The following is a 913,669-nucleotide window of genomic DNA, read 5'->3' as shown; positions in this document are numbered from 1 at the left end:
GTGGGGGTGGGGCGTCCGGGTCACAGCGGGGAGAACGGCGCGGCGCCGTCCTCCTCGCCGTGGCGGTGGACCGCGCCGGTGTGCACTTCGTAGTACCAGGCGTGCAGGGTGAGGGTGCCGTCCGCGACGCGGGCCCTGACCAGCGGGTAGTCGCGGAGCGTCGCCACCTGGTCGAGCACGTGCGCCTGGACGGCCCGCGCCGCGTCCGGGGTGCCGGCGGGCACGGAACGGACCGCGGCGTGCGGCGGCACGGCCGCCGCCAGCCAGTCCCTGACGGCGGGCACGGCTGCGAGGTCGTCGCCGTGGACCACAGCCCGCACCGCGCCGCAGTGCGAGTGACCGCAGACGACGATGTGCTGGACGCCGAGCACGCCGACGGCGTACTCGATGGTGGCGGCCTCGCCCGAGGGCGGGGCGCCGCCGCCCGGGTGGGGCGGCACGACGTTGCCCGCCGTCCGCAGCTCGAACAGCTCGCCGGGGCCGGCCCCGGTGAGCAGTGCCGGGACGACGCGGGAGTCGGAGCAGGTGATGAACAGCGCCTGCGGCGCCTGCCCGCCGGCGAGCCGCCCGAAGGCGTCGGCGTGGGCGGGGTCCTGGACGTGCGCCGCCGCGAAGGCGCGCGCGTGGTCGATGAGGTGCTTCATGCGTGCCTGCCTCCTGCGCGCCGGCGGCGGCCTGCCCCGTGGCGCGCGGTGTGGTCGGGTCGGATGGTGAACGCGGGAGAGCGGGGGGCTTTCCTGAGCGGTGGCCCTGACGCCTTTCCCGGCGCCCCGGCCCCACGGATTATGCGCCCCGACCGCGTCGATTACTTTACCGGCACATTACCGGGAACTGACGACCACTTGGGGCGTTGGTATTCCGTTTTGGCTACATCTCGGATGTTTCTTCGATACACGGGGCCGGAGTGGACCGCACCGTGCGCCGCGGTGAGAGATGTGGCGCCCACCAGGGGAAACGGTGAACGCCTTGCGCCCGTTGGCGCGCCGGGAGTCCCCCGGGGAAAACATGAGCAATTCTTCATCCCGGCGCCGCGGGACAGAATGCGACCGGGAACACAATGACCATAATCGAGCTGGCGTTCGCCGATTTCCGACCTCCGGGGGAAGAAGGGGGAACGGCGGGCGCCACCGCGCCGTTCCCGGCGTTCCCCGCGGACGGCACGCCGGGCACGCGCCGGGCGCGCGTTCCGGCGCGGCGGGGCACCGCGGCGGCCGGTGTCAGGGAGACGCGTCCGCGCCATGGTCATCCGGGCGCCCGTGGCCTAGATTCCGGCGAGTCATCAAGTGATCACCGGCGGGAGGACACCGTGCAATCCCCACCTCAGGCACGTCAGGCACGCCAGGTAAGACCACGATCCATCCTGATCTGGACGGCCGTCGCGGCCGTCGGGGCCATCGGCTGGGCCATGCTCGCCCTGTCCCGCGGTGAGGAGGTCTCCGCCGCCTGGATGGTGGCCGCGGCGCTCGGCTCGTACGCCATCGCGTACCGCTTCTACTCGCGTTACATCCTGACCCGGGTGCTGCGGGCCGACCGGACCAGGGCCACCCCGGCGGAACGGCTCGCCGACGGCCTCGACTACCACCCCACCGACCGGCGCGTGCTGCTCGGCCACCACTTCGCGGGCATCTCGGGAGCCGGGCCGCTCGTCGGCCCGGTGCTGGCCGCGCAGATGGGCTTCCTGCCCGGCACCATCTGGATCATCGTCGGCGTCATCTTCGCCGGCGCGGTGCAGGACATGGTGGTGCTGTTCTTCTCCACCCGCAGGGACGGCAAGAGCCTGGGCCAGATCGCGCGCGAGGAGATCGGCCCGGTCGGCGGCACCGCCGCGGTCGTGGCGATCTTCGTCATCATGATCATCCTGCTGGCCGTGCTCGCGCTCGTGGTGGTGAACGCGCTCGCGGAGTCGCCCTGGGGGGCGTTCTCGGTCGGGATGACCATCCCCATCGCCCTGTTCATGGGCTTCTACCTGCGCTTCCTGCGGCCGGGGCGCGTGGCCGAGGTCACGGCGATCGGCATCGCGCTGCTGCTGTTCGTGATCGCCGCCGGCCGCTGGGTCGCCAACTCCAGCTGGGCCGAGGCGTTCACGCTCGAACCGGGCACGCTGGTCATCTGGCTGGTGATCTACGGGTTCGCGGCCTCCGTCGTCCCGGTGTGGCTGCTGCTCGTGCCGCGCGACTACCTGTCGACGTTCATGAAGATCGGCACCATCGCGCTGCTCGCCGTGGCCATCGTCGTCACCCTGCCCGGCCTGAAGATGGACGCGATCACCGACTTCGCGACCAACGGCGAGGGCCCGGTGTTCGCCGGGTCGCTGTTCCCGTTCGTCTTCATCACCATCGCCTGCGGCGCCGTGTCCGGCTTCCACGCGCTGATCTCCTCGGGCACGACCCCGAAGATGATCCAGAAGGAGACGCAGGTCAGGACCATCGGCTACGGCGCGATGCTGATGGAGTCCGCCGTGGCCGTCATGGCGATCACCGCGGCCTGCGTCCTCGACCCGGGCGTCTACTTCGCGATGAACGCGCCGCCCGCCGTCATCGGGGACACGCTCCAGTCGGCGGCCGACACGATCAGCTCCTGGGGGTTCACGCTCACCCCCGACCAGCTCGCCGAGGCGGCCGAGGCCGTCGAGGAGGAGTCGCTGCTGTCGCGCACCGGCGGCGCCCCCACCCTCGCCCTCGGCCTCGCCGGCATCTTCGCCGACATCATCGGCGGGGACAGCATGATGAGCTTCTGGTATCACTTCGCGATCATGTTCGAGGCGCTGTTCATCCTCACCGCCATAGACGCCGGGACCCGCGTCGGCCGGTTCATCCTCCAGGACGCTCTCGCGAGCGTCCCCGGGCTCGGCCGCCTGCGGTCCAACACCTGGCTGCCCGGCGTGTGGATCACCAGCGCCATCGTCGTCGCGCTCTGGGGCGGGCTGCTGTGGGTCGGCGTCAACGACCCGCTCGGGGGCATCAACACGCTCTATCCCATCTTCGGCATCTCCAACCAGCTGCTCGCCGCCGTCGCCCTCGCGATCTGCACCCTGCTGCTGGTCAAGTCCGGCCGCCTCAAGTACGTCTGGGTGACCCTGGTGCCGTTCGCCTGGGTGTCCCTGGTGACCCTCACCGCGAGCTGGCAGAAGGTGTTCTCCGGCGATCCGGCCGTCGGCTTCCTCGCCCGGCGCGACCAGTACCAGGACGGCATCGACGCGGGTGAACTCCTGCCGGGCGCCGCCGACATGGACGACATGCGGACCATCGTCACCAACGCGACCATCGACGCGGCGCTCTCCGCCGTCCTCGCGGTGCTGGTGCTGATCGTGTTCGCCGACGCGCTGCGCGTGTGCGTCAAGGCCGTCCGCACCCCGGCCGCTGCCTCGCTGAAGGAGGCGCCGTACCAGGAGTCCCGGCTCATCGCGCCGGACGGACTCGTGGCCACCAAGGAGGAACGGGCCGAACTCGCCGCGGCCGGGCTCGGCGCCGGCGGCGGCATCCCCGGGCAGGACCCGTCGGGGCACGGCCGGGGAGCGCCCGAGTGAGCCGCCTGGTCGCGGCGCCGCGCCGCGCGCTTGGCTGGCTGCGCTGGTACATCGCCGAGTTCACCGGCGAGACCGCCTACGAGCGGCACGTCGCGTGGCTGCGGCGGCACGACCCGTCGGCCCCGGTGCCGACCCGCCGCGCGTTCGAGCGCCGCCGCACCGACGAGCGGTACGGCGACCCGCGCTCCGGCCACCACCGCGGCTGCTGCTGAGCGCCCCGGGCGGCGCCCGGCGCGCGCACGCCCCCGCACGGCCCGCCCCCGCACCCCGACTCCCACGACACCCCCTCGTTCTCGTACGGTCGTGCGATGAACTGACGGGCGTGGAGGTACGTGGTGGTCGAAGAGAGCCGGACCGGGGAACGCGCGGCCCCCTCCGCCGGGGCGGACGCGCCGGCGGCCGTTCCCGCCCGCGAGCCGGCGGATGAGCCGGAGCGCGGGGCGCCGACGGAGCCCGGGGCGCCGGACGGCCCCCGCGCACGCGCCGTGCGCGCCTGGCACGCCGGGCGCCTCGACCCGTGGCTGCTCGCCGCCGTGTTCTGCGCCGGCTACGCCGCCATCTCCGTCACCCGGTGGCGGCGCTGGGAGAACCGGTCCTGGGACCTGGGCATATTCGAGCAGGTCATCAGCTCCTACGCCCGCCTCGAAGCCCCCGTGTCCGACCTCAAGGGCCCCGGCTTCCCGATCCTCGGTGACCACTTCAGCCCGGTGACCGCGCTGATCGCCCCCTTCTACCGGCTCTTCCCCGGGCCTGTGACCCTCCTCGTCGCCCAGGCGGCCCTGTTCGCGCTGGCCGTCGTCCCCGTCACCCGGGCCGCGGCGCACTTCCTCGGACGCGCCCGCGGCGCGGCCGTCGGCGCCGCGTTCGGCCTGTCCTGGGGCATCCAGCGCGCCGTCGACTTCGACTTCCACGAGATCGCGTTCGCCGTCCCGCTCATCGCGTTCGCCCTCGAAGCCGTCCTGCGGGAGCGGTGGCGCGCCGCGCTGTGCTGGGCGCTGCCCCTGCTGCTGGTCAAGGAGGACCTGGGGCTGACCGCGGCGGCCATCGCGTGCGTCGTGGCCCTCAGGGCCGGGCCGAAGGACCCGCGCGCGGCCAAGCGGGCGCTCGCCGTCGCCGCGGTGTGCGTCGTCGGCTGCGCGCTCACCCTCACCGTGGTCATACCGTCGTTCAACGCGGGCGGCGAGTACGACTACTGGAGCAAGCTCGGCGAGAGCGGGGCCGAGGGCGGCGGCGGGGGCCCGCTCGGCGCGCTGTTCACCGGCGCCGAGGAGAAGCTGCGCACGCTGCTGTGGATCCTGGTGCCCACCACGGGCCTGCTCGCGCTGCGCTCCCCGCTGCTGCTGGTCGCGCTGCCCACGATGGGCTGGAGGTTCGTCTCGCAGGACCCGCACTACTGGTCGACCGACTGGCACTACAGCGCGGTCCTGATGCCGGTGCTGGCGCTCGCGCTGACCGACGCCGTGGCCCGCGGCCGTTCCTCGTCGAGGCCGTGGCTGCGCGGCTACGCCCACCACCTGCCGGCCGCCGTGCTGGCCGCCGCGCTCGCCCTGAGCACCGCCCTGCCCGCCGCCGACCTCACCCGCGCCGAGACCTACCGGGCGGGCCCCCTGGCCGCGGCGGGGGAACGCGTCATGGCCGCCGTCCCCGACGGCGCCGAGGTGGCGGCGAACGTCCGGCCGATCGCCCATCTCACGCAGCGCTGCCGGGTGTTCTGGATCGGCGGCAGCGGCGACCTCGTGCCGGACTGGATCGCCTACTACGACCCGGGCCACACCGCCGAGTCCCTGACCGCGTACGCCGCGCGCCTCTACCCGCAGGGGCCGCGCTGGACGGTCGCGGCCCAGGAGAGCGGCTTCTGGGTGCTGCGCGCCGAGGGGTCGTGACCCGGCCGGCCCCGGCTCCCCGCGCACGCGCCCGGCAGCGGCCCGGGGCCGGAAACCCGCTGGTGGACCGGCCCCGCGGCACGGAGACTGCCGCCATGGACACCACCGACATCACGGTCAGGGCCGCCGCGCCCGCCGAACTCGACGCGGCCGGCGAGCTGGTCGCGGACACCTACCTCGCCGACGGGCTGCTCGACCTCGGCCCCGCCGACCCCTACCTGCCGGACCTGCGGGACGCGCGCACGCGCGCCGCGCACGCCGAGGTGCTGGTCGCCACGGGACCCGCCGGCGAGGACGCGCCCCACGGGCCCCACGGGCTGCTCGGCTGCGTCACGTTCGTCGGCGCGGGCGGCCCGCTGGCGGAGGTCGCGGGGCCGGGTGAGGCGGAGTTCAGGATGCTCGCGGTGACCCGGGCGGCCCGCGGGCGCGGCGTGGGCGAAGCCCTCGTGCGCGCCTGCCTGCTCCGGGCGCGCCGGGCGGGAGCGCGGCGTGTCGTCATTTCCAGTCAGTCGCGAATGCACACGGCCCACCGGTTGTACGGGCGCCTCGGGTTCGTTCGGGCGCCTGAGCGCGACTGGGAGCCGCTTCCGGGCCTGCGGCTTCACGCGTTCGCACTGGAACTCGCCCACGAGGGAGGCGAACAGCACAACATATAGGGGCGCCCGGTCCACGCAGCACAAGATGTATGCTCGTGCTCGCTGTCGCCGCAGGGAATCCGGTGCGATTCCGGAACTGTCCCGCAATGGTGTGCGATGGGTGGTTTCGTGCTACCCATCGCGAGTCCGACCCCTGCCGACGGTGCCGAACCTGTCCGGGCCTCGTGGGCTGGGCCGACGGACGTATCGCGGTATGCCTTTGCCTTACCACACGCATGCCTCGACGCGCCCGCCTGCCCGCCCGGCCCCTTGGCCGCCGCGATTCGAGGGAGAGCATCGAGTGACCACCGCACCCGTCGCACCCGCGGAGCCGGTCACAGCCGCGCTGCCGCGCCTGCTGACCGACCTCACCGCCGACCTGCCCGCCGCCGACCCCGACCGGGTGGCGACCGCCGTTCTCCGCGGTCGCCACGCGGGCTCGGACGAGGCGGAGTTGCGTTCGCTCGCCATCGAGGCGGCGGCCGGGCTCATCGCCGAGGACCCCGCGTACTCGCGGCTCGCGGCCCGGCTGCTCAGCCTCGCCATCCGCGACGAGGCCGCCGGCCAGGGCGCCGTCTCGTTCTCCGCCTCCGTCGCCACCGGCCACCGCGAGGGCCTGATCGGGGACGGCACCGCCGCGTTCGTGCGGCGGCACGCCGACCGCCTCGACGCGCTGGCCGAGGCGGCCGTCGCGGAGGGCGCCGACGACCGCTTCGAGTACTTCGGGCTGCGCACGGTCGAGTCCCGCTACCTGCTGCGCCACCCCCTCACGCGCCGCGTCATCGAGACCCCGCAGCACTTCCTGCTCCGCGTCGCCTGCGGCCTGGCGGACGGCGACTCGGAGCAGGCCCTCGCCGAGGTGGCCGAGCTGTACCGGCTGACGAGCAGCCTCGCCTACCTGCCCTCGTCCCCCACCCTGTTCAACTCGGGCACGCGCCACCCGCAGATGTCGTCCTGCTACCTGCTCGACTCGCCCAAGGACGAACTGGACTCCATCTACGAGCGCTACCACCAGGTGGCCAGGCTGTCCAAGCACGCCGGCGGCATCGGCCTGTCCTACACCCGGGTCAGGGCCCGCGGCTCCCTCATCCGGGGCACCAACGGCAAGTCCAACGGCATCGTCCCGTTCCTGCGCACCCTGGACGCCTCCGTCGCCGCCGTCAACCAGGGCGGCCGGCGCAAGGGCGCGGCCTGCGTCTACCTGGAGACCTGGCACGCCGACATCGAGGAGTTCCTCGAACTGCGCGACAACACGGGCGAGGACGCCCGCCGCACCCACAACCTGAACCTCGCGCACTGGATCCCCGACGAGTTCATGCGCCGCGTCGAGGCCGACGCCGACTGGTCGCTGTTCTCGCCGTCCGACGTGCCGGAGCTGACGGATCTGTGGGGCGAGGAGTTCGACGCGGCCTACCGCCGCGCCGAGGCCGAGGGCCTGGCCGTGCGCGCCCTGCCCGCGCGGCAGCTGTACGCCCGCATGATGCGGACCCTCGCCCAGACCGGCAACGGGTGGATGACGTTCAAGGACGCCGCCAACCGCACCGCCAACCAGACCGCGGAGCCCGGCGCGGTCGTGCACTCGTCCAACCTGTGCACCGAGATCCTTGAGGTGACCGACGACGGCCAGACCGCCGTGTGCAACCTCGGCTCGGTCAACCTCGCCGCGCACCTGGGCCCCGACGGCACGCCGGACTGGGAACGGCTCGACGCGACCGTCCGCACCGCCGTCACGTTCCTCGACCGCGTCGTGGACATCAACTTCTACCCGACCTCCCAGGCCGGCTCGTCCAACACCCGCTGGCGCCCGGTGGGCCTGGGCGTCATGGGCCTCCAGGACGTGTTCTTCCGGCTGCGGCTGCCGTTCGACTCGCCCGAGGCCCGCGAGCTGTCCACCCGCATCGCCGAGCGCATCATGCTCACCGCCTACGAGACCTCGGCCGACCTCGCGGAGCGGCACGGCCCGCACCCCGCGTGGGACGCCACCCGCACCGCGCGCGGCGTGCTGCACCCCGACCACTACCCCGACGCCGAACCCGCCTGGCGCCTCCGCTGGGAGGCCCTGCGCGAGCGCATCGCCCGCACCGGCATGCGCAACTCGCTGCTGCTCGCCATCGCGCCGACCGCGACCATCGCGTCCATCGCCGGCGTCTACGAGTGCATCGAGCCGCAGGTGTCCAACCTGTTCAAGCGCGAGACGCTCAGCGGCGAGTTCCTCCAGGTCAACACCTACCTGGTGAACGACCTGAAGCGGCTCGGCCTGTGGAACGACGCCACCCGCGAGGCCCTGCGCGAGGCCAACGGCTCCATCGAGGGCGTGCCCGGGCTGCCCGAGGAGATCCGCGCCCTGTACCGGACCGCGTGGGAGCTGCCGCAGCGCGCCCTGATCGACATGGCCGCCGCCCGCACCCCCTACCTGGACCAGAGCCAGTCGCTGAACCTGTTCCTGGCGGCGCCGACCATCGGCAAGCTCAGCTCGATGTACGCCTACGCCTGGAAGCAGGGCCTGAAGACGACGTACTACCTGCGCTCGCGCCCGGCCACCCGCATCGCCCAGGCCGCCCGCGCCGGAACGGCCGCCGTTCCCGCGCCTGTCCCCGCGCCCGGACCCGCCGCCGCGGTGCCCGTCGTCCCCGAGCAGGCCGTCGCCTGCTCCCTGGAGAACCCCGAGTCCTGCGAGGCATGCCAGTGACCGCCCCCGCCCAGACCAAGAACCTGCTCGACCCCGGCTTCGAGCTGACGCTGCGCCCGATGCGCTACCCGGAGTTCTACGAGCGGTACCGGGACGCCATCAAGAACACCTGGACCGTGGAGGAGGTCGACCTCCACTCCGACGTCGCCGACCTGGCGAAACTCTCGCCCGGCGAACAGCACTTGATCGGGCGGCTCGTGGCGTTCTTCGCGACCGGCGACTCGATCGTGGCGAACAACCTCGTACTCACCCTCTACAAGCACATCAACTCCCCCGAGGCGCGCCTGTACCTGTCCAGGCAGCTGTTCGAGGAGGCCGTGCACGTCCAGTTCTACCTGACGCTGCTCGACACCTACCTGCCCGACCCGGACGAGCGGGTGGCGGCGTTCGCGGCCGTGGAGAACATCCCGTCGATCCGCGAGAAGGCGCAGTTCTGCTTCCGCTGGATGGACTCGGTCGAGGACATCCAGCGGCTGGAGAGCAAGGAGGACCGGCGGCGCTTCCTGCTGAACCTCATCTGCTTCGCCGCGTGCATCGAGGGCCTGTTCTTCTACGGCGCGTTCGCCTACGTGTACTGGTTCCGCTCCCGGGGGCTGCTGCACGGGCTCGCCACGGGCACCAACTGGGTGTTCAGGGACGAGAGCATGCACATGGAGTTCGCGTTCTCCGTCGTGGACACCGTCCGCCAGGAGGAGCCCGAGCTGTTCGACGAGGAGATGGAGCGCGAGGTCACCGCGATGCTGCGGGAGGCCGTCGACGCGGAGCTCCAGTTCGCGCGCGACCTGTGCGGTGACGGGCTGCCCGGCATGAACACCGAGTCGATGCGCCAGTACCTGGAGTGCGTGGCCGACCAGCGCCTGGTGCGCCTCGGCCTGAGCCCGGTGTTCGGCGCGCGGAACCCGTTCGCGTTCATGGAGTTGCAGAACGTCCAGGAGCTGACGAACTTCTTCGAGCGGCGGCCCTCCGCCTACCAGGTCGCCGTCGAGGGCAACGTCTCCTTCGACGACGACTTCTGACGGGCACTCAGGGAGACGGGGGCGGCCCGCGCCGTGGCGCGGGCCGCCTTCGCGTGTGTGCCGTTCCGCCCGGTCGGGCGGGCGTTCCGCCCGGTCGGGCGGGCGGTCACATGCCGCAACTGGGCGCGGACCAGAAGCGGTTGGACCGGTGGGCGAGGTGGGCGTGGTCGTCGTGGCCCTGGTAGCCGGGGCCGAGGATCTCGTTGAAGCCGTGGTAGCGCGCCTGGAGCACGATCTGGCACAGGGTCGGGTTGCCGACGAGGTCGATCCCGTCGCCGTACAGGTGCCGGCTGGTGGAGGAGCCGCCCGCCGCGCTGTTGCAGGCGTAGGACCTGAAGCCGCTGCTGACGACCAGAGGCCGGTCGTTCAGCGCGTGCCGCAGGGCCTCCAGCTTCCACATGCCCACCAGCGCGTTGGCGCGGGCCTGGGAGGCGCTGACGGCGCCGCCCGACCACGTGGAGTTGCAGCGGTTCAACTCGCCGTAGGTGAAGTGGATCGGCGTGCAGTCGTTGTCCTGGAGGGCGTAGATCCGGTTGAACGTCTGCGGGCCGGCGACGCCGTCGGCGCCGAGCCCGTACGCCTGCTGGAACCGGCGGACGGCGGCGGCCGTGGCCGGGCCGTACTGGCCGTCGATCGCCAGGACCGCGCCGTAGCCCGGGTAGCCGGAGACGCGGATCTGGAGCTGGCGGACGTCCTCGCCCGAAGCTCCCTGGCTGAGGGTGCGGTTCCAGGTGTAGCAGCCGTCCGCATGGGCCGTGCCGGCCGTGGCCACGGTTCCCACCAAAGCCGCTGACCCGATCATGACAAAAGCGAGCAGGATACGCACCGCGCGTCTGAACATGCTGCCTCCGTGGGGAGAGAGGTAGGTCGCCCATGAGCGTGGCGGAAGGGTCAACGCGCGTCAACCGGGGCAGTTGAACGCCACAGGACCAGCCCTGTGGCGCTCTCCCGTTCCGCCGGTGCCGCGTGGCGCGCCCGCGGCCCGCGCCTCACGCCTCGTTGGGCACCGTCTCGTACCTGGGCGTGCCCTCGGCCATCATCTTCAGCGCCCGCTTGCGCTCGCGCTTGGACAGCCGGTCGATGTAGAGCCGCCCGTAGAGGTGGTCCGTCTCGTGCTGGAGGCAGCGCGCGAAGTACCCGCGGCCGCGCACCGCGATGGGCGCGCCCGTCGCGTCCTGGCCGCGCACCACGGCGTAGTCGGGCCTGGCCAACTCCTCGTAGGCGGTGGGCACCGACAGGCAGCCCTCGTTGCTGTCGTCGAGCACCCGCTGCTCGGCGGGCAGTTCGTCCAGGACCGGATTGCAGACCACGCCGACGTGCCTGACCCCGTCGTCGTCGGGGCAGTCGTAGACGAAGACCTTCAGGTCCACACCGATCTGGTTCGCGGCCAGGCCGACCCCCTCGGCCGCGCGCTGGCTGGCGAACATGTCGTCGATCAACGCGGCCAGGGAGTCGTCGAACTCCGTCACATCGCGGCACTCGCGGTGCAGCATCGGGTGCCCCACGACCGTGATGGGGCGGGCCGTGCCCCGCTCCCGGTGGGCCCGCTCCCGCTCCGCACAGTTCTCGGTGTCGTCGATGAACTCCTCGTCGGCCCGTTCATCGGTCTCTTGCTGTGCCATGGTCGGCCATGTGCCTTTCGGTGATCCTGTGCTACGGAATGATCCGTACAGCTTACGGGCCCGGGCGGACAGGCGGGACGGGCCCGGGGTGCCGCCCGGGCAGGCCGGCGGGGCGGGCGCGGGCGCCCGCGCGCCGCTCGCGCGGCAGGGCCTCAGCAGACCTCTTCCAGGTCGCGCCACTCGCGGCTGTCCGGGCTGTCGGCGACCCAGCCGTCGAGGAGGCCCCGCACGAGGGCGCCGGGGGCCGCGAGACCGCACTCACGTTCTGGCGACCAGAGGCCGCCGGGTCCCGTGTGCCCCAGCGGTCCGGGACGGCCGGGCGCGCTGTGGTCGTGGGGGTCGTGCTGCGCCGTGCCGTCGCCCTCGTCGCTCGGCATGCGGCTCTCGGAGCAGGCCCGGCACAGCAGCCGCACCGAGGAGGACCAGTCCTCGGCGGCGTACCCGGCGTCGGCGGCGAGCCGTTCCAGCGCGTCGCGGTCGGCCTCGGTCGCCGCCTCGATCAGCACGACCCAGGTCGGCACGGCCGAGGGCGCCCACAGCTCGATCTCGTCGAAGACCGGGTACACGGAGGCCACGCCGCCCGCCATCGTGGTCCGCTCGCCGCGCGGCACGCCGTCGTGCAGGACCACCTCGCCCCAGCGGCGGCCGGACGAGGGCAGCGGGATGTTCTGGATCTCGATGCGCGCCGGGTCCATGCGCCGGCCCCAGACCACCTCGGCCTCGCCCTCGGGCGAGAGGCGCACGGCCGCGCCGCCCAGGTCCATGCCGAGCGGCTCGTCACCGATCGAGGCGGCCCCGGGCACCGGCAGCCCGTACGCCTGCCAGGCCCTGCGGGCCAGCGGCCAGTCCTGGAGCGCGGTCGCGGCGATGCCCACGTTCCACCAGTCCGGCGCCCCCGCGTCCTTCTCCAGCAGGGCCACGGCCCGCAGGCCGGCGGAGCGCGCCTGCTCCCAGTCGTGCCGGAACTTGTGCAGCAGCGCGAGGTTGAACCAGGACTCCGAGAGCCAGGGCTCCAGATCGGCGGCACGCGTGAGGAGGGCGTCGGCGTCGTCGTAGCGACCGTCGTCGATGAGAGTGAACGCCCGGTTGGTGGCCAGCCGCCAGTCCGTGGACGGGCGCTGGCGGACCCTGCCGAAGATCCTCACGTTGTCCTGCCTGATTCCCGCGTGGTTGCGTGCACTTCACAGTTCTCCTGTCCGTCCCGGGCCGCATCCAACCATGGACGGACGGGTGCCTGCTCACAGGATGGGACAGGCGGGCGCCGCGCGCGAGACGACGGACAACCAGCGGGGTGAAAACGGGGCGCCGAGGCGACGGGGCGGCCGGCCCCCCGCGGCCGGCCGACCACCGGAACCCGGAGGTCAGGCGGCTTCGCCGGGGTCGGGCCGCACCGGCCCCGCCTCGCCGGCGCGAATGGCGTCGATCCGGCCGAGCACCTTCGACCTGAGATCGGCCGGTACCTCGTCGTGGCCGCAGCAGCGCTTGACGAGCTTCTTCACGGACTGCTCCAGTCCGTACTTCTCCAGACACGGAGAGCACTCGTCGATGTGCTCCTGGAACTTCGCGCAGTCGCCGTCCGGCATCTCGCGGTCCAGGTACTCGTACAGGCGGCCAAGGACCTCGGAGCAGTCCGTGGGGTGCGGGCGGTCGCCACTCATGATCCTGAACCCTCCTGAGCCCCGGCGGGGACGAGCCCGCGCTCGCGCGCGTAGTCCGAGAGCATGTCGCGGAGCTGGCGCCGGCCGCGGTGCAGCCGGGACATCACGGTGCCGATGGGAGTACCCATGATGTCCGCGATCTCCTTGTACGCGAACCCTTCGACGTCCGCGAGGTAGACCGCGATGCGGAACTCCTCGGGAATGGCCTGAAGGGCCTCCTTGACGTCCGAGTCCGGCAGGTGGTCGAGCGCCTGCGACTCCGCCGACCGCAGCCCGGTGGACATGTGGGACTCGGCACGGGCGAGCTGCCAGTCCTCGATGTCCTCGGCGGCACTGCGCTGGGGCTCGCGCTGCTTCTTGCGGTAGGAGTTGATGAAGGTGTTGGTGAGGATGCGGTACATCCACGCCTTCAGGTTGGTGCCCTGGCGGAACTGGTGGAACGAGCCGTACGCCTTCGCGTACGTCTCCTGCACCAGGTCCTCGGCGTCCGCCGGGTTGCGCGTCATGCGCAGCGCGGCGGAGTACATCTGATCGAGGTAGCCCAGGGCGTCGCGCTCGAACCGGGCGTTGCGCTCCGCCTCGGTCTCCTCGCGGGTGTCCTCTTCCGTGCCGGCGACCGGACCCACCTCCTCCGAAAGCGTCAGCAGCCCGGTGGCGGGCTCGTTCGCTTCGGAGGATAGACGACGTCCCGCCGCCCCCGCCGGTCGGGAGGACCGCTCGGCGGCCGACCGGAGCACCGCCCAGTCCACCTCCGCGGTCGTGCGGGACGGGCTGTCGGCCGAACGCGGCGGGCAGGCGATCGAACCCATGGGGGCGGTCTCCCTCTCTGCGGATGCGTGTCGTACGGCACAACACGTCCGGGTCCCGGCGCATTCCCGGCCGGCCGCGCCGCCCCCGCGCGCCCGGGGCGCGAGGCGGGGACGCGCGCGGTCAGAACAGCGTCTCCTCCTCGGGGGCCGGCAGCTCGCGCAGCAGCTCGGGGCCGTTGTTGCGCACGTTGCTCACCGCGGTGGCCACCGGGTGCGCCCGCAGGCCGCCGGGCGGCGGCGGGGCGAGCAGCGCGCGCACCTCCCCGGGGTCCGTGCGGCGCGGGTCGAGCCAGGCGTCCCACCGGTCCCGCGGCAGCACCAGCGGCATCCTCGGGTGGATGTCGGCCAGCGACCTCGGGCCGCTCCCGTCCTCCGCCTCCGTGCCCGGCGCGACGGGCAGCGGCGCGGTCTCGGCCTCCGTGGTGACCACCGTGCACGTGGCCCACCAGGCCCGGGGGTGGTCGTCGGGCAGCGTGCGGTCGCGCCAGAACTCGTAGAGGCCGGCCATGGCCATCACCGAGCCGTCGACCGGGGTGACGAAGTACGGCTGCTTGCGGGGGCGCTTGCGCTTCCCCTTCTCCTCCTCGGCGCGCTCGGCGCCGCCGGTGACCCACTCGTAGTAGCCGTCGGCGGGGAGCAGGCAGCGCCGGGCGGCGAACGGCCGCCGGTAGGCCGGCTTCTCGTGCACGGTCTCGGCCCGCGCGTTGATCATCTTCACGGCCGTGTCGGGGGACTTCGCCCACGAGGGAACGAGTCCCCAGCGCAGCGCGCGCAACTGCCGCACCGGCTCGGGCCCCGCCTCCTTCACCGGGCGGTCGAGTACGGCGTACACCTCTTTGGTGGGCGCCACGTTCCAGTCGGCGGGCAGGGGCCGCTCCTCGTCCCACAGCCCGACGCCGAACAGGTCGACGAGGTCCTCGGGCCGCCGGCTGGCCGCGTACCGTCCGCACATGTCACTCCACCCCTCCGGCTCGCGAGGACACCCGCTCCCGCGGCCCGTTCGGCACCGTACCGGGTCGGCGCCCCGGCCGCCGACCCGGGTCCGCCGGGTCGGCGGGAGCCGCGGACGGGGCAACGGCGCGCGGTCGCGGCCTTGTTGACGATCTTGTGCCCCGGGGGTTCCCGACCATGTCCGACCCAGGCCCGACCCAGGCCCGACCCACGCACGACCCACGCACGACCCACGCACGACCCAGGCCCGACCGCCGCTGACCACGGCTGACCGCCCCTGGCCATGACCGGCCGCTCCTGGCCGTCCTGGTCACCGGGACACGGTCAAGACTGGCAGACCGCCGCCCGGCACCCGCGCCCGAGCGCGCGTGAGGCGCGCCACGGAACGGCCGCCCGGCACGCGGAGTGTCCTGGCGGTCACGCGGCGCGCCTGGCCTTCGGCGGCGGGGCCGAACGCGCGGCACCGGGGCCCCGGCGGTGTGCCGGGACCCCGGTGCGGGGGTGTGATTCACGGCGGCGGCAGGGCCGGCCCGGAGCGGATCACCGGGTCGGCCGCGGCGCCGGGTGGATCACAGGGGCGGGTAGGCGTTCGCCAGCAGCTCCTGGAACTGCGCGGAGAACCAGTGACCCGACAGGGGCGCGTCGTCCAGCGCACCCGACATGTTGTAGTTGTTGCGCGGGTTCCCCTCGTAGGTGGGGTCGCACATCCGGTCGAAGCCCTTGCCCTCGTCGTTCGGGATCTCGCGGCTGGAGCCGTCCGACTCCCCCGGGGGCTTGATCCACGCGTAGGCGTCGATGTTCGGCACCGGCGAGGCGGTGGGCCGCTCACCGAGGCCCGCGCCCTCCTGGTTGCACCAGTTGCCCGCCTGGTACCGGCCGTCGACCCTGCTGCCCTCGACATAGGCGTCGACGTTCGTCCTCGGACCGGGGCCCGTGGGACGGTCGGGGCCGCCCCAGCCGTTGCGCGAGGTGTCGATCAGCATGCCGATCTCGGGGTTGAAGCCCTGGCTGACCAGTTCCTCACGGAAGCCGAGCGCGAAGGACTGGTTGTCCACGTAGCGGTTCCAGTCCACCCATTCCGACTGCCGCACGGAGGTGCCGTTCACGGAGTCGTTGATGGTGTAGTGAGGCTCGACCGTCGGGCCGTAGTTGGCCGTGTTGACGATGAAGCCCGCCACGTCGTCCACGGAGGCGCCGTTCATCGTGGCGGTCTCGTAGAACAGCTCGGCCGACGCGCCGAAGTTGTCGTCCCAGCCGATCCAGCCGTAGTGGCCGGCGTCGACGTAGTTGTACACGTTCGGGATGTCGCCGAGCGTGTCGAGGGCGTAGGAGATGCCCTCCTGGTAGTGGCCGTTGGCCAGCATCTCATCGCAGTTCTCGGTCGCGGTCTCGCGCGGCGACACGTTGGTGATGAGGTTCGGCAGCGAGTCGATCTCGATGATCGTCACGATGCGCAGGTCGGAGTACGCCGGGTCGCCGAGGATGTCGGCGATCGGGTCGATGAACTCCTCCTTGTAGACGTCGATCTCGTCCGCGTCGAGCTCGCCGTTGGAGGCCAGCGCGGCGCAGTCGCGGCCGGGCAGGTTGTAGACGACCACCTGGAACACGAAGTTCTCGTGCTCCTCGGCCTGGACCAGCGCGTTGTCGAGGTGCTCGCGCAGGCCCGTGCTGTTGCCGGCGGAACCGCCGGTGATCGCGGCCCTGCGGTCCAGCCACACGGCCGTCGGCTCGTCGGCGATGGCGCTGCCGCCCGGCTCGCTCGCGGCGTTCGCGGACCAGTCGGGGTTGACGTAGACGCCCGCGTCCTCGTACGGGTTGTCCACGCGGTCACCCGGCGGGTCCGGGTCGGGGCCGGGGCCGGGGCCGGGGCCGCCGCCGCCGTCCTCGCCACAGGTCACACCGTTGACGGCGAAGCTCGTCGGGGCGGCGTTCGTCCCGGAGTAGGTGAAGTTCGCCCCGGTGGACACGGTGGCGTTCGGCGCGATGGCGCCGTTCCAGCCGGTGTCCCGGACCGAGACGGTCTGCCCGGACTGCGACCACTGGCCGTTCCAGCCCTGCGAGAGACGCTGGTTGCCGGTGTACGAGTAGGTGAGCGTCCAGCCGTTGGTCGCGGTGGAGCCCGTGTTGGTGATGCTCAGGTTGGCGGTGAAACCCGAGCCCCAGTCATTGGCGGAGTAGTCGACCTCGCACGCGAAGTCGGCCGCCGAGGCGGTGCCCTGCATCATGCCCCCGGTGCCCAGTGCCGTGGCGGCGAGCGCCCCGGCGGTGAGCAGCGCGCGGCGTCGGCGCCTGGGTGGGGGGTTGGTGCGGCTCATGCGATTCCTTTCGATGATTGCCGAGTCGGCGGCTTTGGCGACGGGTGCCGGTGCGACCGGGACGACGCCCGCCCTGACGTCTCGACTTTGGAAGCGCTCCCACTGGTTGAAGGGAAGGTAACCGCAACTGGCCCACTCCGCCAGAGTTCTGTTCAAGAAATGTGTTGGCGAAGCACCTGAATTCCGCAGCTAGACCAAGGAACTCACGGCCCGGTCATGACTTCGCGTCCAAGGTCTTGACGCGTACGCGTCTTGGTCACATCCTTGGGAGCGCTCCCACTGGCTGTTCACTTCGCGACCACCTGACAGGCGCAGTCCCCACCCCCCCTCATTTCTCAACGAGCCGCAAGGAGGGACCGCTCACATGCGTCTTCGCAGAGGATCACCGGGCGGTACGACGTCCCCGCCGGGACACGGACGCCGACGCATCGCACGCCGCGCCCGCATCGCCGCGGGCGTGGCTTTCGCGCTGCCGCTGGCCCTGACGGCCGGGGGCCTGGGCAGCCAGAGCGCCCAGGCCGCCGACCCGACGTGCAGCGTCGACTACAGCGCGAACGACTGGGGCTCCGGATTCACGGCCGCGGTCACGATCAACAACGAGGGCAGCGCCGCCATCAACGGCTGGACCCTCACCTACTCCTACTCCGGCAACCAGCGCCTCGCACAGGGCTGGAACGGCCGGTGGTCGCAGTCGGGGCAGACCGTCACGGTCACCAACGAGAGCTACAACGCGACCATCCCGGTGAACGGTTCGGTCACCTCGGGGGCCAACTTCACCTACTCGGGCAGCAACACCGCCCCGACCAGCTTCTCGGTCAACGGCACCGTGTGCGGCGAGGAGCCGGTCGCGGACCCGGCGGTCGTCGCCACCCCGACGTCGCTGGCGCTCCAGCCCGGCACCAGCGGGACGTTCGGCCTGCGCCTCAACGCGCAGCCCGAGTCCAACGTCACGGTGCGCGTCGCCCGCACCAGCGGCAACTCCGACCTCACGGTCACCGGGCCGACCAGCCGGACGTTCACACCGTCCAACTGGAACACGACCCAGTCGATCACCGTCGCGGCGGGCACCACGGGCAGCGGCTCCGCCACGTTCACGGCGAGCGCCGCCGGGCACGAGCCGGCCACGGTCACGGTCACGCAGCTCGCGTCCGGTGGGGACACCGAGTACGAGCAGCGCTTCCTCGACCTGTACGGGCAGATCAAGGACCCGGCCAACGGGTACTTCTCGGACGAGGGCATTCCCTACCACTCGGTCGAGACCCTGCTCGTCGAGGCGCCGGACTACGGCCACGAGACGACCTCCGAGGCGTACTCCTACCTGATCTGGCTCGAAGCGCAGTACGGGCGGATCACCGGGGACTGGGGTCCGTTCAACGACTCGTGGGAGCTGATGGAGGAGTGGATGATCCCCTCCGCCGACGCGCAGCCCACGAACAGCTTCTACGACCCGTCGTCCCCGGCCACGTACGCGCCCGAGTCGACGGACCCGGCGGACTACCCGGCCGAACTCGACGGCACCATCGACGTCGGCCAGGACCCGCTCGCCAATGAACTGTCCGCCACCTACGGCACGGACGAGATCTACGGCATGCACTGGCTCCAGGACGTCGACGACGTGTACGGCTACGGTGACGCCTGCGGCGGCACCGGCGGCGACCCGACGTTCATCAACACCTTCCAGCGCGGCCCGCAGGAGTCGGTGTGGGAGACGGTGCCGCAGCCGTCCTGCGACGACTTCACCTACGGCGGCGAGAACGGCTACCTGGACCTGTTCACCGGGGACGCCAACTACGCCGAGCAGTGGCGCTACACCAACGCCCCCGACGCCGACGCGCGCGCCGTGCAGGCCGCCTACTGGGCCAACCAGTGGGCCGCCGAGCAGGGCAACGCCTCGGCCGTGGCGAGCACCGTCGACAAGGCCGCGCGGATGGGCGACTACCTGCGCTACGCCATGTACGACAAGTACTTCAAGGAGATCGGCAACTGCGTCGGTGCCTCCTCCTGCCCGGCGGGCAGCGGCAAGGACAGCGCGCACTACCTGCTCTCCTGGTACTACGCCTGGGGCGGCGCGCTGGACACCTCGGCCGGCTGGGCCTGGCGGATCGGTTCGAGCCACGCGCACTTCGGCTACCAGAACCCGATGGCCGCGTGGGCGCTGAGCAGTGACGCGGACCTGGTTCCCGAGTCCCCGACGGCCGAGGACGACTGGGCGACGAGCCTGGACCGCCAGGTCGAGTTCTACCGGTGGCTCCAGTCGGACGAGGGCGGCATCGCGGGCGGCGCGACCAACAGCTGGGAGGGCCACTACGGCACCCCGCCGGCCGGCACCCCGACGTTCTACGGCATGTACTACGACGAGAAGCCCGTGTACCACGACCCGCCGTCCAACCAGTGGTTCGGCATGCAGGCGTGGTCCATGCAGCGGCTCGCGGAGTACTACTACGCCTCGGACGACGCCGCCGCGGGCGAGGTGCTGGACAAGTGGGTCGACTGGGTGCTGAGCGAGGTCACCATCGGGGAGGGCGGGGACTTCCAGATCCCGGCCACCCTGGCCTGGACGGGCGCGCCCGACACCTGGAACCCGAACAACCCGGGTGACAACTCCGACCTGCACGTCGAGGTCACGGCCCACTCGCAGGACGTCGGCGTGACCGGCTCGCTGGCCAACGCCCTGTCCTACTACGCCGCCGCCAGCGGCGACACCGCGGCGCGCGACGCCGCGGCCGGGCTGCTCGACGCGCTGTGGGAGCACCTCGACCCGATCGGCGTCGCGACGCCCGAGACGCGGAACGACTTCTCCCGGTTCGACCAGGAGATCTACATTCCGCCGGGCTGGAGCGGCACGATGCCCAACGGCGACGTGATCGAGCCGGGCTCCACGTTCGAGTCGATCCGCACCTTCTACCACGACGACCCGGCGTGGCCGCAGGTCGAGGAGTACCTCAACGGCGGCGAGGCGCCGACGTTCGAGTACCACCGGTTCTGGGCCCAGGCGGACATCGCCGTCGCCCTGGCCACCTACTCCAATCTCTTCGAGGAATAGGCGGCCCGGGGCAGCTCGGGAAAGCCAGGGAAAGCCCTGGAAATCCCGGGAGAGCGGACACGGCCGTCCGTGATTCGGGAGAGCCGTGACGTGGCGAGGATCAAGGAAAGGCGCGCGGAAAGAGTCACGAAAGAAATGACGTGGCAACGCGTTGCGGTTTCCCGGTGAGGGAATCGTGCGCGACTCGTGCCCCGGAGTGATCGCACTCCGGGGCACGGGCATGTCCATTCCCTGTGCGTCGCTAAGGTGTTCGGCACCCCAGTGGTTCATCGCCGACGAAACGGGGAGCCATGGACTATTGCGAGACCTGCCGACGGCATCTCAACGGCGCGCTCATATGCCCGGGCTGCGGCGAGCTGACCGGGTGGGCCGCCGAGGCGCCCGGCCGCCGGGCCGCCGCGCGGCGGCCCGTGCCGCCGGAGGAACCCGCGCCGGGAGGGGAACCCGCGCCGGGCGTGGAGTCGGCACCCGCCGGGGAGCGCGACGCGGCGCGCGCGCCGGGCGGCGATGAAGCGGAACCCGGGCCACCGCCGCCGGCCGGCGGCAAGCGGCACGCGGCTCGCCGCAGAACCGGCCGCCGGTACCTGGCCGCCGCCGCGCTCGGCATCGCGGTCCTCGGCATCGCGGTCGTCGAGGCCGGTGACGTGGTGGTGCCCGCGGGGGGATCAGCGGACGAGGACCGGCCGACGGAGGCCGCGGGACCGGCCGAGCCGGCCGCGACGGCCGAACCCCCGGAGTCGCCGTCCGGCGAGCCCGGCCCCACCGGCGCGGAGAGCGGCGACAGTTCGGGGGCCGACGCCGGGGAACCGGCGACGGCGCCCGAGCCGACCGCGCCCGAGGCCGGTCAGGACGCCGCGGACGAACGCCCTCCGCCCCCGCCCCCGGTGCGCGAGGAGGGCGCGATCGAGACGCGCTCCCCCACCCCTCCGTCCGGTACGCCCGAGGAGACCCCGCCGCCGGGCGGCACCTCGCCCGAGCCGACCGCGTCGGCGTCCGCGTCCCCGACCGGGGAGCAGGAGGAGCCGGGCCAGGGCGGCGGCGACGGCGGAGGGGACGGGGAGGGAGACGCGGACGAGGGCGGCCGGGACGAGGAGGACGACGGCTGCTTCCTGTGGTGGTGCTGAACGCGGCCCCACTGCTCCGCTGCTCCCCTCACCTCAGCCGGTCCGTGCCGGCACGGGCGCGTTCGTGTCACGTGCGCGCCGGGCGGGCGCATGCGGTGCGGGCCGGATGCGCGGCGACCGGATGCGCTGCGGCGGACGTCGCGGCCCGGCGGCGTGCGGTCCCGCGCCCGGTTCGCCGCCCGTCCTCGGTCACCCGCCGCCCGGGAGGCCACCGGCCCGCCGCTCGAACCAGCGGCGGGCGTGGTCGAGCCGTTCCTCGTTGCCGCCGGGGCCCTCGGGCCCTGTGGCACCGCGCGCGAAGCGGTCCGCGTAGTAAAGGGTGTTGACCGCGTACCGGAAGTCGAGCACGGGCAGCAGTCCGCGTTCGATCTCCTCGGAGGGCAGCCCACCGCCCTCGGTGTACGCGCGCAGCAACGGGCCCGCCCCGTCCGGGCCGCCCGCGTCGAGCACCGCGGTGGCCAGGTCGTAGAGCCGCGGCCGGTGCCCGGCGGCGCCCCAGTCGATGAGACCGCACCGGCCGGTGCGCGGGTCGAACCTGAAGTGCTCGGGCGCCGGGTCACCGTGCGACGGTCCCCACGTCAGCGTCTCGGGGCGCACGCGGCGCAGCCGCTCCGCCGCCCCGGCCAGCGCCGGGCGTATCCAGGGGCGGACCGCGTACGCGGCCTCCCGGCCACCGGCCGCCGGGTCGAAGGACGCGCGGGCCCGGTCCTGCGACACCGTGCCGGTGCCGAGCGCGAGGTGCGCGCGGGCCAGCGTCGCGCCGAGGCGGGCGAGGTCGCCCGGGTCGGCGCCGTTGAGTTCGCGGCCCGGGACCCAGCGCAGCAGCGCGAGCACATGGCCGCGGACGCGGGCGGTCAGCCGCCCGTCCGCCGCGCGTTCCGGCACGCCCGAGGGAACGCCCGCGGCCTCGGCCAGCGCGGCGAGGCGCAGCCCGTACCGGAGGGGCCGCTCAGGACCGCCCCGGGGAACGGCCTTGGCCACCCAGCGGGCACCGCGGTGACCGACGTGCCAGGTGAGGGAGTTCATGCCGCCCGGCAGTTCGGTGACGACCGCGCCTGGCAGGCGCCAGCGTTCCGCGAGTACCGCGGAGATCTCCCGGGTACCGGGCGCGGAGCCGGCCGGGGCGGCGGGGGCAGGGGAAGGAGGGGAGGAAGGGGAGGAAGGGGAGGAAGGGGGTGAGGGTGTCGCGGAAGGGCAAGGGCTGGGCGAGGCAGAGGTCATGGCGGTGGGTCACGGCTTCCGGATCGGCTGACGGCCGTCGCGGTCTGCCGCGACGGCGGGGGACCTCGTCGCGCGGCACGGGCACGTGCCGCCGGGCGCCTCACCTCACGCGCCCGACCCTACCGCCTGCCGCGGGCATGGCCGAGGGCCCCGGTCGGCGGTGTGGCCGGGGCCCTCGGGTGGGTGGCGGGCGGGGCGGACCTCAACGCCCCGCCGCCTCGGACCTACTCCTCAGCCCCGAAGAGCTGGGTGTAGGTGGCCAGGGCGATGGCGATGTCCGCCTGGGCCCAGAACCGGTGGTATTCGAAGGTCGGCGCCTCGCCGCCGTTGAGGTACTCCTCGACCTGCGGCCACGCCGGGTCGTCGTGGTAGAAGGTGCGGATCGACTCGAACGTGGAGCCCGGCTCGATCACGTCGCCGTTGGGCATCGTGCCGCTCCAGCCCTCCGGGATGTACACCTCGTCCCCGAACCGGCTGTAGTCGCCGCGGGTCTCCGGCACCGCGATCCCCTGCTCGTCCTGGTGGGCGAGCAGCGCGTCGAGCAGCCCCGCCGCGGTCTCCCGGGCCGCGGTGTCGCCGCTGGCGGCGGCGTAGTAGGACAGGGCGTTGGCCAGCGAGCCGGTCACGCCGACGTCCTGCGAGTACGCGGTGACCTCGACGTGCAGGTCGGAGTTGTCGCCGGGGTTGTCCGGGTCCCAGGTGTCGGGCGCGCCGCTCCAGGAGAGTTCGGCCGGAATCCGGAAGTCCCCGCCCTCCCCGACGGTGACCTCGCTGACGACCCAGTCGGCCCACTTGTCGAGGACGGGCGCGACGCGCTCGTCGCCACTGACGTGGTAGTACTCGGCGAGCCGCTGCATGGACCACGCCTGCATGCCGAACCAGCGGTTGGACGGCGGGTCGTGGTACACGGGCTTCTCGTCGTAGTACATGCCGTAGAACGTCGGCGTGCCCGCCGGCGCCTCGCCGTAGTGGCCCTCCCAGCTGTTGGTCGCACCTCCGGCGATGGCGCCCTCGGCCGACTGGAGCCACGTGTAGAACTCGATCATGCGGTCGAGGCTGTTGCCCCAGTCCTCACCCGCGGTGGGTGATTGCGGGATCAGCGCGTCGTCGGTGGAGAGCACGTACGCGGCCATCGGGTTCTGGTAGCCGAAGTGCGCGTAGCTCGAACCGATCCGCCACGCCCAGCCGGCCGAGCTGTCCAGCGCGCCGCCCCAGGCGTAGTACCAGGACATCAGCTGGTGGTTGCTGTTCTTGCCGGTGCCCGCCGGGCACGCGCTCGGGCCGACGCAGTCGCCGATCTCCTTGAAGTACTTGTCGTACATCGAGTAGCGCAGGTAGTCGCCCATCCGCGCGGCCTTCTCGACGGTACCGGCCACGGCCGCGGCGTTGCCCTGCTCCGCGGCCCACTGGTTGGCCCAGTAGGCGGCCTGCACGGCGCGCGCGTCGGCGTCGGGGGCGTTGGTGTAGCGCCACTGCTCGGCGTAGGCCGCGTCCTCGGTGAACAGGTCGAGGTAGCCGTTCTCGCCGCCGTGCGAGAAGTCCTCGCACGAGGGGTGCGTGACGGTCTCCCAGGTGGACTCCTGCGGGCCGCGCTGGAAGGTGTTGATGAACGTCGGGTCGCCCGCGGTGCCGCCGCAGGCCGCTCCGTACCCGTAGGTGTCGTCCACGTCCTGGAGCCAGTGCATGCCGTAGATCTCGTCCGAGCCGTAGGTGGCGGACAGTTCATCGGCGAGCGGGTCCTGGCCGACCGGGACCGCGGGGTCCATCGGGGCCGGATAGTCCGTCGGGTCGGTGGACTCGGGCGCGTAGGTCGCGGGCGAGCCCGGGTTGTAGAAGCTGTTGCTCGGCTGCTCGTCGGCGGAGGGGATCATCCACTCCTCCATGAGCGCCCAGGCGTCGTTGAACGGCTGCCAGTCGCCGGTGACCTGGCCGTACTGCGCTTCGAGCCAGATCAGGTAGGAGTACGCCTCCGATGTGGTCTGGTGACCGTGGTCGGGCGCCTCCACGATCAGCGTCTCGACCGAGTGGTAGGGGATGCCCTCGTCCGAGAAGTACCCGTTGGCCGGGTCCTTGATCGTTTCGTACAGCGACAGGAACTGCTCCTCGTACTGTCGCAGTTCGGGCTCGTCGCCGAACGGCGAGCCCGCGGTGCCCTGTGCGGCGGCCGTCAGGCCGAGCGGCATGGACAGGGCGACGGCGCCGGCGATCACCAGGCGCCTTGACCTCGTGCGTGTTCTCGATCCGGTTCTCGATCCGGCCGGACTGCCGATGGTCGATCCACGGCGGAATCGCATGGCATCCTCCTCGCGGCTCGTGGGGGGTGAGGAGCGGAGACCAGTGGGAGCGCTCCCAAGCTTTGAGGAATGGACTGCACACGTCAACCCCCGTGCAGAATCGCCTTCTTGCGTGGCAGGTCAGCGGTAATTTCTCGAACGACCCCTTGGCGGGAAGGGGACTTGTGGCCTACGGTCCCTTCAACCAGTGGGAGCGGTCCCAACTGCCGGGCACGGACGAGCGCCAGGGCAGGACAGCAGGACGATGAGCAAGCCGCTCCGAGCACGAACCCCCACAATCCCCCACATCACCCCCACAACCTCCCAGAGCGTTCCCTGACGGACGCAGCACGGTGAGTTCCCATGTGCCCCAAGGCCGGGGCCGGTTCGGCGCCCCGGCCGGCGAGCCCCTCTCGCCGCGTTCCCCGGTCCCTCCCATGAGCGGGGAACGGGCACGTGTGGGTGTGCGACGGGTCGGGAGATGCCTCGGCATCGGCCGTACGCAACCATCCGGAGGATCACAAGCAATGAGCCGCACCAACCCCCCACGCCGCCGGCTCGGCCGGCGACCGGTCGTCATCGCGGGAGCCTTCGCCGGGGCATGCGCCCTGACCATGGGCACCCTGAGCACCGCGGCAGCGGACGAGGACGTCGACACGCTGGCGCGGGTCGACAACCCTTACGCGGGCGCCCAGCTCTACGTCAACCCCGACTGGTCCGCCGCGGCCACCGCGGGCGGCGGAGAGGCCATCGCCGACCAGCCCACCGCGGTGTGGCTGGACAGCAGGGCCGCGATCACCGGCGGCTCGGCCGGCTCCAACACCATGGGGCTGCGCGAGCACCTGGACGAGGCACTGGCGCAGGGCGCCGACGCCATCCAGATCGTGACGTACAACCTGCCGGGCCGCGACTGCGCGGCGCTCGCCTCCAACGGCGAGCTGGGGCCCGAGGAGATCGACGTCTACAAGACGGAGTTCATCGACCCCATCAACGAGATCGTGTCCGACCCGGCCTACGCCGAACTCCGCATCATCAACATCGTGGAGATCGACTCGCTGCCGAACCTGATCACGAACGTCAGCGGGCGCGAGACGGCCACCCCCGAGTGCGACGAGATGCTGGCCAACGGCAACTACGTCAAGGGCGTCGGCTACAACATCGCGACACTCGGTGACAACGAGAACGTCTACAACTACATCGACATCGGCCACCACGGCTGGATCGGCTGGGAGGACAACTTCCAGGCGAGCGCGGACCTGCTGTTCGAGGCCGCCAACGCCGAGGGCGCCACCCCGGAGGACGTGGCCGGGTTCGCCGCCAACACGGCGAACTACAGCGCGCTCAAGGAGGACAACTTCGCCATCGACGACGTGATCGGCGGCCAGCCGATCCGCGGCGAGAGCTCCTGGATCGACTGGAACAACTACGTCGACGAGCTGTCCTTCGCCCAGGACTTCGCCTCGGTCGCCGCCCCCGCGGCCGGCTTCCCCGAGGGCCTCGGCGTCGTGATCGACACCTCGCGCAACGGCTGGGGCGGCCCCGACCGGCCCACCGGCCCCGGCCCGCAGACCAGCGCGGACGAGTACGTCGACGGCGGCCGTTACGACCGACGCATCCACCTCGGCAACTGGTGCAACCAGGAGGGCGCCGGTCTCGGCGAGCGCCCGACGGCCGCTCCTGAGCCGCACATCGACGCCTACTCGTGGATCAAGCCTCCGGGGGAGTCGGACGGCTCAAGCGAGGAGATCCCGAACGACGAGGGCAAGGGCTTCGACCGGATGTGCGACCCCACCTACGAGGGCAACCCGCGCAACCAGAACAACCCCTCGGGGGCCCTGGACGGCGCCCCGATCTCGGGCCACTGGTTCCAGGCCCAGTTCGAGCAGCTGATGGCGAACGCCCACCCGCCGCTGTGATCCGGGCGCGGCACTGACCCGATCGCACAGGAACTGAAGTCCCCCCACGCGCCCGCCCCCGGCACCCCCCAGGTGCCGGGGGCGCGGTGCGCGGGACGCGCGGTCAGCGCCGGGGGCGGGGCGCCGACCACCGGCCCCGGGCACGCTTCCGCGGAAGCAGTCGAACAAAGCGCGACACGCCTCGTTCACCGGCCGGGACAACACCATGCGGCCTTCGCCCACCGACACCCGAGCGCCCCAACGCCCCAACGCCCCAACGCCCGCCGCTCCCCGGCGCCCGTTCGCCCGCCGGCCCTGGGCACCCGGCACCCGGCACCCGCCGCTCCCCGCGCGGCCCGGGCCGCGCGCGTTCACCTTCCGAACGCGGGCGTGCCGATCGGGGCGCGCGCCGCCGCGCCACTCCGGCCCCGTTCCAGTGCTCGGCGCCCCCGCCGCGCCGGGCACGCGGCAGCGCGCCGTCACGCGGGAACGGCCGCGTCCGGGCGCAACGGCCAGCGGCGCGCCCCGAACTGGGTGACGGTGACGAGCGTCCCGCCGTCGTGCGACAGGGCGACACCGCCGTCCGCCCGCCCGAACGGGAGGTCGGCGAGCACCGTCCCGCTGTCCGCGTCCCACACGGCACCCCACCCCCGGCTGCCGGGGAAGTAGACGAGCGGCCCGCGGCCCGCCGGCCACACGAGGTCGCCGTCCGGCTGGTCGTGCATCGGCAGATCGGGCACGGCGGTGCGCGGCCGGGCGTCGGCGTCCGCCGCGTCCGGCGGCAGCAGCCACAGCGCTGCGTGCCCCTGCTCCGTGGCGCCCGACACCGCGAGGGCGGAGCCGTCGGGCGCGAAGGAGAGGCCCGTGATCTGCCGCAGCCCGTGCGGTTCCGTGTGGCCGAGCTCCGCGCCCGTCGCCACGTCGCACACCACCACGCGGCTGCGCGCGTCGCGGACGCCGAACGCGACCCGGGTGCCCGGCCCGTCGAGCGCCACGGCCTCCACGCGCAACCGCCGCCAGTGTTCGGCGTACTTGGGCCGCTCGGTCACGGTCAGAACGCTGTCGCCGGTCGCCGCGTCGAGGACCAGCACCCGGCCGAGCCCGCGCAGGGCGAGCGCGAGCCGTGAGCCGTCGGCGCAGAAGGCCAGGCGCAGCCGTTCCTCACCGTGCGGCGCGGCCGGCGGCAGTGGGTGGCGCCAGCGGGTCGCGCCGGTGGCGACGTCGTTCAGCACGACGCAGGACTCCTCCCCGAGCAGCGCGCGGACCAGCACGTCCCCGCCGGGGCCGAACGCGAGATCCGTCAGGTAGGCCGCGTCCGCGACCGGGGGCAGCAGCGAGACCTCGGGCGCGCCCTCGCGCCCCCCGGGCCAGCGGCACAGCACCTGCGGGCGGTCGGCCGAGTCGCGGTCGAGCTTGGCGCAGAACGCCAGCGCGCGGGCGTCCTCGGTGATCGCGGCGTGCGGCACGGACCAGTGGGACAGCGGGAGTTCGGCGCCGTCGCCGGCCCCCGCCCTGCCGGTGAGCGCGGCGGGCAGGCCGGTGAGCAGCACGTGTCCCGGGCGCGGCGCGGGCGGCGCGGGCTCCTCGCCGTCCGGCGGGGCGAGCCCGGCGAGGAACCACGCGTCGATCTCCTCCTGCACCACGACCAGCGCGCGGCCGTCCGGGGTGAACGCGGCGTTCGCGCCCGCGGGGTCGGCCCACAGCGTGCGGCCCCTGCCGTCGAACAGCAGCGAGCCGAAGTCGGCGCCCACGAACGCGAAGGGCCCGCTGCCCGTCCACACCGCCCGCGTGGTGAGGGCCGCCGCGGGCGAGTCGGCGTCGAGGTCCCGCGCGAAGCCGCGCGGGCGCAGCAGGGCGCCCGCCGCGAGTTCGGCGCCGCCGGGCGCCTCGCGCAGCGTCAGCAGCCGGGCGGCAGGGCGCGCCGAGGTGGCGAGGCCGGCCTGTTCCGGCGCGCCGCCGACGGCCCCGCCGACGGCGAACACCTCGCCGCCGTCGGGCGCCACGGCCAGCGCCCCCACCGACGTCAGGCCGGTCTCGGCGGTGGCGAGCACGAGCCCGGTGGCGACCTCGCGCGCCACCACGCGGCCCGCGGGACCCGCGTGGAACAGCAGCCGGCCGGTGGCGTCGAGCGCGACGGGCCCGAACGCGTCCTCGCCCTCGGGCACGTGCAGCAGGACCTTGCCGGTCGCGGTCTCGACGACGGCCACGACGTCGGTGCTCCCGGTGCCGACGGCCAGCCGCGAGCCGTCGGCGGAGAACGCGAACCGGACGAGGTCGTCACGGCTGAAGCACAGCGCCTCGTCGGCGCCCAGGTGAGGACGTACCTCCCACAGCGGTTCGCCGGTGCGCGCCGACCACGCGCGCCACACGCCCTCGACGGCCGTCACGACGGTCGCGCCGTCCGGGCTGACCGCCATGTCGTAGGCCTCGTCGTAATATTCGCCGCCGCTGAGGTACCACACCAGCGGGGCGTCCCGCGTGGTGTCCCAGCGCACGATGTCCCCGCCGTTGTGGTGCCACTCGGCCGCGGCGGCGAGCGCGAGCCAGCGCAGCCCGTTCGGTGCCGCGACGGCGCTCGCGCCGCCGTAGAAGTAGGCGCCCTCGCTGCTCTCCGCGTCGTCCCTGTCGTCCTCCGCCGGCACCGGCACCGTGCCGGTCTCGACGTTGTCGAGGCGGCCGAGCTTCCGGGTGCCGGCCAGCGCGTGGCAGGGGCGGATGTCGCCCGCGACCCACTGCGCCCACCAGTGGTCGGGCATCGGGCGCTGCCCGGCCGGCCAGCGCAGCACGCGCGGGGCGATCGCGGCCAGCTGCTGTTCGTCGAGCTGTTCGAGCAGGTGGCAGATCTGCTGCCAGCCCGCGCTGCTCGGCCGGTCGTCGAGCAGGACTTGCAACGTCGTCATCGCGTCGTTCCTTGCTTCCGCACGTCAGCCGAGGTCGTAGGCGCGCACCTCGACGGGGGTTGCGACGACCAGCGCGCGGCCGTCAGGGCTCAGCGCCCAGGCCGTCGAACGGCCCAGGTCCGGGACCGAGAGCAGGGATCTGCCCGCGGCCAGGTCCCACACCGTGACGGTGCGGCCGGCGCGGACCGCGGCCCGGGGCCCTGCCGGGCCCCACACCGGCCGGGTGATCTGCTGCCGTGCCTCGCCCGGCAGTTCGGCCAGGACCTGCCGCACCGGCTCCCCCGGGCCGAGCGGAACGCGCACCGCGAGCGCGGTGCCGTCCGCCGAGCCGACCACGGCCAGGTGCCGCCCGTCCGGCGAGAACGCCAGGCCCGAGCACCAGCCGACCCCGGTGTCGAACGTCGTGATCGCGCCGTCGCGCAGGCCGAACACCGCGATCCCGCCGCGCGGCGCCCGTTCGTAGGGACGGCACAGCCGGAACGCCACGCGTGAGCCGTCCGCGTCCACGGCGACGGCGTCGCTGCCGCCGACCCCGGCCGGCCCCGCGAGCTGCCGCCCGTCGGGCGCCGCCCAGGCCAGCACGCTGCGGCTGCCCTGATCGCAGCCCGCGACGGTCCGCCCGTCGGCGCTCACGGCCAGCCTCAGGCCCCCGACATCGCCGTAACCGGCGTACAGCGGACGGCAGACGGCGCGCCGCCAGCGCTCGGCCGTGCCGGGCAGCCGCCAGTGGGCGACCTGCCCGACGTGATGCTCCTCGGTCCCGCCGAGCGACGCGGTCAGCGTTCCCCCGCCGGGCCCGAACACCAGGTCGCGCACCACCGCGCCGGGCGCGCGTCTGGCCACGCCGAGCCGCCGCGGTTTCTCGCCCGAGCCCGGCCGCATCACCATCAGCTCGCCGAAGTCCGGGAACCAGGGCGCCGCCGTGGCGACCGCGACCTGCTCCACGCCCTCCGACACGGCGACGGCCGTCACGCGCTGCGCCACGGCCGGCCGGCCGGGCAACGGCCGGACGATGTCCAAGTCCCCCGGATCGCACAGGTGCCGAACAACCATGACACGGACCCTAGACCGCCTGACCGGCTCGGGGGGCCAGGTTGCGAAACCAGCTGAGCCACAATTCGACTACATCGGGCGTGACCAAACGGATACGGGCGCCATCTCGGCCGCCCGTGCGCCGTTCCCGGGCGCGCCGCGCGCCGTCACGACGCCTCCTCGACGGGGTCAACCATGCTCCGCCCTATCCCCCTCAGGGCGGAACCAACCGACTCCGCAGCGTCACTCGCGGGGGCGAAATCCGGTCGCCCCGGCGGTGGTTGGATCCCACCGGGCCGCACGCGCGCCCCGCGCCGGTCGCGCACGCCCGCACCGGTCCCGGCGCGGCGGGAACGACGGGCCGGGTCGAACGGCCGCCGCCTCAGCGCGGATGCCGGACCAGCGCCCCGAACTCGTCGAACGGCACGGCGTGGTGCCAGGCCGCGTCCCTCGCCTGGCACGCGCGCAGCACCACGCGCGGCTCGGTGACGATCTCCACCTCCGTGAGCCGGTCCGCCTCGTCGAAGCGCAGCACCGCGAGCACCCGGCTGTCGAACAGCCAGAAGTCCTCGCCGGGCAGCCGCAGCCACTCCGCGTCGGCGCGCCACAGGTTGCGCACGTCCTCCCCCGCCAGCGCATTCCTGTGGGCGGCGTCGAGCAGGTACAACTGCCCGAGCGTGGGCGGGTCGTCCACGACCCGCACCCGCTCGAACCGCTTGCCCAGGGCCGTTTGCTTGCGGCGGCCGGCGAACCACGGCTCCTCGGGACCGGGCCCGGCCCCCTGCCGCTGCCCGGTGAGGAACCGCTGGTAAGCGGTGCTCCGCTCGTCCGCCTGATACCGACCGCGCGTTTCCAGCCGCCACGCGGTGTGCTCGAATGTCTCGAACATGCCGGTGAACTGCTCAAGGCCCACCACGGTCGGCGCCCTGGCCGCACCCGCCGAGCGGCAGTTCTCGGGAAGCCACATCAGGACGCGTGCGGCGTCCAGGTCGTGAACGCCGTGCTCGGCGCCCGCGAAGCCCGGCTTCCTGGCCATGGGCGCACTCCTTTCCTCGCTACCGCGACCAGCATGACGATTCGGTGACGATCTGTCACCAGCGCGTTACCGGACAGCCGCGCGCCCCATCAGGTCACCGAGGGCGACGCGCCCCCGTCGCCCGCCCCGGGCGGCACGGGCGGGCGGCGGGGGCGCGGAGCCGCGGCCGAAGGGGCGGCGGGGCCCTCAGGACGAGGAGCGGCGCACCAGTTCTGTGGGCAGCACAAGACGCGGCCGGTCCGATCCCCCGTCGGAGATCTCGGCGAGCAGCGCCCGCGTCATCGCCCGCCCCATGCCCTCGATGGGCTGCCGCACGCTGGTCAGCGGCGGGTCGAGGTGCCGGGCGAGCGCCGAGTCGTCGAACCCGACGAGCGCGACGTCGTCCGGCACGCCGCGCCCCAGCTCGCGCAGCGCGCGGCGGGCTCCGATGGCCATCAGGTCGGACGCGCAGAACACCGCGTCGAGGTCGGGCCGGCGCGCGATCAGCTCCCGCATGCCCGCGTGCCCGCCCTCCTCCGTGAAGTCGCCGCGCGCCACGAGTTCGTCCGCGGGTTCACGCCCCGCCGCCCGCAGGGCCTCGCGGTAGCCGTCCAGCCTGCACCTGGCCACGTACATGTCGGACGGACCCGTGATGGTGGCCACCGTGCCGCGCCCCCGGCCCAGCAGGTGCTCGACGGCGAGCTGGGCGCCCCCCACGTTGTCGCAGTCCACGTGCGGCACCGGCTCGTCGGCCGACCGCCGCCCGGTCATCACCACCGGCAGGCCCATCTCCGCGAGCTGGTCGGGCAGCGGGTCGTCGCCGTGCACGGACACCAGCAGCACCCCGTCGACGCGGTGGCTCGCGGCGTACTGCGCGAACCTGGCGCGTTCCTTCGGTGTCCTTATCAAGGTCAGCAGCAACTGGATGTCCGTGTCGGCCAGCTCCGCCGAGACCCCCCGCAGGACGCCGGAGAAGAACGGCTCGGCGAACAGCCGGGTCTCCGCCTCGGGCACCACCAGGGCGATGGCGTCGGACCGGTTGGCCGCCAGCGCCCTGGCCGCGCGGTGCGGCACATAGCCCAGATCGGCGATGGCCTGCTGCACCGCCGCCCGGGTACGGTCACTGACCCTGGGCGATCCGTTGATGACGCGGGACACTGTGCCACGACCGACACCCGCCCGCGCCGCGACTTGTTCAAGTGTCGGTCTTCCGTCGCGGCCGGCGCCGCGCCTTGCCATTGCCATCGCTTCCTCCCGTTTCCGCCGCCGGACCCAACTACATCACGGAATCCGAGACGAGCCGCTCTATGCCTTGACACCTGACGAGCACTCCGGAACCCTTCAACCCATCACGGCTGGGAGCGCTCCCACGCTCCCTGAACCCTATAGAACCGCACGTTCCGAACCCACGCCCCATCCCCCACAGGTCGAAAACCACCCGGCTGGGAAGGCAACGTCAGTGCGCCAGGAGGACGACGACGTCATGCGCAACACCACCCGTACCACGAGCCGGTCACGGCGCCGAGCCACCAGAACGGTCGCTGTCGGCCTGACCGCCGTCCTCGCCACCGCGTTTCTCGGCGCGTGTTCGAGCGACGACGGCGACGACGGAAACGGCGACGAGGACGGCAACATCACCCTGCGGATCGGGTTGTTCGGCCAGTTCGGCTACGAGGAGGCCGGCCTGTACGACGAGTACATGGAGGCCAACCCGCACATCACCATCCAGCAGGACCTCACCTCCGAGAACGCGGACTACATCACGCAGCTGCGCACCCGTCTCGCGCAGAACAGCGGCCTGGCCGACATCCAGGCGGTCGAGGTCGGCAACATCGCCGAGATGACCGGGGAACTCAGCCCCCGCTGGGTCGACTTCAACGAGTACGACACCGACCTGAGCCACTTCGTGCCTTGGAAGGTCGACCAGGCGACGGACGCCGAAGGCCGCGTGATCGGCCTCGGCTCTGACATCGGCCCGACGGGCATCTGCTACCGCGTCGACCACTTCGAGGCGGCCGGGCTGCCCACCGACCGCGAAGAGGTCAGCGAGCTGTTCGCCGGCGGCTGGGAGGACTACCTCGCGGTCGGCGAGGACTTCATGGCGAACGCGCCCGACGACGTGGCGTTCCTCGACTCGGCCGGCGGCCTGTTCAACGCCGTCGTCTCGGCGTACGAGGAGCGTTACACGAACGAGGCCGGCGAGGTCGTCTACCAGGAGAGCGAGGGCGTGCAGACCGCCTGGGACCTCTCCATCCAGGCCGCCGAGGCCGGGATCACCGACCAGCAGCGCCAGTTCGCCGACGAGTGGGAGAGCGCCCTGGCCAACGGCGCGTTCGCGACGCTGCCCGCCTGCCCCGCATGGATGCTGACGACCATTCAGTCGCACGCGGGTGACGCGGGCGCCGGCCTGTGGGACGTCGCGCGCTCCCCCGCACCGTCCAACTGGGGCGGCTCGTTCATCGGCGTGACCGAGGCCTCCGAGCACAAGGAGGAGGCCGTCGCCCTCGCCGAGTGGCTGACCGCGCCCGAGCAGCAGGCCAAGGTCTTCTCGAACGCCGGCAACTTCCCCAGCTCCGCCACCGCGCAGCAGTCGGACGACGTGCAGAACGCCACCAACGAGTACTACCCCGGTGTCCCGACGGGTCAGATTTTCTCGGCCGCCGCCGCGGAGATCCCCTCCTCGCCGATCGGCCCCAACGACCAGATCATCCAGGAGAGCATCACCAACGGTCTGGTGACGGTCGAGCAGCAGGGCAACGACCCGGAGAGCGCGTGGGACGACGTCGTGAGCAATCTGGACAACGCACTAGCGGAATAAGGCCAGGACTCTCCGATGACCACTGAACACCGCCAGGCCGCGCCCCCCGCCAAGGGGGGCGCGGTCCCGCGCCCGACGACCGATCCGTCCGCGGCATCGCGGTCGGCCCTTCAGGACCCGAAGGAGAAGCGGCGTGCGGAACGCCGCTCACGGCGCTACCGCTGGGACATCAAGTACAGCCCCTACGCGTTCATCTCACCCTTCTTCCTCTTCTTCGCCGCGTTCGGGCTCTTCCCGCTGCTGTACACCGGCTGGGCCGCGCTGCACAGCTCGTCGATGCTCACTCCCAACGACATGGAGTGGGTGGGCTTCGACAACTTCACCCGATTGTGGGATGACGAGTTCTTCTGGACGGCCCTGCGGAACACCTTCACCATCGGCATCATCTCCACGGTGCCGCAGCTGCTGATGGCGCTCGGCCTGGCCCACCTGCTGAACTACAAGCTGCGCGGGAGCATGTTCTACCGCGTCGCGATCCTCACCCCGTACGCCACCTCGATCGCCGCCGCGACGCTCGTGTTCGCGATGCTCTACGGCCGCGACTACGGCGTGATCAACTGGGGCCTCGACCTGATCGGCATCGACCGGATCGACTGGCAGGCGGGCACCTGGTCCTCCCAGTTCGCCGTGGCGACCATCGTGATCTGGCGCTGGACCGGCTACAACACGCTGATCTACCTCGCCGCGATGCAGGCCGTGCCGAACGACCTGTACGAGTCGGCCGCGCTCGACGGTGCCTCGCGGTGGAAGCAGTTCATCCACATCACGCTGCCCGCGCTGCGGCCCACGATCCTCTTCACCGTCGTGGTGTCCACCATCGGCGCGACCCAGCTGTTCGGCGAGCCGCTGCTGTTCGCCGGGGACCCGTCCGGTGGCACGCAGCACCAGTACCAGACCCTCGGCCTCTACATGTACGAGATGGGCTGGATCAACCGACATCTCGGCCGCGCCGCGGCCATCGCCTGGTCGATGTTCCTGCTGCTGATCGTCATCGGGCTCATCTACTGGGTGATCACCCGGATCATCGGGCGCAGCACAGGCGAGGAGGACTGATGGCCACTGTCAACACCTACCCGGCGCCCGAACAGGCGACCACGGCGGGCGGCCCGGAACGGGGCCGCAAGGTCCGGCGCAACAAGGCCGGCGCGGCCGGGCGCCAGATGCACGGCGGCTGGCTGACGTACACGATCCTCGCGGTGTTCGCCGTCGGGTCCATCCTCCCGCTGCTCTTCTCGGTCATCGCGGCCTCGCACGACAACGCGCGGCTGGCCGAGCCGACGCCCCCGTTCTGGTTCGGCGACAGGCTCTTCGACAACCTGGAGCTCGCCTGGACCGACGCCAACCTCGGCACGGCGATGTTCAACACGCTGTTCGTCGCGGGAACGATCACGGTCTCGACCGTGCTGTTCGCCACGCTCGCCGGGTTCGCGTTCGCCAAACTGCGCTTCCGCGCGAAGAACCTCCTCATGCTCATGGTCATCGGCACGATGATGGTGCCGCCACAGCTCACCGTGGTGCCGATGTTCATGGCGATCGCCGAGCTGGAGTGGACCGACCAGCTCCAGGCGGTGATCCTGCCGATGATGGTCAGCGCCTTCGGCGTCTTCTTCATGCGGCAGTACCTGGTGCAGGCGCTGCCGACCGAGCTGATCGAGGCGGCCAGGGTGGACGGTTCCAACAGCCTGCGCGTCGTGTGGCACGTCGTCTTCCCCGCCGCCCGTCCGGCGATGGCGGTGCTCGGCATGCTCACGTTCGTGCTGGCCTGGAACGAGTTCTTCTGGCCCATGATCGCGCTCACCCAGCAGAACCCCACCGTGCAGGTCGCCCTCACGGGCCTGGGCCAGGGGTACGTCCCGGACCAAGGAGTGATCATGGCCGGCGCGCTGCTCGGTACGCTCCCGCTGCTCGTCGCGTTCGTGCTCTTCGGCAAGCAGATCGTGGGCGGCATCATGCACGGCGCGCTCAAGGGCTGAGCACTCCGTCGCGCGCGGTTCGATACCCTCTCTAGAAGCAAGAATGGGAGCGCTTCCATGACTGAAAAGCAACCACGCGTCTTTCCGCCCGATTTTCTGTGGGGCTCGGCCACCGCCAGCTACCAGATCGAGGGCGCGGCGCGTGAGGACGGCCGGACCCCCTCCATCTGGGACACCTTCAGCCGGACCCCTGGCAAGGTGCACGCCGGCCACACCGGGGACGTCGCCTGCGATCATTACCACCGCTGGCAGGAGGACATCGGCCTGATGGCCGAATTGGGCCTGGGCGCGTACCGGTTCTCCGTGTCGTGGTCGCGCGTCCAGCCCACCGGACGCGGGCCCGCCGTTCAGCGCGGGCTGGACTTCTACCGCGCCCTGGCCGACGGTCTCCTGGAGCGCGGGATCACGCCGGCGATCACCCTCTACCACTGGGACCTCCCGCAGGACCTGGAGGACTCGGGCGGCTGGCCCGAGCGGGAGACCGCCGAGCGGTTCGCCGAGTACGCGGGGATCGTCGGCGAGGCCCTGGGCGACCGCGTCGGCATGTGGACGACGCTCAACGAGCCGTTCTGCAGCGCGTTCCTCGGCTACGGCTCCGGCGTGCACGCCCCGGGGCGCACCGAGCCGGAGAGTGTGCTCAAGGCGGCGCACCACCTGAACCTCGCGCACGGCCTCGGGGTCCAGGCGCTGCGCTCCGTCCTGCCGCGCAGCGCCGAGATCGGCGTCACCCTCAACCCCGTCGTGGCCAGGCCGCGCACCGAAGAACCGGCCGACGTGGACGCGGCGCGCCGCATCGACGCGCTCCAGACCCGGATCTTCTCCGGGCCGCTGCTGCACGGCGCCTACCCGCAGGACCTGCTCGACGACACCGCGCGCGTCAGCGACTGGTCGTACCTGCGTGCCGGGGACGAGAGCACCATCCACCAGCCGCTGGACTTCGTCGGCCTCAACTACTACACGCCGTCGATCGTCTCGGCGCCCACCGACGGCGCGCAGGCGCCGCGCAACGACGGGCACGGCTCCTCCGACCACTCCCCGTGGGTGGGCTCGGAGCACGTCGAGTTCCACCTCGCGTCCACCGAGCGCACGGACATGGGCTGGGCCATCGACCCGACCGGGCTGACGGAGCTGCTGATGCGGTTCCACCGCGAGCTGCCGAACCTGCCGATCTACATCACGGAGAACGGCGCGGCGTTCGAGGACAAGGTGGACGCGGCCGGCCTGGTGCACGACCCCGACCGGATCGCCTACCTGCACGGCCACCTCGACGCCGTGCACCGCGCGATCGAGCAGGGCGCCGACGTCCGCGGCTACTTCCTGTGGTCGCTGCTCGACAACTTCGAGTGGGCGTACGGCTACAGCAAGCGCTTCGGCGTCGTGCACGTCGACTTCGACACGTTGCAGCGCACGCCGAAGGCCAGCGCCCGCTGGTACGCCGGCGTGGTCGGCTCGGGCCGGCTGCCCGCCGCCTGAGCAGCCGGCCGGGCCACCACCGCCCGGCCGCAGGACGCGGCGCGGCACGGCCCGCCGCGTCCCCACCGACTCCCCGCGTCCGCCCGGAAGCCTTTCCGGTTCCCTCCCGGAAAGGGGGACAAGAGGGAGGGGCCCCCGGACCCGCGCCGACCCGAACGGCGGCGGGCCGGGGGCCCGTTCACGTCCCGGCCGGTTCAGGTGAGGGGGCGGCGGGCGGGCCGTTCGATGGATACGAACCGTCGAACCGGTGACCTCCACCGCCATCTCGACCGTTCCGGCACGGTAGCTGCCCTTCGGCACAGGGCACATGGCTCATGGGCGTTGACGGCCCAGTGACCATCGGAGCGATCGATCATGGACGTCGGGAACGTACGTGCGGCACTCGCTCGCAAGGGCCTGAGCGCGGCAGAGGCAGCCCGCCGAATTCGCTACGACCCGGCTTGTCTTTCGCGTGTTCTCAACGGTCGGCAGGCGCCGTCAGCGGCACTTGAGCAATCCCTCGCGGCACTGCTCGATCTGGACGAGGGCGACGAGCGCGCCCAGTACGCGATGCGGCACCCGACGCGGCTCGACCGGGCGGCCGTGGCAGCTCTGGCGGACGCCCTGGCGGCTCAACGGCGCGCGGATGACGTGGTCGGCCCGGTGCCGCTCCTGCCCGCTGCCGAGACGCATCGGACGGTGCTCCTGCGGTTGCTGCGGGATGCGCGCGGCCCCGAGCGCGACGCGCTGGGCGAAGTGGCCGCCGAACACTGTGCGTTCCTCGGCTGGCTGCACGTCCAATTGCGGTCCGACCGTGCCGTGCCGGTGCTCCATGAGGGAGAGCGCATCGCCCGGGAGGTCGGGTCGGGCCCGTTGATCGCGCAGTCCCTGAACTTCCTCGCCTGCCACTGGCGGACGCGCGGCGACCACCGCCGAGCGGCCGAGCACTTCGACGCGGTGACGCGCACGGAAGGCGTGCACCTGACCCAGAAGGCCGCGAACACGGCCCGCGCGGCCGAGCAGACCGCGAAAGCCGGGGACAGGACGGCGGCAAGGACACTCCTGCGCGCTGCCGAACACCTCGGGGAGCGGGCCGCGAACCGGACTCCGCCCGAGGCCGCCTACTGGTTGCGGGGGCAGGCGTTCCAGCTGCTCAACCAGGGCATCGCGCACGACGCCATCGGGGACGGCAAGAGCGCCCGCGAACACATCGCCGCGGGTCTCGCCGGCATCCCCGCCCCCCACCTGTCGGCGCCCTGGATCAGCGACTACGTCAGCCCCGAGCGACTGCGTGAGTTGTCACCGCTGTGAGCTGAATTCTTCCGCTCGGTGGCCGGCCAACGGGACGGCGGGCGAGAGCGGCGGCATTGCGGATCGACGCCGAGACGACCACCCGCACCCTCATCGTTTGACTGCACCATGCCTGCTTTGACGCCAGAATGCAGTCGTGACTGCCTTCACCATCAGAGAAGTACCCGACGACATCGCCTCCCGCTTGAAGGTCCGCGCCGCCGAGGCCGGCCAGTGCCTCCAGACCCATCTCCTTGCCCTCGTCACCCGGGAAGCCACCCAGCCCACCCTTGCCGAGATCGCGCAGCGTGCCGAACAGCATGCGGCCGGTGAGATCGACAACGATGCTGTGTTCGCGCTCATCGACGAAGGACGAGCCGCACGTTGCCCGGGCGGCGTTCATCGACGTGGCGTACCTGCACGGCGAGCACGCCAACACGTTCCGTGGCCTCGGTGACGCGGGCGCGGCCGGGCTGCGCACGCCGGCCCTGGCCCGGCAGGTGAAGTCCTCGCGGTGCGTGGAGGCGGTGCAGGACCTCAGGCAGCGCATGCGCCCCTTCGGCCGGCACCGGCTGGTGGCCGACTTCGAGGAGCGGGCCGCCCGGTTCGCCACGGCGGCGTAGCCGCCCTCGCGCGTCCGGGGCGGCGGACACCGTGGCGGCCGTGCCGGTCTGGGTGGACGTGGCGAGCAGCGCGGTGCCGGTGGCCAGGGCCGCGCCCGCGGCGGCGAAGCGCTGACGGGGCCGCCGATGGCTGTGGTGCATGAAGACCTCCCCGTCCTCGTGGTGCGTGTGGGGGTGTGGTGCGTGTGGGGGTGGTGGGCGCCCGGCGCGCGCTGCCGCGCGCCGGGCGCCGGGTCGCGGCTCAGCGCGGCATGCGGTCGCCGATCAGGGCCAGGATCTGGATGGCGGCGAGCCCGTACTGGGCCGAGTTGTTGGTGGACACGTTGTCGCACCAGTCGGTGGGGTTGAGGGTGTGCTCGACGCGTTCCAGGCGCAGTTCGGTGTCGCGGTCGTACTCCCAGTCGGCGCGCGGGTCGAGGAAGCCGCTCCACGCGCGTTCCGCCTGGGTGTCGTCGTCGAGGCGGACGGCGGCGTAGGCGGCGAGCCGGGTGTGGGCCTGCCGCAGGTTGCGGTTGGGCGACAGCCGCCCGCCGAGTTCCTCCTCGGCCTCGGCGTCCGTCCCGTTCCACAGGCGGCAGTACTGGAGCCAGGCGGCCTCGAACTCCGGCATGTCGATCTGCTGGAGCAGTTCGGCGTTGATCTCCACCAGGCCGAACACCGCGGCCAGGTGGGATGTCGTGACGACCGGCTCCTCCTGCACCTCGAAGCGGCCGGTCTCCATGTCGTACCGGCCGCTGCCCTGGAAGAAGCCGTTGGGCTGGGCCGCGATGGTCTCCATGGTGCCGAGCAGCTTGTCGCGGCACTCCTCCCACAGCGGGCCGCGGCGCTCCCACTCCGTCAGCCACGCGGCGGCCAGGCCGCTCCAGTCCGTGCCGAAGCCGATGGCCAGTGCGCGCGGATCGGGTTCGTAGGGTTCCTCCCTGATCTTGCGGATCGGGTCGAGCACGAGGAACGTCTCCTCGCTGCGCGCGAGTTCGCGCATGAGGTCGCCGGTGCGCTCGTCCGTGGTCAGGTAGTGGTAGAAGCGGCGGTAGGTGGCGGTGCTGATGCGCTGCTGCTTCGCGCTGTCGGCCCAGTGCTGCACGCCGTGGCGGGTGCCGAGCCCGGCCCAGTCGCCCGCGTGGTAGACGTCGACCTCGCCGGTGTGCCGGGTCATGGCCTCGGCGAAGCGGAAGATGTCGGCGCGCCCGGTGCGCAGGAACGCGTACCACAGCCACAGGTCGGGCGACAGCTCGGAGTTGGCCCACGCGTAGCCGCCGATGTCGTAGCGCCAGACCTTCCGGTCGGCGTCCTGCGAGTGCATGACGTCGCCGTAGTCCCAGAACCCGTACCAGTGCCGCTGCGCCTGGGAGGTGACGTAGTAGTCGAAGAGGAAGTCGAGGTTGTCCTCGATCCTGGCGCGCTGCGGCGTGGAGCGGTCCACCGGTCCGAACAGGCCGCCGAACGCGCCGGTCTCGACGAGGTGGTCGACCGGGTTGACCAGCTGCGGGGCGGCGCGCACGGCGTCCGCGACGGCCCCGAGCCGTTCGGGTCCCGGGGTGCCGTCCAGCGCCCAGAACGTCAACTCGCTGGTGCGGGCGATGCCGTAGGGCGTGCCGAAGCCGGGTTCGTAGTCCTCGTAGGTGATCTCAAGCCCTTCGAGCTGCTCCTCGTAGGTGTCCTGGCCCATACCGTCGTGGTAGAAGCGGGTGTCCATCGCGGGCGCGTCGGGCGACCACAGCCACACGGTGACCTCGGCCTCGCGGGTGTGCGCGTTCCTGATGTCGAGCTGGGTCGGGTGCAGCTGCCAGAAGTCCTTGAGGCCGAACGCGAATCCGCCGGACGGGCCGCCGACGTAGCCGGTGCCCCCGGCGCGGCGGCCCTGGTCGACCGGTATCCAGCCGTGCCCTGGCCCTGTGCGCTTGTGCACGGTGAAGCCCTCGGAGCTGAGCTGGGACAGCTTGTAGTCGCCGAAGGCCGGAATGAGGTCGAGGCGGCTGGAGACCCGGGTGTCCCACGTGGAGACGTCGGGGGTCCTCTCCCCCGCGACCTGCGCCCGGCGCACCGCCGCGCCCGGGTCGCGCCGCAGTCCCGTGACCGGGCGCACGGCCTCGGCCATGGCGCCGTGGCCCTCCCCGACCAGCCGGACGTGCCGGTCGTGCGGTTCGTCGTCGAGCGGGACGGTGAACCGCACGCCGAGGCCGGCGACGGCGTCGCGCCGGCCGTCGGTGTCGAACACGAAGCTGTGCACCATCCGGAAGCTCTCGGCGCCGGCGAAGAAGTACAGGCGCACCGTGAACGGCAGCCAGGCGCGGCCCCGGCGGCGGTGCCGCCCGGTGATCCGCACGACGGCGCGCACGGGGCCCGACTGCTCGACGGCCACCTCCTCGATGTCGCTGAGCAGTTCCTCGCGGCGCACGGTGCCGAGGCCGTCGTCGGGGATGCCGTCCTGCCTGATGGTGACGAGCCGGCCGTTCTTCGCGACGACCCGGTCGCCGCGCATGACCCGGGTGACCAGGTCGGTGCCGCCGGTGGGGATGCGCGCGGTGATCACTCCGGTGCCCACGTCCACGTGGCCGCGCCGCTCCCTGACGGTGACCGGGGAGCGGGGGGCCGCCGGGCGGCCCGCGGTCAGGGTGTAGCCGTCCGACGGGCCCTGGGCCCCCGAGATGGTGTGGCCGCTCCACTTGAGCGAACCGTCGGGCCACAGCGCCAGCGGCCAGGACTGCACCGGCACGGGCGAGCCGTCGGCCGCCGCGAGGGCGAACGACTGGTCGCCCGGCACGGCGCCCATCGGCCAGGGGGTGCCCCAGCTGCTTCCGGCCAGTTCGGCCGGCCGGCCCTCCAGCCAGTGCAGGGGGACCTCCGAAGGCCCCGAGGGCTGGGCCGGCCGGCCGGCGGCGGACGCGGCCGAGGCGGCGGGGGCCGAGAGGAACGAGGCCAGGGGGGCGGCAGAGCCGACGGCCGCCGCGCCCCACAGGACGGAGCGTCTGCCGGGGCCGGTCGAGGCGGCGGCCGGGGAAGCCGAAGGGGCGGACGGGGACGGCCGGTTGGGGGGTGTCATGCGGGAACCTCACAGGGATGGGCGTGCGGGCCGGCGGGCGATTCGCGCGGGGTGGCGTCGGGACACGAGGACGTGAAACGATTCATTGAAACGCTGGGTGTTCCGGAGGGCGGGCGCCGACCGGGACCGGACGTCCGCAGGCCGTCCGCGCCACGAGCCGCGGGGGCCGCCGGGCCGGCGCGGGCCGGCGCGGGCCGGCGCGGGCCGGCGCGGGCCGGCGCGGGCCGGCAAGGGAGGAGCACGGACCGCACGCCGAACAGGCGTGCATACTGTGCAACTTGCTGCGGAATGCTGCGGATCGATCAGCTGCCGCTCATGATGACACCGGTCTGTGCGAACGGGCCACCCTCGTGCACGGAAATTCCCCGGCCCGTCCTCGCGCTCCCCGCCCGCTGCCCGCCCCTCGTCGCCCCTCCCCCGGCGCCGCGTCGCGCGCCCACGCGCGTCCGGCCGTTCCCGCGTCGCCCCGGCCGGGCGCGCACCGGGAACGCATCCGGCCGCACCGGTCCGGCGCGCCGTGCCGCTCCGTGGTCCGACCTGCTCGGTCCTGGCGCCTCACGCGGCGCGGGCGCCGCCGCAGGACTGCCTGACCACCAGCCGGGGCTGGATCGCCACACTGCGCACCGCGGCGCCGGCCGGGCAGGCGAGCCGTTCGAGGAGCAGGTGGGCGGCGTACTCGCCCAGTTCGCGCTTGGCCGGCGCCACCGCCGTGAGCGGCACCTCCGCGAGTTCGGCCAGTTCGTCGTCGTAGGCGATCAGGGCCAGGTCGTCGGGGGCGCGCAGCCCGCGCAGGCGCAGCCGCTGGAGCAGCAGGATCGCGTCCTGGTCGGAGTGGACGAGGGCCGCCCTCGTGCCGGTGGCCAGGCAGTCCTCGATGAAGTCGTCGTACCGGCGGCCCGCCGCGCCGGAGCCGGGCGGCAGCCGCCTGCCCTCCCGCACGGGGGCCGAGGGATCGAGCCCGAGCCCGCGGACGGCTGCCTCGTGCCCCGCGCGGATCAGCGGGGCGGTCGGGCTCGGGTGCGCGAACAGCCCCACGCGCCGGTGGCCGAGCAGGTGGAAGTGGCGCACGGCCGCGACGGCGCCCCCGCGGTGGTCGGAGACGACCGCGTCGCACGCCTCGTGGTGCTCACCCGGGCGGCGTTCCAGCAGCACGAACGGCACGGCCGCCGCGGTCAGGCGCTCGATGGTCGTGTCGGCCGCGCGGGCGCCGCCGGCCGACGCGACCAGCAGCCCCGAGGCGCCCGCCGCGCGCAGTTCGTCGATGCGCTCCAGGTCGCGGGGGCGCGCGTGCGGGGAGAGCGCGATGATGACCCGGGCGCCGCGGCGGGCCGCGACGGTGCGCACGCCGGTGATCACGGACGGGTAGTAGTAGGTGTCCGACGGCACCAGCAGCCCGAGGGCGCCCGCGTTCCCCGCCGCGGCCGTGCCCGGCGCGCCGGCGGCGCCCGCACGCGGTCCCGCGGGGCCGCGGTCCGGCAGCACCGCGCCGCCGCGCGACCTGACCACCTCGCCGGTCCTGGCGAGTTCGGCCAGGTCGCGCCTGATGGTTCCGGACGAGACGCCGAGCCTCGCGGCCAGGTCCGCGATGCGCACGACGCCGGTGGCCCGCAGCTCGCGGAGCAGCAGTTCGCGTCGTTGCGGCACGAGCAAGTCGGCCATCCACGTGTCCTCTCATGGCGATTGATGCATCATCGTAGGCCCGTATGCAGATCCATGAATCATCTCGTGCATTTGTATTGACTCATGTGCGGTGCTGGGCGAAGGTGCAGTAGCGCACGCCACCGAAGGAGCCGCCGTCGTGTCCCATCGAAGAAACCCGACCGTCCGAGGTCTCCTGGCAGCCGGGCTCGCGACCGCCGTGCTCACCTCGTGCGGCCTCTCCGACTCCGCGGACGGCGGGCCGACCACCATCACGTTCTGGTCGTGGATCTCGGGCTCGGAACAGCTCGCCGACGGGTTCAACGCGTCACAGGACGACATCCACGTCGTCTTCGAGCAGATACCGGCCGGAACGGGCGGCGGCTATTCGAAGATGTACAACGCGGTCAGGGCAGGCAAGAGCCCCGACGTGGTGAACGTGGAGTACCCGCAGGTGCCCGCCTTCGTGACGCACGAGGTCATCCAGCCGCTCGGCGGGTACGGCGTCGAGGACCTGCGCGGCCAGTACCCGGAATGGGCGTGGAACCAGGTGGCCCTCGGCGGCGACGTCTACGCCCTGCCGAAGGACATGGCCCCCCAGATCCTGCTCTACCGGGCCGACCTCTTCGAGGAGCACGGCTACGAACCTCCCGCCACCTGGCCGGAGTTCCGCGACCTGGCCGAGCGCGTGCGCGCGGATCACGAGGACACGGTGCTGGCGACGGTGAGCAACACCGACGCCTCGCTGTTCGCCGGCTTCGCCTGGCAGGCGGGGGCGACCTGGTTCGACACATCGAGCGGGGTCTGGCAGGTGGACAGCACGGACGAGGCCAGCCTGTCGATGGCCCGCTACTGGGACGAGATCGTCGCCGACGACCTGGTGAACATGGAGCCGGTGTTCGCGGAGAAGCACATCGCGGATCTCCAGCAGGGCCGTTCCCTCGCCATGATCGCCGCCCCCTGGATGGTGGGCAACCTCTCCCGCTTCGTGCCCGACCTCGCCGGCAGCTGGGGCGCCGCCCCCGTTCCCACGTGGGGCGACACGGCCGCGGGCAACTACGGGGGCTCCACGTTCGCGCTGCCCGTGGGCGCGGAACACCCCGACGAGGCCATGGAGTTCGCCCGCTGGGTGAGCACCTCGCCGGAGGCGGTGGCGGCGGCGGCCCCGGTGAGCGCGGCGATGCCCGCCAACAGCGGCCTCTTCGACGCCTGGCGGACCGAGCTCGAAGCGGCCAACCCCTACGTGCAGGGCATGGGCCTGCCCGAGGTGGCCTCCGCCGCCGCGGGAAGCGTTCCCGCGTCCTGGGAGTGGGGTCCCGACATGACCGACGGATTCGCCCGGCTCATGGACGAGATGTCCGCGTCCGTCGGGGACCCCGGCGGTATGGAGCGGGCCCTGCGCCGCTGGCAGGACGGCACCGTGGAGCAGTTGCGGCTGCGCGGCTTCGACGTGAACACCTGACCTCCCCGCTCGCCCCACGACCGCGCGGCACGACTTCCCAGGGAAAGCCATGGCATCATCCACCACGCCGTCCCGGAGCAGGAGCCGGATCCGCAGACAGCGCCGCAACGGCGTGCTGCTCCTGCTCGGCCCCTTCTTCCTGCTGTTCCTCCTCACCTACCTCGTCCCCCTCTGCTACGCCGTCGGCCTCAGCTTCTTCCGCGAGCAGTTCAGCGGCATCGGCTGGGACGGGCCCCGGCTCGTCTTCGCCTGGTTCGACAACTACACGCGGGCCCTGACGGACTCCGCCTTCCTGAGCGGCGTCGGGCGGGTGCTGCTCTACGGGCTCATCTACGTACCGCTGCTGATCGTCCTGGCCATCACCCTGGCCCTGCTGCTCGATTCTGCGCTCACCTACGGCCGCCGCTTCTTCCAGACGCTGCTGTTCCTGCCGCACATCGTGCCGGGCCTGATCGCCTCGCTGATCTGGCTGTACCTGTACACGCCGGGGCTCAGCCCCATCGTCGACTTCTTCTCCTGGTTCGGCTGGAACGTCGACTTCCTCGACGACGGCATCCTGCTCTCGATGGTGAACATCGCCGTCTGGGGTGCGCTCGGCTTCAACATCGTCCTGATCTTCGTCGGGCTCCAGGCCGTTCCGAAGAGCACCGTGGACGCGGCGCGGATCGACGGCGCCGGCGAACTGCGCATCGCCTTCCACGTCAAACTGCCGCAGGTGCTGCCGACCGTCTTCGTGGCGACGCTCTTCACCATCATCGGCTCGCTCCAGCTGTACACGGAACCGATGATCCTGCGCACCTCGGGCGAGAGCCCCATCGACAACGCGTGGACACCGAACATGCTCGCCTACACCTCGGCGTTCAACAGCAACGACTACCACTACGCGGCGACCGTCTCCGTGCTGATCGCCCTGCTGGCCGGCGTCCTCTCCTTCCTCGTCACCAGGTTCGCCAACAGAAGGGCCATGCGATGACCGACCTGCTTGACACCGAGCGGCCGCCCCGCCGCTCCGAGCGGCCGGGAGCGGCGGGGCCAGGCCCCGGGCGGCGCGCCGCGCGCGACTCCTCCCCCTGGTGGCTGCGGCGCTCCGCCGTCACGGCGCTGTGCGCGATCGCCGGCGTCTACACGCTGCTGCCGCTGGTCTGGCTCCTGTTCGCCGTGACCAAGACGCTGCCCGAGCTGTACAGCGGCAACGGGTTCTCGCCGTCCGCCGGCTTCCACGTCTTCGACAACGTCCGCGACCTCTTCACCGTGGACGGCGGCCGGTTCGGGCGCTGGATGCTCAACACGGCGGTGTACGCGGTCGGCGGCGCGCTCGCGGCCACGCTGCTGTCCGTGGCGGCGGGCTACGCGTTCGACAAGTTCCAGTTCCGCGGCAAGGAGAAGTGGTACGCGCTGGTCATCGCCGGCGTCCTGATCCCCAACACCGCCATCGTCATCCCGCTGTACCTGATGATGGCCAACGCCCAGCTCACGGACACGATGTGGTCGGTGTTCATCCCGCTCATCGTGAACCCCTTCGGCGTCTACCTGGCGCGCGCCTACTCCTCCGGGGCCATTCCCGACGAACTGCTGGAGGCGGCCCGGATCGACGGGGCGGGTGAGATACGGACGTTCTTCTCGGTCGGCCTGCGGATCATGGGCCCCGGCGCCCTGACGATCTTCCTGATCCAGTTCATCGGCATCTGGAACAACTTCTTCCTGCCCATGGTGATGCTCACCGACAACGACCTGTTCACCGTCGCGCAGGGCCTGTTCACGTGGAACTCCGCCGTCAGCCAGAACCCCGACTACACGCGCATGGTCGTCGTCGGCTCGGCCGTGACCACCATTCCGCTCCTGCTGCTGTTCATCCCGCTCCAGCGCCACTGGCGCGCGGGCCTCGCCGAGGGCGGCGTGAAGTGACGCGGCCTGGCGGCGGGGGACCGTTCGGCACGGCGGGCGCGGACCGGCAGGCGTGAACAGGTCTGACGTTTCTGCTCTAGGATGTGCAACATCTGCTCACTGGAGGGATCATGACCGACATGCTCGTCGCACAGCGGCGCGGGCTGCTGGTCAGGGAGCTGGAAGCCTCCGGTGTCCTGAAGATCACCGAGCTGGCCACGCGCCTGAAGGTCTCGCGCGCCACGATCCGGCGCGACCTGGTGGACCTGGAGGCCGAGGGGCGCGTGACCCGCGTCCGCGGCGGAGCGCTGGTGGCCACCGCGCACCGCGCCGAGCACCCGGCGGCGGTGCCCGCACCGCCGGCAGGTCCGGCCGCCGTCGCGTCCGCGGGCGCGCCCCCGGCCTCGGAGCAGACGCTCGGCCTGCTGGTCCCCTCGGCCACGTACTACTACCCGCGGGTGGTCGCCGGTGTCCAGGCGGTCGCGGCGGAACGCGGCGCGCGCGTGGTGATCGGGCTGACCGACTACGCGCGGCCCCGGGACCTGGAGCAGATCGAGGAGCTGAACGTCGCGGGGGTGACGGGTCTCCTGGTGGTCTCCACCGGTGGGCACCACCTGCCGGCCGTCACGCAGGAGCGGCTCGTGGCCACCGGCCTGCCGTTCGTCCTGCTGGAACGCCAGCCGCAGGACCCGTTCGACGCCTGCGAGTTCGTGGTCACCGACCACCGGCAGGGCGCGTTCGGCGCCGTGCGCCACCTCGCGGCCCTCGGCCACCGGCAGGTCGGCCTGTTCACCAACGGCAGCCCCACCGCGCCCCTGGTCGCCGACGGCCACGCGGCGGCGGTGCGCGCGCTCGGCCTCGACGGCGGGGCGCCTGTGGTCGACAGCGGCCGGCCCACGCTCGGCAGCGCCGAGGCGGCCGGGCACTACGAACGCTTCCTCGACCAGTGCAGGGACCGGGGCACGCGCGCGGCCCTGGTGCACTCCGACCACGACGCCATCGAACTCATGCGGCACATGCGCACCCAGGGCATGCGCGCCCCCGAGGACCTGGCCCTGATCGCGTACGACGACGAGATCGCCTCGCTCGCCGAGGTGCCCCTCACCGCCGTCGCGCCCCCCAAGCACGCGCTCGGCGTTCAGGCCGCGCGCCTGCTGCTCGACCGGCTCGACGCCGCGGAGCCCGAGGCCGTTCCCGTGCGCCAACTGACGCTCCAGCCGCGCCTGATCGTCCGCGCCTCGTGCGGCGCGCGCGGCGGTGCGTGAGCGGTCGCCCCGTTCCCGAACCACCGCCCCCGGGGCGCGCCGCGCCCTGTCGCACAGGTGTGTTCCGCGTGACATAACCTTGCCATTACTGATTCAACTGAAGCATTCTGTGCACGGGCTGACGTGCTTGTTCGGCGGCTGCGGCCGGGGGCCGACCGCTCCGGCCCGTGCCCGGGCGGCCCTCGCCGCGCGCCCCGCCGAGCGACCGCCGCCCCCAGCCCGTGGCCCCGCCGACCGAAGGTGCCCTCCGCGATGCGCAAGCGCCCCACCGCCCTGTTCGCCCTCGACGGGCGCCACCTGCCGCTGCTGTTCCCGCCGGACGTGGCCGCCGCGCTCGCGGACCTGGTCGACATCGACCCCGCGCTCGCGGTCACGGACTTCGCGGCCCCGGAGCTGGGGCCGCTGCTGCCCGGCGTCGAGGTCCTCGTCACCGGCTGGGGCTGCCCGCGGCTCACCCCGGCGGTGCTGGAGGCGCTGCCGCGCCTGCGCGCGGTGCTGCACACCGGCGGCACGGTCAAGAAACTGCTGCACCCCGAGGTCTGGGAGCGCGGGATCGCCGTCTCCTCGGCCGCCGCGGCCAACGCGCTGCCGGTCGCCGAGTACACGCTGGGCATGATCCTGCTCTCGGGCAAGGGAGTGTTCGCCGCGCGCGAGGCGTACCGGGCCGCCGAGGCGCTGCCGCCGCAGCGGGAGCTCGGGGACATCGGCAACGCGGGCCGCCGCGTCGGCATCGTCGGCGCCTCGCGCATCGGCCGCCGCGTCGTCGAGCTGCTGCGGCCGTTCGACTTCGAGGTGCTGCTGCACGACCCGTACGTCTCCGAGGACGAGGCCCGCGCCCTCGGCGTGCGCCCGGCCGCGCTGCCGGAACTGCTCGCCACCTGCTCGATCGTGTCCGTCCACGCGCCCGCGACTCCCGAGACCCGGCACATGATCGACGCCGCCGGCCTCGCGCTGCTCCCGGACGGCGCGGTACTGATCAACACCGCGCGCGGCAGCCTCGTGGACACCGAGGCGCTGGTGGCCGAGCTGCGCACCGGGCGCATCCGGGCCGTGCTCGACGTGACGGAACCCGAGCCGCTGCCGCCGGGCTCGCCCCTGTTCCGGCTGCCGAACGCCTTCCTCACACCGCACATCGCCGGTTCGCTCGGCAACGAGCTGCGCCGCCTCGGCCTGGCCGCCGTTCAGGAGGCGGACCGCCTGCTGGCCGGGCAGCCGCTCGCGCACCCCGTCGCGCGGGACGAACTCCCGCACAGCGCCTGACCGTCGCGCCGTCCGGGCGCGCGGTGCCGGTACCGCCCGGCCGGGCGCGCGGCAGGTGAACTGTATCGACGCAAATCATTGACCCCTGATCAATTATGCACCAAAGTGCAGAGAAACGAATCAGGCGAGGAGTAGCGTCGTGCGTCCTTCCCCAGCCCACCGAGCCACCGCCTCCGGGGTCTCCCCGGTCACCGGCCTCACCCGCACCGACTGGGAGCGCACGGCGGACAGGCTGCTCGACGCGGTCCGCCGGCACGCCGGGCCGGGTCACTCGCTGATCAACCTGCCGGGTCCCGACAGCGGTTCCGGCCGGCGCAGCGACGGGCTCGAAGGGTACGCCCGCACCTTCCTGCTCGCCGCCTACCGTTCGGCGCACGCGGGCAAGAAGCTCGCCGAGGACATCCTCGCCCCGTACGCCGAGGGCCTGGCGCACGGCACCGACCCGAGCGCCCCGGGACGCTGGCCACGGCCCGCCGACCTGCCCCAGGCCAGGGTCGAGGCCGCCGCCGTCGCCATCGGCCTGCACGAGTCGCGGCACTGGCTGTGGGACCGGCTGCCCGACCCGGTCAGGCAGCGCACCGTCGACTGGCTTGGCGGCATCTCCGGCACGGCCGTGCCGCCCAACAACTGGGTGTGGTTCAAGGCGGTGGTCGCCGCGTTCCTCCGCTCCGTCGGCGCGCCGTACGACGCCGGCGACATCGAGCGGGCCGTGGCGGGCACCGAGCGCTGGTACGCGGGCGAGGGCTGGTACACCGACGGCGCCAGGGGCGAGGGCCAGTACCGGAACTTCGACCACTACAACGGCTGGGCGATGCACCTGTTCCCGCTGTGGTACTGCCGCGTCTCCGGCGAACAGGCCGATCCCGCGCTGCTCCCGCGCTACCGGGAGCGCCTGCGCGCGTTCCTCGACGACGCGGTCCACCTGGTGGGCGGCGACGGCGCACCCCTGCACCAGGGGCGTTCGCTGATCTACCGGTTCGCGACCGCGGCCCCCTTCTTCGTCGGCGCGCTCTTCGACGCCACCCCGCTCGCCCCCGGGCTCACCCGCCGCGCGGGCAGCGGCATCCTGCGCCACTTCCTCGACCGCGGCGCCCTGTCGGCCGACGGCACGCTGTCCCTGGGCTGGCACGGCCGTTTCGAACTCCTCCGGCAGAACTACTCGGGCCCCGCCTCGCCCTACTGGGCCTCCCAGGCGTTCACCGGACTGCTGCTCCCGCCGCAGCACCCGGTGTGGACCTGCACCGAGGAGCGGCTGCCCGTCGAACGCGCCGACTTCGTCCGCGTCATCGGCCCGGCGGGGTGGGTCGTGTCCGGCACCGCGGCGGACGGCGTCGTCCGCGCCGTCAACCACGGCACCGACCACACCCCGCCCGACCGCCCCGCGCGCGACGACCCCCACTACGCCCGCCTGGCCTACTCCACGCACACGGCACCCGACCTCGGCCCGCCCCTCGACCTCCACGACGACCCCGAGGCCAAGCCGCGCGACGGCGACGCGCGCGCCGACCAGGGCCCGGACAACCGGGTCGCGCTCGTCGGCGGGGACGGCGCGCTCTCCCACCGCAGCCCGCTGCGGCGGCTGCGGGCCGCCGGCCGCGTCGGGCTGTCCGCGCAACGGCCGCACTGGCCGGTGGCCGGCGACACCGACAGGGAGCGCTGGCCGGCCGGGCCCGCCGTCCTGGTGGCCTCGGTGGTCAACGGCCCCTGGGAGGTGCGCCTGGTCAGGGTCGCGGGGGACGGCCGCACCGTGTGCGTCGGCGGCCACGCGCTGGCCGGCGACCGGCCGCTGTGGAGCCGGGCCGGGGACGGCCACCTCCTGGTGATCCGCCCGGACGGCCTGACCAGCGGGCTGTTCGTGCTCGGGCCACCGCGCCCGGCGCACGTGCTGCGGGTGCGGCGCGCGGTGGGGGTGAACGCGTTCGGCGCCTTCAGCGCGACCCCGGTGTACGAGGCGGCCGGCGACCTGCACGCGGTCGCCGTCTTCCTCGGCGCCACCGCGGGCACCGCCCTGCCACCGCGGCCCGAGGTCCTGCTGGCGCACGGCGACGCGACGGTCACATGGCCGGACGGCACGGCGGACACCCTCGGCCTGCCGGACGACGCGCACGCCGCCGCGCGGCCCTGAGCGCTGCCGCGTCCGCTGCCCCGCGGCAGGGAACGCCCGCCGCCCGGCCGCCGCAAGGTCAGCCCGCCCACCGGCCGGAGAGGAAGGTGACGGTGAACAGCACGCCCAGGGGCGCGGCGACGCAGAGGTAGACCGTCGTCACCCGCGGCCTGCGCAGGCTGAGGGCCGCGAGGCCGATCCACAGCGGCCACCACAGCAGCGTGGACCGCGGGATGGACATGTACCAGTAGGAGGTGCCGAGCGCCCAGAGCGTGAGGCCGATGTAGACCGCCTCGGGCCAGCGCCGGCGCCGCAGCAGCACGCAGAGCAGGGCGAGTCCGAGGAGCATCGCGACCAGTTCCGCCTGGAACATGATCGCGAACCCGGTCGACTGCACCCGGTCGAACGCCGCGTGCCACGTGTGCGCCCACGCATCCCAGGGGGCGTGGAACGCGCGGTTCCAGCCGCGTTCCTGCGCGTTGCGCCAGGCCATCCAGTCGCCGGTGTGCGCGTGCAGGTACCAGGTCTGTACGGCCACGGGCAGCGCGGGCAGCGCCAGCCAGGGCAGCGCCCGCCAGTGCCCGCGGGAGCGCGCGGTGAGCAGGAAGTGCAGCGCGATGGCCGCGGCGAGGAAGAGGCCGCTGACCCGCACGGCGGTGGCCGCCGCGGTCAGGACCGCGGCGAGCGGCCAGTGGTGCCGCTGGGCGGCCAGCCACGCGGGCAGGGCGAACGCGAGGAACAGCGCCTCCGTGTAGCCGGCGGCAAGGAAGACCGCGCACGGCGAGAGCAGCAGGAACAGGACGGCGCGCCGGTCGCCCTCCGTGCCCGGCAGGTACAGGCGGGCGATCCGCGCCAGCGCCAGGACGGCGACGGCCCCGGCGGCGAACGAGATGAGCAGGCCGGCCGCGGTCCAGTGCGGGACGACGGTGTGCACGGCGCGCAGCACCAGCGGGAAGCCGGGGAAGAACGCCTCCCTGTCGTCCCAGTCGCCGCGCCACGGGCCGTCCCCTCCGGGGAAGTAGCCATCGCGCGCGATGCTCAGGTAGTGCCCCCAGTCCCAGCGTTCGAAGGCGGGCACGGGGGGCGCGGCGCGCGTGCCGCGCTCGGGCGGGAACACCCACCCGACGCAGTAGGCGGTGACCCAGACGGATATTCGGGTCAGCAGGTACAGCCACAGGACATCACGGTCGGCGGGGTCGAGCCGGCCGACCAAGGGGCGCACGACAGCGTGGGGGAACCGGCGCGCGGGCCGTTCACGCGGGGCAGAACGGCGCGCGTGTGCGGGCGACTCGGGTGGCGCGACTGGCATACCAGGATCTTTCGAGTGGGGGTGTACGTACGGAATCGCCCGGTGGCCGCGTGCCGGACGCGCCGGGGTCACGGCGCGGAACTCCGTGGTGGGGGCGGGCCGCGGCGGGCGGGTGCCGGGTCCGGGTCAGGAGCCGGGTGGCCCGGTGTGGTCCCAGGTCGGTGACGTCCCGGTGCCCGGCTCCCGGGTCCCTGTGGCCGCCCCGCCGCCCACGCGGGTGGGGTCCGCGTCCGGCGGCGGGCTCTCGTGCGGCGGCGGGCCGCTTCGCGCGGGCGCCGAGGGGCCCGTCGAAGGGCTGACGGCGGGCGCGACGGCCGTCGGCCTGCCGGGCAGCAGCCCGGCGGCGAGCACGCCGCAGCCCGCGACGGCGAGGCAGGCGCCCGCCGCGAGGGCGGCGAGGCGGCGGCGGCGCGCGCGCCGGCCGCGTTCGGCGACGCGCGCGACGGGCGCCGCCCCGGCCCTGGCCTGCCCGAAGGCGCCGGCCTGCCGGAACAGGGTCCGCAGGGGGTCCTGGGGCTCAGACATCGCGGGCCTCCTCGAAGCGCAGATCGTGCAGGCGGTCGGCGAGCGCGGCCCGGCCGCGCGCCAGGTGGGTCTTCACGGTGCTCGGCGACTGGCCGGTCTCACCGACGATCTGCTCGACGGTGAGATCGCACAGGTAGTGCAGGGTGAGCGTGCGCCGCTGCTGGGCGGGCAGTTCCCGCAGCGCGTCGACGAGCACGACCTGGTCGGGCCCCGGCGCCTCGACGTGGGAGGGCGCGGCGCCGCGCCGCCAGGCGTCCGCCGTGCGCCGCCGGAAGCGCCACCGGCTCACCGCGAGCCGCCAGGCGACCGTGCGGATCCACGCCTCGGGACGGCCGTCGCGATCGAGCTGCCCGCGCCGGCTCCACCCCTTGACGAACGCCTCCTGCACGACGTCCTGCGCCTCGTGCAGGTCGCCGAGCATGACGTACAGCTGGCCCGTGAGCGGCGCGACCGTGCGCACGTAGAACTCTTCGAACTCCTCGACGGTCAACGGCCTCTCCCGGTTCTCACTCCTCCCCCTGCATACGCCCGGCGGGGGGCGCCCGGTCGACAACGTGTGCGAAAAAAGTCGTGACGGTCGTCACGTGAGCCGCGCGCACCGGCCCTTCGGGGCCGCGGGCGTCAGTCGAACGTGCCCGCGGGAGGCGGCGGTGAGGGGGTCGCGGTGGCGTCGGTGACCACGGGGGCGCCCGCGGTGAAATCGGTCAGCTCGCGTCCCGCGACGACCCGCGCGGGCGCGGGATCGCGCGTGCAGCGGCGGGACAGGTCCGCGACGGGCAGCGGGCCGTCGGCCGCGCACAGCACGCCGTTGCCGAAGCGCCGGCCGCGCAGCACGGGCGGCTCCGCGATCAGGCACACTTCAGCGAACCGGCTGGCGACGGTCGCCGTCTGGGTCCGCAGGTGGGCGAGCGGCGGCCCGTCGGCGACGTTCACGGCGTACCAGCCGCCGGGCCGCAGCACGCGCCGCGCCTCGTCGAGGAACTCGGCGCTCGTGCAGTGCGCGGGCGTGCGCGCGTCGGCGAACACGTCCGTGATGACCAGGTCGGCCCAGCCGTCGGGCAGCCGGCCGAGCAGCGCGCGGGCATCGGCCTCGCGCACGCGGACGCGGGCGCCGTCGGGCAGCGGGAGCGCGCGCCGGACGAACGCGGTGAGGCCGCTGTCCGGCTCGGCCACCTGCTGGACGGAACGGGGCCTGGTGACGGCGATGTAGCGGGCCATGGTCAGGGCGCCGCCCCCGAGGTGGAGCGCGGTGACCGGGGTGCCGGGCGGCGCGGCGAGGTCCGCGATGTGGCCGAGTCTGCGCTGGTACTCGAAGACGAGGCGGGTGGGGTCGGCGAGGTCGACGTGGGACTGCGGGGCACCGCCGACGAGGAGTTCCCAGCTGCCGGCCCGGTCCGGGTCCGGCAGGAGTTCGGCCGGCCCGCCGGCGACGGACTCGGTCACGGCCTTGTCGGCGCCCCTGCGCCGCAGTCTGTTTTTCGCCACGGCTCCAGTGTCGCCCCGGCGGCGGGGCTCAGGTGCAGCGGTCCACCACGCGGAGCATGGAGACGGCCTCGGCCAGCGCGGCCCGCAGGCGCTCCGGCTCCGTCGCCTCGATGACCGCGCCCTCCGGCGGGACGAGCCAGCCGGTGCCGGTCACCGGCGGCTGCGTTCCGAAGCGACCGCCGCCGAACGTCTGCGTGCAGGCGCTGCCCGGCAGGTCCCAGCGTTCCGCGGTGCCCGGCGGAACGATGAACCCGAGGGTGTCGCACTCCCTGTCGTGCAGAACGGGGCCCACTCCGTGCCGCAGCCGCAGGATGTCGACGGCTTCCAGTCCTTCCCGGGCCGGCACGGTGACCAGATCGGGCGCCGCTTCGCCGGTGTCCGCCATGGAGTCCTCCTCGACGCTGTCGGATACGTTGTTCAACGCGCGACCATCGTCAAGGGGTACGGCCCGGTTCCGCTGTAAAGGGTGGCAGTTCATGGCAGATGGGCGGCGAAATGCCCCCTTCGCCCGCAAACGCCCTGTAGTTGAGCGGGTACAGCCGGTACCGTCCGCCCATGGAGACGTCAGCTTCCGCCCCGCGGCCCGGCGGCCCCAACCTCATCTTCCGCTCGCTGCGCGGCGCCAGGTCGCAGGGGGAGTTCGCGGCGGCGGTACGGCGCGCGGCCCGGGAGATCGGGGAACGCGTCTGCTGCGACGCCCGGTACATCGGGCGCGTCGAGGCAGGCGAAATCCGCTGCCCCAACTACGCCTACGAACGGGTATTCCTTCATATGTTCCCGGGGCGCTCCCTCACCGAGCTGGGATTCCAGCCCCGGCAGCTCGTCCGCGGGCGCGTGCCGCGCGCGGACGCCGACCCGTCTCCGCCGCTCCCGCAGGACCCGCGCCCCCGCAGCTCCCCACACCCCCGGCAGCCCCCGTACCCCTCGGCTTCCTCGCGGCTCCCGCGCCCGCCCACCCCGCGGGCGCGGAGCGCATCCACCGACATCCCGGAGGAGGGCGACGTGTTGCGTCGCGCGTTCATGACCGGCGGCACGGCCGCCGTCGCATCCCTGACAGCCCTTGCCGCATCGACACCCGCCGCCGCGCGCGCCCAGGGCGCGGGCGCCCGCGCGCCGGGCGCGCGCCCAGGCGCCGCCGAGGCCGCCGCGCTCAGGCAGCAGATCCGCGACATCCGGCTGCTGGACGACCGGTACGGCGCGCGGCGGTTGTACCGGCCGGCCGGCGAAGCCCTGCGCGCCGCCCACGAGCTGCTCGACGTCGGCGCGCGCCGCCAGGCCGTCAACGACGAACTGCACGCCGGCGCGGGCGAGCTGGCGATCTCCGTCGGCTGGCTCGCGCACGACTCGGGGCGCCTGGCCGACGCGCGCTCCCACTACGCCGAGGCGCTGGCGACCGCGCGCGTGGCCGGTGACGGCGCGCTTGAGGCGCACGCCTTCTGCAACACGGCCTCCCTCGCCGCCGACGCGGACCGGCCGCGCGAGGCCGTGCGCGCCGCCGAGGCCGCGCAGCAGGCGGCCAGGCGGCAGGGCACCGACCACCTGCGCGCGCTGCTCTCGCTGCGCGAGGCGCGCGGGTGGGCGCGACTCGACGACCGGGGCGGCGCGGAGGCCGCGCTCGCGCGGGCGCGCGCGGCGCACGAACGCGGTCCCGCGCCCGAGGACCCGGAGTGGATGACGTTCTACGGCGACGCCGAGTTCGCCTGCCTTGAGGCGGAGTGCTGGGCGTCTCTCGGGGACCACGGGCGCGCGGTCGAGAGCGGCAGGCGCGCGGTCGAAGCGGCGCTCCTGGAGCCGCGGTTCACGCGGAACCTGGCGCTGTACTCGGCCCAGCTGGCGGGCCACCTCGCCCGCGACGGCGAGCCCGAGGAGGCCGCGGCGTTCGGCCACAGGTCGCTCGACCTGCTGGCGGACGTGCGGTCCAGCCGGATCACCGACACCCTCGCCTCGGTGGCCGGGCGGCTCACGCCGGCGCGCGGCGACGCGGGGGTCGCCACGTTCCTCGACCGCGTCGCCCGGGGCGGAGGCTAAGCGGCGGGGTCGAGGTGGGCGGTGTCGTTCCAGCGCTCGACGGCCGGGCCGCCGTAGGCGAGGGCGAGCACGCAGACCGCGGCGGGTTCGAGGCGCAGGCGGGCGGCGAAGGAGACGTCGAGGCCGAGCCAGCGGGCCGTCACCGCGCGCAGGATGTGCCCGTGCGCGAAGAGCACGAGGTCGCGTCCCGCGTCGAGCGCGACGCGCGCGGCGCCGGCCACCTCGTCGGCGCGGTCGCGGAGTTGCCCGAGCGTCTCGCCGCCGACCACCCCGTCGCGCCAGATGACCCAGTCGCCGCCGCGCCGCCGGGCGATCTCCTCGGTGGTCAGCCCCTCCGCGTCGCCGTAGTCCCACTCCTGGAGCGCGTCCCAGGCGGTGGCGCGGCCGCCGAACCCGGCCCGTTCGCAGGTCTCGCTCGCCCGCGAGAGCGGGCTGGTGCGGATCTCGGCGTCGGGGAGTCCGTGCCACGGCGCCTTCGCCAGCCGGTCACCGAGGGCATCGGCCTGCGCCCTGCCCTCGTCGGTGAGCGGTACGTCCGTCCGCCCGGTGTGCCGCCCGGTAACCGACCAGGCGGTCCGCCCGTGCCGGACCAGCAGGATGCGCGGCGCCATGAATGTCCTTTCTTCCGTCCCACCCGTCACTCATCATCCCGCACGCAACCCATTGGGGCTCCCCGGGCGTCTCTTTTCTGCGACTCCGCCGTACGGTGGAGTGACCACTTGCCGGCCCCCAGCCGATGACAACGTGAACCTGGAGTTACTTCCGATGTCCCGAGACCGGCCCCGATGGTGGACCGAGCTGCTGCTGATCGTGGTCGTCTACGGGGCCTACTCGGGCGCGAGACTCCTGGCGCGCGGCGACGTGGGCACCGCCGTGGACAACGGGCTGGCCATCCTGCGTTTCGAGAGCAACCTCTGGCTGCACGCCGAGGACCCGCTCAACGAACTCTTCACACAGGAGAAGTGGCTCGGGCTGCCCTCGTCCTTCGCCTACGCCTCGCTGCACTACGTCGTGACCCCGCTGGTGCTGATCTGGCTGTTCCGCAGACGCCCGCTGCACTACCGGCTGATGCGGACCTGGCTGCTGACCTCGACGCTGCTCGGGCTCGTCGGGTTCACGCTGATGCCCACGAGCCCGCCGCGGCTGCTGCCGGGCGACTACGGCTTCGTCGACAGCCTGGCGCAGTACGCGGACTACGGCTGGTGGGCGGACGACGCCTCCGCGCCGAGCGGCATGGGCGACCTCACCAACCAGTACGCGGCGATGCCGAGTCTGCACGTCGGCTGGTCGATCTGGTGCGGGGTCGCGCTGTGGCACTACGGGGTGCGCAGACCGTGGATGCGCGCCCTGGCCGTGGGCTATCCGCTGATGACGACGATCGTCGTGATGGGCACGGGCAACCACTACTTCCTCGACGCGGTCGCGGGCGCCGCCGTCATGGCCATGGGCCTCGGGCTGGCCAGGCCGCTGCTGCGCGCCAGCTCCCGGTTCAAGCGGCGCCTCGGCATCGAACGCCCCGAGCCGGGGACGGAGCACGACAGCATCGCTGCGCAGCCGGCCGGCGGCCGTGGCCTCCCGCCGCGGCAGCGGCGCGGCGAGGAGGACAGCCGCTCCGGGGCCGCGGCGCGGCACAATGGAGCGGCGGCCAAGCCGGAGGAACTGGCACCGCCGTCGTGACGTCACGCGCCGAGCAGGAAGGCTGACCCGACCCATGGCTGATCCCGGCCGGACGCCCGAGCCCCCCGGCGGCGGACCCCCGCGGTACCGCAGGCCCGCCGCGCTGTTCTTCGAGCCGCCCGCGGGGGAGCGGGAGGAGGAGCACTTCTTCGCGCTCGAATCGCTCACCGACCCGCGCGAACTGCTCGACCGCGCCACGGAGCTGGCCGTGGCCTTCCAGGCCGCCGCCGACCGCGCCGTGGAGTTCCAGGCGCTCGCCGCGGCGCAGCTGGCCGACCCCAGCCGTTTCGACGCCCTTCCCGCCGCCGCGGTGGCCGAGCGCGCGGGCTGGACGGAGGACTACGCGGTGAAGATGATCGATTACGGCCGTGAGCTGCTCAGGGGCCCTTCCTGACCGGCGAGCGGCCGATTTTTCTTCCGTCGCCCAAGGGTGCTAATGTCTACGACGTCAGCAGGCGCCGCTAGCTCAGTTGGTTAGAGCAGCTGACTCTTAATCAGCGGGTCCGGGGTTCGAGTCCCTGGCGGCGCACCTGATGGGGAAGCCCCCACCGGCCGGAAACGGCGGGTGGGGGCTTCGTCGTGCCCGGCCCGCCTCCCGGGACCGCCCCCGCCGCCGGGCCGGGCATCGGGTGATCGATCGGAACGGCGATCCGCCCGCTCCGCCGGCACCTGGGCGAGAACCCTGGCACGTGGTGAACTGCCCGCATGCCAAGCCGCGTTCTCTATCTGCTCGCGTGCGCCGCGCCGCCGGTGCGGTACGTCGACCGCGCTGTCCGCGACGCCCAGGCCCGGGGCTGGGAGGTCTGCCTGGGGATGACGCCCACGGCCGCCACGTGGTGTGAGGATCGCCTTCCGGCCCTCGCCGCCCTGACCGGGCGCCCGGTGCGCACGACGCACTCGGTGTCCGGGCGGCGTTCCGACTGGCCGCCGTCGGCCGTGACCGTGCTCGCCCCCGGGACGCTGAACACGATCGACGCCGTCGCGCTCGGCCTCACGCCCACCTGGGTCGCCGGTGTCGCGGTCGAGGCGGTCGGGAAGCGGTGGCCGCTGGTCGCCATGCCGTGCGTGAACACCGGGTACGGCGCGCACCCGCGGTTCGCCCGGTCGCTCGACGAGCTTCGCGCCGCCGGGGTGCGCGTTCTCTACGGGCCGGGCGGGTTCGTGCCGAACGAGTCCGGCCGGGGCCGCCCCGATGAGTTCCCCTGGCACCTGGCGCTGGACGCCGCCGACGCCGCCCTGCCCCGTTGACGCGCGCGGCGGGCGGGGGGCGGCGTCGTTCCGGCGGCGGACGACCGCCCCGGCGCGCGCGGGGCCTCAGTCGCGGCGGGCTGTGGCCCGGCAGGCTTCGGTGAACCGCTCCCCCGCCCGGGTCCAGTCCGCTCCCCCGGCCTCCGCCGTCTCCCGCAGAGCCGCGGCGGCCTCGCGGAACGGCGCGCTGGAGGAGCGGCTGGCCCACTCGGTGACCGCGCCCGCGAGGGCGGCGCGCTCCCCGGCGGTCGCGGGTCCCGCGGCGCCGCCCCCGTCGGCGAAGTCATGGCAGGCCCGGCCCTCGGGGTCCGCCTGCTCGTCACCGAGCAGGATCACGGCGATCACGGCCGCCGCGGTGACCAGAACCACGATCGACGCCAACACCCAGGGCGGTGGGCCGGGGCGCGGGCGTCGGCCGCCGCCTGAGGGCCGCTCGGTCGTCGTCATAGCGGCCATGGTCGCCGCACGGGCCGGACGCGGGCCAGTGGCTTGATCGTTCCGTAACGGGCGCCCAGGGTGCGAACGCGTGCGCGCCCCCGCGGCGGAGGCACCCGTTCCGCTCACTCCCTGATGATCTTCACGTCCCAGCCGCCGGTCACGGTGCGTTCACCCACCTCGACCCGCACCCCGGCCGCGGCGTCGTAGTAGCTCTCCCCGGTTTCCAGCGGCGCGTCCGCGAGCCGGGGGTGCACCGAGGTCCCGTGGCAGGCGCTGGTGTCCGGGTGGCCGTCGAGCACTTCGATCGGCCCCTCCGCCGAGGGAACGTCACTGCGCACCCGGTAGAGCAGCACACCCCGCGTGCAGGTGGTGGTGTCGTTGCCCAAGGGGGCGCGCGCTTCGACGACGAGCGCCTCCGCGGGTCCGGTGCGCACGACGGCGAGGCGCGTGTCCGACTCCGGGTCGCCCTTCTCCAGGGGCGCGCCCAGGGGCTGGAGCGTGTGCAGCGTCGTGCCGGGGCCGCGCACGCAGTCGACGTGCCCGGGGCCGAGCCATCCGAGCTTCCATTTGTGCCATCCGAACAGCTCGGGCGACAGGCCGAACTGGCTGCCCATGAGGTCCCAGTCCCCGACGTGCGTGTCCCAGTCCCCCCAGCCGTCCTCCGGCCGGTCGTAGAGATCGGGCAGGTCGAAGACGTGACCGGTCTCGTGGGCGAGCACGTTGCGATCGGGGCGGCGCTGCTCGAAGACCGTGACGAGGCGGCGGATCTCGGCGTCGCCGACGGTGACCGGCTTGTCGAAGTTCACCACCTTGGTCGCGTCCGGGTCCACGCCGGGCGCGTCCGGGTCGGCGACCAGGTAGACGATGTCGTAGGCGGCGAGGTCCACCCGTCCCGAGACGGTCTTCAAGGCGTCCTTGAGATAGGCGGAGCGCCGGTCCGGCTCCCAGTCGCGCCGTATCCCGTACTCCTGGGACGTGCCCGGCATGCGCAGCCACTCGGGCACCACCTCGGTCCGCAGGTCGAGCTTTCCGTAGGAGGCGGCGCGGAAGTAGTCGGTGGTGGCGGGGAAGTAGTCCTCCGCGATCCGCTCCGGACTCAGCCGCGGCGCGGCGTCGGTGAAGGAGAGGAACAGCATGACGCCGCGCACGGTGCCCACGGGGCGCGGGTAGGCGTCGTTCCAGCTGTCCACGCCCTCGGAGTGGTGGACGGCGGAACGCGGCAGGCTGCACGGCTCGTCGGCGAGGGCGGAGATGCCGGGCCCCTCGGTGAGGGTGGCGCCGAGCAGGGCGGCCAGTACGGCCAGCACGGCGGCGGGGCGGCGGCGGGCACGGCGCACGGCGACCTCCGATCGGGCCTCGGGCGGGACACGGGGAGCGGGAAACGGGCAGAACGTCAGGTGCGGGTGGGACGGGAGGGGCTGGAGGAGCGGGAGCGGACGGGTGGGGAGGGCGAGGCCGGCGGGCGGGAACCGGGGGAACGGAGGAGGGACGGGGCGGACGGCGGGAGCACGCTCACCACCCTGTTCCGGATTCCCCGTTTTTGCCCTGTTTCGATAGCCCGGCCGGGTCATGGCAATACGATTACCCTGCGTGCACTTCTGTCGGGAACGATCCCGAGAGCACACCCGACGAGCAGAAACGATCAGCTACTCGAAAGTCTGTCGGAAGCACAGGTTTCGGGTTACGAAACGGACGCGACGGGCACTGGCTCCACCCGCGCCGCAGCCTCTATGATCGCCACATTTCCAGCGCGGATACGCCAAGCGGGCAGCCGGGGAGCGCCCGACAGCACCATCGGGAGCGATCGGTGAACGGACCCCACGAAACACCGGGCCACGACCCCGGCAGCGCCCACCAGGCGAACCCACCGTCCCTTACGGAAAGTGACCTGCTCAGGGACTACCGGGCCGCGTTCCAGATCGCCCAGTTCCCCATGGCGCTCGTCGGCGCCGCGGGCCAGATCCTCGCCGCCAACGCCGCGTTCGGGCTCCTCCTCGGAGTCGAGCCGGAACGCCTCGCCGGTGTGCGCGCCGACGCCGTCGCCGGGCTCGGCCTCGACGGGCGCACCCGGGGCTCCTACCACGCGGTGCTGCGCGGCCACAGCGACCACATGCGCTGCACGCGGCGGCTCAAGCACGCCGACGGGCACAGCCTGTGGGCCGAGGTGACGGTCCTGCCCACCCCGACGGAGAGCTCCGCGGCCCTGCTGACCGTGCTCGACATCAGCGAGCGGCGCGCGCTCCAGGAGCGGCTGCGGCACATCCAGATGCACGACCCGGTCACCCGGCTGCCGAACCGGGCCCTGTTCTTCGAGCGGCTGACGGCCGCGCTCTCCGACTCCGCCACCGGGCGGATCGGGCTGTGCCAGGTGGGCATCGACGGCTTCAAGGCGGTCAACGACACCCTCGGCCACCGCGTGGGCGACGAGTTGCTCGGCGCCGCCGGCCAGCGTCTCGCCGAGTGTGCGACGGGCGCGGGCGGGCACCTCGTGGCACGGCTCGGGGGCGACGAGTTCGCCGTGCTCGTGGAGGGGTCGACCGGCACCGAGCAGCTGACCGAGCTGGCCGAGACCATGCTCGCCGCGCTGCAACGCCCGTTCGACCTGGCGGGGCAGCGGCTCGCCGTCTCGGCCAGCATCGGCGTGGTCGAGCGCGAGTCCGCCACGACCACGGCCACCGGGCTGATGCAGGCGGCCGACACGACGCTGTACTGGGCGAAGGCCGACGGCAAGGCCCGCTGGACGCTGTTCGACCCCGAGCGCAACGCGCACCGGATGACGCGGCAGTCGCTGTCCTCGACGCTGCGGCGCGGTGTGGACCGCGGCGAGTTCACGCTGGAGTACCAGCCGATCGTCGGACTGGCCGACGACATCGTGCGCGGCGCCGAGGCGCTGGTGCGCTGGCGGCACCCGCAGTTCGGAACGCTCGGCCCCGACCGGTTCATCGGCCTCGCCGAGGAGAACGGCGCGATCGTGCCGCTGGGCCGCTGGATCCTCGGCGAGGCGTGCCGGCAGGCCCGCCGCTGGCAGGTGGAGCACCCGGGACCGCCCCTGTTCGTCAGCGTCAACGTCGCCGTCCGGCAGGTGTGGGACTCCGACCTGGTCAGCGACGTGGCCAAGGCGCTCGACGACTCGGGCCTGCCCTCAGGGCTGCTCCAGCTCGAACTCACCGAGTCCGCCGTCATGGGCTCGGCCGGGCGCCCGTTGCAGGCCCTCCAGGCCCTGGCCGACATGGGCGTGCGGATCGCGATCGACGATTTCGGCACCGGGTACTCCAACCTGGCCTACCTCAGCCGGCTCCCGGTGCGCGCCCTGAAGCTGGACGGCATGTTCGTGCGGGGCTTCCGCACCGCGCGCCACCTCAACCCGGCCGACGAGACCATCGTCAGCTCGCTCGTCCAGCTCGCGCACAAGCTCGGCCTCACCGTGACCGCCGAGTGCGTGGAGGGCCCGGCCCAGGCGGAGCGGCTGCGCCGCATCGGCTGCGACACCGGGCAGGGCTGGCACTACGCCCGCCCCATGTCGCCCGACCACCTCGCCGACCTGCTCGCCGGCCGCGACTGAACGCCCGCGGCGACCGGCCGCGCGCCCGCCCGACGGCCGCCGGTGCGCGGGCCGTTCCGCCGTTCCCGGGGGAACCGGGCGGCTGCGGCCCTGTACGCGCGGCGGCGCTGACGGAATACTCCCGGACCATGACGATCATGGCTGAATCCATCCCCCTCGACCGCTTCCTGCGGCTGCTGGCCGACGAGTCGGTCCCGGTGGTGCACCGCGCCCTGTGGGCGCTTCTGTGGGAGAGCGACGTGCGCGTGCTCGACCTCCTCGCCCTTGAGGTGTCGGACGAGTCCCGGATAAGACCCCGGGCCGGCGGCGAACTCGGCGGGCAGGCGGAAGCGCTGCTGGCCCGGCTGGTCGCCGGCCGGGCGAGCGGCCCGCTGTTCGCGGTCGGGGGGCGGACCCTGTCCTGGGACGAGGCGGTGCGGACCGCCGGGGCCGCGGGCGTGCCCATCCACGCGTTCCGCACCAGCGGCCGGCAGCACCGCGGCGCGCTCTGAGGCGGCCGGCGGCCCGGTTCCGTGCCGCGTGCGCGGCGCACGCGGCGCGGGACCGGCGGGCCGGTCCCGCGCGGCGGGCGCGCCGGGGTGCGTTCGGGCGCGCCGGGGCGTGCGGTGGGCGCGGGGCCGTTCGGACGCGCCGGGCGCTGCCGGGCCGTCCCGGCCCGCCTGCGCCCGCCCCGGTTCTCCTCAGCTCCCCTCGGCCCCGACGGTCCCGACCGGCCGCGGCGCGGCGAAGAGGCCGCCCAGGGCCGGGCAGACGGGCGTGTGCCCCAGCAGCCGGAGCCCTTCCCACGCGGTCACCTGATTGGCCGTGAGGACCGGCTTGCCCGCCACGGCCTCAAGTTCCGGCAGCCAGGCGGCGGTGTGCAGCGCGGTGTCGGGCAGCAGCACCGCGTCCGCCGCCGGGTCGTCGCCCTCGCGCAGCAGCCGCAGCACCTCCTCGCGGCCCCACGTGCCCACCTCGGCGGCCGTGATGATGCCGCTGCCCCGCACCCCGGTGACCTCCACGCCCGCCGCCTTGAGGAAGTCGCCGAACAGGCCCGCGACGTCGTCGGGGTACGTCGCCGCGACGGCCACCCGGGTGACGCCCATGGCGCGCGCGGCACGGGCGAACGCGAACGACGTGCTCGACGCCGGCAGGCCCGCGTGCGCGGCGAGGCGCCGCACCTGGTCGGCCGCGCCGTCCCAGCCGAAGACGAAACTCGCGCTGGTGCACGCCCACACCACGGCCTGCGCGCCCCGCGCGGCCACCTCGTCGAGTCCCGCCGTGAGCCGGTCGACCGAGCCCATCTCAAGCAGCGCGTCCACCCGGTGGGCGTCCGTGCCGATGTCGGTGTGCACCAGGGGCAGCAGGACACCGGCGCCCGCGTCGTTCAGCAGGCGTTCCATGCGGGGGAAGTCGTCCTCCGCCGAGTGTCCCGGGTACAGGAATCCAACCGTCGCGGTCATACGGGTCTCACACTTCCTCGTCGGGGAATGCCGGCGGCGGTACCGCCGGTGCCACTTCCTGGCCGCCGGCCTCGGACGTCATCGACGCGGGGCCCCGCCGGGCCACCGGGTCGAGCAGCGCCTGGTAGGGGCCGACGGCCTCCTTGCCGATGGACCGCAGCGCGGACCACATCGTCACCTGGTTCGCCGAGATCACCGGCATCCGCAACTCGGCCTCCAGCTGCGGGATGACGTCGTAGGTGGGCAGGTTGGTGCAGCTGATGAACAGCGCCTCGGGCCCCTCGGCCACCGCCTCCCTGGCCATGGCGACCACGTCCCGGTACGCCACCCGCCAGATCTCCCTGGTCAGGCCCAGGTAACTGCGCCCGCAGACCTGGATGCCCGCCTCCTTGAGGTAGTCCTCAAGCGAGTCCGTCACCGACTTCGTGTACGGCGTGACCACGGCGACCCGGCGCGCGCCCAGCTCGTTCAGGGCGCCGAGCAGGGCGCCCGACGTGGTGAGCGCCGGCAGCTCGCCGGCCTGCCGCATGGCGGCGGACATGGCGCGTTCGCCGGCGACGCCGCCGACGAAACTGCCCGAGGTGCACGCGTAGGCCACCACCTCGGGACTGACCGCCGACAGCGCGCGGACCGCCTCGCGCAGCGTCTCGTGCTCGCTGACCAGCCGCGCCAGGTCGAGACTGACCTCGACCGGGACGAACGGCGTCCGCGTCAGGTGCAGCGAGACGTCATCGGGCACCCACCGCCACAGTTCGCGGTCGAGCGCGAAATCGAATGGTGCGACGACTCCGATGCCCCGCTGCGGGAGCGGGCCACCCAAAAAGGAGACATCCATGTCGAACCCCGCTTCAACGGGCCGGGAATACCGGGAGGGATGTAAGAGCAGAAAGAGCAGATGCCTTCATTGACGAAGGTAGATACGAGTTCCTACCGTGGTCAATCCATGACTTCCAGCCAAACAAAGCCTCGTTGCGGAACGGTTTCCCCCTCATGTCAGAAGCCCGTGTGCTCGTCCTCGACGCACAACCCCCGCCCCGACTCGACCGGCTTGCGGGCCGGGCGCACGTGCTGCACAGTGATGAGAGTTCGCTGCACGGCCTGTTGCCTGAGGCGGACGTCCTGCTCGTGTGGGACTTCACGTCCGACGCGGTGCGCGCGGCGTGGCCGGGTCCCGGGCCGCGACCGCGCTGGGTCCACACCGCGAGCGCCGGTGTGGACCGGCTGCTCTTTCCCGAACTGCTCGAATCCGAAGCGGTGGTGACGAACGCCCGCGGTGTGTTCGACCGGCCGATCGCCGAATACGTGGCCGGACTCGTCCTGGCCATGGCCAAGGATTTCCGGCGCAGCCTTGAGTTCCAGCGCGAACACCGCTGGCAGCACCGGGAAACGGACAAAGTGTTCGGCAGCCGGGCCGTTGTCGTCGGTTCAGGACCCATCGGCCGGCGCATCGGGACGACGCTGGGCGCGCTGGGGGTGACGGTGCGCCTGGTCGGCCGGACCGCGAGGCCGGCCGACCCCGACTTCGGCCGGGTGCACGCGGGCGAGGAGCTGCCCGCGCTGCTGCCGGACGCCGACTGGGTGGTCTGCGCCGCGCCCCTGACCCCGCGGACCACGGGCATGTTCGATGCGGCGGCCTTCGCGCTCATGAAGCCCACCGCGCGCTTCATCAACGTCGGTCGCGGCGCGCACGTCGTGCAGGACGACCTCGTGGCCGCGCTGCGCGCCGGCCGGATCGCGGGAGCCGCCCTGGACGTGTTCGCGACCGAGCCGCTGCCGGCCACGAGTCCGCTGTGGGACCTTCCGGATCTGATCATTTCGCCGCACATGTGCGGCGACACCCACGGCTGGCGCGACGACCTCGCGGATCAGTTCCTCGACAACTTCGATCGCTGGGTGGCGGGCGAACCGCTGGCCAACGTCGTCGACAAACATCTGGGCTACGTCCCCGCGGAGGGCTGATGACCGATCTGTGTTCCCTGACCGCGCTCGAACTGACCGCGCGCTACGCGGCCGGCGGCCTCTCCCCCGTCGAGGTGACCGAGGCGGCCCTCGCCCGGGCCGAGGCGGTCCAGCCGGTGGTGAACGCCTTTGTGTTCACCGACCCCGAGGGGGCGCTCGCGCAGGCGCGCGCCGCCGAGGAACGCTGGGCGCGCGGCGCGCCCGCCGGTCCCGTGGACGGCGTTCCCGTGACGGTGAAGGACATCCTGCTCCAGCGCGGCCATCCCACGCGCCGCGGCTCCGCGGCCCTGCCCGCCGGCTCAGGACCGTGGGAGGAGGACGCGCCCGCGGTCGCGCGGCTGCGGGAGTCGGGCGCCGTGTTCCTCGGCAAGACCACCACGCCCGAGTTCGGCTGGAAGGGCGTGACCGACGCGCCGCTGTCCGGCGCGACCGGCAACCCGTACGCGCCGGAGCGCACCTCCGGCGGGTCGAGCGGCGGAAGCGCCGCCGCGGTCGCGCTGGGCGCCGGCCCGTTGAGCCTGGGGACGGACGGCGGCGGGTCGGTGCGGATCCCGGCCGCGTTCTGCGGCGTCTTCGCGCTGAAGCCCACCTACGGCCGGGTGCCGCTGTACCCGGCGAGCGCCTTCGGCACCCTCGCGCACGTCGGACCGATGACGCGGGACGCGGCCGACGCGGCCCTGCTGCTCGACGTGATCGCCCACCCGGACGCGCGCGACTGGTCCCACCTCGCCCCCGGGGGCGTGCCGTTCACCGAGGCGCTGGTGCCGGGCGCCGAGGGTCTCGCGGGGCTGCGCGTCGCCTGGTCCCCCACCATGGGCGGGGTCGTCGTGGCACCCGACGTGGCCGCGGTGACGCGGGAGGCGGTGGAACGGCTGGCCGCGCTCGGTGCCGAGGTCACCGAGACCGATCCGCCGCTGCCGCCGCTGCCGGAGGTGCGCGCCGCGTTCCAGACGCTGTGGTTCTCCGGAGCGGCCCGCGTGACCCAGCACTTCGACGAGGCGCAGCGGGCCGCGATGGACCCGGGGCTGCGCGAGGTCGTGAGCGCCGGGGCGCGGTTCGGGGCGCTCGACTACCTGGAGGCGGTCGACCTGCGGATGGCCATGGGGCGGCGGATGGGCGCGTTCCACGAGGAGTTCGACCTGCTGGTGACGCCGACGCTGCCGATCACGGCGTTCGGGCGGGGCGTCGAGGTGCCGGACGGCTCGGGACTGACCCGGTGGACGGAATGGACGCCGTTCACCTATCCGTTCAACATGACGCAGCAGCCCGCGGCCTCGGTGCCGTGCGGCACCGGCGCGGACGGGCTGCCGGTCGGGCTGCATCTGATCGGCGCGCGGCACGCGGACGCGCTGGTCCTGCGCGCCGCGCACGCCCTGTACGAGACGGGCGTGGCAGGCGTTCCGGCGCCGGCGCTCGCGGCGAGCGCGCCGGGCGCCTGACCGCAGGTCCTTCCGCCCGGGCGCGCGGGGCGCGCCCGGGTGAAGGACTCACGCGCGGCGGAAGTTCAGGCTCTCGCCGAGGGCGCCGGCCCGCCACAGGTCCTGGCAGGCGTCCGCCATGCGGTCGAGGCCGTCCACCACGGTGCCCCAGACGATGCCGGGCACCCAGCCCGCGTCGCCGTTGATCAGCAGGTTGTTGCGCTCGTAGAACAGCGCCAGGTCCACCACCGTCGTGCGGCCCTGGTGCTTCGCGTCGTTCTCGTACCCGTAGGAGCTGGTGCCGAGCTGGGTGTCGGAGAACGTGAAGTAGCACAGGTCGCCGGGGATCGGCGTGACCGTCGGGTTCTCCAGCGGCGGTTCCTGCGGCGCGAACGGCGGCACCAGCGCGTAGATCTCGTTGCGCGCGTACTTCGCGTGGTAGACGTCGCCGCCCAGCGGCAGCGCGTTCCACACGGCGTCGCACGTGATCGGCGCGCGGTCGCTCAGCAGCCGGGCGGTGCAGCTGACCCCGCGCTTGTCGAGCGAGACGGTGATGAACCGGTCGTCGGCGTTCGTCATGGGTTCCCTCCTGGTGGTGGGGCGGGCCGAACCCACCATGCCACGCCGAAGGGCCGCGGCGCGGCGGCGCGTTCGTCACCCGCCGGCGGACAGGCGGGCGCAGCGCAGCGCGAGGCGGGCCTGGAACTCGGCCTGCACGGCGACGGGCACGGGGCGCGGCCCGAACTCGGCCGCCAGTTCCCCGCACCACTCCGCCACCAGCTCCCCGGGGCCCGCGGCACGCCCCGCGCGCGCCCGCCGTTCCGCCGGGGCGGCGTGCGGCGACCTGGCGAGCATCGCCGCCGCGCGCAGCGCGACGCGGCGGGCGGCGATCAGCAGGGCGGCGGCGCTGCCGCGCGTGGCCGCGGGCCGCGTTCCGTCGGCGTACCTGAAGTCGGGGCGCAGCCAGGTGTCGACGACGCCGGGCGCGACGGCGACCAGTTCGGCCACGGCCCGCAGGAACGGGTCGGGCTCCCCGCCGCGCAGCGTCCCCGGCTCCCCGACCAGGGCGGCAACGCGGCCGATGCGTTCGAGCAGGCTCTCCGCGGCCAGCGCGACGGCCTTCTCCGGGTCGGGGTGGGGCGCGGGGTCGGCGACGGCGGCGACGGCCCAGGCCGGGACCTCAAGGATCACGGTCGCCGTGCCGTGGCGCGCCGGGTACAGCCACGTGGTCCCGGTGGTCAGCCCCGAGGGGTCGCGTTCGCGGCCGTCCCCCGGCTCGGGCAGGACGAGGACGCCAGGGCCCGCCGCGTGCCAGTCGATTCCGTCGAACGGGCGGATGTCCACGGGAATGGACAGGGACCCGGACACATCGCGCAGCGCGCCGCTGAGCCCGGGAATACCGCGCGTACTCTGCACGAATGCGCCGCCCATTTCACTTCCGTGCAGGGAGAATTGGATCTCCGGGCGCAGCTCGTCGAGCAAAGCGAGCAGGGTTTCCGATTCGGGCAGCCGCGGGCGCCCGTCATCCGGCATGGGCAGGAATTCCGGCTGGCTCGCGAACAGCGGCCGGTAGAATCCACGGAAATATCGATGGAGGTCGGGCGGTCCGTGCAGCCAGCTCTCGTTCAGCCGGGCGCCGTCCGGGTCGAGACACAGCAGGAAATGCCAGGAGGCGCGCGACAGATCGAACAGCCCCCGCCCGTCGGCCACCCGCCCGCCCGTACCGGTCGTCCCTCCGGCACCGGTCGCACCGGTGGCCAACTTGTGCGCCAGTCGTAGTGAAGTCGCCCCGCCCACAGGCTCGTTGGCGTGTGCTCCGGCGACAAGGAGAACGTTGCGCGCGCCATGGCCGACCGTGAGGAGCAGCAACGGGTCGCCCCCGCGCGAGCGTCCCACCGTCCTCAGCCGCATGGCCCGCGGATGGCGCCGCACCATGCCGCGCGCGATCCGGCCCAGGGTGTCGACCGATGGGTAACCCGTGCTGCTCTTCAACGACACCTGGATTCCAAGTCTGTGGGCGGCGCGGCGCCGGACGCGATTACGTACCGATGGAGTTGCTCTCCCCCGTGGTCTCCTTCTTTTCCAGCGGTCGTATCTCGATACGGGTCATGCCGCCCCCTTCTATGGCCTGACGTCTGCTTGCAAGTGTTCGCCGGTCGGGGCAGAGTGTCAAGGGTCGGACCAGTCAATTGGGCAGGAACATATGGCCGTTGAACGGTTATGGAAGCCGCGGATCAAGCCCGAGCACACCGCTTATCGCACCATCGAGGGAGACATCCGTATCGGCAGCGTCGTCTTCGGAATCGGCGCCGAGATCAAGGACCCCGCGGGCTGGCTGTGGACCCTCACCTGCGGCGCGGACGGCAGCCGCACCGAGGAGGCGCTGATCGGCCACGTCCTGGCCGGCCACCCGGAGCTGACGGAGCTGACGGCGGACGACGTCGGCGACGCGCTGCGGCAGCTGAACGCCGCCGGCTTCGTCGAGGACGCCGCGGCGGCGCGCCCCGCCCTCTTCTCCGACCGCGAGGCGGAACGGTACAGCCGCGGCCTTCCGCTGCTGCGCTGGATGGACCTGTCGCCCCGTACGAACACCTGGGAGGCCCAGGCCCGGCTCAAAAAGGCCGCGGTGCTGCTGATCGGCCTCGGCGGGGTCGGCGGGGTGGCGGCCCAGGCGCTGGTCGCCTCCGGCGTCGGGCGCCTGCACTGCGTCGACTCCGACCGGGTCGAGCTGTCCAACCTCAACCGGCAGACGCTGTACCGCGAGGCGGACATCGGCGCCGGCAAGGTCGCGGCGGGCGTCGCGCGCCTGCGGGCGCTGAACTCCGACGTCACGGTGACCGGTGAGGAGGCCAGCGTGGGCACGCCGGGCGACCTGGCGGCGCTGCTGGCCCGGGCGCCCGGGGAAGCCGGGGCCTGGGACGCGCTCCTGCTGTGCGCCGACCGGCCGCAGGACATCAGGCGGTGGACGAACCGCACGTGCCTGGCCGCGCGCCTGCCCTGGGTCGACGGCGGCTACCGCGGCCCGCTGGTCAGCGTCGGCGTGTACCGGCCGGGCCGCGGCGGATGCTGGGAGTGCCTGCGGGCGGCCGAGTTCGAGCGGCGGGACCTGCGCCTCGCGCCGGGACAGGACGAGTCGCTGGCCTCCCCGCGCATGGCGTGGAACCCGGTGAACGCCGTCACCGCGGGCCTCGCCGGCAGTCTGATGGCGCACGCGGCGCTGACCCTGCTGACCGGGGTCCCGCCGACCGAGCCCGGGTTCCGCTTCGGCGTCAACCTGATGGCGCTGCACGACACGACGTACTCCCGGGCCCCGGCCCGGGAGGACTGCCCCGCCTGCGGGGCGCCCGGCGCCCCCGGGGCCCGGGGCGCCGCCGGGGCACCGGGCGCCCCGGCCTGACCCCCTCGGCCCGAACGCCTCCGCCGGGCCGAACCGCGTCCCGGCCCGGCCGCGGGCCGCTCCGTCGCGTCGACGACGCCCGGCGCGGCCACCGCGTGCCGCGTGCGGCATCCGGTGCCCGGTGTCCGAACGGGCCGCCGCCGCGGTGGTGCGGCGCGGCGGCGGGCCGTTCGTCAGGCGGCCGGGTCCAGCACGTGCTCCCGGTAGCGGTCCACGGTCTCGGCGAGCACCTGCTGCCCGTCCCGCGCCCACAGGCCGTCGTTGAAGATCTCCACCTCCACGGGACCGCGGTACCCCGCGGCGGCGACGGCGTCGCGGAACCAGCGCATGTCCACCGCGCCGTCCCCGAGCTGCCCGCGCCCGGTGAGGACCCCGGCGGGCAGGGGTGTGACCCAGTCGGCGAGCTGGAAGCAGTGGATGCGACCGCCCTGCCCGGCCCGTTCGATCTGCTCGGCGACCCGGTCGTCCCACCACAGGTGGTAGGTGTCCACGACGACGCCCACCTGCTCGGCGGGGAAGCGTTCCGCGAGGTCGAGCGCCTGTGCGAGCGTCGAGACGACGCACCGGTCCGCCGCGTACATCGGGTGCAGCGGCTCGATCGCCAGCCGCACGCCGCGCTCGGCCGCGTACGGCCCCAGCTCGGCCAGCGCGTCCGCGATCCGCTCGCGCGCGCCCGGCAGGTCACGGCTGCCGGGCGGCAGCCCGCCGGAGACCAGTACGAGGGTGTCCGTGCCGAGCGCGGCGGCCTCGTCCACGGCGGCCCGGTTGTCGGCCAGCGCCGCCGCCCGCTCCGCCGGCTCGACGGCCGTGAAGAATCCGCCGCGGCACAGCGAGGTGACGGTCAGCCCGGCGTCGGCGACCAGCGCGGCCGACTCCGCGAGCCCGTACTCTGCGACCGGCTCGCGCCACAGGCCGACGCCCGGCACGCCGAGGCCGACGAGGCCCTTGACCAGCTCGGGCAGCGGCAGCTGCTTGGCCGTCATCTGGTTGATGGAGAACCCGGTCAGATCGCTCACGGCGTCACCCCGTGCGTCGCCAGGAGCCCCGCCATGCGGTCCCTCGCCAGGGCGGGGTCGGGGAACAGGCCCAGTCCGTCGGCCAGTTCGTAGGCACGCGCGAGGTGCGGCAGCGACCGCGCGGACTGGAGCCCGCCGACCATCGTGAAGTGGTCCTGGTGCCCGGCCAGCCAGGCCAGGAGGACCACGCCCGTCTTGTAGTAGCGGGTCGGCGCCCGGAACAGGTGCCGCGACAGCTCCACCGTGGGGTCGAGCCGCTTGCGGAAGCCCGCGACATCGCCGGTGTCCAGCGTCCGCACCGCGTCGGCGGCCAGCGGGCCGAGCGGGTCGAAGATCCCGAGCAGCGCGTGGCTGAAGCCCTGCTCGTCGCCGGCGATCAGCTCCGGGTAGTTGAAGTCGTCACCGGTGTAGCAGCGCACGCCCGCCGGCAGCCGCCGCCGCAGCCGCACCTCGCGTTCCGCGTCGAGGAGCGACACCTTGACCCCGTCCACCTTGTCCTGGTGGGCCTCGATGATGCCGAGGAACGTGTCGGTGGCCGCGTCGAGGTCCTCGCTGCCCCAGTAGCCCGTGAGGGCCGGGTCGAACATGGGGCCGAGCCAGTGCAGCACCACCGGCTCCGCCGCCTGCCGCAGCAGGTGCCCGTAGACCTCCGCGTAGTCCTCGGGGCCGCGCGCCGACGCGGCCAGCGCCCGCGAGGCCATCAGGATCGCCTGGGCACCCGTCTCCTCGACGACCGCGAGCTGCTCCTCGTAGGCCGCCCGCACCGCCGCGGTGTCCGCCGGGCCGGTCAGCTGGTCGGTGCCGACGCCGCACGCGATGCGCCCGCCGGTCGCGCGCGCCTCGGCGCCCGCGCGGCGGATCAGCTCGGCCGCCCCCTGCCAGTCCAGACCCATGCCGCGCTGGGCGGTGTCCATGGCCTCGGCGACGCCGAGGCCGTGCGCCCACAGGTGGCGGCGGAAGGCCAGCGTGCTGTCCCAGTCCACCGCCGCCGGGCCGTCAGGCGTGGTGTCGGCGAACGGGTCGGCGACCACGTGCGCGGCCGAGAACACGATGCGCGAGGTGAGCGGGGCACCGTGCGGTGCGAGGTCGAGGGGTTCGGCGCGCGGCTGGTACGCGCGCAGTGTGCCGCCGGGCTCCGGAAGCCGGATGGCGTTCGTCACGGTCGGTCCTCCTTCACAGGCTCAGCTCGGGAACGGTCAGCCGCCGGCCGTCCGCCGAGGAGGCGAGCCCCAGCTCGGCCAGCTGCACGCCGCGCGCCCCGGCCAGCAGGTCCCAGGTGTACGGCTCGTCGAGCACCACGTGCCGCAGGAACAGCTCCCACTGCGCCTTGAACCCGTTGTCGAACTCGCCGTTGTCCGGCACCTCCTGCCACTGCTCGCGGAACACCTCGGTGGCGGGCAGGTCCGGGTTCCACACCGGCTTCGGCGTGGCGGAACGGTGCTGGACCCGGCAGTTGCGCAGGCCCGCGACCGCGGAGCCCTCGGTGCCGTCCACCTGGAACTCCACCAGCTCGTCGCGGTTGACGCGCACCGACCACGAGGAGTTGATCTGGGCGACGATGCCGCCTTCGAGCTGGAAGATGCCGTAGGCGGCGTCGTCCGCCGTCGCCTGGTAGGGCTTGCCCTGCTCGTCCCAGCGCTGGGGCACGTGCGTCGCGGTCAGCGCCTGCACGGTCTCCACCCGGCCGAACAGCTCGTGCAGCACGTACTCCCAGTGCGGGAACATGTCGACGACGATCCCGCCGCCGTCCTCGGAGCGGTAGTTCCAGGAGGGGCGCTGCGCGGGCTGCCAGTCGCCCTCGAACACCCAGTAGCCGAACTCGCCGCGCACCGACAGGATGCGCCCGAAGAAGCCGCCGTCGATGAGCCGCTTGAGCTTGCGCAGGCCCGGCAGGAACAGCTTGTCCTGCACCACGCCGTGCTTGACGCCCGCGTCCCTCGCCAGCCGCGCCAGCGCGAGCGCGCCGTCGAGCGAGGTGGCGGTCGGCTTCTCGGTGTAGATGTGCTTGCCCGCGGCGATGGCCCGCTTGATGGCGGCCTCACGGGTGAGCGTGATCTGCGAGTCGAAGTAAATGTCGATGCTGTCGTCGGCGAGCACCGCGTCGAGGTCGGTCGTCACGTCGGTGTCGGGGTCGAGGCCGTGCTGCCGCGCGATCTCCCGCAGCGCGTGCTCGCGGCGTCCGACCAGCACCGGCTCGGGCCAGATGACCGAGCCGTCGCCGAGGTCCACACCGCCCTGCTCACGGATCGCCAGGATCGAACGAACCAGGTGCTGCCGGTAGCCCATGCGCCCGGTGACGCCGTTCATCGCGATCCGGACAGTTTTCTTGGTGGTCATGCCTTCCCTCCCAGAGAGCGCAGTAAGCGCTTTCTACCCGGAGAGAAGCTAACCTCTCTCCACCGGCTAGGACAAGTGGGAGCAGAGCATGTCAGTCACGCTGGCGGACGTGGCCGCCCGCGCGGGGGTGTCCGCGGCAACGGTTTCCCGCGTTCTCAACGGCAACTACCCCGTGGCCGGCGCCACCAGGACCAGGGTGCTGCGGGCCGTCGAGGAGCTGGAGTACGTGGTGAACGGGCCGGCCAGCGCGCTGGCCGCCGCCACCTCCGATCTGATCGGCGTCCTGGTCAACGACATCGCCGACCCGTTCTTCGGGATCATGGCGGGGGCGGTGCAGTCGGAGATCGGGCAGGCGACGCGCAAGCTGGCCATCGTGTGCAACACCGGCGGCTCCCCCGAGCGCGAGCTGACCTATCTCACCCTCCTCCAGCGCCAGCGGGCCTCCGCCGTCGTGCTCACCGGCGGGGCGGTGGAGGACGCCGCGCACGGCGCGGCGCTCGCCACGCGCCTGCGCCGGCTGGACGCGGCCGGATCGCGGGTCGTGCTGTGCGGCCGGCCGCCGCTGGCCACCGCGGAGGACGGACCGCAGCCGCTGGCCCTGACGTTCGACAACCGCGGCGGCGCCCGGCGCCTGACCGAGCACCTGCTGTCCCTCGGCCACCGCCGCCTCGGCTACCTCGCCGGGCCGGCCGCCCGCACCACGACACGTCACCGGCTGGAGGGGCACCGGGCGGCCATGGCCGCGGCGGGCCTCGCCGCGGACGCCGAACGGCTCACCACGCACGGCGGGTACGACCGCGCCTCCGGCTACGACGGCACACTCGAACTCCTGCGGCGCGACCCGGATCTGACGGCGATCCTGGCCGCCAACGACACGGTGGCCCTCGGCGTGTGCGCGGCCCTGCGCGACCGCGGGCTGCGCATTCCGCAGGACGTGTCCGTGACCGGCTTCGACGACCTGCCGTTCGCGGTGGACGCCGTGCCGGCCCTGACCACGGTCCGCCTCCCGCTGCACGACGCGGGCGCCCGGGCCGGACGGCTCGCCCTCGGCCGCGAGGACGCGCCGCCCGGGGGCGTCGCCACCTTCCACGGCGACCTCATGGTGCGCGACTCCACGGCGCCGCCGCGCCCCTGAACCGCCTCAGGGGCCCCCCACGCCCGCCACCGCACACCGGCCACCGCGACCGCACCGGGCACACCGACCGCGCCCCACCACGACCCGCGACCGCACCCGGGCCACCGCACCCGGCACCCGGCACCCGGCACCCGGCACCCGGCACCTCCAACGGCTCCCCGCCACCGCACGGCACGGTCCGCCGCCGCGCCCCGGGACGCACACGCACCGTGCCCGCGTCACCCGCCCGCGCACCCCCGCGTCCTCTCATGCGCCCAGGGCCTCACCCCCGTCCCGCGGCCCGCCCGCTGTCCCCGGGACGGAACGTCCGGGACCGGCCCCGGACGGGAGCCGTTCTGCCCCGGGCGGGAGCGGCCCCGGCCCGGCGCCGCCCGCCGCGACCGAGGCGTCCCCGGGGCCGCCGGGGCGTGCGGCGCCCGCGCCCCGGCGGAGGCCGCCTGAGGGCGCGGCGGCCTCCGCGGACTTGTGGAAGAAGCTGCTCGCCCGCAGGGTGCCCGTCGCATCGGCCGCGTAGGCGGGGACCTCGCCGAACTTCGTCCAGCCCGCCGACCGGTACAGGCGCTCGGCGGCGCTGCCGGTCTCCGTGTCGAGCAGCAGCAGCTTCACCCCGGACTCCCATGCCGCCTGCTCGGCCGTGGCGAGGAGTGCCGCGGCGACGCCCCGACCGCGCGCCCCGGGGTGGACCATGAGCTTCACGACCTCGGCGCGGTGCCGTCCGTTCGCCTGAGGGGCCCGGACCAGCCCCGCGGTGCCGACCAGGAGGCGCCCCACCCGCGCCGTCCACACCGTCAGGCCGTCGCCGCAGGCGGGGGCGCGGGCCGCCCACCAGGCCGCCGCCTCCTCGGCGCCGAACGGCGCGACGAAACCGATGGAGGCGCCGTCGGCCACCACGTCGGCCAGCAGGGCGCCCAGCTCCCGGGCGTGCGCCAGCAGGTCCTCCGGGCTGTCGAGCCGGGTGATCTCGGTGCTCACGGCAGCACCGCCACCAGAACGTACCGGGCGTCCCCTGGCCCGGGGCAGCGGTACCCGGACGGCCCCCACAGCCGGAACCGCAGGCAGTCGCCCTCCCCCAGGGCGTGCGTCTCCTCCCCCACCGTGACCTCGACGGCGCCGTCGAGGACCCACACATGGTGTTCGAGGCCGGGGACGGGCGGCGCCTCATAGGTGATGACGGCTCCCTCCCGCAGCCGCCCCTCCATCACCTCGCCGCGCAGCCCCGCGTGCGGCGGCGACACCGAACGGCGCACGAAACCGGTGGCCGCGTCCGTCCACACCGCCTGGCTGCCGGCCGGCACCGGTCCCGGCGGCTCCCGCTCCACCTCGCTCAGCAGCCGCGACATCGTCCGCTCGTAGACCGTGCACAGCTTGCCGAGCATGGCGGCGGTCGGGCTCATCTCGGCCCGCTCCACGCGCGACAGCGTCGAACGGCTGACTCCGCTGCGATCGGCCAGCTCCTCCAGCGACCAGCCCCGCTCGCTCCGCAGCTCCGCGAGCCGGCCCGCGAGCCTGGCCTCCACCGAGCCCGCCGGCGGACCGGCCAGCCCCTCACTCACATCTCCCATATCCGGGATACTATCCCTGATCCGGGAGAACGGGCGGTTTTTCCGGCGGTCGCCCCCGGATATCCCCCGAACGAGTGCACGGGTCGGCGACAGCACCGGGCGAGACCGCGCGAGCCGAAGGAACCCGCCGCGAGCCCGTCGAGTCCGCCAGAGCCGGACGAGGACGAGAGGGCCGCGCGCGGCCCGCGCGGGCGCACCGGCGCAGAGCGCCGCCGCGCCCCCGCCCCGGCCGGTGGCATCCGGGCCGACAGCACTAGGGTCGCGCCATGGGCACCCAGAAGGAACGCATGCTCGCGGGCGAGCTGTACATCGCCGACGACCCCGAACTCGCCGCGGACGCCGCCCGGGCGATCCGCCTGACGGAGGAGTTCAACGCCACGGCCGCGGCTGACGCCGCCACCCGCAGGGCCGCCCTCGTCGCGCTGCTCGGCGAGGTCGGCGAGGGCACCGAGGTACGCCCCCCGCTGCGCGTCGACTACGGCACCTACATCAGCATCGGCCCCCGCACGTTCGTCAACACCGGTGCCGTCTTCCTCGATGTCGCCCGCATCACCATCGGCGCCGACGTGCAGATCGGCCCGAACGTCCAGCTGCTCACCCCCACCCATCCGGTCGAGCCAGGACCGCGCCGTGAGAAGTGGGAGGCCGCGGCGCCCATCACCATCGGCGACAACGTGTGGCTCGGCGGCGGCGTCATCGTCTGCCCCGGTGTGACCATCGGCGAGAACACCGTGGTGGGAGCGGGTGCCGTGGTCGTCAAGGACCTGCCCGCGAACGTCGTCGCCGTGGGCAATCCGGCCCGCGTCGTCCGGAGCGTGTAGGCGGCCGGGCACGGTACGGCCGCCGGTCGCGGGGGGCAACCCCCGCGGCTACGGTTGACCGAGAGGGCCACAGAAGGCGGGAGGTGCGCCACGTGACTTCCCTGCGCCGCGGGGGCAAAGGCGGCGTGTTCGCGCTGCTGCTCGTCTACCTGGCGCTGCTCACCGCCCTCCAGATCTGGTCGGGACACAACAACCTCACCGGATGGTCGGGGTTCTCGGTGCTGGCCCCGATGGCGGCGGGCGCGCTGCTGTCCCTGCGCGACACGTTCCTCGTCGGCCTGCTGACGGTGGCCTCCATCGTCATCGCGTACGGCGGCAGCATCCCCGGCCTCTCCCCCGGCACCCGCGTCGTCATCGTCTCGGCCGCGATCTGCGCGTCCGCCCTCGGCCTCGTGATCTGCCGCATCCGGCTGAACCGCGAGGCCCGCGTGAGCCGCCTGACCATCGCGAGGGAGCGGCTGACGCTGCTGCGCGTGGCGAGCCGGCACGTCGGCAGCACGCTCGACGTGCGACGCACGGCGCGCGAGGTCACCGAGGTCGCGGTACCGGGCTTCGCCGACCTGGTCACGGTCGACTTGTTCGACTCGGTCCTGCGCGGGGACGAGCCCGGCGGGCCCGACGGCGTCGCACGGCGCCTGCGGCGCGTGGCGCACCGCTCGGCCACCGGCACCGGCCCGCGCGAGGACGTGCGGGACCGGGGCGAGGGCGCGCGGCCCCAACGCCAGGACTGGCCCGCGCGCGGGGAGGCGACCGCCCTCGCCGACGCCGCGGACCCGGTCGAGGCGACCGCGCCCGACGCGCGCGCCCGCATCCTCGACGACGCCGAAGTGGCCGCGTGGCTGGAGGCGAACCCCGCGTGCGCGGCCCCGCACACGCGCGGCAACGGCCGTTCCGGCATCGCCGTTCCGCTGCGCGCCCGGGGCACCACGCTGGGGATCGCGATGTTCGTCCGGCACCTGCGCGCCGACCCCTTCGACGCCGACGACCTCCTGCTGGCCGAGGAGATCGGCGCGCAGGCGGCGGTGTGCGTCGACAACGCGCGCCGCTACACCCACGAGCACCGCGCCTCGCTCACCCTCCAGCAGAGCCTGCTGCCCCGGCGGCTGCCCGAGGTCGCGGCCGTCGAGGTGGCCACCCGCTACCTGCCGGCGGACTCGACCGCGGGCGTGGGCGGCGACTGGTTCGACGTCATCCAGCTCTCCGGCGCGCGGGTGGCCCTCGTCGTCGGCGACGTGGTCGGGCACGGCCTGTACGCCTCGGCGACCATGGGACGGCTGCGGTCCGCGGTGCGCACGCTCGCGGACATCGACCTGGCGCCCGACGAACTGCTCACCCACCTCGACGACGTCGTCATCCGGCTGCGTTCCGAGACCGAGGGGAACGACCCGGAGCAGACGGGCGAGGGCACCGCGGAGAGCCCGGCCGGCGCGGTCGGCGCCACCTGCCTGTACGCCGTCTACGACCCGGCGTCCCGCATTTGCAGCATGGCGCGCGCCGGGCACCCCGCGCCCGCGCTGGTGCGTCCTGACGGGCGGGCGGAGTTCGTGGACGCGCCCGCCGGGCAGCCGCTCGGCCTCGGCGGGCTGCCGTTCGAGGCGCACGAGGTCCTGCTTCCCGAAGGCAGCTACCTCGCGCTCTACACCAACGGGCTCATCGCCCGCGAGCACGACATGGAACGCGGCCAGGCGACGCTCAGACAGGCCCTGTCCCGGCCCGCCCCCTCCGCCGACGCGGTCTGCGAGACGGTGCTCGGGGCGATGCTGGACGACGGGCAGACGGACGACATCGCGCTCCTCGTGGCCCGTACCCGTGCCCTCGACGCGGCGCACGTCGCCACGTGGAACATCCCCGACGACCCCACCGCCGTCGCTCATGCGCGTGAACTCGCCGAACGGCAGTTGACCGTCTGGGGACTCCCGGACGCGGCCTTCACCACGGAGCTCGTCGTCAGCGAGCTGGTCACCAACGCCATCAGGCATGCCGACGGGCCGATCCAGCTGCGCCTCATCCGGGAGCCCTCCGCGCTGATCTGCGAGGTCTCGGACAACAGCAGCACCTCGCCCCACCTGCGCCGGGCCCGGGCCTTCGACGAGAGCGGGCGCGGGCTGTTCATCGTCGCGCACCTGACCGCACGGTGGGGCACCAGGCACGGGCGGGAGGGGAAGACCATCTGGGCCGAGCTGTCACCGACCCCCTCCCCCGAGGCGCTGCTCGCCGCCGGCTGAACGGCGCCCCGGCCCGGCGGAACGGCACGACGGCGCGACGGCACGCAGGAACGGACCGGACCGGCCGGGACGAACCCGGGCGGGGCGCGTTGTCGGAGGCGGCGCCTAGGCTGCCGCCATGACCGAATCCGCCCCACCGCTCGCCTCGGGACCGCTCGGCATGCGGCTGCTCGCGTTCGACCGCGTGCCCGAGGACACGCGCTTCGACGACGGCGTCCCCGTGGGCTACAGCCTGGTGGCCCTGTGGCGCGCCGGGCTGCTGCTCCTGGTGCACGTGCGCGGCCGGGACTGCTGGGAGCTGCCCGGCGGCGGGCTCGACCCGGACGAGACGCCGCGTCAGGCCGCGGCGCGCGAGCTGGCGGAGGAGTCGGGGCAGCACGTGGCGCCGCGGCTGCTGCGCTTCGCCGGGTTCGCGCTGACCTCGCTGCCCGGCCGCGACGTGCTGCGCGGCGCGGTCTACCGCGCGGAGACGGACGCGGCGGAGCCGTTCGCCCCGACGGCGGAGATATCGGGTATCCACTGGTGGGACGGGGCCGGCCCGTTGCCGCACGGCCGCCTCCAGACGGTCGACGCCCGCCTCGCGGAGCTGGTCGGCCGCTGACCGGTGGCACCGGCTCGCGTCCTGCCGTCGCCGCGTTCCCTCACAGGCGCCGGACGCGGTTGGCCACGGCGTGGCCGACGACGAGGTACACCACGGCCGCGAGCCCGTAACCGCAGACGACGCGCGCCCACTCCTCGTCGAACGTGAACAGGTCGTGCGACCAGGTGGCCAGCCAGCGGGACACGTCGTGGACGAACTCGACCAGTCCGTTCTGCTCGTTGGCGTCGAGGAGGTACATGACGATCCACAGACCGAGGATGAACGCGGCGACGTCCGCGATCACGGTGATCACGGCCGCCGCCGGTCCGAGATTCGCTTTTCTGGTGGACATGACATTCCGGGTACCCGGCCGGTACCGGTCAAACGCGGCTGCCGCCGGGCGGCGGCCACCGGCCGCCGCGCGCGCCGCCCGCCGCCGCCGTCAGCCCGGCGACGTGGCGGGCTCACCCGCGTAGGTGCGCCACAGCCGCGCGTACTGTCCGTCCGCGGCGAGGAGTTCGGCGTGGGAGCCGTCCTCGGCCACCCGCCCGCCGTCGAGGACCACGACCCGGTCGGCGCGCGCCGCCGTCGTCAGCCGGTGCGCGACCACCAGGGTCGTGCGGCTGCCCGCGAGGCGATCCGTCGCGCGGTTCACCGCGGCCTCGGTGGCCAGGTCGAGGGCGGCGGTGGCCTCGTCGAGGAGCAGGATGTCCGGCCGTACGAGCTCCGCCCTGGCCAGCGCGATCAACTGTCGCTGGCCCGCCGACAGATTCCGCCCGCGTTCGCCCACCTGGTAGTGGTAGCCGCCGGCGAGCGCCGCGATCATCCCGTGCGCGCCCACGGCGCGCGCCGCCGCCTCGACCTCGGCGTCGGTGGCCTCGGGACGGCCGTAGGCGATGGCCTCCCTGACCGTGCCCGCGAACAGGTAGGGCTCCTGCGGCACGACGCCGAGCCGGTGCCGGTACCCGGCGAGATCGAGGTCCCGCAGGTCGGTGCCGTCGACGAGGACCGCGCCCCGCGTCGGGTCGTAGAACCGGGCCACGAGCTTCACCAGCGTGGACTTGCCCGCGCCGGTCTCGCCGACGAACGCGACCGTCTGCCCCGCCGGTATCCGCAGCCGCACGCCCGCGAGCGCCTCCGTGCCGTCCGCGTAGGCGAACCCGACATCGTCGAAGGTGACCTCGCCGCGCAGCGAGGACACCGGCCGCGGGCTGGCCGCCTGCGGGGTGGTGGTCGGCTCGCGCAGCAGCTCCTGGATGCGGCGCAGCGAGACGAGCGCCTGCTGGTAGCCGTCGAAGACCTGCGAGAGCTGCTGCACCGGCGCGAAGAACAACTCGATGTACAGCAGGTACGCCACGAGCGCGCCCGCGGTCAGCGTGCCGTCGGCGACCCGGCCCGCGCCGACGATCAGCACCCCCGCCGTGGCGAGCGTCGCGAGCAGCTGGACGAACGGGAAGTAGACGGAGATCAGCCACTGCCCGTGCACGCGCGCCTGCCGGTAGCCGTCCGAGCGTGCCGTGAACCGCTCGTAGCCGTCGCGCTCGCGCCGGAACGCCTGCACCATCCGCAGCCCGGCCACCGACTCCTGGAGGTCGGCGTTGACGCCGCCGACCCGTTCCCTGGCCAGCTCGTACGCGCGGACGCTGTGCCGCCGGAAGAAGACCGTGCCGACGACGAGCGGCACCAGGGTGGCGAGCACCACGAGCGCGAGCTGGGAGTCGATGACGACGAGCACCACCAGGATGCCGAAGAACGTCAGCACCGCGACGAGCGCCTGTGTCAGCCCGGTCTGGAGGAACGTGGTCAGCGCGTCCACGTCCGTCGTCATCCGGGTCATCAGCCGGCCGGTCAGCTCGCGTTCGTAGTAGTCGAGGCCGAGCCGCTGGAGATGGGCGAAGATCTTGACGCGCAGCGAGTACAGGGCGCGCTCGCCGGTCCGGCCGACGGCCCGGATCGCCCCGTGCTGCGCGGCCCACTGGGCGAGGACGACGGCGAGCGCGAGGCCGGCCGCCGCCCACACCGCGCCGAGCGCCGCCTGCTGCACGCCCTCGTCGATGCCGTGCCTGATCAGCACGGGCAGCAGCAGCGAGGCCGCCGCGTCGGCGACCACGAGGAGCAGCGCCAGGAGGAGCGGGCGGCCGAGGCCGCCGAGCAGCCGCCGCAGGCCGTAGCTCTCCTCGGGGCGGGCGGCGCGTTCCTCGTCGATGTCCGGGGTTCCGGTGGCCGGCGGCAGGGCGGCGACCTGCGCGAGCAGTTCCGGCGTCGCGCCCGGCGCGTCGGACTCCCGCGCTCCGGCGGCGCCGGCGTCCGTTTCGAGGCCCGCGGGGTCGCGGTCGACGCCGCCGAGTTCGCCCGGGTCGGCCAGCAGCTGCCGGTACAGCTCGCAGCGCCCGACGAGTTCCTCGTGGGTGCCGGTGTCCACCAGCCGCCCGGCGTCGAGGACCGCGATCCGGTCGGCGAGTTGGAGTGTGGACTGCCGGTGGGCGATCAGCAGCGTGGTCCGCCCGGACATGACCGAGCGCAGCGCGTCGTGGATCTCGTGCTCGACCCGCGCGTCGACGGCGGACGTCGCGTCGTCGAGCACGAGGAGCCGCGGGTCGGTGAGGATCGCGCGGGCCAGCGCGACGCGCTGGCGCTGCCCGCCGGACAGGGTGAGGCCCTGCTCGCCCACGACCGTGTCGTAGCCGTCGGGCAGCGCGCTGATGAAGCCGTCCGCCTGGGCGGCGCGCGCGGCGGCCCGCACCTGCTCGTCGGTGGCCTCCGGGTGCCCGTAGGCGAGGTTGGCGCGGATGGTGTCGGAGAACAGGAAGCTGTTCTCGGGCACCAGGCCGATGGCGGAGCGCAGCGAGTCGTACGTCAGCCGCCGCACGTCCTCGCCGCCGACCAGGACCGACCCGCCGTCGGGGTCGTAGAACCTGGGCAGCAGCAGCGACACGGTCGACTTGCCGCTGCCCGAGGGCCCCACGACGGCGAGCGTCTCGCCCGGCTCGATCCGCAGCGACAGATCGTTCAGGACCGGGCGCCCGGCGCCGTACCCGAAGCTGACGCGATCGAACTCGACGGTCGCGGGCGCGTCCGCGGGCAGCTCGCGGGCGTCCGGCGCCTCGCGTATCTCCGGTTCCGTGTCGATCAGTTCGAGCACGCGCTCGACGCCGGCCCTGGCCTGCTGGCCCATGGTGAGGATGACGGTGAGCATCCGCACCGGCCCGACGAGCTGCGCCAGGTACGTCGAGAACGCGACGAACGTGCCCAGCGTGATCTGCCCCTCGGTCGCCATCCAGCCGCCGAGGGCGAGCATCCCGACCTGGCCGAGCGAGGGCACGGCCTGGAGCAGCGGCGTGTACCTCGCGGAGAGGCGGACGGTGCGCAGCCGGGCGGCGAACAGCTTGCGCCCGGCGGCACGCAGCTTCCCGGTCTCCTGCTCCTCCTGCCCGAAGCCCTTGACGACGCGCACGCCGGTGACCGCGCCGTCCACGACGCCCGCGACGGCGCTCGCCTCGTTCTGCGCGACCCAGGTGGCGGGGAAGAGGCGGGTGCGGCTGCGGCGCGCGACGAACCAGAGCGCCGGGGCGACGGCCAGCGCGATCAGCGTCAGGGGCGGGGAGAGCGTCAGCATCACGACCAGGGACACCGCGAACAGCATGAGGTTGCCGATGGTCACGGGCATCATGAACAGCAGGCCCTGTATCAGCTGGAGGTCGCTGGTGGCGCGCCCGATGACCTGGCCGGTGCTGAGTTCGTCCTGCCGCCGCCCGTCCAGTCGGGTGAGGCTGCGGAACATCTCGGTGCGCAGGTCGTGCTGGACGTCGATGCCGAGCCGGCCGCCGTAGTAGCGGCGCACGAACGTCAGCGCGTAGACGACGACGGCCGCGCCGACGAGCAGCCCGATCCACGGGCCGAGGCCGCCCTGCTCGCCGAGCACCACGTCGTCGATGACGACCTTGATGATCAACGGCATCAGCGCCATCACGCCCATGCCGACGAGCGAGGCGCCCAGTGAGATCAGCAGATTGCGGCGGTAGTGCCAGCAGTAGGCGGTCAGCCGCCGTATCCAGCCACCGTCCCGAGTCGTCACGACCGCGCCTCCCGTTCCATGGACACCGCAGTCCCCAACGCCCCGGGCCTGCCGTTTCATCCCCCCGCAACACTATGAAGCACGGTGCCGGGGATCACCGCCGTCCGCTAAATGGGTTGCCGCGCGCAGGCCGCCGTGCCTAGGGTCGGCCGCATGGCAGGAACGTTGTTCATCGACGGATCGCGCGCCGGCGCGTGGTCCGCCGTCCGGAGTCCCCTCCGCACGCGTCGCTTCCGCGTCCGGCGCCCGGCCCTGGTCCGTCAGGACTCGCCCGGCGTCTGATCCTCGCGTTCGGCGCCTTCGCGTCTCCTCGCCCCGCCAGGGCCGTCCGTGTCCCACCCGATCCGGACAGGCCGACGGCACAGCGTTTTCTGCCCGGGGATCTGCCTTGGGTTCCCCGGCACAGCCCGCTCTCGCGCGGGTGCGTGCGCGTTCCCGGGTCCCAGCGGGTCTCCCGCTCTCCGACCGCCGCCCGGCCTGTCCTCCCCTCCGAGGACGACGCCCGTGGCTTCCCGCCGCAAGACCCTTTCCCAGAACTTCCTGCACAGCACGGCCGTGCTGGGCCAGATCGTGCGCACCGCGGAACTTCGGCCCGCCGACCTGGTCGTCGAGCCCGGCGCGGGCGAGGGAACCCTCACCCGCCTGCTCGCGCGCACCGTACGGCAGGTCATCGCCTACGAACTCGACCCGGCGCTCGCGGCCCGGCTGCCCCAGCGGCTGCGCCCGGCGCGCAACGTCGAGGTCGTGGCCGGCGACTTCCTGCACGCCAAGCCGCCCGGCGCGCCGTTCGCCGTGGTCGGCAACATCCCCTTCGCGCGCACGACCGACATCGTGCGCTGGTGCCTTTCCGCACCCGGCCTGACCTCCGCGACGCTGGTGACCCAGCTGGAGTACGCCCGCAAGCGGACCGGTGACTTCGGCACCTGGCCCCTGCTGACGGTGCAGAGCTGGCCGGAGCACACGTGGCAGCTCGGCCCGCGCATCCGGCGGCAGCATTTCACCCCCGTGCCGCGCACGGACTCGGCCGTGCTCCGCATCGTGCGCCGACCCGCCCCTCTCGTGCCCCGGCGCGACCTCCCGGCCTACCGCGCGCTGGTCGCCCAGGGGTTCACCGGCACCGGCGGCTCGCTGCGCGCCAGTCTGGCCCGGCAGCACGGGAGCGCGCGGGTGCGCGAGGCCCTGCGGGCCGCCGGCGTCGCGGAGGACGCGCTGGTGGGCCGGGTGAGTCCGCGGCAGTGGCTGACGATCTTCCGGCGGCTGAACGGGCCCCACCGGAGCCGCGCGGGCCGCAAAGGCCAGTAGCCCCACCGCCCTGTGCCGCCGACGGCGCGGGCGGGCGGCCGGAGCCGCCCGCCCGGGTCAGTCCGCCAGCCGGTTCGCGATGTCCGCGAGGTGGCGGCCCTGGTAGGCGGCGGCGTCGAGGGCCGCCCGGTCGGGCCCCTCGCCGCCGCCGCTCGGCCAGCTGGTGCCGTACGGGTTGCCACCGGCCGCGTACAGCAGCGGATCGGAGTAGCCGGGCGGCACGATCACGCAGCCCCAGTGGTAGAAGACGTTGTTCAGCGACAGGATCGTCGACTCCTGGCCGCCGTGCCGGTTGATCGCGGAGGTGAAGCTGGTCACCGGCTTGCCGACGAACGCCCCGCTCTGCCAAAGACCGCCGGTCTGGTCGATGAACTGCTTCAGCTGCGCACTCACGTTGCCGAACCGGGTGGGGGTCCCGAAGGCGTAGGCGGTCGCCCACTCCAGGTCCGCGAGCTCGGCCTGCGGCACCTGGTCCTTGGTGGCGTCCACGTGGGCGCGCCACACGGGGTTCGCGTCGATCGCGGAGTCCGGGGCCAGCTCCTCGACGCGGCGGAGCCGCACCTCGGCACCCCGGCTCCCGGCGCCCTCCGCCAGGGCCTGCGCCAGCTCGTGGACGTTGCCTGTGGCGCTGTAGTAGATGACGGCGATACGCGCACTCATACGACTCCTTTCACGGCTTCGCTCACCGTAGTCAAACGAACGCGTACCGCCGCGTGACACTCCAGGCACACGGCGCGTGCCACCGCGAAGCCACGCCGGCGCGCGCCCCCGGCGGCCCACCGGCGCGCCCTCTCCAGCCGGTCTCAGCCGCTGTCGGGCACGCGCAGGGCGAGCAGCACGATGTCGTCCGACCCGCCGGGCGGCATCCGCGAGAGCAGTTGGGCGCAGAACTCGTCCGGCGGGCTGCCGGCCAGCGCGATGGCGTGGCGGCGCAGCCGGTTCAGGCCGGAGTCCAGGTCGCTGTCGGACAACTCGACCAGCCCGTCGGTGTACAGCAGCACGGTCGACCCGGGCGGCAGCGGCTCCACCCCGTCGCGGCGGGCGACGTGCGTCTCCTGGAGCACGCCGAGCAGCAGGTCCTGCCCCTGGTCCAGGTAGTGGGCGTGCCCGTCGTCCGTGACGAGCAGCGGCGGCGGGTGGCCGGCGCTGGTCCAGCACATCTGCCAGCACACGCCGGGCGCGGCGTCCTCCGCCGGCTCGATGCGGGCCAGCAGCAGCGTGGCCATCGGCACGTCCGTGGTGTCCGACATCGCGTCGTCGAGGCGGCCCATGATGGCGCTCGGCGGCTCGGGGCGGTCCCACGCCAGGACGCGCAGCATGTTGCGCAACTGGGCCATGCCCGCGGCGGCCGTGAGGTCGTGCCCCACGACGTCGCCGACGGCCAGCGCGGTCGCGCCGTCGGGCAGCACCAGCGCGTCGTACCAGTCGCCGCCGACCTGGGAACCGCGCGGCGCCGGCTGGTAGCGGGCGGCCAGCCGCAGCGGCTCGATGTCGGGCAGCGCGGGCAGCAGGTGCCGTTGCATCATCGCGGCGATGTCCCGCTGGCGCTCGAACAGCCGGGCGTTGTCGATGGCGAGCCCCGCGCGCCGGCCGATGTCGCGGATCAGGGGCAACTCGTCCTCGCGGAACGGCCGTTCGGGATCGGTGCGGGCCACCGTGAGGGCCCCGACCACCTGGCGCGGCGTGCTCAGCGGCACCACGGCCGCCGACACCGCCCCCAGGGTGTGCAGGAAGCCGTGCACGATCGCCCCCGGGCTCTCGGGCGGCGCGGCGATCTCGGCGCGCGACATCAGCAGCGCCTCGTTCCTGCGCAGCACGCGCACCAGCACGGTGCTCGCCGACTCCGGGATGCGCGTCGACTGGCCGTAGCCGCTGTCCTCGTCGCCCGCGCGCCCCTGCGGGCCCACGACGGCGACCCGCCGCACGTCCTCCTCGCCCTCGCGCAGGTCGACCGTCACCCACTCGCCGAGCCGCGGCACCAGGAGCCGCCCGAGGCGGTTCAGCGCCTCCTCGGCCTCCAGCGTCTGGGTCAGCACGTCCGTGATCTCCTGCACCAGGGCCAGTCGCTGGGCCAGGTCCTCCATCGCGGCCAGGTGGGCGGCCTGGTGGTTGCGCGCCTCGTCCTGCTCGTCGACCCCGCCGAACAGCGTCGCCACCCCGGTGGCCTCGCCGTCCGCCATCACCGGGGCACCCCACCAGCTGACCGGCAGCAGGCTGCCGTCGCCCCGCAGGAAGCTGTCGGTCTCCACCCGCGCGATCCGCTCCTCCTCGACCACGGCCCACAGCGGGCACTCCGCGCGCGGCCCGAGCGACCCGTCCGCCCTGCGGTGCAGGAGTTCGTGGAAGTCGCGGCCGACGACCGTGCGGCCCGGGCGGCCCAGGAGCAGCTCGGCGTGCGGGTTGACCGCCTCGATCATTCCGTCCCGGTCCGTGAGGATGAGCCCGGCGCCCATTCCCTCGAAGGCGGCGCGCAACGCCCCCGGGTCCACCGGCTGGGACTCTGCCATGCTCGTCGCCGCCTTCTCCTCGGACGCGGTTCCCGAAGGGCTCCCTCCTCCCATTCACCGGCAGGTGACCGGCATCCGCAACCGCCGGGCCCGTCCGTCTCCGGCGTACCTCCCGCGCGCCGGAGATCACAGCTCAGCGACTGGCCCCCCGGAATTGCCCCATCCGGGCGATACTGGCCGTATGCCGACGACCGCCGCCCCGTCCCGACCGGATCTGATCGCCCACCTCATCGCCACCCGGATCGCCGGCCAGGTCGCCACCCCCCGCGAGAACAACCTCGCGCACTACCGGGAGCTGGCGAACGGGAACCGGTACTTCTGGCTCGGCCTCGAACTCGGCGACCGGTGGAAGGACGAGCAGGACGTGCTCGCGGTCATGGCGGAGCGGTGCGGCGTCGACGGGGACCCGGAGCACCGGCAGGGGCAGGACACCATCGACCCGGAGCTGACCGTCGACGGCCTCGACCGCGCCGCGGCGCTGCTGCGCGGGGCCGCGGCCGGCGGCCTGCGCGTCCTGGTGGCGACGGGCCACCCCGGCGGCCTGCTCGACGTGCACGCCCGCACCGCGGCGGCGCTGGCCGCCGCCGGCTGCGACCTGGTCCGCGTGCCCATCGGCCTGGCGGCCGACCAGGGGGTCGTCACGCAGATGGCGGACGTCGCCGTGTGGGAGCGCGGCGCCTCGCTGTGGCACACGCACTCCCCGCAGCCGATGGCGGAGATACTCGACGCCCTCGTCAGGGACGGCGAGGCGCTGCCCGACCTGGTGGTCGCCGACCACGGCTGGGCCGGCTGCGCCGCCCAGCGGGGCATCGACACGATCGGCTACGCGGACTGCAACGACCCGGCCCTCTTCATCGGCGAGACCGAGGGCACGCTCTCGGTCTGCGTGCCGCTGGACGACCACGTCACCAACGCGCGCCACTACGAGCCCATGACCGCCTACCTGCTGCACGCCGCCGGGCTGGCCCGCGGATGAGGAACGGCCGGCGCCCGCGGGCGCTGGACCCGCTGCTCCCCCGCGCCCTGCCGCTGCCGCCGCCCGCGCCGGGCGACACGCCGCTCCACGTGCCGGGCGCCGAGGGCGTCCACCGGCGCACGCGCCCCGACCTCGACACGTTCGACGCCACGTGGTCCGCCGCGGAGCGGCACGAGCTGTACGCGCGGCCGACCGGCCCGGACCGCGCCGGCGCGCTGGACGCGCTGCTCACCGCCTGGCGCGAACGCCTGCCGGGCTGGCCGCCGCCGGGGGACGCGGAGGCCGTGTTCACCTGGCCGAGCCGCGACACCGAGCTGACCCCCGTGCTCCTGGCCCACGGCATGGGCCCGCGGCGCGTCGCCGCGGTCCGCCCGGCGGGCCGCCCCGTCCCCGGGCCGCGGCGCGGCCCGGGGACGAGCGTCCGGCCGCTCGGCCCCGGCGATGTCGACGCCGCCGCCGCGCTGTGGCTCGACGGTCTGCGCTGGGACGCCAGGTTCGGCGCGTGCGTGATCCGCCGCTCCTCGGCGCGCAACGTCCGCGCCCTGCTGGCCCGCGCGCTCGGCTGGGTCGCCGAGGACAGCGGAACGGTCGTCGGCGTCGTCGCGGTCGAGGACCCGGGCCGCACCGCGTGGGCGGCGCGGCTGGCGACCGCGCGGCACCCCGGCTACCTGACGGCGCTCGCGGTGGACCGGGCCAGACGCGGCGCCGGCATCGGGACCGCGCTGGTGCGCACCGCCCACGCGGCGCTCGAAGAGGCCGGCTGCACCCTGACGGTGCTGCACTACGCCGCGCTCAGCCCGCTGTCAGGACCGTTCTGGCACCGCTGCGGATACCGCCCGCTGTGGACGACGTGGGCGGCGACGGGCTCCCGCGTCCAGGTCAGCGCGGCACGCGCATCAGACCCTCCTGGATCACGGACACGGCCAGCCGGCCGTCCCGGGTGAACATCCGGCCGCGCGCCAGGCCCCGCGCCGACTGCGACGTCGGGGAGTCCGTGTCGTACAGCAGCCACTCGTCCACGCGGAACGGCCGGTGGAACCACATCGCGTGGTCCAGGCTCGCGCCCACGGTGTCGCCCGTCATCCAGCCGCCCCTGCCATGGGCGAGCAGCACCGAGTCGAGCAGCGTCATGTCCGAGACGTAGGTGCCGATGCACAGGTGGGCGACGGGGTTGTCCTGCTTGCCCGTCAGCTCGCCGTTCAGCTTGAACCACACCTGTGCGCGCGGCTCGCGCGGGCTGCCCGCCGTGCCGAACGGCGGCTCGTTGACGTACCGCAGGTCGATGGCCTGCCTGGCCTGGAGCAGCAGGTCCACCACTCCGGGGTCCACGAACAGGTCGGCGTACCTGGGCAGCAGCTCCTCGGCGGGCGGCAGGCTCTCGGGGTCGGGCGCGTCGGGCATCGGCTCCTGGTGTTCGAGCCCTTCCTCCGGCCTCGCGAACGACGCCGAGAGGGTGAAGATGGCCTGCCCGTGCTGAACGGCCACCACCCGGCGCGTGGCGAACGACCTGCCGTCCCTGATGCGGTCCACGGTGTAGACGATGCGCGCGCCCGGATCGCCGGGCCGCAGGAAGTAGGAGTGCAGTGAGTGCGGGAGCCGGTCGTCCGGCACGGTGCGGCAGGCCGCGACCAGCGCCTGCGCGGCGACCTGGCCGCCGAAGACCCGGGGGATGACGGACGCGTGGCTTTCACCGCGGAAGATGTCCTGTTCGATCGGCTCAAGGTCGAGCAGATCGAGCAGATACTGGAGAGTAGCGTGCATGGGCCGATTCTCCACCGGCCGGCGCCGCGCGCTCCGTCCGGGCGAACGCCGCGCCGGGCCGTACGCGTCCGCACACACCACGAGGGCCCGGTTCCTGGAAAGGAACCGGGCCCTCGTCACCAGTAGCGGGGACAGGATTTGAACCTGCGACCTCTGGGTTATGAGCCCAGCGAGCTACCGAGCTGCTCCACCCCGCGTCGTTGTGTGCCTTTACCTTAGCCCTTCGGCCCCCGGCCGTGCAAATCAGGCCCTGGCACCGCAGTCGGGGCAGCGCCCGTAGTAGGTGACGGTCACCTCGGAAACGGTGAACCCGAACCGCTCGTCCTCGGGCAGCGCCGCCATCGGGTCCCCGGCCAGCCGCACGTCGCGCATGGCGCCGCAGCCGGAGCAGATCAGGTGCTGGTGCGGGTGGTGCGCGTTCGGGTCGTAGCGCTTGGCGCGGCCGTCGGTGGTCACCTCGACGATCTCACCGAGGGCCACCAGCTCGCCCAGCGTGTTGTAGACGGAGGCCCTGGAGATCTCGGGCAGGCGTTCGGCGGCACGGGCGTGCACCTCGTCCGCCGTGTAGTGCACATGCTCGCCACCCAGCACCTCGGCGATGACTCGCCGCTGCGCGGTGAGCCGCCAGCCGCGGTCCCGGAGTCGCTGAAGCAGGTCACTCATGTCTGCCACCCTAGCGCGAGGCCCCCGGAATGAGCCGACCGTGTACGGATCGAGGGGCCGTCTTGACTTGGACATAGTCCAATATAGGATCGAGCCCAGGCAACGGCCAAGGGCCCGAGCAGCACCGAAGACCTGAAGACAGCTGAAGGGCGTGACAGGCAAATGACCGACCAGATCACCACGGGTCCGCTCACCACCGAGGCCGGTGCCCCGGTCGCGGACAACCAGAACAGCGAGTCCGCCGGCGCGGGCGGCCCGGTCCTGATCCAGGACCAGCACCTCATCGAGAAGCTGGCCCACTTCAACCGCGAGCGGATCCCCGAGCGCATCGTGCACGCGCGCGGCGCGGGCGCCTACGGCACGTTCACGGTCACCGCGGACGTGACGCAGTACACGCGGGCGAAGTTCCTCTCCGAGATCGGGAAGCAGACCGAGGTCTTCCTCCGCTTCTCGACCGTGGCCGGCAACCTCGGCTCGGCGGACGCGGTGCGGGACCCGCGCGGCTTCGCGGTCAAGTTCTACACCGAAGAAGGCAATTACGACCTGGTCGGCAATAACACCCCGGTCTTCTTCATCAAGGACGCGATCAAGTTCCCCGACTTCATCCACACCCAGAAGCGCGACCCGTACACCGGTTCGCAGGAGGCGGACAACGTCTGGGACTTCTGGGGCCTGTCCCCCGAGTCGACGCACCAGGTGACCTGGCTGTTCGGCGACCGCGGCATCCCCGCGTCCTACCGCCACATGGACGGCTTCGGCTCGCACACGTTCCAGTGGAACAACGAGGCCGGCGAGGCGTTCTGGGTCAAGTACCACTTCAAGACGGACCAGGGCATCAAGAACCTGACCGCCGAGGAGGCCGCGGTGCTGGCCGGCCAGGACCCGGACAGCCACCAGCGCGACCTGCGCACCTCGATCGAGAACGGTGACTTCCCGTCCTGGACCGTTCAGGTGCAGATCATGCCCGTGGCAGACGCGGCCACCTACCGCTTCAACCCGTTCGATCTGACCAAGGTCTGGCCGCACGCGGACTACCCGACGATCGAGATCGGCAAGCTGGAGCTGAACCGCAACCCCCAGAACATCTTTGCCGAGGTCGAGCAGTCGATCTTCTCCCCGCACCACTTCGTGCCGGGCATCGGCCCCTCGCCCGACAAGATGCTCCAGGGCCGGCTGTTCGCCTACGGCGACGCGCACCGCTACCGCGTCGGCATCAACGCCGACCACCTGCCGGTCAACCGGCCGCACGCCACCGAGGCGCGCTCGCACGGCCGTGACGGCTACGCGTACGACGGCCGCCACGGCGGCGCGAAGAACTACGAGCCCAACAGCTTCGGCGGCCCGGTGCAGACCGACCGCCCGCTGTGGACGGCGACCGCCGTCACCGGTACGACCGGCGACCACCAGGCGCCCTCGCACGCCGAGGACGACGACTTCGTGCAGGCCGGCAACCTGTACCGGCTGATGTCCGAGGACGAGAAGGACCGCCTCATCCAGAACCTGGCGGGCTTCATCGCCCAGGTCTCCCGCGACGACATCGCCGAGCGGGCGATCGAGAACTTCCGCAAGGCGGACGAGGACTACGGCAAGCGGCTCCAGTCCGCGGTCCAGGCCCTCCGCGGCTGATTCCCGCAACGCCGCTTGCCGTACCCCGGAGCGGCCGGTGCCCTCGCGGCCCGGCCGCTCCGGCTCTTCCGCCCGGTACGCGCGGTCGCGTCCGCACCCGGGGCGCGCCGCCGCGCGCGGCGAGCCGGCGGGAACGGGCGGGCGCCGACGGCGCGTCAGGGCCGGACGTTCCGCCGCGCCCCGGCCACCGTCACCCCGTCGCCGAAGCCGTCGCCGCGCGCCGCTCGACAGCGGCCCGGACGAGGCCGGCGAAGAGGGGGTGCGGGCGGGTGGGGCGGGAACGCAGCTCCGGATGCGCCTGGGTGGCGACGAGGTAGGGGTGCACCTCGCGCGGGTACTCCACGTACTCGACGAGCCTGTCGTCGGGCGAGGTCCCGGAGAAGACCAGGCCCGCCTTCTTCTCCAGCTCGGCGCGGTAGGCGTTGTTGACCTCGTAGCGGTGGCGGTGCCGCTCCTCCACGAGGGGCCGCCCGCCGTACAGCTCGCGGACGAGCGAGCCCTCGGCCAGCCGCGCCGGGTAGAGGCCAAGACGCATGGTGCCGCCCATGTCGCCCCTGCCGTCGACGATGCCCGACTGCTCCGCCATGGTGGAGACCACGGGGTGGACGGCGGACCGGTCGAACTCGGTGGAGTCCGCGCCCTCGATGCCCGCGAGGTTCCGCGCGGCCTCGATCACGACGCACTGGAGGCCGAGGCACAGGCCGAGCAGCGGGACCCGGTTCTCGCGGGCGTACCGGACGGCCGCGATCTTGCCGGCCACACCCCGGTCGCCGAAGCCGCCGGGCACGCACACCGCGTCCACGCCGCCGAGCCGTTCCGCCACGCCCGCCGGGGTCGCGCAGTCGTCGGACGCCACCCACTTGATGGTCACCCGCGCCCGGTTGGCGAACCCGCCCGCGCGCAGCGCCTCGGACACCGACAGGTAGGCGTCGGGCAGGTCGACGTACTTGCCGACCAGTGCGACGGCCACCTCGTGCTCCGGGTGGTGCACCCGGTGCAGCAGCTCCTTCCAGACGGTCCAGTCCACCGTGCCGAACGGCAGGTCGAGGCGGCGGACGACATAGGAGTCGAGGCCCTCGCCGTGCAGCACCTCGGGGATGTCGTAGATCGACTGGGCGTCGATCGCAGCCACCACCGCCTCGTCCTCCACGTCGCACATCAAGGAGACCTTCCGCTTGATCGCGGTCGGCACCTCGCGGTCGGCCCGCAGCACGATCACGTCCGGCTGGACGCCGATGGAGCGCAGCGCCGCCACGGAGTGCTGCGTCGGCTTCGTCTTCAGCTCACCCGAGGGACCGATGTACGGCAGCAGCGAGATGTGCACCACGAGCACGTTCTCGCGCCCGACCTCGTGCCGCACCTGGCGCACCGCTTCGAGGAACGGCAGCGACTCGATGTCGCCCACCGTGCCGCCCACCTCGGTGATCGCCACGTCCACGTCCTCGGCGGCCAGCCGCCGGACCCGGTGCTTGATCTCGTTCGTGATGTGCGGGATGACCTGCACCGTGTCGCCCAGGTACGCCCCGCGGCGCTCTTTGGCGATCACCGTCGAATAGACCTGTCCCGTCGTGACGTTGGCGCCGGCGTCGAGGTCCACGTCGAGGAAGCGTTCGTAGTGCCCGATGTCAAGGTCCGTCTCCGCCCCGTCGTTCGTCACGAAGACCTCGCCGTGCTGGAACGGGTTCATCGTGCCCGGGTCGACGTTCAGGTACGGGTCGAGCTTCTGCATCGTCACGCGCAGGCCCCGCGCCTTCAGCAGCACCCCCAGGCTCGACGCCGTCAATCCCTTTCCCAAGGAGGAGGCGACTCCCCCGGTGACGATGATGTGCTTGGTCGTCGAGGCGGTGCGCGGCATGCCGATGCTCCTGAAGGCTGAGAGGGCGGTCCGGGCTACGGGCGGGGGGCGGCGGTTGGCGCTGCTGCTGCGACGGCGGGGCCGCGCTTGTAGACGCGGGTGACGAACTGCGTTTCGACATCCCCGATCGCGGGGTGGGCACCCAGCACATCCGTGAGGAACCCGTACAGGTCGGCCTCCCGCTCCAGGCAGACGTCGACCAGCAGGTTGTACGAACCGGTGACGGCGGCACAGGACCGGACGTCGGAGCAGCCGGCCAGCGCCGCGCCCACCGGTTCGAGGGCCGAGGGCGGCACGCGCAGCCGCAGCCGCGCCTCCACCGGGCGCCCGAGCAGGGCGGGTTCGACCAGGACGCGCAGCCGCAGCGCCTGCCGTTCCAGCAGCGAGGTCACCCGCCGGCCGGCCGTCGCGACCGAGAAGCCGACCGTTCCCGCGAGATCGGTGAGGCTGACGCGGGCGTTCCTGATCAGTTCCTCGGCAATGCGCCGGTCCGTCGGCGAGAGGGGGCGGGCGGTGGGTGCGGGGCGGTCGGCGCGGCCCGGCAGGGGGCGGACGAGGCTGGACCGCAAGCGCTGCTCCTCCTCCTCGGTCAGCACGGGAGCGTGCCACTGCGCCTCGGACTTGAACGGGCGCAGCGTCACATGGGCGTCGAGCACTTCGGCTCCCGGCAGCGCGGGGAGCCCGTTCGCCGGCGAGAAGTGCGTCAGCCGCGGGGATTCCGCCAGGAGATCGCACCAGAGAGCGGCGTGTCCTCCGCTCACAGCCGCGACGGTATGCACTTCCCGGCACTTTGCCAATGAGCGGGCGATCTCTTCCGGACACCCCCGGGCCGTGCGCAACCGGAGCCGGACGGCCGCGCCGAGGCCGCAGCGCTGCGGATCGTACTCGGCCGTGGGCTGGATGACAGCCGTGGCGACCAGCCGCTGTATACGTCTGGCAACGGAACGCTCGTGCTCGCTCAGAACGCGCGCCACCTCGCTCACTCCAGCCCGAGGGTGGAGCTGGAGAGCTGCCACGATGCGCTGGTCAAGGGGGTCGAGACTGTCGGAATCGTTCACGGAGAAAGCATATTGGCAAAAACTTTTGCACCAGACGAAGCCATGTTGTCGAAACCGAACTCCGCCGATACAGTTACATGCCAGTCACCCCCGGTGACCGCCACGGAGTCTCGGCTCGCGCGCCCGAACCGGCGCGCGCAATCCCCCTCACCGGCGCCCGTCGCCGCGACGCGGCGCATTCCGTCACGCCGTCGTGGCGATCCGCGCGCCCCGACCGCCCAGCGCCGCAACGCATCCGCACCGCCCCCACTGCCGCGAAACGGAGCGACACCACGATGCATGAGAAGCCCACGACCACCGGACTGCTCGCGGGGCTCGACGTCTTCGTCGGAGGACCGATTCAGCACGCCATCCTCAAGGACGGCTTCGTCGGCCACCTCCAGGACGCCATCACCACCGCGATCGGCACGGTCAAGGACCACGGCGGCAATGTCTTCTCGGCCCACGTCGTCGAGAAGTTCGGCGCGGAGACCGCTTCGTTCACACCGGCCCAGGTCTCCGTGCGCGACTTCCGCTGGATGAAGAAGTGCGACGTGTTCGTGCCCGTCCTGCCCCTCCTCGATGACGGCACCCTGCGCCGCACCGACGGCACCCACGTCGAACTCGGCTGGGCCACCGCACTCGGCCGGCCCGTCGTGATCATCTCCCGGCAGCCCTTCGTCGACTCGGCGAGCCACCTGCTCAAGGGCCTGCACCGCGTCGGCTCCGTCCGCACCATCGACTTCGACGACTTCGTCGAGAAGCCGAGCCTCCTCATCGAAGCCGTGCTCGCCGCCACCGAGCGCCAGCGCGAGGCGATCGGCGCCGGCCTCGTCGCCTGACGGCCCCGGCAGCCCCCGCAGCCCCGCACCACCGCCGGACGGAGGGACCATGCCCGACGCCATGCCCGAGACATCGGTACTCGGCCTGACGCTGAAGAACCCCGTGATCGTGGGGTCAGGACTGCTCACGGACCAGGAACGCACGATCCGCAGGCTCCTCGAAGAGGGAGCGGGCGCCGTCGTCACCAAGACCATCCACCCCAGCCCGCCGCGCGACCTGGACGAACGGATCGTCCGGCTGCCGGTCGGCATGCTCAACAGCACCACGTACTCCAAACGCACGGTCGACCACTGGCTGGGCGTGCTGCGCTCGTTCGCCGCCGACCGGCTGCCCGTGATCGCCTCCCTGCACGCCGACTCGCCGGCCCAACTGGGCCGGCTCGCCCAGCAGGCCGAGGCCGCCGGCGCCCCCGCCCTCGAACTCGGCATCTCCTGCCTCAACGAGGGCGAGACGGCCGACGACGACAACCCCGACCGCGTGTACGCCTACACCTCGGAGACACGGGGCCGCACCTCCCTGCCCCTCTCCGTCAAGCTCGCCATCGGCGAGGGCCTCGGGGACCGGGTGCGGGCCGCCGTCGCGGGCGGCGCCGACGCCATCACGATCAGCGACACCATCGCGGGCGCCGCGGTGTCGCGCGAGACCGGGGGGCTCGAACTGAACGGCGTGTTCGGCTACTCGGGTCCCGGCATCAAGCCGCTGGTCGTCGCCGCCATCTGGCAGCTGCGCCAACGCGGCTTCGACCTGCCGATCCTGGGCGTCGGCGGCATCACCAGCGGTCGCGACGTGGCCGACTACCTCAGCGCGGGCGCGAACGTCGCGCAGGTCTACACGGCCCTGCACACCGACATGTACCCCACGCTGCGGCGCATCGTCGCCGAGACCGAGGAGCTGCTCGGCGGCCCGGCCGACGCACCGGTCGCCGCCCTCGGCCCGGCCGCGGGGGCGGGCACGTGAGCGGGCGGCGCCGAGCCGCGCGGCGGCTGACGGACCTGACCAGCACGGGAGTGCGCAACGCCGTCCGCGGACGCACCCTCGTGTGGCCCATCGGCGCGATCGAACAGCACGGCCCCCACCTGCCGCTCTCGGTCGACCTCGACCTCGCCGTCGCGTTCGCCGAGGAGATCGCGCGCGAACTCGACGCGTTCGTCCTGCCCGCGCAGACCATCGGGGCCCGCTCGCTCCCGCAGAGCGGCGGCGGGCTGTTCTTCCCCGGCACCGTGTACGTCGGCGGGGACACCCTGATCCGCTTCCTCCACGAGGCCCTGGCCTCCCTCGGCGAGCTTCCCGCGGCCCGCCTCGTGATCGTCAACGGCCACTACGAGAACGAGCCCTTCCTGTTCGAGGCGCTCGACCAGGTACGCCGCCGGGGCCTGCTCGACGGCAAGGAGGTCTTCGCGTTCAGCTGGTGGAGCCTGGTCCGTGAGACCTGGACCGACGCGGAGCTCCCCGCGTTCCCCGGCTGGCACGCGGAGCACGCCGGGGTCACCGAGACCAGCCTCATGCTCCACCTCCACCCCGACCTGGTCACCGAGGAGCGCCCCGAGCACGACGCCCCGCCGCGGGCCGGCGTCTACCTGCACCCGGTCGACGTCGAGCAGATCAGCGACCGCGGCATCCTCTCCTCCACCGCCGGGGCGAGCGCGGCGCTGGGCGAGAAGCTGCTGCGGCACGTCGTCGACGAGGCCGCGAACCTGGTGAACGACGGCAAGGGCCTGCTGCCCGCGCGGACCCGTCAGGACCGGCACCGCCCCGCCCCACAGCCAGGAGGTACCCAGCCGTGAGCCGCCCGTTCCACCTCGCCTTCATCTTCAACTTCACGCCCGACGACTGGCAGGGCCCGTTCGGCACCGGTGGCTCACCCTGGGACGGCGCGTTCCACACCGAGGTCGCCCGCGCGCTGGAACGCGCCTGTTTCGACTACGTGATCATCGAGGACAAGCTGATGGTCCCCGAGAGCTACGGCGGCTCCTCCGAGGCCGCGCTCCGGCAGGCCATGGTCGTGCCCAAGCACGACCCCGTTCCGCTCGCCGTCGCCATGGGCCTGGCCACCGAGCACCTGGGCATCGTCGCCACCCTCTCGACCATGGCGTACCCGCCGTTCATGACCGCGCGCCTGGCGTCCACGATGGACAGCATGCTCGGCGGACGCTTCGGCTGGAACATCGTCACCAGCGCGGAGGACCTCGCGGCGCAGAACTTCGGCATGACCGAGCTGCCGCCTCGGGACGTCCGCTACGCGATGGCCGACGAGTACGTCGACGTCGTCAAGCAGCTGTTCGCCTCCTGGGACGCGGACGCCGTCGTCCTCGACCGCGAGAAGGGCGTCTACGCGGACCACACCAAGGTGCGCCCCATCCACTTCGAGGGGGAGCACTTCCGGGTGCGCGGCCCGCTGAACACCGTTCCCTCGCCGCAGCACAGGCCCGCGTTCGTGCAGGCGGGCGCCTCGCCGCGGGGGCGGGCCTTCGCCGCGCGCAACGCCGACTCCATCATCGCCATCGCCAGCGGCGTCGAGAGCATGCGGGCGTTCCGCGAGGACGTCCGCCGCCACGCCGAGGAGTACGGGCGCGACCCGGACGAGATCAAGGTGCTGTTCTGCGTCACCCCGACCGTGGGCGAAACGGAGCAGGACGCGCGCGACAAGCAGGCCAGGATGGTCTCCTCGCCGCAGTTCATCCAGGACATCCTGGCGCAGGTGTCCGCGCTCACCGAGATCGACTTCGCCCAGTTCGACCTGGACAAGCCGCTGCCCCACCGGCTGACGACCAACGGCGAACAGGGCACCCTCGACAAGCTCCAGCAGTGGGGCAGCGGCAAGACGCTGCGGGAGCTGGTCATCGACGGCGCCGGCGGCCTGGTGTCCTCGATCGACCTGGTCGGCACGCCCGACCAGGTGGCCGAGCGCATGGGCGAGGTGATGGAGGAGGTAGGCGGGGACGGGTTCATGCTCACCACACCGCTGCTGCGGCTCAACCGCCGCTACATCGCGGAGATCACCGACGGCCTGGTGCCCGCGCTGCAACGCCGCGGCCTCACCCGCCGGGCGTACACACCGGGCAACACCCTCAGGCAGAACCTCGCCGAGTTCCCCGCGCGGCATGAGTGAGACGACCGCGGGCACGGACCTGCTCGCCCTGGCCCCCGAGGCCAGGGACCTGCTGTTCCGGCTGGCGCGTACCGAGGACAGGTTCGCGGACGACCCGGTGGGCGAGGACGAGATCCGGGCCGTCCACGACCTCGTCCGCGACGGCCCGACCGCCTTCAACCAGCAGCCGCTGAGAATTCACCTGATGCGTTCCCCGGGAAGCCGCCGACGCCTCGTCGGACACCTTTCCCGAGGAAACCGGGAGAAGACGCTCAAGGCACCGCTGACCGCTCTGCTCGCCGTGGACAACGAGTTCCACCTGCGCCTGCCGGAACTCTTTCCGCACTATCCGGGTGCCGCCGCCATCTACGCGCGCGACCCCGTTCTCCGGGAACGGTCCGCCCTCGTGAACGGCGCGCTCCAGGCCGCCTATTTCCTCATCGGAATACGCGCCGCGGGGCTCGCCGCCGGGCCGTTGAACGGCTACGACGAGGCCGGCCTGAACGGGGACTTCTTCCCCGACGGGCGGCAGTCCGTGCTCATGGTGGTGAACGTCGGCAGGCCCGCGGGGCCCCACCCGCGCCCCCGCGCACCGCGGCTGGGCTACGAGGAGGTGCACACGGTCCACTGACGCGCCGCCCGCCCCCGGCCGGGCCCCCTCACCCGGCCACCTCCTGACCTGCTGCTTCCGGCTCGGCGGCGGCGTCGCGACGCGGCCGGTTCTCCCGGTACCAGCGGCCCCACGCGTCGAGGTCGTCAACGATCGCCTCCAGGCTGCGGCCGACCTCCGTCAGGGCGTACTCCACCCGCGGCGGCACCTCGCGGTGCACCGTCCGGCTCACCAGTCCGTCGTCCTGCAACTCCCGCAGCTGACGGGCCAGCATCCGCTGGGTGATGCCCGGCAGCGCCCGCCGCAGGTCACCGAACCGGTGCGTGCCCGCCATCAGATTCTTGAGAATGGCCAGCTTCCACCTGCCACCGAGAACTTCCATCGCGAACTCGATCGCGCAGTAATCGGGTGCTTCTTCCACCTTGGACCGCACAACGACCTCCATTGGTATACCGAATGACACCGGGGGACACGAATGACCGTACTTGCGGCGCCAGTTGCCATGTCGAGAAACTGAGGCTATGTCAAACAGCGAGACCCCCGCACCGGTGCGCGGGAGCAAGGAGACGGGCGCGGAGCCCGCGGGCCCGGCCGATCCGTCCGCCCGGCGCTGGCTGGTCCTCGCCGTGGTGTCGGGAAGTCTGCTGCTGTGCGGCATCGACCTGACCGTGCTGCACGTCGCCGTGCCCAGCATGAGCCGGGACCTCCAGCCGAGCGCCGCGGAACTGCTGTGGATCGTCGACGTCTACTCCCTGACGCTCGCCGCCCTGCTGGTCACCTGCGGAACGCTCGGCGACCGCGTCGGCCGCCGCCGCATGGTGCTCACCGGCTTCGCCACGTTCGGCGCCGCCTCCGCCGCCGCGGCGTTCTCCGCCACCACCCTCCAGCTCATCGCCGCCCGCGCCGCCCTCGGGATCGGCGCGGCCATGATCATGGCCTCGACCGTGGCGATCATCCGCGTCGTCTTCACCGACGACCGCGAACGCGCCATCGCCATCGGCGTGTGGACCGCCGCGCACAGCGTCGGCGCCACCATCGGGCCGCTCGTCGGCGGCCTGGTCACCGAACGGTGGGGCTGGGGCGCGGTCTTCCTCATCAACGTGCCCGTCATCCTCGTCATCCTCGCCGTGGGCGCCCGCGTCATCCCCGAGTCGAAGAACCCGGAACCGCGCCGGTGGGACATCGGCAGCGTCGCCCTGTCCGTCGCCGGCCTGGCCGCGGTGGTCTACGCCCTGAAGCAGGCGGGCGAGCACGTCGGCGTCAACGGCCTCATCCTCGTCACCGCCCTGCTGGGCGCCGGGCTGCTCTGGTTCTTCGTCCGCCGCCAGTTCCGCATCCCCGAGCCGCTGCTCGACTTCACCCTCTTCCGCGAACGGCGCTTCACGACCGCCACCCTCTGCGTCATCGCGTGCTTCGGCAGCTACGTGGCCCTGCTGTTCTTCCTCACCCAATGGCTCCAGCAGGTGGGCGACTTCTCCCCCGTGCGGGCCGGGCTCGCGCTCATGCCGCTGGCGGCCGCCAACGCCCTGGGCGCCGTCACCGCGCCCTGGGTCGCCGCCCGCTGGAGCAACCGCTGGGCCCTCACGGGCGCCCTCGTGCTGTTCGCGGGCAGCCTCGCCCTCCTCGCCCTGACCGGCGACACCGGCGCGTACCCGTGGCTGCTGCCGTCGCTGCTGGGCGCGGGCTACGGCGCGGGCATCGTGATGACGCTCGGCGCCGACAGCATCATGAGCGCCGCGCAGCCGGAGCGTTCCGGCGAGGCCGCCGCCATCCAGGAGACCTCCTTCGAACTCGGCGCCGGTCTCGGCGTCGCCGTCCTCGGCAGCCTCCTGACCGCCGTCTACCGGATCGGGCTCGCGGACGTGCAGGGCCTCGACGAGTCGGGCCAGGCCCAGGCCGAGGAGTCCTTCGCCGCCGCGGAGGAGCTGCTCGGGCGGCTCCCCGCCGAGACCGCGACCGCGCTCCTGCACACCGCGCGGGACGCGTACGACCAGGGCTTCGCCACCGTCGCGGCCATCTCGGCCGCCGGCCTCGTGGCCACCGCGGCGCTGGCCGCCCTGCTGCTGCGGCCCCGCGAGCCCGCGGCGCGGACGGGCACGGAGTGACCGCGCCGCCGTGCGGCCCGCCGCCCCGGGCGGGCCGCACGGCGGGTGGGAGGGCTAACGCGCGCCCACGTACTCAAGCAGCTCCGCGTGCAGCAGCCCGTTGCTGGCCGCCGCGTCCGCGCCGTTCGGCCCGTCCACGCCGTCAAGACCGGTGAACCGGCCCCCCGCCTCCTGCACGACGATCGCCGGGGCCGCCATGTCCCACAACGACAGCTCCGGCTCCGCGCACGCGTCCACCGCGCCCTCGGCCACCATCATGTACGACCAGAAGTCGCCGTAGGCGCGCGTGCGCCAGCAGGCCCGCGACAGATCGAGCAGCCCGCCGAGCAGCCCGCGCTGCTCCCAGCCGCCGAGCGAGGAGTACGAGAACGACGCGTCCTCCATGCGCGCCACCCGCGACACCGAGAGGCGCGTGGCGGAGGTCAGGCTGCGCCCCGCGTACGCGCCGCCGCCGAGCGCCGCCCACCAGCGCCGGTTCAACGCGGGCGCCGACACGACCCCGACCACCGGGCGGTCCCCGTGCTCGCCCGGTTCCATGAGGGCGATCAGGGTCGCCCAGACCGGAACGCCCCGCACGTAGTTCTTCGTGCCGTCGATCGGGTCGACGATCCAGCGGCGCGCCGCCTGGCCGCCCCCGTCGCCGAACTCCTCGCCCAGCACCGCGTCCCGCGGCCTGGCCCGTTGCAGCACGGAACGGATCAGCTCCTCGGCCGCCCGGTCCGCCTCCGTCACCGGGGTCAGGTCCGGCTTGGTCTCCACTTTCAGGTCGAGCGCCCGGAAGCGCCCCATCGTCGCGGCGTCGGCGGAGTCGGCCAGCACGTGCGCCAGGCGCAGGTCGTCGTCGTAATCGGGCATGCCTCACAGTATCCGGACCACGGCCCGCACGGGCGCGGGACATCTTGACAGCCGCCGCGGGCGCGCCGATCCTGTGCCGCACCGGTGACTGTCCCGCACGGGCCGGGCCGGTCCTTGCCACGCCAGGATGCGAGGAGGCAGCGGTGCCGAGCGCGCGGGAAGCCCTCCTGGAAGCCGCGGGCGCGGCCGTGGCGGAGCGGCCCTGGGACAGGGTCAGGATGACCGGCGTGGCGGCGGCGGCCGGGGTGTCCCGGCAGTCCCTCTACAACGAGTTCGGCGACAAGGCGGGGCTCGGCGCCGCCCTGGCGGCCCACCGCACAGCCGTCTTCCTCGACCGCTTCCTGGTCTTCTGCCGCACCCGGCGCCACCAGCCGCGGCAGCGGGCGCTGGCCGCCGCGACCGACTGGATCGTGGCCGCCGCGCGCGAGGACCACGTCGTGCGCGCCGCGCTCACCGGCTGCGCCGGCACCGGGCCGCCGTCGCGGACCCGCGAACCGTGGCACCTGATACGCGACCTGCGCGACCGCGCCGCCGAGGCGTTCCGCGACCGCGGCGGGCCGCCGGACGCGCAGACGCGGGACGCCTGCGAGACGGCGGTCCGCCTCGCCGTCTCCCACCTGGTGGCGCCCGCCGTCCCCGGTCCCTGAGCGCCACCGCCGGGCCGGGCGGTCAGTCGCCCTCGCGCCGCTCCCGCGTGGCAAGCAGCCTGCGCAGCGAGTACAGCCGCGCCGGCTCCGCGTGCCCGGCCTCGACCCAGCCGTCCAGCGCGCAGTCCGGCTCGTCGTGGGAGCACGCGCGCGGGCAGCCGGCCGTGCCGGGCTCCAGGTCGGGGAACGCGTGGATGACGCGGGACGGGTCGATGTGGTGCAGGCCGAACGAACGGACGCCCGGGGTGTCGATGACCCAGCCGGCCCCGCCGGGCAGCGGCAGCGCCAGCGCGGAGACGGTCGTGTGCCGGCCGCGGCCCGTCACCGCGTTCACCGCGCCGGTGGCCCGCTGCCGCTCCGGCGGCACCAGCGCGTTCACCAGCGTCGTCTTGCCCACGCCGCTGTGCCCGACGAACGCGGTGGTCCGGCCCGCGAGCAGGTCGCGCACCCGGGCCACGGACTCCTCGTCGAACTCCTCGTGGCTGGTGACGACGTGCCGGATGCCGAGCGGCGCGTACGTCTCCAGCAGCGGCCCCGGCGGGGCGAGGTCGGACTTGGTGAGGATCAGCAGCGGGTCGAGTCCCGCGTCGAACGCCGCGACCAGGCAGCGGTCGATCAGCCGCGGCCTCGGTTCCGGGTCGGCCAGCGCGGTCACGATCGCGAGCTGGTCGGCGTTGGCCACCACCACGCGCTCGAACGGGTCGTCGTCGTCCGCGGTCCGCCGCAGCGCGGAGGTGCGCTCGGCCACCCGCACGACCCGGGCCAGCGTGTCCTTGAGCCCGGAGAGGTCGCCGACCACCGCGACCCGGTCGCCGACCACGACGCTCTTGCGGCCCAGTTCCCTGGCCTTCATCGCGGTGACCGTGCGCTCCCCGACCAGGCACGTGATGCGCCCCCGGTCGACGGTGAGCACGAAGCCCTCCTCCGCGTCCTCGTGCGCGGGGCGCCGGTGCGTGCGCGGCCGGCTGCCCCGCCGGCTCGGCCGGACCCGGACGTCGTCCTCGTCGGTGTGCTTGCCGTACCGGCGCATCGCGGGCCGGTCCTCAGTCCACGTCCCCGGCGAGCATGCGGTGCCACAGGTCGGGGAAGTCGGGCATGGTCTTGCCCGTGGTCGCGATGTCCTCGATCTCGATGTCCTTCACGACGAGGCCGAGCACGGCCGCCGCGGTCGCGAGCCTGTGGTCCTCGTAGGTGTGGAACACGCCGCCGTGCAGCGCGCGCGGCCGGATGCGCAGCCCGTCCTCGGTCTCCGTCACGTCGCCGCCGAGCGCGTTGATCTCCTTGGTGAGCGCCGCGAGCCGGTCGGTCTCGTGCAGTCGCAGGTGCCCCACGCCGCGCAGGACCGACTCGCCGTCGGCCAGGGCCGCGACGGCCGCGATGCCCGGCGTCAGCTCGCCCACCTCGCTCAGGTCCGCGTCGATGCCGCGCACCCGGCCGGTGCCGGTCAGCGTCAGGCCGCGGTCGTCGAGCACGCAGCGGCCGCCCATCTCCGTGAAGATCTCCCGCAGCGCGTCCCCGGGCTGCGTGGTGCGGGCCGGCCAGTCGGGGATGGTGACCGTGCCACCGGTGACCAGGGCGGCGGCCAGGAACGGCTGGGCGTTCGACAGGTCGGGCTCCACGACCAGGTCGCCGCCGAGCAGCGCGCCCGGCGCCACCCGCCACACGTTCGGCTCGCCACCGGAGTCGGGCGCGTCGACCTGGGCGCCGGCCCGCCTGAGCATGTCCACGGTCATCCGGATGTGCGGCAGGGAGGGCAGGGTGCGGCCCGTGTGCCGCACCTCGATGCCCTGGTTGAAGCGCGGCGCCGACAGCAGCAGCGCGCTGATGAACTGCGAGGACGACGAGGCGTCCACCTCGACGTAGCCGCCGTCGAGCGAACCGGTGCCGTGGATGGTGAGCGGCATGGCGCCGCGCCCGCCGTCCTCGATGCGGGCGCCGAGCGCGCGCAGCGCCTCGATGAGGCTGCGCAACGGGCGCTCGTGGGACCGGGGATCGCCGTCGAAGCCGACCGGCCCCTCGGCCAGCGCGGCCAGCGGCGGCAGGAACCTCATGACGGTCCCGGCGTTCCCGACGTCGACCGTGGCCGGGGCCTGCGGCGCCGCCGGGATGACGCGCCACGACTCGCCGCGGCCCTGCGGCAGCCCCGAGACGGCGCTGCTCGACGAGACGGTCTCCTCGATGCCGATGCCGAGCGACCGCAGCGCGTCGGCCATCAGCAGGGTGTCGCGCGACCTGAGGGGGCGGCGCAGCCAGCCCGGGTCGGCCGCGAGCGCCGCCAGGATCAGCGCGCGATTGGTGACCGACTTGGACCCGGGCACCGTGACGGTTGCGTCGACCGCGCCGGAAGCCGACGGCGCGGGCCAGAGAACGAGACTTTCGCTGTGGTCGGTCATGGCTCTCACTCTAGTGCGCGGCGCCCACCGCGCCGGGGCGGCTACAGGTCGAGCAGCCAGCTCCCGCCCCCGATGAGCGACGTGAGCGCGACGACGTGGAACAGCAGCAGCCACATCGGCGCGGGCACGTGCGTGAGGCGGGCGAGCTGGTCGGCGTCGGAGTCGCGCGCCTCGCCGCGCCGGCGCTTGGCCTGGAGCTCGAACACCGGGCGCACGCCCCCGAGAAGCAGGAACCACACCACCACGTAGGCGAACGCCGCCTGCACGTCGGGGCCGGTGAGCCAGGACACCAGGAGGAACGCGGCTCCGGTCAGCACGACGGTCAGCATCCCGTAGGCGTTGCGGACCATGACGAGCAGGGCGAGCAGCAGGGCCGTGGCCCCCCAGAGCAACGCCGTGATGCGCCCGTCGGACAGCAGCGCGGCGCCGCCGAGCCCGAGCAGGGAGGGCGCGGTGTAGCCGGCGGCGGCGGTCAGAATCATGCCGAAGCCGGTCGGTTTACCGCGCGAGACGGTCAGACCCGAGGTGTCGGAGTGCAGGCGTATGCCTTGGAGGCGGCGGCCGGTGAGCAGGGCCACCAGGCCGTGGCCGCCCTCGTGGGCGATGGTGATCGTGGTGCGGGACAGCCGCCACACCGGGAACGGGGCGACCGCCGCCAGGGCGACGAGGGCCGCCGCGACGATCAGCCACAGTTCCGGGTCGGGCTGGGTGCCGGTGACCCGGCCCCACAGTTCGTCGATGTCAGCGGTGTCCATAGCACGGCCGATCCTAACGGTGCCGTCTCGGCCGGGTCCCGCGCCGGCCGGAGCCTTCCTAGAAGGCCCCGGCGGGAGCCCCCGGCAGGGCCGGAAGGCCCGGCGGCACGGGCAGGTCGCGCGAGTCGAACGGGGCGGGCGGTGCCAGGGAGCCGGAACCCGAGGCGCAGGCGTCGGACGCCGGTTCCGGCAGCGCGGAGGCGAGTTCCGAGGCGCACAGGTCCGCTTCCGCTCCGGGAACGGCTTCGGCCGCCGGAGCGGACGCCGGAGCGGGGCGCGGTTCCGGCGCGGGGCGCGGAGCGCGGGCGCCGGGCGGCTCCGGCGCGGCGGCCGACGTCTCGGCCTCGGGTTCGCGCCGGTCCTGTGCTTCGGTCTCCGGGCGCTCGCGTTCCTGCCCGCGGTGGTGCGCGGCCGGGCGGTTCGCGCCGTCGTCCTCGCTCGGCGTGCGGCCCTCGCCGTGGCGCCCGGGCTCGTCGGCGAGCCGGTCGGCCACCAGGGGAGCCGAGGCCGTGGCGGTGACCGCCGCGAGCGCGACGGCGGCCGTGAGGGCCGCCCTGCCCGACCTCCTGCGCGGCACGGCGCCGCCCGGGGCGTCCGCCGCCCCCGCGGTCCGCGGCCCGGGAACGGCCCGCCGCGCGGCGGCCTCCCCGCCGGGCGGCGCGTCCGGCCCCGCGAACCAGCCCGCGAGCAGCACCGGCAGCACGCGGCGCAGCGTCCCGTCGAGATCCCGCAGGTCCCCGTGGGCCGTTCGGCAGCGGGCACAGCTGCCGAGGTGGCGGCGCAGCCCGGAGCGGCCGGGACGGGCCGGGACGCGGGTGCGGGCCCCGAGCCGGCCCGCGTGGCGCAGGCACTCCTCGTGGCCGTCCGACGCGTCGCCCGCGTGCGCCTGGCGGTAGGCCGCGCGCAGCCCCTCTCCTGCCCGGTGGGCGAGGAGCGCGGTCGCGACGGCCGTCAGGCCGAGCCGGCCGGCCACGCGCCGGACCGGCTCCCCGTCGACGGCGGTCCGCCACAGCACCTCCTGCCACCGTTCCGGCAGGCTCAGGAACGCCTGGACCACCACATCCCCGTCCGGGCGCCCGCTCGCGTCCGCCCCGCTCGGCTGCCCCTCCGCGCCCGCGACGGGCGGGGCACCCGGCCCGGCCTCCGGAGGTTCGAGCCGGCCGTCCGCGGCCCACTGCGCCGCCGTCCGCCTGACCATCGTCAGCAGGTAGGCGCGCACGGCGGTCCGCGGACCACCGCCGGCCCGCACCGCGCCGAGGGTGCGTGCGAAGACCTCGGCCGTCAGGTCGTCCGCCGGGCGCGGGTCCCGGCAGCACAGGCGCGCGTAACGCCGGACCGCCGCCTCGTGCCGCTGGTACAGCGCGGCGAAGCCCGCGTCGTCACCATCGCGCGCACGCAGCAGTAGAGCGCCGTCGGATTCATCCGGAACGACCTCATCCGTAGCCATGAACCCTCCTGTGGGTGATGTGCCTGGCGTCTCCAACGACGACCGGAAAGGGAGGAAACGGTGCGGTCAAGGCACCACGTCACCCACCACTCCAGAGGGAACCATTCACTCCAATGCCGCACATCCCCCCAAGAAACCTGTCGTTGGCGGAATGTGATGTCACTGAACCAGCAGATGATGTACGACCCCGCGGGGACCACGCACCTGTTCCTGCCGCCGGAGCTGCGCGTCGACCCTGCCGCCGACGCACGCGACGGATACGGCGGACGGGCCCCGAGGGAGCCCTCGGCCCGTCGCCACCGCAAGGAGCGCGCCCGGCTGAAGTGGCAGAGCGGCACGCTGCGTTCGTGGTGGCTCCGATGCGCGAGCCTGCTGCTGGCCGCGGCCGCGGCGGTGCTGGTGGCCATGCTCAGTGTGCTGGGCGGACTGGTCTCCTACGCGCCGCTGCGGGACGCCGCCTCTCCCGGCGTCCCGCAGCAACTCGCCGCCTGGTGGCCGTTGCTGATCTACGGCCCCTGGCTGGTCGCCTCGCTGTCGATCCTGCGCGCGGCACTGCACCAACGGCGCGTCCTGCACTCGTGGGCGGTCGTCCTCCTCTTCTCGGGGCTCGCCGTGTGCCTGTGCATGTCACAGGCGCCGAGGACCCCGACGAGCCTGGCCGTCGCGGGGCTGCCGCCGCTGTCGGCCCTGTTCGCGTTCCATCAGATCGTCCGCCAGATCACGTTGATCAACCCGCCCCGGCACGCGCTGCCGCGCCGGCGCCGCTGACCCGCGCCGGCGTCCGGGACCACAGGAAACGGCTCCGCCGCGGGTCGGCGTTCACTCCTCCCGCGTGCCCGCGACGGCCCGCTCGATCCTGGCGACCAGCTCGTCCGCGTCCACAGAGCCGTCTTGCGCCGCCAGGGCGCCGGCCAACTCGGCGACGGCCGCGCGCAGAGCCACGACCTCGGAGTGCGTCCTGCTCAGCAGCCCCCACGCGTCCGCGTCCGCGCCCGAGGGGCGGAACTGCCAGGTGTGGTGCGGACTCGCCGCGTCGTCCCACATCTGCCGCGCGTCGCGCACGTCGAGACGCTCGTCCCGGTAGAGCGCCACCTGACGCGCCGCGGCCTTGGCCACCTTCTCGATGTCGGCGTCGCTCAGCGGCATGTCGTCCTCCTCGGGGTCCCAGTCGGCGGGATGCCTCAGTCGTTCCGCGACGCGCTTGCGCAGGTCGCTCATGGATATGCCGGGACCACGCGGATCGATCTTGCCCGGCTGCCACTCCAGGTGGCCGATCACGGACGTCGTGCCCTGTTTGCCCCAGCCGTGCGCACGGCAGAGCGCCGCGGAGGCCCGCACGATGGCCTCGACCTGGGCGGGGGGCCAGGGGTCCTTGTTGTCCCCCAGGTTCACGCATTCGAAGCCGTAGAAGTGCCGGTTGCCGTCCGTGTCGGCCTGGTTGTCGGGAGGAAGGGTCCGCTCGGCGATGACGGCGTCCAGCACGTCCCCGTCGCCACTGCCCGCGTGGTTGGCCCGCCCGTGCCCGACGAGGTGCACCGTGCCGTCCTTGGCGATCACGCCGTGGCACAGCGGCCCCGGCAGGTCGGAACGCCCGTCGTAGCACAGGTCCACCGTGGCGTCGGTGCCGCTGGTCACGGTGTGATGGATCATCACACCGTGCACCGGGCCCCAGGCACCGACGTGGTTCCTGTTGTGCGTACGCCAGGACCTGTGCTCGACGATCCGGACGCCCTCCCCCTTGAGCGCGCTCACCAGCCTGGCGGCGGAAAGTGGAGAAGCCATGTCCCTCTCCTTCCCAGGTTCGGCCGCGCCATGGCTGCGCGGGCGCCAACTCCTCCCACTTTCCGCACTGATGGGTGTGCGGACCAGCCGGCGCACCCGGGGCGCACGCCGCGGGCGCACGCGTTCAGCAGGCGTCCCACTTCCAGGACCGGTTCTCGGACACCCACGACTCCGCCCGCCGCGGCTCGTCGAGCTCGGGCACCCCCACCGTGTAGGTGACCACGGCGGAGTCCGCCTCGATCAGGTTCGTCGTGTAGGTCTGGACCGTGAGCTCGCCGTGCTCGGCGGCGGCCCCGGCGACCTCATCGCCGTGCGCGGACGAGCCCACCAGGTCGCGGCACCGCTCGGACAGCATGGCGTAGGCCGTCACCGCCTCGCCCGCGAAGTACGCCCGCGTGTACGCGTGCACGGCGTTCTCCAACGCGGCCTCCTGCTCGGCGGCGGCGTCCCCGCCCGCCTGCGCCTCGCCGGACGAGCCGCCGGAGCCCGCCTCTTCCCCGCCACCGCCGCCGTCAACGTCAACATCAACGTCAACATCAACGTCGTCGTCATCGTCGTCGTCATCGTCGTCGTCATGATCGCTCTGCCGGTCGCCGTCCCTGGCGGACGGCTTGCTCCCGGACCCGTCCCCGCCACACGCGGCAACGGTCAGCCCCAGGCAGGCGGCGACCGTCACAGCGGTCAGAACTCGTCGTACACGAAAGCTCGTTGACATGCGCCGAGCCTCCCACGGCCCGCCGGCGCCCGAACGCGCGGCCACCCGGCCGTGACAGAAGCGGAACACGCGCGGGCGGCACGCGGAGTCGGCCGCGCACCGGTCCGGCGGTCGGGCGGGGACGGAGGAGCCGAGGCGCATGAGCAAGCCCGGCGGCGGTGGACCGGACGGACGCCCTGCTCACCCCCCGGCCCGGCGGGGCGCGCACCGGCCGACCGCGGGGACGCAGAAGGCCCGGCCGCGTTTTCCGCGAACCGGGCCTTGAGCCTCTGGGGTGAGTGACGGGACTTGAACCCGCGGCCACCTGGACCACAACCAGGTGCTCTACCAACTGAGCTACACCCACCATGACCGGAATCGTCCGGACGCCGCCTGGCGCCCGTCCTGTCCGGCCGGAATATGAGTGTACAGGGTCCCCGGCGGTGCCCGCGCCAGGGTTTCAGCGCACCACGTGCTGGGCCGCGATCCGCTTGGCCGCGTCGCTGTCCGGGCCCGGCTGCGGGACGAAGATGGCCTCCCGGTAGTAGCGCAGCTCGGCGATGGACTCCCTGATGTCCGCGAGCGCCCGGTGGTTGCCGCTCTTCTCCGGGCTGTTGAAGTAGGCCCGCGGGTACCAGCGGCGGGCCAGCTCCTTCACCGAGGAGACGTCGATCACGCGGTAGTGCAGGTGGGTCTCAAGGCGCGGCATGTCCCGGGCCAGGAAGCCGCGGTCGGTGCCGATCGAGTTGCCGCACAGGGGCGTCTTGCCGGCCTCGGGCGCGTGCCGCCTGATGTAGTCGAGGACGAGGTCCTCGGCCTCACGGAGCGTGGTGCCCGCGGCCAGCTCGTCCAGCAGGCCGGAGGCCGTGTGCATCGCCCGCACCACCTCGGGCATCGACTCCAGGGCCGCGGCCGGCGGCCGGATCACCACGTCGACCCCGTCTCCGAGCACGTTCAGCTCGGAGTCGGTCACCAACGCGGCCACCTCGATGAGCGCGTCGTCGGCCAGCGAAAGCCCGGTCATCTCGCAGTCGATCCACACCATGCGATCGTTCATGCGAACAACCTTACGTCGCTCAGCGCGACTGCCCCGCACCCGGCGCTCACGGTACGGGGCGGCTCCGCTGGCCGGGCAGGCGCGGCGAGAAGCCGTCGCCCGCCGGCTTGGCCCGGTCCACCGTGTCCTGCTGCCTGGCCCGGTACGCGGCCCGGTAGGCGGCGGGGGACGCCCCGAGCTGCCGCCTGAAGTGGCCGCGCAGCGCCACCGGGGAACGGAAGCCGCACCGGCCGGCCACCTCGTCCACCGAGTAGTCGGACACCTCAAGCAGCCGCTGCGCCTGGAGGACACGCTGCGTGATCAGCCATTGCAGCGGGGCACTGCCGGTGAGCGCGCGGAACCTGCGGTCGAACGTGCGCCGGCTCATGTAGGCGCGCGCGGCCAGCGTCTCCACGTCGAACTGCTCATGCAGATGTTCGAGGGCCCAGGCGACGACCTCGGCGAGCGGGTCGGCCCCGATGTCCTCGGGTAAAGAGCGGTCGAGGTGCCGGTGCGCCCCCGTCTCCGTTCCGCTGCCCCGGCGCGGCGGCAGCACCAGGCGGCGGGCGAGCGCCGCGGCCGCCTCGGGGCCGTGGTCCTGCCGGACGATGTGGAGGCACAGGTCGATGCCCGCAGCGGTGCCGGCCGAGGTGAGGATGTCGCCGTCGTCGACGAACAGCTCCCTCGGGTCCACGTGGACCGAGGGGTACCGCTTGGCGAGGGTCGGCGCGTACATCCAGTGGGTGGTCGCGGGCCGGCCGTCGAGCAGCCCGGCGGCGCCCAGCGCGAACGCGCCCGTGCACAGGCCCACGATCCTGGCGCCCTCGCTGTGCGCGCGGCGCAGCGCGGCGAGCGCGGCGGCCGGCGGCGGGCCGGTGATGGACCGCCACGCGGGCACGATCACGGTGCCCGCCCTGGCCACGGCCCCCAGGCCGTAGGGCGCTCTCAGTTCGAGACCCGCCGTGGTGCGCAGCGGCCCCTCCTCGCCCGCGCAGGCGAGCAGCCGGTAGCGCGGTACGCCCGCGTCCTGGCGGTCGACCCCGAAGACGGACAGCGGAATGGAACTCTCGAACATGGGACTGCCGCTGAACAGCAGCACCGCGACGACTTCGCGGCGGCGTCGGGCAGCCAGCTTGACGGCGGGCTCGGGGCCGTGCGTTGGGTCCTGGCTCATGCTCCTCAGTTCCCTCGGTCGTCGCGTCCTCGGTCCAGCACGTTTCCCCCGACGTGATTGCCAAGATCGAATCTACTGGGTCGGGTGAGGTCGGCGGGACAAGTTCATCACTCGGCGCTATATCGACATGACAACGTGGCGCGAAGCATTCGATCAGGAAGCGTTACACGTAGGAGCAGTTGGGGGAAGTGCGCCTCACCTCGCCACTCGGCACCGCGGGGCCGGAGCGCCCCGGGGCGCGCCTCCGTCCCGGTATACAGGAGATGTTGACGGGGCGTGTGGGCAACGTGGGTCTGGAGTGGCGAAGTTGGCCGAAAATGAGACCCGTGCCCACGACCGCCCCGGCGCGCGACCGGCGCACGCCGGGGGCGTTCACCGTTCACCCGTGCTGTAATTGACGGGCGACACTCAGCGAGCAGCCGCTGCTCCGAGCCACGCCCCGTGACGCCGGGAAGTGAACGCGGAACGGCGCCACGACCGGTCACGCAGCGGATGCGTCCGCGCCCCGCCGTGTCCGAAAGCATTGCGCCGCCGCGTGCCGGTAGGGCATGCTGCACGGTCACAGCGGCGGCGTCCGGTTTCAGGGGTTGCAGGCAGCGCCCCTGGGAACTACCTACCTGACGCCGTACCCTGGAGGTGGCACCAGTGGAAGCACAACGAATCTCCACCGCTCCCCCGCGTCCCACCCCCACAGCCCACACACTCACGAGGTTTCCTCACTGACCCACCGCTGAGGCTTCGATGGCTGGATACGAGTTCCCCGAACCAGCGGATCGCCGGCAGGTCGCCGATCCCTCCTCCCCTCCCGACCCGGTGGAGGAAGCGGGAGGGTCGCACGACCCGGCGTTCCAGCACGGCGTGGTGGTGGGCTTCGACGGCTCGATGTCGAGCGAGCGCGCCCTGGCGTACGCCGTGGGCATGGCCAGGCGGTCCGGCTCCGGACTGATCATCGTGCACGTGGCCAACCGGCTGCCCACCACCGTGTGGGCCGGCTGCGAGCCGCCGGCCCTCGTGGACGTGCCCGACCACAGGACCGAGGTGCTCGGTCTTGAGCTGGCCTGCGCCGACCACCTCTCCGACGTGCCCTGGGTCCTTCTCGAACGCGGCGGCGACATCTGCCACGAGCTGGAGGAGGTCGGCCAGGAGTACGAGGCCGACGCGATCGTCGTCGGGACCACGCACGGACTGCTCAGCCGGCTGTTCGGCTCGGTCTCGGGGCGGCTCGCCCGGCGCGCGCAGCGCCCGGTGGTCGTCATCCCCTGACCGCCCCGGCGCGCGGCGCACGGCGGCACCACCCCACGCCCGCCTGCGCGCCCCGCCGGGCGCGCGGGCGCCGCAGGGCTCCGCACGGCTTCGGAACGCTCCCTCCGGGCCGCCGGAACGGCTCACGGGCGCCCCACGCGGCCTCGGGGCCGCCGCTGCGCCGTGCGCGCACGAGGCATTCACCAAATTCGTCGCCCGGAAGTGGTGGATTGTGCGTTTGTGATGGGCATAACCGGGACACCGACCGAGGCTAGGGCCGCCGACGGGAGGTGACGGACCCGGAGGCGGCTTCTCCCCGCCGGCGTAATGGGCGACGCCGGCGCATGAAGCGGCCCCCGGGAGCGCGTTTGGTGGCACGCGCTTCCCGGGGGCCGCAGTGCGCCAGGACCTGCGGCAGAGCGCCGCCGCGGGAGGCCGCGGACCGCGAAGGCCGCGGGACCGCGCCGGCCGAGCGATTCGCGCCTATTCGACCGTCACGGACTTGGCCAGATTCCGGGGCTTGTCGATGTCCCTGCCCAGGGCGAGCGCTGTGTGGTAGGCGAGCAGCTGGAGCGGGATGCCCATGAGCACCGGGTCGAGCTCCGGCTCGTTGCGCGGCACCACGATCGTGCTGTCGGCCTTCGGCTGCTCCTCGTGCGCGACGGCCAGAATGCGCCCGCTGCGCGCCTTGATCTCCTCAAGGGTCGCCCGGTTCTTGTCCAGCAGCTCGTCCGTCGGAACGATCGCCACCGTCGGCACCGCGGGCTCGACCAGGGCCAGCGGACCGTGCTTCAGCTCGGACGCGGGGTACGCCTCGGCGTGGATGTAGGAGACCTCCTTCAGCTTCAGGGAGGCCTCCTTCGCCACCGGGAAGCCCCGGACCCGGCCCACGAACATCATGCTCCGCGCCTCGGCGAACTCGGCCGCGAGCTTGGCGATCCGGTCCTCCTCGCGCAGGATCTCGGCGATCTGCCCCGGCAGCCGGCGCAGGCCCTCGATGATGCGCTTGCCGTCCGCGACCGACAGGTCCCTGATCCGCCCGAGGTGCAGCGCGAGCAGCGCGAAGGCCACGGCCGTGTTGGTGAAGCACTTGGTGGACACGACGCACACCTCGGGCCCGGCGTGCACGTAGATCCCGCCGTCCGTCTCCCGCGCGATGGCGGAGCCGACCACGTTGACCACGCCGAGCACCATGGCGCCCTTGCGCTTGAGCTCCTGCACGGCCGCCAGCGTGTCGTAGGTCTCGCCGGACTGGCTCGTGGCGATGTAGAGGGTGTCGGGGTCGACCACCGCGTTGCGGTAGCGGAACTCGCTGGCCGGCTCGGCGTCCGCCGGGATGCGCGCCAGCTCCTCGATCATCTGGGCGCCGATCAGACCCGCGTGGTAGGCGGAACCGCAGCCCAGGATCTTCACCCGCCGCACGCCGCGCGCCGCCCTGGCGTCCAGGTTCAGGCCGCCGAGCCGCACCGTGGCGAACCGGTCGTCGATCCGGCCGCGCAGCACCCGGTCCACCGCCTCGGTCTGCTCGGCGATCTCCTTGTGCATGTAGGTGTCGTGGCCGCCCATGTCGTAGCTCTCGGCCTCCCACTCGACGGTGGTCGGCGCGGCCGAGGTGCGGCTGCCGTCGGTCGTGTAGGTGCGGTAGTCGTCGGCCTTGATGGTGGCCATCTCGCCGTCGTCCAGGGTGATCACCTGGCGGGTGTGGCTGATCAGGGCGGCGACGTCGGAGGCGACGAACATCTCCTTCTCGCCGATGCCGAGCACCACGGGCGAGCCGTTGCGCGCCACGACGATGCGGTCGGGGAAGTCGGCGTGCAGCACCGCGATGCCGTAGGTGCCCTCGATGTACCGCAGGGCCTCGCGGACCTTGTCCTCCAGCTTCTCGCCCCGCGCCCGGGCGATGAGGTGCGCCAGCACCTCGGTGTCGGTCTCGGAGGCCAGCTCGACGCCGTCGGCGGCCAGTTTGGCCCGCAGGTCGGCGGAGTTGTCGATGATGCCGTTGTGCACGACGGCGATGCGCCCCGCGGCGTCCAGGTGCGGGTGGGCGTTGGCGTCGTTGGGGGCGCCGTGCGTCGCCCACCGGGTGTGGGCGATGCCGCTGGTTCCGGAGAACCGGGCGGGGACCTTGCTCTCCAGGTCGCGGACCCGGCCGGCGTTCTTCACGGTCTTGAGGCCGCCGCCGCGCCCGCTGTTCTGGATCGCGATGCCCGCCGAGTCGTACCCCCGGTACTCCAGCCGCTGGAGACCCTCCAGCAGGAGGGGCGCGACATCCCTTGTGCCGATATATCCGACGATCCCACACATAGCCGTTCCTCCTGCTGGTCGTTCGCTCGCTGTCCGGGACCGCCGCCGCCCGGCGGCGGTCCGCCCGTGCCCCCGCTCAGCCGTAGACGATCCGCCGCAGCTGCCGCAGCGACAGCGCGGGAGGCGCCACGGCGCGGTGCGGCAGTTCCTCGGAGATCTGCCGGAAGATCGCGTCGTTGGTGAGCCCGCGGGAACGCAGCTCCCGGTGGCGGCGGCGGACGTACTCCTCGGCCGACTCGTCGAAGTACGCCAGCACATCGAGGACCACCCGGGCCGCCTCGCCCCGCGCGAGGGACGTGCTGCGCACCAGGTGGTCCACGAGGTCGTCATGGGGCGTACGGCGTTCGGGCACCCCTCGATACTGAGGAGCCGGAATGCTTTTCGCAACAATCCTGCCCGATATCGGGCACGGGCGTGTCGCGAACGCCGTTCCGGCGCCGCTCACAGCCGGTCGAGCATCGCCTTCTTGGCCGCCGAGAACTCCTCGTCCGTGAGCACGCCGCTCCGGTGCAGCTCCCCCAGCTCCCGCAGGCGCCGCAGCACGGTGTCCGGGTCGGTCTGCCCGGCCACCGGGCCCTTCGCCAGGGGGCCGTCGGCCGCCGCGCCGACACCCGACGGGTGCGGCAGGCGGGCCGTGACGGCGGCGGCCAGCAGGGCCGACTCGGCGACCTCGCGGCCCGGGCGCCAGCCCCACAGCACCACGCAGTTCGGGTCGTGCGCCGGCTTGCCCATGTGCGGGCCGTGCCGGGGCAGCAGCCGCAGGTAGCCGCTCTCAAGCCGCGGCGGCGACCACGAGACCCCGGCCAGGTCGGCGAGCCCGACCCGGTGGGTCCCCGTGCTCTTCTTGGCCTCCTCGGTCGCCCAGTTCCAGGACAGGCGGATCTCCTCGCCGTCGAAGAACATCTCGCCGTCGGAGCCGTGCAGGGTCAGCGGCACGGCCGGTCCCGGCAGCAGGAAGCGGTCGGTGGCCGTGTCCTCGACCTGCTCGATGGTGCGCGCGTCGCGCACCGCGTCCGCGAAGTACTCGGCGACACCGGCGCGATCGCGTTCGACCTCCAGGCGGTAGGGGTCGGCCGCGTCAGGCAGCGCGCCGCCGGTGGCCTGCGTCAGCGGATCGGCGCCGGGGCGCAGCCGCAGCCGCAGCCGGCCGGCCTTGCGGCCCGCCTCGTAGGACACGCCGGCCACCGCCGCCAGCGGCAGGGCGATCTCCCCGAGCATGGTGCGCAGGGCGTGCACCCCCCGGCCGTGCCCCGGGACGATGCGCACCGTGTCGCCGTCGAACGTCCACGTTCCTGTCGGCTGGTTGATCTCTGCCATCGACGCCATGACGCGATTGTCGCAAACGGCCCGCGCGCGGCCCCGCGTCCGTTCCACGGCACGGAACGGGGACACGGAGACACGGGGACACCGCCGGAACGCGGGCGGGCGGCCCTCAGGCGGACGCGGCGAGCTCGGCCAGGCCGAGTTCCCTGCTGATCAGCAGCCGCTGCACCTCGCTCGTGCCCTCGCCGATCTCCAGGATCTTCGCGTCCCGCCACATGCGCGCCACCGGGTACTCGTTCATGAAGCCGTAGCCGCCGTGGATCTGGGTGGCCTCGCGGGCGTTGGTCACGGCCACGTCCGAGGAGTGCAGCTTGGCGATCGCCGCCTCCCGCTTGAACGGCTCGCCCGCCAGCAGCCGCGACGCCGCGTCGCGCCAGGCGACGCGGGCGGTGTGGGCCCTGGCCGCCATGTCGGCCAGCTTGAACTGGATGGCCTGGTTCGCGCCGATCGGGCGGCCGAACGCGGAGCGGCTCTTCGCGTAGGCCACCGACTCGTCGAGGCAGCCCTGGGCCAGTCCCGTGGCGAGCGCGGAGATGGCGATGCGTCCCTCGTCGAGGATGCGCAGGAACTGCGCGTAGCCCCGGCCCTCCTCGCCCAGCAGGCTGTCGGCCGGCACCCGGACGTCGGCGAAGTGCAGTTCGCGGGTGTCCGACGCGTTCCAGCCGACCTTGGAGTACGGCCGGGCGACCGTGAGCCCCGGCGTGCCGGCGGGCACGATCAGCGTGGAGATCGCCGGGGCGCCGTCCGGCTTGCGGCCGGTGACGGCGGTCACCGTGATCAGGCCGGTGATGTCGGTGCCCGAGTTGGTGATGAAGCTCTTGGTGCCGTTGATCACCCACGTGTCCCCGTCCCGCACGGCCGTGGTGCGGGTGCCGCCCGCGTCCGAGCCGCAGTCGGGTTCCGTGAGGCCGAACGCGCCCAGCATGTCGCCGCTGCACAGGCGCGGCAGCCAGCGGCGCTTCTGCTCCTCCGTGCCGAAGCGGTGGATCGGCATCGCGCCGAGCGACACCCCGGCCTCCAGGGTGATGGCCACCGACGAGTCGACGCGCGCCAGCTCCTCAAGGGCGAGGCACAGCGCGAGGTAGTCGCCGCCCATGCCGCCGTACTCCTCGGGGAACGGCAGCCCGAACAGGCCCATGCGGCCCATCTCGCGGACGATCTCGTAGGGGAACTCGTGGCGCTCGTAGAACTCCCCGATCTTCGGCGCGACCACGTCGTGCGCGAACGCCTCGACGGTGCGGCGCAGTTCCTCGTGCTCCGGGCTCAGGCGGTGGTCCAGGGTCATGAACTCGGCCTCCTCGGCTGGCGTTGCTCGGCGTCCTCGCGGGACAGGGCGCGCACGGTGCGGGACGGGCTCGGCCGGCCGAGCCGGCCGGCCAGCCACCGGCTGGTCTCGGTGAGCCGGCCGAGGTCGACGCCGGTCTCGACGCCCAGGCCGTCCAGCATCCACAGCAGGTCCTCGGTGGCGAGGTTGCCGGTGGCGCTGCGCGCGAACGGGCAGCCGCCCAGCCCCCCGGCCGAGGCGTCGACGGTGGTGACGCCGTGCCGCAGGGCGGTCAGGGTGTTGGCGAGGGCCTGCCCGTAGGTGTCGTGGAAGTGGACGGCGACGCGTTCGACCGGCACGCCCGCCGCGCCCAGGGCGGTCAGCAGGTCGGTGACCTGGTTCGCCGTGGCGACCCCGATGGTGTCGCCGAGGCTCAGCTCGGCGCAGCCGAGGTCGAGCAGGCGGCGGGCCACCCGGACGGTGTCGGCCACCGGGACGTGCCCCTCCCAGGGGTCCCCGAAGCACATCGAGAGGTAGCCGCGCACCGGGACCCCGGCCTCGGTCGCCCGCGCCACGACGGGCGCGAACATGTCGAGGGACGCGTCGACCCCGCGGCCGAGATTCGCCTGTGCGAACGACTCGGTGACGCTGGCGAAGACGGCGATCTCGCGCACCCCGAGGGCCAGCGCGCGGTCGAGGCCGCGCGCGTTCGGCACGAGCACGGGCAGCCGCACGTCGAGGTCGGCGAGCAGCGGGTAGAGAGCTTCCGCGTCCGCGAGCTGGGGCACGAGGTCCGGGCGCACGAAGCTGGTGGCCTCGATGGTCCGCAGCCCGGCGGCGGCCAGGCGGTGGATGAACTCGGCCTTCACCTCGACCGGCACGGCCGTCGGCTCGTTCTGGAGCCCGTCGCGCGGGCCGACCTCGTGGATGCGCACGCGCGCGGGCAGGCCGTGCTCCGCGGGAACGCCCGCGGGAGCGCGGGCCGGGGCGGGCCGGCCGGTGACCTCGCTCATCGCTCCTCCTCCGCCGGGGCGACGCGGACGAGGACCTGGTCGATGGCGACGGCGGTGCCCGCGGTCACCCTCAGCTCGGTGACCGTGCCGTCGTGCGGGGCGGCGATGACGTGCTCCATCTTCATCGCCTCGACGACCAGCAGGCCCTGCCCCGCGCGCACCGCGTCGCCCACGGCCGCCTTCACGACCGTGACCGTGCCGGGCATGGGCGCGGAGAGCTCGTCCCGGCCCGTCGCCGCGCCCGCGCGGGCGGCGGCCACCGGGTCGTGGCCCCGCACGTGCCAGGCGTCGCCGTCCCGGCCCAGCCAGTGGCCGCCGGAGTCGGCGGCGTGCGCGAACGTGTGGACCGCGCCGGCGCACGCCACGCGCACCGTGGCCCGTTCACCGGCCGCCTCCGCCTCCCCGCCCCCGCCCGCGCCGAGCAGCCGGGCGGGGAGCGGCGGCCCGGTTCCGATCCTGACCTCGCCGGGCCGCACCGCGACCGCCACCGGCTCCTGCCCCGCGACCCGCAGCCTGTGCGTCGTCCAGGCGGGCGGCTCGCCCAGCCGCCAGCCGGAGGGCACAGAGAACGGGTCCACCCACCCCGTCGCGTCCGGCACCGGCCGCAGCGCCTCCTGCCGCAGCAGCGCCACCGCCGCGTACACCTCGTCGGGCACGGGGCCCGCGAGCAGCCCGGCCGCCGCCTCGGCCACGAGCCCGGTGTCGAAGTCCCCGGCGAGCACGGCCGGGTGGGCCAGCAGGCGGCGCAGGAACCCGGTGTTGGTGTCGACCCCGAGCACCGTCGTGCGGGCCAGCGCCGCCCTGAGCCGGCGCAGCGCCGTGGCGCGGTCGGGCCCGTGCGCGACGACCTTGGCGAGCATCGGGTCGTACGCGGTGCCGACCTCGGTGCCCTCGGCCAGCCCCGAGTCCACGCGCACGCCCTCGCCCGAGGGCTCGCGCAGCAGGCGGACGGTGCCGGCCGACGGCAGGAACGCCACCGCTCCCCCGCCGCCCGGCGCCACGGTCGCGGTCTCGGCGCAGACGCGGGCCTCGACGGCGTGGCCGCGCGCGGCCGGCACGCCGTCCTGCCCGAAGGGCAGCGGCTCGCCCGCGGCCACCCGCACCTGCCACTCGACGAGGTCGAGGCCGGTGATCAGCTCGGTCACGGGGTGCTCGACCTGGAGCCGGGTGTTCATCTCCATGAAGCAGTACGCCGCCCGGTCCCCCGCGGGCACGATGAACTCGACCGTGCCCGCGCCGACGTAGCCGCAGGCCCTGGCCGCGCGCACCGCCGCCTCGCCCATCGCGGCGCGGGTCGCCGGGTCGAGCAGCGGGCTCGGGGCCTCCTCGACGATCTTCTGGTGGCGGCGCTGGAGCGAGCACTCGCGCTCGCCGAGGTGCACGACCGTGCCGTGCCGGTCGGCGAGCACCTGGATCTCGATGTGCCGCGGCCGGTCGATCCAGCGTTCGGCGAGGAGGGTGTCGTCGCCGAACGCCGCCCTCGCCTCCCGGCGCGCGGCGTCGATCTCGTCGTCGAGTCGCGCCGGGTCGCGCACCAGGCGCATCCCCTTGCCGCCGCCTCCCGCCGAGGGCTTCAGGAGCACCGGCGGGCCCATGGCGCGCACCGCGTCGGCGAGCCCCGCGCCGTGCGCCCCCGGCACCACGGGCACGCCCGCGGCGCGCACCGTTTCCTTGGCCCTGATCTTGTCGCCCATGGTCTCGATCGCGTCGGCGGGCGGTCCGATGAACGCCAGGCCCGCCGCGGTGACGGCGCGCGCGAAGTCCGCGTTCTCGGCGAGGAACCCGTAGCCGGGGTGCACCGCGTCGGCGCCGGTCCGTTCGGCCGCGCGCAGCAGGGCGGACACCGACAGGTAGCTGTGCGCGGCCCGTTCCGGCCCGATGCGCACCGCCATGTCGGCCTCGGCCACGTGGCGGGCCCCGGCGTCGGCGTCGCTGTAGACCGCGGCCGAGGCGATGCCGAGGCGGCGCAGGGTGCGGATGACGCGGACGGCGATCTCGCCGCGGTTGGCGACGAGCACGGTGTCGAACATGCGCTCGCTCACGGGTGGCAGCCCCCTCACATACGGAAGACGCCGCGGGCCGGCTCGGCCAGCGGCGCGTTGGCGCAGGCGGTCAGGGCGAGACCGAGGACGGTGCGGGTCTGGAGCGGGTCGATCACGCCGTCGTCCCACAGCCGCGCGGTCGCGTAGTAGGCGTTGCCCTGCCGTTCGTAGCTCTCGCGGATGGGCGCCTTGAACGCCTCCTCGTCGGCAGCGCTCCACTCCTCGCCCTCGCCGAGCCGGTCGCGCTTGACGGTCGCGAGCACGGCGGCGGCCTGTTCGCCGCCCATGACGGAGATCTTGGCGTTCGGCCACATCCACAGGAAGCGCGGCGAGTAGGCCCGGCCGCACATCGAGTAGTTCCCCGCGCCGTAGGAGCCCCCGATGACGACGGTCAGCTTCGGCACCCGGGCGCAGGCCACGGCCGTCACCATCTTCGCGCCGTGCTTGGCGATGCCCCCGGCCTCGTAGGACCGGCCGACCATGAAGCCCGAGATGTTCTGGAGGAAGAGGAGCGGGATGCCGCGCTGGTCGCACAGCTCGATGAAGTGCGCCCCCTTCTGCGCGGACTCGGAGAAGAGGACGCCGTTGTTGGCGACGACGCCCACCGGGTGGCCGTGCACCCGCGCGAAGCCCGTCACCAGGGTGGTGCCGAACTCCGCCTTGAACTCGTGGAACCGCGAGCCGTCCACCAGGCGCGCGATCACCTCGCGCACGTCGTACGCGGTCCTGGGGTCGGCGGGCAGCACGCCGTACAGGCCCGCCGGGTCGACCGCGGGCTCCTCGGCGGGCTCGACCGGCCACGGCAGCGGGCCGCGCACGGGCAGGGTGGCCACGATGGAACGCACGATGCGCAGCGCGTGCGCGTCGTCCTCCGCGAGGTGGTCGGTGACCCCCGAGGTCCGCGCGTGGACCTCGCCGCCGCCCAGCTCCTCCGCCGTGACGACCTCACCCGTGGCCGCCTTCACCAGTGGCGGGCCGCCGAGGAAGATCGTGCCCTGGCCGCGCACGATGACCGCCTCGTCGCTCATCGCCGGCACGTAGGCGCCCCCGGCCGTGCAGGATCCGAGGACGGCGGCGATCTGCGGAATGCCGGCCGCCGACATGCGCGCCTGGTTGTAGAAGATGCGCCCGAAGTGCTCGCGGTCGGGGAACACCTCGTCCTGCATCGGCAGGAAGGCGCCGCCCGAGTCCACCAGGTAGAGGCAGGGCAGGCGGTTGTCCAGGGCGACTTCCTGGGCCCGCAGGTGCTTCTTGACCGTCATCGGGTAGTAGGTGCCGCCCTTGACGGTCGCGTCGTTCGCCACGACGACCGCCTCGCGCCCGCTCACCCGGCCGATGCCCGCGATCACGCCGGCGGCCGGGGCCTGCCCGTCGTACATGCCGTCGGCGGCGAGCGGGGCCAGTTCGAGGAACGGCGAGCCGGGGTCGAGGAGCGCGTCCACCCGGTCGCGCGGCAGCAGCTTGCCGCGCGCGGTGTGCCGCGCCCTGGCCCGCTCGCCGCCGCCGAGGCGGGCCGCCGCCAGCTTCTCGCGGAGCCGCGAGGCCAGCTCGCGGTGCGCCGCCTCGTTCGTCCGGAAGGTGTCGGATGCCGGATCGGCCGTGCTGCTCAGCGTCGTTGCCTGCCGCATGGAGGACAGGTTAACGCTCGCTAACAGCCCTGTCTACAATGGGATGCCATGACCACGCACGCCACGCCACGCCGGGAACAGATCCTCCGCGAAGCCTCCCGCCTGTTCGCGGAACGCGGCTTCCACGGGGTCGGCGTCGACGAGATAGGGGCCGCCGTCGGCATCAGCGGACCGGCCCTCTACCGCCACTTCGCCGGCAAGGACGCGATGCTCGCGGAACTCCTCGTCGGCATCAGCAGCCGCCTGCGGGACGGCGGGCACCGCCGGGTGGCGCAGGCCGAGGCGGCCGGGCCCGCGCCGGCCGCCGCGCTCGACTCGCTCATCGCCGGCCACATCGACTTCGCGCTCGACGACCGGGCGCTGATCACCCTCCACGACCGCGAGCTCGACCGGCTGCCCGACGCCGACCGCAAGCGCGTGCGCCGACTCCAGCGGCAGTACGTCGAGCTGTGGGTCGACGTCGTCCGCAGGGTGCACCCGGCGCTGCCCGAGCCCAGCGCGCGCGCCTGCGTCCACGCGGTCTTCGGACTGCTGAACTCCACGCCGCGCCTGTCCCGCCCCAGCGCGCTGCCCGACCGCGAGGAGACGGCGGCCCTGCTGCACCGCGCGGCGCTCGGCGCCTTCGGCGCCGCGGCCGGCGCCGCGGCGGGCTGAGACCCGCGACGCGCCGCCGCGCGCCCGCCGGGCGAACGCCCGCCCGCCCGGCGCGCGTTCAGGCCGTCAGCTCCTGACGCAGCGCGTCGCGCAGGCGCGCGGCGCGCTCCGACACCTCGGGCGGGCCCAGTTCCATCGCCCGCGTGCACCACGTGCCGCCGCCCGCCAGGTCACCGCGCCGCGACGCGAGCAGCGCGAGCCGCAGCGCCGCGCGGCCGTGCCCGGCCTCGGCCGCGCGCGTCCACCACAGCGCCGCCTCCGGCTCGCTGCCCTCCCTGGCCAGCAGCAGCCCGAGGTTGAACGCCCCGTTGGGGCTGCCGGCCTCCGCCGCCTCGCGGTACCAGCGCGCCGCCCCGACCACGTCGCCCGCCGCCGCCACCAGCATGCCGAGGCGCACCTGCGCGCGCCGGTGCCCCTGCTCCGCGGCCCGGGTCAGCCAGGTCTGGGCCTCCTCGGCCTCGCCGCCCCGCTCCAGGAGCAGCGCGAGGCGGAACGCCCCCTCGACGCTGCCGCCCTCGGCGGCCCGCCGCAGGTACTCCCCGGCCCGCTCCTCCTCGCCGGCCCGCAGCAGCTCCACGGCGATCTGGAGGGCCGCCTCCGCGTGCCCCGCCGCGGCGGCCTGCTCGTACCAGTGCCGCGCCCGGGTCGCGTCGTCGCGGCCGGCGTGCAGGATGCCCAGGTTGAACGCCGCGTCGACGCTCCCCGCCTCCGCCGCCTTGGAGAACCACGGCTCGGCGCCCGCCGCGTCACCGCGCTGGAGGAGCAGCACCGCGAGCGCGTTGCACGCCTCCCTGTGCCCCTCGTACGCCGCGCGCCGGTACCACTGCTCCGCCTGCGCGGTACGGCCCTGCGCGGCGCACAGCAGCCCCAGGTTGAACGCGCCGTTGACGTCGCCGGCCTCCAGTGCGGCGGCGTACCAGCGCTGCGCCTCCTGGCGCTCGCCGCGCTCCGCGTGCAGCGCGCCCAGCGCGTTGGCCGCCGGGCCGTCGCCGTCGAGCGCCGCGGCGCGCCACCAGCGTTCCGCTCCGGCCGCGTCGCCCGCGTCGCGGAGCAGGAAGCCGAGCGCGCTCGCGGCGCGCGCCTCGCCCGCCTCCGCGGCCTCCAGGTACCAGCGGCCCGCCTCCTCCGTCTCGCCGCGCGCCTCAAGGAGCGCGCCGAGCCGCAGGGACGCCCCGCGGTGCCCGCGGGCCGCCGCCTGCCGGAACCAGGGCTCGGCCGTGCCCGTCCCGCGCTCGGCGAGCAGGCAGGCGTAGCGGTACGCGCCCTCGCGGTGCCCGCGTTCGGCCGCGGCGCGGAACCACCGCTCCGCCTCCGGCGCTCCCCGGTGGTCGAGCAGGTCGGCCAGCGCGTAGGAACCCGACGCGTGGCCGCACTCCGCCGCCTGCCTCAGCCAGTACTCGGCCGCCGTCTCGTCCCCCAGCTCGCGCCGGTGGCGCCCCAGCGCGTGCGCGGCCGGAGCCGAGCCCGCGACGGCGGCGATCCGCCACCACTCGGCCGCCTCCTGGCAGCGTCCCGACTGGTGCAGCAGCACTCCGAGATTGTTGGCGGCGGAGCGCACGCCCGCCGTGGCGGCGGCGCGCAGCGGCGCCTCCGCGCGTTCCAGATCCCCCAGGCGCAACAGCTGTACGCCCTCGTGCGCAGCCGCACGGCTCCTCTCGAACCTCGCACTGTCCCCCATAAGGTCCATAGTCGCACCACCTGAAACCTGCGTACACCTGGTATACCGCAGCCAGTGAAGTCACTTCAGCGGTTTGTCGACTTCCCGATATGGATACACCCAAACACGTCGGGACGCAGAGAGTTGTGCAGGTTTCGACACGCAGTATGGCCCCGGAGCGGTTGCGGCAGGTCAGCGCGCGGTCGCCGCAAACTCCGAACGTGTGCCCAGGGTTGATGGCCTGATCGCCGCGGAGACGGTGGCGCGATACGCCGGGTGGCGGGCGGGAAGGGCACGGGTGGCGGGCGGGAGAGACACAGCCGGCGGGCGGGAGAGACACAGCCGGCGGGCGGGAGGAAGGCGCGGGCGGCGGGCGGGAAGGGGACAGCCGGCGGGCGGGGGGAGAGCGGACAACGGGGAAGGGCCCGCGGTCACCAGGACGCGCGGACCCTTCCTCGGGCTACCGGCCGGGGCGGCCGGGCGGGCCGTTCCGACTAGGCGTCGGCCGACCCCCCACCGCCTTCCTCGGCGGCATCGCCGCCTTCGCCACCGGCCCCGTTGTCACCCTCGGCGGGGTTGTCGTTGCCGCCCTCGGGGGCGTTCTCCTGGTCGGGCGGCGTCTCGTCCTGCTCGTTGCGCCCGGACTCAAGCTCCGACAGGCGCGCGAGCGCGTCCTCAAGCCGGCCCTGGGCCTCGCCGTAGGCCTGCCAGTCGCCCTCCGCGAGCGCGTCCTGGCTCTCCTGCCAGGCCGCCTCGGCCTCGTCGATGGTCTCCTGGAGGTTGCCATCCTCCGTCGGCGGGGCGTCGCCCTCGTCCGGTGGCGGCTGATCGCCCTCGCCCGGGTCCTCACCCTCCTCGGTGACGCCGAACACCACGTCCAGTGCCCTGTCGAGTGATCTCTCGAAGACGATCTCCTCGCCGTAGGCGACCAGCACCCGTTGCAGCAGCGGGTAGTTCTGCCCCGCGCCGCGCACGTACACCGGCTCGACGTACAGCAGGCCGCCCTCAAGTGGCACGGTCAGCAGGTTGCCGTACTCGACCTCGGAGTCCCCGCGTCTCAGCAGGTTGATGCTCTCCGCGATCTCGGGATCGGAGTTGAACCGGCTCTGCACCTGTTGCGGACCCCAGACCGTCGTCGTCGACGGCAGGGTCAGCACTCTCATCGTGCCGTAGTCCTCGCTCCTGGCGTCCGCCTCGACCGCCATGTAGGCGGCGAGCGTGTCCCTGTTGAGCGGCGTGAACGTCGTCGTCAGCGAGAAGACCTGCTCCTCCTGGTCCGGCATCTTCATGCTCAGGTAGTACGGCGGGACGGACTGGCCCTGGTGCGTCGGGTCGTCCGGCACCTCCCACCGCTCGGAACCGCTGTAGAACTGCGCCGGGTTGTCCACGTGGTACCGCTGGAGCAGATCGCGCTGGACGTTGAACAGGTCCTGCGGGTAGCGCAGGTGGTCGAGCAGCTCGTCGCTGATCTGGTCGCGGTCCTGCACCACGTCGGGGAACGCCTTGCGCCAGGTCTGGAGCACCGGGTCCTGCTCGTCCCACTCGTAGAGGACGACCTCGCCGCTGTAGGCGTCGACGGTGGCCTTCACGGAGTTGCGGATGTAGTTGACCCGGTTCTCCTGGGCGATGACCTCGCCCTGGTTCTCCGTGAGGGAGGTCTCCGTCGCGTCACCGAGCGTCGTCCGCGCCGAGTACGGATAGCCGCTCGTCGTGGTGTAGGCGTCGATGATCCACTGGATCCTGCCGTCGACGACCGCCGGGTAGGGGTCGCCGTCGATCGTCAGCCACGGGGCCACCGCCTCGACGCGCTCCTTGGGCGTCCTGTTGTAGAGGATCTGCGAGCCCTCGCCGATCGCCCCCGAGTACAGGATCTGCGGCTCGCCCATCGTCAGCGCGTAGGCGGCGCGGTTGAACCAGTTGCTCAGGGAGACGCCCGCGTCGCCCGAGTAGCTGTACTCGACCTCGCCGTCCTCGCCGGCGTAGTCGATCTCCCGCTGCGGACCGCCCACGATCGAGTACTGGGTGGTGTACTCGCCGAAGTAGATCCTCGGCTCGTAGTCCGGCAGTTCGCCGGACGGCGGCAGGTCCTGCTCGGTGAACGACGGCTGGCCGTTCTCCTGGACCTCGGTGCCGCTCGCGGCGACCATGCCGAAGCCGTGCGTGTAGCGGAAGTGCTCGTTGATCCAGTTCCGCTCGGGGAGCTGGTTCACGTTCATCTCGCGCAGACCGACCACGGTGTCCTGGTCGCCGTCCTCGGTCGGGTAGCGGTCGACGTCGAGGGTGGCGGGGAACTGGTAGTAGCCGCGGACCTGCTGGATCTGCTGGAACGCGGGCGAGACCACGCTCGGGTCGAGCAGCCGGATGCTGGCCGTGGTGTTCACGGCGTTGCGCAGGGTCTCCGGCTCCGCCTCGCTCGTCCCCGAATAGTCCTCGATCTGCGCGTCCGCGATGTCATAGGCGTCCTTCGTGGACTCCATGTGCTTGTTGATGTACTCGGTCTCCTTGGCCTGCTCGTTCGGCCGGACCTGGAACTGCTGGACGAGCGCCGGGTAGACGCCGCCGATCAGGACCGCGGAGAGCACCATGAGGCCGAGGCCGATGACCGGCAGCTGCCAGCCGCGCCGCCACAGCGTCAGGAAGAAGAGCACCGCGCAGATCGCCGCGATGATCGTCAGGATCGTCTTGGCCGGCAGGTACGCGTTCGCGTCGACGAAGCGCAGGCCCGTCCAGCCGTCGGCGTTCCTGAAGTCGCCGCTCTTGAGCGCGAGTCCGTACCGGTCCAGCCAGTACGCCACCGCCTTGAGCGCCACGAACAGGCCGAGCAGCACCGACAGGTGGCCGGTGGCCGCGGGCGTGATGCGGCTCCCCGGCGTCGTCAGCCGCACCCCGCCGTACAGGTAGTGCGTCAGCGCGGCGGCCAGCGTCGACAGGACGACCAGGGCGAACCCGAAGCCCAGCAGGAAGCGGTAGAACGGGTAGTCGAACGCATAGAACCCGACGTCCATGTTGAACTGCGGGTCCGTGACACCGAACGACGTGCCGTTGACCCACTGGAGCCAGGTGCGCCACTGGCTGGAGGCCGAACCGCCGGCGATGAGACCGATCACCAGGGCCGCCGCGAGCAGCACCCAGCGCTTGTACGGCGCGATGCTGGTGCGGTAGCGGTCCAGGTTCTGCTGCTCCATCGACATCGCGCTCAGCGGCGGGCGCAGCCGGTGCGCCAGCCAGATGTTGAACCCGACGGCGAGCGCCATCAGTACGCCGAACGCGGCGAACATGCTCACGCGGGTCAGCAGCTGGGTGCGGTAGACGCTCGTGTAGTCGACCGAGCGGAACCAGAGCCAGTCGGTCCAGAACCCGGCGAACATCGCGAACAGGATGGCGAGTCCGGCCAGGATCGCCGCCGTGATCAGCAGCGTCTTGGCGCCTCTCGACGGCCGGCCGACGTTGAACGGTCCGCCGGGACCTCTGGGACCTCTGGGGCCTCTCGGCCCGTTCGGACCATGGGGGCCACGTCCCGAGCCCCGGTCCGGCATCTGGAAAGCCAACGCGCGCACCTCAACGATTCGCAGGGTCTTCGGCCAGGCGGACCATGGGAACGGCCCACCCGACTAACTTACTCAAGCTTTACTCAGTTCCCGGTTCTGGGGTGCGGGACGGCACGATATGCCCATGGACACCACTCCTCCCGACGTACCGGGAACTCCGCCCGCCGCCACCGCGCTCACCCGGGCCGTGCTGGAAATCGACGAGTACGCCGCCGGTCTCGGCTGGGACCGGCCCGCCCAGCTGTTCGCCCTCGTGGACACCGACCGGCTGCGGGCCGAGGAGCCCGGGCTCGCGGAACAGCTCGACCTCGGCGGCTCCAGCGGCCTGACGCCGGTGGAGCAGGACGAGTTGCCCCAGGGCGCGCCCCTCGACGAGTTCCTCGCGACGATCGCGTGGCCGGGCGCCGTCGCCGGCTGTGCGATGACCCTCGAACGGCTGATGCTGCCGCCGGCCGCCGAGGCCACCATGCCGGACGGCCTCCCCGGCCCCGAGCTGACCCGGTGGGTCGCCGAGCACCCGGAACGGCAGGAGGTGCGGCTGACCGTGGCCGTGCTGCGGGACGGGCGCCGCGAGTCGGCCGTGCGGCTGCGCGAGAAGGACACGGCCACCGAAGTGCTCACCGGGCCCGACCTGGTGCCGGGCCTGGCCGACGCGCTGGCCGCGACGTTCGCGGAGTGAGCCCGCGCCGCCGCGCCGCCGCGTCCCGCCGCGCGCGGGGCCGGGGCGCGGCGCGGGCGGTCCCGCGGCGGGCCGCCGCCTAGCCGGCGGCGCACCGCGGCAGGCCGTCCGTGTCGCCCGCCCGGATGTCGGCCAGGGCGGCGAGCGCGTCGTCGAGCGTGCCGACCTCGATCAGGGTCAGCCCGTCGGGGGCGTCCTCGGCGGCTGCCGCGCAGTTCTCCTCGGGGGTCAGGAAGAACTCGGCGCCCGCCTCCCTCGCCGCGATCGTCTTCATGGACACCCCGCCGATCGGGCCGACCGTGCCCTCGTTGTCGATGGTCCCCGTGCCGGCCACGAACGCGCCGCCGGTCAGGTCGCCCTCCTCAAGCCGGTCGATCAGCGCGAGCGCGAACATCAGGCCCGCGCTCGGCCCGCCCACGTCCGCCAGCTGGATGTCGATCTCGAACGGGAAGGTGTGGGCGGTGCCGGCCTGGATGCCGACGATCGCGCGGCCGTCGTCCGGCGCCTCCTCGGTGGCGACCACGACCTCCCTGGTGTCCTCGGGCAGCTCGTCCCCCGCGTCCCTTGCGGCCTGCGCCGCGTCGGCGGGCACGACGGTGAAGACGACCTCATCGCCCGGGCTGTGCTCCGTCACCAGCTCCGCGACCTGCCCCGGCTCGGTGACCTCCGTGCCGTCCACGGCCACGATCGCGTCACCCGCGTGCAGTTCGCCCTCGGCGGGGCCGCCCTCGACGACCGCGCCCACGATGGTCTGCGTCCCGACCTCGAAGCCCAGCTCCGTCAGGGCGGCGACCTTCGCGGTCTCCTGCGAGGCGCTGAACTCCTCCGCGTTCTGCTCCTCGACCTGATCGGCCGACACGTCCTGCGGGTACAGCGTCTCGTGCGGCACGACCGCCGCGTCGTCCGCGAGCCAGCCGCCGATGGCCTCCAGCAGGTTCATCCGGTAGTCCACGCCCGTGACGCGGACCGTCGTCATGTTCAGGTGGCCCTCGGCGTCGAACGTCTCCTGGCCGTCGATGCTGAGCACCGGCTCGCCCTCGTACTCGCCCAGCGTGTTGACCGTGGGGCCCGGCGACATCTCCGCGTAGGGCACCCTGATGAGCACTCCGGCGCAGAGGAGCCCTATGAGCAGCAGGGTCGACGTCAGCAGCGTCGCGGTGCGGCGTGGCATGTCCTGACAGTACGTGACGGCACTGTCAGCCGTCTGCCGGGGCTCGCTCCATGGCGGCCCTGAACGCCTCGTAACCGCGCACCCCCGCGGCGTCGCACACCCCGCCGGCACCGGTGCTCCTGCGCGTGGCCCACGCGCTCCACAGCCCCGCCACCACGGCCCCGGCGACGGGAATCAGCAGCCATACGAGGACCGCCATGACCTACCTCCCACCTCGGCGACGTATCACCAACGCTCCGGTGCGGGAACGGGTTACGCAACCGGAGTAGTGCCCGTTCCCCGGTAACGAATCGGGATCGGTCGCGGGCCGTGCGCCGAGCGGGTTCCCGCGCCGCTCAGGCGCGGACCCCGACCCACTCCTGGGTGCCGTCGGCGAAGGTCTGGTGCTTCCAGATGGGGACCTGGCGCTTGAGGTCGTCGATCAGCCTGCGGACGGCGGCGAACGCCTCCCCGCGGTGGTCGCAGGCCACCGCGACGACGACCGCGGGCTCACCGACGGCCAGCTCGCCGATCCGGTGCACCGCGGCGAGCCCCCGCACGGGGAAGTCGGCGGCCACGCCCTCGGCGACCCGCCGCAGCTCGGCCGCGGCGGTCGGATGGGCCGCGTAGCCCAAAGAGGTGACGGCCACGCCCTCCGCGTGCCCGTCGTGGTCCCGCACGGTGCCCACGAACAGCGCGGTGCCGCCCGCGGAGGGGTCGCCCACCGCTCCGTACACCTCGTCCACGGAAAGCGGGGCCTCGCGGATGTCGAGCAGCCGGATCGGGTCGTGCTCCGTCGTCGCAGTCATGCCCACATCCTCACATCACCGCCGCCTGGCCCGGCGGGCGCGTCGGACCAGGGCCGCGGTGCCGACCAGGGCCACGGTCGCGCCGGCCGCGCCGAGCGTCGTCGCCGCGTCCTTGCGGCCCAGCCTGCGGCCCGCGACGGTGTGCCGCCCCGCGGCCTCGTGCACCAGCTCCGCGAGCACCTCCTCGTTGCTCCACGCGGGCCGCCAGCCCGCCTCGTAGAGCCTGCTGCCGCTGACGACCCACGGGTGCATCGTGTAGGCGAGGTCGCCCGCGGGGGACGGCGTCAGGCCGAGGCGGTGCAGCCGCGCCGCGGCGCCCAGGGCCACCGAGGGCGGCAGCTCCATGCGCCTGATGCCGGTCAGCTCCTCGACCTCCTCCTGCTCCAGCCAGCCGTCGCAGCCGACCGCCAGCTCCCCGTCGACCTGCTCGCGCGCGGCGAGTTCGAGCGCGCTCACCAGGTCCTCGACGTGGCAGAACTGCCAGCGCGGGCGCGAGCCCGCGACCACGAGCAGGCGCGGGGACTCGAAGTAGCGGGTCAGGGCGGTGTCCGTGCCGCCCACGAGGATCGCGGGGCGCAGCACGGTCACGTTCAGGCCCGGGTGGGCCCGCGGGGCGCGCTCGGCCAGGCGTTCGATCTCCAGGAGGTCACCGACGCAGGTGGCGTCGGCCGTGGCCCGCAGCTCGGCGTCCTCGGCCAGGGGCACGTCGTTGTCGGGCAGCGCGCCGTAGACCATGGCCGAGGTGCACAGGACCACGCGCCGCACCCCCGCCGCCGCGGCTGCCGTGAGGACGGTCTGGGCGCCGCGCACGTTGAACGCGGTCCTGGCCGCCGGGTCGGCCTCCAGGTCGAGGTCGAGCGCGAGGTGCACGACGACGTCGACGGGGTCGCTCGGCTCGGGGTCGCGGGCGTCCCTGGCCGCCGCGTCGCGGCAGGCGCCCGAGGTGCGCAGCAGGTCGGCGATGGCCGGGTCGCGGACGTCGAGCGTGTGCCACTCGGCGCCCTCGGCGTCGCCGACGCGCTCGTCGAGGGCGAGGACCCGCTTGACGTCGTCTGCGGCCAGCAGCCGCTCGGTGAGCAGTGCGCCGACCCCTGTGGCAGCGCCCGTGACCGCGACGGTCAGGGGGGCGGCGGGGCCGTTTCGCGCTGCGCGAACGGCTGGTTCCGGGGAACTCACAGGACCTCTCCAGCGGTTGATTCGGTACGACGTGCGCAGCCCCATCCTGCCCGAGAGGTGTCTAGGCTGGGGGCACAGACCAGCGAATCACCGGCACGTTGGTTCCGTTCCACGACACAGACCCGAGGATTCCCGTGAGTAACACTCCATTCGGATTCGGCCTCCCGGAGGAGCCGGAGGACGGCGAATCCGGTGACAACAGGCGCGGCGGCGGGCAGGGGCCGGCCGACAATCCGCTGGCGGCCATGTTCGGCTTCGGCCCCGGCGGCCCCGCGGGGATGAACCCGCAGGATCTGGGCGCCGCGTTCCAGCAGCTCGGGCAGATGCTGTCGTACGAGGGCGGCCCGGTGAACTGGGAGCTGGCCCGCAGCGTCGCCAGGCAGGCGGTGGCCCAGGGCGCGCCCGACGGCTCGCGGGACGCGAGCGTGGGGCAGCGCGAGCGGGAGCAGGTCGAGGAGGCCGTCCGGCTCGCCGACCTGTGGCTCGACGGCGTCACGTCGCTGCCGTCCGGGTCGGGTGCCGCCGTGGCGTGGAGCCGCGCGGAGTGGGTCGAGGCGACGCTGCCGGTGTGGCGGGAGCTGGTCGACCCCGTCGCGGAACGGGTCGGCGCGGCGATGGGCGACGTGCTGCCGCGGGAGATGCAGGCCATGGCGGGCCCGCTGCTCGGCATGATGCGCTCGATGGGCGGGGCGATGTTCGGCACCCAGATCGGCCAGGCCGTGGGGGTGCTCGCGGGCGAGGTCGTGGGGTCGACCGACGTGGGCCTGCCGCTCGGCCCCGCGGGCAAGGCGGCGCTGCTCCCGCAGAACGTGGCGTCGTTCGGCGAGGGGCTCGGCGTGCCGCAGGAGGAGGTCAGGCTGTACCTGGCCCTGCGGGAGGCGGCGCACCAGCGGCTGTTCTCGCACGTGCCGTGGCTGCGTTCGCACCTGTTCGGCGCGGTGGACGGCTACGCGCGGGGCATCCAGGTGGACACGGCCAAGCTGGAGGACATGGTCGGCGGGCTCGACCCCTCGCGGCCCGAGGAGTTGCAGGAGAAGCTCCAGCAGGGGCTGTTCCAGCCGGAGGACACCCCGCAGCAGAAGGCCGCGCTGGCCCGCCTGGAGACGGCGCTCGCGCTGGTCGAGGGCTGGGTCGACGCGGTGGTGCACGCCGCGGCGCAGCCGCACCTGCCGTCGGCCGGCGCGCTGCGGGAGACGCTGCGCCGCCGCCGGGCGTCCGGCGGGCCCGCGGAGCAGACGTTCGCCACCCTGATCGGCCTCGAACTGCGCCCGCGGCGGCTGCGGGACGCGGCGCGGCTGTGGGCCTCCCTGACGGACGCGCGCGGTTCCCAGGCCCGCGACGGGCTGTGGGCGCACCCGGACATGCTGCCCACCGCGGAGGACCTGGACGACCCGGACGGTTTCGTGCACCGCGACCAGGCGGACTTCTCCGAGCTCGACCGCATGCTGGGCGACGCCGCGGGCGGGCCGGGGGACGCGGGCCGGGGCGGCGCGCGGCTGGACAAGGACGGGGACGGCCCGCGGGAGGAGAACGGCGCCGGGGGCGCGGACGGCACGGGCGAGCAGGGCGAGGGCCCGGGCGAGAAGGGCGAAGGGGACCGTTGAGCCTGCACGCGGACGCCACGCGCGTGCTCGGTGCGTGGGAGGCGCCCGACGCGGACCAGGACGGGCTGCGCGCGGCGTACCTGGCGCACCTGGCCGCGCATCCGGACGGCATGTGGAAGGCGTGCCGCTCCGGGCATCTGACCGCGTCGGCGCTGGTCGTGGACCCCGCGGGGGAGCGGGCCCTGCTGACCCTGCACGGCAAGCTGGGCCTGTGGCTCCAGACCGGGGGCCACTGCGAGCCGGCGGACACGACGCTCGCGGGGGCCGCGCTGCGGGAGGCGACCGAGGAGTCGGGGATCGAGGGGCTGCGGCTGCTGCCGCGGCCCGCGCGCCTCGACCGGCACCGCACGCCCTGCGCGGTGCACCTGGACGTCCAGTACACGGCCGTCGCGCCCGCCGGGGCCCGTCCCGTGATCAGCGAGGAGTCGCGCGACCTGCGCTGGTTCGCGTTCGACGAGGTGGCCGGGGTGGCGGACGCCTCGGTGGTGCGCCTGCTCGAAGGCACGCGCGCCGTGCTGTGAGGAACGCGTGCGGCGGTGCGCCGCCCCGGGCCCACCCGGGGCGGCGGCCCTTCATCTGGGGCCCCAGGCGCCTCCCTGGTTGAGGCCGGGCCCCGCGCCCTGGCGGAAGTGCAGCTGCTCCCCGTGGGAGGTGTGCTGGGGCGGCAGCATCTCGCTCGGCTGCACGACGACATGGCCGTCGCCCATGAAGCTCAGCTCCCAGCCCTCGCCGGTGGCGCCGCGCCGCCGCCAGATCGGCTTGCTGCTGGTCTGCGCCTGCATCTGCACCCGCAACGAGGTGGACCAGGCGACCACGGCGTCCGCGTCGGCGCTGCAATAGCGCTCGGGCGTGACCCGGAGGGCCAGCGGCTGCCCCGATGTGGTGATGGCGACCTGGCCCTGGCCGCTGATGACCAGGTTGTGCGTGCCGACACCGGGGATGCCGTACTGGCTCTCGACCGAGACGACGTCCCAGCTCAGGTGGGCGTCCAGCGCGAGGACGTACGAGCTGTCGACGGTCAGCCCCTCGTGGTCGACGTCGAGGACGTGCACGTGCTGGGCGAGGTTGGCGAACCAGACGGAGCCCTGGCCGTAGCAGCGCATCAGCGGTAGGGCCTCGCCCGCCTGGTGCTGGCGCCGCTCGCGTCCCGGCGGCTGGTACTCGCCGTCGAACTCGACCATGCCCTCGAACGCGACCATGCTCCCGGCCCTGGCCAGCACGTCGTCGCCCTGGCCGAGGGCGACGCGCAGCATGTGGGACCCCTGGCGGGCGAACCGCTCCTGCGCGGGGGTCACGGTGTGGTGGAAGATCGGACTCTGCATGCGGTGTCCCCCGTCAGTTCTGCGGCTGCGCGGTGAGCCGGTCGGTGCTGTCCTCGCTCGGCTGCACGATGACGAAGCCCCGGCCGGAGAAGGCCAGCTGGAACGCCTCCCCGCTGCCGCGCCCGACGAGCGAGGAGGCCTTGAAGCTGCGCTTGGCCCTCATGTCCAGGCCGGTCGACCAGGCGACGAGGGCGTCGGGGTCGACGCACGTCTCGCCCGCCTGGGCGACGTCGACGACGACGGGGATGCCCCGGCTGGTGACCGCGACCCAGCCGGACCCCGATATGCCCAGGTTGAACAGGCCCTGGCCGGCGAACTTGGCGACGCCCTTGACCCGCTGCACCCCCCATTCGAGGTGCGCGTCGAAGGCCAGGACGTTGCTCGCGTTGATCGAGAGGCTCTCGTTCGCCAGGGGCAGGCAGACCACCTCGGCGCCGTAGTCGGCGAGGTAGAGCACGCCGTCGCCCTGGCACTTCATCAGCGGCACGCTCTCGCCGCTCAGCCGTCCCGCGACCGCCTGGCGCAGGGCCGTCGGGTTCGACTCGTACTGGATGAAGCCCTCGTAGGCGACCATCGAGCCGGTCCTGGCGAACAGGTCGCTGCCCGAGCGCATCGCGACGCGGGCCATGGTCGGGCCGTGGTTCTCCATGCGCACGGCGGGCGGTGCGGCGGGCGCGAAGCCCGCGGCCATCCGTTGGTCCATCACGGGCTCCCGTCAGATTTCGTAGGGCTGGATGATCGCGAAGTTCCCCGGGGCGCCGCGGAACTGGAGCTGCGTCGTCTCGCCGGAGTGGCCGGGGTACGCCTGGCGGCGCAGCCTGACCTGGTTGGCGACGAGCACCTGCGCGGCGGCCGACCAGGCGATCACGGCGTTGGCGTCGGCGAACGTCATCGGCGTGACGGGCAGGACCAGCGGCTCGCCGTGCGTGGTCAGCACCAGCGTGCCGTGACCCTGGAACTGGAGCGCGAACAGTGAACCACCGGGCAGCCCGTGGCCGTCGATGCGGCGGACCTCGTACTCAAGGGACTCGTCGAACGCGAGCACGTGCTGGGAGGCGACGCATATCGCGTCGCCCTGGAGCTCCACCGGGTGCAGCCGGGCCGACTCCTCGGCCAGGTAGACCTGGCCGCTGCCGGTGCAGCGCATCATCGAGGGGAAGCCCTGGCCGGTGGCCATCGCGGTCATGCGGCGCCTGATGCCACCGCCCTTGAACCCGAACTCCACGTCGCCCTGGTACAGGACCATGCTGCCCTGGCGCGCCATGACGGGCTGCCCGTCGATGCCGAGGTCGGCCCGCACGAGCTGCGGGTTCTGCTGGACCCAGCGGCGGCGCTCGGCCGTTCCCCTGTACTGCTCAAGGACGGCCAGCATGCCGCCGGCCGGCTGCGCGCCGGGAGGCATGGGGGTGCCCTGCGCCCCCGGGACGGGTTGCGGCCCGCCGGGCGCGAAGGGAGCTCCCGGCGCCCCGGGGACGGGTTGCGGCCCGCCGGGCGCGAAAGGGGACCCCGGCGCGCCGGGAACGGGTTGCGGCCCGCCGGGCGCGAAGGCGGCCCCCGGCGCCCCGGGGACCTGCTGCGGCGGCGGGAAGGCGCCGCCCGGTGGCACGCCGGGCCCCGGGGGCGGCGGGAACGCGCCGCCGTGCGGCGGATAGGTACCGCCGGGCGGTGCGCCCGGGGGAACGCCGGGCCCGGCGGGCGGTGCCCCCGGGACCTGCTGCGGCGGCGGGAAGCCACCGCCCGGCGGCACGCCGGGCCCCGCGGGCGGGGGCGGGTAGCCGTAGCCCGCCGGGGGCGCGGGAGGCCCCGCGGGCGCGCCGGGGGGCGGGAAGGCGCCGCCGGGCTGCGGCGGATGGGCACCCTGCGCCGGAAGGGGGCGGGTGGGCCCCGCGTCCCCGGCGAACGGCGCGGGGGCCGGGGGCGCGGGCGGCGGCGCGGGGGCGGGCGCCGGGGCCGCGGCGGGAGGCGGCGCGGGGGCGGCCGGGGGCGCGGGGGCCGCGGGCGGCGGTGCCGCACCTGACGGCGGGCCGAAGCCGGGTGCCGCGGGGGCGCCGCCGCCCGGAGGCGCGAAGCCCGGCGCCGCGGGCGGCGCGGCGGGCGCGGGGGCCTGCTCCTCTTCCTCCGCGACCTCGCCGCCGAAGTGCTTCAGCAGCGCGGCGAGCCCGCCGTCGAACCCCTGGCCCACGGCCGCGAAGCGCCAGCCGTCCTTGCGGTAGAAGTCGCCCAGCATGACCGCGCGTTCCGACGTGAACTGCGAGCGGTCGAAGGAGTAGCGGGCGACTTCCTCGCCGCCCGCCACGATCCGCAGGTACCCGGACGCGATCTGCGCCATGGTGCCCTCGCCGTCGATGGTGGCGGTGAAGGCGAGCCGGTCGACCGCCGCGGGCACCCGGTCGAGCGTGACGCGGAACGAGTCGGTGTCGCCGGCCTGCGCGCCGAGCTGCCGGAGGGACTCCTCGGGCGACGTGGGCTGGTTGTAGAAGATGAAGTAGCGGTCGTCCGAGAGCCGTTCATGCGCGTCGAGACCGAAGCAGCTGATGTCGAAGGTCATTCCCGGACCGGTGATCTGCACGCCGACGTACAGGTCGGTCCCGAGCGTGAGGTCACTGAGTCTGGCCTTCTGGCCGCGCTGGAAATGGGTCACCATACGTAACGACCGTCCCCCGTCCGATGAGACAAAATTTCGGCGAGGCCAGACTAACCGCTATCGCGGACAGTGACGGAGGGAGTCGTCAGTCCCTGCGCGCCCAGGGCGCGTAGGGCAACCGCTCGGCGGCGACCACCCCTTCGAGGAATCCGCGGGCCCGCTCCGTGCGCGGGTAGCCGTCGAGGAGTGCCCAGAATCCGGGGCCGTGGCCCGGGACCAGCAGGTGGGCCAGCTCGTGGAGCAGCACGTAGTCGATGACGTACTCGGGCATGCCCTGGAGGCGGTGCGAGAGGCGGATGCTGCCCAGGGCCGGCGTGCAGGAGCCCCAGCGGGCGTTCTGATTCGTCACCCAGCGCACGCTCTCGGGCCGCGCGCGCCCCTGGAGGTAGCGCTCGGACAGCTCGGCCGCCCGGTGGGCGAGCGCGTCGTCGCCCAGGACGCGGCGCTCCTCCTGCGCGGCGAGCTTGTCGAGCATCACGGCGACCCAGCGCCGTTCCTCGTCGACGGTCATCCGGGCCGGGATCAGCACAATCGTGCGGTCGCCCTCGCGATAGGCGGAGACGGTGCGCCGGCGGCGCGCGCTGCGGCGGACCTCCACACGCTCGTGGCGCTCCCCGTCCAGCACGACCCGGCCCGCCGGGTGCGTGCGCTGCGGCGGGCCGACGCTGTTCAGCGGGTCGGCGGACACACGTCGACGTTACCGGTTGTGAGCCTGATATGTCCCGTCCGCCGTCCTCGGGCCCTTCGCGCTCCGTCACCAACACGCGCCACATCTGCCCCATTTATAGGACTATCGCGGCTTCCTGTGGAAAACGTCACACGCGTCCGGTCCATCCCTGCGCATCATGGCCCCATGCACCCGATGATCAAGCCTTCGCTGCGCCGTGGCTGGCGCGACCGGAACACCGTCCGTTACGGGGTGACCCCCGCCCACTCCGTGCTCTTCGGCCCCCTGGACACGGCTACGGAGAGCTTCCTCACCCTCTTCGACGGCACCCGCACGCTGCCGGCGCTGCGCGAGGCCGCGACCGCCCTGGGCCTGCGCGAGGGCGCGGCGGACCGGGTGGCCGCCCAGCTCGCCGCGGCGGGCGTACTCGACGACGCCACCGCGGAACGGGAGGCGGCGGCGCAGGTCACCGACGGGCTGCGCCCCGACCTGGCCTCCCTCTCCCTCCTCCATCCGGAGCCGGGCGGCGGACTGCGGCGCCTGGTCGCGCGCCGGGCCGCGCGCGTGCAGGTCCGCGGCGCCGGCCGGGTCGGGACCGCGATCGCGGCGGCCCTGGCCCAGGCCGGCGTGGGGCGGGTGCGGGTGGTGGACGGCGGCCGGGTGCTGCCGCAGGACACCGCGCCCGGTGGTGTGCGCGCCGAGCACGTCGGCCGGCGGCGGGCCGACGCCGCGGCCGAGGTGGTCGGGTCGGTCACGCCCTGGGAGCGCCCGCAGGACAGGCGGACGGCGGAGGAGCAGCGGACCGCGGGCACCCTCGTGATCTTCGCTCCGCGCGACGGGCTCACCGCCTACGCCCCCGACCCGTCGGCGGCCGAGGAGCTGATCGAGGCGGGCACACCGCACCTGTACGCCGGGGTGGTGGAGGCCACCGGCTTCGTGGGGCCGCTGGTCCTGCCGGGCACCACCGGATGCGCCGGCTGCATGCTGCGCGCCCGCGCCGCGCGGGAGCCCTGCTGGCCGCTGCTCGTGGCCCAGTGGCGCAACGCCCGGCGGTCCGGCATCCCCGCCTGCGACGGCGCCCTGGCCACCGCGGTCGCCGGCCTGACCGCCTGCACGGCACTGGCCTTCCTCGACCGGACCGCGTCCGAGGCGCGGAGCGAGCGCACCGAGGTCGTCCTGCCGCGGCTGACCCTGACGCACCACTCCGTCGAGCCGCACCCGGAGTGCCCGTGCGGTGCCGCGCAGGCCGCCTCGCCGCCGTAGGACGGGTCCACAATGAACGAGTGGGGGCGGTCGCGGCCGTTCGCCCACGCTCGCCTCGGCGCACCGGGTTCGGGGCGCATCTCCGGGAGTTGGAGGGTCGACATGTCTGATCTGCCCCGCAAGGCGGTGACCAGGACGGCGAAGCTCGCCACGCTGCCGCTCGGCTTCGCCGGCCGGGCCACCTGGAGCCTGGGCAAGCGCATCGGCGGCCGTTCCGCCGAGTTGGTCGGCAGCGAGCTGCAACAGCGCACGGCGCAGCAGCTGTTCTCCGTCCTCGGCGAGCTGAAGGGCGGGGCGATGAAGCTCGGCCAGGCCCTGTCGGTCTTCGAGTCGGCGCTGCCGGAGAGCGTGGCCGGGCCCTACCGGGCCGCGCTGACCAAGCTCCAGGAGGCGGCTCCCCCGCTGCCCGCGGCCTCGGTGCGGGAGACGCTGGCCGAGCGGCTCGGCGACGACTGGCGGGGGCTGTTCCTTGAGTTCGACGAGAAGCCCGCGGCGGCGGCCTCGATCGGGCAGGTGCACCGCGCCGTGTGGCACGACGGCCGGGAGGTCGCCGTGAAGATCCAGTACCCGGGCGCGGGCGAGGCTATGCTGTCCGACCTGACGCAACTGGGCAGGCTCGCGCGGCTGCTCGGTCCCTTCATACCCGGCATGGACGTCAAGCCGCTGATCGAGGAGATGCGCGAGCGGGTCGCGGAGGAGCTCGACTACGGCCTGGAGGCGGAGGCGCAGCGGACGTACGCCGCGGAGTTCCGCGATGATCCGGACGTCGTGGTCCCCGACGTGGTGTGCTGCCGGGACGCGGTGCTGGTGACCGAGTGGCTGGCGGGGACACCGCTGTCCCGGGTCATCGAGGAGGGCAGCCAGGAGGAGCGGGACCGCGCGGGCCAGCTGCTCGCGAGGTTCCTGTTCTCGGGGACCGCGCGGACGGGACTGCTGCACGCCGACGCGCACCCGGGCAACTTCCGGCTGGTCCCGGAGGAGGGGCGGCCCGTGGCGTCCTGGCGTCTTGGGGTGATGGACTTCGGAGCGGTCGACCGGCTGCCCGAGGGCCTGCCGCCCGCCATCGGCCCCGCGCTGCGGATGAGCATCGACGGCCGGGCCGAGGACGTGCACGCGCAGCTGGTCGCCGAGGGGTTCGTACGGCCCGACGTCGACCTCGACCCGCGTGAGGTGCTGGACTACCTCCTGCCGATCATCGAGCCGGCCCGTGTGGAGGAGTTCGCCTTCAGCCGCCAGTGGCTGCGCGAGCAGGCCGGCCGCATAGCCGATCCCCGGTCGGCGGCGCACCGGCTGGGGCGTCAGCTGAACCTGCCGCCGTCCTACCTGCTGATCCACCGGGTGACCCTCAGCACCATCGGGGTGCTGTGCCAGCTCGGCGCGCGGGTGCGCCTGCGGGAGGAACTGGCGGCGGGCCTGCCCGGGTTCGCGCGGGCGCGGGAGGAGGACGGCAGCCGCGAGCCGGCCTGAGCGGCCGGGGAGGAACGGGCGGCGCCCCGGACCTCGGGGTCCGGGGCGCCGCGACGCGGCCGTCGGCGGAGGCGGGGCGCGGCGGGTGCCACCGCGCGGGCCGCCCGCCGGAAGGCGCGTGCCGCTTACTGCATGACCGCCTGGGCGAGGGCACGCCGGGCGCGCTGCGAGGCGCGCTCGGCACGCCGCTGCATCCGGCGGGACCGGCGCTGCAAGCGGTGGGCCCGGGCGAGGCGCCCGGCGGCCCGTTGGGACTCCGCCTCGTGGATGCGTTGCGCCATATGGGACCGGGCCATGGCTTCCGGAATGAGATTCACTTGTCGTGTCCTTGCTTGCTGCGGGCGGGGCCGAAGGGTCCCCGCCACGTCGTTCGTCATCGTCTTCTCGTGGGGTTCTCTGTCCGGGCCGTGCCGGGAGGGCCGTCCGATGGTGCCGGGGATGCTCATGCCGGGACCGGATTCTTGCGGGGACGGCCGCGGGGGCGCTTGCGCGGCACCACGACGCCCTGGACGAACAGCTCGCCGCCCCAGACGCCCCACGGCTCCCGGCGCTCCTTGGCGCCGGCGAGGCACGCCGCGCGCAGCGGGCAGGCCCCGCACAGCGACTTGGCGTACTCCACGTCCTCGGGGGTCTCGGCGAAGAACACCTCGGGGTCGTACGAACGGCACGGCACACTGTCGTCGAGGCGGTCGATCGCCTCGTCCAGTTCGGTCAGCGTGTACAGCGGGGTCACAGAAGTCTCCGGATCGGGAGGTGGGCTCAGGTCGGGTCGGGCGTACGGCGCGAGTGGCACGTTGTCGTCCTCGTGTCGTGTCGGTCGTCGGTCCTCCGCCGGTGGTGCCCGGCGGCTCGGAAAACAGAAGGGCCGCGGATCCCGGTGTGGGTTCCGCGGCCCTGGAAGGTGCCGACCTGATCTCGCCGATCAGGCTGGATCGCTCCAGGGATCGAGCCCGCGGAGGGCCCACATCGTGTGCAGCTGGGTCTTCTGGTGTCCGAAGATCTGGTTACCGGCGCCGGCAGCGTCGACAGTGATGGCGTACGCATCGGTACGGGCCACCACCGCTGCCGCGGGCGCCTGGATCGGTCGCTCGCCGGCTGCCGCCCGCAGGGCGACAGCTGCCGGACGTGCGGCCGGAACAGCGGACACAGCGGTGCCAAAGGGACGGGAACCACCGGGCATGCAGAGACGGACGTCCTCACGGCCGGTAAGTTTCAGCATCAGGCTGGCCACGGGGATCGCCTCCTCATCTGCGTCTCGGTGGGGCTGTCCGCCCCGTGCGGTGTCACTTCAGTAGAGCATGGTTCCCAGGGGAGGTGAACCCTCCTCCGGTGCCACGTGGAGCACGCTATGCGGATCTCTCGCGCGGGCGCAAACTATTTTTCCGGGGTTTCCTGAGAAGTTTCCCCGGGGGTCGCAGGCACCGGCTCACCGGCGCACAACGCGAGCACGTCGGCCCCGAATTGCCGCAGCTTGTGGGCGCCGACACCGGAGATCCTGGACAGCTCGGTCTCGCTCGACGGCACGTCCTCGGCGATCGCCATCAGCGTGACGTCGGTGAACACGGCGTAGGCGGGCCTGCCCAGCTCCCTGGCCCGCTCGATGCGCCACTCACGCAGCCGCTCGTACAAGGCCTCGTCCATCGTCGAGGGGCAGTCCTCGCACCGCCGCAGCTTCACGTCCACCGCCTCGGTCAGCGTGCGCCCGCAGACCCGGCACGTGACCGGCCCGCGCGGCTTGCGCCCCCGCGCGCCCGCGCCCCGCTCCACGCCACCGCCCGCGCGCCCGGTGCCCGCGGAGGACCCGGGCCGCAGCCCGTCGAGGAACCGGCTCGGCCGCCGTCCCGCCCGCCCGCCGGGGGACCGCGCCAGCGCCCAGGACAGCGACAGGTGCACCCGGGCCCGGGTGACGCCGACGTACAGCAGCCGGCGTTCCTCCTCGATCTGCTCGCGCGACTTGGCGTAGGTGATCGGCAGCATCCCGTCCGTGAGGCCGACCAGGAAGACCGCGTCCCACTCCAGGCCCTTCGCCGTGTGCAGGGAGGCCAGCGTCACCCCCTCCACGGTCGGCGCGTGCTGCGCCGCGGCCCGCTCGTCCAGCTCGGCGACGAAGTCGCCGAGCGACGCCTCCGGCCTGGCCCGCCCGAAGTCCTCGGCCAGCCGCACCAGCGACCGCAGCGACTCCCACCGGTCCCGCGTCGCTCCCGAGCCGGCCGGCGGCTCCGGCGTCCACCCCGTGCCGGCGAGCACCGCGCCCACCTGCCCGGCCAGGCCGTCCGCGTCGGCGACGGACGCGTCGTTGTCCCCCGCCCTGGCCGCGCCGCGCAGCGCGAGCCCCGCCTGCCGGATCTCGGGCCGGTCGAAGAACCGCTCGGCGCCGCGCACCTGGTAGGGCACGTCCGCGTCCGCCAGGGCCTGCTCGTAGATCTCCGACTGCGCGTTGACCCGGAACAGCACCGCGATCTCACTCGCCGCGAGCCCCGCACCGCCCTGCGCCACGGGCGTCAGCAGCTCCTTGATGCGCCGCGCCGTCGCCTCGGCCTCCGCCGGCTCGTCCGCGTGCTCGGAGAACTGCGGCTCCGGTCCCGCGGGTCGCTGCGAGACCAGTTCGAGCCGGTGCTCGGCGGCGCGCCCGCTCGCCTGGTTGAGCAGCCCGTTCGCCAGGTGCACCACCTGCGGCGTCGACCGGTAGTCCCGCACCAGCTTCACCAGGGTGGCGTCCGGGTGCCTGGTCCTGAAGTCCAGCAGGTGGTCGGGCGTGGCGCCGGTGAACGAGTAGATCGTCTGGCTGGCGTCCCCCACGACGCACAGGCTGTCCCGGTCCCCGAGCCACAGGGTCAGCAGCCGCTGCTGGAGCGGGCTCACGTCCTGGTACTCGTCGACCGTGAAGTGCTGGTACTGGCCGCGCACCACCTCGGCGATGTCAGGCCGGTCGGTGAGGATGCCGACGGTCAGCAGCAGCACGTCCTCGAAGTCGATCGTGCCGCGGTCGCGCTTGAGCTGCTCGTACGTCGCGTAGATCCGCGCGATCTCGGCCGGGTCGCGCGGCGCCTCGCGGCCGTGCTTCGCGACCGCCGCCGGGTAGTCCTCCGGCGTGCTCTGCGTGACCTTGGCCCACTCGATCTCGCCGGTGACGTCCCGCAGCTCGGCGCGCTCAAGACGCAGGCGCCCGCGCGCCGCGGCCTCCGCGACCAGCGACAGCTTGCGTTCGAGCAGGCGCGGCGGCTCGCCGCCCACCGCCTTGGGCCAGAAGTACTGCAACTGCCGCAGCGCCGCGGAGTGGAAGGTGCGGGCCTGCACGCCGGCCGCCCCGAGCTGCCGCAGCCGCCCGCGCATCTCCCCCGCCGCCCGCTGCGTGAACGTGACCGCGAGCACCGTGGCCGGCCGGAACACCCCGGACCGCACCCCGTAGGCGATGCGGTGGGTGATCGCCCGCGTCTTCCCCGTCCCCGCGCCCGCGAGGACGCACACCGGTCCGTGCAGTGTCGTCGCCACGGCCCGCTGCTCGGGATCGAGCCCGTCGAGGACGGCGTCGGCCGACGAGGGGACCTGGGGGAACGAGGTGGGCTGCGTCGCTGAGGTCACCCCGCCATGCTGCCAGGTCCGCCGGCGGCGGCGGGCGCGGTCGTCCACAGCCCGGGGGGATTACTCATACCGCGGCGTGTGTTGTGCTTGCGTGACGCCCCGCCGCAGCGGACGGGTCGGCGACGACACGAAGGAGCATGAGAGATGTCGGGCACCGTGACGATGTACAGCACCTCCTGGTGCGGCTACTGCCGCCGGCTCAAGAGCCAGCTGGACCGGGAGGGCATCTCCTTCACCGAGATCAACATCGAGGAGGAGCCCTCCGCGGTCGCCATCGTGGAGAAGGCCAACAACGGCAACCGCACCGTGCCGACCGTCGTGGTCGCCCCGGAGAGCGGCGGCGAGGAGGTCACCATGACCAACCCCTCGCTCGCCGACGTCAAGCGGGCCCTGGCGGCCTGACCGCGGGCCCGGCCGCCCGCCGGGCCGCCACCTACCAGCCCGGCGTGGCCAAGGGCTTGCCGTACCACCGCTCGATCAGCCGGGAGGCGATGGAGACCCCCGAGGGGGGAAGCACCTCGCCGGACTCCATCGCCGCCCGCAGGTCCTCCCGCGAGAACCAGCGGGCCTCCTCGATCTCCTCGCCGTCCACCCGCACGTCGGCCGACGCGGCCCGGGCCACGAAGCCCAGCATCAGGCTGGAGGGGAACGGCCACGGCTGGCTGGCCACGTACGCGACGTCCACCACCTCGACGCCGACCTCCTCGGCCACCTCGCGCACCACGGCCTGCTCTATGGACTCCCCCGGCTCGACGAACCCGGCGAGCGTCGAGAAGCGCCCCTTCGGCCAGTGCACCTGGCGCCCGAGCAGGGCCCGGTCCTCCTCGTCGAGCACGAGCATGATCACCGCGGGGTCCGTCCGCGGGTAGTGCTCGGCCCCGCACGCCGGGCAGCGCCGCACGTGCCCGGCCGCGGCGATCACGGTCCGTTCCCCGCAGCGCGAGCAGAACCGGTGCAGCCGCTGCCAGTTCTCCAGGGCCACGGCGTGCACCAGCAGCTCGTTGTCGCGGTCGGAGAGCAGCCCCGCCGCCTCGCGCAGCCCCGCGGGCCGCGCCGCCGCGTCCATGCGCCCCGGCAGCGCGTCCTTCTGGAGCGCGAAGTACCGCACCCCGTCGGCGTCCGAGCCGAGGTAGTAGCGGTGGGCCTCGGTGAGCGGGGCGTCGAACGACGGCATCAGCACCAGCTCGGTGCGCCCGTCCGCGCGCTCCTCGATCAGCGCCTGCCCTCCGGATACGACGAAGACCCGCGTCGACGGGTGGCTCCAGGCTGCCCCGAGCCACGCCTCGTCGAGGCGGTGACGTGCACCGCGGTCGATGCCGCCGGTGCCGGTGAGGGTGATCGGCTGGACAGCGTTGTCCGGGGTGGCGCTCATACCCGAAAGCCTAACCGGGGTCGTTCGGCTCCCAGGAATCCTCCCCCGTCAGCAGCCGTTCGAGTCCGCGCCGGCCCGGCAGCACCGAGGGCCGCACCAGCTCGCCGCTGCGCACGTAGAGGAACGCGGCCGACACCGCGGACAGCGGAAGCCCGTGCCGCTCCGCCCAGGCCACCCGGTAGATCGCGAGCTGGAGCGGGTCGGCGTCCTGCCGCCGCGACGTCTTCCAGTCGATGATGTCGAAGCCGCCGCTCGGGGTGCGGTAGACCGCGTCGATGCGCCCGCGGATGACCCGTCCGGCCAGTTCCAGCTGGAACGGCGCCTCGACCCGGTACGGCCTGCGCCCGGCGTACGCCGTGCGGGCGAACGCCTCCTTCAGCTCGGCCAGGTCCCGTTCGTCCCTGATCTCCGCCGCGTCCTCCGGGTCGGCGCCCGGCAGCTCGTCCGGGCCGAGCATCGGCAGCGCGAGTTCCTCGAAACGCGCCTCGACCCACGCGTGGAACCGGGTGCCCCTGCGGGCCGCCGGCTGCGGCGGGCGCGGCATCGGCCGGGCCAGCTCGCGGGCGAAGCCCTCAGGGTCGGACGCCAGCCGCTGCACCTGCGACGCGGACAGGGCCGCGGGCAGCGGGACGTCCCGCACCGTGGCCCTGGCCTGCCGCAGCTCCTCGGTGAGCGCGCCCAGGTCCCGGTCCCACGAGGCGACGGTGCGCTGCTCCTCGGGCGTCAGGCCGTCCTCGTCCCCCTGGGGGCCGCCGCCCGGCCCGCCGAGGCCGTCGCCCTCCTCCCGCCCGGCACTCCGCTGCCCCGGCACGCCCTCCCGCAGCCGCGCGAGCACGGCGTCCGCCGCGGCCCGCCGCCGCGCGAACGCCTCCGCGTCCAGGGGCAGCGGCCACGCCTGCTCGGTCCTGTCGCCCGCGAGGGCCGGGTTTCCCTCGCCCTCGGCCGGCGGCGGCGCCCACGCCTCGACCTCGCCGTGCGCGGGGTCGGCCTCGCAGTGGGCGCGCAGCGCGTCGAGGAACGCCGACGGCCCCCGCGCGCGCTTCTGGCTCGGCCCCCACCAGTGCCCGGAGCCGAGCAGCAGGGAGCGCGGGCGCGTGACCGCGACGTAGCCCAGGCGCAGCTCTTCGAGGGCCAGGTGGTCGGTGACCGCCGCCGCGTACTCCTTCAGGCCCGCGGCCGTCCACTCCGGCACGGCCGGGAGCGTTCCGGCGTCGCCGCGCAGCGGGTGCGGCAGCGCCCTCGGGTGGCGCAGCCAGGAGTCGCGCGTCGGCTTGGCCGGGAAGGCGCCCGCGCACAGCCCGGGCAGCGCGACCACGTCCCATTCGAGGCCCTTCGCCTTGTGCGCGGTGAGGATCTTCACGGTGTCGCCGCCCCCGGGGAGCGAGCCGTCGAGGCCGCGGTCGTACTGCTCCGCGGCGCGCAGGAAGGCCAGGAACGCGGGCAGCGTCGCCTCGCCGTCCACGGCCGTCCCGGCCCGGCCCGCGGCGAACCCGGCGGCCAGGTCGAGGAACGCGCCCAGCGTCTCGCGGCGCCTCGCGGCCAGCGCCTGCGGGGACGCGGACAGCTCGACTTCGAGCCCGGTGGCGCCGAGCACCCGGTGCAGGATGTCCATCAGCGGGTCGGCCAGGGAGCGCCGCAGGTCGCGGATCTCGGCCGCCAGGTGCGCGAACCTGACCCGGGCCGCCGCCGAGAACGGCAGCCCGTCGGCGGGCTCGCCCGGGCCGCCGGCCTGGGACGCGCCGGGCCCCGAGGCGTCGACGAACGTGTCGAGCGCGTCGGCCAGCGACGTGGTCTCGGCCGGGTCGGTGCCCTCGACGGCGGCGGCGAGCCGCCCGTCGGGGCCCGCGGGCCCGGGGCGGCGCACCAGCAGGCGGGCGCGGCGGCCGAGCAGCGCGAGGTCGCGCGGCCCGATCCGCCAGCGGGGCCCGGTCAGCAGCCGCACCAGCGCGGCGTTCGCGGTCGGGTCGGCCAGCACGTGCAGGACGGCCACGAGGTCGGCGACCTCGGGCAGGTGCAGCAGTCCCGCGAGGCCGACCACCTCGACCGGGATGTCGCGGGCGACCAGCTCGCGCTGGATCTCGGGGAAGTCGGCCGCGGTGCGGCACAGCACGGCGATCTCGCCCGGCGGGGTGCCGGTGCGCACGCGGTGGGCCACGGAGTCGGCCAGCCAGGCCAGCTCCTCGGCGTGGGTGGGCAGCAGGGCGCAGCGCACCAGCCCGTCGGCCTCGGCCCCGCCGGCCGGGCGCAGCGGGACGACGGCAGGGTGCCGCTGACGCAGCGGCGCGGCCAGCCCGTTGGCGAGGGCGAGGAGCCGTCCGCCGCTGCGCCGGTTCTCGCCGAGCGTGTCGTGCCTGGCCGGGCTGCCGTCGCGGTGCGGGAAGTGCTGGGGGAAGTCGTCGAGGTTGGCGACGGACGCGCCGCGCCAGCCGTAGATGGCCTGGCAGGGGTCGCCGACGGCGGTGACCGCGTGCCCGGTGCCGCCGCCGAACAGGCCGGAGAGCAGGACCCGCTGGGCGACCGAGGTGTCCTGGTACTCGTCGAGGAGCACGACGGCGAACTGCTCGCGCAGCGCGCGCCCGACCTCGGGCACGTCCCGGGCCAGGGTGGCGGCGAGCGCGATCTGGTCCCCGAAGTCGAGGAGGTCGCGGGCGCGCTTGCGGGCGCGGTACTCCTCGACGAGGCCGAGCAGCCGGCCGCGCCCCTCGGCGGCGTCGGGCACCTGCCGCAGGTCGGCGTTGGTCAGCCGGACGCCGGAGAGTTCGCCGAGCAGCCCGGCGTCGAACGCGCGCAGCGCCGCGGGCGTCACCAGGTGCTCCGACAGTTCGCCGTCGAGGGCGACGAGGTCGGTGACGAGGGTGGTGAACGACACGGAGGACGCGCCGGGCGGCTCGAAGTCGGCGGGCGCCGCGCGCAGCACCTCGGCGGCGAGCTGGAAGCGCCCGGCGTCGGCGAGCAGCCGGGAGGCGGGCTCGATGCCCAGGCGCAGCCCGTGCTCGGTCAGCAGGCGTCCGGCGAACGCGTGGTAGGTGGAGATCTGCGGCTCGCCCGGCTCGCTCCCCTCCGTGCCGTCCCCGGCGGGGACGGCGTCGGGCCCGGCGATCCCGGCCTTGGCCAGGGCCTTGCGGACCCGGTCGGCCAGCTCGCCCGCCGCCTTGTTGGTGAAGGTGAGGCCAAGGACGCGGCCCGGCTCGACCTGCCCCGTGCCGGTGAGCCACACGACGCGAGCGGCCATGACGGTCGTCTTGCCCGAGCCCGCGCCCGCCACGATCGCCTGGGGCGCGGGCGGGGCGGTGATGCAGGCCAGTTGCTCGGCGGTGAACGGGATGCCCAGCAGTTCCCTGAGCTGATCGGGGCGGCTGAGTCGGACGGGCACCCGACCGAGCGTAGCGTCCACCGCCGACAGCGGCCCGGTCCCGGTCCGCGCGCCGGGGCCGCGGACCGGTGGCGTGCCTCACTCGACGACGTGCCGCCCCTCCGGGCGCGCGCTGCACGCGCCCCTGAAGGCGCAGGCGCCGCACTGGCGGCCGGTCTTCGGGGTGAACCGCTCGTCGAGGACGCGGCCCGCCGCCGTCGCGAGCAGGTCGCCGACCCAGTCGCCGCCCTCCCCCGAGCCCAGCGGCTCCTGGGTCTGCACGGCGGGCAGCGCGTCGCCGCCGTCGCGGGCCGCCGCGCCCTGCCGCAGGTGGACCAGCTCCGCGCCCGCCACGTCCGCGGCCGCCTCGCCCTCGCGCAGCGCGAGCTGGTAGACGGCGAGTTGCGGGTGCCGTTCGACCTCGGCCCGGGTGGGCCTGGTCCGCCCGGTCTTGAAGTCGACCACGTAGGCCCGGCCGCCCTGGTCCTGCTCGACGCGGTCGAGCACGCCCCGGATGCGGACCCGGTGCTCGCCCGCGGCCAGGGTCACGTCGAACTCCTGCTCGGTCGCCACGGGTTCGCGGCCGGCCTCCCGTTGCAGCACGTGCCAGCGCAGGAAGCGTTCCAGCGCGGCCCGCGCCTCGGCCTGCTCCCTGCGGGACTGCCAGGGCGCCTCGAACGCCAGGGAGTCCCAGACGGTGTCGAGCCGTTCCATGAGCACGGACAGGTCGGCCGGCGTGCTGCCGGACGCGACCTCGTCGGCGAGGACGTGCAGCACGTTGCCGAACCCCTGGGCGCTGGTGGCCGGCGCGTCGGCGTGCACCTCACGGCCCAGGAACCACTGGAGCGAGCAGGTGTTGACGAGCTGGTCGAGCGCGCTGCCCGAGAGCGCGACCGGCGCGGCGGGGTCGCGCAGCGGCGCGGCGGAACGGGTCGGCTCGCGCAGGCCCCACCAGCGCTCCGGGTGGGCGGCCGGGGCCAGCGCGTGCCCCTCGTCGTCGCGGAGCGCGGCGAGCGCGGCGAGCCGGTCGGCGGCGGCGCGGCGCAATCCCGGCGAGGCCGCCGGGTCGACGGTCGTGGCGCGCAGCTCCGCGACGAGCGCGGCCAGGGACAGCGGGCGGCGCGGCCGTGCGCCCACCTCCTGCGGTTCGACGCCGAGTTCGCGCAGGAAACGCGAGGGCTGGTCGCCGTCGTCCGCGCCGCCGACCGCGGTGACCACCAGGCGGTCGCGGGCGCGCGTGGCCGCCACGTAGAACAGGCGCCGCTCCTCGGCGAGCAGCGCGCCCGCGCCGAGCGGCTCGGCGAGCCCCTCCTGCCCGATGCGGTCGGCTTCGAGCAGCGAGCCGCGGCGCCGCAGGTCGGGCCACAGCCCCTCCTGCACGCCGGCCACGACCACGAGCGACCATTCGAGTCCCTTGGCGCGGTGCGCCGTCATCAGCCGGACCGCGTCCCTGCGCACCGGGCGCTGCGCGAGCGTGTCCGCCGCGATGTCGTGCGCCTCCAGCTCGGACAGGAAGTTGAGCGCCCCCCGGCCGCCCGTGCGCTCCTCGGCGCGCGCCGCCGCGTCGAACAGGGCGCAGACGGCGTCGAGGTCGCGGTCCGCGTTCCGCCCGGCCGCGCCGCCGCGCCGGGCGGCGCGTTCCAGGCGCTCGGGCCAGGGCGTGCCGTCCCACAGCTGCCACAGCGCCTCCTCGGCGCTGCCGCCGCCCGCGAGCGACTCGCGCGCCTTGCGCAGCAGCGTGCCGAGCCGCTGCGCGCCGCGCGCGTAGGACGGGTCGTGGGTGAGGAGCCGTTCCGGCTCGGCCAGCGCGCGGGCCACCAGCGCGTCGGACGGGGCGGGCACGGCGACCCCCGCGTCGCGCTCCTCGTTGCGCAGCGCCCGGCCGAGCCGGCGCAGGTCGGCCGCGTCGAGGCCGCCGAGGGGCGAGGTGAGCAGCCGGGCCGCGGTCTCCGCGTCGAGCGCGGCGGCCGGCTCCGCCACCACGCGCAACGCGGTGAGCAGCGGCGCGACCGCCGGCTCCTGGCGCAGCGGCAGGTCGTCGCCGTCGACCTCAAGCGGCACGCCCGCCACGGTGAGCGCCCGGCGCACGCCGGGCAGCGACCGCGCGCCGGCGCGCACCAGCACGGCCATCTCGCCCCAGGGCAGGCCGTCCTCCAGATGGGCGCGGCGCAGGAGATCCGCGACGTTGTCCAGCTCGGCGCCCGGCGTCGGGTGCACGTACACCTCGACCCGGCCGCCCTCCCGGGTGGCCGTCAGCGCCCGGTGGCGGCGCACCGCGTCGGCCGGCAGCCGCGCCAGCGGCATGCGCTGGGCGACCAGCCGCGTCGCGGCGAGCAGCGCCGCGCCGCTGCGCCGAGCGGCCCCGAGCACCGCGACGGGCGCGGGCGCGCCGGCCGCGGTGCGGAACGCGTCGGGGAAGCCGAGGATGCCGCCCACGTCGGCGCCGCGGAACGCGTAGATGGACTGGTCGGGGTCGCCGAACACGACCAGGTCGCGCCCGTCCCCCGCCAGCGCGCGCAGCAGCGCCACCTGCGCCGGGTCGGTGTCCTGGTACTCGTCGACGAACACCGCGTCGTAACGCGCCCGCACCGCCGCCGCGGGCCCCGGTTCGCGGGCCGTCGCCGCCGCGCTGCGCACCAGTTCGGCGTAGTCGAGCACGCCCTGCGCCTGCGTGACGTCCAGGTACTCGGCGAGGAAGTGCGCGGCGGCCTCCCAGTCGGGGCGCCCGGTCCTGCGGGCGAAGCCGGCCAAGGTACCGGGGTCGAGGCCGAGTTCGCGGCTGCGGGCGAGCACGGCCCGCAGCTCGTCGGCGAAGCCGCGCGTCGTCAGGCAGGCGCGCAGCTCCTCGGGCCAGCGCAGACCGCGCCCCGCGCGCTCCAGGTCCCGGTGGCCGGCCAGCAGCTCCCGCAGGTACAGGTCCTGTTCGGGTCCCGAGAGCAGGCGCAGGGGCTCGGCGAACAACGCGCGGTCCTGGTGTGCCCGGACGAACGCGTACGCGAAGGAATGGAAGGTGGTCGCCTGCGGGGAGGCTGTGCCGAGACGCGCGGTGAGGCGGTCCCGCAGTTCGGCCGCCGCCCTGCGGCTGAAGGTGAGGACGAGCACCCGCTCGGGGTCGGTGCCGCCGGCCACCCGGCGGGCGACCGCCTCCACCAGCGTGGTCGTCTTGCCGGTACCGGGCCCGGCCAGCACGAGCAGCGGTCCGCCCGGGTGGTCAACCACCGCACGCTGGCTCGCGTCCACAGCAACGGCGCGCGCGTCGGCGACCGGGGTGCGCACCAGTCGGTACGCTCCCGGGACGGGCGGCCGGTCAGTGGACGGGACGGAGAGGCTCACGTGGATCGCGCAATCTGGGGGACGTCGGAAGAGACGGTACGCCAGTCGGCTGCCCGGGCGCAGCGCTGTCCCGCCTCCCGCGCCCGGGCCGCGGGCGCGCCGCCGGCCGCGCGGCCGGGCGCCGGAAGCCGGCGCCCGTGAGCGGCCGGTCAGGGCGTGCCGTCGGCGAAGGGCCCGTCCCACCTCGCCCGCCGCAGGTCCACGCGCGGCGCGTCGCCGGGGCGCGCGGCGTCCCGCAGCGGGGTGCCCTCGGCGCGGTAGTGCGGCAGGGCCCGGTGCTCGTGCCCCGGCAGGAGCCGGCCGTCGGCGCGCACCACGCGCCACCACGGCACGGCGCCCCCGTAGTGCGCCATCACGCGCCCCACCTGGCGCGGGCCGCCCTCGCCGAGCCTGGCCGCGATGTCCCCGTACGTCATGACGCGGCCGGGCGGGATGCGTTCCGCCGCGGCCAGGACCCGGTCGGCGTACTCGGACACGCGGTGGGCGGGGGTGGAGGGGGAGCCTGCCATGCCGCCCATCGTGCCGTATCTCACGGACAGCGCCCTTCCACGCGCCACTCGTGCCACTATCGTCCCAGCACGGGGGTGGGCTGGTCAGCGGGTCCAGCACGAGGCGATTCCCGGGGAAGCGACCAGTGATACGGGGCGAAGAAGAACGGGCGCGACGGCCGGGCGAGCGGCATGGGAAGCCGCCGCCCGACGCGCTGCTGCGCGCCGACCCCACCCGCGCCGGGCACCTGGAGGTCGACGAGCCGATCCTCGCGGCGCGCGTGCACCGGCCCGGCGACCTGCTGCGCGTCCTCCTCGGGCTGCTCGGGATCGGCCTCGTGCTGGCGCTGGCCACGTTCGCCATCGGCACCACGGAGGGCATCGAGCGGGACGTCGACAAGGGCGCCGAGCAGGCGCCCTCGGTGCTGATCAACTTCGCCGGGTTCGCATCGAGCGTCGCCGTCCTCATCGTGCCCGTGGCGTTCGCGATCGAACGCCTCGTCAAGCGCGACGGGCTGCGGATCGCCGACGGCGTGCTCGCCGCCGTGCTCGCGCACGGCGTCACGCTCACGTTCAGCCTGTGGGTGGTCCGGGTCGCGCCCAAGCCCATCCAGGACGCGCTCACCAGGGAGGGCCACGGAGACGCCTTGACCGAGCCGGTGCACGACTACCTCGCGCCGGTCATCGCCTTCGCCACGGCCGTGGGGATGACGCACCGGCCCAGGTGGCGGCTGGCGATGTGGTCGGTGCTGCTCCTGGACGCGACCGCCGTGCTGGTGACGGGCCTGACGACGCCGTTCTCCATCATCACGACCGTCCTCATCGGCTGGACCATCGCCTACGCGACGCTGTACGCGGTCGGTTCGCCCAACGTGCGGCCGACCGGGCAGCAGCTGCTCGCCGGGCTCAGGCACGTCGGCTTCCGCCCGATCAGCGCGCTGCGCGCCGAGGCCCCGGGCGACCGGGAGGGCCACGAGCGCGGCGAACGCGCCGAGGCGACGCGCCGCTACCTGGTGACCCTGGAGACCGGGCCGCCGCTGGACGTCACGGTGGTGGACCGGGCCCAGCAGGCCCAGGGGTTCTTCTACCGCACCTGGCGGCGGCTGGCCCTGCGCGGCATCACCCAGCGCCGCAGCCTGCCCTCGCTGCGCCAGGCGCTCGAACAGGAGGCGCTGCTCGCGTACGCGGCCATCGCGGCCGGCGCGAACGCGCCCAAGCTCATCGCCACCTCGGAACTCGGCCCCGACGCCGTGATGCTCGTGTACGAGCACATCGGCGGACGCGACCTGGACTCGCTGCCCGACGACGAGATCTCCGACGAGCTGATGCGGCGGGCCTGGGGGCAGGTGACGGCGCTCCAGTCCCGCCGGATCGCGCACCGCAGGCTGGACGGCAGGTCGCTCCTGGTGGACCGGGAGGGCATGGTCTACCTGACGCACCTGCGGGGCGGCGAGATCGCCGCGGGCGACCTGCTGCTGCGCATGGACGTGGCCCAGCTGCTGGTGACGTTCGGGCTGCGGGTGGGCGCCGAACGCGCCGTGGCCGCCGCCGTGGCCGCGATCGGCCCGGACGCGGTGGCCGACAGCCTGCCGCTGCTCCAGCCGATCGCCCTCAGCCGCACCACGCGCGCCGCCCTGCGGCACCTGGCCAGGGAACGCTCGCAGCGGGAGCGGCAGGCGGTGCTCGACGCCGCGCGCGCCTACCGGGAGGCGGCCGGCAGCCTGCCGGATGACGCCGACCGCAAGGCCGTCAAGGCGGCCAAGCACGCCGAGAAGCAGGTGATGGACAAGGCGCTCGAAGACGCGCGCGAGCCCGACCTGCTGTCCCTGATCAGGCAGCAGGTGCTGCTGGTCAGGCCGCAGGCGCCGATAGAGCCGGCCAGGATCGAACGCATCAGGCCGCGCACGCTGATCACCATCATCGCGACGGTGCTCGCCGGCTACTTCATGCTGACCCAGCTGATCCAGCCGGAGTTCCAGCGGGTGTGGGAGAACGCGAACTGGGGCTGGGTGATCGTCGCGGCCGCCTTCTCCACGCTGACGTACTTCGCCGCGGCGCTGAGCCTGCTCGGCTTCGTGCCCGAGAAGGTCTCCTACCTGCGGACCGTGATGGCGCAGGTGGCGGGCTCGTTCGTGAAGCTGGTCGCGCCGGCCGCGATCGGCGGCGCGGCGCTGAACGCCAGGTTCCTGCAACGGCAGGGGCTGCGGCCCGGGCACGCGGTGGCGAGCGTCGGTGCCTCGCAGCTGTTCGGCCTGGGCAGCCACATCGTGCTGCTCCTGCTGTTCGGCTACCTGACCGGCAGCGAGTACGCGCCGCAGCTGCCGGCCTCCCGCACCGTCATCGCCGGCCTGCTGACCGTCGCGGTCGCGATCCTGGTGGTCACGGCCGTGCCGCGGCTGCGCAAGACCATCTCGGAACGGGCCCGCAGCCTGTTCGCCGGGGTCCTGCCCCGGATGCTGGACGTGGTGCAGCGGCCCAAGCAACTGCTGAGCGGCATCGGCGGGATGATGCTGATGTCGCTGGCGTTCGTGCTGTGCCTCGACGCGTCGCTGCGGGCCTTCGGCGAGGAGCTGAGCCTGCCGGTGGTCGCGGTGGTGTACCTGGCGGGCAACGCGATCGGCTCGGCGGTCCCCACCCCTGGCGGCATCGGCGGGATCGAGGTGACGCTGACGACCGTGCTGGTGAGCGCGTTCGGCGTGCCGTCGGACGCGGCGTTCGGCGCGGTGCTGCTGTTCCGGCTGATGACGTTCTGGCTGCCGGTGCTGCCCGGCTGGTTCGCGTTCACCCAGCTCACGCGCAAGGAAGCGCTCTAGCGCGCGGCGGCCGGGGCGGGCGGCGCGGGGGCGTTGCCAGTGCCGGCGCCTGGGGTGCGGGCATGAGTGCTCCCGCGTTCCAGGGCGGCGTCGACGTCGCGACGAGGACTCCCCCGGCCGACTACGACGCGACCGTGGCGTGCCACCGCGACACGCTCGGCCTCCCGGTCGTCGAGCACGCCGCCACGGGTGCGCGTTCCGTGACGCGGACGCACGCGGTGGAGTTCGGGCCGATCACGTTGTGGCCCGACCGCGTGGACGGGTACGCGCGGTCCGGCGTGCGGCTCGAACCGCGGACCGGCGAGTCGGCCGGGATCGCGGCCCACCTGGCGCGGGCGGGGGTCGAGCCCCGCGACGAGGTGGAGCCGTTCGACGATCCCTCGGCAGCCGCCCACTGGATCAGGAACCCGGCGGGCGTCGTCCACCTGCTCGCCGCCCGGTGGGTTCCCGGGCCCGCGCACGCTCGGCGCCGGTCGCGGAGGCGGGCCGCGAAGAGGCGCGGCGGGACCGCGCGTTCGCGAGCGAAAGAGGGGGCAGCACCTTGCGGTTGCGACGCGGACAGCCGTAATGTCCCGCACATGCGGGAATACAGCATCGGCCGCGCGGCCCGGCTGCTCGGCGTCAGCGCCGACACCGTGCGGCGCTGGGCCGACGCCGGGCGGCTGCCGACCCGGCGGGACGAGGCGGGCAAGCGGCGGATCGCGGGCGACGACCTGGCCGCGTTCGCGGTGTCACTCGCCGCGGAGGCGCCGCAGGGGCCCGGCGAGCCGGACGAGCCGCGCACCAGCGCGCGCAACGCCTTCCCCGGCATCGTCACCGCCGTGCGGCTCGGCGATGTCGCGGCGCAGGTCGAGATCCAGGCCGGTCCGCACCGGCTGGTGTCCCTGGTCACCCGCGAGGCCGTGGAGGAGCTCGGGCTGGCCGTCGGCATGGAGGCCGTGGCCCGGGTCAAGGCGACCAGCGTCCACGTCGACCGGACATGACGGGCGCCGTGCCACACGACCGGCCGCGCGGCACATGACGGCGCGGACGACGCAGCGCGCCCCGGCGCGCCCCCGCGCCGGCGGCCGGCAGCGGCAGCGCCCGCCGCTGGTCCTGCTGGTCCCGGCCCTGGCGGGCGCCGCGTTCCTCGCCGTGCCGCTGGCCGGCCTCGTCGCGGACGCGCCGTGGCGCGACCTGGCCGCGCGGCTGACCTCGCCCGCGGTCACCGAGTCCCTGCTGCTCTCGCTGACCGTCTCGGGCTGGGCCCTGCTGGTCTCCCTGCTCCTCGGCGTGCCGCTGGCCTGGCTGCTTGCCCGCGCCACGTTCCGGGGCCGGACGCTGGTGCGCTGCCTGGTGATCCTGCCGATGGTGCTGCCGCCGACCGTCGCGGGCGTCGCGCTGTTCCAGGGGCTCGGGCGCCAGGGCCTGCTCGGCGGGCCGCTCGAATCCCTGGGCGTCACCCTGCCGTTCACCACCGCGGGCGCGGTCGTGGCGGCGGTGTTCGTGTCCATGCCGTTCCTCGTCGTCAGCCTCGAAGGCGCCCTGACCGGCCTCGATCCGCACTTCGAGGAGGCCGCCGCCACCATGGGCGCGGGGCCGCTCGCCACCCTGCGGCTGGTGACGCTGCCCATGGTGATGCCGGCGCTCGCCGCGGGGGCCGCGCTGACCTGGGCCAGGGCGCTGGGCGAGTTCGGCGCGACGATCACGTTCGCGGGCAACCTGCCGGGCGCCACCCAGACCCTGCCGCTGAAGGTCTACCTGCTGCTCCAGGAGGACCCGGCGGGCGCCACCGCCGTTTCGCTGCTGCTCCTGGCCATCGCCGCCGCGGTGCTGATCGCGCTGCGCGGCCGGTGGCTGCGCCCCGGGCACGCGTCACCCGGATGACCGCGCCGGGGTGCGCCCCCGCCTCAGGAACGCCGAGGATGGGCCTGCCGGAGCGAGCGAGGGGAGCCCGCGCACATGACCCGAACCAGGCGCCGGCCGCGACGCGCCGCCACGGCCGGGGCCCGTGCCGCGACCGCCAGGGCGCTGGCCGTCGCGCTGGCCACCGCCCTCGCGGTTCCCGCCTGCACCGCGTCGCCCGGCGCCGGGACCCGGGTGCCCCGGGTGGTGCCGGCCGCGGGCGGCGACGCGCGGGACACCGGTGACCTGCCTCGTTCGCTCACCGGCCAGTCCCTCGACTGGGCGCCCTGCCCCGAGCCCGAACCCGCGCAGGGCGACGACCAGATGACACCGAGCCCTCTGCCGGGCGGCGCCGCGTGGGAGTGCGCCACGATGACCGCGCCGCTCGACTACGCCGACCCCGAGGGCGACACCATCGGCATCGCCCTGATCCGGGCCCGCGCGCAGGGGGGACGCGAGGACCGCATCGGCTCGCTCGTCTTCAACTTCGGCGGCCCGGGCGGCTCCGGCGTCGTCACGCTCCCCGCGTTCGGGCAGGACTACGCGCGGCTGCACGAGCGGTTCGACCTGGTCAGCTTCGACCCGCGCGGCGTCGGCGGCAGTGAGGGCGTGTCCTGCCTCGACGCCGAAGGGCTCGACGCCTACTTCGCCGCCGACCAGGTGCCCAGCGGCGAGGAGCAGGTGCGGCGGCTGACGGACCGGCTCAAGGAGTTCGCCGACGGCTGCCGCGCGTCCGCGGGCCACCTGCTTCCGCACCTCACCACCACCGCGACGGCGCGGGACATGGACCTGATGCGGCACGTGCTCGGGGACGAGGAGCTGTACTACTTCGGCGTCTCCTACGGCACCGAACTCGGCGGGGTCTACGCGCACCTGTTCCCGCGCCGGGTGGGGCGGGCCGTGTTCGACGCGGTCGTCGACCCCACCGGCACCACCGAGGACGGCGCCACCGGGCAGGCCGAGGGCTTCCAGCTCGCCCTGGGGAACTACCTGGAACGCTGCGCCGAGGGCGAGGACTGCCCGCTGGGCGGCGACGAGGACGAGGCGGAGGACCGGCTGGCCGCGTTCCTCGACCGGCTGCGCGAACGCCCGCTGCGCACCCAGGACCCCGACGGGCGCCGGCTGACGCAGTCCCTGGCCTGGGGCGGCATCGCGCAGGCCCTGTACTCCGAGGACTTCTGGCCCTACCTGACGCAGGGGCTTGAGGACGCGCTCGACCGCGAACACCCGGACGGCACCGTGCTGCTCGCGCTCGGGGACTCGATGAACGGCCGCAACCCCGACGGCACCTACACCACGCTCCAGTCCTCCCTCACCGCCATCAGCTGCGCCGACTCCAGCGAGCGCTACCGGGTGCGGGAGGCGCGCGAGGCCCTGGACGACTTCGAGGACGCCTCGGAGATCTTCGGCCCGCCGATGGCCTGGGGCCTGCTGAACTGCACGCACTGGCCGGTGCGCGGCCAGCGCGAGCACCCCGACGTGCACGCCGAGGGCGCGGGGCCCGTGCTGCTCATCGGCACCACGGGCGACCCGGCGACGCCCTACCAGGGGACGCGCAACATGAAGGAGGCCCTGGGCGAAGGGGTCGGCGTCGAGCTGACCTACGAGGGCGAGGGGCACGGCGCCTACAACAGCGGCAACGCGTGCGTGCGCTCCGCCGTCGACCGCTACCTGCTGCGCGGCGACGTGCCCGAGGACGGCACCACGTGCGACTGAGGCGGTGCCGGGTAGGTTCGCGGCATGTCAGACAGCGACCTGTGGTCCGGGACCGACGACTACTTCGCGGGGCTGCTCCTCGCCCCCGACCCCGCCCTCGACGCGGCACTCGCGGCCTCGGAGGCCGCGGGGCTGCCCCCGATCAACGTCTCGCCGAGCCAGGGCAAACTGCTGCACCTGCTCGCCCGCGTGCACGGAGCCCGTTCCGTCCTTGAGATCGGCACGCTCGGCGGCTACAGCACCATCTGGCTCGCCCGCGCCCTGCCGCCCGGCGGCCGGCTGATCACGCTGGAGGCCGAGCCGCGGCACGCCGAGGTCGCGCGCGCGAACATCGACCGCGCCGGGCTCGGCGACGTCGTCGACATCCGCGTCGGTCCCGCCCTCGGCACGCTGCCCGCGCTCGGCCCCGAGGGCCCGTTCGACCTGGTCTTCGTCGACGCCGACAAGCCGAGCAACCCGGACTACCTGGCCTGGGCGGTGGAACTGGCGCGCCCCGGCAGCGTGATCGTGTTCGACAACGTGGTGCGCGGCGGGGCCGTCCTCGACGCGGACAGCGCCGACCCGGGCGTCCGGGGCACCCGCAGGGTCCTCGAACTGATCGCGGCCGACCCGCGGTTGTCCGCGACCGCCGTCCAGACGGTGGGCGGCAAGGGCTGGGACGGGTTCGCGCTCGTTCTCGTGGGCGGCCGGGAGGACGCCGGGTGACCGCGGCGCCGTCCGCCGGGGGCTATCCCGGCGGACGGCGGCACGGGCGCAGGAACGGGCGCGCGGCACGGCGCGTGCGGGCGCCGCGCGCCCGGCCGTCAGTAGACGGGCTTCTCGGGCTCGATCTGGTTGACCCAGCCGATCACGCCGCCGCCGACGTGCACGGCGTCGGCGAAGCCGGCGTTCTTCAGCACGGCCAGGACTTCCGCGGACCGGACACCCGTCTTGCAGTGCAAGACGATCCGCTTGTCCTGCGGGAGGTCGCTGAGGGCGTTGCCCATCAGGAACTCGTTCTTCGGGATCAGCCGCGCGCCGGGGATCGAGACGATCTCGTACTCGTTCGGCTCCCGCACGTCGATGATGTCGATCTTCTCGTCGCCGTCGATCCACTCCTTGAGCTGCCTGGGCGTGATCGTCGCGTCCAGGGCCGCCGCCTGCGCCTCGTCCGAGACCACGCCGCAGAACGCCTCGTAGTCGATCAGCTCGGTGACCGTCGGGTTCTCGCCGCACACAGCGCAGTCCGGGTCCTTGCGGACCTTGACCTGCCGGTACGTCATCTCCAGGGCGTCGTAGATCATGAGCCGGCCGAGCAGCGGCTCGCCGGTGCCGGTCAGGACCTTGATCGCCTCGGTGACCTGGATGGACCCGATCGACGCGCACAGCACGCCGAGCACGCCGCCCTCGGCGCAGGAGGGGACCATGCCGGGCGGCGGCGGCTCGGGGTACAGGCAGCGGTAGCAGGGCCCGTGCTCGGCCCAGAACACCGAGGCCTGGCCGTCGAACCGGTAGATGGAGCCCCACACGTACGGCTTGCCGAGCAGCACGCACGCGTCGTTGACCAGGTAGCGGGTGGCGAAGTTGTCCGTGCCGTCGACGATCAGGTCGTACTGCGCGAACATCTCCATCACGTTGGAGGAGTCGAGGCGCTCCTCGTGCAGGTTGACCCGCACGTACGGGTTGATGCCCTCGACGGTCTCCTTGGCCGAGAGGGCCTTGGACTTCCCGATGTCCGCCTGGCTGTGGATGATCTGCCGCTGGAGGTTCGACTCGTCCACCTCGTCGAACTCCACGATGCCCAGCGTGCCCACCCCGGCCGCGGCCAGGTACATGAGCGCGGGCGACCCCAGGCCGCCCGCGCCCACGCACAGGACCTTCGCGTTCTTCAGCCGCTTCTGCCCGTCCATCCCGACGTCCGGGATGATCAGGTGGCGCGAATACCTGCGGACCTCGTCGACGGTGAGCTCGGGGGCCGGCTCTACCAGGGGTGGCAGCGACACGGTGACTCCGTTGGGTCATAGGGACAGTCGTATGCGCTTCAACACTGCCACGAACGGTCCCATTCCGAGACGCTTGGTCCACAGTCCGGGCGGAACCGGCTCAGTGCCCGGACTCGCTCACATCCGGCAGGCGGCCTCCATCCAGATGTCGGCCAGCGACTCCTCCAGGCCGATCCGCGCGCGCCAGCCGAGCCGGTCGCGCGCGGTCCGCACGTCCGCCTGCTGCCAGCCGCCGCAGCCGTCCGGATAGGGCAGCAACGGCGGCCCGTCCCCGTGCTGCCGCGGCACCTGCGGGCCTTCGAGCTCGTGCAGCGTGCCGCTGTAGCCGGAGATGCGGGCCAGCGCGGACGCCGCGTCGCGCAGCCGGACCGCGTGCCCGGTGCCGATGTTCACCACGCCCTGGGCCGCCGAGAGCGTCGCCGCGTGCACCGCTCTCGCCACGTCCCGCACGTCCACGAAGTCCCGCTGGACGGCGAGGCCGCCGAGCTTCAGCTCGCTGTCGCCGTGCTGCATCGCACGCCGCAGCGAGTCGGCCAGCCGGCCCAGCGGGGAGCCGGCCGGGGTGCCCGGGCCGGTCGGCGAGAACACCCTGAGCACGATGGCGTCGAGACCGGAACCGAGCACCAGCTCGGTGGCCGCCAGCTTGCTGACGCCGTACGGGCCGCCGGGCCGCGCGACGGCGTCCTCCGCGATCGAGGAGCCGTTCGCCGAGGGGCCGTACTCGGCGGCACAGCCCAGGTGCACCAGCCGGGCCCGGCAGCCGCTGCGCCGCAGCGACTCGCACAGCGTGGCGGTGGCGACGGTGTTGTGCCTGGTCAGTTCGCTCGCGGTGCCTCGGATGGCACCGGCGCAGTTCACCACGACGCCGGGGTGCACGGCGTCGAGGAACCGCGTGAGCGCCCCGGGACTGCCGGTGGAGAGGTCGAAACGGACGTCCGCGTCGTCGCCGCGGCCGAGCGCGGTGAGCTGGACCGCGGGGTCGGCGAGCAGCCGGTCCGCCACGAACCTTCCCAGGTACCCGCCGGCTCCGAGCAGCAGCACTCTCATCGGACGGCCTCCCCGGGAAAAGCGGCGGGGGTGCCGGGCAGGTGTCGGGTCATCGGTCGTTGCTCCTCTTGTTCTGCGTGTTCTGCGTGGGATCGGTTGTCTCGGGGGCGGGGGACGTGGGGCGAGAGGCCGGGGGGCGGGCCCCGCGGTGGTCAGCGCGGCGGGAACCGGCCGGGAGGGAGGGGGGCGGGCGGTGCCGCGGCTGCCGCGTCGGCGCGCGCGGCGGCGGGGGGCGGGAGGCCGGGGCCGGCCGGGAACGCGCCGGTCCCGGAGGGCGGGCCGGATCCGGAGGGCGGGCCGGATCCGGCGGTGGGGCGGACGGGCAGGGCGGCCGCGAGGGGGGCGGTCGGCAGCCGCACCCGGCCGCGGGCGGGGAACGGGCGTGCGGGACGGCGGCGGAGGCGGCGCCGCGGGTCAGCGGGGCGGCACGAGGGGCGCTCGCGCGCCGGGGCGCGGCGCGCGGGCGCGGCCGGTCCCGGGGCGGCGGCGCCCGCCGGCGCAGCGCCCGCGCGCCCGCGCGGCGCCCGACGGCCGCGCGGCGCGCCGGGACCGCCGGGCAGGTCGGTGCACGGGCCGGCGGGCGACATCACGCCGGCTCCCTCCCCGCGGTCGCGGCGCGTATCGGCTCCAGGCCCGCGCGGGCCGCCGCGCCGGCGCGCGCCGCCACGCCTTCGTGCCCGACCTCCCGGTAGACGGCGGCGAACGCGGCGGCATCGCGTTCGACGGAGAACAGGTCGAGCGCGCGGGCGCGGGCCGCCGCGCCGAGGCGCGCGCCGCGGGCCGGGTCGCGCAGCAGCGAGACGCAGGCAGCCGCGAAGGCCGCCCGGTCGCCGTGCGGCACCACGAGCCCGGTGTCACCGACCGCCTCGACCACCGCTCCCGTGTCCGTGGACACGATGGCGCGGGCCCGGAGCATGGCCTCGATCAGCGCCGGCGGGTACCCCCTGGCCGCGCCGCAGCGCACCACGACGCCACCACCCGCGTAGGCGTCCGCGAGGGTCGGGACCTCGGCGGTGCCGACCTCGGTGAACGTGACGGGACTCGGCTTCCCGCGCGACGGGAACAGGCGCGCCGCCAGCGCCCGGCACCGCGCGAGGTGGCCGGTCTCCGCCCGCCCGCGCGCCGGTGCGCCCACGACCAGCAACCGCGCGGCCGGCTCGGCGGCGCGCACGTCCTGGAACACGCGCAGCAGCCAGTCCAGCTCCTGGTCCGGCTCCGCCCGGCCCACCCGCACCAGCGTGGGCGGCGCGGCGGGGGGCCGGCCGCCCGCCACCGCGCGGAAGAGGCCGGCACCGGGCTCGGGGCGGACCGTGCGCGGCCATCCCGGCCCCGCCCCCTGGGCTTCCCGCCGGCGGCGCGCCGCGCTGTCGCCCGGCGTGATCAGCGCGGCCCCGCGGTACGCCTCGCGCGCCAGGCGCACGCGGAACGCCGCGAGCAGCGCGCGCACCGGCGCCACCCCGCCCGGCCCCGCCACGGCGTGCGCCGCGGCCGCCGTTCCGAGACCGGCGGGGAACGCGTCGGCGTGCGCGCCGGGGCCCGCGCCGTTCGCCAGGTGGTGATCGCGCAGCCGCGCGCCGTACTCGGTGATGAGCAGCGGGGTGCCGTGGCGGTGCCTGGCCACCAGGCCGGCGAGCGCGGCGGGGCCCGTGCCGACCGCGTGGCTCAGGTCCCGCGGTCCCGGCCCGCCCGCCCGCCCGTACCAGTCGAGGGACAGGGGCCGCAGCGCCCGCTCCAGCCGGTCCGCGACGGCGAGCAGGTCGGCCGCGCGCGCGCCCCTGACCGCGCGCGGCGCGTGCCGGGCGCGGCAGACGGCCTCCAGGACGCGCACGGCGTCCTCGGACCTCAGCCACGTGCCGAGTCCGCCGTGCGCGGCGGCGAGATCCGCGAGGCCGTAGAGGCCGTCGGCGAAGCGGTCCGCCTGCGGCCGGGAACGCGCCTGCCCGGGCGCGTGGTCCCCGGGGCAGAGCGCCGCGGCGAGCTCGGCGAAGGACGCGGCGAAACGACGCGCGAGGCCGCAGGAGACCCGGGCCCACGCGCGGGGCGCGCCCGGCGGTGCCCCGATCCCCCGCGGCGCCCCCCACAGCGGCGCCGTGCGCACCTCGCGCACGTTGCCGGGCGGCGGTCGGCGCGGGCCGCGTTCCTGCCGGCTGAAGCGGCTGAGCGCGAGCACGTCGAACTCGTGCTCCGGCAGGCCGTGCAGCAGCCGGTCGCACCAGGCGACCGACTCGCCCTGTGCGAACGGGTACCCACCCTCTGTGAGCAAAGCGACGCGCACCGGCGCACCCCCTGTCTGGCAGCTCCGTGTCGGAAAGACGGTATGTCTACATGAGCCGGGCGCGGCGGACGGTTGTCCGCCACTCCATCAGAAGGGGTGAAGATTCGTGACTTGAGGCCAGGCCGCGTCGTTAAAGCGCTTTGGTCCTGGTCAGTTGTCCGGGTGCGGCCACGGGTTGGGGCGGCACGTCAGGCCGTTCATCGTGAGGAACTTGGTCTGCTGCATCATCACGGGCGCGAGCGCGCCCTCGGCGGGGCACGTCACGTGCCCGTAGCCGAGCCGGTGCCCCACCTCGTGGTTGATGAGCATCTGCCGGTACCCGGCGATGTCGTCGCCGAACGTCTCCGCGCCCTGGGCCCAGCGCCACGCGTTGATCATGACGCGCTCGGTGGTCGACGCGTTGCAGGAGACGTTGTCCACGGTGGTGTCGAGGCCGGCCCTGGCGCACCAGTCGGCGGTCGTGCCGGGACTCGCCAGGGTGACGACGAAGTCGTGGTCGCCGGCCGAGACCCGGGTGAAGGAGCGCTCGTCGCCGTTGCCCCAGCCCCGGTCGTCGTTCAGCGTGCGGTGCACGGCCTCGGCGAACAGCTCGGGGTCGAGGCCGATGCGGTCCTCCACGTCCACGCGGTAGCGCAGTTCGGTCGTCGCACCGGGATTGGCCGCCTCGGCCGTCCCCGGCACGGGCACCAGCTCGCCGGAACCGGTCAGCCCTGGGTCGAGCTCGAACTCGGTGGCGAGCAGTTCCTCGTAGGCCGGCTCCGGCGGCATGCTCGGCTCCGCGGGCGGGGGCGCGGGCCCGTCCTGTTCCGCGAGCGGCTCACTCGCGCCGCCAGGACCCGGCTGCACCGCGTCCGCCAGGTCGGCGCCGCCCGCGTCGGGGCCCGCCACCCGGACCGCGACCGCCACACCGAGCGCGGTGACCACGGCCGCGGCGGCGATGCCCGTCAGCGTCCGGCCCCAGCCGCCCTTGCGGCGCCGGTGCCGCCGGCTATCCCCGGGCATGCCGTGCCTGCCCGGCCCGCGGCGGCGCCCGCCCGGCGCCTGCTCCTCCTGCTCCGCGCTCCGCTGCCCCGGAATGCGCCGCTCCGCCTGCTGTTCCTGCTGTCGCTGCTGCTGTTCGTTTCCGTCGGTGTCGAGGGCGTCGAAGGCATCGACATACTCCTGGCGCGGTCCTGCGTGCGGCGGTACTGGGGCGTCGCGATGGTTCATGGGGCTCCCTGGCCACCCGGGGGCGCGGCGGCCACCGCGACGAACTCGCGAAAGGCCGAGGCCACTTCGTCCGGGTATTCCATCATGGCCATGTGCCCCGCCTCGGGAAGCACCACGAGCCGGGAGGAGCCGAAGGCCCGGCCGGCCCGCCGGGCCATCCGGAAGGAGACGAGCCGGTCGCGGACGCCGTACACCAGCAGCGTCGGCGCGAGCACGCGTTCGGCCTGCCGCCACAGCGAGTGCTGGCCGCCCAGCGTGTAGGCGTTGACGAGCCCGCGCGCCGACCGGGTGAGGGAGTCCCAGAAGTACGGCAGCGCCTGCCGCCGCTCCAGCTCGGCCTCCGCCGCGGCGAAGTCCTCCGGGGTGATGCGCGCGGGGTTGCCATAGCACAACTGGAGCACCTGCCTGGCCCGCTGGCCCGCCGTCAGTTCGCGCGTCATCCGGGGCAGCAGCCGCGGCATGCCGGGGAGCCCGAGCAGCCCCGTGGGCAACGCGCTGCGCTGCGGCGCGAGTTCGGGCAGCGCGGGCGAGACCAGGCTGAGGGAGCGCACCAGGTCGGGCCGGAGCGCGGCGACGCGCGTGGCGACGGCGCCGCCGAGCGAGTTGCCGAACAGGTGAACGGGCCCGGCGCCCGAGCGCGCGGGCGAGTCGAGGAAGCGGATCACGGCCCTGGCGTGGCCGTACACGGAGTAGTCGCCGTTGTCCGGCGGCGGGGAGGCGCCGAAACCCGGCAGGTCGAGCGCCTCGCACTCGACGAGGTCCGCCAGACGGTGCATCAGGGAGGACCAGTTGCGGGACGAACCGCCCAGACCGTGCACCAGGAGAGCCGGCTCCAGACCGTCCCTCGTCGCGGCGCGGCGGCGCACCGCGAGCGTCATGCCGGGCAGGGACACCGTCCGCAGGGTTTCGCCGTCCCGGACTCCGGGCCAGCCCTCCGTCGCGGCGAGTGCCGCCTGCGCGCGCAGCTCCTCGGTGGTTGGCATGGGCGCCATGCTACGAGCCGGGCACGCCCCGGGGCACGCGCCCCTCCGGGCCGGCGTGTGTTTCGCGGGTTCGCCCCGCCGGGCCGGCGCCCCGTCCGGACGCGTGCGGCCACGGCCGATCCCCCGGCTCCCGGCCCCCGGGACCGGCAGCGCGGCCCACGCGAGGATCCGGACGACAGGGCCTACGCTGGAGTGACCCCGCCGGCTGCCCGGCCACGACGCGGTGGCGGTCGGCTGGACGGCGGGAGACGGACGCGGAACGGAACGGCCCACGAGGAGGCGGCGCGTGACCCAGGACCCGACGGACCCGGAGACGTTCGACGAATTCCTCGACGAGGAACGGGAGCGGGAACTCCTCGCGGCCGGCCTCGACGCCGAGGCGCCCGAGGCCGACGCCGCGGAGCAGCGCAGGTCACTGGTGGCTCCGCGTGACGTGCCACCGGACGGCGGCCTCCCGGACGGGGCCGACCCGGCGGACGCCGCGGAGCAGGCCAGGAGCGTCGAGCCGGACGAGGACGAGTACCGGTGACGCCGTTCGCGGAGGGGAACCGTGGGCTCACGATGCACGCTCCGCGACGGTACGAACGTACGATGGCGGAAACGACGCGCGGCCAGGACGCGCACAGCGCAGGGATCAACACCGGGAGGCGGCCGTGAGCGCCACTGAGCAGACCGAGGCGCGTCCGCGGGGCACACGCCTGCCGCGACGGGCCCGGCGCAATCAGCTCCTGGGCGCGGCCCAGGAGGTGTTCGTCGCGCAGGGCTACCACGCGGCGGCCATGGACGACATCGCGGACCGCGCCGGCGTCAGCAAGCCGGTGCTCTACCAGCACTTCCCCGGAAAGCTGGAGCTGTACCTCGCGCTGCTCGACCAGCACTGCGAGTCCCTGGTGCGCGCGGTGCGCCAGGCGCTCGCCGCCACCAGCGACAACAAGCAGCGCATCGCCGCCACCATGGACGCCTACTTCTCCTACGTGGAGCACGAGGGCGGCGCGTTCCGGCTCGTGTTCGAATCGGACCTGACGAACGAGCCCTCGGTGCGCGAGCGCGTCGACCAGGTCGCGCTCGACTGCGCGAAGCTGGTCTCGCCGCTCATCGCCGAGGACGCGGACCTGCCGGAGGACCAGGCGATGCTGCTGGCCGTCAGCCTGTGCGGCATGGCGCAGATCACCGCGCGGCACTGGCTCAGCTCGGGGCAGCAGATCCCGGGGGACGTCGCCCGCACCCTGACCGCGGGGCTCGCCTGGCGCGGCATCGCGGGCTTCCCCATCCAGCCCGCCCAGCAGCACTGATCCGGCCCGCCCGGCAGCACCGGACGCCCGGACGCCCCGCCGGCCGGGCGGCGGCGCGCGCCGGCTGTTCGCTCTGGGCGTGGACGCCCGGAGCGGGGCCGGGCGGCGGCGCGGCTAACCTGTGCTCAGTACGGCGCGGACCGGCGCGCACGAAGGATCAGCGGAGGGACAGGCCGTGGAAATCAAGATCGGCGTACAGCACACACCGCGAGAGATCGTTCTCGAAAGCGGGCAGTCCGCCGAAGAGGTCGAGAGCGCGGTCAACGCGGCGCTGTCCGGCACCACCCAGCTGCTCAGCCTGGTCGACGAGCGTGGCCGCAAGGTCCTGGTCCCCGCCGACCGGGTGGCCTACGTCGAGATCGGCCAGCCGACCCAGCGCCGGGTGGGCTTCGGGGCACTGTAGGCCGCGCGGACAGCGCACCGGGCAGACGGGCGGGCGGCGGCCGGCGCATACCGGCCGCCGCCCGCTCGCGCTGCCGTCCACCGCCCGGCCCGGATAGGCTGGGTGCGCCGCCGCGGCGGCGCGCAACGAAACCGCGGCCGAGCATGGGGAGGAGGCGGCGGTGGTGCCCGTCACCGGCAGTCGGCGCACCGGCGGTCAGCGCACCGCCGGGACCCGCGCCCCGCTTTCCGTTCCCGAGCCGGCCCACCGGCGCACCGACATCATGCTGCTCGGCGTGGCCGTCGCGGGCGTCTCGCTGTCGGGACCGCTGATCGCGGCCACCGCCGCGCCCGCCCTCGCCATCGCCTTCTGGCGCAACGCCATGGCCGCCGCCGGGCTCGCCCCCCTCGTGCTGCTGAGGACGCGGCCGCGCACCGAACTGGCCCGGCTCGACCGGCGCACGCTGCTGCTGTCCGCCGCCGCCGGCGCCGCGCTCGCCGCGCACTTCGGCCTGTGGCTGCCCAGCCTCCAGCTGACCTCCGTGGCCTCCTCGGTCGCCCTGGTCACCACGACGCCCATCTGGACCACCCTGCTGCTGCGCCTGACCGGCCACCGCCCGCCGCGCGCCGTGTGGGTCGGCTCCGCCGTCGCCGTGGCCGGCGCCGTGGTCCTGACCGGCGTCGACCTGACGGTCTCGGCCCGGGCCCTGACCGGGGACGCGCTCGCGCTCGCGGGCGGCGCCGCCGCCGCGGTGTACGTGCTGATCGGCGCCGAGGTGCGGCGCACCGCGAGCACGACGGCGTACACGTTCGTCTGCTACACCACCACGGCCGTGCTGCTGCTGATCGCCTGCCTGGTCGCCGGCGCCTCGCTCGGCGGGTACTCGGGCGAGACCTGGCTCAAGCTGCTCGCGCTGACCGTCGCCGCCCAGCTCCTCGGCCACTCGCTGCTCAACCGCGTGGTCCGCGGCCTCGGCCCGTCCGTCACCTCCATCTCGCTGCTCCTCGAAACGCCGGGCGCCGCGCTGCTCGCGGCCCTGTGGCTCGGGCAGTTCCCGCCGGCCGCCGCCTACCCGGCGCTCGCGGTCATCCTGCTCGGGCTCGCGCTCGTGATCCGGGCGGAGCGCGCCTGATGGCCGGCGGCGTGGGCGAGCGCGTGGCGGAACGGCTGCGCGAGGTGCTCGGCGAGCCGGACGCGCGCGCGGCGGTGACGTTCCTCGGGGCCCGGCGCATCGAGGTGCTGCGCGTTCCCGACCCGCGGCGCGGCCTGGTCAGGTACGTCACCTCCGGCATGTCGGACGAGCCGATGACGGACCCGGGCGCGGCGCTCGCCGATCCGCTGCGCGGGCCGCGCGCCGAGCTGCTGCTCACCCTGCGCGCGGGGCGCGCGGCGACGGACGGCGTGCACCGGGCCCTGGCGGTGTTCGCCGCGTCCCCGCAGGTGGAGGGCCTGGTCGTGGCGGCCGGCGGGTCGCTGGACCTGGGCGAGCCGCTGTGGCCCGGCGCGCCGTTCACCTGCGTCCTGACCGGCGAGCCCGGCGCCGAGGTGCCCGACCTCGCGCTGCCCGCGCCGTGCGACCCGGTGCGCTTCTTCCCTCTCCTGCCGATGACCCCGAACGAGGCGGCGTGGAAACGCGTCCACGGCGCCGCTGCCCTGGAGGAACGGTGGCTGCACCACGGCACGGACCTGTGCGATCCGACCCGTGCGGCGGTGCCCCTCGGCCCGTGACACGGCTTGACGGACGGGCCGCGCGGAGGGACGGTTGTACCCCATGAGGGGCGAACCCAGTTGCCCGAAGTGCGGCGGGCGGGTGCGGGCACCCGGCCTTTTCGCCGACTCCTGGCAGTGCGGCGCGCACGGCCCGGTGCATCCCCTGCAACCCGTCATACCGCCCAGCGTGAACGCGCTCACCGTGGCCGTGGGCCGCAGCCGCGTGCCGGTGTGGATGCCGTGGCCGCTGCCGGTGGGCTGGCTGTTCACGGGCGTCGCGTACGCGGGTGACGACCGCGACGGCGGGCGGGCCACCGCCGTCGCCTGCTCGGGCCCGGGACCGCTGGGCGGCCCGGGCGAACTGCTGCTGATCGCCGAGGAGCTCGGCGTCGGCCTCGGCGCCCGGTACGCCGGCCTGCCGGGGCCCGACCCCGGGGCCGGGCTGAACGTCACCGAGCCGCCGCGGGCCAAGGTGCTCGCGGCCGGCCGCGCGACGCCGCTGTGGCTGCTCGACGGCACGCCCGAGGACCGTGCCGTGTTCGCCGGCGAGGCCATGGGCCTGTGGCTGTGGGCCGTCACCTGGCCCCGGGAGTCGGGCCTGCTGCTCTACGACGAACTGGTGCTCGCCGACCTGCGCGACGCCGGCTCCGAGGTGGACCTCGTGCCCTGCGGCGCCCTCTCGCCGCGGCTGCTGTCCTGACCCGGCCGCCGGAGGGGCGGGCCGCGGGCCCTGGCGGGCACCGGCGGGCGGGAGGGTCCCGCGCCGCCGCTATGGTGGCGGTGTGCTCATCGACCTGCACACCCACTCCACGGCGTCCGACGGCACCGACTCCCCCGCCGAGCTGGTGGCGGCGGCGCGCGCCGCGGGCCTCGACGTCGTCGCGCTCACCGACCACGACACGGTCGCGGGCCACGCGGAGGCCGCCGCGGCCCTGCCGCCCGGGCTGACGTTGGTGACCGGCGCGGAGATCTCCTGCCGCCTCGACGGGGTGAGCCTGCACATGCTGGCGTACCTGTTCGACCCGGCCGAGCCCGAACTGGCCCGGGAGCGCGAGCTGCTGCGCGACGACCGGACGCACAGGGCGCGGGCCATCGTGGCCCGGCTGAACGAACTCGGCGTACCGGTGCGCTGGGAGCGCGTGCGCGAGCTGGCCCAGGGCGCGGTGGGGCGTCCGCACATCGCCACCGCCATGATCGAGGTCGGCGTCATCGACGACGTGTCCGCCGCGTTCACGCAGGAGTGGATCGGTGACGGCGGGCGCGCGCACGTCGACAAGCACGAGCTCGACGCCGTCACGGCCATCCGCCTCATCCACGACGCGGGCGGCGTCGCCGTGTTCGCCCACCCCCTGGCGGCGCGCCGCGGGCGGGTCGTGCCCGACTCGGCCATCGCCCTGCTCGCCGGGGCGGGGCTCGACGGCGTCGAGGTGGACCACATCGACCACGACGCCGCGACGCGGGACCGGCTGCGGGGCATGGCGGCCGACCTCGGGCTGCTCACCACCGGGTCGAGCGACTACCACGGCACGCGCAAGTGGTGCCGCCTCGGCGAGCACACGACGTCCCCCGAGACCTACGCGGAGATCACGCGGCGGGCGAAGGGTGCCCGTCCGCTGACGGCCGCCGGCTGACGCCCCCGCCGGCGCCGGCCGCCTCGGCGGCCGCTGTCCCGCTCCCGCCCCCCGGCCGGGCCGCCGTGTCCTGCCAGAACGCCACGAGCGCCGCGGCCGTGGCCTCGGGCCGCTCGGCGTTCGGCGAGTGCCCGGCGCCGGTGACGACCGTGCGCCGCGCGTTCAGCCGGGCCGCCATGCCGTCGAGCAGCGGCACCGGCCACGCGCCGTCCCGCTCCCCCGACAGCACGTGCACGGGCAGCCCGGCCGCGGCCAGCCGCGCCACCCGGTCCGGCTCGTACCGCAGGGTGCGCCCGGTCACCAGCAGCTGGTCGGGCGCGTTGGCCAGCCAGCGGCGGTGCAGGAACGCGCCCACCTCCCCCGGCTCCACCCGCCGGTGCACCGCGCGCCACACCCGGGCCGCGCCGAGCAGGGGCAGCCCGACGCGCAGCGCGCGGGCCCGCCACCGCTGCGAGCGGGCGACGCGCCCCGGCCCCGAGGCGATCAGCGTGAGCGACGCGAACGGCGACGGCAGCCCCGCGGCCATCGCGCGCAGCACCGCGCCGCGCGAGATCAGGCCGCCGAGCGAGTGCCCCACCAAATGGACCGGGCCCGCGCCCAGCGCGTCCGCCTGCGCCAGCACGTCCTCCGCGAGGGCACCGAGCCCGTAGGCGGTCCGGCCCGGCAGGCCGGTCGTCTCGTACTGCCCCCGCCCGTCCACGGCGACCGCGCGGTAGCCGGCGGCGGCCAGCGGTTCGAGGAGCGCGATGAAGTCCTCCTTGCTGCCGGTGTAGCCGGGCACGAGGAGGACCGTCCCGACCGGCTCGCAGGCCGGTGCGGCGTCCAGGACGGCGAACGTGCCGCGCCGGGTGGCGAGGCGGTGGGCCCCGACCCCGGCGGGCGGCACACAGAACGGCGGTCTGCTCACACCATCGAAGGTAACCCGGCCGGCCGCGCCGCCGCGGGCCCGGGAACCGACTCGCGCGGGCTCGGGCGCGGGCCCGGGTGTCGCTCAACGGGCCCGGGTGTCGCGGAACGGGCGCCCCGGGGCACAATCCCCCGCGCGTCACCCACCGCCGGCCGAACCACCAGGAGCCACGCATGCCGCTCGCCCCGAGGACGACCACCGGCGCGGCCCGCGTCCCGCGCGCGGCCCCCACGCCGCGGCGCGACCGGTTCACGTTCACCGTGCTCGGCACGGCCGACCTGCACGGCCACGCCCTCGACTGGGACTACGTCGCGGGCGCGCCGTACGCGGGCCCGGGTTCCGGCGACATCGGCCTCGCCAGGCTGTCCACGCTCGTCGACGAGGTCCGCGCCGACCGGGGCCGCGCGCGCACCCTCCTGATCGACGCGGGCGACACCCTCCAGGGCACCGCGCTCGCCGACTACCACGCCAGGGTCGAGCCGATCACCCGCGAGGGCGCCGCCCCGCACCCGATGGCCCTGGCGATGAACGCCGTCGGCTACGACGCGGCGGCCCTCGGCAACCACGACTTCGACTACGGCATCCCCCTGCTGCGCGCGTTCGAGCGCCAGTGCGACTTTCCGCTGCTCGCCGCCAACGCGCTGGACGCGCGCACGGGGCGGCCGGCGTTCCCGCCCCACTGGCGGACCCGGCTGCGCACGCCCTCGGGTCCCGACGTCCACGTGGCCGTGCTCGGCCTGACCAACCCGGGCACCGCCCTGTGGGCCCGGTCGGCCGTCGAGGGCCGGCTGGCCTTCTCCGGCCTGCCGGAAGAGGCCGCGCGCCACGTGCCGCGGCTGCGCGCCCTGGGCGCCGACGTGGTGATCGTCGCGGCCCACTCGGGCGCCGGCGGCCCGTCCTCGTACGGCGACCGGGTGCCCCACGCGGAGCACGCGGCCGTCCGGCTCGCGCGCCGCGTGCCCGGCATCGACGCCGTCCTGGTGGGCCACGCGCACGAGGAGGTCGGGGAACGGCGGGTCCGCAACGCCGTGACCGGCCGGGACGTGGCGCTCTCAGAACCCCTGTACTGGGGCAAGCGGCTGTCCGTGTTCGACTTCGCGCTCGTGCGCGAGAACGGCGGGTGGCGCACGGACACGGTCACCGCGCGGGTGCTCTCCAGCGCGGGCGTGCCGGAGGACCCGCGCGTCACCGCCCTGGCCGCCCCCGGCCACGCGCGGGCCGTGGCGCACACCGGGCAGCGGATCGGCGGCGCCGCGCGGGCCATGACGGCGGCCGAGGCGCCCTGGCGCGACACGCCGCTCGTGCGCTTCATCGGCCACGTGCGGGCGGAGACCGTGCGCGCCGCCCTTTCCGGGACGCGCGCCGCGGGCGTTCCCGTGCTCGCGCAGGTGGCGTTGCCGCCGCGGACCGCCGCGATCCCGGCCGGCCGGGTCACCCTGGGCGCGCTCGCCGGACTCGACCCGTACGGGAGCACGCTTGAGGCCCGGCTGATCTCGGGCGCGCGGCTGCGGGATTACCTGGAGCACGCGGCGCGCTACTTCGCGCGGACCCCGCCGGGCGCGCCGGTGGCGGACCCGGCGGCCCTGACGAACGCGGACGGCGTCCCCGACTACGACTACGACGTGGTCGGGGGCGTCCGCTACGACATCGACATCGCGCGCCCCGCGGGCACCCGCGTCACCGCGCTCGCGCACGCCGGGCGGCCGGTGGCGGACGACGACGCGTTCGTGCTCGCGGTCACCGCGCACCGCGCCGGCGGCGGCGGGAACTATCCGCACATCGCCGGCGCAGAACGCCTGTGGTCCGGGCAGGAGCCGTTCCGCGACACGCTGGCCTCCTGGGTGCGCGCGCACGGCCGGATCGACCCGGCGGCGTTCGCCGCCGCGGGCGGCGGCTGGCGCCTGACCCGGGACGGCGAGCCGGTGCTGCGCGGCACCGCCGGCTGACGGCTCGCCCGGCCGACCGCAGCCTCAGGACTCCGCGGCGGGGCGTTCCGCGGCGCCCGGCTGCCCGCCGCGCGTGCGGCGGCGCCTGCGGCGCGGGGTGCGCGGCGCTGCCGCGGACTCGCCGGACTCGCCGGACTCGGCGCCGGCCGCCGCCTCGGCGGCCGGCGTGCCGCCGCCCGCCCCGCCCTCGCCGGGCACGGCGAGCGCGACCCCGCCGCGCGTGCGGCGGCGCTGCCTGGGCGTGCGGGCCGGGGCCTGGCGGGCCTCGCGCCCGCGGGGCTCACGCCCGCGGCGCTTGGCACCGGGGCCGCCGAGGTCTTCCATCTCCTCGGCGTCGAGCCCGGCCCTGGTGCGTTCGGCACGCGGCAGCGTGCCCTTGGTGCCCTCGGGGATGCCGAGCGCCTGGAACAGGTGCGGGGAGGTCGAGTAGGTCTCGGGCGGATCGGGGAACGCCAGGTCGAGCGCCTTGTTGATCAGCTGCCAGCGCGGGATGTCGTCCCAGTCCACGAGCGTCACGGCGGTGCCGGTCGCGCCCGCCCTGCCGGTGCGGCCGACGCGGTGCAGGTAGGTCTTCTCGTCCTCGGGCGTCTGGTAGTTGATCACGTGGGTGACGCCGTCGACGTCGATGCCGCGGGCCGCGACGTCGGTGCAGACCAGCACGTCGACCTTGCCGTTGCGGAACGCCCGCAGGGCCTGCTCGCGCGCGCCCTGGCCCAGGTCGCCGTGCACGGCGGCGGCGGCGAAGCCCCGCCTGCCGAGCTGCTCGGCGACGTCGGCCGCGGTCCGCTTCGTGCGGCAGAACACCATCGCGAGCCCCCGGCCCTCGGCCTGGAGGATGCGCGCGACCATCTCGGGCTTGTCCAGCGAGTGCGCGCGGAAGACGTGCTGCGTGATGTTCGCCACAGTCGCGCCGTGGTCGTCGGGCTCGGAGGCGCGGATGTGGGTGGGCTGGCTCATGTAGCGCCGGGCGAGGCCGATGACCTGCCCCGGCATGGTGGCGGAGAACAGCATCGTCTGCCGCTTGGGCGGCAGCAGCTCGATGATCCGCTCCACGTCGGGCAGGAAACCGAGGTCGAGCATCTCGTCCGCCTCGTCGAGGACGAGGCAGCGCACCTCGGAGAGGTTCAGCTTGCGCTGGGCCGCGAGGTCGAGCAGGCGGCCCGGGGTGCCGACGACCACGTCGACGCCCTTGGCGAGCGCCTCGACCTGCGGCTCGTACGCCCGGCCGCCGTAGATCGACAGGACCCGCACGTTGCGGACCTTGCCGGCGGTGAGCAGGTCGTTGGTCACCTGCTGGCACAGCTCGCGGGTGGGGACGACGACGAGGGCCTGCGGCCCGTCACTGAGCCGGCTCGGGGTGGCGCGTCCCGACTCGACGTCGGCCGGGACGGTCACGGCTTCGAGCAGGGGCAGCCCGAAGCCGAGGGTCTTGCCGGTGCCCGTCTTCGCCTGCCCGATGACGTCGGTGCCCGCGAGTGCGACGGGGAGGGTCATTTCCTGGATGGGGAAGGGGGTGACGATGCCGACGGCCTCCAGGGCCTCGGCTGTCTCGGCCAGGATTCCGAGATCTCGGAAAGTGGTGCTGGTAGCGGACAGGGTCGTTGCCTCTTCTGTGTGACGCGGTACCCGGCGGCGAGGCGGGTCGATTGCACCGTGCCGTCGAGCGGCGGCCCCCGAGGGGGGCCGGTCGTCCGGCACGGGACCCGGTCGTCTCGCTCAAGCGCACGCACCGCGCGAGCGGGGCCCCTCATGCCACGGATGGAGCGGGGTTTCCCGGACAGGCCCGGGGGCACCCGCACCGCACCGCGCGGAGGGCTGGTCAGGTCGGAGCCGATCGGGCCACCGACCGGGCATCCTGGGGTTCCCTGGGCGATCCGCGCTTTCCGGGCCCAGGTCTCCGGCATGGGGATGGGCTCACCGCGTACCAGTGAGACATACGAGTGAGCCGCTATACCACTGTACCCCGGAACGGCGCACATGTGTCAGGCCCTGTCACCCGGGCCGACGGCCGGGCCCGACGACCCGCTGCCAGGGACTATTGTGCACTGGCGTGACCGTTGCCGGGCGCGACGCCGATCCGCCTGCGGAGGAGACCTGGGAGACCTGATGGAGACGCCGAAGACCCCGAGTCCCGACGCGACCGCCGAGGAGCGGTCCCGCGAGCTCACCGGCGTCGCCGCGGCGGACTGGGCCGAGTCCTCCGCCGACCCCCGCTACCGGGCGGCCGTCGTCGACCTGCTCGGCGCTCTCGCCTACGGCGAGCTGGCCGCGTTCGAACGTCTCGCCGACGACGCGAAGCTGGCGCCCGCCCTCGCCGACAAGGCCGCGCTGGCCCGGATGGCGGCGGCCGAGTTCCAGCACTTCGAACGGCTGACGGGCCGGCTGCGGGAGATCGACGAGGACCCGGCGGCGGCGATGGAGCCGTTCGCGTCCGCCCTTGAGGAGTTCCACCGCCTGACCGCGCCGTCCGACTGGCTCGAAGGGCTGGTCAAGGCGTACGTGGGCGACGCCATCGCCGCCGACTTCTACCGCGAGGTCGCGGTCAGGCTCGACTCCGACACCCGCGCGCTGGTGCTCGCGGTGCTCGACGACACCGGCCACGCGTCGTTCGCGGTGGAGAAGGTGCGCGCCGCCATCGAGGCCGATCCGCGCGTCGGCGGCCGGCTCGCCCTGTGGGCCCGCAGGCTGATGGGTGAGGCGCTGTCCCAGGCGCAGCGCGTGGTGGCCGACCGGGACGCCCTGTCGACGATGCTCGTGGGGGGCGTGGCCGACGGCTTCGACCTCGCGGAGATCGGCCGGATGTTCTCCCGCATCACCGAGGCGCACACCAAGCGGATGGCCGCCCTCGGGCTGTCCGCCTGACACCGCGGCGGGCTACGCTCCGCCCATGACGACCACGCCCGCGTTCGGCCGCGCCCTGATCGAGGAGGCCGCGAAGAAGTCCGCGCTGGTGTGGGTCCGGGGCCCGCGGGGGCCGCGGCGCGCCCTGTGGCACGTCTGGCACGACGGCGCGGTGTGCCTGGTCGGCGGCCCGGGCGAGCAGCCGCTCGACGACCTCGGCCTTGAGGACGGCGCGCCCGCCGCGGTCGGCTGCCGCAGCAAGGACAAGGGCGGGCTGCTCGTGGAGTGGCCCGCGCTCGTCACCGAGCCGGCCCCGCGCGGCGAGGTCTGGGCCTCGGCGGTCGCCGAACTCGCGGCCAAGCGGCTGAACGCCCCGGACGCCGAGGGGCTCGCGGAGAGGTGGGCCGCGACCTGCCGGGTGCTGCGCCTTGAGCCGGCCGGGGAGCCGTCCAGGCGGCCCGGCGCCATGCCCGCCGAGTCCGGTGCGGCCCGGCCGCTGCCGACCCCCGCGGCCACCCGCGTGCGGGTGCCCACGGGCCTGCCGGCCCGCCGTGCGGGCGGCCGGCGGGGCCGCGGCGCTACTCAGCCGCCTCGGTGATCATGGCGTCCCCGTAGTCCACGACCTCGTCCTCGGGCGGCGGGTTCAGCGAGAACTCCTCGCCCCAGTCGTCCATCGACAGCTCGCCCGCGTCGCCGCCGCGCTCGATCCACAGCGGGTACGGCGTTCCGAACAGGGCGACCTCAAGGGCGCCGCCCGCCCCGGCGTTCCCCTCGACGCGCAGCGTCTCCATGCCGTCGATCTCGCCGCGCTCCTCGCCGGTCGCGCGCTCGCCGTCCAGCGTGAGCAGCCCGTCGAGGAGCGTGTCCTTGTCGGTGAACCCGCTCACCTCCGCGTACGCGGGGTCGTCGGGCGCCACCCGCACGTACTTGCCGTCCAGCTTCTCGGCCGGGTCGGACTCCAGCTCCTCGGGGATCGCCTCGCTCTCCCAGAACGCCGCGTCCGCCTTGATGTACAGGTCCTCGCCGACGCGCAGCACCTCGAACGTGACGCCCTCGACCGACACCTCGCCCACGGCGCCCTCGTCGCCCAGCCGCACGTCGAGCCGGAAGGAGCTGTCGCCGACCAGGACCGTGCCCGACAGGCGCACGGTGGGCGCCTCGGCCGCCGCCTGCCTGGCGCGCTCCTCTATCTCCGCGGGGGCCAGCTCGTCGAGACCGTTCGTCTCGACCTCGGGCTCCTCCGCACCGCCGCAGGCCGCCGTCGCCACGGCGAGCACCGCGGCGCACGCCGCGCCTGCCATGGTCCTGCGCCACCTGAGCCGCTGTGTGGGGGCAGTTGGGATCACGGGCGGCAGCGTACCGGCCCGCGCCCCGCGGGCCGAAGGTCGAGTCCTCCCTCGCGGCCCGGGCGCCGTACCATCGGGGGCATGGCTACCGATACCCCCCCGGCCCCGGGTGCGACCGGCACGCTGCCCACGGAAGAAGCGGTGCGGGCCGCGCTGAAGCGGGTGAACGACCCGGAGATCCACCGGCCCATCACCGACCTGGGCATGGTCAAGTCGGTGGATGTCGCCGCCGACGGCACGGTGACCGTCGGGGTGTATCTGACGATCGCCGGCTGCCCGATGCGGGACTCGATCACGTCCGACGTGACCGCGGCGGTCCGCTCGGTGCCCGGCGTCTCCGGGGTCAGGGTCGACCTCGACGTCATGAGCGACGAGCAGCGCAAGGACCTGGCCACCACGCTGCGGGGCGGGCAGGCCGAACGGGAGGTCCCGTTCGCCCAGCCCGGCTCGCTGACCCGCGTCTACGCGGTGGCCTCGGGCAAGGGCGGCGTCGGCAAGTCGTCCGTCACGGTCAACCTGGCCGCGGCGCTGGCCGCGGACGGCCTGAAGGTCGGCGTCGTGGACGCCGACATCTACGGCCACTCGGTGCCCCGCATGCTCGGCACCGACGCCAGGCCCACCCAGGTCGAGAACATGATCATGCCGCCGACGGCGCACGGCGTGAAGGTGATCTCCATCGGGATGTTCACCCCGGGCAACGCGCCCGTGGTGTGGCGCGGCCCGATGCTGCACCGCGCGCTCCAGCAGTTCCTCGCCGACGTCTACTGGGGCGACCTCGACGTGCTGCTGCTCGACCTGCCGCCGGGCACGGGCGACATCGCGATCTCCGTCGCGCAGCTGGTGCCCGGCGCGGAGATCCTGGTCGTGACCACTCCGCAGCAGGCGGCGGCCGAGGTCGCGGAACGGGCCGGGTCGATCGCGGTGCAGACCCACCAGAAGATCGTCGGCGTCGTGGAGAACATGGCGGGCCTCCCCTGCCCGCACTGCGGCGAGATGGTCGACGTGTTCGGCACGGGCGGCGGCCGGCGCGTGGCCGAGGGGCTGACCAGGACGACCGGCGCCGAGGTGCCCGTGCTCGGCAGCATCCCGATCGACGTGCGGCTGCGCGAGGGCGGCGACGACGGCAAGCCCGTCGTGCTGTCCGACCCGGACTCCCCCGCCGGAACGGCGCTGCGCCAGGTCGCCGCCGCGCTCGGCACGCGCCAGCGCGGGCTCGCCGGCCTGTCGCTCGGCATCACGCCGCGCAACAAGTTCTGACGCCCGCCCGGCTCCCCGCGGCCCCGGCCGCGTCGGGGGGCCGGGCGGCCCGCCCGGCCCGCGCGGAGCGGGCCCGCGGGCTACTCCGCGTAGCTCTCGATGTCCTTGACCACGGCGAACCCGAGGCCGTACGCGCTCATGCCGCGCCCGTAGGCGCCGATGTGCACGTCGTGCTGCGCCGCGCCGGCGAGCACCCACCCGTACTCGGACTCCCGGTAGTGGAAGTCGGTGGGCACGCCGTCCACGGGCAGCGAGAGCACCGTCCAGGTGCCGCCGTTCATGTCGTCGGCCAGCTCCCACGCGATGGCGGTCTGCTGGTCGAGCCAGTCCTGGCGCAGCGCGCGTTCCATCTGGGCGGGCCACGTGCACGAGAGCAGTCCCGAGCCGGCCAGCCAGGCGGCCGAGGACACCGAGGTGGCCTCAAGCAGCCCGGTGCCGTCCGGGCTGCGCCGCACGGGGCGGCTCGCGACGGTCACGACGACCGCGAACCGCTGCTCGTCGTCCTCCAGTTCGCCCCGCAGGGACGGCTCGTCGCCGTGCCCGACGGAGCCGTGCTCCACGGCGCCGTCGGCGGAGACCCCGACCTGCATCAGCCAGCGGGGGCCCGTGAACGCCTCGTCCAGTCCGTACCAGGGGAAGCCCGCCATCAGGTAGCCTTCCACCGCCCGGCGCGCGCCCGGCACCCCCTGCGGCACGGGCTTGCCCCCGGACGCGCCTGGACCGTCTGTCGAGTCCTGCGGCTCAGCCCGACTCGTCGTCTCCATGTAACGCGACGCCTCCTCGTTGCCCTCGTCCTGGGGTCACCCCGGACATAGGGAGGATAGCCATACGGATCCGGGGCGGAGGGCAGGCCGGGAGGTCACGGGGCGTCATATGCCCCGAAGGGCGGCGTATCCACTCAGGTGGCGTCGGCGTCGAACGGCGGCGGGTCCTTGGGGGCCGCGGCGGGCGCGGCCTCGCCCTTCTTGCCCAGCGACACGGTACCGGCCGCGCCGGCCCCGGAGGCCGCGGCGGCCGGCGGGGTCTTCGTCAGGCTCGTCCTCGGGGTCCTGCCGTTGACCGCGTCGGTGACCTCGGTCAGCTCCTTGCGCATGTCGAGGCTGCTGGTCAGTTCCTTCAGGCCGAGGTCGTCGTTGTCCAGCAGGTGCTTCTTGGCGAACCTGCGCGGGTTCAGGTCCTCGAACTCGAAGTCCTTGAACTCCGGGCCCAGCTCCTCCCGGATGTCCTGCTTCGCGCTGTCGGAGAAGTCACGGACCTTGCGGATGAACCGGGCCGTGTCCTGGATCATCTTGGGCAACTTCTCCGGCCCGAAGACCAGGATGGCCAGGATGATCAGCGTGATGAACTCCAGTGAGCCTATATCGAAGAACACCTGACAGCTCCCTGACGCGAACGGTAGATGGCCACGGTACCCGGCAACGGCCGCGGAGGGGAGACGGCGTAGCCCACGATGCGGTGAACGACGGACCACGGCCGCGTCAAGAGCCGTCGTTCAGTCACCGAAGCGCTCCCCCAGGGTGACCGTCAGCGAGATCTCGTCCCCGCCGCGCTCGACGGTCAGCTCCAGCTCGTCCCCCGGCCGGTGGCTGCGGATCTTCACGATCAGCTCGTCGCTGCCGCGCACGGGCTCGCCGTCGACCGCGGTGATGACGTCGCCCTCCTCGACGCCCGCGGCGTCCGCGGGGCCGTCCGGCTCGACGGCCCGGCCGCCCGACGCGCTGCCGACCCGCGCGCCGTCGCCCGGGTAGCCGGTGTCCAGGGTGACGCCGATCACGGGGTGGCTGGCGCGCCCCTCGTTGATCAGCTGCTCGGCGACGTCCTTGGCCTGGTTGACCGGGATGGCGAAGCCGAGGCCCACGCTGCCCGCCGCCCCGGGGTCGAGGCCGCCGCCGTCCGCGGTGCGGATGGCGCTGTTGACGCCGATGACGCGGCCCTCGGCGTCCACGAGCGGGCCGCCCGAGTTGCCCGGGTTGATCGGTGCGTCGGTCTGGAGCGCGTTGACGTAGCTGACGTCGGAGCCGTCCGCCTGCTCGCCGCCCGCCGTGATGGGGCGCTCGGTGGCGCTGATGATGCCCGAGGTGACCGTGCCCGCCAGGTCGAAGGGCGCGCCGATGGCGACCACGGGGTCGCCCACGCGCACGGCGTCGGAGTTGCCCAGCGGCAGCGGGGCGAGCCCCGACACCCCGGTGACCCGCACCACCGCCAGGTCGTAGCCGCTGTCCTGCCCGACGACCTCGGCGCGCGCGGTGTCCCCGCTGCTGAAGGTGACCTCTATCCCGCCGCCGCGCTCGGCCGGCCGCACGACGTGGGCGTTGGTGAGGATGTGGCCCCGGTCGTCGATCACGAAGCCGGTGCCGCCGCCGAGCGTGACGACGCCGGGCAGCGCGGCCTCCGCGATCCCGGCGATGCTGCCCTCGGCGGGCGGCTCGTCCGCCGCCTCCGACTGGGGCAGCCGCACCTCGCTGAACGCGCCCTCGCGCTCCAGGTACGCCCCCACGGCGCCGCCGAGGACGCCCGCGACCAGCGCGATCACGCCGGCGCCCGCGAGCAGGCGCCGGGGCCCTCGCGGCGCGGCGCCCTCCGGGGCCGGCCGACCGGCCTCGGCCGCGCCGCCCGCGCCGGTCCCGCCCGGCGCGGCCCACGGGTCGTAGCGCGGCGGCGCGGCGGGCGGCAGGTGGGTGCCGACCGGTGGCGTGGGGTCGGGGCGTCGCACGGGCGGCGCCGGCGCCCACGGGCCGGGCTGGCCGTACGGCGGGGTGCCGTACGGGTCGTGGCCCGGCGGCTCCGCTTCCCCGCCCGCGCCGGAGCCGCCCGGCGCGCCCTGGTGGCCGGGAAGGCTGTTGCCCTTGTCCATGGCGGCGTTCCCCATCGTGTCCGCGGCGTATCGCTCCCGGCTCCGCATTGAACCAGGTCAGTGCCCCGGATTCAGCGCGGCCCCAGGGCGTTGAGCAGGCTGGGCGACGCGGAGGGGACGCCTCCGCCGGCGAGGTGGAGGCCGGTGCCGATCAGCGGGAACAGCTGCCCGCTCGACCCGATGGGCCCGGCCGGGGCGCTGAGCAGCGCGAATCCGGCGGCCTGCGCCGTCAGTACCGCGGGCAGCGGCCTTTCCTCCTCCGAACGCGCGGCCGAAGGGCGGGTGGCGTGCGCCGGGGTGACGCCGCTGGCCGCCGACACCGCGCTCGGCGCGCCGGATCCGGCGCCGGCCGCGCCCGCGCCCACGCCGCTGACCGTGCCGCCGATGGCGAAGGCGGCGAGCGAGACCGCGCCCGCGGCGGCGAAAGCGAGCCGGTGACCGCGGTGCGTCCGCGCCGTCCCCGGCTCGTGTATCCGGAAGCCCCGCTCGCCCGCGATGGCCGGCGGCCCGAGCACCGAGCCGCGCTGCCTGCCGCCCGGCAGCGCGTCGAGGCGCAGCGCCGACGTCCGCCGCGTCGCCGACCGGTCGGGCGGTGGTTCGTCATCGGGCCCGTCGGCCACCGCGCGCTCCCGCTCGGCGTCGGTCGCGGGCAGGGCCTGGAGCCGGGCGAGCAGCCCGTCGGACGGGCCGGGGAGCACGCTGCGGGCGAACACGTTCTTCAGCTCGCGCTGCGCGTCCGCCTCCGCCTTGCAGTGCGCGCAGGTGGCGAGATGGGCCAGCACCCGGTCCCGGCTGTCGTGGGTCAGCTCGCCGTCGACCAGGGCCGCCAGGCTCTCGCCCAGATGGCGGTCGGCAGGTCCGTCCTCACCTGAACCACTCACTCCGCCCCGCCTTCCACCGTGCCCCGGCCCGCCGGGACCGCGGCGAGCACGGCCTCGGGGCGCGCCGCGGCCTCGGAGCGCACGCGCGGCGAGCGGTGCCGCAGCGCCTTGCGCAGGTGGGAGCGACCGCGGTGGATGCGGCTGCGCACGGTGCCCAGCTTCACGCCGAGGGTGGTGGCGATCTCCTCGTAGCTGAGGCCCTCGATGTCGCACAGCACCACGGCCGCCCGGAAGTCGGGGGCCAGGGTGTCCAGGGCCTGCTGCACGTCGGCGTCGAAGTGCGTGTCGTTGAAGTGCTGCTGGGGGGTGGGCTCGCGGCTGGGCAGCCGGTCGGCCGCGTCGTCGCCGAGCGCGTCGAAGCGGATGCGCTGCTTGCGCCGCACCGAGTCGAGGAACAGGTTGGTCGTGATGCGGTGCAGCCAGCCCTCGAACGTGCCGGGCGTGTAGGTGGACAGCGAACGGAAGACACGGACGAAGACCTCCTGCGTGAGGTCCTCGGCGTCGTGCTGGTTGCCCGTGAGGCGGTACGCCAGCCGGTAGACGCGCGCGCTGTGGGTGCTGACGATCTCCTCCCAGCTCGGCGGCGCCCAGGTCGCGCTGTCCGCGCCCTCCTTGAACGTGGCGACGGTCGTGGTGGTGCCGTCGGCCGCGTCTGCGGCGGCCCGCGCCCGGTCGGCGTCAGGAGCGTTCTCTGTCACAGAATTCGGCCCGCCGGGTGCCCGCAGGAAGCGCCTGAGCACTCCCCGGCCGGTGGACGAGGCCGCACCTCCCCTGTCGGATCTGGTGGTGTCCAGTGGGGTCCCTACCATAACCACCTGCCCCGTTAGCTCCGGATAAGCATTCCTTGGACCGGCTTTTCGCCGGGCCGCCCGCCGGGGGCGGCCGTTCGATGATCCAACGTCCGGTCCCGGCGTCCTGTTCCCCCGCGGACTCGCTACAGTCAAAGCGCGTGAATGACGGGGACAGGAGAGGGCCATTACCGGCAACCGGCTGACGAGCTGGGCGTTCGCCGAGGCGTATGGCGCCCCGGACGCCGGGACCGCCGAAGGGGCGGCGCTCGACTGGGCCCGCGACCGCGCGGGCGAGGCGGGCGTGCGCCCGGTCACACCCGGCACCGGTGACGCGTTGCGGCTGCTCGCCACCGTCTCCGCGGCCAGGGCCGTGGTGGAGATCGGCACCGGCACCGGCGTCTCGGGCATCCACCTGCTCGCCGGCATGCGGCCCGACGGGGTGCTGACGACCGTCGATGTGGAGCCGGAGCGGCAGCAGTTCGCCCGGCAGGCGTTCCGGATGGCCGGGTACGCCGCGAACCGCACGCGGGTCATCCCCGGGCACGCGCTCGACGTGCTGCCCCGGCTGACCGACGGCGGCTACGACCTGGTGTTCTGCGACGGCGACCGGCTCGAATGCCTCGACTACCTCGGAGAATCGTTGCGGCTCCTGCGGCCCGGTGGGCTGGTGTGCTTCGCCGGGGTCTTCGCCGGCGGGCGCACCGTGGACTCGGCGGCTCAGCCCACCGAGGTGCGCCGGCTGCGCGAGTTGCTGCGCGCGGTACGGGAGAGCAAGGACCTGGTCCCCGCGCTGCTCCCGGTGGGCGACGGGCTGCTGTGCGCGGCGCGGGCCTGAAGGCGAGCCCGGGCCGCCGTCCGCGCCCCGGGCACGAGACGGCGCCGCCCCGGACGGGTGGTCCGGGGCGGCGCCGACGAGTCAGCTCGGAGGGCGGCGACTCAGCCGGTCACCTTCTTCAGCTCCTCGTCGAGCGCGACTGCTTCGTCCGGAGTCAGCTCGACGACGAGTCGGCCACCGCCTTCGAGCGGAACGCGCATGATTATGCCCCGCCCCTCCTTGGTCACCTCAAGCGGACCATCGCCCGTCCGCGGCTTCATGGCCGCCATGCTCGTTCCCCTTCCTGAACCAGCTCGTCGAAGCCGACAACCCGGGGGCCGCCGGCATCGAACACATTGCTTCCGGCCATTATCCCGCATGGAACGTGCCGATGACCAACATTGGGCGGTATCCCTTCGGCAACGCACACGCGCAAAACCACTCAATCCGCCGATTGTCCCGCGATAGCGCGGATCACTGCGCCATGCTGTGCGGCATGGCCGACACCGACACCGTGCTCTACGACGTAACCGACGGTCTCGCGACTGTCACGCTGAATCGCCCCGAGGCGATGAATGCCCTGAATGTGACCGCGAAGGAAGCGTTGCGCGACGGCTTGCGGCGCGCGGCGGCGGATTCCGCGGTGCGCGCGGTTCTCCTGACCGGGCGAGGACGGGCCTTCTGCGTCGGGCAGGACCTCAAGGAACACGCCGCGGGTTTGGCGGAAGAAGGCGACGCGTTGCGCACGGTCGCCCTGCACTACAACCCTGTCGTCAGCGCGATCGCGGGAATGCGGAAACCCGTGGTGGCCGCCGTGAACGGCGTCGCGGCGGGCGCGGGATTCGGCTTCGCGCTGGCGGCCGACTACCGCGTGGTGGCCAGCGGCGCCTCATTCAGCACCGCCTTCACGGGAATTGGGCTCGCCACCGACTCCGGCCTGTCCTGGACCCTCCAGCGCTTCGTCGGTCCGGGGCGGGCGGCTGACCTGCTGCTGTTCCCCAGGAAGATCGACGCCGCGGAGGCCGAACGGCTCGGCATCGCCCAGCGCGTCGTGCCCGACGACGAACTGCCGGACGCCGGGCGGGAGATCGCCCGCGCGCTGGCCGAGGGCCCCACCGTCGCCTACGCGGCGGTCAAGGAGGCCCTGATGTACGCGGCGGGCCACCCGCTGACGGAGACGCTCGAAGTGGAGGCCCACCTCCAGTCCGTCGCCGGGGCGAGCGCCGACCACCGGGCCGCGGTGGCCGCGTTCCTCGCGAAGGAGAGGCCGCGCTTCCGCGGCGAGTGAGCCAGGAACCGGGGCCCGCGCTCAGCCCTTGCCGTCCCGGGGGGCCGCGCCCTCGCCCCGCGCGGCCTCGGCCGGCGCCCCGGCGCTCGCCCCCGCCCCGGCCAGGGCCGTCTCCAGCTCGGTGATCCGCGCGTCGCGCTCGGCCAGCTCGGCCGCGAGCCGGTCGAGCACGTCGTCCACCTCGGCCATGCGGTACCCGCGCGGCGCGACCGGCAGCCGCACCCGCACCACGTCCGCCGGGACCACCGGCCGGTCCAGCGGCAGCGGGTCGTCCAGCCGGTCCGGCTCGGCGTCCGCGAGCCCTCCGGCCGCCGGCCCGCCCGAGCCGTCGCCGCTGCCGAGGACCGCGAGCGTGACCGCGGCGATCACCACGACCATCGCCGCCATCAGAAACCAGAACACGGATACCGACCCCCATACCTCTCGCTGACCGGCGTCACCTGCGCCCGGCCGCCGCGCGGCGGCCTGCACCCGTCGCGGTGCCCGTCCCGGTGCCGGGACGGGCACCGGCGCCGTGCGCATCGTCGCACGGACCACCGACAATGGCGGGCAGGTAGGTTCGAAGCGTACGCCGCCGCGGCGGAACGGGCGAGAACGGGGAGCTGAACGGATGCTGCGCCTGGGGGCACGGGAGTTCGGGCCGGACGAGCACCTGATCATGGCCATCGTGAACCGGACGCCCGACTCGTTCTACGACCGGGGGGCGACCTTCCGCGACGACGCGGCGCTCGCCCGCGTCGAGCGGGCGGTGGCCGAGGGCGCGGCGATCATCGACATCGGCGGCGTCAAGGCGGGACCGGGCGACGAGGTGGACGCGGCCGAGGAGATCCGCCGCACCGCGGGCTTCGTCGCGGAGGTGCGCCGCCGGTACCCCGAGGTCGTGATCAGCGTCGACACGTGGCGGCACGAGGTCGCGGAGGCCGTGTGCGCGGCGGGCGCCGACCTGCTGAACGACGCCTGGGGCGGCGTCGACCCGAAGCTGGCCGAGGTGGCGGCCCGGCACGGCGCCGGCCTGGTGTGCACGCACGCCGGCGGCGCCCGCCCCCGCACCCGCCCGCACCGGGTGGCCTACGAGGACGTGATGGCCGACATCCTGCGGACCACCGTGGGGCTCGCGGAGCGCGCGGTGGCCCTCGGCGTGCGCCGCGACGCGGTCCTCATCGACCCGGGGCACGACTTCGGGAAGTCGACCCGGCACTCCCTTGAGGCCACCAGGCGGCTTGAGGAGATGACCGCCACCGGCTGGCCCGTGCTGGTCTCCCTGTCCAACAAGGACTTCGTCGGGGAAACGCTCGACCGGCCCGTCCAGGAGCGGCTGCTCGGCACGCTTGCGGCCACCGCGGTCTCGGCGTGGCTCGGCGCGCGGGTCTACCGCGTGCACGAGGTCGCCGAGACCCGGCAGGTCCTCGACATGGTGGCCGCCATCGCCGGCCGCCGGCCGCCGGCGGTCGCCCGCCGGGGCCTGGCCTGAGCCCGCCCGCGGGGCGCGCCGGTCAGGGCTTGGTGACCAGCGCGATGGCCTCGTCCACGTCGTCCGTGAGGTGGAAGAGCGACTCGTCCACCGGGGACGCCTTCCCCTGCGCGACGACCGTGTCCCGCAGCCACGTGACGAGGCCGCCCCAGTAGTCGGTGCCCACCAGGACGATGGGGAACCGCGTCACCTTCCTGGTCTGGACCAGCGTCAGCGCCTCGAACAGCTCGTCCAGCGTGCCGAGTCCGCCGGGCAGCACGAGGAAGCCCTGCGCGTACTTCACGAACATGGTCTTGCGCACGAAGAAGTACCGGAAGTTGATCCCGATGCCGACGTACTCGTTCAGGCCCTGCTCGAAGGGCAGCTCGATGCCCAGGCCGACCGAGACGCCGCCGGCCTCGCTCGCCCCCCGGTTGGCCGCCTCCATCGCGCCGGGGCCGCCGCCGGTGATCACGGCGAACCCCGCCTCGACGAGGCCGCCGCCGATGCGCCGCCCCAACTCGTACTCGGGCGAGCCTGGCGGCGTCCTGGCCGAGCCGAACACGGAGACCGCGGGTCCCAGTTCGGCCAGGACCCCGAAGCCCTCGACGAACTCCGACTGGATGCGGAGCACCCGCCACGGGTCGCCGTGCACCCAGTCGGACGGGCCCCTGGTGTCCAGCAGCCGCTGGTCGGCCGTGCCGGCCGTCATCTGATCGCCGCGGCGCACCACGGGCCCGAGGCGCTGCTCGCGCCGGCCGTCCCGCTCGCCCGTTCCCCGGCTGCCGTTCATGCCGTACTCCTCATCGAACGCCCTTTCCACCTCTCCACGTTGCCTCCCCGCGCGCCGCCGCGGACGCCTTCCCCGCGCCCCCGGCCGTGCGCGCCGCGCCGGATCAGGCCCCGGTGGGGGCCGTCAGCCACGCCCGCAGCCGCTCCTCGCAGCGCACGACGGCCGCGGCCTCGACGCGTTCGTCCCGCTTGTGTGCGAGGTTGGGGTCGCCCGGCCCGTAGTTGACCGCGGGGACGCCGAGCGCGTGGAAGCGCGAGACGTCGGTCCAGCCGAACTTGGGCCTGGGCTCGCCGCCCACCGCCGCGACGAAGGCGCGCGCGGCCGGGTGGGCGAGGCCCGGCAGGGCACCGGGCGAGTGGTCCTCGACGGTGAACTCCTCGACCTCGCAGCCCTCGAAGACCTCGTGGACGTGGGCGACGGCCGCGTCCTGGTCGCGGTCGGGCGCGTAGCGGTAGTTCACGGTGACAACGCACGCGTCGGGGATGACGTTCCCGGCCACCCCGCCCTCGATGCGGACCGCGTTCAGGCCCTCGCGGTATTCGAGGCCGTCGATGACCGGGCGGCGCGGCCGGTAGCCGGCCAGCCGCTCAAGAACGGGGGCCGCGGCGTGGATGGCGTTCTCGCCCATCCAGGCGCGCGCGGAGTGGGCCCGCGCCCCCTTCATGCGCAGCCGCATCCGCAACGTGCCCTGGCAGCCGCCCTCGACCTGCCCGTCGGACGGTTCGAGCAGCACCGCGAAGTCGCCGGCGAGCCAGTCGGGACGGTGGGCGGCGAGGTGGCCGAGGCCGTTGCGCGCGGCCTCGACCTCCTCGTTGTCGTAGAAGACGAAGGTCAGGTCGCGGTTCGGCTCCGGCACGGTCGCCGCGATCCGCAACTGGACGGCGACGCCCGACTTCATGTCGCACGTGCCGCAGCCCCACAGCACGCCGTCGGCGTCGAGCCGGGAGGGCAGGTTGTCCGCCACGGGCACCGTGTCCAGGTGCCCGGCGAGCACCACCCGCTCGGAACGGCCGGCCCGCGTCCTGGCCACGACGTTGTTGCCGTACCGGTCGACGCGCAGCCAGGGCAGGGCCGCGAGCGCCTCCTCGACGGCGTCGGCGAGCGGTTCCTCCGTGCCGCTGACGGACGGGATGTCCACGAGTCGCGCGGTGAGGGTCGCGGCGTCCTGCGACAGGTCGAGAGCGGCGGGTCGTTCCATGGGGTCACGGTACCCGGACGTGCGGGCGGCCTGGTCGGAGCGGGTTACCCTCGTCGCGTGCCAGAACGGACGACCGCCCGGGGAACCCCGGGCAAGCGCCGCGCGCTCCGCGGCGCGCTCGGCATGCTGCTGCTGGCCGGCGCGGGGGTCTACGCGGTCGGGCAGTTCGGCGCGGGCCGCGAGGAGCCGCCGCACTGCGCGGTGACGGGGCCCGACGGCAGAACCGCCTTCACCCTCGGCCACGAACAGGCCGCGAGCGCCGCCACGATCGGGGCGGTGGGCTCGGCCCGCGGCCTGCCCGAGCGCGCGGTGACCATAGCCATCGCCACGGCCATGCAGGAGTCGAGCCTGCGCAACATCGACTACGGCGACCGGGATTCCCTGGGCCTCTTCCAGCAGCGGCCCTCGATGGGCTGGGGCAGCGAGGCCGAGGTGATGGACCCGGTGTACGCGGCGGGCGCGTTCTACGAGCGGCTGGTCGAGGTGCCCGACTACGCGTCGCTGCCGCTGACGGTGGCGGCGCAGGAGGTGCAGCGCAGCGCGTTCCCGGACGCGTACGCCCAGCACGAGGAACGGGCCGCGCTGCTGGCCGGCGCGCTCACCGGCCGCACCGCGGCGGCCCTGACCTGCTCCGTGCCGGTGGCGGAACGGCCGGCCGGGCAGCCGCGCGAGGTGCACAGGCGGCTGGTGCGGGAGTTCGGTGAGGGCGTGCAGCCGATCGGGGACGGCGCCCGGCTGACCGTTCCGCTCCTCGCCGGCGAGGAGACCAGGCGCGGCTGGGAGCTGGCCCACTGGGCGGTGGCCCACTCGGCGGAACTCGGTATCGAGCGGATCGCCCATGGCAATCACGTGTGGGAAGCGCGGAGTTCCGGTGACGGCTGGCGTGAGACGGGCGGGGATTCCGTGGCGGGCGACGCGCGAGAAGTCCAGTTGTCGGTGTTCGGCACCACCGACTGAACCGGACGGCAATTCCCCGCCCGCCGCATTGTTGTGACGTTCCGTCAAATACGCGGCCGGACTGTGCCGCGGAATTCCCGGGCCCGATTATGCGATGCATTGCGAATCCTTTACCCGGACGGGCCGCAACTTCCCACCCGCCGGAAGCGATAGGCACGGCGTCCGCATCGCCACCTTTCGGCAAAGGAGCATCATGTCCCATCCCCTCACGCGCCGCCTCACCAAGGCCGCCCTCCTGCTCGTCGCCGGCACCGCGCCCGTCGTCGGGGCGGCCGGGCAGGCCGCCGCGGCGCCGCTGCCGCAGACGCCGGATCTGACGGGGCTGGTCGCGCCCGAGCACCTCGGGGCCGAGGAGACGCTGAACCACACCGTGGGGGACGTCACCGGCGTGGCCGAGCGGGTCGCGGGCCCCACGGTGCGGGAGGTCGCCCCCGTGGTCGTCCCGCTCGTGCACGACACCGCGCGGGAGACCGGGCGGACGACCGCGGGGCTCGGCATGTCGCTGGCCCACAAGGCGGCGCAGATCGGCCCCACCCCGACCGAACTCCAGCGCATGCTGCCCTCGATGGAGGACCCCTCGATGCACTTGATCACCCTGCCCTGAGGCCGGCGGGCGCACGGCCCCCCGGCGCCGGGGGGCCGTGCCCGCGCGCGGCGCGCGGGCCCGGCTCAGCCGGCGAGGCGGCGCACCGCCGCCGCGACCCGTTCGTCGGTCGCGGTGAACGCCACCCGCACGAACCGCTCGCCCGCCGGGCCGTAGAAGTCGCCGGGCGCCACGAGGATGCCCTCCTCGGCCAGGTCGGCCACCGTGTCCCAGCACGGCTCGTCGCGCGTCGCCCACAGGTAGAGCGACGCCTCGCTGTGCGCGATGCGGAAGCCGCGGCCGAGCAGCGCGTCGCGCAGGCTCGCGCGCCGGGCCGCGTAGCGTTCACGCTGCTCGGACACGTGCGTGTCGTCGCCGAGGGCGACCGCCATGGCCGCCTGCACCGGCGCGGGCACCATCATGCCGGCGTGCTTGCGCAGGGCGAGCAGGCCGCCGAGCACCGCGGCGTCGCCGGCGAGGAACGCCGCCCGGTACCCGGCCAGGTTGGACCGCTTGGACAGCGAGTGGACGGCGACGAGCCCCTCGGTGGTGCCGCCGCACACCTCCGGGTGCAGCACGGACACCGGCTCGGCCTCCCAGCCGAGCTCCAGGTAGCACTCGTCGCTGACCACGAGCACACCGTGCGCCCTGGCCCAGGCCACGATCTCCCGCAGCTCTGCGGCGCCGAGCACGCGACCGGTCGGGTTGGACGGGGAGTTGAGCCACAGCAGCCGCAGCCCCTGCGGGTCGAGCGCCGTGGGCGACTCGCGGTAGGGCACCGGCTCGGCGCCCGCGAGGCGCGCGCCCACCTCGTAGGTGGGGTAGGCGGGTTCCGGGAACGCGACCCGGTCCCCCGGGCCGAGCCCGAGCTGCGCCGGGAGGGCGGCGACCAGCTCCTTGGAGCCGATCACGGGCAGCACGTTGCCGTGCCCGAGCCCGACCGCGCCGGTCCTGCGCCCGCACCAGCCGACGAGCGCGTCGCGCAGCTCGCCCGTGCCCCACACCGTCGGGTAGCCGGGGCTGTCGGAGGCGGCGGCGAGCGCCTGCCTGATCACCTCGGGAACGGGGTCCACCGGGGTGCCGACGGACAGGTCCACGATCCCGTCCGCGTGGGCGGCGGCGGTGGCCTTGTACGGTTCGAGCCGGTCCCAGGGGAAGACGGGCAGGCGGGCGGACACGGATGGCACGGAACGGCTCCAATCCTCGGTGCTTCCTCGGTGCTCCTCGGTACGAAGCACGCTCAGGATCCTCGCGTATCGGGCCGCGTCCCGCGAAACGGGCCGGAACGGCCCGGTCCCGTGCGGCCGGGGCCGCACGGGACCGGGCCCGGCGTCAAAGGGAATGGCCGCGACGGCGGCGGGTCACTCGTCGTGGCTCTGCGGCGGCAGCGCCGCGATGAGCGGGTGGTCCCGCTCGATCAGGCCCAGCTTGCTCGCGCCACCGGGCGAGCCGAGGTCGTCGAAGAACTCCACGTTGGCCTTGTAGTAGTCCTTCCACTCCTCCGGGGTGTCGTCCTCGTAGAAGATGGCCTCGACCGGGCAGACCGGCTCACAGGCGCCGCAGTCCACGCACTCGTCGGGGTGGATGTAGAGGGCGCGCTGCCCCTCGTAGATGCAGTCGACGGGGCACTCCTCGATGCATGCCTTGTCCTTCAGGTCGACACAAGGCTCCGCGATGACGTAGGTCACGCTGTCAGTCCTCCTTGTAGGGGCGGCGGGTCCGCCGTGGTGCGCGCGGGAGCGCGGCGTCGTCGAATGCTCAGCCCTAGTATCGCCGGTGGGAGCCGAAGGACGAACAAGAGGGGCTGAGTAGACCGTGGACATCTCCTTGACCGGCCACCTTACCGTCCGCGTGCAACCGGCTGACGTGGGTGAACGCGTATCTCTCCGCTCGCTCACCGAACCCGGCGACCGCGCGGGACGGTTCACCGACACCGTCGGTGTGCTCACCGCGTGGGCGGACGGAGTGCTGCACGTCACGCGCCGCGACGGGCGCGCCGTTCGCCTGGACGAATCGGCGCTGGTCGCGGGCAAGGTGGTGCCGGCCACGCCGGCCAGGCGCCGCGGGCTGCCGGCGGCCGATGTCGCCGAGCTGACGGCGGCCGGCGTCCGCTCCTGGCCCGCGCCGCGGACCGAACGCGTCGGCGACTGGCTGCTGCGGGCCGCCGACGGCTGGACGTGGCGGGCCAACTCGGCGGTCGCGCTCGGCGCCTCGCCGCCCGACACCGAGCGGATCACGGCCTGGTACGCGGCCCGCGGCCTGCCCGCGGCCCTCCACCTCGCCACCGGGCAGGAGCTGCTGGCGGCCGAGCTGGAGGAACGCGGCTGGACCGCGTCGGGCCACGCCGTCGTGCAAGTCGCCGCCCTGGCCCCGATCGCGGACCGGGAGCCGGACGAACGGGTCGCTGTCGGGCGGACGTTGACGCCCGCGTGGCTGGCCGGCTGGCCGCGGGCCGCCGAGGGGCCCGGGGTCGCGGAAGAGGTGCTGCGCGGCGGCCCGGTGACGCTCTTCGCGCTGGCGCCCGCACCCGGCGGCCGGCCGGCCGCGGTCGGCCGCTGCGTCGTGGACGGCCGGTGGGCGGGCTTCGCCGCGGTGCGGGTGGACGCCGCCCACCGGCGGCAGGGCCTGGCCAGGGCCGTCATGGCCGCGCTCGCGCGGGCCGCGCTCGACGAGGGCGCGAGCGCCGCCCACCTCCAGGTGGAGGCGGACAACACCGCCGCCCGCACCCTGTACCACGGCCTCGGCTTCGCCGACCACCACCACTACCACTACCGCTCCCCGGGCCCGGCGGCCTGAGGCCGCGGCGGGCGCCCCGCGCGGGGCGCCCGCCGGCCGGCGCGCGCGGTCAGCTCGGGTCGAGCTCGATCGTGCCGACCCGCAGGGCCGGGTCGGTCTCGCGCAGCGCCTCGCGCAGGGCGCCCGCGACGTCCTCCGGGGTGACGGGCGTCCGGCTGCCGTCGCCGCGCGTGACCAGGATGCCGTCGAACGTGGCCCCGTAGAGCCCTTCGAGGACCTCCAGGTCGTAGGTGTCCACGAGGCGGCCGTCCACGGCCTGCATGGACAGGAACTGCGGCAGCGAGCCCTGCGGGCTGAACTGGATCTCGACCGCCCCGGCCCGCACGGTCGCCAGGCCCGACATGGCGGGCTCCGCGAACTCCTCCATCGCGCGCTGCACCTCGGCCTCGTCGACCTCGGGCTCCTGCGTGCTCATGGGCAGTTCGACGACGGGGTTGCGGCCGGTGGCCGCGCGCTCGCGGAACGCGGACTCGACCGCGTCCGCGGCCGTCTGGAGGTCCACGGCCGTGCCCGGCTCGCCGAGCCTGCCGATCGCCTCGCCGTTCTCGAAGACGATGCCGCCCTCGACCGGGCCGCTGCCCTGGCCCTCGGCGAGGTCGTCGAGCGCGACGGTCAGCTTCTCCCGGTCGACGGCGAACACCGCGTCCTCGGTCCGTTCCGCGCCGAGCAGGGAGCCGTAGACGGACACCGGGCTGTAGTCCTGCCCCGAGGCCGCCCTGACGGTGGCCTCGACGTCGACGGCGAGCCCGGCGACGCTCGGCCTCAGCTCGACCTCCTGCTCACCGATCAGCAGGGAGAGCGGCTCGTTGTTGGCGGCTTCGAGCTCGGTGTCGAGCCGGCTCGCGGCCTCCTGCGAGCTGAGGCCGCCGATGTCGACGCCGAGCACGGTGGTGCCCGCGGGCACGTCCTCGGGGCTCAGGTAGAGGCCGGCGCCGTAGGCGACGACGGCCGCGCCGACCACGGCGATCGCGATCAGCTTCAGCTTCGAGCGGCCCTTCTTGGGCTTGGGGGCCGCTTTCGGCGGCGCGGCGGCGCCGCCGTCCTTGCCCCCGCCCTTGGGCTCGGTCCTGGCCGGCGGCACCCTCGGCCCGGCCGGCGGGACCGAGGGGCCGGGCCCGGCGGCGGGCCGGTCGGCCGCGGGACGCCGGCCGCCCGGGCGGCCCTGCGCGCCGGTCGCGCCGGACGAGGCGGACGAGGCGGGCGGCTCCGGGATGTCGGCGACGGGCAGCGGCCCGGTCGCCGCGAGGTCGGCGGGGGGCGGCGGCGGGAACGGCCCGCCCAGGTCCATCGTGGTCCCGACCGGGTCCTCGTGCTCGGGCCGCGCCGGCGGCCCCGGCTCGGCGCCCCGGCCTCCGGCGCCCGGGGCTCCGCCGCGCGCCGGAGTCAGCGGCATGTCGCCGGTGGCCGGGCCCGAGGTCGGGCCGACGGGCCGCGGCGGCAGGCCGAGCGGCGTCCCGGCGGGCGGGGTGTCGGACTGCGGTCTGAACCAGGAGGCGGGGATGCCGTCCGCCGGCGTGTCCCCCGCGGCGGCGTGCTCCTCCGGCGCGCCGCCGGCCGCGCCGTGCTCGACCGCGCCGTGCTCGGCCGGGGCGCGCTCCGCGGGGGCGGGACCGCCCGAGGCCGGGGGCTTCTTCGGCTCGAACCAGGAGCTGGTCTTCTTGCCGGGACCGCCGTCCGCCGCGTCGCCAGGCGCCGCGTCACCCGCGGCGGAGGCCGCGCGGACCGCCGGCGCCTGGCGCCCGCCCGGCTCCTGGACGGTCTCCCGCACCACGATCGGCGGGATCGGCCGCGAGCCCGGGATGTTGATGCGGGCGCGGGTGGTCAGCGTTGTCTCGGTCTTCTTCTCGTCCGGCCGGGCAACTCCCGGGCGGACGTCGCCGTCTCCTGTGCCCCGCGGGGGGTCACCCCACCCCAGCGGACCGGGCGGCGAACTGTCAGTTTCACGACTCAAGGCAGGGTCTCCCCGGTTGGGCTACACCGGCCGGCCCGGGACTGGGTCGGGACCGAACGGCTCGCCCCACGATACTGGGGCCCGGGGGGTGGTAGCGCGCCACCACAGGATTGCCCACACACCGCTACGAACGTGAGTGCGCCTGCGGCACGGCGAACAACGGGCGGTCGGCGGGCGCCATCGTCGCACAGGCCGCGGCGAGCCCCATGCCCCCCAGGAGGAACAGATAACTCCCCGCGCCGGCCGCGAAGATGAAGTCGCCCTGGGGGCGGCTGATGGTCAGCACCAGGACGGCGACGGCCCATCCGCCCGCGGGGACGCCCGCTCCCAGCCGGGTGCGCGTGGCGAGCGCGCCGCCCCAGAACAGGGCGCCGGCCCCGCCGAGCGCGAGCAGCAGGCCGAACGGGAACCAGGCGCCCTGGAGGACCGACCCGGCCAGCCCGGCGAGCACGCCGAGCAGGCCGAGCGCCACGTAAGCGGCCCCCCTCATCGCCGGGCGCTTCCTTCGAGCCCCGCGAAGATGTCCTGGGCGCCGGCGGGCACCGGCTCGCCGCCGGCGAGCCGGTAGTACTCCGTCTCCCAGAGGGGTTGCGCGAGGTTGTTGGACAGCGCGAACAGCCCGGCGTCCGGGTCCACCTGGATCTGCGTGGCGTGCGCCGTCATCGCGGCGGTCTTGGCCGCCACCTGCTCGGGGGTGCCGGTCACGGTGAGCGCCACGTGCGGGTCCTCGATCACCCCGGGCAGGTCGCCGGGACCCGCGAGGGCGCGGAACCGGCCGCCGCCCGTGTTGAGCAGGTCCCGCATCCGGGTCTCGACCACGGAACGCGGCGCGCAGTTCCACAGGATGCGCGCGACGCGGTGCCGCTTGGCGGCCAGCTCCGCCGCGTACATCGTGACGCGGTGGGCCATGATGTGGTCCGGGTGCCCGTAGCCCCCGGTCGGGTCGTAGGTGATGAGGACCCGCGGGCGCACCTCGGCGATGATGTCGGCCAGCGCCTCGCCGGCCTCGTCGAGGACGGCGTTGCAGAACGCGTCCGGCCGGTCGTTGATCTCAAGGCCGGCCATGCCGGAGTCGCGCCAGCGGCCCCGGCCGCCGAGGAAGCGGTGGTCGGTGACGCCCAGCGCGCGCATCGCGGCGGCCAGCTCGTCCGCGCGGCGGGGGCCGAGCGCGTCGTCCCGCTTGGCCGCGAGGTGTCTGAGCGAGGGCGGGATGACCTCGCCCTCTTCGCCGAGGGTGCAGGTGACGAGGGTGACCGGGATGCCCGCCGCGACGCAGGCCGCCATGGTCACACCGTTGCAGATCGACTCGTCGTCGGGGTGGGCGTGGACGAGGAGCACGCCAGCCTGGCCGGAACTCATGCAGCGAGCTTAACGGCCGGGCGGCACCCCCGTGGCTCAGAAGCTGATGTCGCTGATCATGTTCGAGAGGCCGGTCGAGAAGTCGTCGATGGCGGGAGCCATGTTGGAACCGGCGAGGTAGAACCCGAGCAGCACGCACACGATCGCGTGCAGGACCTTCAGTCCCGACTTCCTGACCAGCAGAACCACAATGACCGTGAGGAGCAGCACCGCCGAGATGGACAGCCCCATCAGGATCACCTCCAAGAAGTCGCACACGGCTGAGGGCAGGCCAATGAGACCGGACGTTCCAGGAAGTGTCCTTCCAGCACGCGTTCTGGATCATAGCGAGCGACGACCCGCTCACGGTTCGGTGCACGGAAGCAGAGAAGGGGCGCACGCCCCCCGGCTCGCGCTGAACCCCCGGGAAACGGCGGGCCGTTCACCGGTCGGCCGGTGCGGCGGCCGGCCGGAGTGCCGCGCCGGTGCCGCCGCGGCGCCCGGTCAACCGGCCGCGCCCGCGCCCTACTCGGGGAAGTGACAGGCCGTCAGGTGACCGGCGTCGTTGCCCTCGATCCGAATCAACGGCGGTTCCTCCGACGCGCACTTGGCCTCGGCCTTCCAGCAGCGCGTGCGGAAGCGGCACCCGGAGGGCGGATCGGTCGGTGACGGCACGTCACCCGTGAGGCGGATGCGTTCCCTGGGCCTCGGCACGGTGCCGCCCCCGCCGTCCGCAGCCGCGTCCCCGCCGCCCGGGCCGGTCTCCTCCGCGGCCTCGGCGCCGGCCTCCGGCACCGCGGAGAGCAGCGCGTGGGTGTAAGGGTGCCTGGGCCGCTCGTAGATGGCCCGCCGGTCGCCCAGTTCGACGATCTTGCCGAGGTACATGACGGCGACGCGCTCGGAGAAGTGCCGCACGATCGCGAGGTCGTGGGCGATGAAGAGGAACGCGATGCCGTGCTCGCGCTGCACGCGCCGCAGCAGGTTGACGACCTGCGCCTGGATGGAGACGTCCAGCGCCGAGACCGGCTCGTCCGCGATGATCAGCTTCGGTTCGAGGGCCAGCGCCCTGGCCACGCCGATGCGCTGCCGCTGCCCGCCGGAGAACTCGTGCGGGAAGCGGTTGTAGTGCTCGGGGTTGAGGCCGACGGTTTCGAGCAGTTCGCGGACCCGCGCCTCCCGGCCGCCGGGCGGCTGGATGCCGTTGATCTCCATCGGGCCGCCGATGATCGTCCCGACGGTCTGCCGCGGGTTCAGCGAGGCGTACGGGTCCTGGAAGATCATCTGGATCTCCGAGCGGACCGGTGCGAGCGCGCGGCGGCCGGCGTGCGTGATGTCCCGGCCCCGGTAGGTGATGGTGCCGGCGCTGGGTTCGAGCAGCCGGGCCAGCAGGCGGCCCGTCGTCGACTTGCCGCACCCGGACTCGCCGACCAGGCCGAAGCTCTCGCCCGCGTGCACGGTGAAGTCCAGGCCGTCGACCGCCTTCACGGCGCCGACGGTCCTCTTGATGGGGAAGCCGCCCTTGACCGGGAAGTGCTTGACGAGCCCTTCGACGCTCATCAGGGGCGCCCGGTCCGTCCCGTTGCGCGTGCCGTCCGACGTGGCGCTTGTCATCGCTGTCCTTTTCTTGGCTGCCCGGCCTAGCGGAGCCGGGGCTGGATCCGCTCGGCGAAGAAGGTCCGCCGCTGCTCCGCGGTCAGGTGGCAGGCCGCGCCGTGCCCGCCGGGCAGGGCGGGCCGGTCGTGCGCGCAGCCGGCCGGGCCCGCCACCTCGCCGGGGAATTCGCACCTGGGCGCGAACGGGCAGCCGGCCGGCGGGTTCAGCAGGCTGGGCGGGGTTCCGGTGATCGGCACGAGTTCGCGGTCGACGTCGCCGCCCAGCCGCGGCATCGCGGCCAGCAGCCCCCAGGTGTAGGGGTGCTGGGGGCGGTGCAGCACGTCCTGGACGCCGCCGCGTTCCACGGCCCGGCCGGCGTACATCACCAGCACCTCGTCCGACACCTGGGCCACCACGCCGAGGTCGTGGGTGATCATGATGATGGCCGAGCCGAACTCCTGCTGGAGGTCGAGCAGCAGGTCGAGGATCTGGGCCTGAACGGTCACGTCGAGCGCCGTCGTCGGCTCGTCCGCGATCAGCAGGTCGGGGTCGCAGATCAGCGCCATCGCGATCATGACGCGCTGCCGCATGCCGCCGGAGAACTGGTGCGGGTAGTCGTCCACGCGCCGCGCGGGGCTGGGGATGCCGACCTTCTCCAGCATCTCGACGGCGCGTTCGCGCGCCTCGCGCCGGGAGGCGCCGCGGTGCTTGCGGAACGGCTCGGCGATCTGCCGGCCGACCGTGTAGTACGGCGAGAGGGCGGTCAGCGGGTCCTGGAAGATCATGGCGACCTTGTTGCCGCGCAGCCGCTCCAGCCTGCGTTCCGGAGCGCCGGTCAGCTCCTCGCCGTCGAGGTGGATCTCGCCGGACACGGTGGTGTGCCGCGGGTCGTGCAGCCCCAGGATGGTCTGGTTGGCCACGGACTTGCCGGAGCCCGACTCCCCGACGATGCCCAGGGTCCGGCCGCGTTCGAGGTCGAAGGAGAGGCCGTCGACCGCCTTGACCACGCCGTCCTCCGTCGTGAAGCCGACCCGCAGGTCGCGCACCGAGAGGAACGGGGCGCCGGCCGCCGCGGCTCCCGGCGCGCCCTCGGGGGCGCCGGGCGCGGGGCCTTCGGAAGGGGGAGTCACGTCGATCCGCTCCTAGGCCAGCCGCACGCGCGGGTCGATCAGCGCGTAGCAGGCGTCGATGATGATGTTGAACAGGACGATCATGAGGGCGGCGAACAGCATCACGCCCATGAGCATGGGCAGGTTGGACTGGGTGACGGAGTCGACCGCGAGCCTGCCGAGGCCGTGCAGGGAGAACGTGACCTCGGTGATCATGGCGCCGCCGAAGAGCGAGCCGAGGTCGATGCCGAAGATGGTCACCACGGGGATCAGCGAGCCGCGCCAGGCGTAGCGGAAGAACACCGTGGGCCGCGACATGCCCTTCGCCCGCGCGGTGCGGACGTGGTCCTCCTGGAGTTGCTCGATGAGGGTGGCGCGCGACATGCGGGAGTAGTTCGCCGTGAAGATCGTCGCCAGGACCAGCCAGGGCAGCAGCAGCCCCTTGAACCACTCCCACGGCTCCTCGGTGAACGCGGCCGTGTCCGAAGGCTGCGGCAGGACGCCCATGTTGTAGACGAGGACGGCCAGGGCCAGCGGGCCGAGGAAGTAGATCTGCATGGAGCTGAGGACCAGCGAGGTGGAGCTGACCGTCTTGTCCAGCAGGGTGCCGCGCCTGGCGGCGGCCAGCATGCCGAAGCCGAGGCCGAGGACGAGGAAGACGACGGCGCCGCCGACGGTCAGCGAGACCGTGGTGGGCAGCCGGTCGAGGATGGTGTCGAGGACCGGGCGGTTGTCCCGGAACGAGAAGCCGAGGCAGGGGGCCGGGCAGTGGCCGGCCGGGAAGTCGCGGCCGGCGAAGATGCCGACCATGTACTCCCAGTACTGCACGGGAATCGCCTTGTCGATGCCCAGGTTGTGCTCGACGACGGCCAGCTGCTCCTCGGTGCAGACGCCTTTGCCGCAGGCGAGCAGCGCGGGGTTGCGCGGGATCGCGTAGAAGAGGAAGAACGTGACGGCGCTGATGACCAGCAGGATGGCGACGGCGCCGAGCGATCGCCTCAGGAGGAATCTGAGCATCGGGGTGACTGCCTTCGGGTCGGTGCCGGCCGGCCCGTCGCACGGGCCGGCCGGCGTCTGCTAGTCCGCGTCCTGGATGACGTAGATGCGCCGCATGTCGACGGTGCCGAAGTCGTCGTTGAACACCGCGCCGCCGATCAGCGAACCGTGCATGATGGTCTGCCGGTAGGCGAAGCCGGGCACCGAAGGGACCAGCTCCTGCTCGATGTGCTCGCTGAGTTCGACCCAGGCGGCGGCTGCCTCGGCGGCGTCCTGGATGCCGCGGATGCGGTCGATCTCGGAGTTGACGTACTCGTCGTCCAGGTGGCTGTAGTTCGAGGCGCCGTCCTGGATCTGCCGCCCGTCGAACAGCGGCGGGATGACCGTGCCCGCCGACAGCCAGTCGTGGCCCCAGCTGCTGCGGTAGATGTCGTAGCCGCCGTCGACGACGCCGATGGTGTCGTAGTAGGTCTCCGGCGGCACCTCGCTGCGGTTGACCTCGAAGCCCGCCGACTCCAGCGCGTCGGCGACGGCCACGGCGGCCTGCTGGTCCTCGGCCGCGGTGTGGTGGACGTAGGACAGCTCGAAGCCGACCGCGTCGGCCTCTTCGAGGAGTTCCCTGGCGCGCTCGATGTCGCCCTGCGGGGCGGCGAGCTTGCCGAACGGGTCCCAGTCCGGCTGGTGGCCCGGCAGCAGCGGGCTGATGTGGCTGGCGGCGTACTGGCCGCCGATGGAGCCGCCGTACGCGTTCAGGACGCCGTTGAGCGGCAGCGCGTGCGCGATGGCCTGGCGCACCCGCACGTCGGTGACCGTGTCGGTGTTGATGGCCAGGCTCCACACGTACGACTGGTAGCCGTCGACCAGGCGCTCGCGGTACTGCGGGTCCTCCATGACCGTGGGGCCGTTGCCCGCGTCGAGGCCGTTGCTGAACGTGATGCCGTACTGGTTCTCGCCGTTGTCGGCCATCAGCCGCGCGGTGGAGTCCTCCTGCGTGTGCCCGAAGCTGATCTCGAAGGCGTCCGGGTAGGCGTGGCGCGTCGGGTCGGTCTCCGGCACCCAGTGCTCGTTGCGCGCCAGCGTCATGGAACGGCCGGGGCGGTGCTCGGCGATGCGGTAGGGGCCCGAGGTCATCGGCTCCTGGTCGTACGCCTCGCGCGTGTCGTGCTCGTCGGACACCACGGCGTAGCCGGCGATCGACAGGGCGTACGGCAGGTCGTTCTGCGGCTGGTCGAAGTGGAAGACGATGGTGCGCTCGTCCGGGGTCTCCAGCACGGAGTCGGGCAAGTGGTCGCCCTCGTAGGGGCCTTCGGGCAGCAGTTCGCGGTAGTCGCTGCCGCCGGTGCCCGCGAGCCACTGCTGGATGTAGGTGGGGCCCTGGGTGATGAACGGCGCGAACTGCCGCTCGAAGGTGTGCCTGATGTCGGCGGAGGTGATGGGGCTGCCGTCCGCGAAGCGGATGTCCTCCTTGAGGGTGTACGTCCAGGTGCGGCCCCCGTCGGATGCCTGCCCCGAGTCGGTCGCCAGGTCGCCGACCACGGTGTAGTTGCCGTCGTTGTCCAGTTGGACGGCGGTGAGCCCGCGGTGGATGAGCCGCGCGATGTTCTGCTCGTGGGAGACGTAGATCTGGGCCGGGTCGAGGTGGTCGGGCGGGACGTCCTCGAAGACGTTGACCGTGCCGCCCGGCTGTGCGTCGGGGACGGGCTCGGCGGGCCCGGTGGACGCCGCCTCGTCGCCGAAGGATATGGCCGTCAGCTCCTCGGGGGCGGCGGACTCCTGGCCGCCCTCCTCCTCTTCGCCGCCGCCTCCGCCGCCGCCGCTGCTGCACGCGCCGAGCAGCAGCGTGCCCGCCACCGCGAGGGACACCCCGGCGGCGCGCCCTTTGCGCAGGGTTCTCATGCTCATGGGTTGCTGTGCACCTGCCCGTTCCTGAGAAGGGATGTCATCGGACGGTCCTGGGGTCGAAGGCGTCCCTGACCGAGTCCCCGAGGAGGTTGAAGGCGACGACGAAGATCACCATCGAGACCCCGGGGAAGAACATGTAGGTGATGTCGCTGCGGTACACCTCGGCCGCCGTGGCGAACATGCGGCCCCAGTCCGGGGTGGGCTCGGTGAGGCCGACGCCAAGGAAGGACAGGGCCGCCGCGGTGGTGACGAAGCTGGGCAGCATATACGTGGCCTGCACGAGGATCGGCGAGACGACGTTGGGCAGCAGCTCCTTGCGGATGATGCGCCACGGCGAGGCGCCGCTGACCTTCGCGGCCTCGACGAACTCGCGTTCGCGCAGCGAGAGGGTGGCGCCGCGCAGGATGCGGCCGAGTGTCATCCAGCCGAGGGCCCAGAGCACGATGATGACGGAGATGACCTTGACGTGGGTGGGCGTCTCCTGGCGCGGGTCCACGAAGAGGGTGGCGATGATCGGCAGGAACGCCACGAAGAACAGCTGCTGCGGGAAGGCCATCAGCAGGTCGATGAGCCGGCTGATGAACGCGTCCCAGCGTCCGCCGAGGTAGCCGGCGGCGATGCCGAGGACGATCGCGGTGAGCGTGGCGAGCACGGTGACGGCGAGCGCGATGAACAGTGAGGTGCGTATCCCGTAGACGAGTTCCATGAAGACGTCGCGGCCCGTGCCCGGTTCGAGCCCGAACCAGAACTCGCCGTCGATGCCGCCGTTGGGCTTGACGGGATAGCCGTACTCGTTGAGCAGGCCGCTTTCCAGCTGGCCGTAGCGGGTGTACGGGTCCTTGCCGTAAAGCCAGGAGATGACCGGGGCGAGCAGCCCGACCGCGAAGAAGAAAAGCACCACACAGGCCGAAATCACGCCGACCCGGTCACGCCGGAAACGGCGCCACATCAACTGCCCGGGCGAACGGCCGACGGCACCGGGCTCGACAGCCTGAACGGCCTCAGGTGCCACGGTTTGGCTGGACATCGAGCCCCCCGACGAGTGTGGTCCCGCACCGTGCGATGCGTGTAGAGCGCGACTGTGGCAAGGGACACAGTTACCCGTCAAGGAGTAGCAGAGGTACACACCTTTGGCAGTGCGACCGGGCGCCGAGAATATGCCGATTGGCATGGAATCTTGCTTGACACGGTCAACGGCGATCGGAATTGTGGGGAAAAGTCAGGGGCCGGCCTGTTAACAAGGCGGCAACGCCCATGACCCTTTACCGATATGCGGACGCCCCAGACTGTGCGGGTACGGCCGTGCGGGTGCCGTAGACCGGGGCGGCGCGGCCGGAAGGCCGCTCCGCCCCGGTCCTGCCGCCCGGGGCAGGCGGCGGGGCAGGCCGTCAGCCGCGCACCGCGCGGCCCTTGTCCTCGGCGAAATGGCAGGCGGAATCGTGCCGCGCGGGACCGCTCGCCCCGGCGTACTCGGCCGGCACCGCGAGCGGCGGGTCGACCTCGGCGCACAACGCCTGGGCCTTCCAGCAGCGGGTGCGAAAACGGCAGCCCGAGGGAGGATTGGCCGGAGATGGCACATCTCCGGCAAGAATGATGCGCTCGCGGCGCCTGCTGAGTTCCGGATCGGGCACGGGAACGGCCGAGAGCAGGGCCTGCGTGTAGGGATGCGTGGCGTGTTCGTAGATCTCTTCCTCCGTGCCCGTCTCCACGATGCGCCCCAGGTACATGACCGCGACCCGGTCCGAGATGTGCCGCACGATGGACAGGTCGTGCGCGATGAACATGTAGGCGAGACCGAATTCGCTTTGCAGGCGTTCCATGAGGTTGATGACCTGCGCCTGAACGGACACGTCGAGCGCGGAGACCGGTTCGTCGGCCACGATGATTTCCGGGTTGAGCGCGAGTCCTCTCGCGATTCCGATGCGCTGCCGCTGACCGCCGGAGAACTGGTGCGGATAGCGGTTGATGTATTCGGGATTCAGCCCGACGACGTCGAGGAGTTCCTGCACCCGGCGCCGCCGGTCGCCTTTCGGTGCCACGTCGGGATGGATGTCGAAGGGCTCGCCGATGATGTCGCCGACCGTCATGCGCGGGTTGAGCGAGGTGTACGGGTCCTGGAACACCATCTGGATGTTCCGCCGCACGGCCTTCAGCGCGCGCCCGGAAAGGCGGGAGATGTCCTCCCCCTTGTACCGGATGCTGCCCGCCGTCGGCCGTTCCAGGTTCAGCATCAGCTTCGCCACGGTGGACTTCCCGCAGCCCGACTCCCCCACGATGCCCAGGGTCTCCCCCGGCCACAGGTCGAACGACACCCCGTCGACCGCCTGCACCGCGCCGATCCGCCGCCGCACCAGGACGCCGCGCGTCAGTGGGAAGTGCTTGACCAGGTCGCGGACTTCGAGGATCGGCTCACGGCCGCCCGCTGTCCCGCTCACCGCGCGCCACCCCCGTTCGCGCCCGGCCGGACCGGCTGGACGGGCTCGCCCGGCGCGTCGGGCTCACCGATCGTCTCCTTCCAGAAGTGGCAGGCGCTCGACCGCCCCGGCCCCGTGTCGTACAGCGGCGGGCGCGGATCGTGCCGGCAGACCTCGCGGACCTGCGGGCAGCGCGGGTGGAACGGGCAACCGGGCGGCACCCGCAGCAGGTTGGGCGGCAGCCCCTTGATGGCCAGCAGGTCACCGCCCTTGTGGTCCAGGCGCGGGATGGAGTCGAGCAGCCCCTTGGTGTAGGGGTGGGCGGGACGCTTGTACAGCTCGTGCACCGGCGCGTTCTCCACGATCCGCCCCGCGTACATCACCGCGATCTTGTCCGCCACGTCCGCGACCACGCCCAGGTCGTGCGTGATCAGGATCAACCCCATGTTGTAGTCCCGCTGGAGGTCGGCCAGCAGGTCCATCACCTGCGCCTGCACCGTCACATCCAGCGCCGTGGTCGGCTCGTCCGCGATCACGATGTCCGGCTCAAGAGCCAGCGCCATCGCGATCATGATCCGCTGCCGCATACCACCGGAGAACTGGTGCGGATAGTCGTTCACCCGCTCCTTCGCCGCCGGAATGCGCACCCGGTCCATCAACTCGACGGCCTTCTGCTTCGCCTCCTTCCGCGAAGCCCCCCGGTGCACCCGGAACATCTCCCCCAACTGGTACCCCACCGACAGCACCGGGTTCAGCGAGGACAGCGCGTCCTGGAAGATCATCGCCATCTTCTCGCCCCGCACGCGCCGGCGTTCCTCACGCCCGAGGGTGAGCAGGTCCCGGCCCTGGAACAGGATGCGCCCGCCGGTGACGCGGCCGGGCGGCGAGTCGAGGATGCCCATGACGGCCTGCGCGGTGACCGACTTGCCCGAGCCCGACTCCCCGAGCACCGCGAGCGTCTCGCCCTCGGCCACGGAGAACGCGGCACCGTTGACCGCGTTGACGACCCCGTCCCGGGTGCGGAACTCCACCGTCAGGTCCTGGACGTCCAGCAGCATCGCGCCGCTCCCTCCTCGTCGTCGGTCATCGTCGGCCAGGTCCCCCGCCTCAGCGGAGCCTGGGGTCGAGGGCGTCGCGCACCGCGTCGCCGAGCATGATGAAGGCCAGCACCGTCAGGCTCAGCGCGGCGGCCGGGTACAGCAGGATGTGCGGCGCGTTGCGGAACTGCATGCCGTCGGAGGCGGCGGAGATGTCCACGCCCCAGGACACGGTCGGCGGTCGCAGCCCGACGCCCAGGTAGCTGAGCGTCGCCTCCAGCGCGATGAACGTGCCCAGCATGATGGTCGCCATCACGATGACCGGGGCGACCGCGTTCGGCAGGATGTGCCGCAGCAGCATGCGGGTGTTGCTCGCCCCGAGGGCGCGCGCCGCCTGCACGTAGTCGTTCTGCTTGACGGTGATCACCGAGCCGCGCGCGATGCGGGCGACCTGCGGCCAGCTCAGCGCGGCGATCACCAGCACCACCGGCCAGATGCCGGTGAGCGAGATCATGCTGAGGAACACGATCGCGCCGAGGATCAGCGGAATGCCGAAGAACACGTCGGTGAGCCGGGACAGCAGCGCGTCCCAGAAGCCGCCGAGGAACCCGGCGAGGCCGCCGACCACCGCGCCGAGCAGCGCGACGCCGAGTGTGGCGCACAGCCCCACCGTGATCGAGGCCCGCGCCCCGTGCACCGTGCGCGTGTACACGTCGCAGCCCTGCGTGTCGAAGCCGAACCAGTGCCCGGAGGACGGGCCTTCGAGCGAACGCCCGAGCCGGCAGCGCTGCGGGTCCTCCGAGGCGATCAGCCCCGGCCACACCGCGATCACCACGAGGAACAGGATCAGCAGCGCGGAGACGACGAACACGGGGTTGCGCCGCAGGTCGCGCCAGGCGTCGGTCCACAGGCTGCGGGCGCGTTCCCCCTCCGCGACTCTGGCGGCGCCCGCGGTGAGCCCCTGCGCCGCGGCCTCCTCCTGCGCGCCGAGCGAGTTCTTCGCGGGCTGCTGTTCAGGCATAGCGGATCCTCGGGTCGAGCACGGCGTACAACAGGTCGACGAGCAGGTTCGCCAGCAGGAAGATCAGCACCAGGACGATCACGAAGCCGACGACCGTGGGCGAGTTCTGCCGCAGGATGCCCTGGTACAGCTGGTAGCCGACGCCCTGGATGTTGAAGATGCGCTCGGTCACGATCGCCCCGGCCATCAGCGTGCCGAGGTCGGCGCCGAGATAGGTCACCACGGGGATCAGCGAGTTGCGCAGCAGGTGCCGTACGGTGACGCGGCCGCGCGGGAGGCCCTTGGCGACGGCGGTGCGGATGTAGTCGGCGCGGGCGTTCTCGGCGACGGAGGTCCTGGTCAGCCGCGTGACGTAGGCCAGCGAGACCAGGGCGAGGATGAGCCCGGGCACGATCAGCTCGTCGAGCCTGGCGTCCGGGCTGACGGCGGGGTCGATCCAGCCGAACTCGACGCCGAGGAAGAACTGCGCGGTGGTGCCGAGCACGAACGTGGGCACGGCGATCACCACGAGCGTCAGCAGCAGGACCGTCGTGTCGAGGGAACGGCCGCGGCGCAGCCCGGTCACGACGCCGAGCAGGATGCCGAGCACGATCTCGAAGGTCAGGGCGACCAGCGCGAGCCGCAGACTGATGGGGAAGGCCCGTTCCATCAGCTCGGTGACGGGCTGCCCGTTGAACGCGGTGCCGAAGTCGCCGGTGAAGATCTTCCCCATGTACAGCAGGTACTGCTGCCACAGCGGCTTGTCGAGGTTGAACTCCGCGCGCAGCGCCGCCGCGGTCGCCGGGTCGGGTCCGCGGTCGCCGAACAGCGCGGCCACCGGGTCGCCGAGCGCGTAGACCATGACGAAGATGAGGAACGTGGCCCCGATGAAGACCGGGATCATCTGGAGCAGGCGTCGGATGACGTAGCGCCCCATCCGGGTCAGCTCACCTTGATGTCGGTGAAGACGGGAACGGAGAACGGGTTGAGCGTGACGTCGCTGAGGCGTTCGGAGTGCCCGGCCGTGCCGTTCTGGTACCACAGCGGGATCGCCGGCAGGTCCTGCGCCAGCACCCGTTCCGCGTCCTGGAACGTCTCGACGGCCGCGTCCTCGTCGGACTCGGAGTTGGCCCGGTCGACGAGCTCGTCGAACTCCTCGCTGCTGTAGCCGGAGTCGTTGGAGGAGGCGTCCGTGTAGTACAGGGGCTGGAGGAAGTTCTGGATCAGCGGGTAGTCCATCTGCCAGCCGGTGCGGAACATGCCGGTCATCTCGCGTCCCGTGACGCGGTTGCGGAAGTCCGCGAACGTCGGGACGGGGTTGACCGTGCAGGCGCCGGTGTCGTCCAGCGCGTTGTTGATGCTGTTGCAGACGGCGTCCATCCACTGCCGGTGCGAGCCGGTGTCCACGTTCGAGGTCAGCGTGACCCGGCCGCCCGGCAGTCCGCCGGCGTCCTCGATCAGCTGCCTGGCGCGTTCGGGGTCATAGGTGCAGACCTCTCCGCACAGCCCCTCCTCGTAGCCGCCCGCGTCACCGAGCACGGGCGAGGTGAAGTCGCTCGCCGGCGTGCGGGTGTCGTGGAAGATGCGCGAGGTGATCTGCTCCCGGTCGATCGCCATCGAGAGGCCGCGGCGCAGCTGCGCGCCCCGCTCGCCCTCCCAGCCCTCGTCGTACAGCGGGAAGGAGACGGTCTGGATGATGCCGGCGGGCTGGTTGATGTAGCGGTCCCCGAGGTCCTCGCTCGCGTGTTGCAGCTGGGAGGCGGGCACGTCGTCGATGAGGTCGAGGTTGCCGGCCTGGAGATCGGTGTACGCGGTGTTGTTGTCGGTGTAGACGCGCAGTTCGACGCCGTCGTTCTGCGCCTCGTCCTCGCCCGCGAAGCCCTCGTACTTGACCAGGGTCATGCTCTGGCTGCGGTTGTAGGAGTCGATGCGGTAGGGGCCGTTGCCGATCGGCTTGTCCAGCCACGCGTCGTGGTCGTCGAAGAACGCCCGGGGCAGCGGCGCGTAGGCGGCGTAGCCCAGCGTCTCCGGCCACAGGGAGAACGGCTCGCTGAGCCGGACGCTGAAGGTGAGGTCGTCGATGACGCGCAGCCCGCTGAGCGTGTCGGCGGTGGCCTCCTCCCCCTCCTCGGTGGGATGCACCTCGTCGTAGCCGTCGATGAACTGGAAGAAGTAGCTGGCGACCTGGGCGTTGTCGATGTGGGCGCCGTAGTTCCAGGCGTCGACGTAGGAGGCCGCGGTGACCGGCGTGCCGTCGCTGAACGTCCAGCCGTCCTCGATGGTGATGGTGAAGTTCTGCTGGTCGTCGGTCTCGATGGTCTCGGCCATCTCGTCCTCGGCCTCGCCGGTCTCGGGGTCGTACCGCTTGAGGCCGCGGAAGATCATGTCGAGCACCTTGCCGCCCTGCACCTCGTTGGTGTTGGCGGGTTCGAGCGGGTGCTGGGGGTCGCCCCACGAGGCGCGGATCATGCCGCCGCCGCTGCCGCCCCCCGTGTCGTCCCCGCCACCGCAGGCCGTGGCCGCCAGGACGATGGCCGTCGCACCGGCCACGGCGCCGGTCAGGCGGGGGCTTCCTGGCATGCGAACCTCCTCGGAGCGGTGAATCCGTATGAGGACCTATAAAACCGCTTATATCCATCCGGATCGGTGAAGGCCGCGGGGGCCGGTCCGGAGTGTTGCCCGAAACCCCCCATATGCCGGACGCCGTCCCCTTCGGCTATTGTCCGGATCATGCGCCAGAGGCCCGGACTCGCCGCGGTCGCCATGCTCGCCGCCGCGCTGCTCGCCTGCACCCCGGGCGGGACCGAGGAGCCCGGACGGTCCACGCCGTCCGCAGCCGCGCCCGTGTCGCCGCCGACGCCCATGCCCTCGGCCGAGCCGCCGCGCATCCCCTCGGCGGACGGAATGCCGGCGCAGGACGTGGCGCTCCAGTTCGCCGACCCCGCGCACGCCTTCGCCCTGCTGACGGACTGCCCCGACCAGGGCGACTGCACGTTCTCGCTCGCCGTCCTTGAGGACGGCGAGGGCTGGCACCTGCGGGACACCCCGCTGCGCGGCACGGCGGGCGACGGAACGGACCGCGCCCTTGAGGTGGCGGGCCCGGGCAGCGCGCGGCTGGTCCAGCGGGACAGCACGGGCGGGACGGAGAGCTGGCTGAGCACCGACGGGGGACGGACGTGGCGCACCGCGTCCGCGAAGCCGACGGGCACCACCGAGGAGATCCCCGAGGGGGCGACGCTCGTCGCGGGGGACTCCGACGCACCCGGCGACATCTGGAACTCCTGGGATGCCTGGGACACCGGGGGCAACGGGGAACAGGTCGAGGTCCTGATGCCGGACACCGCCGAGTACCGCGTGCTGGCCGAGCAGCCGCCGCTCGATGTGGTCAGACGCCTCGGCCTGCTGCCCGACGGCACCTACTGGGCGCAGGGCCACGCGGCCGGAAGCGGCGACCCGGCCGTGGCCGTCACCCGGGACCGGGGCCGCAGCTGGGAGCTGCTCGCGCAGCCGCCGACCCCGCCGGGCCACGGCCACAACGCCGAGGTGCGCAGCCTGGTCGCCGTAGGGGACGCCCTCCTCGCCTTCGAGACCGGCGTGCTGCTGGCCGACATCCACCGGGGCACCACGGCCGGCGCCCTCATCGCGATCCACCGCAGCGACGACGGCGGCCGGTCGTGGGAGCGGGTGTGGACCGGCGGGGGCGGCACCGTCCCGCGCTCCCTGCTGGGCACGCCGATCGCGGCGGCCGACGGCAGCCTCGTGGTCTACGCGGACGACGGCATCTTCACCAGCAGGGACGGCGGCGTCTCCTTCGAGAGCACCCGCGTCGGGCCGCCGCCCGAGCGGCCCGCCCTGACCCGCGCGGGCTACCTGCTGACGGGCCTCGGCACCCCGGGCCACTACCGGATCTCGGCCGACGGGTTCACCTGGCACACGATCATCCTGGGCGGGGCCGCCCGCTGACCGCGGCGGCGCGCCGCGCGGGGGGTTGACGGGCCCGGGGGCCGCCTCTACGGTCCCGCCAACTCCCCGAACGCCGTTCGCTCCACCGAACGCACCGCCCGTGCGGACCCGCCTCCGCCCGGGCTTCGGCCGGACGGCCGTGGGAGCGCTCCTGCACCGTGCGCAACCCCCACCGCCCTGAACGCCGCAAGGAGTCGCCATGCCACTCAGAACCGGAACGGTCCCCCCGGTGCGCCGACGGCGCCTCGGCCTGCTGCTGGCCGCTCTCGCGCTGCTGTTCGGCGGCACCGCCGTCGCGCCGCAGCCGGCGGCGGCCGTGCCCGCGATCGACACCGGCGCGTCGTACGTGCTGGTCAACCGGCACAGCGGCAAGGCACTCGACCTCTACAACTTCGCGACCGCTGACGGCGCCGAGATCGTGCAGTGGGCACGCAACGACGGGGCCTGGCAGCAGTGGCAGTTCGTCGACGCGGGCGGCGGGTACTACCGGCTGCGGTCCCGGCACAGCGGCAAGGTGCTCGACGTGGCCGGCTCCTCGACCGCGGACGGCGCGGGCATCGTCCAGTGGACCGAGGGCACCAGGACCAGTCAGCAGTTCCGGCTGGTCGACTCCCCGGACGGCCACGTGCGCCTGATCAACCGCAACAGCGGCAAGGCCCTGGACGTCCTCGACTTCTCCGTCGCGGACGGCGCCCGCGTGATCCAGTGGCCCGACCACGGCGGGGCCAACCAGCAGTGGCAGCTGGTGAAGCTGGGCGCCGGCACCCCCGGCACGTTCACCAACCCCATCAAGCGCGGCGGCCCCGACCCCTGGCTCCAGTACCACGACGGCTATTACCACCTCGCCACGACCACCTGGAACTCGACCGTGACGATGCGCCGTTCACCCACCCTGGCCGGGCTCGCGAGCGCGCCGGAGACCGTCGTGTTCGACCTGAGCGGCCGGCCGAACGGCTGCTGCACCATGTGGGCGCCCGAGTTCCACCTCATCGACGGACCCAACGGCCCGCGCTGGTACCTGTACTACGTGGCCGGGGAGGACGTGGAGGACTTCAACCCCACCCAGCGCCTGCACGTGCTGGAGAGCGCGGGCACCGACCCGATGGGCCCCTACCACTTCAAGGCCGACCTCGGGAACACGTGGGAGCTCGACCCGAGCATCCTGCGCGTCGGCGGCGACCTCTACCTCCTGGGCAGCGCCATGGACGGCACGCAGAGCCTCACCATCACCCCGCTCGCCAACCCGTGGACGATCAGCGGCGCGCGGCGCACCATCAGCCAGCCGACGCTGGCCTGGGAGCGGCAGTCGGGCGCGGTCAACGAGGGCGCCGCGGCCCTGTACCGCGACGGCCGGGTCATGCTGGTCTACTCGGCCAGCGCCTGCTGGGGCCCGGACTACAAGCTCGGGCTGCTCACCCTCACCGGCACCGATCCGCTCAACCGGTCGCACTGGACGAAGCACCCGCGTCCGGTGTTCCAGCGCGACGACGCCGCCGGCGTCTACGGCCCCGGCCACAACGGCTTCTTCACCTCGCCCGACGGCACGGAGGACTGGATCGTCTACCACGCCAACGACTCCGCGAGCGGCGGCTGCGACATGAACCGGTCCACCCGCGCGCAGCGCTTCACGTGGAACGCCGACGGCACGCCGAACTTCGGCACCCCGGTCCGCACCGGGGTGGAGCTGCCCGCGCCCTCGGGCGAGTGACCCGGCCGCCACGGCGCGAACAGCCAGGCGCCGCCCGGCGGAAGGCCGGGCGGCGCACAGGTCGGGGCGGGTTCGCGCTCAGGCGTGGACGACGTCCTTCTCCTCGGCGAAGTGGCATGCCGACTCGTGCCGCACCCCGGTGTCGCTCTTCCTGAACCGCTCGGGCACCGCGAGCAGCGGCACCTCCTCGGCGCACTTGTCCTGCGCCTTCCAGCAGCGCGTGCGGAACCGGCAGCCGGAGGGCGGGTTCGCCGGCGACGGCACGTCACCCGTCAGGATGATCCGCTCCCGGTTCTCGCGGGCCGACGGGTCCGGCTGCGGGACGGCCGAGAGCAGGGCCTGCGTGTAGGGGTGCGTGGGGTGGTCGTAGATCTCGGTGTCGGTACCGATCTCCGCCATCTTCCCCAGGTACATCACCCCGACGCGGTCGGAGATGTGCCGCACGATGGACAGGTCGTGCGCGATGAAGAGGTACGACAGGTCGAACTCGCTCTGGAGCCGCTCCATCAGGTTGATCACCTGGGCCTGCACCGACACGTCGAGCGCGGAGACCGGCTCGTCGCAGATGATGACCTCCGGGTTGAGCGCCAGGCCGCGGGCGATGCCGATGCGCTGCCGCTGACCGCCGGAGAACTGGTGCGGGTACCGGTTGATGTACTCGGGGTTGAGGCCCACCACGTCGAGCAGCTCCTGCACCTTGCGGCGCCGGTCGCCCTTCGGGGCGGTATCCGGGTGGATCTCGAACGGCTCCCCGATGATGTCGCCGACCGTCATGCGCGGGTTCAGCGAGGTGTACGGGTCCTGGAACACCATCTGGATGTTCCGCCGCACGGCCTTCAGCGCCCGCCCGGACAGCTTCGCGATGTCCTCGCCCTTGTACAGGATCTGGCCCGCGGTGGGCTGCTCCAGGTTCATCAGCAGCTTGGCGACGGTGGACTTCCCGCAGCCCGACTCCCCCACGATGCCCAGCGTCTCACCGCGGTACAGCGTGAACGAGATGTCGTCGACGGCCTTGACCGCGCCGATCTGCCGCTTGAAGAGGATGCCCTGGGTGAGCGGGAAGTGCTTGACCAGGCCGCGGACTTCGAGGATCGGCTCGCGGGCCTCGACGGGTGCGTCAGCCATGGATCGTCTCCTTCCAGAAGTGGCAGGCACTGGTCCGGCCGCCCAGCGGGCTGCCGTCGCGTTCGGTCACGTCCGCCTGCGGCGGGACCTCGGTGCGGCAGATGTCCTGGGCCATGGCGCAGCGCGGGTTGAACGCGCAGCCGCTGGGGACGGCCGTCAGGCTCGGCGGCAGCCCCTTGATCGCGTACAGTTCCTTGCCCTTGTGGTCCAGGCGCGGGATGGAGTCGAGCAGCCCCTTGGTGTAAGGGTGCGCGGGACGCTTGTACAGCTCGTGCACCGGCGCGTTCTCCACGATCCGCCCCGCGTACATCACCGCGATCTTGTCCGCCACGTCCGCGACCACGCCCAGGTCGTGCGTGATCAGGATCAACCCCATGTTGTAGTCCCGCTGGAGGTCGGCCAGCAGGTCCATCACCTGCGCCTGCACCGTCACATCCAGCGCCGTGGTCGGCTCGTCCGCGATCACGATGTCCGGCTCAAGAGCCAGCGCCATCGCGATCATGATCCGCTGCCGCATACCACCGGAGAACTGGTGCGGATAGTCGTTCACCCGCTCCTTCGCCGCCGGAATGCGCACCCGGTCCATCAACTCGACGGCCTTCTGCTTCGCCTCCTTCCGCGAAGCCCCCCGGTGCACCCGGAACATCTCCCCCAACTGGTACCCCACCGACAGCACCGGGTTCAGCGAGGACAGCGCGTCCTGGAAGATCATGGCGATCTTGTTGCCCCGGATGCGCCGCCGCTGCTCCTCGGACATCTTCAGCATGTCCTCGCCGCGGTACAGGATCTCGCCGCCGGTGATGCGGCCGGGCGGGATGTCGAGGATGCCCATGATCGTCTGGGCGGTCACCGACTTGCCCGAGCCCGACTCGCCCAGCACGGCGAGCGTCTCGCCCGCGTCCACGGTGTAGCTGACACCGTTGACGGCCTTGGCCGCGCCCTCGCGGGTGCGGAACTCGACATGGAGGTCGCGGACCTCAAGCAGCGGGACGCCGGGGACGTCCGCCTTGGTCATTTCGATCGACACGTGCGTCTCCCTCAGCGCAACTTGGGGTCGAGGGCGTCACGCACGGCGTCACCCAGCATCAGGAAGGACAGGATGGTGATGCTCAGCAGGATCGACGGGAAGAGCAGGATGTGCTCGGCGATCCGGATCTGGCCCTGGGCGCGGTTGATGTCGCCGCCCCACGAGATGGCCGGGTCGGTGAGGCCGATGCCCAGGTAGGACAGCACCGCCTCGGCCGTGATGTAGCCGCCGAGGGCGATCATCGCGACCACGATGACCGGCGCGACCGCGTTCGGCAGGATGTGCCGGAACAGGATGCGCGTGGTGCCCGCGCCCAGCGAGCGGGCCGCGGCCACGTAGTCGGACTGCTTGATGGAGATGACGGAACCGCGCATCACCCTGGCGACCGTGGTCCAGCCGAGGAAGGCCAGCGCGAACGTCACCGTCCACTCGGTCCTGGTGTCGAAGGAGACCAGGATGACCATGGCGCCCAGCAGGAACGGGATGCCGAGGAAGATGTCGATGACCCGCGAGAGCACGGCGTCGATCCAGCCGCCGAAGTAGCCGGCGATCATGCCGACCAGGCTGCCGAGCACCGTCACCAGCGCGGTCACCGCGATGCCGATGATGATGGAGGCCCTGGTGCCGTACAGGAGACGCGCGTAGATGCTCTGCCCCTGCTGGTTGTAGCCCAGCCACTCCGGAGAGAAGAAGTGGGTCAGCTCCGGCTCGCGCAGGTAGTTGTTCGTGAGGTCGGCCGCGCGCGGGCTCACCGAGGTGAACCACCCGGGGAAGGCCGCGATCACGAACAGCATCAGGATGATCAGCGCCGGGACCACGAACGACGGCTTGCGCCGCAGGTCCTGCCAGGCGTCGGACCAGAGGCTGCGCGGCTTGCCCGGCGCCGGCCCGGCGGCGTCGACGGCGACCGCGGCGGGCACCGCCCCGCCGGCGGTCGGAACGGCTTCCTTCTTGCCGATGGTGGCCTTGGCGTCAGGCATAGCGAATCCTTGGGTCGAGCACCGCGTACAGCAGATCGACGAGCAGGGCGACCACGAGGTAGACGACGATGATGAAGCTGACGATGCCCACCACGGTGGCGCCCTCGCGGGCGTTCAGCGCGGTGTAGACCGCCCGCCCGATGCCGTTGATGTTGAAGATGCCCTCGGTGACGATGGCGCCGGCCATCAGGTTGCCGAGGTCGACGCCCAGGAAGGTCACCACGGGAATCAGCGAGTTCCGCAGCAGGTGGGTGCCGATCACCCGCTGCTGGGGGAGCCCCTTGGCCCGGGCCGTGCGCATGTAGTCCGCGCGCCGGTTCTCCACGATCGAGGTGCGGGTGAGGCGGGTGACGTAGGCGAGCGAGAGCGAGGCCAGCGCGAGCGCGGGCAGCAGGAGTTCGCCCCAGTTCTCCGAGTCGCGGACCGTGGGCGAGATCCAGCCCCACTTGATGCCGAAGTACGTCTGGTACAGGTAGCCGATGACGAACACCGGCACCGAGATCAGCAGCAGGCTGACGAAGAGGATGCCGCGGTCCGTCTTCTTGCCCGCCCGCAGGCCCGCGAGCAGGCCGAGCGAGATGCCGACCACGGCGGTGATGAGGAAGGCGAGGGCGGTCAGCCGCAGGGTCGCGGGCAGCGCTTCGCTGATCACGTCGATCACTTCGCGTCTGCTTCTGATCTGCGTGCCGAAGTCACCCTGGACCAGGCCGGTGATGTAGTTCCAGTACTGGACGAGGATCGGGTCGTCGAGCCCGAGGTCCCTTCTCATCGCGGCCATCTGGGCCTCGTCGGGGGCGCGTTCGCCCCACAGAGCCCGCACGGGGTCACCGGGCAGGGCGTACATCATCATGAAGATGATGAAGGTCGACCCGATGAACACCGGGATCATCTGGAGCAGTCGCCGTACGACGTAGCGCCCCATCTTTCCTCCATGTCAGTCGGCGTGGCCCGCGGGCCGTCCCGGTCGGGGACGGCCCGCGGGAACGCTTACGCTGCTGCTGTCCTGGCCTGGGTCACTCGCTGACGGTGACTTCGGACAGCACCGGCACACCGGCGGAGTCGAAGCGGACGTTGTCCACGTTCGGGCCCCAGCCCGCGTTGACGTTCTGGTACCAGAGCGGGATGGCCGGCATCTGCTCCCACAGCACCTGCTCGGCCTCCTGGTACGCGGCCACGGTCTCCTCAAGCGACCCGGCCCGGTCGCCCTCGGCGAACAGCTCGTCCACCTCGGGGCTGTCGAAGCGGCCGTAGTTGGTCTGCGCGTAGGAGGCGTACAGCTCCTTGAGGAAGTTGACGTTCAGCGGGTAGTCCGCCAGCCAGCCACCGCGGTACATGCTCTGGACCTCGTTGGCCTCGCGGGCCTCAAGGTCGGTGTCGAAGTCGACCTTCGGGTCGCCCACGCACTCGATGTCCAGCGCGTCGATGATGTTGTTGCAGACGGCCTCGACCCACTCCTGGTGCGCGGCGTCGGCGTTGTACTGGATCGCGATGCGGTCGCCGGGGACGCCGCCGTTCTCCTCGACCAGCTGACGCGCCCGCTCCGGGTCGTACGTCGTGATGTCGCCCGAGGCGCCTTCCTGGTAGCCGAACACGCCGGGAGGCGCGAAGCTGTCGGCCGGGGTGCGGGAGCCGTTGAGCACGGTCTGGGTGATGGTCTCCCGGTCGATCGCCATGGAGATGCCCTGGAGCACCTCCGGCGGGGTGTCCTCCCAGTTGTACCAGACCGGCACGATGGTCTGGATGCCGTTGTACGGCTGGGCGACGGTGCGGTCCTCGCCGAGGTCCTGCTGGTAGAGCGGCAGGTCACGGGGGGCGACCTGGCGGATGATGTCCAGGTTGCCGGTCTGGAGGTCGGTGTAGGCGGCCTCGGGGTTGTCGTAGGCGCGGATGTGGATGCCGCCGTTCTGCGCGGCGTCCTCACCGGCGTACTCGTCGTAGCGCTCCAGCTCGATCGACTCGCCGTGGGTCCAGGAGACGAAGGAGTACGGGCCGTTGCCGACCGGGGACTCGCCGAACGCCTCGGGGTCCTCGTAGAAGCTCTCGGGCAGCGGCGTGAAGACCGAGTAGCCGAGCTTGTAGTCGTAGTACGTGACCGCTTCGGTCAGCTCGATGGTGAACGTGCGCTCGTCCACGACCTGGAGGCCGGACATCTCCTCGGCGGTGGGGTCGCCCTCCTCCGGGTGCACGTCCGCGTAGCCGGCGATGTCGGCGAACCAGAAGCTGTTGGCCTGGTTGTTGCTGATGTTGGCGGCCCAGTTCCACGCGTTCACGTAGCTCTCGGCGGTGACGTCGGTGCCGTCGTGGAAGGTCCAGCCCTCCTTGAGGGTCACCGTCCAGACGGTGTTGTCCTCGTTCGGCTCGACCGACTCGGCCGCGACCATGAAGATCTGGCCCTCGTCGTCGAAGTCGAGGAGCTTGGAGAACAGGTTGTCGATGACCAGCCCGCCGAGCGCCTCGTTGGTGTTCGCCGGGACCAGCGGGTTCTGCGGCTCGCCGCCGTCGATCCGGACGATGCCATCCGGGTTCCCGGCCGCGGCCCCATCCGAACCGTTGTCGCCATTGTCATCATCGCCGCCACCACAGGCCGTCGCGGCGAGGGCCACGACTATCGCACTGGCGACCCACTTGGCGCTGCGTGCACCACGCATGGGCTCTGCCTCCTTGGGAATCCGCTTCATAGCACAGGGAACCCCGGACCGCGGAGGTCTACCCGCGTCCGGTTCGCAATGCCCACAACTATTGGGCATAAACCTGTGGTGAAACCACCGATCGCCTATCTCATTTTGATGAAGATGAGGAGACGACAACCCTCATATCCGGACAAAGCGCGGATGAACTGTCACCGTTATCCGGACTGATGTGACGTAAGTCAAGTCTTCCGGTCCGCATACCGGACAGTACGTAGCACTTCCGGCGTGAAACACGGTTGACATACTTGAGGGTAACTGTGTCGCGCGTGTTACGCGCTCCCCCTACTGCCGCTTGGCCCGCGCGGTGGCCCGCGCGCGCTCGCGCTGGTCGAGGACGACCTTGCGGATGCGCAGGTCGCCCGGCGTGACCTCGACGCACTCGTCCTCGCGGCAGAACTCAAGCGACTGTTCAAGTGAGAGCTTGCGGGGCGGCACCAGGTTCTCCGTCGTATCGGCCGCCGCGGCCCGCATGTTGGTGAGCTTCTTCTCCTTGGTGATGTTGACGTCCATGTCGTCCGACCTGGAGTTCTCGCCCACGATCATGCCCTCGTAGACCTCGGTGCCCGGCTCGATGAAGATCGTCCCGCGCTCCTGGAGGTTGAGCATCGCGTACCCGGTGGCCGCCCCGGGCCGGTCCGCGACCAGGGAGCCGCTCTTGCGGGTCCGCAGCTCCCCCGCCCACGGCTCGTGCCGTTCGAAGATGCTGTGCGCGATCCCGGTGCCCCGGGTCTCGGTCAGGAACTCGGTGCGGAAACCGATCAGTCCGCGGGAGGGCACGAGGAACTCCATGCGCACCCAGCCGGAGCCGTGGTTGGTCATGGTCTCCATGCGCCCCTTGCGGGAGGCGAGCAGCTGGGTGATCGCGCCCAGGTGCTCCTCGGGCGCGTCGATCGTCATGCGCTCCACCGGCTCGTGCACCGTGCCGTCGATCACGCGCGTGACGACCTCGGGCTTGCCGACGGTCAGCTCGAAGCCCTCCCGGCGCATCTGCTCCACCAGGATCGCCAGGGCCAGCTCGCCCCTGCCCTGCACCTCCCACGCGTCGGGGCGTTCGGTCGGCAGCACGCGCAGCGACACGTTGCCGATCAGCTCGCGGTCGAGGCGGTCCTTCACCAGCCGGGCGGTGACCTTGTGGCCCTTGCCGCCGCGCCCGACGAGCGGGGAGGTGTTGGTGCCGATGGTCATGGAGATCGCCGGCTCGTCGACGGTGATCAGCGGCAGCGCCGCCGGGTGCTCCGGGTCGGCCAGGGTCTCGCCGATCATGATGTCGGGGATGCCGGCGACCGCGCAGATGTCGCCGGGGCCCGCCTCTTCGGCGGGCTTGCGCGTCAGCGCCTCGGTCAGCAGCAGCTCGGTGATCCGCACGTTCTGCGCGCTGCCGTCGCGCTTGAGCCACGCGACCGTCTGCCCCTTGCGCAGCCGGCCCTGGCGGATGCGGCACAGCGCGATGCGGCCGAGGAAGTTGTCCGCGTCGAGGTTGGTGACGTGCGCCTGGAGCGGCGCGTCCTCCTCGTACACCGGCGCGGGCACGGTGTCCAGGAGCGTGGTGAAGAACGGCTCAAGGCTGTCGCTGTCGTCCGGCACCGTGCCGTCCGCCGGCTGGGTCAGGGACGCCACGCCCTCCCGGGCGCACGCGTAGACGATGGGGAACTCGATCTGCTCCTCGTCCGCGTCGAGGTCGAGGAACAGGTCGTACGTCTCGTTGAGCACCGCAGAGATCCTGGCGTCGGACCGGTCGGTCTTGTTCACGCACAGGATCACGGGCAGCCGGGCCTGGAGCGCCTTGCGCAGCACGAACCGCGTCTGCGGCAGCGGCCCCTCGGACGCGTCCACGAGCAGGACGACGGCGTCGACCATGGACAGGCCGCGTTCGACCTCGCCGCCGAAGTCGGCGTGGCCCGGGGTGTCGATGATGTTGATGACGACCGGGGTCCCACCGCCCTTCGGGTGGTAGCGGACCGCGGTGTTCTTGGCGAGGATGGTGATGCCCTTCTCGCGTTCGAGGTCACCGGTGTCCATGACCCGCTCGTCGACCTGCTGGTGCGCGGCGAACGCGCCGGCCTGCTTGAGCATGGCGTCGACCAGCGTGGTCTTGCCGTGGTCGACGTGGGCGACGATGGCGACATTGCGGATGTCGTGGCGCGTGGGCATGGCTGGGCCGCTCTCCCGGGATCGTGACTGCGAAGGGCGCGGCGTCAGGCGCCCGCCCGTCGGCAGCGGCGGCGGCCACGGGGCGGGGACGCAGCACCGGCCTCACATGTCATCGTACGGGTTCCCCCGGCGCGCTACTTGCGGTAGCCGATGTCCTGCCAGCGCGGGGTGGCGAGTCCGAAGGCGCCGACGCCGGCCAGGTCCTGGCGCACCGCGACCAGTTCTGGCCGCTGGTACAGGGGGATCGAGCCGGCCGCGGCCCAGATCCTGGCGTCCGCCCGGTTGAGGATGCCGTCGTACTCCTCCTCGTCCAGCTCGCCCGCCGCCTGGTCGAGCAGCTGGTCGATGTGGTCGGTGCCGACCCGCGTGTAGTTCTGCCCGATGAGCGCCTCGCCGCCCGGGATCGGCCGCGGCTTGGTGAACAGCGGCTTGGCGTCGGTCGCCGGGTAGGCCGTGGCCGGCCACGAGAACACCGCGAGGTCGAAGTCGCCCGCCGTGATGTGGTCGGGGAAGAACGCGTCCCTGCCGACCTCGACCAGCTGGGCGGAGACCCCGACGGGGGCCAGCATCTCCACGATCCCGCGGGCCGTGGCGCGCAGGTGGGCCGCGTCGTCGCCGCCCGGCACCACGAAGCGGAGTTCGAGCGCCTGGCCGTCCTTGGCGCGGACCGGGACGCCGCCGGCCCCCGGCGCCTTCCCGTCGTCGCGCCGCTCGCCGGCCGCGCCGCCGGCCCGCACGTCCCCCGGGCGCCAGCCCGCCTCTTCGAGGAGCGCGCTCGCGGTGTCGGCGCCCGTGGCGCCGAGCGCGTCGCTGTTGTCGCGGTAGCCGGTCTGGCCGAGGACGCGCAGGTGGCTGCCCAGCGCGCGGGCGGGCAGGCCCGCCGGGTCGTGCACCCGCGCGGCCAGTTCCTCGCGGTCCAGGGCGCGGGCGATGGCCCAGCGGACGCGTTCGTCGGCGAGGGCGGGCGACTGGGCGTTCAGGGCGAGGTGGGTGTAGGACGCCTCGTAGGCGCGGTGCACGGTGAAGCCGGCGAGCCGCCGCCTGACCGCTTCCTCGCGGGTGTCGAAGGCGCGCTCGCGGGCGCGTTCCGCCTCGGCCCAGGCGTAGGCGTACCGTTCCACGGCGTCCGCGGCGCCGGTGCCGGCGAGCCGCGCGGCGGCCAGGTCGTGCAGGGCGTCCGTGGTGGCGCGCCCGTCGGGCCCCTCGGCGCCCGGGGCCCTGGCCCCGGCGTCGTCGTCCCGCGCGCCGCGCCGCCCGGCCTCCCGGGCGGCGCCCGCCGCCGTGATGCCGTCGGCGTCGGCCGGCGCGACCTCGGCGATGTCGAGGTCGCCGGCGAGCAGGGCGGCGCGGCGCTCCGCGCGCGGCACCGCGGCCAGGACCAGCCGGTCGAGGAGCGCGGGTTCGCCCCACCAGTCCTCGTCGCGGACCAGGGTGATGCGGCCCGCGTCCCTGTCGACCTCGCCGAGCTCGAACGGCCCCGCGGTGGCGGGGAGTCCGCCGCGCGCGCCGTCGTTGAACCGGTCGGGGTCCGCGGTGACGGCCCGCGGGTACAGCGGGCTGAACAGGGACTTCCAGTCGGCGTACGGCTTGGTGAAGGTGACCTCGACCTGGTGCCGCCCCGGGCCCTTGGTGATGTTCTCGACGCGGTCGTACCCGGCGTGGCGGGCCGACCAGTACTCCTTGTCCTCGCCGCCGAGCGCCTTCCACTGGGCGACGAAGTCGGCGGCGGTCAGCGGCTCGCCGTCGCTCCAGGCCGCGTCCGGGTGCAGCGTGTAGACGACCGTCTGCCGCGGCTCGCGCGCGGTGATCTCCGCGGACCGCAGGTAGTCCGTGTTGAGCTGCGGCCGTCCTTGGGCGTCGACCGTGAAGAGCATGGGGAGCACCGCGCTCGCGATGCGGTCGGTGCCGCCGTCCGCCTCGAACTGGTAGGCGTTGAGCGTCGCCGGCAGCCGGTCGACGGCCCAGGTGGCGCTGCCGCCGCTGGTCAGCTGGGCGCGCCGCGCGGTGGCCACCGACTGGGCGGCGCCCGCGGCCGTGCGGTCGCGGTCGTCCGCGCCGGTGCAGCCGGCGACGGCGAGCAGCGGCAGGAGAACGGCCGAGCCCGCGGCGAGGGCCGCCAGGGCCCGCCGGCGGCGGGGGCCGCGGCGTGGGGCTTGGATCGCTGACGCGCCTGACATCGGGTACCTCCGGCCTCACCGGTGCGTTGATCACACGTATGCGCCCACTGAAGGGGAGGCCGGGGACGCGCGGGCGGCGACACGGCGGCCGTCGCGGCCAGGCCACCCGACCGGCGCACGCCCGCCGCGGAGCGGGAACGCGGGCGCGGGGCGGGGCCGGGCGGCGCGGGGTGCGCGGGATGCATGGGGTGCGCGGGATGCAGGGGGTGCGCGGGATGCATGGGGTGCGCGGTGCGCGAGGTGCGGCCTCCGGCGCACGACGGCGTACGGCGGGGGCGCCGGGGGGTGACGGTTCCCCAAGGCCCTCTTCCCAACATGCTGTGTCACGCGTCACACTCGCATCGTCCGGTGATGCACCACCAATGGAGGTGGCACAGGTGTCACGGCACGAGGAGCCGCGGTGCCCGCACGGCCACCGCGGTGCTCACGGTCTCCCCGGCCTTCCCGGCCCTTCCTGCCCTTCCGGCCCTTGCGGGTCCCCCGGCCCTCGCGGGCCTTGCGGTCCGCCCGCCGCGCCGGACGCGGCGCGCGCGCCGCGCGGCCGGGGCCGCCCGGGCGGCCCGGACTGACGCGCCGGCCAGGGCCGACGCGCGGCGCGCCGGGCGCCGCTTCCCGTTCGCCGATCCCTTCGGAGAGTGCTGTGGCAACCGAGGCAGAACCGAGGACCCCACGAGCCGGCCGCGCGGCGATCGCCGAGCGGCACCTGCGCCGCGACCGCTGGTGGCTGGCCCCGGCCGCCACCGTGGCCGGGCTGCTGGCCTTCGTCGTGTACTCGACGTGGCGGGCGTTCGCCAACGCCGACTACTACGCGGCCCCCTACGTGTCGCCGTTCTACTCGCCGTGCCTCGCGGAGAACTGCGCGGACATGAAGGGCGGGCCCAACTGGGCGCTGTTCGGGGACTGGTGGGGCCTCTCCCCCGCGCTGATCTTCCTGGCGCTGCCGCTCGGCTTCCGCCTGACCTGCTACTACTACCGCAAGGCGTACTACCGGAGCTTCTGGGGCTCGCCGCCGGCCTGCGCGGTCGCCGAGCCGCACCGCTCGTACTCGGGCGAGACGCGGTTCCCGTTGATCCTCAACAACGCGCACCGGTACTTCTTCTACGCGGCGGCCGTGATCGCCGTGATCCTCACCTACGACACGGTGCTGACGTTCAGGGACGCCGACTACGCGTGGGGGCACATGGGCCTGGGCACGCTGATCTTCCTGGTCAACATCGTGCTGGTGTGGGCCTACACGCTCTCGTGCCACTCCTGCCGGCACATCATGGGCGGCCGGCTGAAGCACTTCTCCAGGCATCCGGTCCGCTACCGGCTGTGGGTGTGGGTGAGCCGCCTCAACGGCCGCCACATGGCGCTGGCGTGGGCGTCCCTGATCTCCCTCGCCGCCTCCGACCTCTACGTGTACCTGCTGGCCACCGACGTCTTCGACGACCCGCGGCTGTTCTGAGCCGGACCGCGACAGGCGTGCACGACGACGAAAGGGAGCGAATGTGAGCACAGTCGAACGGCAGGCGTGGGACGTGGTGGTCGTCGGGGCCGGCGGGGCCGGCCTGCGCGCGGCCATCGAGGCCAGGGAGCAGGGCCTGCGCACCGCCGTCGTCTGCAAGTCCCTGTTCGGCAAGGCCCACACGGTGATGGCCGAGGGCGGGATCGCCGCCGCGATGGGCAACGTCAACGCGGGCGACGGCTGGCAGGTGCACTTCAGGGACACGCTGCGCGGCGGCAAGTTCCTCAACCACTGGCGCATGGCGGAGCTGCACGCGCGCGAGGCGCCGGACCGGGTGTGGGAGCTGGAGACGTGGGGGGCGCTGTTCGACCGCACCGCCGACGGCCGGATCTCGCAGCGCAACTTCGGCGGGCACGAGTACCCCAGGCTCGCGCACGTGGGCGACCGCACCGGGCTCGAACTCATCCGCACGCTCCAGCAGCGCGTCGTGGCGTTGCAGCAGGAGGACGAGCGGGAGACGGGCGACCCGGAGGCGCGGCTGAAGGTCTTCCAGGAGTGCACGGTCACGCGCGTGCTGAAGGCGGACGGCGCCGGGCCCGCCGCCCCGGTGGCCGGCGTGTTCTGCTACCGCAGGGAGTCGGGCACGTTCTTCGTGCTGGACGCGCCCGCGGTGGTGCTGGCCACCGGCGGCATCGGCAAGTCGTTCAAGGTGACCTCCAACTCCTGGGAGTACACCGGCGACGGGCACGCGCTCGCGCTGCTGGCCGGGGCGCCCCTGGTGAACATGGAGTTCGTGCAGTTCCACCCGACGGGCATGGTCTGGCCGCCCTCGGTCAAGGGCATCCTGGTGACCGAATCGGTCCGCGGGGACGGCGGGGTGCTGCGCAACAGTGAGCACCGGCGGTTCATGTTCGACTACATTCCCGACGTCTTCCGTTCGCAGTACGCGAGCGACGAGGCCGAGGCCGACCGCTGGTACGACGACCCGGACCGCAATCGGCGCCCGCCGGAACTGCTGCCCCGCGACGAGGTGGCCCGCGCGATCAACGCCGAGGTGAAGGCGGGGCGCGGCAGCCCGCACGGCGGCGTGTTCCTCGACATCGCGTCGCGCCGCTCGCCCGCCGAGATCATCAGGCGGCTGCCGTCGATGCACCACCAGTTCAAGCAGCTGGCCGACGTGGACATCACGAAGGAGCCGATGGAGGTCGGCCCGACCTGCCACTACGTGATGGGCGGCGTCGATGTCGACCCGGACACCGCGGCGGCCACCGGCGTGCCCGGGCTGTTCGCGGCCGGCGAGGTCGCGGGCGGCATGCACGGCTCGAACCGGCTCGGCGGCAACTCGCTCTCCGACCTGCTGGTGTTCGGCCGCCGGGCCGGGCTGCACGCCGGCCGCTACGCCGCCGCGTCGGCGGGGGCGGCCCGCCCGGTGGCGGAGGCGACGCAGATCGACGCGGCGGCGGCCGAGGCGGTGCGCCCGTTCCAGCCGCCCGAGGCGGGCGCGGAGCCGCCGGAGAACCCCTACGCCGTGCACCAGGACCTCCAGCAGGTGATGAACGACCTGGTCGGCATCATCAGGCGGGAGCCGGAGATGAGCAGCGCGCTGGCGCACCTGGCCGGGTTGCGCCGCCGCGCGGCGCGGGCGGTGGTCGAGGGGCACAGGCAGTACAACCCGGGCTGGCACCTGGCCCTCGACCTGCGGAACATGCTGCTGGTCAGCGAGTGCGTGGCACTGGCCGCCCGGGAGCGCACCGAGTCGAGGGGCGGCCACACCAGGGAGGACCACCCGGGCATGGACCGCGCGTGGCGGCGGGTGAATCTGCTCTGCTCCCTGCGCGGGAACGGCGAGGACGGCGGCGGTTCCGACGAGGAGGCGGGGCAGGTGCGGCTGACGCGCAGGGAGCTGCCGGCGATCAGGGCCGACCTGCTCGCGCTGTTCGACGACGAGGAACTGGCCAAGTACCTGACGGACGAGGAGGTGAAGGACCGGTGAGCCAGACGGCGAGCACCGGCTACGACGCGCACCTGAGGGTGTGGCGCGGCGACGCGGCGGGCGGCGGCCTGACCGACTACACGGTCGAGGTCAACGAGGGCGAGGTCGTCCTCGACGTCGTCCACAGACTCCAGGCGACGCAGGCGCCCGACCTGGCCGTGCGCTGGAACTGCAAGGCGGGCAAGTGCGGTTCGTGCAGCGCGGAGATCAACGGCAGGCCGCGGCTGATGTGCATGACCCGCATGTCGGTGTTCGCCAGGGAGGAGACGCTGACCATCACGCCGATGCGGACGTTCCCCGTGGTGCGCGACCTGGTGACGGACGTGGAGTTCAACTACACCAAGGCCCGCGAGATCCCGTCGTTCGCCGCGCCCGAGGGGCTCGGCCCCGGCGAGTACCGGATGCGGCAGGAGGACGTCGCGCGCAGCCAGGAGTTCCGCAAGTGCATCGAGTGCTTCCTGTGCCAGGACGTGTGCCACGTGGTGCGCGACCACGAGGAGAACAAGGAGGCGTTCGCCGGGCCGCGCTTCCTGATGCGCATGGCGGAGCTGGACATGCACCCGCTGGACGAGGCGGAACGGCGGGGACTCGACCGCGCGCGGGCCGTCGCCGAGGAGCACGGGCTCGGGCTGTGCAACGTGACCAAGTGCTGCACCGAGGTCTGCCCCGAGTCCATCCGCATCACCGACAACGCGCTGATCCCCATGAAGGAGCGCGCCGCCGACCGCCGCCACGACCCGCTGGTGTGGCTGGGCAGCAAGATCAGGCGCCGCGGGCGCGGGGACTGAACCGCGCCCTGGCGGTCGCGGGCCGTTCGGCCGCTCGGGTCGCGGGCCGGGCCCGGGCGGCCTAACGTCGACAGGTAGTGGCAGACCTCCTTGTCGACGAAGGGTGAGCGGGTGGACACGGCACGCGTCGCCGCGCTGGCCGCGGAGCCGGGCCCCGAGGCGGCGCGCGGCCCGGACGCGGTCGTGCTGGTCCTGCCGCTCGCCCTGATCGCCGCGGCCGTTCTCGTGGTGCTGTACCTCAGGCGGCACGGCCCGCACTCCCCGCCGTACCGCACGGTGCCGGAACTCTGGGACGGCGTGCCGACGGCGCCGCCGGCCCGGGCCGCGCAGGACCGCGCGACGGCCACGCGCACGCTCGACGCGCGGGCGCGCGCGTGGCTGCTGCGGCTGGACGACGCGGTGCTCAGGCGGCGCGAGCAGGTGCGCGCGGCGCGGGCGCAGGCGGGCGACGCGGCCGTCGGGCCGCACCTGGCGGCCGTCGAGGACGCGGCGGACGAGGCCGCGCGGGCCCTGCGGCTGTGGCACCGGCTCGACGATCCGGCGCTGCGCCGCAACGAACCCGAGCGGCGCAAGCTGCTCCAGGACATCACCGACCGCTGCTCGGCGGCGCTCGGGCGGCTGGCGGCCGTGGGCGGCTCGCTGGCCGCGGCCCGGGGCCTGCCGGCCGACGCGGAGGGGGCGCTCGCCGCGGCGCGCGAGCGGCAGCGCGCGCTCGGCGAGCGCGTGCGCCGGGCGGAGGAGGTGTGCGACCGGCTCGGCCGCGACTACGCGCCGGCGGCGCTCGCTCCCGTGCGTGGCCACCCGGAGGCGGCGGCGGAACGGTCCGCCATGGCCGACGACCTGCTGGCCGCGGCCGGCCGGGCCGTCGAGGCGGGCGACCGGCGGCGGGCCGCGGACGCGATCCAGGACGCGGAGGCCGCGATCGGCCAGGCCGAGGTGCTCGCGGACGGCGTGGACCGCTGGCGGGACGAGCTGGCGCGGGCGGACACCGCGCTGGCCGAAGCCGTCCGGGTGACCCAGGGCGACGTGCTCGCGGCGCCGGGGCTGGCACCGGTGCGCGAGGACTCGGGCCGGGCCGAGGCCGCGCTGGCTGCGCTGGCCACGGGTCGCGAGGACCTGGCGCCGGGGCGGCGCGACCCGTTCGGCGGCCTGCGCCGCCTGGCCGACGGCGGCACTCCGCTGGCGCACGCGCTCGCCCCCGGCCGGGACCGCGGCACGAGGAACCGGCGGGCGCGGGTGCTGCTGGACGAGGCGCTGCTGACCGCCACCGCCGAACTCGGCGCGGCACGCGACCTGGTGACCACCCACCGCGGCGAGGTCGGCAGCGAGGCGCGCGCGAAGCTCGCGGAGGCGGCGCACCGGCTGGAACGGGCGCGGGCACTCGCGCCGCACGACGCGGCCACGGCGCTGCCGTTCGCGTGGCACGCCGACGCGCTCGCGCGGGAGGCGCGCGTGCTCGCGTCGCGCGACGCCGGGGCACTTGCCTGAACCCTGTTCCACGGGTGATGCGCTGGCGTATGGTCTGGCATATGCAGAGGGGGGGTGAGGAATGAACGGCAGCACCCTGCAACCCTGGCAAGTCGTCCGCGAGGACGAGAACGGCGGCCGCTACCGCATAGGGCACTGCGCGACGCGCGCCGAGGCACAGCGACTCATCCAGCGCCTGCGGCGCGGCGCGGGCCCCGAGGCCGTGGCCGGAGCACCGAACTATCTCGTGGAGCGCGTCGAGGCCGGAAGCGGCGCGCCTCGCTGACCTTGGGCACAATCGGATGTGTGGGCTTTTGTCCCACTTCGCCGGGTCCGCCGGTGAAGACGTCCGACGAGTGCTGGGGCAGCGTGCGGAACGATCCTCCCGGAGCGCGGGGTTCCCTGGACGCCGCGGCCGGCCACCAGGCCGGCCCCTCGCGCCTCGACCCGGTCCGGGTCGGGACGCTGGTCCTCGACGACCGGCAGCACGTCGTCCTCTGGGACCCCGGGGCCGAGGCGCTGACCGGCCGGCCCGCCGCCGAGACGCTGGGCCGGCCGGTCACCGACCTCACCCGGGAGCACCGCCCCCTCCTCGCCCCCGCGGACGCCGGCGGCTGGCGGGAGACCGTGACCCTCACGCACCGGGACGGGCGACCCGTGCCCCTCGATGTGCGCGGCACCAGGACGGCCGACGCGGACGGCGCGCCGCTCCTGATCGTCCTGCTGGTGGAGCCGGGCCCGCTGCGCGCCGTGGAACAGGACCTGGCGACTCTCGACGGGTTGTTCACCTCATCGCCGCTCGGCATCGCCGTCTTCGACGACGCCCTGCGCTACCTCCGCGTCAACGACGCGCTGTGCCGCCTCCAGGACACCACGGCCGAGGCACTGATCGGCCGCACCGTGCTCGACGTCTCCCCGACGGCGGCGGGGCGCGAGGTGCACCGGCTCCAGCAGGAGGTGCTGCGGTCCGGACGGGCCGTGACCGACCTGATCACCGCGGCGCCGGACGGGCGGGGCGCGCACTCGGTGTCGTTCGGCCGGCTCACCGACGCCGCGGGAGAGCCCGTCGGCGTCACCTGCACCGTGATGGACATCAGCGAACGCAGGAACGCGCTGGCCAAGGTCGAGCGCGCCAGGCAGCGGCTCGCGCTGCTCAACGACATCGGCACCGCGCTCGGCGACCTGCTCGACGTGCACCGCATCTGCGAGGTGCTCGCCCACGCCCTCGTCCCCCGTTTCGGCGACTACGCGGGCGTCGCGCTGATCGGCCAGGTCGCGCGCGGCGGGGAGCCGCCGCGCGCGGAGGACCTGACCGACGTGCTCCTCTCCCCGGTGGCCTTCGCCGCGGGCCGCCGCCCGCCCGAGGACAACGACCTGCCCCCGGCGGACGCCGAGATCAGGTTCGGCGCCGACACCGTCTTCGGCACCGTGCTGACCTCGGGCACCCCGCACCTCGCCCGCACCAGGGCGGACCTGATGGCCGACACCGACCGCGACGACCCCCGCTGGCACACCGCCACCGCGCTCGACATCCACTCGATGCTCACCCTGCCGCTGCGCGCCCGCGGCCGGGTGCTCGGCGTCCTGGTGATCAGCCAGGGCCCAGGGCGCCGCGCGTTCGAGGAGGAGGACCTGGCCCTGGCCATGGAACTGGCCGCCCGCGCCGGGTTCTCGCTGGACAACGCGCGCCTGTACGCGCGCGAACGCGAGGGCGCGGTGATGCTCCAGCGCAGCCTGCTCCCGCAGACGCTGCCCGAGCTGCCCGGCATCGAGACCGGCCACCGCTACGTGCCGGGCAGCGTCGGCGCCGAGATCGGCGGCGACTGGTTCGACGTCATTCCGCTGGCCGGCGGGCGGGTCGCGTTCGTCATCGGGGACGTCACCGGCCACGGGATGCGCGCCGCCGCCACCATGGGCCAACTGCGCACCGCCGTGCGGACCCTGGCGTGGCTCGACCTCGCGCCGGCCGAACTGCTGCACCGGGTCAACGACCTCGGCCGCGACATCGCCCAGAACCCCGGCTCCCCGGTGCTCGCCACCTGCGCCTACGCCGTCTACGACCCCGCCACCGGCGTGTGCACCCTGGCGAAGGCCGGCCACCTGCCGCCCGTCCTGGTGCGGCGGGCGGGCGAAGGGGACCCGGGCGGGGCCGGGCCCGACCGCCGCCCGTGGGCCGCGCACCCGCTCGACCTGCCCTCGGGCGCGCCGCTCGGCGTTGACGGCGTCCCGTTCGAGGAGCGGCGCCTGACCATCCCGGACGGGTCGCTGCTCGCCCTGTACACCGACGGCCTGGTCGAGTCGCGCGGCGAGGACCTGTCCGCCGGCATCACGCGGCTCGGGGACCTGCTGGCCGGGGCGGCGGGCCGCGCGGTGCCACCGGACCGGATCTGCGAGGACGTCATCGGCACCCTGCGGCCCGACACGCAGGACGGGGAGTCCGACGACCTCGCGCTGCTCGTCGCCCGCCTGTCCCGCCTGCCGGAGGACCGGGTGCTGCGCCGCACGTTCCCCGCGGAGCGGCACGTGGTGCGCCGCGCCCGGCAGGCCGTGCGCGAGGCGCTGCGCGCCTGGGACCTGACCGCGCTGTCGGACACGGCGGAGCTGCTGGTCAGCGAGCTGGTCACGAACGCGGTGCGGCACGCGCGCGGCCCGGTCGGCCTGCGGGTGGTGCACGGGGGCTCACTGCTCGTCGAGGTCACCGATCCGCTGCCCGACCCGCCGAGGAAGCGCCCCGCCCGCCTCGACGACGAGGGCGGCCGGGGGCTGCCGCTGGTCGCCCAGGAGTCCAGGCGCTGGGGCACCCGGTACGAACCGAGCGGCAAGACCGTGTGGTTCGAACTGGGCTTCGGCGACTGAGTGGGCGCACATCGGCCGGCCGGTCGGTCCGGGGGAACGCCCGCGTGCGGCCCGGCCGGACGCGGGCGCTCCCGCCGGGCCGACGCGGCCTTCGGACCCGTCAGCGCACGGGCAGGTGGTAGGCCACGGAGTAGCGGTCGGCCGGCACGATCACGTCCGCCGTCTCCACCGGAAGGCTGCCCGCGCGGTGGGTGCGAGCGATCACCAGCACGGCGTGCCCGGGAAGACCGCCGAGCACGCGGGCCTCGGCCGCGAGCGCGGGCCGCGCGCCGACCTCCTCCGTCACGTTGTCCACGACGACGTCGATGGCGGCCATCCGCTCCACCACCCCGCGCCCGGCCAGCGGTCCCTGCTCGGGCAGCAGCACGGGGGTCCGCCCGGTGAGCCGCAACGGCTCCCACGACGTGGACAGCATCACCGGCTCGCCCCCGACCCGGAACACGTACCGGGTGCGCATCACCGGCTCGCAGGGCTCGATGCGCAACCGCCCCGCGATGTCCGCGGGCGCCTCCACCCGCTCGCTCGTGCCCTCCCACGTGCCCCGCACGTGCTCGTCCGCCTGCTCCTGCCGGAACGTCGAGCCGGCGCCCGGCGTCCGGTAGCCGCTGCGCGCGACGGTGCGCCGCGACGGCTGCTCACGCACGTACGTGCCGGAACCCGACCTGCCCTCGACGAGCCCCTCGGCCATCAGCACCTTGCGTGCCTCAAGCGCGACGGTGTCGGACACCCCGTAGGTGACCCGGATGGTGGCCTGCGAGGGAAGCCGGGTGTGCGGCGGCAGGGTGCCGTCCGCGATCTGCTGTCGAAGGTCTTCCGCGACGCGGAGATATGCGGGCTGCTCACCGAACGGCACAGGCTGCTCCTGCCCTTTGCTGACGATCGGCAACAGCTTGGCAACACAGGGTGTCCATCCGCAAGGGACGGCCATGGTTTCACCCGATGTGATGACACCTGCCGGGGGGCGCCGTTCGGCGGTCGCGGACCGGAACGGCCCCGCCGCCGCCGGGCGGGCCCGGCGGCGGCGGGAGTTCCCGGCGCCCGGCAGGCGGCGCCGGGCGTCCGCCCGGTTCACGGCCCGGCGCCCGCGGGGCCGCGCCCGCCGCACGGCCGGCCAGCGGGCGCCGGGTCCCGGTCAGAGCTGGAGCGTCCAGGAGATGAGGACGCCCTCGTCGGACGCCGCCCTGTCGGCCACCCTGAGAATCCAGTCGCCGTCGGCGTCCAGCGCGGTGGCGTGCAGCGAGTAGACGGCGTGGAGCTCCGTCGCGCTGCCGCCCGACCGGTTGTGCAGGCGCGTCGCGGTGCCGTCGGGGGCCACCACGTCGACCGTGAGGTCACCGACGTAGGAGTGCTCGATCGTGAACTCCACCTCCCACGCGCCCTCGACCGCGCCCGCGTCCGCCACCTCGATGACGGACTCCACCGTGGACAGGTCCTTGATCTCGGCCACCTCGTCGCTGTGGAAGCGCGGACCGTCGGGCGGGGCGGGGGCACCGCCCTGCCCGCCGGTGTGCACCAGGGCGTTCGGGGTGCCGGCCGGCACGCCGTCGAGCCGGTGCCACACCGCCGAGTCCACGAGCGCGGCGGACACCTCGGCCGGGGTCGCGTCCGGCTCGTCGGCCAGGTGGAGCGCCGCCGCGCCGGCCACGTGCGGCGTGGCCATGGACGTGCCCGAGATGGTGTTCTCGGCCACGTCGCCCGTGTGCCAGGCGGAGGGGATCGAGGTGCCGGGGCCGAAGATGTCCACGGCGGGACCGAGGTTGGAGAACGCGGAGACCTTGTCGTCCCGCGTGCTGGACGCGACGGTCACGGCCTCCTCGACCCGGGCCGGCGAGTAGGCGCCGGTCTCGGCGCCGTAGTCGTTGCCCGCGGCCACCGCGAACACCACTCCGGCGTCGATGGCGTTGCGCACCGCGGCGTCGAGCGCGCTGTTCCCCGCGCCGCCCAGGCTCAGGTTGGCCACCGCGGGCCCGGTGGCGTCGCGCGCGACGAAGTCGACGCCCGCGATCACCGTTTCCGCCGAGCCCTTGCCGCGGTCGTCCAGCACCCGCACCGACACGATGTCGGCCGCCTTCGCCACCCCGTAGGTCGCGCCGGCGACCGTACCGGCCACGTGCGTGCCGTGCCCGTTCCTGTCGTCGCCGTCCTGGCCGAAGGCGTCGAAGCCGAACCTCGCGCGGTCGCCGAAGTCCTGGTGGCTGTAGCGGACCCCGGTGTCGAGGATGTAGGCGGTCACGCCCTCGCCCGCCGACGTGGGGTACGCGAAGCCGCCGTCGAGCGGCAGCTCGGCCTGGTCGAGCCGGTCCTGCCCCCAGGACGGCGGGGTGTCCTGGCTCGCGGTGGTGGACACGGTCGTGTTCTGGACGACTTCCGCGACCGCCGGGTCGGCGGCCAGGTCGCGCGCGTCGTCCTCGGAGAGCTCGGCCGCGAACCCGTTCAGCGCGTGCCGGAACGTGCTGGTCACCTCGGCGTCGTGGCGCTGCGCGAGCACCTGCGCGGAGGCGGAGGCGGCCGAGAACGTGTCCTCCTTCAGCACGACGATGTAGCTTCCGGGGATGGTGCCTTCGGCTCCCGCGTTCGCGATGGTTCCGCGTACGTCCTCGGCGTGAGCCGCGCCTGGCAGCGTCAGACCGGTCCCGAGGGCCAGCGCCGCGGCGATGGCCGTGGCGGCGCCGGTCCGGAGGCGGCGTGACGTCTTCATCACTGCCATCCAGGGTTCCTCTCATCGGTGTGAGCACGATCAGTAAAGCCATGCGCATGACAAGGGCAGCGGCACAGGCTCTCCCTGTGAATAATCAGCGGGTCCACAGGAATGCACAAGGACGCCTGACCCGCCAACTTCCTTTTCCCGCACGGCTTTTCACTACCGGCACACATCCGCCGCCGGGCGCTCGCACGAGCGCCCCGGACGCGCCCGGCGCGCGGGCGCTCAGCCGTCCAGCGCGCCGATGAGCGCGGCGGTCACCTCGTCGGTGCCGGCCGAGCCGCCGACGTCGGGGGTGAGCACCCCGGCCGCCGTGGTGGCCGCGATCGCGCGGTGCAGCCTGGCCGCCTCGTCCGGCAGCCCGAGGTGGTCGAGCATCAGGGCCGCGCTGCCCACCGCGCCGACCGGGTTGGCCAGGCCGCGGCCCGCGATGTCGGGCGCGGAGCCGTGCACCGGCTCGAACATGCTGGGGTAGCGCCGTTCCGGGTTGAGGTTGGCGCTCGCGGCCAGGCCGAGGGAGCCGGCGAGCGCGCTGCCGAGGTCGGAGAGGATGTCGGCGTGGAGGTTGGAGGCCACCACGACGGAGAGGTCCTGCGGGCGCAGGACGAACTTGGCGGCCATCGCGTCCACCAGCACGCTCTCGGTCTCCACGTCCGGGTAGTCCCCGGCCACGCGGCGGAAGACCTCGTCCCACAGCACCATGCCGTGCTGCTGCGCGTTGCTCTTGGTCACGCTCGACACCTTGCGCCTGGCGCGGGTGCGGGCGAGGTCGAAGGCGAAGCGGATGACGCGTTCGCACCCCACCTCCGTGAACAGCGACGACTGCACCGCGACCTCGCCGCCGGGGCCGCGGGCCGACAGGTTGCGCCCGCCGAGCCCCGCGTACTCGCCCTCGCTGTTCTCGCGCACCACGACCCAGTCCAGGTCGTGGTCGTCCGCGGCGCGCAGCGGGCTGCGGACGCCGGGCAGGAAGTGCACAGGGCGGACGTTGGCCCACTGGTCGAAGCCCTGGCAGATGGCCAGCCGCAGCCCCCAGAGGCTGACGTGGTCGGGCACGGTCGGCCAGCCGACGGCGCCGAAGTAGACGGCGTCGAACGCCTTCAGGCGCTCAAGACCGTCCTCGTCCATCATCCGGCCGGTGGCCGCGTAGTGCCCGCAGCCCCACGGGAACTCCTCCCACGCGAAGGCGAACGCGCCGCCCGAGCCCTTCGCCAGGGCGTCGAGCACGGCCCGGCCCGCGGCGACCACCTCCTTGCCCACGCCGTCGGCGGGGATGGCGGCGATCCGGAACGTCCTGCCGGTGCGAGGCGTGGTCATGCCACCGAGTCAACCGGCCGCCCGGGCGCGGTGTCCAACACGCGTTGCCGATGGCACCCATAGGCACGGCCGATGAGTCGCGCCGGAACGGGCCCGCGCCGCGATGCGCGCCGAGGCGCCGTCAATCCCATTGCGCGCGCGGGCGCGCGCGGGGACCGTGGAGCGGCACCGCGCGCCCGGCGCGGACGGACGTCGTGCCACCTGGGAGAAGCGCATGCCCGACATCGTGGTCGTCGGCGCGGGAATCGTCGGCTCCTCGGTCGCCTACCACCTGGCCCGCGGTGGCGCCTCGGTGACCCTCGTCGAAGGGAAGTCCTCACCGGCCCGGGGAGTGACCGGCGATTCCTTCGCCTGGATTTCGCCTGGATCGGCCAACACAGCGGCCAGTGGCCAGGCGGCGCACGGGACCTGCGCGGCTCCGTGCTCGCCGACCACCGCGGGCTCGAAGAGGCCGTGCCCGGCTACGCCGTGCGGCGCACGGGCTCCCTCACCTGGCCCGCCCCCGACGGCGAGGAACGCGCCGCGCTTGGAGGGGCGCACGGGGAGGCCGGGCCCGTGCCGGGCAGCCGCCGGGTGACGGGCGCCGAGGTCGCCGCGCTCGAACCCCGTCTCCTCGACGTCCCCGCGTACGCCGTCCACACCCCGAGCGACGCCGGCGTCGACCCCGTGGCCGCGACCCGGGCGCTGGTGGCCGCGGCACGCGCGCACGGGGCACGGGTGGTCCACGACGCCTCCGTGACCGCCGTCGACACGGTTCGGGGGCGGGTGAAGGGCGTGTCGACCGCGGCGGGGTTCCTGCCGGCCGGCACGGTGGTGCTCGCGGCGGGAACGGGGACCCGCGCGCTGTGCGAGCCGCTGGGCATCGACCTGCCCGTGGCCGTGTCCCCCGCCTGCCTCCTTGAGGTCGCGGCCCCCGCCGGATCGGTGAACGGCATCGTGGCGACACCGGAGTTCGAGGTGCGCGAGGTCCGCCCGGGCCGCCTGCTCGTGGTCGCGCCCTGCCCGGCGGACGGCCCGGTCCCCCCGGCCCGGGTGCCGGCCGAAAGCACGATGCGGCGCCTGCGGGCGGCCTTCCGCGGCGGCGCCGGCTGGCGGCTGCTCGACTGCCGCGTCGGCGCCCGCCCGGTGCCCGCGCGGGGGCCGGTCATCGGCCACCTGACGCGGGACCGTTCGCTCTACACGGCCGTGCTGCACTCGGCGGTCACCCTCGCCCCCACGGTCGGACGCCTCGTGGCCGGCGAACTCCTCGGGCACGGCCCCGCGTGCGAACTGCGCGACTGCCGCCCCGGCGGGCCCGCGTGACCACCGCGGCGGCGCGCCCCCGCCCGACCCTGTCACTCCCGCGCAGCCGCCCGCGTGCGCCGGGCCGGCGGCGCGGTGACGATGGCCGCGGACTCACCACCGCCGAGCGTGCCAGGAGGCCGCCGTGCCGCAAGCCCCGGGCTCACCCGAGTACCCCACGACGCAGACCGACCGGATGCGCGGCGGGCGGCTCCCCGACCGCCTGACCCACCAGGTGCGCCCGGTGCTCGACGCGCTGGACGAGGGCTGGGTGTGCCACGTGGGCTTCGTCAGCGACGGCGCGCCCGTGGTGCTGCCGACGCTGTACGGGCGGCGCGACGACCAGCTGATCCTGCACGGCGCGACCGGGTCGCGCCTGTACCGGATGGCCGAGCAGGGGCAGCGCGGCGTTCCCGTGTGCCTCACCGTGACCCTGGTCGACGGGCTCGTGATCGCGCGCTCGTCCTTCTACCACGCCGTCCGCTACCGGTCCGTCGTCGTGCACGGCAACGCCTACCCCGTGCCGGTGCGCGCCCCGGCCGGTGAGCTGACGAAGGGCGAGGCGCTGCGCGTCCTTCTCGCCCACGCCGTGTGGGGGCGCGAGGGGAAGCTGCGCCCGCCCACGACCGAGGAGCTGGCCGAGACCGGGGTGCTGCGCATCGCACTCAACGAGGCCACGCTGAAGTCGTACGACGGCGGCCCGGAGAAGGAGGAGGGCGAGGAGATCAAGGACGTGTGGGCCGGGATCGTTCCGGTGTGCGAGGTGTACGGCACGCCCCGGCGGGCCGACTGGGTGCCCGACACCGTGCCGACCCCCGACTACCTCGCGCACTACCGCCGCCCAGGCCAGGACCCGGCCCGCTGCCGCGCGTAGCCCCCGGCCCGCCGCGCCCGGCCCGGGCGCGCGCCTGCGCACGCGCCCCGTGCACGGGGCCGGACGCACCCCCGGCGGGCGGGCGTTCAGCTGGCGGCGGTGATCGAGTCGTTCAGCTCGCCCAGGAACCCCTCGGCCGCCTCGCGCGGGGAGGCGTCCCCGTGCAGCATGTCGAGGAAGTGCCGCTGGAGGACCAGGTCGACGTCGCTCGCGCCGTTCGGGGTGATCGGGGGCGTGTCGCCGACCTCTTCCGCCATCGCCTCCGTGAAGGCCAGCGACTCCTGGCCCGGCTCGTCCAGGCTGTCCCGCATCGCCTCCCGGAAGGCCGGGTTGCCCGGTTCGCCGCGGTCGAGGCCGAAGATGTCCGCGACGCGCGTGTCGTTGACCAGGAAGTCGATCAGCAGCGCGGCCTCCGCGGGGTGTTCCGTGGTCGAGGCGGCGGCCCAGTACATGGACGGCTTGAGGTACTGGAAGCCCTCCGGGGCGTCCTCGTCCGTGGGCCAGTCCGCGAGGGCGTAGTCGAACTCGGGGCCCGCCGCCTGGAAGGCGATGAACTGCCCGGCGGGGATGAACCCCAGCGCGGTCTCGCCCGTCACCATGGGGGTCTGGTCGAGCGGCAGTCCGATGGACTCGCTGATGTGGGGAACGGACGGCGCGGCGCCGCTGGCCACGAAGTCGCGCACGCGCTGCCAGTAGCCGGCCAGCACGTCCGCGTCGAGGATCAGGTTCCCCTCGTCGTCGAACAGGTTGCCGCCGTGCTGGCGGGCCCAGACGGTGAGGCTGAAGGTGTCGATGCCGAACGGGCTCACGCCGTGCACCTCGCCGTCCGACGCCTCCGTCAGCTCGACGGCGACCCGTTCGAACTCCTCCCAGGTCCAGTCGGCCGTGTCGGGCAGCTCCACGCCGTACCGCTCGAACAGGGTGGTGTTGATGAGGATGCCGTTCGTCGTGGCGCCGGTGGCCAGCGCGTACAGGTCGCCGCCGACGCGCCCGGATTCGAGGATGTCCTCGCCCAGCGCGGACGGATCGAGGATGTTGGAGACCGTCGCGAGGTCGAGCAGGGCGCCGCGGTCGGCGTAGGAGGCCAGGTACAGCTGGTCGAACTGCGTGACGTCCGGCATGTCGCCGGCGGCGGTCGTGGTGGCCAGCCGGTCCCAGTAGCCCACCCAGTCGGAATACTGCGGGTCCACTTCGATGTTCGGGTGCTCCCGCTCGAACAGCTCGATGGCCTCCAGGGTCTGCTGGGTGCGCGCGTCGGCGCCCCACCAGGCGAACGAGATGGTCACCTCGCCATCCGACAGCTCGGGGTGGTGGACGGGTTCCGCGCCCACGCCGCAGGCGGCGAGCACCGGAAGCGCGGTCGCCGCCGCGAGCGCTGCGCGCGGGCCGCGTCGGGGCCGGCGGCCGTCCGCGGCGGTCGTTGCGGCCCGTTGCGCGTCGGTCATGTTCTCCCTCTCTTGCCTTCTCCTGCCCGCCGGGACCGCTACTTGCCGCCGGTGGTGGCGATGCCGCGGAGCAGGAACCGCTGGCCGAACAGGAACACCAGGAACACCGGGATCAGCGACACGACGCTCATGGCGAACATCGCGCCGAAGTCGGACGTGGTCTGGGCGTCGATGAACGACCTGAGCGCCACCGGCACCGTGTACAGACCGGGTTCGGTCATGAAGATCAGCTGGGTGAAGAAGTCGTTCCACGTCCAGATGAACGTGAAGATCGCCGTGGTGGCCAGCGCGGGGACCATGAGGGGCAGCATGATCTGCCCGTAGATCCGCGCGTGCCCGGCGCCGTCGATGCGGGCCGCCTCGTCGAGTTCGCGCGGGATGCCGCGGATGAACTGCACCATCAGGAAGATGAAGAACGCGTCCGTGGCGAGCAGTTTCGGCACGATGAGCGGCAGGAAGGTGTTGATCCAGTCGAGCTGGGCGTAGAACACGTACTGCGGAATGATCAGTACGTGCACCGGCAGCATGATGGTGACGAGCATGACCAGGAACGCGAGTTTCCTGAAGCGGAAGCGCAGCCGGGCGAACGCGTAGGCCGCCATCGAGCAGGACACGAGATTGCCGATCACCGAACCGAGCACGACCAGCGCGGAATTCATCAGATACGTGCTGAACGGATAGCTCAGGGCGTCCCAGCCGTTGGGATAGTGATCGAAATCGAAGGTGTCGATGAACAGGCCCGGGTGGTCGAAGATGTCCGCGTTCGGCCGGAGCGAACTCGCCACCATCCACAGCAGTGGATACAGCATGATCAGCGAGACCAGGATCAGTCCCGCGTGCTTGAGCACGCTCATCAGGCGGCGGCGCGCGGAACGGCCGCGGCCTTCGGGAGGACGGTGCGGCTCGGGCGGCCGGCCCCGCGTGGGCGCGGGCCGCGCGGTGGGGGTGAGCGCGTCAGTCATGGTAGAAGACCCAATACTTGGAGGCCCAGAAGTTCAGGGCCGTGAACGCCCCGATGATGATCAGCAGCAGCCAGGCGAGCGCCGACGCGTAGCCCATGCGGAAGCTCGTGAAGCCCTCCTGGTAGAGGTAGAGCGAGAAGAAGAGCGTGGAGTCGCTCGGCCCGCCGGTCCCGTTGGACACGATGTACGCCTGGGTGAACGACTGGAAGCTGCCGATGAGGCCGAGCACCAGGTTGAAGAAGATGATGGGGCTGAGCAGCGGCAGCGTGATCGAGAACAACTGCCGCCGCCTTGAGGCCCCGTCGGTCGCCGCCGCCTCGTACAGCTCGCGCGGTATCTGGCGCAGGCCGGCCAGGAAGATCACCATCGGCGCGCCGAAGGTCCACACGTGCAGGATGATCAGCGTGCCGAGCGCGGTGTCCGGGTCGGCCACCCAGCCGGGCCCCTCGGCGCCGAACAGCGCGAGGAAGGCGTTCAGCAGCCCCTCGTTGCCGAACACGAGGCGCCACAGCACCGCGATGGCGACGCTCGCGCCGAGCAGTGAGGGCAGGTAGAGGATGGACCGGTAGAGCGGAAGGCCCCGGATGCCCCGGTCGAGCAGCAGGGCCAGGCCGAGGGCGGCGGCGAGTTGGAGCGGCACGGCGACGACGACGTAGGTGAACGTCACGCGGAGGGACTGCGCGAGCCGGTCGTCGGAGAACATCCGGCGGATGTTGTCGAGGCCGGTGAACCGCGGGTCCTGGAGCAGGTTGTAGTCCGTGAACGCGAGGTAGAGCGACGCGATCATCGGGCCGAGCGTGATGCCGAGCAGTCCGATCAGCCACGGCGCGAGAAAGAACAGGGCGGCCCTGCCGTCCCGGTTGTCGTGCTCCCGGCCGTCCTTCGCCTTTCCCGCCGCTCCGCGCCGGGAGCGCGAACGGCTGAGGGACCGGAATTCGCCCAGCGCGCTCATCGCGGCGCCCCCGCGCCCTTCGGCGCCGCGGTCGTTCCCTCGCGGATTCCCTCCCGGATGCCTTCCCGGATGCTCTCCCGGATCGTGGGGCGGGCGTTCGACAGGCCCATCCGGTGCTCCTTCGCGTCGTCGCGGGGATGAATCGATTCACCGCACCCGCGATACCACCGAAGGGCGATCCGGTACGGGTGAATGCCCGGGCAGCATGTCCGCCGGGTCCGCACAGGGTCAAGAGTCGTGCAGCACGGAATTGCACGAAAACTAACTGTCCACGCCGCTGCATTACTCAATAAACGACAGAAACTGACGCGCGACGGGTTGACCGTGCGGCACCGGACCGCCACCATGCGCGCCGCCCCGCCGGCGCCGGTCCGCCCGCCCCCGGGCCTCCCGGGGGGCGGGCCGCGCGAGGACCAGACTTAGGTATGCCTTACCTTAGTGCGCGTGACAGTGCACTCAACGGACGTCGCTCCGGCGGCGATGCGGGCGAACGGCGTGCGCGCGGGCTACCGCGGCACGCCCGTGGTGGACGACGCCTCCGTCCGGCTGGCCGCGGGGCGGGTGACCGCGCTCATCGGCCCCAACGGCAGCGGCAAGTCCACGCTGCTGCGCACGATGGCCGCCCTCCACCCCGCGATGGCCGGGCGGATCGAACTGGCCGACGGCGCGGCCGTCCGCGAGCTCTCGCCCCGTGAACTCGCCCGGCGCGTCACGCTGCTGTCCCAGGCCCGCCCCACCCCCGGCGGGGTCACCGTCCGCGAGGTCGTCGCCTACGGCCGCCACCCGCACCGCCCGCGCTGGGGACCCGGCGACACCGAAGGGCCCGAGGTCGTCCAGCGGGTCATGGAGATGACCGGCGTCTCCGGCCTCGCCGACCGGCCCGTCGACAGCCTCTCCGGCGGGCAGCTGCAACGGGTCTGGCTCGCCGGCTGCCTGGCGCAGGACACCCCCGTGCTGCTCCTGGACGAGCCGACGACGTTCCTCGACCTGCGCTATCAGGTCGAACTCCTGGACATCGTACGCGACTTGGCCGACCGCGAGGGCATCGCGGTCGGGCTCGTGCTGCACGACCTCGACCAGGCCGCCGCGGTGGCCGACGACATCGTGCTGCTCGTCGGCGGCCGGATCGCCGCCGCCGGGCCGCCGGAGACCGTCATGACGCCCGCCCTCCTCACCGACGCCTACGGCATCGACGTCGATGTCCACCGCGACCCCGGCTCCGGCCTCATCCACACCCGCGCCCGCGCCCGCCACCACGGCCGGCACGGCACCGCGACCGCGTAGCACCCGCACCACCGGCACCACCGGCACCACCGGCACCACCGAAGGACACCCCCCGTGAGACATCCCGCCGCAACCGCGCTCGCCGCCCTCGCCCTCGCCGCCACACTGGCCGCGTGCGGCACCACCGAGGAGGCCGCGGAGGACGAAACGCCCGCACCCTCGGGCGACCCCATCACCCTCACCGACGCCAGGGGCGAGGAGGTCACCCTCGAAGGCCCGGCCGTGCGCGTCGCCGGCACGGAGTGGAACGTCGTCGAGTACCTGGTCTCGCTCGGCGTCCAGCCCGTCGGCGTCTCGGACGTCGAGGGCTTCGAGCAGTGGAACACCGCCGTGCGACTCGACGACGGGGTCACCGACATCGGCACCCGCGGCGAGCCCAGCATCGACACGCTCGGCACGCTCGACCTCGACGCCGTCTTCGTCACCGACCAGCTCGTCGAGGGCGCCATCGAGCAGATCGAGGAGACCACCCCCGTCATCGTCGTCCCCGGCGGGAACGCGGAGGACCCGATCGGCCAGATGCTCGAGAACGTGGACCTCGTCGCCACCGCAACCGGCACCGAGGACCGGGCGCGCGAGATACGCGAGGAGTTCGACACCGCGCTCGCGGACGGCCGCGCCGCACTCGCGGACGCCGGCGCCGAGGGCGCGACGGTGGCGTTCAGCGACGCCTACCAGACCGGCGAGGCGGTGACGATCCGGCCGTTCGGCGAGGGCTCGCTGATCGGCGCCGTGCTCGGGGAACTCGGCTTCGCCAACGCGTGGAGCCAGGTCGAGGGCCTGGAGTTCGACGCGGTGTACGGGCTCGGCCAGACGGACGTCGAAGGGCTCACGTCGCTGCCCGACGACACCACCTACTGGTACTACGGCTCGGGCGACAACGACCCGTACGGGCAGACGCTGGTCGACAACGCCGTGTGGAACTCGCTGCCGTTCGCCGCGGACGCCACCAGGCTCCCCGACGGCATCTGGACGTTCGGCGGCCCCGCCGCGATGCTCCAGCTCGTCGACGCGGCCGTCGCCGCCGCGAGCTGACCCGCGCGATGGCGATCGGCACGCTCGCCGAACGGCCCGCCCCCGCCGGCGCCCCGCAGGCGCCGGCCGGGGCGCGGCCCCCGTCCCGCCGGCTGGCCGCGCTGACCGGCGCGCTGCTCCTGCTGCTCGTGCCGCTCTCTGCGGTGCACCTGGTGCAGGGCACCGCCGCGGTCGGCCTCGGCGACCTCGTCGCGTGGCTGCTCGGCGACGACGCGGGCGCCGAGGCCGCCGTCGTCGTCGAGTCCCGCTTCCCGCGCCTGGCCGCCGGGCTCGCGGTCGGCGCCGCGCTCGGCGCCGTCGGCTGCGTCCTCCAGTCGGTCTCCCGCAACCCGGTGGCCTCCCCCGACGTGCTCGCCGTGAACTCCGGCGCGCACCTCGCCCTCGTGGGCGCCGCGGTCTCGGGGCTCTCGCTGCCGTTCTTCGGCGATGTGGCCGTGGCGTTCGCGGGCGGTCTCGTGGCCGCGGCCCTCGTCCTCGTGCTGACCGGCAGCGAGTACGGCACGATGCGCCTGATCCTCGGCGGCACGGCCGTTTCCCTGCTCCTCGGGTCCCTCACGACGTCCCTGCTGATCCTGGCGCCCGTGGAGAGCACCGGCCTGTACGCGTGGGCCTCGGGCTCCCTGAGCCAGAACGGCCTGGGCACCGTGCGGCTCGTCGCGCCCGTGGTCCTCGCCGGCCTCGCGGTCCTGCTGCTGCTCGGCCGGCGGCTGGACCTGATGATGCTCGGCGACGACGAGGCCCGCGCGCTCGGCGTCCCGGTCCGGCGGACCCAGGTGACCGTGCTGCTGGTGACCGTCCTCATGTCGGCCGCCGCCGTCGCGGCGACCGGGCCGATCGGCTTCGTCGGCCTGGCCGCGCCGGCCCTGACCCGCCTGCTCGTGCCGTACGTGCCCGGCCTGCACCGGCACCGGGCGCTCGTTCCGCTCTCCGCGCTCATGGGCGTCACCGTGGTGCTGGGCGCGGACGTCGCGCTGCGCGCGGTGATGGGGGCGCAGAACGCGGTCCGCGTGCCGACCGGCGTCGTCACCTCCCTGCTCGGCGGGCTGCTGATGGTCGCGCTCGCGCTGCGGCTGCGCGCCACCTCGACGCACGGCGCGGCGCGGGGTCTTGAGGTGCGGGGCGCGGGCGCCGCACGCCGGGGTGTGCTGGCCGCGACGGTGGGCGCGGTGCTCGTGGCCGCGGCCGTCGCCGCCGTGCTCGTCGGGGACCGCACGCTGCTCCTCGGCGACCTCGGGCTGTGGGCGCGGGGCGAGGCGGGCCAGCTCGTCGGCATCGTGCTCGACACCCGCGTGCCCCGCGTGGTCGCGGCCCTCCTGGCCGGTGCCGCGCTGGCCGTCGCGGGCACCGCGATCCAGGCCGTCACCCGCAACGCGCTCGCCGACCCCGCCATCATCGGCGTCTCCGGCGGCGCGTCCCTCGGCGCGGTGCTCGTGGTGACCCTCACGCCGCTCGCCGGGTTCTGGGCGGTGACCGGCAGCGCGGGCGCCGGCGCGGTCGCGGCGGCGGCGGTCGTGTTCGCGCTGTCCGCGCGCGGCGGCTTCGCCTCCGACCGGCTGGTCCTGGTCGGCGTCGGCCTCTCGCACGTGACCACGGCGCTGGTGACCACGCTCATCGTGGCCACCGACCCGTTCAACGCCTCCAAAGCCCTGACGTGGCTCTCCGGCTCGACCTACGGCCGCTCCTACGAGCACCTGCTGCCGCTCGGCGTCGCGTGCCTCGTCTTCCTGCCGCTCACGTGGGCCGCCCACCGGTACCTCGACCTGCTGTCGCTCGACGAGGACACCCCGCGCGTGCTCGGCCTGAACGTGCCGAGGACCCGCCTGCTCCTGCTGGGCTGCGGCGTGGCGCTGACCGGCACCGCGGTCGCCGCGATCGGGATGATCGGCTTCGTCGGGCTGGTCGCGCCGCACGCCGCGCGCACCCTGCTCGGGCGGCGCCACCGGTGGGTGGTCCCGGTGGCGGCGCTGCTCGGCGGCCTGCTCGTGGTCCTGGCCGACCTGCTCGGGCGCACGGTCATCGCGCCCGACCAGCTGCCGGCCGGGTTGCTGACCGCCGTGATCGGCACGCCGTACTTCCTCTGGCTGCTGCACCGCACCCGCGCCTCCTGAAGCGCGGGCCGGGCACCCCGGTCGCGGGGCGCCCGGCTCAGGGCAGCCGGAGCAGGTGCATCCGGTAGCCCTCGACCTGCGGGAGCCGTTGCCGCGCCAGGTCGTCGACCGTGCGCCGGTGCTCGGCCGGCAGCGCCAGGTACACGTCCTCGGGAAGGCCGGACAGGGTGTGCGAGCCGGCCACCGCGGTCCCGGGGAGCCACGTGGTCACGACGCCGATGTCGGCGCAGGCCCAGCGGAGCCTGGCCTCGACCTTGCTGAGCGCGTCGTGTCCGTCCTGGGCCGCGACCACCTCGGGGCCGTTGCTGTCCAGGGCCAGGCGGCTGCCGGGGAACCGGCGGGCGAGCCGTTCGGCCAGGCGCCTGACCTCGCCTTCTTCGAGGAAGGGCAGCACGGCCTCGGCGGAGAAGAAGCAGGGGCCTTCGGCCCGTTCCGCGACCGCGTCGAGCCAGTCGTCCTCGGTCAGCGAGGCCGCGATCATCCGGCGGCGCGCGGTCTCGGGGAAGAACGCCCGGCGCAGCTCGATGACGTCGGGCAGGTCCAGGTCGAACCAGTGCGCCCGGCCGTTGTCCACGCGCTCGTAACGGGTGTTGAGGCCGGTGCCGATCTCGACGACGGTCCCGGCCGGGTGCTCGTCGAGGAACTGCCGCGTCCAGTGGTCGAAGAGAGCGGTGCGCAGCACGGTGCCGGTCAGGCTGGGCAGGCCGTCGAAGCGCGAGAAGTCGTAGTCGAGGGCCGCGACCAGCTCCTCGGCGCGGGGGTCGCGGAGCGCGGGCTCCGGCTTGCGGTGCTCGACGGCCCGCCCGTAGAGCGGTATGAGCAGCGTCTCCTGCACCGTGCCGAGCGAGGGCGTGCGCGGGCTCATGGTGGCCTCCCTGGTGCTGCGCGGCCCTCGGGCCGCCCCGGTCGGGCGCGTCGTCGCGCCCTGCGGGTACTATACGCAAACGGCAATCGTTTTCAATAAGGTGAACGAGGTGCCCCGGGTCGCGCCCGCCCCGGTGCACCGACCACCGACCACCGATCCCGAGGAGGCCCGGCATGGCCGTCCCCAAGCGCAAGATGTCGCGCAGCAACACCCGCCACCGGCGCGCCCAGTGGAAGGCGAGCACCCCCGACCTGGTGCCCGTCTTCCTCGACGGCCGGCGCCACCTGGTGCCCCGCAACCTGGTCCGCGCCTACGAGCGCGGCCTGATCTCCCCGGCCGACTGACCGCGACGAGAACCGCGCCGAAAGGAGCCCGCCATGTCCGCACACTGCCAACTGACCGGCACCAAGCCGGGGTTCGGGAACCAGATCTCGCACTCGCACCGGCGCACCCGGCGCCGCTTCGACCCCAACATCCAGTCCAAGCGGTACTGGCTGCCCTCCGAGAACCGGTTCGTCCGGCTCCGGCTCAGCGCCAGGGCGATCAAGACCATCGACGTCATCGGCGTGGAGGCGGCCGTCGCCCGCATCCGCGCCCGGGGCGAGAAGATCTGAGGGAGGAGAGCACGATGGCCAAGACCAGCAAGATCGCCGCGAACGAGCGGCGCAAGGAGATCGTCGCCCGGTACGCGGAACGCCGGGCGGAGCTGAAGGAGATCATCCGCGACCCGCGCAGCACCGACGAGCAACGGGCCGCCGCCCAGCGCGAGTTGCGCAAGCAGCCGCGGGACGCCAGCGCCACCAGGCTGCGCAACCGCGACAGCGTCGACGGCCGCCCGCGCGGCCACCTGCGCGCCTTCGGACTCTCCCGCATCAACGTCCGCAAGATGGCTCACGCCGGCGAACTGCCCGGTGTGACCAAGTCCAGCTGGTGACGCGCGGCGCACCGCGCGAGCGACCGGCGGAGCGGGCGCGTTTGATGATAACGATTATCACTTTGTAGTCTGCGGCGCAGGAGTGTGCGGCATCCGCCCGCCACCGCGTCCGGCGCGCGGGCGCCGCACCGTCGTCCGGCCGGCCGGGGCCCGTTCCCCGGGCCCGGCCCTCAGGAGGCAGCACCGTGACGGGTCCCCCCGCGTCCACGCTCGACCGCTCCACGCGGGCGAAGCCGCCGTCCCCGCTGCGCGGACCGGCGTTCCTCAGGCTGTGGACCGGGACCACCGCGTCCGGCCTGGCCACCTGGGCCATGCCGTTCATCCTGGGGTTCGCCGTCGTCGAGGACTCCCTGACACCGGCCGCTCTCGGCCTCGTCCTCGCCACCCGCACGGCGGGCTTCCTCGCGGCGGTGACCGTCGGAGGCGTGCTCGCGGACCGGTACTCGCGCCGGTCCGTCGTCCTGTGGTCGGGCCTGCTCGCCGCGGTCGCGTCGCCCGTGCTCGCGGCGGGCGTGGGGCGGTCCCTGGCGCTGATGGCCGTCGCGGGTGCCGCGATCGGCGCCGGCCAGGGCGCCTGCCGGCCCGCGTTCCAGGCCCTGACGGCGGAGGTGGTCCCCCCGGACCACCGCCAGGCCGCCAACGCCGCGACCACCCTGGCCGTTCGCGTGACCACGCTCGCGGGCCCGGGGCTGACCGCGCTGCTCGCCGCGTTCCTCGACGTGACGGCGCTGCTGGTGGGCACGGGCCTGCTGTGGCTCGTCGCCGCCCTGCTGCCGCCCGCCGGCCGGTACCGGGGGCAGGTCCTGGACGCGTCCGGCCCGGCGGCGGAACGGGCCGGTTTCCGCGCCGAGTTCGGTGAGGGCGTGCGCGAGGCGCGCCGCCACCCGTGGTTCCTCGGCGGGCTCGGCGCGCTGGCCGCCGTGATCGCCACCGGGTACTCGGCGACCGGAGTGATACTCCCCGCGATCAGCAGGGACCGTTACGACACCGAATCCGTGCTGGTCGCCGCCACCACGGCCTACACCGTCGGCGCGCTGCTCGGCGCGGTCCTCATCGCGCGCCACCGCCCGCGTTCGCCCGGCTGGGCCGCGCTCGCGGGGCTCGCCGCCTACGGCCTCGCCCCCCTGAGCCTGTGGCTCCCGGTGCCCGCGGTCCTCGTGGTCGCCGCCTACGCGGCGGCGGGGGTGGGCATCGAACTGTTCAACGTGCCCTGGTTCACGGCCGTGCAGCGGGAGGTCGAGCCACGGCTGCTGGCCCGGGTGTCCTCGCTCGACTTCCTGGTCTCCTACGGCCTCGCGCCGATCGGCCTCGCCCTGATCGCCCCGGCCGCCGACGCGTTCGGGCCGGGGCCGGTGCTCGCGGTGTGCACCCTGGCCTGCTTCCTCGCGCCGGCCGCCGCGGCCCTGCCGCCCGGCGCGCGGCACTTCCGCACCACGCGCACCACCGCGGAGACCCCGGCCCGCACGTGACCACCCACCGGCCCCCGCGCCCCCGGGCCGCTACGGAACGGGGCGCGGCAGCCGTTCACGCGAGGGGACTGTCGAGCCGTCAAGGCTGTGCCTCCCGGCGAGCCGACCGGCCCCACGCATGAGCATGCCAGCGGGTCGACGGGGCCTTCGTCCAGGGAGTCGGCACTGCTCACGACCGACCGGGTCCCGAAGTGCCGGGCACTGTGGGCCTCTTGCGCGTTTGTTCGCAGCAGCGCGCCGGGGGTGGCATGGCGTCGGCGGCCGGTCCCGGCATCGTTCCGACCCGGGCCGGCGCGGCCCGGGTGCCCGCGGCGCGCGAACGTGCTCGCCCGCGACGCGCGTTGATCATTCGGTGATCAATCAGTGATCTACAAGTGATCACCACCGGCATTGACGGAACACGGGACACACCGCACGCTTAGCTGGAAATGATTCCCATAACCACCAAGCGCCGGTTCGCGACGCCGAAGAGCGGAGGCCGGCCCACGCCCGGCGCCTCGCGCCGTGGACTGGCGTTCCTGGTGCCGGTCCTCCTCGTCGCGCTCCTGGTCTCCATGGTGGCTGCCATCGGCCTCGGCAGCGCCGTCGTGCCGCCCGAGGACACCGCCAGATACCTGTGGGCCGCCCTCACCGGCGGCGCCATCCCGGCCGAGGACCTGACCGAGTACCAGGTCATCTGGCAGGTGCGCACGCCGCGCGTGCTGCTCGCCGTGGTCGTCGGAGCCGGGCTGAGCGCGGTGGGCGTGGCCGTGCAGGCGCTCGTGCGGAACGCGCTGGCCGACCCGTTCGTGCTCGGCATCTCCTCGGGAGCCTCCGTCGGCGCCGTCGGCGTCACTCTCCTCGGCACGTTCGGCGCCCTGGGCATCCACGCCCTGTCCACCGGCGCCTTCCTCGGCGCGCTGGCCGCCTGCGGCCTGGTCTACCTGGCCTCCTGGAGCCGGGCCGGGCTCACCCCGCTGCGCCTGGTCCTCACCGGCATCGCGCTGGCCTACGGCTTCCAGGCCGTCATGAGCGTGCTGGTCTACCTGGCGCCCGACGGCGAGGCCACCCACACGGTGCTGTTCTGGACGCTCGGCGGCCTCGGCGCCGCCACGTGGGAATCGCTGCCCCTGGTCGCCGCCGTCACCGTGCTCGGCGTCTTCGCGCTGCACCGGCACGCGCGCACCCTCGACGTCATGGCGCTGGGCGACGAGACCGCCGCGAGCCTGGGCGTCGACGTGCACAGAACGCGCCGCGCCCTGTTCGTCCTCACCTCCGTGATGACGGGCGCCATGGTCGCGGTCAGCGGCGCGATCGGCTTCGTCGGGCTCGTGATGCCCCACCTGGTGCGCATTCTCGTCGGCGCGCGCCACGCCCGGGTGCTCGTGCTGGCGCCGCTCATCGGCGCGATCTTCATGGTGTGGGCCGACCTCATCGCCCGCACCCTCGCCGCGCCCCGCGAACTGCCGCTCGGCGTGGTCACCGCCCTCGTGGGCGTTCCGGTGTTCGTGGCGCTGATGCGGCGCCGCGGCTACCTGTTCGGAGGCCGCTGATGCGACTGCGACTCGACGCCGTGGGAGTCGAGGTGGGCGGCACCGCGCTGCTGCGCGCGCTGTCCCTCACCGTCGGCGCGGGGCAGATCGTGGGCCTGGTCGGCCCCAACGGCAGCGGCAAGTCCACCGCCCTGCGCTGCGTCTACCGCGCGCTCGCGCCGACCAGCGGCGCGGTCCTGCTCGACGGGCAGGCGCTCGCCTCCCTGCCGCGCCGCGAGGGCGCCCGCCGCGTCGCGGCCCTCACCCAGGAGAACGGCTCGGAACTGGACTTCACCGTCGAGGAGATCGTGGCCCTCGGCCGCGCCCCCCACCTGCGCGGGAACCAGGCGCTCGACGAGCGGGAACGCGAGCTGTGCCGCCGCGCGATGGCCGACCTCGACGTGCTCCACCTCGCCGACCGCGGCGTGCTCACCCTCTCCGGCGGGGAACGGCAACGGGTGCTGGCCGCCCGCGCCCTGGTGCAGGAACCCGACCTGCTCGTGCTCGACGAGCCGACCAACCACCTCGACATCCGCCACCAGATCGACCTGCTGCGCCTGCTGCGCCGCACCGGGACCACCGTGCTGATCGTGCTGCACGACCTCAACCTGGCCGCCGCCGTGTGCGACCGCATCGGCGTCCTGGCCGCCGGCGAGCTGGTCACCGCGGGGGCGCCGCGCGAGGTGCTGACGCCGGAGCTGGTGCGTTCGGTGTTCGGCGTCGCGGCGACCGTCGTCCCGCACCCCATGACCGGCGCACCGCAACTGCTCTACGCCCTGGAACCTCCGGAGGGAACGCCATGACACCTCGCCGTGCGGCCACCGCACTCGCCGCCTCGGGCCTGCTGCTGACCGCGTGCGGCGCGGACGTGGAATCGGGCGAAGGCCCGGACTCGGAGACGACGACCGTCGCGCGCTGCGGCGAGGAGGTGGAGTACCGGCTGCCGCAGCGCGCGGTGGTCTACGAGGCCGGCAGCGCCGACAAGATGTTCGCGCTCGGGCTGACCGACCACGTGCGGGGCTACGTCATGCCGCCGGCCAATCCCCCGGTGGAGGAGTCGCCCTGGGCCGCGGAGTACGCGGAGGTCGACATGCTCAGCGACGACCTGCTCAACCGGGAACTGGTCGTGGACGCCGAGGCCGACTTCGTGGTGGCGGGCTGGCGGTCCGGGTTCAGCGAAGAGCGCGGCATCACGCCCGAGATCCTGGACGGCCTGGGCATCCAGAGCTTCATGCACAGCGAGACCTGCTACAACTACCCGGGCCACCCGGTGGAGTTCGACCCCTTCGAGGGGCTCTACCGGGACCTGGAGCTGCTGGGCGAGATCTTCGGGGTCGAGGACCGCGCGACGGAGGTCGTCGCGGGGCTGCGCGAACGGGTCGCCGCCGTCGAGGAGAGCGTGCCCGAGGGCCCGCGCCCGCGGGTGTTCGTCTACGACTCGGGCACCGACCAGCCGTTCACCTCGGGCAACCAGGCGCCGCCCGACGAGATCATCAGCATCGCGGGCGGCGAGAACGTGTTCTCCGACCTCACCGAGCGCTGGACCAGCGTCGGTTGGGAGGCCGTCGTGCGGGCCGAGCCGGATGTCATCGTCGTCCTCGAATACCAGGACCGCCCGGCCGAGGAGAAGATCGAGTTCCTGCGCACCTCGCCCGTCACGCGCGACCTGCCCGCCGTGCGCGCGGGCAACTTCCACATCCTCGACTACAACGAGGCCATCAGCGGTCCGCGCATCGTCGACGGCGCGGAGGGGCTCGCCGAGTACCTCCGCACCCTCCCGCCGGCCTCCTCGTAGCCGCCGTTGGACGCCGTTGAGCAGCATGGAGAAGGACCGAAAATCTTCCGGAAGTAGCCCTCCAACTTCCGGAAGATGGCCGGTACGTTCCATTGCCCTGAGGGGTAAGGGCCGGGTGATGTGCGGGAGTTCATCCCGCTTCACCCGGCCCTGTGACGCGTTCTGCTTACCGGTAGAGGACCGAGAACGGCCAACCTGAGTGACCCCTGTCCCGCGTGTTGTCACGCCCCGCGCGCCTTCCTAATCTGAAAGCGCTCCTCAGGGCCGCTCCCCGCCCCGCCGCCCGCGCGGCACACCGCCAGGGCATCCGCACGCCTCCGCTGCGCTCCGCCGGCGCGTGCGCGGCGGCACCTTCCGCGAGGCAGGACCGGCACACTCCCCACCCCGCGGCGCGCGGGCACGGACGTGGCTCACCGCGGTCCGGCCGAGGCCGCGCGTCGCCCTCTGGAGGTTCCCGATGCGCTTACCCCGATACCGGCCCCGTGCCTGGGCAGCCGCGGCCTGCGTGGCCCTGGCGGGCCTGGCGGCCACCACCCTCACCCCCCAGGCGGGCGCCGCCGGCGCCGCCGCGACCACCGTCCGGGTCGCGCCCGCGAGCGAGGACGACGGCGCCGACTGCCCCGTCCCCGACCCGGGCCAGTCGCCCGCCACCTCCCTGCTGCCCGACCCGTTCACGCGGCTGGACGGCACGCGCGTGACCGACCGGTCCGACTGGCGGTGCCGGCGGGCGGAGATCAGGGAACTGGCCGAGCGCACCGTCTACGGGCAGAAGCCCGGCGCGCCCGCGAGCGTCACCGGCACGGTCTCCAGGACCGGCATCACCGTGAACGTCTCGGACCAGGGCAGGAGCGCCAGTTTCTCGGCGAGCGTGGAACTGCCGAGCGGCACCGGGCCGTTCCCCGCCGTCGTCGTGCTCGGCGGGTTCGGCGCCGACACGGCCGCCATCAAGGCGGCCGGTGCCGCCGTCATCAACTTCGACCCCTACGCGGTGGGCAGGGAGGGCACGCCGAGGAACAACAAGCAGGGCGCGTTCTACAGCCTCTACGGCGCGTCGAGCAGCACCGGCCTGCTGATGGCCTGGTCCTGGGGCGTGAGCCGGATCATCGACGTCGTCGAACGCTCCGACGGCAGCCTGCTGCGGGCGGAGGCGACCGGCGTCACCGGGTGTTCGCGGTTCGGCAAGGGCGCGTTCGTGGCCGGCGCGTTCGACCAGCGCATCGCGCTGACCATGCCGATCGAGTCGGGAACGGCGGGCGCGCCGATCCTGCGCGGGATTCCGGGCGAGTCCGGCGCCCAGCCGCTGAGCAGCGCGTACTCGGAGCAGCCGTGGTTCGGCGACGCGTTCGGCTCGTACACGGGCGACCCGGCCAGGCTGCCCGTCGACACCCACGAGATCGTCGGCATGGTGGCGCCGCGCGGGCTGTTCATCATGGAGAACCCGCACGTCGACTGGCTGGGCGCCAGGTCCGGGAGCGTGGCCGCGCGGGGCGGGGCCGAGGTCTACAAGGCGCTCGGCGCCGGGAACAACATCAGCTACTGGTCCGACGTCCAGGACGGCACCCACTGCGCCTCCAGGTCCGAGTGGCGGGGCCCGCTGCAACAGCACATCCGGGCGTTCCTGCTCGGTTCGGGCGAGGGGCCCGGCCTGTTCCGGGTCGCCGCGAGCAAGTCGGGCGACCTGTCCGCCTGGCGGAACTGGCAGACCCCCGTCCTGACCGACGACGGCGGCGGCGGTGACGACGGCGGCGGTGGCGACGACGGCGGCGGCGGTGACGACGGAGGCGGCGGTGATGACGGCGGCACCACCGACGCCTGCGTCGCCAGCCACAGGACGGTCAGCACCTGGGCCGGCGGCCACCAGAGCGAGGTGACGGTGCGCAACGTCCGCACCGGCCCGCTGAACGGCTGGTCCGTCGGCATGACCCTGCCGCCCGGCCAGAGCGTCGCGAACCTGTGGAACGGCGTGAGCACCGGCACCAGCGGAGCCATCACCGTGCGCAACACCGCGTGGAACGGCGCGATCCCGGCGGGCGGCACCGTCACGTTCGGCTTCGTCGCCACCGGCGGTTCCGCGGCTCCCGGCACCCTCACCTGTACGGGCACCGGCGCCTGACCGACACGCGCGCCGAGGCCGCCGGGTGCGCCCCGTTCGCGTGCGCGTGGCACAATCGCCGCGCGACCGACGGCCGGTGGCCCCACCGGGAGCCCTCGTCGTCGGCGCCCGGGCCCCTCACAGCGCCGTGAGCCGCCGGGACGCGCGCCCCGGCACGGGCGACTCCGGCCGCCCCGCCGGGGTAACCGGAGAGCACGGCCCGGCGCCGGGAACGGCGGCCGGGCCCCGGACGACTTCCGCGCACACGGGCCGCCGCTCCGCCGGCGGCCACCACGTGGACCAGGGGAGACAGACGGTTGCGCACTTCACACCGGACCACAGACGCGGGCGGCACGACGGCGGGCCGCCGCACGGCCACGCGGCCCGGGGCATACGGGTGGCCCCAGGAACGCATCCCCGTGACGGTGCACGCCCAGGACCCGATATCCCGCGAGGGCGTGCTCAGCCAGTTGCGCCGCCACCCCGAGTTGGAGCTCCGCGAGGCACAGGACTCCCCGCGGGAGGACACCCCGCGGGGAACGGTGGCCCTGCTCGTCGTGGACACCCTCGACGCCGCGGGACTCGACCGGCTGCGCCGGGCCGTGCGGGCCGAGGGGGCGCGCGCCGTTCTGGTCGTCCGCGCGCTGCGCGAGTCCGCGCTGCTCGACGTCATGGACTGCGGGGTCGGCGCCATCGTGTGGCGCCACGAGGCCACGGGGGACCGGCTCGCGCGCGCCGTGCGCGCGGCGGCCCGGGGCGGGGGCGACCTGCCGCCCGACCTCCTCGACCGGCTGATCGACCGGGTGGGCGCGCTCCACCGGTCCGCGCCCGGCCGGGCCGGCGTCCCCGCGACGGGGCTCACGCCGCGCGAGACGGACGTGCTGCGGCTGGTCGCCGACGGGCTCGACACGGCGGAGATCGCCGCCGCGCTCTCGTGCTCGGAACGGACCGTCAAGAACGTGGTGCACGGGCTCACCACCCGATTACGGCTCCGCAACCGGGCGCACGCGGTGGCCTGGGCACTGCGTGAGGGCCACATCTGAACGCGCCCGCGCCCCGGGTGCGCGGCGCGTGAGCGCGGCGCACCCGGCCGCGAGCCGGCGCGCCGGACGCGCCGTGCGCCCGGCGCGCCCGCGCCGCGGAGGAACCCCGTTCCCGCCCTCGCCGCACGGATCTGCACCTGGTGATGAGGTGTGCGCGGTGCACGGTCACCTGTGCGCGGTGCTGAGCTGCCCGGTATCGAGAGGAATCGAACCCCTGCGCTGCTCCCCGCGCACCAGAAGGCCGGAACGAACCGCCGGCCGCGGTGTGTGCACGCCTCCGTGAACGGCTACCCGCTCCGCGTCGCCCGTCCGCTCACTCCAGCAGGTCGGCCTCCCAGTTCGTCCGCTGGATGGCGATGTCGGTCTGCCGGATCTCGCGCGCGAGTTCGTCCGCACGGGCCCGCAGCGCGGGCACGGGAAGCGCGGAGAGCATCGCGAGCTCCGACCGCAACTGCCGCATGCCGCCGCGCTGGTCGCGCCCGGACGCCGCGTCGGCCGCCGAGGTGACCAGCGCGTGCCGCAGGCGCAGCACGTCCCGGCGCGCGAGCGCGTCGGTGAGCGTGGTGCCCCTGTCGATCGTCGTGGCGGCGTTCGTCCGGTTGATCCGCCGGATCAGGCTTTCCAACTCGTCGAGCGCCAGGTCGGCTTCGGCCAGCAGCGCCGCCGCGTCCTCGGCGGGGGCCTCCCCCTCCTGATGGCGCGCGCTGCCCACCACCCGGGCGCGCAACTGCTCGACCCGGCGCGCGGCGTCCGCGCGCAGCACGAGTGCTTCGGCCAGCTTCACGACCAGGCGCCTCCCGTCTCCGTGCCCCGGCACGTCACCGGACGCAGTATGCCGAACCGCCGTACGGCCCACGCGCCCGGCCCACGCGCCCCGCGCCGCACCGGCCCGGGGCATACGCTCGGCGCCATGCCCGTTCAGCGGATGGACAACGTCGCCATCGTCGTCGACGACCTGGACGCGGCCGCCGCGTTCTTCACCGCTCCCGGCCCCGAAGTGGAGGGCAGGGCGCGCGTCGAGGGCCCCTGGGCGGACGGCGCCGTCGGACTCGACGGCGTCGAGAGCGGCATCGCGATGATGCGGACCCCCGACGGCCACGGCAGGCTGGAGCTGACCGGGTACCTCGCCCCCGCGGCCACCCGTCCCGGCCCGGAGGACCCGCCGCCCCACACGCTGGGCCCGCACCGCGTCATGTTCGCCGTCGACGACATCGACGGCACCGTCGCCCGCCCGCGCGCCCACGGCGCCGAACTCCTCGGCGGGATCGCGCGCTACGAGGACGCCTACCGGCCCTGCTCCCTGCGCGGCCCCGCGGGCATCGTCGTCGCCCTCGCCGAACGGACCGGCTGACGCGCCGCGCCCCCGCCGGGCCCCGGAGACCGGGGCCCGGCGGGGGCGCGAGGCCGCCGGGCGGGACGGCGGTTCAGGCGGACGCGGGCGCGGCGGCCGGGGACGGCACCTGCCTGAGGTGGAGGCGCCGGTGGTGCAGGCGCCAGCGGCCGTCCCGCTTCCGCAGGATGTCCACGTAGGCGCCGGTGCGCCGCACCTCGTGGCGTCCGTCCTCGTGGGCGAACGTGGAGGTGAGCAGGGAACGCGCCTCGGCCTGCTCCGCGTCGAGGCGGGTCACCAGGACGTTGGTCGTGACGTGCCGCTGGAAACCGCGCAGCGTGTCCAGGTTGTGCTGCCAGATGCCGGACATCACGCGGATGATCTCCTCGCGCGAGACGGCGAGGGACGGGGTCCCCTCGGGCGCCGACAGGATCTCGTAGCACGCGTCCTCGGTCAGCAGCTCCGCGAGGCCCTCGAAGTCACCGGCGTCGAAGTACAGGGCGAACCCGACGACGAGGTCCTGGATCGCGGCCCGGTCTGCCAGGAACGCCGGGTCGAGGTGCCCGGTGTCGCCGGGGATGCGCACGGCTGCTGTGTCCATGGTGGTCTGCCGATTCCTCTCCGTCGCGGTCGCTGTCCCGAGGTGCCGCCGCCGGCCGCGACCCCGGCCGCGGAGCGACGGCCGCCCCGCGGACCGGCGTTCGCGCGGGACCTGGACCCGCGCACCTCGTCCGCCGCGCTCACCGGCTCCCGGCGCGGCGCCGGGACCCGCCGTTCGCGGTGCCGCCGGCCACCGCGAACGGCGGGCGGCGGGCAGTCTGCTCCCAGGGTCGCCGCCGCGCGGGCCGGATGCGACACCCCACCGGGCGAATAGGGGTCGATCAGGGCCGCGGCTCCGAAGGCAGCCGCGCCAGGCCGGCCCGTCCCGGCCCGGGGCACGGACACGGGACCGGCGGCACGGGGACGGTCACACGGCGGCGACGCGCCGGGCGACCACGAAGACGCGGCGGAACGTGAAGACGGTCCCGTGCGGCGCGGCGGGGTACGCGGCCTCCAGCCGGGCCCGGTAGTCGGCAAGGAACGCCTCGCCCGCTCCCGGCTCGTCGGCGAGCGCCGCCAGCAGCGGGCGCATGCCCGTGCCGCGCACCCAGCTCCCGAACGGGTCCTCCGCCGGCAGGATGTGCGAGTACGTCGTCTCCCAGGTGTCCACCGCGAAGCCGAGGCCGGCCAGCCGGTCGAGGTAGACGGCGGGCGACGGCGTCTCGGGGACCTGCACCGCCTCGGGCCCGAGGCGTTCCCGCCACCGAGGGCTCGCGCACACCTCGCGCAGCACGATGTGGCTGCGGGCGGCGGCGTTGTCCGGGACCTGGAAGGCGAAGAGGCCGCCGGGCACGAGGGTGCGCGTCCATGTGGCGAACAGGTCCTGGTGCCGGGGCACCCACTGGATCGCGGCGTTGGAGAAGACCAAGTCCAGGGGGGACTTGGGGACCCATTCCGCGATGTCGGCGGCGCCGAAGGCGAGATGGCCGCCGCCCGGCGTCGGTCCCGCCCAGCGCCCGGACTCGGCCAGGGAGGCCCCGGAGATGTCGAGTCCCGTGATGCGCGCGTCGGGCCAGCGTCCGGCGAGGACACTGGTGAGTTCCCCGGTGCCGCAGCCGAGGTCGACGATGCGCGCGGGGCGTCCTGGCAGGTCGTCGGGCAGGCGGCACAGCAGGTCGTAGAAGGGGCGGGTGCGGGGGCCCGAGCCGAGGGCGCGGTGGCGTTCTGGCGCGAGGGTGGAGTACATGATGGCCTCCTTCGGCCTCGTGGCGGACGTGCGGGTGGCGGGGCGCGCGGCGATCAGGGCTTGCGCCCGACGCCGCCCACGATGTCGGTCACGAGCGCGGTCCAGTCGGGCCCGTACGGGTCCAGCTCGTCCGGTCGCCACGACACCACGGGGACGACGCCCGGCGGCACGAGGTCGAGCCCCGCGAAGTAGGCGGCGATGCGCTCGGCGGACCGCAGGTGGTAGGGGAAGGGATTGGAGCTGTTGTGCCGGGCCTGGAGGGCGCACCAGTCCGGCAGGGTGTCCGACATGTCGTGGGCCAGCAGGTAACTGCCCGAGGGCAGCGCGGCCATCAGCCTCTCGACGGTCGCGCACGCCTGCTCGTGGGTCGGGGCGTGGCCGAGGATGCCGCTCAGGACGAGGGCGACCGGCCGGGACAGGTCGAGCGTGCGGGCCGCGGCGGCCAGCACGTCCTCGGTCCGGTGGAGGTCGGCCTCCGCGTAGGCGACGGCGTCCCTTCGCGTCCCGGCGAGGATGCGGCGCGCGTACCGCACGACCTGCGGATTGTTGTCGACGTAGACGACGCGCGCCGTGGGAACGGCGCGCCCGGCGACCTCGTGGGTGCTGCCGGACGTGGGCAGTCCCGCTCCGACGTCGAGGAACTGGTCGATGCCGGCCTCCCCGGCCAGGTGGCCGACCGCGCGCCCCAGGAAGTGCCGGGTCGTCCTGACCTTTTCGAGGAGGCCGGGAAACTCCATGGCCAGCCGGTTGCCCGCGGCCCGGTCCACGGCGAAGGTGTGCCGGCCGCCGAGCCAGTGGTCCCAGACGCGTGCGTCGTTGCGCACGGACACGTCGATCTCCGCGTCCGCCGCCGGATTCGCTGCGATAGAACTCGGTGCGTGTGGAGGGGTGTTCACCCGTCCATGACAGCAATTCCGGATGGGCGCGGCCAAGGGGAGCCGACCGATTCCGCGAACGCGCGTGATGTGCGCCGGGGGCAGTGGACGCGGGCCCGGGAAGAATTACCGCGTTGCGGCGGGTTCGCCATCCGGGCCGCGGGGTAATTCGGGCGCGACCGTGCGGGAAACGTGCGGGCACCACCGGCACGGTGGCCTGTGCCGCATACCGAGCGGCACACGACACGATGATATGGACACCATGGGCCGCTGTCCCGGGAATCGGCGAAGAAAAGGGAGCGGCGCGATCCCCGCGCGTTGGTGGACAACGGAGGCCGCAGGCGGAGAACAATGCGCCGTCTCGCGCGCGACCGCCCCGCGCGCCGTCGCGTTCCGTGCCGCGCTCCGCAGGGCACACGGCGGCGGCCCCGCGGGCGTGCCGCGCGCAACGCGTGAGCCCGACGGCGGGGAACGGGAAGGGGGGCGCCCCGGCGGGGTCAGTTCCCGTGCGTTCCTTGCCGCTGCCCGGCGGCCCCTTCCCCGCTCACGGCACGAGCAGCGTCCACGGCGTGGGCCGCGCAAGGGCGAGGCGCGGCCGCCGCGCGGCCCAGTGCCGCACGGCGGTGGCCATCACCCCCGCCGGGTCGCGGACGGTCCTGGTCGGCTCGAAGGGCTCGGCCATGCTCGTGTAGCTCTGGAACATCGCGAGCAGCTGCACGGCCCGGTGCTGGAACGGCGACAGGTACCGCTGCGCGAGCGGCAGGAAGAACCGGTCCCAGCGCTCGGCGGGCACGAGGGGCGGCCGTTCGACCGGGGGCCTGCCGTGGCCGGCCCGGCACTCGTTCAGGGTGTCGCAGATGACGTCGAGCAGTTCACCGAGCCGCAGGCTGCCCGCCCCGCCCGCGACCACTTCCGTTCTCGGCGCGTCCGGCGGCGCGGACAGCGCGGCGTCGACCACCGCGTCCGCCACCTCGTCCACCGGGCTGATCTCCGCGCGCCCCGCCGGGTCGCCGACGACGACCGCGGCAAGCCCCGACACCAGCCCCTGCAACAGCGTGTAGGGGCCGGAGAACCGCGAGATCGCCCCCGTGTCGCGCCGCCCCACGACCAGCGGGGGCCGCACGATCGTCAGCGGCCCGCGGTGCTCGGCGCGCGCGATCTCCTCGCAGACCGCCTTGGACCACTCGTAGCCGTTGCGGTAGCCGCCGAAGTCCGCCCCGCGCAGGTCCGCCGCACTCCGGGTGCCGCCGACGTAGGCGGTCGAGACGTGCACGAGGTGCGTGTCCCGGTCCGCGAGCGCGAGGGCGGCGCGCAGCGGGTCGATGTTCGCGGCCACCGCCTCCTCCCGGCGCAGCGTCCACCGGGTGTCCGCCGCCGCGTGCACGATGACGTCCCAGTGGCCCGCGAGGGCGGCCGGCGGCGGCCCGGCCGCCATGTCCCAGCCGATCACGGAGGGCTCCGCGGCCCGCCTGGCCACCCGGGTGTGCGGGACGGCGCCCAGCCGGCCGACGACTTCGGTGCCGACCACGCCGGTGGCACCGGTCACGAGTACGCGCATGACAGCCCTCTTCTGCTCATACCGGCACGGGGGTCAGGGAACGGGGTTGAGGACGAGGCAGGCGTTCTGCCCGCCGAAGCCGAACGAGTTGGACAGCACCGGACGGCGCGCGACCGCGCGCGGCGCGCCGAGCACCACGTCGAGCCCCCCGGCGTCCGGCGTCGACACGGTCGTGGCGACCGGGGGCACCACGCCGTGTCCCGCGCTGAGCAGGGCGACGACCGCCTCCACCGCGCCGGAGCCGCCGATCAGATGCCCGGTGACGCCCTTCACGGACGTCACCGGCGGCGGCTGCGGACCGAAGCAGCGGCCCACGGCGACGGCCTCGGCGCGGTCGTTGAGCACCGTCGAGGTGCCGTGCGCGTTGATGTGCCCGATGTCGGCCGTGGTGAGTCCCGCGTCGGCGATGGCCATCCGCATGCACGCCGAGGCCATGTGCCCCTGCGGGTCGGGCGCGACGACGTGGGCGCCGTCGCAGGTCGTGGCGTACCCGGCGATCTCGCCGTGGATGCGCGCGCCCCGGTCCCTCGCCAGGTCCCAGCGTTCGAGGACGAGGACGGCGGCGCCCTCGCCCATCACGAAGCCGTCGCGGTCCGCGTCGAACGGCCGGCTGGCCAGCCGCGGCGCGTCGTTGCGCAGCGACAGGGCCCGCATCCGCGCGAAGCCGCCCACGACGACCTTCGTGACGGCCGCGTCGACGCCCCCGGCGAGCGCCACGTCCAGCTCGCCGTACCGGATGCGCCGCGCCGCCTCGCCGATCGCGTTCGTCCCGCTCGCGCAGGCCGTCGCGTAGGTCACGCACGAACCGCGCAGCCCGAAGCGCATCGCGAGGCGGCCGGCCGGGGAGTTCGCCATCGTTCTGGGCACCGTGTGCACCGACATGCCCATGGGCCGCTCCCCGTGGCCGAACACCACGTCCTCCATGCTCGCGAGCCCCGGCATGCCCGTGCCGACGTGCACGCCCACGCGGTGCTCCGGCACCCGCAGCGCCGCCCCCGCGTCGACGACGGCGTCGTCGGCCGCGCACAGCAGCAGCGCCGTCGCCCGGTCGATCTGCCGCAGCTCGCGGCGCCCCAGGTACCGCGCGAAGTCGAACTCGGGAACGGTGCACGCGATCCGCACCGGCAGCCCCGCCTCGGCGAGGGCCGGCACGACGGCCGCGGTCGGCCGGGCGGCCAGCACCCGGTCGAACACCCCCGCCGGGTCGGTGCCCGCCGGGCACTTGACGCCCACGCCGGTCACGGCGACGCGGACCCGCCGCCCGGTCACGCGGGCCGCTCCAGCCGGGTGAGCACCAGGTCGATGGCCTCACCCACGGTCACGGCCTCGGTCAGGTCGCTCACCGGGATCGCCACGCGCAGCGCGGTCTCCAGCCGGGCGCCGATGTCCATCAGCTCCAGGCTGTCGATGCGGAACTCCGCCCGCAGGTCGGTCGTTTCCTCGATCTCCTCCGGGTCCGTGCCCAGCACGTCGCAGACGGCCTCCCGGATGATGCGTGCCAGCTCCCCGCGCCCGGGAACGCCAACGTCTGTCATGTCGTCTCCTGATCGGGTGGGCCGCTTCCCGCCGCCGCCAGGGCCGCGTCGAGGATGCGGCCGGCCTGTGCGATGTCCGCCCCGGTGGCCACCAGCGGCGGCAGCAGCCTGACGGTGGTCGAGCGGCCGAGGCAGGGCGAGACCAGCAGCCCGCCGCGCGCCAGCTCCACCACGACCCGGCCCGCGGCCCGCGCGTCGGCGAAGTCGATGCCGCGCAGCAGGCCGAGGCCCCGCACGCCGGCCACCACGCGCGGGTGCCGCCGCGCCAGCGCGGCCAGCTCGGCGTCGAGCGCGGCGGCCAGCGCCCGGCCGGCCTCCGCCCGTTCCTCGATGGCCGCCAGCGCGGCGGGCAGCGCCGCGCAGCCGAGCGGGTGCCCGCCGAAGGTCGACGAGTGCAGGAACGGATCGGCGACGAGCGGCGCGTACAGCTCCTCGGTGCACACCACCGCGGACAGCGGCACGACACCGCCGCCCAGCGGCTTGCCGACCAGCACCGCGTCGACGGGCAGCCCGTCCGCGAGGCTCACGGAGCGCTCCCCGCAGCGCCGCAGGCCGCACTGGATCTCGTCCGCGATCACGAACGCGCCCGCGCGCCCCGCGTCCTCGCACCACTGGCGCAGCACGTCGACGGGCAGGGCGGCGGCGCCGTTCTCCCCCTGCACCGGTTCGAAGACCAGCGCGGCGACCGGCCCCGCCGCCACCTCGCGCGCCACCGCGCCCGCGTCGTGCGGCGCCACGTGCACGACGTCCACGCGGGCACCGCGCAGCCCGGCCCGGTACAGCGGGCTGTGCGTGAGGGCCAGGGCGCCGAGCGACTTGCCGTGGAAGCCGCCGGTGACGGCGATGACCCGGCTCCTGCCGGTGGCGACGCGAGCGAGCTTGACGGCGATCTCGACGGCGTCGGAGCCGTTCAGCCCGAAGCAGACCTTGGGCAGCCCTGGCCCGAAGTGGCCGGCCAGCGCGGCGGCGGCGCGGGCCGTGACCGGGTTGGCGAGGCTGCGGGTCGACACCGGTATCCGGTCCAGCTGGTCGCGGACGGCCGCCACGACGGCCGGGTGCCGGTGCCCGAGCAGGGTGACGGCGTAGCTGCCGAAGTCGAGCATCTCCCGCCCGTCCGACAGCGTGACCCGGCAGCCGTCGGCCGCCGCCTCGACCGCGCCGCGGCCCGCGAACGAGCCGGTCAGCGCGAGCCCGGGCGCCTGGTGCCTGCGGATCAGGTCGAACGTCACGGAGGCCGCGTCCCGGGCCGCGCCGGGCCGGGCCATCACGCGTCCCCGCCGCGGTCGGCCGCCGTCAACCGGGCCCTGAGGGCGTCGAGCATCTGCGCGGCGTTGTCCCGCAGGGCGTCGGCGGCCACCGGGTTCAGCATGTCGGCGAGCAGCGGGATGCCGATGTCGAAGTCGACGTGCAGCGACACCAGGCTGCCACCGTCCGGCAGGGCCCGCACGCCCCAGTGCCCGGCGAACGCGCCGAGGTCGCCGCTGACCTGGTGGAAGTCGAAACGGCGGGCGCCCGGGTCGATCACCTCGTCCTCCGTCCACCGCAGGACCGAGCCCTCCAGGCGGACCGACCAGGCGGTGGTCCTGTGCCGCTCGTCGGGGCGGGCGACGACCGTGACGGTTTCTACGCTGGTCATGCACGCGGGATACGACTCGACGTCCACCACGGCCGCCCACGCGGCGTCGGGCGGCACGGTGATGGGCAGGTCCACTTCTACTCGGGGCATGGGGCTCGCCTGCTTTCCGGGTCGGGCGGTCGTGGCTCGTCCCGCGCGTGCCGGCCGAGCGCGTCGGCCCGCGCCCGGGCGAGGGCGGGGGGCAGGACGCGGCGCAGCAGCGCGCGGCGCAGCGGGCGCAGGTGCGTGATGGCGTGGTGCTGCGCCACCAGGTCGCAGCCGAACTCCACCTTGGGCGTGTACGCGGTCTGGGCGAAGCGGATGTGGCGGCAGCCGGCCGCGATGGCCAGGCGGATCGCCGCGTAGTGGACGTTGTGGTACAGGCGCGCCTCGTGGGCGAGCGCGTAGTCGAGGCCGATGCGCGCGCCCGTGGCGCCCGCGCCGCCGAACAGGCACAGCAGGAAGGCCACGAGCCGGTCGCCCGCGAAGCAGGCGACGAGCCGGGTGCGCAGGCCGTCGCCCGGGCGCAGCGCGGCGAGGAACGCGGCGTCGAGTTCGTCGAGCGTCTGGTCCGCCCGGTCCATCACCTGCCGGTAGAGCGCCAGGACCTGCGGAAGGAGGTGCGCGAAGCTGTCCAGGACCTCCATGCGCAGCCCGGGGTGGGCGGCGAACTTGCGGATGTTGCTCCGGGCGTTGCGCCGGGGCTTGGCGGGCAGCGCGGCGATGTGGGCGTCGAACGAGCGGTGCGGCAGCCGGAGTTCGGTGTCGGGCAGGCTGGGGACGACCGTGAAGCCGTGCTGCCGCAGGGCGCCGCGCAGGGGCGCCAGCTCGCCGGCCGCGAAGTCCTTGAGGATCACGGTGCGCAGCCGCCGGGCGCGGGCGAACTCCAGCACGGCCCCGACCAGCACCCGCGCCACGGCCGGGTCGTCCCGCCCGGGGCCGAGGATGTGCCCCTGGCCCAGCAGGTGCCCGCAGAACAGCGTGGGGAGCCGCAGCAGCCGCGGTGCTCTCGCGGCGACCGGGGCGAGGAGGCGCCGTTCCCCCGGCCCGACCACGCGGTCCAGGCGCAGCCCGCCGAACAGGCACAGCGGGAGCACGGCGACGACGCGCGCGCCCCGGCGCACGACCAGGTAGGCGTAGCCGTCGGGGCCGATGGCCCCCCGCTCCATGGCGGAGAACACGGGCCGGGACCACAGCGGGTCGTCGGCCGGTGCCAGGCCGCGCCACAGCCCGTCGGGGAGGGCGTCGATGCCGGACACCAGCTCGACGCGGTGCCCCGCGTGCGGTTCCCTGGGCTCCATGGCGTCAGCCGATGCGCAGCCGGGAGCCGTGCAGGTAGTCCCGCAGCGGACCGGTCATCCGGGCCCGCGCGGGCGGGTGGAACGCGAGGCCCGCCGCGGCCGAGGCGAGGTAACTGCCCTCGGGCGAACCGATGAACGCCATGCCGCCCAGGGCGGACAGGCACGCGCTCGCGGCGCGCGCGATGACGTCCTGGGCCGCGTACCGGGCGGCGAGCGCGCTCGCCAGCAGCCCTTCCGTCCACTCGGTCGCCTCCATCGCGTACGCGACGGCCTCCACCGCGAGCATCGCCGAGTCGAGGCCGAGGGTGAACGCGGCGGGGTCGTCCTGGCCGCCGCCCGGCGCGGTGACGACCCGTTCCGCCAGGGCTCCCGCGACGCCGAGGTAGGAAGCGGTCACCAGCAGCTCGAACCACAGGAAGCCGTCGATGTTCAGCCGGTCGGGGACGGCCTCCTCCGTGACCTCGGTGACGAACAGCATCCCGGGGTCGACCGCCACGTTCCGCAGCACGACCTCCTCGCTCTCGGTGCCGGCCAGGACCGGGGTGCGCCAGAACGGGCGCACCTCGACCCCCGGCGCGTCGGCTGGCACGACGGCGATGGCCAGGCGCGCGCGGCCGTCGTCGCCCGGCAGGGTGACGGACGCGGCCAGCAGGTCCATGGAACGGGCGAGGCTGCACGGCTTCTTGCTGCCGTCGAGCACCACCCGGCCGCCGGTCTCGCGCCGCGCGGTGATGTGGGGGCGCAGGACGTGCTGGCCCGCGCTGCCCTCGGCGAACCCCGAGGCCACGAGCAGCCGGTCGCGCGCGACGCTCGTCAGCAGCTCGCGCTCCGGGCCGCCCTTGCCCGGGTCCATCCGGGCCAGGGGGGCGACGGAGAGGTGGTGCATGGTGGTGGCCACGGCCAGCGAGGGGCAGCGCGCGCCGAGCGCGCGCTGGACGCGCACCGCCTCCAGCGGTGTGGCGCCGAGCCCGCCGTACTCCTCGGGCACCACGAGGCCGGTGCCCCCGGCCGCGCGGAACGCGGCGATGGCCGGGCTCGGAGCGCGTTCCAGCACGTCGAGCGGGAAGCGGGCGAGTGAGGCGTCGAGCCCGGGGAGCAGGGTGTCGAGGGTGGCACGTTCCGAACGCATGAATCTCATAGGCACTTCCCTTCGGTGAACGGCACCGGGCCGTCAGCCCGCGGTGGCGAGCGGCAGCCGGGCGAACGCGCGCAGGCTGACGGACGCCCGCCGCACGGGCTCGCCCGCGAGGGCGAGCCGCGGGAACCGGCGCACCATCCGGCGCAGCAGCTCGGCCGCCTCGGCGCGCGCCAGGGCGGCGCCCAGGCAGTGGTGCGGCCCGGCGCCGAAGCTGAGCACCTGGCCGCCGGTGCGCCGGACGGCGAAGGTGTCGGGGTCCGGGTGGCGCGCGGGGTCCCGGTTCGCCGCGGTGAGGACGACGGTCACGTTGCCGCCCTCGGGGACCGGCACCCCGCCCACCTCGGCGGGTCCCGAGGCCAGGCGCTCGGTCATGCGGACCGGCGTGTCCCAGCGCAGGGTCTCCTCGACGGCGCCGGCGGCGGCGCCGGGATCCTCGGCGACCAGGCGCAGCTGCCCCGGGTGGGTCAGCAGCGCGTGCACGGCGAGGCCGAGCAGGTGGGCCGTCGTCTCGAACCCGGCGATCAGCACCAGGAGCAGGGTGTCCACCAGCTCCTCCGCCGAGAGCCGGCCGTCGTCGACGTCCCGGACGGCGAGCAGGGCGGACGCCAGGTCGTCGGCGGGCCGGGCGCGACGCTCGCGGACGAGGCCGGCGAAGTAGGAGCGGAGCGCGACCACGGCCTCGTCCGCGCGCCGCCAGTCCTCGGGGGTGCGCACGGGTTCGAGCAGGCGCCCGGCGTCGTGCCCGAACCGGTGGAAGTCCACGCGGTCGCCCGGCGGCACCCCGATCAGGTGGCTGATCACGGCGATGGGCAGCGGATACCCGACCAGCTCCTGGAAGTCGGCCGGGCCGCCGTGCGCCGTGGCGTCGGCGAAGCGGTCGAGCAGGTCGTCGGCGGCGGCCCTGACCGTGGGCAGCAGGGCCGTGACGCCGCGGGCGCTGAGCGCGCCGTTGAGCAGTCGGCGGATGCGGGCGTGCTCGCTGCCGTCCGTGCGCAGCAGGGAGGAGTAGAAGAACTCAGCCGCCGGGTGCTCGCGCCAGCCGGGCAGCGCGCGGTCGCACCAGTCGCGACCCGGCACGCGGAACGCGGGATCGGTCAGGACGGCCTGGCAGTCGGTGAACCGGGTGAGGAAATAGGTGTCGAGGCCGGCGTGGTAGTACACCGGCACCTTGCTCCGCAGGGCGGCGAATGCCGGATGGGGGTTGTCCCGCCCCTGCGGGGTGAATATCGAGAAAATCAGCGATTCCGGGTCCGTCATACAAGCCCCTCCCGACACGTCACCCCTGATGACAGTGTGGCCCGAGCGCGCTCCCGACAGAGATTATCCGACGGCGAGACAGCGCGACCATACGGCGAAGAGGAAAAACGACGGGAATTCAATAAGAGATTTAATCGGATCATCGAAAGGGGGGTGCGCACGCCCCTCCTTTCCCGGCGTTCCCGGCGTTCACGGCGCGCGATTCCCACCGGGCGCGGCGGCCACCCGCCCGCACCAGCCGACCGCGACACCTGACCGGGAGGTCACCCGCGCGGGTGACCTCGGAATTCCCGCCAAGGCGTCAAACACCCATATCGGCACAGGAGTTGCGGCAATCGCGCCCACGGGCCGCGACCGCGGGCCCCTGGCCGACCCGTACACGTCACTCCTAGCCTTTGCTCGCACACACGGCGTCACTACGGGCGGCCGGGAACAGAGGAGACCACCATGGGCATCCGGAGCATCACCTCACGTCTGTGGGCCGCGGGAGCGGCACTGACCTTCGCGGCGGCGACCGCCTCCCTGACCGCGCAGCCCGCGGTCGCCGATTCGAGCCAGTGCTCCAGCGGCCACTTCTGCGTCTGGGAGCACTCCAGCTACACCGGCCGCTTTCTCCAGTCCACCGGCTCGGTGTCCAACGTCGGCAACAACATGAACGACCGCATGACCTCCTACTGGAACCGCACCAACAGGACCGTCAGCGTCTACGAGCACTCGGGCCACACGGGGTGCATGTTCTCCATCGCCCCGGGCAAGTCCGAGGCCGCCGTCGCCTCGCACTACAACGACAAGATGACCAGCTTCAAAATGGGCTCCTGCTGACCGCGCCGGCCGGTCCGTGCCGCCCGGGAGGCACGGACCGGCCCGCGTGGCCACACACCGCCCCATGGGCACGAAAGTGCGAATCCGCGGCGCTCGCCGCCTCCCGGCCCGCCCTGACCCGGGGTCCGCCGCCCCCGGCGTTCCTCCGCGTCCCCCACGGCCGGTGCGGCGCCCACCGCCGGACTTGGTCCCCACGGAGCGGTCTGGCAGTATCCCGCCATGGCGAGGGCGGGCGGGAGTTTGAAGGCCTGGTTGGCCGGGCTCGACGACGTAGAGCTGCGTGAACTGGTCCTGATACCCGGCCCCCTGCCCCAGTGGGCCAGGATCTCCCTCCGCGGCCCGCACCCGCGCGTGGGCCGCCGCGAACTGCTCGCGGCCCGCGCGTGGCTGAGCCGGGCCCATCCGCGCGACCTCAAGCCCGTGGCCGACGCGGCGGCCCGCCACGCCGAGCACCTCTGGGCCCATCGGACGGGGGAACGCCCGGCCGCTCCCGCCGGGCCGGACCTGGACGCCCTCGAAGCGATGGCCGCGTCCATGCCCCCGGTGCTTGCCCGGCTCACCCTGTACTCCCTGCTGCTTGCGGACGGCACCCCCGCGCAGCCGCTGACCGAGCGGCACTGGGACCGGCTGCTCGACGCCGCGGACCGGCCCGGCGCCGACTGGGCCGCCGTGCCCGACGACCACCACCACGCCCACACCCCCGGCACGGGCCCGGTCGGCCAGGTGGCCGACGCGGACGCCCCGCCGCGGCCACGCGACACGGGAGGCACCGTGACGAACGAGCAGGCCGAGGGCGCGGAGGCCGCCCCCCGCCCCGTCGCGGGCGCGGCCGGGACCCCGGGCGGCCCGGCCGGGGCCGCGGCCGCGCTGCGCGCCCGCGCCACGGCGTTCGCCGACGTGCTGCGCGCCGCCGCGGACCGGGTCTCCGCGGGGTTCCCGCTGCCCGGCGCCGTCGCCGAGGAGGCCGCCGCATGGGCGCGGGAGCGCGAGGCCGTGGCCGGCCTGGTGCGGGGCGCGGGAGGCGACTGGGCCGCGGACCAAGGTTTCGGCACGCTCCAGGACGTCGTGGACGCGCTCGAACGGGAACAGGAGCGGGAGGCCGAGCGCAGGGAGCGCCTCGCCACACTCGACCGGCAACGGCAGGACCTGCTGCGCGTGCTGGAGCAGGCCGAGCAGAGCGGCGGCGGCGCCTACACGGAATCCCTGCGCGCGACGGTGCGGACGCTCGGCGCCGACATCGCGGAACTGGCCGCCGGCGTCCGCCCCGGCCCCGAGGAGCCGGCGGTGCCGGCCCCGAGGGCCGCGGCCGACGGCGGCCGGTCCCGGCCACCGGCCGAACAGCCGCCCCGGGCCCCGGCGCAGGCCGAGGCCGCCGCCGGGGCCGCGGCGCCCGCGCCGCAGGACCCGCCCGCGCGACCCCACCGGCCCGCGCGGGAGCCGGCGCCGGGCCGCGGCACGGACAGCACGGCACCCGCCGCGCCCGCGCGGGAGCCGGCCGAGCCCGGGCACGCGGAGGCGCCGGCGCGCACCCCGGACCCCGGACCGCCCGCCGCCGCCCCGCCGCACGCCGCGGATGACCCCGTTCCCGCGCCGCGCGCGGAGCCGGTGCTGCCCTGGTACGGGCCCGCGGACGGGACCGGCGGCGGCGCTCCCACCGCCTCCCCCGTCGAACGGCTCGTGAGCGCGGGCCGCTTCCAGGAGTCCTACTGGCTGACCGCGGCGTCCGACGAACCCGCGCACCGGGCGGAGTGCCTGGCGTTCGCCGACGCCGCCTTCTCCTGCGACACGCCCGAGGACGCGACGCCCGTGATGACCCGGTTCGCGCCCGACCTGGAGAGCGTGCAGGGCGACCGGCCCGCCCTGGTCCTCGCGGCCGTCGCCTCCGTCCGCGCCGGGCTGATCGTCGGCTGGCCGAACGACCTGCTGCTCCAGACGGACCCCTGCGCCTCCCTCTCCGGCCCGTGGAGCCGGCTGCTGCGCTGCGCCATCGACGTACTGCGGCAGTACCAGCGCGCGGACCCGGCCACGCTGTCCCTGGGCACGGAGACGGGCCCGACCCTGACCCGTTCCGCACTCGCCGACGAGGCGGAACGGCTGCGGGTCGACCTGCCGAAGCGCAAGATCGGCTATGCGCGGGCCACCCAGGTGCAGAACCTGCTGATGCGCCCGGAGCAGCCGCTGGGGCGCGCGCTCGAAGCCGTCAGGCTCTGGGCGTCCGGCCGGGCGGACGCCTCCGTGCTCGACGAGGCGCAGGCGCCCTTCCGGAAACGGGACTCCTTCGAACGCGTCATCGAGGAGGCCGACGCGGCGATCCGCACCCCCAAGCAGGCCAAGGAGCCCATCGAGGCCAAGGCCAAGCGCTCCCTGCTCAGCCGGATCGACCAGGTCGTCTCGCTCCTTTCCAGGGCCCGCGCCCTCGCCGCGCCGGGCGTCGAGGAGCGCAGCGACACCGTCACCGCTCTGGGCCACGCGCTCGCGAAGGTGCGCGACCTGCCGCCGCCCCGGGGCGTCGAGGGGGCGGCGCTGCTGTGCCTGCGGCGCTGGCTGGCCGGCGAGGGCCGTCCGCCCGTGTCCCGGCGGGTGCCCGAGGCCACCGACGAGCGCGGTCAGCCGCTCCCGGACGCCGGTCTCGTCCCCGGCGCGGAGGCGCTCCTGGCCGCGGCGGACCTGCCCAGGACGCCGGGCGGCGCGCCCGACCCGGGGGCGCCCGGCTTCTTCCGTGCGGTGCTGTCGCTGCTTGAGCCGGTGGACGCGGCCGGTGTCGCGGGCGCCTACGCCGAGCGGGGAGACCTGCACCTCGCGGACGCCCTGGTCGACGCCCTGGAACAGGGGCTCGTGCCAGCGGCCGGCGCCGGCCCCGAGGCGCTGCCCTCGGACTGGCGGGCCCGGCGTGACGCGCAGTGGGCCCGTTGGGCGAACGTGCGGGCGGAGACCCACCGCGTCGCCGCGGGGCTGCTCGCCGAGCTGCGCACCCAGAGCCTCGATCTGGTGAGCGAGCAGCACCTGGTGAGCCGGCTCGAACGCCTGGAGCGGCCGGCGCCGGACGGCGCGTTCCGGTCCACGGTGGACGCCATCCGCCGGCTTGAGGAGGAGCTGCGGGACCGGGTCCACGCGTACGTGCGGCGGCTGCGCGAGCAGCTCGATGCCCTGCCCCTCACCGAGGCGGACCGCAAGCGGCTGTTCGCCCTGCTGGAGACGGGCGACACGGTCACGGCCGAGGAGTGCCTGGCGCTGCTGCGCAAGGGGGACGTCCTGCCGGGGTGGAGCGGCACGGAACACAGCACGGACGACCTGGAGCGGTTCGTGGCCGGCCTCGACTCCGTCACGCCGGTGAAGGCGGGCCAGCAGGGCTTCTCCGCAGTGCCGTGGGCCGAGCACTACGCGGACGGCCAGCCGCTGACGGAGGCGGCGGCGGTCGGCCTCCACTCCTGGGACGCGCTCAGCAAGCCGTCCACCCGCGGCAGCGAGTGGCAGAAGCACGTGCCGACCGTGCTGCGGCTGCTCGGCCTGGAGGGCCAGAAGACGCCGGCCCGCGACGACAGCCGCCAGTTCCGCGGCACCCTCAGACTGACGGCGAAACTGCGCGCGAGCGAGAGTGCGCCCGGGTACGTCGCGGAACTCGGGTCGACGGCCACGACGTACACGGTCCTGGTGGTGTCGGACGAGCAGCGCGGGCGCAGTCCTCTGGAACTGCTCGACCGCAGCGACGCCGGGGCGTGCGTCATCCTCTACCTGTACCCGCTGGGCATGGCGGGCCGCCGGGCGATGGCCGTGCGCGCGCGGGCCTCGGCGCAGCAGGCGCTGGTCGTGGACCCCGCCGTGCTCGGGTGGGTCGCGGCGCGCTCGCCCCGCTCGTTCCGCGCCCTCCAGCGCGTGACGCTGCCCTGGACCGGGTTCAACCCGTACACCCCCTTCGTGGCCGGGCTCGTCCCGCCGGAGGTCTTCTACGGCCGGACCCGGGAGATCGCCGCGGTCACGGACCGGCTGGGGGCTCTCTTCCTGTACGGCGGACGCCAGTTGGGCAAGTCCGCGCTGCTGCGGAAGGTGGAGGCCGATTTCCCCTCGACCCCCGACCACAAGGCGGTCTACCTGGACCTGAAGGCGCGCGGGGTGGGCGAGGCGGAACCGGCGGAACGCGTCTGGCCGGTGCTGGCCACGGAGCTCAAGCGCGTCGGGGTGCTGGGCCCCAAGGTGTCCGCGGCGGGCTCCCCCGACGTGCTCCTCGAACAGGTCCGCCGCTGGCTTGAGGAGAACCGCGAACGGCGCGTGCTGGTCCTCGCCGACGAGGCGGACGCCTTCCTGACCGCGGACTCCAAGTCGGTCCGCGGCAGCGGGGGCGAGGGCACGTTCGCCAACGTGGCCCGGCTCAAGGGGCTGATGGACAGCACCGACCGGCGTTTCAAGGTGGTCTTCGCCGGCCTGCACCAGGTGCAGCGGTTCAGCCGGCTCTCCAACATCCCCCTGGCGCACGGCGGCGAGGAGCTGATCGGCCCGCTCAAGCCGGCCGAGGCGCAGCGCCTCGTGGTCGAGCCGATGGCGGCCTTCGGTTACCGCTTCGAACGCCCCGAGCTGGTCTGGCGGGTGCTGGCCGCGACCAACTACCAGGCGTGCCTGGTGCAGATCTTCTGCGAGCGCCTGGTCACCGCGCTGCGGGACAAGCCGCTCGGCTCGGCGCAGTGGCCGGTCACGGTCACCGAGGAGGACGTCCGCACGGTGGCGGGCTCGCCCGAGGTGCACCGGCACATCGCGGAGCGGCTGCGGCTGACCATCAACCTGGAGGACAGGTACCGGGTCCTCGCGCTGGTGATCGCCCTGCGCAGCCAGGCCGACGGCTTCCGGCACGGCTACGACGCCGACGAACTCCTCAACGAGGCCAAGCGGAACTGGCCGGAGGGCTTCCGCCGGCTGACCGCGAGCGACGTGCGGATCTACCTGGAGGAGATGGTGGGGCTCGGCCTGCTGATCCAGCAGGCCGACCGCCGGCACTACGCGGTGCGCAGCCCCAACGTGGTGCACATGCTCGGGACCCGCAAGGATCTCGAACTGGAGCTGCGGCAGACCGAGTTCAGCCTGCCCTACGACTACAACCCGCGGTTCTCCCGGCGGCTGCTCGGGTCCGGCGAACGGTCCGGCACGCACCGGTACAGCCCGCTCACCGAGCAGCAGCTGTACGAGGCGACCAGTCCGGGGCTCAGCCTGGTCTGCCTGACGAAGGCCCACGGCCCCGAGCTGATGGAGCCGGCGATCCGCTCCTACGCGGACGCGCGGGGCCTGACCGTGCACACCGCCGCCCCGGACACGCTCGTGGACGTGCTGACCGCCGACACGCGGGGCAAGGGCCCCAGCGTGGTCTTCGCCGACCTGCGGTACTGCGGCATGGAAACGCTCGAACAGACCCTGGACCGGCTGCACCAGCACACGGTGCGCGGCAAGGCGGCGCCGCCGCGGGCGGGCGTCGTTCTGATCGATCCGCGGGCGCAGGACGTGCTCAGGGACGAACGGGTGACCCGGGTACTGCGGCCGGAGCGGTGGAACGCCGACAGCCTGCGGGCCTGGCCCGAGTGCCCGTTCGACACCCCGGACAAGCGGCGCCTGCTGATGGAGGCGACCGGCGGCTGGCCCAGCCTCGTGGAACGCACCGTCGACTACGCCACCCGGGGCGGGTTCACCCTGGAGGCCGCCCTGGAGGCGATCCAGGCCCAGTGCGCCAAGGCGGAAGTCGCCCGCACCCATCTCGACCGGGTCGAACTCACCCCGGAGATGCGGAGTCTCCTGGCCACCTGGGTGGCGTACCTGGAACCGGGCCAGGGCAGCAACCACGGGGACATCGCCGCCGTGACCGACCTGGAGCTGGCCCAGGCGGCCTCGTTCACCGACCGGCTCGCCGACTACGGCGTGCTGGACGACGGCGAGGACGGGTACGCGCTCGACCTCGTCACCTTCCGCGCGCTCACCACGGCGGGCAAGGCGCCGTGATCGGCGCGTCGGCCGCCGACGAGGTCCTCCTGCCGGGGGTCAGGGTGTGGCTCGGCCGCCTGCTCGCCGATCTGGACAACGGCCGCAGCTGCCTGTGGCTGCTGCCCCGGAAGGTGCTGGACGACCGGGGCCGGGCCGACCGGCTGCTCGACGACGTGCTGCACGAACTCTCCGACTTCGTGCTGGTGCCGCCGGACGCGCCCCCGGCCCGGGACCCCGCGCGTTCCCTGGCACCGGCCCGGCCGCCCGCCCCCGGCCGGTGGTCGGGCCTGGCCCCCGTGCCTGACTCCGACGACGGATTGCCGGACCTGCCCGCGCCCGCAGTGCGCTTGGCGCCCTCGGCGCACGACGAGCCCGAGCCGCCTCGGCCGCCCGGCCCTGCGGAGGCACTGGCGGGCCTGCTCGAACGGCTGGCCGATGAGCTCCGCTTCACCGGCCGGGCGGCCACAGGCCCTGACCCGACGGGCGACGTGCTGGCCCGGCTCACCGGCGGCAGCAGCGGCACCGCGGAGACCCGGCCCGTGGTCGTCAGGGCCTGGCGCGAGCCGGTGCCGTCCGCCGCCGCCCATCTGCTGCGGCGGCTGGTGGCCACGGCGAAGGAGGCCGGCCTCCCCCCGCGGCGCCGGCCCAGGGCGCTCGTCGTGGCCTCCACCGACGACCTGCCGACGGGGCTGCCAGACCAGCTGGCCCGAGAAGACATCGCGGTGCACTGGTGGTGGGGAACCACGGGCCGCCTCGACACCGCCACGGTCGTCGCGCTGGCGCGCCCGCTCCTGGCCGCCACGACGGAACGGCAGCGCGTGCACGAGGCGGTCGCGCGGGCCACGATCACCGAAGTGTGCGGCCCGTTCCTCGACGTGGCCGCCGCACTGGCCCGCAGGTGGCGGGACGGCAGCCCGGAGACCCTGGCGCCGGCGCTGCACGACCTGCTCGCCGACCACCCGGAGCCGGCGGCCCTCCCGCCGCACCGGGCCCAGGGCGGCCACCGCCCCGACGAGAGCCTGCTCGCCGCCTGGAACGCGGGCACGGTCGACAGCTGGGACGGCAGCCTCCGCCGCCACCCGGCCCACGACCTCGCGCACGGGCAGACGGTGGCCGCCAGGGTGTGGCTGGCGCAGAACCACGTGCTGCTGCCGCTGCTCGACGACGCCAGGGACCAGCTCACCGCGACGGTCCGGCTGCGCGCACGCGTTCCCCTGGCCCGGCTCGCCCAGGACTACGGTCCGCGCCGCGAGCCCGGCACGGCACCCGAACCCGCGGGTTCCGCCGTCGACTTGATGGAGCTCGGCGGGATGTGGAGCGCCCACTGCGACGGCGCCGTCGCTCTCACCGCCACCGAGCGCCGCCGCCTGCGCACCCTGCGCCAGGCCAGGAACCGGCTCGCCCACCGCGACCACCTCGACGGTGCGCAGCTCCAGCGCCTGGTCGAGGAGTTGTGCTCCTGACCGCGGCGGTCCCGGTGGCCCGTGCCCGCCCGTCGCCGCGGTCACGGGCGCGGCATGTCGGGCCCGAGTCCGAGCAGCAGCCGGCCCTGGACCTCCGGCCCGAAGCCGTCCCTGAAGAAGGGATGCAGCGCGAAACCCTCGATGTCGCGGAAGAACCGCTGGAGCGGCACGTCGCGATGGATCACCGAGGGGCCGCTCTCCCGGTAGAGGATCTCCACGGCCTCCCTGGCCAACTGCGCCGCGTACACCGCCTCGCCGTGCACCGTCGCGGCCTCCTCCGGTGTCGGCTGCTCGCCGGCGTCCGCCCGCGCCTGGAGCACCGGGGCCCAGCGGTCCATCAGGGCCCCGGCGGCTGTGATCCGGTGGGCGGCCGAGGCCACCCGGATCTGCGTCAACGGGTGCCCGGCCCGGTCGTCGCGCGGCGCGGCGGCGCCCCCGCCCGGGTGGCCGGGGCCGGCGAGGAACAGGTCGAGCGCGCCCCGGGCGATGCCGAAGAACGCCGCCGACATCTTGGCGGCGATCAGGGGCGTCACACCGTAGTCGCGGCCCACGGCGGCGGCCCTCGCGCGTCCCGGCACCGCCAGCCCCCGCATGACGCCGCCGGGCACCACCCGGTGCGCCGGAACGAACAGGTCCTCGGCCGTGGACGTCGAGCTGCCGGTGCCGCAGCCCGCGGAGGTGTGCCAGTCGTCGGCGACGGAGAACTCCGACATCGGGACGGCGGCGATCACCGTCTCGCGCGAGCCGTCCGGCTGCTCAAGGGAAGTCGACATCAGGTTCCAGTCGGCGCCGCGGCAGCCGGTGTTGAAGCGCCAGCTGCCGTTGAGCACGAACCCGTCCCTCACGGGCGTGATCGAGCCCCTGGGGGCGGGGGCGACCCCGGACACCCGCACGGAGGGCCGGGCGAAGATCTCCTTCCGCACCTCGTCGGGGAACAGGGTCGCCAGCCAGGTCGTGTACACCCACACCGTCACCGCCCAGCCCGTCGACGAGCAACCGCGGCTGACCTCGGCGAGGATGCGCAGGCGGTCGGCCAGGGGAAGCTCAAGGCCCCCGAAGCGGACCGGCGTGACGATGCGGAACACGCCGGCCTCCTCAAGCAACGCGATGCTCTCGTCGGTCAGCCAGCGCCGCTCCTCGACTTCCCCGCCGATGGCGCGAAGTCGCGGAACGGCGGCGGAGACCGCGCGCAGGACGGCGTCCCCACCGATGGAAGCAGTGGCCATGAGGGCTCCTCACCATGAGCGCTGCGAGAAGAACGGGTGGTCGGCGGCCCCCGGAGCGATACGCCGGGCATGCGACGAGCCGCGGCCCGCGCGGCGTGGACCACGGGCGGCGTCGACTCGCGGGAGGGAGCGGGGAGCACGCGACGCCGGCGGCGCCGACGTCCTGTCGCACATTGCCTTACTGCGTCGGGCACCACCCATGCGGTCGCGCGGCACCGTTCACGCAGAGGAGCGAATCCGACATCTCCCTTGACGACACGGCCCGCGCACACGACCGGTCATGGTCAGCTCGCGGAGGCGTCCCGGGCGTGGGCGCGGAGCGCGGCGATCAGCCATTCGAACGCCGGTACCCGCGGCGGCATCGGCGGCCGGCCGTGGAGCACGCCGAGCAAGTGCCAGTACCGTTCCACCCGCCGGTCGGTGAACGTGGCCAACCGGTCCGCCAGCTCCACCCGTTCCTCCGCGGACAGCTCCGGGCCGATGAGGCGGCCGAGAATCTCCCCGCCCGCCGCCGACTCGGGGGCGACGCCGTCGCGCACCGCGCCCCCGGCGTGCTCCGCGATCCGCTCCGGGTCGGGGCCCTGAGGCTGCTGCTCACCGCCTCGGGCACCGGCCACGGCCATCTCGCGAGTGCGCTGCCGGAAACCCTCGTCGCCGACCAATTCGGCCAGCTCCACCCAGGCTTCGACCTGTTCGGGGCCGGGGTCGGCGGGCAGCTCCGTCGGCAGGGCGCTCATCGCCTCGGCCAGGTGGGCACCGGGGGCGTGCGGATCCACTCCCTCGAAGACCTCGCTGACGAACGCGTCGATGACCCGCTGCCGTTCCTCGGCGGACATCCGGGCCAGTTTGTTCATGAGTCTCAGCTCCTCGGTCGTGCTGCCACTTCGAACGACCCACCGCAGCACCGCGCGCCGCACCTGGAGCATCCGGATCTCCGCGTCCAGCGCGCGCAGATGGGCCGCCGCCACGTCGCGCACCGTGGCCTGCCGCGCCAGCACCCGGCGCACCATGGCCAGGTCCAGGCCCAGCTCGCGCAGGGTACGGACCAGTTCGAGCCGGGCGACGGCTCCGGTGTCGTAGAGCCGGTAGCCGCCCGTCGAGCGATCGGCCGGGGCCACGAGGCCGCTGTCGGACCAGAACCGGATCGTGCGCACCGAAAGGCCGGTGCGGCGGGCGAGCTCACCGATGGTGAAAAGCTCGGTGTCGTCGTTCACGGTGTCCACCATCGACCCTCCAGCCGGTGGAGACTCAAGCCCCCGCCGACCCGCCGCGGGCCACCCGGCCCGCACTGGCCACCGCACGGCGAGCCGCGCGGGCCATGATGATGATCTCCCGGTCCGTGACGAGACGGGCGAGGCGATGTTCGTCATCGATCCGCCGCGACCACGCCCCGGGCCGGTGGTACTTCAGCGGCTCGGGTTGGCCCATCCCGGTGAACGGGTCCCGCAGGACGTCCTCGATGAGCTTGTTGATACGGGCGAGCACCTCGCGGTCGTTCCTGAGCCAGGACGTGTAGTCCTCCCAGCCGCCCCCTTCGAGGACGAGCCTCACTCGGCGCCCTTCTCGGCACCCGGCGCGTCGGAATCGATGAGTTCTCGCGCGGAGAGCCCCATGCCACCGAGCGCGTTCTCGTACGCCTAGCAGTCGGCGGGCGTTCGCCGGCGAGCGCAACAGGGAGGAGCCCTCACGCAGGGCGGCGTAGTCCTCAGCCGAGACGAGTACGGCGTTCCCGTGCTCGGAGACGATCTCGATGGCCACGTGATCGCCGTTGACCTTCTTGATCAACGGGAAGAGAGCCTCACGCGCCTCGCTTGGGACGCGTTGTGTACACATGGGTCACTCGGTACGCTTGGGCGCATGACGCAGCCGCTGCCCATAGAGTCCATCCGCGATGTGCGTGCCCACCTCGCCGAGGTCGTGGAGCGCGCCGATCGCGACGACGTACCCACAGTGATCACGCGCCGGGGCAAGGAAGTCGCCGCCGTCGTCTCCATCGAGGTACTGCGCAGGTACCAGGAGTGGGAAGAGCGCGAGATCAACCGCATCATCGACGAGCGCATGGCCAACCCCGCACCTGGCGTCCCGATCGAGGACGTCATGAGGGAGACACTGGCACGCGGTGAGTGAGTACCGAACCGTCTTCCGCCCCGAGGCACAGGCTGAGCTTCGGAAGATTCCCCGCGACATGGCGCTGCGCATCCTGGCCAAGCTGACCGAGTTGGAGACCGACCCCCTGGGCTTCAACACCACCGCGCTCGTGTCCCAGCCCGAACGGCGCCGCCTGCGCGTCGGCGACTACCGCGTCGTCTACACCATCGACAACGGAGAACTGGTGGTCTGGGTCGTTCACGTGGGACACCGGTCCACCGTTTACGACACCTGATCGCCGCTGACCACACGGCAGAACGTCACCCATCCAGCACGGTGACGGCCAAGGGGCCGGACTCGACAGAGCCCGACCCCTTCCGACGTCCACCTTCGACTCAAGGCCTGACGTACGGCGAGCACGCGACTACACGTTGAAGCGGAACTCCACCACGTCGCCGTCGCGCATCACGTAGTCCTTGCCCTCCATGCGCGCCTTTCCGCGGGCGCGGGCCTCGGCGACCGAGCCGGCGTCCATCAGGTCGTCGAACGAGATCACCTCGGCCTTGATGAAGCCCTTCTGGAAGTCGGTGTGGATCACTCCGGCCGCCTCGGGCGCGGTGGCGCCCTTCTTGATCGTCCAGGCCCGCGCTTCCTTGGGGCCCGCGGTCAGGTACGTCTGGAGGCCGAGGGTGCCGAAGCCGACGCGCGCCAGGGTGGCGAGACCGGGTTCGGTCTGCCCGACGGTCTGGAGCAGTTCGAGCGCCTCGTCCTCGTCCAGCTCGGCCAGATCGGCCTCCAGCTTCGCGTTCAGGAAGATCGCCTCCGCGGGGGCGACCAGCGCGCGCTGCTCCTCCTTGAACGCCTCGTCGACCAGCTCGTCCTCGTCCACGTTGAACACGTAGAGGAACGGCTTCACGGTCAGCAGGTGCAGCTCGTGCAGCGGCTCGGCACGTTCCGTGCCCTGGGCGATGCCCGCGGAGAACAGGGTGCGGCCCTCCTCAAGGATGGCCTTGGCCTCCTCGACGGCCTGGACGACCGGCTGCCTGTCCTTCTTGATCCTGGCCTCCTTCTGGAGCCTGGGCAGCACCTTCTCCACGGTCTGGAGGTCGGCGAGGATCAGTTCGGTGTCGATCGTCTCGATGTCGCTCTTGGGCGAGACCTTGCCGTCCACGTGCACCACGTTCTCGTCGTGGAAGGCGCGGATGACCTGGCAGATCGCGTCCGACTCACGGATGTTGGCCAGGAACTTGTTGCCCAGCCCCTCGCCCTCGCTCGCGCCGCGGACGATGCCCGCGATGTCGACGAAGTCGACGGTGGCCGGCAGGACGCGCTGGGACTCGAAGACTTCCGCCAGCCGCGCGAGCCGCGCGTCCGGGACGCCCACGACGCCGATGTTGGGCTCGATCGTGGCGAACGGATAGTTGGCCGCGAGCACGTCGTTCTTGGTCAGGGCGTTGAAGAGGGTCGACTTGCCGACATTGGGCAGGCCGACGATACCGATCGTGAGCGACACGTGAGACTTCCCGGGACGAAGAGGCGGGCTGGGGCCGGTCTCCCAGTCTACGGGCGCCGCGACGGCGCACCGGCGGCCCGGGCGGACAGTCATACGGGCCGCAGGCGTGTCCATGCCCTCCTACCCCGCGGGCCCCGGCTTACCGTGGGACCGTGGAACACACTACGCACACAACCCGTCACGCACGGCGCCCGCCGGCCGTGGTGCGGACGCGGGTGCCCCGCCCGGCGGGCCACCCGGCGGCACGGCCGGGGCCGCGCCCGCGGCGGCGGCTTCCCCGGCCGCGGCTCACGGGCCTCGGCTGCGGTGTGCTGGCCACGGTGACCATGGTGGCGGCGGGCCGGCTGTGCCACCTGCTGGGCGGCGCGCCCACCCTCTACGGGGTGGTGTTCGTCGCCGCGTCGGTCGCCGCCGCGGTCTGGGTCAGGCCCGCCGACCTGGTCTGCGCGCCGATCGCGGCACCCATCGCGTTCGCCGCGGGGCTCCTGCTCTCCGCCGGGCCTGCGGACACCGTGGCGCAACTGGCGCTGCGCGCGCCGTGGGTGTTCCTCGGCACACTGGCCGCGGTGGCGATCACCGCGGTGCGCAAAGGGCTCCACCTGCTGCGCCGGAGGTTCGGCCGGCGCGGCTCAGGGCGGGGCCGGCGGCCCGGCCGCTGAACGCCCCGGACCGCCCCGGCCCCTCGCGGGCGCCCTCCGTCAGTCGCGGACCTTCGCCGCGGCCTCCGCGCGCAGATCGCGGCGCAGTTCCTTCGGGAGCGAGAACTGGATGTGCTCCCGCATCGGCTGAACGACCTCCACGTCCTCGAAGCCCCGTTCCGCGAGCCAGGCGAGCGCGCCGTCGACCAGGACCTCGGGCACGGACGCGCCGGACGAGAGACCCACGGTGGCCACTCCGTCGAGCCACGCCTCGTCGATCTCCTCGGCGTTGTCCACGAGGTACGCCGCGCCCGCGCCCGCGCCCAGGGCGACCTCGACCATGCGGGCGGAGTTCGACGAGTTCTTCGAGCCGACGACGAGCACGAGGTCGGCGTCGGCCGCGACCTGCTTGATGGCGGTCTGGCGGTTCTGCGTGGCGTAGCAGATGTCGTCGCTCGGCGGGCTGACCAGCTGCGGGAAGCGCTGCTTCAGCGCGTCGACGGTCTCCATCGTCTCGTCGACGGACAGCGTGGTCTGGGAGAGCCAGACGACCTTGGACGGGTCGCGGACCTCGACGCCCGCGACGTCGTCGGGGCCGTCGACCAGGGTGATGTGCTCGGGGGCCTCGCCGCTGGTGCCGATGACCTCCTCGTGGCCCTCGTGCCCGATGAGGAGGATGTCGTAGTCCTCCTTGGCGAACCTGACGGCCTCCTTGTGGACCTTGGTGACCAGCGGGCAGGTCGCGTCGATGGTGGCGAGCCGCCCGCGTTCCGCCTCCTTGTGCACCTCGGGCGAGACGCCGTGCGCGGAGAAGATGACGATCTCGCCCTCCGGCACCTCGGAGGTCTCCTCGACGAAGACGGCGCCCTTCTTCTCCAGGGTGCGGACCACGTACTTGTTGTGCACGATCTCGTGGCGGACGTAGACGGGCGGGCCGTACTGTTCGAGGGCGCGCTCGACAGCTATGACGGCGCGGTCCACTCCCGCGCAGTATCCGCGGGGCGCGGCGAGCAGGACACGGCGGCGGTCGGTGTCGTTGGCCATGGGCCCATCGTAAGGGTGCGGCCGGACCTGACTGTCGGTGCTCGGCGCTAGCGTGGTCGGCATGGCTGTACAGACCTCGGCGGAGGCGCCGATTCCGGTCGGCGAGGTGTCCCGGCTGATCGGCGGGTGGATCGCGCGGCTCGGCGCGGTGTGGGTGGAGGGTCAGGTGACCCAGCTCTCGCGCCGGCCCGGGCTCGGCGTGGTCTTCCTCACCCTGCGGGACCCCTCGCTCGACGTGTCGGTGCGCGTCACCTGCTACCGGGCCGTGTTCGACCGGGTCGCGGACGCCGTGGGCGAGGGAGCCCGCGTGGTGGTGCTGGCCAAGCCGGAGTGGTACGCGCCGCGCGGTGAGCTGTCGTTGCGGGCGGCGGAGATCCGTCCTGTGGGGGTCGGCGAGCTGCTGGTGCGCCTGGAGCGGCTGAAGCGGACCCTGACCGCGGAGGGGCTGTTCGCGGACGCGCGCAAGCGGCGGCTGCCGTTCCTGCCCGGCTGCGTCGGGCTCGTGACGGGCCGGGCGTCGGCGGCCGAGCGCGATGTCCTGCGGAACGCGCGGTCGCGCTGGCCCGCCGTCCGATTCGCGGTGCGGAACGTGGCGGTGCAGGGCGTGCACGCCGTGCCGCAGGTGATCGAGGCGCTGCGCGATCTCGACGCCGACCCCGAGGTGGACGTGATCGTGGTGGCCAGGGGCGGCGGCAGCGTGGAGGACCTGCTGCCGTTCTCCGACGAGTCGCTGGTGCGGGCCGTCGCGGCCTGCGGCACGCCCGTGGTGTCCGCGATCGGGCACGAGCCTGACTCGCCGCTGCTGGACCTGGTCGCGGACGTGCGGGCGTCCACGCCGACGGACGCGGCCAAGCGCGTGGTGCCCGAGGTGGGCGAGGAGCTGGCGCGGGTCCGGCAGCTGCGGGACCGGGCCAGGTGGGTGCTCGCATCGCGGATCGACCGGGAGGAGCGGGGTCTCGCCGCGGCGCGCAGCCGCCCGGCGCTGGCCGAGCCGCACCGATTGGTGGATGGTCGCGCAGAGGAGCTTGCGGCGCTGCTCGGGCGCTCCCGGCGCACGCTGGCGCATCTGCTGGACCGGGCGCGCGCGGATGTGGAGCACACCAGGGCGCGGGTCGTGGCGCTGTCGCCGGCGGCGACGCTGCGCCGGGGCTACGCCGTGCTCCAGCGTGAGGACGGGGCGGCGGTGCGGGAGGCGGGCGAGGTGAAGGACGGCGAGGTGCTGCGGGCCCGGGTGGCGGACGGCGCGTTCACCGTGACGGTCGGCGGGCGGGCGCCGGGAGCCGGCGGCATAGGGTGACGCGACGCGGGACGGAAGCGAAGGAGGCGGACGAGGTGGCGGACGCGGGGGCCGCGCTCGGTTACGAGCAGGCCAGGGATGAACTGATCGATGTCGTGCGCCGGCTTGAGGCCGGCGGGGCGACCCTGGAGGAGTCGCTCGCGCTCTGGGAGCGCGGCGAGGAGCTGGCGCGGATCTGCGAGGGATGGCTCGAAGGAGCCAGGGCGCGGCTGGACGCGGCCCTGGCGGGCGGCGACGAGGCCGAGGCCGACGGCGAGACCGGTGCCGGGGAGGCAGGCACGACGGCCGACGCGGAACGGGGTCGGCCGGCTGACGGGGACGGGGCCGACGACACGCGGGGGTGACGCGCCGCGGGCCGGGCGGCGGCGAGGGGCGCCGGGTCAGCCGACGACGTCGAGCGCGCCGGCGAACTCCGCCAGCCGTTCGAAGCCGGCCGTGCCCATGACCAGGGTGGTCGACCCGGGCTCGCGGAGCACGAGCGCGTCGTACTTGTCGCCCTCCCAGCGCGCCCACTCCTGGCCGCCGACCCGCTCGGACTCGCCGGTGTCGGCGGCCTCCCTGGTCATCGCGGTGACGAAGTCCTCGGGGGTGCCGTCCGCCTGGGCGAGTGCGACGTACTCCTCGTCCGGGTCGAGGAAGCCGAGGCGCCAGGTCGCGCCGTGCTCGCCCTCGGGTTCGTAGCGGACGGAGGTGGCGCGCCACTCCTCGGGCAGCCCCTCGGGGACCAGCAGGTCGTAGGGCGCGGCGCGGGCGGCCGTGGCCGATTCGACCTCGTACGAGACGGTGGGTGTCGCGCCCTCGGGCTGGTCCTCCGGGTTGAGCGCGACGAGCGCGAGGGCTCCGCCGCAGATCACGGCCAGGGACAGCACCATGTTCCGCACCGACTCGAAACGCCGCCGCCGGGCGGAGGGCGCGTCGGCGGCGGCCGTCCGGTCATCGGCCGCCCGACCGGATGCCGTGTCGGGGGTCCGGCCTTCGTCCGTCGTCACGTCGTTCACCACTCCCCCATGGTCGCGCATGGCGGGCCGGCCACCGCAGGCGCCCCCGCGTTCGCTCATCCGAAGGCGATACTGCTCATCTGTTCCCGGAGCGTTAGAGTCGTAGGGTCCCCGCACCACGGCCCGGAGCAGCCCCGGAGAAGAAAGGTCGCTGCCGATGACCGATCACCATCTTCCGCCCCCGCTCGATGTCGCCCCGGAAGCCCCCGACAGGAACCTCGCGCTCGAACTCGTCCGCGTCACCGAGGCTGGGGCCATGGCCTCGGGCCGCTGGGTCGGGCGCGGCGACAAGAACGGCGCGGACGCCGCCGCCGTGCGGGCCATGCGCTCCTTGATCTCGACCGTCTCGATGAACGGCGTCGTCGTGATCGGCGAGGGCGAGAAGGACGAAGCGCCGATGCTGTTCAACGGCGAACGCGTCGGCGACGGCTCGGGGCCCGAGTGCGACGTGGCCGTCGACCCGGTGGACGGAACGACCCTCACCGCCAAGGGCATGGGCAACGCCGTCTCGGTGCTCGCGGTCGCGGAACGGGGCGCGATGTTCGATCCGAGCGCCGTCTTCTACATGGACAAGCTGGCCACCGGGCCGGAAGCCGCGGAGTTCGTGGACATCGACGCGCCGCCCGCGGTGAACATCAGGCGGGTGGCGAAGGCCAAGGGCGGCTCCCCCGCGGACGTGACCGTGTGCATCCTGGACCGGCCGCGGCACACCGAGCTGGTGCGGCAGGTGCGGGAGGCCGGGGCGCGGATCAAGTTCATCCAGGACGGGGACGTGGCGGGCGCGATCATGAGCGTGCGGGAGGGCACGGGGGTCGACCTGCTGCTCGGCGTCGGCGGCACCCCCGAGGGCATCATCGCCGCGTGCGCGATCAGCTGCCTCGGGGGCACGATCCAGGGCAAGCTGTGGCCCAAGGACGACGCGGAACGGCGGGCGGCGCTGGACGCGGGCCACGACCTGGACCGGGTTCTGCACACCGGCGACCTGGTCCGCGGCGAGAACGTGTTCTTCGTCGCCACCGGCATCACGGACGGCGAGCTGCTGCGCGGCGTGCGCTACCGCGCGGAGACGGCCACCACGCAGTCGCTCGTGGTGCGTTCCCGCTCCGGCACCATCCGGCAGATCGACTCGACCCACCGGCTGGCCAAGCTGCGCGCCTACAGCGCCGTCGACTTCGACGCCGGCCGCTGAGGCGGACGCCCGGGGCGGCTCAGCCGGTGGCCGCCCGTGCCGTGCCGCCACCCGGCGGCACGGCACGGGTCGCGGCACGGCACGGCCGGAGGCCGGCTGGACGCGCGGTGGAGAACGGCGCCGGCCGGGACGCCGGAGCGGGACCCGGGCCCGGGCGGGTACGGGCCGGACGGGCGTCGCTGCGGACGGCCTGTGTGTACCGGGTGTGTCAGGCGATGCGGGTGATGTCCGCGCCGCGGCCACCCGTGGCGGCCTCACGGCGCCGCCTCCGGCTGAGCACGACGCGGCGCTCGGCGGCCGTCAGGCCGCCCCACACGCCGTACGGCTCGGGCTGGAGCAGCGCGTGCTCACGGCATTCGAGGAGAACGGGGCACCGGGCACACACCGACTTCGCCGCCTGCTCACGGGAGAGCCGGGCCGCGGTCGGCTCCTGCGACGGGGCGAAGAACAGCCCCGCCTCGTCGCGCCGGCACGCGGCCTCCGAGTGCCAGGGCCCGGCGACGTCTCTCGACCTGCGCTGCGCGGGGCCGGCTTGTGGCCACGGGGACTCTTGTGGCGGTGACGATTGCAGCACGGTCAACTCCTGACGACGGCTACGGAGGTCGCTCCTGGCTGATGGACCCTCACTCGTCAAGGGAGAAGCCGCAGTTCACCCTTCCCGCCGTGCGGCCATACGAGTGACGGTCCCCCCAGCCCTACCCGCTGTGCGCACGCTTATGCACGGAGCGACAACGTCGCCGGTCGTATCAGCCGCCCGGGTCACCCCTGGCCGAGGTCGCGCACCAGTTTGCCCGGGACGCGCTTCGCCTCCACGCCGCCGAAGACCGAGACCCCCTGGACGACCACCACGGGGGCCCGGGGTTCGGGCGACTCGGCCTCGCGCACCTCGAAACCGCCCATGACGCCGCTTCCGGCGCCGCGCAGGGTCACGTTCTCCGGCACCTTGATCTCGATGCCGCCGCAGATCGCCGTCGCGTTGACGACGACATACTGCTGCTCGAAGACCGCCTCGGTCAGGTCGAGTTCGGCGCCGCCGCAGACGGCGACGACGTTCACCCTGCCGGGCACGCGCCAACGCCCCTGCCGTGCGGTGCCGCTGAGCACGGCCACCACGTTCGTCGCGTTGGCCGCGGGCGGACCGTGCGGGACACGCGCCTGGTGCGGGTACGGCGGCGGGGCCGGCCGGTAGGGGCCGGGCACGAACTGCGGCCCGTGGGCCGGCCGCTGACCGGCCGGCAGGTCCGCGATCAGCCGTTCGAGCTCGCCCATGGTCTTGGAGCGGAAGACCGCCTCGACCCGCTCGGAGTGCTCATCCGGGTCGAGCCGCCCCTCGGCCAGCGCCTCCCTGAGGATGTCGGCTACCCGGTCACGGTCCGCGTCGGAAGCCCGGACAGGCTGCTTGTCCAGCGGCACGGCGGGCGGATTGTCAGCGTTCACGGAGCCAGCCTACAGATACGCGATACATCGCGACCAGCCCCCCGTAGGATAAAGTGCTATCAGATTGCTAACGCACCGAGCGAGGAACGCATGACAACGGAAACTCCCGGCACACCCGCCCCTGGCGCCACGTCCCACCGCGCGATCGACACCCCCGACACCCCGGACATGCCGGCCCCCCGCGTGCGGGAGATCCGCGCCCGGAGCGTGCCGGGCGGCTTCGCGCTCCTCCTCACCTTCCTCGGCACGCTCGCCGGCCTCGCCGTCGTCTTCATCGGCATCCCGGTGACCGTCAACGCGTCCACCGCGCTCGGTGTGACGCTCATCGTCGTGGGCGCCCTCGCGTTCCTCACCTCGCTCTTCCTGATGACCGGGCTGAACATGGTCGCGCCCGGCGAGGCCCGCGTCGTCCAGTTCTTCGGCCGCTACACCGGCACCATCCGCGAGGACGGCCTGCGCTGGGTCAACCCGCTGACCACCCGCGCCAAGATCTCCACCCGGGTGCGCAACCACGAGACGGCCGTCCTCAAGGTCAATGACGCCGACGGCAACCCGATCGAGCTGGCCGCCGTGATCGTCTGGCAGGTCGAGGACACCGCGCAGGCGAGCTTCGAGGTGGACGACTTCATCGAATTCGTCGGCACGCAGACCGAGTCGGCCGTCCGGCACATCGCCATCGAGTACCCCTACGACGCCCACGGCGAGGACCAGCTGTCCCTGCGCGGTGACGCGGAGGAGATCACCGAGAAGCTGGCCGTCGAGCTGACCGCCCGGGTCAGCGCGGCGGGCGTGCGCATCATCGAATCGCGCTTCACCCACCTCGCCTACGCCCCCGAGATCGCCTCGGCCATGCTCCAGCGCCAGCAGGCCAGCGCGGTGGTCGCCGCACGCGAGACCATTGTCGACGGGGCGTGCGGGATGGTGGAGGCCGCGCTGGAGCGCCTGGCGCAACTGGACAGCGTCGACTTCGACGACGAGCGCAGGGCCGCGATGGTCTCCAACCTCCTCGTCGTCCTGTGCGGCGACCGCTCCCCCCAGCCCGTGCTGAACACCGGGTCGCTCTACTAGTGACCGAGGGTTCCGCGCCGCGCGGGCGGGCGCGCAAGCAAGTACTGCTGCGGCTCGACCCGGCCGTCCACGACGCGCTGAGCAAGTGGGCGGCGGACGAGCTGCGCAGCACCAACGCGCAGATCGACTACCTGCTGCGCCAGGCGCTCAGGGAAGCCGGACGGCTGCCGTCCGGCGCCCGGCCGCACCCCAGGCGCGGCCGGCCGCCCGGGGCCGGGCACCGGGCGGGCCCGGCGGACGGTCAGGGGCGAACGCGCGGCGACAGCGAACGGGCGCGCGGCGGCGACGCGACCGACGACCACAGGGACACGGGGACCGGCCAGGCCGCCGAGGCGGGCCGGGAGCCGGACGGAACGGCCGAACCGACCGAATCCGCCGGAAGCTGAAGTCCACTCCGCGACGGCGAGAGGCCCGCGCGGTCGCGGGGCGGACTGCCGCGCGGCAGGGCCGTGGCCTGCTGTCCGGGCTCTCGGCCGTCGCGCCGAACGCGCCGTCCGACGCCGGCGGTCGCAGAACGGGCCGGGCGCCCGCGAGGCGGAGCAGCTAGGGCGGCGGTGCCATCTCGAACCACACCAGCTTGCCCGTGCTCAGCCGCGTCGCCCCCCACTGCCGCGCCAGCCGCTGCACGAGGTACAGGCCTCGCCCGCCCTCGTCCGCCGGGCCCGCCTGCCGCAGCCGCGGCAGCTGGGGCACGTCGTCCCCGACCTCGCAGCGCAGCACGTCGGTGCGCAGCAGCCGTACCGAGACCGGGCGTTCCGCGTACCTGACCGCGTTCGTGACGACCTCGCTGACCAGCAGCTCGACCGAGTCCTCAAGCTCGCCCAGCTCCCAGCGCGCCAGGCTCTCGCGCACCAGCCGCCGGGCCTCGCGCACCGACTCCGCGCGCGGGTCCAGGCGGCAGTACGCCACGTCGTCGGGCGCGATGCCCTCGAACCTGGCCGCGAGCAGCGCGATGTCGTCGTCGCGGTCGCCGGGGCCGACGATGTCCAGGATCTCGTCGCACAGCGGTTCGAGCGGCGCCGCCGAGTTGGGCCGGACCAGCCGCGAGATCTCGGCCAGCCGCCCGCGCAGGTGCTCCACGCCGGTCATGACGTCGCGGCTGCGGGACTCCACCAGGCCGTCGGTGTACAGCACCAGGGTCGCGCCCGCGGGCGCGGCCAGCTCCACCGTCTCGAAGTCGACGCCGCCCACGCCGATCGGCGCGTTCGGCGGCAGGTCGAGCACCTCCGTCGACCCGTCCACGTGCAGCAGGACGGGCGGCGGGTGCCCCGCGTTCGCCGCCGTGATGCGGTGCGCGACCGGGTCGTAGACCGCGTACAGGCAGGTCGCCATGCGGTCGGTGCCCAGGCGCTGCGCCTGCTCGTCGAGGTGGTGCAGCACCTCCTGCGGCGGCAGGTCGAGCCCGGCCAGCGTCTGCACGGTCGTCCGCAGCTGGCCCATGATGGCCGCCGAGGTCGTCGAGTGCCCCATCACGTCGCCGACGACCAGGGCCACGCGGCTGCCGGGCAGCGGAATCGCGTCGTACCAGTCGCCGCCGACGCGCGCGGACTGCGCGGCCGGGAGGTAGCGGCTCGCCAGCCGCACGCCCGTCGGCTGCGGCAGGTCGTCGGGGAGCATCGTGCGCTGCAACTCGTCGGCGATCGACGCCTCGCGCCCGTACAGCACCGCCTTGTCGACGCCGAGCGCCGAGTGGGTCGCGAGCTGCTGCGCGACCTGGAGGTCCTCCGCCTCGAACGACGGCCGGTCGGGCCGGCGCAGGAACACCGCCGCGCCGATCACGCGGCGCCGGCCGCGCAGCGGCGCGAGGATCGCGCGCTGCCCCTCGGGCAGCGCCACCGCCCCGGTCAGCTCGCGCAGCGCGGCCTTGGGCACCTGGGACTCCACGAACACCGGCCGCACGCCCCGCAGCACCTCGGCGAGCGGCCCGTTCCCGCGCACCTCGACCAGCGGGGTCGCGCTGGCCAGCATGGGGAGCACGGGACCCGAGGCGTCCGCGCGCGGGTCGCCGACCGAGCCGAGGGCCAGTGCCTCGGGAATGCGGTCGGTCCTGCGCAGCTTGAGGACCCACGGCGTGACGGGCTGCTCGTCGCCGACGGGCAGCGGATGCCGGAGGTAGACGAGGATGGCGTCGGAGAACGTCGGCACCGACGCGCGGCACAGGCCGAGCACGATCTCGTCCAGGTCGAGCCCCCGCGCGATGCGGCGCGTGGCCGCACCCACGAACCGCAGCCGGTCGTTGTCGCCCGTCCCGCCGTTCAGTCCCTCGCCCGACGCCGGACGCGCGGGTGGCTGCTCGACGGACTCCGGCTCGGAGCGGGCGTGCGGAAGCCCCGAGCTGTCGGCGAACGCGGGTACGTCCGCCGTGCGAGCCACGGGCTGCGGTGGGGTCGGGTCCGTCACGAGGGGAAGTCCATCCAGGCGGGAACTAGCGTGCGGTGTGGGGGCGTTGTGCGGTTGTGGGGGTCGATCCTACGGTTGTCGGCCGGGGTCGATTCAAGAGGCTCTCGGGCGGGGCGGCAGGCGGCGGGCCTCCGCGACGGGGGCCGGGCCGGTGGCGGGCCGGTCCCAGTCTCCGGGCAGCTGGGGGGTCCGCCAGCGCGGATCCGGCCGCCAGGAGGCCCAGGTCTCGGAGAACGGACGCCCCCAGGCGCGGATGAGCCGGGTCGCCTCGCGACCGGCCGCGCGGATGCGTTCCGCCTGCCCGGCGTCCAGCAGGCCCGCCTGCTGCGCCTGGGCGAATTCGTCCTCGTCCCGCCACTCCCAGCTGCGGTCGGGGTAGACCGCGATGTCGAGAAAGTGATCCTCGGAATCGACCCCGCCCGGCCACCGCCGCCGGGGTTCCTCAAGATTGACGTACCAGTTCTTGAAGCGCCAGCCCCGATCCCAGAAAAGCCACACGGACCAGGGTTCGCCGGGGCGGGCCAGCTTGAGCACGCCGGCCCCGAACCAGCGGGACCGCACCGTGGTCCTCGGCTTGGTGTAGCGGGTGGCCAGCGGCTCGTCGTGGACCGCGGTCCCGTCGGCCAGCTCCGGCTTGATGCACTCGGTGCCGGGAGCCATCCAGACCGCGAGCAGCCCCGGCGCGTCCCGGACCACGGTGACCGGGCGGCAGATGTGGAACAGGTCGGACCCGTTGGCGCGGTAGCGCCACAGGATGTGGTCCCCCGGCCGCCATGGATGCGCGCCGCCTGTCGCGTCTGTTCCCGTTGTCATCTACACATGGTATTCGGGTCGACGCGGACAGCGGGCGCATCCGGCGGCCGGGTTGTTCACGGCCTGGTCATGCGCAGCACGTCGAGGGCCTCGTCGAGCTGCTCGATCGTCAACTCGCCGCGCTCGACATACCCCGCATCGAGTACCGTCTCGCGAATGGTCTTGCGCTCGGCGAGCGCCTGCTTGGCGACCTTCGCCGCGGCCTCGTAGCCGATGTACCGGTTGAGCGGCGTCACCACGGAGGGCGAGGACTCGGCGTACTCCTTGGCCCGTTCCGCGTTCGCCGTGATGCCGTCGACCGTGCGGTCGGCGAGCAGGCGGGAGGCGTTCGCCAGCAGCCGGACGGACTCCAGCAGGTTCTTGGCGATCACCGGGAGCATGACGTTCAGCTCGAAGTTGCCCGAGGCGCCGGCCGTGGTGACCGTCACGTCGTTGCCGATGACCTGCGCGGCGACCATGAGCACGGCCTCGGGGATCACCGGGTTGACCTTGCCCGGCATGATCGAGGAGCCCGGCTGGAGGTCGGGCAGGGCGATCTCGGCGAGGCCCGTGCGGGGCCCGGAGGACATCCAGCGCAGGTCGTTGCAGATCTTGGTGAGCGACACGGCGATGGTCCGCAGCTGGCCCGAGGCCTCCACCAGGCCGTCCCGGGCGCCCTGCGCCTCGAAGTGGTCGCGGGCCTCGGTCAGCGGCAGCCCGGTCGTGCGGGCGACCTCGGCGATGACGGCGGCGGAGAAACCGGGCGGCGTGTTGATGCCCGTCCCGACGGCGGTGCCGCCGAGCGGCAGCTCGGCGAGCCGGGGCAGCGAGGCGTTGAGGCGCTCCACGCCGTAACGCACCTGAGCGGCGTACCCGTCGAACTCCTGCCCCAGGGTGACGGGGGTCGCGTCCATGAGGTGCGTGCGCCCCGACTTCACCACCTCGGCGAACTCCGCGCCCTTGCGCTCCAGCGACTCGGCCAGGTGCACCAGGGCCGGGATCAGCTCGCCGGTCACCGCCCCGGTGGCGGCGATGTGGATCGAGGACGGGAACACGTCGTTGGAGGACTGGCTGGCGTTGACGTGGTCGTTGGGGTGCACCGGGCGGCCGAGGCGCTCGGTCGCCAGCGTCGCGAGCACCTCGTTGGTGTTCATGTTCGAAGAGGTGCCGGAGCCGGTCTGGAAGACGTCGACGGGGAAGTGGTCGTCCCAGCGGCCCTCGGCCACCTCGTCCGCCGCCTGGACGATGGCCTCGGCCATGTCCTTCTCGATCACGCCGAGCTCGGCGTTGACCGTGGCCGCCGCCGCCTTGATCCGCGCGAGGGCGGCGATGTGCGACCGCTCGATGCGCTGGCCCGAGATCGGGAAGTTCTCCACGGCACGCTGCGTCTGCGCGCGCCACCTGGCGTCCGCGGGCACCCGCACCTCGCCCATCGAGTCGTGCTCGACGCGGTATTCGTTCGTACCAGTCATGCCACTCATGGGGACGAATCTACCCGGCGGCCTCAGCCGGGGGTCACCCGCTTGCCCGCAGCGCTTTGCGGGCGCGCCGCGTGCGCCACGCGCCGTGTTCGCGCTTCAACGCGTCGGCGACGGAGACACGCAGGGGTGAAGGGAGCGCCCCCAAGTGGACGCAGGCCACTTCGGTCGGCCAGCCGTCGGGTCCGTAGTACCTGGCGAGGTCGGGGATCAGCTCGGCCCACAGTTCCGGGGAACGGGCCGCCAGCGCGCGTTCCGAGCGCAGCCGCAGGTCACCGGCCTCGCTCGGCGCCAGGCGCCCGGCGACGGGGGACCGGCGGTCCGCCGACGCCCGGGGGCCGGCGCCCGCGGCGCCCCGCGCCGCCCGCCCGGGGTCTGGGGTGCGCCCGGCCGCGGGCCCTTCGTTCCCGAGCCCTTCGTTCCCGAGCCCTTCGTTCCCGGGCCGTTCATCCGCCGGCCGTTCGTCCGCCGTGTCAGGGCCGCCCCGAAGGCCCGCCGCCGACGCGGTCACTGAACGCCGTTCCTCCCGGCGTCCGGCGGGTGGCTCCGCCGTGCCCCCCTCCCGGGCGGGCGGTGCCGGGGCGCGCGTGCCCCGCACCGTGCGAGCGGCGGCGGCCAGGGAACGGAGCCGGTCGCGCACCTCGGCGGCCGAGGCCGGGCGGTCGGCGCGGTCCTTGGCGAGCAGCCGGAGCACGAACGCGTCCACCTCGTCCGGCAGCCCGGGCCGCAGCGCGCTCGGCGGCTCGGGCGCCTCGTGCACCTGCCGGTACATGACCTGCATCACGGTCCCGCCGGGCGGGAAGACGGTGCGCCCGGTCAGCATGCGGAACAGGACGCAGCCGAGCGCGTACAGGTCGGTCCCGGCGTCAACGGCCCCGCCGGTGCACTGCTCGGGCGCCATGTAGTCGGGCGTGCCGATGACCGTTCCCGTGGCCGTGATGGAGGTGCGCCGCTGCTCGCCCAGCCCTTCGGCGAACCGCGCGATTCCGAAGTCGAGCAGCTTGACGCGGTCGTGACTCAGCATCACGTTGCCGGGTTTGAGGTCCCGGTGCACGATGCCGACCCCGGGCGCGTGCGCGGCGGCCAGCGCGTCCGCTATCTGCGCGGCCCACTCAAGCGCCTCGGCCATGTCCGGCAGGCCGTCCGCGAGGCGCTGGGCGAGGGACCGGCCCGGCACGAGTTCCATGACGAGGAACACCGCGGAGCGGCCCTCGAACGTCCCGGTGAACAGGTCGTGCACCGTGACGATGTGCGGGTGGGCCAGCCTGGCGATGGCCATGGCCTCCCGTTGCAGCCGCCGCACGAGCTCGGTGTCCGCGCCGTCCGTCGCGGTCTTCACCGCGACATCCCGGCCGAGGCGCTGGTCGTGCGCGCGCCAGACCTGGCCCATGCCGCCCTCGCCGAGCTTGCCGACCAGCCGGTACCGGCCCTCGACGACGTCGCCCACCGCCATCGGCCACCCCCCGCCGTTCACTTGCCGGGCTGTCAGTGCGACGGCCTAGGATCGCACAGCGAGGAACGGACGGGGCGATCGGGCGGGGGCGCGATGCGGAAAGGGCCGGGCCCGGCGGGCCGGGCGGCGCGGTCGGCGGCACTCGCCGGCCTGACGGCGTGGGTGCTGCTGGCCGGTCTGCTCCTGGCCCCGCCGGCGCGGGCGGCGGAGCAGCTGGCGGAGGCGGCCGACGCGCTGGCGGCGGGGCCGGGGGTGTGGGCGGCCGAGGACTACGAGGACATCGACGAGCAGGCCCTGGCGCTGATGCGCGCCCGCTACGCGGAGGCGCGGACACCGGTCAGGGTGGCGCTGCTGACCGAGGAGATACCCGAGGGGGACGCGGCGGCCGAGGAGTTGGCCGCGCGGGTCGGCGAGCCGGGCGTCTACCTCGTGTTCAACGAGGTGCACACGCCCGTGAGCGACAGTCCGAGCAGGGCGTACGCCTGGGCCGTGGCGGACGTCCCGGTGAGCACGGAGCAGCTGTCGGAGGAGATGTACGCGCGCGTCGGCATCCCCTCGGGCCACTTCCTGCTGTCGCTGCCCGACGCCCTGGACAACGACCTGCGGCCCGCGGTCGCCGCCACCGCGGGCGCGGAGCCGTTCTTCGTCGACCCGGCCGTCACCGCGGCCTTCCCCGAGCTGGACGCCGCCCTGCTGCGCGACTCCTTCGCCGGAGTGCCGAACGTGCGGGCCGCGCTCGTCTCCGGCCTCGGCGGGGATCTGGCCGAGGCGCAGGCCCCGATGCTCACCGGGCTGCCCGACGACGGCGTGGCCGTCCTGATCCAGTGGGAGGACGACGGGTCGTTCGCCGCGGTGTTCGGCGCGGGGCCCGACGTGCCGTTCGACATCAGCGACCTGGAGACGGTCATCGGCGCCTCCGCCATCACGGACCTGCCGGTCCGCGAGGTGCCGCAGCGGCTGGCGCTGCTCGCCGCGCTGCTCTCCCCCACCGAGGTCACCGAGACCGCGCGGGACGCGCTCGCGGAGGCCCCCGTCTACGTTCACCCGGGCATATCCGACTGGCGGACCGGGCCGGAGGAGCTGGCCGCGCTCGGGGAGGAGCTGGCCGCGGCGGACCCGGCGGCAGGCGTGGCCTTCCTGCCGCACCCCGTACTCGAACTGCGGGCCGGTGGCACCCTGCCGAGCGAGGAGTCCGCGCTCGCGGAGCTGGTGGCACCCGACGGGCGGAACGTCGCGGTGTTCACCGTCGACCCCTACCACGGCGGCCATGTACGGGACACCTCGGCGACCGGTGACGCCGCGTTCGTCGAGGCGGCCGGCTGGGCGCACGGCAGCGAGGCGTTCCTCGGGGAGACCCTGACCGACCTGCTGGGTGAGATGGACCGGCTCGGCATCGCGGAGCCGGCGGCCGGCGGCGCGGAGCCGGCGACCGGTGGCACGGACGACGCGGGGCTGCGGACGGCGGCGCAGATCCTGCTCCTCGCGGTCGCGGCGCTTCTGCTGCCGCTCCTCGCGCGGAACCTCACGCCGCACGGCCGTCGCGCACGCCGCGTCCGCGCGGCGGCCAGGCGGCGCGGCCTGCTGGCGGCCCTGCCCGCGGAGCGGGCCGCCGTCCTGCTGGCCGAAGCGGAGCGCGCGGCCCGGGCGACCGACGAGCAGCTGATACGCCTCGGCGACGACCTCGCGAGGGTGCCGCGCCCGGCCGGCGCGGCGGGGGTGCGCCGGCTCCAGCGGCTCAGGAGCGACTACGAGTGGGTGCTCGACGTGCGCGCGCACCTGGCCTCGCGGGAGGAGGTGGGTGGTATCAGGAAGGACATCGCACGCCTGCGGCGCGCCCTCGGCAGGCTGCCCCCGCCGACCGGTACGTCCGGCGACTGAGCCCGTCGGGGAGCTCCGGCCGCCCGGCCGGGCGCGGGCGCGGGCCGGGCGCCGGCGGGCGCGAGCCGGGGGCGGGCCGGGCGCCGGCGGGCGCGAGCCGGGGGCGGGCCGGGCGCCGGCGGGCGCGCCGCTCGTCACTCGGTGCGCAGGCCCGCCGGACGCATCAGGCGCCACAGCAGCGGCAGGCTCGCGAGGGTCACCAGCGCGATCACCCCGGCTCCGGCCCCGGCCATCGGCAGGAAGGCGGTCCAGCCGCCGACCCGCAGACCCGCCAGGGACATGAGCACCGCGCCCAGCACCGTGCCGATGAGGGCGGCCACGGCGAGGCCGAGCACCACAGGAACGGCCGTCTGCCAGAGCACCGAGGCCGCCAGCGTGCTCCGCCGGGTCCCGAAGGCGACGAGTACGGACAACAGGCGCCTGCGCTCACGCAGTTGCTCGAACATCGACACGATCATGCTGGCGCCGATGAGCAGCATGACCCCGGTGGCGCCCACCAGCAGCCCCTGCTGGATGCCGAGCAGTTCGTCGGAGACGGTCTCACTGCGCAGCTGCCACACCGAGGCGCGCGTCTCCCCCTCCCAGGCGGCGTTCCTGACCCGCTCGACGACGTCCGCGCTCCCGGGGTCGACGCGCAGCATCACCTCCAGCCAGGGGGCCTGGAGCCGGCCGGGGTCCAACGCACCCCACGTGGCGTATACGGCGACCTCCCGTGTCACCCCCCGCGCGTCCGGCCGCACGTCGATGACCGAGGCCGTTTCCGGCACCGTCCACAGGCGCCGTTCCGCGCCGTCCGCCGTCAGGTCGTGGCCGAGGAGCAGTTCCTCGCCGGGTGCCGGCAGCGCCGTGTCCCGGGACCCGTCGTCGGCCAGGAACACATCGCCGTCCTCGCAGCTCTCCGCCCGCGTGGCCTCCCTGAGCGTGGCGCAGTCGCCCACGATCACGGTGACCGCGCCGTTCGACGCCGCCGAGCCCTGGGGCAGCGCGGTGTCCGACACGGTCCCGAAGACGGCCGTGACCCCCGGCACCGTTTCCAGCCGGTCGATCAGGCGCGTGCCGTCGTCGTCCTCGGACACGGCCTGGCTCACGTTGAGCTGCGCCCGGTCCGGGTCGTGGCCCGTGAACTCCGTCTGGTCGGTCCGCACTCCGAAGAACAGCATGTGCAGCGCCGTGGCGCCGGCGACCGCGACGGTGATGCCGCTGACGGTCCGGGCCGCGGCGCCCGAGCCGAGCTGGAGCCGCCGGGTGGCGAGCTGCCACGAGACCGGGCCGCCGCGCAGCAGCCCGACGACGCGCTCGACCAGCCAGGGCAGCAGGACCGTGACCCCCGCGAGCAGCAGCACGACACCGCTGGCGACCCGGATCTGCTCCACCCCGCTGTCGCCGGTGAAGGGGCCCGTGAACGGCAGGAGCAGCAGCAGGCCAAGCGCTCCCGGCACCAGGCGCCACATCAGACGCCGACGGCGCACGGTGCTCTCGCGCACCACCCCGAGCGGCTCGATCGCCACGCCGCGCAGCGCGAACAGCGAGGCGGCCACGGCCGCGACCGGCACGCCGACCAGGATCAGCATCGTCAGCACCGGGGACGGCACGATGTCCCGCGGGTAGGCGCTGAACTCCCACACGGTGACGGAGCCGAGGTACTGCCGCAGCGCGAGGAACGCGCCCACACCGGCCACCAGCCCGAACAGCGCGCCCACCAGGGCCTCACCGGCCGCGATCCGCCGGGTCATGTCGGCGTCCGCGCCCACCAGGCGCAGCGCGGCGAGCCGCTGGTCCCGCCGTTCCCCGCCGAAACGCACGGCGGTCGCGATGAACACCGCGACCGGCATCAGCAGCACCACGCACAGCACGAGGATCAGCAGCACCAGGATGGCGGGCAACGGGGACTCCGCCACCGCCGTGCCGAAGCCCCCGACGCGCATGTCGTCGCCGTGCTCCAGCGTGTCGACGCCCGCGTAGTAGTACAGCTCGCTCGGGCCCTCAAGGCCCTCGGGCCCGATGATGCCCACCGTCGTGTGGTCGAGCCGTTCGGCCAGCAGCCCGCCGTCCTCCGAGTCGAGCAGGTCGCGCAGGGCGGGGGACACGACCATCTCGCCGGGCCCCGGCCACGCGTCGACTCCCGGCGGCGGCTGCGCCGTGGTCTCCTCGACGCCCGCGTCCGGTTGCAGTTCCAGGCCGCCGATCATCGCGTCCCGGTACTCGGTGCCGGCGTAGGCGGTCAGCACCGTGTCCTGCCCGGCCTCCGCGTCCTCCCCCAGGTGGATGGGCGTCCTGGCGTCGGCGCGCGCGTCCCGTTCCGCGAGCATGTGCGGCACCGACGCCGCCAGCATCAGCACGACCACCCCGAGGCCGACCCCGGCCGCCGTCAGCAGGGTGCGTGCCCAGCCAGGACCGCCGGTCAGCGCGAACCTCATCCCGAGAACGAGGTCCCGCGCCCATCCACCGCGCGACCCCGTGGCCGCCCGCCCGCCGCTCACAGCTCTACCCCGTTCGCTTCTCCGGCCGCGCGGCCACACCCGCGCCTCCCCTGACCACACGACCGCGTGGCCGCCCGCCCGTCGCTCACAGCTCTACCCCGTTCGCTTCTCCGGCCGCGCGGCCACACCCGCGCCTCCCCTGACCACACGACCGCGTGGCCGCCCGCCCGCCGCTCACAGGGCACCTGCCATGTCGCGGGCGCGCCCGTCGCGGACCACGACCTCGCGATCCGAGTAGGCGGCGACGCGTGACTCGTGCGTGACGAGGACGACGGCCGCGCTGGTCTCCCTGGCCGCGCCGACCAGGAGTTGCATGACGCGTTCGCCGTTCAACGAGTCGAGCGCGCCGGTCGGTTCGTCCGCGAAGACCACGCGCGGGGTGCCGACCAGGGCGCGGGCCACCGCGACGCGCTGCCCCTGCCCACCGGAGATCTGCCCGGGCCTGTGGTGGCGCACGTCGGCGACCTCAAGGCGTTCCAGCCACTCGGCCGCGCGGGCCGCGGCGGCCTTCCTGCCGGTACCGGTCAGGCGCAGCGGCAGGGCCACGTTCTCCTCGCAGGTCAGCTCGGGCACGAGCTGACCGAACTGGAACACGAAACCGAAGTCCGCGCGGCGCAGCGCGCTGCGTTCCGCGTCGGAGAGCCCGCCGAGGTCGCGCCCCTGGTAGGAAACGGTGCCGGAGTCCGGCGGGACGATGCCGGCCAGGCAGTGCAGCAGGGTGGACTTCCCCGAGCCGGACGGGCCCATCACGGCGACGACCTCGCCGGCGCCGATGGTGAAGTCGGCGCCCGCGAGCGCGGGTGTGGCGCCGTAGGTCTTGTGCAGATCCGCCGCGGCGAGCAGCGGGGGCGGGGCCACCCGGGCCGCCCGGGCGTCGGCGTTCTGGTGTTCCGTGGTGCTCATGGGGTGATCTCCGATGCGAGCCGGTCGAGGCGGGCGGCGGTGAGGTCGAGCCAGCGCAGGTCGGCTTCGAGGTGGAACAGCGCGTGGTCGCAGATCAACTGGTCCGCGAGGTCGCCGTTCAGCTTGCGCCGGGTCAGTTCGCGCATGAGGCGCAGGTGCTCGGTGCGCTGCGTGTCGAGCAGCGTCTGCGCGTCGCGTCCGGTGAGCAGGGCGAGCACCACCTTGGTGTACAGGGTGCTCTGGAGGTAGGGCTCCGGCTTCTCTGGCGTGCCGAGCCATTCCGCGACATCGGTGATCCCCGCGTCGGTGATGGCGTACCGCTTGCGCTCGGGGCCGCCGCCCGGCTCGACGCCGTCGACCTCCACGAGGCCGTTCTTCAGCAGCCGCGACATCGTCGAGTAGACCTGGCCGTAGTGCAGCTGCCGGTCCTGCCCGAAACGCGCGTCGAAGGCCCGCTTGAGGTCGTACCCGTGTCTCGGCCCTGCTTCGAGCAGGCCGAGCAGCGTGTGACTGATGGACATGCACCGCACTATACACACGATGTATACACCGTCTGTATAGCGGACCGGGGGGTACGCCGCCCCCGCCGCGCCCGGACGACGCCGCCCGCGGCGTCACCCGGGCAGCACGGAAAGGGCGCAAGGACGCAACGTCGTCTGCCGCCACCGCGTCTGATCCCCTAGCGTGAGGGAGCACCGAAGCCGGGGCAGATGGGGCGGAGAGACAGTGACAGAACAGACGGCGCCGGACGCCGATCCGGAGCACGTGCCCGGTTCCGGCGCCGCCGGCCGGCCGGCCGAGGCCACCGCCACCGGGCCCGCGGGGGGCGCGGCGCCGGGCCGGCCGCCCACCACCGCGACGCGGACCGTCGCCGCGCGCACCATCGCGGTGGGCGCCGCGCGCGCCGAGGAGGCGCGCAGCGCCGTCCTCACCGCCCGCCGCCTCGCCGTGGCCATCGCCCGGCAGCCCTACTGGGAACGGCCGGGCTCCACGTGGGTGGTGCGGCGCTGGCCCGACCTCACGGGCTGCCTGGCCGCCACCTTCTTCTTCTGGCTCTCCCTGACGCCCTCGCTGGTACCGCGCCCCTGGTACTACCAGGGCGCGATCGGCGGCATCACCGCGGCCATCGGGTACGGTCTCGGGGCGCTGGCCGCCTGGCTGTTCCGGCTGCTCTCGCCCTGGCAGCCGAGCGAACGGGTGCGGGCCCGCTGCTGGCTGGCGTACCTGCTGCTGCTGCCGCTCGCCGTGGCCTACATGCTGGGCCGCAGCGCCGACATGCAGCGCGAGCTGCGCCGGCTCCAGGACCTGCCGCCGACCCTGACCTGGCACTCGCTGATGATCGCGCTGATCTCGCTCGCGGTGCTCGCGCTCCTGCTGCTCGCGGCCCGCGCCGTCCGCCTGGGCACGCGGTGGCTGAACCGGCTGCTGAACCGGTTCGTGCCGTGGCCGGTCGCCGTCGCGCTCGGGCTGGCGATGTCCACCACGATCGTCGTCATCGGGACCAGGGACGTCGTGTGGGACCGGGGCATCCTGGGCATCGCGGACCGGCTGGCCGCGGCGAAGGACCGCAGCACCGACCCCGGCGTCATGCGGCCGTACTCACCGATGCTCTCCGGCAGTCCCGACTCCCTCATCTCCTGGGAGGACCTGGGCAACAAGGGGCGGACGTTCACCGGCAGCGCCATCTCCCGCGAGGAGATCGCGGGCTTCACCGGCGCGGAGGCGCTCGACCCGATCCGCGCCTACGTCGGCCGCGCCGCCTACGACGACTACGCCGACGGGGCCGAGCTCGCCGTGCGCGAACTGGAGCGCACCAACGCGTTCGACCGCGAGGTCCTCGCCGTCACCGGCACCACCGGCACCGGCTGGGTGAACCCGACCACGGTCGAGGCGCTGGAGTTCATGCACGGCGGCGACACGGCCGTCGTCACCCTCCAGTACTCCTACCTGCCGAGCTGGGCCTCGTTCATGGTGGACAGGAACGAGGCGGGCCTGGCCACCGAGGCGCTGTTCGACGCCGTGCACGCCCGCTGGGAGCAGGAACCGGAGGACGAACGGCCCACGCTGCTGGTGTTCGGCGAGAGCCTGGCCGTCTCGGCGGTGGAGTCGGCGTTCGACGACCTGGACGACATGGTCGCCAGGACGGACGGCGCCCTGATGATCGGCCCGCCCGACTTCAGCCCGATCCACAGCGAGCTGACGGCGGAACGCGACCCGGGCAGCCCGGTGTGGCGGCCGGTGTACGACGACGGGCGGCACGTCCGCTTCGCGCAGTTCCCCGAGAGCGATCTGCGGCTGCCCGAGGGGCAGGTGTGGGAGGAACCCCGGATCGTCTACCTCCAGAACGCGTCGGACCCGGTCGTGTGGTGGTCGCCCGACCTGCTGTTCAAGCGCCCCGAGTGGCTGAACGAACCGCTCGGGCCCGACGTCACCTCGTCGATCGACTGGTTCCCGTTCGTCACGTTCTGGCAGACCACCGTGGACATGGCGGTCTCCTACGGCGCGCCCGCGCCGCACGGCCACCGCTACGGTTCCAACCCGGTCGACGCCTGGGCGGCCATCGCGCCGCCCGAGGGCTGGACCCCGACGGACACCGAACGCCTCGGCCGGCTGCTCGAACTGCGCCACCCGCCGAAGCACGGCTGGGCCGGCTGAGCCGGGCGCGGCGGCCGGCGCCCGAGGCCCCGCCGCCGCGCCGGCGCCGTCAGGGGCGCGGGCCGTCCTGCGGGTCCGCCGGGCGGCCGTTGCCGTGCCCGCCGCCGTTCCCCTCGCGCGGGCCTTCGCCGCCCGTGGTCACCGTGGGCCCCGCCGGTGGCGGGGTGGGGGCGAGTGCGCCGACGGTGGCGCCGGAACGCTGCTGGTGCGCGCGCCGGTCGGCCTCCTCCTGGTAGGCCCGCAGGTAGCTCACGACCGTGGTCGTCACCGCGATGAGCGGCACCGCGACGACCGCGCCGGGGATGCCGGCGAGCATCGATCCGGCGGCGACGCCGAGCACGACCGCGAGCGGGTGGACCCGCACCATCCGGCCCAGGATGAACGGCTGGAGCACGTTCCCCTCGATCTGCTGGACCAGCAGCACCACGCCGAGCACCATCAACGCGTCCACCAGGCCGTTCGTCACGAGCGCCACGAGCACGGCGAGCGCTCCCGACGCGATGGCGCCGACCAGGGGGACGAACGCGGAGACGAAGACGATCACCGCGAGCGGCACGGCCATCGGCACGTCGAGCACGAACAGGCCGATGCCGATGCCCACCGCGTCGATGAACGCCACTATCACCGTGCCGCGCACGTAGCCGGTCAGCGTGATCCACGCCCGGGGGCCCGCCCCCGCGACGCCCTCGCGGGCCGCCCTGGGCACCAGCCGCAGGAACCAGTGCCACACGCCCCGGCCGTCGTACAGGAGGAAGAGGACGACGAACAGCGTGATGCCGGCGCCGGTGAAGAACTCGACGACGTAGTTGACGCCTTCGAGCCCGGCCGAGGTCAGCGTGTCGCTGTTGTCGCTGATCCACTCGTTGATGTCGTCGACCCAGCTGTCGAGGTTGTCCTCGGTGATGTCGAAGGGCAGTTCGAGCACCCAGTCCCGCAGTTCCTCGACGCCCTCCTGGACCCGGCCGGTCAGGTCCTCGGAGTTCTCTATCACCTGCCAGACCACGAACCAGCCCATCAGGCCGATGACCGCGAAGCCGCCGAACGCGGTCACCGCCGTCGCCGCGCCGCGGCCGAATCCGACCCGTTTGAGCCAGCCGACGAACGGCTGGAGCAGCGCGGTGATCAGCAGGCCGGCGGCGAAGGAGATGACCAGCAGACTGACGGCGCCCACCACCCGGATGAGCACCCACAGCACGGCCGCGATGACCAGCGTCCGCCAGCCGGCCTCGGCGGCGACCCGCACCCCCCACGGGATCGCCTCCGCGGGCTTGGGGCGCGGCGCCGGCGGCGGGCTCTCGGACACCGTCCCGGGCGGCTCCCCCCCGCCCGGGCCCATGGGTGCCGAGGGCGGCCCGCCCGCGGCGGCCCCGCCGCTCACCCCCTCGCGGACCTCGGCCGGATAACGCTCTCTCCGCGCCGGCCCGGTGCCGGTGTCCTCGACGACGCCCGCGGCCTCGGCCTCCCGTTCCCCGAGCCGGCCTGCCTCGTACTCGCGGCGCTCCTGCTCCCGCTCGGCGGCGGCCCGGAAGCCGGAGACCTTCTCTCCCACACGCGACAAGCCGGTCCGCAGCCGACCAAGACCTGACATCCCGATTACCTCCGCCCCCAGTTTCCTCACGCCATGCGCGGGACGACGTTACCCTGCCGGCGCGGCGCGCAGGACACACGTCCGCGCAACGGCGAAGTCCCCGTTCCGTACGGAACGGGGACTTCACGGGGACTTCACGCGAACGCCGGTGACCGCGGGGCGGTCGTTCACCCGGGCGTCCGGGGAACCGGTCAGTACCAGTTGTTGGCCTGCCAGAACTCCCAGGCGCCGCACGGGCTGCCGTAGCGGTCCTCCATGTAGTTGACACCCCAGCGGATCTGGGTCGCCGGGTTCGTCTGCCAGTCCGAGCCCGCGGACGACATCTTGGACCCGGGCAGGGCCTGCATCAGGCCGTAGGCGCCCGATGAGGGGTTCTGCGCCGTGTGGTTCCAGCCGCTCTCGTGGTCCACGATGTTCGAGAAGCACTGGAACTGGTCCGCCGCCACGATCTGGCGGGCCATCGCCTGCACTTCGGCCTTCGTGTAGGAGGACTGCACGGGGAACGACGCCGACGACCCGGCGGACGAGGCCGCGGCCCGCGCCTCCTCGGCGGCGCGCTCGGCCGCCTCCCGTGCCTCGCGGTCCGCCTGCTCCTGCGCGGCACGCTCGGCCTCGGCCCGGCGCTCGGCGGCGCTCTCCGCGGCCTGGATGCGGGCGGCCTCCTGCGCGGCGCGCCGCGCGTCGGCGTCCGCCGCGATGGTCTGCGTCTCCACCTGCTGCGTCAGCGAAGCGGTGTGCAGCTCGGCATTCGTACCCGCGGGTATCTCAGCGAGCAGCGTCGCGTCGGCCGCGACGGCCGCCATGTTCTCCGCAGGGCGGCTCTGGTCGTCCCCCGAGGCGACACCGACGGCAGCGCCGACGGTGGTCACCGCGGTGGCGGACGCCACTGCGAATCCCCGGACCGAAATCCCGGTCACACGGTTTCCTTCCGACATCGTCCGCTCGGAGGACCCGGCGGGCGCGATCGTGCCCCTGACGCGGGCCTCCGCTGATGCTGGTGCGGGAGGCACTGGCCCGGCGGGGTCCGCACGCGGCTGAGGCGTGGGTCCACATCTTCTGCGGGCGGCATACGGCGAGCGGCTGTTCAGTTGTAAAACGCAGTCCTTGCAATGCCCTTGGGGGACATCGGTGCCGTATGCGGGGCCTGACAGACGCACACACTGCCGGACCCGGATGCCCCGAAGCAATTCAGTCCTCTGTGGGAAAGCTCACAGGTGAACGGGGCTTGCCAACCGGCCGAGACCGTTCCGTGACCCGCCTACCTGGGCTTTTGCCCGTACGAACCCCGCCGTCGCGGGCCTTCCCGGCGGCGGCCCGATCGGTGCGGAACGCCGCGCGACGCGCCGGCGCCCGCGACGCGGCCCGCCCGCGCCCTGTCACGGGCGCGAGCGGGCCGGGGCAGTCGAACGCTCAGACGCGACCGTCTTCGAGCATTTCCGTCACCAGCGCGGCGATCGGCGACCGCTCCGAACGCGTCAGCGTCACGTGCGCGAACAACGGGTGGCCCTTGAGCTTCTCCACCACCGCGACCACGCCGTCGTAGCGCCCCACGCGCAGGTTGTCGCGCTGCGCCACGTCGTGCGTCAGCACCACCCGCGAGTTCTGCCCGATCCTGGACAGCACCGTCAGCAGCACGTTGCGTTCGAGTGACTGGGCCTCGTCCACGATCACGAACGCGTCGTGCAGCGACCGGCCCCTGATGTGCGTGAGCGGCAGCACCTCCAGCATGCCGCGGGCCACGACCTCCTCGATCACCTCACGCGTCGTCACCGCGGACAGCGTGTCGAACACGGCCTGCGCCCACGGGTTCATCTTCTCGGCCTCGGTGCCCGGCAGGTAGCCGAGGTCCTGCCCGCCGACGGCGTACAGCGGACGGAAGACGACCACCTTGCTGTGCTGGCGCCGCTCCAGCACCGCTTCGAGCCCGGCGCACAGCGCCAGCGCGGACTTGCCCGTCCCCGCCCGGCCGCCCATGGACACGATGCCGACATCCGGGTCGAGCAGCAGGTCGAGGGCGATCCGCTGCTCCGCGCTGCGCCCGTGGATGCCGAACGCCTCCCGGTCCCCGCGCACCAGCCGCACCCGCCCGTCGGGCGCCACGCGCCCGAGCGCGCGCCCGCGCTCGGAGGAGATGACCAGACCGGTGTGCACCGGCAGCCCGGCGGCGGTCTCGTCGTGCACGCTCTCCGTCGCGAACAGCTCGTCCACGGCCTCGCCGCTCAGCGTCAGCTCGGAGAGACCGGTCCAGCCGTCGGAGTCGGTGATGGCCAGTTCCGCGCGGTACTCCTCGGCGGACAGCCCCACCGACGACGCCTTGATGCGCAGCGGCAGGTCCTTGGAGACCACCGTGACGTCGTACCCCTCGGCCTGGAGGTTGCGCGCGACGGCCAGGATCCGCGAGTCGTTGTCCGCGAGCCGGCCCCGCTCGTTCAGCATGGCCGGAGGCAGCACGGCCGGGTCCGAGTGGTTCAGCTCGACACGGAGCGTGCCGCCGAGGTCCCCGATCGGCAGCGGCGTGTCCAGCCGCCCGAACCGCACCCGGTACTCGTCGAGTCGGCGCAGGACCTGCCGGGCGAAGTAGCCCAGCTCGGGGTGGTGACGCTTTGCCTCAAGCTCGGAGATGACAACGACCGGAAGGACGACCTCGTGCTCGTCGAAGCGGGTGATGGCCGCCGGGTCGGCGAGGAGAACGCTGGTGTCCAGGACATACATGCGCCGGTCGTGCGAGCGCTTCTTGCTGGTGGCCACGAGTGGACGAACCCCCTCGAATGAGGTGCGGGAACAAGGCGCCGCCCAGGGCGCCGGGGGTCAGAACAGCCGGCCCCGGCCCGTGGCACACCGGACCGGTACCGGCCCTCGTCCCCGCTTGCAGAAGGGGATGTCGTGGTGCGCAAAGGGCCTCCCGGCGGACCGCGCGGATGCGCGGTCCGGCAGGAATATGCCCGCTCACTGCACATCTCATGCGAAGAATGCCCCGGGCGGTCCCCCCGTTCCCCGGCCCCAAACCGGTCGGAACCGGTCAGAAGCGCGGCCTCGGCCGCCCCGGCCTCAGACCCCGTAGCGGCGGTGCCGCGCCGCGTAGTCGCGCAGCGCGCGGAGGAAGTCCACCTTGCGGAACGCCGGCCAGTACGCCTCGCAGAAGTAGTACTCGGAGTGCGCGCTCTGCCAGAGCATGAACCCCGAGAGACGCTGCTCCCCGCTGGTACGGATCACCAGGTCGGGGTCGGGTTGCCCCCGCGTGTACAGGTGCTCGGAGATGTCCTCGACCCCGAGCCCCTCGGCGACCTGTTCGAGTGTCTGCCCCTCGGCGGCGCGCTTGGCCAGCAGGGAGCGGACGGCGTCGGTGATCTCCTGACGCCCGCCGTACCCCACGGCGACGTTGACCAGTATCCCGCGCCGGTCCGCCGTCTTCTCCTCCGCACGGCGCAGCACCTCACGCGTGCGCTCGGGCAGCACGTCGAGCGCCCCCACATGGTTGACGCGCCACCGGCCGTCGTCGGCGAGGTCGCTCACCGCGCCCTCGACGATCGACAGCAACGTGGCCAGCTCGTCCGGCTCCCGGTTGAGGTTGTCCGTGGACAGCAGCCACAGCGTGACCACCTCGACGTCGGTTTCCTCGCACCAGCCGAGCAGGTCGCGGATCTTGGCGGCTCCCGCCTCGTGCCCCTCCTTCGTGGTGCTGCCCGCGGCCTTGGCCCAGCGCCTGTTGCCGTCCAGGATGACGCCGATGTGCTTGGCGCTCCTGTCGGTGTCGAGCCGGCCCTCCACCCGCCGTGCGTACAGCCTGACGGCCAGCCGGCGCAGCTTGTTCCTCATCGTGTGTGTCAGCCCCTCCATGGCCCTGACTCCCTGACTCCCCTGCGTGTCCGGAACTCTACTGCCGGGCGCGGGGGCGGCTCGCCGGGGCGCGGGGTTCCGGCCAGCGGCGGCGCGCTGTCGGCCGGGCGAAAAAGCGGGCCGGTCCGTGGGGGGGGGGATACGGACCGGCCCGAGGGGGGGATTCCACGGTAACGCATCCCGGCGCCCGCCGGGGGCACCCGCGCCGACATTTCAGGCCGCGAGTCCGCCGAGCACGATGCCCACCAGCGCGCCGAGCGCCATGAACGGCCCGAAGGGCACCGTCGACTTCCGGTCCGCGCGCCGCGCGACGACCAGCGCCAGCCCGTATCCGGCGACCAGCAGGAAACCCACGAACGTGCCGAAGAACACAATGCCCCACCCGTACCACCCAAGGGCGACCCCCACCGGAATCGCGAGCTTGACGTCGCCGAACCCCATGCCGCGCGGGTTGATCAGGAACAGCAGGAAGTACACACCGCTGAGCACCGCGCCGGCCAGCAGCGCCCGGCCCAGCAGGCCACCGGCCGCCTCGGACGGCGCGGCCAGCGCGAGGCCCGCGGCCACCACGCCGGCCAGCGGAAGCGTCAGGACGTCGGGCAGCCGCTGCACCGCGAAGTCCACCATCGCGAGGAGCACCACCGCGGGCGCCGCGAGCAGCCACACCGCGAGTTCCGGCCGCTCCCCCACCGAGGTGGCGAGCACCGCGCAGCAGGCCGCGGTCACGGCCGCGGGCAGCACCGGCCGCGCGCCGAACCGCCGCCCCGCGGCGGCGCACCGCGCGCAGCGCGCCGGGCCGAGCCAGCCGGTGAGCGGAGCGAGCCGGCCGGCCGGCCTCGGATGGCGCGCGGGGCACGGCGCGCGCCACGGCCTGCCGGGCGCCACCGACAACCGGTAGGCGGGACGCGCGAGCAGGAACCCGGCCAGGGCGCCGTAGACGGTCGCGGCGACCGGAACGATCGGAAGGTCGGACACGGCCCGAGCGTAGTGCGGAAGCGGCCGGGCCGGTCTGCCCGCTGGGGGGGAGGGGCAGACCGGCCCGTGGAATGGGGCCGGACCGGAGCGGGGGGGGTGGCTCACGGTCCGCCCCGCCAGCCGTCGCCGGGGTGGGAGTGACGACGCTGGCGCCGAAGATGCCGGCGGCGGCCGACATGAGGGGAACCCTACCGCACCGTCTGGAACGGCGTTACCCCTTGAAAGCGGCGTCCGGCCGGCCGGCCGGACGCCCCTCGGGCACCCCGTCGCGCCCCGCAGCAGGCACCGTGGAGGCCGTCTTCCGGCCGTCTTCCGGCCGTCGCCGGACGGCCGTTCGGCGGTTCGCGCAGCGGCACCGGAACGGCCGCGGGGCCGGCGAAGCGGCACGGGAACGGCCGGCCGGGAAACGGAACAGGCGGAACGGGCGGGGCGGGCGGCCCTCAGCCCGGGCCGCCGGCCACGCGGCGCACCGTGCGGCGCAGCGCGCGGCCGTACGCGCGGGCAAGCCCCCGCTGCACCGCGCGCCCCAGCGGCCCGGCCGCGCGCGTGTACCAGACCCCGCCCCGGGTCAGCGCCGTGACCGTCAGCCACACCGAGCCGTCGGACAGTCGTTCGACGAGGAACGCCTCCTCCCCGCGTTCCGGGTGCCCGGGCAGCGTTCCGTAGCCGAAGCCGAGCCGGTCGGGCTCGCGCGCCGTCCACACCACGCGGCAGGGCGCCCGCAGCCGCAGGCGGCCGACGCCGACGCCGACCACCACCCGCACCCCCGGTGCGGCGGGAGGCGTGCCGGGCGGCACGGCGAACCCGGCCGCGCGGTGCATGTCCCAGCCGAACACCGCGCCGGCCGCCGCCTCAAGGACGGCCTGCCCGCGCCCGAGGCGGGTCCGCGCCCGCAGCACGTGGTATCCGCGCGGCGGCGCACCGCGCGGCGCCCGCGTCCAGCCCACGTCCCGGTAGGTGAATCCGTCCGCCGCCGGGGGCACGGCGTCATCGCCCGGGGTCATCGCGCCCCCGCCCGGCCGGTGGCACGCGAACGCGGCCGGCGGCCGACCCTCACTCCGCCGAGGTGGGCCACGAGATCTCGACGCGGCGGTTGCCCTGCCTGCCCTCCTCGGTGGAGTTGTCGTACAGCGGGTAGTCCTCGCTGTAGCCGCGCACGTTGAACTGGATCGACGTCGGGTCGTCGATGAGGTCGAGCAGCACGTTCTGGGTGTTCGCGGCGCGTTCGTCGGAGAGCACCCGGCCGCTCTCGTAGGACCCCTGGTCGTCGGTGAAGCCGAAGATGTTGACCTGTGACGGCCCGTACTCGTTGATCGCCGTGGCGACCTCCTGCAACGCCTGCCGCGCCTCGTCGCTCAGCTCCGCGCTGCCCTCCGCGAACAGCACGTCGGTCTGAAGGGTGAACTTGCGGGTGCCGCTGGTGCGTTCCTCACGCTGCTCGGCCCCGCCGCCGGCCGGCGACTGCCCTTCCTCGGCACCGCCGGACTGCCCTCCGTCCGCCTGGCCCGAGCCACCGGTGTCCTCGCCCGTGTCCCCCGTGCCGCCGGTGCTGCCGGTGTCCCCGGTGCCGCCGCCCGCCAGGTTCTCGGTGATGAACTTGATGTCGAGCACGCGCGGGTCGGCGAGCGTCGCGCCGTCACCGAGCATGAGCCCCGCCGCCTCCGGGTCGATCTCGGGCGGCACCGGCTCCTCGTACCCGGGGGGCTGCCGCACCTGGCCGTCGTTCTCGTCGGCCAGCGCGGGCGCCGCGAAGCCCAGGACCACCGCGCCCGAGAGGGCGACCGCGCCCACCCGGCCGTAGCGGCTGCGTGCGTCTGTCATCGTCACGTCCCCTCAGCGGATCTGGATGGTGGCCGGCGGCATGTTGCCCACCTGGAACGACACCTCGGTCGTTCCCGCCTCGGGCTCGGGGAACTGCGCGAACCACGGCACGGTCGCCCCCGCCTCGATGCCGGTGCCGAACCCGGTGCACAGGCAGCGTCCCGTGGTGTCGCGGAGGATCAGGTAGCGCTTGCCCTCCTCGTTGGCCACGATGGACGCGCCGGCCATGGAGAAGCCGTTGTCGGCCAGTTCCTGCTCAGGTCCGGCCCAGCCCACGTCGAACCAGGTGCCGCCACCGCCGTTGGTGATCGTCCCCTCGACGGTCAGGAAGCCGCCCGCCTCGCGCTCGGCGCGGGTGATGCCCAGGGTGATGCTCTCCTCGCCGGTCACCTCGGCGAGCAGCTCGGCCGGCTCCTCGTCGGCTTCGTCCGCCCCGTCACCGCCCTCTCCTTCCCCGGCCTCCGCGTTCCCGCCGTCGTCGGGAGTTGCGTCCGTGGTCTCCTCGCTCCCCCGCGCGTCGCCGTCGTCACCGCCGCCCCCGCCGCCGCAGCTGGCCACGGCGATGACCAGGGCGGCACCGAGCGCCACAACGATCAGGATGAGTCGGGACTTGTTCTCACGGAGATCCATCGGGCGCCGGTCCTTCGTGCGTCAGCATGTCGGTGGTCAGTCTTCTAGAAAGACCCGGAAAAGATCACGAGCTTCTGGCAGTTCTTCCTCGTCGGCCGGATCGAAGGACCAGTCGTCGTCCTCGCACTCCAGCTTGACCAGGTCGGGCTCATCGGAGGCGACCTCGCACAGCCCTTCGAGAACGGCGGTCGCCCCGGCGTACGCGCGCTGCGACTCCGTCCCGGGGATCACCGTGTCCCCCACCGTCTCCGTCGTCGCCACGCGCACGGTGTACCCGGCGCGCCCCGAGGCCACCCCGCAGGTCTCGATCCCGGCGTCGTTGCTGCTCGCGAGCCTGGGCGCGGCCTCCCCGCACGCCGAACCCACCGCGAAGTCGTCCCCGTCCAGGATGTCCTCCAGGTCGGCGTCCTCGTCGGCGTCCTCCCCGATGGCGTCGAGGAACCGTTCGTAGAGCCGGTCCCGCGCCTCGTGCGTCGCCGCGAGGGCCGCCGCGTCGGCGGCCGACTGACCGCCGTTGCGCAGCACCGCGGCCCGCGCGAAGACGAAGAACATGAAGGCGACCAGCAGCAGGCCGGTCACCATCCATATGTAGAGCGGGAAGACCCCTCCGCGGTCGCGGCGCGGGCCGAGCCGGGTCAGCCGGGTCAGCCGGGTCAGCCGGAGAGAATCTGGTTGACCGCGTTCTGCACCGCGTTCGCCACCTGGTTGTCGATCCCCAGCCCGACCACGAGGACCACGACGGAGGCGATCAGCAGCAGCAGTCCCGCGTATTCCACGAATCCGGCCCCGCGATCGGACCAATGACCGCGCAGCCGTTCGCCGATGGTGTGTCTCCACGTCGACAGCAGCCTGCTCATGGCGTCCCTCTCCTCCGGCTGACGCCGGTTCAGCCGGCCTCTCCCGGCACCTGTTCCGCCGCTCCTCACCGTACTGCGGAGCGGGGCGCGCCGGTACGGCTGTCGGGCGGCGGCCGTGCCGCGAGGGCGCCCGTCCGAAAGCGGGATGCACCATGCCCGACCCCCTCCCAGCGGGCCAACGCGTACAGCTATCGGCACTGACTGTGCCACACCGCGCGTGGCCGTGGCCGGGGTACCCGGCGAATCCGGGGGCAGGGGCTGCCTGTTCTCGCCGGGCACACCGCTCCCGTCACGCGCAAGAGGCACCGTGCCCATCGGCCGGGGCGGCGAAACCACGGGAGCGGGAACGTTATCCGGCCCGCCGCCCGGCGTTCCCGCACGCGTCGCCGCGCCGGCGCGGGGACAACGGGCCGGCGTGCCAGGCCGGTTGCCGCCGGCGGCCGGAACGCCGTTCAGTCGCCGCCGAGTATGCCCGTGAAGTCGGTGCCGGAGCCGAGGATCATCCCGGCCACGATGATGATCATCGTGGCCGGGACCATGAACACCAGCGTGGCCAGCGTGGCCATCGGTATGGCGCGCGCGGCGCGCCGGCGCGCGTTCTGCGCGTCCGTGCGCCGCATGTCGCGCGCGATCTGGATGAGGGTGTCCGCGATCGGCGCGCCGAGTTCCTCGCCCTGCTGGAGCGCGGTGACGAACTGGTTGACCGGCTCCGAGTCGTTGCGGCGCCGCAGCTCGTCGAACGCCTGCCGGCGCGAGACGCCCATGTCCATCTGCCGCAGGGCGATGCGGATCTCGTCGGCCCACGGGCCCGAGTACCGCGCGGACACCCGGTCGAGCGCCTGCCGGAAGCCGAGGCCGGCGGAGACGACGACGGCGAGCACGTCCAGGAAGTCGGGCAGGGTCCGGTCGATGACGTCGCGGCGGCTCCTGATGCCCTGCCAGATGGCGGCGTCGGCCGCGAACGCCCCGAAGGCGAGGGCGAACAGCGAGAAGAACGCCCAGCCGGCCGCGAGGAAGACGGCGGCGGTCACCAACCCGAACACGCCGTAGACCGCGCGCCGGGCCGCGTACCTGTCGATGGTCAGGCCGTCGGGGTTGCCCGCCTGGTCGATGCGCTTGCGTTTGCGGTCCACGGCCTTGCGGCCCATGAGGCGCAGCACCAGGGGGGCGAACCGCATGCCGAGCCGGTCGACGGCGGAGTCCGCCGTGGAGACGCGGGAGGAGCCCACTTCGAGCGCGAGCGCCAGGTCGGCGGGCAGCGGCGTGCCGGAGCGCAGGATGCGCAGCGCGCTGATGATGCCGAAGACGGCGGCGCCGAGGGCGAGTCCGAGCAGAAGTCCCATGGTTCTCCCGTCCGCTAGACGTCGATGCGGCCGAAGCGGCGGACGACGACGAACCCGACGATGTAGAGGCCGAGTGCCACCAGGATGGCGATCTGGCCGCCGGTGCTGCCGGTGACGCGGCCGAGGGCGCCCGGCGACATCGCGTTGATCATGAGCAGCGCCCCGAGGCCGAGCGCGGGAACGGTCACGGCGGTGGCGTTGATCTCGGCGAGCATGGTGCGCACCTCGCGCCGGGTCTCCTTGCGCTCCTCCAGGGTCGAGGTGAGGTTGCGCAGCGACGCGACGATGGTGCCGCCCGCCCTGTTGGCCAGGACGAGGGTGGTGACGAGCACGTTCAGCTCGCGGGACGGCAGCCGTTCGCCCAGTTCGTCGAGCGCTTCCTCCAAAGACCTGCCGACGGCCAGCTGGTTGGCGACGACGGCGAGTTCCGCGCCGGCCGGGTCCTCCATCTCCTCCGCCGCCATGGACAGGGCGGTCCGCATGGCGAGACCCGCCGCGGTGCCGTTCGCGATCAGCCGGGCCAGTTCCGGCAGCTGGCTGATGAACCGCTCGGTGCGGCGGGCGCGTTGCCAGTTGAGGAAGAGGTTGCTGCCCCACAGGCCCGCGGCGGCGAAGACGGGCCCGAAGAACGGCGCGAGCAGCGCGGCACCGATCAGCCAGAGCGCGGCGACCGAGGCCAGCGCGTAGGCCACGTACTCGCCGACGGTCAGGTCGAGTCCTGTGGAGCGCAGCTTCAGCCGCAGGCGGCGGCCGAGTCCTGTGCCGCGCAGCCGCCGGTCGAGCGCGTCGAAGCGGCGCCTGCGGCCCGGGGGCGCGGGCGCGTCGGCCGCCGCGTCGCCCGGCCGGTCGCCGGGTCCCGCGAGCCGCCTGACGAGGGCCAGGCGCTGGGCCCGGCCGCCGGCGTAGGCGTGCAGGCCCGCCACCGCGCACACGAGGGCGAGGAGGGTCAGGCCGACCGCCAGGAGGGAGGGGGTGCCCATGGGTCAGCTCGCCTCGCGGGTGGTGAGGTGGGAGTCGTCGAGGTGGACGCCGAACGCCGGCGGGATCGGCTCGCCCGCCAGGTAGAGGCGTTCCGCGACGGCGCGCGGGACGGGATGGTGGCGGAAGCGGCCGTGGACGCGGCCGTCGGAGGTCATGGGCTCGGCGCGGAAGTCGGCCACGGTGGCGATGCGGAACGGCTCGCGGCCGTGGGAGGCCAGGACGGCGATCTCGGCGAGGCGGCGGGAGCCGTCCGGGTGGCGGACGAGTTGCACGAGGACGTCGACGGCGCTGTTGATCTGGTCGCGCAGCGCCTCGAAGGGGACCTGGAGTTCGGACATCGAGGCGAGGGTCTGGAGGCGGAGCAGGGCGTCCTCCGCGCTGTTGGCGTGCACGGTGGCGAGGGAGCCGTCGTGGCCGGTGGACATGGCCTGGAGCATGTCGAGGGTCTCGCCGCCGCGCACCTCGCCGACGATGACGCGGTCGGGGCGCATGCGCAGGGAGTTGCGCACCAGGTCGCGGATGGTGACCTCGCCCTTTCCCTCGATGTTGGGGGGCCGGGATTCGAGGCGGATGACGTGGCTCTGCTGGAGCTGGAGTTCGGCGGCGTCCTCGACGGTGACGATGCGCTCGCCCTCGGGGATCAGGCCGCTGAGCGCGTTGAGCAGCGTGGTCTTGCCCGAGCCTGTGCCGCCGGAGACGATGATGTTGAACTTGGCGCGCACAAGGCCGGAGAGCAGCATCACCAGGTGCTCGTCGAGGGTGCCGAAGCCGATCAGCTCGGGCAGCGTGTAGGCGCGGGGGAAGCGGCGGATGGTGAGGGCGGCGCCGCTGAGGGAGAGCGGCGGGATGATGACGTTGACGCGCTCGCCGGTGGGCAGGCGGGCGTCGACCATCGGGTTGGACTCGTCGACGCGGCGGTTCACGGTGGAGACGATGCGTTCGATCGTCTGCATGAGCTGCTCCTCCGAGGCGAAGCGCAGCGGCAGCCGTTCGACGCGACCGGCGCGTTCGACGTAGATCTGGTCGGGGCCGTTGACCATGATCTCGGTGATGGAGGCGTCCTCAAGCAGCGGTTCGAGGATGCCGAGGCCCAGGGCCTCGTCGACGACGCGGCGGATGAGCAGGCCGCGTTGCTGCGTGGAGAGCACCGGGCCCTCGCGGCTGAGGATGTGCCCGAGGACGCGTTCGAGGCGGTCGCGGCGCTCGGTCATGTCCAGGGAGGACATCTCGGCGAGGTCGATCTCCTCAAGCAGCTTCGCGCGGTAGGTCGCCACGAGCCGCCCGTCGCCCGGCCCCGCCGCGGCGGGCCGGTCGGGCGTGCCGACCCGGGACTTCAGGCCCATCGCTCGCTCCTTCCCTGTGGTTGCCCTGCTCGTTTCCCTGCTGTTGGCCCTGCTGATCGCCGACGCCGCCTGGCCGGCCGGCCGCTCAGTCGCACGGCATGGTCACGGTTCTGCTCGCGTCCCCGAAGCCGTCGAGGAACGGCAGGACGGACGGCACACCGACGTTCGCCGTGACGGTCGCCTCGTCCCCGCACAGCGAGACCGGGCCGAACGAGACGTCCAGCCAGTCGCTGACCGCGGCCCGGCCCGCGGCCTGGTACGTGTCGGCGATCTCCTCCTGGGCGGCGGTGCGGGCCGCGGCCCTGGCGGCCGAGCCCGCCTGCTGGGCGGCATACCCGGCGACGCCCAGCTGAAGCCCGGCCAGCGCGACGAGGATCAGCAGCGGCAGCCAGCCGGCGAACTCGACCGCGGTGACGCCCGCGTCGCCCCGCGGCCGGGTTCGTTCCCGCACACGCGCCCCGGCGCGGCGGGCCGGCGGCGCGCCCGTCGCGGGGCCTGGGTCGCGGGTCATCGTTCCCTGTCCTCCTCCGCCGCGCCGGCGTGGCCGGAAATGGTCATGGGGAGGTTGAGGGCGCCGGGGAAGAGCACGGGCACCTGCACCTCGACGCGTGCGGTGCGGACGGTGCCCTCCAGGGGGCAGGAGACATCGGCCGACCACGCGCCCGGCAGGTCCTCGGTGGCCGCCGCGACGCAGGCGCCCTCGGCGTCGCCGCCGGCCGCGGCTCCGGCGCGGGCGCCCTGGTCGGCGGCGTCGGCCGCGACCGAGAAGGTGTAACCGATCAGGATGCACTGCCAGATGACAGCGAGCATGACCAGGATCAGCGGGAAGATCCCGGCGAACTCGACGAGCACCGCGCCGCGGTCGCGCCGCGCGTCGCCCGGCCGGGCTCTCATGACCGCCTGCCGCGGCGCCTGCCGCCGGACGCGGCCTGCTCGGGCGCGGCGAGGCCGAGTTCCGCGGCGACGGCCCACATCGCGCGGCGCACCTGGCTCCGGGCGTCGAGGTCCTGGATGCGGCCGGCGTCCTGGGCCTCCTGCACCTCGCGGAAGGCGGCCGGAATCACGTTGCGCGCGACGCCGGTGCCGGTGATGCGCGCGATGAGCTGCGGTTGGATGGCGCTGCTGCGGGTGTGCCTGTTCACGACGGTGAGGGTGTCCGCCGCCTTGCGGATGCGCAGCCGGTCCCACATGCGGACCATGCGGTTGACGGCGCGAACGGCGATGACGTCGGGCGTGGTGACCAGCACGGCGACGTCGGCCGCCTCGATGGCGGCGGCGTTGGCGCTGTTCATGTGGGAGCCGCAGTCCACGATCACGACGTCGTACCTGGCCCTGACGACGGCGAGCAGCTGCCGCGCGGTGGACTCGCCGACGTCCTCGCCGCGTTCGCCCTCGGCGGGGGCGATCAGCATCGACAGACCGGTCTCGTGCGTGAAGACGGCCTCGGTGAGCACTTGCGGCGAGATGTCCGCGATGCCCGCGAGGTCCGCGACCGAACGGCGGAACTGCACGTCGAAGTACGAGCCGACGTCCCCGCACAGCAGGTCGAGGTCGATCAGCACGGCGCCGCGTTCGAACGGGCCGCTGGTCTGGGCCGCGAGCGCGAGCTGGGTGGCGAGCAGCGTGGCGCCGACCCCGCCCTTCGCGCCCGATACGGTGATCACCCGCCCGCCGGGACCCGCCGGCGCCGCGTCGCCCGCGCCGAGGTGCCGGCGCATGCCGGCCGCCCACTGGGCCGCCGCGGTGACGCGTGCGGCCAGTTCGTCGTAGGACAGCGGCAGGCCGACCAGGCCGCGGGCCCCGGCGTCCATGGCCGCCGAGTACAGGCCGGCCGTGGGGTCGGCCGACACCAGCACGACGCCCACGGCGGGGAACCTGAGGGCGACCTCGCGGATCAGTTCGAGCGCGGGGAGCGGGCCCAGGTGCTCGTGCACGACGACGACGTCGGGCAGGTCCGCGACGGACTGGTGGGTGAGGGCGGCGAGGGTGTCGAGCAGCGCCGCGGAGTCGGGGACCGCGCGCAGCGGTTCGCTGTCGGGGAGCTGGCTCAGCAGGGTGATCAGGGAACGGGCGGCGTCCGGGTCGGCCACCGCGGGCAGAATGCGCGTCGTCATCGGGTCCCCTGCTCCTTACGGGACGAGCCCGTCGGGGCCGGCGTGCGGCGCTCCGGCGATGTCGCCGAGGATGGTGTACGAGCGTTCGTCGGCCGGGATCTCCGCCTCGTCGCCCGGTGCCACGAGCGCCAGCCGCACCTGTTCCGCGAACGCCTCGGCGAACGTCACGCGCTGCGCGTCCGTGTGGTCGAGGGCGAACGTGATGGGCACCGCCTCGCGCGTGCTGTCGTCGTCCTCCACCTCGGTGAGGTCACCGACCTCGATGACCTCGGCGTTGTTGACCATGAGCCGGACCAGTTCCGTCTCCTGCTCCGAGTCGCCCCCGCCCTGCACGCGGAACGCCGCGTACATGTTGATGGAGGCGCCCGGGTAGATCTTGCCGGCCACGCCCGTGGAGGCGTCGATCATGACCGCGATCTCCTGCTGGCCCGGGTCGAGTTCGGGCCGCTCGGCCAGCATGTCGTCCTGGAGCAGGGAGCCCTCGCGGAGCGGTCCGGCCGCGACCCGGTCCTCCAGCTGGCCGAGGTCGGTGACGGCGGAGTCCGGTATGTACCGCTCCGGCATGCTGACCTCGCGCACGTCGTCGGCCGTCACCGCCTCGTACGGCTCGACGTCGCCGCTCAGCTCGTACACCGTGGTCTCGGGACCCACCTTCGACTCGACGTCGTTGATCACCGCCACGACCCCGGCGAACGCGCCGAGGGCGAGCAGGACCGAGACGAGCAGCAGGAGTATGCCGCGTCGCTGGCGAGCGTTCATGCAGCGTGTCCACCCTCTCCGTGGTTTGTGCGGTCATCCCGCGCCGGGCGCGAGCGCCTTGCGCCGCCCGGTGCCTATGGCACGCGGAGCGCGCTCCGGCGGGTTCACCGGGGCGGAGCAGAAGGCGCACCGGTCACCGATGAGCGTCAGACCGCACCAGTGGCAGGACTCCTGCCTCATCTGGCTCACCATTTGGTAGAGCAGGGAAACATCGGGAATGGCCGCGGCGAACTCCACGAGCTTCCCCGTGCCCCACCACGCCGCCGACTCGGCGGGCACGGGCACCGGGTGCAGGCCCTGCACCTGCCACTGCTTGGCCAGCCGCCCGGTGACCCACTCGCTGCCGAGCGCGCCGGGCGCGTAGGTGAGCGTCGTGGCGAACTGAGGCCCGGCCAGGGCCACATCGCCGTCGGCGCGCACGACCTGCGGCGCCGGTCCCGCGAGCACGGCGCACGGCCCGCCGCGGCCGGCGCCGTTGCGCGCCGGGAGCGGAACGGGCACCCGGTGCAGGCGGTTGCCGGACGCGAGCAGCGCGCCCGCGTAGACGTAGTGCGCCAGGAGGCGCGCGGAAGCGCCGAGCACGCCGGGGGCGAAGTCGCAGGTGGACAACTGCCGCAACTGGCGTACCAGCACGGCGGTGCCGAGTGGCGGGAGGGCGCTGGGCAGCAGCGCGATCCGGTCGGTCTCCAGCATCGCGCGCACGGCGTGGAGGCGTTGGATGTAGGGCAGCGGTGCGGTGGCCGGGTGCACGGCGACGACGTGCCCGTGGCTGCCGAGCAGGTCGCTGAACTCGGCGAGCGCGTCGGCGAAGTCCTGGCGCTCGGGCGGGCTGAGCACGTGCGCGCCCGGCGTGTGCTGGTCGGTGGGCGGCAGGACGAGGTCCGCGCTGGTGACCGCAATGGCAATCGGCATGCCGCTCCCCGGGGCTGAGCACCCGTCTCGTACGAAGGTGAGTCTGCCAGTTGAGCAGCCTAGCGACTTCGCCTCTCCGGGGAACAGCGCCGCGGGCGGCGGGCGGGCGGCCCGCCCCCGGGCGCACGGCAGACAGGGCGCACGGCAGACAGGGCGCGCGCGACGGACGGGGCGCACGGCTGAACGGGCGCCCCGCGCCCGGCGGCACGGGCGCCGGCGCGCGACGGCCGGTGCCGCACAACGGCCGGAACGGTCCGCACCGTTGACACCACACCTGGTCTGGACCAATCTGACTGCCCAACGGTGGCCACCGTTTCCTCCAGGCAGCACCCCCACCTCTGACGCTACGGAGGCGAGCGTGACCAGCACTCTGTCCCGCACCACCCGGATGCTCGGCGCGACGGCCCTGGCCTGCGCCATGGCCCTCGCGGGCCCCGCCGTGACGGCCGGTGCCGCCGGCGGCCCGGCCGAGCCCGCGCCGACCGCGGTCCCGCGCCACGCGCTGACCGGCTACTGGCACAACTTCGACAACGGGTCCGTCGTGCAGCGGCTCGGCGACGTGTCCGACGAGTACGACATCATCGCCGTGTCCTTCGCGGAGTCGACCGCGACCCCGGGCGAGATCGACTTCACCCTCGACCCGGTCATCGGGTACGGGTCCGAGCAGGAGTTCAAGGACGACATCGCGGCCAAGCAGGCCGAGGGCGTCTCCGTGATCATCTCCGTCGGCGGCCAGAACGGACACGTGTCCGTCACCGACGGCGCGTCGGCGCGGGCGTTCGCGGACAGCACGCTCGCGCTCATGAACGAGTACGGGTTCGACGGCGTCGACATCGACCTCGAACACGGCATCGACGCCGAGTACATGACCCAGGCCATGAACGCCATCCACGCCGGCGCGGGGGACGGCCTCGTCTACACGATGGCGCCGCAGACCCTCGACATGCAGCACACCGGCACCGAGTACTTCCAGCTCGCCCTGAACACACGGGACTTTCTCACCGTGGTCAACATGCAGTACTACAACAGCGGTTCCATGCTGGGCTGCGACGGGCAGGTCTACTCCTCGGGCACCGTCGACTTCCTCACCGCGCTGGCCTGCATCCAGCTGGAGAACGGCCTGGCCCCCTCGCAGGTCGGGCTCGGCGTCCCGGCCTCCCCGAACGCCGCGGGCTCCGGCTACGTCCCGCCCTCGGTCGTCAACGCCGCGCTCGACTGCCTCACCCGGGGCACCGGCTGCGGCAGCTTCGTGCCCGACCGGACGTACCCGGACCTGCGCGGGGCCATGACCTGGTCCGTCAACTGGGACGCCCACAGCGGCCACGCGTGGTCGAGCGCCGTCGGCCCGCACGTGCACGGCCTGCCCTGACCGGCGCACCGCGGGGGCGGGGGCCGGTCGGCGGCGCCCGCTCCCGCGGCGCCGCGGGAGCGCCGCGCAGGACGCGCGGGCCGTCAGAAGAACGTGCGGATGTAGTCCGTGACCGTGCCGTCCCCCGCCACCCGGGGGATCAGCGGCCACTTCTCGAAGACCGTGCAGGGGTGGGAGAGCCCGAGGGACACCCAGTCGCCCACCGCCGGCACCTCGTCCGCCGCTCCGGTGACGAACGCGTGCTGGTCGGCGAGCCTGGCCACCGCGAGCCCGCCGCCCCCGCGCACCCGCCCCGCCCGGTCGCGGACCTCCACGACCTCGGGCGCGCCCAGGTCGTAGGAGACGTCCCGCTTGCCGGCGTTGACCAGGGCGAGCCCGAGTTCCGGCCGCGACACGACCTGGGTCCACAGCCGGAACGCCGGCCGCAGCGAACCCTCCTCCGGCACCCGGTTGAACGGCGTGACCTCCCGGTACCTGCCGTGGTCGTGGCTCACGTAGGCGCCCGAGCGCAGCAGCCGGCACACCGGCAGGGACAGCTCGGGCAGCGCGCCGAACGCCTCGGCCACCACGTCGAACCAGGCGCTGCCGCCCGCGCTGACCACGATCTCCGACGCCCCGGCGAACCGGCCCGCCCGGTCGAACGCGACGGCGAGTCCGGACAGCCGGGCCAGCCAGGCGCGCACGGACGCGGCGTCGGCTCCGGGAATCTCCCCCTCGTACCCGGCGACCCCGGCCAGCCGCAGGGTGCCCGTGCCCGCGACGGCGTCCGCGACCGCCGCCGCCCCGGCCTCGTCCCGCACGCCGGAACGGCCGCCGGACACGCCGAGTTCGACGACGACCTCAAGCGGCCTCGGCGCGCCCGCCGCACGCAGCGCCTCGTCCATCAGCGCCACCCCGGCCACCGAGTCCACGTAGGTCACGCAGCGGAACGCCGGGTCGGCGGCCAGCTCGCCCGCGAGCCACGCGAGGGCGGGCGCGTCCACGACCTCGTTGGCCAGGAAGATCCGTTCCACTCCGAACGCGCGCGCGACGCGGGCCTGATGCGGCACGGCCACGGTGATGCCCCAGGCGCCGAGGTCGAGTTGCCGCTGGAACAGCTGCGGGGCCATCGTCGTCTTGCCGTGCGGGGCGAGGGCGAGGCCGTGCCGGTCGGCGAAGCTCTGCACGGCGGCCAGGTTGTGCTCCAGAGCCTCGGCCGCCAGCGTCAGGACCGGTGTGGTGAAGCCACCGGTCCACAGGTCGCGCCGCTCGGCCGCGAGCACGCCAACGGCGCGGCCCGCCGCGTCCGGCGGCAGCCCTTTGAAGCGGTGGTCGACGATCTCGTCCGCGAGAGCGTCGAGCGGCGTGGCCATGGCGGCTCCGGAACAGGCGGCGCGGGGACGTGGGACCGGCCAGGACCCTACCCCGCGCCGGCCGCCGCCATGCTCGGCACCGCGTCCCCGGGCGGCTGCGCGTCCGCGCGGAACGGCTCGACGTGCCCGGTCAGCGCGGCCTGCGCGAACCCGACGGCCTCGGCCGCCGCCATGTCCCGCGCCGCGTACGCCCCGTCGCCCGCCGCGGTCGTCGCGTACACGGTCGCCAGGCCGAGCCGCCGCTGGAGCACCGACTGCCTGATCCGCACGCCGCTGACCGCGTCCCGCCGCAGCGCGGACGTGGCGCGGGTCATGGCGCCCGCCCTGACCACGAGATAGCCGCCCGCGACGGTGTGCGCGAGCGCCAGGTAGCCGGCGCAGGCGAGGCCGAGGGCCGGCGGCAGCAGCACCGCGAGGGCCTGCGCCCACCGGGTGCCGCCCGCGGGAACCAGCAGCAGCGCGCCCGCCGCCGCGACCAGCACGGCCCACAGCAGCCTGCGGCGCAGCGCCGCGGCCGGGTGCCCGCGCAGCGGCGCGCCGAGCGCCGGGTCCCCGATCACCTCGGTGGCCACACGGCGCGCGAGGCGCACCGGGCCGCGCGGCAGGACGGAGGAACTGCTGCTCCACACCGAGAGGCCGGTGGTGATGACGGTGGTGTCGGCCATGCCCATCCAGCGCCACAGCAGCGGTTCTGAGACGGTCACGCCGCGCAGCCTGCGGTCGTCGCGGGTGATCTCACGGGTCTTGAACAGCCCCTGCCTCGTGCGCAGCACGGTGCCCTGCTCCCCCGGAACCCGGTCGAGCCGGAAGTGGGCGTGCTCGGCCACGAAGGAGAAGGCCATGCCGACGGCGCCGAGCAGCGCGGTGGCGGCGAACGCGACGGCGGCCGTGCGGACGGGGCCGAGCGCGTCCCAGTCGGCGAGCGAGCCCACCCAGCCGCCGGGGTCGAGGCCGAAGGACTGCGCGGTGAAGTAGCCGCCCCACATCAGACCGGCGGCGGAGACGAAGGCCCAGACGCCGGTCACGTTGTACACGATCCACCGCCACTGGAAGGCGGCCATCGGCTCGGTCTCCCGCTCGGGGCCGCCGCCGGTGAGGTGGTGGCGCAGCGCCTCGGCGTCGCGCCGCGACAGGGAGTCGAGGGTGAGCGCGGCCTCTCCCGCGGTGTTCATCTGGCCCGCGCCGATGGTGACGCGGCGCAGCCCCGCGATCCGCTGGAGCAGGCGGGCGCCGGTGTCGACGCTGCGGATGCGGTCGCGGCGCACGGACCTGTGGGTGCGCACGAACAGGCCGGCGCGGCGTTCGACGTACACGTCGGTGATCCGGTAGCGGGTCGTGGCCCAGCGGACGACGTCGGCGATCGCGCCGGCCAGGCCCCAGCCGGCCAGCGCGAGCAGCGGCCCGATGGCCATCGGGTCGGGGTCGAAGCCGGTGACCAGCAGGGCGGCGAGTCCGGGCAGCATGGCGCACACGACGCGGAGGGCGTCCGCGAGGATCATCCGCCCGTCCAGGCGCTGCCAGCCCGCCGCGGCATCGTCGCCTCCTGGCGCGAGATCGTCGGCCCCCGGCGCGGCACCGGCCGCGCCGGTGCCCTCCGGGCCGTCCGCCGCGCCGCTCATGTCGCGTCCCCCGGCGTGCGGCGGGTGATCTCGGAGAGCCGTTCCGCGGCCTCGGCCGCGACGGCGGGCGCCAGGCCGCGGATGAGGATGGCGCCGCTTGAGGACGCGGTGGTGACGGTGAGCGTGGCGAGGCCGAGCAGTTGCTCGGCCGGGCCGCGCACGGTGTCCACGGTCTGGATGCGGGAGACGGGCGCGATGCGCCACTCGCGCACGAACCAGCCGGTGGCCGCGTAGACGGCGTCGTCCGTCGCCTCCCAGCGGTGGACGGCGTACCGCCACAGCGGCATGACGACCGCGTAGACGGGCCCGGCCACCGCGAGGACGACCAGGGCCGGCCCCGTCCAGCCCCGCGCCGCCGCCCACAGGAGGTGAACGACCGTGAGCGCCGCGGCCAGCGGCAGCAGCGCGCTCAGCGCGCGGACCACCCACAGCAGGACGGCCCGCCGTTCCACGCGGTGACGAGGCGGCCGAAGGGGAAGGTCTTGATTCACCATGGGACACACTGTCCCATGAAGGGCCCCTCTGTGTCACGGCGCGTTCTCGGCCTACCATTCCGGCATGGGGAAAACTGCCTCCTCCGCACCCGGCACACTGCCGCGCACGCGGCGGGCGATTCTCGATGCCGCGATCGACGTGCTGGCCGAGGACCGCACGGCGTCCCTCGGCGACGTGGCCAGAGCCGCCGACGTGGGACGCAGCACGCTGCACCGGTACTTCCCCGACCGGGCGGCCCTGGTGCGTGCGCTGTTCGAGGACTGCGCGGAGGCCGCGCGCCGGTCCCTGGCCGACGCCGCGCTCGACCAGGGGCCGCCCGCGGAGGCGTTCGGGCGCCTGGTGGCGGCGATGTTCGACCTCGGGCCCCGGGTCGACTTCCTGTTCGCCGAGCCTCAGCTGGGCGACGAGGAGTGGGACGGCGAGCTGTGGGAACGGGCGCAGACCCCGGCGGCCATGCTGTTCGCGCGCGGCAGGGCCGAGGGCTACTTCGCCGCCGACGTCAGCCTCGAATGGTTCTTCCGGTCCCTGTGGTACCTGATGAGCGCCGGCTGGGAGGCGATCACCGAGGAGGGCCTGGCCCGGCACGAAGCGGTCGCACTCGTGACGAGAACGCTGACGAGCGGCCTGGTGGCCCGTGGCGCGGCGGACCCGGGCTGAGCCGCACGGCCACCCGCGTGGGCGAAAACACAGCGCGCGCCGCGGTGGGCCGCCGTAAGGTGGCGGGCATGCAGGTGATCCAGTCGGCCAAGCTCGCCAACGTCTGCTACGAGATCCGCGGCCCCGTGCTCGAAGAGGCGCAGCGGCTCGAAGCGGCGGGCCACCGCATCCTCAAGCTGAACACCGGCAACCCCGCGGCCTTCGGGTTCGACTGCCCGCCGGAGATCCTTGAGGACATCCTCCGCAACGTCGGCTCCGCGCACGGCTACGGTGATGCCAAGGGGCTGCTCTCCGCCCGGCGCGCGGTGATGCAGCACTACCAGACCAAGGGCATCCAGCTCTCGGTCGACGACATCTACCTGGGCAACGGCGTCTCCGAGCTGATCCAGATGTCGATGCAGGCGCTGCTCGACGACGGCGACGAGGTCCTGGTCCCCGCGCCCGACTACCCGCTGTGGACGGCGTCCGTCTCGCTGGCCGGCGGCACCGCGGTGCACTACCGCTGCGACGAGCAGTCCGAGTGGATGCCGGACCTCGCCGACATCGAGCGCAAGATCACCGACCGCACCAAGGCGCTGGTCGTGATCAACCCGAACAACCCCACCGGCGCGGTCTACAGCACCGAGATGCTGCGGCAGCTGACGGAGATCGCCCGGCGGCACCGCCTCGTGCTGTGCTCCGACGAGATCTACGACCGGATCCTCTACGACGACGCGGTCCACACCTCGACCGCCGCGATCGCCCCCGACCTGCTGACGCTGACGTTCAACGGGCTCTCGAAGAACTACCGGGTCGCGGGCTTCCGCTGCGGCTGGCTCGCGGTGTGCGGGCCGAAGGAGCACGCGGCCAACTACATCGAGGGCCTGACCGTCCTGGCCAACATGCGGCTGTGCGCCAACGTGCCGGCGCAGCACGCCGTGGCCGCGGCGCTCTTCGGGCGCCAGTCGATCGAGCAACTGGTGCTGCCCGGCGGGCGCATCCTGGAGCAGCGCGACACCGCCTACGAGATGCTGACCGCCATCCCCGGCGTGACGTGCGTGAAGCCGAAGGGGGCGCTGTACGCGTTCCCACGGCTCGACCCGAAGGTCTACAAGATCAAGGACGACCGGCAAATGGTCCTCGACCTGCTGCGGGCCGAGAAGATCATGATCGTGCACGGCACGGGCTTCAACTGGCCGGAGCCCGACCACTTCCGCATCGTGACCCTGCCGCAGGCCAGTGAACTCGCCGATGCCATCGAGCGGATCGGCGCGTTCCTCGACGGCTACAACCAGTACTGACCGCCGGCGCCGACCGCGCGCGGCACCGCTCGCGCGGGCGGGCCCCGCACGCCATTGTGCGGGGCCCTTTCCCGTCAGCCCGCGCGCGCTGTCCTTTCCGCGCGGTCCAAGCGGTCGGTGAGGGACCGGTACTCGGTCCACAGCTCCTCGGGGCACCGGGCGCCGAAGGTGTTCAGGTGGTCGGGCACGAGCGCGGCCTCACGCCGCCAGACCTCCAGGTCGACCTCGAGCAGGAACGCCAGCTGGCGCGGCGTCAGCCCGAGTCCCCCGGTGTCGAGCGACCCGGGCGCGGGAACCGTACCGATGGGAGTCTCCACGCCTTCGGCCCGGCCGTCGAGGCGTTCGACGATCCACTTGAGCACCCGGACATTCTCGCCGAAACCCGGCCAGACGAACGTTCCGTCGGCGTCCTTCTTGAACCAGTTGACGTAGTAGATCCGGGGCAGCTTCTCCGGGTCCGGCGCCCGCTCGCCCATCCGCAGCCAGTGCGCGAAGTAGTCGCCCATGTGGTAGCCGCAGAAGGGCAGCATCGCGAACGGGTCGCGCCGCAGCTCGCCCACCGTGCCCTCGGCCGCGGCCGTCTTCTCCGAGGCGACGTTCGCGCCGAGGAAGACCCCGTGCTGCCATGAGCGCGACTCGGTGACCAGCGGCACCGCCGTGGCGCGGCGCCCACCGAACAGGATCGCGGAGATCGGCACGCCCGCCGGGTCCTCCCACTCGGGCGCGATCGTCGGGCACTGCGCGGCGGGCACGGTGAAGCGGGCGTTTGGGTGGGCGGCCGGCGAACCCGCCCGCGGGGTCCAGTCGTTGCCGCGCCAGTCGGTGAGGTGCGCGGGGGGCTCCTCGGTCATGCCCTCCCACCACACGTCGCCGTCGTCGGTGAGCGCGACGTTGGTGAAGACGGCGTTGCCCCACAGGGTGCGCATCGCGTTGGCGTTGGTGTTCTCGCCCGTTCCCGGCGCGACGCCGAAGAACCCGGCCTCCGGGTTGATCGCGCGCAACCGTCCGTCGTCGCCGAACCGCATCCAGGCGATGTCGTCGCCGACCGTCTCCACCCGCCAGCCGGGCAGTGTGGGGGCCAGCATGGCGAGGTTCGTCTTCCCGCAGGCCGAGGGGAACGCAGCGGCCACGTAACGGGGTTCGCCTTCGGGCGGCGTGAGCTTGAGGATCAGCATGTGCTCGGCCAGCCAGCCCTCGTCGCGCGCCATCACGGACGCGATGCGCAGCGCGTAGCACTTCTTGCCCAGCAGCGCATTGCCGCCGTAACCGGAGCCGAACGACCAGATCTCCCGGGTCTCGGGGAAGTGCGAGATGTACTTGACCGGGTTGCACGGCCAGGGAACGTCCCGCTCACCGGGCGCGAGAGGGGCGCCGACGGAGTGGACGGCCCTGACGAACGCCCCGTCCTCGCCCAGTTCGTCCAGGACGGCGCGGCCCATCCTGGTCATGGTGCGCATGGCGACGGCGACATACGCGGAGTCGGTGATCTCCACGCCGAGCGCGGAGAGCGGTGAGCCGAGCGGGCCCATGCAGAACGGCACGACGTACATGGTCCGCCCGCGCATCGCGCCGCGGAACAGGCCGGCACGGCCCGTGAACGCCTCCCGCATGTCGGCGGGGTCGAGCCAGTTGTTGGTGGGCCCGGCGTCCTCGGGCCGCTCCGAGCAGATGTAGGTACGGTCCTCCACACGGGCGACATCGGTCGGGTCGGAGGCGGCGTAGTAGGAGCCCGGCCGCTTCGCCGGGTCGAGCCGGACGAAGGTGCCCCGGTCGACGAGCCGCGCGCACAAGCGGTCGTATTCCTCCTGGGAGCCGTCGCACCAGACCACCTCCTCCGGCTGGGTCAGTTCGGCGATCTCCGCCACCCACGCGAGGAGCTTCTCGTGGCGGGTGGGCGCGTGGGCGGTGACGGGGGCTGGAGTCGGCGTCACGTTCGCTCCAGAGGTTCGAGGGTACGTGCACGCTCATCCGACCGGATGAACGCTCATCTGATGGTGCCGTCTTCTCTCGCCTGTGTCCAGTTCAGCTCATGTGAGCGGGTCGCCACCTGAAAGGGGTACATCAGGGCGAACGCGGGTCATCCGCGAGGGGGACAGGAGCGGCCTCGCGGCGGCGGGCGCCCGCTCGGCCGGGTCCGTCCGCATGGGTCTCCAACATGGGTCCGTCCGCGTGGGGTCGCCCGCGAGAGGTGCCCGAGTCGTGCGGGGGCGCGGGGCGGCCCGCGGCCTTGCGCGGGGGCGACCGCGCCACGTGGCGATCGTGACCGCCGCCGACGGCGGCCCGCCGCACGGGCCCGCTCCCGCCGCCCCGTACGGCCGAGAGACCCCACCGCGCGCGCCCCGCACCCGCGCGCCCCTCACCACCCCCACACGCCGTTCACTCTCCGTAACCATTCCCCTAGTGTCATACCCACCGGGCCCGCAAGGGGAGCCAAAGGCCCGAACACCGCAAAAACAGAAAGGAAGCCCATGACCACCGACGAGTGAGCACGACAACGAGCGGCTACCGCAGGCAACCGGTCAGCTGGGAGGACCAGTTGCCCTCCACCCGCTCACGGGCCACGGCGACACAACACCGGAACGCATCGACCTCCCACGGGCGGCACCCGCCCGGACGCGCCCCCCGAACTCGCCGGTCCCGTCTTCTCCTCCGAACGGGGACAGTCCCCCCGGCCACGGCGCCCACTGGCCGACGGCGACCAGCTCCCCGGCAACCGGACCCGAAACCACCACCCGGAAGCGGTACGTGGTGCGAAGGACCGGCTGTGCAACACGTGACGGCAACGGCACGCACAACAAGCCCGCCGGTCGCGAGACGCCACCCCGACAATCCAGGGCGCGTCCCCACCTCGCGACCGGCAGGCCCACCCACCCCACCACCAGCCACCGACACACCCGAAAAACCAAAAACAAGCACAACCCGACACGAAAACCGAGACCAACCGCACAGCAACCCGCACAAACCACCCCCCACGACACGCACCAAGGCAACCCCACCCCCCGGACCACCGGGACCGGGACCGGGACAAAGCCCAACAGGAGGCAGGCAGACAAGTTCCCGGCCGACGGCCTACACCATGCGCGTCGAAGACAGACGCATGCTGCTTGCCCACCACCGGGCAACCGCCTGCACCCTGCCAGGCGGCCCAATCAAGCACACGGAAAACCCGTCCCACATGACGGTCCGGGAGATCGCCGAGGAGACCGGATACGACGCGGTGGTCGAACGGCTCCTTGGGGTGGACTCACGGGTAATACCCGCACCCGCCGCACGCTCAGGAATCGAGCACCAGAACATCGGCATCTTCTACCAAGTCCGTATCACCGCTGGCCGACCGCGGCCGGAGCCGAACGGCGAAACCCCGGTAACGGCCTGGCCTCCTGCCCGACACCGCCGACCTGAGCCGATCGCCGCTCGTCGATACAGGCATAGCCCTCGACCGGAAGGAAGGACTTTCCGCTGTTCACGCGGCCGGAACCGCCCCCCGGGGGGACGCGGAAAAGGCGGCCCGCGGCGGACCGCCTTCTTCGCACAGGTGAGCGAACGCCGCGCCGTGCGGCGGGTCAGGCCAGCTGCCCGGCCAGCGTCTCCGGGTCCGTCGTCGGCGCCGCGCAGACGAACCCGCGGCACACGTACGCCGTCGCCCGCCCCTCGCGCAGCGGGCGGCCGGCCAGCAGCGGCGCCGGGTCCTCGTCGTCGGGCGCGCCCCGCGCGACGACCGCGCCGGGCGCGGCGGCGCGCAGCGCGACCGCGTGCAGCGCGTCGGCCGCCGGGTCGCCGGGGGCGCCCACCACGGCGACCTCGCGCGGTCCGTCCACGGCGGCCTCCGCCACCGCGAGCCCCCACCCGGCGAACCGCGGTACCCGCGGCCCCAGTTGCCGCACGATGCCGAGCGCCCGCTCGGCCGCGACGCGGTAGCGCGCGTCGCCGGTGTACGCGGCGTGGCTCAGCAGCGCGCCGGCCGCCGCGGCCCAGCCGGACGGTGTCGCGCCGTCCGTCGGGTCCTGCGGACGGCGGATCAGCCGCTCGGCGTCGTCCGCCGTGTCGAACAGCTCGCCGCCCGCACCGGCAAACCGTTCCAGCACGACGTCGAGCAGCCCGCCGGCCCGGTCGAGCCACGCCCGCGTTCCCGTCACCGCGTACAGCGCAAGGAACCCTTCCGCGACATCCGCGTAATCCTCAAGCACCCCCGCGCCCTGCCCCGCGCGCCCGTCCCGCGAGGTGCGCGCCAGGCGGCCGTCGGGCCCCAGGTGCACCGCCACCAGCAGGTCCGCCGCGCCCCTCGCCGCCGCCACCAGGTCATCGCGCTCGAAACAGGCACCGGCCTCGGCGAGCGCCGCCACGGCCAGCCCGTTCCAGGCCGCGACGACCTTGTCGTCCCGCTCCGGGCGCGGGCGCCGGGCGCGGGCCTCGGCCAGCCGCGCCCGCAGCTCCGCGGGGGCCTCGGGCCCCGGCAGCCGCAGCGTTCCCTCGTCGCCCGGCGCGTACACCGCCGCCGCCAGGCGGGCGTCCGCCGGGCCGAGGGCGTCGCGCAACTGCTCGGGCGTCCACGTGTAGAACGCGCCCTCCTGGTGCCCGCCGCCGTCCTGGGTTTCGCTGTCCGCGTCGAGCGCGGACGCGAACCCGCCCTCGGGCGTGCGCAGCTCGGTGACGAGGAAGTCCGCCGTCTCCAGCGCGATGCGGCGGGCGAACGCCGAGCCCGTGACCCGCCACAGGTGGGTGTACACGCGGGCGAGCAGCGCATTGTCGTAGAGCATTTTCTCGAAGTGCGGGACCGTCCACCCGGCGTCCACCGCGTACCGCGCGAACCCGCCGCCGAGCTGATCGTAGATGCCGCCGCGGGCCATCGCCTCGCAGGTCTCCTCGGCAAGCCGCAGCGCCTCGCGCGAGCCGGTGCGGACGTGGTGCCGCAGCAGGAACTCGATCACCATCGAGGGCGGGAACTTCGGCGCGCCGCCGAACCCGCCGTGCACCTCGTCGAACTCCGCGGCCAACGCCCGCACCGCGCGGGCCAGCTCCTCCTCACCGGGCGGAGCGGGCGCGTCGTACGACAGCCGCCGCTCCGCGAGGTCACCGGTGATGCGCGCCGCAACCTGCGCGACCTCGCCGCGCCGCTCGGTCCACGCCGCGTGGACGCCCTGGAGGAGCTGCGTGAACGAAGGCAGCCCGGCGTGCGGCTCCCTCGGGAAGTAGGTGCCGAAGTAGAACGGCTCACCCTCGGCCGTCATGAACACGGTCATCGGCCAGCCGCCCTGCCCGGTGGCCGCCTGCACAGCCTCCATGTAGACCGCGTCGACGTCTGGCCGCTCCTCCCGGTCCACCTTGACCGGCAGGAAGCGCTCGTTCAGGTAGGCCGCGACCGTCTCGTCCTCGAAACTCTCCCTGGCCATGACATGGCACCAGTGGCAACTCGCGTACCCGACGCTGAGCAGCACCGGCACGTCCCGCCGCCGCGCCTCGTCGAATGCCTGCTCTCCCCATGGCCACCAGTCCACGGGATTGTCCGCGTGCTGGAGGAGGTACGGGGACTGCGAGCCGGCCAGCCGATTCATACCGGCATCGTCGCACGGTCCGGCCCGCCCGGCCCAGCGTTCGACTCCCGGGAGCGGAGCGGTGCGCGCGGCACGTCACCGCGTCCACCCGCGCCGGGCGCCCACGGTCCCGGCCGCCCGGTGCGTCCGGCGGCGGCCGGGACCGGTCACGACCACCTGTGCTGGACTCGTCACCCGATGACCGGAGCCGGGTACCGCACACACCGCCCGGTGCCGGACGAGCGACAACCGGAAGGACAGCGGACATGGGTGCTCACACGACCCTTCTCCGAACCGTCGCCGCGGCAGGGCTCGCCGGAGCCATGCTCACCGCGATCCCCTCGACCGCGGCGCAGGCCGCCGAAGGCTGCAACCAGGACAACCCGAGGACGGTCGCGTCCACCTCGATTCACTCCCGCGGCATCGAACTGCGGTACAACGGAACGTGTTCGTGGGGCAGGATCTTCGGCTCGCCTGGCGACCTGGTGTGGGTGGACCGCAGTTTCGACGGCGGCCGGACCTGGGAGCAGCTCGACCCCACGCCCATCAACAGTGGCGGCAGCAACTACACCGATGCGTACGACAACCGGGGCAATCTCATGCGGGCCTGCGGCAAGGCCGGCAACTACCCCGACGTCGCCTGCACCACGTGGTGGTGACCCGGCACCGGCCGGGTACGGCGCCGTCCCGCGCGGGGCGGCGCCGTACGGGTTCCGTACCCGGGCGAAGAGGCGGACGATGGCCGGGAGGGCCCGGCGCCGGCCCGCCGTTCCGGCCGGTACCGCGTCCGTCGGCTTCGCGGAGGAGTGCGACATGTTCGGATCAGGGAAACGCCGACGACTGCCCTTCGAGCTCCCCCTGGCCTTGCCGGAGCGGGACCGGAGCGACGCGCACGGGATGGCGGCCGGGAGGCTGGAACGGGCCTATACGTCCGTCGCGACGCGCGTGAACCGGTACCGGAAGCGGGGCGACCGGGACGCGGTCCTGGGGCGCGGCGCGCTCGCCGACGCGGGCACCCTCTGGCAGGCGGGAATGTCGGGCAGCGGGACCTCGGTGCGGGTCCTGTACGCGTTGGCCTGCCTGCACTGGTGCCGCCACCAGGCGGCCGGCGACGACCTGCTCAACGACTTCCAGGCCGCGCTGCTGCTGTTCGCGAGGGTCGGGCAGAGGGAGCCGGACCTCGTCCCCCGCGAGCTGCGGTCCCCGCTCGGCAGGGGCGTCACCGTGGATCACCGGTTCATCGGGCCCGAGCACTGGGGACGGGTCGGCATCCTTCTGCTGCGCCGGGCGGAGGCAGCGCCCGACATCCGGCTCCTGGGCGACATCGTCGAGATCTTCGAGGGCACCACCGCCGCCTATCCACCGGACCACGCGTTCTGGCCCGGCGACATGAAGAACCTCAGATACGCGCTGCGGCTGCGGTACGGGGCCGGCCGCGACCCGGCCGACCGCCGGCGCTCGATCGAGGTGAACCGGGCGCTGCGGCGGGGAAGGTCGCCGCACGAACCGCTCGGCGCCGATGCCCCGCCCGTTCCCCCGCTGCCGGACCTCGGCCGCCCGCTCCGGCAGGAGGAGCTGGAACGGCGGCTCGCGCGCGTCTCCGGGCTCCACGCCCGCGGTCAGCACGAGGTCGCCGAGGACGAGGCGCGGGATCTGCTGCTGCTCGTGGGCCAGGAGAACGCGGCCCACGACCGGCTGCGCGGCCTGCTGGCCTCGATCCTGAACGCGTTGGGAGAAGGGGACGAGGCGCGGCGAGCGCAGCCCGCCGCGCCTGGACGAGCGCAGCGGCCCGCAGGGCAGCGGCAGCAGCCCAAGCGCACCACCAGGCGGCAACGCAAGGATTGAGCCCCCGCCCCGGGGCCGGCGGCGCCGGGACGGTTCCCCACCGCCCCGGCCCGCCCCCGCCGGCCCCGTCGAACGTCTCGCGGCGCGGTGGTCAGCCCGCCCGGTAGGGCTTGGCCTGGAGCACCTTGACGCGCGCGGTGCTGCCGTTGGGCAACTCGTACTCCGCGTCCTCGCCGACCTTCTTGCCGTTCACGCCGCTGCCCAGCGGCGACTGCGGGGAGTACGTCTCGATGTCCGAGGTCGCGAACTCGCGGGAGGCGAGCAGGAACGTCATCGTGTCGTCCGGATCCCCGTCGAAAGCGATCGTGACGACCATGCCGGGGGCCACCACGCCGGTGTCCGCGGGGGCCTCACCGACCCGCGCACTCTCCAGGAGCTGGGTCAGCTGGCGCACGCGCGCCTCCATCTTCCCCTGCTCCTCCTTGGCCGCGTGATACCCGGCGTTCTCCTTCAGGTCCCCCTCTTCCCGCGCCTGCTCGATCTTCTTCGCGATCTCGGTACGGGCGGGACCCGACAGGTGATCCAGCTCCGCCTTGAGCTGGTCATACGCCTCCTGGGTCAGCCAGGTGACAGTGTCGCTGGTCTGCGTCACAGGTGCTCCTTCGGGATGTAAGCGGGCTGGGGTGCACTGATAAAAACGAAGGCCCGTCCCGGACATCTGCGCTCCTGGGCGGGCGGTGGTTCAATCGAAATATCGACTCTAACAATGCCGGTCGATGTCCGGAAGGATTACCCTCCGCTGCCGTACGCAAACCCTCAGGATGTCGCGCCGGCGTCCGTCCGGGCCTCTGAGCAGCCCATCAGCTCCGCGGACGTGGCCCGGGCGGTGGTGCGCAGCGTGACCGTTCGGTGCGTGCTGTCGCCCTCGTCCTCGAACGTGAAGTCCGCGCGTCCGACTTCGAGGCCGTCGTCGGCCTGGGCGCGCACGGTACAGACGCCGTCACTGTCCGCAGGCTTGCGCACCTGGAGGTTGACGTCGATCCGCTCGTCCGAGACGACCTGGAACCCGGTCAGCTCGGCCGTCACCTTCTGCTCGCCGATGTAGGACACTCCGGCCCACGCGACGAATCCGAGCAGCAGGGCGCCGAGCACCGCGCCGGCCACGCGCAACCGCCGGTCCGTGCGGGCGTCGGCGGCCCCGGACCGGCCGTACCGGCCCTCTGGGGTCCTTGCGCGCACATCAGCCATGACGGTCGGTCCTCGGGTGAGACGGGTCCTTGCGGCGGGGACCGCGGGCGAGGGAAAACGGGAACAGCCCGGCCGGTCCATCAGTCACTATAGAAGGGATGAGCCGGACCCCGAGCACCGACCACCAGACGACGAGGAAACACCGTTGACCGAGCAGCTGCGCCTCATGGCCGTTCACGCCCATCCGGACGACGAGTCGAGCAAGGGCGCCGCGACCATGGCCAAATACGTCTCCGAGGGCGTCGACGTGCTCGTCGCCACCTGCACGGGCGGCGAGCGGGGCTCCATCCTGAATCCGAAGCTCCAGGGCGATCCGTACCTCGAAGCGCACATCCACGAGGTGCGCGCCCGGGAGATGGCGGAGGCCCGGGAGATCCTGGGCGTCAAGCAGGAGTGGCTCGGGTTCGTCGACTCGGGGCTGCCCGAGGGCGACCCGCTGCCGCCGCTGCCCGAGGGCTGCTTCGCGCTCCAGGACCTGGAGACGGCCACCGAGCCGCTGGTGCGGCTGGTCCGCTCGTTCCGCCCGCACGTGATGACCACGTACGACGAGAACGGCGGCTACCCGCACCCCGACCACATCATGACCCACAAGGTCTCGATGGCCGCGTTCGAGGCGGCGGGCGATCCGGAGCGCTATCCGGACGCGGGGGAGCCCTGGCAGCCGCTGAAGCTGTACTACAACCAGGGGTTCAACCGGCCGCGCACGCTCGCCCTGCACGAGGCCATGCTCGCCCGCGGCCTCGAATCGCCGTACGCGGAGTGGCTGGAGCGCTGGGACGAGATGGACGTGCCCGAGCGGCAGCTGACCACGCGCGTGCCGTGCGGGGAGTTCTTCCCTGTGCGGGACAAGGCGCTGATCGCGCACGCGACGCAGATCGACCCGGACGGGGGCTGGTTCCGGGTACCGATCGAACTTCAGCAGGAGATCTGGCCGACCGAGGACTACGAGCTGGCCCGCTCACGGGTGGACACCTCACTACCCGAGTCCGACCTGTTCGCGGGCATCCGGGAGAATTGACGCATGAGTGAGTTGCTGCCCCTCGCCGAGGAGCTGAACGAATACACGGTGACACCCGGTGTTCTGGGCTTCATCGTGTTCGCCATCCTGGGCGTGGGCGTCTGGGTGCTGTTGCGGTCCATGAGCAAACACCTCGGGAAGATCGACTTCTCGGAGCAGCAGGGCAAGGCCGACGCCGAGCGCCAGCCCTCGCGCTCCTGATACGTTCCGGCCACCGCCGGGCCGGCCCGGCGGTGGCCGCTCCGCGCCCGCGGGGCGCCGTCGGTCACCCGAGGGCCGCGCCGGTCACGTCCCTCGCGCCGCGGTCGGGCACCATGCCGAGGCGCCAGGCGGTCCAGCCGGTCTCCGGGCCCTGGCCGCGCTCCAGCATCAACGCGTAGCTGTGCGCCGCGTCCGTGAGCCGCGGGTCGCGCCGCGGGTGGTCCTCGCGCAGCAGCCGCGCCAGTTCCTCCCGCGCCACCGCCTGCCCGACCTCAGTGCCACCGGGCGAGGCGAGCGGGAGCAGCGTGCAGCGCAGCAGCTGCGCCCAGTCCGCGCCGCGGGCGTCCGGGCCCTCTCCGTATCCCGCGGTGAACAGCCGCAGCGCCTCGTCGGCCAGGTCGAGCGCCGGTCCCGGCCGCTCGTTGCCCGCCTCGATCACCGCGAGTTCCACGCAGCTCCACGCCTCGCCGTGGCCCGCGCCCGCCCGTCGGAAGTCGCGGCGCGCGTCGGTCAGCAACTGCCGGGCGAACCCGCTGTTGCGCAGCGAGCCCGTGGCCTCGGCCCGCATGTCGCGCGTGACGCGCGCCGAGTGGTGGCGTGCGCACGCCAGGCCGTACAGGTCCCGCATCCGGCTGAACATCGTGCGTGCCTGCTCCAGCGTCCGCACCGCCTCGGCGGCCTCGCCCGCCTCCTCAAGGGCCTGCCCCAGGTGGTACAGCGTCCACGCCTCGCCGCGGGCGTCCTCCGTCTCGCGGTGCGAGGACAGCGCGGACTCCAACTGCTCACGGGCCGCGGTCGGGTCGCCCGCGTGCACCCGGGCCAGGCCGAGTTCCGTCGCCGCCCAGGCCACGCCGCGCACGTCGCGTGACCGCTCGTACAGGTCGAGCGCCAGGCGCAGCTCCCGTTCCGCGGCCGGAACGTCGCCCGCGCGCAGCAGGGTCTGGCCCAGTTGGAAGCGCGTCCACGCCTCGCCGTGCACACTGCCGCTGCCCGCGTGCAGCCGCAGCGCCTCGCCCAGCATGGTGCGGGCGGCGCCGATGCGGCCGCGTTCGCGTTCCACGGCCGCCAGGGCGTGCAGCGTCCAGGCCCGGTCGCCCCGCAGCGCCTGCCCCTCCTGGAGGTCCAGCGCCTCCCGCAACCGGTCGCCCGCCTCGGCGAGCCGGCCCTGCTGGTGCAGCGTGATACCGAGGTCGCGCAGGGCGCGCGCGGTGCCCGCCTCGTGCCGCGCCCGCTGGTACAGCGTCACCACGGAGGTCAGTGTGGACCGCGCCTTGTCGAGATCGCCGAGCTGCCGGGCGGCGACGCCGGTGCGCCACTGGACGGACCGGGCCAGCAGGCCCTGGTCGATGGCCTGCGTCAGCTCGTTGAGCTCGCCGAGCCGGTACAGGTCGCCGCGCAGGAGGCAGTAGTCGCACAGCGCGCCGAGCAGGTGCGCGACGGCCTCGCGGTCGACGCGTTCGTCGGCGTGCCTGAGGGTGGCGGTGATGAAGCTGGTCTCCTCGTCCAGCCAGCGCAGCGCGGCGTCGAGCGAGGTGAAGCCGTGCCCGCCGGCCGCCGCGGGCAGCAGGTCGGCGCGGGTGGACGTCCTGCCGTCCACCAGGCGGATCACGGTGTCCGCCAGCTCCGCGTAGCTGCGGATCAGCCGCTCCTGGGCCGCCGAGCGCTCCGCGTCGCTCTCCTCCTCGTGCAGGCGGGCCCGCGCGAAGCGGCGCACCAGCTCGTGCAGGCGGTAGCGGTCGCCCCGCACGTGGTGCAGCAGCCCGGCGCGGGTCAGTTCGCCGAGCCGGCGCGCGGCCTCGTCCTCGTCGACGCCGAGCAGCGCGGCGGCGGCGCGCGCGCCGAGGCTGGCGCGGCCGGCGAGCGCGAGGCGGCGCAGCAGGGTGCGGGTGGCCTCGGGCTGGTCGCTGTAGCGCAGGCGCAGCGCGCGCTCGGCCGGGTCGGCCGCGTCCGGCGCGCCGCGGGCGGCCAGGTCCGCGGCGAGGCGGGCCGGGTCGCGGGTTTCGAGCGCGGAGCCCACCATGCGGAGCAGCAGGGGGCGGCCCTCGCACAGTTCGGTGACGGCCCGCCAGGCCTGCTCGTCGTAGGGCGCGGCGTCGGCGGCGGCGTCGGTGGCCGAGGCGCGCAGCAGTTCCTCGGCCGCGGCCTCGTCGAGCGGGCCGAGCGGCAGATGGTGGACGGAGGCGGGCAGGTCGGGGCCGAGGTCGAGCGGCTGCGCCGCGGTGACCAGGACCAGGGAGGCGGAACGGGCGGGCACCAGCGTGCGCACCTGCTCGGCGTCGGTCGCGTCGTCCAGGATGATCACGACGGGCAGGTCCGCGAGGTGCTGGTGGTAGCGCTCGGCGAGCCGGCGCAGGTGCGCGCCGTCGGCGTCCTGGCGCGCGCCGTCGCGGAACAGGAGTTGCTCGCGGGGCGCTCCGAGGCGGTTCATCAGGTGCAGCAGCGCGTCGCGGGTGCGCAGGGGGTCCTCGCTCTGCCCCCGCAGATCCACCAGGCAGGCGCCGCGGAACAGCTCGCGCAGCTCGTGCGCCGCCCACCTGGCCAGCATCGTGCGCCCGGAGCCCGACGCCCCGTGCAGCACGACCACGGTGGGGCGGGTCTCGGTCCTGGCGCGGTCCCGGTTGACCCACTGGGTGATCTGCGTCAGCTGGCTGCGCCGGCCGATGAACGGGTGCCCCGGCTCGGGCAGCCGGGCGAAGGATCGGGTCAGCACCGCGCCGGCGCGGGCCGCGCCACCGCGCTCCCGGGAGCGCTGCCGGGGGCGCGCCTCGCGCCGGTCGCGCAGCGGGTCGCGGCGCGGGGCGATGGCCCGCTGCTGTTCGAGGTAGGGGCGGATGCCGCGCACCTCGACCGCGGAACGCCACGCGAGCCGCAGCTGCTCGACGCCGCCCGGCTGGTGGTTCTCGCCCGCGTTCCGCTCGGCGGACCACAGGTGGGCGACGACGGCCTGGATCACGAAGCCGAGCAGGGCGGCGACCGCGACGATCGCCGCGTCGGTGAAGGCCGTCGCGGCCGAGCCGTCGAGGCTGCCCACCAGCAGCAGCGTGGCCAGCGCGGCGGCGCCGGCCGCGCCGGCCGGCCCGCCGACGGTCCGGGCGGTGAAGCGGTCGGCCAGGCGGCCGGGCGCGTTCTCCGCCTCGGCCCGCGCGTACGCCTCGTACTCCTCCTGCGCCGGGCGCAGGATGTCCGCGAGCCCTTCCCGTGCCCGGCGCAGCAGCCGTTCGCCGTCGACGCGCCCCTCGGAACGGCGCACCTCCTCGTCGACGGCGCGTGCCAGCAGCCCGTCGATTTCCGGCCGGTGGCGTTCGTGCAGCTCCGTACCCGCGTGCGGCATTCGCGTTCCTCCCCGTTGGTCGTCCGGACGCATGCCCCAACCCACCCTGTATCACGCGGGATTTGGTCGAATCGTTGCATGCGGGACGCATGGCGGGCGCGAATCGGGGAAGCCGCGGCCACCGGCCGGTGGGGCCGGGGCCGCAATGCCGGGACGGCGCCGGGACGGCGCCGGGACAGCGCCGGGACAGCGCCGGTCTCAGCCCGAGGCCAGCCGGTACTTGCGCACGGCGAGGGTGCGGAAGACCAGGATGATGGCGATCGAGCAGAGCAGGGAGGCGAGCACCGGGTTCTGCATGGGCCAGGCGTCCGGCGCCTCGTAGCCGGCCGGCAGGTTGCCGAACAGCTCCCGCACGGCGAGGACCGTCGCGCTGAACGGGTTCCACTCGGCGACGGGCTGGAGCCAGCCCACCATGTTCTCCGAGGGGACGAACGCGATGGAGATGAACGTCAGCGGGAACAGCCACACCAGGCCGCTGGACGTGGCCGCCTCCGGCGAGCGCACCGACAGGCCGATGAGGGCGCCGACCCAGGCGAACGAGTAACCGAACAGCAGCAGCAGACCGAACGCCGCCAGGGCGTTCAGCAGCCCCTCGTGCACGCGCCAGCCGACGAGCAGGGCGACTATCGCGAGCACCAGCAGGGTCATCGCGGTCTGCACCAGGTCCGCGAACGTGCGGCCGGTGAGGACGGCGCCGCGCGCCATCGGCAGCGAACGGAACCGGTCGATGATGCCCTTCTGCATGTCCTCGGCGATGCCGGCGGCGGCCCCCGCGGTCGCGAACGCGACCGTCTGGGCGAAGATCCCGCCCATCAGCAGCTCGCGGTAGGCGCTCGCGTCCGTTCCGGCCCCGGGCACGTTGATCGAGCCGCCGAAGACATAGGAGAACAGCACCACGAACATGACCGGTTGGAACAGCCCGAAGAGCACGACCTCGGGGATGCGCAGCATGCGCAGCAGGTTGCGCCTGGCGACGACCATGGAGTCCCGCAGGCCCTGGGCGAATGTGATCCGCTCGGTGCCGGGACCGGGAGCGGGTCGCGCGGCGGGGGAGGTGGCGGTGCTGCTCACTGGTTCTCCTCGTGCTTCGCGGGGGCGGCGGACCGCGCGGTACTGTCTGCCCGGCCCGCGCCGGGTGGCGGCTCGTCCTCGGCGGCGTGGCCGGTCAGGGAGATGAAGACGTCGTCGAGCGTGGGGCGGCGCAGCCCGATGTCGTCGATCTCGATGCCGCGGCCGTCCAGTTCGCGGATGATCTCGGCGAGCAGCTTGGCGCCGCCCGCCGCGGGGACGGTCAGCTTGCGGGTGTGCTCCACGAGCACCGTGTCGCCGTCCCCCAGGCGCCGCATGATCTCCTCGGTGGCGGCCAGGTGCTGCCGGTCGTGCACGACGACCTCCACCACGTCGCCGCCCGTCCTGGTCTTCAGCTCGTCGGACGTGCCGCGTGCGATGACCTTGCCGTGGTCGACCACGGCGATGGAGTCCGCGAGGTGGTCGGCCTCCTCCAGGTACTGGGTGGTCAGCAGCAGGGTGGTGCCGCCGGCGACCAGCTCCTTGATGACGTCCCACAGCTGCTGCCTGTTGCGCGGGTCGAGGCCCGTGGTCGGCTCGTCCATGAACATCACCGGCGGGCTGACGACCAGCGCGGCGGCGAGGTCGAGGCGGCGGCGCATGCCGCCCGAGTAGGTCTTGGCGGTCCGGTCCGCCGCGTCCGCGAGGTTGAACCGTTCGAGCAGCTCGGCGGCCCGCCGCTTCGCGTCGCGCCCGGAGAGCTGGTACAGCCGGCCGACCATCTCCAGGTTCTCCCGGCCGGTCAGGTACTCGTCGACGGCCGCGAACTGGCCGGAGAGCCCGATGGAACGGCGCACCGCGTTGGGATGCTTCAGCACGTCGAGGCCGGCGACCTCGGCCCGGCCGCTGTCGGGCCGCATGAGTGTCGTGAGGACACGCACGGTGGTGGTCTTACCCGCGCCGTTCGGCCCGAGCAGGCCGAGGACGGTGCCCTCGGGCACGTCGATGTCGACGCCGTCCAGCGCCCTGACGGTGCCGAAGGTCTTCACCAGCCCCTCGGCATAGATGGCGCCTGGCATGTGGTCTCCCAGTGTGGTGGCAGGGTTCGGGGACGCCCCGGCGGCACCGGGGCGCCCCCCAGTCTAGGCTATCGCGATACATCGCGATACTCTTTTTCCGCGGGAGTCGCTCGGTGCCGCGCGCCGGCCGCCCTGCCGTTCACCCCAGGACGCGGTACCCCGCCCGTTCCAGGCTCCTGCTCACCTCGGCGCAGTGCCGCGGGCCCTGCGTCTCCAGCTGGACCTCGACCTCCGCCTCGCTCACGCCGAGACCCGGGTCCGTCCTGACGTGGTTGACCGCGAGCACATTGGCATCCGCCACTGACAACTCCCCGAGCAGCCCGGCGAGCACCCCGGGCCGGTCCGGCACCCGCAGCCGCAGCGACAGGTAGCGCCCCGCCGCCGCCATGCCGTGCCGCAGGCTGCGGTCGAGGACCACAGGATCGACGTTGCCACCCGAGAGCACGGCGACGACCGGCCCGCCGGCGAACGCCCCCGGCTCGCTCAGCAGCGCGGCCACCGGGCTGGCCCCGGCCGGCTCGACGACGAGCTTGGCCCGTTCCAGGCACAGCAGCAGCGCGCGCGAGAGCTCGTCCTCCGACACGGTGCGGACCTCGTCGACCAGGTCGGCGATGATGCGGAACGGCACGTCGCCCGGCCGGCCGACCTTCATGCCGTCGGCCATCGTCGACACCTCGGGCAGGGCCACCGGCCGCCCGGCCGCGAGCGAGGGCGGATACGCCGCGGAACCCTCCGCCTGCACCCCCACGACCCGCACGTCCGGGCGGGTCGCCTTCACCGCGAGCGCCACGCCGGCCGCGAGCCCGCCGCCGCCGACGCCCACCACGATCGTGCGCACGTCGGGGCACTGCTCCAGGATCTCCAGCCCCAGCGTTCCCTGGCCCGCCACCACGTCCGGATGGTCGAAGGGGTGGATGAGCACGGCCCCCGTGGTCTCGGCGAACTCCTGCGCCGCCGCCAGCGTCTCGTCCACCACCTGCCCGTGCGTGCGCACCTCGGCGCCGTACTCGCGGGTCGCGGCGACCTTCGGCAGCGGGGCGCCCGCCGGCATGAAGACCGTCGACCGCACCCCCAGCAGCTCGGCGGCGAGCGCCACGCCCTGCGCGTGGTTGCCCGCGCTGGCCGCGACGACGCCGCGGGCGCGTTCGGCGGGGCCGAGGTTCGCGATCCTCGTGTAGGCGCCGCGGAGTTTGAACGAGCCCGTGCGTTGCAGGTTCTCGCACTTCAGCCGCACCGGCGCACCGACCATGCGGCTGAGGTGACGGCTGCCCTCCACCGCCGTCACACGGGTGATTCCGGTCAAGGTCTTCTGCGCGGCGAGCACGTCGCTCAGGCCCGGCGGCGGGGAAGCGGACATGCCGGCAAGTCTGGCAGGCCCGCCGGGACGCCGCGGGACCGCGTCCCCGGCGCCGGGCGCGGAATCGGCCGTGCGGGCCCACCCGCGCGGCCGGCGTCGTACGCTGTGGCCACCGACGCCACGCGCCCCCCCACTGCCCCCGACCCCACACCGCCAGGACATGACGACCGAACCCACGACCGACCACCTGCCTGACGGCCCGGTGCTCGACGCGCTCCAGCACGAGGTGGCCGTGTTCGCCCGCCGCGCGGAGCAGACCCGCCTCGGCGGCCTCGGCGCGGCCCGCGACTCGATGGACCGCGCCGCCTACCTGCTCCTCAGCAGGCTCGACGACGAGGGCCCCGCCGGGGTCAAGGCCCTGGCCGCCGGCCTGGGCATCGACTCCTCGACCGTCACCCGACAGGTCGCCCCGCTGGTCGACTCCGGCCTCGTCGCCCGCGCCGCCGACCCGGCCGACGGCCGCGCCGTCGTCCTCGCGCTCTCACCGCTCGGCGCGCGGCGGCTGGCCGAGGTGCGCGCCTCGCGCCGCCGGCTCGTCGAGGTGCTGACGGCCGACTGGACCGACGAGGAGCGCGCCGGCTTCTGCGCGCTCCTCACCCGCTTCAACGCGTCCGTCACCCGCCTCCAGGCCGGCGTTCCCGGCGCGCGGGGGACGGCCGAAGGAGGCTGAGCCCTCAGCCCAGGGCGCGGCCGAGGTCGGCCAGCAGGTCGTCCACGGCCTCGATGCCGACCGAGAGACGCACCAGGTCCGCGGGCACTTCGAGCGCCGACCCCGCGACGGAGGCGTGCGTCATCCGACCCGGGTGCTCGATCAGCGACTCGACCCCGCCGAGCGACTCGGCCAGCGTGAACAGCCGCGCCCGGTCGCACACCTCGACCGCCGCCGCCTCGCCGCCCGCCACCCGGAACGACACCATTCCGCCGAAGCCCCTCATCTGCTTCGCGGCGATCTCGTGCCCCGGGTGCGTGGGCAGCCCCGGGTAGTACACCTGGACCACCTTGGGGTGCGCGGTGAGGAACTCGGCGATCCGCCCCGCGTTCTGCCCGTGCCGGTCCATGCGCACCGCGAGCGTCTTGATGCCGCGCGCCACCAGCCACGCGTCGAAGGGGCCCGCGATGGCGCCCATGGCGTTCTGGTGGAACGCCAGCTCCTCGCCGAGCGCCGCGTCCGAGGTGACCAGCGCGCCGCCCACCACGTCGGAGTGCCCGCCCAAATACTTGGTCGTGGAGTGCACGACCACGTCGGCCCCGAGCGCGAGCGGCTGCTGGAGGTAGGGGCTGGCGAACGTGTTGTCGACGACGAGCCTGGCCCCCGCCGCCCTGGCGATGTCGGCGACCACGGCGATGTCCGTGATGCCGAGCAGCGGGTTGGACGGCGTCTCCACCCACACCAGCTTCGTCTCGGGCCGCAGCCCGGCGCGCACCGACTCGGCGTCGCCGGTGTCCGCGACCGACCACGCGACGCCCCACCGCTCCACGACCTTCGCGATGAGGCGGAACGTGCCGCCGTACGCGTCGTTCGGGATCAGCAGGTGGTCGCCCGGCTTCAGCACCGTGCGCAGCAGGCAGTCCTCCGCGGCCAGTCCCGAGGCGAACGCGAGCGCTCGCCGCCCGCCCTCGATGGCCGCGAGGTTGTCCTCCAGGGCGGTGCGGGTCGGGTTCGCGGAGCGGCTGTACTCGTATCCGCCCCGCAGCCCGCCGACGCCGTCCTGCTTGAACGTGGACGACAGGTGGACGGGCGGGACGACCGCGCCCGTGACCGCGTCGGGCTCCTGCCCGGCGTGGATGGCGGCGGTCTCGAAGTGCCGCCGCGTGTGCTGCTCGTTCATGGTCCCACGGTAGTGGGCCGTACGGTGGAGCGGTCGCCGAATCGGGCACGCCGCCACGGGCCGCATAAGGTGTGCACACACGGGACCAGCCGCAGACCGGGCAGGACGTGCCCGTACGAGCCCGAACGAGGGGGAGCCGAGCCACCATGGAAGCCTTGTTCCTGCTGATCGCCCTGGTCGCCGTCTTCGGCGTCGTCGTCCTCCCCCTGCTGCGCCGCCGCAGGGAGCGCGAGGAGTTCGAACGCGCCGCGGCAAACGCGCAGACGCGAACCGGGCCCGGCGAGCGCTCCCCCGACCAGGTGTCCCTGAGCAAGGACGGCGCCTCCGCGACGGCCGGCGGTCTCGTCCCCGTCGAACAGCTCGACATCAGGCTGCCGGGGCCCGACGACGCGCTGGTGGACGCGCTCGAAGAGACGCAGCGCACGCAGGACTGGCGCCCGGCGGGGCAGCTCCTCGCGCTCACCGACGACAGCGAGCAGCGCTGGCAGCGCGTGCAGTCGCTGGCCGGCGCCGCCGCCATGGAACTCGCCGCATGGCGCGCGGCGGGCGAGCAGCCGGGCGGGCAGGACGCCGGCTGGCTGCGCAGGTGGCGCGCCGAGCAGCCGAACGACGCGGGCGGCGCGCAGGTGTACGCCCAGTTCCTGGTGTGGCAGGCCATGGCCGACCCGGCCGCCGCCGAGTACCGCATCATCCTGGAGGAGGCGAGGACGGTGTGCGGCGAGGCCGCCCGGCTGGCCCCCGACGACCCCGTTCCGTACATCACGGAGCTGTTCATCGCCCGCGGGCTGAGCTACCGCAGGCCGGACTTCGACGCGCTGTGGGCGCAGATCACCCAGCGCGACCCCGCGCACATGGGAGCGCACCTCGCGGCGCTGCCCTACCTGTCCGAGAAGTGGCACGGATCACGGGCGGACGCGGACGCCTTCGCGACGGCCGCCGCGGCGGACGCGCCCAGCGGCAGCCTGCTCCCGGCCCTGCCGCTGTTCGCGGTCTACGACCACCTGCCCGACGTGCAGCTGTCGCCCAGCATGTACCAGGGCGCGGTCGTCGCGGACGCCATCGAGGCGGCGCAGTTCGCGGTGAACGGCGTGCGCCCCGCTCACCCCGTGGAGCCGCACGTGCGCCATTTGCTGCTGTGTTTCCTGGTCCGGGCCGAGCGGTACCCGGAGGCGGCGGAACAGGTACGGGCGATCGACGGTTATGTAGGAGCGATCCCCTGGGTGGACGGCGAGAACCCGGCCGGGCAGTACGCCGCCTACCGCGCCATGGCCATCGCCCGGCAGTGACCGAAGGAAGACCCATCATGATGTACGCCTTCAAGACCCGCATGCCCGCCCCGGAGGAGGCACTCCCCGGCCGGAACGAGCTGCCGTTCCACGTCCCTGAGCGGCACACCGTCCTCGGCACGGCCCTCCAGGGCCCCTACCCGGACGGCTACGAGGTGGCCGACTTCGCGCTCGGCTGCTTCTGGGGCGCCGAGCGGCGCTTCTGGCAGACCGAGGGCGTCTGGACGACGCTCGTCGGCTACCAGGGCGGTATCACGCGGAACCCCACGTACGAGGAGGTGTGCTCCGGCATGACCGGCCACACCGAGACGGTCCGTGTCGTCTTCGACCCGGAGAAGGTCTCGTACACCGACCTGCTGAAGGTGTTCTGGGAGTCGCACGACCCGACCCAGGGCTACCGCCAGGGGAACGACGTCGGCACCCAGTACCGTTCCGCGATCATCACCCACTCCCCCGCCCAGGAGGCGGCGGCCGACGCCTCCCGCGCGGCCTACCAGCGGGTGCTGACCGACTCCGGCTACGGCGAGATCACCACCGAGTTCCTCGCCGCGGACGCCCACCCCTTCTACCCGGCCGAGGACTACCACCAGCAGTACCTGGACAAGAACCCGGCCGGCTACTGCGGCCTCGGCGGCACGGGCCTGTCCTGCCCGGTGGGCGTGGCGCGGGCCTGAGGGCTGAGCGGACCTGACCGTCGGCGACCGCGTCGGGCGGGCGCGACGGCCGCCCGGACGCCGGGAGGTCGTCGAACGCCGCCGTGCCGTCGCCGGTCAGCAGCGTCCCGGCCGCCGCCCGCCACGGGTGATCACGCTCCTCATCTCCGTGCTCGCTCAGCGCAACCGCGCGAGGAGGAGGGCCATGACCCCCACCAGGGTCGCGCTGCTGACGATCTCCCGGCGTTCGATCATGCCCGGCAGGTCGGCCAACGCGATCCACTCCAGGCGGTCCGACTCGTTGCGCTCCGTCGGCGCGCCGATGAGCCGCGCGTCGTCGGTGCGGAACACGAAGTGCTGCGTGTCCGTGATACCGGCCGCCGGTTGCGCGTAGACCAGCTCCCGGAGCGTTCCGGCGCGATGGCCCGTCTCCTCCAGCAGCTCGCGGGCCGCCGCATCCGCCGGGCTCTCGCCGTCCTCGACCAGGCCCATGGGCAGCTCCCAGGCCCAGGTGTCCGTGACGAAGCGGTGCCGCCACATCATGAGAACGCGCTCCCCGCCCGCCACCGCGGCGACGACGGCGAGATCCCGCAGCCGCACGATGTCGTAGCCGGCGCGGACGCCGTCCGGCCGCGTCACGTCGAGCGACCGCAGCCGCACCCAGGGCGTGTCGTGCACGGTGCGTTCGCCGTGGACGGTCCATCGCATGCGGTACCTGCCTTCCGGAGCGGCGCGGGGCCGGTCCCCCGTTTCCGCTCCTGTCGCTGTTCGGACTGGTTCGACGACGCGCGGGCCGCCCGCGCGCCCGTTCACGGAGCGCCGTCCGCACCGGAACGCGTCCCCTCCCCCGCTGCGTAACGCCCGTCGATCAGGGCCAGGTGGGCGCGCGCCGAGGAGGAGAGACTGTCGAGCAGGGCTCTGCCCTTGGCCGCGGTGGCCAGGGAGGGGCGGCCGATGATTCCGTGGGGCGTGTAGCCGGCCACGCCGACGGTGAGCAGGTGGGTCCGGTCGGGAGCCGAGTGGTCGTCCGCGGCGATGCCCGCGCCGACGGCGTCCGGTGCCCCGTGCAGGAGCAGCGAGACCTCGAACTCCCCGCCGTGCATGTCCTCCTCGGCACTGCTCGTCAACACGGCGTCGGCCCTGGCCCGGCGCCGGTCCTCCGGGGCGGGGAAGAGCGCGACGCGAGGGCCGCCGACGTTGAGCTCCTGAACGAGGTTGGAGAGCACGTAGTTGCCGCCATGGCCGTTGACGATCAGCAGGCCGGGAACGCCGGACGCGTCGAGGGACCGCCAGATGTCGTCGACCACGGCGTACAGCGTGGGCGCGCTGATGCTGACCGTGCCCGCCAGAGGCGCGTGCTCGTGGGAGCAGGAGACCGTGACGGGCGGCAGCAGGAACAGGCCGTGGTCGTCCGCGATGCGTCGGGCGATCATGCAGGCGATCAGGGTGTCGGTGGTCAGCGGCAGCCGCTCGCCGTGCTGCTCGAAGCTCCGCACGGGCAGGACGGCGACCGCGCGCCCTCTGCGGCGTTCGTCCCCTGATGTGGCCCGCGTGATCAGGTCGTCCATGGCGTCAGCCTGCCTCACCATGCGCCCGGGCGGCGAACGGCCCCGCCCGGGCCCGTGGTTCAGGGGCCGGGCGGGGTGGTGGTCCCGTGCTGCCGGGCGAGGGCGCGGCCGAGGACCCGGGCGCCGTCGGGGAGGGCGCCCGGGTGCGGACCCGAGTAGGTGAGCCGGACGTAGGCGCCTGCGGGTTCGGCGGGGAACCACTCGTCGCCAGGGCCGATGACGACGCCCGCGTCCTCGCAGTCCCTGACGAGGCGCGGCAGGTCGGTGCTGTCGGGCAGCCGCACCCACAGGTTCAGCCCGCCCGCGGGCAGGGATTCGAGCCGGGCGGCCGGCGCGTGCTCACGGAGCGCGCCGGCCAGGAGGTCACGGCGCGCGGCGAGTTGGCGGCGCAGGCCGCGCAGGTGGGTGCGCCAGGCGGGCTGGGTGACGATGTCGAGCGCGACGGCTTGGAGCATGCCGCTGACGTACATGGACTCGGCCTGCGCCGCGGCCAGGACGCGTTCGCGGGCCGGCCCCCGGGCGACGAGGCCGGCGATGCGGACGGCCGGTGAGACGCTTTTGGTCAGGGACCGCAGGTGGATGACGTGCCCGCCGTCGTCCAGGGCGGCGAGCGGCATCGGGTCCGCGTCGATGCCGAAGTCGTGCGCCCAGTCGTCCTCGATCAGGAACGCCCCGTACGCGCGCACCGTGGCGAGGACCCGCCGGGCCAGGTCGGGCGGCCAGCTGGCACCGGTGGGGTTCGCGAAGTTCGGCTGGGCGTAGAACGCGCGCGCGCCGCTCTCCTCGAACGCCCGCGCCAGCTCGTCCGCGTCCGGCCCCCGCGGTCCGCTGGGCACGGGCACGAGCCGCACGCCCGTCTGCGCGGCGGCGAGGATCGCGCCCCAGTACGTCGGCGACTCCACGAGCAGCGGCCGGCCGGCGCCGACGAGCGCGCGGAACGCGGTGCTCAGCCCGCTCTGGCTGCCGGGGAGGACGACGACGTCGCCGGACGCGGGAGGCGCGAGCCCTGCGGGCGTCATGGCGCCGAGTTCGGCGGCGAACCACGCCTGCAACTCGGGCAGTCCCGCGGCCGGCGGCCGGCCGACGACCGCGTCGCCGCGGGCCGCGCGGGCGAACGCGGCCCGCACCAGCCGTTCCGGCAGCAACTCGCGGTCCGGGTAGCCGGAGTGGAGCGCGATCACGTCGTTGGGCGTGGTGCGCAACGACGTGGGGAGTCCAGGCGCGCGGTGGCGCGGCGACCCCAGGGCCGCGGTCTGCCAGCCGTAGTCGTTGGCCCGGGCGACGCGGATGGCGCGGACGAACGTGCCCACGCCCGGCCTGCTCTCCACCAACCCCTGCGCGGCCAGGGTCCGCAGCGCTTTCTGCACCGTGACCGGGCTCGCCGCGTACCGCTCGACCAGCGCACGCGTCGACGGCAGCCGCGCGCCCGGGGCCGCCGTCCCGATCCACTCTTCCAGTGCCGCGACGATGCGCGCACTGCTACCGTTGGCCATGACAGTACAGAGTAGCGCTACTCACGCCAAGGCTTCTGCGCTATCCCCGTCCCGGGCCGGTCTGCTCTGGGGGCTGCTCGGGGTCGCCGCGTTCTCCTTCACCGTCCCGTTCACCCGCGCGGCCACCGCCGACGGCGGCCTGTCCCCGCTGTTCACCGGCGCGGGCCGCGCGGTGGTCGCCGCGCTGCTCGCCGCCGCGGCCCTGGCCATCACGAGGCAGCGCCTGCCCAGGGGCGCCCAGTGGGCCCGCCTCGCGCTCGTCGCCGGGGGCGTCGTCATCGGCTTCCCGCTGCTCACCTCCTACGCGCTGACCACCGCGTCGGCCGGCCACGGCGCCGTGGTGATCGCGCTCCTGCCGGCCGCGACCGCCGTCCTCGCGGTCCTGCGCGGGCGGGAACGGCCCCCGCGGTCGTTCTGGGCGACGGCCGCCGCCGGGGCGGTCGCCGCCGTCGCGTTCGCCCTGTCCCAGGGCAGCGGCGGCGGCGTGCACGGGGCCGACCTACTGCTGCTCGGCGCCGTTCTCGCGGCCGGGGCCGGCTACGCGGAAGGCGGGCTCCTCGCGCGCGAACTCGGCGCCTGGCAGACCATTTCGTGGGCGCTCGTCCTCTCCGCGCCGCTGACGATCGCCCTCACCGCCGCGGCGGTGGCGCGCCATCCCCCGGCCGCGACGGCGGCCGAGTGGGCCGCGTTCGCCTACCTCGCCGTGGTGAGCATGTACCTCGGGTTCTTCGCCTGGTACCGGGGGCTTGCCATCGGCCCGATGGCGCGGGTCAGCCAGATACAGCTGGTCCAGCCCGTGCTGAGCATCTGCTGGGCCGCGCTCCTCCTGCGCGAACCCCTCTCCTGGCAAACCGCCGTCGGCGGCCTCGCCGTGATCGCGTGCGCCGGCACCGCGGTGCGGACCCGCCTCGCGCCCGCGGCGGGCGGCCGGTAGGAGGGCGGCTCGGCCCTCGGCGAATCTGCCGCGGGCCGAACCGCGCCCGCCGCGCCGGGGGCCGGCCGCACAGTGGGGGAACGCGGCGCACCGGCCGCGCACCCGACAGGAGGACCGATGCCAGCACTTCTCACCGGGCTCGATCCGGCCGCCGCGCCCCGGGCGGCCGAGGGCGACACACCCGCGACGCGCTTCGACGACCACCTCGCCGCCCAACTGCTGACGCAGCGCATCGTGTTCCTGGGCACGCAGGTCGACGAGGTCTCCGCCAACCGCGTGTGCGCCCAGCTGCTGCTGCTCTCCGCCGAGAACCCGCGCGCCGACATCATCCTGTGCATCAACAGCCCGGGGGGCTCGGTGGCGGCCGGGCTCGCGATCCACGACACGATGCGCCTGATCCCCAACGATGTCGCGACGCTGGCCATGGGATTCGCCGCCAGCATGGGCCAGTTCCTGCTCACCGTGGGCACGCGCGGCAAGCGGTACGCGCTGCCCAACACGCGGATCATGATGCACCAGCCGTCCGCCGGCATCGGGGGAGCCACGGCCGACATCGCGATCCAGGCGGAGAACCTGGAGTTCACCAAGCTCACGATCGAACGCATCACCGCCGAGCACACCGGCCAGACCCAGGAGACCATCTCCCGGGACGGCGACCGCGACCGGTGGTTCACGGCGGAGCAGGCCAGGGAGTACGGCATGGTCGACCGCGTCGTCGAGTCGCTCGCCGACATCAGGCCGGACGCGGGGCAGCGGAAGGCGGGGTTCTGACATGGGCCAGTACACGATCCCGACCGTCATCGAACGCACCCCGCACGGCGAACGCGCCTACGACATCTACAGCAGGCTCCTCTCGGAGCGCGTCATCTTCCTCGGCACGGAGATCGACGACGGTGTCGCGGGCGTGGTCATCGCCCAGCTGCTGCACCTGGAGTCGGCCGCCCCCGACCGCGAGATCTCCCTCTACATCAACTCGCCCGGCGGCTCGTTCACCTCGCTCATGGCCATCTACGACACGATGACGTTCGTCCGCGCCCCCATCTCCACCTACTGCGTCGGCCAGGCGGCCCGGGCCGCGGCGGTGCTGCTGGCGGGCGGCGAGCCGGGGCGGCGGGTCGTCCTGGAACACGCGCGGGTCCTCCTCGGCCAGCCCGCGAGCGGCGGGCAGCAGGGCACGGTCTCCGATCTGGCCGTCCAGGCACGGGAGATGGTGCGCATCCGCGGGCAGGTGGAGGAGGTGCTGTCCCGGCACACGCACCACGACGTCGCGGCGCTGCGCGCGGACATGGACCGGGACAAGGTGTTCACCGCGCACGAGGCCGTGGCCTACGGCCTCGCCGACGAGGTGCTGAGCCGGCGGCTGCCGGCGGGCCTCGCCTGACCCGCGCGGGGCCGGGCGGCCCGCCGGTCGGGCGGCGCCGGCCGGCCCACCGGGCCAGGCGATGCCGGGCTGCGCCGGGCCAGACGGCGCCGTGCCGGGCCAGGCGATGCCGGGCCGGGCTGCGCCGGGCCAGATGGGCGGGGCCGGTCAGGCGGGGCCGGGCGGCCCGCCGGTCGGGCGGTGCCGGGCGGCCCGCCGGGTCAGGCGCGGCCGGGCTGCGCCGGGCCAGACGGCGCCGTGCCGGGCCAGGCGGCGCCGGGCCAGGCGGACCGAGTCAGGCGGCCCGCCGGGCGGCGCCGGGCCAGACGGTACCGAGTCAAACGGTTCCGGGTCAGGCGGCTGCCAGGAGCAGCGCGTCGGGCGGGGCCGCGCGGTGCGTCCCGGCCGGGCGCCCGGCGCGGGGCCGGCCGGTCACGGAGGTGGCCCGGCCGTCGTCCGCGGCGCGGAGGCCGGCCGCCTGGCCCGCCACCTCGTCGTGCACCAGGGCGAGGAGGTCGGCCAGGCCGAGGCCGAGGGCGCGCGCCGCGGCGGCCAGGACCTCGGAGGACGCCTCCTTGCGCCCGCGCTCCAGCTCCGAGAGATAGGGCATGGAGATGCGCGCGGCGTCGGCCACGTCTTTGAGCGTGCGCCGCTGCGCCAGGCGCCTGCGGCGCAGCACGCCGCCCACGGCGTGCCGGAACAAAGGCTCCCTGGGCCACTCGCGCTCCGGGCGCCCGGCCGGGCCGGGGGCGGAGGGCTGGGCGGCACGGTCCTCCGGTGGGGTGCGCCGCGCCCGGCGGGCGGCCGGACGCAGCGGGACGACGACGCGGGTTTCGTTCGGCGCGTGGTGGCTGCTCACCCGCCCAGGTTAGGAGCAGCCGGGCGGAACGGGCACCGCGCGGCGTTCCGCCCGGCGCGAAACCGCCGCCCGGCCACGGGGGCCGGACGGCGGTGGGCCGGCGCCTGCGGGGCGTGAACGGGCGGCGCGGCCAGGCGCGTTCACGCCCCGCGCGCGACGGCGGAACGGGCCGGCGTGCCCCGCGCCGGAACGGTCGCGCCGTCACGGGGCCGAAGCGGTCGCGCCGCCACCGCGCCGGAACGGTCACGCCGTCACGGGGCCGGCGCCTCCTGCCCACCGGTCCAGACGCCGCCGGGCAGCCGGGCGGCAGCGGCCAGCGCGGCGGCCGTCTGGCCGAGCGGGTCGGGGCCGACCGGCCGCAGGACGACGGTGGACGCCCCCGCGTGCCACAACTCGTGAATGCGCGCCGCGGCCGTGTCGGGATCACCCGCCGCGAGGAACGCCTCATCGGCCGGGATGCCGAGCCAGCCCGCCTGCTCGGCCAGAACGGGCCCGGTCAGCTCCGGGTCGGCCGGCACGTTCAGGTGCGTGAACACGATCAGCTCGTGCGGGCCGCTGACCGCCGCCGCCTCCCTGCCGCCCGTGAGGTGGGGCAGCGCCGCGGCGATGTGCCGGGGGCCCTGCCCCTCGGCGAGGATGGTGCCGTCGGCCACCCGGCCCGACAGCCGCAGGGAGCGCGGGCGCACCACCCCGGTCACCACGGGCGGCGGCTCGGCCGGCGGGTGGACAAGACGCACGCCCCGCACCTGGACGGCCCGCCCGTCCACCTCGGCCTCCTCACCGGCGAGGAGGGTGCGCACGGTGGTCACCGTCTCCTCAAGCAGGGTGAGCGGACTCGCGGGCGCGGCGCCGACCCTGGCCATCCACTCGGGCACGCCGTGGCCGATCCCGGCCACCAGGCGGCCGGGGAACACGCGGGCCAGCGTGGCCAGTTCCATGGCGAGCAGCGCGGGGTTGCGCAACGGCGCGGGCGCGATGCCGATGCCCACGCGCAGGCGCGAGGTCGCGGCGAGCGCGAGCGCCGCCGAGGCGATCGAGCCGCCCCAGGACAGGTCCTCGACGACCCACAGGTCGTCGGCGCCCTGCTCCTCCACCGCGGCGGCGAAGTGCGCGAGGTCTTCCGGAGGTTGGTCCCGATCGAACATTACGCCGAGGCGTGGCCTGCCGGCCGTCACTAGGGTCACGATCCCACCGTACGGGCAACGTCCGGCCGTGATCCATCCACGTGCCCGCGGGGCGGCGGGGGGCGCGCGGTCCGCGCACCCCGCGGGTGGTGGCGCGGAGGTCAGGCGAACTGCGCGCCGGGGCGCCCGGGTTCGACGATGAAGCGGGCGGCCGTCTCGACGGGTGCGCCGGGGGTGGTGACGTACGGCACGATCCGGTAGTCCGCGCGCAGTTCGCGCCGGGTCGCGCGCAGAACGGTGTAGCCGCGCTGCGCGTTGTGCCACTTCAAGTGCGGGTTGACGCCCTCCGTGAGCCAGTTGCGGCCGACCTGGTCCATGGCGGCGCCGTCCCGGCCCGAGCTGATCGAGGTGCCGGCGAACTCGGTCGCGACGACAGGCGACCGCTCGTCGTCGAAGTCGAGCTTGAGGTCGGCGACGACGCTGCGGTGGATGTCACCGGTCAGAACGACAGGGTTCGCGGCGCCGCGCCGGTGCAGGCCGGTCAGCAACCGGTCGCGGGCAGCGGTGTAGCCGTCCCACATGTCGAGTCCGGAGGAGAGGATGTCGGGGTCGGGATCCTGGTCGACCTGGGCGATGAGGGTCTGGTTGGCGAGCACGTTCCACGTGGCGCCGGACCGCGCGGCGCCGTCGAGCAGCCACCGCTCCTGCTCGGCACCGAGCATCGTGCGCGCGGGGTCGCGGCGTTCGGTGTCGCAGCCCGGCTTGGTGCCGTCGCCGCACGCCTGGTCGTCGCGGTAGGAGCGGGAGTCGAGCACGTGCAGGTCGAGCACGCGGCCGAACGGCAGCCGCCGGTACATGCGCGCCCTCGGGCCCTCGGGCCGCTGCGGCAGGCGCAGCGGCAGGTGCTCGTAGTACGCCTGGAAGGCGGCGGCCTTGCGGGCCCTGAAGCTGGCCGGGTCCGCGTCGGGGAAGCCGTCGCTGTCGACGGCCGCGATGTCGCCCGCCCAGTTGTTCTCGACCTCGTGGTCGTCCCACGTGAGGACCCAGGGGAAGGCCTGGTGGGCGGCCTGGAGGTCGGCGTCGAGCTTGGTGAGGGCGAGCCGGTTGCGGTACTCGGGCAGGGTGAGGGTCTCGCGCAGGAACGAGGCGTCCAGTTCCATGCCGCGCACACCCGCGGTCGCGCCGACACCGTACTCGTACTGGTAGTCGCCGAGGTGCACGACGAAGTCGAGGTCCTCGTCGGCCATGTGCCGGTAGGCCGTGTAGAAGCCCTCGTACCAGCACTGGCAGGAGGCGAACGCGAACGACACCTGCGCGCCGCGCCCGTCGCCGCGAGGGGAGGGCGCGGTGCGGGTGCGGCCGGTGGGGCTGAACTCGCCCGCGACGCGGAACCGGTAGTAGTAGACGCGGCCGGGAGCCAGACCCTGGACCTCGACGTGGACGGAGTGGCCGAGCTCGGGCACGGCGTGGCTGGTGCCCCGGCGGACGACGTGCCGGAAACGCTCGTCGCGGGCCACCTGCCACTGCACGGGGACGCGCCGCTCTGGCATGCCTCCCCTGCCGTCGACGGCGAGCGGGTCGGGAGCCAGGCGCGTCCACAGGACGACGCCGTCGGGGTGCGGGTCGCCCGAGGCCACGCCGAGGCGGAAGGGGTCGTCGGGGAAACGAGGGCTGGCCCAGGCGGAACCGTTGCTGAAACCGGCGGCGAAGAGGCCGAGCGCCGCCGTCCCGGCGCCGGCGCCGCCGAGGAGGCGGCGTCTGGTGAGATCCATCGGAGAACCTGCCCGTCTGTGCACGGTGGTACTGACGGGCCGCCACGATCCTGGCGGGGAATGACGTCGCGGTGGAGCCTCACCCTACGTCTCACCACCATTCGGGGAACAACAACACGGTCCGCACCCATTCTTGTACGGCGAGCGAGGTGCGGGGGAACGGCGCGTGAGGGTTGTGTGGGGGCAGCCTCACGCGCACCGTCGCTGAACGCGGCTCACGGATGCGCACGCGGGGCGCCCGCCGCGGGCGCGTCGCGCCCCGGCAGGAGCGTGCGCGCCACGGCGTACGCCTCGGTGAGGCTCGGTCCGCGGTAGCTCAGGGCGGCGAGTCCGGCGAGGTGTTCGTCGGCGTTGACGGCCACGGTGTGGCGCAGGCTCCTGAACAGCGGCGCGTCGGACCGGGAGTCGCCGTAGGCCACGCACTGCTCCGCGGACAGGCCGTGGCGGGCGCGCAGTTCCCCGACGACGCGCACCTTGTCCCGAGGGGTCAGGATGTGCGCCGGGTCGAGCGGCGCGGCGAACGGCGGCTCGGGGAACCGCGAGGCGACCACCTCGTCGAAGCCCAGGGGCAGCAGCAGCCGGGCGAAGAAGTCGGGCGACATGGTGATCACCACGGAACGCTCGCCGCGGCGGCGGATGTCCGCGCACACCTCGGGGATGCCGGACAGCCACGGCGCCCCGGCGAACGCGGCGGCGACGACGGCGGGGGTGAGACCGGTCCACAGGGCGTGGATGGCGGCGGCGAAGCCGCGCGTGTCCAGCTCACCGGCCGCGAACCGCCCTTCGAGCGCGACAAGCTCGGCGAGGGTGCCGCTCCGGCGGGCGATCTCGAGGCCGGCCGTGGTGCCGTGCAGCAGCGTGCCGTCCATGTCGAAGACGTGCAGCACGACCCGTTCCTCCCGTCGCCCGGCGGCCGGCGCCCTCCATTCTGCGGTGCCTCAGGCGCCGGTGTCGACGCCCGCCAGGTACCTCTCGTCGGCGCGTTCCCCGGCCGCCGCGCCGCGCGGCAGCAGGCTCTCCAACTCGTCGAAGACACCGGTCGGCAGCCGGAGTTCGGCTGCCTCGGCGTTCGCGCGCACGTTCGCGGCCCGGCGCGTGCCGGGAATCGGGAAGGCGCCGCGGTGCAGGAGCCACGCGAGCGCGAGCTGCGCGGTGCCGATGCCGTGCGCGGCGGCCAGATCGGCCAGCGTGCCGACGAGCGTCACGTTGTGGTCGATGTTCCCCGACTGGAAGCGCGGGTTGGTGTGGCGCCAGTCGCGCGGCCCGAGGTCCGCCACGCCGCGCACGCCCCCGCCGAGGAGCCCACGGCCCAGCGGGCTGTAGGCGACGAAGCCGACGCCGAGTTCGGCGCAGACCGCGAGCAGTTCGTCCTCCGGGTCCCGGTGGAACAGCGAGTACTCGGTCTGGAGCGCGGTGACCGGGTGCACGGCGTGGGCGCGGCGCAGCGTGGCCGGTGACACCTCGGACAGCCCGATGTGCCGGATCTTGCCCGCCTCGACCAGTCCGGCCAGCGCGCCGACCGTGTCCTCGACAGGGGTGGTCGGGTCGAGGCGGTGCAGGTAGTAGAGGTCGACGTGGTCGGTGCGCAGCCGCCGCAGGCTGGCGTCGATGGCGTCGCGCACGTACGCGGGCCTGCCGAGGCCCGGCACCAGGCGGCCTCCGGCGTCCTGGTCGCCACCGAACTTGGTGGCCAGCACGATCTCGTCGCGGCGGGCACCGAGCACCCGGCCGATCGTCCGTTCGCTCTCGCCGTCGCCGCCGTAGATGTCGGCGGTGTCGACGAACGTCGTTCCCGTGTCGAGCGCGGCCAGCAGCGCGGTCCGCGCGTCCTCTGCCGTCACGTCGTCGTAGATGCCGGTCGTCAGCGACATGGCGCCGAAGCCGAGTACCGACACCCGCGGACCGTGCTCGCCCAGCCTGCGATACCGCATGTCGTGCCTCCTCCCGCGGGACGCCGCCCCGGGCCGCCGCGGCCCGGGCGCGGTCCTGCCCGCCCAGAGGGGATCATCGGGGCCCGCGGGGGCAGCGGCCAGTACCCGGTTTTTACTAGCCCTCCCAGGGCCAGGCTCACCGGGGCGCGGCGCCCGCGCGGCGGGGCAGACTCGGGACATGGCAACGCGTGACCTGGCGGTGTTCCTGCGCTCCCGCCGCGACCGGCTGCTGCCGGGTGATGTCGGGCTGCCCGGCGGCGGGCGGCGGCGTTCGCCCGGGCTGCGGCGCGCGGAGGTCGCGCAGCTGGCCGGCATCAGCCCCGACTACTACATGCGGATCGAGCAGGGGCGCGGCGGGCACCCCTCGCCGTCCGTGCTGGACGGCCTGGCCCGGGCCCTGCGCCTGGACGACGACGAGCGCGACCACATGTACCTGCTGGCGCGCGCGGCGCACGCGCCCGCGCGCCGCCGGGCCGAGCCCCGCGTGGACCCCGCGGTGCGGACGCTGCTCGCGGCCATCGGCCCGGTACCCGCCTACGTGCTCAACGGCCGCCTCGACGTGCTGGCGTGGAATCCGATGGCGGCGGCCCTGTTCACGGACTTCGCCGCCCTGCCGCCGCGGCACCGCAACCTGGTCTGGTACGCGTTCCGCGATCCGCGGGCGCGCGAACTCTACGGGGACTGGGAGTTGATGGCTCTGTACGGCATCGCCCAGCTCCGCGGCGCCACCGGCCGGGACCCCGACGACCCGGACACGCGAGGGCTGGTGGAGGAACTGATGGCGAGCAGCGCGGAGTTCCGCGCGCTGTGGGCGCGGCACGACGTGCGGGGCCCCGGCATCGGCCGCAAGTCGTTCCGGCACCCGCTGGTGGGGCCGCTCACGTTGAACTACGTGTCGCTGCTCCTGCCGGGCCCAGCGCACCGCCAGTTCGTGACGTACACCGCGGAGCCCGGCAGCCCCGAGCAGGCCGCGCTCGACCGGCTGGCGGCGACCGCCGGGCAAGCCGGCGCGGCACCGGCCGGGCCCGAAAGCTAGCGCTCCGGGTCCTGCCCCCGGTGCCCAGGGAGGGTGCCGCCGCCCCTGACGTACTCCTCGTCGGCGGCGAGCCGGTCGGCGAGTTGGTCCACGACGAGGCCGGGCCGGTGCGCGCCGCCGGTGCGGTAGGCGGTGCGGCCGACGACCTGCCCGGTCACGGGCACGGTGATGAGCTGGAACCCGGCGACGAGCAGCAGCGCCCAGCTGTACTTGGCGGGCACCTGCATCGCGGTGCCGAGGGCGATGAGCAGCACGCCGAGCGTCTGGGCCTTGGCGGCGGCGTGCAGGCGGCAGATGGCGTCGGGGAACCGCAGCACGCCGACGCCGGTGAGCAGGCAGAAGACGGCGCCGGTCAGCAGCAGCACCGCCGACACCGTGTCGATGAGCACGGTCACCTGATGTCCTCCCGCTCCTCCACGAGGTGCGCGGCGGTCACCGAGCCGATGAATCCGAGCAGCACGAGCACGAGCAGCAGCGGAACGGACAGGCCCGCGTCGTTGGCGGCGACGTTCACCGCGAGGGCGCAGACGATGAGGGTGACCAGGACGTCGAGCGACACGATGCGGTCGAGCACGCCGGGCCCGCGCAGCAGGCGCGGCAGCACGAGCAGCGCGGAGGCCGCGAGCAGCGCCAGGGTGACGGTGAAGACCACGTTCACTTGGGTGCCTCCTTCAGTACGGACGCGGTGACGCGTTCGGCGCGTTGCACGGAACGGCGCAGCCGTTCGGCGGCGGCGGGGGAACCGGCGGGCAGCCCGTGCACGTACAGCAGGCGCCGTTCGCGGTCGATCTCCAGGACGAGGCTGCCCGGGCTCATGGCGGTGAGGAACACGGTGCCCGCGATGAGCAGGTCGCTGTCCTCGGCGATGGGCACCTCCATGACCGCGGCCGGCACGCGTCTGCCGTGGCGGATCGCCGCCCAGCCGACGGACGACGCGGAGGTCACGAGGTCGGTGAGCATGTGCCACACGCCGCCGATCAGCCGCAGCGGGCGCACGGTGACGCCGAGCCTGACCGCGGGCATCCGGAAGGCGGCGGTGACGCCGATGGCGACGACGAGTCCGCCGATCAGCACGACCGCGCTGACCGATCCCCAGAGCATGATCCACAGCAGCCACAGCCACAGCGGCTTGAGCACGGTGCGCAGCTTCATGGTGCCTCCTCAGCGGGCGAGCAGGTCGTGGGCGGCGCGTTCGCTCAGGTCGGCGAGCGGCCCGGCGCCCGCCGCGATGGCCAGGCCGACGAGCACGATGCCCGCGGTGGCCACGAGGGTGAGGCTGGGCCGGCCGGCCGGGGCGATGACGGGCGCGGACACCGCGCGCCACACCCGGATCATCGCGTAGAGGGTGAGCAGGCTGGTGACCAGCGCGGCGGCGGACATCAGCCAGGCGGCGGCGCCGCCGTCGGCGACGGCCGCGCGCAGCAGGGCGAACTTGGCGATGAAGCCGGAGAACGGCGGGATCCCCGCCATGCTCAGCGCGGGCAGCAGGAACAGCGCGGTGACCACCGGCGGCGTGCCCTCGTTCCCCTGGACGCCCGGCACGGGTCCCGGCTCCCGCGGGTCGTGGGATTCCAGGCGGTGCAGCGCCGCGGTGCCCGTCCTGGCCACGACGAGACCGGTGACGAGGAACAGGCCGGCCTGCACGACGATGTGGTGGATAATGTACAGGATCGTGCCGGTGAAGCCCTCGGCGTCGAACAGCGCGATCCCCATCAGCATGAACCCGATGTGGCTCACGAGGGCGAACGACAGCAGCCGGTTGATGTCGTCCTGCGCGATGGCGCCGAGGATGCCGACCAGCATCGTCAGCACGGCGGCGGCGGCCACCAGCCACCACGTGTCGTCGCGCGGGAACAGCTGGGTCTGGGTGCGCAGCATCGCGTAGACGCCGACCTTGGTGAGCAGCGCGGCGAAGACCGCGGTGATCGGGGCGGGCGCCGTGGGGTAGCCGTCGGGCAGCCAGAAGTGCAGGGGGACGACGGCCGCCTTGATGGCGAAGACCACGAGCAGGAACGCGCCGAGCGCCGAGCGCACGCCCGCGTCGAGTTCCGCGGTGCGCTCGGCGAGTTCGCCGAGGTTGACGGTGCCGGTGGCGGCGTAGATGAGGGCGATGGCCGTCAGGAACAGCAGCGAGGACATGAGGCTGGTCATCGTGTACGTCATCCCGGCGCGCACGCGCGTGGCCCCGGCGTTCAGCGTGATCAGCACGTAGGACGAGGCGAGCATCACCTCGAACGCGACGAACAGGTTGAACAGGTCGCCCGAGAGGAACGCCAGCGCGATCCCGGCCACGAGCAGCAGGTACGCGGGGTGGAACGGCACGATGCCGGTGCCGGCGCGGTCGGGGGTGCCCTGCCCGATCGCGAAGATCAGCACGGCGAGCGCGACGAGCGCGGACACCGAGAGGAACAGCGCGGAGAGCAGGTCGGCGACCAGGGTGATGCCCAGGGTGGGCGCCCAGCCGCCGAACGCGACCTCGGCGCGGCCGTCCCGGTCGACGGCCACGAGCAGCAGCACGGCGTCGACGAACACGCCCGTCAGGACGAGCACCGTCAGCAGCCGCTGGGCCCGCCCGTGCCGCGAGAGGCCGAGGGAGACGCCGGCCGCGAGGATCGGCAGCATCACGGGCAGTGCGATCAGCCACGTCATCATCCCGCGTCCTCCCCCCGCCGGCCGCCGGGCGCGGCCCGTCCCCGCCCGGCGAAGTCGTCCCAGCCCTCGTCGTCCTCGTCGTCCTCGTCGCCGGTGTCGGCGGTGGGCTCGATGTCGGCCCGTTCGCGCACGTCCCCGATGCGGCGGTCCTCGATGTCGTCGCGGACCTCGTCGTGTCCCGAGAGCCGCCAGGACCGGTAGGCGAGCGCCAGCAGGAAGGTGGTGACGCCGAAGGTGATGACGATGGCGGTCAGTGCCATGGCCTGCGGCAGCGGGTCGGCGCCGCCGGTGGTGAGCAGCAGCAGGTTGGTGCCGTGGCCGAGGAGGATGAAGCCGAGCAGGATACGGGTCAGCGACCGCTGGAGCATGAGGTGGACGCCGGTGGCGAACAGGCCCCCCACCACCACGGCCATGGTCAGGTCGATGCTTCTCATCAGGCGCGCGCTCCCTCCGCGGCGGAAAGCAGCTTGAGGATCACACCGACGACGAGCACGTACACGCCGATGTCGAAACCGATGGACGTGCTGACGTGCAGCCAGAGCGTCGCGGAGAGCGGCTCGCTGCCGAAGGCGAGCGGCACGAGGCCGGCGCCCGCGGCCAGCGCGAGGCCGCCGCCCGCCACGATCCCGGGGTCGATCGGCGCGGCGAGCCCCAGGTCGGTGCGTCCGCCGACCAGGTAGCGCAGCACGAACGCCTGCCCGGCGACCAGCCCGCCGGCGAAGCCGCCGCCGGGCCCGTAGTGGCCGTAGAACAGCAGGAAGACGGAGAAGGCGAGGATCGAGGCGAACAGCACCCGGGTGAGGACCTCCATCACCACGGAGCGTTCCGTGCCCGGCCGTTCGGTCACGCCCGGCAGCCACTGCTGGCGCGGCTGGTCCCAGCGGGCGGCGGGCGAACGTTCCGCCCGCTCGTCCCGCTGGTGGGCGGGCGGCTCCTGCGGGCCCGCGACGGGAGCCGCCTGGCCCGGCTCCACGTCCTCTCCGCCCCACACGCGGACCAGGCTCACCACGCCGATGGCGGTGACCAGGAGCACGGCGATCTCCCCGAGGGTGTCGAGGGCCCGGAAGTCGACGATGATCGCGTTGACGGGGTTCTTGCTGCCGGTCTCCTCCAGGTGGCTGGCGTAGTCGGGGGCTTCCGAGGTGTCGTCGCGCGCCTGCGTGGCGACGAGCGAGAACACGGCGACCAGCGTTCCCGTGGCCAGCGAGACCACCAGGCGCACCCAGCGTCCGCTGGTCGCCTGCCCCTCCGGGGTGAAGCGCGGCGGCAGCCGGCGGAGCACGAGGACGATGACGACCAGGGTGAGCGATTCGACGAGGAACTGGGTCAGGGCCAGGTCGAGCGCGTCCCGCGCCACGAACAGGCAGGCCACGCCGTAGCCGACGGCGCCGGTGAGCAGCACGGCGGCCAGGCGGTCCCGGATGAGCGTGGCGGCGATCGCCGCGCCGAGCACGACGACGGCGGGCACCAGTTCGACCCAGGACCGCCACAGCTCGACGTGCCCCGTGGGCGAGGCGCCGGACAGCAGCGACCCCAGCGAGAGCAGGACGACCGTGGAGAGGACCACGGTCAGGTAGAACGGCAGCGAACCGACCTGGGTGACGCGCGTGAAGGCGATGGCGAACGAGCCGAGGCCGCGGATCGCGGCCCGGTAGCCGCCCTGCGCGTCGGGCAGCCGCGGCAGCCGGGACCTGAAGGACACCACGGCGCGGCGGCCGAGGTGCAGCGCGAGCCCGAGCAGCACGGTCAGCACCGACAGGGCAAGCACCCAGGTCAGGCCGTGCCACAGCGAGAGGTGGTACGGCTTGTCGCCCTCGGGCACCGAGTAGGCGTCGGCGTACGGGCCGGTCAGGCCCTCGGTGACGGCCGGCAGCAGGCCGAACGCGGCGCCGAGCGCGGCCGGGACGGCCGCGGGCGCGAGGAACGCCGCCGCCGGGCGGGGCGCCGGCGTGTCGGGCAGCCCCGGCTTGGCCGCGAACGCGCCCCACAGGTAGCGGGCGGAGAGGGCGACGGTCAGCACCGAGCCCGCGAACAGCGCGAGCGGCGTCCACGGCACCCCGGCCACTCCGCCGTGGAGGAACGCCTCGTACCTGGCCTCCTCGCCGATGAAGCCGAGCAGGGGCGGCAGGCCGGCCATGGAGCCGGCGGAGAGCGCGGCGACGGCGCACACGGCGGGCAGGCGCGCGCCGAGCCGGGAGAGTTTGCGCAGGTCGCGGGTGCCGGTCTGGTGCTCGATGACGCCGGTCACCATGAACAGGCTCGACTTGAACAGCGCGTGCGCCAGCAGCATGACCGCGCCGGCGAGCGCGGCGGTCCTCGTGCCCGCGCCCAGCAGGGCGACGAGCATGCCGAGTTCGCTGATGGTGCTCCAGGCGAGGACGCGTTTGAGGTCCTTCTCGCGCAGCGCGCGCCACGCGCCGATCACCATCGTCGCGAGGCCGAACGCCAGGACGAGCGGGCGCCAGGGCGCGACCTCGGCGAAGCCGGGCGCGAGCCGCGCCACCAGGTAGACGCCGGCCTTGACCATGGCCGCGGCGTGCAGGTAGGCGCTGACCGGGGTCGGGGCGACCATCGCCACGGGGAGCCAGGAGTGGAACGGCACCTGCGCCGACTTGGTGAACGCGCCGACCAGCACGAGGACCAGCGCGACCGGCACCCAGCCGCCGTCCGGCGGGTCGGCGAGGAGTTCCGAGAGCCGGTAGGTGCCGCCCGCCTGGCCGAGCATGACCAGCCCGAGGAGCATCGCCAGGCCGCCGAGCACCGTCGTCAGCAGGGCCTGTTCCGCGGCGCGGCGGCGTTCCGTGCCCGGGTTGCGGCCCGCGATGAGCAGGAACGAGACGACGGTGGTCAGTTCCCAGAAGGTGTAGAGCAGCAGCAGGTGGTCGGCGACGACGAGGCCGAGCATCACGCCGGCGAAGACGAGGAGCCAGCCGGCCTCGCGGCCCGCTTCCCGCTCCCGGTAGTAGTGGGCGCCGTAGGCGAGGACGAGCGCGCCGATGCCGCTGACGACCAGCACCATCAGCAGCGACAGCGGGTCGAGCACGGTGTCGAGCCGCAGGTCGAGCGCGGGCGCCCAGGGCAGGCTCTCGGTCACGGGCTCGCCGTCGAGCACCTGCCCGGCCCGGTAGAGCGCCCACACCACCGTGGCGAGCGGCGGCAGGGCCGCCACCAGCCACACCAGGCGCCGCAGGCGCGGCGCCAGGAACGGCACCAGCGCGGCGACGCCGAGATGGGCGATCACCAGCACCACCATGCAGCCGCTCCCTCACCTCATCGTCGACGCCTCGTCATCGACGGCCCCCGCACAGGTTCCCCGGGACCAGCGGAAATAACGGAGTTTGGGCTGAATGGCCGTCAGACCTGCGCGGGGGCGGGAGGGTGGTGGCCGCGGGCGGCCGGGTTCAGAGCAGTCCGCGCCGCGCGAGGTTGCCCATGAGCGCGCGGATGCCGAACGTCCAGGGCGGCGCCTGCTCGCTGTGCGCGACGGTGTTCACGAGGCTGCCAAGGCGCGGCGCCGAGATCCGCACCACGTCCCCGGGGTGGTGGGTGAAGCCCTCGCCGGGCGCGTCGCGGTCCTGGGTGGGCGCGAACATCGTGCCGGTGAACAGCATCAGCCCGTCCGGGTACCGGTGCAGTGGCCCGGTGACCTGCGCCACCAGGTCGAGCGGGTCGCGGCTGATCTCGCTGAGCGAGCTGACGCTTTCGAGACGGAACCCGCCGTCGCCCGTGACGGTCAGGGAGATGTCGAGCGCGCGGGCGTCGTCGATCGTGAACGCGTCGTCGAACAGCCGGATGAACGGGCCGATGGCGCACGAGGCGTTGTTGTCCTTGGCCTTGCCGAGCAGCAGGGCGCTGCGGCCCTCGACGTCGCGCAGGTTGACGTCGTTGCCGAGCGTGGCGCCGACGGCCCGGCCGCGGGAGTCGACGGCGAGGACCAGTTCCGGCTCGGGATTGTTCCAGGTGGAGCGGCTCCAGATGCCGACGTCGGCGCCGAGCCCGACGGCGGAGAGCACCGGGGCCTTGGTGAAGACCTCGGCGTCGGGGCCGATGCCGACCTCCAGGTACTGGGACCACAGCCCCTCGGCGATCAGCACCTCCTTGGCGCGGGCGGCGGCCGGGGAGCCCGGCACCAGTTCCCCGATGTGCCCGCCGATGACCTCACGCACCCGGGCGCGGATCGCGGCGGCGCCCGCGCGGTCGCCCGCGGCGCGTTCCTCGATGACCCGTTCGATCATGCTGCGCACGAACGTCACGCCGCACGCCTTGAGCACCTGTATGTCGCAGGGGGCGAGGAGGTGGGGGACGTCGCGGCGGCCGGTGAGGGTCGCGTGCAGGACCTCGTCGACGGGCCAGGTCCGCGTGGCGGGTGCCTCGGCGGCGAACGCGGCGGGGGCGGGGTGGTCCAGCACGTGCGCGACGGTGGGCGTGATGGGGGTCAGGTCGGCGAACCGCCCGTCGCGGACGACCGCGACGGACGGACCGCCGTCGCGCGGGTCGTGCAGGCGGGCCAGGAGGAGGGCGCGGTCGGCGTCCTCGGGGAGTATCGCGGCGCGGTGGTCGAGCAGATCCATGGTCAGGACTCCGTCCGGGCGTGGCGGCGGGCCAGTTCACGGTAGTGGGCGGCGTTGCGGCGGATGTCGTCGGTCTCCTCGGCGGACAGCTGCCTGCGGACCTTGCCCGGCACCCCGGCGACGAGTGAACCCGGCGGCACCCTGGTGCCCCCGAGCAGGACGGTGCCGGCCGCGATCAGTGAACCCCGGCCCACGTGGGCGCCGTTGAGCAGGACGGCACCCATGCCGATCAGCACGTCGTCCTCGACGGTGCAGCCGTGCACGACGGCGCGGTGCCCGATGGACACGCCCGCCCCGACGACCGCGGGGGAGCCGGGGTCGGCGTGCAGCACGCAGCCGTCCTGCACGTTGCTGCCGGGGCCGACCTCGATGCGCTCGGTGTCGCCGCGCAGGACCGCGCCGTACCAGATGCCGGCCTCGGGGCCGACGCGGACGGCGCCGATGACGGTGGCGTTCGGCGCGATCCACGCGCCGGGGTCGAGGTCGGGCCGGTTGCCTTCGAACGGGCGCACGGTCATGTGGTCTCCACTCCGTACCTTCGGGCGGCGGTGGCGCCGCGGTGCCGGGCGGGGGCCGGTGCCGGCCCCCGCCCGGGACAGTACGGTGCCCGGCCCCGCGGGCGCTGCCCCCCGGTGGCCGCGCGGCGGCGGTCACCGGGGCCAGCGGTCCTGGCAGATCAGGTCGCGCGGTAGGCGTCGATCACGGTCTGCTCCGTGGTGCTGCCCTCCGGGCCGGTGAGCGAGGCACGGAACGAAACGGTGCCGCCCGCGGCCGGGTTCTGAACCGGCACGTGCCCGTCGGCGACCGCCGCCTCCTGCCACGTGTCCCCGCTGTCGTACGAGACCTCCACCACGGGCGGCGGGAAGTCGCCGCCGGCCGCCGCGCCGACGACGGTCACCGGAACGTCCAGCTCCGCCCCGGCCTCGGCCGTGCTGTCCGGCGCGAGCGGCGGGGCGAACCGCACCACGGAGGTGGGCAGGGCCGCCAGTTCGCCCTCGGGCACCGTGCCCGAGGTGAAGCCGAACGTCACGTCGATCTCCGTGCTCACCCGGGCGTCCTGCCTGCGGACCTCCGTCGTCAGCTCGTACCGCGCCTGACCGGGCGGCACGTCTATGTAGGTCCAGCCGCGCAGCCGGTCGTCCAGCTCGAAGACGACCTCCCCGTCCCGGGTGAGGGTCGTCGAACCCGCCTCACCGTCGAGGTAGCCGGTGTGGCCGCCGCCGTCCGCGAGCGGGACGAACAGGTCGAGGGCGTCACCGCGGCGGTACGCGGCGCTCTCGTCCGGCAGTCCGGGACCGAAGACCCCCGTGTTGACCGTGTGCGCGTAGCTCTCCCCCGCCTCGTACGGGTGGGCCGGGAAGCCGAGCCCGCCGCCCTCACCGGGACCCGAGAAGTAGAGCGTGTGGTCCCACGCCCCCTCGGTCACGTGCAGCGTGGTCGTGGCCGGCAGATCGCGCTGGGGGCCGAAGGAGGACATGTGCTCGTTCCCTACGACCAGTTGCCCCGAGGTGCCCTCGGCCGTGGCCCCCTGGTCGATCGTCACCTCCGCGAAGTCCTCGGCGGCGTAGGCGCGTTCGTGGCCGGTGAAGAACGCGCCCGCCTGCCGCGCCGACACGTGGTACTGGGCGTCCTCGCCCGCCGTCCAGGCGGCGCCGAGGTGCGCGCCGAGGGCCTCCCCGGCGTCCGGCCCGGAGAACGCGGTGCGCAGCGTGGTCAACTCCGGGTCGTAGTCCCAGCCCACGCGCGCGCCGTTGGCGGTGACGGCGTCCACCCGCAGCATGAACGGCACGGCCTGGGCGTCGGGCACGGTCGGTGCCACGGGCCGCGCGTCGGCGGCGTCGAAGGCGACCGCCGTGTCCTGGTCGAGGCCGGGCAGGTGGTGGACCTGGGCGCTGGCGTCCGTCACCCGGCCGTCGGCATCCTGGTCCTCGATGGTGGACACCAGCAGGTAGTCGCCGTCGGCGGGCAGGCGGACGGCACGGGTGTCGTCGCCGGCGTCGCCGGTCACGGTCTCGGCCTGCCCCGTCGCCAGGTCGAGCACGTCCAGCGACCACCGGTCCGGCGCGCCGCCGTCCCGCGCGGTGGCCTCGGCGGTGACGGTCCAGGACTCTTCGAGCAGTTCGACGCCGCCGGCCGTCGTGACGCTCCGGCCGTCGCCGGTGGCCACCACGTGCATGCCGTAGCCGCCGACGGCGTCCGCGCCCGCCGCGCCGGGCGCGGCCGTGGCCGTGACGGACGCGGTGCCGCCGGCCGGGACGGTGACGGTGTCCGCGTCGAGGGAGAACATCCCCTCGGGGGCCGGAGAGCCGTCGGGGGCCTGTCCGGTCAGGGACAGGTCGAGGGTGACGTCCTGCTCACCGAGGTTGGTCCAGGTCAGCTCCTCGGTCAGCGTCGAGCCGTCGTCGTGCGGCCACTCGGCCGCGCCGAAGTCGAGGGGCCCGCCGGCGAGGACGGTCTGCTCGACGGCGCGCGCCACGTCGACGCGGCCGGCGCCCTGCCGGAACGCGCTGAAGCCGTCGGCCGGTATCGCGGAGGCGACCAGGGCCGCCTTGATCTGCTCGCCGGTCGATTCCGGGCGGGCTTGCGCCACCAGGGCGGCGGCCCCCGCGACGTGCGGGGAGGCCATGGATGTGCCGGAGATGGCCGCGTAGCCCTCGGCCACGGGCGTGCCCCGCTCGGCGACGCGGCTGCCCTCGGCCGCCGCGGCGCCGATGTCGACGCCCGGCGCGGTCAGATCGGGCTTCACCGCGGAGTCGCCGAGCCTGGGTCCCGCGGAGGAGGAGCCCGCGAGCCGGTCCTCGTCGTCGACGGAACCGACGGTGAGGGCGGCGTCCGCGCTTCCGGGCGAGCCGAGGGTGCCGGGCTCGGGTCCGTGGTTGCCCGCGGCGATGACGAACAGCGCGCCGGATTCGGCGGTCAGCGTGTTCACCGCCTGCTCCAGCGGGTCGACGCCGGGCGTGTCGGGCCCGCCGAGGCTCATGTTGACGATGTCGGCGTCCTGTTCGACGGCCCATTCCATCCCGGCGATGATGCCGGAGTCGAAGCCGGACCCGTAGTCGTCGAGCACCTTGCCGTTCAGCAGGTCGGCGCCGGGTGCCACGCCGCGGTGCACGCCCTCGGGCCCGCCGGTGCCGGCGGCGATGGAGGCCACGTGCGTGCCGTGGCCGTCGCGGTCGGCCGGGTCCGGGGCGAACGAGAAGTTGGCCTCGGCGACGACCTGCCCGTCCGCGAAGGCGGGGTGCGCCGCGTCGATGCCGGTGTCGAGGACCGCGATGGTCACTCCTGAGCCGTCGAGGCCCGCCGCCCACGCCTCGGGGGCGCCGATGCGCGGGACGCTGGTGTCAAGGCTCGCGTGGCGCACGGCGTCGAGGGCGAGGGACGTCACCCCCTGGGCTCGCGCCCGCGGGCCCGGTCCGGTCAGCGCGGCCCACGCGTCGGCGGCCTGCTCCGCGTCCAACGTCATGGCCCGCGCGTCGATGCTGTCGAGTTCGGCGCGCACCTCGGGGGCTTCCGCGGTGAACGGCCGCGCCTGTCGTCCGCCGCCGTGCCCGACGATCACCGGCACGCCGTCGCCCGCCAGCCGCCGGTACTCGGGCCGGCTCAGCTCCGCCACGTCGAACAGCCGGCGGTCGACCACGCCCCGCTCGATCAGCGGCTCGGCGTCGGAGGGGACGACGAACGTGCCGTCCTCGCCCGCGGTCACGGAGAACGGCACGTGCGCCCGGCCGTCGGCCCTGCGCACGCCGAGCACCTGCCCGTCCGCGCCGAGCAGCACCCGGTCGCCGGTGATGAGCGTGATCTCGTTCCCCGCGCCGTCGGCCCGGGGCGCCCCCGCGTCGCCCGGCGCCGCGCCCGCCGGCGGGCCGAGGGCGAGTCCGGCCGTCACGGCCGCGACCGCGGCTCCGGCCAGCGCGGCCCTTCTTCGCTTCCTGTGCACAGTCACTCCCACGTCTCGAAGAGATGCTCGCACTTCGTAACCGTAGGAGGACGATGACGATTTGTGTGCTTGGGCAAATCACCTCTTGTTCCGTTGCCCGTCTTCCGGCCAGATTCCCGGCCGCGCTCCCGTCGCGCGACGGCCCGTCGGGCCCCGCAGGCCCCGGCGGCGCCGAGGCTCCGCACTCGTCACATCTGGCCGAAAACATGACCGAGGCCCGGCCCCTTGAAGGGGGCCGGGCCTCGGTGGCCGGACGCGTCGTGTGCGGAGGGCGCGTCAGAGAGCGCTGCCCGCCTGCCAGTCGGCCCAGCTCATGTTCCAGCCGTTGAGCCCGTTGTCGGGCTGGATCTCGCGGTCGGGCGAGTTGATCACGGTGACGATGTCGCCGCGCAGCGACTGGTCGAAGAACCAGGCGCCGTCCTGCTCCGGGTCGTCCGCGCCCTGGACATCGGCCAGGCCCACGCAGCCGTGGCTCGTGTTGCTGCCGCCGAAGACGCTGTCCGCCGCCCAGTAGTTGCCGTGGATGAACGTGCCCGAGGTCGACAGGCGCATCGCGTGCGGCACGTCCGGGATGTCGTACTCGCCTTCGCCGTCGTCGTCCGTGAAGCCGACGGTGGCCCCGTTCATCCGGGTCTCCTTCAGCTTCTCGGAGATGACCATGATGCCGTTGTACGTCGGGTTCTCCGCGCTGCCCGCCGATATCGGGATGGTGCGCAGCGTCTCGCCGTCGCGCACGACCTCCATCTGGTGGCTCTCGGCGTCCACGGTGCTGATCTGGGACCGGCCGACGGTGAAGTCGAAGCTGCGGTTCTGCCAGCCGACGATGCCGCCGCCCGCGTCGAGGCCGTCGAAGTTCAGCGAGACGTCGACCTCGGTGTTGGCCTGCCAGTAGTCCTCGGGCCTGAAGTCGAGCCTGGTGTCGCTGAACCAGTGGCCGACGATCTCCTGGCCGGAGCTGCTGTTGATCTCGACCGCGGCCTCGATCGCGGCGCGGTCCTCGATGGGCTTGTCGAAGTTGAGCGAGACCGGCATGCCCACCCCGACCGTCTCGCCGTCCTCCGGCGTGAAGTAGCCGGTGAAGCTGCTGTCAGGCGAGACGGTGGTGAACGAGCGGCTCTCGTGCGCCGCGCGCCCCTCGCCGTCGCTGGCCCGGACCGCGAGCTCGTACCGGGTGCCCCGGTCCAGCTGGGCGTCCGGCGCCCAGCTGGTCCCGTCCCCGGATATCGTGCCGGCCACCTCGGCGCCCTCCGCGGCCGTCATCACCACCTCGTCGAGCGTGCCGTCCTCGACGGTGACCCGCACGTCGTCGTTGATCCCGACGCCGTCCGCCGCGTTCTCCGGGGTAATGGAGATCACAGCGGTCGAGGTGTCCGCGTCCTCCGCCGCCCGGTCGGCCTCCGACTGCTCGCTGCCACCCCCCTGGTCGCCGGAAGGCTCGTCGTCACCGCCGCCGCTGCATGCCGACAAAGTCAGCACCCCGCTGAGCAGCGCCGCCGTGGCTATCAGGCCCTTGCGCCGCATCCCGTCCCTCATCCGATCGACACTCCGTCCGCTGCCGCGTCCCCCTGGGGACACACGAGGGAGAACGTGATGACGCGGCAGCCGGTTCCACTCTAGGTGAAGCCGTGGGCCGGATCACCAGTTCGAGCGAAACGGGCAAAGCGGTCAGCGGTCGTCGTCCTCGTCGTCATCTCCGTCGGCGGCGCCGAAGCCCTCGGCCCGGTCGAAGTCGTCGTCCTCCCAGCCGTCCTCCTCGTCCGCGTCGACGCGTTCGCTGCTCCAGGACGCCTGGGCGAGCACCACGCCCGGTACCTCACCGACCAGGTCGACCGGGTCGATCAGGTACGCGACGGCCTCCGCCTCGTCCCGCGAGACGGCCTGCGCGGCCTGGTCCCGCTCCGCCGCGGGCATCAGCGTGTCGCCCTCGATCCGCGCCCACGCGGCCCGGATCAGCTCGTCGGGCTCGGTGATCTCCAGCACCATCTCCACCCGGACGCGGACGCGCCTGGCCTCGTCGCCGAATCCGTCGCTCAGTTCATCGCTCATGCCCCGGAGGGTAAGGCGCCGCGACGACACCCCTTCCCCGCGACCCGCACCGGCCCGTAACATCGCTCCCCATGGACGGTCACCCCCAGCGCCCTGACCGCCGCCCGCTGATCAGCAGTGCCGTGGCGGCCTGCGTTCTCGGCCTCGTCTGGCTGCTGCCCTCCGCGCACGCCGAGCGGGACGACGACACGGGAACCTCGGGCGTCATGCCCCTCGAACACCCGCAGACCGACTCGCACCCCGACCAGTAACCCGCCACCCGCCAGGAACGACACGGCCGCGGGCCGCCGCCCCGAGACACCCCCGACCCCGCCGCCTCAGCCCAGCGGCCCGGCCGCCGACTCGGCGGCGCGGACCAGGTCGCCGCTCCGCACGAACCGCTCCGCCGCCGCCAGGTCGGGCGCCGGCCGCCGGTCGGGGCCCGCCCCGGCGACGCCGGCGGCGCGGGCCGCCTCGATCACCGCGCGGGCCGCGGGCCCCGGCCGCAGCCCCTGTTCCGCCAGCCCCGCCCGCAGTTCGATGGCCCGCGTCGCCGCGTACAGCTCGACCGCGACGACCCGGCCGAGCGCGTCCATCGCGGCGCGCAGCTTGCGGGCGGCGGACCAGCCCATCGACACGTGGTCCTCCTGCATGGCCGAGGTCGGGACCGAGTCGACCGACGCGGGCACCGCGAGCCGCTTCAGCTCGCCGACCAGCGCCGCCTGCGTGTAGTGCGCGATCATGAGCCCCGAGTCCACGCCGGCGTCCTCGGCGAGGAACGGCGGCAGGCCGTGCGAGCGGTTGCGGTCGAGCAGCCGGTCGGTGCGCCGTTCGGTGATCGAGCCGAGGTCGGCGGCGGCGATGGCCAGGAAGTCGAGCACGTAGCCCAGGGGCGCGCCGTGGAAGTTGCCGTTGGACTCCACCCGCCCGTCCAGGACCACCGGGTTGTCGACGGCCGCGGCGAGTTCGCGTTCCGCGACGGTCCGCGCGTGCGCGAGGGTGTCCCTGGCCGCGCCCGCCACCTGGGGCGCGCAGCGCACCGAGTAGGCGTCCTGGACCCGGGGCGCGCTGTCCTGGTGGTGGCCGGTGAGTCCTGACCCCGCGAGCACGCGCCGCATGTTGCCGGCGCTCACGGCCAGCCCCGGGTGCGGGCGCAGGGCGTGCAGGCCGGGCGCGAGCACCCGGTCGGTGCCGAGCAGCGCCTCCAGGGTCAGCGCCGCGGTGATGTCGGCCGCGGTGAGCAGGCGGCCGAAGTCGGCACAGGCCATGATCAGCATGCCGAGCATGCCGTCGGTGCCGTTGAGCAGCGCGAGCCCTTCCTTCTCCCGCAGGGCGACGGGCTCGATGCCGTGCGCGGCGAGCAGCGCCCCGGCCGGCCCGGTCGCGCCGTCGGGCCCCTCGGCCTCGCCCTCGCCGATGAGGGTCAGCGCGCAGTGCGCCAGCGGCGCGAGGTCGCCCGAGCACCCCAGGGAGCCGTACTCGGGCACGACGGGCGTGATGCCCGCGTTCAGCACGGCGGCCAGCGTCGCGGCGACCTCCGGGCGCACGCCGGTGTGCCCGGTGGCGATCGTCCGCAGCCTCAGGAACATCAACGCGCGCACGACCTCGCGCTCCACGCACGGGCCCATCCCGGCGGCGTGCGACCTGACGATGTTGCGCTGGAGGCGTTCGCGCAGGCCGGGGTCGATGTGCCGGACCGCGAGCGCGCCGAACCCCGTGGAGACGCCGTACACGGGCTCGGGCGCGGCGGCCAGCCCCTCGACGGCCCGCCGGGCCGCCGCCATGGCGGTCAGGGCTTCGTCGGACAGGATGACCCGGGCGCCGGAACGCGCCACGGAGATGACATCGTCGAAGGTGGTGCCGGCCGGGCGCAGCACGATCTGCATGGACATATTCAGAAAGCCTAGGCAGTGAATCGTCAGCCGTCATCACCGGGGCGCGGCGCGTGGGCCGCGGCCCGCCCCCTGAACCTGCGCCGCCCGCGCCCCTCGTCCTCGGGCGCGTCGGCGAGCGCGACCACCTCGTCGTGCGGGCCGCCCCGGCCCGCGACCACGGGCGCCGCGGAGCCCGCGGCCTTCGCCCGGTACTGCGCGGCGTCCGCGAGCCGGAAGAGGCGGCGCGCGGACCGCGGGGCCCCGATCGCCTCGCCCGTCGACGCCACCCCGCAGGCCACCCCCTCGCCGAGCCCGAGGCCGAGCGCGCGGCGGCAGATCTCGCGCGCCGCGCGTTCCACCTCGCCCGCGCCGGCCCCGACCGCGAGCAGGCAGAACTCGTCCCCGCCGAGCCGGGCCGCCAACGCCCCAGGCACCTCGGCGCCGCACACCGAGAGCACCGCGCCGAACCGTTCGAGCAGCCGGTCGCCCGCCGCGTGCCCGTAGGTGTCGTTGACGCGCTTCAGGCCGTTGATGTCGCAGACCACCAGGCTCACGGGAACGCCGCTCACGTGGTGCTCCTCAAGCGCCTCTTCCAGGCGTATGTCCACCGCGCGGCGGTTCGCGAGGCCGGTGAGCGGATCGGTGAACGCCAGCCGGCGCGCCTCGGCGAGCCGCTCGTACTGGACCACCCCGGCCGCGATGACCGCGGCGAGCACCGAGGCGAACTCCGCGTCCGCGCGCCCGAACACCGCCGCGTCCGCGGCCCGCTCGACGTACAGCTCGCCCCACGCCCGCCCGTGCAGCACGATCGGCGCGACCACGCACGAGCCGCGCCCGCGGCGGCGCAGCGCGGCGGCGCGGCGCCCGCCGCCCGATCCGGCCGCCGACTCCACCCGGGCCCCGGCGCCGCCGCGGGCCCACTCCGCGTGCGGCGCCTCGGTCATCTCGGGGAAGTCGCGCACGGGATACGACTCGTCCGCGGGGAACTCCTCCTCGCCCTCGGCCGGCTCCCCGGTGTTGACCAGGACCCGCAGCCTGCCCCGTTCCCGCTCCCACACCGAGACGGCCGCGAACGCCCCGTCCAGCGCCGCCCTCGCCCCCACGGCCGCGGCCCGCGCCGCCTCGGGCAGCCCGTGGGCCGCCGCCATGCCCTGCGCCAGTTCGACGACGGCCCGCAGCCGGCTCTCGTCACCCATACGCCCCAGGCTAGGAGCGTTCCACATGCTTTGGGGCCTTCAACTACTCCCTGCCCCTTTCGTACGAGCGCGCAGCGCCGCCTCACGGCGCGCGGGAGCGGCGCGCGGCGCCGGGCGGCGTTCCGGCGCCGACACCGGGCGCGGGGTGGGCCGCCAGGGCCTACTCCCCCGGCCAGTCGGGCGCGCGCTTCTCGTTGAACGCCGCGACGCCCTCGGCCCGGTCGGGTGAGAACGCGACGGTCCGCCACGCGGCGTCCTCCACGTCGAGCCCGGCCGCAAGGCCCAGCCCCCACCCGGTGCGCAGCGCGCGCTTGGCCGCGCGCAGGCCGACCGGCGAGTTCCGCGCGATGCGCGCCGCCAGGTCGAGGGCGGCCTGCCGGGCCCCGCCCTCCTCGGTCAGCTCGTCCACGAGCCCGAGCCGCCGCGCCTCCTCGGCCGGAACGCGCCGCCCCGTGAAGACCAACTCCGCCGCCCGGGCCGCGCCGACCCGCCGGGGCAGCAGCTGCGTGCCGCCGCCGCCGGGGATCACCCCGACGGTCACCTCGGGCAGCGCGACCACGGCCGTGGGGTCGGCGACGATCACGTCGCAGGACAGCGCGAGCTCGAACCCGCCGCCCAGCGCGAAGCCGTGCACCGCGGCGACCGCGGGCACGGGCAGGTCGAGCACGGCCGTGAACGCGCCCCGCAGCGCCGTGCGGTGCCGGCCGAACTCGGCGTCGCTCAGCCCGTCGCGCTCCTTGAGATCGGCGCCCGCGCAGAACGCCCGCTCGTGCGTCGACGACAGCACCGCCGCGCGCACCGAACGGTCGGCCGCGACATCGGCGCAGGCCGCCGTCAGGCGCCGGGCCAGCTCGGTCGACAGGGCGTTCATCGCCCGCGGCCGGTCGAGCACCACTTCCGCGACGTGACCGTCGCGCCGGACCTCGATCCATTCTCCGTACCGGCGAGTCTCCATGGCGCGCCAGACTACCTACCCCCGCCGGGTCAGCAACCAGGGTTCCACGATGCCGAGGCCGCGCACCGGGCGCTGGTACAGCGGCTGGAGCGCGAACCGGTACGCGGCGGCCCGGCCCCCGTCGCTGTCGGCCGCCTTCTCCGAGTGCGGCGCGAGCCCGGCCGCGGTCAGCTCCTCGCGCATGGCGCCGTCCACGAGCACCATGTCCTTCGGCGCTATCGACGTCAGGCGGCTCGCCAGGTTCACCGTGTTCCCGAAGACGTCGCCCATGCGGGTCGTGACCGTGCCGAAGGCGATGCCGACCCGCAGCTCCGGCATCATCGGGTCGTCCCCCAGCGTCTCCACGAGCCGCAGCCCGATGTCGGCCGCGGTGCCCGGGTCGTCCACCGCGAACAGCACCTCGTCCCCCAGGGTCTTGATCAGCCGCCCGCCCCGCGCGGCCACCTGGTCGGCCGCCGTCGTCTCGAACGCCTCGACCAGCTCCCCCAGCTGCTCCTCCTCAAGGCGCCTGGTCAGGCGCGTGAACCCGACGAGGTCGGCGAAGCCGACGGCGAGCCTGCGGTCGACCATCTCGGCGTCGTCCTGCGCCTGCACGACACGACCGCTCGCCGCGGCCAGCTGGCGCCGCCACACGTAGATCAGGAACTCTTCGAGCTCCGGCAGCAGCAGCTCCACCAGCGGATAGGTGACCTCGCTGCGGGTCATGCCGGGTTCCGGCGGCTCGGTCAGCCCTTCGAGGAAGGAGTCGATCTGCCAGTCCGCGAGCCTGGCCGTCGTCTGCCCGGTGGAACGCGCCACCTGGATCGCCATCGACTCGCTCAGCAGGCCCGCCTCGACCAGGCCGGCGAGCCGCCGCAGGGCCAGCACGTCCGACTCGGTCAGCGCCTTGGCCGGCCCGATGTCGGGGAAGCCCATCGCGCGCCAGAAGCGGGACGCGAGGTCCATCGGGACGCCCGCGGCCCTGGCCGCCTGGAACGGCGTGTACTGCCGCCGCGCGCCGAGGATCAGCTCCTCGATGCGCAGCGCGATGTTCTCGGCGTCGTCCGCGTCCGCGGCGTGCTCGGCCTGCTCGGCGCCGTCGGAACGCTCGGCTCCGGCGGCGCCCCCGGCGCCCGCCGCGGGGGCGGATGTGTCCGGATCACCCTCTGCCACGGCCACCCGTCCTCACGAAGGGCGTTCCCCCGCCGTGCGCCGCCCTGCCGCGCCGCTCAGCCGTGCCCATCACGCGGGGCCCTGCCCGCGGACTTCGCCGCCCGGGTCCCTGGGCAGGAGGAATCGCTCGTTCATGAGGCCCAACCCTACGGCAGGTGTGCCCTAAGTCACGTCGGCCGAAGATGAATGATGTCGGCCGCCGCCACCTCGTGCCTGCCGCCGTCGTCGCCCTCGATGACCAGCCTGCCCTCCGCGTCGAGCGCCGCCGCGACGCCCCGCAGCTCCCCGCCGCCCGGCAGCTCGGCCCGTACCCGCCGGCCCAGCGTCGAGCAGCCGGCGGCGTAGGCGTCGAGCAGGCCGGAGGCCACCGGGTCGCCGCCGGCCTCCGTCCACCGCGCGTACCAGTCGGCGAGCGAGCGGAGCACCGCGCGCAGCAGCGGGTCGCGGTCGGTCGAGACGGCCCCGGCGAGCAGCAGGGATCCGGCCGCGGGCACGGGCAGCTCCTCGGCGCGCAGCGACACGTTGAGACCGATGCCGAGCACCACCGCGCCGTCCGCGGCCCGCTCGGCGAGGATGCCGCCGAGCTTGCGCTCCTCGCCGCCGACGGCCACCAGCACGTCGTTCGGCCACTTCAACGACGTGTCGACGCCCGCGGCCCTGGCCAGCGCGGTGGCCGCGGCGACGCCCGCGAGCAGCGGCAGCCAGCCGACGCGCTCGTCCGGCACGGCGGGCGCGGGCCGCAGCAGCACGGAGAAGAACAGCCCGGAGCGCGGCGGCGCGCTCCAGGCGCGGTCAAGACGCCCGCGCCCGCTGTGCTGCTCCTCGGCGATCAGCACGGTGCCGGGCCGCGCGTCGCCGGCGCGGGCCGCGGCGGCGAGGTCGGCGTTCGTCGAGCCGGTGCGCGGGGTGACGTCCAGGCGCGTCCACGGGCCGCCGGGACCGGCCAGGGCCTGCCGCAGGGCGCGTTCGCGCAGCGGCGGGCGGTCGAGGTCGGACCAGGGACTCGGCGATGCGGTCATGCGGCCAGCCTACGGGTGCGGCCGTCGCCGGGCCCCGCGCCGGCCGGCGGTGCGACGCGCCCCGGAACGCCGGAACGCCGGAACGCCGCGGCGCCTCGGCCGGCCTCCCCGCCGCCGGCCGCGGGACTGTCGTACCCGGCCCGTACGTTGGCCCCATGGCCCAGTTCACCGATTTCAACCTCAAACTGCTGGTCGTCGAGCGGCTCATGTACCACGACGGGACCCTGGCCCCCGCGTTCCACCTGGGGGCGCACCTCGTCGAGCAGGGCCTCGTCGAGGACGACGGCGACCCCGCGTACACGTACACCGAGGAGAACGGCCTCGCCCACCAGGTGGTCCCCGCCGCCCGGGACTACTTCACGGCCCTGGAGATCAGCCCGGAACTGCTGGCCACCGTGGAGGAGCTGCTGTTCGAGGGCGGTCTCCGGGTCTACTTCCACTGCTCTCCGATCTGGGACGGCGAGGACGACCTCTACGACGTCCGCTCCCTCGACGACCTGCCGCTCCTGCCCAACCTCAAGCGCATCAGAGGTGCCGAGTTCTGGCCCCGGGAGCTCCAGAAGACCCTGCGGGAGCGGGGGATAGCGACGGGCCGCTAGGCGGGGCCCGGGAGTCGTTCCGCCGGCGCCGTCGCGACGGGACGGCCCCGATGGGCGGGGTACTAGCCTACGGGTCAGTAGCCGCCGACGACATGGAGGAGCCGCCGCCGTGGCCGAGAACATCCACACCACCGCCGGCAAGATCGCCGATCTCGGCCGCCGGATGACCGAGGCCGTGCACGCGGGCTCGGCACGGGCCGTGGAGAAGCAGCACGCCAGGGGCAAGCTGACGGCGCGTGAGCGCGTCGCGCTGCTGTTGGACGAGGGGTCCTTCACCGAACTCGACGAGTTCGCCAGGCACCGCGCGACAGGGTTCGGCATCGAGCGCAACCGGCCCTACGGGGACGGCGTGGTGACGGGCTACGGCACCGTGGACGGCCGCCCGGTGGCGGTCTACTCGCAGGACTTCACCGTGTTCGGCGGCTCGCTCGGCGAGGTGTACGGCGAGAAGATCGTGAAGGTCATGGACTTCGCGATGAAGACCGGCTGCCCCGTGATCGGCATCAACGACGGGGGCGGCGCGCGCATCCAGGAGGGCGTGACGGCCCTCGGTCTCTTCGCGGAGATCTTCCGGCGCAACGTGCACGCGTCCGGCGTGGTGCCGCAGATCTCGGTGATCACCGGGCCGTGCGCGGGCGGCGCGGTCTACTCACCGGCGATCACCGACTTCACCGTCATGGTCGACCAGACCTCACACATGTTCATCACGGGCCCCGACGTGATCAAGACCGTCACGGGCGAGGACGTCGGCTTCGAGGAACTCGGCGGTGCGCGCACGCACAACACGCTCTCGGGTGTCGCGCACCACATGGCGGCGGACGAGAAGGAGGCGTTCGACTACGTCAAGACGCTGCTCTCCTACCTGCCGTCGAACAACCTGTCCGACCCGCCCGCCTACCCGCAGGACGCCGAGCTGGCCGAGTCGCCCCTGGACGCGGAGCTCGACGGCCTGATCCCCGACTCCGCGAACCAGCCGTACGACATGCACGAGGTGATCGAACACGTGCTGGACGACCGGGAGTTCCTGGAGACCCAGCCGCTGTTCGCGCCCAACGTCATCACCGGCTTCGGCCGGGTCGAGGGCCACCCGGTGGGCGTGGTGGCCAACCAGCCGCTCCAGTTCGCGGGCTGCCTCGACATCAACGCCTCGGAGAAGGCGGCCAGGTTCGTGCGGACCTGCGACGCGTTCAACCTGCCGGTGCTCACCTTCGTCGACGTACCGGGCTTCCTGCCGGGCACCGACCAGGAGTACAACGGCATCATCAGGCGCGGGGCGAAGCTGATCTACGCGTACGCGGAGGCGACGGTGCCGCTGATCACGGTGATCACGCGGAAGGCGTTCGGCGGCGCGTACGACGTGATGGGCTCCAAGCACCTGGGCGCCGACCTCAACCTGGCCTGGCCGACGGCGCAGATCGCCGTCATGGGGGCGCAGGGCGCGGTCAACATCCTGCACCGGCGCACGCTCGCGGCGCTCGAATCGGACGAGGAGCGCGAGGCGACGCGCGCCCGGCTGACCGAGGAGTACGAGGACGCGCTGCTCAACCCGTACGCCGCGGCGGAACGCGGCTACGTGGACGCGGTCATCAAGCCGGCCCAGACCCGGGCCTACGTGGTGCGGGGACTGCGCGCGCTGCGGACCAAGCGCGAGCAGCTGCCGCCGAAGAAGCACGGCAACATCCCGCTGTGAGCCGGCCGGTGGGCCGTGCGGACGGCGGCGGGAAGGCGTGGGGCGCCGGTGGCGCCTGTGACTTCGGCGCCAGGGGTATCAGGGGTGCCAGAAGTATCAGGGGTGCCAGGGGTATCAGGGGTGCCAGGGGTATCAGGGGTGCCAGGGGTATCAGGGATGCCGGCGGTGGCGACAGGGAGAGCGGGAGGACGTTGTGGTGATCAGGGTGCTGCGGGGCAATCCGACGCCCGAGGAACTGGCCGCCGCCATCGCCGTGGTGCAGGCCAGGGCAGCCGCGGCGGCGGCTGCCGCCGCCGGGGCCGGGTCGGAGCGGGCGCCGCGCGGCGCCTGGTCCGACCCGGCGCGGAACGTGCCGCGAGCGCCGCGCGCGCCCGGCCCGCGCGCCTGGCGCACCAGCTACTGGCCGGCCTGAGCCCGGGCGCACCCGCCGGGGCGCGCCGGCCTGAGCCCGGACCCACCCGCCGGGGCGCGCCGGCCGCTCCCGGCCGCCCGCGAGCGGCCTGGCCCCGGCCGGGAGGGGCCGGGAAATGAGTACTTGTACTCAGGCGCGGCTGGGCGCCGCCCGGCACCCTGGCCCCATGCGGTGGTCCGACATGCGGAACACGCGGGAGGCTCCCGACGAGGAGACCCGCGCCGCGCTGGCCATGCTGCCCCGGCTCGGCTGGGTGGTCGCGGCGGCCATGGGGCTCGCCCTCCTGCTCCTCACCAGGTGACGCGCGGGGCCCGTTACCCTGGCGCCCATGAGTCACGCCTCGCCCTCCGCCGCGCCCGCCCGGCGGCTGATCCTGGCCTCCCAATCGCCCGCGCGGCTCGGCCTGCTGCGGCAGGCCGGGCTCGCGCCCGAGGTGATCGTCAGCGGCGTCGACGAGGACGCGCTGACGGCGCCCACGCCCGCGGAACTGGCGCGTGTCCTGGCCGAGGCCAAGGCCGCGGCGGTCGCCGCACGCGCCGAGGCCGCCAGCGCCCTGGTGGTCGGCTGCGACTCCGTGCTCGAACTCGACGGGCGGGCGTTCGGCAAGCCGGCCGACGCGGAAGAGGCCGTCGCGCGCTGGAAGTCGATGCGCGGCCGGGCGGGCGTGCTGCACACCGGGCAGTGCGTGATCGACACGTCGGACGGCGCCCTCGCCTCGGAGACCGCGTCGACGACTGTCAGGTTCGGCACGCCGTCCGACGCGGAGATCGCCGCCTACGTGGCCTCAGGGGAACCGCTGCGCGTCGCCGGGGCGTTCACCCTCGACGGCAGGTCGGCGCCGTTCGTCGACGGCATCGAGGGGAGCGCGGGCACCGTCATCGGCCTGTCCCTCCCCCTGCTGCGCACCCTGCTGGCCCGGGTCGGGACCGGCATCACCGACCTCTGGGCCTGATCTCCCGCCGGGCGGCCCCGCGGCCCGCGCGCCGCCGCCGGGCGGGGCAGCGCCGGGCGGCGGGTACAGCGTCAGGGTCAGCATGATCAGCGTGAAGACCGCCATCAGCACGGTGAACGCCGCCCAGCCGACGAGTCCCACGGCCGGTGCCGCGAGCACCGCGTGCAGCACGGCCGCGGCGGCGAGCGCCGCGCGCGCGAGCCGGCGCGGAGGGCTGTCGCGCACCGCCGCGCGCGACAGCAGCACGGCGCAGAGGAGCAGGAACGCCGCGAGCCCCGCGCCCGCGACCCACGCGCCGGCGCGGATGACGGAGGGCGAGACCCCGCCCAGAGACATCTGCTGGCGGTCGGCCGCCAGCCCGAGCACCCAGTGCGTCAGCCCGAGTGCGACCGCGCCGCATGCCACCGCGACCGCCGCCACCGCGGCCACGCTTCGTCTGCCCCGGTTCACGCCGCGCACGTTACTGCTGGGTAACGCCGGCGGCAACCCCACCGGAAGCCTGCTCGGACACGGAGCAAAGAATCTTTGACTCACTTGTCCGCTTCCTACAACGGCCTCCGGCGCAGCCTGTGTCAGGCCACCGGAGGCGGAAGAGGCGCGCGCACGTCTAAGGTTGAGCGCAGCGAGCTGCGTACCTTGGGACAGCACGGCAATCGGACGGGGAAACGACCACGGTTCACCGTCCGTGTGGGCAAGGTCACCCCTGAGGGCGACTCGTTGCGGGGTGTCGCCAGTACATAAACTCGCCCTGTTCCAAGGAGGGAGCCATCGTGCGCAAGGTGCTCATCGCCAACCGCGGCGAAATCGCCGTCAGGGTCGCCCGGGCCTGCCGGGACGCCGGCATCGCCAGTGTGGCCGTCTACGCCGAGCCCGACCGGGACGCCGTGCACACGCGCGCGACCGACGAGGCTTTCGCGCTGGGGGGCGAGACCCCCGCCACCAGCTATCTGGACATCGACAAGGTGCTGAAGGCCGCCGCGGACTCCGGCGCCGACGCGATCCACCCGGGATACGGATTCCTCTCGGAGAACGCGGAGTTCGCGCAGGCCGTGCTCGACGCGGGGCTGACCTGGATCGGTCCGCCCCCGTCCGCGATCCGCTCGCTCGGCGACAAGGTCGCCGCGCGCCACATCGCGCAGCGCGCCGGCGCACCCCTGGTCGCCGGGACCACCGACCCCGTCGCCGGCGCCGACGAGGTCGTCGCGTTCGCCCGCGAACACGGCCTCCCCGTGGCCATCAAGGCCGCCTTCGGCGGCGGCGGGCGCGGCCTGAAGGTCGCGCGGACCCTGGAGGAGATCCCCGAGCTGTACGACTCCGCGGTCCGCGAGGCCCAGGCGGCGTTCGGCCGCGGCGAGTGCTTCGTCGAGCGCTACCTCGACCGCCCGCGGCACGTCGAGACCCAGTGCCTGGCCGACAGCCACGGCAACGTCGTCGTGGTCTCCACCCGCGACTGCTCGCTCCAGCGGCGCCACCAGAAGCTCGTCGAGGAGGCGCCGGCGCCCTACCTGAGCGCCGGGCAGAACGCCGAGCTGTACGCGGCCTCGAAGGCGATCCTCAAGGAGGCCGGCTACGTCGGGGCGGGCACGTGCGAGTTCCTCGTCGGGCAGGACGGCACGATCTCCTTCCTTGAGGTCAACACCCGGCTCCAGGTCGAGCACCCGGTGACGGAGGAGATCAGCGGCATCGACCTGGTCAGGGAGCAGCTGCGCATCGCCAGGGGCGAGGAGATCGGGTACGGCGACCCGGAGCTGCGCGGGCACTCGATCGAGTTCCGCATCAACGGCGAGGACCCCGGGCGCAACTTCCTGCCGGCCCCCGGCACGGTCACGACGTTCGCGCCCCCGCACGGCCCCGGCGTGCGCGTGGACGCGGGAGTCGAGTCCGGCTCGGTGATCGGCCCCGCCTGGGACTCGCTGCTCGCCAAGCTGATCGTCACGGGCGCGGACCGCAAGCAGGCGCTGGAGCGGGCGGCGCGCGCGCTGGCCGAGTTCCGCGTCGAGGGCATGGCCACCGCGCTGCCCTTCCATCGCGCGGTGGTGCGCGACCCGGCGTTCGCGCCGGAGCTCGACAGCGCCAGGCACGGCAAGGACGAGCCGTTCAGCGTCCACACGCGGTGGATCGAGACGGAGTTCGTGTCGTCGATCCCGCCGTTCGACGCCACCGAGGGAGCGGACGGCGAGGGCGGCAGCGTCCGCGAGACCGTCGTCGTCGAGGTGGCGGGCAAGCGGCTTGAGGTCTCGCTGCCCGCGACGCTGGCGATGCCGCTGGCCCGCGCGGCCGTCGCGGGGGGCGCGCGGCCCGCCCGGCGCAAGCCGACCAAGCGCGCCGGCGCCGGCGCGACCGGGGACACGCTCGCCTCGCCGATGCAGGGGACCATCGTGAAGGTCGCCGTCGAGGAGGGGCAGCAGGTCGAGGAGGGCGATCTGATCATCGTCCTGGAGGCGATGAAGATGGAGCAGCCCATCAACGCGCACCGCTCCGGCACCGTCGTGAACCTCGGGGCGGACGTCGGCGGCTCGCTGTCCTCCGGCGCCGCCATCTGCGACATCAAGGACTGAACCCGCGGCGCACCCGTGAACGGTCCGGCTCTGCCCCCGTCGGGGCGGAGCCGCCGGCGGCCGAGCCCGTCCGGGCGGTGACCGGCCCGCCCGGACGACGCCCCGCCGGCGGCGACCGGCCTGGCGCCGTTCCGCCGATGAGCACGTGACGGCGCGCGCCGTCACGTGCGGTGCGCCGCGAGGCGGAGTGTCGCGGCCCTGGCGCCGGGGCGTGTGGCGGCACCCGCGTCGCGCGCCCGGCGGGCCGGGCAGGCCCCGGGGGACACGGCCGAGGGCCTGCCCTGAAGGCGCGCCCTCCGTCCGCGGGGCGTGCTCCGCGGCGTCCGGTGCGTGCGATCGCACGGCGGAGCGTCGGCCTCGTACTGCCTGTACTCGGGCGATCGACGACAACGCGGCGAGCGCGCGCCCCAGGCGTCGCGGAGCAGGCGGGACGTTCCGCACGCCCTAGCGGCGGCGGGTCGGCGTCAGGTCGGAGATCCGTTGACCGAGCGGCGCGGAGGCCGTGAGTCCCGAGTGCCCGCCGCCCCGCGGGGCGGGCAGGGGCAGATCGCGCCGCGCCCCGTCCGGGCCGCGGTCACCCCGTTCACCCCTCTCGTTCCGCTCACCCCTTTCGTTTCGTTCGACCCGTTCCTGCGCCCCCGCCTTTCCGCCCTGGGCTCCCGGCTGGCCCGCCGTGGCCACCGAGATGCGCACGCCCTGATCGGCCAGGGCCTCAAGCTCCGCTTCCGCCCGTTCGCCCTCGGGAGGCGGCTGATCGGTCACGAGATGCGTGATCAGGTCGGTCGGCACGGTCTGGAAGGCCGTCTCGGCGCCGAGCTTGGTGTGGTCGGCCAGCACCACGATCTCGGCCGCCGCACGCACCAGGGCGCGGTCCACGCTCGCGGCGAGCATGTTGGACGTGGACAGGCCGCGGTCGGCCGTGAGCCCCGAGCCCGAGAGGAACGCCCGGCTGACGCGCAGCCCGACGAGCGACTGCTCCGCACCGCTGCCGACCAGCGCGTAGTTCGAACCGCGAAGAGTTCCTCCTGTCATCACCACTTCGACGCGGTTGGCGTGCGCCAGGGCCTGCGCCACGAGCAGGGAGTTCGTGACGACGGTCAGCCCGGGCACCCGGGCGAGCCTGCGGGCCAGTTCCTGGGTCGTGGTGCCCGCGCCCACCACGATGGCCTCGCCCTCCCTGACCAGCCCCGCCGCGTACTCCGCGATGGCGGCCTTCTCGGCCGTCGCCGCCATGGCGCGCTGGGGAAAGCCCGACTCCCGGGTGAACCCCCCGGGCAGGACCGCACCACCGTGTCTGCGGTCCACCAGTCCTTCTGCCTCCAAGGCGCGTACGTCGCGCCGCACGGTCACTTCCGAGGTCTGGACAACGCGGGCGAGCTCCCGGAGCGACACGGCTCCGTTGGCTCGCACCATTTCGAGAATCATCTGACGACGTTCTGCAGCGAACACGGAACCGACAGTAACCCCAACGACCATCTTGTTTCAGCCGGTTGCGAGGAATTACCGAAGTTGACTATGCGTACGCCCCCGGCGTGCTATATGCCAGGGGCGCATTCCCGTGATACCAGTGACGACCAGTGCCTACTGTTCCCCGGCGAGTTTCCGGGTATGGAGCTGCCTGGCCGCCTCGGCGATCGACCCGGACAGAGACGGGTACACAGTGAACGCTTTTGCGATCTGTTCCACCGTCAGACTGTTGTCAACAGCGATCGATATGGGATGAATCAGTTCACTGGCCCGCGGCGCGACCACCACGCCCCCGACGACGATCCCGGTGCCCGGGCGGGCGAACAGCTTGACGAAGCCGTCCCGCACGCCCTGCATCTTCGCGCGCGGGTTGCGCAGCAGCGGCAGCTTCACCACCCGTGCGTCGATCCGGCCGTCGTCCACGTCCGACTGGCTGTACCCGACGGTGGCGATCTCGGGATCGGTGAAGATGTTCCCGGAGACCGTGCCCAGGTCGAGCGGCGCCACCGCGTCGCCCAGGAAGTGGTACATCGCGATCCGGCCCTGCATGGCCGCCACCGAGGCCAGCGCGAGCACACCCGTGCAGTCACCCGCCGCGTAGACCCCTGGGACCGTCGTCCGCGAGACCTTGTCCGTCCAGATGTGCCCCGAGTCCCGCAGCTTGACCCCGGCCTCCTCAAGGCCGATGCCCCCGGTGTTCGGCACCGCCCCCACCGCCATCAGGCAGTGGGTGCCGGAGACGACGCGCCCGTCGGTCAGCGTGATCCGCACCCGGTCGCCCTCGCGTTCGACGGCCGAGGCACGCGAGCGGGCCATCACGTTCATCCCGCGGCGCCGGAACACGTCCTCAAGGACGGCCGCCGCGTCCGGGTCCTCGCCCGGCAGCACCCGGTCCCGCGAGGAGACGAGCGTGACCCGGGACCCGAGCGCCTGGTAGGCCCCGGCGAACTCCGCGCCGGTCACCCCCGAGCCCACCACCACGAGTTCCTTGGGCAGCTCCTTGAGGTCGTAGACCTGCGTCCAGTTCAGGATGCGCTCGCCGTCGGGGCGCGCGTCGGGCAGCTCGCGCGGCTGCCCGCCGGTCGCGATCAGCACGCAGTCCGCCGCCAGCTCGTGCTCCTCCCCGTCGGCGCCCGCGACGGAGACCCGGCGCGAGCCGTCGGCCTCCGGGTTCGGCAGCAGCCGGCCGTACCCCCGCAGGACGCGCGCGCCGGCGCGCGTGACGGACGAGGTGATGTCGTGCGACTGGGCGAGCGCCAAGCGCTTGACGCGCCGGTTCACCTTGCCCAGGTCGACACCGATGCCGCGCACCGTGTCGCCGATCCCGTCACCGTCATGGTCGATCTCGATCCCCAGCTCCTCACGCGAGGAGTCGAAACCGGTCATCACCTCGGCCGTCGCGATCAGGGTTTTGGAGGGTACGCAGTCGGTGAGCACCGAGGCACCACCGAGGCCGTCGCAATCCACGACGGTCACCTCCGCGCCGAGCTGGGCGGCCACCAGTGCCGCCTCGTAGCCGCCGGGTCCGCCACCAATGATCACGATGCGAGTCACCTTTCCAGTGTCTCGTACGACTCGTCCGTTCTCGCCCCGGGGGCCCCGGCGGGCCGGTTCTGCCTGCCGCTCCCGTCGCTCCCGTACGCTCAGGGTCATGTCGCTCTACGCCGCTTACGCCGGGAACCTCGACCCGCGGTTGATGGCCCGTCGCGCACCGCACTCACCTCTGCGTGGCACCGGCTGGATCACCGGCTGGCGGCTCACCTTCGGGGGTGAGGAGATGGGCTGGGAGGGGGCGCTGGCCACCATCGTCGAGAACGACGGCGCGCCGCCCGGCTCCGACGTGTTCGTCGCGCTGTACGACATCGCCCCGATGGACGAGGACGCGATGGACCGGTGGGAGGGCGTGGGCCTGGGCATCTACCGGCGCGCCCGCGTCCAGGTGCAGACCCTGGACGGCACGACACCCGCCTGGGTCTACGTGCTGAACGCCTACGAGGGCGGCCTGCCCTCGGCCCGCTACCTCGGCGAGATCGCCGACGCGGCCGAGGCCGCGGGGGCCCCGCACGACTACGCCATGGAGCTGCGCAAGCGCCCCTGCTAGCGAGGGCGGGGCAACGGCGGTGCGGCCCGTCACCCGCCCGTTTCCCGCGACCGGAACCCGGCGGTGGGGCGCTGTCGGCGGCACGTTTCGTCTACGCGCGTAGGCAGGAACCGGTTAGGCTCAGCGCGTGAACGCTTCTGATATCGAGGACTCGGCGGACGCCGCCGCCGCGCGGGTCCGGGAGTTGACCGGCGTGGCCACGCACGATGTCGCCCTGGTCATGGGTTCCGGGTGGGTCCCGGCCGCCGACGCGCTGGGGGAACCGCGGCACGAGTTCCGCGTGACCGAACTGCCCGGTTTCCCCCCGCCGGCGGTCGAGGGCCACGCGGGCACGCTCCGTTCGCACCGGATCGGGGACAAGCACGTCCTGGTCTTCCTCGGGCGCACCCATTACTACGAGGGGCGCGGCGTGGCCGCGGTCGCGCACGGCGTCCGCACGGCCGTGGCCGCCGGCTGCAAGACGATCGTGCTGACCAACGGCTGCGGCGGGCTGCGCGAGGGCATGCGCCCCGGTCAGCCGGTCCTGATCAGCGACCACATCAACCTGACGGCCGCCTCCCCCATCCGGGGTGCCAACTTCGTCGACCTGACGGACCTGTACTCGCCCCGCCTGCGCGCGCTGTGCCAGGAGATCGACCCGACCCTCGAAGAGGGCGTCTACGTGCAGTTCCCCGGGCCGCACTACGAAACGCCGGCGGAGATCCGCATGGTGCGGGCCATCGGCGGCGACCTCGTCGGCATGTCGACGGTGCTCGAAGCCATCGCCGCCCGGGAGGCGGGCGCCGAGGTGCTCGGCATCTCGCTGGTGACCAACCTCGCGGCCGGTCTCACGGGCGAGCCGCTGAGCCACGACGAGGTCCTTCGCGCCGGCCGGGAGTCGGCCACCCGCATGGGTACGCTCCTGGCACGCCTGCTCGACCGCATCTGACCCGCGCCGGCCGGCACCGCGCGCAGGCCGCGCGTAGCGGCGCGGGTTGGCGACGGCGCGCCGGGGGAACCCGCGGCGCGCCCCCGTCCGCCCTCCGGCGACGGGCCCGACCACCCCTCCGACACAGGAACGGATACAGCGAGAAGCGATGGCGAACGAGCTGATCACGCGAGCCCGTGCCTGGCTCGCCGAGGACCCCGACCCCGACACGCGCGCGGAGCTGGCCGCTCTCCTGTCCGCCGCCGAGGCCGGGGACCGGGACGCGGGAGCGGACCTGGCCGACCGCTTCTCCGGAACGCTCCAGTTCGGCACCGCGGGGCTGCGCGGCGAGATGGGCGCCGGGCCGTTGCGCATGAACCGGGCCGTCGTCATCCGCGCCGCCGCGGGCCTCGCCGCCTATCTGCGCGCGAACGCGACGACGGGCGCCGGCGCGCACGCGGCTCGGGACGGGGAGCGCCTGCGCGCCCCCCTGGTCGTCATCGGCTACGACGCCCGCCACAAGAGCGCGGCGTTCGCCCGTGACACCGCCGCCGTGGTCACCGGCGCCGGTCTGCGCGCCGCGCTGCTGCCGCGCCCGCTGCCGACCCCGGTCCTCGCCTTCGCCGTCCTCCACCTCGGTGCGGCGGCCGGCGTGGCGGTCACGGCGAGCCACAACCCGCCGCGCGACAACGGCTACAAGGTCTACCTCGGCGACGGCAGCCAGATCGTGCCGCCCGCCGACTCGGCCATCGCGGACGCGATCGCCGCCGTCGGCCCCCTGGCCACGGTGCCCCGGCCCGACGAGGGCTGGGAGACGCTGGGCGAGGAGATCGTGGAGGCGTACCTGACCCGGACGGCGGCGGCGCTGGCCCCCGGCTCGCCCCGGTCCGCCGCGGTCGTGCACACGCCCCTGCACGGGGTCGGCGGCGCCGTGCTTGAGGCCGCGTTCGCGCGCGCCGGGTTCCCGCGGCCGGTCGCGGTACCGGAACAGGCCGAGCCCGACCCCGACTTCCCGACCGTCGCCTTCCCCAACCCGGAGGAGCCGGGCGCGATGGACCTGGCCCTGGAGAAGGCCCGCGCCGCCGTGCCGCAACCCGACCTGGTCATCGCGAACGACCCGGATGCCGACCGCTGCGCCGTCGGCATCCCCGACCAAGGGGCGCGCGGCGGGTGGCGCATGCTCCGGGGCGACGAGCTCGGGGCGCTCCTCGCGCACCACTTGGTGCGCCGGGGCGTGCGCGGCACGCTCGCCGCGTCGATCGTGTCGTCCTCACTGATCGCACGGGTCGCGACGGCCGCCGGCCTGCCGTTCCGCGAGACCCTGACCGGCTTCAAGTGGCTCTCCCGCGTGCCGGACCTCGGCTTCGCCTACGAGGAGGCGCTGGGCTACTGCGTCGACCCCGCGGGAGTGCGCGACAAGGACGGCATCACGGCGGCGCTGTGCGCCGCCGAACTCGCCTCCGTGCTCAAGGCCGAGGGACGCACCCCCGCCGACCTGCTCGACGAGCTGGCGCTCGCCCACGGCCTGCACGCCACCGACCAGCTCTCGGTGCGCGTCGCGGACCTGTCACTGATCGAGGAGGCCATGCGCGGGCTGCGGGCCCGGCCGCCGCGCGCGCTGGCCGGGCTGGCGGTCGAGAGCGCCGAGGACCTGGCGGACGGCGGCGCCGGCCTGCCGCCGACCGACGGGCTGCGCTACCGGCTGGCCGGAACGGGCGAGGTGTCGGCGGCCCGCGTCGTCGTGCGCCCCAGCGGCACGGAACCGAAGCTGAAGGCGTACCTGGAGGTGGTGCTGCCCGTGGCCGACCGGTCCGCGCTGCCCGCCGCCAGGTCGGCCGCCGAGGAGCTGCTGCGCCGGATGAGGACCGACCTGGCCGACGCCATGGGCCTGGCGCAGCCCGCCGGCTGAGGCGGCACGGCTCCGCACCCCCGCACCGTCCCCGCGAGAGTGCGGAGCCGTGTCGACAAGACCGCCCGCGCCCAGGCAGCATCGCCCGCATGACACCTCCCGCCTCTCCCGCGTCGTCCACCTCTCCCACCTCCCCCGCGTCGTCCGCCGGATCCGGTTCACGGCTCGCCGCGGGCCAGTCGGCCGCGGCCGTCGGAGCCGCGGCGGGCGCAGGACAGCCGGGCGGCGGCGACCCGCTCGCCGCACAGCGCACGGAACGGGCCCTGCGCTGCGCCACCACCGCCGCGCGACGCCTTGGCCTGCGCCCCGGTGAGCCCCGGGTCCTGCACGACATCTTCAACGTGCTCGTGCACCTCCATCCCGAGCCGGTCGTGGTACGAGTGCCGTCCCTGACCCTCCTGCCACCGGAGGAGCAGGCGGCACAGCAGCGCAGGGAACTCGCCGTCACCGGCTGGCTCGCCGACACCGGCGCCCCGGTCGTCCGCCCCAGCCCCCTCGTGCCGCGCGAACCGGTCGCCTGCGAGGACGCGTCCCTGACGTTCTGGGAGTTCGTCGTGGAGACCGACCGGCTGTCCCTCGCCGACATCGCGGCGGCCGATCCGCAGCGGCTGGCCGACCGGTTCACCGAGCAGAACGGCTGGGCCGCGGAACTGCACCGGCTGCTCGCCGGCTTCCCCGGCGCCGCCGACCTGCCCGTACTGACTCCCCTGGTCCCCGGGATCGGCCGGCTGCTCGACCGGCTGAAGCGCGATCCTGTGCTGCTCACGACGGCCGACCTCGACCGGGCCGAGCGGGAGTACGCCGGTCTCGAAGCCCTGGTGGCCGCTCCGGCGGCGTACTTCCCCGGGGTGCGGCTCCAGGCGCTGCACGGCGACTCACCCGGGTACAACGTGCTGCGGACCGCGAACGGCCACCTCTTCAGCGACTTCGAGGACACGGCACTCGGCCCCGTGGAATGGGACCTCACCATGCTCGACGACGCGGCGCTGGAGTCCTACGAGAACGCCGCCGGCGTGCGCCTGGACCGCGCCCTCCTGGACGTGCTCGACGGGGCTCGCATGCTCCAGGCGGTGAGTTCCCTCGCGGTCACGTCCCGCATGCCCCAGCTGCGGGACATGCTGGCCCCGGCCGTGGAGCAGTGGCGCGCCCGGCCGCCCCTCGCCCTCCCGGGCACGTGAGGCAGAGGCGTTCCTCCCGCTGCACGAGGCGCATGGCCGGGCCGCCGCGGTTGTTAGCCTGAGCGCCATGAGCCAGCGGCCACGGCACGCGCCGGACCCCGCACGCCGCCGCGAGACCTCCCGGCGCGCCATCCTCACGGCCACGTTCGAACTGGCCGGCGAGGTCGGCTACTCCGGGCTCAGCATCGAGGGCATCGCGGCGCGGGCGGGCGTCGGCAAGCAGACGATCTACCGCTGGTGGCCGTCGAAGGGGGCAGTCCTCCTCGACGCCCTCATGCTCGCCCTCCAGGACGAGACGCCGCGGGACGGCGCCGCCCCGCAGGCCGCCCCGCAGGACGGTGCCGCCCCGCAGGACGACGCCGCGCTACCGGACACGGGCGACCTCAGGGCCGACCTGAAGACGGTGCTGCGCGCGACGGTGGCGGAGCTGAACGACCCGCGTTTCGACGGCCCCCTGCGCGCCCTCGCCGTCGAGATGCTGAACGACCCCGTTCTGGCCTCCCGGTACGCCGAACACGTCGAGGAACCCATGCGCCGGATGAAGACCGCGCGGCTGCGCAGCGCGCAGCGCGCCGGCGAGCTGCCGCAGGACGCCGACCTCGGCCTGGCGGTGGAGCTGCTGTGGGGAACGCTGCGCGCGGCGTGGCTCGAACGCCACCGCCCGCTCACCCCCGCGTACGCCGACCTGATCGTGGACACGGTGCTCGACGGCTTGCGCGCCGGCGCTCGCCGGTAGCGCCGGAGCGCCGTCCGCGGAGCGGCGCGCGAGCTGATGTCCCGACAGTTCGACCGAGCCCACGGCCTTCGGTGTCGCGAGCCGCTGCGCCCTGATCGGCCTGGCCGAGGCCGACGGGCTGGACGCCTTGGACGGCCACATCGAGGCACAGATCCACGGGTCAGTCCTCGTGCCGGCCGTCGTCGTCGCGCGGGGAGGTGAGTTGGGAGGCCGTTGCGGCGATGTCACCGATGTCCGAGCCGCCGTAGGCGGCCGGGCCGACATCGCGCAGGTTCTCGGACCGGCACGGTGTCCTGGAACATCAGCTGCTGCATCGCACCTCCCGCTCAAGGAGGGCCCGGAACGTGCGCGGGGGCCGGCCGGTGAGGCGCTGGACGGTGTCGGTGATGCGGTCCTCCGCTCCCTCGGCGATGGCACGGTCCGCGCCGGCCAGCATCGCGGCGAACTCCACCGGCATCTGTGCGGTGAGGCGATCACGCATCTGCTCGTAGGACAGACGGCGGTGGACCACGGAACGACCGGTGATCTCGGTGAGAATCGCCGCGATGTCGTCGTGGCCGAGTGCCTCGGGCCCGGTGAGGACGAGATCGGTACGGGGGGCTTGCTCGTCGAGCAGAGCGCGGACGGCGACGGCCGCGATGTCCTCGGCGTCGACGAAGCCGATCCGGCCGCTTCCCGTGGCGGTCCGGATGATGCCCTCGTCGCGGATGCTGCGGGCGTGCGCGTGCGTGCCGGTGAAGTTCTGCATGAACCACGAGGGCCGCAGTACCGCCCACTGTTCGAACAGGTCCGGCAGGGCCTGGTGCACCGTTCCCACCACCGGGCCACCCTCGGGGATGGCCGATGAGCTCAGCAGCACCGCGCGGTGCACGCCGGCCATGCGGGCCTGATGGAGGAACGGAAGCATGGTCACCGCGGCGTCGGAGTCGCCCACGGGCGGTATGAGGTAGACGCGGTCGACGCCGTCGAGGGCAGCCGCGTGGGTGGCGGGGTCGTACCAGTCGAAGGGAACCGGCTCGGCGCCGGCGACCGGGGTGGCCCGGCGGCTGGCGGCTTTGACGCGGTGCCCCGCGGCCGTCAGCTGTGCGACGGTGCGGCTTCCGGTGGTGCCGGTGGCGCCGATGACCAGCGTGGTGCCGGCGGTGGTCATCGGCTGCTCCCGGTGAAATCGGCGCCGGGCCCATGGGCGGCGAGGGGGTTCCAGTAGTCGCGGCCTGAGGTGATGCGTCCGTCTCGAACGGTCACGACGACGATGTAGGTCATGTCGAAGGGAGCGCCGCTCTCCACCAGGCGGCCGACGCCGCGCATCTCGACCACGATGGTCTGTGGATCGGTGGTCTGGTGGATCCGCAGGTCGGGGAAGTCGTGCAGGTCGATGTGGTCGGGGTAGTGGCGCATGTAGGCGGCGATGGCCTCTTTGCCCTCCAGACGCCGGGGCCAGCCGTCGGGGGCGAAGGGGAACTCCATGAGCCCGTCCTCGGCCCACAGGGCGACCCACGCGGGAATGTCCTTGTCGAGCAGGAGTCGCAGGCTGTGGCGGTACAGATCCGCCGGCGAGGTCGGTGCGGACATGGGTATCCTCCCGTCATAGAATGCGGACCTTGGGTCCGCTTCAATGATATGGACCGCGGGTCCGTTTTGCCAAGGGGAGGAGCGGCATGCCTGAACGCCAGTCGTCCCGCAGGGACGCCATCCGCAACCGGGAGGCCGTGCTCGCGGCTGCCGACGCCCTCTTCGCCCGCCGCGAAAGTCCCGAGGACGTCACCATGGCCGACGTCGCGGCTGCGGCCGGCGTCGGCAAGGGCACCCTCTTCCGGGCCTTCGGCGATCGCGCCGGGCTGCTCCGCGCGCTGTACGAGGCACGGCTCGAACCGATCAGGCAGGCCATCGAGAGCGGCCCACCACCCCTGGGGCCCTCGACCCCACCGCGGGATCGCGTACTCGCCCTGCTCGACGCCGCCCTGTGCTTCAAGCTCGACAACCGGCGCCTGGCAGTGGCCCTGGAGGAAGGCGGGAGCAGCAGCCCGTACCGGGCGGAACACTACGAGCGGTGGCACAGCCTGCTCCGGGCCGTACTGGAGCAGATCCCCGGCCTGACCGACAGCGACTTCACCGCCCACGCCCTGCTCGCCGCCACACGAGCCGACCTCGTCGAGCACCTGGCCGGAGAAGAGCACGTTCCGCGGGAAAGACTGCGGCCGCAACTGGCGAACTTTGTCACCAGAGTCCTGGCCTCCGGCCCACCGCAAGGGGCGACCACCGAGGAGTGATCGAGGAACGGGCGAGTCCTTGGTCAGCGCGGCCTCTCGCAGACGCCCCTTGGCTGCTCATGCGTTCCGGCCCGGACGCACTGATCGGGTCAGCGGCTCACCGGGCGCCAGCGGGTCAGCGGGTCAGCGGGTCAGCGGGTCAGCGGGTCAGCGGGTCAGCCAGAGGATCACCAGGCCGACCGCGCCCACAGCCAGCGGAGCGAGGATCTCGTAGCTCCAACGCACCGAGACCGCGCCGCTGTCCGTCTTCTCCTCACCATGCCGCTCGGCCAGCTGCCGCAACTCGGCCACCGCGGCGTCGCCGGGCGCGACCTTGGGCCCCGGGTCATGTGAAGGGCCTGCGGCGGCGCCACCGAGCCCGAACAGCCCGCCGCGGCTCGGCCGCCCGGACGCCGCCTGGTCGTTGTGCCGGGTGGCCTTGGAACGGGCGCGCATCGACACGGGGATCGCCCACATCTGATACTTCGCGCCCCCCGCGAGCAGCTCCGTCGAATAGCCGGCGCGGACGGAATCCACCGCTCCCCAGGGAGCGGTGATGGTCCGGAACGGGTTCCGCACACGCACCCGCTCGTCCGACGCGAACACGGCCGGACGCAGAGTGAAGGCGACAACCAGTGGGGCGACGAACAGCAGGGTCGCCGCCGCCGTGACCGGCGTCCGCTCCTCGCCGCGCAGGATGGCGTCCCCGCCCAGCCACCCCGCGAGCCCGAGAAGCAGCACCCCCGCCGCGATCGCGGAACCGGAGCGGTAGATGCGGTCGGCGTACTTCTGGTCCTCACTCATGCTTCCGATTCTGCCGGAACCTCCTTTCCGTCCGCGCGCCCCACTACCCGTGCCCTGCGGCCGGGGCCTCGGCGGAGTCGTACAGCAACGCCCCGTCCGCTCCGTACCCCTTGATCACCGGCGACTCCTCCCCTACCGCCTCCCCCATACCGGCCACGGCGAAGTAGCCGGCCTCCACGACCGCCTCCTCACGCGCTCCCGCGTACTCCACGGTCACCCGCGCCACCTCCGGATCGACCGCACCGAAATGCGCCCACCGGAAGGGCGTCGTCCACGAGCCCGGCGCCGGCCGGTAATGCCGTCGCGCCCCGGGCTCGGGCCGCACCGGCGGCCCTGACTCCTCGGCCCGGCCGGTGGCGATCTGCCGGCCGACCACCCCGGCCCCCTCGTCCCGCTCACCGCAGACGAGCTGGACGTGCGGCTGCGCGGCCGGATCGTCGCTGACCGCGAGCACCTGGCGTATGGGCTCGTGGCCTCTGTTGTCGTCGCCCTGCGAGACCCAGGCCAGGAGGATGCGCAGGTCTGCGATCTCCACCGGGGGCGGCTCGAAGTGCCCCTCCTCCTCCCAGTCCTCCAGACAGCGTGCCAGCGTGCGGCCGGCCTGCTCCGCCGTGATGCCGTCCAGCAATTGCCGCGCCGGCTCGGACGGCCCCTTGGGCCGCTCCGCGGTCGCCCCCGCGTCCGCGGTGCCCGCCGTGCCGGACGCGGGCACCGACGGCGGCGCCGGTGAGGACGTCCGGGCCTCGGTGCTCGCGCCACTCTCGCCCGGCCAGCCGAGCTGCGCGCCGACCATCATGCAGGGCACCGCGACCAGCACCGCCGCCCCCGCGCCGAGCAGCGTCCGGCCGCGCCGGCGCGCGGACCTGCCCTGCCGGACGATGGCCTCGTACGGCGCCTCCGACGGCGTCGTGCCCGCCGCCCGCTCGGCCAGTATCCGTCTCAGCTCCGACTCGACCACGGTGTCGTCGCTGTCTTCTCCCCCTCCTCCCGCGCCGCGTTCCGGGCGCTGCCCGCCGGCACGGCGCCGGCCCGCCCCGTGATGCCCCATGCGGGCATCACGTCCGGCCCCCTCGGGGGGCGTGCCTCCGTCGTCCACCACGTGCCTCCGCTTCTGTCATTCGTCACTCGTCCCCACACCCGCCGATCAGCGGCGCCCCTGCCACCCGGCGCTGCACCGCGCGGCCCGGAGCGCCCAAGGCTCAGGCGGCCCCGCGAACGCTCCCACGGCCCAGTTGGCCGCTCCTCCTCTCCGGGCGCCCCCGCCCCGGGAGGCATCCGCCCACCCGGTCGGCCGGGCACCGGAAGACCCGCACGGCAGCTCCCGCCCCGGAAGGCGCGGCCCGGGTGAGGCGTCCGCCCCCGCCGCCCGTGCGCAAGGCGCGCCGCACGGCCGTTCGCACCCCGCCGGTGGCGCACCTCCGCGAGAGGTCCGCCGCCCCGGCCCGGCCGCCGCGTCCCCCTCGGGCGGGAACAGCCGGGTCCCGGTCATGGCGGCCCGAAGGCCGCCGGCACAGGGCTGCGTCCCAGAACAGCCCTGAGCTTGCACAACGCCTTCGACGCCTGGCTCTTGACCGTGCCCACCGAGCATCCCAGTGTCCGCGCCACCTCCGACTCGGACAGGTCCTCCCAGTAGCGCAGGATCACCACGGTCCGCTGCCGCTTCGGCAACCCGGCCAGAGCTGCCGCCAGCATCTCCCGCTCGTCCGCACGCGCCATGTCGTCCGTGGCGGCCACCGAGTCCGGCGGCATGTCCGTCAGGTGCTCGGGCACCCGGCGTTTACGAAACCGGTCCTTGTGACAGCTGACGAGGATGCGGCGCACGTAGGCGTCCGGGTTGTCACTGCGCTGCACGCGTGGCCAGGACCGGTACGCCTTGGCGAGCGCGGTCTGCGCCACATCCTCCGCCAGATGCCGGTCTCCCGTGAGCAGGTACGCGGTGCGCACCAGCGCGGGCCACCGGCTGCGCACGAACGCATGAAAGGTCTCCTCGGGCGCCCCGGAGCCCGAGGGAACCACCGCCGCGTCCCGGTCTCCGCGTCCCGCCCCCGCCGGCAACCGGTCGCCACGCCCCGGGCCCGCTCCTCCCGGCGGCCCGGCCCCCGGGTCGTCGGGCGTGCCCGCGCACATCCTCGCGGACGTGCGAACGTCCGTTTCCGAGCCGTCGGTCTCCATGCGGCACCCCCTCACCCTCCCGACCACCGTTGTGCCGGATATGGTTGCCCGTCGCGGAGCGGGACTTTGCCACTCGTCCCGGTGACAGGCGACTACGCGCGTAGATATGCTGATCTGGTGAGCATGCCTTCCACAGCACCGGCGCTGCCGCTGGCGGACGTGACCGTGTCCGACGCCGCCCTGCGCCGTTTCCTGCACGGCCTGCCCGGAGTGGACGCGGTGGGGCTTGAGGCCCGCGCCGCCGCCCTGGGGACCCGTTCGATCAAGACCACCGCCAAGTCGTACGCGATCGACCTGGCCATTTCCATGATCGACCTGACCACCCTCGAAGGCGCGGACACGCCGGGGAAGGTGCGGTCGCTGTGCGCGAAGGGCGCCGCCCCCGACCCCTCGGACCGTTCCGCCCCGGCCGTCGCCGCCATCTGCGTCTACCCGGACCTGGTGCGCGAGGCCAAGGCCGCGTTGCGGGGCACGGGCATCGCGGTCGCCTCGGTCGCGACCGCGTTCCCGGCCGGGCGTGCCGCCCGTTCCGTGAAGCTCGCCGACACGCGCGAGGCCGTCGCGGCGGGCGCCGACGAGGTGGACATGGTGATCGACCGGGGCGCGTTCCTCGCCGGCCGCTACCTCCAGGTGTTCGAGGAGATCAACGCCGTCAAGGCGGCCTGCGGCGACGCGCACCTGAAGGTGATCCTGGAGAACGGCGAGCTGGCGGCCTACGACACGATCCGCCGCGCCTCCTGGCTCGCGATGCTCGCGGGCGCCGACTTCATCAAGACATCGACCGGCAAGGTCGCGGTCAACGCCACCCCCGCCAACACCCTGCTGATGCTGGAGGCGGTCCGCGACTTCCGGGCCGCCACAGGGCGCCAGGTCGGGGTCAAGCCGGCCGGCGGCATCCGCACCACCAAGGACGCGGTGAAGTACCTGGTGCTGGTCAACGAGACGGCGGGCGACGACTGGCTCGACCCCGCATGGTTCAGGTTCGGCGCGTCGAGCCTGCTCAACGACCTGCTGATGCAGCGGCAGAAGCTGCGCACCGGTCGCTACTCCGGCCCCGACTACGTAACGGTGGACTGAAGGCCATGACCGCGATGAAGTTCGAGTACGCTCCCGCTCCCGAGTCCCGCGCCACGGCTCCCGTCGCGTCGTCCTACGGCCTGTTCATCGACGGTGAGTTCCGCCCGTCGGCCGCGGGGAAGGCGTTCAAGACGATCTCGCCCGCCACCGAGGAGGTGCTCTCCGAGGTCGCGCACGCCGGCGCGGACGACGTGGACGCCGCTGTCGCCGCCGCGCGCCGGGCGTTCCCCCGCTGGTCCGGCCTGCCGGGCGCAGAACGCGCGAAGTACCTGTTCCGGATCGCCCGGCTGGTCCAGGAGCGCGCCAGGGAACTGGCCGTTCTCGAATCGCTGGACAACGGCAAGCCCATCCGGGAGTCGCGCGACGTGGACATCCCGCTCGTGGCCGCCCACTTCTTCTACTACGCGGGCTGGGCCGACAAGCTGCCGCACGCCGGCTTCGGCCGGGACCCGCGTCCGCTCGGGGTCGCCGGGCAGGTCATCCCGTGGAACTTCCCGCTGCTGATGCTCGCGTGGAAGATCGCGCCCGCGCTGGCCACAGGGAACACCGTGGTCCTCAAGCCCGCGGAGACCACCCCGCTCACCGCGCTCCGCTTCGCGGAGATCTGCCGTCAGGCCGCGCTGCCGCCCGGCGTGGTGAACATCGTCACGGGCGACGGCACCACGGGCGCCGCGCTGGTGGAGCACCCGGGCGTCGACAAGGTCGCGTTCACCGGGTCGACCGCCGTCGGCCGCGGGATCGCCCGCGCCGTGGCGGGCACGCGCAAGAAGCTGACCCTCGAACTCGGCGGCAAGGCCGCCAACATCGTCTTCGACGACGCGCCCGTCGACCAGGCCGTCGAGGGCATCGTCAACGGCATCTTCTTCAACCAGGGCCACGTGTGCTGCGCGGGCTCGCGACTCCTCGTCCAGGAGTCGGTGGCGGAGGAACTGCTCGCCGCGCTGAAACGGCGCATGGCGACCCTGCGGGTCGGCGACCCGCTGGACAAGAACACCGACATCGGGGCCATCAACTCGGCGGCCCAGCTGGCCCGCATCCGCGACCTCGCCGACGCGGGCACCGCGGAGGGGGCGCGGCGCTGGTCCCCGCCGTGCGACCTGCCCACCGAGGGCTACTGGTTCCCCCCGACCCTGTTCACGGAGGTCGGGCAGTCCCACCGCATCGCCCGCGAGGAGATCTTCGGCCCCGTGCTCTCCGTGCTGACCTTCCGCACGCCGGAGGAAGCGGTGGCCAAGGCCAACAACACGCCCTACGGCCTGTCGGCCGGCATCTGGACGGAGAAGGGGTCGCGCATGCTGTGGCTCGCCGGGCAGCTGCGGGCGGGCGTCGTGTGGTCCAACACGTTCAACAAGTTCGATCCGACCTCGCCGTTCGGCGGCTACCAGGAGTCGGGCTACGGCCGCGAGGGCGGACGGCACGGTCTGGGGGCGTACCTCGATGTCTGAGCGCGGGGACGCGGCGGCCGGTCGCCACGGAACACCGGAGGCGGAAGGCACGCACGGAGCGCCGGAGAGCGAAGGCACGCACGGGATACCTGAGTCCGAGGGAACCCGCGTGACGCCGGAGACCGAAGGTACTCACGGGGCACCGGAGGCCGAAGGGACGCCGGGGAGCGACGGGCCCGGGGAGGCCGGCAGGGCCGGCGGCACGGAGGTGACCGGCGCTCCCGGAGGCAGCGGAGGCATCGGCCGCACGGCCGCGGAGAACCGGGACGAACCCATGGGTACCGGAAACGCCGGAACCCCCGCACCCGAGAGGACGGACTCGCCTGCGATGCCGGAGCACACCACGCCACTCGCGGTCTACAAGACCTACAAGCTGTTCATCGGGGGCGCCTTCCCGCGTTCCGAAAGCGGACGGGTGTACGAGGTGACGGACCCGGAAGGCACCTGGCTGGCCAACGCGCCGCTCTCCTCCCGCAAGGACGCCAGGGACGCGGTGACCGCTGCGCGCAAGGCGTTCCCCCGGTGGTCGGGGGCCACGGCCTACAACCGCGGACAGATCCTGTACCGGGTGGCCGAGCTGGCGCAGGGCCGCGCGGCCCAGTTCGCCGCCGAGGTCGCGGCGGCCGAAGGGCTCTCCGGCGCACGGGCCGGGGCCGTGGTGGAGGCCGCGATCGACCGCCTGGTGTGGTACGCGGGATGGACGGACAAGATCGCACAGATCGCCGGCTCCGCGAACCCGGTGGCCGGCCCCTACTTCAACCTCTCCACCCCGGAGCCGACCGGTGTCGTGGCCGTCCTCGCGCCGCAGGACTCCTCGCTGCTCGGCCTCGTCTCCGTCCTCGCCCCCGTGATCGCCGGCGGCAACACGGCGGTGCTCGTGGCGGCGGAACGCGCCCCCCTGCCCGCCCTCTCCCTGGCCGAGGTGCTCGCCACCTCGGACGTGCCGGCCGGTGTGGTCAACGTGCTCTCCGGCCGCACCGCGGAACTCGGCCCCCCGCTCGCCGCCCACCAGGACGTCAACGCCATCGACCTGACCGGCGCCGGCGGCTCACCGCTTGCGGCCGAGCTTGAGGCGTCGGCCGCGGAGAACCTCAAGCGCGTGCGGCGGCCCGCCGCCGACGGCGAGGACTGGTCGGCCGATCCGGGCACCTCGCGCCTGCTGACGTTCCTCGAAACGAAGACGGTCTGGCACCCCACGGGCGTCTGATCCCGCGCCCGCCATCCCGTTTCCGCGACGCGGACGCCCGTGCCGTTCGCGCGCCGGGCGGCGCCCCGGCCGGAAACGGGGCGCGCGGAAGCACGGCCCGGCCGAACCCCCCGGCCGGGCCGTGCTCCTCTCCCCCGTCCCCCGCGTTCCCCCCGCTGCCCCCGTTCCCCGCCCCCGTCCCCTTCCCCCGCCGCGCGAGCGGCCCGGGGAAGCGGAAGATGTCAGGCCACCAGCTCGCCGAAGGACTCCTCCTGGTCCTGGCCGAGGCTGAGCGCCCGGTCCTCGCGCAGACGCCGCAGCGTGCGCCAGATGCTGCTCTTGACCGTGCCGACGCTTATGTTCAGCGTGTCCGCGATCTCCGGGTCGGTGCGCCCCTCGTAGTAGCGGAGCACCAGCATGGTCCGCTGCTGCTGCGGCAGCCGCGCCAGCGCCTGCCACAGCACGGTGCGCAGCTCGGTGCCGCGCATCGTGTCGTGCTCACCGGGCGCCTCGGGCAGCTCCTCCGTCGGGTACTCGTTGAGCTTGCGCCGACGCCAGGCGCTGATGTGCAGGTTCGTCATGGTGCGCCGCATGTACCCGCCGACCGCCGCCTTGTCGCTGATCCGGTCCCAGGCCCGGTACGTCGAGAGCAGCGCGCTCTGCAACAGGTCCTCCGCCTCGTGCCGGTCGCCGGTGAGGTGGTAGGCGGTGGCGTACAGGGAGGCGCGGCGCTCTCGCACGTAGGCGGTGAACTCCGCCTCCGTGGCCCCCTCGCGCCGCACGCTCCCGTTCCGCCCCCCGGTCGCGCCCACCGCGGTCAGGTGTGGGCGCTGGTGCCCGACACCGCGCCGGCCCCCCAGCCGGCTCGCGGTACCGGACTTCTCCCCGCACCGGACGGGAACCATCGCGGTGCTTGTGCGCGTCCCGTTCACCACCGTGCCGGTGACGCCGTGCACTGCGCTCATCTCCCGCTCCCCCTGTTCGAGCCGTCCGTGTTCGTTGGGCAATACACTGCCGGGCCAGTTTCATCGGCCGATCCTCCGACTGTCACAGCGGTGTCACAGGGGCGGGAGCCCTCCCATCCGCCTGACGGGAACGCTTCAACGGAGGGAGAGTCGAACTCCTCCGGGCCGATAGGCCACAATGAGCCGCGTGGCTTTCCTGTTGCTGATCGAGGACGACGAGGCCGTCCGCACGGCCCTGGAGATGAGTCTGACTCGCCAGGGCCACCGTGTCGTGACGGCCGCGACGGGTGAGGACGGCCTGAAGCTTCTGCGCGAACAACGGCCGGACCTCATCGTTCTGGACGTCATGCTGCCCGGTATCGACGGTTTCGAGGTGTGCCGGCGCATCCGCCGCACCGATCAGCTGCCGATCATCCTGCTCACCGCGCGCAGCGACGACATCGACGTCGTCGTCGGCCTCGAATCGGGCGCGGACGACTACGTGGTGAAGCCCGTCCAGGGCCGCGTCCTCGACGCACGCATCCGCGCGGTCATGCGCCGCGGCGAACGGGAGGCCAACGACTCCGCGACGTTCGGTTCCATCGTCATCGACCGGGCCGCGATGACGGTGACCAAGAACGGCGCGGACCTCCAGCTCACCCCGACCGAACTGCGCCTGCTGCTCGAACTGAGCCGCAGACCGGGACAGGCCCTCTCCCGGCAGCAGTTGCTCCGGCTCGTGTGGGAGCACGACTACCTCGGCGACTCGCGCCTGGTCGACGCGTGCGTTCAGCGCCTGCGGGCGAAGGTCGAGGACGTGCCCTCGTCCCCCAAGCTCATCCGGACCGTGCGCGGCGTCGGCTACCGGCTGGACGCGCCTTCGTGACTGATGCCAGGGAGGGCCGGGTGCGCGGCTGGCTGCGCGCGCTGCTGCGCCTGACCAGTCTGCGGCTGCGCCTGGTGACGGTGTTCGCGCTGGTCGCGCTGGTCGCGGCCGTCTCGGTCTCCGGCATCGCCTACTGGCTGAACCGGGACGCGGTCCTCACCCGCGCGCAGAACACCGCGCTGCGCGACTTCCGGAAGACGCTGGCCGACCAGGCGACCACGCTCGCCGAACGCCCGATGTGCGACGACCTGCACGGCATGGCCGCGGGGGTGGCGGAGAACGCGCTCGACTACCAGGTGGTGCTCGTCGACGAGATCGCGGACGGGCGGATATGCCAGGCCGAGTCGGACCCCGCGCGGTTCCGCCTGGACATGGTGCCCGCCCAGTTGATCGAGGCGGTGCACGAACGGCGCGAGGGCTCGGCCGAGTACCACTTGTACTGGCAACGCGTCTCCCTCGGCGGCGAGCCCTTCCTCGTCGGCGGCACCCGCGTGATCGGCGGCGGGCCCACCGGCTACATGCTGGCCTCGCTCGCGCCCGAGGAGGACGACCTCACGTCCCTCTCCTGGTCGCTCGGCATCGCCACCGGGCTCGCCGTCCTCGGCTCGATCCTGCTCGCGCAGGCCGCCGCCACCATGGTGCTCCGCCCGGTCCAGCGCCTGAGCGACGCCGCGCAGCGCCTGGGCGAGGGCAAGCTCGACACCCGGCTCGAAGTACGCGGTGCCGACGAACTGGCCGAGCTGACCAGGACGTTCAACAGCAGTGCCGCCTCGCTGGAACAGCGCATGCAGGACCTCAGCGCCCGCGAGTCCGCCAGCCGCCAGTTCGTGGCCGACATGTCGCACGAACTGCGCACGCCGATGACCGCCATCACCGCGATGACGGAGGTCCTGGAGGACGAGGTCGACAACCTCGACCCGATGATCGCACCGGCCGTCCAGCTCGTCGTCAGCGAGACCCGGCGGCTGAACGACCTGGTGGAGAACCTGATGGAGGTCACCAGGTTCGACGCGGGCACCGCCCGCATGGTGCTCGACGACGTCGACATCGCCGACCAGGTCACCGCGTGCATCGACGCCCGCGCCTGGCTCGACGCCGTGCACCTCGACGCGCCCCGCGGCATCATCGCCCGGCTCGACCCCAGACGGCTCGACGTGATCCTCGCCAACCTCATCGGGAACGCGCTCAAGCACGGCGGCTCGCCGGTGCGCGTCACCGTGCGCGAGGAGGAGACGCCCGCCGAGGGTCAACAGGTGCTGATCGAGGTCGCGGACGAGGGGCCCGGCATCCCCGAGGCGGTACTCCCGCACGTGTTCGACCGTTTCTACAAGGCCAGCGCGTCCCGCCCGCGCTCCGACGGCAGCGGCCTCGGCCTGTCCATCGCCCTGGAGAACGCGCACCTGCACGGCGGCGACATCGCCGTGCGCAACGCGCCGGACGGCGGCGCGGTGTTCACGCTGCGGCTGCCCCGCGAGGCGAAGCTGCCGGAACGGGAGGCGGCCGTCGCGGAGCGGAACGGCGGCGGTTCCCAAGCACCGGAAGGAGAAGCGCGGTGACCTGGCTCTTCCGCGCGACGTGCGCGCTGCTGCTCACCGCGGCGAGCGTCGGCTGCGGCATCAGGGCGACGGATGTGCCGGTGGACGCCGGTCCCGCGCCGAGCCGGGCCACCTGCGACACGGAGAGCGGCGGCGGGGAGGACGACACGTTGGACGTGTACCTGCTGTGCGGCTCGCACGTGGAGTCCGTGGCGCGGCCGGGCGACCTGCCGGCGGGCGAGGACGACCGGGTCGCGGTGGCCGGCGCCCTGCTCGACGAACTCCAGGCCGACCCGGCCGACACCGAACTCGCCGCCGGTTTCACGAGCGAGGTGCCCGCGGACCTTGAGGTCGCGGGGCCGCGGGACGACGACCCCGATCCGGCGCTGCGACTGAGCCGGGGTCCTGCCGACCTGACCTCGGCCGCCCTGGTCCAGATCATCTGCACGTTCGCCGGCGACGACCGGATCGCGGGGACGGGGCGGACCGTGATGCTCGGCGGCCCCGCGAACGCGGCGGAGAGCGAACCCCGCATCTACAGCTGCACCAACGCCATGCGCACGGCCCCCGACGCGGCCCGTTCCACCATGCTGCCCCGGTGACGGACGGCTGCCGACCGGTGGGCGCGGGGTAGACGCACGTCACACTCGCCGCAGGAACCGGCCAGTAGCCTTCGGCGTCCTGTTCCCCGTGCAGCAACAACAAGCGGGCTCCCCGGGCCCCGGCGCCGGTCCGCGCCTGCGGACCGCGGCTCTCGTTCTCCTGGCCGCGCACCTGCTGTGCGTCGCCTGGCTCTCCCTGCGCCCGCTCGAAGTGCTGTGGGTGGCCCCGGCCAACGTCGAGCCGTTCGCCACCATCAGCGCCGGCGTGGACGGCGGGTTCCGGGAGGCCCTGCGCACCATCGGCGGCGGAATGCTGCCTCTCGCTCCGCTCGGCGTGCTGCTGCCACTGCTCGGGCGCAACCTCGGGGGCGCCAGGTTCACGTCCCTGACCCGCACGACGTTCGCCGGCGGGATGATCTCCCTGGCTCTCGAATACGGCCAGTCGCTCGTTCCCAGCCGCGTGGCGGACGTGGACGCGGTGATCCTCAACTCCTTCGGCATCGTCGTCGTCCACCAACTGGCCTACGGCTGCCTGCGCGACCTCGTGCTGGGGCGCACGCGCCCCTCACTCCGGCGCCCGGCGGCGCGACGCCTCGCGGCGCGGCCTCCGGCCGCCACCGAACGGCACCTGCGCCGCACGCACAGGTCGTCGTCGGTGCGGCCCCGGGTGTGGACGGCGCCGGGCGGGACGGAACGCGACCGCACGGCCCTGCCGACGCACGGCTGACGCGGTCCGCCACCGGGGCACGGCGCGTTCTTCCGCACGGCGCACACCGCCCGCCCGAGCGCGTTCCGGCACGGCGAAGGGGCCGCTCCTCCGGGAGGAACGGCCCCTCGCGGCCGGGCGCGGCGCGCCGCGGCCCGTGCTCACATGGCGAGCTTCACACCGTCGAGCACCTGGCCCGTCGGCAGGCCGAGCTGCTCGGTGGGGTCGACGGGCATCCCGCCGAGCAGGTCGAGCGCGGGCTCGGTCAGCTCGCTCACGCTGGAGGCGTCCCGCGTGTGCGACAGCGTGTCGGTCAGCGCGGGCAGGGTGTCGGACTTGCCCGACAGCAGGTCCTTGCCGGTACCGACCACGTCCCCGGTGTCCCGGGGCAGCGACCCCGCCGCCTCGTCGAGCGCCGGCAGGGTCGTGGCCACCTTGCCCGCCGTCTTGCCGACCGTGTCGGTGACCGCCGCGGCGGAGGCGGCACCCGCTCCGGCGGCGGTGAGGGCGGCGCCGAGCGCGACGACTCCGAGACTCTTCATCGTTGCCTGCTTCATGTGTCACTACGTCCTTGCGTGGGGTTTGAGCGGCGTGCCGAAGGTAACCGGTGAATAGTGCCGTCGCAATGAATCGAAATGCGCGCCGTTACCCGTGACCTACTGCGCCGCCCGATCGTGCCGCCCGCCGCGCCACACCGACACGGCCGACGAATCCCCAGGTCAACGCGCTGGTCAACCGCGTTGCTTGAACAGCCATTCGGAGCGTAGCGCGGCGTACCCCGGCTTGATCACCTCATTGATCATCGCCAGACGTTCATCGAAAGGAATGAACGCGGATTTCATCGCATTGACCGTGAACCACTGGAGGTCGGCCAGCGTGTAGTGGAACGTGCGCACCAGATGGGTGAATTCGGCGCTCATGCTGGTACCGCTCATCAGGCGGTTGTCCGTGTTGACCGTGGCCCTGAAGTGCAGGCGGCGCAGCAGCCCGATGGGGTGCTCGGCGTAGGAGGCGGCGGCGCCCGTCTGGAGATTGGACGTCGGGCACAGTTCGAGCGGGACGCGCTTGTCGCGCACGTACGCCGCCAGGCGCCCGAGGGTGACCGAGCCGTCCTCGCCCACCTCGATGTCGTCGATGATGCGCACGCCGTGCCCGAGCCGGTCGGCACCGCACCACTGGAGCGCCTGCCAGATCGACGGCAGCCCGAACGCCTCGCCCGCGTGGATGGTGAAGTGGTTGTTCTCCCGCTTCAGGAACTCGAACGCGTCCAGGTGCCGGGTGGGCGGGAACCCGGCCTCGGCTCCGGCGATGTCGAAGCCCACGACGCCCAGGTCGCGGTAGCGGTTGGCCAGTTCCGCGATCTCCAGGGCGCGGGCGGCGTGCCGCATCGCCGTGAGCAGCGCGCCGACGCGGATGCGCCGACCGTCGGCGGCGGCGCGCCGTTCGCCCTCGCGGAAGCCCTCGTTGACGGCCTCGACGACGTCCTCAAGGCTCAGCCCGCCGGCCAGGTGCTGCTCGGGCGCGTAGCGGATCTCGGCGTAGACGACGCCGTCCGCGGCCAGGTCGGCCACGCATTCCGCGGCCACGCGCGTGAGCGCGGCGGCGGACTGCATCACGCCGACGGTGTGGGTGAACGTCTCCAGGTAGCGTTCCAGCGAGCCCGAGTCCGCCGCCGCCCTGAACCACGCCCCGAGGCGTTCCGGGTCGGTCTCCGGCAGCCGGTCGTAGCCCTGTTCGCGGGCGAGTTCGGCGACGGTCGCGGGCCGCAGCCCGCCGTCGAGGTGATCGTGGAGCAGTACCTTGGGCGCGCGTTTGATCTGTTCCGGGCTCGGTGGTGTCTGCGTCGTCGAGGTCACGTGGGCACTGTAATGCCTACGCGCGTAGAACGCGCGGGCTCCGGCGCCTCCGGGCGCCCGGCCGCCCCGCGGAGGCCGCCGACCCGCGCGGGGTCACGGCTCGTCCTGGCCCGGCGGCGGTCCGGCGAGGCGCCCGCGGCGGCCGAGCAGGAAACGCTTGAAGTCCCCGACCGGACGCGTGTCCGGCCGGCCCGCCATCCACGCGACTCCGATCTCCCGGACGGCACGCGGCGCGGTGACGGACAGTTCCCTGACGCCCGGCCTGGCGACGGTCGGCGGCGGCAGCAGCGCGACCCCGAGGCCGGCGGCGACCAGGCCGCGCAGCGTCTCGGGCTCCTCGCCCTCGAACGCGACCCGCGGCCTGAACCCGGCCTGCTCGCACAGCGCGTCGGTGAGCCGGCGGAGTCCGTAGCCGGGTTCGAGGGTGACGAACGCCTCGTCCGCCGCCTCCGCGAGCCGCACCCGGCGGCGGCCGGCGAGCCGGTGGTCGGCCGGCACGACGAGCAGCAGCCGCTGCTCGTCGAGCCGCCGGGTGACCAGGTCGGGCGCGTCGGGCACCGGCGAGGTCAGGCACAGGTCGAGTTCGCCGGCCCGCATGCGCTCGATCATGTCCTCGCCGTAGCTCTGGACGAGCGCGAACCTGACCCGCGGGTGGTCCTCGCGGAACTCGCGGATCAGCGCGGGCACCGTTTCCGGGCCCATGGTGTGCAGGAAGCCGAACGCGACCTTGCCGGCGGCCGGGTCGGCGTCCGTGCGGACCGCCTCGACGGCGCGCTCGATCTCGGCCAGGGCCCGTTCGACCGACGCGGCGAACGCGCGGCCCGCGGGCGTGAGGGCGACCGTACGGCCGCGGCGGGCGAGCAGCGCGACGCCGAGGTCGGTCTCCAGCCTGGCCATGGCGCGGCTGAGCGTGGGCTGCGGAACGGACAGGTCCCTCGCTGCCTGCGTGATGTGCTCCTGGCGGGCCACCCCCGCGAACTGGGCCAGCCGGGGGGCGAGGAGCGCGGCCCAGGACTCCGGCGCGAGGTCGGCGACCGGCGGGGCGGCCATGGGACCGCCGGACGCAGCAGACGTGGCGGACGTTACGGAGAAGTCGATTTCGTTGCGCGGAGATGACATGCCGCTCCCTCACCTGGTCTTATGCGTTCGAATTATATGAATGCCCATGCTCATGCATTGGACGCATAAGATTGCGGGCCGTACGTTTGCAGCATGCCCACCGAAGCAACAGGGGCTCCCACCACCCTGGGGGCCTCCAACTCGCCTTTTCCGGACAACGACCAAGGCAAGTCTTCGCAACTGCGCATGAACCTGGCGCTGTTCGCCATCGGCCTCGCCACCTTCGCGATGCTGTTCTCCACGCAGGCCCTGCTCCCCGACATCGCGACGGCCTACGGCGTCACGCCCGACCGGGCGAGCTGGACGGTCTCCGCGACCACGATCGGCCTCGCCCTCGCGGTGCTGCCGTTGAGCACGCTCTCCGAACGCTTCGGTCGGCGGCGGACGATGACGGTCTCGGTCGCCGTCGCCGTGGCCCTGGCGATGGTCATCCCGTTCGCGCCCGACCTGTCCACGCTGACGGCCCTGCGTGCCGCGCAGGGCATGGCCATCGCGGGCATACCGGCCTCCGCGGTCGCCTACCTATCCGAGGAACTGCCGCCGCGCGCCACCGTGGGCGCCGTCGGGCTGTTCATCGCGGGGAACAGCGTGGGCGGCATGTCCGGCCGCGTGCTGACCGGCTGGGTCGCGGAGGGCTTCGGCTGGCGAGCCGCGCTGGGCGCGGTCGCCGTGCTCGGCCTGCTGGCGGCCGTCGCCTTCCGGGTGCTGCTGCCGCGCTCGCGCAACTTCACCCCCGCGTCCCTGCGCCCGCGCCTCGTGCTGCGCTCGGTGCGCGACCACCTGGCCAGGCCGCTGCTGCTGCGGCTCTACGCGATCGGGCTGCTGCTGATGACCGCGTTCAGCGCCGTCTACACCGTGGTCGGCTTCCGGCTGGTCGAGGAGCCGTTCGGCCTGTCGGCGGGGCTCGCCGGCTCCGTCTTCGTGATCTACCTGGTGGGTACGGGCACCTCGTCGGTGACCGGTCCCGCGCTGGAACGGATGGGGCGGCGCGGTTCGCTGTACGTCGCGATCGGCACGGTGACCGCCGGTCTGCTGCTGAGCCTGGCCGACCAGCTGGCCGCCGTACTTGCGGGTCTTGTGCTGATCACGGCCGGCTTCTTCTTCGGGCACGCCGTGGCCTCCGGCTCGGTGAGCCGGACCGCGACGCACGGGAAGGCGCAGGCTTCCGCGCTGTACCAGATCGCGTACTACCTGGGGGCGAGCCTGGGCGGAACCCTCGGCGCCATGATCTACCACCGCGCGGCCTGGCCAGGACTGGTCGCCTTCGCCCTGGTCGCGCTGTCGGCGACGGCCGCCATCACGCTGTACGCGACGCGCCGGGCGGTGAACGAACGCCGGGCACTTGCCACGGCCGCCTGAGGGACGCGTCCTCCCTGAGGACGAGATGGCCGTCACTCTCCGTAATGAGAATGGCGACGGAAAGTCCTCCTCGGGTCCCATGCGACGCGGTCGGCGCGGGTGCACGCTGAAGGAGTGACCAAACCATCACTCTCCGTGTTCATCGGCGCCTTCCACGGAACGGCCGGCGCCCCGCCCCCGCGTACTCATCCGCCCGGCGCCGACCGCCGGCCGCCCCTCTTCTCAGTCCTGAAGGAACGGTGGCGTCACCTCGCCGATCGCCTGGTCCAGGATCTCAAGTCCGCGGTCGATCTCCTGCACCGTGCTGGTGAGGGGCGGCGCGATGCGGAAGATCCCGGCGGCGCCGGGCAGCTGGACGATGTTCATGTGCAGGCCGAGTTCGAGGCAGCGCCGGGTGACGAGGGCGCCCATCTCGTCGGACCCCTGCTTGCCGACGCGGTTCACGACCAGCTCGATCCCCTGGAGGAGTCCGCGCCCCCTGACATCGCCGACGGCCTGGTGCCGCTCCCGCAGATCGAGCAGGCCCGCGCGCAGACGCGCCCCGAGGTCCGTGGCGCGCCGGTCCATCCCGTCCTCGGCCAGGACATCGAGCACCGTGTTCCCGACGGCGGCCACCAGGGGGTCGGAGACGTGCGTGGTGAGGAAGAGGAAGCCGCGGTCGTGGGCCTCCTCCTCGATCGCCGCGGAGGTGACGACGGCGGCCAGCGGCAGGCCGGCCCCGAGCGTCTTGGACAGGGTCAGGAGGTCGGGGACGACACCGTCCCGTTCGAACGCGTACCAGGTGCCCGTGCGGCACAGCCCGGTCTGCGCCTCGTCGAGGATCAGCAGCATGCCGCGCTGCGCGCACTTCTCCTTGAGCGCCGCGAGGTAGCCGGGGGGAAGCTCGATGACGCCGCCGCTGCTGAGGACGGGTTCGACGATGCACGCGGCCAGGCTGCCAGTCGACTGGGCGTCGATGAGTCCGAAGGCGTGGTCGAGCTGCCGTCGCCAGTCGAGGCCGCCGTCCGGCGTGGTGAAGTCGGGCCGGTAGGCGTCGGGGGCGGGCAGGGCGAAATTGCCCGGCGCGGCCGGTCCGTACCCCTTGCGGCCCGCGCTGTAGGTGGCCCCGGCGGCGGCCTGCGTCATGCCGTGCCAGGAGCGGGTGAAGGACACGACCTCGTGCTTCCCGGTCACGAGTTTCGCCAGGCGGATGGCCGCCTCGTTCGCCTCGGCGCCCGTCGTGAGCAGCATGGTCTTCTCCAGCGGCGCGGGGAGCGACGCGGCGATGCGGCGGCACAGGTCGACGACGGGCGGGCTGAGCATGCCGCTGAACAGGTGGTCGAGCGTCGCGGCCTGATGCCGGACGGTCGCCACGATCCGCGGGTGCGAGTGGCCGAGGATGGCGCTCATCTGGCCGGAGGTGAAGTCGAGTATGCGGCGGCCGTCGGCGGTGTGGACGTAGCTGCCGGAGGCGCCGGTGATGACGTGGGGGGTGAACGGAGTGCCGTAGCGCATGACGTGCCGGTCGACGTCGGCCCAGAAGGTCGCGTCGGCGGCGCTGGGCGAGGCGTCCTCGGGGACGGATTCCGCTGCGGTTTCGGTCATGTCCGGACGGTAACGAGTCGGCATCGCACGGGTCCATCGCGCATTTCCGCTCAGGCTGTTCGGCCGGGCCGGACGATTAGGCTCGGTGCCGTGCCCCTCAACCCGTGGCGGCTCCAGCTGCTCGACGCGTTCGGCCGGCTCGGCACGGTCAGGGCCGTGGCCGCCGAGCTGAGCATGAGCCCGTCCAGCGTGTCCCAGCAGCTGGCGGCCCTGGAGGCCGAGACCCGTACCCACCTGCTCGAACGCACGGGCAGGCGGCTCGTGCTGACCCCGGCGGGCCTGCTGCTGGCCGAGCGGGCCCGGGACCTCCTGGAGCAGATGGACGCCATCGAGGGGGAGCTCGACGAGCTGCGCACGCGGCCGGTCGGACGCCTGCGGGTGGCCTGCTTCGCCAGCGGTGTGGTGCCGCTCCTGGTCCGGTCCGCCACGGCGCTCGCCGCCGCGCATCCGCGGCTTGAGCTTGAGCTGCTTGAGCTCGAACCGCACGAGAGCGTCGCCGCCCTGCTGGCCGGCGCGTGCGACATCGCGGTCACCGTCGACACCGGGGACGAGCCGCCCGCTGCCGGCGTCCGCACCGTGCGGCTGGCGAGCGACCCGCTGGTGCTCGTCCTGGCGCCCGGGCACCCGCTGGCCCACGCGCCGGGTCTCACGTTCGCGGACCTGGCCGGGGAGCGGTGGGCGCTTGACCGCCCGGGCACCTATCTGGGCGAGTTGGTGCCGCGGCTCTGCCGGCGGGCGGGGTTCGAGCCGCTGGTGGCCGGCCGGTTCCCCAGTTACGGCGTCCTGCTCGGCCATGTCGCCGCCGGGCTCTCGATCGCCGTCCTGCCGGGGCTCGCCGTCGGCCGGGACCCGGATGTCGTCGCCCGCCGCCTGGCTCCGCTCGGCGAGCGCCGCATCGTGGCCGCGGTGCGGCGGGTGACGGGCCGGCAGGCGGCCAACCGCGCGGTGCTCGACGCGCTGCGGTCCGCCGCGTCAGGGCGGGCCGACCCGTGGTTGGCCCCGCCCTGACGCCCGGACACGGCGGCGGGCGCCGGGTCCCGCCGGGGCGCGGGCGCCGACCGGGCCCGTGCGGTGGCTCCCCCGCACGGACGGGACCGGCCGATGGCGGACAGCCCATGGCGGACAGCTCGTCGGTCGGTCGGCCCGCGCGGCGGACAGTCCGTCGGCCGGTCGGCGCGGCGGGCCCGGCGAAGAACCGCCGCGCCTCCGCCCCGTCAGCCCACGACCACGCTCGTCACGCACACGGCCGCGAAACCCGTGATGCCGACCAGGCTCTTCATCACGGTCCACGACTTCAGCGTGTCGGCGACCGACATGCCGAAGTAGCGGTTCGCCATCCAGAAACCGGAGTCGTTGACATGGGAGAACGCCGCTCCGCCGCACGCGATGGCGATCGTGGTCAGGGCCACCGCCGCGGGGCCCGCCCCGAGCCCCTCGGCCAGCGGCGCGCTGAACGTGGCGCCCGTGATCATCGCGATCATGCCGGAGCCCTGGCAGATCCGCATGACCGACGAGGTGAGGAAGCCGAACACCACCAGGGGGATGCTGGCGTCCTCCATGGCCTCGGCCAGCACTTCGCCGAGTCCGGAGTCGACGAGGACGCCGCCGAACGCCCCACCCGCGCCGGTGATCAGGATGATCTGCCCGGCGGGACCCAGGGCGCTCGACGCCATCTCGCGCAGTTCCTCGCGGCTGGCGCCCCGGCGCACGCCGAAGAACCACAGGGTGTACAGGCAGGTCAGCAGGAGGGCGATGACCGGATGGCCGACGAAGGTGAGGGTGGTGGCCGGGACCGAACCATCGGCCAGGGCCTTCTCGCCGACCGTGCCGAGGACGATGAGGGTCAGCGGCAGCAGCAGCGCGCCGAGGACCGAGAGGAAGCCGGGCAGGGCCGGCGCGGCCTCCTCCGCTCCCTCCTCCGGGCCATCGCCGGTCCCGGCCGGTCCGCCCGTGCCACGGCCGCCGCGCCTTGCGGCGGCGGCGATCTCGGCGTGCAGTTGGGCCGGGACGGGCACGTGGATCCGCTTGGCGATGAACCGGGCGAACAGCGGCCCGGCCACGGCCACCGCGGGTATGCCGCAGAGCACACCGAAGACGACGACGAGGCCGAGGTCGGCGTCCATGATCCCGGCGGCGGCGAGCGGCCCGGGCGAGGGCGGCATGAAGGTGTAGGCGGTGCTCAGGCCGGCGCACAGCGGGATGCCGTAGTAGAGGAGGGACTTGCCGGTGCGCTGCACGATGCCGTAGAGCATCGGCACCAGGATGACGATCGCGACGTCGATGTAGACCGAGATGCCCACGAGGAACCCGGCGACGCCCAGGCCCCAGACGATGTTGCGTTCGGAGAACTTGTCGACCAGCGTCGTCGCGATGCGTTCCGCCGCTCCCGCCCGTTGCAGGATCGTCCCGAACACGGCACCGAGGCTGATGACGAGCGCCAGCTGGCCCAGGGAGCCGCCCATCTCCTCGACGACCAGGTCGACGAGCTCGATCGGGTTAGTCCCCACCATCAGGCCGAACACGAGGGTGGTGACCAGCAGCGCCAGGAACTCCTGCACCTTGTATCTGATCACGAGCAGCAGGAGGAACGCGATCGCCGCCACCGCGGCGATCAGCGTCCAGGTCGAACTGTCCATTTCATCTCCATTGATGACGATAGAGGGCTCAGCGGGGGCCCGGGACGCTGCCGCGGATCGTCTCCGCGCGCAGGAACGCGAAGTCGCAGCCCTCCTCCGCCTGGGTGACCTGCTCGACGAAGAGCCGGCCGTAGCCGCGGCCGGGGGCCGGACGCGAGCGGGGCGGCGTGCGGTCGGCCCGGGCGGCCAGCTCCTCATCCGCAACTTCGAGCTCCAGGACCCGCTCGCTGACGCTGAGCCGGATGACGTCACCGGTCCTGACGTGGGCCAAGGTTCCGCCGGCGGCCGCCTCGGGCGACACGTGCAGCACGATCGTTCCCGCGGCGGTGCCCGACATCCGGCCGTCGGAGATGCGGACCATGTCGCGGACGCCCTGCCGGGCGAGCTTCCTCGGAATCGGGATGTAGCCGGCCTCCGGCATGCCGGGGGCGCCGATCGGGCCGATGTTCCGCAGGACCAGCACGTCGTCGGCGCTGACGTCGAGGTCCTCGTCGTCGATGCGCGCGGCGAGGTCGGCGGCGTCCTCGAACACCACGGCCCGGCCCCGGTGTTCGAGCAGGTCCGCGGTGGCCGCGGCCTGTTTGATGATGGCGCCGCCCGGTGCGAGGTTGCCGCGCAGCACGGCGATGCCGCCCGCCGGGTAGACCGGCCGCTCACGCGTCCTGATGACGTCCTGGGGGAAGGGTTCCGGCGCGTCGTCCAGCTCCTCGCCGAGGGTGCGGCCGGTGACGGTGAGCGCGTCGAGATCGAGCACGTCGCGCAGCTCCCGCAGCAGCCGGGGCACGCCGCCCGCGCGGTGCAGGTCCTCCATGTAGTGCTCGCCCGCCGGCTTGAGGTTCACGAGCACCGGCGTCTGACGGCTCATGGCGTCGAAACGGTCCAGGTCGAGCGCGTAGCCGAGCCGTCCGGCGATGGCGGCGAGGTGGACGAGCCCGTTGGTCGAGCCGCCGACGGCGAGCAGCACCCGCAGGGCGTTCTCCAGCGCCCCCGCGGTGAGGATCTTGTCGATCGTCAGGCCGGTGCGCGCCATCTCGACCGCGCGGCGGCCGGTGAGTTCCGCGATCCGCATGCGGTCGGCGGTGGGCGCGGGGGACGTCGCGCTGCCGGGCAGCGCGATGCCCGCGGCCTCGGCGACGCACGCCATGGTGCTGGCCGTCCCGGCCACCGAGCAGGTGCCCACGCTGCCCACCAGGCGGCCGTTCACCTCTGAGATCTCCGCCTCGTCGATCTCACCCGCCCGGAAGCGCCCCCAGAACGCCCGGCAGTCGGTGCAGGCGCCCACGGTGCGGCCCCGGTGCGACCCGGTGAGCATCGACCCGGTGACCAGCTGGATCGCCGGCTTGCCCGCCGAGGCGGCGCCCATCAGCTGCGCGGGCACCGTTTTGTCGCACCCGCCGATGAGGACCACCGCGTCCACCGGCAGCGCGCGGATCATCTCCTCGGTGTCCATGGACATGAGGTTCCGCAGGAACATGCTGGTCGGGTGGGAGAAGCTCTCGTGCAGGGAGATCGTGGGGAACTCGACGGGCAGCGCGCCCGCGAGCATCACGCCGCGCTTGACCGCTTCGATCAGCTGCGGGACGTTGCCGTGGCAGGGGTTGAACCCGCTGCCCGTGTTGACGATGCCCACCACCAGGCGGTCCAGCGCGTCGTCGGTGTACCCGGCGCCCTTGATGAAGGCCGTGCGCAGGAACAGGGCGAACTCCTCGTCCCCGTAGCTGACCAGACCGCTCCGCATCCCCACCGGGGGTGTCCCGCCACCCGTCGTCATCACCTGGCTCCAATTATTGATAATCTGATCGATATAAAGCCCGGGCATGTAACCACGGGGTCGGCGGGTCCGACAAGAGGTCTGGAAGAATGCGCTCCGGGCATCGGCAGCGGAGGAGGACCAGACGCGTGGCAGCAAGGCCCGATTCCGACCGCAGGCCGGAGGCCGGGGCCCACGTCGCCGACCGGCTGGAGGACGAGATCGTGCTCGGCCTCCGCTTCCCCCGCGAGCGGCTGGTCGAGGACGACCTGATGGAGCGCTTCACCGCCAAGCGGCATGTCGTGCGCAGCGCCCTGAAGGACCTGGAGAACCGGGGCCTGGTCGAGCGGAAGCCGAATGTCGGGGCGTTCGTGCGGGCGTTCACGGCCAAGGAGGTGCGCGACATCTACGCGGTGCGGGAACTGCTCGAAGTGCACTGCGCCCGCCACATAGCGCTGCCCGTACCGCCGGAGCGCCTTGAGGAGCTGACCGGCCATCAGCGGCGGCACGACGCGGCGATCGAGGCGGGGGACCTGCGCGGCGTGGTGCGGGCCAACACCGACTTCCACCGGGCCCTGTTCGCGCTCTCGAACAATGACGCCCTGGTCGCGGCGATCGTCCGGCACGCGCAGATGACGCACGCCATCCGCTCCGTCACGGCCACGTCGCCCGAGTTCCTCGCGCGGTCGCGCGAAGAGCACTGGACGATGATCCGCGCCTTGGAGGAGGGGCACTCCGACCTGCTCGCCGAGACCTGCCGCGCGCACCTGCTGCCCTCCCGGGACGCGTACCTCAGGCGCGTTCCCGAGCCCCCGGCCTGACGGCCGGCCCGCGCGCCACCGCGCCGCACGGGAGCGGTCGGGGTCGCGGCGCTGTTCCGGCCGGAGTTCCTGCTTGAGGTCGAGGCCCTCGCGGTGGTGCCCGCGCGCGGACGGATGTCGGCGTGCCCGGCGCGGGTGGCGGATGCGGGGACCGGCGCGCGGCGGCTCAGATACCGAGGATGAGCTTCGCGGTGGAGAAGTAGATGACCAGGCCGGTGGCGTCGACCAGGGTGGTGACCATCGGGGCCGACACCACGGCCGGGTCGATGCGCAGCTTCTTGGCCAGCAGCGGCATCGTGCCGCCGACGGTCGAGGCCCACGCGCAGATGACGACCAGGGTCAGGGCCACGACGCTCGCGACGTCCCAGCCGACGAACAGCGCGCCCACGAACAGGCCGACCACCGCGAGCATGCACCCGAGCAGCAGCCCGGTACGGCACTCACGCCAGATCACACGCAGCAGGTCCGACGTCCTGACCTCGCCCACCGCGAGCGCGCGCACGGCGGCCGTCGCCGCCTGGGCTCCCGAGTTGCCCCCGGTCCCGATCAGCAGGGGCACGAACAGCGCCAACTCGGTGACCTCGTTCAGCTCCGTCTCGAAGAGTTGCGTCACAGAAACGGTCAAGGTCGCGGCGACCATCAGCAGCATCAGCCACAGCACGCGCACCCGGGACAGCCGGAAGACGCTGACCGACATGTAGTGCCGCTCCAGCGGCTCGGCGCCGGACTGCCGCGCGACGTCCTCGGTGTCCGCGGCCTCGATGACCTCGAACGCGTCGTCGCTGGTCAGCAGGCCGACGAGCCGGCTCTCACTGTCGACGACGGGCAGGTCGAGCACGTTGGTCTCGCGCATGAGCCGCGCCGCGTCCTCCGCCCGGTCGGTGGCCCTGGCCATCGGCGGTGCCGTGACCACCAGATCGGACACCATCGCCCGCGGCTCGCTGAGCACCAGCTCCCGGAGCTCGACCACGCCCGTGAGCCTGCGCCCGGTGTCCACCACGGGAAGCGTGTAGATGGTCTCCGCCTGCGCGCCCCTGCGGCGCACGACGTCGAGAGCCTGACCGACCGTCAGGTCCTGCTGGAGCGCGACCGTTTCCGGCGTCATGTACTGGCCGACCGAGCCCTCCGGGTAGCCGAGCAGCGCGGCCGTCATCTGCCGCTCGTGCGCGCTCAGCCCGGCCAGGACGCGCTGGGCGACCGTGGCCGGCGCCTCCTTGAGCATGCGGGCCCGGTCGTCCGGGTCCATGCGCTCGACGAGTTCCCTGAACGGCTGGTCCCGCAGCCCTTCCAGGATCTGCTGCTGGTCGGCCGGATCGAGCTCCTCGAACACCTCGATGGCCCGGTCCTTGTCGAGCAGCCGGAAGGTGACGACGGACTCGACGGCGTCCATCCGGGCGATCTCGTCGGCGATCGCGTAGGGCGGCTGCGTCTCCAGCCACTCCAGGACCCCGGCGAGGTTCTGCTCCTCAAGCAGGGCGGGCAGATGAGTCATGACGGAGAAACCCCCAGGGGGCGAAGGGCGGCTACGGGCATCCGGTGTGCGCGCACACGCCTGCCGCCCCGGGGCTCGGGGCTACCCGGGCGGGGAGGCGCGGCGCGGGGGATGACTGGGAGGTTCACTGCGCATCGCAGCATCACCTCCCGCCGTGCCGGGCCGTCAGAACCGTCTCTCAGGGTACAAGCCATCGGTCACGATGATGTCAAGGATTCCGGCATATCGGACAGCGGACCGCGGCCGGATCGCGCGGCGCGTTCCCCCGCACCGGCGCCGTGCGGCGCCCGGCGGCCGGCCCCGCCGTCCGGGCTGCCGCCGGTGCCCCGCCGTCAGGCGATCCGGTCGAGCACGATCGGCCGGACGGCCGCCTCCGCCGCCGGGCCGACGCTGACCGCGCCGTCCCCGAGCGCGGCGAGCGCCGGCCCGAACCGCTCCTCGGTGTCCGTGTGCAGCGTCAGCAGCGGGGCGCCCGCGGTGACCTCGTCGCCCGGCTTCGCGTGCAGCTCCACCCCCGCCCCGGCCTGCACCGGGTCCTCCTTGCGGGCCCTGCCCGCGCCCAGCCGCCAGGCCGCGAGGCCCACCGCGTAGGCGTCGAGCGCGGTGACCACGCCGGACTCGGAGGCCGTGACGGTGTGCCGCTCGGCGGCCCGCGGCAGCGGCGCGTCCGGGTCGCCGCCCTGCGCCGCGACCATGCGGCGCCAGCGGTCCATCGCGGAGCCGTCGGCCAGGGCGCGCGCCGGGTCGGCGTCCGGGAGCCCGGCCGCGTCCAGCATCTCGCGGGCGAGCGCGAGCGTCAGCTCCACCACGTCCCGCGGCCCGCCGCCCGCGAGCACCTCGACGGCCTCGCGGACTTCGAGCGCGTTCCCCGCCGTCAGGCCGAGCGGGGTCGCCATGTCGGTGAGCAGCGCGACGGTCCGCACCCCGTGGTCGGTGCCGATCTCGACCATCGTGGCGGCCAGCTCCCGCGCGTCCGCGAGCGTCTTCATGAACGCCCCGGAGCCCACCTTCACGTCGAGCACCAGCGCCCCGGTGCCCTCGGCGATCTTCTTGGACATGATCGACGAGGCGATCAGCGGAATGGACTCGACCGTCCCCGTCACATCCCGCAGCGCGTACAGCTTCCGGTCCGCCGGAGCGAGCCCCTCCCCCGCCGCGCAGATCACCGCGCCGGTGTCCCGCAGCACCGCCAGCATCTCGTCGCCGGACAGGCGGGCCCGCCAGCCGGGGATCGACTCCAGTTTGTCCAGCGTGCCGCCGGTGTGCCCGAGCCCACGCCCCGACAGCTGCGGAACGGCCGCGCCGCACGCCGCGACCAGCGGCGCGAGCGGCAGCGTGATCTTGTCGCCCACTCCGCCCGTCGAGTGCTTGTCCGCGGTCGGCAGCGGCAGCCCGGAGAAGTCCATGCGCTCCCCCGAGGCGATCATCGCCGCGGTCCAGCGGGCGATCTCGGCCCGGTCCATGCCGTTCAGCAGTATCGCCATGGCCAGTGCCGACATCTGCTCGTCGGCGACGTCGCCCCGCGTGTAGGCGGCGACGATCCAGTCGATCTGCTCGGGGGTCAGCGCGGCGCCGTCACGCTTGGCGCGGATGATGGTGATCGCGTCCATGGCCCTACTGTCCCAGGTGCCAGGACTGCGGCAGCAGCTCCCCCAGCGGGAGGACGCCCTCGGGCGTCAGGACCGCGAGGCCGGGCCCGCCGTGCTCCATCAGCAGCTGGCGGCAGCGCCCGCAGGGGGTGATCGCCCGCCCCTCGGCGTCGCAGCACACGAAGTGCGTCAGCCGCCCGCCGCCCGAGGCGTGCAGCGCGGACACCAGGCCGCACTCGGCGCACAGGGTCAGGCCGTAGGAGGCGTTCTCCACGTTGCAGCCGGTCACCACCCGGCCGTCCTCGACCAGCGCCGCCGCGCCCACCCGGTACTCCGAGTACGGCGCGTAGGCCCGGGTCATCGCCTCCCGGGCCGCGGCGCGCAGCGCCTCCCAGTCCACCGCGTCCGTCATGTCGCCTGCCCTCTTCGATACGGTTTCCCGACCGCGCGTGGAGTGCGCAATCGCTGGGCGAACAACGTCAGCACGAGCAGCGTCGTGAGGTACGGGCTCGCGGTGACGAGTTCGAGCGGCAGCGTGTCGGTCGTCGCGTACCACAGCCACATCAGCCCGCCGAGCGCCGCGACCACGAGCGCCGCGATCCGCTTGCCCCGGTAGAACTGCCAGACCGCGAGGCACAGCAGCCCCAGCGCGAACAGCAGCAGCGTGGCGTGCACCACCGGCCGGTCACGGGTCTGGAGCACGTCCATGAACCCGAACAGGCCGGCCCCCGTGGCGACCCCGCCGGGACGCCAGTTGCCGAAGATCATGGTGGCGAGGCCCAGGTAGCCGCGCCCGCCGGTCTGGCCGTCCTGGTACATGCGGATCAGCACCGCGAGGTAGGCGCCGCCGAGCCCGGCGAGCCCGCCGGAGATGGCGAGCGCCAGGTACTTGTACAGGTAGACGTTCACGCCGAGGGACTCGGTGGCCTGCGGGTTCTCACCGCACGAACGCAGCCGCAGCCCGAACGACGACTTCCACAGCACCAGGTAGGTGCCGACGAAGATCAGCACGGCGAGCAGCGTCAGCCACGACACCTCGTGCACCGCGGCCCGCAGGATGCCGGCGACGTCGGAGACGAAGAACCAGTCCTTGGCGTCCAGGTCCCCGAGCCAGTCCGAGACGCCGGGCACGGTGAACGGCTCCAGGCGCTCCATCTGCGGCGACTGCTTGTCGTTGCCGCCGCGCGCCACGGCCTCGCTGCCCTCGGCCGCGAACCACAGCTTGGCCAGGTACTGCACGATGCCGAGCGCCAGGATGTTGATGGCGACCCCGGAGACGATGTGGTCCACCCCGAAGGTGACGGTCGCCACCGCGTGCAGCAGCCCGCCAAGGGCGCCGCCCGCGATGCCGGCCAGCACGGCCGCCCACGGCCCGTGCTGCCAGCCGATCCAGCCGGCCGAGAACAGGCCGAGCATCATCATGCCTTCGAGGCCGATGTTGATCACGCCGGCCCGTTCGGCCCACAGGCCGCCGAGTCCGGCCAGGCCGATCGGCACCGCGAAGCCAAGCGCGGCGCCCCACTGGGCCGACGACGTCAGGCTCTGCTGGTCGGTGATCGCCCGCACCAGCGAGAGCAGCAGCAGCGCGCCCGCGATGATCAGCAGCACGCCCGGGTAGCTCAAACGGCGCCTGCCGCCGTTCTCGACCCGGCCGCTGGGCCGCACCTTGCCGGCGAGGGTGGACAGGGGCGTGGTCACGCGGACACCTCCGCCGGGTCGTTGGGGCCGTTCCGTCCGTCGCCGGCCGCACGCGCGGCCAGTTGCTCGCCGACCTGCCGCTGCTGGCGCCTGATCCCCCAGCGGCGGACCAGTTCGTAGGCCACGACGACGGAGAGGACGATGACGCCCTGCATCACGCCGACGATCTCCTGGTCGAAGCCCTCGAACTCCAGCTGCGTGCCGGTCCGTTCGAGGAAGCCCCAGAGCAGGGCCGCCAGGCCCATGCCGATCGGGTGGTTGCGGCCGAGCAGGGCGATCGCGATGCCGGTGAACCCGATGCCCTCGGGGAAGTCGTTGCCGTAGTTGCCCGACTCGTTCAGCAGCGTCGGCATGCCCACGAGCCCGGCCACCGCGCCGGACAGGAGCATCGCGGTGACCACCGTGCGCTTGACGCTGACGCCGCTGGCCTCGGCCGCCGGCTCGGAGCGCCCCACGGCCCGCAGGTCGAAGCCGAACCGGGTGCGGCCGAGCACGAACCAGTAGGCGATGCCCACCGCGACCGCGATGAGGATGGAGCCGTGCACCGGGTCCGGGTTGGTCGGGAACTCGAAGAACCAGCTGGAGTCGGGGATGTCCGTGGTGTGGATGATGTTCTCGTCGCGCTCGGCGAGCCTGCCCTCCTGGAGGAAGTAGGCGATGAGCGAGCCGCCGATGAAGTTCAGCATGATGGTGGTGATGACTTCGCTGACGCCGCGCGTCGCCTTCAGGTAGCCGGCGATGCCCGCCCAGATCGCGCCGCAGACCATCGCGGTCAGCAGGATGACGGGGATCTGCACGAAGCCCGGCAGGCTCAGCGCGCCGCCCACCACGGCGGCGAAGAACGCGGCGACCCGGTACTGGCCGTCCACACCGATGTTGAACAGGTTCATGCGGAAGCCGATGGCCACGGCCGCCGCGGCCAGGTAGTACGGGATCGCCTTGTTGATGATCCAGACCTGGCTGTCGCTCTTGGACCCGTAGTCGGCCATCACCTGGAAGGCGCGGAACGGGTTGTCGCCGGTCATGGCCAGCACGGCGGACGTGATGGCCAGGGCCGTGACGATGGCGAGCAGCGGGGCGCTCAGCCCGAGCAGCAGGCGTTCCCTGCGGTCGCGGTCGCGCAGGAGGCGCGGACCCCGGCCCGCCGTGCCCCCCTGACCCCCGGTCGTCGCGGTGCTCACGACTCAGTCCCCTCTCCGGGCTCGCGGGTTCCGCCGGTTCCGGGTCCGCCGGAACGCGCGCCCGGCTCACCCGAACCCGCGCCCGGCTCGCCGCCCTCCGCGTCCTGCTCGCCCGAACCCGCGTCCTGTTCGCCGGAACGCCCGCTCGTGCCCGTCATCGCGGTGCCGAGCTGCTCCGGTGTCACGGTGGCCGGGTCGGCCGAGGCCACCAGCCGGCCCCGGTACATCACCCGCAGGCTGTCCGAGAGCCCGATCAGCTCGTCGAGATCGGCGGAGATCAGCAGCACGGCCAGCCCGTCGCGGCGCGCGCGCCGGATCTCGTCCCAGATCTGCGCCTGGGCGCCCACGTCCACGCCGCGCGTCGGGTGCGCGGCGACCAGCACCTTGGGCCGGTGGCTCATCTCCCGGCCGATGATCAGCTTCTGCTGGTTGCCGCCGGACAGCGAACCGACGGTCACCTCGATGCCCGGGGTGCGCACGTCGTACTCGCGCACGATCCGCTCGGTGTCGGCGCGCGCGCCCTTGGCGTCCAGCAGCGGGCCGCGGCTGTTCGGCGGCTCGGTGACGTGCCCGAGCATGCGGTTCTCCCACAGCGGCGCTTCGAGCAGCAGCCCGTGCCGGTGCCGGTCCTCGGGCACGTACCCGATGCCCTGCTCCCTGCGGGCCCGGGTCGGCGCGTGGGAGATGTCGCGGCCGGCGAGGGTGATGGTGCCGCCGTCGGGCTGCCGGATACCCATGATCGCCTCGACGAGCTCGGCCTGCCCGTTGCCCTCCACGCCCGCGATGCCCAGCACCTCGCCGCGGTGGATCGTGAAGTCGATGTCCGCGAGCACCTCGCGCAGCAGCCCGTCCGTGTCCCGCCCGGACAGGTGCAGCCCGGAGACGGTGAGGACCGGCTCGTCCGTGACCGTCGACTCGCCCGTCCCCGGCGTGGGCAGCTCGCTGCCCACCATCAGCTCGGCGAGCTGCCGCGGCGTCGTGCCCGCCGGTTCGACGGTGCCCACGGTCGTGCCGCGCCTGATCACGGTGATGTCGTCGGCCACCGAGAGCACCTCGCCCAGCTTGTGCGAGATGAACAGCACGGTCAGGCCCTCGGCGGTCAGTTCGCGCAGGTTGCCGAACAGCGCGTCGACCTCCTGCGGCACCAGCACCGCGGTGGGCTCGTCGAGGATGAGGGTGCGCGCGCCCCGGTAGAGCACCTTCAGGATCTCCACCCGCTGCCGGTCGGCCACGCCGATCTCCTCCACCAGGAGGTCGGGCCTGACCCCGAGCCCGTAGGCGTCGGACAGCTCCAGGATGCGCCGCCGCGCGGCGGCGCCGATGCCGTGCAGCTTCTCGGCGCCGAGGACGACGTTCTCCAGCACCGTGAGGTTGTCCGCGAGCATGAAGTGCTGGTGCACCATCCCGATGCCGCGCGCGATGGCGTCGGCCGGGCTGCGCAGGACCACCTGCTCGCCGTCGACGGTGATGACGCCCTCGTCCGGCCGCTGCATGCCGTAGAGGATTTTCATCAGCGTGGACTTGCCGGCCCCGTTCTCGCCGACGAGGGCGTGCACGGTGCCGCGCTTGACGGTGATGTCGACGTCGTGGTTGGCGACGACACCGGGGAATCGTTTCGTGATACCGCGCAGCTCGACGGCGGGAACGCCGTCCGCGGGCCGCGGCGGGTGGTCGGCGGGTGGGATGACGCACTCTCCTCGGGGCCTCGGGAGCACAGGCCGGACGGTCGGTCAGAGGGCGGGCGTTGGTCTGCGGAACGCTACCGCGCCCGCGCTCCCGGCGGCGCCCCGGCGTGGATCTACTCGCGTAGCGGCTTACCGTGCGCCCCCGTGGCCGCGACTACTCGGCGCCGTCCCTGGGACTTCGCCGCCCCCTGGCTCCGTCCCCGCCCCGGGTCGCGGGGCGGGGACGGCGTGCGGGGGTCGGGCCGCGGGCGCGGCCGGGGAACGCGCCGGGGCGCGGGGGTCAGGACGCGGGGGTGTCGTTCACCTCGACCTCGCCGTCCGCGATGCGGCGGGTGGCCTCTTCGAGCTCGGGCGCGAGGTCGTCGATGAAGCCGCCCGATGTGGCGAGCGACACGCCGTTCTCCGCCAGGGTGTACTCGTGGTGGCCGCTGAGGGGCTCGCCCTCCTCGACGCTCTCGATGAGGTCGTAGACGGCCACGTCGACGCCCTTGAGCACCGAGGTCAGGATGGAGTCCTGGTACTCGGCCAGGCCCGGCTGCTGGTACTGGTCGGAGTCGACGCCGATGGCCCAGGCGCCCTCGGCGCGCGCGATCTGCTCGATGGAGCCCTGGCCGGACGAGCCCGCCGCGGTGTAGATGACGTCGGCGCCCCGGCTGAGCATGCCGTCGGCCTGCTCGGCGGCGCGGGCCGGGTCGTTGAAGCCGCGGTCGTCGTCGCGGTACAGGTAGTTGATCTCGATCTCGATGTCCGGGTCGGTGTCCCGGACGCCCTGCTCGAACCCGGCCTGGAACTTGCCGATCAGCGGGTTCTGCACGCCGCCGATGAACCCGACGTGGTCGTTCTCCGTGGTGAGCGCCGCGGCGACGCCCGCCAGGTAGGAGCCCTCGTGCTCGGCGAAGGTCATGCTGTAGGTGTTGTCGCCCTCTGCCACCGCGTCGACGACGCCGAAGGTGGTGTCGGGGTACTCGGCCGCGACCTCGGTGATCGCGTTGCCGTAGAGGTAGCCGACGCCGATGACGGGGTTGTAGCCCGCCTCGGCCATCGACGTCAGCCGCTGGATGCGGTCGGCGTCGGTCTCGCCGTTGCGCGCGGTCTGGTACTCGACCGAGACGCCGAGTTCCTCCTCGGCCAGGTCGCCGCCGCGCGCGGCGGCCTCGTTGAACGAGTGGTCGTCGCGTCCACCGACGTCGAAGGCGATGCCCGGTCCGGCGTCGTTGCCGCCGTCCCCGCTGTTGGACTCGGTGGAACTCTCTCCGCACGCGGTGGCGGTGAGTGCCAGGGCCGCCGAGGCGGCGACCGTTGCTGCAAGCCTGGATACGCGGCGCAAGAGGACGATTCCTTCCGTCGAAAGCGCCTCTTACGGCGCTGTTCCGCGAATCGTAACGCGCGTAGACACGGCGGGAAGCCCCGCATTCCTCCCGTTATCAGATCGGTGTTTACGCAATGTGTACGCAACATGGCCGGAACAGCGCCCGCGCACGCGTCCGGCCGGGCGCGTCGCCGGCGGAACGCCCCGGCACCCGGCGGAACGCCCCGGCATCCGGCGGAACGGCGGTGCGGCGGGTGCTCAGCTGAGCAGCGCCGCTCCGGTGAGCAGGTCGACGCCCACGCCGATGGCGCTCTCGTCGACGTCGAAATCGCCCTGGTGGATGTCCCTCGGGGTCGAGGCCGCCTCCCCCGGCGGGCGGACGCCGAGGCGGGCCATCGCGCCCGGCACGTGCTGGAGGTACCAGGAGAAGTCCTCGCCGCCCAGGCTCTGCTCGGTCTCCCCGACCGCGTCGGCGCCGAAACGCGCCGTCATCGCCTCGGCGAGCAGGGCCGTGGACGCCGCGTCGTTGACCACGGGCGGAACGCCCCTGATGTACCGGATCTCCGACTTGGCCCGGGAGAGCGCCGCGACCTCGTCGACGGCCGCGTGCACCAGGTCGGGAGCCGAGCGCCAGGCCGCCAGGTCCAGGCAGCGCATGGTGCCGGACAGCTCCGCGACCTGCGGGATGACGTTGGGGGCGTGCCCGGTGGTCAGGCGCCCCCAGGTGATCGCCATACCGGCCCTGGTGTCCACGCGCCGGGCGACGAGCGCCGGCACCTCGGTGGCCACCCGGGCGGCGGCCGTCACCAGGTCGGTCGTGAGGTGGGGGCGCGCGGTGTGTCCGCCGGGTCCCGAGAGGGTCACCTCGATGCGGTCGCAGGCCGAGGTGATCGGGCCGACGCGCACGCCGATGCGGCCCGCGTCGACCTTGGGGTCGCAGTGCAGGGCGAGGATCCGCCCGACCCCGTCGAGGACGCCGGTGTCGACGACGTCCTGGGCGCCGCCGGGCAGCACTTCCTCGGCCGGCTGGAACAGCAGCCGCACCGGGCGGGGCAGCACGCCGCGCGCGGCGAGCCTGGCGAGCATCAGACCCGCGCCGAGTACCACGGTCGCGTGCACGTCGTGCCCGCACGCGTGGGCGCGGCCCGGCACGGTGGAACGGTAGGGCACGGTCTTGGTGTCCGGGATGGGCAGCGCGTCGATGTCGGCGCGGAGCGCGAGCAGCGGGCCGTCGGCGCCGTCCGGCCTGATGTCGCAGACGAGTCCCGTCCCGGTGTCGAGCACCCGCGGGGCGAGTCCCGCCCGCTCAAGCCGCTCCTTGATCACCGCGGTGGTGCGCACCTCCTGGTTGCCCAGCTCGGGGTGCATGTGCAGATCACGGCGGAACGCGATCAGCTCCTCGCGCAGGTCCGCGTCGAGCGTCGTGGGGGTGGACTCAGGAGACAGCAGATCACTCACGTGATTGAGATTAACCTCATCCGAGCCCCAAGTGGGCCGTGATCATCGAAAGTTCATACTCCAGAAGGAGAGCGCGAGGCATACCGGGGCATCCGCCGGGGTATCACTCGCTGTTTCGCCCCGGTTTCACTCCCCCATCCGGCCCCGTCCCGGATCCGTCCTGGCCCGTCCCCGCCACCCGTCCGGCGCCGGGCGTGCCTCACCGGCGTCGCGGTCCGCGGCGCTGCTGGTGGAACGCGTGGTCGCGGCGTATCAGCGCGGCGATCCTGCGGCAGGTGCCGGCGTCGAGGACGCGTCCCCGGGCCCGGATGGAGTCCAGCAGGCCGTGCGTGCCGATGCTCACCACATCGATGGGGCAGTCGTCGAGGACGCCCAGGCTCGCCCGGTCGTTGATGACCGCGACAGCGGTGCGGACCGCGGTGTGCACGCCGCGCGTGGCGAGGAAGGTCTGGAGGGCGAAGGCGGGCTCGCCGACCTGACGGCCCCAGCTGCGGCCCCGGCGGTCCGTCAACGCGCCCTGCTCGACGAGATTCCCGTACTGGTCGTACTTCTCGTAACTCCAGTGGTCGCCCTGGACGTGCACGCACACGTTGCGCCCTTTGACCTCGATCGCCCAGACACCGCCGGGTCCGACGACGAGGTGGTCGATCTCGCCCTTGCGGTTGGTGTACCCGCGGAACAGGAGCCATTCGTCCGGCAGTTCTCCGAGCGCGTGGGTCACCGCGTCCTCGGCGAGCACTCCCGCTTCCTGCTGCGCCCTGCGGTGGAGGAGCGCCGGATCGACGACCGGTGCCCGGGCCTCCAGCGCCCGCACCTCGAAGTACTGCCTCAGCCGCTTGAGGAGCTGCCACCACCGCCGCGCCGCGGCGTGCCGGGCGCGCAGGCCGGCGACAGCCGCCGCGTGCTCGGCGATGTCGCGGTGGTGGCGTTCGATCGCCCCCTCGGTCCGCCGGAGTTGACGCCCGGGGTGGTCGGAGAGCACTTCGGTCAGCATCGTCGCAGTCTATGAATCCGCGCATGCGCTCGACCACGAAACGGCGCGATACGTCCCGCCGGGTGCGAGGGGTGAAGGCGCCGGGGTGCGCGGTCCTGAGGCGGGTGGCGGCCCCGCCGCCCGCTCGGCGGACGCCGTGTCAGCCGGCTTCTTCGCCGGTGCGCCGCTCAGGACGCGGGGCCAGCCCGTGCGTGCCGCGCGCCGTGCTGGTCACCTGCGCGAGGAAGCCGCTGGCGCGTTCCGTGACGCCCTCGGTGAACCAGGTCTCGGCCACGTCGCACACCACGACCCGCACCCCGGTGTCGCTCAGGACGCGGGGCAGGGTGTGGACCACGGTCGAGGGGAAGCTGAGGATCGTCGAGCCGATCGGGCCGCGCCTGGCGACGAGTTCGAGCGGGAGATCGGGGCGCACGATCTCGACGCCGGCCCGCTGCGCGAGGCGGCGCAGCTTCTCGCCGCCCTCCTTGCGGTGCGCGAAGTACCGGGTGACCCCGTGCTCCGCGGCCAGTTCGGCGACGGCCGAGATGTAGCGCTCCTCCTCCAGCACGCCGGTCTCCACCAGGGAGGTGCCGACCAGGTCGGCGCCGCCGGTGAGCCGCGGCGCGGGGAAGTGGGTCCTGGTCCAGGAGAACGTGTTGTCGGTGACGGTGATGCCGTCCATGGCCTCGACCTGCATGGCCGTGAACACCTCGACGCTGCGCCCCTGTCCGGGCGTGAGCCGGCGCACGGCCCGGCGCGCCACCGGTGTGAACAGCGCGGAGCGCGGGCCGCGGGCCGCGGGCCGGTGCCACCGCACCAGACGTTCGCCCCGGGCGAGCTGCGCCGTGAACTCCATGGTCGCGGTGCCGTCGTCGACCACCACGACGTCGCAGCGCCCCGCCATCGACAGCAGCAGCTGGAGGTAGTGCGAGAACGGGTCGCCGATCACCAGCCTGCGCGCGCGGCGCAGCGGCCCGGCGAGCGCGGCGAGGGCCCGCGACGGCGTGACGGCGCCGCCGCGGGCCTCGCGCCACAGCACCCGGCAACCGGAGTCCCGGGCCAGTTGCGCCATGCGGCGCAACTGGCCCCTGCTGGTGGGATCGTGCGGCGGCAATATGACCACGGTGAAGGCGCCGGGCGCGGTGCTGTGGGCCCATTCCAGCGTGTTCAGCAGCTGAACCGGGCTCTCTGCGAACGCGAGCGTCTCCGCCCGTGCGTCAGTCATGCCTCTCCGTCCGGTGTCCGGTTGTCCATCCCGCGCTGCCGCCGCGGGGCGCGGGCTCGCGTCAGACCGACGCCGGCTGCGCCGGCTCGGCCTCCGCGACGACGCCCTTGACGCGGCGGAGCTTCTTCATCGGGCCCAGCTCGCTCTCGTAGACCTTCTTGACGCCGTCGCCGAGAGAGTCCTCGATGATGCGGATATCACGAACGAGCCGCTGCAAACCCTGCGGCTCGACCGAGGCGGCCTGGTCCGAACCCCACATCGCGCGGTCGAGCGTGATGTGCCGCTCCACGAACGTGGCGCCGAGGGCGACGGCGGCCAGCGTCGTCTGGAGACCGGTCTCGTGCCCCGAGTACCCGATGGGCACGTTGGGGTACTCGGCCTGGAGGGTGTGGATCACCCGCAGGTTCAGCTCCTCGGCCTTGGCCGGGTAGGTGCTGGTGGCGTGGCAGAGCAGGATGTTCTCGCTGCCGAGCACCTCGACCGCGTGCCGGATCTGCTTGGGCGTGGACATGCCGGTGGACAGGATCACGGTCCTGCCGGTGGCGCGCAGCGCGCGCAGCAGCTCGTCGTCGGTGAGGGAGGCCGACGCGACCTTGTGGGCCGGCACGTCGAACTGCTCAAGGAACTCGACGGCCTCGGTGTCCCACGGCGAGGCGAACCAGTGGATGCCCCGCTTGGCGCAGTACTCGTCGATGGCGCGGTACTGCTCCTCGTTGAACTCCACGCGGTGCCGGTAGTCGATGTACGTCATCCGGCCCCACGGGGTGTCCCGCTCGATGTCCCACTGGTCGCGCGGAGTGCAGATCTCCGGGGTCCGCTTCTGGAACTTCACGGCGTCACAGCCGGCTTCCGCGGCGGCATCGATCAGTGCGAACGCGTTCTCCAGGTCACCGTTGTGGTTGATGCCGATCTCGCCGGTGATGTAGACCGGACGGCCGGGGCCCACGACACGGTCGCCGAAGTTACGGAGGCGGTTGCCTTGGGTCATGATGCTGTCAGTTCCTTTCCGAGGATCCACGAGGCGATCTCGCGGATCGCGCCTGCGCCTCCTGGCGCGGAGGTGACCGCCCGGGCGGCGCCGCGCACCACGTCGTGGGCGCTCGCGACAGCGACCGGCCAGCCGACGAGGTCGAAGCACGGCAGGTCGTTGACGTCGTTGCCCGCGTAGAGCACGCGCTCCGGCGCGATTCCTTGCTCCTCGCACCACTGCTTGAGGGCGAGGTCCTTCCGGTCGATGCCGTGCAGCACGGGGATGCGCAGTTTGCGCGCACGTGCGGCGACGACCGGGTTCTCCTCCGTGGACAGAATCAGCAGGGGCAGCCCCGCGCGGCGCAGCGCGGCGATGCCGAGCCCGTCGCCGCGGTGCACGGCGACCAGCTCCCGTCCTTCGGAGTCGACGAGCACCCTGTCGTCCGTCTGGGTGCCGTCGAAGTCGAGCACGACCGCGTCGATGTCGGCGCGGGTCGGCAGGTAGTCGGGGAACGGCGCGGCCGGGAGCGCGGCCTTGCCGCCGTCGAGCAGCGGGGCCAGGGCACGGGCCCGCGCCAGGTCGTGCGGGTCGTCCACTTCGAGCACGCGCGCCGGGTCGGTGCGCACCAGTTCGGTGCGCCCGAAGAACCGGTGCCGCTCCTCGCGGAATCCGGCGGCGCGCATCGCGTAGGCGGCGCCCGTCTCCAGCAGGTCCTGCGGGCGGTCCTGGCGGCGCGGCCGGTACGCCTTGTCGTGGTTGACGCCGTGCCCGCCGTTCGCGCCCGCGTCCCGCCACACGTAGCCGTGGAACGGCGCGACCGTCAGCGCGCTGTCGGCGCCGTCGAGCACGGCCGCCGCCACGCCGTCCAGCTCCTCGCGGGTGAGGAAGGGGCTGGTGCACTGGACGAGGAGCACGACGTCGACCGTGACGCCGTGCCGCTCCTCGTACACGCCCATGGCGTGCAGGACGGCGGCCTCGCTGGTGGCGGTGTCGTTGGAGATCGCGGTGGGGCGCTCGATCACCTCGGCGCCCGCGGCGTGCGCCGCCGCGGCGATGCCGGGGTCGTCGGTGGACACGACGACGGAGGTCAGCAGGCGCGCGGCACGGCACTCGCGGACCGCGCGGGTGATGAGGGGCGCGTCGCCGACCGGCGCGAGGTTCTTCCCCGGCACCCCCTTGGAGCCCCCGCGCGCGGGGATCACGGCCAGCACAGTGCTCATGGTCACGCCTTCGTTTCCTGGTCGGTCGGTGTTCCTGCCGGGGCCCGCGCTCGCGGTCCCGGTGCCGGCGGCGGCCTTGTCGCCGTTCGCGGCCTCTCTGCCAGTATCGGGCGAAAAGCCGGTTCCGCCGGACCGCGGGGTGGGGGCCGGGCTCACAGCTGCCCCCAGCGCCGGATGATGGGCGCCACCCGCTGCACGCCCGCGCGGTACGCGCCGCGCGCGGTGCGGCGCAGCAGGCGGCGGGACGCGGCGCGCATGCCGTCCTGCTGGGCCTCGGCGCTCCGGTGGCCGGCCTTCGGCTCGCCCTTGAGGTCGAGGCCGTGCCTGGCCAGGACGCCGGGCAGGTAGCCGGGCGCGGTGCGCGCGGTGTAGTAGGGGGTGATGGGCGGCAGCCCGGAGCTGTCGCGCTGTTCGAGCAGCTCGGTGAGGCGTCCGCGCGCCGTGGCGAACGCGAGCTCGTGCGAGGTGCCGATGCCCTGGTCGGCCAGCCACTCAGGGTCCGGCTCCGGCAGGTACCCGGCGTCCAGCTCGTCCCACGAGGCGAAGCAGCCGGAGCCGATGAAGTAGTGGTTGCCGAGCGGCTCGCGGACCCCGAGGTCGCTGAGGACCGCGGTCGGCACCGAGCGGTGCAGCGATTCGAGCGCGGCCGTGGAACTGACCGTCACCAGCAGGTCGGTCTCGTCCAGGATCTCGCCCATGTTGCCGTAGGCGAGCCTGAAGTTGGCCGGTTGGTCGTCCTTGATGCGCTCGGCGAGCCGCTGGTACGGCAGTTCCTCGATGTGCGTGGTGTGCTCGCTCGGCTTGCTGCGCAGTTTGAGGATCACCTCGCGCTCGGGGTGGCGCCTGGCGTGCGCGACGGCGCGGTCGAGGAGATAGACGCGGTCGTTGCGGCCCGCGGGCACCGAGGGCTGCACGGCGAACACCACCCGGTAGGGCCGCTCGCCGCGCTCGGCGGGGCCCGGGTCGTACGCGCGTCCGTCGAGGAACGGAAGGGCGCACTCGGTGACGGCCGAGCTGTCGGCGCGCACGCCGTCGTAGACGGCGCGGAAGCGACGGGCGTCATAAGGGCTGTTCGCCAGGACGAGGTCGGCGCCGTGCCGCAGCAGCAGTCCGTCCGGCAGCTTCTCGTACACGACCCCGACGTAGCCGGTGACGACGGCCGGCCGCGTGTCGGCGGTGCGCCATGCGCGCGCCAGACCGTGCAGCATCGCCTGGATGGTGCCGCCGACGCAGGCCAGGACCAGGACGTCGAACGGCTCCGCTCCGCTGTCGCTGTGCGCGCGCCTGCCGAGGTCGGCGAGGAAGTCCGCCGCGCTCACCTCGGACAGTTCGTCGGCGTCCGCCCCGATCTCCGCGAGCTGCCGCTCGGTCGGCGTCGCGCGCCCCCAGAGGAGGTAGCCGTGGACGGTCGACTCGGGAGCGATCCGGCGCGCCGTCAGCGCGCCCCACTTCCACCGGGTGTCGGAATCCGCCAGCACGGCCACACGCAGTGGGGTGGGGGATGAATCGGGCACGGATTGAACGTTAGGGAGCGGTATCGAGTGCCGGGCCAACTCAGTCACAACAAACAGTTAACAGCATGACACGCTAAAACCAACTCACGCGCCCTCGGCACATGTTCAATCATCGATTAACGGAAGTTCATAAAGAAATCCCGAAGTGGACGCCATGTGTTCACTCTGCGGGGGAGGCTGATGACAAGGCGTCCATCGGAACGGCGGGCCGCGTCCGCATGCCCACCACGCGACACGAAGCGTACCCGTTCCGCCACTTCACGTGACAGGCCGCGGGCGCGCGGGCCCGGGCGGGGAGGTAGGGAACGTCACAGGAGCGGTCCCCCACGCGGCGCAGGCCGCTCGGCAGGCGCGCAGGCCGCTCGGAGGACGAGGAACGCTCTCGACGGCCGCCGCGGCGCGGAGGGCGCCGGAGCGGACGCACGGGCCACGGGCGGGTGGAGCGGCGCGGAACGCGAAGGGCCGGCCGCCCTGCGGGCGGCGGGCGCGGGCCCGCGCGGGCCGCCGCGGACCGGCGGCTGGTGCGCGGGCGGGGCTAGGGGGAAAGCCGCCCCGCCCGCGCCTGGGGCTCCCTGAGGTACGGGGGGGACCTCGGGACTGCCCCGTAGGCCGGTGACCAGTCGGCCTGCTTCTTACTGCGCCGTAGCCTCCATTTCCGTTACACCCCCGGGGAACTCGCCCGGCGCCTCAGTCGTCCGCCAGGTCGACGAGCTGCGCCAGCCTGCGCAGTCCGCGGTGGTTCGCCGTGCGCACCGCGCCGGGCCGGCAGCCGAGCACCGAGGCCGCGCGGCGCGAGTCGAGGCCGAACAGGGTGCGTAACACCACCGCCTCGGCCTGCTCCTGCGGCAGCTCGCGCACCAGGGCGAAGGCCCGGGTGGTGGCGAGGGAGGCGATGGCCTCCTCCGCCGTGTCGGCCGACGACGGGACGTCGGCGAGCACCGTCTCGTCCGCACGGGTCTCCTGCGGGCGCCGGCCGCGCGCCCGCAGGTGATCGAGCGCCCGGTTCCGCGCGATGCGCGCGGTCCAGCCGCGGAAACGGTCGGCGTCACCGCTGAAGCGCCCGAGGTCACGCGATATGTGCAGCCATGCCTCCGCCGTGACGTCCTCCACGTCCGGTTCCGCGACGATGGTGCGCACGTAGCCGAGCAGCCGCGGATGAACCGCCTTGAAGACGGCACCGAACGCGGTTTCGTCCCCTTCCTGAGCCGCGTGCACCGCCGCGGTCAGGTCCCTGTCTGCCCCCTGCACTCCCGCCCCCTTTGCGGCCTGGTCGCCGCAGTCTCCTCAGAGCTGGTAACTGTGAGTCTCTGGTGTCCGAACGCTACGCGTCCCGGACGGCTGAGTCCATGGCGCATCCGGACGTATCCGCTCGGTAACACTATGGCCGGACCGGACGCTGTAGAGGATGCGGACGCGAGCCCGGCCAGGCTTTCGTCCGGCGGCAGCCGGGGTCTCTCCTGTGGGGGGTGGCGGCCCCGGCTGTTCGCGATCCGGCCGGCCCGCGCGGGCCGGCCGGCCGCCCCGCTCAGGCGGGCGCGACCCGTTGCGCCAGTCGGGTGAACTCCTCCCAGCTCGCGCCGGGCTCGTCCGGGTTCCACAGCTTCTGCGCCACCGCGGCGAGCGGCAGCCTGATGCCGTCGGCCACCTGCTCGGGGGTCTGCGCGTCGGCGAGGTCGCACCACACGGCCAGCCGCCCGCCCGGCACGTGCCGGGCGCCGGCGAGGTCGCCCGGCACCGGGCGGTCGCCGCGCAGCACGTCGGGCGTCCACTCCCGGTAGATGCGTTCGCCGGTCGGATAGGTGAACTCGTTGGGCTCGCCCAGGACGTAGTAGAGGTACTCGGAGTTGAGGTTGACGAGCTGCCAGCCGCCCTCCAGGTACTCCTCGGGCTCGCGGGCGCCCAGTTCGCGCCCGGTCCAGTAGGTGACCTGCCGGTCCTGGTCGGGGGCCACGACGCCGCCGCGGTGCATCCCGTCGTTCCACACCTGCGGCACCTTGCCGGCCTCGCGCGCGGTCTCCGCCCGGTCGTTGAGCCACGCGGTGGCCAGATCCCGCACGCCGGCGTCCTCGCCGTGCGCGTCCCGTGCCGCCTCGGCGAGCCCGGGATGGGCCGCCTCGGGGTCCTCGGCGGTCACCGCGGCGTACTCGTCACCGCCCAGGTGCAGCCAGCGGCCGGGGAACAGGTCCGCGTACTCGCGGATCAGGTCGTCGACGATGTCGGCCGCGGCCGGGTCGGCGATGTCGATGGCGCCGTCCACCGGGCTGCCGTCCGCGCGCGTCAGCTGGAGGTCGGGGTGGGCGGCGAGCACGGCGCCGAGGTGGCCGGGCGAGTCGATCTCGGGGATCACGGTGATGTGCAGCGACTCCGCGAGGTCGATGATGCCGCGCACCTCGTCCTTGCTGAGGTGGGTGTCGGAGACGACCTCGGGGTGGGACTCGCTGGCGACGCGGAAGCCCTGGTCGTCGCTGAAGTGCAGTTGGAGCTGGTTGAGTTTCAGTTCCGCCATTTCCCGCAGCCGGTCCTCGATCCAGTCGGCGGGGAAGTGCTTGCGCGCGATGTCGAGCATCAATCCGCGCTGCGGCCGGTCGGGGCGGTCCTCGACGGTCCCGTTCGCGAGGCCGCCGCGGTCGGCGACGGACTGCCTGACGGTCCTGGTGCCGTAGAAGACACCGGCCTCGGTGCTTCCCGTGACGGTGACCCGGCGGTCCCGGGTGACGAGGGAGTACCCCTCCGCACCGGTGTCCGCGTCCGGGTCGAGTACGAGTTCGACGTCACCGGCGCGCGTTCCGTCGGCGGCACGGCCCGCGTCCAGCTCGCGCGCGAGCCGGTCGGCCTCGTCGGCCAGCGGGCCCTCGGGGTCGGCTATCACCCGGGTGGAGTCCGCGGGCGCCCAGCCGGGCCCGGAAGCCTCGTCGAAGGAGCGGACGGAGGGGATGGCGGACGGTGCCCCCGAAGGACCGGTGGGCAGGGCGGACGGGGCGGGATCAGTGGCAGGGAGATGGGAGGTGGCCGCTTGCCGGCCGGCCGCTCCGGGACGCTCGGTGACCGTCGCGTCGTCGGTCCGCTGTACCACCGCGACCACCGCTGCCACGGTGATCACCAGCACAGCCGCGGCCAGTGCGAATATTCGCCATGGCGCACGTTGCATACCTTCGACGGTAGCGGCCCGCCGGAACGCCGCAAACGGATGATGTGCCCGACCGTTTGCTCCGCGCCCGAGCCCCCGGGCGGGCAGGGGGGCCGGCCGCCGCTAGCATGACGGCGGCCGGTGGTTCGCATCCGGCCGGGCCAGCGGCCCACCGAGCGTCGTGTGAAGGGTTCTTCCGTGCCGGCAGGAACGTTGTACCGCGGCCGGGAAGGCATGTGGTCATGGGTGGCGCACCGCGTCACCGGTGTCCTCGTTTTCTTCTTCCTGTTCGTCCATGTGCTGGACACCGCCCTCGTCCGCGTCTCGCCCGAGGCGTACGACGACACCATCGCGCTGTACAAGATGCCGCTGGTCGCCGTGCTGGAGTACGGCCTCGTCGCGGCCGTCCTGTTCCACGCGCTGAACGGGCTGCGGGTCATCGCGGTCGACTTCTGGTCCAGGGGCGCGCGCTACCAGCGGCAGATGCTGTGGACGGTGGTCGGCGTCTGGGCCGTGCTGATGGCCGGCGCCGCCTACCCGGTGCTCGGGCACGCGGCCCGCGAACTGTTCGGGAGCTGATGATGACCCCTCAGGCGAACGCCCAGGCGGACACGGGCGCCGGCGCGCCGTCGGGCGGCCCCGGCCGCCCCAGTCCCGACCACCCCGCGCCCCTCATCGAGCCGCCGCGCGCCCGCACCGGCCGCACCCCGCGCGCCACCCGTACCAACTTCGAGATGTACGGCTGGGTGTTCATGCGGGTCTCCGGGATCCTGCTGGTGGTGCTCGTCATCACCCACCTGATGATCCAGCTCGTCCTCGACGGCGGCGTCAGCAAGATCAGCTTCGCCTTCGTGGCGGGCCGCTGGGCCTCGCCGTTCTGGCAGGCGTGGGACCTGATCATGCTGTGGCTCGCGATGCTGCACGGCGGGCTCGGGCTGCGGACGATCATCAACGACTACGCGCAGCGCGACACCACGCGCTTCTGGCTGAAGATGCTCCTGTACACGGCCACGGTGTTCACCGTGCTGCTGGGCACGCTGGTGATCTTCACCTTCGACCCGAACATCGGCTGACGGACACCGGGGATTCGACCAGAGCCATGCAGATCCACACGTACGACACCGTCATCGTCGGCGCCGGCGGCGCCGGGATGCGCGCGGCCATCGAGGCGACCAGGCGCAGCAGGACCGCGGTCCTGACCAAGCTGTACCCGACCCGCTCCCACACCGGCGCCGCGCAGGGCGGCATGGCCGCCGCGCTCGCCAACGTCGAGGACGACAACTGGGAGTGGCACACCTTCGACACCGTCAAGGGCGGCGACTACCTCGTCGACCAGGACGCCGCCGAGATCCTGGCCAAGGAGGCCATCGACTCCGTCCTCGACCTGGAGAAGATGGGGCTGCCGTTCAACCGGACGGCCGAGGGCCGCATCGACCAGCGCCGGTTCGGCGGCCACAGCCGCAACCACGGCGAGGCGCCCGTGCGCCGGTCCTGCTACGCGGCCGACCGCACCGGGCACATGATCCTCCAGACGCTGTACCAGAACTGCGTGAAGGAGGGCGTGGAGTTCTTCAACGAGTTCTACGTGCTCGACCTGCTGCTCAACGACGTGGGCGGGGTGCGCAGCACCGCGGGCGTGGTGGCCTACGAGCTGGCCACCGGCGAGCTGCACGTCTTCAGGGCGAAGGCCGTGGTGTTCGCCTCGGGCGGCAACGGCAAGTTCTACAAGGTCAGTTCGAACGCGCACACCCTGACGGGCGACGGGCAGGCCGCGGCCTTCCGGCGCGGCCTCCCGCTTGAGGACATGGAGTTCTTCCAGTTCCACCCGACCGGCATCTGGAAGATGGGCATCCTGCTCACCGAGGGCGCCCGCGGCGAGGGCGGCATCCTGCGGAACAAGGACGGCGAGCGCTTCATGGAGAAGTACGCGCCGGTGATGAAGGACCTGGCCTCGCGCGACGTCGTGTCGCGTGCCATCTACACCGAGATCCGCGAGGGCCGCGGCTGCGGGCCCGACGGCGACCACGTCCACCTCGACCTCACCCACCTGCCGCCCGAGCAGCTGGACGCGAAACTGCCGGACATCACCGAGTTCGCCCGCACCTACCTCGGGATCGAGCCGTACACCGACCCGGTCCCGATCCAGCCCACCGCGCACTACGCCATGGGCGGCATCCCGACGAACGTGCTGGGCGAGGTGCTGGCCGACAACACCCAGGTCGTGCCGGGGCTGTACGCGGCCGGCGAGGTGGCGTGCGTCTCGGTGCACGGCGCGAACCGGCTCGGCACCAACTCGCTGCTCGACATCAACGTGTTCGGCCGCCGGGCCGGCATCGCCGCGGCGGAGTACGCGGCCGGCGCCGACCTCGTCGAACTCCCGCCCGAGCCCGCGCGGTTCGTGGCCGACGAGGTCGCGCGCATGCGGGACTCGACCGGGAGCGAGCGGGTGACGGACATCCGCCGCGCGCTCCAGGAGACCATGGACAGGAACGCGATGGTCTTCCGCACCGAGCAGACGCTGAAGGAAGCGCTGGAGGACATCACGGCGCTGCGCCGGCGCTACCGGAACGTGTCGGTGCAGGACAAGGGCCGCCGCTACAACACCGACCTGCTCGAAGCCCTCGAACTCGGCAACCTGCTCGAACTCGCCGAGGTGCTCGTGGTCTCCGCGCTGGCCCGCAAGGAGTCGCGCGGCGGGCACTACCGCGAGGACTACCCGAACCGCGACGACGTCAACTTCATGCGGCACACCATGGCGTACCGCGAGCGGGACGCCGAGGGCAACGAGTCGATCCGGCTGGACTACAAGCCGGTGGTCATCACCCGCTACCAGCCGCAGGAGCGTACGTACTGATGGCAACGCCGACGTTGGAGAAGAAGCCCGCGGGCGGGAGCGGACACCTGGTCAAGGTGACCTTCCGCATCAGGCGGTTCGACCCGGAGCGGGCGGTGGACGCCTACTGGGAGGACTTCGAGCTGGAGATCGACCCCAAGGACCGCGTGCTGGACGCCCTGCACACGATCAAGTGGGAGCACGACGGCAGCCTGACGTTCCGCCGCTCGTGCGCGCACGGCATCTGCGGCTCCGACGCCATGCGGATCAACGGCAAGAACCGCCTGGCCTGCAAGGTGCTCATCAAGGACATCGCGGACCTGAGGAAGGGCGCGAAGGCGCGGCCGGTCCTCATCGAGCCGATGAAGGGCATGACGGTCCTGAAGGACCTCATCGTCGACATGGAGCCGTTCTTCCAGGCGTACCGGGACATGATGCCGTTCCTGGTGACCACGGGGAACGAGCCCACGCGCGAGCGCCTTCAGTCGCCGGGCGACCGCGAGCGCTTCGACGACACCACCAAGTGCATCCTGTGCGCCGCCTGCACCTCCTCGTGCCCGGTGTTCTGGAACGACGGGCAGTACTTCGGCCCGGCCGCCATCGTGAACGCGCACCGCTTCATCTTCGACTCGCGCGACGAGGGCGGCGAGCAGCGCCTTGAGATCCTGAACGACCGGGACGGCGTGTGGCGTTGCCGCACGATCTTCAACTGCACGGACGCCTGCCCGCGCGGCATCCAGGTCACCAAGGCCATCCAGGAGGTCAAGCAGGCGCTGATCACACGGCGCTTCTGACCGGCGCGCGCCCCCGGTAACCGGCGCGCGGCGGGGGCGCGTGCCGCGCGGCCCTCAGCGCGCGGCGCGCAGCACCAGCGTGACGAAGCCGAGCACGCCGCGGTAGCCGCCGAGCCAGCCCGCGCGGTGCGCGGTGGCCGTCTCCAGCGCCTCGGCGGCGCCCGGGTGGTCGGCGTGGTCGAGGACCCAGCGGGTCAGGTTGCCCGTCCAGCGCCACTCGTAGTCGTCCCACTCCGCGAGCGATGAGGTGTGGCCGAACACCGGCGCCCAGCCGTCGGTCAGCACCAGCTCGACGGTGTTGCCCAGGTCGGCGTAGTCCTCGGGGGCCGCGTCGAGCGCGGCCAGCGCCGCGGGCGTGGGGGGCCGTTCCCAGAACCCCTCGCCGACCACGACGCAGCCGCCGGGCGCCAGGTGGGCGCGCGCCGCGGTCAGCGCGGCGAGCAGCCCGCCGAAGGCGTGCGTGCTGCCGACGCACAGCACCGCGTCGAACGGCTCGTCCGCCGTGTAGTCGGCGACCGCCGCCTCGTGCAGCGTCAGGCGCCCGGCGACGCCGGCCTCTTCGGCCGCGCGCGCCGCGGCGGCCAGCGCCTCGCCGTTGACGTCCACGCCCACGGCCCGCGCCGAAGGCCGCGCGGCCAGCGCGCGCAGCGGCCACGCCGCCTCGCCGCAGCCGAGGTCGAGCAGGCGCCCGCCGTCCCCGCCCACGTGGGCGAGCGCCGCGCCGAGCACCGCGTCCACCGACGCGTCCGCCAGCGGGGCGGCCACGGGATGGCCGGCGTGGGTGATCACATGCCTCTGATACCTCTCCATACCGCAAGCCTCGCACCCCGCCGCGGCTTCCCAGCGGCCCGGCGCGGTGTCAGGCTGAATCACATGAGCGATCTGTTGTCCCGGCTGCGCGCGGGCCTGCCCGCCGACGCGGTCCTCACCGACCGCGACGTCACCGCCTCCTACGCCCACGACATGGCCAGCTTCTGCCCCGCGGGCGTCCCGGCCGCGGTGGTCCTGCCCCGCACGGTCGAGCAGGTGCGGCACGTGATGCGCACGGCGACGGCCGAACGGGTGCCGGTGGTGCCGCAGGGCGCGCGGACCGGGCTGTCCGGCGGGGCGAACGCGGTCGACGGCTGCGTCGTGCTCTCCCTCGTCCGCATGGACCGCATCATCGAGATCGACCCGGTCGACCGGATCGCGGTGGTCGAGCCCGGCGTGGTGAACGCGGCCCTGTCCAAGGCGGTGGCCGCGCACGGCCTGTCCTACCCGCCCGACCCATCGAGCTGGGAGCAGTGCACGATCGGCGGGAACATCGGCACCGGCTCGGGCGGCCTGTGCTGCGTGAAGTACGGGGTGACCGCGGAGTACGTGCTCGGCCTCGACGTCGTGCTCGCCGACGGCAGGCTGCTGCGCACGGGCCGGCGCACGGCCAAGGGCGTCGCCGGGTACGACATGACCCGCCTGTTCGTCGGCTCGGAGGGCACCCTCGGCGTCGTGGTGGGCGCCGTGCTCGCGCTCAAGCCCGCGCCGCCGCGCCAGCTGGTGCTCGCGGCGGAGTTCGGCTCGGCCGCCGCGGCCGGCGAGGCGGTGGCCGCCATCATGGCCGGGGGCCACACGCCCTCGCTGCTCGAACTCATGGACGCCACGACGATCGCGGCCGTCAACCGGCTGACGCGGATGGGCCTGCCCGAGTCCACGCAGGCCCTGCTGCTCGCCGGGTTCGACACCGAGGACGCGCCGGCCGGGCTCGCGGCCGTGGGCGAGCTGTGCCGCGCGGCGGGCGCCACGGAGGTGGTGCCGGCCGAGGACGAGGCGGAGTCGGAGCTGCTGCTCGCCGCCCGCCGCGCCGCGCTGCCCGCGCTCGAAGCGGTGAAGGGCACCACGATGATCGACGACGTGTGCGTGCCGCGCAGCAGGCTGGCCGAGCTGCTCGACGGCGTGGCCGCCATCGGCGCCGAGCACGGGCTGACCATCGGGGTGTGCGCGCACGCGGGCGACGGCAACACCCACCCCACCGTGTGCTTCGACGCGCGCGACGAGGACGAGTCGCGGCGGGCCAGGGCGTCGTTCGACGCGATCATGGCGCTCGGCCTCCGGCTCGGCGGCACGATCACCGGCGAGCACGGCGTCGGGGTACTGAAGCGGGACTGGCTGGCTCGCGAACTCGGCCCGGTGGGGCTTGAGTTGCAGCGGTCCATCCGGCAGGTCTTCGACCCGCTCGGCATCCTCAACCCCGGAAAGGTGCTGTAGCGCCGCGCCGGCCGGGGCGGCACGGGCCGCGCGCCCCTCGGCCCTGCCCGCCCCTCAGCCCTCCGCGGCCGGCGGCGTCCCGGGGCGCGGCGTGCACAGGTGGTCGAGCAGCCGCCTGCTCAGCTCCTCGGGGTCGCGTTCGAACCCGGGCACGATCCTGTGCTCCCAGTCCTCCGCCAAGCGGGCGAGCGCCCGGCCCAGCGCGCGGTGCATCATGCGCCGGGTCACCAGCAGCGGAACGGCGGCCACCGGCCGGGCCAGGCCCCGGCCGCGCACCATCACGACCACGTCGAGCCGCCACGTGCCGTCGGGTCCTGGCCGCGGGCCGGCGTGCACGGCCGCGCGCAGTATCGGGTGCCGGGCGCGGACGACGAGCGCGGGGCGGCCCGGCTGCCCGGGCCCCTCGACGGCCTCCCACCACCGGGCGAGGTCGAGGACGCCGCTGAGGGTGAACCAGCGCAGCCGCAGGCGCCGGCCGTCCGGCCGGGCCAGCGCGCCGTCGAGCGACAGTTCCACGCGCCGGGGGCGTTCCGCGCTGCGCAGCCACAGCGTGGACGCCATCCGCGCGCTCGATGACCTGCCGCTCTCGGGCAGCAGGTGCGCCGGCTCGGCCGCGGCGACCCTGACCCCGCTGCCGCGGGCGCGGTCCCACGCCAGCAGCTCGGCCTCCACGGTCTGCCCCTCGCTGTCGACCAGCCCGTATCTGGCGCCCGGCCGCAGGTGCTCCCCGGAGCGCAGGGCGATCTCCTCGACCGCCCTGCCGTCGGGTGCGCGGAGCGTTCCACCGTCCGCGCGCAGCCGTGCGACGACCCCGTGCGCCACGTCGACGGAGCGCTCGACGTGGCGGCGGCTGACGGACGTCAGGTCGATTGTGTGCCGTAGGCGTGCCATGCCCCGCATCCTGCCGCACGGATCAGATCCGGTGCAGCTCCCACAGGCGCCACACGCCGCTGTTGGAGCCAAGGTGCTGGATGCCCGCGATGTCGGGGGCGCTCAGGGTGATCCGCTTGTCCTGCCAGATCGGGACGATCGAGGCGGCCTCGCTGGCGCGGTCGTCGATGTCGCGGAACGCGTCCGCCGCGCGGGCCCGGTCCGGCTCTGCCTGCGTCTGGTTGATCAGCTCGCCGATCGCGTCGCTGGTGTAGCCGGTGTTGAGGCCGTCACCCGGGCCGACGAGCTGGTCGGCGAACGTGGCCGGGTCCGGGTAGTCGGCGCGCCAGCCGATGATGTAGGCGTCGTAGGGCTGCGGGCCGTAGATGGCCGGCACGAACTCCGACCACGGGTAGTGCGTGATCTCGACCTCGAACAGGCCGTCCGCCTCAAGCTGCCGTTCGATCAGCTCGGCCTCGGCGTGGTTGGCGGCGCCGCGCGAGTACGCCAGGTCGAACTGCACCGGCAGCTCGTGCCCCGCGGCCTCAAGCTCGTCGCGGAGCGCGTCGGGGGACGCGTCGATGTACCGGTCGTAGTAGGGCGTGCTGTGCCCGGTGAAGCCCACGGGGATCAGCGAGTACAGCGCCTCGACGGTGTTCTCCTGGACCCTGCGGGTGATGGCCTCGCGGTCGAGCACCGCCGCCGCGGCCTGGCGCAGCGCCTGGTCGTGCATCGGCGCGTCCTCGCGGGTGTTGAAGCCGAGGACGCGGATGGAGGCGCCCGTCGACTCGGTGAACCGGTAGTCGCGCGCGGTCTGGCTCAGCTCCGCCATGACCTCGGGCGGCATCTTGCCGTCGTTGACGTCGATCTCGCCGCTCTCCCACGCGCGGGCGAGCATCTCCTCGGCCGAGGCGTCCTCGGTCTCGGTGAAGTACTCGACGCGGATCGGGTACTCGGAGACCTCGGCGACGCCGTCGTAGTCCGGGTTCGGCGCCAGCTCGGCGTACTGGTCGGGCTCGAAGTCGGTGAGGACGTAGGGCCCCGAGCCGTCGACCTCGCCGTCGGTGCGGGGTTCGAGCTCCTCGTAGTTCTCGCGGTCGACGATCGCGCCCGCGGTGCTCGCCACGATGAAGGGGAACGTGGCGTCCGACTTGTTCAACTCGAAGATGATGTCCTGGCCGTCGACGCGCACGGTGTCGAGCGTCGCCAGGAGGCTGACCGGCCCGGCGAAGGAGAACTTCTCCTCCTCCGGGATGCTGTCGTCGGCGTCCTCGCGCTCGGCCCGGTCGGCCATGGCGAGGATGCGGTCGAAGGAGAACTTGACGTCCTCGGGGACGATCTCGCGCCCGTTGCTGAACGTCAGGCCCTCGCGCAGCTCGCAGCGGTACACCGTCAGCTGGTTGTCGGTGAACGCGCACGACTCGGCCGCGTCCGGAACGGGCTGCTCCTGGCCGGGCTCGTAGGTGAGCAACGACTGGTACAGGTTGCTCATCAGGGCGGAGGCCCCCGCGTCGAACGCACCGCCCGGGTCGAGCATCGAGGGCGTCGCGGTGCTTCCCACCACGATCGGCTCCTGCTCGTCGCCGTCCGACCGGAAGAACATCCAGCCACCGATCGCGCCGATGGCCAAAACCAGGGCAAGCCCGATACCTATGGCTCCCTTGGCCCGAGTCCGTCGCACTCCCCGCGCCTCTCTTCGGAAGAACTCATGCGGGCACAGCCAACCACAGGGGTATGACCGTCGCAGCAGGCAGGGGGCAACGGACGGGCCACAACTCGGGCCGTGACCGGTCCGTCACACCTCGGGGACGACGCCGGGCACATCAATGTGGAACTCGACTTCCACGGGCCGCCCGTCCAGCCGCACCGCCACGCTCTGGCTGCCCAGTTGGGGCGAGAACGCGGCCAGCAAGTATTCTCCGTGCGTGGGCGCGATGACGGTGAAGCCGCCGTCGTCCGCGCTGCGCGTCTTCACCAGGTGCCGCCCCCCGGCCGCTCCGGAAAGCGTCACCACTGCCCGCGGCAGCGCGACTCCCAGGGAGTCGCGCACCATGCCCCGGATGATGAGGGCCTCCGCCCCGGTCTCGTCCGCCATGTCCCGCTCCTCCGCGACCGCGTCTCTGTGTCCGTCACGCTGTCAGTTTGTTCCCTGGTCGTTATGCAAGACACCAGCGTGGCGCGAATAGTTGACTCGGAGGAGAGCTTGAGACGAAAACTGGACAATCACATGTTTCGTCCGGTCGGTGCTCAGGCCTGCCCTGAGGCCAGCCGGACGACGGTGATGTCCGGGTCGGCGCCGATGCGGACCGGCGGTCCCCAGGCGCCGGCTCCCCGCGTGACGTAGAGCTGGGTGTCCCCGTAGCGTTCGAGACCGGCGAGCGTCGGGTTGGCCAGCCCGGCGATGTAGGTGGCCGGCCACATCTGCCCGCCGTGCGTGTGCCCCGACAGCTGGAGGTCGACCCCGTGGTCCACCGCCCGGTGGATCTGCACCGGCTGGTGCGCCATGAGCACGGTGGCCCGCCGCGCGTCCCGGTCGCCCAGCGCCGCCGCGTAGTCGGGCCCGCCGAACTCGGTGCCCTCGCCGTCCGCGTCGTTCACCCCGGCCAGGTCGAAGTGGGCCAGCTCGTCCCTGGCGTTCACCAGCGGGCGCAGGCCCAGCTCGGCCACGTGCTCCACCCAGGCGTGCGGGCCGACGCGGTACTCGTGGTTGCCCGTGACGTAGTAGGCGCCGTCGCGCGCCCGCAGCTCGCGCAGCGGGGCAGCGGCCGTCCGCAGGTCGTCCACCTCCGCGTCGACCAGGTCGCCGACAACGGCGATCAGGTCGGGCTGCGTGGCGTTCACCGCGTCGACCACGCGCCGGCAGTGGGACCGGCCCGCGATCGGGCCCAGGTGGATGTCGCTGACCACGGCGATGCGGTAGCCGTGGCCCGCGCGCGGCAGCTTGGCCAGCGGAACGGTGACGTGCTTCGTCGTCAGGTCCCGCGCCGCGCGGGTGCCGTAGCCGAGCAGCCCCGCGGTCACGACGCCCGCGCCGACCGCTATGCCGCGCGAGAGCACGAGACGGCGCTCGGGCAGCGCCCGTTCCGGCTCGCCGGCCCCCTCGGCCCCCGCCCCCGTCCCCGCCCCGGCCCCGGCCGGGCGGCCGGCCCCGGCGGCGGGGCCGGCGTCCGCGGCCCGCGCCCCCGCGACCGGAACGCCCCCGGCGCCCGCGGGCTCCGGCGCGCGCTCCGGCTCCCGCTCCGGCGCGGGGGCGGGCGCCGGGCCCGGGACCCGGGCGGCGGAACGGTCGGCGGCCCGCCGGAAGCGGCGCAGCAGGACGAAGCGGACGATCTCGGATACCAGCAGGGTCAGCGTGAGGTACAGCAGCGCCGCGTACCAGTAGAACCCGGGCCAGCCGATGACCTGCTGCACCCCGAACGGCACCCCGAACTCCCCGCCCGAGACGGCCAGGACGGCCAGCACGGGCATGAGCACGAGCACGCAGGCGCCGATCCGCCGGTACGCGCCGCCCGGCTTCGAGACGTCCCGTACGAGGCGGCGGTACAGGTACCAGTGGACCACCGCCACGAGCAGCAGCATGGTGATGACGGCGGCGATGGCCATGAGCGTCCTCTCTCGTCGGTCCCTGCCAGTATGTGGGGCCCGTCCCCCGGATGCCCGGGGCCCTCACCGGTTTGGGCCGTTCCCCCGGTCCACTTCCGCGGCGGCAACGGTAGGTTCACGGTGTGCCGTTCAATCGCTCGTCTTCTTTTCGGACGCCCGTTCGCGCCCTGGTGGTGTCGATAGTCGCCTCCGCACTCCTCACCCCCGCGCTCGTCGCGCACGCCGAGGACCCGCGGACCTCCCCCGTCATCGGCGGTGAACTGCTCGGAAGGCCGGGCACCCAGGCCCGCACCGGCGGTGACGTGCCCCCCGTTCCCGAAGACCTGACCGCGGAGTCGTGGCTCGTGGCCGACGCCGAGACCGGCGAGGTGCTCGGTGCCCACGACGCCCACGAGCGCCTGCCCCCGGCCAGCACGCTGAAGATGCTGTTCGCCGACACCCTGCTGCCGAAGTTCGGCCGGGAGGAGGTCTACCGGGCCGAGCCCGAGCACTTCACCGACCTCGGGCCCGGCAGCAGCGCCGTCGGCATCGCCGACCACCACACGTACACCGTCGAGGACCTGTGGCACGGCGTCTTCCTCGCCTCGGGCAACGACGCGGTGTACGCGCTGACCGCCATGAACGGCGGCAAGGAGGCGACCGTCGCCGAGATGAACGCCCGCGCCGAGGAGTTGCAGGCCGCCGACACCCACGTGGTGAACCCGGACGGCTACGACGCCAGGGGCCAGCTCTCCTCCGCCTACGACCTGACCCTGATCGCCCGCTCCGGGCTCCAGAACGCCGACTTCCGCGCCTACGCCGCCACCCCGGACGCCGAGTTCCCCGGCGAGGGCGAGGGCGGGGACCGCGAGACCTACGAGGTCCAGAACACCAACCGGCTGCTGGTCGGTGCCCCAGGACTCGACCGCTACCAGGGCATCGCCGGGGTCAAGAACGGCTACACGAGCGCCGCGGGCTACACGTTCACCGGCGTCGCGGAACGGGACGGCCGGGTGCTGCTCGTCACCGTCATGGATCCCGACAGCGGCGACAGCCTGGCCGTCTACCGCGAGAGCGCCGCGCTGCTCGACTGGGGCTTCGCGGCGGCCGACGGCATCGAGCCGGTCGGCGAGCTGGTGCCGCCGCTGAGCGCGCTGCCGGAAGGCGCCGCGGACGGCGGCGGCCGGGCGGGCGGCGAGGAGCCCGAGGGCTCGGCCGCGGGCACGGGCGACGGCAAGAACGCGGGCGGCGTCGCGCTCCAGGGCGCGGCCGGCGGGGACGGCGCCGGCGCCGGGCCCGCGGTGGTCGCGTTCACGGCGGCGGGGATCGCCGTTCTCGCGGCGGCGGCGTGGCTGTTCCACCGCCGCCATCCGCTGCCGCTTCCGGCCCGGGCTCCGCGTCCATCGCGTCCGCCCGGGGGCGCTCCGCCGGAGTGAGGGCGGTGGCCGTCCAGGCGCAGCACACCAGCAGCAGCTTGGCCATCAGGTTGATCCAGACCAGGAGCGCGACCGGCACGCCGAAGGCGCCGTACACGTTCCTGGTCGCCACCTCGGTCAGGTAGCCGCCGAGCAGCTGCTTCAGCAGCTCGAAGCCGACGGCGCCCATCGCGCACGCCACGAGGGTGTCGGCGCGCGGCGGGCGCACGCCGGGCAGCCACACCAGCAGGTAGGTCAGCAGGAAGAACGTGACGACCATCGCCAGCAGGTAGGCGGCCAGCTGGAACGGCCACGCCGTGCCGGTGCGCGCCGACGCCCAGTGCACCGCGCTCATGCCGAGCGCGGAGACGCCGAGCGAGACCAGCGTGACCCCGCCGAGCCCGGCGAGCACGCCCACGTCGCGCAGTCGGCGCACGACGATGTTGTCCTCGGGGTCCGCCAGGTCCCACAGCTCCCGCAGGCAGCTGCGCAGGGCGTCCACCCACGCGGCGCCCGTGGGCAGCACCAGGGCGAGCGAGACGACGCCGATGGTGCCCGCGTGCTCGAAGAGGGACCCGAGGTCGAGCTGGTCCGAGATGCCGGGCACCTGGTCGGACGCCCACTCCTCGATGTCGCGCAGCTGCCCGTCGGTCAGCAGGGCGGCGCCGGTCGCGGCGGCGAGCCCGAGGAGGGGGAAGAGGGTGACGAAGCTGGTGAACGTGATCGCCGCGGCGAGCCGCGTCCACTTCCGTTCGTCGAGGTGTTCGTACACGTGCCAGGCACGGCTGCGCAGGAACCAGGCCACCGCGGGCCCGATCCCCGGCAGCCGGGTCAGTCTGTCCAAAGCGCCGCTCACGCTGGAACCGGGTGCCCGCTGCGGCCGGAATGACACCCCGCGTCCCGGAAGGCGCGGGCGCCGGGCCGCGCGCGCTCACGCCGGGCCGCGCGCCGCGGGGCGCCCGAGCGGGCGCCGCTACGCGGCCTCCGAGGCCCGGCCGGCCGCGGAGGACGCGGGCCGCCGCTGCCGCGGGCACGGCGCGAACCGGAACTCGCGGCGAGGCGTCCACGCGCCGTCGGCGCCCTGCTCGTACAGCGAGAACCCGGTGACGGTCCACGCCGCCTCGTACGCGGCGAGCTCCGCCTGCGCCGCGTCCATCGCGTCCTCGCCGATCCCGTGCGCGACGGTCACGTGCGGGTGGTAGGGGAACGGCAGCTCGCGCGCCAGCGGCCCGCCCGCCGCGCGGACGCGCTCCTGGAGCCAGCCGCAGGCGGAACCGCCCTCGACCACCTGCACGAACACGACGGGCGACAGCGGGCGGAAGGTGCCCGTGCCGTACAGCCGCATCCGGAACGGGCGCGCCGCCGCGGCGATGCCCGTCAGGTGCTCCTCGACGGCCGGCCGCGCCGCGGCCTCGACCTCGGTCGGCGGCAGCAGGGTGACGTGCGTGGGGATGCCGGCCGCGGCGGCGTCCCCGAAGCCGAGGCGGCAGCGTTGCAGGCGGCTGCCGTGCGGCTCCGGGACCGCGATCGACACGCCGAGCGTGACGGTCCCCGCCAATTCCCTCTCCTGTCGGTGCTCTCCGTGCGGTGTGCTGCGCCGGGTGCCGCTCAGCCCCGGCCCACGGGCAGGAAGCCCACCTTCCCGTAGACGTCGGCCAGCGTCGCCGTGGCGACCGCCCTCGCCTTCTCCGCGCCCAGGGCCAGGACCCGGTCGAGCTCCGCCGGGTCCTTCAGGAACTCCTCGGTGCGGGCGCGGAAGGGGGCGACCCACTCGGCGAAGACGTCCGCCAGCTCCGTCTTGAGCGCGCCGTACAGCCGGCCGGCGAACTTCTCCTCCAGCTCCGCGACACCTATGCCGGTGAGCGCGGAGTAGATCACCAGCAGGTTGCTGACGCCCGGCTTGCCCTCCGGGTCGTACCTGACCTCGGTGCCGGTGTCGGTGACCGCGCTGCGGAACTTCTTGCCCGACGCCTTCGGCTCGTCCATCAGCCACACGATGCCCCGGGGCGAGGACGCCGACTTGCTCATCTTGACCGCCGGGTCCTGGAGGTCGTAGATCTTCGCCCCCTCCTTGCGGATGCTGGGCGCGGGCACGGTGAACGTGTCGCCGAGCCGCGCGTTGAACCGCGCGGCCACGTCCCTGGTCAGCTCGACGTGCTGCCGCTGGTCCTCGCCGACGGGCACCTCGTCCGCCTGGTACAGCAGGATGTCGGCGGCCTGGAGCACCGGGTAGGTGAACAGCCCGACGGTGGTGCCCTCGGTGCCCTGCTTGGCCGACTTGTCCTTGAACTGCGTCATGCGCGCGGCCTCGCCGAAGCCCGTGAAACCGTTGAGCACCCAGGCCAGCTGCGCGTGCTCGGGCACGTGGCTCTGCACGAACAGCGTGCACCGCTCCGGGTCCAGGCCCGCGCCGAGGAGCTGGGCCGCCGCCAGGCGCGTGGCCTCGCGCAGCGCCCGCGGGTCCTGCGGAATGGTGATGGCGTGCAAATCCACGACCGCGAAGAAGGCGTCGTGCGACTCCTGGAGGGCCACCCACTGCCGCACCGCGCCCAGGTAGTTGCCCAGGTGGAAGGAGCCGGCGGTGGGCTGGATTCCGGAGAGTACGCGGGAACGTCGCAAGGCCATGCCGCCATTGTCTCAGGTCGCCGGCGGCCCGTACCCCGCCCGGCCCGCGGCCGGGACGGGCCGCCGGGTATCTTGATGACGAGATAGTGGACGCGATAGTAAGAGCGAGACAGGAAGCAGGAACCGGCGGGGAGGCCGGCCGCCACGGGCGGCGCCCGCGCCCGCCGCCCACCCGTCCGCTCCAGGGCGGACGGGCTGGGGATAATCTGGCCGCGAAGCGGCCGTCATTGACCCGGAAGGCCCCACATGCCCCGCACACCCGTCAACGTCACCGTCACCGGCGCGGCCGGCCAGATCGGCTACGCGCTGCTCTTCCGCATCGCCTCCGGGCATCTGCTCGGCCCGGACACCCCCGTGCGCCTGCGGCTGCTCGAAATCACCCCGGCCCTGTCCGCCGCCGAGGGCACCGCCATGGAGCTGGACGACTGCGCGTTCCCGCTGCTGTCCGGCATCGACATCAGCGACGACCCGAACGTCGCGTTCGACGGCGCCAACGTCGCGCTCCTCGTCGGCGCCCGCCCCCGCACCAAGGGCATGGAGCGCGGCGACCTGCTTGAGGCCAACGGCGGCATCTTCAAGCCGCAGGGCAAGGCCATCAACGACCACGCCGCCGACGACGTGAAGGTCCTCGTCGTGGGCAACCCGGCCAACACCAACGCGCTGATCGCGCGCGCCGCGGCGCCCGACGTGCCGGCCGAGCGGTTCACCGCCATGACGCGCCTGGACCACAACCGCGCGCTCTCCCAGCTCTCCAAGAAGACCGGGGTCCCGGTCTCCGAGATCCGGCGGCTGACCATCTGGGGCAACCACTCGGCGACCCAGTACCCGGACATCTTCCACGCCGAGGTCGCGGGCAAGAACGCCGCCGAGGCCGTCGCCGACGAGCAGTGGCTCGCGAACGAGTTCATCCCCACCGTCGCCAAGCGCGGCGCGGCCATCATCGAGGCGCGCGGCGCCTCCTCCGCGGCCTCCGCCGCGAACGCCGCGATCGACCACGTCCACACCTGGGTCAACGGCACCCCGGACGGCGACTGGACCTCCATGGCCGTGCCGTCGGACGGCTCCTACGGCGTGCCCGAGGGCCTCATCTCGTCGTTCCCCGTCACCACCGCGGGCGGCGAGTACCGCATCGTGCAGGGCCTGGACGTGAACGAGTTCTCGCGCACCCGCATCGACGCCTCCGTCACGGAGCTGACCGAGGAGCGCGAAGCGGTTCGCACGCTCGGCCTGATCTGAAACACTGACGGCGTACCGACACAGCCCTGTGGCCCCCGCACGCGTTGTCGGGGCCACAGTGCGTCGGCCCTCCGCCCGCGCCGCAGGTTCTCGCAGAATCGTCGAAGGAACCCCGCCCATGCCCACACGTCATCCGCTGCTCGCCGGCCTTGGCGTCCTCAGCCTGGTCGCCACGAGTGCGTGCGACCTGGGCACCGGGGCGGTGGGCGGGGACGAGGGGCCGGTCGTGCGCATCTCCATGCCGCACTGGCCCGGCGGCCAGGCGAACGTCGCGGTGGCCGCGTACGTGCTGGAGAACGAGCTGGGCGTGTCGGTGGAGCGGGTCGAGTCGGACCAGCGCGAGGCGTGGGAGGCACTGGGCGGCGGCGCGATCCACGCGATCCTTGAGGACTGGGGCGCCCTGCCCGACCGCACCGAGCTGTATGTCGCGCACAAGGGCCGCGTGGTGGACGCGGGCCCGCTCGGCATCACCGGGCACGTCGGCTGGTACATACCCGGCGCGTTCGCCGACGCGCACCCCGAGGCCACGGACTGGCACCACCTGGACGAGTACACCGACCGGCTGGGCGGCCGGATAGTCCAGGGCGACCCGCAGTTCGCCACCCACGACGAGACGATCATCTCCGACCTCGGCCTCGACCTGCGGCCCGCCCCGGCCGGCAGCGAGGAGGCCCTGATCGAGGAGATACACCGGGCCGGGCGGGGCGGCGCGCCGGTGCTCGCGTACTTCTGGGAGCCGCACTGGCTGGCCGCCGAGGTCGAGCTGGCCGAGGTCGACCTGCCCGGCTACTACCCCCGCGTCGAACTGCGCAAGTACCTCAACGCCGACTTCGCGGCCGAGGGCGGCGAGGCCGCCGAGTTCCTCCGCCGCTTCTCCTGGGACGCCGAGGACCAGAACGAGGTCGCCCGGCTCATCGCGGCCGAGGGGCTGACCCCGACCGCGGCGGCCGAGCGCTGGGTCACCGACCACCCCGACCGGGTCGCGGCCTGGCTGGCGGAGGACTGAGCCCTTCCCCGTGAGTAGGGCGGTCGGCCGCCGACGCGGACGCCGAGAACAGCGCCGAACCAGCAGGCCGGGACGTCATGCGTGGCGGCGTGGCGGAGATGCGCGAGCGTGGCCGGGAGACGGCCGACGAACACCAGCCGGTGCTTCGCCCCGGCGGCAAACCGCCCCTCACCAGGTCGACCGACGTCCCGGGCAGCAGACCGAGTCCGGCGCGGTCCCCGGGGACCGTCCTCGTCGGCCGGTCCGGACTGGCCGAGCTGGTCGCGGATGGCGTCCGCGGCGGGCCGGTCCTTGCGGCCCGCGCGGCCTCGCGCAGGGCGAGGACGAGCCGTACGAGGCTGTCGAGGCAGCGACCGTACGTCGGAACTAGACGGTGCCGTCGCCCTCGTAGGCGTGCCCGCGCTCGATGAGGCCGCGCACCATCGGGACCGTCTCGGTGATATGCCCGGTGGCGCGGGGCTCGTACGCCGGCGGCAGGCGACCGAGGGCCTCGTAGGCGTTGAGACGTCTCCTCGGGCTCAGGCAGGAGCGCGAGCGGCCTTGACGAAGGCCCGGATCAGTTCCGCGTCTTTGACCCCTCGGACACTTTCGATCCCACTGGACACGTCCACCCCCCAGGGCCTGGTGGTCTCGACCGCCTCGGCCACGTTGTCCGGTGTGAGGCCGCCGGCCAGGAGCCACTGGCCGCCGGGGGAGCGGAAGGCTTCTCGGGTCCAGTCCCACGGGACCCCGGCGCCTGGCGTGGGCGCGTCGATGAGCAGAATGTCTTCGCCCATGTGCCCGCACCGCGGGACAGGCTCACGGTACGACGCTCCTCGAATGAGCGTCCACGACCCGTCCCTGAGCGCGGCGAAGTGCTCTTGCCCCTCATTGCCATGAAGCTGCACCGCACCGAATCCGGTGATGTCGGCCAGGGAGCGGATGTGATCCACTCGCTGATCGCGGAAGACTCCGACGGTCATCACACCCGGCGGAACGCGCTCGATGAGCCGCATGGCCGCGGCGGCGTCCACGCGCCGCGGGCTGTCGGCGAACATGAAGCCGATGGCGTCGGCACCGACCTCGACAGCCGTGTCCACGTCTTCTTCGGTCTTGAGCCCGCAGAGCTTGATGAACAGATGATTGCGCATAGAGCCACCTCAACGGATCTGTCTGCTCCGCGGGCCTCTTCCGAGGCGGGTGCGTGAGCGGCGAGGGTCGCGGTCAGCGACTGGCGAGGGCCAGCTGAACGCCCAGCCCGACGAAGGCAACGGCGAAGGTCCGGCGCATCCATGCCAGTACCTTCGGACGAGTGATGACGTGGTCCCGTACGGCTGCGGCGAAGGCACCGTAGATCACGAACACCACGAACGTCATGATCATGAAAGCAGCCGAGAGCACGAGCATGTGCGGCAGCGAATTGCCGCTGTCAGCCGGAACGAACTGAGGCAGGAACGCCAGGAAGAACATGGACAGCTTCGGGTTCAGGAAGTTGAGCAGAACCGCAGTCCATATGACTCGGACGACCGACCTCTCCTCCGCCTGGCTCCCGCCCTCGGTCTCGATCTTCATCGCCCCCTTCTCGCGCAGGGTCTGCCAGGCGAGGAAGAGCAAGTAGATGACACCGGCCCACTTGAAGCTCTCGAACGCCAGCGCGCTGGTATGGAGGATGGCGGCAAGTCCAGCGATCGCCGCGGCCAGATGCGGAACGATACCGAGAGTGCAGCCGAAGGCGGCCACAACTGACATGCGGAACCCGCGCGTCAGACCGGTGCCGACGGTGTACACCGCGCCGGTTCCCGGGGAAACCACGATGATGAATGCGGTGATGAGAAACTCAACGCTCATGAACGGCTGCTCCCTTGGTGATCCGTCCAACCGCTGCTTCAGTGACGGCAACTACTGTGCCAGGAGCGCTCGCGTCGCGGACTCGACATCGGGAACTCGTGCCAGACTCTCCCCTACGAGGAACGCCGTGATGCCGGCGGCTGCCATGCGTTCGAGGTCTTGCGGAGTGCGCAACCCGCTCTCGCCGACGATGATCTTGCCCTCGGGGACCTGCGGGGCGAGATTCTCCGCCGTCGCCAGACTGGTCTCCATGGTCTTGAGGTCGCGGTTGTTGATCCCGATCAGTCGGGACCGCAGCTGGGCCGCCCGTTCCAGTTCCTCGCTGTCGTGCACTTCGACCAGGACGTCCATACCGAACTCTCGCGCGGCATCCTCGATGGCGAGGGCGGTGTCATCATCGACGGTGGACAGCATCAGCAGGATCGCGTCCGCTCCCCAAACCCTGGATTCGACCACCTGGTAGGGATCGAGCATGAAGTCCTTGCGGAGCAGAGGCAGTCCGACTGTCGCCCGGACGATGTCCAAGTGGTCCAGGCCACCGTCGAACGAAGGACCATCGGTGAGTACGGATACGCAGGTGGCGCCCCCCGCCTCGTAGGCGCGGGCAAGCTCCGCCGGGTCGAAGTCCGGGCGGATCATGCCCTTGGACGGGCTCTTCTTCTTCACCTCGGCGATCAGCGCGTACTCGTCCTGCTGCTGCCGTTGTTCGATGGCGGTCAGGAAGCCTCTGGGAGGCGCCATGCTCGCGGCTCGCTCTCGCAGAGCCACCAGTGGCCGCTGCCTTTTGGCTTCGGTGATCTCCTCACGCTTGTACGCAGTGATACGAGTCAGCAGATCGCTCATGAGACGTCCTCGGTGACCTTGGCGTTGGATGCTGCGATCAAGGCGGACAGACGTTCCCCTGCCCGTCCGGAATCGATGGACCCGGCTGCCAGGGCGACGCCCTGCCTGAGGTCGGTGACGTGGGACGCCGCGAGCAGCGCGGCGGCAGCGTTCAGCACCGCGATGTCCCGGTACGGCCCCTGGGCCCGATCGAGAACCGCCCGCAACGATGCGGCGTTGTGGGCAGGCGTCCCTCCCCGCAGTTCCTCGGGGCGGGCCGTGCGGATGCCCACCTCGCCGGGTGTGATCTCGAAGGTCTTCACCACGCCGTCCACCAATTCCGCGACGTACGTGGGACCGGTGGTGGTGACCTCGTCGAGGCCGTCCGAGCCGTGCACCACCAGCGCGTGTGTGGATCCCAGTTCGCCCAGCACCCGGGCAAGGGGCTCGACCCAGTGCCGGGAGTAGACGCCGACCAGGTGATGCCGGACCCCGGCGGGGTTGAGCAGCGGACCGAGGATGTTGAACACGGTGCGAGTGGCGAGTTCGACACGCGTGGGCGCCACATGCTGGAGGGCGGGATGGTGGTTCGGCGCGTGCATGAAGCCGATGCCCGCCGCGGAGAGGCAGTGCTCGACCTCTGCCGACGAGAGATCGGTCCGCACGCCGAGGGCTCCCAGCACGTCGGTCGCGCCGGAACGGGAGGACAGCGCGCGATTTCCGTGCTTGGCCACGGGGACGTCCGCACCGGCGACGATGAGCGCGGCGCATGTGGAGATGTTGTACGAGCCGGAGGCGTCGCCCCCCGTGCCCACGATGTCGACCGCGCCCAGGGGTGCCTCGACCGTGCGCATTCTGCCGCGCAGGCTGGTCGCCGCGCCTGTGATCTCGTCGACCGTCTCCCCGCGCACGCGCAGGGCCATCAGGAACGCGCCGATCTGGGAAGGGGTTGCCTCACCAGTCGTCATGGCCGTGAAGGCGTCGGCGGCTTCCTGCCGGGTCAGGGGATGTCCGTCGGCTGTCTTGGCGAGGAACTCCTTGAACGTTCCCATCACGCGGTACCTCTCAAGGGCAGGGGCCGGTCCCAGTCAGGTGTGACGTTCTCGCGCCGGTAGGGGGCCTCATCGGTCAGGGCGGTATCGAGGGTGCGAGCGAACAGGTGCCCGCTGTGCACGGCGCCAGCGATGATCCCGGGACCGAGGGCGTCGCCCACCCGCACCACTCGGCGAACGCCTGCCTTCTCGAAGGTGGCGGGTCCGAGTTCTGCCAACTCCTGGTAGAGCGTGTCCCTGGGGATCTGTCCCGTGGACAGGACGACCGCGTCGACGGCCACGGCGGTTTCACGTCGCGTGTAGGTGCAGGCGAGGTAGGCGGTGCCCGGCTCGGTGCGAGCGAGCGCAGTGGAGGTGCGGACCGCGGAGCAGAGTTCGATGATGCGGCGCTGGACGCGCTTCTGCTCGGCCGTGTACTGGGTGAAGGCCGCGACTGTGGGCTCCGGGGTCGCGAACGTGACGTCGCACCCCGCGGCGGCGAGCTGCTCCGCGATGACGCTGGCCATGTAGTAGTGGTCGTCGTCGTAGATCACCACACGGCCGTGGGGGAGCCGGCCGTCCATGATGTCATCCGGCGTGAACACGTCGACGTCACCCAGACCGGGAATCGGCTCGGTGTGGTAGCGCCCGACACCGTCACCACGCCACGTCGCCCCGGTGGCGATGGCCACCAGGGAGCAGCCGGCTTCCAGGACCAGGTCCGCCGTGACGCGGTTGCCGGGCAGGAGCTGCACGTTCCTCATGCGCTTGAGCTGTTCGAGGCGCCAGTCGCGCACACGGCCGTACGTCGCGAGGCCGGGCAGCCGGGCCTCGCGGGTGACCCGTCCTCCGAGTTCACGGCTCTCTTCGCAGAGAATCACGTCATAGCCGCGCTGGCCCAGCCCCCGAGCGGCCTCCAGTCCGGCGGGACCGCCACCGACGACAAGCACGGTGTCGTCGGTGTCCTTGGGCGGGATGGTCTCGGGATGCCAGCCGCGACGCCATTCCTCGCCCATCGTGGGGTTCTGCGTGCAGCGGATGGGGGCGCCGAGAGAGTCGAAGGCCAGGCAGATGTTGCAGCCGATGCACTCTCGGATGTCGTCGAAACGGCCCTGTTCGATCTTGGAAGGGAGGAAGGGGTCGGCAATCGAGGGGCGGGCGGCCCCGATCAGGTCCAAGGTGCCGGACCTGAGCATGGCGACCATGGTGTCGGGCGAGGTGAAGCGCCCCACACCGACCACGGGCTTCGTGGTGGCCTGCTTGGCGCGCTTGACGTACTTCTCCTGCCAGCCCTCTGATTCGAACCGGGCCGTCGCCCCGTCGTACGCCATGTTGGAGATGTTGATGTCCCACAAGTCGGGCAGTTCACCGAGGAGTTCGATGACCTCGTAGCCCTCGCCGTCCGCGGTGATCCCACGGGGGCCCATCATTTCGTCGATGCAGAAACGGACCGCCACGGCGCAGGTGTCGCCGATGGCTTCCTTCGTGTCCTCGATCAGCTCACGCAGCAGGCGGGCGCGGTTCTCCAAGCTGCCGCCGTATTCGTCGGTGCGCTTGTTCCTGCTGGGTGAAAGGAAATTGATGGGCAACGTCATGCTGTGCCCGGCATAGATGTAGACGATATCGAAGCCGGCACGCTTGGCGTTGAGCGCGGCCTCGCGGTGCCACCGGCGAAAGGCCTTGATGTCGTTCTTGTCCATAGCGCGGGCGGTGCCGGGAAGAAGACCGCGGGTGGCCTCCGCGCTGGGGGCGATCGGCACGGCACGGGATTCCAGGTTGGCCACATGTCCGCCGTTGTGGGCCAGCTCCACGCCGGCCAACGCGCCGTGCTCGTGGATCTGGTAGCTGGCCCGCGCCAGCGTCGGGATGTCCTGGGCGTCCCAGAGGCGCAGTTCGCGCTGGTGCTGGCCCGAGTAGTGGATGTCGCACTGTTCGGTGCACACCACTCCCCAACCGCCCTCGGCCTTTATACCGCGCATAGCCGCCATGGGGGACGGATGGGCTCGGCCCATGCCGTTGCAGTGGGGCACCTGATAGAAGCGGTTCTTGCTGGTGACAGGGCCTATTTGAAGCGGCTCGAAAAGGATATCGAAGCGAGAGGGGCGAGACAATACAGGTCTTCCCTTCATCGTGATCACGCGAGAAGCCGTGTTGGATTTCCTACTGGGCGGCCGGCGGATAGACCCGGTTACCGAAGATCGCGGATCCTACACGCACGCTGGTCGCGCCGTGCGCGACGGCCGCGGCGTAATCACTGCTCATTCCCATCGACAACTCACTGAGCCCGTTGCGTGCGGCTATCTTCGCGAGCAGGTCGAAGTGCTGCTCGGATGACTGCCCCGCCGGGGGTATACACATGAGTCCGGTGACGTTCAACTGGTAGAGGTTGCGGCAGGCTGAAATGAACTCGTCGGCTTCTGCGGGGAGGACGCCGGACTTCTGCCGTTCTTCTCCCGTGTTGACCTGCACGTACACCACCGGCTGACGCCCCTGGTTCTCACACTGACGGGACAGCGCCTTGGCGAGGGAATGACGGTCCAGGGAGTGAATGACATCGAACAGGGCTACGGCCTCACGCGCCTTGTTGGATTGCAGCGGCCCGATGAGGTGGAGTTCGGTGTGCGGATACTCGTCCTTGAGGCCGGGCCATTTGGCCTTCGCCTCCTGCACGTAGTTCTCACCGAACACCGTCTGGTCACACCCGATGGCCTCTCGCACGGTATCCGCGTCGAAGGTCTTGCAGGCGGCGATCAGCCGTACGCCTTCGGCCTTGCGCCCCGCCCGTGCGGCGGCAGCAGCGATCTGCCCGCGTACGCGGGCAAGGCCGTTCGCTATGCCGGAGTGGTCTGGCGTGCTCACGAAGTTCTCCTCGTCCGGTGTGCTGCCCCGCCCGGCGGCGGGGCAGCACATGGGTCAGAACTCGAACAAGCGGTGACTCTCCGACAGGAGAGCCGAGCCGCCAAGGGTGACGCCGAGTGCGGCCAGCCCCGTCTTCAACTCGCCTTCCATCTCGGCCAAGTCCTCCGAGGCCGTGGCGTGGTGCGCTTCCACCACGATCAGGGCCGACTCACTCTCCTTGGACACCGCTGAGCGAGCGGACTGGCGGAAGGTCCAGCGTCGCGAGTGCGCGTGCCCGTCCGGGTCGCTGAAGACGATCTCCCCCGGGCCGGGGTTCTCGGTCTCCCCCTGGAACGTCTCGTAGTTCTCCGCTCCCGCGGCGGGGCGCACGGTGATGCCGGCACCGATGCGTGACGTGTCGAACACCGCGATGGGGATGGCGTATGCCATGGAGACGTGGTTGAGGTAGTCGACCACCGGATGGAAGCGGGGGAGGCTTTTGTCCTTCCGGTACCGGCGCAGCAGTGCCTCAGAAGCGCACCGGTACTGCGTGGGTTTGAGCCCCATGCGCGAAAAAGCCTCACGCCACGCCGCGATTTCCGGCATCTCGGCCTCCGCCATCCGGTTCTGGCGTCGGTCGATACGCTCGGCGAGCTCGGACAGCTGCGCCTCGTCGGTCCTGGCCGCGGTGAGTCCGCCGGCCGTGAGGGCGAGTGCTCGCAGGCTCGGATGTTCGGCCCAGACCTCGTCGGCGTGGGTGAAGTACATACTTGATGCCCCCTTCTGCAACAGCTGTTACGGGTAGAGGCGCCCGTGCTCCCAGGCGCCCTGCGGGGTCATCCTGGCAAAAACGACCCGGTCGTGAAGCCGAAACGCTCGATCGGACCAGAACTCCAGGTAGACAGGCTTGATGCGGTATCCCGCCCAATACGGAGGACGCGGGACCTGCCGGCCTTCGAAGCGTCTCGCCTCCGCCTCAATGGCGTCTTCCAGCACTTTTCGGGCGGCCAGCGGGCTGGACTGCCGACTCGCCCAGGCGCCGATCCGGCTGTCGCGGGCCCGGGAGGCGAAGTAGGCATCGGACTCTTCGGGTGTGACGAGCTCGACCGGTCCGCGGAAGCGCACCTGCCGTCGCAGACTCTTCCAGTGCAGGAGTCCGGCCGCCTGGCTGTTCTCCGCGAGTTCGCGCCCCTTCGCGGAGGTGGTGTTCGTGAAGAACACGAAGCCGCGGGAGTCACGGTGCTTGAGCAGCACCATGCGCACGTCGGGGAGGCCGCCGGCGTCCGCGGTCGCTACGGCCATCGCGTTCGGGTCGTTCGGTTCACTGGCCTCGGCCTCCTCATACCAGCGCTCGAAGAGGTCGAATGGTGCGCTTTCGGCAGCGGGGCCTTGAGCTATTTCCGGCAGTCCATCATGAGGTGACGGCATGAGGATCTCCTGTGTGACCGAGATGTCCGGGCTGAGAACCCGCAAGAACTACGGACCGTTCGGCTCCACGACCGACGTCAGCTCCTGACCCGCTGCTTCTCCTCAAGAAGGTTGCGCCACTTGTCGAGTTCGTCGCCGGCCGCGGTGATCAGGTCCACGGACCCGTCGCTGTTCACCAGAACCTCGGCGGCCGGCGGTACGTTCAGGAATTCCATGTGCTGGGTGGCGCAGTACGCCCCGGTGTCGAGAATGACCATGTAGCTCGTCGCGTCGACCCCCTCCGGGACGTGGACCTCACCCGGCAGCAGGTAGTCGTTGCGCAGGATCGTGCGGCCCCGGACAGCAGCGCTGATGCCCCGCTCGTTGACGATCTCGCGCATGTCCTGGTCGAGGAACGCGGTGTTGTGGCCACGGTTCCTCAGCTGAGCCGAGGGCATGAGCATCCGGCATCCGTCGGTGACCACGATGGACGAGACGGGGGTGGTGATGACGGAACGTTCCACCGACATCAGCAGCGCGCCCGTGTCCGCGAGGACGTCACGAGCGGGTTCGAAGAGGAACGTCACGTCGTCGGGGATGCCCATACGCCGGGCGGCATCGGCGAGCCGACGGAAGTAGAGCGACCAGTCGAAGTGCTTGTCCGCTTCCGCGTGAGCGTCGTAGTCGAAGCCGTGGCCGCCGGCGAAGTTGATGCCCCGGGCGGTGGGGAAGTACTTCTGGAAAACCTCGAACATCTCCTCGACCGTACGGACCATGTCGTCGAGCGAGTTGCCGCTGCCGCAGTACACCTCGACGCAGTCGAGGTCCCGGTCGTACTCCCGCAGCAGGTTCGAAAGCCGCTCCAGCTCCCCGTACTTGACGCCGGGCTTGCCTGAGTCGAGGGAGTCGACGCGAACGCTGATGGACGGTGCGTGCGTGGCCAGGGAATGCGCCACCTCGTCCAGGCTGGCGAGGAACGTGGAACAGCGCGTGCTGTCCCAGAAGCTGATCTCTTCGTCGGACACGTGCCCCGGGGACACGATGAACTTGTCGAACCCGTGAGCACGCAGGAGTCTGTACTCACTGGGCAGCTGGACCAGGACACCGAAGCCGTCCAGCTCCTTGAGAGGCGCGAGGTGATGCGGGTTCGAGTTCGGGAAAAACGGAATGTAGAATTCGACCCGCTCGCCGAGACCTGCGCCGTCTGCGGCCTTCCGTAAGCGAGCCAGGTTCTTGCGGAACTGACCCTCGCTGTAGATGAAGACGGGCGTACCCACCTGGTCGGCGATGAGCTTCAGATTGATACCGCTAAGCCACGATTCCGACAGTGCTGTCAAGACACAACTCCCCTACTTGTGCTTTCCTGCGGAATGGTTCTCAGAGGTGCATACGTCGGGAGGCCGGCTCAATTCATGGAGCCGTATGGACCCTCACTCGCTACGAACGACGCTGTTTCGTTCTCATGGTTCCGACGCGAATGGACCGGAGGAAGGCAGAACCTAACAGCGCCGATCGCGGATTGGCAAGATTCAACCGACGAAAACGAGCCACGGCGCTCAGAGTTGGCCAGTTCACACTGCTGCAATGTTTCAGCATTCGGACAGCCATTGACGGAGCCGGCTTCCGTCGATGTACCTTCATCAGCGCGACGCGACGTTCGCAGCCCCGCAGTCGGGAATTTCCGCTGCCCTCTTTGGTCGTGTGCCCGAGTGGCTAGGGAGCCGCCTGCAAAGCGGCTTACATTGGTTCGAATCCAATCGCGACCTCTCCATGATCCAGACCTTCACCAGGACTTTCTCCAGCCCCGGCGCCGGCCGGATCAGCCGGCGGAGAACCGCAGCACGTCGCTCAGGAAGGGCACTTCCAGCCACGGGTCAGGCTCCGCCATCAGCGTCAGCAGCACGATCGCGCTGCCGAGCACCGTGTACGTCACCACGTCGGTGAACCTGGACCTGACCGCGAGCATCCCGACGTCCGGCACCCACACGCGCAGCGGGGCGCCGCCGAGCAGCCCCCCGCCCACGACGAGCAGGCCGATGCGGAAGTCGGCCAGCGTGATCAGCAGTCCGGCGAGCACCGTGCCGAGGACGAGCAGGAACGGCCACTGCCGCAGCGCGGCCGGGGCGTCACCGCCCGCGCTGCGCCGCCCGCCCTCGGGCCGCGCGGTGCCGCGCGTCGGGTACTTGTCCGCGATCCTGCGCCGCCTGCGCCACGCGGCGCCGTTCGCGACCATGAGAACGCCGCTCCCCCCGCCTCAGCCCTCGGCCGCGCGCTCGGCGGCCTCCACGACGTTCTGGAGCAGCATCGCGCGGGTCATCGGGCCGACGCCGCCCGGGTTGGGCGAGAGCCAGCCGGCGACCTCGGCGACGCCGGGGTGCACGTCCCCGACGATCTTGCCGTGCTCGTCGCGGCTGACACCGACGTCGAGCACGGCGGCGCCCGGCTTGATGTCCTCGGGCTTCACCAGGTGCGGCACGCCGGCCGCGGCCACCACGATGTCGGCCCGCCGCAGGTGCTCGGACACCTCGCGGGTGCCGGTGTGCACCTGCGTCACCGTCGCGTTCTCGCTGCGGCGGGTCAGCATCAGCGGCAGCGACCTGCCGACCGTCACGCCGCGGCCGACGACGACCACGTGCGCCCCGGCGATGGCGACGCCGTAGCGGCGCAGGAGCGTGATGATGCCGTTGGGCGTGCACGGCAGCGGGGCCGGCTCACCGAGCACCAGGCGCCCGAGGTTGGTGGGGTGGAGGCCGTCGGCGTCCTTGGCCGGATCGACCAGTTCGAGCACGCGGTTGACGTCGATGCCGCGGGGCAGCGGCAGCTGGACCAGGTAGCCGGTGCAGGCCGGGTCCTCGTTCAGCTCGCGGACGACCGCCTCGACCTCCGCCTGCGACGCCGTCGCGGGCAGCTCGCGCTGGATCGAGGCGATCCCGACGGCCGCGCAGTCGCGGTGCTTGCCCGCCACGTACTTCTGGCTGCCCACGTCGTCGCCCACGAGCAGCGTGCCGAGTCCTGGGGTGACGCCGCGCTCCTTCAGGGCTGCGACGCGCGTGGTCAGGTCGGACTTGATCGCGGCTGCGGTGGCCTTGCCATCGAGAATCTCGGCACTCATGCCCCCATCCTCGCGGATGGCCCGCCCCGGCCACCAATCCGCCCCCGGCCACCGCAGGGAACCGGTCACGATCAGGCATGCGACGAGCCCGGAACGGTCCGCGGCGGTCATGCGGAAGCAACGCACCGGGCCGGACGGAAAGCGGGCCCGCCCCCGCCGCAGCGACGCGCGGCGGCGGGGGCGCGCGGAATGCGCGGCGCGGGAGCCGTTCCCTGCTGGAATAGCGGCATGGCCACCATGAGCGACATGACCGAGAAGTACTCCGTGTTCACCGCGCCGCGCGGCGGCGTGATGACGAAGGAGGTCGGGGTCGTCACCGGCGAACTCGAACTCCACACCGCGGCGGGGCCCGACGGGGCCCTCACCCTCCGCATCCGCTACGCCGGAGCGGACGAGTGGTACACCGTGGAGGGCGGGCCGTACCGGCTGCACGACCCGCGCGACCACGAGGTGCTGCACGACGTCCTCGTCGGGCTCCTGCACCGGCCCAGGCACTGAGCCGGAGCAGGACCCGGGCCGGGGCCCGGCGGGATCAGTGGAAGAAGTGCCGGGTCCCGGTGAGGTACATCGTGACCGAGGCCGCGCGGGCCGCCTCGATCACCTGCTCGTCGCGCACCGAGCCGCCCGGCTGCACGACGGCCCGCACGCCCGCCGCGGTCAGCACCTCAAGGCCGTCGGGGAACGGGAAGAACGCGTCCGACGCGGCGTACGCGCCCGCGGCGCGCTCCTCGCCCGCCCGCTGCACCGCGAGCCTGGCCGAGTCGACGCGGTTGACCTGGCCCATGCCGACGCCGACCGTGGCGCCGTCCTTGGCCAGCAGGATCGCGTTGGACTTCACGGCCCGGCACGCGCGCCAGGCGAACGCGAGCTGCGCCAGCTCCGCTTCCGGCAGCGGCTCGCCCGAGACGAGTTCCCAGGCCGCCGGGTCGTCCCCCGGCGCCTGGAGCCGGTCGGCCACCTGCACGAGCGCGCCGCCGTCGACGGGCCGGTACTCGGTGGCGGCGGCCGGCGCCCCGGGGCAGCGCAGCACGCGGATGTTCTTCTTGCGGGCCAGCGCCTCGACCGCGCCGTCCTCGTAGGCGGGCGCCACGATGACCTCGGTGAAGATCTCCGCGACCTGCTCCGCCATGGCCACCGACACCGGCCGGTTCACGGCGATGACACCGCCGAAGGCGGACAGCGGGTCGCAGGCGTGCGCCTTGCGGTGCGCCTCGGCGACGTCCTCGCCCACCGCGATGCCGCACGGGTTGCTGTGCTTGATGATCGCGACGCACGGCTCGTCGTGGTCGTAGGCCGCCCGGCGGGCCGCCTCGGTGTCCACGTAGTTGTTGTACGACATCTCCTTGCCGTGCAGCTGCTCGGCCGCCGCGAGGCCCGTGCCCGAGCCGTCGGCGTAGAGCGCGGCGGCCTGGTGCGGGTTCTCCCCGTACCGCAGCACGCGGTCGAGCGAGAACGCCAGGTCGGCGCGTTCCGCGAACGGCTCGTCCGCCGCCGGGGCGGGCGCGTCCAGGCGGGCGAACCACGCGGCCACCGCCGCGTCGTAGGAGGCGGTGTGGGCGAACGCCTGCGCGGCCAGCCGCCGCCGCTCCTCCAGCGTGAAGCCGCCGCCGGCCGCCGCGGTCAGCACGTCCTGGTAGCGCGCGGGGTCGGTGACGACCGCGACCGAGGGGTGGTTCTTGGCGGCGGCGCGCAGCATCGCGGGGCCGCCGATGTCGATCTGCTCCACGCACTCGTCGGGCGACGCGCCGGACTCGACGGTCAGCCGGAACGGGTAGAGGTTGCCGACGACCAGGTCGAACGGCTCGATGCCCAGCTCGTCGAGCTGCTCCCGGTGCCCCGCGAGCCGCTGGTCGGCCAGGAGCCCGGCGTGCACGCGCGGGTGCAGCGTCTTGACCCGGCCGTCCAGGCACTCGGGGAAGCCGGTCAGCTCCTCCACCGGCGTGACCGGCACGCCGGCCGCGGCGATCCGTGCCGCCGTCGAGCCGGTCGACACGATCCGCACCCCGGCCGCGTGGAGCCCTCCCGCCAGCTCCTCAAGGCCGGTCTTGTCGTAGACGCTGACCAGCGCGCGGCGGATGGGCCGCCTCGTCTCTTCCGCGGTCACGGGATATGCACCTTCCGTCCCTCGATCCTGTATCCGTCGCGGGCGAGGCGGCCCACGACGTCGACGAGGAGGCGCCGCTCGACGTCCTTGATGCGCTCGTGCAGCGTTTCCTCGTCGTCCTCCTCATGGATCGCCACCGCCTCCTGGGCGATGATCGGTCCTGAGTCCACGCCGGCGTCCATGAAGTGGACCGTGCAACCGGTGACCTTCGCGCCGTGCGCGAGGGCGTCGCGCACCCCGTGCGCGCCGGGGAAGCTCGGCAGCAGCGCCGGGTGGGTGTTGATGGTCCGTCCGCCGAACGCGGACAGGAACGCGGCCCCCACGATCTTCATGAACCCGGCCGACACCACCAGGTCGGGCCGGTGCGCGGCGACCGCGTCGGCCAGGGCCAGGTCCCACTCGGCGCGGGTGGCGTGGTCGCGCACGCGCGTCACGAACGTGGGCACCCCGGCCCGCTCGGCGCGCCGCAGCCCCTCGATGCCGTCCCGGTCGGCCCCGACGGCCACCACCTCGGCGCCGTAGGGCCGGCCGGCCGGGTCCCGTTCCGCCGCCGCGTCGAGGAGGGCCTGGAGATTGGTGCCCGAGCCGGAGACGAGGACGACGACGCGCGCCGGAGACGTACGCTCGGGGGCAGCAGCCACGATCGGGGTCTTTCTCGGAGGGGGCCGGGAGCCGCAACGATACCGGTACGCCCCACGCCCCCCGTGCCCCGGTTGGGCCCGGGCCAGGTACGGTCGAAGGCACCGGCGCCTGCGGAGCGGTCCGGCACCTAAGAGGGAGACTCGACGACAACGATGACGGAGCCACGTCGCGCTGCCGGCCAGCAGGACCGGAATAGCGAGGAGGACAATCCCTTCGCGCCGCCGCCCGAGGGACAGCAGGACAGGCCGTGGCGACCGCGTCGGCCCGAGGGCCGGGACGGCGACGACCGGCAGGGCGAAGGGGACCGGGACGAGGGCCAGCGGCAGCGCTGGGGCAGCCAGTGGAGCCGGCGTCAGCCGAAGCGGCAGAATGGCGGGTTCGGCGAGCCGCCGGGTGACCAGGAGCGCAGACCCGGGGGCCCCGGCGGCCCCAGGTGGGACCCGTCCGACCCGGCGCAGCGGCACGCGCGGTACGCGGTGCTCGCCGGCATGTGGGGCCTCTTCGGCGGGCTGCTCGGCTGGGAGTGGCTGGCGCTGCTGCTCGGCGCCCTCGCCCTGTACTGGGGCATCAGCGCGCTGCGCGGCGGGCCGAAGGAGTCCGCGGACGGCGGCGAGCGGCGGCCGGACGCGGCGGGTGCGGGTGCGGCGGAGCCGCCGGGCGGCGGGGGCCGGGCCGGCCGGGGCCCGGGCGGGCGCGAGCCGCGTCCGCAGTTCGCGGCGGCGGTGTCGGGCATCGTGCTGGCCTCGGCCGCGCTCATGATCGTCGCGGCGACCTACACCGTTCAGCTGGTCTACAAGGACTACTTCGACTGCACGAGCGACGCGCTGACCACCCCGTCGCGCGAGACGTGCGAGGAGCTGCTGCCCAGCCAGCTCCGCTCGATACTGGGCGAGCAGGACTGAGGCGCCGGTACGCCTGAACGGCGGGCCCCGGCGGAACGTTTCCCCGTTCCGCCGGGGCCCGCCGCCGTTCAGGGGCGGGGCGCGGGCTCGTCGGTGGCCGCCGGCCGGGACGCGCCGGGGCGGCCCGCCGGGTCCCCGGGGTCGGGGAGTTCGGGGACGAGCGTTCCCGAGGACTTCTTGAGGGCCGCCCAGCGCGTCCTGCGGGCACCGGTGGTGTGCCAGCCGTCGGAGGGCGCCCGGCCGCGGCGTCCGCGCCTGAGCGCGAAGCGGCGCCGCGCGCCGGTCGGCGCCGCTTCGCGCCGGCGTGTGGGGCGCAGCCGCGCGGCGCGCGCCACGGCGCGGCCCGCGCCGGCCCTGGCCCAGCGCGTCCGGCGCAGCCGCCACAGGCGCAGCGCGAGGGCGAGCGGCACGGCGGGCACGGCGGTCCAGACGGCGGCGGCCAGGGCCGTCGGCACCGGATCAGGACCGAACGCGGCGAGCGCGCCGGTGCCGAGCGGCCCGCCGGCCAGCGCCGCGAGCAGGCCGAGCGCGGCGCCGGCGCCGCAGCCGGCGAGCAGCACGGTCAGGACGGTGCCGCCCCAGCCCGCTGCGGTGGCGCGCCGGCCGCGGTCGGGCACCGCGGCGCGCGCGGTGGCCCACGCCACCGACGTGGCGGCGGCCACCGGGACGAGCGCGGCGGCCCACGGCCAGGCCGCGCCGGCCGGCAGCGCGGCGAGCAGCGGGAACGGCGGCAGGTCGGGGGCGGTCCCGGTGACGGCCGCCGGGGTGACGGCGCTGCCCGCGCCGAGCGTGAAACCGGGGCCGAGCCCCCAGGCCGTGGCCCACACGACGGCGTTGGGCAGCAGGGCGACGGCGAGGCACAGCACCGCGAGGCGGCCGGCCCAGTCGGGGCCCAGCTGTCCCAGCGCGTCCTGCGCGCGGTGGGCTCCCTGCGCGAACCCGAGGAGGAACAGCAGCGCCCCCGCGGCGCAGCAGGCGCCGAGGCCGGTCAGCGCGATGCGCCCGGCGGCCACGAGGCGGCGCCCGTCGAAGGGGCCCGTTCCGTCGGCGGGCGCCGCGAGGGGCGGGCCGCTGATGGCGAAGGCGGCGGCGAGGGTGACGGCGAGCGCGAACAGCGGCAGGTGGGCGAGCGCGCTGAGCGGGTCGGCGGAGAGGGCGGCGGGCGCGGTGTGCGGGACGACCGCCGCGGCGACGGCGAGGTAGCCGCAGGAGATCCACAGCGCGGCGAGCGCGCCCTGGCCCGGCTGCGGCGACCAGTCGCACACGCCGACCGCGCGGCGCAGCAGCCACAGCGGCAGCACGGTGAGCAGCAGCGGCGTGACACCGACGGGGGCCGGCGGCCCGCCGTCCGTCGCGGCACGCGTGAGGTCGGCGCCGTGGGCCAGCAGCCACAGGTCGGCGGCCAGGCGCAGCGCGCCGCCGACGCCGCTGTCCGGGTGGGACGAGAGGGTCCACAGCAGCAGGACGAGCACGGCGATCGCCGCGAGGCCGAGCCCGGCGGCGAGCATGCCCTCCAGGAACCAGCGGCGGCGGGCACCGCCGAGCGGGGCGAGGTACCGGAGAACGTGTCGCACGCGGCCATGCTGCCAACAACACCCGGAACGGGCGGGTAACCGGTTTTCCCCGATGTGTCGCTCAATATAAGCGTATGCACCTTTTTACATACCGATGGTGTGCCGAGGACCGTACTCGACCGGCCCGCCCGGCCCGCCCGGCCGGGAGCCGCGCGGCCCGCCCGTCGCGGCGGGACGGGTGAGCGGGACCCCGGCCGCGGCGTTCGACCGGCTGTACGTGCGCCAGGCCACGCCGCTCACCCGGCAGGCGTTCCTGCTGTGCGGCCGTCGCGGGCTCGCGGAACGGGCCGTCGTCCACGCGTTCCACCGGGCCTGGGAACGCTGGCCCGAGGTGGCCGTCGACCCCGATCCGGCGGGCTGGCTGCGGGCCGCGACGCACGAGTACGCGCTCTCGCCCTGGCACCAGCTGGTGCCGGGGCGGCGCGGCGGGGAGCTGCGGGCGGTGCCGCCTGAGGACCGGGTCCTGCTCGAAGCGCTGCTGAGCCTGCCCCGCAGCTACCGGCGCAGCCTGATCCTGCACGACGGGGTGGGCCTCGGCCTCTCGGAGACCGCGGCCGAGACCGAGGCGAGCACCCGGGCCACGGCCGGCCGGGTGCTGGGGGCGCGCGAGGCGCTGGCCGCCCGGCTGCCCGGCCTCGCGGACACCGCGGAGGAGCAGCGGGGCGTGGCGCTGGCGCACCTGCTGCGGCAGTTCGCGGCCGGCCACCCGGTCGTCCCCGGCTGCCCCGCCACCCTGCGCGCCGCGGGCGAACGGCTCACCCGCCGCCGCACGTGGGCGGCGTTCGCGCTCGCCGCGACGGCCGTGCTGTCGATCGCCCTCACGGCCGTGCTGACCGGCTGAACACGGCGCGGGGCCCGGTGCCGTACCACGTACGGTGCCGGGCCCCGCGGGGGAAGTGCCGCGTGCCGGGTCAGGCCGTGAGCAGCTCGCGGGCCAGGCGGGCGGTCTCGGACGGCGTCTTGCCGACCTTGACGCCGGCCGCCTCCAGGGCCTCCTGCTTGGCCTGGGCGGTGCCGGAGGAGCCGGAGACGATCGCGCCGGCGTGCCCCATCGTCTTGCCCTCGGGCGCGGTGAAGCCCGCGACGTAGCCGACGACCGGCTTGGTCACGTTGGCCTTGATGAAGTCCGCGGCCCGCTCCTCGGCGTCGCCGCCGATCTCGCCGATCATCACGATGAGGTCGGTCTCCGGGTCCGCCTCGAACGCCGCGAGGGCGTCGATGTGCGTGGTGCCGATGACCGGGTCGCCGCCGATGCCGACGCAGGAGCTGAAGCCGATGTCCCGCAGCTCGTACATCATCTGGTAGGTCAGCGTGCCGGACTTGGAGACCAGGCCGATGCGGCCCGGCTTGGTGATGTCGGCCGGGATGATGCCCGCGTTCGACTGACCGGGGGTGATCAGGCCGGGGCAGTTCGGACCGATGATGCGCGTCTTGTTGCCCTTCCGGCCCGCGTGGGACCAGAACGCGGCGGTGTCGTGGACCGCGATGCCCTCGGTGATCACGACGGCCAGCGGGATCTCCGCGTCGATGGCCTCGATGACGGCGTCCTTGGTGAACTTCTCCGGGACGAAGATGACCGTCACGTCGGCGCCGGTGGCCTCGACGGCCTCCTTGACGCCGCCGAAGACGGGCACCTCGGTGCCGTCGAAGTCGACGGTCTGGCCGGCCTTGCGCGGGTTGACGCCGCCGACGATGTTGGTGCCCGCCGCCAGCATCCGCCGCGTGTGCTTCTGGCCTTCCGAGCCGGTCATCCCCTGGACGATGACCTTGCTCTCCTTGGTGAGGAAGATAGCCATGGTGTGAGTCGGTGTCCTTTACTCCGCGTTACTTGGCGGCCAGCTCGGCGGCGCGGTCGGCCGCTCCGTCCATGGTGTCCACCTGCTCGACGAGCGGGTGGTCGGCGTCGGTGAGGATCTTGCGCCCCAGCTCGGCGTTGTTGCCGTCGAGCCGGACCACCAGCGGCTTGCGCACGTCCTCGCCCTTGGACTTCAGCAGCTCCAGGGCCTGCACGATGCCGTTCGCCACGGCGTCGCACGCGGTGATGCCGCCGAAGACGTTGACGAAGACGGACCGCACCTCGGGGTCGCCGAGGATGATCTCCAGACCGTTGGCCATCACCTCGGCGGAGGCGCCGCCGCCGATGTCGAGGAAGTTGGCCGGCTTCACGCCGCCGTGCGCCTCGCCCGCGTAGGCGACGACGTCCAGGGTGCTCATGACCAGCCCCGCGCCGTTGCCGATGATGCCGACGGAACCGCCGTCGAGCTTCACGTAGTTGAGGCCGCGCTCCTTGGCCGCGGCCTCCAGCGGGTTCGCCGCGGCCGTGTCCTCAAGGGCGGCGTGCTCCGGCTGGCGGAACTCGGCGTTGGCGTCGAGCGACACCTTCCCGTCGAGCGCGACGATCCGGCCGTCACCGGTCTTCACCAGCGGGTTGACCTCCACCAGCAGCGCGTCCTCCTCGACGAAGACGGTCCACAGCCGCTGAAGGACGTCGACCACCTGGTCGGCGATCTCCGCGGGGAACCGCGCCGCCTCGGTGATCTCGCGCGCCTTGGCCTCGGTGACCCCCTCGACCGCGTCGACGGGGATCTTCGCCAGCGCCTCGGGGTTGTTGGCCGCGACCTCCTCGATCTCCACGCCGCCCTCGACGGACGCCATGGCGAGGAACGTCCGGTTGGTGCGGTCGAGGAGGAAGGAGACGTAGTACTCATCGGCGATGTCCGCCGTCTGGGCCAGCATGACGCGGTGGACGGTGTGGCCCTTGATGTCCATGCCCAGGATGGCGCCGGCCTTGGCGACCGCGTCCTCCGGGTCCGAGGCCAGCTTGACCCCGCCGGCCTTGCCGCGTCCGCCGGTCTTCACCTGCGCCTTGACGACCGCGCGACCGCCGAGCCGCTCGGTCGCCTCGCGCGCCGCCTCGGGCGTGTCGATGACTTCGCCGGCCAGCACCGGTACGCCATGCTTGGCGAAGAGGTCCCTCGCCTGATACTCGAACAGGTCCACGCGCGTCCGTCCCTCAATCAGTGTCTCGCGGTCGTTGTCAGCGTGGGCGTGCCGCGTGGCCGCGTTGCGAGGCGACGTCGAAGCACGCGGCAAGTCCGGAGTCGAGCGTATCCGGGCCCCGGCGGGGGGCTTGAATCCTGGGTCACCCCAACGTGGTGAGTCCTGTCACACATCCCCGCCGCGCACGGGCCCCGCGGCTTCCGCGGGCCCTGACCCCGGTTCGGCCAGGGCCCCGCGCACCCACGCGACCACCTCGCCCGTCGAGGCGCCGGGCGTGAAGATCTCGGCCACTCCCGCCGCTTTCAGAGGGGCGATGTCCGCCTCGGGGATGATGCCGCCGCCGAAGAGGAGCACGTCCTCCGCGTCGCGCTCCCGCAGCAGCTCGATCACGCGGGCGAAGAGTGTGTTGTGCGCGCCGGAGAGGATCGACAGGCCGATCGCGTCGGCGTCCTCCTGGATCGCGGTGTCGACGATCTGCTCCGGCGTCTGGTGCAGCCCCGTGTAGATGACCTCCATCCCCGCGTCGCGCAGCGCGCGGGCGATGACCTTCGCCCCCCGGTCGTGGCCGTCGAGCCCGGGCTTGGCCACCACGACGCGGATCGGACCCGACACACCCATTGCCAGCCTCCCGGCGGATACGAGTTAACGCACGTTGACTTCAGGATCCCCCACCGCGCGGGCGGGGGAACAGCCCCGACGGGAAATCACTCCGCGCCCACCGGGCGCCGAGGCGGAGGATGAATTCGAACTAATATCGAACACGACGTGCGGTAACCATGGCGACTCCCGCCGAAAATCGGCCTATTGCCCGCTTAGGGTCCTCGGAAACCTGGGAACAGCCCGGGAAAGATTGTGGCCGCCGCGTACCCCCGGGTACAGTCACCGCTCGAACCGCAGGAGGCGGGGAATCCCGGTCCCTGTTGTCGAGCCGAAAGGCATTGTCGGTGAGCGATCGTCTGCTGTCGGAACCCTCCGGGCTCACGGATTATTCCGGCTACGACTCCTACGCCGCACACGACGTGATCGCCCCGGGCCACGGCCACCGGGAGGCGCACGCCGCCTACGACGCCTACGACACCTATGCCGCCTACGGCGGGCCGGCCGGCCACCACGAGCAGACCGGGTACCAGCAGGACGTCCACGCCTGGGACACCGCCGCGCAGCCCGCCCAGCAGCACCAGTGGTACGGCGGCGACGCCCACGCGCCGGGCGGCTGGGGCGACGCGGGCCACGCGTTCCCAGATCTTCACGAAACCCCCGCCGGGCCGGACGCGGCGTACGCCGCGGCGTTCCCCGCGCAGGGCGCGCCGCAGGCCGCCGCCCCCGAGCCGCCGCTGCCCGGCTACGCCGGGGACGCGCCGGGCGGGGACGGCGCCGGCTACGGGGCGGGGTACGGCACCGGCCAGGGCCCCGACGACCTCGGCCACGACCCCGGCCACGGCGTCGGCGTCGGCGTTCACGAGTCGCAGGACCCGGCAGCCCACCCGGCCGAGGGCGCCCTCGTCCTGGACGAGGCGCACGAGGAACCGCGGTACGACCCGGCGGACACCGCCGGCATCCCCGTCGCCGCTGTCACCGCCGACAACGCCGACGCCGCCGACGCCGCCGACGAGGACGCGACGGCCGGCCGGCCGCAGCGGCGCGGGGGCAGGCGCCGTTCCGCGCGGCCGAGGCGGTCGGCGTTCCTGAGCGTGGCCGCCCCCTCCCTCGCCGTCCTCGGCGTGACCGCCGTCGCCACGGCCGCGACCGTCAACGAGTCGGAGCCGGTGAACGAGACTCCGGCGCCCGTCGCCGCGCCCGACCCGGCCGACGTCCATCCGGTCGCCGCCAACCAGCAGCTCGACAGCCAGCTCGCCGGCCTGACGGAGGCGGTGGACGACTACAGCGACCGGGCCAGCCGCACCCAGGGGCGCATCGACCTTGAGGCGCAGCAGGAGGCGGAGGCCGAGGCAGCCGCCGCCGCTGCCGCGGCGGCCGAGGCGGCACGGCCCAAGTTCTTCCTGCCGGTGGAGCAGCGGGGACTCAGCGCCACCTTCGGCCAGTCGGGCATCAACTGGATGTCCACGCACACCGGCATCGACTTCCCCGTCAGCTACGGAACGTCGGTGCGGGCCGCCACGGACGGCACCATCAGCACCCAGTTCCACCCCAGCTACGGGACCATGGCCATCCTGACCGCCCCGGACGGCACGGAGACCTGGTACGCGCACCTCGACAGCACCATCTTCACCTCGGGCACCGTGCAGGCGGGGACCGTGATCGCCTACTCGGGCAACTCCGGCACCTCCACGGGACCGCACCTGCACTTCGAGGTGCGCCCCGGCGGCGGCTCGCCCGTCGACCCGCTGGCCTGGCTGCGCGGCAAGGGCCTGGAACCCACCTGAGCCCACCCCGGCCGCCCGCACCCCGGCGGCGGCCATGCCCGGGGGCAGCGCCGCCGGCGAACTGACCCGGCGGCGGGAACGCGCCGGTGTCCGATTCGCCACGCCCCGGTTTCACCACGCGCCGACGGGTTACCGGATCCCGGGTACGGTCCGCGGCCGGACGGCCGGAGCGGACCCAGCGGGTGGCACGGGCGAGAGGAGCTGCGCGGCGATGACCGGACCCACGGCACCGGCACCGCCCCGGACATGGGTGGCACGGGCCCGGCGGAACGCGGCCCGCGCCGTCCGCAGGCCGGGCTGGGAGCGGGACGACCTGACGATGCACGCCAAGGCCGTGCTCGCCGCCGTCGCCGCCTGGTCGATCGCCTCCTGGCTGCTGCCGGTGAGCGTCACCACGTTCGCGCCGTTCACCTCGCTGCTGTCCGTGCACGGAACGGTCTACCGCTCGCTGTGGCAGTCCCTGCGCTACATGGGCGCGGTGGCCGTGGGCGTCGTGCTCGCCGCGGGCTTCGGCTCCACCGCGGGCATCCACGCGTGGAGCCTCGCCGTGCTCCTGATCGCCGCCCTCGCCGTGGCCCGCCTGCGCCCGCTGGGGGCGCAGCGCCTCCAGGTTCCGGTGACCGCGCTGTTCGCGTTCTCGGCGGGCGGCGGCCAGCTCGACTACAGCCTCCAGCTGGTGGCCGCGATCCTCATCGGCGTGGGCTGCGGGCTCGCCACCGCCGTGCTGTGGGCGCCGCGCCTGCGACACGGCAGCGCGGACGAGGCCGTCAGGTCGCTGGGCGGGGAGGTGTGCGGGCTGCTGAGCGACATCGCGGACGATCTGCGCGAGACCACGCCCGACGAGACGCGGGCCCAGGAGTGGCTCGACAGGGCCCGGCGGATCGACGGGCTCGCGCAGCGGGCCCGCGCCTCCGTCGAGGACGGCGAGGAGGCCGCGCGCCTCAACCCGCGCCGCCTGGTGCGCGGCGGCCACCTGCGGCTGCCCGCGCACCACGCGGCCGTGAACGTCCTGGAACGCGTCGGGCACCAGACGCAGTCCATCGCCCGCGGTCTGCGGTACGCGGCGCACAGCGACCACTACCAGGCGCTGGCCCGCGACTTCCTCACCGGCTACGCCGAGCTGCTGACCGATGTCGCGGTCGCGGCCCGCGAACTGCCCGTCTCGGAGGACGCGGACGCCGACGGGGAGGCGCTGCGCGACCGCGTCGACCGGGCCCGACGGTGCCACGACCGGCTCGCGGCGCGCAGCCGCCGGGCGCACCTCGACGCGCCCGGCGAGTGGCCGTTGTACGGGGCCCTGCTCACCGACGCCGCCCGCATCCTCGACGACCTCGGCACCCACAGGCCGACGGGCACCGGCGCGGCGGGTCCGGCCGCGGCCGGACGGGGTCAGCTCACGCGGCGGTGCGGCGCGCGACCGCCTGGGCGACGGAGAACGCGCCGACGGGGGCCAGGACGAGGAAGAAGTAGTTGATCGGGTCGTTCTCCTCGCTCCAGCCGTCCCAGAGGTTGCCGAACTCCTCGAAGAAGATCTTCGTCGCGCTCCAGTCCGTGGGCGTGTGCTCGCTGAGGATCATCGCCATGCCGTACAGCTCGCCGAGCACGGCGGCGACCAGCGCGAGCCCGGCGGCCAGGGCGATCAGCCCCATGTTGCGCCGGGCGAGGAACGCCGGCCCGACGGCGACGGCCGCGCCGATCGCGAGGGACACGTAGCCGATCTTCGTGACCTCGTAGGTCTCCTCGTCGAACATCGCGCTGTAGAGGAACGCGTAGAGGACCGTCATCACCAGCGCCGCGCCCACGGCGGCCAGGACGGCCAGGAGTATCGCCTGGCTCCCCGCCGGGCCGCCCGCGGGCGGCGGGGGCGGCGGCCAGCCGCCCGGCCCGCCCTGCGGGGCGCCGTAGGGCTGGGGCTGCGGCCCCGGGTAGCCGTAGCCGGGCTGCGGCGGCTGGCCGTACGGAGCCTGCGGCGGCTGCCCCGGCTGCATCTGCGGCGGCTGGGCCGGCTGCGGCTGCGCGTACGGGTTGGGCTGGGGCTGGCCGTAACCGCCGGGCTGCTGCGGCTGCTGTCCGTAGCCGCCGCCGTCAGGCTGCTGCTGCCAGGGCTGGCTCATGGTGGGTCCCCCTGAGGTTCTCAAGATGGTTCGCGCTCCGGGGAGTCAGGGCCCGGAGTACGAACATTGCCGCAGCAGCTAACCGCTCCCCGCGCCCCTACCACAAGCCCTTTCCCCGGTCTGTGACATACCGGGAACACTACAGGGGAAGAATCAAAGCTTCTCGACGGGTGCGTAACGCAGCAGCAGCCGCTTCGGCTTCTCACCACCGAAGTCGATCGCGGCCTCGGCCCGGTCCCCGGCGCCCTGAACGGAAATCACCGTCCCCATGCCGAAACTGTCGTGCGTCACCCGGTCCCCCGGGGCGAGGTCCACCACCGGGCGGTCCTTCATCCGGCCGGTCGCGAAGCCGCCCGCGCCCCGCCTGCCGCGCGCGGCGGCGGGGGCGGCGGGCGCGGGTGCCTGCGCCGTGCCGCCCGTGCGGCGCCAGTCCAGGTGGGCCTCGGGAATCTCGTCGAGGAAGCGCGACGGCGGGTTGTGCTGCGGCTGGCCCCACGCGCTGCGCAGCGCGGACCGCGTCAGGTACAGCCGCTGCCGCGCGCGCGTGATCCCCACGTACGCCAGCCGCCGTTCCTCTTCGAGTTCCTTTGTCTTGCCGAGCGACCGCTGGTGCGGAAAAACGCCGTCCTCCATACCCGTCAGGAAGACCACGGGGAATTCCAGGCCCTTGGCGGTGTGCAGGGTCATGAGAGTGACGACTCCGTCACCCTCGTCGTCCGGAATCTCGTCGGAGTCGGCCACAAGCGCGACCTGTTCGAGGAAGTCGGCCAGCGTCCCCGGATTCTCCTCGTCGCGGGCCTCCTCGAACTCAAGGGCCACCGCCGCCAGTTCCTGGAGGTTTTCCACGCGGGTCTCGTCCTGCGGGTCGGTGGACGCCTGGAGTTCCGCGAGATAACCGGTCCGCTCAAGCACGGCCTCCAGCACGGTCGCCGGACCCGCGCCCGACTCCACGACGGTGCGCAGCTCTTCGAGCAGCGCGTTGAACCGCTTGACCGCGTTCGTGGAACGCGCCGCCATCCCGTACGCCTCGTCCACGCGCCGCAGGGCCTGCGCGAACGAGATCCGCTCGCGCGAGGCCAGCGCCTCGATCATCGCCTCGGCGCGGTCCCCGATGCCGCGCTTGGGCACGTTGAGGACGCGGCGCAGGGGCACGGTGTCCTCGGGGTTCGCCAGCACCCGCAGGTAGGCGAGCACGTCCCTGACCTCGCGCCGCTCGTAGAAGCGGACGCCGCCGACCACCTTGTACGGCAGGCCGACGCGGATGAAGACCTCTTCGAAGACGCGGGACTGCGCGTTGGTGCGGTAGAAGACAGCGACGTCCCCGGCGCGGGCCCGCCCCTGGTCGGACAGCCGGTCGATCTCGTCCGCGACGAACTGCGCCTCGTCGTGCTCGGTGTCGGCCACGTAGCCGGTGATGCGCGCGCCCGCGCCCTCGTTCGTCCACAGGTTCTTGGGGCGGCGGTCCTCGTTGCGCGCGATGACCGCGTTCGCGGCGGAGAGGATGGTCTGCGTGGAGCGGTAGTTCTGTTCGAGCAGCAGCGTCGTCGCGTCCGGGTAGTCCTGCTCGAACTGGAGGATGTTGCGGATGGTGGCGCCGCGGAACGCGTAGATCGACTGGTCGGCGTCGCCCACCACGCACAGCTCCGCCGGGTCCGCGTCGCCGACGAGCAGCCGGATCAGCGTGTACTGCGCGATGTTGGTGTCCTGGTACTCGTCGACCAGCACGTGCCGGAAGCGCCGCCGGTAGTGCTCCGCGACGTCGGGGAACGCGTCGAGCAGGTGCACCGTGGTCATGATGATGTCGTCGAAGTCCAGCGCGTTCGCCTCGCGCAGCCGCGACTGGTACAGCGTGTACGCCTCGGCGAGGGTCTTCTCGAACGGCTCGCTCGCCGCCGCGGCGAAGTCCTCGGGGTCGATCAGCTCGTTCTTGAGGTTGGAGATCTTCGCGCTGAACGACTTCGGCGGGAACCGCTTGGGGTCCAGGTCCAGGTCCCGGCACACCAGCGCCATCAGCCGCTTGGAGTCCGCGGCGTCGTAGATCGAGAAGCTGGACGTGAACCCGAGCAGCTTGCTCTCGCGGCGCAGGATGCGCACGCACGCGCTGTGGAACGTCATCACCCACATCGCGTTCGCCCGCGGCCCGACCAGCTCGCCGACGCGCTCCTTCATCTCGCCCGCGGCCTTGTTCGTGAAGGTGATCGCGAGGATCTGCCCCGGGTGCGTGCCGCGGGCGGCGAGCAGGTGGGCGATGCGGTGCGTGAGGACCCGGGTCTTGCCCGAGCCCGCGCCCGCGACGATCAGCAGCGGCGAGCCGCTGTGGGTGACGGCGGCGCGCTGCTGCTCGTTCAGCCCGGTGAGCAGCTCGGCCGGGTCGGCGACGGGCTTGCGGGCGCCGTTGCGGTAGTAGGCGTCCTCCTCGGCGGCCTTCGGCTCCGCGAACGTGCCGGCGAACAGGTCGTCCGGGATCTCCTCGCGCGGCTCGTACGGCTCGAAGCCGGGCTCGGGCGGCGGCTCCTCGTCCGGGGGTCCGGAAGGGCCGAGGTCCGCCAGCGCGTTGTCATCGAAAAGGCCGCTCATCGTCCACCGAGTCTAGGCCCTGCCGCTCGAACCCCCGCGGGGTCGCGCCTGGCCCCGCCGGCCCGCGAGGCCGCCGCAGGGGAGCGGCCGGTCACGCAGTGCTCGGTTATCGTGAACGCATGACGATGGAGCCGCGCCCGCGGGCGGAGATGCGCGCCTCGCACGAGGACCGGGAAGCCGTCGCCGAACGGCTGCGCGAGGCGGCCGGCGAGGGGCGGCTCGACATCGACGAGCTGGAGGAGCGCCTGGAGCGGGCGCTGACCGCGAAGACCTACGGCGAGCTCGAACCGCTGCTCGCCGACCTCCCCGCGCTGCCGGGACGGCACGCCGCCCTCGGGCCCGCGCCCGCCGTACCGGAAGGGCCCCCGCTGGTGCTCAAGGGCGGCCTGCACGGCGACGAGCGCGTGGGGCGCTGGCGGGTGCCGCGCAAGGTCGTCGCCCACGGCGGCCTCGGCGGCGTGAAGCTCGACTACACCCGCGCGGACTGCCCCTGGCCCGAGCCCGAGGTCGAGGTGCACGGCGACATGGCCGGCATCACGATCGTCGTGCCGCTCGGCTGGGAGGTCGACACCACCGGTGCCGACTCCGGGTTCGGCGGCGTGAAGAACAAGACGGGCGCCGAGGAACGCCGCCCGGGCGCCCCCCTGCTGCGCGTGACCGGCACCGGCGGTGTCGCCGGGGTGACCATACGCCACCCCAATCTCTGGGAGCGCCGCCGCCTGCGGGACAACCCGCCCCCGTCCTGACCGGCCCGGGCGCGTGACGTCCGCCACACCGGGCCGTTCGCAGGCCGTTGACACGGCCTTTGGTCACGGAACGGTCTCGAAAAGATCGCGTTCCGCCTTCACAAACCGGGTCCCGAGTGGCTAGCGTGCGTCGCCAAGTGGCCCGGAGCCCCTGCCGTTCCGGCCACTTCCCCGTTCGCGCACAGGGAAGGACACGGCCTTGGGTTCGCACCGCAAGCCGCGCGTCGGCATTCTGGAGTCCCCCGCGGCCCGCAGGAGCGCCGTCGGCGTCGGTGCCGCCGCCCTCGCCTCGGCCTCCCTGCTGACGCAGACCGCCCACGCGGACGACGAGGACACGCCCGCCATCGAGGAGCAGCGGGAGCGCGCGGGCGAGGCGCGCGAGCGCGCGCTTGAGGTGCGGGAGCGGGTCGACGCCCTGTACCAGGAGGCGGGCGTGGCGACCCAGCGCTACAACGAGGCCCGCGAGGCCACCGACGCGCAGCAGGAGCGTGCCGACGAGCTGATGACCCGGGCCGCCGAGGCGACCGAGGCGGCCAACGACGCCAGGCGCGTGCTCGGCACCTACGCCGCGGCGCAGTACCGCACGGGCAGCGGCGGCCTGTCCGACACCGCCGCGCTGCTGTTCGCGCCCGACCCGCGCAGCCTCTTCTCCACCGAGCACACCCTCGACCGGCTGAGCGCGGCGCAGAACCAGGCGCTCGACGACTTCACCGAACGGCGCGAGCAGGCCGCCGCCCAGCGCGACGAGGCGAACGCGGCGCTCGCGGAGCTGGAGACCCACGAGGCCGGGCTCGCGAGCCAGAAGGAGACCGTCCAGGGCAAGCTGGCCGAGGCCAGGGCCCTCATGGAGCAGCTGACCGCCGAGGAGGAGGCCGAACTCGCCGAGCTGGAACGGCTGGAGCGCGAGGAGGCCGAGCGCCGCGCGGAGCAGGCGCGCCAGGAGCGCGAGGAACGCGAGCGGGCGGAGGCCGCCGAGGCGGCGGAAGCGGCGGAAGCGGCGGAAGCCGGGGCATCAGGTGGAGGCGAGGCGGGCGAGGAGTCCGGCGGCCAGTCCGCGCCGCCGCCCGCGAGCGGGGGTTCCGGCACCTCGCAGGCCCAGGCCGTGCTCGCGTACGCCGAGGCGCAGCTGGGGAAGCCGTACGTGTGGGGCGCCACCGGGCCGAACTCGTTCGACTGCTCGGGACTCACCCAGGCCGCCTGGCGGGCGGCGGGCGTCGAGATACCGCGCGTCACGTGGGACCAGGTGAACATCGGCACCCAGGTCTCCAGGGACGCGCTCCAGCCGGGCGACCTGGTGTTCTTCTACGACGACATCAGCCACGTCGGGCTCTACGCGGGCGGCGGCCAGATGATCCACGCGCCGCGCCCCGGCGAGGCGGTCAGGTACGAGTCGATCGACACGATGCCCTGGCACAGCGCCGTCCGCCCCGGCTGACCCGGGCGGCACCCCCCGGGCGCCCTCGGCGGTGGCAGCCGCTCAGTGCCCTGCCAGTCGCCTCGTCACCGTGTCGAGCGTCGGCCAGGGAGGACCGGCGTGCAGCGCGCGCAGCAGTTCCTCCCCGAACCGCCGCCCGTCGGGGAACGCGTCGCCCCGCTCCCAGCGCCACGCCGCGACCATCGCGAGGACGAGCTGCCTGCACTCCTCAAGCAGCCCCAGGTCGAGGTTCGGGTAGTGCGCGCAGACCGCTTCGGGGACGTGGGCGAGGTCGAACTCGACGGGTCCGCGGCAGCACGTCTCCAGGTCGATGAACAACGGGCCGTCCCTCGTGCTGAGCACATTGCCCGGGTGCGGCTCGCCGTGGAGCAACTGCTCCGCGGCGCCGCGCTCCTCGATCGCCCGCCGCAGACCCGCCAGCCTTCCGCCGAGGAAGACGCGGTCGGAGCCCGCGAGTCCGGGTGAGCGGTCCGGGTCGGCGACGACTTCCCGCGCCTGCGCGATCCGGTCCGTGAACCGCGGACTCGGCACATCGATCCCGCGCATGCCGGCGTGCAGCAGTTCCAGCGCCTTGGCGCAGTCGACCGGTGGGACGTGCGGTGCCGTGGGCTCGTAGTAGGTCCACAGCGTCACCGTGAAGCCGTCGCGCGTGTACACCCGCGGGTCCACGCGGGGTTCCAGGGGGCACACCGGGCTGCCCGCCTCGACGAGCCGCTGGGCGAGCGCGACTTCGAACTGCGCGACCTCCTGCCCCGCGGGGGCGACCCGCGCGAAGACATCGCACGGCGTCAGCCGCAGTGCCAGCTTGTTGGAGTTGTGGAGCACGGTGGCGCCGCCGACCGGCAGGCCGAGCGACGCGGCGACCGACGTCGCGGCCGCTGTCGCACGCGTGGCGTCGGACATCTCCATGCGCGGATCCTGGCACACCGAGCTGTTCCCGTCCCGGCCGGGTGGGAGGGAACACCGCGTCCGCCGCGCCCGCGCCCGACGGAGGTTGAGCGGCCACGCGCGCGTTCCGTCACCGCCCGGACGTCCGAGGGGAACGACAGACCGACCGGACACACCGCGCGGCGAACCGCTGAGACATCGCCCCGGGTTCCCGGCTCACGGCGCGGCCGGACGACAAGGACGTCCGCGACGGGCTCCCCTCAGCGGTCCGGCTCCTCACCGGGGACACCGTCGACGGTGTCCTCACGGGGGACACCGTCGACGGTGATGCGGCGGCCCGGCGCCGCCAGCGCGTCGAGGTCGAGCCGGGCGCCGCCCGGGCCCGTCGTCTCCTTCAGGTCCAGCTCCGTGAGTCGCGGGAGCCGGAGGAGCGGTGAGAGGTCGGTGGGCAGCACGCACCCGTGCAGGCCCAGAAGTCGCAGACCGGGCACGGCACCGACCAGGTCGGGCAGGCTGTCGGTGAGGTCGAACCCGCCGAGGTCGAGTTCCGCCAGGCGGCCGAGCGCGGCGAGGTCGCGCCAGTCGGGCGTTCCCCCGCCCTGGATCGCGAGTGCGGTGAGCGCCGGGTAGTCGCGCACCCAGTCGAGCGGCGCGCCCAGCGGCAGGCGGCCGAGGGAGAGGGTCGTGAGCGTGGACGGCAGCGCGATGTCGCCGAGGGTGAACGGCGGCCAGTCGAGGAGGTGCAGAAAGGCGAGTCCGCGCAGCTCGGCCAGGGGACGCAGGTCGGGGAGCCGTTCTCCCGCCAGCCACAGGTGGGTCAGGTGGGGGCAGTCGCCCAGCGGGCCCAGGTCGCTTCCCTCCGCGAGCCGCGTGACGTGCAGTCGTGCCAGCCGCGCGAACCCGGTGACCCCGCCGATGTCGGGGCCGAACGGGTGCTCGACGCGGACCCGCGTGACGTGCGGCAGCGCGGGAGCGGCCCGCCACTGGCGCGGATGGGTGAGGGTCAGCTCCCGCCGGTCGAGCGGCAGGTGGCGCAGCACCTCGCGGGCGAACTCCTCGACCCGGTCCGCGTCCGAGGAGAAGTGGCGCCAGCCGTCGATGAGTTCCCGCGCGCAGGACTCGTCACCCTCGCGTGCGTAGGCGCCGAGAAGCGGCAGGGCGGCGCGCTCCCCGGTGAGCGCCGCGGTGCGGATCGTGAGCCGCCTGTGCTCGGTGTGCCTGAGCCGGCCGATGGTGGGCGGCAGGGCCCGCAGCAACGGCCGCGGCACCGCGGCGAGCGGCGGGCAGTCGGAGGCGCGGCGCGGGGGGAGTACCGCGCGGACGGCGTGTTCGACGGCCGGGGCCAGCGCCCGGGGCACGCTTTCACCGGCCTCACGGCAGAACTCAAGACAGGACAGGGCGAGCAGCCGGAGCCTGCGGTGCTGATGCCGTTCGGCTGCCGCGCGCTCCAGAATCCCGGTCAGCAGCTCCTGGCGTCGGCGGGCCGAAGCGCGCACCGCGGCCAGGACGATGGTGTCGTGCCAGACGTCGAGGTGGGCGTTGCGGACCAGAACGTCGATGAGATCCTGGTCGGCGGCGTGTTCGGCGGCGAGGTACTCCTGGAAGACCCGGTGGACGAAGGCGACGCCGCCCGAGGCCGTACCGGTGAGGACGCCCGAGTGGTGCACGAGCAGGCTGAGCCGCTCCTCCGCCTCCCGGCCGTCCTCCGCGGGGAGGACCGCGCGGCTCACGAAGTCCACGGCCTGCCTGTGTGTCGCGGCGGTGGCCCCCTGGCTGGTGAGGTGCCAAGCGAAGGCACGGAGCACGGACGCGGTGCCGGAAACGGGCTGGACGGCGGCGCGGCGCCCCGTCAGGAGTTCCACGGCCTGGCGGTACGTCTCGGCGCGAGAAGCGGGGAGCCGGTGGCGCTGCTCGTACTGCGCGCAGACCAGGGCGGCCAGCAGGGGTGTGGTCAACAGGTCGGCCAGGCGCGGCCGTTCGTCCAGCGCGGCGCGGACGGCGCGGGCGGCCGTCGGGTCCGAGGCGAACCGGCGGTCGACGAAGGCCCCGAGTTCGCCGCGGGTGAGCGGGGCGATACGCGCGGTGGTGAATCCCTGGTCGTCGAGCCGGGCGGTCACGGCGCCGGGACGCGCGCTGACGACGGTGGGGTTGTCGGGGTAGGCGCCCAGGACCCGGGCCAGCCAGTCGCGGAACCGCCGGTGGCGCTCGGCGGCCACCTCGTCCACGCCGTCGAGCAGCAGCAGTACGCGCCCCTCGGCGAGGCGGCGGTCGAGCCAGTGGTCCGGCGGCCTGGCACCACCGGGCAAGGGGCGCAGCAGCGCCCCGGGGTCGGGCAGGTCCGCGTCCGGGTGGTCGCGCAGCCGGAGGAGAACGGGGACCAGGCCGTTCCACTCCGCGAGTTCGCCGGTGAACGCGCGCCGGGCGGCGCGGACGGCGAGCGCGTTGAGCACGCTGCTCTTGCCCGCACCGGCCTCCCCGACGAGTAACAGGCGCGGGACCCGGCGCAGCACGGCGCCGAGGGGCTCGGCGTCCGCGTCGGCCCCGGTGTCCGCGCGGGCACTGACGCGGCGCGCCCCCGGACCCGACAGCAAGTCGGTCGTGTCGAGGGACTGGGCGAGATGGTCGAGGTAGGCGGCCTGGAAGGCCACGTCGGGGTCGTCCGCCGCCCCGGACGGCGCGCCGCTTTCTCGCCGCGGCCCGGACCGGTGCTCCCAACGGCGGTGGCGGCGGTCGAAGTCGGGGGTCGCCTCGACCGCGCGCTGGAACCGGTCGCAGGCCCTGAGCAGCAACGCGCCGTGCAACGCGCGTCCCGCGTCACTCAGGCCGGCGGCCGAGCGAGCGGCAGGGTCGACGTGCTCCCTCAGGGCCTCGGGCCCCAGGTTCGCGAGCCGCAGGAGGATGTCGTCGGAGAGGTCGGCGGCGGCGAACGCCCGGCCGGCGGCGGCGACGGCGGCCCGGCGTTCGCGTCTCGCGACCCGGGGCAGGCCGGCCGCGCGGTCCCGGCGCACCGAGCGGCCGGCTCCGGCGGCCAGCCGCCGGAACCACGTGCCGGCGGGCACGCGACCGGGGCGGATCAGGCGGACCCGCGGGGCTTCGGCGAGCGGCAGCTCCGCCTGGGCCGAGCGACGCCGCCGCTCAAGCCACGGGAGCAGTGCGGTGACCAGCCTCAGCAGACCGGTGGCCGGTCTCGTCCACGGTTCCACGGTCCGCCCCCTGCCGGATTCCGCCGCCTCCGCCGCGCCGCGCGGGCGTCACCAGAGGGTGGCGATGAAGATGTTGACCACGGTCAGCGCGCCCACGGCGCCGAACACGGGCGTCTCGACGCGTTCGTCGTCACGCTTGACGTAGACGAGGACCGTGATCACCAGGAGCACGGCGAGCTTGACCGCGATCTTGACGTTGTCGACCTCCTGGTCGTCGGCCTGGTTCAGGCCGACGAGGGCGAGACCGGTCACCAGCATCGTCAGGGCGCCGTGCAGCATGCCGGGCGTCATCGTCGCCCCGCCGGCCTTCAGCGCCTTGGTCTGCGCCAGGAAGCCCCCGAGCAGAGCGGCGATTCCGATGATGTGGAGGGCGAGAAAGATGTTGATCAGCGGCTCCATGGGCGGAAGTTTACTGCTGGGCCTTCTTGCGGGTTTTCGCGGCCTTCCCGGGGGTTGACGGGGCCCTGCCAGACACACACCATCTTTGGGAGCGCTCCCACGCCCTTTCCCACACCGCACGAAGGATCGAGCCGTGACCCAACGTCCTTCCCACCCCCCACTCGCGCACCGTCGCGCGTCCCGCCGCAGACGCCTGACGGGCGCCACGCTCGCCACCGGCCTGGCCGCCGGCCTCCTCGGCATGTCCACCGCCGCCTCCACCGCGGCCGAGGGCCCGGAACTGATCGAGAACGGGGACTTCGCCTCCGGCGTGACGGCCCCCTGGTGGTGGACGCCCAACGCGCCGGCCTCGGTCGTGGACGGCCGCCTGTGCGCGCAGGCCGAGGGCGGCACGGTCAACCCCTGGGACGTCATCGTCGGCCAGGACGGCCTCCCCCTCACCGCGGGCGAGTCCTACGAGCTGAGCTACACGGCGTCCGCGACCGCTCCTGTCACCAGCCGCACCAACGTCCAACTGGCCGAGGAGCCGTGGACGCAGGAGCTGGCGGCGGCCGACCGGATCGGTTCGACCCCGGAGACGTTCACCCACGTCTTCACCGCGAGCGCCGACTACGACGCCGCGCAGCTGGCGTTCCAGATCGGCGGCAGCGACGAGGCGCTCACGTTCTGCCTCGACGACGTCTCCCTCACCGGCGGCGCCGAGCCGCCCGTGTACGAGCCGGACACCGGCTCTCCCGTGCGGGTCAACCAGGTCGGCTACCTGACCGACGGGCCCAAGGCCGGCACCTACGTCACGGAGGCGACCGGGGCCCTGGCCTGGACGCTGAACGCCGCGGACGGCACCGAGGCCGCCTCGGGCACCACGACCCCGCAGGGCGTGGACCCGACGTCGGAGCAGAACGTCCACACCTTCGACTTCAGCGAGGTCACCGAGCCGGGCGACGGCTACACGGTCACCATCGGCGAGCACGTCAGCGAGCCGTTCTCGATCGGGGACGACCTCTACTCCGACCTGCGCACCGACGCGCTCGCGTACTTCTACCACAACCGCAGCGGCATCGAGATCGACGCCGACCTGGTCGGCGAGGAGTACGCGCGGCCCGCCGGGCACGTCAACGTCGCGCCCAACCAGGGCGACGACGGCGTGACCTGCTGGGCGGCCACGCCCTGCGACTACACGCTGGACGCGGCGGGCGGCTGGTACGACGCCGGCGACCACGGCAAGTACGTCGTCAACGGCGGCATCGCGACCGCGCAGCTGCTGTCCGCCTGGGAGCGCACCCTGACCGCCGAGAACGCCGACGGCGAAGCGCTCGGCGACGGCTCGCTCGCCGTTCCCGAGCAGGGCAACGACGTGCCCGACATCCTCGACGAGGCGCGCTGGGAGCTGGACTTCCTCACGGCGATGCAGGTCCCGGCGGGCGAGCCGCTGGCCGGCATGGCGCACCACAAGCTGCACGACCGGGCCTGGACCGGCCTGCCGCTGCTGCCGCACCAGGACCCGCAGCCGCGCGAACTGCACCCGCCGTCCACGGCCGCGACGCTGAACCTGGCCGCCGCCGCCGCCCAGGGCGCCCGGCTGTTCGAGCCCTACGACGCGGCGTACGCCGATGAGCTGCTCGACGCGGCGGTCACCGCCTACGACGCGGCGCTGGCCGACCCGGACCGCTACGCCGACCCGAACGACGGCGTGGGCGGCGGCGCGTACAGCGACAACAACGTCACGGACGAGTTCTACTGGGCCGCGGCCGAGCTGTTCATCACCACGGGCGAGGACAGCTACCGGCAGGACGTGCTCGGCTCGCAGCTGCACGGCGACACCGACGCGGTGTTCCCGGCCGGCGGCTTCAGCTGGGGCTCGACGGCCGCGCTCGGCGCGCTGAGCCTGGCCACGACGGACAACGGGCTGACCGCCGCGCAGCGGGCCGAGGTGGTCGGCATGGTGACCGAGGCGGCCGACGCGCTCGCCGCCACGGCCGACGACGCGCTGTACGGGGTGCCGCTGGCCGGCACGGACTTCTACGTGTGGGGCTCCAACAGCCAGGTCATGAACAACATGGTGATCCTGGCCACCGCGCACGACCTGACCGGCGACGCGGCCTACCGCGACGGCGTGCTCAGCGGCTTCGACTACCTGCTCGGCCGCAACCCGCTGAACCTGTCGTACGTCACCGGCTACGGCGAGCGGGACGTGCGCAACCAGCACCACAGGCACTGGGCGAACCAGCTCAACGCCTCGCTGCCCAACCCCCCGGCCGGCTCGGTCGCCGGCGGCCCGAACAGCGCGCTCCAGGACCCGATCGCCGAGGACCTGCTCCAGGGCTGCGCGCCGGCGATGTGCTACATCGACCACATCGAGTCCTACGCGACCAACGAGGTCACGATCAACTGGAACGCGCCGCTCGCCTGGCTCGCCTCCTACGCCGACGACCTCGGCGCCGGCGGCGAGGGCCCGGGCGGCGAGGAGCCGGCGGTGTGCGAGGTCGACTACACCTCGAACCGCTGGAACTCCGGCTTCACCTCGTCGGTGACGCTGCGCAACACCGGTGACACGCCGATCAGCCCGTGGGAGCTGACCTGGTCGTTCGCCGACAACCAGCGCATCACGAACGCGTGGAACGCGGTCGTCACCCAGAACGGCCGCGACGTGCGCGCCCGCCCGGCCGCGTGGAACGGCACCGTCCAGCCCGGGGCCTCGGTGAACTTCGGTTTCCAGGGCACCGCCTCAGGCTCTGTGGCCGACCCGAGCGCGTTCGCGGTGAACGGCAAGTCCTGCACCACGGGCTGACCCGCCGGGCAGCACCCGCGAACCCGACCTACCACCCCCCACACCGCCACCCCTCCGCCCGGCACCGGGCCGGGGTGGCACCGGGCCCGCCGGCCGCATGGCCGGCGGGCCCGCCGCGTGCCGGTGCCCCGCGCGTGCCGGTGCCCCGCGCGTGCCCGGCCCCCGACCGGCCTGCTCCGCGGCGGCGCCGGGGGACGACCTACGCTTGGGGGCATGCCGGTGGCACGGACGAGGAAGACGAAGACCAGGAACAGCAAGGGCGCCCCGGGGGCGGGGAAGGCCAAGGGCCGGGGCCCCGGCCGGGGCGGCGGCGGCCAGGGCGGCGGCCCGCGGGGCGGGCGGCCGGGCGCGGGCTCGGGCGCCGGTTCCGACCGCGGCGGGCGCCGCAGGTTCGGCGCCGCGGTGCTGGCCGCGGTCCTGGTGTGCGCGCTGGCCGTCGGCGTGCTCTCGGCCATCGGCTCGCCCGGCGGGCAGGATGAGGAGGCCGCGCCGGAGGACGGCGGGGTCCAGCCGCTGCCCGAGGGGCACCCCGCGCTCGAACTGGCCCGGCGGGACGCCGGCGACCCGCTGGCGCTCGGCTCGGCGGACGCCCCGGTGGTGATGCTCGAATACGTCGACTTCCAGGACGCCTTCGCGGGGGTGCACGCCCGCGAGACGCACGACGCGCTCGTCGAGGAGTACGTGGACGCGGGCGTGCTGCGCGTGGAGTTCCGCAACTTCCCCGTGCACGGCCCCGAGTCCGACACGGCGGCGCGGGCCGCGTGGGCCGCGGGGCAGCAGGACCGTTTCTGGGAGTTCCACGACGCGGCCCTGGGCGAGGAGTTCCACCAGAACAGCGGCCGTTTCGACGAGGACGGCGTCCGGGCGCTCGCGGAGCGGGCCGGTGTCGCCGACCTGGAGCGGTTCGAGGCGGACCTGGCCTCGGAGGAGGCGGGCGAGGCCGTGGGGCGCGACGCCGAGGAGGCGTACCAGTTGGGCGTCACGGCGACCCCCTCGTTCCTCGTCAACGGGCACGCGCTCCAGGGGGCGCGGCCCGCCGACGAGTTCAGGGACATGATCGACCAGCTGTACGAGGCGGCCGAATAGCCCGCTGGGCAGCACAGAAACGACAGCACCAATCACCGTGCGTCAGAAGCGTGCGGCCCGCTCGGTCAAGATCCGCCAGTTTCCCACCTCTTGCCACCAAACCCGGTCGGATGGCCGTTGCCGCCCGCGCACGCGGTTTAGCGTCCTGCCCCATGGCCCAGCATCGCAAGCAGCGGCCCGACCGGTGGTCGGCGCCGCGGCGCGCGCGGCGCGCACCCGTGCCCGCCGCCCTCCGCGCCGCCGCCACCCTCACCCTCGCCGGTGCCGCCTCCGCCGCCGTGCTCGACGGCGCGGCGCTCGCGGAACCCGAGGCCACCCTCGCCGAGGTCGAGGAGCGCGTGGACGCCCTGCACCGCGAGGCCGAGGTCGCGACCGAGGCGTACCACGCGGCCACCGAGGCCGCCGGGCGCGCCGAGGAGGAGGTGGACCGGCTGCGCGACCGCGCGGCCCGGCGCACCGAGGAGCTGAACGCCGCGCGCCGCGCGCTCGGCTCGCAGGCGAGCGCGGAGTACCGGGCGGGCGGCCTGCCCGCCGGCCTCGCGCTCGCCCTGTCCGCCGACCCGGACGACTTCCTGAGCCGGGCCGGTGTGGTGGACCGCAGCGGTGCCCGCCAGGCCCGCGCCGCCCTCGACATCGAGGCGCGGCTGCGCGGCGTCGAGCAGCTGCGGGCCGAGGCGGCGGAGCGCTCCGAGGCGCTCGCCGACGCCCGCGAGCGGGCGCGCGAACAGCGCGAGGTGGTGACGGACCGGCTCGCGCGGGCGGAGGACCTGCTGGCGACGCGCACCGCGCGCGAGCGCGCGGAGGTGCTGCGCGAGGAGGGCACCGGGAAGACGGCGGGCGGCGGGCGCGCGGCCCCGGCCGCCGCCCCGGCCGTGGCCGCGAACCAGCGGGCGGGCGCGGCCGTCGCGTTCGCGTGGGGCCAGTTGGGCAGGCCCTACGGGTGGGGGGCGACGGGCCCCGACGCCTACGACTGCTCGGGGTTGACGCAGGCCGCGTGGCGGGCCGCGGGCGTCTCGCTGCCGCGCACCAGCTACAGCCAGGCCGCGGCCGGCGCCCGTGTCCCGCGATCCGCGCTGGCCCCCGGTGATCTTGTGTTCTACTACGCGGACTTCAGCCATGTCGGCATCTACGTCGGTGACGGCCTGATCGTGCACGCCTCGCGCCCCGGAACGCCGGTCCGGGTGGCGCCCGTCGACTCGATGCCGTTCACCGCGGCCGTGCGCCCCGGCTGACATCGGTGAACGGGGCCCGGGGCGGGGCCCGGCGGCCCGGGCGGGTCGGCCCTCGGCGGCGGTCCGGCGTGGCAGACTTGCCGACCGACCGGTCACCCCCGATGACGAAAGGCCGGACCTGCCCATGTCCGTCACGCACCAGCTGCGCGGCCCCGGGCCCCGGGGCGGTCTGCCAGGACCCGGCGGCCCCGGCGGGGGCCCCAGGGAAACGGCCGCCCGGTACGCGCTCCTGCCGCTGCGGCTCTTCCTCGGCCTGACGTTCCTCTACGCGGGCATCGACAAGTACACGGACGCCGGGCCGTTCAGCGGCGCGATGAGCACCGACGCCATGGAGCGCATGCTCAGCTTCTCCCGCGAGGACGCGGCGGCCGGCTGGCTGGCCGACCTCGCCCTCGACCGTCCCGGGCTGTTCCTCGACGGCGTCGCGGTCGCGGAGATCGCGGTCGGCGCGGGCGTGCTGTTCGGGCTGCTGACCCGGGTCGCGGCGGCGGGCGGCGTGCTGCTGACCCTGTCGTTCTGGCTGACGGTCACCTGGCCGTCGGACCCGTACTACTTCGGGCAGGACCTGCCGTACCTGTTCTGCTTCCTCACCCTGCTGCTCGCCGGGCCGGGGCCGTTCGCGCTCGGCCGGCAGCTCAGCGCGCGCCAGGGCCGGCGGAACGGCCGTCTGTTCGGCTGACCGCCTCCCGCGCCTGCTCCGCCTCCGGCTCGGCCTCCGACTCCGGCCCGGCCGCCCCCGGCGGCAGGTCCCGCGCGCCGCGCCGCGCCCGCCGCGCCGCCATCGCGGCCATGGCCACCAGCGCCGCCGCCACGAGAGCGGCGGGCAGCAGCGCGAACAGCAGCGGCAGCGGAACGTCCCCCCGCCCCGTCGCCTTCGCCACGTACACCACCGCGACGCCGATCAGCGCGACGCCGAGCACCAGCCTGGCCGGCTCGAACCGGTGCCGCCAGATCCGCTTCCGGCCGTTGCCGCTCATGACCGCTCCCCGTTCACGACCGCTCCACCGTCACGTGACCGACTCCCATCTCCAGCCACAGCTCGACCTCGCCGCCCGGCTCGGCGCCCGGCTCGGCCGGGTAGCTGCGCGTCCGCTCGTGCCCGAGCCCGCCCCAGGAGTCCTCGTACCCCTTCCACGTGCCCGCGGACGGCGAGTCGTAGGTGAACACGCCCGCGCCGATCTCCGTGTGCACCGTCACCTCGACGTCCCGGGGCACCAGCACGCGGAGCTGCCCGGCGCCCGCCTCCACGGTGACCCCCAGCGTCTCGCCTTCGGCGGGCACGGCCCCCGTCAGGTCGAGTTCCCCCTCACCGGTGCCGAGCACATACCGCTCCGCCACGGCGTCCACCGCCTCAGGCCGCCACGAACGCAGCTGCCACTCGGTCGTGATGTTCTCGGGCAGCACCGAGGCACCGGCCAGCAGCACCCCGGTCACCAGCACCGCGGCGATCGTGCCGCCGCCGAGCCGGCCCACGAACGCGCTGACCACGAGCCCGAGTCCGAACACGACCAGCGCCGCCGACAGCCCGATCACCAGCGTCGGGCCGAGCGGCTGCCGTTCCCAGGCCACCGCCGTGGCGGCCAGGAACGCGCCGCCGGCCAGCAGCAGCAGCGGCCCGCCGAGCCTGAACTCCTTCGGCTCCACCGCCCGCGGCCGGGCCGGCGGCCCCGGCGCCGCCGCGTCCCCGCCGGGCGCGGGGCCGGCCGCGAAGTCCCCGGGCTCCGCGTCCGCGGGACCCCACAGGTAGCCGCCGGGGCGCGGCCCCGTGCCCTGCCACCACGAGGGGCCGACCGGCGCGGGCGGGGCCTGCGCCTCGGGGGGCGCCTCCGCGACCACCTGCGCGGTGGTCCCCTTCGCCGGCTCGCCGCCGTCCCCGGCGGCCTGCGCCGTGGCGCGCCCCCGCGACCAGTAGGCGGCGGCGGCCAGCGCCCCGAGCAGCATGACGGAGAACCAGGAGGCCGCGCCCCGGCTGCCGAGCGAGGCCAGCAGCAGCCCGCACCCCGCGACGAGGAACAGCAGCGCCGTCAGCCCGGGGCCCTCGACCCGGCCGGACAGCAGCCTGCGGCCCTCGTTCTCCTCCTCGCCCTCGAACGGGAGCAGCAGCCACGCCGCGCCGTACGCGACGAGCCCGAGGCCGCCGATGACCGAGAGGACCGCGAGCGGCACACGGAAGATCACCGGATCCAGGTGGTAGTACCGCCCGAGCCCGCCGCACACACCGCCGACGACCTTGTGGCGCCGGCTCCGCGCCAGCCGGTCCCCGGCGCGGGCGCGTTCCCCCGGCGTGGCGGTCAGCTCTTCGGTCATGCCCACCATGGTGACGCAGTGCTCCCCGCGCGGTATCCGGGGCGGTCCCCCATCGTTCCCTGACGTGCTCTCCGGGGCGCCCCTGATGTCCCGGCCAGGCCGTTCGTGTGACGATCGTGCCATGACGACCGCCACCCCCGCAGGCGCCGCCGTGGACGAGGCCCCCGTGCGCAAGCTGTACCGCAGCGCGGAGGGCCGCTGGCTCGGCGGCGTGGCGCAGGGCCTGGCGGGCCACCTGGCGCTGCCGGTGTCGTGGGTGCGGCTGGTGTTCTTCGCGCTGATGCCGGCGAACGGGCTCGGCGTGCTGCTGTACGGCGTCTTCTGGTTCGTCGTGCCGCTCGGCGCGCCGCAGCAGGCGCCCGCCGCGCCGCGTGAGGCCGGCGCCCCGGCGCGCAGGCGCCTGCCGCACCGGCCGGACAAGGGCCAGGTCATCGCGTTCCTGGTGCTGGCCGCGACGCTCGGCGTGCTGGCCGGGAACGTGCAGTTCCCCATCAGCGACGGCTACTTGTGGCCGCTGCTGATGCTCGGCGTCGGCGCGGCCGTCGTGTGGCGGCAGGCGGACAACTCCCGGCGCGCCCACTGGGCCGCCGCCACCCGCCGCAGCCGCTGGCTGCCGCTGCTGCGCAGCGCGGCGGGCGCGCTGCTGGTCAGCCTGGGCGTGGGCACGTTCGTGCTGGGCCGCAGCGCCTCGGAGTCCACGGAGAACCTGGCCCTGGTGTTCCAGGCGTCCGTGGCCGTGCTCGTCGGCATCGCGCTGCTGGCCGGCCCCTACCTGGTGCGCATGGTGCAGGACCTGTCGGAGGAGCGCACCATGCGCATCCGCGCGCAGGAGCGGGCCGAGGTCGCCGCGCACATCCACGACTCGGTGCTGCACACGCTGACGCTGATCCAGCGCAACGCGGACCGGCCGCGCGAGGTGGCCAGGCTGGCCCGCGCGCAGGAACGCGACCTGCGCGCCTGGCTGTACCGGTCGGCCGAGGGTCCCGAGAAGGCGGACGAGAAGGAGGAGCAGGAGACGTTCGCCGCCGCGGTCAGGGCCACCGTCGCGGAGGTCGAGGACCACCACGGCGTGCCCATCGAGGTGGTCTGCGTCGGGGACTGCCCGGTGGACGAGGGTCTCGCGGCGCAGTTGCAGGCCGCGCGCGAGGCGATGGTGAACGCCGCCAAGTACGGTGGCGAGGGCGGGCCGGTGCGGGTCTTCGCGGAGGTGGAGGGGCGTACCGTCTTCGTGTCGGTGCGCGACCGCGGCCCCGGGTTCGACCCGGAGTCCGTGCCGGCCGACCGGATGGGCGTGCGGGAGTCCATCATCGGCCGGATGCGGCGCAACGGCGGCTCGGCGCGCGTGCGGTCCGCGCCCGGCGAGGGCACAGAGGTGGAACTGACGATGGAGCGAGCGGAATGAACCCGACACCCGAGGAGCGCAGGGCCCGCGTGGTCCTGGTCGACGACCACCGCATGTTCCGGGCCGGGGTGCGCGCGGAGATCGGCCGCACCGAGGAGAGCGGCATCGAGGTGGTGGGCGAGGCGGGCGACGCCGACCAGGCGGTCACGGTGATCAAGGCGGCCCGCCCCGACGTGGTGCTCCTGGACGTGCACCTGCCGGGCGGCGGCGGGGTCGAGGTGCTGCGGCGCTGCGCGGACCTGATCGCGGCGGCCCAGGACCCGGTGCGTTTCCTGGCGCTCTCGGTGTCGGACGCGGCCGAGGACGTGATCGGGGTGATCCGCGGCGGCGCCCGCGGCTACGTCACGAAGACGATCACGGGGACCGACCTGGTGGACGCGATCTTCCGGGTCGCGGAGGGCGACGCGGTGTTCTCGCCGCGGCTGGCGGGGTTCGTGCTCGACGCGTTCGCCTCGTCCGAGGCGGCGCCGGTGGACGAGGACCTGGACCGGCTCACGCAGCGCGAACGCGAGGTGCTGCGGCTGATCGCCCGGGGCTACGCCTACAAGGAGGTCGGCAAGGAGCTGTTCATCTCGGTGAAGACGGTGGAGAGCCACGTCTCCGCCGTGCTGCGCAAGCTCCAGCTGTCCAACCGGCACGAGCTGACCCGCTGGGCCACCGCGCGCCGGCTGGTGTGACATGGAACGGCCGGGGCGCGGCTCATGCGGCGCGCGCCCCGGCCGTTCCGTTCACTCCCACTCGATGGTGCCGGGCGGCTTGCTGGTGATGTCGAGGGTGACGCGGTTGACGTCGCGGACCTCGTTGGTGATGCGGGTGGAGATCTTCGCCAGCAGGTCGTACGGCAGGCGCGACCAGTCGGCCGTCATCGCGTCCTCGGACGACACCGGCCGCAGCACCACGGGGTGCCCGTAGGTGCGGCCGTCGCCCTGGACGCCGACGCTGCGCACGTCGGCCAGCAGTACCACGGGGCACTGCCAGATCTCCCGGTCGAGCCCGGCCGCCGTCAGCTCCTCGCGGACGATGGCGTCGGCGGCGCGCAGCACGTCGAGGCGTTCGCGCGTGACCTCACCGATGATGCGGATGCCGAGCCCGGGGCCGGGGAACGGCTGCCGCTGCACGATCTCGTCCGGCAGGCCCAGCTCCTGGCCGACCATCCGGACCTCGTCCTTGAACAGCTTGCGCAGCGGCTCGATCAGCTCGAACTCGATGTCCTCGGGCAGCCCGCCCACGTTGTGGTGCGACTTGATGTTGGCCGTTCCTGTGCCGCCGCCCGACTCCACGACGTCGGGGTAGAGGGTGCCCTGCACCAGGAACGCGACGTCGTCCCCCGCCGCGCCCGCCTCCGCGATCAGCTCGGCCTGGGCCTGCTCGAAGACGCGGATGAACTCGCGTCCGATGATCTTGCGCTTGGTCTCGGGGTCGGTGACCCCGGCCAGCGCGCCGAGGAACCGCTCGGAGGCGTCCACCACGCGCAGCCGCGCGCCCGTGGCCGCGACGAAGTCCTTCTCGACCTGCTCGGTCTCACCCGTGCGCATCAGCCCGTGGTCGACGTACACGCACGTCAGCTGCTCGCCGATGGCGCGGTTGACCAGGGCCGCCGCCACCGCGGAGTCGACGCCGCCGGACAGCGCGCAGATCGCGCGGCGGCCACCGACCCGGGCGCGGATCTCGGCGACCTGCTCCTCGACGATGCTGCCCGTGGTCCAGGTCGGCGCGATCCCGGCCCCCCGGTACAGGAAGTGCTCCAGCACCTGCTGCCCGTACGTGGAGTGCATCACCTCGGGGTGGTACTGCACGCCGTACAGCCGCCGCTCGTCGTTCTCGAACGCCGCCACGGGAACGGTCCCGGTGGCCGCGGTGACCGCGAACCCCTCGGGGGCGGCGGAGCACGCGTCGCCGTGCGACATCCACACCTGCTGCTCGTCCGGGGTGCCCTCGAACAGCGTGGAGGACGGCCTGGCCACGTTCAGCGCGGTGCGCCCGTACTCGCGCGCGCCGGTGTTGTCGACGGTGCCGCCGAGCGCCTGCGCCATCAACTGGAAGCCGTAGCACAGGCCGAGGACCGGAACGCCCGCGTCGAACAGCGCGGGGTCGATGCCCGGCGCGTCCTCGGCGTACACCGACGAGGGTCCGCCGGAGAGGATGATCGCGCGCGGCCCGCGGGCCAGGATCTCGTCCACCGGGGTGGTCGAGGGCACCACCTCGCTGTAGACCCGCGCCTCGCGTACCCGGCGCGCGATGAGCTGGGCGTACTGGGCGCCGAAGTCGACGACGAGAACGGTGTCGGTGTCCGTGTCTGCCACGAAAGAGCTGCCTTCCTTGCTTCCCCCGGTCGCTGACCAAAAGTCTACGGGCCCGGCGCCGCTTGGCCGCACGCCGCGGGCCCTGGCATACTCGCGGCATGCGTCACACCGTGCGTTCGCGCTCCCTCACCCGAGGGTTTACCTATGGCACCGGCCCGGCCGGCTGCCGTGAGGAGCGCTGCGCACCGCACTGACCCAGTGAGAGACAGCGACTTTCCAGCGAACGCCCCGGGCCCGCGAGCAGCGGCCCGGGGCGTTCGCGTCGGCGGTCGCGGGCGCGGGTCCCGGCTTCCCGAGCACACCGAGGAGACCCGGCCATGACCGCCACCACCGACCCCACCACCCCCTCCCCCGCGCCCGCACCCGCGCTCGACGCCCCGGCGGACGACGCGGCGGAACGTTCCCCCGAGGAGGTCATCGCGACCGCCCGGGCCAGGATCGACGACCTGGACGCGCGCATCATCGGACTCATCGAGGAACGCGTCACCGTCTCGCGGCAGGTCCAGGCCGCCCGCATCGCCTCCGGCGGGCGCCGCGTCCACCTGGCCCGCGAGATGGACATCCTCCGCCGCTACCGCGACGTCCTCGGCGCCCCGGGCACCGGCCTCGCCATGACCCTGCTCGACCTGTGCCGAGGCCGGGCCTGACCCCGTTCCGCGCCGATCCCGTTCGGAAACGACGCCCCGCCCGCCGGTCCACACCCGCGGGCGGGGCACGGCGGCATGGCACTGCGGGCCGGAGAGCGTGCGCCGCACTTCGTGGACAGGCACACGTGTCGCTGCACGGAAGTCCGTCTGTCATTCCCCGGGCAGCGCCCAGGAAGGACCGTCCTCCGTTCCGTACCGGACGCGCTGACCGTCCGGGGTGACCGTGATACTGAAATCCTCCCGCGCCACACGGTCGATGTCTCCGAACGTAACGGCGAGCTGTTCCAGCTCCTCCCACAGCCGTCGCGGGCCGACCTGGCGGACCTTGCCCGTCATGGTGGCCGTGGCCGTGGACCCGTCACCGGTCCACAGGCCGATCGCGTTCGGGGCGCCGTCGTCGTCCATCCACGTGCAGGACGTGTAGTCCGGCTTGGCGAGCGACATGGGGAAGCTCAGCCGGTCAAGCACTCCGGCGACATCGACCGACGTGGAACGGGCTTCCTGAGTCTCCGATTCGGCGAAGCGCGGCGGTGCGGCGTCCACTCGGCGCGGCATGAAGTACGCCGGCAACGGCAGGAAACGGCCGTGAGCTTGGCCGGTACCGTTCACGGTGAGCCGGGCGACAGCGAAGCCGAGCGGCAGCACCATGACCGCGCCTTCCGCCGACTGTTCGAGGAACGCGCGGGGGATGTGCCGGAGCCTCGCTGTGGCGATCAGGCAGCCGTACGGCGCCTTCTCCGGGTAACCGGCCGCCCCGTCCCCGGCCGCCAGGGTCGGGAAGTATCCGAGTTCGGCCAGCCGGTCCCGGGCAGCTTCGACAAGTCGCACGTCGACATCGACGCTGACCACTCTTTCGGCACCGAGACGTGCACAGAGCAGTGCCGCGTTGTAGCCCGTCCCGGTGCCGAGTTCGAACACGGTGTCTCCGGGCCGCACGTCCAGGGCGTCGAGCATGGCGAGCATCAGTGACGGCGCGCTCGATGACGAGTTCGGGATTCCCTTGTCATCGGTTTGCGTGGTGAGCGCGTCGTCCGAGTAGACGCCGTCCAGGTAACCGGGATCACCGCTCTTGACCTCTGCCCACCCGTCGCCGGTCATGGCGTGGAAGGACGGGACGAAGTGATGGCGCGGCACGTGGGCGAACACGGGTGTCCACGTACTGGAATCCGCACCGCCCAGACGCGCGGCGAACTCACGGACGCGGACGTTCTCCGAGTCGGTCACGGCTGCCTTCCCCGTGTGGAGGCGGACCCCGTGAACCGACCACGCGGGATGCGGGGATCATGGCGGCGCGCGGCCCACAACACCGTCGCTGGGCCCATGACGAACGTCTCCCCCGTCCCGAACACCAACCGCTTGCGCCCGGACCCCATCGCCGTCATGTTCCGCACGACGAACGGCTGGCCCCCGATCATGACCTGATCCCCCACCCGCACCGTTCCCGCGTCGATCTCGACAGCGACCAGAACTCCCCTCACCGCCGCACCTCCCCGCCCGGCACGGAACGCGGCTCGGTGCCCACCGGCTCAGGAAGCGGTTCAGGAACCGGCCACCGGCACACGGCAGCCGCATAGATCAGCACCCCGCAACTCGGGCAATGCTTCCCGTCCGGCCGCAACTCCAGCTCACCGGAATGAAGACACCCCGCCCCACTCACCTCACACCCCCCAACACGCCACGCAGGGAGGCCGCTTCGGCCGGACAGCCCGCGTTCGGAGGAATCGCCCACCGGACCACTGACCGGCCCGACGGCAGCACCACCGCCGATCCGCAAAGCAGCCACCCGGGCACAGCATCGGGGTCGGAAGAGGCCGACAGGTTGTGCGTCGTCGTCATGAAGACTCCAAAGGGAGAACCATGTCCAACGACGTTAAGTAAGCAGGCGATCACTCTCAATGGTAATTCCACTGAGAGTAACGGTGAAGTACCAGTCAGACAGGTAGCTCGATCGCCTCCGCCAGCATCCTCATCTCCGGAGTCAGCGTTCGCCGCTTGGCGACGATGTTGCCGAGGATGTCCCTGGCGTAGCGCTGATTGGCCAGCCACGAGGGCGCACGCCTGTGGACTTCGAGCAGTGTCCCCATGGCCTCGCCGTAGTCCCGCAGCTGGGCGTGTGCGTTCGCCGTGTCCAGCAGGTGTCGATTCGCGTTGCCGTCCGACGGGAGCCGATGGCGAGGGGCGATTTTCGCGGTCTGGTCCGCGAGCGCGAGCGCGCGGTCCGGCTGCTCCGTGATGACCAAGTGCTCGACCCGCTTGTGCGCCACGATTGTTGGGCTCCAACGGTTCATCCGGCGCCCGTACCCCAGGTCCCTGCCGGTGATCACGGCCGCCCCCTGCGCCATCTTCAACGCGGTGTCGGCCTCGCCCGGACGATTGTCCCGAATACTCGCCGCCGCCACCTTGAGCAGCAGGAATCCCCACGCCGCGAGGTCATCTGGCGTGGCTCGGGAAACCCGCCGAGGCTCCACGTCGTCCGCCCACCGCGTAGCCGTCTCCCTGGCCTCCGTGAGATGCCCCTGCCGAAGGAGCAGCCAGCAGCGGGTGTTGATGATCCCGGCGGCGGTCGCCGCGTCCGGCGCCGCATCCAGCGCACGCTCCAGCGCTGTGTCGGCCGCTCGCCATTGACGAACCTGCGTCAGCACCGATCCGGTGAAGCCGAGCAACCGCGCTCTGACATCGCGAGCGGTCGAGGCGTCACCGAGCGAGTCCGCGTCGCGCAGCAACACCGGGAGCCGCGCCGCGAGCGAGTCGAAATCGTCGGCGAAGTACGCCGCGCGCGCCGCGCGCAGGGCTTCTTCGACGCCGTCCACGGTGGGCGGCTCCGGCAGGTCACCGTGCGGCTGCTCCACGGCACGCCGCAACTCGTCCCACACCGCGGTCGGGGCGTTTTCCTGACCGCTCGGTTCACGCGCCGCGAGGATGCTGGTCCGTGTGCGCAGCGCGGAGGCCAGCTTCCGCACGGTCTCCAGCCTGACAGCGGTCTGCGTTCCCTGTTCCACGTTGCGGATAGTGGAGAGCGAGACTCCCGAGTGGTTCGCCAGCTCCCGTTGGGTGAGACCGCGCCTCTTGCGCAGCTCTCGCAGGCGGGTACCGATGTGCTCGTCGAAATGGTCGGGCATACGGACTCCCGTGTGTGTTCCGCTCTGTCTCGACACCTGAACGGTACTCCTCGGCGGAAGTTGAGGGGCAGCGTTCGAGCCCGCCATCGCCCGGCGGGCTGTGGAGGTCTCCGGGCGCCGAACGGCTATCGGTCCCGCTCCCACGAAGTCGTCCGGGGCGGACGACTACAGCACGGACTTCTCCGTCGCCGGGGCGAACCCACCCAGTTCCGTGGGCTGGGCGCCGATCAACGTGGACACTTGGCGCAGGCGTGCGGTGCTGGCCGCCCCCACCTTCCGAACGATCATCCCTGGCAACGCCTGATGCCGCGCCCACGCCGGGGCCCGTCGTAGCGTCTCCTCCAAAGTGTCGAGCGACGCGTCCCACATCTTCGCCTCGGCCTGGACCATGGCCTTGTCCATCGCGTACCGGTTCTGCGCGGCCTCGGACAGCGGCGACACGTCCGTGGTGCTCTCCACCAGCGCCAAGGCATTCCCCACGCGGCCAAGCCCCAGGTTGATCCCAACGGCTTGCGTCGTGGCCGACACAGGCCCGAACACCGTTCCGTGCGCCCGGTGTTCGCTACCCAGGCGCGCGCCCGCGACATAGGCTGCCAGGCGGTAGGCGTCCGACAGCAGCCCGTTGGCGCTCGCCTGCCGATCGTGGGGCTGGTCGTGGCGGTGCGCGGCGGCAGCAGCGAGCAGCGGCGCGATCACGGCCCCGGCCTCGGCGTATCGGCCTTCCCAGTACATTGCCCAGCATCGGTCGACGGCGTCGCGCAACTCATTGGCAGGAACTGCTACAGCGGTCGCGGGGACCAGTCCCACCCAGGAGTCGTGCACGGCCCGGGACAGGGCGCGGACCATCGCCCGGTCGTCCTGCGACATCGCACGTCGCGGCTCCTGCTGGCCCAGGATGACGCTCGTGTCCACGCCGAGGGCCGACGCGATCTTCAGCAGGGTGGTGAGAGACAGGGCCTTGTCCTGTTCGGCCTTCTGGATCGTGACGACGGACAGCCCGGTCATCTCGGCGAGATCAGGTTGGCGCAGCTCAGCACCGCGCAGAACCTTGATGCGCTGGCCGTTGGTGTATTCAGACCATTGCGGCACAGTGAGGCTCCATTCTGATGATGCGTCACCTCGGAAGTCACCCCCGGCTGGAGTCGGCGGAACGGCACAAGGACGGGGCGAAGTGATGGCGCGGCACGTGAGCGAAGTCGGGTGCCCACGTACGGGAATCCGTACCGGCCGGCCACACGGCGAACTCAGGGACGCGGACGTTCTCCGAGTCGTCACGGCTGCCTTCCCCGTGCGTAGGTGGATCCCGTGCACCGACCACGCGGGATGACCTGATCCCCACCGCGCACGGCCGGAACCCCGGACCCCCGCGTCTCCGTCAACGGCGCGCCGCCTGACGGCCTCCGCCCGCGGCGTGGGTCAACGCCTGACGGAACGCGCCATGCGGAAGCCGACGTCGTCGACCTGGAAGGTCGGGTGGCTGCGGCGTCGCGCGGAGGCCCGGCAACTCCAGTGCTCATCGAACCAGCCACCGCCCCGCAGCACCCGGTAGGTGCCGTAGACCTCGGCGTCGTAGACGTCCCAGCACCAGTCCCAGACGTTGCCGAGCATGTCGTGCAGCCCCCACGCGTTGGGGCGTTTCCCGCCCACCTCGTGGATGCGGTCGAGCGAGTTGCCCCGGTACCAGGCGATCTCGTCGAGGTCCCCGTAACGCGGCCCGGTGGTACCGGCGCGGCAGGCGTGCTCCCACTCGGCCTCGCTCGGCAGCCGGTACCCGTCGGCGGATGCGTCCCACCCGATGCTCTCGGCGTCGGCAGAGATGTCGGCAGGGATGCGGTACGCGGGCGTGAACCCGTCGCGCCGGGACAGGGCGTTGCAGAACCGCACCGCGTCCCACCAGGAGACGCACTCGACGGGCAGGTGGTCCCCGTGGGCGGCGCCCGGCCGCCGGCCGGAGATCTGTGCGTAGAGCGCCTGGGTGACCGGGAAGGCCGCGAGCTGGTAGGGCGCGAGTTCGACCTGCCAACTGCGCCGCGTCCGCCGGTCCGACAGCGTCACCCTGCCCGGCGGGATGTCGACCATCTCGTTCCCCGTGCGCGCGTCCATGGTCAGGCGACTCTATCGGGGCCTGCCGGGCCGGGGCGGGGCGGCAGCGGGACGGAGGCGGGCCAGGACGGCGCCCTGCCCGCCGCCGCGCCGCTCCTGCCCCGGGCGCCGGGGGGCCGTGTGGTCTTGGGGCACACCCGCGAAGTGTCACCCGTCCGGAGCGTGACCGGCCGTGGAGGGGTTCGTTGAAGGGGTTGTCCCCGGGGCGATGAGGCGTTCCGGCCCCCGCGGTGTGGCGAGGGCCGTGCGCCATGGGACCTCGCCCCGGTGCGGTGGCCGGGCAGCAGGGGACAGCAGGCCGGTCACGTCCTGGCGGGCGGCCGGTTCCCGGGACGCCGGGAACCGGCCGCCGCGCCCTCGCACCACTCCACCGCGCCGCCCGCGGCGCGGAACGGCTTTCCCGACAACCGAGACCTGTTGGCGGACCACGGCGCACCCCCTCCAGTGGTCCGGCCAACGGCCGCGGCGCCCTCCCCCCGGCGCCGCCGCCAGCACGGGCGCCGCCCTGTCGCCCGTGCTGTGCGGGAGCCGCGCCCCCGGCCCGGCTCCCGTCGGCGGGCCCGCCACGCGGCGGGCCCGCCGAACCATACGTGGCCGAATCGTGACGCGGCCGTCCACAACCTCCCGGCGCCCCCGCCGGTCGTACGGGGCGCGAGACCGGTTGATCACCCCGTTCGCCGCGCGGTCACGCCGGCGAAGTCCGCCCCGCGCGGCGGCGCGTGGCGCGCACGACCGGCGCGCGGGGCCCGCGCGGGCCGCACAGACCGAAGGGGCTCGTTCCCACTCCCCCGGGGGACGGGCCCCTTCGCCGCGCCGCCGGGGGCGCGCCCCCGGCGCCTCAGGTCCCCTCGGCCGCCCGCTTCGGCACCTCGGGGACCGGGAGGACGACGGCGGGGCGCAGCTCCCCGAACGCCCCGGCGGGCACGGCGGGCGAACGCGGCGCGACCGGTGGCAGCGGAACGTACCCCTCGCCCTGCCCGGGCCTTGGGTCGGCCTCGCCCTTGTTCGGCCACAGGGCCATGGCCCGTTCCGCCTGCGCCGTGATGGTCAGCGCCGGGTTGACGCCGAGGTTCGCGGAGACCGCGGAGCCGTCGACGACCGAGACGCCCGGGTGCCCGTAGAGCCTGAGGTAGGGGTCCACCACGCCGCGCGTCGCGTCGGCGCCGATGGGGCAGCCGCCGAGGAAGTGCGCGGTCAGCGGGGAGCCGATCAGCTCGCCGACGTTCGTGCCCGCGAACCCGTTGATCTCCTCCGCCAGCCGCCGTGCCGCCTCGGCGCCCTCGGGTATGTGGTCGGGGTTCGGCGCGCCGTGGCCCTGCCGCGCCGTCAGCGCGCCCTTGCCGGGGCCGCGCCGTTTGCGGAACGTGGTCAGGGAGTTGTCGTGCGTCTGCATCACCAGGCCGATGATGGTCCGCTCCGACCACCTGCGGTTCGACATCGAGACGAGGAACGGCCACGGGTGCCGCAGGGACGTCAGCGCGTACGACAGCACGCGGGGCAGGCCGCCCCTGGGGAACTGCTCGATGGACAGGAACCCCAGGGCGTTGGAGCCCTTGCCGCAGCGCACCGGCTCGATGTGCGTGTGCTCGTCCGGGTGGATGGACGAGGTGATCGTGACGCCCCGCGTGAAGTCGGGGCCCGCGTCCGGCCCGTGCTTGGCGCGGTAGCGCCGCGGGCTGGTCCGCGCGCCGACGAGCGCCTCGGAGTTGGTGCGGGTCAGCGTCCCGAGCCGGTCGGAGATGCGCGGCAGCGCGCCGCTGTCGCGCATGCGGTGCAGCAGGGTCTGCGTGCCGTAGGTGCCCGCGGCGATCACGACGTGCCGCGCGCGCAACGTTCTGCGCCCGCGCCGGCGCGCGCGCCCCGACGCGTCGGTGGGCTCGGTGGTGACCAGGTGGCCCCGGCCGTCCGGGAGTTCGGTGACGGCGGTGACCGTGGTCAGCGGGCGCACCTCGGCGCCCGCGCGCTCGGCGAGGTACAGGTAGTTCTCGTTGAGGGTGTTCTTCGCGCCCCTGCGGCAGCCCGTCATGCACTCGCCGCACTGGAGGCAGGCCCTGCGGGCCGGGCCCGCGCCGCCGAAGTACGGGTCGGGCACCTCGCCGCCCGGCTCGGTGACGGCCGTTCCGTCGCCGTCGTCACCGTCGCCGAAGAAGACGCCCACCGGCGCCATGTGAAACGTTTCGCCGCAGCCCATCCTGTCCGCCGCGGCCTTCAGGTGCCGGTCGACGGCCGTGACGGTCGGGTTGGTGCGCACCCCGAGCATCCGGCGGGCCTGGTCGTAGTACGGCGCGAGTTCGCGCTGCCAGTCGGTGATGTCGCGCCACTGGCGGTCCTCGAAGAACGCGGCGGGCGGCACGTACAGCGTGTTCGCGTAGTTCAGCGAGCCCCCGCCGACGCCCGCGCCGGCCAGGATCATCACCTTGCGCAGCAGGTGGATGCGCTGGATGCCGTACAGCCGCAGGCGCGGCGCCCACAGGTAGTTGCGCAGGTCCCAGGAGTTCCTCGGCAGGTCGCCGGGGCCGAACCTGCGCCCTGCTTCGAGCACGGCCACCCGGTAGCCCTTCTCCGTCAGCCGCAGCGCGGACACCGAGCCGCCGAAGCCGGAGCCGACCACGACCACGTCGTACACCTCGGGCACATCGCCCTCCGCGTCCCCCGCGTCCGCCGCGTTCCCGGCGCCGCGCCGCCGGTCACGGCCGCCGGGGCGGCGGCGGGCCCGTTCGCGCGCGGGGGACATCAGCGGAACCTCAGCGTCTTCAGCGCCCGCAGCGAACGCGTCATCAGCCCGGCGTACCGCCGGTCGTCGAGGCCGAACGCCGGCGCCATCGGCACCAGCCGCTGCTCGGCGACGGTCTGCGACTCGGTGTACTTGAGGATGCCCTCGGCGCCGTGCCTGCGGCCGATGCCTGAGTCGCCCATGCCCCCCATCGGCGCCTGGATGCTGCCGTAGGCGGCGCCGTACGCCTCGTTGATGTTGACGCTGCCGACGCGCAGCCGCGCCGCGACGCGCCGGGCCCGCCGCGTGTCGCGCGACCACACCGAGGCGTTGAGGCCGTACCGCGTGGCGTTGGCGCGGACGACCGCCTCGGCGTCGTCGGCGAACCGGTGGACGGACACGACGGGGCCGAACGTCTCGTTGTCGCACACCAGCATCGGCGGCGCCACGTCGGCCAGGACGGTCGGCTCGTAGAAGTACGGGCCGAGGTCCGGCCTGGGCCGGCCGCCGGTGAGGACCTTGGCGCCGCGCGCGACGGCGTCCTCGACGTGCCGGGTCACCACGTCGAGCTGCCGCTGCGAGCACAGCGACCCCATGTCCGTTCCCCAGTCGAGCGGCGCGCCCAGGCGCAGCGCCTCGACGCGTTCGACGAAGCGGTCGAGGAACGCGTCGGCCACCCGCTCGTGCAGCAGCAGCCGTTCCGCGGAGATGCACAGCTGCCCCGCGGAGGCGAAGCAGGCGCGGAGCGCGCCCGCCACGGTGCGGTCGAGGTCGGCGTCGTCGAGGACGATCATGGGGTTCTTGCCGCCGAGTTCGAGGCTCACGCCCACCAGGCGGGCCGCCGCGCGCTCGGCCACCTCGCGGCCGGTGCGCGTGGAGCCCGTGAACGTGACGTAGTCGGCGTGCCGCACGACCTGCGGGCCGACGACCGGGCCCTCGCCCAGCACGACCTGCCACACCTCGGGCGGCAGCCCGGCGTCGACGAGCAGGGAACGCGCCCACAGGGCGGTCAGCGCGGTCTCGGTGTCCGGCTTCATCACGACGGCGTTGCCCGCGACGAGCGCGGGGAGGGCGTCGCCGACCGACAGTTCGAGCGGGTAGTTCCACGGCGAGATGTGGCCGACGACCCCGCGCGGGTGACGCAGTTCGGTGACGCGCGTGAGCAGGGGGAACGCGCCGCCGTGCCGAACCGGCCGCAGGTAGGCGGGCGCCCGGCGGCCGTAGTGCCTGGCCGCCATGGCGACGGCCTGCACCTCCTCGTGGGCGTGCAGGCGCGCCTTGCCCGTCTCCAGCTGGATCAGATCGAGTCCCGCGTCCTGGCGGCGCAGCAGCAGGTCGTGGAAGCGCAGCAGCACGGCGGCCCGTTCCCGCACGGGTCTCGCGGCCCAGGCCGGCTGCGCCGCTCCGGCCCGGTCGAAGGCGAGGGCGACCTCGTCCTCGGAGGTCTCCGGCAGTTCGGCGAGCGGCAGGCCGGTGAGCGGCGAGTGGCAGGCGGTTCTGCCACTGCCGATGACGCCCCGGGTCAGCTGCTCGACCAGTTCCGCCGGGACCACGCGGGGCGGGTGGGCCGGGGACGCGGGCTGCGCTGTCGTCATAGCCGGAGAGTACGACCGCCCGGCCCGCCCTGACTACCTGTCGGTAACCGGTTTTTGCCAGCGAACACTGGCACGAAGGGTGACGCGCGGCCCGCGCCCGGTCAGCCGGCCCGGTAGCTCTCCGAGGCGACCTCGTAGACATCACCGAGCCGTTCCCGCTGGTCGGCGGGGCCGCGCACCTGCACCACGTGGTAGCCGCCGTCGATGAGGACCACCCGGTTGAACGCGACCCGGTCGCCCTGCGCGTCCCGCCAGGCGAACACGCCTTCGGCGCCCAGCACGTCCCCCACCCGCGTCTCGTAGAGGTCCTCGGCCGAGCGGAACTGGTAGGCCCGGTAGCCGGCCAACTCGGGCTCCTCGCCCATCTGGTAGTCGAGCGGGTCGTCGGCGAACTCGCCCACGCGGTCCCGTCCCGCCACCACGACGAGCTCAAGGCCCTCCCCGGCGAAGATCACCTGGCCCTCGGCGTTCTCGCCCCGCCGCTCCCAGTCCTGGGGAACGGTGAGCGCGAACCCGCTCTCGTCCTCCCGCACCTCGTACCCCTCGGGCGGCGGCGCGAGCTGCTGGTCGCCCTCGGCGGGCGAGGGGCGCGTCGCGTCGCCCGTGGGGCGCGGCGCCGGCTCGTCCGGCGGCGGCGCGCCCGCCGTCGGGCCGCCGGGCTCCGGCTCGCCCGACTCGGGCACCGGCGGCGCGGCGCCGCCCGTCGTGCGGTCCTCCGACATGAAGGCGAGCACGGAGGCCACCGCGCCCGCGAGGCCGAGCAGCACCACCACGAGCAGCGCCCGGCCCAGGCGGCGCGGGCCGCCGGAGCGGCGCGGCCGGCGCCGCGGCCCCACCAGCTCGCCGCGGCGCCGCAGGATCGGCAGCCGCCGGGGGTCGGCGGGGCGGCCGGGTTCGAGCGCGGGGGGCGCGGTCACGGTGTTGCGCCCGACCTCGGGCTCGGGCGCGCTGCGCAGCAGGGAACGCAGCCAGCCGCGCAGTTCCTCGCCGCGCGGACGTTCCGTGGGGTCCTGCCTCAGCAGGGACTCGATGACCGGGCGCAGCGCCCCGCAGTCCTCGGCGAACGCCGGCTGCTCCGCGCACACGGCCTGCGCCAGCTCCGCCGCGTTCTCCTCGGGGTAGGGCGGATGGCCCTGCACGGCGCGGAACAGCAGCGCGCCGAGCGCCCAGAAGTCGGCCGCGGGGCCGACCGGCGGCGCGAGCCGCCAGTGCTCGTACACGGGCCCCGCCTGCTCGGGCGCCCAGCGCTCGGTAACGGCGCCCACCGTCATGATGCGCGCCTGCCGCGCGCGCTCGGCGGCCAGCGCCGTGTCGGGGCCCCGGTAGCGGACCGGGGGACCCGGTATCGCCCCGGCCGGCTGCCGGCCGGACGGCAGCGGCGCGGGGGCCTCGCGCGGCGCCGGCTCCCGCGGCTGCTCGGCGGCCCGGGGCGGCACCGGCTCCCAGCCGGTGCGGACCGGGTGCGCCGCGCGCCCGCCGCCCGGCAGGTCGGCCGGGCCCGGGGCGGGCTCGGGGCCGGTGCGGCGCGCCGCGCCGGCCTGCGTGCCCGCGCGGTAGGCGGCGATGGCGCCGCTGCGGGCGCCGCGGGCCGGGGCGCCGGGCTGCGGCGGGGTCGCCTCGCGGCCCGCGCCGCCCTCGAAGTCCCAGGTGGCGGGCAGCCGTTCGCCCTGGCCCCGGCCCGGCTGCGCGCCCGGCGCGGCCTGCGGGCCAGGACCGGTGCCGTACGGCCCCGGCGCCTGCCGGCCCTGGGGGCCGAGCGGCCCCTGGGGCAGTCCGCCCTGCTCCCTGACGCGCGCCACGAACCCGGCGGCGCCCCCGCCGGCCGTGGGCGGGCCCTCGGCGCCGGTGATCTCGACGCGGGGCAGGGCGCCGGTCTCCCAGCGCCGGTACGCCTCGGGGCCGAGCGGCTGCCCCTCGAACCCGGGCGGCAGCGCGCGCCCCGGCGCGGGCGGCGCGCTCTCTGCGCCCCGTCCGTGCGGGCCGTGCGCCCCCGGGTCGTGCCGCTCCTGTCGCGCGGGGCCCTGGGCGTGCGCCGGCGGCCGGGCCGCCGGGTCCGCGACGACCGGCGGCGGCGCGGGCGCGGGTTGCGGCTGCGGCTGCGGCTGCGCGGCGAAGGCGTCCTGCGTCTCGGCGGGCAGCGGGTCGTAGCCGCACAGGGCCTCCTCCGCCGCGCCGGCCGCGAGTCCGGTGAGCACCGCGCGCCCGTCCTCGCAGATCATGACGGTGCGCGCCGTCACGTTCCTGTGGGTCCAGCCGTGCGCGTGCACGATGCGCAGCGCGGCGAGCAGGTCGGCCGCGATCTCGGCGGCGCGGAACGGCCCGAGCCGTTCCTCCGCGAGCACCGCCGCGAGCGGCCTCGCGGGTACTAACTCACTGACGATCCACAGTCCGTCGCCCTGCACGAAGACGTCGAAGACCTGGTCGAGCCGCGGGTGGTCGGGCACTCCCGCCGCGGCCACCGCCGCCTCGACCGCGCGGCGCACCACCGGGTCGTCCGGCGTGCGCGTGGCCACGTCCTCAGCGCCGCGCGCCGGGGGCCGCGGCCCCCGGCCGTCGTCGTCGAGGGTCTCCGCCTCGACGACCTCGGGCAGCGGAACCTGGCGTACCAGGACCTCCTGCCCGCTCGCGGTGTCGAAGGCCCGCGACTCGATCAGCTCGAACTCGTCCGACGGCGTCCTCGGAAGCCGGTAGCGATGGGCCAGCAGCCGCCCCGCGTAACTGTCCACGATGCCTCCCCACCGCGTGCGTACCTCCGCGCCCGATCCGGCCTCTCACCATACGCGCCACGGACATGAACCGCCTACGGTCCGTCAACTCCCAATCATTCTCAGTTCAACGGCTGGAATGTGGCGAACGCCGTCTCCCTCAGCGTGCGGCAGGACTCCTCGTCCCACTCCTCCACCGGGCAGGTGATCATCACGGCGTACCCGCGGTCACCGTCGACCCGGAAGCCCCTGTTGAGCACACGTACCCGCTCACCGTCCTCGGTACGCTCGAACTGCCAGTCGGCCACGGACGGGTAGTCCCGCCACTCGACCGCCTCGATGCCTATCAGCTCGTAGCCCGAGCTGCTGCCCCTGACCGCCGGCTCCAGATCGCGCCAGGACGCCTCCGCGTCCTCGCCCGGACTACCGGTGAAGTCGACCTGCACCTTGGGCGCGGAGCCGTCCGGGGCGCTGTATATGCCGCCCGAGTTCTGCCCGGCTATGCCGGTGCGCTCCCAGCCCCTGGGCAGGGAGATCCGGAAGTTGAAGTCCTCGTCGACGACCTCGGCGTACCCCGCGGGGCTGCCGGGAACGGACGCGTCCGGGTCGTTCTCCGGCTCGGTGCCCGGCGGGCCCGCGCCGTCCGCCTGCCCCCCGTCGGCCTGCCCGCCGTCCTCCGGGGCCTCGGTCGCGTCGGAGCCGCCGGACGGCTGCTCCCCCGGCTGGCCCCCGGGCGGCTCATCGGCGGGCTCGTCGCCCTGCGCCTCGTCGTCGGCCGGCGCGGTGGGGTCGGCGGTGGTGTCCTGACCGCCCGCGCCGCTGTTCTCGCCCTCGTCGCCGCCCAGCGTGGTCGCGAGCAGCACGCCGATCAGCGCGAGCAGCACCACGCCGACTCCGGCCGCGATCAGCACGCGCCGCCGCCGGTCCTCCCCGCCGGCCCGCACGGGCACAGGACCGGTCGGCTCCCCGCCGGCCGGTCCTGCGGCCGGCCGCGCGGCGGCGCCCGAGGCCGCGGCAGCGGCGCCCTTCGCGGGGGAGGCCACGGCCGGCGGCGGCGCCACCGGCGTGGGCGCCGCCTCGGAAGGCGCGCCCACGACGAGCGTGGAGTCCTCGGCCGCCGCACGCGCCTCGGTCAGCATCCGGCGTGCGCCCGGCTCGTCCAGCCGCTGCTCGGGGGACTTGTCCAGCAGGCGGTTGATGACCTCGGTCAACGGCCCCGCGCTGCGCGGCTCGGGCACCGGGTCGTGCATGACGGCGGCGAGGGTGGCGATGGCACCGCCCTCGTCGTAGGGCGGACGGCCCTCGACGCAGCAGTACAGCAGGCCGCCGAGCGACCACATGTCGGCCGGCGGGCCGGGGGGTCGTCCCCTGGCCCGCTCGGGCGAGATGTAGGAGGGGGCGCCGACGAGCATGCCGGTCGAGGTGATGGACGGGTCGCCCTCGACCTTGGCGATGCCGAAGTCGGTGAGCACCACGCGGTTGTCCTCGTTCGCGATGAGCACGTTCGACGGCTTGACGTCGCGGTGCAGGATGCCCGCCGCGTGTGCCGCGCGCAGCACGTCGAGCACGGCGAGCCCGATCCCGGCCGCGCGGCGCGGCGACATGGGGCCGTCGTTCTTGATGATGTCGGCGAGCGAGCGGCCCTCGATCAGCTCCATCACGATCCACGGCCGCGACCCCTCGTCCACGACGTCGTAGATCGTGACGACGCCCCGGCTGCGGATGGTCGCGATGGCCTTGGCCTCGCGCAACGTCCTGGTGATCATCCGCTTGCGCTCGGCGTCGTCCACACCGGGCGGCAGCCGCAGCTCCTTCACGGCGACGGCCCGTCCGAGCACTTCGTCCGTCGCGTGCCACACGGTGCCCATGCCGCCCCGGCCGACGACCGAGCCGAGCCGGTACCGCCCGTTCAGCAGCCGGACGCCGCTGACCACCTCCGTGGCCCGGGCCTCCGCCCGCGTGGCGCGCTCCTCGGCCTCCTTGCGCGCGCGGTCGCCGCCGCGCGGCGGCCTCGGCTCGCCCGGGGCGTCCTCGGCCTCGCCGCCGGACTCGCGCTCGGGCTCGGGCTCGGCGGCTGCGGAGGCGTCGGCCCCGGGCTTCGCCCCGCCGGACGTGGACTTCGCCCCGGCCCCGGCCTCCGCTGCGCTTCCAGGCTTCGTTCCGGTCTCGGGCTTCGCCCCGGTTCCGGCCTTCTTCGTCCCGGACCCGGACTTCGCCGCGCCGGACCCGGACTCCGGCCCGTCGGCCCCGGGCTCCGGCCCGTCGCCGGAAGCGTCCTTCGGCCCGTCGCCGGAAACGTCGTCCTTCCGCCCGTCCCCCGAAGCATCCTTCCGCCCGCCGGACGAGGCGTCCTTCTGCCCGCCCGGCGCGGCGGCCGTGCCCGGCTCGTCCGCCTCCGCCTCCGCGCGCGAGGCGTCCGCCGGCGAACCACCGCGCCGCCCGGCCGCCTTGCCGCCCCCGCTCCCGGAGGGCGTGTGCGACGAGACGCGCGGATCGGCCGCCGCGGTCTTTCGCGGTGGCACGCCGTCGCGCGCCTTCCTGTCGCCCGTGTCGCGCGGCTCGGTGTGCCCGTTGTCTTGGCCCATGCGTCCCCTCCGGCTTCCCCGGCCATTGTCACCCATGCCACCGACTCACCGGGCCGCGGGAGCCGTCCGGGTCACAGGGGCACCGCGTCCTGGGCGCCGAGGCGGGCCGCGTCCGCGGTGCGGTCGTCCGGTTGCGTCTGGGACTCGCGTTCCGCCTCCACCCGCTTCTCGTAGTGCTCGACCTCGCGTTCGATCTGCTCCGGTGTCCACTCCAGAACGCCGGCCATGAGCTCGGCGCACTCCCGCGCGCTGCGCGTGCCCCGGTCGAACGTCTCGATCGAGATCCGGGTGCGCCGCGTCAGCACGTCCTCCAGGTGGCGTGCTCCCTCGTGCGAACAGGCGTAGACGATCTCGGCCTTGAGGTAGTCGTCCGCGGCCGGCAGCGGCTCGCCGAGCCGGGGGTCGGCCGCGATCAGGTCGAGCAGTTCCTCCGTCAGCGAGCCGTAGCGGTGCAGCAAATGCTCGACGCGGGCCCCGTGCAGGCCGGCCCGCGCCGCGAGCCCGGCCCGCGCGTTCCACAGCGCGTGGTAGCCCTCGGCGCCGGCCAGCCGCACCTCCTCCGTGCAGCAGTCCGCGACCCGCTGGTCCAGGCCGTGGACCGCCGCGTCGACCGCGTCCTTCGCCATCACGCGGTACGTCGTGTACTTGCCGCCCGCCACCACCACGAGCCCGGGCACCGGGTGCGCCACGGTGTGCTCGCGCGACAGCTTGCTCGTCGCGTCCGACTCGCCGGCGAGCAGCGGGCGCAGCCCCGCGTACACGCCCTCCACGTCGTCGCGCCGCAGCGGAACGGCCAGCACCGCGTTGACGCGGTCGAGCAGGTAGTCGATGTCGGCGCTCGACGCCGCCGGATGCGCCTTGTCCAGGTCCCACGCGGTGTCCGTGGTCCCGATGATCCAGTGCCGGCCCCACGGGATGACGAACAGCACGCTCGTCTCGGTGCGCAGGATCAGGCCCGTCGAGGAGTGGATGCGGTCCTTGGGCACGACCAGGTGGATGCCCTTGGAGGCCCGCACGTGGAACTGGCCGCGTTCGGCGATCATGGCCTGCGTGTCGTCGGTCCACACGCCGGTGGCGTTCACCACCTGCTTGGCCCGCACCTCGTAGGTGCCGTTCTGCTCCAGGTCGCGCACGCGCACGCCGACGACGCGCTCCCCCTCGCGCAGGAACTCCGTGACCCGCGCGCGGTTGGCGACGTGCGCCCCGTAGCTCGCGGCGGTGCGCACCAGTGTGGCGACGTACCTGGCGTCGTCCACTTGCGCGTCGTAGTACTGCAACGCGCCGGTCAACGCGTCCTTGCGCAGGCACGGCGCCACCCGCAGCGCCCGGCCGCGCGTCAGGTGCCGGTGCCTCGGCAGGCCGCGGCCGTGCCCCGAGGACAGCGCCATCGTGTCGTAGAGGGCCACCCCCGAGCCGGCGTAGAAGCGCTCCCAGCCGCGGTGTCGCAGCGGGTAGAGGAACGGGACGGGCCGCACCAGGTGCGGCGCGATCCGCTCCAGCAGCAGCCCGCGTTCCTTCAACGCCTCTCTGACCAGCGCGAAGTCCAGCATCTCCAGGTAGCGCAGTCCGCCGTGGATCAGCTTGCTCGACCGGCTCGACGTGCCGGAGGCCCAGTCCCCGGCCTCGACCAGACCCGTCGTCAGGCCGCGCGTGACGGCGTCGAGCGCCGTTCCCGCGCCGACCACACCGCCGCCGATCACCAGCACGTCGAGTTCGCGCTCCGCCATCCGGGCCAGTGCCTCGGCCCGCTGCTGCGGCCCCATCGCGGCTGTTCTCACGTGTGCGCCTCCTCCGTCGTCCGGATCCGCCGTCCCCCGGGCCGCCCCGGGCGCTCCCCCGCTCCTGACGGGTGCCCTGCTCGGCGCGGCCCACCGGATGTGCCGCCCGGTTTTTCCCGTCGCCGCCCGCGCGCCGCCGGGCCCGCTCTCCGGATGGTTCCCCAATTCCGTCCCGCTGGCGCGTCACCGCCCTCGCAGCACCGGTCAATCAGCTACATCTGTCATATATGCCCCTAAGCTGACCAGAGGGGAGAAGGGACTCGTACCGCGCATGCCCGCTGATCTCGCCGTTCTCGATCTGGGACCGCTGGGGCTGCCCGCCGCCCGGGCCGCCACCGCCGCCGGCATCGGCACCGTCGGCTTCCTCGCGGACCCGGGGGCCGCGACCGAGCTGAACGCCGGCCGGCCCCCGGCCGGTTCCCCCTTGGCCGCGGCCGACCTGCGCCGCATGCTCGCCGCCGGGTTCCGCGCCACGAGCGAGGCCGCGGTGCTCGGCCGGGTCCGCACCGCGCTGATCTGCGCGCCGACGCCGCCGGGCGCCGGGCGCGCCCCCGACCTCGGCGCGGTCCGCGCGGCGGCCGGCGCCCTGGCGCCCGTACTGCGCCCGCGCACGCTGGTCGTGGTCGAATCCGCCGTGCACCCCGGCACGACGCAGGACATCGTGCGCCCCCTGCTCGAACGCGGCTCGGGGCTGCGCGCCGGTCACGACTTCCACCTGGCGCACGCCCCCGGGCGGCTCGACCCGGGCAGCCGCACGTTCCACTACGCCAACGTGCCGCGCGTCATCGGCGGCCTCACGCCCGCCTGCACCGAGGCAGCCGCCGCGTTCTACGGCCGGCTGACCGACAAGGTGGTGCGGGCCAGGGGGCTGCGCGAGGCCGAGGCGGTCAAGCTCCTGGAGACGAACTTCCGCCACGTCAACATCGCCCTCGTCAACGAAATGGCCGTCCTCTGCCACGAGTTGAACATCGACCTGTGGGATGTCGTGCGCTGCGCCGAGACCAAGCCGTTCGGCTTCCTCGCGTTCAGGCCGGGCCCGGGCGCGGGCGGCCACGCGGCGCCAGGCGACCCCGGCGGCCGGCTCAGGCTGGTGGACGTCGCGCGCCAGGTCAATGAGCGCATGCCCCGGTACGTCACCGAACGGGCTGCCGCCCTGCTGAACGAGCACGGCAAGTCGGTGCGCGGCGCCCACGTGCTGCTGCTCGGCGTCACCTACCGTCCCGACCTCCCGGACCTGACGGGCTCCCCGGCCGGGGAGATCGCCTCCCGGCTGCTCGGGCTCGGCGCGCGGCTGACCTTCCACGATCCGTTCACCGCCGAGTGGCGCGTGGCAGGCCGACCGGTCGCGCGGGCCGACTCGCTGCACGACGCCGTCGCCGCCGCCGACCTGACCCTGCTGCTCCAGCACCACGGCACGTACGACCTGCAAGGGCTGGCGACCAAGGCCCAGTTGCTGTTCGACACCAGGGGCGCGACGCCCGCGGGGGCAGCACACCGGTTGTGACGTACGGGCGGCTTCGCCTAGCGTTCAGGCGCCATTCTCCCCGCGGCGCCAAGGTGATGTCCCATGAGCGCAGACGAACACGTGACCGCGTCAGGCGGAACGCCCGGCCTCAGCCGCCGGGCCTTCGTGGGCCGCTCCGCCCTCGGTACCGGGGTGGCACTCACCGGCAGCGTGGGGGTCCTGGCGAGCGCGCCCGGCGCGCTCGCGGGCGGGCCCGGCCGCCCGGGCGGCGGGGCCGGCTACGGGCCGCTCGTGCCCGACCCCGAGGGCGTGCTGTCCCTGCCCGAGGGTTTCCGCTACCGCGTCCTCACCCGCACCGGCGGCACCCGGCTGACCACCGGCGAGTACACGCCGGGCAACCACGACGGCACCGGCACCTTCGAAGGGCCGCGCGGCACCGTGCTGCTCGTCGTCAACCACGAGATGGACGGCCCCCGTTCCGAGTGGGAGCACCCCGTGCCCCTCACCGAGGGACTGGTGTACGACCCGGCCGCGCCCGGCGGCTGCACGGTCGTCGAGGTCGACCCGCACGGGCGGGTCACCGAGTGGGTCGGCATCGCCGGCACCTCCAACAACTGCGCGGGCGGCACCATGCCGTGGGGCACGTGGCTCACCTGCGAGGAGAACTCCGACCTCGCCGGCGAGAACGGCATGACCCGCGACCACGGCTACGTGTTCGAGGTCGACCCGCGCAGCCGGTCCGCCGGCCGCGGACCGCGGCCGATCAAGGCCCTGGGGCGCTTCGACCACGAGGCCGTCGTCGTCGACCCGCGGCGCGGCCATCTCTACCTCACGGAGGACGCCGACGAGCCGAACGGCCTCTTCTACCGCTGGACGCCCCCCGACGGGTTCAGGCACGGCCGCGGGCGGCTCGGCCGGCTGGCCGACGAGGACGGCGCGTTCGAGGCGTTCCGCTGCTTCGACGACCGCGGCCGGTTCGTCGACGACCTCTCGCGCGTCACCGAGCCGGGCACGGTGCTCGGCGTGGACTGGGTGCCCGTGCCCGACCGCGACGCACGGGACACGCCCGTGCGCGAGCAGTTCGGCCCGGGCCGCGTCACCCGTGGCCGCAAGCTCGAAGGCATGTGGTGGGGCGACGGCGGCGCGTACTTCGTGTCGTCCTACGCCAGGGACGAGAGTCCGGGCGAACCGCACGACGGGCAGGTCTGGTTCTACGACCCGAGGCGCCGCACCGCCACCCTCAAGGTGCGCTTCGGCGTGAACCCGCGCCCGCTCGGCGGGCGCCGCCCCGACGGCCCCGACAACATCACGGTCTCGCCCTACGGCGGCCTGGTCATCGCGGAGGACGGCGAGGGCTTGCAGCACCTGTTCGGCACCGACCCGCACGGCGGCACGTTCGCGCTCGCCCGCAACGAGGTCAACATCGGCACCCGCGAGGAGCCGGAGTACAGCGAGTTCGCCGGGGTGACGTTCTCGCCGGACGGCAACACGCTGTACGCCAGCATCCAGGAACCCGGCATCCTGCTCGCGATCACCGGGCCCTGGCGGCGCCGCTGACGCGCGTCGCACAACGGGCCCGCGACTCCGGGGCGGACGGCCGCCCCGGAGTCCGCGCTCAGCGGGACTCGGCGATCGTGACCTCGACCCGCTGGAACTCCTTCAGCTCCGAGTAGCCCGTGGTCGCCATCGCCCGGCGCAGGGCGCCGAAGAAGTTCATCGAGCCGTCCGGGATCTGCGAGGGGCCCGTCAGGATCTCCTCCGTGGTGCCCACGGTGCCCAGGTGCACCTTCTTGCCGCGCGGCACGTCCTCGTGCACGGCCTCCATGCCCCAGTGGTGGCCGCGCCCGGGGGCGTCGCTCGCGCGCGCGAGCGGCGAGCCCATCATCACCGCGTCGGCCCCGCACGCGATGGCCTTCGGCAGGTCGCCCGACCAGCCGACGCCGCCGTCCGCGATGACGTGCACGTAACGCCCGCCCGACTCGTCCATGTAGTCCCTGCGGGCCGCGGCGACATCGGCCACCGCGGTCGCCATCGGCACCTGGATGCCCAGCACGTTCCGCGTCGTGTGCGCCGCGCCGCCGCCGAACCCGACGAGCACCCCGGCGGCCCCGGTCCGCATCAGGTGGAGGGCCGCGGTGTAGGTCGCGCAGCCGCCGACGATCACCGGCACGTCGAGCTCGTAGATGAACTGCTTGAGGTTCAGCGGCTCGGCCGCGCTGGAGACGTGCTCGGCCGAGACGGTCGTGCCGCGGATCACGAAGATGTCGACGCCCGCGTCGAGCACCGCCTTGGAGAACTGCGCGGTCCGCTGCGGCGAGAGCGCCGCGGCCGTGACCACGCCGGCCTCCCTGACCTCACGGATGCGCCGGAAGATCAGCTCCTCCTGGATCGGCGCGGCGTAGATCTCCTGGAGCCTGCGGTTCGCCGCGGACTCCTCCAGCTCGGTGATCTCGTCGAGCAGCGGCTCGGGGTCCTCGTAGCGGGTCCACAGACCCTCCAGGTTCAGCACGCCGAGGCCGCCCGACTCACCGATGCGGATCGCCGTGGCCGGCGAGACGACCGAGTCCATCGGGGCCGCCAGGAACGGCAGCTCGAACCGGTAGGCGTCGATCTGCCAGGCGATCGAGACCTCTTTCGGATCACGCGTGCGCCGGCTCGGCACCACGGCGATGTCGTCGAACGCGTACGCCCGCCGCCCGCGCTTGCCGCGGCCGATCTCGATTTCCGTCACGGTGAAGTTCTCCTTGCGCCGCGGCCGGACTAGCGCCGCGAGTAGTTCGGTGCCTCGGTCGTCATCTGGATGTCGTGCGGGTGGCTCTCCTTGAGCCCGGCCGAGGTGATGCGCACGAACCTGCCGTGCTCCTTGATCTCCGGGACCGTCCGCCCGCCGAGGTAGTACATCGACTGGTGCAGACCGCCGACGAGCTGGTGCACCACGGAGGCGAGCGGCCCTCGGTAGGGCACCTGGCCCTCGACGCCCTCGGGGATCAGCTTGTCGTCGTCGGAGACCTCGTTCTGGAAGTAGCGGTCCTTGGAGTAGGAACGCCGCTCCCCGCGCGACTGCATGGCGCCGAGGGAGCCCATCCCGCGGTAGGACTTGAACTGCTTGCCGTTGATGAACAGCAGCTCGCCCGGCGACTCCTCGCACCCGGCGAGCAGGCTGCCGAGCATGACCGTGTCCGCCCCCGCGACCAGGGCCTTGGCGATGTCGCCGCTGTACTGGAGGCCGCCGTCCCCGATCACGGGGATGCCCGCCTCGCGCGCCGCGAGCGACGCCTCGTAGATCGCGGTCACCTGCGGCACGCCGATGCCGGCGACCACGCGGGTGGTGCAGATGGAGCCGGGGCCGACCCCGACCTTGATGCCGTCCACACCCGCGTCGACCAGCGCCTGCGCGCCGTCGCGGGTCGCCACGTTGCCCGCGACGACGTCCACGTCGCCGTGGTTGGACTTGATCTTGGCGGCCATGTCGGGAACGAGCCGGGAATGGCCGTGCGCGGTGTCGACCACGATGAAGTCGACCCCCGCCTCGATCAGCGCCTGCGCGCGGTCGTAGGCGTCGCCCGCGACCCCGACGGCCGCGCCGACGATCAGGCGCCCCTCCGCGTCCTTCGCCGCGTTCGGGTACTGCTCGGCCTTGACGAAGTCCTTGACGGTGATCAGGCCCTTGAGCAGGCCCTCGCCGTCCACCAGCGGCAGCTTCTCGATCTTGTGGCGCCGCAGCAGCTCCATCGCGTCCGGGCCGGAGATCCCGACCTTGCCGGTGACCAGCGGCATCGGCGTCATGACCTCGCGCACCTGGCGGCTGCGGTCCGGCTCGAACGCCATGTCACGGTTGGTGACGATGCCGAGCAGCCGCCCGCCCGCGTCGGTCACGGGCACCCCGCTGATCCGGAACCGGCCGCACAGCTCGTCGGCCTCGCGCAGCGTGGCGTCGGGGCGGATCGTGATGGGGTCGGTGACCATGCCGGCCTCGGACCGCTTCACCCGGTCGACCTGCGCGGCCTGCTCCTCCACCGAGAGGTTGCGGTGCAGGACGCCCACCCCGCCCTGGCGCGCCATGGCGATGGCCATGCGCGCCTCGGTCACCCGGTCCATCGCGGCGGAGAGCAGCGGCACGCGCACGCGCACGTTGCGGGAGACGCGCGATGAGGTGTCGATGTCGCCCGGCTCCATGTTCGCCGCGCCGGGCAGCAGCAACACGTCGTCGAAGGTCAGCCCGAGCGCCGCGAACTTCTCCGGCACCTCACCCGCGTAATCAGTCATGACAGCCTTTCCAGCGCTACCCGCATGCGCTTCCCATGCTACGGCCATCACCGGGATGGCTCAGCGCCCGGCCAGCGCCCGCAGCCTGCTCAGCGCGCGGTGCTGCGCCACGCGCACCGCACCGGGGGACATGCCGAGCTTCTGCCCCGTCTCCTCCGCGGTCAGCCCGATCGCGACCCGGAGCAGCACCAGCTCGCGCAGGTGGGCGGGCAGGCTGGCCAGCAGGGTGCGGGCCCATTCGGCGTCGCTGCTCAGCAGCGCCCGCTCCTCGGGCCCGAGCGAGTCGTCGGGGCGTTCCGGCATCTCGTCCGAGGGCACGGCGGTGCTGCCGGGACCGCGCAGCGCGGCCCGTTGCAGGTCGGCCACCTTGTGCTGCGCGATGGCCACGACGAAGGCGTCGAACGGTCTCCCGGTGTCCCGGTAGCGCGGGAGCGCGCACAGCACCGCGAGGCAGACCTCCTGCGCGAGGTCGTCCACGAAGTGCCTGGCCTCGCCGGGCAGCCGGGCCAGGCGCATGCGGCAGTAGCGCAACGCGAGCGGGTGCACGTGGGCCAGCAGATCGTGTGTGGCCTGCGCGTCCCCTTCGGCCGCGCGATGTACGAGCGTGCCGATCGCCGTCGCCTCGTCATCGCGCATCGGTCCATGGTGCACCGTCGCCGCGGCTTCCGGACCACCGCGGGCGGAGTTGTGCACCGAAGCGTTATATGCGGCGGGAGCGTTGTGCGCGGGAGTGCCGAACGACATGTCCCGGGCCCTCCCCTCGCACCTGGTCGACTCGTCCCCAAGGAGCGTCATACTTCCAAGGATGCGTCAACCAGGATTCTTTTGGGCGACCGCACCTCACCGGACGGGGTGCCGCCCGTGGCCGCGTCCCCGTCCGGTCCTCTCGTTCAGCGGACGAGTCCCCAGCGGAACCCCAGCGCGACGGCGTGCGCGCGGTCCGAGGCACCGAGCTTCTTGAACAGCCTGCGGGCGTGCGTCTTGACCGTGTCCTCGGAGAGAAAAAGCTCACGTCCGATCTCGGCGTTGGAACGGCCGTGGCTCATCCCTTCGAGCACCTGGATCTCGCGCGCGGTCAGGGTCGGGGCGGCACCCATGTCCGAGGAACGCAGCCGCCGCGGCGCCAGCCGCCAGGTCGGGTCGGCCAGCGCCTGGGTGACCGTCGCGCGCAGCTCGGCGCGGGACGCGTCCTTGTGCAGGTAGCCGCGGGCGCCCGCGGCCACGGCCAGCGCCACGCCGTCGAGGTCCTCCGCGACGGTCAGCATGATGATGCGCGCGCCGGGGTCGGCGGAAAGAAGCCGGCGCACGGTTTCCACTCCGCCGAGGCCGGGCATTCGGACGTCCATCAGAATCAGGTCGGAACGGTCGGCACCCCAGCGGCGCAGGACCTCCTCGCCGTTGGCGGCCGTCGTGACCCGCTCGACGCCGGGCACGGTCGCGACCGCGCGGCGGAGCGCCTCCCGGGCGAGCGGGGAGTCGTCGCAGACAAGGACGGAAGTCATGGTCGCCCTCCGCAGCTGATGCGCACTTGAGCCTCCAGGCAGTCGTGTGTCGTCACCTGTGCGATTGACAAGCCGTGTCAACCGCCTCCGCCCTCTCAACGACGGTCACCCGAAAGAGTTACGGCCTCCAACCTCACAGCAGCAGCACTGTACGTGACCGCATCGTCACGCCGTCGCGGCACCGGCTAAACACGCCGAACATCCGTTTTTGCCCTTTCAAGGGCTTATGGACCGACTTGGAGGGGATAGCGCTATATTCAGCTGGTAGTCATATTTACATCCCTTCCTCCAGCCTCGATGACGATGGGACACTGTCATGGCAGATTTCTCCCGCCTTCCTGGCCCCAACGCCGACCTGTGGGACTGGCAACTGCTGGCCGCCTGCCGGGGCGTGGACAGCTCACTGTTCTTCCACCCGGAGGGGGAGCGCGGCGCCGCGCGCAGCTCCCGCGAAGAAGCGGCGAAGGAAGTGTGCATGCGCTGCCCGGTGCGGGCCGAGTGCGCGGCGCACGCCCTGTCGGTGCGCGAGCCGTACGGCGTGTGGGGCGGCCTGACGGAGGACGAGCGCGAGGAGCTGCTCGGCCGGGCCCGCCGTGACCTGGTGGACGCCGGCGCGCGCAGGGCCAGGCCGTAGCCGCGGACCCGCCCCGCCCGCGTCGGGCGCGCCCCGGCGCCCACTACGGTCGTGGTATGACAACTGCATTGGTGACGGGAGCGACGTCCGGGATCGGCGCCGCGTTCGCCCGTCGGCTGGCCCGCGACCGGCACGACCTGGTGCTGGTGGCCCGCGACGCCGGGGCGCTGCGGCGGCAGGCCGCCGAGCTGCACGACCGGCACGGAGTGGAGGCGGCCGTGCTCCGGGCCGACCTGGCGTCCGACGAGGGCATCGCCGCGGTCGAGGCGCGGTTGTCCGATCCGCGCCGCCCGGTGGACCTGCTGATCAACAACGCGGGCTTCGGGCAGAAGGGCGCCTACCTGGAGGTGCCGGTGGCCGACGAGCTGCGGATGCTCACGGTGCACTGCGAGGCGGTGCTTCGCCTGACGACGGCAGCCGCGGGGCCGATGCGGCAGCGCGGCCGGGGCGGCGTGGTGAACGTGGCCTCGGTGGCCGCGTTCCTGCCGCGCGGCACCTACGGCGCGTCGAAGGCGTGGGTGGTCCGGTTCACCGAGGGCGCGGCCCACGACCTCGCGGGCAGCGGGGTGCGCCTGATGGCGCTGTGCCCCGGGTTCGTGCGCACCGAGTTCCACGAGCGGGCCGGCCTCGGCACGGACAACATCCCCGGGTGGATGTGGCTGGACGCGGACCGCGTGGTGGACGCGGCGCTGCGTGACCTGGCGAGGCGGCGGACGGTCAGCGTTCCCGACCCCAGGTACAAGGTCCTGATGGCGGCGGCCCGGCTGGCGCCGCGCGGCGCGCTCGGCGCCATCTCGTCCCGGGCGGGCCGCAGGTTCGGCCCGCGGCACGGCGCGGCCGGCGGCCACGGGAGGCAGCCGGCGGCGGGACGCGGCGGCGCGCTGGGGGAAACGATTCGGCAGGGAGACTGAGAACGGGCCCGGGCCACCGCAGGTGAAGGCGGTGGCCCGGGCCCGCGAAGCGCGGAAGCGCCCGGGTCAGTGCGAGTGACCGTGGCTGTGGCCGCCGGCCTGCTCCGGCTCCTCTTCCTTCTTCTCCACCACCAGGGTCTCGGTGGTGAGCAGCAGGGACGCGATCGAGGCCGCGTTCTGGAGGGCGGAACGGGTCACCTTGACCGGGTCGATCACGCCGTCCCCGACGAGGTCGCCGTACACGCCGGTGGCCGCGTTGTAGCCGTGGCCCTTGTCCAGCTCGGCCACCTTGGAGGTGATCACGTAGCCTTCGAGGCCCGCGTTCTCGGCGATCCAGCGCAGCGGCTCGACAGCGGCGCGGCGCACGATCGCCACGCCGGTGGCCTCGTCGCCGGTCTTGCCGAGGCCGTCCTCAAGCACCTTGGCGGAGTGGACCAGGGAGGCGCCGCCGCCGGGGACGATGCCCTCCTCGACCGCCGCGCGGGTGGCCGAGATGGCGTCCTCAAGGCGGTGCTTCTTCTCCTTCAGCTCCACCTCGGTCGCCGCGCCGACGCGGATGACGCACACGCCGCCGGCCAGCTTCGCGAGCCGCTCCTGGAGCTTCTCGCGGTCCCAGTCGGAGTCGGTCGCGTCGATCTCGGCGCGGATCTGCGCGACCCGGGCCTCGATGTCGGCGGCCTTGCCCGCGCCGTCGACGATGGTGGTGTCGTCCTTGGTGATGGTCACGCGGCGCGCGGTGCCGAGCACGTCGAGACCGGCCTGGTCGAGCTTGAGGCCGACCTCCTCGGAGATCACGGTGCCGCCGGTGAGGGTGGCCATGTCGCCGAGCATCGCCTTGCGGCGGTCACCGAAGCCGGGGGCCTTGACCGCGACGGAGTTGAACGTGCCGCGGATCTTGTTGACGACGAGGGTGGACAGCGCCTCGCCCTCCACGTCCTCGGCGACGATCAGCAGCGGGCGCGAGCCGCCGGACTGCATGATCTTCTCCAGCAGCGGCAGCAGGTCCTGGATGGAGGAGATCTTGCCCTGGTGGATCAGGATGTAGGGGTCGTCGAGGACGGCCTCCATGCGCTCCTGGTCGGTGACCATGTAGTGCGACAGGTAGCCCTTGTCGAAGGCCATGCCCTCGGTGAAGTCCAGGTCGAGCCCGAAGGTCTGGGACTCCTCGACGGTGATCACACCGTCCTTGCCCACCTTGTCCATGGCCTCGGCGATCAGCTCGCCGACCTGCTTGTCCTGGGCGGACAGCGCGGCGACGGCCGCGATGTCCTCCTTGGAGTCGATCGGCCGGGCGCTGGCGCGCAGGTCCTCGGCGACGGCCTCGACGGCCGCGTCGATGCCGCGCTTGAGCCCGGAGGGGGAGGCGCCGGCGGCCACGTTGCGCAGACCCTCGCGGACGAGCGCCTGCGCCAGAACGGTGGCGGTGGTGGTGCCGTCACCCGCGATGTCGTTGGTCTTGGTCGCCACCTCCTTCACCAGCTGCGCGCCCAGGTTCTCGTACGGGTCCTCGGACTCGACCTCGCGCGCGATGGTGACGCCGTCGTTGGTGATGGTCGGCGCGCCGAACTTCTTGTCGATGACGACGTTCCGGCCGCGGGGACCGATGGTCACCTTGACCGCGTCGGCGAGCTGGTTGACGCCGCGTTCGAGGGCGCGCCTGGCGTCCTCGTCAAACTTCAGGATCTTCGCCATGGGTGTGGATGTCCCTTGCGTTCTTCGGAGAAACGAGACCGCGCCCCGGGCGCCCGCGGCTGTGTCGGCCGGGGGGACCAGGGCGCGGTGCGATCACTTTTCGATGATCGCCAGCACGTCACGAGCGGAGAGGACGAGGTACTCCTCGTTGTTGTACTTCACCTCGGTGCCGCCGTACTTGCTGTACAGCACGATGTCGCCGACCTTCACGTCGAGCGGCAGGCGGTTGCCGTCCTCGAAGCGGCCGGGACCGACGGCGAGGACGGTGCCCTCCTGGGGCTTCTCCTTGGCCGTGTCGGGAATGACCAGGCCCGAGGCCGTGGTCTGCTCGGCGTCGAGCGGCTGGACCACGATGCGGTCCTCAAGCGGCTTGATGGCAACCTTGGAGCTGGCGGTCGTCACGATCCGACCTCCCCCTTCGGAGATCTCACGGGGTTTTCTATGGCTGGATGGCGACGTGGTGAACCCGTCGTCGCGGGTGCCGGGTCCGCCTGTCGCGCGATCTGGCACTCCCGTAGGGAGAGTGCCAGCGTCGAGACTATGCGGCGGTTAGCACTCAGTCAACTAGAGTGCCAGCCACCCGCGGCGGACACCCGTCGCGAACGGCGCGTGAGCACCCGAAACGCCCGTTGACCGGGGGCGGTTGACCCGTTGCGCCCCCCCTGCGCCCCGGCGCGCCCCCCGGCGCGTCCGGGGACGGACGCGCCGGAGCCCCCGCCTCCGCACGGAGCCGCGGACGAGGCAGACGGCGGGTGATCAGGGGCGGGGGCGCGGGCCAGGGCCGGCGGCGGGCGCGGGAAGCCGGGGGCGGGGGCTCAGCTCTCGTGCAGTGCGGAGCGCAGCGCGTCGATGGCCAGGTGCCGGGCGACGTTCGCCGCGCGGGTGTCCCGCAGGCTGTCCAGAAGCAGGAAGTCGTGGACCATCCCCGCCACCCGGACGGCCGTGACGTCCACTCCCGCCTCGCGCAGCTTGGCCGCGTAGGCCTCCCCCTCGTCGCGCAGCACATCGGCCTCGTCGGTGATGACGAGCGTCCTGGGCAGCCCCTTGAGCTGGTCGATGCTCGCGCGGAGTGGCGAGGCGTACGGTTCCGAGCGGCGTTCCCGGTCGGGGGCGTAGTGGTCCCAGAACCAGATCATGCCGTCGCGGGTCAGGTAGTAGCCGTCGGCGAACTGCTGGTACGAGGCCGTCTCGAAGTCGGCGTCCGCCACCGGGTAGAGCAGGACCTGCGCCTTGAGGTCGAGTCCGCCGCGCTCCTTGTTCATCAGCGCGAAGACCGTGGCCATGCAGCCGCCGACCGACTCACCTGTCACGGCGATCCGCGACGTGTCCAGGCCGTGCGCGGAGCCGTGCCCCGCGACCCACTGGCCGACGGCGTAGTTCTGTTCCACCTGGGTGGGGTACCTGGCTTCCGGCGCCCGGTCGTAGACCGGGAAGACGCCCGCCGCGCCCGCTCCCACCACGAGCTCGCGGAAGAGCCGGTCATGCGTCTTCTCGTCACCGAACACCCAGCCGGCGCCGTGGATGTAGAACACCACGGGCAACGGCTCGGTGACCCCCCGGGGCTTGATGATCCGGGTACGGACCTGCCCGAACTCCCCGGCGTCGACGGTCACCCAGTCCTCATCGACGTCCGGGCGCTCCACGCCTTCGCCGCTCTGCAACCCGAGCAGGATGTCGCGCCCCTGCTCCGGCGGCACTTCGTAGATGCGGGGGTGGGGAGCGGTCGCCTCGGTCAGTTCTCTGGCGGCGGGCTCCAGGTACGGGGTCGGGGGCGGCGGAAGTGCGGGCACGGGGCCTCCATGGGGGTGCGGAACGGGGTGGAGCGGCCCTGCGGCGCCGCTCGACCCGAGCATCGGGATCGGCGGGGTCGGGCGCCCGTGGCTCGCCTGACGTGCGCGGGTGAGGACCCCGTATGGCGGGCAGGTGCGCGCCCGCGCCGCCCGGGACAGCGGGCGGGCGCGGCTCACGGCTCACGGCTCACGGCCAGAGGACGCGGGCGGCGGTCAGCCCGATCAGCACGGCTCCCAGACCGGCCAGCACGGTGGAGGCGGCGCTGCCGGCCGCGCGGACCGTCTGCCCCGACCGCGCCAGGTGCACGGTCTCCCAGGCGAACGTCGAGTAGGTCGTGAGCGCCCCGCACAGGCCCGTGCCCACGAGCAGGTACACCCGTTCCGTGGCGGCCTGCGCCAGCACCGCTCCGGTGAGCACGCCGACCAGGAGGCAGCCCAGCGTGTTGGCCGCGAAGGTGCCCCAGGGGAACTCCGTGGCCTGCCCGCGCTGCACCGCCCGGTCGATGAGGAACCGCGCCGAGGCTCCCGCCGCGCCTCCGATGAGCACCAGCAGGAGGTTCACCCGCGCGCCCCCGCCCGCAGGGCCGAGGCGATCCGCCTCGTGAGCGACGAGGACAGCGCCACCGCGGCCAGAGCCGCCGCGAGCGTGGCCGCGTAGTACAGCAGCGCCGCCCCCGGCTCACCGAGCCGGGCCAGCCGCTCCGTGTCCGCGGCGTACGTGGACAGCGTGGTGAACCCGCCGAGGAAGCCCGTCGCCAGGAACGGCCGCACCAGCGGCGACACCGTCCACACCTCCATGCAGAGCACCACCACCACGCCCATCACCGCGCAACCGGCGACGTTGACACCGAAGGCGGCCCACGGCAGGTCGCCGCCGCCGGCGGGCCAGAGACGCTCCATCCCGTACCGGGCGCCCGCTCCGGCCGCGCCGCCGAGGGCGACCGCTCCGACCGACGGCAGCGACGACACCAGGGACGCGTCCCGATCGCGCGGCGAGGCGTCCATGTCCATCGGCGGGCGCCCCTCGCCCTGGGCGCGATCCGGGAACTCGGCGGGGACTGGCATGGGCGGACCTTTCCGGCGTGGACGGCAGAACCGATGTCTCCGGTCGAGGTTCCTAGAGGTAGTCCTCCAGCCGGGCCAGGGCGAAGCCCTGCTCGGTCGCGGTGGCGAGCACGCGGCGGACCATGTCCGCCATGTCGCCGTCCCACTCCCCCGGGCCGCGGAAATGGCTGAGGATGATGTCGCCCGGGTGGAACTTCCGGTCGGCGCGCCCCCACTCGATGCGGTCGGGGAACGCCTCCTCCGCCCAGAGGGGCACGGCCGTCACGCCGCACGAGGCCGCGGCGCGCAGCGTGTCGCGGTCGTAGGCGCCGTAGGGGGGACGGAAGAGCTCGGGGCGCACACCGAACTCGCGTTCGAGGATGTCCTGCTGCCGGCAGATCTCGGCGCGCTGCTTGGCGTACGGGAGCCGGGGCAGCTCGGGGTGGGTCACCGTGTGGTTGTGCACCCCGGTGCCGTCCGGGTGGGCCTCGCGGAAGTACCCGTAGTCGTCCCGCGCCACGTAGTCGGTGAGGAAGCTGCTGTAGGGGACGTCGAGTTCGCGCAGCATGGCGAGCAGGTCCCGGTCCTTCTCCGCGCCGTCGTCGACGGTGAGGAAGACCACCTTCTCGTCAGTGGGCACCCGGACCAGCACAGGTGGCAGGCCGGAGCCCGTGATGTGCCCGGGCTCGGTGGAAAGCTCCGGCTTGCGCTCCGGGGGCGCGGGCGCGCGCAACGGCGCCTTGCGCAGCCCCCAGCGCTTCGCCGCGGCGACGCGGCGCGCCTCCGCGCGTTCGAGCCGGTCGGCGTACGCGGCCTTCGCCTCCGCGACCGCCCGGGTGCGCGGCAGGCCGAAGGCCGTGACGGCGCCGACCGCGGCGGGCGGGTTGGCGTCCACGGTGGCCCCGCCCCACGCCTCCGCCCGATCGCCGGAGAGGAAGCGCGGCGGCAGGCCGGCCCCCGAGCAGACAAGCGCGAGGACCGCGGCGCCGCCGAGCGCGCCGTACCGCCGCACTCCCCGGCGAAACCGACGATCGTTTTGTCTTACTTGTCTGATAATCCCCATGGCTCGGGATGCTGCCATCCCCGGGAACGGTCCCGTGCGCGCCGTTCCGGGCCCGCGGGGAGAATGACCCGTGTGGCCGCAACCGAACTCGACGCCTTCCGCGCCCTGCTGACCGACCGGGGCCGTGACCTGCTCGCCGCGGTCGCGGGCCTCGCCCCGGCCGACGAACTGGCCGCCGCCACCCGGCTGCGCCGCGACCACCCGCCCGCCCTGGTCGCCGCGGCCATCGGGCAGGCCAGGCTGCGCGAGCGCGCGGCGGCGAAGTTCGGCCCCGACGCCGCGCGGATGTTCTTCACGGCCGACGGCGTGGAGCAGGCCACCCGCGCCCCCGTCGCCGCCTGGCGCGCCGGCCGTTTCGCCGCGCGGGGCGTGCGCCGCGTCGCGGACCTGTGCTGCGGCATCGGCGGCGACGCGCTCGCGCTGGCCGCGGCCGGTATCGACGTGCTGGCCGTGGACCGTTCGCCGCTCGCCTGCGCCGTCGCCGAGGCCAACGCCGCGGCCCTCGGCCTCGCCGACCGGATCACCGTGCGCCGCGCCGCCGTCGAGGACACGGACGTCTCCGGCTGCGACGGCGCGTTCGTCGACCCCGCGCGCCGCAGGACCGGCGGCGGCCGGGTCTTCGACCCCGAGGCGTACGCGCCCCCGCTCTCCTGGGCCGTCGGCCTCGCCTCCCGCGTGCCGCACGCCGCCCTGAAGGTCGCGCCCGGCGTGCCGCACGAGGCCGTGCCCGGCGGCGCGGAGGCGGAGTGGGTCTCGCACCGCGGCGAGGTCAAGGAGGCCGTGCTGTGGTTCGGCGCGGAGCCCGCCGCCCCCCGCCGCGCCACCCTCCTGCCCGGCGGCCACTCCATGACCGGGACCGCGCGGCCGGCCCCGGCGGGCGCGCCGGGCCGCTACCTCTACGAGCCGGACGGCGCCGTCATCAGGGCGGGCCTGGTCGCGGATGTCGCGGAACGGGTCGAGGGCCGGCTCCTCGACCCGCGGATCGCCTACGTGACGGCCGACGCGCTGCGCCCCATGCCGTTCGCGACGGCCTACGAGATCACCGACGTCATGCCGTTCAACCTGAAACGGCTGCGGGCGTATCTGCGCGAGCGCGAGGTCGGGAACCTGACCGTCAAGAAGCGCGGGTTCGCGGTCACCCCCGAGGAGCTGCGCACGCGCCTGAAACCGCGCGGGCCCGCCGCCGCCACGGTGTTCCTCACCCGGGTCGCGGACGCGCCCACCGCGCTGATCGGGCGGCCCGCGCCCTGAGAACGCGGGCGCGCGCCGCGAGAAGGCGGGCGCGCCCGGTCAGTCCGGCACGCGCGTGAACCGCCAGCGGTGCACCGGCCGGTGCAGCAGCTCCGCCGGCGGGTCGGGCAGCTCCGGCGGGTCCGCGGCCCCGGGCTCCGCGGGCCACCACGTGATCACCAGCACCCGGTCGCCCGGCGCCACGAACGTCTCCCGGCGCTCGGGCCCCGGCACCAGCGGCTGCGCGCGCGCCCACGCCAGCAGGTCGGCGCCGCGCCCCCGCGCCGCCCTGGCCTCCCACATCAGCGTGACGGTCACCGGTGGCCCACCGCCGGCACGTGCGGCTCGGTCACCGGGAGCGAGGAGTCGGCCGGCAGGCCGAGCGCCGAGGGCGCACGCCCCCGGGCGACCATCTCGGCACCGAGCGCCGCGACCATCGCGCCGTTGTCGGTGCACAGGCCGGGGCGCGGCACCCGCAGCGTGATGCCGGCCGCGGCGCACCGTTCCTCGGCCATCGCGCGCAGCCGGGAGTTCGCGGCGACGCCGCCGCCGATCATCAGGTGGTCCACGCCCTGCTCGCGGCAGGCGCGCACGGCCTTGCGCGTCAGCACGTCCGTGACGGCCTCCTGGAACGACGCGGCAACGTCGGCCACCGGCACGTCCTCGCCCGCCGCGCGCCGCGCCTCGACCCAGCGCGCCACGGCCGTCTTCAACCCGGAGAACGAGAAGTCGTAGGGCGCGTCCCTCGGCCCGGTGAGGCCGCGCGGGAAGCGCACCGCGTCCCGGTCGCCCTCGCGCGCGAGCCGGTCGATGACCGGGCCGCCGGGGAAACCGAGCCCGAGCACGCGGGCCACCTTGTCGAACGCCTCACCCGCCGCGTCGTCGATCGTCGCCCCGAGCGGTCGCACGTCCGAGGTGATGTCCGGGGAGAGCAGCAGCGAGGAGTGGCCGCCCGAGACCAGCAGCGCCATCACGGGCTGCGGCAGCGGCCCGTGCTCCAGCTGGTCGACGCACACGTGCGAGGCCAGGTGGTTGACGCCGTACAGCGGCTTGCCCAGCGCGTAGGCGTACGCCTTGGCCGCCGAGACCCCGACCAGCAGCGCGCCCGCGAGCCCGGGCCCCGCGGTGACCGCGACGGCGTCGAGGTCGCGCGCGCTCACGCCCGCCCGCGCCAGGGCCCGTTCGATCGTGGGAACCATCGCCTCCAGGTGCGCCCTGCTGGCGATCTCGGGCACCACGCCCCCGTAGCGCGCGTGGTCGTCCACGCTGGACGCGACGGCGTCGGCCAGGAGCGTGTGCCCCCGGACGATGCCCACGCCCGTCTCGTCGCAGGACGTCTCGATGCCGAGCACGAGCGGTTCGTCAGCCATCCTCGCCCGCTCCCCCTTCCGTTCCTTCGCTGTGTACCGGGGTACGGGACCCGCCGGGCGGCAGGGCGCGCCGCATGACCAGCGCGTCGTGGTTCCCCGGCTGGTAGTAGCCGCGGCGGACGCCGACCCGCGCGAACCCGAAGCGCCGGTACAGCCGCCGGGCGCGCTCGTTGTCGACCCTGACCTCCAGCATCACCTCGTGGCAGGCGAACGGGCCGGCCGCCGCGTCGAGCAGCGCGCCGAGCAGCCGGCCGCCGAGACCGGCGCCCTGGTGGCCGCCGGTGACGCCGATGGTCATCACCTCGCCGGTGCCGCCGGCCACGCCCAGGCCCGCGTACCCGGCGAGCGTGCCGCCCGCCGCCTCGGCCACGAGGTAGTGGCGCCGCCGACCCGGGCCCCGGGCCAGGGCGAGCTCGGACCAGTAGGTGGCCTCCGACCAGGCGTCGTCGGGGAACAGCTCCCGTTCGAGCGCGAGCACCCCCGGGATGTCCCACCAGCGCATCTCGCGGAGCGCGCCGGCACCGTCCCCGCCGTGCGCGGGCGCGTGACCGCCGTTCACGGGCGCGTGACCGCCTTGTACCCGGCCGGCACCCGCGCGTCCGGGCGGCGCAGGTAGCGCGGCACCGGCGGCTGGAGCGGCTCACCCGCCGCCAGCAGGGCGGCCGCCAGGCCGGCCAGCGCGCCCGCCGAGGCGTGCCGCGGCAGGTCGGCGCGCACCTCGGAGAACGCGTCCGGGTACAGCAGCGCGCCCGCGCCCACGGCCGGCAGCCCGGCCACCCGGTCGGCGATGTCGGCCGGCCGGTCGACGGCCGGGCCCTCGACGCGCGTGCGGGCGTCGGCGTAGCGCGCCCAGTAGACCTCTTTGCGCCGGGCGTCGGTGGCCACGACGAACGGCTCGCTCAGCCCGGTGGCCCAGGCGATGCCGTCCAGCGTGCACAGCCCGTGCACCGGCAGCCCGCGCGCGGCGCCGAGCGCCGCCGCGGTGGCCAGGCCCACCCGCAGCCCGGTGTAGGGCCCGGGGCCTGTGCCGACCACCAGGTCCGTCACCTCCGCGAGGCCGCGGCCCGCGGCCGTCAGCACCCGGTCGACGGCGGGCAGCAGCAGCTCCCCGTGTCTGCGGGCGTCGGTCTCGTCGGACGCGGCGAGCGTTCCGGTCCCGTCGTGCAGCGCGACGGTGACGGCCGGGGTTGCGGTGTCGAGGGCGAGCAGCAGCACGAGAGCCAAGCCTAAGGCTCCTCGGACGGCGCCCGCGCCCCTGGTACCGTCGCCCTGACGTACGCTTCTCCCCCTCCGATCCCGCCCCCCTCGACCCCACCGGTGGGTCCCTCCCGCGAAAGGCATCGGCAGAACAGTGGCGCGCCATACCTCCGGCTCCGGCTCCGGCGCCTTCGTCGCCATGCTGACCGCCGCCGCGCTCGCCGTCGTCGCCTTCTTCGCCTACCAGGCGTCGGCCGCCGTCGACGGGCCGAGCCCCGCCCCCTCGCACTCCGCCTCCCCCTCGGGCGACGCGGGCGGCGAGGAGGGCGAGGAGGGCCCGCCGCCCGTGCCCGCCGAGTCGGGGACGGGCAAGCGTGTCGTCTACTCGCTTGAGCAGCGGCGGGTGTGGCTCGTGGACCTGAGCGACGACGGCACGGGCGAGGTCGTGGCCGACACCTTCACGGTGTTCCCCAGCTCGGTGTCCCCGCCGCCCGGCGAGTACGCGGTGGAGTGGCGCACCGCGCAGGGCAACGGCTCCGACGGGGTGCCGACCGAGCACACCGTCGGGTTCCACCAGGACGCGGAGGGCGTGGCGTTCGGCTTCTCGGCCGCGCTCGACGGCTCGACCCCCGATCCGGAGTCGGACGTGCGCACGGGCGCGATCCGGCAGACGCGCGCGGACGGGGACACGATGTGGCTGTTCGCGACGGCGGGCATTCCCGTGATCGTCGTGCCCTGAGTCCTCCGGCGTCGCCGGAGGTTCCCTCGCCCCTGCCCCGGCCGGTCAGCCGAGCAGCCGCAGGCCGACGCCCTGCCAGCGGGCGCCGACGCCGGTCAGCGTCACCTCACGCGCCGCGTCCGTTCCCTCGTCCTCTGCCTCCCCGGCGCCCTCCGCGCCCTCGGGGCGCCGGATGACGACGTGCAGCCGCTCGTCCGACAGTTCCTCGACCCGGCCCTCGCCCCACTCCACGACCACCACCGACTCCGGCAGCTCCGCGTCCAGGTCCAGGTCCTCCATCTCGTCCAGCCCGCCCGCGAGCCGGTAGGCGTCCACGTGCACCAGCGGCGGCCCGCCGCCGAGCGGCGGGTGCACGCGGGCGATGACGAACGTCGGGGACGTCACCGCGCCCCGCACCCCGAGCCCTTCGCCGATGCCCCGCGTCAGCGTGGTCTTGCCCGCGCCGAGCGGCCCGGTGAGCAGCACCAGGTCCCCGGCCCTGAGCAGCGCGGCCAGGCGGCGGCCCGCCTCGCGCATCAGCTCGGCGTCCCCGACGGTGAACGACGCCGTGGTCACCGGCGTCTCAGACAGCTGACCCATGGAACGCGATGCTACGCGCCAGCAGCCGGACCAGCTCCTTGGTGACCTCCTCGGGCCGTTCCAGGAGCAGCAGGTGCCCGGCGCCCGGCAGCACCACCCGGCGCGCGCCCGGCAGCGCGGCGGCGATGCGGTCGCTGTGCGCGGCGGGCGTCACCTCGTCCCGTTCCGCCGCGAGCACGAGCACGGGCAGGGCTCCGGCGAGGCCGTTGAGCACCGCGAGCGCCCGTTCCTTGTCGTGCTCGGCGAACGCCGGGTAGAAGTCCGCGACCACCTCGACCGGCACCGAGTCGATGAGCCGTTCCGCGAACCGCGCGACCCCCGCGTCGACGGCGTCCGGCTCCCCGAACGAGTACCGGCGCACGAGCCCGGCGTACACGTCACCCGCGACGCGCCGGGCGCGGTCCACCAGGTCCTGTTGCGAGCCGAGCGCGCGCAGCACCCCGGGCACCACCCGCCGCACCGCGCGGACGGCGGCGGCGGGGAAGCCGTAGGTGACGTCCGCCAGGTCGCCCGCCGAGGTCGCCACCAGGGCGACGCCGGCGACCCGGCGCGCCACGAAGTCCGGGTACTGCTCGGCCAGGGCCATGATCGTCATGCCCCCCATCGAGTGCCCCACGAGCACCAGCGGCCCCCGCGGCGCGGCGGCGTCGAGCACGGCCTTCAGGTCCCGGCCGAGCTGGTCGATGCTCACCGGCTCGCCGCCGTCCCGCAGCCGCCGCCCGCGCCCGGAACGGCCGTGCCCCCGCTGGTCCCAATACACCGCGCGCACGCGACCGCGCAGCGCGGCCCGCTGGAAGTGCCATACGTCCTGGTGCAGGCAGTACCCGTGGCAGAAGACGACCGTCGGCTCCTCCGCGCCGCGCGGTCCTTCCCCGGCGGGCTCGGGGCCGCCCGCGGCGGGCTCCGGTTCGCCGGCGGCGGGCAGCGGGCCTGGCGCGGGGGCGCCGGGGCGCGGCGCGACCGGGCGCGTGTCCGCGCCGACCTCCTCCACCTCGTAGTACAGCGCGGCGCCGTCCTCGGTGGCCGCGCTGCCCGGCGTGCCGCGCAGCGTTCCGTAGGGCCCGGCCGCGTCCAGCGCCAGCCGCGCCTCCCGCCGCACCGACCGGCCCACCGACATGCGTTCGAGCGCGACGGTCGTCGCGACCGCGCCGAGCGCGACGCCCGCTATCCCCGCCCGGCGCGCCCAGCTCACCCCGCGCGCTCCCCCCGGTACACGCGCGGCACGCGCGCCCCCACGCGGGTGACGATCTCGTAGCCGATGGTCCCGGCGGCGCGGGCCCAGTCCTCCGCGGTCGGCTCCCCCGCGTCGCCGGGACCGAACAGCACCGCCTCGTCCCCGGCCCGCGCCCGGTCGCCGCCGAGGTCGACCACGAACTGGTCCATGGCCACCCGGCCCGCGATCGTGCGCCACTTGCCCGCCACCAGAACGGGCCCGGTGCCCGAGGCGTGCCGGGGAACGCCGTCCGCGTACCCGGCGGGCACCAGCGCCAGCGTGGTCTCGCCCGAGGTCCGGTAGGTGTGCCCGTAGCTGACGCCGTGCCCGCCCGGCACCCGTTTGACCGACGCGAGGAACGCGCGCAGCGTCATCACCGGGCGCAGGCCGAGGTCCGCGGGGCTGCCGATCTCCGGCGCGGGCGACAGCCCGTACACGGCGACGCCCGGCCTGACCAGGTCGTAGTGCGCCTCCGGCAGCGTCAGCGTGGCCGGTGAGTTGGCCAGGTGGCGCACCTCGGGGTCGAGCCCCGCGCGCGCGGCGACCGCGAGCGCGTCGGCGAACGCCGCCTGCTGCCGCGCGATCGAGGGGTGCCCCGGCTCGTCCGCGCACGCGAAGTGCGACCACAGGCCGGTGACGCGGACGGTGCCCGCGCGTTCCGCGGCCCGCGCCGCCGCCACCAGGTCGGGCCAGTCGGCCGGCGGGGAGCCGTTGCGGCCCAGTCCCGTGTCGGCCTTCAGGTGCACGCGCGCGACGCGGCCCGCCGCGCGCGCCGCCGCCTCCGCCTCCGCGAGGGCCCACCGGCCGCTCACCGACACGTCGATGCCCGCCTCGACCGCCTCGCGCCACGGCCCGCCCGGCGTCCACAGCCAGCACAGCACCGGTCCCGTGTCGCCCGCGGCGCGCAGCGCCAGCGCCTCCTCAGGCGTGGCCGTGCCGAGCCACGCCGCGCCCGCCTCGCGCGCCGCCCTGGCGCACGGCAGCAGGCCGTGGCCGTACCCGTCGGCCTTGACCACGGCCATCAACCGGGCGCCGCCGGCGGCGCGTTCGCGCAGCGCGCGGACGTTGGCGCGCAGGGCGTCGAGATCGATGTCGGCCAGCAGCCGACGGCTTTCGGCCGGTGAGTGATCGTTCATCACCCCCCAGTGTCGCAGGAACCGCGCACCTGTACGGGCCAGACTGGGTCCATGGAGACCGCATACCGAGTGGAGACCGTCCGCGCCGCGGAAGCCGCCCTGCTGGCGCGGCTGCCCGACGGCACCCTCATGGCCAGGGCCGCCGCGGGCCTCGCCGCCGCCTGCGCCGGGCTGCTGCGGCCCGGGCTCTCGGGCGCCCGGGTCGTGCTGCTGGTCGGCAGCGGCGACAACGGCGGCGACGCGCTGTACGCCGGCGCGCGCCTCGCGCGGCGCGGCGCGGCGGTGACGGCCGTGCTGCTCGACGAGGAACGCGCCCACCCCGGCGGCCTCGCCGCCCTGCGCGCGGCCGGCGGGCGGGCGGCGGGCACGGCAGGCGCCGAGGCGCTGATCGCCCGCGCCCGCCTCGTCGTCGACGGCATCACCGGCATCGGCGGGCGCGGGGGCTTGCGCCCGGCCGCCGCCGGGCTCGCCAGGGCCGCCGCCGCGCACCGCGTGCCCGTGGTCGCCGTCGACCTGCCCAGCGGCGTGGACGCCGACACCGGCGAGGTGCGCGGCGAGGCCGTGCGCGCCGATGTGACCGTCACGTTCGGCACCCGCAAGCCGGGGCTGCTGATCGACCCGGCGCGCGCGTACGCCGGCGAGGTGCGGCTGGTCGACATCGGTCTCGGCCCCGAACTGCCCGCGTCCCCCGACCTCACCGCGCTCGGCGACGCGGACGCGGCGGCGCTGCTGCCCCGCCCGGCCGCCGAGTCCGACAAGTACCGGCGCGGCGTGCTCGGGGTCGCGGCGGGCTCGGCCCGCTACCCGGGCGCGGCCGTGCTGACCGTGGGGGGCGCGCTGCGCGGCGGCGCGGGCGCCGTGCGCTACGCGGGCCCAGCGGGCGACGCGGTCATCGCCCGCTACCCCGAGGCGCTGGTCTCCGCAGGGCCGCCCGGCCGGGCCGGGCGCGTGCAGGCCTGGGCCCTCGGGCCCGGGCTCGGCGACGGTCCCGACGCGGCGCGGGCCGCGGACGACGTGCTCGCCGCGGACGTTCCGGTGCTGGTGGACGCCGACGGTCTGCGCCTGCTCGACCCGGAACGGGTGCGGGCCCGTTCCGCGCCCACGGTGCTTACGCCGCACGCCGGTGAGGCAGCCGCGCTGCTCGGCACGACGCGCGAGCGCGTCGAGGCCGCCAGGCTGGCCTCCGTGCGCGAACTGGCCGGCCGCTACGGCGCCGTGACGCTGCTCAAGGGGTCGACGACGCTGATCGCCGCGCCGGCGGACGGCGAGGGGCCAGGACCTGTCATGGTGAACGCCACGGGCACCCCGTGGCTGGCGACCGCGGGCAGCGGGGACGTGCTCTCGGGGCTGATCGGCGCGCTGCTCGCGGCCGGCCTCGCGCCGCTCGACGCCGCCGCGCTCGGCGCGCACCTGCACGGCCTCGCCGGGCGGGCCGCCCCCATGCCGCCGATGGCCTCCACGGTCACCGAGGCGCTGCCGGAGGTGTGGGCCCGGCTCAGCCCTCCGCGATGACCGCTCGGCCCGCCGCGATGACGGCTCAGCCCTCCGCGATGACCACGGCGGACGCGACGCCCGCGTCGTGACTGAGGGACACGTGCCAGGCGCGCACGCCGAGTTCGGCGGCGCGCGCGGCGACCGAACCGCGCACGGTCAGCCGCGGGCGCCCGTCGGCGTCCTGCACCACCTCGGCGTCCGTCCAGCTCAGCCCGCCGGGCGCGCCGAGCGCCTTGGCCAACGCCTCCTTCGCCGCGAACCTGGCGGCCAGCGACGCGACACCGCGCCGCCGGCCGTCGGGCAGCAGCAGCTCGCCCGGGGTGAACAGCCGCCCGGCGAGCCGCGGCGTGCGTTCCATGGCCTCGGCGAACCGGTCGATGCCCGCCACGTCGATGCCCACGCCGACGATCACGCGCGGACCACGCTCCCGCGCGCGTCCGTGACCTCGCACCGCACCTCGTCGGACTCCCGCCGCAGCAGCGCCAGGTCGTCGCCCCACAGTTCGACCACTTCGCGCACCCGGCCGTCGAGGGCCTCGGCGTGCGAGGCGAGGAACGACTCGCCGTCCCCGACCCCCGCGAACAGGGACAGCCCGCGCTGCACGCCCGCCACCGTCTCCGGCTCGTCGGCGTGCACGGCGATCACCGCGAACCGCCCCACGAGCACGCGGCTCACCTGCCGCAGCGCCTCCCCCAGGTCGACGCACGAGGAGAACTGCTCGGCCAGCAGGTGGGCGACCACCGCCGAGTCGCCGCCCGCGTCCAGCCGGTGCCCCCGCCCGGCGAGCGCGGCGCGCAGCTCGGCGCCGTTGTCCAGCGAGCCCTGATACACCACCGCGCCCCGGCCCGCCGCGTCCAGGCTCGGCTGCGCGGCGGGCGGCCCGGCCGCCGCGCCCCGGGCCCCGCAGGGCCCCGACGCGCAGCGCAGCTGCCCGACCGCGCTGCCGCCCAGCGGCAAGGGGCGCCGGGCCAGCTCGTCGTGCAGGGCCGCGAGCGGCCCGGTCGCGCCGGCCGTCGCGAGGCAGCCGTCCGAGAGGACCACGACCCCGGCGGACCCGCGTGATCCGTCGTCCACCTGTTCGAGCCCGCCGAGTCCCGCGAGCACCACATCGAGGGCGGACTGCGCCTGCGCACCCGCGTAACCGACCATCCCGCACATGCGGGCAGACTAACCGGACCGACAGAATGTGCGCGTGGCAACCTCGCTCCAGGCACCGAGCCCGTACGTCGACCTCACCCGCGCCGAGTGGAGCGCGCTGCGCGCCCGCACGCCGCTGCCGCTCACGGCGGAGGAGGTCGAGGCGCTGCGCGGCCTCGGCGACGTGATAGACCTGCCCGAGGTCAGGGAGGTCTACCTGCCCCTGTCCCGGCTGCTCAACCTGTACTTCGGCGCGACCGGCGGGCTCCGCGGCGCGGTCAGCACGTTCCTCGGCGGCCCCCAGCCGACGACCCCGTTCGTCATCGCCGTGGCCGGCAGCGTCGCGGTCGGCAAGTCCACCGTCTCGCGCCTGCTGCGGGCGCTCCTCGCCCGCTGGCCCGAGCACCCCCGCGTCGAACTCGTCACCACCGACGGCTTCCTGCTGCCCAACGCCGAACTCGACCGCCGCGGCCTGATGATGCGGAAGGGCTTCCCCGAGTCCTACGACCGCCGCGCCCTGACCCGTTTCGTGGCCCAGGTGAAGTCGGGCGCAGAAGAGGTCTCCGCCCCGGTCTACTCCCACCTCACCTACGACATCGTGCCGGGCGAACGCGCTGTGGTCCGCCGCCCCGACATCCTCATCATCGAGGGCCTGAACGTCCTCCAGCCCGCGCAGCACGGACAGGTCGGCCTGGCCGACTACTTCGACTTCTCCGTATACGTCGACGCCCGCCCCGCCGATATCCGCAGCTGGTATCTCGACCGGTTCCGCGCGCTGCGCGCGACCGCCTTCCAGAACCCCGACAGCTATTTCAGCAAATACGCCGAGGTCCCGGAAGAGGTCGCCATGGAATACGCGGAGACGAATTGGCGGACCATCAACGAGCCGAACCTGCTGGCCAACATCGCGCCCACCCGGCCCCGGGCCACGCTGATCCTCCAGAAGGGCGCCGACCACACCGTGCGCCGCCTGCGGCTGCGCAAGCTGTGAGCCCGCGAGGCCGGGGCGGGCCCGGCCCGGGCGGTCGCGGGCCGGGCGGTCGCGGGCCCGGCGGCCCGGGGCGGCTCAGCCCAGAGCGGACTTGACGACGTCCGCGAGGCCCGAGGCCACCGCGCGGGCCTGCGCCGCGTCCGCCGCCTCGACCATGACCCGCACCAGCGGCTCGGTGCCCGAGGGCCGCAGCAGCACACGCCCGGTGTCACCCAGCTGGCGCTCCGCCTCGATCACGGCCTCGGCCAGCTCGCGGCAGTCGGCGACCCGCGCCTTGTCCACGTCCCGCACGTTGATCAGCACCTGCGGCAGCCGGTCCATCACCAGGGCCAGCTCCGCGAGCGGGCGGCGCGTCGCCGCGACCCGCGCGGCCAGCATCAGGCCGGTCAGCGTGCCGTCGCCCGTCGTGGCGTGGTCGAGCACGATCACGTGCCCGGACTGCTCCCCGCCCAGCGAGTAGCCGCCGCGCTTCATCTCCTCAAGCACGTAGCGGTCGCCCACCGCCGTCTGCCGCAGCCGCAGGCCCTCGCGCTGCATGGCGAGCGTGAGCCCCAGGTTCGACATCACCGTGGCCACCACCGTGTCGTGCCGCAGCGTGCCCGCCTCCCGCATCGCCACGCCGAGCACCGCGAGGATCTGGTCGCCGTCGATGTCGGCGCCCGTGCCGTCCACCGCGAGGCAGCGGTCGGCGTCGCCGTCGACCGCGATGCCCAGGTCAGCGCCGTGCGCCGGGACGGCGGCCCGCAGCGCGTCCAGGTGCGTGGAGCCGTAGCCGTCGTTGATGTTGAGGCCGTCGGGCTCCGCGCCGATCGTCACGATCTCCGCGCCGGCCCGCGCGAACGCCTCGGGCGCCACCCGCGAGGCCGCGCCGTGCGCGGCGTCGACCACGACCTTCAGGCCGTCGAGCCGGTGCGGCAGCACGCCCACCAGGTGCGCCACGTAACGGTCGAAGCCCTCGCCGTACTCGGTGACGCGCCCCACGCCCGCGCCCACGGGACGGTCCCACGGGCGGCCCGCCGCGTGCTCCCAGTAGGCCGCCTCGATGCGGTCCTCCAGCTCGTCGGCCAGCTTGTGGCCGCCCCGGGCGAAGAACTTGACGCCGTTGTCCGGCATCGGGTTGTGGCTCGCGGACAGCATCACGCCGAAGTCGGCACCGAGCGAACCCGTCAGATAGGCCACCGCGGGCGTCGGCAGGACCCCGACCCGCAGCACGTCCACGCCCGCGCTGGCGAGCCCCGCGACCACGGCCGCCTCCAGGAACTCCCCCGAGGCCCGCGGGTCGCGCCCCACCACGGCGACCGGCCGCCGCCCGGGCTCGCCGCCCGGCCCCGCGAGCACGCCCGCCGCCGCCACGGACAGGCCGAGCGCCATCTCAGCCGTGAGATCCGCGTTGGCGACACCGCGCACGCCGTCCGTGCCGAAGAGTCGTCCCACAGTCATTCCTCCGAGTTTCACAGAACGGCCCGAGATTTAAACCCTATAAAAGGAGCGCCCCGACAGCACGGAGGTGCTGTCGGGGCGTCAGCAGAATGGTCCAGCGAGGGCGTCAGCGCTTGCTGTACTGCGTCCCCTTGCGGGCCTTCTTCAGACCCGCCTTCTTCCGCTCCACCGCGCGGGCGTCACGGGTGAGGAAGCCGGCCTTCTTGAGCGGGCCGCGGTTGTTGTCCACGTCCGCCTCGTTCAGCGCGCGGGCCACGCCGAGGCGCAGCGCGCCGGCCTGGCCGGAGATGCCGCCGCCGGCGATGCGGGCCACGACGTCGTAGCGCTCGTCCAGTTCGAGCACCTTGAACGGCTCGTTCACGGACTGCTGGTGCACCTTGTTGGGGAAGTACCCCTCCAGGGTGCGGCCGTTGATCTTCCACTTGCCGCTGCCCGGGATGATCCGCACGCGGGCGATCGCGTTCTTGCGGCGGCCGGTGCCGGCGCCGGGCTGCGGGTCGCCGAAGCGCGCCGTCGGGGCCTCGCCCTCGGCGGCGAACTCCTCGGGTGCGCTCTCGGTCGTGTACTCCTCGACCTCGGGGACCTCGGCGTCAAGGGTTTCAGGGGTGGTCTCGGCCACGATGCTCCTCGGATTCTCTTTCGTCTGGGGTGTGGCCGGTGTTACTGCGCGACCTGGGTGATCTCGAACGGCGCGGGCCGCTGAGCGGCGTGCGGGTGCTCGGCGCCCGCGTACACCTTCAGCTTGGAGAACATCTGACGGCCCAGGGTGTTCTTCGGGAGCATGCCCTTGACGGCCTTCTCCACGGCCTTCTCCGGGTTGTTCTTCAGCAGGTCCTCGTAGCGGACCGACCGCAGACCACCCGGGTAGCCCGAGTGCCGGTAGGCGAGCTTCTGCGTGGCCTTGTTGCCGGAGAGGTGCACCTTGTCGGCGTTGATGATGACGACGAAGTCGCCGGTGTCGACGTGCGGCGCGTAGATCGGCTTGTGCTTGCCCCGCAGAAGGGTGGCGGCCTGGGACGCCAGGCGGCCCAGTACGACATCGGCAGCGTCGATGACGTGCCACTGACGCTGGATGTCGGCGGGCTTGGGGCTGTACGTACGCACGGGTCGTAGCCTTCGCTTCTTCAGTGTTGGGTTCCTGACAAGGCCACCTGGTGGGCAATACCGGCACTGGCCGCACTCCGGTGACGCAAACCGGGTGCCGACCGCTGGTAACCGTCCTGGTGGACCGGCGCAGGCCCCTCACGTGAGATCGAGCAAGCCATACGCATAATTACTTTCTTTCTCGACGTTGCAGCGTACTGCCCGAGCGCGCGTGCGGTCAAAACGACCCCCGCGCTACCGGGCCGCCCGCTCCTCGTCCCACACCGGCTCCGCCGTCTCCCGCACCCGGCCGTCGGCGCCGAACACCAGGAAGCGGTCGAAGGAACGCGCGAACCACCGGTCGTGCGTCACCGCGAGCACCGTCCCCCGGTACGCCGCGAGCCCCTCCTGCAACGCCTCCGCGCTCTCCAGGTCCAGGTTGTCCGTCGGCTCGTCCAGGAGCAGCGCCGTCGACCCCGCGAGTTCGAGCAGCAGGATCTGGAACCTGGCCTGCTGGCCGCCGGAGAGCCGGTCGAACGGCTGCTGCGCCTGCCGGTCGAGCTCGTACCTGCGCAGCGCCGAGGTGGCCGCGCCCCGGTCCCGCGCGTGCTCGGTCCACAGGATGTCGAGCAGGGTACGCCCGAACAGCTCCGGGTGCGCGTGCGTCTGCGCGAAGTGCCCGGGAACGACGCGCGCGCCCGACCGGCACACGCCGGTGTGCGCGACGTCCTCGCCCGCGAGCAGCCGCAGGAAGTGCGACTTGCCCGAGCCGTTCGCACCCAGCACCGCGACCCGCTCGCCGTAGAACACCTCCACGTCGAACGGCTTCATCAGCCCGGTCAGCTCAAGCCGCTCGCACGTGAACGCCCGCACCCCCGTCCTGCCGCCCGCGAGCCGCATGGTGATCCGCTGCCTGCGCGGCGGCTCCTGCGGCGGACCCGCCTCCTCGAACTTGCGCAGCCGCGTCTGGGCCGCCCGGTACCGCGAGGCCATCTCGTCGCTGCGCGCCGCGTACTGCCGCAGGTCGACGACCAGCCGCTTCAGCTGCGCCCGCCGCTCGTCCCAGCGCCGCCTCAGCTCCTCGAACCGCTCGAACCGCCTCTCCCGCGCCTCGTGGTACGTCGCGAAGCCGCCGCCGTGCACCCACACGTCCGAGCCCGCGGGGCCCGGCTCCACACTGATGATCTTGCGCGCCGCGCGCGCCAGCAGCTCGCGGTCGTGCGAGACGAACAGCACCGTCTTGCGCGTCTCGCGCAGCCGCTCCTCAAGCCAGCGCTTGCCCGGCACGTCGAGGTAGTTGTCCGGCTCGTCGAGCAGCAGCACCTCGTCCCCGCCGCGCAGCAGCGCTTCGAGCACCAGGCGCTTCTGCTCGCCGCCCGACAGCGTGCGCACCTCGCGCCACCTGGCGCGTTCGTAGGGGGTGTGCAGCGCCGCCATCGTGCACATGTCCCACAGCGTCTCGGCCTCGTAGCCGCGCACCTCGGCCCAGTCGGCCAGCGCCTGCGCGTAGGCCAGCTGCGCGGCCTCGTCGTCGGCCGAGTCCCCGGAGAGCAGGGCGAGCTCCGCGGCGTCCACGGCGAGCGCGGCCTCACGCACGCGCGGCGGGGCGACCGAGACCAGCAGGTCGCGCACGGTCCTGCCGTCGCGCACGCTCCCCACGAACTGCGGCATCACGCCCAGGCCGCCACTGACCGCGACGGTCCCGGCGCGCGGTCTCAGCTCCCCCGTCACCAGCCGCAGCAGCGTCGTCTTGCCCGCGCCGTTCGCCCCCACCAGGGCCGCGGCCTCCCCCTCGCCCACCCGGAACGAGACGTCGTCGAGCAGCACCCGCCCGTCGGGCAGGTCGTATTCCAGATGCGCGGCCTCCACATGTCCCACGGTCCGCATTGTCCCCCGCGACCCCGGCTCGTCCCAGCCGTTTTTGCCGCCGGGCCGGGCCGATAAGCTTCCCGCCATGAGTTACGGGCAGGGGGGTCCGCAGTGGACTCCCGGGGGATCGAACACGCCGGACTGGGACGCCCTGGCGGCCGACGCGGAACGGCGCCGCAGGCGCAGGCGCACCACCGTGATCATCGGTTCCGCCGCGGCGGCCGCCGTCATCGGCACCGCGGTGGCCCTCGCCGTGGTGAGCCAGAGCGGCGACGACAGCCCCACCGACCAGGCGTCCGCCACCCTGCCCGAGCCCACCGACGTCCCCTCGGGCAGCGCCGGGGCCGAGCCCACGTGGCGGGACGTGTCGCTGCCCCCGCTGCCGCAGCCGCGCGAGTTCATATCCGACGCCGACAAGGACACCGCGCCGTTCGACGCCGAGACCTTCTGGGGCGGCGAGGACATGGAGATCGACGGCAGGACCTACACCAGGGCCGCCACGGGCCCCGCGGGCGACTGCGCCGAGGCGGCGAGCGACGCGCTCGGCGCGGTCCTGGCCGAGCACGGCTGCACCGCGCTGCTCCGCGCGACGTTCACCGGCGGCGGCGTCGCCGTCACCGTGGGCGTCGCCCAGTTCGGCACCGAGGAGGACGCGCAAGCGGCCCGCGAGGCGCAGCAGGGCGCCCAGGGGGCCAGCCTCCAGCCGCTCACCGGCGACGGCGCGCCCGCGTTCTGCGGCCAGGGCGGCTGCCGGACCACGGCCAACCAGGTCGGCCGCTACGCCTACTACACCATCGCCGGCAACGCCGACGGCTCCCCCGACAGCGGCGAGGGCACCCCGGCGCAGCAGGCCGCGCGGGACGGCAACGACCACGCGTTCAACCGCATCATCCAGCGCGGCGAGGCCCAGGCGTCCGCGTCGGCCGACGCCCTGGTCGAGGAACGCAGGCGCGGCGACTGACCGCCGCCGCCCCTACGCCTCCGCGCCGGCCAGCGTGCGCAGGCGGCGCGCCTGGACGTTGCGCGCGGCCAGCTCGTCGTCCGCCGGGTACGCCACCTCTTCGAGCGTGAGGCCGTGCGGTCGCACCACGTGCACCGCCGAGTCCCGCACCCGGGCCGCCAGGACCCGCGCCGGCCAGTCGGGCGCCCTGTGCCCGTCCCCGACGAACAGCAACGCGCCCACCAGGGAACGCACCATGTTGTGGCAGAACGCGTCCGCCCGCACGGTCCCCTCCACGACGCCGTCGGGCCGCCGCTCCCACCGCAGGTCGCGCAGCGCGCGGATGGTCGTGGCGCCCTCCCGCCGCCGGCAGAACGCCGCGAAGTCGTGCTCGCCGAGCAGCCCCGCCGAGGCCTCGTTCATGGCGGCCACGTCCAGCGGCCAGTTGTGCCACAGCACGTGCCCGCGCAGCAACGGGTCGACGCCGCCCGGATGATCGCTGACGCGGTAGGCGTAGCGGCGCCAGATCGCGGAGAACCTGGCGTTGAAGTGCGGCGGCGCCGCCTCCGCGCGCCACACCCGCACGTCGTGCGGCAGCCGCCCGGCGAGCCTGCGCACCAGGCGCCCCTCGTCCTGCTCGGCCCACACCTCGGTGGGCAGGTCCACGTGCGCCACCTGACCGCGCGCGTGCACCCCCGCGTCCGTGCGGCCCGCCACCGTCAGCTCCAGCCGCCGCTCCCCCGAGCGCGTGACGACCCGCAGCGCCTCCTCGATCTCCTCCTGAACGGTCCTGCGCCCCGCCTGCCGCGCCCACCCGGAGAACTCGGCCCCGTCGTACGACACATCGAGCCGCACCCGCGTGCACCCGGCCCGCACCTCATCACTCACACGCCCGATCCTCTCAGACGAGACCGGTCACGATGCGACTCGCGGGCGGCTCCCTCGATGGACGACGATCCCCCCATGATGCGAGATCATCGCGACCGCCCGTACTGCCCGAGTCCCGGTGATCACCGGCCTCCGGCACACGGACCGAAGGCCGACGTCCCCGAACGGGTGACGCCCGGCGGGAACGCCTCTCCCGCCCCGCACCGGCGGCTACCGTGCCCTCGGGCGGCCGTGGCGGCGTCGCCTGACGGTGACGACGGCCGTTGCGGACAGCGTGAGGAGAGATCGCGATGAGCGTCCATCCCGCCACCCGGGCCGAGGAACCGCAGCGACCCGACCCCGCCGACCTGCTGATCGCGATCGAGGAGGCGGCTCAGGCGCCGATCAGGCCCGAGTACGTCGAGGGGTTGATCCTCGCGCCGCCGCGGCCCGACCACGAGCACAACGCGGCGGCCTTCGAACTGAGCAGCCAGCTGCGCTCGGCCGGATTCGGCCTCGCCGGCCTCGGGAACGGCTACCGGGTGGGACTGGGCAACGGCAGGACCGTCGCCCTGCTGATCCCGGACTTCTCCGTCCTGCGCAGGGAGCCGACCGATCTCGACGAGGCGTACCGCACGGCGCGCGAGGGCTGGTACCCCATCGACATGCTCGCCCTCGCGGGCGAGGTGACCTCGGGCAACCACGAGACCGACACGGGCCCCAAGCTGCGTGCCTACGCGACGGCGGACGTACCGGTGTACGTCCTGGTGCACCGGCAGGAGGGCCGGGCCTACGCCCACTCCGACCCCGTCTCCGTGCCCGCGGCGCCGGCCGAGAGCCACTACCGGGCCGTCGCCTCCGTCGAGCTGGGCGGCACGCTGCGCCTGCCCGACCCGTACCCCGCCCTCGACACCGGGTTCCTCGCGCGCCGACCGTAGGCCGCCGCCTCCGGACGGCCGGGCCGACCTCCAGGAACGGCGCCGGGCCCGCCCCCTTCGACAGGGAACGGGCCCGGCGGGCGGGTGACGGGAGCCGTCAGGCTTCCTTGTCGCCCTTCTCGTCCTTCTTCTCCTCGGCCGCCTCACCGGCGTCCGCGGCGGACTCGGCCGCGTCGGCGGTCCCGGTGTCCTCGGCCGCCGTCTCCGGCGCCTTCTCCAGGCTCGCGCCCGACTGCTCCTGCTCCTTCACCGAGCGGCGCGTCGCGGCCTCGGCCTCGCCGACCGCCTCCTGCTGCACGGTGAGCGCCTCGACCAGCTCGATGACCGCCATCGGCGCGTTGTCGCCGCGCCGCGGGCCGATCTTCGTGATGCGGGTGTAGCCACCCGGCCGGTTGGCGAACTTCGGGCCGATCTCCGTGAACAGCGTGTGGACCACGCTCTTGTCACGGATGGTCTGCATCACCTGGCGGCGGTTGTGCAGGTCGCCCTTCTTCGCCTTGGTGATCAGGCGCTCGGCCACCGGGCGCAGCCGCCGGGCCTTGGCCACGGTGGTGGTGATGCGGCCGTGCTCGAAGAGTGCGGTGGCGAGGTTCGCCAGCAGCAGACGCTCGTGAGCGGGGCTGCCACCCAGCCTGCGGCCCTTGGTAGGCGTCGGCATGTCTTTCTCCTGTCGGGTCTGCACCGGCCGTACCAGGTACCGGTGTCAGCGGACGGCCCCGGGCGGTCCCGGGGCCGTGCCCCGCGGCGGACGGGCCGCCGCGGGCGGGTCAGTACTGCTCGGTCTCGGCGAAGCCCGTGTCGCCGTCGTCCTCCGCGCCGAACGCGTCGGCCGCGGTGGTCGGGTCGAATCCGGGCGGGCTGTCCTTCAGGGCCAGGCCCATGCCGGCCAGCTTCGCCTTGACCTCGTCGATCGACTTGGCGCCGAAGTTGCGGATGTCGAGCAGGTCCGCCTCGGAACGCGCGACCAGCTCGCCCACCGAGTGGATGCCCTCGCGCTTGAGGCAGTTGTAGGAGCGGACCGTCAGCTCCAGCTCCTCGATCGGCAGCGCCAGGTCGGCGGCGAGCGCGGCGTCGGTCGGCGAGGGGCCCATGTCGATGCCCTCGGCGTCGACGTTCAGCTCGCGCGCCAGGCCGAACAGCTCGACGAGGGTCTTACCCGCGGACGCCATCGCGTCGCGCGGACGCATGGCCTCCTTCGTCTCGACGTCGACGATCAGCTTGTCGAAGTCGGTGCGCTGCTCGACACGGGTGGCCTCCACCTTGTAGGTGACCTTCAGCACGGGGCTGTAGATGGAGTCCACCGGGATGCGGCCGATCTCCTGGCCGACCTGCTTGTTCTGCACGGCCGAGACGTAGCCGCGACCGCGCTCGACGGTCAGCTCCATCTCCAGCTTGCCCTTGTTGTTCAGGGTCGCCAGCACCAGGTCGGGGTTGTGCACCTCGACGCCGGCCGGCGGGGCGATGTCCGCCGCCGTCACCAGGCCGGGGCCCTGCTTGCGCAGGTACATCACGACCGGCTCGTCGTGCTCGGAGGAGACGACGAGCTGCTTGATGTTGAGGATCAGGTCGGTGACGTCCTCCTTGACCCCGGGCACGGTGGTGAACTCGTGCAGCACGCCGTCGATGCGGATGCTCGTCACGGCGGCGCCGGGGATGGAGGACAGCAGCGTGCGCCGCAGGGAGTTGCCGAGGGTGTAGCCGAAGCCCGGCTCAAGCGGCTCGATCACGAACCGGGAGCGGAACTCGTCGACGACCTCTTCGGTCAGGGATGGGCGCTGAGCGATCAGCATGTTGCTACTCCAGTCTTCGGCACCCGCTATTTGATGCCGAGCCAGACAATGATGTGGGTCAAGGGTACGGGCGGGATCGCGCGTCCCACGCGATCCCGCCCGCGCCCGCCGCCGGGCTTACTTCGAGTAGAGCTCGACGATCAGCTGTTCCTGCACCTGGGTGTCGATCACCTGGCGCTCGGGCAGCGAGTGCACGAGGATCCGCAGCCGCGACGGGATGGCCTCAAGCCACGCCGGAACGGTCTTGTCGCCGGCCTCGGCGACCGCGACCTGGAACGGCGTCATCTGGCGGGAGGACTCCCGCACCTCGACGATGTCGTTCGGGGACACCCGCGCGGAGGGGATGTCGTTCTTCCGGCCGTTGAGCAGGATGTGGCCGTGCCGCACCAGCTGACGGGCGTGGTCGCGGGACTTGGCGAAGCCGGCCCGGTAGACCACGTTGTCGAGGCGGGACTCCAGGATGCGCAGCAGGTTCTCACCCGTCTTGCCCTGCTGGCGGTTCGCCTCGTTGTAGTAACCGCGGAACTGCTTTTCCAGCACCCCGTAGATGCGCGCGCACTTCTGCTTCTCGCGCTTCTGGAGCAGGTACTCGCTGTCCTTGGTGCGCCCGCGTCCGTGCTCACCCGGGGGGTAAGGACGGATCTCGATCGGGCACTTAGCGCTCTCGCACTTGGCTCCCTTGAGGAAGAGCTTCTGCTTCTCCCGACGGCAACGCTTGCAGTCGGCCCCGGTGTAACGCGCCATGATTCTTCTTGTCTCCTACTTGGCCTGGTCAGACACGACGGCGCTTGGGCGGGCGGCAGCCGTTGTGCGGGGTCGGGGTCACGTCCTGGATCGAGCCGACCTCAAGACCGGTGGCCTGAAGGGAGCGGATCGCGGTCTCGCGACCGGAGCCGGGCCCCTTGACGAAGACATCGACCTTGCGCATGCCGTGCTCCTGCGCGCGGCGCGCGGCGTTCTCCGCGGCCATCTGCGCCGCGAACGGCGTCGACTTGCGCGAGCCCTTGAAGCCGACGTGGCCGGCGGAGGCCCAGGAGATCACGTTGCCCGTGGGGTCGGTGATCGAGACGATCGTGTTGTTGAACGTGCTCTTGATGTGGGCGTGCCCGTGAGCGACGTTCTTCTTTTCCTTGCGGCGCACCTTCTTGGCGCCGGCTGTACGGCCCTTTGGAGGCATGTGCTTGGTCTCCCGTGGAGGTGGTCGGTCCTACTGCACGGACCGGTGACGGCGTCCGTGCGGACTACTTCTTGCCCGGCTTCTTCTTGCCGGCGATCGCGCGACGCGGGCCCTTGCGGGTGCGAGCGTTCGTCTTGGTGCGCTGGCCGTGGACGGGCAGGCCGCGGCGGTGGCGCAGCCCCTCGTAGCACTGGATCTCGACCTTGCGACGGATGTCGGCCTGGATCTCGCGCCGGAGGTCACCCTCGGTCTTGATGTTGTTGTCCACGTACTCGCGGAGCTTGACGAGGTCCTCCTCGCCGAGGTCGCGCACGCGCGTGTCCGGGTTGATCCCGGTGTACGAGAGGGTCTCCTTGGCAAGGGTGCGACCGATGCCGAAGACGTAGGTGAGAGCGACCTCCACGCGCTTGTCGCGCGGGAGATCAACGCCTGCGAGGCGTGCCATAGGTGTGGCTCCTGATGGTGATGTGAGCGGAGGTCTGCCGCAGCACCGTTCCCGGCTGCCACGCCGGGTCCCCGGCCTCCGACCGGGGGTATCGTCCCCGCGCTCGCGCGAGGGGTCGGGCGACTGCGTTATTCATGTGTCGCGCGATGAAGAACTACGAAAGTGCGGTCAGCCCTGGCGCTGCTTGTGGCGCAGGTTCTCGCAGATGACCATGACGCGCCCGTGGCGGCGGATCACCTTGCACTTGTCGCAGATCTTCTTGACGCTCGGCCTGACCTTCATGGTCCTGAAGCTCTCCGGGTCGTGTGCTGAACGATCTGCTCGATCGAATCGATCTGCTTGATCTACTTGTAGCGGTAGACGATCCGCCCTCGGGTCAGGTCGTAGGGAGACAGCTCCACCACGACCCGGTCGTCGGGAAGAATACGGATGTAGTGCATCCGCATCTTGCCGCTGATGTGCGCGAGGACCTGGTGTCCGTTCTGGAGCTCCACCTTGAACATCGCGTTCGGCAGGGACTCGACAACGGTGCCCTCGATCTCGATGGCCCCTTGTTTTTTGGCCATACTTGAGCGCTTCACCTTCCGGGATCGGCTACCTGGATGGCCCCGGGCAGACGGGTGCACCAGGACCGACAAGCCAGTCTACGGCACCCCGCCGAAAAAGACGAACCCATGATCTTTTCCCCAAAGGGAAGATCCTTAAGCCAACGGATCCGGAGCCGCCGTCACGCCCAGCTCGGCCAGCCGCGCCCTGCCGCCGTCGACCGCGGTGAGCACCAGGGGGCCCTCCTCGGTCAGCGCGACCGAGTGCTCCCAGTGCGATGACCACGTGCCGTCGTTCGTCTTCACCGTCCACTCGTCCGCGAGTGTGTGCGTCTTGGCCGTGCCGAGGGACACCATCGGCTCGATAGCCAGGCAGAGGCCGGGGATCAGGCGCGGACCGCGCCCGCGCCTGCGATCCACGTAGTTCAGCACGTGCGGGTCCATGTGCATCTCGGTGCCGATGCCGTGCCCGCCGTAGTTCTCGATGATCCCGTACTTGCCCGAGGCCGGCAGCGGCTGCCGCTTGATGTAGCCCTCGATCGCCTTGGAGATGTCCACCAGCCGGTTGCCCTTGCGCATCGCGGCGATGCCGGCCCACAGCGAGTCCTCGGTCACCCGGCTCAGCTCGTGCAGCTCGGGGGCGTGCCCCTCGCCCACGAACACCGTCAGCGCCGCGTCGGCGTGCCAGCCGTCCACGATGGCGCCCGCGTCGATCGAGATGATGTCGCCGGACTTCAGCACGGTCCGCTCGTCGGGGATGCCGTGCACCACGACGTCGTTCACCGACGTGCAGATGGTGGCGGGGAAGCCGCCGTAGCCCAGGAAGTTCGGCTTGGCGCCGCGCTCGGCGAGCACGGCCGCGGCGACCTCGTCCAGGTCCTTCGTGCTCGCCCCCGGCACGGCCGCCTCGGCGCACCTGCGGTGTATCTCCGCGACGACGAGCCCCGCGGCCCGCATCTTCGCGATCTGCTCGGGCGTCTTGATCTCCACCATCGCCAGGGCTCCTCGCTACTCGCCGCCGCCCGGCAGGGCCTCAAGGGCCCGCCGGGTCACCTCGGGCACCGGGGCGAGCGCCGAGATGGTCGAGACCAGGCCCTGCTCCCCGTAGTACCCGATGATCGGCTCGGTCTCCTCGTGGTAGACCGCGAGCCGCTTGCGCACGGTCCCCTCCTGGTCGTCCTCGCGCTGGTACAGCTCACCGCCGCAGACGTCGCACACGCCTTCCGCACGCGGCGGCTTGTTCTCCACGTGGAACGTGTGGCTGCTGTCCTTGCGGCAGGTGCGGCGGCCGGCGATGCGCCGGACCACCTCCTCCTCGGGGACCTCCAGGTCGAGGACCGCGTTCAGCTTCGTCCCCGACTCCGCGAGCAGTTCGTCGAGGGCCTTGGCCTGCGTGATGTTCCGCGGGAAGCCGTCGAGCAGGAAACCGTTCGCGGCGTCCGGCTGCGCCATCCGGTCCGCGGCCATCGCCACGGTGACCTCGTCGGGTACCAGCCCGCCCTCGCGCAGGATCGCGTCCACCTGCCGACCCAGCTCTGTGCCCTGGCGGATGTTGGCACGGAAGAGGTCACCGGTGGAGATGTGCGGGATGGCAAGGTGCTCGGCAAGCAGCGTGGCCTGCGTGCCCTTGCCTGCGCCCGGCGGTCCGACGAGGACGATTCGCATCAGCGGAGGAACCCTTCGTAATTGCGCTGGTGAAGCTGACTCTCGATCTGCCGCACCGTCTCAAGGCCGACACCCACGATGATCAGGATCGATGTTCCACCGAACGGGAAGTCCTGCTGCGCGTTGAACATCACCAGCGCCACCGTCGGCACCAGCGCGATGAGCCCCAGGTAGAGCGACCCGGGCCACGTGATGCGGTTCAGCACGTAGCTCAGGTACTCGACCGTGGGCCGGCCCGCCCGGATACCCGGGATGAAACCACCATACTTCTTCATGTTTTCCGCCACGTCCTCAGGGTTGAACGTGATCGCCACGTAGAAGAACGCGAAGAAGACGATGAGCAAGAAGTACGTGATGATGTAGTACGGGTGGTCGCCACCGGTGAAGTGCCGCTGCACCCAGTCGGTCCAGCCGCCCGACTCGGTTCCCGCGAACTGCACGAGGAGCTGCGGGATGTACAGGAGCGACGAGGCGAAGATGACCGGGATGACACCGGCCTGGTTGACCTTGAGCGGAATGTATGTCGAGGTGCCGCCGTAGGAGCGTCGCCCGATCATTCGCTTCGCGTACTGGACCGGAATACGGCGCTGGGCCAGCTCGACGAAGACCACGAGGCCGACCATCGCGAGGCCGCAGGCCACCACGACGCCGAACTCGATCCAGCCGTCGGCCAGGCTGCCCTGCTGCTTGATCTGCCACAGCGAGCCGGGGAAGCCGGCGGCGATCGACACGAACATCAGCATCGACATGCCGTTGCCGATACCGCGGTCGGTGATCAGCTCACCCATCCACATGATGAGCGCGGTGGCGGAGGTGAGGGCGATGACCATCACCACGGTGGTGAAGATCGAGTCGTCCGGGATGATGTCGTTGCGAACGGTGCACTGGGGGAAGAGGGTGCCACTGCGGGCCGTCGCCACAAGGCCCGTGGCCTGGAGGACCGCCAGGGCCATCGTCAGATAACGCGTGTACTGCGTGATCTTCGCCTGACCCGACTGCCCCTCCTTCTTCAGTGCCTCCAGCCTCGGGATCACCACGACGAGCAGCTGGAGAATGATGCTCGCGGTGATGTAGGGCATGATGCCCAGGGCGAAGATGGTCAGTTGCAGCAGCGCACCGCCACTGAACATGTTGACCAGACCGAACAGGTTGGAGCCGGCCCCGGCGGCATCGGCCTCCTCCACACACTGCTGAACGTTCTGGAAGCTGACCCCCGGCACCGGCACGTGCTGGCCGAAACGGAACACCACAACGATGCCGAGGGTGAAGAGCAGCTTTTTACGCAGGTCGGGCGTCTGGAACGCCCGTGCGAACGCGGTGAGCACGGCTCCTCCTGCGCCCCCCGCGTTACGCGCGAGAGGGTGACGGTCTTGAAGTCCAACGGACATGACAGAACTGGTGACGACGACGGACGCCACCTTACCGGCGTAAGTCTCGGGCCGGAACGACTGACCGGGGATGCCTATGCCTCAGGCACCCCCGGTCAGTCACAGATCCGGCCAATGGCCCGCCGGTTCAGGAACGCTCGGTGACGGTGCCACCCGCGGCGGTGATCTTCTCGCGGGCGGAGGCCGAGACGGCGTCGACCGCCACGGTCAGCGCCACGGAGATCTCCCCGCTGCCGAGCACCTTGACCAGTTCGTTCTTGCGCACCGCGCCCTTGGCCACCAAGTCGGCCACCGTCACGTCGCCACCCTCGGGGTAGAGCGCGGCGAGCCGCTCGACGTTGACGACCTGGTAGTTCTTGTGGGCCGGGTTCTTGAAGCCCTTGAGCTTCGGCAGCCGCTGGATCAGCGGCAGCTGTCCGCCTTCGAAGCCCGCCTTGACCTGGTACCGGGCCTTGGTGCCCTTGGTACCGCGGCCCGCGGTCTTGCCCTTGGACGCCTCACCACGGCCCACGCGGACCTTGGCCTTCTTGGCGCCGGGGGCGGGCCTGAGGTCATGGAGCTTGAGCGGGCCGCCGGCGGCGCCCTCCGTGCTCTCCTTCTTGGAAAGCTCGGCCATCTCAGTCCACCTCCTCGACCGTCACGAGATGCCGCACGGTGTTGGCCATGCCGCGGATCTCCGGGCGGTCCTCCTTGACGACCACGTCGTTGATACGCCGCAGCCCGAGCGAGCGCAGCGTGTCCCGGTGGTTCTGCTTGCTCCCGATACGGGACTTCACCTGGGTGATCTTCAGCTGAGCCATCACGCACCCACTCCGGCACGGGCCCGCAGCAGCGCGGCCGGGGCCACGTCCTCCAGGGGCAGCCCACGGCGCGCGGCGATCTCCTCGGGGCGCTGAAGACCCTTAAGAGCGGCCACCGTGGCGTGCACGATGTTGATCGGGTTCGCTGATCCGAGTGACTTGCTGAGCACGTCGTGGATGCCCGCGCACTCCAGCACGGCGCGCACGGGACCACCCGCGATCACACCGGTACCCGGGGAGGCCGGCTTCAGCAGGACGATGCCCGCCGCCTCCTCGCCCTGGATCGGGTGCGGGATGGTGCCCTGGATGCGGGGGACCTTGAAGAAGTGCTTCTTGGCCTCCTCCACACCCTTGGCGATGGCGGCCGGCACCTCCTTGGCCTTGCCGTAACCGACACCCACGGTGCCGTCACCGTCGCCCACCACGACCAGCGCGGTGAAGCTGAAGCGACGACCACCCTTCACAACCTTGGCGACGCGGTTGATCGCGACGACGCGTTCGACGTACGCGGTCTTCTCGGCGGCAGCGCCGCCGTCCCGGCCCTTACGGTCCCGCCGCTCGCCACCGGCGCCGCCACCGCGGCGCTGGGGTCCAGCCATTGGAATTACCTCTCTCGATTCTGTCGACGGGACCGGCTCAGAACTTGAGCCCAGCCTCGCGTGCGGCGTCGGCCAGCGCGGCGACACGGCCGGCGTACCGGTTGCCACCGCGGTCGAACACGACCGCCTCGACACCGGCGGCCTTGGCCCGCTCCGCGACGAGCGCGCCGACCTGCTTGGCCTTGTCGCTCTTGTCGCCCTCGTTGCCCCGGATGGAGACATCCAGCGAGGAGGCGGAGGCGACCGTGTGCCCGGCCGTGTCGTCCACGACCTGCGCCACCATGTGACGGTTGGAACGCGTCACGACCAGCCGCGGGCGCTGGGCGGTGCCCGAGATCTTCTTGCGGATGCGCACGTGCCGGCGCTTGGCAGCGGTCCGCTTGCGCGCGTCGCCCTTGGCGATCTTCAAGCCGTATGCCATGGCTACTTACCAGCCTTTCCGACCTTGCGGCGGATGACTTCGCCCTCGTACTTCACGCCCTTGGCCTTGTACGGGTCCGGCTTGCGCAGCTTGCGGATGTTCGCAGCGACCTCGCCGACCTTCTGCTTGTCGATGCCCTCGACGCTGAACCGGGTCTGGTTCTCGACCTTGAACGTGATGCCTTCCGGCGGCTCCACCACGATCGGGTGGCTGTAGCCGAGCGAGAACTCAAGGTTCGAGCCCTTGGCCTGCACGCGGTAACCGACGCCGTTGATCTCCAGCTTCTTCACGTACCCCTGCGTCACGCCGATGATCATGTTGGCCACCAGCGTGCGGGACAGGCCGTGGAGCGCGCGGTTGCGGTTCTCGTCGTTGGGACGCGTCACCAGAATGGCGCCGTCGTCACCACGAGCCACCTCGATCGGCGACGCGATCGTGTGGGACAGGCTGCCCTTGGGGCCCTTCACCGCGACCGTGCGGCCGTCGATGCTGATGTCCACGCCCGCGGGGACCGGGATCGGCTGCTTGCCAATTCGCGACATGGCTTTTCCTCCGTTCCCTTCGTCACCAGACGTAGGCGAGGACTTCCCCGCCCACGCCCTTCTTCTGCGCCTGCTTGTCGGTGAGCAGGCCGTTGGACGTGGAGATGATCGCCACGCCGAGGCCGCCGAGCACCTTCGGCAGACTGGTGGACTTCGCGTAGACCCGAAGGCCCGGCTTCGAGATCCGCTTGATGCCGGCGATCGAGCGCTCGCGGTTGGGGCCGTACTTCAGCTCAAGCACGAGGTGCTTGCCCACCTGGGCGTCCTCGGTCTTCCAGCCGGTGATGTAGCCCTCCTGCTGGAGGATCTCCGCGATGTGCGACTTGATCTTGCTGTGCGGCATCACGACGGAGTCGTGGTACGCCGAGTTCGCGTTCCGCAGACGGGTCAGCATGTCTGCGATCGGATCGGTCATGGTCATGAAACGGCCTTCGGCCTCTCTCGCCGGGGTTTCCTCGTCCGTGTACATCCACACACGCGGGACCTACGGCGTAGTCGGTTTTACCAGGAGCTCTTCGTGACGCCCGGCAGTTCACCGCGGTGCGCCATCTCACGCAGGCACACCCGGCACAAACCGAACTTGCGGTACACGGAGTGCGGGCGGCCACAGCGCTGGCAGCGCGTGTAGCCACGCACGGAGAACTTCGGCTTGCGGGCGGCCTTGGCGATCAGAGCCTTCTTCGCCACAGCTCACGCCTCCTTGAAGGGGAATCCGAGGTGCCGCAGCAGGCTGCGGCCTTCCTCGTCGGTGTTCGCCGTGGTGACGACGGTGATGTCCATACCGCGGACGCGGTCGATGCGGTCGGGGTCGATCTCGTGGAACATGACCTGCTCCGTGAGACCGAACGTGTAGTTGCCCCGGCCGTCGAACTGCTTGGGCGACAGGCCGCGGAAGTCGCGGATGCGCGGCAGCGCGAGCGACAGCAGCCGGTCGAGGAACTCCCACATCCGGTCGCCGCGCAGCGTGACGTGCGCGCCGATCGGCTGGCCCTCGCGCAGCTTGAACTGCGCGATGGACTTGCGGGCCTTGGTCACGGTGGCCTTCTGGCCCGTGATCGTGGCGAGGTCGCGCACGGCGCCCTCGATCAGCTTGGAGTCGCGGGCGGCCTCGCCCACACCCATGTTGACCACGATCTTGGTCAGTCCCGGCACCTGCATGACGTTCTCGTAGGAGAACTCGTCACGCAGCTTGCCCGCGATCTCTTCCCGGTAGCGCGCCTTCAGGCGCGGCGCGGGGGCGGTGGTGGCAGTGGTCATCAGATGTCCTCACCGGTCCGGCGGGCAACGCGGATCTTGTTGCCTTCGTCGTCGAAGCGGTATCCGATCCTGGTGGTGACCTTCTTGCCGTCCTTCTCCACCACGAGCGCGACGTTGCTCACGTGGATCGGGGCCTCGGTCGTGATGATGCCACCGGTCTTGGAACCGCGCTGGGTCGTGCCGGCCTTCACGTGCTTCTTGACCCGGTTGACACCCTCGACCAGGACCCGGTCCTCGCGCGGGTAGGCGACGATGACCTTGCCCTGCTTGCCCTTGTCCTTGCCGGTGATGACCTGGACCAGGTCACCCTTCTTGATCTTCATGCTCACAGCACCTCCGGCGCGAGCGAGATGATCTTCATGAACTTCTTCTCGCGCAGCTCACGGCCCACCGGGCCGAAGATACGGGTGCCACGGGGGTCACCGTCGTTCCGCAGAATGACGGCGGCGTTCTCGTCGAAGCGGATGTACGAACCGTCGGGACGCCGGCGCTCCTTGACGGCGCGCACGATGACGGCCTTGACGACATCGCCCTTCTTGACGTTGCCACCGGGGATCGCGTCCTTGACGGTGGCCACGATGACGTCACCGATGCCCGCGTAGCGGCGCCCGGATCCGCCGAGAACACGAATGCAGAGGATCTCCTTCGCACCCGTGTTGTCGGCGACGCGCAGTCGCGACTCCTGCTGGATCATTGGTTACTTCGCCTTCTCCAGAATCTCCACGACGCGCCAGCGCTTGGTCGCGGAAAGCGGACGGGTCTCCATCAGAAGAACGCGGTCACCGACGCCGGCGGCGTTCTGCTCGTCGTGCGCCTTGAGCTTGCTCGTCCGGCGGATGATCTTGCCGTACAGGGCGTGCTTGACCCGGTCCTCGACAGCGACAACGACGGTCTTGTCCATCTTGTCGCTGACGACCAGACCCTCGCGGGTCTTCCGCCGGCCGCGCTCAGTCGTCGTCTCAGTCACAGTCTTCTCACTCATCAGGCGTTCTCCACCGCCTCGGCGACGGGCTCCACCGACTCGATGCCGAGCGCGCGCTCCTGCATGACGGTGTAGATCCGGGCGATGTCCTTGCGGGCGACCTTGAGCCGGCTGTTGTTCTCCAGCTGGCCGGTCGCCGCCTGGAAGCGGAGCCTGAAGAGCTCCTCCTTCGCCTCGCGCAGCTTCACAACGAGCTCCTCGTTGTTCAGCTCCCGCAGCTCGGCGGGCTTGGTACCGGCAGCCATCACGCCTCACCTGCCTCGCGCCGGACGATCCGGCACTTCATCGGGAGCTTGTGCGCGGCGCGGATCAGCGCCTCACGAGCGATCTTCTCGTTCGGGTAGGACAGCTCGAACATCACGCGTCCCGGCTTGACGTTCGCCACCCACCACTCCGGCGAGCCCTTGCCGGAACCCATGCGGGTCTCGGCCGGCTTCTTGGTCAGCGGGCGGTCCGGGTAGATGTTGATCCAGACCTTGCCGCCACGCTTGATGTGCCGGGTCATCGAGATACGCGCGGCCTCGATCTGCCGGTTCGTCACGTAGGCGCCGGTGACGGCCTGGATGCCGTACTCACCGAAGGCGACCTCGGTGCCGCCCTTCGCCGCCCCACTGCGCTTGGGGTGGTGCTGCTTGCGGTACTTGACCTTGCGAGGAATCAGCATGGTCTCAGCTCTCCGTTCCCGACGTGCTCTCGGTGGCCGGAGCGGCAGCGGCGGGGGCCTCGGCCTTGGGAGCCTCGGCACCCTGCGCCGCGGTCTGCTGCTGCGGCCTGCGGCCACCACGGCCGCCGCGCTCGCCACGACCGCGGGACGGGCGGTCGCCGCCGGCGCCACCACCGCGCGCGGGGCGGTTGCCCGCGCGGGCCGCGGCGTTCTCGGCACGGACCTCGGCGATGTTCTTCACGTCGCCCTTGTAGATCCAGACCTTGACACCGATGCGGCCGAAGGTGGTGCGGGCCTCGAAGAAGCCGTAGTCCACGTTGGCGCGCAGCGTGTGCAGGGGCACCCGGCCCTCGCGGTAGAACTCGGAGCGGGACATCTCGGCGCCGCCGAGACGACCGCCGCACTGGATCTTGATGCCCTTGGCACCGGCCTTCATCGTGCTCTGCATCGACTTGCGCATGGCACGCCGGAACGAGACACGGGAGGACAGCTGCTCGGCGACCGCCTGGGCCACCAGCTGGGCGTCCAGCTCGGGGTTCTTGACCTCAAGGATGTTGAACTGGATCTGCTTGCCGGTCAGCTTCTCCAGGTTGCCGCGCAGCCGGTCGGCCTCCGCGCCGCGGCGGCCGATGACGATGCCGGGCCGGGCGGTGTGGACGTCGACGCGGACGCGGTCGCGCGTGCGCTCGATCTCCACCTTGGAGATGCCGGCGCGCTCCATGCCCTGGGTGAGCATGCGGCGGATCGCGACGTCTTCCTTGACGTAGTCCTTGTACAGCTTGTCGGCGTACCAGCGCGACTTGAAGTCGGTCGTGACGCCGAGACGGAACCCGTGCGGGTTTACCTTCTGGCCCATTACCGGGTCCCTTCCTTGCTGCCGACGACCACCGTGATGTGGCTGGTCCGCTTACGGATCCGGTAGGCGCGGCCCTGGGCACGCGGCCGGAACCGCTTCAGGGTCGGGCCCTCGTCGACGTACGCCTCCTTCACGTAGAGGCTGTCGACGTCCGTGTGGTTGTAGTTGTGCGCCGCGTTGGCGATGGCGCTGTCGAGCACCTTCCCCACGGGCACGCTCGCGGCCTGCGGGGCGAAGCGCAGGACCGCCTGAGCCTCCGAGGCGTTCAGCCCACGGATGAGGTCCACCACACGGCGGGCCTTCATGGGCGTGACGCGGATGTACCGCGCGATAGCCCTGGCTTCCATGGTCGTCCCTTCAGTGTCAGTCATGGTCAGCAACCTCGCTCAGCGCCGCCGCGACTTGCGGTCGTCCTTGACGTGGCCGCGGAAGGTGCGGGTCGGTGCGAACTCGCCGAGCTTGTGGCCGACCATCGACTCGTTGATGAACACCGGGACGTGCTTACGGCCGTCGTGCACGGCGATGGTGTGGCCCAGCATCGCCGGGACGATCATCGAGCGGCGCGACCAGGTCTTGATGACGTTCTTGGTACCGGCTTCGTTCTGCGCGTCCACCTTCTTGATCAGGTGGTCGTCGACGAAGGGTCCCTTCTTGAGACTGCGCGGCATCCTGGCCTGCTCCTAGCGCTTCTTGTTCGTCTTGCGGCGGCGGACGATGTACTTGTTGCTCGCCTTCTTCGGCGAACGCGTACGCCCTTCCTTCTTGCCCCAGGGCGAGACCGGGTGGCGACCACCCGAGGTCCGGCCCTCGCCACCACCGTGCGGGTGGTCGACCGGGTTCATCACGACGCCGCGGACGCTCGGCCTGACGCCCTTCCAGCGCATCCGGCCGGCCTTGCCCCAGTTGATGTTCGACTGCTCGGCGTTGCCGACCTCGCCGACGGTGGCGCGGCAGCGGACGTCGACCAGGCGGATCTCGCCCGAGGGCATGCGCAGGTGGGCCATGCGGCCCTCCTTGGCGAGCAGCTGCACCGAGGCGCCGGCGGAACGCGCGAACTTCGCGCCGCCACCGGGCTGGAGCTCGATGGCGTGGATGACGGTACCCACCGGGATGTTGCGCAGCGGCAGGTTGTTGCCGGGCTTGATGTCGGCGCCGGCGCCGTTCTCCACGCGGTCGCCCTGCTTGAGGTGCGCCGGCGCGATGATGTAGCGCTTCTCGCCGTCCGCGTAGTGCAGCAGCGCGATGCGGGCCGTGCGGTTCGGGTCGTACTCGATGTGCGCGACCTTCGCGGGCACACCGTCCTTGTCGTGCCGACGGAAGTCGATGACACGGTAGGCGCGCTTGTGACCGCCGCCCTGGTGGCGGACGGCTACGCGACCGGCGTTGTCCCGGCCACCCTTGCTGTGCAGGGGGCGGACCAGCGACTTCTCCGGCGTGGACCGCGTGACCTCGACGAAGTCGGCGACGCTGGCGCCTCGACGGCCCGGAGTCGTCGGCTTGTACTTGCGGATTCCCATTTCTTAGTCCTCGTCCGGTATCGGACGGATCGGCGCCCCCGTCAGGAGGCGACCGGACCGCCGAAGATGTCGATGCTGTCGCCCTCGGCGAGGGTCACGATGGCGCGCTTGGTGCTGGCACGCCTGCCGAAACCGGTGCGGGTGCGCTTGCGCTTGCCCTGCCGGTTGATGGTGTGGACCGAGGTGACCTTGACCGAGAAGACCGCCTGGACGGCCTGCTTGATCTGGGTCTTGTTGGCTCGCGGGTCGACGATGAACGTGTACTTGTTCTCGTCGAGCAGCGCGTAGCTCTTCTCGGACACCACGGGCTTGATCAGGATGTCGTGCGGGTCCGGGAAGTGCTTGCTGGAGATGTCGGTGACCGCGACGTCGGTCATCACGCCTCACTCCCTTCGGGCTTCTTGTCGAACGCGACCTTGTCGGCGGCGCGGGCGGCCACGAAGCGGTCGAAGGCGGCCTTGGTGAACACGACGTCGTCGGAGTCGAGCACGTCGTACGTGTTCAGCTGGCCCGGGTCGAGGAGGTGCACCTGCGGCAGGTTGCGGGCCGAGAGCCACGCGGCCTCGTCGGTGCGCTCCGCGACGAGCAGGACCTTCTTGCGGTCGCTGATCTTGCCGAGGAGGGTGCGGGCGGACTTGGTCGAGACCTCGCCGTCCACGACGCCGGTGACGATGTGGATGCGCTCGTTGCGCGCCCGGTCGGTGAGGGCACCGCGCAGCGCGGCGGCCTTCATCTTCTTCGGGGTGCGCTGGGTGTAGTCGCGCGGCACGGGGCCGTGCACGACGCCACCGCCGGCGAACTGCGGGGCGCGCACGGAGCCCTGACGGGCCCGTCCTGTGCCCTTCTGGCGGTACGGCTTCTTGCCGCCGCCGCGGACCTCGCCACGGGTCTTCGTCTTGTGCGTGCCCTGGCGGGCAGCGGCCAGCTGGGCGACGACGACCTGGTGGATCAGCGGAATGCTGACCCGCGCGTCGAAGATCTCCGCGGGGAGTTCGACGGTCCCGGTCTTCTCGCCGGCCGGCGAAAGGATGTCAACGGTGCTCATGATGGGATCAGGCCCCCTTGGCCGCGGTGCGGACCAGGACGAGGCCGCCGTTGGGGCCGGGCACCGCGCCCTTGATGAGCAGCAGGCCCTTCTCCGCGTCAACGGCGTGGACGGTCAGGTTCTGGGTGGTGACGCGCTCGTTGCCCATGCGGCCGGCCATGCGCAGGCCCTTGAACACGCGGCCCGGGGTGGCGCAACCGCCGATGGAGCCGGGCGAGCGGTGCTTGCGCTGGGTGCCGTGCGAGGCGCCGAGGCCGCCGAAGCCGTGGCGCTTCATGACACCCGCGGTGCCCTTGCCCTTGCTGGTGCCGGTCACGTCGACCCGGACGCCGGACTCGAACACCTCGGCGGTGACTTCCTGGCCGAGGGTGTATTCGGAGGCGTCCCCGGTGCGGATCTCCACCAGGTGGCGGCGGGGAGTGACGTCGGCCTTGGCGAAGTGGCCCTTGAGCGGCCGGTTCACCTTGCGCGGGTCGATCTCGCCGAACGCGATCTGGACGGACTCGTAGCCGTCCCTGTCGTTGGTACGGACCTGGGTGACGACACAGGGCCCGGCCTTGACCACGGTCACGGGAACGACGCGGTTGTTGTCGTCCCAGACCTGGGTCATGCCGAGCTTCTCGCCCAGGACGCCCTTGATCTGCTTGGTCATCTCTCTTCCGCGCCTCTCAGAGCTTGATCTCGATGTCGACGCCGGCCGGAAGGTCCAGGCGCATCAGCGAGTCAACGGTCTTGGGGGTGGGGTCGAGGATGTCGATCAGCCGCTTGTGGGTGCGCATCTCGAAGTGCTCGCGCGAGTCCTTGTACTTGTGCGGCGACTTGATGACGCAGTACACGTTCTTCTCAGTGGGCAGCGGCACCGGGCCCGCGACCGACGCTCCCGTACGGGTCACCGTCTCGACGATCTTCTTCGCCGAGTTGTCGATGACCTCGTGGTCGTAGGCCTTGAGCCGAATGCGGATCTTCTGTCCCGCCATGGCTACTTCGTAGTCCTGTCTCTCGTCAACGCTCTGGAACCCGGGGCCGCACCTCCCCCTCGCTCCGACCCACGCGGTCGGGTGTGTCGCACTCGTTCCCAGAGTTCGCCGCTGAAGGCACCTCCCGGCCACTTGGCCGGGGGAGGTTTCCTCTGCGAGGAGTGGGGGGAGAACTTCCACCGGGCGCCTGGTCGATACCCCGCCAACGCTTCCCGGAAGATCCCGGTATTTCCGCCTCTACCGCTGTGACCAGGGCATATATGGGGCGACGAATACAGTGGGACTCGCTTCCGGTCCTCCCGGCGGGAGGCGCGCGGCATCGGCTCTCAACCGAGCAACCTGGTCAGTGTGCCATATGGGTCGCCACCCATGCCAATCGGGCCCGGCCGACCGGGTGCCCCGATTCTCCGCGCCTCCGGGCGCCTCCACGCCCGCCCCCACGCGCCCCCCGGGCGCCTTCAGGGACCCCCCTCGGCCTCTGCCGGTCCCGGCGCGTGGAGCCGCAGCACGGCCCGTTCCGCCCACTCCGGCGGACGCCCGAGCAGCGATACCACAATCATTACGGCGAACGCAAGGGGTACGGTCCAGGCCGCGGGCTGCGCGAGCAGCACGACCAGCCAGCCGGGTCCTGGGTCGGTCAGCACCGAGGCCAGCGCGGCGCCCGTCGCGGCGCAGACGCCCGCGGCGAGACCGGCCGCCGCGCCGGCCGTGGTCAGCCCCCGCCACCAGATGCCGAGCACGAGCAGCGGGCAGAACGTCGAGGCGGCCACCGCGAACGCCCAGCCCACCGCCACGTTGATGTCCACGCTCCGTGCGGGCAGCGAGAGCAGCACCGCGACCAGCGCGCCGGCGGCCACCGCGAGCCGCAGCCGGGGCACGCTCGCCCGCGACAGGTCGTGCGACAGGCCCCCGGCCAGCGCCATCAGCAGCCCGGACGAGGTGGAGAGGAACGCGGCGAACGCCCCGGCCGCGACGATGGCGGTCAGCACCGCCCCCCAACCGCCCGGCACGATCTCCCCCGGCAGGACGACCGTCACCGTGTCGGTGTCGCCGCCGCGGACCAGTCCTGGCGTGAACACCCGGCCGAGCAGCCCGTAGACCGCGGGAAAGAGGTAGAAGACGCCGAGCAGCACGATCACGCCGACCGCGACGCGGCGGGCGGCCCTGGCCGTCGCGCTGGTGTGGAAGCGCATGATGACGTGCGGCAGGCCGACCGCGCCGAGCGTGGTGGCCAGCAGCACCGACCAGGTCGCGAGCAGCGGCTGCCCCGAGCCCTCCAGGTCGAGCAGCGGCCGGCTCCACTCGGAGACGTCCATGCGCAACGCCTCGGCGCGCGCGTCCGCCCCGGCGTGCACGACGAGGAAGATCGCGGGCACCGCGATGAACAGCAGCTTGACGACGTAGTGGAAGCCCTGCACGTACGTCGCCGACCGCATGCCGCCGGCCGCGATCGACACGCTCACCACCGCGCCGGCCAGCACCACGCCCACCCAGTACGGCGTGCCGCTGACCAGGTGCAGCACCATGCCCGCGCCCTTGAACTGCGGCACCAGGTACAGCCACATGATCACCAGGACGATGACCGCGCACAGCTTGCGGATCGCCTCGGAGCCGAGCCGGTAGTCCGCGAAGTCCGGCACCGTGTACGCGCCCGAGCGCCGCATGGGCCCAGCGACCAGGGCGGCGACCGCGACGTAGCCCGCGGTGAAGCCGACGGCGTACCACAGGCTGCCGATGCCGTTCTTGAGCATCAGCCCGGCGAGGCCGAGCACCGAGGCGGCGGACACGTACTCGCCCGCGATGGCCATGGCGTTCAGGCCCGGCGTGACCCGGCGCGAGGCCACGAGGAAGTCGGGGGTGGTCAGGCGGGTGGCGCGCACCCCGTGGACGCCGATGGCCATGCTGGCGGCGAACAGCAGCCCGATCGCGAGCAGTCCTGTCATCCGCGTTCGATCCGTTCCGCGGCCCGGACGTGCAGCACGGCGATGACCAGCAGCAGCGGGTAACTCGCGGCCATCAGCAGCAGCCAGGACACCGGGATGCCCCAGGCCGTCACCCGGCCGAGCACGGGGAGCCCGCCGAGCAGGCCGCTCAGCCCGAACAGCAGCAGCCCCAGCGCGCACAGCGTGCGGACCGCGAGCCGGCGCTGCCTGGCGAAGACGCCGCGCGCCGCGGCCAGCGCCTCGGCGTCGTCGGAGCCCGGTTCCGGCAGCGGCAGCAGGTGCTGCGGCGGCCGGTGCCCGCGCGACAGCGCGATCCTGGTCTGCGGGCTCGTCACCCGCACCCGCCGCGGCGCCCCGCTCATGCCCGGCCCACGCCGGGCCCGTCCCCCGGCCGTCCCCCGCTCATGCCCCGCCCCTCCCCCTCATCTCCCGGTCGTCCTCCGATCGTTCCCGATGACGGCGGTCGATCCACCGCCGTTCTCCGCGCCGGTCCTCGGGTCAGGCCCCGCCCGCGCCCCCGCGGCCCCGGCCGCCGCCCGGCGGCCCTGGCCCGCCCCGGCCGGCGTCGTCCCGGACGGCGGCGAGCAACCGTTCCTTCAGCGCCCTGGAGTGCCGCCGGCTGACCGGGACGTCGCCGGCCGGGGTCCTGGCGAGCAGCCCGGAGGCGCTGGAGACCCGCAGGTCCTTGACCCAGCCGACGGCGACCAGGTAGCCGCGGTGGGCGCGGACGAAGCCGGCCTCGGCCCACACCTCCTCCAGGTAGGTCAGGGACAGCCGGATCAGGTGCGACCCGGCGGCCGTGTGCAGGCGGACGTAGTCGCCGTGCGCCTCGGCGAACTGGATGTCGTCGCGGTGCACGAAGACGGTCTGCCGCCCGGTCTCGATCTGGACCACGGACAGCTCCTCGGCCGCCCCCGCCGCCCCCTGCGCCGGTCCGGGGCGCCGCAGCGCGCCGACCCTGGCCACCGCCTCCGCGAGCCGCTCGGGCCGCACCGGCTTGAGCAGGTAGTCGGCCGCTCCGATGCCGAACGCGTCCACCGCGTGGTGCTCTGACGCGGTGACGAACACGATGGCCGGCGGCGCCGAGAGCACGCTCAGGACCCGGGCGACCTCCATGCCGTCGAGGCCGGGCATGGAGATGTCGAGGAACGCGGCGTCGAAGGTCTCCGTGCCGAGCAGCCGCACGGCCGCCTCCCCGCCGTCGGCCTGGCTGACCGGGCCGATCTCGGGCAGGGCGGCGAGCATCGCCGCCAGCTCCCTCCGGGTGGACGCCTCGTCCTCGACCACGAGGGCCCGCAGCACGTTCCTCAATTCGCGACCACTCCTCGCATGAAACGCGGCACCCGCACCACGACCCGGGTGCCGCTGCCCGGCGCCGTCTCGATCACCAGCCCGTACTCCGCGCCGTACACGGTGCGCAGCCGCTGGTCGACGTTCGCGAGCCCGACTCCCTTGCGGCCACCGTCCGGGGCGGCGCCGGCCCGGCGCGGGCGTTCCCCGGCCAGGACCGCCTGGGCGAACGCGGGGTCCATCCCGACCCCGTCGTCCTCCACCTCGATCACGCACAGGGGGCCCTCGCCGAAGCCGGAGACGCTGATGGCTCCCGGGCCCGGCTTGGGTTCGAGGCCGTGCCGGACGGCGTTCTCCACGATCGGCTGGATGACCAGGAAGGGCAGGGCGACGGGCAGCACCTCGGGTGCCATGCGCACGGTCAGTTCCATGCGGTCGTCGAAACGGGCCCGCTGGAGCTCCAAGTAGGTCTGCACCGCCTGGAGTTCGTCGGCGACCGTGGCGTAGTCGCCCTGGGTCGAGAAGCTGTAGCGCAGGTAGTCGGCGAAGTCGTTCAGCAGCATGCGCGCGCGGTCGGGCTCCGTCCTGATCCTGGCGCCGATGACCGCGAGCGCGTTGTGCAGGAAGTGCGGCGAGATCTGCGCCCGCAGCGTGCGCAGGTCGGCCTGCGCGATCCGGCTCCTGGCCCTGCGCAGCGCCGCGTGGTCGAGGGAGCGGGCCACGAGCGCGGCCACCGCGGGCAGTTCGGCGTCGCCGCCCTCGCGCACGGCCAGCGCGCCGGACAACTCGCCCGCGACGATCAGCGGAACGGCCGTCCACGGCGGCCGGTGCGCCTGCGTCGCGTGCTCGTAGACCTGGCCGAGCAGCGCGGTGAACTCCGCCTCGTCCGGCGCCTGGCCCGCCACGGCCACGGGGCCGTTGAGGTCGGCGAGCACGACGGAGCCTGCCGCGAGCAGCCGGCGCAGCCGGCGGGCGGCCGAGGGCGCGCCCCGGCCGCCGAGGCCGTCGTGGAGGTCCGCGTCGATCTTGTGCACGGCGGCGAGCACCCTGGCGGTCAGGGCGTCGTCGCTCCGCTCCCGGCGCATCCGGTCCAGCATGGCCCGAACCTAGCCGAGCGGGGCCCGGCCCAGTAAGCCCCGGGCGGCGGCCGGCTGCCGCCCGGGGGCGCGGGCGCGCCCGCGCCCCGCCCGTTCCCGCTCAGGCGCCGCGGGCCGCGTCGCCGTCGGCGCCCGCCGCGTCGGGCTCCCCCGCGGGTGCCGGGCCCGCCGAGGGCTTGCGCTGCCGCTCCCTGGCCTCCACCTCAGCGAGCGGCGGGTGCAGTTGCATCGGTCCGTACGGGTCCTCGTCCGAGGCGCGGGGCGGCTCGGGGCCGTCCGGGCCGATCCGCATCAGCCGCTCGACGCGGATGACGCGGAAGCGCCGGCCCAGCACGCACAGCTCGTCGGCCGGCCCCGCCCTGTACTCCTCGGCGGCGCGCGCGTAGACCTCCGCGTCGGCGGCCGACACCCCCTGCTCCAGCTTGGGCAGGAACTCGGCCAGGTAGTTGTACAGCGTGGCGCGCGCCTCCTGGGGCGTGGACTGGAGGGTGGCCATCGGCTCCCAGGACGTGGACTTCCGCTCGGCGAACGTGAACGTGGCGGGCAGCAGCACGAGCCCGGGGTGGGTGGTCAGCGCCCGCCGCGAGTCCTCCCTGATGTGCCGCGGGATCCGCTTGGCCTCGTAATGCAGCGGGAGCAGCTCCATCCGCTGGATGCTCTCCATGACTCCGGTCGGGCTCGCGTGGTCGATGACGAACCCCCGGGTGCGGCTCGCCGCCTCCCGGTCGCGGCGCTCGGCCAGGTCGCGCACGGGGTCGTCGGGGTCGGTGGGCCGCGGGCCCTCAAGGCCGTCGGGGCCGATCCGCGCGAACTCGTCGCCGCGCACGATCCGGTACCTGGTGTCCCCCACCCGCAGCTCGTTCACCGGCTCGGTCTCCAGCCTGGCCACCGCGGCCAGCAGCTGCTCGCGCAGCGGGTCGCCCGGGCGGGTCTCGTCCTTGGCCTTGAACCACAGGTACGAGTTCAGCCCGTCCCGCGAGTGCTGCGCGAAGCCGTCGGACACGTCGTTCAGCAGGCGCCACGCCGGGCCGTCCTCGCGCCGCTGCTCCGCGAAGCCGAAGACCGGGCCCCTGATGACGATGTGCGGGTACCGCTCGGCGGCCTCGATCGTGTCCTGCTCGGTGACCTCGGAAACGGGGTCGGCCCGGTGGGTCACCCGGAACGTCAGATGGCGCGGTGGGCCATTCCGGTGATCTTTCATGCGCCCAGTGTTACGCCATCAGCGGTGCGCGGTCAGTCGATTACACAAAGTCCCCACTTCGGAGGGGCTAACTTGCCCCCGCGTTCACCGTTTCACACGGTCCGCGACCACCGGAACGGGTGACGGCCGGGACCGCGCGCGACCGTGCCGCACCGGCCGGGCGGCGTCAACCGCGCGCCCGCCGCGCCCGCCAGGCCCCGGGCCCGCGCGGGCACCGTTGTGTGCGCGCGGGCGCGCGCCCGCGCGCACACAACGGTGCCCGGGGCCCCGAGAGGGGAAGCTCGGGGCCCCGGGCGGGGAGGGCCGGGCGGGGAAACCCGGCCGGAAGGCGGCCTGAGGAGGGCCGCCTCAGTGGTCGGCGGCGCGCTCGGCGCCCGCGCCGGTGAGCGCGCGGACCTGGAGCCTGGCGAACTTCTCGGCGTCGGCCTCCTTGGACGTGAGCGTGCCGATGATCGCGCAGAGCAGGCCGATGGGGATGGAGACGAGGCCCGGGTTCTCCAGCGGGAACCAGTGGAAATCGATGCTCTCGGGGAACAGCGACAGGTTGTTGCCCGAGGCGTCCACGCCCTTGCCCGAGACCACGGGCGAGAAGAACACCAGGCCCACGGCGCTGATCAGCCCGCCGTAGATGCCGGCCACGGCACCGCGGGTGTTGAAGCGCCGCCAGAACAGGCTGAGCAGGATCGTCGGCAGGTTCGCCGAGGCGGCGATCGCGAACGCCAGCGCCACCAGGAACGCGACGTTCAGGTTCTGCGCGAAGACGGCGAGCACGATGGACACCGCGCCCACGCCGATCGCCGCGAACCTCGCCACCCGCACCTCCTCGCGTTCGCTCGCCTTCCCCTTGCGCAGCACGCTGTTGTAGAAGTCGTGCGCGAGCGAGGACGAGGACGCGATGGTGAGCCCGGCGACCGTGGAGAGGATCGTCGCGAACGCCACCGCGGCGATGAACGCGAGCATCACCGCGCCCCAGAAGTCGCCGCCGAAGTGGTCGCCGACGGCCTCGGCGAGCTGCGGCGCGGCCGTGTTGCCCGCCGCGTTCTGCTCGGTGATGGCCTCGTGGCCGACGATGGCGGCGGCGCCGAAGCCGAGCACCAGGGTCAGCAGGTAGAAGGTGCCGATGATGCCGATGGCCCAGTTGACCGACTTCCGCGCGGTCTTGGAGTCGGGCACGGTGTAGAAGCGGATCAGGATGTGCGGCAGCCCCGCGGTGCCGAGCACGAGCGCGAGTCCGAGGCTGATCAGGTCAAGCTTGTTGACCAGGGTCTGCCAGGCGTCCCCCGGCACTTCGACGCCGTACCGCTGGCCCGGTTCGAGGAACGCGTCCCCCGCGCCGCTGGCCGCCGCCGCGTCGTTCATCAGCGAGCCGAAGTCGAAGTCGTAGATCGCCAGCACGAGCAGCGTGACCAGCAGGGCGCCGGCCATGAGCATCACGGCCTTGATGATCTGCACCCACGTGGTGCCGGTCATGCCGCCGAACGACACGTAGGTCACCATCAGGATGCCGACCACGACGATGCCGACGATCTTGGCGACGTCCGAGCTCATCCCGAGGTAGGTCTCGCCCTCCTCGATGCCGAGCAGCAGCGCCACCAGCGCGCCCGCGCCGACCATCTGCGCCAGCAGGTAGAAGATGGACACCGTGAGCGTGGAGACCGAGGCCGCCGTGCGCACCGGGCGCTGCCGCATCCGGTAGGACACGACGTCGGCCATCGTGAAGCGGCCGGAGTTCCGCAGCAGCTCCGCGACCAGCAGCAGCGCCACCAGCCAGGCCACGAGGAAGCCGATCGAGTACAGGAAGCCGTCGTAGCCGAACAGGGCGATCGTGCCGGCGATGCCGAGGAACGAGGCGGCCGACATGTAGTCGCCGCCGATGGCGAAGCCGTTCTGGATGCCGGTGAACCCGCGCCCGCCCGAGTGGAAGTCCGTGGCCGACTTGGTCTGCCTGCTCGCCCACACGGTGACGCCGAGCGTCAGGGCGATCAGCGCGGCGAACAGGATGACGGTGATCAGCCGTTCCTGCGACGCGCTCTCCTCCGCGAGCGTGATCACGCGCCCTCCCCCTTCCGCGCGCCGGGAACGGTCCCGGCAGCCGGGCCCTCAAGCTCATCGCGCAGCTCGTCGGCGAGCCCGTCGAAGCGCCGGGAGGCGTACCGCGAGTACAGCACCGCGATGGTGAAGGTCGTGACGAACTGGGCCAGGCCGAAGAACAGCGCCACGTTCGCGCTGCCGACGACCTTCGTCGACATGAAGCCGTCGGCGTACGCGGACAGCAGCACGTACAGCAGGTACCAGGCGAGGAAGACGATGCTCGCGGGCACCACGAACCGCAGCAGCCGGGACCGCAGCTCCACGAAGCGCGGATCGGCGTGCATGCTCACCGAACGGCTCTCCAGATCGCCGTCGGGCGGTGGGCCCTCGGCCCCCGGGCGGGAACGCGTCGTCGACATCACCGGCTCCTGTCTGGTCGCTGTGCTGCGGGAAATGTAAGGAGGGTCACACCTCCGGGTCAGCACACGGACGGGCCTTCTCCGACGAACGGTCGATATCCGCGCCGAGCGGACGACGGGCAGCACGCGAGGGGCACCGGGCAGCGGCAGCGGCAGCGGCACCAGGGGGCGGCACCAGGGGGCGGCACGGAACGACGACGGGCCCCGGCTCGCGGATGTGACTCCGCGGGCCGGGGCCCGTGCGCGTGCCTGCTCGCGTCAGGCGGTCAGTTCACTTGACGATCTTGGTGACCTGACCGGCGCCCACCGTGCGGCCACCCTCGCGGATGGCGAACTTCAGGCCCTCCTCCATGGCGACGGGCTGGATCAGCTCGACGCGCATGTCGGTGTTGTCGCCGGGCATGACCATCTCGGTGCCCTCGGGGAGGTGCACCACGCCGGTCACGTCCGTGGTCCGGAAGTAGAACTGCGGGCGGTAGTTGTTGAAGAACGGGGTGTGACGGCCACCCTCGTCCTTCGACAGGATGTACGCGGTCGCCTCGAACTCGGTGTGCGGCGTGACCGAACCCGGCTTGATGATGACCTGACCGCGCTCGACGTCCTCGCGCTTGATGCCGCGGAGCAGCAGACCGACGTTCTCGCCGGCGCGGCCCTCGTCGAGCAGCTTGCGGAACATCTCGATGCCGGTGACGGTCGTCGAGGCCTTCTCTTCCTTGATGCCGATGATGTCGACGGTCTCGTTGACCTTCAGGACACCGCGCTCGATACGGCCGGTCACGACCGTGCCGCGGCCGGTGATCGTGAAGACGTCCTCGATCGGCATGAGGAACGGCTTGTCGATGTCGCGCTCCGGCTGCGGGATGGCCTCGTCAACGGCCTTCATCAGCTCAAGAACGGTCTGCGCCCACTCGGGGTCGCCCTCCAGCGCCTTCAGCGCGGAGACCTTGACCACCGGGACATCGTCGCCCGGGAACTCGTACTCCGTGAGCAGCTCACGGACCTCAAGCTCGACGAGCTCCATGATCTCCTCGTCGTCCACCATGTCGGCCTTGTTCAGGGCGACGACGATGTACGGCACACCCACCTGGCGGGCCAGGAGCACGTGCTCCTTGGTCTGCGGCATCGGGCCGTCCGTGGCGGCGACCACGAGGATGGCGCCGTCCATCTGGGCGGCACCGGTGATCATGTTCTTGATGTAGTCAGCGTGGCCCGGGCAGTCGACGTGGGCGTAGTGCCGGCTCTCCGTCTGGTACTCGACGTGCGCGATGGAGATGGTGATACCGCGCTGCCGCTCCTCAGGAGCCTTGTCGATGTTCTCGAACGCGAACGTCTCGTTCAGGTCCGGGTACGCGTCGTGCAGCACCTTGGTGATCGCCGCGGTAAGCGTCGTCTTGCCGTGGTCGATGTGACCGATGGTGCCAATGTTGACGTGCGGCTTAGTCCGCTCGAACTTCGCCTTCGCCACTGGGGTCCTCCTGTGGACTGGTGCTGTACGCCCCCCGCGTCTTGCGGGAGGTTTTCAGATGGTCGACCGAACCGGCCAGGACCCCGAGGGGGACGCCCTTGACCGCTTCGCTAAAGGGCTTGGGCACCGGGGGCTCGCGCCCCCGGGTGCCCGTTGCTCCAGCTTAGGGGTTACTCGCCCTTGGCCTTCGCGATGATCTCCTCGGCGACGTTCTTGGGAACCTCACCGTAGGAATCGAACTGCATGCTGTAACTCGCGCGACCGGAGGTCTTGCTGCGCAGGTCACCGACGTAACCGAACATCTCCGACAGGGGCACCAGGGCCTTGACGACCTTCGCGCCGCTGCGGTCCTCCATGGCCTGGATCTGGCCACGGCGGGAGTTGATGTCACCGATGACGTCACCCATGTAATCCTCGGGCGTCGTGACCTCCACGGCCATCAACGGTTCGAGGAGTGCGGGGCTGGCCTTCCGTGCGGCCTCCTTGAACGCCATGGAACCGGCGATCTTGAAGGCCATCTCGGAGGAGTCCACGTCGTGGTACGCGCCGTCGAGCAGGGTCACCTTGACGCCGGTCAGCGGGTAGCCGGCGAGCACGCCGAACTCCATCGCCTCCTGGCAGCCCGCGTCCACCGAGGGGATGTACTCCCTGGGGATGCGACCACCGGTGATCTTGTTCTCGAACTCGTACCCGTCGCCCTCAAGCGGCTCCAGGGCGATCTGCACCTTCGCGAACTGACCGGAGCCACCGGTCTGCTTCTTGTGGGTGTAGTCGACCCGCTCGACGGCCCGGCGCAGGGTCTCCCGGTAGGCGACCTGCGGCTTGCCGACGTTGGCCTCGACCTTGAACTCGCGCTTCATCCGGTCGACCAGCACGTCGAGGTGCAGCTCGCCCATGCCCGAGATGATCGTCTGACCGGTCTCCTGGTCGGCCTTGACCTGGAAGGACGGGTCCTCCTCGGCCAGCCGCTGGATCGCGATGCCCAGCTTCTCCTGGTCGCCCTTGGACTTGGGCTCGATCGCGACCTCGATGACCGGGGCCGGGAAGTCCATGGACTCCAGGATCACCGGCTTCGCCGCGTCGCACAGCGTCTCACCCGTGGTGGTCTGCTTGAGCCCCATCACGGCGACGATGTCGCCGGCGCCGACCCGGTCGATCTCCTCACGCTTGTTGGCGTGCATGCGGTAGATCTTCCCGATCCGCTCCTTCTTCTCCTTGACGGAGTTCTGCACCTGCGCGCCCGCGGTGAGCACGCCGGAGTAGACGCGGATGAAGGTCAGCTTGCCCAGGTGCGGGTCGCTGGCGATCTTGAACGCGAGAGCGGCCAGCGGCTCGTCCTCGGACGGCTTGCGGAGGATGACCTCCTCCGGGTCCCGCGGGGAGTGGCCCTCGACGGCCTCGACGTCCAGCGGCGACGGCAGGTACCGCACGACCGCGTCGAGCAGGGGCTGCACGCCCTTGTTCTTGAAGGCGGTGCCGCAGAACACCGGGGTCACGGTCGAGGAGCCCTCGGCGCCCGTGGACGCGAGGGTGACGCGGCGGACGGCCGCGTAGAGCTGCTCCACGGAAGGCTCTTCGCCCTCCAGGTAGCGCTCCATCATCTCCTCGTCGTTCTCCGCGACGGCCTCGACCAGCTTGGCGTGCCACTCCTCGGCCTGGCCGCGCAGGTCCTCCGGGATGTCGACGACGTCGTACATCTCGCCGAGCTTGGTCTCCTCGGACCACACCAGCGCCTTCATGCGGACGAGGTCGATCACGCCCTTGAAGCCCGCCTCGGCGCCGATCGGCAGCTGCATGACCAGCGGGGTGGCCTTCAGCCGGTCGACGATCATGTCGACGCAGCGGAAGAAGTCCGCCCCGGTGCGGTCCAGCTTGTTCACGAAGCAGATCCGCGGAACGCCGTAGCGGTCCGCCTGACGCCAGACGGTCTCGGACTGCGGCTCGACACCGGCCACACCGTCGAACACCGTGACGGCACCGTCCAGGACGCGCAGCGAGCGCTCCACCTCGACCGTGAAGTCGACGTGCCCGGGGGTGTCGATGATGTTGATCGTGTGGTCGACCTCTTCGAGCGGCCAGTGGCAGGTGGTGGCGGCGGAGGTGATCGTGATGCCGCGCTCCTGCTCCTGCTCCATCCAGTCCATCGTGGCGGCGCCGTCGTGAACCTCACCGATCTTGTAGCTCACGCCGGTGTAGTAAAGGATGCGCTCGGTGGTCGTCGTCTTGCCCGCGTCGATGTGGGCCATGATCCCGATGTTGCGAACCCTGGCCAGGTCAAGTGAAGTGGTAGCCATCTGGCTTCAGTCTTCTCTCGGTCTCGATGGGGTTGCGACTACCAGCGGTAGTGCGCGAAGGCCTTGTTGGACTCGGCCATCTTGTGGGTGTCCTCGCGCTTCTTCACGGAGGCACCGAGCCCGTTGGAGGCGTCGAGCAGCTCGTTCATCAGCCGCTCGGTCATGGTCTTCTCACGGCGGGCGCGGGAGTACCCCACGAGCCAGCGCAGCGCGAGCGTCGAGGAACGCCCGGGACGCACCTCCACCGGCACCTGGTAGGTCGCGCCACCGACACGGCGGGAACGCACCTCAAGGGTCGGCTTCACGTTCTCCAGCGCGCGCTTGAGCGTGATCACCGGGTCGTTGCCGGTCTTGTCCCGCAGCCCCTCCATGGCGCCGTAGACGATGCGCTCGGCGGTGGAGCGCTTGCCGTTCAGCAGCACCTTGTTGATCAGGGAGGTCACCAGAGGAGAGCCGTAGACCGGGTCGATGTGCACCGGCCGCTTCGGGGCAGGGCCCTTACGAGGCATGCTTACTTCTCCTTCTTGGCGCCGTAGCGGCTGCGGGCCTGCTTGCGGTTCTTGACGCCCTGGGTGTCCAGGGAGCCACGGATGATCTTGTAACGAACACCCGGCAGGTCCTTCACACGGCCACCGCGCACCAGCACGATGGAGTGCTCCTGAAGGTTGTGGTTCTCACCCGGAATGTAGGCCGTGACCTCGATCCCGTTGCTCAGCCGGACACGCGCGACCTTGCGCAGCGCCGAGTTCGGCTTCTTCGGCGTGGTGGTGAACACACGCGTGCAGACGCCGCGCCGCTGGGGGGAACCCTCAAGCGCCGGCGTCTTGTTCTTCTCGACCTTGTCCTGCCGGCCCTTGCGGACCAGCTGCTGGATCGTTGGCACGGTTTCTCCGGTTTCTCTGTGCCGATCTCAATAAAGCTAACCTGGGCCACAACACCGACCCACGCGGTCGGGTGTGTCGAAGACTGCGGAATCCTGCCGCTCGCTGACGCGGGGGCGCGGATGCAGATCCCGGAGTTCCTGATGCGGCTGGAAAAGCGCAGGGAACACCCCAGGCACAAGGTCAGAGCCTACCTACCCCACGGGCTGCGGTCAAAACCAGCGGACACGGCGGGGCCCCGGGCCCGCCCGCGGCGGCACGGGAGGGCGCCGGGCGGACGGAGGCGGGCGAGGCGAGGCGGAACAGCGGGGCGGGGCGGCGGGCAGACACGCCCGCCACCCCGCCCCGGGTGACCCTTCAGCCCTGGTAGGGGCCGTAGTCGTAGTCCTCAAGCGGAACGGCCTGCCCGGAGCCGCTGCCGAAGGGCGAGTAGTCGATGTCGTCGTAGCCGACGGCCGAGTACATCGCGGCCTTCGCCTCCTCGGTGGGCTCCACCCGGATGTTCCGGTAACGGGACAGGCCCGTGCCGGCCGGGATCAGCTTACCGATGATCACGTTCTCCTTGAGACCGATCAGCGAGTCCGACTTGGCGTTGATCGCCGCGTCGGTCAGCACCCGGGTCGTCTCCTGGAAGGACGCCGCCGACAGCCACGACTCGGTGGCCAGCGACGCCTTGGTGATGCCCATCAGCTGCGGACGGCCGGAGGCCGGGTGGCCGCCCTCCGCCACGACGCGCCGGTTCTCCGACTCGAACTTCGACCGCTCGACCAGCTCGCCCGGCAGCAGCTCCGCGTCGCCGGACTCGATGATCGTCACCCGGCGCAGCATCTGCCGGACGATGATCTCGATGTGCTTGTCGTGGATCGCCACACCCTGCGAGTTGTAGACCTTCTGGACCTCGCCCACCAGGTAGACCTGCACGGCCCGCTGCCCGAGGATGCGCAGCACGTCGTGCGGGTTGGCCGCGCCGACCGTCAGCGGCTGGCCGACGGTGACGTGGTCGCCCTCGCCCACCAGGAGCCTGGACCGCTTGGAGACCGCGTAGGAGGTCTCGTCCGAGCCGTCGTCCGGGGTGACGATGACCTTCTTGGTCTTCTCGGTCTCCTCGATCCGCACCCGGCCGGCCGACTCGGAGATCGGCGCGACGCCCTTGGGGGTACGGGCCTCGAACAGCTCGACCACACGCGGCAGACCCTGCGTGATGTCCTCACCCGCGACACCGCCGGTGTGGAAGGTACGCATGGTCAGCTGGGTGCCGGGCTCACCGATCGACTGGGCGGCGATGATGCCGACCGCCTCGCCGATGTCCACGAGCTTGCCGGTGGCCAGCGAACGGCCGTAGCACATCGCGCAGGTACCGACCGCGGACTCGCAGGTGAGGACGGAACGGGTCTTGACCGTCTCCACCCCGTGCCGCACCAGCTCGTCGATGAGCACGTCGCCCAGGTCGGTGCCGGCCGGGGCCAGCACCTTGCCCTCGACGACGATGTCCTCGGCCAGGCAGCGCGCGTACACGCTGGACTCGACGTTCTCCGCCTTCCGGAGGACGCCGTCGGCGCCCCGGCCCGCGATCTCCAGCTTCAGGCCGCGGTCGGTGCCGCAGTCCTCCTCGCGGATGATCACGTCCTGGGAGACGTCCACCAGGCGCCGGGTGAGGTACCCGGAGTCGGCGGTCCGCAGCGCGGTGTCCGCCAGACCCTTGCGGGCGCCGTGCGTGGAGATGAAGTACTCAAGCACGGACAGGCCCTCGCGGAACGACGCCTTGATCGGCCGCGGGATCGTCTCGTTCTTCGCGTTGGACACCAGGCCGCGCATGCCCGCGATCTGACGCATCTGCATCATGTTTCCGCGGGCCCCCGAGTCGACCATCATGAAGATGGGGTTCGTCTTGGGGAAGTTGTCGCTCATGGTCTCGGCGACCTCGCCGGTCGCCTTCGTCCAGATCGCGATCAGCTCCTGCGTGCGCTCGTCCTTGGTGATCAGACCGCGCTCGTACTGCTTCTGGACCTTCTCGTCCTGCGCCTCGTAGTTGGCGAGGATGTCCTTCTTCGCCTCGGGCACGACGATGTCGGACACGGCGACGGTGACCCCGGACCTGGTGGCCCAGTGGTAGCCGGCGGCCTTGAGGTTGTCGAGCGTCGCGGCGACGACGACCTTGGGGTAGCGCTCCGCCAGGTCGTTGACGATCCCGGACAGCTGCTTCTTGCCCACGGACTGGTCGACGAACGGGTAGTCCTCGGGCAGCAGCTCGTTGAACAGCGCGCGGCCGAGCGTCGTGCGCAGCCGGAAGCTGTCGCCCGGCTGCCACGCGGGCTCGCCCTCGGCCGGCTCCGGCGGCGTCCAGCCGCGGGGCGGCACGGACCCGACGGGGAACCGGATGTCGATCTTCGCCTGGAGCGACAGCTCGCCGGCGTCGAACGCCATGATGCCCTCGGCGGACGAGGCGAACGACCTGCCCTCGCCCTTGACCTCGCGCTCCTCCTCGTCGGTGGTGAGGAAGAACAGGCCGAGCACCATGTCCTGCGTGGGCATGGTGACCGGACGGCCGTCGGCCGGCTTCAGGATGTTGTTCGAGGACAGCATCAGGATGCGGGCCTCGGCCTGGGCCTCGGCGGACAGCGGCAGGTGCACGGCCATCTGGTCGCCGTCGAAGTCCGCGTTGAACGCGGTGCACACCAGCGGGTGGATCTGGATGGCCTTGCCCTCGACGAGCTGCGGCTCGAACGCCTGGATGCCGAGCCGGTGCAGCGTCGGCGCGCGGTTGAGCAGGACCGGGTGCTCGGCGATGACCTCTTCGAGGACGTCGTACACCACGGTCCGCTGGCGCTCGACCATGCGCTTGGCCGACTTGATGTTCTGCGCGTGGTTCAGGTCGACCAGGCGCTTCATCACGAACGGCTTGAACAGTTCGAGCGCCATCGCCTTCGGCAGGCCGCACTGGTGCAGCTTCAGCTGCGGGCCGACGACGATCACGGAACGGGCCGAGTAGTCGACGCGCTTGCCCAGCAGGTTCTGCCGGAAGCGGCCCTGCTTGCCCTTGAGCATGTCGGACAGCGACTTCAGCGGCCGGTTGCCCGGGCCGGTCACCGGACGCCCGCGGCGGCCGTTGTCGAACAGCGCGTCCACGGCCTCCTGGAGCATCCGCTTCTCGTTGTTCACGATGATCTCGGGCGCACCGAGGTCGAGCAGTCGCTTCAGGCGGTTGTTGCGGTTGATGACACGGCGGTACAGGTCGTTCAGGTCGGAGGTCGCGAAGCGGCCACCGTCGAGCTGCACCATCGGCCGCAGGTCCGGCGGGATGACCGGAACGCAGTCGAGCACCATGCCCTTGGGGCTGTTGGAGGTCTGGAGGAACGCGGAGACGACCTTCAGGCGCTTCAGGGCCCTGGTCTTCTTCTGGCCCTTGCCGGTGCGGATGATCTCCCGCAGCCGCTCGGCCTCCTCGTCGAGGTCGAAGGTCTCCAGGCGCTTCTGGAGCGCCGCGGCGCCCATCGAGCCGTCGAAGTAGGTGCCGAAGCGGTCGCGCAGCTCGCGGTAGAGCAGCTCGTCGCCCTCCAGGTCCTGCACCTTGAGGTTCTTGAAGCGGTTCCAGACCTCTTCCAGACGGTCCAGCTCGCGCTGGGCGCGGTCGCGGAGCTGCTTCATCTCGCGCTCGGCACCCTCGCGCACCTTGCGGCGCGCGTCGGCCTTGGCGCCCTCGGCCTCAAGCTCGGCCAGGTCGGCCTCCTGCTTCTTGGCCCTGGCCTCCAGGTCGGCGTCGCGGCGCTGCTCGATCTGCTGGCGCTCCACCGAGATGTGCGCCTCAAGCGAGGGCAGGTCGCGCGTGCGGCGCTCCTCGTCCACGTACGTGATCATGTACGCGGCGAAGTAGATGACCTTCTCCAGGTCCTTCGGCGCCAGGTCGAGCAGGTAGCCGAGGCGCGAGGGAACGCCCTTGAAGTACCAGATGTGCGTCACGGGCGCGGCCAGCTCGATGTGGCCCATCCGCTCGCGGCGCACCTTGGCGCGGGTCACCTCGACGCCGCAGCGCTCGCAGATGATGCCCTTGAAGCGCACGCGCTTGTACTTGCCGCAGTAGCACTCCCAGTCCCGGGTGGGGCCGAAGATCTTCTCGCAGAAGAGGCCGTCCTTCTCGGGCTTGAGGGTGCGGTAGTTGATGGTCTCCGGCTTCTTGACCTCGCCGTGTGACCACTGACGGATGTCGTCAGCGGTGGCCAGGCCGATCCGCAGCTCGTCGAAGAAGTTGACGTCGAGCACTCTCGTCAATCCCTCTCAGGGTCGTGAGTCAATGGTCCGTCGGGGTCCGGGTGGGGAGGCCGGCCGGGAGGCGTGTCCCGGCCGGGCCGGCCCGTCAGACCTCTTCGACGCTGCTCGGCTCACGCCGGGACAGGTCGATTCCGAGCTCCTCCGCCGCGCGGAAGACGTCCTCGTCGGTGTCGCGCATCTCGATGGACATGCCGTCGGAGGACAGCACCTCCACGTTGAGGCAGAGCGACTGCATCTCCTTGATGAGCACCTTGAAGGACTCCGGGATGCCGGGCTCAGGGATGTTCTCGCCCTTGACGATCGCCTCGTAGACCTTCACCCGGCCGGTGACGTCGTCGGACTTGATCGTCAGCAGCTCCTGGAGGGCGTAGGCGGCGCCGTACGCCTCCAGCGCCCACACCTCCATCTCGCCGAAACGCTGGCCACCGAACTGCGCCTTACCACCGAGCGGCTGCTGGGTGATCATCGAGTAGGGGCCGGTCGAGCGCGCGTGCAGCTTGTCGTCGACCAGGTGGTGCAGCTTCAGGATGTACATGTACCCGATCGAGATCGGGTCGGGGAACGGCTCGCCGGAACGGCCGTCGAACAGCCGGGCCTTGCCCGAGGGCAGCACGAGCCGGTCGCCGTCCCGGTTGGGGATGGTGGACTCGAAGAGACCGGCCATCTCGTCCTCGCGGGCGCCGTCGAACACCGGGGTGGCGACGTTCGTGCCGGGGGCGACGTCGTCGGCGCCGATGGCCGCCAGCCGCTCCTTCCATTCCGCGTCGAGGCCCTCGACCCGCCAGCCCTGGGAGGCCAGCCAGCCCAGGTGGATCTCCAGCACCTGTCCCGGGTTCATGCGGGAGGGCACGCCGAGCGGGTTGAGGATGATGTCGACCGGGGTGCCGTCCTCCATGAACGGCATGTCCTCGACGGGCAGGATCTTGGAGATCACGCCCTTGTTGCCGTGCCGGCCGGCGAGCTTGTCGCCGTCGGTGATCTTGCGCTTCTGGGCCACGTAGACCCGGACCAGCTGGTTGACGCCGGGGGGCAGCTCGTCGCCCTCCTCGCGGTCGAAGACGCGGACGCCGATGACCTTGCCGGTCTCGCCGTGCGGCACCTTCAGCGAGGTGTCGCGGACCTCGCGCGCCTTCTCGCCGAAGATCGCGCGCAGCAGCCGCTCCTCGGGGGTCAGCTCGGTCTCGCCCTTCGGGGTGACCTTGCCGACCAGGATGTCCCCGGCCTCGACTTCGGCGCCGATGCGGATGATGCCGCGGTCGTCGAGGTCGGCGAGGACCTCCTCGGAGACGTTCGGGATGTCCCGGGTGATCTCCTCGGGGCCCAGCTTGGTGTCGCGGGCGTCGACCTCGTGCTCCTCGATGTGGATCGAGGAGAGGACGTCGTCCTGCACCAGGCGCTGGGAGAGGATGATCGCGTCCTCGTAGTTGTAGCCCTCCCAGGGCATGAACGCGACCAGCAGGTTCTTGCCGAGGGCCATCTCGCCGCGCTGGGTCGAGGGGCCGTCCGCGATGACCTGGCCGGCGACCACGCGGTCGCCCTCCTCGACCAGGACCTTCTGGTTGTAGGAGGTGCCCTGGTTCGAGCGGTGGAACTTCGCCAGCCGGTGGGTGACGTTCGTGCCGTCGTCGTTGGCGATGGTGATGTAGTCGGCGGAGACGTCGGTGATCGAGCCGTCCTGCGCGGCCTTGATCACGTCGCCCGCGTCGACCGCGGACCGGTACTCCATGCCGGTGCCGACCAGCGGCGACTCGGCCTGGATGAGCGGCACGGCCTGGCGCATCATGTTCGAGCCCATGAGGGCGCGGTTGGCGTCGTCGTGCTCAAGGAACGGGATCATGGCGGTCGCGACCGACACCATTTGGCGCGGCGAGACGTCCATGTAGTGGACCTCGGAGCCGGTCACGTAGTCGATCTCGCCGCCGCGGCGGCGGACGAGGACGCGGCCCTCGGCGAAGTGGTAGTCGTCCGTCAGCCGCGCGTTGGCCTGCGCGATGACGTACCTGTCCTCCTCGTCGGCGGTCAGGTAGTGCACCTCGTCGGTGACGACGCCGTCGGTGACCTTGCGGTACGGGGTCTCGACGAAGCCGAACGCGTTCACCCGGCCGAAGGCGGCGAGCGAGCCGATCAGGCCGATGTTCGGGCCTTCCGGGGTCTCGATCGGGCACATGCGGCCGTAGTGCGAGGGGTGCACGTCGCGGACTTCGAGGCCGGCCCGCTCACGGCTCAGACCGCCGGGGCCGAGCGCCGAGAGGCGGCGCTTGTGGGTCAGCCCGGACAGCGGGTTGGTCTGGTCCATGAACTGCGACAGCTGGCTGGTGCCGAAGAACTCCTTGATGGAGGCGACGACCGGCCGGATGTTGATCAGGGTCTGCGGCGTGATCGCCTCGACGTCCTGCGTGGTCATGCGCTCGCGGACGACGCGCTCCATGCGGGCGAGGCCGGTGCGGACCTGGTTCTGGATCAGCTCGCCGACGTTGCGCAGGCGGCGGTTGCCGAAGTGGTCGATGTCGTCCGTCTCGACGACGATCGTCCGCCCGCCCTCGACGGCGGCCTCGGTCTCGCCCGCGTGCAGCCGGACCAGGTACTTGATGGTCGCGACGATGTCCTCGACGGTGAGCACGCCGGCGTCCAGCGGCTCGTCCCCGCCGAGCTTCTTGTTGATCTTGTAGCGGCCGACCTTGGCCAGGTCGTAGCGCTTGGGGTTGAAGTACAGGTTCTCCAGCAGGGTCTGCGCGGCCTCGCGGGTCGGCGGCTCGCCCGGACGGAGCTTGCGGTAGATGTCGAGCAGCGCGTCGTCCTGCCCCTGGGTGTGGTCCTTCTCCAGGGTGGCGCGCATGGACTCGTACTCGCCGAACTCCTCAAGGATCTGCTCGGACGTCCAGCCGAGCGCCTTCAGGAGCACGGTCACCGACTGCTTGCGCTTGCGGTCGATGCGGACGCCGACCATGTCGCGCTTGTCGATCTCCATCTCCAGCCAGGCACCCCGGGACGGGATGATCTTGGCGGAGAACAGGTCCTTGTCCGACGTCTTGTCGATGCTGCTGTCGAAGTAGACGCCGGGCGAGCGGACCAGCTGCGACACCACGACACGCTCGGTGCCGTTGATCACGAAGGTGCCCTTGTTGGTCATCAGGGGGAAGTCGCCCATGAAGACCGTCTGGGACTTGATCTCGCCGGTCTCGTTGTTGGTGAACTCCGCCGTGACGAAGAGCGGCGCGGCGTAGGTGAAGTCCCGCTCCTTGCACTCGTCGATCGAGTTCTTCGGGGGCTCGAAGCGGTGGTCGCGGAAGGTCAGCGACATGGAGCCGGAGAAGTCCTCGATCGGCGAGATCTCCTCGAAGATCTCCTCCAGGCCCGACTTGGTCGGAACGTCCTGTCCACTCTCCAACGCGGCCTCGACGCGGGCTTTCCAGGCGTCATTACCGAGGAGCCAGTCGAAGCTCTCGGTCTGTAGCGCGAGGAGATTCGGAACCTCTAGCGGCTCCTTGATCTTCGCAAAAGAGACACGCAGGGGTGCGGTGCTGGTGCCATTATTCGTACTGACGGTCGAGGCGTTGCGCGAGGCGGCCAAGAGGGGGTCCTTCCGAGGGCTCGGACTCTCTGCGCGCGTACCGGCCCTCCTGGTGACGGGCAGGGAGCAGCCAGGCAGCGCAAAGGGTCAGTGTAGCCATAAGACCCACTGATGTCCAATGTGCGGACCACCCCCGCCTTCGCGGGGACAGCGCCTCGCCATCGACGAGGAGTCACCTCGCGTCCTTCTCACGCACTGCCCGTCCAACGCCCTCGGGACCGGCACCCGACCGCCTCGAAGACCGGGTACGAATCCGTCTGCCGCATCACTTCCCGCGCCGCCGTGGATTCATGCCTCGAATCGTGGACCGATCTGGCGGCGCGAGAAGGAGAATCCCGTGCCCGGAGCGGTTCGTCAAGGGCCCTGCTCCCGCCGGGGCCCGGCGGCCGGGCGACCGATGATCACCATACCCCGGCTCGCGCCGGGGGCAAGGAGACCGTCTCGGAAAAGCCCGGGGGCGACCACCCGACTGGATGATCGCCCCTGGCTGGAGCCACACGTGGTGGCTCGGGGTCACTTGACCTCGACGCCCGCGCCGGCGGCCTCAAGGGACTCCTTGGCCTTCTCGGCGGCCTCCTTGTTGACCTTCTCGAGAACCGGCTTCGGCGTGTTGTCGACCAGCTCCTTGGCCTCCTTCAGGCCGAGGGAGGTCAGCTCGCGCACGACCTTGATGACCTGGATCTTCTTGTCGCCCGCACCGGTGAGGACGACGTCGAACTCGTCCTTCTCCGGCTCGGCCTCGGCGGCGGCGCCACCGCCGGCCGGGGCAGCCGCGACGGCGACCGGCGCGGCGGCCTCGACGTCGAACCTCTCCTCGAACTTCTTCAGGAAGTCGGAGAGCTCAAGCAGGGTCATCGTCTCGAACTGCTCAAGCAGCTCGTCCTGGCTCAGCTTCGCCATGATGGCGGTCCTTCCACTTCAGTCGGCTGGTGCCGGATGGTTGTGTCTCGGGCGGGGGGTTGCCTACTCGGCCGGAGCCGATTCGCCGGCACCGCCCTGCTCGACCTTGCTGCGCAGCGCGTCCGTGGTGCGGGCGAACTTGAGCAGCGGCGCCTGGAAGGTCGCCGCGGCCTTCGCCATGGACGCCTTCATGCCGCCGGCCAGCTTGGCGAGCAGCACCTCGCGGGACTCGAGGTCCGCGAGCTTGTTGATCTCCTCGGCGCTCAGCGCCTTGCCCTCAAGGAAACCGCCCTTGATGACAAGCGCCGGGTGCTCCTTGGCGAAGTCGCGCAGACCCTTCGCGGCCTCGACCGGGTCGCCGGTCACGAAGGCGACGGCCGTCGAGCCCTGGAGGTACTCGTCGAGCCCGGTGACACCGGCCTCGTTGGCCGCGATCTTGGTCAGCGTGTTCTTCGACACACGGTACTGGGCGTTCTCACCGAGCGAGCGGCGCAGATTCTTGAGCTGCGCCACGGTGAGCCCGGTGTACGCCGTGACGACGGCCGCGTTGGAGTTCTCGAACTTCTGCTTGATCTCCGCGACAGCCGCGCTCTTATCGGGGGTCGCCATAACCTCGGCCCTCCTTCCGGGTCAATCGGGACCGCACGGAAGGAACCGGACAAACGAAACGCCCCGGGCGCAGGCGCTCAGGGCGGACGGACACAGGGGTCCCGCTGAATCAACCTGCGCGGGCCGTCCGCATCAGCGGAGCCTTCGGCCACACAGGATTCGCACGGAATCCCGGATGGCAACCAGCGGTCTTTGGCTACCGGACGAGATTACGCGAACGGCCCCGCGCCAGGCAAATCAGCCCTGTTCCAGCCCGGTACGCAGCTGCTGGAGCAGCTGCATGAAGTCGATGGTCTCCTCGGCGGGCGGCGTCTCGACGGCCACCTCGGTGCCGAAGTCGCGGTAGGCGACCTCGTACTCCACCGGGCCCTGGTCCGTCGAGTACGTCTGGTGGATGCGCACCGGCAGGTCGTTCTCGTCGACCCACACGTCCAGGTGGTAGTCGTCGATGCCCTGCTCGCTCATGGCGTCGACGAGCCGGGCGCGCTCCTCCTCGGTGAGGAAGTCGGCGCCCCCGCTGCCGAGGGCGTCCTCGGTGGTGATGGTGCCCCGGTAGTGGCTGACCTCGGCCCCGTCCAGCGTCTCCTCGCCGACCAGTTCGATCTCGGGCGACTCAAGCAGCAGCGCCAGCTGCTGGGCCGGGTCCTGGTTCGCGGAGTCGAGGCCGAACGACATGGTCCCGGCGACCGACTCGTCCCCGATCTCCTCGGCGAGCGCCATCGGGTCGAACGAGACCCACGTGCGCCCGCCGCTCCCGGCCGCGAACGCCTCCCCGAGGTCCATGTACATCACGTCGTCGACCCACACGACCGGCACCTCCTCGGGCGCCGCGGGGTCGGCTTCGAGCGCGGAACCACTGACCATCAGGTCCATGGCCAGCTCGGACTCCCAGGCCATGGAACCCGTCATCTCCATGTCGCCGCCCATCGACTCCGGCGCGCGCATGGTGGCGACGAACTCGGCCGAGGTCACCTCCCTGGTGGTCTCCGCGGCGAGCGAGACCGCGTCGAACGCGGCGCTGCCCTGCCCCCCGCCGCCGTCACCCGACCCGCCGGCGTCACCGCACGCGGCCGAGCCGGCGAGCAGTGCGGCCGTCGCGGCGCCCAGCGCGACCTTGCGTGTGGAAGGCATGGTCTCTCCGCCTTTTCCGTGAGGTGCCGACGCTTTCTTCGTACAAGCGTCACGCTAACCGAGCACGAAGGCAACAAAAACGCCCGCCCCCGCTCTGTGACGAAACGGGGACGGGCCTGCCATACGGGACGTACGGCGGAATCAGACGGCGGTCTCCTCCGCCATGAAGTCGCGGGTGCGGTTGGTGTCGACCGGCACGCCCGGGCCCATGGTGGTGGTGATGATCGCCTTCTTCAGGTAACGGCCCTTGGCCGCCGACGGCTTGAGCCGGAGGATCTCCTCAAGCGCCGCCGCGTAGTTCTCCACGAGCTGCGCCTCGGCGAACGACACCTTGCCGATCACGAAGTGCAGGTTCGCGTGCTTGTCGACGCGGAACTCGATCTTGCCGCCCTTGATGTCGGTGACGGCCTTGGCCACGTCGGGGGTGACGGTGCCGGTCTTCGGGTTCGGCATCAGACCGCGGGGGCCGAGCACCCGGCCGAGACGGCCGACCTTGCCCATCAGGTCCGGCGTCGCGACGACCGCGTCGAAGTCGAGACGGCCGCCCGCGACCTCCTCGATCAGCTCGTCGGTGCCGACGATGTCGGCGCCCGCGGCCTCCGCCGCAGCCGCGCGCTCACCGGTGGCGAAGACCAGGACCCGGGCGGTCTTGCCGGTGCCGTGCGGCAGGTTGACGGTGCCGCGGACCATCTGGTCGGCCTTGCGCGGGTCGACGCCCAGGCGCATGGCGACCTCGACGGTCGCGTCGAACTTGGTGGTCGAGGTGTCCTTGGCGAGCCGGACCGCCTCAAGCGGCGCGTAGACGCGGGTCCTGTCGACCTTGGCGTCCGCGCCGCGGAGGTTCTTGCTGCGCTTCACTGCTGCTCCTGCACGTGGTGATCGTTGTCGTGGAGTCGTGGTCCGGGCCAGCGCCTGGCCCTGCCACGGGGCGGGGGAACGCCGGGGCTCAGCCCTCGACGGTCACCCCCATGGAACGGGCCGTGCCGGCGATGATCTTCTCGGCGGCGTCCAGGTCGTTGGCGTTGAGGTCGGGCATCTTGGTGGTGGCGATCTCCCTGACCTGGTCGCGCGTGATCTTGGCGACCTTGGTCTTGTGGGGCTCGCCCGAGCCCTTCTCCACGCCCGCGGCCTTGAGGATCATCTTGGCGGCCGGCGGGGTCTTGGTGATGAAGGTGAAGGAGCGGTCCTCGTAGACCGTGATCTCCACCGGGATGACCCAGCCGCGCTGCGACTCGGTCGCGGCGTTGTAGGCCTTGCAGAACTCCATGATGTTGACACCGTGCTGACCCAGCGCGGGGCCCACAGGCGGCGCGGGGTTGGCCGCGCCGGCCTGGATCTGGAGCTTGATCAGCCCTGTGACTTTCTTCCTTGGCGGCATGCGCTCGCCCTCCGGGTCTTGAGGTTTTTCCGAGTGCCCCGCGGGCCGGCTCTCCCCCAGGCCGCGCGCAGGCATACCGCACCACGGTAGCGGCTGACGCCACCCGGCCAAAATCGGCGGCCCACCGGGCACGGGAACGGCGGCCCCCGCACCCTTCCGCGGCCCCGCCGGGCCGCGCGCACGGGCGCAGCGAGAAGCCCCCGCCGGCCACGGATCAGGCCGGCGGGGGCTCCCCCGCGTTCGTGCGGGTGTCAGTTCTTCTGGATCTGGTCGAAGCTCAGCTCGACCGGGGTCTCCCGGCCGAAGATCTCGACGAGGCCCTTGACCTTCTTGGAGTCCGGGCTGATCTCGTTGATCGTGGCCTGGAGCGTCGCGAACGGGCCGTCGGTGACCGTCACGGAGTCGCCCACCTCGAAGTCGAGGACCTGCACCTCGACCTTGCGGCCGGCCGACGGGGCGCCGCCCTCGGCCGCGGCCTGCTCGGCCGCCTTCTGCTCGGCCTCGGGGGCCAGCATCTTCACGATCTCGTCGAGCGTCAGCGGGTAGGGGTCGTAGGCGTTGCCCACGAAGCCGGTGACGCCCGGGGTGTTGCGCACCACGCCCCAGGACTCGTTCGTCAGGTCCATGCGCACCAGCACGTAGCTGGGCAGCTTGTTCTGCCTGATGGTGCGCCGGTCGCCGTTCTTGATCTGGACGACCTCTTCCTGCGGCACCTCGACCTGGAAGATGTAGTCCTCGACGTTGAGCGAGACGGAACGCTGTTCCAGGTTCGTCTTGACGCGGTTCTCGTAGCCCGCGTAGGTGTGCACGACGTACCACTCGCCGGGCAGGGCGCGCAGTTCCTCGCGCAGCTCGGCCACGGGGTCGACCGGCGCGGACTGCTCCTGCTCCGGTTCCGGCTCCTCGGCCTCCTCCACCGGCTGCTCCGGCTCCTCCGCGACCTCCCGGGCACCGTCGGCCTCGGGACGGTCGGCGGCCTCGGCCGTCGCCTCGGTGTCGCGGGCGGTGTCCTCGACCTCGGCGTCGGGCGCGGCGTCGTACGGATTCGGGTCAGACACGGTAGCTGCTTCTTCCTGACTTTCGGACGAGGTGGTGAGATCAGCCGAAGACGTACTCGACGACGCGGCTGAAACCCCAGTCAAGCACGGTCAGGATCAGGATGACGACGACAACGAAGACGATCACTGCCGTGGTGTAGGTCGTGAGCTGGCGGCGCGAGGGCCAGACGACCTTCCGCAGCTCGGCGATCACCTGCCGGTAGAAGAGGGCGAGGCGGCCGAGCGGCCCCCTCTTGGCGCGCCGGCCGCGACGGCCGGTGCCCTCGCCCCGGGGCTCTCGGGGCTCTGGCGTCTCCACGGAGTCCGTGATCCCAGCCACTCGTCCTCACCTGATCCCGGTCATGGTCATAAGCCGCCCGGCCACCCGGACGGCTTTTCATTTTGATAGCAGGGCCGGAGGGACTTGAACCCCCAACCGCTGGTTTTGGAGACCAGTGCTCTACCAATTGAGCTACGACCCTTTGCCGCGTGGTGCCCGACAACGTACCGCATCAGGGACCAACGGTGAGGAGTGTACGTGGTGAAACGCCTGTCGTCGAACGGGAAGTGGCGAGGAGGCCCGTTCGGGAGCGCGCCGCCCCCCGCGACCAGGGTGCCGTTCCCGGGCGCCGTCTGGGACGATGCCCCTATGAGTGCCGCATCATCTTCCCCTGTCGGCCGCCGGGTCTCGGCCCGGATCGGCGCCATCTCCGAGTCCGCGACCCTGGCGGTGGACGCCAAGGCCAAGGCCCTGAAGGCCGCCGGGCGACCGGTGATCGGCTTCGGCGCCGGCGAGCCCGACTTCCCGACGCCCGAGTACATCGTCGACGCCGCCGTCGAGGCGTGCCGCACGCCGCGCTTCCACCGCTACACGCCGCCGGGCGGGCTGCCGGAGCTGAAGGAGGCGCTGGCCGCGAAGACGCTGCGCGACTCCGGGTACCGCGTGGACCCGGCGCAGGTGCTGGTGACCAACGGCGGCAAGCAGGCGATCTACGAGGCGTTCGCGGCGCTGCTCGACCCGGGCGACGAGGTCATCGTCCCCGCTCCGTACTGGACCACCTACCCCGAGTCGATCCGGCTGGCCGGTGGCGTTCCCGTGGACGTCGTCGCCGACGAGACGACCGGCTACCGGGTGTCGGTCGAGCAGCTTGAGGCGGCCCGCACCGAGCGCACGAAGGTGCTGCTGTTCGTCTCGCCGTCCAACCCGACGGGCGCGGTGTACTCCCGCGAGCAGACCGAGGAGATCGGCCGCTGGGCGGCGGAGCACGGCCTGTGGGTGCTGACCGACGAGATCTACGAGCACCTGGTGTACGGCGGGGCGAGCGCGACGTCGCTGCCGGTCGCGGTGCCCGAGCTGGCGGACCGCTGCGTCGTGGTGAACGGCGTCGCCAAGACCTACGCGATGACCGGCTGGCGGGTGGGCTGGCTGATCGGCCCCAAGGACGTGATCAAGGCGGCGACGAACCTCCAGTCGCACGCCACCTCCAACGTCAGCAACGTGGCGCAGGCCGCGGCGCTCGCGGCCGTCTCGGGCGACCTGACCGCGGTGGAGCGCATGCGGGAGGCGTTCGACCGGCGGCGCCGCACGATCGTGCGCATGCTGAACGAGATCGACGGCGTTGACTGCCCGGAGCCCGAGGGGGCGTTCTACGCCTACCCGTCCGTGAAGGCGCTGCTGGGCCGGGAGATCCGCGGCCGGCGGCCCGAGACCACCCTCGAACTCGCGGGCGTGCTGCTCGAAGAGGCCGAGGTCGCGGTCGTGCCGGGTGAGGCGTTCGGCACACCCGGCTACCTGCGGCTGTCCTACGCGCTGGGCGACGACGACCTCGTCGAGGGCGTCTCGCGGCTCCAGAAGCTGCTGGGCGAGGCCGCGGGCTGAGTCCCGCCGGGCACGCGGCGGGCACTCGACTACCGGTCGCGGGCGGGTGTGCGGCAAGATCTGGGAATGGATCGTGTCGCCCCCGTCCGTGACCTGCGCTCACTGCCCAAGGCCCATTTGCATCTGCACTTCACCGGCTCGATGCGCCCGGCCACCCTGCTCGAACTGGCCGACCGGTACGGCGTGCGCCTCCCCGAGGCGCTGAGCGGCGGGGAGCCGCCGCAGTTGCGGGCCACGGACGAACGCGGCTGGTTCCGCTTCCAGCGGCTGTACGACATCGCACGCTCGTGCCTGCGGTCGCCCGACGACATCAGGCGCCTGGTGCGCGAGGCCGCGGAGGAGGACATCAGGGACGGCTCCCGCTGGCTGGAGATCCAGGTGGACCCGACCTCGTACGCGCCGCGGCTCGGCGGCCTCACGCCGGCGCTCGACATCATCCTCGACGCGGTGGAGACCACCTCGCGCGAGACGGGTCTTGGGATGCGGGTGGTGATCGCGGCCAGCCGCATCAGGCACCCGCTCGACGCCAGGACGCTGGCGCGGCTCGCGGTGCGCCACCGCGATCGCGGCATCGTGGGCTTCGGGCTGTCCAACGACGAACGCCGGGGCTTCGCACGTGACTTCGACCGGGCGTTCGCGATCGCCAGGGAGGGCGGGCTGCTCGCGGCGCCGCACGGCGGCGAGCTCTCCGGCCCTGCGAGCGTGCGGGACTGCCTCGACGACCTGCGGGCGGCCAGGATCGGGCACGGCGTGCGGGCCGTGGAGGACCCGCGCCTGCTGGAGCGGCTGGCCGGGTCGGGGGTGACGTGCGAGGTGTGCCCGGCGTCGAACGTGGCCCTCGGCGTGTACGACACGTTCGCCCAGGTGCCGCTGCGGCAGCTGTGGGAGGCCGGGGTGCCGATGGCGCTGGGCGCCGACGACCCGCTGCTCTTCGGCTCGCGGCTGGCCGCGCAGTACGAGATCGCGCGCGAGCACCACGGGTTCACGGACGCGGAACTCGCCGAGCTGGCGCGGCAGTCCGTGCGGGCCTCGGCGGCGCCCGAGGAGGTGCGGGAGAAGATCCTGCTCGACATCGACGCGTGGCTCGCGTCGTGACGCGCCCGCGGGGCGCGGCCGGCCGCGGGGTCAGAGCGCGGTGCCGACGGTCACCGGCTCGTTGACCAGGGTCACGCCGAACGCCTCCCGCACGCCGTCGCGCACCTCGCGGGCCAGCGCGAGCAGGTCGGCGGTGCGGGCGTCGCCGCGGTTGGTGAGGGCCAGGGTGTGCTTGCCCGAGATGCGGGCGGGGCCCGTCCCGTAGCCCTTGGTGAAGCCGGCCCGGTCGATGAGCCAGGCCGCGGACGTCTTGGTGCGGCCGGGGCCCGCCGGGTAGGCGGGCGGGAGGATGTCGGGGCCGAGCCGCCGGGCGACGGCGGCGAGGAACGCGGCGTAGGCGGCCTCGTCGAGCACGGGGTTGGTGAAGAAGGACCCGGCGGACCACGTGTCGTGGTCCTCGGGGTCGAGCACCATGCCCTTGCCCGCGCGCAGTTCGAGCACGGCGTCGCGGGCGGCGGCGAGCGGGACCCGGCCGCCGGGCTCGGCGCCGAGCCGGCGGGCGACCTCGGCGTACCGCAGCGGTCCCGAGAGCCCGGCGGCGTCTTCGAGCCGGAAACGGACCCGCAGCACCACGAACCGGTCGGGGTCGGCCTTGAAACGACTGTGCCGGTAGCCGAAGTCGCACGCGGCGGCCGGGATGGTGCGCGTGGTGCGGTCGGCGCGGTCGTAGGCGACGACCTCGGTGACGGTGGAGGACACCTCCTGGCCGTAGGCGCCGACGTTCTGGATCGGCGTGGCGCCCGCGGAGCCGGGGATGCCGGCCAGGCACTCGATGCCGGCGAGCCCCGCGTCGACGGTCCGCGCGACGGCGTCGGCCCAGGTCTCGCCCGCGGCGAGTTCGAGCAGGGTGCCGTCGAGGCGGAAGCCCGTGGTCGCCACGCGCAGCGCGGTGCCGGGGAAGCCGGAGTCGGCGATGACGAGATTGCTCCCGCCGCCGATGATCAGCAGCGGGGTCCCGGCGGCGTCGGCCTCGCGGACGGCCTCGATCACCTGTTCATCGGTGACCGCGGTGACCAGGCGCCGCGCGGGGCCGCCGAGTCGCAGCGTGGTCAACGGGGCGAGCGGGGCGTTCTCGATCACGTGCACGAGGCCAGGATAGGCCGGTGGGGCGCGGGGAACGACCGCCGGCGGCTCAGGCCAGCCTCACCACGGCGCGGGCCATGCCGAGCACCTTCTGGCCCGCGCTGTGCGCGGTGAGGTCGACGCGGACCGTGCGGGCCTCGTCGTCGAGCTTGGCCGCCACCTTGCCCGTGACCTCGATCAACGCGCCGGTGTCGTCGTCGGGCACCACGACGGGCCGGGTGAACCGCACGCCGTACTCCACGACGGCGGCCGGGTCGCCCGTCCAGTCGGTGAGCACGCGGGCGGCCTCGGCCATCGTGAACATGCCGTGCGCGATGACGTCGGGCAGGCCGACGTCCCGGGCGAACCGCTCGTTCCAGTGGATCGGGTTGAAGTCGCCCGAGGCACCGGCGTAGCGCACCAGCGTGGCCCGGGTGACGGGAAAGGCGGCGGCGGGCAGCTCCGTGCCCGCCTCGACGTCCGCGTAGGCGATCCTGGCGGTCATCGCTCCCCCTCCGTGCCGGGCGCGTCCTCCTGCTTGCGGGCGACCAGCTTGGTGAACGCGGTCACCACGTGCTCGCCCTTCTCGTCGTGCACCTCGCCGCGCACGTCGATCACCTCGTTGCCCGCCATGGAGCGCACCGACTCGATGGTGGAGGTCACCGAGAGCAGGTCGCCGGCCCGGACCGGGCGCGTGTACGCGAAGCGCTGGTCGCCGTGCACGACCCGGCTGTAGTCGAGCCCGAGCGCGGGGTCGCGGATGACCTGCCCCGCCGCCTTGTAGGTGATCGCGAACACGAACGTGGGCGGCGCGATCACGTCCGGGTGGCCGAGCCGCGCGGCGGCCTCCGGGTCGGTGTAGGCGGGGTTGGCGTCCCCGATCGCCTCGGCGAACTCGCGGATCTTCTCCCGCCCGACCTCGTACGGCTCGGTCGGCGGGTAGCTCCGCCCGGCGAAGGACTGGTCGAGTGGCATGAACGGCTTCCTCGGACTCCTGGGAACGCTTCCTCGCGGACCTGCGGGCGGGGCGTGCGGGTGGCCGGAACGCGCGGAGGCCGCCCCCGGCGACGGGAGCGGCCTCGCACGGTGCTTCCTGCTGGCCCCGCTGGGATCAGCGGGTCTCGCGGTGGGCCGTGTGCGCGTTGCAGCGCGGGCAGTGCTTCTTCATCTCCAAGCGGTCCGGGTCGTTGCGCCGGTTCTTCTTGGTGATGTAGTTCCGCTCCTTGCACTCCACGCAGGCCAGCGTGATCTTCGGGCGGACGTCGGTGGCAGCCACGTGAGTGCTCCTTGACGGATGGACGGGTCAAACCTGGTCGAACACAGAGAGAGTAGCCGATCGGAGGACCGACCCCGCAATCGGCTACTGTGCGTAGCGGCGACCGGACTTGAACCGGTGACACAACGATTATGAGCCGTTTGCTCTACCGACTGAGCTACGCCGCCACGAGGCGATCGGCTTCCACGCACGCGCGGAGGACGTCACACCTCAGAGCCCCAAAACGGAATCGAACCGTTGACCTTCTCCTTACCATGGAGACGCTCTGCCGACTGAGCTATTGGGGCGAGCGCTCAAGAGATTACACGTTCTGGCGCCCAAGGCGAAATCCGAAGAGGCGGGAGCAACCGGTCGGGCCGGGGCGGGGCGGCCACGCCGGTACGACTATTTCATCCTCCCCCTCCCCCGCCGCACAGGCCCCTTACGCTCGCCCCGATGCCTGCGATGCCCCCGATGCCCGAGCGCCTCGTGCTCAGCGGAGCCCGGCTCGCCGACGGCAGGACCGTCGACGTGCGGCTCGGCGGCGGCCGGATCGAGGCCGTCGGCCCGCACGGGGGCCTGCCCGCGCCCGCGGAGGCCGGGGGCGCACCGTGCGACCGGATCGACCTGTCGGGCTACCTGCTGCTCCCCGCGCCCGCGGAACCGCACGCGCACCACGCCACCGCGCTCACCGCGCTCACGGCGCTCACCGCGCCCCAGGGGGCCGGGGCGGCGGACCGCGCCGAGGGCCCCGAGGACCCCCAGGGCTCAGGCGCCCTGCGGCGGCGCATCACGGAGGCCGCGCTGATCCAGCTCGGGCACGGGGCGACCGCGCAGCGCACGCACGTGCCCGTCGACGGCGCGCGCGGCCTCGCGGCCCTCGACGCGGCACTCGCCACCGCCCGCGCGCTGCGCGGCCTCGCCGACCTCACCGTCGTGGCCGTGCCCGGCGTGCTGACGGGCCGCGCGGGCGCGGACAACCGGGCGCTGCTGCGCGAGGCCGCCGCGCTCGGCGGGCGCGTCGCGCTGGGCGGGCGCCCGGACCTCGACCCGGACCCGGCGGGCCACGTCGACGCGGTGCTCGGCCTGGCGGGTGCGTTCGGCCGCGCGGTCGACGTGCACACCGACGGCGCGGACCCGGCGGTACTCGAACGGCTCGCGGGCGCGGCGGCCGGTGCGGGCCGCCGCGCGGTGGCCGTCGGCCCGTGCGCGGGCCTCGCACGGCTGCCCGCGCCGCTCGCGGCGCGCGCGGCCGACCGGCTGGCCGCCGCCGGGGTCGCCGTGGTGTGCCTGCCGCAGGGGCCGTGCGCGATGGCCGGGCGGCCGGCGGGCGCGGCGCCGGCCGGGGCGGCGGTGGCGCCGGTGCCGCTGCTGGCCGCCGCGGGCGTGCGGGTCGCGGCCGGGGGCGGCGCGCTGCGCGACGCGGTGCGGCCGGTGGGGCGCGGCGACCCGCTCGAAGCCGCGTTCCTGCTCGCGGCGGCCGGCGCGCGGGACGCCGCCGGGGCCTACGCGGCGGTCAGCGCCGGGGCCCGCGCGGCGCTCGGGCTGCCCGAGGTGCGCGTCGAGGCCGGCTTCCCCGCGGAACTGCTGGCGCTGCGCGGGGACTCGGTGGCCGGCGCGCTCAGCCAGGCGTACAGCCGGCTCGTGGTCCACGGGGGCCGGGTCGCGGCGCGCACCAGCGCGGTCAGGGAGTTCGGCGGTGCGCCGGCGGACGGCCTCGGCCTGCCGCGGCAGGCCACGGGCTGACGATCCGTCACCGCCACGCCAGGAAGCGGGCGTTCTTGTCATGTAATGGGCATTGCCGGGAAACTGCCCTGACATGGGACGTACGACGTCCCTTCTTACGAAAGGGTGTCGAGTCATGGCAGAAACGCCACCCCCGCACCACGCCCACCCCGCGCCGCGCCCCCGCCTGAGCCGCCGCGCGCTGGCCGCCGCCGGCTGCGCGCTGCTGCTGCCTCTGCCCGCCCTGCCGCACGCCGCCGCCGCGCCCGGCGCGCAGAGCGCGCACGCGGAGCGCGCGGCGGGGCAGGCCGGCGCCTCGTTCGAGGAGTCCGCCGCGTTCGAGGAACAGGTCCTGTTCCGGGCCGACCTGGAGGAGGGCTACGCCTGCTTCCGCATCCCCGCCGTCGTGAGCACCGCGGACGGCACGCTGCTCGCGTTCGCCGAGGGCCGCAGGGACAACTGCGACGACGCGGGCGACATCGACCTGGTGCTCAAGCGCTCCTTCGACAACGGCCGCACCTGGGGGCCGCTCCAGCTGATCGCCGAGGGCGGCGGCGACACGCACGGCAACCCGGCGCCCGTGGTGGACACCGAGACCGGGCGGATTCTGCTGGCCACCACGCGCAACCCGGGGCAGGGCAGCGGCAACTGCCCGATCCCCTGCCAGCGCACCCCGTACCTCCAGCACAGCGACGACGACGGCGCCACCTGGTCGCAGCCGCGGGACGTCAGCGAGGCGCTGCGCCCCGACGACTGGAACTCCTGGTACGCGACGGGGCCGCTGCACGGCATCCAGCTCACCGAGGGCCCGCACCGCGGCCGGCTCGTGGTCTCCGTGAACGCCGAGAGCTACGCGAACGGGCGCGTCACCCACAACCACGGCGCCCTCGCCCACAGCGACGACGGCGGCGACACGTGGCGGCTCGGCGCCGTCGACACCTGGCCGATCGCGGCGGACGGCACGTTCCGCCAGAAGCCGTCGGAGATGGCCATCGCCGAACTCGACGGCGGCACCATCTACGTCAACAGCCGCGAGCAGGACGGCACCGACCTCGGCCACCGCAACTGGGCGGTCAGCCACGACGGCGGGGACACCTTCGCCGAGCCGTTCCGCACCCAGCCCGACCTGTACACGCCGCAGGTGCAGGGCTCGCTGCTCAGGCTGCCGAACGACCGGCTGCTGCTCGCCGCGCCGTCCGACCCCGACCGGCGGCGGTCGATGATGGTCCGCTCCTCCTGGGACGGGGGCGTCACGTTCGACAGCGCCGACCGCGGCGCGCTGGTGACCACCGACTGGGCCGGCTACTCGGACATGGTGCTGATGCCGGACGGTTCCGGGACGGTGGGCCTGATGTACGAGGCGGGGCCCGTGGACGCGCGGGACGAGATCCGCTTCGCGCGCTTCACCGAGGACTGGCTCGGGCCGCGCGCCGAGGCGGGCGCGCGCACGCCGGATCTCGCGCCGGGCGCGGAGCCGGCCGCGGTGACCGGCGATGTGGCCGCGACGGCCGGGCGGTTCAGGGGCGCGGCGGCGTTCGGCACCGGCGAGTCGGAGCAGGTGGGCCGCGGGGACGGGGTGCGGCTGCCGTTCCGGGAGCGACTGCCGCTGGGCGACGGCGACTTCACGGTGAGCCTGTGGTTCAGGTACGAGGCGGACGGCGGGGACCACCCGTTCGTGTGGCTGGGCGGGCTCGGCGGCCGGTCGCCGCAGGTGTGGGTGCGCGGCGAGCCGGGAAGCGGGCGCGTGCGGGCGCTGATGACGGCGGTCGAGGGCGGTTCCGCGCCGCGCAGCGCCGAGGTGGCGACGCGGAGCGCGTTCAACGACGGGCGGTGGCACCACCTGGCCCTCACGCGCGGCGGCGGCCGGCTCGCGCTGTCGGTCGACGGCGGCGAGGCGGTCTCGGTGCCGCACGTGCCCGGCAGCGTCAGCAGGAACTCGACGTTCGGCGTCCACCTCGGGCAGCGTCCCGACGACCGGCAGCGGATGGCCGGGGCGCTCGACGAGGTGGTGGTGTACGACCGCGCGCTGAGCGCGCGGGAGCTGACCGCGCTGCGCACGCGGAACGCGCAGCCGCAGGGCCGGCCGGCCGTGGCCCGGCTGCCGCTGGACGAGACCGGCACGGGCGGCGCGTGAGACGCGCCCCGGCCCGGCGGGTGCGCGCCGGGCCGGGGGCGTACGGTCGGGGTATGCGTACAGTCATCGCAGGGGGACACGGAAAGATCGCCCGACGGCTGGAGAAGCTGCTCGCCGGGCGGGGGGACCAGGTGGCCGGCCTGATCAGGAACCCGGACCAGTCGGCGGCGCTGATCGAGGCGGGCGCGGAACCGGTGGTGTGCGACCTGGAGTCGGCCTCCGCCGAGGAGGTCGCCAGGCACCTCGCGGGCGCGGACGCCGCGGTCTTCGCGGCGGGCGCGGGCCCGGGCAGCGGGGCGGCGCGCAAGGAGACGGTGGACCGGGCCGCGGCGGCGCTGTTCGCCGACGCGGCGGAACGGGTGGGGGTGCGGCGGTTCGTCGTCGTCTCGTCGATGGGCGCGGACGAGGAGCCGCCGCCCGGCACGGACCCGGTGTTCGCGGCGTACCTGCGGGCCAAGGGGGCGGCGGACGCCGACATCAGGGCGCGCGCCGGCCTGGACTGGACGATCCTGCGTCCCGGCGCCCTCACCGACGACCCGGGGACCGGGCTGGTGCGGCTCGCCGAGCGGACGCCGCGCGGGCAGGTGACGCGGGACGACGTGGCGGCCGTGCTGGCCGCGCTGCTCGACGAGCCGCGCACGGCGGGTCTCACGCTCGACCTGGTCGGGGGCGACACGCCGGTCTCCACGGCCGTGGACGCCGTGGCGGCCTGACACCGGCCGTCGCCGTGGCGGCCTGACACCGGCCGTCGCCGTGGCGGCCTGACGCCGCGCGCCGGGGCGCGCGCCCGCGTTTCGCGACGCGGCGCGCGCCCGCGGTCGCCCGGCGCGGCCCGGCGTCAGGGTTTGACGGCCAGGCCGGTGGCGATCAGCAGCTGCCAGGACGTCAGCTCGGCGTTCTCCGCGCCGGGTTCGGGGCGCCAGCGGGCGCTGGGCACGATGCCGGGTGCGAGCAGGATGAGGCCGTCGAACAGCGCGTGCAGCTCCGCGTCGGTGCGCCATCTGCCGCGGCCGAGCGAGCTCTGGAGGATCTCCTCAAGGCGCGCGGCCTCGGTGCCCTCGGCGCGGCGGAAGTGGGTGATGAGGAAGAAGCTGCCGGGCGCCACGGACTCGCGCCAGTAGCGCATGACCCCGGCCGGGTCCTCGTCGTCGTTGAGGTGGTGCAGGATGCCGGAGAGGACGACGGCGACGGGTTCGTCGAAGTCGAGCAGCTCCCGGGTCGCCTCGTGGTCCCTGATGCCGGCCGGGTCGCGCAGGTCGGCGTCGATGACGGTGGTGAGGCCGTCGCCTTCGAGCAGGGCCCGGGCGTGGGCGAGGGCCATCGGGTCGTTGTCGACGTAGACGACGCGCGGGTCCTCGGCGTGGCGCCGCGCGACCTGGTGCACGTTGTCGGCGGTGGGCAGGCCGCTGCCGACGTCGATGAACTGGCGCACCCCCGCCCTCGACATCTCCCGGACCGCGCGGACCAGGGCGCGCCGGTTGTCGTAGGCGATGATCCGGGCGCCCGGGATCTTCTTGATGAAGACGTCGCCCAGCTCGCGGTCGACGATGTAGTTGTCCTTGCCGCCGAGCAGGTAGTCGTAGACGCGGGCGATGCTCGGCCTGGTCACGTCGATGCCGGGTAACGTGCCGTCCTCCTCGCTCATGCCCGCTCCCAGCGCCGCGCCGGCCGGCCCGCGCGGGTCGCGGCGCCGTGCCGTTCTCCCACTGTACGACGGGCGACACGCGGGCGGGGCGCGGGAGTTGGCCCGTGCGCGGGGGCGCGCGGGCGGTGCCCGTTCTTGTCGGCACCGGCCGGGCGCCGTAGGGTCCGCGTGAAGGTCGGACGTCCCATATCCGGGTGTTCGCCGTGCGAACCGGGGCGAACGCGGGCAGAAGCGGAGGGACGCGGTCCGCGTCCGCGAACCGGGGCGCGCCGCGCGGCACCCGTCCGACGCGCGTGACCCCTGTGTTCCCGAGCGGCACCGAGCGATCCGGAGCCGCACCGAACGGACGCGAACGGACCCGGAAGCGCTTGAACGAACCGAGTGATCCCGAGTGAACCCGAGTGAACCCGAGTAAAGGAGCCCACGAAGCCATGCATTCCTCGACTCCTGCCCTGCGCGCGCTGTTCGTCACCACGGCGGCGGCGCTCGGCGTGCTCGTCACCGCCGCCGGCACCCTGGCCCACCCGGGCCCCGGCCGCGCCTCCCGCGCGGGCGAGGGCGACGGGCCCGTCTCCCCCGACGCCTCGTCCGTTCCGTACGCCTCGGGCGAGGACGGCTACGACACCTACCGCATCCCGGCCGTCGTGCGCACGGCCGAGGGGGCGCTGCTCGCGTTCGCCGAGGGCCGGGTCGGCGGCGCGGGCGACACCGGCGACATCGACATCGTGGTCCGCCGCTCGACCGACGGCGGGCGCACCTGGGGGCCGCTCACCGTCGTCGCGCGGGGCGAGGGCGACACGCGGGGCAACCCGGCGCCCGTGGTCGACCCGGCCACGGGCCGGGTGGTGCTCGTGACCTGCTTCAACGGCGGGGGCGCCACCGAGGCCGCGATCATGCGCGGCGAGGTCGCCCCCGAGGACAGCCGCCGCGTCTTCGTGCAGACGAGCGACGACGACGGGCGGACGTTCGACGAGCCGCGCGAGATCACCGACGCGGTCAAGCCGGCGCACTGGCGCTGGTACGCGACGGGCCCCGGGCACGCGATCGCGCTCACGCGCGGCGAGCACGCGGGCCGCCTGGTCGTGCCGTCCAACCACTCGGCGGCGCCGCCCGAGGGCTCGCCCGACACCGGCCAGGAGGCGAAGTACTACGGGGCGCACGCGCTGGTGAGTGACGACGGCGGCGACACCTGGCGGATCGGGTACGTGGACGACTCCTACGAGGGCGAGCTGAACGCGAACGAGTCGCTGGCGGCGGAACTGCCCGACGGGCGCCTGTACTTCAACGCCCGGGACCAGAACGGCAGCGCGGCGGGGAACCGGCTCGACAGCTACTCGGCCGACGGCGGCGAGACGCTGGAGCGGCCGTACCGGGTGCAGGCGTCGCTGAACGACGTGCCCGTGGTCCAGGGCAGCGTGCTCCAGGTGGCGGGCGGGCGGCACGCGCCGCTGCTGTTCGCCGGGCCCTCGGACCCGGGGGCGCGCAGGGCGCTCGCGGTGTGGCGCAGCGACGACGCGGGCGCGTCGTTCCGCCGGGTCGCGACGCTGTCCGAGGCGCCCGCGGCGTACTCCGACCTCGTGCAGCTCGACGAGGGCCGCGAGCGTGGCGCGAACGCGGTCGGGGTGCTGTGGGAGACCGGTACGGGCGGGCCGTACGAGCGGATCGAGTTCCGTCGGTTGGCGGACTTCTGACGTTCGTCCGCTTCCGTCCGTGACCGGGAACGACCGGCACCGACCGGTCCCGCCGCCGCGCCGCACCCCGCGGCGCGGCGGCGGGGCGTTCAGAGCAGCCCGGCGGCCGTCAGGTATCCGGCGACGCGGCCGACCTCCTCGTCGGACAGCGGGATCTGCGGCTCGGCGGTCGTGGCGTGGTCGATGACGCCGCGCAGCCGCAGGGCCGCCTTGAACGCGCCGATGCTCGCGGAGCCGCGGCCCATGCGTTCGGCGGACCCGACGTCGACCATGGGGAACAGGGCGAGCAGCCGCTCCTGCTCGCTCCTGGCGCGCTCCCAGTCGCCCGCCGCGCACAGCCGGGTCAGGCGCACGTAGCCGTGCGGGTCGACGTTGCCGAGGCCGGGCACGACGCCGTCCGCGCCCATCAGCAGGGCGGTGTCGACGAGCAGTTCCGAGCCGGTGAGCACGGAGAACCCGGAGATCCCGGCGGTGATGATCTCGCGCAGCGCGGCCTGGTCGCCGCTTGAGTCCTTGATGCCGGCGAGCACCCCGTCGGCGGCGAGCGCAAGCACGAGGTCGGGGTCGAGCTTGGTCTGCACGGCGTCGGGCAGGTCGTAGGCGAGCACGGGAGCGCCGGTGCGCTCGCGGAGCAGCCTGAAGTGCCGTTCGATCTCGGCCGGGTGGGTGCGCGTGTAGAACGGCGCGGTCGCGACGACCGCGTCGGCGCCCCCGGCGAGCGCGGTGCGGGCGTGGTCGAGGACGCGGGGCGTGGTCATGTCGATGGCGCCGGCCAGTACCGGCACCGAGCCGTCGAGGTGCGCGGTGACGGTCTCCACGACGGTGCGGCGCCCGCGGTCGGTGAGGAACGCGACCTCGGAGGTCGAGCCGAGCAGGAAGAGGCCGGAGACGCCGGCTCCCGTGAGGTGGTCGACGAGCCGGAGCAGCGAGTGGGTGTCCACGTCGCCTTCCGGGGTCAGGGGGGTGCAGACGGGCGGGATGACGCCGGTGAGGCGTGCGGGCATGCTCATGAACGCTCCCGGGCGCTCGTGGCCTGGCTGACGAGGTCGTGGGTGGACTCGTGTGCTCCGACGGGGTGATGGCAGCGGTACCGGTGCATGGCGGGAGTTTCCTCCGCGGTCGCGGCGAACGCGGGCATCGACGCGGCGCACGCCGCGTCCGCCTTCCAGCAGCGGGTGCGGAACGGGCAGCCGCTCGGCGGGGTGACCGCCGAGGGCACAGGTCCCACGAGGGGGATGGGGTCGATGGGGTCGAGGAGTCCTGGAGTCGCGGAGAACAGGGCGCGCGTGTACGGGTGCCTGGCCCGTTCGGTGACGTCGGCGGCGGGCGCCTCCTCGACGACGCGGCCCAGGTACATGGTGATCACCCGGTCGCTCATGCGGCGCACGGTCCTGATGTCGTGCGAGACGAACACCATGGCGAGGCCGAGGCGTTCCTTGAGGTCGAGCAGGAGGTTGAGGATCTGGGCGCGGACGGAGACGTCGAGGGCGCTGGTCGGCTCGTCGGCCACGAGGAGTGCGGGGCCGAGCGCCAGCGCGCGGGCGATGGCCACGCGCTGGCGCTGGCCGCCGGAGAGCTGCCCGGGCAGGGCGTCGGCCAGCCGCCCGGGCAGCCCGACCAGGGACATCAGTTCGCGCACGCGGGCGTCGCGCTGCGCCGGGGTGCCGCGGCGGTGAACGTCCAGCGGGTCGCGCAGGACGCGGCGCACCGGGAGGCGGCGGTTGAGCGCGGTGGCCGGGTCCTGGAAGACCATGCCGACGCCGGTGCCGACGAGCTCGCGGCGCTCGGCCGCCGGCATGGCCCACAGGTCGCGGCCCCGGAACGAGACGGTGCCGCGGGCCGGCCGTTCGATGCCGGTCAGCAGCCGGGCGAGCGTGGACTTGCCGCACCCCGACTCCCCGACCACGCCCACGGTCTCGCCGGGCGCGACCGTGAGGTCGGCGCCGGTCAGCGCGTGCACGCGGGCGGAGCGGAACAGGCCGCCGGTGCGGGCGGAGTAGACGACGTGGGCGTCCTCGACGGTCATGAGGGTCACCGCGGTGCCTCGCTTCCTGTGCTGGTGCCGCCGTCCGCGCCGGTGCCCTCGCCCGGGCCCCTGGGGCCCGGCAGGCGGTCACGGGCCTGGGCCTGGGGCGGGGGCGCGCCCTCGCGGGCCGTGTCCCCGGCCGTTCCATGAGTCGTTTCCGTGGCCGTTCCATAAGTCGTTTCCGTGGCCGTTCCGTGGGCCGTTTCCGTGGCCGGGTGGTGGCAGGCCACCAGGTGCTCGCCGCCGGGCGCGGGCACGCGGGGCACGGGGGTGGCGCACAGCTCGTCGGCCAGGGGGCAGCGGTCCGCGAACCGGCAGCCGGGCGGGAAGTCCGCCGGCGACGGCACGACGCCGCGGATCTGCGTCAGCCGCTCGGCCGCCGCTTCGAGGGACAGCACCGAGCCGAGCAGGCCGCGCGTGTAGTGGTGGGCGGGGGCGGCGACCAGGTCGGAGGTCACGCCCGTCTCGACGAGCTGCCCCCCGTACATGACGGCGAGGCGGTCGGTGACGTCCGCGACGAGCGCGAGGTCGTGGGAGACGAGGACGAGGGCGAAGCCGAGTTCCTCGCGCAGCCTCAGCAGGAGCTGGACGATCTGGGCCTGCACGGTGACGTCGAGCGCGGTGGTCGGCTCGTCGGCCACGACGAGGCTCGGGTCGCGCGAGAGGGCCATCGCGATCAGGACGCGCTGCCGCTGGCCGCCCGAGAGCTCGTGCGGGTAGCTGCGCAGGGTGCGTTCTGGGTCGAGGCCGACGAGTTCGAGCAGTTCCGCGGGGGTGCGCCGGCCGCCGCGCCGGACGAGCTGCTTGAGCTGCGCGCGGATGGTCATGGCCGGGTTGAGCGAGGACAGGGCGTCCTGGTAGATCATCGCCATCTCGTGGCCGAGCAGGGGCCTGCGGGCGCGGGCGGGAAGGCCGAGCAGGTCACGGCCGCGGAACGTGACGCGGCCCGTGGCGCGTGCGGTGCGGGGCGCCAGGCCCATCACGGTCAGGGCCGTCAGGGACTTGCCGCAGCCCGACTCTCCGACGAGGCCGAGGACTTCGCCCGGACGCACCTCGAAGGAGACACCGGCCACGACGTCCGTGCCGTCGTGCGCGCCGGCGAAGCCGACGGTCAGGTCGCGCACCGAGAGCAGCGGTTCGCCGGTCGCGGGCGGCCTGGCCCTGGCGCGCAGCCGGGCGCCCGCCGCCGCGAGCCCCGGCAGCGGGAGCACGCCGGTCGCGGCGGCCTCCCGCGCCGCCGCCCGTTCGGCCGCCAGCGCCTCGCGCGCGGGCGCCGCCTCGGGCGCCGGGGCCGCGTCGGGCGCGCCGGCCGGCGCTCCCGGCACGCCCGGCGCGCCGGGTGCCTCGGGCGCGCCGGCCGGGCGCGGGCGGCGCAGGGAGTCCCGCAGGGGGCGGAAAGGGCGGGCGCGGGGCGCGGCCCAGGCGTCGGACACGCCCTCGGAGAGGACGTTGAGGGCGAGCACGGTCAGCAGCATGAGCAGGCCGGGGAAGACCGTGGCCCACCAGCCGCCGAGCAGCACCATGTTCTTGCCGTCGGCGATGACGCTGCCCCAGGAGGGGTCGGGGGGCCGCACGCCCGCGCCGATGAAGGACAGCGACGCCTCGAAGACGATCGCGTCGGCGACCATCACCGTGCAGAACACGAGGACGGGCGCGGCGCAGTTGACGGCGACGTGCCGGATCAGGATGTGCGGGGTGCGGGCGCCGATGACGCGTTCTGCCGTGACGTAGTCCTCGCCGTACTGGGCCAGGACGTTGGCGCGCACGACGCGGGCGATGGGCGGCGTGTAGAGGAACGCGATGGCGCAGATCAGCACGGGGATGCCGCCGCCGAACACGGAGATCAGGACCGCGGCGAGCGCGATGCCGGGGAAGGCCATGACGATGTCGAGGACCCGCATCAGCGTCTCGTCGACCGCCTTGCGCGAGGTCGCGGCCACCGCGCCGAGCACCGCGCCGGCCGCGAGCGCGAGCAGGGTGGCGCCCAGGCCGATGGCCAGCGACCAGCGGGCGCCGTGCACGAGGCGGCTGAAGATGTCGCGGCCGAGGCTGTCCTGTCCCATCCAGTGCTCGCCCGAGGGGCCCTCGTTCGCGCCGGCCTGCGCGTACGGGTCGTGCGGGGCGATCAGCGGCGCGCACAGCGCGGCCAGGCAGATGACCGCCAGGACGGCGAACGCGGCCCTGGACGGCACGGGCAGGCGGGTGAACCACTTCACGCTGCGCTCCTCAGCCGTGGGTTGACCAGCAGGTAGAGGATGTCGATCACGAGGTTGACGACGACGAATCCGGCGGCCGTGGTGAGCACGACGCCCTGGACGACGGCGGGGTCGCCGTTGCGCACGGCGTCGATCATCAACTTCCCCATTCCGGGCAGCCCGAAGATCGTTTCGATGACAACCGCGCCACCGAGCAGGTAGCCGACGCGCAGTCCGAGGACGGTGAGCGGGTTGATGAGGGCGTTGCGCAGCACGTTGCGGCCCACGACGACCACGGGCGGCAGGCCGCTGCCGATCGCCGTGCGCACGTAGTCGCGGTCGAGCTCCTCCACGACGGCCGTCCGCACGACGCGCGTGAGCTGGGCCGCGACCGGCAGCGACAGCGCGAGGGCGGGCATGGTCATCGTCTCCAGCCAGCCGGTGAAGGAGTCGTTCGGGTTGATGTAGCCGCCGGTGGGGAACCAGCCGAGTTCGACCGCGCCGTACTGGATCATCAGCAGCGCCAGCCAGAAGCTGGGCGCGGCCACGCCGGTGAGGGAGACGACGCGGATCAGCTGGTCGGGCAGCCGGTCGCGGTGGACGGCCGCGGCGACGCCGAGCACGAGCGAGAGGACGACGGCGAAGCCGAGGCCGAGGAACGTCAGCTGGAGGGTGAGCGGCAGGGCCGTGGTGACCTGGTCGATGACGGGGTCCCTGGTCAGGACGCTGATGCCCATGTCGCCGGTGAGCAGGTCGCCGACGAAGTCCACGTAGCGGACGGGCAGCGGGTCGAGCAGGCCGTTCTCCTCGCGGAACTGGTGCAGTTGCTCGGGGGTGGGGTTGGCGCCCTGGTAGTAGGCGGAGGCCGGGTCCATGTCCGCGAACCGCATGACGATGAACACGAACAGCACGATGCCGAGCGTCAGCGGGACGAGCAGGAGCAGACGGCGCAGCAGCAGCCGGGCGACGGTCGTCACGAGGCCGCCGCCCTCGCCTGGAGCACGTTGACGCCCGGGTAGGCCAGGGCGCGCACGCCGGTGACGCGGTCGGGGTTCCACGCGGTGAGCAGTTCGTTGTGCACGACCGGGTAGAGCACGGCCTGTTCCGCGATGATGTCGAGGTACTGGTGCGTCAGCTCCAGCTTGCGGTCGGGGTCGCTCTCGCGGGTGGCGCGGTCCATGAGCGCGAACAGCCCGGCCGCCTCCTCGCTGTCGTGCCAGCGCGCGTATCTCATCCACAGGCCGTCGGCCGTGTAGTTGTAGCGCATGATCAGGTCGGCGTCGAGGCCGAACTGGTTGGGGTTGGAGACGGCGACGACCGCCTGGTAGCCCTGGTTCTGGTCCATCTTGCTGAACAGCGCGGAGGTCTCCTGCGGCTCCAGCGTGGTGGAGACCCCGACGGCGTCCCAGGACTCCTTGATGGTCGGCAGGCAGTCCATGAGCCAACTGGCGTTCACCGACATGAGGGTGACGCTCAGGTCGGAGACGCCCGCGGCGTCGAGGAGCGCGCGGGCGCGTTCGGGGTCGTAGGTGTAGACGGTGGCGGCGGGGGCGTGCGCCGGGTTGCCCTCGTCGAGGAACGAGGTGGGGGCGCGGCCGAAGCCCCGCAGGCCGACCTCGATCAGCTGGTCGGTGTCGATGGCGTACAGCAGGGCCTGCCGCACGCGCACGTCGTCGAAGGGCGGGTTGCCGGTGTTGAACATGACGAACGCGTGGTTCATGCCCGCGCCGCCCCGCACTTCGAGCCCGTCGTCGCGCAGCCGCTCCGCGCCCGCGTACGGGATGTTCTCGGCGATCTGGGCGTCGGCGCTGTCGCCCGAGACCATCGCGAGGCGCGGAGCCGCGTCGACGATCGTCAGCCAGTTCATGGTGCGGAACGCGGGCGGGCGCGGCCCGTTGTACGCGTCGTACGCCTCGAACGTGCTGTTGGACTTGGGCTGGTGGGAGGCCAGCCGGTAGGGGCCGGAGCCGACGGCGAGGCCGCCGCTGGCCTGCTCCCAGGCGCCCTCGCGGCTGAAGACGTGCCGGGGCAGGATCTTGGCGATGCCGAGCCGGGCGGCGGCCTCGGGGAACGGGAAGTGGAAGTCGAGGGCGACCGAGCGGTCCCCCGTGGCGCGCGCCTCGCGCAGCCAGGTCGCGAAGAACGAGCGGGTCAGCGGCCGGACTTCGGGGTCGAGGATGCGCCGGTAGGTGAAGACGACGTCGTCGGCCGTGACCGGCTCGCCGTCGTGCCACGTGGCGCCCTCGCGCAGCGTGAACTCCCACGTGGTGGCGTTCCGGTCGGCCGGCAGGGCCGTGGCGAGCGCCGGGTAGGGCTCGCGGGTGACGGGGTCGGTGTCGAGCAGCCCCTCGTAGACGTGCTGGATGCCCGCCATGGCGAACGCGGACGCGGTCTGCGTGGGGTCCCAGCTCTGGTCGTTGCCGTAGCCGATGACCACCGTCAGGTCCATCCCCTCGCCGCCCGCGTCGTCCCCCCAGGTGCCGATGGTGGAGGGCGGGCCCGTGCAGGCGCCGAGCCCCGCGGTGACGGCGCCCGCGGCGGCGAGCGCGCCGGTGATTCTCAGGAAGGCTCTGCGGTCGGGGCGGTGCTGCACGACGCCTCCGTGGGAGTGGTAGCCGGTAGGAGGTCCTACGTTCTACGTCCTAGGTGAACGTAGGAGCGGGCCGCGCGAACGGTCAAGACCTGTGCGCCCATCGGCCACCTCAGGGGTGACCGGCGGACATCCCATGTCCTATCTCCGATGGCAGAATGTGAACCCCAGGTCAAGAGTTGGTGATCGCTTCCGACCGCGACGGCGCGCTTCGGGGCAGCGCACCCACGGCAGCGCACAGGAGGAAGAGGCAGCCATGGCAGCCCGCCGCATGATGTCCCTGGAGGTGCAGGGCCGGATCAAGGAGCTGATCCTCGGCCACCGGCTGGCGCCGGGCGACCCGTTGCCGACGGAGAGCGAGATGATGGAGCTGTTCGGCGTCAGCCGGAACTCCGTCCGCGAGGCGCTCAAGGCGCTCCAGGCGGTCAGCATCGTCGACATCAGGCACGGCTTCGGCACCTATGTCGGGTCGCTCAGCCTCGACTCGTTCGTCGACGGCATGGTCTTCCGCGCGGCCGTGCGCCACCGCAGGGGCGAGGCCAGCCTGTACGAACTGCTGGAAGTGCGCGAGGCGTTGGAGTCCGGGCTGATCTTCACCGTCGCGGAGCGGCTGCCCGCGGAGGACCTGGGCGCGCTGCGCGAGGTGGTGCGCGCGATGGAACGGGAGGCCGCCGCCGGCCGCGTCACCGCGGCCACCGACCGCGCGTTCCACCTCGCCCTCTACCGCTCCCTCGGCAACCACCTGCTGAGCGAGGTGCTCGACGCGTTCTGGTCGGCGTTCCACCGCGTCCGCGAGGAGCTGGCCGAGGACACGGGCGACCCGCACGTCACGTGCGCCAGGCACCGCGCGATCGTCACCGCGCTCGAAGCGGGCGACGGAGCGGGCGCCGCCGACGCGATGCGGCACCACTTCGCCGGCATCCGCGGGGTGCTCTCGGCGAGCGCGCCCGCGCCCCGGGCAGCGGCGGCGCCGACCGGCGAGCGGGGCGGCGGCGTTCCGCGACAGGTGCGCGCCCGTTCCGGCGGGGTGGCGGAATAACGGCCGGAACGCCCCGCGCATTCGACGGCTTACGGCGACCTCCCGGGACTTCCCGCGATGTCTGTATTCGGCAACCGGACCGATGTCTTCCGTGGCACGGAAATCGCGGTTAACCTCATTGCCCGGGAGCGCGAGACCGACATCCTCGCCGCGGTCGCCCGCATGGCGGCCCGTCGGCACGCGATAGGGAAGTGGAGTCTTGCGATGGCAGAAGTCTCCGGACCGCCGGCGTCCTCGGCACGAAGAAAGGCGGAACGCCGCAGAGGTTTCGACTGGGCCGGTCTGCGCGCGGACCTGCGGGGCGCGATACCCGACGCCTCCCTGGCCCTGGTGATCACGCTGCTGATCTACTGGCTGCTCTACGTGCGCGTGGAGAACGGCACGTCGGCGACCACGCAGATCATGCCGATGCTCGCGGACGCCGACAAGTACTGGATGTACTGGATGTGCCAGGCGTTCGGCTGGTCGGCGATGCTGTGGGCCTACGTCACGGTGATCTTCGGACTGCTGCGCTCGGGGCCGAGGCCGGCCCAGGGGCGGCTGTCGGCCGCCCGGCTGGAGAAATGGCACCGCACCACGAGCCTCACCACGATCGGGCTCATGTTCATGCACGCCCTGTTCTTCTTCACCGACCAGCTGCGGTCCAACCAGGAGAGCTGGTCGTTCGGGCGCAGCCTGTGGACCGCGTTCGTCGACGTGTGGGTGCCGGGCGGGTACGCGACCGGGACCGGGCGCGTCGCCATCTTCATCGGCCTGCTGGCGTTCTACCTGGCCATTCCGCTCGGACTCGCCTACTACCTGCGGCACAGGACGGGCCCGCGCATGTGGCTCGCCCTGCACCGCTTCGTCATCGTGGTGTACATACTCAGCGCCTGGCACACCATCCTGTACAGCAGCCAGGCCTGGTACGACGGCCCGTTCCGCACCCTGCTGTGGGCACTCCAGCTGCCGATCGCCGGGCTGCTCCTCCTGCGGCTGCTCGTCCCGGCGAGACCCGCGGAACGGCTGCGCCTGCGCGGGACCGGCCGGCCCGGCCGGGTGGCGCTGCCCGTGTCCGCGCGGCTGGCCGGGCGGATCGCGGTGGTGGCCGCCTTCCTCGGCATGGTGGCGGTCATCGCCAGCGGCGTGGACGGCGGACGTTCGGCCCACGCCCACTCGACGCCGCCCTGGCCCGAGAAGTGGGTGATCTGGGCCGGTCTGCTGGCGTTCACCGTCGCCATCGTCGCGGTCGTCCACCGGCTGCGGATCAGGACCGAGCCGCCGGCCGGGGCGGCCGTTCCCGAGGAACGGCCTGCGGCCCCGGCGGAAACCCCGTAGCGGCAGGGCGGTACGGCGTTCCCCGGGGCGGCGGCGCGCCGCCGCCCCGGGGGCGGGCCCTGCGCCCCTAGACCTGGGAGCGGGCCAGCAGGTCGAGGGCCAGTTCCTTCTGCTCGGGAGTCGCCCGCGCCGCGTTGCCCGCGTCGAACGGAGGCGCCGGGTCGTACTCGACGGCGAGTTGGATGCCCTTGCCCACCTCCTCGCCCGCGAGGAGGGCGGCGAGATACAGCGACATGTCGATACCGGCCGATACCCCGGCGGCCGTGATGATCCGGCCGTCGCGGACCCAGCGTTCCGCCCGGTAGTCGACGCCGAGCGCCGTTTCCAGGTACTCCGCAGAGGCCCAGTGGGTCGTCGCGGCCCGGCCGCGCAGCAGCCCCGCCGCCGCCAGGATCAGCGACCCGGTGCAGACGGACGTCGTCCACCGCGTCCCCCCGTGAACGCGGCGGATCCAGGACAGCAGCGCCGGGTCCTCCATCGCTCCCCTCGTTCCGCGCTCGCCCGCGCCCGGCACGAGCAGCACGTCGAGGCGGTCGACCTCGTGCGTGGCCCGGTCGGCGACGACGGCCACGTCGCCGGTGTCCGTGCGGACCTGGCCGCGCCGCTTGCCGATCATCACCACGCTCGCGCCGGGCAGGCGGGACAGCACCTCGGCGGGCCCGGTCGGGTCGAGCAGGCTGTAGCCGTCGTACAGCAGGATGCCGATCACCGGCCCGCCCCCGGCGCCCGCGGGCCGAGCCGGACCCGCCGCGGCGGCCGGTCCCGCCGCGGCGAGCCCGGAGCCCGCCAGCACGGAGGCGGCCACCGCGCCCCCGAGCAGCGTTCTGCGGTTCGTCGTGTTCGCGCCCCTGGTCGCATTCCCGTCGTTCGTCGTGTGCCTGTGGTCTGTCATGGCACGGGAGTCTGGCCGCCGGCCCGCGGACGCGGGGCCGGGCTGTCCCGCATCCTGCGAATCGTGTCGCCCGTGGCCCCATAGTGGTCGAGCAGCGCCTGCCTGAGCGTCTCGGCGGACCCGAACCCGCAGCGCCTGGCGATCGCGGCCAGCGGCAGGGCGCTGGTGCGCAGCAGGTGAACGGCGGCCTCCGCGCGCACCGCGCGCACCGCCCTGGCCGGGGTCGTGCCCAGGTGCGCGGTGAACAGCCGCGCCAGGTGGCGCCTGCTGACCCCGGCCCGCGCGGCGAGCGCCCCCGGGCTGAGGTCGTCGGTGAGGTGGCCCGCGATGTGCCGAAAGAGGTCGGCGACGGCCCGGTCCCTCGGCGGCGGTGTCGCGAGGTAGGCGCTGATCTGCGCCTGGTCGGCGGGCCTGTGCACCCACGTCACCAGCTCGCGGGCGACCGCGCGGGCGAGCGTGGGCCCGTGGTCGTCCTCGATCAGCGCGAGCGACAGGTCGAGGGCGCTGACGACGCCCGCCGACGTGAAGACGTTCCCGTCGCGGACGTGCAGCGGGCTCAGGTCCACGGCCACGGCCGGGTAGCGCCGCGCGAGCCGCGCGCCGTAGCGCCAGTGCGTGGTCACGCGCCGGTGGTCGAGCAGCCCGGCCGCCGCGAGCACCTGCGCCCCCGTGCACACCGAGGCGACGCGCGCCGACCGGCGCGCGAGGCGTTCGACCTGCGCGACCAGCGCCTCGTCCCGCGCGGCGGCCTCGGCGCCCACCCCGCCGGTGACGATCAGCGTGTCGAGCGGCCAGGTCACGTCGGCCAGGCGCCGCCGGGCGCCGATCCGCAGGCCGGACGAGGTCGGCGCGGCACGCCCGCCGAGGGTGGCGACCTCGACCCGGTAGGGCGGGTCGGCGCCCTCGCCGTTGGCGACGTCGAACGCGCCGGCCGGGCACGCGATGTCGAGGATCTGCGCCCCCTCGTAGGCCACGAGGAGCACCCGGCGGGGCGCGTTCCGCCCCCGGCCGCCGCGCGGCGGGCCGTCCGGTGGAGCGGCCGGGCTCGATGTCGTGCGCATGAGGGCACCTCCCGTGCCATGCCGGGCCGGCCGGCCGCGGGGGCCGCGTTCCGGGGGTTCCGGCGGGGTTCCGGCGGGGTTCCGGCGGGGTTCCGGCGGGGTTCCGGCGGGGTTCCGGCGGGGTTCCGGCGGGGTTCCGGCGGGCGAGAACGGCATTTACCGTCTTGAGGGGTCGGCTGCGGAGCGCTTCCGGTTCCCGGCGAATTCCGCTTTCCCGGTTTCCGGGTTCTTCGAGTTCCCCGGCTTCGCAGGCTTCGGGTCGATGGGGAATTGCGCGGGAACGCGGCGACCGGGGAGGACAACTCCTTTTTCGCCGTCGGTGGGAAAGGCCGTCGGGTTCCCGGCGCGCCCGCGGCAATTCCGTGCCGCCCGCGACGGCCGTTCCCCGGCGCCGCGGCTCCTGTCCGGCGCGGCCCCGGCGGGGCCGGGAACCGGACCGCCCTCCCATCCGACCGGTAGGCCGGGGCATCCCGGCAGCGGGGCCGGCCCCGGACGCGTCCACCACCTCGGAGCCACCCGGGAGTCACCGTGCACGACAGCAGAGCCGAACGTTCCGCCGCGCCGCGGAGCGGGCTCGCCGCCCCGGCCGGCTTCCTCGTCCTCCTCGCCGTCCTGTTCGCCGCCGCCTACGCCGCCGGTTCCGCGGTGGGCCCGGTGGCGCCGGGACCGCGTCCCGCGGGCGAGGAGCAGCCGCTCGACGGACCGGGACACGGCGGATGTGGCCACTGATGGCCGAGGCCGCCGCGCACCGGGTCACCACGGAACTCGCCGTGGGCGGGATGACCTGCGCCGCGTGCGTCAACCGTGTGGAGCGGAAGCTGGCGCGGCTCGGCGACGTCAGCGCCGTGGTCAACCTCGCCACCGGCCTGGCCACGGTCGACCACCCCGCGACCGTGGCACCCGGCACCCTCGTCGAGACGATCGAACGCGCGGGGTACACCGCGCGGCCGAGGGACCCGGAGCCCGCCGCGCCCCGGGACCCCGCCCCGGACCCCGCCCCGGACGGCGAGCGCGCGGCGGAACGGCACCGGCTGCTCGCCACCGCCGCGCTCGCCGTCCCCGTCGTGGTGCTCTCGATGGTTCCGGCCTGGCAGTTCCGCAACTGGCAGTGGCTGTGCTTCGTGCTCACGGCCCCCGTCGTCACCTGGGGCGCCTGGCCGCTGCACCGGCGCGCGCTGCGCGGCCTGCGGCACGGGACCGCCACCATGGACACGCTCGTGTCGATCGGCGTGGCCGCGGCGTTCTCCTGGTCGGCGTACGCGCTGTTCCTCGGCGGGGCGGGCGAGCCCGGCATGGTCATGCCGATGACCCTGTGGCCCGCCGGCGGCCACGAGGACGCCCACCTCTACCTGGAAGCGGCCGTCGCCGTCCCGCTGTTCGTGCTCACCGGCCGCCACCTGGAGGGCCGGGCCAGGCGACGCACCGGCGCGGACCTGCGGGCGCTCGCCGCCAGGACCGTCAAGGAGGTGACGCTGCGCGAGAACGGCCACGAGCGGCGCGTTCCCCTCGAACTGCTGCGCCCCGGCGACGAGTTCGCGGTGCGGCCGGGCGAACGGGTCGCCACCGACGGCGTCGTCGTCTCCGGCGGCTCCGCGCTCGACCTGTCCCTGGTCACCGGCGAGAGCGCGCCGGTCGACGTGGGCCCGGGACAGGCCGTCGTGGGCGGCGCGGTCAACGGCGGCGGCCGGCTGACCGTGCGCGCCACGGCGGTCGGCGCGGACACCAGGCTGGCCGGGATCGGCCGCCTGGTCGCCCGCGCGCAGGCCGACAAGGCGCGCGCCCAGCGCGTCGCGGACGTCGTGGCCGGGCACTTCGTGCCGGCCGTCCTTGCCGTCGCGGTCACCGTTCTGGGCTTCTGGCTCGGCGCCGGGGCCGGCCCGGGGGCCGCCGCCACCGCGGCGGTCGCGGTGCTCGTCGTCGCGTGCCCCTGCGCCCTCGGCCTCGCCACGCCCACCGCGCTCCTGGCCGCGACCGGGCGCGGCGCCCGGCTCGGCGTGCTGGTCTCGGGGGCCCGCGCCCTTGAGGCGCTGCGCCGCGTCGACACGGTCGTGCTGGACAAGACCGGCACGCTCACCACGGGCGCGATGACCGTCACCGGCGTCACGGCAGTGCCGGGTGGCATCGGCGCCGAGGCGGCGATCCGGCTGGCCGCGGCCGTCGAGCGGGACTCGGAGCACCCGATCGGCCGCGCGCTGACCGCCCACGCGCGGCGCGGGCGCGACGGCGGCCCGCTGCCCGCGGTGACCGGGTTCCACGCCACCCCGGGCAGCGGCGTCCGCGGCGCCGTCGAGGGGCGCCGGGTCGAGGTGGAACGCCCCGACGGGCCGCTGCCCGCGCCGCTGGCCGCCGCCCTGGCCGCGGCCGAGGCCGCCGCGCACACCGCCGTGCTGCTGCGCGTCGACGGCCGGGCGCAGGCCCTGTTCGCGGTGGGCGACGTGCTGCGCCCCGGCAGCTACCGGGCCGTGGACCGGCTGCGGCGGCTCGGCGTCGAACCCGTGCTTGCCACCGGCGACCGGGAGGCCGCCGCGCGGGCCGCCGCGGCGGCCCTGCGCATCACCGAGACGCACGCCGGGCTCACCCCCGAGGACAAGGCCGCGCTCGTCGGCCGGCTCAGGGCCGCCGGGCGCCGGGTCGCGATGATCGGCGACGGGGTCAACGACGCGGCGGCCCTGGCCCGCGCCGACCTCGGCATCGCCATGGGCGGCGGGACCGACGTCGCCATCGGCGCGGCCGACGTGACGCTCGTGCGGGCCGACATCGAGGCCGTGGCCGACGCGGTGGCGCTCTCCCGCCGCACGCTGGCCACCATCAGGGCGAATCTCGGGTGGGCGTTCGCCTACAACGCGGTCACCGTGCCGCTCGCCGCGATCGGCTGGCTGAACCCGATGGTCGCCGCGGCTGCCATGTCCGCGAGTTCGCTGCTCGTCGTCGCGAACAGCCTCCGGCTGAGCTCCTGGGAGCCCGGCCGCGGCCGACCCGCCCCGGCGCGGGGCGGGCGCCGGGCGGGGGCGCGCCGGTGAGCGCGCGCCCGCGGCGCGAGGCGCTGCTCGCCGCGCTGGTCCCGCTCGCCGCCGGGGCCGCGGCCCTGCTCGGCCTGACGGCCTGGACGCTGTCGGGGGCGGCGGGCCGGCCGGCCACCATGGCCGTCACCGCGCCCGAGGTGTTCCTCACCTACGCGGAACGCCCGGTCACCTCGGCCTACTTCACCCTGCGCAACACCGGCGGCAGCGACGACCGGCTGATCGCCGTGACCTCGGACGAGGCCGAGGACGTGATGCTGAGCGCCCACCACCACGCGGCGTCGGGCAGCGGCGGCATGCGGATGACGGACGCGCTCGCGGTGCCCGCCGGCGCGACCGTCCGGATGAGCCCGTTCACCGTCAGCGTGATGCTGACCCCGGAACGCCGCCTGGCCGAGGGCGACACCGTGCCGTTCGTCCTGCGCTTCGCGCACGCCGCGCCGGTGCGCGTCACGGCCACGGTCGTCAGGCCGGGCACCTGACGCGGCGGGGCCCGCGGCGGGCGGCGGAGGCGTGTTCGGGACGGGTCCGTTCCGCCCGGCCGGGTGCGGGCGCCCGGCCGGGTGCGGGGCCGACATCCCGGCCGGTTCCCCGCCGCGGGAGCCGGCGGGTTCGCGCGCGGATGCCCCGGCGCACAGCCGCGTGTCGGCGGGCACCTGGGCGGGCGGGCCGTCCGCGCACGGGGGTCCCGCCCGCGGCTCCCGCGCGGGAACGCCCGTTCCCCGGCCGCTCCCGCGCCCGCGCGCGGTGAGACGATAAGGGCGTCATGCAGCCGGGCTGGGCGTTACGCGGCATCAGGGCGGCCTCGTTCGCCGGGGTGTGCGTCGTGCTCGCGCTGACCGGGCACGTCCACATGTCCGGGATGGCGGTGCCGGCGCCGGTGGCGCTCGCCGCGTTCGGCGCGGTGGCGGGCGCGGCCTGGGTGCTGGGCGCCCGGCAGCGCGGTCCTGTGGCGATCACGTCGGCGACGGTGGCGGCGCAGGCCGGGCTGCACGCGCTGTTCTCGGCCGCGCAGCCGGCCGCTTCCCCGCCCCCGGGGCCCAGCCCCGTGCAGGCACTCGCCGCCAGGCTGCTGTGCGGGCACCCCGCGGGCCACCATCCGGGCCCCGAGGAAGCCGCGCACATCGTGGCGATGTCCGGACTCGCCGCCCCCGAGCACCACCACTCGCACCCGGGCGCGGGCGCCGGCGTGGCCGCCGCGCTGCACGCCGGCCACGACGGCGCGGCCTCGGGCGGCATGCTGGCCGCCCACCTGGCGGCGGCCGTCCTGTCCGGCCTGTGGCTGGCCAGGGGCGAGCGCGTCGCGTTCTCCCTGCTGCGCCTGCTCGGCGCGCGGCTCGCCGCGCCGCTGCGCCCGCGCACGACCCGCGCGCTCGCGGTGCCGCCACCCGCGCGCCCGCCCCGCCCGGCGGACCGGCCGGGCGCGCCGCGCCTGCGGCTGCTCCTGCACACGGTGATCTCACGGGGTCCGCCCGCCGCGCCCGCTGTCCGCTGACAGCAGGCGCCACCCGCCCCCGGGCCGTTCCGTGCCCGGCGGGCGGCGGGCCGGGCCGCGCGACGGCCCGGCGGTGACCGCGCGGCCCGTTCGCACGGGCCGCTCCCTCTCATCCGAGGACATCGACGTGACCATCTCCGTCCTGCCCACGCCCGCCGCGCGGCGCGCGGGCCGCCCGGCCGGCGAACGACCTGCCGGCGAACGGCCCCACGAGCCGGCCGACGAGGGCACCCGCATCGCCCTGCGGGCCGCCCGCTCCAACGCACCCGAGGACGTGGCCCGTTTCATCGCCGTGTTCCAGCGCGACGTGCGCTCCTACATCGGGCTTCTCGCCCCCCGACACCGACGGCGTCGACGACCTGACGCAGGAGACGCTGCTGCGGGCGATCGTGTCGCTGCGCCGGTTCGAGGGCCGTTCGTCCGCCCGCACCTGGCTGCTCTCCATCGCCAGGCGCACCGTCGTCGACAGCGTGCGCCGCGCCTCGGCCCGGCCGCGGATCAGCCACGCCGACGACTGGCAGCTGGTGGCCGAACGGTGCCAGCCGCGCGACCTGCCCGGCTTCGACGAGGGGATCGCCCTGCGCGAACTCCTCGGCCTGCTGCCGGCGGAACGGCGCGAGGCGTTCGTCCTGACCCAGCTCCTCGGCCTGTCCTACGAACGCGCCGCGGCGCTGTGCCGGTGCCCCGTGGGCACCGTCAGGTCCCGCGTCTCCCGGGCGCGCGCCGAGCTGGCCCGCCTGCTGGCGGCGGCGGAGGGCGACCTGGCCGGCTGACCCGGGCCCCTGTCCCGCCCGGCCGCCGGCGGCCGGGCGGGACAGGGTGTCCCCGCGCGGCCTGAACGCGCGGGCGTGCGCCGTCCGGAGGCGGCGCGCGCCCGCACGGGAGCGGCGCTACCGCGCGAGCATGAGGAGGTGGCCGCGGCGGAAGCGTTCGTTCTCGCCCGGCTCGCGCAGCATCCGGCCGACCTCGTCGAACCCGGCCGCGCCGGCCAGCGCGGCGAGGTCGTCGACCGGCCAGCGGTAGGCCGTCGTCACCTTGTGGTCGAACGCGGTCACCGGCCCGCCCTCGGCCTCGAAGAAGCCGAGCAGAAGCGGGCACCCCGGGACCAGAACCCGGCGGAACTCGGCCAGGTAGGCGGGGACTTCGCTCGGCAGGGCGTGGATGAGCGAGTACCAGGACAGAACGCCGCCGAGCACGCCGTCGGCCAGGTCGAGGGCGTCGATCGCACCGACCTCGAACCGCAGCCGGGGGTGGGCCCGGCGGGCGAGGGAGATCATGACCGGCGACAGGTCGACGCCGAACGCGTCGAGCCCAAGATCGCGCAGGTGCGCCGTCATGTGCCCAGGTCCGCAGCCGAGTTCGGCCACGGGCCCGGCACCGGCCCCGCCCGCGAGCTCGGCGAACGCGGCGAGCACCGCGCGGTCCAGCGGGAAGGGGCCGAGCGCGTCGCGGGTGAGTTCGGCGTAGCGCACGGCGATGGCGTCGTAGGCGTCCACCGTCTCGCGCAGGTGGGAAGGAAGTCCGGTCACGGGCCGCCACCCTAACGCGCCCGCGCAACACGCCCGCGCGCCGCCCAACACGCCCGCGCGCGTTCGGAGACAGTCAGAGGGATTCAGAGATAGGTGACGTCCGTCAGGTCCTCGGCCGCGCGCCACAGCTGCCCGCCGACGGCCGGATCGGCCGCCGCGCCCTCGCGCTCGACCTCGGTGACCGGTCCGCGGATCTGCCGCTTGCCCGCGGGACCGAAGAACTGGCCGCCCCGCACGCCGGGGGCCGTCGCGGCGTACAGCTGCGGCCGGGCGCCCCGTTCCACCGACTGGAACGCGAGCTGCGTGGCCCGGTCGATGAACCGCGCGACCGGGCCGTGCTCCTCGTACGCCCGGGTGCTGAGGTTGCTGCGGCAGATCCCCGGGTGCGCGACGACACTGATGGCGGACGAGCCGGCCGCCCGCAGCCTGCGGTCGAGCTCGAAGCCGAACACCGTGCTCGCGAGCTTCGAACGGGCGTACGCCTGCCGGGGTTTGAAGTCGCGCCGCATCATGAGGTCGTCGAAATCGAGGCGTGCGGTGCGGTGGTAGATCGAGCTGATGCTGACCACCCGGGACGCGTCCGCGCGGCCGAGGCTGCCGAGCAGCAGGCCGGTGAGGGCGAAGTGGCCCAGCACGCTGACGCCGATGTGGGCCTCGAAGCCGTCGTCCGTCGTGCGGCGCGGGCCGAGGTGGAGCACGCCGGCGTTGTTGACCAGCAGGTCGAGCGCGGGGAAGTCGGTGGTCACGCCCTTCGCGAACGCGCGCACCGACGCGAGCGAGGCCAGGTCCAGGTCACGCACCTCGACCTCCGCGCCGGGGACGTCCTCCCTGATCCCGGCCGCGGCCCGCTCGCCGGCGGCGGGGTTGCGCACGGCCATGACGACACGAGCCCCGTGCCGGGCGAGTTCGGTGGCGGTGATCAGGCCGAGGCCGGAGTTCGCGCCCGTGACGACGGCGACCCGACCTCGCTGGTCGGGCATCTGGCTTGCGGTCCATTCGGGCATGGCCGATGCTCCTGGGAAGTGGTGTCCACGGCTGGGCGACGCGGACGACGTTAGGTCCGGAACCGCGCGGCCCCCTCGCACCCGTTTTCCTGGGAATCACAGACCTACCTTCCGCCCGGGTCCGACCGGCAGACTGTCGGCATGGCTGCCGACCGCCCGTTCGCCCGTGAACTCGGTGACTTCCTGCGCGCCCGGCGAAGCCGGCTGCGCCCGCAGGACGTCGGCCTCGAACCGGGTCCGCGCCGCAAGGTCGCCGGGCTCAGGCGCGAGGAGATCGCGCTGCTCGCCGGGCTGAGCACCGACTACTACCAGCGCATGGAACAGGGCCGCGACGTGCGGCCCTCCGACGACGTCCTCGACGCCCTCGCCACCGCGCTGTCCCTGGACGAGGGGGAACGCCGGCACCTGTTCACCCTCGCCAGGGCGGCACGCCGCCCGAAGCCCGCCCAGGCGCGCCGCGCGCCCGAGCACGTGCCGGACGGCACCCGCCGGCTGCTGCGCACGATGGGAACGCCCGCGGTGGTGCTCGGTCTCCACCTCGACCTGCTCGCGTGGAACGGACTCGCCGAGGAGTTGTTCGGCGCCCCGGCCGACTTCCCGCCGCACCGGCACAACACCCTCGTCGCGCTGTTCCAGGACCCCGAGACCCGCATGCGCTGCCCCGATTGGGAGGCCACGGCCCTCCAGTACATCGGCATGCTGCGGACGGCCGTCGCCACCGACCCGTCCCACCCGCGCGCCACGCAGATCATCGGTGAACTGAGCATCCGCAGCGCCGACTTCCGGCGGTTCTGGGCGCGGCACGACGTGCGGGAGACCGTGCACGGGACGAAGCTGGTCCGGCACCCGCAGGTCGGGGACATCGCGGTCGAGTGGGACACCTACCCGCTGCCCGGCAATCCCGGGCCCGTGCTGCTCGTCTACACCGCCGAGCCCGACAGTCCGGACGCGGAACGCCTCCAGCTGCTGGCGTCGATGCGGGCCGCCAAGGAACGGCGGGACGCGCGGGAACGGCGGGACGCGCGGGAGGGTCGGCAGGAGCCGACCGGCGGGAGGACACGGCACGAGGGGCGGCGCGGCCCGACCGACATGTGAGGTGGCGCGGTCCCTGCCCCGAGGCGCCGCCTCCTCACCACGGCGGGCCCTTGGGCCCCCAGTTGATCACCGACGAGATCTTGTCGTTCCAGCCGCTGGCCGCCAGGTAGGACAGGGAGCAGGGGGCGTTGAGCATGTACTCGTTCCCCCGGAAATCGATGTGCTCGAAGATCGAGTAGGCGAACCGGCACGCCGAGATCGAGGAGAACACGTCGTTGGCGCCGTAATAGCGCAGATCGGCCACCTTCTCATCGGAGGGAACGCGAAATCCGTTGCCCTGCCAGTCCATGTGCACCCACAGATCCAGATGACTGGGGACCTGGTGCGGCTCGTAGCAGTATCCGTACGCCGCGCGCAACTGCCCGCCGACCCGCATTCTCGCCGCCTCCCTCACCATGTGCGTGCGATCGGTGAAGGCCGCGATGGCAGGGTCGGACTCGTAGGCCGTCGGCGTCATGTAGAGCGGGCCGTCGATTTCCTCGTTCATGCGGTCCAGGTTCTCGACGAGGGTGCCGTCGAGGAGAAGCGGGATACACGGCAGGAACGGACGTTTCCTCGGAACGTGCGCGCGATCGGCCCACAGCGCGGCGAAACGCTCTTCCGGCACGCCATGCAATGGCGTGGGCTCAGGCCCCGTATCGGACACTGACACACTGCCTCCTCGCGTCTCCTGGTCCGTAACGCCCCTCAGGGCACCATGTGAATGGCGATGCTCCTGATCAGCCATCTGAAGTCGGGCGTGCTGTGGATGACGACGTCATTGGTCCAGGAGGTCGCTGTCGTCCTGGTGCCGACCCGCACGACCACGAATTGCCCGGCGGGAATGACGCCGTCGCCGACCATCCTGCGGACGACCGTCGTGCCGACCGGGACGAAGCGGCGGAACACCTCCTCGGTGGCGTCGGTCCGCCAGTGGAAGTGCGAAGTCCCGGCGAAGGAGGGACCCGGCACGTTCGGGTGGAGGACGTGCGTCATCAGGAAGTTGTCCTGGTTGGTGCTGGAGTCGGACCAGCCCCACTCGTCCTCGGTGCGCAGGGAGTGCGTGGCCAGTTGGCACTGGGCCTCGACCGTCAGGCTCACCCTGCCGGTCATTCCGGGCTGGAACCAGAAGGCGATCTGTGCGTCGGCCACCGCCTCGGCGAAGTCGAAATCGCTGGCGTCGTCGTTGGTGAGCCGCACCTGATGGCCGACGATGCCGCTCGACGGCACGAGGGTCACGAATTGGTCGCCGCGGAATCCGCTGCCGGAGAGGTTGGCGAAGTGGAAGCCGCGCTGGAATCCGCTGAAGGGCGGGCCGGTCGCGAAGGCGCGCGGCTCGGCGGCGTCGCCGCCGGGCTCGCCGCCGTCGGCCGGGTACGCGGCGTCGGCGCTCCCGATGGGCGGCGACCGGAAAATGTCGGCCAGCCCCTCGTGCTGCTCACGCAGAATACGCGCCAGCTCTTCCGGGGCGACGCCCTGTCCGCGGAGGAAGACATCCGCCCGTTCGCGTCGTTCGCGGTGCAGCTCGCCGTAGTCCGACGTCAGTCCGCGCGGCGGCAGCATCAGGTCGCGAACCCTGAGCCCTTCCCGCCACAGGAAATGGCGGAATCGGACGTATTCTTCCGCACCGAACAGGCCGCGCACGCGTTCCTGAATCCCGCTGACGAGGTCGCGAGCCTTGACCTGTCGCGCGCCGAATTCCGCCGATTCCCGTTCCGCGTGGGCTCGCCCGACCTCCTCGGCCATGGCGCGCGCCTCGGCCGGAACATCAGGGTCCAGAGGAATTCGACTGAGGGAGCTGATGCCGTCGCGCATGGCTTCTCCGCCCGTCCTGTGCGGCTGATTCCCTTTCCCTTTCCGATGGTACTGACGTCCGCGCGACGGGCCACTCGGAGTCGTCGGGGAGCCCGGGGACGGCGCGCGTGCCGGTCCGTCCGGGGCCCCACCCGGTCACGACCGGCGCGGAACCGCGTCTTGATCGTTCGACTTTTCCCGAACTATGATCGTGCGGAAATCTTCGAACGATGGGAGAGCCGGGATGGCGCCTGCCCGCTCGTACGAGCACCCCGAGACACCGGACATCGCGCTCCCCCGCGTGCTGTTCGCACTCAGCGAGCCGTTGCGGCTCTCGATGGTGCGCAAGCTCGCGGACGAGGGCGAGGTGGACAGCATCGAGCTGGGCCCCGACCTGCCCCGCTCGACGCTGACCCACCACACGAGCCTGCTGCGCGAGTCGGGCCTCGTCCTCGTCCGCGCGGAGGGCCGCAAGTGCATGATCAAGCTGCGTGCGGGCGATCTGTCCGAACGGTTCCCCGGTCTGATCGAAGCCGTGCTGGCCGGCTACGAGCCGGACCATTCCCTGGCCCGGGACGAGGAGACCGAGGCGTGATCCGCAAGGTCTGGCCCCTCGTCGTCGCCGCCGTATCGCTGGGCATCGACGCCTACGTCCTGGCCGGCGTCCTGCCGCGCATCGCCGACTCCCTGGCCACGACCGTCGCGGCGATCGGGCTGGGAGTGACCGCGTTCACCGGCGCCTACGCCCTCGCCGGTCCGCTCCTCACCGGGCCGTTGGCCGCGGGGTCGGCCAGGCGCGGTCTGCTGATCGCCCTGGGCGTCTTCAACGCCGGGAACCTCGCCACGGCCCTGGCCCCCAACCTCGGCGTCTTCCTCGGCTCACGCGTCGTCGCCGGGGTCGGGGCCGGCGTGCTCACCGCCGTGGCGACCGCTGCGGCGGCCGGCATGGTCGCCCCCGAGCAGCGCGGCCGGGCCATCGCCCTGGTGACCTTCGGCCTCTCCACCGGGACCGTGGCGGGCGTGCCGCTCGGCATGCTCATCGGCGAACACCTCGGCTGGCGCTGGACCATGGGACTCGTGGTCGCCGTCGGCGCGCTCAGCATGCTCGCCCTCGCCCTCGGGCCGCTCCCGATCCCCTGGCCCGGTGGCTCACCGGCGGCGCACCTGTCCTCGATCGCCGTCCCGCAGGTCGCCGTCGGCACCGTCCTGGCGTTCGTCCTCGGGCTGACCAGCCTCGGCCTGTACACCTATCTGCTGCCGATGGCCGAGGCCAGGGGGATGGAGTCCTGGGGCTTCGCCTTCGTGTGGGCCTGGGGCGTCGGCGGAGTGGCCGGTTCCGCGCTGATCGGCAAGCCCATCGACGCGTTCGGCTCCCACCGGCTGCTGCCGCTGATCGCCGCCGCGACGCTCGCCTCGTTCGCCGCCCTCGCCCTCGTCGGCGGACCGGCCGCGTGGTTGGCCGCCATCGCCGTGTGGGGTGCGGCCGGCTGGGCCGGCGTCTCCACCCTCCAGGACGCGCTGACCCGGTCGCGCCCCGAACGGACGGCTTCCGTCGTCGCCTTCCAGATGGCCGCCATGTACCTGGGCGCCGCCGCCGGTTCCGCCGCCGGCAGCGCCCTGCTCGACGGCGGCACCGACGCCGGGGACCTGCCCGCGTGGAGCGCGGCGGGGGGCGCGGTCGCCGTTCTGCTCGCGCTTCTCGTCGTGCGCCTGCGCGCGCGGCCCGCACCGGCGCCTCGCGAGGCCGCCGCGCCGACGGCGTGCGCGGCCTGAACGCGCCCTCGCTCCGCCGGCCGGGCCGGCCCCGGCGCGGGGTCGGCCCGGCGGGCACCCGGTCGCGCCCCCGGTGCGATGATCGGGCCATGACCAGCGGCGACCTTTCCTTCCGGCAGCTCACCGGCCCGGGCGACGTCACGGACGGGCTGCGGCAGGCCCTCGCCGACTGCTGGGTCGAGGTCACCAACGCGGGCGGAGCGGCCGGGTTTCCCTTCCCGCCCGTCGACAGGGCCCACGTGGCGCCGGCGCTCGACGCCATCGTCGCCTCCCTCGCGCCCCGCACCAGCCGCGTCCTGACGGCGGCGCTGGACGGGGAACTCGCCGGCTGGCTCCACATCCGGCGTGACCCGTTCGCGCTGATCGCGCACTGGGGCTCCCTGCACCACGTCCAGACCAGGACCGCCGTGCGCGGGCGCGGAGTGGGTGCCGCCCTCGTGCGCGAGGCGCGGCGGGTCGCCCGCGACGAGATGGGCCTGGAGCAGTTGCGCCTGGCCGCGCGCGGCGGTGTCGGACTCGAAGCGTTCTACGGGCGGCTCGGCTGGCGGGAGATCGGCCGCTGGCCCGGCGCCCTGCGCCTGGCACCGGGCGACGACCGCGACGAGGTCCTCATGGTCCTCGCACCGCTGTGAGCCCGGGGGGCCGCCCCGCCGGCGGTCGGCGGGGCGGTGCGAACGCTCATTGGAGGGGGAAGGGGTTGTCCCGCTCCGCGAGGTCGTCGATGTGGACGGTCACGTCGTCGGCCGGCGGCTCGATGGCGGCCGGCCGGCCGTAGTCGGTCCACTCGTAGGCCGTGTACATGGACCGGCCACCGAGCATGTCGAACTCCATCGACACCCTCATCCGCAACACGTGCGGGTCGCCCTCGGCCGCGATCAGGATCGTCTGCTCGGACGTGCCCTCCGGCTGGGTCTGCCGCACCAGGACGGTCACGGCACGCTGCCCGTCGACCACGGTCTCGGGCCCCATCCGGTGGGTGTACTCGGCCCCCGGCTCGTCCTCGTCGAGCATCTCGAAAGCGGACCGGCACCCGAGGGTGCGCAGATGCGGATGCTGCTGCGGGCCGCGCACGTACGCGCCCGCGTACGTGTCGAACGAGTCCTCGCCGCCCTCGGCGCCCCACCAGTACAGTTCGGCGGGCCTGACCCAGATCTCCTCACCGACGTGCACGGCATCCGTGACCCCCAGGCCTGGGTACTCCAGGCTGGTGGTGCAGCGGTCACCCGAGACGACCAGCTCCGTGATCATCTGCACGTCCTCGGACGTCATGTCCGCATGCATACGGACCTCCGTGACGTCGCCGGCGGCCTGCCGTGCGCGGTCGAGCCACTCGACGGCCTCCTCGTCGGACGCCTCCGGGGCGCCGACCGCCTCGTCCGCGTCCGCCGCCTCGTCCGCCGCCTCGTCCTCGGCGGTCGCCCGGGACGTCGCGGTCCTCTCCTGCCCCTCCTCGGACGGCTCCGCCCCCTCGCCGCCGCACCCGGCGAGCGCCACCAGCACCGCGCCGCCGATCATCACATGCCACCAACGCGTTCCCACGCGTACCCCCTTCACCCAACTCGACTGATCATCTTACGAGTTGGTGTACGCGTCGAGAAATCGTGTGGATTCGGTGCCGCCCGCGGGAACGCGGTCGGGCCGGGCGGGTCAGTCGCCCGCCATCCGGCTCCGGCCGGTCCGCGCGCCCCGCTCACCACTCACCGCTTCCCGCCCCGCCGCGCCGGGCGGCCGGGCGGCCCGCCTCAGTCGAGGACGGTCCAGGGCATGACCAGGCCGAACTCCCAGAGGTAGATCGCCAGCAGCACGGCGCAGATCACGCAGGCCACCGCGGTCAGGGCGAGGTTGCGGCGGCGCACCTTGGGGTCGAGGGCGCGCTGCGCGGCCTCCGTGACCTTGCGCTTGGTCCACCTGAGCACCAGTTGGGCCCACACGAACTCGGTGCCCCAGATCGCCATGCCCGCGAATATCACGAGCCAGCCGGGCCCCGGCAGCGGCAGCATGATCACGCCGGCCACGATCACCACGAGGCCGACCAGGAACACCCCGGCCTGCCACCCCAGGTGGAGAGGGCGCGAGCTCTTCACGAACCTCGGCGCGCGGGAGCCGAACGGCTTCGCGTCGGCCACCGGCGTCCCGGCCCCGCCCGGGCCGGCCGCCACGGGCGCGGCGACGGCGGGCGACACGGCCGCGACGCCGGGCTCCTCGGGCCGGGCGGCCCGGTCGGGACTGTGCATGTCCATGTGGCTCATCGCGGTAGGTCAACCCCTCTGTGGCCGTAGCGGTGTCACTCCAGACAATGTCACTAAGTGACAATGGTGGCAAGTGGCGGAACCCGGCACCCGCGCGCCGCCGTAGGCCCGGCGCACGCCGGAGCGCGCCCCTGGGCCACCGGTCGCGGCGAACACCACCCGGGCGCCGCCGGACCACCCTGTAGGACGCTTCACGGACCACGTGCAGTTGCTCGGGCGCGCATCCGCACCGCATGTTTCTCGCCACAGGGCCGGCGGGACCGGCCCCGTTCACGCGCGAGGCCGTGCGCGAGACCGCCCGGGAGGCCGCCGGGAGATCGTGCGGAACGGCCACGGCACCCTCTTCCGCCCCGTGCGGGCCGGATGCCTCCCGCCCGCGCGAGCGCGCGCACCGGCGGGGCCGAGCGGTCAGGAGGCGACCGGATCACCCACGGCGCCCCCGGTGGCCCGGCGGACGGCGTGCGCGATCCGTTCCGCCGCGTCGGCGGACCGCCAAGGGCCCGGGCCCTCCAACCGGGCGGCACCCGCGCGCTCGTTGATGATCCGCAGAGCGGCCGAGGCCGCCGCGGCGTGCAGCCGCACATCGATGTCGTCGGCCGGAAGCCCGAGCCGGTCCGCGATGATGCCGGCCAGTTCCCGTTCCACCTGGTCGCAGGCCATCAGCCAGGCCGTGCGCAGCGCCGGCTCCCTGTCGGCCAGGTAGATCATCTGCATCGCGAGCCTGGTGTCCGCCGCCTCGCCGTCGGCGGCCTCGCGCCCCAGCCTGGCGTGCTCGGCCGTGAAGTGCTCCTCAAGGGACAGGTGCCGCGGCCAGCTGCGCAGCACCGCCATCTCCCATTCCACGCCCTGCGCCACGATCGGTTCCGCGCAGCTCTCCTTGCTGCGGAAATGCCGCCAGATCGTGCGCGTCGACAGGCCGACCGCCTCGGCGATCTGGTCGCCGCTGGTCGCGTCGACGCCCTGCTCCCAGAACAGGCGGGACGCCTCCCGCGAGATCTCCAACCGCAGGCGGTGGCGCCGCTGCTCACTCATCCCGCCGCCGCGCCCGGACGCCGCCATGCCGCCCACCTCCGACCCCCGCTCGCGCCGACACACCAAGTGTCATAATGACAGTAAGTGACGCCCGACGCCAGTTCGGTGAGCATGCCAAGCGCATGCGCGCCCGTGCCGCACGCCGGCCCGCCCGCCGTTCCGCCGCCGCGCGGGGGACGCGGGCTCAGAGGCTCAGCAGGAGGCGCCGCAGGGCCTGGTGGCGGTGGGAGCCGGTGAACAGGGCGGCCGACCGTTCCCGGCACTCCAGGTTCCCGATGCGCTGGCCCATGTGCAGTTGCAGGGCCGGGAACCGGCCGTGCTGGAACAGCAGAATGACGAGCGACCCGCCGTATCGAAAATTGCCGATCTTCTCGCCCTTCCTGACCCGCACCGGCTTCGCCGGCTTTTGGAACCGCGGCAGGTAGTTCACGGAGGCGATCGAGTTCAGGCCGACGGTCACCATCCCCACGTACGTCTCGTGCTCCCTCCCCCGCGGGTCCCTGAACCTCGTTCTGATGACGACGTATCCGCGCCGGAAGTCTTCGAACGTCGCGTAGCCGAATCCGTGGCCGACGTTCCCCCTGTTGAGCAGTCCGGGGAAATCCCGCATTCCGTAGTGGACGCCGCCGATCCCGTCCGTCGCCTCCACCACCTCACCCGCCACCGGGGCGTGGTACCAGTGGTAGGTGTCGGGCATGAGAACGCACGAGACCGCCGTGCCCCCGGGGACCGCCCGGCCCCGCTCGTCCCGCCCCGGCACGAACTTCCTGTAGTGCTCCGAGCCGTCGAGCAGCTGCCTGACGTTCATGGTGACCGTCTTGACGGGGATCGGCGTGTCCTCGGTCAGCTCGTCGACGACCATGCTGATGACGCAGTCGGTCGGCGCGACCACCACGCTGTTGTCGTCGGGCTTGTCGACGGGCCGCCTGCCGGGCCGCAGCTCCCGGGTGAAGAACGCGTTGAAGTCCGGCCAGGGCCCCTTCTCGAAGTCGTCCATGCGCGAGCCGAGTTCCCGTTTCCAGATGTCGACGAGCCGCTTCGACTCCGGCTCGTCCATCTGCCGGCCCTGGAGATGCGTGAACTCGGCCGTCATGTCCCGGCCGGCGCCGCAGGTCACGAAGACCATGCCGTAGTCGTTCTTGTGCGTGAGCCAGTTGAACTTCCTGATGTAGTCGAGCCCTTCCGTCGGCTTCGCCGTCCGCCCCCACGCGTACCACTCCCGCAGGAACGCGCAGAGGAACGCGAGGTCCCGGCCCCGCCAGTCGCACCGCACGTGCTCCGGCGTGTCCTCCGGATACGGGACGACGTGCCCGACCGCCGCGTCGTACAAGGTCCTGAAACCCCTCTCGTCGGAGGCGTACCAGCGCGTGATCTTCTCGATGAGCCCGTCGATGCTGTCAGAGAACCCGTGGTCGGCGTGCGCCACTGTGCCCGTCCTTCCGCGCCCGGCGGCGCCCCTGGTGGCGACCGCGATCACGGCATCAGGAGTATCGGCGTCCCCGCGGGCCCGCCGCCACGAGAACACGCGTCCGCCGCCCCGGCGGGTGAACCGTCTTCTCATATGCGGGGAACGCGTTCCCGCGCGGCGGCGGCCACGGCGGGCGCCCCCGCCGCCTCCCACCGAGCCGCCCCCGACTCGCACAGGGCCGCGTCCAGCAGGGCGTGCAGCTGGGCCCTCGGCGTGTTGACCTGGAAGTACGCGTTGGTCACGACGGACGCGTGGCGGCCGTCGTCGGTGACGAGGGTGTAGGTCATGTACCCCGGCAGCAGGCCGTCGTGGCCCCAGGCCGTGCCGCCGCAGGACAGTTCGCGGTACCTGGTGAGGCCGAGCCCGTAGCCCGCCTCGCCCACCGGATGCGCCGCGCGCATCTCGGCCGGGCTCGCGGGCGTGAGGATCTCGCCGGCCGTCAGCGCGCGGTAGAACGCCGTCAGGTCCCCAAGCGTCGAGACCATCGCTCCCGCACTGCTGAACAGGGACTGGGACGGGCCGGGCGGTCGCGGCGCGCGGCGTCGGTACCCCGTCGTCGTGGTCGGCCCGCCCGGCACCTGGCGCGGTCCTGGTGCCCGTCCGGCGGCCCCCGGGCGGCCGAACGTCTCCCGGCGTTGTCCCGGCGCCGGGCCACGGGCGACAGAGGCCCGGCGCCGGGAGCCGCCCCGGGGCGGATTCGCGCGCGCACGCGCCGGTGCCATGTTTCGTCAGCGATTCGCTCCGGCGTGCGTGGCCCTGCGTGCAGCGCGCGGTGAGGAAACGCGCCTGTCCTCGGCCCCGCACCACCGTCGCACGCACCCGCGGCTCACTCCCTTTCTATGGCCAACTTCCTTGGCAGTAGCGAGAGTTGACGAGCCCAGGCGTCGGTGGGACGCCCGGGACCGTTCTCCGAGGAGGAATGTTGGCAGTCACGCGCCCCCTGCTCACCACGGTGGCTCTCGTCGGACTCTTCACCTCCGGCGCCGGCGCGGCCCTGGCCGCCCCGGCCCAGGAGCCGGGGCCGAGCGGCCCCGGCACGCTCGTCAGCCGGTTCGACAACGGCAGCTTCGAGTACCCGGTCGCCCGGGCGAACTCGTTCACCACGTACCAGGCGGGGCAGTTCATCGGACCCTGGGAGGTGACCGCCGGGGCCGTGGACCTCGTCGACGACGGGCTCTGGCAGCCGGCCGAGGGCGACCAGTCGCTCGACCTCAACGCCTCGGACGCCGGGGCGGTGTCGCAGACCTTCACCACCACCCCGGGGGAGACGTACACCGTCACCTACGCGCTGGCGGGGAACACCGCGGGCGGGCCCGCCCTCAAGACCGGCCAGGTCCGCGTCGACGGGCAGAACGTGCAGGACTTCTCCTTCGACACCACCGGCAGGACGCCCACCGCCATGGGCTACATCAAGCGGCAGGTGACCTTCGTCGCCACCGCGCCGACCACGACGCTCACGTTCGCCAGCACCGTGGGCGGCGCCTACGGGCCTGTGGTCGACGACGTGCTGGTCACCTCGTGCTCCTGCCCCTGCTGACCGCCGGGAGCGGCGCCACCGCCTGAACGCCCCCGGCTCGGCGGGCCCGTGGCCCGCGGGCCGGGGGCGCGGCCGGCCCACTTCAGTACATGCTTTCGTGAATTCACGAAAGCATGTACTGTCGGCGTGTGCTGACCGTCGCCTCCGACATCGACGTGCTGGCCCGCTTCGGCCGCGCGCTCAACGACCCGATCCGCTGCCGGGTCCTGCTCGCCCTGCGGCGGGCGCCGGCCTACCCGGCCGACCTGGCCGACGCCCTCGGCGTCTCCAGGACCCGGCTGTCCAACCACCTGTCCTGCCTCCGCGACTGCGGCCTGGTCGTCGCCGTTCCCGACGGGCGGCGCACCCGTTACGAACTCGCCGACGAACGCCTCGGCCACGCGCTCGACCACCTGCTCGCCTCGGTCGTCGCCGTCGCGTCGGACCGGACCTGCGCCGACGCGGAGACGAAGGACTGCTGCCCATGACCGCGCTGTCCTCCGGCCCGCCCCCGGTCCGGCGCGACGCGCTCACCCGCCGGATACGGCTGCTGGTCGCCGCGACCATCGCCTACAACGTCGTCGAGGCGGCGGTCGCCCTCACCGCGGGCACCCTCGCCTCCTCCACCGCGCTGATCGGGTTCGGTCTCGACTCGACCGTCGAGGTGGCCTCGGCGACCGCGGTCGCCTGGCAGTTCTCCGCCCGCGAGCACGCCGAGCGCGAAGCCCGCGAGCGGGTCACGCTGCGGATCATCGCCATCTCGTTCTTCGCGCTCGCCGCCTATGTCACGACCGAATCCGTGCGCGCCCTGACCGGAGCCGCCGAGGCCGACCACTCCACCGCGGGCATCGTCATCGCGTCGCTGTCCCTGGTGATCATGCCGTTCCTGTCGGCGGCCCAGCGCCGGGCCGGGCGCGAACTCGGCTCCGCCTCCGCGGTCGCGGACTCCAAGCAGACGCTGCTGTGCACCTACCTCTCCGCCGTCCTGCTCGCCGGGCTCCTCGCCAACAGCCTCCTCGGCTGGGCGTGGGCCGACCCGGTCGCCGCGCTCGTGATCGCGGCGCTCGCCGTCAAGGAGGGCCGCGACGCCTGGCGGGGCGAGGGCTGCTGCGCCCCCGGCACCGGCACCGGCACGTTCCCCGGCACCGGCGCCCGGGGCGCGGCGCCCGTGCCGCCCGGATGCGGCTGCGGTCCCGCCTGCGCCGGCTGCTCCTGAGCCACGCGGCGCCCCGCCGCCGAGCCCGGTCGGCGTCCCCGGGCGCCGGGCGCGCCTCAGTCGTGGAGCGGCTCGTAGTCGAACCAGTCGAAGTGCACGGTGCCGGCCGAGGCGTACATGCCGATGACCCGGCCGGTGAAGCCGCCGGCCACCTCCGTCGACAGGTACCGGCCGTCCAGCGCGGCGAGTTCGGTGAACGAGCCGTCCCGTTCCTCGACGCCGAGCAGCAGGACGTCGGGGCCGGTGCGCGGGTCGTCCCGGTCCCGGGGGGCCGCCGTCTCGACGCGCAGCACGACCGGCCCCTCGGGCACCGGGTGCGCGGCCACGGCGGTGCGCAGCGTTCCGATGCGGGCCAGCACCCTGACCTCGCCCGGCACGGCCTCGACGGCGTAGTGGTGCCGTTCGTCGAGCCGCACCATCAGCCCGCCCCGCCCGCCGGCCGGGTCGGTCAGCGCGCGCGCCCGGCAGGACACGTGCTGCTGACGGCGGCCGAGGAACGCCGGTTCCGGCTCGGCGCTTCCGGCCGGTGGGACGGGCCCGGCCGGCTGGGCCGGTGGGACGGGCCCGGCGTCGGCCCGCAGCGTCAGCCAGCCGGGGCGCTCGCCGGTGGTGCGGCTCTCCTCGGGGCGGTGCCGGGGGGAGATCCAGTGCGGGGCCAGGTCGGGCGCCGCGAAGTCGTCCCGGACCGGGACGCCGGGGCCCGGCCGCAACGGCCACGGGGGCGCGGGCAGTTCGGGCGACAGCGCGCCGACGACCGGCCAGCCGTCCTGCCAGGTCACCGGCACCAGGAACGTCTCGCGCCCCAGCACGTGCCACCCGGGCGTGCCGCCCTGCGGGCGCACCCCGAGGAGCACCATCCACCAGGAGCCGTCCGGCCCCTGGACCAGGTCCGCGTGCCCGGTGTTCTGGATGGGGTGGTCGGTGCCGCGATGGGTGAGGATCGGGTTGGCCGGGCACGGCTCGAACGGCCCGTCGGGCGCGGGGCCGCGGGCGATGGACACGCCGTGGCCGCGTTCCGTGCCGCCCTCGGCGATCATCAGATACCAGGTGCCGTCGATGCGGTAGAGGTGCGGCGCCTCGGGGGCCTTGGCACCCGGAGTGCCGGACCAGATCCCGCGCGCATCGCCCAGCGTCCGCCCGGTGTACGGGTCGATGCGGACCTGCCCGACCCCGGCGTAGGTGCACCAGCAGGTGCCGTCCTCGTCCCAGGCGAGATCGGGGTCGATGCCCTTGACCCCCGGCAGCAGGACCGGGTCGGACCAGGGGCCGGCCGGGTCGGTCGCGGTGACCAGCAGGTTGCCGTCGCCGCTCACGTTCGTGGTGATCATCCAGAACCGGCCGTCGTGGTGGCGGAGGGTGGGGGCGTACACGCCGCCCGACGGGCGGGTCCCGGGCGGCAGGCGCAACTGCTCCGGCCGGTCGAGGGCGTTGCCGATCTGGGTCCAGTGCACGAGGTCCCGGCTGTGGAAGACCGGCACGCCGGGGAAGTACTCGAAGCTGGAGCACACCAGGTAGTAGTCGTCGCCGACCCGGCAGACGCTCGGATCGGGGTGGAAGCCGGGAATGACCGGGTTCGCGACGGTGCCACCCGTCCTCGGCGTGCTCGACAAGCTCATCCACCCTCTCGCGCGCGGGTCGCCCCGCCCGGCCGCGCGGGCAGCCCACCGGAAGAGCGAACGGCAACGGTCAGCGGGCGGGCGGCCGAAAGTTTCACGACCGCCGCCCCGACATTTTCCCGGCGAGGCTAACGAGCCCTCCCGGCCGGGTCAATGCCCGTGCCCCGCAGGCCCGTCGGCAGACGTGCGCGGCATCGGGGAGGCGCGAAAGTTCCCTCGCCTCCCGTCAGAAAGTTGCCCGCACGAGCGTTGACGCGCCCCCGCGGCGCCCTCATCATCGTGGGAGCGCTCCCACTTCCCAAGCCCGTCCGCGGCACGTCCCGCACCCGCCGGGAACACACCCGCGACCAGACGCAACCTCACCGGAGAGGGGAACAGGCCATGCCGCTCCCGCACCGTCCGCCCAGGCGGCCAAGAACCGCCCGGGGACTCGCCCTCGGGGTGGCGACCGCGCTGGCCGCGGCCGGCCTGGTCGCCGCCCAGCACCCGGCCGCGGCCGAGCCGGCCGAGCCGGCCCAGGACGCGCCCGTCGAGGTGTCGGTCAACGCGAACCTGGGGCTCGGGACGATCCCCGAGGAGGCGTTCGGGGTCAACACCGCGATCTGGGACGCCGCCATGAACGACCCCGAGGTCGTCACGACCATGAGCGCGGCCGGGATCGGGGTGATGCGCTACCCGGGCGGGTCCTACGGGGACATCTACGACTGGGAGACCCACACCGCGCGCGGCGGCTACGTGGCGCCCAACACCGAGTTCGACACGTTCATGCGCACGGTCCGCGCCACGGGCGCCCAGCCGATGATCATCGCGAACTACGGCACCGGCACCCCGGAGAAGGCCGCCGAGTGGGTCAGGTACGCCAACGTCACCAACGACTACGGCGTGAAGTACTGGGAGATCGGCAACGAGGTCTACGGCAACGGCCACTACGGCGGCGGCTGGGAGGAGGACGACCACCCGGACAAGAGCCCCAACGAGTACGCGCGCAACCTCCTCGCGTACGCCGAGGCGATGAAGGCGGTCGACCCGACCATCGAGATCGGCGCCGTCCTGACGACCCCGGGCGACTGGCCGGACGGCATCGTCGGGCCCGGCGACTCGGCCGACTGGAACAACAGCGTGCTCTCCGCGGTCGCCGACACCATCGACTTCGCCATCGTGCACTCCTACCCGGGCGGCGCGAGCGCGGACGAGGCCCTGGACCGCGTCTCCCGGCTGCCGGGTCAGATGCGCGAGGTCCGCCGCCTGCTCGACCGGTACGCCGGGGAGCGTTCCGCCGAGATCGGCATCGCCCTGACCGAGGTCAACTCCAACGTGCAGCAGAACAGCCGGCCCAACGGCCTGTTCGCCGCGGACGTCTACATGACGGCGCTGGAGAACGGCGTCTTCAACGTCGACTGGTGGAACACCCACAACGGGCCCACCGAGGTCAACTGGGTCGACGGCGAGATCGACTTCAACGACGCCGGGCTGCTCTCCAGCGGCGCGTGCATGGGGGACGTCTGCCAACCGCCCCTGCACACGCCGTTCCACCCCTACTACGGCATCAAGTCCCTGACCACGCTCGGCGGTCCCGGGGACACCATGATCGCCTCGGCGTCCGGCAGCGAGGACGTCTCCGTGCACGCCGTGCACCAGGCCGACGGCGACCTGAGCGTCATGCTCATCAACAAGGACCCCGACCGCTCCTACCCGGTGGCCATCGACTACTCCGGGTACACCCCGGGCGCGCAGGCGCCCGTCGTGCACCGGTACGCGCGCGGCGACACCGATGTCACCCGGGTGCCCGCCCCGGAGAACGGCCCGCAGGTGCTGCCGCCTTACTCGATCACCACCGTCACGGTCTCCCCGCGCGGCGGCGGCACGGCCCCCGCGCCCGGAGCGCCCCGGGTCACCGCCGTGGACAGCACGACGGCCACCGTGAGCTGGCCCGAGAGCACCGGCGGCGCGCCGGTGCGCTACGAGGTGTACGAGCGGCTCGGCGCCAACGCCCAGCTCCTCGGCACCTCGACCACCACCTCCGCCACCCTGCGCAACCTGCCCCCTGGCTCGGAGCACACCGTCAACGTCCTGGCCAGGGACGCCGACGGCCGGCTCTCCCGGCCCTCGGAGCCGGTGACCTTCACCACCACGTCCCCGCGCGAGAGCAGCTGCCTGGTGGCGTACCGCGTGGACAACGGCTGGGGCAGCGGCTTCGTCGCCACCGTCACCGTCACCAACCTCGGCGACACCCCGGTCGACGGGTGGACCCTCGACTTCACCTGGCCCGAGGCCGGCCAGTCCGTCCAAGGCGCGTGGAACGCGCGGGTCACCGGTGAGGGGAGGCGGGTCCACGTCACCAACAGCGAGCACAACGCCTTCCTCGCCCCGAACGGCGGTTCCACCGCCACCTTCGGCTTCACCGGCGCCAACGGGGGAGCCAATCCCCTGCCGACCGCGTTCGCCCTCAACGGCACCGTCTGCCGCACCGCCTGAGCGCACCGGGACCCGCAGGTCCCGCCCGCCGCGCCCCCGCCCTCCCCGGCGGGGGCGCGGTTGCTTATCCGCCGCACACGCGCACTTCTTTACTGTCTCTTTCCACAAGGGTTCACACGTTCGAGAGCGGAGGGCCGGGAAGACCGTGGACGTCTCGTTGACCATGTGGGTGGTCTCGGTGCTGGTGCTGTGCGCGCTCATCGCCGTCGACTTCTTCTTCGGGCGCAGACCCCACGAAGTGACGCTCCGGGAGGCGGGAACCTGGACGGTCATCTGGATCGCGCTCGCCGTGCTCTTCGGTCTCGGGCTGTGGCTCATGGAGGGCGGCACCCCGGCCGGCGAGTTCTTCGCCGGGTACGTGACGGAGAAGTCCCTCAGCGTGGACAACCTCTTCGTCTTCGTGGTGATCATGGCGAAGTTCGCGGTTCCCGCGGAGTACCAGGCCCGCGTGCTGCTCATCGGCGTGCTCATCGCGCTGGTGCTGCGTGCGGCGTTCATCGCGGCCGGCGCGGCCCTGATCGCCGGCTTCTCCTGGATCTTCTACATCTTCGGCGCCTTCCTCATCTGGACCGCCTGGAAGTGGATCAAGGACGCGCTCGGCGACGACGAGGAGGAGGAGTACAAGGAGAACCGCTTCCTCAAGATGGTCGAGCGGCGCGTTCCCTCCACCGACCAATACCACGGCACGAAGCTGTGGATCCATGAGAACGGCCGGCGCCTGATCACGCCCATGCTGATCGTGATGCTCGCCATCGGCAGCACGGACATCCTGTTCGCGCTCGACTCCATCCCGGCCATCTACGGCCTGACCGAGGACCCCTACATCGTCTTCACGGCCAACGCGTTCGCGCTGATGGGGCTGCGCCAGCTGTACTTCCTGCTGGGCGGCCTGCTCAAGAAGCTGGTCCACCTCTCCTACGGGCTGTCGGCCATCCTCGGCTTCATCGGCGTCAAGCTGATCCTGCACGCGCTGCACGAGTCCGGGGTGCACGTCCCCGAGATCAGCACCTTCGTCTCGCTCGGCGTGATCTGCGGCATCCTGATCGTCACCACGGTGACCAGCCTGATCGCCGCGCGCCGCGCGGAGCGGAGCGCCGAGGCGCGGGAGGGCGGCGCGTAGCGGCGGCACGGTGCCGTGGCCGGGACGCGGGTCCCGGCCACGGACGCGCTAGGGTCCTTGCGGCGGGGCGCGGCGACGGGGCCGCGATGCGAGCGGCACGGCGGAAGGGCATGGAACCATGGACGAGTTGACGGACGAACGGATCGTGCCCGGGACCTCGCTGCGCGCGACCGCGGTCAGCATCGGCACCTCCTTCCTCGGCGACCCGCCGCTCCCCGACGGGAGCCCGAACCCGGCGGCCGACGCGCTGGCCCGGGCCATCTTCGCGGGGCCGTTCGCCGTGATCGACACCTCGAACGCCTACGCGGGGGGCCGCAGCGAGACCGTTCTCGGCACCGCGCTCCGCCGCGACGGGCTGCCGGCCGGCAAGACGATCGTCACCAAGGTCGACGCCGACCCGGCGACGGGGGCGCTGGACCGGGACCGCGTCTGGCGGTCGTTCGAGGAGAGCGTCACGCGCCTGGGCGTCGAACGCCTGCCGCTGCTGCACCTGCACGACCCGTACACCATCGAGGTCGAGGAGGCGTTCGCGCCCGGCGGGGCCGTGCAGGGGCTGACCGAGCTGCGCGACCAGGGGCTGGCCGAGGCGATCGGCATCGCCGCGGGGCCCGTCTCCCTGATGCGCAGGTACGCCCTCAGCGGCGCGTTCGACGTCCTGCTCACCCACAACCGCTACACGCTCGTCGACCGCAGGGCGGAGGAGCTGATCGACCTGGCGGCCGAGCGGGGCATCGGCGTCTTCAACGCCGCGCCCTTCGGCGGTGGCATCCTCGCCGGCTCGGGCGACTCGTACGCCTACGTCCGGGCCGCGCCGGAACTCCTCGCGTGGGTGGCGCGCGCCCGCGAGCTGTGCCGGCGGTGGAGCCTGCCGCTCGAAGCCGTGGCACTGCGGTACTCGCTGCGCCACCCCGGGATCGCCTCGACGGTCGTGGGCGTCGGCCGCCCCGAGCGGCTGGCGCAGTTGTCGCGGCTGCGGGACACCGCGGTCCCCGACGCGTTCTGGCCTGAGCTGGCCGCGCTCGGCACGCCGCCGTCGACGCTGGAGGACTGACACCGCGCGCGGGGCGACGCCGGCGGGCCGCGTTCCCCGCTCGTTGACGAGGAACGGGCGGGGCAGCGCGCCTTCGCCATGAGTCCCCCGTTCGTTGGTGCGGCCGGCGGGCCCGCGCCGCGTTCCGCCGTCCGGATCAGCCGGGGCGTCCCCGCCGCCCGGCGGCGGGCCGTACCGGCCACACGGACGGCCGGGGCTCACCGCCCTCGGCCAGGCAGCGCAGCGCCTCGACGGCCGCGCGCCGCCCCGCCGCCTCGAAGCCCACCGGGCTGGAGTCCACCTCGTGCCACGCGGCCTCGCGCAGCCGGACCAGGAAGCCGAACGACGGAAGTCGGTCGGCGCCGTACAGCACGTCGGCCACGCCGCGTTCGAAGCCTTCCGCCAGCTCCAAGGGCAATGCCGCCTCGTCGAGTTCGCACACGAAGGCGAAAGCGAGGCCGGAGTCGTCCGGCAGCGGCTCGACGTCCGCGACAGCCAGCGCGCCCACCCGGGCATCGCACGCCTGCACGCCGCGCACTCCTCGTGGACGCGCGGGCCCGTCGCGCGGTGGGCGACCGCACGGCCGGTGGCCGTTCCCGGTAACGCCCTTGGTGCTTCCCCGCGCACCGGGCCGCGCCCCGACATCGGCGACCTCACGCGCCGAACCGCGTGTCAGTGCCACTCGGCATGATGGCGATCATGAGCCACAACATCACTTACTCCACCGCTGACAAGGCCGACGTCCTGGCCTACCTGGGGAGCAGGGGCGACCTGACGGCGGACCAGCGGAGCCGCTTCGAGATGATGCGCCAGGCCGCCCGGGCCGATCAGGCCGACCTCGATCGCCAGGGCGTCGACTGGGGCCTGTCCATTCCCGACGCTCTCGAACACCTCGTCGCCGGACACACCGCCTCGCAGGCGGAGTACGCGGGCAACGCCTACCACTCCGCCATGCAGCACATCATCGACCACAACGCGTCCGACCCGGCCCAGCTGGGCACCTACTCGAAGCCCTCGACGTTCTTCGGAAAGGTGGACGACGAGATGCGTCGCCTCGGGGTGCCCGCCGACCTCCTGCCCCACGGCTACCTCTACGGCGGACTTCCCGACGGCTTTCCCTCCATCCCGTTCTCGATGGACGGCTACCCGGCCATCGGCCACCTGCCGCTGGCCAGGACCAAGGCGGCTGCCGACGCGTACCGCGCCGTTCTCGACCGGATACCTTCCGACTTCCGGTACGACGTGCGGGAGTTGGCCGAGAAGCTGGAGTTCCAGCACAAGGAGTGGGAGTACGCCACGAAGAACCTCGACTGGTACACCCAGGACACGCTCTTCTTCCAGCTCGTCTGACGGGCCCCGGCGCCCGAGGCCCGGGAGCGAGGCACCCGAGATCCGCCTGGCGGGACAATCCCAACGGCCGTGTCATGGCCGCTCGTTGACATGCCCCGCATGACTGACGCCCGGTTGATCACGAGCGGCGTGCATCCGTCCGAGACGAACATCGAGGATGTCGCCGTGGCCCTGGTGAAGGGCCGGCCGCTGGTGGTGTGCGCCACTCACCCCGCCCGACCGCACCGGGACGCCACCGCGCGGGTCGGCTAGCCGATCGTCACCACCCGCGCCCAGGACGGTGCCGCGAAGGGCCGGTAGTGGTCCGGTCGGTGTGCGGTGCGGCGGTCGAACAGCCCGACGACCGTCCGGCACGGCGGCCGGCTGTCCGGCCAGGGCGTCTGCCCGTCGGTCAGGGCGACGATGACGTCGGGCCCCGGCCTGACCCGCAGCGCCTTCGTGAAGCCCGCGCGCAGATCCGTGCCGCCGCCCCCGGCCAACGCGATCCCCTCGGCCCGGCACAGCGGGTCGACGCGGTGGACCGCCGCGTCGCAGGACAGCACGGTGACCAGGTCCCGGCGCCCGCCCACGGCGCGGGCGATGGCGGCGACCTCGCGGAGCGCGCTGCCCAGTTCCGCGTCGCTGACCGACCCGGAGGTGTCGATGACCACGGCGACGCGGGGCGGTCTGCGCCGCAGGCTCGGCAGCACGGCACCGGGCACTCCGGCCGAGCGCCGCGCGGGCCGGCCGTAGCTGTAGTCCCCGCCCGCCCCGGACCCCGAGGCCGCCGAACGCACGGCGGCCCCCAGCAACTCCCGCCAGGGTTGCGGAGGATGGAACGCCTCCTCCGCCCACCGCCGCCACCCCGCGGGCGCGTCACCCGGGTTGCCGACGATGCCCTGAGCGACACGGAACCGGACGGCGTCCCGTTCCTGGTCGCTCAGTCCGTGCGCGCCGTCGGGACCGAGGTCCCACTCCCGCTCCCTGCCGTCGGCGCCGCTGCCGCACTCGAGCCAGGCGAACTCCTGGGTGCGCGCCCCGAGACGGAACTGCCGCAGGTAGTCCTCCATCAGCTCGCCCCCGCGCAGACCGAGCGCGGCCGGCGTGACAGCGCCCTCGGGCCGGGCCAGCCCGTCGCCGAACGCGTCGTCGTTGATCTCGCAGTCCGCGGCGATGTTCATGCGCAGCCGCTCCCCCGGGCCGGTGAGCCCGTGTTCCCTGGCGAACCGGTCGCCGCGCCCGTGGTGGTCGCGCAGCAGGTGCGACACCTCGTGCACCCACACCCCGGCCAGCTCCTCCACGGGAGTCCGGTCGACGAACGCCGGGGAGGCGTAGACCCGCCAGTGCCGGTCGACGGCCATCGTCGGGACCCGGTGCGACTCCACGACGTGCAGGGCGAACAGCGCGGACGCCAGGTAGGGCCGGGCCCTGACCGCGTGGAGCCGGGCGGCGAACAGCTTGCCGCGGTCCAACGCCCCCGGCTGTCCGGCGCTCAACGGCCGCCCCCTCCGGCGGCCGAGCGGGTCGCGGCGATGTCCGCCCGCCGGGACAGGGAGACCGCTCCGGCGAGCCGTTCGATCGCCGCCGGGACCTCCCAGCCCTCGCGCCGCAGGGTGGCGAGGGTGGTGGCGGGCACGACCACCAGGTCGGGGGCGCCCGTCTCGACCGCGTTCGCCAGCAGCGACCAGGCGGCGTCCCACCGGGACTCGTCCGGCCGCGCCCGCACGGCCGCGACCACGGCGTCGAGCGCCGCCTGGCGCAGGTCGCCCCGCTCCGGGAGCGAGGCGCCCGCCGGGTCGGCGAGCAGGTCCTCGGGGTCGGGAAGGTCGAGGCGGTCGAGACTCGCCAGGAGTTCGAGACCTGGGCCGTCCCCGACCGCCCCCCGCACCAGCAGCGACAGCACCTCCCTGGAGGAGTCGGCCGCGGTCGCGAACGCGATCAGGCGCAGGGTCATCTCCCAGCTGCGGGGCGACGGCCAGGCGCCGCCCCGGTTCGCCTCCCCGGTGGGCAGCCGGTGGGTGAGGCCGGGCCGGGCGGCGAGGAGTCCGCACACCGCCCGGCGCGCGAAGTCCACGGCCTCCGGCAGCCGTCGCGCGTCCAGCCTGGGCAGCGTGGCGCGGGGCCAGGTGCCGCCGAGACCGCGCACCACGACCTCGTGGTCGTGGGTCCACTGGAGGTGGACGAACCGGTTGGCCAGGGGCGGGCTCAGCTCCCAGCCGTCGGCGGCCGAGGAACGCGGGTTGGCGGCGGCGACGATCCGGACGCCGGGCGGCAGGCGCAGGGCGCCGACGCGCCGTTCGAGCACGAGGCGGAGCAGGGCCGCCTGGACCGCCGGCGCGGCGGTGGACAGTTCGTCCAGGAACAGCAGTCCCCGGCCGGCCCGCGCCAGCCGCACCGCCCAGTCCGGCGGGGCCATCGGGACGCCGCGTTCCGCGGGGTCGTCCCCGACGATCGGCAGGCCGGCGAAGTCGGACGGTTCGTGCACGCTCGCGATCACGGTGGTCAGCGGGAGGTCGAGCGCGGCGGCGAGCTGGGTGAGGGCCGCGGTCTTGCCGATGCCGGGCTCGCCCCACAGGAGCACCGGCAGGTCGGCGGCGACGGCCAGGGTCAGCGCCTCCAGTTGGGTGTCGGGGCGCGATTCCGTGGTGGTGTCGCGCAGCAGCGCCAGCAGTTCGTCGGCGATGCCCAGTTGTGAGGCGCCGGAACGGGGCGGCGCGGCGGCGTGCGGGGTGGCGAGAGGCATGGGTGATCACCTGTCGGTTCGTGGTGGGCCGCGGGGTGCGCGGCGGGGAAGCGCCCGGGCGGGCCCGGGTCAGCGGGTGGTGGCGTGCCGCGGGTGCGCGCGGCGGTCGGGGGAACGGCGGTCGCGCGGGTGGACGGGCGGACCGCCGGGCCCGGCCAGGCCCGCCCGGAACAGGCCGTGGGCGACACGCCCCCGCGCGGCGGCCTCCAGTTCCTCCCGCAGTGGGCCGCCGGGCAACCCGGCCCCGGGCCCGAGCAGTTCCTCGACAACGGCCAGCGCGCCCGCCGTGTCGCCGTGGTCGAGGCGGGCGCGCACTCCGGTGAGCGCGTCGGGCTCCCGGTACGCCCGGTCGATCTCCCGCAGGCAGGGCAGCGGAGTACCGGTCAGGGCTGCGAGCAGCCCCTCGCGCCGGATCTCGTCGGGGTCGTGGTCCCACGCGGAGAGCACGCCGTCGACCGGACCGATCCGGTGCCGCGCTCCGCGGCACTCGACCAGGTACGGCCCGCGCGCGCCCCGCGGCCCCGGGGCGGCGGACGGCCCGTCACCGGGTGCCAGGGCCCCGGCGACCAGCGGATGCAGTCGGCCGGCTTCGATCAGCCCGGCGCGCATCAGCTCCAGGTCGGGCAGGGCCCAGGTCGCCGCGTCGGGCAGCACCGGCAGCGCGGACGCCCCGCGGCCGGGCGGCGCGGCGGCGAGCCGCGGTTCGGGAGGCCCGGCGCCGTTCCGCGTGGCGAGTTGGATGAGCAGCCGGTGCCGAGCGCCGAGCCGCACGGTGACGCCACCCACCGGGCGCCCCTCTGCACGGAGCAGGATGTCCGCCTCGGCCGGCCAGCGGTCCACAGCGCACCGACGGCCGCTCGGCGCCTGCCGCAGCAGTTCGTGCTCCGGCTCGGTGGCCCCGGGGCCGGGCGGCCGGTCGGCGCCGGAGCGGACCCGCAGCTCACCGGCCCGGTGCGCGTCCCACAGGTGGCGGTGCAGGTCGAGGCGGTACCGCGGGTGCGGGCGTGGCCGCGGATGGACGGGCCCGCCGGTCCCGGCACGGGAGCCGTCCCACAGGGCCAGGCTGATCCGCTGGCCGGCCGCGGCCCAGGCGGGCGGGGTCCTGGCCACCAGGTGCACAGGGCCCGGGCCGTCCCCGCCGGTGTCGTACCTGGCCAGCGTGAGGGTCAGGCCCGGGCGCAGGAGTCCGTCGGGCGCGATTCTCGGCATGTGCCAGCGCAACAGGTCGGGAGCCAGCCGGCGGAGATCGGCCCGGACGCGGGCGGTCAGCTCCCGGCCATGCGCACGGGCCGCCGCCCGAAGGTTCAGGTCGACATCGAAACCCGCGGCGGCGCACGCCCCGGCCCAGTCACCGGCACGGCGGCGGGCGGTCGCGGTCTCGATCATGGGGGGCGGCACGGCGAACTCGCGCACGCGCAGCCAGAGGGAGAGGCGAGGATCCTCGTTCGCGATGGGAGTGGGCATCAGCACTCACCTTGCGCGGACGGGTCCCCCAATCTGCTGAGAGAGTGAGTCGCCATCACGTGCAGCGTAACGCTCGGGCCGGTGATCCACCATCCCTTTCCGCCCGCGCCCGGAGCACCGGAGCACCGGCCGATGTGCGCGGCGACCACCTCACCGGGCCCCGCCGCCCTCCACTGCCGACCGATTCGACGCCCGGGAACGGCCCTCCTCGTGCACCAGGTCGGTCAGCAGTCGCAGCGCTGCCTGGGCCGGGGAGCCGGGGGCGGCGCTGTAGAGCGCGAGTTGCTGGTCGGGCCGGTCGGGCAGCCGGAGCATCTCGTACTCAAGGCTGAGGGTGCCGACGAGGGGGTGGTGGAAGTGTTTCGTGCCGAAGGTGCAGTCGCGGACCTGGCGGCGGCTCCACTGCTCGGCGAACTCCTGGCTCCGCATCGCGAGTTCCCCGATGAGCGCGGCGAGGGCGCGGTCGCCGCGGTGGCGGCCGGCCACCAGCCTGAGATAGGCCACGCACTTGCGGACCTCGTCGGGCCAGTCCGCGTACAGCTCCCGGGTGTGCCGGTCGAGGAACAGCATCCTCGGCAGGCAGGGGCGGCGCGCCGTCGTTCTGGGGCTCTCCGCGTCCAGGTGGCCGGCCAGCAGCGCGTGCCCGAGGCTGTTCCAGGCCAGGACGTCGTGCCGCCGCCCCAGCACCAGGGCGGGTGCGCTCCCGACCGCCGCGAGCAGTTGCCGTATCCGCGGATGGGCCGTTTCGCCGCGGAACGTCCGGGCGGGGCCGCGGGCCGGACGGGCCAGGTCGTGCAGATGGGCGCGTTCGGCGTCGTTCAGGTCGAGCGCGCGGGCCAGGGCGTCGAGGACGCCCGGCGATGCCGTCAGGCACTGCCCCTGTTCCAGACGGGTGTAGTACGCCGTGCTCACCCCGGCGAGCAGCGCCAACTCCTCGCGGCGCAATCCCGGCACACGGCGGCGGGTGGTGGCGCCGAGCCCGGCGTCCTGTGGCCGCTTCCGGGGGGGCGACCGGAATACGTGACGAAGCGGCAACAGAGCTTATGTCCCCTGGTGAGGCTCCTCCACCGGCACGCCGTCCGGCTGGCCGTCGACGACGGTGAGAAGGGCACGACGTTGATCGCTGTTCAGCGGCGTGGAGCGCGCCGGTTGTACGGGTCGTGTTCGGCGGTGATCCGGGCAGCGGTCTCCTCGCCCAGGCGCACGTACTTGCCCAGGGTGGCCAGGTGGGCGTGGCGTGATTTGGCCTGGAGTTCGGGGGCGCTGCGGCCTTCGGCGGCCAGGTGCTTGAGGGCGGAGTGGCGCAGTTGGTGCAGCGTCCACCCCTGCCCGTGCGGGTCGTACTTCTTCGAGGCCTGCTTGAACAGGTACTCCGCGCGCGGGTAGGACAGCCGTCCCCGGCCGGTGGTGGGGTCGACGTCGGCCAGGGCGCGGGCTCGGGCGCCGGCGGTCGGGGAGCGGCGGTTGGAGCAGAACACCGGGCCTGTGGTGCGCCCGTTCAACAGCCGGGGCAGCAGGCGGGCGGTGGGGGTGGCCCAGTGCACGTACTCGATCGCACCGCCCTTGGAGCGAACCCGGGCCCGGCGCATGGCCATGTCCAGGTCACCCACGTCCAGGGTGAGGATCTCCTCAGCGCGGGCCGCGGTCTCGTACAGCATCCGCCACAGCACCTTCTCGCGCAGCCTCACGTCCGGGTCGGTGAACAGGGCTTCCAGCCGGGCGGCGGGGACGGACTTGTCACCGCGGCGGGGCTCCTTGCGCCGCTCCAACAGATGGGTGGGGTCGGTGGTGAGCCACTCCCGGCGCGCGCAGTAGGAGGCGAAGGAGCGCAGGGCGGCCAGGTGCTTGTTCCACGTGGCCGGGGCCGCGCTCTCCCAGCGGGCCAGGGCGGCGGCCGCCGCGTCGGGGGTGAAGGCAACCTCGACCGGCGCGGAGGGTCCGCACACGGCCGCCTGCTCCAGGGCAACAAGGGTCTGGGCGTAGGCGCGGCGGGTGTGCGGCTGGCCGCGGAACCGGTCCAGGAACTCGGCGCTCGCCTGGGCGAGGGTGAGGGCGCCGGGGCGGGGCAGGGGGTGGACGGTCACAACACCTCCCGGCTGGTGTGACAGAGAATGTTACGGAGTCACCTGCGGCCGGCGAACACCTCGACGCAGGCCGCGCGGGGCACACCCGGATCCGTGTGACAGAAAATATTTGATTCTCTGTCACACGGCTTGTCGGTGTCAGCGATGCAGCATCAGGGCTGGAAGTGCGTGCCGTCATGCTCACATGTCTTTGCGGTTCGTCGCGCCTCCGGGATTTCAGGTCAGTGCGCTGACTTCCACGTGCCAGGACGTCTCTGCCGGTGCACGCGCAGCCGTCGGTGGAGTCCGTCTGGCCCGGTTCACAGCGGCAGCAGGGTGCTGGCCAGGCCCAGGGCGGCGCATACGCCCAGCACCCGCAGGATCGGCCAGCGCAGGGCGAAGGTCAGCATGAGCGCGATGAGGGTGATGACCACCGCGACCGGGCTCACCGAGGCGACCTCGGGCACGGTGATGTGCAGGGGGCCCCAGTCCCAGGTGCCTGTGGTGGTGAACAAGGTGTTGAGGGCGAAGTACAGGGCGAGGTTGGCGATGACGCCGACCACGGCGGCGGTGATACCGGTCAGCGCCGCCGAGATCGCGGTGTTGTGGCGCAGGCGTTCGACGTAGGGGGCGCCCAGCAGGATGAACAGGAAGCAGGGCACGAAGGTCACCCACGTGGTCAACAGCGCCCCCAGGGTCGCGGCGGCCCAGGGGTCCAGGGTGCCGGGGTCGCGGTAGGCGGCCAGGAACGCCACGAACTGCACGACCATGATCAGCGGGCCCGGGGTGGTCTCGGCCAGGGCCAGGCCGCGCACCATCTCTCCCGGCGCCAACCACCCGAAGGTCTGCACGGCCTGCTGGGCGATGAAGGACAGCACCGCGTAGGCGCCGCCGAAGGTCACCACCGCGGTGAGGGAGAAGAACAGGCCCTGGGTGGTGAAGATGCTCTCGGATCCCAACAGCAGGGCCACTACGGCTACCGGCGCCGCCCACAGCCCCAACCCGATGGCCAGGATCCTGGTGAAACGGCTCGCGGTGGGCCGGTCGTGGTGCAGGGCCTCGTCGGAGATCAGGGGCGCGGGCCCGTCAGCGGCGTCGCCCACGCGGGCGGGGCGGGCGAAGTCGGGGTCGCGGCGTGAGAGCAGCCAGCCGACCAGGGCGGCCAGGGCGATCACCAGTGGGAAGGGCACGGCGAACAGGGCGAGTGCGGCGAAGGCGGCCACGGCCAGGGTGATCAGGGCCGGGTGGGTGAGTGATCGTTTGGCCACCCGTAGGACGGCTTGGGCGACGATGGCCAGCACGGCCGGGGCGAGTCCGGCGAAGGTGGCGGTGACGGCGGTGGTGTCGCCGAAGGCGACGTAGATCGCCGACAGGGCGCCCAGGGCCAGGATGCCGGGCAGCACGAACAGGGTGCCGGCCGCGATGCCGCCGCGGGTGCCGTTGAGCAGCCAGCCGAGGTAGATCGCGAGCTGTTGGGCTTCGGGGCCGGGCAGCAGCATGCAGTAGTTGAGGGCGTGGTTGAAGCGCTGCTGGCCGATCCAGCGCCGCTCCTCGACCAGGGTGCGCTGCATGACGGCGATCTGCCCGGCCGGGCCGCCGAAGGTCTGCAGGGAGACCAGGAACCACACGCGCAGGGCCGTGCGGAAGGGGACCAGGTCGCCCACGGGCGCGGCGTCTCTCCGCGCTTCCCCGGCGCCGCCGGGGGCGTCGTCGGATTCGGTGGTGGGGTGGTGGGGGTCGGTGCTCATGCGGGTTCCCGTCCCAGGAGGCTCTGGCGCCGGTAGTACTCGTACAGGCCATCGAAGAGGGGACCGGTGACGGCCAGGGTGCGCTCGTCGCTACCGGTCATCGACAAACCGCGCAGGACCACGTCCAAGCCGGGGGCCTCGGGGGCGTCGTAGCGTTCGTCGTCCAGGTCGGCCTCGTGGACGACCTCGGCGATCTTCCACAGCGCCGCGTCGGTGAGGTCGTAGCGGCGCAGGATGGTCTCGAAGCTGCAGTCGCCGCCGTGGTGGCCCAACTCGACGCCGCGCATGTCGAAGGCGGTGGCCTGCTCGGGCACGTCGGCGGGGTCGGTGACGAACACGAACTCGGCCTCGGGGTCGATGCGGCGGCGGATCAGCCAGGCGCAGGCGGCTCGGTCGATGTGGATACCGGCGCGGGTGGACCACTTCATGCGCTCTCCTGTTCGGTGTGGTCTGGATGTAGGGCCTCGACGGCCTCGCGTGCGGTGCGGCGCTCGGGCGGGGGGAAGTAGTCGCGGCGGGCGATGCGGCGCAGTTGGGTACGCAGCCGGCGCATCGCCCGGAGGCGTTCGGGTTCGGGCAGGCTACGGGCGTGGGCGGCCTCGGCCCGCACGGCGCGGTATTCGGCCGCGCGGGCCTGGGCCATGGTCTGGGCCAGGTGATGTTCCTGGGCCCGGGCGGTGGGCCGGGCCAGCCACACGGTGGCCGTCCCTCCGGCCTCCACGACCTCCTCGGCGATCCAGTCCAGGTGTTCGCGGGTGCGCGCATCGGCCGGCAGCGCGACCAGGCCGTCGCTGATCTGGGCGGGGCCGAGCTGTTTGAGTTTGCGCCACACGCTGATGCGGGGGGTGGAGGGCTCGCGCGGGATCCGGTAGCTCAACAGCACCCACTCGCCCGGCCCCTGCGCGGCGGGCTCAGCGTTCATTGCCGGGCCCGTCTGCCCACACCGATCACGCGGGCGATCCAGTACAGTCCGGCTGCGGCGATGAGGATGAACACCGTGTCGTCGAGTGGGTCGGCGATGGGTTCGAGCAGGCGGTCCAGCACGTTGACGTCGGTGACGAACGCCCCCCAGGCGAACGCGCCGATCAACAGCAACACGAAAGCAACCCAGTCCAGCGCGTTTTGCGGTCGCAACGCAGGGACTCCTCTCCTGGTGTGGTCCTCGATCGATCGGAAGTGGCCGCTAGCCGGTGGGCTCGACCTGGTGCTGGTCCACCGCGTTCCTCAACGCCCTGGCGAGCGTGGCCGCGTCATCGTTGGCCCAAAAGTGCATGTAGAACAGACGCGGTTGGTCGTTGAGGGCGTGGTTGTGCAGCGCGACGATGTCGATGCCGCCCTCCCGCAGCGCCTGGATCACCCCCTGGACCTCGTCAGCGGTCATGACGAAGTCGCCGTTGACCGCCGCCTTACCCCCGCCGGTGGGCTGGAAGTTGATCACCGTGGCCACCCCCATGCCTGAGGGCAGCACGTGGTCACCGGAGGTGACCTGGCCGGTGCGGGCGAAGGAGAACTTGTACACCCCGCCCTGGGCGCGGCCCTGGGTGCCCATCGCCTCATCCACGGCCGCGGTGTCCAGATCCAGCTCCTGCGACGGCCCGTCCTGGGCCTCGCGCGGGGTGGCGGTGGCCTCCAACGCCTCGTCGACCCCTTGTGCGAGCGCGGCCGCGTCCTGGCCGTGGGCGTGGAAGTGGGTCCACCACACCGCGGGCTCGTGGTCGAGCAGGTGCTGGTGCACCGCGGTCTGGTCGATGCCGTTGTCCTGCAGGGCGTCGGTGACCCCGGGCAGCTCCTCCTCGGTGACCACCAGATCGCCCATCATCATCGTCGTGCCGTCCTCATAGCGGGTGAAGGCCGCGTAGGAGCCCAGGGCGAACCCCGCTCCGATCTGCACCCCCCGGGAGGTCACGTCCAGGTCGGAGCGGGGAAAGCCCACCCGGTAGACCGTGTCATCGGAGAGCTGTCCCTCCCGTCCCAGCGCGTCGGCCACCTGCGCCCAGTCCTGGGCCTGTGTGGTGGCCGGCTCGACCAGGGCCTCGGACGATTGCTGGTCCTGCTGTTGCTGGTCCGCCTGGCCCGCCGAGCAGGCACTCAGCACAACCACCAACCCCAGCGCCAGGGCCGCCTTCGACCTGCTGTGGTGCGTGATCACATCCACTCCTTCCCCCGTACCTCCACCGAACATGTAACCATGGTTTCATAACTATCCGTATGTGGGGTGTAGGAAACAGGGAGTGTGCGGGCGTGGTGTTCTCCATGACCGGTGTCGGATTCGACCAGCAGGGGGCTCCCCTCCTCGACGGGATCGACGCCGAGGTCGGCCAGGGGCGCCTGACCATCGTCACCGGCCCCAGCGGCGCCGGGAAGACCACACTGCTGCGCCTGCTCAACCGTCTGGCGGAGCCCACCCGCGGGCACCTCGCCTTCCACGGCCGCCCGCTGGCCGAGACCGACGTGCTCGCCCCGCGCCGCCGTGTGGTGCTGGTCGCCCAGCACCCGGTACTGCTCACCGACAGCGTCGCCGCCGAACTGCGCGTCGGGCGCCCCGACCTCGGCCAGGCGGCTGCCGCCGATCTTCTGGGTCGCCTCGGCCTGCCGACCGGTCTTCTCCACCGCCCCACCGCGGGCCTGTCCGGAGGCCAGGCCCAGCGCCTGTGCCTGGCGCGTGCCCTGGCCCTGCAGCCCGAGGTGCTGCTGTTGGACGAACCCACCAGCGCGCTGGACGGGGCCGCCGCCCGGGTCGTGCCCGAGGTGGCCCGCACCCTCACGGCTGCCGGAACCAGTGTGCTCGCCGCCACCCACGGCCGCTCCTGGATCCGCGCCGCCGACGCCGTACTCGTCCTCGACCACGGCCGCCTGGCCGCACACGGGCCACCCCAGAGCCTGGACTACCTGATGGAGGGACCATGACCGCGGCACCGTCATGGGGCGTGGTCGCGCTGTGCACCGTCTTCGTCGCGCTGGCCCTGGCACTGGCCCATGCCCAGCGTCTGGCCCTGAGCCGGGATCTGCTGTGGGCGGCGGTCCGCGCCGCGTTGCAACTGGCCGCTGTCGGCGCGGTGCTGGGTGTGCTGTTCGCCGTGGCCGGGCACCGCCCGGTCGGCGGCCTCGGCCGGGCGCTCGCTGATCATCACCATGTTCTTGGACATGCGGGGCTGGCGGGTGCAAGCGGAGCGGCGGGGCCGGCGCATGGTGCGTCCGGTGCGCAGCAGCTTGGCCAGGTCGCGGCGCAGCTGGCCGCGGCCCTGGACGTAGAGGGCCTGGTAGATCGTCTCGTGGCCCACGCGCATCTCCTGGTCGTCGGGGAAGTCCCGGCGGAGCAGGTGAACGATCTGCTCGGGGCTCCAGCGCTGATCCAGGCGCTGTTGGACATACTCGCGCAGCCGCGAGTTGGCGTCGAGCTTGCGGGTCTTGGGTCGCTTCCTGCGCTCGTCCGTGCGGACCTGGGCGGCGTAGGGGCCGTACCGGTGTTTCTTGATGGAGGCGTAGTAGGAGCGGTTGCGGCGGACCTCGCGGCTGATCGTGGACGAGGCCCGGTCCAGCTCGGCGGCGATCGAGCGGATCGAGGACCGCAGACGCAACATGTCGGCGATCTGCGTCCGCTCCTGCTGGCTCAGGAAACGCGAAGAGCCCGGAGAGGCCCCGGGGCCCCTGAGGGGTGCCACGGGCCTCTCCAGGCTCTTGTGCGCTCTGCGACCGTTGCGCCAGACCTTGCCGGTACGCCGGTTGATGCCGACGATCCGGCAGGCCTCTCTGCTGCTGTAGCCCTGGTCCGTGAGCCGGAAGTATTCCTCCCGCTCACGGACGAGCTTCTTGCGCCCCTGCGGTATCCGGCGTTCTTTGCGGATCTCGTCGTCCATCGCACCCCTTCAGAGATGGGGTGTTGCAACGACCACTAGAACTCAAGGGCCAGCTAGGGGGCGTTTCTCTAGGCGGTGACGTTCCCTCAGGCCAGCGGGACGTGGACTGAAGGTCAAGGACCTGTGAAGCTGGCCGCGGTGGCCTGAGGGCCTCACGGCGTGTCACCGCTCCGGCTTGACAACTCCATCGGGAATCTCCTCGACTCGTGATCGATGACCGGGACGGGCACCCCGGTCGCCTGCCCTGATGCGCTGGGTGATGCGGTGCACGGAAAGGCGATCACCCTTCCGTGGTCTTCAGCGGCCCGACGATTCCTCGTTCTCGGTCATCGACGTACCAGTGCTCGGTGATCAGCCGCGGATACCGGGCCTGTAGCGCCGCCATGCTCGTCTCCACGGCATCGTCCTCGGCGAATACGGGAACGAACGCCTCCGGAACGGCCGGTTCGGGCGCTGCGTCCGCCACCAGGGCATCGAGGATCCGGTTGCGCAGCTCGAACGGGTCCTGTGTTTCCCGCAGGGCGGGCCCGTCCGTCCAGCACAGGGTCCAGATGCCCGCCAGCGAGAACGACCTCTCGATCCCCACCGCTTCAGAGGGCGGTTGAGTGGGGGTGACGTCAGCGGCGCCAGGGAGCAGGACGGGCAGCCCGGCTTCGAGCTCGGGGCGGATCCACAGTCCGAGCAGCCGGTTCGATCCCGGTTCATCCCCGAACTGCCGTCGATGGTTGACCAGATAGTCGCTCACGTTCTCGACCGCGGACCTGACGTCGTCCACGCTTCGAACCAACAGGAGCATGTTCATCGGGTACTTCCCTTTCCTGGAGTGAAGTGGCGCTGCACGTGCCCGGTCGTCATGTGCTCAGCGGTGCGGACGGACAGCTGCCCTCGGGGGTGACCGTGGCCGGAAGCCAGGGCCGCCAACCGGTGGAGGTGTAACGGAGCCAGGGTTCATCGGGGCGCTCGCGTGCGGCGAGACCGACCCAGTCGTGGTCGAACATGTGGCGCAGCACGGTGTGACGCGCAATGAGGGTGTCCAACCGCTGCAAGGGTGCCTGCACGATGGCGAGCAGGCGTTGCGGTTCGTGCCTGGTGTGGTGGCCGTCGGTGAGGGACTGCCAGGGCAGGCCGGACCGAAGGTCGCCGGTGTGACCGGTCATGACACCGAGGCCACCGCCGACGACATTGTGGAGGGCCTTGCTGCCGGCGCCGAAGGCCTGGGGGTCGGTGGCGGCGAAGTAGTACTGGCTGTTGATCCAGTGCGCGACGACGAGCGGCGCCGTGAGTATGGTCTCCAGGACGGTGCCGGCCGGGTCGAGGTCGGGGTCGTAGTCGTGGAGGAACAGACGGCCGTGCAGGTCGATGCCCCGGGTGAGGGCGCGGGGTGCGATGAGGAAGGCCGCGTTGTCGGCCAGACCCCATTCGGGGAAGACCTGGGCCCAGTCACGGGCGCGTGTGCGGGTGTGGCGCGCCGCGTGCCGTGGGCGGGGCCGGGAAGGTGCGCCCGGTAGGGTGGCGCAGCGCTCGGCGGCCAGGTGTGCGCCGGCCGTGCGAAGATCGGCGGTGAGCCGGTCGACGTCCCGGCGGTGGGTGTCGGGCAGGAGGTGGGTGTCCAACAGGCGCACGGTGTCGGTGGTGGTGTCGTGTTCGGCCGGAACGAACCGGGTGTCGTCGGGAATGCCGATGCCGCGTTCGGCGAGATGTCGGCGAACCTGCGGATCGTTGAGCAGGGCGGCGGCGGCGCGGGCGTTGGGACCGCCGGGGTGCCCCCCGCATGCACCGCAGTCCAGCGCGGCCTGGTAGGGGTTGTTGTCGGTGTGGGCACGGTGCCCACAGAATACGACGAGGCGTGCGAACCCCTGGGTCAAACCCATCAACGTGAGAATGCCTTCGGCGGTCGCGGTGCGCTCCTCGGAGGTGAAGGCGTCCTCGAGGGAGATCTCGGTCGCAGGGTCGGGGGTGATACGGCGGGTCCACCACGCGCGGGCGGCGCCGACGGCACCGGGAGCGAAGGTCTTGGCCGCGGCCAACGGGCCCAGGAGCCAACCGGCCGATTCGGCGAGCACGAACGGCGCCACCAGGTCGTCCTTGGCGGCGTGCAGGGAGTGGTCGGCCGCGGCCAGTACCCGGCGGCCGGTCAGCGACCGTTCGGCCGCGCGCCGTCGACCCTCGCTGGGGCGTTCGGTGACGGTGTGCCGGGGCGTGATCGGGCCCGGGCACTGGGCACGAGCGGTTCCTCCGGCGAGGTCGCGGTAGCGCATGGCGACGGCGAAGAATCCGGCGAAGCCCAGGGTCTGGTAGTCACCGAGCGCTTCCAGGTGGCGGCGCAGTCCCTCGGAACGGGGATCGATGCAGCACACCACCTGTGCCCGCGGAGGGGCGTCGGTCCACTCGGGCACCGAGCGGCTCAGGGTGCGCAGCAGTCGGCTCCGGTAGTGGTCTTCGTAGGCGTCCAGCCAGACGAGGGCTCGTTGCTCCACCGGGAGTCGGTCGAGGAACCGCGCCAATTCGGTGCGCTGTGCCGCGTCGGTGTCGGTGATCTCCAGGGCCGCCAGAAGGTGGCGGGCCCGATCGTCGGGTTCGGTGGTGGCCTGCCCGGTGTCGAGCAGGTCGGCGGAGGCCGAGTTCCACGCCGTACCGTGGGTATGGGTCTCGGTGAGCGCGGCGGCTTCGGTGGTCAACCGCAGGGCGAGGTAGGCGACCAGGTCGATACCACTGCCCTGCAGTTCGCCCCGCCAGCGGATGTGGGCGGCGAATCCGGGAAGGCATGCCAGATGGGCCTGGAGATAGCGGGTGCGCTGGTCGTCCGGGACACCGAGGGCGGCCAGAGCCTCCGCAACGGCCTGCTCGGCCCGTTCGGGCAGGTCCCGAAGACGTGTACGCACGCGCCGCGGCAGGGTCGTGTCGTGTGCGGCCAGAGCCCGCCACGCGTGGTAGAAGCCTCGGTCGCGGCCGGGCATCCGCCAGGTGGACTGGCCCTCGTCCAAATAGGCCGAGCACCACTGGATCGTGTGGGTGTCGAGGAGGGCGGCCATGTCCGGGGCCAGCGCTTCAGTCGCTGTGCGTGCCTGGCGGATCGGCGGGGGGTTGGTGATGCCCTGGTGCAGATCGGCCGACAGGAGTTCGACCGGGTCGTAGGGCCGGCCGCCGAGGGTGAGCGGTCGGCATCGCAGCACCTCGGGGTGGCGGCGGATCAGCGCGGCACGCACGTCGTCGTCGGTGATCCGCCCGTGCCGCCAGGCCGCCCGCAGCCAGCTCTCGTCCGGGGTGACCCGCGCTCCGAGCAGGTCCGCGGCGGTGATGGCCGCGTCCGCGAACGGGCGGTCCACCAGGCCGGACAGTGGGTTGACCGCGATGAAGTCGGCGAGCGGCCAGGTCGGCGCCAAGAACGCGGCGGCATCGGCGATCACGGCACGCACGGCGGCCGCCGAGGTGGCGGTCTCGGGAGCGGCCTTGGTGATGGGTCCGATGGTCATGGGTTGCGACTCCTCCTGCTGTGATGACGGTGGCGGAACGCGCGACCGCGTGAAGCCCTGGGTCCGCGCTTCCGGGAGGCCCGGGTGGCTCCGGTCAGAGCGCCGGACGCCGTCCGGCGGTCCCGTCGAGGGGCCGGCGATCACGCCCCGGCTCCCTCAGGTAGGGGCACCGGCCGTGGGTGCGGTGCGGGCACCGCACGTGACGGGAGACCCGGAGTGGTGTGCGTGCGCTGCTGTCCGGCGGACAACGCCAACACGTAGAGGCGGTCGCGCCAGCGGCCGAGACCGAGTGCGGATGCCCGGTGGACCAACAGCGCTCCGATCACCGGCACCGCCACCACGATCGCCGGCAACCAGGCCGGAACTGCGGCGGTGGCGGCAACGGGCACGCTCGGGGCCAGGAACTCCGTAACCACGGCCACCACGCCCAGGTAGCCGATCACCGCACCCGGCAGCACGACCACCACGGTGGCCAGCGCCCCCACGGTCGGGTGGCGCCGCAGCCATCCCCACGCCAGCCGTGCGGCGGTGGCCGCGGCGAAGATCAGTAGCGCCGAGCCTCCGGCGTGCGGAGGCAGCCACCAGATCGCGACGGCCACGGCCGCAACCGCGACGGCTCCGGCGAGGACGGCCACCTGCGCCGAACGCGCGGGGGTCGACCGGGGCGCGGGCGGAGCCAGGATGCGGTGGGTGTGGCGCTGCACCGCCGACCCCGAGCCCAGGAACAAGGTGGCTTTGAACAGTCCGTGCGCCACCAGGTGCACCACCGCCGCCGCGTAGAGGCCGAGCGCGCAGGTCATGAGCATGAACCCCATCTGCCCGATCGTGGAGTGCACCAGCGAGCCCTTGACGTCGGGGCGGGTCAGCATGATCGCCGTGGCGGCCACAGCGCTGACGGCGCCGATGGCGAACGCCAGGTGTGTCGCCGCCGGGGCTGCACCGAAGATCGGCGACAGCTTCACCAGGAGCACTCCGCCCGCGTTGACCACGCCGGCGTGCAGCAGCGCCGAGACCGGGGTCGGCGCCGCCAAAGTCGCCGACAGCCACCGGTGCCAAGGCAACTGCGCACACCGTGCGGCTGCGGCGATCACCAGCGAGCAGGCCACCGCCGTGCCCACCGCGCCGCCGAAGGCTACGCCGTTCTGGTCGCGCAAGTCGAGATCGCCCCAGGCGGCGACCGCGAGAACCACCCCGGACCACAATGCGACGTCTCCGATGATGACCACACGTGCGGTACGGCGGGAGGCGTCGATGGCCGAAGGGGCGGGTCGGTACATCCCCACGAGTCGCCACAGGGCGACACCGGTCAGCGACCACGCCACCGCCAGGGTGACCATCGTGACCGCGGCCACCATCACCGCGGTCGCGGCGGTCAGCGCCCCGGCCGTGATGGCGAACCCGGCCGCGGCCGGGTCGCCGCGCAGGTAGCGCAGGGCGAACACCTGGACCACCGCGCTGATCGCGCACACCAACAACAGCACGATCGCCTCGAGGCGGTCGGCCGCCAACCCGGTCCAGACGTGCCCGTCCGGAGCGGCCAACACCATCGCCACCGGTCCGCCGAGGGCCACCGTCACGGCCAGAGCCCCGGCCAGTGCGGTCGTCGACAGTGCCGCGCCCGCGCCCAGCGCGGGTGCCAGGGGTCGCAGGCTCCGGATCGATCCGGTCATCGCCGCGACGGCGGGAAGGGCCGCCAAGGCCACCAGCATCATCCCCGTCACGCGGCCGCACCTTCCGTCTCAGCGCCCTTCGCGGCGCGACCCGAGACCGGGGTCGCGGTGACGTCGGCGGCGATGGTTTCCGAGGGATGTGCGGGCAGGGCACGTCCGTGGAAACCACTGATCCGCACCCGTGCCGACTCACCGCGGGTCACGCGGCGGAGCGGCCGTCCCCGTCCCGCTCCGGGGGCACCGATGGAGCCCGGCGAGCCGGTGTTGATCGTCGCGTCCGGTGACGGGGACCACCGGTGCATCCGACCCCGCGAAGCCTCGTCGGCCGTCGGCTGACCAACGGTCGGCACACGCGCCATCTCGATGCCACCCATGACACTCACCTCCCAAGCACGTCACTGATAACGCGTGTTAGTATACACGACATGGATCGTACGACATCAATAGCGCGTAATGAAAATCGTGCTATCAGTCACCTGCCACGGGGTGCCATGGTGGATATGCAGGAGTGGACGTTTCTCACCAACCACGCCCACGTACTGCTGTGCGTGGTGCGGGATCCCCAGGCCCGGTTGCGGGATGTCGCCGAGCAGGTCGGCATCACCGAACGGGCCGCACAGCGCATCGTGGCGGACCTCGTCGAAGCCGGGTACCTGGAACGAGAGCGCGAAGGGCGCCGCAACCGGTACCGGATGCACCCCGAGTTGCCGCTGCGCCATCCGATGGACCGCGACACCGCCATCGGAGAACTCCTGGCCGTGCTCATCGGCACCCGCAACGGCCCTGACGAGGCCCTGTGACCACCACCGCCCACCCCTACGCGGACGCACGCGTCGCACTGGCCACCAGACACGCCAAGGAGAGGGTCCTGGGCCCGGCCTTGGCCCGCATCCCGGGTCTGCGCCTGGTCCTCGCCGACGACGTCGACACCGACGAGCTGGGCACTTTCACCGGTGAGGTCCCACGCGCGGCATCGCCGTCCGTGACCGCCGTGCGCAAGGCACGCCTCGGTCTACGGTCGACCGGCCTCGGGCTCGCCGTGGCCAGCGAAGGCTCCTTCGGTCCGCATCCCATGGCTCCGATGCTCAGTGCCGGCGACGAGATCCTCGCCTTCCTCGACACCACCCGGGACCTGTGCATCGTGGAGCGCCGCCTGGGCCTCACGAACTTCGCCCACACCACCGCCCGACGCCTCGATGAGACCACCGAGGCGTTCTTGGGCCGAACCGGTTTCGGCCCCCACGCGATGATCGTGCGCCCCCACACCCCAATCGATCCGCAGGACCCCGGCCCTATCAGCAAAGGCATCCGGACCCGCGCCGAACTGGCCGCCGCGATCAACGAGTGCGCCCTACGGTCGGCGGACGGCCTGGCCCGGCTGGAGACCGACATGCGCGCCCACCTCAATCCCACGCGCATGCGCGAGATCGGCCTGCTCGCCGACCGGCTCACCGACCGCCTCGCCACGCTGTGCCCCGCCTGCGGCACCCCCGGATACGGCCAGGTCGACCGAGAACCCGGCCTTCCGTGCGACAGTTGCTCTGAGCCCACATCACAGACCCTCGCCGTCATCCACGGATGCCAGCGGTGTCCTCATCGCAGCAGCCACCCCAGAGACGACGGTCGGGTCAGCACCGACCCCACGTTCTGCGACGGGTGCAATCCGTGATCGAACCCCGCGGTCCGACATCACCGACGCGACCGTCGGCAGGGCCCACCGGCGCAGACCAGACCCCAGCACGAAAGGACTGACGTGCTCGACATCGGCCTTACCACGTGGATCGTCACGATCGCCGTCATCGTGGCCCTGCTCGCCGCAGACCTGACCATCGCCGCGCTGAAACCGCACCGCGTCGGGTTCCGGGAGGCGACCGCGTGGTCGGTCTTCTACATCGCGGTGGCCCTGATCTTCGGCGTGTGGTTCACCCTGGCTCACGGCGGTGAGCTCGGCACCGAGTACTTCGTCGGCTACCTGGTGGAGAAGAGCCTGTCCGTCGACAACCTCTTCGTCTTCGTCATCATCATCACCACCTTCGCGGTACCGGTCGAGCATCAGCACAAGGTGCTGACGTTCGGCATCGTGCTCGCCCTGGCCATGCGGGCGGTGTTCATCGCACTCGGAGCCGCGCTGTTGGCACTGTTCTCCTTCATGTTCCTCGTGTTCGGCCTGCTGTTGATCTACACGGCGATCCAGTTGTTCCGGCACCGCAACGAGGACCCCGCGATCGAGGACAACTCCGTGGTGCGTCTGGCCCGGCGGGTCCTGCCGGTCACCGACGGGTTCGTCGGTGGCAGGATCTTCACCCGGGTCGACGGCCGCCGTGTGGTCACGCCGATGCTCATCGTGCTGATCGCGATCGGCACCGTCGACCTGCTGTTCGCCGTGGACTCGATCCCGGCGATCTTCGGGATCACCCAGGAGCCCTACATCGTGTTCACCGCGAACGCGTTCGCCCTGCTCGGGCTGCGCGCACTGTTCTTCCTGGTGAAGGGCTTGCTCGACCGGCTGGTGTACCTCTCGACCGGGCTGGCGCTCATCCTGATGTTCATCGGCGCGAAGCTGCTTCTGCACTGGGCCCACGTGGACCTGGACGAACGGGTCCCGGAGATCCCGACGCTGGCGAGCCTGGTGGTGATCATCGTGATCCTGGTCGTGGTCACCGTGGCGAGCCTGGCCAAGACCCGCCGCGACCCTACGGCCAAGGCCCACGCGGGCTCACTTCGCGCGCACGACGCCGAGGCCGGGCGCGAGGACACCACCGAAGAGCCGTGAGCCGGGCCGAGCGTCAAAGAACATCCATCGCCGGCCAAGGCCTGCCGCCGGCGCGGTCACGAGCCCGAGCCGGCGCGGACGACACCACGAGTCCGGCGTCGTGGGGCGCGAATTCCAGGGCATCCAACACGGGCGGCGACGCCACCGACGTCTCGACCTCGACCCCGGGTTCCTGAAGGGCGACCGACGACGGGCCTCCGCCAGTGCGGTCTTCGCACGTTCCCGAAGAACAGCCGAAGATGGCACGACGTCCGGTTCACCGAAGGAGCGGATGGTGCGCGGCACATGCGAGGCGTTCATCAGGCGCAGATTCGAGCGACGCGAACGGACCTCCGCGGCGGCCCAGCCGAGGGCGACCACAGAGCCGGACGAGTTATACGACATGAAATACGCGTGCCGAAAAACGCGATACGCACTACGGGAAGGTGGGGTAAGGTACTGGCATGCAGGAGTGGACGTTTCTCACCAACCACGCCCACGTACTGCTGTGCGTGGTGCGGGATCCCCAGGCCCGGTTGCGGGATGTCGCCGAGCAGGTGGGCATCACCGAGCGGGCCGCACAGCGCATCGTGGCGGATCTCGTCGAAGCCGGGTACCTGGAACGAGAGCGCGAGGGGCGCCGCAACCGGTACCGGATGCACGCGGAGTTGCCGCTGCGCCATCCGATGGACCGCGACACCGCCATCGGAGAACTCCTGGCCGTGCTCATCGGCACCCGCATCGACCCTGACCAGGTGGCGTGACCGCCACCGCCCACCCCTGTACGGACGCACGCGTCGCACTGGCCACCGGACACGCCGAACAGCGGACCCCGGGCCTGGTCCTCGCCGACGACGTCGACACCGACGGGCAAGAGCCTTCGCGCGCAGGAGTCCAACCACGTGATACCTCTGACCGCAACCGCCATCGCCGAGGCCACTGGAGGTCGCCTGACCGCCGGCACCGACCCCCTCCTGTGGGTCACGGCACCCGCAAGCATCGACTCACGCCGGGTCCACCCCGGCGGCCTGTTCGCCGCGCTCTCCGGCCGGCACACCGACGGGCACGACCACGCCCCGGCCGCCATCGCCGCGGGCGCGGCGCTGGTGCTCGCCTCACGGCCGGTGGCCGCCCCGGCCGTCCAGGTCGCCGATGTCACCGTCGCGCTCGGCGCGCTGGCCCGCCACGTGGCGGGCCACCTGTCGGCGACCGTCATCGGCATCACCGGATCGAACGGCAAGACCAGCACCAAGGATCTCGCCGCCCAGGTGCTGGCGCACCACGGACCCGTCACCGCCACCGGCGGTTCGTACAACAACGAACTCGGCTTCCCCCTCACGATCCTGCACGCCACCCCCGACACGCGCTACCTCGTCCTGGAGATGGGTGCCCGGGGCCGCGGGCACCTCGGCTACCTGTGCGACCTGGTCACGCCCCATGTAGGCCTGGTGCTCAACGTCGGCACCGCCCACATCGGCCAGTACCCCGACGGACAGGCCGGGATCGCCGTGGCCAAGAGCGAACTGGTCGCCGGACTCCCCGACGCCGACCACGGCGGCCTCGCCGTCCTCAACGCCGACGATCCGCTCGTCTCAGCCATGGCGGACCGCACCCGTGCCCGCCCTCTGTGGTGGAGCCACCACCCCCATCCGACGCGCGTGCACGCCCGCGACGTGCGCCTCACCCAGGACGGTCGCGCGGGATTCACCCTGTGCACCCCCGAGGGCACCGCGCCCGTCACGCTCTCGCTCACCGGTCGGCATCACATCGGCAACGCACTCGCCGTCGCGGCGACCGCTCATGGCCTGGGTCTGGACACCGCGATGATCGCCCAGGCGCTGACCGAGGCACGGCCCAGGTCCGCCGGACGTATGCAGACCATCGTCCGGGATGACGGTATTACCCTCATCCACGACGCGTACAACGCGAATCCGGACTCGATGTCGGCCGCTCTCACCGCGCTGACCTCGGTGACCGCGCGTCGCCGCATCGCGGTCCTGGGAGAGATGGCCGAGCTCGGAGAGCACGCCGCTCAAGCCCATCGCCACCTGGGCGTGCTCGCCGCACAGGCCGCTCTCGACCTCCTGGTCGTGGTCGGCGATGACCACGCCGCCCTGATCGCCGACGCCGCCCGCGCCGCATGCGACCACCTCGACATCGTCTCCGTCCGTGACGCACGGCAGGCCCACGACGTCCTCCACCGCGGCCTTCACCCCGGCGACCTCGTCTTGATCAAGGCCTCCCGGGCCGCCCGCCTCGAAGACCTCGTCGCCGCCCTCAACGACCGCTGAACCGGCCGGAGCCACGACTCGCCTGATCGCGGGGCCCGGCCGCCCGGCCGAGCCGGTCCGCGATCGCCGATCCGATCCCCTCCAGGGCGGGAAGTGATGCCACGATGACCTCGCATCCGTGCCGGTCGAAGTCATGGAGGAACCCATAGAGCCGCTGCGCGTACTGTGCGGCCGAGTCCGGTACCGCGATCACGTGCTGCGCGGAAGACGACACGGCATCACCCGCGAACTCGGGGGGAAGAAGGACACCGACCCGTTGCCCTTGCGCCGCCAGCAGTTCGGCTTCGTCGAGGACCCGGTCCGGTTCGACCAGGAGCACCCGGGCCCGCGGCGCGTAGTGCGACGGGAACTGGCCTGGAACCCGGACAGCGCTCTTGGCCCGCACCGACACGGCACGGCCCAGTACGTGCTCGAGGTCCTCTCGACTCACACCACCGGGGCGCAGGATCGCCGGCTCACCCGTGAGATCGACGATGGCGGACTCGACGCCGACCGAGCACGGGCCACCGTCGAGCACATAGTCGACGTCCGCGCCCAATCCCGCATGGACATGACGGGTCGTCGTAGGGCTGACCTCGCCGAAGCGGTTGGCCGAGGGCGCCGCCACCCCGCCGCCGAAAGCCGTCAGCATCTTCAAGGCGACCGGATGGTTCGGCACCCGCAGCGCGATGGTGTCGAGGCCACCGGTGACCACACGGGGAACACGGGCCGCCCGCCGAAGCACCAGCGTCAGCGGGCCCGGCCAGAAGCGTTCGGCGATGAGGTGCGCCGTGTCGGGCACGTCGGCCGCCCATTCAGCGAGCTGGTGCGCGCCGCCGAGGTGCACGATCAGCGGATGCGTCGTCGGCCGCCCCTTCACCGTGAAGACACGTTCCACGGCGCCGACATTCTCGGCATCGGCGCCGAGCCCGTACACCGTCTCGGTGGGGAACGCGACCAGACCGCCCGCACCCAAGGTGCGAGCGGCGCACTCGATGCGGTCGAGTACGAGTTCGGGTTGGTCCGAAATCACCGTTCACCCCTCGTAACAACAATCTGACACACCGACATTCAGCGTGATCGGTTACCGTGCTGTATGCCGTCGGCTCTCCCGGGGAGTAGCGCTCTCAGCCTATCCTCGCTGGGCGCTGCAGCGTCCAGACGGACGACGGCCCCGCCCCTGCGCTCCGGCGACACCGAAGCCGACGCGCCCAAGAAGTGACAGAGGCCGCGCGGGGGCCGCCGACCTGTCGGGCCGCCTCACGACTCGGGGAGCCCTGCATCTTCGGGGTGTGAGTCTTCACCGCGTGCTCTCTTGTGTCTGGTCGGTCTCGTCCAGTTCCAGGTGGGCCTGGGCCGCGCCGGGCGGGGACACATCGAGCACGTAGTCGCCGAAGCGGCGGATGTGCGCGCTCATGTACGGGGCCAGACAGGCCACGTCGGGCCCGTAGACGCGGTGGCCCTCGTTCCTGAGCTGGGTCAGGGCCGCGGTGATGGCCACGGCGTTGTAGAAGATCACGCAGTTGGCCAGCAGTTCGTTGAACTTGACCAGCAGCTCCATGTGGTCGGGGTCGTTGTCGGCCAGGGTGCCGTTGTTGCCGAACCGCAGCCAGGAGGAGAACCCGTGGAAGGCCTCCACCCGGTTGGTGACGGCGGTGATGCCCTCGCGCAGCTCGGGTTCGTTGAGGTAGCGCAGCAGCACGGTGGTGCGCATCGCCCGCCCCAACTCACGGAACGCCCGGTACAGCCGGTTCTTCTTGGACTCGTTGCTCAGGCGGCGCAGCAGCACCGAGCTGGACAGCCGTCCCTCCTTGATGGACAGCACGGTGCGCATCAGGTCGATCCAGTGGGTGCGTATGAGTTTCCAGTTGATGACCGCGTCCTCGCCGAACAGCGCATCGATGTGGCGGTAGCGGGCGTTGGCGCTGGGGCGGTAGAAGACCAGGTCCTTCCAGTTGCGGATACGGGGCAGCAGCTCCACCCCCAGCAAAGCGGCCAGTCCGAAGGCCGGCAGGGACTGGCCCTGGGTGTCGGCGTGGAGCGTCTCGGGCTCCAGGCCGCTCTCCTGGCGCAGCAGTCCCTCGAAGATGTAGACGGCCTCCCACACCCCGCACGGAATGAAGTGGGAGAACAGCGCGATATAGGAATCGGCGATGTGCCGGTAGGCGATCCCCCCGTACCCGCCATACCGCACGCTCGTCTCCGCCAGGAGGTTGTCGTCCCAGGTGTCGATCTGGGTGCCGTCCGCCCCCACCCGTGAGCCATCGCCCCACCAGTAGGTGACGTCCAGGCAGCTGAAGGCGTTGACCACATCGGCGCTGGCCCGGTTCAGCTTGTGCGCGGTGACGTGCTCGCGGGCGGGCCCGGCGATCTCGTGCGGCGAGAGCCCGCCGCGCAGGTGACGCGACATCTGGTGCGGCCCCAGGTTGGTGCCGTAGGTGAAGCCGATGACCGAGTAGCGGCCCAACGGGTCCTTGATCTTGGGGTCCGACCCCGACAAGGGCCCGAAGTGGCGGTACCAGCCGATCCAGTGCGCGGTCCGGGTGACGATGTCCAACAGCCCGACCTCGTCCATGCGCTCGGTGACCGCGGCCTCCAGCGCGAGCGCGGAGGCGGTGCGCTCGCGGCCGCGGCGCCGCTTGAGCGTGGGCACCCCGTCCTCGTCGATCGCCAGGTCGGCGTTGTCAGGGTAGGCGGCGTCCGTGCGCGCGGCGTGCGCGTCCAGCAGGCCCCGGACCATGTCGCACAGCCCGTCGGCCGTGTCGGGGATGCCCGCCTCGGCGCAGTAGGCGGCGATCTTGCCCTGGGCCTCCTCGGCGCTCATGAGCTGGTCCAGGAAGCTGGCGTAGGAGTCGGCCCCCACCACAGCCACGTCCCCCGTGCGCAGCTCCGAGGCCAGGTAGGAGAACACGCACACCTCCAACTGGCGGCGCACGAAAACCCCCGGCCGACCGCGCTCGCGGATCGTCTTGGCCCAGTGCTCGGAGACGAAGGAGGTATCCAACGCCTCGCAGCCCTCCAGATGGTCAGGGACATACTCACCGCGTAGGTGCCGGTTGGCGCGGATGAACGCCACCGCCCGCAGCACCGAGTCATCAGCGCTGGTGGGCTTGAGCTCCAACACCTCCAGCAGCTCGAACAGCGCTGCCCGGTGGGAGCGGTAGAACCCCGCCATCAGGCCCGTGTAGTTGTTGCCGTGGTGGGCGGAGATCTCCTCGTGCTCCTGCGAGACCTTGGCGACGCCGCCGGCGTCGGCGAGCGGTTTGAGCATCAGCTCCCCGGCCCGCTCGCACACCGCCGACTCCGCCCACGCGGCGGCCTCGCCGTGGGCGTGGGCCTCCCGGGCTCCCGAGAGCATACGGCCGAACACGCCCCACAGCCGTTCGGTCTCGGCCCGCTGGCGTTCGCGGATCTCCTGCAGGCGCTCGCGCCCCTTCTTGTGGATCGCCGCCATCCGGCGGCAGAACATGCCCGCGACCTCATCGCGAGCCCGCACCCGGGCCACGTGGACCAGGCTGACCACCAACGCGATCCGCTTGTCATCGTTGAACTTGCGCAGTTGGGAGATATCCAGCACCCGCGCCTCAGCGGCGAAGTGCTCGACCTTGGCCTTGGGAACCTCTTCCAGCCACACCTGGGTCGGCCCGAGCAGGTCCAGGTCGCGCAGGTGCCGCAGGTGCTGCTTGAACCGCGACAGCGACGGGCGGCGCGCGGACTGTTTGAGGTCGTCGGCCGGGGAGGTGCGCCGTCCCGCAGGGACCTGGAGCAGCCCTTCCATCCGGGCGATGTCGTCGTCCCCCATGCGCTTGGTGATGCCGAAGAAGAACTCGTAGTTGACCTCGGCTCGCACCCGCGCGGCCATCTTGTCCAAGACGGTGAACCCGGGCAGCTCGAAGCTGTTGCGCGTCAGCTCCTCCAAGGCGACGTTGATCAGGTCGGCCGGGTTGTCCTTGACCCGCGCCTCGGCGCGCATGGTCTCCTCGGCCAGGACACGTGCGGCCTCGCGGTCGCTGTTGACGCCCTGGCGGTCGCGGACCAGTGCCCGGTGGTGGCGCCGGGTCCGGTCCGAATCGTGGGCACACTCCACATCGGCGGCCAGATCCAGGCGGCTGCGCACATGACCAACTACAGCGTCGGGGACCTCGTCCATGCGGGGGAAGTACCCCAGCCGTTGGAAGGCCTTGAGCTGGACCACCAGCGCGAGCAGGTGCTCATCGGAGCGGGTGGCGCGCTGGGCCCACTCGATCTCCTTTGGTGAGGGGGTGAAGACGTCGTACAGCTCCTGGGGCGGCACGCTCTTCTTGAACCGGGGGTAGGCGGTGCGGTCGATCGACGCCATCGGTCCTGCCTTGACTACGAAGCGGAAGTGGCGCGGACAACCTAGCGCTACTCGGTGCAGCGTGTCCGGGAAGTAGTCAAACCGTCACCATCAGGTTCAAGCCCAGGGCCTATTGCCGATCCGTCACGTATTCCGGTCGCCCCCCTTCCGGCCTCTGCGGTCGCGCAGGAATGTCCCCAACTCGCTGCTTGCCGTCATGCCCTTCACTGTCCCAGACGAGGCCGGGCGGCAGCCCTGGGAACCTGACCCGGTTCCGGTCAGGCTCACGCCCGCCGGGGCTCCGGACAGCCTCAAAGATTGCTGAGGGCCGGTGTTCGCGGCCACGCCGCGTTCCCCGCGCATCCGCTACCCCGCCCCGCCCCGCCCGCGATGGCCTCCCCGTGGCCCGGCGGGCCCCGCTCATTTCCTCCGCACGCCCCGGCTGTCGAAAGGCGCCCGCATGCCCATCCCTCTTCTGGCCCTGACCGTTTGTTCGTTCGCCATCGGCACCACCGAGTTCGTCGTCAACGGGCTGCTCCCCGAGGTGGCCGGCGACTTCGACGTCTCCATACCCACCGCCGGTCTCCTCGTCAGCGGCTACGCGCTCGGGGTGGCCGTCGGCGGGCCCCTGCTGACCGCGTTCACCACCCGGATCACCCGCAAGGATGTCCTGACCGGCCTGATGACGCTGTTCATCGCGGGCAGCGTGCTCTCGGCCCTCGCCCCGAGCTACGGGCTGCTGATGACCGGGCGCGTCCTGTCCGCCTGCTGCCACGGCGTGTTCTTCGGCATCGGCTCCGTGGTCGCCGCCGACCTCGTCCGGCCCGACCGGCGCGCCGGTGCCATCGCCCTGGTCTTCACCGGCCTGAGCCTCGCCAACGTCCTGGGCGTGCCGATGGGCACCGTCTTGGGTCAGCACTTCGGGTGGCGTTCGGCCTTCTGGGCTGTCACCGCACTCGGCGTCATCGGCCTGGCGGGCGTCGTCATCCTGCTCCCCCGTCGGCCGCTCCCGCCCAACGGCGGACTCGCGCGGGAACTCGCCGCCTTCCGCCGGCCGTCGGTGTGGGCGGCCCTGGGCATCACCGCCATCGGCTTCGGCGGGCTGATGTCTTCCTTCACCTACCTGGCCCCCATGATGACCGGCGTGACCGGCTACGGCCCGGGAAGCATCGCCTGGCTGCTGGTCCTCTTCGGCGTGGGTGTGGTCGCGGGCAACCTGATCGGCGGCAAGGCCGCCGACCGGGCGCTTGAGCCGACCATCCTCACCCTGCTGGCGGCCCTGGTCGCGACCCTGGCCCTGTTCACCCTCACCGCCCACCACAAACTGCTCGCCGCGCTCACCATCGCGGTCCTCGGCTGCGTCGGCTACGCCACCATCCCGCCCCTCCAGACCTACATCCTGCGGCAGGTGGAGGGCGCCGGCACGCTGGCGGCCTCGGCCAACATCGGCGCCTTCAACCTCGGTGCCGCACTCGGCGCCTACCTGGGCGGAGCCGCCATCGACGCCGGGCTCGGCCACACCGCCCCGAACTGGACGGGGGCCCTTCTCAGCGCCACGGGCCTGGCCCTCGCCCTGGCGGCCTTCACGCACGAACGCCGCGCGGCCGGGCGCTTCGCCCGGGTGCCGCCGGCGGCGGCGACGCCCGCTGGGCGCGGGCGTCGCCGTCGGGGAGGGGTCAGGTGCCGATGATGCTGTGGAAGAACAGGACGGCTCCGCCGAAGGCGCCGCAGGCGCCCAGAACCGCGGCGGTGGCATCCTGCTGGCCGAGGTGGAGGAGCGCCCCGGCGCCGATCGCCACGAGGGCCCCGAGGAGGAAGATGAGCGCGCTGCGCGGGCCGAGCAGTGCGGGGGCCGCGGGTATCGGGGGTATCGGGGGATGCGGCGGGGGGAGACCGGGGCCGGGCGCCGGATGGCGCGCCACCGCCCCGCGCGTGTCGTGGAGGTCGTCGCCCGTGCGGGCCGCGGGTCCGTCGGGCAGGGTGGGCTGAACGTCCATCAGGTTCCTTCCGCGGGGCTGTCGTCGGGGGGCGCCGTGGGCGGTGCCCTGCGCTGGGGTGTAGGGGGGCGTCACCCCGCCACCCCCCGCGTGATCTGGATCACACAGGAGGGGCGGGGGGAACGCGCCGGGCCCTCGCCTATGACCTCGCCAGGAGCAGCAGCGGGAGACCCGCGAGGGCTGGACAGCGCAAGGAGGCGGATGTGCCGGATGGAACCCGCGAGGGGTGCACGCCCCGCGATGTCGCGCGGCGCGGCGAGGAGTCGGCGGCTGCCGCGGACGGTTCTCTGCGCACGCTGGAGGAGGATCTCGCGGAGGCCCACGAGGACGAGGAGGCCCGGGCCCGCCGCCGTTCGGCCGACGCCATGCTGGTCGAGGTTCTGCGCTACGAGGGGTTCGAGGGCTCCCGCTACCAGCAGGTCCAGTCCGCGCTGATGCGGTACGGCTGGGTCACCCTGAACAAATGGAGCGCGTCGGGCTACATCTTCGAACGTGCCGCCGGAATGGGCCGCCCCGTTCCCGCTCATCTGATCCCCGAGCGGTGGCACTACGAGGATCGCACCCAGGTCGTCACCGACACCCTCGTCCAGGGCCACGCCCTCTTCCGCGAGCACGGCCTGGTGCGCGGCAAGTGGAACCCCAAGGGAGGCGCCGGCCTCACGACGTACTTCGTCGGCGCCAGCATCCGCGTGTTCCCTTCCGTCTTCATCAAATGGTCCAAGGCCCACAACCGGGGGCAGTCGGAGCTCGATCACCGCGCCGCGGGCACCGACGATCCTCCGCACGCCCGGTACGACATCCCCGATCAACGCGCCGTCGACCCCGCGCACACCGCCGTCACCCGCGACGACATCGCCCGCCTGTGGCGGGAGATCCCCGACGAGCAGCTCCGCGAGGCCCTGGTCCTGATGGCTTTGGGCTACACCCAGGCGGAAGCGGCCCAGAAGGTCGGCTTGACCGGCAAGGCTCTCGAACGGCGCCTGGCCCGCGCCCGTACCAAGGTCTCCGCGGTCGCCGCACGCGGGCGGCTGAAGGAGGGGGGAGCACGATGAGTGTCCACGAGGACGAGACCATGCACAGCACCGGAGGAACCACACCCGGCACCGTCGACGACGATGCCTTCGCCGCCCTGCTCGCCGCGTCGAGCCTCGGCGCGCCCCACGTTCAGGTCGACAGCGCGGAAGTCCCCGACCGCGTCCTCGACGTGCTGCACATCGACGCCACCGGACCCGCGCCCTCCGCCCCGCCCCCGCCCCTCGGTGGCGCCGAGGATCCGGAACCCGAGGAGGTCCGTGTCGCGGCCTTGTCGTGCTCGGATTTCCCGCCAGTTCGGAGGCGGCGGCATGGGCCGCCGGACGAGTGCCTCTATCTTCTGCACCGCCTCACCGAGGCCACGGCTGTTGTGCGGGCGCTCTTCGACGGCACCGCGACCGTGCCCCCGGCACCACGGACGAGCGTTCCGCTCTACGTGGTGGACACCTGGGACGACGAGGGCGTCGCACCGTCACCCCGCCCGGTCCACCTGACGTGGTCGGCACCGGGCACGGGCAAGACCTCGATGCTGGGTCACCTGCTGGCCCAGCTCCGCGACGCATCCGGCACCGGCGTCTCCGAGCGGTTGAGGTTCTGGCACCTCCTCCGCCACTCGGATGCGCTCCTCACCGGTCCAGCGGGCGGCGGCCGGGGTGTGGATTTCGTTGTGCGCGCCGGTCGTTCCCTGTTCGTGGTGGAGGCCAAGCAGTACGCGCGGCACCCCGAGGGGGATGGCCCGGACCTCGTGGACCGCATCGTCACGTCCTCGTGGTCCGTCGGCGGGTATGCCACCCTGCTCAACTGGTGGCTTCTGAACGACAGGTACTCGCGGCACCCCGCTTCGGAATCCGGCACGGGGGCGGCCCGGTTCACCGGGCCGCGAGGCACCGGCGTGCCCACCGCCCTGTGGACCGACCTGCTGGACGTGCCGGGCGACGACGCCAGAAGCGGTACCGACCGGGCGCCCGCCGACGGGGGAAGAGGCGTTCACGTGCCGCACCCCGGGGACCTGTGGCGGCTGGGCGGGGTCTGGAGCGGGCAGCGCGATCCGGTTGCGGCGCGTCCCCTGCCCCCCGGACCGCCCGGTGGCCCGGCGCCGTTGACACGTGTGCTGTCCGAGCCGCGTGAAAAACGGGGTCGGCCTTTCGCATGGCTGATGATCGCACCGGAACGGGCGGTGGACCTCGATCTCACACGAAGGCAGTCGATCCCGGCGCAACCGTCTCGCCTTCCGGATCTGGACGCCTACGCGCCCCGGCCGGGCAGCAGCCTGTTCGTGCCCCGAACCGACGTGGCCGCCCGAGCGCCCTCCGCCCGGGACGACCGGCACCCACCCGCTACGGAGGGCCGTGAAGATCTCGACGGACAGCCCAGTGACGACCCGTCTTCTCTCGAAACGGTTCTGCACCTGTGGCACAGCCGCCATGAGGCCGGCCGGGAACAGCACGCCCGCGCGTGGATGAGACTGCACCTCATCGAGGGGGATCTCGGGGAGCGGATTCCCGTGCGCCTGACCTACCGTGCCGCCGATCCGCACGCCGTCACCATCGTGTTCAACGCGGGCACCGGGGAGGAGCGCGAGTGGACCTTCGCGCGCGAGCTGCTCGCGGATGGCGTTCACCGGCGCACGGGGATCGGTGACGTGGTCGTCTGGCCGGAGGCGGCCGCGCCTTCGGCCCGCCGGGCCGACCTGCGGGTGTTCATCCGGCTCCGGCCACCGGGGGGCTCCGCCCTGCTGTCCGTCCCGCACCATGTCCTCGCGGCGTTCCTCGACGCGGGCCGACCGCTCGCGGACGCCGCCCTGCGCGACCCGCGCGGTCCCGCGGACTTCCGGGGGGATTGGATCGACCTGGTCGGACCGCGTCGGAGCGAATAGGAGGCGACGCGTGCGGCGGCATCGCTGCCGTGGCCGCTGGCGAAGAGGCGGAAGTCCGCGGGGCGGAGGCCGTTCCGGTGGACGCCGACCTCGCCAGGACCGTTGACGCTGTCCAGGGGGAGGGTGGAACTGTCCTCCTCCAGGACGCCCGCATCGATGTCGCCGGCCAGGCCGGCCCGCAGCAGGTCCGTGTCCTGGCCCCTGCGCCGGACGGTGGGTGGCGTCGCCCGCGCCGCCCGGGAAGCCGCAGCAGGCGCCGTTCGGTGCGGTGCGGGCGGCACCTCGCGCACCGGCGCGCTCGCGGGACATCAGGCGTGACTGTTGATGGTGATGGAAATCATTGTCGTCTATGCTGGTGTCTCGTTGCCGGGCGCCGGACTCGTACAAGGGTGATCCACGGTGAGCCACAGCATGGAAGAGCGGCTGCCCCCCGGGCGCACGACACGTCGGCGGGCCGCTGTCGAGAGGGTCCTCGCCTCGTGCGACTCCTTCATGTCGGCCCAGCAGCTGCACGCCGAGATGGCCGCCCGCGGCATACGCGTCGGGTTGACGACGGTGTACCGCACCCTGCGGGGACTTGAGGCCGCGGGCCGCGCGGACGTGGTGCGGGACGAGGTCGGGGAGCGCCTCTACCGGCAGCGCCTCCCCGACGGCCACCGCCACTACCTGCTCTGCCGCAGGTGCGGCCTGAGCCGGCCGGTGGAGTCGGACATCGTCGAGACGTGGGCCGAACGCGTCGGTGCGGACACCGGGTTCGCCGAGCTGGAGCACACCGTCCAGCTGACCGGCCTCTGCGGGCGCTGCCAGGCCGGACCGGCGCACGGCGGATGACGCGGGCCGCGGCGCGTTCCCCCGCGGCCCGGGGCCATCGCCGGCAGTTCCGCCACACATCGCCGGAAGTCCCGCCGGAGGGTGACGAGGCCCGCGCCGCGCCGTCGAGGGCGCCCACCGGATGCGCGTCGAGTCGAGCGCCGAACCGCTCGCGGGCACACGCGCGGTGGACACGGGAGCCCTCACCGCCGTTGCCGGCGGCATCGGCCCGGACGAGGCGGAGCCGCCGGCCCCCGGGCCAGCGGCGCGCCCCCTCAACGGAGTGAGGCGCCGCCCGGCCGCCGCCGCGGCCCGGACGGCGCCCCGCCCCGCCGACCGGTCAGGTGACGGCCAGCAGCTGGTCGAAGCCCGAGCGCTGGGTCGCCCACACCAGAGGGCCCGCGGCGTACTCCTCGTCGGTGAGCAGGCAGGAGTCCAGCAGCTCGGTGAGCCAGCCGGTGTCGAGCCCGGGGGCGACGAAGACCAGGTGCTGCCCCCGGTCACCGTGCTCGGGGTGCCAGTCGATCTGGGCCGCCACCTGCCGTTCCACCGGCAGGGAGGACCGGATCTCCTCGGGCAGCGCCGCGAACCAGGGCCCCATGTCATCGACGCACAGCGCTCCCCCGGCCGCGTCCCACCACAGCATGGTGTCGGTCCGGTCGGCCACCCAGAACCTGCCCCGGCTGCGGACGGCCGCGCAGGCCAGGTCGGGGAGGGCGGAGTACAGCCGGTGCGCGTGGAAGGGGCGGCGAGCCCGCCAGACATGCGTCGTCACGCCATCGTGCTCGCCCGCCTGGGGCAGCAGAGCCGTGGCGGGGTGAACGCGCGCGGCGGCGGTCGCGGCGTCGAAGCCCGCGGTGACCACGCGGAGGAAGTCCGGGTGGGTGGGCGCGGTGAGGGTGGCCGTGCCGTGCAGGTGAACGAGCAGCGCCCGGTCGGTCGCGTCCGGCGCCGTCCCGCCTTCCACGAGGGCGAGCACCGGCGCGTATTCGAGCTGCCGGGCGAAGGTGTCGCTCACCGTGCGCTGATCGGTGGACGCGGCGGCCAGGCCGACATCGGCGAGGTCGTCCCCCTGGGCGAGGGAGGGCAGGAGCCGCGCGGGATCGACTGCGGTGACGACGCCCACCAGGGACACGCCGTCCCCCGCCTGGCTGTCGATCAGTTGGGCCATCGCCTGCGGCTCGACCGAGTCCCACAGCTCGACGACGGCCAGCGCGCACAACTCACCGCTGTCGGCGAGCCGTTCGAGCTCCGGCAGCAGATCCTCCCGGAGGGCGCAGCAGGCGCAGTCGTTCACCAGCGGCGCCTCGTCGACGGAGACGACGTGCGAGGGGTCCCTCACCACCCGCAGGACCGTGCCCTCGCCCGCGGTGCTCAGGTCGTGGTGCAGCACAACGCTCTTGGGCACGGCGCGCAGCAGGGCGTCGACGACGGCCCGCCTGGCGTCCGCGTGCAGGCCGGCCACGATGACGACGGGGAGCATCAGCGCGATCCCCCACGCTCGTACCGGCGCCTGAACCGCTCCACGCGGCCGGCCGTGTCCACCACGCGCATGTTCCCGGTGTAGAAGGGGTGGCTGGCCGAGGAGATCTCGACATCGATCACCGGGTACACGTTGCCGTCCTCCCACTCGATGGTCCGGTCGCCCGCCCTGGAGACGAGGGTGGACCGCGTGAGGAAGGAGTAGCCGGCGGCCTGGTCACGGAACACCACGGGGCCGTAGGCGGGATGAATGTCCGGTTGCATGGTGGTAGGGCCTTTCCGCTGCTGTTTCTTCGGGTGCCGGCGGTCGCCCGGCCGCATCCGGTGCCGACTCGGTGCACCATAGAGCAAAACGAGAATCATTTTCAATAACCGCGCGGCCGCTCGCGGTACCGACCCGGCAGTGCGGCCACGCGTGCGTGAACCGCGGTGAGTTGGCAATGATTACCGGAGCCACCCGGGTGCTGTCCCGTGGCCCGCCGGGCTGCGCCGTCGTACAGGGAGGAACGATTCTTCGTGAGCGCGCCGCTGTACCTGCAAGCACGTCTCGGCCCGTCACTCGGTTCGCTGCTCGACTCCCGGGCGTTCCTCCACTCGCTCGTGGACGCCCTCGGCTCGCCGCTCAACGTCCTGCTCCCCGAGGGCATCGCGGAGAACGTCGAGCGGTTCCGCGCCGTCTACCGCAGGCACCGGCTGAACGGCCGCGTGTTCTTCGCGCACAAGGCGAACCGGTCGAGCGCGCTGGTGCGGCGGCTCGCGGCGACGGACGCCGCGATCGACGCCGCCTCGCTCGGCGAGCTGAGCCACGCGCTGGGCGCCGGGTTCGCCGCGGACCGGGTGCTCACGACCGGGCCGAAGGACCCCGAGACGCTGTGGCTCGCGGCGCGGGCGGGGGCCCTGGTCGGCGTCGACGCGCCGCAGGAGCTGGACGACCTGGTCGCGCTCGTGCGCGCCCACGGGCTGCCCCGGGTGCGCATCCTGCTGCGGCTCTCCGGCTTCGAGCGCGAGGGCGTCCGGGTGCTGTCCCGGCGCAGCCGGTTCGGCTCGCCGGTCGCGGAGGCGGGGACGCTGCTCGACACCGTCGCCCGGCACCGGGACGCCGTCGATCTCGTGGGCGTGGCCTACCACCTGGACACGACCGGGATCGCGGAGAAGGCCGTGGCGCTGGAGCGCTGCGTGCGGGTGATGGACGAGGCGACGGAACGCGGCCTGCGCCCGCGGGCGATCGACATCGGCGGCGGCTTCGGCGTCAACTACCTCGCCGACGGCGGGCAGTGGGAGCGTTACACCACCGAGCTGACGAACGCCGTGCTGGGCAGACGCCCGCCGCTGACCTGGCGGCAGCACGGCTACGGGCTGCGCAACGAGGGCGGCACGGTGCGCGGCAGGCTCGCGCTCTACCCGGCCCACCGGCCGGTGGCGGGGGCCGACTACCTCGACGAACTGCTCGCCACGCCCGCGCCGTCGCTCGGCCGCTCCCTGGCCAGCCTGCTGCTCGACCACCTCTACGACCTGTACATCGAGCCAGGGCGCGCCCTGGTGGACCAGTGCGGTCTCTCGCTGGCGAGGGTCCTCGACGTGCGGCTCGCAGAGGACGGCACCCACCTGGTACGGCTCGGCATGAACGCCTCGGACGTCAGCCTGGAGGAGCACGGCGTACTGGTCGACCCGGTCGTCGTGCCCCGCGGCGGGGGCGGCGCCCCGGCCGCCGCGGGGGCGGGGCCGGTCGGGGTCCACCTGATGGGCAACCTGTGCCTTGAGGCGGACCTGGTGACGCGCCGCGTGGTCTTCCTGCCCCGGTTGCCAGAACGCGGCGACCTGCTGGCATTCCCGAACACCGCGGGCTACTGCATGGACTTCCAGGCGCACGGGGCGCAGATGCGGCCGACGGCCAGGAAGGTCGCGGTCACCCGCCGGGGCGAGTCCTGGCGGTGGGCCCTTGACGAAGAGTACTGGCCGATCGGGCAGGGGGGCACGGAAGCATGAGGTACGACAGCATCACCGAGGCCATCGGCAACACGCCGCTGGTCCGCATCGATCCGGCCGTGCACGGCCTGCGACGCATCGACCTCTACGCCAAGCTGGAGATGCTCAACCCGTTCGGTTCCGTCAAGGACCGCGCCGCGTGGCACATGCTGCGCCCCGGGCTCGCCGGCGCCGTCGAACGGGACGAGCAGGTGGTCGAACTGTCCAGCGGGAACACGGCCAAGGCGCTGGCGACGCTCGCGGGCATGCACGGGCTGCGGTTCAAGAGCGTCACCAACCGCATGCGCGTGCCCGAGATCAAGGAGCTGCTGCTCCTGCTGGGCGCCGAGATCGAGGAGCTGCCGGGGCGCAGCGAATGCCTCGACCCGACCGACACGGACGACCCGCTGACCCTCTTCCACCGTGCCGTGTCGCAGGAGGGCAGCGACTACCTGCACACCGACCAGTACTTCAACCAGCGGAACACCGAGGCCCACGCCACGGGAACGGGCCCCGAGATCGTCAAGGACCTCGACGGCCGGGCCCCCGACTGGTTCATCGCCTGCGTGGGGACCGCCGGCTCCTCCACGGGGGTCGCCCGGGTGCTGCGGGAGCACGACCCCCGGGTGCGGGTCGTGGGGCTCGTGGCGCAGAAGTCGGACTTCATCCCGGGCATCCGCACGCTCGACGAGGTGCACGAGGTCGGCCTGTTCGACCCGGACACCTACGACGCGATCGAGGCGGTGGGCGCGGACGAGGCGATCGACGGCATGCTGACCCTGAACCGCCGGTGCGGGCTGCTCGCGGGCCCGACCAGCGGCGCCGCCTACCTGGGCGCGGTGCGGCACCTGCGCGCGCTCGACGCGGAGCTGACGGAACGCGCGACGGCCGTGTTCATCGCCTGCGACCGGGTCGAGAGCTACCTGAGCTACGTGCGGCAGCGGCGCCCGGAGCTGCTGGGCGGCTCCCCGCGGCGCAACGCGCCCGACTCCCTGACGCCTGACGAGCTGGCCGCGGCCCCCTCGATCGAGGTCGCGGAGGCGCGCGAGTGGATCGAACGGGAGCGCCCGCTGGTCGTCGACCTGCGGGGCCCGCGGGCCTTCGCCACCCTGCACATCGAGGGAGCGGTCAACATCGTCGACGACCTCTTCGAGCAACTGGTGAGCGGCGGGCTGCCGTTCGGCAGACGGCAGCCCGTGCTCCTGACGTGCCCGGTGGGCGAGAGGTCCGCGCGGTTCGCCGCGCTGCTCACCCGGATGGGGCATGCGGACGTGCGCAGCCTGAGCGGCGGCATCATCGCGTGGCGCGACGCGGGCGCCCCCCTGGTGCGGGACTGAGCGCGTGCCGACCGACGACCTGGCGCCGCTGCGCGCGTGGCAGCGCGCCCTGCGCGCCCAGTTCCCCATCGTGGTCGACCACCCGGGGCTCGCCTACCTCGACAGCGCGGCGACCACGCAGAAGCCGCGCGCCGTCCTGGACGCTGTGCACGCCTACCTGACGACGGGGAACGCGAACGCGAGCCGGGGCTCCTACCCGTGGGCCAACGCGACGACCGCGATGGTGGAGCGGACCGGCGCGCGGCTGAAGGAGTTCCTGGCGGACCCGGACCCCGGGCGGTCGGCCGTCCACTTCACGAGCGGCACCAGCCAGGGGCTGCGCAGCGTGGCGCTCGACTGGCTGGCGCCCCAGCTCGCGGACGGCGACGAGATCGTCGTCCCGTTCGAGGACCACCAGGCGAACCTGTCGCCCTGGCTTGAGGCGCGGGACGTGCTGGCGCGCCAGGGGGTGGCGGTGCGGGTGCGGGGGCTGCCGTACCAGGACTCATCGGGCGACTACGACCACCGGGCCCTGGCCGGTCTGATCGGCCCGCGCACGCGTTTCATCGCGGCCACGCACGTGCACCACGTGAGGGGCGGCGACATGAACGTGCACCGCGTCCGCGAGGCGGCGGGGCCCGGGGTGCCCATCTGCCTCGACGCGGCGCAGGGCGTGGGCCACGTGCCGCTGTCGGTGGCGGACCTCGACGTGGACTTCGTGGTCTTCTCCGGGCACAAGGCGCTGGCCCTGCCGGGCACGGGGGCGGTGTGGGCCCGGCAGGCGCGGGGGCCCGCGTTCCGCCCGGGCGGCTGGAGCGGAACGCCGAACACCGCGGGCATCGCGAGCCTCGCCGCGGCGCTCGACTGGCTTGAGGAGGCCGGTCTCGAACGCGTCGAGCGGTGGACGGTCGGCCTGGCCGCGCGGCTGACGGAGGGGCTGCGGCAGTTGGCGCCCTACCGCGTCCTGGGCTGCCAGCTGAGCCTCGCCGCGATGTCGGAGGTGCAGCGGCGGCGCGGCATCGTGTCGTTCCGGCACCGGGACATCCCCGCGGACGACCTCGGCTTCATCCTCTTCGAGCACGGCTTCATGGTGCGCGCGGACACGCTCTGCCAGGCAGGCGCCGACGGCGGCGAGGACCGGGAGGGCGCGGTGCGGGTGAGCCTGCACGTCTACAACACCGAGGAGGAGGTCGACCGGCTGCTGTCCGTCCTCACCGATCTCGCGTGAGACGAAACTGAAAACCGTTGCCGGTAAGCTGGGCCGCGCCGGGGATCCGCCGAGGAGGAGGGTGACGCGACCCGATGGGTATCAGCATGGCAACGGCCGAGATGTGGGTCGAACGCTGGGAGCGTCAGCAGCAGCGGTACGCGATCGACCGCGAGGAGCGGTTCGGCGTGATCGCCGACGTGGTCGAGCACGCGACGGCCGGCCTCGCCCGCCCCCTGCTCGTCGAACTGGGTTGCGGCCCCGGCTCGTTGGCGTCCCGGCTGGTCCGGCGCACGCCGGGCGCCGAGATCGTGGCCGTCGACCGGGACCCGGTGCTGCTCGAACTGGGCCGCACCCACCACGCGGACGCCGCGCGCTGGGTCGAGGCCGTGCTCGGCGACGCCGGCTGGGCCGGCGCCCTCGGGCTGGACCGCGCCGCGGACGCGGTCGTCTCCTCCACCGCGCTGCACTGCCTCCCCGAGGAGGCGCTGGCGCGCACCTACCGCGACGCCGCCGCCCTGCTGCGGCCCGGCGGCGTGCTGGTGAACGCCGACCACTTCCCGTCCGACGGCGCGTTCTGCTCGGGGCTCACGGCCCATGTGGGCCGCCGCCGGCAGGAGGCCGCGCCGGTGGGGCAGGCGCTCGACTGGGAGTCCTGGTGGGCGGCGGCGGCCAGGGACCCGGAGCTGGCCGACGCGTTCGCCCAGCGCGCGCTGCGGCCCGCGCCCGGCGACCCGGACGAGCCGCTGACCCTCTCCCGGCACGTCGGGCTGCTGCGGGCGGCCGGCTTCCAGCAGGTGTGCACCGTCTGGCAGTACGGGCAGAGCCGGGTCCTGGTCGCCGTCAGGTAGCCGCACCCGGCCGGCGGCGCCCGGGGCCGTGGCCGCCGACCTTGCGACCGGCGGCCACGGCCCCGCCGTCCCGGCGCCGCGCGGGAACGCCCCGCCTCACGCGGCGCTGCGCCCCGTGCCCGGGTAGGGCAGCAGCGCCATCTCGCGGGCGTTGCTGATCGCTCGCGCCATCTGGCGCTGCTGCTTGACGGTCAGCCGCGTCACGCGGCGGCTGCGGATCTTGCCCCGGTCGGAGATGAACTTCCGCAGCAGGTCCGTGTCCTTGTAGTCGATGTAGGTGATGCCCGCGGCGAACAGCGGGTTGGGGCGGGCCGGGCGGTCCGAGCCACGGCGCGTCTGCCTGCTCATGGATGACTCGCTTTCCAGGTCGGGGTGTGGCGCCGGCGGCGGCGGCCGGCGCGCCCGCGACGGGCGGCCGGAACTTTTGTCCACCGGAACCCGGACGACCACTAATGAAAAAGATTATCGTTTGCGTATAGTACCTCTGCGGCACACGCCGCCACTCGTCCGGTGACTCCTCGCACGTCCCGACCGGTCCGCGAGCGGCTGGGGACCCCTCTGCCGCCGGACCGGTACCCGGTCCGCCACGCGTCCCGAGGAGGCCGAACGATGTCCCCACCCGAAGCCGGACCGGAGGGCAGGGCGGCGCTCGGTGAGCTGCTGGCGCCGGTGCGCCACCGGATCCTGATCGCCTGCCTGCTCGAAGCGGTCGGTTCCGTGGCCCGCGTCGTGCCCCTGATCGCGCTCGTCGAACTGGCCCGCGAACTGCTCCGCGACCCGGTACGGGAGGACCGGGTCTGGGCCCTCGTCGCCACCGCCGCCGCGGCCCTGCTGATCCGCCTCGCGGCCGGCGGAACGGCCCTCACCCTCACCCACCTGGCCGACGTCGACCTCCAGTCGCACCTCAGGAGGCGGCTCGCGGAACGGCTGGGCCGCGTGCCGCTCGGCTGGTTCACCGACCACGCGTCGGGCCGGGTGAAGAAGGCGCTCACCGACGACGTCGCGGGACTGCACCACCTGGTGGGGCACACCTGTCTCGATCTCACCACCGCGGTCGTCACCCCGCTCGTCGCCCTGGGCTACCTGTTCGTCAGCGACTGGCGGCTCGCACTGCTCACCCTGCTGCCGACCGTGTTCGGGATCGTCCGGTACGGCACGATGATGCGCGGGCAGGGCGAGCAGATGGCCCGCTACCAGCGGTCCATCGGCGATGTGAGCGCGGCGGCCGTCGAGTACGTGGACGGCATAGCGATGGTCAAGATCTTCGGACGGCCGGGCGCGGCCCACTCCCGGTTCCTCCGGGCCGCCGAGTCGTTCGTGACGGACTTCTGGGAGTGGGTCCGCGGGATGCTGCGCGGCTCCACCGTCGCCGAACTCGCCCTGGCGCCGTTCACGACCCTGCTCGCCGCCCTCGTCGCCGGCACCGCCTTCGTCCAGGCCGGCTGGGCGGAGCCGCTCGACATCCTCCCCTTCGTGGTGCTCGGCGCGGCCGTGGCCGGCCCGTTCCTCGAACTCAACTACGGCTACGGCAACCTCACCGCCGCGCGGCACGCCGCGGCGAACATCCAGGAGCTGCTGCGCACGCCCACGCTCGCCGCCGCCCCGGCCGGCGCCGCCCCGCCCGCGGGCGACCACGTCTCCTTCACCGGTGTGCGGTTCGGCTACACCGACGGGACCGAGGTGATCCGCGGCGTCGACCTCGACCTCGCGCCCGGCACCGTCACGGCCCTCGTGGGCCCGTCGGGCGCGGGGAAGAGCACGCTCGCCGCACTCCTGGCCCGCTTCTGGGACCCGGCCGATGGCTCCGTCACCCTCGGCGGCACCGACCTGCGCGAGCTCGACCAGGACACCCTCTACACGCGGGTGGGGATGGTGTTGCAGGACGTCCGGCTGCTGCACGCCTCGATCCGGGACAACATCAGGCTGGCCCGGCCGCACGCGACGGACGCCGAGATGCTGGCGGCGGCCCGGGCCGCCCGCGTCGACGAGCGCGTCCGCGCCCTGCCCCGGGGGTACGACAGCGTGTACGGGGAGGACGCCGTCCTCTCCGGGGGCGAGGCCCAACGCGTCGCCATCGCCCGCGTGCTGCTCGCCGACACGCCGGTGATCGTGCTGGACGAGGCCACCTCCCACGCCGATCCGGACTCCGAGGCGGCCGTCCAGGACGCCCTGTCCCGTCTGGCCGCCAGCCGGACGGTGCTGGTCGTCGCCCATCGCCTGCGCACCGTGAGCGGGGCCGACCAGATCTGCGTCATGAACGACGGGCGGATCGTCGAACGCGGTGAGCACCGGGCCCTGCTGGCGCGGGGCGGCCTCTACGCGGAGCTGTGGCGAGCCCAGGAAACTCTGGAAGAAGGGATGCCCGCGTGATCGGACACCTGCTGGCCCTGGGGGACCGCCCCGGAGCCCGGCCCATCCGCCGCAACCTGATCAGTCTGGTGGCCGAATCGGTCCTCGCGGGCCTCGGATACGCCTGCATGGTGCCCGCCATGGAGCAGACCCTGTCCGGCCGCCCCGAGAACGCCTGGCCGTGGATCGTCGCCGTGTGCCTGCTGTTCTGCTGCTACGCCGTCGTCCGCTACCGCACGCAACTGGCCGCCTACCGCGCCGCCATCGGCCTGGCCCGCGAGCTGTTCCACCGGCTCGGCGCGAAGGTCGGCTCGCTGCCGCTCGGCTGGTTCTCCGACCCGGTGCGCGTGGGCGAGCTGAGCCAGCTCTCAAGCCGCGGCATCGTGGACGTGATGGGGGTGCCGGCCCATTTGCTGCGCCCCCTGGTCGCCTCCCTGGTCACCCCGGCGACGATCGTGCTCGCGATGTGCCTCTTCGACTGGCGCCTCGCCCTGCTCGGCGCGCTCGGCATCCCCCTGGTGTTCCTGGCCGGGCGCTGGGCCGGGCGCCTGGTGGCCCGCATGGACCGGGTGGAGAAGACGGCGTCCACCAAGGCAGCCGCCAGGGTCGTCGAGTTCGCGCGCGCCCAGGCGACGCTCCGGTCCGCGGGCCGCACAGCCGCCGGCCACCGGCTGCTCGACGAGGCCCTGACGGAGCAGAGCAGGGCGCAGCGTTCCACCATGCTGCTCGGCGCCCCGGCGCTGCTCTCCACCGGCCTCGTCATCCAGCTCCTGCTCATCGCGATGCTGGCGCTGGGCGCCGAACTCGCCCTCGCGGGCGAGCTGTCGGCCCCCTCGATGGTCGCGCTGCTGGTGCTCGGCGTCCGCCTGACCGAACCGCTCGGCACGGCCGCCGAGGTGGGCACGGCCGTGCGCCTGGCCGGGAACTCCCTGGCCCGCTACCAGGAGGTCCTTGACACGCCCGTGCTCCCCGCCCCCGAGGCGTCGCCCGCCGACGTCCACGCGGCCCCCGCGTCCGTCGAGTTCCGGGACGTGACCTTCGGCTACGGCGCCGAACCGGTCCTGCGCGAGGTGAGCTTCGAGGCACCGGCCGACGGGATGACGGCCGTCGTGGGCGCGTCGGGGTCGGGCAAGACCACCGTGCTGCGGCTGATCGCGCGGTTCTGGGACGTGCGCGGCGGAGCGGTGCTGATCGGCGGCACCGATGTCCGCCGGTTCGCCACCGACGACCTGATGCGCCGGATCTCCCTGGTCTCCCAGGACGTGTACCTCTTCGACGGCACCATCGAGGAGAACGTCAGGATGAGCCGCCCCGACGCCACCGAGGACGAGGTGCGCCGGGCGGCCGATCTGGCCCGGGTGACGGAGATCGTGCGGCGGCTGCCGCAGGGCTGGCACACCCGGGTCGGCGAGGGCGGCACCGCGCTCTCCGGCGGTGAACGCCAGCGGATCTCGATCGCCCGCGCCCTGCTGAAGGACGCGCCGATCGTGCTGCTCGACGAGGCGACGGCGGCCCTCGACGCCACCAATGACACGCACGTCACCGCCGCCCTCGGCTCGCTGCGCACCGGTCGCACCCTGATCGTCGTGGCGCACCGGCTGCCCACGATCCGGTCGGCCGACCGGATCGTGGTGCTTGAGGCCGGCCGGGTGATCGAGGCGGGCACCCACGACCAGCTCGTCGCCCGGGGCGGCAGGTACCGGTCGTTCTGGGAGGAGCGCACCCGTGCCGCGGGCTGGCGGCTGACCGGCAGGACCTGACGAACGGGCCGGGCCCGTCAGGGCACCGCGGCGGCCTCCCGGGCGCCGTCCGCGGGCCCGGGGCCCCGCGCCCGCCCGCCGGAGGCGGCGGCGCGCCGCTGCCCCCACCGGGCGAGCAGGCCGTGGCGCGGCGCGAGGAGCCAGGCCAGCAGGAACAGCGCGGTGGCGACCAGCACGATGGTGCCGCCGGTCGGCAGGTCGAGGCTCCACGAGAGGTACACGCCGGTCAGGGCCGAGGAGCCGCCGATGACGGGCGCGAGCAGCATCATGACGCCGAGGCGGTCGGTGAGCAGGCGGGCCGTGGCGGCCGGGGTGATCAGCAGCGCGAGGACCAGGATGTTGCCGATGGTCTGCACGGAGATCACGATGGCCACCGACACCATGACGTAGAGCGCGAGGTCGAGCGCGAACACGGGCAGCCCGAGCGCCCGCGCCGACTCGCGGTCCAGGGTGACCGAGACGAACTCCTTGTGCAGCAGGAACGCCAGGGCCAGCAGCAGCACGGTCGAGACGGCGACCACGTACAGGTCCTCGTCGGGGATGCCGGTGATGGAGCCGAAGAGGAACTGCTGGAGCGATCCCGAGTAGCCGGGGGAACGGCTGATGATCACGATGCCGAGGGCGAAGGCCCCGACGAAGAAGACGCCGATGACGCTGTCCTCGCGCAGCCTCCGGTTCTGCGAGAAGACGGCCACCGCGACGGCCGTGAGCACTCCGGCGACCGCGCCGCCGAGCACCAGGTTGCCCTGCACGACGAACGCCACGGCCAGGCCGGGGAAGACGGCGTGGGCGACCGCGTCCCCGATGAACGCCATCCCCCGCAGCACCACGTAGCAGCCGATGACCCCGCAGACGGCCGAGGACATCAGCGCGACGAACAGCGCCTTGGGCAGGAAGGAGAGCGCGGGGTTGAACAGGTCGGCGACGAACTCCTGCGGCGTGAGCATCACTTCACCCCCAGGGCGGCGAGCAGGGGACTGCCGGGGCGGATGCCGAACGCCGTGCGCCACAGCTCGGCGTCGCGCAGCGCGTCGGGCGGGCCCGTGGCGAGGACCGTTCGGTTGACGAGGCAGAGCCGGCCGCAGGTGTGCATGGCCGCGGCGAGGTCGTGGGTGGTCATCAGGACCGCGCGGCCCTCCCGGCTCAGCTCGGTGAAGAGGTCGGTCAGCAGCTCCTGCGTGGGCACGTCGAGCCCGGTGAACGGCTCGTCGAGCAGCAGGACGCTCGGCCGCAGCGCCAACGCCCGTGCCACCAGGACGCGTTGCCGCTGGCCGCCCGAGAGCTGGCCGACGGCGCGGTGCCGCAGGTCCGTCATGCCGACGCGCTCAAGCGCCTCGTTGACCGCCCGGTAGTCCTCCACGCCCGCGCGGCGGACCCAGCCGATGCGCCGTACCCGTCCTGAGAGCACCGTGTCGGCCACGTTGATGGGGAAGTCCCAGGCGAACTCGTGGCGTTGCGGAACGTAGCCGACGCGCTGGCGCACCTTCGCGATGGGCGCGCCCTCCACCTCGATGCTGCCGGACGCCCGTCTCACCAGGCCGAGCACGGACCGCAGCAGGGTCGTCTTGCCGGCGCCGTTCGGGCCGATCAGCCCCATGAAGTCGCCGGCGTCCAGCGTGAGGTCGACGTCGTGGAGCACCGGCCGGCCGCCGAGCACGACGTTCAGGCCGCGCACGGACAGCGCGGTCATGACGCCTTCCCGTCCCGGCCGGTCCCGAGTCCAGCGGCCTCGCGGGCCCGCCGGCCGCGGACGGTGACCACCACGACCGCGGCGAGCAGCACGAGGGCCACGGCGCCCACGGCGATCAGCGTGACGGGGAGGGAGGAGTCCTCGCCGCTTGACGCGGTGTCCTCCCCGTCGGAGTCCGGCGCCGGGGAGGCGGACGGGTCCGCCTCCTGGTCCGCCCCCTCCCCCGAGCCGGCCGGCGCGTCGCCGTCGCCGGTGGGGGCGGTGGCGGCGAACGCGTCCGCCACATCGGTGCTCTCGCCGACGGCGAAGCGCAAGGGGGCCCGGTCGGAGACGCGTTCGCCGGTGATCAGGTCGGCGGAGACCTCGAAGTCCACGACGTAGACGCCGGGTTCGGTGAAGACCCAGTTGGCGTGCGTGTGGGTGTTGATGTCGACCCACAGGTCCTGCGGGCCCTCCTCGTCACCGTCCCACAGCACGTCGGGGGCGCCGAGGTTCCCGTTCTGGAGGAAGACGGAGAAGTGCCCGGGGCCGCTCACCCCGTGCATGGTCAGGGTCACGCCGCGGTTGACGCGTTCCATCACCTCGGGGTCCTGGGTGTTCCAGCCCAGCCACACGACCTCGGGGGCCTGCGTCTGCGGGACCACGAAGACGTCGCTGCCGGGCTCGGCGTCGAGGAACGCGAAGTCCGGGTCGTCCGGGGCCTGCTGCACCGACGCGTCGACGACCTGCGTCACCACGTCGGTCAACGACCGCCACACCGGGGGCGACGCGGAGTCGTCGCGCCCCTGGATGCGCCACTCGCCGTCGACGAAGCGGGGGCCGATGTCCACGTGGCCGACGTTGAGTACCGCCTCTCCCGTCGCGTTGCGCTCGTCAGGGGCGACGGTCTGGCCCAGGTCGCCGTCCTCGCCCTCCAGGGCGTGGCCGGCCGGAGCCGTCACGCCGAGCAGCAGGGCCGAGAGGCACAGGGCGAGCGCGGGGCGGCGGACGCGCGGGCGCGGTCCCGCCGGGCGCGGGGAGGGAGGGAGCATCGGTTTTCCTGTTCTTCGGGACGGGGGCTTCACGAGCGGCGAAGGGGGCACGGCCCGGCGCGCGGGGGCGCCGCGCGGCCTCAACCGAGGCACGCGCGCAGGGAGTCGGCGTTGGCGCGCATCATCTCGACGTAGTCGGTCACCTCTTCGTCGAACGCGTCGCCGTAGATGGTGCAGACCTCGACGCCCTGCTCCTCGGCCACTTGGACGAGCGTGCTCGACCGGCTGCGCAGGTTGGGTTCGAGGAAGACGGCGGGCACCGACAGGTTGGCGATGGTCTCGCTCAGCCGGCGGCGTTCGGCGAGGCTGGGTTCCGTGGCCGGGTTGGGGGTGACGAACCCGGCGATCGACACGTCGTAGGCGGCCCCCAGGTAGCCGAACGCGTCGTGCGTGGTGACCAGGTGCCGCCGGGACGCGGGGATCTCCGCGATGGTGGCCGTGACGTAGGCGTCGAGCGCCTCCAGTTCCGCGAGGTAGGCGGACGCGTTGGCGCGGTAGTCGGCGGCGTGCTCGGGGTCGATCTCGGTCAGGACGTCGCGGATGATCTTGACGTAGGCCATCGCGTTGCGGACGTTCTGCCACAGGTGCGGGTCGATCTCCCCGTGCACGTGCCGGCCGAGCACCGCCTGCGGCAGCTGGTGGATGTCCTCGCCCGCGCGGCCGAGCATGCGGAACCTGGGGTCGCCCGGCACCTCCGTGATGGCCTTGTTGGGCACCTCGACCACCGTGCGGGCGGCCGGGTGGACCCCGTCGTCGCCCTCGGCGTCGGTGGTCAGCAGGAGGCTGTCGCCGCTCCCCCGCGCGGCGGCGTCCAGGTCCACGGTCACGTCGGCGTGGCCGCCGTCCAGCACGGTGGCGCCGGCCATGCCGGGCACCGAGTGCGGGTCCACGCCGACGGCGAACGTGATGGTGGCCCGGCCCTGCGGGACCGGACGGCTCCGCGCGGTGGGCACGACCTCGGCGGCCACGTCCAGCCGGTAGACGCCAGGCTCGGTGAACGCCCAGCTCATGTGCGTGTGGGCGGCCGGCGGGAGGACCGCGGTGTCGTCCTCGTAGCCGTCGCCCGCGTCGAAGCCGTCGGAGGAGTCGAAGAACACCGTCGGCTCACCGAACGTCTCGGTGAGGTAGCCGATCAGGTCGCCGGGTCCTTCGAGTCCCGTGGCCTTCAGCCGGACCTCGGACGACCGGGTGGCGCCGACGCTCTCCCCGGTGCCGCGGACGCGGAGGCCGAGCCAGATGGTGTCGAGGTTGACGTTCTCCACCAGCGGGATGATCTCGGCGGCGTAGGCCACGGCGCGCTCGGCCAGCGGCACGTTGGGCACGTCGGCGGGCAGGTTGGCGTCCAGCGCGCGGATGAGGTTCTGCTCCTCAAGCATGAGGTAGTTGCTGAAGGCCGCGTCGGCGTAGACGATGTCCCGGATGTCGCGCAGCGAGGGTTCGTAGCTGTGCGGGTCGCCGCCCTCGGGGACGAGCGATTCGACGTCGACGAGGTCGCCGCCGACGTGGCGGGCCAGGTCGGCGAGTATCCCGGTCGTCGTGACCACGCTGACCCGGCCGTCGTCGGCCGGTTCCGCGACCCCGGCGCAGCCGGTGAGCGCCAGCGCCAGCGCGGCGGCCGACAGGCCGGTGCCGGCCGCGGGCCACCGGCGGCGCCGCGCGCGTTGTGTGCCGGTCATCGCCGGTGTCGACCTCTCTGCTCGGTGATCACGAGGGGCGGCCGGGGGCGGGAGGCGCGTGGCGCGCCTCCCGCCCCCGGCGCGGTCGCTCAGGCGCGCGCCAGGCGGCGCCGGTTGAGGGCGAAGGCCGCGGCGCCGACCGCGATCAGGGCCGCGCCGACCCCGGCGAGGAGCGGCGACACGCCGCCGCCGGTGCTCGCGAGGTTGCCGCCGCCGCCGAGCTGGTCGTCGGACAGGTCGCAGTCCTCGCCGTCGGCCGTCCTGCCCACCGTGACCGTCGTGGTCGTGGTCGTGGTCTCCCCCTGCTCCTGCGCGGTGCTGGGCGCGTCCCCGACCGCGAAGGTGTAGGTCTCGGTCTCGCTCGTGACGGACTCCCCCGTCTCCGGGTTGGTGGCGGTGGCCCGGGCGGTGAGCGTGTACTCGCCGGGCTCGGCGAACGTCCACTGCGCGTGGGTGTGCGCGGGCCGCTCCTCGCGCACGGTGCCGGGCAGTTCGTGACCGCCGTCCTCAAGCAGCGGCACCACGCCGCCGAAGGTGTTGGTCGTGTACAGGTACACGGCGCCGGGCCCGTCCACCGCCGTGATGTCGATCTCGACGTCGGTGTAGCCGCTGCCGGCGACGCCGTTGGTGTTCCAGCCGGGCCAGATGAGGTCGGGGTCCTGGGTCAGCGGCAGCAGGTAGCCGGAGGGGCTGCCCGGGTACTGGGACGGGATGTCCTCGGTGAGCGCGTCCGGTGTGACGTGCAGGACCACGTCCTCGGGCGCGTGCCGGACGTGGCTGCCGGTCACGTCCTCCATGAGGTCGAGCACCAGCCCTCCGCCCTCGGCGGTGACGTTGAACGCGTCGATGTGGCCGTGGTCGAGCACCAGCGTCTCGCCGGTCTCCTCGGGGACGGGGACCTCGCGCTCCTCCTCGACGGGGAAGCACTGGGGTGCCGGGGAGCCGGACCCGCCGGTGGAACCGCCGCCCGCGGTGCCGCCCCCGGCCGTTCCGCCGCCGGCCGTTCCCCCGCCGTCCGCATCGCCGCCGCCGGTGGTGCCGCCTGACGTCGTGCCGCCAGATGTGCCGCCGCCGCCCGTCGTCCCACCGGACGTCGTGCCGCCGGACGTTCCGCCGCCGCTCGTCGTGCCACCGGACGTCGTACCCCCGGTGGCGCCGTTGCCGCCGTCGTCCCCGGGCTCCTCGCCGTGGTGGTCGTCGATGCGCACGGTCACGGGCTCGGAGGCGGCGACGACCTCGTGGTCGGCGTCCAGCAGCTCGGCCCTGATCTGCTGCCCGTCGGTCTCGGCGGTTCCTGTGTAGAGGTCGCCGTATGCGCCGTCGACGACCTCCCAACTGCCGGACGAGGACTCCCTGGTGTACCAGTGGTAGTGGTCCAGGTCGGTCTCGGCGTCGGGAACGGCCCTCAGCTCGACGGTGTCGCCCGTGTGGTAGTGGTCGGCCAGGCCGTCGATCGACAGTCCTGTCGGTACCGGCGCCGGCTCCTCCAGGTCTCCGACGGCGAAGGTGTAGGTGGCCGGTTCGCTGGTGAGCGACTGGCCGGTGCCGGGGTCGGTGGCGGTGGCGCGGGCGGTGAGCGTGTACTCGCCCGGCTCGGTGAACGTCCACTGCGCGTGGGTGTGCGCGGGCCGCTCCTCGCGCAGCGTGCCCGGCAGTTCGTAGCCGCCGTCCTCAAGCAGCGAGGTCACCGTGCCGAAGCCGCTGAGCGTGTACAGGTACACCTCGCCCGGCCCGTTGACCGCGCTGATGTCGATCTCGACATCCGGGTAGCCGCTGCCGGCGACGCCGTTGGTGTCCCAGCCCGGCCAGATCAGGTTGGGGTCCTGGGTCAGCGGCAGGACGTAGCCGGCCGGTGAGCCGGGGTACTGCTCGGGGATGCCGTCGATCCAGGCGTCCTGCTTGACGTGCAGCAGCACGTCCTCCGGCGCGTGCCGGACGTGGGAGCCGGTGACGTCCTCCGCGAGGTCGAGGACGAGTTCCCCGTTCGTGACGGTGACGTTGAACGCGTCGATGTGCCCGTGGTCGAGGACGAGCGGGTCCGCGGCCTGCGCGGTGCCCGCCGTGCCGACCGCGAGTGCGGCGGTGAGGAAGCCCGCTATGGCGTGCCGCCATCCCGGGCGTGATCGGGTGGTCATCTGGACAACTGCTCCTTGGTCGAACGCTGTTGCGCGTGCGGGGCGGAGAGGAGATGGGCGCGGAACTTCCCCGCGAGAGAATACAAAACGAAAATCGTTCTCATCAATACGTCGAGGCCACGGGTTCCCTGCGCCACGGCCCCGCCGGCCGGCGTGCGGGACGGCGACGGGTCAGTGCCCGTGCGGGTGCTCGTGCGGGTGCTCGTGCGGGTGGTCGTGGGCCGCGCCGGGGCCGTCCCACGCGGGGAACGCGTCCTCGTACGCGGCCCAGGCGGCAGGGCCCGCCGCCCACTCCGCGTCGTCGACCAGGCACGACGTGAGCGCGGCCCGCAGGTCGCCCTTGTTCAGGTCGGTGCCGATGAAGACCAGCTCCTGCCCCGAGGCGAGACCGCCGTCGGCCGGGGCGGCGCGCACCCCGGACGGCTCGAACCTGGCCACGGAACCGGCCTGCGACCACAGGCCGGTGACCCCGGGACGGGAGGCCAGCCAGAAGAAGCCCTTGGAACGCAGCACCGAGCCGAAGTCCCCGCTGTCGAGCCGCTCGGTGACGAACGTCCACAACCGCCCGGGGTGGAAGGGGCGGTCGGCCCGGAAGAGGAGACTTGAGATGCCGTACTCCTCGGTCTCCGGCACGTGGTCGCCGTTCAGCTCGGCCAGCCAGCCGGGCGCCTCCTGGGCCCTGGCCAGGCTGAACCTGCGGGTGCCGAGCACCTCGCGGAGCGGGACCCGACCCCGGCTCGCCCGGATCATTCGGGCGGCCGGGTTCAGGCGGCGCAGGGCCGCCTCAAGCCGGACGAGGTGCCGCCGCTCGACGAGATCGGTCTTGTTGAGCACGAGGACATCGGCGAACTCGACCTGGTCGACGAGCAGGTCGCTCACCGTCCGCTCGTCGTCCTCGTACTGGTCGAGGCCGCGGCCGGCCAGGGCGTCGCCCCGGTCGAGCTCGGGCAGGAAGTTGACCGCGTCCACCACCGTCACCATCGTGTCCAGGCGCGCGAGGTCGCCCAGCGTGGCCCCGTCGTCCCGGGGGAACGCGAACGTGGCCGCGACCGGCATCGGTTCGGAGATGCCGCTCGACTCGATCAGCAGGTGGTCGAACCGGCCGGCCCGCGCCAGGCGGTCCACCTCCTCCAGCAGGTCGTCCCTGAGGGTGCAGCAGATGCAGCCGTTGGTCATCTCGACGAGCCGCTCCTCGGTGCGCGACAGGGAACCGCCGTCGCGCACCAGGGCGGCATCGATGTTGACCTCGCTCATGTCGTTGACGATGACCGCCACCCGCAGGCCCTCGCGGTTGGCGAGGACGTGGTTGAGCAGCGTCGTCTTGCCCGCGCCGAGGAAACCGGAGAGAACGGTCACCGGCAGCCGCCCCTCCCCCGGCAGCACGGAAGCCGCCGCCCCCATCGCCCCGAGGCCGTCGGCCGTACCCATGTCGCTCACGGAAGCCCCCTTATTGAAAATGATTTCCGTTTGCGTACCATGGTCGCATGGCTCGCGACGACATCCGACCCGTGATCAAGCTCAAGTCCACGGCGGGGACCGGCTACACCTACGTCACCCGCAAGAACCGCAGGAACGACCCCGACCGGCTGCACCTGCGCAAGTACGACCCCATCGTCCGCCGCCACGTGATGTTCCGTGAGGAGCGGTGAAGCGGCCCGCCACGTGACGGCACCCGGCCGGCCGTTCCGCACCCGCTGGGTGTCCCGGGCACGGGAACGGCCCCCGACCGCGTTCGACGCGCGTCAGGGGCCGTGGTGCGGGAGCGGCGGCACCCGCCGCGCCCTCCCGCTACAGCAGCTTGTCGGGCGTGATGGGCACGTCGCGCACGCGGATGCCGGTGGCGTGGAAGACGGCGTTGCCGACCGCGGCGGCCGAACCGACGGTGCCGATCTCCCCGAGGCCGCGGGCGCCGAGGCTCCTGGTCCCGACCTCCTCGTCGCCGTCCCCCAGGGGCCCGGTCAGCACCGGGTCGGGCCGGTCGAGCAGGTGCACGTCGATGTCCGGGATGTCGGCGTGCACGGGCACCAGGTAGTCGGCGAGCGTGCTGGCGGCCAGCCGGCCGGTGTCGAGTTCGAGCGGGTTCTCCTCCAGCAGGGCGTGCCCGATGCCAAAGATGACGCCGCCGACGAGCTGGCTGCGGGCGGCCCTGGCGTTGATGACCCGGCCGACGTCCGCGACCGTGGTGAAGCGCGTGACGCGGGCCTCGCCGGTGAACCGGTTGACGCGCACCTCGCAGAAGTGCGCGCCGAAGCTGTGGTAGCCGTACCCGGCGGGAGCGCCCGCGGGACCCGCGGCTGTGGCGTCGACGCCCGGCGCCCCGAGGGTGGTGAGCAGGTCGCCGAAGGTCATCGAACGGCCGTGCCCGTGCAGGCTGCCCCCCTCGTAGCGCAGGTCGGCGGCGTCCGTTCCGTGCCACGGCGATCCCGCGTCGGTCACCGCGCGCCGCTTGAGTTCCGCGATCGTGTCGCGGGCGGCCTGCACGACGATCGGCACGGTGGAGTGCGTCGCGCTTGAGGCCACGGCGGGGGCGCCCTGGGGCAGCGCCGAGTCGCCGATCTCGGGTCTCACCCGCTCCAGGGGGATGCCCAGGGCGTCGGCGCCCGCGATCGCCACCATGGTCCACCCGCCGGTGCCCAGGTCCGAGATCCCGGTCGACACGACCGCGGTGTCGTTGTCGAGCAGCCGGACCCGGACGTTCGCGGGGTGGCGGGTCGCCGGGTACACGGCGGAGGCCATGCCGGTGCCGAGCAGCCACTGCCCGTCCACGCGCGCGCGGGGCGTGGCGTCGCGCTCGGACCAGCCGAAGCGCCGGGCGCCGACGCGGTAGCACTCGTCGAGGTGCTTGCTCGACCACGGTCGGCCCGTGGCGGGGCTGACGGTGGCGTAGTTGCGCAGCCGCAGCTCGACCGGGTCGACGCCGGTGGCGACCGCCAGTTCGTCCATCGCCGTCTCCAGGGCGAACGCGCCGGGCGCCTCGTTGGGTCCCCGCATCGCGCGGCTCGCGGGCAGGTCGAGGGTGACGAGCCGCGGGTCGGTGCGCAGGTTCGGCGTGCTGTAGAGCGTGTCGGACGAGGAGTGGGCCGGCAGCATGTTCCAGCCGCCGGCGGCCGGCATCTCGGCGGTGCTCTCGTGGCTGACGGCGTTGAGTATGCCGTCGTTCGAGGCGCCGAGCCTGACGGTCTGGGTGAGGTGCGACCTGTGGCCTGCCAGGGTGAACACCTGCTCCCTGGTGAGGACCAGCTTGACCGGGCGGCCCAACTCGCGGGCCGCCGCGGCGGCGAGCGGCGCGTCGCTCCACACGGGGACCCGGCCGCCGAAGCCGCCGCCGACGTGCTGCGTGATCAGCTGGACGTTCTGCGGCAGGACGCCGAGCCGCTGGGACAGCACGAGCGCGTACGCCGCCGGTATCTGCGCACCTGCGTGGACGGTCACCCGGTCGCCGTTCCAGACGGCGAGGGTGGCCTGGGGCTCCATCGCGGCGTGGTGCTGCACCGGCTGGTGGAAGGACGCCTCCACGACGACGTCGCTGGCGGCGAGCGCCGCGTCGATCGAGTCGGCGCCGGGGGCGAGCACCGTGAGGGCGCTCGGCGTCCCGCCGGTCGAGGGGGCCGCCACGCGCGGCCCGTCATCGAGCGAGGTGCGCGGCGGCCGCGCGTCGTACGTCGCGGTGACCAGCGCCGCGGCGTCCCGCGCCTGCTCGGGGGTCTCGGCGACGACCATGGCGATGATCTGGCCGTGGAAGCGCACGTCCGCGTCCTGGAGGGGGGCGTAGAACTCGCTGAACCCGCGGTACTGCTCCGCGACCGGGTAGAGCCGCAGGCGCGGCTCCGGCGCCGCGTACACGCGCAGCACTCCGGGAGCCGCCAGCGCGGCGGCGGTGTCGACCCCCGTGATCGTGCCCCGCGCGATCGTGCTCGTGACGACGTGGGCGTGCGCCGTTCCCTGGGCCGGGTGGTCGGCCGAGTACCGGGCGGCGCCGGTGACCTTCAGCCGGCCTTCGACGCGGTCGGTGGCGCGTCCGACGGGGGAGGCGGTCATCCTGACTCCTGACTGCTGGGAACGGCGCCCGGCGACGGGGCGCCGCGATGGTGGATGGGAACGCCGGTGCTCAGCGGCACGCCGCTTCCGCCCAGCCGCTGGGCGACGATCTCGGCCGCGATCGACAGCGCGGTCTCCGCGGGGGTGCGGGCGCCGAGGTCGAGGCCGATCGGTGAGCGGAGGCGGCCGAGTTCGCGGTCGGTGAGGCCGGCGGCGCGCAGGCGCGCCAGGCGTTCCTCGTGGGTGCGCCGGGACCCCATGGCCCCGACGTAGGCGACCGGCAGCCGCAGCGCGGCCTCCAGCAGCGGAACGTCGAACTTCGGGTCATGGGTGAGCACGCAGATCACCGTGCGCCCGTCCAGGCGCTGCGCCCGCAGGTAGCGGTGCGGCCAGTCGACGACGACCTCGTCGGCGTCGGGGAAGCGTCCTGGCGTGGCGAACGTGGCCCGCGCGTCGCAGACGGTCACCCGGTAGCCGAGGAACCCGCCGACGCGGGCCAGCGCCGCGGCGTGGTCGATGGCCCCGAAGACGAGCATGCGCGGCGCCGGGGCCGTGCTCTCCACGAGGAGGGTCAGCGGCTCGCGGCAAAGGCCGTCGGCCGTTCCGATGTCGACCGTGCGGGTCTGCCCCGCGTGCAGGACGCCGGCCGCGTGGCCGACGGCCGCGCGGTCGAGCCGTTCGTCGCCCAACGTCCCCTCGCCCGGCAGGTCGGGCCGCACCACGATCATCCTGCCGAGGCGGGCGCTCGGGCCGCGCACGATCGTGGCGACGGCGACCGGGCGGTTCCGCGCGGCGTCGGTGAGGGCCGGGCCGAGTTCGGGTTCCGCGCCGGGGTCGTGGTGGCGCAGGACGAGTTCGATCGTGCCGCCGCAGGTGAGGCCGACGCCCATGGCGTCGCCGTCGGAGTAGCCGAACCGCTCCACCCTCGGCCGCCGGTCCCCCCGCAGCATCTCCAGGGCCGTCTCGTGGACGGCGGCGTCGACGCAGCCGCCCGACACGTTGCCGAGGACGGCCCCGTCCGCGTCGACGACCAGGGAGGCGCCCGGCTGCCGCGGCGCGCTGCCGGCCACCCTCGTGACGGTGGCCGCGACGAACGGGGTCCGGGTGCGGACGCGTTCGAGCAGGTCGGTGGCGAGCTCAAGCATGGCGTCCCGTCCCCGCCGCCGCGGGGGCCGCGGCCCGGCAGGTCACCGGCGCTCCCGCAGGTCGGTGAGGGCCCGGACCAGCGTGCGCCGCAGCAGCGCCGGCTTGAACGCGTTGTGCGCCAGGGTCCGCGCGCCGTCCGCGGCCCCGGCGACGGCCGCCTCGAACGTGTCCGCGGTGGCCGGGCGGCCCTTCAGGGCCCGTTCGACCGCGGTCAGCCGCCACGGCTTGGTGCCCACCCCGCCGGCCGCGATCCTGGCCTCCTTGATGGTGTCGCCGCGCAGTTCGAGCGCGACGGCCGCCGAGGTCAGGGCGAACTCGTACGACTGCCGGTCGCGCACCTTCACGTACGTGGAGTGCGCGGCCCACGCCGAGCGCGGCACGGAGACGCCGGTGATCAGCTCGCCGGGGCGCAGGACGTTCTCGATGTGGGGCGTGCTCCCCGGCAGGGTGTAGAACGCGTCGAGCGGCACGGTCCGCCTGCCGCGCGTCCCGGTCAGCTGCACCTCGGCGCCGAGCGCCACCAGCGGAACGGCCAGGTCGCTGGGGTGGGTCGCCGCGCAGGCGTCGCTGGTGCCGAGGATCGCGTGCGCGCGGTTGATGCCGGTGAGCGCCGCGCAGCCGCTGCCGGGCTCGCGCTTGTTGCAGGCGGTCGCGACGTCGCGGAAGTAGCCGCAGCGGGTGCGCTGCAACAGGTTCCCGCCGATGCTCGCCATGTTGCGCAGCTGGGCCGACGCGCCCAGCTCCAGCGCCTCGGCGATCATCGGGTAGTGCCGGCGCACGCTCTCGTGGGCGGCGACGTCGCTCATCCGTTCGAGCGCGCCGATGTGCAGCCCGCCGATGCCGTACCTGATGCCGCGCAGCGGGAGCCGGTTGATGTCGACGACCTGCTCGGGGGCCATGACCTCCAGCTTCATCAGGTCGACCAGGGTCGTGCCGCCGGCCAGGAACGCGGTGTCCGCGCCGGCCGCGGTGAGGGCCTCGCGTATCGAACGGGCCCTTGCGTAGGTGTACGGCTTCATCAGCGCATCACCTGCTGCGCGTCCCGGATCGCGTCGACGATGAACGGATAGGCGCTGCACCGGCAGATGTTGCCCGACATGCGTTCGCGGATCTCGTCGTCCGAGCCCGCCGGGCCCTCGTGGACCATGGCGACCGCCGACATGATCTGCCCCGGCGTGCAGAAGCCGCACTGGAACCCGTCGTGTTCGATGAACGCCCGCTGCATCGGGTGGAGTTCGTCGCCCTGGGCGAGTCCTTCGATCGTCGTGACCTCGGCGCCGTCGACGGTGGCCGTCAGCGTCAGGCAGGACAGCACGCGCCGGCCGTCGACGTGCACGGTGCACGCCCCGCACTGGCCGCGGTCGCAGCCCTTCTTCGTGCCGCACAGCTCCAGCCGTTCGCGGAGCGTGTCGAGCAGGGTGTGGCGCGGATCGACCCGCACGCTGCTCGGGTCGCCGTTCACCTCGAACCGCACGTCCACCAGGCCGTCGTCCCCGGCGCCGGTGGCCGGCGCGGCTCCCGCCGCGGGTGCGAGCAGCGGCACGGCCGCCGCGGCGACACCCCCTCCCAGGAACCCGCGGCGGGAGAAACCCGCTTCGCCGTGGCCGTCATCGTCTGGACTCATCGCAACTCCGCGTGGTCGGGGACCGGACCTGTCCGCGCCCGCACCGCGAGGGTGCGGGGCGCCCAGGACCGAGTACTGGCCACAGGCTCACCGACAAGTGCGGGCGACTACCAGGACCCGCCGGTCCTGGGATGGGCCGTCCGCGCCCGTGCTGACGGCGGTGGTCCGCGGCGCACACCGCCGTTCTCCCCGCTCCGCGGCGCGAAGGGGGGATCGACAGGTCGTGGATGCGCGGGCGCGGCGGACGGTAGAAGTGGAGGCAGCCACGAGAGAGGAAACGCATGGTGATCGACCGGGCCGGGCTCGCGGAGTTCCTCCGGCACCGCCGGGGCGTGCTGCAACCCGAGGACGTCGGACTCCCGCGCGGTCAGCGGCGCAGGACCGGCGGGCTGCGGCGCGAGGAGGTCGCGGCGCTCTGCCACATGTCGGCCGACTACTACGCGCGCCTCGAACAGGAGCGCGGACCGCACCCGTCCGAGCAGATGGTCGCCTCCATCGCGCAGGGGCTGCACCTCTCCCTCGACGAGCGCGACCACCTGTTCCGCCTGGCCGGGCACAACCCGCCCGTCCGCGGCTCCGCCAGCGAGCACATCAGCCCCGGGCTGCTGCGCATCCTCGACCGCCTGCACGACACTCCCGCGGAGATCGTCACCGAACTCGGCGAGACCCTGCGGCAGACCCCGCTCAGCGTGGCCCTGGTCGGTGACCTCACCGCCTTCAGCGGCCCGGCCCGCTGCATCGGCTACCGGTGGTTCACCGATCCCGCCGTCCGGGAGCGGTACGCGCCCGAGGACCACCCGCTCCTGACGCGCATGTACGCCTCGGGCCTGCGCCAGATCCTCGCGTTGCGCGGTCCCGACTCCAAGGCGGCCCACCTCGCCGAGCTGCTGCTCGGCCAGAGCGAGGAGTTCCGCGAGGTGTGGAACGACCACGAGATCGGCGTGCGCCCCCACGAGGTGAAGCACCTCATCCACCCCGAGCTCGGCGCCCTTGAGCTGAACTGCCAGCGGCTGGTCGATCCCGGGCAGGCCCACTCGCTGCTCGTCTTCACCGCCGTCCCCGGCAGCGAGAGCCACGAGAAACTGCAACTCCTGTCCGTCATCGGGTCGCAGCCGCACTGACGCCTACGCGTAGGGGTGCTCGGGCCAGGGCAGCTCCCAGTCGCAGGTGATCGGCCCAGCGGCCCGGTCCTGGTGGAGGCCGCCCGGCCCCCGGGACCACATGTTCCACAGGGAGTCGAGCGGACGGGGGCTCGAACACGATGCCCTGCCGGTGGCACCAGTCGTCGTCGTAGTACTCGTCGGTACAGCGCTCGGCGGGGTCGCACAGCAGGGTGGCGGCGGAGGCGGCGTCGCGGACGCGGATCATGCGGTCGACGGTGGTGGGGATGAAGGACGCCTCGACGCGGGGGCGGCCGACGCCCTCGATGTGGGAGCCCTTGCCGGTGACGGAGGAATCGCGCCAGGCGGCCGTGCCGCCGGTGCCCGCGCCCATCACGGACTGGGTCGGCAGCGCCGCCGCCAGCCGGTGCTTGTGGCTGCCCGAGGGCTGCTCCGCCTCCCGCTTGATGTACAGCCGCAGCCCGTTGAGCCGGGGCGGCAGCGGGATCTCGGACAGCTCCGTCTCGATGGGGGCCAAGTCGCGGAGCCGCCGGAGGCAGTCGACCACCCAGCCCCGGTCGTCCGGGTGGACGTCCGACTCGTCGTCGCCCTCGACCTGCGCCTTGCCTGTGGGGCGCTCCACCACGGTCGTCTTCCACCTCCGTTCGACCTGGTCGGGCCCGGCCGAGCGGCCGGCGCCCGCCCATGACCGGCAGCGCGGCGGCCCCGGTCGGCACGCGCCGCACGGGACCCGGGCGATTCACCGCCCCAGCGCAATCCGCCCGCCACCGCGCACCGGACCGGGCCGCGCACGCGGGGGCGGGCGAAACCGGGTGGCGTCCTGAGGGATCATCGGGAAGGCTCTCGCACATGGTTTCCGTAGTACAGAATGTGGCGATCGACTGTGCGAACGCCTATGAGCTGGCCCGGTTCTGGAGCGAGGTGACCGGCTGCCCGAATCACCCGGAGGACGTACCGGGTGACTCGGAGACCCAGGTGCTGCTGCCCGAGGGCCCGGTGCTGCACTTCAACCAGGTGCCCGAGCCCAAGACGGTCAAGAACCGGATCCACCTGTGCCTGCGCCCGGACACCTCGCGCGAGCAGGAGGTGGAACGGCTCCTGGGCCTGGGCGCCACTTTCGTCGCGGACCACCGCAACGCCGACGGCTCCGGCTGGGCCGTTCTCGCCGACCCGGAGGGCAACGAGTTCTGCGTCCTGCGCAGCGCATCCGACCGGGCCGCCGCCCCCGCGTGACGCGGCGACGGCGGAGCCGCACTCGCAGGCCTGTGCGCCCAACGGCGTTCACCTCGCTCCCCCGGTTCGGCGACCAGGCGTTCCCGGGTGGCGGCGACCACGCGGGAGGCTGTCACCGGTTCCCTCTCTCCCATTCGGTGCTCCTCTCTCCCGCACACCCGCTCTGACCGCCGAGTCGGGCGATGCGGGGCTGTACCAGGGGCCGGGCGAGCCGGCGTACCGGTGGTGAGGCGAGGGCGGCGGCGAGCAGGGCCGCGCCGGCGATGACGGCCACGTGGCCGTGCCAGTGGTCGGCGTGCTCGTGCAGCCCGTGGTGGCGGGCGGCGCGGATGAAGAAGATGTGCAGCAGGTAGATGTACATGCCGCCCGCGCCCAGGTAGGTCACCACGGGTATGCGGCGGCGCGGGACCAGGTGGACGAAGCAGACGGCGACGGTCGCGCCGAGGGCGATGAGGGCGGCGCGCACGAGCCAGGCGCCGGCCGCGCCGAAGACCTCGCCCTCGCTTCCGTAGGGCCCCCGCATGGGCAGCCAGGCCAGCCGGACGTCGTCGCGCAGGAACCACATGCAGGCCATGGACCCGGCGACCACCAGGCCGCTGACCGGCCGGGCCCGGCGGGCGGTGAAGAAGGCGTTGAGGTCGCCCCGGCTGATCTTCCACCCCAGCACGAAGAACGGGAAGAACGCCACCGTGCGGGCGGCCGAGAACTCGGTGCCGAACTCATCGAAGTAGCCCACGGCCAGCGCGGCCAGCACCGAGGCCAGGAACGGGTGGGGCAGCAGGGCCACATACGGCAGCGCGACGCGCCAGAAGATGAGGCTCAGCAGGAACCACAGCCCCCACGCCGGATCTCCCAGGGAGAAGTCCCACGCGCCGGTCAACAGGCGGATCTGCGCGGCGTGCAGCACGCTGAACACCAGGTAGGGCACCGCGACGGACTCCACCAGCCGGCGGATCTCCCGGGCCGTGGGCGGCTCCGCGCTGCTGAAGCAGCCGCAGACCAGGGCGAAGACCGGCAGGCGCAGCGCCCACGTCGCCAGGTACAGCCACAGAACGCCGTCCGCGTACCGCAGTTCCTCGACGGCGTGCCCGATGACGACCAACGTCCCGGACAGGTAGCGGACGTTGTCCCAGTGCGGGTCGCGCACCGCGCCGCGCCGCCCGCCCCCGGAGACCGCCGCCCGCGCCTGCGCCGCACTTCCGGCCCGCATCCCCGTCTCCCTCTCACCGATCCTCGACGCCCGCGCACCCCGCGGGCCAGGAGTCGTCGTCTCGCCCCTGGGCCGGCCGCCGGGGAACCTCGCGCCCTTCCCGCTGCCTACAGGTCCGCCCGGCCGTCAGCGTTCGACCGCGCGGAGTCACCATGAGGTGCGGCAGCGGGGTCGACTCAGCCGCCCGGCGCGGCGGTCGCGGCGCACCGGCCGGTGCCGCGGGGTGTCCGCCGCGTTCAGTGGTTGCCGGTGAGGTGTCCGGCGAGTTTGTCGCGTATGGCGGCGCTGGGTGCGTTGAGGCCGATGATGGTGACCTTCTTGCCGCGTTTGGTGTATTTGGTTTCGATGGCGTCGAGGGCGGCGACGGTGGAGGCGTCCCAGATGTGGGCGTCGGAGAGGTCGATGACGACGTCGTCGGGGTCCTCCGCGTAGTCGAACTGGTGGACGAGATCGTTGGAGGAGGCGAAGAACAGCTCGCCCGTGACGGCGTAGACGGCTTGTCTGCCGTCGGGGTCGACCACGCCGGAGACTTCGGCGAGGTGGGCGACGCGGCGGGCGAAGGCGATCATGGCGGTGATGACGCCCACGACGACGCCGATGGCGAGGTTGTGGGTGGCGACGACGACGATGACGGTCACCGCCATGACGACGGTCTCGCTGACGGGCAGCTTCTTCAGGGTGGCGGGCTGGATGGAGTGCCAGTCGAAGGTGGCGACCGAGACCAGGATCATGACGGCGACCAGGGCGGCCATGGGCATGTCGGAGACCACGGGGCCCAGGGCCACGACGAGGACGAGGAGGAAGACGCCGGCGAGGAAGGTGGACAGGCGGGTCCTGGCGCCGGAGGTCTTGACGTTGATCATGGTCTGGCCGATCATCGCGCAGCCGCCCATGCCGCCGAAGAAGCCGGTGACGACGTTGGCGATGCCCTGGCCGATGGACTCCCTGGTCTTGCCCGAGCGGGTGTCGGTGATGTCGTCGACCAGCTTGGCCGTCATGAGCGATTCCATGAGCCCGACCAGCGCGAGCGCGAAGGCGTAGGGGGCGATGGTCGTCAGGGTCTCGAAGGTGAACGGCACGTCGGGCAGGCCGGGGGTGGGCGGGGAGGAGGGCAGTTCGCCCTGGTCGCCGACGGTGGGGACGGCGATGCCGGCGGCGACCGTGATCACGGTGAGGGTGACGATGGCGACCAGGGGGGCGGGGATCGCCTTGGTGATGCGGGGGAAGAGGACCATGAGGGCCAGTCCTGCGGCGATGAGCGGGTAGACCGCCCAGGGCACGTCCGTCATCTCCGGGACTTGGGCCATGAAGATCAGGATGGCCAGGGCGTTGACGAAGCCGACCATCACGCTGCGGGGGACGAAGCGCATCAGCCTGGCCACCCCCAGCGCGCCCAGGGCGATCTGGAAGACGCCGCCGAGGATGACCGCGGCGACGAGGTGGCCCAGGCCGTGGTCGTGGTTGAGCGGTGCGATGACCAGGGCGACGGCGCCGGTCGCGGCGGAGATCATGGCTTTGCGTCCGCCGACGACGGAGATGACCACGGCCATGGTGAACGAGGCGTACAGGCCCACGCTGGGGTCGACGCCGGCGATGATCGAGAAGGAGATCGCCTCGGGGATCAGGGCCAGGGCGACGACGAGGCCGGCCAGCACCTCGGTGCGCAGCACCCTCGGCGAGGCCAGGAAGTCGGGGCGGGACCAGCGCGCCTTCCCGGCCGCGGGCAGTGCTTGGGACATGTGTGTGGTTCGTTTCTGTTCGGGGGACGCGCGCGTCCCCCGACGCGCGCACGTCGTGCTCAGCTCCGCGGTGTGAGCGGGGGCGGAGGTGGCCGGTCGCCCGCGTCCGGCTGGATGGCCCGGCGTCCGCGCCGGGCGCGGTTCGGGCATCATTGCCCGGGAGTCCGCGGATGCCGCGGGGCGACCGCGAGCCGGATGGCGTCCGGCCCGGGGTGTGGGCCCCGGTCCGCGCGGCCCGGGGCAGGCACACCAAGACTCTACCCTAACGTGAGGGAAGGGTTTGCCGCCGGCCGGTGAAGAACGGGCGAACGCCCCGCCCGGGGCCGTGGCCGCCCGCACGCGGCCGGGCGGCCGGGCCGGGGCGGAGCGGAGCGATGGAACGGGACGGATGGGAGCGGGCGCGGCGATGACCGAGCGGCAGATGCAGATCGGCGAGGTGGCCGAGCGCACGGGGTTGTCCCTGCGCACGATCCGGCACTACGAGGAGGTCGGCCTGGTCGTCCCCTCCGCCCGCAGCAAGGGCGGCTTCCGCCTCTACACCGAAGCGGACGTGGACCGGCTGATGGTGATCCGCAGGATGAAGCCGCTGGACTTCTCACTGGAGGAGATGCGGGACCTGCTGGAGATCACCGACCGCCTGGCCGCCACCGACGGCCCACCCGGCCAGGACGAGAGGGCACGCCTGCGGGAACGCCTCGACGCCTACCGCAAGATCTCCGAAGCACGCTGCGAAACCCTCCGCGCCCGCCTCGACATGGCGGAGGACTTCGCCGCCACACTCCGCAGGCGGCTCGACGCCACGGCGTGAACGGGCGGACGCGCGCACCCGGGCGGCACGGCGCGGCCCGGGAACGGCCGGGAGGGCGGCACCGGCGACGACGGACCGGCCGATCCCTACTCTGACGCAAGGGTAGATTCGCACCGCGGCGAACCGCCGGAACGCCGGTGCCGGTACCGCGTGCGACTCCCGCGGGACCTGCGACGGTGGCGGTCACCGGCCAGAGGCGGCTCCGTCGGCCGGACGCACGGCCAGGGCCTTGAAGAACGTGTAGTGGAACGTTCCCGCGCCGCGCGTCGGCCGGCTCCTCGCACCGCCGAAGCACCGGGACGCCATGGTCGACGCGATCGGGACCCACCTCCCGCGGGCGGAGGCGCACGGCGCCGCGCTTCCACGGCATCGAGCAGCGGACCGTCGCCGATGATGCCGCCTGGCAACGGCGCTGAACCGCCGAGCGGTTGTCGTTCGGCCCGCGCACCGCACCCTCCTCGACCCGCAGGTGGCGCCGCCGGCGCAACCCCATCGGGTGGGCGGCCGTCGCCGCGCGGAACGGCCGCGCCGCTTCCGCTCGCCAGTCGACAAGCAGCGGCAGGTCCCGGTCGGCCGTGCGCAGGCCCAGTCGTCCGATGTGCGGAACGGTTCCGTCCGCGCCATCCATCCGGCCGAACACCAGCCCCTCATCGGCCACCTCAAGGCGGCGCAGCAGGCGGGCCAGGCGCTCGGCGGCGGCATCGCGCTCGCACGCCTCAGCCGCGGTGCCGGCCGAAGCCCTCAGGACGTCCGCCAGTTGGGCCCGCGCAGCCGCCGCCCGCTCGTCGAGCAGCCTGTACATGGCGGCCACGTTCGCCCGCTCCGCCCGGACCTGCCTCGCGGCACCCTCGGTGAGCTGCGGCAACGGCGGGCACCCCCTCGGCCCGGCCTCCACTGTGCGGCCGAATCCCCGGAAAGGTAAGGCTTGACTCACTTGTCCGGGTCAGCCGCCCGAGCCCTGCCCGCCGCCGCGCCCGAGCCGGGCGGGGTCCGCGCGCCACTCCGCCGTGCGAGGCGGCGTTCCGGCCGAGACGCTGCGCGGCCTCCGCCCGTCCGGCAGCCGGGCAAGACGCGTACCCGCCAATTCCCCCATGGCTCACGATGACCGGCCACCCCAACTGCGCCACGACATCTGCACGGAATGCCCATAACATGCCGAGCGAGCCGCGCCGGACACCGTGGCGGCGCGGGACGAACCGAGTGCAGAGGTGGGCGTCATGGGCTTACGGAAACTCGCAGGGTCCCTACTCGCCGTCGCGGCGGCATCGCTGGCCCTGGCCGGGCCGGCGCACGCGTCGGCCTCCCCCTCCACCACGGTGGTCGGGGAGAAGATGTCTCCGGCCACGCTGTCGACCGGCTCGGCGCAGGCGCAGGACATGAGCGCCCAGAACGTGAACTGCGTGAACCCGTCCTTCAACTACGACGGCAACCAGTGGTACTTCTACGTCGCCTGCTCCGCCACCGGTACCACGCAGTGGTGGGCCGTGGTCACCTGTTCCGACGGCAGCGTCAACGTCGCGGGACCGAACACGGGCTACTGGAGCGTCCAGGTCTACTGCCCGCCCGGCACGACCCCCGTCGAGGCGTGGGTCGAGTACACCCCCTGAGCCCCGCACCCGGCTGACGCACAGCCCGCCGCCCCGCCCGCACCACCGAACGCCCCGGGCGGGGCGGTGGGCTGTCCGGGGAGAGGCGGCCGAGGGCGGGGAACAGCCAGGACGTACCGGGGTTCGTGAGGGCGGGGCGCTCGCCTCCGGCGGCTGATCGCCTTCCGGACCCCGGTGACCTACGCACCTCCCCACCGGCGACCGACATCGCGACCTGGGCCTTCACAACTCCCACGCGATACGAGTGACCGAGAATGGCGGGGCGCGATCCGGCCGTTCTGGATGCGAGATCTTGTGCGCCGCTGTTACGGCCACTTGACTACGGTTTCACACAACCGCAATGCTCGTGGCCGTCCTCTTCGGGCGCTGCCCTCGCCCGTGATGAGGAACCGAGGCGCGCGGAAGTGAGAAGCGAGGGAGGCGCTTTTCCCATACTGCCGCCGCGGACGGGGGTGAACCGGCGGTCCGCGACACGAGAACCCGGCCGACGCGTCCTGGACGGGCTTTGGGGCGTTCCCCGGGTCGCGCTGCCGGGCCGCCACTGGTCCGACCCCTGCCCCGTGAATCCTTCGCCTGCCCACGGCCGCCGGAATTGCCCGTGGTATTCGGCGTTTTCCCGTTCGACCTTCATCTACAGAGGATCGTTGATGACAGAAAAGTTATGGGGTGGCCGCTTCGACGAGGACATCACTCCGGACGTCCTCGACTACACCCTCACCACGGACGTCGACGTACGCCTGATCTTCGCGGACCTGTGGCAGGACATCGCGCACGTCCTGATGCTCGGCCGTCAGGAAATCATCCCGGGCGAGACCGCTCGGGCCGTTCTCCGCTCGCTGCTCCGGCTCTGGGAGGAGCACGAGCGAGGGGAATTGAAGCTGCGCCCCGAGTTGGAGGACGTCCATTTCAACATCGAGCAGATGGTCATCGAGGACCTGGGGCGTGAGACCGGCGGCCACATGCACACCGCGCGGTCCCGCAACGACCAGGTGTCCACGGACGCCCGCATGTATCTGCGCCGCGTGCACGTGAACGCCGTCGCCGCCAATCTCGCGCTCATCGATGTACTGCTCTCCTTCCCCGAGGACGACCTGCTGGCGATCCTGCCGGGCTACACGCACAGCCAGGCCGCGCAGCCGGTGTCCGTCGGCTTCTGGAAGACCGCGCACGCCAGCATGCTGCTGCGCGACGTGCGGCGCCTGCGCGGCGCGTTCGACCGTGCGGACGAGTCACCGCTCGGCGCCTGCGCGCTGGCCGGCACGTCGTTCCCGCTCGACCGCGAGCTCACCGCGCGGCTGCTCGGGTTCCGCAGCGTGCTCAGCCACGCCCTGGACGCCACGAGCGCCCGCGACTACCTCATGGAGAGCGCGGCGGCCTTCGCGATCGGCGGGAGCAACCTGTCCCGCATGGCGGAGGAAATCGTCATGTGGAGCGGGCACGAATACTCCCTCGTGGAGGTTTCGGACGCCTATGCCACCGGAAGCTCGATCATGCCCCAGAAGAAGAACCCGGTGGTCGCGGAGCTGGCCCGGGGCAGGGCAGGGCGCACCGCGGGCACGCTCGTCCAACTGCTCACCATGGCCAAGGGCATCACCCTCGGCTACAGCTGCGACCTCCAGGACGACAAGCCGTACCTGTGGGACGCCATCGACACCTACCTGTCCACGCTGCGCGTCTTCACCGGGCAGGCCAAGGGCCTGCGTTTCGACAGCAAGCGCGGCGAGGACCTGTGCTGGGACAACTTCTCCACGGCCACCGAACTCGCCAACCACTTCGTGGCGGAGCACGGGATCGCCTTCCGTGAGGCGCACCACATCACGGGCTCCCTCGTGGGGGCCCTGCTCAAGCGCGGTGCGACCCTGCGCGACACCAAGGCCGGAGCGGAGATACTCACCGGGCTCGGCCACCCGGTCGCGGAGTCCGTTCTCGCGCACATCCTGGCCCCCCGCACCGCGCTGACCAGCTACACCAGCCCCGGGGGCACGTCTCCGCACAGCGTCGAGGCCGTGCGTGCGGAACTGCGCGAAGCGGTGGAGGACCACACGGCGTGGCTCGACCGGACGCGGCGCGGGCTCGACAGCGCTCTGTCGGACACGCTCCGGGCGGCTCGCGAGATCGTCGACGGCGGCGACTTCGCGGAGGTGCTCGAACGCGCCACCGCCGGTCTTCCCCCCGTCACGCGGTCCTGAGCGGTCGCTCAGAACTCATCCGCCCGTCTCATCTCCCTGGAGGACGCATGAAGATCGTGCTCGCCTACTCCGGAGGACTGGACACCTCCGTGGCACTGCACTGGCTGAAGGAGCGGTACAACGCCGAGGTCATCGCGTTCTGCGCGGACATCGGCCAGCTTGAGTCCCTGGACACCGTGCGGGAGCGCGCGGTGCGCACCGGTGCCTCGCAGGTCCGCGTCGAGTCGCTCACGGACCGGTTCCTGAAGGACTTCGCGCTGCCCGCCCTGCAAGCCCACGCGCGCTACGAGAACAAATATCTGGTCGCGGCTCCGTTGTCCCGGCCGCTGATCGCGCAGCGCATGGTCGAGATCGCGCACGCCGAGGGCGCGGACGCGGTGGCGCACGGAGCCACGGGTAAGGGAAACGACCAGGTGCGATTCCACACCAGCGTCACCGCGCTCGACCCCCGCCTGAAAGTGCTCGCTCCTGTCATCGACTGGGAACTCACCTCCCGCGATTCGGAACTCGCCTACGCGCGCAAGCACGGTATCGAGGTGTCGGTCAACCAGGAGAACCCCTACAGCATCGACACCAACATATGGGGCACGAGCATCGAATGCGGTGAGCTGGACGACATTTCCCAGGCACCGCCGGCCCGCGCCTGGCAACTCACCACGGACCCGAAGTCGGCACCGGACCGGGCGGAGCGGATTCGCCTCGGCTTCGAGGGCGGCGTCCCGGTCGCCGTCGACGGCGAGAAGCTGACGTTCGCCGATGTGGTGCGCCGGGTCAACAGGATCGCCGCCCGCCACGGTGTGGGCCGCGTCGACATCGTCGAGAGCCGCCTCGTGGGATTCAAGACGCGCGGCCTGTACGAGGCCCCGGCCGCGACAGTCCTCATGGCCGCGCACGAGGAACTGGAATCGATCGTCCTCGACCGCGAGGTTCTCCACCACAAACAGGCGATGGCCCTGCGGTACGCTGAACTCGCCTATTACGGCTACTGGTTCTCCGACCTCCGCCGCGCCTTCGACGGCTTCGTTTCCACCCTGCAACCCCGGATGACGGGCGACATCGACATAGAGCTCTACAAAGGCACCTGCACCGTCGTCGGCCGCAGCTCGCCCCATTCCCGGTACAACAGCTCGCTGGCCACCTATGAGAGCGGCGACACATTCGACCACAAGGCGGGCGCGGGCTTCGCCTACGTCTGGGCACTGCCGCTCACGCGGCCCTGACAGCAGAGGAAGCGAGGAAACACATGCGCATTGTCTTCATGGGTTACCAGACGTGGGGACACCGCGTCCTCGATGCCCTGTTGAAGTCGGAGCACGAGGTGCCCCTCGTCATCACGCACCCGATGAGCAACCACGCCTACGAGACCATCTGGAACGACTCCGTCGTCGACCTCGCCCGGAAACACGACTTACCGGTCCTGGAGCGCAAGTACGCCAACGACGGCGAGGTGGCCGAGCAGCTGAAGCGGCTGCGGCCCGACCTGCTGGTCTCCTCCGACTGGCGCACCTGGGTCGCTCCGCACATCTACGGCCTCGCCACGTACGGAGCCATCAACATCCACGACGCGCTGCTGCCTCGGTACGGCGGCTTCGCGCCCCTCAACTGGGCGCTGGTCAACGGCGAGTCCGAGGTCGGCGTCACCGTCCACTTCATGAACGAGGACTTCGACCTCGGGGACATCGTCGTACAGAAGCGCGTGCCGGTCGAGGACGGCGACACGGTCACCGACCTGTTCCACAAGACCGTCGAATTGTTCGCCCCGGCGACTCTGGAAGCCATCGAGCTCATCGGCTCGGGCCGGACGGACTGGCTCAAGCAGGACCCGGAACAGGCGACGTTCTTTCACAAGCGTTCCGTCGAGGACAGCAGGATCGACTGGACCCTGCCCGCGCGGGACATCGTGAACCTGGTCCGCGCCCAGGTCGACCCGTACCCCAACGCGTTCGCCTACTACAAGGGCCGGCGCATCCGTATCCTGGACGCCGCCGAGTCCCGCGCCCGGCTCGGCGGCACGGTCGGCCGTGTGTTCCGCCCCGAAGGCGACGGCGTGGCGGTCGTCTGCGGCCCCGGCGCGCGCCGGGGCACCGAGCGCGGACTCGTCGTCGAACGGCTGCGTACCGACGACGGTGCGGAGTACCGCGCGGCCGACTTCTTCCGCACCATGGGCGGCTACCTGACAAGCCACCCACAGGGGTGATCGACCCAGGACCGGGCGGCCCTCCGTCCATGGGCCACCCGGCTTCCCCCGCAAGGAGTCCTCGTTGAACCTGTCCCTGGCCCTCGCCTCGGCGATGGTGCTCGGTGCTGCCGACTTCGCCGGCGGCTTGGCGGCCAAGCACACCCGCGCCTTCGTGGTCGTCTGCTGGTCGAACGCCGCGGGTCTGCTGACCGCGCTCGCGTTCGCCGGGCTGCTCTCCCGCGGCGACACCGGGCTGCCCGACGCGCTGTGGGGCGGACTCGCCGGGCTGTGCGGCAGCACCGGCGCCATTCTGCTCTACCACGCCCTGGCCAACGGGGTGATGGGCCTCGTCGCGCCCACGACGGCGGCTGCTGCGGCGGCCTTGCCGGTTGTCGCGGGAGTGATGCTGGGAGACCGGCTCACGGCGCTCGCCGTGGTCGGCGTGCTCTGCGCCCTGGCCTCGGTACTCCTGGTGTCGCTCACCGGCGACGACTCGGCCGGCGACAGGAACCGGGGCAAGGCACTGCGCAGCGTGGGGCTCGCCGTGGTCGCCGGCGCCGGCTTCGGGCTCTTCTTCGTCTTCCTCGCGCGCACTCCGAGCGAATCGAGCTTGTGGCCGCTGGTCTTCGCCCGGTGTGCCTCTCTCACCCTGCTGCTCGGCATCGGACTGGCCAGGCGGACGTCGGTCCGGCTCCAGCCCCGGCCCGCCCGCCTCGCAGTGCTCGCCGGAGTGCTCGACATGGGATCGAGCGTGCTGTTCCTGATCGCGGTCAAGGACGGCGCCCTGGCCATCGTCGGCCTGCTGGCCTCCCTCTACCCGATCAGCACGGTGCTGCTGGCGCATTTCCTCCTCGGGGAACGGCTCCGCCGCGTCCAGTACCTGGGCGCGGTACTGGCGGTGGGCAGCGTCCTGCTGCTCGCCTGGGGTTGACGGGGCCGTCCGGCCGCCTCCCTGGCACTCGTCCGCGAGACGTGCGAACGGCCCGGCGTCCCGTCGCGGTGGAGGGGGCGTTCCCTCTCGGGAAACCGGGCTGCCGTGCCGGCGGTCTCCCCCGGCACCGCTGCCTCGCTCTCCGCCGGGCGGACGACGGGGTGTCAGCAGCCGTGGCGCGTCCCGGCATAGCCGTTGCCGGCTGCGGAGTATAACGATTCATTCAGTAACGGGGAACCCGTCCCGCACCGCGCCCCGAGCCCGCCACCGCGCCGTTCCCGCCCTCTCGCGGGCTCGATCCGTGCCCGTGACGACGGCAAAGTATTCGAACAAGGGCGTTAGCCTCCTCACACACCTTTTCGGTTTTGCACCCTCCGCTCCCGCCGAAACTCTTGCGGGGAGATCGTGAACAGAACTCCCCGAAAGCGCACACCAACGCAAAGGGAGCACACCAGCGCCATGTTACGCACACGTAAAGAACGGTCAGGAGCGTTCACGGGGGCGGTGGCCGTCGCCTCGGCGACCGCCCTGGCGCTCGGGCTGGCAGGACCGGCCTCCGGACAGGTGCAGGCTGTCCGGGGAACGGCCGAGCAGATCGCGGCCGGGGACGGCAGGACCCTGACACTGATCACCGGTGACCGCGTACTCATCGACAGCCAGGGCGAGTTCGCCGGGCTGATACCCGCCGAGGGACGCGAGTCGATACCCGTGCGGACCGCGACCATCGAGGGGGAGGTCCACGCGATTCCCCTGGACGCGGTGCCGCTCATCAACGAAGGCGTCCTGGACCGCGCGCTGTTCAACGTCGACGGGCTGAGCCGCGAGGAGTACCGGGACATCGGCGGCCTGCCGCTGATCGTCCGGTACGACGACGCGGAGGGCGCGGAGGACCTGCCGGGAACGGAGGGCGCGGAGGTCACCGCCGATCTCGACGTCATCGACGCGGAGGCGCTCACCGTCTCGGCCGATGAGGCCGCCGGCATCTGGGCGGCACTCACCTCGGGAACGGGCGTCGAGTCCGTCTCGCTCGACGGCATCGTCGAACAGGCCCTGGACGAAAGCGTCTCGCAGATCGGCGCGAACGAGGTCTGGGACACCGGGTACGACGGCACGGGCGTCACCATCGCCGTGCTCGACACCGGCATCACCACCCAGCACGCGGACGTCAGCGGCAAGGTGCTGCAACACGTCAACTTCTCGGCGTCCGCCGACACCGCGGACCGGCGGGGCCACGGCACCCACGTCGCCTCCATCGCGGCCGGCACCGGGGCGATGTCCTCCGGCCAGTACACGGGCGTGGCCCCCGGCGCCCAACTGCTCAGCGGCAAGGTGCTCGACGACAACGGCTCCGGCTTCAAGTCGGACGTGATCGAGGCCATGCAGTGGGCCGTCGACGAGCAGGCCGACATCGTCAACCTGAGCCTGGGCTGGCCGACGGACAACCTCGACGACCCGCTGGACGACGCCGTCGACGCCCTGTCGGCCCAGTCCGACACGCTCTTCGTCATCGCGGCGGGCAACGAGGGCCCGGGCACCCGGACCCTGCGCACCCCGGGGGTCAGCGAGTCGGCGCTCACCGTGGGCGCCGTCGACAAGTCCGACGTGCTGGCCGACTTCTCCTCGCGCGGGCCCCAGTACCTGAACGGGACGATCAAGCCGGACGTCACCGCGCCCGGCGTTGACATCGGCGCCGCCGCCTCACCCGGCAGCCGGGCCGAGACGACCAACCCGGCCCTCGCGCCCGGTTACGTCGCCCTCGACGGCACCTCGATGGCCTCCCCGCACGCCGCCGGCGCGGCGGCCCTGCTGAAGCAGGCGCACCCCGAGTGGGGCGGCGAGGAGATCAAGGCCGCCCTCACCGCGTCCGCGGTCCCGGGCGACTACAGCGCCTTCGAGCAGGGCGCCGGCCGCATCGACGTCGCGGCGGCGCTGGAGCAGACGGTCGTGGCCGACCCGGTGTCGATCAGCTTCGGCAGCGTGGAGTGGTCGCCGAACCCGACGACCATCACCCGGGACCTCGTCTACCGCAACCTGGGCGACGAACCGGTCACCCTCGACCTGGAGTTGGCCACCCGCGGCCCCAACGGCGCCGCCGCGCCCGCGGGAACGTTCACCCTCCAGGACGACCAGGTCACCGTGCCCGCCGGCGGCACGGCGGGAGTGCCCGTGGTCGCGGATCTCGCCCCGGCCGGCACCGGCCACGGGTTCTACGACATGACCGTCACCGCCACCGGCGGCGGGCAGACCGTCACCACACCGGGCGCGTTCAACCTGGACCAGGCCGACTTCGACTTCGACGTCGAGGTCCTGGGCGCCGACGGCGAGCCGGAGACCGCCTGGACCATCTTCTTCGCGGACGTGCGCACCGGGCGTCTCCACCAGTTCTCCAGCGGCTCCTCCCGGGACATCGTGCTGCCGCACGGCAGTTACACGATGGACCTGATCGTGCGGGAGACCGGCGAGAACGGAGCGCCGAACGGAAGGGTGTGGCTGGTCGACCCCAGCTTCGTCCCGGTCGAGGACATGACGCTCTCCTTCGACACCACCGTCGCCGAGCCGATGTCCCTGAGCGTGCCCGACCCCGAGGCCGACCTGGCCTCGCTCAGCGTCGGCTACCGGAGCGTGGGCGCGGCCGAGGGCGATCTGGGCGCGCACAACTACCTGTCCGTCTCCTCCCCGACCGAGAAGCTGCGCACCGCGCAGATCGGACAGCTGGACGCGGGTTGGGAGTTCAGCTCCTACGCCAAGGCGGTCCTGCACGCGGACGGCAAGGAATACCACCCGATGGACCAGCGGACGGGCTCCTTCTACACCGGCCTGGACCGCGAGATGCCGTTGTCCGAACTGGCCCGGATCGACGTGGCCCAGGGCACGACCCTGCCCGACCGCGACGGCATGATCGTCGTCAAGCCGCCGGTGACGAGCTGGACGACCCCGGTGCAACGGCCCCTGCCGACCACGACCGAGGTGTGGGTGCAGGGCGGTACCGAGCCCTGGAGCCTGGAGTTCCGGCAGATGAGGGGACGGTTCGAGGAGGTCACCCTGGTCGCCGACCCGGTCGCGTACCAGGCCGGTGAGACCTACGACTACACCTTCAACGCGGGCGTGTTCGGCCCCGTGCTGGGGGCGGACGACGGGCTCTTCCGGCAGGGCAACACCCTGTCCGCCCGGCTCTACCCCTTCGCCGACGGAAGCGGCCACCGCGGGACGACCGGCTACCGGGAGCTGTTCGCCACGCTGTACCGAGACGGCCAGGTCCACGGGCGCAGCTACACCCGGCTCGACGAAGTGGACTTCGACGTCCCCGCCGGCGAGGCCGACTACCGGCTGGTCTGGGAGTTCGACCGGGACGACTCGGACGGCGACATCCCGCCCTCGGCGGTGAGCACCCGCGTCGTTCTGGACGCCACCTTCACCTCGGCGGAGGTCTCCGGTGACACGCCCGTCGCGCTGCCGTTCAGCGTGGTCCGGTTCACGCCCGGCCTCGGGCTCGACTCGACCCTGCCCGGCGGGCAGACCACCGGCATCCCGGTGACCGTTCAGGGGTCCGCGGCGAACGGCGGCCACCAGTCGCTGACCGTCTCCTACTCGGCGGACGGCGGGACCACCTGGACCCAGGCCCCGCTGGTCTCCGGCGCGGCCCAGGTCGCCAACCCGCCCGCCGGGGGCAGCGTCTCCCTGCGGGCCGAGGTGACCGACGCCCAGGGCAACACCACGACCCAGACCATCATCGACGCCTACCTCACCTCCTGACCGCAAGCCACCGGAACGGTCCGCGCGTGGCGGTCCCGGGCCCACCGGCCCAGGACCGCCACCCGCGCCCCGGCGTCCCGCGACTCGCCACCGTGCACGCGGGCGGTGGGGCCTCGACGCCGACGCACGTTTCTCACACGGATGGTCGAGCAGCCGAGCCCCGTCTCGCGCCGGGACACCGCAGGAGGCGACACCTCACCGAGTCCGCCGCAGGGCAGTCATGCCGGCGATCGCCGCGGCGAGTGCGGCAGGTTGGGACAGGAAAGGTGAGTGGGAGGAATCAAGTTCCGTGACCGTCGTCGGGGAGGCCGACACGGCGTCGATCTCCTTGATGAACCGGTGTTGCAGCGCCAGGGGGACGGCGTTGTCGCGGGCGCAGGTCACGTAGGCGTGCGGGACGCCGCCGTAACGCCGCGCGGTGACGGTCAGTGCCTCATCGGGGATGCCCACCGAACCATCAGGACTGAGCAGGGCGATCGCGGCATCCGCCGTGCGGTCGTCGACGTCGTTGTAGAAGACCTCCTTGATCTGGTCACGGCGGTCCGGGTCGCCGAAGTCGATGCGAGCCGCCCCGACCACCGCGGGGTCGGCCGCCAGGAGTTGGAACAGCTTCTCACCGGCGCTCTCGGGGCAGGTGCCGTAGAAGGCCGCCGGCATCCCGCTCACCGGTGCCATCGCGGACACGTAGACCAGCCCGCCGACGAGTTCCGGAGCGAGTTCCGCCAGTGCGGTGGCGACGGCACCGCCCATGCTGTGCGCCACCACCAGACACGGCCGGCCGGCACCGATCGTCCGTATCGTCTCAGCGAGTGAGGCCGCCGCGGACGACGCGGTGATGCCCCTGACCGGTGAGGGTTCGGTGGCGAACGCCTCCGCGTCGAACGGCCGCGCCCATCGACTGCTCAACCTGGGGCCGCGAAGCCCGTGTCCGTCGAGGTCGACCGCGACCGACTGGATCCCGCGGCCGGCCAACTGCTCGGCCACCGGGGCCCAGCACCAACTGCCGTGCCAGAAACCGTGTACCAGGACGACCGGGAGGGAGTTGTTCACGCTTCCTCACTCATTCGTGACGTGCGGACCCGGTGGGGAGCACGTGGGTCCGCCAGGGCGGCGACGGAACGTTCTTCTGCACTCGTGCGCTCGGGATGTCCAGTGCGAGCCTCCAGTCTGCCGTCGACGGAAACGCACGTCGGCGGCAGGCGTCCCCCCGCCGCGCGGCGGCTCGACGGCCCGCGCGCCGCGAGGTCCGCTGAACCGCTGAGCCGGGCGAGGCGACGGCGTCCACCGGCGATGGCGGGCACGGCATGGCCACCGCGGCCCGCGGCGCACACGCGGGGCTCCACGTCGTGAAAGGGTGGCGGCAGCTCCTGCCCGGCGTTCGTCGGCGTGCTGCGCGAGAGGCGGGGGCGGCTGGAGGCACAGGTGACCATCCCCGACATGTCGCGCGGTGCGCGGCTGGCCGCCCACGGTGCCGTTTCCACGGCGCTGACACTGCGCGGTGACCGCGGACTGCGTGCACTCGTCGACGCCGCCCCACCGATCGGCTCCGGCATCGGCGGGACGACCCTGCTGCTCGATGTCGCGGGAACGCCGGTGTTCGTCAAGCGGATACGCCTGACCGACCTGGAACGGCGGCCGGAGAACGTTCACTCCACGGCCAACCTGTTCCAGCTGCCGGACTTCTGCCATTACGGGATCGGCAGGATCGGCAGCCCGGGGTTCGGCGCCTGGCGGGAACTGGCCGTGCACACCATGACGACGAACTGGGTCATCGCGGGCGACCACGAGGGCTTTCCCCTGATGTACCACTGGCGGGTGCTCACCGACTCCGGCCATCCGCTCCCCGAGGAACTGGCCGATGTCGAACGGGCCGTCGCCCACTGGGGAGGCGGGCCGGAGGTGCGCGGCCGGATCGAGGGCCTTCAGCGCTCGTCGGCCAGCCTGCTGCTGTTCCTTGAGTACATCCCGCGGAACCTGCACGACTGGCTGGGCGGGCAGATCAACGCCGGGGCCGAGGCGGCGGAGCGGGCCTGCGCCATGGTGGAGAGCGAACTGCGGGCCGGGATCTCGTTCATGAACGCCCAGGGGCTGCTGCACTTCGACACCCACTTCCGCAACATCCTGACCGACGGCCGGCGGCTCTTCTTCGCCGACTACGGCCTCGCCATCTCCTCCCGCTTCGAGCTGGCACAGGACGAGGTCCACTTCTTCGACCAGCACCTCACCTACGACCAGTGCTACAGCGTCACGCACCTGGTGAACTGGCTGGCCGTCGCTCTGTACGGGCACGGGCCCGAGGAACGCCGGGCGTTCGTGCGCACATGCGCCCAGGGCACCATCCCCGCCGACATCCCGGCGTCGGTCGCGGCGATCCTCACCCGCCACGCCCCGGTCGCCGCGGTGATGGGGGACTTCTCTCACCGATTCCAGCAGGAGAGCCGGACAATCCCCTACCCACCGGTCCTGGCCGGACCACTGTGAACCGACGCACCCGAGCCCGACACCTCGCCCCGCCCACCGCCAAGGTCGATGCGGCGTACCCGGCCCGGAACAGGCCCCAGACCGAACACGGCCCGCCCCGCGTTCCCGATGCCCCCCGATGTCGAGAGGGCGCACGGGGAACAGCACCTCACGGAATCGATCACCTGGGGGTCTGCTCCCCGCACCCGCGGGGCCGTTCCCGCGGACCGTCGGGCTCTGGTGCTGCGCCACCCCATCATGCGCACCGACGCCATCCTCCTGCTCGAACCCGCCGCCCTCATGCCCCACGCCCCCGACACGGTCATCGAGGCCACCACCACCGCGGCAACCCCCTGAGCCACCTCGCCACCCGCAACCGGTAACCGGACCACCCGACCCATTCCCACCGCGACTGACCAGCGGCCACGCAGGGCCGGACCACAGCACCGGCCAGAACCGGCACGCACCCCGCCCTTCGAGCGACACACATGGCCACCGCCTCCCGCCGCCACCGAAAGCCGGCACGTACCGAACAACAGCAGCGGCGACGCGGCCAACGCCAAGATCGTCGCCCGCCTCACCGAGCGGAACGGCCCGTGCCCGAATCCGCCCGCACAACCGAGTGGCGGACCACCCCGGGGGATCAGGTATCGTTTACCGCGTTGCGAGGCGGTGTGCCCGAGCGGCCAAAGGGAGCAGACTGTAAATCTGCCGGCTCAGCCTTCCCAGGTTCGAATCCTGGCGCCGCCACTCCAACACAACGGCCTCTGGCCTGCGGAAACGCAGCCGGGGGCCGTTCTCGTTCTTTCGAACACTCCGCAGGCGCAATGCGGCTAATGTCCCACTTCGTCCCACCGGATTCCGCGTCCTGACCAGCGCGTGTGGGGTATTTGTGGGACAGTTTCGCGCCTTCTAGAGGCCGCGGCGCGGCTCCCCGAGGCGTGCCGCGATCCTGGCGTTGGCCGCGTCGTCACTGTTGTTGACGAACTTCGCGTACACCCGCAGCAGCACCGCAACGCTGTGCCCGGCGCGCTTGGCGACCGTCTGCGGATCGACGCCGCCGCCGAGCCACGCCGACAGCCCTTCCCCGCCGAGGAGCAGACGCTTCCGGACGCCGTGCGCCAGACCCTTGACTGCCTCGTGGCCCGCCGCGGCATCGACGCGGTGGTGGTCGCCGCGCCGACCCGACACTGTTCGCCCAGCTCGCCGGGTACATCGGCCAGGTCAGCACCACCCTGGACGTGTCGCAGACGGACCGCCTGGAGCTGGAGCGCGTCGCCCAGGACCTCCATGCCGAGGCGACCTCCGAGAGCCCCGAGCCGGGTCGCCTGCGCCAGTTCGCCACCCAGCTCAAGGACAAGCTCCTGGAGGCCGGCACCACCATCGCGGCCACGATGGGTGTGCGGATGGCCGACCAGGCCCTCGCCGCGCTGGTGCAGTAGCCGTTGCGGCAACGCCACGGGCCTCAACGGATCAGCCGTGCCGTTCCGGACGATCTCCGGTGGCCTTCGGGCGACAGCCGCGTCTGGGCGGTCGGATGGGGCTGCGTCAGTGTGATGGGGAAGTTGCTGGGGGTGTGGTGGGGAAGGCGAGTCGGGGGAAGCAGAGCCGGAGCCGTGAGCAGTCCAGGGAGCGCTCCGCGATAGCCGCAGCGCGCGCGGCGCACCGGGCCAGGGTGGAGTCGCTGCGGGATCTTCCGGACAACCGGTTCATGCGCGCGTTCTGTGTTCGGCGTGTCGGGAACGTGCGGCGGACTCGGCGGTGCGGATGGCCGGCAGGTGCGCGGCGGCGCGCGCCGCGCTCCTCTCGCCGGAGGCGCCCCGCGCAGCGGGAATCAGCGGCGGGAGAGGAGCGAGGTGACGTGCAGGCGGCCGCTGTGGATCCAGACGTCGGAGTACTCGACGGGCCGGTCGTCGGCCAGGTAGGTGACCTGCTGGAGGTACTGCACCGGCGCGCCCGGCGTCAGTTCCAGGGCGTCGGCCACGTCCCTGGCGGCCGGTTCCGCGCTGAAGGTGCGGCGCGCGGTGGCGATCTTCAGGCCGTAGGTGCCCTCCAGCACGCCGAAGAGGCTGGCGCCGGTGAAGTCGACGCGTTCGATTCCGGGGGTGACGTCGGTGCGCACGTAGTTGTAGAGCAGCGCGACCGGACCCTCGTCGGTGCGGCGCAGCCGCACCAGCTCCAGCACGGTGGCGCCCGGCACTATGTCGAGCAGCGCGGCGACCGGCCGGGGCGGCTCGATGAGCGAGCAGCGCAGCACGTCGGTGCTGGTGACGACGCCCTGGTGGGCGAAGTCCTCGGAGAGTGTGGTGAGTTTCTGCGCGATGGCGGGCTCGATGGTGGTGGAGGTGACGAACGTGCCGCGGCCGCGCACCTGCCGCAGCAGCCCCTCCTCGATCAGCGTCGCCAGGGCGCGGCGCACCGTGCCGCGGCTGACGCCCAGTTCCTGAGCGAGTTCCGGTTCGCTCTTGAGCCGGTAGTGCGCGGGCCACTCGCCCATGGCGATGCGCGACCTGATGTGTTCCGAGATCTGGGCGTGGATCGCCATGGGGACATCCCGTTTGATGTCCGGGCGGTCCGCCTCGTTCGGCGTGGCGCTCACGGTCGCTCTTCTCTCCGTATCCCTGCGTGTCAGCGTGCGTGCGGGCCCTCACCGACCCGCGCGCACGACGCCCGCGGTCCCGGCCGGGTGTGCCGGCCGGGACCACGGGACGGGCGGTCAGTAGCTCGTGGTGCTCTCGTCGCCGGTGTCGGTGACGATCGAGATCCCGGCACTGGTGCCCAGCAGGACCGCGCCCGCGCGGAGCAGGTCGAGCGCCTGCCGGTAGGTCTTGATCGAACCGGACGCCTTGACGAGGACTCCGTCACGGGCCCGCTCGACAAGGTATCGAATGCTCTCCGGGTTCGCCGTCTCGATCTGCCCGCTGCTGGCGTTCTTCAGGTACTTCGCGCCGGCCTCCATGGCGAGTTCGACCGCGGCCTGCTTCTCCGCTTCCGTGAGCAGGGGCAGTTCGAGCATGACCTTGACCGGCAGGCCGCTGGCCCGGACGACGCCCGCGATGTCCTCTCGGAAGTCGTCGTACCGGCCGCTCTTGAGCCAGCCGACCTGCACGCCGATGTCGAGCTGGGTGGCGCCGAGCCGGGCGATCTCCGCCGCCTCGGCCGCCTTGCCGGCGCTGGTCATCACCCCGACGGTGGGGAAGTCGAGGGCGGAGGCGACCTCGATGCCGGTGCCCCGCAGCTCGGCGGCGACCAGGGGCACCCAGGAGGCGGACACCATGGCGGCGTTGAAGCCGTGGGTGACGGCCTCCCGGGCGTGGGCGACCATGTCGTCGCGGGTGGCGTCGGCGTCGATCCGGGTGTGCTGGATGTAGGGGGCCAGCTCGGCGGGCTGGAGATCCGTGGTGGTGAGGGTTTCCGTCACGTCAGGTCGTCTCTCTGTACGGTGCGTGCTGTTGTGCGGTGCGTGCGAGGGGTGGCCCGGGGTGGGGCCGGCGGTCAGAGCTTGTCGGCGTAGTAGTCGGGCGCGATGACGCCGTCGCCGCCGAACCACTTCGGCACGTCGACGCCGCAGAACAGGCCGATGTTGCCCCAGGGCTCGAACGCGCCGGTGCGCACGATGACCTTGGCCTGCCGGGCGGTCCCGCCGAGCATCTCGGCGTGCGTGCGGGTGGTGAACTCGGCGTCGGCGAACCGCTCCTTGAGCCACTCGTCGAGCCGCGGGTTGTTGCTGGGCACGTCGTCGGCGCGGACCACGCCCTCCACGACCAGCTCGTCGGCGATGAGGCCGAGCACGGTGCGCAGGTCCGGCAGGTTCTCGGCGAGGGCGAGGTCGACGCGGTGGGCGTCGCGGGGGATGGGGAAACCGGCGTCGACGACCATGATCAGGTCGGTGTGGCCGAGGGTGGCGAGGGCGCCGTTGAGGCGGTCGTTGAGGATTCCCGTGCGCTTCATCGTCGCGGTCCTTCCATGGGTGGGGGTTGGGTCTGGTGGGTGGGCCGGTCAGGCGGCCGACTCCGCCGGCGGGTCGCCGTCGGCCGTCGTCATGCCGGTGGCGAGCGCCATGATCGACTCCTCCGTCGCGGTGGCGGTGTCCACCACGTCGGCCAGCCGGCCCTGGCTGAGCACGGCGATCCGGTCGGTGAGCGTGAGCAGCTCCGGCAGGTCGGAGGAGGAGCACAGGATCGCCAGGCCCTGTTCGGCCAGCGCGAACAACTGCTCGTAGATCTCCGCCTTGGCGCCGACGTCGACACCGCGGGTGGGCTCGTCGAGGATGAGCACGCCCGGGTCGATGGCCAGCCAGCGGGCCAGCACGGCCTTCTGCTGGTTGCCGCCGGACAGGTTGGTGATCGGCTGGTTCAGGCTGGCGGTCTTCACCCGCATCCGGGTGGCCCGCTCGCCGGCGTCCCGGTCGAACGCGCGGCGCCGCACGAAGCCGAACCGGCTGAGCGTGCCGGTGGTCAGCACGCCGATGTTCTCGCCCACGCTCATCGTGGTGAGCAGACCCTGCGCGCGCCGCTCGCCGGGCACGAAGGCGAGCTTCCGCTCGACGCTGCTGATCGGGTCGCGCCGCGGGTAGTCGGTGCCGAGCACCTCGACGGTGCCGCCGGTGCCCTTGTCGCCGCCGAAGATGTTGTGCAGCAGCTCCACCCGGCCGGAGTCGGGCAGCCCGGCGACGCCGAGGATCTCGCCCGGGCGCACGTCGAGGGTGATGTCGGAGTGCCGGCGGCCGCTGAGCCCGGTGACCGCCAAGGCGGGCCGCCGGTCGGGCCGGCCGCGTCGCTCCCGCTCCTCGAACTGGCCGAGTTCCCGGCCGACCATGGCGGCGACGGCCCGGTCGGGCGTGGTCTCGGCGGTCCGCCAGGAGGCGACGTGGCTGCCGTCCCGCAGCACCTCGATCTGGTCGGTGAGCCGGAAGATCTCCGGCATCCGGTGCGACACGTAGAGCATCGTGGTGCCGGCCGCCTTCAGCCGCGCCATCAGCGCGAACAGCCGCTCGGCCTCGGCGGGGGTGAGCATCGCGGTCGGCTCGTCCAGGATCAGCACCCGGCAGCCGCGGGCGATGGAGCGGGCCACCACGACCAGCTGCTGGGTGGCCAGGTCGATGGACCGGGCGGTGGCGTTGGGGTCCAGGTCCAGCTCCAGCTCGCCGAGGAGTTCCGCGGTGCGGTCCCGCATCTGCCGGCGGGAGGGGAACCAGCGGTGCCCGGGCTCGACGCCGGCCAGCACGTTCTCGGCGACGCTGCGGTCCGGCAGCAGCGACAGCTCCTGCGGGACGATCGCCACGCCGTGCCGGCTGAGCACGGTGCTCGGGTCGAAGGTGGTGACCTCTTCGCCGAACACCGTGACGGTGCCGGAGCTGGGCGGCTGGAGGCCGGCGAGGATCTTCAGCAGGGTGGACTTGCCGGCGCCGTTCTCGCCGAGCAGCGCGGTGATCTCGCCGGTGGGGACGTCGAACCCGACGTCGGTCAGGGCGCGGACCGGGCCGAAGTTGCGGCTCAGCCCCCGGACGCTGACGGCGGGTGTGCCGTCCCCGGCCGCGGTGGGCCGCCCGGTCGGTGCGGTGCGGGTGGCCATCAGCCCTCCACCGTGGCGTCGGCGAGGTTCTCCTCGGTGATGAACTGGGAGCCGGTGTCGACGCCGCCGATCTCGGCGCCGTCCACGAGGAAGTCGTGCAGCACCTTCACCGCCTGGTAGCCCTGCTCTGCGGGGTTCTGGCTGATGGTGAAGTCGACGACGCCGCGTTCGATGTACTCGGCGGTCGCCGGCAGCAGGTCGAAGCCGACCACGGCGATCTCGTCGGCGTTGCCTGACTGCTGGACCCACTGCGCGGCGGCGGTGGTGGAGCAGCAGTCCAGGCCGGCTATGGCGGCCACTCCGGACTGGCCGGACATGGTGGACTCGACGGTGTTGTAGGCGGCGTTGGGCTCGTTGCCGACGTTGACCGGGCCGACCACCTCAAGGCCGGAGTCGGCGAGCGCCTCCTCGAAGCCGCCGAAGCGGTCGTGGGACCAGCCGGCGCCGGTGTCCACGGAGAAGACGACGACCTTGCCGGTGGCGTCCTCGCCGAGTACGTTCAGCAGTTCCTCGGCCTCCGCGGCGCCGGAGCTCCGCAGGTCCTGGCCGACGAAGCCCATCTGCTGGGAGTCCGGGTTGTCGGTGTTGAACGAGACGATCGGGATGCCGGCGTTGTACGCCTGCGCGATCACCGGCTTGAGGGCGTCGCTGGAGGAGGAGGAGACCGCGAGGCCGTCCACCGACTTCTGCTGGATGAGGGTCTGAAGCTCCGAGACCTGCTGGGCGGCGTCACCGCCGGTGGGCCCGATCAACTGGACGTCCGCGCCGAACTCGTCGGCGGCCCGCTCCATGCCGGCGCTGATCGGCGCGGCGAAGGCGAGCGACGGGTCGTGGTAGCTGAGTTTGATGCGCATCGGCTGGCCGTCGTCGATGCGGTCCTGGATGTGGTCGGCGAGCTGGAACCCGCCGTCCGAGGAGGTGGACCCGCCGTTCTCTGCGGTGATCATGCCGCACCCGCTGGCGGTCAGCGCGGTGGCGGCGAGGGCGCCGGCTGCCAGGATGCGGCGGGCGGTGGTGCGAGGGGACATCGGAACTCCTTTGTCGTGTCCGGGCACGGGGCGGTGGGCTGCGCGGGGCGGGGAGGGGGCGGTCACGCCCGGGTCTTGCGCTTCCGCTGCCAGGTGTCGGCGGCCACCGCGGCGATGATCACCAGGCCGGTGACGATGGTCTGCCAGAAGGACGAGATGCCCTTGATGTTGAGGATGTTCTGCAGGAGACCGATGAAGGCGACGCCGATCACGGTGCCCCACATCGTGCCGGAGCCGCCGAAGAGCGCCGCACCGCCGATGATCACGGCGGAGATGACGGTCAGCTCCAGGCCGCTGCCGGTGACGCCCTGCACGTAGGAGAGGAACGACAGGCCGAGCACGCCGGCGACCGCGGCGGTGAAGCCGGAGAGCACGAACGCGGTCAGCTTGACCCGCTTGACGTTGATACCGACCAGGCGGGCCGCCTCCTGGTTGCCGCCCACCGCGTAGGTGTTGAAGCCCAGACGGGAGCGGGACAGCAGCAGGATGCCGACCGCCGCGATCAGCGCGAAGAACACGAACTGCATCGGCACCACGCCGAACAGCCGGCCCTGCCCGAGCAGGTTGAAGTCGGCCACGCCGTCCTGGCTGGAGCTGAGCGAGATCGGCGCGCCGTCGGAGATCAGCAGCGCGACACCGCGGTAGACGCTGAGCGTGCCCAGCGTGACGATGAACGACGGGACGCCGAGCCCGACCACGGCCAGGCCGTTGAGCAGCCCGGCCAGTGCGCCGACCGCGAGGCCGGCGAGGATGGCCAGTGGCCAGGCGCCGCCCTCGGAGATGATCATGCCGGTGGTGATCGCCGACAGGGCGTAGATCGAGCCGACGGAGAGGTCGATCTCGCCGTTGACGATGACGAAGGTCGCGCCGATCGCCATGATGCCGATCTGCGCTATCTGCTGGCCCACCGAGAGCAGATTGTCGGAGGACGCGAAGCTGGGCGACAGCACGGTGCCGAGGGCGAAGAGCAGTACCAGCGCCGCGAAGACTCCGGACTCGCGGGCCTGGAGGAGCGCGCGGAAGTCGAAGGACGCCCGCGCCGGTGCGGTGGTCGTGGTCATCAGGGGGTTCCAATCTCGGTCTTCAGCTGCTCCCGGGTGGGGAGGGCGGGGATGACACCGGCCACGGAGACCGTGTGGGCGCCGGCCGCGGCGGCGAAGCCGACCGCGGTGGTCAGCCGCTGGCCGCCGGCCAGGGCGGTGGCCAGCGCGGCGGTGAAGGAGTCGCCGGCGCCGGTGGTGTCGACGACCCGGGCGGCCCGGCGGGCGGGCACCACCTGTGGGGCGCCGCCCTGGTCGGCCGCGTCGGCGACCAGCGCGCCGGCGCCGCCGCGGGTCAGCACCACGGAGCCGCCGGTGCGGGCGCGCAGCGCGGCGACCAGGTCGGCGTCGCCGAGGCCGTGGCCTTCGGCGAGGCCGAGCAGCACGGGTGCCTCGGTCTGGTTCGGGGTGAGCACGTCGATCAGCGGCCAGTCCTCGTCCGCCAGCGGGCGGGCCGGGGCCGGGTTGAGGAGCGTGTTGGTGCCCTCCTCGCGCCCGATCCGCAGGGCGGCGCTGACCGCGTCGGCCGGGATCTCCATGGAGACGACCAGCACGTCGGCCGCGGCGATCGCCGGGCGGAACGCCGCCACCGAGTCGGCGGTCAGCTCGTCCAAGGCGCCGGGGGCGATCGCGATGCGGTTCTCGCCCGAGGGCTCGACCAGGATGAAGCCGACCATGGTCGCGCCCCGCCCCGTCACCACCTGACCGGCGTCGACGCCCTCCCGCTCCCACAGGGCGCGGGCGGCGTGGCCGTACGCGTCGTCGCCGACGGCGGTGAGGAAGGAGACGTCGGCGCCCAGGCGGGCGGCGCCGATGGCCTGGTTGGAGCCCTTCCCACCGGGGCCTTCGGCGAAGGCGCCGTCCGAGACGGTCTCACCCGCGGCGGGCGCCTTGGGCACCCGCATGGTCAGACCGACCCCGTAGCTTCCGACAACTGCGATCTTCATTGATGCACACCGGCTCTTTTTGTACGTGGACAACCATGAACATGTGGGAGCGTATGTACAGGGATGTTCCCAGTCAAGAGCTCGGAGCGTGTGGAATTCTGTCCGTTTTTTCCGTCCGTTCACCCCCGGCGGCGGCGCCCACCGGCCCGGGCCGGCGCCCGCGCGCGCGGACGTTCCGGCAGAGTGGCCGACCGCCCGTCAAGAGGCGGGCCGGAGAGGAGGGACACGGTGACGGCTGACGCGGCGACAGCTGAAGTGCTTCGAAGCAGGGTCAGCCCGTTGCACGTCATCAACCCGCTCCAGGTCGCCCGCCACCGCGGGCGCCACGCCACCCGTAGCGGGACCGTGAGCCGAACCACCCGCTGAAGGCGCGGACTCGGGTGGCGCGCGGCCGGACGAACGGATGGCCCGGCCGCGCGCTCAACGCCCCGTTCACAGATGTGCCGGTCTGCCTCGGGATACCGCCTGGCCGGAAGCACCCCAACCGGAAGATCGGGTCGGGGCGGGGGCGAGGGGGCTCAGGGTGGCGATACGGAGTCTGCCCCCACGCGTGTCCCCCGGAGCGGCGGCCCCGGCCGCGGCGCGAAAGGGTGCACTGCGGCAGCTTCAGCGCCACCACCTCGGCCGGGCGTGCCGCCGCGGAGTAGAGGCAGCCGAAGAAGGCGACGAGATGCCGACCGCGTTTGCCGTGTTCCCCACGGCGTGCAGCAGGGCGCGCCTGGTCGGGACCGGGGGCGCCGAACGCTTCGTGCACGTCTCGACCGACGAGGTCCACGGCCCGATGCCCGAGGGCGCCGCGAGGAGGAGGCGCCGCTGCGGCCGTCCGATCCCTACGCCGCGTCGAAGGCGGCCAGTGACCTGATCGCGCTGTCGTACCACCGGACCTACGGGGTGCCGGTCTGCGTGACCCGGTCCTCGAACAACTACGGGCCGTACCAGCACCCCGAGAAGATCGTTCCGCTGTTCCTCACCCGGCTGCTGACGGGCGGGACGGTCACCCTGCACGGCCGGGGCGAGCACGTCCGCAACTGGCTGCACGTCGAGGACAACTGCGCCGGGATCGAAAGGGTCCTGCGCGACGGGACGCCGGGAGAGGTCTACCACCTCGGCGGCGGCACGGACCTCAGCAGCCGCGGCCTCACCGGGCGCATTCTCGCCATCTGCGGCGCGGCCTGGGACTCGGTGGAGTACGTCCAGGACCGGCCGGCGAATGACATCCGGTACTCCATCGACTGGAGCAAGGCCGCGGGCGAACGCGGCTACCGGCCTGAGCGCGACTTCGAGGAGGGTCTGGCCGCGACCGCCGACTGGTACCGGCGCGACACCGATCGGTGGGCGCCCCTGACGAGCACCCTGCGCACCGCACGCCTCGCGCGGCCGTTGCCCGCGGCCACGGTGGGGAGGTGATGACCGTGATGAAGCGCATCCTCGTCACCGGCGTCGGTGGTGCCCCTGGCTGCGCCCTCGCCCGCGAACTCCAGCGCCTGGGCTGCACGGTCGTCGCGGCCGACGCCGACCCGCACGCCCCCGGCCTCCTTCTGCCCGGTGTCGAGCCGCACGTCACGGTTCCCGCCGACGGCTCGGGGTACCGTGCCGCGACGCTGCGGCTGTGCGACGAGGCGCGGCCCGACGCTGTCGTGTCGACCGTCGAGCGGGAGCTGACGCAGTTCGTCGCCCTGCGCGGCCCGCTGGCGGAGCGCGGCGCCGCCACCTGGCTCCCCGAGCCTGGCACCGTCGAGCTGTGCGGCGACAAGCACCGGTTCGCGCTCGCCATGGCCGAGCACGGCATCCCAACGCCGCGCACCGTTCTTCCCCGTGGCCTCGACCAGGTGCCGAACGGGCCGCTGGTCGTCAAGCCGAGGCACGGCCAGGGCGCGCAAGGCGTCCATGTGCGCCGAACGCGGGAGCGTGCGCGGGTGCTGTGCGGGCTGGTCCCGGGCCCGATCGTTCAGGAGCGCGTTGCGGGGCGGGAGTTCACCGCGGACTGCCTCGTCGATCGCGGCGGCCGGGCCTCGGCCATCCTGCGGTACCGGCTGCTGGTCAAGGGCGGGCTCGCCGTCGTCTCCCGCACCTTCAGCGACCCCGCCGTGGCGGCGGCCGTGCGGGCCGTCCTGGCGACGGTCGGGATCACCGGGGCGTGCTGCGTCCAGGGCTTCCCGCTCGACGGGGACGGCCCCGACCGGGTCGTGGTCACCGAGGCCAACGCCCGTGTCGACGGCGGCTTCCCGGCTTCGGTCGCGGCCGGTGCGGACGACGTCGGGCAGTTGGTGCGCGGCCTCTTCCACCAGGACATCGACCACGCCCGGCTCACCTACCGGCCGGACGTCACCCTCACGAAGTACTACGAGACGCTGGCGACCAGCGAAGGGACGGCACCACGATGACCCGCATCGAACCGGCGGGCGTTGCCCACAACGCACGCCCGTACCTCTACGGCGACGAACCGGCCGCCCCCACCCGGGCTCTGCGCACCGGCGTCCACAACCACAGCGCCGTCACGGATGAGTTCGAGACGGCCGTCGCGCGGTTCCTCGGGATGGAGGACACCGTCGCCACCGCCGCTGGCACGCCCCCACTCCACATAGCGCTTCTGGCCGCCGGCGTCGGACCCGGCGCCGAGGTACTCGTCCCGTCCTTCACCTTCTGCGCGACCGTCCAAGCCGTCGTCGCCACGGGCGCCCGGCCGCGCTTCGTCGAGGTGGACCCGCGCACCGGATGCGTGGACAGCGCCATAGTCCTGAACGCCCTCACCCCCGACACCCGGGCCGTCCTCCCCGTCCTCCCCGTCCTCTACGGCGGCCGGCCCGTCGACCTCTCCGACGCGATGCCCGTCCTCGACGAGCGCGGCATCACGGTCGTCGAGGACGCCGCCCACGCGTTCGGCTCCCAGCACGGCGCCCGCCGCGTCGGCGCCACCGGCCGGTTGACGTGCTTCTCCTTCGGCCCGGTCAAGAACCTCACCTGCGGTCTCGGCGGCATGGTCGTGCCCCGCAACCCGGCCGAAGCCGAAACGTGCCGACGCCTCCGCGGCCTTGGCATCGCCCAGTCCGCGGCCTGGCGGGCCGAGGCGACCGCGTACACCGTCGAGACGTTCGGCACGCGCGCGCAGATGTCCTCCCTCAACGCCGCGATCGGCCTCGCGCGACTCCCCCACTTCCCGCGGGCGGAGCGGATACGCAAGGCGCTGTGGCTCGCGTACGCCGCCCTGCGTGACATGGACGGCGTCGCCCTCGTCGATGTCGACATCGAACACGCGGTCCCCCACCTGTGCGCCGTCCGCGTCCCCACCGGCTGGAACGCGGTGTTCCGCACGCTGCGCCAGCGCGGCATCGGCGTCGGCACGCACTACCCGCCCAACCACCCCCAGCCCGCGTTCCACCCGTGGTACCGGCCGCTGGCGTCGACCGAACGCACCGGCCGCGAGATCCTGACGCTCCCGTTCCACCAGCACCTCGCGGAACGGGACATCGAGCGCGTCGCCGTCGAGCTGCGCAGGGCGATCACCACGGCGGGAGCCGATCGGTGACATCGCGCCCCCGCGACGGCCGTTGAGGTGTGCCCCGGCAGCCGGAACGCGCCCGCCTCCTTCGACAACGGTCCGGCAGCCCCCGTCATGCCCTTGTCTGCGTCAAAGAGGGCGCGGTCCGGTATGTGCGGTGTTCGTTGCTGATCACTTCGCGGCGGAGAGGATCACGTCCACGAGCCGGTCCGTGGCGTCCGGGCGCCCGTGTGTCCTGGCGGCCTTGGCCATCGCCGCGCGCCGCGCCGGGTCGGTCAGCAGCGGCCCGACCGCCTCGCGCAGGTGCGCGGCGGTGACCTCCCCCTCCAAGGAGATCGCCGCGCCCGCCTCCTGGAGGTGGCGTGCGTTGTGCGCCTGCTCGTTGCCCGCCGAGGACGCCAGCGGCACGAAGACCGCCGGCTTGCCCAGCGCCGTGAGCTCCGCGAGAGTCCCCGCGCCACTGCGGGAGACAACGACATCCGCGAGCGCCAGCACATCGGGAAGCTCGGAACCGACGAACCCGGTCAGGTGGTAGCGGCCCGCGAGATGCGGCGGGAGACCGGCCGCGCTCGCCCGCAGGCCCTCGACGTTGTCCGGGCCGCACTGGTGGACGATGTTCGCGCGCTCCACCAGCCACGGCAGCGCGTCCCGGACCAGGCCGTTGATCTGCTGCGCGCCCTGCGCGCCACCGGTGACGTACAGCGTCGGCAGACGCCGGTCGAAGCCGACCGCACCCAGCGCGGTGATCGCCCTGTCCGCGTCCCCGGTCAGGACTTCGGGCCGCACCGGGTTCCCCGTCACCACGGCCGCCGACCGCACCTCCTGCGGCAGGAGCGGCAGCGAAGACTCCGACGACAACGCGATCCGGGCCGCCGACCCCGCCAGCCGACGATTCGCCAGACCCAGCCGAACGGTCTGCTCGTGCAGCACCAGCGGACGCTTGCACATCCGCGCCGCCAGCCCGGCCGGAACGGCCACATACCCACCAGTCGCCAGCACCACATCCGGCTGGAACGCACCGATGATCTTTCGGGCCTGCGCGACACCCAGCGGGACCCGCGCCATGTCCTTGACGTTCGCCGGACCGAGCATCTTCAGCGGGTTCGAGGAACGGCGGATCTTCCCCGTGGCCACCGTCCGGAACGCAATCCCCTCCGCCGGCGCCACCCTCGCCTCCAGACCGGTCTCCGTCCCGATCCACAACACATCCAGCACACCACCACCGGCCGCCAACCGCGCCTGCAACGTACGGACCGCGGTCAACGCGGGATACGTATGCCCCCCAGTCCCACCACCCGTAACAACAAGACGAAACAAGGCCGGAAGACGCGAAACCTGATCCACCCGACGCACCCTACTGCCACCCACAACGCCCAACACCCAACCCCAAACTTCGACCACCAACACCGGACTTGCCAGAACGCCCGACCACCCGCATCACCACCATCACCGTCGACCTACTGACCCGCCCCGTCCCGGCTGACTCCGACCAACCAGCCCACAACGAGCGACCGTTCACAGCCAAGCACCACACCGCCCCCGCGCCCCGGCCAAGCACCCACCCGAAACAGACCCGAACTGGGGCGACCTCGCCCCCGTGCTGCACGGCCGGTGAACGGCCCGCATCACCGACGCCCGCAACGCCCCGGCCGACCTGCTCCCCGAGAGGGCAGCCACGCGGGCACGGGGAGCAGGGCACGCCAGCCTGGCCGCGCTGTGGGTGGTGGGAACAGCCCCGCGGGTGCGGGGAGCAGTGCCGGGCCACGGACCGCTCCTCGGCCGCCCGCGGAACAGCCCCGCGGATGCGGGGAGCAGTGCTGACGTCGAGGTGGCGCCATACCTCCGCCAGGGAACAGCCCCGCGGGTGCGGGGAGCAGCAGTCTTTTCGTCCGTGACGGTAGTCGGGAGGGGGAACAGCCCCGCGGGTGCGGGGAGCAGCACGCATGCTGGAGCCCCCGTTGGGGTGCAGGGAACAGCCCCGCGGGTGCGGGGAGCAGAGGCTGGTGGCCACCAGCGTCCCGGCGGTCGCGGGAACAGCCCCGCGGGTGCGGGGAGCAGACCAGCGCGGCCACCGCGCGCGTGAGCGCGCAGGGAACAGCCCCGCGGGTGCGGGGAGCAGCGGCCGACCGCGCCCGCGTCGCTCAACGGCACGGGAACAGCCCCGCGGGTGCGGGGAGCAGTCAGGTCTGCCGCTGTTCTTCGCGTTCGTTGGGGGAACAGCCCCGCGGGTGCGGGGAGCAGGAGAACCCGATGCGGTGGTGGGCGCGCGCTTCGGGAACAGCCCCGCGGGTGCGGGGAGCAGACTGCACGTGTACCGCAAGACCACGGCGTCGCGGGAACAGCCCCGCGGGTGCGGGGAGCAGCCCCCCTCGGGCGCCTGGCGGCGCGGAGGCTCGGGAACAGCCCCGCGGGTGCGGGGAGCAGTCCTCTCGCAGATGCGCGCGGGCCGCCCCGGGGGGAACAGCCCCGCGGGTGCGGGGAGCAGGCCGTCGACCTCTTCGAGCGCGTCGTGGCCACGGGAACAGCCCCGCGGGTGCGGGGAGCAGCTGAGGCGATCACGAACGCTCTCGGGCATCGCGGGAACAGCCCCGCGGGTGCGGGGAGCAGATCCGTCAAGACATCCAGCGAGGCGCGCTAGGGGGAACAGCCCCGCGGGTGCGGGGAGCAGGATGGATGGGCGGAACCCCGCGCCGTCTCCTTGGGAACAGCCCCGCGGGTGCGGGGAGCAGCCCGCCTGGGCGATGTCGCCCTCCCAGTCGCGGGGAACAGCCCCGCGGGTGCGGGGAGCAGTGGTCTTGGGTCATGTATTTGGGGCTGAGCTGGGGAACAGCCCCGCGGGTGCGGGGAGCAGCTCTCGTGGCTGATCGTCGCGGGCGCGATGCTGGGAACAGCCCCGCGGGTGCGGGGAGCAGGCCACCCTGTACGAGACCACCGTGATGGCGCAGGGAACAGCCCCGCGGGTGCGGGGAGCAGATGGCCGAGGCCGCCATGGACCTCTCGGTGATGGGAACAGCCCCGCGGGTGCGGGGAGCAGAGAAGCTGACCTGCGCTTTTATCTGGCGGAGAGGCCGTTTTTACTTACTTCCAAAGAAGTTCCCATTTCACCCATAGCGGCCATGTCGGATGTCATCCGCCTCGACGGCTCGGTCATCTGCCGCCGAACTTCCTGCGCTTCGCGGCCTTGCTCCAGCCTGCTGTCCGGGAGCCGCCGCCTGTCTGGGGTTCCGTTCGATGCGTGGGTTTGCGCGTGGGGCGGTGGATCAAAGTCACGCCTTCGTGATCCGTGGGATGCCATGAGTGGTCGTGTGTCTGGAACGTGTAGCCCTGCTCGTTGTTGGTCTGGTAGGCGAGAAGGGCTCTGCCCTGGCCGGCGTACTTGTGTACCTCAGCCCACAGCAGGTCACGGACGCGGGTGGAGGGGGCGCCCAGGAAGACTCCGGGGGAGATTTCGAGCAGCCAGCGGGTGAGGAACCCGCGGAGGCCGGCGGGGCAGTTGGTGAGGACGATGACGGTCACCAGATGATCTCGTCGTCCGCGTGGTTGCGTCCCGCTTCCCAGTGGCTGTCCCGGTCTCCCTGGACGGTCACGCGGTCTTCGGAGGCGGATGTGTCTCGGGTGCCGTCGTAGCGCAGGAGTGTCTTGATGTCCTGGACGCACCGGTCGAGCAGGCGGCCCTTGTTGATGCGGTCGCGCAGCGCCCGCCTGGTGCGTGCGCCGATGTCGTCGGTGCCTTCGATCGCGGCGTCGAACGCCGCCGGGATGGCGACGTCCGTCTTGTACAGGTCCGCGATGTCGTACACGAAGGAGCGTTCGTGGCCGGAATGGACGAACCCGAGGCCGGGTGAGCAGCCGAGAGCGACGACGACGGCGTGTGCGATGCCGTACATGCACTGGGCCGCGGCGGTGATGCCCTGGTTGGGGGCGTCACCGGCGGTGAAGTCGCCGGGGTGGTATTCCCGACGGTGCCACGGAACGCCGGTTCGAGCGGATTCCCTGCGGTAGCAGTCCCTCAGCCGGTGTCCTTCCGCGCTGAGGAGTTGTTGCCGGGTCCGGCCGGCCGGGTCTACGTCGGGGAAGCGCAGTCGGTACATCTCGCGGGCGACTTCCAGGCGAGTACGGCGGTTGGCCCAGAGCGTGGCCTGGGCTTCGACCAGGCCGGAGGACCGGGTCAGGGCACGTCCGCCCGCGTAGTAGCGAACGCCGTGCTCGCCGACCCAGACCACTCCGGCGCCGCACTCGCCGAGAACGCTCATCGCCTGGTGGGTGATGCGCGTGCCCGGGCCGAGCAGCAGGACTCCGATGGTGGCGGACGGGATGTGGGTCACCCCCTCGGCGTCCTCCGCCGTGATGGCGTTGTCGGCCCGGTGGACGGTGCAGCGTTCGAGGTAGATGAAGGACATCCGGTCACCGATGCGGTTGAGTTCGCGCGGAGTTGACGCTGTGCGCCGGCTGATGGTCGGCACGGGTCACCCGATCGGTGCGAGGGTCATCAGGCCGCAGCCGTAGGCCTTGGCTTTCCCCAGGCCGCTGGTGAGCGTGCCGCGGAGCAGGTCGGGGTCGGTGACCCGCAGCCGTCCGTCATAGGTCACCTTCGTGATGCTGACGTTGAGCTGCTTGTCCCGGGAGAGTTTGGGGAACTGCAACGGACGGTGGTCGCGGACGATCATCTGGTGTTCGTCCCCCTCGATGTGCAGCCGTCGGCCCGCGGGCTTGGTGAGGATTTCGAAGCCGTTCTTCTCCTGGCGCTGGAGGAGCCAGCGAGCCTGGTGGCGGAACGTGACATGCGCTGTGCGTTTCGTGGGTTCACCCTCCTTGCGGCGAATGCTGTGCACCGGATTGGCAGTGAGCCGAAAACTCCAGGTGCTGCCGGTGGTCAGCGCGCCGAGGAAGTCGCCGTAGTCGTAGGTCTGCCACCCCTCGGCGTCCGTGGCCGCCGGCCAGCCCGCCTGGTCCACGAGGTGGGTGAGGTCGGGCCGGGAAGGGCTCACGATGAACAGCAGGATGTCGCTGTGGGCGTTGTGGTCCAGGCGCCAGAGGATGCGGGGCCCCGTGCCGTCGGCTGCGGGGGGTTCGGGGAAGGCACCGTTCACCGCGCCGTGGAGGCGGTGGGGGGAGGCGAGCAGGTGCCGGGCCTCCCGGCGGTGGGCGTTGACGCGGAAACGAGTCAGGTACATCAGCTCTTCCTCAGAGCGGTGGTCGGATCGTGGGGTGGCGGTGTCCCGGGGAGGGGGGCACTGTTCGGCTCGACGGAGGTGGTGGTGATTCCGCGCAGTTCGTACCGGCGGTGTCGGGGATCGAAGCTGACCGGTGTGTCCCGAAGGCTGAGGTGCGGTGGCTCCCCGTGAGCGCTGTCCAGGAGTACGTCCAGCGTCCGCCGGGACCGGGTCCGCGCGCGGTGCCATTCACTCGCGTGCCAGGGCTCCTCGCGGAACGCCTGCATCAGATGGGTGTCCGGGCGCACGCCGAGGTCGAAGGGCTCGACGGGCGGACAGGAACGCCGACCCAGGTAGGGCAGGAAGGCAGGTGCCTGGACAGCGGTGTGCAGGGCCTCGATGAACGACGCGTCGCCCTCCACGCCCGCGACGAAAACCGCGTCGGCCAGGTAGAACCGTTCCGACAGGGGCATGGACTTGCCGGAATCCGCGTGATGAGCGGTCTGGAAGTCACGGATTCTGGTGCCCGGCTGGTCGATGCGGACACCGAACCGCAGGGCGGCCAGGTCGGACAGGTCCGCGTCGCGTTCCCGGCCCTGTGCTGCCGCGAGCAGGCCGAGAACACCGCTCTTGGTCGGCGCGTTCTCCGTGGTGCGGCGGGCGAAGCGGGCGGCGGACCCCCACGCCTGAAGGGGCCCCGCCAGCCGGAGAAGCAGGACGCTGGTCATGCCGCCCCCGACGACAGCCGCTCCGTTACCGCCGCGCCGACGGCCTCGATCAGGTCCTTGCTGTTCATCTCGGTGCCGAGGCCGGCGAGGGCCGCGGTGTCGGAGCCGATCCGCAGTACCCAACTGCCCGCGTCGGCAAGACCGTACTGCTCCTCCAAGTGCGGCACGTATGCGGCGAGCCGCTCGCAACTGGCGCGCAGGAAGCCGCCCTCTTCCCGGTGCTTGGCCACCGGCTTCTCGAAGGCGGCGACATAGCTGACGGGCCGCTTGGTGCGGAGCTTGACGATCACGGCGTCCGGCAGGGTGTGGTTGCCGAACGTGTTGATCTTCCCGGTGGGCAGTGAGGCGATGAAGCCCTCGACGAACGCCTCGACGGCGCGGCGGGTCGGCTCGTCGGGTGACTCGTCATCGCGCAGGCCGACACCGAGATTGTCCCGGAGCCGGTCGACGTCCAGTGCGGCGTACCGGTAGAGCGTCGCCGAGTTGAACTCGACCGTCCCGATCATCCCGGCGCCCTTCTCCGCCTCCGTGTTCTTGTCGTCCACGGCGGTGTAGTAGTCGGACTCGTTGTCGACCGCGTGGACGCTGAGGGCGTGGGCGACCTGGGTCGATGCCTCGACGTTGAGGTCGGTGGCGTCTGCGACCATCCGGCCGAAGAGCGCGATGTCCACGGAGTGCCGGGTGTCCACCAGGGCGCGTGCCCGGGCCTTGTTCTCCTTCGCCTTGAGGAACGCCTTCAGCGCGTTGAGGTCGTCGGTGCCCTTGGTACCTTCGACGGCCAGCGCGGCGAGCCCGTCGAGTTGCCGCCTGCTGAGGAACATCAGGTAGGAGGACTCGGGGGCCGTCTCGGGGGCCTCGTCCTCGGCGTCCTTCTTCTTCCGCCTGGGCACCTCGATCTTGGAGCCGGTCGCCGTCTGCAACGTCTCGGCCGCGATGCCCCAGGCCGCGGTGCGCTCGATCGACGGATGGGCGGCGGTGATGCGGTCGGCCAGCTCGTCGGCGAGCTTCTTGGAACGGACCCCGAGGTCGGACGGGTCGAGGAGTTCGTCGAACGCCCGGCGGGTGGCGCGCTTCCACGCCTGGCTGGACACGCGTGCCCGGCGCACTCCGCCGTAGGTGGCGGTCTTCGGTTGCCCGGTGTCGTCCCGGTTCAGATTGCTGGGTGGGACGGTCTGGAGCACGTGGATGTCGAGGATGGTGCGTGTCACAGCGCTGGTTTCCTTGTCGGGGAGGGGTGTTGGCTGGTCGATGGGCGGGGCGAATAGGGTCAGTCGGCCGAGGGGAGCCGTTCGGTCACGGTTCCTGCGGTCTCGGGTGCGGCGTCCTGGTGCTCGCGGGACTCGGTTGCCGGGGGGCGGTCCATCCCGGCGAGATGGAAGTCCCGTCCCCAGAAGCGGTGAACCTCGGCCGGCCCGTCCGGCTCCTGCCAACGGAGGAGTTGGTCGGCCAGCAGTCCGTAGTCCAGCGGGAGGCCGGCGGTCCGGAGCAGCAGGACCAGTTCGCGCAGGCGCTGCGCCATGACGTCGAGAGAGGTGGCGGCGGCGATGCGGACGAAGCGCTTCCGCAGGGGCTCGTCGATCTCGACGTCGGCCTTCCGGGACGTTGTGCCCGTGCCGTCCGTGCCTGCGAGGTCGGCACCCTTCCCCGCCGTTTTCGTGCGCATCAGGTGCCGGACCGACCGGCCGAGGCTCCAGCCGCCGACGTGCACGGGCGTCTCGCGGTGGGATTGCTGGTGCAGCGCCCACAGCGTCAGCGTGAGGTGCAGCGCGGTCTCGGCGCGATCGAGTGTGGCTGCCTTTGCCCAGTACATCGTCTCGGACGGTGGCGGGGCTTCTCGCAGCTCTTGCTGATAGCTGTCGAAGCCGATCAGCCCCCACAGGTCCGGCTGGGCGTGGAGGGGCTGCCCGAGGCCGCGCCGCAACCGGGCGAGCGTGGCGACGGCCTGCGGACGGTCGTCGCGGTAGCCGGCGTAGAGACCGCGGATGTGCCGCGCGGCGGCGGTGCGCAGAGGGCTGTGCCGCCAGGAAGGGGGCGAGTAGCGCAGGTCCGCCGGGCGGGCCTGCGCGGGTACGGGCGTCATGCGGTGGGCTCCGGGGAGTCGTCGGGGCTGTGAGGTGCGTCGGTGGCGGTGTCGGAGGACGACGGAGGCTGGTATGGCGGGGGGAAGATCTTGTTGAGCCGGGAGCGGAACCACTGCTCGGCCTGCGGGAGGTCGATCAGACGGTCATCGCCCTCTGCGGTCGCCATGCGCCGGCCCTCCCAGCTGGCCGGGCCGGCGGAATCCAGCAGCTTGTCCCCCAGATCGCTCACGATGCGGCGGGCCGTGCGCCGCCACTCCGTGTGCGCGGCCTGCGGTGAGGCGGTGTTGCCCAGGTCAGCGAGCCACCGGCGGTAAGGTCCGTCCAGCTCGCCGAAGCCCTGATCGCGGGCGGTGGCGGTGGGGGCCGTGGGGTCACAGCCCGCGGCCCGGGCGAGATTGCCGGCGAGGTGGCCGAGGGCGGTGACGGCGTTCTCAGCCTCGGAAACGGCTCGTCTCGCCGTCTCCGCGTACTCGGGCAGAGTCTTGTCCAACAGGATGACCGGGAGCGTTACGTGGTCGTCCACGATCTCGTCGATCACGGACTGCTGGGTGCCGTAGATGGCGCCGATGGTCCGGGTCCTGATCAGCCGCTCCGTGGGCAACACCTTTTCCGCGGCGAGAAGGTGCAGCCAGCGGACGATCCCGGACGGGATGACTCTCGCTGGCTCCGCCCCGCTCGACATCGACTCCTGCGCTTGGAACGTCGCCGGCAGAAGGCTTTCGAGGCCCCGCCAGGCTGCGCGACTGGGGTCGTGCTGGCGTGGAAGGTAGATGGGGCTTTTGCGCTGCTTCTTCTCCTGGGCGAGACTTCGCCGCCAGGCCGTCATCGGCTCGTCGTTCAGCCTGTTGTACGGGGACAGGGGGTCTCCGTAGCCGAGCACGACGCCGGTGACCATGCCTTCGTGGTGATGGAGCAGCAGTCGCCGGGACTGCCAGGTGTAGAGGTCGCATACGCCCGATGGCCTGCGTGCGTCCGGCTCGTCCAGGTCCGCCGAAGGGCCGGGCCCGGGCGCCTCGCGACGCCAGGCAGGGAGGTCGTCCTGTTCGCCGGGCTCGCGGTCCCGCAGGATGCCGTTGCTGTCCCGCGCGATCAGGTTGAGCAGCAGGGTCTCCCTCAGGTTGTCGCCCTCGGCCATGACCCCGCCCAGGTTTCCCGGCCAGGCGACGCCCAGCGGATACCCTTTGCCGCCTTTGACCCGGTGGTCTCCGACCGCTCCGGATTTGATGCCGGAGGGATCGAACGCGTGGGCGTGCACCAGCCAGCGTGCCCCTTCCGCGAAGCTCAGCCCGCTCACTCCTGGGCGCCGCATGGAGAAGAAGGGCTCTCCGTTCGGTACGTCGGCCACCACCCGGTTGAGGGGTGCCACCTCGTTCTTCTCCGTGTGCAACCCGGCTACTTGGAAGAACGGCCGCTCCGGGTGCAGCAGGTCGAAGCGCTCCCGGTGCCGGTCCAGATATGCGGCGACGCCGGCGAACGGCTCGGCCGACCGCCAGAGGTCTTCCCAGGCGTCGAGGTCTTCCGGCCCGTCCAGCGCGTCGTGCGCGATGGCCAACAGCAGTCGCATGAGCGCGAACTCCTGTGTCGGCACGTCCCCGACCAACCGCCGGACGTCCTCGGCGCGGGCGAAGACGTCCCGCAGTGAAAGCTCTCCGGTCGCCCCGTCGTGGAACTGCACGGGAATCCACGGCCGGGACACCAGATCGAAGGCAGGCACCAGATCAACCACTCTCGCATCGCGTGCATCGGCCGGCCTGATCAACAGACCGTCCGCCTGGCTGTACTTGAGGTCGTAGCCTGCCAGCCGGGTCTGACAATTCGCGTCCAGAACGAGGATCAGTTCACCTGCGAGCCAAAAGCAGTCCTTTCTTTGCCATGCTTCGACATGAAAACGTTCCAACTCGGCGATTGTTCGATCAATGACCCACGGCTTGCTGAAGTGCCACGGCAAAGTCAAAGCGCTCGCGGCGACTGCCCCGGCGGCACGGCTGGGCGGAGGGCAGTGCTCGGGCAGCTCCAAGCCGCCCCGGCCACGGCCCAGCCACGGAACCGTGGCCAGGGAGCCGTTGTGACGGCGCTGGACCACCAGCACCTCCAGGCTTTCCTCCCCGTCCCGCACCTGAGCCCGGCCGGCACGCGTCTCGTCGGCCTCTCCGACCCCGGCCTCCAGCCAGCCGACGATGGGCCGCCCCGGCCGACGGACCGGGCCGAGGCGGAACACCTCCGCGCGCTCCCGCTTGTCGGCAAGCTGCTTGCGGTGAGCGGTTCTGGCTTCGTCCATCGCAGACCGCCAGCTCTCCGGACCGACTGGCTCATCGCCGTACGCGGCCTGGACCAGCGGGCTGATGTCCTCCGGAAGCCGTAGCGATCGGCCGTCGAGATGAGGCCGGAGCACGGCAAGAGCACGCACGAGCGTGTGGGTCCCCTGGTAGACGCCACGGGAGCCGCGCACCGGCTCCGGCGGCGTCTGACCCCACTCCACGCCCGTCACCAGACACAGCGGTGCACGCAGCCGCGCCGGTCGCCTTCGGGCGTGCCGGTGCAGGCGCCCCATCCGCTGAAGCATCAGGTCCGTGGGTGCCAGATCCGTGACCAGCAGATCGAAGTCGACATCGAGCGACTGCTCGATCACCTGGCTCGCCACGACAACGTGCGGACCCGGAGGCCGCTCGCCGTCCGGCCCGAAGGTCTCCCGCAGCCACGTATCCTTGTGTGCGCGGTCGGCCGCCAGGAACCGCGAGTGGGCGACGGTCACGTTCCGCTCACCGAACCGCTCACGCAGCCGTTCCGCCGCTTCCTGCACCCGGTCGACCGTGTTGCGCACGACCAGCGCGCAGCCCCCGTCGCCCAGCTCGGCTTCCAGGCGCCTGACCAGCACATCCAGGTCATCGTCCAGGGGCTCCAGGCGGATCTCCGAACGGCGCCCCGACGCCGCCGGGCGCGTGACGCGCGGGGCCTCTCCCGGCACCACCGCGGTCAGGATCGGATAGGCGTCGGCGGGTGCGTCGATCTCCACCGGGCCGCCCGCGTAGGCCGCGGCCAGGGCACGCCGCCGGGCCGCGGGCAACGTCGCCGACAGCAGCACCACGGGCACGCGGTAGGCCCCGAGCCACTGAAGCACCCGCTCCAGGTAGGTGCTCATGTAGGCGTCATAGGCGTGGACTTCGTCGATGATCACGACCTTGCCGACGAGCGCCAGATGCCGCAGGGCGAGATGCCGGCTCTTCAATCCCGCGAACAGCACCTGATCGATGGTCCCCACCGCGAACGAGGCGAGCATGCCCTTCTTGCGCCCACGCAGCCACTGGTGAGCCTCCAGCTCCGCCGGATGGGAACGGTCCGCGGCGCCCGGCCGGCTGATCTCCTCCGACCCGTCCAGCTCCACAGCGGCGATGTCGCGGTACCCGGCGCGCACGAGCCCAGCCCACTGATCGTTGAGGGCGGACTTGGCGTGCGCGAGGAAGACGGAACGCCGGTCGTTGAGAGCGCCGGGTCGGCCAGGCGCGGTATCACCGGGCAGCCGGTCCAGCCAGTTCAGCAGCCGCTCGAACATGGCGTCCCCCGTTGCCCTGGTGGGCAGGGCGACGAAGACGCCGCCGGCGCCCGCCCGCGCGGCGAGGATCTCGCCGGCCATGAGGGCCGCTTCGGTTTTTCCCTCGCCCATCGGAGCCTCGATGATCAGAAGTCCGCTGCCCGGCATGGACCGGGCCACCCGCACGGCTTCCTCCTGCACAGGGCGGACCGTGGAGCCCGCAGGAAGGTCGAACCGAGACGCGAACGACTCGGACGCCGAACCGACAGGTTCGTCAGGACACCAAGGACCGGGCAGATCCAGCCCTCGCCAGGCCCTCTCCAGCCGGTCGGCAGCCGGACGCCCGTACGGGAACAGCTCGACGGAACTGGCGATCCAGTCGGCCAGAATCACCAGCGCACTCAACATGACCTGCACCGGCTGGCTGAGCCGTACCGTCGTCCAAGCTCGCAGCCGTTCCTCGACACCCGCCTCTTCGGCGCAGGCAGTGAGGAGCTCGTACTGGACGTCCTTCCAAAGCCCCTCGCTGGGTCCGGGCGTTCTAAGGAGATCAGGACGCAACTGCAAGTGGTGAAGCGCGTGATGCCCGGGCGGCACACCGTGATGGCCACCGATCACCACGGCGAACTGCCCGGAACTCCGGCCCGTCCAGCCGTGGCGCTGCTCCAGCCACTCCTGAAGCAGGATGTGCCCCGCCAGACCGTGTGGCGCCAGCCGCCGGTCGTCGCGAAGTGCCTGCTCGTACGGCATGTCGAGACCTGCCTTGCGCATCCGCCCGGCCAGGGGCTCGTACTGGTGGGCAAACGCGGGTGTCGCTTTCCCGATGTCGTGGACGGTAGCCAGCCAGACAACGAGCCGCCGTGCGTCCACCTCTCCGCCGGGCAGGGCTTCCGCGATCAGCCTGCGCACTTGATCCGGGACCCAGGCGTCCCAGAGCCGCCCAGCAACAGCGCCCGAGTCCGCCATATGCTGCCAAAGCGGCAGCCAACTCCCCTGATCCCGGTCCGACTTCCCCCAGGCGCTGCGGGCGGCAGCGGACAGGGCGGTAAAGCCGCTATCAGGTCGGGGAGATTGACCTTCTGCGGCCACGAATGACATCGGCAGTCCCACCTGTTGCGTCGCACGAAAGCCGAGGCGAGAACCCGGAGTCGACTCCACAGGCCGAGCGCCCGGGGAAAGGGCGCGGTATCGCCCGGCTGGGTATGGGTAGGCGCGGCTTCGACCATGCCGCCGAACATCGGGACGCGAGGGCGGGGTCCGTCACCCCCACCCTCGCGCACCGCCCACATTTGCTGCGCCTCCGCTCGTCCGGAGGCACGGGGTCACATCGCAGGCTGGCAGGCGTCGCCACGCCCGGGGCGCCACCAGGGGCAGTGCAGCACGATGACGACGATCACGATGGCGAGCGCGATGGCCCGGAGACCCTGCTCGATGGGCAACGGCAGAACCGCACCCCCGCCGATCAGGGCCACGAGCACGGGCAGATACCCCGCTGCGTCACCGCCGGCTCCACTGCTGGCCGCGCTCCTCTGTACCATGGATAAGTCTCCTTTGAGTTGTTAACGCTACGAGCCTCTGAGCGGGACACGGCCGGGTCGATCGATCTCCGCTGCCACGGAGCTTTGGTGGGCTCGGCCATCGGCATGCCCGCATGCCATTCACCCCCCGGCGCGAGGCGAGGGTGCGATGGCTCGACCAGAGTACTCCTCCAGCGAACTACCCGTGCACGCACCGGTTTTGAGTGGCCGTGATCACGGCGGGGCTTACCCAATTGTGGTGAGTGGCAACTGAGTAAGCTCGGCCGACTGGTAGGCCGTTGCGGAACACGTCGTGTTCTCCGCAACGGCCGCCGCGCCCCCGCGAGGACCCTTGCGCGGGGACCACTCGGGGGCGTGTGGCTCGGTCATCCGGTATCCGAGGCTGCCCTTCCGCTCAGAGGACGCATTCGGCACAGAATGACGGGTCGGACCATCCCCGCGTGCGCGGGGAGCACTGTCAGCCGAGCACAACGGCTGGACTAACCCAGGGAACAGCCCCGCAGGTGCGGGGAGCCGTCTCCTTCAACTGCTCACCGGCAGCGTATCGGGGAACAGCCCCGCGGATGCGGGGAGCAGCCCTCCAGCACCGCCGTGGTGAAAGCGCTGTAGGGAACAGCCCCGCGGGTGCGGGGAGCAGCAGCACAGGCAACTGCGTTCTGTTTGACCTGTGGGAACAGCCCCGCGGGTGCGGGGAACAGCGACGTGGAGGACGCGCCCCTTTGGTCCGAGGCGGGAACAGCCCCGCGGGTGCGGGGAGCAGAGGTCGCCGTGGACGATCCCGACCGATGCCGCGGGAACAGCCCCGCGGGTGCGGGGAGCAGTTGACCGTGCTCACGGTAGTACGTCCGCAGGCGGGAACAGCCCCGCGGGTGCGGGGAGCAGTGGCCGCATCCGCAGGTCTTGCCGCTGTGGCAGGGAACAGCCCCGCGGGTGCGGGGAGCAGGGCGCCGTGACCATCATCCTCGCGCTCCTGACGGGAACAGCCCCGCGGGTGCGGGGAGCAGCCGTTCCTCAGGAGTTCGCCCGACCGATTTCGGGGAACAGCCCCGCGGGTGCGGGGAGCAGGACCGTCAACCCACACGGGGGTGAGCAGAACCGGGAACAGCCCCGCGGGTGCGGGGAGCAGAGGCCCGCCGGGCTGCGCATATTCCAGCGGGAGGGAACAGCCCCGCGGGTGCGGGGAGCAGGCCGTGCGGCAGCCACAACGCCGCCGCAAGCCGGGAACAGCCCCGCGGGTGCGGGGAGCAGCATCAGCCCGCCCCACGCCGCCGGCGCGGCGAGGGAACAGCCCCGCGGGTGCGGGGAGCAGGAGGCGGGCGCCATCGGCGAGTCGGACCCCGCGGGAACAGCCCCGCGGGTGCGGGGAGCAGACCCTCAACCGGAGCGCCTTCAAGGTGGGGCGGGGAACAGCCCCGCGGGTGCGGGGAGCAGGCGGGCCGGGCTCGACACGGTCACGCGGTGGTGGGAACAGCCCCGCGGGTGCGGGGAGCAGTACTCCAACCGCGAGACCGACGGGCCCGCCGCGGGAACAGCCCCGCGGGTGCGGGGAGCAGGACTGCGCCGAGCAGCGCGCCCGGGTGCTGGAGGGAACAGCCCCGCGGGTGCGGGGAGCAGGCGCAGTCCCCGCGGTGCACCACCACGCCGCCGGGAACAGCCCCGCGGGTGCGGGGAGCAGACTCCATTCCCGGGGTTTCCGGGAATGGACGTGGGAACAGCCCCGCGGGTGCGGGGAGCAGCTGATGTTTCGTCACATTTTTTTCTGCCACGTGGGAACAGCCCCGCGGGTGCGGGGAGCAGGCGGATGATGCCGCGGCGGGCGGCGATGGAGAGGGAACAGCCCCGCGGGTGCGGGGAGCAGGGCGCCGTCCCCTGCTCCCCGGCCGCTGGCATGGGAACAGCCCCGCGGGTGCGGGGAGCAGGGCCCGGGGTGCCGCGCCAGCGCTCGGCGAACGGGAACAGCCCCGCGGGTGCGGGGAGCAGCCGCTGGACCACACGGTGCTGCTGCACACGCTGGGAACAGCCCCGCGGGTGCGGGGAGCAGCCTCTACGGAGGCGGGTCCGGAATCCGGAACGGGGAACAGCCCCGCGGGTGCGGGGAGCAGACACGGCGGCGGTCATCGGGCACCTCCCGGCAGGGAACAGCCCCGCGGGTGCGGGGAGCAGAGAAGCTGACCTGCGACGTTATCGGCTGGGAGCCGCGTTTTTACTTACTTCTTGAGATTCGGGCTTATGGGGCGGACTGGCCATATGGCTCATCTCTCGCGGATGGACGTGCTGTTCTCCGTGCGCCCTCCCGATGTTGCCAGATCGCGCACGGGGGCGTCTGGGTTGCGGGGAGGGATGGAGTGCGTCGCCTGGCTCGCTCCCATGGGGGCGCGGGGCGGGGCCGCTGGAAGTCTCGGCGGGGTCGGCTGTGGGATATGTGTGGGACAGTTCCGCGGCTTCCAGAGGCCGCGGCGCGGTTCCCCGAGGCGTGCCGCGATCCTGGCGTTGGCCGCGTCATCGCCGCTGTTGTTCGGTGCGTGCCGGCTTTCGGCGGCTGGAGGTGGTGGCCATGTGTGTTGCTTGGGGGGCGGGTGTGAGCCGGTCATGGTCGGCGCCGTTGTCCGGCCCTACGTGGCCGCTGAACGGAATGGGCATGAGCCCGATCACCGGTTGACAGTGTCGGGGCGTGGGGCATGCCGGTGGCGTTCGTCCGCTGGCGCCGGTGTGCAGCGACCGGGTCACGCGCAGGACTTCGCGCGGGGTCATGCCGAGTTCGAGCAGGTCGGAGTCGCCGACGGCCATGTCGACGCACTGGCGTCGCGCGCCGTCGAACGGCGCGAGCATGTGCAGCAGGACGAGGCCGCCGCCGGTGGAAGGCCGAGGTAGGCGGTGTTCATACCCAGGCGGTAACGGCCCGGCTCACACGCGCGAACACTCCTTTCGGGCAGTCGTTCATCCCGATTCGCTACAGGGCGGGCCGGTCGTCCTGGTTGAGCCAGAAGTCGGGGCATTCGGTGCGCGCCGCGCGGGGCAGGGCCTCCTTGATGATGACGCGCTCCCGGGCGAGGCGGTCACCGCGCAGGACGACCGGCTCCTCGTCGGACAGCACCGAGACGGCGAGCAGGACGTGTTCGCCCTCTCGCAGCGGCTCCTGCACCTGGGCCAGCCGCAGGTCGACCAGGGGCAACTCCACTTCCGACGGCCCCTCGGAGGGCTTGATCCACTCCGCCACCTCAATGGTCACCAAGTCCCGGCCCGGCTCCGCCGCCGGGCGGACATCCAGCACCTGCCCTTCCACGATCGTGGTCGAGCACGCGATCCACTCGTGATCCCGCAGCCCCCGCGCACTTCCGTCCGCCACGTCGGACGAGCCGGTAGCGCCACTGCCGTTGTCCGCGGTGGCGACAGCCAGGAAGCCCAGCGCGAGCGCCACCGCCGCGACTGCCGCTCTCGCCACCACCCGGCGATGCCGACTGCGCGCGGCGCCCGACGAGGGCACAGGCCGAACCGCCGCCGTGGACGGCGCGGGGTGTGCCCAACCGGCCTCCTCGCCGATCATCCGCAGTGCCAGCCGCAGCCGCCGTTCCTCCTCCGGCCGGACCGGCTCAAGCCCTTCTATCGTCATCCCGGATCACCTCCTTCTCACCCAGCCGGTCCCGGAGCAGTGAGACGGCCGCGTGCAGCCGACTCTTCACCGTGCCCTCCGGAACGCCCAGCACCAGGGCGATGTCGCGGACGGTCAGGTCGACGTAGAAGCGCAGTGTGAGGACCTGGCGCTGTGGGAGCGGCAACTCGGCCAGGGCGTCGGACACGGCCAGGGCCAGTGCCTGGTCCTCCTGGGGGTGTGGCGGCGGGCGCACCGCCCAGCGGGTGGCGAGCCGGGCCCGCAGCCCCGCCTCCCGGGCGCGTTCCCGGTGCCAGTCGGCCGCCACCCGGGAGGCAACGACCGACAGCCAGGCGCCGGGGTTGCGGATGTGTGCCCGGGCCGGGTCGGCCCGGGCCGTCAGTAACTTCACCCTGACCTGCTGGAGCGCGTCCTCCAGGTCGTTCCACGGCACGCCGCCCAGGACGAGAACCGCCCGTATTCGGCTGACGTCCTCACCGCTTGACAGCGGAAGCCCGACGTCGTCGGTGTCACCGGCGTCGCCTCCCGCCGGCCGCACTCCGCGCGCTCCAGCCATCCTCTGCCCTTCTCCGTTTGTCTGATGACGGAGTAGCGGTGCGGAACGTTCGCCACTGCCGTGGGGCGTCCTCCGCGGACGATCGCGACCGCCTCGGCAACGACCGCCTCCCGCGGTGCGTGGATCGAGGCGGCGGCGTTAAGCTTCCGGGTCAGCGCGGCGTTCTGCCCGACTGTGTTTCCTCCACTCCGAAGTCAGGGGTGTCAGCGGCCAGTTCCCCCGCTTGCCGGGCGGTGTACCGCGCCGCGGCACTTCCGGCGGTGGAGTTCGTCCTGTCGGCCCGGACAGCACGGCTGCCAGGATGAACGGTATGACGACGATCAACGGTGAGGTAGCGCACGGGTTTGAGCCGGTCCGCGAGGCGTTCGCAGCCAACTTCACCCAGCACGGGGACATCGGCGCTGCCGTGTGCGTCTACCGGCACGGCCGGCCGGTGGCCAACCTGTGGGGTGGTATCGCCGATCCCGAGACGGGCCGACCGTGGACGCGGGACACCCTGCAACTCGTCTACTCGGCGACCAAAGGAGCCACGGCGACCGCGGCACACATGCTGGTCGAGCGCGGCATGCTCGACCTCGACACCCCGGTGGCGGAGTACTGGCCGGAGTTCGCAGCGAACGGCAAGGCGGACATCCCCGTCCGTTGGCTCCTGTCCCACCAGGCCGGGCTGGTCGCCCTGGACGAGCCGCTCCCACTGGCCGAGGCACTGGCCTGGGAACCCATGGCGGCTGCGCTGGCGGCGCAGCGCACGCTGTGGACCCCAGGCACCGCGCACGGCTACCACGGCCGGACCTGGGGGTGGCTGGTCGGCGAGGTGATCCGCCGAGTCTCCGGCCGTTCTCCGGGTCGCTTCTTCGCGGATGAGATCGCGCGGCCCCTCGGGCTGGACTTCTTCATCGGCCTGCCGGCGAGCGAACGCGGACGGGTCAGCCGCATGGTGTACCGGCGACCGGCTGTAGACCTCACGACGGTGCCGATCGAGGCGGTGCCCGAGGAGCTTCGCGAACAGGTTGATGCCTGGCGCGACCCGAACTCCCTCGGCAACCGGGCGTTCGCGGTCACCGACCCGGCTGCGATCGACTTCGACGCGCCCGAGGTGCAGGCCGCGGAGCTCCCTTCCTCCAACGGCATCGGCACCGCACGGGCACTCGCCCGCATGTACGCCGCGCTGATCGGCGAGGTCGACGGCGTGCGTCTGCTCGCCCGCGGGACTTTGGCGTCGGCGACCGAGGAACAGGCCGTTGGCAAGGACCGGGTGCTGGTGGTCGCGAGCCGCTTCAGCGCCGGCTTCATGCTCCCCACCGAGGGCACCCCCATGACCGGTCAGAACGCCTTCGGCCACACCGGCCGCGGCGGCTCACTCGCCTTCGCCGACCCCGAGCACGGGATCGCCTTCGGGTACGTGATGAACCACATCGTCAGCGGGGCAGAGGATGTGCGCGCGGCTGCTCTGGCCGATGCGGTGCGGACGTCGGTGGCGGCGAGCCCGCGGTAGCGGATGAGGCGGCACGCAATGGCGGTGAAGGCCAGGCAGCGCTCGGCCTCGCGTTCGAAGCGGCGGTGCGGATACCGGCAGCCGCTCCCCCGGGCACCATGCGCTCGATCGGTCAGCGGCATCGGCACAGTGGGATGGAGGCTCGGCGTCCTCGCGAACGATGCGGTGCCCGCCGCCTCGCTTGCGTGACCAGCGGCGCGGGTGGTCGTACAGCGCGGCACCGGTGTCGGGGCGCACTACCCGCCCGACCACACCCAGCCCGCGTTCCGCCCGTGGTACCGGCCGCCGCCGTCGTACCCTTGGCGCTGGCTTTCGTCCCAGCGACGCAGCGTGCGTTCGCGTCTACACCGGTAGGAATGGGCTTGGCTTGCCGTGCCAGGAAATCCGCAAGGTGTCGCGAGCTCGGGTGGTGGCGACGAAGAGCTGGTTGCGGCTCTTCTTGAGTTCGCGTTCGTACCGCTTGGGGTCGGTCGTCTCGTACTTCTCGATGAGAGCGGTGCGCGGGAGGATGCCGTCGCACGCGCCCACAATCGCGATCCTTTGGAACTCAAGCCCCTTGAAGCGGTGCATCGTTCCGATGTGCACCTCGCCGCCGCCCTGTGGTCCGTCCTTGGTGAGGATCGCTGTGGTGATGCCGTGTTTGGTCTCCAGGTCGGTGGCAACCCGGCCGGCCATCTCTCCGTCGGCGACGCAGACGGCCATGGTGCCGCTGGGGTCGCGTACGGTGCCGTCCCCGGTTGGCTGGGTGATCTCCGCGCGCCACTGCTTGAGCGCCTCCGCGAGCTGGGTGATCTCGTCGGTCCAGTCGGCGCAGGTGACGTATTCGGGGGATGGGCCGTGCAGCAGTGAGTGGTATCCGTCGAGGGTGTCGGTGCCGTCGTCGAGATCGTCGTACGTGGCCCCGCGGACGACCCTGGCAGCCTGGTGGAGGATTTCCTGGGTGGTGCGGTAGCTCAGGGTCAGCTTCGAGGATCGGCCGCGGATGTTGATGCCCACGGTGGAAAGGGTGACCTGCCGGTCGTAGATGCGCTGGTGGGTATCGCTGGCGATGAACAGGTCGTTCGCGCCGGGCGCCACCATGGCACGCAGCATCTTCCAGTGGGCCGGGCTGAGGTCCTGGGCCTCGTCGACGACGATGTGCCGGTACCGGTGACGGAGGTAGCGCATCGCGGAGCTGTTGTCGTCGAAATGGATCAGGTCTCCGCCGCCGATGGCCTCCTTGCGTGCGGCCCGGGCTTGGATCTTGCGCGCGCGTTCCATCTCGTAGCGGGCCGCACGCTCGGCGGCCTGGGCCCAGGTCTCCCGGCCCAGGCCGTTGAGGCGCAGGGTGAACTGGTCGAGCAACTTCCAGATGGCCGCGCGTTCAGGTCGGTTGAGGGCGCGGCCCATACCAGCGCGGCGGGCCTTGAAGTAGTCCTGGCGGGTGGCCAGGGACTGACCGAGGACGATTTGTTCCCATTCGTCGAAGAGGAACTCGGCGTCCCAGCGTTTTTCGTCGTGTTCGAAGAGGACCTCGCGCAGGATGTCCAGGGCCCGGTCGTCGCTGATCAAGCTGCGCTGCGCGCCGGGTGCGGTGTTCTCGTTGAGGACACTTTGGGCGAGCTGGTCGATGTGCTTGATGTCGATACGGCTCAGCAGTGCCGGGTCGACGAGTGAGGTGAGCCGGGAACGAAGGTCGGCGGTGAGGTTCTTGGTGTAAGTGGTCAGCAGGATGGGCTTGCCGTGACCGGGGGGCAGTGCGGCCGCGAGGCGGGCGACGCGGTGCAGGGCAACGATGGTTTTGCCGGTGCCTGGTCCGCCGCTGACTCGGGCGGGGTTGCCGTAGTCGCGTTCGACGATCTTGCGCTGTGTGGGGTGGAGGTAGACCTTCCAGGCACGGAAGTCGCCCTCGGCCAGGACGTTGCGGATGTCGTCGTCGACCGTGGTGACCGCCGTGCGGGTGAGGGCCGTGGCCATGTCGTTCTCGAAGCCCGGTTCCAATTCGGTGGAAGCGGGCTGGGTGATCTCGCGCTCGACCTCGTCGACGGACATGCCGGAGCCGAGTCCGGTGAGAACCTCGGCGGTCAGGCGCGGGGCACCGGCGATGAGTTGGTCGAGTTCGTCTTCGGTGGTGATGCTGAGGGCGAGGTCGATGAGGGCGTCGGCGACGCCGAGGCGACGCAGATGCTCGGCGGTGCAGCCGACGAGGAGTGGTTCGGCGGTGACGGCCGGCTGCTCGTCCACGACGGGCGCGGGCGTGGGCGCCACCGGTTCGCCCTGCCCGTCCGGAGACGGAGTGAGCTGGAGTCCCGCACGCTGGAGCACACTCTGACCGACCACGCCGAGGTCGACGAACTCGATCTCGCCGGTGATCCGGTTGATGGCGACGCTGAGCTCTTCGTAGACGTCCTTGCGGTGGCGCACCGCGACGATCAGCCATTGCTGCACACCGTCGGCGCCGCTCCCCGCCCGGGCGAGGAGCGCCCGGTAGGACCGGTCGATCTTGGCGCGGTAGATCCGGCCATCGCCCTTGAGCGGCTTGAGGTCGAGGCTGGGGTGATCAGGGTTGAGACGGAACTGGTGGCAGAAGTCGTAGAACTTGGTCTTGACCGACGAGTCCATCTTGTAGAGCTCGTTTTCGGCCTTCTGGTAGAGGCTGAGGCGTGCGGTCATCGTGCGGCACTCTGTTCTTCCGAGTCGGGACGGGCGTCGGCGTCGGGAAGGGCGGCGAGGAGGGTGTCGAGATCGGCAAGCCAGTCGTCGGCCGAGCGGATCGTGAACCCGGCGTCGCGGTAGGCACTCCAGGTCTTGTCGCTCTCGTCATCCTCCTGATCGTGCTGCTCGGCCATGACGGCGATCCGGAGGTCGCCGTGGTCCCAGACGAAGTCGGCGAGCCAACCGCGTTCGCCGAGCTCGTAGCCGTAGGCGGGCGCCTTCTTGCCGCCGTCGGCCAAGGCGTGAGCGAGGCGGGTGAGGGGGGCGTCGGGTTCGTCCTCGTTGAGGTATTCGAGGATCTCCCGGTCCCACAGCAGATCCCGCAGCGCCACTTCGAGCGGCGTGTCCCGGGAGGCCACCGAAGGCGCGGAGTGAGGGGCGGGGGTGCCGGTGCTGTACCGCACGACGAGGGACTTGAGTTCCCCGATGCCGCCGAATGCCTTGAGGATCGCGGTGTCGAAGCGGCCCGCGATGGAGGTGGTCAGTTGGACGCCGTCGCCGCCGTCATGGGTGATGAACTGCAGGACGTTGGACCACTGGAGCCACGAGCGCCAGCGAACCTTGTGCTCTGGCGTACCGAGCTGGTCGGGTGTGGTGTCGTCAAGGCAGGTCAGGGCGGACCAGCGGCCGGTGGAGCCATCGATGAGAATGGCGACGGGCAGGGCGGACTGGTCGCGGGTCCGGAACAGGTTGAGCGTTCCCGTGCCCTGGACGGGGGCCGGGTCGAGGCCGTCGGTGCTGCCCCAGGCGTCGAGGAGGCGGTCGAGTCCCTGGCGGGTCTGGTCGGGGGTGCCGTTGCCGACGAGGATTTCCTTGTCGGTCATGAGGAGCCCGCCGACGAGAGCCGACGCCCGCTTGCCCCAGGCCGCGTTGTCGGGGCTGCGCAGGTACGCGAGGAGCATGGTCATCGGGTCGGCGAAGGCCGTGGACTGGAGGTCGTCGCCCCCACGTTCGGCATGGAGCTGTTTCGCGATGGCCTGGGCGCTGCGGGGGTAGGGCGGCCACACCGGGTCGGCCGTGTCCTGCCTCGCCGAGGATTCCGCCGTGTTCGTCTTTCGTTCGAAAAAGGCGAGGTCGTCCCACGTGAGCTGGAACACGGTCCGTCCCTCCGCGCGAAGCCGGTTGCGCTTCTCGGCATCGCCGGCGAGCCGGTTGTGACGGCGGGTGGCGTGGTAGCGATGCCCGTCCAGGTAGACGGTGATCTTCTGCTTGGGGCCGTCGGTGCGTTCGAAGGTGAAGTCGGTACGGGTGAAGCCCTCGTTGCGCTGGGCGGTCAGACGCCACCCATGAACGGTGCCGAACTCGTCCAGACGCAGGTAGGCACTGTTGTCGCCGCTCTCTTCCAGAACGGCGTCGGCGCGCTGTCCGGCCCACCCGCGCAGGGCTCTGAGGAAGCGCGCTTCGAGGTCGGACTCGACCTGACCGTCGAGGCCGATCTGGTCGGTGTTGCCGACCGGCTTGGTGGCCCAGGCGTCGGTGTCGGTGCCGAGGAGTTCGTCGAGGATCTCCATGGCTGCCTGACGGGAGACGCGCTCGATCTGCTGTTCGTCGGCGTAGCGGTACAGGCATCGGTGGCAGGCCGGCCCGCCCTCCCCGTCGCAGGGGCATTCCACGAGGAGCCGGCGCGCACCTTCGAGCACTTGGCGGAAGGCCGCCGGGTCGGTGAGTCGGTCGAGGTAGCCGGTGCCATGCGGGAGGCGGTCGTACAGGACGAGGAAGTGACGCTTCTCCGCGGTGTCGCGGTCCGGCATGGTGGCGAGGGTGCTGTCGAGGTGCTGCGGGTCTCCGCCGAAGGCGTCGTCCACCCCCAGTCGCAGCGCTGCCTGGAAGGAATGCACCTTTTCCTCGACGAGGACGGTCGCGGCGGGCAGCAGGATGCGCAAGGCCTCGGTCTCCAGCTCGTGGGCGAGCAGGACGGCTTCCTGGGGCACGCCCCTCTTGCCGCGTCGCAGCGGGCACCAGGGAGTGTGGTGCTTGAGTTCGCGCTGCCGGTTGGCGGAGTTGTCCACGGCATCGCGGTCGTCGTCGAAGACCGGGCGTCCGTCGGCGCTCGCAGCCCCGCAAGCGGTACACACATGGAACGGCGCGATGCGCACGGGGCGCCCGGCGAGCTGGTCGTTCTCCTGGGCGCCGATGCTGAGCGGGCCGGTGTTGACGCGACGAATGACGGCCCGCCGGGTGTAGTCGACGCCGAAGACCTCCTTGGTGTGCCGCCAGGACTTGCCGGCGGCGAAGTCCTTGGGATCGATGTCCACCATGTCGACGACGGTGTAGAAGCGACGGTCGCGGTCGTCGCTCTCGTCGCCGATCCTGGCGTCCTCGCGCTTGTCACGGGCGGTGACGACGCTGGGCTGGACGATCTGCCGCAGGCTGCCGGAGTCCGCGATGCCCGTCTCTCCGCAGCGCGGGCACGGTGCGATGTCGTTCTCGGCGTTCTCGGTCCGGACATAGCCGCACGAGGGGCAGAAGCGCCAGTGGCGCCAGTCGTGGTCCCGGCCGGTGACAATGTCGATGCCGGTGATCCGGTGCTTGTAGCCCTCGGCGTAGAAGGTGTTGCCGGGGGCGAGCTCGGAAAGGGCGAAGCCGCGCGGTCGCCCATAGGAGAACGACTTCGACTTGTAGCGGTCCCGGCCCTCCGGCGTCGTGCCCTCGGGCCAGAACACGGTGGCGTCGAGGACGGTCATGGCGTCGATGAGGGCATAGTTGGGCAGCAGGCCGAGGTCGCACAGCACGGCTTGAGCGGGCCGGCGCTGACGCGCGGCGCCCTGCTTCGAGATGGCGCCCAGTTCCGCCTCCAACTCCGCCTTCGTACGAGCCTGTTCGTCGTCGCCTTCCTTGAGCTCGTCGATCGCCGAGCGGATCGTGCGAATGCGGGTACGCAGCTTCTGGTTCTCGCGCTCCCACTCCCGCTCGGCCTTCTCGATCGCGCTGCGGATGCCCCGGACCGCGTAGCGCCTCAGTTCTCCCCGGGCCGTGTCGCTCACGCCGGTGGGGAAGAGCGCGAGGAAGCCCGAGACGAGTTCATCGCCGTGGGCGAGAGCGGCCTCGGTGAAGTCGGCGAGGTAGCCGGAGGGGCCGAACAGCTCGTCGACCCGGCGCGGCAGCGCGGCCAGTGGCTTGCCGTCCTCTCGCAGCAGCCGGCCGCGCGCCGCGATGTCGAGCAGGTGTGCGGTGTACTGACGGCGCAGAATCTCGATGGCCGACAGATACGAGCCCGGCGGTACGATCCGCCCGTCGATCATGTCCCGTGGCCGGTCGAGGAAGTACAGGTCACGGCGAGTGCGGTCGGGGATGGTCAGCAGGAAAGCGTTGCCGGTACGGCGGCCGGCCCGGCCCGCCTGCTGGACATAGTTGGCAGGCCGGCGCGGCAGAGCGCCGAGGACGACGGCGGACAGCTCGCCGATGTCGATGCCCATCTCCAGAGTGGGCGTGCAGGACAGCACGTTGGGATCGTTGAAACCCTTGCCCTCACGGAACGCCTCCTCGACGCGCTCGCGCTTGCCGCGGGAGAGAAGGCCCGTGTGCTCGGCCGTGATGACCTGGTACGTGCCGGCGCGCCGGTAGAGGCTGCGGTAGTAGTCGTCGCGGTAGTCGCGGTCCCGGTCATGCCGGTCCACGGTCTCCAGCCACCGGTCACCTGCGACGAGACGCCCATTCGTGCAGCGGTACGCCTGGCACGGCTGCCCGTGGTACTGCCTCAGCAGCGAGGGGTGAACCGTCTGCTCCCAGAAACACTTCGGACAGCGCACATACGCCTCGTTGACCTCGCGGTCGGACAACAATTGCAGAGACACGGCGCCTGGTTGAAGGCCGTAGAGACGGACGGCCGTATCGCGTGGGGTGCGCGCCGCGAGCAATCCGGCGTCGACGAGTCGGGGCAGTAGCCGCACCCAGAACTCGTCGGCCTGTTCACGGGGCATGTCGAGACAGCGCTGGGCCCAGGTCTGGTACCAGGACAGACGCCCGGCGGCGAAGTCGAACTCGCTGCTCTGCTTGGGTCGGGCGAGCAGGAAGGTCGGGGCGGAGACGCCCTTGGGGAAGGCCTTCATGCCCCGCGGACGACCGCCCCAAATGAAGTAACGGCTGGTGCCGGCCTCGTCCAGATACCTCTCCAACCACCGGTGTCCGACAGCCCCCCGCGTGCGCAGCCGGTCCAGCAGGCCGCGCAGAAAGACCAGGTAACGGGCGTCGTCGTGCTCGGTGAAGATCAGCCCGCGGTGGGTGGACTCCTCATGGGCGGCACGCACGACCGCCACGGCTGCCTGCTCGTCGGGGATGTCCACCCACGCGGCAGCGGTGCGGGTCAGCTCCAGAGTGCGGCCGTTGCGGGAGCGGTGGCCGAACTCCATCACCGCCTCGAACGCGAACCGTTCACCGATCAGGTCCCAGGTCTTCTTGTCACCACCGCGGCCTTTGCCCGACAGCAGACGCGCCACGCCCGTGTCGTCGTGCAGGTCCGGTGGCACCACGGCGGCGAGCGTCTCGCGGTCGGTGGTGGCCGCGACGACGTCGGCGACGAGGTCGTTGAGCGCGCTCGGTCGCTGCTCGCTCAGGTGTTTGGCGAACAGCGCCCGCAGGGAGAAGGTGTACGACCGGGAGGCAACGAAGCCGGCCCGGTGCGCGGCGTCCTGCACCGAGTCGTTGAACATCAACGTCTTCGTCTCACCCTGCTTCTTGTCCATCTCCCCGCCGGTGAACAGCTGGGTGACGGACGCCGCGGCGAGCGCGGCGGGCCCCGTACCGAGGAAGCGGATCGCGTTGTGCGTGCCGCAGGCCGGGCACCAGTCGTCCTTGGCGGCCCGTTCAGCGGTGTCGCCGAGCTGGACCAGGACGAAGGCCGAGTCGGGGCCGGCCGGACGCGGATCGCCCGCTTCGTCGTAGTCCTCCTGGGGATCGGGCAGGCGCAGGCGACGGGTCGAGCCGTCGAGCACCATGAGCACGCCGGCGCCGCCGGTGGTCAGCGACTTCTGCGCCGCCCGGTCCATGCCGGTACGGCCGTTGCCCTCACGGGCCTCGCTGTCGGTGGCCGCCACCAGGGTGCGCACCTTGGCCTTGGCGGCGGTGACAGTGGCCCGGCGGATTTTGTGGGCCTCGAAGCTCAGCTCCTCCAGGTCCGACTCGGGGGCGAGGACCGACCATCCGGACCGCCCGCACTCGCGGCAGTACACGGCGGGCAGAAAGACCTTGGTGTCGCGCGAGGTGGTCGTGTGGGGCGTCGCACGCTGTGGGCTCCACGCTCCGACCATGTCCCACGCGAACTCGGCCCTCGGCCAGGGCAACACACCACGCAGCATCCGTGTGACGGACCGCGCCCACTGGTGCACCTCGACCTGTACGAAGGGCCGCTTGCTCCCGGTGGGCGCCTCCGGATCACGCGCCACGGACAGCAGGGCGACAAAGCGGGCCAGCGCCAACGCGGCGGTCTGCGGCCGTGTCGTGATCGCCTCGTCCCAGCTCTTCGCCCCGCTGCGGCGCATCACGTCCAGCACCTCGTCGTAGGTGCGCACGGTGCCGTCGAAAGCGTTCAGGACCGCGTACGTGAGCCGGTTGCGCTTGAGCGCGGCGCCAAGGGCTATCGGATCAGTGGTACGGCTCCCGGTGACCGCCTCGGCCAGGTCCGCGAGCGCTACAGGGCTGGATGCCGGCTCCGCCAGAGCGGTCAGCGTCTCGGGAGGCGTGGCCTGGCCGGGAAGAAACTTCGCGTCCGGGATCGACTCGTCGAGCATGAACTCGTCGACCGTCAACCGGTCCTCGCCCACAATGGCATCCTCGGTGAACTCGACACCGAAGATGTTGGTGGCCACCGAGAGCAGTTGCCGTACCCCGTCCTCGCCCGTACCGGAGGCGAGGGTGGCGGAGGTCGCGACGGGAGTGATCGCGCCGAGTGGCCTACCGGGCCGGCTGGCGCCGACGGCGATGGCCAGGCGACGCAGCAGCATGGCCACGTCGGTGCCCTGCGCGCCATCGTACGTATGGAACTCGTCGACCACCACATAACGGATGTCGCTGCCGTCCCACAGCGGAGCGTCGGCAGCACGCTGCAAAAGCAGATCGAGCATCTTGTAGTTGGTGATCAGAATGTCCGGCGGGGACAGTTGCATGTCCAGACGGCGGGTGTAGACCCGGTCGTAGTGCGTCGCCGCCTTGTCCCCGATGTACAGCCCGGCGCGTACGCCGCTCAGCTCCTCGTGATCGGTGAGCAGCCTGTTGAGGCGGGCCGCCTGGTCGGAGGCCAGAGCGTTCATCGGGTAGAGAATGACCGCCTTGACTCCGTTGTTCCCGGCCGCGCGCTCACGGGCACAGTGATCCAGGACGGGGTAGAGGAACGACTCCGTCTTGCCGGACCCCGTGCCCGTTGTCACAAGAGTCGGCTGCGGTGAGCGCCCGTCCTTCGAGGTGAGCCGGGCGAAGGCACGGGCCTGGTGCGCGTACGGTGTCCAGCCGTCGGTGCGCGCCCAGTCCAGGTGCTGCTGCCATCCGCGCTCGGCCGGCGTGAACGGCGTGCGCAGCCGCAGGTACGGGCCGCGGAACATGCCCGTCGTCTCGTTCCCGAGAAAGGTGTGCAGCGCCTTGCGGGCCCCCTCGTCGGCGAGGCCGTACGTCGTGGACAGGTACTGGAGCAGGCTCTCCTTGAGTCCCTGTGCTTCGAGGGTCGGCCTCACCGGCTCGGGACCTCCATCTTCACCGGGTCCCAAAGACCTTTCGCCACAGCCTCGTCGACACGCTTTGTGAAGTATGCATGGGCTTCACGCATCTCACGTTCGCGGTTGGCCTTGTAGAAGGGCGCGGTGTAGCCGTCGGGGATGAGCGCGTCCGCGTCGGCCGGGGCCGGGAGAACTCCGTCCTCTTCAGGGGCGCCGGCGGCGGCCAGATAGGTTTCGAACTGGGTCCAGTGCTCCTTGGTCTGGCCGAAGCCGTAGGTGTATCGGTCCCCGGCGATCTTCCGCGCGTTGGCATCGAACCAGGTCACCCGGTCGAAGTCCTGCATGATCGGAAAGCGGGCCCGGTACATGGCGATGAGCGTATCCGCGTCGATACCGAGCCATACAGCGACAAGCGCATCGATCTCGACCAATGCGGCGCGACGGGCGTACTCCGTACGGAGCGGCGTGCCGCGCTGCCAGGTGGGGGTGACCTCGTGCAGCTCGGTCGTGAGGTTGGGCCATGTGACAGCCCACGGTTCGTAACCAAGCCACTTGGGGTCGTAGAGCTCCGCCCAAAGGTCGGCGTAAGCGTTGGTCAGGGCGTTCAGACGCAAGGTGCGGAGGAGGAGGGCGGGGGCCAGGGGGTGGTTCTCCTGGGGTGCCGGCATTGCGCGTGCGCCTGCCACTTGGAGGTCTGAGCGTCCGGAGGTGCGCAGCAGATAGTCCAGCGGCAGCGAAGCCCAAAAGCCAGCATTGAGTGTCGTGCAGTGCTCGCTCGTGCCCCTGAAACTGTGGACCATGTGGATGTGTGAAACCCCAGGAGGGATCGACGCTGCGTACAGGGCTCGCTCTGTATCCGGGGCAATCTGACGCCGCCATGCGACTCGGTAGTACTCGGTGTGTGGACGGCTCGCCTTGGCAAGCAGGTACTTCTCTACCTGTGTGTCGTCGACCTCCTCCAGCTTCACCTCACGCGTCTCCGCGACCCGGCGCCGCGCTTGCGCGCGCTCCTCCTCGGAGACGCGCAGTGCCTCGTATCTATCCCAGTCGGGCCACCTGTCCTGCTCGCCCAGGAACGTGTCTCGGGGAGCCACACGCCGGTACTCCGATTCCGGCACCGCGTCGTCCGCAAGCGCCATCGGGTCAAGGCCGCGCGTCTCGCCGCCGCCCTGGCTGGGTTGCTTGAACATCGGGTTGGCAACGCCGATTTGCGGCCCCTTGAGGATGACGTCGCGCCACTCCGTCGCGTGGTAGTCCTCCTGGCCATCGATACCGGTGTTGTAGTCGATGAGCCGCTGGTCCTTGCCTGGGCCGAATTGCGCCTTTTTTGCGCCACCTTCGTGATAGCCAGCGGAGACTCGCGGGCTCAGCATGCCGAGACGCAAGGGGTACCTACCCAGCGCGTCGATCGCCGGGTCCTCCGCCGTGCTCACCGGCGTGAGCAGACGCGTGTGCTCCAGGGGCCCTTCATCATGTGTCAGTCGGCGCCAGCGCTTGAGGGTGTCAGGCGTGACTCGGACCACGCGCTTCGGGTGGGGGCGTTCGTCCCAGCTGCCCTCATACTTCACGCCAGGGGCCGCATCGGCATCCTCGGCGGAGGCAGACAGTCGAAGCGAGTCGACGCTGAAGAGCCACGACAACGAGTCGAAGGAGATCTCCCCTTCGCCCCCGTAGATGTGCACGCCGAAGTGACTGGACCGCCCCACTGGCGGCGGGAAGAAGCGGTTGCCCGCATTGACGAAGTCTCCGTGCACGCGCAGCCGCCGGTATGCCGCTGCCCGCAGAGCGGCTTCCTTGTCTCCTGTGAAGTGCGTGTCAGGGTGAACCATCCCGGCTGTTCCGTCGCTCGCCGCGTGGTCCCACACCTCGCACATGAACGCCCGGTACAGGTCCGGCTGGCTCCCAGAGATCAGTGGATAGACGGTCGACGACGAGAGGTAGCTCGCCATCGCCACCGTGGTGGTCGCCTCGCCGAGCAGGTACTCCTGCACCTGCTCGCGGGCGAGCTCGGCATTCCGCCGCCGGTTCTTCTCCTCGGCCTTCGGCTTCTCCGTGAGCATGAACCACGGCTCGTGCTCGGCGAAGACCGGGTTCTCCTTCCACTCCGGCCGCACCCAGGGCGGGTTACCCACCTGAAGGTCGAACCCACCCGCCTCGCCGGAGAAGACGCCCGCGAAGTCCAGCTCCCAGTGCAGGAAGCCCTGTTCCGCGGCGATGTCGCGGACGACGCGCATCCACGGGTAGCGGGTCTCGACCGCCTTGCGCGCTTCGTCCATTCCCATCTCGGCCTGGATCAGGTCTTCGAGAGCTTCCAGCTCCTTGAGAGAGTCGACGGTCGTGGCAAAGGTGTTCTCCGGTACCGGGCCCGTGCCCACCATGGACTCCAGGAAGTCGAGCCAGTCGTCCATGTCCGTGAGCGGAATGATGTCGCGGCGGCGTACCGGCCCCTGGGCCTTCTTGGGCGCAGATGAGGAGCGAGCCTTCCCGACCTGCTTCTTCTCCACGAGTCCGTCATCGTCTCCACTCTCGCCCAAGGACATCTGGTCACCGTCCATGGCGAAGAGCAGAGCGTTCTCGACGAACCGGGGCGCGGGCGTCGGCTCGGAGACGAGCGGCTGCCCGTCCTCGGCAGCCTGCCCGGCCACCGACGAGATCAGCGCTTCCAGGTCGGCCCCCGCCTGGGCCGTCACCACCGGGACCGTGTCGTACTCCGCGTCCGTGCCGTCCAGCAGTCCCACCTTGTCCAGTGGCCAGAACCACAGTGCGCACCACGCGTCCATGACCTGCTTGAGCCGCCAGTACGGCGACCCCTCCGCCTCGAAGAGGTCCTTGAAGACGCGCTCCTTGGTCAGTGGCAGGCTCTGATCGTCGTTCTGCTTGTCGCGGCGAAGGAAGGCGTACTCCGACGCGTCCTCCTCGCGGTCGGTACCCCACACGTCGATGGTGCGGGCGATTTCCCGTTCGCTCAGTTCCATGCGCTTGGCGACGAGCTTCCACAGGAACTCGACTCGGCTCGCCGCGGCCTGGAGTCGGGCGAGCTGGCTGCTCTTGCCGCCCGTGACCTTCGGTTTCGCCTTGATGCCGCTTTTCCACGCCTTCAGCTTCTCCACCTGCGGTCCGGCGAGCTGCTCGACGAGCTTCTTCGCGTCTCCGCTCGCTCCGGCGACCGCGCCCCAGCCGGGGGTGGGCAGAAGGAACTGGTGCACCGCCCCGTCCGGAAGCGGCTGCTCCGCGCCGTTCTCCGGTGCCCGGAACGGCAGCTTGGTCGGCGTCTGCCCGCCGATGGTCCGCTCGTTCTTGATGCGCTCCGCCTCGTACACCCAACGGCGCGCGCCAATCAGCGAGTTGCCACGTCGCAAGTGGAGACCGAACCAGGGGGCGCGCATGCCGGGGTGCATGGTGTTGAGCCACAGCGACACCTCGGCGAGCTCCACGCCCGTGGCGTTCAGGTCGATCCCGTACGCGTTGTGAAGGGCGATGTACGCCTTCACCTTCTGCTTGGCGTCGAGCGTCTTCGATGTGTCCAGATTGACGCCCAGTTCCTCCTGGCGGCGTTTGAGGTACTCCTCCGCGACCTGGTTGATCGCCTCGTTGAGGAACGCGCCGGAGCCCAGGGCCGGTTCGCAGATCGTGTAGCGGAGCAGTTCACTCGCCCGTGTCCGGACCGTGTTGCCGTCGGCGTCCTTCTCCTGGTCGAGGCGGTGTTTCAGCGCCAGCTCGACGGTGACTTTCGTGAGGGACTCAGGGGTGTAGTACGAGGCGGATGTCTCGCGGTCACGGCCGGCCAGGCGATAGACGAACGTGCCCGGGACGTACTTCTTGGGGCCGCGGAGCCCGTACTGTTCGGTGTCCTGCGCGGAATACACAACGTGCGTGTTCTCCGGGTAGTCGTTCAGCCGGTCGGCGGGGATGAGCCAGGAGCCCTTCTCCGGGTCGCCGTACTGCCTGCCGCCCTTCCCCGCGCCGGGCTTGGCGACCTCGGCCAGCTCCTCCTCGGCGATGATCCCGCTGTAGGACATCAGGCCTTCGTAGACGGCGCCGAGCTGGTTGATGCCGAGGTTGCGGTAGGAGATGAACCCGCCCTGCCGGCCCTTCTGGCCTGCCTCCTTCATGGTCAGCAGGCGCAGCACCTGGTGCAGGGCCTCGTTGCGCAGCCGCAGGTCCAGCCACCGCGGCTGCTCGTCTCCGTCCTCGTCCCACCGGGGGTCCAGGACACGCGTACCGATGAGGGTGATCGCCTTCGGGTCGAACAGCTCGCTGCGTAGCGGCTCGAAGCGCAGGCCACGCTGTTCGCTGCGCTGGCCGGCGGGCTTGTTGTCCTCTGCCTCGGTGCCGTGCGGGCGGTGGCCGTAATTGACCTTGTTGAAGAGGACGTCGAGAGAGGCGTGGAGATGGAAGCCGCCCCGGCTGTCCTCGTCGACCAGCTTGCGGTCGCGCGCCACCAGCTCGCGCAGCCGAGCGACCGAGTAGCCGGCCTCGTAGGTGGAGTCGTCGGCGGGCAGGATGCCGAGCTCGGGGCGGGCCTCGGCGTACAGGAGAAAGAGAACGCGGTAGAGGTAGCGCAGCGATTCGCGGGTGAGTTGTTTGGCGAACGGGCCCTTCTTGAGGTCCTCGATCTCCCGCGGCTCGACGCCTGCCTCTCGCAGGCGGGCCAGCACCTCGTTCGCGATGATCTCGACCGAGCGATGGAGCCCCTTGCGAAGCTCGAAGTTGACGCCGACGGCGTTGTCCCGGGACGCCTTGAGCAGGTCATCGATGCGTCGGCCCTTGCCGTCCGGGCGGGGAGCGAGCATGTCGCGGGAGAAGAGAGCGGCGAGGAGGGCGAGTTCGCCTGTCTTCGTCGTGTCGTTCCGGGCGAGGGCCGCGTCCAGGCCGGCGGCGAGGTAGCGGCCTTCGGGCCAGGCGTTGCGGTCGGCCAGGACGATCACGCCACCGCAGAGCAGCAGGATGAACCGGGGCGCGTCGCCGCCGGGCTCGTGCAGTTCGCTCTGGAAGAGCCAGTCCGCCAACTTCTCACCGACTTCGAGAAGGCCGTCAGCGGTCTTGAGGGGGTGAAGAAGCCGTCCCGATTTCTCAGGATCGAGGGCGTCGTCCAGAGTGGCGGTCCAGCCACAGTCGAGAGCGACGATGCCATCTCCGTGCCAGGCGACGTGCACTGCGTAGTCCCTGCCCGCGTTGTGCACGGTGACCGGCTCGGGCCGGTCACCGTAGCCGAGGGCCTTGAGGACAGCGGTGTGCCAGGTGGTGATGCGCTCGGCCCACTCCCCCGTCGGGTCGTCGAAGGTGCTTCCAGAATCGCCCTGCGCGGCGCGGGAGGCGAGGAAGGGGCGTGTGGCGGCCTGGTACTCACCCCGGAGCCGGGGCAGGAGTTCACGTGGTGTGATCCGCGGGTCATGCGGGTCTGTCTCGCGGCTGGTCCATGCCGTGAACAGGCCTTCCTCGCCGGCCTTGCTCCTCTTGAGGGTGTTCTGCAATTCCTCGCTGAAGTAGTGGGCGGAGAGGTACTCGCCGCGGTTGGCGAAGGAGTCGTACGTGTAGCTCATCGTGCGGGCTCCTCATTGTGCGCGGCGTACGAGGTGGGGGTGTGAAGGGGTTCGAGGACGCCGAGGACCCGCAGCATCGGGTCGCCCTCGGTGCGCAGGCGGCGTACGAGGTCGCGGCGGCGAGCAGCGGTGTCGTACACCTCTTTGCGGCGTTGCTGCTGGTTGCCGACGGCGATCAAAGCCCCCTGCTCCCAGACCTGCACGCGGTCCTCGTAAGGGGCCAGGTAGCGGTCGACCTGCTTGTCGTAGTCGGACCGGCGTTCGCGCATATGGGTCTCAGCCGCGTCGACGGCTGCGGGAACGAGGTTTTGAAGGAGGTCGAGATCGACGGGCCGCCCGCGGCCGGGCATGTCGGGCCCGACGCCGCAGGCCGCGAGGAACGCCGAGTCCATCCGCCAGACCCGGGGAGCGGACTCGGCGAGACCGGTGACGGCCATCCATTCCACGACCGTGGGCTTGCCCGCCGCGTTGGAGTAGACCCCTTGAAGGAGGTAGACCGGGCCGGTCAGGGCTGCGGGCAGGCGGGCGTCGATCCGTTCGGCCCTGACAGGGTCGGGCCGGTAGGCGAGGACGAACGCCTCGTCATACCGGAGCTTGGCGAGGACCTTGTCCGTCACCCAGTCGAGCACGGGGTGAATGTCGGAGACATAGGAGACGTTGGGCCACTGGGAGGTCGGCTGGTCGGTCTTCCCCTGCTTGGCGTTGCGAGCGGCTTCCAGCCGGTCGGCGGCGTACTGCTTGTCGAATGTGATGCGCAGCGTGCCGTCGTACTTGGATGTGGTGAGGATCTTCTCCTGATCCAGGTACGACTTCGGCAGCTCCCGGAATCGGTACTGAAGGTCATCGGGAGGGGTGAACTCGATCCGGCCATGGGCCGTCTCGGGTCTCCAGTCGAGTGCTTCGCGTTCGGCCTGCGGATAGATCAGGTCCATGGCGGCGTGGAAATACGCCTTGGTGTCGGCGAAGACGTGAGGCACATCGGCCTCGGGCACCGGGGCCGTGCCGAGAATGGCGGGAGCCGCGGCCGAGTCGGCGAGCCTGGCGTTGGCGCCGGCGAGAAGTCCTGCGAGCAGCCCGCCGGCCTCCTGCTGGGACTGCTTGATGGAGCGTTCGACGGTGCCGCCCTTGATGAGATCGCGGGTGAGGCGGTCCTCCTCCTTCTTGTCGTTGTAGAGGCCGGTGACGGCCTCGGCGCTTCCCTCACCGGTCTCGATCTCGTGCGCCTGGGCCTCGCGCCGCAGCAGGCGGGTGCCGACGAGCCGGTCGTCGAGCGTGAGCATCTCGCCGCTCTCCTCGTCACGCCGCCATGGCACGTCGGCGATGAGGGAGAGTGCCCTGAACTCGGGGCTGACCGCCTGCCCGTAGCGGTCGATGCGCCCGTTCCGCTGCTCGATGCGGATGAGGGACCAGGGAAGGTCGTAGTGGATGAGGTCGTGGCACTGGTGGTGCAGGTTGACCCCCTCGGAGGCGATGTCACCGGTGAACAGCAGGCGCACCGGCTCATCACGTCGGCCGAAGCGGTCGACGATCTCCTGCTGCTGCTGGTCATTGGTGGTGTCCCCGTGCATGACCTCGACGGCTCCCCCGTACACCTTCCACGGACGCGTCTTGTCGGCCTTCGCCTGGTTCTTCGTAAAACCGAGCCGCGCCGGGACCACCTGGGCCAGCCAGTCCAGGGTGTCGACCCGCTCGGAGAAGATCACGACGCGGCGCTCGGAGCGCGGGCCGACGCCGAGGTCATCCTTCAGGGTGCGCACGAGGGCATCGAGCTTGGCGGAGTCCTGGTCGGTGAAGTCCGCGACCAGTGCTTCCAGTTCTGCGAGGGCCGCGCTCTCGGCGGCCAGAGCGGCGCGGCGCTCGGAGGTGTCCGCCGCGGCCTTGCTCTTGCCCCTCGCCATACGGCGCTTCGGGTCGTCCAGGTACTCGCGGCGCTTGGCGAGGGATTTTCGCAGGGCGACGTGGGAGGAGAGGAAGGCTTTCAGGAAGTTGTAGCCGACCAGCGGATCGGCGCAGACCGACGAACGGTTGGGGTCCCCCGGGGTCCACTCGCTCGCCAGCTTCTCCAGGACGGCGACCTCCTTCGGCGTCGCCGGAGCCGGCACCGGCAGTGAGTCGCCGCGTTCGGCCCAGGGTTTGTCCTTGAGACCGTCGCGCACCTCTCGGTCGGTTTTGGTGCGCCTGATGTAGAGGTGGTCGAGGGCGGCGACCTTGTAGTCCTTGGGGTCGGCGATCGCCGCGGGATCGAGCATTCGGATGAGCTCGGCGAAGGACTCGGCGTCACCGTTGTGCGGAGTGGCGGAGGCCAGGATCAGCGCATCGGTCTGCTCGGCGAGGCGGCGGGCGAGGCGGTTGTTGCGGGTGCCCTTGTTCACGACGTTGTGCGACTCGTCGATGACCACCGCGTCCCAGGTGATGTTCTCCAGGTGGTGGGCGTAGGTCGCCGACTTGAGGGTGTCGACGGAGACGATGACCCGCTTGAAGTGGGCGAACGGGTTCCGACCCGCCGGAATCTCCTGCTGGATGCGCTGGATGCCGGTGGAGTCAAGACGAACCAGCGGCAGAGAGAAACGGGTCCACAGTTCGCGCTGGAACTGTTCCAGCACGTGGGCGGGCGTGACCACGAGAATGCGCTCGCCACGTCCCCGCCGGATCAGCTCCGCGAGCGTGATGCCGATTTCCAGTGTCTTGCCCAGGCCGACCACGTCGGCGATGAGGAGCCGGGGCTGCGGGTTGCGCATCGACAGCGCCAGCTCGGCGGGGCGCAGTTGATGCTCCTGCCGGTCCATGAGGAAGGAGTCGGCGAGTGCGAGGCCATGCTCGGTCTGCGGCAACGCGGTCTTGCGGATGACCGCCTCCAGGTGGAGGCGGGCTTTGGCGTGCTTGGAAGTGTCGTCGGGCACGAGTCGGGTCTTGCGCGGATCGAGTACGTCGATCTGGTCAAGCCCGGAGTAGAAGATCGCATCCGTGCCACGGACGAAAGAGGAAACCCCGCTGACCTCGACCAGGAACCCGTCACGGGACTCCGCGACGGACTTCACGAGCCACTGCTCGTGACGGATGCGAACCTGGGCGCCAGGGGCGAAGGCCGGCCTGGAACCGGCCAGGTACGCGGACTGCGCCGCATCGGCGTCGCGCGCCTCGGGAACCTCGGGCTGCATCGCCGTGGTCACGTGGTGCTCCTCTGTGGACTGAGTGCTCGTGGTGTGCAGTGTGCTCGTGCAGGGCCTGAAGTGGCCAACTGATGAGGCGGTTGCCGGCGAGATGCGGGGTGGTGTTTCTCGCCCCCTGCACCGCCCCCGACCGGCGTTGCCGACGGAAGGATGGCAGCGGCTCAGCGCTTCGGCCAGGTGAGCGTCGGCCCCGCCGCGTAGCGCGCGCGCAACTTCTCCGCGACCCGCAGGGAAGCGGGGGGACGCTCCCTTCGCTGTCCGGACTCGGCCGGGCTGCCGGTCCCGGGCTCAGGCCGCTGCGCGGACACGAGTACGGCCGGAAGTGAACTCTCGGCCGTGTTTCCCTGACCGGATTCTCCGCCGGGTGGCTGGTCTGGGGTTTCCCTTCCGGAAAAGGCCGACTCCTCGCGCAGCAGCCTCTCAAGGGAGTCGAGCCGATCCAGCATCGGCGCGTCAGGCTGTGGCTGCACCATCGTGGGGTGGTCCTGCGCAGTCGTCTCCTGGATCAGGGCGCGCCGTGCACGAGCCGGACTCGTACCCAAGAGGCGCATGAGGTCGGCACACTGCCGGGTCACCTCCTCCAGGGAGGGGCGTTCGTCCGCCTTGTGCGCCAGCATGGCCTTCACGATAGGCATCAGTCCATCGGGCAGCCCGGACAGATCGGGGCTGATCTCAGGGTTGACCACCTGCGCGGCAACCGCCTCCCACCGGGCGCCGTCGTACGGGTAGTGCCCGGTTGCCGCGTACAGCAGTACGGTGCCCAGGCCGTACACGTCGGCAGCCTGCGTCACACCCAGCTCGCCCAGGGCCTGCTCGGGCGGCATGCAGCGAACGGTGCCGATGACCACGCCGGCCTGCGTGAGCGACCCCTTGGATGCCCCGACGAAGGCACCGAGTCCGAAGTCGATGATCACCGGGCCGAAGTTCCCGAGAACGACGTTCTGCGCCTTCAGGTCGCGATGCACCAGGCCCGCTGAGTGCACCGCGGCAAGTCCTTCAGCCAGCAGCGCACCAAGGCTCGCCACGAGTGGCGCGGACAGCGCACCTTGGTCCTGCACGACATCGGAGAGAGGGCGGCCGGGGACGTAGTCCATGGCCAGCCACGGCTGCTCGGCGAACGGGTCCGCCTCAATGAAACGGGCCACGCGGCCCGTGCCCGAGATCGTACGCGCGATCGCCGCTTCGCGTTCGAACCGGGCGCGCGTGTGCGGATCCGTACGGTCGGGTCGGATCACCTTCACAGCGACCGGTTCCCCGGCGACCGAGTAGGCGAGGTAGACCTCTCCCATCCCCCCTGCACCGAGCCGCCGCTCGACGAGGTACGGACCGATCCGCGACGGCACAGTCGTGCCGTTCACCCCACACCCCCTGACTCCCGCAATGCCGGTACAACCTCGCGGGCGCACCCATCCGCTCCGCCGTGGAAGAGTAAGGCCGAGAGACATGGATGTCGACGAATTACCGCCACAGCCTACTGACCGGCCCTCGCGGGAGAAAGCGGTTCTTCCGGAACTGCAAAAAGGGTGGCTCTGTGTCGTCGCCGGTGCGTGCCGATGGCGGCCGATGGCCAGGTTTCGGAGACTGGCCATCGTGCGGGACAGGCCAAGCGGGTTGTGGCGAGGAAGGCGGACGCGCCCCGCAGGTCGAGTGCTCGTGCGGCCGGCTTGCGGCCGCCACAATCGTCCACGCGAAGTACCGGCTCAGCCGACTACGTTCGGGGACACCTGTCGAGCCGGCCGGGCACGCAAGGGATACCATCATCACGGTAACGGGGCGATGACAAGGGGGAGTCATGACTTCGGGTGCCGAGGCCGGGGGCGAGTCGCCCACCGCAACGCCCCCTCCGGAACCTGTTCAGCAGCGGGCCGGGAGATGGCGGATCCCGCTGCGCCGGGCGGCGCCGTGGGCGGCGGCCGTACTGGCCGGTGTGCTGGTCGGGAGCGGCGCGACAGCCTGGAGCACCGGTGCGCTCCCCTGGGGGGATGAGCGGGTGTGCTGGGGCGCGATCGACCGCGAGGACGCCGAGGCGCTCGTCGGCGGAGGCGACGTGCAGGCGCACGAGACCGAGCCGTCCGTGACTCCTGTCGACGCCCGGTGCACGCTGCGCGGCAGGATGGACGTGCACATCCGGGTGCATGCCCCCGGGGATGACCGCGACATCGCGGGCATGCTCGATCCGCTGGACTGGATGCACGACTTCATACGGCCGGAGATGACGGTCTGGCGAAGCCCCGGCGACGGCGTGGGCATGGCCGCCACGTCGGAGGCGTGGCAGAGCATCCCGTCCACCTGCGTGGGCAATACGTTGGGCCCGGCCGTCGTGGACATCACCCGGGGCATGTGGCGGCAGGAGCCCACCAGCACGGAGCAGCGCGACCTGATGGCCCGCGCGGTCTCCGACGTCGCCGATGCCGCGATGCGCGCGTGGGGCTGCGACGCCCCGGACACCTCACCGGCCGACCTGCCCGACCTGCCCGCGGAGCGGGAACTCGACCCCGGCGCCCTGTGCGGCATCGAGGGTCTGAACCGGCCCGAGTCGCATCCCGATTTCGTGCCGGGGCTCGAACGCCTCACGGCCAACGACGACGCCGGCCTGCGCACCTGCGAGGTCGGCTCCGACTTCGGCAACCCGCGCTTCCGGCTGACGACCCTGACCGACCCAGCCCTGCTGGAACTGCTGCCGCCGCCCGGGGACTACGGCGACGGCGAGACGTTCGATGCCGGCCGTCGGCTTGAGGGCCACGGACAGATCACCCCCCAGCGCGCCTACATCCGCGTCCCCTGCCCCGAAGGACAGCACAACCGCAGCCGCGAAGCGGTGTTTCTCGTCAGGCACGAACACGGGGACATCGACCAGGTTCGGGCACTCCTTCCCGGCTACGTCACCGGGGAGGGCGCACGCCTTGGGTGCGGTCCTGTCCGCCTCGACCTGCCGGAGCCGCCGAGGCGCTGAACGCGACGGCTCGCGCAGCCCCGCGCACGCGACGACGTCACCGGCCGGGCCGGCCGCCTTCCGCGACGCCGGCTCCTACCTGGGCGCAGTGGCGCGTATCTCGGGGATGTCGCAGTCGTGGCGTTCGGCTGACGCCACCGCGAAGGCGTCGAGGGTGTCGGACAGCCAGTCGGAAATCTGCTCGTCCCGGCTCGTGGCGACGTAACGCGCGGAGTTCAGCGGGCTGGGGCAGGTGGCTGTGGCCGAGTCGAGCGGCGGCTCACTCCGCCCCCATGGGTGGTCGATGGGGCCGTAGGCCGCGTGCAGGTCGATGACATCGTCGCCCAGGTGGAGTCGGCAGGTCTCGGCGATGCCCTGGCCCGCGGGCCCTTCGGTGACGGCGGTGACGCCGGCGTCGACCAGCTGCTCGGCAGGCAGACCCGCGCATGTCCCCGACGCCTCCGCGGGCGGGCGGCGACTTGTGCTGCTGGACTCCAGCGTCGTAGGCCTCCGCCCCGGCGCGCCGGTGCAGTTCCATTCCTCACCCACCGCGGTCGCGATATCGGCCGCCACTGCGGCGAACCGCACATCCTCCTCGTCCGGCGGGGCATCGAGCTCCGACCGCGACATGCTCACCGGATGGTGCTCGACGTGCACCAGAAGGCCGCCCCCGCTCACGGTGCCAGGGCAGGACAGCAGCATGGTGGTGTGGCCGGTGCGGTGCGAGCCGATCCAGCCGTGTCCCAGCGGAGCGGTGTCCGCACTCGACGGGTCCAGGCCCGGGTCCTGGAACACGTCCGTGACGTCGATGGACAACGACGGCACGTCGTGCGGGTCGACACCGTGTTCCTGGACGGTACACCAGTAATTGACACTCCGGGCGAGCATCGGATCACGGCTGCCGTCCGCCACGCCGAGGTCGCTCGGGCTCGCGCCCAGCACCTCGCCAGCCTTCTCCACCGGAAGCGTGCCGCGACAACGATCCCCCAGCGGATCCGGGTCCTCCAGCATCGCGGGCAGTACGGCTGCCGCGGCTCCCACGAGCCCAAGAGCCGCCAAGCCGACTATCGTCCGCCGCCGCATGCGCCTCATGCCACCCCCCAGTGGACTGACGAGCCGTCGACTCGGCCCGTGAGCGGCAGGCTACCGTACGCCACGATCACCGCGGGCGAGGGGGCCTTCCGCTTGGTCGGTGGTCACGTCGCCGAAGTGGAGGGCCGCCGGCGCCGGGCGCGAGCGAGCCGACAGCGGCCCGACTGTAGGAGCTCGCGCTTCGCTGCATACGCCGAGGCCGTGGCACTTCGGGTTGTACTCACCGACGCGGGCACGGGAAAGATGCGTTCTTCGGATTTCGCTGCCCAGACGCGCCCGCGAGCCTCTTCATCCAAGCGCAAGGCGGTTCCTCTGTCGGCGCTCACCAACAGGTGAGTGAAGACGGGTAGCTGGTCCTACAGTCCCTCGAAGTCGGCCGGCACGCCGACTGTCTCGGTCACGGCGGTGTCCTGGTAGCGGCCGGCGGCCATCAAACGGCGGCGCAGCTCGTCAGCCGCAGATCGCTCGCGTTCGGCCTCGTCCAGCGCCAGGAGAGAAGGTCGGCGGAGCGAGCGGCCTCCTTGAGCTCGGCGTCGGCGAGTTCGAGGAGCTCGGTGAGCTCTTTCACTCGTTCGCGACCTCGATGATTACATCCGGAGGGGTAAGCGTATACTGAGGGTTACGTGTTGGTGGGGACCATCCGTGCCGTTCGGGCCGCCGCGGTTCAGCGCCCGGTACGAGTGTGAAGTCACGCATCTCAGGGGGCTGATCGTGCTTGTCGTCATCGTGCTCTGGGGCCTGGCGGCCCTGGTGATAGTCGAGGCCGTCATCGGCGGCCGACGCCTGTTCTGGGCCGTGCGAGCGTGGGCGTACGCGCACCCGGCTGCTCATGAGCCCTCTGACGCCGCTGTAGCCGCGCATCGGGCCGTGGCCGTCGTGCTGGCCGTCGTGCTGATCGGCCTCGGCGTCGCCGCCGGCAATCGGAACGGCGCGTTCGAAACTACCGCCAGTAAGGTGGGTCAGGCTGTGGACGAGGCCGTCGCGAACCTCGACAGCAACATGGTCATGGAGGACGAACTGGGTACAGAAGTAGCCGGCCTCTACCGAGACCAGGTCCGTGCAGCCGTAGCCGAAGCAGATGAAAGCCTTGACCTGACGGTGCGTCACGTCGGCGACGAAGAGTACACGGTCGAGACAAGCGGCGGCGACGAGGCGCACTGCATCCGCGTCACCGGCGATGAGCAAGCGATCATCGTGCCGTTCGGCGCTGACGCAGACCAGGTCGCTTCCGCGCCCTTCCACTCCCTCGCGGCTACCGCCGACTCCGGCGCCTGCCGCTGACCGGAACGGTGGGCAGCGCCGTGGCCCACTCGAGAACACCGCGGTCCGTCCCGGCGGCGCGACTCCGCTCGACACCCTCGTGGTCTGCGAGGTTGTGACCGACCGCGAGTGCCGCGTGCCGAATGTCGCCAGGGTGGCGACCTGCTCGGAACTCGTCACCGAACACCGCCCGGCCGCCGCCTTGTTGCAGGTATTTCGAGCATGGGAGACTCGAGGAGCACGACGCCCTCGCGCGTGCACACTGACACCTCCCGGGGGCCGTCCCGGTCGACAACCAAGTCGACCGGGACGGAGACAGGAGGTGAAAGCAGTGGATAAGTACACCGCCACGACGGTTCAGATTCTGCTGATGGTCGTCGTCGTGCTCGTGGCCCTCAGATCGGCCCCCTCTTCCGCACTCCATTCGGTTTGCGAGACGGTTCTTCAGGTCAGCAGCGTGGCCCGCCCCGAGTTCCTGGGGAACGAGCGCCCGCACGGACCGCCTGGCCCCGGTCAGGCTGCCGCGCGCGAGCCGTGCTCATCCGGCTCGCCCTGGGCCCCGGACTCGCGGGCCCCGGCGACCAGTCGCGCGTGGAGCCCGGCGTTCTCGCGCGGCGCCGCCTCAAGTCGCTCAAGGAACGGCGGGCTCAGGCGAGTACCCGGCCGTCCTCGGGTACCGGCGTACCGGCGCGGATGACCAGGCGGGGTCTCGCGGTGTCCCACAGCGCCGCGGGATCGCACACCGGGTCGGCGTCGAGCAGCAGCAGGTCGGCGCGGGCGCCGACGGCGATCCGGCCGAGGTCGTCCCGGCCGATCAGGCGGGCGTTGACCGAGGTCGCCGAGCGCAGCGCGGCCAGCGTGCCGGACGCCTCGGCCTGGAGGCGGAGCCCGATGAGCTGGTCGTTCTCCAGATCGCCCATGAGGTCGCTGCCGAAGCCCACCGGCACCCCGGCCGCGTGGGCGCGTTCGACCGCCACCCGCCCGGCGTCGAGGACTTCGGCGTTCTTCGCCCTGCCCGCGGCGGGCAGGCCGACCTCGTCGCCCCTGCGGTTCATCGCGTCGTAGGCCGCCAGCGTCGGCACCAGGTACGCGCCGTGCTCGGCGAGCAGTGCGGCGGTGGGCTCGTCCAGCAGGTTGCCGTGCTCGACCGAACGCACGCCGTTCAGCACGGCGTGCCTGATCGCCTCGGGCGAGTAGGCGTGCGCGGCGACGTAGGAGCCGCGGCGCGCGGCCTCCGCGGTGACCGCCGCGATCTCCTCGGCGGAGTACTGCGCCGGCCGGATCGGGTCGGTGGGCGACACCACGCCGCCCGAGGCCATGATCTTGATGGCGTGGGCGCCGCGGCGGAAGCGTTCGCGGACCGCGACCCGCAGGTCGTCCACGCCGTCCACCACCTCGTTCATGTGGCCGCCGTGCAGGCAGATGTCGTGCTCGGCCGGTCTGGCGTCGCCGTGCCCGCCGGTCTGGCTGAGCGCGGGCCCGGTGTAGAGGTAGCGCGGCGCTTCGATCAGCCCCGTGGTCACCGCCCGGGCGAGCCCGGGGTCGCCGCCGGCCACGTCGCGGACCGTGGTGAAGCCGCGGTGCAGCGCCCGCCGCAGCCGGCGGGCGCCTGCCAGGGCGAGGTAGCTGAGCGGCCCGGCGTCGAACTCCAGGTTGTTCAGGGAGACGCCGTAGGCGTGGAAGTGCGCGTCGATCAGCCCGGGTACCACGGTGCGGCCCCTGGCGTCGATGACCCGTTCCGCGCGGGTGACGGCGGGGCCGATCTCGGCGATGACGCCGTCGCGCACGAACAGCGAGGTCTCGGTCAGCTCGGCGGACCAGCCGTCGAAGACCAGGGCGTTGTCGAGGGTCAGCTCACCGGCGGCCATGGCGGGCGGTCACCTCCCCGCGGCGCGCAGCGCCGCGGTCCCGGGGGCGTCGACGGTGAAGTCGGTGGTGTCGACGGCCACGCCGTACCGTTCGCGTGCGGCCGACGCCGTCACGAAGCCGTTGCGGACGTCCTTGGCCACGGCCGCGGGGTCGCGGGTGAACGGGTCGCCGTAGCCGCCGCCTCCCCCGGTCTCGTTCGCCAGGGTCTCGCCCGCCTTGAGGTGGTTGTAGCTGCCGCCCTGCACGACCTCGTGTTCGGTGCCGGCGTTGAGCACGATCCGGTTGGGTTCGCCCTCGTCGCCGCCGGCGATGGACCAGGGGTTGGTGCGGGTCTTGTAGACCAGGCAGATGCCGGTGGCGGGGGCGGTGAAGCGGTAGACGCGGCTGACGCCGACGCCGCCGCGGAACCGCCCGGGGCCCCCGGTGTCGGGGCGGTAGCCGTAGGAGTCGATGATCATGGGGGACTTGGTTTCGAGCACTTCGACGGGGTTGTTGCGGCAGCCGGGTTCCGACAGGTGCATGATGCCGTCCTCGCCGTCCGCGTCCCGCGTGGCCCCGAAGCCGACGGCCTCGTTGGTGGCCTCCTGCCACGCATCGCCCGTCCTGGGGTTGACGCCCAGGCCCATCATGGAGCAGACGTCGCCGCCGGAGCAGGCGGGCACCAGGTCGGGCATGCCCTCGGCGAGCGCCTTGAGGATCACCTCGCCGGCCAGCAGCCCCGTCCACAGGGTGAACGTGGGCATCGGCGGCACCGCGTGCATCACCGAGCCCGGCTCGGTGATCACCCGGAGCGGGGCGAAGTTGCCCGCGACGACCGGGCTGTCCGGGGTGGTCAGCGCCTTGAAGATCAGGCTGGAGAGCGCTTCGGTCTGCCCGCGCGGGAGGTTGATGGGCCCGCGGACGTCGCGGGCGCTCCCCGTCCAGTCGACGACCATTTCCTCGTCGGTGACGGTCACGGTGGCGGTCAGCTTCACCAGCGTCTCGCGGTCCACGCCGTCGCTGTCGACGAAGTCGGTCGCGGTCCAGGTGCCCTTGGGCAGCTTGCTCAGGCCGATCCTGGCCAGCTTCTCGCCGTGCTCGTTGATGGCCCGCATCGCGTCGAGCAGGCTGTCCCTGCCGTACTTGCGGGCGATCTCCTGGGTGCGCCGCACGCCCGTGACACAGGCCGAGACCTGCGCCTGGATGTCGCCGATGGTCCGTTCCGGCATCCGCGAGTTGAACCTGATGATGTTGAACACGTCCGTGTTCTGCTCGCCTTCGCGGTACAGCCGGGTGGCGGGGAACACCAGGCCCTCCTGCGAGCTGTGCGTGGAGTCCAGGACGTAGCCGGGGTCCTTCTGGTTGAGGTCGAGCACGTGGATGCGGCAGGAGGCGAAGCCGATCAGCTCGGACCCGTCGTGGATCGGCGCGAAGACCAGCGGGTCGAGGGTGTGCGCCGATGACCAGTAGGGGTAGTTCAGCAGGTACACGTCGCCCGGGCGCATCGCGTCGGCGCCGAGGAATTCGAGCGACTTCTTGATCCCGTAGTCGTTGCCCCGGGTGAAGATCGCGATGCCGGGGGCATCGGCGACCACGTCGCCTGACGCGTCGTGGATGCCGATGCCGTAGTCGTGGATCTCGTAGACGACGGTGTTGTAGGCGGTCCTGCACAGGTTGCGGGCGACCTCCTCGGCGGCCGACAGCAGTCCGTGCCTGATGATCTCGGTGGTGATCGCGTCGGTCATCGGTTCTCGTCCTTCCCCTTATCGCTCTGCCGCTCGCCGTCCGCCGGCTCGCCGCCGATGGTGATGACCAGTTCCCCGTACCGGCCCACCGTCAGCCGGTCGCCGCGGTGCAGCACGGTGGTCGCGGTGTGCTCGGTGACGATCGCGGGGCCCTCGACGGCGTCGCCGCCGAGCAGTTCCTCGCGCACGTGCACCGCGTACTCCTCGCGCGTGCCGTCGGGCGCGTGCACCGGGCGGGTGCCGCGCGGGGCCGGTGCGCCGCTCTCGCGCGGGGCGAGGGTGGGCAGCCGCGGCTTGTCGACCACGCCGATGGCGCGCAGCCGCAGCGCGGTGATCTCCAGCGGGTCGCTCATGACGTGCCCGTACTGCCGTTCGTGCAAGGTGGCGAAGACCTTCTCGATGACGGCCACGGGGTCGGCGGCCTCCTCGGGGAACGTCACGCTGACCGAGTGCTCCTGCCCGGCGTAGCGCACGTCCACGGTGCGGGTCAGCTCCCGCTGCGCGGGGCCGAAGCCCTCCTCGCCCAGGATGGCGTCGGCCTCGGCCGCCATGCCGGCGTAGGCCGCGTCCACGGCGGCCCGGTCCACGTCGGCGAGCGCGGTGACGGACGTTCTGGCGAAGTCGTGCTGCACGTCGGCCATCAGCATGCCGAGCGCGGAGAACGCGCCCTGGCCCGGCGGGATGACCACCGAGGGGATGCCGAGCTGGCGGGCGACGTCCACGGCGACGAGACCGCCCGCGCCGCCGAAGGAGAGCAGCGAGAAGTCCTTCGGGTCGTGGCCGAGTTCGACGGTGATGGCGCGCACGGCCCCGGTGATCTTGGTGTTGGAGATCTGGAGGATGCCGCGGGCCAACTCGGTCGTCCCGAGGCCGAGTTCCGCGGCGACGGACCCGAGCGCAGCCAGGGCGCCCTCGGCGTCCAGGGCGAGGGTGCCGCCCAGCGGCGTGTCCGCGCCGAGGTAGCCGACGGCGAGCGCGGCGTCGGTGAACGTCGGCTGCGTTCCGCCGCGGCCGTACGCGACGGGGCCCGGCACCGCGCCCGCGCTCTGCGGGCCGACCTGGAGGGCGCCCGCGTCGTCCAGGTACGCCAGTGAGCCGCCGCCCGAGCCGATGGTGTGGATGTAGAGCGAGGGCGTGTTGATCGGCAGCCCCTCGAACTCGGTGCCGCGCTGGAGCACCGGCTGGGAGTCGAGCACCAGGGAGGCGTCCAGGCTGGTGCCGCCCATGTCGATGGTGATCAGGTTGGGCCGGCCGGTCAGCCTGGCGAACGCCGCCGCCCCCACCACGCCGCCCGCTGGTCCGGAGAGGATGAGGTTGACCGGCTGCTCCCTGGCCGCGGTGGCGGTCATGCCGCCGCCGCCCGAGCGGGAGATCAGGAAGCGCCCGGTGAAGCCGCGGTCGGCCAGTTCGGACTCCAGCCGGTGGAGGTAGCCGCGCACGACGGGTTTGATGTAGGCGTCGAGGACGGCGGTGGAGGTCCGCTCGTACTCCCGGTACTCCCGCGACAGTTCGTGGGAGACGGTCACCTCGACGCCGGGGGCGCTCTCCAGCAGGATCTCGCGCATCCGCGCCTCGTGCGCCGGGTTGGCGTAGGAGTGCAGGAACGCGATGGCCACCGCCTCGTACCCGCGGCGGGCGATCTCCCGCGCGACCCGGCGCGCCTCCTCCTCGTCGAGCGGGGCGCCCGCGGTGCCGTCGAAGTAGGAGCGCTCGGTGACCTCGAAGGTGTCGTAGCGCTCCAGCAGCGGCGCCGGCTTGCGGTGGCGGATGTCGTACATGGCGCGCCGGTCGGTGCGCCCCAGCAGGTAGACGTCGCGGAAGCCGCGGGTGGAGACGATCGCGACCCGGGCGCCCGACCTGGTCAGCAGGGAGTTCAGGCCGAGCGTGGTGCCGTGGTTGAACATGGCCACGTCCGGCATGTCCACCGCGATCCGGTCGAACGCGTTCAGCACGCCCTCGGTCGGGGACGAGGGGGTGGTGGGGACCTTGTCGAAGCGGAGTTCGCCCGTTGCGGGGTCGAGTTTGACGACGTCCGTGAACGTTCCTCCGACGTCGATCGCGACGCGGATGTCCTGCGGCATGGCGGGCGCACCTTTCCTGCGTTGTGCTTCGTGGTGGTTCGAGGGGGCCGGGCGGGAGGGGGCCGCGGCGCTAACGTCTGCGCCGGCCCACGGCCGCCAGGGCGACCGCGGCGAGGATGATCAGCCCGGTGACGAGGTCCTTGAGCTGGGGGTTGAAGTTCATGATGTCGAATCCGTTGCCGACCAGCGCGATGAGGAACACGCCGGCCACCGAGCGCCACACCGCCCCGACCCCGCCGTGGATGCTGGTGCCGCCCAGGATGATCGCCGCGATCGCCTGCAACTCCATGCCGGCGCCCGCCTGCGGCTGCCCGGAGGAGATGCGGGAGACCGCGATGGCCGCGGCGATGCCCGCGGCCAGTCCGCTGAGCACGAAGACGAGCACCTTGACGCGGTCGGCCCTGATGCCGGACAGCTCGGCGGCCTCGGCGTTGCCGCCGGTGGCGAACACGTGCCGGCCGAAGACCGTTCCCGACAGCAGGAACCACAGGGCGGCGACCACGGCGGCCAGTACCCACACGGGTATGAACACGCCGAGGAAGCTGCCGCGGCCGAAGTCGGCGAAGCCGTCGACGTCGACGGTGATCAGCGCGCCGCCGGTGATCAGCACCGCGAGCGCCGAGTAGACCATCGAGGAGGCCAGGGTGGCGAGGAAGGAGTGGATGCGCAGCGAGGCGACGACCAGGCCGTTGAGCGCGCCGAGCACCATGCCGACCACCGGCGCGGCGACCAGCGCGAGCAGCGGGTTGCCCGTCTCCACGGCGAGCCAGGCGGCGCAGACGCTGGCGACCGCGAAGATGCTCGCCGTCGACAGGTCGAAGTTGCCCGAGACGATGACGAACGTGCCGGCCGCCGCGATGATCGCCAGCGGGGCGTTCTGGTTGAGGATGTTGAGGATGTTGGCCGAGGTGAAGAACGCGGGGCTGGCGACGGAGAGCCACACGACGACGGCCGCCAGCAGGATCAGCACGGCGTGATCCTTGGCCAGCAGCAGGGGTCGCACGGGTGCCTTGCGCTGCGTCTCCGCGGTGATGGCGGTCACGGTGCTGCCTTCTGGTCGGTGCCGAACAGGGTGGTGAGGATGCGGTCGATGGTGGTCTCGGCGGGCACGACCTCGTCGATCGTGCGGCCCTCGCGCACCAGGTAGGCGCGGTGGCTCAGGGACATGACCTCCTCGTGCTCCGAGGAGATGAGCAGGACGCCGACGCCCTGGGCGGCGAGCGCGGTGATCAGCTCGTAGATGGCGTACTTCGCGCCGACGTCGACGCCGCGGGTGGGCTCGTCGAGGATGACGAACGCGGGGTCGCCAAGCAGCGACTTGCCGATCAGCGCCTTCTGCTGGTTCCCGCCGGAGAAGCCGCGGATCTCCGACTCGATCCGCGCGGGGCGCAGCTGGAGCCTGGCGGCCAGCTCGCCGACCGCGGCGCGCTCCCTGCGGCGGCTGATCACGCCCGCGACGGCGAACCCGCGGCAGTGGGTGAGGGCGATGTTCTCCCTGATGGAGCGCATGAGGAGCAGGCCCTGGCCGTGCCGGTCCTCGGGGACCATGGCCAGGCCCGCCGCGATCGAACGCCACGGGCGCGGCCTCGTCAACGGCTTGCCGCGCAGGGTCACGGTGCCCGCGGTGAGCCGGTCCGCGCCGAACAGGGCGCGCGCGATCTCGGAACGCCCGCTGCCGACGAGGCCGATCAGGCCCACGACCTCGCCGGGGCGCACGGTCAGCGAGGCGTCCACGACGCCCTCGGCGGTCGCCAGGCCCTTCGCGTCGAGCACCGGGGGCGTCGCGGGGGGAACGGGCGCGCTCCGCTCGGGAAAGGTGACCGCGAGGGAGCGGCCGAGCATGCCCTCGATCAGGCTCGCCTTCGTCTCCCGGGCCGCGGGGCCGGTGCGCACCAGGCGGCCGTCCCGCATGATCGTCACCCGGTCCGCGATCCCGAGGACCGCGTCGAGGAAGTGGGAGACGTAGACGACGGTTCTGCCCTGGGCGCGCAGGGTGCGGATCAGCTCGTGCAGCTTCTCCGTCTCGTGGGCGGTGAGGGACGAGGTGGGCTCGTCCATCACGACGACCTTGGCGTCCCTGGCCAGGGACCGCATGATCTCGACCTTCTGCTGGTCGGCGATGCCCAGGTCGCGGACCTTGCGGTGGGGCGGCAGGCCGAAGCGCGCCATCGCGTCGATCCGTTCGAACTCCGCCGCGGTGCCCGGCCGCAGGACGCCGGCCCGGGAACGCTCGCGGCCGAGGAAGACGTTCTGCGCCACGGTCAGCTCGGGGACGAGGGCCAGTTCCTGCGCGATCATGGCGATGCCGTGGCGACCGGCCCGTGCCGGGTCCCAGCGGCCGATCGCGGCGCCGTCCACCACGAGGTCGCCCCCGTCCCGCTGGTAGACCCCGGCGATCAGCTTGCCCAGGGTGGACTTGCCGGCGCCGTTCTCCCCCACCAGCGCGTGCACCTCGCCGGGCAGCAGGTCGAGGCTCACCCCGTCCACGGCGTGCGTGCCGCCGAACCACTTGGACAGGTCGCGGGCGGTGAGCACGGGGGCCGGCCCGGCGTTCGCGGTGCTGGACGTTTCGGTCGTCGTCGTCATCAGCCGTTCCACTCCCCCGTGAAGTCCTCGGCCTCCGGGCCGGCCAGCGTCTCCCGGGTGGCGTAGGGTTCGACGCCCTCGGGGCCGACGGTGTCGGCGTTCACGACGGTCTCGACCGGCCGGCCGGTCATGGCGTTCGCGAGCTGCTCCATGGCGGCGGCGCCCATGCTCACGGGGAAGTTGAGGTAGTTGGCCGTCCAGCGCCCCTCGCGGACGGCTCGGACCGCCTCGGTGGTGCCGCCTCCGCCGGTCAGGTACACGCTCTCGGGCGCGATGCCCGCGTTCTCCAGGGCCAGCTCCGCGCCCAGCGTCATCTGGTCGGCGCTGGCGAGGATGACGTCGACGTCGCGGTTGGACTGGAGGCTGTTGGAGACCGCGGTCAGGGACTGGTAGCGGTCGTAGTTGCCCTCGACGGTGCTGACGACCTCGATGTTCGCGTGCTCGCCGAGCACGCCCCGGTAGGCGTCGCGGCGGGCGATGTCGAGCGGGGAGGAGAGGTCGCCCACGACGAGGGTGACCTTGCAGGGGTCGAGGTCGGCGCAGTGGTCCACCACGCCCTCCGCCTGCCGGGCAGCCGCGTCGCTCGGCGGCACGGCCACGGTGGAGACCACGCCCTCGACCTGCGGCTCCATGTCGTCGACGTCGGGGCCGATGGGGTTGAGGACGGTGATCACCGGGACGGAGTTCGCGAGGGGGAACGCCCCGGCGAGGCTGGGCCCGTCGTGCGGAACGACGATGACGCCGTCGTAGCCGCCCACGGTGGCCGCCGTCTGGAGCTGGGAGAGCTGCGTGGTGGAGTCGAAGCCGCCGTCGAGGATCTTGACGTCCACGGTGAGGCCGAGTTCCTCCGCGCCGGCCACGACGCCGTCGTACACGGCCTGGTTGTAGCCGTTCTGCGCCGAGGCGGCGAGCACGGCGACGCGGTACTCGCCCTCCGCCGTGCTGGTGTCGGGGGCGCACCCCGGGGCCAGAACGACCACACCGGCGACGACGGCGAGGACTTTCCCCGGCGTCTGTCTCATTCCATCCTCCCCGTGGCTCGAATATGTGGCTCAGTAACATGTCACATGCCGCAGGGGCGGGCAATGGGTGCGAGGGGAGGATTTTGCGGCCCGTTCATCCGGACCGCGAATGTGCGCCGCCGGACTATGCAATGTGACATTTTATTGGTAGTCCTAGAGCGGCCCCACCTACGAGGAGATCACCATGACCGCTGCACGGCAGCCCTGGCGCGGCGTCCACGTCGCCACCGCGTTCCCCTTCGACGACGACCTCGCGGCCGACTTCGACGGCTTCGCCGAGCACGTCGCGTGGCTGGCCGAGCAAGGCTGCGACGGCGTGTGCCCGAACGGCTCCCTCGGCGAGTACCAGAGCCTCAGCGACGCCGAACGCGCCCGCGTGGTCGAGACCGCCGTCGCCGCGGCGCCCGAGGGCTTCACGGTGATGCCGGGCGTCGCCGCCTACGGCGTGCTCCAGTCCCGCCGCTGGATCGAGCAGGCCGCCGAGGCCGGCGCCCACTCGGTGCTGCTGCTCCCGCCCAACGCCTACCGCGCCGACGAGCGCACGGTCCTGGCCCACTACCGCGAGGCCGCCAAGGCCGGCCTGCCCGTCGTCGCCTACAACAACCCCTTCGACACCCGCGTCGACCTCACCCCCGCGCTCCTGGCCGAACTGCACGCCGAGGGCCTGATAGTCGCCGTCAAGGAGTTCACCGGCGACGTCCGCCGCGCGTACGAGATCCGCGAACTCGCCCCCGAGCTCGACCTGTTGATCGGCGCCGACGACGTTCTGCTCGAACTCGGCCTGGCCGGTGCCGTCGGCTGGATCGCCGGCTACCCCAACGCCCTGCCGAGCACCAGCATGGAGCTGTACCGGCTCGCCACCTCGGGCGACCCGGCCGACATCTCCCGCGCCCTGACGCTCTACCGCGAGCTGCACCCGCTGCTGCGCTGGGACTCCAAGCCCGAGTTCGTCCAGGCGATCAAGCTGTCCATGGACGTGGCCGGCCGCAAGGGCGGCCCCTGCCGGCCGCCGCGCTCGCCGCTGGTCCCCGAGGCCGAGGCCGCCGTGCGCGCCACCACCGAGGCCGTGCTCGCCGCGGGCCACCGCTGATCCGGCCGCGCCGCCGGGGCGGGCGACGGCGCCGGCCCGGCGGCGCCGTCGGGCACCATGGCACACCGGGACGCCCGCACGGGGGGCCGCGGCGCGAAGACGCACGCGGCACGCACACGGCACGAACGCACACGGCACGCTGAAGGACAGGACATGCGATCGAAACGCGTTTTCCACTCGGTCGAGAGCCACACCGAGGGCATGCCCACCCGCGTCATCACCGGTGGCGTCGGGACCATCCCGGGCAGCACCATGGCCGAACGGCGGCAGTGGTTCATCGACAACAGCGACGACGTGCGCACGCTGCTGATGTACGAGCCGCGCGGGCACGCCGCGATGAGCGGCGCCATCCTCCAGCCGCCCACGCGCCCCGACGCGGACGTCGGCGTGCTGTTCATCGAGGTCTCGGGACTGCTGCCGATGTGCGGCCACGGCACCATCGGGGTGGCCACCGTGCTGGTGGAGACCGGCATGGTGGAGGTCACCGAGCCGGTCACCACCATCCGGCTCGACGTGCCGGCCGGCCTGGTCACCGCCGACGTCGAGGTGGTGAACGGCGCCGCCCGCTCGGTGACCATCCGCAACGTGCCGGCGTTCTCCGCCGCCCTCGACCAGCGCGTCGAGGTGCCCGGCCTGGGCAGCGTCGGCTACGACCTCGCGTTCGGCGGGAACTTCTACGCTCTCGTGCGCCTGGCCGAACTCGGCCTGCCGTTCGAACGGGCGGCGAAGGACGAACTGCTCGCCGCCGGGCTGGCCGTCATGCGCGCCATCAACGCGCAGGACCCGCCGCGGCACCCGGAGCGGCCCGACATCCACGGCTGCCACCACGTCTACCTGGAGGCGCCGGGCTCGACCGCCGCGCACTCCCGGCACGCCATGGCCATCCACCCCGGATGGTTCGACCGCTCGCCATGCGGGACGGGGACCAGCGCCAGAATGGCCCAGCTGCACGCCCGCGGCCTGCTCGGACTCCACCAGGACTTCGTGAACGAGTCGTTCATCGGCAGCCGGTTCACCGGCCGGCTGGTGGCGGAGACCGAGGTCGCCGGGCTGCCCGCCGTGGTCCCCACCATCACCGGGCGGGCCTGGGTCACCGGCACGTCGCAGTTCCACCTCGACCCGGAGGACCCGTTTCCCGCAGGATTCCTGCTGTAGCCCGCGGGGCCGGGCCGTTGCCCGGCCGCCGCGAACCGCCGCACGTGACCGCGCGAGCGGCCGACATCCGCCAGAAGCACGCCGAGAGAACGCCCGAAAAGGTGCCATGACCACTCCCAACTCGTCATCGAACTTCACCGTGCTCAAGAAGCGGGAGAACCTGCGCGAGTCCGTCGCGCACGCCCTGCGCGCGGCGATCGTCTCCGGGGAGATGGAGCCTGGCGTGGTCTACTCGGCGCCGACGCTCAGCGCCCGTTTCGGCGTCTCGGCCACGCCCGTGCGCGAGGCCATGCTCGACCTGGTCAGGGAGGGCATGGTCGCCTCCGTACCGAACAAGGGCTTCCGCGTCACCAAGATCTCCGAGGCGGACCTCGACCACATCACCGAACTGCGGCTGCTCATCGAGCCGCCCACCATCCGGCGGGTGAGCCCGCTGATCCCCGCGGCCGACTTCCCCCGCCTGCGGCGGCTGGCCGACGAGATCGTCGACGCCGCGGAGCAGGCCGACCTGATCCGGTACACGGAGGCCGACCGGCGGTTCCACCTGACGCTGCTCGCCTACAGCGGCAACCCGCGGCTGGTGGACACGATCTCCCAACTGCGGTCGCAGACCAGGCTGCTCGGGCTGGCCTCGCTGGCCGGGAGCGGGGAGCTGCGGGACTCGGCCGAGGAGCACCTGCGGCTGATGGACCTGATCCAGGCCGGCGACGGGGCCGGCGCCGAGGAGCTGATGCGCCGCCACATCGGGCACGTCCGCGGCAAGTGGGCGGGCGACGCCGGCTCGGGCAAGGACACCGGGGACGAGAGGGACGCCGGGGGCGGGGACAGCGCGGGGAGCACGGGGAGGGGCTCGTGACGGCCCGCCCCGACCTGGTCGTGGTCGGCGCCGGCGTGGTCGGCGCGGCCAGCGCCTACTTCGCGACCCTGGCGGGGCTGCGGGTCCTGGTGCTCGACCGCGGCCACGTCGCCGGCGGCACCTCAAGCCGGGGCGAGGGCAACCTGCTGGTCTCCGACAAGGAGGCGGGTCCAGAACTCGATCTCGCGCTGCTGTCCCAGCGGATCTGGCGCGAGGAACTGGGCGAGTTCGGCCCGCTGTGGGAGTTCGACAGCAAGGGCGGCGTCATCGTCGCCGCCACGCCCGCGAGCGCCGAGGCGCTCACCGGACTCACCGAGGGGCAGCGCGCCTTTGGCGTGACCGCGGTCGACCTGGACGCCGCCGAGCTGCCCGACTACGAGCCGTTCCTCTCCCGGGCCATGGTCGCCGGCGCCTACTACCCGCAGGACGCGCAGCTCCAGCCCATGCTCGCCGCGGCCCACCTGCTGCGCCTGGCCCGGCTGCGGGGCGCGGACGTGCGCACGGGCACCGAGGTCACCGGCCTGCTGCGGGACGGCGAGCGGGTCACCGGGGTGCGCACCCCGCGGGGGGACGTGGCCGCGGGCGCCGTCCTGAACGCGGCCGGCCCCTGGGGCGGCGCGTTCGCGGCACTGGCCGGGGTGCGGCTGCCGGTGCTGCCGCGCCGCGGGTTCGTGCTCGTCACCGAGCCGCTGCCGCCGACCGTCAGGCACAAGGTCTACGCGGCCGAGTACGTCGGCGACGTGGCGAGTTCCGACGCGGCGCTCCAGACCTCGCCCGTCGTGGAGGGCACCGAGTCGGGCACCATCCTGATCGGGGCCAGCAGGGAGCGGGTGGGCTTCGACAGCACGCTCTCACCGCACGTGCTGGGCGCCCTGGCGGCCAACGCGCTCGCCCTGTTCCCGTCCCTGGCCGGGGTGCGGGCGCTGCGCGCCTACTGCGGGTTCCGGCCGTACTGCCCCGATCACCTGCCGGTGATCGGGCCCGACCCCAGGGCGCCCGGGCTGTGGCACGCGTGCGGGCACGAGGGCGCGGGGATCGGCCTGGCCGCCGGCACGGGCTGGCTGCTCGCCCAGGCCATGACCGGCGGGAACACCGATCTCGACCTCGGGCCCTTCGCGCCGGAGCGGTTCGACTCCGCGACCACAGGAGAGGGGTGAACTCCCATGCCGTACGCGCATGACCACGAGCACGACCACGACCGGGAAGCCGGTCGCGGCAGCCGCCGGGACCCGGCCGCCGACCGCCTTGAGCTGACCTTCGACGGAACGCCCCTGAGCGCGCGCCCGGGGCAGAGCGTGGGCGCCGCGCTCACCGAGCACGGCATCAGGGCCTGGCGCGGCACCCGCGAGAAGGGCGCGCCGCGCGGCCTCTTCTGCGGCATCGGTGTCTGCTGGGACTGCCTGATCACCGTGGACGGCGTGCCGAACCAGCGCGCCTGCCTGGTGCCCGTCCGCGAGGGCATGGACCTGTCGAGCACCCCGCCGGGGCTGCCGCTCCCGCCGGAGCCGGCTCCCGAGGGCGGGGCGGCGGCGGAAGGGGGCAGGCCGTGACCCCCGCCCCCCGGCCCGCCGGTCCCGTCTTCGACACCGCGGTCGTCGGCGCGGGGCCCGCCGGGCTCGCCGCGGCCGTCGCCGCGGCGGACGCGGGTCTCCGCGTCGCCCTGATCGACGCGGCGGCGCAGACCGGCGGCCAGTTCTGGCGGCACCGGGACGAACGCGCCGCCGCCGAGCGCGCGGGCGGTGCGTCCGCGGCGTCCGCTGCCTCCCCGGCGTTCCCGGCGTTCCCGGCGTTCCCGGCGGACGAGAGCGCGGGGCAGCACGACTGGGCCACGTTCACCCGGCTGCGCGGGCGGCTCGCCCGGCACGTGGGCGCCGGCCGCGTCCACCACCTGCCGCTCCACCAGGTCTGGACGGTCGACCGCGCGGGTGCCGCGCCGTTCACGCTCCGGCTCACCCCCGTGCTGCCCGGACACCCGGACGGCGCGACGCGTGAGGTCGCCGCCCGCGCGCTGATCCTGTGCCCCGGCGGCTACGACCGCCAACTCCCCGTCCCCGGCTGGACGCTGCCCGGCGTGATGGCGGCCGGGGGCGTGCAGGCCCTGCTCAAGGGCCACGGAACGCTCGCCGGGCGCCGCGCGGTGGTGGCCGGCACGGGCCCCTTCCTGCTGCCCGTCGCCACCGGGCTCGCCCGGGCCGGGGCCCGGGTCCTCGCGGTCTGCGAGGCGGCGCGCCCCACCCGCTGGCTGCGCCGACCGCTCGACGCCGCCCGCACGCCGGGCAAGGCCCTGGAGGGCGCGGGCTACGCCGCGGCCCTGCTGCGCCACCGCGTTCCGTACCTGACGCGCACCGCCGTCACCCGCGTGCACGGCGAGGACGAGGTCGACGGCGTCACCCTGGAGCGGATCGACGGCGCGGGCCGGATCGTCCCCGGCCGCGGCCGGCGGCTCGACGCCGACCTCGTCGCGTTCGGCTGGGGCTTCACGCCCTCGCTCGAACTCGTCCTCGCCGTCGGCGCCGGGACCAGGCGGGGCGAGGACGGCTCGCTGGTCGCCGCCGTCGACCGGGTCAGGCGCACCACCGTGCCCGGCGTGTACGTCGCGGGCGAGGCGACGGGCGTGGGCGGCGCGGCCAAGGCCGTGGCCGAGGGCGAACTCGCCGGGCTGACCGCCGCCGTCGACCAGGGGCGCCCCGCCTCCCGCGGCCGGGGACGCGTCCTGCTCGGGCGGATCGCCAGGGCGGAGGCGTTCGCCTCGGCGATGCACCACGCCCACCCGGTGCCCGAGCGCTGGCACGAGTGGCTCACCCGGGACACCGTCGTCTGCCGCTGCGAGGAGGTCACTACGGGCGAATTGCGGGACGTCCAGGACGACCTCGGCGCCGACGACCCGCGCACGGCCAAGATGCTGGCGAGGCCGGGCATGGGCTGGTGCCAGGGCCGGGTGTGCGGGTTCGCGACCGCGTGCCTGCTCGCGTCCCGCGCGGGGCGCCCCGCCGAGGCGGACGACCTGCGTCCGCTCGCCAAGCGGCCCCTGGCCGCGCCCGTTCCGCTCGGCGAACTCGCCGCGCTCGCGCCGCTCGCGCCGCCGGAACCCGCGCCGGGCCCCGCCGCGGAGCAGGCGTCAGGACCGCCCGGCGGCGCAACGGACCCCCCGCGCCCCGGAACCGACCCCGAGGAAGCACCATGACGCACCCGACCACCACCCCCGACGAACTCCAGGCGCTGCTCGCCGGGGCCGCCGCGGCGGCCCCTGACTGGGCCGCGCGCGGCCCGGCCGACCGGGCCAGCGCCCTGACCGCGGTGGCCGACGCCCTCGACGAGCACGCCGGCGCACTGCTGCCGCTCGCCCGGGAGGAGTCCCACCTGCCGGACGGCCGGCTCGCGGGCGAGCTGAAGCGCACCACGTTCCAACTCCGGCTGTTCGCCGCGCTCCTGCGCGACGGCGCCTACCTCGACGCCCGCGTCGACCACGCCGACCCCGACTGGCCCATGGGCGCCCGCCCCGACATCCGCCGCGTGCTGGTGCCGCTTGGTCCTGTGCTCAACTTCGCCGCCGGCAACTTCCCGTTCGCCTTCAGCGTGGCCGGCGGGGACACCGCCGCCGCGCTCGCCGCCGGCTGCCCCGTGCTGGTCAAGGTCCACCCGGGACACCCGCGGCTGTCCGCCCGCACCGGCGAGGTCGTCGCCCTGGCCCTGCGGGACGCCGGGGCGCCCGAGGGCGTGTTCGGCCTGGTCCACGGCGTGGACGAGGGCGTCACCGCGCTGCGCGACCCGCGCGTGAAGGCGGCCTCCTTCACGGGCTCGGTCGCCGGCGGGCGCGCCCTGTTCGACATCGCCTGCTCCCGCCCCGAGCCCATCCCGTTCTACGGCGAACTGGGCAGCGTCAACCCGACCTTCGTGACGCGCGCGGCCGACGCCGCCAGGGCCGAGGAGATCGCCGAGGGCTTCGTCGGCTCCTTCGCGCTGGGCGCGGGCCAGTTCTGCACCAAGCCGGGCGTGCTCGCGGTGCCCGAGGACTCGGCGGTGCTGCGGCGGCTGCGTTCGGCCGCCCTGCCCGGCCCCGCACCCATGCTCTCCGCGCGGTTCGCGGAGGGGTACGCGCGCAGGCTCGGCGAGCTGGCCGGGCACGAGGCGGTCCGCCCGCTGGCCGCGAACGAAAGCGCCCAGGCCGACGCGCCCGCGCCCGCGCTGCTCACGGCGGGCATCGAGGACGTGCTCGCCGGCGGCGGTGAGCTGCTGGCCGAGTGCTTCGGCCCCGCCGCCCTCGTGGTGACCTACGCCGAGGAATCCCAACTCGTGGCCCTGGCGCGCGCGCTCGACGGGCAGCTCACCGCCACCGTCGTCGGCGAGGACGACGACGCGATCGTCCCCGAGCTGGTGCCGCTGCTCGCCGAACGGGCCGGGCGGGTGCTGTGGAACCAGTGGCCCACCGGCGTTTCCGTGACCTACGCCCAGCAGCACGGCGGGCCCTACCCGGCCACCACCGCGCCGACCACCACCTCGGTTGGCACCGCCGCCATCGCCCGCTTCCTGCGCCCCGTCGCCTACCAGGGCTTCCCCGACCACCTGCTGCCCGAGGCGCTGAGGGAGGGGAACCCCCAGGGCCTGCCGCGCCTAGTGGACGGCACGCCCGCGCGGTGACCCCGCGCGGCGCACGGACGGCCTCGGTGGTCCGGCCCGCCGGGGACCGGGTGTCCATGGACGCCAACTCGGCGTCGTAGGTGTGGCCCGCGCCGCACAGCGGCCCTTCCCGCCGCGGCGAGGCTGGTGCGGGGCCGCCGCCTGTCGACGGCTTCGGGAGAAACTTTCCGCCGCTCAGCGGAGAAAGTATCTGGCCCGCGGGCTGCCCGAGTGCCACAATGGCGCCTCCGCCGGACGGAGGAAGGCGATCGTGACGGACGAGCAGCCGCTGGCATCGGGGGCACAGGAAGCGCCGGAAGCGGACGAACGGAACGCGGGCGGGGACCCGCGGCGGCCGGTCACCATCGCGTACATCGCGGAGTCGGCGGGCGTGTCGGTTCCCACCGTGTCGAAGGTGATCAACGGCAGGTCCGGGGTGTCCGACGACACCAGGGCTCGCGTCGAGGAGCTGGTCAACCGGCACGGGTACCGCAAGCCGCCCGGCTCCCGCAACAAGGTCGTGGAGCTCGTCTTCCGCGAGCTGCGGAGCATGTGGGCGGTGGAGATCATCCGCGGTGTCGAGCGGGTGGCGCGCGAACGCCGGGTCGGCGTCATGGTCTCCGAGTTCGGTCTCCACGACTCGAACCCCATGACCATGGACGACACGGTCGGACGCCGCCCGAACTGCGTGCTGTCGGTGGCGCAGCTCTCGGCCGCCGAACGCGAGCAACTGAGCGCGAAGGGCATCCCGTTCGTCGTCTTCGACCCGACCACCGAGCTGCCCGACGACGTCCCGTTCGTGGGCGCGACCAACTGGCGCGGCGGCCACGCGGCCACGCGGCACCTGATCGAGTTGGGCCACCGGCGCATCGCCATGATCAGCGGCCCGGACGAGGTGCTGTGCTGCCGCGCGCGGCTGGCCGGCTACGGCTCGGCCCTGGCCGAGGCCGGCCTCGCGGCGGACCCCGGCCTGGTGACCCGCGTTCCGCTGACCCGCGAGGACGGCCACGCCGCCGCCCGCGCGCTGCTGACCCGCCCCGACCGGCCCACCGCCGTCTTCACCGCGAACGACCTCCAGGCCCTGGGCGTCTACCAGGCCGCGCGGGAGATCGGGCTGAGCGTGCCCGAGGACGTGAGCGTGGTCGGCTTCGACGACCTGCCGGTCGTGGCCTGGGTCGATCCGCCGCTGACGACGGTCCACCAGCCGCTGACCGAAATGGCCGTGGCGGCCACCGAGTTGGCGCTCGCCCTCGGTCGCGGCGAGAAGGCGCCGCAGCTCGGGCTCGAAATCGCGACGACCCTGGTCGTCCGCGACAGCACGGCCCCGCCCAAGGGGTGAACGGGCCTCGCGGACGCCCCGGACGATGAACGCCCGCGGGCGCGTCGCCGGCGGCGGGACGGTAGCGTGCCGTGTCCTGATGGACACACAAGGGGAGGGGCGCGATGCGCGGGCGTGCGGAGAAGACAGAGGTTCGGCGCCGGACCGGCGGGGCTGCCGAGGGGGTGGGTTCCGCCGGGGCGGTCGTCAGGGCGGCCGGGGTGGTCGTCGAGGTGCCGGGGCGGCGCCTCGCGGACGGGCTCGACCTGGAGGTGGGCGCGGGTGAGGCCGTCGCCGTGATGGGGCCGTCGGGCTCGGGCAAGACGACGGTGCTGAACGCGTTGGCCGGCCTTGTGCCCCTGAGCGGCGGCGGCGTGGCGATAGCGGGCGAGCCGATCAGCGAGTTATCCGCGGACCGTGCGGCGGCGCTGCGGCTGGCGCACATCGGCATGGTGTTCCAGTTCGGGGAGCTGATACCGGAGTTGAGTGTGCGGGAGAACGTCGCCCTGCCGGCGCTGTTCGCCGGCCGGGGCGATGCCACCGGGCGTGCCGACGCGTTGCTCGACCTGGTCGGCCTTGCCGGGTACGGCGCCCGGGCGCCCGAGGAGTTGTCCGGTGGCGAGGCGCAGCGGGTGGCCATCGCGCGGGCGCTGGTGTGCGGCCCGCGCGTGGTGCTGGCCGACGAGCCGACCGGCGCGCTGGACGAGGACAACGCCCGGCGGGTCACGGACGTTCTGCTGCGGTCCTGCCGCGAACAGGGCACGGCGCTGCTCGTCGCGACCCACGACGCGGCGGTGGCCGCCGCGATGGACCGCACCCTGCTGCTGCGCGGCGGTCGCCTGCACCCGCGGGCCTCGACGGCCGCGTCGGGGGCGGGAGAAGGCCGGTGAACGCGACGGCGACGACGTGGCGGCTGGCCCTGCGGCTGGTCCGCTCCCCCCATCCGCGGCAGCGGCTGCGCGTGGTCCTGCTGGGCACGACGGCGGCCGTGGTCGCGGTCACCGCGCTGTTCACCGCCGGCCTGCTGCACATGCTGGGCGAGGAGCGGCAGCGCTTCGAGGCCAGGACGATGGAGTTGACCACTTCCGCCGAGGAGGCGGTGCTGCGCGTCGACCGACACACTGACAGCTGGGGCACGACGAGCTATCCGGTGGTGTGGTTCGACCCGGTGGACGAAACCGACCCCCGGGCGCTGCCCCCCGGCCTGGCCTCCTGGCCCGAGCCCGGCGGCTGGGCCGTCTCCCCAGGACTCGCCGAACTGGCCGAACAGCACCCGGAGTTGGCGGAACGTTTCCCGAACGCCCGGGTCCTCACCGACGAGGGGGTACGGCATCCGGGAGAGCTGCTGGCCTACCGGCTCATGCCCGAGGACGGGGCCATGGGCGCCGTCCCGGTCACCGGGTTCGGCCGCGGCCTCATGACGATCGGCGAGGACACCGAACTGGACCTCACCGGCCTGACCCTGGCCATCAGCGCCCTGATCGTCCTTCCCCTGGTGCTGCTGGCCGCGACCGCGGCCGCCGTGTCGGCGCCGCCGCGCGCCCACCGGCTCGCGCTGCTGCGCGCCCTGGGCGTTCCGCGCCGCCGCCGCCGACGCCTGGTCGTCGCGGAGGCCGCGTTCATCGTCCTGCCGGGCCTGGCCCTGGGCGGCCTGGTCTGGGCCCTGGCAGGCCCGCGGGTCACCGCTCTCCCGGTGGTCGACCGGCCGGTGGCCGACGGGGCGCTCGTCCCGCCCTTGTGGTCCTTCACCGCCGTCCTGGCCGTTCTCGCCGTGCTGTTCGCGCTCCTGGCGGTGGCGGGTGAGAGGCGGCGGCGCCCCGGGGAGCACGCCGCGACGCCCCGGCCGCGAGCCGGACGGCCGCGCCTGGCGCTGGCGCGCACCGCGCCCGTCGCCGCCGGCCTCGCCCTGCTGGCCGCCGCCTTCTTCCGCGACGGCACCTCATCGACCACCACCACCCTGGCGGGCGCGATCCTGCTGGCGGCCGGCGTTCCCCTGGCCCTGCCGGTGATCGCGCGCCGGGCCGGGGAACGCATCGCGCGCGGCGCCACCGCGCCCGCCCGCATGCTCGCGGGGCGGCGCCTCCAGTACGACCCCCGCTCGGCCGTCCGCCCCCTGTACGGGATCGCCGCCCTGCTGGTGCTGAGTCCCGTCATCGCCGCCTGGTCCACCACGGTGCGGCAACTCGACCCGCCCGTTCCGCCCGACCCCACCGCCGAGGCCGTCGAAGTGCGCGGAGCGGTGGAGCACGCCGACGTGGACGCCCTGCTGCGGGACCTCCCCGGCGCCGTCGCCGCGCCACTGACCCACACCGACACCGGGGCCCTGCACCTGGCCGCCGGCTGCCCGCAGCTCGCCCGGCTGCTCGAACGCCCCGCGTGCGCGGCCGGAGGAGACCTGCTGCCGGAAGCCGATCAGCGGATCAAACGGCTCCTCGGGCACGGCTCCTCCTCCCTCCCCCTCGTCCGCGAGGAGGCGAAGGAGCCGACGTCCCGCGATTCCCTGCTGGTCATCGCACCGCGCGACCCGGACTTCGAGCCCGACGTCCGCGCCGCCGCGCTCGCCCAGCCCGCCGCCCTCTCCGTCACCTCGGAGACCGACCGGCAGCCCGAGGAACCCGCGCTCGTCGCCTGGATCTTCGGCGGCGTGACGCTGTTCGGCGCGCTGGTGTTCCTGCTGCTGTCCGTCGGCCTGATCGACCGTTCCGCCGCCGGCCGGCGCGACGGCCGGCTGCTGAGCGCGTTCGGCGTGACCCCCCGGGGCATACGCGGCATCAACGCCCGGGAGTTCCTGCTCGGTTACGCGATCGTCGCCGGCACAGGACTCGCCGCGGGCATCGTGGCGACGGCCGCCTGGAACGCGGCCAACCCCACGCTCGCCTACCCCGCCGCCTTCACCGCGCTGACGGCCCTGGCCGTCGCCGCCCTGGCCTGCGTCGGCCTGCTCGGTGTCCGGCTCACCCACCGGGACGCCTCCCCCGCAGGGGACCGGCCCGCGTGACGCCGGGCGGCGGAGGCGGATGAGGCCAGGTCAGGGGCGCGCCCCGGTCGGCCCCTCCCGGGGCGAGCGTGGCTCCGCCCGTCCCTGACAACGGCCTCTGGCCTGCGGAAACGCGGCCGGGGGCCGTTCTCGTTGTTAGGCTGTCGGCCGACCCAGCCCGTGCGTTCCACTATCGGTGAGGAGCCTGACACACCATGGCCGACTCCAGTTTCGACATCGTCTCGAAGGTCGACCGGCAGGAGGTCGACAACGCGCTCAACCAGGCCGCCAAGGAAATCTCCCAGCGGTACGACTTCCGCGGCGTGGGCGCGTCGATCGCCTGGTCGGGGGAACGGATCGAGATCCGGGCGAACGCGGAGGAGCGCGCGAACGCCGTGCTCGACATCTTCCAGTCCAAGCTGGTCAAGCGGGGCATCTCGCTGAAGGCGCTGGAGACCGGGGAGCCGCAGGCGTCGGGGAAGGAGTTCCGGCTGTACTCCACCGTCAAGGAGGGGATCTCCACCGATGACGCCAAGAAGGTCGCCAAGCTGATCAGGGACGAGGGCCCCAAGGGTGTGAAGGCCCAGGTCCAGGGGGACGAGTTGCGGGTCAGCTCCAAGAGCAGGGACGCGCTCCAGGAAGTGCAGCGCCTGGTGCGCGAGAAGGACTTCGACTTCGCGGTGCAGTTCGTCAACTACCGGTGAGAGCGATGGTGCCCAGATGTCCGTGATCCGTGGCTTCCGCAGGCTGCCGGGCCGCGCCCGGGAGAGTTTCCGGACGCGGCCGGCGCCCGGCCCCGGCGCGGCGGAGCGGGTGGACCTCGCCCACCCCAGGCGTTCGCCGCTGGGCACCGCCGTCGTCAACTGCGCGGTCTACCGCGACGGGGTCCGCCGCGAGGGCCACCACACGGCGGCGGAGGCCATCGGGTACGTCAGGAAGCGGCCGGGGCGCGGGTTCGTGTGGATCGGGCTGCACGAGCCGAGCGAGGAGGAGTTCGCCGGGCTCGCGGAGCTGTTCGGGCTGCACCCGCTGGCCGTCGAGGACGCGGTGCACGCCCATCAGCGGCCGAAGCTTGAGCGGTACGACGGAACGCTGTTCACGGTGCTGAAGACCGTGCGCTACGTCGAGCACGCGCAGCTGACCTCGACGAGCGACGTGGTCGAGACCGGCGAGATCATGGTGTTCACGGGCCGGGACTTCGTGGTCACCGTGCGGCACGGGGGCCACGGTTCGCTCGGGCCGCTGCGGGAGAGCCTTGAGGCCGAGCCCGAGCACCTGGCGAAGGGTCCTTCCGCCGTGCTGCACGCCATCGCCGACCAGGTGGTGGACCACTACCTGGACGTGGCGGCGGCGGTGCGGGACGACATCGACGAGGTGGAGGCACTGGTCTTCTCGGAGGCGGGCCGCCGCCGCTCGGAGCCGGGGCAGATCTACCAGCTCAAGCGCGAGCTGCTTGAGCTGAAGCGGGCGGTCGCCCCGCTGGACCGGCCGCTCCAGTTGCTGTCGGAGACGGCCATGCCCACGATCGACCCGGACATCCGCAGGTACTTCGGGGATGTCGCGGACCACCTGACCCGGGTCTCGGAGCAGATCACGGGCTACGACGCGTTGATCGACTCGATCCTCCAGGCCAACCTGGCGCAGGTGACCGTGGCGCAGAACGAGGACATGCGCAAGATCACCGCCTGGGCCGCGATCATCGCCGTGCCCACCATGGTGTGCGGTGTCTACGGCATGAATTTCGACCACATGCCGGAACTCCGGTGGACCTTCGGCTACCCGCTGGTATTGGCGATCATCCTCACCTCCTGCCTGCTGCTGCACCGGGGATTCCGGCGCAACGGGTGGCTCTGAGGCGCGAAACATGACCAATACCTCACGGGCCCGCGCCGCAGGCCAGGTCCGCACCGCGGGGGTAATTGCCTAGGCTTGACCACGTGGACAACGCGATCCTCCAGGCCATCGAAGGGTTCATCGCCACCCCCTGGGTCTACGTGGCGGTCTTCGTCATCGCAAAGCTCGACGCCTTCTTCCCCGTGGTGCCCAGCGAGACCCTGGTGGTCACCCTGGGGGTCTTCGCGGCTGCCGACGGCATTCCGAATCTGGCTCTCATCATCCTCTTCGCGGCTCTCGGCGCGTTCGCCGGGGACCATATCTCCTACTTCATAGGCCGGAAATCCGGCACCAGGATCTACGCGCGGCTCAAGCCGGGCAGCCGCACGCACAAGGCGTACGACCGCGTCGGCGACATGCTCAAGAAGCGCGGCGGGATCGTGCTGATCGTCGCCCGCTACATCCCGGGCGGGCGCACCGCCGCCACGCTCACGACGGGGGCGACGAAGTACCCGCTGCGCTCGTTCTCGCGGTACGACGCCGTGGCCGCCCTCAGCTGGGCCGTCTATTCGGCGGGCATCGGATACATCGGGGGGCGGGCGTTCGAGCACAATCCGCTGCTCGGCGTGGCCGTGGGACTCGGGCTCGCGGTCACGATCGCGGGCGTGCACGAAGGCATCAGGACGCTGCGGGAACGCCGGGCCGCGGCACGCGCGGAAACGGCCGACTGAGCGCGCGAGCGGCCATTCGCGAACGCGAAAAACCCGCGAGGTGCTCTTCCGCGGGTTCTTCGTGTCTCATCCCCAGCGGTAGTGGGGGTAGGCGTCGGGCGCCGAGGACGGCACGATGCGCCGGCCGAGTGGCATCAGGGAGACCGGGATCATCTTGAAGTGGGCGATGCCGAACGGGATGCCGATGATCGTCAGGCAGAACGCGACGCCCGCGAGGACGTGGCCGATCGTGATCCAGATCCCGGCGACGATGAACCAGATGACGTTCCCGACCCCCGAGGCCAGCCCGGCGTCCGCCCGGTCGGTGACCCGGTTGCCGAACGGCCACAGGGCGTAGCGCGCGATGCGGAAGCACGCGATGCCGAACGGGATGGTGACGACGAGGACGAAGCAGATGAGCCCGGCCAGCGCGTAGCCGAGGGCCATCCACAGCCCGGAGAAGATGAGCCAGATGACATTGAGGAGCGTCTTCACCCCTCCAGCATGGGGCCGCCGCGCCGTCCGGCGCATCCCCCGCGGGCACGAGGGCTCCCCCGAGGTGTCCCGGAGCGGAGCCGTCAGGAACGGCCGCCCGCCATGCGCTCCAGCCGGGTGATGCGCTCCTGCATCGGCGGGTGCGTGGCGAACATGCGGGCCAGGCCCTCGCCGCGCCGGAACGGGTTGGCGATCATCATGTGGCTGGCCGTCTCAAGCTGCGGCTCGGGGCGCAGCGGCAGCCGCTGCGTTCCCGCCTCCAGCTTCCGCAGGGCGCTGGCGAGGGCCAGCGGGTCCCCGGTGAGCCGCGCGCCCGAGGCGTCCGCCTCGTACTCGCGGGAACGGCTGACGGCGAGCCGGATCAGCGAGGCCGCGACGGGGCCGAGGATGAGGATGAGCAGCATGCCGAGGATGCCGGGGCCGCCCTCGTCGTCGTCGCGGCCGAACGGCAGCAGCCACGCGAAGTTGACCAGGAACATGATGACCGAGGCCATGGCGCCGGCCACGGACGAGATGAGGATGTCGCGGTTGTACACGTGGCTCAGCTCGTGGCCGATGACGCCGCGCAGCTCGCGCTCGTCGAGGAGGCGCAGGATGCCCTCGGTGCAGCAGACGGCCGCGTTGCGCGGGTTGCGCCCGGTGGCGAACGCGTTGGGCGCCTCGGTCGGCGAGATGTACAGGCGGGGCATGGGCGCCCTGGCCTGCCCGGCCAGCTCGCGGACCATGCGGTAGAGCTGCGGCGCCTCGAACTCGCTGACCGGCCGGGCGCGCATGGAGCGGAGGGCGATCCGGTCGCTGTTCCAGTAGGCGTAGCCGTTCGTGGCCAGGGCGATCACCAGGGCGATGACCAGCCCGGCGCGGCCGAAGAAGCTGCCGATGACGATGATCAGTGCGGACATGCCGCCCAGCAGTGCGGCGGTTTTCAGTCCGTTGTGCCGGCGGCGGTGCACGGTGTGCCCTCCAGGTTGCGCAGTGTGGGGGTGCCCGGATGGACTCGGTTGTCTGGGTTTCTCCACTAACAGTGGACACTCCCGATGTGCACAACGCCATACGGGAGAAAACCGTTCCCCCGTGTCAGGCGTACCGGCCCCCGCCGCGTCTAAGGGAGAGTGCCCGAGGCGAACGTCAGCACCAGCTGCGGGGCGGCCGACAGGGTGAGCCCCACCGCGGCGGCCACGGCGACGGCCCCGGTGAGCGCCCGCGCGGGCGTCCGCGCCCCCTCCGAGGGAGCGGGCGCCGACGCGGGCGCCGCGGGCCGGAAGAGGAGCGCCGTCCAGCGCAGGTAGTAGTACAGGGCGGCGGCCACGTTGACCGCCATGACCACCGCGAGCACGCCGAGCCCCGCGTCCACGGCCGTCTCGAACACCGCGGCCTTGGCGAACAGGCCGATGACCCCGGGCGGCAGCCCCGCGAGGCACAGCAGGAAGAAGCCGAGGGCGAGCGCGGCGGCCGGCCGGCGTTCCCACAGCCCTCGGTAGTCCTCGATCCGGTGCGCCGGGTGCTCCCGCGCGACGTGCGCGGCGACGGCGAAGGCGCCGAGGTTCACGGCGCCGTACATCAGCGCGTAGGCCACGGTGGCCCCCGCGCCCTCGCCGGTTCCGGCCGCCGCGGCGATCGGCACCAGCAGGTAGCCGGCCTGCCCGACCGAGGACCAGGCCAGGAGCCTGACCGCGCTGTGCGGGGCCCGCGGGTCGGTGCGCACGGCGGCGGCGTTCCCCGCGGTCATGGTGAGCCCGGCGAGCACGGCCACGGCCGGGCCCCACAGGCCGTCGTGGCCGGGGAACGCCCGGGTGGTGACGAGGATGAGCCCGGCGAGGCCCGCGGCCTTGCCGACGACGGAGAGGTAGCCGGCCACGGGCAGCGGCGCGCCGAGGTAGGTCTCCTGCACCCAGAAGTGGAACGGCACGGCCGCCGTCTTGAACGCGAAGCCGACGAGCGTGAGGGCGACCCCGGCGTCCGCGAGGGTGGCGAGCGCGGGGTCGGCGTCCGCGAGCCCGTCGGCGACCTGCGCGAAGAACAGGCCGCCCGAGGCCGCGTACACGAAGCCGATGCCGAGCAGCGTGACGGCGGTCGCGGTCACGGAGGTCAGGAAGAACTTCAGGGCGGCCTCGGCGCCCGTGCCCCTGCGCAGCGCGACCAGCGCGTACGCGGGCAGCGTGGCGACTTCGAGGGCGACGACCAGCGTCGCGAAGTCGCGCGCGGCGGGCAGCAGCGCGGCGCCCGCGGCCGAGGACAGCAGCAGGAACCAGAACTCGCCTGCGGGCATCCGGCCCGCCGCGATCTCGGGCACCGAGATCAGCACGGCGAGGAACGCGCCGCCGAGTACGAGCAGCTGCACCGCGAGCGCGAACCGGTCGGCCTCGTACGCGCACAGCGCCGCGCCGTCGGGCAGGCAGAACGTGGCCCGGTCGCCCGCGCGCAGCGGCAGCAGGGCCAGCGCGGCGAGCGCGAGGCCGCCCGCGGCCGGCCAGACGAGCAGCGTCTTGCGGTCGGCGGGCAGGAACAGGTCGGCGACGAGCACGGCGACGGCGGCGACCGCGGCGATGAGCGGCGGCGCGATGACGGCCCACTCGACGGACTGCACGAGGTTCATCGGACGGCTCCCGGCAGCAGTGCGCGCACCGCGGGTTCTGTGAGGTCGAGCAGCACCGCGGGCCACAGACCGGCCAGCACGGTGAGCGCCGCGAGCGGCGCGAAGGCGGCGTACTCGACGCGGCGTAGGTCGGGCAGCGCGCCGGCGCCCGGCCGGTCGCCCATGCAGACGCGGCGCACGACGATCAGCAGGTAGGCGGCGGTCAGCAGGGTGCCGAACGCGGCGACGGCGAGGTAGGTGAGGAACGCGGGCCTGCTGAGCCCGTCGGCCGGGTGGAACGCGCCGAGCATCGCGAGCAGTTCCCCCCAGAACCCGGCGAGCCCCGGCAGCCCGAGCGAGGCGACGGCGGCGAACGCGAGCAGCCCGCCGAACCGGGGCGCGCGCCCGTACAGCGCGGCGCCGCCCGTTCCTGCGAGCGCGTCGAGGTCGGTGCTGCCGGTGCGTTCCTTCAGCGCGCCGACGAGGAAGAACAGCAGGCCGGTGATGAGGCCGTGGGCGATGTTGGCGAACAGCGCGCCGTTCACGCCGGTGCGGGTGAGGGTGGCGATGCCGAGCAGCACGAAGCCCATGTGGCCGACGGAGGAGTAGGCGATGAGCCGTTTGAGGTCGCCGCCCGCGCCCGCCCTGGCGAGCGCGAGGCACACCAGCGACCCGTACACGATGCCGGTGACGGCGAACGCGCCGAGGTAGGGCGCGAGCGTCTCCATGCCGTCGGGGGCCATGGGCACGGCGATGCGGACCAGCCCGTAGGTGCCCATCTTCAGCAGCACGCCGGCCAGCAGCACGGAGCCGGTGGTGGGCGCGGCGGTGTGGGCGTCGGGCAGCCAGCTGTGCAGCGGCCACATCGGGGTCTTGACGGCGAGCCCGATGCCGATGGCGAGGACGGCGAGCACCTGCGTGCCGTGGCCGATGCCGTCGCCGTGGGCGCGGGCCAGCTCCACCATGTCGAACGTGCCGCCCTGCACGCCGAGGAGCAGCAGGCCGAGGAGCATCACGACGGAGCCGAGCATCGTGTAGAGCACGAAGCGCCACGCGGCCCGCTCCCGCCCCTGGCCGCCCCAGCGGGCGATGAGGAAGTACATGGGGACGAGCACGGTCTCGAAGGCGAGGAAGAACAGCAGCAGGTCGAGCGCGGCGAACGTGGCCAGCGTGCCCGCCTGGAGCAGCAGCAGGAGCGAGACGAACGCGTCGGGGCGCGGTCCGGCCGGCGGCCGGGCGCGGACGTGCAGCGCGCACAGGAACGTGAGCAGCGCGGTCAGCACGATCAGCGGCAGCGAGATGCCGTCGACGCCGAGGTGCAGGCGGACGCCGAGCGCGGGGATCCAGCTGACGTCGGTCTCGGCCTGGATCTCGCCCGGCCGGTCGTGGTCGAACGCGGCGGCCAGCAGCAGCGCGGCGGCCAGCACGGCGCCGGTGACGGCGGTGCCGAGCCACGCGGGGGCGCGCGGCAGCAGGACGGCGGCCGAGCCGAGGAGCGGCAGCACGACGAGGGCGAGCAGGAGCGCCTGCGTCGCGGCGTCGTTCAGCGGGATCACGGCATCACTCTCCGGCTGCGGCGGTCACGGCGGCGACGGCGAGCACGAGTGCGCCCGCGGCCAGCACGCTCAGGTAGGTCTGGACGTTGCCGGTCTGGGCCCTGCGGGTCAGCGCGCCGAGCAGGCTTGGCGCCCCGGCCGCGCCGCGGACGTAGGTCTCGACGACGGCGTGGTCGAGGAAGCGGACGAGCCGGGCGGCTGCCCGGGTGGGGCGCGCGAACGCCGCTGACCAGGCGGCGTCGAGGTGGAAGCCGGCGGCGGCGTGCCGGTGCAGCGGGCCGAGCAGGGCGGGGGCCGGATCGGCCGGGCGCCCGTCCTCGTCGGCGCGGCGCCAGGCGGCCCAGGCGGCGACGCCTCCGGCGAGCGCGGCGCAGGTGGCGAGCGCCGATGTGGCGAGGGTGGGCGCGAGGTCGCCGCCGTCGAGCCAGTCGGGCAGCACCAGGTAGGCGGGCCCCAGGGCCAGGGCGGGCACGGCGAGCAGCCACAGCACGGCGGTGGTCGCGGGCCCGGTCGGCTCGTGGGCGGGCAAGGTTTCCGCGCGGGTGCGGGCCGGGTCGTGGAAGGCGACCAGCCACAGCCTGGCGGCGTAGGCGGCGGTGAGCAGGGCGGTGGCGAGGCCGGCCACGAGCACGGTCCACCCCGCGGCGGCGGGCACGCCGGGCGCGGGGTCGAGCGCGGCGTGCTCGGCGGCGCCGAGGACGGCCTCCTTGGAGAAGAAGCCGGAGAACGGCGGAACGGCGGCCAGCGCGAGCAGGCCGATCGTCATGGCCCAGTAGGCGTCCGGCGCGTGCCGCGCCAGGCCGCGCAGCCGGGCGAGCGCGGTGAGGGAGCCGGTGCCGGCGGCGTGGATGAGGACGCCGGCGGCCAGGAACAGCAGGGCCTTGAACACGCCGTGCGTCAGCAGGTGGAAGACGGCGGCCTCGCGGTCGGCGACGGCGAGCGCGCCGGTCATGAGGCCGAGCTGGCCGATCGTCGAGTGGGCGAGGACGCGTTTGAGGTCGTCCTGGGCGAGGGCGGCGAGCGCGGAGCCGAGCATGGTGAGCGCGGCGACGACGGCGAGGACGAGCAGGGCGGCCTCGGACGCGGCGAACACGGGCAGCAGGCGGGCCACGAAGTAGACGCCGGCGGCGACCATGGTGGCGGCGTGGATGAGCGCGGACACCGGGGTGGGGCCCGCCATGGCGTCGGGCAGCCACGTGTGCAGCGGGACCTGCGCGGACTTGCCCGCGACGCCGGCGAGCAGGAGCAGCGCGATCAGCGTGGGGTGGTCGAGGCCGCCGGGGGCGAGCGGGGAGGTGAGGGCGGTGGTGATGCCGCTGATGCGGAACGTCCCGGCGTCGGCGGCGAGCGCGATGATGCCGATGAGGAACGGGACGTCGCCGAGCTTGGTGACGAGGAACGCCTTGAGGGACGCGGCGCGGGCGGCCGGCGTCTCCCAGTGGTGGCCGATGAGGAAGTACGAGCAGATGCCCATGACCTCCCAGCCGACGAGCAGCACGACGAGGTCGTCGGTGAGGACGACTAGGAGCATCGCGGCGGTGAACAGGGAGACGAGCGCCGCGTAGGAGGGGTAACGGGCGTCCTCGCGCAGGTAGCTGGTCGAGTACAGCTGGACGCAGGTCGCGACGAGGGTCACGAGGACCGCGACGAGGGCGGCGAACCCGTCGATGTTCAGGGCGAGTTCGATGGGCAGCGCGTCGTTGCCCGTGGGGGCGAGGCGGGTGGCGGCCCGGACGGGCTCCTCGTCGGCCTGGCGGGTGGCGACCAGGACGGCGAGCGCGGCGGCGGCCAGCGTGGGGAGGACGGCGAGCGGCCGGACGTAGCCGGGGGCGCGGCGCCCGGTGAGCAGGATGGCGACCGCGGCGGCCAGTGGCAGCAGCGGCACGAGGACGGCGGCGGTTGCGGTGGTCACGGTGTCGTCTCCCGTCGGGCCCGGCGCGGGCGGGGCGCGGCCTTCGTCGTGCGGGGCCCGCGCGGCGGGCGCGGCGGTCGCGTGGCCCGGGCGGCGCGCCTCACGGGGCGGTCTTCTCCGTCGGGTCCCGGCGGCCCCGGCCGGTCGCGGCGTCCGGGCCGTTCGGGCCGTCCGGGTCCTCGGCGGGCCCCGGGGCGGGGCCGGGGGTGTCGCGCAGGTCGCGCAGGCGGTCGACGGCTGAGGTGCCGCGTTCGCGGTACACGAGCAGCACGATGGCCAGGCCGATGCCGATCTCGGCCGCGGCGAGCGCGATGAGGAACAGGGTGAACACCTGCCCCGCGTGCGCCTCGTCGCGCAGCCAGACGTCGAAGGCGACCAGGTTCAGGCTGACGGCGGCGAGCATCAGCTCCACCGACATCAGCAGCAGGATCGCGTTGCGGCGGGCCAGGACGCCGTAGAGGCCGACGCAGAACAGCAGCGCGGAGAGCACGGCGGGGTAGACGAGGTGCATCAGGACTCACCGTCCCGTCGGCGGGAGACGACGATGGCGCCGATGAGCGCGGCGAGCAGCAGCACCGACAGCGCCTCGAACGGCAGCACCCACAGCCGGAACAGGCTCTCGCCGACCGGGCCCGAGGCGCCGTGCGGCGTGTCGAGGTCGATCCACGCGGTGCGGAAGGCGTCGACGACGAGGACCACGAGGGTGGCGGCGGCGGCCAGGGCGACGACGAGCGCGACGGGCCGGTTGCGCGAATCGGCGTCGGGCGAGGGGCCGATGGGCGCCTTGGTGAGCATGAGGCCGAACAGCAGCAGCACCACGACGGACCCGAGGTAGATCAGCACCTGCACCCAGGCCACGAACTCGGCCGTCAGCAGCAGGTACTGCACGGCGAGCCCGCCGAGCGCGACGACCAGCCACAGCGCGGCGTGCACCAACTGCCTGCTCGTGACGCACAGGACGGCGCCGCCGAGGACGACCAGGCCGACGAGGACGAAGACGATCTCCTGCCCCGAGGGCGAGAGGTAGGCGTTGCCCTCCGCCGCGAGTCCCCCGGCCGCGAGAGTGGCGGTCACGCGCCCTCCCGTTCCGCCGCTTTCCTGGCCGCGGCGACCTCCTTGGGCTCCTCGGCCGCGTCGTCGAGCGGCGGCGGCTCGGGCACGGTCCACATCCAGGCCCGCAGCCGGTCGCGTTCGTGGGTGAGGTCGCGGATGTCCGTTTCCGCGTACTCGAACTCGGGCGACCAGAAGAGGGCGTCGAACGGGCAGACCTCGACGCAGATCCCGCAGTACATGCACAGCGAGAAGTCGATGGCGAAACGGTCCAGGACGTTGCGGCTGCGCTCGCGCCCGCCGGGCGCGGCCGGGGGCAGCGTCTCCTTGTGGGAGTCGATGTAGATGCACCAGTCCGGGCACTCGCGCGCGCAGAGCATGCAGACGGTGCAGTTCTCCTCGAACAGCGCGATCACGCCCCGGCTGCGCGGCGGCAGCAGGGGCTGCTCCTCCGGGTACTGCCGGGTGACCGCGCGCCGCGTCATCGTGCGGAACGTGACGGCCAGCCCCTTGGCGAGTCCGGACCCGAAGCTCATGAGGTCACCACCTTGACGACGCCGGTGAGGGCGATCTGGGCGAGGGCGAGCGGGACGAGGACGGTCCACGCGAACCGCTGGATCTGGTCGGCGCGCAGCCGCGGCCAGGCCACGCGCGCCCAGATGACGACGAAGCACAGCGCGGCGGTCTTCAGCAGCATCCACAGCCAGCCGAGCTGGTCGGCGAACGGGCCGTGCCAGCCGCCGAGGAACAGCACCGCGGTCAGCGCCGAGACGACGACGATGCCCGCGTACTCGGCGAGCAGGAAGAACGCGAAGCGCAGGCCGCTGTACTCGGTGTACGCGCCGAAGACGATCTCCTCGGCGGCGACGGGCGCGTCGAACGGCGGCCGTTGCAGCTCCGCGAGGCCCGCGGTGAAGAACACCAGGCCGCCGACGAGCTGCCACGGCAGCCACCACCACTCGAACGCGCCGAGGATGCCGGTGAGGCTGAGCGTTCCGGCGGCCATCGCGACGGAGGCCGCCGACAGCAGCAGCGGCAGCTCGTAGGCCATGAGCTGGGCGGCGGTGCGCAGGCCGCCGAGCAGGGAGTACTTGTTCGCCGAGGCCCAGCCGCCCATCAGCGAGCCGAGGACGCCGACGCCGAGGACGGCGAGCACGAAGAAGATGCCCGCGTCCACGACCTGCCCGACCATGCCGTCGGGGCCGATCGGGATGGCGACGAGCACGATCAGGTAGGGCACGAGCGCGACGGCGGGCGCGAGCTGGAAGATCCGGCGGTCGGCGCCGGCCGGGACGGTGTCCTCCTTCTGCACGAACTTCACGCCGTCGGCGACCAGTTGGGCCCAGCCGTGGAAACCGCCCGCATGCATGGGCCCGACGCGGCCCTGCATGTGGGCCATCACCTTGTGCTCGCCCTGCCCGACGAGCAGGGGCAGCAGCAGGAACGCGAGCAGCACGGCGAGCACGCGCACGGCGACGTCGGCCACGTCCATTCAGTACTCGCCCCCGTCCGCGCCGCTTTCGGTGCTGCCGGTGCTGCCGGTGTCCGGACCGGTGCTCCCGCTGTCGGTGCCGGGGCCCGTGCCCCCACCGTCGGGGCCGGGGCCCGTGCCGTCGTGGGCGCCCGCGTCGTCCGCAGCGTGGCCGGCCGCGCCGTCGTGCGCGGGCCGGACGCCGGACCGCCGCCCGGCGGCGGCCGAACGGCCCGGCGGCTGCCACGGCGCGGAGTCGCCGCGCCGGGCGCCGGGCTCGGGCGAATCGCTCTCCCGCGGCGCGTCGGCCTCGGGCGGCAGCTCGGCCTCGGGGGCCGAGGCCCGCTGGCTCGCGGAACCGCCGCTCGCGGAGCGGTTCCTGCGCGGCCTGGCCGGGCGGGCGGCGCGCCCGCTCCCCGGCGCGCGCTCCGGCGCACCGGGCGGCGCGCCCTCCGGCGCGGGCGCGGGCGTGGCCGCCGCCCCGCCCGCGCCCGAGGCGGAACGCGCGCGGCGGGCGGGCGCCGCGGGCGCGCGGCCCTTGAGCGGACCCCACTCGTTCGGGTCGGGCACGCCGGGCGGCAGCGCCTGCCTGCGCCTGGGCCCGCCGTGCCCCGGCTCGCCCGGCTCCTTGGCGCCGGGCCACGCCTTGGCGACACGGGCCGCGAGCACGAAGTCCTTGCGCAGCGGGTGCCCTTCGAACGCGTCGGGCAGCAGCAGCGGCGCGAGGCCGGGGTGGCCGGGGAAGTCGATCCCGAACATCTCGTGCGTCTCGCGCTCGTGCCAGGCCGCCCCCGCGTACACGCCGGTGGCCGTGGGCAGCGCGGCGGCCTCGTGCGGCACCACCGTGCGCAGCAGCAGCCGGCGCGGCGGCGCGCCGAGGGCGACGACGTGCGCGAGGACGAGGAAGCCGGTCCCCGGCTCGTCGACGGCGCTGAGCCAGTCGAAGAACGTGCAGCCCAGCCCGTCGCGCGCGGCCGTGAGCGCCGCGGTCCAGCCGGCCGCGGGCACGTCGGCGGTCAGGACCCCGTACGCCTCAGCGGCCGTGGCGCCCGCCCCGAACACCTCGGCGGGCTCGCGCGGCAGCCAGCCGGCGGTCACCGGCCGTCCGTTCCGGCGGCGGGCGGCGCGTACCGTTCGGACACGGACTCGTCCGCGATCTTCTGCTGGAGCGCGAGGATGCCCTGGAGCAGCGCCTCGGGGCGCGGCGGGCAGCCGGGCACGTACACGTCGACGGGCACGATCTGGTCGACGCCCTTGGTGACCGCGTACGAGTCCCAGTAGGGCCCGCCGCAGTTGGAGCAGGCCCCGAAGGAGATGACGTACTTCGGTTCCGGCATCTGCTCGTAGAGCCGCTTGACCGCGGGCGCCATCTTGTCGGTGACCGTGCCGGAGACGACCATGAGGTCGGCCTGCCTGGGTCCTGGGGCGAACGGGATGACGCCGAGCCGGATGAAGTCGTGCCGCGACATCGAGGCCGCGATGAACTCGATCGCGCAGCAGGCGAGGCCGAAGTTGAACACCCACAGGCTGTAGCGGCGGCCCCAGTTCAGCACGATCTTCATCGGCTCGGGCGCGAGCCTGGCCAGCGGGCCGAGCCGGGGCCCGGGCTCGCGGGACGCCCCTCCGGCGGGCTTCAGGTCCATGTGAGAACGCCCTTCTTCCACGCGTAGAGCAGGCCGACGGTCAGGAAGCCGAGGAAGACGAACATCTCCACCAGCGTGGCCGCGCCGAAGCCGTCCTCGGCGAAAACGGTGGCCCACGGGAAGAGGAACACCGCGTCGACGGCGAAGATCACGTACAGGAAGGCGTAGAGGTAGTACCGCACCTGCGTGTGGGCCCAGCCCTCGCCCACGGGGTCGACACCGCACTCGTAGACCAGCAGCTTCTCCGGCGTGGGCACCGCGGGCCGCAGCAGGGCCGAGGCCCCGAAGGCCGCCGCGACGAACAGCACGCCGACCACCGCCACGAGGCCGACGACCGCGTAGCCGTGGAAGTAGTCGGGCACGATCGGCCTCCGGCGACCGGGGGGCGGGGCCGTGGAGCGGCCCCGGGAACAAGGGACTGCACGGGAGTCTAGGCGAGCCCCGGCGGGTTGTGACCACTGCGCGGGCGGGGCCGGGCCGTGCGCCGGGCGCGCGGCGGCGGCGCGGGAGCGGAACGGGTGCGCCCGGCGGCGCCGGGGTGGGGTAATCCCCACCCCGGGGCGACCGACCCACCCCATGGCAGGCCGCTGCGGCGCGCGGCAGTCTTGGGGGCATGACCAGCCCATCCGCCCCGCCCGGCCCACGGGACGACGGCACGGCGCGGGACGACGGCACGCTCCCGCCGCCGCGTTCCCCGCTGGCCCGGCAGACCTGGCGGGAGTGCGCCTACCTGGTGTCCAGTTGGCCGGCCGACCTGATCGCGTCCGTCTACGTCACGTCGTGGATCTTCGCCGGCGTGCTCACCTCGGTCACCGTCGTGGGGCTGCCCGTGCTGGCCCTCGGCCTCGCCGGGTGCCGGCGCCTCGGCGCGTGGGAACGGGCGCGCGCCCGCGCGTTGCTGCGGGTGGCGGTCGAGGAGCCGAGCGCGTTGCGCGCCGGCCGGGACAGCGGCTTCTTCCCCTGGCTGTGGACGGCGCTGAAGGACCCGGTGGGCTGGCGTTCCGCGCTGTTCTTCGTGGTCAGGCTGCCCTGGACGACGCTGACCTGCTGGCTGACGATCATGGCGTACTTCGTCGCCTGGCCGCTGCTGCCCTGGCTGGCCCGCTGGGCGACGAACGTGGACCGGGCGCTGGTCCGCTCGCTGCTCGGCCCGTCGGACGGGCTGGAACGGCGCATCGCCGAGCTGGAATCGGATCGTTCCGTGGTGGTGGACGCCTCGGCGGCCGATCTGCGCCGCATCGAACGCGACCTGCACGACGGCGCCCAGGCCCGCCTCGTCGCCCTCGCCATGGACCTCGGCCTCGCCAAGGAAAAACTCACCCACGACCCCCAAGCAGCCGCCCGCATGGTCGACGAAGCCCACGGCGAAGTGAAACTCGCCCTCCAAGAACTCCGCGACCTCGCCCGCGGCATCCACCCCGCCATCCTCACCGACCGCGGCCTCGGCCCCGCACTCTCCGCCATCGCCTCCCGCTGCACCGTCCCCGTCACCGTCACCGTCGACCTCCCCCACCGCCCCGCCCCCGCCATCGAAGGCATCGCCTACTACACCGCATCAGAACTCCTCCAGAACATCAGCAAACACAGCAACGCCACCCACGCCACCATCGACGCCTGGCACACCGGAAACCACCTCATGCTCCACATCACCGACGACGGCCACGGCGGCGCCAACCCCACCACAGGCACCGGACTCGCCGGCCTCGCAGAACGCCTCACCGCCGTCGACGGCCTCCTCACCATCACCTCCCCCACCGGCGGCCCCACCACCATCACCGCCCAACTCCCCTGGCGCGACCACGCACCGGCACCGGGCGAGCCGAACGAGAACGCCGGGCACGACGAGAAAGGGACCGTCCGATGAACACCCTGCGCATGCCCTTCCAGTTGCGCACGCTGCGGGAGGGCGCGCACGCGCTGCTCAATCTGCCGATGGCGATCTGCGGCTTCGTGCTGGCAGTCAGCGGCCTCGCGGTGAGCGCGGGCCTGCTGATCACGTTCGTCGGACTGCCGCTGATGGCGCTGACGCTGCTCACGCTGCGCGCGTTCGGCGACGCGGAGCGCGCCCGGGCCCGCCTGCTCCTGGGCATGAACGTGCCGCGGCCCGAGCGCCCGCGCCCGCGCGACGGCCGCGGCGGGCCGCTGGCCTGGACGCTCGCGGTGCTGCGCGACAACGCGTCGTGGCGCGCCGCCGCCTACGCGCTGGTGCACCTGCCGTGGGCGCTGTTCACGTTCACGGTGGTCGCGGTGTTCTGGGCGGCCGGGTGGGGGATGCTGACGTTCCCGCTGTGGTTCTGGACCATCGAGCGGTACACCGACGAGCCCGGTCCCGGCGTGAACGTCGACGGCGAGGGCGGCGGCTGGGTCTGGGACAGCCCGCCCGAGGCGGTCCTGGTGGCCGTGTTCGGCCTGCTGACGCTGATCGCGGGCGCGTGGCTCATCCGCGGGATGGCCGTGGTGGACCGGCTGCTCGTGGGCGGGCTGCTCGGCCCCTCGGCCGCGGCCTCGCGGGTGCGGCAGCTGGAATCGGATCGTTCCGTGGTGGTGGACGCCTCGGCGGCCGATCTGCGCCGCATCGAACGCGACCTGCACGACGGCGCCCAGGCCCGCCTCGTCGCCCTCGCCATGGACCTCGGCCTCGCCAAGGAAAAACTCACCCACGACCCCCAAGCAGCCGCCCGCATGGTCGACGAAGCCCACGGCGAAGTGAAACTCGCCCTCCAAGAACTCCGCGACCTCGCCCGCGGCATCCACCCCGCCATCCTCACCGACCGCGGCCTCGGCCCCGCACTCTCCGCCATCGCCTCCCGCTGCACCGTCCCCGTCACCGTCACCGTCGACCTCCCCCACCGCCCCGCCCCCGCCATCGAAGGCATCGCCTACTACACCGCATCAGAACTCCTCCAGAACATCAGCAAACACAGCAACGCCACCCACGCCACCATCGACGCCTGGCACACCGGAAACCACCTCATGCTCCACATCACCGACGACGGCCACGGCGGCGCCAACCCCACCACAGGCACCGGACTCGCCGGCCTCGCAGAACGCCTCACCGCCGTCGACGGCCTCCTCACCATCACCTCCCCCACCGGCGGCCCCACCACCATCACCGCCCAACTCCCCTGGCGCGACCACGCCACGACCGCCGCCGCCGCGAGGTGAGATCCTGCGGTGGTCCGCGCCGGCGCGGACACGGACACGCACGGCCGCGCACGGACGCGGCCGTGCGGGCGCGAGGGCGAGCGGGGAGAGGGACGTGCGGGTAGTCATCGCCGAGGACTCGGTGCTGCTGCGGGAGGGGCTGACCCGCCTGCTGAACGACCGGGGGCACGAGGTCGTCGCGGGCGTGGGGGACGGGGAGGCGCTGATCGCGGCGGTGCGCCGGCTCGCGGACGCGGGCGCCGCGCCCGACGTCGTGGTGGCCGACGTCCGGATGCCCCCGACGCACACCGACGAGGGCGTGCGGGCGGCGGTCCAGCTGCGGCAGCGCTACCCGGATCTCGGGGTCCTGGTCCTTTCGCAGTACGTCGAGGAGCAGTACGCGACGGAGCTGATCGCCGGGTCGAGCCGGGGCATCGGGTACCTGCTGAAGGACCGGGTCGCGGACGTCGGCGAGTTCGTCGAGGCGGTGTCCCGCGTGGCCGCGGGCGGTACGGCGCTCGATCCCGAGGTCGTGGCGCAGCTGCTCGGCCGCAGCAGGAAACAGCACGTGCTGGCCGGTCTCACGCCCAGAGAGGGAGAAGTCCTAGGACTTATGGCGGAGGGGCGCACGAACTCCGCCATCGCGCGGCAACTCGTGGTCAGCCACGGTGCGGTGGAAAAGCACGTGAGCAACATCTTCATGAAGCTGGGCTTGGCACAGAGTGACACAGATCACCGGCGGGTTCTGGCGGTTCTCACCTATCTCAATTCCTGACCGCGGCTGTCAGGCTGGACGCCGGAACGGTGGGGCGCGACGCGTTCCCACCAGGGCTTCAGGGGGGTCGGAGCGGTGCTGAACGGCGGCCTCGGCCGCCCGCGTCCATGATGTGATCAGCCCAGGGAAGGCAATCCTTACCCGCGTACCATGGCTGACACGAGCCGCCTCGAAGGAGGGCTACAGCAGTGACCACTGAGGTCGACCGGGCGAGCCAGGACAACAAGGGCGTCAGGCGTCTGGACCGGGTGATCATCCGCTTCGCGGGGGATTCCGGTGACGGAATGCAGCTGACGGGGGACCGATTCACCTCGGAGACCGCCTCCCTGGGCAACGACCTGTCCACGCTGCCGAACTTCCCCGCCGAAATCAGGGCTCCCGCGGGCACGCTGCCGGGTGTTTCCTCTTTCCAGGTGCACTTCGCCGACCACGACATCCTCACCCCGGGCGACGCCCCCAACGTGCTGGTCGCGATGAACCCGGCCGCTCTCAAGGCCAACCTGCCCGACGTGCCGCGCGGCGCGGAGATCATCGTCAACACCGACGAGTTCACCTCGCGTGCGCTGACCAAGGTCGGGTACGCGGGCAACCCGCTCGAAGACGGCTCCCTCGACGCGTACAGCGTGCACCCGGTGCCACTGACGACGCTCACGGTCGAGGCGCTCAAGGGCTTCGACCTGACGCGCAAGGAGGCCGGCCGCTCCAAGAACATGTTCGCGCTCGGCCTGCTCTCCTGGATGTACCACCGGCCCACGGAGGGCACGGAGACGTTCCTGCGCCGCAAGTTCGCCAAGCGGCCCGAGATCGCCGAGGCGAACCTGACGGCGTTCCGCGCGGGGTGGAACTTCGGCGAGACCACCGAGGACTTCGCCGTCTCCTACGAGGTCCTGCCGGCCGCGAAGGCGTTCCCCGCCGGCACCTACCGGAACATCTCGGGCAACCTCGCGCTCGCCTACGGCCTGATCGCCGCCGCGCGGTGCGCCGACCTGCCGCTCTACCTCGGCTCCTACCCGATCACCCCGGCCTCCGACGTGCTGCACGAGCTGTCGAAGCACAAGAACTTCGGGGTGCGCACGTTCCAGGCCGAGGACGAGATCGCGGGCATCGGCGCGGCGCTCGGCGCTGCGTTCGGCGGGGCGCTCGGCGTCACCACGACCTCGGGCCCCGGTGTGGCGCTCAAGTCGGAGACCATCGGGCTCGCGGTCTCCCTCGAACTGCCGCTGCTGATCATCGACATCCAGCGCGGCGGCCCCTCCACCGGCCTGCCGACGAAGACGGAGCAGGCCGACCTGCTCCAGGCGATGTACGGGCGCAACGGCGAGGCACCGGTGCCGATCGTGGCCCCGCGCACGCCCGCCGACTGCTTCACCGCGGCGCTCGACGCGGCGCGCATCGCGCTGACGTACCGCACGCCGGTGTTCCTGCTGTCCGACGGCTACCTGGCGAACGGCTCCGAGCCGTGGCGCATCCCCGACGCGGAGGAGCTGCCCGACCTGCGCGTGCGGTTCGCCACAGGACCCAACCACACGCTGGCCGACGGCACCGAGGTGTTCTGGCCGTACAAGCGGGACGAGTCGACGCTGGCCCGCCCGTGGGCCGTGCCCGGCACCCCCGGCCTCGAACACCGCATCGGCGGCATCGAGAAGCAGGACGGCACGGGCAACATCTCCTACGACCCGGCCAACCACGACCACATGGTGCGCGTCCGGCAGGCCAAGACCGACGGCGTCGAGGTGCCCGACGTGGTCGTCGACGACCCCGGCGCCGAGAACGGCGAGGGGGCCAGGGTCCTGGTCCTCGGCTGGGGCTCGACGTACGGGCCGATCACGGCGGCCGTCCGCCGCATCCGCAAGTCCGGCGGCCGGATCGCGCAGACCCACCTGCGCCACCTGAACCCGTTCCCCGCGAACCTCGGGGACGTGCTGCGGGCCTACGACCGGGTCGTGCTCCCCGAGATGAACCTGGGCCAGCTCGCCACGCTGCTGCGCGCGAAGTACCTGGTGGACGTCCAGTCCATCACGCAGGTGACCGGGCTGCCCTTCAAGGCCGAGCAGCTCGCATCCGCTTTCAAGGAGGCTCTCGACGATGTCCACTGAGGCGCCCGTCTCGCCCCGCACCGCCCTGGCCCTCGTCCCCACCGCCGACGGGCCGCAGAGCGCGAAGGACTTCAAATCGGACCAGGAGGTCCGCTGGTGCCCCGGCTGCGGCGACTACGCGGTGCTCGCCGCCGTGCAGGGGTTCATGCCGGAGCTCGGCGTGGCCAGGGAGAACATCGTCTTCGTCTCCGGCATCGGCTGCTCCTCCCGCTTCCCGTACTACATGAACACCTACGGGATGCACTCGATCCACGGCCGCGCCCCGGCCATCGCGACGGGTCTGGCCACCGCGCGCCGCGACCTGTCGGTCTGGGTCGTCACCGGTGACGGCGACGCGCTGTCCATCGGCGGCAACCACCTGATCCACGCGCTGCGCCGCAACGTCAACCTGAAGATCCTGCTGTTCAACAACCGGATCTACGGGCTGACCAAGGGCCAGTACTCGCCCACGTCGGAGCCCGGCAAGATCACCAAGTCGACGCCGATGGGCTCGCTCGACACCCCGTTCAACCCGCTGTCGCTCGCGCTGGGCGCGGAGGCGTCGTTCGTGGCCCGCACGGTCGACTCCGACCGCAAGCACCTCACGAGCGTGCTGCGCGCCGCCGCCGACCACCGCGGCTCCGCGCTGGTGGAGATCTACCAGAACTGCAACATCTTCAACGACGGCGCGTTCGAGGCGCTGAAGGACAAGCAGCAGGCCCTTGAGGCGGTGATCCGCCTCGAACACGGGGAGCCGATCCGGTTCGGCGTGCCGGCCGAGGACGGCCTCGGCGGCAAGGGCGTGGTGCGGGACCCGGCCACCGGGGACCTGAAGGTGATCGACGTCGCCACCGAGGGCACCGACGGCATCCTCGTGCACGACGCGCACGCGGCGTCGCCGACCACCGCGTTCGCCCTGACCCGGCTGGCCGACCCGCACACCCTGCACCGCACCCCGATCGGCGTGCTGCGCGACGTGCCCAGGCCCGCGTACGACGACCTCATGGCCGACCAGCTCGAACAGGCCGTGGAGCAGCGCGGCAAGGGCGACCTGTCGGCCCTGCTCGCCGGCGGCGACACCTGGACGGTGGTCGGCTGAGCCGGTCGGCCGACCGCCCGGCCCGCGCCCGACAGCACCGCCCGTACGGTCAGTACCGTCAGCACCGTCAGGGAGTAACGGGAATGACAAACCCGCTGCCCGCCGTTACCTTCTGGGTGTCGGTCGAACGGTAGCGGGAGGCAGTGGTGGCGACAGGCGGGGGCGTGGCCGGGCGTTCCGGACTCGTGTACGGGTTCGCGGCGTTCGGCCTGTGGGGCCTGCTGCCCCTGTACTGGGAGCTGCTGTCCGACACCGGCGCGGAGGAAGTGCTGGCCCACCGCATGCTGTGGTCGCTGCCGACGGCGCTGCTGCTGCTCGCGCTGGTGCGCAGCTGGTCCTGGATACGCCCGCTGCTGCGGCAGCCCGCCAGGCTCGGGCTGCTGCTGCTGTCGGCCTCGCTGATCACGGTGAACTGGTACCTGTTCATCTGGGCCGTGGCCCACGACCGGGTGCTCGAAGCCTCGCTCGGCTACTTCATCAACCCGCTGCTGACCATCGCGATGGGCGTGCTGCTGCTCGGGGAGCGCCTGCGCCGCACGCAGTGGGCCGCGGTCGGCATCGGCGCCTCGGCCGTGGTGGTGATGAGCGTCGCCTACGGCGAGGTGCCGTGGATCTCGCTGATCCTCAGCACGACCTTCGCCCTGTACAGCCTCACGAAGAAGAAGACCGCCCTCGACGGCCTCCAGGGCTTCACCGCCGACTCCGCGATCCAGTTCCTGCCGGCCGTCGTGTTCCTCGCGGTGCTCGGCGCCCGGGGCGACAGCACGTTCACGAGCGAGGGCACGGGACACGCGCTGCTGCTTGTGGTCAGCGGCCTGGCCACCGCGCTGCCGCTGATCTTCTTCGGCGCGGCGGCGGTCCGCCTGCCGCTGTCCACGGTCGGCCTGATGCAGTACATCGCGCCGACCACCATGTTCCTGCTCGGCCTGTTCGCCTTCGGCGAGGAGATGCCGCCGGAGCGCTGGGCCGGGTTCGTGCTGGTGTGGGTCGCCCTGTGCGTGCTGACCTGGGACGTGCTGCGGCGGGCCCGGCGCTCGCGCCGCACGGTGGCCAGCAGCGCCGCCGCCCCGGCCGACCGGCCCAGGGCCGCCGCGCTCAGCGACTGAGGCCCCGGCGGGTGCGCGTCAGTCCTCTTCGGCGCACAGGGCGTTGTCGATGAGCGCGGTGGCCGCGGCCTCCTGGCGCAGCGCGCTCTCGGCCGAGTCCTGGAGCTGGGTGGACATCGACACCACCACGCTGCGCCGCCCGTCCGCACTGACCCCGACGCGCGTCTTCCAGCCGATCTGGTCGCCGCTGGGGATCCAGGCCGTGCCGCCGCAGGGCAGGGGCCGCGAGAACAGCCCGAGGCCGTAGCCGGCGTCGGGCCAGGGGTTGCCCTCCTCCTCGACGGGCACGGTGTGCGTCAGCTCCGCCAGCGCCTCCTCGTCGAGCAGGGTGCCGTCGAACAGCGCCCGCGCGAACCGGTCGAGGTCGGCCGTGGTCGACACGTATCCGCCGGAGGCGTCCGCGTCGATCAGCCGCGTGGTGTCCACCAGGTCCTCGCCGGGCGCGAAGCGCGTGTAGCCGCGCGCGTGCGGAAGGGGCAGCGAGGGCGAACGCCCGGGCCAGTACGTGTCCCACATGCGCAGGGGCTCCAGGACGCGGTCGCGCACCTCCGCGTGCCAGGGCCGGCCCGTGGCCCGTTCGATGACCATGCCGAGCAGGACGTAGCCGGTGTTGGAGTAGCCCCAGCGCGCGCCGGGCTCGAACGCGGGCTCGTGGCGCATGGCGGCGGCCACGATCTCCTCGGGGGTGTGCACGTCGTACCGGCTCGCGTAGTAGTGCGCGGCCGAGCCGCCGCGGCTCGGGTAGGCCCCGTCGTACACGCCGCCGGTGTGCTGGAGCAGCGCGCGCAGGGTGATGCGATCGCCGTCGTGCTCTCCGCCCACGACGCCGGGCAGCCACTCCGCCACGCTGTCGTCGAGCGACAGCGCGCCCTCGCTCGCGAGTTGCAGCACGACGGCCGCCACCAGGGTCTTGTTCGTGCTGCCGATCCGGAAGTGGCCGTCCGGCGGGACCTGGCGCCCGGTGCGGAGGTCGGCCACCCCCGCGGTCGCGGTGTGCACCCGGCCGTCGGCCCCGGTCACCCGGGCCTGGACGCCGGTCACGCCGGTGGCCGTGATCGCCTCGGCATCGTGCCGCAGCCGGTCGCCGGCCGTCCCGCCCGGGGCCGCCGCCGCGCCGCCCGCCGCCACCGGGCCCGCGATCAGCACCGCGATGCCCAACGCCGCCGCCCGACGGGCGCGGCTCCTCGTCTTCCTCGTCGTTCGCGTCGTTCTCGTCGTTCTCGTCGTTCGCGTGTTTTTCACGCCGCCCACCCTGCCGCCCTGCGGCGCCCGGCCGCCATCGGGCGGACCCGCCGCCGCACGGTGGGGTTCTCCCCCGGCACGGCACACCGGAGTGGAACGGTTGCGTTCCAAAGCCCCGATGGCGTACGTTATGGAACGAGACCGTTCCGTTCTATCCGAGCATGCGTTCGCATGCCGCGAGCCGGACCAGAGCACCCCGGGAGTTCGCCATCCGTACCTCAGACGCGCCTTCGATCCGCCGCCCCCGCATGACCGACGACCGCGAGGCCGAGGTCCTCGCCACGGTCGTGGAGGTGCTCAGGGAAACCGGTTACGAGGGACTGACGATGGACGCCATCGCGTCCAGAGCCCGCTGCGGCAAGGCGACGCTGTACCGGCAGTGGCACAGCAAGCCGCAGCTGGTGGCCGCGGCCCTGCACGCCCACCGCCCGACCCGGATAGATGGCGTGGACACGGGCTCGCTGCGGGGCGACCTGCACAGCCTCTTCACGCGCGCCTCGGCGCAGGCGGTGGAGGACACCGCGCTGATGACCGGCCTCGCCAGGGCCACGCTCGACGCCCCGGAGCTCGCCCGGGCCCTTCGAGAGACCCTGGTGGAGCCGGAGATCGCGGAGTTCACCGTCTTCATCGACCGCGCCATCGAGCGCGGCGAGCTGACCGGCCGGCCGGCCGCCATGGATTTCCTCCCGCAGATGATCCTCACCGCCGTCCTCAGCCGGCCGCTGTTCGAGGGCGAGTACGCGGACGCGGACTACCTGATCCGCTACCTCGACAGCGCCTTGCTTCCCGCATTGCTACACAGTTGACCGGAGCCAGACGAACATGTCTCACTCGCAGACCGCAGCAGAAGTCCCCGACACCCCCGGCGCACCGTCCAAAACGACAGACATGGACGCCCGTTCGCACGCCCGCCGCTGGTGGATCCTGGCCGTCATCGGCGTCGCCCAGCTGATGGTGGTGCTCGACGCCACCATCGTGAACATCGCGCTGCCCTCGGCCCAGCAGGACCTCGGCTTCTCCGACGGCGACCGGCAGTGGGTGATCACGGCCTACGCGCTCGCCTTCGGCAGCCTGCTGCTGCTCGGCGGCCGGATCGCCGACCTGTTCGGCCGCAAGATCGTGTTCCTCGTCGGGGCCGTCGGGTTCGCCGCGGCGTCGGCGCTCGGCGGCGCCGCCGCGAACTTCGAGATCCTGGTGACCGCCCGCGCCTTCCAGGGCGTGTTCGGCGCGCTGCTCGCACCCGCCGCGCTCTCGCTGCTCACCACGACGTTCACCGACACCAAGGAACGGGCCAAGGCGTTCAGCGTCTACGGCGCGATCGCCGGTGCCGGCGGCGCCATCGGCCTGCTGCTCGGCGGGGTGCTCACCGAGTACCTGGACTGGCGCTGGACCCTCTACGTCAACCTGATCTTCGCCGCGCTCGCCTTCGTCGGCGGTGCGCTCCTGCTGACCCGGTCCGCGCGCAACCGCAACGTCGTCCTCGACGTGCCCGGCACGCTGCTGGTCTCGGCCGGTCTGTTCAGCCTGGTCTACGGCTTCGCCAACGCCGAGTCGCACGACTGGGACCACGCGGCCACCTGGGGCTTCCTGATCGCCGGCGCCGTGCTGCTCGCCGTGTTCAGCTGGTGGCAGACGCGCAGCGCGCACCCGCTGCTGCCGCTGCGCGTGCTGCTCGACCGCAACCGGGGGGCCTCGTTCTCCGCGGTGCTGATCAGCGGCGCCGGCATGTTCGGCCTGTTCCTGTTCGTGACGTACTACCTCCAGGCGTCGCTCGGCTACTCGCCCGTGGAGACGGGCCTGGCGTTCCTGCCGATGATCGGCGCGCTGATGATCACGGCCACGCTCGCCACGACCACGCTCCTGCCGCGCCTGGGCGGCCGGCCCATCGTGACGGCCGGCATGGCCCTCTCGGCGCTCGGCCTCGCCTGGCTGACGACGCTCGACCTCGACAGCACGTTCGCGGGCCACGTGATGCCGCCGCTGATCGTGGCGGGCCTGGGCATGGGCGCCATTATCGCGCCCGCGATGAACCTGGCCACGGCGGGCGTCGCCGCCGAGGACGCGGGCGTGGCCTCGGCCACGGTCAACACCATGCAGCAGATCGGCGGCTCGATCGGCACCGCCGTGCTGAACACGCTGGCCGCCAGCGCCGCCACCGACTACCTGGCGGGCAAGGACCCGAGGGACCCGGCCGTCCGGGCGCAGGCCGGTCTGGAGAGCTACGCGACGGCGTACTGGTGGTCCGCGGCGTTCTTCGCGGTCGGCGTCCTGATCTCCGTCCTCCTCTACCGCCGAGGCGCCACCGGCGCGGGCCACGGAGACGGGGCACCCACCGTGCACATGTGACCACTCCCGATCGTCCCGATCGTCCCGATCGTCCCGCCCGCGCGCGGGACGGGCCGCGGAGTGCTGTTTCCCGTCCCCGCCCACCGGTTACCCGGGCGGGGACGATGCACATTCCGGATCATGCGGGAGCAACCATGACAACGTTGGCGATCGACGACATGCTGGCCACCTACCCCGCCGACCTCGGCCGGGTCGACCGCGAGCGGCTGGCGCGCTGCATCGAGGAGTGCGCGGCCTGCGCCCAGGCGTGCACGGCCTGCGCGGACGCCTGCCTGTCCGAGCCGAGCGTGGCCGAGCTGACCACGTGCATCCGCACCGACCTGGACTGCGCGGACATCTGCGAGGCGACCGGGCGGGTGCTCTCGCGCCACACCGGATACGACGCCAACGTCACCCGCGCCCAGCTCCGGGCCTGCGCCACGGTGTGCGGCGCCTGCGCCGACGAGTGCGCGCGGCACGCCGACTCGCACGAGCACTGCCGCGTGTGCGCCGAGGCGTGCCGCCGCTGCGAACGCGCCTGCGACGAGCTGCTCGCGTCCCTCGGCTGAACGCCCCGCTCGCGGGCGGCCGTTCGGGCGCCGACGCGGTCGGCCCCGATGTCCCGGGCGAGGCCGGTCAACGCTCCGCGCGGGGGCGGCGGTCTCGCCCGAGACGTTCACGCGCGCCGGACAACGCGTCGCGCGCCGGAAGCGGTTGGCCTCCATCCGGCGCGTTCACGCCTCGCGCTCCCGGCGGGCTCGCAGGGCGCGGACCTTGTGCAGGTTGCCGCAGCGTTCCATCGAGCACCAGCGGCGGCGGCCCGCGCGCGAGGTGTCCACGAACACGAGGTGGCAGCGCTCGCCCTCGCACACGCGCAACCGGTCCAGGTGCGGGCCGGTGAGCAGCGCGACCGCGTCCCGCGCCACGGTGGACAGCAGCGCGGCGCCGGTCACCGGCGGCGCCCAGACCCGCGCGCCGTCCGGCCCGATGGCCGGGACGAGCGGCGGCGCGGCGGCTGACGCGTTGACCTCGGCGACGGCCTCGCGCGGCGGGGCCTCGCCCGCGAGGCGCGCGAGCATGAGCCGCCACAGCGCGTCGCGCACCCGCCGGGCCGCGCCGGCCTCCGCGTCCGTCACCTCAGGCACGGGCGCGGGCGAGAGCCGCGATCCGGCCGCCCAGGCGACCAGGTCGGCGGGCCCGTGCAGCGACTCCCAGCGGCGGAACTCCCCGGGGCCGCCCGTGACCAGCAGTTCGAGGCACAGCGCGCCCGGGTCGAACCGGAACGCGGCACCCGTCGGCGGGCGCAACACGATTCCGGCCGACGGGGCGGGAGATGGACCTGGCACCATGTAACCAGTATAAAGAGTTACATGACCTTGCACTGGAAACTCGTGGTCGACAGCAACAACGCGGTGGCCTTGGCCCCCTTCTGGGCCGAAGCCCTGGGCTACGAGATCGAGGACCAGACCGGCCTCGTCGACCACCTGCTGGCCGCGGGGCAGGTGAGCGCCGCCGCCGTCGACGAACGTCCCGGCGGCACGCGCGGATTCCGCGGCTACGCGGCGGTCAGGCACCCCGAGGACCCGTTCGACGAGTACACCGGTATCGGCCTGGGGCGCAGGCTGCTGTTCCAGGACGTGCCCGAAAGCAAAACGGTCAAAAACCGCCTGCACATCGACATCCACCGCCCCGAGGGCACGGACCTCGGCACGCTGGTGACCCGCCTCGAACAACTCGGCGCCACCCGCGTGCGCGAGGAGGACCAGGGGCCCGCGGGGCACTGGTGGCTGATGCGGGACCCGGAGGGCAATGAGTTCTGCGCGAGCTGACGGCATCGGCAGCTCCTCGAAGGAACCGAACTCCTCACCCGAGCCCAGGCCGCAGAACGCGTCCAGCACGCGCTCGGGGACGGACAGAGGCGCGACGCCCGGTAGGGACGCCACAACTATGCGACCCATCGGATGCCATCCGGGCCGCCCCGGCGAGAGGGGGGGGCGAGAGCGGCCTGGTCAGAGCCGAGCGGCACCTATGCCGCGCACCACCTCGGCGAGGGCGCGGATGAGGTCGTTCTCTCTCTCGGTCTGCCATACCAGGGCATACGACAGGGCCGGCATGTCGGGGATTGCCAGCCACCGGATGTGGGTCATGGCCCAGTACTGGGTGACGTGGGTGGGGAACGGGTGGACGATCTCGCCGGTGCCGACGAGATTGATCAGTTCGTCGGGGGCGGTGACGGAGTTGACGCGTTCGACGGGTCTGCCTCGGGGGGTGTGGAAGGGCAAATACGCGTCCTCCCAGTAGTCCGGCATCTGAGGGGCCGTGGCATGCGGGAAGTCGGCGAGCGTCTCCAGGGACACGGTGGATCGTTCCGCCAGCTCGTGGTCGGCGCAGACGGCGAGCACACGCGGGTCGTGGAACAGGGCCGGGCCCACGGTGAGGTCGGGTTCCTCCACGGGCAGCCAGGCGACCAGGACGTCCATCTCCCCAGCGCGGAGCCGGGCGATCGGATCGATGTAGGAGGCGGGGCGCACCTGCAACTGCCATTGGGGGTGGCGGGCCCGGAAGGCCCGCCAATGGGGGTACAGGTCAGGCAGGTTGAAGGGCAGCATGCTGATGCGCAGCGTGGCGGTGACTCCCTGGGCGGCAAGCCGGGCCCGTTCCAGGCTGGTCAGCAGTCCCGCGTACACCGGTCTGAGATCGTCCCGCAGGATTTGGCCCAGCGGGGTCAGTTGGACACTGCGCCGGCTGGAGCGGTCGAACAGGGCGCCGCCGATGCGGCGTTCCTGTTGCTTGATCGCCTGGCTCACCCGCGCCTGGCTGACATGCAGGCGTGCGGCGGTGCGCCCGAAGTGCAGTTCCTCGGTGAGTGTCAGGAAGATCTCTATGTCCCGTAGTTCCATGACGCCCCTCCCGGACGCACTCACGCGCCTCGACATAACCCAGCGGTTATCGAGATCATCCCTGATTCCGCGTTGATCGGACTTGTCGCCCTGAAGGAGGCTTGGGTCCATTGGGGGCGACGAGGCGGCCGTAGGTCGGCTCGGCCGGTCCTGTCCCATCCGATGCCCACCAACAGCTGGCGTGCGGGCATGCGGTTGGCCGTAGCGGTCGCCCCGCCCGGCCGACCCGAGGGGCGAGGCGGGGTCCGACCCTCGGCGGGACGAGGGCACCACCAGAGGAACGGGCCTGTCCGCGCTGATCTTCCGCATCGGCGTGACCGGAAGGTTCACGGATGCGGGAAAGGAGCAAGAAGGCGATGGATGGTTCGCTCGACATGACGGCGATGTATGCGATGCACGACGCACTCCGGCGCGACCTCCGGCACGTCGCGCATATCACCTCCCGCGCGGATCGCGACCCCGGCGAGGCTCTGCGTGCCGCCGAGGGCTGGGACTTGTTGAAGCACGGCCTGCACGTCCACCACCGCGCCGAGGACGATGCCCTGTGGCCGGCTCTGCGCGGCAACCTGGCCGGAAGGCCCGGCGACCTCGCCCTGCTGGAGGCCATGGAGGCCGAGCACGCGGCTCTCGCCCCCCTTGTCGAAGCGCTCGACCACGCACTGTCGGATTCGGGCGCTCCGCAGCAGTTGCCCGGTGACCTCGCCGACTCCATCGTCACGGGCCTGACCGGGCACCTCGCCCACGAGGAGGAGGCAGCGCTTCCCCTCGTCCAGGAGGCCGTCACGCAGAAGCAGTGGGCCCACTTCTGCCAGGTCCATGCCGAAATGATCCACTCCAGCGCCCCTCGGCTCCTGCCGTGGCTTCTGGACGGCGCCGATGAGCACACGGTCACGAGAACGCTGGCCTCCCTGCCCCGACCCGAGCGTCAGGCGTACGAGCACCAGTGGCTGCCGGCCTACGCGGAGCTCGACCCGTGGGGTGCCACGCGAGCCCCGTGAGGGCGCCGCGGGCGGAGTGAGCCCGCTCCCGGCATCGCTTCCCCCCACCCGGTTCGTGGTGTCTCCGCCGCAACGTCCACTCGTCATCTGTCGCGACCAATGCCGTGAACGCACCACACCTTTCCGTATGAGCAGCGAGATCAGGAGAGCGCAATGCAGGAGTTCGACACCCCCACTCCGGTGACCGCGGTCCTCGACGTCCTCGCCGGCCGCATCCGGTGCACCGCCGCCGACCGGGCCGACACCACGGTCGAGGTCCTGCCCGCGGACGCCTCGAAGAGCCGCGATGTGAAGGCTGCGGAGCAGACCGAAGTCGTCCACGGCGACGGCGTCCTGCGGATCAAGACCCCGGAGGGGAAGAACCAGGCCCTCGGCCCCTCCGGGTCCGTCGAAGTGGCGGTCCATCTGCCCGTCGGCTCCCGCGTCGAGGTGAAGACGGCCGGCGCCGGATTCCGGAGCACGGGGCGGCTCGGAGATGTCACCTTCGAGGGAGCACAGGGCACGGTCGACCTCGACGAGACCGGAAGCGTCCGCCTCGCCGTCCTCGACGGCGACATCTCAGTCGGCCGCCTGGGCGGCCCCGGCGAGATCAGCACCCGGAAGGGCGACCTCCGCATCACCGAGGCGGTGGGCGGCACCGTCACGCTGCGGACCGGGCAGGGCGACATCGCGATCGGTGCCGCCCACGGAGTCTCCGCCTCCCTGAACGCCGATACCGCCTACGGCCGGATTCACAACGCGCTCAGGAACACCGACGGCGCCGACGCCGCCCTGCACATCCACGCGACCACCGCCCACGGCGACATCACCGCCCGCAGCCTGTGACCAACGCGCCCCCATGACACTTCCGAAGGAGTACCGCACCATGTCCCTCGCACCCGCCGGCCAGTACGACGGCTTCTCCAGGACAGGCTTGCAACGAGTGCGCGACGTGCTCGCACGGCACACCGAGTCCGGCAAGATCCCCGGGCTCGTGGCGCTGTTCAGCCGGGGCGACGACACACATGTCGTATCGCTCGGAACGATGCGCCATGACGGCGGCGCGCCGATGAGACGGGACACGATCTTCCGTATGGCCTCGACATCCAAGCCTGTCACGGTCGCGGCGGCCATGGTCCTGCTCGACGAGTGCAGGCTGCGACTGGACGACCTGGTGCAGGAGTGGCTGCCCGAACTCGCCGACCGACAGGTGCTGAAGCGGATCGACGGCCCCTTGGACGACACCGAGCCGGCCCGGCGGCCGATCACCGTGCGGGACGTGCTGACCTCCACGTTCGGGCTCGGCATGGATATGACTTCGCTGGGCACCCCGATCATGAACAGGATCTTCGAGCAGGGGCTCACGCCCAATCTGCCCGAGCCGATGCCCGAGCCGGACGAGTGGATACGCCGCCTGGGTGAGCTGCCGCTGATGCACCAGCCTGGGGAACACTGGCAGTACCACATCGCCAGCGATCTCCTGGGCGTGCTCGTCGCCCGGGTCTCGGGCCAGCCGTTCGAGACGTTCCTGCGCGAACGCGTCTTCGGCCCGCTGGGGATGAGGGACACAGGTTTCCACGTTCCGGCCGACGACATGGACCGGCTGCCGCCGCTGTACGCCCCCGACCCGCAGACCGGAGAGTTCCACGTGTGGGACGAGGCCGAAGGGGGGCGCCACAGCCGGCCTCCGGCGTTCCAGGGCGGCGGCGGCGGACTGAACTCCACCGCCGACGACTACCACGCCTACTTCCGAATGCTGCTCAATGGCGGGATGCACGGGAGCGAGCGCGTCCTGTCCCGCGCCGCTGTCGAGCTGATGACCACCAACCGCCTCACGGCTCAACAGCAAGCCGCCAGACAGAAACTGGCCACCGACAACGTCCACGTCTCCTTCGGCCAAGGGCAGCACGGCGGCTGGGGCTTCGGCATGGCCGTACGCACCTACCGCGGTGACTACGCGCCCATAGGCCAGTTCGGCTGGGACGGCGGAAGCGGCACCTCCACCTACGCCGACCCTGACACCCGGATCACCGGAATCCTGCTCACCCAGGTCGGGACGTCCGTCCCGGATCCGGCGCGGCTCTTCCACGACTTCTGGACCACGCTCTACCAGGCGATCGACGACTGACACCGCGGTCAGTCTCATGGCAGCGGCCGCCAAGCCCCGTCGTTGGTCGGACGGCGGGGCACTGGCGGCTGATGCGGGACCCGGAGGGCAATGAGTTCTGCGCGAGCTGACGGCATCGACGCCCGCCCTCCGGACCCCACGACGGGGGGCGCGGCGTTACCGCGCCAGGCCCTCCGGCAGCTCCTCGAACGACTCCAGGTCCTCGAACGACCCCAGCTCCTCGAACGACTCCAGGTCCTCGAAGGAACCGAACCCCTCGAACGAGCCGAAGTCCCCCAACGAGCCCAGGCCGCCGAGCGCGTCGTTCAGCAGGCGCTCGGGGTCGAGCGGCACGACCTCCGCGCCGTTCGGCGGCTGGAACTCGAACACGCCGCCCGCCGGCCGCTCGTAGTCGATGCGCGAGAACGACAGGTCGAACTCCCCCTGCGGCCCGTCGGCGCGCACGGCCAGCGGAACGCCCGTCTCGCCGTCCACCGAGACCCGCACCGACGTCAGCCCGTGCGCCGCGTCCCTGGGCTCCACGACCAACTGGTAGGCCCCGCGGCCCGCGACCCTGGCCGTGCCGTCCACCGACACCTCCGCGTGCTCACCCGCCGCGTCGAGCAGCCGCTCGGCCGCCTCGCGCGGAGTCAGCGCGCCCGCGGGCGATTCGGCCGCCCCGGCGTCCCGCGCCGCCCCGGCCGGCGCCTCCGCCTCGTAGACCGTGTCGGTCTCGGAGTCGTAGGCCCACACCCGGTCCCCGTTGCGGATGACGCTGAACTCCTCGGAGCCGTCGATCACCGCGAGCCGCTGCCGCTCCTCGCCGTCCATGGCCACCTGGAGCGAGGCGTCCCCGGTGACCAGGCCCGCGAGCCGGCCCGCCGGGCCCTCGACGCCGCCGAGCACGCCGTCGAGCATCCCGCCGAAGTCGGGGATGCCGAGGTCCGCGTTCACCCGGAGCGTGCCCGACAGGTGAGCGGTGTCCGACTCGGCCATCCGCACCAGCAGTTCCTCGGCGGTGATCTCCGGCAGGTCGGGATTGCCGTCACTGGCCAGCGCGGGCCACAGCCCCGCCCCCACCGCCGCGACCCCGGCCACCACCGCGGCCGGTACGGCCGCCCGCCGGACCGTGCTGTTCTTCGCCATCTCGTGCCCCTCCAGTCGGCTCTCAGCACCATCCATTCCAGCAGCCCCCGGCCGCCGCGGCATCCGCCGTCAGACGGCTTCGCCCTACGACCAGCGGATGACCGGCGCCAGGTGCGCACGCCCCGAACCCGTAGGGGATCTACCCGCAGAGGACGGGGGGCCACGCCTGCCGCGCCACGTTCCGGCGGCGGCCGGCTACGCCGTGCGGTCGGCCACCGCGTCGCACAGCCCGGCCAGCGCCTCCTTGGCCGGCCCTTCCGGCAGCGGCGCCAGCGTCCGCCGCGCCTCCTCCGCGAACACCAGGGCGTCCTGGCGCGCGGCCCGCAGCGCCGGGTGGGCCCGCAGCCCCGCAAGCGCCTCCGCGTGCCGCGCCTCGTCCGTCAGGTCGCCTTCGAGCAGCGCGCACAGCGCCGCGTCCTCCGGGGCGCCGCCCTTGGCGGCCATCTCGCGCAGCCGCAGCACGGGCAGGGTGGCCACGCCCTCCCTGAGGTCGGTCCCCGGCGTCTTGCCCGACTCCTGGCCGTCGCTCGCGATGTCGAGCACGTCGTCCGCGAGCTGGAAGGCGACGCCGATCCGCTCGCCGTACTGGGCCAGCACGTTCACCACGGGCTCGGGCGCCCCCGACATCAGCCCGCCCATCCGGCCCGCCACGGCGATCAGCGAGCCGGTCTTGCCCGAGATGACCTCGAAGTGGTGCGCGATGGGGTCCTCGCCCTCGCGCGGCCCCGCCGTCTCCTGGATCTGCCCGGTCACCAGCCGTTCGAACGCCTCCGCCTGGATGCGCACGGCCTCGGTCCCGAGGTCGGCCACTATCGTCGAGGCGCGGGAGAAGAGGAAGTCGCCCGTGAGCACGGCGACCGAATTGTTCCACCGGGCGTTCGCGCTCGGCACACCCCGCCTGACCTCGGCCTCGTCCATGATGTCGTCGTGGTAGAGCGTCGCCAGGTGCGTCAGCTCCACCACCACCGCGGCCGGCACCACCCCCGGCGCGTCCCGGTCGCCGAACTGGGCCGCGAGCAGCAGCAGCAGCGGCCTGAACCGCTTGCCCCCGGCCCGCACCAGATGCTGCGCCGTCTCCGTTATGAAGGGGACATCGCTCTTGGTGGCCTCGATCAGGCCGGCCTCGACAGCCGCGAGCCCGGCCTGGACATCGGCCTCCAGGGCCTGGTCCCGCACGCTCACCCCGAAGGGCCCCACGACGGTCACGAGCGTTCTCCCTGTCTCCGGTGCGTTGTCACCGGCAGCGTAGCCGGTTGCGAGTCGATCACCGCTCCTGGGTGAACGATGCGGGGCGCCCCCGCCGCCCGGGCCGCCGCGGGGCCGCCGCGGGCACGGGCGGGGCGCGCGTTCACGGGAGACGGGGGCCGGGCACGCCCCGGAGCGACGGCACGGAACGAACTCCCAAGTCGGCGGGAGCGCTTCACGAGCCGCCCCCGCGTATCAGTCCCGCGCCGATTGCCACACGGCCGTAACATCTCTGCCTACCCCTTCCGAGGCCGGGATAACGTGCGTGAGCACGATCAACGAACAAGGGGGACTCATGCGCAGGTCCGTACGATGCGCGGTACCCGCGGTCGCCGCGGCCACACTCCTGCTCACCGGCTGCGGCGACGGCGACGACAGCGGCAGCCCGTTCGCGGGCATCGGTGAGGCGCCAGGCGGCGGGCAGGAGGGGGAAGGCGGCGGCGAGGACGGCACGCAGCCGCCCACTCCCGAGGAGGGTGGCGGCGCCGACCCGGGCGAGGGAGGCGGCTCCGGCGCCGACTTCGACGGCTACTGGACGCTGAGCGGCACCGGCGAGAGCTCGCTGAACATCACCGGCGGCAGCGCCACGTTCGTCGAGAGCACCGACGCCGAGGGCGACGTCTGCTACGGCTCCGTCTCCGGCAGCGCGCTGACCATCGAGTGCACGCAGTTCGGCGAGCAGCTGTTCCCCGAGACCGAGGCAGAGCTGAGCCTCAGCGGCTCGACGCTCAACGTCACCTGGTCCTCCGGCACCGCGCAGACCTACGAGGGGCTCGGCGCCGGCCTCGAAGACATGCCCGAGATGCCGGACCTCGAAGACATCCCCGACCTTGAGGACATCCCGGACCTCGAAGACATGCCGGACCTGAGCGGCGACTCGGGACGCTCCCGCTCCTGACCCGAGCGGGACACCGCGGGAAAGGCCCGGACCTGGCGTCCGGGCCTTTCCGCCGTCACTCGCCCGCGTCAGCGTACGAACACACCCGCGTCGCTCGCGAGGTCGAGGAAGAACTGCGGCGCGACCCCGAGCACCAGCGTCACGGCCGCCGCGAGCGCCACCACCGACATCGTCAACGGGCTCGGGATGACCACCGAGGGCCCGTCCGACTTCGGCTCACTGAAGAACATCAGCACGATGACGCGCACGTAGAAGAACGCCGCGACGGCCGACGCGAGCACGCCCACGATCACCAGGCCCATCGCGCCCGCGTCCGCCGCGGCCCGGAACACCGCGAACTTGCCCGCGAAGCCCGACGTGAGCGGAATGCCCGCGAACGCCAGCAGGAACAGCGCGAACACCGACGCGAGCAGCGGCGAACGCCGCCCGAGACCCGCCCACTTGGACAGGTGCGTGGCCTCGCCGCCCGCGTCGCGCACCAGCGTCACCACCGCGAACGCGCCCAGCGTCACGAACGAGTAGGCCGCCAGGTAGAACAGCACCGAGGAGACGCCGTCCTCGCTCACCGCGACCACGCCGGACAGGATGAACCCGGCGTGCGCGATGGACGAGTAGGCCAGCAGCCGCTTCACGTCGGTCTGCGTGATCGCGACGACCGCGCCCGCCACCATCGAGGCGATCGCCACGCCCCACAGCACCGGCTCCCAGTCCCAGCGCAGACCCGGCAGCACCACGTACAGCAGCCGCAGCAGCGCGCCGAACGCGGCCACCTTCGTCGCCGCGGCCATGAAGCCCGTCACCGGCGTCGGCGCGCCCTGGTACACGTCCGGGGTCCACATGTGGAACGGCACGGCGCCGACCTTGAACAGCAGCCCCATCGTGACCATCGTGCCGCCGATCAGCAGCAGCGCGTCGTTGCCCATCGTGGACGCCAGGCCCGCGTCGAGCGCGGCGGGCTCGCCGCTGACCACGTCGGCGATGCCCGCGTAGGAGACGGTGCCCGCGTAGCCGTACAGCATGGCCACGCCGAACAGCAGGAACGCCGAGGCGAACGCGCCGAGCAGGAAGTACTTCAGCGCCGCCTCCTGCGACAGCAGCCGCTTGCGGCGCGCCATCGCGCACAGCAGGTACAGCGGCAGCGACAGGATCTCCAGGGCGATGAACAGCACCAGCAGGTCGTTGGCCATCGGGAACAGCAGCATGCCGCCGACGGCGAACAGCAGCAGCGGGAAGATCTCCGTCGTGACGTGCCCGGCCCGCTCCGCCTCCTGCTCGGCCTGGCCGCCCGGCACCGCGGCCGGCTGCGCCGTGAAGGAGTCGACGGCGCGGCCGTGCGCGGCCGGTTCGAGGCGGCGTTCGGCGAACAGGAACACCGACACCAGGCCCACCAGCACGATCACGCCCTGGAGGAACAGCGCGGGCCCGTCGACGGCCAGCGAGCCCATGCCCGCGATCTGCGCCTCGGAGGTGGCGCGCCCGTCCGCGGCCAGCGCGACCACGGCGGCGAACGCGCCCGCGAGGCCGGCCACGGCGAGCACCACTTCCGCGGCGTAGCGGGACCTGCGGGGCGCGAACGCCTCGATGAGCACGCCGATGATCGCCGCGCCGAACACGATGAGGCTCGGCGAGAGCGCCGCCCATTCGATGTCCGGAGCCTGAAGCTCCCCGGGGTTCATGCTGCGACTCCTTCGTTCGCCCCGCGTCGGCACGCGAGGCCGCGGCCCTCGGCCCTGGCCAGGTCACTCACGCGTGGCCTCCACTCCGGGAACATGCGGTTGGGGATCGGTCTGCTCGACGTCGGACAGCGTGTGCTCGACGGCCGGGTCGACGAGGTCGGTGAGCGGCTTGGGGTAGACGCCGAGGAACAGCAGCAGGCCGATCAGCGGCCCCACCACGGCCAGTTCCCGCACCCGCAGGTCGGGCAGCTTCTCGATGCCCTCCTTGACGGGCCCCGTCATCGTCCGCTGGTACAGCACCAGCACGTAGAGCGCGGCCAGCACGATGCCGACGCAGGCGATGATGCCGGCCACCTCGTACCGGCTGAACGTGCCGACGAGCACGAGGAATTCGCTCACGAACGGCCCCGTGCCCGGCAGCGCGAGCGTCGCGAGGCCGCCGATGAGGAACGTTCCGGCGAGGACCGGTGCCGTCTTCTGCACGCCGCCGTAGTCGGCGATGAGGCGCGAGCCGCGGCGGGAGATGAGGAAGCCGGCCACCAGCAGCAGCGCGGCGGTGGCGATGCCGTGGTTGACCATGTACAGCGTCGCGCCGCTCTGGCCCTGGCTGGTCATCGCGAAGATGCCGAGCACGATGAACCCGAAGTGGCTGATCGACGCGTAGGCGATCAGCCGCTTCATGTCGCGCTGGCCGAGCGCGAGCAGCGCGCCGTAGATGATGCTGACCAGCGCCAGGGTGATCACCACGGGCGTCGCCCACTCGCTGGCCTCGGGGAACAGGCCGAGGCAGAAGCGCAGCATCGCGAACGTGCCGACCTTGTCCACCACGGCGGTGATCAGCACGGCGACGGGCGCCGTCGACTCGCCCATGGCGTTGGGCAGCCACGTGTGCACGGGCCACAGCGGGGCCTTGATGGCGAAGGCGATGAAGAAGCCGAGGAACAGCCAGCGTTCCGTGCCGGTCGCCAGGTCGAGTTCACCCGAGGCCCGCGCGTCGAGGATGGCCTGGAGCGAGAACGTGCCGGCGTCGAGCTGGTCGGCGGTCGCCACGTACAGGCCGATCAGCGCGGCCAGCATGACCAGGCCGCCGGCCAGGTTGTACAGGAGGAACTTGACGGCGGCGTAGGAGCGCTGCCTGGCCTGCCCCTCCTCGCCCTGCTCCCCCGCCCGGTCCCCGAAGCCGCCGATGAGGAAGTACATCGGGATCAGCATGGCTTCGAAGAAGATGTAGAAGAGGAAGATGTCCGTGGCGGCGAAGGAGATGATCACCATCGCCTCGACCGCGAGGATCAGCGCGAAGAAGCCCTGGGTGGGCCGCCACCGCCGGGTCGCGGACGCCGCGTCCTCCTCCTTGGCGTCCGCGTCGTTCCAGCCGGCGCCGATGAGGAACGGGATCAGCACGGCGGTGAGCGCGATCATCGCGACGCCGATGCCGTCCACGCCCAGTTCGTAGCGGACGCCGAAGTCCTCGATCCAGGACCGGGATTCGGTCAGCTGGTAGCGGTCGGCGCCGTCTCCGGTGTCGAACCGCAGCAGCACGGCGGCGGCGAACGCGACCGTGGCCAGCGAGAACAGCAGCGCGACCCACTTGGCGGCCGTGCGCCGCGCCGCGGGCACCGCGGCGGTCACGACGGCGCCGATGGCAGGGGTGAGGGCCGTGGCCGTCAGCAGGGGAAATGACATATCAGACTCCTCAGACCGCCCTCATCAGCAGGGTCGCGGCGACGAGCAGGGCGGCACCGCCGAACATGGAGACCGCGTAGGAGCGGGCGAACCCGTTCTGGAGGCGCCGCAGCCGCCCCGACAGGCCGCCGAACGAGGCGGCCGTGCCGTTGACCACCCCGTCCACCAGCTTGTGGTCGACGTACACCAGGCCCCGGGTGAGGTAGTTGCCCGGCGTGACGAACGCGGCGTGGTTGAAGTCGTCCTGGAGCAGGTCGCGCCGCGCGGCCCTGGTCAGCAGCCCGCCGGTGGGCGCGACGGCGGGCACCGGGCGGCGGCCGTAGGCCCACCAGGCGGCGGCGACGCCGAGCAGCATCACGGCGGTCGCCGCCACGCCGACGGCGCCGTGGCTGACGGGCGAGTCGCCGTGGTCGAGGCCGGTGACGGGTTCGAGCCAGTGGACGAACGACTCCCCCGCGTTGAACAGGAAGCCGGCGAAGACGGAGCCGAAGGCCAGGACGATCATCGGGATGGTCATGCTGAGCGGCGACTCGTGCGGGTGCGGCTCGTGGCCGTGCGCGTCGGGCTGCCAGCGCTTCTCGCCGAAGAACGTCATCAGCATGATGCGCGTCATGTAGAACGCGGTCAGCGCCGCGCCGAGCAGCATCACGCCGCCGAGGACCCAGCCCTCGGTGCCGCCCTTGCTGAACCCGGCGTAGATGATCTCGTCCTTGGAGAAGAAGCCGGACAGGTAGGGGAAGCCGATGATCGCCAGGTAGGCGAGGCCGAACGTGACGAACGTGATCGGCATGTGCTTGCGCAGGCCGCCGTAGCGCCGCATGTCGACCTCGTCGTTCATGCCGTGCATCACCGAGCCGGCGCCGAGGAACAGGCCCGCCTTGAAGAAGCCGTGCGTCACCAGGTGCATGATCGCGAAGACGTAGCCGAGCGGGCCGAGGCCCACGGCCAGCATCATGTAGCCGATCTGCGACATCGTGGAGCCGGCCAGCGCCTTCTTGATGTCGTCCTTGGCGCACCCGACGATCGCGCCGAACAGCAGTGTCACCGCGCCGACGACCACCACCACGGTCTGCGCGTCGGGAGCGGCGTTGAAGATCGCCCCGGACCTGGTGATCAGGTAGACGCCCGCGGTCACCATGGTGGCCGCGTGGATCAGGGCCGAGACCGGGGTCGGGCCCTCCATCGCGTCCCCGAGCCAGGACTGGAGCGGCACCTGCGCCGACTTGCCGCACGCGGCGAGCAGCAGCATCAGCCCGATGCCGGTGAGCGTGGCCTCGCTCGCCTCGCTCGCGCTGCCGAGCACCGGCTCGAACGCGAAGGAGCCGAACGTGGTGAACATCAGCAGGATCGCGATGGAAAGACCGACGTCGCCGACGCGGTTGACGACGAACGCCTTCTTGGCCGCGGTCGCCGCCGTCGGCTTGTGCTGCCAGAAGCCGATGAGCAGGAACGAGGCGAGACCGACGCCCTCCCAGCCGACGTAAAGCAGCAGGTAGTTGTCGGCGAGGACGAGCAGCAGCATCGCGCCGAGGAACAGGTTCAGGTAGGCGAAGAAGCGCCGCCGCCGCTCGTCGTGCGCCATGTAGCCGATCGAGTAGAGGTGGATGAGGGTACCCACGCTCGTGATCAGCAGCACGAAGGTCATCGAGAGCTGGTCGAGCTGGAACGCGACGTCCGCCTGGAAGTCCGCGACCGGCACCCAGCTGAACAGGTGCTGGTGCAGCGTGCGGTCCTCGCCCTCCCGGTCCAGCAGGTCGAAGAAGAGCACCGCGGCCAGGACGAAGGACACGGCCGCGAGCCCGGTGGCCAGCCAGTGCCCCACGCGGTCCAGGCGCCGCCCGCCCACCAGCAGCACGGCGGCGCCGAACAGGGGCGCCCCGACGAGCAGTCCGATCAATGACTCCACTGGATGTGTCCCCTTACAGCTTCATCAGGCTGGCGTCGTCGACCGAGGCCGAGTGCCTGGCGCGGTAGACCATGACGATGATGGCCAGCCCGACCACGACCTCGGCGGCGGCCACGACCATCACGAAGAACGCCATGATCTGTCCGTCGAGGTTGCCGTGCATGCGCGAGAAGGCGACCAGGGCCAGGTTGGCCGCGTTCAGCATCAGCTCGATCGACATGAAGACGACGATGGCGTTCCGCCGCAGCAGCACCCCGGTGGCGCCGAGCGTGAACAGCAGGGCGGCCAGGTAGAGGTAGTTCTCCGGGCTCACTTGGTGTCCTCCTGGCCCGGTGCCGCCTCGGGCGCCTCGGCCTCGTCCACGGCGGTGCCGCGCGCACCGCCGAGCGCCGCCTTCTCGTTGACGTAACGCTGGCCGTGGTAGCGGGCCGTGCGGCCCTCGATCGCCGCGACGTGGGCCACCGACTCGCGGTGGACCTCGCGGACCTGGCCGCGTTCGCGCAGCGTGGGGTTCACGGTCAGCTCGGACGGGGTGCCGTCGGGCAGCAGGCCCGGCAGGTCCACCGCGTTGTGCCGGGCGTACACGCCGGGGGCGGGCAGCGGCGGCAGCTGCTTGCCGGAGCGCACGCGCTCGATGGCCTGCTCGCGCTGGGTCTTGTTGCGCTCGATGCGCTCGCGGTGCGTCAGCAGGGTGGCGCCGACGGCCGCGATGGTCAGCAGGATGCCGGTGATCTCGAACGCCACCACGTAGCGGGTGAACAGCAGCGAGGCCAGGCCCTGGACGTTGCCGCCCGCGTTCGCCTCGGACAGGCCGCTGAAGGAGCCGACGGACGCCTGGCCGATGCCCGCGATCAGCAGGATGCCGAGCCCGAGTCCGCAGCCGGCCGCGAGCCAGCGCTGGCCGAGCAGCGTCTCCTTGAGCGAGTCGGCCGCGCTCACGCCGATCAGCATGAGGACGAACAGGAACAGCATCATCACGGCGCCGGTGTAGACGACGATCTGCACCATGCCGAGGAAGTAGGCGCCGTTGGCGAGGTAGAACAGCGCCAGGATCACCATCGTGCCGGCGAGGCAGAGCGCGGAGTACACGGCGCGGCGCATCAGGATCGTGCCGAGGCCGCCGGCGACCGCGAGCGGGCCGAGCAGCCAGAACTGCACGGCCTCCCCGGTCGAGGTCGAGGTCTCGGCGGCGAGTTGGGCGACGGCGCTCATGCCTGCCTCCCGGCCGCCGGGTCGTGCAGGCGGGTGGCGGCTGCCACGGCGTCGTCCTCGGCGAGCTGTTCGCCCGTGACCTGCTGGCGCGCGGTGCCGGGCGCGGCGCCCCGCACCTCGCCCCGGTAGTACGCCTGCTCGTCGGTGCCCGGGTACATCGCGTGCGGCGGGGCGACCATGCCGTCCTGGAGGCCGGCCAGCAGCTCCTCCTTGGTGTAGATCAGGGAGGCGCGGCTGCGGTCGGCCAGCTCGTACTCGTTGGTCATGGTGAGCGCCCGCGTGGGGCACGCCTCGACGCACAGGCCGCACAGGATGCAGCGCAGGTAGTTGATCTGGTAGACGCGGCCGTAGCGCTCGCCCGGGGAGTAGCGCTCCTCCTCGGTGTTGTCCGCGCCCTCCACGTAGATGGCGTCCGCGGGACAGGCCCAGGCGCACAGCTCGCAGCCGATGCACTTCTCCAGGCCGTCCGGGTGGCGGTTGAGCTGGTGGCGGCCGTGGAAGCGGGGCGCCGTCGGCTTCTTCTCCTCCGGGTACTGCTCGGTGAGCCGCTTCTTGAACATGGCCTTGAAGGTCACGCCGAAGCCGCCCACGGGATTGCGGAACTCAGGCATCGTCGCCCTCCCTTCGCTCGGGGCTTCCTTCGCTTTCGGCGGCGACTCCGGCGCCCATGCGCTCGGCCCTGGACGGGCGGCGCGGCACGGGCGGCAGGGTCTGTCCCGGCAGCGGCGGCACCGGGTAGCCGCCCGCCATCGGGTCGAACTCCGGCTCGGGCTCCTCGGCCCGGCCGTCCTCCTCGCGCTGCTCGGACCGGTCGCGGAAGTAGTCCACGACGAACGAGATCAGCAGCAGCGTCACCACGCCGGCGAACACCCACAGGAGGATGTCGCTGAACGCGTAGTCCTCGTTCTGCATGGCCCGCACGGTGGCCACGAGCATGAGCCAGACCAGCGCGAACGGGATGAGGACCTTCCAGCCCAGGACCATGAACTGGTCGTAGCGCACGCGGGGCAGCGAGGCGCGGGCCCACACGAACAGGAAGATCACGCCGACGAGCTTGATCGTGAACCACAGCATGGGCCACCAGCCGGAGTTGGCGCCCTCCCAGAAGCTGAGCGGCGCGGGCGCGCGCCAGCCGCCGAGGAAGAGGGTGACCATCAGGCCCGAGACGGTGACCATGTGGATGTACTCGGACATCATGAAGAAGGCGAACTTGATCGACGAGTACTCGGTGAGGTACCCGCCGACGAGGTCGCCCTCGGACTCCGGCATGTCGAACGGCGGCCGGTGCGCCTCGCCGACCATCGCCACCATGTAGATGAGGAACGACACCGGCAGCAGGATCATGAACCAGCGGTCCTCCTGCGCCTCCACGATGGCCGAGGTGGACATCGACCCGGAGTAGAGGAAGACGGCCGCGAAGGACAGGCCCATCGCGACCTCGTAGGAGATGATCTGCGCGGTCGCGCGGACGCCGCCGAGCAGCGGGTACGTCGAGCCCGAGGACCAGCCGGCGAGCACCGTTCCGTAGACGGCGATGGCCGAGGTGGCCAGCACGTAGAGGATGGCGACCGGCAGGTCGGTGACCTGGAGCACCGTCTGGGTGCCGAAGATGCTGACCGGGTCGTCCTTGGGGCCGAAGGGGATGACGGCGAACGCCATGAACGCCGGGATCACCGCGAGGATCGGCGCCAGCCAGAACAGCACCTTGTCGGCGCCCTTGGGGACGATGTCCTCCTTGAGCATCAGCTTGATGGCGTCGGCCAGGGACTGGAGCATGCCCCAGGGCCCGTGCCGGTTCGGCCCGATGCGCAGCTGCATCCAGCCGAGCACCTTGCGTTCCATCACGATGCAGATGACCACCGTGACCATCACGAACGCGAAGACGAAGACGACCTTGAGCAGGACGAGCCAGAACGGGTCGTCCCCGAAGACGGACAGGTCCGGCTCCTGGGCGAGCGGCATCACGCGTTCACCTCCTCAGCCTGGGCGGAGATGCGGACGACGTCGCCCGGGCCGGTGCCGAGGTCCTGGTGCGCGCCGCCGCCGGTGGAGTTGAGGGGGAGCCAGACCACGCGGTCGGGCATCTCCTCGGTCACCGCGAGCGGCAGCGCGACGGACCCGGCGGGCCCGGTGACGGACAGCAGGTCGCCGTCCTTCACGCCGGTCTCGCGCGCGGTGGCGGCCGAGAGCCTGGCCACGGCCGCGTGCCGGGTGCCGGCCAGCGCCTCGTCACCGACCTGGAGGGTGCCCTGGTCGAGCAGCATCCGGTGCCCGGCGAGCACGGCGCTGCCCTCGTCGGGGCTCGGCAGGTCGGCGGGCGTCGCGGTCGGGCCGAGCGGCAGGTCGCCCCGCCAGTCCGCGAGCGCGTCCAACTCCCGGCGGATCGCGGTCAGGTCGGGCAGCGCGAGGTGCACGTCCATGGCGTCGGCCAGCATGTGCAGGGCCCGCGCGTCGGTCTGCACGAGGCGGCGGGTCATCTGGTCGGGCTTGATGGCCGCGGTGAACGACCTGGCCCTGCCCTCCCAGTTGAGGAACGTGCCGGACTTCTCGACCACGGCGGCCACCGGCAGCACCACGTGGGCGCGCGCGGTGACCTCCGAGGGCCGCAGCTCAAGGCTCAGCAGGAAGCCGTCCGCGGCCACCCGGTCGAGCGCGGCGCGGGCCTGCCGCGGGTCGGGCAGGTCGGCGATGTCCACCCCGGCCACCACGAGGGCGCCGATGCCGCCGTCCGCGGCGGCGGCGAGGATGCCCGAGGTGTCGCGGCCCGGGCGCTCGGGCAGGCTGCCGGTGCCCCAGACGGCGGCGACCTCCTCGCGCGCCCGCCGGGAGCTCTCGGGCCGCCCGCCGGGCAGCAGGCCCGGCAGGGTGCCGGCCTCGACGGCGCCGCGTTCCCCGGCCCGGCGCGGAATCCACACCAGCCGGGCGCCGGTGGCCGCCGAGGCGGCGACGGCGGCGGTGTAGGCGCCGGAGACGGCGGCGAGCCGTTCGCCCACGACGATGACCGCGCCGGGTTCGCGCAGCGCGTCCGCGGCGGCGCGGCCGGCCGCGTCGAGGCCGTCGCCGTCGGCGAGCGCGTTCAGCCACGCGGGCTCGGTGCCGGGCGCGGCGGGCAGCAGGGTGCCGTTCGTCTTGGCGAGGCCGCGGGTGATGTGGGTGGCGACGGAGAAGATCCGGGTGCCGTGCTTGCGGTTGGCCTTGCGCAGCCGCAGGAAGACGCCGGGCGCCTCCTCCTCCGACTCGAAGCCGACCAGCAGCGCGGCGGGCGCGGACTCGATCGCGCGGTGGGTGACCCCGCCGCCGTCGAGGTCGACGCCGTGGCCCGCGACGCGCGAGGCGAGGAACGCGGCCTCCTCGGCGCTGTGCGCGCGGGCCCTGAAGTCGATGTCGTTGGTCCGCAGGGCCAGGCGCGCGAACTTGCCGTACGCGTAGGAGTCCTCGACGGTCAGCCGGCCGCCGGTCAGCACGGCGGCGCCCCCGGAGCGGGCGGCGGCCAGGCCCTCGGCCGCGACGCGCAGCGCCTCGGGCCAGCTGGCCGGGGCGAGTTCACCGGTGGCCGGGTCGCGCACCAGCGGCGAGGTGAGCCGGTCGGGCTGCTGCGCGTAGCGGAACGCGAAGCGGCCCTTGTCGCAGATCCACTCCTCGTTGACCTCGTGGTCCTCGGCCGCCAGCCGCCGCATGACCTTGCCGCGGCGGTGGTCGGTGCGCGTGGCGCAGCCGCCGGCGCAGTGCTCGCACACGCTGGGCGATGACACCAGGTCGAAGGGGCGGGAGCGGAAGCGGTAGGCGGCGGAGGTGAGCGCGCCGACCGGGCAGATCTGGATGGTGTTGCCGGAGAAGTACGACTGGAACGGGTCGCCCTCGCCGGTGCCGACCTGCTGGAGCGCGCCGCGTTCCAGGAGTTCGATCATGGGGTCGCCGGCGATCTGCTGCGAGAAGCGGGTGCAGCGCGCGCACAGCACGCAGCGTTCGCGGTCGAGCAGCACCTGGGTGGAGATGGGGACCGGCTTGTCGAACGTCCGCTTGACGCCGTCGAAGCGCGTCTCGGGGTCGCCCGTGGACATGGCCTGGTTCTGGAGGGGGCACTCGCCGCCCTTGTCGCAGACCGGGCAGTCCAGCGGGTGGTTGATCAGCAGCAGCTCCATCACGCCACGCTGCGCCTTCTCGGCGACGGCCGAGCTGAGGTGCGTCTTGACGACCATGCCGTCGGTGCAGGTGATGGTGCACGAGGCCATCGGCTTGCGCTGGCCCTCGACCTCCACGATGCACTGGCGGCAGGCGCCGGCCGGGTCGAGCAGCGGGTGGTCGCAGAACCGCGGGATCTCGATGCCGAGCTGCTCGGCGGCGCGGATGACCAGGGTGCCCTTGGGCACCGAGATCTCGGCGCCGTCGATGGTCAGCGTCACCAGGTCGGCATCCTGCTGCGCCGTCATGCGTTCACCTCCTGGTGAGCGGTGGTGTCGTCCGCCCAGGCGGTGGACCTGGCCGGGTCGAACGGGCAGCCGCCCTGGGTGACGTGCCGCTCGTACTCGTCGCGGAAGTACTTCAGCGACGAGAAGATGGGGGCGGCGGCGCCGTCCCCGAGCGCGCAGAAGGACTTGCCGTTGATGTTGTCGGCGATGTCCGCGAGCTTGTCGATGTCGCTGAGCAGTCCCTTGCCGGCCTCGATGTCGCGCAGCAGCTGCACGAGCCAGTAGGTGCCCTCGCGGCACGGGGTGCACTTGCCGCAGGACTCGTGCGCGTAGAACTCCGTCCACCGGGTCACGGCCCGCACCACGCACGTGGTCTCGTCGAAGCACTGGAGCGCCTTGGTGCCGAGCATGGAGCCCGCGCCCATGACGCCCTCGTAGTCGAGGGGGACGTCGAGGTGCTCGTCGGTGAACATCGGGGTCGAGGAGCCGCCGGGGGTCCAGAACTTCAGCCGGTGCCCCGGGCGCATGCCGCCGCCGAGCTGGAGCAGTTCGCGCAGCGTGATGCCCAGCGGGGCCTCGTACTGGCCGGGGCGGGCGACGTGCCCGGAGAGCGAGTAGAGCGTGAAGCCGGGCGACTTCTCGCTGCCGAGGGAGCGGAACCACTCCTTGCCGCGGTCCATGATGGCGGGAACCGAGGCGATGGACTCGACGTTGTTCACCACAGTGGGGCAGGCGTAGAGGCCGGCGACCGCGGGGAAGGGGGGACGCAGCCGCGGCTGGCCGCGGCGGCCTTCGAGCGAGTCGAGGAGCGCGGTCTCCTCGCCGCAGATGTAGGCGCCCGCGCCGGCGTGGACGGTGATCTCCAGGTCGCCGCCGTCGCCCAGCGCGCCCTTGCCGAGGTAGCCGGCCGCGCGCGCCTCGGCGACGGCGGCGTGCAGGCGGCGCAGGACGGGGACGACTTCGCCGCGGAGGTAGATGAACGCGTGGTTGGAGCGGATGGCGTGGCAGGCGATCACGATGCCCTCGATGAGGGAGTGCGGGTTCGCCAGCAGCAGCGGGATGTCCTTGCAGGTGCCGGGCTCGGACTCGTCGGCGTTGACCACGAGGTAGTGCGGCTTGCCGTCGCCCTGCGGGATGAACTGCCACTTCATGCCGGTGGGGAAGCCGGCGCCGCCCCGGCCGCGCAGCCCGGAGTCCTTGACGTAGGCGATGACGTCGTCCGGCGCCATGGCCAGCGCCTTGGCCAGGCCGCGGTAGCCGCCGTGGGCCCGGTAGACGTCCAGGGTCCAGGACCTGTCCTGGTCCCAGAACTCGGAGAGCACCGGGGTCAGGAGCTTCTCCGGGCTGATTTCCTTGACCTGCTCTGTCATCACTCACCCTCCTCGGTCACCGGGCCCGCGGGGTGGCGCGGGTCGGAGGCCGAGCTGGACTGCGGCGCGTCATGACGGCTGGCGTGCGTCGTGACGGGCTCCTCGTGCGGGACCTCGGGGCGCCGGGGCGCGACCACGGTGTCGGGGCCGCGTTCTCCCTTGGCCAGCCGCAGCCCGGCGAGCGAGGCGGGCCCGGCGCTGCCGCCCGCCTCGGTGGCCCCGGGGCGCTGGTCGGGGAAGCCCGCGAGGATGCGGGCGGTCTGCTTGAAGTCGCACAGCGGGGCGCCGCGGGTCGGGGTGACCTCCCGGCCGGCGCGCAGGTCGTCGACGAGCCGCTTGGCGGACTCGACGGTCTGGTTGTCGAAGAACTCCCAGTTGACCATCAGCACCGGCGCGTAGTCGCAGGCGGCGTTGCACTCGATGTGTTCGAGCGTGACCTTGCCGTCCTCCGTGGTCTCGCCGTTGCCGACGCCGAGGTGCTCGCGCAGGGCGCCGAAGATGGCGTCGCCGCCCATGACGGCGCACAGCGTGTTGGTGCAGACGCCGACCTGGTAGTCGCCGGAGGGGCGGCGGCGGTACATCGAGTAGAACGTCGCGACGGCGGTGACCTCGGCCGTGGTCAGGTCGAGGACCTCGGCGCAGAACTGCATGCCCGTGCGGGTGACGTGGCCCTCCTCGGACTGCACGAGGTGCAGCAGCGGCAGCAGCGCGGAGCGGCTGTCGGGGTAGCGGGCGATCACCTCGGCCGCGTCCGCCGCCAGCCTCTCCCGCACCTCGGGCGGGTAGTCGGGGGCGGGCATCGGCGGGATGCCGAGGCTCACGTCCGTGCGCGTTGTCTCGTGGGCGCTCACCGGTCGACGCCTCCCATCACGGGGTCGATGGACGCGACGGCGACGATGACGTCGGCGACCATGCCGCCTTCGCACATCGCGGCCATCGACTGGAGGTTGGCGAAGGAGGGGTCGCGGAAGTGGACGCGGTAGGGGCGGGTGCCGCCGTCGCTGACCATGTGGACGCCCAGTTCGCCCTTGGCGGACTCGACCGCCGTGTACACCTGTCCCGCCGGGACCCTGAAGCCCTCGGTGACCAGCTTGAAGTGGTGGATCAGGGCCTCCATCGAGGTGCCCATGATGTTCTTGATGTGGTCCAGAGAGTTGCCGAGGCCGTCGGACCCCAGGGCCAGTTGCGCCGGCCAGGCGATCTTCTTGTCGCCGACCATGACGGGCCCGGGTTCGAGCCGTTCGATGCACTGCTCGACGATCCGCAGGGACTGGTGCATCTCCTCAAGGCGCAGCAGGAAGCGCCCGAAGGAGTCGCAGGTGTCAGTGGTCGGCACCTCGAAGTCGTAGGTCTCGTACCCGCAGTAGGGGTCGGTCTTGCGCAGGTCGTGGGGCAGTCCGGCCGAGCGCAGGACGGGCCCGGTGACGCCGAGCGCGAGGCAGCCCGCGAGGTCGAGGTAGCCGACGTCCTTCAGGCGGGCCTTGAAGACGGGGTTGCCGGTGCAGAGCTTGTCGTACTCCGCGAGGTTCTTGCGCATCTTCTTGACGAACTCGCGCAGCGCGTCGACCGCGCCCGGCGGCAGGTCCTGGGCGAGCCCGCCCGGCCTGATGAACGCGTGGTTCATGCGCAGACCGGTGATCAACTCGTAGATGTCGAGGCACAGTTCGCGGTCGCGGAAGCCGTAGATCATCACCGTGGTCGCGCCCAGCTCCATGCCGCCGGTGGCGAAGGCCACCAGGTGCGAGGAGAGCCGGTTGATCTCCATCAGCAGGACGCGGATGATCTGGGCGCGGTCGGGCACGTCGTCGGTGATGCCGAGCAGCTTCTCCACGCCGAGGCAGTACGCGGCCTCGTTGTAGAACGGCATCAGGTAGTCCATGCGCGTGACGAACGTGGTGCCCTGCGTCCAGGTCCGGTATTCGAGGTTCTTCTCGATGCCGGTGTGCAGGTAGCCGATGCCGGCCCTGGCCTCGGTGACGGTCTCGCCGTCGATCTCCAGGATCAGCCGGAGCACGCCGTGGGTGGACGGGTGCTGGGGGCCCATGTTGACGATGATCTTCTCGTCGTCGGTGCGCTCGGCGACCTCGCGGGCGAGTTCGTCCCAGTCGCCGCCGGTGACGGTGTAGACCGTGCCTTCCGTCGTCTCCCTGGCCCCAGCGGGCCGGGTCGCGTGTGTGGTCATCAGCTGTACGACCTCCGCTGGTCGGGTGCCGGGATCTGGGCGCCCTTGTACTCGACGGGTACGCCGCCGAGCGGGTAGTCCTTGCGCTGCGGGTGGCCCTGCCAGTCGTCGGGCATCATGATCCGGGTCAGCGCGGGGTGGCCGTCGAAGACGAGGCCGAAGAAGTCGTAGGCCTCGCGCTCGTGCCAGTCGTTGGTCGGGTAGACCTCGACGAGGGTGGGCACGTGCGGGTCGCTGTCCGGGACGCCGACCTCAAGGCGGATCATCCGGCCGTGCGTCAGCGACCTCAGGTGGTAGACGGCGTGCAGTTCGCGGCCGGTGTCCTGCGGGTTGTGCACGCCGCTGACGCCGAGGCACAGCTCGAAGCGCAGGGCCGGGTCGTCGCGCAGCGTGCGCGCCACCCGGGGCAGGTGCTCGCGCGCGATGTGGAACGTCAGCTCGTCGCGGTCGACGACGGTCCGCTCGATCGCGAGGCCGGGGTCGAGGCCCTGTTCCTCCAGGGCGCCTTCGAGTTCGTCCGCGACCTCGTCGAAGTAGCCGCCGTACGGCCGGGACGTGGCCCCCGGCATGCGCACGGTCCGCTCAAGGCCGCCGTACCCGGAGGTGTCGCCACCGTTGTTGGCGCCGAACATCCCGCGCCGGCGCGCGATGGGCTCGCCCGAGTGCGTGCGCTGCGCCGGCGGGCCGCTTGTGCTTGTGTTCCCGTTCACCTGCTCGTCGCCGCTCACGGCAGCACCCCTTCGTCCTCGGCCGCGCGCCGGGCGCACCTCATCGCAGGAGCCCCTTCATCTCGATCGTCGGCAGCGCCGTGCGGGCCGCCGCCTCCGCCTCGCGCGCCGCCTCTTCGCGGTTGACCCCGAGCTTTTCGCCGCGGATCTTCTCGTGCAGCTTGATGATCGCGTCCATCAGCATCTCCGGGCGCGGCGGGCAGCCGGGCAGGTAGATGTCGACGGGGACGATGTGATCGACGCCCTGCACGATGGCGTAGTTGTTGAACATGCCGCCCGATGAGGCGCAGACGCCCATGGAGATGACCCACTTGGGGTTGGGCATCTGGTCGTAGACCTGCCGGAGGACGGGCGCCATCTTCTGGCTGACGCGGCCGGCGACGATCATCAGGTCGGCCTGGCGCGGCGAGCCGCGGAAGACTTCCATGCCGAACCGCGCGAGGTCGTAGCGGCCGGCGCCGGTGGTCATCATCTCGATGGCGCAGCAGGCGAGGCCGAACGTCGCGGGGAACACGGACGACTTCCTGGCGAGCGACGCCAGGTTCTCGACCGTGGAGAGCAGAAATCCGCTGGGGAGCTTCTCTTCGAGACCCATCAGGAGAGCCTTCCTCTCAGTCGCATGTCAGTCGCTCGTCAGTCCCATTCGAGTCCTCCTCGGCGCCAGTCGTAGGCGTAGGCGACGCCGATGAGGGCGACAAAGATCAGCATCTGCACAAGACCGAACATCCCGAGGGCGTCGAACTGGACCGCCCAGGGATAGAGGAAGACGATCTCGATGTCGAAGATGATGAACAGCATGGCCGTCAGGTAGTACTTGACGGGGAAACGCCCACCACCGGCCGGCTGCGGGGTCGGTTCGACGCCGCACTCGTACGCGGAGAGCTTCGCCCGGTTGTAGCGCTTGGGGCCGACCACCGCCCCCACGACCACGGAGAAGACGGCGAAGGCGGCCCCGAGGGCTGCCAGCACGAGGATGGGGACATAGGCGTTCACCGCACCCCGCTCCTTCCAGTCGTCGGCGACTGCTTACCACTGTGATCATCGCTATGTGAGTCAGTTCACAAGGCTGCCCCGCATCCTATGCTGCGAAGCCTGTGACCTTCGACACGGGGTCACCTAACAATCTTGTGATCTCTCCCACCCGACCAAGGCGGCCAAGGGCCGTCAGGCCCGCCCGAGCCGGGACGTATCGCTCATCGTGCCCGATCCCTCACGAAGCGCCAATTCCGGCCCGCCGCAAGCGCCTCGACGGGCGCGTCGCTTACCACCGCAGGGCCGCGAGAGCAAATTCGCATAAGGGACCGCCTGGTGGTATGGGTTCGTCCGGTGGCAGACATAACGTTCACCGTGGCCGTCCTGCTGTGCACGGCGGCACTCCTCGCGGGCTGGATCGACGCGGTCGTCGGCGGCGGCGGCCTGCTCCAGCTCCCCGCCCTGCTCATCGGCCTCCCCGACCTGTCACCCACCTACGCGCTCGGCACCAACAAGGCGGTCGCGGTCACCGGAACCTCGATCGCGGCGGTCACCTACGCGCGTAAGGCGCCCGTGGACGTGCGGCTCGCACTGCGGCTCGGCGCGGTCGCACTGGCCGCCGCGGGCGGCGGCGCACTGTTTGCATCCGCGGTGGACAAGCGAATCCTGCAACCGCTGATCATGGTGATGCTGCTCGCGGTGGCCGCGTTCGTGGTGCTGCGCCCGCAGTTCGGCACCCTGGCGACCGACCGCGTTCCCACGCGCCGGCGGGCCGCGGTCGCCCTGCTCGTGATCGGCCTCGGCATCGGCTTCTACGACGGCATCCTCGGCCCCGGCACGGGCACCTTCCTCGTCATAGGGCTCGTCGCGCTGCTGCACATGAACCTGCTGACCGCGACCGCCACCGCGAAGGTCGTGAACGTCGGCACAAACCTCGGCGCCCTGGTGGTCTTCACGGCGAACGGCACGGTCCTGTGGCGCCTGGCCGCCGGCATGGCGCTGTTCAACATGATCGGCAGCTGGGCCGGCGCCCGGATGGCGCTGCGGCGCGGCAGCGGCTTCGTCCGGGTGGTGCTGCTCGTCGTGGTGGCCGCGCTCGTGGCGCGCCTCGCGTGGGAACAGTGGGGAACGTGACATACGCCACGGGATGACCGGGCAACGGAATCGGAGCATTGTGGCGTCGCCCGTCCCGTGCTAGACCGACCTTTCGGGCGGACAAACCGGACAACATGCAGGGCACGGCACCAAGCCGACAGCCTGCCCCCGGCGGCACGGAGAAGCGGCGTTCCGGGCGAAGTTGGACAAACGGCTCGCCAGCTCGTCGCGTACACGCCCACTGTGGCCTAACACACGAGGATTGAGATTCACCACCGGCTGCTGATAGCCGTTATCCCCATGTCCCCAATCCGTTATCAGGGCCGGCACCGGAAACCGCGTGCCTCCCGCACCACCAGCCTCATACGTGGCGGCGTCCTCTCGGGCGTCGTGGGCACCGTGGCCGTCACCGGCGCCACCACCCCCGCGTCCGCCACCGAGAAGCCGGCCGAGGCCACCGGGCAGCTCCCGGTGCTCGACGGTGCCCTGGCCCACGCCAACCGCGCCGCCCAGGCCACGCAGGCCTACGCGGCCGAGGCCGAGACGCAGGACAACTGGCAGCGCGCCCAGGAACGCGCCGAGGCCCAGGCCCGGCAGGCCGCCGCCGAGCGCCGCGCGGCGGCCGAGGAGGCCGAGCGCCGCGCCGCGGAAGAGGCCGAACGCCGCGCCCAGGAAGCCGCACAGGCCGAGGCCGAGGCACAGGCCAGGGCGCAGGCCGAGGCACAGGTCGAGACGCTCTCCGAGCCCCAGACCCTCGCCGCCGCCCCCGAGCAGCCCGCGACCGGCGGTGGCGGCAGCGGGAGCAGCGGCAACAGCATCGTGGACTTCGCCCGCGCCCAGCTCGGCGACGGCTACTCGATGGGCTCCACGGGCCCCAACGCCTGGGACTGCTCCGGACTGGTCCAGGCCGCCTACGCGCAGGCCGGCATCTCGCTGCCGCGCGTCTCGGGCGACCAGTCCGTCGCGGGCACCCAGGTGTCCCTCGACGCGCTCCAGGCCGGCGACATCCTCTACTGGGGCAGCGCGGGCAGCGCCTACCACGTGGCCATCTACACCGGCGGCGGCACGTTCATCGGCGCCCAGAACCCGTCGACCGGCGTGGCCGAGCACAGCCTCGACTGGGACATGCCGACCGGCGCCGTGCGCGTCCTGTAGACATCCCCCGCACCGCGTGTCCGCGCGGGAACGGCCGTGCCGCCCACGGCCGTTCCCGCGCGTTCCCGTCTTCCGTTCCCGGTCCCGGTCCCGTTCCGGCCGGGCCCTCAGGCCCGGGGCGCCACCTTCGTCAGGCCGTTGATGACGCGGTCCATGGCGTCGCCGCCGGTCGGGTCGGTCAGGTTGGCCAGCAGCTTCAGCAGGAACCGCATCAGCACCGGGTGGCCCATGCCCCGCTCCGCGGCCACCCGCATGATCGTCGGGTTGCCGATCAGCTGCACGAACGCGCGGCCGAGCGTGTAGTAGCCGCCGTAGGTGTCGCGCAGCACCTTCGAGTAGCCGCGCAGCGCCAGCTCGCGCTGCGCGGGCGTCTGCCGCGCCTGCGCCTGGCTGATGACCTCGGCCGCGATCCGCCCCGACTCCATGGCGTAGGCGATGCCCTCGCCGTTGAACGGGTTGACCAGGCCGCCCGAGTCGCCCACCAGCATCAGCCCGCGCGCGTAGTGCGGCTTGCGGTTGAACGCCATCGGCAGCGCCGCGCCGCGGATCGGGCCCGTCATGTGCTCGGGCGTGAACTGCCACTCGGGCGGCAGCGTCTCGCACCACGTGCGCAGCACCTCGCGCCAGTCCAGCTCCTGGAACGAGGGCGAGGTGTTCAGCACGCCGAGGCCCACGTTGGAGGTGCCGTCGCCCATGCCGAAGATCCAGCCGTAGCCGGGCAGCAGGCGCTTCTTGGCCTCCCTGCGGTCCCACAGCTCGAACCAGGACTCCAGGTAGTCGTCGTCGTGCCGCGGCGTCGTGAAGTACGTGCGCACCGCGACGCCCATGGGGCGCCTGGCGTCCCTGTGCCTGTCCATCGCGAGCGAGAGCCGCGAGGAGTTGCCGTCGGCGGCGACGACGACCGGCGCGGTGAACGTCACCGGCTTCTTCTCCGCGCCCAGCTTGGCCTCGACCCCGACGATGCGCCCGGTGCGCTCGTCCCGCACCGGCCCCGCGACGTTGCAGCGCTCGTAGAGCCGCGCGCCCGCCTTCTGCGCGGCCCGCGCGAGCTGCTCGTCGAAGTCGTCGCGCCTGCGCACCAGCCCGTAGTCCGGGTAGGAGGCCAACTCCGGCCAGTCCAGCTGGAGCCTGTGCCCGCCGCCGATGACGCGCAGGCCCTTGTTGCGCAGCCAGCCCGCCTCCTCGGAGACGTCGATGCCCATGGCCACCAGCTGCTTCACCGCGCGCGGGGTGAGGCCGTCGCCGCACACCTTCTCGCGGGGGAACGCCGTCTTCTCCAGCAGCACCACCTCAAGTCCGGCCTGGGCGAGGTGGAAAGCGGTCGCGGAACCGGCCGGTCCGGCCCCGACGACGATCACATCAGCGGTCTCGGCCACGTTGGCTCTCCCATTCGAAAGGACGTGTCAGGGTCGCGGGAAGTCTATGCGTCGTGCGGCCTGACGCCCCGGTGCAGGGCGACGACGCCGCCCGTCAGGTCGCGCCAGGCCACGCGCGACCAGCCCGCGCCGATCAGCAGCTCGGCGAGCGCGGCCTGGTCGGGCCAGGCGCGGATGGACTCGGCGAGGTACACGTAGGCGTCGGGGCTGCTGGAGACGCGCGTCGCCAGCGCGGGCAGCGCGCGCATCAGGTACTCGCTGTAGACGGTGCGGAACGGCGCCCACGTGGGGTGGCTGAACTCGCAGACCACCAGGCGCCCGCCGGGCGCCGTCACCCGCAGCAGCTCGCGCAGCGCGCCCTCGGTGTCCTGGACGTTGCGCAGGCCGAAGGAGATGGTCACCGCGTCGAACGCGCCGTCGCGGAACGGCAGTCGGGTCGCGTCCCCGGCCGTGAACGGCAGCCACGGCACCCGCCGCTTCCCCGCGGCCAGCATGCCGAGCGAGAAGTCGCACGGCACCGTGAAGGCGCCGCGTTCCGCGAACGGCCGGGACGAGGTGCCCGTGCCCGCCGCCAGGTCGAGGACCCGCTCCCCCGGGCGCGCGCCCACCGCGCGCACCACCTCCGCGCGCCAGCGGCGGTTCTGCCCGAGCGCCAGCACGTCGTTGGTGAGGTCGTAACGGGCCGCCACCGCGTCGAACATGGCGGCGACTTCGCGGGGCTGCTTGTCGAGGGAGGCACGAGTCACGCGGTCATTCTCCCTGATGCTCCGTTGCCCCGTTCGGGGGACTTGCCGGAGCACGGCGCGACCGGTGCGCGACCGGTCAACTACCGTGCGTGCCATGACTCACCTGTCCCGCGCCATCGGCCTGGCCGGCCTGTCGGCCGGCGCCGTACTGGCCTCCGCGAGCGGCGCGGCGGCCGTCCCCGTGGCCCCGCTCGTCGTGCCCGTCGTCCTCGGCTCGGCGGAGGCCGCGCTCGACCCGGCCCTCGACCTCCAGCTCCACCCGCTCGCCGACACCACGACGGACCCGCTGGCCAACACGGTCGAGACGCAGGTCGCCGACTTCCAGCCGGTCAGCACCGGGATCGTCACGGGACCGCTCACCGAGGGGGCTTCGGCGCGCGAGCTGCCGGGCGCGATCGCCGCCGGGCTGCTCGGCGGACTGCCGGTCAAGCCCGCGTCCTGACCGCGTCCTGACCGCGGGGAGCGGCGCGGCTCATTCGTCGCGTTCGGCCTCGCGGCGCGCCACGCCCTCCTCGTAGTCGTCGACCCCGCGGAGCGAGGCCGCGTGGTAGATCTCCGCGACCAGCGCCCGCGCGGCCCGCTCGTCGAGGGCGCCGCCCGCGCTCTCGACGAGTCTCCTGGTCCAGCCGTCGATGAAGTCCTCCATGGGCCCATCTGACCGCACCGGCCGCCCGCCCGCACCTCGGGTGCGCCGCCCGGGCGGAAGCCGGCCCGCAGCCCCTCGGGCGCCCGGCCGGTGCCGTGTCGTCCGGCTGCGACGACCTTGTGACGAAACCTCCATGGAGCGGCCGTTCACCGCGTGCCTTACTGGAGAGGCAGGTGCTCGCCGGGCCCGCGGCGCCGCCCGGCGGCCGGCCGCCGTGGCACGGCCCGCGCGCGGGCGGGCGCGGCCCGGACGTCCGGCCGGGGCGCCGCCGGGCGGGAGGGCGACGCACCGCGCACGCGGACGCCGCCCAGGGGGCCCGCCGCGGCGTGAACGGATGGGGAGAGACTTCACGGTGACTACTGCGCGCTACACCTACGCGGAACGGGCCTGGGCGGACACCGGCGCGACGCTCGTCGTACGCAAGGACGGCCTGGACGCCCGTGCGGTCGGCGCGCGGCTCGGCTGCCCGCCCGGCGCGGCCGACGGGGACGGCGGGGGCGTGCCGGGGCTGTGGCTGCACGAGCGCGGGGACGCGGGGCTCGGTCTGCCGGAACAGCTCGACCTGGTGGTCGACGCCGTCGAGGAACGGGCGTCGGTGCTGCGGGAGCTGGCGGCCGAGGGGCACGCGGTCTCGCTCGCGGCGCACGGCCGCGCGGCGGCGGGTGCCGTGCTGGAGATCATGCCGCAGACGGCGCTGCGCGTCGCGTCGCTCGGCGTTCCGCTGGAGCTGAGCGTGTGCGACGGCGCGCGGGCGGAGGGGCGCGCGCCGGGCGGCGCGCCCGGCCGGCAGTGGGAGTACCTGACGGCCGCGCTCCTGATCACCAAGGCCGACCTGGACGCGGCGGACGTGACGCGGCGCCTGGGCATCGCGCCGGACTTCACCCGGGCCGCAGAGCCGGGCGCGGCGTTCCGGGCCGGGGCCGGCTGCTGGTCGGCCGAGACGGCGGGCGACTCCGTCGCCTCGCTGCTCGACGCGCTCCTGCCGCGCGTGGCGCCCCTGGCCGGCGAACTGGCCGCGCTGCGGGCCGAGGGCCACCGGATACAGGTCGACGTGGCGGGCCGTGCCGACCGCGCCCGGCACCTGACGGTCCCGGGCCCCGCGCTGGCGCGCGTCGCCGCGCTCGGCCTGCCGCTGTCGTTCACCGCGGGGCCCGTGCCGCGTGGCGGCGAGGGGCGGGAGCCGGCGCGGAGCGCGGCGCGCGGCGCGTGACGCCGGGGCGGCGCGCCGCCGTTCGCGCGCCCCGGGCCGCCGGTCAGCGGGCCGGGACGACCTTCAGCTCCGGGTGCGCGGACCCGCCCTCGATCGCCGTGGACGACAGGTGCGACACCACCCGGTCGTCCACCGGGTCGAGCGCGGGGTCCTCGTGCACCACCAGGTGCTCGTAGGTCGTGGAACGCTGCGCCGGCACCCGGCCCGCGGTGCGGATCAGGTGCAAAAGCTCAAGCCGGTCGGAGCGGTGCTTGGCGCCGGCGGAGGACACCACGTTCTCCTCCAGCATCACCGAGCCGAGGTCGTCGGCGCCGTAGTGCAGCGACAGCTGGCCGACCTCCTTGCCTGTGGTGAGCCAGGAGCCCTGGATGTGCGCGACGTTGTCGAGGAACAGCCGCGCCACCGCGATCAGCCGCAGGTACTCGAAGAGGGTGGCCTGCGTGCGGCCCTTCAGGTGGTTGTTCTCCGGCTGGTAGGTGTACGGGATGAACGCGCGGAAGCCGCCCGTGCGGTCCTGCGCGTCCCGGATCATCCGCAGGTGCTCGATCCGTTCCGCGTTGGTCTCCCCCGTGCCCATCAGCATCGTCGAGGTGGACTCCACGCCAAGCCGGTGCGCGGTCTCCATGATCTCGATCCAGCGCTCGCCCGACTCCTTCAGCGGCGCGATGGCCCGCCTCGGCCGGGCCGGCAGCAGCTCGGCGCCCGCGCCCGCGAACGAGTCGAGCCCGGCGGCGTGGATGCGGCGGATCGCCTCCTCGGCCGTCACGCCGGAGATCCGCGCCATGTGCTCCACCTCGGAGGCCCCGAGGGAGTGGATCACCAGCTGCGGGAACGCCTCCTTGATCGCCGCGAAGTGCCGCTCGTAGTACTCGACGCCGTAGTCCGGGTGGTGGCCGCCCTGGAACATGATCTGGGTGCCGCCCAGTTCGACCGTCTCCGCGCAGCGCCGCAGGATGTCGTCCAGGTCGCGCGTCCAGACGTCCTCGCTCTTGGGCGCGGCGTAGAACGCGCAGAACTTGCAGGCCGTCACGCACGCGTTCGTGTAGTTGATGTTGCGCTCGATGATGTACGTGGCGATGTGCTCGGTGCCCGCGTAGCGCCGCCGGCGCGCGGCGTCGGCCGCCCGCCCCAGGGCGTGCAGGGGCGCGGAGCGGTAGAGGTCCAGCGCCTCCTCGGGACTGATCCGGCCGCCCTGAGCGGCCCGGTCGAGCACGTTCTGCGACGCGGTGCTCTGCGCCATGGGTGCGGTCCCTTCCTCACGGCTCCGATTCGACAGCGGCCGGACCAGCGTACGTCACCCCCTTCACCCCACCGGGTGCAGCCGCCCCACCAGATCGCCGCCCGTGCAGTGCAGCACCTCTCCGTCGAGGCGCAGGGTCAGCTCGCCCGGGTCCGGCTCGCACACCCCGGCTCCGCCCCGCGACGCCCCCGCGTCGTACTCGGCGTCGAACGTGACCGTGCCCGAGCCCACTTCGGTCAGCGTCAGCAGGTCGACGCACCGGGACAGGCCCATGACGTCGGACGAGGTCAGCATGCCCACCCGCTCGCCCACCTCGCCCTGTTCGAGCACGATGTCGAGGGGCCCGACGGCTATCTCGCCGAGGCGCATGTCGCCCGACCAGCTGCCGACGTACGCCTCGGGCAGCGCGCCCGCCGCCGGAACGGTGGTCTCCTCGCCGTCCGGCTCGGCGCCCGCGTCCCGCTCCCCGCCCACGAGCCCGGTCAATAACGCGCCCGCGACCGCCGCCGCGGCCACCGCGGCGGCGACCGGCACGGCGAGAGGCCACCGGCGGCGGTCCTGCGGGCCGCCCGCGGCCGGTCCCGCGGCGCCGGGCGCGGCCGGGCGGGTCGCCTCCGCGGTCGGCGGGTGCGCGGCGGGCCACGTCGGGTGCGGGCCGTTCCGCTCCGGGTGGAGGGCGGGGCGGGTGGTGCCGGGGCCGTTCGCGGCGGGCTGCCCGGGGGCCGGGCCGGGCGGCGGGTACGGGCCGCTCGCGCCGTTCCCCGGCGGGGGCGGGCCGGCCGGCGCCGCGGTCTCCAGGTTCAGCAGTTCGACCGCGCGGCGGCTGACGTCCTCGACGACCGGCTGCGGCAGCCAGCCCGGCACCATGAGGCCGGCCGCGCCGCCCTCGCCCGCGCACGCGCGCGCCGCCTCGCGCGGCGAGGGGCGCTCGGCCGGGTCCTTCGCCATGCAGGCGGTCACCAGGTCGCGCAGCCACGGGGGCACCCCGTCGAGCCGGGGCGGGGTGTGCACCACCTGGTACAGCAGTTGCGCCGGCGCGTCGCCGGGGAACGGGGCCTTCCCGCCCGCCGCGTACGCGAGCACCGCCCCGAACGAGAACATGTCGGCCGCGGGCCCCACCGCGCCGCCCACCGCCTGCTCCGGCGCCATGTAGCCGGGCGAGCCGACGGTGACCCCGGTCGCGGTGAGGCGGGCCGTCGCGTCGCCGGCCCGGGCGATGCCGAAGTCGATCAGGCGCGGGCCCTGGAGCGAGAGCAGCACGTTCGACGGTTTCACGTCCCGGTGCACCAGGCCGCGTTCGTGCACGGCGGACAGGGCCTCGGCGAGACCGGCGCCGAGCGCGAGCACGGTGGCGCGCGGCAGCGGCCCGTGCGCGCCGACCGCGTCGTGCAGGTCGGGGCCCGCCACGTAGCCGGTGGCCACCCACGGCATCTCGGCCTCCGGGTCGGCGTCGAGCACCGGCGCCGTCCAGTCGCCGCCGACCAGCCGGGCCGCGGCCACCTCGCGGGCGAACCTGGCCCGGAACCGCTCGTCCGCCGCGATGTGCGCGTGCACGACCTTGATCGCGACCGTACGGCCGCCCGCGCTGCGCCCCAGGTACACCCGGCCCATGCCGCCGCGCCCGAGCCGGCCGATGAGGCCGTAGTCGCCGACGCGGCGCGGGTCGTCCGCGCTCAGCGGCTCCACCGGTCAGCTCCCGGCGACGTCGAGGAGCTCCAACCGGTCCGCCTGACCGGCCCTGCCGACGCGGCGCGCGAACTCGGCGGCCCCGGCCAGCTGGCGCGGTCCGAGCCGGAAGTCGAGCGTGGTGAAGTAGCGTTCGAGCACCTCGGCGTCGAAGTCCTCCCACCGCGCGGCCTGTTCCGCGACCTTGCCCACCTCTTCGAGCGACAGGTCGCGGGAGGCGAGGAACGAGCGGTGGACCTCGCGCACCGTCTCCGGCTCGCGGCGCAGGTAGTCGCGGCGCACGCCCCACGCGGCGAACACGAACGGCAGCCCGGTCCACTCGTGCCACATCTGCCCGAGGTCGTGGACGGCGAGGCCGAGCCTGGGCGCGTCGTGCAGCGCGGCGCGCAGCGCGGGGTCCCCGATGAGGACGGCGGCGTCCGCCTCCTGCATCATCAGCCCGAGGTCGGGCGGGCAGGTGAAGTAGTCGGGCGCGACCCCGTGGCGTTCGGCCAGCAGCAGCCGCGCCAGGCGCACGGATGTGCGAGAGGTGGACCCGAGGGCGACCCGGGCGCCGTCCAGCCGGTCGAGGGGCACCTGCGAGACGATGACGCAGGACATGACCGGCCCGTCGCAGCCGACGGCGATGTCGGGCAGGGCCACCAGCTCGTCCGCGTGCGCGAGGAAGTCCATGAGGGACACCGGCCCGATGTCCAGCTCACCGTTCACCAGGCGTTCGCCCAGTTTTTCCGGCGTGTCCTTGGTCAGCTCCAGATCGAGCAGACTGCCGCTCCTGGCGAGGCCCCAGTAGAGCGGGAGGCAGTTGAGGAACTGGATGTGGCCGACACGAGGACGGGTCCTGTGGTGTGTAGTCACCCTTCGGAGGGTACGCCTCGGAACGTGCGTGCCGACGGTCAGGGAACGACCCGCTCCGAGGATGATCTTTCCTCTTTCCGCCGCGCACCGCGCATGCTAGGCTCACAGCGAGTTGCAGTTTGGTTTCCCTTGCAGTACGAGCCTGCGGAGCATGTGACCGCAGGCTTTCGTCGTTTTCAGGCTTCATGTGGGTTCTGGAGCAGGGCGACCCTTTTTAGGCCCAAGGAGGGCTTATGGCTACCGGAACCGTCAAGTGGTTCAACGCCGAGAAGGGCTTTGGATTCATCGCCCAGGATGGCGGCGGCCCCGATGTCTTCGTTCACTACTCCGCGATCAACGCCTCCGGTTTCCGGTCTCTCGAAGAGAGCCAGAACGTGACCTTCGACGTCACCCAGGGCCCCAAGGGCCCGCAGGCGGAGAATGTCACCATCGTCTGAGGCCAGTAGCCACTGCGCCGCCGGACGGAGCACGACATGACCGAGGCCCCCGCCCCTTGTGGGCGGGGGCCTCGGCGTGCGCGCCGGGGCGCCGCCCGGGGCGCGCGCTCACCCCGCCGCGCCGCCGGGCCCGGGCCCGGGCCGGTAGAGCCGGTCCACCTCGTCGGCGAGGTCGCGCAGCACCACCGCACGACGCACCGTCCCGCAGGGCGTCAGGTGCCCGGACGCGACCGTGAAGTCCCTGGCCAGCACCCGGAACGCGCCCAGCGGCACGGCCGCGGACACGCGCCCGCCCGTCTCGTCCGCCCCGCCCATCTCGTCCGCCCCGCCCATCTCGCCCACCTCATCAAAGAGCCGCTGGAGGTACCGCAGCAGCTCCGGGTCGCGGGCCGCCTCGCCGGCCGGGAGCGGGCGCCGGCCGGCCGCCGCGGCCCAGCGGGCGAGACCGTCCGGGTCGAGCGTGACCAGCGCGGCCGGGAAGGGCCGGCCCTCGCCCACCACCACGCACTGGCTGACCAGCGGGTCGGCCCGCAGCGCGGCCTCGACCGGCCCCGGCGCGACGCGCCGGCCGTCCGTCGTGGCCAGCAGGTCCGCCTCGCGCCCCGCGACCGTCAGATAGCCGTCCGCGTCCAGCGCGCCCACGTCCCCGGTGGCGAACCAGCCGCCGGCCCCGGCCACGCGCACCACGTCCCGCCGCCCGCCGTCCCAGTAGCCGCCGAACACCTGCGGGCCGCGCAGCAGCACCTCGCCGTCGGGCGCGATGCCCACGGCCAGTCCGGGCAGCGGCCAGCCCGCGGTGCCCGCGCGCGGGGCGCCCGGCGGCGTGATGGTCGCGACCGCGGTGGCCTCGGTGAGTCCGTAGCTCTCGTGCACCGACACCCCGGCGCCCTCGAAGAACGCGCGGAGGCCGCGGCCGAGCGGCGCGCCCCCGCACACCACGTGGCGCAGCCTGCCCCCGAACGCCTCCCGCAGCCGCCGGTACACCAGCGGGTCGTAGAGGCTGCGCGCCGCCCGCAGCCCGAGGCCGGGCCCCGCGGCGGCCCCCCGCTTCCCGCCCTCGGCCGCGGCGCCGTACCGGCGGGCGACGCGCGCGGCCCGTTCGAAGAACGCGCCGCCCCGCACCGTGGTCTCGGCGGCGGCGCGCCCCGCGACGAACACGCGGCCCAGCACGTGCGGCGCCGCGAACAGGAACGTCGGCCGGAAGCCCGCGAGATCGGCGCGCAGGTCGTCGGTCCCCTCGTCCGGCGCGTGCCCGAGCCTGACCCGGGCGCGGACGCAGGCGAGGGCGGCCACCCGGCCGAGCGCGTGGGCGAGCGGCAGGAGCAGCAGCGCGCCCGACGGCTCGTCGGGCCCCGAGGAGAACGCCGGGCGCAGCAGCGCGACGGCGTTGTCGACCTGCGCGAAGAGGTTGGCGTGGGTGAGGACGCACCCCTTCGGCTCGCCCGTGGTCCCCGCGGTGTAGACGAGGGTGGCGGCCAGCCAGGGCGACAGCAGGGCGCGGCGTTCCCCGACGACCGAGTCCGGCAGGTCCCGGCCCGCGGCGGCGATCTGGCCGATGGCGCTGGTCTCGTTGGCGGCGAGCGCGGTGAGCTGCCACAGGTGCGCGAGATCCGGCAGTTCGTGCCGGATCTCGGTGAGCGTGCGGGCCTCGGCCCCGCCCTCGACCGCGCACGCGCTCACGCCCGCGTCGCGCAGGATGGCCGCGGCCTGCTCCGGCGGGGCGTCGGGGTGCACGGGAACGGTGATGAGGCCGGCGGCCCAGGCCGCGAAGTCGAGCAGCGTCCACTCGTAGCGGGTGCGGGAGACGATCGCGAGCCGGCCCCCGGGCCGCATCCCGTGCGCGATGAGGCCCTTGGCCACGGCGACCACGTCGGCGGCGAACTCGGCACAGGTGACATCACGCCAGGTCCCGTCGCGGTTCCTGCGGCTGAAAGCGGGCGCGTCCGGCGCCTCGTAGGCGTTGACGAACGGCACGTCGGCGAGGCTGCCCTGCTGGACCGCGGGGGCCATCGCGGGCACGAACGCGCTGGTGACCGCGCCCTTCTCGTGGCCCAGCCGGGGCCGGACCAGCGCGGGCGCCGGCGAATCGGCGCGCACGTTCCCCGTTGACATCAGCACGGCCCTCCCGGTGCGGCTCCGCACGGTGAATCCCTGGATTCTGCCCGCTTTCGAGCCCGCCGACCGGCACCTTCACCGGACCGTCACGCGCTCCGACCGTTCGCCGGTGGCACGGATGACACACGCCAGGACGAGATGGCCGAAAACGCCCCTGCCGCCCGGGCGTACGGAGCGCGCCGAGCACTACAGATGGTCGAAGTCGAAGCGGCACAGGACGGTCTTGCCGCCCTCGTCGCGCGGCGCCCACCAGGTCGCGTCGGCCAGGGCCCGCACGATGAACAGGCCGCGCCCGCTGTCGGCGAGCGGCAACTGCGCGGCGGGCAGCGTGGGCGGCGTCGGGTCCTGGTCGGACACCTCGACGATCAGCCAGCGTTCCGAGCAGCGCAGGGCCACCACGACGAACCGCTCCCCGCGCTTGCCCTTGGCGTGCTGCACCGCGTTGCCGACCAGCTCCGACAGGCACAGCTCGACATCGTCGGCCAGGTGGCCGAGCCCCCACTCGTGCAGCGCGAGCCGCGCCGTGCGCCGGGCGGCGGACGGGGCGCCGGGGTGGTCCGCGAGCAGCGAGACGGTGCGGACACGGGCTGTGGCGGGTTCGACTCTCATGTCCGGCGATGTCATCGACTGTCCTCCCCCTTGTGAGATTTCCAGTCAAGAGCCACCGAGGCCACTTTGGAAACGTTCACGAGGGGGTTCACGCGGACACACGGGGGGTTCATGGGGCGCACGGGCGGTGGTGCACATACGCCCCCCGCCGGACCTGCGAGAACTCCATCCCCGCCCGCCCCATCCACCCCAGCGGCCACGCCCGGGCGCGCCCCCGGCGGCGCGAGCGCCGCCCGGCCGCGCCGACCGCCCGGCCCGCGCCGACCGCCGGAGGGCGCGCGCCCCGCGCGGGAAGCCGGTCGCCTCAGTGATGCGCTGTCACGCGCGCCCCAGCCGCCTCAAGTGCTCGTCGACCCGCCTGGTCAGCTCGGCCCACTGCGCGCCGAGGTCTTCCGGCAGATCATCCCGTTCCCTGCCCTCCGCCTCACCGTCATCGGGCGTACGTTCCTGTCGGCCTGTCATGTCGGAAGTCACCTGCCAGCCGCTCACGTCGCGGGACGGCCAGGCGGCCTGCCCCACGTGCCTGTTGTCCTCCACCGCCGAGGCGTGCCTCTTTCACGCCTCTTCGCGCTTTTCACGCCTTTTCGCGGTGACTTCAGTGAACGGCAGACCGGCGACGGCTCGGGAGGGAGCACGGGGGGTGCACGCGCTCTCGCCTCCCCCGCGCGGTACGCCGGGGCCCATGCCCGGACGGTGACGGGTGACCGGGCTATCCCGGCTGCCAGTCGCGGGGGGCGGTGCCGTTCCGGAGCGAGGTGATGCGCCGCGCGTACTCCTCTGCCACGGACCGGTTCTCACCGACGTTCTGCATCAGCCACGTCGTCATGCGGAACTCCTGGATGCCGCGCAGCACGGCGAACCCCTCCCAGTCACCCAGATCCCTGCCGTAGGCGGTGACGAAGTCCGCGTACTGCTCGCGCGTCTGCCATCCCAGGCGATGATGCTCGGTGGCCGTGACCATCAGGTCCCACTCCGGATGGTCGAAGCAGAAGTTCTCGAAGTCGATCAGGAGCACGCGCCCGGCGCTGTCCACCATGAGGTTCTGGACGTGCGCGTCCCCGTGCACCGGGCCCTTCTCCGACTCGAAGCGCAGGTCGGCCAGCCGTTCCCGCAGTTCCCTACCGCGTTCTTTGAGGAACGCCCGGTCGGGCTCCGGTATCCCCGCGGCCCGTTCCACCCGCAGCGCGGTCCGCCCGAACGCGTCGTGCGCCGACAGTCCGAGAACATCTGGCGGCGTCATCGTGTGCAGGTCGCGCAGCACACCACCCAGCCCCCCGTACGTGGCCTTCCGGTTCCCTTCCCTGATCAGGTGCCAGAACGTCACGGGGTGCCCGGCCGCCACGACCGGCTGTTCCAGGTCCTCCACGGCCCGCGCCGCCGGAAAGCCCTCACTGGCGAGCCATCTGGAGACGCCCACCTCGGTCCGCACCGAGTCCATGTACGCGAGCGAGCGCGCCACCCGCGCGATCACCGGATGCCCGGCCAGCCGGAACAGCGCGTTCTCGCCCAGCCGGATCAGCTCCGCGCCGCTCCCGTCGAGCCGCACGGCCGCACAGGCGGCCTCCATCGCCCGCCTCGCGGCGCTCGCCGTGAAACCCGCCGTCCGCGCCCCGGCAGACGCCATGCGGACCGACTCCCTCTTCCGATCACCGCCGCCCGGCCGGCCACGGCCGGTGGGCTCCGGGTCCGACCGTACCCAGCCGGGCCCGGGCGCACAGACCGCTGCCCCGGCCGGGGCGGCCGGGGCAGCGGTGGGGAGGGGGCGGATGGCTGGGGGCTATGCGCCGGCCTTCGCGGGCTCGCGCTCCCGCGCGTCGTCCTCGCGCGCGACCTCGCCGATCTCGAAGCTGGTCGCGGTGTCGTACGCGTCCCGGTCGAGGATGCGCTCCCTGGCCGCGACGATCACGGGAACGGCCGCCTGCCCCGCGACGTTCGTCGCGGTGCGCATCATGTCCAGGATCGGGTCGATCGCCAGCAGCAGGCCCACGCCCTCAAGCGGCAGGCCCAGCGTGGTGAGGGTCAGCGTGGTCATGACCGTGGCGCCGGTGAGGCCCGCGGTGGCGGCCGAGCCGATCACCGAGACGAACACGATCAGCACGTAGTCCTGGATGCCGAGGCTGACGTCGAAGATCTCCGCCACGAAGATCGCGGCCAGCGACGGGTAGATGGCGGCGCAGCCGTCCATCTTCGTCGTGGCGCCGAACGGGACGGCGAACGAGGCGTACTCGCGCGGCACGCCGAGGCGCTCGGTGACCTTCTGGGTCACCGGCAGGGTGCCGACCGAGGAGCGGGAGACGAACGCCAGCTGGATGGCGGGCCAGGCCGCGCGGAAGAAGCGCAGCGGGTCGACGCCCGCGACGACGCGCAGCAGCAGCGGGTAGACGCCGAACAGGACCAGCGCGCAGCCGATGTACACGTCGAGCGTGAAGGTGGCGTAGTCGCCGAGCAGGTCCCAGCCGTACTCGTTGATCGCCCGGCCGATCAGGCCGAGGGTGCCCAGCGGCGCCAGGCGGATGATCCACCACAGGACCTTCTGGAGCAGCGCGAGCGCGGTCTCGCCGAACGTGATCAGCGGCGCGGCGCGTTCGCCCATGCGCAGCGCGGCGATGCCGGTCACGGCGGCCAGGAAGACGATCTGGAGCACTTCGAGGTCGGCGAACGGCGTGACGACGCTGGTGGGGATCATCCCGGTGAGGAAGTCGAGCCAGGACCCCTCGGACTCGGGCCGCGCGCCGTCGGCGGGGGTGAGTCCCGTGCCCTCGCCCGGGTTGGTCAGCAGGCCGATGGTGAGGCCGATGGCGACCGCGACCAGGGAGGTGACGAGGAACCACAGCAGCGTCCGGCCGGCGAGGCGGGCGGCGTTGGAGACGTTGCGGAGGTTGGTGATGGAGACGGCGATCGCGAAGAAGACCAGGGGGCCGACGGCCAGCCTGAGCAGCTGGACGAACGTTCCGCCTATCTCGTCGAGGGTTCTGCCGAGCCAGTCGACGTTCCAGTTGCGGGCTATCCAGCCGAACAGCACGCCGAGCACGAGGCCGAGCAGGATCTGCGCCCAGAAGGGCGGCAGGGCGGCCAGGGCGCGGCGCGGGGCCTTCGGGGCGGACGCGTCCGGGGCAGGGGACGGGGAGGACACAGGCACACTCCGGTCAGGGGTGATCACGGGACCACGGTATGAAAGGGGGAGGAAACGCGCCTATCGGCGCGTGGCTGCGCTGAACAGTCGGGAGAACGGAACGTCAGCGACAGGCCGCGGTCAGACAGCGGCACAGATCGATGTGCAGACGCGCGACGAGCAGAACGCTCGTGAGACGGCGGCGCGCGACTGGTGTGTTCATGCCGAGCACGGTAGCACCCCCGGAATGGCACGTCATGGGTGGAAACGGAACACCGTCGCAGCACAACGCCCCCGAGGGAGGAGTGATTCCCTGCGGGGGCGTACGGGGGGCGTGAGGCGGATCACGCCCGAGGGCCGTGCCTCAGGCGGCGTCGTCCTCCATGCCGCGGTTGGCGTCGAGCTTGGCCTTGGCGTTGCTCCTGGCGCGTTCGATGCGCGGCACGATCTGCTGGGACATCGCCTCCCGCTGCCCGCGGAGGACGACGAGGCTGATCGGCGCGGACACCACGATGGCGAGGACGGCGAGCCACAGCGGGTTGGCCGTGCCGATGGACTCCGGAATGACGCCCACGTAGGCGAGCACCGCGAGTACGGCGAAACAGACGGCGAAGATCCCCAGCCGCATCCCGGTGTAGCGCAGTGTCGCCGCGGTGGTGTTCGTGCTCACGGTGCCTCCTCCTTCACATGTCCTTCCAGTGAAGCACGGCCCCCCGGCGCCTCCGCGACCGGGCTCGGGCGGCGTCGGGCGCGCGGGGCTCAGCCCAGCGGCAGCCACATGGTGATGTCGTCGCGGAACTCGCCGTCGCCCAGCCTGATCGCCCCCGGCACCCGCCCGACCTCGCGGTAGCCGCAGGCGGCGTAGAACCGTTCGAGCCCCATGCCCCCGCGGCAGGTCAGCCGTATGCCGGTGATGCCCGGGTCGATGGCGGCGGCGGTGGCCGCCGCGGCCAGCAGCTCCCGGCCGGCGCCGCCGCCCTGCCGCTCCGGGTGCACCATCACCGTCCCCAGCCACACCCAGTGGCGCATGAGGCGGTGGGTGTTCAGCGAGAAGAACGCGGTGGCCACCGGCCGGGCGCGCTCGTCCGTCCCGACCAGCAGCCGCGTGGTGCCCTCGGCCATGCCGATGAGGTGTTTGCGCAGCTCGGGGGCGGTGTCGGCGGCGGTGACCGGCGGCACGAAACCGACGGCGCCGCCCGCGTTGACGACGTCGGCCCACAACTGGGCGACGCCCTCCCGCAGTTCCGCGGTGACGGGCGGATCGAGCACGTAGGAGAGCCGGGCCCGGCCAGGCGGGGGCGCCGGGTGCGGCGGGGCGTTCGTGGGAGCGTTGTTCATCAGGCGTGCGTCACAGCGTTCGTCGTGGTGTTCCGTCGGACTCCGTCGCGGTTCGTTCCCGCGGCGCCGCTCACACCCGCATGGGCTGCGGCGACTCGCGGCGGCCCGGGTCGGGCCCGTCGTACTCGCGGACGACCTCGTAGCGCGTGTTGCGCTCCACGGGGCGGAACCCGGCGTCGCGGATCAGGTCGAGCAGGTCCTCGCGGGTCAGCTTGTCCGGCGTGCCGAAGTTGTCCGCGTCGTGCGTGATCTTGTACTCGACGACCGAGCCGTCCATGTCGTCCGCGCCGTGCTGGAGCGCGAGCTGCGCCGTCTGCACGCCGTGCATCACCCAGAAGACCTTGACGTGCGGCACGTTGTCGAACAGCAGCCGGGACACGGCGAACGTGCGCAGCGCCTCGGCGCCGCTCGCCATCGTCGTGCGCGCCTGGATGCGGTTGCGGATCTTGCCGTCCTTCATGTCCACGAAGTCGTGCTGGTAGCGCAGCGGGATGAACACCTGGAACCCGCCCGTCTCGTCCTGGAGCTCCCGCAGCCGCAGCACGTGGTCGACGCGGTGCCGCGGCTCCTCGATGTGCCCGTACAGCATGGTGCAGGGCGTCTTCAGGCCCTTGGCATGCGCGAGCCGGTGGATGCGGGACCAGTCCTCCCAGTGCGTCCTGTGGTCGACGATGTGCTGCCTGACCTCCCAGTCGAAGATCTCGGCACCGCCGCCCGTCAGCGATTCGAGACCGGCGTCGATCAGTTCGTCGAGGATTTCGGAGGCCGGCAGCCCCGAGATGGACTCGAAGTGGTGGATCTCGGTCGCCGTGAACGCCTTCAGCGACACCGTCGGGGGCAGCACCTCCTTCAGCGCGCGCAGCGACCTGGGGTAGTAGCGCCACGGCAGCGTGGGGTGCAGGCCGTTGACGATGTGCAGCTCGGTCAGGGCCTCGCCCTCCATCGCCTTGGCCAGCCGGACGGCCTCCTCGATGCGCATCGTGTACGCGTCCTTCTCGCCCGGCTTGCGCTGGAACGAGCAGTAGGCGCACGAGGCGGTGCACACGTTCGTCATGTTGAGGTGCCGGTTGACGTTGAAGTAGACGACGTCGCCGTTCTTGCGCGTCCTGACCTCGTGGGCGAGGCCGCCGAGCCAGGCCAGGTCGTCGGACGCGTAGAGCGCGATCCCGTCCTCGCGGGTCAGCCGCTCGCCGGCGCGGACCTTCTCTTCCAGGTCCCGCTTGAGTCCCGCGTCCATCGCCTGGCGCCTCCTCGTTCGTCTCGCGCTGCGTCCCGCGCCGCTTCCCATCCCGGCCGCGCGCCGTCCCCGGCCGCGCGTCGAGCCTACGCCTGCGTGCCGTCGGGCAGCTCCCCGACCCGGTTCTCCCACTTGGTGGACAGCACGATCGTGCTGCGCGTCCGCGAGACGCCCTGGATGCCCGACAGCCGGCGGACGGTCCGTTCCAGGCCGTCCACGTCCCCGGCCCGCACCTTCAGCATGTAGGAGTCGTCGCCCGCGATGAACCAGCAGTCCTCGATCTCCTGGAGCGTGCGCAGCCGGGCGGCGACATCCTCGTGGTCCACCGCGTCCGACAGCTGGATGCCGATCAGCGCGGTCACGCCGAGGCCGAGCGACCTGGCGTCCACCGTCGCCCGGTAGCCGGTGATCACCCCGGCGGCTTCGAGCCGGTTGATGCGGTCGGTGACGCTGGGGCCCGAGAGGCCGACGAGGCGGCCCAGCTCCGCGTAGGACGCCCGGCCGTTCTCGCGCAGCGCCTGAATCAGCTGCCTGTCCACCGCGTCCATCGTCGCAGCGCCTTCCTCATCCCCGTTGCCACGTACACAGCAGAATCTAAGGCATGCGCGCCCGGTGACCTAAGACTGCTGGGCCGAACGGCCACCTCCGCCCAGTTCCCCGCGCCACCGGCGGTACAGGGAGTGCCGGACGCCGACGGCGTCCAGGGCCCGCCCTGCGACGAAGTCGACCAGGTCCTGGATGTGGGTGGCCCCCGCGTAGAACGCGGGCGCGGCCGGCAGCACCACCGCCCCCGCGTCGTCGAGCGCCACCAGGTGCCGCAGCGTCTGGCCGGTCAGCGGCGTCTCGCGCACCGCGACCACGAGGGGGCGCCGCTCCTTCAGCGTCACGGACGCCGCGCGCTGGAGCAGGTCCTTGGACAGCCCGAGCGCCACCCCGGCCACCGCGGCCGTCGACGCCGGAACGATCAGCATCCCCTTCGCCGGGTAGGACCCCGAGGAAGGGCCGGCCGCCAGGTCGCCGGCCGGCCAGTAGCGCACCCCCGAGACGTCCGGGTCGAACGCGCCCTGCCCGCCGTCCGCGCCGAGCGCGAGCCAGGCCCGCAGGTCCTCGGCCCAGTGCCCGTCGCGCAGCGAGCGGCCCGTTTCGTCGAGCAGGGTCAGCCGCGCGGCGCGGCTGACCATCAGGTCGACCGCCTCGCCCGCGTCGAGCAGCGCCCGCAGAAGTGCCGCGGCGTACGGCGTGCCCGAGGCCCCCGACACCCCCACGATCCACGGCTGACGCATGCCACGAGGCTAACAAGCCGCTTACCGGACGGTGACACCTCGGCCACATACGGCGCCCCGGGCGGGAGCGCCGCGCCGCGCCGGTGGAGACTGGACGCACGAGCCACGCCGGGTCACCGCGTGCCTCACCCCCGTCGCCCCACGGACAGGAGTGCAGACATCAGTACCCGCACGATGCTCACGCGGCTGAGCGCCCTGGGCGGCGCCGCGGTCCTGGTGGCCGTGACCGGGGCCTGCCAGGTGGTGCAGGACGCCAGGGCAGGACTCGAAGTCTCCGACGCCGTCGACGAACTGCTGTCCTGGGAGGCCGTCACCATGGTGGCCTCGGTCGACGCCACCCCGGAGGAAGTGCACGACTACCTCGTCAGGAGCGGTGCGGAGCGGCCCACGATGGAGCAGGCGCGCCTGCTCGCCGAGCTCGAACTGACCGTCGCGGTGGGCGACCCCGAGCAGGAGACCCGGCTGAACGACCTCTCCGCGGGCGATCCGCTGGACGGCGGCATGACCGTGAACTTCGGCGGGCGCGACGTCGCGGGCGTCAAGCAGCTGGCGGGCCGCGTCTACGCGCGCGTCGGGGCGCAGGCCGTCATCGAGGACGTGTACGGCGGCGGCGAGGCCGCCGTGGCGCGCGCCGAGCGTTTCGAACGCGACGCCGCCGCGCTGCCCGACGAGCTGAGCACCGCGACGGCGGCGCTGCGCGGTGACTGGGTCGAGATCGAGCCGTTCGAACGGGACGCCTACGCCGCCTCCCTCACCGAGCACGCCGGCGTGCCCGCCGATGCGGCCGGGGACACGGCGGCGGCCCTGGTGGACGCCGCCGACCTGCTCGCCCCTGAACGGCTGTGGGACGCCGTCCACCGCGTCGACGGCGCGCTGCGCTCGGGCGCCTCGGTGCGGCCGGCGGGCGAGGAGCGCGGCGCGCGGCTCGTGGGCGTGCGGCTGCCCGCCGGCGACGCGCACGAGGCCGTCGGGCCGCTGCTGGCGCTGCTGACCGAGCAGAGCGAACGGTTCGGACTGCCGCCGCTGGTGGCCGAGCCCGCCGACCCGGACGCCCCCGTGGCCGCCGAGCTGGCCGTCCGCAACGGCGTGCTGACGCACGCGTCGTTCGACCTGGCGCAGTTCGCCGGGCCCGGCGCCGGGTCGCTGCCGCTGGAGATCTTCCTGGCGGGCGGCTCCGCGCTGAACCTCGCCCCGCCGCAGAACGGCGCCGGGCCGCTGACCCCCGACGAGCTGAACGTGGCGCTCATGTTCCTCGCCGACCGGCAGGAGGAGCGCGCGCGGGACGAGGACCGCGCGGACGTGCCGGGCCCGATGCAGCCCTGAGCCGCCGCGCGCCGGGGCCGGCCGCCTTCGGCCGGCCCCGGCCGCGCACGGGGGCGCGGCGGGCGGAGGGCCGGGGGCCGGGGGCCGGGGGCCGCGGAACGCTCCCACCCGAACACCTCAATCCGGGCATAAGCTTGAACACATGCCCGAACTGCCCGAAGTCGAGGCACTGCGCGAATTCCTCACCGGCCGCCTCGTGGGCCGCGAGGTGGCCCGCGCGCTGCCGGTCGCGTTCCACGCCATGAAGACCTACGACCCGCCGCTGTCGGCGATCGAGGGCCGCACGGTCACGGCCGTCGGCCGGCACGGCAAGTTCCTCGACATCATGGCCGGTGACCTCCACCTCGTGTGCCACCTCGCGCGCGCCGGGTGGCTGCGCTGGCACGACGCCGTGCCCGCGGCGCCGCCGCGCCCTGGCAAGGGGCCGCTGGCCCTGCGCGTGACGCTGGCCGCCCCCGAGGGAGGCCGTTCCCCCGGCGCCGGCTTCGACCTGACCGAGGCCGGCACGCAGAAACGGCTCGCCGTGTACTGCGTGCGCGACCCCGCCGAGGTGCCCGGCATCGCCCGCCTCGGGCCCGATCCGCTCGACCCCGCGTTCACGAGGGAGGCGTTCGCCGGGCTGCTGCGCGGGGAGACCCGCCGCCTCAAGGGGGTGCTGCGCGACCAGAGCGTCCTGGCCGGCGTCGGCAACGCCTACTCCGACGAGATCCTGCACGCCGCCCGCATGTCCCCGTTCAAGCCCGCGGGCGGCCTCACCCCCGAGGAGACCGGCACGTTGTACGACGCGCTGACCGGCACCCTGCGCGCGGCGCTCGACCGGTCGCGCGGCCTGGCCGCCGGGCAGCTGAAGGCCGGGAAGCGGACCGGTCTCCGCGTGCACGGGCGCACCGGCGAGCCGTGCCCGGTCTGCGGCGACACCATCCGCGAGGTGTCCTACCGCGACTCCGCGCTCCAGTACTGCCCGGCCTGCCAGACCGGCGGCAGGCCGCTCGCCGACCGCAGGCTCTCCCGCCTGCTCAAGTGACCGCGCGGGCCCGCGCCGGTTACTTCGGCCGCCTCAGTCGGCCTCCGCCTCCACCGCGACGCCGTGCGCCCGCACGATCTGGGCCAGACCGCCCGGGTACTCCGCGCTGACCGCGGCGAACCACCAGCCGTCCTCCTCCCTGACCAGCTCCCCGAGCGTCACCCCCGCGGCGCCGCGCGGGCCCGAGGGGAAGCCGAAGCACAGCAGCTCCTCGCCGCTGCCCGGGTCGATCAGCCGCACGTGCAGCAGGCCCACGGCGGACAGGTCCTGCCCGCGCGCCTCGGCGTCGTGGACGGACAGCACGAACACCACGCGCTCGGCCGCGGCGCCCAGCGCCCCCGGCTCCACGACCAGCCGCGCCTCGGGCCCGTCCGCCGTCAGCCGCACGCCGACGCCGTCGGGCTCGGGGTTGTTGTAGAAGACGAAGTGGCCCTCCGTCGGAACGCGGCCGTCCGCGCCGACCACCAGCGCGCTCGCGTCCACGTCGGTGTCATCGGGCGCCTGCCAGTCCAGGCCCACCTCGAACGCCGTCGCGCCCGGCAGCACGTCCGCGAGCCGCATCCGCTGCCCGGTCGCCACCGGCAGCGCGCCGCCGCCCGGCCGCGGGCAGCTGGCGAGCAGCACCACCCGCGGGTCGAACGGCGGGACCACGCGCGTCGGCTCGTACGCGAGCCCGGCCCCGGCCGGCGCCCCGGCCGCGAGCGGCTGCGGCACCGCGAGCCGCCGCAGCCGGCCCGCCACCTCCTCCGCGCTGCCCGGCCGGTGGGCGGGCCGCTTCGCGAGCAGGGCGAGGACCAGCTCGTCCCAGTCGGCCGGCAGCCCGGGGCGCAGCGTGCTCGGCACCTCCGGCGCGCTCTCCATCTGCTGCCGCAGCAGCTGGTACAGCGAGCCGCCGTGGAACGGCGGACGCCCGGTGACCAGCGCGTACAGCACGCAGCCCGCCGAGTACAGGTCGCTCGCCGACCCGACGGCCGTGCCCTCGATCTGCTCGGGGGACATGTAGGCAGGGGTGCCGACCACCACGCCCGTCGAGGTCAGCCGCGCGTGGTCGGTCGAGTCGGCGAGCACGGCGGCGATCCCGAAGTCGAGGACCCGGGCCACCCCGTCGGGGCCGACCATCACGTTCGCCGGCTTCAGGTCCCGGTGCACCACGCCCGAGCCGTGCGCGACGGCGAGGGCCTGGCAGACGTGCTCGCCCCAGCGCGCCACGTCGTCGAGCGGCGGCAGCGCGCCGTCCTCGGTGATCATCTGCTCAAGCGAACGCCCGTGCAGGCGTTCCATCACCAGGTAGAGCACCGAGTCCGACTCGCCCTCGAACCGCGTCTCCCCCACGTCGTGCACGGTCACGATGAACGGGCTCGACAGCCCGGCGAGCAGCTTCGCCTCGCGTTCGAAACGCTCCCTGGCCCGCGGGTCGCGGCCCACGGTGACCGTGCTCACGAGCTTGACGGCGACCTGCCGTTCGAGCCTCAGGTCGAGCGCCTCCCAGACGGTGCCGCTGCCCCCGGCGCCCAATCGGCGGCCGAGCCGGTACCGGCCGTCGATAATCCGGTCCTGCATCCCACGCACCCCCTGCGAACTGACCGCGGTACCGATACTTTAAGCCGCACGGAACCGCGCGGGAGGGGAGCGGGTATGAGCGACGGCGCGGTCGGCCCGGTGCCGGGGGGCGAGCGCCTGGCGGGGCCGTTCCTGGTGACCGTGGCCCTGGTCCTGCTCGGCTCCCTGCTGACCTTCCTCGCCCTGCGCTCGGCGGACGGGCGGCACGCCGCGGGCGCGGGGTTCGCGGCGGACGCGCGGCCCCCGGCGGCCGGGGCCGCCGGGCCGCTGGCCCACCCGCTGCGCTTCGTGCCCGTGCAGGCGCAGATGCGCGGCGCGTGCGGGGCGGCGTCGGGCGAGACGGTGCGGAGCCCGGAGACGGGCGACTGCCTCACGCTGGCCGCCGACGCGGGTTTCGAGGTGGAACGGCTGCGCACGGCCGAGGCGCGCCTCGACGCGGACGGCGGCTGGCTGGTGAGCATCGCGTTCCTGCCCGAGGACGCCGTCGGCTTCGGCGAGCTGACCGCCCGCACCGCCGTCCGCCGTCCGCCGGGCAACCAGCTCGCCGTCGTGCTCGACGGCCGGCTGCTGACCTCGCCCGCGGTCACCGGGCGGATCGACGGCGGCGCGGTCGACATCCGCGGCGCGTTCAGCCGCGCGGAGGCCCACGACCTGGCGGAACAGCTGCGCGGCTGACGCCCGGCGGGCGTCGGCCGCCGCCGCCCCGCGGGCGCGGGGCGAGCGCGTCAGGGCTGCGTTGCCAGTCATTGTCAGTGGGGCTCACTAGGGTTCCCGACATCAGGCCACACCGCCCACGGGAGCCCAGATGACCAGCGACAACGCCACCCAGGACGACACGCGGACCGACGCGCCCGCGCCCGGCGGGGACGTGCCCGGCGGGCACGTGCCCCGGCAGCGCGTCGGCGACGGGGGCGCGGAGGCCATCGGCACCGAGGCGCTGGAGCGCCACCGCAGGGAGCTGACGGCGTACTGCTACCGCATGCTCGGCTCGGCCTTCGAGGCCGAGGACGCGGTCCAGGAGACGATGGTGCGCGCCTGGCGCGGCCTCGACCGCTTCGAGGGCCGCTCCTCGGTCCGCTCCTGGCTGTACCGCATCGCGACGAACGTGTGCCTCACCATGCTCAGCGGCAGCAGCAAGCGGGCCAGGCCGATGGACCTGACGGCCTCGTCGAGGACCGCGGAAGCGGTGCTCGGGCCGCCGCTCGCGGAGACCGCGTGGGTCGAGCCGATGCCCGACAGCCGGACGCTGCCGCAGGACCCGGCCGAGTACGCCGAGGCCCGCGAGTCGGTGCGGCTGGCGTTCATCGCCGCCCTCCAGCACCTGGCGCCCAAGCAGCGCGCGGTCCTGATCCTCAGGGAGGTGCTCAGCTGGCGGGCCGCCGAGGTCGCCGAGCTGCTCGGCACCACGGTCGCCTCGGTCAACAGCGCGCTCCAGCGCGCCCGCGCCACCCTCTCGGCCTGCGGCGTCACGGAGTCGGGGCCGTCCGCGCCGCTGTCGGAGGAGCACAAGGCGCTGCTCGCCCGGTACATGGAGGCGTTCGAGAGCTACGACATGGACGCCCTGACCGCGCTGCTCGCCGAGGACGCCACGCTGTCCATGCCGCCGTACACGCTGTGGATGCGCGGCCCGTCCGACATCAAGGACTGGATGCTCGGCCACGGCAGGGACTGCCGCGGCTCCCGCCTCATAGCCACCCGGGCCAACGGCGCCCCCGCGTTCGGCCAGTACCGCCCGGCGCCCGGCGGCGGCCACGAGCCGTGGGCGCTCCAGATCGTCGAGGTCTCAGAGGGCCGGATCACCGGGCTCAACTCGTTCCTGGACACGGCCAGGTTCTTCCCCCTGTTCGGCCTGCCCGACCGCCTCCCCGAGACCGAGCCAGCCGAGGAGGACCTGTAGTCCCGGACTCACGCGCACCAAGCGCACCCGGCAGCCGAGGCGGGCGGCGGTGAGCCGCAGCCGGGCGACCGCCTCGACGGTCGCCGGGTCGGTCCCGCGCACCTCCCCCAGATCGACGACCACGTCACGCGCCCCGCTGCCGCGCACCGTCTCGGCCAGCCGGTCGCACAGACCCTGCACCTCGGACCGCGCCACGGGCCCCGGCACGACGAACACCTCCGCACCCACCACGGCCTCCTTCTCCCCGCTCGGGGAGAAGACCGGCCCGCTCACGCGAACTCATCGCCCGCGCCGTCCTCCTGACGCGGCAGCGGACGCACCCAGCGGCGCCACTCCTCCTGCTCCCGGTACCCGGCGGACTCCCAGACGCGGTGCGCGGACTCGTTCCGCGTCAGCACCATCGCGTCGGCCCGCCGGCCGCCGAGGCGGGCGAACCGCCGTTCCGCCGCGCCGAGCAGGGCCCGCGCGACGCCCTGCCGCCGCCGTTCCGGCAGCACCGCCAGCCGGTACAGGTGGCAGCGCCACCCGTCGAAACCGGCGATCACGGTGCCCACCAGCTCGCCGCCCTGCTCGGCGAGCAGCAGGGCCTCCGGGTCCCGCGCGATCAGCCGCCGCACGCCGTCGAGATCGTCACTGATGCTCACACCCTCGGCGGCCACGCGCCAGAACGCGAGCACGGCCTCCGCGTCACGTTCCGCAGCCGCCCGCACACACGGCCGTTCCACGGCCCGTCGTTCCGCTTCCACCTGTCGTTCCCGCTCCTGTTCCCGTCGCCGTTGCCGTTCCCGGCTCCGGCCTGGCGCATCGTGCATTCCGGCATCCCAGCACACCGCCCGCACCACGCGTTCACCCACGCCCCGCGCGGGTCCTCCACCGCCGTAGATCAACTGGGTCGCGGACGAGCGGAACGTCCGCGCAGGGCGCTAACGTCATGTGAGGAGGTAATAGACTCGCTGCTGTTGAAGGGGCGCGCACATGAGTTACGGCGACGATTACGAGGACACGAGCGCCCGCCGCGTCCCTTCCCAGACCCGGACCCGCCTGCCCGAGCAGGCCGACTCCCCCACCCGGCGCCCCGCCGCGTCCCCCCGCCGCAGCCTGGTCACCATCCTCGGCGTGGTCGTCCTCCTGTTCGCCGCCATCTTCTTCGCCAACCGCACCGGCGACGAGGGCGGCAGCCCCGGCGGGACGGACGACGCGAGCGGCACCGAGCCCACGCCCGGGGCGACCGCCCCCAGTGGTGAACAGCCCGTGGAGGACGCGTTCAACGGCATCCCCACCGGCCACCCGCAGACCGAGCAGGGCGCGCAGAGCGCCGCGGCGAACTACGCGGTGGCCCTCGGCGGCGTGGAGATGTTCAACACACAGCAGCGGCGGACGATCGTGGAGACCGTCTACGCGCCCGAGGCCGCGGGCAGCCGTGTCGAGGAATACGACGCCGCGTACTCCGACCCCGACTTCCTCTCCCGCATCGGCCTGACGGAGACCGGCGAAGCTCCCAGCGGGCTGACGTTCGTATCCCGCACCATCCCTGTCGGCACGACGATCACCGAGTTCGGCGGTGACACCGCAAGCGTCTCGGTCTGGTACTCGTCCTTGTTCGGGCTGGCCGGCACCGAGTCGAGAAATCCGGTGACCGAGAGCTGGTACACGAACACCTACGACCTCGCCTGGGTCGAGGGTGACTGGCGGATCACCGACTTCACGCAGGAAGACGGGCCCGCACCGGTCGGTCGCGACCAACGGGCCTCGACGGCAGAGGAGATGGCCGATGCGATCGAGAGGTTCGGAGGGTTCACGTATGCGCGCTGAGACCCGCCCCCGCCCGCCGTGGCGGGCCTTCGCCGTCATCGGCCCACTCGGCGGACTGGCCACCGCGGCCACGGTGTTCGCGCCGCACGCCCGGGCGGACGAGAACGAGGACGAGTGCGACCTCATCCGCGGCGCGGCGCGGGATTACTGTGAGGGGGACGCCGAGTCCGGGGGCGGCGGGGACGGCGCGGGCGTCAGCAACCTCGACGTCTCGCTCGACCCGCTGTGGTCCCTGGCCAACGGCTGCGCCAGCGCCGCCGCCTGGATCGTCAACGAGCTGTCCGACCTGGTCAACTCGACCGCCGCCATCGACTTCACCAATGCGTCCTTCCTGCGCCAGTACGCCGTCGTGTTCGCCGCCTCCACGGTGCTGACGCTCATCCTGTGGCTGCTCGCCATCACCAAGCGCGCCATCCGGGGCGTGCCGCTCACCACGGCGCTCTCCGAAGCGGTCGGCTTCCTGTGGCTGACCGTCATGGCCTCGGCGTTCACGCCGCTCATCCTCTACGTCGTCGTGTCCGCGACCGACAGCGTGACCGCCGCCATCGTCGCCGGCACCGGGGACAACTCCGACGCGTTCTTCGGCAGTTTCGCCGCCGCGCTCGAAGCGGGCGAGGACATCGGCGGCGGCCCGATCATGCTGATCGTCGTGTCCCTCATCTCCATCCTGGCCGCCGGCGTGCTCGCCCTCGAACTCGTCATCCGCGCCGCGATGCTGTACGTCGGCGCGCTGCTCGGGACCGCCGTGTACGCCGGTCTCGTCGACAAGAACCTGTGGGGCCACGTGCGCCGCTGGGCCGGCATCATGATCGCCGTCATCCTCATCAAGCCCGTGATCGTGATCGTGCTCGGTCTCGCGGGCGCGCTGACGGCCGACGACAGCGCCGGCCCGACCGCGGTCTCCTCGATCATCTCGGGTCTGGCCATCATCCTGCTGGCCATCTTCGCCTCCGCGATGATCTACCGGTTCGTGCCCGGGTTCGGCGACGAGATCGTCAACCACCGCGCGATGCGCCAGGACACATCGAGCCGCGCCGCGAAGGCCGCCGTCTCCAGCCCGGCCTCGATGCTGCGGCAGGGCATGAGCACCCACGGCGGGCGCGAGGGCGCGGCGGCCTCCGCCGCGACCGGCGGCGGTGGCGCGGCCCGCCCGGCGAACCCGGTGGCGGGCGGTGTCGCAGCACACAGTTCCCGTACCGGCCAGTCGGGTTCATCATCGTCCTCGGGGCCCGGCGCGGGCGGCGGCAGCCGCACCGGTAACCAGGGCAATCGAGGAGGCAGCCGGTGACCGCACCACCCCAGACCCTCACCCGGCGGCGCACCTACCTGATCGGCCGCGCCCGGCCGCAGGCGATCGTCGGCAAGAACCGCGAGACCGGCGAGATCGCCCTCATCGTCGTGGGCGCGTTCCTCGGCATGATGAGCGGCCTCCTCATCCCCTCGCTGACGCTCCGCATCGTCGGGCTCGCGGGGTTCCCCTTCCTCGCTCTCGCCGCGGTCTACATGCCGTACCGCGGTCGCACGTTCTACAGGTGGTTCGAGATCAACCGCAGTTTCCGCCGCTTGCTGCGCCGCGGCGCCACGTACCGGTCCGGCGCCGCCGAGGCCGGCGTCACCCTGGACGGCCGCGAGATCGAGGTCGGCGCGCCGCCCGGCGTCGGGCGGGTCCAGTGGCTCGCGGCCGCGTTCGGCCCCGACGAGCTGGCCGTTCTGCTGCACACCGACCGCAGGACGATCACGGCGGCCATCGAGATCGAGGGCCCGGGCGTGGGCCTGCGCGACAGCGAGGACCAGGAGGCGCTGGTCGAACGGTTCGGCACGCTGCTCAAGCACGTGGCGAACGGCGACGGCCACGTGTCCCGCCTCCAGATGCTCGCCCGCACGCTGCCCGCCGACCCCGACGCGCACGCCAACGACGTGCACGAGCGCGGTGACGAGTCCTCGCCGCGGTGGCTGCGCGACTCCTACGAGCAGCTGGCGTCGATGGTGTCCACGTCGAGCGAGCAGCACCGCGCCTACCTGGTGGCCTGCATGCACCACTCGCGGGAGCTGAGCAACGAGGCGCAGACCATCGCGCGCGCCTCCCGGGCCGGCGGCCGGGAGAGCCGGGGCCGCCGCATGTCGCGCGACGAGGGGCTCGCGGTCATCATGGCCAGGGAGCTGACCGACATCTGCGCGCGCCTCGCGGAGGCCGACATCCGGGTGCGGCAGCCGCTGGGCGAGGCGCGTCTGGCCTCCCTGATCCACTCGATGTACGACCCGGACCACCCCATCGACCACATCCAGGCCATGTCCAAGCGGAACGCGTGGCCGGCCGAGCTGGACGCGCGGGAGGCCACGTACCTCCAGGCGAAGACCCGCGAGTCCGACACCAGGGACCCGTGGTGCCACGCCACGGCCTGGGTCAAGGAGTGGCCGATGACGCCGGTGGGGGTCAACTTCCTGGCCCCGCTGCTCGTGCACACCCCCGACGTGATCCGCACGGTCGCGGTCTGCATGGACCTGGAGCCGACCGAGATCGCCATCGAGCGGATGCTGACGGAGAAGACGAACGACGAGGCCGAGGCGTCCAGGGCGGCGAAGATGAACCGGACGGTCGACCCGCGGGACGTGGCGGCCCACGGCCGCGTCGACCAGCGCGGCGACGATCTCGCGTCCGGTGCCGCCGGGGTCAACATCGTGGGCTACATCACCGTTTCTTCGCCGCATCCCGAGGCACTCGCGCGGGACAAGCGCACGATCCGCGCGTCGGCGGGTAAGTCCTATCTGAAACTGGAGTGGTGCGACCGGGAGCACCACCGCGCGTTCGTCAATACGCTGCCGTTCGCGACGGGCATCAGGCGATGAGGCCCTCCGCGCGCCCGAGCCGTCAGGGAACGCCGGGAGTCACCGGCGCGTCGGGGAAGGAGGTGCCGCCGTGCCGCCTCGCGATCCGCTGAGCGCCATCACGGAGGCGTTCACCAGTCTGCTGTTCGGCAGGACGGAAACCACCCGGCTCCCGGTGCGCACCTCCACCGGGCAGGCGCAGGCGGTGTACCTGCCGACGGCCGCGCCGGGGCTCGGGGACTCCGGGGTGATCATCGGGCGCGAGGTGTACTCGGGCAAGGGGTACATCTACGACCCGTTCCAGCTCTACGGGCAGCAACTGCCCGCGCCGCACTGGCTGGTGCTCGGCGAGTCGGGCAACGGCAAGTCCGCGCTGGAGAAGACGTACGTGCTGCGGCAACTGCGGTTCCGCGACCGGCAGATCGTGGTGCTCGACGCGCAGGGCGAGGACGGCGTCGGCGAGTGGAACCTGATCGCCGAGGAGCTGGGCATCACCCCCATCCGGCTTGACCCGATGGCGGCGCTCGACGGGAACGTCCGGCTCAACCCGCTCGATCCCGCGATCACCACGACCGGCCAGCTGGCGCTGCTGCGCACGATCATCGAGGTGGCGCTGGGCCGTTCGCTCGACGAGCGGTCGGGGTTCGCGCTGAAGGTCGCGCACGCCTACGTCAACCAGACCGTCGCCGACCGGCAGCCGATCCTGACCGACATCGTCGAACGGCTGCGGCACCCGCTGCCCGAGGCGGCCGACGCGATGAACGTCGCGCTCGACGACGTGCGCGCGTGGGGCCTCGACGTGGCACTGGTGCTCGACCGGCTGGTGGACGGCGACCTGCGCGGCATGTTCGACGGGCCGACGACGGTGGGCATCGACCTGGACGCGCCGCTGATCGTCTTCGACCTCTCGCACATCGACCGGAACTCGATCGCGATGCCGATCCTGATGGCGATCGTCGGCGTGTGGCTTGAGCACACGTGGATCAGGCCCGACAGGAAGAAGCGGATCTTCCTGGTCGAGGAGGCGTGGCACATCATCAACTCGCCTTCGGTGGCGCAGCTGTTCCAGCGCCTGCTGAAGTTCGGGCGCCGGCTCGGCCTGTCGTTCGTCGCCGTCGTGCACCACCTGTCCGACGTCGTGGACGGCGCGGCGGCCCGGGAGGCGGCGGCCATCCTCAAGATGGCGTCCACGCGCACGATCTACGCCCAGAAGTCGGACGAGGCAAGATCGACCGGCCAGGTGCTCGGCCTGCCGCGCTGGGCGGTGGAGATCATCCCGACGCTCACCCCCGGCATGGCGGTGTGGGACGTCAACGGCAACGTCCAGGTCGTCAAGCACCTGGTGACCGAGACGGAACGGCCCCTGGTGTTCACCGACCGCGCGATGACGGAGTCCTCGCCCGTCGCCCTGGTCGAGGACCGACTCGCCGCCGAGGAGGACCCGTTCGAGGCGGAGACGGAGCAGCGGGTGATGTCGTTCGAGAAGCGGCAGGGCGTCGGCTAGCGACCGGGGGACCGGGCAGGCAGGGGACCAGGCAGGCGGGCAGGCATGGTGTACGAGGGGCATGGCAGGAGCGGGCCGCCGGCGGGTCCGCCGGCCGGGCGCGGCGGAGGCGTACCGGACGCGCTGCTGGTCGGCGCGCTCGCGTTCCTCGTCGGCATAACGGCGCTGACGTGGACGGCGACCGGTGTGGCCGGCTGGCTCGCGCACGGTGCGTGGCCGGCGGGCGTCACGTTCCTGCGGACCGCGCACGCGATGCGCTCCTTCCTCACCGCGCCGGGCGACGTGGCCGCCGCGTGGCCGCAGACCGATCCCGAGGCGCTGCCGGGCGCCGCGCTGCTGTGGGCGATGTTCCTGCTCCAGGTGGCGCTGCTGTTCTCCGCGGTGCTGTGGGTCTCGCTCCGGGTGGCGCGGTGGCGTTCCGGCCGGTCGGCCCCCGGCTCCGACGGGCCCGGGGAACCGGGCCCCGAGCCGCCGCGCGGGCCGCTCGGCGCCGGGGACCCCGGGGCCCGGGCGGCCCGCGAGGCGGCGCCGCCCGCCGCCGCGCCCCCGGGCCCGCCGCCCGCCGCCGAGGTGCCCGCGGCTGCGCGGCCCGGGGCCGCCCCCGCCGAGGTGCCCGTGGCGGCGCCGGCGGCGGCCGGGCCCGCCGCCGGGCGCGACCCGGTGGCGGCCGTGCAGGCGGCGCCGCCCGGCGCGGTCGTCGTCGATCCCGACGGCCGGCTGTGGGCGCGCACGGCGCGCCAGCGCGGCCGGCTCGGCCCCGTGCACGTGTTCGATCCCGGTCACCTGACGGACGCCCCCGTCCGCATCCGGTGGGCGCCGCAGCGCGGCTGCGAGGACATGGCGGTGGCCAGGGCCAGGGCCGCCGCGCTGCTCGCGCCGGTCCGCCCGGGCGAGCCGGTGTTCCAGCTCGACGCCGAGACGGCGGAGGTCCTGCTGCGCTGCCACCTGCACGCCGCCGCGCTGGCCGGGGAGCCGTTCACGCAGGTCCAGCGGTGGGCGGGCGGCAAGTCGGCGGGCGAGCCGGGAAAGATCCTGCGCACCCACGGCCGGGCCGCCGGCGGCGCCGCGATGGAGCTTGAGGCGGTGCTGACCGGGCATCCCGGCCGCCGCGACGCCGCGTTCGCCCTGATCGGCCGGGCCCTGCACGGCCTCGACCGGCTGCACATCCGGCAGGCGTGCTCTCCGGGCCGCGTGGACGCGCTGGCGCTCGACAACGTGGCGGGCGAGGGCGGAACGCTGTACGTGGTGGGCGACGACAAGGAGACCGCGGGCCTGCGCGGGGCGCTGGTCGCTGCGGTGGCGGCCGACCAACCCGGCCTCACCGTGGTCGACCCGGGACACCGCTGACCGCGGGCCCGGAAAGGGGCGCCGGTGGCCCGGCCGCACGGCCCGCCGCGCGGGCGCGGGCTCAGTCGCCGGCGCAGCCGCAGGAGCGGCGGACGCGCATCGTGAACGGGAACTGCCGCAGCCGGTCGGGCGGCGCGCCCGCGCCGCCGTTGCCCGGCTCCCCCGTCGCCAGGTCGACCGCCGCCCTGGCCATCGCCTCGCGGTCCGAGCCGACGGTGGTCAGCGGCGGGTCGGTGAGGGCGGCTTCCTTCACGTCGTCGAAGCCGGCCACCGCGAGCGCGCCCGGCACGTCGATGCGCAGTTCGCGCGCCGCCCGCAGCACGCCGATGGCCTGGTCGTCGGTGGCGCACACGAGGGCGGGCGGCCGGTCGGGGCCCGCCAGCAGGTCGAGCGCGACCTGGTAGGCGCCGTAGCGGTTGTAGGGGGCCTTGAACAGCCGGCCCTCGGTGTCGAGCCCGGCCTCGGCCATCGCCTCGCGCCAGCCGGTGACGTGGTCGGTGACCGGGTCGCCCGACTCGGGCGTGGAGTCCACGCCGCCCAGGCACGCGACGTACGGGTGCCCGTGGTCCAGGAGGTGCCGGGTGACGCGCCGGGCGCCGCCGACGTCGTCGAGGACGACGGCCACGTCGTCGATCGCGTCCGGCCTGCGGTGCAGCAGGACCACACGGGCGTCCCAGGCGTCGATCTCGGCCGCCGCGTGCTCGCTCGGGCCCTGGCTGATGAGGATGAGGCCCGAGACCCGCATCCCGAGGAACGCCCGCAGGTAGTGGACCTCGCGCTCGTCCAGATAGTCCGAGTTGCCCACCAGGACCATCTTGCCGCGCTCGGCCGCGGCCTGTTCGACGGCGTGGGCCATCTCCGCGAAGAACGGCTGCCGCGCGTCCGGCACGATCAGCCCTATCAGGTCCGTGCGCTGGGAGGCCATCGCCTGCGCGACCCGGTCGGGCCGGTAGCCCAGTTCCTTGATCGCGGCGAGGACCCGTTCCCGCGTCGCCGGTGCCACCGGGCGCGGGCCGTTGTTGATGACATAGCTCACGACCGCGGTCGACGTCCCCGCAAGCCGTGCCACATCGTCCCGCGTCACCTTGGCCACGCGCGCAGTCTACGCGCGCAACCGCCCCTGAGGACACGGCACAGTGCCGCCCAGGGGCGCACGCCGGGGCTCAGCCGCGGCGCGCGGCGGCCTCCTTGACGAACTGCTCCGCCTCGCGCGTGACCGCCCGCGCGTGCTCGTCCGCGGGCTTCTCCTTCTCCGGGACGACGAAGCGGTAACCGACGTTGCGCACGGTCCCGATGAGCGACTCGTGCTCGGGGCCGAGCTTGGCGCGCAGCCGCCTGACGTGCACGTCCACCGTGCGGGTGCCGCCGAAGTAGTCGTAGCCCCACACCTCCTGGAGCAGCTGGGCCCTGGTGAAGACGCGCCCCGGGTGCTGCGCCAGGTACTTGAGCAGCTCGAACTCCTTGAACGTGAGGTCGAGCACCCGCCCCTTCAGCTTGGCGCTGTAGGTGGCCTCGTCCACGGAGAGGTCGCCGTTGCGGATCTCCATCGGGCTGTCGTCCGCGGACAGCTGCTGGCGGCCGGTGGCCAGCCGCAGCCGCGCCTCGACCTCGGCGGGACCCGCCGTGTCGAGCACCACGTCGTCCACGCCCCAGTCCGCGGTGACGGCGGCGAGGCCGCCCTCGGTGACGATCAGCACCAGCGGGCAGCCGGGCCCGGTGGAACGCAGCAGCTGGCAGAGCGAACGGACCTGCGGCAGGTCCTTGCGGCCGTCGACGAGGATCACGTCGGCGCTCGGGGCGTCCACGAGGGCCGGTCCCTCGGCGGGGGCCACGCGGACGTTGTGCAGGAGCAGTTCCAGGGCGGGGAGGACTTGCGAGGACGGCTGGAGTGCGTTGGTCAGGAGAAGCAGCGAACTCATACGGGGGCGTTCCTTCCTCAGTCCTGGCGAGGGACGGCCTGAGCGGCTCTGCCCAGAAAGCGCAAAAGGACCCGGGATGGCGTCAGTGCCCAGGTCCTTCCGATCCCAGCAGCATAGCCGAAACAATTCACCTGCCGCATCGGCGTACATCACACTCGTCACCGGCCCGCACGGGCCCCGGCGCACGCGCCCCGCTCGCGCGGGCATCATGGGGCGGCGGGCTCCCCGCGCGCGCGGCGGCCGGTGCGACGGACGCGGGAGCGGCGCGGGGCAGGACCGCGGGGTTCGACCACGAGAGCCGGAACACGGGCCGGGGACAACGGGCCGGAGAACAAGAGCGGAGTCGCGATGGCGAGGGGCACGATCCGTTACTGGGCGGCGGCCAAGGCGGCGGCGGGAACGGCGGAGGAGGCGTACGAGGCGGGCACGCTGGCCGCGGCGCTGGCCGACGCCAGGGGCCGGCACGCCGACCGGCCGGACTTCGCGCTGGTGCTGGGGCGCTGCTCGTTCCTGGTGAACGGCGCGCAGGTCGGCGCGCGCGGCCACGAGACCGTGGAGCTGCCCGAGGGCGGCACCATCGAGGTGCTGCCGCCGTTCGCGGGCGGTGCGCTGTGACGGCCCAGGCCGACGCGCCCCGGGCCGCCACCGGGCCGCGGCACCGGGCCAGGTCGCCGATCGTGCCGCCCGGCCTCCAGCCCGCCGTGCTGACCGCGGTGCTCGCCGGCCTGCTCGCGGCCACCGCGCCGCTCGGCCAGGCCCAGGCGCTGCCCGCGGTGGTGCTGCTCCAGGCGGTGACCGCGGCCGGCTGGTTCCGGCTGAACGGGATGTGGCCGGCCAGGCAGGGCATCCTGCTGGCGTTCGCGGGCGGGATCGCCGCCGACGCGGCGGTGCTCGCCGCGCCGGCCGACCGGGCGCCCGAGGCGCTGCTCGGGGTGCTCGGGGCGTGGTTCCTGCTGGTGCTCGTGCTCCAGCTGCGGCACCGCGGGTCGGCGGACGAGCGGCTCGACTCGCTGACCGCGACGGCCGCGTCCACGCTGCTGACGATCGCGGCGGCCGGCCACCTGGCCGCCGCCGACGTCTCGGGCCGGGCCGTCGCGGTGACCGCGGCGGGGGTCGCCGTCGCGGTGCTCCTGCGGGCGGTGGTGCCCGGTCCCGCGTTCCTCGGCTTCGCGCTCGGCCTGCTGGGCGCGGCGGGCGCGGGGGCGCTCGCGGCGGACCGGGTGGAGGGACTCGGGGCGGCGGCGGTGGCGCTGGCCTCGGCCGGCGGCCTGTGCGCGCTGATCGGGCACCGGGTGGCGAGCTACGACTTCCCCTCGCGGTTCGTGCACTTCACGGCGGGGGTCGCGCTGCCCCTGACGGCGGCGGCGCCCGCGGTGTACCCGCTGGCGCGCGCGCTGCTGTGAGCGCAGGCGCGGACCTGCGGGGCCCGTCGCACGTGTAACGGGCCCGCTGCAACGCCGGACTGCCCCTCGGCAGGGCGAGGCGGGCGGGTTAGGCTCGCTCGACTTCTCAGTCCGTCTCAGGGGGAACCGGTTCCATGCGCGCGCTGCGAATAAGCCTGATCGTGTTCGGTGTGCTCGTCGTGCTGGCGATCGTCGTCGACCGCGTCGCGCTGTGGTTCGTCGAGGGCGAGGTGGCCTCGCGGGCCCAGGACCGGCTGGGGCTCGCCTCGGAGCCGAGCCTGTCCGTCGCGGGCTTCCCGTTCGTGACGCAGGTGCTCGGCGGGGAGCTGAACCGGGTCGACCTGGGAGCGGACGAGTACACCGCGCAGGTGGACGGGCAGGCCCTGACCGTGCGCGACCTGTCCGTCGAGCTGAACGACGTGGCGCTGGGCGACGGGTACACCAGCGCGGTCGCGGGGAGCGCGCAGGGCGAGGGCCTGGTCGAGTACGCGGAGCTGACCCGGGCGTACGGGGAGCTGCTGGCCGTGAGCGGCAACGGCTTCGGCGTCGAGTTCGGCTACGCGGGGGACGGCAGGCTGCTGTTGACGCTCCAGGCCACGGTGCTCGGGCAGACGCTCGACGTGGGCGAGGTGCCGGCCGGCATCGCCCTTGAGGGCGAGTCGCTGACGCTGGACGTGGACGAGGACGCCATCCCGGACGCGGGCGGCGAAGAGGTGCAGGCGGTGGTCCGGGAGCAGCTGGACCAGGTGCGCGACCTCAGCGGCCTGCCGAGCGGCCTGTCCCTCGACGCGGTGCGGCCGACCGCGGACGGCCTCGTCCTGGACATCAGCGGCACCGACGTGTCCATCAGCTGACGGGCCGGCCCAGGGCCCACCCGGGCGCGGTCCCGGAATGCAGACATCATTGTCTCAACATGCGGAACAACGGTGACATGGGCGCCACCGCGTCCGTACGATCGCGGACATGACGCGACAGGCTGCGGGCACCCCCGCCGGGGGGCTGACGAAGCGACGCGCGGTCGATCTCTGCCGCGTCGCGGCCATGCTCTGTCGCCGCGACGGCTGACGGCCGCGCCCGACCTCCAGGCGTGCGGCGTCATTCCGCGCGCCTTCCGCGCACTCCCCCGACCCGCGCCCCCGGTTTAGCCCCCTCCCCCGCCCGATCGCCGAATGGAGAACACGCATGAGCCGCAGTGACGTCCTCGTGGACGCCGACTGGGTCGCCGCTCACCTGGACGACCCGAAGGTCGTCCTGGTCGAGGTGGACGAGGACACCTCGGCCTACGACAAGAACCACATCAGGAACGCGGTGCGCGTCGACTGGAAGCAGGAGCTCCAGGACCCCGTCCGCCGCGACTTCGTCGACCAGGCCGGCTTCGAGGCGCTGCTGTCCGCCAAGGGCATCGCCAACGACGACACCGTGGTGCTGTACGGCGGCAACAACAACTGGTTCGCCGCCTACGCCTACTGGTACTTCAAGCTGTACGGCCACCAGGACGTTCGCCTGCTCGACGGCGGGCGCAAGAAGTGGGAGCTCGACGCCCGCGAGCTGGTCGAGGAGGTGCCGGAGCGCGCCGCCACCCAGTACACGGCGTCGCCGCAGGACACCTCGATCCGCGCGTTCCGCGACGAGGTCGTCGCCGCCATCGGCGAGAAGAACCTGGTGGACGTGCGCTCGCCCGACGAGTTCAGCGGCAAGCTGCTCGCCCCCGCGCACCTGCCGCAGGAGCAGTCGCAGGTCGGCGGGCACATCCCGTCCGCGCGGAACATCCCGTGGTCGAAGTCCGCGAACGACGACGGCACCTTCCGTTCCGACGAGGAGCTGAAGGAGCTGTACCAGGGCGAGGGCGTGGACCTGGGCAAGGACACCATCGCCTACTGCCGCATCGGTGAGCGGTCCGCGCACACGTGGTTCGTGCTGCACGAGCTGCTCGGCGTGCCGAACGTGAAGAACTACGACGGTTCGTGGACCGAGTACGGCTCGCTCGTCGGCGTGCCCGTGGAGACCGGCCCGGCCAAGTGAGGCACGGGCGCCCGTCGGCCGCGTGCCGGACGGGCGCCCGCCGCCGCGGGCCGCGGCCGTGCGGGCCGCGACCGCAGGAGCGAAGAGAGGAAGCGCTATGTGCGGAGCGAAGCCGGGCGGCCCCGACGCCGCCACGGCCGTCGCCGGCCGGACCACGATCCAGGGTTCCGTGACCCGCGACGGCGAGCCGGTGAGCGGATACGTCCGCCTGCTGGACAGCACGGGTGAGTTCACCGCCGAGGTGCCGACCTCGGCGAGCGGCCAGTTCCGGTTCTACGCGGCCGGGGGCACGTGGACGGTCAGGGCCCTGGTGCCCGGCGCCTCGGCCGACCGCCGGGTCGTCGCCGAGCAGGGCGGGCTGACCGAGGTCACCATCGCGGTGTGAGCCGCGGCGGCCGGCCGCGCGGCGCGCGGCGGCCGGGCGCGTTCGGGCCGCGCTCCCGCACGGGGGCGCGGCCCTGTCACGGCACCGTTCCGCCGGCCGCCCGCGCCGGTGCGGGACGCGGCGGCCGGCCGTGACGACGTGAAGTGATCGAACGGTGCGGACGCGGCGGACGGTTCAGTAGACGAGCGCGCGCACGCCGTCGGCCATGACCTCGCTCAGGAAGACCTGCGCCCCGGCGATACGGACACCGTCGATGACATCCTCCTCCTCGATCCCCCTCCGGGCTGCGCACTGGGTGCACAGGGTGATGCGCCCCGCGGCCCGGATACCGTCGATCAGGTCCGGCAGCGGCGCCGCGTGCGGCAGCGAGAACTCGGCCGCCCGGCCGGGTACGGCGAACCACGCCGCCTCCCCGGTCAGCCACAGCGAGATGTCGACCCCGCTGGCGGCGGCGACCGCCGCCACCGTGAACGCCTGCGAGCACCGTTCGGGGGCGTCCGCCCCCGCCGTCACCTTGATCACCAGCTTCTGAGCCATGGCGCCACCGTAGACCGGTGCGCGCCCGGCCCTCGCGCCGTGTCGGTCGGGTCCGTCCCGTCGCGACGCGCGGACCCCGGCCGACCCGGCCCTAACGGGTCGTGCCGCAGGTACCGCAGACCCAGTCGCCACGCGGTCCTTGGTGCATGGCTCCACCACAGTTGGGACAACTCATGATCACACCCTTTCCACGCGCTTAGACGCAGCGACGGCCGAACGCGTTCAGTCGCGGTGATCACAAAACGGTCAAGGCCGACCAAGCCGCGGCCTCGGGCGGCCCACCTCAGTGGGATTCCCCGGGAACCGGTGACTAGACTCGGCCGCGGACGGTTTTCACATTCCCAGCGGCATCACGAGGAGCGGCTCTGTGCTGGAGGCTTTCTTCATCACCTTGGTGGCACTCGTCGCGGTCGCCGGCGGGGCCTTCACGGCCCTCGTGGTGATGAAGCTCTACCAGGGACAGCGCTGAGATCATGATCGAGATCCCCTCCGACCTGCACCCCGGCCTCGTGCCGCTCGCGTTCCTCCTGGGCACCTGGCAGGGGGCGGGCGTCGCCGACTTCCCCGGCGCCGAGGCGTGCAACTTCGGCCAGGAGGCCACGTTCTCGCACGACGGCAGGGACTTCATCGAGTACCACTCGCGCGCGTGGCGGCTCGACGCCGAGGGCGTGCGCAAGGAGCCGCTGGAGTCCGAGCACGGGTACTGGCGGATCTCGGAGCGCACGGTCGAGGCCGTCATGATCCGCGACCAGGGCGTCGCCGAGGTCTGGTACGGGGAGCTGGCCGAGGGCAAGCCGCAGATCGACCTGGCGACCGACGCCATCGCCCGCACCCCCGCCTCGCCCGCCTACGCGGGCGGCAAGCGGCTGTACGGCTACGTGAACGGCGACCTCATGTGGGTGGGCGAGAAGGCCACGCCCGAGGTCCCGCTGAGGCCGTACATGTCGGCGCACCTCAAGCGCGTGGTCGACCCGAGGGAATGGGTCGCGGACATCAAGGACCTGCCGGACGACGGCATCGCGTTCTTCCGCTGAGCCGCCCCTCCCGCCGCGTCGCGCCGGGCACCGGCGCCCGGACGCCTTCGTAAACGAACCGGCGCGCGCCGCAGGGCACTTGCTATCGTGGGCGCACGGCCGAGCGGCATGGTGGGCACCCGTCGCACAGACCGTCGACGCAGTGTGCCCCTGGCCGCGTTTGCGGCGGCCAGGGGCACCACGCCTTGCCTCGGGTGGCATGCGGTGCAGAGGCGGACCGGAGGCTTACGGGCCCGACTCTACTACGGCCGCCACCCCCTGTCCCGGGAGCGAGCGATGACCGACCAGGTGCCCGTCTGGATGGCGCGTGCCTTCTCCCCGGCCAGACTCGGGCCCTACCTGCGCGCCACCGGCGGCGAGGCGGCGGCGGCCGTTCGGCTCTACTGGTGGAACGTGGAGGCGTCGGCCGCGCTCTACGGACCGCTGCACTGCATGGAGATAGCGCTGCGCAACGCGCTGCACCGGGAGCTGACGGCGTTCTTCGGCCGGCCCGACTGGTGGACGGTCGCGCCGCTGAACGAGTCCTCGATGCGGCAGGTGGCCGCCTCGCGCGCGAAGTGCCGCGGCGAGCCCGGAGGGCGCCGCGGGCCGATCCCGCACGACAGCGTCGTGGCGGGGCTCAACCTGGGCTTCTGGGTGGCGCTGCTCAGCAAGGGCGGCCGGGGCGGCGCGTACGACCGGCGGCTGTGGGTCCCGACGCTGCACAAGGCGTTCCCGTACTACTCGGGGCGGCGCGACGAGCTGCACGGGGTGCTCGACTCGCTGCGCAAGCTGCGGAACCGGATCATGCACCACGACTCGATATACCGCCGCGACCTGGTCGGCGACCACAACGCGATCTACCGCGTGCTCGGCCACATCGACCCGGTCGCCGCCAAGGAGGTGCTGGTCCTCGACCGCTTCCCCGCGGTGCTCGGGCACCGGCGGGCGGCCCACGAGGGCGGCAGGAGCCCGAGCTTCTGACCGCCCCCGGGGCCGCGCGCTCAGGGCGTGCGCAGCGCGCCGCCGTCCACCGGGACCACCGTGCCGGTGACGTAGCCGGCGGCCGGGGACAGCAGGAATGCGGCGACCCGGCCGAACTCCTCGGGTTCGCCGTAGCGGCCGAGCGGGATGGCGGAACGGGTCTTGGCGCGGGTCTCCTCGTCGGCCGCCGCGTCGAGCTCGCGCGTGCGGTCGGTCGCGATCCGGCCGGGCAGCAGGCCGAACACCCGCACGCCGCGCGGCCCGTGCTGGTCCGCGAGGTCCTTGGCGACCATGGCGAGTCCGGGCCGCAGCCCGTTGGAGATGCCGAGGCCCGGGATCGGCGACCGCGCCGACGAGGACAGCACCAGGCCAACCGCCGCGCCCTCGCCGACGTGCCCGGTGATCGTGCGGGCCGCCCGCACCGCGCCGAGGAACACCGACTCGAACGCCGCACGCCACTGCTCGTCCGTCGCGTCGCCCACGGTGCCGGGCGGCGGGCCGCCCACCGAGAGCAGCGCGCCGTCGAGCCGGCCGAAGCCGCTGACCGCCGTCTCCACCAGGCGCGCCGGCGCCTGCGGGTCCGCGAGGTCGGCGGCGAGGCCGACGGCGCGCCCCGCGCCACCGAGCCGTTCGACCGCCGAGGCGACGTCGCGCGGGTCGCGGGCCGACACCACCACCCGGGCGCCGTCCGCGACCAGCGCCGCGGCCGTCGCGAACCCAAGGCCCCGGCTGCCGCCGGTCACCACGTACACCCGGTCGGCCAGTCCCAGATCCATCGCGTGCTCCTCGTTTCCGTTGTTTCCGTTGCCGCTGCCGTTGCCGCTGCCGCGCCGCCGGGTCCCGAGCCGGTCCCCCGTCCCGGTCCTGTCCCAGCGCTCGGGGGCGCCCGGGCGGGCGCCTCCGCGGCGTACAGCATCCCCGGCGCGCGCCCCGGCGGGAAAGCCCTGACACGCCCCCGGCGCGCAACGACCCCGGCTCCGGGGGCACCGGCGCGGCACCGGCCCGGTTCGCACGGGCGCTTACGGCGGCTTGACACCGGACCGCCCACGATGGGGAACGCCTCCTGCACGGACCCCGTCCCGTCCCCTCGGGCGGGGTCCGTGCCCTCTCTCTGCTTCTACACTGGCCGTGTGGTGAGCACCGACTGGCAGACCGACCTGCGCAACCGCGGCTACCGGCTGACCCCGCAGCGGCAGCTGGTGCTTGAGGCCGTCGAGAAGCTGGAGCACTCGACGCCCGAGGACATCCTCACCGAGGTGCGCAGGACGGCGGGCGGGGTCAACATCTCGACGGTCTACCGGACGCTTGAGCTGCTTGAGGAGATCGGTCTGGTCTCCCACGCCCACCTGGGCCACGGCGCGCCCACCTACCACCTGGCCGAGCGGCACGACCACCTGCACCTGATGTGCCGGGACTGCGAGCGGGTGCTGGAGACGGACCTGGAGGTCGCGGAGCCGTTCGCCGACCGGCTCAGGGAGGCGTTCGGGTTCGAGACGGACCTGCGGCACTTCGCGATCTTCGGACGCTGCGGCGACTGCGCCGCGGCCCACGCGGCGCGGGCCGCCGACCGGGGTCCCGGGCCGTCCTGAGGGCGGCTCCGGCCCGCGGGCGCACGCCGTAGGCTTGTGGTATGCCGTCGTACTCCAGTCCTCTGCTGTCCCTGCCGGGTGCGGTCGCCGCCGACGAGCCGGACGCGGGGGTCGCCGCGCACTACGGAGACCTCTTCCGCGAGCAGCGCTCGCTGGCCGCGGGCGAGGGCTTCGTCGACCTCTCGCACCGCGACGTGGTCACCGTCTCCGGGGCCGACCGCCTGAGCTGGCTGCACCTGCTGCTGACGCAGCACGTGGCCGAGCTGGCGCCCGGGCATGCCACCGAGGCGCTGATCCTGTCGGCCAAGGGGCACATCGAGCACGCCCTGTACCTGGTGGACGACGGCACGACGACGTGGCTGCACACCGAGCCGGGGGCGGCCGGGGCGCTGACCGGTTACCTGGAGAGCATGAAGTTCTTCTACCGGGTCGAGGTCGCCGACGTGACGGCCGCGTTCGCCGTGGTGCACCTGCCCGCGGGGTCCATCGCGGCCGACCCGGCCGGTGCGGTGGTGCGGCAGACGCCGTACGGGCGGGACGTGTTCCTGCCGCGCGATGAGCTGCCCGCGTTCGCCGCCGCGCACGGTCCCGCCGCGGGGGTGCTGGCGTTCGAGGCGCTGCGCGTGGAGGGGCACAGGCCGCGGCTCGGCCGGGAGACCGACCACCGCACGATCCCGCACGAGCTCGGCTGGCTCGACACCGCGGTCCACCTGCACAAGGGCTGCTACCGGGGCCAGGAGACGGTGGCCCGCGTGCACAACCTCGGCCGCCCGCCGCGGCGGCTTGTGTTCCTGCACCTGGACGGCAGCGAGGTGCGGCTGCCCGAGCACGGCGAGCCGGTGCGGCTCGCCGCCGACGGCGCCGAGGGGCGCGCGCTCGGGTTCGTCACCACCTCCGCGCGCCACCACGAGCTGGGCCCGATCGCCCTCGCGCTGGTCAAGCGGAACGTTCCGGTGGACGCCGAGCTGCTGGCGGGCGACACCCCGGCGGCGCAGGAGGCGGTCGTCGAGGCGTGAGGGGGGCGCGGGAGCGCGCGGCCCACCGCCGCCGCGCTCCGGCTCACACGTCGAGGAGGACGGTGAACGGGCCGTCGTTCGTCAACGAGACGCGCATCGAGGCGCCGAACCTGCCGGTCTCGACGTGCGCGCCGAGCGCGCGCAGCCGCGCGCACACCTCGTCGACCAGCGGCTCGGCGAGCGCGCCGGGGGCCGCGGCGCTCCACGTCGGGCGGCGGCCCTTCGAGGCGTCACCGTAGAGGGTGAACTGCGAGACGACGAGCAGCGGCGCCCCCACGTCCGAGCAGGACTTCTCGCCGTGCAGGACCCGCAGGGTCCACAGTTTCCGCGCCAGCCGGGCCGCCGTTTCCGCGGTGTCCCCGTGCGTGGCGCCGACCAGCACACACAGCCCTTGGCCCACGATCTCGCCGACGGTCTCGCCGTCGACCACGACGGCCGCCCCGTCCACCCGCTGCACCACTGCTCGCATGCCCGCCATCATGCCGGAACGTTCCGCCGCGCCCGAACGCCCACCGGATGGGTGCCACATCGCTGCGCGGGCTGGGTACACAGTGACACGATGCGTGTCACGGGGCACGTACCGCGCTACCGCGCCGAAACAGGGACGAGGGGACTAATACCGCATGATCACACCGGGTCCCGGCACGTGCAGTGCCCCGCGCGAGACCACCCAGGCGGAGCTGCGGCGGCTGCGCCTGCCAGAACTGCGGGAGCTGCGCCGGGCGGCGCAGCGCGAGGAGGCCGAACTCAGCTTCGTGCGGCGGCTGTTGCAGGGCCGGATCGACATCCTCCAGGCGGAGCGGCGCCGGCGGGCCGCGCACGCGCCCGCGCTGCTCGACCAGCTGCCGCGCATCCTGGCCGACGGCCCGTCGCGGCAGCGCTCGTCGGCCCGGCACGTGACGCTCGGCACGCCGGCGAGCGAGGAGTACCGGCTGCTCGCGGAGGAGGTGCTCGGCGAGGTCGAGCTCTCGGACCTGACGGCCCTCGACGACGACGTGCTGCGGGACGCGCTCGGCCGGCTCGCCCGCTGCGAGGCGGAGGTGTCCAGGCGCAGGCAGGCGCTGCACCGGACGGCGGACGGGTGCGGGGCCGAGATCGCGCGCCGGTACCGTGAGGGGGAAGCGCAGGTCGACGACCTGCTGGCGTGATCGCCCGCCGGCCCGCGGCGGGCGGCCGGCTCGGTGGAGGGATGGGCATGTCCTCGGTGGCGCGTGAGGGTTCCCCGGCGGCGGAGCCGGTGCCGGCTCCGGTGCTCGCGGAGGTCGTCAGGTCGGGTTTCGTCGAGAGCCGCCACCGCGGCTCGCTGGTGGTGCTCGCGGCGGACGGCTCGGTGCTCAGGGCGCTCGGGGACGTGACGGGGCCGGTGTTCCCCCGGTCCTGCAACAAGCCGATGCAGGCCGCGGGCCTGCTGCGCGCCGGGCTCTCGCTCGCGGGGGAACGGCTCGCCCTCGCGGCGGCCAGCCACGCGGGCGAGGACGCGCACCGGGAGCTGGTGGCGCGCATGCTGGCCGAGGCCGGGCTGGACGAGGACGCGCTGCGCTGCCCCGCGGACCGGCCCGGTTACGGGGCGGGCCCCGGGCCGGCCTCGCGCACGGCGATGAACTGCTCGGGCAAGCACGCGGCGATGCTGGCGGCCAGTGCGGCCAACGGCTGGCCCCTGGCGACCTACACAGAGCCGGGCCACCCGGTGCAGGTGCTGGCCCGCGAGGCGGTGGAGGCGGCGACCGGCGAGCCGGTGGCGCACGTGGGCGTGGACGGCTGCGGCGCGCCGCTGTTCTCGTGTTCGCTCACCGGGCTGGCGCGGGCGTTCCGCGGCCTGGTGCTCGCCGGTCCTGGCACGCCGGAACGCCGGGTGGCGGACGCGATGCGCGCGCACCCGGAGTGCGTGGCGGGCCAGGGGCGCGCGGACACCCTGCTGATGCGCGCGGTGCCCGGGCTGCTGGCGAAGGGGGGCGCGGAGGCGGTGCAGGCGGTGGCGCTGCCGGACGGCCGCGCGCTGGCCCTGAAGATCGAGGACGGCGGCATGCGGGCCCGCGGTCCCGTGCTCGCGGCGGTGCTCGCCTCGCTCGGCGTCGACGCCTCCGCGGTGCCGGCCGAGCCGGTGCTCGGCGCGGGGCGGCAGGTCGGCGAGGTGCGGGCCGTAATCTGAGCCGGGCCGCCCCCGGCCGGGCCGGCGGCGGGGGAATTGCGTGGCAGCCGCCGGCGCGCGGCGCATAGCCTCGCCGCATGTCCCTGCATGTCCGTACAGTCACCGACGACGCCCCGGCGGACGGCGACGCGTGGGTCCGCGCCGCGTCCGCCGGTTTCCTCACTCCACCCGAAGCGAACCCCTCCGGACTCGAACAGCGCCGCGAGCGGCTCGACGTCCCCGGCTCCCGCCCCCGTGGCGCGTTCGAGGGCGACCGGTGCGTCGCCACGTTGCGCAGTTTCGATCAGCGGCTGACCGTTGTGGGCGGCCGGGAGATCACCGCGAACGCGATATCCGCCGTCACCGTCCTCGCCACCCACAGGCGGCGCGGCCTGCTGCGCCGGATGATGGCGGACGACCTGGCCGAGGCCAGGGAGCGCGGGGACGTGGCCGCCACGCTGATCGCGGCCGAGTACCCGATCTACGGCCGGTTCGGGTTCGGGGCGGCCACCGCGTTCACGGCGTGGCGGGTGCACGCGGCGCGTTCGGGGCTCGATCCGAAGTGGTCACTTCCCGCCAGTGAGGGGTCACTGACGTTCGTCGATGGTGCGGAGGTGCGCAAGGTCGGCCCGGAGCTGCACGAACGCTTCCGGCGCGGCCAGCCGGGCGCGGTCGACCGGAGCGAGCAGGTCTGGGAGCTGCGCACGGGCGCGCTGTGGTTCGGACCCGACCCCTGGGTCGAGCCCTTCCACGTGCTGTACCGGGACGCGGCCGGGATGCCGCAGGGGCTGGCGACCTTCGATACGGACAACGTGTGGCGGGAGGGGATGCCCGACGGGACGGCGTCGGTGCGGTCGTTGCTGGCCACGTCCCCGGCCGTCGAGGCGCTGCTGTGGCGCTTCCTGCTGTCCATCGACTGGGTCGCGACGGTCGACTCCGGTCGCACACCGCCGGATTCCGTCCTCCCGCTGCTCCTGCCGAACCCGCGCGCCGCCCGGATACGCGAGCAGGCTGATCATTTGTGGCTGCGCCCGCTCGACCTGCCGGCGCTGCTCGGCGCGCGGTCCTACGCGACCGAGGGGGAACTGGTGCTCGACGTGCGGGACCCGCTGGGCCTGGCGGAGGGGCGGTACCTGCTCACGGCGTCGCCCGAGGGCGGCCTCGCGGCACCGACCGCGCGCGAGCCGGACCTGACCCTGCCCACCAGCGCCCTCGCCCAGCTGTACCTGGGGGACGAGTCCGCGGCCACGCTCGTGGCGGCGGGGCTCGCGGACGAGGGCACGACGCGGGCGGCGTCCCGCGCGGACCTGCTGTTCCGCACGGGACGCCGCCCTTGGTGCCCCGACATCTTCTGAGAATCTTGCGATTTTCAGATCTAATCCGACGCCTTCTGTGTCGGCGGCCCCTGACCGGTTTTCCGCTCAGAGGCTGCCGACCAGCAGCGTGGCCAACACCGCTGTGCCCACACAGGCGCAGGTGAAGTTCCGCCCGCGCACCCCCGTCCGCAGGATCAACAGGCCGATGAGGCCCGGCAGACCGAACTGGATTTCGACCGCCCGCTCCACCGCGATGCCGAAGGCAGCCACGATCACTGTGGTAACCAGCATGACGCCTCCCTACATCACGTCAACTTTGCCGAAGTTCCGACTAGTTGGCTAAGTTGTCAACCAACTATACGCTTGTTTTGCCCAGTTGGCGGCCACTTGGAAACGTCCTGGTTCCAACCTTCCGCAAGTGGCCGAAAGTTGTATGGTGTTGAGCCGTGAGTCAGGAGATCGCCCCGGACAGCGACATGTCGGAGCAGGCCGGTGACCTGGTCTCCCCGGACCGCGTCGCCGACGTCCTGCGCGAACGCATACGCTCGGGAGAGCTGCCCAGGCACGCCAAGCTGCCCACGCAGCGTGCCCTCGTCGAGGAGTTCGGCGTCAACCGGACCACGGTCAGACAGGCGCTGGCCGTGCTCGAACGCGAGGGCTACCTGAGCGCCCGGGGGCGCGGCGCGCCGGCCGTCGTCAGCTCTCCCGCGGAGGACGCACCGCGCCCGGCCGGCGTCGAGGTGGCCGACCGCATCGCCCTCGCCTTCCAGGCCGACCACGTCAGCATCGACGCGTTCTGCCTCACCACCGAGACCCTGAACGCCGCGCTCGCCGCCCCGCTCATCGCCATCTCCACGGGCGAACTGGCTCCCGAGTCGATCTCCATTCGGGTGATGCTGCCCAACCCGGACGCGCCGCTCGCCTACCCGCGCCTCATCTCCGACGCCGCGGACCGCCGCCCGCTGCTGCGGCTGCGCCGCCTCACCCGGACCTTCGCCACCTCCGTGCGCCACCAGCTCACCTCCCTCGCCGAGATGGGCCTGGTGCCCAAGGTCGACGTCGAGATCCGCGCCGTTCCCATCACACCGGTGCAAAAGGTGTACCTGCTCAACGGCACCGAAGTGCTGACCGCCTACTACCAGGTTGTTCCCCGTGTGGTGGAGTACGAGCAGGAGCAGCTGGAGATCTACGACGTACTGGGGCTCAACTCCAAGGTTTTCCGCTCCTCGTCGGACACCGCGTTTGTAGAGGAGTCACACCAGTGGTTCGAGTCCCTCTGGTCAACGCTGGCCCAACCACTCACACTCGGTTAGATGAGGGAACTCATCAGTAATGCCAGCTGTGTTCTCTTCGACTTCGACGGGCCGGTGTGCCGCCTCTTCGCCGTCCACACCGCCGAGTCCATCGCGCGGCGGTTGCGCGGGCTCGCCGCGGAGCTCTCGGTGTCCGCGCTGCTCACCCCCGAGTTACGGACCTCGCCCGACCCGCACCGGGTGCTGCGCGGCATCGCGCGCGCACGGCCGGCGCCCGGCGTGCTGTCCCGCCTCGAAGCGGCGCTGACCCGCGAGGAGATCTCCGCGGCGGCCACCGCGCCCCCCACCCCCTACGCGGCGGCGCTGATCGCCGCGCTCTCCACCCGGGGCAGACAGGTGGCCATCGCGACCAACAACTCACCCCTGGCCGCGGAGCACTACCTCAACCGGCACAAGCTCGCCGGGTACGTCGGCGGCCGGGTCCACGGCCGCACCCAGGACGTCTCCCTGCTCAAACCGCATCCCGACTCGCTGCTGCGCGCCCTGGCGTCCACCAGGACCGCGCCGCGCGAGGCGTTGATGATCGGCGACAGCGTGGCGGACTTCGAGGCGGCCCGGGCGGCCGGCGTGGCCTTCCTCGGCTACGCGTTCGAGAAAAGTGGCGAAGAACAGCTCTTGGCGGCGGGCGCACGGGACGTGGTGCGCTCGCTTGAGCACGTCCTCACGGCGCTCATCGCGCCCGCCTCCGGCTGAGATGCACCCTTTTGAGCCATCGGAAACACTCCGGCAGCGGCGTACGGTTCTGCTACTTGCAACCAACTCGCTGCCGGAAGGCCACCAACATGAGCCAGCCGCTGCCCCTGACCACCACCCTGCGCGGTCACCACCGCACCTGGCAGGTCCTGCACGCGGAGGGCGAACTGGCGCCCCTGGGACGGCTGAAGGCCGGACTCCCCCGGCCCGGGGTGCACCGCTTCGACCCTCGCTGCTTCACCCACGAGGAGGACGTTCTCACCGAACTCGCCAAGCTCGGCATGCCCCGTATCGCCCCCGTCTACCGGCTGGGGCCCGCGGGGACGCGCGTGCACGGCTACATCGAGGGCGCGCCGCTGTCGGCGGTCCGCCCGCCGGGCACCGCCCTCACCGGCGCGGAACTCGGCCAGCTCACCGACCTGTTCGGCCGCATGGCCGCCGTGTCCCCCGCCACGCTCGCCCGGGTGCACTCCTGCCCGGCGGCGCTGCGGCCCCGCACGAGCCGCGACTTCATGCGGGGCCTGGTGCGCTTCACCCGGCGGCGCGTCTACGCCGTGCACCGCCCGGCTCTGCACGGGCTGTTCACGGCGCTGCGCGTCGACCCGGTGGTGCTCTCGCCCACCGGGCCGCTGGCGCGTGACGCCGCGCTGCTCACCGACCGGCCGTTCTGCCTCCTGCACGGCGACCTGCACCGCGACAACCTCATCGTCGCCGACACCGACGGCCTGCTGTGGACGATCGACTGGGAGCTGGCGCTCTTAGGCGACCCGCTCTACGACGTGGCCACGCACCTGCACCTCATGCGCTACCCGCCCGCGCAGGAGCACGCGTTGCTCACGCACTGGGCGCGCGCCGTCGACGAACGCCTCCCGGGCGCCGCGGCGGGCCTCACCCGCGACCTGCCGCGCTACCTGGCCTACAAGCGGGTCCAGTCGGTCTTCACCGACGTGATCCGGCAGGCGCACCGGGTCGCGGCGGCACCCGAGGACCAGCGCGAGGCGGCACTCGCCACCGCGGGCGACATGGTCAGCACGGCGCTGCGGAAGGCCGCGCGGACCCTGGGCATGGGGCGCGTACCGAGTCCCAGGGCGGTCGAGGCGGTCTACGCGGCGTTCAGTGCCGCTCAAGATCCACCCTCGGCAGGACCCGCGCCAGCGGTTTCGGCAGCCACCAGGCACGGCGGCCGAGCACCTGCATGGCGGCGGGGACGATCACACACCGGATGACCACGGCATCCACGAAGATCGCCACCGCCATACCGAAGCCCATCTGCTGAAGCATGCGCTCCGAACTCATCATGAACGCGCCGAAGACGACGATCATGATGGCCCCTGCGGCGGTGATCACGGACCCGGTGTGGGCCAGTCCCTCGCGGACGGCGTGCGCCGGGTCCCCGGAACGCTCCCACTCCTCGTGGATGCGCGAGACCAAAAAGATCTCGTAGTCCATCGAGAGGCCGAAGACGATGGCGAACACCAGGACCGGCAGGTACGCCTCGATCGGCCCGGCCTCGACGCCGAACGCGCCCTCCTGGAACACCAGCGTCATCGCGCCGAGCGCGGCGCCGATGCTCAGCAGGTTGAGCAGCGCGGCCTTCAACGGGATCAGCACCGAGCGGAAGACCACCGTCAGCAGCAGCACCGAGAGCCCCACCACGATCGCGACGAACAGCGGCATCCGCTCGGCGACCTTGAGCGAGTAGTCCACGGTGGCCGCGGTCGAGCCGGTCACCATGAACGCGGCGCCCGTGTCCCGTTCGACGCCCGGCAGCACCGCCTCGCGCAGCTCGGCCACCAGGTCGGAGGTCGCCTCGTCCTGCGGCGCCGACCCGGGGAACAGGAACAGCGTGGCGATCGCGCCGTCCTCCGTCGGCACCGGCGGGGAGACCGCAGCCACGTTCTCCGCCCCGGCCAGCGCCTCCGCCGCCGCCGCGGCGGCCCGCTCCGCGCCCGCGTCCCCGCCCTCGGCCACCACGACGAGCGGGCCGTTGAACCCCGGTCCGAAGCCCTCGGAGAGCAGGTCGTACGCCTGCCGACTGGTCGACTCCGGTGCGTCGTTGCCGGCGTCGTTGAAGCCGAGGCGCAGGTCCAGCGCGGGCAGCGCCAGCGCGCCGAGCGCCGCGACCGCGAGCACCAGCGCGATCACCGGGTGCCGCTGCACGCCGCCGCCGAGCCGGCGCCAGGCCGTGCCGGAGGGCGCCCGGCCGCGTGCCGCGCGCTTGGCGGCCCGCGCGGTGAACTGGCGGGCGAAGCGTTCACCGAACACGCCGAGCAGCGCGGGCAGCAACGTCAGCGAGGCGATCATCGTCATCAGCACCGTCAGCGCCACGGACAGCGCCATGCCCTGCAACGAGCCGAGGCCGAGGACCACGAGGCCGAGCAGCGCCACGATGACCGTGCAGCCCGCGAAGAACACCGTGCGGCCGGCCGCGTCCATCGCCCGCGTCGCGGCCTGCTCGGGCGGCGCGCCGCGCACCAGCTCGTGGCGGTAGCGCGCGAAGCTCAGCAGCGCGTAGTCGATGCCGACCCCGAGCCCCACCAGCATCATCACGTAGGACGTGTAGTCCGCGATGGTGAACACGTTCGAGAGCACGACGATCAGGCCGAGCGTCGCCCCGACCGCGAACAGCGCGGTGATGACCGGCAGTCCGGCCGCGACGACCGTGCCGAACATGAACACGAGGATGACGAGCGCGGCCAGGATGCCCGCGCCCTCGGCGGGACCGCCGCCGCCCTCGGCGAGCAACCGGGCCGCGTCACCGCCCAGTTCGATCCGCAGCCCGTCGCCCTCCGCCTGCCGCGCGGTCTCCTCGACCCGCTCCACGTCCGCGAGCGCCATCTGCTCGGACGGCGTGTCGAGCACCAGCGTCGCGTAGCCGATGGTGCCGCCGGGCGCGACGGCCGAGGCGTCGTCGTACGGGCCGCGCACCTGCGTGACGCGCGGCAGTCCCGCCAGCTCGGACAGCATGGCCTCGACCCGCCGCTCCACCGCAGGGTCTTCGAGGCCCGACTCGTGCTGGAGCACCACGTTCATCGTGTCGCCCGCCTGTCCTGACCCGTGCTCGGCCAGCAGGTCCCCGGCCTCCTGCGACTCGGTGCCCGGCAGCGAGTAGTCCTCGCGGTAGTCGTCGCCCGTGGCCGAGGCGACGCCCCAGACCCCGACGAGAACGGCGAGCCACAGGCCGATGGCGAGCCACCTGCGGCGGTGGGCGAACCCGGCGACGCGCGCGAACACGCCTGGTTTCTCCCGGGACTTGACGGTGGTCATGGTGGGTCTCCCCCTGTCGGGACGGGCGGCGGCCGGCCGGCGGGGGGCCGCCCTCGGTCCCGCGCCCCGCCGGCGCACGGGCCCGCGGTCGGCCGCGCGCCGCGCGGCCGGCGGTCCGCCGTGCGGCGGCGCCCCGGGCCCGCACCCACCGTCGGCCCACGGCACCGCCCTCCGCGTCCCCCGGCGGGCGGCGCCGTCCGTACCCCAGGAGTCGCACGCCGGGCGGGGAGGCGTACTCCCCGGGTCGAACGCCCGGGCGCGAGCGGCGGCGTGAGCGGAAGCACGAGCGGGAGTGCGCCCGGGCACGAGCGGGAGTGCGCCGAGTGGTGCCGTCCGCCCGGAGCGGCGGGGTCAGCTCATCCAGCCGGGCGTGATCATCCCGGTCTCGTACGCGAGGATCACCAGCTGCGCCCGGTCGCGGACGTTCAGCTTGGTCATGATGCGGCTGACGTGGGTCTTCGCCGTGGCCGGGCTGACCACGAGGCGCCGCGCGATCTCGTCGTTCGTCAGGCCCGCGCCGACCAGGGCCATGACCTCGCGCTCGCGTTCGGTCAGGGCGTTGAGGCGCGGGCTCGGGTCGGGTTGGCGCGCCCGCCCGGCGAACTCCTGGATCAGCCGCCTGGTCGCGGAGGGCGCGATGAGCGCGTCGCCGCGGGCGCACACCCGGATGCCGTGCAGCAGTTCCATCGGCTCGGTGTCCTTGACCAGGAAACCCGAGGCGCCCGCGCGCAGCGCGCCGTAGACGTAGTCGTCCACGTCGAACGTCGTCAGGATGACCACCCGCACCCGCGCGAGCGCCGGGTCACCGACGATCAGGCCGGTCGCGGCGAGCCCGTCCTGCTCCGGCATCCGGATGTCCATCAGCACGATGTCGGGCCGCAGTTCACCGGCCAGCCGCACCGCCTCGACCCCGGTCGACGCCTCCCCGACGACCTCGATGTCCTCCTCGTCCTCCAGGATCGAGCGGAACCCGGCGCGCACGAGCCGCTGGTCGTCCGCGAGCAGGACTCTCACTCGTGTTCCGCCGGGCTCCCCGGGGCGCGTCGCGGTCATGGCGACCAGGGTAGGCGCGCCGACGCGGCAGCCGCCTCCGGGCACGGGCGGCACCGGGCGGGCGGGGGCGCACCGCGCGTTCGGAGGCAGGCACAGTTGGCGACGTCCCGATCATGTCGTCAGCCGTCGCGGCGGCTGTGCTCGGCCAGGAGCGCGAACCCCTGGCGGTCGACCGGCGCGGCGGTGGCCGACAGGACGGCGACGCCGGTGCCCGTGGCGCGGTCGAGTCCGAGCCAGGACCTGAAGCCGCCGGTGCCGCCGTTGTGCCAGGTGACCGGTCGGCCCGCCACCGGCATCGTGATCCACGCGGCGCCGATGCGGGCGCCCGAGCCGAACGGGGCGACCGGGTCGAGTGCGGCGGTGCCCGGGGCGCTGCCGTCGAGCACCGCCGCCGCGAAACGGGCCATGCCGGTGATGGAGGCCCGGATGCCGCCGGCCGGCCCGATCCCCTCACCCGTCCAGGGCTGCCGCGGCCGTCCGCTTCGGCTGCTGCCCGCGAGTGCCCCGGGGCCGAGCTCGTCCGCCGTCCTCGGGACGTAGAAGGGGTCGAGGCCCAGCGGGGTGGCGACGCGCTGCCGGACGAGCTCCGGGTAGGTCGTCGTGGCGGCGCGGGCGAGGGCGTGCCCGAGAAGCTGGAACCCGAGGTTGGAGTAGCGGGGGCGCGGCTTGCCCAGCGGAACGCCGCGCGCCTGGTCGAGAAGCTGTTCGAGGTCCTCGCCGTAGGGGTTGGCTCCGTGCCGCCACAGGGCGACGGTGCGCCGCCACGGGCGCGCGGACGCGGGGAGCCGGGGCAGGCCGGACCTGTGGGTGCTCAGCGAGCGGAGCGTCACCCGCCCGGCGGGGGCGCCGCCCAGTGGCAGCAGTTCGCCCAGGCGCGTGCCGGGGCCGATCTCGCCCCGGGCGAGCGCGTCGGCGTACAGCAGCCCGGTGACGGCCTTCGCGATCGAGCCGATCTCGAAGTCGGCGCCGAGGCCGGCGCCGCGGCTCGCCACGCGCGTGCCCCCGGGGGTGACCACGGCTGCCGCGGCCACCGGGTGGCGCGGGCCGAGCAGTTCACCGAGTCGGGCGACGAGCCGCTGGTCACCGTGTGTTCCGGCGGTCACGGCCGACCGCCGAACAGGCCACGGCCCGCGTACTTCTTGTGCACCGCCTGCTTCGAAACGCCCAGGGCGGCGGCGATCTGCGGCCACGTGGCACCGCTGGTGCGGGCGCGGCGCACCAGCACCGCTTCGACGCGGTCCGTCTCGGCGCGCAGCCGCGCCACGGCGTTCAGTCCCGCCAACGGGTCGCGGTCGGCCGTGGACGCCGCGAGATCGGTCAGCTGTTCCCCATCCACGCGTCAACCGTAGGTGACCATCGCGCATGCGGTCAACCAAAGTTGACGGCGGTGGCCGCCGCGCGCCCCCGAACGCTGCCCGGGGCGTGCGGGGGCACGGCGGCCGCGCGGTCGGCCCGGCGGGCCGTCAACCTGCCGCCGGTCACGGTCGGGTGAGTGTCGCCCCCGGCGCACGCGCCGGCCGCGCGGCGTCGGCGGCGTCCGGGGCGGCGGGCTCCGCCGCCCCGGCCGGCGGCGGGAGGGGCAGCCGGGCGGCGACCCGGAACCCCGAACCGGTGCTGGCCGCGGTCAGTTCACCGCCCAGCGCCCGCGCCCGTTCCCGCATGCCCGCGATGCCGCTGCCCGGCACGCCGGGGCCGCAGCCCGCGCCGCGGCCGTCGTCGGTGACGTCGACGCGCAACTCGCCCGGCGCGAAGGCCAGTCGGATGTCGGCGCGGGTGGCCCGCGCGTGCCGGGTGACGTTCGTCAGCGACTCCTGCACGATCCGGTAGGCGGCCAGGGAGATCTGCGGCGGAACGGGCGGCGGCTCGCCGGTCGTCCGGCACCGCACGTCGAGGCCGGTGGCCGCGGCGCGGTCCGCCAGCTCGCCGATCCGCTCAAGTCCCGCGGGGGCCGGGTCGGTCGGCGCCTCCTCGTCCACCTGGCGCAGCACGCCGAGTGTGGCGCGCAGTTCGCGCAGCGCGTCCTTGCTGGTCGCGCGCACGGCCTCAAGCGCGTCGACGAGTTCCTCCGTCTCGCCGGGCCGCTTGGCGCTGCGGTGCACGGCCGCGGCGGCCCGCACGTTGATCAGGGAGATGCTGTGCCCCAGCACGTCGTGCAGTTCGCGCGCGATCCGCAGCCGTTCCTCGATGGCCGACTGCCGCGCGCGGACGTCCCGTTCGCGTTCGGCCGCGCGCACGCGCTCCTCCACCTCGCGCACGTACGCCTGCCGGATCCGCGCCGCGTGCCCGAACGACACCGCGCTCAGGAACCACCCGCTGATCAGGATCAGGGCCATGTTGTCGACCTCGCGGCGGCCGTCCTCGTGCGCCAGGGAGAACTCGCCCCAGCCGATGAGCAGCATGCTGGCGGCCACGAGCGCCACCGCGGCCACCAGATGGCCGGCCCTGGCCGCCGTGTAGAGGACGATCACGAAGTGCAGCACGGGGGACACGCCGTCCACCGAGGCCATCGGGTAGAACGCCGTGCCCGCCGCGAGCGCAGCCGCCGCGCACGGCACGGGCCGGCGGTGGCGCAGCGCGACGGCGAGCCAGCCGAGCACGAGCAGGCAGCGCGAGCCGAACGCCGCGCTCCAGCCGCCCTCCTCGGCCACGAGGAACGACGCGGCCACATCGCCGAGCGTGACGAGGCCGGCCAGCTGCGCCGGCCGGTCCCACCGGAACGCCTGCGCGCATGAGGCAAACATGGCCACCAGAGTACGTAGGCTGGTGAGACACAGCGCTACTTTGGAGGACGTCCCCATGACCGGCCCGGCACCGGAGAGCAACGAGCCCGCGCACGACCCCGAGGTGCTTCAGCTCGCGAGCAAGATCTTCGATCTGGCCCGCCAGGGGGACACCGCGACGGTCGCCGCGTACGTCGACGCGGGCGTTCCGCCGAACCTGAGCAACGACAAGGGCGACACGCTGCTGATGCTGGCCGCCTACCACGGGCACCCGGACACCGTCACGGCGCTGCTCGACCGGGGCGCCGACGCGAGCCGGGTGAACGACAAGGGGCAGACGCCGATCGCGGGCGCGGTGTTCAAGGGCGAGATCGAGGTGGTGCGCGTGCTGCTCCGCGCGGGCGCCGACCCCGCGGCCGGCCAGCCGTCCGCCGTCGACACCGCGCGGATGTTCGGGCGGGTCGAGTTGCTCGACCTGTTCGGCGAGTCGGCCCAGGACGGGCCCGGGTCGGCGTAGGGCGGGTCGGCGTAGGGCGGGTCGGCGTAGGGCGGGTCGGCCCGGGGCCGGTCGCGCGAGGCCGCGCGCCGCGCGCGGTCCCGGATCAGTCGTCGAGTCCGTCGTCGAGTCCGTCGTCGAGCCCGTAGAGGCGCCGCGCGTTCCCCGCGGCCAGGAGGGCGGCCACGCGGTCGGCGTCGGCGCGCGACCAGGAGCCGTCGCCGGTGAAGCGGGTGCCCAGGCGCGCCATGGCCTGCCGGAACAGCTGCGCGCCGGTCAGGTACAGCTCGGGCAGCCCATGGGCGTCCGTGGAGAACAGCAGCTTGCCGAACGGCGCGAGCTCCAGCATCTCGGCGAGCACCGCCTCGGCGCGGGCGCCGGTGTGGCCGAGGGTGAGGCCGACGTCCGCGTAGACGTGCGGGTGCACGGCGGCGAGGTAGCCCGCGTTGCGGTGGAACGGGTAGCCGTGCAGCAGCACCACGCGGCAGCCGGTGGGCTCGACGGCCCGGAGGAAGTCGGTCAGCAGCAGCGGGTCGGCGCGGTGCAGCCGCAGGTCGGGGTCGCCGAACCCGGTGTGCACCTGGAGCGGCAGCCCGGTGCGCGCGGCCGACCACATCAGGTGCCGCAGCAGCACCGGGTCGGTCAGCCGCCCGGTGCGGCCCGAGGCGAGCCAGCGGGTGGCCGCGGTCCACAGTTCCGCGGGCGCGGGCGGGCGCGGGTCGAGGTCGAGGCCGTACCGGTAGGCGGCGACCGATTTGAACCCGGCGGCGGTTCCCGCCGCCGTCCCGATCGCCGCGCCGAGCGCCGCGAGGAAGGCGTCCGCGCCGCGGGCCTCGGCGGCGGCCCGTTCCGCGAGCGGTTCGAGGCGGACGATCTCGCGGGCCGCGCCGCCGCCGGCCGCGGCCAGTTCCTCCGGTGCCAGCAGGTCGCCCGGCAGCCCGGTGTCGACGAGGAACGTGCGCACGCGCGCCGCGCGCAGCAGGCGGCGGGTGACCTCGGGCGTGCCGAGCGCGCGCCTGCGGTCGAGGTAGGCGTCGGGCGCGCAGTGCGGTTCGAGGCCGAGCACCGGCGCGCACCACCGGCGCACGGCGAAGCCGAGTTGCGTGTCGAAGAAGCTGGTGCCGGGCGCGGGCGGCGCGTGCGACTCGGTGAGCAGCGCTTCGAAGCCCGCGCGGTCGCGCGGCCCGTCGCGCAGCACGCCGTGGCAGTGCTGGTCGACCAGCGGAAGGGGGTCCATGGCGCTCCTCAGTAGCGGTCGCGGGTCGCGGCGGCGATCTCGCGCGGCGTCGCGGCCTCGAACAGCGCGGCCTCGGCCCGGCGGACCGCCGCGATGGCGCCGTGCAGCGCCTCGCCGAGCGCGTCCCGCAGCACGGCGGAGCGCTCGAAGTGGCCGAGCGCCTCGGGCAGCGTCTCCGGCAGCCGGGGCGGGCGGGCCGCCTCGGGAAGGGCGGCCGGGTCGCCGGCGACGGGGGGCGGAAGGGAACGGTCCGCCTCGATCCCGGCCAGCCCGGCGGCGATCACGGCGCCGGTCACGAGGTAGGGGTTGGCGGCGTTGTCGAAGCACTTGACCTCGGCGTTCGCGCCGCCGGGGTCCTGCGGTGCGCCGGTGATGAAGCGCAGCGCGGCCTCGCGGTTCTCCAGGCCCCAGCACTGGTGGGCGCCGGACCAGAACGACGGCCTGATCCGCAGGTAGCCGGCGGGCGAGGGCACGCCGATGGCGAGCAGGGCGGGCAGTTCGCGCAGGACGCCGGAGAGGAACGCCTCGCACACGCGGGTCATGCCCAGCGGGCCGTCGCCGTCCCGGCACAGGTTGCGGCCGTCGCGCCAGAGGCTGAGGTGCAGGTGGCGTCCGTTGCCGAGTCCGTCCGGGTCGACGACGGGCGCGAACGAGGCGTCGAGGCCGTGCCGCACGGACACCGCGCGGATCGTCTCGCGCACCAGGACGGCCAGGTCGGCGGCGCCCACGGGCCCGCTGGGCGCGACCGACACCTCGAACTGCCCCGGCGCGTACTCCGGGTGCAGCTGGAGCAGCCCCACGCCCTGCTCGGTCAGGGCCACGACGAGGTCGTCGAGGTAGGCGGAATGCCCGACCAGGCGGGCCATGCCGTAGGCGGGCCCCGCGCCCACGGGTTCACCCGACCGGGTGACGACCCATTCGGTCTCGAAGCCCATGCGCACCTCGATGCCGTGCGCGGCCAGGGCGCGTTCCGCCTGGCGCGCCGCGAACCGCCGCTGGCACGCCGGGTAGGGCGCGCCGCCCTGCTCCGACCGGTCGGCGGGCGCCCAGGCCCAGCCGGGCTGGGCGGCCAGCGGGGTCAGGGCGCGCAGGTCGGGCACCAGCCGCAGGTCGCCGTCAGGACCGCCGATGCGCGGGCTGCCGGTCATCGAGTCGTCGACCAGGTAGACGTCGAAGACGGGCGACATGCCGACGCCCTCGTCGGCCACGCGGGCCAGGCGCTGGGCGGGCACGGTCTTGACGCGGGTGAGGCCCGCGTTGTCCACCCAGGTGAGCGCGACGCCGTGCACGCCGGCCGCGGTGAGCCGGGCGACGGCCCGCTGAGTCGGTTCCATGGCGGCAGCCTGCCCAGGGGCGGCGGGCCGCGCAAACGGCCCATGGCGGCGCCAAGTTGACGCGTCGGCGTGCGCGCCGGCGCGCGGAGGCGGCGGTACGGCGCGCGTCTCGGCAGCGGTCGCGCGGGCGGCGAGAGCCGCGCGTCGTAGGCGCCGGTGCGCCGCGAAGCCCCGGGCCGCCGACGCATTCAAACGCCAGATCGCCTGGTCAGCCGTACGAGCCCCACCCGCTTGACCTGACGGTCCATCAAGTCTGATGATTCGATCACATCGATCGCCGCTGTCTCACCCACGCCCACCACCGCCCACGCCACGCCGAACGTCTCGCGGAGCGCACAGTGACGAACGACCTCGATGTACCCGTTCTCATCGCCGGCGGCGGCGCCGCCGGCCTCACCGCGTCGACGCTCCTGAGCCGCATGGGCGTCGACTCCCTGCTCGTCACCGCCGACCCGGCGCCGTCCGTGCTGCCCAGGGCCCACCTGCTGAACCAGCGCGCCATGGAGATCATGCGCGACATCGGCCTGGCCGAAGACGTGTACGCGACGGGCACCCCCGCCGCGCAGATGGCCTATTCGGCCTGGTACGTCGGCCTGGCGGGCGAAAGTCCCGACCACGGGCGCCGCGTGGCGCGCATCGAGTCCTGGGGCGCCGGCGGCGACAGTCCCGAGTGGCGGGCCGCGAGCGCGGAGCGGCCTGCCAACCTTCCGCAGTCGCGCCTCGAACCGCGCCTGCGGGCCCGCGCCGAGGAACTCGCGCCCGGCCGCGTCCGGTTCCACCACGAGCTGACCGCGTTCACGCAGGACACCGGCGGGGTGACCGCCGACGTCACGGACCACACCACCGGCGCGCGGCTGCGCGTGCGCGCCCGATACCTGCTCGGTTGCGACGGGGGGCGCACGGTCGGTCCTGCGCTCGGCATCGCGTTCGAGGGCGTGCGCGACGTGGCGCGCATGGTGACCTTCCACCTCTCCGGCGACCTTTCGCGCTGGGCGCGTGACCCCGACGTGCTCATCCGCTGGCTGTGGCTGCCCGACCTGGGCACCGGCGGCGTGCTGGTGCCGCTCGGCCCGCGCCGCTGGGGGCCCGACTCGGAGGAATGGGCGTTCCACCTGCACTATCCGGCCGCCGACGGACGTGCGCTCGACGAGGCGTCGGTGCGCGCCGACCTGCGCGCCGCGCTCGGGCCCGCGGCCGACGCGGTGACCGTGCGCGGCATCTCGCGCTGGTCCCTGGAAGGCGTCGTCGCGGAGCGGTTCCGCGACGGCCGGGTCTTCCTCCTCGGCGACGCCGCCCACCGGCACCCGCCGCCCGGTGGCCTCGGCCTGACCTCGGCGATGCACGACGCGCAGAACCTGACCTGGAAACTGGCCGCCGTCCTGCACGGCCACGCGGGCGAAGGGCTGCTGGAGAGCTACGCCGCGGAACGCCGGCCGGTCGCCGCCGCCGGCGTGCGGCGCGCGCTGGACAGCACCCGCAACCACCTCGCCATCCACGCCCACTTCGGCGGCGGCCCGCAGGCCGGCCCGGCCGAGAACTGGCGGCGGGCCCGCCGGCTGTGGAGCGACGCCCCGGAGGACCGGGCGGCGCGGCGGGCGTTCCTGCGCACGGTCGCCGCGCAGTCGATGGAGTTCGACGAACTCGGCGTCGAGTTCGGCTACGTGTACGACCAGGGCGCCGTGGTGCCGGACGGGACCCCCGTGCCCCACAACCCCGACCCGGTGCGCATACACCAGCCGGCCGCGCGGCCGGGACACCCGCTGCCGCACGCCTGGCTGACCGACCCGGACGGCGAACGGCTGCCGGTCGCACGGCTGCTGAGCCCGGGCCGCTTCCTGCTGATCGCGGGCGAGGACGGGCACGCGTGGTGCGCGGCGGCGGAGAAGGCCGCCGCGCGCACCGGACTTCCGCTGGACGCGGTGCGCATCGGGCACCTGGACGGCGACTACCTCGACCCGCGTTCCACGTGGACCCGCTGGCGCGGGCACGGCCCGGCCGGAGCCGTGCTGGTGCGCCCCGACCGGTTCGTGGCCTGGCGCGCCGCGTCCGCCGGCGCGAACCCGGTCGAACGGCTCGCGAGCACGCTGGACGCGCTGCTGGCCAGGCGGGCGACGCGATGACGAGTACCCGCGTCCGGAAGCGGGCCCTCAGAGCCGTCTCGTGGTGAACAGTGTCGTCCCGTGCGGCGCGTTCACTTCCCTGCGCTCGGTTTCGGTGAATCCGATTTTGGCCAGCACGCGTCGGGAAGCGGTGTTCCAGTCCCAGACCGTGGCCCACAGACGTGCGTACCCGGACGAACGCGCCCATTCCACCACCGCCGACGAAGCCTCGGTCGCGTAGCCCCGGCCCCAGACTCGGCGCAGCAGCTCGAATGCCAGTTCCGGCTCCCCTTCCGCTCCACGCCAGCCGTCGACCAGCCCGCAGTACCCGATGACGTCGTGCGAGGTCTTCCGCTCGACCGCGAACAACCCGATCGACGACAGCTGGCCGGTGCGGATCGTATCCACGAGTTCCGCGACCGTGGGGCGTCCGTCCGCGTCGATGCGGCGGTGCGGCGGCACGCGTGGATCGCGTTCGGTCCACAGCTCGCGCAGGACGACAGCCTCGGCCACCCGGAATGGTCGGAGCAGCAGGCGATTCGTCTCAAGGACGACCTCACTGCCCGGAGCCGCGCCGACTGACATGCCGGCAACCATGCCACGGGCGTTGCCCCGTAGGCCACCACCAGGCGCGCTTCCTGTCGCCCGCCCGGCTGCTGCCCGCCGGAAGCCCAGGCGTCTCGCGCCTGCCGATCAAGCCGCCTTCGGCTCGCCTCTTCCGAACTGTGACTTGGGCAGACGCTCACCCAAGGTTCGGGCACAGGCGGTAAACAGCACACCGCGGAGGCCAGTGGCCGGCTGCAAGCGGATCAGAGTTCCTGCTGCTCCACGCCGGGCGGCAGCAGACAGGGCGTGTGCACGATGAGAAGCAGCTGATTCTCACCGTTGTCCTCGACGGTGACCGACTGCTGATCCTGCGGATGTCGCGCACCCAGGGCGTTCGCGGGATACAAGGTCGGGTCCGAACGGTAGCCCTCGATTTCCAGTCCCCGCTCCAGCAGGGCGTCCCGGATGTCGCGAACGGCTTCGGCCCGCCGCTCCGGCGCGATGTCCGCCCGCACGGAATACCGCAGGTGGAAACGGCCGTCGTTCACCACCTCGTCGTTCCCGCCCACGCACGGAGAGAAGTCGACCCGCTGGCTCTCCGGATCGATCTCCGCACGAGCCGTCCTGGCCATCGACTCGGTCCAATGGACCACCCATTCCTGCGCGTCCGGCTCGCTCATGCGCGGAAGCGGATCGTTGATCCCGCGATCGTCGCTACCTCCGGACACGCATCCTCCAAGCATCAGCACCGTGGCCATGACGACAACTGCGTTGCGCGGCCTCGCAGCCACGCGGTCCCCCCTCACCGCCCCGTCGCACTGTCGAGCGGTGCGACTCCGGCGATGATGGCCCCCATGGTGTCGAGCGATCTGCTGTTCGCATCCCAGTAGCCGCTGTGCCCCGAGGTGTCGACGAACATCCGCTGTGCTCCGAACTCCTCGTCCTGCGGCGCGGCTCCGAGGGAGAGCCCCGAGAGGTGATGGGCGACGAAATCGTCGTCCGCCGCTCCTACCCAGAGCCGATCCGGGGAGATATGAAGCTCTTCCGCCCGGTCGACGGTCAATTCCTGGCTTACGGCCCGCAGGCCCCTTGGCGACCATACCGTAGCCGTGTTCGCACAGTCACTGAGAGACCACCGGGTCGACGGAGTGACGAGGCTCGCAACGCACGGTCACCAGACGGCACGTCGCAGGTGCGACCGCCCGGCCAGTGACGGCCGCTGGCCGTCGTGTCGACCGGCAGCGCCCAAAGGTCGCGTGCACACGCGTCGGGCGCGCGTATCCGGCATGACCGGTCATGCCGGCGATGGCGGCCGACGGCACCGGGAGACGGGGTGGCGGCGCACGGCGGGCGTGCCACCGGCGGCACGCGTCAGATCAGCGGGCGCCGGGGTGGGGCGGCCTACGGTTTGCGGACGCGGTGCAGGCCGATGGACGGGCTGAGCGTGATGCCGCCCTCGGCGTGGAGCCGGGCGAGTCCCGCCAGGGAGCGTTCGCGGAACTCGGCGGCGAGGTCGGGGCCGAGGGATTCGACGAACCCGCGGAAGCCGTGCGACATGCTCCACTCCCAGTAGTGCCCGGGGTCGCGGAACCGGAACGTCGCGTGCGCCGTACCGTCCACCGGGTCGACGAAACCCGCTTCGGCGCACATCCGCGCCAGGGGTCTCGGCGGTGGGGTGAAGGGGTCGGGCCGTTTGCCCGCGCCCGGCCGGGCCGCCATCTCGGCGATCAGCGCGCCGTGGAAGTCCCACCTCGGGTCGCGTTCCGGCGGTGGGGGCGGCGGGCCCGGCGTGGAGTACACGAGCAGGCCGCCAGGCCGCAGCACCCGGTGCGCGCCGGCGAGCACACGCGCCGGGTCGTCGACGAAGTGGAGGGTGAGGCCACTGGTCACCATGTCGAACGAGGCGTCGGGCAGGTCGAGTTCGTGCGCGTCGAGCACACGGGTCGACAGCTGCGGGAGCCCGGGGTGGTCCCGGCGGAGCGCGGCGAGCATCCCGGGGGCGTTGTCGATGGCGAGCACGTGCCCGCGTGGTCCGACCGCGCGGGCGGCCGGGCCGGCGACGGCACCGCGTCCCGCGCCGATGTCGAGCACGCGAAGCCCCGCCCGCAGACCGCTCCAGCGAACGAGCTCGGCCCCGAACGTGCGGAAAAACGGCACGTGCTGGTCGTAGTCATCGGCTACGTCGTCGAAGATCTGCCGCACTCTTTCGGTATCCGTCATGACCGGTCACGCTCCCGCGCGGCCATGCGCGGTGCAACTCGTTTGCGGGCCTTGGCCGTTCTTGCGGGCGCGGCCCCGCTCGGCCAGCATGGCCTGGGCCGAGCACGGGGGGCAGCGAAAACGATGGCGGCCGACGGGTCCTGGGAGTCGAGGTGGCGGCGCCCGACGGGTGTGCCACCGGCGTTCACGGTGGTGTTCGCGGTGCTGTGCCTGGCCGCGGGCGCGGCCGGGTTCAAGAGCCAGTACCTCGACCCCAGGGAGGTCATCGCCGAAGGTCGGCCGGGCACGTTCGTGCTGACTGGTTGTGAGAGCGTCGGCGGGTCGCGCCAGGGCCCTTCCACCCGGTGCAGCGGTGAGTTCCGTTCCGACGACGGCTCGCTCCACCTGGCCGGTGTCCACCTGCCGGAGAGCCATGACGCCGCCGGGATGGGACCGGGCGACTCGTTCCGCGCGCACGGCACCGGCCGGGGCCGGGGTTCGGGCCACGTGGTGCGCTCCGACGCGCGCGGCACCGGCAACCTCACCGCGCGGGCCGTCGGCTGGACCGGACTCGGGCTGCTGGGCGCGATGCTGACGGGTTTCGCCGTGCGCGGGCGTATGCGCCCCGGCGCCGGGCGCGCGCGGCTTGGCGTCGCGCTCGGGGTCGGCACGCCGGCCGCCGTGGTGACGTGGCTCGCCGGCCTCGGTGTGGGCACCGGTTTCTGGGCCTGAACGGCGCGCGGGCTCCCCGATCGGGTGAAGTTCGCGGGGGACCGTTCCGCACGCCCCGCGCGTCGGCCCGGCGGGCGCGGGCGCGGGGCCGAGCGCGCCCGCCGTGGGTGGCGGGCCTGCGCGCCCGGCCCACCACCCGAGCGGGCGCGCGCCCCGGCGCCCCGCGCACTCCGCCGCGCCCTCGCCCCGCTGCCGCGCCGTTCCGTGCCCGGCCCGGCCGGAACCGGACCGGCCCGCGCTCAGCGGCGGCCGAGCAGTTCCGCGATCCGCACGAACCCGTCGGCGCCGTGGCCGCGCCCGATGGCACGCCGGGCCATGCCCTCGGCGGCCCGCATGACGCCGGCGTCGATGCCGTGCGCCTCCGAGGCCTCGATGATGTGGGCCATGGAGGAGGCCGCGGAGGTCACCGGGTTCACCTTCGCGGAGAAGTCGCCGCTGTCCGCGTCCGCCGCGTCCCCCTCGAAGATGCCGGGCAGGATGGCGGCGATGCCCTGGGCGAACGGAACGAACTCCCCGGCGCTGATCCCCTCGGCCTTGGCGACCGCGAGCGCGTGCGTCCAGCCGGCCATCGCGGTCCAGAAGATGTCGAGCAGCGCGACGTCGTAGGCGGCGGCGCGGCCGATGTCCTCGCCGAGGTGGGTGTGCGTGCCGCCCAGCGTTTCGAGCACCGGCCGGTGCTCCTCGTACAGGTCGGCGGGCCCGCTGTGGATGAACACGCCGGCCGGCGTGCCGATGGTCATCGTCGGCGTCATGATGGCGCCGTCCAGGTAGCGGATGCCGTGCTCCGACGCCCACCGCCCCGCGTCCCTGGCGCGTTCCGGGGTGTCGGCGGACAGGTTCACCAGCGTGCGGCCCTTGAGCGCGTCGATGACGGCGTCGCGGCGGAGCACCGAGTCCGCCGCCGCGTAGTTGACGACGCAGACCACGGTCAACGGGCTCGCCGCGGCGGCTTCCTCGGGGGACGCGGCGGCGACCGCGCCCCGCCCGGTCAGCTCCGCGTCCCGGCCCGGTGTCCGGTTCCAGACCGTGACCCGGACGCCGGCCGAAAGGAACGCGCCGGCCAGCGCCCGTCCCATCGGGCCCAGGCCGATCACGGTGACGGCAGACTGGTCGGAGTGTGCTGACATGAATGAACTCCCCTGATCAAGATGGACGCACCATCGCGAAGGACAACGGACTGGGACGGGCAGGGACGACGATGACGCCGAGGCGTGCCGAGAACGCGAACGTGTGCGGAGTCACCGCCGCGATCGCGGTGATCGACGGCAAGTGGAAGACGACGCTGCTGTGGATGCTGGAGTCCGGGCCGCACCGCCCGGGCGAACTGCGCCGGCGGCTGCCCGGGCTCAGCGAGAAGGTGCTGACCCAGGCGCTGCGCGAGATGGAGACGGACGGCCTCGTGCACCGGCAGGTGCACGACGTGCTGCCGTTGAAGACCGTCTACTCGCTGACCTCGTTCGGCCGTGAACTCGCCGATGCGCTGGCCCCGTTGTCCGCGTGGGGCTACCGCAGGCTGGAGATGATCACCGAGGCCGCGCCGGTGTCCTGACGCGTCGTCGTCACCTCCGTTCCGTCCCTGCCGTCCGCGGTGGCGGCCGTCCGGCCGCTCGTCAACAGGTTCGCCCGGGGTGCCGCGCGGTGCCAAGTACCCACAAAAAAGTGGGTAGGCGCGGCCGGGGCAGCCGGCCGGACGCGCCCGCCGCCCGGCCGCCGCCGGCACACGGGCAGGAACGGCCGGAACGACCGGAACGACCGGAACAGAGCGCCGGGC

Annotated in this window: 807 protein-coding genes, 8 tRNA genes, 12 pseudogenes, 2 CRISPR repeat arrays and 1 riboswitch; of the genes and pseudogenes, 310 read left to right on the top strand and 517 right to left on the bottom strand. The window is 73.2% G+C overall.

The genetic code is table 11. The annotated features are described in order from the left end of the window. Positions 1–20: 20 nt before the first annotated feature. Entirely contained in the window at positions 21–644 is a 624-nt protein-coding gene (locus LC193_RS21595; RefSeq protein WP_226076650.1) for a carbonic anhydrase, read from the bottom strand. Positions 645–1,306: 662 nt separating this feature from the next. On the opposite strand from LC193_RS21595, the gene LC193_RS21590 reads away from it, so the two are divergent. From LC193_RS21590 to LC193_RS21565, 6 genes are all read left to right on the top strand, one after another. Beyond that, positions 1,307–3,526 carry a carbon starvation CstA family protein gene (locus LC193_RS21590; protein WP_404819469.1) on the top strand — a complete coding sequence of 740 codons (2,220 nt, stop codon included), beginning with the start codon at positions 1,307–1,309 and terminating at the stop codon, positions 3,524–3,526. Further along, complete coding sequence (locus tag LC193_RS21585) at positions 3,523–3,738, top strand: CstA-like transporter-associated (seleno)protein (protein WP_226076648.1); 216 nt, start codon at positions 3,523–3,525, stop codon at positions 3,736–3,738. Before LC193_RS21590 ends, LC193_RS21585 begins: the two co-directional genes overlap by 4 nt. A gap of 123 nt (positions 3,739–3,861) precedes the next feature. Continuing rightward, entirely contained in the window at positions 3,862–5,409 is a 1,548-nt protein-coding gene (locus LC193_RS21580; protein WP_226076646.1) for a DUF2079 domain-containing protein, read from the top strand. A 95-nt stretch (positions 5,410–5,504) separates the two neighbouring features. Continuing rightward, the gene (locus tag LC193_RS21575) at positions 5,505–6,065 is read left to right on the top strand and encodes a GNAT family N-acetyltransferase (protein WP_226076644.1); all 561 of its coding nucleotides are present in this window, start codon (positions 5,505–5,507) and stop codon (positions 6,063–6,065) included. Beyond that, positions 6,058–6,220, top strand: a riboswitch (cobalamin riboswitch). Its footprint overlaps the gene before it by 8 nt. A 38-nt stretch (positions 6,221–6,258) precedes the next feature. Further along, positions 6,259–8,733 (top strand): ribonucleoside-diphosphate reductase subunit alpha, encoded by a 2,475-nt coding sequence (locus LC193_RS21570; RefSeq protein ID WP_404819468.1) that lies wholly within the window; start codon positions 6,259–6,261, stop codon positions 8,731–8,733. Continuing rightward, entirely contained in the window at positions 8,724–9,749 is a 1,026-nt protein-coding gene (locus LC193_RS21565; RefSeq protein ID WP_226076639.1) for a ribonucleotide-diphosphate reductase subunit beta, read from the top strand. Before LC193_RS21570 ends, LC193_RS21565 begins: the two co-directional genes overlap by 10 nt. A gap of 106 nt (positions 9,750–9,855) precedes the next feature. Here LC193_RS21565 and LC193_RS21560 read toward each other — a convergent pair whose 3' ends face one another. The 7 genes from LC193_RS21560 to LC193_RS21530 form a co-directional block, all read right to left on the bottom strand. Continuing rightward, positions 9,856–10,590, bottom strand: coding sequence for a D-Ala-D-Ala carboxypeptidase family metallohydrolase (locus LC193_RS21560; RefSeq protein WP_226076637.1), 735 nt, complete (start codon positions 10,588–10,590; stop codon positions 9,856–9,858). A gap of 148 nt (positions 10,591–10,738) precedes the next feature. Further along, a complete protein-coding gene (gene def, locus LC193_RS21555) occupies positions 10,739–11,371 on the bottom strand; it encodes a peptide deformylase (RefSeq protein WP_226076636.1) in 633 nt (210 codons plus the stop codon). Between the two features lie 152 nt (positions 11,372–11,523). After that, positions 11,524–12,516 carry a tetratricopeptide repeat protein gene (locus LC193_RS21550; protein WP_226076635.1) on the bottom strand — a complete coding sequence of 331 codons (993 nt, stop codon included), beginning with the start codon at positions 12,514–12,516 and terminating at the stop codon, positions 11,524–11,526. A gap of 216 nt (positions 12,517–12,732) precedes the next feature. Then, positions 12,733–13,029 (bottom strand): mycothiol system anti-sigma-R factor, encoded by a 297-nt coding sequence (gene rsrA / locus LC193_RS21545; protein ID WP_226076634.1) that lies wholly within the window; start codon positions 13,027–13,029, stop codon positions 12,733–12,735. After that, entirely contained in the window at positions 13,026–13,655 is a 630-nt protein-coding gene (locus LC193_RS21540; RefSeq protein ID WP_404819552.1) for a sigma-70 family RNA polymerase sigma factor, read from the bottom strand. The genes rsrA and LC193_RS21540 overlap by 4 nt, the downstream gene beginning before the upstream one ends. Positions 13,656–13,959: 304 nt before the next feature. Then, positions 13,960–14,790 carry an SOS response-associated peptidase gene (locus LC193_RS21535; RefSeq protein ID WP_226076632.1) on the bottom strand — a complete coding sequence of 277 codons (831 nt, stop codon included), beginning with the start codon at positions 14,788–14,790 and terminating at the stop codon, positions 13,960–13,962. 568 nt (positions 14,791–15,358) lie between these two features. After that, complete coding sequence (locus LC193_RS21530; protein WP_226076631.1) at positions 15,359–17,104, bottom strand: glycoside hydrolase family 6 protein; 1,746 nt, start codon at positions 17,102–17,104, stop codon at positions 15,359–15,361. A gap of 364 nt (positions 17,105–17,468) precedes the next feature. Here LC193_RS21530 and LC193_RS21525 point away from each other — a divergent pair, with 364 nt between their 5' ends. Then, positions 17,469–20,147 carry a glycoside hydrolase family 48 protein gene (locus LC193_RS21525; protein ID WP_226076630.1) on the top strand — a complete coding sequence of 893 codons (2,679 nt, stop codon included), beginning with the start codon at positions 17,469–17,471 and terminating at the stop codon, positions 20,145–20,147. Positions 20,148–20,437: 290 nt separating this feature from the next. Continuing rightward, positions 20,438–21,271, top strand: coding sequence for an SCO2400 family protein (locus tag LC193_RS21520; RefSeq protein WP_226076628.1), 834 nt, complete (start codon positions 20,438–20,440; stop codon positions 21,269–21,271). A 189-nt stretch (positions 21,272–21,460) separates the two neighbouring features. On the opposite strand, the gene LC193_RS21515 is transcribed toward LC193_RS21520, so the two are convergent. After that, the gene (locus LC193_RS21515) at positions 21,461–22,492 is read right to left on the bottom strand and encodes a phosphotransferase (protein WP_226076626.1); all 1,032 of its coding nucleotides are present in this window, start codon (positions 22,490–22,492) and stop codon (positions 21,461–21,463) included. A gap of 224 nt (positions 22,493–22,716) precedes the next feature. Next, positions 22,717–24,660: pseudogene (locus LC193_RS21510) on the bottom strand (glycoside hydrolase family 48 protein); the annotation flags it as partial. Between the two features lie 632 nt (positions 24,661–25,292). On the opposite strand from LC193_RS21510, the gene LC193_RS21505 reads away from it, so the two are divergent. After that, positions 25,293–26,681, top strand: a complete 1,389-nt coding sequence (locus tag LC193_RS21505) for a glycoside hydrolase family 6 protein (RefSeq protein WP_404819467.1) — start codon at positions 25,293–25,295, stop codon at positions 26,679–26,681. Between the two features lie 458 nt (positions 26,682–27,139). Here the strand turns inward: LC193_RS21505 and LC193_RS21500 are convergent, their stop codons facing one another. The 4 genes from LC193_RS21500 to LC193_RS21485 all read right to left on the bottom strand — a co-directional run bounded on the left by LC193_RS21500 (position 27,140) and on the right by LC193_RS21485 (position 32,852). Then, a complete protein-coding gene (locus LC193_RS21500) occupies positions 27,140–29,560 on the bottom strand; it encodes a WD40 repeat domain-containing protein (RefSeq protein WP_226076623.1) in 2,421 nt (806 codons plus the stop codon). A gap of 24 nt (positions 29,561–29,584) precedes the next feature. Next, entirely contained in the window at positions 29,585–30,613 is a 1,029-nt protein-coding gene (locus LC193_RS21495) for a WD40 repeat domain-containing protein (protein WP_226076620.1), read from the bottom strand. 361 nt (positions 30,614–30,974) lie between these two features. Beyond that, entirely contained in the window at positions 30,975–31,628 is a 654-nt protein-coding gene (locus LC193_RS21490) for a DUF6879 family protein (RefSeq protein WP_226076615.1), read from the bottom strand. A 186-nt stretch (positions 31,629–31,814) separates the two neighbouring features. Continuing rightward, positions 31,815–32,852 (bottom strand): LacI family DNA-binding transcriptional regulator, encoded by a 1,038-nt coding sequence (locus LC193_RS21485; RefSeq protein WP_086158142.1) that lies wholly within the window; start codon positions 32,850–32,852, stop codon positions 31,815–31,817. Positions 32,853–33,066: 214 nt separating this feature from the next. Between LC193_RS21485 and LC193_RS21480 the strand changes: the two genes are divergently transcribed. The 5 genes from LC193_RS21480 to LC193_RS21460 all read left to right on the top strand — a co-directional run bounded on the left by LC193_RS21480 (position 33,067) and on the right by LC193_RS21460 (position 39,161). Next, on the top strand, positions 33,067–34,425 hold the full coding sequence (locus LC193_RS21480) for an ABC transporter substrate-binding protein (RefSeq protein WP_226076612.1): 1,359 nt from the start codon (positions 33,067–33,069) through the stop codon (positions 34,423–34,425). A gap of 15 nt (positions 34,426–34,440) precedes the next feature. Beyond that, positions 34,441–35,478, top strand: coding sequence for a carbohydrate ABC transporter permease (locus LC193_RS21475; RefSeq protein ID WP_226076609.1), 1,038 nt, complete (start codon positions 34,441–34,443; stop codon positions 35,476–35,478). Beyond that, complete coding sequence (locus LC193_RS21470) at positions 35,478–36,398, top strand: carbohydrate ABC transporter permease (RefSeq protein ID WP_404819466.1); 921 nt, start codon at positions 35,478–35,480, stop codon at positions 36,396–36,398. Before LC193_RS21475 ends, LC193_RS21470 begins: the two co-directional genes overlap by 1 nt. A gap of 57 nt (positions 36,399–36,455) precedes the next feature. Continuing rightward, positions 36,456–37,871, top strand: a complete 1,416-nt coding sequence (locus LC193_RS21465) for a GH1 family beta-glucosidase (RefSeq protein WP_226076608.1) — start codon at positions 36,456–36,458, stop codon at positions 37,869–37,871. 354 nt (positions 37,872–38,225) lie between these two features. Beyond that, entirely contained in the window at positions 38,226–39,161 is a 936-nt protein-coding gene (locus tag LC193_RS21460) for a helix-turn-helix domain-containing protein (RefSeq protein ID WP_226076607.1), read from the top strand. Here LC193_RS21460 and LC193_RS21455 read toward each other — a convergent pair. Further along, the gene (locus LC193_RS21455) at positions 39,124–39,543 is read right to left on the bottom strand and encodes a hypothetical protein (protein WP_226078924.1); all 420 of its coding nucleotides are present in this window, start codon (positions 39,541–39,543) and stop codon (positions 39,124–39,126) included. The two genes, LC193_RS21460 and LC193_RS21455, sit on opposite strands and share 38 nt — an antisense overlap. 4 nt (positions 39,544–39,547) lie before the next feature. On the opposite strand from LC193_RS21455, the gene LC193_RS21450 reads away from it, so the two are divergent. Beyond that, positions 39,548–39,763: a hypothetical protein gene (locus LC193_RS21450; RefSeq protein ID WP_404819465.1), complete on the top strand. Its 216-nt coding sequence runs from the start codon at positions 39,548–39,550 to the stop codon at positions 39,761–39,763. Positions 39,764–40,004: 241 nt separating this feature from the next. Here LC193_RS21450 and LC193_RS21445 read toward each other — a convergent pair whose 3' ends face one another. Both LC193_RS21445 and LC193_RS21440 read right to left on the bottom strand, forming a co-directional pair. Beyond that, complete coding sequence (locus LC193_RS21445) at positions 40,005–42,806, bottom strand: exo-rhamnogalacturonan lyase family protein (RefSeq protein ID WP_226076606.1); 2,802 nt, start codon at positions 42,804–42,806, stop codon at positions 40,005–40,007. A 555-nt stretch (positions 42,807–43,361) separates the two neighbouring features. Next, on the bottom strand, positions 43,362–44,465 hold the full coding sequence (locus LC193_RS21440; RefSeq protein WP_226076605.1) for a substrate-binding domain-containing protein: 1,104 nt from the start codon (positions 44,463–44,465) through the stop codon (positions 43,362–43,364). Positions 44,466–44,604: 139 nt separating this feature from the next. Here LC193_RS21440 and LC193_RS21435 point away from each other — a divergent pair, with 139 nt between their 5' ends. From LC193_RS21435 to LC193_RS21410, 6 genes are all read left to right on the top strand, one after another. Beyond that, a complete protein-coding gene (locus tag LC193_RS21435) occupies positions 44,605–45,906 on the top strand; it encodes an ABC transporter substrate-binding protein (protein ID WP_226076604.1) in 1,302 nt (433 codons plus the stop codon). A gap of 49 nt (positions 45,907–45,955) precedes the next feature. Next, on the top strand, positions 45,956–46,879 hold the full coding sequence (locus LC193_RS21430; protein WP_226076603.1) for a carbohydrate ABC transporter permease: 924 nt from the start codon (positions 45,956–45,958) through the stop codon (positions 46,877–46,879). Then, positions 46,876–47,811: a carbohydrate ABC transporter permease gene (locus LC193_RS21425; protein WP_226076602.1), complete on the top strand. Its 936-nt coding sequence runs from the start codon at positions 46,876–46,878 to the stop codon at positions 47,809–47,811. Before LC193_RS21430 ends, LC193_RS21425 begins: the two co-directional genes overlap by 4 nt. A 110-nt stretch (positions 47,812–47,921) precedes the next feature. Continuing rightward, a complete protein-coding gene (locus LC193_RS21420; protein WP_226076600.1) occupies positions 47,922–49,055 on the top strand; it encodes a substrate-binding domain-containing protein in 1,134 nt (377 codons plus the stop codon). 252 nt (positions 49,056–49,307) lie between these two features. Next, positions 49,308–50,315, top strand: a complete 1,008-nt coding sequence (locus LC193_RS21415; protein WP_226076597.1) for a hydroxyacid dehydrogenase — start codon at positions 49,308–49,310, stop codon at positions 50,313–50,315. Between the two features lie 139 nt (positions 50,316–50,454). Next, the gene (locus tag LC193_RS21410; RefSeq protein ID WP_226076594.1) at positions 50,455–52,440 is read left to right on the top strand and encodes a DUF2264 domain-containing protein; all 1,986 of its coding nucleotides are present in this window, start codon (positions 50,455–50,457) and stop codon (positions 52,438–52,440) included. Between the two features lie 58 nt (positions 52,441–52,498). Here LC193_RS21410 and LC193_RS21405 read toward each other — a convergent pair whose 3' ends face one another. From LC193_RS21405 to LC193_RS21385, 5 genes are all read right to left on the bottom strand, one after another. After that, positions 52,499–53,728: a mannosyltransferase family protein gene (locus tag LC193_RS21405; RefSeq protein ID WP_226076591.1), complete on the bottom strand. Its 1,230-nt coding sequence runs from the start codon at positions 53,726–53,728 to the stop codon at positions 52,499–52,501. Between the two features lie 126 nt (positions 53,729–53,854). After that, positions 53,855–54,253: a hypothetical protein gene (locus tag LC193_RS21400; RefSeq protein WP_226076588.1), complete on the bottom strand. Its 399-nt coding sequence runs from the start codon at positions 54,251–54,253 to the stop codon at positions 53,855–53,857. Then, complete coding sequence (locus LC193_RS21395; RefSeq protein ID WP_226076586.1) at positions 54,246–54,743, bottom strand: SigE family RNA polymerase sigma factor; 498 nt, start codon at positions 54,741–54,743, stop codon at positions 54,246–54,248. The genes LC193_RS21400 and LC193_RS21395 overlap by 8 nt, the downstream gene beginning before the upstream one ends. Before the next feature lie 131 nt (positions 54,744–54,874). Then, complete coding sequence (locus tag LC193_RS21390) at positions 54,875–55,738, bottom strand: spermidine synthase (RefSeq protein ID WP_226076583.1); 864 nt, start codon at positions 55,736–55,738, stop codon at positions 54,875–54,877. Between the two features lie 28 nt (positions 55,739–55,766). Continuing rightward, positions 55,767–56,123 (bottom strand): hypothetical protein, encoded by a 357-nt coding sequence (locus tag LC193_RS21385; protein ID WP_226078840.1) that lies wholly within the window; start codon positions 56,121–56,123, stop codon positions 55,767–55,769. A 170-nt stretch (positions 56,124–56,293) separates the two neighbouring features. On the opposite strand from LC193_RS21385, the gene LC193_RS21380 reads away from it, so the two are divergent. Further along, positions 56,294–57,766: a hypothetical protein gene (locus LC193_RS21380; RefSeq protein WP_226076581.1), complete on the top strand. Its 1,473-nt coding sequence runs from the start codon at positions 56,294–56,296 to the stop codon at positions 57,764–57,766. On the opposite strand, the gene LC193_RS21375 is transcribed toward LC193_RS21380, so the two are convergent. Then, on the bottom strand, positions 57,763–58,377 hold the full coding sequence (locus LC193_RS21375) for a histidine phosphatase family protein (protein WP_226076579.1): 615 nt from the start codon (positions 58,375–58,377) through the stop codon (positions 57,763–57,765). The two genes, LC193_RS21380 and LC193_RS21375, sit on opposite strands and share 4 nt — an antisense overlap. Before the next feature lie 154 nt (positions 58,378–58,531). Between LC193_RS21375 and LC193_RS21370 the strand changes: the two genes are divergently transcribed. The 4 genes from LC193_RS21370 to LC193_RS21355 all read left to right on the top strand — a co-directional run bounded on the left by LC193_RS21370 (position 58,532) and on the right by LC193_RS21355 (position 60,691). Beyond that, complete coding sequence (locus LC193_RS21370; RefSeq protein ID WP_226076577.1) at positions 58,532–59,443, top strand: phosphatase PAP2 family protein; 912 nt, start codon at positions 58,532–58,534, stop codon at positions 59,441–59,443. Positions 59,444–59,477: 34 nt separating this feature from the next. After that, complete coding sequence (locus LC193_RS21365) at positions 59,478–59,837, top strand: hypothetical protein (RefSeq protein WP_226076575.1); 360 nt, start codon at positions 59,478–59,480, stop codon at positions 59,835–59,837. A gap of 61 nt (positions 59,838–59,898) precedes the next feature. Then, positions 59,899–59,972, top strand: a tRNA-Lys gene (locus LC193_RS21360). A gap of 176 nt (positions 59,973–60,148) precedes the next feature. Next, entirely contained in the window at positions 60,149–60,691 is a 543-nt protein-coding gene (locus LC193_RS21355; RefSeq protein WP_226076572.1) for an HFCD family protein, read from the top strand. Between the two features lie 66 nt (positions 60,692–60,757). Here the strand turns inward: LC193_RS21355 and LC193_RS21350 are convergent, their stop codons facing one another. Beyond that, positions 60,758–61,138, bottom strand: a complete 381-nt coding sequence (locus tag LC193_RS21350; protein WP_226076569.1) for a hypothetical protein — start codon at positions 61,136–61,138, stop codon at positions 60,758–60,760. Between the two features lie 113 nt (positions 61,139–61,251). Next, positions 61,252–62,466 (bottom strand): M6 family metalloprotease domain-containing protein, encoded by a 1,215-nt coding sequence (locus tag LC193_RS21345; protein WP_264086277.1) that lies wholly within the window; start codon positions 62,464–62,466, stop codon positions 61,252–61,254. 470 nt (positions 62,467–62,936) lie between these two features. Between LC193_RS21345 and LC193_RS21335 the strand changes: the two genes are divergently transcribed. Both LC193_RS21335 and LC193_RS21330 read left to right on the top strand, forming a co-directional pair. Beyond that, positions 62,937–64,691, top strand: coding sequence for a putative bifunctional diguanylate cyclase/phosphodiesterase (locus tag LC193_RS21335; RefSeq protein ID WP_226076566.1), 1,755 nt, complete (start codon positions 62,937–62,939; stop codon positions 64,689–64,691). Between the two features lie 137 nt (positions 64,692–64,828). Beyond that, on the top strand, positions 64,829–65,182 hold the full coding sequence (locus LC193_RS21330) for a hypothetical protein (RefSeq protein ID WP_226076565.1): 354 nt from the start codon (positions 64,829–64,831) through the stop codon (positions 65,180–65,182). A gap of 189 nt (positions 65,183–65,371) precedes the next feature. On the opposite strand, the gene LC193_RS21325 is transcribed toward LC193_RS21330, so the two are convergent. Together LC193_RS21325 and LC193_RS21320 are read right to left on the bottom strand one after the other, a co-directional pair. Next, on the bottom strand, positions 65,372–66,133 hold the full coding sequence (locus LC193_RS21325) for a maleate cis-trans isomerase family protein (RefSeq protein ID WP_226076564.1): 762 nt from the start codon (positions 66,131–66,133) through the stop codon (positions 65,372–65,374). A 7-nt stretch (positions 66,134–66,140) separates the two neighbouring features. Further along, positions 66,141–66,968, bottom strand: a complete 828-nt coding sequence (locus tag LC193_RS21320) for a maleate cis-trans isomerase family protein (RefSeq protein WP_226076563.1) — start codon at positions 66,966–66,968, stop codon at positions 66,141–66,143. A 155-nt stretch (positions 66,969–67,123) separates the two neighbouring features. Here LC193_RS21320 and LC193_RS21315 point away from each other — a divergent pair, with 155 nt between their 5' ends. Together LC193_RS21315 and LC193_RS21310 are read left to right on the top strand one after the other, a co-directional pair. Beyond that, the gene (locus LC193_RS21315; protein WP_226076562.1) at positions 67,124–68,092 is read left to right on the top strand and encodes a D-2-hydroxyacid dehydrogenase; all 969 of its coding nucleotides are present in this window, start codon (positions 67,124–67,126) and stop codon (positions 68,090–68,092) included. Next, positions 68,092–69,531 carry an amidase gene (locus LC193_RS21310; RefSeq protein ID WP_226076561.1) on the top strand — a complete coding sequence of 480 codons (1,440 nt, stop codon included), beginning with the start codon at positions 68,092–68,094 and terminating at the stop codon, positions 69,529–69,531. Before LC193_RS21315 ends, LC193_RS21310 begins: the two co-directional genes overlap by 1 nt. 48 nt (positions 69,532–69,579) lie before the next feature. Here the strand turns inward: LC193_RS21310 and LC193_RS21305 are convergent, their stop codons facing one another. After that, the gene (locus tag LC193_RS21305) at positions 69,580–70,089 is read right to left on the bottom strand and encodes a DUF3830 family protein (RefSeq protein WP_226076560.1); all 510 of its coding nucleotides are present in this window, start codon (positions 70,087–70,089) and stop codon (positions 69,580–69,582) included. Positions 70,090–70,164: 75 nt separating this feature from the next. Next, positions 70,165–71,502, bottom strand: coding sequence for a M14 family zinc carboxypeptidase (locus tag LC193_RS21300; RefSeq protein ID WP_226076557.1), 1,338 nt, complete (start codon positions 71,500–71,502; stop codon positions 70,165–70,167). Positions 71,503–71,713: 211 nt separating this feature from the next. Here LC193_RS21300 and LC193_RS21295 point away from each other — a divergent pair, with 211 nt between their 5' ends. Next, positions 71,714–72,907, top strand: coding sequence for a HesA/MoeB/ThiF family protein (locus LC193_RS21295; RefSeq protein WP_226076554.1), 1,194 nt, complete (start codon positions 71,714–71,716; stop codon positions 72,905–72,907). 173 nt (positions 72,908–73,080) lie between these two features. Here the strand turns inward: LC193_RS21295 and LC193_RS21290 are convergent, their stop codons facing one another. From LC193_RS21290 to LC193_RS21280, 3 genes are read right to left on the bottom strand one after another with little or no spacing between them, the layout of a single operon-like run. Then, the gene (locus LC193_RS21290; protein ID WP_226078838.1) at positions 73,081–73,890 is read right to left on the bottom strand and encodes a sugar phosphate isomerase/epimerase family protein; all 810 of its coding nucleotides are present in this window, start codon (positions 73,888–73,890) and stop codon (positions 73,081–73,083) included. Between the two features lie 29 nt (positions 73,891–73,919). Further along, positions 73,920–75,083 carry a dihydrodipicolinate synthase family protein gene (locus LC193_RS21285; protein WP_226076552.1) on the bottom strand — a complete coding sequence of 388 codons (1,164 nt, stop codon included), beginning with the start codon at positions 75,081–75,083 and terminating at the stop codon, positions 73,920–73,922. 13 nt (positions 75,084–75,096) lie between these two features. Continuing rightward, positions 75,097–76,260: a Gfo/Idh/MocA family protein gene (locus tag LC193_RS21280; protein ID WP_226076549.1), complete on the bottom strand. Its 1,164-nt coding sequence runs from the start codon at positions 76,258–76,260 to the stop codon at positions 75,097–75,099. An 88-nt stretch (positions 76,261–76,348) separates the two neighbouring features. On the opposite strand from LC193_RS21280, the gene LC193_RS21275 reads away from it, so the two are divergent. Continuing rightward, a complete protein-coding gene (locus LC193_RS21275; RefSeq protein ID WP_226076546.1) occupies positions 76,349–77,395 on the top strand; it encodes a LacI family DNA-binding transcriptional regulator in 1,047 nt (348 codons plus the stop codon). 246 nt (positions 77,396–77,641) lie between these two features. On the opposite strand, the gene LC193_RS21270 is transcribed toward LC193_RS21275, so the two are convergent. Continuing rightward, complete coding sequence (locus LC193_RS21270; RefSeq protein WP_318842177.1) at positions 77,642–78,367, bottom strand: GNAT family N-acetyltransferase; 726 nt, start codon at positions 78,365–78,367, stop codon at positions 77,642–77,644. Next, on the bottom strand, positions 78,364–78,957 hold the full coding sequence (locus tag LC193_RS21265) for a helix-turn-helix domain-containing protein (RefSeq protein WP_226076543.1): 594 nt from the start codon (positions 78,955–78,957) through the stop codon (positions 78,364–78,366). The genes LC193_RS21270 and LC193_RS21265 overlap by 4 nt, the downstream gene beginning before the upstream one ends. Before the next feature lie 266 nt (positions 78,958–79,223). Here LC193_RS21265 and LC193_RS21260 point away from each other — a divergent pair, with 266 nt between their 5' ends. The 3 genes from LC193_RS21260 (at position 79,224) to LC193_RS21250 (ending at position 82,604) form a co-directional block, all read left to right on the top strand. Continuing rightward, positions 79,224–79,778, top strand: coding sequence for a sugar O-acetyltransferase (locus LC193_RS21260; RefSeq protein WP_226076542.1), 555 nt, complete (start codon positions 79,224–79,226; stop codon positions 79,776–79,778). A gap of 92 nt (positions 79,779–79,870) precedes the next feature. Continuing rightward, positions 79,871–82,003, top strand: coding sequence for an ATP-binding SpoIIE family protein phosphatase (locus tag LC193_RS21255; protein ID WP_226076540.1), 2,133 nt, complete (start codon positions 79,871–79,873; stop codon positions 82,001–82,003). Between the two features lie 118 nt (positions 82,004–82,121). After that, positions 82,122–82,604, top strand: coding sequence for an NUDIX domain-containing protein (locus LC193_RS21250; RefSeq protein WP_318842176.1), 483 nt, complete (start codon positions 82,122–82,124; stop codon positions 82,602–82,604). Positions 82,605–82,644: 40 nt separating this feature from the next. Here the strand turns inward: LC193_RS21250 and LC193_RS21245 are convergent, their stop codons facing one another. Together LC193_RS21245 and LC193_RS21240 are read right to left on the bottom strand one after the other, a co-directional pair. Then, complete coding sequence (locus tag LC193_RS21245; protein WP_226076538.1) at positions 82,645–82,935, bottom strand: hypothetical protein; 291 nt, start codon at positions 82,933–82,935, stop codon at positions 82,645–82,647. 90 nt (positions 82,936–83,025) lie between these two features. Further along, positions 83,026–86,658, bottom strand: a complete 3,633-nt coding sequence (locus tag LC193_RS21240) for an ABC transporter ATP-binding protein (protein ID WP_226076537.1) — start codon at positions 86,656–86,658, stop codon at positions 83,026–83,028. A gap of 504 nt (positions 86,659–87,162) precedes the next feature. On the opposite strand from LC193_RS21240, the gene erm reads away from it, so the two are divergent. After that, on the top strand, positions 87,163–87,960 hold the full coding sequence (gene erm, locus LC193_RS21235) for an ErmE/ErmH/ErmO/ErmR family 23S rRNA (adenine(2058)-N(6))-methyltransferase (RefSeq protein WP_226076534.1): 798 nt from the start codon (positions 87,163–87,165) through the stop codon (positions 87,958–87,960). A gap of 57 nt (positions 87,961–88,017) precedes the next feature. Here the strand turns inward: erm and wrbA are convergent, their stop codons facing one another. Both wrbA and LC193_RS21225 read right to left on the bottom strand, forming a co-directional pair. Continuing rightward, positions 88,018–88,620, bottom strand: coding sequence for an NAD(P)H:quinone oxidoreductase (gene wrbA / locus LC193_RS21230; RefSeq protein ID WP_226076533.1), 603 nt, complete (start codon positions 88,618–88,620; stop codon positions 88,018–88,020). A 143-nt stretch (positions 88,621–88,763) separates the two neighbouring features. Next, entirely contained in the window at positions 88,764–90,467 is a 1,704-nt protein-coding gene (locus LC193_RS21225; RefSeq protein ID WP_226076530.1) for a SpoIIE family protein phosphatase, read from the bottom strand. A gap of 181 nt (positions 90,468–90,648) precedes the next feature. On the opposite strand from LC193_RS21225, the gene LC193_RS21220 reads away from it, so the two are divergent. Both LC193_RS21220 and LC193_RS21215 read left to right on the top strand, forming a co-directional pair. Further along, the gene (locus LC193_RS21220) at positions 90,649–91,443 is read left to right on the top strand and encodes a phosphatase (RefSeq protein ID WP_226076527.1); all 795 of its coding nucleotides are present in this window, start codon (positions 90,649–90,651) and stop codon (positions 91,441–91,443) included. Next, on the top strand, positions 91,440–92,387 hold the full coding sequence (locus LC193_RS21215; RefSeq protein ID WP_226076524.1) for a GNAT family N-acetyltransferase: 948 nt from the start codon (positions 91,440–91,442) through the stop codon (positions 92,385–92,387). Before LC193_RS21220 ends, LC193_RS21215 begins: the two co-directional genes overlap by 4 nt. On the opposite strand, the gene LC193_RS21210 is transcribed toward LC193_RS21215, so the two are convergent. From LC193_RS21210 to LC193_RS21200, 3 genes are all read right to left on the bottom strand, one after another. After that, entirely contained in the window at positions 92,323–93,204 is an 882-nt protein-coding gene (locus tag LC193_RS21210) for an acyl-CoA thioesterase (protein ID WP_226076521.1), read from the bottom strand. The genes LC193_RS21215 and LC193_RS21210 overlap by 65 nt on opposite strands. A gap of 123 nt (positions 93,205–93,327) precedes the next feature. Continuing rightward, positions 93,328–93,401, bottom strand: a tRNA-Met gene (locus LC193_RS21205). A gap of 46 nt (positions 93,402–93,447) precedes the next feature. Beyond that, the gene (locus tag LC193_RS21200; protein ID WP_226076517.1) at positions 93,448–93,867 is read right to left on the bottom strand and encodes a Fur family transcriptional regulator; all 420 of its coding nucleotides are present in this window, start codon (positions 93,865–93,867) and stop codon (positions 93,448–93,450) included. 174 nt (positions 93,868–94,041) lie between these two features. Between LC193_RS21200 and LC193_RS21195 the strand changes: the two genes are divergently transcribed. Continuing rightward, the gene (locus tag LC193_RS21195; protein ID WP_086162048.1) at positions 94,042–95,493 is read left to right on the top strand and encodes a catalase; all 1,452 of its coding nucleotides are present in this window, start codon (positions 94,042–94,044) and stop codon (positions 95,491–95,493) included. A 190-nt stretch (positions 95,494–95,683) separates the two neighbouring features. On the opposite strand, the gene LC193_RS21190 is transcribed toward LC193_RS21195, so the two are convergent. From LC193_RS21190 to LC193_RS29225, 3 genes and pseudogenes are all read right to left on the bottom strand, one after another. Next, entirely contained in the window at positions 95,684–97,348 is a 1,665-nt protein-coding gene (locus tag LC193_RS21190) for a CTP synthase (RefSeq protein WP_226076515.1), read from the bottom strand. 35 nt (positions 97,349–97,383) lie between these two features. Beyond that, entirely contained in the window at positions 97,384–98,109 is a 726-nt protein-coding gene (locus LC193_RS21185; protein WP_226078836.1) for an Lrp/AsnC family transcriptional regulator, read from the bottom strand. A 168-nt stretch (positions 98,110–98,277) separates the two neighbouring features. Then, positions 98,278–98,406, bottom strand: a pseudogene (locus LC193_RS29225) (AsnC family protein); the annotation flags it as partial. 275 nt (positions 98,407–98,681) lie between these two features. Between LC193_RS29225 and LC193_RS21175 the strand changes: the two are divergent. The 5 genes from LC193_RS21175 to LC193_RS21155 are packed head-to-tail and all read left to right on the top strand — an operon-like array spanning position 98,682 to position 102,947. Further along, the gene (locus LC193_RS21175) at positions 98,682–99,227 is read left to right on the top strand and encodes a nucleoside 2-deoxyribosyltransferase (RefSeq protein WP_226076513.1); all 546 of its coding nucleotides are present in this window, start codon (positions 98,682–98,684) and stop codon (positions 99,225–99,227) included. A gap of 49 nt (positions 99,228–99,276) precedes the next feature. Then, positions 99,277–100,185 (top strand): beta/alpha barrel domain-containing protein, encoded by a 909-nt coding sequence (locus tag LC193_RS21170; protein WP_226076510.1) that lies wholly within the window; start codon positions 99,277–99,279, stop codon positions 100,183–100,185. Next, a complete protein-coding gene (locus tag LC193_RS21165) occupies positions 100,182–101,012 on the top strand; it encodes a creatininase family protein (RefSeq protein ID WP_226076507.1) in 831 nt (276 codons plus the stop codon). The genes LC193_RS21170 and LC193_RS21165 overlap by 4 nt, the downstream gene beginning before the upstream one ends. After that, entirely contained in the window at positions 101,009–102,337 is a 1,329-nt protein-coding gene (locus tag LC193_RS21160; protein ID WP_226076505.1) for an NtaA/DmoA family FMN-dependent monooxygenase, read from the top strand. The genes LC193_RS21165 and LC193_RS21160 overlap by 4 nt, the downstream gene beginning before the upstream one ends. Then, on the top strand, positions 102,330–102,947 hold the full coding sequence (locus tag LC193_RS21155; RefSeq protein WP_226076503.1) for a malonic semialdehyde reductase: 618 nt from the start codon (positions 102,330–102,332) through the stop codon (positions 102,945–102,947). Before LC193_RS21160 ends, LC193_RS21155 begins: the two co-directional genes overlap by 8 nt. 28 nt (positions 102,948–102,975) lie before the next feature. Here the strand turns inward: LC193_RS21155 and LC193_RS21150 are convergent, their stop codons facing one another. Further along, positions 102,976–103,359: a winged helix-turn-helix transcriptional regulator gene (locus LC193_RS21150; protein ID WP_226076501.1), complete on the bottom strand. Its 384-nt coding sequence runs from the start codon at positions 103,357–103,359 to the stop codon at positions 102,976–102,978. An 88-nt stretch (positions 103,360–103,447) separates the two neighbouring features. Between LC193_RS21150 and LC193_RS21145 the strand changes: the two genes are divergently transcribed. After that, positions 103,448–105,031: an MFS transporter gene (locus LC193_RS21145; RefSeq protein WP_226076499.1), complete on the top strand. Its 1,584-nt coding sequence runs from the start codon at positions 103,448–103,450 to the stop codon at positions 105,029–105,031. A 54-nt stretch (positions 105,032–105,085) separates the two neighbouring features. Here the strand turns inward: LC193_RS21145 and hisN are convergent, their stop codons facing one another. Further along, the gene (hisN, locus tag LC193_RS21140) at positions 105,086–105,886 is read right to left on the bottom strand and encodes a histidinol-phosphatase (RefSeq protein WP_226076498.1); all 801 of its coding nucleotides are present in this window, start codon (positions 105,884–105,886) and stop codon (positions 105,086–105,088) included. Between the two features lie 143 nt (positions 105,887–106,029). On the opposite strand from hisN, the gene LC193_RS21135 reads away from it, so the two are divergent. Continuing rightward, a complete protein-coding gene (locus tag LC193_RS21135; protein WP_226076496.1) occupies positions 106,030–106,533 on the top strand; it encodes a TetR/AcrR family transcriptional regulator in 504 nt (167 codons plus the stop codon). Between the two features lie 22 nt (positions 106,534–106,555). Here the strand turns inward: LC193_RS21135 and rsgA are convergent, their stop codons facing one another. Genes rsgA through LC193_RS21115 form a run of 4 tightly spaced genes read right to left on the bottom strand, consistent with a single transcriptional unit; the run spans position 106,556 to position 111,128 of the window. Next, positions 106,556–107,563 (bottom strand): ribosome small subunit-dependent GTPase A, encoded by a 1,008-nt coding sequence (gene rsgA, locus LC193_RS21130; RefSeq protein WP_226076492.1) that lies wholly within the window; start codon positions 107,561–107,563, stop codon positions 106,556–106,558. Positions 107,564–107,576: 13 nt separating this feature from the next. Further along, positions 107,577–108,926, bottom strand: a complete 1,350-nt coding sequence (gene aroA, locus LC193_RS21125) for a 3-phosphoshikimate 1-carboxyvinyltransferase (RefSeq protein WP_226076489.1) — start codon at positions 108,924–108,926, stop codon at positions 107,577–107,579. A 41-nt stretch (positions 108,927–108,967) separates the two neighbouring features. Continuing rightward, complete coding sequence (locus tag LC193_RS21120) at positions 108,968–109,681, bottom strand: M50 family metallopeptidase (RefSeq protein ID WP_226076486.1); 714 nt, start codon at positions 109,679–109,681, stop codon at positions 108,968–108,970. A 58-nt stretch (positions 109,682–109,739) separates the two neighbouring features. Continuing rightward, entirely contained in the window at positions 109,740–111,128 is a 1,389-nt protein-coding gene (locus LC193_RS21115) for an RNA polymerase sigma factor (protein ID WP_226076484.1), read from the bottom strand. Between the two features lie 156 nt (positions 111,129–111,284). Here LC193_RS21115 and LC193_RS21110 point away from each other — a divergent pair, with 156 nt between their 5' ends. Continuing rightward, a complete protein-coding gene (locus LC193_RS21110; protein WP_226076482.1) occupies positions 111,285–111,896 on the top strand; it encodes a DUF2637 domain-containing protein in 612 nt (203 codons plus the stop codon). Positions 111,897–111,947: 51 nt separating this feature from the next. On the opposite strand, the gene LC193_RS21105 is transcribed toward LC193_RS21110, so the two are convergent. Both LC193_RS21105 and LC193_RS21100 read right to left on the bottom strand, forming a co-directional pair. Continuing rightward, positions 111,948–112,910, bottom strand: a complete 963-nt coding sequence (locus LC193_RS21105) for an N-acetylmuramoyl-L-alanine amidase (protein ID WP_226076480.1) — start codon at positions 112,908–112,910, stop codon at positions 111,948–111,950. A 124-nt stretch (positions 112,911–113,034) separates the two neighbouring features. Beyond that, entirely contained in the window at positions 113,035–113,319 is a 285-nt protein-coding gene (locus LC193_RS21100; protein ID WP_226076478.1) for a hypothetical protein, read from the bottom strand. On the opposite strand from LC193_RS21100, the gene LC193_RS21095 reads away from it, so the two are divergent. Continuing rightward, positions 113,314–113,622 (top strand): hypothetical protein, encoded by a 309-nt coding sequence (locus LC193_RS21095; RefSeq protein ID WP_226076476.1) that lies wholly within the window; start codon positions 113,314–113,316, stop codon positions 113,620–113,622. The genes LC193_RS21100 and LC193_RS21095 overlap by 6 nt on opposite strands. 273 nt (positions 113,623–113,895) lie before the next feature. Here the strand turns inward: LC193_RS21095 and LC193_RS21090 are convergent. The 3 genes from LC193_RS21090 to LC193_RS21080 all read right to left on the bottom strand — a co-directional run bounded on the left by LC193_RS21090 (position 113,896) and on the right by LC193_RS21080 (position 115,814). After that, a tRNA-His gene (locus LC193_RS21090) sits at positions 113,896–113,971 on the bottom strand. 93 nt (positions 113,972–114,064) lie between these two features. Next, positions 114,065–114,661, bottom strand: a complete 597-nt coding sequence (gene orn, locus LC193_RS21085) for an oligoribonuclease (protein WP_226076473.1) — start codon at positions 114,659–114,661, stop codon at positions 114,065–114,067. A gap of 46 nt (positions 114,662–114,707) precedes the next feature. Continuing rightward, positions 114,708–115,814, bottom strand: a complete 1,107-nt coding sequence (locus LC193_RS21080) for a GlxA family transcriptional regulator (RefSeq protein ID WP_226076471.1) — start codon at positions 115,812–115,814, stop codon at positions 114,708–114,710. 741 nt (positions 115,815–116,555) lie between these two features. Here LC193_RS21080 and LC193_RS21075 point away from each other — a divergent pair. Continuing rightward, on the top strand, positions 116,556–117,077 hold the full coding sequence (locus tag LC193_RS21075) for a universal stress protein (protein ID WP_086158205.1): 522 nt from the start codon (positions 116,556–116,558) through the stop codon (positions 117,075–117,077). 462 nt (positions 117,078–117,539) lie between these two features. Here LC193_RS21075 and glmS read toward each other — a convergent pair whose 3' ends face one another. The 7 genes from glmS to LC193_RS21040 form a co-directional block, all read right to left on the bottom strand. After that, positions 117,540–119,360, bottom strand: a complete 1,821-nt coding sequence (glmS, locus tag LC193_RS21070; RefSeq protein WP_226076468.1) for a glutamine--fructose-6-phosphate transaminase (isomerizing) — start codon at positions 119,358–119,360, stop codon at positions 117,540–117,542. 76 nt (positions 119,361–119,436) lie between these two features. Then, positions 119,437–119,712, bottom strand: a complete 276-nt coding sequence (locus tag LC193_RS21065) for a hypothetical protein (protein ID WP_226076464.1) — start codon at positions 119,710–119,712, stop codon at positions 119,437–119,439. Between the two features lie 89 nt (positions 119,713–119,801). Continuing rightward, positions 119,802–120,677, bottom strand: coding sequence for a DUF4429 domain-containing protein (locus LC193_RS21060; RefSeq protein ID WP_226078834.1), 876 nt, complete (start codon positions 120,675–120,677; stop codon positions 119,802–119,804). 115 nt (positions 120,678–120,792) lie between these two features. After that, on the bottom strand, positions 120,793–121,968 hold the full coding sequence (locus LC193_RS21055) for an acyl-CoA dehydrogenase family protein (protein WP_226076461.1): 1,176 nt from the start codon (positions 121,966–121,968) through the stop codon (positions 120,793–120,795). Next, positions 121,965–122,960: a hydroxymethylglutaryl-CoA lyase gene (locus LC193_RS21050; protein WP_226076459.1), complete on the bottom strand. Its 996-nt coding sequence runs from the start codon at positions 122,958–122,960 to the stop codon at positions 121,965–121,967. Before LC193_RS21050 ends, LC193_RS21055 begins: the two co-directional genes overlap by 4 nt. Further along, complete coding sequence (locus LC193_RS21045) at positions 122,957–124,990, bottom strand: acetyl/propionyl/methylcrotonyl-CoA carboxylase subunit alpha (protein WP_226078832.1); 2,034 nt, start codon at positions 124,988–124,990, stop codon at positions 122,957–122,959. The genes LC193_RS21050 and LC193_RS21045 overlap by 4 nt, the downstream gene beginning before the upstream one ends. Positions 124,991–125,016: 26 nt before the next feature. Next, positions 125,017–126,630, bottom strand: a complete 1,614-nt coding sequence (locus LC193_RS21040) for a carboxyl transferase domain-containing protein (protein WP_226076457.1) — start codon at positions 126,628–126,630, stop codon at positions 125,017–125,019. A 48-nt stretch (positions 126,631–126,678) separates the two neighbouring features. On the opposite strand from LC193_RS21040, the gene LC193_RS21035 reads away from it, so the two are divergent. Further along, positions 126,679–127,284, top strand: a complete 606-nt coding sequence (locus LC193_RS21035; RefSeq protein WP_226076456.1) for an SACE_7040 family transcriptional regulator — start codon at positions 126,679–126,681, stop codon at positions 127,282–127,284. A 58-nt stretch (positions 127,285–127,342) separates the two neighbouring features. On the opposite strand, the gene LC193_RS21030 is transcribed toward LC193_RS21035, so the two are convergent. Together LC193_RS21030 and LC193_RS21025 are read right to left on the bottom strand one after the other, a co-directional pair. Next, positions 127,343–128,962 (bottom strand): tetratricopeptide repeat protein, encoded by a 1,620-nt coding sequence (locus tag LC193_RS21030; RefSeq protein WP_226076455.1) that lies wholly within the window; start codon positions 128,960–128,962, stop codon positions 127,343–127,345. Positions 128,963–129,435: 473 nt separating this feature from the next. Further along, a complete protein-coding gene (locus LC193_RS21025) occupies positions 129,436–132,477 on the bottom strand; it encodes a UPF0182 family membrane protein (protein WP_404819551.1) in 3,042 nt (1,013 codons plus the stop codon). A gap of 136 nt (positions 132,478–132,613) precedes the next feature. Between LC193_RS21025 and LC193_RS21020 the strand changes: the two genes are divergently transcribed. Then, positions 132,614–133,168: a PPA1309 family protein gene (locus LC193_RS21020; protein WP_086158215.1), complete on the top strand. Its 555-nt coding sequence runs from the start codon at positions 132,614–132,616 to the stop codon at positions 133,166–133,168. Positions 133,169–133,247: 79 nt separating this feature from the next. Here the strand turns inward: LC193_RS21020 and LC193_RS21015 are convergent, their stop codons facing one another. The 4 genes from LC193_RS21015 to LC193_RS21000 all read right to left on the bottom strand — a co-directional run bounded on the left by LC193_RS21015 (position 133,248) and on the right by LC193_RS21000 (position 136,303). Next, the gene (locus tag LC193_RS21015; RefSeq protein ID WP_226076451.1) at positions 133,248–134,339 is read right to left on the bottom strand and encodes a YlbL family protein; all 1,092 of its coding nucleotides are present in this window, start codon (positions 134,337–134,339) and stop codon (positions 133,248–133,250) included. 25 nt (positions 134,340–134,364) lie between these two features. Continuing rightward, a complete protein-coding gene (locus tag LC193_RS21010) occupies positions 134,365–134,538 on the bottom strand; it encodes a hypothetical protein (protein ID WP_171987683.1) in 174 nt (57 codons plus the stop codon). Positions 134,539–134,674: 136 nt separating this feature from the next. Beyond that, the gene (locus tag LC193_RS21005) at positions 134,675–135,127 is read right to left on the bottom strand and encodes a molybdenum cofactor biosynthesis protein MoaE (protein ID WP_226076449.1); all 453 of its coding nucleotides are present in this window, start codon (positions 135,125–135,127) and stop codon (positions 134,675–134,677) included. 15 nt (positions 135,128–135,142) lie between these two features. Next, entirely contained in the window at positions 135,143–136,303 is a 1,161-nt protein-coding gene (locus LC193_RS21000; RefSeq protein WP_226076447.1) for an NAD-dependent epimerase/dehydratase family protein, read from the bottom strand. Between the two features lie 134 nt (positions 136,304–136,437). Here LC193_RS21000 and LC193_RS20995 point away from each other — a divergent pair, with 134 nt between their 5' ends. Both LC193_RS20995 and LC193_RS20990 read left to right on the top strand, forming a co-directional pair. Further along, the gene (locus LC193_RS20995; RefSeq protein ID WP_226076445.1) at positions 136,438–137,907 is read left to right on the top strand and encodes a zinc-dependent metalloprotease; all 1,470 of its coding nucleotides are present in this window, start codon (positions 136,438–136,440) and stop codon (positions 137,905–137,907) included. Next, on the top strand, positions 137,904–138,428 hold the full coding sequence (locus tag LC193_RS20990; protein WP_226076444.1) for an NUDIX hydrolase: 525 nt from the start codon (positions 137,904–137,906) through the stop codon (positions 138,426–138,428). Before LC193_RS20995 ends, LC193_RS20990 begins: the two co-directional genes overlap by 4 nt. Before the next feature lie 51 nt (positions 138,429–138,479). On the opposite strand, the gene LC193_RS20985 is transcribed toward LC193_RS20990, so the two are convergent. The 4 genes from LC193_RS20985 to LC193_RS20970 form a co-directional block, all read right to left on the bottom strand. Further along, the gene (locus LC193_RS20985; protein ID WP_226076441.1) at positions 138,480–139,229 is read right to left on the bottom strand and encodes an AIM24 family protein; all 750 of its coding nucleotides are present in this window, start codon (positions 139,227–139,229) and stop codon (positions 138,480–138,482) included. A 13-nt stretch (positions 139,230–139,242) separates the two neighbouring features. Then, positions 139,243–139,932, bottom strand: coding sequence for an AIM24 family protein (locus LC193_RS20980; protein WP_226076440.1), 690 nt, complete (start codon positions 139,930–139,932; stop codon positions 139,243–139,245). Between the two features lie 12 nt (positions 139,933–139,944). Continuing rightward, a complete protein-coding gene (locus LC193_RS20975) occupies positions 139,945–141,873 on the bottom strand; it encodes a TerD family protein (protein WP_226076439.1) in 1,929 nt (642 codons plus the stop codon). Positions 141,874–141,958: 85 nt separating this feature from the next. After that, on the bottom strand, positions 141,959–142,561 hold the full coding sequence (locus tag LC193_RS20970) for a M48 metallopeptidase family protein (protein ID WP_226076438.1): 603 nt from the start codon (positions 142,559–142,561) through the stop codon (positions 141,959–141,961). Between the two features lie 165 nt (positions 142,562–142,726). On the opposite strand from LC193_RS20970, the gene LC193_RS20965 reads away from it, so the two are divergent. Further along, positions 142,727–143,803: a ThiF family adenylyltransferase gene (locus LC193_RS20965; RefSeq protein WP_226076436.1), complete on the top strand. Its 1,077-nt coding sequence runs from the start codon at positions 142,727–142,729 to the stop codon at positions 143,801–143,803. Between the two features lie 102 nt (positions 143,804–143,905). Then, entirely contained in the window at positions 143,906–145,270 is a 1,365-nt protein-coding gene (locus LC193_RS20960; RefSeq protein WP_226076434.1) for an ABC1 kinase family protein, read from the top strand. Positions 145,271–145,395: 125 nt separating this feature from the next. Here the strand turns inward: LC193_RS20960 and LC193_RS20955 are convergent, their stop codons facing one another. The 4 genes from LC193_RS20955 to LC193_RS20940 all read right to left on the bottom strand — a co-directional run bounded on the left by LC193_RS20955 (position 145,396) and on the right by LC193_RS20940 (position 148,852). After that, positions 145,396–145,716 (bottom strand): hypothetical protein, encoded by a 321-nt coding sequence (locus tag LC193_RS20955; RefSeq protein ID WP_226076432.1) that lies wholly within the window; start codon positions 145,714–145,716, stop codon positions 145,396–145,398. Next, positions 145,713–146,063: a WhiB family transcriptional regulator gene (locus tag LC193_RS20950; RefSeq protein ID WP_318842175.1), complete on the bottom strand. Its 351-nt coding sequence runs from the start codon at positions 146,061–146,063 to the stop codon at positions 145,713–145,715. The genes LC193_RS20955 and LC193_RS20950 overlap by 4 nt, the downstream gene beginning before the upstream one ends. A 129-nt stretch (positions 146,064–146,192) precedes the next feature. Further along, entirely contained in the window at positions 146,193–146,501 is a 309-nt protein-coding gene (locus LC193_RS20945; RefSeq protein WP_318842174.1) for a hypothetical protein, read from the bottom strand. Between the two features lie 143 nt (positions 146,502–146,644). Further along, a complete protein-coding gene (locus tag LC193_RS20940) occupies positions 146,645–148,852 on the bottom strand; it encodes an ATP-dependent DNA helicase UvrD2 (RefSeq protein ID WP_226076430.1) in 2,208 nt (735 codons plus the stop codon). 144 nt (positions 148,853–148,996) lie between these two features. Here LC193_RS20940 and LC193_RS20935 point away from each other — a divergent pair, with 144 nt between their 5' ends. Next, positions 148,997–149,254: a glutaredoxin domain-containing protein gene (locus LC193_RS20935; RefSeq protein WP_226076428.1), complete on the top strand. Its 258-nt coding sequence runs from the start codon at positions 148,997–148,999 to the stop codon at positions 149,252–149,254. Positions 149,255–149,285: 31 nt separating this feature from the next. Here the strand turns inward: LC193_RS20935 and nudC are convergent, their stop codons facing one another. The 4 genes from nudC to LC193_RS20915 form a co-directional block, all read right to left on the bottom strand. Then, positions 149,286–150,224: an NAD(+) diphosphatase gene (gene nudC, locus LC193_RS20930; protein ID WP_226076426.1), complete on the bottom strand. Its 939-nt coding sequence runs from the start codon at positions 150,222–150,224 to the stop codon at positions 149,286–149,288. 10 nt (positions 150,225–150,234) lie between these two features. Next, positions 150,235–153,597 (bottom strand): ATP-dependent helicase, encoded by a 3,363-nt coding sequence (locus LC193_RS20925; protein WP_226076424.1) that lies wholly within the window; start codon positions 153,595–153,597, stop codon positions 150,235–150,237. 78 nt (positions 153,598–153,675) lie between these two features. After that, on the bottom strand, positions 153,676–156,855 hold the full coding sequence (locus LC193_RS20920; protein WP_404819550.1) for an ATP-dependent helicase: 3,180 nt from the start codon (positions 156,853–156,855) through the stop codon (positions 153,676–153,678). A 203-nt stretch (positions 156,856–157,058) separates the two neighbouring features. Then, on the bottom strand, positions 157,059–157,418 hold the full coding sequence (locus LC193_RS20915; protein WP_318842173.1) for an MGMT family protein: 360 nt from the start codon (positions 157,416–157,418) through the stop codon (positions 157,059–157,061). A gap of 125 nt (positions 157,419–157,543) precedes the next feature. Between LC193_RS20915 and LC193_RS20910 the strand changes: the two genes are divergently transcribed. The 5 genes from LC193_RS20910 (at position 157,544) to LC193_RS20890 (ending at position 164,515) form a co-directional block, all read left to right on the top strand. Beyond that, the gene (locus tag LC193_RS20910) at positions 157,544–160,210 is read left to right on the top strand and encodes a lysylphosphatidylglycerol synthase transmembrane domain-containing protein (RefSeq protein ID WP_226076422.1); all 2,667 of its coding nucleotides are present in this window, start codon (positions 157,544–157,546) and stop codon (positions 160,208–160,210) included. 578 nt (positions 160,211–160,788) lie between these two features. After that, positions 160,789–161,193 (top strand): TOBE domain-containing protein, encoded by a 405-nt coding sequence (locus LC193_RS20905; protein WP_226078826.1) that lies wholly within the window; start codon positions 160,789–160,791, stop codon positions 161,191–161,193. 34 nt (positions 161,194–161,227) lie between these two features. Beyond that, complete coding sequence (locus LC193_RS20900; protein WP_404819464.1) at positions 161,228–162,076, top strand: ABC transporter permease; 849 nt, start codon at positions 161,228–161,230, stop codon at positions 162,074–162,076. A gap of 75 nt (positions 162,077–162,151) precedes the next feature. Further along, entirely contained in the window at positions 162,152–163,810 is a 1,659-nt protein-coding gene (locus tag LC193_RS20895; RefSeq protein WP_226076419.1) for an alpha/beta hydrolase, read from the top strand. Positions 163,811–163,834: 24 nt separating this feature from the next. Continuing rightward, on the top strand, positions 163,835–164,515 hold the full coding sequence (locus tag LC193_RS20890; protein ID WP_226076416.1) for an O-methyltransferase: 681 nt from the start codon (positions 163,835–163,837) through the stop codon (positions 164,513–164,515). Between the two features lie 98 nt (positions 164,516–164,613). Here LC193_RS20890 and moeZ read toward each other — a convergent pair whose 3' ends face one another. The 5 genes from moeZ to LC193_RS20865 form a co-directional block, all read right to left on the bottom strand. Then, positions 164,614–165,792 carry an adenylyltransferase/sulfurtransferase MoeZ gene (moeZ, locus tag LC193_RS20885; protein WP_226076413.1) on the bottom strand — a complete coding sequence of 393 codons (1,179 nt, stop codon included), beginning with the start codon at positions 165,790–165,792 and terminating at the stop codon, positions 164,614–164,616. A gap of 117 nt (positions 165,793–165,909) precedes the next feature. Beyond that, positions 165,910–166,839 (bottom strand): NAD-dependent epimerase/dehydratase family protein, encoded by a 930-nt coding sequence (locus LC193_RS20880; RefSeq protein WP_226076410.1) that lies wholly within the window; start codon positions 166,837–166,839, stop codon positions 165,910–165,912. 586 nt (positions 166,840–167,425) lie between these two features. Continuing rightward, positions 167,426–169,114: a DUF3492 domain-containing protein gene (locus LC193_RS20875; protein ID WP_226076407.1), complete on the bottom strand. Its 1,689-nt coding sequence runs from the start codon at positions 169,112–169,114 to the stop codon at positions 167,426–167,428. 150 nt (positions 169,115–169,264) lie between these two features. Beyond that, positions 169,265–170,323, bottom strand: coding sequence for a DUF3152 domain-containing protein (locus LC193_RS20870; protein WP_226076405.1), 1,059 nt, complete (start codon positions 170,321–170,323; stop codon positions 169,265–169,267). Beyond that, positions 170,320–171,306, bottom strand: coding sequence for an alpha/beta fold hydrolase (locus tag LC193_RS20865; protein WP_404819463.1), 987 nt, complete (start codon positions 171,304–171,306; stop codon positions 170,320–170,322). Before LC193_RS20865 ends, LC193_RS20870 begins: the two co-directional genes overlap by 4 nt. A 286-nt stretch (positions 171,307–171,592) precedes the next feature. Between LC193_RS20865 and LC193_RS20860 the strand changes: the two genes are divergently transcribed. The 7 genes from LC193_RS20860 to LC193_RS20830 all read left to right on the top strand — a co-directional run bounded on the left by LC193_RS20860 (position 171,593) and on the right by LC193_RS20830 (position 176,321). Then, on the top strand, positions 171,593–171,835 hold the full coding sequence (locus LC193_RS20860; protein ID WP_226076402.1) for a hypothetical protein: 243 nt from the start codon (positions 171,593–171,595) through the stop codon (positions 171,833–171,835). Between the two features lie 124 nt (positions 171,836–171,959). After that, complete coding sequence (locus LC193_RS20855) at positions 171,960–172,598, top strand: TetR/AcrR family transcriptional regulator (protein WP_086158245.1); 639 nt, start codon at positions 171,960–171,962, stop codon at positions 172,596–172,598. Positions 172,599–172,773: 175 nt separating this feature from the next. Next, the gene (locus LC193_RS20850; RefSeq protein WP_086158246.1) at positions 172,774–173,001 is read left to right on the top strand and encodes a DUF3107 domain-containing protein; all 228 of its coding nucleotides are present in this window, start codon (positions 172,774–172,776) and stop codon (positions 172,999–173,001) included. Between the two features lie 262 nt (positions 173,002–173,263). After that, the gene (locus LC193_RS20845; RefSeq protein ID WP_226078822.1) at positions 173,264–174,112 is read left to right on the top strand and encodes a DMT family transporter; all 849 of its coding nucleotides are present in this window, start codon (positions 173,264–173,266) and stop codon (positions 174,110–174,112) included. Further along, positions 174,112–174,708 (top strand): suppressor of fused domain protein, encoded by a 597-nt coding sequence (locus LC193_RS20840; protein WP_226076399.1) that lies wholly within the window; start codon positions 174,112–174,114, stop codon positions 174,706–174,708. The genes LC193_RS20845 and LC193_RS20840 overlap by 1 nt, the downstream gene beginning before the upstream one ends. 43 nt (positions 174,709–174,751) lie before the next feature. Next, on the top strand, positions 174,752–175,390 hold the full coding sequence (locus tag LC193_RS20835; RefSeq protein WP_226076397.1) for a DUF6758 family protein: 639 nt from the start codon (positions 174,752–174,754) through the stop codon (positions 175,388–175,390). Between the two features lie 82 nt (positions 175,391–175,472). Then, a complete protein-coding gene (locus LC193_RS20830) occupies positions 175,473–176,321 on the top strand; it encodes a PHP domain-containing protein (protein ID WP_226076393.1) in 849 nt (282 codons plus the stop codon). Here LC193_RS20830 and LC193_RS20825 read toward each other — a convergent pair. Then, positions 176,275–177,228, bottom strand: a complete 954-nt coding sequence (locus LC193_RS20825; RefSeq protein WP_226076390.1) for an alpha/beta fold hydrolase — start codon at positions 177,226–177,228, stop codon at positions 176,275–176,277. The genes LC193_RS20830 and LC193_RS20825 overlap by 47 nt on opposite strands. 173 nt (positions 177,229–177,401) lie before the next feature. Here LC193_RS20825 and LC193_RS20820 point away from each other — a divergent pair, with 173 nt between their 5' ends. After that, positions 177,402–179,174, top strand: a complete 1,773-nt coding sequence (locus tag LC193_RS20820; RefSeq protein ID WP_226076388.1) for a bifunctional metallophosphatase/5'-nucleotidase — start codon at positions 177,402–177,404, stop codon at positions 179,172–179,174. Between the two features lie 24 nt (positions 179,175–179,198). Here LC193_RS20820 and LC193_RS20815 read toward each other — a convergent pair whose 3' ends face one another. Further along, entirely contained in the window at positions 179,199–180,668 is a 1,470-nt protein-coding gene (locus tag LC193_RS20815) for a DEAD/DEAH box helicase (protein WP_226076386.1), read from the bottom strand. 612 nt (positions 180,669–181,280) lie between these two features. Between LC193_RS20815 and LC193_RS20810 the strand changes: the two genes are divergently transcribed. Both LC193_RS20810 and LC193_RS20805 read left to right on the top strand, forming a co-directional pair. After that, positions 181,281–182,036: a ferritin-like fold-containing protein gene (locus tag LC193_RS20810; protein WP_226076382.1), complete on the top strand. Its 756-nt coding sequence runs from the start codon at positions 181,281–181,283 to the stop codon at positions 182,034–182,036. 25 nt (positions 182,037–182,061) lie between these two features. Beyond that, positions 182,062–182,613 carry a hypothetical protein gene (locus LC193_RS20805; protein ID WP_226076379.1) on the top strand — a complete coding sequence of 184 codons (552 nt, stop codon included), beginning with the start codon at positions 182,062–182,064 and terminating at the stop codon, positions 182,611–182,613. Here the strand turns inward: LC193_RS20805 and LC193_RS20800 are convergent. Then, positions 182,594–183,361: a hypothetical protein gene (locus LC193_RS20800; protein WP_226076376.1), complete on the bottom strand. Its 768-nt coding sequence runs from the start codon at positions 183,359–183,361 to the stop codon at positions 182,594–182,596. The two genes, LC193_RS20805 and LC193_RS20800, sit on opposite strands and share 20 nt — an antisense overlap. Before the next feature lie 81 nt (positions 183,362–183,442). On the opposite strand from LC193_RS20800, the gene LC193_RS20795 reads away from it, so the two are divergent. Beyond that, positions 183,443–184,618, top strand: a complete 1,176-nt coding sequence (locus LC193_RS20795; RefSeq protein WP_226076373.1) for an Mrp/NBP35 family ATP-binding protein — start codon at positions 183,443–183,445, stop codon at positions 184,616–184,618. 80 nt (positions 184,619–184,698) lie between these two features. On the opposite strand, the gene LC193_RS20790 is transcribed toward LC193_RS20795, so the two are convergent. The 5 genes from LC193_RS20790 to sigE all read right to left on the bottom strand — a co-directional run bounded on the left by LC193_RS20790 (position 184,699) and on the right by sigE (position 189,162). After that, entirely contained in the window at positions 184,699–185,382 is a 684-nt protein-coding gene (locus LC193_RS20790; protein ID WP_226076371.1) for a hypothetical protein, read from the bottom strand. Positions 185,383–185,516: 134 nt separating this feature from the next. Beyond that, positions 185,517–185,990, bottom strand: a complete 474-nt coding sequence (locus LC193_RS20785; RefSeq protein WP_226076369.1) for a sec-independent translocase — start codon at positions 185,988–185,990, stop codon at positions 185,517–185,519. Positions 185,991–186,110: 120 nt separating this feature from the next. Beyond that, complete coding sequence (locus LC193_RS20780; protein WP_226076368.1) at positions 186,111–187,520, bottom strand: S1C family serine protease; 1,410 nt, start codon at positions 187,518–187,520, stop codon at positions 186,111–186,113. A 23-nt stretch (positions 187,521–187,543) separates the two neighbouring features. Then, complete coding sequence (locus LC193_RS20775; RefSeq protein WP_226076366.1) at positions 187,544–188,353, bottom strand: zf-HC2 domain-containing protein; 810 nt, start codon at positions 188,351–188,353, stop codon at positions 187,544–187,546. Then, complete coding sequence (sigE, locus tag LC193_RS20770; protein ID WP_226076364.1) at positions 188,350–189,162, bottom strand: RNA polymerase sigma factor SigE; 813 nt, start codon at positions 189,160–189,162, stop codon at positions 188,350–188,352. Before sigE ends, LC193_RS20775 begins: the two co-directional genes overlap by 4 nt. A gap of 166 nt (positions 189,163–189,328) precedes the next feature. On the opposite strand from sigE, the gene LC193_RS20765 reads away from it, so the two are divergent. Next, positions 189,329–189,979 (top strand): O-methyltransferase, encoded by a 651-nt coding sequence (locus LC193_RS20765; protein WP_226078820.1) that lies wholly within the window; start codon positions 189,329–189,331, stop codon positions 189,977–189,979. A gap of 101 nt (positions 189,980–190,080) precedes the next feature. On the opposite strand, the gene LC193_RS20760 is transcribed toward LC193_RS20765, so the two are convergent. Further along, complete coding sequence (locus LC193_RS20760; RefSeq protein WP_019434894.1) at positions 190,081–190,248, bottom strand: DUF3117 domain-containing protein; 168 nt, start codon at positions 190,246–190,248, stop codon at positions 190,081–190,083. Positions 190,249–190,454: 206 nt separating this feature from the next. Between LC193_RS20760 and LC193_RS20755 the strand changes: the two genes are divergently transcribed. Then, complete coding sequence (locus tag LC193_RS20755; protein WP_404819549.1) at positions 190,455–191,246, top strand: enoyl-CoA hydratase/isomerase family protein; 792 nt, start codon at positions 190,455–190,457, stop codon at positions 191,244–191,246. Positions 191,247–191,267: 21 nt separating this feature from the next. On the opposite strand, the gene LC193_RS20750 is transcribed toward LC193_RS20755, so the two are convergent. Then, positions 191,268–191,648: a DivIVA domain-containing protein gene (locus LC193_RS20750; RefSeq protein WP_226076362.1), complete on the bottom strand. Its 381-nt coding sequence runs from the start codon at positions 191,646–191,648 to the stop codon at positions 191,268–191,270. 208 nt (positions 191,649–191,856) lie between these two features. Between LC193_RS20750 and folP the strand changes: the two genes are divergently transcribed. Next, positions 191,857–192,717 carry a dihydropteroate synthase gene (gene folP, locus LC193_RS20745; protein WP_226076360.1) on the top strand — a complete coding sequence of 287 codons (861 nt, stop codon included), beginning with the start codon at positions 191,857–191,859 and terminating at the stop codon, positions 192,715–192,717. Positions 192,718–192,739: 22 nt separating this feature from the next. Here folP and LC193_RS20740 read toward each other — a convergent pair whose 3' ends face one another. Both LC193_RS20740 and dapE read right to left on the bottom strand, forming a co-directional pair. Further along, on the bottom strand, positions 192,740–193,489 hold the full coding sequence (locus tag LC193_RS20740; protein WP_226076357.1) for an LOG family protein: 750 nt from the start codon (positions 193,487–193,489) through the stop codon (positions 192,740–192,742). A 103-nt stretch (positions 193,490–193,592) separates the two neighbouring features. Then, positions 193,593–194,687, bottom strand: a complete 1,095-nt coding sequence (gene dapE, locus LC193_RS20735; RefSeq protein WP_226076354.1) for a succinyl-diaminopimelate desuccinylase — start codon at positions 194,685–194,687, stop codon at positions 193,593–193,595. Positions 194,688–194,744: 57 nt separating this feature from the next. Between dapE and LC193_RS20730 the strand changes: the two genes are divergently transcribed. Together LC193_RS20730 and LC193_RS20725 are read left to right on the top strand one after the other, a co-directional pair. Then, positions 194,745–195,644, top strand: coding sequence for a hypothetical protein (locus LC193_RS20730; protein WP_226076352.1), 900 nt, complete (start codon positions 194,745–194,747; stop codon positions 195,642–195,644). Positions 195,645–195,837: 193 nt separating this feature from the next. Beyond that, positions 195,838–196,248, top strand: a complete 411-nt coding sequence (locus tag LC193_RS20725) for an ATP-binding protein (RefSeq protein WP_226076350.1) — start codon at positions 195,838–195,840, stop codon at positions 196,246–196,248. 65 nt (positions 196,249–196,313) lie between these two features. Here the strand turns inward: LC193_RS20725 and dapC are convergent, their stop codons facing one another. Together dapC and fdxA are read right to left on the bottom strand one after the other, a co-directional pair. Then, on the bottom strand, positions 196,314–197,414 hold the full coding sequence (gene dapC, locus LC193_RS20720; protein WP_226078816.1) for a succinyldiaminopimelate transaminase: 1,101 nt from the start codon (positions 197,412–197,414) through the stop codon (positions 196,314–196,316). 174 nt (positions 197,415–197,588) lie between these two features. Continuing rightward, positions 197,589–197,915: a ferredoxin gene (fdxA, locus tag LC193_RS20715; protein WP_077059169.1), complete on the bottom strand. Its 327-nt coding sequence runs from the start codon at positions 197,913–197,915 to the stop codon at positions 197,589–197,591. A gap of 127 nt (positions 197,916–198,042) precedes the next feature. On the opposite strand from fdxA, the gene LC193_RS20710 reads away from it, so the two are divergent. Further along, positions 198,043–199,023 (top strand): GNAT family N-acetyltransferase, encoded by a 981-nt coding sequence (locus LC193_RS20710; RefSeq protein ID WP_450264589.1) that lies wholly within the window; start codon positions 198,043–198,045, stop codon positions 199,021–199,023. A gap of 49 nt (positions 199,024–199,072) precedes the next feature. On the opposite strand, the gene LC193_RS20705 is transcribed toward LC193_RS20710, so the two are convergent. The 14 genes from LC193_RS20705 to LC193_RS20640 all read right to left on the bottom strand — a co-directional run bounded on the left by LC193_RS20705 (position 199,073) and on the right by LC193_RS20640 (position 214,943). Next, on the bottom strand, positions 199,073–200,974 hold the full coding sequence (locus tag LC193_RS20705) for a hypothetical protein (protein ID WP_226076346.1): 1,902 nt from the start codon (positions 200,972–200,974) through the stop codon (positions 199,073–199,075). 124 nt (positions 200,975–201,098) lie between these two features. Continuing rightward, complete coding sequence (locus tag LC193_RS20700) at positions 201,099–201,464, bottom strand: DUF6113 family protein (protein ID WP_226076344.1); 366 nt, start codon at positions 201,462–201,464, stop codon at positions 201,099–201,101. Next, the gene (gene mshB, locus LC193_RS20695) at positions 201,461–202,333 is read right to left on the bottom strand and encodes an N-acetyl-1-D-myo-inositol-2-amino-2-deoxy-alpha-D-glucopyranoside deacetylase (RefSeq protein ID WP_226076343.1); all 873 of its coding nucleotides are present in this window, start codon (positions 202,331–202,333) and stop codon (positions 201,461–201,463) included. The genes LC193_RS20700 and mshB overlap by 4 nt, the downstream gene beginning before the upstream one ends. Positions 202,334–202,369: 36 nt before the next feature. Then, the gene (locus LC193_RS20690; protein ID WP_086162058.1) at positions 202,370–202,564 is read right to left on the bottom strand and encodes a hypothetical protein; all 195 of its coding nucleotides are present in this window, start codon (positions 202,562–202,564) and stop codon (positions 202,370–202,372) included. 273 nt (positions 202,565–202,837) lie between these two features. Beyond that, complete coding sequence (locus LC193_RS20685) at positions 202,838–203,923, bottom strand: ABC transporter ATP-binding protein (RefSeq protein WP_226076342.1); 1,086 nt, start codon at positions 203,921–203,923, stop codon at positions 202,838–202,840. A 26-nt stretch (positions 203,924–203,949) separates the two neighbouring features. After that, the gene (locus LC193_RS20680; RefSeq protein WP_226078809.1) at positions 203,950–204,951 is read right to left on the bottom strand and encodes an ABC transporter ATP-binding protein; all 1,002 of its coding nucleotides are present in this window, start codon (positions 204,949–204,951) and stop codon (positions 203,950–203,952) included. Between the two features lie 96 nt (positions 204,952–205,047). Continuing rightward, a complete protein-coding gene (locus LC193_RS20675) occupies positions 205,048–206,031 on the bottom strand; it encodes an ABC transporter permease (RefSeq protein ID WP_086158272.1) in 984 nt (327 codons plus the stop codon). Between the two features lie 60 nt (positions 206,032–206,091). Beyond that, positions 206,092–207,912, bottom strand: a complete 1,821-nt coding sequence (locus tag LC193_RS20670) for an ABC transporter substrate-binding protein (protein ID WP_226076340.1) — start codon at positions 207,910–207,912, stop codon at positions 206,092–206,094. A gap of 37 nt (positions 207,913–207,949) precedes the next feature. Beyond that, positions 207,950–208,939: an ABC transporter permease gene (locus LC193_RS20665; protein ID WP_226076339.1), complete on the bottom strand. Its 990-nt coding sequence runs from the start codon at positions 208,937–208,939 to the stop codon at positions 207,950–207,952. 361 nt (positions 208,940–209,300) lie between these two features. Next, positions 209,301–210,347 (bottom strand): ABC transporter ATP-binding protein, encoded by a 1,047-nt coding sequence (locus LC193_RS20660; RefSeq protein ID WP_226076337.1) that lies wholly within the window; start codon positions 210,345–210,347, stop codon positions 209,301–209,303. Then, positions 210,344–211,384, bottom strand: coding sequence for an ABC transporter ATP-binding protein (locus LC193_RS20655; RefSeq protein WP_226076335.1), 1,041 nt, complete (start codon positions 211,382–211,384; stop codon positions 210,344–210,346). Before LC193_RS20655 ends, LC193_RS20660 begins: the two co-directional genes overlap by 4 nt. 49 nt (positions 211,385–211,433) lie before the next feature. Next, complete coding sequence (locus LC193_RS20650) at positions 211,434–212,384, bottom strand: ABC transporter permease (RefSeq protein ID WP_226076334.1); 951 nt, start codon at positions 212,382–212,384, stop codon at positions 211,434–211,436. Then, positions 212,377–213,300 (bottom strand): ABC transporter permease, encoded by a 924-nt coding sequence (locus LC193_RS20645; protein ID WP_226076331.1) that lies wholly within the window; start codon positions 213,298–213,300, stop codon positions 212,377–212,379. The genes LC193_RS20650 and LC193_RS20645 overlap by 8 nt, the downstream gene beginning before the upstream one ends. A gap of 5 nt (positions 213,301–213,305) precedes the next feature. Next, positions 213,306–214,943, bottom strand: coding sequence for a peptide ABC transporter substrate-binding protein (locus LC193_RS20640; RefSeq protein WP_226076328.1), 1,638 nt, complete (start codon positions 214,941–214,943; stop codon positions 213,306–213,308). A 150-nt stretch (positions 214,944–215,093) separates the two neighbouring features. Here LC193_RS20640 and LC193_RS20635 point away from each other — a divergent pair, with 150 nt between their 5' ends. Together LC193_RS20635 and LC193_RS20630 are read left to right on the top strand one after the other, a co-directional pair. Continuing rightward, entirely contained in the window at positions 215,094–216,326 is a 1,233-nt protein-coding gene (locus tag LC193_RS20635; RefSeq protein ID WP_226076325.1) for a WD40/YVTN/BNR-like repeat-containing protein, read from the top strand. A gap of 199 nt (positions 216,327–216,525) precedes the next feature. Next, positions 216,526–218,034, top strand: a complete 1,509-nt coding sequence (locus tag LC193_RS20630; protein WP_226076322.1) for a family 43 glycosylhydrolase — start codon at positions 216,526–216,528, stop codon at positions 218,032–218,034. Between the two features lie 78 nt (positions 218,035–218,112). On the opposite strand, the gene LC193_RS20625 is transcribed toward LC193_RS20630, so the two are convergent. The 7 genes from LC193_RS20625 to LC193_RS20595 all read right to left on the bottom strand — a co-directional run bounded on the left by LC193_RS20625 (position 218,113) and on the right by LC193_RS20595 (position 228,184). Beyond that, positions 218,113–219,159: an ABC transporter ATP-binding protein gene (locus tag LC193_RS20625; protein WP_226076320.1), complete on the bottom strand. Its 1,047-nt coding sequence runs from the start codon at positions 219,157–219,159 to the stop codon at positions 218,113–218,115. Further along, positions 219,152–220,174 (bottom strand): ABC transporter ATP-binding protein, encoded by a 1,023-nt coding sequence (locus LC193_RS20620; protein WP_226078807.1) that lies wholly within the window; start codon positions 220,172–220,174, stop codon positions 219,152–219,154. The genes LC193_RS20625 and LC193_RS20620 overlap by 8 nt, the downstream gene beginning before the upstream one ends. A 23-nt stretch (positions 220,175–220,197) precedes the next feature. After that, on the bottom strand, positions 220,198–221,166 hold the full coding sequence (locus tag LC193_RS20615; protein ID WP_226076318.1) for an ABC transporter permease: 969 nt from the start codon (positions 221,164–221,166) through the stop codon (positions 220,198–220,200). Beyond that, complete coding sequence (locus LC193_RS20610) at positions 221,159–222,088, bottom strand: ABC transporter permease (RefSeq protein WP_226076316.1); 930 nt, start codon at positions 222,086–222,088, stop codon at positions 221,159–221,161. The genes LC193_RS20615 and LC193_RS20610 overlap by 8 nt, the downstream gene beginning before the upstream one ends. 91 nt (positions 222,089–222,179) lie before the next feature. Then, entirely contained in the window at positions 222,180–223,814 is a 1,635-nt protein-coding gene (locus LC193_RS20605; protein WP_226076314.1) for a peptide ABC transporter substrate-binding protein, read from the bottom strand. Positions 223,815–224,138: 324 nt separating this feature from the next. Then, positions 224,139–226,007, bottom strand: a complete 1,869-nt coding sequence (gene typA, locus LC193_RS20600; protein ID WP_226076312.1) for a translational GTPase TypA — start codon at positions 226,005–226,007, stop codon at positions 224,139–224,141. A gap of 134 nt (positions 226,008–226,141) precedes the next feature. After that, positions 226,142–228,184, bottom strand: coding sequence for an ABC transporter family substrate-binding protein (locus tag LC193_RS20595; protein ID WP_226076310.1), 2,043 nt, complete (start codon positions 228,182–228,184; stop codon positions 226,142–226,144). A 640-nt stretch (positions 228,185–228,824) separates the two neighbouring features. Here LC193_RS20595 and LC193_RS20590 point away from each other — a divergent pair. The 6 genes from LC193_RS20590 (at position 228,825) to LC193_RS20565 (ending at position 236,735) form a co-directional block, all read left to right on the top strand. Next, complete coding sequence (locus LC193_RS20590; RefSeq protein WP_226076309.1) at positions 228,825–229,631, top strand: hypothetical protein; 807 nt, start codon at positions 228,825–228,827, stop codon at positions 229,629–229,631. A 43-nt stretch (positions 229,632–229,674) separates the two neighbouring features. After that, a complete protein-coding gene (locus LC193_RS20585) occupies positions 229,675–231,624 on the top strand; it encodes a fumarate reductase/succinate dehydrogenase flavoprotein subunit (protein WP_226076307.1) in 1,950 nt (649 codons plus the stop codon). Continuing rightward, positions 231,621–232,412, top strand: coding sequence for a succinate dehydrogenase/fumarate reductase iron-sulfur subunit (locus LC193_RS20580; RefSeq protein ID WP_226076305.1), 792 nt, complete (start codon positions 231,621–231,623; stop codon positions 232,410–232,412). The genes LC193_RS20585 and LC193_RS20580 overlap by 4 nt, the downstream gene beginning before the upstream one ends. 111 nt (positions 232,413–232,523) lie before the next feature. After that, positions 232,524–233,900 carry a hypothetical protein gene (locus LC193_RS20575; protein WP_226076303.1) on the top strand — a complete coding sequence of 459 codons (1,377 nt, stop codon included), beginning with the start codon at positions 232,524–232,526 and terminating at the stop codon, positions 233,898–233,900. 61 nt (positions 233,901–233,961) lie between these two features. Continuing rightward, the gene (locus tag LC193_RS20570; RefSeq protein ID WP_086158292.1) at positions 233,962–234,165 is read left to right on the top strand and encodes an SPOR domain-containing protein; all 204 of its coding nucleotides are present in this window, start codon (positions 233,962–233,964) and stop codon (positions 234,163–234,165) included. Positions 234,166–234,218: 53 nt separating this feature from the next. After that, positions 234,219–236,735, top strand: coding sequence for a SpoIIE family protein phosphatase (locus LC193_RS20565; protein WP_226076300.1), 2,517 nt, complete (start codon positions 234,219–234,221; stop codon positions 236,733–236,735). Between the two features lie 100 nt (positions 236,736–236,835). Here the strand turns inward: LC193_RS20565 and LC193_RS20560 are convergent, their stop codons facing one another. The 3 genes from LC193_RS20560 to LC193_RS20550 all read right to left on the bottom strand — a co-directional run bounded on the left by LC193_RS20560 (position 236,836) and on the right by LC193_RS20550 (position 240,753). Next, positions 236,836–237,588 carry a GntR family transcriptional regulator gene (locus LC193_RS20560; protein ID WP_226076296.1) on the bottom strand — a complete coding sequence of 251 codons (753 nt, stop codon included), beginning with the start codon at positions 237,586–237,588 and terminating at the stop codon, positions 236,836–236,838. Between the two features lie 279 nt (positions 237,589–237,867). Further along, a complete protein-coding gene (locus tag LC193_RS20555) occupies positions 237,868–239,442 on the bottom strand; it encodes a S8 family peptidase (RefSeq protein ID WP_226076294.1) in 1,575 nt (524 codons plus the stop codon). Between the two features lie 219 nt (positions 239,443–239,661). Next, positions 239,662–240,753 carry a tartrate dehydrogenase gene (locus LC193_RS20550; protein ID WP_226076292.1) on the bottom strand — a complete coding sequence of 364 codons (1,092 nt, stop codon included), beginning with the start codon at positions 240,751–240,753 and terminating at the stop codon, positions 239,662–239,664. A gap of 103 nt (positions 240,754–240,856) precedes the next feature. Between LC193_RS20550 and LC193_RS29120 the strand changes: the two are divergent. From LC193_RS29120 to LC193_RS20540, 3 genes and pseudogenes are all read left to right on the top strand, one after another. Further along, positions 240,857–241,072, top strand: a pseudogene (locus tag LC193_RS29120) (FAD-dependent oxidoreductase); the annotation flags it as partial. Positions 241,073–241,173: 101 nt separating this feature from the next. Then, positions 241,174–242,055 carry an NAD(P)/FAD-dependent oxidoreductase gene (locus tag LC193_RS20545; RefSeq protein WP_264086276.1) on the top strand — a complete coding sequence of 294 codons (882 nt, stop codon included), beginning with the start codon at positions 241,174–241,176 and terminating at the stop codon, positions 242,053–242,055. Between the two features lie 124 nt (positions 242,056–242,179). Continuing rightward, a complete protein-coding gene (locus tag LC193_RS20540) occupies positions 242,180–242,908 on the top strand; it encodes a pyridoxamine 5'-phosphate oxidase family protein (protein WP_226076290.1) in 729 nt (242 codons plus the stop codon). Positions 242,909–242,994: 86 nt separating this feature from the next. Here LC193_RS20540 and LC193_RS20535 read toward each other — a convergent pair whose 3' ends face one another. From LC193_RS20535 to LC193_RS20525, 3 genes are read right to left on the bottom strand one after another with little or no spacing between them, the layout of a single operon-like run. Continuing rightward, entirely contained in the window at positions 242,995–244,353 is a 1,359-nt protein-coding gene (locus LC193_RS20535; protein WP_226076288.1) for an ABC transporter substrate-binding protein, read from the bottom strand. A 38-nt stretch (positions 244,354–244,391) separates the two neighbouring features. Next, complete coding sequence (locus LC193_RS20530) at positions 244,392–245,315, bottom strand: carbohydrate ABC transporter permease (RefSeq protein WP_226076286.1); 924 nt, start codon at positions 245,313–245,315, stop codon at positions 244,392–244,394. Then, positions 245,308–246,267 (bottom strand): carbohydrate ABC transporter permease, encoded by a 960-nt coding sequence (locus LC193_RS20525; RefSeq protein WP_226076284.1) that lies wholly within the window; start codon positions 246,265–246,267, stop codon positions 245,308–245,310. The genes LC193_RS20530 and LC193_RS20525 overlap by 8 nt, the downstream gene beginning before the upstream one ends. A gap of 480 nt (positions 246,268–246,747) precedes the next feature. On the opposite strand from LC193_RS20525, the gene LC193_RS20520 reads away from it, so the two are divergent. The 3 genes from LC193_RS20520 to LC193_RS20510 are packed head-to-tail and all read left to right on the top strand — an operon-like array spanning position 246,748 to position 250,694. Continuing rightward, entirely contained in the window at positions 246,748–247,551 is an 804-nt protein-coding gene (locus LC193_RS20520; protein ID WP_226078806.1) for an ABC transporter ATP-binding protein, read from the top strand. A 54-nt stretch (positions 247,552–247,605) separates the two neighbouring features. Next, complete coding sequence (locus LC193_RS20515) at positions 247,606–248,586, top strand: ABC transporter substrate-binding protein (RefSeq protein ID WP_226076282.1); 981 nt, start codon at positions 247,606–247,608, stop codon at positions 248,584–248,586. Between the two features lie 8 nt (positions 248,587–248,594). Beyond that, complete coding sequence (locus LC193_RS20510) at positions 248,595–250,694, top strand: iron ABC transporter permease (RefSeq protein WP_226076279.1); 2,100 nt, start codon at positions 248,595–248,597, stop codon at positions 250,692–250,694. A 37-nt stretch (positions 250,695–250,731) separates the two neighbouring features. On the opposite strand, the gene LC193_RS20505 is transcribed toward LC193_RS20510, so the two are convergent. After that, positions 250,732–251,559, bottom strand: a complete 828-nt coding sequence (locus LC193_RS20505; protein ID WP_226076277.1) for a class I SAM-dependent methyltransferase — start codon at positions 251,557–251,559, stop codon at positions 250,732–250,734. 173 nt (positions 251,560–251,732) lie between these two features. On the opposite strand from LC193_RS20505, the gene rpmF reads away from it, so the two are divergent. The 9 genes from rpmF to LC193_RS20460 all read left to right on the top strand — a co-directional run bounded on the left by rpmF (position 251,733) and on the right by LC193_RS20460 (position 260,403). Beyond that, positions 251,733–251,903 carry a 50S ribosomal protein L32 gene (gene rpmF, locus LC193_RS20500; protein ID WP_086158301.1) on the top strand — a complete coding sequence of 57 codons (171 nt, stop codon included), beginning with the start codon at positions 251,733–251,735 and terminating at the stop codon, positions 251,901–251,903. Positions 251,904–251,936: 33 nt separating this feature from the next. After that, positions 251,937–252,173, top strand: a complete 237-nt coding sequence (gene rpmB, locus LC193_RS20495; protein WP_226076275.1) for a 50S ribosomal protein L28 — start codon at positions 251,937–251,939, stop codon at positions 252,171–252,173. 14 nt (positions 252,174–252,187) lie between these two features. Beyond that, positions 252,188–252,493 carry a 30S ribosomal protein S14 gene (rpsN, locus tag LC193_RS20490; RefSeq protein ID WP_226076273.1) on the top strand — a complete coding sequence of 102 codons (306 nt, stop codon included), beginning with the start codon at positions 252,188–252,190 and terminating at the stop codon, positions 252,491–252,493. Positions 252,494–252,678: 185 nt separating this feature from the next. Then, on the top strand, positions 252,679–253,962 hold the full coding sequence (locus tag LC193_RS20485; protein ID WP_404819462.1) for an MFS transporter: 1,284 nt from the start codon (positions 252,679–252,681) through the stop codon (positions 253,960–253,962). Between the two features lie 428 nt (positions 253,963–254,390). Beyond that, positions 254,391–255,494 carry a FecCD family ABC transporter permease gene (locus LC193_RS20480; protein WP_404819461.1) on the top strand — a complete coding sequence of 368 codons (1,104 nt, stop codon included), beginning with the start codon at positions 254,391–254,393 and terminating at the stop codon, positions 255,492–255,494. Continuing rightward, positions 255,494–256,276: an ABC transporter ATP-binding protein gene (locus LC193_RS20475; protein ID WP_226076271.1), complete on the top strand. Its 783-nt coding sequence runs from the start codon at positions 255,494–255,496 to the stop codon at positions 256,274–256,276. Before LC193_RS20480 ends, LC193_RS20475 begins: the two co-directional genes overlap by 1 nt. After that, a complete protein-coding gene (locus LC193_RS20470; protein WP_226076269.1) occupies positions 256,273–257,268 on the top strand; it encodes an ABC transporter substrate-binding protein in 996 nt (331 codons plus the stop codon). Before LC193_RS20475 ends, LC193_RS20470 begins: the two co-directional genes overlap by 4 nt. A 457-nt stretch (positions 257,269–257,725) precedes the next feature. Next, complete coding sequence (locus tag LC193_RS20465) at positions 257,726–259,381, top strand: glucuronyl esterase domain-containing protein (protein ID WP_226076267.1); 1,656 nt, start codon at positions 257,726–257,728, stop codon at positions 259,379–259,381. A gap of 296 nt (positions 259,382–259,677) precedes the next feature. Then, positions 259,678–260,403 (top strand): helix-turn-helix transcriptional regulator, encoded by a 726-nt coding sequence (locus tag LC193_RS20460; RefSeq protein ID WP_404819460.1) that lies wholly within the window; start codon positions 259,678–259,680, stop codon positions 260,401–260,403. 313 nt (positions 260,404–260,716) lie between these two features. On the opposite strand, the gene LC193_RS20455 is transcribed toward LC193_RS20460, so the two are convergent. Then, positions 260,717–261,187: a DIP1984 family protein gene (locus LC193_RS20455; protein WP_226076265.1), complete on the bottom strand. Its 471-nt coding sequence runs from the start codon at positions 261,185–261,187 to the stop codon at positions 260,717–260,719. A 126-nt stretch (positions 261,188–261,313) separates the two neighbouring features. Between LC193_RS20455 and LC193_RS20450 the strand changes: the two genes are divergently transcribed. Beyond that, positions 261,314–261,754: a VOC family protein gene (locus LC193_RS20450; protein WP_226076263.1), complete on the top strand. Its 441-nt coding sequence runs from the start codon at positions 261,314–261,316 to the stop codon at positions 261,752–261,754. Between the two features lie 73 nt (positions 261,755–261,827). Here LC193_RS20450 and LC193_RS20445 read toward each other — a convergent pair whose 3' ends face one another. The 11 genes from LC193_RS20445 to LC193_RS20395 form a co-directional block, all read right to left on the bottom strand. After that, positions 261,828–262,334 carry a nuclear transport factor 2 family protein gene (locus tag LC193_RS20445; RefSeq protein ID WP_226076261.1) on the bottom strand — a complete coding sequence of 169 codons (507 nt, stop codon included), beginning with the start codon at positions 262,332–262,334 and terminating at the stop codon, positions 261,828–261,830. Positions 262,335–262,700: 366 nt separating this feature from the next. After that, on the bottom strand, positions 262,701–263,519 hold the full coding sequence (locus LC193_RS20440) for a methyltransferase domain-containing protein (RefSeq protein WP_226076258.1): 819 nt from the start codon (positions 263,517–263,519) through the stop codon (positions 262,701–262,703). A 53-nt stretch (positions 263,520–263,572) separates the two neighbouring features. After that, positions 263,573–264,415 carry an SAM-dependent methyltransferase gene (locus LC193_RS20435; protein ID WP_226076254.1) on the bottom strand — a complete coding sequence of 281 codons (843 nt, stop codon included), beginning with the start codon at positions 264,413–264,415 and terminating at the stop codon, positions 263,573–263,575. A gap of 523 nt (positions 264,416–264,938) precedes the next feature. Continuing rightward, entirely contained in the window at positions 264,939–265,952 is a 1,014-nt protein-coding gene (locus LC193_RS20430; protein ID WP_226076252.1) for an SDR family oxidoreductase, read from the bottom strand. Positions 265,953–265,985: 33 nt separating this feature from the next. Then, positions 265,986–267,221 carry a beta-ketoacyl-[acyl-carrier-protein] synthase family protein gene (locus tag LC193_RS20425; RefSeq protein WP_226076251.1) on the bottom strand — a complete coding sequence of 412 codons (1,236 nt, stop codon included), beginning with the start codon at positions 267,219–267,221 and terminating at the stop codon, positions 265,986–265,988. Next, positions 267,218–267,487 (bottom strand): acyl carrier protein, encoded by a 270-nt coding sequence (locus tag LC193_RS20420; RefSeq protein WP_226076250.1) that lies wholly within the window; start codon positions 267,485–267,487, stop codon positions 267,218–267,220. Before LC193_RS20420 ends, LC193_RS20425 begins: the two co-directional genes overlap by 4 nt. Further along, positions 267,484–268,752 (bottom strand): aspartate aminotransferase family protein, encoded by a 1,269-nt coding sequence (locus tag LC193_RS20415; protein ID WP_226076249.1) that lies wholly within the window; start codon positions 268,750–268,752, stop codon positions 267,484–267,486. Before LC193_RS20415 ends, LC193_RS20420 begins: the two co-directional genes overlap by 4 nt. Beyond that, positions 268,752–269,213 carry a type II toxin-antitoxin system RatA family toxin gene (locus LC193_RS20410; RefSeq protein ID WP_226076248.1) on the bottom strand — a complete coding sequence of 154 codons (462 nt, stop codon included), beginning with the start codon at positions 269,211–269,213 and terminating at the stop codon, positions 268,752–268,754. The genes LC193_RS20415 and LC193_RS20410 overlap by 1 nt, the downstream gene beginning before the upstream one ends. Continuing rightward, entirely contained in the window at positions 269,201–270,403 is a 1,203-nt protein-coding gene (locus LC193_RS20405; RefSeq protein WP_226076247.1) for a GNAT family N-acetyltransferase, read from the bottom strand. The genes LC193_RS20410 and LC193_RS20405 overlap by 13 nt, the downstream gene beginning before the upstream one ends. A gap of 4 nt (positions 270,404–270,407) precedes the next feature. After that, positions 270,408–271,541: an acyl-CoA dehydrogenase family protein gene (locus tag LC193_RS20400; protein WP_226076245.1), complete on the bottom strand. Its 1,134-nt coding sequence runs from the start codon at positions 271,539–271,541 to the stop codon at positions 270,408–270,410. Positions 271,542–271,574: 33 nt separating this feature from the next. After that, a complete protein-coding gene (locus LC193_RS20395) occupies positions 271,575–272,798 on the bottom strand; it encodes a cytochrome P450 (protein WP_226076242.1) in 1,224 nt (407 codons plus the stop codon). A 447-nt stretch (positions 272,799–273,245) separates the two neighbouring features. Here LC193_RS20395 and LC193_RS20390 point away from each other — a divergent pair, with 447 nt between their 5' ends. The 3 genes from LC193_RS20390 (at position 273,246) to LC193_RS20380 (ending at position 281,041) form a co-directional block, all read left to right on the top strand. Then, the gene (locus LC193_RS20390; protein ID WP_226076241.1) at positions 273,246–273,620 is read left to right on the top strand and encodes a peptidase inhibitor family I36 protein; all 375 of its coding nucleotides are present in this window, start codon (positions 273,246–273,248) and stop codon (positions 273,618–273,620) included. Between the two features lie 219 nt (positions 273,621–273,839). Continuing rightward, positions 273,840–279,596, top strand: coding sequence for an ATP-binding protein (locus LC193_RS20385; RefSeq protein ID WP_226076240.1), 5,757 nt, complete (start codon positions 273,840–273,842; stop codon positions 279,594–279,596). After that, positions 279,593–281,041, top strand: a complete 1,449-nt coding sequence (locus LC193_RS20380) for a hypothetical protein (protein WP_226076239.1) — start codon at positions 279,593–279,595, stop codon at positions 281,039–281,041. Before LC193_RS20385 ends, LC193_RS20380 begins: the two co-directional genes overlap by 4 nt. A 41-nt stretch (positions 281,042–281,082) precedes the next feature. Here LC193_RS20380 and LC193_RS20375 read toward each other — a convergent pair whose 3' ends face one another. The 4 genes and pseudogenes from LC193_RS20375 to LC193_RS20360 form a co-directional block, all read right to left on the bottom strand. Next, positions 281,083–282,267 carry an acyl-CoA dehydrogenase family protein gene (locus LC193_RS20375; protein WP_226076238.1) on the bottom strand — a complete coding sequence of 395 codons (1,185 nt, stop codon included), beginning with the start codon at positions 282,265–282,267 and terminating at the stop codon, positions 281,083–281,085. A 284-nt stretch (positions 282,268–282,551) separates the two neighbouring features. Continuing rightward, entirely contained in the window at positions 282,552–283,493 is a 942-nt protein-coding gene (locus LC193_RS20370; RefSeq protein ID WP_226076236.1) for a helix-turn-helix domain-containing protein, read from the bottom strand. Between the two features lie 22 nt (positions 283,494–283,515). Continuing rightward, positions 283,516–283,818, bottom strand: a complete 303-nt coding sequence (locus LC193_RS20365) for a Txe/YoeB family addiction module toxin (protein WP_226078799.1) — start codon at positions 283,816–283,818, stop codon at positions 283,516–283,518. Continuing rightward, positions 283,815–284,100 (bottom strand): annotated as a pseudogene (locus tag LC193_RS20360) (type II toxin-antitoxin system Phd/YefM family antitoxin). The gene LC193_RS20365 and the pseudogene LC193_RS20360 overlap by 4 nt, the downstream one beginning before the upstream one ends. A 24-nt stretch (positions 284,101–284,124) precedes the next feature. Here LC193_RS20360 and LC193_RS20355 point away from each other — a divergent pair. Both LC193_RS20355 and LC193_RS20350 read left to right on the top strand, forming a co-directional pair. After that, positions 284,125–284,394: a type II toxin-antitoxin system Phd/YefM family antitoxin gene (locus tag LC193_RS20355; protein WP_226076234.1), complete on the top strand. Its 270-nt coding sequence runs from the start codon at positions 284,125–284,127 to the stop codon at positions 284,392–284,394. Continuing rightward, positions 284,387–284,650, top strand: a complete 264-nt coding sequence (locus tag LC193_RS20350; RefSeq protein ID WP_226076233.1) for a type II toxin-antitoxin system RelE family toxin — start codon at positions 284,387–284,389, stop codon at positions 284,648–284,650. The genes LC193_RS20355 and LC193_RS20350 overlap by 8 nt, the downstream gene beginning before the upstream one ends. A gap of 129 nt (positions 284,651–284,779) precedes the next feature. On the opposite strand, the gene ychF is transcribed toward LC193_RS20350, so the two are convergent. After that, positions 284,780–285,868 carry a redox-regulated ATPase YchF gene (ychF, locus tag LC193_RS20345; RefSeq protein ID WP_226076230.1) on the bottom strand — a complete coding sequence of 363 codons (1,089 nt, stop codon included), beginning with the start codon at positions 285,866–285,868 and terminating at the stop codon, positions 284,780–284,782. Between the two features lie 152 nt (positions 285,869–286,020). Here ychF and LC193_RS20340 point away from each other — a divergent pair, with 152 nt between their 5' ends. Beyond that, complete coding sequence (locus tag LC193_RS20340) at positions 286,021–286,527, top strand: DUF6542 domain-containing protein (RefSeq protein WP_318842172.1); 507 nt, start codon at positions 286,021–286,023, stop codon at positions 286,525–286,527. 39 nt (positions 286,528–286,566) lie between these two features. Here the strand turns inward: LC193_RS20340 and LC193_RS20335 are convergent, their stop codons facing one another. After that, positions 286,567–287,550 carry a 4-hydroxy-3-methylbut-2-enyl diphosphate reductase gene (locus tag LC193_RS20335; protein WP_226076227.1) on the bottom strand — a complete coding sequence of 328 codons (984 nt, stop codon included), beginning with the start codon at positions 287,548–287,550 and terminating at the stop codon, positions 286,567–286,569. A gap of 61 nt (positions 287,551–287,611) precedes the next feature. Here LC193_RS20335 and xseA point away from each other — a divergent pair, with 61 nt between their 5' ends. Together xseA and LC193_RS20325 are read left to right on the top strand one after the other, a co-directional pair. Further along, positions 287,612–288,847, top strand: coding sequence for an exodeoxyribonuclease VII large subunit (gene xseA / locus LC193_RS20330; protein ID WP_226076224.1), 1,236 nt, complete (start codon positions 287,612–287,614; stop codon positions 288,845–288,847). A 35-nt stretch (positions 288,848–288,882) separates the two neighbouring features. Continuing rightward, positions 288,883–289,191: an exodeoxyribonuclease VII small subunit gene (locus LC193_RS20325; protein WP_404819459.1), complete on the top strand. Its 309-nt coding sequence runs from the start codon at positions 288,883–288,885 to the stop codon at positions 289,189–289,191. Positions 289,192–289,227: 36 nt separating this feature from the next. Here LC193_RS20325 and LC193_RS20320 read toward each other — a convergent pair whose 3' ends face one another. After that, positions 289,228–289,836: a DUF4245 domain-containing protein gene (locus LC193_RS20320; protein WP_226076219.1), complete on the bottom strand. Its 609-nt coding sequence runs from the start codon at positions 289,834–289,836 to the stop codon at positions 289,228–289,230. 166 nt (positions 289,837–290,002) lie between these two features. Here LC193_RS20320 and glpX point away from each other — a divergent pair, with 166 nt between their 5' ends. Next, the gene (gene glpX, locus LC193_RS20315; RefSeq protein WP_226076217.1) at positions 290,003–291,034 is read left to right on the top strand and encodes a class II fructose-bisphosphatase; all 1,032 of its coding nucleotides are present in this window, start codon (positions 290,003–290,005) and stop codon (positions 291,032–291,034) included. Positions 291,035–291,242: 208 nt separating this feature from the next. Here glpX and LC193_RS20310 read toward each other — a convergent pair whose 3' ends face one another. Both LC193_RS20310 and LC193_RS20305 read right to left on the bottom strand, forming a co-directional pair. Next, positions 291,243–291,608, bottom strand: coding sequence for a WhiB family transcriptional regulator (locus LC193_RS20310; protein WP_404819458.1), 366 nt, complete (start codon positions 291,606–291,608; stop codon positions 291,243–291,245). Between the two features lie 185 nt (positions 291,609–291,793). Further along, positions 291,794–292,471, bottom strand: coding sequence for a DUF1707 SHOCT-like domain-containing protein (locus LC193_RS20305; RefSeq protein ID WP_226076214.1), 678 nt, complete (start codon positions 292,469–292,471; stop codon positions 291,794–291,796). 90 nt (positions 292,472–292,561) lie between these two features. Between LC193_RS20305 and LC193_RS20300 the strand changes: the two genes are divergently transcribed. Further along, positions 292,562–293,539 (top strand): SPFH domain-containing protein, encoded by a 978-nt coding sequence (locus tag LC193_RS20300; RefSeq protein WP_226076212.1) that lies wholly within the window; start codon positions 292,562–292,564, stop codon positions 293,537–293,539. Continuing rightward, positions 293,539–293,754: pseudogene (locus LC193_RS20295) on the top strand (hypothetical protein); the annotation flags it as partial. The gene LC193_RS20300 and the pseudogene LC193_RS20295, both read left to right, overlap by 1 nt. Before the next feature lie 328 nt (positions 293,755–294,082). On the opposite strand, the gene LC193_RS20290 reads toward LC193_RS20295, so the two are convergent. The 4 genes from LC193_RS20290 to LC193_RS20275 all read right to left on the bottom strand — a co-directional run bounded on the left by LC193_RS20290 (position 294,083) and on the right by LC193_RS20275 (position 299,662). After that, positions 294,083–295,939 (bottom strand): ATP-binding SpoIIE family protein phosphatase, encoded by a 1,857-nt coding sequence (locus LC193_RS20290; protein ID WP_226076210.1) that lies wholly within the window; start codon positions 295,937–295,939, stop codon positions 294,083–294,085. 93 nt (positions 295,940–296,032) lie between these two features. Continuing rightward, positions 296,033–296,752, bottom strand: a complete 720-nt coding sequence (fomD, locus tag LC193_RS20285; RefSeq protein ID WP_226076209.1) for a cytidylyl-2-hydroxypropylphosphonate hydrolase — start codon at positions 296,750–296,752, stop codon at positions 296,033–296,035. Between the two features lie 56 nt (positions 296,753–296,808). Further along, positions 296,809–298,203: a class II fumarate hydratase gene (locus LC193_RS20280; RefSeq protein WP_226078797.1), complete on the bottom strand. Its 1,395-nt coding sequence runs from the start codon at positions 298,201–298,203 to the stop codon at positions 296,809–296,811. 43 nt (positions 298,204–298,246) lie between these two features. Continuing rightward, positions 298,247–299,662: a serine/threonine protein kinase gene (locus LC193_RS20275; protein WP_226076208.1), complete on the bottom strand. Its 1,416-nt coding sequence runs from the start codon at positions 299,660–299,662 to the stop codon at positions 298,247–298,249. 93 nt (positions 299,663–299,755) lie between these two features. Between LC193_RS20275 and LC193_RS20270 the strand changes: the two genes are divergently transcribed. After that, positions 299,756–301,540 carry a hypothetical protein gene (locus LC193_RS20270; protein ID WP_226076207.1) on the top strand — a complete coding sequence of 595 codons (1,785 nt, stop codon included), beginning with the start codon at positions 299,756–299,758 and terminating at the stop codon, positions 301,538–301,540. A 134-nt stretch (positions 301,541–301,674) separates the two neighbouring features. Here the strand turns inward: LC193_RS20270 and LC193_RS20265 are convergent, their stop codons facing one another. The 3 genes from LC193_RS20265 to LC193_RS20255 all read right to left on the bottom strand — a co-directional run bounded on the left by LC193_RS20265 (position 301,675) and on the right by LC193_RS20255 (position 305,444). Continuing rightward, on the bottom strand, positions 301,675–303,957 hold the full coding sequence (locus LC193_RS20265) for an ABC transporter permease (RefSeq protein WP_226076206.1): 2,283 nt from the start codon (positions 303,955–303,957) through the stop codon (positions 301,675–301,677). 237 nt (positions 303,958–304,194) lie between these two features. After that, complete coding sequence (locus LC193_RS20260) at positions 304,195–304,923, bottom strand: ABC transporter ATP-binding protein (protein WP_226076205.1); 729 nt, start codon at positions 304,921–304,923, stop codon at positions 304,195–304,197. Beyond that, a complete protein-coding gene (locus tag LC193_RS20255) occupies positions 304,920–305,444 on the bottom strand; it encodes a PadR family transcriptional regulator (protein WP_226076204.1) in 525 nt (174 codons plus the stop codon). Before LC193_RS20255 ends, LC193_RS20260 begins: the two co-directional genes overlap by 4 nt. Before the next feature lie 205 nt (positions 305,445–305,649). Between LC193_RS20255 and LC193_RS20250 the strand changes: the two genes are divergently transcribed. Continuing rightward, the gene (locus tag LC193_RS20250) at positions 305,650–307,578 is read left to right on the top strand and encodes an alpha/beta hydrolase (RefSeq protein WP_404819457.1); all 1,929 of its coding nucleotides are present in this window, start codon (positions 305,650–305,652) and stop codon (positions 307,576–307,578) included. 49 nt (positions 307,579–307,627) lie between these two features. Here the strand turns inward: LC193_RS20250 and LC193_RS20245 are convergent, their stop codons facing one another. The 18 genes from LC193_RS20245 to LC193_RS20160 form a co-directional block, all read right to left on the bottom strand. Next, the gene (locus LC193_RS20245) at positions 307,628–309,166 is read right to left on the bottom strand and encodes an AI-2E family transporter (protein ID WP_226076201.1); all 1,539 of its coding nucleotides are present in this window, start codon (positions 309,164–309,166) and stop codon (positions 307,628–307,630) included. 191 nt (positions 309,167–309,357) lie between these two features. Beyond that, positions 309,358–310,083, bottom strand: coding sequence for an aggregation-promoting factor C-terminal-like domain-containing protein (locus tag LC193_RS20240; protein WP_226076199.1), 726 nt, complete (start codon positions 310,081–310,083; stop codon positions 309,358–309,360). Positions 310,084–310,576: 493 nt separating this feature from the next. Further along, positions 310,577–311,878: a PhoH family protein gene (locus tag LC193_RS20235; protein WP_086162068.1), complete on the bottom strand. Its 1,302-nt coding sequence runs from the start codon at positions 311,876–311,878 to the stop codon at positions 310,577–310,579. Positions 311,879–312,214: 336 nt separating this feature from the next. Then, a complete protein-coding gene (locus tag LC193_RS20230) occupies positions 312,215–313,003 on the bottom strand; it encodes an isoprenyl transferase (protein ID WP_226076198.1) in 789 nt (262 codons plus the stop codon). Positions 313,004–313,216: 213 nt separating this feature from the next. Continuing rightward, positions 313,217–313,978 carry a prepilin peptidase gene (locus LC193_RS20225; protein WP_226076196.1) on the bottom strand — a complete coding sequence of 254 codons (762 nt, stop codon included), beginning with the start codon at positions 313,976–313,978 and terminating at the stop codon, positions 313,217–313,219. A 440-nt stretch (positions 313,979–314,418) separates the two neighbouring features. Further along, entirely contained in the window at positions 314,419–314,982 is a 564-nt protein-coding gene (locus LC193_RS20220) for a DUF1990 family protein (RefSeq protein ID WP_226076193.1), read from the bottom strand. A gap of 49 nt (positions 314,983–315,031) precedes the next feature. Further along, positions 315,032–315,799, bottom strand: coding sequence for an OmpA family protein (locus LC193_RS20215; protein WP_226076190.1), 768 nt, complete (start codon positions 315,797–315,799; stop codon positions 315,032–315,034). A gap of 12 nt (positions 315,800–315,811) precedes the next feature. After that, complete coding sequence (locus LC193_RS20210; protein WP_226076188.1) at positions 315,812–316,429, bottom strand: hypothetical protein; 618 nt, start codon at positions 316,427–316,429, stop codon at positions 315,812–315,814. 36 nt (positions 316,430–316,465) lie between these two features. Continuing rightward, positions 316,466–317,011: a hypothetical protein gene (locus LC193_RS20205; RefSeq protein ID WP_404819456.1), complete on the bottom strand. Its 546-nt coding sequence runs from the start codon at positions 317,009–317,011 to the stop codon at positions 316,466–316,468. A gap of 71 nt (positions 317,012–317,082) precedes the next feature. Further along, positions 317,083–317,286 carry a hypothetical protein gene (locus tag LC193_RS20200; RefSeq protein WP_226076187.1) on the bottom strand — a complete coding sequence of 68 codons (204 nt, stop codon included), beginning with the start codon at positions 317,284–317,286 and terminating at the stop codon, positions 317,083–317,085. Between the two features lie 452 nt (positions 317,287–317,738). Then, complete coding sequence (locus LC193_RS20195; protein WP_226076186.1) at positions 317,739–318,629, bottom strand: DUF5936 domain-containing protein; 891 nt, start codon at positions 318,627–318,629, stop codon at positions 317,739–317,741. 14 nt (positions 318,630–318,643) lie between these two features. After that, positions 318,644–319,609 carry a type II secretion system F family protein gene (locus LC193_RS20190; RefSeq protein WP_226076185.1) on the bottom strand — a complete coding sequence of 322 codons (966 nt, stop codon included), beginning with the start codon at positions 319,607–319,609 and terminating at the stop codon, positions 318,644–318,646. A 3-nt stretch (positions 319,610–319,612) separates the two neighbouring features. Beyond that, positions 319,613–320,953, bottom strand: coding sequence for a CpaF family protein (locus LC193_RS20185; protein WP_226076184.1), 1,341 nt, complete (start codon positions 320,951–320,953; stop codon positions 319,613–319,615). 85 nt (positions 320,954–321,038) lie between these two features. Next, positions 321,039–321,464 carry a TadE family protein gene (locus LC193_RS20180; RefSeq protein WP_226076183.1) on the bottom strand — a complete coding sequence of 142 codons (426 nt, stop codon included), beginning with the start codon at positions 321,462–321,464 and terminating at the stop codon, positions 321,039–321,041. Beyond that, the gene (locus LC193_RS20175; RefSeq protein WP_226076181.1) at positions 321,461–321,847 is read right to left on the bottom strand and encodes a TadE/TadG family type IV pilus assembly protein; all 387 of its coding nucleotides are present in this window, start codon (positions 321,845–321,847) and stop codon (positions 321,461–321,463) included. The genes LC193_RS20180 and LC193_RS20175 overlap by 4 nt, the downstream gene beginning before the upstream one ends. Next, a complete protein-coding gene (locus tag LC193_RS20170) occupies positions 321,844–323,067 on the bottom strand; it encodes an AAA family ATPase (protein ID WP_226076178.1) in 1,224 nt (407 codons plus the stop codon). The genes LC193_RS20175 and LC193_RS20170 overlap by 4 nt, the downstream gene beginning before the upstream one ends. Positions 323,068–323,082: 15 nt before the next feature. Beyond that, a complete protein-coding gene (gene cpaB, locus LC193_RS20165; RefSeq protein WP_226076175.1) occupies positions 323,083–323,826 on the bottom strand; it encodes a Flp pilus assembly protein CpaB in 744 nt (247 codons plus the stop codon). 33 nt (positions 323,827–323,859) lie between these two features. Beyond that, positions 323,860–324,738 (bottom strand): hypothetical protein, encoded by an 879-nt coding sequence (locus tag LC193_RS20160; protein ID WP_226076173.1) that lies wholly within the window; start codon positions 324,736–324,738, stop codon positions 323,860–323,862. A 358-nt stretch (positions 324,739–325,096) separates the two neighbouring features. Between LC193_RS20160 and LC193_RS20155 the strand changes: the two genes are divergently transcribed. Next, positions 325,097–326,107, top strand: a complete 1,011-nt coding sequence (locus LC193_RS20155) for a chitinase (protein WP_318842171.1) — start codon at positions 325,097–325,099, stop codon at positions 326,105–326,107. 83 nt (positions 326,108–326,190) lie between these two features. Here the strand turns inward: LC193_RS20155 and LC193_RS20150 are convergent, their stop codons facing one another. The 3 genes from LC193_RS20150 to LC193_RS20140 are packed head-to-tail and all read right to left on the bottom strand — an operon-like array spanning position 326,191 to position 329,572. Further along, positions 326,191–327,459 (bottom strand): alanine racemase, encoded by a 1,269-nt coding sequence (locus tag LC193_RS20150; RefSeq protein ID WP_226076170.1) that lies wholly within the window; start codon positions 327,457–327,459, stop codon positions 326,191–326,193. A 47-nt stretch (positions 327,460–327,506) separates the two neighbouring features. Further along, complete coding sequence (locus LC193_RS20145) at positions 327,507–329,078, bottom strand: PH domain-containing protein (protein ID WP_226076167.1); 1,572 nt, start codon at positions 329,076–329,078, stop codon at positions 327,507–327,509. Continuing rightward, positions 329,075–329,572, bottom strand: a complete 498-nt coding sequence (locus tag LC193_RS20140) for a PH domain-containing protein (RefSeq protein WP_226076163.1) — start codon at positions 329,570–329,572, stop codon at positions 329,075–329,077. The genes LC193_RS20145 and LC193_RS20140 overlap by 4 nt, the downstream gene beginning before the upstream one ends. Before the next feature lie 64 nt (positions 329,573–329,636). Here LC193_RS20140 and LC193_RS20135 point away from each other — a divergent pair, with 64 nt between their 5' ends. Both LC193_RS20135 and LC193_RS20130 read left to right on the top strand, forming a co-directional pair. After that, the gene (locus LC193_RS20135) at positions 329,637–330,230 is read left to right on the top strand and encodes a TetR/AcrR family transcriptional regulator (protein WP_226076159.1); all 594 of its coding nucleotides are present in this window, start codon (positions 329,637–329,639) and stop codon (positions 330,228–330,230) included. Positions 330,231–330,298: 68 nt separating this feature from the next. Next, positions 330,299–331,510 (top strand): pyridoxal phosphate-dependent aminotransferase, encoded by a 1,212-nt coding sequence (locus LC193_RS20130; RefSeq protein ID WP_226076156.1) that lies wholly within the window; start codon positions 330,299–330,301, stop codon positions 331,508–331,510. Between the two features lie 74 nt (positions 331,511–331,584). Here the strand turns inward: LC193_RS20130 and LC193_RS20125 are convergent, their stop codons facing one another. Further along, positions 331,585–333,441, bottom strand: coding sequence for a phosphoenolpyruvate carboxykinase (GTP) (locus LC193_RS20125; RefSeq protein WP_226076153.1), 1,857 nt, complete (start codon positions 333,439–333,441; stop codon positions 331,585–331,587). A 1,145-nt stretch (positions 333,442–334,586) separates the two neighbouring features. Here LC193_RS20125 and LC193_RS29220 point away from each other — a divergent pair. After that, positions 334,587–334,829, top strand: a pseudogene (locus LC193_RS29220) (NUDIX domain-containing protein); the annotation flags it as partial. A 244-nt stretch (positions 334,830–335,073) separates the two neighbouring features. On the opposite strand, the gene LC193_RS20120 reads toward LC193_RS29220, so the two are convergent. Further along, positions 335,074–337,062: a thioredoxin domain-containing protein gene (locus tag LC193_RS20120; protein ID WP_226076150.1), complete on the bottom strand. Its 1,989-nt coding sequence runs from the start codon at positions 337,060–337,062 to the stop codon at positions 335,074–335,076. A 245-nt stretch (positions 337,063–337,307) separates the two neighbouring features. Here LC193_RS20120 and LC193_RS20115 point away from each other — a divergent pair, with 245 nt between their 5' ends. Next, positions 337,308–337,700: a glycosyl hydrolase gene (locus LC193_RS20115; protein ID WP_226076148.1), complete on the top strand. Its 393-nt coding sequence runs from the start codon at positions 337,308–337,310 to the stop codon at positions 337,698–337,700. A gap of 154 nt (positions 337,701–337,854) precedes the next feature. Continuing rightward, entirely contained in the window at positions 337,855–338,886 is a 1,032-nt protein-coding gene (locus LC193_RS20110) for a hypothetical protein (RefSeq protein ID WP_226076146.1), read from the top strand. A 91-nt stretch (positions 338,887–338,977) separates the two neighbouring features. On the opposite strand, the gene greA is transcribed toward LC193_RS20110, so the two are convergent. Together greA and LC193_RS20100 are read right to left on the bottom strand one after the other, a co-directional pair. Then, positions 338,978–339,478: a transcription elongation factor GreA gene (gene greA, locus LC193_RS20105; RefSeq protein WP_226076144.1), complete on the bottom strand. Its 501-nt coding sequence runs from the start codon at positions 339,476–339,478 to the stop codon at positions 338,978–338,980. 164 nt (positions 339,479–339,642) lie between these two features. Further along, positions 339,643–340,074 carry a DUF4307 domain-containing protein gene (locus LC193_RS20100; protein WP_226076142.1) on the bottom strand — a complete coding sequence of 144 codons (432 nt, stop codon included), beginning with the start codon at positions 340,072–340,074 and terminating at the stop codon, positions 339,643–339,645. A 145-nt stretch (positions 340,075–340,219) separates the two neighbouring features. Here LC193_RS20100 and mca point away from each other — a divergent pair, with 145 nt between their 5' ends. Continuing rightward, the gene (gene mca, locus LC193_RS20095; protein WP_226076140.1) at positions 340,220–341,092 is read left to right on the top strand and encodes a mycothiol conjugate amidase Mca; all 873 of its coding nucleotides are present in this window, start codon (positions 340,220–340,222) and stop codon (positions 341,090–341,092) included. A 3-nt stretch (positions 341,093–341,095) separates the two neighbouring features. After that, complete coding sequence (locus LC193_RS20090; protein ID WP_086158381.1) at positions 341,096–341,293, top strand: hypothetical protein; 198 nt, start codon at positions 341,096–341,098, stop codon at positions 341,291–341,293. A gap of 64 nt (positions 341,294–341,357) precedes the next feature. On the opposite strand, the gene LC193_RS20085 is transcribed toward LC193_RS20090, so the two are convergent. From LC193_RS20085 to ilvA, 4 genes are all read right to left on the bottom strand, one after another. Beyond that, positions 341,358–344,624, bottom strand: a complete 3,267-nt coding sequence (locus tag LC193_RS20085; RefSeq protein WP_226076138.1) for a tetratricopeptide repeat protein — start codon at positions 344,622–344,624, stop codon at positions 341,358–341,360. A gap of 198 nt (positions 344,625–344,822) precedes the next feature. Beyond that, entirely contained in the window at positions 344,823–345,695 is an 873-nt protein-coding gene (locus tag LC193_RS20080) for an ABC transporter permease (protein ID WP_404819453.1), read from the bottom strand. After that, on the bottom strand, positions 345,692–346,711 hold the full coding sequence (locus LC193_RS20075; RefSeq protein ID WP_226076133.1) for an ATP-binding cassette domain-containing protein: 1,020 nt from the start codon (positions 346,709–346,711) through the stop codon (positions 345,692–345,694). The genes LC193_RS20080 and LC193_RS20075 overlap by 4 nt, the downstream gene beginning before the upstream one ends. Positions 346,712–346,850: 139 nt before the next feature. After that, a complete protein-coding gene (gene ilvA, locus LC193_RS20070) occupies positions 346,851–348,068 on the bottom strand; it encodes a threonine ammonia-lyase (RefSeq protein WP_226076130.1) in 1,218 nt (405 codons plus the stop codon). 133 nt (positions 348,069–348,201) lie between these two features. On the opposite strand from ilvA, the gene LC193_RS20065 reads away from it, so the two are divergent. After that, positions 348,202–348,738, top strand: coding sequence for a MarR family winged helix-turn-helix transcriptional regulator (locus LC193_RS20065; protein WP_404819548.1), 537 nt, complete (start codon positions 348,202–348,204; stop codon positions 348,736–348,738). A gap of 4 nt (positions 348,739–348,742) precedes the next feature. Here the strand turns inward: LC193_RS20065 and LC193_RS20060 are convergent, their stop codons facing one another. Continuing rightward, positions 348,743–349,897 carry a cystathionine gamma-synthase gene (locus LC193_RS20060; RefSeq protein ID WP_226076123.1) on the bottom strand — a complete coding sequence of 385 codons (1,155 nt, stop codon included), beginning with the start codon at positions 349,895–349,897 and terminating at the stop codon, positions 348,743–348,745. Between the two features lie 146 nt (positions 349,898–350,043). Between LC193_RS20060 and LC193_RS20055 the strand changes: the two genes are divergently transcribed. Continuing rightward, positions 350,044–351,183: a hypothetical protein gene (locus LC193_RS20055; protein WP_226076120.1), complete on the top strand. Its 1,140-nt coding sequence runs from the start codon at positions 350,044–350,046 to the stop codon at positions 351,181–351,183. A 17-nt stretch (positions 351,184–351,200) separates the two neighbouring features. After that, a complete protein-coding gene (gene msrA, locus LC193_RS20050) occupies positions 351,201–351,857 on the top strand; it encodes a peptide-methionine (S)-S-oxide reductase MsrA (protein WP_226076117.1) in 657 nt (218 codons plus the stop codon). A gap of 156 nt (positions 351,858–352,013) precedes the next feature. On the opposite strand, the gene LC193_RS20045 is transcribed toward msrA, so the two are convergent. From LC193_RS20045 to LC193_RS20035, 3 genes are all read right to left on the bottom strand, one after another. After that, the gene (locus tag LC193_RS20045) at positions 352,014–352,544 is read right to left on the bottom strand and encodes an NUDIX hydrolase (RefSeq protein WP_226076115.1); all 531 of its coding nucleotides are present in this window, start codon (positions 352,542–352,544) and stop codon (positions 352,014–352,016) included. 101 nt (positions 352,545–352,645) lie between these two features. Next, positions 352,646–353,404 carry a creatininase family protein gene (locus LC193_RS20040; RefSeq protein ID WP_226076114.1) on the bottom strand — a complete coding sequence of 253 codons (759 nt, stop codon included), beginning with the start codon at positions 353,402–353,404 and terminating at the stop codon, positions 352,646–352,648. Between the two features lie 59 nt (positions 353,405–353,463). Continuing rightward, positions 353,464–354,897, bottom strand: coding sequence for an aminotransferase-like domain-containing protein (locus LC193_RS20035; protein WP_226076113.1), 1,434 nt, complete (start codon positions 354,895–354,897; stop codon positions 353,464–353,466). Here LC193_RS20035 and LC193_RS20030 point away from each other — a divergent pair. From LC193_RS20030 to LC193_RS20020, 3 genes are all read left to right on the top strand, one after another. Beyond that, positions 354,896–355,831 carry a DMT family transporter gene (locus tag LC193_RS20030; RefSeq protein ID WP_226076112.1) on the top strand — a complete coding sequence of 312 codons (936 nt, stop codon included), beginning with the start codon at positions 354,896–354,898 and terminating at the stop codon, positions 355,829–355,831. The two genes, LC193_RS20035 and LC193_RS20030, sit on opposite strands and share 2 nt — an antisense overlap. Positions 355,832–355,948: 117 nt before the next feature. Beyond that, positions 355,949–356,602 carry an ATP-dependent Clp protease proteolytic subunit gene (locus LC193_RS20025; RefSeq protein WP_226076111.1) on the top strand — a complete coding sequence of 218 codons (654 nt, stop codon included), beginning with the start codon at positions 355,949–355,951 and terminating at the stop codon, positions 356,600–356,602. Between the two features lies 1 nt (position 356,603). Further along, complete coding sequence (locus LC193_RS20020) at positions 356,604–357,212, top strand: ClpP family protease (RefSeq protein ID WP_226076109.1); 609 nt, start codon at positions 356,604–356,606, stop codon at positions 357,210–357,212. Between the two features lie 331 nt (positions 357,213–357,543). Here LC193_RS20020 and LC193_RS20015 read toward each other — a convergent pair whose 3' ends face one another. The 5 genes from LC193_RS20015 to LC193_RS19995 all read right to left on the bottom strand — a co-directional run bounded on the left by LC193_RS20015 (position 357,544) and on the right by LC193_RS19995 (position 362,877). Then, positions 357,544–358,050: a helix-turn-helix domain-containing protein gene (locus LC193_RS20015; RefSeq protein ID WP_226076105.1), complete on the bottom strand. Its 507-nt coding sequence runs from the start codon at positions 358,048–358,050 to the stop codon at positions 357,544–357,546. 251 nt (positions 358,051–358,301) lie between these two features. After that, positions 358,302–359,195, bottom strand: a complete 894-nt coding sequence (locus tag LC193_RS20010) for an LLM class flavin-dependent oxidoreductase (RefSeq protein ID WP_226078782.1) — start codon at positions 359,193–359,195, stop codon at positions 358,302–358,304. Positions 359,196–359,335: 140 nt separating this feature from the next. Then, positions 359,336–360,946, bottom strand: a complete 1,611-nt coding sequence (locus LC193_RS20005; protein WP_226076103.1) for an alkaline phosphatase D family protein — start codon at positions 360,944–360,946, stop codon at positions 359,336–359,338. Positions 360,947–361,161: 215 nt separating this feature from the next. Further along, complete coding sequence (locus LC193_RS20000; protein ID WP_226076101.1) at positions 361,162–361,833, bottom strand: HAD family hydrolase; 672 nt, start codon at positions 361,831–361,833, stop codon at positions 361,162–361,164. Positions 361,834–361,884: 51 nt separating this feature from the next. Continuing rightward, positions 361,885–362,877, bottom strand: coding sequence for an aldo/keto reductase (locus LC193_RS19995; protein ID WP_226076099.1), 993 nt, complete (start codon positions 362,875–362,877; stop codon positions 361,885–361,887). Positions 362,878–363,055: 178 nt separating this feature from the next. Between LC193_RS19995 and LC193_RS19990 the strand changes: the two genes are divergently transcribed. Beyond that, positions 363,056–363,913, top strand: coding sequence for a helix-turn-helix transcriptional regulator (locus LC193_RS19990; RefSeq protein WP_226076096.1), 858 nt, complete (start codon positions 363,056–363,058; stop codon positions 363,911–363,913). Here the strand turns inward: LC193_RS19990 and mnhG are convergent. The 11 genes from mnhG to LC193_RS19935 all read right to left on the bottom strand — a co-directional run bounded on the left by mnhG (position 363,910) and on the right by LC193_RS19935 (position 377,119). Further along, a complete protein-coding gene (mnhG, locus tag LC193_RS19985; RefSeq protein ID WP_226076093.1) occupies positions 363,910–364,308 on the bottom strand; it encodes a monovalent cation/H(+) antiporter subunit G in 399 nt (132 codons plus the stop codon). The two genes, LC193_RS19990 and mnhG, sit on opposite strands and share 4 nt — an antisense overlap. Then, positions 364,305–364,571, bottom strand: a complete 267-nt coding sequence (locus LC193_RS19980; protein ID WP_226076091.1) for a monovalent cation/H+ antiporter complex subunit F — start codon at positions 364,569–364,571, stop codon at positions 364,305–364,307. Before LC193_RS19980 ends, mnhG begins: the two co-directional genes overlap by 4 nt. Further along, complete coding sequence (locus LC193_RS19975) at positions 364,568–365,065, bottom strand: Na+/H+ antiporter subunit E (RefSeq protein ID WP_226076088.1); 498 nt, start codon at positions 365,063–365,065, stop codon at positions 364,568–364,570. Before LC193_RS19975 ends, LC193_RS19980 begins: the two co-directional genes overlap by 4 nt. Before the next feature lie 9 nt (positions 365,066–365,074). Then, positions 365,075–366,562, bottom strand: a complete 1,488-nt coding sequence (locus LC193_RS19970; RefSeq protein ID WP_404819547.1) for a proton-conducting transporter transmembrane domain-containing protein — start codon at positions 366,560–366,562, stop codon at positions 365,075–365,077. Next, a complete protein-coding gene (locus tag LC193_RS19965) occupies positions 366,562–366,999 on the bottom strand; it encodes an NADH-quinone oxidoreductase subunit K (protein ID WP_226076082.1) in 438 nt (145 codons plus the stop codon). The genes LC193_RS19970 and LC193_RS19965 overlap by 1 nt, the downstream gene beginning before the upstream one ends. Continuing rightward, positions 366,999–369,818: a Na+/H+ antiporter subunit A gene (locus LC193_RS19960; protein ID WP_226076079.1), complete on the bottom strand. Its 2,820-nt coding sequence runs from the start codon at positions 369,816–369,818 to the stop codon at positions 366,999–367,001. The genes LC193_RS19965 and LC193_RS19960 overlap by 1 nt, the downstream gene beginning before the upstream one ends. A 148-nt stretch (positions 369,819–369,966) precedes the next feature. Then, positions 369,967–371,136 (bottom strand): fumarylacetoacetate hydrolase family protein, encoded by a 1,170-nt coding sequence (locus tag LC193_RS19955; protein WP_226076077.1) that lies wholly within the window; start codon positions 371,134–371,136, stop codon positions 369,967–369,969. 2 nt (positions 371,137–371,138) lie between these two features. Beyond that, entirely contained in the window at positions 371,139–371,654 is a 516-nt protein-coding gene (locus LC193_RS19950; protein ID WP_226076075.1) for a gamma carbonic anhydrase family protein, read from the bottom strand. Positions 371,655–371,812: 158 nt separating this feature from the next. Further along, entirely contained in the window at positions 371,813–375,073 is a 3,261-nt protein-coding gene (locus LC193_RS19945; protein ID WP_226076073.1) for a S8 family serine peptidase, read from the bottom strand. A gap of 276 nt (positions 375,074–375,349) precedes the next feature. Further along, positions 375,350–376,606 carry a L,D-transpeptidase gene (locus tag LC193_RS19940; RefSeq protein ID WP_226076072.1) on the bottom strand — a complete coding sequence of 419 codons (1,257 nt, stop codon included), beginning with the start codon at positions 376,604–376,606 and terminating at the stop codon, positions 375,350–375,352. A gap of 132 nt (positions 376,607–376,738) precedes the next feature. Beyond that, positions 376,739–377,119 carry a hypothetical protein gene (locus tag LC193_RS19935; protein ID WP_226076071.1) on the bottom strand — a complete coding sequence of 127 codons (381 nt, stop codon included), beginning with the start codon at positions 377,117–377,119 and terminating at the stop codon, positions 376,739–376,741. Between the two features lie 71 nt (positions 377,120–377,190). Between LC193_RS19935 and LC193_RS19930 the strand changes: the two genes are divergently transcribed. Continuing rightward, a complete protein-coding gene (locus LC193_RS19930; RefSeq protein ID WP_226076069.1) occupies positions 377,191–377,370 on the top strand; it encodes a hypothetical protein in 180 nt (59 codons plus the stop codon). Between the two features lie 66 nt (positions 377,371–377,436). Here LC193_RS19930 and hutH read toward each other — a convergent pair whose 3' ends face one another. The 5 genes from hutH to LC193_RS19905 form a co-directional block, all read right to left on the bottom strand. Next, positions 377,437–378,990 carry a histidine ammonia-lyase gene (gene hutH, locus LC193_RS19925; RefSeq protein WP_226076066.1) on the bottom strand — a complete coding sequence of 518 codons (1,554 nt, stop codon included), beginning with the start codon at positions 378,988–378,990 and terminating at the stop codon, positions 377,437–377,439. Between the two features lie 26 nt (positions 378,991–379,016). Then, positions 379,017–380,168 (bottom strand): GGDEF domain-containing protein, encoded by a 1,152-nt coding sequence (locus LC193_RS19920; RefSeq protein WP_226076064.1) that lies wholly within the window; start codon positions 380,166–380,168, stop codon positions 379,017–379,019. Positions 380,169–380,328: 160 nt separating this feature from the next. Then, entirely contained in the window at positions 380,329–381,123 is a 795-nt protein-coding gene (locus LC193_RS19915; RefSeq protein WP_226076062.1) for an enoyl-CoA hydratase/isomerase family protein, read from the bottom strand. 15 nt (positions 381,124–381,138) lie between these two features. After that, positions 381,139–382,275 carry an adenylate/guanylate cyclase domain-containing protein gene (locus tag LC193_RS19910; RefSeq protein ID WP_404819447.1) on the bottom strand — a complete coding sequence of 379 codons (1,137 nt, stop codon included), beginning with the start codon at positions 382,273–382,275 and terminating at the stop codon, positions 381,139–381,141. 167 nt (positions 382,276–382,442) lie between these two features. Further along, the gene (locus LC193_RS19905) at positions 382,443–383,294 is read right to left on the bottom strand and encodes a biotin--[acetyl-CoA-carboxylase] ligase (protein WP_226076061.1); all 852 of its coding nucleotides are present in this window, start codon (positions 383,292–383,294) and stop codon (positions 382,443–382,445) included. Positions 383,295–383,449: 155 nt separating this feature from the next. Between LC193_RS19905 and LC193_RS19900 the strand changes: the two genes are divergently transcribed. The 7 genes from LC193_RS19900 (at position 383,450) to LC193_RS19875 (ending at position 389,505) form a co-directional block, all read left to right on the top strand. Then, positions 383,450–383,893, top strand: coding sequence for a DUF6892 domain-containing protein (locus LC193_RS19900; RefSeq protein WP_226076060.1), 444 nt, complete (start codon positions 383,450–383,452; stop codon positions 383,891–383,893). A 109-nt stretch (positions 383,894–384,002) separates the two neighbouring features. Next, the gene (locus tag LC193_RS19895; protein ID WP_226076059.1) at positions 384,003–385,583 is read left to right on the top strand and encodes an acyl-CoA carboxylase subunit beta; all 1,581 of its coding nucleotides are present in this window, start codon (positions 384,003–384,005) and stop codon (positions 385,581–385,583) included. Positions 385,584–385,779: 196 nt separating this feature from the next. Then, complete coding sequence (locus LC193_RS19890) at positions 385,780–385,995, top strand: acyl-CoA carboxylase epsilon subunit (protein ID WP_226078773.1); 216 nt, start codon at positions 385,780–385,782, stop codon at positions 385,993–385,995. A 166-nt stretch (positions 385,996–386,161) separates the two neighbouring features. After that, entirely contained in the window at positions 386,162–386,296 is a 135-nt protein-coding gene (gene mmpB, locus LC193_RS29010) for a morphogenic membrane protein MmpB (RefSeq protein ID WP_255308025.1), read from the top strand. A gap of 27 nt (positions 386,297–386,323) precedes the next feature. After that, entirely contained in the window at positions 386,324–386,947 is a 624-nt protein-coding gene (locus tag LC193_RS19885; protein ID WP_226076058.1) for a Maf family protein, read from the top strand. A 91-nt stretch (positions 386,948–387,038) separates the two neighbouring features. After that, a complete protein-coding gene (locus LC193_RS19880; RefSeq protein WP_226076057.1) occupies positions 387,039–387,476 on the top strand; it encodes a hypothetical protein in 438 nt (145 codons plus the stop codon). Between the two features lie 241 nt (positions 387,477–387,717). Continuing rightward, the gene (locus LC193_RS19875) at positions 387,718–389,505 is read left to right on the top strand and encodes an ATP-binding protein (RefSeq protein ID WP_226076055.1); all 1,788 of its coding nucleotides are present in this window, start codon (positions 387,718–387,720) and stop codon (positions 389,503–389,505) included. 444 nt (positions 389,506–389,949) lie between these two features. Here the strand turns inward: LC193_RS19875 and LC193_RS19870 are convergent, their stop codons facing one another. Together LC193_RS19870 and LC193_RS19865 are read right to left on the bottom strand one after the other, a co-directional pair. Then, positions 389,950–390,918, bottom strand: a complete 969-nt coding sequence (locus LC193_RS19870) for a DeoR/GlpR family DNA-binding transcription regulator (RefSeq protein ID WP_404819446.1) — start codon at positions 390,916–390,918, stop codon at positions 389,950–389,952. A gap of 168 nt (positions 390,919–391,086) precedes the next feature. Next, positions 391,087–392,526 carry an NAD(P)H-quinone dehydrogenase gene (locus LC193_RS19865; RefSeq protein ID WP_226076049.1) on the bottom strand — a complete coding sequence of 480 codons (1,440 nt, stop codon included), beginning with the start codon at positions 392,524–392,526 and terminating at the stop codon, positions 391,087–391,089. 97 nt (positions 392,527–392,623) lie between these two features. On the opposite strand from LC193_RS19865, the gene LC193_RS19860 reads away from it, so the two are divergent. From LC193_RS19860 to LC193_RS19835, 6 genes and pseudogenes are all read left to right on the top strand, one after another. Beyond that, positions 392,624–393,073 (top strand): gamma-glutamylcyclotransferase, encoded by a 450-nt coding sequence (locus LC193_RS19860; protein ID WP_226076046.1) that lies wholly within the window; start codon positions 392,624–392,626, stop codon positions 393,071–393,073. 127 nt (positions 393,074–393,200) lie between these two features. Next, the gene (locus LC193_RS19855) at positions 393,201–394,001 is read left to right on the top strand and encodes a purine-nucleoside phosphorylase (RefSeq protein WP_226076043.1); all 801 of its coding nucleotides are present in this window, start codon (positions 393,201–393,203) and stop codon (positions 393,999–394,001) included. Positions 394,002–394,149: 148 nt separating this feature from the next. After that, entirely contained in the window at positions 394,150–395,889 is a 1,740-nt protein-coding gene (locus LC193_RS19850) for a phospho-sugar mutase (RefSeq protein WP_226076040.1), read from the top strand. An 89-nt stretch (positions 395,890–395,978) separates the two neighbouring features. Next, positions 395,979–397,067 carry a phosphotransferase gene (locus LC193_RS19845; RefSeq protein WP_226076037.1) on the top strand — a complete coding sequence of 363 codons (1,089 nt, stop codon included), beginning with the start codon at positions 395,979–395,981 and terminating at the stop codon, positions 397,065–397,067. Between the two features lie 67 nt (positions 397,068–397,134). Continuing rightward, on the top strand, positions 397,135–397,803 hold the full coding sequence (locus LC193_RS19840) for a TetR/AcrR family transcriptional regulator (protein ID WP_226076035.1): 669 nt from the start codon (positions 397,135–397,137) through the stop codon (positions 397,801–397,803). Positions 397,804–397,843: 40 nt separating this feature from the next. Then, positions 397,844–397,969, top strand: a pseudogene (locus LC193_RS19835) (DUF3626 domain-containing protein); the annotation flags it as partial. Between the two features lie 135 nt (positions 397,970–398,104). Here the strand turns inward: LC193_RS19835 and LC193_RS19830 are convergent. Both LC193_RS19830 and LC193_RS19825 read right to left on the bottom strand, forming a co-directional pair. Next, positions 398,105–398,953: an NAD(P)H-binding protein gene (locus LC193_RS19830; RefSeq protein ID WP_226076034.1), complete on the bottom strand. Its 849-nt coding sequence runs from the start codon at positions 398,951–398,953 to the stop codon at positions 398,105–398,107. Further along, positions 398,950–399,375 carry a nuclear transport factor 2 family protein gene (locus tag LC193_RS19825; RefSeq protein WP_226076033.1) on the bottom strand — a complete coding sequence of 142 codons (426 nt, stop codon included), beginning with the start codon at positions 399,373–399,375 and terminating at the stop codon, positions 398,950–398,952. The genes LC193_RS19830 and LC193_RS19825 overlap by 4 nt, the downstream gene beginning before the upstream one ends. A gap of 86 nt (positions 399,376–399,461) precedes the next feature. Between LC193_RS19825 and LC193_RS19820 the strand changes: the two genes are divergently transcribed. Then, positions 399,462–400,073 (top strand): TetR/AcrR family transcriptional regulator, encoded by a 612-nt coding sequence (locus LC193_RS19820; protein ID WP_226076032.1) that lies wholly within the window; start codon positions 399,462–399,464, stop codon positions 400,071–400,073. Between the two features lie 147 nt (positions 400,074–400,220). Here LC193_RS19820 and LC193_RS19815 read toward each other — a convergent pair whose 3' ends face one another. From LC193_RS19815 to LC193_RS19805, 3 genes are all read right to left on the bottom strand, one after another. Continuing rightward, positions 400,221–400,856, bottom strand: coding sequence for a PH domain-containing protein (locus LC193_RS19815; protein ID WP_226076031.1), 636 nt, complete (start codon positions 400,854–400,856; stop codon positions 400,221–400,223). Between the two features lie 43 nt (positions 400,857–400,899). Beyond that, positions 400,900–401,904, bottom strand: coding sequence for a hypothetical protein (locus LC193_RS19810; RefSeq protein ID WP_226076030.1), 1,005 nt, complete (start codon positions 401,902–401,904; stop codon positions 400,900–400,902). 437 nt (positions 401,905–402,341) lie between these two features. Then, positions 402,342–402,872 carry a SigE family RNA polymerase sigma factor gene (locus LC193_RS19805; protein WP_226078771.1) on the bottom strand — a complete coding sequence of 177 codons (531 nt, stop codon included), beginning with the start codon at positions 402,870–402,872 and terminating at the stop codon, positions 402,342–402,344. Between the two features lie 279 nt (positions 402,873–403,151). Between LC193_RS19805 and deoC (LC193_RS19795) the strand changes: the two genes are divergently transcribed. The 3 genes from deoC (LC193_RS19795) to LC193_RS19785 all read left to right on the top strand — a co-directional run bounded on the left by deoC (LC193_RS19795) (position 403,152) and on the right by LC193_RS19785 (position 406,757). Beyond that, positions 403,152–404,105, top strand: coding sequence for a deoxyribose-phosphate aldolase (deoC, locus tag LC193_RS19795; protein ID WP_226078764.1), 954 nt, complete (start codon positions 403,152–403,154; stop codon positions 404,103–404,105). Between the two features lie 14 nt (positions 404,106–404,119). Beyond that, positions 404,120–405,550 (top strand): aldehyde dehydrogenase family protein, encoded by a 1,431-nt coding sequence (locus LC193_RS19790; protein WP_226078763.1) that lies wholly within the window; start codon positions 404,120–404,122, stop codon positions 405,548–405,550. A 328-nt stretch (positions 405,551–405,878) separates the two neighbouring features. Next, complete coding sequence (locus LC193_RS19785; RefSeq protein ID WP_226076029.1) at positions 405,879–406,757, top strand: aldehyde dehydrogenase family protein; 879 nt, start codon at positions 405,879–405,881, stop codon at positions 406,755–406,757. A 221-nt stretch (positions 406,758–406,978) separates the two neighbouring features. On the opposite strand, the gene LC193_RS19780 is transcribed toward LC193_RS19785, so the two are convergent. Beyond that, the gene (locus tag LC193_RS19780) at positions 406,979–407,701 is read right to left on the bottom strand and encodes a SigE family RNA polymerase sigma factor (protein WP_226076028.1); all 723 of its coding nucleotides are present in this window, start codon (positions 407,699–407,701) and stop codon (positions 406,979–406,981) included. Between the two features lie 187 nt (positions 407,702–407,888). On the opposite strand from LC193_RS19780, the gene LC193_RS19775 reads away from it, so the two are divergent. From LC193_RS19775 to LC193_RS19760, 4 genes are all read left to right on the top strand, one after another. Continuing rightward, on the top strand, positions 407,889–408,566 hold the full coding sequence (locus LC193_RS19775) for a response regulator transcription factor (protein WP_226076026.1): 678 nt from the start codon (positions 407,889–407,891) through the stop codon (positions 408,564–408,566). After that, on the top strand, positions 408,563–410,122 hold the full coding sequence (locus tag LC193_RS19770; RefSeq protein WP_226076024.1) for a sensor histidine kinase: 1,560 nt from the start codon (positions 408,563–408,565) through the stop codon (positions 410,120–410,122). The genes LC193_RS19775 and LC193_RS19770 overlap by 4 nt, the downstream gene beginning before the upstream one ends. Beyond that, the gene (locus LC193_RS19765; protein ID WP_226076021.1) at positions 410,119–410,703 is read left to right on the top strand and encodes a hypothetical protein; all 585 of its coding nucleotides are present in this window, start codon (positions 410,119–410,121) and stop codon (positions 410,701–410,703) included. The genes LC193_RS19770 and LC193_RS19765 overlap by 4 nt, the downstream gene beginning before the upstream one ends. An 88-nt stretch (positions 410,704–410,791) precedes the next feature. Continuing rightward, on the top strand, positions 410,792–411,430 hold the full coding sequence (locus LC193_RS19760; RefSeq protein WP_226076020.1) for a VanZ family protein: 639 nt from the start codon (positions 410,792–410,794) through the stop codon (positions 411,428–411,430). 140 nt (positions 411,431–411,570) lie between these two features. On the opposite strand, the gene LC193_RS19755 is transcribed toward LC193_RS19760, so the two are convergent. The 3 genes from LC193_RS19755 to LC193_RS19745 all read right to left on the bottom strand — a co-directional run bounded on the left by LC193_RS19755 (position 411,571) and on the right by LC193_RS19745 (position 414,384). Further along, positions 411,571–411,951, bottom strand: coding sequence for an ATP-binding protein (locus LC193_RS19755; RefSeq protein ID WP_226076019.1), 381 nt, complete (start codon positions 411,949–411,951; stop codon positions 411,571–411,573). A gap of 189 nt (positions 411,952–412,140) precedes the next feature. Then, a complete protein-coding gene (locus tag LC193_RS19750; RefSeq protein ID WP_226076018.1) occupies positions 412,141–413,265 on the bottom strand; it encodes an adenosine deaminase in 1,125 nt (374 codons plus the stop codon). A 93-nt stretch (positions 413,266–413,358) separates the two neighbouring features. After that, the gene (locus LC193_RS19745; protein ID WP_404819445.1) at positions 413,359–414,384 is read right to left on the bottom strand and encodes a LysR family transcriptional regulator; all 1,026 of its coding nucleotides are present in this window, start codon (positions 414,382–414,384) and stop codon (positions 413,359–413,361) included. Positions 414,385–414,477: 93 nt separating this feature from the next. Between LC193_RS19745 and LC193_RS19740 the strand changes: the two genes are divergently transcribed. After that, positions 414,478–415,743 carry an MFS transporter gene (locus LC193_RS19740; protein WP_226076017.1) on the top strand — a complete coding sequence of 422 codons (1,266 nt, stop codon included), beginning with the start codon at positions 414,478–414,480 and terminating at the stop codon, positions 415,741–415,743. Positions 415,744–415,965: 222 nt separating this feature from the next. Here LC193_RS19740 and LC193_RS19735 read toward each other — a convergent pair whose 3' ends face one another. Beyond that, entirely contained in the window at positions 415,966–417,327 is a 1,362-nt protein-coding gene (locus LC193_RS19735) for an aspartate aminotransferase family protein (protein WP_404819444.1), read from the bottom strand. A gap of 90 nt (positions 417,328–417,417) precedes the next feature. Here LC193_RS19735 and LC193_RS19730 point away from each other — a divergent pair, with 90 nt between their 5' ends. Next, the gene (locus LC193_RS19730; RefSeq protein WP_226076016.1) at positions 417,418–418,335 is read left to right on the top strand and encodes a LysR family transcriptional regulator; all 918 of its coding nucleotides are present in this window, start codon (positions 417,418–417,420) and stop codon (positions 418,333–418,335) included. Between the two features lie 206 nt (positions 418,336–418,541). Here LC193_RS19730 and LC193_RS19725 read toward each other — a convergent pair whose 3' ends face one another. Both LC193_RS19725 and LC193_RS19720 read right to left on the bottom strand, forming a co-directional pair. Further along, the gene (locus LC193_RS19725; protein WP_226076013.1) at positions 418,542–419,963 is read right to left on the bottom strand and encodes a GntP family permease; all 1,422 of its coding nucleotides are present in this window, start codon (positions 419,961–419,963) and stop codon (positions 418,542–418,544) included. A gap of 28 nt (positions 419,964–419,991) precedes the next feature. Continuing rightward, complete coding sequence (locus LC193_RS19720; RefSeq protein WP_226076011.1) at positions 419,992–421,734, bottom strand: IlvD/Edd family dehydratase; 1,743 nt, start codon at positions 421,732–421,734, stop codon at positions 419,992–419,994. Positions 421,735–421,862: 128 nt separating this feature from the next. On the opposite strand from LC193_RS19720, the gene LC193_RS19715 reads away from it, so the two are divergent. After that, on the top strand, positions 421,863–422,534 hold the full coding sequence (locus tag LC193_RS19715; RefSeq protein ID WP_226076008.1) for a GntR family transcriptional regulator: 672 nt from the start codon (positions 421,863–421,865) through the stop codon (positions 422,532–422,534). 166 nt (positions 422,535–422,700) lie between these two features. Here LC193_RS19715 and mgtE read toward each other — a convergent pair whose 3' ends face one another. The 15 genes and pseudogenes from mgtE to LC193_RS19640 form a co-directional block, all read right to left on the bottom strand. Next, positions 422,701–424,026, bottom strand: a complete 1,326-nt coding sequence (mgtE, locus tag LC193_RS19710; protein ID WP_226076006.1) for a magnesium transporter — start codon at positions 424,024–424,026, stop codon at positions 422,701–422,703. A 332-nt stretch (positions 424,027–424,358) separates the two neighbouring features. Next, positions 424,359–425,636 carry a thymidine phosphorylase gene (locus LC193_RS19705; RefSeq protein WP_226076002.1) on the bottom strand — a complete coding sequence of 426 codons (1,278 nt, stop codon included), beginning with the start codon at positions 425,634–425,636 and terminating at the stop codon, positions 424,359–424,361. A gap of 4 nt (positions 425,637–425,640) precedes the next feature. After that, complete coding sequence (locus LC193_RS19700; RefSeq protein WP_226075999.1) at positions 425,641–426,027, bottom strand: cytidine deaminase; 387 nt, start codon at positions 426,025–426,027, stop codon at positions 425,641–425,643. After that, positions 426,024–427,313 (bottom strand): ABC transporter permease, encoded by a 1,290-nt coding sequence (locus LC193_RS19695; RefSeq protein WP_226075997.1) that lies wholly within the window; start codon positions 427,311–427,313, stop codon positions 426,024–426,026. The genes LC193_RS19700 and LC193_RS19695 overlap by 4 nt, the downstream gene beginning before the upstream one ends. Further along, positions 427,310–428,437, bottom strand: coding sequence for an ABC transporter permease (locus LC193_RS19690; protein ID WP_226078752.1), 1,128 nt, complete (start codon positions 428,435–428,437; stop codon positions 427,310–427,312). Before LC193_RS19690 ends, LC193_RS19695 begins: the two co-directional genes overlap by 4 nt. Positions 428,438–428,490: 53 nt before the next feature. Further along, on the bottom strand, positions 428,491–430,179 hold the full coding sequence (locus tag LC193_RS19685; RefSeq protein ID WP_318842206.1) for an ABC transporter ATP-binding protein: 1,689 nt from the start codon (positions 430,177–430,179) through the stop codon (positions 428,491–428,493). Between the two features lie 280 nt (positions 430,180–430,459). Continuing rightward, on the bottom strand, positions 430,460–431,506 hold the full coding sequence (locus LC193_RS19680; RefSeq protein ID WP_226075995.1) for a BMP family lipoprotein: 1,047 nt from the start codon (positions 431,504–431,506) through the stop codon (positions 430,460–430,462). A gap of 240 nt (positions 431,507–431,746) precedes the next feature. Then, entirely contained in the window at positions 431,747–432,946 is a 1,200-nt protein-coding gene (locus LC193_RS19675; protein WP_226075994.1) for an amidohydrolase, read from the bottom strand. A gap of 199 nt (positions 432,947–433,145) precedes the next feature. After that, positions 433,146–433,940, bottom strand: coding sequence for a nuclease-related domain-containing protein (locus LC193_RS19670; protein WP_226075993.1), 795 nt, complete (start codon positions 433,938–433,940; stop codon positions 433,146–433,148). Between the two features lie 139 nt (positions 433,941–434,079). Continuing rightward, entirely contained in the window at positions 434,080–435,144 is a 1,065-nt protein-coding gene (locus LC193_RS19665) for a hypothetical protein (RefSeq protein ID WP_226075992.1), read from the bottom strand. A 61-nt stretch (positions 435,145–435,205) separates the two neighbouring features. Next, the gene (locus tag LC193_RS19660; protein WP_086158446.1) at positions 435,206–436,132 is read right to left on the bottom strand and encodes an N-acetylneuraminate synthase family protein; all 927 of its coding nucleotides are present in this window, start codon (positions 436,130–436,132) and stop codon (positions 435,206–435,208) included. Then, positions 436,129–437,334, bottom strand: a complete 1,206-nt coding sequence (locus LC193_RS19655) for an N-acylneuraminate cytidylyltransferase (RefSeq protein ID WP_226075991.1) — start codon at positions 437,332–437,334, stop codon at positions 436,129–436,131. The genes LC193_RS19660 and LC193_RS19655 overlap by 4 nt, the downstream gene beginning before the upstream one ends. Positions 437,335–437,486: 152 nt before the next feature. Continuing rightward, positions 437,487–438,848, bottom strand: a complete 1,362-nt coding sequence (locus LC193_RS19650) for a DUF6716 putative glycosyltransferase (RefSeq protein ID WP_226075989.1) — start codon at positions 438,846–438,848, stop codon at positions 437,487–437,489. A gap of 690 nt (positions 438,849–439,538) precedes the next feature. Continuing rightward, positions 439,539–440,096: pseudogene (locus LC193_RS19645) on the bottom strand (RNA polymerase sigma factor); the annotation flags it as partial. Positions 440,097–440,373: 277 nt separating this feature from the next. Further along, entirely contained in the window at positions 440,374–441,996 is a 1,623-nt protein-coding gene (locus tag LC193_RS19640) for a beta-N-acetylhexosaminidase (protein ID WP_226075987.1), read from the bottom strand. 177 nt (positions 441,997–442,173) lie between these two features. On the opposite strand from LC193_RS19640, the gene sdhC reads away from it, so the two are divergent. Genes sdhC through LC193_RS19620 form a run of 4 tightly spaced genes read left to right on the top strand, consistent with a single transcriptional unit; the run spans position 442,174 to position 445,602 of the window. Beyond that, positions 442,174–442,554, top strand: coding sequence for a succinate dehydrogenase, cytochrome b556 subunit (gene sdhC, locus LC193_RS19635; protein WP_086162084.1), 381 nt, complete (start codon positions 442,174–442,176; stop codon positions 442,552–442,554). A gap of 2 nt (positions 442,555–442,556) precedes the next feature. After that, positions 442,557–443,048 (top strand): succinate dehydrogenase hydrophobic membrane anchor subunit, encoded by a 492-nt coding sequence (locus LC193_RS19630; protein WP_404819546.1) that lies wholly within the window; start codon positions 442,557–442,559, stop codon positions 443,046–443,048. 26 nt (positions 443,049–443,074) lie between these two features. Further along, positions 443,075–444,829, top strand: coding sequence for a succinate dehydrogenase flavoprotein subunit (gene sdhA / locus LC193_RS19625; RefSeq protein ID WP_226075981.1), 1,755 nt, complete (start codon positions 443,075–443,077; stop codon positions 444,827–444,829). Further along, positions 444,829–445,602 (top strand): succinate dehydrogenase iron-sulfur subunit, encoded by a 774-nt coding sequence (locus LC193_RS19620; RefSeq protein WP_226075979.1) that lies wholly within the window; start codon positions 444,829–444,831, stop codon positions 445,600–445,602. The genes sdhA and LC193_RS19620 overlap by 1 nt, the downstream gene beginning before the upstream one ends. 54 nt (positions 445,603–445,656) lie before the next feature. On the opposite strand, the gene LC193_RS19615 is transcribed toward LC193_RS19620, so the two are convergent. Further along, positions 445,657–446,412, bottom strand: coding sequence for an SAM-dependent methyltransferase (locus LC193_RS19615; RefSeq protein WP_226075975.1), 756 nt, complete (start codon positions 446,410–446,412; stop codon positions 445,657–445,659). Positions 446,413–446,475: 63 nt separating this feature from the next. Between LC193_RS19615 and LC193_RS19610 the strand changes: the two genes are divergently transcribed. Next, positions 446,476–447,843 (top strand): FAD-binding oxidoreductase, encoded by a 1,368-nt coding sequence (locus LC193_RS19610; RefSeq protein WP_226075971.1) that lies wholly within the window; start codon positions 446,476–446,478, stop codon positions 447,841–447,843. 54 nt (positions 447,844–447,897) lie between these two features. Here the strand turns inward: LC193_RS19610 and LC193_RS19605 are convergent, their stop codons facing one another. The 4 genes from LC193_RS19605 to LC193_RS19590 all read right to left on the bottom strand — a co-directional run bounded on the left by LC193_RS19605 (position 447,898) and on the right by LC193_RS19590 (position 452,316). After that, the gene (locus LC193_RS19605) at positions 447,898–448,734 is read right to left on the bottom strand and encodes a hypothetical protein (RefSeq protein ID WP_226075968.1); all 837 of its coding nucleotides are present in this window, start codon (positions 448,732–448,734) and stop codon (positions 447,898–447,900) included. 22 nt (positions 448,735–448,756) lie between these two features. Further along, positions 448,757–450,394, bottom strand: coding sequence for an ABC transporter substrate-binding protein (locus tag LC193_RS19600; RefSeq protein ID WP_226075966.1), 1,638 nt, complete (start codon positions 450,392–450,394; stop codon positions 448,757–448,759). A gap of 114 nt (positions 450,395–450,508) precedes the next feature. After that, positions 450,509–450,808 carry a carboxypeptidase-like regulatory domain-containing protein gene (locus LC193_RS19595; RefSeq protein ID WP_226075965.1) on the bottom strand — a complete coding sequence of 100 codons (300 nt, stop codon included), beginning with the start codon at positions 450,806–450,808 and terminating at the stop codon, positions 450,509–450,511. A 152-nt stretch (positions 450,809–450,960) separates the two neighbouring features. Continuing rightward, on the bottom strand, positions 450,961–452,316 hold the full coding sequence (locus tag LC193_RS19590; protein WP_226075964.1) for a metallophosphoesterase: 1,356 nt from the start codon (positions 452,314–452,316) through the stop codon (positions 450,961–450,963). Positions 452,317–452,438: 122 nt separating this feature from the next. On the opposite strand from LC193_RS19590, the pseudogene LC193_RS29215 reads away from it, so the two are divergent. Then, positions 452,439–453,275 (top strand): annotated as a pseudogene (locus LC193_RS29215) (D-alanyl-D-alanine carboxypeptidase family protein); the annotation flags it as partial. A gap of 331 nt (positions 453,276–453,606) precedes the next feature. Here LC193_RS29215 and LC193_RS19580 read toward each other — a convergent pair. From LC193_RS19580 to trpS, 3 genes are all read right to left on the bottom strand, one after another. After that, on the bottom strand, positions 453,607–454,566 hold the full coding sequence (locus tag LC193_RS19580) for a YihY/virulence factor BrkB family protein (RefSeq protein ID WP_404819443.1): 960 nt from the start codon (positions 454,564–454,566) through the stop codon (positions 453,607–453,609). Positions 454,567–454,683: 117 nt separating this feature from the next. After that, positions 454,684–455,268, bottom strand: coding sequence for a 2'-5' RNA ligase family protein (locus tag LC193_RS19575; RefSeq protein WP_226075962.1), 585 nt, complete (start codon positions 455,266–455,268; stop codon positions 454,684–454,686). 50 nt (positions 455,269–455,318) lie between these two features. Continuing rightward, positions 455,319–456,335, bottom strand: a complete 1,017-nt coding sequence (gene trpS / locus LC193_RS19570; RefSeq protein WP_226075961.1) for a tryptophan--tRNA ligase — start codon at positions 456,333–456,335, stop codon at positions 455,319–455,321. Between the two features lie 246 nt (positions 456,336–456,581). On the opposite strand from trpS, the gene LC193_RS19565 reads away from it, so the two are divergent. Together LC193_RS19565 and LC193_RS19560 are read left to right on the top strand one after the other, a co-directional pair. After that, the gene (locus tag LC193_RS19565) at positions 456,582–457,571 is read left to right on the top strand and encodes a malate dehydrogenase (RefSeq protein WP_226075959.1); all 990 of its coding nucleotides are present in this window, start codon (positions 456,582–456,584) and stop codon (positions 457,569–457,571) included. Positions 457,572–457,689: 118 nt separating this feature from the next. Next, the gene (locus LC193_RS19560; protein ID WP_226075956.1) at positions 457,690–458,577 is read left to right on the top strand and encodes a glycine betaine ABC transporter substrate-binding protein; all 888 of its coding nucleotides are present in this window, start codon (positions 457,690–457,692) and stop codon (positions 458,575–458,577) included. Between the two features lie 518 nt (positions 458,578–459,095). On the opposite strand, the gene LC193_RS19550 is transcribed toward LC193_RS19560, so the two are convergent. The 9 genes from LC193_RS19550 to LC193_RS19510 all read right to left on the bottom strand — a co-directional run bounded on the left by LC193_RS19550 (position 459,096) and on the right by LC193_RS19510 (position 467,527). After that, positions 459,096–459,707: a phosphoribosylanthranilate isomerase gene (locus tag LC193_RS19550; RefSeq protein ID WP_226075953.1), complete on the bottom strand. Its 612-nt coding sequence runs from the start codon at positions 459,705–459,707 to the stop codon at positions 459,096–459,098. 73 nt (positions 459,708–459,780) lie between these two features. Continuing rightward, positions 459,781–460,404, bottom strand: a complete 624-nt coding sequence (locus tag LC193_RS19545; RefSeq protein WP_226075950.1) for a LysE family translocator — start codon at positions 460,402–460,404, stop codon at positions 459,781–459,783. A 51-nt stretch (positions 460,405–460,455) separates the two neighbouring features. Further along, a complete protein-coding gene (gene trpC / locus LC193_RS19540) occupies positions 460,456–461,247 on the bottom strand; it encodes an indole-3-glycerol phosphate synthase TrpC (RefSeq protein ID WP_226075947.1) in 792 nt (263 codons plus the stop codon). Beyond that, positions 461,244–462,278, bottom strand: a complete 1,035-nt coding sequence (trpD, locus tag LC193_RS19535) for an anthranilate phosphoribosyltransferase (RefSeq protein ID WP_226075944.1) — start codon at positions 462,276–462,278, stop codon at positions 461,244–461,246. Before trpD ends, trpC begins: the two co-directional genes overlap by 4 nt. Next, positions 462,278–464,386: an oxidoreductase gene (locus LC193_RS19530; RefSeq protein WP_226078748.1), complete on the bottom strand. Its 2,109-nt coding sequence runs from the start codon at positions 464,384–464,386 to the stop codon at positions 462,278–462,280. Before LC193_RS19530 ends, trpD begins: the two co-directional genes overlap by 1 nt. Positions 464,387–464,417: 31 nt before the next feature. Next, the gene (locus LC193_RS19525; RefSeq protein WP_226075943.1) at positions 464,418–465,116 is read right to left on the bottom strand and encodes a YggS family pyridoxal phosphate-dependent enzyme; all 699 of its coding nucleotides are present in this window, start codon (positions 465,114–465,116) and stop codon (positions 464,418–464,420) included. 54 nt (positions 465,117–465,170) lie between these two features. After that, a complete protein-coding gene (locus LC193_RS19520) occupies positions 465,171–465,863 on the bottom strand; it encodes a B3/B4 domain-containing protein (RefSeq protein ID WP_226075942.1) in 693 nt (230 codons plus the stop codon). Positions 465,864–465,890: 27 nt separating this feature from the next. Then, the gene (gene pdxH, locus LC193_RS19515; RefSeq protein ID WP_226075941.1) at positions 465,891–466,523 is read right to left on the bottom strand and encodes a pyridoxamine 5'-phosphate oxidase; all 633 of its coding nucleotides are present in this window, start codon (positions 466,521–466,523) and stop codon (positions 465,891–465,893) included. A 77-nt stretch (positions 466,524–466,600) separates the two neighbouring features. Continuing rightward, entirely contained in the window at positions 466,601–467,527 is a 927-nt protein-coding gene (locus tag LC193_RS19510; protein WP_226075940.1) for a type III PLP-dependent enzyme domain-containing protein, read from the bottom strand. Positions 467,528–468,197: 670 nt separating this feature from the next. Between LC193_RS19510 and LC193_RS19505 the strand changes: the two genes are divergently transcribed. Continuing rightward, positions 468,198–468,268 (top strand) — tRNA-Cys (locus LC193_RS19505). A 53-nt stretch (positions 468,269–468,321) separates the two neighbouring features. Here the strand turns inward: LC193_RS19505 and LC193_RS19500 are convergent. Both LC193_RS19500 and LC193_RS19495 read right to left on the bottom strand, forming a co-directional pair. Further along, on the bottom strand, positions 468,322–468,735 hold the full coding sequence (locus tag LC193_RS19500; protein ID WP_226075939.1) for a DUF3017 domain-containing protein: 414 nt from the start codon (positions 468,733–468,735) through the stop codon (positions 468,322–468,324). Positions 468,736–468,756: 21 nt separating this feature from the next. Beyond that, positions 468,757–469,614, bottom strand: coding sequence for a bifunctional methylenetetrahydrofolate dehydrogenase/methenyltetrahydrofolate cyclohydrolase (locus LC193_RS19495; protein ID WP_226075938.1), 858 nt, complete (start codon positions 469,612–469,614; stop codon positions 468,757–468,759). 228 nt (positions 469,615–469,842) lie between these two features. Here LC193_RS19495 and LC193_RS19490 point away from each other — a divergent pair, with 228 nt between their 5' ends. Then, complete coding sequence (locus LC193_RS19490; RefSeq protein WP_226075935.1) at positions 469,843–470,112, top strand: hypothetical protein; 270 nt, start codon at positions 469,843–469,845, stop codon at positions 470,110–470,112. A 34-nt stretch (positions 470,113–470,146) separates the two neighbouring features. Here the strand turns inward: LC193_RS19490 and purH are convergent, their stop codons facing one another. Further along, entirely contained in the window at positions 470,147–471,718 is a 1,572-nt protein-coding gene (purH, locus tag LC193_RS19485; protein WP_226075932.1) for a bifunctional phosphoribosylaminoimidazolecarboxamide formyltransferase/IMP cyclohydrolase, read from the bottom strand. Then, the gene (gene purN / locus LC193_RS19480) at positions 471,715–472,359 is read right to left on the bottom strand and encodes a phosphoribosylglycinamide formyltransferase (RefSeq protein WP_086158473.1); all 645 of its coding nucleotides are present in this window, start codon (positions 472,357–472,359) and stop codon (positions 471,715–471,717) included. The genes purH and purN overlap by 4 nt, the downstream gene beginning before the upstream one ends. A gap of 153 nt (positions 472,360–472,512) precedes the next feature. Here purN and LC193_RS19475 point away from each other — a divergent pair, with 153 nt between their 5' ends. Further along, positions 472,513–473,262, top strand: a complete 750-nt coding sequence (locus LC193_RS19475) for a hypothetical protein (RefSeq protein WP_226075930.1) — start codon at positions 472,513–472,515, stop codon at positions 473,260–473,262. Positions 473,263–473,330: 68 nt separating this feature from the next. On the opposite strand, the gene LC193_RS19470 is transcribed toward LC193_RS19475, so the two are convergent. Continuing rightward, complete coding sequence (locus LC193_RS19470) at positions 473,331–474,836, bottom strand: cell division protein PerM (protein WP_226075929.1); 1,506 nt, start codon at positions 474,834–474,836, stop codon at positions 473,331–473,333. 178 nt (positions 474,837–475,014) lie between these two features. On the opposite strand from LC193_RS19470, the gene LC193_RS19465 reads away from it, so the two are divergent. Continuing rightward, positions 475,015–475,677 (top strand): RNA polymerase sigma factor, encoded by a 663-nt coding sequence (locus LC193_RS19465; RefSeq protein ID WP_226075928.1) that lies wholly within the window; start codon positions 475,015–475,017, stop codon positions 475,675–475,677. A gap of 70 nt (positions 475,678–475,747) precedes the next feature. Here LC193_RS19465 and sucD read toward each other — a convergent pair whose 3' ends face one another. From sucD to LC193_RS19450, 3 genes are all read right to left on the bottom strand, one after another. Then, positions 475,748–476,632, bottom strand: coding sequence for a succinate--CoA ligase subunit alpha (gene sucD, locus LC193_RS19460; RefSeq protein WP_226075927.1), 885 nt, complete (start codon positions 476,630–476,632; stop codon positions 475,748–475,750). A gap of 28 nt (positions 476,633–476,660) precedes the next feature. Further along, positions 476,661–477,836, bottom strand: coding sequence for an ADP-forming succinate--CoA ligase subunit beta (gene sucC, locus LC193_RS19455; RefSeq protein ID WP_226075926.1), 1,176 nt, complete (start codon positions 477,834–477,836; stop codon positions 476,661–476,663). Between the two features lie 165 nt (positions 477,837–478,001). Then, entirely contained in the window at positions 478,002–478,454 is a 453-nt protein-coding gene (locus tag LC193_RS19450; RefSeq protein WP_226075925.1) for a cobalamin B12-binding domain-containing protein, read from the bottom strand. 326 nt (positions 478,455–478,780) lie between these two features. Here LC193_RS19450 and LC193_RS19445 point away from each other — a divergent pair, with 326 nt between their 5' ends. Both LC193_RS19445 and LC193_RS19440 read left to right on the top strand, forming a co-directional pair. Next, on the top strand, positions 478,781–480,220 hold the full coding sequence (locus LC193_RS19445; protein WP_226075922.1) for a M23 family metallopeptidase: 1,440 nt from the start codon (positions 478,781–478,783) through the stop codon (positions 480,218–480,220). A gap of 211 nt (positions 480,221–480,431) precedes the next feature. Further along, a complete protein-coding gene (locus LC193_RS19440; protein WP_226075921.1) occupies positions 480,432–481,694 on the top strand; it encodes an aromatic acid exporter family protein in 1,263 nt (420 codons plus the stop codon). On the opposite strand, the gene LC193_RS19435 is transcribed toward LC193_RS19440, so the two are convergent. Then, on the bottom strand, positions 481,615–482,334 hold the full coding sequence (locus tag LC193_RS19435) for a hypothetical protein (protein WP_226075920.1): 720 nt from the start codon (positions 482,332–482,334) through the stop codon (positions 481,615–481,617). The two genes, LC193_RS19440 and LC193_RS19435, sit on opposite strands and share 80 nt — an antisense overlap. 153 nt (positions 482,335–482,487) lie before the next feature. Continuing rightward, the gene (gene pcrA, locus LC193_RS19430; protein ID WP_226075919.1) at positions 482,488–484,911 is read right to left on the bottom strand and encodes a DNA helicase PcrA; all 2,424 of its coding nucleotides are present in this window, start codon (positions 484,909–484,911) and stop codon (positions 482,488–482,490) included. Between the two features lie 125 nt (positions 484,912–485,036). Here pcrA and LC193_RS19425 point away from each other — a divergent pair, with 125 nt between their 5' ends. Beyond that, complete coding sequence (locus LC193_RS19425) at positions 485,037–485,657, top strand: DUF1707 SHOCT-like domain-containing protein (RefSeq protein WP_404819545.1); 621 nt, start codon at positions 485,037–485,039, stop codon at positions 485,655–485,657. 199 nt (positions 485,658–485,856) lie between these two features. Continuing rightward, positions 485,857–487,092, top strand: coding sequence for a C40 family peptidase (locus LC193_RS19420; protein ID WP_226075917.1), 1,236 nt, complete (start codon positions 485,857–485,859; stop codon positions 487,090–487,092). Positions 487,093–487,134: 42 nt separating this feature from the next. Here the strand turns inward: LC193_RS19420 and LC193_RS19415 are convergent, their stop codons facing one another. The 3 genes from LC193_RS19415 to LC193_RS19405 form a co-directional block, all read right to left on the bottom strand. Continuing rightward, positions 487,135–488,001 carry a phosphotransferase gene (locus tag LC193_RS19415; protein WP_226075916.1) on the bottom strand — a complete coding sequence of 289 codons (867 nt, stop codon included), beginning with the start codon at positions 487,999–488,001 and terminating at the stop codon, positions 487,135–487,137. 239 nt (positions 488,002–488,240) lie between these two features. Beyond that, positions 488,241–491,183, bottom strand: a complete 2,943-nt coding sequence (locus LC193_RS19410) for an NACHT domain-containing protein (RefSeq protein WP_226075913.1) — start codon at positions 491,181–491,183, stop codon at positions 488,241–488,243. A 48-nt stretch (positions 491,184–491,231) separates the two neighbouring features. Then, entirely contained in the window at positions 491,232–491,582 is a 351-nt protein-coding gene (locus LC193_RS19405; RefSeq protein ID WP_086158491.1) for a hypothetical protein, read from the bottom strand. A gap of 241 nt (positions 491,583–491,823) precedes the next feature. Here LC193_RS19405 and LC193_RS19400 point away from each other — a divergent pair, with 241 nt between their 5' ends. From LC193_RS19400 to LC193_RS19385, 4 genes are all read left to right on the top strand, one after another. After that, positions 491,824–494,370 (top strand): glycoside hydrolase family 9 protein, encoded by a 2,547-nt coding sequence (locus LC193_RS19400; RefSeq protein ID WP_226078747.1) that lies wholly within the window; start codon positions 491,824–491,826, stop codon positions 494,368–494,370. A gap of 213 nt (positions 494,371–494,583) precedes the next feature. Continuing rightward, a complete protein-coding gene (locus tag LC193_RS19395) occupies positions 494,584–495,456 on the top strand; it encodes a DsbA family protein (protein WP_226075910.1) in 873 nt (290 codons plus the stop codon). Positions 495,457–495,608: 152 nt separating this feature from the next. Further along, a complete protein-coding gene (locus LC193_RS19390) occupies positions 495,609–496,688 on the top strand; it encodes a C40 family peptidase (protein WP_226075907.1) in 1,080 nt (359 codons plus the stop codon). A 124-nt stretch (positions 496,689–496,812) separates the two neighbouring features. Next, positions 496,813–497,367, top strand: coding sequence for a DoxX family protein (locus tag LC193_RS19385; protein ID WP_226075904.1), 555 nt, complete (start codon positions 496,813–496,815; stop codon positions 497,365–497,367). Here the strand turns inward: LC193_RS19385 and LC193_RS19380 are convergent. Both LC193_RS19380 and LC193_RS19375 read right to left on the bottom strand, forming a co-directional pair. Further along, a complete protein-coding gene (locus LC193_RS19380) occupies positions 497,324–497,665 on the bottom strand; it encodes a hypothetical protein (protein ID WP_226075901.1) in 342 nt (113 codons plus the stop codon). The genes LC193_RS19385 and LC193_RS19380 overlap by 44 nt on opposite strands. 13 nt (positions 497,666–497,678) lie before the next feature. Continuing rightward, a complete protein-coding gene (locus tag LC193_RS19375) occupies positions 497,679–498,995 on the bottom strand; it encodes a PspC domain-containing protein (protein WP_226075899.1) in 1,317 nt (438 codons plus the stop codon). Positions 498,996–499,116: 121 nt separating this feature from the next. On the opposite strand from LC193_RS19375, the gene LC193_RS19370 reads away from it, so the two are divergent. Both LC193_RS19370 and LC193_RS19365 read left to right on the top strand, forming a co-directional pair. Next, complete coding sequence (locus LC193_RS19370) at positions 499,117–500,397, top strand: ATP-binding protein (RefSeq protein ID WP_226075895.1); 1,281 nt, start codon at positions 499,117–499,119, stop codon at positions 500,395–500,397. Further along, positions 500,394–501,074 (top strand): LuxR C-terminal-related transcriptional regulator, encoded by a 681-nt coding sequence (locus LC193_RS19365; RefSeq protein WP_226075892.1) that lies wholly within the window; start codon positions 500,394–500,396, stop codon positions 501,072–501,074. Before LC193_RS19370 ends, LC193_RS19365 begins: the two co-directional genes overlap by 4 nt. A gap of 51 nt (positions 501,075–501,125) precedes the next feature. Here the strand turns inward: LC193_RS19365 and guaA are convergent, their stop codons facing one another. Next, entirely contained in the window at positions 501,126–502,700 is a 1,575-nt protein-coding gene (gene guaA, locus LC193_RS19360; protein ID WP_226075890.1) for a glutamine-hydrolyzing GMP synthase, read from the bottom strand. A 317-nt stretch (positions 502,701–503,017) separates the two neighbouring features. Here guaA and LC193_RS19355 point away from each other — a divergent pair, with 317 nt between their 5' ends. Next, complete coding sequence (locus LC193_RS19355) at positions 503,018–503,347, top strand: chorismate mutase (RefSeq protein WP_226075888.1); 330 nt, start codon at positions 503,018–503,020, stop codon at positions 503,345–503,347. A 150-nt stretch (positions 503,348–503,497) separates the two neighbouring features. Here LC193_RS19355 and LC193_RS19350 read toward each other — a convergent pair whose 3' ends face one another. The 9 genes from LC193_RS19350 to LC193_RS19310 all read right to left on the bottom strand — a co-directional run bounded on the left by LC193_RS19350 (position 503,498) and on the right by LC193_RS19310 (position 519,945). Continuing rightward, the gene (locus LC193_RS19350; RefSeq protein ID WP_226075886.1) at positions 503,498–504,445 is read right to left on the bottom strand and encodes a methyltransferase domain-containing protein; all 948 of its coding nucleotides are present in this window, start codon (positions 504,443–504,445) and stop codon (positions 503,498–503,500) included. 833 nt (positions 504,446–505,278) lie between these two features. After that, the gene (locus LC193_RS19345; protein WP_226075884.1) at positions 505,279–506,466 is read right to left on the bottom strand and encodes a helix-turn-helix domain-containing protein; all 1,188 of its coding nucleotides are present in this window, start codon (positions 506,464–506,466) and stop codon (positions 505,279–505,281) included. A 165-nt stretch (positions 506,467–506,631) separates the two neighbouring features. Next, positions 506,632–507,555 carry a helix-turn-helix domain-containing protein gene (locus tag LC193_RS19340; protein ID WP_226075883.1) on the bottom strand — a complete coding sequence of 308 codons (924 nt, stop codon included), beginning with the start codon at positions 507,553–507,555 and terminating at the stop codon, positions 506,632–506,634. 327 nt (positions 507,556–507,882) lie between these two features. Then, positions 507,883–508,569: a formylglycine-generating enzyme family protein gene (locus LC193_RS19335; protein ID WP_226075882.1), complete on the bottom strand. Its 687-nt coding sequence runs from the start codon at positions 508,567–508,569 to the stop codon at positions 507,883–507,885. 838 nt (positions 508,570–509,407) lie between these two features. Then, complete coding sequence (locus LC193_RS19330; RefSeq protein WP_318842170.1) at positions 509,408–511,303, bottom strand: GMC family oxidoreductase; 1,896 nt, start codon at positions 511,301–511,303, stop codon at positions 509,408–509,410. Beyond that, positions 511,303–512,877 carry a succinic semialdehyde dehydrogenase gene (locus tag LC193_RS19325; RefSeq protein WP_226075881.1) on the bottom strand — a complete coding sequence of 525 codons (1,575 nt, stop codon included), beginning with the start codon at positions 512,875–512,877 and terminating at the stop codon, positions 511,303–511,305. Before LC193_RS19325 ends, LC193_RS19330 begins: the two co-directional genes overlap by 1 nt. A gap of 101 nt (positions 512,878–512,978) precedes the next feature. After that, on the bottom strand, positions 512,979–515,603 hold the full coding sequence (locus LC193_RS19320) for a protein kinase family protein (protein ID WP_226075879.1): 2,625 nt from the start codon (positions 515,601–515,603) through the stop codon (positions 512,979–512,981). A 101-nt stretch (positions 515,604–515,704) separates the two neighbouring features. Further along, complete coding sequence (locus LC193_RS19315) at positions 515,705–518,167, bottom strand: serine/threonine protein kinase (RefSeq protein WP_226075877.1); 2,463 nt, start codon at positions 518,165–518,167, stop codon at positions 515,705–515,707. 71 nt (positions 518,168–518,238) lie between these two features. Beyond that, the gene (locus LC193_RS19310) at positions 518,239–519,945 is read right to left on the bottom strand and encodes a glycerol-3-phosphate dehydrogenase/oxidase (RefSeq protein ID WP_226075875.1); all 1,707 of its coding nucleotides are present in this window, start codon (positions 519,943–519,945) and stop codon (positions 518,239–518,241) included. A 271-nt stretch (positions 519,946–520,216) separates the two neighbouring features. On the opposite strand from LC193_RS19310, the gene LC193_RS19305 reads away from it, so the two are divergent. Continuing rightward, a complete protein-coding gene (locus tag LC193_RS19305; protein ID WP_226075872.1) occupies positions 520,217–521,449 on the top strand; it encodes a nucleotide sugar dehydrogenase in 1,233 nt (410 codons plus the stop codon). Between the two features lie 63 nt (positions 521,450–521,512). Beyond that, the gene (locus LC193_RS19300; protein WP_226075870.1) at positions 521,513–522,967 is read left to right on the top strand and encodes an alkaline phosphatase PhoX; all 1,455 of its coding nucleotides are present in this window, start codon (positions 521,513–521,515) and stop codon (positions 522,965–522,967) included. Positions 522,968–523,025: 58 nt separating this feature from the next. On the opposite strand, the gene LC193_RS19295 is transcribed toward LC193_RS19300, so the two are convergent. The 4 genes from LC193_RS19295 to LC193_RS19280 all read right to left on the bottom strand — a co-directional run bounded on the left by LC193_RS19295 (position 523,026) and on the right by LC193_RS19280 (position 527,178). Beyond that, entirely contained in the window at positions 523,026–524,141 is a 1,116-nt protein-coding gene (locus tag LC193_RS19295; protein WP_226075868.1) for a GuaB3 family IMP dehydrogenase-related protein, read from the bottom strand. A 29-nt stretch (positions 524,142–524,170) separates the two neighbouring features. After that, positions 524,171–525,676, bottom strand: a complete 1,506-nt coding sequence (gene guaB / locus LC193_RS19290; protein ID WP_226075866.1) for an IMP dehydrogenase — start codon at positions 525,674–525,676, stop codon at positions 524,171–524,173. A 60-nt stretch (positions 525,677–525,736) separates the two neighbouring features. Next, positions 525,737–526,312: an RNA polymerase sigma factor ShbA gene (gene shbA, locus LC193_RS19285; protein WP_086158526.1), complete on the bottom strand. Its 576-nt coding sequence runs from the start codon at positions 526,310–526,312 to the stop codon at positions 525,737–525,739. Positions 526,313–526,566: 254 nt separating this feature from the next. Continuing rightward, positions 526,567–527,178 (bottom strand): response regulator transcription factor, encoded by a 612-nt coding sequence (locus tag LC193_RS19280; protein WP_019431595.1) that lies wholly within the window; start codon positions 527,176–527,178, stop codon positions 526,567–526,569. Positions 527,179–527,494: 316 nt separating this feature from the next. Between LC193_RS19280 and LC193_RS19275 the strand changes: the two genes are divergently transcribed. Together LC193_RS19275 and LC193_RS19270 are read left to right on the top strand one after the other, a co-directional pair. Beyond that, the gene (locus LC193_RS19275; protein WP_086158528.1) at positions 527,495–527,812 is read left to right on the top strand and encodes a WhiB family transcriptional regulator; all 318 of its coding nucleotides are present in this window, start codon (positions 527,495–527,497) and stop codon (positions 527,810–527,812) included. 56 nt (positions 527,813–527,868) lie between these two features. Beyond that, complete coding sequence (locus LC193_RS19270) at positions 527,869–528,723, top strand: SDR family NAD(P)-dependent oxidoreductase (RefSeq protein ID WP_226075864.1); 855 nt, start codon at positions 527,869–527,871, stop codon at positions 528,721–528,723. A gap of 66 nt (positions 528,724–528,789) precedes the next feature. Here LC193_RS19270 and groL read toward each other — a convergent pair whose 3' ends face one another. The 6 genes from groL to LC193_RS19240 form a co-directional block, all read right to left on the bottom strand. Then, positions 528,790–530,415, bottom strand: a complete 1,626-nt coding sequence (groL, locus tag LC193_RS19265) for a chaperonin GroEL (RefSeq protein WP_226075862.1) — start codon at positions 530,413–530,415, stop codon at positions 528,790–528,792. Between the two features lie 93 nt (positions 530,416–530,508). After that, positions 530,509–530,817: a co-chaperone GroES gene (gene groES, locus LC193_RS19260; protein WP_077059501.1), complete on the bottom strand. Its 309-nt coding sequence runs from the start codon at positions 530,815–530,817 to the stop codon at positions 530,509–530,511. Positions 530,818–531,230: 413 nt separating this feature from the next. Next, complete coding sequence (locus LC193_RS19255) at positions 531,231–532,205, bottom strand: alpha/beta hydrolase (RefSeq protein ID WP_226075860.1); 975 nt, start codon at positions 532,203–532,205, stop codon at positions 531,231–531,233. 187 nt (positions 532,206–532,392) lie between these two features. After that, positions 532,393–532,767: a fluoride efflux transporter CrcB gene (gene crcB / locus LC193_RS19250; RefSeq protein WP_226075857.1), complete on the bottom strand. Its 375-nt coding sequence runs from the start codon at positions 532,765–532,767 to the stop codon at positions 532,393–532,395. After that, entirely contained in the window at positions 532,764–533,270 is a 507-nt protein-coding gene (locus LC193_RS19245) for a fluoride efflux transporter FluC (RefSeq protein ID WP_226075855.1), read from the bottom strand. The genes crcB and LC193_RS19245 overlap by 4 nt, the downstream gene beginning before the upstream one ends. 52 nt (positions 533,271–533,322) lie before the next feature. After that, entirely contained in the window at positions 533,323–534,303 is a 981-nt protein-coding gene (locus LC193_RS19240; RefSeq protein ID WP_404819544.1) for a polysaccharide deacetylase family protein, read from the bottom strand. Between the two features lie 72 nt (positions 534,304–534,375). Here LC193_RS19240 and LC193_RS19235 point away from each other — a divergent pair, with 72 nt between their 5' ends. Further along, positions 534,376–535,563: a THUMP-like domain-containing protein gene (locus LC193_RS19235; protein WP_226075852.1), complete on the top strand. Its 1,188-nt coding sequence runs from the start codon at positions 534,376–534,378 to the stop codon at positions 535,561–535,563. Between the two features lie 39 nt (positions 535,564–535,602). On the opposite strand, the gene LC193_RS19230 is transcribed toward LC193_RS19235, so the two are convergent. The 4 genes from LC193_RS19230 to tsaB are packed head-to-tail and all read right to left on the bottom strand — an operon-like array spanning position 535,603 to position 538,127. Beyond that, positions 535,603–535,860, bottom strand: a complete 258-nt coding sequence (locus tag LC193_RS19230) for a hypothetical protein (RefSeq protein WP_226075850.1) — start codon at positions 535,858–535,860, stop codon at positions 535,603–535,605. After that, positions 535,857–536,912 (bottom strand): tRNA (adenosine(37)-N6)-threonylcarbamoyltransferase complex transferase subunit TsaD, encoded by a 1,056-nt coding sequence (gene tsaD / locus LC193_RS19225; RefSeq protein WP_226075848.1) that lies wholly within the window; start codon positions 536,910–536,912, stop codon positions 535,857–535,859. The genes LC193_RS19230 and tsaD overlap by 4 nt, the downstream gene beginning before the upstream one ends. Further along, positions 536,905–537,414 (bottom strand): ribosomal protein S18-alanine N-acetyltransferase, encoded by a 510-nt coding sequence (gene rimI / locus LC193_RS19220; RefSeq protein ID WP_226078743.1) that lies wholly within the window; start codon positions 537,412–537,414, stop codon positions 536,905–536,907. Before rimI ends, tsaD begins: the two co-directional genes overlap by 8 nt. Positions 537,415–537,467: 53 nt before the next feature. Further along, complete coding sequence (gene tsaB / locus LC193_RS19215) at positions 537,468–538,127, bottom strand: tRNA (adenosine(37)-N6)-threonylcarbamoyltransferase complex dimerization subunit type 1 TsaB (protein WP_226078741.1); 660 nt, start codon at positions 538,125–538,127, stop codon at positions 537,468–537,470. 181 nt (positions 538,128–538,308) lie between these two features. Here tsaB and LC193_RS19210 point away from each other — a divergent pair, with 181 nt between their 5' ends. Then, positions 538,309–538,848, top strand: a complete 540-nt coding sequence (locus LC193_RS19210; RefSeq protein ID WP_404819543.1) for a hypothetical protein — start codon at positions 538,309–538,311, stop codon at positions 538,846–538,848. Positions 538,849–538,893: 45 nt separating this feature from the next. On the opposite strand, the gene tsaE is transcribed toward LC193_RS19210, so the two are convergent. From tsaE to alr, 3 genes are read right to left on the bottom strand one after another with little or no spacing between them, the layout of a single operon-like run. Next, positions 538,894–539,427, bottom strand: coding sequence for a tRNA (adenosine(37)-N6)-threonylcarbamoyltransferase complex ATPase subunit type 1 TsaE (tsaE, locus tag LC193_RS19205; protein WP_404819440.1), 534 nt, complete (start codon positions 539,425–539,427; stop codon positions 538,894–538,896). Beyond that, positions 539,411–540,619, bottom strand: a complete 1,209-nt coding sequence (locus tag LC193_RS19200; protein ID WP_226075845.1) for an alpha/beta fold hydrolase — start codon at positions 540,617–540,619, stop codon at positions 539,411–539,413. The genes tsaE and LC193_RS19200 overlap by 17 nt, the downstream gene beginning before the upstream one ends. Further along, positions 540,616–541,776, bottom strand: coding sequence for an alanine racemase (gene alr, locus LC193_RS19195; protein WP_226075844.1), 1,161 nt, complete (start codon positions 541,774–541,776; stop codon positions 540,616–540,618). Before alr ends, LC193_RS19200 begins: the two co-directional genes overlap by 4 nt. A 51-nt stretch (positions 541,777–541,827) precedes the next feature. On the opposite strand from alr, the gene LC193_RS19190 reads away from it, so the two are divergent. Then, the gene (locus LC193_RS19190) at positions 541,828–543,288 is read left to right on the top strand and encodes an NAD(P)H-hydrate dehydratase (RefSeq protein WP_226075842.1); all 1,461 of its coding nucleotides are present in this window, start codon (positions 541,828–541,830) and stop codon (positions 543,286–543,288) included. Between the two features lie 25 nt (positions 543,289–543,313). Here the strand turns inward: LC193_RS19190 and LC193_RS19185 are convergent, their stop codons facing one another. Next, complete coding sequence (locus LC193_RS19185) at positions 543,314–543,682, bottom strand: holo-ACP synthase (protein ID WP_226075840.1); 369 nt, start codon at positions 543,680–543,682, stop codon at positions 543,314–543,316. After that, complete coding sequence (locus LC193_RS19180; RefSeq protein ID WP_226075838.1) at positions 543,679–544,428, bottom strand: glutamine--fructose-6-phosphate aminotransferase; 750 nt, start codon at positions 544,426–544,428, stop codon at positions 543,679–543,681. The genes LC193_RS19185 and LC193_RS19180 overlap by 4 nt, the downstream gene beginning before the upstream one ends. Before the next feature lie 28 nt (positions 544,429–544,456). Between LC193_RS19180 and coaA the strand changes: the two genes are divergently transcribed. Next, positions 544,457–545,398, top strand: a complete 942-nt coding sequence (gene coaA, locus LC193_RS19175; protein WP_404819439.1) for a type I pantothenate kinase — start codon at positions 544,457–544,459, stop codon at positions 545,396–545,398. Between the two features lie 75 nt (positions 545,399–545,473). Here the strand turns inward: coaA and glmM are convergent, their stop codons facing one another. The 4 genes from glmM to LC193_RS19155 form a co-directional block, all read right to left on the bottom strand. Further along, positions 545,474–546,832, bottom strand: a complete 1,359-nt coding sequence (glmM, locus tag LC193_RS19170) for a phosphoglucosamine mutase (RefSeq protein ID WP_086158555.1) — start codon at positions 546,830–546,832, stop codon at positions 545,474–545,476. Between the two features lie 112 nt (positions 546,833–546,944). Beyond that, entirely contained in the window at positions 546,945–547,457 is a 513-nt protein-coding gene (gene rpsI / locus LC193_RS19165) for a 30S ribosomal protein S9 (protein WP_086158556.1), read from the bottom strand. 41 nt (positions 547,458–547,498) lie between these two features. Further along, a complete protein-coding gene (gene rplM / locus LC193_RS19160; RefSeq protein WP_226075836.1) occupies positions 547,499–547,942 on the bottom strand; it encodes a 50S ribosomal protein L13 in 444 nt (147 codons plus the stop codon). A gap of 234 nt (positions 547,943–548,176) precedes the next feature. After that, a complete protein-coding gene (locus tag LC193_RS19155) occupies positions 548,177–549,799 on the bottom strand; it encodes an ATP-binding cassette domain-containing protein (RefSeq protein WP_226075835.1) in 1,623 nt (540 codons plus the stop codon). A 76-nt stretch (positions 549,800–549,875) separates the two neighbouring features. On the opposite strand from LC193_RS19155, the gene LC193_RS19150 reads away from it, so the two are divergent. Further along, complete coding sequence (locus LC193_RS19150; RefSeq protein WP_226075834.1) at positions 549,876–550,751, top strand: hypothetical protein; 876 nt, start codon at positions 549,876–549,878, stop codon at positions 550,749–550,751. Positions 550,752–550,763: 12 nt separating this feature from the next. On the opposite strand, the gene truA is transcribed toward LC193_RS19150, so the two are convergent. Then, on the bottom strand, positions 550,764–551,618 hold the full coding sequence (gene truA, locus LC193_RS19145) for a tRNA pseudouridine(38-40) synthase TruA (protein ID WP_226075833.1): 855 nt from the start codon (positions 551,616–551,618) through the stop codon (positions 550,764–550,766). A gap of 290 nt (positions 551,619–551,908) precedes the next feature. Between truA and LC193_RS19140 the strand changes: the two genes are divergently transcribed. Further along, the gene (locus LC193_RS19140; RefSeq protein WP_226075832.1) at positions 551,909–552,535 is read left to right on the top strand and encodes a Uma2 family endonuclease; all 627 of its coding nucleotides are present in this window, start codon (positions 551,909–551,911) and stop codon (positions 552,533–552,535) included. A gap of 97 nt (positions 552,536–552,632) precedes the next feature. Here LC193_RS19140 and rplQ read toward each other — a convergent pair whose 3' ends face one another. The 52 genes from rplQ to LC193_RS18880 all read right to left on the bottom strand — a co-directional run bounded on the left by rplQ (position 552,633) and on the right by LC193_RS18880 (position 595,200). Beyond that, complete coding sequence (gene rplQ, locus LC193_RS19135; RefSeq protein ID WP_226075831.1) at positions 552,633–553,193, bottom strand: 50S ribosomal protein L17; 561 nt, start codon at positions 553,191–553,193, stop codon at positions 552,633–552,635. A 109-nt stretch (positions 553,194–553,302) separates the two neighbouring features. Continuing rightward, on the bottom strand, positions 553,303–554,325 hold the full coding sequence (locus LC193_RS19130; protein WP_226075829.1) for a DNA-directed RNA polymerase subunit alpha: 1,023 nt from the start codon (positions 554,323–554,325) through the stop codon (positions 553,303–553,305). A 117-nt stretch (positions 554,326–554,442) separates the two neighbouring features. After that, complete coding sequence (gene rpsD, locus LC193_RS19125; protein WP_086158566.1) at positions 554,443–555,069, bottom strand: 30S ribosomal protein S4; 627 nt, start codon at positions 555,067–555,069, stop codon at positions 554,443–554,445. 28 nt (positions 555,070–555,097) lie between these two features. Further along, the gene (gene rpsK, locus LC193_RS19120) at positions 555,098–555,502 is read right to left on the bottom strand and encodes a 30S ribosomal protein S11 (protein ID WP_016473404.1); all 405 of its coding nucleotides are present in this window, start codon (positions 555,500–555,502) and stop codon (positions 555,098–555,100) included. A 64-nt stretch (positions 555,503–555,566) separates the two neighbouring features. Further along, positions 555,567–555,947, bottom strand: a complete 381-nt coding sequence (gene rpsM, locus LC193_RS19115) for a 30S ribosomal protein S13 (protein WP_086158568.1) — start codon at positions 555,945–555,947, stop codon at positions 555,567–555,569. A gap of 168 nt (positions 555,948–556,115) precedes the next feature. Continuing rightward, on the bottom strand, positions 556,116–556,229 hold the full coding sequence (gene rpmJ, locus LC193_RS19110) for a 50S ribosomal protein L36 (protein ID WP_049567412.1): 114 nt from the start codon (positions 556,227–556,229) through the stop codon (positions 556,116–556,118). A gap of 62 nt (positions 556,230–556,291) precedes the next feature. After that, positions 556,292–556,513, bottom strand: a complete 222-nt coding sequence (gene infA / locus LC193_RS19105; RefSeq protein ID WP_003948620.1) for a translation initiation factor IF-1 — start codon at positions 556,511–556,513, stop codon at positions 556,292–556,294. Between the two features lie 135 nt (positions 556,514–556,648). Further along, entirely contained in the window at positions 556,649–557,485 is an 837-nt protein-coding gene (gene map, locus LC193_RS19100; RefSeq protein WP_226075827.1) for a type I methionyl aminopeptidase, read from the bottom strand. 15 nt (positions 557,486–557,500) lie between these two features. Further along, positions 557,501–558,157: an adenylate kinase gene (locus tag LC193_RS19095; RefSeq protein WP_226075825.1), complete on the bottom strand. Its 657-nt coding sequence runs from the start codon at positions 558,155–558,157 to the stop codon at positions 557,501–557,503. Next, positions 558,157–559,482 (bottom strand): preprotein translocase subunit SecY, encoded by a 1,326-nt coding sequence (gene secY, locus LC193_RS19090; RefSeq protein WP_226075824.1) that lies wholly within the window; start codon positions 559,480–559,482, stop codon positions 558,157–558,159. The genes LC193_RS19095 and secY overlap by 1 nt, the downstream gene beginning before the upstream one ends. A 190-nt stretch (positions 559,483–559,672) precedes the next feature. Next, positions 559,673–560,161 carry a 50S ribosomal protein L15 gene (gene rplO / locus LC193_RS19085; RefSeq protein ID WP_226075823.1) on the bottom strand — a complete coding sequence of 163 codons (489 nt, stop codon included), beginning with the start codon at positions 560,159–560,161 and terminating at the stop codon, positions 559,673–559,675. Position 560,162: 1 nt separating this feature from the next. Then, positions 560,163–560,345: a 50S ribosomal protein L30 gene (gene rpmD, locus LC193_RS19080; protein ID WP_077059539.1), complete on the bottom strand. Its 183-nt coding sequence runs from the start codon at positions 560,343–560,345 to the stop codon at positions 560,163–560,165. Beyond that, on the bottom strand, positions 560,345–560,944 hold the full coding sequence (rpsE, locus tag LC193_RS19075) for a 30S ribosomal protein S5 (RefSeq protein WP_086158577.1): 600 nt from the start codon (positions 560,942–560,944) through the stop codon (positions 560,345–560,347). Before rpsE ends, rpmD begins: the two co-directional genes overlap by 1 nt. A 37-nt stretch (positions 560,945–560,981) precedes the next feature. Then, positions 560,982–561,365, bottom strand: coding sequence for a 50S ribosomal protein L18 (rplR, locus tag LC193_RS19070; protein WP_086158578.1), 384 nt, complete (start codon positions 561,363–561,365; stop codon positions 560,982–560,984). Positions 561,366–561,367: 2 nt separating this feature from the next. Further along, positions 561,368–561,907 carry a 50S ribosomal protein L6 gene (gene rplF / locus LC193_RS19065; protein ID WP_226075822.1) on the bottom strand — a complete coding sequence of 180 codons (540 nt, stop codon included), beginning with the start codon at positions 561,905–561,907 and terminating at the stop codon, positions 561,368–561,370. A 22-nt stretch (positions 561,908–561,929) separates the two neighbouring features. Next, the gene (gene rpsH / locus LC193_RS19060) at positions 561,930–562,328 is read right to left on the bottom strand and encodes a 30S ribosomal protein S8 (protein ID WP_077059543.1); all 399 of its coding nucleotides are present in this window, start codon (positions 562,326–562,328) and stop codon (positions 561,930–561,932) included. Positions 562,329–562,408: 80 nt separating this feature from the next. Then, positions 562,409–562,594, bottom strand: coding sequence for a type Z 30S ribosomal protein S14 (locus LC193_RS19055; RefSeq protein ID WP_097230640.1), 186 nt, complete (start codon positions 562,592–562,594; stop codon positions 562,409–562,411). A gap of 3 nt (positions 562,595–562,597) precedes the next feature. Continuing rightward, positions 562,598–563,164: a 50S ribosomal protein L5 gene (rplE, locus tag LC193_RS19050; RefSeq protein WP_086158582.1), complete on the bottom strand. Its 567-nt coding sequence runs from the start codon at positions 563,162–563,164 to the stop codon at positions 562,598–562,600. Then, a complete protein-coding gene (gene rplX, locus LC193_RS19045) occupies positions 563,164–563,487 on the bottom strand; it encodes a 50S ribosomal protein L24 (protein ID WP_086158583.1) in 324 nt (107 codons plus the stop codon). The genes rplE and rplX overlap by 1 nt, the downstream gene beginning before the upstream one ends. A 2-nt stretch (positions 563,488–563,489) precedes the next feature. Continuing rightward, positions 563,490–563,858 (bottom strand): 50S ribosomal protein L14, encoded by a 369-nt coding sequence (gene rplN, locus LC193_RS19040; RefSeq protein ID WP_086158585.1) that lies wholly within the window; start codon positions 563,856–563,858, stop codon positions 563,490–563,492. Positions 563,859–563,861: 3 nt separating this feature from the next. Next, entirely contained in the window at positions 563,862–564,146 is a 285-nt protein-coding gene (rpsQ, locus tag LC193_RS19035; protein WP_086158587.1) for a 30S ribosomal protein S17, read from the bottom strand. Next, on the bottom strand, positions 564,146–564,391 hold the full coding sequence (gene rpmC, locus LC193_RS19030) for a 50S ribosomal protein L29 (RefSeq protein WP_086158589.1): 246 nt from the start codon (positions 564,389–564,391) through the stop codon (positions 564,146–564,148). Before rpmC ends, rpsQ begins: the two co-directional genes overlap by 1 nt. Next, positions 564,391–564,810, bottom strand: a complete 420-nt coding sequence (gene rplP, locus LC193_RS19025; protein ID WP_086158591.1) for a 50S ribosomal protein L16 — start codon at positions 564,808–564,810, stop codon at positions 564,391–564,393. The genes rpmC and rplP overlap by 1 nt, the downstream gene beginning before the upstream one ends. Before the next feature lie 4 nt (positions 564,811–564,814). Beyond that, positions 564,815–565,666, bottom strand: coding sequence for a 30S ribosomal protein S3 (rpsC, locus tag LC193_RS19020; RefSeq protein WP_086158592.1), 852 nt, complete (start codon positions 565,664–565,666; stop codon positions 564,815–564,817). Continuing rightward, positions 565,666–566,013: a 50S ribosomal protein L22 gene (gene rplV, locus LC193_RS19015; RefSeq protein WP_086158594.1), complete on the bottom strand. Its 348-nt coding sequence runs from the start codon at positions 566,011–566,013 to the stop codon at positions 565,666–565,668. The genes rpsC and rplV overlap by 1 nt, the downstream gene beginning before the upstream one ends. A gap of 39 nt (positions 566,014–566,052) precedes the next feature. Next, positions 566,053–566,334 carry a 30S ribosomal protein S19 gene (rpsS, locus tag LC193_RS19010; protein WP_086158595.1) on the bottom strand — a complete coding sequence of 94 codons (282 nt, stop codon included), beginning with the start codon at positions 566,332–566,334 and terminating at the stop codon, positions 566,053–566,055. Positions 566,335–566,346: 12 nt separating this feature from the next. Then, positions 566,347–567,183, bottom strand: a complete 837-nt coding sequence (rplB, locus tag LC193_RS19005) for a 50S ribosomal protein L2 (RefSeq protein ID WP_077059551.1) — start codon at positions 567,181–567,183, stop codon at positions 566,347–566,349. 41 nt (positions 567,184–567,224) lie between these two features. Next, positions 567,225–567,560: a 50S ribosomal protein L23 gene (gene rplW, locus LC193_RS19000; RefSeq protein WP_086158597.1), complete on the bottom strand. Its 336-nt coding sequence runs from the start codon at positions 567,558–567,560 to the stop codon at positions 567,225–567,227. Then, entirely contained in the window at positions 567,560–568,228 is a 669-nt protein-coding gene (gene rplD / locus LC193_RS18995) for a 50S ribosomal protein L4 (protein WP_086158598.1), read from the bottom strand. Before rplD ends, rplW begins: the two co-directional genes overlap by 1 nt. A 7-nt stretch (positions 568,229–568,235) precedes the next feature. After that, positions 568,236–568,880: a 50S ribosomal protein L3 gene (rplC, locus tag LC193_RS18990; protein WP_226075820.1), complete on the bottom strand. Its 645-nt coding sequence runs from the start codon at positions 568,878–568,880 to the stop codon at positions 568,236–568,238. A 16-nt stretch (positions 568,881–568,896) separates the two neighbouring features. Beyond that, on the bottom strand, positions 568,897–569,205 hold the full coding sequence (gene rpsJ, locus LC193_RS18985; protein WP_016473429.1) for a 30S ribosomal protein S10: 309 nt from the start codon (positions 569,203–569,205) through the stop codon (positions 568,897–568,899). A 458-nt stretch (positions 569,206–569,663) separates the two neighbouring features. After that, positions 569,664–571,148: a sodium/solute symporter gene (locus LC193_RS18980; RefSeq protein ID WP_264086275.1), complete on the bottom strand. Its 1,485-nt coding sequence runs from the start codon at positions 571,146–571,148 to the stop codon at positions 569,664–569,666. Continuing rightward, a complete protein-coding gene (locus tag LC193_RS18975; protein ID WP_226075818.1) occupies positions 571,145–571,510 on the bottom strand; it encodes a hypothetical protein in 366 nt (121 codons plus the stop codon). The genes LC193_RS18980 and LC193_RS18975 overlap by 4 nt, the downstream gene beginning before the upstream one ends. 136 nt (positions 571,511–571,646) lie before the next feature. After that, complete coding sequence (locus tag LC193_RS18970; protein ID WP_226078728.1) at positions 571,647–572,450, bottom strand: LytR/AlgR family response regulator transcription factor; 804 nt, start codon at positions 572,448–572,450, stop codon at positions 571,647–571,649. Between the two features lie 5 nt (positions 572,451–572,455). Next, entirely contained in the window at positions 572,456–573,535 is a 1,080-nt protein-coding gene (locus tag LC193_RS18965) for a sensor histidine kinase (protein WP_226075815.1), read from the bottom strand. Positions 573,536–573,635: 100 nt separating this feature from the next. After that, the gene (locus LC193_RS18960; protein WP_226075812.1) at positions 573,636–574,736 is read right to left on the bottom strand and encodes a DUF5954 family protein; all 1,101 of its coding nucleotides are present in this window, start codon (positions 574,734–574,736) and stop codon (positions 573,636–573,638) included. Positions 574,737–575,084: 348 nt separating this feature from the next. Beyond that, complete coding sequence (locus LC193_RS18955) at positions 575,085–576,788, bottom strand: solute symporter family protein (RefSeq protein ID WP_226075808.1); 1,704 nt, start codon at positions 576,786–576,788, stop codon at positions 575,085–575,087. Continuing rightward, on the bottom strand, positions 576,785–577,186 hold the full coding sequence (locus LC193_RS18950) for a DUF485 domain-containing protein (protein WP_226075805.1): 402 nt from the start codon (positions 577,184–577,186) through the stop codon (positions 576,785–576,787). Before LC193_RS18950 ends, LC193_RS18955 begins: the two co-directional genes overlap by 4 nt. Positions 577,187–577,457: 271 nt before the next feature. After that, positions 577,458–578,651, bottom strand: coding sequence for an elongation factor Tu (gene tuf / locus LC193_RS18945; protein WP_086158608.1), 1,194 nt, complete (start codon positions 578,649–578,651; stop codon positions 577,458–577,460). Between the two features lie 170 nt (positions 578,652–578,821). Then, positions 578,822–580,945 (bottom strand): elongation factor G, encoded by a 2,124-nt coding sequence (fusA, locus tag LC193_RS18940; RefSeq protein ID WP_226075802.1) that lies wholly within the window; start codon positions 580,943–580,945, stop codon positions 578,822–578,824. 38 nt (positions 580,946–580,983) lie between these two features. Continuing rightward, positions 580,984–581,454, bottom strand: a complete 471-nt coding sequence (gene rpsG / locus LC193_RS18935; protein WP_049572475.1) for a 30S ribosomal protein S7 — start codon at positions 581,452–581,454, stop codon at positions 580,984–580,986. A gap of 2 nt (positions 581,455–581,456) precedes the next feature. Continuing rightward, positions 581,457–581,828 (bottom strand): 30S ribosomal protein S12, encoded by a 372-nt coding sequence (gene rpsL / locus LC193_RS18930; RefSeq protein ID WP_049572471.1) that lies wholly within the window; start codon positions 581,826–581,828, stop codon positions 581,457–581,459. A gap of 355 nt (positions 581,829–582,183) precedes the next feature. Further along, the gene (locus LC193_RS18925) at positions 582,184–586,083 is read right to left on the bottom strand and encodes a DNA-directed RNA polymerase subunit beta' (protein WP_226075799.1); all 3,900 of its coding nucleotides are present in this window, start codon (positions 586,081–586,083) and stop codon (positions 582,184–582,186) included. 94 nt (positions 586,084–586,177) lie between these two features. After that, complete coding sequence (gene rpoB, locus LC193_RS18920) at positions 586,178–589,663, bottom strand: DNA-directed RNA polymerase subunit beta (RefSeq protein WP_226075795.1); 3,486 nt, start codon at positions 589,661–589,663, stop codon at positions 586,178–586,180. Positions 589,664–590,176: 513 nt separating this feature from the next. Beyond that, positions 590,177–590,563: a 50S ribosomal protein L7/L12 gene (gene rplL / locus LC193_RS18915; protein ID WP_086158615.1), complete on the bottom strand. Its 387-nt coding sequence runs from the start codon at positions 590,561–590,563 to the stop codon at positions 590,177–590,179. 63 nt (positions 590,564–590,626) lie between these two features. Further along, positions 590,627–591,172: a 50S ribosomal protein L10 gene (gene rplJ, locus LC193_RS18910; RefSeq protein ID WP_226075792.1), complete on the bottom strand. Its 546-nt coding sequence runs from the start codon at positions 591,170–591,172 to the stop codon at positions 590,627–590,629. A gap of 237 nt (positions 591,173–591,409) precedes the next feature. After that, entirely contained in the window at positions 591,410–592,303 is an 894-nt protein-coding gene (locus tag LC193_RS18905; RefSeq protein WP_226075790.1) for a LolA-like protein, read from the bottom strand. Positions 592,304–592,444: 141 nt separating this feature from the next. Continuing rightward, the gene (gene rplA, locus LC193_RS18900; protein WP_226075788.1) at positions 592,445–593,161 is read right to left on the bottom strand and encodes a 50S ribosomal protein L1; all 717 of its coding nucleotides are present in this window, start codon (positions 593,159–593,161) and stop codon (positions 592,445–592,447) included. A gap of 88 nt (positions 593,162–593,249) precedes the next feature. Further along, positions 593,250–593,681, bottom strand: a complete 432-nt coding sequence (gene rplK / locus LC193_RS18895) for a 50S ribosomal protein L11 (RefSeq protein ID WP_077059571.1) — start codon at positions 593,679–593,681, stop codon at positions 593,250–593,252. Between the two features lie 251 nt (positions 593,682–593,932). Continuing rightward, the gene (nusG, locus tag LC193_RS18890; protein ID WP_226075786.1) at positions 593,933–594,823 is read right to left on the bottom strand and encodes a transcription termination/antitermination protein NusG; all 891 of its coding nucleotides are present in this window, start codon (positions 594,821–594,823) and stop codon (positions 593,933–593,935) included. Continuing rightward, positions 594,780–595,049 carry a preprotein translocase subunit SecE gene (gene secE / locus LC193_RS18885; RefSeq protein ID WP_226078726.1) on the bottom strand — a complete coding sequence of 90 codons (270 nt, stop codon included), beginning with the start codon at positions 595,047–595,049 and terminating at the stop codon, positions 594,780–594,782. The genes nusG and secE overlap by 44 nt, the downstream gene beginning before the upstream one ends. A 78-nt stretch (positions 595,050–595,127) precedes the next feature. Continuing rightward, positions 595,128–595,200, bottom strand: a tRNA-Trp gene (locus tag LC193_RS18880). A gap of 167 nt (positions 595,201–595,367) precedes the next feature. Between LC193_RS18880 and LC193_RS18875 the strand changes: the two genes are divergently transcribed. Both LC193_RS18875 and LC193_RS18870 read left to right on the top strand, forming a co-directional pair. Beyond that, a complete protein-coding gene (locus tag LC193_RS18875) occupies positions 595,368–596,597 on the top strand; it encodes a pyridoxal phosphate-dependent aminotransferase (RefSeq protein WP_226075783.1) in 1,230 nt (409 codons plus the stop codon). A gap of 66 nt (positions 596,598–596,663) precedes the next feature. Next, positions 596,664–597,692: an adenosine deaminase gene (locus tag LC193_RS18870; RefSeq protein WP_226075781.1), complete on the top strand. Its 1,029-nt coding sequence runs from the start codon at positions 596,664–596,666 to the stop codon at positions 597,690–597,692. Between the two features lie 30 nt (positions 597,693–597,722). On the opposite strand, the gene LC193_RS18865 is transcribed toward LC193_RS18870, so the two are convergent. The 6 genes from LC193_RS18865 to LC193_RS18840 all read right to left on the bottom strand — a co-directional run bounded on the left by LC193_RS18865 (position 597,723) and on the right by LC193_RS18840 (position 600,317). Then, positions 597,723–598,778 carry a UDP-N-acetylmuramate dehydrogenase gene (locus LC193_RS18865; protein WP_226075779.1) on the bottom strand — a complete coding sequence of 352 codons (1,056 nt, stop codon included), beginning with the start codon at positions 598,776–598,778 and terminating at the stop codon, positions 597,723–597,725. Positions 598,779–598,824: 46 nt separating this feature from the next. Next, the gene (locus tag LC193_RS18860) at positions 598,825–599,259 is read right to left on the bottom strand and encodes a MaoC family dehydratase (protein WP_086158631.1); all 435 of its coding nucleotides are present in this window, start codon (positions 599,257–599,259) and stop codon (positions 598,825–598,827) included. After that, positions 599,256–599,729: a MaoC family dehydratase N-terminal domain-containing protein gene (locus LC193_RS18855; RefSeq protein WP_226075777.1), complete on the bottom strand. Its 474-nt coding sequence runs from the start codon at positions 599,727–599,729 to the stop codon at positions 599,256–599,258. The genes LC193_RS18860 and LC193_RS18855 overlap by 4 nt, the downstream gene beginning before the upstream one ends. Positions 599,730–599,865: 136 nt before the next feature. Next, complete coding sequence (gene rpmG / locus LC193_RS18850) at positions 599,866–600,030, bottom strand: 50S ribosomal protein L33 (RefSeq protein ID WP_004571794.1); 165 nt, start codon at positions 600,028–600,030, stop codon at positions 599,866–599,868. Between the two features lie 94 nt (positions 600,031–600,124). Next, positions 600,125–600,197 (bottom strand) — tRNA-Met (locus tag LC193_RS18845). 47 nt (positions 600,198–600,244) lie between these two features. Beyond that, positions 600,245–600,317, bottom strand: a tRNA-Thr gene (locus tag LC193_RS18840). A gap of 148 nt (positions 600,318–600,465) precedes the next feature. Here LC193_RS18840 and LC193_RS18835 point away from each other — a divergent pair. The 3 genes from LC193_RS18835 (at position 600,466) to LC193_RS18825 (ending at position 604,581) form a co-directional block, all read left to right on the top strand. Continuing rightward, positions 600,466–601,755, top strand: coding sequence for an amidohydrolase family protein (locus LC193_RS18835; protein ID WP_226075774.1), 1,290 nt, complete (start codon positions 600,466–600,468; stop codon positions 601,753–601,755). A gap of 115 nt (positions 601,756–601,870) precedes the next feature. Next, positions 601,871–603,868 (top strand): sialidase family protein, encoded by a 1,998-nt coding sequence (locus LC193_RS18830; RefSeq protein ID WP_226075773.1) that lies wholly within the window; start codon positions 601,871–601,873, stop codon positions 603,866–603,868. 53 nt (positions 603,869–603,921) lie between these two features. After that, a complete protein-coding gene (locus LC193_RS18825) occupies positions 603,922–604,581 on the top strand; it encodes an NAD(P)H-binding protein (RefSeq protein ID WP_226075772.1) in 660 nt (219 codons plus the stop codon). 125 nt (positions 604,582–604,706) lie between these two features. Here the strand turns inward: LC193_RS18825 and LC193_RS18820 are convergent, their stop codons facing one another. Continuing rightward, entirely contained in the window at positions 604,707–605,513 is an 807-nt protein-coding gene (locus LC193_RS18820) for an SAM-dependent methyltransferase (protein WP_226075770.1), read from the bottom strand. Between the two features lie 431 nt (positions 605,514–605,944). Here LC193_RS18820 and LC193_RS18815 point away from each other — a divergent pair, with 431 nt between their 5' ends. Further along, positions 605,945–607,204, top strand: a complete 1,260-nt coding sequence (locus LC193_RS18815; RefSeq protein WP_226075768.1) for a sialidase family protein — start codon at positions 605,945–605,947, stop codon at positions 607,202–607,204. 89 nt (positions 607,205–607,293) lie between these two features. Here LC193_RS18815 and LC193_RS18810 read toward each other — a convergent pair whose 3' ends face one another. The 5 genes from LC193_RS18810 to LC193_RS18790 are packed head-to-tail and all read right to left on the bottom strand — an operon-like array spanning position 607,294 to position 614,018. Further along, on the bottom strand, positions 607,294–608,214 hold the full coding sequence (locus LC193_RS18810) for a dihydrodipicolinate synthase family protein (RefSeq protein WP_226075766.1): 921 nt from the start codon (positions 608,212–608,214) through the stop codon (positions 607,294–607,296). Further along, a complete protein-coding gene (locus LC193_RS18805) occupies positions 608,211–609,230 on the bottom strand; it encodes an oligopeptide/dipeptide ABC transporter ATP-binding protein (protein WP_226078725.1) in 1,020 nt (339 codons plus the stop codon). Before LC193_RS18805 ends, LC193_RS18810 begins: the two co-directional genes overlap by 4 nt. A gap of 5 nt (positions 609,231–609,235) precedes the next feature. Beyond that, entirely contained in the window at positions 609,236–611,446 is a 2,211-nt protein-coding gene (locus tag LC193_RS18800) for a dipeptide/oligopeptide/nickel ABC transporter permease/ATP-binding protein (RefSeq protein ID WP_226075764.1), read from the bottom strand. Next, positions 611,443–612,402 carry an ABC transporter permease gene (locus LC193_RS18795; RefSeq protein ID WP_226075763.1) on the bottom strand — a complete coding sequence of 320 codons (960 nt, stop codon included), beginning with the start codon at positions 612,400–612,402 and terminating at the stop codon, positions 611,443–611,445. Before LC193_RS18795 ends, LC193_RS18800 begins: the two co-directional genes overlap by 4 nt. Next, a complete protein-coding gene (locus tag LC193_RS18790) occupies positions 612,399–614,018 on the bottom strand; it encodes an ABC transporter substrate-binding protein (protein ID WP_226075759.1) in 1,620 nt (539 codons plus the stop codon). The genes LC193_RS18795 and LC193_RS18790 overlap by 4 nt, the downstream gene beginning before the upstream one ends. A gap of 253 nt (positions 614,019–614,271) precedes the next feature. Here LC193_RS18790 and LC193_RS18785 point away from each other — a divergent pair, with 253 nt between their 5' ends. Together LC193_RS18785 and LC193_RS18780 are read left to right on the top strand one after the other, a co-directional pair. Next, positions 614,272–615,054 (top strand): FadR/GntR family transcriptional regulator, encoded by a 783-nt coding sequence (locus tag LC193_RS18785; protein ID WP_226075757.1) that lies wholly within the window; start codon positions 614,272–614,274, stop codon positions 615,052–615,054. Positions 615,055–615,258: 204 nt separating this feature from the next. Next, on the top strand, positions 615,259–616,371 hold the full coding sequence (locus LC193_RS18780; protein ID WP_226075754.1) for a ferric reductase-like transmembrane domain-containing protein: 1,113 nt from the start codon (positions 615,259–615,261) through the stop codon (positions 616,369–616,371). A 67-nt stretch (positions 616,372–616,438) separates the two neighbouring features. Here the strand turns inward: LC193_RS18780 and LC193_RS18775 are convergent, their stop codons facing one another. After that, a complete protein-coding gene (locus LC193_RS18775; protein ID WP_226075752.1) occupies positions 616,439–617,263 on the bottom strand; it encodes a DJ-1/PfpI family protein in 825 nt (274 codons plus the stop codon). Next, complete coding sequence (locus tag LC193_RS18770) at positions 617,260–618,246, bottom strand: GlxA family transcriptional regulator (RefSeq protein ID WP_404819542.1); 987 nt, start codon at positions 618,244–618,246, stop codon at positions 617,260–617,262. The genes LC193_RS18775 and LC193_RS18770 overlap by 4 nt, the downstream gene beginning before the upstream one ends. Positions 618,247–618,852: 606 nt before the next feature. Here LC193_RS18770 and LC193_RS18765 point away from each other — a divergent pair. The 5 genes from LC193_RS18765 (at position 618,853) to LC193_RS18745 (ending at position 623,612) form a co-directional block, all read left to right on the top strand. Beyond that, positions 618,853–619,053, top strand: a complete 201-nt coding sequence (locus LC193_RS18765) for a hypothetical protein (protein ID WP_226075747.1) — start codon at positions 618,853–618,855, stop codon at positions 619,051–619,053. Beyond that, positions 619,041–621,344 (top strand): heavy metal translocating P-type ATPase, encoded by a 2,304-nt coding sequence (locus LC193_RS18760; RefSeq protein WP_226075746.1) that lies wholly within the window; start codon positions 619,041–619,043, stop codon positions 621,342–621,344. The genes LC193_RS18765 and LC193_RS18760 overlap by 13 nt, the downstream gene beginning before the upstream one ends. Beyond that, on the top strand, positions 621,341–621,826 hold the full coding sequence (locus tag LC193_RS18755) for a copper chaperone PCu(A)C (protein ID WP_226075744.1): 486 nt from the start codon (positions 621,341–621,343) through the stop codon (positions 621,824–621,826). Before LC193_RS18760 ends, LC193_RS18755 begins: the two co-directional genes overlap by 4 nt. Before the next feature lie 284 nt (positions 621,827–622,110). Continuing rightward, positions 622,111–622,839 carry a hypothetical protein gene (locus LC193_RS18750; RefSeq protein WP_226075742.1) on the top strand — a complete coding sequence of 243 codons (729 nt, stop codon included), beginning with the start codon at positions 622,111–622,113 and terminating at the stop codon, positions 622,837–622,839. A 389-nt stretch (positions 622,840–623,228) separates the two neighbouring features. Then, positions 623,229–623,612: a sigma-70 family RNA polymerase sigma factor gene (locus tag LC193_RS18745; protein ID WP_404819438.1), complete on the top strand. Its 384-nt coding sequence runs from the start codon at positions 623,229–623,231 to the stop codon at positions 623,610–623,612. 117 nt (positions 623,613–623,729) lie between these two features. On the opposite strand, the gene LC193_RS18740 is transcribed toward LC193_RS18745, so the two are convergent. Continuing rightward, the gene (locus LC193_RS18740) at positions 623,730–624,368 is read right to left on the bottom strand and encodes a class I SAM-dependent methyltransferase (RefSeq protein WP_226075740.1); all 639 of its coding nucleotides are present in this window, start codon (positions 624,366–624,368) and stop codon (positions 623,730–623,732) included. An 83-nt stretch (positions 624,369–624,451) separates the two neighbouring features. Beyond that, positions 624,452–625,372: an oxidoreductase gene (locus tag LC193_RS18735; protein WP_226075737.1), complete on the bottom strand. Its 921-nt coding sequence runs from the start codon at positions 625,370–625,372 to the stop codon at positions 624,452–624,454. Between the two features lie 141 nt (positions 625,373–625,513). On the opposite strand from LC193_RS18735, the gene LC193_RS18730 reads away from it, so the two are divergent. Then, entirely contained in the window at positions 625,514–626,467 is a 954-nt protein-coding gene (locus LC193_RS18730; RefSeq protein ID WP_226075734.1) for a helix-turn-helix transcriptional regulator, read from the top strand. Between the two features lie 34 nt (positions 626,468–626,501). On the opposite strand, the gene LC193_RS18725 is transcribed toward LC193_RS18730, so the two are convergent. Both LC193_RS18725 and LC193_RS18720 read right to left on the bottom strand, forming a co-directional pair. Next, a complete protein-coding gene (locus tag LC193_RS18725) occupies positions 626,502–627,119 on the bottom strand; it encodes a hypothetical protein (protein ID WP_226075730.1) in 618 nt (205 codons plus the stop codon). Positions 627,120–627,154: 35 nt separating this feature from the next. After that, positions 627,155–628,261: a hypothetical protein gene (locus LC193_RS18720; protein ID WP_226075728.1), complete on the bottom strand. Its 1,107-nt coding sequence runs from the start codon at positions 628,259–628,261 to the stop codon at positions 627,155–627,157. A 223-nt stretch (positions 628,262–628,484) separates the two neighbouring features. Here LC193_RS18720 and LC193_RS18715 point away from each other — a divergent pair, with 223 nt between their 5' ends. The 3 genes from LC193_RS18715 to LC193_RS18705 all read left to right on the top strand — a co-directional run bounded on the left by LC193_RS18715 (position 628,485) and on the right by LC193_RS18705 (position 630,645). Further along, on the top strand, positions 628,485–628,835 hold the full coding sequence (locus tag LC193_RS18715; protein WP_226075726.1) for an ArsR/SmtB family transcription factor: 351 nt from the start codon (positions 628,485–628,487) through the stop codon (positions 628,833–628,835). Next, positions 628,832–630,013 carry an MFS transporter gene (locus tag LC193_RS18710; protein ID WP_226075724.1) on the top strand — a complete coding sequence of 394 codons (1,182 nt, stop codon included), beginning with the start codon at positions 628,832–628,834 and terminating at the stop codon, positions 630,011–630,013. Before LC193_RS18715 ends, LC193_RS18710 begins: the two co-directional genes overlap by 4 nt. Positions 630,014–630,102: 89 nt before the next feature. Continuing rightward, positions 630,103–630,645: a GNAT family N-acetyltransferase gene (locus LC193_RS18705; protein ID WP_226075721.1), complete on the top strand. Its 543-nt coding sequence runs from the start codon at positions 630,103–630,105 to the stop codon at positions 630,643–630,645. Between the two features lie 46 nt (positions 630,646–630,691). On the opposite strand, the gene LC193_RS18700 is transcribed toward LC193_RS18705, so the two are convergent. From LC193_RS18700 to LC193_RS18680, 5 genes are all read right to left on the bottom strand, one after another. Next, positions 630,692–631,552 carry a hypothetical protein gene (locus tag LC193_RS18700; RefSeq protein WP_226075718.1) on the bottom strand — a complete coding sequence of 287 codons (861 nt, stop codon included), beginning with the start codon at positions 631,550–631,552 and terminating at the stop codon, positions 630,692–630,694. Positions 631,553–631,755: 203 nt separating this feature from the next. Next, complete coding sequence (locus LC193_RS18695; RefSeq protein WP_404819437.1) at positions 631,756–632,262, bottom strand: TIGR02611 family protein; 507 nt, start codon at positions 632,260–632,262, stop codon at positions 631,756–631,758. Between the two features lie 408 nt (positions 632,263–632,670). Further along, the gene (locus LC193_RS18690) at positions 632,671–633,321 is read right to left on the bottom strand and encodes a TetR/AcrR family transcriptional regulator (RefSeq protein WP_226075716.1); all 651 of its coding nucleotides are present in this window, start codon (positions 633,319–633,321) and stop codon (positions 632,671–632,673) included. A gap of 157 nt (positions 633,322–633,478) precedes the next feature. Next, positions 633,479–634,720 carry a phosphatidylserine decarboxylase gene (locus LC193_RS18685; RefSeq protein WP_226075715.1) on the bottom strand — a complete coding sequence of 414 codons (1,242 nt, stop codon included), beginning with the start codon at positions 634,718–634,720 and terminating at the stop codon, positions 633,479–633,481. 131 nt (positions 634,721–634,851) lie between these two features. Next, positions 634,852–635,484 carry a beta-lactamase family protein gene (locus LC193_RS18680; protein ID WP_226075713.1) on the bottom strand — a complete coding sequence of 211 codons (633 nt, stop codon included), beginning with the start codon at positions 635,482–635,484 and terminating at the stop codon, positions 634,852–634,854. A gap of 197 nt (positions 635,485–635,681) precedes the next feature. Here LC193_RS18680 and LC193_RS18675 point away from each other — a divergent pair, with 197 nt between their 5' ends. The 3 genes from LC193_RS18675 to LC193_RS18665 all read left to right on the top strand — a co-directional run bounded on the left by LC193_RS18675 (position 635,682) and on the right by LC193_RS18665 (position 637,494). Continuing rightward, positions 635,682–636,299 (top strand): choice-of-anchor C family protein, encoded by a 618-nt coding sequence (locus tag LC193_RS18675; protein WP_226075711.1) that lies wholly within the window; start codon positions 635,682–635,684, stop codon positions 636,297–636,299. Between the two features lie 128 nt (positions 636,300–636,427). Next, a complete protein-coding gene (locus tag LC193_RS18670) occupies positions 636,428–636,766 on the top strand; it encodes an ArsR/SmtB family transcription factor (RefSeq protein WP_226075708.1) in 339 nt (112 codons plus the stop codon). Further along, on the top strand, positions 636,763–637,494 hold the full coding sequence (locus LC193_RS18665) for a cation transporter (RefSeq protein WP_226075706.1): 732 nt from the start codon (positions 636,763–636,765) through the stop codon (positions 637,492–637,494). Before LC193_RS18670 ends, LC193_RS18665 begins: the two co-directional genes overlap by 4 nt. A 56-nt stretch (positions 637,495–637,550) precedes the next feature. On the opposite strand, the gene LC193_RS18660 is transcribed toward LC193_RS18665, so the two are convergent. Next, positions 637,551–639,104: a glycoside hydrolase family 43 protein gene (locus tag LC193_RS18660; RefSeq protein ID WP_404819436.1), complete on the bottom strand. Its 1,554-nt coding sequence runs from the start codon at positions 639,102–639,104 to the stop codon at positions 637,551–637,553. Positions 639,105–639,551: 447 nt separating this feature from the next. Here LC193_RS18660 and LC193_RS18655 point away from each other — a divergent pair, with 447 nt between their 5' ends. The 3 genes from LC193_RS18655 to LC193_RS18645 all read left to right on the top strand — a co-directional run bounded on the left by LC193_RS18655 (position 639,552) and on the right by LC193_RS18645 (position 643,756). Then, a complete protein-coding gene (locus tag LC193_RS18655) occupies positions 639,552–641,585 on the top strand; it encodes a cellulose binding domain-containing protein (protein WP_226075699.1) in 2,034 nt (677 codons plus the stop codon). Between the two features lie 145 nt (positions 641,586–641,730). Then, positions 641,731–642,705: a TerC family protein gene (locus LC193_RS18650; RefSeq protein ID WP_226075696.1), complete on the top strand. Its 975-nt coding sequence runs from the start codon at positions 641,731–641,733 to the stop codon at positions 642,703–642,705. Between the two features lie 118 nt (positions 642,706–642,823). Further along, a complete protein-coding gene (locus LC193_RS18645) occupies positions 642,824–643,756 on the top strand; it encodes an aldo/keto reductase (RefSeq protein ID WP_226075693.1) in 933 nt (310 codons plus the stop codon). 136 nt (positions 643,757–643,892) lie between these two features. Here LC193_RS18645 and LC193_RS18640 read toward each other — a convergent pair whose 3' ends face one another. Then, a complete protein-coding gene (locus LC193_RS18640) occupies positions 643,893–644,264 on the bottom strand; it encodes a hypothetical protein (protein ID WP_226075690.1) in 372 nt (123 codons plus the stop codon). A gap of 170 nt (positions 644,265–644,434) precedes the next feature. On the opposite strand from LC193_RS18640, the gene LC193_RS18635 reads away from it, so the two are divergent. Both LC193_RS18635 and LC193_RS18630 read left to right on the top strand, forming a co-directional pair. Beyond that, positions 644,435–645,085, top strand: a complete 651-nt coding sequence (locus LC193_RS18635) for a DUF7691 family protein (RefSeq protein WP_226075687.1) — start codon at positions 644,435–644,437, stop codon at positions 645,083–645,085. 99 nt (positions 645,086–645,184) lie between these two features. Further along, positions 645,185–645,337, top strand: a complete 153-nt coding sequence (locus tag LC193_RS18630; RefSeq protein WP_226075684.1) for a hypothetical protein — start codon at positions 645,185–645,187, stop codon at positions 645,335–645,337. On the opposite strand, the gene LC193_RS18625 is transcribed toward LC193_RS18630, so the two are convergent. The 10 genes from LC193_RS18625 to LC193_RS18580 all read right to left on the bottom strand — a co-directional run bounded on the left by LC193_RS18625 (position 645,334) and on the right by LC193_RS18580 (position 655,231). Continuing rightward, positions 645,334–646,560 (bottom strand): vWA domain-containing protein, encoded by a 1,227-nt coding sequence (locus LC193_RS18625; RefSeq protein ID WP_226075681.1) that lies wholly within the window; start codon positions 646,558–646,560, stop codon positions 645,334–645,336. The genes LC193_RS18630 and LC193_RS18625 overlap by 4 nt on opposite strands. Further along, entirely contained in the window at positions 646,557–647,807 is a 1,251-nt protein-coding gene (locus LC193_RS18620; protein WP_226075679.1) for an AAA family ATPase, read from the bottom strand. Before LC193_RS18620 ends, LC193_RS18625 begins: the two co-directional genes overlap by 4 nt. A gap of 69 nt (positions 647,808–647,876) precedes the next feature. Further along, positions 647,877–649,271: a hypothetical protein gene (locus LC193_RS18615; protein ID WP_226075669.1), complete on the bottom strand. Its 1,395-nt coding sequence runs from the start codon at positions 649,269–649,271 to the stop codon at positions 647,877–647,879. Between the two features lie 150 nt (positions 649,272–649,421). Next, positions 649,422–650,225, bottom strand: a complete 804-nt coding sequence (locus LC193_RS18610) for a helix-turn-helix transcriptional regulator (RefSeq protein ID WP_318842169.1) — start codon at positions 650,223–650,225, stop codon at positions 649,422–649,424. 173 nt (positions 650,226–650,398) lie between these two features. Then, on the bottom strand, positions 650,399–651,355 hold the full coding sequence (locus LC193_RS18605) for a tyrosine-type recombinase/integrase (protein ID WP_082768409.1): 957 nt from the start codon (positions 651,353–651,355) through the stop codon (positions 650,399–650,401). 299 nt (positions 651,356–651,654) lie between these two features. Then, the gene (gene chrA / locus LC193_RS18600) at positions 651,655–653,082 is read right to left on the bottom strand and encodes a chromate efflux transporter (protein WP_061081137.1); all 1,428 of its coding nucleotides are present in this window, start codon (positions 653,080–653,082) and stop codon (positions 651,655–651,657) included. Then, positions 653,079–653,510 (bottom strand): chromate resistance protein ChrB domain-containing protein, encoded by a 432-nt coding sequence (locus LC193_RS18595; protein ID WP_061081138.1) that lies wholly within the window; start codon positions 653,508–653,510, stop codon positions 653,079–653,081. The genes chrA and LC193_RS18595 overlap by 4 nt, the downstream gene beginning before the upstream one ends. Continuing rightward, the gene (locus tag LC193_RS18590) at positions 653,507–654,004 is read right to left on the bottom strand and encodes a Chromate resistance protein ChrB (protein ID WP_061081139.1); all 498 of its coding nucleotides are present in this window, start codon (positions 654,002–654,004) and stop codon (positions 653,507–653,509) included. Before LC193_RS18590 ends, LC193_RS18595 begins: the two co-directional genes overlap by 4 nt. After that, entirely contained in the window at positions 654,001–654,216 is a 216-nt protein-coding gene (locus tag LC193_RS18585) for a DUF378 domain-containing protein (protein ID WP_168443873.1), read from the bottom strand. Before LC193_RS18585 ends, LC193_RS18590 begins: the two co-directional genes overlap by 4 nt. A gap of 49 nt (positions 654,217–654,265) precedes the next feature. Next, positions 654,266–655,231: a DUF1259 domain-containing protein gene (locus tag LC193_RS18580; protein WP_061081141.1), complete on the bottom strand. Its 966-nt coding sequence runs from the start codon at positions 655,229–655,231 to the stop codon at positions 654,266–654,268. A 104-nt stretch (positions 655,232–655,335) separates the two neighbouring features. Between LC193_RS18580 and LC193_RS18575 the strand changes: the two genes are divergently transcribed. Both LC193_RS18575 and LC193_RS29210 read left to right on the top strand, forming a co-directional pair. After that, a complete protein-coding gene (locus LC193_RS18575) occupies positions 655,336–655,989 on the top strand; it encodes an ABC transporter ATP-binding protein (RefSeq protein ID WP_106247094.1) in 654 nt (217 codons plus the stop codon). Beyond that, positions 655,986–656,105, top strand: a pseudogene (locus LC193_RS29210) (hypothetical protein); the annotation flags it as partial. The gene LC193_RS18575 and the pseudogene LC193_RS29210, both read left to right, overlap by 4 nt. Positions 656,106–656,153: 48 nt before the next feature. Here LC193_RS29210 and LC193_RS18565 read toward each other — a convergent pair. The 4 genes and pseudogenes from LC193_RS18565 to LC193_RS18550 form a co-directional block, all read right to left on the bottom strand. Continuing rightward, positions 656,154–656,939, bottom strand: a pseudogene (locus LC193_RS18565) (IS30 family transposase); the annotation flags it as partial. A 280-nt stretch (positions 656,940–657,219) separates the two neighbouring features. Beyond that, a complete protein-coding gene (locus tag LC193_RS18560; protein ID WP_061081143.1) occupies positions 657,220–657,741 on the bottom strand; it encodes a hypothetical protein in 522 nt (173 codons plus the stop codon). A 49-nt stretch (positions 657,742–657,790) separates the two neighbouring features. Further along, entirely contained in the window at positions 657,791–660,346 is a 2,556-nt protein-coding gene (locus LC193_RS18555; RefSeq protein ID WP_226075666.1) for a DUF2309 domain-containing protein, read from the bottom strand. A gap of 206 nt (positions 660,347–660,552) precedes the next feature. Next, positions 660,553–662,124 (bottom strand): proton-conducting transporter transmembrane domain-containing protein, encoded by a 1,572-nt coding sequence (locus tag LC193_RS18550; protein WP_061081145.1) that lies wholly within the window; start codon positions 662,122–662,124, stop codon positions 660,553–660,555. A gap of 449 nt (positions 662,125–662,573) precedes the next feature. Here LC193_RS18550 and LC193_RS18545 point away from each other — a divergent pair, with 449 nt between their 5' ends. The 5 genes from LC193_RS18545 (at position 662,574) to LC193_RS18525 (ending at position 667,125) form a co-directional block, all read left to right on the top strand. Then, entirely contained in the window at positions 662,574–662,882 is a 309-nt protein-coding gene (locus tag LC193_RS18545; protein WP_210751027.1) for a winged helix-turn-helix domain-containing protein, read from the top strand. Further along, positions 662,879–663,751 carry a DUF6671 family protein gene (locus LC193_RS18540; protein ID WP_061081146.1) on the top strand — a complete coding sequence of 291 codons (873 nt, stop codon included), beginning with the start codon at positions 662,879–662,881 and terminating at the stop codon, positions 663,749–663,751. The genes LC193_RS18545 and LC193_RS18540 overlap by 4 nt, the downstream gene beginning before the upstream one ends. Before the next feature lie 84 nt (positions 663,752–663,835). Then, complete coding sequence (locus LC193_RS18535) at positions 663,836–664,855, top strand: TerC family protein (RefSeq protein WP_061081147.1); 1,020 nt, start codon at positions 663,836–663,838, stop codon at positions 664,853–664,855. Positions 664,856–665,298: 443 nt separating this feature from the next. Beyond that, the gene (locus tag LC193_RS18530) at positions 665,299–665,598 is read left to right on the top strand and encodes a winged helix-turn-helix domain-containing protein (protein WP_061081148.1); all 300 of its coding nucleotides are present in this window, start codon (positions 665,299–665,301) and stop codon (positions 665,596–665,598) included. Between the two features lie 138 nt (positions 665,599–665,736). Continuing rightward, positions 665,737–667,125, top strand: a complete 1,389-nt coding sequence (locus LC193_RS18525) for a UDP-N-acetylmuramoyl-tripeptide--D-alanyl-D-alanine ligase (protein ID WP_061081149.1) — start codon at positions 665,737–665,739, stop codon at positions 667,123–667,125. On the opposite strand, the gene LC193_RS18520 is transcribed toward LC193_RS18525, so the two are convergent. Beyond that, positions 667,112–668,137 carry an L-threonylcarbamoyladenylate synthase gene (locus LC193_RS18520; RefSeq protein WP_061081150.1) on the bottom strand — a complete coding sequence of 342 codons (1,026 nt, stop codon included), beginning with the start codon at positions 668,135–668,137 and terminating at the stop codon, positions 667,112–667,114. The genes LC193_RS18525 and LC193_RS18520 overlap by 14 nt on opposite strands. A gap of 267 nt (positions 668,138–668,404) precedes the next feature. Continuing rightward, positions 668,405–671,443, bottom strand: coding sequence for a Tn3 family transposase (locus LC193_RS18515; RefSeq protein ID WP_061081151.1), 3,039 nt, complete (start codon positions 671,441–671,443; stop codon positions 668,405–668,407). A 439-nt stretch (positions 671,444–671,882) separates the two neighbouring features. Here LC193_RS18515 and LC193_RS18510 point away from each other — a divergent pair, with 439 nt between their 5' ends. Next, positions 671,883–673,112 (top strand): MFS transporter, encoded by a 1,230-nt coding sequence (locus LC193_RS18510; RefSeq protein WP_226075665.1) that lies wholly within the window; start codon positions 671,883–671,885, stop codon positions 673,110–673,112. Here LC193_RS18510 and LC193_RS18505 read toward each other — a convergent pair. Further along, a complete protein-coding gene (locus tag LC193_RS18505; RefSeq protein WP_226075664.1) occupies positions 673,099–673,419 on the bottom strand; it encodes a hypothetical protein in 321 nt (106 codons plus the stop codon). The genes LC193_RS18510 and LC193_RS18505 overlap by 14 nt on opposite strands. A 203-nt stretch (positions 673,420–673,622) precedes the next feature. Here LC193_RS18505 and LC193_RS18500 point away from each other — a divergent pair, with 203 nt between their 5' ends. The 3 genes from LC193_RS18500 to LC193_RS18490 all read left to right on the top strand — a co-directional run bounded on the left by LC193_RS18500 (position 673,623) and on the right by LC193_RS18490 (position 677,158). Then, positions 673,623–674,471, top strand: a complete 849-nt coding sequence (locus tag LC193_RS18500; RefSeq protein ID WP_226075663.1) for an RNA polymerase sigma factor — start codon at positions 673,623–673,625, stop codon at positions 674,469–674,471. After that, positions 674,468–676,327, top strand: coding sequence for an SsgA family sporulation/cell division regulator (locus LC193_RS18495; protein ID WP_226075662.1), 1,860 nt, complete (start codon positions 674,468–674,470; stop codon positions 676,325–676,327). Before LC193_RS18500 ends, LC193_RS18495 begins: the two co-directional genes overlap by 4 nt. 399 nt (positions 676,328–676,726) lie before the next feature. Further along, positions 676,727–677,158, top strand: coding sequence for a Fur family transcriptional regulator (locus LC193_RS18490; protein WP_318842168.1), 432 nt, complete (start codon positions 676,727–676,729; stop codon positions 677,156–677,158). A 319-nt stretch (positions 677,159–677,477) separates the two neighbouring features. Here LC193_RS18490 and LC193_RS18485 read toward each other — a convergent pair whose 3' ends face one another. Both LC193_RS18485 and LC193_RS18480 read right to left on the bottom strand, forming a co-directional pair. Then, positions 677,478–678,620: a CobW family GTP-binding protein gene (locus LC193_RS18485; protein ID WP_226075661.1), complete on the bottom strand. Its 1,143-nt coding sequence runs from the start codon at positions 678,618–678,620 to the stop codon at positions 677,478–677,480. After that, a complete protein-coding gene (locus LC193_RS18480; protein ID WP_226075659.1) occupies positions 678,620–678,883 on the bottom strand; it encodes a type B 50S ribosomal protein L31 in 264 nt (87 codons plus the stop codon). The genes LC193_RS18485 and LC193_RS18480 overlap by 1 nt, the downstream gene beginning before the upstream one ends. A gap of 252 nt (positions 678,884–679,135) precedes the next feature. Between LC193_RS18480 and LC193_RS18475 the strand changes: the two genes are divergently transcribed. From LC193_RS18475 to LC193_RS18460, 4 genes are all read left to right on the top strand, one after another. Continuing rightward, entirely contained in the window at positions 679,136–680,605 is a 1,470-nt protein-coding gene (locus LC193_RS18475; protein WP_226075658.1) for a type III PLP-dependent enzyme domain-containing protein, read from the top strand. After that, on the top strand, positions 680,602–681,921 hold the full coding sequence (locus LC193_RS18470; protein ID WP_226075657.1) for a pyridoxal-phosphate dependent enzyme: 1,320 nt from the start codon (positions 680,602–680,604) through the stop codon (positions 681,919–681,921). Before LC193_RS18475 ends, LC193_RS18470 begins: the two co-directional genes overlap by 4 nt. A gap of 4 nt (positions 681,922–681,925) precedes the next feature. Beyond that, positions 681,926–683,128: an aminotransferase class V-fold PLP-dependent enzyme gene (locus tag LC193_RS18465; protein ID WP_226075656.1), complete on the top strand. Its 1,203-nt coding sequence runs from the start codon at positions 681,926–681,928 to the stop codon at positions 683,126–683,128. A gap of 74 nt (positions 683,129–683,202) precedes the next feature. Next, positions 683,203–683,958: a class I SAM-dependent methyltransferase gene (locus LC193_RS18460; protein WP_226075655.1), complete on the top strand. Its 756-nt coding sequence runs from the start codon at positions 683,203–683,205 to the stop codon at positions 683,956–683,958. Between the two features lie 96 nt (positions 683,959–684,054). On the opposite strand, the gene rpsR is transcribed toward LC193_RS18460, so the two are convergent. Continuing rightward, the gene (rpsR, locus tag LC193_RS18455; RefSeq protein WP_226075654.1) at positions 684,055–684,306 is read right to left on the bottom strand and encodes a 30S ribosomal protein S18; all 252 of its coding nucleotides are present in this window, start codon (positions 684,304–684,306) and stop codon (positions 684,055–684,057) included. Positions 684,307–684,567: 261 nt separating this feature from the next. On the opposite strand from rpsR, the gene LC193_RS18450 reads away from it, so the two are divergent. Both LC193_RS18450 and LC193_RS18445 read left to right on the top strand, forming a co-directional pair. After that, positions 684,568–686,328, top strand: a complete 1,761-nt coding sequence (locus LC193_RS18450; RefSeq protein ID WP_226075652.1) for an ABC transporter ATP-binding protein — start codon at positions 684,568–684,570, stop codon at positions 686,326–686,328. Then, complete coding sequence (locus tag LC193_RS18445) at positions 686,325–688,067, top strand: ABC transporter ATP-binding protein (protein ID WP_226075650.1); 1,743 nt, start codon at positions 686,325–686,327, stop codon at positions 688,065–688,067. Before LC193_RS18450 ends, LC193_RS18445 begins: the two co-directional genes overlap by 4 nt. Before the next feature lie 17 nt (positions 688,068–688,084). Here LC193_RS18445 and LC193_RS18440 read toward each other — a convergent pair whose 3' ends face one another. The 6 genes from LC193_RS18440 to LC193_RS18415 form a co-directional block, all read right to left on the bottom strand. Further along, complete coding sequence (locus tag LC193_RS18440; RefSeq protein ID WP_226075647.1) at positions 688,085–689,014, bottom strand: anchored repeat-type ABC transporter permease subunit; 930 nt, start codon at positions 689,012–689,014, stop codon at positions 688,085–688,087. After that, on the bottom strand, positions 689,014–689,757 hold the full coding sequence (locus tag LC193_RS18435; protein ID WP_226075644.1) for an anchored repeat-type ABC transporter ATP-binding subunit: 744 nt from the start codon (positions 689,755–689,757) through the stop codon (positions 689,014–689,016). Before LC193_RS18435 ends, LC193_RS18440 begins: the two co-directional genes overlap by 1 nt. Further along, positions 689,754–690,788 carry a choice-of-anchor M domain-containing protein gene (locus LC193_RS18430; RefSeq protein ID WP_226075642.1) on the bottom strand — a complete coding sequence of 345 codons (1,035 nt, stop codon included), beginning with the start codon at positions 690,786–690,788 and terminating at the stop codon, positions 689,754–689,756. Before LC193_RS18430 ends, LC193_RS18435 begins: the two co-directional genes overlap by 4 nt. An 80-nt stretch (positions 690,789–690,868) precedes the next feature. After that, positions 690,869–692,464 carry an anchored repeat ABC transporter, substrate-binding protein gene (locus LC193_RS18425; protein ID WP_226075639.1) on the bottom strand — a complete coding sequence of 532 codons (1,596 nt, stop codon included), beginning with the start codon at positions 692,462–692,464 and terminating at the stop codon, positions 690,869–690,871. A gap of 89 nt (positions 692,465–692,553) precedes the next feature. Then, on the bottom strand, positions 692,554–694,599 hold the full coding sequence (locus LC193_RS18420; protein WP_226075636.1) for a choice-of-anchor M domain-containing protein: 2,046 nt from the start codon (positions 694,597–694,599) through the stop codon (positions 692,554–692,556). 171 nt (positions 694,600–694,770) lie between these two features. Beyond that, positions 694,771–696,000, bottom strand: coding sequence for a GTP-binding protein (locus LC193_RS18415; protein ID WP_226078718.1), 1,230 nt, complete (start codon positions 695,998–696,000; stop codon positions 694,771–694,773). A gap of 83 nt (positions 696,001–696,083) precedes the next feature. On the opposite strand from LC193_RS18415, the gene rpmG (LC193_RS18410) reads away from it, so the two are divergent. After that, positions 696,084–696,248 carry a 50S ribosomal protein L33 gene (gene rpmG / locus LC193_RS18410; RefSeq protein WP_226075634.1) on the top strand — a complete coding sequence of 55 codons (165 nt, stop codon included), beginning with the start codon at positions 696,084–696,086 and terminating at the stop codon, positions 696,246–696,248. Between the two features lie 139 nt (positions 696,249–696,387). Here rpmG (LC193_RS18410) and LC193_RS18405 read toward each other — a convergent pair whose 3' ends face one another. Genes LC193_RS18405 through LC193_RS18390 form a run of 4 tightly spaced genes read right to left on the bottom strand, consistent with a single transcriptional unit; the run spans position 696,388 to position 701,407 of the window. Next, entirely contained in the window at positions 696,388–698,637 is a 2,250-nt protein-coding gene (locus LC193_RS18405) for a xanthine dehydrogenase family protein molybdopterin-binding subunit (protein WP_226075632.1), read from the bottom strand. After that, the gene (locus LC193_RS18400; protein WP_226075629.1) at positions 698,634–699,782 is read right to left on the bottom strand and encodes an XdhC family protein; all 1,149 of its coding nucleotides are present in this window, start codon (positions 699,780–699,782) and stop codon (positions 698,634–698,636) included. The genes LC193_RS18405 and LC193_RS18400 overlap by 4 nt, the downstream gene beginning before the upstream one ends. A gap of 42 nt (positions 699,783–699,824) precedes the next feature. After that, positions 699,825–700,802 (bottom strand): FAD binding domain-containing protein, encoded by a 978-nt coding sequence (locus tag LC193_RS18395; RefSeq protein WP_226075626.1) that lies wholly within the window; start codon positions 700,800–700,802, stop codon positions 699,825–699,827. Next, the gene (locus tag LC193_RS18390) at positions 700,802–701,407 is read right to left on the bottom strand and encodes a (2Fe-2S)-binding protein (RefSeq protein ID WP_226075624.1); all 606 of its coding nucleotides are present in this window, start codon (positions 701,405–701,407) and stop codon (positions 700,802–700,804) included. Before LC193_RS18390 ends, LC193_RS18395 begins: the two co-directional genes overlap by 1 nt. A gap of 281 nt (positions 701,408–701,688) precedes the next feature. Here LC193_RS18390 and LC193_RS18385 point away from each other — a divergent pair, with 281 nt between their 5' ends. Continuing rightward, complete coding sequence (locus tag LC193_RS18385) at positions 701,689–702,528, top strand: helix-turn-helix transcriptional regulator (protein WP_226075621.1); 840 nt, start codon at positions 701,689–701,691, stop codon at positions 702,526–702,528. On the opposite strand, the gene LC193_RS18380 is transcribed toward LC193_RS18385, so the two are convergent. Next, entirely contained in the window at positions 702,506–703,153 is a 648-nt protein-coding gene (locus LC193_RS18380; protein ID WP_226078923.1) for a hypothetical protein, read from the bottom strand. The two genes, LC193_RS18385 and LC193_RS18380, sit on opposite strands and share 23 nt — an antisense overlap. A gap of 224 nt (positions 703,154–703,377) precedes the next feature. Between LC193_RS18380 and LC193_RS18375 the strand changes: the two genes are divergently transcribed. After that, positions 703,378–703,761, top strand: coding sequence for a VOC family protein (locus LC193_RS18375; protein WP_226075620.1), 384 nt, complete (start codon positions 703,378–703,380; stop codon positions 703,759–703,761). A 112-nt stretch (positions 703,762–703,873) separates the two neighbouring features. Here the strand turns inward: LC193_RS18375 and LC193_RS18370 are convergent, their stop codons facing one another. Both LC193_RS18370 and LC193_RS18365 read right to left on the bottom strand, forming a co-directional pair. Beyond that, positions 703,874–704,971: an acyltransferase family protein gene (locus LC193_RS18370; protein WP_226075618.1), complete on the bottom strand. Its 1,098-nt coding sequence runs from the start codon at positions 704,969–704,971 to the stop codon at positions 703,874–703,876. A 236-nt stretch (positions 704,972–705,207) separates the two neighbouring features. Continuing rightward, positions 705,208–706,710, bottom strand: coding sequence for a SulP family inorganic anion transporter (locus tag LC193_RS18365; protein WP_226075616.1), 1,503 nt, complete (start codon positions 706,708–706,710; stop codon positions 705,208–705,210). A 406-nt stretch (positions 706,711–707,116) separates the two neighbouring features. Here LC193_RS18365 and LC193_RS18360 point away from each other — a divergent pair, with 406 nt between their 5' ends. From LC193_RS18360 to LC193_RS18325, 7 genes are all read left to right on the top strand, one after another. Further along, on the top strand, positions 707,117–707,518 hold the full coding sequence (locus tag LC193_RS18360; protein ID WP_226075615.1) for a MerR family transcriptional regulator: 402 nt from the start codon (positions 707,117–707,119) through the stop codon (positions 707,516–707,518). A gap of 1,217 nt (positions 707,519–708,735) precedes the next feature. After that, entirely contained in the window at positions 708,736–709,125 is a 390-nt protein-coding gene (locus tag LC193_RS18350) for a hypothetical protein (protein WP_226075613.1), read from the top strand. Positions 709,126–709,772: 647 nt separating this feature from the next. Further along, the gene (argH, locus tag LC193_RS18345; protein WP_226075611.1) at positions 709,773–711,314 is read left to right on the top strand and encodes an argininosuccinate lyase; all 1,542 of its coding nucleotides are present in this window, start codon (positions 709,773–709,775) and stop codon (positions 711,312–711,314) included. Between the two features lie 47 nt (positions 711,315–711,361). After that, positions 711,362–712,534, top strand: a complete 1,173-nt coding sequence (locus LC193_RS18340; RefSeq protein WP_226075609.1) for an argininosuccinate synthase — start codon at positions 711,362–711,364, stop codon at positions 712,532–712,534. A gap of 23 nt (positions 712,535–712,557) precedes the next feature. Continuing rightward, complete coding sequence (locus tag LC193_RS18335) at positions 712,558–713,511, top strand: methionyl-tRNA formyltransferase (RefSeq protein WP_226075608.1); 954 nt, start codon at positions 712,558–712,560, stop codon at positions 713,509–713,511. A 64-nt stretch (positions 713,512–713,575) separates the two neighbouring features. Then, positions 713,576–714,424, top strand: coding sequence for a DMT family transporter (locus tag LC193_RS18330; protein WP_226075604.1), 849 nt, complete (start codon positions 713,576–713,578; stop codon positions 714,422–714,424). Between the two features lie 459 nt (positions 714,425–714,883). Then, positions 714,884–718,177, top strand: coding sequence for a S8 family serine peptidase (locus LC193_RS18325; protein WP_226075601.1), 3,294 nt, complete (start codon positions 714,884–714,886; stop codon positions 718,175–718,177). A gap of 195 nt (positions 718,178–718,372) precedes the next feature. Here LC193_RS18325 and LC193_RS18320 read toward each other — a convergent pair whose 3' ends face one another. Then, a complete protein-coding gene (locus LC193_RS18320; protein WP_226075598.1) occupies positions 718,373–719,227 on the bottom strand; it encodes an alpha/beta fold hydrolase in 855 nt (284 codons plus the stop codon). A gap of 387 nt (positions 719,228–719,614) precedes the next feature. On the opposite strand from LC193_RS18320, the gene LC193_RS18315 reads away from it, so the two are divergent. Both LC193_RS18315 and LC193_RS18310 read left to right on the top strand, forming a co-directional pair. After that, positions 719,615–720,658: a protein kinase family protein gene (locus LC193_RS18315; RefSeq protein ID WP_226078716.1), complete on the top strand. Its 1,044-nt coding sequence runs from the start codon at positions 719,615–719,617 to the stop codon at positions 720,656–720,658. Positions 720,659–721,305: 647 nt separating this feature from the next. Next, positions 721,306–721,387: transfer RNA gene (locus LC193_RS18310), tRNA-Tyr, on the top strand. Between the two features lie 162 nt (positions 721,388–721,549). Here the strand turns inward: LC193_RS18310 and LC193_RS29115 are convergent. Further along, positions 721,550–721,828 carry a hypothetical protein gene (locus LC193_RS29115; RefSeq protein ID WP_318842167.1) on the bottom strand — a complete coding sequence of 93 codons (279 nt, stop codon included), beginning with the start codon at positions 721,826–721,828 and terminating at the stop codon, positions 721,550–721,552. 50 nt (positions 721,829–721,878) lie between these two features. On the opposite strand from LC193_RS29115, the gene LC193_RS18300 reads away from it, so the two are divergent. Beyond that, a complete protein-coding gene (locus tag LC193_RS18300) occupies positions 721,879–722,079 on the top strand; it encodes a hypothetical protein (RefSeq protein WP_226075596.1) in 201 nt (66 codons plus the stop codon). A gap of 392 nt (positions 722,080–722,471) precedes the next feature. On the opposite strand, the gene LC193_RS18295 is transcribed toward LC193_RS18300, so the two are convergent. From LC193_RS18295 to LC193_RS18265, 7 genes are all read right to left on the bottom strand, one after another. Then, complete coding sequence (locus LC193_RS18295; protein ID WP_226075594.1) at positions 722,472–723,236, bottom strand: GntR family transcriptional regulator; 765 nt, start codon at positions 723,234–723,236, stop codon at positions 722,472–722,474. Between the two features lie 117 nt (positions 723,237–723,353). Then, a complete protein-coding gene (gene deoC, locus LC193_RS18290) occupies positions 723,354–724,058 on the bottom strand; it encodes a deoxyribose-phosphate aldolase (RefSeq protein WP_226075592.1) in 705 nt (234 codons plus the stop codon). A gap of 74 nt (positions 724,059–724,132) precedes the next feature. Next, complete coding sequence (rbsD, locus tag LC193_RS18285) at positions 724,133–724,588, bottom strand: D-ribose pyranase (RefSeq protein ID WP_226075591.1); 456 nt, start codon at positions 724,586–724,588, stop codon at positions 724,133–724,135. A 48-nt stretch (positions 724,589–724,636) separates the two neighbouring features. After that, on the bottom strand, positions 724,637–726,211 hold the full coding sequence (locus tag LC193_RS18280) for a sugar ABC transporter ATP-binding protein (protein ID WP_226075590.1): 1,575 nt from the start codon (positions 726,209–726,211) through the stop codon (positions 724,637–724,639). After that, positions 726,211–727,239, bottom strand: coding sequence for a sugar ABC transporter substrate-binding protein (locus tag LC193_RS18275; RefSeq protein ID WP_226075589.1), 1,029 nt, complete (start codon positions 727,237–727,239; stop codon positions 726,211–726,213). The genes LC193_RS18280 and LC193_RS18275 overlap by 1 nt, the downstream gene beginning before the upstream one ends. A gap of 62 nt (positions 727,240–727,301) precedes the next feature. Then, positions 727,302–728,300, bottom strand: coding sequence for an ABC transporter permease (locus LC193_RS18270; protein WP_226075587.1), 999 nt, complete (start codon positions 728,298–728,300; stop codon positions 727,302–727,304). Further along, positions 728,300–729,226: a ribokinase gene (locus LC193_RS18265; RefSeq protein ID WP_226075585.1), complete on the bottom strand. Its 927-nt coding sequence runs from the start codon at positions 729,224–729,226 to the stop codon at positions 728,300–728,302. The genes LC193_RS18270 and LC193_RS18265 overlap by 1 nt, the downstream gene beginning before the upstream one ends. 438 nt (positions 729,227–729,664) lie before the next feature. Between LC193_RS18265 and LC193_RS29205 the strand changes: the two genes are divergently transcribed. The 3 genes from LC193_RS29205 to LC193_RS18250 are packed head-to-tail and all read left to right on the top strand — an operon-like array spanning position 729,665 to position 732,752. After that, complete coding sequence (locus LC193_RS29205) at positions 729,665–730,633, top strand: dTDP-glucose 4,6-dehydratase (RefSeq protein ID WP_404819434.1); 969 nt, start codon at positions 729,665–729,667, stop codon at positions 730,631–730,633. Beyond that, a complete protein-coding gene (locus LC193_RS18255) occupies positions 730,633–731,610 on the top strand; it encodes an ATP-grasp domain-containing protein (RefSeq protein WP_226075583.1) in 978 nt (325 codons plus the stop codon). Before LC193_RS29205 ends, LC193_RS18255 begins: the two co-directional genes overlap by 1 nt. Beyond that, on the top strand, positions 731,607–732,752 hold the full coding sequence (locus LC193_RS18250) for a DegT/DnrJ/EryC1/StrS family aminotransferase (protein WP_226075580.1): 1,146 nt from the start codon (positions 731,607–731,609) through the stop codon (positions 732,750–732,752). Before LC193_RS18255 ends, LC193_RS18250 begins: the two co-directional genes overlap by 4 nt. Positions 732,753–732,896: 144 nt before the next feature. Here LC193_RS18250 and LC193_RS18245 read toward each other — a convergent pair whose 3' ends face one another. The 12 genes from LC193_RS18245 to LC193_RS18190 form a co-directional block, all read right to left on the bottom strand. Next, complete coding sequence (locus tag LC193_RS18245; protein ID WP_404819541.1) at positions 732,897–734,042, bottom strand: UDP-N-acetylglucosamine--N-acetylmuramyl-(pentapeptide) pyrophosphoryl-undecaprenol N-acetylglucosamine transferase; 1,146 nt, start codon at positions 734,040–734,042, stop codon at positions 732,897–732,899. 408 nt (positions 734,043–734,450) lie between these two features. Beyond that, positions 734,451–735,759: direct repeats of the CRISPR family, unit length 29 nt; unit sequence GGGAACAGCCCCGCGGGTGCGGGGAGCAG. Between the two features lie 113 nt (positions 735,760–735,872). Beyond that, positions 735,873–736,241: a type I-E CRISPR-associated endoribonuclease Cas2e gene (cas2e, locus tag LC193_RS18240; RefSeq protein WP_226075578.1), complete on the bottom strand. Its 369-nt coding sequence runs from the start codon at positions 736,239–736,241 to the stop codon at positions 735,873–735,875. Then, the gene (gene cas1e, locus LC193_RS18235; protein ID WP_226075576.1) at positions 736,238–737,188 is read right to left on the bottom strand and encodes a type I-E CRISPR-associated endonuclease Cas1e; all 951 of its coding nucleotides are present in this window, start codon (positions 737,186–737,188) and stop codon (positions 736,238–736,240) included. The genes cas2e and cas1e overlap by 4 nt, the downstream gene beginning before the upstream one ends. 3 nt (positions 737,189–737,191) lie before the next feature. Continuing rightward, the gene (gene cas6e, locus LC193_RS18230) at positions 737,192–737,899 is read right to left on the bottom strand and encodes a type I-E CRISPR-associated protein Cas6/Cse3/CasE (protein WP_226075574.1); all 708 of its coding nucleotides are present in this window, start codon (positions 737,897–737,899) and stop codon (positions 737,192–737,194) included. Beyond that, positions 737,899–738,606: a type I-E CRISPR-associated protein Cas5/CasD gene (gene cas5e, locus LC193_RS18225; RefSeq protein ID WP_226075573.1), complete on the bottom strand. Its 708-nt coding sequence runs from the start codon at positions 738,604–738,606 to the stop codon at positions 737,899–737,901. Before cas5e ends, cas6e begins: the two co-directional genes overlap by 1 nt. Beyond that, positions 738,603–739,814 (bottom strand): type I-E CRISPR-associated protein Cas7/Cse4/CasC, encoded by a 1,212-nt coding sequence (gene cas7e / locus LC193_RS18220; RefSeq protein WP_226075571.1) that lies wholly within the window; start codon positions 739,812–739,814, stop codon positions 738,603–738,605. Before cas7e ends, cas5e begins: the two co-directional genes overlap by 4 nt. 59 nt (positions 739,815–739,873) lie before the next feature. Then, positions 739,874–740,686: a type I-E CRISPR-associated protein Cse2/CasB gene (casB, locus tag LC193_RS18215; protein WP_226075569.1), complete on the bottom strand. Its 813-nt coding sequence runs from the start codon at positions 740,684–740,686 to the stop codon at positions 739,874–739,876. Further along, entirely contained in the window at positions 740,683–745,314 is a 4,632-nt protein-coding gene (gene casA / locus LC193_RS18210) for a type I-E CRISPR-associated protein Cse1/CasA (protein WP_226075567.1), read from the bottom strand. The genes casB and casA overlap by 4 nt, the downstream gene beginning before the upstream one ends. Before the next feature lie 224 nt (positions 745,315–745,538). Then, on the bottom strand, positions 745,539–745,754 hold the full coding sequence (locus tag LC193_RS18205; protein ID WP_226075563.1) for a hypothetical protein: 216 nt from the start codon (positions 745,752–745,754) through the stop codon (positions 745,539–745,541). Positions 745,755–746,241: 487 nt separating this feature from the next. Continuing rightward, a CRISPR array of direct repeats spans positions 746,242–747,917; the repeat unit is 29 nt; unit sequence GGGAACAGCCCCGCGGGTGCGGGGAGCAG. A gap of 336 nt (positions 747,918–748,253) precedes the next feature. Beyond that, positions 748,254–748,583, bottom strand: a complete 330-nt coding sequence (locus tag LC193_RS18200; RefSeq protein WP_226075561.1) for a hypothetical protein — start codon at positions 748,581–748,583, stop codon at positions 748,254–748,256. Between the two features lie 121 nt (positions 748,584–748,704). Then, entirely contained in the window at positions 748,705–749,364 is a 660-nt protein-coding gene (locus tag LC193_RS18195) for a hypothetical protein (protein ID WP_226075557.1), read from the bottom strand. Further along, positions 749,345–749,920 carry an RNA polymerase sigma factor gene (locus LC193_RS18190; RefSeq protein WP_226075554.1) on the bottom strand — a complete coding sequence of 192 codons (576 nt, stop codon included), beginning with the start codon at positions 749,918–749,920 and terminating at the stop codon, positions 749,345–749,347. Before LC193_RS18190 ends, LC193_RS18195 begins: the two co-directional genes overlap by 20 nt. A gap of 310 nt (positions 749,921–750,230) precedes the next feature. On the opposite strand from LC193_RS18190, the gene LC193_RS18185 reads away from it, so the two are divergent. Then, complete coding sequence (locus tag LC193_RS18185; RefSeq protein WP_226075551.1) at positions 750,231–751,415, top strand: serine hydrolase domain-containing protein; 1,185 nt, start codon at positions 750,231–750,233, stop codon at positions 751,413–751,415. Here LC193_RS18185 and LC193_RS29200 read toward each other — a convergent pair. From LC193_RS29200 to LC193_RS18160, 6 genes and pseudogenes are all read right to left on the bottom strand, one after another. Then, positions 751,403–751,501, bottom strand: a pseudogene (locus tag LC193_RS29200) (IS5/IS1182 family transposase); the annotation flags it as partial. The gene LC193_RS18185 and the pseudogene LC193_RS29200 sit on opposite strands and share 13 nt — an antisense overlap. Before the next feature lie 256 nt (positions 751,502–751,757). After that, positions 751,758–754,067, bottom strand: a complete 2,310-nt coding sequence (locus LC193_RS18180) for a UvrD-helicase domain-containing protein (RefSeq protein ID WP_226075548.1) — start codon at positions 754,065–754,067, stop codon at positions 751,758–751,760. Beyond that, positions 754,064–760,771, bottom strand: a complete 6,708-nt coding sequence (locus LC193_RS18175; RefSeq protein WP_226075546.1) for a DEAD/DEAH box helicase — start codon at positions 760,769–760,771, stop codon at positions 754,064–754,066. Before LC193_RS18175 ends, LC193_RS18180 begins: the two co-directional genes overlap by 4 nt. Next, the gene (locus tag LC193_RS18170) at positions 760,768–766,296 is read right to left on the bottom strand and encodes a hypothetical protein (protein ID WP_226075544.1); all 5,529 of its coding nucleotides are present in this window, start codon (positions 766,294–766,296) and stop codon (positions 760,768–760,770) included. Before LC193_RS18170 ends, LC193_RS18175 begins: the two co-directional genes overlap by 4 nt. Continuing rightward, complete coding sequence (locus LC193_RS18165) at positions 766,293–769,466, bottom strand: DEAD/DEAH box helicase (protein ID WP_226075543.1); 3,174 nt, start codon at positions 769,464–769,466, stop codon at positions 766,293–766,295. The genes LC193_RS18170 and LC193_RS18165 overlap by 4 nt, the downstream gene beginning before the upstream one ends. A gap of 161 nt (positions 769,467–769,627) precedes the next feature. Further along, positions 769,628–770,824 carry a serine/threonine-protein kinase gene (locus tag LC193_RS18160; RefSeq protein ID WP_226075542.1) on the bottom strand — a complete coding sequence of 399 codons (1,197 nt, stop codon included), beginning with the start codon at positions 770,822–770,824 and terminating at the stop codon, positions 769,628–769,630. Positions 770,825–771,393: 569 nt separating this feature from the next. Between LC193_RS18160 and LC193_RS18155 the strand changes: the two genes are divergently transcribed. After that, positions 771,394–772,419, top strand: a complete 1,026-nt coding sequence (locus LC193_RS18155; protein ID WP_226075541.1) for a hypothetical protein — start codon at positions 771,394–771,396, stop codon at positions 772,417–772,419. 75 nt (positions 772,420–772,494) lie between these two features. Here LC193_RS18155 and LC193_RS18150 read toward each other — a convergent pair whose 3' ends face one another. Both LC193_RS18150 and LC193_RS18145 read right to left on the bottom strand, forming a co-directional pair. After that, positions 772,495–773,457: a hypothetical protein gene (locus LC193_RS18150; protein ID WP_226075538.1), complete on the bottom strand. Its 963-nt coding sequence runs from the start codon at positions 773,455–773,457 to the stop codon at positions 772,495–772,497. Between the two features lie 463 nt (positions 773,458–773,920). Continuing rightward, complete coding sequence (locus tag LC193_RS18145) at positions 773,921–774,058, bottom strand: hypothetical protein (protein ID WP_226075535.1); 138 nt, start codon at positions 774,056–774,058, stop codon at positions 773,921–773,923. 143 nt (positions 774,059–774,201) lie between these two features. On the opposite strand from LC193_RS18145, the gene LC193_RS18140 reads away from it, so the two are divergent. Continuing rightward, on the top strand, positions 774,202–774,771 hold the full coding sequence (locus tag LC193_RS18140; protein WP_226075532.1) for a hypothetical protein: 570 nt from the start codon (positions 774,202–774,204) through the stop codon (positions 774,769–774,771). Positions 774,772–775,397: 626 nt separating this feature from the next. On the opposite strand, the gene LC193_RS18135 is transcribed toward LC193_RS18140, so the two are convergent. The 6 genes from LC193_RS18135 to LC193_RS18110 form a co-directional block, all read right to left on the bottom strand. Beyond that, positions 775,398–776,618 carry a metal-dependent hydrolase family protein gene (locus LC193_RS18135; protein ID WP_226075530.1) on the bottom strand — a complete coding sequence of 407 codons (1,221 nt, stop codon included), beginning with the start codon at positions 776,616–776,618 and terminating at the stop codon, positions 775,398–775,400. Between the two features lie 9 nt (positions 776,619–776,627). Continuing rightward, the gene (locus LC193_RS18130) at positions 776,628–778,343 is read right to left on the bottom strand and encodes a hydantoinase B/oxoprolinase family protein (protein ID WP_226075529.1); all 1,716 of its coding nucleotides are present in this window, start codon (positions 778,341–778,343) and stop codon (positions 776,628–776,630) included. Further along, the gene (locus LC193_RS18125) at positions 778,340–780,424 is read right to left on the bottom strand and encodes a hydantoinase/oxoprolinase family protein (protein WP_226075528.1); all 2,085 of its coding nucleotides are present in this window, start codon (positions 780,422–780,424) and stop codon (positions 778,340–778,342) included. Before LC193_RS18125 ends, LC193_RS18130 begins: the two co-directional genes overlap by 4 nt. 70 nt (positions 780,425–780,494) lie before the next feature. Further along, on the bottom strand, positions 780,495–781,466 hold the full coding sequence (locus LC193_RS18120; protein WP_226075527.1) for an ABC transporter permease: 972 nt from the start codon (positions 781,464–781,466) through the stop codon (positions 780,495–780,497). Further along, on the bottom strand, positions 781,463–783,010 hold the full coding sequence (locus LC193_RS18115) for a sugar ABC transporter ATP-binding protein (RefSeq protein WP_226075526.1): 1,548 nt from the start codon (positions 783,008–783,010) through the stop codon (positions 781,463–781,465). The genes LC193_RS18120 and LC193_RS18115 overlap by 4 nt, the downstream gene beginning before the upstream one ends. After that, a complete protein-coding gene (locus LC193_RS18110) occupies positions 783,010–784,032 on the bottom strand; it encodes a sugar ABC transporter substrate-binding protein (RefSeq protein WP_226075525.1) in 1,023 nt (340 codons plus the stop codon). The genes LC193_RS18115 and LC193_RS18110 overlap by 1 nt, the downstream gene beginning before the upstream one ends. Positions 784,033–784,216: 184 nt before the next feature. Here LC193_RS18110 and LC193_RS18105 point away from each other — a divergent pair, with 184 nt between their 5' ends. The 13 genes from LC193_RS18105 to LC193_RS18045 all read left to right on the top strand — a co-directional run bounded on the left by LC193_RS18105 (position 784,217) and on the right by LC193_RS18045 (position 798,609). Further along, the gene (locus LC193_RS18105) at positions 784,217–785,122 is read left to right on the top strand and encodes a dihydrodipicolinate synthase family protein (protein WP_226075523.1); all 906 of its coding nucleotides are present in this window, start codon (positions 784,217–784,219) and stop codon (positions 785,120–785,122) included. Between the two features lie 153 nt (positions 785,123–785,275). Further along, entirely contained in the window at positions 785,276–786,277 is a 1,002-nt protein-coding gene (locus LC193_RS18100) for a proline racemase family protein (RefSeq protein WP_226075520.1), read from the top strand. A gap of 106 nt (positions 786,278–786,383) precedes the next feature. Continuing rightward, positions 786,384–787,133, top strand: coding sequence for a GntR family transcriptional regulator (locus tag LC193_RS18095; RefSeq protein WP_226075517.1), 750 nt, complete (start codon positions 786,384–786,386; stop codon positions 787,131–787,133). Next, the gene (locus tag LC193_RS18090; RefSeq protein ID WP_226075514.1) at positions 787,130–788,290 is read left to right on the top strand and encodes an NAD(P)/FAD-dependent oxidoreductase; all 1,161 of its coding nucleotides are present in this window, start codon (positions 787,130–787,132) and stop codon (positions 788,288–788,290) included. The genes LC193_RS18095 and LC193_RS18090 overlap by 4 nt, the downstream gene beginning before the upstream one ends. A gap of 6 nt (positions 788,291–788,296) precedes the next feature. Next, positions 788,297–788,683 (top strand): (2Fe-2S)-binding protein, encoded by a 387-nt coding sequence (locus tag LC193_RS18085; RefSeq protein ID WP_226075512.1) that lies wholly within the window; start codon positions 788,297–788,299, stop codon positions 788,681–788,683. Further along, complete coding sequence (locus LC193_RS18080) at positions 788,680–790,317, top strand: NAD(P)/FAD-dependent oxidoreductase (protein ID WP_226075508.1); 1,638 nt, start codon at positions 788,680–788,682, stop codon at positions 790,315–790,317. The genes LC193_RS18085 and LC193_RS18080 overlap by 4 nt, the downstream gene beginning before the upstream one ends. After that, a complete protein-coding gene (locus LC193_RS18075) occupies positions 790,314–791,771 on the top strand; it encodes an aldehyde dehydrogenase family protein (RefSeq protein WP_226075506.1) in 1,458 nt (485 codons plus the stop codon). The genes LC193_RS18080 and LC193_RS18075 overlap by 4 nt, the downstream gene beginning before the upstream one ends. A gap of 268 nt (positions 791,772–792,039) precedes the next feature. After that, positions 792,040–793,089: a LacI family DNA-binding transcriptional regulator gene (locus LC193_RS18070; protein WP_404819540.1), complete on the top strand. Its 1,050-nt coding sequence runs from the start codon at positions 792,040–792,042 to the stop codon at positions 793,087–793,089. Positions 793,090–793,193: 104 nt separating this feature from the next. Next, the gene (locus LC193_RS18065; protein WP_226075504.1) at positions 793,194–793,958 is read left to right on the top strand and encodes an ABC transporter ATP-binding protein; all 765 of its coding nucleotides are present in this window, start codon (positions 793,194–793,196) and stop codon (positions 793,956–793,958) included. After that, entirely contained in the window at positions 793,955–796,066 is a 2,112-nt protein-coding gene (locus tag LC193_RS18060) for an FtsX-like permease family protein (RefSeq protein ID WP_226075502.1), read from the top strand. The genes LC193_RS18065 and LC193_RS18060 overlap by 4 nt, the downstream gene beginning before the upstream one ends. 194 nt (positions 796,067–796,260) lie before the next feature. Further along, positions 796,261–796,749 (top strand): YajQ family cyclic di-GMP-binding protein, encoded by a 489-nt coding sequence (locus tag LC193_RS18055; RefSeq protein ID WP_226075500.1) that lies wholly within the window; start codon positions 796,261–796,263, stop codon positions 796,747–796,749. A 16-nt stretch (positions 796,750–796,765) separates the two neighbouring features. Beyond that, entirely contained in the window at positions 796,766–797,899 is a 1,134-nt protein-coding gene (locus tag LC193_RS18050) for a magnesium and cobalt transport protein CorA (RefSeq protein ID WP_226075498.1), read from the top strand. A gap of 83 nt (positions 797,900–797,982) precedes the next feature. Further along, entirely contained in the window at positions 797,983–798,609 is a 627-nt protein-coding gene (locus tag LC193_RS18045) for a DedA family protein (RefSeq protein ID WP_226075495.1), read from the top strand. A gap of 66 nt (positions 798,610–798,675) precedes the next feature. On the opposite strand, the gene LC193_RS18040 is transcribed toward LC193_RS18045, so the two are convergent. From LC193_RS18040 to LC193_RS17985, 12 genes are all read right to left on the bottom strand, one after another. Continuing rightward, a complete protein-coding gene (locus LC193_RS18040; RefSeq protein ID WP_226075493.1) occupies positions 798,676–799,083 on the bottom strand; it encodes a YccF domain-containing protein in 408 nt (135 codons plus the stop codon). Between the two features lie 83 nt (positions 799,084–799,166). Then, a complete protein-coding gene (gene htpX, locus LC193_RS18035; protein WP_226075491.1) occupies positions 799,167–800,033 on the bottom strand; it encodes a zinc metalloprotease HtpX in 867 nt (288 codons plus the stop codon). A gap of 149 nt (positions 800,034–800,182) precedes the next feature. Continuing rightward, complete coding sequence (locus LC193_RS18030) at positions 800,183–801,676, bottom strand: NADH-quinone oxidoreductase subunit N (protein ID WP_226075489.1); 1,494 nt, start codon at positions 801,674–801,676, stop codon at positions 800,183–800,185. Further along, positions 801,673–803,211: a complex I subunit 4 family protein gene (locus tag LC193_RS18025; RefSeq protein ID WP_226075488.1), complete on the bottom strand. Its 1,539-nt coding sequence runs from the start codon at positions 803,209–803,211 to the stop codon at positions 801,673–801,675. Before LC193_RS18025 ends, LC193_RS18030 begins: the two co-directional genes overlap by 4 nt. Positions 803,212–803,215: 4 nt before the next feature. Beyond that, positions 803,216–805,123 (bottom strand): NADH-quinone oxidoreductase subunit 5 family protein, encoded by a 1,908-nt coding sequence (locus tag LC193_RS18020; RefSeq protein ID WP_226075487.1) that lies wholly within the window; start codon positions 805,121–805,123, stop codon positions 803,216–803,218. A gap of 100 nt (positions 805,124–805,223) precedes the next feature. After that, positions 805,224–805,634 carry an NADH-quinone oxidoreductase subunit NuoK gene (gene nuoK / locus LC193_RS18015; RefSeq protein ID WP_226075486.1) on the bottom strand — a complete coding sequence of 137 codons (411 nt, stop codon included), beginning with the start codon at positions 805,632–805,634 and terminating at the stop codon, positions 805,224–805,226. After that, positions 805,634–806,197: an NADH-quinone oxidoreductase subunit J family protein gene (locus LC193_RS18010; protein ID WP_226075485.1), complete on the bottom strand. Its 564-nt coding sequence runs from the start codon at positions 806,195–806,197 to the stop codon at positions 805,634–805,636. Before LC193_RS18010 ends, nuoK (LC193_RS18015) begins: the two co-directional genes overlap by 1 nt. After that, entirely contained in the window at positions 806,194–806,709 is a 516-nt protein-coding gene (locus tag LC193_RS18005) for a NuoI/complex I 23 kDa subunit family protein (RefSeq protein WP_086158912.1), read from the bottom strand. The genes LC193_RS18010 and LC193_RS18005 overlap by 4 nt, the downstream gene beginning before the upstream one ends. Then, on the bottom strand, positions 806,706–807,665 hold the full coding sequence (locus LC193_RS18000; RefSeq protein ID WP_226075483.1) for a complex I subunit 1/NuoH family protein: 960 nt from the start codon (positions 807,663–807,665) through the stop codon (positions 806,706–806,708). Before LC193_RS18000 ends, LC193_RS18005 begins: the two co-directional genes overlap by 4 nt. Next, the gene (locus LC193_RS17995; RefSeq protein ID WP_226075480.1) at positions 807,666–808,742 is read right to left on the bottom strand and encodes an NADH-quinone oxidoreductase subunit C; all 1,077 of its coding nucleotides are present in this window, start codon (positions 808,740–808,742) and stop codon (positions 807,666–807,668) included. It abuts the gene before it with no gap. After that, positions 808,739–809,287 carry an NADH-quinone oxidoreductase subunit B gene (locus LC193_RS17990; RefSeq protein ID WP_226075478.1) on the bottom strand — a complete coding sequence of 183 codons (549 nt, stop codon included), beginning with the start codon at positions 809,285–809,287 and terminating at the stop codon, positions 808,739–808,741. Before LC193_RS17990 ends, LC193_RS17995 begins: the two co-directional genes overlap by 4 nt. Continuing rightward, complete coding sequence (locus tag LC193_RS17985) at positions 809,278–809,649, bottom strand: NADH-quinone oxidoreductase subunit A (protein WP_226075476.1); 372 nt, start codon at positions 809,647–809,649, stop codon at positions 809,278–809,280. Before LC193_RS17985 ends, LC193_RS17990 begins: the two co-directional genes overlap by 10 nt. A 251-nt stretch (positions 809,650–809,900) precedes the next feature. Between LC193_RS17985 and LC193_RS17980 the strand changes: the two genes are divergently transcribed. The 6 genes from LC193_RS17980 to rarD all read left to right on the top strand — a co-directional run bounded on the left by LC193_RS17980 (position 809,901) and on the right by rarD (position 817,486). Next, entirely contained in the window at positions 809,901–811,151 is a 1,251-nt protein-coding gene (locus tag LC193_RS17980; RefSeq protein ID WP_226075474.1) for a sensor histidine kinase, read from the top strand. Beyond that, positions 811,148–812,452, top strand: a complete 1,305-nt coding sequence (locus LC193_RS17975) for a sensor histidine kinase (RefSeq protein WP_226075472.1) — start codon at positions 811,148–811,150, stop codon at positions 812,450–812,452. The genes LC193_RS17980 and LC193_RS17975 overlap by 4 nt, the downstream gene beginning before the upstream one ends. 94 nt (positions 812,453–812,546) lie before the next feature. Next, positions 812,547–813,206, top strand: coding sequence for a response regulator (locus LC193_RS17970; RefSeq protein WP_226075469.1), 660 nt, complete (start codon positions 812,547–812,549; stop codon positions 813,204–813,206). Positions 813,207–813,394: 188 nt separating this feature from the next. Beyond that, the gene (locus LC193_RS17965; RefSeq protein WP_226075467.1) at positions 813,395–815,302 is read left to right on the top strand and encodes a 2-oxoacid:acceptor oxidoreductase subunit alpha; all 1,908 of its coding nucleotides are present in this window, start codon (positions 813,395–813,397) and stop codon (positions 815,300–815,302) included. Next, a complete protein-coding gene (locus LC193_RS17960; RefSeq protein ID WP_226075465.1) occupies positions 815,292–816,380 on the top strand; it encodes a 2-oxoacid:ferredoxin oxidoreductase subunit beta in 1,089 nt (362 codons plus the stop codon). Before LC193_RS17965 ends, LC193_RS17960 begins: the two co-directional genes overlap by 11 nt. A 146-nt stretch (positions 816,381–816,526) precedes the next feature. Beyond that, positions 816,527–817,486, top strand: coding sequence for an EamA family transporter RarD (gene rarD, locus LC193_RS17955; protein WP_318842166.1), 960 nt, complete (start codon positions 816,527–816,529; stop codon positions 817,484–817,486). 18 nt (positions 817,487–817,504) lie between these two features. Here the strand turns inward: rarD and LC193_RS17950 are convergent, their stop codons facing one another. Continuing rightward, positions 817,505–818,644: a serine hydrolase domain-containing protein gene (locus LC193_RS17950; protein WP_226075463.1), complete on the bottom strand. Its 1,140-nt coding sequence runs from the start codon at positions 818,642–818,644 to the stop codon at positions 817,505–817,507. 332 nt (positions 818,645–818,976) lie between these two features. Between LC193_RS17950 and LC193_RS17945 the strand changes: the two genes are divergently transcribed. The 3 genes from LC193_RS17945 (at position 818,977) to LC193_RS17935 (ending at position 821,622) form a co-directional block, all read left to right on the top strand. Further along, complete coding sequence (locus tag LC193_RS17945) at positions 818,977–819,534, top strand: TetR/AcrR family transcriptional regulator (RefSeq protein WP_226075461.1); 558 nt, start codon at positions 818,977–818,979, stop codon at positions 819,532–819,534. Between the two features lie 82 nt (positions 819,535–819,616). Further along, entirely contained in the window at positions 819,617–821,074 is a 1,458-nt protein-coding gene (locus tag LC193_RS17940; protein WP_226075459.1) for an MFS transporter, read from the top strand. A 134-nt stretch (positions 821,075–821,208) separates the two neighbouring features. Continuing rightward, entirely contained in the window at positions 821,209–821,622 is a 414-nt protein-coding gene (locus tag LC193_RS17935) for a four-helix bundle copper-binding protein (RefSeq protein ID WP_226075457.1), read from the top strand. 165 nt (positions 821,623–821,787) lie between these two features. On the opposite strand, the gene LC193_RS17930 is transcribed toward LC193_RS17935, so the two are convergent. Next, complete coding sequence (locus tag LC193_RS17930) at positions 821,788–822,402, bottom strand: CGNR zinc finger domain-containing protein (protein WP_226075454.1); 615 nt, start codon at positions 822,400–822,402, stop codon at positions 821,788–821,790. Positions 822,403–822,423: 21 nt separating this feature from the next. On the opposite strand from LC193_RS17930, the gene LC193_RS17925 reads away from it, so the two are divergent. After that, entirely contained in the window at positions 822,424–822,882 is a 459-nt protein-coding gene (locus tag LC193_RS17925; RefSeq protein ID WP_226075452.1) for a VOC family protein, read from the top strand. A 180-nt stretch (positions 822,883–823,062) separates the two neighbouring features. Here the strand turns inward: LC193_RS17925 and LC193_RS17920 are convergent, their stop codons facing one another. Then, the gene (locus LC193_RS17920) at positions 823,063–823,953 is read right to left on the bottom strand and encodes a LysR family transcriptional regulator (RefSeq protein ID WP_226075449.1); all 891 of its coding nucleotides are present in this window, start codon (positions 823,951–823,953) and stop codon (positions 823,063–823,065) included. A 332-nt stretch (positions 823,954–824,285) separates the two neighbouring features. On the opposite strand from LC193_RS17920, the gene LC193_RS17915 reads away from it, so the two are divergent. From LC193_RS17915 to LC193_RS17905, 3 genes are all read left to right on the top strand, one after another. After that, entirely contained in the window at positions 824,286–824,951 is a 666-nt protein-coding gene (locus LC193_RS17915; RefSeq protein WP_226075446.1) for a hemerythrin domain-containing protein, read from the top strand. Positions 824,952–825,104: 153 nt separating this feature from the next. Next, entirely contained in the window at positions 825,105–825,776 is a 672-nt protein-coding gene (locus tag LC193_RS17910; protein ID WP_226075443.1) for a DUF4097 family beta strand repeat-containing protein, read from the top strand. Positions 825,777–825,816: 40 nt separating this feature from the next. Then, positions 825,817–827,058 carry a serine hydrolase domain-containing protein gene (locus LC193_RS17905; protein ID WP_226075440.1) on the top strand — a complete coding sequence of 414 codons (1,242 nt, stop codon included), beginning with the start codon at positions 825,817–825,819 and terminating at the stop codon, positions 827,056–827,058. A 156-nt stretch (positions 827,059–827,214) separates the two neighbouring features. On the opposite strand, the gene LC193_RS17900 is transcribed toward LC193_RS17905, so the two are convergent. Together LC193_RS17900 and LC193_RS17895 are read right to left on the bottom strand one after the other, a co-directional pair. Then, a complete protein-coding gene (locus LC193_RS17900) occupies positions 827,215–828,183 on the bottom strand; it encodes a LolA family protein (RefSeq protein WP_226075437.1) in 969 nt (322 codons plus the stop codon). A 195-nt stretch (positions 828,184–828,378) separates the two neighbouring features. Then, complete coding sequence (locus tag LC193_RS17895; protein ID WP_226075434.1) at positions 828,379–829,389, bottom strand: polyprenyl synthetase family protein; 1,011 nt, start codon at positions 829,387–829,389, stop codon at positions 828,379–828,381. A gap of 304 nt (positions 829,390–829,693) precedes the next feature. Here LC193_RS17895 and LC193_RS17890 point away from each other — a divergent pair, with 304 nt between their 5' ends. After that, entirely contained in the window at positions 829,694–830,326 is a 633-nt protein-coding gene (locus LC193_RS17890) for a hypothetical protein (protein ID WP_226075432.1), read from the top strand. A 68-nt stretch (positions 830,327–830,394) separates the two neighbouring features. Here the strand turns inward: LC193_RS17890 and nuoN are convergent, their stop codons facing one another. The 14 genes from nuoN to LC193_RS17820 all read right to left on the bottom strand — a co-directional run bounded on the left by nuoN (position 830,395) and on the right by LC193_RS17820 (position 846,485). Next, on the bottom strand, positions 830,395–832,002 hold the full coding sequence (gene nuoN, locus LC193_RS17885; RefSeq protein WP_226075429.1) for an NADH-quinone oxidoreductase subunit NuoN: 1,608 nt from the start codon (positions 832,000–832,002) through the stop codon (positions 830,395–830,397). Between the two features lie 63 nt (positions 832,003–832,065). Further along, a complete protein-coding gene (locus LC193_RS17880) occupies positions 832,066–833,685 on the bottom strand; it encodes an NADH-quinone oxidoreductase subunit M (RefSeq protein ID WP_226075425.1) in 1,620 nt (539 codons plus the stop codon). Between the two features lie 10 nt (positions 833,686–833,695). Then, complete coding sequence (nuoL, locus tag LC193_RS17875) at positions 833,696–835,591, bottom strand: NADH-quinone oxidoreductase subunit L (protein ID WP_226075423.1); 1,896 nt, start codon at positions 835,589–835,591, stop codon at positions 833,696–833,698. A gap of 13 nt (positions 835,592–835,604) precedes the next feature. Continuing rightward, positions 835,605–835,904 carry an NADH-quinone oxidoreductase subunit NuoK gene (gene nuoK, locus LC193_RS17870; RefSeq protein WP_086158968.1) on the bottom strand — a complete coding sequence of 100 codons (300 nt, stop codon included), beginning with the start codon at positions 835,902–835,904 and terminating at the stop codon, positions 835,605–835,607. Then, positions 835,901–836,803 carry an NADH-quinone oxidoreductase subunit J gene (locus LC193_RS17865; protein ID WP_226075421.1) on the bottom strand — a complete coding sequence of 301 codons (903 nt, stop codon included), beginning with the start codon at positions 836,801–836,803 and terminating at the stop codon, positions 835,901–835,903. Before LC193_RS17865 ends, nuoK (LC193_RS17870) begins: the two co-directional genes overlap by 4 nt. Further along, the gene (nuoI, locus tag LC193_RS17860) at positions 836,800–837,414 is read right to left on the bottom strand and encodes an NADH-quinone oxidoreductase subunit NuoI (RefSeq protein WP_226075419.1); all 615 of its coding nucleotides are present in this window, start codon (positions 837,412–837,414) and stop codon (positions 836,800–836,802) included. Before nuoI ends, LC193_RS17865 begins: the two co-directional genes overlap by 4 nt. Continuing rightward, complete coding sequence (gene nuoH, locus LC193_RS17855) at positions 837,407–838,765, bottom strand: NADH-quinone oxidoreductase subunit NuoH (RefSeq protein WP_226075417.1); 1,359 nt, start codon at positions 838,763–838,765, stop codon at positions 837,407–837,409. Before nuoH ends, nuoI begins: the two co-directional genes overlap by 8 nt. Continuing rightward, the gene (locus tag LC193_RS17850; RefSeq protein WP_226075415.1) at positions 838,765–841,233 is read right to left on the bottom strand and encodes an NADH-quinone oxidoreductase subunit G; all 2,469 of its coding nucleotides are present in this window, start codon (positions 841,231–841,233) and stop codon (positions 838,765–838,767) included. Before LC193_RS17850 ends, nuoH begins: the two co-directional genes overlap by 1 nt. Further along, entirely contained in the window at positions 841,230–842,582 is a 1,353-nt protein-coding gene (gene nuoF, locus LC193_RS17845) for an NADH-quinone oxidoreductase subunit NuoF (protein ID WP_086158977.1), read from the bottom strand. The genes LC193_RS17850 and nuoF overlap by 4 nt, the downstream gene beginning before the upstream one ends. Next, the gene (nuoE, locus tag LC193_RS17840; protein WP_226078702.1) at positions 842,582–843,382 is read right to left on the bottom strand and encodes an NADH-quinone oxidoreductase subunit NuoE; all 801 of its coding nucleotides are present in this window, start codon (positions 843,380–843,382) and stop codon (positions 842,582–842,584) included. The genes nuoF and nuoE overlap by 1 nt, the downstream gene beginning before the upstream one ends. A gap of 47 nt (positions 843,383–843,429) precedes the next feature. Beyond that, positions 843,430–844,767 (bottom strand): NADH-quinone oxidoreductase subunit D, encoded by a 1,338-nt coding sequence (locus LC193_RS17835; RefSeq protein ID WP_086158979.1) that lies wholly within the window; start codon positions 844,765–844,767, stop codon positions 843,430–843,432. Beyond that, positions 844,764–845,492 carry an NADH-quinone oxidoreductase subunit C gene (locus LC193_RS17830; protein ID WP_226075413.1) on the bottom strand — a complete coding sequence of 243 codons (729 nt, stop codon included), beginning with the start codon at positions 845,490–845,492 and terminating at the stop codon, positions 844,764–844,766. The genes LC193_RS17835 and LC193_RS17830 overlap by 4 nt, the downstream gene beginning before the upstream one ends. Positions 845,493–845,532: 40 nt before the next feature. Then, the gene (locus LC193_RS17825; protein WP_086158982.1) at positions 845,533–846,087 is read right to left on the bottom strand and encodes a NuoB/complex I 20 kDa subunit family protein; all 555 of its coding nucleotides are present in this window, start codon (positions 846,085–846,087) and stop codon (positions 845,533–845,535) included. 38 nt (positions 846,088–846,125) lie between these two features. Continuing rightward, complete coding sequence (locus LC193_RS17820) at positions 846,126–846,485, bottom strand: NADH-quinone oxidoreductase subunit A (RefSeq protein ID WP_086158984.1); 360 nt, start codon at positions 846,483–846,485, stop codon at positions 846,126–846,128. Between the two features lie 333 nt (positions 846,486–846,818). On the opposite strand from LC193_RS17820, the gene LC193_RS17815 reads away from it, so the two are divergent. Together LC193_RS17815 and LC193_RS17810 are read left to right on the top strand one after the other, a co-directional pair. Then, the gene (locus tag LC193_RS17815) at positions 846,819–847,598 is read left to right on the top strand and encodes a TSUP family transporter (RefSeq protein ID WP_226075411.1); all 780 of its coding nucleotides are present in this window, start codon (positions 846,819–846,821) and stop codon (positions 847,596–847,598) included. A gap of 261 nt (positions 847,599–847,859) precedes the next feature. Next, positions 847,860–848,714, top strand: coding sequence for a C40 family peptidase (locus LC193_RS17810; RefSeq protein WP_226075409.1), 855 nt, complete (start codon positions 847,860–847,862; stop codon positions 848,712–848,714). Positions 848,715–848,821: 107 nt separating this feature from the next. Here the strand turns inward: LC193_RS17810 and LC193_RS17805 are convergent, their stop codons facing one another. Then, positions 848,822–850,090: a geranylgeranyl reductase family protein gene (locus LC193_RS17805; RefSeq protein ID WP_226075406.1), complete on the bottom strand. Its 1,269-nt coding sequence runs from the start codon at positions 850,088–850,090 to the stop codon at positions 848,822–848,824. A gap of 44 nt (positions 850,091–850,134) precedes the next feature. Then, positions 850,135–850,836, bottom strand: coding sequence for a demethylmenaquinone methyltransferase (locus LC193_RS17800; protein WP_226075403.1), 702 nt, complete (start codon positions 850,834–850,836; stop codon positions 850,135–850,137). Between the two features lie 94 nt (positions 850,837–850,930). Between LC193_RS17800 and LC193_RS17795 the strand changes: the two genes are divergently transcribed. Further along, complete coding sequence (locus tag LC193_RS17795) at positions 850,931–851,278, top strand: hypothetical protein (protein ID WP_226075400.1); 348 nt, start codon at positions 850,931–850,933, stop codon at positions 851,276–851,278. Positions 851,279–851,308: 30 nt separating this feature from the next. Here the strand turns inward: LC193_RS17795 and LC193_RS17790 are convergent, their stop codons facing one another. Further along, entirely contained in the window at positions 851,309–851,482 is a 174-nt protein-coding gene (locus LC193_RS17790) for a hypothetical protein (RefSeq protein ID WP_226075397.1), read from the bottom strand. A 352-nt stretch (positions 851,483–851,834) separates the two neighbouring features. On the opposite strand from LC193_RS17790, the gene LC193_RS17785 reads away from it, so the two are divergent. Beyond that, positions 851,835–852,692, top strand: a complete 858-nt coding sequence (locus LC193_RS17785) for a DUF4279 domain-containing protein (protein ID WP_226075395.1) — start codon at positions 851,835–851,837, stop codon at positions 852,690–852,692. Positions 852,693–852,735: 43 nt separating this feature from the next. Here the strand turns inward: LC193_RS17785 and mqnC are convergent, their stop codons facing one another. The 3 genes from mqnC to LC193_RS17770 form a co-directional block, all read right to left on the bottom strand. Continuing rightward, positions 852,736–853,932 carry a cyclic dehypoxanthinyl futalosine synthase gene (gene mqnC / locus LC193_RS17780; RefSeq protein ID WP_226075393.1) on the bottom strand — a complete coding sequence of 399 codons (1,197 nt, stop codon included), beginning with the start codon at positions 853,930–853,932 and terminating at the stop codon, positions 852,736–852,738. A gap of 63 nt (positions 853,933–853,995) precedes the next feature. Then, a complete protein-coding gene (locus LC193_RS17775; protein WP_226075391.1) occupies positions 853,996–855,618 on the bottom strand; it encodes a serine/threonine-protein kinase in 1,623 nt (540 codons plus the stop codon). Positions 855,619–855,621: 3 nt separating this feature from the next. Then, a complete protein-coding gene (locus LC193_RS17770) occupies positions 855,622–856,473 on the bottom strand; it encodes a menaquinone biosynthetic enzyme MqnA/MqnD family protein (protein ID WP_226075389.1) in 852 nt (283 codons plus the stop codon). A 233-nt stretch (positions 856,474–856,706) separates the two neighbouring features. Here LC193_RS17770 and LC193_RS17765 point away from each other — a divergent pair, with 233 nt between their 5' ends. Next, positions 856,707–856,910, top strand: a complete 204-nt coding sequence (locus LC193_RS17765) for a cold-shock protein (protein WP_086159002.1) — start codon at positions 856,707–856,709, stop codon at positions 856,908–856,910. A 108-nt stretch (positions 856,911–857,018) separates the two neighbouring features. Here LC193_RS17765 and LC193_RS17760 read toward each other — a convergent pair whose 3' ends face one another. From LC193_RS17760 to LC193_RS17715, 10 genes are all read right to left on the bottom strand, one after another. Then, positions 857,019–859,022, bottom strand: a complete 2,004-nt coding sequence (locus LC193_RS17760; protein WP_226075387.1) for an AMP-dependent synthetase/ligase — start codon at positions 859,020–859,022, stop codon at positions 857,019–857,021. 189 nt (positions 859,023–859,211) lie between these two features. Further along, a complete protein-coding gene (locus LC193_RS17755) occupies positions 859,212–859,634 on the bottom strand; it encodes an ATP-binding protein (RefSeq protein WP_226075385.1) in 423 nt (140 codons plus the stop codon). 318 nt (positions 859,635–859,952) lie between these two features. Beyond that, on the bottom strand, positions 859,953–860,096 hold the full coding sequence (locus tag LC193_RS17750; RefSeq protein ID WP_226075382.1) for a hypothetical protein: 144 nt from the start codon (positions 860,094–860,096) through the stop codon (positions 859,953–859,955). Between the two features lie 247 nt (positions 860,097–860,343). Then, positions 860,344–861,258, bottom strand: coding sequence for an aminoglycoside phosphotransferase family protein (locus LC193_RS17745; protein WP_226075379.1), 915 nt, complete (start codon positions 861,256–861,258; stop codon positions 860,344–860,346). Between the two features lie 153 nt (positions 861,259–861,411). After that, complete coding sequence (locus LC193_RS17740; RefSeq protein ID WP_404819433.1) at positions 861,412–862,767, bottom strand: dicarboxylate/amino acid:cation symporter; 1,356 nt, start codon at positions 862,765–862,767, stop codon at positions 861,412–861,414. A gap of 343 nt (positions 862,768–863,110) precedes the next feature. Then, positions 863,111–863,416 carry a DUF4229 domain-containing protein gene (locus tag LC193_RS17735; RefSeq protein WP_226075377.1) on the bottom strand — a complete coding sequence of 102 codons (306 nt, stop codon included), beginning with the start codon at positions 863,414–863,416 and terminating at the stop codon, positions 863,111–863,113. An 89-nt stretch (positions 863,417–863,505) separates the two neighbouring features. Beyond that, entirely contained in the window at positions 863,506–864,084 is a 579-nt protein-coding gene (locus tag LC193_RS17730; RefSeq protein WP_226075376.1) for a GNAT family N-acetyltransferase, read from the bottom strand. Between the two features lie 70 nt (positions 864,085–864,154). Beyond that, positions 864,155–865,321 (bottom strand): aminofutalosine synthase MqnE, encoded by a 1,167-nt coding sequence (gene mqnE / locus LC193_RS17725; RefSeq protein WP_226075374.1) that lies wholly within the window; start codon positions 865,319–865,321, stop codon positions 864,155–864,157. An 86-nt stretch (positions 865,322–865,407) separates the two neighbouring features. Further along, positions 865,408–865,869: an Lrp/AsnC family transcriptional regulator gene (locus LC193_RS17720; RefSeq protein WP_086159022.1), complete on the bottom strand. Its 462-nt coding sequence runs from the start codon at positions 865,867–865,869 to the stop codon at positions 865,408–865,410. A 69-nt stretch (positions 865,870–865,938) separates the two neighbouring features. After that, complete coding sequence (locus tag LC193_RS17715) at positions 865,939–866,604, bottom strand: UbiX family flavin prenyltransferase (protein WP_086159023.1); 666 nt, start codon at positions 866,602–866,604, stop codon at positions 865,939–865,941. 174 nt (positions 866,605–866,778) lie between these two features. Between LC193_RS17715 and LC193_RS17710 the strand changes: the two genes are divergently transcribed. Together LC193_RS17710 and LC193_RS17705 are read left to right on the top strand one after the other, a co-directional pair. Next, positions 866,779–867,927, top strand: coding sequence for a hypothetical protein (locus tag LC193_RS17710; RefSeq protein ID WP_226075372.1), 1,149 nt, complete (start codon positions 866,779–866,781; stop codon positions 867,925–867,927). Positions 867,928–868,069: 142 nt separating this feature from the next. Continuing rightward, positions 868,070–868,951, top strand: coding sequence for an Fpg/Nei family DNA glycosylase (locus LC193_RS17705; protein WP_226075370.1), 882 nt, complete (start codon positions 868,070–868,072; stop codon positions 868,949–868,951). A 33-nt stretch (positions 868,952–868,984) separates the two neighbouring features. Here LC193_RS17705 and LC193_RS17700 read toward each other — a convergent pair whose 3' ends face one another. Next, entirely contained in the window at positions 868,985–870,511 is a 1,527-nt protein-coding gene (locus LC193_RS17700; protein ID WP_226075368.1) for a protein kinase domain-containing protein, read from the bottom strand. Between the two features lie 75 nt (positions 870,512–870,586). Here LC193_RS17700 and LC193_RS17695 point away from each other — a divergent pair, with 75 nt between their 5' ends. Both LC193_RS17695 and LC193_RS17690 read left to right on the top strand, forming a co-directional pair. Beyond that, the gene (locus LC193_RS17695) at positions 870,587–871,186 is read left to right on the top strand and encodes a SecDF P1 head subdomain-containing protein (protein WP_226075366.1); all 600 of its coding nucleotides are present in this window, start codon (positions 870,587–870,589) and stop codon (positions 871,184–871,186) included. A gap of 130 nt (positions 871,187–871,316) precedes the next feature. After that, the gene (locus LC193_RS17690) at positions 871,317–872,408 is read left to right on the top strand and encodes a sigma-70 family RNA polymerase sigma factor (protein ID WP_226075364.1); all 1,092 of its coding nucleotides are present in this window, start codon (positions 871,317–871,319) and stop codon (positions 872,406–872,408) included. On the opposite strand, the gene LC193_RS17685 is transcribed toward LC193_RS17690, so the two are convergent. Together LC193_RS17685 and LC193_RS17680 are read right to left on the bottom strand one after the other, a co-directional pair. Next, positions 872,295–872,681, bottom strand: coding sequence for an STAS domain-containing protein (locus LC193_RS17685; RefSeq protein WP_226075362.1), 387 nt, complete (start codon positions 872,679–872,681; stop codon positions 872,295–872,297). The two genes, LC193_RS17690 and LC193_RS17685, sit on opposite strands and share 114 nt — an antisense overlap. Further along, the gene (locus LC193_RS17680; RefSeq protein ID WP_226075361.1) at positions 872,678–873,154 is read right to left on the bottom strand and encodes a GNAT family N-acetyltransferase; all 477 of its coding nucleotides are present in this window, start codon (positions 873,152–873,154) and stop codon (positions 872,678–872,680) included. The genes LC193_RS17685 and LC193_RS17680 overlap by 4 nt, the downstream gene beginning before the upstream one ends. Before the next feature lie 229 nt (positions 873,155–873,383). On the opposite strand from LC193_RS17680, the gene LC193_RS17675 reads away from it, so the two are divergent. From LC193_RS17675 to LC193_RS17655, 5 genes are all read left to right on the top strand, one after another. Continuing rightward, entirely contained in the window at positions 873,384–874,220 is an 837-nt protein-coding gene (locus LC193_RS17675) for a hypothetical protein (protein ID WP_226075359.1), read from the top strand. Continuing rightward, positions 874,210–875,508 (top strand): hypothetical protein, encoded by a 1,299-nt coding sequence (locus tag LC193_RS17670; RefSeq protein WP_226075357.1) that lies wholly within the window; start codon positions 874,210–874,212, stop codon positions 875,506–875,508. Before LC193_RS17675 ends, LC193_RS17670 begins: the two co-directional genes overlap by 11 nt. Beyond that, positions 875,505–877,067, top strand: coding sequence for an SCO6880 family protein (locus LC193_RS17665; protein ID WP_226075355.1), 1,563 nt, complete (start codon positions 875,505–875,507; stop codon positions 877,065–877,067). Before LC193_RS17670 ends, LC193_RS17665 begins: the two co-directional genes overlap by 4 nt. A gap of 70 nt (positions 877,068–877,137) precedes the next feature. Further along, a complete protein-coding gene (locus LC193_RS17660) occupies positions 877,138–878,550 on the top strand; it encodes an ATP-binding protein (protein WP_226075353.1) in 1,413 nt (470 codons plus the stop codon). 45 nt (positions 878,551–878,595) lie between these two features. Then, the gene (locus tag LC193_RS17655) at positions 878,596–879,897 is read left to right on the top strand and encodes a type IV secretory system conjugative DNA transfer family protein (RefSeq protein ID WP_226075351.1); all 1,302 of its coding nucleotides are present in this window, start codon (positions 878,596–878,598) and stop codon (positions 879,895–879,897) included. A gap of 61 nt (positions 879,898–879,958) precedes the next feature. Here the strand turns inward: LC193_RS17655 and LC193_RS17650 are convergent, their stop codons facing one another. Beyond that, positions 879,959–880,990, bottom strand: a complete 1,032-nt coding sequence (locus LC193_RS17650) for a LacI family DNA-binding transcriptional regulator (RefSeq protein ID WP_226075349.1) — start codon at positions 880,988–880,990, stop codon at positions 879,959–879,961. A 70-nt stretch (positions 880,991–881,060) separates the two neighbouring features. Beyond that, positions 881,061–881,816, bottom strand: coding sequence for a response regulator transcription factor (locus LC193_RS17645; protein WP_086159048.1), 756 nt, complete (start codon positions 881,814–881,816; stop codon positions 881,061–881,063). 348 nt (positions 881,817–882,164) lie between these two features. Here LC193_RS17645 and LC193_RS17640 point away from each other — a divergent pair, with 348 nt between their 5' ends. The 6 genes from LC193_RS17640 (at position 882,165) to LC193_RS17620 (ending at position 885,626) form a co-directional block, all read left to right on the top strand. Beyond that, positions 882,165–882,431, top strand: coding sequence for a MoaD/ThiS family protein (locus tag LC193_RS17640; RefSeq protein WP_086159050.1), 267 nt, complete (start codon positions 882,165–882,167; stop codon positions 882,429–882,431). Next, the gene (locus tag LC193_RS17635) at positions 882,428–883,219 is read left to right on the top strand and encodes a hypothetical protein (protein ID WP_318842165.1); all 792 of its coding nucleotides are present in this window, start codon (positions 882,428–882,430) and stop codon (positions 883,217–883,219) included. The genes LC193_RS17640 and LC193_RS17635 overlap by 4 nt, the downstream gene beginning before the upstream one ends. A gap of 134 nt (positions 883,220–883,353) precedes the next feature. Continuing rightward, the gene (locus LC193_RS17630) at positions 883,354–884,073 is read left to right on the top strand and encodes an LmeA family phospholipid-binding protein (protein WP_226075348.1); all 720 of its coding nucleotides are present in this window, start codon (positions 883,354–883,356) and stop codon (positions 884,071–884,073) included. A 109-nt stretch (positions 884,074–884,182) separates the two neighbouring features. Then, positions 884,183–884,284, top strand: coding sequence for a putative leader peptide (locus LC193_RS29195; protein ID WP_346655836.1), 102 nt, complete (start codon positions 884,183–884,185; stop codon positions 884,282–884,284). A gap of 117 nt (positions 884,285–884,401) precedes the next feature. Then, positions 884,402–885,241, top strand: a complete 840-nt coding sequence (locus tag LC193_RS17625) for a sulfurtransferase (RefSeq protein ID WP_226075347.1) — start codon at positions 884,402–884,404, stop codon at positions 885,239–885,241. Positions 885,242–885,338: 97 nt separating this feature from the next. Next, positions 885,339–885,626 carry a DUF1416 domain-containing protein gene (locus tag LC193_RS17620; RefSeq protein WP_086159059.1) on the top strand — a complete coding sequence of 96 codons (288 nt, stop codon included), beginning with the start codon at positions 885,339–885,341 and terminating at the stop codon, positions 885,624–885,626. 174 nt (positions 885,627–885,800) lie between these two features. Here LC193_RS17620 and LC193_RS17615 read toward each other — a convergent pair whose 3' ends face one another. After that, complete coding sequence (locus tag LC193_RS17615; RefSeq protein ID WP_086159061.1) at positions 885,801–886,163, bottom strand: DsrE family protein; 363 nt, start codon at positions 886,161–886,163, stop codon at positions 885,801–885,803. Between the two features lie 473 nt (positions 886,164–886,636). Here LC193_RS17615 and LC193_RS17610 point away from each other — a divergent pair, with 473 nt between their 5' ends. Both LC193_RS17610 and LC193_RS17605 read left to right on the top strand, forming a co-directional pair. Continuing rightward, entirely contained in the window at positions 886,637–887,197 is a 561-nt protein-coding gene (locus LC193_RS17610) for an FABP family protein (RefSeq protein ID WP_086159063.1), read from the top strand. Between the two features lie 276 nt (positions 887,198–887,473). Further along, complete coding sequence (locus LC193_RS17605; protein WP_086159065.1) at positions 887,474–888,160, top strand: hypothetical protein; 687 nt, start codon at positions 887,474–887,476, stop codon at positions 888,158–888,160. A gap of 20 nt (positions 888,161–888,180) precedes the next feature. On the opposite strand, the gene LC193_RS17600 is transcribed toward LC193_RS17605, so the two are convergent. Further along, the gene (locus tag LC193_RS17600) at positions 888,181–888,936 is read right to left on the bottom strand and encodes an SDR family oxidoreductase (protein WP_226075346.1); all 756 of its coding nucleotides are present in this window, start codon (positions 888,934–888,936) and stop codon (positions 888,181–888,183) included. Positions 888,937–889,290: 354 nt separating this feature from the next. On the opposite strand from LC193_RS17600, the gene LC193_RS17595 reads away from it, so the two are divergent. Both LC193_RS17595 and ygfZ read left to right on the top strand, forming a co-directional pair. Then, on the top strand, positions 889,291–889,749 hold the full coding sequence (locus LC193_RS17595) for a Fur family transcriptional regulator (RefSeq protein WP_226075345.1): 459 nt from the start codon (positions 889,291–889,293) through the stop codon (positions 889,747–889,749). 41 nt (positions 889,750–889,790) lie between these two features. Then, positions 889,791–890,765, top strand: coding sequence for a CAF17-like 4Fe-4S cluster assembly/insertion protein YgfZ (gene ygfZ / locus LC193_RS17590; protein ID WP_226075344.1), 975 nt, complete (start codon positions 889,791–889,793; stop codon positions 890,763–890,765). Between the two features lie 43 nt (positions 890,766–890,808). Here ygfZ and dtd read toward each other — a convergent pair whose 3' ends face one another. Next, on the bottom strand, positions 890,809–891,234 hold the full coding sequence (gene dtd / locus LC193_RS17585; protein WP_226075342.1) for a D-aminoacyl-tRNA deacylase: 426 nt from the start codon (positions 891,232–891,234) through the stop codon (positions 890,809–890,811). A gap of 154 nt (positions 891,235–891,388) precedes the next feature. Here dtd and LC193_RS17580 point away from each other — a divergent pair, with 154 nt between their 5' ends. From LC193_RS17580 to LC193_RS17570, 3 genes are all read left to right on the top strand, one after another. Further along, positions 891,389–891,913, top strand: a complete 525-nt coding sequence (locus LC193_RS17580; RefSeq protein ID WP_226075340.1) for an RsiG family protein — start codon at positions 891,389–891,391, stop codon at positions 891,911–891,913. 47 nt (positions 891,914–891,960) lie between these two features. Beyond that, complete coding sequence (locus LC193_RS17575) at positions 891,961–892,914, top strand: asparaginase (RefSeq protein WP_226075338.1); 954 nt, start codon at positions 891,961–891,963, stop codon at positions 892,912–892,914. Positions 892,915–892,991: 77 nt separating this feature from the next. Further along, positions 892,992–894,248, top strand: coding sequence for a GNAT family N-acetyltransferase (locus tag LC193_RS17570; RefSeq protein ID WP_226075336.1), 1,257 nt, complete (start codon positions 892,992–892,994; stop codon positions 894,246–894,248). A gap of 66 nt (positions 894,249–894,314) precedes the next feature. Here the strand turns inward: LC193_RS17570 and LC193_RS17565 are convergent, their stop codons facing one another. Then, positions 894,315–894,500, bottom strand: coding sequence for a hypothetical protein (locus tag LC193_RS17565; protein WP_226075334.1), 186 nt, complete (start codon positions 894,498–894,500; stop codon positions 894,315–894,317). Between the two features lie 155 nt (positions 894,501–894,655). Here LC193_RS17565 and LC193_RS17560 point away from each other — a divergent pair, with 155 nt between their 5' ends. The 3 genes from LC193_RS17560 (at position 894,656) to LC193_RS17550 (ending at position 897,441) form a co-directional block, all read left to right on the top strand. Beyond that, positions 894,656–895,522 (top strand): winged helix-turn-helix domain-containing protein, encoded by an 867-nt coding sequence (locus LC193_RS17560; RefSeq protein WP_226075332.1) that lies wholly within the window; start codon positions 894,656–894,658, stop codon positions 895,520–895,522. After that, on the top strand, positions 895,523–896,215 hold the full coding sequence (locus LC193_RS17555; RefSeq protein ID WP_226075330.1) for an HAD family hydrolase: 693 nt from the start codon (positions 895,523–895,525) through the stop codon (positions 896,213–896,215). It begins immediately after the preceding gene. 89 nt (positions 896,216–896,304) lie between these two features. Next, on the top strand, positions 896,305–897,441 hold the full coding sequence (locus tag LC193_RS17550) for an aminoglycoside phosphotransferase family protein (RefSeq protein WP_226075328.1): 1,137 nt from the start codon (positions 896,305–896,307) through the stop codon (positions 897,439–897,441). Here the strand turns inward: LC193_RS17550 and LC193_RS17545 are convergent. The 5 genes from LC193_RS17545 to LC193_RS17525 form a co-directional block, all read right to left on the bottom strand. Beyond that, the gene (locus tag LC193_RS17545) at positions 897,329–899,482 is read right to left on the bottom strand and encodes an MMPL family transporter (RefSeq protein WP_226075326.1); all 2,154 of its coding nucleotides are present in this window, start codon (positions 899,480–899,482) and stop codon (positions 897,329–897,331) included. The two genes, LC193_RS17550 and LC193_RS17545, sit on opposite strands and share 113 nt — an antisense overlap. A gap of 351 nt (positions 899,483–899,833) precedes the next feature. Further along, complete coding sequence (locus tag LC193_RS17540) at positions 899,834–900,535, bottom strand: response regulator (RefSeq protein ID WP_226075324.1); 702 nt, start codon at positions 900,533–900,535, stop codon at positions 899,834–899,836. A 119-nt stretch (positions 900,536–900,654) separates the two neighbouring features. Beyond that, positions 900,655–901,638 carry a serine hydrolase domain-containing protein gene (locus LC193_RS17535; protein ID WP_226075322.1) on the bottom strand — a complete coding sequence of 328 codons (984 nt, stop codon included), beginning with the start codon at positions 901,636–901,638 and terminating at the stop codon, positions 900,655–900,657. After that, entirely contained in the window at positions 901,635–901,871 is a 237-nt protein-coding gene (locus LC193_RS17530; protein ID WP_226075320.1) for a hypothetical protein, read from the bottom strand. The genes LC193_RS17535 and LC193_RS17530 overlap by 4 nt, the downstream gene beginning before the upstream one ends. Positions 901,872–902,013: 142 nt before the next feature. Further along, positions 902,014–903,276, bottom strand: coding sequence for a sensor histidine kinase (locus tag LC193_RS17525; RefSeq protein WP_226075318.1), 1,263 nt, complete (start codon positions 903,274–903,276; stop codon positions 902,014–902,016). A 55-nt stretch (positions 903,277–903,331) separates the two neighbouring features. Between LC193_RS17525 and LC193_RS17520 the strand changes: the two genes are divergently transcribed. Beyond that, the gene (locus LC193_RS17520) at positions 903,332–903,772 is read left to right on the top strand and encodes an ankyrin repeat domain-containing protein (RefSeq protein WP_226075316.1); all 441 of its coding nucleotides are present in this window, start codon (positions 903,332–903,334) and stop codon (positions 903,770–903,772) included. A gap of 85 nt (positions 903,773–903,857) precedes the next feature. Here LC193_RS17520 and LC193_RS17515 read toward each other — a convergent pair whose 3' ends face one another. Continuing rightward, entirely contained in the window at positions 903,858–904,988 is a 1,131-nt protein-coding gene (locus LC193_RS17515) for an amidohydrolase family protein (RefSeq protein ID WP_226075314.1), read from the bottom strand. Positions 904,989–904,996: 8 nt separating this feature from the next. Next, positions 904,997–906,322 (bottom strand): type I glutamate--ammonia ligase, encoded by a 1,326-nt coding sequence (locus LC193_RS17510; RefSeq protein ID WP_226075312.1) that lies wholly within the window; start codon positions 906,320–906,322, stop codon positions 904,997–904,999. A gap of 338 nt (positions 906,323–906,660) precedes the next feature. Here LC193_RS17510 and LC193_RS17505 point away from each other — a divergent pair, with 338 nt between their 5' ends. After that, the gene (locus LC193_RS17505) at positions 906,661–908,442 is read left to right on the top strand and encodes an FAD-dependent monooxygenase (protein ID WP_226075311.1); all 1,782 of its coding nucleotides are present in this window, start codon (positions 906,661–906,663) and stop codon (positions 908,440–908,442) included. 27 nt (positions 908,443–908,469) lie between these two features. Here LC193_RS17505 and LC193_RS17500 read toward each other — a convergent pair whose 3' ends face one another. The 4 genes from LC193_RS17500 to LC193_RS17485 form a co-directional block, all read right to left on the bottom strand. Next, positions 908,470–909,006: a GNAT family N-acetyltransferase gene (locus tag LC193_RS17500; protein WP_226075309.1), complete on the bottom strand. Its 537-nt coding sequence runs from the start codon at positions 909,004–909,006 to the stop codon at positions 908,470–908,472. Between the two features lie 224 nt (positions 909,007–909,230). Continuing rightward, positions 909,231–909,725 (bottom strand): hypothetical protein, encoded by a 495-nt coding sequence (locus LC193_RS17495; RefSeq protein WP_226075307.1) that lies wholly within the window; start codon positions 909,723–909,725, stop codon positions 909,231–909,233. 44 nt (positions 909,726–909,769) lie between these two features. Then, entirely contained in the window at positions 909,770–910,030 is a 261-nt protein-coding gene (locus LC193_RS17490) for a hypothetical protein (protein ID WP_226075304.1), read from the bottom strand. Positions 910,031–910,368: 338 nt separating this feature from the next. Continuing rightward, entirely contained in the window at positions 910,369–911,187 is an 819-nt protein-coding gene (locus LC193_RS17485) for a class I SAM-dependent methyltransferase (protein WP_086159097.1), read from the bottom strand. Between the two features lie 123 nt (positions 911,188–911,310). Here LC193_RS17485 and LC193_RS17480 point away from each other — a divergent pair, with 123 nt between their 5' ends. Beyond that, positions 911,311–911,898, top strand: coding sequence for a hypothetical protein (locus tag LC193_RS17480; protein ID WP_226075302.1), 588 nt, complete (start codon positions 911,311–911,313; stop codon positions 911,896–911,898). Positions 911,899–912,137: 239 nt separating this feature from the next. On the opposite strand, the gene LC193_RS17475 is transcribed toward LC193_RS17480, so the two are convergent. Continuing rightward, positions 912,138–913,025, bottom strand: coding sequence for an NAD(P)-dependent oxidoreductase (locus tag LC193_RS17475; protein ID WP_226075300.1), 888 nt, complete (start codon positions 913,023–913,025; stop codon positions 912,138–912,140). 71 nt (positions 913,026–913,096) lie between these two features. Between LC193_RS17475 and LC193_RS17470 the strand changes: the two genes are divergently transcribed. Then, on the top strand, positions 913,097–913,447 hold the full coding sequence (locus LC193_RS17470; RefSeq protein ID WP_086159103.1) for a winged helix-turn-helix transcriptional regulator: 351 nt from the start codon (positions 913,097–913,099) through the stop codon (positions 913,445–913,447). Positions 913,448–913,669: the final 222 nt, after the last annotated feature.

The organism is Streptomyces marincola, assembly GCF_020410765.1.
GTDB lineage: Bacteria > Actinomycetota > Actinomycetes > Streptomycetales > Streptomycetaceae > Streptomyces > Streptomyces marincola.
Note: the sequence above shows the minus strand (reverse complement) of the source record. Positions and strands in the feature narration are given on the sequence as shown.

Coding starts and splice junctions, on each gene's coding strand:
- LC193_RS19950 (WP_226076075.1), bottom strand. CDS start 371,654: ATGACCGTGCGCCCGTTCGAAGGCAACCGGCCCGACCTCGACCCCGGC.
- LC193_RS20045 (WP_226076115.1), bottom strand. CDS start 352,544: ATGCGATGGACCGTCCACGGCGAACGCACCGTGCACGACACGCCCTGG.
- LC193_RS20645 (WP_226076331.1), bottom strand. CDS start 213,300: ATGGGGCGCTACGTCATCCGACGCCTGCTCCAGATGATCCCGGTCTTC.
- LC193_RS21505 (WP_404819467.1), top strand. CDS start 25,293: ATGAGCCGCACCAACCCCCCACGCCGCCGGCTCGGCCGGCGACCGGTC.
- rplQ (WP_226075831.1), bottom strand. CDS start 553,193: ATGCCGACGCCTACCAAGGGCCGCAGGCTGGGTGGCAGCCCCGCTCAC.
- tsaD (WP_226075848.1), bottom strand. CDS start 536,912: ATGGCTGACGAACCGCTCGTGCTCGGCATCGAGACGTCCTGCGACGAG.
- LC193_RS19550 (WP_226075953.1), bottom strand. CDS start 459,707: ATGCGCAATCATCTGTTCATCAAGCTCTGCGGGCTCAAGACCGAAGAA.
- LC193_RS19335 (WP_226075882.1), bottom strand. CDS start 508,569: ATGGACGCGCGCACGGGGAACGAGATGGTCGACATCCCGCCGGGCAGG.
- sucD (WP_226075927.1), bottom strand. CDS start 476,632: ATGGCTATCTTCCTCACCAAGGAGAGCAAGGTCATCGTCCAGGGGATG.
- rpsH (WP_077059543.1), bottom strand. CDS start 562,328: ATGACCATGACCGATCCGATCGCAGACATGCTGACCCGTCTGCGGAAC.
- LC193_RS19300 (WP_226075870.1), top strand. CDS start 521,513: ATGAGCGCAGACGAACACGTGACCGCGTCAGGCGGAACGCCCGGCCTC.
- LC193_RS20275 (WP_226076208.1), bottom strand. CDS start 299,662: ATGGCGGTGGGCGACGTCGTCGAGGGCCGGTACCGGCTGGTCGGCAAG.
- LC193_RS19425 (WP_404819545.1), top strand. CDS start 485,037: ATGGAGCCGCGCCCGCGGGCGGAGATGCGCGCCTCGCACGAGGACCGG.
- LC193_RS21010 (WP_171987683.1), bottom strand. CDS start 134,538: ATGGCGGTCCTCGTATGGCTGCTGATTCCCGTCGCCGGGGCCGTGGTG.
- LC193_RS18200 (WP_226075561.1), bottom strand. CDS start 748,583: ATGCTCGCGCCGTTCGACGGCGCGCGACGCCAGTGCGTCGACATGGCC.
- LC193_RS19305 (WP_226075872.1), top strand. CDS start 520,217: ATGCCCGCTGATCTCGCCGTTCTCGATCTGGGACCGCTGGGGCTGCCC.
- LC193_RS18265 (WP_226075585.1), bottom strand. CDS start 729,226: ATGAAGATCGCAGTTGTCGGAAGCTACGGGGTCGGTCTGACCATGCGG.
- LC193_RS19210 (WP_404819543.1), top strand. CDS start 538,309: ATGCTGACCGCCGCCGCGCTCGCCGTCGTCGCCTTCTTCGCCTACCAG.
- LC193_RS18875 (WP_226075783.1), top strand. CDS start 595,368: ATGAGTGCCGCATCATCTTCCCCTGTCGGCCGCCGGGTCTCGGCCCGG.
- LC193_RS20525 (WP_226076284.1), bottom strand. CDS start 246,267: ATGAGCGCGCTGGGCGAATTCCGGTCCCTCAGCCGTTCGCGCTCCCGG.
- LC193_RS21210 (WP_226076521.1), bottom strand. CDS start 93,204: ATGCACGCTACTCTCCAGTATCTGCTCGATCTGCTCGACCTTGAGCCG.
- LC193_RS21350 (WP_226076569.1), bottom strand. CDS start 61,138: ATGACGACGACCGAGCGGCCCTCAGGCGGCGGCCGACGCCCGCGCCCC.
- rpmJ (WP_049567412.1), bottom strand. CDS start 556,229: ATGAAGGTCAGGCCGAGCGTCAAGAAGATCTGCGACAAGTGCAAGGTG.
- LC193_RS18730 (WP_226075734.1), top strand. CDS start 625,514: ATGGCTGCCGACCGCCCGTTCGCCCGTGAACTCGGTGACTTCCTGCGC.
- LC193_RS18870 (WP_226075781.1), top strand. CDS start 596,664: ATGGATCGTGTCGCCCCCGTCCGTGACCTGCGCTCACTGCCCAAGGCC.
- LC193_RS18280 (WP_226075590.1), bottom strand. CDS start 726,211: ATGGCCACCCGCACCGCACCGACCGGGCGGCCCACCGCGGCCGGGGAC.
- LC193_RS20465 (WP_226076267.1), top strand. CDS start 257,726: ATGCGCTTACCCCGATACCGGCCCCGTGCCTGGGCAGCCGCGGCCTGC.
- LC193_RS18030 (WP_226075489.1), bottom strand. CDS start 801,676: ATGAACCTCGTGCAGTCCGTCGAGTGGGCCGTCATCGCGCCGCCGCTC.
- LC193_RS20215 (WP_226076190.1), bottom strand. CDS start 315,799: ATGACAGACGCACGCAGCCGCTACGGCCGGGTGGGCGCGGTCGCCCTC.
- chrA (WP_061081137.1), bottom strand. CDS start 653,082: ATGAGCACCGACCCCCACCACCCCACCACCGAATCCGACGACGCCCCC.
- LC193_RS18385 (WP_226075621.1), top strand. CDS start 701,689: ATGGTGATCGACCGGGCCGGGCTCGCGGAGTTCCTCCGGCACCGCCGG.
- rplV (WP_086158594.1), bottom strand. CDS start 566,013: ATGGAAGCCAGGGCTATCGCGCGGTACATCCGCGTCACGCCCATGAAG.
- LC193_RS18325 (WP_226075601.1), top strand. CDS start 714,884: ATGTTACGCACACGTAAAGAACGGTCAGGAGCGTTCACGGGGGCGGTG.
- LC193_RS20820 (WP_226076388.1), top strand. CDS start 177,402: ATGCCGCTCGCCCCGAGGACGACCACCGGCGCGGCCCGCGTCCCGCGC.
- LC193_RS20595 (WP_226076310.1), bottom strand. CDS start 228,184: ATGTCAGGCGCGTCAGCGATCCAAGCCCCACGCCGCGGCCCCCGCCGC.
- rplR (WP_086158578.1), bottom strand. CDS start 561,365: ATGGCATACGGCTTGAAGATCGCCAAGGGCGACGCGCGCAAGCGGACC.
- LC193_RS18530 (WP_061081148.1), top strand. CDS start 665,299: ATGCAGGAGTGGACGTTTCTCACCAACCACGCCCACGTACTGCTGTGC.
- LC193_RS18785 (WP_226075757.1), top strand. CDS start 614,272: ATGGCAGCCCGCCGCATGATGTCCCTGGAGGTGCAGGGCCGGATCAAG.
- LC193_RS20450 (WP_226076263.1), top strand. CDS start 261,314: ATGCCCGTTCAGCGGATGGACAACGTCGCCATCGTCGTCGACGACCTG.
- LC193_RS19960 (WP_226076079.1), bottom strand. CDS start 369,818: ATGGTGGTGCTGGTGATCGCCCATCTCGGCGTCGCCGCGCTGGTGCCG.
- LC193_RS18595 (WP_061081138.1), bottom strand. CDS start 653,510: ATGAAGTGGTCCACCCGCGCCGGTATCCACATCGACCGAGCCGCCTGC.
- LC193_RS18135 (WP_226075530.1), bottom strand. CDS start 776,618: ATGGCCGCCGGTGAGCTGACCCTCGACAACGCCCTGGTCTTCGACGGC.
- LC193_RS17700 (WP_226075368.1), bottom strand. CDS start 870,511: ATGCAGGACCGGATTATCGACGGCCGGTACCGGCTCGGCCGCCGATTG.
- LC193_RS18125 (WP_226075528.1), bottom strand. CDS start 780,424: ATGCCGCAGGACATCCGCGTCGCGATCGACGTCGGAGGAACGTTCACG.
- rsgA (WP_226076492.1), bottom strand. CDS start 107,563: ATGCGCCGGTACGGCAAGCACACCGACGAGGACGACGTCCGGGTCCGG.
- LC193_RS20185 (WP_226076184.1), bottom strand. CDS start 320,953: ATGGGCCTGAAGTCCCGGGTCGGCACGCCCGACCGGCCCGCCGCGGCG.
- LC193_RS20690 (WP_086162058.1), bottom strand. CDS start 202,564: ATGGGGCTGTCCATCTCGGCGGTGCTGCTCCTCACGGTCATTGTGGTT.
- LC193_RS19935 (WP_226076071.1), bottom strand. CDS start 377,119: ATGAGCGATGAACTGAGCGACGGATTCGGCGACGAGGCCAGGCGCGTC.
- LC193_RS19350 (WP_226075886.1), bottom strand. CDS start 504,445: ATGACCGGCGACGGGTGGGCAGAGGTCAAGAGCGGTGATCCCGGTTAC.
- LC193_RS17760 (WP_226075387.1), bottom strand. CDS start 859,022: ATGTCAACGGGGAACGTGCGCGCCGATTCGCCGGCGCCCGCGCTGGTC.
- LC193_RS19375 (WP_226075899.1), bottom strand. CDS start 498,995: ATGACCGAAGAGCTGACCGCCACGCCGGGGGAACGCGCCCGCGCCGGG.
- LC193_RS21445 (WP_226076606.1), bottom strand. CDS start 42,806: ATGACACCCCCCAACCGGCCGTCCCCGTCCGCCCCTTCGGCTTCCCCG.
- LC193_RS20700 (WP_226076344.1), bottom strand. CDS start 201,464: ATGAGGGGGGCCGCTTACGTGGCGCTCGGCCTGCTCGGCGTGCTCGCC.
- rpmF (WP_086158301.1), top strand. CDS start 251,733: ATGGCCGTCCCCAAGCGCAAGATGTCGCGCAGCAACACCCGCCACCGG.
- tsaE (WP_404819440.1), bottom strand. CDS start 539,427: ATGGGTCAGCTGTCTGAGACGCCGGTGACCACGGCGTCGTTCACCGTC.
- LC193_RS17645 (WP_086159048.1), bottom strand. CDS start 881,816: ATGAGTTCGCTGCTTCTCCTGACCAACGCACTCCAGCCGTCCTCGCAA.
- orn (WP_226076473.1), bottom strand. CDS start 114,661: ATGAACGATCGCATGGTGTGGATCGACTGCGAGATGACCGGGCTTTCG.
- LC193_RS17470 (WP_086159103.1), top strand. CDS start 913,097: ATGACGCCGAGGCGTGCCGAGAACGCGAACGTGTGCGGAGTCACCGCC.
- rpsQ (WP_086158587.1), bottom strand. CDS start 564,146: ATGAGTGAGAAGACTGTGACTGAGACGACGACTGAGCGCGGCCGGCGG.
- LC193_RS18115 (WP_226075526.1), bottom strand. CDS start 783,010: ATGACGACGACGACCGAAACGTCCAGCACCGCGAACGCCGGGCCGGCC.
- LC193_RS18085 (WP_226075512.1), top strand. CDS start 788,297: ATGCCGTACGCGCATGACCACGAGCACGACCACGACCGGGAAGCCGGT.
- LC193_RS21375 (WP_226076579.1), bottom strand. CDS start 58,377: ATGGCGCCGCGCATCCTGCTGGTCCGGCACGGGCGGACCGCCTGGTCG.
- LC193_RS20505 (WP_226076277.1), bottom strand. CDS start 251,559: ATGAGCCCGCGCACGCCCTCGCTCGGCACGGTGCAGGAGACGCTGCTC.
- dapE (WP_226076354.1), bottom strand. CDS start 194,687: ATGGAACGACCCGCCGCTCTCGACCTGTCGCAGGACGCCGCGACCCTC.
- folP (WP_226076360.1), top strand. CDS start 191,857: ATGCTGCGCCTGGGGGCACGGGAGTTCGGGCCGGACGAGCACCTGATC.
- LC193_RS19235 (WP_226075852.1), top strand. CDS start 534,376: ATGACCCGTGTGGCCGCAACCGAACTCGACGCCTTCCGCGCCCTGCTG.
- LC193_RS20510 (WP_226076279.1), top strand. CDS start 248,595: ATGGCGATCGGCACGCTCGCCGAACGGCCCGCCCCCGCCGGCGCCCCG.
- LC193_RS17565 (WP_226075334.1), bottom strand. CDS start 894,500: ATGCTGGTTACCACAGTGATCGTGGCTGCCTTCGGCATCGCGGTGGAG.
- LC193_RS19490 (WP_226075935.1), top strand. CDS start 469,843: ATGGCCACCATGAGCGACATGACCGAGAAGTACTCCGTGTTCACCGCG.
- LC193_RS17960 (WP_226075465.1), top strand. CDS start 815,292: ATGTCCACTGAGGCGCCCGTCTCGCCCCGCACCGCCCTGGCCCTCGTC.
- LC193_RS21525 (WP_226076630.1), top strand. CDS start 17,469: ATGCGTCTTCGCAGAGGATCACCGGGCGGTACGACGTCCCCGCCGGGA.
- LC193_RS18205 (WP_226075563.1), bottom strand. CDS start 745,754: ATGGTACAGAGGAGCGCGGCCAGCAGTGGAGCCGGCGGTGACGCAGCG.
- sigE (WP_226076364.1), bottom strand. CDS start 189,162: ATGGTAGGGACCCCACTGGACACCACCAGATCCGACAGGGGAGGTGCG.
- LC193_RS19755 (WP_226076019.1), bottom strand. CDS start 411,951: ATGAAGAGTCTCGGAGTCGTCGCGCTCGGCGCCGCCCTCACCGCCGCC.
- LC193_RS19845 (WP_226076037.1), top strand. CDS start 395,979: ATGACACCTCCCGCCTCTCCCGCGTCGTCCACCTCTCCCACCTCCCCC.
- LC193_RS20060 (WP_226076123.1), bottom strand. CDS start 349,897: ATGAACGAGCAGCACACGCGGCGGCACTTCGAGACCGCCGCCATCCAC.
- LC193_RS21490 (WP_226076615.1), bottom strand. CDS start 31,628: ATGGCCAGGAAGCCGGGCTTCGCGGGCGCCGAGCACGGCGTTCACGAC.
- LC193_RS20610 (WP_226076316.1), bottom strand. CDS start 222,088: ATGGGGCGCTACGTCGTACGGCGACTGCTCCAGATGATCCCGGTGTTC.
- LC193_RS20905 (WP_226078826.1), top strand. CDS start 160,789: ATGCGGGAATACAGCATCGGCCGCGCGGCCCGGCTGCTCGGCGTCAGC.
- LC193_RS21005 (WP_226076449.1), bottom strand. CDS start 135,127: ATGACTGCGACGACGGAGCACGACCCGATCCGGCTGCTCGACATCCGC.
- LC193_RS19740 (WP_226076017.1), top strand. CDS start 414,478: ATGCCCACCGAAGCAACAGGGGCTCCCACCACCCTGGGGGCCTCCAAC.
- rplX (WP_086158583.1), bottom strand. CDS start 563,487: ATGAAGATCAAGAAGGGTGACCTGGTCCAGGTCATCACCGGCAAGGAC.
- LC193_RS20805 (WP_226076379.1), top strand. CDS start 182,062: ATGACGACCACGCCCGCGTTCGGCCGCGCCCTGATCGAGGAGGCCGCG.
- LC193_RS20445 (WP_226076261.1), bottom strand. CDS start 262,334: ATGGACACAGCAGCCGTGCGCATCCCCGGCGACACCGGGCACCTCGAC.
- LC193_RS21265 (WP_226076543.1), bottom strand. CDS start 78,957: ATGGGAGATGTGAGTGAGGGGCTGGCCGGTCCGCCGGCGGGCTCGGTG.
- LC193_RS20475 (WP_226076271.1), top strand. CDS start 255,494: ATGCGACTGCGACTCGACGCCGTGGGAGTCGAGGTGGGCGGCACCGCG.
- LC193_RS17525 (WP_226075318.1), bottom strand. CDS start 903,276: ATGTTTGCCTCATGCGCGCAGGCGTTCCGGTGGGACCGGCCGGCGCAG.
- LC193_RS20725 (WP_226076350.1), top strand. CDS start 195,838: ATGTCCCATCCCCTCACGCGCCGCCTCACCAAGGCCGCCCTCCTGCTC.
- rplE (WP_086158582.1), bottom strand. CDS start 563,164: ATGACCACTGCCACCACCGCCCCCGCGCCGCGCCTGAAGGCGCGCTAC.
- LC193_RS19915 (WP_226076062.1), bottom strand. CDS start 381,123: ATGGAGACTCGCCGGTACGGAGAATGGATCGAGGTCCGGCGCGACGGT.
- LC193_RS19565 (WP_226075959.1), top strand. CDS start 456,582: ATGCCCCGCACACCCGTCAACGTCACCGTCACCGGCGCGGCCGGCCAG.
- LC193_RS19930 (WP_226076069.1), top strand. CDS start 377,191: ATGGACGGTCACCCCCAGCGCCCTGACCGCCGCCCGCTGATCAGCAGT.
- LC193_RS21440 (WP_226076605.1), bottom strand. CDS start 44,465: ATGGCCGACTTGCTCGTGCCGCAACGACGCGAACTGCTGCTCCGCGAG.
- hutH (WP_226076066.1), bottom strand. CDS start 378,990: ATGTCCATGCAGATCGTGCTGCGCCCGGCCGGCACCACCTTCGACGAT.
- LC193_RS21400 (WP_226076588.1), bottom strand. CDS start 54,253: ATGTCTGAGCCCCAGGACCCCCTGCGGACCCTGTTCCGGCAGGCCGGC.
- LC193_RS17520 (WP_226075316.1), top strand. CDS start 903,332: ATGACCGGCCCGGCACCGGAGAGCAACGAGCCCGCGCACGACCCCGAG.
- LC193_RS20840 (WP_226076399.1), top strand. CDS start 174,112: ATGGCCGGCGGCGTGGGCGAGCGCGTGGCGGAACGGCTGCGCGAGGTG.
- LC193_RS21225 (WP_226076530.1), bottom strand. CDS start 90,467: ATGGCAGAGTCCCAGCCGGTGGACCCGGGGGCGTTGCGCGCCGCCTTC.
- LC193_RS20170 (WP_226076178.1), bottom strand. CDS start 323,067: ATGACGACGCGCATTCTGCCCGCGGTGGCCGACCCGGACGCCGCCCGT.
- LC193_RS19745 (WP_404819445.1), bottom strand. CDS start 414,384: ATGTCATCTCCGCGCAACGAAATCGACTTCTCCGTAACGTCCGCCACG.
- pcrA (WP_226075919.1), bottom strand. CDS start 484,911: ATGAGCGGCCTTTTCGATGACAACGCGCTGGCGGACCTCGGCCCTTCC.
- LC193_RS19610 (WP_226075971.1), top strand. CDS start 446,476: ATGAGCGATCTGTTGTCCCGGCTGCGCGCGGGCCTGCCCGCCGACGCG.
- LC193_RS17475 (WP_226075300.1), bottom strand. CDS start 913,025: ATGTCAGCACACTCCGACCAGTCTGCCGTCACCGTGATCGGCCTGGGC.
- LC193_RS17750 (WP_226075382.1), bottom strand. CDS start 860,096: ATGACAGGCCGACAGGAACGTACGCCCGATGACGGTGAGGCGGAGGGC.
- LC193_RS20935 (WP_226076428.1), top strand. CDS start 148,997: ATGTCGGGCACCGTGACGATGTACAGCACCTCCTGGTGCGGCTACTGC.
- LC193_RS20440 (WP_226076258.1), bottom strand. CDS start 263,519: ATGTACTCCACCCTCGCGCCAGAACGCCACCGCGCCCTCGGCTCGGGC.
- rplK (WP_077059571.1), bottom strand. CDS start 593,681: ATGCCGCCAAGGAAGAAAGTCACAGGGCTGATCAAGCTCCAGATCCAG.
- rpsJ (WP_016473429.1), bottom strand. CDS start 569,205: ATGGCGGGACAGAAGATCCGCATTCGGCTCAAGGCCTACGACCACGAG.
- LC193_RS19970 (WP_404819547.1), bottom strand. CDS start 366,562: ATGACGTGGCTGATCGCACTGCCCGTGATGCTGCCGATCCTCGCGGCC.
- LC193_RS18645 (WP_226075693.1), top strand. CDS start 642,824: ATGGACGAGTTGACGGACGAACGGATCGTGCCCGGGACCTCGCTGCGC.
- LC193_RS18390 (WP_226075624.1), bottom strand. CDS start 701,407: ATGAGTCCAGACGATGACGGCCACGGCGAAGCGGGTTTCTCCCGCCGC.
- LC193_RS19735 (WP_404819444.1), bottom strand. CDS start 417,327: ATGACCGAAACCGCAGCGGAATCCGTCCCCGAGGACGCCTCGCCCAGC.
- LC193_RS17865 (WP_226075421.1), bottom strand. CDS start 836,803: ATGAGCGCCGTCGCCCAACTCGCCGCCGAGACCTCGACCTCGACCGGG.
- LC193_RS18405 (WP_226075632.1), bottom strand. CDS start 698,637: ATGACCGCCTCCCCCGTCGGACGCGCCACCGACCGCGTCGAAGGCCGG.
- LC193_RS18005 (WP_086158912.1), bottom strand. CDS start 806,709: ATGAGCTTCGGGTCCGGACTCGCCAAGGGGCTGGCCGTCACGTTCCGC.
- LC193_RS19725 (WP_226076013.1), bottom strand. CDS start 419,963: ATGGACAGTTCGACCTGGACGCTGATCGCCGCGGTGGCGGCGATCGCG.
- LC193_RS19595 (WP_226075965.1), bottom strand. CDS start 450,808: ATGGCGGACGAGACCGGGGCGGAGGCCCTCATCATCCGGGGCATGGTG.
- LC193_RS20090 (WP_086158381.1), top strand. CDS start 341,096: ATGAGTGAGTTGCTGCCCCTCGCCGAGGAGCTGAACGAATACACGGTG.
- LC193_RS21470 (WP_404819466.1), top strand. CDS start 35,478: ATGGCCACTGTCAACACCTACCCGGCGCCCGAACAGGCGACCACGGCG.
- LC193_RS20985 (WP_226076441.1), bottom strand. CDS start 139,229: ATGCAGAGTCCGATCTTCCACCACACCGTGACCCCCGCGCAGGAGCGG.
- LC193_RS20900 (WP_404819464.1), top strand. CDS start 161,228: ATGACGGCGCGGACGACGCAGCGCGCCCCGGCGCGCCCCCGCGCCGGC.
- LC193_RS19390 (WP_226075907.1), top strand. CDS start 495,609: ATGGCCCAGCATCGCAAGCAGCGGCCCGACCGGTGGTCGGCGCCGCGG.
- rpsC (WP_086158592.1), bottom strand. CDS start 565,666: ATGGGCCAGAAGGTAAACCCGCACGGGTTCCGTCTCGGCGTCACGACC.
- rplJ (WP_226075792.1), bottom strand. CDS start 591,172: ATGGCGACCCCCGATAAGAGCGCGGCTGTCGCGGAGATCAAGCAGAAG.
- LC193_RS17620 (WP_086159059.1), top strand. CDS start 885,339: ATGTGCGGAGCGAAGCCGGGCGGCCCCGACGCCGCCACGGCCGTCGCC.
- LC193_RS29195 (WP_346655836.1), top strand. CDS start 884,183: ATGACGCGACAGGCTGCGGGCACCCCCGCCGGGGGGCTGACGAAGCGA.
- rpsR (WP_226075654.1), bottom strand. CDS start 684,306: ATGAGCAGGCAGACGCGCCGTGGCTCGGACCGCCCGGCCCGCCCCAAC.
- LC193_RS17485 (WP_086159097.1), bottom strand. CDS start 911,187: ATGACGGATACCGAAAGAGTGCGGCAGATCTTCGACGACGTAGCCGAT.
- rplL (WP_086158615.1), bottom strand. CDS start 590,563: ATGGCGAAGCTGAGCCAGGACGAGCTGCTTGAGCAGTTCGAGACGATG.
- LC193_RS17945 (WP_226075461.1), top strand. CDS start 818,977: ATGACCGACGACCGCGAGGCCGAGGTCCTCGCCACGGTCGTGGAGGTG.
- LC193_RS21420 (WP_226076600.1), top strand. CDS start 47,922: ATGACCGACATGCTCGTCGCACAGCGGCGCGGGCTGCTGGTCAGGGAG.
- LC193_RS20335 (WP_226076227.1), bottom strand. CDS start 287,550: ATGGCCAACGACACCGACCGCCGCCGTGTCCTGCTCGCCGCGCCCCGC.
- LC193_RS20055 (WP_226076120.1), top strand. CDS start 350,044: ATGGAAGCCTTGTTCCTGCTGATCGCCCTGGTCGCCGTCTTCGGCGTC.
- LC193_RS20890 (WP_226076416.1), top strand. CDS start 163,835: ATGTCAGACAGCGACCTGTGGTCCGGGACCGACGACTACTTCGCGGGG.
- LC193_RS19530 (WP_226078748.1), bottom strand. CDS start 464,386: ATGAAGGGAAGACCTGTATTGTCTCGCCCCTCTCGCTTCGATATCCTT.
- map (WP_226075827.1), bottom strand. CDS start 557,485: ATGGTGGAGATCAAGACGCCCGAGCAGATCGCGAAGATGCGGGCCGCG.
- LC193_RS17705 (WP_226075370.1), top strand. CDS start 868,070: ATGCCCGAACTGCCCGAAGTCGAGGCACTGCGCGAATTCCTCACCGGC.
- LC193_RS21290 (WP_226078838.1), bottom strand. CDS start 73,890: ATGACGGCCAAGCAGCTGCCGCTGCCCGAGCTGGTCAAGGGCCTCGTC.
- LC193_RS18965 (WP_226075815.1), bottom strand. CDS start 573,535: ATGCTGGACCGGATGCGCCGGGAGCGGAGCGACGACGCCCTGACCGCC.
- LC193_RS20390 (WP_226076241.1), top strand. CDS start 273,246: ATGGGCATCCGGAGCATCACCTCACGTCTGTGGGCCGCGGGAGCGGCA.
- LC193_RS18665 (WP_226075706.1), top strand. CDS start 636,763: ATGACCGCGCTGTCCTCCGGCCCGCCCCCGGTCCGGCGCGACGCGCTC.
- glmS (WP_226076468.1), bottom strand. CDS start 119,360: ATGTGTGGGATCGTCGGATATATCGGCACAAGGGATGTCGCGCCCCTC.
- mqnC (WP_226075393.1), bottom strand. CDS start 853,932: ATGGCGCAGAGCACCGCGTCGCAGAACGTGCTCGACCGGGCCGCTCAG.
- LC193_RS20150 (WP_226076170.1), bottom strand. CDS start 327,459: ATGGCCACGCCGCTCGACGCTCTCGCGGACGAGATCGTCGACCACCGC.
- dtd (WP_226075342.1), bottom strand. CDS start 891,234: ATGCGAGCAGTGGTGCAGCGGGTGGACGGGGCGGCCGTCGTGGTCGAC.
- LC193_RS18815 (WP_226075768.1), top strand. CDS start 605,945: ATGCATTCCTCGACTCCTGCCCTGCGCGCGCTGTTCGTCACCACGGCG.
- rplF (WP_226075822.1), bottom strand. CDS start 561,907: ATGTCGCGAATTGGCAAGCAGCCGATCCCGGTCCCCGCGGGCGTGGAC.
- LC193_RS20430 (WP_226076252.1), bottom strand. CDS start 265,952: ATGCGCGTACTCGTGACCGGTGCCACCGGCGTGGTCGGCACCGAAGTC.
- LC193_RS17910 (WP_226075443.1), top strand. CDS start 825,105: ATGCAGGAGTTCGACACCCCCACTCCGGTGACCGCGGTCCTCGACGTC.
- LC193_RS18130 (WP_226075529.1), bottom strand. CDS start 778,343: ATGACCGACGCGATCACCACCGAGATCATCAGGCACGGACTGCTGTCG.
- nuoK (WP_226075486.1), bottom strand. CDS start 805,634: ATGCACCTCGTCTACCCCGCCGTGCTCTCCGCGCTGCTGTTCTGCGTC.
- LC193_RS20615 (WP_226076318.1), bottom strand. CDS start 221,166: ATGCCTGACGCCAAGGCCACCATCGGCAAGAAGGAAGCCGTTCCGACC.
- LC193_RS17545 (WP_226075326.1), bottom strand. CDS start 899,482: ATGACCACCGTCAAGTCCCGGGAGAAACCAGGCGTGTTCGCGCGCGTC.
- LC193_RS20415 (WP_226076249.1), bottom strand. CDS start 268,752: ATGGCCCGGCCCGGCGCGGCCCGGGACGCGGCCTCCGTGACGTTCGAC.
- LC193_RS19370 (WP_226075895.1), top strand. CDS start 499,117: ATGACGACCGCCACCCCCGCAGGCGCCGCCGTGGACGAGGCCCCCGTG.
- def (WP_226076636.1), bottom strand. CDS start 11,371: ATGGCACAGCAAGAGACCGATGAACGGGCCGACGAGGAGTTCATCGAC.
- LC193_RS21200 (WP_226076517.1), bottom strand. CDS start 93,867: ATGAGTGACCTGCTTCAGCGACTCCGGGACCGCGGCTGGCGGCTCACC.
- LC193_RS20640 (WP_226076328.1), bottom strand. CDS start 214,943: ATGCCAGGAAGCCCCCGCCTGACCGGCGCCGTGGCCGGTGCGACGGCC.
- cas5e (WP_226075573.1), bottom strand. CDS start 738,606: ATGACCAGCGTCCTGCTTCTCCGGCTGGCGGGGCCCCTTCAGGCGTGG.
- LC193_RS19640 (WP_226075987.1), bottom strand. CDS start 441,996: ATGCAACGTGCGCCATGGCGAATATTCGCACTGGCCGCGGCTGTGCTG.
- LC193_RS21075 (WP_086158205.1), top strand. CDS start 116,556: ATGGCTGGATACGAGTTCCCCGAACCAGCGGATCGCCGGCAGGTCGCC.
- LC193_RS18820 (WP_226075770.1), bottom strand. CDS start 605,513: ATGAGCGAGGAGGACGGCACGTTACCCGGCATCGACGTGACCAGGCCG.
- LC193_RS17710 (WP_226075372.1), top strand. CDS start 866,779: ATGCTCACGCGGCTGAGCGCCCTGGGCGGCGCCGCGGTCCTGGTGGCC.
- LC193_RS20025 (WP_226076111.1), top strand. CDS start 355,949: ATGCCAGCACTTCTCACCGGGCTCGATCCGGCCGCCGCGCCCCGGGCG.
- LC193_RS18750 (WP_226075742.1), top strand. CDS start 622,111: ATGCAGCCGGGCTGGGCGTTACGCGGCATCAGGGCGGCCTCGTTCGCC.
- LC193_RS17480 (WP_226075302.1), top strand. CDS start 911,311: ATGGCGGCCGACGGGTCCTGGGAGTCGAGGTGGCGGCGCCCGACGGGT.
- LC193_RS18255 (WP_226075583.1), top strand. CDS start 730,633: ATGACCGTGATGAAGCGCATCCTCGTCACCGGCGTCGGTGGTGCCCCT.
- LC193_RS18480 (WP_226075659.1), bottom strand. CDS start 678,883: ATGCAACCGGACATTCATCCCGCCTACGGCCCCGTGGTGTTCCGTGAC.
- LC193_RS21250 (WP_318842176.1), top strand. CDS start 82,122: ATGACCGAATCCGCCCCACCGCTCGCCTCGGGACCGCTCGGCATGCGG.
- sdhA (WP_226075981.1), top strand. CDS start 443,075: ATGCAGATCCACACGTACGACACCGTCATCGTCGGCGCCGGCGGCGCC.
- LC193_RS18825 (WP_226075772.1), top strand. CDS start 603,922: ATGCGTACAGTCATCGCAGGGGGACACGGAAAGATCGCCCGACGGCTG.
- LC193_RS20355 (WP_226076234.1), top strand. CDS start 284,125: ATGACGCAGCCGCTGCCCATAGAGTCCATCCGCGATGTGCGTGCCCAC.
- LC193_RS21380 (WP_226076581.1), top strand. CDS start 56,294: ATGGAGACGTCAGCTTCCGCCCCGCGGCCCGGCGGCCCCAACCTCATC.
- glpX (WP_226076217.1), top strand. CDS start 290,003: ATGACCGATCACCATCTTCCGCCCCCGCTCGATGTCGCCCCGGAAGCC.
- LC193_RS21455 (WP_226078924.1), bottom strand. CDS start 39,543: ATGAACGCCGCCCGGGCAACGTGCGGCTCGTCCTTCGTCGATGAGCGC.
- LC193_RS20405 (WP_226076247.1), bottom strand. CDS start 270,403: ATGGAGCCCAGGGAACCGCACGCGGGGCACCGCGTCGAGCTGGTGTCC.
- LC193_RS18105 (WP_226075523.1), top strand. CDS start 784,217: ATGACCGCTGCACGGCAGCCCTGGCGCGGCGTCCACGTCGCCACCGCG.
- LC193_RS20815 (WP_226076386.1), bottom strand. CDS start 180,668: ATGACCCTCCCCGTCGCACTCGCGGGCACCGACGTCATCGGGCAGGCG.
- LC193_RS18430 (WP_226075642.1), bottom strand. CDS start 690,788: ATGCTCCCTCCCTCCCCGCGCCCGGCGGGACCGCGCCCGCGCGTCCGC.
- LC193_RS18695 (WP_404819437.1), bottom strand. CDS start 632,262: ATGAGCCACATGGACATGCACAGTCCCGACCGGGCCGCCCGGCCCGAG.
- LC193_RS18420 (WP_226075636.1), bottom strand. CDS start 694,599: ATGACCACCCGATCACGCCCGGGATGGCGGCACGCCATAGCGGGCTTC.
- LC193_RS18735 (WP_226075737.1), bottom strand. CDS start 625,372: ATGCCCGAATGGACCGCAAGCCAGATGCCCGACCAGCGAGGTCGGGTC.
- LC193_RS19560 (WP_226075956.1), top strand. CDS start 457,690: ATGCCCACACGTCATCCGCTGCTCGCCGGCCTTGGCGTCCTCAGCCTG.
- LC193_RS17715 (WP_086159023.1), bottom strand. CDS start 866,604: ATGCGTCAGCCGTGGATCGTGGGGGTGTCGGGGGCCTCGGGCACGCCG.
- LC193_RS20035 (WP_226076113.1), bottom strand. CDS start 354,897: ATGGCCAACGGTAGCAGTGCGCGCATCGTCGCGGCACTGGAAGAGTGG.
- LC193_RS20535 (WP_226076288.1), bottom strand. CDS start 244,353: ATGACCGACGCGCAACGGGCCGCAACGACCGCCGCGGACGGCCGCCGG.
- LC193_RS18440 (WP_226075647.1), bottom strand. CDS start 689,014: ATGCTCACGCCGCAGGAGTTCGTCGCCGACCTGTTCAACCCCGCGCTC.
- LC193_RS20675 (WP_086158272.1), bottom strand. CDS start 206,031: ATGCTCAGATTCCTCCTGAGGCGATCGCTCGGCGCCGTCGCCATCCTG.
- LC193_RS18550 (WP_061081145.1), bottom strand. CDS start 662,124: ATGATGCTGGTGGCCTTGGCGGCCCTTCCCGCCGTCGCGGCGATGACC.
- LC193_RS21115 (WP_226076484.1), bottom strand. CDS start 111,128: ATGGCTACGGATGAGGTCGTTCCGGATGAATCCGACGGCGCTCTACTG.
- LC193_RS20980 (WP_226076440.1), bottom strand. CDS start 139,932: ATGGACCAACGGATGGCCGCGGGCTTCGCGCCCGCCGCACCGCCCGCC.
- LC193_RS21475 (WP_226076609.1), top strand. CDS start 34,441: ATGACCACTGAACACCGCCAGGCCGCGCCCCCCGCCAAGGGGGGCGCG.
- LC193_RS19275 (WP_086158528.1), top strand. CDS start 527,495: ATGGCAGATTTCTCCCGCCTTCCTGGCCCCAACGCCGACCTGTGGGAC.
- LC193_RS20760 (WP_019434894.1), bottom strand. CDS start 190,248: ATGGCGGCCATGAAGCCGCGGACGGGCGATGGTCCGCTTGAGGTGACC.
- LC193_RS20260 (WP_226076205.1), bottom strand. CDS start 304,923: ATGAGCACCACGGAACACCAGAACGCCGACGCCCGGGCGGCCCGGGTG.
- LC193_RS20255 (WP_226076204.1), bottom strand. CDS start 305,444: ATGTCCATCAGTCACACGCTGCTCGGCCTGCTCGAAGCAGGGCCGAGA.
- argH (WP_226075611.1), top strand. CDS start 709,773: ATGACAGAAAAGTTATGGGGTGGCCGCTTCGACGAGGACATCACTCCG.
- LC193_RS17550 (WP_226075328.1), top strand. CDS start 896,305: ATGAGCCAGCCGCTGCCCCTGACCACCACCCTGCGCGGTCACCACCGC.
- LC193_RS18470 (WP_226075657.1), top strand. CDS start 680,602: ATGAGGTACGACAGCATCACCGAGGCCATCGGCAACACGCCGCTGGTC.
- LC193_RS20085 (WP_226076138.1), bottom strand. CDS start 344,624: ATGCCGCACGCGGGTACGGAGCTGCACGAACGCCACCGGCCGGAAATC.
- LC193_RS20160 (WP_226076173.1), bottom strand. CDS start 324,738: ATGCCGATTGCCATTGCGGTCACCAGCGCGGACCTCGTCCTGCCGCCC.
- LC193_RS17880 (WP_226075425.1), bottom strand. CDS start 833,685: ATGTCATTTCCCCTGCTGACGGCCACGGCCCTCACCCCTGCCATCGGC.
- LC193_RS18275 (WP_226075589.1), bottom strand. CDS start 727,239: ATGTCCCCTCGCACCACCGCCCGCCGCATCCTGGCAGCCGGCGCCCTC.
- LC193_RS21520 (WP_226076628.1), top strand. CDS start 20,438: ATGGACTATTGCGAGACCTGCCGACGGCATCTCAACGGCGCGCTCATA.
- LC193_RS17555 (WP_226075330.1), top strand. CDS start 895,523: ATGAGGGAACTCATCAGTAATGCCAGCTGTGTTCTCTTCGACTTCGAC.
- LC193_RS20650 (WP_226076334.1), bottom strand. CDS start 212,384: ATGCCTGAACAGCAGCCCGCGAAGAACTCGCTCGGCGCGCAGGAGGAG.
- LC193_RS19150 (WP_226075834.1), top strand. CDS start 549,876: ATGAGTTACGGGCAGGGGGGTCCGCAGTGGACTCCCGGGGGATCGAAC.
- LC193_RS18350 (WP_226075613.1), top strand. CDS start 708,736: ATGGGCTTACGGAAACTCGCAGGGTCCCTACTCGCCGTCGCGGCGGCA.
- LC193_RS18805 (WP_226078725.1), bottom strand. CDS start 609,230: ATGACCGTCGAGGACGCCCACGTCGTCTACTCCGCCCGCACCGGCGGC.
- LC193_RS18185 (WP_226075551.1), top strand. CDS start 750,231: ATGACGACGATCAACGGTGAGGTAGCGCACGGGTTTGAGCCGGTCCGC.
- LC193_RS19850 (WP_226076040.1), top strand. CDS start 394,150: ATGGCGAACGAGCTGATCACGCGAGCCCGTGCCTGGCTCGCCGAGGAC.
- LC193_RS18485 (WP_226075661.1), bottom strand. CDS start 678,620: ATGCTCCCCGTCGTCATCGTGGCCGGCCTGCACGCGGACGCCAGGCGG.
- LC193_RS19280 (WP_019431595.1), bottom strand. CDS start 527,178: ATGACTTCCGTCCTTGTCTGCGACGACTCCCCGCTCGCCCGGGAGGCG.
- LC193_RS21330 (WP_226076565.1), top strand. CDS start 64,829: ATGGCTGAATCCATCCCCCTCGACCGCTTCCTGCGGCTGCTGGCCGAC.
- nuoN (WP_226075429.1), bottom strand. CDS start 832,002: ATGAACCCCGGGGAGCTTCAGGCTCCGGACATCGAATGGGCGGCGCTC.
- LC193_RS19345 (WP_226075884.1), bottom strand. CDS start 506,466: ATGCCCGACCATTTCGACGAGCACATCGGTACCCGCCTGCGAGAGCTG.
- LC193_RS19825 (WP_226076033.1), bottom strand. CDS start 399,375: ATGTCCGCACCGACCTCGCCGGCGGATCTGTACCGCCACAGCCTGCGA.
- rpsK (WP_016473404.1), bottom strand. CDS start 555,502: ATGCCTCCAAAGGGCCGTACAGCCGGCGCCAAGAAGGTGCGCCGCAAG.
- LC193_RS19655 (WP_226075991.1), bottom strand. CDS start 437,334: ATGAGCACTGTGCTGGCCGTGATCCCCGCGCGCGGGGGCTCCAAGGGG.
- LC193_RS19815 (WP_226076031.1), bottom strand. CDS start 400,856: ATGAGTGAGGACCAGAAGTACGCCGACCGCATCTACCGCTCCGGTTCC.
- LC193_RS20230 (WP_226076198.1), bottom strand. CDS start 313,003: ATGGAGGGGCTGACACACACGATGAGGAACAAGCTGCGCCGGCTGGCC.
- trpS (WP_226075961.1), bottom strand. CDS start 456,335: ATGGCCTTGCGACGTTCCCGCGTACTCTCCGGAATCCAGCCCACCGCC.
- LC193_RS21280 (WP_226076549.1), bottom strand. CDS start 76,260: ATGACCACCAAGAAAACTGTCCGGATCGCGATGAACGGCGTCACCGGG.
- LC193_RS20865 (WP_404819463.1), bottom strand. CDS start 171,306: ATGCCAACCACCGAGGAGCTGCGCGCGCAGGCGGCACTCGCCGCGACG.
- LC193_RS19380 (WP_226075901.1), bottom strand. CDS start 497,665: ATGAGCGGCAACGGCCGGAAGCGGATCTGGCGGCACCGGTTCGAGCCG.
- LC193_RS20740 (WP_226076357.1), bottom strand. CDS start 193,489: ATGAACGGCAGCCGGGGAACGGGCGAGCGGGACGGCCGGCGCGAGCAG.
- LC193_RS17905 (WP_226075440.1), top strand. CDS start 825,817: ATGTCCCTCGCACCCGCCGGCCAGTACGACGGCTTCTCCAGGACAGGC.
- LC193_RS20550 (WP_226076292.1), bottom strand. CDS start 240,753: ATGACCACGCCTCGCACCGGCAGGACGTTCCGGATCGCCGCCATCCCC.
- LC193_RS18460 (WP_226075655.1), top strand. CDS start 683,203: ATGGGTATCAGCATGGCAACGGCCGAGATGTGGGTCGAACGCTGGGAG.
- LC193_RS20245 (WP_226076201.1), bottom strand. CDS start 309,166: ATGTCAGGTCTTGGTCGGCTGCGGACCGGCTTGTCGCGTGTGGGAGAG.
- LC193_RS18270 (WP_226075587.1), bottom strand. CDS start 728,300: ATGACCACGACCACCGCACCGGCGCGGGCGTCCTTCGACTTCCGCGCG.
- LC193_RS21310 (WP_226076561.1), top strand. CDS start 68,092: ATGACCGATCTGTGTTCCCTGACCGCGCTCGAACTGACCGCGCGCTAC.
- LC193_RS18395 (WP_226075626.1), bottom strand. CDS start 700,802: ATGAAGCCGTACACCTACGCAAGGGCCCGTTCGATACGCGAGGCCCTC.
- rpsD (WP_086158566.1), bottom strand. CDS start 555,069: ATGGCGCGTTACACCGGGGCCGACTGCAAGCGTTGCCGTCGGGAGAAG.
- LC193_RS19920 (WP_226076064.1), bottom strand. CDS start 380,168: ATGGGTGACGAGAGCCGGCTGCGGGCCGTCGTCGAACTGGCGCAGGGC.
- LC193_RS21120 (WP_226076486.1), bottom strand. CDS start 109,681: ATGGACACCGCTGACATCGACGAACTGTGGGGCCGGGTCACCGGCACC.
- LC193_RS21045 (WP_226078832.1), bottom strand. CDS start 124,990: ATGTTCGACACCGTGCTCGTCGCCAACCGCGGCGAGATCGCCGTCCGC.
- LC193_RS20605 (WP_226076314.1), bottom strand. CDS start 223,814: ATGCGTGGTGCACGCAGCGCCAAGTGGGTCGCCAGTGCGATAGTCGTG.
- LC193_RS20570 (WP_086158292.1), top strand. CDS start 233,962: ATGAACGGCAGCACCCTGCAACCCTGGCAAGTCGTCCGCGAGGACGAG.
- LC193_RS19180 (WP_226075838.1), bottom strand. CDS start 544,428: ATGTGCGGGATGGTCGGTTACGCGGGTGCGCAGGCGCAGTCCGCCCTC.
- LC193_RS20300 (WP_226076212.1), top strand. CDS start 292,562: ATGACAACGGAAACTCCCGGCACACCCGCCCCTGGCGCCACGTCCCAC.
- LC193_RS21145 (WP_226076499.1), top strand. CDS start 103,448: ATGTCAAACAGCGAGACCCCCGCACCGGTGCGCGGGAGCAAGGAGACG.
- LC193_RS19435 (WP_226075920.1), bottom strand. CDS start 482,334: ATGAGCCAGCCCTGGCAGCAGCAGCCTGACGGCGGCGGCTACGGACAG.
- LC193_RS18715 (WP_226075726.1), top strand. CDS start 628,485: ATGGCGCCTGCCCGCTCGTACGAGCACCCCGAGACACCGGACATCGCG.
- LC193_RS20010 (WP_226078782.1), bottom strand. CDS start 359,195: ATGTTCGATCGGGACCAACCTCCGGAAGACCTCGCGCACTTCGCCGCC.
- mqnE (WP_226075374.1), bottom strand. CDS start 865,321: ATGGACGCGGGACTCAAGCGGGACCTGGAAGAGAAGGTCCGCGCCGGC.
- LC193_RS17850 (WP_226075415.1), bottom strand. CDS start 841,233: ATGACGGCGCAGCAGGATGCCGACCTGGTGACGCTGACCATCGACGGC.
- LC193_RS18400 (WP_226075629.1), bottom strand. CDS start 699,782: ATGCTTGAGCTCGCCACCGACCTGCTCGAACGCGTCCGCACCCGGACC.
- LC193_RS20100 (WP_226076142.1), bottom strand. CDS start 340,074: ATGGCTGATGTGCGCGCAAGGACCCCAGAGGGCCGGTACGGCCGGTCC.
- LC193_RS20915 (WP_318842173.1), bottom strand. CDS start 157,418: ATGGCAGGCTCCCCCTCCACCCCCGCCCACCGCGTGTCCGAGTACGCC.
- LC193_RS18000 (WP_226075483.1), bottom strand. CDS start 807,665: ATGGACGTGGCCGACGTCGCCGTGCGCGTGCTCGCCGTGCTGCTCGCG.
- rsrA (WP_226076634.1), bottom strand. CDS start 13,029: ATGAGTGGCGACCGCCCGCACCCCACGGACTGCTCCGAGGTCCTTGGC.
- LC193_RS20110 (WP_226076146.1), top strand. CDS start 337,855: ATGTTCGGATCAGGGAAACGCCGACGACTGCCCTTCGAGCTCCCCCTG.
- LC193_RS21170 (WP_226076510.1), top strand. CDS start 99,277: ATGCCCGACGCCATGCCCGAGACATCGGTACTCGGCCTGACGCTGAAG.
- rpmG (WP_226075634.1), top strand. CDS start 696,084: ATGGCTCGCGACGACATCCGACCCGTGATCAAGCTCAAGTCCACGGCG.
- mshB (WP_226076343.1), bottom strand. CDS start 202,333: ATGAGTTCCGGCCAGGCTGGCGTGCTCCTCGTCCACGCCCACCCCGAC.
- LC193_RS17920 (WP_226075449.1), bottom strand. CDS start 823,953: ATGGAACTACGGGACATAGAGATCTTCCTGACACTCACCGAGGAACTG.
- LC193_RS19665 (WP_226075992.1), bottom strand. CDS start 435,144: ATGACTGACGCACGGGCGGAGACGCTCGCGTTCGCAGAGAGCCCGGTT.
- LC193_RS20780 (WP_226076368.1), bottom strand. CDS start 187,520: ATGCGGAGCCGGGAGCGATACGCCGCGGACACGATGGGGAACGCCGCC.
- LC193_RS20810 (WP_226076382.1), top strand. CDS start 181,281: ATGGAGACGCCGAAGACCCCGAGTCCCGACGCGACCGCCGAGGAGCGG.
- LC193_RS21535 (WP_226076632.1), bottom strand. CDS start 14,790: ATGTGCGGACGGTACGCGGCCAGCCGGCGGCCCGAGGACCTCGTCGAC.
- LC193_RS20870 (WP_226076405.1), bottom strand. CDS start 170,323: ATGAACCATCGCGACGCCCCAGTACCGCCGCACGCAGGACCGCGCCAG.
- LC193_RS17510 (WP_226075312.1), bottom strand. CDS start 906,322: ATGGAACCGACTCAGCGGGCCGTCGCCCGGCTCACCGCGGCCGGCGTG.
- LC193_RS21325 (WP_226076564.1), bottom strand. CDS start 66,133: ATGACCGCGACGGTTGGATTCCTGTACCCGGGACACTCGGCGGAGGAC.
- LC193_RS19660 (WP_086158446.1), bottom strand. CDS start 436,132: ATGACCCAAGGCAACCGCCTCCGTAACTTCGGCGACCGTGTCGTGGGC.
- LC193_RS18810 (WP_226075766.1), bottom strand. CDS start 608,214: ATGAGCATGCCCGCACGCCTCACCGGCGTCATCCCGCCCGTCTGCACC.
- LC193_RS19405 (WP_086158491.1), bottom strand. CDS start 491,582: ATGGAGCCGCTGATCAACATCTTTCTCGCCCTCCACATCATCGGAATC.
- LC193_RS19720 (WP_226076011.1), bottom strand. CDS start 421,734: ATGACGACGGGTGGCGGGACACCCCCGGTGGGGATGCGGAGCGGTCTG.
- LC193_RS19315 (WP_226075877.1), bottom strand. CDS start 518,167: ATGGGCCAAGACAACGGGCACACCGAGCCGCGCGACACGGGCGACAGG.
- LC193_RS20075 (WP_226076133.1), bottom strand. CDS start 346,711: ATGCCAGGCGCCATCTATGCCGAGGGGCTGGTGAAGACCTTCGGCACC.
- LC193_RS20210 (WP_226076188.1), bottom strand. CDS start 316,429: ATGGATCTCCGTGAGAACAAGTCCCGACTCATCCTGATCGTTGTGGCG.
- LC193_RS19965 (WP_226076082.1), bottom strand. CDS start 366,999: ATGAGAAGCATCGACCTGACCATGGCCGTGGTGGTGGGGGGCCTGTTC.
- LC193_RS20420 (WP_226076250.1), bottom strand. CDS start 267,487: ATGACAGACGTTGGCGTTCCCGGGCGCGGGGAGCTGGCACGCATCATC.
- LC193_RS21595 (WP_226076650.1), bottom strand. CDS start 644: ATGAAGCACCTCATCGACCACGCGCGCGCCTTCGCGGCGGCGCACGTC.
- LC193_RS17975 (WP_226075472.1), top strand. CDS start 811,148: ATGAACACCCTGCGCATGCCCTTCCAGTTGCGCACGCTGCGGGAGGGC.
- LC193_RS18110 (WP_226075525.1), bottom strand. CDS start 784,032: ATGAGACAGACGCCGGGGAAAGTCCTCGCCGTCGTCGCCGGTGTGGTC.
- rimI (WP_226078743.1), bottom strand. CDS start 537,414: ATGCGCTGGTGGGACATCCCGGGGGTGCTCGCGCTCGAACGGGAGCTG.
- LC193_RS21305 (WP_226076560.1), bottom strand. CDS start 70,089: ATGACGAACGCCGACGACCGGTTCATCACCGTCTCGCTCGACAAGCGC.
- LC193_RS20115 (WP_226076148.1), top strand. CDS start 337,308: ATGGGTGCTCACACGACCCTTCTCCGAACCGTCGCCGCGGCAGGGCTC.
- LC193_RS18375 (WP_226075620.1), top strand. CDS start 703,378: ATGGTTTCCGTAGTACAGAATGTGGCGATCGACTGTGCGAACGCCTAT.
- LC193_RS21370 (WP_226076577.1), top strand. CDS start 58,532: ATGTCCCGAGACCGGCCCCGATGGTGGACCGAGCTGCTGCTGATCGTG.
- LC193_RS20400 (WP_226076245.1), bottom strand. CDS start 271,541: ATGAGATTCATGCGTTCGGAACGTGCCACCCTCGACACCCTGCTCCCC.
- guaB (WP_226075866.1), bottom strand. CDS start 525,676: ATGACTGATTACGCGGGTGAGGTGCCGGAGAAGTTCGCGGCGCTCGGG.
- LC193_RS20175 (WP_226076181.1), bottom strand. CDS start 321,847: ATGAGAGCCCGGCCGGGCGACGCGCGGCGCGACCGCGGCGCGGTGCTC.
- LC193_RS21020 (WP_086158215.1), top strand. CDS start 132,614: ATGGACACCACTCCTCCCGACGTACCGGGAACTCCGCCCGCCGCCACC.
- LC193_RS18425 (WP_226075639.1), bottom strand. CDS start 692,464: ATGACCGGCACACAACGCGCGCGGCGCCGCCGGTGGCCCGCGGCCGGC.
- LC193_RS29205 (WP_404819434.1), top strand. CDS start 729,665: ATGTGCCGGTCTGCCTCGGGATACCGCCTGGCCGGAAGCACCCCAACC.
- LC193_RS21110 (WP_226076482.1), top strand. CDS start 111,285: ATGTCACTGAACCAGCAGATGATGTACGACCCCGCGGGGACCACGCAC.
- LC193_RS20130 (WP_226076156.1), top strand. CDS start 330,299: ATGCAGGTGATCCAGTCGGCCAAGCTCGCCAACGTCTGCTACGAGATC.
- aroA (WP_226076489.1), bottom strand. CDS start 108,926: ATGACCGACCACAGCGAAAGTCTCGTTCTCTGGCCCGCGCCGTCGGCT.
- LC193_RS19820 (WP_226076032.1), top strand. CDS start 399,462: ATGCCTGAACGCCAGTCGTCCCGCAGGGACGCCATCCGCAACCGGGAG.
- LC193_RS17630 (WP_226075348.1), top strand. CDS start 883,354: ATGCGCGCGCTGCGAATAAGCCTGATCGTGTTCGGTGTGCTCGTCGTG.
- LC193_RS18780 (WP_226075754.1), top strand. CDS start 615,259: ATGGCAGAAGTCTCCGGACCGCCGGCGTCCTCGGCACGAAGAAAGGCG.
- LC193_RS19670 (WP_226075993.1), bottom strand. CDS start 433,940: ATGCTGACCGAAGTGCTCTCCGACCACCCCGGGCGTCAACTCCGGCGG.
- LC193_RS19475 (WP_226075930.1), top strand. CDS start 472,513: ATGACGGAGCCACGTCGCGCTGCCGGCCAGCAGGACCGGAATAGCGAG.
- LC193_RS19385 (WP_226075904.1), top strand. CDS start 496,813: ATGTCCGTCACGCACCAGCTGCGCGGCCCCGGGCCCCGGGGCGGTCTG.
- LC193_RS20635 (WP_226076325.1), top strand. CDS start 215,094: ATGCGCCAGAGGCCCGGACTCGCCGCGGTCGCCATGCTCGCCGCCGCG.
- LC193_RS17730 (WP_226075376.1), bottom strand. CDS start 864,084: ATGAACAACGCTCCCACGAACGCCCCGCCGCACCCGGCGCCCCCGCCT.
- LC193_RS21570 (WP_404819468.1), top strand. CDS start 6,259: ATGCCTTTGCCTTACCACACGCATGCCTCGACGCGCCCGCCTGCCCGC.
- LC193_RS18760 (WP_226075746.1), top strand. CDS start 619,041: ATGTGGCCACTGATGGCCGAGGCCGCCGCGCACCGGGTCACCACGGAA.
- LC193_RS21465 (WP_226076608.1), top strand. CDS start 36,456: ATGACTGAAAAGCAACCACGCGTCTTTCCGCCCGATTTTCTGTGGGGC.
- LC193_RS21080 (WP_226076471.1), bottom strand. CDS start 115,814: ATGAGCCAGGACCCAACGCACGGCCCCGAGCCCGCCGTCAAGCTGGCT.
- typA (WP_226076312.1), bottom strand. CDS start 226,007: ATGCCCACGCGCCACGACATCCGCAATGTCGCCATCGTCGCCCACGTC.
- LC193_RS17690 (WP_226075364.1), top strand. CDS start 871,317: ATGACCAGCGACAACGCCACCCAGGACGACACGCGGACCGACGCGCCC.
- LC193_RS20120 (WP_226076150.1), bottom strand. CDS start 337,062: ATGAATCGGCTGGCCGGCTCGCAGTCCCCGTACCTCCTCCAGCACGCG.
- LC193_RS18195 (WP_226075557.1), bottom strand. CDS start 749,364: ATGACGATAGAAGGGCTTGAGCCGGTCCGGCCGGAGGAGGAACGGCGG.
- LC193_RS20975 (WP_226076439.1), bottom strand. CDS start 141,873: ATGGTGACCCATTTCCAGCGCGGCCAGAAGGCCAGACTCAGTGACCTC.
- LC193_RS20030 (WP_226076112.1), top strand. CDS start 354,896: ATGACAGTACAGAGTAGCGCTACTCACGCCAAGGCTTCTGCGCTATCC.
- LC193_RS18435 (WP_226075644.1), bottom strand. CDS start 689,757: ATGACCGCGCTGTCCGTGCGCGGCCTGAACGTCGTGCTCGGCGGCCGG.
- LC193_RS18095 (WP_226075517.1), top strand. CDS start 786,384: ATGACCACTCCCAACTCGTCATCGAACTTCACCGTGCTCAAGAAGCGG.
- LC193_RS21275 (WP_226076546.1), top strand. CDS start 76,349: ATGTCAGTCACGCTGGCGGACGTGGCCGCCCGCGCGGGGGTGTCCGCG.
- nuoH (WP_226075417.1), bottom strand. CDS start 838,765: ATGCCGCTCGCCCAGGAGCCGGACCTGTCCGTCTTCGGGGACGACCCG.
- LC193_RS18065 (WP_226075504.1), top strand. CDS start 793,194: ATGCGCGGGCGTGCGGAGAAGACAGAGGTTCGGCGCCGGACCGGCGGG.
- shbA (WP_086158526.1), bottom strand. CDS start 526,312: ATGCGCGATGACGAGGCGACGGCGATCGGCACGCTCGTACATCGCGCG.
- deoC (WP_226078764.1), top strand. CDS start 403,152: ATGCCTTCCACAGCACCGGCGCTGCCGCTGGCGGACGTGACCGTGTCC.
- LC193_RS18960 (WP_226075812.1), bottom strand. CDS start 574,736: ATGAAAGATCACCGGAATGGCCCACCGCGCCATCTGACGTTCCGGGTG.
- nudC (WP_226076426.1), bottom strand. CDS start 150,224: ATGAGCGCCACCCCGGACAACGCTGTCCAGCCGATCACCCTCACCGGC.
- rplN (WP_086158585.1), bottom strand. CDS start 563,858: ATGATCCAGCAGGAGTCGCGACTGCGCGTCGCCGACAACACGGGTGCG.
- LC193_RS19620 (WP_226075979.1), top strand. CDS start 444,829: ATGGCAACGCCGACGTTGGAGAAGAAGCCCGCGGGCGGGAGCGGACAC.
- LC193_RS20005 (WP_226076103.1), bottom strand. CDS start 360,946: ATGGATCTCACCAGACGCCGCCTCCTCGGCGGCGCCGGCGCCGGGACG.
- LC193_RS20370 (WP_226076236.1), bottom strand. CDS start 283,493: ATGGTGGACACCGTGAACGACGACACCGAGCTTTTCACCATCGGTGAG.
- LC193_RS19415 (WP_226075916.1), bottom strand. CDS start 488,001: ATGGAGATGTCCGACGCCACGCGTGCGACAGCGGCCGCGACGTCGGTC.
- LC193_RS20685 (WP_226076342.1), bottom strand. CDS start 203,923: ATGACAAGCGCCACGTCGGACGGCACGCGCAACGGGACGGACCGGGCG.
- LC193_RS20795 (WP_226076373.1), top strand. CDS start 183,443: ATGGCTACCGATACCCCCCCGGCCCCGGGTGCGACCGGCACGCTGCCC.
- LC193_RS18190 (WP_226075554.1), bottom strand. CDS start 749,920: ATGGCTGGAGCGCGCGGAGTGCGGCCGGCGGGAGGCGACGCCGGTGAC.
- rpsE (WP_086158577.1), bottom strand. CDS start 560,944: ATGGCTGGACCCCAGCGCCGCGGTGGCGGCGCCGGTGGCGAGCGGCGG.
- LC193_RS20040 (WP_226076114.1), bottom strand. CDS start 353,404: ATGGACGACCTGATCACGCGGGCCACATCAGGGGACGAACGCCGCAGA.
- LC193_RS19325 (WP_226075881.1), bottom strand. CDS start 512,877: ATGACGACAGCGCAGCCCGCGTCCCCGGCCCACCCGCCCCGCGTGGTC.
- LC193_RS17655 (WP_226075351.1), top strand. CDS start 878,596: ATGGTGTACGAGGGGCATGGCAGGAGCGGGCCGCCGGCGGGTCCGCCG.
- LC193_RS19700 (WP_226075999.1), bottom strand. CDS start 426,027: ATGACGGACGCGGTGGACTGGGAGGCGCTGCGCGCCGCGGCCCGGGAG.
- LC193_RS19545 (WP_226075950.1), bottom strand. CDS start 460,404: ATGAGCGTTGAGTTTCTCATCACCGCATTCATCATCGTGGTTTCCCCG.
- LC193_RS17500 (WP_226075309.1), bottom strand. CDS start 909,006: ATGTCAGTCGGCGCGGCTCCGGGCAGTGAGGTCGTCCTTGAGACGAAT.
- mmpB (WP_255308025.1), top strand. CDS start 386,162: ATGCGGTGGTCCGACATGCGGAACACGCGGGAGGCTCCCGACGAGGAG.
- LC193_RS20235 (WP_086162068.1), bottom strand. CDS start 311,878: ATGTATGTCCTGGACACCAGCGTTCTCCTCGCCGACCCGGCGGCCATC.
- LC193_RS20630 (WP_226076322.1), top strand. CDS start 216,526: ATGCCACTCAGAACCGGAACGGTCCCCCCGGTGCGCCGACGGCGCCTC.
- LC193_RS19995 (WP_226076099.1), bottom strand. CDS start 362,877: ATGCGGTATCGCAGGCTGGGCGAGCACGGTCCGCGGGTGTCGGTACTC.
- LC193_RS19140 (WP_226075832.1), top strand. CDS start 551,909: ATGAGCGTCCATCCCGCCACCCGGGCCGAGGAACCGCAGCGACCCGAC.
- rpsS (WP_086158595.1), bottom strand. CDS start 566,334: ATGCCGCGCAGTCTCAAGAAGGGACCCTTCGTCGACGACCACCTGATC.
- LC193_RS17575 (WP_226075338.1), top strand. CDS start 891,961: ATGTCCTCGGTGGCGCGTGAGGGTTCCCCGGCGGCGGAGCCGGTGCCG.
- LC193_RS18180 (WP_226075548.1), bottom strand. CDS start 754,067: ATGACCGCACGCCTCAGCCTCTACCAGAAGGCCGAAAACGAGCTCTAC.
- LC193_RS21315 (WP_226076562.1), top strand. CDS start 67,124: ATGTCAGAAGCCCGTGTGCTCGTCCTCGACGCACAACCCCCGCCCCGA.
- LC193_RS19440 (WP_226075921.1), top strand. CDS start 480,432: ATGACCGGACCCACGGCACCGGCACCGCCCCGGACATGGGTGGCACGG.
- LC193_RS20845 (WP_226078822.1), top strand. CDS start 173,264: ATGCTGCTCGGCGTGGCCGTCGCGGGCGTCTCGCTGTCGGGACCGCTG.
- LC193_RS20190 (WP_226076185.1), bottom strand. CDS start 319,609: ATGGGCACCCCCTCCCTCCTGGCGGTCGGCCTGACCCTCCTCGCCCTC.
- LC193_RS19520 (WP_226075942.1), bottom strand. CDS start 465,863: ATGTACTTCACCCACGCCGACGAGGTCTGGGCCGAACATCCGAGCCTG.
- LC193_RS18720 (WP_226075728.1), bottom strand. CDS start 628,261: ATGCGCGACGGCATCAGCTCCCTCAGTCGAATTCCTCTGGACCCTGAT.
- LC193_RS18975 (WP_226075818.1), bottom strand. CDS start 571,510: ATGAGCGGGGCGCCGCGGCGGGTGCGGGTGACGAGCCCGCAGACCAGG.
- rplB (WP_077059551.1), bottom strand. CDS start 567,183: ATGGGAATCCGCAAGTACAAGCCGACGACTCCGGGCCGTCGAGGCGCC.
- LC193_RS17675 (WP_226075359.1), top strand. CDS start 873,384: ATGAGTTACGGCGACGATTACGAGGACACGAGCGCCCGCCGCGTCCCT.
- LC193_RS19190 (WP_226075842.1), top strand. CDS start 541,828: ATGGAGACCGCATACCGAGTGGAGACCGTCCGCGCCGCGGAAGCCGCC.
- LC193_RS21575 (WP_226076644.1), top strand. CDS start 5,505: ATGGACACCACCGACATCACGGTCAGGGCCGCCGCGCCCGCCGAACTC.
- LC193_RS17940 (WP_226075459.1), top strand. CDS start 819,617: ATGGACGCCCGTTCGCACGCCCGCCGCTGGTGGATCCTGGCCGTCATC.
- LC193_RS17935 (WP_226075457.1), top strand. CDS start 821,209: ATGACAACGTTGGCGATCGACGACATGCTGGCCACCTACCCCGCCGAC.
- LC193_RS20180 (WP_226076183.1), bottom strand. CDS start 321,464: ATGACCCGCGACCCAGGCCCCGCGACGGGCGCGCCGCCGGCCCGCCGC.
- LC193_RS18950 (WP_226075805.1), bottom strand. CDS start 577,186: ATGTCGACGACGCGTTCCCGCCCGGGGGCCGAGGGCCCACCGCCCGAC.
- LC193_RS18835 (WP_226075774.1), top strand. CDS start 600,466: ATGCCTGCGATGCCCCCGATGCCCGAGCGCCTCGTGCTCAGCGGAGCC.
- LC193_RS20140 (WP_226076163.1), bottom strand. CDS start 329,572: ATGGTGAATCAAGACCTTCCCCTTCGGCCGCCTCGTCACCGCGTGGAA.
- ygfZ (WP_226075344.1), top strand. CDS start 889,791: ATGCCGTCGTACTCCAGTCCTCTGCTGTCCCTGCCGGGTGCGGTCGCC.
- hisN (WP_226076498.1), bottom strand. CDS start 105,886: ATGCCCGATTACGACGACGACCTGCGCCTGGCGCACGTGCTGGCCGAC.
- LC193_RS18590 (WP_061081139.1), bottom strand. CDS start 654,004: ATGAACGCTGAGCCCGCCGCGCAGGGGCCGGGCGAGTGGGTGCTGTTG.
- LC193_RS21460 (WP_226076607.1), top strand. CDS start 38,226: ATGGACGTCGGGAACGTACGTGCGGCACTCGCTCGCAAGGGCCTGAGC.
- LC193_RS21055 (WP_226076461.1), bottom strand. CDS start 121,968: ATGACCCTGGACCACCGCCTGAGCCCGGAGCACGAGGAACTGCGCCGC.
- LC193_RS20530 (WP_226076286.1), bottom strand. CDS start 245,315: ATGACTGACGCGCTCACCCCCACCGCGCGGCCCGCGCCCACGCGGGGC.
- rpmD (WP_077059539.1), bottom strand. CDS start 560,345: ATGGCTCAGCTGAAGATCACCCAGGTGAAGTCCCGTATCGGGAGCAAG.
- LC193_RS19095 (WP_226075825.1), bottom strand. CDS start 558,157: ATGCGAATCGTCCTCGTCGGACCGCCGGGCGCAGGCAAGGGCACGCAG.
- LC193_RS19395 (WP_226075910.1), top strand. CDS start 494,584: ATGCCGGTGGCACGGACGAGGAAGACGAAGACCAGGAACAGCAAGGGC.
- LC193_RS17640 (WP_086159050.1), top strand. CDS start 882,165: ATGGCGAGGGGCACGATCCGTTACTGGGCGGCGGCCAAGGCGGCGGCG.
- LC193_RS19500 (WP_226075939.1), bottom strand. CDS start 468,735: ATGGTCGCGAACGGCGCCGCGTGGCGCAGGCGGCGCAGGATCGCGGAC.
- LC193_RS21060 (WP_226078834.1), bottom strand. CDS start 120,677: ATGGCAGAGATCAACCAGCCGACAGGAACGTGGACGTTCGACGGCGAC.
- LC193_RS19905 (WP_226076061.1), bottom strand. CDS start 383,294: ATGACCGCATCGCCGAGTCCCTGGTCCGACCTCGACCGCCCGCCGCTG.
- LC193_RS19830 (WP_226076034.1), bottom strand. CDS start 398,953: ATGACCACCGCCGGCACCACGCTGGTCATCGGCGCCACCGGCACCACC.
- LC193_RS21385 (WP_226078840.1), bottom strand. CDS start 56,123: ATGGCGGACACCGGCGAAGCGGCGCCCGATCTGGTCACCGTGCCGGCC.
- LC193_RS18335 (WP_226075608.1), top strand. CDS start 712,558: ATGCGCATTGTCTTCATGGGTTACCAGACGTGGGGACACCGCGTCCTC.
- LC193_RS20265 (WP_226076206.1), bottom strand. CDS start 303,957: ATGAGGTTCGCGCTGACCGGCGGTCCTGGCTGGGCACGCACCCTGCTG.
- rplD (WP_086158598.1), bottom strand. CDS start 568,228: ATGAGCACCGTTGACATCCTTTCGCCGGCCGGCGAGAAGACCGGGACC.
- LC193_RS18075 (WP_226075506.1), top strand. CDS start 790,314: ATGACGCACCCGACCACCACCCCCGACGAACTCCAGGCGCTGCTCGCC.
- LC193_RS20555 (WP_226076294.1), bottom strand. CDS start 239,442: ATGGCAGTGATGAAGACGTCACGCCGCCTCCGGACCGGCGCCGCCACG.
- LC193_RS19590 (WP_226075964.1), bottom strand. CDS start 452,316: ATGGCCATCGCCGCCGTCATCACCATGCTGCTGCTCGTGGCGGTGGTC.
- LC193_RS18855 (WP_226075777.1), bottom strand. CDS start 599,729: ATGCCACTCGACCAGTCCTTCGCCGGGCGGAGCTACCCGCCGACCGAG.
- casA (WP_226075567.1), bottom strand. CDS start 745,314: ATGTCATTCGTGGCCGCAGAAGGTCAATCTCCCCGACCTGATAGCGGC.
- LC193_RS19790 (WP_226078763.1), top strand. CDS start 404,120: ATGAAGTTCGAGTACGCTCCCGCTCCCGAGTCCCGCGCCACGGCTCCC.
- LC193_RS17670 (WP_226075357.1), top strand. CDS start 874,210: ATGCGCGCTGAGACCCGCCCCCGCCCGCCGTGGCGGGCCTTCGCCGTC.
- LC193_RS18515 (WP_061081151.1), bottom strand. CDS start 671,443: ATGGCGTCGATCGACCGCACCGCCTACCCCCGGTTCAAGAAGAGCGTG.
- LC193_RS21050 (WP_226076459.1), bottom strand. CDS start 122,960: ATGAGCGAGGTCACCGGCCGGCCCGCCCCGGCCCGCGCTCCCGCGGGC.
- LC193_RS18775 (WP_226075752.1), bottom strand. CDS start 617,263: ATGACAGACCACAGGCACACGACGAACGACGGGAATGCGACCAGGGGC.
- LC193_RS19330 (WP_318842170.1), bottom strand. CDS start 511,303: ATGTCCCCCGCGCGCGAACGGGCCCGCCGCCGCCCCGGCGGCCGTGAC.
- LC193_RS17795 (WP_226075400.1), top strand. CDS start 850,931: ATGACTCACCTGTCCCGCGCCATCGGCCTGGCCGGCCTGTCGGCCGGC.
- fusA (WP_226075802.1), bottom strand. CDS start 580,945: ATGGCTACCACTTCACTTGACCTGGCCAGGGTTCGCAACATCGGGATC.
- LC193_RS17925 (WP_226075452.1), top strand. CDS start 822,424: ATGACCTTGCACTGGAAACTCGTGGTCGACAGCAACAACGCGGTGGCC.
- LC193_RS20755 (WP_404819549.1), top strand. CDS start 190,455: ATGGCCGACACCGACACCGTGCTCTACGACGTAACCGACGGTCTCGCG.
- LC193_RS18170 (WP_226075544.1), bottom strand. CDS start 766,296: ATGAGCTACACGTACGACTCCTTCGCCAACCGCGGCGAGTACCTCTCC.
- LC193_RS21030 (WP_226076455.1), bottom strand. CDS start 128,962: ATGGGGGACAGTGCGAGGTTCGAGAGGAGCCGTGCGGCTGCGCACGAG.
- LC193_RS20520 (WP_226078806.1), top strand. CDS start 246,748: ATGCGGGCGAACGGCGTGCGCGCGGGCTACCGCGGCACGCCCGTGGTG.
- LC193_RS20955 (WP_226076432.1), bottom strand. CDS start 145,716: ATGAGCATCCCCGGCACCATCGGACGGCCCTCCCGGCACGGCCCGGAC.
- LC193_RS17930 (WP_226075454.1), bottom strand. CDS start 822,402: ATGGTGCCAGGTCCATCTCCCGCCCCGTCGGCCGGAATCGTGTTGCGC.
- LC193_RS20145 (WP_226076167.1), bottom strand. CDS start 329,078: ATGAGCGGCGCGGCGGACGGCCCGGAGGGCACCGGCGCGGCCGGTGCC.
- LC193_RS20270 (WP_226076207.1), top strand. CDS start 299,756: ATGCGGAAAGGGCCGGGCCCGGCGGGCCGGGCGGCGCGGTCGGCGGCA.
- LC193_RS21035 (WP_226076456.1), top strand. CDS start 126,679: ATGACCACGCACGCCACGCCACGCCGGGAACAGATCCTCCGCGAAGCC.
- LC193_RS20880 (WP_226076410.1), bottom strand. CDS start 166,839: ATGAGAGTGCTGCTGCTCGGAGCCGGCGGGTACCTGGGAAGGTTCGTG.
- rbsD (WP_226075591.1), bottom strand. CDS start 724,588: ATGAAGCGCACGGGAATCCTCAACGACCGCCTCAACGGCGCCCTCGCC.
- LC193_RS18690 (WP_226075716.1), bottom strand. CDS start 633,321: ATGGCGGCGTCCGGGCGCGGCGGCGGGATGAGTGAGCAGCGGCGCCAC.
- wrbA (WP_226076533.1), bottom strand. CDS start 88,620: ATGAGTGCGCGTATCGCCGTCATCTACTACAGCGCCACAGGCAACGTC.
- LC193_RS20135 (WP_226076159.1), top strand. CDS start 329,637: ATGGGGAAAACTGCCTCCTCCGCACCCGGCACACTGCCGCGCACGCGG.
- LC193_RS20205 (WP_404819456.1), bottom strand. CDS start 317,011: ATGGTGACCGGCCTGCTGCTGGTCGCCTTCATGTTCTTCGTCTTCGCG.
- LC193_RS17615 (WP_086159061.1), bottom strand. CDS start 886,163: ATGGCTCAGAAGCTGGTGATCAAGGTGACGGCGGGGGCGGACGCCCCC.
- msrA (WP_226076117.1), top strand. CDS start 351,201: ATGATGTACGCCTTCAAGACCCGCATGCCCGCCCCGGAGGAGGCACTC.
- LC193_RS18050 (WP_226075498.1), top strand. CDS start 796,766: ATGTCCGTGATCCGTGGCTTCCGCAGGCTGCCGGGCCGCGCCCGGGAG.
- LC193_RS17580 (WP_226075340.1), top strand. CDS start 891,389: ATGATCACACCGGGTCCCGGCACGTGCAGTGCCCCGCGCGAGACCACC.
- LC193_RS19615 (WP_226075975.1), bottom strand. CDS start 446,412: ATGGAGAGGTATCAGAGGCATGTGATCACCCACGCCGGCCATCCCGTG.
- rpsN (WP_226076273.1), top strand. CDS start 252,188: ATGGCCAAGACCAGCAAGATCGCCGCGAACGAGCGGCGCAAGGAGATC.
- LC193_RS21560 (WP_226076637.1), bottom strand. CDS start 10,590: ATGTTCAGACGCGCGGTGCGTATCCTGCTCGCTTTTGTCATGATCGGG.
- LC193_RS17695 (WP_226075366.1), top strand. CDS start 870,587: ATGAGCGACGGCGCGGTCGGCCCGGTGCCGGGGGGCGAGCGCCTGGCG.
- LC193_RS20895 (WP_226076419.1), top strand. CDS start 162,152: ATGACCCGAACCAGGCGCCGGCCGCGACGCGCCGCCACGGCCGGGGCC.
- LC193_RS19810 (WP_226076030.1), bottom strand. CDS start 401,904: ATGGGGCATCACGGGGCGGGCCGGCGCCGTGCCGGCGGGCAGCGCCCG.
- rplP (WP_086158591.1), bottom strand. CDS start 564,810: ATGCTGATTCCTCGCAAGGTCAAGTACCGCAAGCAGCACCACCCCAAG.
- LC193_RS18505 (WP_226075664.1), bottom strand. CDS start 673,419: ATGGACGTTCAGCCCACCCTGCCCGACGGACCCGCGGCCCGCACGGGC.
- LC193_RS19955 (WP_226076077.1), bottom strand. CDS start 371,136: ATGGATCTGCTCGACCACCGCGCCGCGATACTCCCCGAGGACGCCGAC.
- LC193_RS21415 (WP_226076597.1), top strand. CDS start 49,308: ATGCGCAAGCGCCCCACCGCCCTGTTCGCCCTCGACGGGCGCCACCTG.
- infA (WP_003948620.1), bottom strand. CDS start 556,513: ATGGCCAAAAAACAAGGGGCCATCGAGATCGAGGGCACCGTTGTCGAG.
- LC193_RS21175 (WP_226076513.1), top strand. CDS start 98,682: ATGCATGAGAAGCCCACGACCACCGGACTGCTCGCGGGGCTCGACGTC.
- pdxH (WP_226075941.1), bottom strand. CDS start 466,523: ATGCCGTCACCTCATGATGGACTGCCGGAAATAGCTCAAGGCCCCGCT.
- LC193_RS19860 (WP_226076046.1), top strand. CDS start 392,624: ATGTCGCTCTACGCCGCTTACGCCGGGAACCTCGACCCGCGGTTGATG.
- rplW (WP_086158597.1), bottom strand. CDS start 567,560: ATGACCGACGTCGCGGTCACCGACATCTCCAGCAAGCACTTCCCGGAC.
- LC193_RS17625 (WP_226075347.1), top strand. CDS start 884,402: ATGAGCCGCAGTGACGTCCTCGTGGACGCCGACTGGGTCGCCGCTCAC.
- LC193_RS17990 (WP_226075478.1), bottom strand. CDS start 809,287: ATGGACCTGAAGCCCGCCGGAGGGGCGTCCCGCGAGCCCGGGCCCCGG.
- LC193_RS17540 (WP_226075324.1), bottom strand. CDS start 900,535: ATGACCGCGACGCGCCCCGGGGAGCCCGGCGGAACACGAGTGAGAGTC.
- LC193_RS17605 (WP_086159065.1), top strand. CDS start 887,474: ATGACCGACCAGGTGCCCGTCTGGATGGCGCGTGCCTTCTCCCCGGCC.
- LC193_RS21365 (WP_226076575.1), top strand. CDS start 59,478: ATGGCTGATCCCGGCCGGACGCCCGAGCCCCCCGGCGGCGGACCCCCG.
- LC193_RS20385 (WP_226076240.1), top strand. CDS start 273,840: ATGGCGAGGGCGGGCGGGAGTTTGAAGGCCTGGTTGGCCGGGCTCGAC.
- nuoI (WP_226075419.1), bottom strand. CDS start 837,414: ATGCCTGAGTTCCGCAATCCCGTGGGCGGCTTCGGCGTGACCTTCAAG.
- groL (WP_226075862.1), bottom strand. CDS start 530,415: ATGGCGAAGATCCTGAAGTTTGACGAGGACGCCAGGCGCGCCCTCGAA.
- LC193_RS18055 (WP_226075500.1), top strand. CDS start 796,261: ATGGCCGACTCCAGTTTCGACATCGTCTCGAAGGTCGACCGGCAGGAG.
- LC193_RS17495 (WP_226075307.1), bottom strand. CDS start 909,725: ATGGCCACGGTGCTGATGCTTGGAGGATGCGTGTCCGGAGGTAGCGAC.
- LC193_RS18615 (WP_226075669.1), bottom strand. CDS start 649,271: ATGCCCACTCCCATCGCGAACGAGGATCCTCGCCTCTCCCTCTGGCTG.
- LC193_RS19355 (WP_226075888.1), top strand. CDS start 503,018: ATGACCGCCACCACCGACCCCACCACCCCCTCCCCCGCGCCCGCACCC.
- LC193_RS20470 (WP_226076269.1), top strand. CDS start 256,273: ATGACACCTCGCCGTGCGGCCACCGCACTCGCCGCCTCGGGCCTGCTG.
- LC193_RS18705 (WP_226075721.1), top strand. CDS start 630,103: ATGACCAGCGGCGACCTTTCCTTCCGGCAGCTCACCGGCCCGGGCGAC.
- LC193_RS18575 (WP_106247094.1), top strand. CDS start 655,336: ATGACCGGTGTCGGATTCGACCAGCAGGGGGCTCCCCTCCTCGACGGG.
- LC193_RS21500 (WP_226076623.1), bottom strand. CDS start 29,560: ATGACGACGTTGCAAGTCCTGCTCGACGACCGGCCGAGCAGCGCGGGC.
- LC193_RS18370 (WP_226075618.1), bottom strand. CDS start 704,971: ATGCGGGCCGGAAGTGCGGCGCAGGCGCGGGCGGCGGTCTCCGGGGGC.
- LC193_RS21260 (WP_226076542.1), top strand. CDS start 79,224: ATGGGCACCCAGAAGGAACGCATGCTCGCGGGCGAGCTGTACATCGCC.
- LC193_RS18545 (WP_210751027.1), top strand. CDS start 662,574: ATGGTGGATATGCAGGAGTGGACGTTTCTCACCAACCACGCCCACGTA.
- LC193_RS17765 (WP_086159002.1), top strand. CDS start 856,707: ATGGCTACCGGAACCGTCAAGTGGTTCAACGCCGAGAAGGGCTTTGGA.
- LC193_RS21485 (WP_086158142.1), bottom strand. CDS start 32,852: ATGGCAATGGCAAGGCGCGGCGCCGGCCGCGACGGAAGACCGACACTT.
- LC193_RS17720 (WP_086159022.1), bottom strand. CDS start 865,869: ATGGACGCGGTGGACAGGCAGCTGATTCAGGCGCTGCGCGAGAACGGC.
- LC193_RS19130 (WP_226075829.1), bottom strand. CDS start 554,325: ATGCTGATCGCTCAGCGCCCATCCCTGACCGAAGAGGTCGTCGACGAG.
- LC193_RS17915 (WP_226075446.1), top strand. CDS start 824,286: ATGCGGGAAAGGAGCAAGAAGGCGATGGATGGTTCGCTCGACATGACG.
- LC193_RS19885 (WP_226076058.1), top strand. CDS start 386,324: ATGAGTCACGCCTCGCCCTCCGCCGCGCCCGCCCGGCGGCTGATCCTG.
- LC193_RS17790 (WP_226075397.1), bottom strand. CDS start 851,482: ATGGAGGACTTCATCGACGGCTGGACCAGGAGACTCGTCGAGAGCGCG.
- LC193_RS18560 (WP_061081143.1), bottom strand. CDS start 657,741: ATGAACATGCTCCTGTTGGTTCGAAGCGTGGACGACGTCAGGTCCGCG.
- LC193_RS17755 (WP_226075385.1), bottom strand. CDS start 859,634: ATGAGAGTCGAACCCGCCACAGCCCGTGTCCGCACCGTCTCGCTGCTC.
- LC193_RS19900 (WP_226076060.1), top strand. CDS start 383,450: ATGGCCCAGTTCACCGATTTCAACCTCAAACTGCTGGTCGTCGAGCGG.
- LC193_RS18365 (WP_226075616.1), bottom strand. CDS start 706,710: ATGTCCCAAGCACTGCCCGCGGCCGGGAAGGCGCGCTGGTCCCGCCCC.
- LC193_RS21190 (WP_226076515.1), bottom strand. CDS start 97,348: ATGCCGCGCACCGCCTCGACGACCAAGCACATCATCGTCACCGGGGGA.
- mgtE (WP_226076006.1), bottom strand. CDS start 424,026: ATGACTCATCTGCCCGCCCTGCTTGAGGAGCAGAACCTCGCCGGGGTC.
- ilvA (WP_226076130.1), bottom strand. CDS start 348,068: ATGTCCGCTTCCCCGCCGCCGGGCCTGAGCGACGTGCTCGCCGCGCAG.
- LC193_RS18680 (WP_226075713.1), bottom strand. CDS start 635,484: ATGGCACCGGCGCGTGCGCGCGCGAATCCGCCCCGGGGCGGCTCCCGG.
- LC193_RS20480 (WP_404819461.1), top strand. CDS start 254,391: ATGATTCCCATAACCACCAAGCGCCGGTTCGCGACGCCGAAGAGCGGA.
- LC193_RS17610 (WP_086159063.1), top strand. CDS start 886,637: ATGATCGAGATCCCCTCCGACCTGCACCCCGGCCTCGTGCCGCTCGCG.
- LC193_RS20670 (WP_226076340.1), bottom strand. CDS start 207,912: ATGAGCATGAGAACCCTGCGCAAAGGGCGCGCCGCCGGGGTGTCCCTC.
- LC193_RS18905 (WP_226075790.1), bottom strand. CDS start 592,303: ATGCCTTCCACACGCAAGGTCGCGCTGGGCGCCGCGACGGCCGCACTG.
- LC193_RS18635 (WP_226075687.1), top strand. CDS start 644,435: ATGAGCCACAACATCACTTACTCCACCGCTGACAAGGCCGACGTCCTG.
- alr (WP_226075844.1), bottom strand. CDS start 541,776: ATGAACGATCACTCACCGGCCGAAAGCCGTCGGCTGCTGGCCGACATC.
- LC193_RS17515 (WP_226075314.1), bottom strand. CDS start 904,988: ATGGACCCCCTTCCGCTGGTCGACCAGCACTGCCACGGCGTGCTGCGC.
- LC193_RS18250 (WP_226075580.1), top strand. CDS start 731,607: ATGACCCGCATCGAACCGGCGGGCGTTGCCCACAACGCACGCCCGTAC.
- LC193_RS17570 (WP_226075336.1), top strand. CDS start 892,992: ATGTCCCTGCATGTCCGTACAGTCACCGACGACGCCCCGGCGGACGGC.
- rpsM (WP_086158568.1), bottom strand. CDS start 555,947: ATGGCACGCCTCGCAGGCGTTGATCTCCCGCGCGACAAGCGCGTGGAG.
- trpC (WP_226075947.1), bottom strand. CDS start 461,247: ATGAGCGATCTGCTGACTCGTATCACTGCGTACAAGCGTGAGGAGATC.
- LC193_RS19840 (WP_226076035.1), top strand. CDS start 397,135: ATGAGCCAGCGGCCACGGCACGCGCCGGACCCCGCACGCCGCCGCGAG.
- LC193_RS21515 (WP_226076626.1), bottom strand. CDS start 22,492: ATGACCTCTGCCTCGCCCAGCCCTTGCCCTTCCGCGACACCCTCACCC.
- LC193_RS20410 (WP_226076248.1), bottom strand. CDS start 269,213: ATGCCCCGAGTAGAAGTGGACCTGCCCATCACCGTGCCGCCCGACGCC.
- LC193_RS19630 (WP_404819546.1), top strand. CDS start 442,557: ATGACCCCTCAGGCGAACGCCCAGGCGGACACGGGCGCCGGCGCGCCG.
- LC193_RS17825 (WP_086158982.1), bottom strand. CDS start 846,087: ATGGGTCTCGAAGAGAAGCTCCCCAGCGGATTTCTGCTCTCCACGGTC.
- LC193_RS21355 (WP_226076572.1), top strand. CDS start 60,149: ATGCCAAGCCGCGTTCTCTATCTGCTCGCGTGCGCCGCGCCGCCGGTG.
- LC193_RS20790 (WP_226076371.1), bottom strand. CDS start 185,382: ATGGAGACGACGAGTCGGGCTGAGCCGCAGGACTCGACAGACGGTCCA.
- LC193_RS17900 (WP_226075437.1), bottom strand. CDS start 828,183: ATGGCGAAGAACAGCACGGTCCGGCGGGCGGCCGTACCGGCCGCGGTG.
- xseA (WP_226076224.1), top strand. CDS start 287,612: ATGGCTGTACAGACCTCGGCGGAGGCGCCGATTCCGGTCGGCGAGGTG.
- LC193_RS21015 (WP_226076451.1), bottom strand. CDS start 134,339: ATGCCACGCCGCACCGCGACGCTGCTGACGTCGACCCTGCTGCTCATA.
- LC193_RS21425 (WP_226076602.1), top strand. CDS start 46,876: ATGACCGACCTGCTTGACACCGAGCGGCCGCCCCGCCGCTCCGAGCGG.
- LC193_RS21245 (WP_226076538.1), bottom strand. CDS start 82,935: ATGTCCACCAGAAAAGCGAATCTCGGACCGGCGGCGGCCGTGATCACC.
- LC193_RS18620 (WP_226075679.1), bottom strand. CDS start 647,807: ATGCCTCTCGCCACCCCGCACGCCGCCGCGCCGCCCCGTTCCGGCGCC.
- LC193_RS18510 (WP_226075665.1), top strand. CDS start 671,883: ATGCCCATCCCTCTTCTGGCCCTGACCGTTTGTTCGTTCGCCATCGGC.
- nuoF (WP_086158977.1), bottom strand. CDS start 842,582: ATGACAGAGCAGGTCAAGGAAATCAGCCCGGAGAAGCTCCTGACCCCG.
- LC193_RS20220 (WP_226076193.1), bottom strand. CDS start 314,982: ATGACCCCGGGCGATGACGCCGTGCCCCCGGCGGCGGACGGATTCACC.
- LC193_RS19780 (WP_226076028.1), bottom strand. CDS start 407,701: ATGAGCGCAGTGCACGGCGTCACCGGCACGGTGGTGAACGGGACGCGC.
- LC193_RS19365 (WP_226075892.1), top strand. CDS start 500,394: ATGAACCCGACACCCGAGGAGCGCAGGGCCCGCGTGGTCCTGGTCGAC.
- LC193_RS18100 (WP_226075520.1), top strand. CDS start 785,276: ATGCGATCGAAACGCGTTTTCCACTCGGTCGAGAGCCACACCGAGGGC.
- LC193_RS19400 (WP_226078747.1), top strand. CDS start 491,824: ATGTCCACCGCCGCCTCCACCGCGGCCGAGGGCCCGGAACTGATCGAG.
- LC193_RS19450 (WP_226075925.1), bottom strand. CDS start 478,454: ATGGGTGTGTCGGGTCCGATCCGCGTCGTGGTGGCCAAGCCCGGGCTC.
- LC193_RS20655 (WP_226076335.1), bottom strand. CDS start 211,384: ATGCTGCTGGACGTCCAGGACCTGACGGTGGAGTTCCGCACCCGGGAC.
- LC193_RS20375 (WP_226076238.1), bottom strand. CDS start 282,267: ATGGCCACTGCTTCCATCGGTGGGGACGCCGTCCTGCGCGCGGTCTCC.
- LC193_RS18450 (WP_226075652.1), top strand. CDS start 684,568: ATGTCCCCACCCGAAGCCGGACCGGAGGGCAGGGCGGCGCTCGGTGAG.
- LC193_RS20960 (WP_226076434.1), top strand. CDS start 143,906: ATGTCTGATCTGCCCCGCAAGGCGGTGACCAGGACGGCGAAGCTCGCC.
- LC193_RS18495 (WP_226075662.1), top strand. CDS start 674,468: ATGAGTGTCCACGAGGACGAGACCATGCACAGCACCGGAGGAACCACA.
- LC193_RS19245 (WP_226075855.1), bottom strand. CDS start 533,270: ATGCCAGTCCCCGCCGAGTTCCCGGATCGCGCCCAGGGCGAGGGGCGC.
- LC193_RS21565 (WP_226076639.1), top strand. CDS start 8,724: ATGCCAGTGACCGCCCCCGCCCAGACCAAGAACCTGCTCGACCCCGGC.
- cpaB (WP_226076175.1), bottom strand. CDS start 323,826: ATGAACGCTCGCCAGCGACGCGGCATACTCCTGCTGCTCGTCTCGGTC.
- LC193_RS20195 (WP_226076186.1), bottom strand. CDS start 318,629: ATGGGACTTCTGCTCGGACTCGCCCTCGGCGCCGCCGTCTTCGGCATC.
- LC193_RS19975 (WP_226076088.1), bottom strand. CDS start 365,065: ATGAAGCTGCGCACCGTGCTCAAGCCGCTGTGGCTGTGGCTGCTGTGG.
- LC193_RS20020 (WP_226076109.1), top strand. CDS start 356,604: ATGGGCCAGTACACGATCCCGACCGTCATCGAACGCACCCCGCACGGC.
- LC193_RS19270 (WP_226075864.1), top strand. CDS start 527,869: ATGACAACTGCATTGGTGACGGGAGCGACGTCCGGGATCGGCGCCGCG.
- LC193_RS18980 (WP_264086275.1), bottom strand. CDS start 571,148: ATGACAGGACTGCTCGCGATCGGGCTGCTGTTCGCCGCCAGCATGGCC.
- LC193_RS19785 (WP_226076029.1), top strand. CDS start 405,879: ATGCCGGAGCACACCACGCCACTCGCGGTCTACAAGACCTACAAGCTG.
- LC193_RS17745 (WP_226075379.1), bottom strand. CDS start 861,258: ATGGCGTCTGCCGGGGCGCGGACGGCGGGTTTCACGGCGAGCGCCGCG.
- rplO (WP_226075823.1), bottom strand. CDS start 560,161: ATGGCCGAGCTTTCCAAGAAGGAGAGCACGGAGGGCGCCGCCGGCGGC.
- LC193_RS18360 (WP_226075615.1), top strand. CDS start 707,117: ATGACCGAGCGGCAGATGCAGATCGGCGAGGTGGCCGAGCGCACGGGG.
- LC193_RS18675 (WP_226075711.1), top strand. CDS start 635,682: ATGTTGGCAGTCACGCGCCCCCTGCTCACCACGGTGGCTCTCGTCGGA.
- rpmB (WP_226076275.1), top strand. CDS start 251,937: ATGTCCGCACACTGCCAACTGACCGGCACCAAGCCGGGGTTCGGGAAC.
- LC193_RS19870 (WP_404819446.1), bottom strand. CDS start 390,918: ATGGTGCGAGCCAACGGAGCCGTGTCGCTCCGGGAGCTCGCCCGCGTT.
- LC193_RS20965 (WP_226076436.1), top strand. CDS start 142,727: ATGCACCCGATGATCAAGCCTTCGCTGCGCCGTGGCTGGCGCGACCGG.
- LC193_RS19605 (WP_226075968.1), bottom strand. CDS start 448,734: ATGGCACGCCTACGGCACACAATCGACCTGACGTCCGTCAGCCGCCGC.
- LC193_RS21220 (WP_226076527.1), top strand. CDS start 90,649: ATGCCGACGACCGCCGCCCCGTCCCGACCGGATCTGATCGCCCACCTC.
- LC193_RS20625 (WP_226076320.1), bottom strand. CDS start 219,159: ATGGCTGACGCACCCGTCGAGGCCCGCGAGCCGATCCTCGAAGTCCGC.
- LC193_RS20395 (WP_226076242.1), bottom strand. CDS start 272,798: ATGACGGACCCGGAATCGCTGATTTTCTCGATATTCACCCCGCAGGGG.
- LC193_RS18415 (WP_226078718.1), bottom strand. CDS start 696,000: ATGGGGGCGGCGGCTTCCGTGCTGCCGGGGGAGGGGCGGCTGCCGGTG.
- LC193_RS21025 (WP_404819551.1), bottom strand. CDS start 132,477: ATGCCGGACCGGGGCTCGGGACGTGGCCCCCATGGTCCGAACGGGCCG.
- LC193_RS18860 (WP_086158631.1), bottom strand. CDS start 599,259: ATGACCGCCAGGATCGCCTACGCGGACGTCGAGGCGGGCACGGAGCTG.
- LC193_RS21215 (WP_226076524.1), top strand. CDS start 91,440: ATGAGGAACGGCCGGCGCCCGCGGGCGCTGGACCCGCTGCTCCCCCGC.
- LC193_RS21155 (WP_226076503.1), top strand. CDS start 102,330: ATGAGTGAGACGACCGCGGGCACGGACCTGCTCGCCCTGGCCCCCGAG.
- trpD (WP_226075944.1), bottom strand. CDS start 462,278: ATGGGAACGTTCAAGGAGTTCCTCGCCAAGACAGCCGACGGACATCCC.
- LC193_RS20665 (WP_226076339.1), bottom strand. CDS start 208,939: ATGTCCAGCCAAACCGTGGCACCTGAGGCCGTTCAGGCTGTCGAGCCC.
- LC193_RS21430 (WP_226076603.1), top strand. CDS start 45,956: ATGGCATCATCCACCACGCCGTCCCGGAGCAGGAGCCGGATCCGCAGA.
- LC193_RS21495 (WP_226076620.1), bottom strand. CDS start 30,613: ATGGTTGTTCGGCACCTGTGCGATCCGGGGGACTTGGACATCGTCCGG.
- rpsG (WP_049572475.1), bottom strand. CDS start 581,454: ATGCCTCGTAAGGGCCCTGCCCCGAAGCGGCCGGTGCACATCGACCCG.
- LC193_RS21320 (WP_226076563.1), bottom strand. CDS start 66,968: ATGGATGTCTCCTTTTTGGGTGGCCCGCTCCCGCAGCGGGGCATCGGA.
- LC193_RS20280 (WP_226078797.1), bottom strand. CDS start 298,203: ATGACTGGTACGAACGAATACCGCGTCGAGCACGACTCGATGGGCGAG.
- LC193_RS21530 (WP_226076631.1), bottom strand. CDS start 17,104: ATGAGCCGCACCAACCCCCCACCCAGGCGCCGACGCCGCGCGCTGCTC.
- cas6e (WP_226075574.1), bottom strand. CDS start 737,899: ATGTACCTGACTCGTTTCCGCGTCAACGCCCACCGCCGGGAGGCCCGG.
- LC193_RS18830 (WP_226075773.1), top strand. CDS start 601,871: ATGGCAGAAACGCCACCCCCGCACCACGCCCACCCCGCGCCGCGCCCC.
- LC193_RS17810 (WP_226075409.1), top strand. CDS start 847,860: ATGTCCCCAATCCGTTATCAGGGCCGGCACCGGAAACCGCGTGCCTCC.
- LC193_RS21040 (WP_226076457.1), bottom strand. CDS start 126,630: ATGCGGCAGGCAACGACGCTGAGCAGCACGGCCGATCCGGCATCCGAC.
- LC193_RS21405 (WP_226076591.1), bottom strand. CDS start 53,728: ATGCCAGTCGCGCCACCCGAGTCGCCCGCACACGCGCGCCGTTCTGCC.
- LC193_RS20200 (WP_226076187.1), bottom strand. CDS start 317,286: ATGAGCAGGCTGCTGTCGACGTGGAGACACACCATCGGCGAACGGCTG.
- rplC (WP_226075820.1), bottom strand. CDS start 568,880: ATGACCAAGCAGATCAAGGGCGTCCTGGGCGAGAAGCTCGGCATGACC.
- LC193_RS17980 (WP_226075474.1), top strand. CDS start 809,901: ATGACCAGCCCATCCGCCCCGCCCGGCCCACGGGACGACGGCACGGCG.
- LC193_RS20835 (WP_226076397.1), top strand. CDS start 174,752: ATGAGGGGCGAACCCAGTTGCCCGAAGTGCGGCGGGCGGGTGCGGGCA.
- LC193_RS20620 (WP_226078807.1), bottom strand. CDS start 220,174: ATGACCAAGGCGGACGTCCCCGGCGTCCCGCTGCTTGAGGTCCGCGAC.
- nuoE (WP_226078702.1), bottom strand. CDS start 843,382: ATGCCCGCCCCCGACTACCCGCCCGAGGTGCGGGAGAGGCTGGCGGCG.
- LC193_RS18630 (WP_226075684.1), top strand. CDS start 645,185: ATGACTGACGCCCGGTTGATCACGAGCGGCGTGCATCCGTCCGAGACG.
- LC193_RS18315 (WP_226078716.1), top strand. CDS start 719,615: ATGTCGCGCGGTGCGCGGCTGGCCGCCCACGGTGCCGTTTCCACGGCG.
- casB (WP_226075569.1), bottom strand. CDS start 740,686: ATGACGCCCGTACCCGCGCAGGCCCGCCCGGCGGACCTGCGCTACTCG.
- LC193_RS17600 (WP_226075346.1), bottom strand. CDS start 888,936: ATGGATCTGGGACTGGCCGACCGGGTGTACGTGGTGACCGGCGGCAGC.
- LC193_RS19495 (WP_226075938.1), bottom strand. CDS start 469,614: ATGAGTGCCGAGATTCTCGATGGCAAGGCCACCGCAGCCGCGATCAAG.
- rpmC (WP_086158589.1), bottom strand. CDS start 564,391: ATGGCTGCCGGTACCAAGCCCGCCGAGCTGCGGGAGCTGAACAACGAG.
- LC193_RS19990 (WP_226076096.1), top strand. CDS start 363,056: ATGGCAACGCGTGACCTGGCGGTGTTCCTGCGCTCCCGCCGCGACCGG.
- fomD (WP_226076209.1), bottom strand. CDS start 296,752: ATGACAACGGGAACAGACGCGACAGGCGGCGCGCATCCATGGCGGCCG.
- LC193_RS19940 (WP_226076072.1), bottom strand. CDS start 376,606: ATGAGGGACGGGATGCGGCGCAAGGGCCTGATAGCCACGGCGGCGCTG.
- LC193_RS19705 (WP_226076002.1), bottom strand. CDS start 425,636: ATGGACGCGATCACCATCATCCGCGCCAAGCGTGACGGCGCCGCGCTG.
- LC193_RS18340 (WP_226075609.1), top strand. CDS start 711,362: ATGAAGATCGTGCTCGCCTACTCCGGAGGACTGGACACCTCCGTGGCA.
- LC193_RS21105 (WP_226076480.1), bottom strand. CDS start 112,910: ATGGCTTCTCCACTTTCCGCCGCCAGGCTGGTGAGCGCGCTCAAGGGG.
- LC193_RS21295 (WP_226076554.1), top strand. CDS start 71,714: ATGGCCGTTGAACGGTTATGGAAGCCGCGGATCAAGCCCGAGCACACC.